Raw genomic sequence first — 909,961 nt, 5'->3', positions numbered from 1 at the left:
CAGCACGGCGACGAGGAACATGGCCGTACCGATCACGTTGATCTGGACGGGCGTTCCGCGCTGCGCCGACCCCCACACGAACATCGGGAAGGTGACGGTCGAACCGGCGTTGAAGTTGGTGATGATGAAATCGTCGAAGGAGAGCGCGAACGACAGCAGCGCGCCCGCGGCGATCCCGGGGGCCGCGATGGGCAGGGTGACCCGCAGGAAGGTCTGCACGGGCCCGGCGTACAGGTCCCGGGCGGCCTCCTCCAGACGCGGGTCCATCGACATCACGCGTGCCTTGACGGCGGTGACGACGAAGCTCAGACAGAACATGATGTGGGCGATCAGGATCGTCCAGAAGCCCAGCTGGGCGCCCATGTTGAGGAACAGGGTGAGCAGCGAGGCGGCCATGACGACCTCGGGCATCGCCATCGGCAGGAAGATCAGCGAGTTGACGGCGCCGCGCGCGCGGAAGCGGTAGCGGACCAGCGCGAAGGAGATCATCGTGCCGAGGATCGTGGCGCCGACCGTGGCCCATACGGCGATCTGGAGGCTGATGGACAGCGAACCGCACATGTCGGCGACGCCGCAGGGGTCCCTCCAGGCGTCCGTGGAGAACCGCTGCCATTCGTAGTTGAAGCGCCCCTTCGGCTGGTTGAAGGAGAACACCGTGACGATGACGTTCGGCAGCAGGAGATAAGCGAGCGTCAGCAGTCCGGCGATGACGACCAGACGGCGCTTGAGCCAGTTGACGAAGGGCATTTAGACCAGATCCTCCGTCCCGGACCGGCGGATGTAGAACGTGACCATGGCCAGGATCGCGGCCATGAGGATGAAGGACAGGGCCGCGGCCGTCGGATAGTCCAGAATCCGCAGGAACTGCGTCTGGATGACGTTGCCGATCATGCGGGTGTCGGTGGAGCCGAGGAGTTCGGCGTTGACGTAGTCACCGGCCGCCGGGATGAAGGTCAGCAGGGTCCCGGAGACCACGCCCGGCATGGACAGCGGGAAGGTGACCTTGCGGAAGGTGGTCCACGGTCTGGCGTACAGGTCGCCGGCCGCCTCGTGCAGCCGCCCGTCGATCCGCTCCAGCGAGGTGTACAGCGGCAGGATCATGAACGGAAGGAAGTTGTACGTCAGGCCGCACACCACCGCGAGCGGGGTGGCGAGGACGCGGTCGCCGGCGGTCCAGCCGAGCCAGCTGGTGAGGTCCAGGATGTGCAGCGAGTTCAGCGTGTGCACGACCACGCCGTTGTCGGCGAGGATCGTCTTCCAGGCCAGGGTGCGGATCAGGAAGCTGGTGAAGAACGGCGCGATCACCAGGACCATGATCAGGTTGCGCCAGCGGCCGGCCCGGAAGGCGATGAGGTAGGCCAGCGGGTAGCCGAGCAGCAGGCACAGCACGGTCGCGGCGGCGGCGTAGAACACGGACCGCAGGAACTGCGGCCAGTACGCGGACAGCGCGTCCCAGTAGGTCGCGAAGTGCCAGGTGACCTTGTAGCCCTGCTCCAGGGAGCCCTGCTGCACGGAGGTGGAGGCCTGGTAGATCATCGGCAGCGCGAAGAAGACGATCAGCCAGAGCATGCCGGGCAGCAGCAGCCAGTAGGGGGTGAACCGGCCACGCCTGCGCGGGGGCTTCTGCGCGGGTTCCGCGGGGGCGAGAGGCGGAGGCGCCTCGGAGAGCGTGGACATCAGGCGGCGACCTCTTCCTCGGTGCCCGCGTCGATGTCCTGGGTCGCGTCCAGGCCGAAGGTGTGGGCCGGGCTCCAGTGCAGGACGACCTCGGCGCCGGGGACGAGCCGGCCGTCCCGCTCGACGTTCTGGACGTACACCGCCAGCTCGTCACAGACCGGGCTGTCGATGACGTACTGAGTGGAGACGCCGATGAAGCTGGCGTCGGCGATCCTGCCGGTGAGGCGGTTGCGGCCCTCCGGGACGTCCCCCGCGTCGTCGGCGTGCGTGAGGGAGATCTTCTCCGGGCGGATGCCGACCAGCACCTTGCCGCCGGCCGTCGTCGCGGCGGAACATCGCGCCTGGGGCAGCACCAGCTTGCCGTCGCCCGCCCTGAGCACGATGTCGTCGCCGTTCTTCGTGTCGACCTCGGCCTCGATGAGGTTGGAGGTGCCGAGGAAGTTCGCGACGAAGGTACTCTGCGGGTTCTCGTACAGGTCGGCCGGCGAGCCGAGCTGCTCGACCCGGCCCGCGTTCATCACGGCGACCGTGTCGGCCATGGTCATGGCCTCCTCCTGGTCGTGCGTGACGTGCACGAAGGTGATGCCGACCTCGGTCTGGATGCGCTTGAGCTCCAGCTGCATCTGGCGGCGCAGCTTCAGGTCCAGGGCGCCGAGCGGCTCGTCCAGCAGGAGCACCTTCGGGTGGTTGATCAGGGCGCGGGCCACGGCGACGCGCTGCTGCTGGCCGCCGGAGAGCTGGTGCGGCTTCTTGCGCGCCTGCTCGCCCAGCTGGACCAGCTCCAGCATCTCCTCGACCTGCTTCTTCACGCTCTTGAGGCCGCGCCGGCGCAGGCCGAAGGCGACGTTCTCGAAGATGTCGAGGTGCGGGAAGAGGGCGTAGGACTGGAAGACCGTGTTGACCGGCCGCTTGTACGGCGGCAGGTGGGTGACGTCCTGGTCGCCGAGGCACACGGTCCCGGAGGAAGGTTCCTCCAGGCCGGCGATCATGCGCAGGGTGGTGGTCTTGCCGCAGCCGGAGGCGCCGAGCAGGGCGAAGAAGGAGCCCTGGGGCACGGTCAGGTCCAGCGGGTGTACGGCGGTGAAGGCGCCGTAGGTCTTGGAGATGCCGGCGAGGCGGACGTCGCCGCTGTTGTCCGGTGTCGTCTTCATCGTCGTCACGCCCCTGTGAGCTTCGCGAACTTCGCTTCGTAGGCCGTCTCTTCCTTCTGGCTCAGGGAGCGGAAGGCATGGGACTTCGCCTGCATGGCCTTGTCGGGGACGATCAGCGGGTTGTCCGCCGCGTCCTTGTCGATCTTCGCAAGGTAGGGCTTCACACCGTCGACCGGCGTCACGTAGTTGATGTACGCGGCGAGTGCGGCGGCCTGCTCGGGCTCGTAGTAGAAGTCCATGAGCCGCTCGGCGTTCGTCTTGTGCCGCGCCTTGTTGGGGACGCACATGTTGTCGGTCGACGTCATGTAGCCGCTGTCCGGGATGACGAAGTCGACGTCCGGGCTGTCCGCCTTGAGCTGGACCACGTCGCCCGCCCAGGCGACGCAGGCCGCGAAGTCGCCCTTGGTCAGGTCGGAGGTGTAGTCGTTGCCGGTGAAGCGGCGGATCTGGCCCTTGTCGACGGCCTTCTGGAGGCGGGCGATCGCCGCGTCGAAGTCGTCGTCGGTGAACTTCGCCGGGTCCTTGCCCATGTCGAGCAGGGTCATGCCGATGGAGTCCCGCATCTCCGACAGGAAGCCGACGCGCCCCTTGAGCCTGGGGTTGTCGAGAAGGTCGGAGACCGACCTCACCTCGATGCCGTCGAGCGCCTTCTTGTTGTAGGCGATGACGGTGGAGATGCCCTGCCAGGGGTACGAGTACGCCCGCCCGGGGTCCCAGTCGGGGTTGCGGAACTGGGCCGAGAGGTTGCTGTACGCGTGCGGGAGGTTCGACGGGTCGAGCTTCTGCACCCAGCCGAGGCGGATCAGCCGGGCGGCCAGCCAGTCGGTGAGGACGATGATGTCCCGGCCGGTGTCCTGGCCCGCGGCGAGCTGCGGCTTGATCTTGCCGAAGAACTCGTTGTTGTCGTTGATGTCCTCGGTGTAGTTGACCGTGATCCCGGTCCGCCGGCGGAAGGTGTCGAGCGTCGGGTGGTGCTTGCCGCTGTCGTCGACGTCGATGTACTCGGTCCAGTTGGAGAAGTTCACCCTCTTCTCCTGGGCCGAGTGGTCCTGGGCGGAGGTGCCGCCCTGGGTCCTGCCCGCCGCGGGGATGCCGCAGCCGCTCAGCGCGCCGAGGCCGCCGGCCGCGAGCGCGCCGCTCGCGGAGGCCCGCAGCAGCGACCGACGGGTCAGGGCGGCCCTGCCGTTCCGCAGGCTGCGCCGCATGGCGGCCACTTGCGGCGGGGTCAGGCGGTCGGGCTCGTAGTGCTCCATGCGCGTGGTGCCCTTTCGGGAGGGATCGGCCTGGTCGGTGGCCTGGTCGGTCTCTAGCGGTCCCCGAAGACGGTGCGGTGCCAGTCCTTCTCGGCCACCGCGGTGTTGTCGAACATTACGTGTTTGACCTGCGTGTACTCCTCGAAGGAGTAGGACGACATGTCCTTGCCGAAGCCCGAGGCCTTGTAGCCGCCGTGCGGCATCTCGCTGATGATCGGGATGTGGTCGTTGACCCAGACGCAGCCCGCCTTGATCTCGCGGGTGGCCCGGTTCGCGCGGTAGACGTTCGTGCTCCACGCGGAGGCGGCGAGGCCGTAGGGGGTGTCGTTGGCCAGCCGGATTCCCTCATCATCGCCGTCGAACGGCCGTACGACCAGTACGGGGCCGAAGATCTCCGACTGGACGATCTCGCTGTCCTGGGCCGCGTCGGCGATCAGTGTGGGCCGGTAGTAGGCGCCGTCCTTCAGGTCCCCCTGCGGGGCCTCGCCGCCGGTGACCACGCGCGCGTAGGCGCGCGCCCGGTCGACGAAGGCGGCGACCCTGTCGCGCTGGGCGTGCGAGATCAGCGGGCCGAGGTCGGTGCCGGGCGCGAACGGGTCGCCGAGCCGGACCGTCTCCATCAGGGCGGCCGTCCGCTCCACGAACGCCTCGTACAGCGGGCGCTGCACGTACGCGCGCGTGGCGGCCGTGCAGTCCTGCCCGGTGTTGATGAGCGCGCCCGCGACCGCCCCGTGCACGGCGGCCGTCAGATCGGCGTCGTCGAAGACGACGAAGGGCGCCTTGCCGCCCAGCTCCAGGTGCAGCCGCTTGACGGTGGCGGTGGCGATCTCGGCGACGCGCCTGCCGACGGCGGTGGACCCCGTGAAGGAGGTCATGGCGACGTCGGGGTGCCCGACGAGGTGTTCGCCGGCCTCCTTCCCGGCGCCGGTGACAATGTTGATCACCCCGTCCGGGATGCCCGCGTCCGTGGCGGCCTGCGCGAACAGCAGTGAGGTCAGCGGGGTCAGCTCGGCGGGCTTCAGCACGATGGTGTTGCCCGCGGCGACCGCCGGGAGGATCTTCCAGGCGGCCATCTGGAGGGGGTAGTTCCAGGGCGCGATGGAACCGACGACTCCGATGGGCTCGCGCCGGATGTACGACGTGTGGTCGCCCGAGTACTCACCGGCCGACTGCCCCTGCAGATGCCGGGCGGCGCCCGCGAAGAAGGCGGTGTTGTCGATGGTGCCCGGCACGTCGAACTCGCGGGTGAGCTTCAGCGGCTTGCCGCACTGGAGGGACTCCGCGCGGGCGAACTCCTCGGCGCGGTCGGCGAGCACGGCGGCGAACCGGTGCAGGGCGTCCGAGCGCTCGCCCGGGGTGGCGGCGGCCCAGTCCGGGAACGCGGTGCGCGCGGCGGCGACGGCCGCGTCGACGTCGTCGGTGCCGGCCAGCTCGTAGGTGTACACCTCCGCGCCGGTGGCGGGGTCGATCACGGCGTGACGGCGGCCCGAGGTGCCCTTGGCCGGCCGGCCGGCGATGAACTGCGCGCCGTCCGCGAAACGGTCCTGTGCGGGAAATCGTTCCGGGGTGGCGCTGCCCGGGTTGTGCATGTCGCTCTCCTCCGCCGTGCACCCCGTCCTGGGGGGCGGGTGGCGTAGCTCCAGCTCGATTTGAGTGCCGATCCTGACAGAGCCATAGGAGCCGAACAAGTGATTCCGTTGTTGCCTTTTGGTTACGCGACGGAATCTGTCGACCAGGTGTCGAGTCGGAATGGAAAAGGCCGGACGGAGTGTCAGTGGTGCGTGCCACACTCGCGTGCATGGGAAAGATCGACGGGGTGGCGGCTCTGATCAGGGAGGTCCGGGCGGGTTCCCGGATCAAATACCTCTACTTCTGGGGGCACCGGCCGCGGCCGGACGGCCGGGTGGGTCCGAGCTGCCTGAGCCAGTGGTGGCCCGCGCCGTTCGTGGTGGACGGGGTGGAGTACGCGACGGCCGAGCACTGGATGATGGCCGGCAAGGCCCGGCTCTTCGGGGACGCGGAGGCGGAGCGGAAGGTGCTGGCCGCGGGGCATCCCGCCGAGGCGAAGAAGGCGGGGCGGCTGGTCCGGGGCTTCGACGAGGAGACCTGGGAGCGGGAGCGGTTCCGGCTGGTGGTCGAGGGCAGCCTGCACAAGTTCGCCGCCCATGACGACCTCGGGCTGTTCCTGCTCGGCACCGGGAACCGGGTGCTGGTGGAGGCGAGCCCGGTGGACCGGATATGGGGCATCGGCCTCGCGGCGGACGACGAGGCGGCCACGGACCCGCAGCGCTGGCGGGGGCAGAACCTCCTTGGCTTCGCCCTGATGGAGGCCCGCGAGCGACTGGCGGGGTCCGGCGCGTAGCCCTGCGGGGCTGAGCGGGGAAGAGCACGGATCGACACCCGGCGGGGTTGAGGGCAGTCGGGGGCGGGGCGCTTGCCGGTGCCGGTTGGTGGGCTGGGATCGGCTACGGGCTACTGGGTTGCGGTGGCTGCCGACGGCGCGTGGGCCTGGGGGCCCGAGGCGAGCAAGAGCGCGGCTCGACCGGCGGGTGCGGGCGGTCGGGGGGCGGCGGGGCGCTTGCCGGTGCCAGTTGGTTGGCTGGCTGGCTGGGATCGGCTACGGGCTACTGGACTGCGGTGGCTGCCGACGGCGCGTAGGCCTGGGGGCCGAGGCGAGCAAGAGCCCGGTTCGACGCCGGCGGGTGCGGGCGGTCGGTGGGCGGCGGGGCGTTTACCGGTGCCGGTTGGTTGGCTGGGATCGGCTGCGGGCTACTGGGTTGCGGTGGCTGCCGACGGCGCGTGGGCCTGGGGGCCCGAGGCGAGCAAGAGCGCGGCTCGACCGGCAGGTGCGGGCGGTCGGGGGCGGCGGGGCGCTTGCCGGTGCCGGTTGGTGGGCTGGGGTCGGCTGCGGGCTACTGGGTTGCGGTGGCTGCCAGCGGCGCGTGGGCCTGGGGGCCCGAGGCGAGCAAGAGCGCGGCTCGACCGGCAGGTGCGGGCGGTCGGGGGGCGGCGGGGCGCTTGCCGGTGCCTGCTGGCGGGGTGGGCTGGGCTGGGCCACGGGCTGCTGGGCGCCGACTCCACTGTGCCGGCTGCTGGATGCCGGCTGTCGGCTGTCGGCTGTCGGCTGTCGGCTGGCGAGTGCCGGGGGTCGCTGTGCGCTCTCGGCAACCGGTGTCACCTGCTGTCGGCAGCCGGTGTCACTGTCTGCCGTCGGCAGCCGGTGTCGCTGTGGCTGGTCGTGCCCGCTCGGCGGTCGGCGCCGCTCACCCGCGGTCTCCGGGGGTGAGCGGCGCCGACCAGGCTCGAACGGGCCGACCCGGACCGGTCGGCCGCGGGGTCAGCCGTCTACCGCGATGAACAGGGCGAACAGACCGAGCACCAGGACGATCCCGGCGGCTCCGCAGATGATGCCGGCCAGGGCCACGCCCGGGTTCGTCGCCTCGCCGCGGCTGGCCTTGCCCCGGCCTATCCCGCCGAAGATCAGGGCCAGGATGCCCAGCACCAAGGCGAGCGGCCACAGGATGAAGCCGACCGCAGAGATGATGCCCAGCACCAGCGAGGCGGTCCCCATGCCGTTGCTCGGAGGCGCCTGCATGCCGGGCCAGGCGTAGCCGGTGCCGTTGGGGTAGGGGGCGTACGCGGCCTGCTGCGGGCCCGGGTAGCCGTACGCCGGCGTGGTGCCCGGGTAGCCGTACGGCACCTGGCCGGGACCGTCCGGTGCGATGGGCGGCGGAGGCACCGGCTCCGCCCCTCCGTGCGCGGCGAAGGGGTTCCCCTGGGGTGCGGGGGCCGGTGGCGCGAAGGGATTCGGCTGCTGCGCGGAGGCAGGGCGCGCGAAGGGATTCGGCTGCGGTGCGGTCGGACCGGGGGCCGAGGGTGCGAATCCGCCGGCCGGGTTGGCCCAGGCCGCACGACCGGCGTCGGCGGACCCGGCCGCCGGCAGGGAGGTCAGCGTCTGCTGGTCGTGGACGGAACCGGGAGCCGGAACGGCGTCGCGGACAGGCGCCGGGCCGTCGAAGGAGCCGGAGGCCGGAACGGTGTCGTAGCCGGCTGCCTGGCCCTGCCCGTGGCCGGAGCCGAAGCCCGGAACGGCGTCCTGGACAGACCCCTGCCCCGCCACCGTCGCCGACCGGCCCCCGAAAGTCGGCACCCGCCCCTCTGCCGGCGCCCCCTGGCCGGCCTCCGTCCGCGCACGGTCCGCCACCGGCACCGCCGGCCCGGGCTCGGCGCCTGCCGGATCCTCCATCGGCGCCTGCCGGCCCTCCGACGCCGGCCCCCGGCCCCCGGCCGCACGGTCCGTCGCCGGCCGGCCCCCGAACGTCGGTGTCCGGTTCGGCGCCGGCGGGTCTTCCTTGGCCAGGGACAGTCGTGGCGGCTGGTGCCCGGTCGGCTGTTGGTCGGGCATCGGCTGCCGCGCCTCGTCGGACATGCTGGAAGGACCCCCTCGCTGGACGTCCTGTCATGCTAGGGCAGGGGCGGGACGCGGCAGCCCGGGGCCTAGGATGATCCCGCGTCACCGATCAGCCGATCACCGCGCCCGCCCCACGGACGACGGGGCACCGTCTCCGCCGCGGGCGCCTGTCCCGGGGAGTTCCCCTTGACCGACAGCTCCGTACCCGCAACCGGCACCGCCGACCGCGATCTGCGCACCTTCATCGCCGGCCTGCCCAAGGCAGAACTGCACGTTCACCACGTCGGTTCCGCCTCCCCCCGCATCGTCTCGGAACTGGCCGCCCGCCACCCCGACTCCAAGGTCCCCACCGACCCCGAGGCCCTGGCCGACTACTTCACGTTCACCGACTTCGCGCACTTCGTCGAGGTGTACCTGTCGGTCGTGGACCTCATCCGCACCCCGGAGGACGTCCGGCTGCTCACCTACGAGGTGGCCCGCGACATGGCCCGGCAGCAGGTGCGGTACGCCGAGCTGACCATCACCCCCTTCTCCTCCACCCGGCGCGGGATAGACGAGCGGGCGTTCATGGACGCGATCGAGGACGCCCGCAAGGCGGCCGAGGCCGAGTTCGGCACCGTACTGCGCTGGTGCTTCGACATCCCCGGCGAAGCCGGTCTGGAGGCGGCCGAGGAGACCACGCGGCTGGCCACCGAGGACCGGGTCCGCCCGGAGGGCCTGGTCTCGTTCGGGCTCGGCGGGCCGGAGATCGGCGTCCCCCGGCCGCAGTTCAAGCCGTACTTCGACCGGGCGATCGCCGCCGGTCTGCGTTCCGTCCCGCACGCCGGTGAGACGACCGGCCCGCAGACGGTGTGGGACGCGCTGACCGACCTGCGCGCCGAGCGGATCGGGCACGGCACCAGCTCCGCCCGGGACCCCGAGCTGCTCGCCCACCTCGCCGAGCGCCGCATCCCGCTGGAGGTCTGCCCGACCTCCAACATCGCCACCCGCGCGGTCCGCGCCCTGGAGGAGCACCCGATCAAGGAGTTCGCCCGGGCCGGGGTGCTGGTGACGATCAACTCCGACGACCCGCCGATGTTCGGCACCGACCTGAACAACGAGTACGCGGTCGCCGCCCGGCTGCTGGACCTGGACGAGCGGGGCCTGGCGGACCTCGCCAGGAACGCCGTCGAGGCCTCCTTCCTCGACCCGGCGGGCAAGGCTCGGATCTCGGCGGAGATCGACACCTACACCACCGCCTGGCTGGCCTCCTGACACCCAGCACAATGGGGGCCATGCAGACCGTGACCGCCGTGGCCCACCGCGGCGACCCCTACCGTTTCCGCGAGAACACCGTCGACTCACTGCGGTCCGCGCTCGACCGGGGCGCGGACGCCGTCGAGGTCGACGTCCGGCTCACCCGTGACGGCGTGCCCGTGCTGCTGCACGACGACACGCTGCGCCGGCTGTGGGAGGTCGACCGGCCGCTGGGCGCGCTGTCCGCCGATGAGCTGCGCGGGCTCACGGCGGGCGGCGTGCCGACGCTGGCGGAGGCGCTGGCCGCGACCGGGGACAGCAGGGTGATGGTGGACCTGTGCGGGCCGGTCGGCCGTCGTACGGTCGAGCGGACCTTGGACGTGGTCCGGCAGAGCGGGGCCGGGGACCGCGTCTACTACTGCGCGCACGCCGAGGCGATGCTCGCCGTCCGCGCCGCCGACCCGGCCGCCGAGATCGCCCTGACCTGGACGACCCTGGCCCCGCCCCGGCCCGCGCTGCTGGCCGCCATCCGCCCGCGCTGGCTCAACTACCGCTTTCCCCTGGTGAGCCGGGAGCTGGCGGCCCGCGTCCACCACGACGGCCTGCTGCTGTCGGTGTGGACCCCGGACACCCGCCGCTCCATGAGCCGGCTGCTGGACCTGGGCGTCGACTCGGTCACGACGAACCGGGTCGACGTCCTGCACGCCCTGCGCACCGCGGACGGGAACCCCGCCTAGGGCCTGTCCGACAATTCGCGTCGTCGCCCGAAGGGCGGCAGACGGGAATTGTCAGACAGGCCCTGGACCCCGGAGTGTTCCAGCGGGGGTGCGATCGCCTGGGCGTCCGCGCCCTCGCCCACCCACAGGCGGATCAGCAGCGCGGCCGTCGCCTCCAGCAGCCCGGCCCGGTCCAGCCCGCCGGCGTGCAGCGGCACGCAGCCCAGGTCGCGGACGAGCCGTCGTACGACCGTCAGCGCCTCCTCGTCGTCCCCGCACAGCGGGACGGCGAGCGGGCGGCCGGCGAAGACGGGCGGGGTGAGCCGCCAGACGCTCTCGTGGCACAGGTTGAAAGCCTTGACCACGCGGGCGGTGGGCGCGGCGGCGGCGACGCGCTCGGCCGCCGCCGGGCCCCCGGCCGTGAGCAGGGCGAAGCCCGGGCCCACCGCGTTGGTGCAGTCGATCAGCACCCGGCCGCGCAGGGCGTCGCCCAGCCCGGTGACCAGGTCCACGGCCGCCGTGTGCGGCACGGCCAGCAGCACCGCGTCGCGGCCGTGCTCGGCCGCGGCGCGCACGTCGCCCCGCGTGCGGCTGCCGGCGAGCACCGTGTGCCCGGCCCGTTCCCACTGCTCGCCCAGCGCCCGCGCCATCGACCCGGTGCCGAGAATCCCTATGCGCACAACGTCTCCCCTCTGCGGGCTCGTCGGATACGGACACGACAGTAGGAAGCCGCTCGGGCACCATTCGGTGTGTGACCGACGACCACGCCTTCCTCGCCGACTGCCGGGCCCGGCTCGCCTTCGACCTGCTCGCCAACACCTGGAACTCGGTGGTGCTGTGGGCCCTCAGGGACGGCCCGCGGCGGCCGGGGGCGCTGCGGGAACGGATCGGCGGGATCAGCCAGAAGGTGCTGACCGAGACCCTGCGCCGGCTGGAGTTCAACGGCCTGGTGGAACGGCGGTCCTACGGCGGCTCGCCACCCCGCGTGGAGTACGGACTCACCCCGCTGGGCCGGACGTTGCTCGCGCCGATCGACGCCTTCGGTGCCTGGGCGTTCGAGCACGGCGACGAGGTGATGGCCGCGCAGGAGCACTACACCCGCGACCGCTGAACCGCGGTCACCCGTAGGGGCTGTCCCGGACAACTCCCCCAGATCGGCGCCCGGTTGGTCGGGGCTGCGCAAGGGTCGTACGCCCTCCTCGGTGAGGATCCGCATCGCGCCCCCGGCGCCTGAGGATGATCACGAAACCTCCTCCGGCACCGAACGTCTCAAGGAGCCCTGATGCGTCCCACCCGCCGTTCCGTCCTCCTGGCCACCGTCGTCGTGACCGCGCTGGCCGCCGGCCCGCTGGCCGCACCCGCGTTCGCCGCACCCGCTGCCCCGGCGTCCGTCCGGGCCACGGCGGGCCCGGACACCGAGGCCCTCGCCGCCGCGATCGCCGGGCTGCCCGACCACGACGCCACCGCGGCGCTGCTCCGCGTCGGCGGCGACGGGACCTGGCGCGGGACGGCCGGCGTGCGCGACGTCCGGACCGGGGCGCCGGCCCTGGAGAACGGGCGGTTCCGGGCCGGTTCGGTGACGAAGGTGGTGACCGCGTCGATCGTGCTGCAACTGGCCGCAGAGGGCCGGATCGACCTCGACGGCACCGTGCAGCAGTATCTGCCGGGCCTGCTCACCGAGGACTTCGAACCGATCACCGTACGGCAGTTGCTGAACTACACCAGCGGTCTGCGCTCGGGTCCGTCCCTCGGCGACACCGTGGAGGACGGCTATCCGCACCGCTTCGAGACGCTGACGCCCCGGCAGGTCGTGGCGGCCTCCGTGGCGGAGGGTCCGGCGTACGCGCCGGGCACGCGGCAGAGCTACGACAACATCCACTACACCGTGCTCGGCATGCTCGTCGAGAAGGTGACCGGCGACTCGTACGCGCACCAGGCCGCGGTGCGCGTCTTCCGGCCGCTCGGCATGCGCCACAGCTCCTTCCCGGCCGGCGCCGACCCCCGGATCCACGGGCCGCACAACCGGGGGTACGACTGGATCGACGGCAAGCTGGTCGACGTGACCGACTGGAACATGTCCGACCGCTGGGCGGCCGGTGACCTGATCTCGACCACCGCCGATCTGGAGCGGCTGCTGGTGGGGCTGTTCGGCGGCCGGGTGGTGCCCGAGCCGCAGCTGCAGGAGATGTTCACGCTGCCGGACGTGCCCGGGGCGCGGTACGGCGCGGCGCTGGAGCGGTTCGAGGTGAACGGCAAGGTGATCTGGGGCAAGACCGGTTCGCGGCCGGGGTACGCGACCGTGATCGCCGCGACCCGGGATCTGTCCCGCACCCTGGTCTACTCGGTCGACTCCACGGACGCGAAGGGCGACGGCCTCGCCATCGCCCAGCGCTTCGCGTACCCCGCGTTCAACCGCTGACGCACGGGGGTCCGTGCGCCGGGCCGTACGACCGGGTTCAGCCCGACACGGCGACGGCCGGGTGCGCGGACGCCGCACCGAGCGCCTCCAGCCGCTTGATCTTCCTCCGTACGACGTACAGCGGGACGACGCCGAAGACCCCGAACGACATGTCGATGACGCTCCACCAGAACGGGATCCCGCGGACGGGTCCGCAGACGAGGGCGAGCGGGATGATCCCCGCGCAGGCGATCATCCCGAACTCGACCACCCAGATGTTGCGGACGGGGTCGCGGTAGGGGCCGTAGAACGCGACCGCGATGACGAGGTGCGCGAAGGCCAGCCAGTCGGTGCCGTACAGGACGAAGGGGTACGCGGCGTCGACCGTGTCCAGGCCGTCCCGCACCCGGGAGATCCACGCCGTCAGTCCGGGCAGGTGGTCCGGGACGGACAGTGCCCGCAACGCCTCGTCCGTCCAGCGCAGTTCGTGGACCAGCGGGAAGGCGGTGGCCCCGCTCAGGACGAGGCACACGACGAAGAGGGCCAGCCAGACACGGATGCCCTTGAGCAGGGCGGCTCTGTCGCTCATGGCAGGAGCCTACGCCTGGAATTGAACATGTTCAAAACCGCCCTCTCGGGGGCGGGCTCCGAGTGACCGGCGGGCGCGGCCGACGCGGCCGCTCGCCCCGAAGGGCCCGTCATCATTGCGAAATTGCCGGACATGCCAGTAAATTCCCCCCACCGCTTCGAGAGGTCACCGGCAGACGGGGGCAGGGCATGGGCACGGACGGCCGCGTCGCGGTGACGCCCGGGATCGCACGGCTGCATGCGGCCCCCTCGCTCGCCGGCCCCGGCCGGCTCGGGCTGGTGACCAACCACACCGGCGTCCTGCCCGGCCTGCGCCGGGCCGCACCCGCGCTGCTGGAGGCCGGCGCGCGGCTGGTCGCCCTGTTCGGTCCCGAGCACGGGCTGCACGGCACCGGCCAGGCCGGCGAGAGCGAGGCCGCCCGGACCGACCCCGCCACCGGGCTGCCGGTCCACGACACCTACCGGTGCGACGGCGAGCGCCTCGACGAACTGCTGATCGACAGCGGCGTCGACGCCCTGGTGTACGACCTGCAGGCCATCGGGGCGAGGTTCTACACCTACGTGTGGACCATGTTCGACCTGATGGTCTCGGCGGCCCGGACGGGCGTACGGTTCGTGGTCGCCGACCGGCCCAACCCGCTGGGCGGACTCGCCAGCGAGGGCCCGCCGCTCGACCCGGCCTGGGCGAGCTTCGTCGGGCGGGCGCCGATCCCCGCCCGGCACGGCCTGACCTGCGGTGAACTCGCCCGGTGGCTCAACGCCCGGGCCGTGCCCCGATGCGCGGGCGGGGCCGCCGAACTGACGGTGATCGAGGCGGCCGGCTGGCGGCGCGCCATGACCGCGGAGGCCACCGGCCTGCCGTGGGTCGCACCCTCGCCGAACATGCCGACGCCCACCACGGCCGCCGTCTACCCCGGCACCTGTCTGTTCGAGGGCACGAACCTCTCCGAGGGCCGTGGCACCACGCAGCCCTTCGAGATCGTCGGGGCCCCCTACCTCGACGCCCGGTTCGCGCCCGCGCTCGCCGAACTGGCCCTGCCGGGAGTGCGCTTCCGTGAGCTGTCGTTCGTACCGGCCTTCCACCGGTACGCCGGACGGCCGCTGCGCGGGGTCCAGTTGCACCTGACCGACCGCGCGGCCTTCGCCCCCGTACGCACCGGCGTCGCGATGCTCGCCACGCTGCGCCGGCTGTACCCGGACGACTTCGCCTGGCAGCGGCCCGCGGAGAGCGGCGAGCGGCACTTCGTCGACCTGCTGTGGGGGTCCGACCGGCTGCGACGCGCGATCGACGCGGGCCAGGACCCGCTGCCGCTGTGCGATCCGCCGGCACCGCCGGGCCGGTGGGCCGGCGACGACGTGCTGCTCTACCCCTGAGACCGGGAAGGACGCCCCCGTCGATGACCGCTTGCACGACGACATCCCAGGCCGGGATCCGTGGCTTTCGCGTGGGCGACGGCCCGCGGCTGGTGGAGGCGTGGCGCCGCAGCGCGCCGGCCGACGCCGTCACCGCGGACCGCTTCCGCTCCCTGGTGCTGCTCGACGCCAACTTCGACCCGGAGGGGCTGCGGGTCGCCGTCGACGGGGACCGGGTCGTCGGTGCCGCCTACGCGGTGCGCCGGCTGACCCCGATGGCCGGCACCGACCTGGAGCCGGAGCAGGGCTGGATCCCGTTCTTCTTCGTGGACCCGGACACCCGCGGGCGCGGACTGGGCCGCCGGCTGCTGACCGAGGCCCTCGACTGGCTGCACGGCCACGGGCGCACCCGGGTGGACTTCTCCTCGTACACCCCGAACTACGTCCTGCCCGGCCTGGACGCGCAGGCGTACCCGGAAGCGGCCGGGCTCCTCGCGTCCCTGGGCTTCCGCACGCTGTACGAGGCGGCGGCGATGGACCGCTCCCTGGTCGGCTACCGCGTTCCCGACGGTGTGGCACGCCGCCTGGACGACCTGACGGCGCGGGGCCACCGGTTCGCCACCCCCTCCGACGACGACCTGGTGGACCTCGTGGCGCTCGCCGGCCGGCACTTCAACGCCGACTGGGCGCGGGCGATCCGGGAGTGTCTGGCCGCGGGCACGCCGCTCGACCGGATCGTGGTCGTACGGGACCCCTCGGGCCGGCTGGCCGGCTGGGCGATGCACGGCGCGTACGCGTCGGTGGACGAGCGGTTCGGCCCGTTCGGCGTGCTGGAGGAGATGCGCGGCACCGGGCTCGGCACGGTCCTGCTCCACCTGGTCCTGGAGCGGATGCGGGCGCGCGGCGCGCACTCGGCGTGGTTCCTGTGGACCGGCGAGCGCTCCCCCGCGGCCCACCTGTACCGCACGGCCGGTTTCCGCACGACCCGGGTGTTCCGCGTGCTGCGCCGGGAGGGCGCCCGATGAGACCGACCCACCGCGGCGGCCTGAGCCGCCGTCACTTCGCGCTGGCACTCCCCTCGGCGCTGCTCGCGTCCGGATGCGCCGGGCCGCACCGGGGCACGGGCCGGCCCGGGGATCCGATCGTCCTCACCCTGCTCTCCCACTACGCGAGCGGGGAGCTGAAGGAGGCGCTGCGGGGCCCGGTCGACGAGTGGAACGCCACGCACGACCGGGTCAGGGTGGAGACGACGGCCGTCGAGTTCTCGGACCTGCTGACCACCTTCATGGTCCGGCAGGCCGCCGGCCAGGGCGCCGACATCCTGCACCCGTACTGCCTGTGGAACGGCCAGCTGGTGCAGGCGGGCGTCCTGCGGCCCGCGCCGCCCGACCACGCCGAGGAGATCCGGCGCGGCTACGGCGAGGCGGCGGTCGGCGCCGCGTCGGTGGGCGGCACGGTCTACGGCTATCCGACCGAGGTGCAGACGTACGCCCTGTACTACAACAAGCGGCTGCTGCGCGCGGCCGGCGTCGAGGGGCCGCCGCGCACCTGGCGGGAGCTGGAGGACACGGCGTACCGCACCACCCGGCGGGACCGGTACGGCAACACACTGGTCCAGGGGTTCGGGCTGTCGACCTACGACGACTCCACCACCGTCGGCCAGACCCTGGCCCTGCTCAACGCGGCCGGCGGAACGTTCGTCTCCGAGGACGGCCGGAGCACCGCCATCGACTCGCCGGCCGGCCGGGCCGTGCTGGGTCTGGAGCACCGCCTCGTGGCCGAGGGGGCGAGCGATCCAGGCGTCAACGTCTACCAGGCGTTCGCGTCCGGGCGGGTCGCCATGGTGGTCAGCGCCGGCTGGTGGTCGGGCAGCCTGAGGACCCTGATGGGCCGCGACTACCGGGACGTCGGGGTCGCGCCCGTGCCCGTCCCCCGGGCCGGCGACCGGCGTGCCACGCTGTGCACCGGCTTCATGCTCGGGGTCAACACGGCCAGCCGGCACCCGCGCGAGGCCTGGGAGTTCCTGCGCTGGCTGAACACCGGCAAAGTGACCGTGAAGGGCGCGTCGGCGACCCGGATGAGCGCCCTGCAGGTGTCGGTCGGCTCGCTGACCGGACGCGCCGACGACATGCGCACGCTGCTGGGCGGGGGCGGCGCGGGCGGCACCGGCCGGGATCCGAACCTGCGCCCGTTCCTGGACGCGCTGGCGTACGCGGTGCCGGAGCCGAACGGGCCGGGCGCGCAGCAGGCCAAGTCCCTGCTGCGCAGGAACATCGAGGCGATGTGGACGGGGCAGCAGTCGGTCGACCAGGCCCTGCGCACCATCCGCCGCCAGGTCGACCAGGAGGTGTCGCGCTCGTGGTGAACACCCTGGCGCCGGAGCCGACCGGGCGGACGGAGCACGGCGCGCGGCCGGCGGTCCCCGGCACCGGCGGCCGTACCCGGCGCAGACGCCGCCAGAGCGTCGTCGCCTACCTGTTCCTGGCGCCGACGCTGCTGTTCTTCGCGGTCTTCCTGGTCCTGCCGCTGGGCTTCGCGCTGCTGCTGTCGATGTCCCGCTGGACCGGTTTCGACCTGGGCGGCATCGACCCGGTCGGCCCGGACAACTTCACGGCCCTGTTCGCGGCCGGCTCGACGTTCCTGACCCCGATCCTCACCAACACGCTGCTGTTCGCGCTCGGCACCGTGGCCCTCGCGCTCGCCGGCTCGCTGCTCGTCGCCACCTGCATCGAGCGGCTGCGCTTCCAGGGGCTGTGGCGCACGCTGTACTTCCTGCCGATCGTCACGACCGTCGTCGCCGTCGGCAACGTGTGGAAGTACATGTACGAGCCGGGCGGCCTGGTCAACGGCGTCCTCAACGGCCTCGGTGCCGGCTCGGTGGCGTTCCTCGCGGACCCCGGCACCGCGCTGCCCTCGGTCGTGGTCGTCCAGGCCTGGGCCTCGCTCGGCTCGGCGATCCTCGTCCTGACCGCCGGGCTGAAGGCCGTCCCCGAGTCGTACTACGAGGCCGCCGCGCTCGACGGTGCCGGCCCCGTCACCGTCTTCTTCCGGATCACACTGCCGCTGCTGCGGCCGTCCCTGCTGTTCGTGTGCATCACCCAGTTCCTGACGGGTCTGCAGTCGTTCGCGCTGATCATCGTGATGACCAAGGGCGGCCCGGGTGACGCGACCGACGTGGCCGCGCTGGAGATGTACCGTCAGGCCTTCTCCTACGGCGACTGGGGCACCGCGAGCGCCGCCGCCTTCGTGCTGTTCCTGGTGGTCCTCGCGGTCACCCTGACCCAGTTGTGGATCTTCCGGCGCAAGGGGGAGGACGTATGACCCGCCGCCGTTTCCCGTGGCTGCCGTACCTGGTGGTGGTCGCCGGCGCCGTGCTGACGGTGGTGCCGTTCCTCGACATGGTGATGACGTCCTTCAAGGGGCCCGGTGAGGCCGGGACGCTGCCGTACCGGTTCCTGCCGAAGGCGTTCGACCTGTCCAACTACCGGGCGGCGATCGACCAGTTGGACCTTCCGGTGCTCTTCCGCAACAGCGTGGTCGCCACCGCCGTGATCACCGGCTCGGTCCTGCTCACGTCGTCCCTGGCCGGGTACGCGCTCGCCAAACTCCGTTTCCCGGGCCGGGACTTCGTCTTCCGTCTCGTGCTCGCGACCATGATGTTCCCGCCGTTCCTCTTCTTCATCCCGCGCTTCCTGATCCTGGTGCACTGGCCGCTGGCGGGCGGCAACGACCTGCTCGGGCGCGGCGGCGCCGGCCTGACCGTCAGCATCGTGGCGCTCGCCGTGCCGTTCCTCGTCAACGGCTTCGGCATCTTCCTGATGCGCCAGTTCATGGTGGCGATCCCGGACGAGGTGCTGGAGGCCGCGCGCATCGACGGGGCCGGGGAGTTCGCCGTGTGGTGGCGGATCGTGGTCCCGCAGACCAAGCCGGTCGTGGTGACGCTCGGGCTGCTGACCTTCGTCGACGCCTGGAACGAGTACATCTGGGCACTGCTCGTCTCGACCGCGAACCCGGACGTGATGACGCTGCCGGTCGGCATCCAGCTCCTGCAGGACCACGTCGACCCGGCCCGCACCATGCCCGTCGTCATGGCCGGCCTCGTCCTGAGCGTCCTGCCGGTCCTGCTGCTCTTCCTGCTCCTGCAGAAGCACTACATCCGGGGTGTCATGCTCAGCGGCCTCAAGTGAGCGGCCTACAGTCCGACGATCCGGTTCCAGCGCTCGGCGAACTCGGCGCGTTCGGTGGCCCGGATGTCCCGGGCGACGGCGAGCCGCTCGCGCAGGGGGCCGTCGGGGAAGACCAGCGGGTTGTCGGCGAGGGCCGCGGTGTCCCTGTCCTTGGCGGCGGCCAGGACGTCGCGGGCCGCCGGCACCGGGCAGACGTAGGTGACCCAGGCGGCCAGCTCCGCGGCGACCTCGGGGTCGTAGTAGAAGTCGATCAGGCGCTCGGCGTTGGCCTTGTGGCGGGCCCGGTTCGGGATCATCAGGGAGTCCGACCACAGCTCGGCGCCCTCCTCGGGGACCACGAAGCGGATGTCGGGGTTGTCCGCCTGGAGCTGGATGACGTCGCCGGAGTACGCCTGGCAGGCGAGGACGTCCCCGCTGACCAGGTCCTTGGTGTAGTCGTTGCCGGTGAACCGGCGGATCTGGCCGCGGTGCACCTCGCGCTCCACCTGGTCGCAGACCCGGTGGAAGTCGTCCGCGGTCCAGCGGGTGACGTCCACGCCGTTGCCCTGCATGAGCAGCGCGAACGCCTCGTCCAGGCCGGACAGCAGGGTCACCCGGCCCTTGAGGTCCGGCGCCCACAGCTCGGCGACGGCGCGTAGCTCGCGGCCGAGCTTGCGGCGGTTGTAGGCGATGCCCGTGATGCCGGACTGCCAGGGCACGCTGAAGCGGCGGCCCTCGTCGAAGGCGGGCGAGCGGAGCAGCGGGTCGAGGTGCCGGGCCACGTGGGGCTGGCGGGCGCGGTCCATCTCCTGCACCCAGCCCAGCCGGACGTAGCGGGCGCACATCCAGTCGCTGATGACGATCAGGTCGCGGCCGGTGGACCGGCGGTTCATCAGCGAGGGGCTGATCTTGCCGAAGAACTCGTCGTTGTCGTTGATCTCCTCGACGTAGTCGACGGAGATCCCGGTGCGCTTCTCGAACCTCTCCAGCGTGGGCCGCCGGTGGGAGTCGTCGTCGGTGTCGATGTAGAGCGGCCAGTTCGCCCAGGTCAGCTTCTTGTCGCCCGCGGACTCGTCGCGGACGGCACGGTCGCCCGGCGCCACATAGGCGGCGGGCACCCCGCAGCCGGCCAGGGCACCGAGCGCGGCGGTGCCCCCGAGGGCGGCGAGGAGGGAACGGCGGGACGGCAGGGGCCTACGTGAGGAAGTCAGGGGCACCCCGGCAGGATGCCGCCCCGCCGGGCGACGGCACAATCGACGCTGCGTCGAGCAGGCGGCCGCCGATCCGGCACCTTGTCGATCAGCGGCCGCCTTGTCGATCAGCCGCCGAAGGGGCGCGGGGAACCGGCGACCGGTCCCCACGCGCCCGCAGCCGGAACAACGGCCGGACCCGGCGGGGACCGTCAGCCGTCCAGCGACGTCATCACGTGCTTGATCCGCGTGTAGTCCTCGAACCCGTACGCCGACAGGTCCTTGCCGTAACCGGACTTCTTGAAGCCGCCGTGCGGCATCTCCGCGACCAGCGGGATGTGGGTGTTGATCCACACGCAGCCGAAGTCGAGCTTCTTGGACATGCGCATCGCGCGGGCGTGGTCCTTGGTCCACACCGAGGACGCGAGGGCGTACTCGACGCCGTTGGCCCACTCGACGGCCTGGTCCTCGTCGGTGAAGGACTGGACGGTGATGACCGGGCCGAAGACCTCGTTCTGGACGATCTCGTCGTCCTGCTTCAGGCCGGAGACGACGGTCGGGGCGTAGAAGTAGCCCTTGTCGCCGACCTGCTGGCCGCCCGCCTCGACCTTGGCGTGGGCCGGCAGGCGGTCGATGAAGCCGGCGACCTGCTTGAGCTGGTTGGGGTTGTTCAGCGGGCCGAAGAGGACGTCCTCGTCGTCCGGCTGCCCGGTCCTGGTCTCGGACGCGGCCTTGGCGAGCGCGGCCACGAACTCGTCGTGGATGGACTCCTGGACGAGGACGCGGGTGGCGGCCGTACAGTCCTGGCCGGCGTTGAAGAAGCCCGCCACGGAGATGTCCTCGACGGCCTTGGCGATGTCGGTGTCCTCGAAGACGACGACCGGGGCCTTGCCGCCCAGCTCCAGGTGGACCCGCTTGAGGTCCTTGGAGGCGGACTCGGCGACGGACATGCCGGCGCGTACGGAGCCGGTGATGGAGGCCATCGCCGGGATCTCGTGCTCGACCATCATGCGGCCGGTGTCACGGTCGCCGCAGATGACGTTGAAGACGCCCTTGGGCAGGATCGAGCCGACGATGTCGGCGATCAGGACCGTGGAGGCCGGGGTGGTGTCCGACGGCTTCAGGACGACCGTGTTGCCCGCGGCGATGGCCGGGGCGAACTTCCACACGGCCATCATCATCGGGTAGTTCCACGGCGCGACCTGGGCGCAGACGCCGACCGGCTCGCGGCGGATGATCGAGGTCATCCCGTCCATGTACTCGCCGGCCGAGCGGCCCTCCAGCATCCGGGCCGCACCCGCGAAGAAGCGGATCTGGTCGACCATCGGCGGGATCTCCTCGGAGCGGGTGAGCCCGACCGGCTTGCCGGTGTTCTCCACCTCGGCCGCGATCAGCTCCTCGGCGCGCTCCTCGAAGGCGTCGGCGATCTTCAGGAGGGCCTTCTGCCGCTCGGCCGGCGTGGTGTCGCGCCAGCCCGGGAAGGCGCGGGCGGCGGCCTCCATGGCGGCGTCCACGTCCGCCTGCCCGGACAGCGGCGCGGTCGCGTACGCCTCGCCCGTCGCGGGGTTGACCACCTCGGTGGTCCGTCCGTCGGCGGCGTCCCGGAACTCACCGTCGATGTAGTTGCGCAGACGACGCAGCTCGGTGCTCACTGCCGGCCTCCTGATCTGGTTCAAACTGTCCGATCTCTGAGACACCCACCCTAGTCGGGGGACCGACGTTTTCAACACCCCCAACGCGACCACATCTGCGAAATCCGCAAGACGTGGTCTTGTAAACAACGAATTTCATCGATGAGGCCTTGCGAAACTATCGAGACGTCGTGCACAGTGAGCCCGTGGCCAGTCGAAGCGCAGACCAGAGGGACTCGTCCCGCGAGTCCAGGAACGGCGGCAGTCCCCAGCTGGACGCCGTCTCCCTCGCCATCATCCAGCAGCTCCAGGAGGACGGCCGCCGGCCGTACGCCGCGATCGGCAAGGCCGTCGGCCTGTCCGAGGCGGCCGTGCGCCAGCGCGTACAGAAGCTGCTGGACCAGGGCGTGATGCAGATCGTCGCCGTCACGGACCCGCTCACCGTGGGCTTCCGCCGGCAGGCGATGGTCGGGATCAACGCCGAGGGCGATGTCGAGAAGATCGCGGACGCGCTGACCGACATGTCGGAAGTCGAGTACGTGGTGATGACCGCGGGCTCGTTCGACATCCTCGCCGAGATCGTCTGCGAGGACGACGACCACCTGCTGGACGTCATCAACAAACGCATCCGGTCCCTGCCCGGAGTGCGCTCCACCGAGAGCTTCGTCTACCTGAAGCTCAAGAAGCAGACCTACATGTGGGGAACCCGATAACCGTGAGGACCCGATAACCGTGAGCAGCAAGGACCTCAGCCGCAGCGCGTACGACCACCTGTGGATGCACTTCACCCGCATGTCCTCGTACGAGAACTCCCCGGTTCCGACCATCGTCCGGGGTGAGGGCACCTACATCTACGACGACAAGGGCAAGCGCTACCTGGACGGTCTCGCGGGTCTGTTCGTGGTCCAGGCCGGTCACGGCCGCACGGAGCTCGCCGAGACCGCGTTCAAGCAGGCCCAGGAGCTGGCCTTCTTCCCCGTGTGGTCCTACGCCCACCCCAAGGCCGTCGAGCTGGCCGAGCGCCTCGCCGACCACGCCCCGGGCGACCTGAACAAGGTCTTCTTCACCACCGGCGGCGGCGAGGCCGTCGAGACCGCCTGGAAGCTCGCCAAGCAGTACTTCAAGCTGCAGGGCAAGCCGACCAAGTACAAGGTCATCTCCCGTGCGGTCGCCTACCACGGCACCCCGCAGGGCGCCCTGTCGATCACCGGCCTGCCGGCGCTGAAGGCCCCCTTCGAGCCGCTGGTGCCGGGCGCGCACAAGGTCCCGAACACCAACATCTACCGCGCCCCGATCCACGGTGACGATCCGGTGGCCTTCGGCCGCTGGGCCGCCGACCAGATCGAGCAGCAGATCCTGTTCGAGGGCCCGGAGACCGTCGCCGCGGTCTTCCTGGAGCCGGTGCAGAACGCCGGCGGCTGCTTCCCGCCGCCCCCCGGCTACTTCCAGCGCGTGCGCGAGATCTGCGACAAGTACGACGTCCTGCTCGTGTCGGACGAGGTCATCTGCGCCTTCGGCCGCCTCGGCACGATGTTCGCCTGCGACAAGTTCGGCTACGTCCCGGACATGATCACCTGCGCCAAGGGCATGACCTCGGGCTACTCCCCGATCGGCGCGTGCATCGTCTCCGACCGGATCGCCGAGCCGTTCTACAAGGGCGACAACACCTTCCTGCACGGCTACACCTTCGGCGGCCACCCCGTGTCGGCCGCGGTCGGCCTCGCCAACCTCGACCTGTTCGAGCGCGAGAACCTCACCCAGCACGTGCTGGACAACGAGGGCGCCTTCCTGTCGACCCTGCAGAAGCTGCACGACCTGCCGATCGTCGGCGACGTGCGCGGCAACGGCTTCTTCTACGGCATCGAGCTGGTGAAGGACAAGAACACCAAGGAGTCCTTCAACGACGAGGAGACCGAGCGCGTCCTGTACGGCTTCCTCTCCAAGGCGCTGTTCGACAACGGCCTGTACTGCCGCGCCGACGACCGCGGCGACCCGGTCGTCCAGCTCGCCCCGCCGCTGATCTCCAACCAGGAGACGTTCGACGAGATCGAGCAGATCCTGCGCGCCACCCTCACGGAGGCGTGGACGAAGCTCTGATCATCCGACGGGATGACCGACCCGGCCCCGGCGCCCTCCGTTCGAGTGAGAACGGCGGCCCGGGGCCGTGTGCTGTCCGGCCTCCCCGCACCGGCTGCCTAGCGTTCCTGTGACCGATCGGCCCAGCTCTCGTTCCCCCGGACGGGGGATCGGACAGCGGGAAAACGGATCAGAACCGAGGTGTACGCCCATGGAGGCCCCGCCGGACAACGACGTGCTCTGGGCACGCTCCCTGCACTTCAGCCACCGCGACGGCTCCCCCGGACTCACCGGGGTCTCGCTCGGCGTACGGGAGGGCGAGATCCTCGCCGTCAGCGGCCCGCGGGGCAGCGGCAAGACCACCCTGCTGCGCTGTCTGTCCGGCCTGGTGCCGGTGCACTCCGGCGAGGTCTGGTTCAACAGCTCCCCGGTGCACACGCTCGGCCCGATGGCCCGCGAGCGGCTGCGCCGGGACCGCTTCGGCTGGATCGACCCCGAGCCGGCCCTGATCCCCGAGCTGAACGTCTGGGAGAACGCCGCGCTCCCGCTGATGCTGCGCGGTGCCGGCCGCCGCCGGGCCAAACAGGCGGCGCTGGAGTGGCTGGAGCGCCTGGACGTCGGCGACAAGGCCCGCAGCCGCCCGCACGCGCTGCAGCACGCCGAACGCCAGCGGGTCGCCATCGCCCGCGCGCTCGCCGCCGGGCCCTCGGTCCTCTTCGCCGACGAACCCACCGCCCCGCTGCACCGCGCGGACCGCGCCCACGTCCTGCGCACGCTCACCGCGGCGGCCCGCTCGCACGGCATCACGGTCGTCCTCGCCACGCACGACCCCGACACCGCCGCCCTCGCCGACCGCACGGTGAACCTGCTGGACGGGCGGCGCGTGCACACCGTGCACCTGCCGGACAGCCCCGACACGGAAGGCCGGGCCGCGTGCTCGCTCTCCGTCTGACCCGCGCCTCCCGGCCCGCCGTCCAGCTCCGCCGCCTGCTGGTGGCCGCGGCCTCGGCGGGCACCGGCTTCCTCCTGCTGTCCTGCCTCGGCCACGCCCTGAACCACCCCGAGGCCGCGGACGCCGCCGCGCTGCGCCTGGCCTGGTGCGCGCTGCCGCTCGCCGCCACGGTGTACCTCGCGGTCGCCGTCGCCCGCACCGACCCCGGCACCCGGCCGCGCCCCGGCCTGTCCGCCGTGGGCCTGGGCCCGGCCCGCCTCATGGCCTACTCCGCCCTGACGACGGCCCTGTCCTGCACGCTGGGCTCGCTGTTCGCCCTGCTGGTCTTCCTGCACCTGCGCGGCGACCTCACGGGCCTGCCGTTCGACCGCGCGGCAGCCGGCTTCCTGGCGGCCGGCCACTCCCTCCCCGCCGCGGCCACCCTGACCCTCCTCTCCCTGCTCCCCGCCACGGCCACCACGACGGTCGCCCTCGCCCTCCGCCCCACGGACCCCCACCCCCCGAAGCGAACCGCCCTCCGCCTCGGCCGCTTCCGCGCGCACGGCGACCCGGCGAGCCGGGAGACGTTCGGGGCGTACGGACGATTCGGCACCCACTTCGGCCGTCGCCGGGCGGCCGGCGCACCGGCGCAGGGCACGGGGGGCGGGACGGCCGAGGCGGTTGGTGGCGGAGGGGGCGCGGGTGGGGGTGGAGCTGAGGGCGCGGGTGGCGGAGGAGCCGGCGGAGGGGCCGAGGCCGCCGGTCACAGACGGGCTGAGGGCGCGGGCGGCGTAGGGGCTGCGGGCGCCGGCGGCGGAGGGGCCGCGGGCGCAGGTGGCGTAGGGGCTGCGGGCGCCGGCGGCGGAAGGGCCGAAGCCGCGGGTCACAGACGGGCTGAGGGCGCGGGTGGCGGAGGGGCCGCCGGCGCGGGTGGCGGCGAAACGGCGCCGGGTGCCGAGGCCGACCCCGGGCCCACCGCCCCGGACGCCCAGGAGGCACCCCCCGCCGACGCCCCCGTCGGACTCCCCTGGGGCGTCGCCCTCGTCACCGCCGGGCTGGCCGTGCAGGCCTACGCCGGCCGTTCCACCCCCGCTCCCTCCCTCGCCGTACTCCTCGGCTGGCTGCTCACCGCCACCGGCATCGTTCTGGCCTCCCCCGGCCTGACCCACCTCTGCGGCCGGCTCCTGCAGTGCAGCCGCCCGGGTGTGCTGCGGCTGCTCGCCGGCCGGGGCCTGATGGCGGAGGCCGCCCGGATCGGCCGCCCCCTCGGCGTGGTCTGCACGGTGGCGTCCGCCGGCTACGCGATGACCGCCCTGTACGACGACCCGGCCCCCGTCTTCGGCCCGCTGTCCGCCCTCGGCGCACTCGTCGTCGCCGGCTCCACGGTCGCCACACTGCTCACCGCGGCCGTGGAGGCCCGCCAGTGCCGTGCCGACACCACCGCCGCGCTGCTCCGCCTCGGGGCCCCCGCGACCATGCTGCGCGCGGCCGCCGTGCTGCGCGCGGCCGCCCTGCTGGCCCTGTTCGGCCCGCTCGTCGTCGCGATCGCCACGCTGTCGGCCCTGCCCCTGAGCCGCTGAGCCGCTCACCGAAAAAAACCGAGCGATCGCCGATGAGTTCGGCGCGGGCCGCCCGTCTACCCAGCGAACGCGACGAACCACGCACGACCCGGACGGGAGAGGCCCCCATGTACCAGCAGATGATCTTCGTGAACCTGCCCGTGAACGACCTCGACGCCTCCAAGAAGTTCTTCACCGAGCTCGGCTACTCGATCGACCCCCGGTTCAGCAACGAGGACGCGGCTTCGGTGGTGATCAGCGACACCATCGTGGCGATGCTGCTGACCAAGGCGTTCTACGCGACCTTCACCGACAAGGAGATCGCCGACGCGACGACGACCAGCGAGGTACTCATCTGTCTGAGCGCGGAGAGCCGCGAGAAGGTGGACGAGCTGGTCGACCGGGCGATCGCGGCGGGCGGCACGGCGAGCGGCCGGACCCAGGACCACGGCTTCATGTACGGGCGGGCCTTCGACGACCTCGACGGGCACACCTGGGAGGTCGCGTGGCTGGACCCCGCCGCCGTGCAGGGCTGACGGGCAAGGCTGCCAAACGTCGGGGTGGTTAATAAGACGGCAAAGTCAACAGCTGTTGACGGCGGACGCGTTGACACTGCTTACGGGGCGCTTATAAACCTGTGAGCCTCCCGGGGATACTGGGGCGCCGACTCCATCGGTCGCCCGAAGTCCCTCGCCACCCCCCGCAATTGCTCTCTGTAAAGGACAAACGTTGTCCATGACTCGCCGTAGCGTACGCCGTTCCGTGCGCGTGCTGGGTGTCGCCTCAGGGTCGGCGGCGCTGGTGCTGGGCCTGTCCGGCTCCGCCCTCGCATCCAACATCAAGAACTTCGCCGCCGAAGCCAGGTGTGACGGCGGCAAGGGTCTCATCGTCGTCACCGACACCGACCCCTCCGCCGCCGAAGGCACGGTCAGCGTCTTCCTCCAGGGGGACGGCGGGGTCGAGACGAAGGTCGGCGAGCAGCCGGTCAAGGGCTCGAAGGAGGGCGTCGAGGTCTCCTTCCCCGAGGACTGGAAGCCGAGCGCCACCTACCGGGTCCACGTCAAGGCCGCCAACGTCGACCGGGACATCAAGCCCGACCTGGTGACCCCGTCCACCGCCTGCAAGACCGAGGAGAGCCGGAAGCCGAAGCCGACGGCCAGCGCGTCGCCGCCCCGGTCCTCCTCCCCCTCCCCGTCCAAGTCCGCCCCGGCGCAGCCCGCGACCCCGGTGCCGTCGGCCTCCGAGTCCAGCTCGGCCCCGGCGGGCACCGCCGAGAACGCGCCGTCCCCGGCGGTCGGTGACTCCAACCTCGCCGAGACCGGCGCCAACTCCAACACCGGTCTGATCGCAGGCATCGCGGCGGCCCTGGTCGCCGTCGGCGGTGGCGCGGTCTGGTTCGGCATGCGCCGGCGTGGCGCGAGCCGCAACGGCTGACCCGCACCGCCGTACCCGCGCACCGGCCCGTCCCGCTGTCCCCAGGGGGCGGGCCGGTGTGCGTCAGCCGAAGGTGGCCCGCTCCAGCCAGAACTCCAGCAACTCCCGCTCGCCGAGCACCTCCAGGCCGGGCGCGTCCAGCGGCAGCCGGCGGTAGAAGGCCAGCAGTACCGAGGTGAGCGGCCCGCGCAGGGCTACCGTGGCCTTCTCGTGCGCGCGCCGCCAGCTCACCCCGTCCGCGCCCAACTCGACCAGCCACTCGGCGTCCAGCTCCGGGCCGGCGTCGGTGGCGTGCAGATGGATGCTGGAGCCCGGCCGGCGCAGGTCCTTCGCCGGGTCCTGCGGCAGGTTCCGCTGCACCCACTCGACGATCTGGAGCCACTCGTCCAGCGCGTCGGCGGCGATGTCCGCCGCCACCTCGTAGGGCAGCCCGGCGGCGAGCGTGGCGTCGGCCCGGTGCACGGTGATCTCGTGGGCCATGCGACGGGCCCAGAAGCCGGAGTTCGGCGTCCCGGCCCACGCCCACACCCCGGCGTCGGGGCCGGCCTCGCGCAGCGCGCCGACGACCAGCTCGCCGCTCTCCGCGAGCCACTTGTCCAGGGCCGCCGCGTCACCGCGCTCCTGCGGCCCGCCGCCCAGCGGCACCTGCTCGCCCGGGATGTTCTCCCGCGCCCGGCTGCGCACCAGGGCGTCCACCCAGCGCAGGGCGCCCCCCATGTGCCGGACGAGGTCCTCCAGCGACCAGTCCGGGCAGGTCGGCACGGTCGCGGCCAGATCGGCGCCGGAGGTCACCACGACCCTCAACTGCTCTACCTGGTGGGCGATTTCGTCACAGTAGTGGTCATGGGTGAGCAAGGACATGGCCTCACCCTAAAGCCGCGATGATCAGTCGAGCACGACCGTTTCGGCCACGTCGAACTCCACACCGACCGAGGCGCCGGGCTCAGGCGCGTCCCGCAGCGGGCAGGCCGCCTCCAGCCGCGGGCCGTCCGCCGGCTGGAGGTGGACGGCCACATGGGTGCCCTTGAAGGTGTGCGCCGTCACCGTGCAGGGCAGGCCCTGGTCCGCCGGCACCAGCCGGACCCCGGCCGGCCGGACGAGGACCGTACGGCCGCCCTGCGCGGAGCCGTCCGGCACCGGCAGCTTGCCCCACGGGCTGTCGGCGGCCGTACCGGCGACGGTCGCCGGGACCACGTTCTCGAAGCCGAGGAAGCGGGCCACGAACGCGTCGGCGGGCCGCTGCCACACCTCCAGCGGTGTCCCCGTCTGCGCGATCCGCCCGTCCCGCATCACCACCACCCGGTCGGCCAGCGCGAACGCCTCCCCTTGGTCGTGGGTGACGGCGAGCACCGTGGTACCCAACCGGCCGAACAGCTCCCGCAGTTCGACCACCAGCCGTTCCCGCAGCGAGCGGTCGAGCTGGCCGAGCGGCTCGTCCAGCATGAGCAGCCGGGGCCGGGGCGCGAGCGCCCGGGCGAGGGCCACCCGCTGCTGCTCGCCACCGGACAGGGAGGCCACGGCCCGCCGGGCGGCCCCCGGCAGCCCGACCAGCTCCAGCAACCGACCGACCTCGGCCTCCCGTTCGCCCTTGGCGACGCCGTGCATGCGCAAGCCGAACGCCACGTTCGCGCCGACGTCCCGCTGCGGGAACAGCTGGTGGTCCTGGAACATCAGCCCCACCCCGCGCCGGTGCGCGGGCACCCCCGCCTGGTCCCGGCCGTCCAGCGACACGCGCCCGGAGTCCAGGGGTTGCAGCCCCGCCACCACCCGCAGCAGGGTCGACTTGCCGCTGCCGCTGGGCCCGAGGACGCACACCACCTCGTGTTCGGCGACCTCCAGGCCGACGGCGTCGAGCACCGCCCGCCCGCCGAAGCGCACGGTCGCGGCGTCCAGGCTCAGCAGCATCTAGAACTCCCCCGTCCGGTCGGTGCGCAGCCGCTCCAGGATCAGCAGCGCGGCGGCGCACACCACCATCAGAATCGTCGAAAGGGCCATGGCCTGGCCGTAGTTGAGGTCACCGGGGCGGCTCAGCAGGCGGGCCACGGCGACCGGCAGCGTCGGGTTGTCGGGCCGGGCGATGAACACGGTCGCCCCGAACTCACCCAGCGACACGGCGAACGCGAACCCGGCCGCCACCAGCAGCGCCCGCCGCACCAGCGGCAGGTCCACCTCCCGCCACACCCGCCAGGGCGGGGCCCCGAGCACGACCGCCGCCTCCCGGAGCCGGACGTCCACCGCGCGCAGCACGGGCAGCATGGTCCGTACGACGAAGGGGGCGCCGACCAGCGCCTGGGCGAGCGGCACCAGGATCCAGGACTGGCGCAGGTCCAGCGGCGGCCTGTCGAGGGCGATCAGGAAGCCGAAGCCGACGGTCACGGCGGACACGCCGAGCGGCAGCATCAGCAGCGCGTCGAAGCCCCGCACCAGCCGTCCGGCGTCCCGGCGGGCCAGCGCGGCGGCAGCGAGACCTCCGATCACCACGGCGATGGCGGTCGCGGCGAAGGCGTACTCCAGCGAGGTCCACACCGCGTGCAGGGGCGCCACCAGGAACGTACCGCCGTCGGTCTCGGTCAGCGCCCGGTAGTAGCCGAGGCCGGGCGCGTCGAGGGAGCGGCGGACGAGGACGGCGAGCGGCAGGACCAGCAGCAGGGCGATGGTGGCGAGGACGCCGGCGAGCAGCACCCACTGGCCCGCGCCGCGCGGGCGCCGGACGGTCGTGTCCGGGGCCACGAGCCTGAGGGCGGCCTCCCGGCGCCGTACCGTCCAGGCGTGCACGACGAGGATCGCGCCGACGGCCGCGAACTGGACGAGGGTGAGGACCGCGGCCGTGGACAGGTCGAAGACCTCGGAGGTCTGCCGGTAGATCTCCACTTCGACGGTGGAGAAGGTGGGGCCGCCGAGGATCTGCACCACGCCGAAGGAGGTGAAGGTGAACAGGAAGACCATCAGGGCGGCGGCGGCCACGGCGGGAGCGAGCGCAGGCAGGGTGACCTTCCGCCAGGCCGTCAGCGGGGAGGCGCCCAGCATCCGGGCGGCCTCCTCCTGCCGGGGGTCGAGCTGGGCCCACAGCCCGCCGACCGTGCGGACGACGACCGCGAAGTTGAAGAAGACGTGGGCCAGCAGGATCGCCCACACCGTGGTGTCCAGCCGTACCCCCCACAGCTGGTCGAGCAGCCCGTTCCGGCCCACCAGCGCGAGGAAGGCGCTGCCGGCGACGACGGTCGGCAGCACGAACGGGACTGTGACGACGGCCCGCAGCACCTGCCGGCCCGGGAAGTCCAGCCGGGCGAGGACATAGGCCGCGGGCAGCGCGAGCAGCAGGGTGAGCGCGGTGGAGGCGAGCGCCTGCCAGGTGGTGAACCACAGCACGTGCCGGATGTCCGGCTGGGCGACGACCTCCGCGATCCGCCCGAACCGCCAGGTGCCGTCCACCTTGAGGCCGCGCGCGACGATCGCGGCGACGGGCCAGGCGAAGAACAGGGCGAAGAACGCGGCGGGCAGGGCCATGAGGCCGAGCCGCGCCGCGTTTGCCCTGCGGCGCTTTCGGATCGCTACTTCAGTACGAGCGAGGTCCACGACTTGACCCACTGATCACGGTTGGCGGCGATCTTGCCGGGGGCCATGGTCTCGGGGTCCTTGGCGGCCGGCCCGTACTCGGTGAACTCGGCTGGGACCTCGGCGCCCTGCAGCACCGGGTAGACGAACATGTTCAGCGGCATGTCCTCCTGGAACTCCTTGGAGACCAGGAAGTCGATGAAGGCCTTGGCGCCCTTGGGGTTCTTCGCGTTGCTCAGCAGCCCGGCGAACTCGGTCTGCCGGAAGCAGGTGCCGGTCGCGACGCCGGTCGGGGCGGTGCTGGGCCGCTTCTTGGCGTAGATCACCTCGGCCGGCGGGGAGGAGGCGTACGACACGACGAGCGGCCGGTCGCCACCGGCCTTCTTCCCCTCCGACGATCCGGAGAACTCCTGGTAGTAGGCCTGGTCCCAGCCGTCGACGACCTTGACGCCGTTGGCCTTGAGCTTCTTCCAGTAGTCCTGCCAGCCGGTGTCCCCGAACTGCGCGGCGCTGCCGAGCAGGAAGCCGAGGCCGGGCGAGGAAGTGGAGGCGTTCTCCGTGACGAGCAGGTTCTTGTACTGCGGCTCGGCCAGGTCGGCGAAGGACTGCGGCGGGGTCAGCCTGTGCTCGCTGAAGTACGCCTTGTCGTAGTTGACGCAGATGTCGCCGTAGTCGATCGGCGTGACCCGGTGCTTGTCCTTGTCGAGCTGGTAGGCGGCGCCGACCTTGTCCAGGCCCTTGGCGGTGTACGGCTGGAAGAGGCCGTTGTCGAGGGCGCGGGAGAGCAGCGTGTTGTCGACGCCGAAGAAGACGTCGCCCTGCGGGTTGTCCTTGGTCAGGATCGCCTTGTTGACGGCCTGCCCGGCGTCGCCGTCCTCCAGGACCCTGACCTTGTACCCGGACTGCTTCTCGAAGTCCTTGAGGACCTTCTTGGAGACGGACCACGAGTTGTGGCTGACCAGGGTGACGGTCGTGGAGTCCGTGCCGCTCTTCGTGTCCGTCGAGCCGCACGCGGACAGTGTGATCAGGCCGAGCCCGACCGCGACGGCCACGAGGGTCTTGTTGTGCACTGGATGTCCTCCTGGGGTTGGCCAGGAAGAGACGCGGCCCTGCCCGGGCTCCGTGAGGGAGACCCGGGCAGGGCGCAACAGCTTGAGTGATGACCGAACTTCCTACCCAGAATGACCTGGGCGAGGTTCAGAGGGTCTGCGGCCCGGTTGCCGCACTCTCAGCGCTGTGGCGCTCCCCTGTCGGAATATGCAGATGTTGGCTGATATGAAGTTGTCCTGACCGGCTCAGATTACCGCTCGGTGGCCGCGAGCTGTCCGCAGGCCCCGTCGATCTCCTGGCCGCGGGTGTCCCGGATGGTCACGGGCACCCCGTGCGCGGCGATGGCCTCGACGAACGCCTTCTCGTCCTCGGGCCGGGACGCGGTCCACTTCGACCCCGGCGTCGGGTTCAGCGGGATGAGGTTGACGTGCACGGGCTTGCCCTTGAGCAGCCGCCCGAGCCGGTCACCCCGCCATGCCTGGTCGTTGATGTCGCGGATGAGCGCGTACTCGATGGACAGCCGGCGCCCGCTCTTCTCGACGTACTCGAACCCGGCGTCCAGCACCTCGCGCACCTTCCACCGCGTGTTCACGGGGACGAGGGTGTCGCGCAGCTCGTCGTCGGGGGCGTGCAGGGAGATCGCCAGCCGGCACTTGAAGCCCTCGTCGGCGAACCGGTGGATGGCCGGCACGAGCCCGACGGTGGACACGGTGATCCCGCGCTGCGACAGCCCCAGCCCGTCCGGGGCCGGATCGGTGAGCGCGCGGATCGCACCGACGACCCGGTTGTAGTTGGCGAGCGGCTCGCCCATGCCCATGAAGACGATGTTCGACAACCGCGCGGGGCCGCCGGGCACCTCCCCGTCCCGCAGCGCCCGCATCCCGTCGACGATCTGGTGGACGATCTCGGCCGTGGACAGGTTCCGGTCGAGACCCGCCTGTCCGGTCGCACAGAACGGACAGTTCATCCCGCAGCCCGCCTGCGAGCTGATGCACATGGTGACCCGGTCCGGGTACCGCATCAGCACGGACTCGACCAGCGTCCCGTCGAACAGCCGCCACAGCGTCTTGCGCGTGGCCCCCTCGTCGGTGGACAGATGCCGGACGACCGTCATCAGCTCCGGGAACAGCGCTTCCTGGAGCTTGGCACGCGAACCGGCGGGGATGTCGGTCCACTGCTCCGGGTCGTGCGCGTACCGCGCGAAGTAGTGCTGCGAGAGCTGCTTGGCACGGAACGGCTTCTCACCGATCCCGGCCACCGCCTCCTTGCGCTCGGCGGGTGTGAGGTCGGCGAGATGCCGCGGCGGCTTCTTGGCTCCGCGCGGCGCGACGAAAGTGAGTTCTCCGGGCTTGGGCATGGTGCATCCAGTGTCGCAGATCGACTTGGGTGACCTGCGGCTGTCACTGGGTACGACTGTCATCAGTAGTCGTCACCGGGCGCCACTGATCGGCTTCGGACGGCCCAGGGACGGCCCAGCCGATGGCCCGTGCGCCCAGGCCGAGTACCCGGCGAAGGAGAGCGTCGCCGAGCGCGAGGGACCTGCTCCGCATCGCGTCACCATCGTAGGAGGCATCTTCCAGGCTCGCCGCGAGCGGCCCATGACCAGGGAGATCGTCAAGCCCGGTGCTCAGCAACCGGGTGTGCAGGCAGGGGCGAGAGATCACAATGTCTTGACCTGGCCGCCGTCGATGGTGAACTCGGCTCCCGTGATGTTGCCGGCGAGCGGGGAGGCGAGGAAGAGAGCCAGATCGGCGACTTCGTGAGCTTCGGTGACTCGTCCTGTGGAGATGCCCATGCTCCGCGGCACGACTGCGTCGATGGCTTCCTGCGCGGTGGTGCCGGCCTGGGCTGCCGTGGCATCGGCGAAGCCGCCCGGCGCGGTCCAGAAGGGAGTGCGGACCGGCCCCGGGGCGATCGCGTTGACCCGGACGCCTCGCGGTGCGAACTCCTCGGACAGCGACTTGGTCAGGCTGCTCAGCCCGGCCTTGGCCGCGGAGTAGTCCACGACCATGGGGAAGGGTAGACGCGCGTTGATGGAGCTGATGTTGATGATGGAACCCCCGTCCACGACCAGCAGGTGAGGAAGCGCAGCGCGGCTGGCCCGGACCGCGCTGAACAGGGTCATGTCGAAGATCCGTTGCCACTCGGCATCGTCGATGTCCAGGAAGCTCGGACGGGGCGTCGCGGTACCCAGACTGTTGACCAGGACGTCGACCCTGCCGTACTCGTCCACCGCGTGTCGGACGAGTGCGCCCGGTCCGTCTGCGGTGGACAGGTCGACCGGGACTGCGGTGACGCCGTACTTCTCGTGGAGCCCTTTGAGCTCGGGAGTAATGCTCCGGCTGCCGACGGTGACGTGGGCGCTTTCACGGGCGAACGCATCGGCGATGGCGAGGCCGATGCCCTTGCTCGCTCCGGTGACGACGGCGACCCTGTCCTTGAGCTGGAGGTCCATGGCGGTCCTTTTCCGGGTTGGTCACCCCCTATATCGAGGGTAGGCAGAACCGGCGCCGCCGGCTCAGGCGGGCAGCTGGTCCCAGCCTCGTGTCCGGTCAGCGACACCGTGAGCGGGATCCCTCGGCGGTCGGTGATGATGTGGTGCTTGCGCCTGTTCAGCAGCTGGTGCAGCTGGTCCCGGACGCGGGCTTCGTTCCATGCGGCCAGGCGGCGCCAGCAGGTCATGCCCGAGCCGAAGCCGAGCTCCTGGGGAAGGTACTCCCACTGGATGCCGGTGGGCAGGACGAACAGGATGGCGCACAAGGCGTGACGGTCGGGCGCTCGCGGCCGCCCATCCACCAGCTTCGGCGGCGGCTCGGGCAGCAACGGCTCGATGAGCGAGCACAGTTCGTCCGACACAATTCACGGCCGCGACTGACGCTTCCCCATGCTCACACCAGCGAGCGATCAACACGACAGTCACATGATCAAACCGCTTTTGTTTCGGGTGACCTGCGCGTCCACCCGGACGGCTGCAGGGTGTCGGGGCGCTAGCGTCGCGCCCACTGTCGCAGCTTCCTGATGCCGCGATCCTTGTGCAGACGGGTTGCCGGGATTTCGCCTGGGCTCGTCATGAACGCCGTGAGGGGGGTCCATCGCTTACGTCCGTTGGGAGCCGTCCACCTCACTGCGGGGAAGTCGGTGATCTCCGTGATGCGCTGTCGGTCGATCACCCGCGTACGCAGGTAGCCACGGATCACCAACCGCGAGTGCTCACAACTCACTCCGAGTCGATATCCCCGCACCGCCAGGACGGCGAACCCGATCAGGGCCAGACCGCCCCCGAGCCGCGCAACAGCGGTGTCGGCTTGCACCGCGTACGCAATGCAGCCAACCGCCGGAACGGCTCCGAGGCCACTGTTGGCCAGACGGTTCAGCGTGCTTCGCGATTGCTCCATCCCCGGTGGTCCCTCTGAAAGTCTTGTCGCGCTCCTGCCCTGGCACGTGGCTGCCTGCCCAGGTTCGCACGGTCCGTGCAGACCGGCCCTGGGTTGACGCTGCGGGTCTACGCGCACGTGATGCCGTCGAGCCGGCAGCGTACGCGCGGAGCGATCGACCAAGTGTTCCATCACAGCGCCGCATCGTCCTCGGACCCGAAAGACTGACTCCATGCAGGACACCATCGCGGTCGCCTTGATCACGGCACTTTCCACCCTGTCGGCTGCCGGTCTGGCCGGATGGATCACTCTCCGGTTGCAGCGTCAACAAACTGCTGCTGAGCGAACCCGCGCGCGCGAGGAATCGCGACGCACCGCGTACGCCGACTTGCTCGCCGCTTCCACGGACGCGTGGCATGCGATCGACGCGATGTGGCGGCTCGTACCACCACGAGACACGAATGACACAGAGCGGCCGGAGATCCAGGCCGCCTTGTCGGCTCTGAAGCAACTGGACCATGCTCTCCACGTCGCCGGGCTGCACGGCCCGTCGTCCATCGACGATGCCGCAGCAGAGCTCTACTTCGACGCGTGGGCAGAGTTCGAAGCCATCATGCACGTGCTCAGGGACAACATCGGTGACAGCCGGATCGCGGCCCAGCTGCACGCCCCGGGTCAGGGCCCCGATCACGACACACGGTTGTTGAAGCGCGCCGCCTTCACGGGCAAAGCCCGGAAGGCAATCAAGAACGCAGACGACTGACGGCCCGGAGACGGCCCAGTGGCCGGCACCCGGCCCCCAATCAGTCGCCGTCGTCGGCGGTGTTCGAGGTTCGGCCTCGCTTCTTCCGGGTGCCGGCCAGGAGCTCGCCCGCCGTCCGGGTGACGAGTGCGACGGCGCGGACCCAGCGTGGGCCGCCCCGCTCCGCCCAGACCACGCTGACGCATCCACCGATGGCGAGGGCCAGGACACCGAGCAGCAGAAAGATCACGTTTCCCCCTTGGTTCCCGCGTACCTTGCCATGGACCGCCTCACCACGTCACGGGCAGGGTCCTCGGTCCGCGGATCAGGCCCCGGCGCTGGAACTCCACCTGCTCGGGGGGCACGGCCAGCCGGATGCCGGGGAAGCGGGTGAGCACGGAGCCGATCATGACCTCGGCCTCCATACGGGCCATGACGGCGGCCAGGCAGTGGTGCGGCCCGTGACCGAAGGCCACGTGGGCTGGGCTGTCGCGGTCGAAGTCCAGGGCGTCCGGGTCGGGGAACACCGCGGGGTCGCGGTTGGCGGCGACGTAGGCGTTGTAGACCACGTCACCGGCGCGGATCAGCCGGCCGCCGACCTCGACGTCCTCGGTGGCGATCCGCGGGATGCCGACGCCGTTGCGGTGCGGGACGTAGCGGAACAGCTCCTCCACGGCCCGGGGCAGCAGCTCCGGCTCCCGGCGCAGCCGGTCCAGCTGCTCGGGGTGGGTGAGCAGCGCGTACATCATCGAACCGCTGTTGCTGCGGACCGCGTGACCGCCGCTGACCTGCACGGCGATGGCGAGGGAGAGCGCCTCGTCATCGGTGATCTCGCCCGTCGCCGCGGCCTGCGCCAGCACGCCGGCCAGGTCGTCGCGGGGTTCCGTACGGCGGCGCCGGAGCAGCTCGGTGATCCGGGCGCGGGTGGCCCGGGCGGCCTCGCGGGCCCGTTCCTCGGCCTCGGCGCCCGCGGACAGCAGGGCCTCGCCCGTTTCGGCCCAGCGGTGCCAGTCCTTCTCCTCGACACCGAGGAAGTCGCGGAGCACGGCGAGCGGGAAGGGGCCGTGCAGGTGCTCCATGAGGTCGGCGGGCGGGCCGGCGCGCCGCATCCCGTCGAGCAGTTCGGCGGCCCGGCGCTCGGCTAGCGGGCGCATCCGCTGCATGCTCCTGCCGGTGAACGCGCGGGCGACGACCCGGCGCAGCCGCGTGTGCCGGGGCGGGTCGATGTACTGCAGGCCCGCCGTCTGGGAGGCCACCGGCACCGGGCGCATGGTGGTGACATCGCGGCCGACGACCCGTTCCCGGGAGAAGCGGGGGTCGGAGGTGACGAAGCGGACGTCCTCGTACCGGGTGACCAGCCAGGCGTGTCCTTCCCCGTACGGCAGTCTGATCCGGCTGACCGGCTCCTCGCGCAGCAGCTCGTCCAGGAGCGGGTCGGGGTCGAGCGCGGGCAGGTCCTCGACGGCCCAGAACCGCACCGGCGGGGCGGCGGCCGGGTCGAGCGGAGCGGGGACGGGGGCGGAGGCGGGATCGAGGGGCATGGGCGCACTCCCTGCTGCGTCGCCGGGCGGCGGAACCGCCGTCCTGTGAGGGAGTCTGCCGCGCGCGGGTGCCGGCCGCCGATTCGTGCTGCGGCAACCGGGTGCGGGTCCGTCCCGGATACGGGTCCCTACCGGGTGCCGGTGCGTCCCGAATACGAGCTCGTGCCCGATGCCGGTCCCTACCGGGTGCCGGTCCGTCCCGAATACGAGCCCGTCCCGGACGCCGGCCCGTCCCGGAACCGGTCGTCTCCGGTTAGGTGTCCGCGTACGACAACGGCCCCCGCCCCGCGTTCAGGACGGGGGCCTCCATGCCGTACCCCGTGGAGCCGTGCCGCTCACGCCGAGCCGACGAAGATCACCATGAGCAGCCACACCACCGGAGCCGTGGGCAGCAGCGAGTCGAGCCGGTCCATGATGCCGCCGTGGCCGGGGAGCAAGGTGCCCATGTCCTTGATGCCCAGGTCCCGCTTGATCATGGACTCGCCGAGGTCACCCAGCGTGGCGCTGGCCGCGACCGCGAGGCCCAGCAGCAGGCCTTGCCACCAGCGGCCGTCGTCGATGAGGAACTGCATGCACAGCGCGCCCGCGACCATCGCGAACAGCACCGCGCCCAGCAGGCCCTCGCGGGTCTTGCCGGGGCTGATGCGCGGGGCGAGCTTGTGCTTGCCGAAGCGCCAGCCGACCGCGTAGGCGCCGGTGTCGCTGACGACCGTCAGGAGCAGGAAGGTGAGGACCCGCCAGGAGCCGTCGTCGGCGGTGAGCATCAGCGCGACGAACGTGGCCAGGAAGGGCACGTAGAACGCCGCGAAGACGCCGGCCGTGACGTCCTTGAGATAGCCCTCCGGTGGTTCCGTCATGCGCCAGACCAGCACGGCCAGGGCCGTCAGCGCCATGGCGACCCACGCGCCCTCGGCGCCGCGCACATAGCCGGCGACGACCATCGCCGCACCGCCGAGCGCGAGCGGCACCAGCGGCGCCTTGATGCCCTTGCGCTCCTGGAGCCTGCTGGTCAGTTCCCACAGGCCGACGACGACGGCGACCGCGATCACGCCGACGAACACGGCCTTGACGATGAACAGGGACGCGACGATCACCACACCGAGCCCGACCCCGACGCCTATGGCCGCGCTCAGGTCACGGCCCGCGCTCTTCTTCTGCGGCGCTGGCGCCGGCTGCGGGGCGTCGGGCATGGGCTCCGGGTTCTGGTTCTCGGCCGGGAGTTCCCGGGCCTGCAACGTCTCGTCTCGGAACAGGGGGCCGCTCAGCCGAGCGGCCCCCCGGTCCTCGTCCTGGTCTCCGCCGTACGCGGGTACGTCGGGCACGATGGGCATGGGGCGAGTCTGCTGCGCCTCAGGCGCATCGTACGTGGGACCCGCCGGGACGGCCCCCGGGACAGGCTGGGCCGGGCCGCCCGCGGTGGGCCCCCAGTACCCGGCCTGGCCCGCCGCTGGCGGCGCTCCCCAGGAAGAGTCGCTCATCAGACTTCGAGCAGCTCCGCTTCCTTGTGCTTGAGAAGCTCGTCCACCTGGGCGACGTACTTCGCCGTGGTGTCGTCGAGCTCCTTCTCCGCACGGCGGCCCTCGTCCTCGCCGACCTCGCCGTCCTTGATCAGCTTGTCGATGGCGTCCTTGGCCTTGCGGCGCACCGAGCGGATCGAGACCTTGGCGTCCTCGCCCTTGCCCTTGGCGACCTTGATGTATTCGCGGCGGCGCTCCTCGGTCAGCTCGGGGAACACCACCCTGATGATGTTGCCGTCGTTGCTGGGGTTGACGCCCAGGTCGGAGTCGCGGATCGCCTGCTCGATGTTGCGCAGCGCGCTCTTGTCGAACGGGGTCACGACCGCCATGCGCGGCTCCGGCACGGAGAACGAGGCCAGCTGGTTGATCGGCGTCAGGGCACCGTAGTAGTCGGCCACGATCTTGTTGAACATCGCCGGGTGCGCACGCCCGGTGCGGATCGCGGCGAAGTCCTCCTTGGCGACCACGACGGCCTTCTCCATCTTCTCCTCGGCCTCGAGGAGGGTCTCTTCGATCACCACTTGCTCCTGCGTGTCTTGAGTAAGGCCCGGCTGCGGTTCCTTGAAGTCGGTCGGCGGCCGGCTGCGTCGCGTCTTCTTCCTGCACGGTTCCCGACCGGCAGGACATTGTCCATCCCCCGGCCGGGGTCCGGCCCCCTCACAGGGCCGCACGTGACCGGCCGGGTTGATCCCGGGTCAGTCCCGGCTGCCCTCGTCACCCACCAGGGTGCCGATCTTCTCACCCTTGACGGCACGGGCGATGTTGCCCTCCGCGAGAAGCTCGAACACCAGGATCGGGAGCTTGTTGTCGCGGCACAGCGTGATGGCGGTGGCGTCGGCGACCTTGAGGTCACGGGTGATGACCTCGCCGTAGCCGAGCGCGTCGAACTTGACGGCGTCGGGGTTGGTCTTGGGGTCGGAGTCGTAGACCCCGTCCACGCCGTTCTTCCCCATGAGCAGCGCCTCGGCGTCGATCTCCAGGGCGCGCTGGGCGGCGGTGGTGTCGGTCGAGAAGTAGGGCATGCCCATACCGGCGCCGAAGATGACCACGCGGCCCTTCTCCAGGTGGCGCACGGCGCGCAGCGGGATGTACGGCTCGGCGACCTGCCCCATGGTGATGGCGGTCTGCACGCGGGACTGGATGCCCTCCTTCTCCAGGAAGTCCTGGAGGGCGAGGCAGTTCATCACGGTGCCGAGCATGCCCATGTAGTCGGAGCGGGCGCGGTCCATGCCGCGCTGCTGGAGTTCGGCGCCGCGGAAGAAGTTGCCTCCGCCGATGACGACCGCGATCTGGGCGCCGTCGCGCACGACGGCCGCGATCTCTCGGGCGATCTTGTGCACCACGTCCGGGTCGACGCCCAGGCCCCCGCCACCGGAGAAGGCCTCTCCGGACAGCTTCAGCAGAAACCGGCCGCGCACTTTGCCGTCGTCGCTCTTCTGGGCCTTGGTGGTCATGGGGGATCCCGCCTCTTTCACGTGTTGCACATACGAAGAAGGCCATTGCCGGTGGGGTTGCTTTTCGCTCCCATGCGCGGCAATGGCCTCCTCGTCAGATCTGCTGCCGTCCGCCTCACGCCGGGGTGTGGCGGTGTGCCGGACGACTGCTCTCGACCCTATCGAGAAATCTCGCCGGGTCGCGGTCGATCGCGGTACGGACTCAGATGCCGACCTTGATGCGCGAGAAGCGCTTCAGGGTGACACCGGCCTCGTCCAGGACCTTCTGGACCGACTTCTTGTTGTCGAGGGCGTACGGCTGACCGAGCAGCGTGGCGTCCTTGAAGAAGCCGTTCAGACGACCCTCCACGATCTTGGCGATCGCGGCCTCGGGCTTGCCCTCGGCGCGGGTGGTCTCCTCGGCGATGCGACGCTCGGACTCGACGACCTCGGCCGGGATGTCCTCCTTGGAGAGGTACTTCGGCGCGAAGGCGGCGATGTGCTGGGCGACGCCCTTGGCGACCTCGGCGTTCGGCTTGTCGAGCTCGACCAGGACACCGATCTGCGGGGGCAGGTCGGGCATGGTGCGGTGCATGTAGGCGGTGACGTAGCCGTCGGCGAACTGCGCGAAGCGGTCCAGGACGATCTTCTCGCCGAGGTTGGCGTTGGCCTCGTCCACGAACGCCTGGACGGTCTTGCCGGGCTCGATCTCGGAGGCGAGCAGGGCCTGGAGGTCGGCCGGGTTCGTCTTGGCGACGTGCTCGGCGATGGCGTTGGCCACGGCCTGGAACTTCTCGCCCTTGGCGACGAAGTCCGTCTCGCACTTCAGCTCGACCAGGACACCGGAGGAGTTGTCGTCGGCGATGATGGAGACCACGGCGCCGTTCTCGGCGGAGCGGCCCTCGCGCTTGGCGACGCCCTTCTGGCCCTTGATGCGCAGCGCCTCGACGGCCTTCTCGACGTTGCCCTCGGCCTCGTCCAGCGCCTTCTTGCAGTCCATCATGCCGGCGCCGGTCAGCTCACGGAGCTTCTTGACGTCGGCGGCGGTGTAGTTCGCCATGAGTCTGTGAGTCTTTCTCGAAGTCTGGGAGATCTTCTGGATCCGCACGGTCCACGTTCCCCGTGGAGACGTGGAACGGGTACCTCGTGCCGACCTACGGGTGAACAGCGGGGGCGGACTTCACCGCGCCGGAGGGCGCTGGTGGAAGCCGTACCGCCCCCGCCGTCGATCGCTGACGGACCTGCGTCAGGCCTGCTCGCCCTCGGCGGCCTTCTCGGCCTCGGCCGGAGCAGCCTCGGCCGGAGCAGCCTCGGCGGCAGCGGCCTCGGCCGGCGCGGCCTCGGCGGCCGGAGCCTCGTCCTTCTTCTCACCCTCGAGCAGGTCGCGCTCCCACTCGGCGAGCGGCTCGCCCGCGGCCTTCTCGCCCTTGTCGCCGGTGGCGACGCCGGAGCGGGCGATGAGGCCCTCGGCGACGGCGTCGGCGATCACGCGGGTGAGCAGGGTGACGGAGCGGATCGCGTCGTCGTTGCCCGGGATCTTGTAGTCGACCTCGTCGGGGTCGCAGTTGGTGTCGAGGATCGCGACGACCGGAATGTTCAGCTTCCGGGCCTCACCAACGGCGATGTGCTCCTTCTTGGTGTCCACGATCCAGACGGCGCTGGGCACCTTCTGCATCTCGCGGATACCACCGAGGGTCTTCTCCAGCTTGGCCTTCTCGCGCGAGAGCACGAGAAGCTCCTTCTTGGTCAGACCGGACGCGGCGACGTCCTCGAAGTCGATCTGCTCGAGCTCCTTGAGGCGCTGCAGACGCTTGTAGACGGTCGAGAAGTTGGTGAGCATGCCGCCCAGCCAGCGCTGGTTGACGTAGGGCATGCCGACGCGGGTGGCCTGCTCGGCGATGGCCTCCTGCGCCTGCTTCTTCGTGCCGACGAACATGACCGTGCCGCCGTGGGCGACGGTCTCCTTGACGAACTCGTAGGCGCGGTCGATGTACGACAGCGACTGGAGCAGGTCGATGATGTAGATGCCGTTGCGCTCGGTGAAGATGAAGCGCTTCATCTTCGGGTTCCAGCGACGGGTCTGGTGACCGAAGTGGACGCCGCTCTCCAGCAGCTCCCGCATCGTGACGACGGCCATGGCCGTTTCTCCTTGTTGTTCTCGGTTGTGCCGCGTCCGCCGGACGGCGGCCGCGCCTGACGCCCGCGATGCGCCGTGCCACGAGGGACCGAGGGGCGCTTGGTACGAACCGTTGCCGGCCGCCGTACCGGGGCGTGCGAAGTCGACCCGGTGACCCGGATCGCCAGAAGAAGTGTACGGGACCGTCGAGGTGCCGGGTGACGCCACTGTCCACAACCTGCGAGTAGTCCACAGGCTCCGGCCGTGATCGGCGGGGATGCGGGACGGTGTGCGGCATGCGATACGTGCTGTTGAGAACGGCTCTGCCGCTGGCGTCGGCGGCTGCCCTGCTCACCCCTCCGGCCTGGGCGGATCCCCCGCCTCCCGCCCCAGGGCCGTTCGTGCAGGCCCCGGTCCCGGCCCTCGGCCGCTCCTGGCCGGTGGGCGTGCGCCCGCCGGTGCTGCGCGGCTGGGAGCCGCCGGCGACGGTGTACGGCCCCGGGCACCGGGGTGTCGACCTCGCCGCCCCGCCCGGGGCGCCGGTGCGGGCGGTCGCGGCCGGCCGGGTGCTGTTCGCGGGGCGGGTGGCCGGGCGGGGCGTGGTCTCGGTGGCACTGGCCGGAACAGAACTGCGCACCACGTACGAGCCGGTACGCCCGTCGGTGTCGAAGGGGGACGAGGTGGCCGCGGGCGAGGTGGTGGGGACGGTGGAGGCGCCGGGCTCCCACTGCGGGCCGGCGTCCTGCGTCCACTGGGGTCTGCTGCGCGGCGAGACCTACCTGAACCCCTTGTCCCTGCTCCCGCCGTGGCTGCTGGCGCGGGGGCCGTCGAGGCTGCTCCCGGTCACCCCTCGGGGGCGGGCCGCTCGGCTCCCGCGGCCCTAGGGAACGCTCGCGATCCCGGCGGGGCTCAGCCCTTCACACCGTGCAGCGCCATGGACACGGCCGCGTCCGTCACCGACTCGGGGTGCTCCGCGGCACCCAGTTCGATCCTGCGCACCGCCGCGTCCACCACCCCTTGCAGCAGCATCGCCGCCAGCCGGGGCTGCCCGTGGCCCAGCTCCTCCAGCGCCTCCACGATCATGGCGACCAGCCCACCGTGGGCCGCCCGGATCTTCTCCCTGGCCCCGGGGTCCAGCTCACTCGCCGAGATCGCCACGACCGCCCGGTGCCGCCGGTCCCCCACCAGTTCCAGCTGCTGCCGCACGTACGCCTCGACCTTGCCCTCGGCCGACTCGGCGCGCTCCATCGCCGCCGCGACCTCCGCCGCCCAGACGGGGAAGTCGACCTCGCACAGCTCCTCGACAACGGCGGCCCGGGAGCGGAAGTACTCGTACACGGACGACCGGGCCAGCCCGGTCCGCTCGGCCAGCGCGGGAAAGGTCAGCGCGTCCGTCCCGCCCTCGGACAGCAGGGACCGAGCCGCGTCCAGCAGGGCGGCTCGCTGCATCGACCGGTGTTCGGCCACGGAGGCCGCTCGAATCCTTGGCACGGCGACCACTTTACGGACGAGCCCCACCGGAAGGGAGGACTCAGCGCCCGAAGCTCGCCAGCTTGGCCCGCAGCTGCAGCACCGACTTGGTGTGGATCTGGCTGACCCGGCTCTCCGTGACGCCGAGCACGTTGCCGATCTCGGCGAGGGTCAGCCCCTCGTAGTAGTACAGGGTGACCACGGTCTTCTCCCGCTCGGGCAGTGTGTTGATCGCCCGCGCCAGGAACCGCCGCAGTTCCCGGTCCTCGGCCACCTCCACCGGGTTGTCGGCGGCGGTGTCCTCCAGCGTGTCCATCAGGCTGAGCCGGTCCCCGCCCTCGCCCCCGACGTGCAGCAGCTCCTCCAGCGCAACCACGTTGGCCAGCGACAACTGGCTGAACACGGCGTGCAGTTCGTCGACCTCCATGTCCAGCTCGGCGGCGACCTCCCCCTCGGTCGGCGTCCGCCGCAGCCGCGCCTCCAGGGTGGCGTAGGCCCGCTCGACGTTGCGCGCCTTCTGCCGGACCGAGCGGGGGATCCAGTCCAGCGCCCGCAGCTCGTCGATCATCGCGCCGCGGATCCGGGTGATCGCGTACGTCTCGAACTTGATCTCCCGGTCGATGTCGAACTTCTCGATCGCGTCGATCAGCCCGAACACTCCGGAGGAGACGAAGTCGGCCTGCTCCACGTTGGGCGGCAGCCCGACGCTCACCCGGCCCGCCACGTACTTGACCAGCGGCGAGTAGTGCAGGATCAGCTGCTCCCGCAGCCGGTCGTCCCCTGTCGCCTTGTACGACCGCCACAGCTCGTCGAGCGTCGAGGGTGCGGGCGGTCGCATGCTGCCACCGTCGCGGGCGGCTGGGGGGATCGCCGCCCGGTCGGACCCGGAGGTGTGCTGGGGCATTCGTCGCCTTGTGCCGTTCTGCCGTGAAGTGCCGTGAAGTGCTCTGGAGTGCTGTCGAGTGGGTGGGGTAGGGGCTCGTGCGGTGAAGTGGGCTGCCTGTGCGAGGTGACTGTCTGATACCGGGTTGGCGCAATCTGCGCCACCGCCTTTGTGAGCGTAGCGTGACTGAGGAGTCGCGGTGTGCGAACACTGCACCACCACCCGTGCGCGGGGCGCGCGCGTCGGCTGGGTGACCGCGCACCACGGTTCGCTCTCCGTGACCGGCTCGGGGCACCAACTCCGGGAAACGCCAAGGGCGTCGGGGGTTCCCCCGGACGGCCGAACACGGTGGGTCAGCATGACGACCGACCGGCCCGGACCGAGATCAGCGCTTGGCGTGTCAACTTCCAGCCATCGCCGTGTCGTTCCACGTAACCAAGTGCTCGGAGTTCGTACAGTCTCGCGATGGCCTCGTCGCGTGTGGTGCGGGCGCCGAGCGCGATCTCGCCGACGGGTGCGGCGCGGTTGCCGGGCAGGGCGGCGAGGACGCTTCGCGCGGCCGGCTCCAGCAGGTCACGCGGGAGGACGGGGCCCCGCCGGGGCGGCGCCAGGTCACCCATGTCGCCCACGAGCTCGATGACCTCGGTGGCGTCGGTGACCACGGTGGCCTCCCCGCGCAGCAGTTCGTGCACGCCGGCGGAGAGGGCGCTGGTGACCGGGCCGGGGACGCCCATGGTGAACCGGCCCAGGCGCTGGGCGGCCCGTGCGGTGGACAGCGAGCCGCTGCGGCAGGCCGCCTCCACGACGACGGTGCCTGTGGTCAGCGCGGCGATGACCCGGTTGCGGAGGATGAACCGGCTGGGGGTCGGGTGGTCGCCCGGCGGCAGCTCGCCCACCACGAGCCCCTGGTCGGCGATCCGGCCGATCAGGGCGGCGTGGCCGCGGGGGTAGGGCTGGTCGACGCCGCAGGCGAGGACGGCGACGGTGGCGCCGCGGGCGGCGAGGGCACCGCGGTGGGCGGCCCCGTCGATCCCGTACGCGCCGCCCGACACGACGACCCAGCCGCGTTCGGCGAGCCCTGAGGCGAGGGTGGCCGCGACGTGGGTGCCGTACTCGGTGCAGGCGCGGGCGCCCACGACGGCCACGGAGCGCAGCGCCCACATCCGCAGGTGCGGCCGGCCGCGCACCCACAGTCCGAGGGGCCGCCCGTCGCCCAGGTCGTCGAGCTGTCCGGGCCACTCTCCGTCGCCCGGGCACACGAACCGCGCCCCGGCGGCCCGGGCGATCTCCAGGTCCCGCTCCGGCTCGGCCCGCCGGGCCCGCGCGACGAGCCCCGCCCACCGGGTCTCGCTCACCCCCGGCAGCGCGTCCCCGCCGCCCCGCAGCCGCCGCACCACCTCCGCCACCCCGAACTCCCGCACCCACCGCCCCCCGACCTCGTCCCCGGGCTCCACCACCCGCCCGAGAAACACCCGCCCGAGCCGCTCGGCACCGGGATCCTCCTCACTCCTCACGTCAGGGCTCCGATGGCCATGGGCACCCCCCGGGGGACACCGGTGCGCAGTTGCAGCGCCAGGGCGACGTCGGTCGCGTCCGGGCGGTCGTGTCCGACGAGGTCGGCGACCGTCCAGGCGACGCGCAGGACACGATCGATCCCGCGGGCGGTGAGCACGCCCCGTTCCAGGTTGCGTTCGGCCTCGTCCATCGCCCCGGTGACGGCGTGGTACCGGCTGCGCAGTTCGCGGCCCGGTAGCTCGCTGTTGGTGCGCCACGGGGTGCCTGCGAGACGGGCCGCCGCCCGCTCGCGAGCCTGCCGTACCCGGTCGGCCACGGTCGCCGTGGACTCTCCGCGGGCTCCGGGCTCGGTGAGCTGGGCCCGGGTGACCGGGTCGACCTCGACGCGCAGGTCCACCCGGTCCAGCAGCGGCCCGGACAGCCGGGACTGGTACCGGCGGATCGCCGACGGCGGACACTCGCACAGGGAGTCGCGCAGGGAGAACCGTCCGCAGGGACACGGGTTGGCGGCCAGGACCATCAGGAACCGGGCCGGGAACCGGACCACGCCGGCGCTGCGTGCGATGACGACGTGCCCCGACTCCAATGGCTGCCGCAGCGCGTCCAGGGTCTGGCTGTGGAACTCGGGTGCCTCGTCCAGGAACAGCACACCGCGGTGGGCCAGGGACACAGCCCCGGGCCGGGCGATGCCCGGGCCTCCGCCGACGAGTGACTGCATCGTGGCCGAGTGGTGCGGGGCGCAGTACGGCGCGACGTCGATGAGCGGCTTGCCCGGGGGCAGCAGTCCCGCGACCGAGTGCACGGCCGTGACTTCCAGCGAGTCTTCCCGGGTGAGCCGGGGAAGGACGGCGGGCAGGCGTTCGGCGAGCATGGTCTTGCCCGCGCCGGGCGGTCCCTCCAGGAACAGGTGGTGTCCGCCGGCCGCGGCCACCTCCACGGCCGTACGGGCGGAGGTCTGCCCCACGACGTCCGCCAGGTCGTGATCGTGGTCGTGCTGTGCGGCACCGATGCTGTGCATGCCGGTGGCGGCGCCCGTGCCCGGTACCCGCAGCCCGGCCAGGAGGGGATCGGGCCGTCCCTGCTCGTCCGGTGCCTCGTCGGGGACGGGCTCCTCGGTCAGGACCGCGATGAGCTGCCGGAGACTGCGCACGCCGAGCACGGACACACCGGGGACCAGCGCGGCCTCGGCTGCGGCGCACTCGGGCACGACCACCTGCTCGTATCCCGCGTCGGCCGCCGCGAGGACGGCCGGCAGGATGCCCCGGACCGGGCGCACCCGGCCGTCCAGGCCCAGCTCTCCGATCATGACGATGTCGGCAAGGACCCGGGGATCGATCCGCTCGGCGGCACCGAGCACCGCGCAGGCGACGGCGAGGTCGAAGCCCGAGCCGGCCTTGGGGACCGAGGCCGGGCTGAGTCCGACGGTGAGCTTCTTCTGCGGCCACTCGCCGCCCGAGTTCACCACCGCCGCCCGCACCCGGTCCCGGCTCTCCGTCAGGCTCTTGTCCGGGAGGCCCACCAGGGTGAAGGCGGCGACGCCTGGTTCGAGGTCGGCCTGGACCTCGACGACCACGCCCTCGACGCCGACCAGGGCCACGGAGCACGTACGGGCGAACGCCATTCAGGCCACCCCCCGCGCGTGTTCGACGGTCGGGGCGCCGCGGCGGGGCAGGAGGACGCCGACGAGGTCGATGCGGACGCCGCCCGGTGGGGCCCCTCCATGGGCCTGGATCCAGTGCGCGGCCAGTTCGCGGAGCCGGGCCGCCTTCTCCGGGGTGACCGCGGCCATCGGGTGTTCGTAGTCCCCGCCGGTGCGGGTCTTCACCTCGCAGACGACCAGCGCGTCCCCGTCCCGCGCCACGATGTCGATCTCGCCGGAGCGTCCGCAGCGCCAGTTGCGCTCCAGGATCGTCATGCCGGCCTCGGCGAGCCGCCGGGCGGCCAGGTCCTCGCCGTACTTGCCGATTGCCTCTCGTGCGTTCATGTCGGCACCTCCTCAGGCGCCAACCGTCACGCATCCCGTCCCCGAATGTTGATCTTGGGGGACTACTCGGCGGTTGTGGAAAACTCCCTCACCCGGGTGGGGGACGTCATCCGCCCGGCAGCTCCAGGTCGCTCTTGTTCAGCTCCTCGATGTTCACGTCCTTGAACGTAAGCACCCGGACCTGCTTGACGAAGCGAGCCGGCCGGTACATGTCCCAGACCCAGGCATCGGCCATGGTGACCTCGAAGAACACCTCTCCCTGCACCGAGTGCACCTGCATCTCGTAGTCGTTGGTGAGGTAGAACCGCCGCTCGGTCTCGATCACGTATTTGAACAGACCGACGACATCTCGGTACTCCCGGTAGAGCTTCAGCTCCATCTCGGTCTCGTACTTCTCGAGGTCCTCGGCGCTCATGGCATGTTCCCCTTCAGCCGTGCGATCCCCCCATTGTGCGCCAGTCCCGGGGACCCTCAGACGATTTCCGTGTCGAGGGTCACGGGCGTGGCCGGGGGACCTTCGACGAGCAGCGTGCGCAGCAGCTCGGCGAGTCTGGTCGGATACACCGTCTCATGTGCCCGGGTCAGTTCCTGACACGTCCACCAGCGCGCTCCGGCGACGCTGCGCCGCTCCAGCTCCGTCAGCCCCGTCGCCGCGGTCGCCGTCTGGGTCGTACGGGCCAGGAAGTACCACTCGTCCTGGTCCCAGCGGCGGCCCGCGAACGGGAACGAGCACCGCCGCCGCCAGAGCACGGGACCCAGCACGACGTCGGTGATGCCGGTCTCCTCGGCGAGTTCCCGCAGCGCGGCCTCTTCGCGCGTCTCGGTGCCCTCCAGGCCGCCGCCGGGCGTGAACCACCAGTCGTCGGCCGGATCGCCCGGCTCGTGGCCGTGCAGGAGCAGGATGCGGTCCTCGGGGTCCAGCAGCACCACCCGGGCCACCCTGCGCGGGCCGGCCCCGCCCTCGGCGTCGTACGACTCCCCCGCCGGCCGCGTGGCGTCAGCGGGCACCGGCCGCCTCCGGCCGGGCGGTGCGGGCGCGGGAGCGGTTGACGCGGCCCGCGATCGGGCCGTAGGCGCCGCCGCCGAGGACCAGGACCGCGCCGGCCGCTACCAGCAGCTCGATCGTGCGCAGCGGGCCGGGCTCGGACACGGGGCCGAGCGTCTCGAAGCCGGTGGGGCTCTTGAGCACGCCCTTCCAGGGCCAGACCACGGCCTCCACGCGGGCGGACACGGCCTCACGGGAGACGGTGCCCTTGGCCGCGTCGGTGAGGTGGGCGGTGGAGTCCAGGGAACCCTGGCGTTCGTCGCCGAGGAGGAACAGCCGGCCCTCCGGGACGGTCACCGTGGCGAAGTTCTTGATCTCGGCGAGGCTGCCCTCGGGCAGGTACGGCTCGTCGATCTGCTTGCCGTTGACGGTCAGCTTGCCGTTCGTGCAGCAGGAGACGGTGTCCCCGCCGACCGCGACCACGCGCTTGACCACCTTGGCGTTGCTGACCCAGCTCTTGTCCTCGAAGACGACCACGTCACCGCGGCGCACCTCGTCGCCGTCGACGCGCTGGGCGAGCACCCGGTCACCGGCGTCGATGGTGGGGGTCATGGAACTGGTGGGCACCGTGTACGGCCGGTACACCAGCGCGGCCCAGGCGAAACCGCCGAGGAACAGCACCAGACCCAGTGCCACCGCCAGTCCCGACAACCGCTGTCCGAGCCGGCCGCCGGCCTGTGCCGTGCCGGTGCCGCCGCCCTGCGGGGCCGTACGCGTCATGCTCTCGCCACCCATGGACCCGCACCCTACCCGGCGGTACCGAACAGGGGCAGCCCCTCTTTCGCGGCCCGGGGGCTCTCAGCGCTTCACGGCCTCCGGCCGGTCCGTGCGCCGGCGCCGCCACAGCGCCACCGGGAGGACCGCCGCGACGGCGATGCCCTCGGGGGCCACCGTGAGGGACGCGGCGGAGGAGGACTGCTGGTCGAGTCCGGGCTGGTCGAAGGTGTCCGGGATCGGCAGGGTGCCCCAGCGGTTGATCGGCCAGGCCTTGACGATGGCGCGGCCGACGACCTCGTTGACGGGGACCATGCCGTGGTGCTTGTCGGACTGGTTGTACCGGGAGTCACGGGAGTTCTGGCGGTGGTCGCCCATCACCCAGATGTAGCCCTTGGGGACCTTCACCTTGAACTGGCCGCCCTGCTCGTCCACGCTGCACGGCGTGTTGCCCGGGTAGACGTACGGCTCGTTCAGCGCCTTGCCGTTGACCTTCAGCGGGCCGCTGCCCTTGCACTCGACCGTGTCGCCGCCGACTCCGACCACGCGCTTGATCAGGTCCTTCTCCTCCGCCGACGGCATCAGGCCGATCCAGCTGAGGACCTTCTGCACCGCGTTCGGGGTGGGCGCGGGCTCGCCCGCCAGCCAGTTGTCGGGGTCGTGGAAGACGACGACCTCGCCGCGCTCGGGCTTGGAGCCGAACCACGGGGTGAGCTTGTCGACCAGCACCCGGTCACCCTGCTGGAGGGTGTTCTGCATCGAGTCCGACGGAATCGAGAACGCCTGGACCAGGAACGTCTTGATCAGCAGCGCCAGGACCAGCGCGATGCCGATCAGGATCGGCAGCTCCTTCCAGAAGGAGCGCGGCTTCCTGGGCCGGCGTGCCGCCTCGCCCACGCCCGCCGCAGTGCCCGGCCGCGGCTCGTCGTCCGGTGCGCCGTCGTCGCCCGCGGACCGCTCATTCCCGGAGGTCATGGCGCTGTCCGGTACGGGAACGTCCGGTTCCACGGGGTGCCCGCGGTGCTCCTCGCCGTCGTGTCCCGACCGTGCGCCAACCGCCACATCCCCCACGCCAACTCCTCACTCTGTGCCGCCGCCTGCCCCGCACGCGGTGCAGGCCCACCACTCCCATAACGAGCGGGAGTTCCGCAGGGGTCGGGAGCTGGGTCAATCCGTTCGGATTCTCGGAGGCAACCCTATGCGACGCCTCGGGAGCAGCGGTCGTTCCCGGCAGCGAGTCGGTGACGCTTGCAAAGGTTTTAGGTTCTTCCAGGCGCGTCCAGTGCCCGAGGGGCCAGCCGATGACCATGGCCCGGCCCACCACCGAGTCCTCGGAGACCGTGCCGCCGTAGGGCGTGTTCTGGTGCGAGCGGGAGTCCGCCGAGTTGCCCCGGTGGTCACCCATCACCCACAGCCGGCCCTTGGGGACGGTGATGTCGAAGGACATGGTGGACGGCACGTCCCCCGGGTACAGGTAGTCGGCCTCCGTGAGCGGTACGCCGTTGACGGTGACGCGGCCCTGCGCGTCGCAGCACTTGACGTGGTCGCCGCCGACCCCGATAACCCGCTTGATCAGGTCTTTCTCGTTGTCGGAGGGCAGCAGGCCGATGAAGGTGAGGCCTTCTTTGAGCTGCTTGACGACGACGGGGTCCTTCTTCTTGGTGGTCTGCTCGTCCTGCAGCCAGCCGCCCGGGTCGTGGAAGACGACGACGTCCCCGCGCTGCGGCTTGGAGCCGAACCACGGGGTGAACTTGTCGACCAGCACCCGGTCGCCGATCCGGATCGTCTGTTCCATGGAACCGGACGGGATCACGAACGCCTGGACGAGGAACGTCTTCAGGACGAGCGCGATGAGGACGGCGACACCGACCAGCAGGGGGATCTCCCGGACGGCCGACCGTCTGCGCTTGCGTTTGACCTTGCGCTGCAGTTTCCGGCGCTCCGCGCGCGTGCGGCCACCGCCGGGCGCGGAGGTGCGGCGCGACCCGGTGGGCAGCAGGTTGTCGGCGGGCGTGCTGGGCACTCCGCGCGGTTTGCCGCGGTTACCCATGGGCGCCCCCCGCCGGGGCGGCGGGCACGCGCGCGTAGGCGGACGGCCGGGTCAGATGCGTCCAGTGGCGGTACGGCCACACGATCCAGTCGGCCCGGCCGATGACGTCACCGACGGGGACCATGCCGCCGCCGGGCGAGCCGAGATGGTCGCGGGAGTCGCTGGAGTCGCTGCGGTGGTCGCCGAGGACGAACAGGCGGCCCGAGGGCACGACGACGTCGAAGGGCACGCCGGAGGCGCCGTCCCCGGGATAGAGGAACGCCGTCTCGTCGACCGGCCGGCCGTTCACCTCGATCCTCCCGTTCCTGTCGCAGCACACCACATGGTCTCCCCCCACACCGACCACGCGCTTGATGTAGTCGGCGTCGCCGAAATACCCGGTGCCGTCGAACACAATCACGTCACCGCGACGTGGCTGGGCACCGAAACGGTACGCGACCTTGTTTACGAGAACCCGGTCCCCGATCCTCAAACCCCGCTCCATGGATCCGCTCGGAATCTCGAACGGCTGCACCACGAAGGCGTTGAGCAGGAGCAGGAACACCAGACCGGCGAAGACGCCGAGGGTGATCCGGCCGCCCGGGAGCCAGTCGGCCACCCGCGACGGCAACGCGAAACGCGACCGGCCCTCCGGTCCCGGAGTACCGGGGCGGGAGGAGCGGTCGCGTTCCGTCTGCTGTGCTTCGGTGTCCATCGGAGCCAGATGCTATCCGGCCCCGCTGTGACTCCGGGAAAGCGCTCAGCTCTCGCGCTTCTCCTTGATCTTCGCGGCCTTGCCGCGCAGGTCACGGAGGTAGTACAGCTTGGCGCGGCGCACGTCACCACGGGTGACCAGCTCGATCTTCTCGACGATCGGGGTGTGCACCGGGAAGGTGCGCTCGACGCCGACGGAGAACGAGACCTTGCGGACCGTGAAGGTCTCGCGGACACCGGAGCCCTGGCGGCGGATCACAACGCCCTTGAACTGCTGCACACGGGAGCGGTTGCCCTCGATGACGCGGACGTGGACGTTGACGGTGTCACCCGGGCGGAAGGCCGGGATGTCGCTGCGCAGCGACGCGGAGTCGACGGAGTCGAGCAGGTGAGACATTTCGTCTGCTTTCCTCGCTGATGCCACAGGTCATCAACGGAAACTAGGGGTTCCAAAGAGGTCTGCCGTGCGGGTCGGGGCGGGCGTCGTGTCCCCCTGTGGCAGGGGCGCACGCCGGACGGGCGCACAACAGCGGTCTATTCTTCCACGCCCTCGGCCCGGCGCCAAAATCGGCCGTACGGCTCCCCGTCCGGGTCCGGTTCCCAGCCCAGGACGGACAGCATCTCGCGGTCCTTCTTGTCGAACGCCTTGGGGTCGCAGCGCTCGATCAGGTCGGGGCGGTTGAGGGTCGTGCGCTTCAGGGCCTCGTCGCGGCGCCAGCGGGCGATCCTGCCGTGGTGGCCGCTCAGCAGCACCTCGGGGATGTCGCGGCCGCGCCAGAGGGGCGGCTTGGTGTAGACGGGGCCTTCGAGGAGGTTGGCCATGGCGCCGGGCGCGAAGGAGTCGTCGCGGTGGGACTCGGCGTTGCCGAGGACGCCGGGCAGCAGCCGGGCGACGGCCTCCGTGACGACGAGTACGGCCGCCTCGCCGCCGGCGAGGACGTAGTCGCCGATGGAGACCTCGTAGACCGGCATCCGGGTCGCGTACTCGTCCGTCACCCGCCGGTCGATGCCCTCGTAGCGGGCCGGCGTGAAGATCAGCCAGGGCCGCTCGGACAGCTCCACGGCCAGCTCCTGGGTGAAGGGCCGGCCGCTCGGCGTGGGGACGATGAGCGCGGGGCCCCGGGCGCCGGCTTCGTAGCCGTCGGCGAGGACCGTGTCCAGGGCGTCACCCCAGGGGTCGGTCTTCATCACCATGCCGGGTCCGCCGCCGTACGGCGTGTCGTCGACCGTGTTGTGCCGGTCGTACGTCCAGTCCCGCAGGTCGTGCACGTGGACGTTCAGCTGCCCGCGCGCGCGTGCCTTGCCGACGAGGGAGACGTTCAGGGGCTCCAGGTACTCGGGGAAGATCGTGACGACGTCGAGCCTCATGCGCTGTCGTCCCTCGACGAGGCGATCTCCGCGCGGTCGTCGATCAGGCCCGGCGGCGGGGCGATGACCGCCCTCTGCTCCTCCAGGTCGATCTCGGTGACGATCTCCTCCACGAAGGGGATCATCACCTCGCTGCCGTCCGGGCGCTCCACGATGAACAGGTCCTGCGTGGGCAGGTGCGAGATCTCGGTGATCCGGCCGACCTCCGTGCCGTCCTCGGTGACCACGTCGAGGTCGATCAGCTGGTGGTCGTAGTACTCGTCCTCGCCCTCGGGCAGTTCCTCCGGGTCCACCTCGGCGATCAGCAGGGTGTTGCGCAGCGCCTCGGCGGCGTTGCGGTCGGTGACGCCCTCGAAGCGCAGCAGGAGGCGACCGCTGTGGACGCGTCCCGTCTCGATGGTCAGCGGTCCCGCGGAGGCGGGGTCCGTGGCGAGTACGGCGCCGGGTGCGAGCCGGAGCTCCGGCTCGTCGGTGCGTACCTCGACGGTGACCTCGCCCTTGATGCCATGGGCACGGCCGATCCGTGCGACTACCAGCTGCACGTGTCCAATTCTCCTGTCATCTGCTGCTCGCGTCCTGCTCATACGACTGCGGGCCGGGGACGGCCAGTGGCCCTCCCCGGCCCGAGCCGGTTGCGATGAAGCGTCAGCGGACGTGGTCCACATCGACCAGGTCGACGCGGACACCGCGACCGCCGATGGCGCCCACGACGGTGCGCAGGGCGCGCGCGGTGCGGCCGTTGCGGCCGATCACCTTGCCGAGGTCGTCCGGGTGCACCCGGACCTCGAGCACGCGCCCGCGACGCAGGTTGCGCGAGGCGACCTGCACATCGTCAGGGTTGTCGACGATGCCCTTCACGAGGTGCTCAAGCGCCTCTTCGAGCATGCTGCTCAGGCCTCGGTCGACTGGGACTCGGCAGCCGCCTCGTCCTTCTTCTCAGCCTTCTTCTTCTGGGTGATGGCCTCACCCTTGCCCTCGTCCTCACCGGTGAAGGCCTCGAACGACGGACGGGCCGGCTTGGGCTCGGCGACGAGCAGCGGCGCGGGAGCCGGCTCGCCCTTGAACTTCTGCCAGTCGCCGGTCTTCTTCAGGATGGCGAGCACGGGCTCGGTCGGCTGGGCGCCGACACCGAGCCAGTACGCCACACGCTCGGCGTCCACCTCGATGACCGACGGGTTGTAGGTCGGGTGGTACTTGCCGATCTCCTCGATGGCCCGGCCGTCACGGCGGGTACGGGAGTCGGCGACGACGATGCGGTAGTGAGGCGAACGGATCTTGCCCAGACGCTTCAGCTTGATCTTGACTGCCACGGGAGTGGGTTCTCCTGGATTTGACGTGGTTGGGCACGGCGAGACGCCGCGTGGGGTTGCGGTACCCGAGTGCCCGATGGACGCGTCAGCCGGAGGAGAGAGGGGTCCTGTGCGGCTGTCGAGTACAGCCAGCCATTCTGCCACACCCGGCGGGCCGCTTCGGGCCGAGGGTGGGTGAGCCGTGCCCGGGCACGCCGGAGAGGCACCCGGCGTGGAGGTGAGTCACGTCGGGTGCGCCGTCCGGTGCGGGGCGGGGTGCCGGCCCGGCTACGGCTGCCACGAGCAGCCGTAGGCCTACGCCGCTCCCACGACCTCCGGGATGCGGAACGGCTTGCCGCAGCCGCCGCAGACGATCGGGGCCTGGGCCAGGACCGAGGGCACCACCCGGACGTTGCGCCCGCAGTCGCACACCGCCTTGACCCGGACGCCGCCGCCGGAGGAGCCGTGCCGGGCGGCCGGGCCGCGGAAGGTACGGGTGGTGTCGGCGGCGGTGGCCGCGGTGTGGGCCTTCAGCGCGCGCTGCAGCCGCTCCATGGTCGGGCGGTAGCGCCGCTTCGCCTCGGCGTTGAGCGTGACCAGCGAGAAACCGCTGCTCGGATGCGGCTCCTCGGGGTGGTCCAGGCCCAGCTCCTCGGCGATCGCGAGGAACCGGCGGTTGTGGTAGCGGCCCGCCCGGGAGGTGTCACGGATACCGCGGGCGGCGGCGATGCCGTGGACTGCCTCATGGAGCAGCCGCTCGAAGGAGAGTTCGTGACCGCACGCGGACGACGACTCCCCGATCAGGGACTCTGGCGCGGCAAGGTCCGGCAGCTCGGGGTGGTACCGCTGGATATCGGCCCACGCCTGCGCCAGCTCTGCGGCGAGAACAGGTGGTGTCTGTGTCGTGCTCACGTAATGACAACGAGCGGGGGTGCCGCTGTGTTCCTATTCCGGGGCATCCCAAATAATTTGCACGTACCCGTCAGTTGGCACTGATGCGTCCTGACGAGGGCGGGTGCGCTGATCTGCGGAGAAGCGTCACAGCTCATACCAAGCTGGTGCGTAGTCCGCGCTACGCACCGCCCGGGAGCCCTGGTGCGACGGTGGCCGGCCGCCGTGCAAGAGGTGTTTCGGTCGCTCTCGGCGCCGGCCCTCACCCCTGACAGCGTCCACGGCGCCCGTGACGTTACCCGGTGCCTTCACACCCCCCGGTCACCGGCCCGTTCCGGCCTCTGCCCGGTCTGTCCGGCGGGGCGGACACCGCGGGGCCGTCCAGGTTGCCGGGATGTGAAATCTCGCCACACCCGCGTCCTCACCCCAAGGAGCGCCCCGCTACCCCTGGACGGCACCGCGAGCCGGGAGTTACGTGGCATACGTGGGAAGGGCGCGCGCACGGCACGGGGGCCACGCAACCGGGCGCAGCGGCGAAGTCTCGGCGGATTGGGGCGCATACCTATGACACCTACGCTCGTGCGGCAGCACCTGTCTCACGCGGACTCCGCAGCCCGCGTGGACCTCGGCGCACGCGCGCGTGACTGGTCCGAGATCCAGGAGCGGATGCTCGTACCGCTCTACGAAGCCGTCTACGACCGGCTCGACGTGGGCCCCGCCACCCGGCTGCTGGGCCTGCGCTGCGGTTCCGGGCTCGCCCTGCTGATGGCAGCCTCCCGGGGCGCCGCCGTCACCGGTGTCGACTCGGCCTGCCCCGAACGGCTCGCCCTCGCACGCGAACGCCTGCTGCCGGACCCGCCGCCCGGCGGCGGCAACGGCACGCGCGCGCGTACGGCGGCGAAACTCGTCGGCGGCCCGCTCGCGGACGCGGCCGGCGCGGACCCGGCCGGGTACAGCCTGGTGACCGTCTTCGAGCCGGTCGGCAGCCTCGCGGGCGACTCCGAGGGGCTCGGCGACCTGCTCGCCGGCGCGCTGCCGCTGGCCGGCCGCGGGGCCGCCGTGGTGCTGGCCGGCTGGGGACCGCCGGAGCGCTGCGCCACCTCGTCGGTGTTACGCGTGGCCACCAAACTGGCCGATCCGGTGGGCGGCGCGCGCACCTGGCGGGCCGCCCGGCGCGACGACCTGGAGGAGGTCGCCGGGCGGGCCGGGCTGAAGCCGGACGGTTCGGGGCGGGTCGCCTGCCCGTTCGGGTACGCCGACCTCGACAGCGCGGTCCGCGGACTGCTGTCCACCGGGCTGTTCGACGCCGCGATCGCCGCGACCGACGCCAAGCAGGTCGACAAGGAGCTGGCGGAGGCCCTGCACCCGCACCGGTGCCCGGACGGCACGGTGTGGATGCCGAACGTCTTCCGCTACCTGATCGCCCGCGTGCCCTGACCTCGGGCCGAGCCCTCGGGCCGCAGAGGCGCGGTTCACTCCTCACCGTCCTTGGTGAGGCGCGCGATCCCCGCGATCCGGTACGCGTCGGCCTCCTCCAGCGTCTCCGTCTCCAGCAGCGCGTGCGCCAGCGCGTCCAGCCGGCCCCGGTTGTCGCGGAGCTTGCGGCACGCCTCCTCGTAGCAGTCGTCCACGATCCGCCGCATCTCGGAGTCGATGACGTCCAGGGTCTGCGGGGCGGCCGACAGCCCGTACGCCTGCTGGGCGTCGCTCGGCAGGGCGGAGAGCCGGCCGACGCGCTCGCTCATACCCCAGCGGCCCACCATCCCGCGCGCGATGTTGGTGACCTGTTCGAGGTCGTTCTCCGCGCCCGTCGTGACGACCCCGTAGACGACCTCCTCCGCCGCCATGCCGCCCAGGGCACCGATGATGCGCCCGCGCAGGTACTCCTCGGAGTGGGCGTAGCGCTCCACCTCGGGGGTGGACATGGTCACGCCGAGCGCCCGGCCGCGCGGCACGATGGTGATCTTGCGAACGGGGTCGGCGCCGGGCTGCAGCATGCCGAGCAGGGCATGGCCGCTCTCGTGGTACGCGGTGCGGCGGCGGTCGTCCTCCGGCATGATCAGGGTGCGTTCGGCGCCCAGCTGCACCTTCTCCAGCGCTTCGGACAGCTCGGCGCCGGTCACCTGCTCCTGCTTGCGTTTGACCGCGAGCAGAGCGGCCTCGTTGGCGAGGTTGGCCAGATCCGCGCCGGTCATGCCCGGGGTCACGCGGGCCACCTGGGTCAGGTCCACGTCGGGTGCGAGCGGGATCTGCCGGGTGTGGATCCGCAGGATCGCCTCGCGGCCACCGCGGTCCGGCGGGGACACGGTGACCACCCGGTCGAAGCGGCCGGGACGGGTCAGCGCCGGGTCCAGGATGTCCGCGCGGTTGGTCGCCGCGATGACGATCACGCCCTCGGAGCCGGAGAAGCCGTCCATCTCGGTGAGGATCTGGTTCAGCGTCTGCTCACGCTCGTCGTGACCGCTCATCGAGGAACTGCCGCCGCGCGCGCGTCCGATGGTGTCGATCTCGTCGATGAAGATGATCGACGGCGCCACCTTGCGGGCCTCGGCGAACAGCTCGCGGACGCGGGACGCGCCGACGCCCACGATCATCTCGATGAACTCGGACGCCGAGGCCGAGAAGAACGGCACGCCGGCCTCCCCGGCGACCGCCCGGGCGAGCAGGGTCTTGCCGGTGCCGGGCGGCCCGGACAGCAGCACCCCGCGGGGCAGCTTCGCACCCATCCTGCGGTAGACGTCCGGGTGCGCCAGGAAATCGACGACGTCGTCGAGTTCGCCCTTGACCTCGTCGATGCCGGCCACGTCGGCGAAGGTGGTGCGCTCCGTGCCCGGCCGGAGCCCGACCGGCTTGGGCGGCGCCCGGCGGCCGAACAGTCCGCCCGCGCCGGGCAGAGCCCCGCCGAGCCGCCGGGAGACGAGGACCCACACCACGACCAGGACCACGATCGGGATCAGGGAGATCAGCGCGTTGTCCACGAAGCTGCGTTCCTGCACCACCGGCCGCGCGGTCACCGTGACCCCGTGAGTGCTCAGGTTCTGCCACAGCCGGTCGGTGGCGAAGGCCGGCCGCTGCGTCTTGAACCGGGTGTAGTCGCCGCCGCCCTCGGGGTTGGCGTGGGGGCTCTTCAGCTCGCCCTGGATCGCGTCGCCCTTGGAGTAGATCTTGGCAACGTTGCCCGCGGCGACCTGCCTGCTGAACTCGGTGTACGAGATCGTGGGCTCGTTGCCCTGGCCGAGGTAGTGCAGCCCGAGGTAGGCCAGTACGAAGACGATCACCGCGGTGGCGAGCAGGCCCCACCATTTACCGCCCCGCAGCCGGCCGGGACGCCGAGGAGACTCATCCGGTGTGCCCTCGGCGCGCCACGGCTGATCAGGGTTCTTGCGGGGCGGCGCCGCATCGCTCATATCTGGACGTTACGACACCCGGCGGGCCTCGGCACGCGCAAGGGGCGCCCCCCGCGAAGGGGGCGCCCCTCAGGTCGTACGCGCGGGGACTCAGCCCATGAACTTCTTGAACTCGTCCGGCAGCTCGAAGTCCTGGCCGCCCTGCTGGCCCGGCAGGCCGAAGGCGTTGCCGCCCTGCGCGGCGGCCTCGCGGCGCTGCGCCGCCTCCAGCTCCTGCTGCCTGCGCTTCATCGGGTTGCCGGAGCGCTGCTTGCCCTTGGCCTTCTTCTGCTGCTTCTTCTGCCGGCCGGGGCCGCCGCCCATGCCCGGGATCCCCGGCATGCCCGGCATACCGCCCTGGGCCATGCGGGACATCATCTTGCGGGCCTCGAAGAACCGCTCGACCAGGTTCTTCACGGCGCTGACCTCGACACCGGAACCACGTGCGATCCGGGCGCGGCGGGAGCCGTTGATGATCGTCGGGTCCTGGCGCTCGGCCGGGGTCATCGACTTGATGATCGCGGCGGTGCGGTCGACGTCCCGCTCGTCCAGGTTGGCGATCTGGTCCTTGATCTGGCCCATGCCCGGGAGCATGCCGAGCAGCTTGCTGATGCTGCCCATCTTCCTGACCTGCTCCATCTGGGACAGGAAGTCGTCCAGGGTGAAGTCCTGGCCCTTCTTCGACGCCAGCTTCGAGGCCATCTTCTGGGCCTCTTCCTGGCTGAACGTCTTCTCCGCCTGCTCGATCAGGGTGAGCAGGTCACCCATGTCGAGGATGCGGGAGGCCATCCGGTCCGGGTGGAACGCGTCGAAGTCGTCCAGCTTCTCGCCGTTCGACGCGAACATGATCGGCTTGCCGGTGATCTGCCGGATGGACAGGGCCGCACCACCGCGGGCGTCACCGTCGAGCTTGGAGAGGACCACGCCGTCGAAGCCGACGCCGTCGCGGAAGGCCTCGGCGGTGTTGACGGCGTCCTGACCGATCATCGCGTCGACGACGAACAGGATCTCGTCCGGGGAGACGGCGTCGCGGATGTCCGCGGCCTGCTGCATCATCTCGGCGTCGATGCCGAGGCGGCCGGCGGTGTCCACGATCACGATGTCGTGGACCTTGGACCTCGCGAAGTCGATGGAGTCCTTGGCGACCTTCACCGGGTCGCCGACGCCGTTGCCCGGCTCCGGCGCGTAGACCGCGACGCCGGCGCGCTCGGCGACGACGCTCAGCTGGTTGACGGCGTTGGGGCGCTGGAGGTCGGCGGCGACCAGCAGCGGCGAGTGGCCCTGCTCCTTCAGCCACCGGCCGAGCTTGCCCGCGAGGGTGGTCTTACCGGCACCCTGGAGACCGGCCAGCATGATCACGGTGGGCGGCTGCTTGGCGAAGCGCAGACGCCGGGTCTCGCCGCCGAGGATGGTGATCAGTTCCTCGTTGACGATCTTGAGGACCTGCTGGGCGGGGTTCAGCGCCTTGGAGACCTCGGCACCGAGCGCGCGCTCCTTGACGTTCTTGATGAACGTACGCACGACGGGCAGCGCCACGTCGGCTTCGAGGAGTGCGATACGGATCTCGCGCGCCGTGGCGTCGATGTCCGCTTCGCTCAGCCGGCCCTTCCCGCGGAGGTTTTTGAAAGTCGCGCTGAGGCGGTCGGAGAGAGTATCGAACACGGCGGCTTCGGTCCTCGGAGTCGGGGGCGGTCTGAGCGTCTTCCAGGGTATCTGGCCCGGCAGGGTAACGACCCCCGCCCGCCTCGATCGGCGAGCGGGGCGTGCGCGGAGACCACGTCCTGGGCAACCGCGGCACCGGCGCGGAGGTCACGCCCGCAGCGTCTCCTCCAGCACCCCCGCCAGGGACGCCGCGTCCCCGGTCGGCAGCGGCGCGCCCGCCCCCGTCGTGACGTAGAACGCGTCCACGGCGTTCGCCCCCAGCGTCGACACGTGCATGCTCCGGACCCGTACGCCCGCCTTCTCCAGGGCCGTGCCGATGCGGTGGAGCAGGCCCGGGGCGTCCTGGGCGCGGACCTCGATGACCGTGGCGTGGTGGGAGGCGGCCGGGGCGACGGTGACGCGGGGCGGCGGGGCGGTCCAGCCGCGGCGGCGGGGGTAGGCCGCGTCGCGTTCGGCCAGGCGGCCGGCGATGTCGAGGCTGCCGTCCAGGGCGCGGACCAGATCGCTGCGGAGCCGGGCCGCCTGGGGCAGGGAGCCGTACTCGGCGGCGACCCGCCAGTTGAGCAGGAGGACCGCGCCCTCGTCGTCCACGTCGCCCGGCAGGCTGACGGCGCGCAGTTCCGCCGTGCGGACGGTGAGGCGGTGCACCGCGAGGACGCCGGCGACGGCGGGCAGGACGCCGGGCTGGTCGGGTACGGCGATGAGGAGTTCGACACCCAGGGGTTCCGGCTCGCCGGACGGCTCCTCGGTGACCGGTTCGGGCTGGGCACGCAGGGCGAGGACCGGGCCGCCGGTGCGGAAGGCCTCGATGGCGAGGCGTTCCTGCTCGGCGGTGGGCGCGGCCGGCTCGGGCTCGTCGGGGGCGTCTCCGGCGAGGACGGCGGAGACGCGTCGTACGAGGTCGGCGACGAGGGAACCGCGCCAGGAGGACCAGGCGGCCGGGCCGGTGGCGAGGGCGTCGGCCTCGGTGAGGGCGTGCAGCAGTTCCAGGGTGCTCTGGCTGCCGACCTCCTCGGCGACGAAGCGGACGGTGGCGGGGTCGTCCAGGTCACGGCGGGTGGCCGTCTCGATGAGCAGCAGGTGGTGGCGGACCAGCAGGGAGAGCACGGCCACGTCCGTCCGGTCGAAGCCGATGCGCGCGGCGACGTCCTTGGCGATGATCTCGCCGGCCACCGAGTGGTCGCCGGGCCAGCCCTTGCCGATGTCGTGCAGCAGCGCGGCGACCAGGAGCAGGTCGGGGCGGCTGACCCGGCGGGTGAGTTCGGAGGCGCGGACGGCGGTCTCGATGAGGTGCCGGTCGACCGTCCAGATGTGGACGGCGTTGCGCTGGGGGCGGCAGCGGACCCGTTCCCAGTCGGGGAGCAGGCGGGTGATCAGGCCCTCCGCCTCCAGGGCCTCCCAGACCTCGATCGTGGGGCGGCCGGAGCCGAGCAGGGTGACGAGCTGTTCGCGGGCCTCGGCGGGCCAGGGCGTGGGCAGGGGGCCCGCGGTGGCGGCCATGCGCCGTACGGCGTGCAGGGAGAGCGGGAGACCGGCCTGGGCGGCGGCGGCCGCGGCACGCAGCGGGAGCACGGGGTCGCGTTCGGGGCGTGCGGCGCGGGCGAGCACCACCTCGCCGTCCTGCTCGACCACGCCCTCGGCGAGCGGGGAACGCTCGGTGACCGGCTTGCCGCCGCCCAGCATGGCGCGCAGTCGTGGCCGGACGGCGCGCGAGCGCAGGACGCGCCCCACTTCGCGCCAGGTGACGTCACTGGCGTACGCGATCAGCCGCGCCGCCTCGTAGACCTGCCGGAGCAGGGTGTCGGCGTCGAGCAGGCCCAGCTCGGCCGCGACCTGGTCCTGTTCCTGCAGCGCGAGCCGGTCGGTGGCCCGGCCGGTGGCCAGGTGCAGGGCGTCCCGTACGTCGAGCAGCCGGCGGCGGGCGTCGGCCAGGCCCTCGCGCGGGGCGTCGGCGAGCCAGGAGGCGGCGACGGCGCGCAGGGCGGTGGCGTCGCGGAGGCCGCCGCGGGCCTCCTTGAGGTCGGGTTCCAGCAGGTACTGCAGCTCGCCCTGGCGCGCGGCGCGCTCGGCGCACAGTTCCTGGAGTTCGGGGAGGCGTTTGGGCGCCTGGTTGCGCCAGTCGGCGAGGGCGGCGGTGCGCAGGCCGGCGGTGAGCCCGGCGTCGCCGGCGAGGTGGCGGGCGTCCAGCAGGCCGAGGTGGACCTTGAGGTCCTCGCCGGCCGTCTTGCGGGCCTCGGCGGGAGTGCGGACGGAGTGGTCGAGGGCGAGGCCGAGGTCCCAGACCGGGTACCAGATCCGGTCGGCGAGGGCGGCGACGGCGGCGGGGTCGGAGCCGTCGTGCAGCAGGACGAGGTCGAGGTCGCTGCGCGGGGAGAGTTCCCCGCGGCCGTAGCCGCCGACGGCGACGAGCGAGACGCCGGGCAGGCCCCCGGCCGCCGCGCCGAACAGTCCGGCGAGCCAGTCGTCGGTCAGTTCGGACAGGGCGGTACGGCGCGGCGGCCCGGACCGCGCCCCCTCGGTGAGGAGGCGCAGCCGGGCCGCCGCGTAGCCGCCGGGTCCCGAGTCTTCCGTTTCTTTCCGCACATCCGTACCCGTCACCCGGCGACTCCTGTTCCGTTCCCCCCGGACTTTCCCCCGACTCGCATTCTGCTGCGTCAGAGCGCGTCCGGCCCCCGCTCGCCCGTGCGGACCCGTACGGCGGTCTCGACGGGCAGGGACCAGACCTTGCCGTCCCCGATCTTGCCGGTGCGGGCCGCCTTGACGATGACCTCGATCAGCTGGTCGGCGTCGTCGTCCTCGGCCAGCACCTCGATGCGGATCTTGGGGACGAGGTCGACGGTGTACTCGGCACCGCGGTAGACCTCGGTGTGGCCGCGCTGCCGGCCGTATCCGCTGGCCTCGGTGACCGTGAGGCCGTGGACGCCGAAGGCCTGGAGGGCTTCCTTGATCTCGTCGAGCCGGTGGGGCTTCACGACGGCGGTGATGAGCTTCATGCGTCCACCTTCTTGTTCTGCGCGGCGGCCAGGGCCGGGGCGGCCAGGGACCCGGTGACGCCGCCGCCGGCGCCGCTGAAGTCGTATGCGGTCTCGGCGTGCTCGGCCTGGTCGATGCCGGAGATCTCCTCGTCCTCGGTGACCCGCATGCCGAGGGTCTTGTCGAGGAGGAAGGCGAGGACGGCGGAGACGATCAGGGAGTAGGCGAGGACCGCGAAGACACCGGCGCACTGCTTCCACAGCTGGGTGAAGGTGTGGTCGCCGTAGAAGACGCCCGTGGCGGTGGACTGGCCCTTGCCGGTGGCGAAGAAGCCGATCAGCAGGGAGCCGATGATGCCGCCGACCATGTGGACGCCGACGACGTCGAGGGAGTCGTCGTAGCCGAACCTGAACTTCAGGCCGACGGCCGCGGCGCAGGCCACACCGGCGATGGCGCCGACGGCGATCGCGCCGAGCGGGGAGACCGCGCCGCCGGACGGGGTGATGGCGACCAGACCGGCGACCGCGCCGGAGGCGGCGCCGAGGGTGGTGAACGCGCCGTGCCGGATCTTCTCGTAGGCGAGCCAGGCCAGCATGGCGGCGGCGGTGGCGACCTGGGTGTTGACGAACATCAGCGCGCCGACGCCGTCGTCGTTGCCGAGCCAGGAACCGGCGTTGAAGCCGAACCAGCCGAACCAGAGCAGACCGGCGCCGAGCATGACCAGCGGGAGGCTGTGCGGGCGCATGGGGTCACGCTTGAAGCCGACGCGCTTGCCGATGACGAGGATGACACCGAGAGCCGCCGCACCGGCGTTGATGTGGACCGCCGTACCGCCCGCGAAGTCGATCACACCGAGCTTGTAGGCCCAGCCGTCGGCGCCCCAGACCCAGTGGGCGACCGGGACGTAGACGATCGTGACCCACAGGGCGATGAAGAGCGACCACGCGGAGAACTTGACGCGGTCCGCGAGGGCGCCGCTTATCAGGGCCGGCGTGATGATCGCGAACATCAGCTGGAAGACCATGAAGACGAAGACCGGGATGGAGTAGCCGTCCCAGAGCTCCGTCAGCCCGATGTTGCTGAGGCCGAACCAGTCGGAGTTCCAACCGATGAGGCTGTTGTGCGTGCCGAAGGCGAGGGAGAAGCCGTAGAGCACCCACAGGATGGTGACGATCCCGAGGCTGATGAAGCTCATCATCAGCATGTTCAGGGTGCTCTTGACGCGGACCATGCCTCCGTAGAAGAAGGCCAGTCCCGGGGTCATGAGCATCACCAGGGCGGAACAGATGAGCATGAAGCCTGTGTTGGCGGACGACAGCTTGGGTGCGTCCGCCGCAAGCATGATGGCTGGTGCCATCGGCGTCTCCTCGTCGGTTGTGCGGCCCCGTGCGGGCGGTGCCTGAGCGGTCCGGCGGTTGAGGGGCGGGCCGGTTATGCGCCACGAGATTGGCGCAGCGCGGTTTCGGTGGAAGCCCCTCGTTGTTTCGCCGGGGTGACAAGGGCGCCCTGCGTGTTACGCCTGGATGAAGCGCCGGATTCCGGGCTCGCCGATCGTTATCGTCACGCAACCATCACGAGCACGACCGCAACCATCACCTGAGGAACCACGACGGCGAGCACCACATCCGCGAGCGCGGCGCCGGTTCGGGCGCGGGAAAGAGACCGGCCGCGGCGGGCCTTCCGATGACCTGGCATGGGGGAGCCGAGTCGGGCAGTTCGGGAGGACCGGCCGCGGCCGGGGACCGGGGGTGGCGGTGTCAGACGGCTTCGGCGGTCTCCGGCAGGTCGACGGCGAGCTGCTCGGAGAGCTCGATGACGGCGGCGAGGTCGCCGTGGTCGCGTACGGCCGTGTCGACCGTCTTTCGGATACGAGTGTTCACACGCTCGGAGCGGACCTTCTTGGCGATCTCCATGGCCCGCGAGGCGTAGGCCGTGCTCTGCTCGGGCTCGCGCTGGAGCAGGTGCACGGTGGCCATGCCGATCAGGTTGAGCGCGTACGACCGCTGGTGCTCGGCGTCCTCGGCGAACTTCTCCACCGCCTTGCGCATCAGCGGCTCGGCCAGGGAGGCGTAGGTGGGACTGCGGCCGGCGACGTAGGCGAGGTCGCGGTAGGAGTGGGAGTTCTCGCCGTACAGCTCGGCCTCGGAGAAGAAGCGGATCCAGTCGGGGTCCGGCTCGTCCCACTCGTGGACATCGGCGAAGGTGTCCTCCGCCATGCGGACGGCGCGCTTGGTCTTGCCGGGCTGCCCCATGTTGGCGTAGGCGCGGGCCTCCATCGCATACAGCATGGCCTGGGTGCGCGGGCTCGCGCAGTCGCGGCTGCCGTACTGGGCGAGGTGGATCAGCTCCAGGGCGTCCTCGGGCCGGCCCAGGTGGATCATCTGGCGGCTCATGCTGGACAGGATGTAGGAGCCGAGCGGCTTGTCACCGGCTTCCTTGGCGGCGTGCAGGGCGAGCACGAAGTACTTCTGCGCGGTGGGCTGGAGGCCGACGTCGTAACTCATCCAGCCGGCCAGCTCGGCCAGCTCGGCGGCGACCTGGAACAGCTTGCGGGCGGTGGCCTCGGGCTGGGGTTCCTGGAGCAGGTCGGTGACCTCGTGCAGCTGGCCGACGACGGCCTTGCGGCGCAGGCCGCCGCCGCACTGGGCGTCCCACTGGCGGAACATGCGCGTGGTGGACTCCAGCAGGTCCAGCTCGGGCTTGGAGAGCCGGCCCGGCCGGCGGGAGTCGAGGGCGGGCTGGGGCTCGGGCGGGACCGGGGAGGACGGCGTGGGCACGAGCCAGCGCTGCATGGGCTCGATGAGGGAGGGGCCGGCGGACAGGGCGAGCGAGGTGCCGAGGAAGCCACGCCGGGCGAGCATCAGGTCGCTGCGCGAGAACTCGCCGAGCAGGGCGACCGTCTGCGGGGCCGTCCAGGGCAGGTCGACCCCGGAGGCGGCGGGCGACTGGCGGGCGGCGCGCAGGCCGAGGTCCTCGATGGAGACCACGCAGCCGAAGCGCTCGGAGAACAGCTCGGACAGGATGCGCGGGATCGGTTCGCGCGGGTTCTCCCCGTCCAGCCAGCGGCGCACCCGCGAGGTGTCGGTGGAGATGTGGTTGGCACCCAACTGACGGGCCCTGCGGTTGACTTGGCGGGCCAGCTCGCCCTTGGACCAGCCGCTGCGCACGAACCACGAGCCGAGCAGCTCGTTGGGGCCCTTGTCAGCGTTCGTCCCGCCACCGCCGTTGCCGCCCACTGGAACGCCCCCATCCCTGAGACCACTCGTCGCCTGGTGCGCCAAGCCCTATCAGAATGCCGGTAAATACGGCTCCCCGTCCGCGGGTTCTCACCCTTCGAACGAGTTGACGACTTGCCTCCGGCATACTCGCGGCGACATGTGCCCCCAGGGCTCGCACACTCACAGTAATCCTACGATCACCCGCCCAGCCACAGGGATCCCTGAAACGCCACCATTCGCCACCCCTTCGAATGAACTCACGGTTGCCTGGGCGCGATTCACTTGACATAGGACGGCCGGAAGCGGGCGGAGTGACGCACGCGGGGGCGCGCATCCCCCGCCGTGCCACCGGTTGCGCTTCCAGGCGCCGCCTTGTCCCGGCGTCACGGAGGGAAGGCGGAGCCGTAGCGTTACGTTCCGCTTCCGTCTCGTTCCGTGTCGTAACCACCGGCGCGCAGGACCCGTTGGAGGGGGCATGGGCTTCACGATCGGCGGCATCCGCGAGATCCGCTCCGGCACGCGTCGGCGCGGCCGTTCCGCGGACTGCACGGCCGTGGCCGAGTTCACCGGACTGTGGGGCTGGGACGTGCTGCCGGGGGCGCGGGCCGCCGGAGGCGTCTGCTCCTGCGGGCGGCCGGACTGCGTGGCGCCCGGCGCGCATCCGCTGGAGTTCGCGCCGCCCGTACCGGCCGGGGCCACGCTGGACGAGGTGACCAAGGCCTGGGCCGAGGTCCCGGGCGCCTCGGTGATGCTGCCGGTGGGGCAGTCCTTCGACGTCATCGAGGTCTCGGAGCCGGCCGGCCGCCGCGCCCTGGTCCGGCTGGAGCGCATGGGTCTTCCCCTCGGCCCGGTGACCGCCACCCCGGACGGCCGCGCCCACTTCTTCGTCGCGCCCGGCGCCGCCGCCGAGCTCCCCCGGCTGCTCTACCGCATGGGCTGGGACGACCCGGCCGCGCTGGACCTGCGCGGTCTCGGCCCCGGCGCGTACATCACCGCGCCGCCCTCCGACCGGGGCGGCCTGGGCCCGGTGCGCTGGCTGCGCCCGCCCGCGCTGGACTCGGCGACCCGCCCGCCGGCGGCACGGCTGCTGCTGGGCACGCTGGCGTACGTGGCGCACCGGTCGCGGGCGTAGCCCGGGCCGGACACGACGAAGCTCCCGTCCCCGACTGCACCTCGGGGGCGGGAGCCTTCCGCCGGCCAACCGGGAACGTCCCCGGGTGGTCAGTCACCGATCAGGGCGTCCACGAACGCCTCCGGCTCGAACGGCGCGAGGTCGTCCGCGCCCTCGCCGAGCCCGACGAGCTTGACCGGCACGCCCAGCTCGCGCTGGACCGCGACGACGATGCCGCCCTTGGCCGTACCGTCCAGCTTGGTCAGCACGATGCCGGTGATGTCCACGACCTCGGCGAACACCCGGGCCTGCACCAGGCCGTTCTGCCCGGTGGTCGCGTCGAGCACGAGCAGCACCTCGTCCAGCGGCGCGTGCTTCTCCACGACCCGCTTGACCTTGCCCAGCTCGTCCATGAGGCCGGTCTTGGTGTGCAGGCGCCCGGCGGTGTCGATGAGGACGACGTCGACCCCCATCTCCTTGCCTTCCTTGACCGCGTCGAAGGCGACGGAGGCGGGGTCGCCGGCCTCCGGTCCGCGCACGGTGTAGGCGCCGACGCGCTCGCCCCAGGTCTGGAGCTGGTCGGCGGCGGCGGCCCGGAAGGTGTCGGCGGCGCCGAGGACGACCGTACGGCCGTCGGCGACGAGCACGCGGGCGAGCTTGCCGGTGGTGGTGGTCTTGCCCGTGCCGTTGACGCCGACGACCATCACGATGCCGGGCTTGCGGTCCTCCGGCTCGGTCTTCACCGTGCGGTCGACGTCGGTGCCGACCAGCTTGAGCAGCTCCTCGCGCAGCAGGCCGCGCAGCTCCTCGGGGGTGCGGGTGCCGAGCACCCTGACGCGTTCGCGCAGGCGCTCGACCAGTTCCTGGGTGGGCTGCACGCCGACGTCGGCGGTGAGCAACGTGTCCTCGATCTCCTCCCAGGTGTCCTCGTCCAGGTGCTCGCGGGAGAGCAGCGTGAGCAGGCCCTTGCCGAGGGCGTTCTGCGAGCGGGACAGGCGGGTGCGCAGCCGGACGAGCCGGCCCGCGGTGGGTTCCGGGATCTCGAGCTCGGGAACCTCGACAACAGGAGGCTCCTCTACGACGACTGCGGGGCCGCCGGGAAGATCCACCTCCTCGATCGTCCGGCGCGGTTCGTCGCGCGGCGTCTCGGCCTCGTCGCCGACATGCGGCTCGGCCGGGGGCGCGGTGATGTCGGGCGTCCTGGGGGGCGGCGGGGGCAGCGGCTTCCGGCGCCGGCTGCCCACGACCAGCCCGCCGAGCGCGACGAGCACGACCACGGCGATGACTACAGCAAGGATGACGGTTTCCATAACCCGACCAGTATCGGCCATGGGGTTCGCGAGAGCCCCGTTTGTGCCTTCGTCCGAGAGACAAAGGCCACGTAATACGAGGACTCGGAGCAAAGTACGATGGTGGCGGCTCTGTCCACGCGCGTAGAGTCCCCACGTCCCCCTGTCCCCCCACGTCTGGCCCGTTTTTCATGAGCAAAACCGTCGAGACCGAAGGCGCTCTCGAGACCCGGGGTATCGAGCAGGTCCCCGACCACGAGCGCACCGCGAGGACCCGGGAGCTTTTCCCCACCTGGGTCGGCGCGAACATCAGCGTCCTGCTGCTGACGATGGGCGCGAGCCTGGTCGTGGCGTACCACCTGAACATCTGGCAGGCGCTGGTCGTCGCGGTGGCGGCGCCGATCGTGTCGTACGGCCTGGTCGGCCTGATCGGCATCGCGGGCAAGCGGGGCGGCGCGCCCGGCATGGCGCTGTCGCGGGCGGTCTTCGGGCAGCGCGGCAATCTGCTGCCCGGTTCGCTGATCTGGGTCGCGCGCTGGGGCTGGGAGACGATCAACGCGGTGACCGGCGCGTACGCGATGCTCACCATCCTGGACATCGTGTTCGGCCTGAAGGCGAACAGCGTGCTGGACATGGTGATGCTGCTGGTGTTCGTCGTCGCGACCTTCGCGATCTCCGGGCTCGGCATCAACGCCGTGCAGAGGTGCAACAAGTACGCGACCTACCTCTTCGGTGCCTTCTCCGTGCTGGTGCTGGGGTACCTGGTGGCGAACACCGACTGGTCGAAGGTGCTGGACCACGGCGCCGGCTCCACGGCCGCGGTGATCACCGGTATCGGCATGATCGCGGCGGGCGGCGTCAGCTGGATCCCGTCCGCCCCCGACTTCACCCGCTACCTGCCGCGCACGGCGTCGTCCAGGGCGATCGTGGGGACGGCGGTGGGCGGCGCCGGTGTCGTCGTGCTGCCCATGGTCCTGATGGGCGCGGTCATGGCCGTCTCCACGCCGGACCTGGCCTCGGCGAGCGACCCGGTGTCCTTCCTCGGCGAGATCCTGCCGACCTGGATCGCCGTGCCGTACCTGTTCATCGCACTGATCGGCATGCTGCTGATCAACTCGATGTCGATGTACTCGGCGGGCTTCACCGCGCAGACCCTGGGCTTCAAGGTGCCGCGGCACTGGGCGGTCTCGGTCAACGCCGTGATCTCGCTGGTCTTCGGCGGGGTGCTGATGCTGGTGGCGACGAGCTTCATGGGCTCGTTCATCGCCTTCCTGTCGCTGCTGGCGGTCGCGTTCTCCGCCTGGGTCGGCGTGTTCGGCGCGGACATGCTGCGGCGCACGGAGTACGACGGCCGGGCCATGGCCGACACCACCCGCACCAGTGCCTACTGGTACCGGGGCGGCTTCTCCCCCGCGGCCGTGGCCGCCTGGGCGGTGGGCCTGGTGTCGGGGCTGCTGTTCACCACGTCGGACTGGTTCACCGGGCCGCTGGCGACGAACAACGTGATCGGCGAGTACGGCCTCGGCTGGGTCGCGACCATCGTGGTCTCGGGCGTGCTCTACCTGGTCCTGCCGAAGCCGGCGGTGGCTCGCCCGGCCGGATCGGCCGAGCGGGACGCGCCGGCGGAGCCGGCCGGGGAGCGCGAGACCGCCGGCGTCTGAGGCGCCTCAGCCGGACGCGCCGCTCCCGCCGGAGCGCCCACCGCTCCCGCCGGAGGGCCTTGCGCTCTCCCTGGGCAGGCCGCTCTTGTGCAGGGCGGCGCTCGCCCGGAAGCGCAGCCGGCCGCACCGGTCCCGGGTCTCCTGGTCGGCGTCGTCCGGGCAGCAGCAGTGCCGGGCCAGCCACCGCAGGTCGTCCGGTTCGAGCCAGAGCGCGACCCGGCCGCGCTCGGCCTCGGCCCGCGGGTCCGTGGTCGGGCGTGCGGGTTCGGGTTCGGGTTCGGGTTCGGTCATCCCGCAAGCGTAAGCCTGGCGATCTGACGCACCGTCAACTATGGTCCCCCTCCACCGCAGCACCGGAGGGGGACCTTCCCATGCCCGTCACGGTCGTACGCTTCAACCTCGTCGCCCCCGGCGCCGCGCCCGCCGCCCTGTCCGCCCGCTACCGGGCCGCCCTGGAGATGGCCGCGTACGCCGACGAGCACGGCATCGCCACCGTGCAGACCGAGGAGCACCACGGCGCCGAGGACAACTGGCTGCCGTCGCCGTTCACCTTCGCGGGTGCGGTGTTCGGGGCGACCCGCCGGATCGCGGTGACGGTGTCGGCGGTGATCGGCCCGCTGCACGACCCGCTGCGGCTGGCCGAGGACATCGCCGTCCTGGACCTGCTGAGCGGCGGGCGGCTGGTGACCGTGGCGGGCATCGGTTACCGGCCCGAGGAGTACGGCCTGTTCGGCGTGGACTGGCAGCGCCGGGGCCGGCTCCAGGACGAGCTGCTGGAGACGCTGCTGACGGCCTGGACCGGCGAGGAGTTCGACCACCGGGGCCGCAGGGTACGGCTCACCCCGCGCCCGTACACCGATCCGCATCCGCTGCTGCTGGTCGGCGGCTCCTCCAGGGCCGCCGCCCGCCGGGCCGCCCGGCTGGGTCTGCCGTTCTTCCCGAGCGCGCACCTGCCGGAGCTGGAGGCGTACTACAAGGAGAAGCTCACCGAGTACGGCACCGAGGGCTGGACGATGATGCCGGCCGCCGAGACCCCGCTGCTCCACCTCGCCGAGGACCCGGACCGGGCGTGGGCCGAGTACGGCGGGCACTTCCTGCACGAGGCCCGCACCTACGCCTCCTGGCAGTCGGCCGGTATCCGCTCGGCGGTACGGTCCGGCGCCACGACCGTGGCGGAGCTGCGCGCCGAGGGCGTGTACCGGATCCTCACCCCGCAGCAGTGCGTGGCCCAGGGCCTGGACAGTCTGGTACTGCATCCGCTGGCGGGCGGGATGCCGGTGGAAGAGGGCTGGCGCAGCCTCAGGCTGTTCGCGGAGCAGGTCCTTCCGGCCCTCTCGAAGTGAGCCGCGCGCGCAGGGCACGCAGGCCGCAGGCGCCGGTGCCCGTCCCACCCGCCGCGGGCGCCGGGCCGTACGACACCGCCGCCCCCGGTCCGGGCAGTGGCCGGGCCGGGGGCGGCGGACGGTACGAGGAGAGGGGCAGCGGGGACTTGGCCCTTCTCCCCGAGCGCGGGGAGCCTCGGCGGGAGGCTCAGCCCATCTCCTCCAGGGACTTGCCCTTCGTCTCCTTGACGAACTTCAGGACGAACGGGACGGAGAGCGCGGCGAAGACGGTGTAGATCACGTAGGTGCCGGAGAGGTTCCAGTCGGCCAGCGACGGGAAGCTCGCGGTGATGGCCCAGTTGGCGATCCACTGCGCGGCGGCGGCCACACCCAGGGCGGCGGCACGGATCCGGTTCGGGAACATCTCGCCGAGCATGACCCAGACGACCACGCCCCAGGACAGGGCGAAGAAGAGGACGAACACGTGGGCGGCGATCAGGGCGGTCCAGCCCTGCGTGCTCGGCAGCTTGCCGCCGACCAGGTCGTGGCTGAACGCCCAGGCCTCCAGGGCGAGGCCGACGGCCATGCCGACCGAGCCGATGAGGGCGAGCGGCTTGCGGCCGACGCGGTCCACGAAGATCATCGCGATCACGGTGCCGACGATGTTGATGATCGACGTCGTGAAGGAGTAGAAGAACGAGTCCGTCGGGTCGACACCGACCGACTGCCACAGCGTCGAGGAGTAGTAGAACGCGACGTTGATGCCGACGAACTGCTGGAAGACCGACAGGCCGATACCGACCCAGACGATCGGCTTGAAGAAGAAGCCGCCGCCGAGCAGGTCACGGAAGCTCGACTTGTGCTCGCTCCTCATGGCGAGCTCGATCTCGCCGACGCGGGCGTCGAGGTCGATGTCGCCCTCGACCTCGGCGAGGATCTCGCGGGCACGGTCCCGCTTGCCGACGGAGATCAGGAAGCGCGGGGACTCGGGGATCGCGAAGGAGAGCAGGCCGTAGAGGACGGCCGGGACGACCATCACGCCGAGCATGACCTGCCAGGCCTCCAGGCCCATCAGCTTGCCGCGCTGGTCACCGCCGGCGGCGTTGAGCAGGCCCCAGTTGACCAGCTGGGAGATGGCGATGCCGACGACGATCGCGGCCTGCTGGAAGGAGCCGAGCCGGCCGCGGTAGGCGGGCGGGGCGACCTCGGCGATGTAGGCCGGGCCGATCACGGAGGCCATGCCGATGGCGAAGCCGCCGACGATGCGCCAGAAGGCGAGGTCCCACAGCGCGAAGGGCAGAGCGGAGCCGACGGCGCTGATCGTGAAGAGGACGGCGGCGATCTGCATGCACCGGATGCGGCCTATGCGGTCGGCGATGCGGCCCGCGGTGGCGGCGCCGATGGCACAGCCGATCAGGGCGATCGCGATGACCTGGGCCAGGGCGGCGGACCCGATGTCGTAACGGTCCCGGATGGCCTCGACGGCGCCGTTGATCACGGAGCTGTCGTAACCGAAAAGGAAACCGCCCATGGCGGCAGCCGCCGCGATGAAGATGACGTGCCCGAGATGTTCGGGGTGAGCCGTCCTGGCTCCTGACTGGGGTGCCTGCGCTGTGCTGGTCACGTGTTTCTCCTCGGGCCACGGCAACGCTGCCGTGTGGGGTGAGCCCTCTCAGGTGGTGACACCTGAAGGTAAAAGCAACGTTGCAGAGACTATGCCTTCAAGTTTCGAAGTCAATAGGTCGACCGCTGTGAGTTTTGAGATAGGCCCGAGGGGATTGTGTTCACTTCTTGAACAGATAGTTACCGCAGTCGCTGGGAGATGACCTTCGACACACCATCGCCCTGCATGGAGACGCCGTAGAGCGCGTCGGCGACCTCCATCGTGCGCTTCTGGTGCGTGATCACGATCAGCTGCGAGGCCTCCTGCAGCTCCTGCATGATCCGGATCAGCCGCTGCAGGTTGGTGTCGTCCAGCGCCGCCTCGACCTCGTCCATGACGTAGAAGGGACTCGGCCGGGCCTTGAAGATCGACACCAGCAGCGCGACGGCCGTCAGCGACCGCTCGCCGCCCGAGAGCAGCGACAGCCGCTTGACCTTCTTGCCCGGCGGCCGCGCCTCGACGTCCACACCCGTGGTGAGCATGTTGTCGGGGTCGGTCAGCACCAGGCGGCCCTCACCGCCCGGGAACAGCCGGCTGAAGACGCCCTCGAACTCGCGGGCGGTGTCCCGGTACGCCTCGGTGAACACCTGCTCGACGCGCTCGTCGACCTCCTTGACCACCTGGAGCAGGTCGGCGCGGGTCTTCTTCAGGTCCTCCAGCTGTTCGCTCAGGAACTTGTGCCGCTCCTCCAGCGCCGCGAACTCCTCCAGCGCCAGCGGGTTGACCTTGCCCAGCTGCTGGTACGCCCGCTCGGCCGCCTTGAGCCGTTTCTCCTGCTCGGCGCGGACGAAGGGGCGCGGCTGGTGCCGCGGGTGCTCGGGGTCCTCGGGCAGCTGCTCGCCGTCGGCGGGGGGCGAGGGAGGCACGAGCTGGTGCGGTCCGTACTCCGCCACCAGTCCCTCCGGTTCGACACCCAGTTCCTCCAGCGCCCTGGTCTCCAGCTGCTCGATGCGCAGCCGCTTCTCGGCGCCGAGTACCTCGCCCCGGTGAACCGAATCCGTCAACTTGTCGAGTTCGGCCTTCAGTTCGCGGCCCGCCGTGCGGGCGGCGGCCAGCTCCTGCTCGCCCCGGGCCTTGGCGGCCTCGGCCGCTGAACGCTCCTGCTCGGCCCGGGCCAGGGACACCTCGACGTGCGCGAGCAGCTGCCGGGCGCCGGAGGCGACGGCCTCCGCGACCGCCGCCTCGTGCCGCAGCCGGGCCCGCCGCTGCTCGGCACGCGCGCGTGCCTCGCGCTCCGCCCGGGCCGCCCGGTCCAGCGCGTCGGCGCGGCCGGCGAGCCCCTTGACCCGCTCCTCGTGCGTACGGACCTGGAGACGGGCCTCCATCTCGGTCTGCCGGGCGTTGGCCCCGTCGGCGGCGAGCCGGTCCCGCACCGAGGTGTCCGGCTCCTCCTCCACCGGCATCTCCTCGGCGACGGCCAGCCGCTCGGCCAGCTCCTCGGCCTCCTGTACGGCCTTCTCCAGCGCCTCCTGCGCGCGGGCCGCCGCCGCGGCCGACCGCTCGGCCTCCCCCGCGGCACCCCGGGCCTGTCCGGCCAGGCGGCCCAGCTGCTGGGCCACGGCCGACTTCTCCCGGTCGGCGGCCCGCCGGCGCTCCGCGAGGTCTTCCACGAGGGCCGCGGCCTGCTTGCGGTGCTCGGCCGCGGTCCGCTGCTCCTCGGCCAGCTCTCGGCAGCGCACCTCCAGCTCGGCAAGCTCGGCTGCGGCCTCGTCCACGGAGGCCTGCACCTCCAGCAGGCTGGGGGCGCCGGCGGAGCCGCCGTGCGCGAAGTGGGCGCCCAGGAGGTCGCCTTCGGCGGTTACGGCGGTCAGTTCCGGGCGGGCGTAGACCAGGGCCTCGGCGTCGTCCAGGGTGTCCACCACGACGGTGTCGCGCAGGAGCCGGCGTACGGCGGGCATGAGGTCGGCGGGGCCGCGGACGAGGTCGGCCGCGGGGAGGGGGGTGCCGGGTGGCCGGTCGTCCGCGTGGGAGGGGGTGGCGGGTGGCCGGTTGTCCGCGTGGGAGGGGGTGGCGGGTGGCCGGTTGTCCGCGTGGAGAGGAGTGCCGGGCGGTCGGTTGTCCGCGGGTCCGCTGTGGCTGGTCGCGCCGTTCCCCACGTCCCTGAGGGGCGCCCACCTGTCGCTGTCGGGTGCCTGTCCCGTGGGCCCGGGGGGCGTGTCCTCGTGCGTGCCCGACAGGAGGAGTGCCGCTCGGCCGCCGTCCTGCTTGCGCAGGAGTTTGATCGCCTCGGCCGCTGCTGCGGGGTTCGTCACGGCGATCGCGTCCGCTGCCGCGCCGAGGGCCGCGGCCAGGGGGACCTCGTAGCCGGGGGTGATGCTCAGCAGCTCCGCCGCCGGGCCCAGGACCCCGGTGAGCCGGTCACGGGCACCCAGCAGTATTCCGGTGCCGTCCTTGCGCCGGAGGCCCAGCGCCAGCGCCTCATGGCGGGCCTGGGTCGCGGCGCGCCGGCGTTCGGCCGCGGTGACCGCCTCGCGGGCCGCGCTCAGGGCGGCCTCGGCCTCGGCGAGCCGCCGTTTCGCGGCCTCGTGCTGCTCGGCCAGGTCGGCATCGCCGGCGTCGAGCCCGTCGACCTCGGCCTGGAGGGCCTCGTACTCCTCCTGGGCGCGGACCGCGCGTTCCTGGGCCTCGTCGCGGGCCGTGGCCAGCCGGTCGATCTCGGCCTGGGCGGAGGCGGCGCGCGAGCGGGCCGCGTTGACCTGCCCGGAGAGGCGGGCCAGCCCTTCGCGGCGGTCCGCGATGGCGCGGGCGACGTCCTTCAGCCGGCGTTCCTCGGCCGCCAGTTCCCGCTCCAGCTCGGCGCGGTGGGCGACGGTGTCGTCCAGCGCACGCTGGGCCGCCTCCAGGGCGGCCTCCAGCTCGGCCTCCTGCTCGCGGATGCGGGCGGCCTCGCGCTCCAGGTCCTCCGGGTCCCGGCCGCGCCGCTCCTCGGGCGGGGCGGAGGTGGCGCTCTTGACCCGGGCGTCGGCCAGCGAGACGGTGCCGCGCACCCGCTCGGCCAGCTGGGACAGCTCGTACCAGGTCTGCTGGGCGCGCTGGAGGCGGGGAGCGAGCCGGCGGACCTCCTCCTCCAGCAGGGCCTCGCGGTGCAGGGCCTTTTTCAGTTCCTGCTCGGCGGTCTCCTTGCGCTCCTTCAGGGCGGCTTCGTCGGCGATCTCGGCCTGGAGGGCTTCGCGCAGCCGGACGAGGTCGTCGGCGAGCAGCCGCAGGCGGGCGTCGCGCAGGTCGGCCTGGATGACGGCGGCCCGGCGGGCCACCGCCGCCTGGCGGCCCAGGGGCTTGAGCTGGCGCCGCAGCTCGTCGGTGAGGTCCTGCACGCGCGCGAGGTTGGCCTGCATCGCGTCCAGCTTCCGCAGCGCCTTCTCCTTGCGCTTGCGGTGCTTGAGGACGCCGGCCGCCTCCTCGATGAAGGCGCGGCGGCCCATGGGGTCGGCGTGCAGGACGGAGTCGAGCTGGCCCTGGCCGACGATGACGTGCATCTCGCGGCCGATGCCGGAGTCGGAGAGGAGTTCCTGGATGTCGAGCAGACGGCAGGTGTCGCCGTTGATCTGGTACTCGCTGCCGCCGTTGCGGAACATGATCCGCGTGATGGTGACCTCGGCGTACTCGATGGGCAGCGCCCCGTCGGAGTTGTCGATGGTCAGGGACACCTCGGCGCGGCCCAGCGGCGGACGGCCGGTGGTGCCGGCGAAGATGACGTCCTCCATCTTGCCGCCGCGCAGCGACTTGGCGCCCTGTTCGCCCATGACCCAGCTGAGCGCGTCCACGACGTTGGACTTGCCCGAACCGTTCGGTCCGACGACACACGTGATCCCGGGTTCGAAGCGGAGCGTGGTTGCCGAGGCGAACGACTTGAACCCGCGGAGGGTCAGGGCCTTGAGGTGCACGCCGCTGGACTCTACCCGGCGCCGCTATCTCACTCCATGAACCCTCGCAACCCCGCGGTTTCGTCACTGAACATGCAGGGCACACCAGACGTTGAAGAAGGTGAAAGGATGCGGGGGGAAAGAAAGCGGGGGCAAAGAAAGAAGGGACGCCGAAGCGTCCCTTGCAACTCTGACGACTGGGTCCCAGTCGTCCGATCAACTGAGCGGTTGATACGGGCAGCCCGATCGCTGTGACTGCTGTTGTGGAGCGTAGCAACGATCAGGTGAGCGCAGGCTCCGCCTGGTGTGCGTCGATGCTCTCCATGATCCTGTCCTGAGAGGCGGCAGCCGTCAGCGCTTCGTTCTCCGCCTGGATCCGTACGAGCTCGGACTCCAGGTCCTGGACGCGCTGCTGCAGCCGTCGCATCTCGGCGAGGAGTCGAGGGTCGGAGCCGCCGACGTAACCGAGAAGCGCCTTTGCCATGATGGATGGTCCTCCACACTGAGTGACCGACCGATGCGGTGTGGGTCGTGAGGGATTCGCACCCGCGGTGCTTGGCACATCCGGGTGTTGCTCTGCTGTTGTTCCATGCCAAACAGCTAAGGTGCGCGGGGCTTTCAGCGTCTCACCAAAAAGTTTGACGGTCAACACGATCACGCCCTGTATTGGCGGGCAAACCGGGGTGAGCGGCCGGAAAAACGGCGGCGCTGCGACTCCTCCGGGCCCTCAGGGCGTGGCGACCAGCAGTACCAGCGGAGCCTGCCATGCCCCGCCCCTGTTGGCAACCACCAGGGCGTTTCCGTATTCGCACATGCCCCCGGCAGCTTGCCGCGCGTCCGGACCCGGACCCGGACGGCCCCGGCTCACCGGATGGCGAAGCCGTCGTAACCGCCGCGGGGTGTGTCCCAGATCTCGGTGACGCCTTCCACGCGCCCGGGCGTGTCGCTGCCCTGGAGCCAGTCCAGCAGGCCCTCGCAGCCCTCCCGCGCACCCTCGGCGACCACCTGGACCCGGCCGTCGGCCAAATTGAGAGCAAAGCCACTCAGCCCGCCGATCTCCAGCGCCTTGGCACGCGTGAACCAGCGGAAACCCACGCCCTGCACGTGTCCACGGACCCAGGCGACCAGTCGTACTTCCTCGCTCATGGGTGCAACCTAACCGGCCGGTGTCACTTGGGACACATCGCCCAGCAGCGGCATGGGGTACCGTCCGGACCCAATGAATTGCACATGAAACTCACTCGATCGAGTGAGTCGGGTCGGCCAGAGGGAGTCACTCAGCAGCGAGTCGCTCGCCGTGCCGCACCGGGTCGACCGCGAGGACGAGGAAGAGGGCAAGGACATGGGACGCCACCGACGCTCCGCCGCCGGCCGCGCCGCCCCGGGCCGCGCCACGGGGGGCACCCACACGCAGGGCTCCGGCTCCGGGAGCGAGGACCCCTGGAACTCGTCCGCGGGGGGCCGGCAGATACCCATGGGCATCGCGCCCTACCTGAACCCCGAGGCCTACGCCGAGGCCACCACCAAGGCTCAGGCCTATCTGTTCGCGACGGACGACGACCCCGCGTCGGCCGCAACCGGGTCGGGTTCCGGCTCCGGTTCCGGTGGCTTCACGCCCGGCGGGCCGTCCCCCGACCGTCGCCGGCGCAGCAGGTCCGGCCGGCCGGTGCGCGCGGGCCTGCTCGGTGTGTCGGCGGCCGTGGCCTTCGGTACGGCCGCGGTGGCCGCAGGCGTGGTACCCGGCCTGGACCACTACCAGCTCGGCGGCGGTACGCAGACCACCGGCGGGGAGCGGGTGCAACCCGTGCACTCCCCCAGCAACACGGCCGGCGAGCAGGGCGGCACCTCTGGCATCGCCGAGGCCCCGGCCACCACGCCCGCCGGCGGCACCGCCGGGCACGGGAGGTCCCCGAGCCCGTCGGCCTCCGACTCGGCCTCGGCCTCCCCCTCCAGGTCGGCGTCGCCGTCGCCGTCGAAACCCGCGTCCCCCACGGCGACCCCGTCGAAGACGGCGGCCGGGAAGTCCGCACCCAGGACGACCCCGTCCGAGCGCGCCAGGCCGTCCGCACCCGCCAGGCCGTCCGCGCCCGCCAAGCCGAGCGGCGCCCCGTCCCGTACGGCCACCAAGGCGCCGGCGCCGTCCTCGACGCCGGTGACGGTGTCGCGGGAGGCCGCCGTCGAGGCCGAGGTGCTGAAGCTGGTCAACGAGGAGCGGGCGAAGGCCGGCTGCAGCCCGCTGGCGGCGAACTCCTCGCTGACGAAGCTGGCCGAGTCGTTCAGCGACGACATGGCCGCGCGGGACTTCTTCGACCACACCGACCCGGACGGCAGGACACCGTGGGACCGGGCCGCTGCGGCCGGCGTCACCGATCTCGGCGGGGAGAACATAGCCCGCGGCCAGGCCGACGCGGCGGCCGTGATGCAGGCCTGGATGAACAGCCCCGGCCACCGCGCCAACATACTGAACCCCGACTTCAAGACCCTCGGCGTCGGCGTCCACTTCGGCCCGGACGGGCCTTGGTGGACGCAGGACTTCGGCTATTGAGATAGCCGCAGGTCAGACGGCTAAGCACTCTCCTGGGCCGTGTCCGGGCCGTGGGTTCCCGTCTGCGAAGACGCGATCCACGGCGGCCCGGGTCCGGGTCCCGCTCGACGGCATCAGGTGCGTGTACGTCCGCAGCGTGAAGCCGGGGTCGTGGTGCCCCAGGTACTCACTCAGTACCTTGATGCTCTCCCCCGCGTCCAGCAGCACCGAGGCGCAGAAGTGCCGCAACGCGTGCATACCGTTGTCCCGGCCGGTCTCGACGCCCGCGGACTGAGGTCGAGGTCAATCGGATGCTCCTGGACACTGGCTCATACGTCCTTGAGTACCGCCTGAGCAGCTGAGCCCAGCGGCCCGTTACTGGTTTCTCCGCCTCATCAAGCACCCGTCGTCGCTCCGCTCCTCCGGGCGGGCACACAGTGCATGAGGTCAGAACACGTCGTGGCCGGGGCAAGCCGCACTCACTCACGTGGCTTGAGGCGAACTTGCACGCCCTCGATCGTTGCCCCCCATTCCTCACCCCGTGCCAGCGCCTTACGCCCCTCGTCGAGCATGCGCACCTTCATGCGGTCCACGGCGTCCCTCAGCGTCTTCCACTGAGAGTCGGCCTCGAAGACCCGTCGTGCGCGCTCAACGGAGATTTCAACGGCGCGGGCAGCTGCCATCACGTCTTCCACTTCCTCGCCAGCACTGCCGACCCCGTCAAGCGACCAATCGAGCCACAGACTCACCTTGCGACAATCTCACTGCACCCCCATGGTCACCACCTGCACCGGCTCAGACGGGGCCGTCTCCGGGCCGTCGAAGGGTCCTCAACGACGACCAACGCTGACAACCACCGACAGCTAAGTCGCAGGTCGCAGCGTTGATGTACTGAGGCCGCCCGGCGGGAGCGTTACGCGGCGGTGCGGCCGCGTGCGAAGACCTTGGCCGTCTCGGTCACCCGGCGGCCCAGGTGCTCGGCGGTGGCCACGTCGGCCTTGTGGACGCCCTCGGGGCCCTGGTCGTTGTTGCTCTGGGCGGCGGCGCCGGCGAAGAAGCCGAGGCGGTTGAGGTCGTTCTCGGAGGCGGTGCTGCTGTTCCAGCCGGGCAGCAGGCCGAGGTTGACCCAGTGCATGCCGTGCTGGGCGGCGAGCGTCTGGAAGAACTGCAGGGTGTGCAGCTTGTCGCCGCTCTTGGAGGCGGAGTTGGTGAAGCCGGCGGCCAGCTTGTCCTTCCAGTCCTGGCCGAACCACCGCTTGGAGCTGGCCTCGGCGAAGACGTGGAAGGCGCCGGAGGCGGTGCCCATGTAGGTGGGCGAGCCGAACACGATCGCGTCGGAGCGGTCCAGCGTCTCCCACTGCTCCTCGGTGATCTCGTCGACCTTGATCAGGTGCACCTCGGCACCCGCGTCGAGGGCCCCGGCGCGGACGGCTTCGGCGAGCACGGCGGTGTGTCCGTAGCCGGAGTGGTAGGCGATGGAGACGACGGGCGTGGTCATGCGGACTCCTCGAAAAGGCAACGGAAAGCGGCAGCTCGGAGAAGAGAGCAGCTCGCAAGCAGTAACCACAGGAAAGCACTAACCTCTAGTTAGTGCAACCTGGTGGTGAGCGCTGTGCGGACGTACCCTTGCTGCTATGAGCACCACCACCCAGGAGCAGGACGACCTCGCGTACAACGTCTTCGCCAAGGCCTGTCCGTCACGCGACACGCTGGAGCACGTCACGGGCCGCTGGGGCGGGCTGACGCTCGGCGCGCTGTACGAGGGCTCGCTGCGCTTCAACGAGCTGCGCCGGCGCGTGGACGGGGTGAGCGAGAAGATGCTGTCCCAGACGCTGCACGCGCTGGAGCGCGACGGCCTGGTGCACCGCGAGGCCCAGCCGACGAACCCGCCCCGCGTGGACTACGAGCTGACGCCCCTGGGCCGGCGGGTCGCCGAGCGGCTGCTGGCGCTCATCCACTGCGTGGAGGGCGCGATGGACGACGTGCTGGAGGCCCGCGCCCGTTACGACGAGACGCGCGGCGCCCTCTGACACCTCGGGCAGAAGTAGCTGGACCGGTTCATCCACGGGCGGCGCCGCATCGGGGTGCCGCAGCGCTTGCAGGGCAGGCCCTCACGGCCGTACGCGTCCAGGGAGCGGTCGAAGTAGCCGGACTCGCCGTTGACGTTGACGTACAGGCTGTCGAAGCTGGTGCCGCCGACGGCGAGGGCCGCGTTCATCACGTCCCGGACGTGCCCGAGCAGCTCCGCCGTGACCGGGCGGGTGAGGTTCGCCGTCGGGCGTTCGTAGTGGATGCGGGCCCGCCACAGGGCCTCGTCCGCGTAGATGTTGCCGACCCCGCTGATCAGCGACTGGTCCAGCAGGGCCCGTTTGATCGTGGTCCGCTTGCGGCGCAGCGCCTGGTGGAAGGCCTCGTCGTCGAAGAGCGGGTCGAGGGGGTCGCGGGCGATGTGCGCGATGACGTCGGGCAGGCCCTCGGGGGTGTTGTCGTGCAGCGACAGGCCGCCGAAGGTGCGCTGGTCGACGAAGCGGAGTTCGGTGCCGAGGGAGTCGGCGAACCGGACCCGGATGCGCAGGTGCCTCTCGTCCGGCGCGTCCTGCGGCTGCACCAGCAGCTGGCCGCTCATGCCGAGGTGGGCGAGGACGGACTGGTTCGTCTCCTCCAGCGGCAGCCACAGGTACTTGCCGCGCCGCCGGGGCGTGCCGATGTGGTGGCCCTTGAGCCGGTGCGCGAAGTCCTCGGCCCCCGCGACATGCCGACGCACGGCACGCGGGTGCAGCACCTCGGTCTCGGCGACGGTCCGGTGGGCGACCCAGCGCTCCAGGCCCCGCCGGACGACCTCCACCTCGGGCAACTCGGGCATCTCGACCCCTGTCAGAACCGTACGGACCGGTGGACGAACCGAGCGCCCGACCCGGCGTCGACGGCCGGGCGGGCGCTCGCTTCCTGCTTGCTCAGGCGGTGGCGGACGGCGAGTCGTCGCCCGCGAGGGCTTCGTCGGCCGAATCCTTCACGGGCTCCCTGGCCGGCTCCTTGACCGACTTGGCCCGCTCGTCCGCGGCGGCCCGGATGGATCGCCAGGCGGACTCGGCGGCCTGCTGCTCCGCCTCCTTCTTGCTGCGGCCGGTGCCGGTGCCGTACGAGACGCCTCCGACGCGGGCGGCAGCAGTGAAGGTCTTCTCGTGGTCGGGGCCGGTCTCCGTGACCAGGTACTCGGGCACGCCGAGCCCCTCGATCGCGGTCAGCTCCTGGAGGGACGTCTTCCAGTCCAGGCCGGCGCCCAGGTTGGAGGACTTCTCGATCAGCGGGTCGAACAGGCGGTGCACCAGTTCGGAGGCCGCGTCGAGGCCCTGGTCGAGATAGACCGCGCCGATCACCGCTTCCAGGGTGTCGGCGAGGATGGATGCCTTGTCCCGGCCGCCCGTGCCCTCTTCACCCCGGCCGAGCCGGATGAAGGCGCCCAGGTCGAGGCCGCGCCCCACTTCCGCCAGCGCACGCGAGTTGACCACCGCGGCCCGCAGTTTGGCCAGCTGGCCTTCCGGCAGGTCGGGGTGGGTGCGGTACAGCGTGTCCGTGACGACGAGGCCGAGCACGGAGTCCCCGAGGAACTCCAGCCGCTCGTTCGTCGGCAGACCGCCGTTCTCGTACGCGTAGGAACGGTGGGTCAGCGCTCGCACCAGAAGGGCGGACTCGACCTGATAGCCGAGCCGCCCTTCCAGAAGCGTGTGGGACGAGGCCTGGTTGTCCGCTGAGTTCTTCTTCGGCGTGGACACAGTGCCTCTCACCAGCCGCTCAGACCTCGAGGACCTGGCGCTTGTTGTAGGTGCCGCACGACGGGCACGCGATGTGCTGCTGCTTGGGCTCGTGGCAGCGCTCGCACGCAACCAGGGTGGGGACCGCAGCCTTCCACTGCGACCGGCGGTGGCGCGTGTTGCTGCGCGACATCTTCCGCTTCGGAACAGCCACGGCTACTTCTCCTGCTTCTCGTCGACGCCCGCTTCGGCGCCGCTCATCTCGTCCTTCTCGCCGTCCGTCATCGAACCGGCGAGTCCCTGCAAAGCCGCCCAACGGATGTCGACGGCGTCATGGTGGTGGTCCCGGTCGTCCGCGAGCCGCGCTCCGCACTCGGAGCACAGGCCCGGGCAGTCGTCCTGGCACACCGGCTGCATCGGCAGTGCGAGCACCACCGCATCGCGCAGCACGGGTTCGAGGTCGAACAGGCCGTCCTCGAGGAAGAACCTGTCCTCGTCGTCCTCGGCGTCGTCGCCCGGTTCCGCGATCACGCGGCCCCGGTCGTCGGCGTCAGGGTACGAGAACAGCTCCTGGAAGTCCGCTTCGAGCTCCAGCTCGACCGGCTCCAGACACCTTACGCACTCTCCCTCGGCCGTTGCACGGGCGGTGCCTGTGACAAGCACACCTTCCATGACCGATTCGAGGCGGAGTTCGAGTTCCACCGGGGTGCCTTCCGGCACTCCGATGACCCCCTGGATGCCGAGATCCCTGGGAGCGTCGATCTCGCGGGTCAGGCGCTGCAGCGCGCCAGGACGCCGGCCCAGCTCGTGCGTGTCGAACACGAGGGGGTTGCGGTGGTCGAGGCGGGCGTTGGAAGCCATTCCTGCTTTCGATCTGCGAACTCGGAGGGACGCCGCCCGCAGGTGTTCCGGGCAGCGGTGATCGCGGGCATACGCGCGACCGAAGAGCCAGGATACTGGACCTTTCGCTCAGCGCCCAATCCGGTGCGGGCTACAGCCCCCGGCCCTGCTCGTACGCCCTCAGCTGCTCCGCGCTGATCATGCTCGTGTCGAAGAGGCTGGTCTCGTCGAGGGCGTAGCCCTGCTGCTGCCCCTGCTGCTGGGGCTGCTGTGTCTGGTGGGCCTGCTGGGAGTCGTAAGCGGCCTGCTGGGGGTCGTAGCCCTGGTAGGCATAGGGGTCGGCCTGCTGGTAGCCGTACGGGTCCTGCTGCGGGGCGTACTCCGGCTGCTGCGGGAAGCCCGCGTACGGGTCCGGCTGCTGCTGGTAGCCGTAGGCGGGCTGCGGGTCGTACGACGGCTGGGCCGGCTCCGGCCGCTCCTGCTGCCGCTCCGCCGCGCGGTCGCTGTCCGCGAGGGCGGCGAGGTCGGCGAGGTAGTCGGCGTCGCTGGAGTGCTGGAAGGTCGTGGTGTCGTCGGCGAGGGCGCCGAGGTCGTCGGTGGCGATCCGGCCGTGCAGCTTCTGCCGGCCCCGGCCGACGGCCTCCAGGGTCTTGGCGAGGACCGCCTCGAAGGCGCCGAGCTTGGCGTCGACGTACTGGTCGGCGTTCTGGCGCAGGATCTGCGGGTCGTGGCTGCGCTCGGGGGCGTCCTCGTCCTCGTAACCGTTCTCGTCCAGGCCGGGGCCGGTGCCGAGGAGCTTCTCGCGGCCGCGGCCGACCGAGCCGAGGGTCTTGGTGAGGACGACCTCGAAGTTGGCGAGCTTGGAGTCGACGTAGTCGTCGGCCTCGGCGCGGATCTCCTCGGCCTCCTTGCGGGCCTCGGCGAGGATGCGGTCGGCCTCGGCCTGGGAGCGGCGGGCGATCTCGGTGTCGGAGATCAGCGAACCGCGCTCGGCGTGCGCGTTCTCGATGATCCGCTCGGCTTCGAGCCGGGCCTGCTCGACCATCTGCTCACGGTCGCCGATCAGCTCCTGCGCCTGGGCGAGGGAGCCGGGCAGCGCCTGGCGCAGCTCGTCGAGCATCGCGAGCAGCTCGGCGCGGTTGACCACGCACGACGCCGACATGGGCATGGACCGGGCGCCGGAGACCGTGGAGACGATCTCGTCGAGCTTCTTCTGCACGTCCACCTGTGCTCGCCACTCTCTACAGCCGGGTTGGAGACGGACGGGACGACTGTAGCCCCATCAGTCCTTGTGCAGGCGCTTGTTCAGGGCCTCCAGCACCGGGGCGGGCACCAGGTGGGAGACGTCGCCGCCCCAGGCCGCGACCTCCTTGACGAGGGAGGAGGAGAGGAAGCTGTACGTGGGGTTGGTGGGCACGAACAGCGTTTCGACGCCGGTGAGGCCGTTGTTCATCTGGGCCATCTGCAGCTCGTAGTCGAAGTCGCTGACGGCGCGCAGGCCCTTGACGATGGCGGGGATGTCGCGGTGCTTGCAGAAGTCGACGAGGAGGCCGTGGAAGGCCTCGACCCGGACGTTGGCGTACTCGGAGGTGACCTCGCGGATCAGCTCGATCCGCTCCTCGATCTCGAACAGGCCCTTCTTGGCCTTGTTGATCATCACCGCGACGTAGACCTCGTCGTAGAGACGGGAGGCTCGGGCGATGATGTCGAGGTGTCCGTTGGTGATCGGGTCGAACGACCCGGGACAGACGGCGCGGCGCACTTGTGATCCCTCGCTCTCCGGTCCGGTCATCGTGCGTCTTCGCACGTAGAGGCGGCGCGACCGTACCAAAACGTTCCCTCGCCGTAGCGACGGGACCGGATCGCCTCGAAGCCGTCCGGCCACTGGAATTCGCCACCTCTGGTGCTGCGCTCCACGGTGACGAGCGCTTGCTCAGCGAGCCAGCCTTCCGAGGCGAGTGTGAGGAGAATCTCCCGAAGATCGTCGTCCGTGACGGCGTACGGAGGGTCGAGAAAGACCAGGTCGTACGGCTCTTCCGGCGCCGGTTGCCGAATGACCTGTTCCGCTTTGCCCGCCCTGACCTCGGCGCCGGGAAGGCCCAGGTTCCTCACGTTCTCGCGGACGATCCGCGCGGCTCGGGCGTCCGCCTCCACCAGCAGGGTGTGGCTCGCGCCCCGGGACAGGGCCTCCAGGCCCACGGCGCCCGAGCCGGCGTAGAGGTCGAGGACCCGTTCGCCGTCCAGGGGGCCGCCGAGGAGGGACTGCCAGGTGGAGAAGAGGCCCTCGCGCGCGCGGTCGGAGGTGGGGCGGGTTCCGGTGCCGGGAGGTACCGAGAGGCGCCGTCCGCCGGCCCTGCCGGCGATCACGCGGGTCATGTGGGGTCCTTCGTGGTGGGCGGTTTGAGGTCCATTGTGGCTGGTCGTGCCCGCGCGGTGGTAGCCGCACACGGACGACGGCCCCGCGCCCCTTCCGGGCGCGCTGCAGCTCACCCCTTTTCCAGGTACTGCTCCCTCTCCTCGTCCAGCAACGCCTCCAGGGCCGTCCGCAGACCCGGCAGCCGCTCCAGCTCGGGATCGGCCGCCACGACCGCCGCCGCTTCCTCCCTCGCCTCCGCGATGACCTCCTCGTCCTCGATGACCGCCAGAACCCGGAGGCTGGAGCGGGCGCCGGACTGGGCCTGGCCGAGGACGTCGCCCTCGCGGCGCTGTTCGAGGTCGATGCGGGAGAGTTCGAAGCCGTCGAGGGTGGAGGCGACGGCGGCCAGGCGCTGGCGCGCGGCGCTGGCCTCGGGCATCTCGGTGACCAGGAGGCACAGGCCGGGGGCCGAGCCGCGGCCGACCCGGCCGCGCAGCTGGTGGAGCTGGGAGACGCCGAAGCGGTCGGCGTCCATGATGACCATGGCCGTGGCGTTGGGGACGTTGACGCCGACCTCGATGACCGTGGTGGCGACGAGCACGTCCGTCTCGCCGGCGGCGAAGCGGCGCATCACGGCGTCCTTGTCGTCCGGGTGCATACGGCCGTGCAGCACCTCGACCTTCAGGCCCTTCAGGGGGCCGCGGCCCAGCTCGGCGGCCACGTCGAGCACGGCCAGCGGGGGCCGCTTCTCCGCCTCGTCCTCGGGGGACTTCTTCTTGCCGGCCTTCTTCGGGTCGTCCTCCTCGTCACCGATGCGCGGACAGACCACGTACGCCTGGTGGCCGCTCGCGACCTCCTCGCGGACCCGTTCCCAGGCGCGGGCCAGGAAGTGGGGTTTGTCGGCGGCCGGGACGACGTGGGTGGCGATCGGGGAGCGGCCGGCCGGGAGCTGGTCGAGGACCGAGGTCTCCAGGTCGCCGAAGACCGTCATGGCGACCGTGCGCGGGATGGGGGTGGCCGTCATGACGAGGAGGTGCGGGGACCGCCGCTCCCCCTGGGAGTGCGCCTTGCCGCGCAGGGCGTCGCGCTGTTCCACGCCGAAGCGGTGCTGTTCGTCCACCACGACCAGGCCGAGGTCGTGGAACCGGACCTTGTCCTCGATCAGGGCGTGGGTGCCGATGACGATGCCCGCCTCGCCGGTGGCCAGGTCGAGCAGGGCCTGGCGGCGGGCCGCCGTGCCCATGGAGCCGGTGAGCAGGACGACCTTGGTGCCCTGCTCGGCGCCGCCCAGCATGCCGCCTTCGGCGAGTTCGCCCATCATCTCGGTGACCGAGCGGTGGTGCTGCTGGGCGAGGACCTCGGTGGGCGCGAGCATGGCCGCCTGGCCGCCGGCGTCGACCACGGCGAGCATGGCGCGCAGGGCGACCAGGGTCTTGCCCGAGCCGACCTCTCCTTGCAGCAGCCGGTGCATCGGGTGGGTGGCGGCCAGGTCGGCGAAGATCTCTTCGGAGACCTTCTGCTGGCCCTCGGTGAGGGTGAAGGGGAGGCGGTCGTCGAAGGCCGTGAGCAGGCCGTCCGCCTTGGGGACGCGGGCTACGGCGGGCAGCAGGGCGTCCGTGTGCCGGCGGCGGGCCAGGGCGACCTGGAGGACGAAGGCCTCGTCCCACTTCAGGCGGGCGCGGGCGTCGGCGATGTCGGCCTTGGTGTGCGGGCGGTGGATCTTGAGCAGGGCCTCGGGGAGCGACAGCAGGCCGCGGCCCGCGCGCAGGGTGTCGGGCAGGGGGTCCAGGGCCTCCTGGACGCTGGGCAGGACCGTCTGCACCGCCTTGCCGATCTTCCAGGACTCCAGTTTGGCGGTGGCGGGGTAGATGGGGATCAGCGCACCGGCCCAGGTCTCGATCGCCTCCTCGCCGTCGCCCCGCAGCAACTCGTAGGCGGGGTGGGCTAGTTGGAGGCGGCGGTTGAAGACGGAGACCTTGCCGGCGAACATCGCGCGGGTGCCCGGCAGCAGCTCCTTGTGGGGTTTGTGGACGCCGTTGCCGAAGAAGACCAGCTGGAGCCGGCCGCTGCCGTCGGTGATGGTGACCTCCAGGCGCTGGCCCTTGCCGCGGGGGGCCTTGGCCGAGGCGAAGGTGTGCAGGCGGGCGTCGGCGACCTGGGCGACCACCGTGACGTGCTCGTCCATGGGGAGGTCGGCGAGGTGGGTGAGCTGGCCGCGCTCCTCGTATCTGCGCGGGTAGTGGTGCAGGAGGTCGCCGACGGTGTGCAGGCCGAGGTGCTCGGCCATCACCTTCGCGGTGGCGGGGCCGAGCACCTTCTTGAGCGGTTCTTGCAGTGCGGGCACGAGATCCATTGCACACCACGGCACTGACAATGCCGTAGACGCTGCCCCGCGCATTCCGCCCGAGGCGCTGTAAACATCAGGGAAACTCCTGGTCAGGCGGGCTGTTCCGGCTTAGGATGACGCGCTCCGGCCATCCTTCGCGGTCACCGCCCCGACGGGACCGCCCGACCCCGCGCCGCCCCCGCTCCCCCTCCGGCGCAGTGACGATGGACTCCCAGACCTCTCAGGCATCCCAGGCATCCCAGTCACCCCACCCACCTCACAGCTTCCAGGTCGACCTGCGCGGTCTGGTGGACCTGCTCTCCCATCACCTCTACTCCAGCCCCAAGGTCTACCTGCGTGAGCTGCTGCAGAACGCCGTGGACGCCGTCACCGCCCGCCGGGCCGCCGAACCGGACGCCCCGGCGCGGATCCGGCTGTACGCGGCGGACGGCGGGCTGCGCGTGGAGGACACCGGTGTCGGGCTCACCGAGCCGGACGTGCACAGCCTGCTGGCGACCATCGGCCGCAGCTCCAAGCGGGCCGACGGCCTGCAGCAGGCCCGGGCGGACTTCCTCGGCCAGTTCGGCATCGGACTGCTGGCCTGCTTCGTGGTCGCCGAGCGGATCCGGGTGGTCAGCCGCAGCGCCCGGACGCCCGGGGCGCCGCCGGTGGAGTGGACGGCCCGCGACGACGGTTCGTACACCGTGCGCACGCTGCCCGACGCCGAGCGGCCCGAGCCGGGTACGACCGTGTACCTGACGGCGCGGGCCGGCGCGGCCGAGTGGCTGGCGCCCGAGCGGGTCCGCACCCTGGCCCGGGACTTCGGGGCGCTGCTCCCCTACGACGTCCGGGTCGGCGACGAGCCGGTCACCGATCTGCCCGCGCCCTGGGACCGTGCCTACCCGAGTCCCGCCGGCCGGCGGGTCGCGCTGGCCCGGCACTGCCACGAGCTGTTCGGCTTCACCCCGCTGGACTCGATCGACCTGGACGTGCCGCTGGCCGGGATCCGCGGGGTGGCGTACGTGCTGCCGGCGGCGGTCAGCCCGGCCCAGCGGGCCACTCACCGCGTGCACCTGAAGGGCATGCTGCTCACCGAGCGGGCCGAACAGCTGCTGCCGGACTGGGCGTTCTTCGTGCGCTGCGTCCTGGACACCGACAGCCTGCGGCCGACCGCCTCGCGCGAGTCGCTGTACGAGGACGAGACGCTCGCCGCCGTACGGGACGCCCTGGGCGCCCGGATCCGGTCCTGGCTGGCCGGGCTCGCCGCCGGTGACCCGGAGCGCCTCGCGGCCTTCCTCGCCGTGCACCACCTGGGCGTGAAGTCCCTCGCCCGGCACGACACCGACATGCTGCGCACGATGCTGCCGTGGCTGCCGTTCGAGGCGACGGACGGGCAGCTGTCCCTGGAGGAGTTCGCCCGGCGGCACCCGATGGTGCACTTCACACGGACCGTCGAGGAGTACCGGCAGGTCGCCCCGATCGCCGCGGCACAGGGCGTCGGCGTGGTCAACGGCGGCTACACCTACGACAGCGAGCTGGTCGAGGCGCTGCCGCGGGTGCGGCCCGGGACGGTGGTCGCCGAGCTGGACGCGGACACCGTGACCGCGCACCTGGACGCGGTCGACCCGGGCCAGGAGCTGGCGCTGACCGGGTTCCTGGCCGCCGCGCGCGCGAGACTCGATCCCCTGGGCTGTGACGTCGTGCTGCGGGCCTTCCACCCCCTCTCGGTGCCCGCGCTGCACCTGGACGACCGGGCCGCCCGGCACGAGCAGGCCCGCGCGGCGGCCGAGGAGCAGGCCGACGACCTGTGGGCGGGCATCCTGGGCTCGCTGCGCGGCAGCGCCCCGCGCGCGCGTCTGGTGCTCAACCACCTCAACCCGCTGGTCCGGCGAATCGGTTCGCTCGACGACCCGGAGCTGATCGGCACCGCGACCGAGTCGCTGTACGGGCAGGCCCTGCTGATGGCGCAGCGCCCGCTGCGGCCGGCCGACTCGGCGCTGCTGAACCGGGCGTTCATCGGGCTGCTCGAATGGGCGACCCACGGGGAGGGGGACGGACGATGAGCGGGATCACCGACTTCGACGCGCTGCGCCGGGCGCTGGCGGAGAACTCCGAGGAACCGGAGGGGCCGGCCCGCAACGCGCGCGCGGAGCAGCTGCTCGCCGAGGCCGAGAAGCTGAACGTTCCGCTCGCCGTGATCGAGGCGCTCGGACACCAGCTGAAGGTCTACAACTACAGCTCCGAGAAGGACAAGATGTTCGTCCCGTTCGCGCGGCTGCTGCGCCTGTGGGACGAACGGCCGGAGGACTTCGACGAGCACGAGGCACACTCGCTGCACTGGGTCTTCAAGTGGATGTCGGCGGGCATGCTGGACCAGCCGCACATCCCGCTCGCCTCGATCGAGAAGTGGCTCGGCGAGATGGAGCACCGCTACCGGCTCGCCGGGTACTCGGAACGGGCCGTGCGCAGCGCCGAGTTCAGCGTGGCCGCGCACATCGGGGACCTCCCGCGCGCGGAACGGGCGTACGCCGCGTGGCTGGCCGCCGACCGGGACGCGATGGCCGACTGCCACGCCTGCGAGCTGCACGGGCAGGGCAGCTGGCAGGTGCGGTGCGGCCGGGACGCCGAGGCGCTCGAACTGTGGCGGCCGGTGCTGGAGGGCGAGTTCGCCTGCGCGCACGAGCCGCACACGGTGCTCGCCTCCTCGCTGGCCCCGCTGCTGCGCCTCGGCCGCACGGAGGAGGCCCGGGCGCACCATCTGCGCGGTTTCCGGCTGGTGCGGCCCATGGAGAGCATGCGCGGCGCGTACGCCGACCACGTGGAGTTCTGCGCGCTGACCGGGAACGAGGCGCGTGGTCTGGAGCTGCTGGCCGAGCGGCCGGCGTACTTCACGGACACCGGGCATCCGCGCAGCCGGCTGGACTTCATGGCCGTGGTGACGCTGCTCATGGACCGGCTGACCGAGCTGGGTCTCGGCGGGCAGCGGGTGCCGGGGCCGGCCGGGCGGACCTGGACCGCGCGGGAACTCGCCGCGCACGCGCGCGTGGAGGCCACGGACCTCGCCGAGCGGTTCGACCGCCGCAACGGCACCCCCGCGGTCGGCGACCGGATCCGCGCGCGGATGTCCCAGCGCCCGCTGGCGGAACGGCTGCCCCTGGGGGTGCGTACGGTGCGCCCCGCGCCGGCACCGGTGGTCGCACCCCCGGCGCCGGACCTCCCCGGCGAGCCCGACGCGGCCGCCCTGCTCGCCGAGGCGCGGCGGCTGTCGGACACCCTGCAGCCGCACGCACTGGAGGCGTGGGCGGCGGTCGCGCGGGCCGCGCCGGACGGCACCGGCCTCGAACCGCGCGCCCGCGCGGAGATCGCCGACCACGAGGCGATGGCCCGCGGCCCCGAGGGACTCCCCCTGTTCGAGCGGGCGGCGCAGCTGTACGCGGAGGCGGGCGACCCCGGGGAGGCGCTGGCGGCACGCGCGCGTGCGGCGTACGTCCGCGCGCTGGCGGGAGAGGTGGACGCGGCCCTCGCCACGGTCACCGGCCTGTACGACGAGGTGCTCGCGCTGTACGCCGACGAGGGCACCGGGGTGCGGCAGACCGCGTCGGTGGTGATGAGCCGGGCGCGGATCCTGATGCGGCGGGTGCACGAGGCCGCCGCCCGGGGCGCCGGGCCGGAGGCCGGGCAGGCCGTCGGGGACGCCGAGGCGGCCGTGCGGGAGGTGCTGGCGCTCGTCGAGGGGTGCGGCGGGGACGATGTGCGGCCGGCGGCGCGGGCCGCCGAGGCGCGGGCGATGCTCGCCGAACTCGCCGGCCTCACCGGGGACGCGGAGCGGGCGGCGGAGTTGTTCCGGCGGGCCGCCGACGGGTACGTGACCGCCGGGCTGCCGTGGTTCGCGGTGGAGTACGAGGTGCAGGTCGCCGCCCTGGCCCACCAGGCCGGTGACCTGGCCGGGGCCGAGCGGGCGCTGCGGGCGGCCCTGGAGCACGGCGGGCCGTACGTGGAGCCGGTCGGGCGGGCCCAGCTGCACCTCCAGCTCGCCGAGGTGCTCGGTGTCCGGGACGCGCCCGCCGAGGCGGCCGAGCACGCGCTGGAGGCCGCGCACTGGGCGGACGAGGCCGGCGAGAGCGGCACCCTGGGCGCCTGGGCGCGGCAGCAGCTGGGCGGCTTCCTGCTGCGCCGGGGCCGGTACGCGGAGGCCGCCGAGGTGCTGGAGTCCGCGCTGGCCGACCTGAGCGCCGAGACACACGGCGACGGGCTGGTGGTGCAGGCGCGCTGGTGGCTCGGGGACTGCCTGGGCGAGCTGGGCGAGCACCGGGCCGCCGCCGAGCAGCGGCTGAAGGCGGCCGATCTGGCCCGGCACTGGCCCGAACAGCAGGACCACGCCACGCTCGCCCACCTCGCCGCCGAGTCGCTGGGCAACGCTGGGCTGGCCTCGGAGGCGGAGCAGGCCTACGCGCGCGCGGGCGACCTGTGGCGTGCGCTCGGCAACGTGCCGTTCCTGGTCCGCTCGCTGCGTGCGCGGGCCTGGCTGGCGCTGGGCGGGGAGCAGGGGGCGGGGCACGCCCGCGCGCTGATGGCGGAGGCGGTCCGGGAGTGCGAGGCTGCGCTGGCGGCGGACGGGGCGGACCGCGAGGAACTGGCCGTGGAACTCGGCACCACCCACCGACAGTTCGCGGAGCTGCTGACCCGCTCGGCGTTGGAGGAGGCGGAGAGCGCCGAGAAGGCCGAGGAACCCGAGAAGGCCGAAGGAGCTGAGGAGGCCGCAGGGATCGCAGGGGTCGAGAAGGCCGCAGAGGTCGAGAAGGCCGAAGGGATCGCAGGGGTCGAGGACCCCGCGATACGGGCCGCGTTCGAGGCTGCGCTGGAGCAGACGACCCTGGCCGTGGCGGTGTTCGCCGGGCTCGGTGCGGCGGGGCTGCACAGCCGTACCGGTGCCGAACTGGCCGCGGGCCGGCTGGAGGCGGACCTCGGCCGTCCGGCGCGGGCGTCGGCACGCGCGCGTGCGGTGCTCGCGGTCTACGAGGGCGCCGACGACGCCGACGAGACGGTCCGGGCCCGTCGGGAGGAGGCGGCCCGGATGCTCCAGGCGACGCGGGAGGTATCGGCGGCCGAGGCGACGGAACAGGGCTGACGCGGGGCCGGCGCACCAGCCGGCCCCGCCACGGAGCCGACCGGGCCGGGCCGCGGACCGAGCCCGACCGCGCCGGCGCACTTCACCCTGCCGAACCGCAGCATCCCCGGCCGCCCCCACCGCCGAGCCCACCGAGCCCGACCGCGGGCCGGGCCGGGCCCTGTCGGATCACTCCACGCCGATGAGCAGCAGCGCACCCTGTCGGCCGCCGCGGTACGCCACCGTGTCCACGGCCAGGTAGGCCTCGCGTACATGGGTCTCCAGGTGCGTGGCGACGCTCGGCGGTGCCTCGTCGCCGACGACGAGCGTGACCAGCTCGCCGCCGGCCTGGAGCATGCGGTCCAGGACGGTCCGGGCGGTGGCGGTGACGTCCGCGCCGATCACCGCCACATCGCCGTCGATCAGGCCGAGCACGTCCCCGGCCTGGCAGATGCCGGCCGTCGTCCAGGACTCGTGCTCGGCGACGACGACCTCGGCGTACCGGGTGGCGCCCGCCGCCGAGGTCATCTGGACGACGTCCTCGTCGAACCGGCGCTCCGGCTCGTGGACCGCGAGCGCGGCGATGCCCTGGACGGCCGAGCGGGTCGGGATCAGGGCGACCCGGATGCCCTCGGTGCGGGCCTGCTCGACCGCGGCGGCGGCCGTGTGGCGCAGCTCGGCGTCGTTGGGCAGCAGGACGACCTCGCGCGCGTGGGCACGCCGTACCGCCTGCACCAGCTCCCCGCTGGCGGGCGGCTCCCCGGGGCGCGCGAGGACGGTGGTCGCGCCGGCCTCGGTGTACAGCCCGGCCAGGCCCTCGCCCGGTACGACGGCGACGACCGCGCGCTGGACCCGCTCGCGCGGCGGACGCTCCCGGCCGGTGTGCACGTCGCCGAGCCCGAAGTGGGTGATGCGGATCCGGTACGGCCGCCCGGCCTCGACGCCGGCCTCGACGGCGGCGCCGGCGTCGTCGACGTGCACATGGACGTTCCACAGCCCGTCGCCGCCGACCACGACCAGGGAGTCCCCGAGGGCGTCGAGCCGCGCGCGCAGCCGGTCGACGGCCGCGTCGTCGGCCTCCAGCAGGTAGATCACCTCGAACGCGGGGCCGTCGGCGCCGGCCACCTCGGCGCACGGGCCGCCCTCGGGCCCGCACCCGGCGACCGCCTCCACGCGCGCGTGCGCGTCGGAAACGGCTCCGGAGGGCCGCGGGGTCTCGCGCACCGCCTCCCCCGTGAACGCCTCCACCAGCGCGCCCAGCACCGCCACCAGCCCGCGTCCGCCCGCGTCGACCACGCCGGCCCGCTCCAGCACGGCCAGCTGGCCCGGGGTCGCCGCCAGGGCCGCCCGCGCGCCCTCGTAGGCGGCCCGCGCGACCGTCCCGCAGTCGCCCTCGGCCGCCGCGGCGGCGTCGGCGGCGGCCGAGGCGACCGTCAGCACGGTGCCCTCGACGGGGTGGGCCACGGCCTGCCGGGCGGAGTCGGCGGCCCGGCGCAGGGCCAGCCGCAGTGCCGAGCCGTCGGTGTGAGCGGCGTCACCGGCGTCCGCGAGGACCTGCGCCATCCCGCGCAGCAGCTGCGCGAGGATCGTCCCGGAGTTGCCCCGGGCCCCGATGAGCGCCCCGTGGGCCATGGCCCGCACGGCGTCGGCCAGGGCGGGCTCGGCACAGCCGGTCTCGTACCCGGCGAACACCGCCTCCACGGCCGTCGCCGCCGACTCCACGGTCAGGTACAGGTTGGTCCCGGTGTCGCCGTCGGCCACCGGATAGACGTTGATGGCGTCGATCTCCTCACGGGCCCGTCCCAGTGCCCGGAGGGCCAGACCGCACCAGGTGCGCACCGCGAGAGCATCGAAGAATGTCTGCGGCACCTGCGCCACCTGCGCCTCCCTGAGCTGGCTGGACGTGGGACGCAGCGTAGACCCCGGACCGGTGGGTTCCGGAAGAGGGCCCGGAGCGGTGCCCTGAGCTGCCATGGTAGTTTCGCCGTACGGACGCGGTCGTTGTATGCTGCTCCGGTTGCCCGATCCTGATCGGGCCATTCCCCTGGCAACGCCAACCAGATCTCAGATCTTAGGATCGTGATCCCGGCATGCCGGGATCAACCGTAAGTGCATCTGAAGTCTTTGGAGTGACCCGTGGCTGCCAACTGCGACGTCTGCGGCAAGGGGCCGGGCTTCGGCAACAACATCTCGCACTCGCACCGCCGTACGTCCCGCCGCTGGAACCCGAACATCCAGCGTGTGCGTACCGTGGTCGGCGGGACGCCGAAGCGCGTGAACGCCTGCACCTCGTGCATCAAGGCCGGCAAGGTCTCGCGCTGACGCTCCCGCTGAGCGCGCGGCCACTGCCTGGTTCGCTGCACTGAGCCGGTCCACCTCAGGGTGGGCCGGCTTTTTGCCGTACCCCTGAACGGTTCGGGCTGCCAGAATCCACGGAATGCGCTTCGGCATCCTGGGCCCGACAGAGATCCACACCGACGACGGCACCCCCGTCGACCCCGGCGGCCCCCGGCCCCGCGCCCTGCTCACCCTGCTGCTGCTCGACGCCGGCCGCCCGGTCTCCGTGGAGCGCCTCCTGGACGGCCTGTACGGCGCCGAGCCGCCCGCCGGAGCCCTGGGCGCGCTCCAGTCGCAGATCTCCCGCCTGCGCCGACGGCTCGCCCCGCACACCCGCATCGACGCCGTCCCCGCCGGCTACGCCCTCGCCGTCGACCCGGACACCGTCGACGCCCACCGCTTCGCCCGGCTGGCCGCCGAGGGCCGGAGCGCGCTCACGGCCGGCGACCACCCGCGCGCGGTGGCCCTCCTGCGCGACGCCCTGGCCCTGTGGCGCGGTCCCGCGCTGCCCGACCTGCCGGACGCGCACGCCGACCGGGCCCGGCTGGACGAGCTGCGGCCGGCCGCCGTGCAGGACCGGATCGAGGCCGAGCTGGGCACCGGGGGCGGTCCGGAGCTGGTGCCCGAGCTGCGGGCGCTGCTCCGGGCGCGGCCGCTGGACGAGCGGCTGTACGGGCAGCTGATGCGGGCACTGCACGCGGCCGGGCGGCCCGCCGAGGCGCTGGCGGTGTTCGAGGAGGCCCGGCGCACGCTCGCCGGCGAGCTGGGCGCCGATCCGTCGCCCGAGCTGTCCGCGCTCCACCTCGGGCTGCTGCGGGACGGCTCCGGGGCACCGGCCCGGCCCCGGCTCCCGGCCCAGCTCACCCGGTTCGTGGGCCGCGAGGCGGAGCTGGCCCGGGTCGACCGCGCGCTGGCCGGGTCCCGGCTGGTGACGCTGACCGGTCCCGGCGGTGTCGGCAAGACCCGGCTCGCGCTGGAGGCCGCCCGTGCCCGTACCGGCGCCGACGTCTGTCTGGTCGAGCTGGCGCCGCTCGCCGACGGCGCCCGGATCCCGTTCGCGGTGCTGGCGGCGCTCGGCGTGCGGGACGGCTTCCGCAGCCCTGCCACGGACGCCCTGGAGCGGCTGCTGGCGGCGCTGGCGGACCGGGAGGTGCTGCTGGTGCTCGACAACTGCGAGCACCTGGTCGAGCCCGCCGCGCGGACGGCGGCGCTGCTCCTCGGTGCCTGCCCCGGGGTCCGGCTGCTGGTGACCAGCCGGGAGTCGCTGGGCGTCACCGGCGAGGTGCTGGTGCCGGTGCCGCCGCTGCCCGAGGAGCCGGCCGTACGGCTGCTGCTGGACCGGGCGCGTGCGGTACGGCCCGATTTCGACGGCCACGCGCGCGTACCGGAGATCTGCCGGGCGCTGGACGGGCTCCCGCTGGCGATCGAGCTGGCCGCGGCCCGGCTGCGCACGCTCTCCGTGGACGAGCTGGCGGACCGGCTGCACGACCGGTTCCGGGTGCTCGCGCGCGGGGACCGGGCCAAGGCGCCCCGGCACCGCACCCTGCGCGCGGTCGTCGAGTGGAGCTGGGAGCTGCTGGACGCCGGGGAACGGGACCTGGCGAGCAGGCTGACCGTCTTCGCGGGCGGCGCCACGCTCGACGCCGTCGCGGCCGTGTGCGGGGTGCCGTACCCGGAGGAGCCGCTGGCGTCCCTGGTGGAGAAGTCCTTCCTGGAGGTCTCCGACGGCCGCTACCGCATGCTGGAGACCATCCGCGCCTTCGCGGCGGAGTCACTCGCCGAGGGCCGGCGGCCGGGCACGGGGGGTCCGCAGCCGCCGATCGCCCCGCGGCAGCTGCACGCGGAGCCACTCACCGACAGCCCCCAGCCGACCACGGTGACTCCCAAACCGCCCACCACCCCCCGGCCGCCGCACGCGAAGCCACTCACCGACAGCCCCCAGCCGAGCACGCGGGACCCGAAGCCACCCACCGCCCTCAGGCCACTGCACGCGGCGCACGCCGCCTACTTCCTGCGGCTGGCCGAGGAGGCGGAGCCCTTGCTGCGGGGCGGGGACCAGGTGCGGTGGCTGCGGCGGCTGGCGGCCGAACAGGGGAACCTGGACGCGGCGCTGCGCTACCTGACGGAGACGGCGCCCAGGGACGCGCTGCGGCTGACGGCCGCGCTGACCTGGTTCCGGAGGCTGCGCGGACTGCACGGCGACCGCGTGCCGGGCGCCCGGGCGCTGCTGGCGGCGGTCGGCACCCAGCCGCCGCCCGGGCTGGCCGAGGAGTACGCGCTGTGTGTGATGAACGCGGTCTCCGGGCGCGGCGACGACCCGGAGGACCCCGGCCTGACAGCCCGCGCGGCCACCCTCATGGGCTGCCTGGACGGCCCGCTGCGGCTGCCGTTCACGGTGATCCTGTGGTCCCTCACCGGCGGCCCCCAGCTGAGCGTGGACGAGCGGGTGCGCGGGCAGCTGGGCCGGGAGCCCTGGGGCCTGGCCCTGCTGGACGTGGGTCTCGCCTACCAGGCGCTGTTCGCGGGGCGCGCCGTCGAGGCGGAGGCCGGCTTCACGCGCGCGTGGGAGGGCTTCCGGGGCACGGGCGACCGCTGGGGCATGGCCAACTGCCTGGATCCGCTGGGCGGGTTCGCGTACGGCCGGGGCGCGTACGCGCGGGCGCTGGCCCTGCTGGACGAGGGACTGGTCCACGTCCGGGAGCTGGACGCACCGGAGGAGACCGCCGACCTGCTGCGCACGCGGGCGGCGGTGCTGCTGGCCCAGGGGGCGTCGCAGGAGGCCGCCGCGCACTTCACGCGCTCCGCCGAGCTGGCCCGTACCGCCGGTGCGAGCGACAAGGTGGCCGGTGCGCTGCGCGGCCTCGGCGACACCGCCCGGCTGGCCGGGGACACGGCACGCGCACGCGTGCACTACGAGAACGCCCTGGAGGCCTGCGCGGCCACCTGGTTCAGCGTCGGAGAGACGGCACGGATCCTCGTCGGGCTGGGCCGTACGGCCGCCGCCGAGGGCGACCGGGACACCGCCCGGGACTGGCTCGCCCAGGCCCGCGCCCAGGCCCTGGAGTCGGGCGACGCGGTCCTGCTCGCCGATGTCGCCGACGCCCTCGCGGCCCTCGCCCCGCGCCCGGAGCGGGCGGCCGAACTCCTCGGCGCCGCCGCGGGCCTGCGCGGCGCACCACGGCCCGGGGACCCGGACGTCGCCCGGACGACGGAGCACACGCGCGCGTGCCTGTCGCCGGAGGCCTACGCCACGGCCCACGAACGGGGCCGCGGTCTGCGGTGGGCGGCGGTCAGCGAACGGTAGGCACGCGGTAAGCGGGGCCCGGAACAGTGGCCGGCATGACGAAGACACACCGCCTCGGCCACCTGTCCGTGCTGATCTCCGGCGCCAGCGTCGCCGGCCCCGCCCTCGCCCTGAACCTGGCCCGCCACGGCGCCCGGGTCACGGTCGTCGAGAAGGCGCCCGCCCTGCGCGCCGGCGGCTTCGCCGTCGACTTCCGCGGGCACGTGCACCGCGCGGTGCTCACCGCGATGGGCATCTGGGACGAGGTCCACGCCCACCAGACCCGCATGGGCCGGCAGAGCGTCGTCGCCGCCGACGGCACCCCGCGGGTGGACCTGCCCGCGGAGATGATGAGCGGCGACGTGGAGATCTTCCGCGGCGATCTGGCGCGGATCATGTACGAGCGCACGAAGGACGCGGTGGAGTACGTCTTCGGCGACTCCGTCACGGCGCTGACCGACACGGAGCGGGGCGTCGAGGTCGCGTTCGAGCGGGGCGCGCCCCGCTGCTTCGACCTGGTCGTCGGCGCCGACGGGCTGCACTCGAACACCCGCCGCCTGGTGTTCGGCGAGGAGTCCCGGTACCTGCGTTTCCTCGACCACTACGTGGCCGGCTTCACCCTCCCCAACCACCTGGGCCTGAACCGCACCGCCCGCCTCTACAGCGAGCCCGGCCGCTGTGTCGGCCTGAGCAACTACGACGGCGACCCGGAACGGGCCGGCGCGCTGCTGGTCTTCCGGTCCGAGCGGCTGGCGTACGACCGCCGGGACGTCGCGGCGCAGAAGCGGATCCTCACCGAACGGTTCGCCGGGGCGGGGTGGGAGACGCCGGCCGTGCTGAAGGGTCTCGCGGACGCGGACGAGCTGTACTTCGACGCCATCGCGCAGATCCACATCGACCGTCTCGTCAAGGGCCGGGTGGTGCTGCTCGGGGACGCCGGGTACGGGGCGACGATGGGCGGCATGGGGACGGGCGTGGCGATCGTCGGCGCCCATGTCCTCGCCGGTGAGCTGGCCCTGGCGGGCGGCGATCACCGGGTTGCGCTGGCCGCCTACGAGAGCCGGATCCGGGACTTCGCCAAGGGCTGCCAGAAGATCTCCGGGAACGCGGGGCCGTTCTTCGCCCCGGCCACCGAACGGCGCATCCGCACCCGGGACCGGATGTACCGGCTGCTCGCCTCCCGGCCGCTGGCCGGGTTCTTCAAGCGGCTGACGGAAAGGGCGGCGACCGCCATCGAGCTGCCGGAATATCCCGCCTGAGCCCTCAGCGGGTGTCCCGGCCGAGCGCCCACCCGTGGTCCACCGGCCCGATCCCGGCGCCGAGGGCGAACCCGGCGGCGATCGCCCCGGTGACGTACTCCTTGGCCGCGGCGACCGCCTCCGGCACGGTCCGCCCCCGCGCCAGGCCGCAGGCGACGGCGGAGGCGAGGGTGCAGCCGGTGCCGTGGGTGTGCCGGTTGTCGTGGCGGGGTGCCCGCAACAGGTGTTCCTCGGAGCCGTCGGTGAGCAGGTCCACGGCGTCGCCCGTCAGGTGCCCTCCCTTGATCAGCACCCACCGCGGCCCGAATTCCAGCACGGCCGCGGCGGCCCGGCGCAGGTCGTCCTCGGACCGGACGCGGACGCCGGTGAGTTGGGCGACCTCGTCGAGGTTCGGGGTCGCCACGGTCGCCACCGGCAGCAGCTTCGTCCGTACGGAGTCCAGGGCGGAGGCGGCCAGCAGCGGGTCGCCGTGCTTGGAGACGCCGACCGGGTCCACGACGGCCGGCGCGTCCGTGCCGGAGATCAACTCGGCGACCGCCTCGACCAGTTCGGCGGAGGCCAGCATGCCGGTCTTCACGGCCTGGACGCCGATGTCGTCCACGACGCTGCGGTACTGGGCCCGGACCGCCTCCACCGGCAGCTCCCAGGCACCCTGGACGCCCGTGGAGTTCTGCGCGGTCACCGCGGTGAGCACGCTCATGCCGTGCACGCCGAGCGCGAGCATGGTCTTCAGGTCGGCCTGGACACCGGCGCCGCCGCCGGAGTCCGAGCCGGCCACCGTGAGCACCCGGGGGATCACGACTCGATGTCCCCGAAGTGGTCCCAGCCGCCCTTGCTGGTCCAGGGCGCCCCGTCGACGGTCACCTGGGGCAGCGCGGAGGGGTTGAGGACCTCGCCGATCACCTTCCAGCGGGCCGGGAGCTTGGCGTCCGGCGGGAAGGTCGCCACGATCGCGTGGTCCTCTCCCCCGGTCAGCACCCACTGGAGCGGGTCCACGCCGACGGCCTGCCCGATGTCGTTCATCTGCGTCGGGATGTCGATGGCCCCGGACCGGATGTCGATGCGGACCTTGCTGGCCTCGGCGATGTGCCCGAGGTCGGCGATCAGGCCGTCGCTGACGTCGCACATCGCGGTGGCGCCGAGGGCGGCGGCGGCCGGGCCCGCGTGGTACGGCGGCTCGGGGCGCCGGTGGGCCTCCACGAAGGCGCGCGGCGAACGGAAACCGCGGGAGAGCACCGCGTACCCGGCCGCGGACCAGCCGAGCCAGCCGGTGACGGCCACGAGGTCGCCGGGCTGCGCGCCCGCGCGCGTGACGGGCTCCTGGTTGCGCAGATCGCCGAGCGCGGTGATCGACACCGTGATCGTGTCACCGCGTACGACGTCCCCGCCGACCACGGAGGCGCCCGCCACCTGGCACTCGTCGCGCAGGCCGTCCATCAGCTCGGTCGGCCAGGTGACCGGCAGTTCGGCCGGGACGACCAGGCCGAGCAGCAGGGCGGTCGGCACGGCACCCATGGCGGCGATGTCGGCGAGGTTCTGCGCGGCGGCCTTGCGGCCGACGTCGTAGGCCGTGGACCAGTCGCGGCGGAAGTGCCGGCCCTCCAGCAGGATGTCGGTGCTCGCCACCACCCGGCGGTCGGGGGCGGCGACCACCGCGGCGTCGTCGCCGGGGCCGACCCGGACCGCCGGGGTGGTGGTGAGACGGGAGGTCAGCTCCCTGATGAGCCCGAACTCACCTAGCTCACCCACTGTGCCCTTCATTGCCTCAAGCCCCTTCTGTGCCGTGCCCTGCCCGGTCGCGCGTCCTCAGTGTCCCCGATACGGTCGAGGTGACCGTCAACCCCTGTCGTGCCTGCACCCTGGCGCGCAAGCCCGGTTCCCGCAGGTCTCCCCGCGGGGAGCGGCGACGCGATACCGTGGCGTTCCTTTTCCCCACATGATCCTCGTGGCCGCCCTGGAGGTTCCGTGGTACAGGCGTACATCCTGATCCAGACGGAGGTCGGCAAGGCGTCGACCGTCGCCGAGACGATCGCCAAGATCCCTGGTGTGCTCCAGGCCGAGGACGTGACGGGTCCGTACGACGTCATCGTGCGGGCCCAGGCCGACACTGTCGACGAACTCGGTCGCATGGTGGTCGCCAGGGTCCAGCAGGTGGACGGCATCACGCGCACCCTGACCTGCCCGGTCGTGCATCTGTAGCCCCCGTCTACGCTTGGCCGGTGAACATCTTCCGTCACCGGCCTCTCGGCCTGCTCGTGCCGGCCCTGCTCGTCGTGGTCGCGGGCTGCTCCACGGCGGACGACAGCGCCACCGTGGCAGTTCCCACCCCCGACGTGAAGACCGCCCCGCTCTGCCGGGATCTGGACAAGGTGCTGCCACGGACGGTGGACGGCCGGAGCCGCCAGGACCCCGAGCCCCGGTCCGCCTACACGGCGGGCTGGGGAAGCCCGGCGATCATACTGCGCTGCGGCATCGTCCGGCCGCCGAAGATGGTCGACCCCAAGGTGGCTCTGGGCGACGACCCTGACGCGGTGGGCGGCGGTGTCAACGGGGTGGAGTGGCTGATGGAGAAGGAGGACGACGGGACGTGGCGGTTCACCACGTCCGGCCGTCGCGCGTATGTGCAGGTCACCCTGCCGAAGGAACTGTCCGGGCCGGACGACAGCGCGCAGGTGCTGATGGACCTGGCGGCGGCCGTCAAGAAGGCGAACCCCGAGGGGCTCGCCTCCATGCGGCACTGACCCGCCGCGGGGTCAGCGCAGTCCGGTCGAGCGGCGCAGCGCCGCCTGCACCAGGCGGTCGACCAGCTCGGGGTAGCTGATCCCGCTCGCCTGCCACATCTGCGGGTACATCGAGATCGGCGTGAAGCCGGGCATGGTGTTGATCTCGTTGATCACGAACTCGCCGTCCTCGGTGAGGAAGAAGTCCGCGCGGACCAGGCCCTCGCAGGAGGCCGCCTCGAACGCCTCGACCGCGAGCCCCTGCACCTCGGCGGTCTGCTCCGGGGTGAGCGGGGCCGGGACGATGCCGGGCGTGGAGTCGATGTACTTGGCCTCGAAGTCGTAGTAGGCGTGCGCGTCCGGCGGCGGGATCTCGGCCGGGACGGAGGCGCGCGGACCGTCCTCGAACTCCAGGACGCCGCACTCGATCTCCCGGCCGCGCAGGGCCGCCTCGATCAGGATCTTCGGGTCGTGGGACTGCGCCTCGGCGATCGCCTCGTCCAGGCCGGAGAGGTCGTCGACCTTGGTGATGCCGATGGAGGAACCCGCGCGCGCGGGCTTCACGAACAGCGGCCAGCCGTGCTCACCGGCGAAGTCGACGATCCGCTTGCGGGCGGCGGACTCGTCCTGCGCCCACTCCCGGGGCCGGATCACCAGGTACGGGCCCACCTTGAGCCCGAAGGAGGTGAACACCCGCTTCATGTACTCCTTGTCCTGGCCGACGGCCGAGGCGAGCACGCCGGAGCCGACGTACGGCACCCCGGACAGCTCCAGCAGGCCCTGCAGGGTGCCGTCCTCGCCGTACGGGCCGTGGAGCACCGGGAAGACCACGTCGACCTCGCCGAGCGCCTTGGGCACGGAGCCGGGCTCGCTGTAGACGACCTCGCGGTTCGCGGGGTCGACGGGGAGCACCACGCCGCCCTCGTGCGACTCCGCCAGCTCGGCCACGCTGGGGGTTCGGCGGTCGGTGATGGCCATCCGCTCCGGCTCGTCGGCCGTCAGCGCCCAGCGGCCGTCCGAGGTGATGCCGATCGGCAGGACGTCGTACTTCGTCCGGTCGATGGCCTTGAGGACGGCGCCGGCGGTGACCACGGAGATCCCGTGTTCGGAGCTGCGCCCGCCGAACACGACGGCCACGCGCGGCTTGCGCGACGGCTGCTCAGGGCTCTGGGGAAGGTTCTCGGTGCTCATATCGCGTTGAGAGTACCCGTAGGTAGCGGCCAAGTCAGCGCGCGCTCCCGGGCGGTCGCTCAGCGTCGCCAGGACGGTCGCACAGCGTCGCGCGCAAGACCCGGGCCGCTCTCAGCGGCGTTCGGGCTTGGCGCTGCGCGCCATCAGCTCCTTGAGCGCGGCGACCGGCGACTTGCCCTCGTGCACGATGCCGACGACCGTCTCGGTGATGGGCATGTCGACGCCGTGCCGGCGGGCCAGATCCAGCACGGACTCGCAGGACTTGACGCCCTCGGCGGTCTGCCGGGTGACCGCGATGGTCTCCTCCAGGGTCATGCCCTTGCCGAGGTTGGTGCCGAAGGTGTGGTTCCGGGACAGCGGCGAGGAGCAGGTGGCCACCAGGTCGCCCAGCCCCGCCAGTCCGGAGAAGGTCAGCGGGTCGGCGCCCATCGCGAGGCCGAGCCGGGTGGTCTCGGCGAGGCCGCGCGTGATGAGCGAGCCCTTGGCGTTGTCGCCGAGCCCCATGCCGTCGGCGATGCCGACCGCGAGCCCGATGACGTTCTTGACCGCGCCGGCGAGTTCGCAGCCGACCACGTCGGTGTTGGTGTACGGGCGGAAGTACGGCGTGTGGCAGGCGGCCTGGAGCCGCTGGGCGACCCGTTCGTCGGTGCAGGCCACGACGGCGAGGGCGGGCATGCGGGCGGCGATCTCACGGGCCAGGTTGGGCCCGGTGACGACCGCGATCCGGTCGGTGCCGACCTTGGCGACGTCCTCGATGACCTCGCTCATCCGCATGGTGGAGCCGAGTTCGACGCCCTTCATCAGGGAGACCAGGACCGTGTCCGGGGCGAGCAGCGGGGCCCACTCGGCCAGGTTGGCGCGCAGGGTCTGGGAGGGGATCGCGAGCACGGTGAAGTCCGCGTCCCGGAGGGCCTCGGCCGCGTCCGCGGTGGCGCGCAGGTTCTCCGGGAGTTCCACGCCGGGCAGGTAGTCGGGGTTGGTCCGGGTGGAGTTGACCGCCTCGGCCAGCTCCGCGCGGCGGGCCCACAGGGTCACGTCGCAGCCGGCGTCGGCGAGGACCATGCCGAAGGCGGTGCCCCACGAACCGGTGCCCATGACGGCCGCCCGCACAGGCTTGCTCACTTGCTCTGCCCTTCCGCTTGCCTGGCCCGCGTCTGCGCCTGGGTGCGGCGCCGCTGCTCGATCCGCTCACGGCGCGGGTCGTACGGCGTCTCGGGCGCCTTCTCGCCGCGGATCTGCTCCAGCTGGCGGGTGATGGCGGCCATGATGACCTCGGTGGCCTCCTTCAGCACCTCCGGGGTCATCTCCTTGTCGTAGAAGCGGGAGAGGTCCACCGGCGGGCCCGCCAGCACGTGGTGCGTCTTGCGCGGGAAGAGGCTGGGCTTCCTGGCGTACGGCGGCAGCAGTTCGTTGGCGCCCCACTGGGCGACCGGGATGACCGGGCACTTGGTCTGCAGGGCGACCCGGGCGGCGCCGGTCTTGCCGGTCATGGGCCAGCCGTCCGGGTCGCGGGTGAGGGTGCCCTCGGGGTAGAAGGCCACGCACTCGCCGCGCTCGACGGCGTCGATCGCGGCCCGGAAGGCGCTCAGGGCGTCCGTGGACTCGCGGTAGACGGGGATCTGCCCGGTGCCGCGCATGGCGGCGCCGACGAATCCCTTCTTGAAAAGCCCGCTCTTCGCCAGGAATCGCGGGACCCGTCCGGTGTTGTACTGATAGTGCGCGTACGCGAAGGGGTCCAGGTGGGAATTGTGGTTCACCGCGGTGATAAATCCGCCCTCGGCCGGAATGTGCTCCATTCCACGCCAGTCCCGCTTGATCAGAACCACCAGCGGCGGTTTGCAGATCACCGCGGCGAAGCGGTACCAGAAGCCGATTCTGCGGCGGGACACAAGGACACCTTCCTCTAGGACTGCCACCCCGGCGGGGGCCGCACAAGTCTGGCCCCGGGCCGCCGGTCTGTCGAGAACACCGTACGCCCCGCTCCCCGCCGCGCCAGATGGCCCGGGGACAATGTGCGGGACGAGAGAGGGACGGTACGCCGGTGCAGTGGACCTTGGTCATCCCCCTGAAGCCCCTGACGCGGGCCAAGAGCAGGCTCGCGGACACTGCCGGCGACGGGGTCCGCCCGGCGCTGGCGCTGGCGTTCGCGCAGGACACGGTGGCCGCGGCGGTGGCGTGCCCGGCGGTGTCGGATGTGGCGGTCGTCACGGACGACGAGCTGGCCGGCCGGGAGCTGGCCGCACTGGGCGCGCGGATCGTCCCGGACGCCCCCCGCAGCGGCCTGAACGCCGCCCTGGCACACGGCGCGGCCGTCGTACGGCACATCCGCCCCGGTACTCCCGTCGCGGCCCTGAACGCCGATCTGCCGGCCTTGCGCCCGGCGGAACTGTCCCGGGTGCTGACCGCCGCCGCGGAATTCCCCCGGGCTTTTCTGGCGGATGCGGCCGAGGCGGGCACGACTTTGCTGGCGGCGGCGGGCGATCACGCACTGCGTCCGGCGTTCGGCGTGGATTCCCGCATGCGGCACCGGGCGTCGGGTGCGGCGGAACTCGCGCTGGCGGGGGTCGATTCGGTACGGCAGGACGTGGACACCGGTCAGGACCTGCGCGCGGCGCTGGCCCTCGGGGTGGGTCCGTACACGGCGGCGGTTTCGGCGGCCCTGCCGGCGGGCGCCCGGCCGGCCGCGCCGGGCCCGCACTCGGCGGCGGCGAGCGGCCCCGGCGGCCGGCAGCCGAAGCCACTACGCTGACGGCCATGCAAGCCACCTCGTACACCTACGACCCGGAGACCCGCAGTGGACAGGTGCTCCTCGACGACGGCACCCCGGTGCCGTTCGACCGGGCCGCGTTCGACGCCGGGGACCTCCGGCTGCTGCGTCCCGGGCAGCGCGTGCGGATCGAGACGGAGGGCGAGGGCGACACCCTCCGGATCACCCTCGTAACCCTTCAAACCCTCTAACCGCCCTTACACACACCGCGGGCCGGGCTCCCCAGGGGAGTCCGGCCCGGCGCGTGAATGCCCTGGCGGTCCTACGACGTCGCCTTGCGGGCGGTGGTCTTCTTGGCGGTGGTCTTGCGGGCCGTCGACTTCTTCGCCGGGGCCTTCTTGGCGGTCACCTTCTTCGCCGGGGCCTTCTTCGCCGTCGTCTTCTTGGCGGCGGTCTTCGTCGCGGCGGTCTTGGCGGTCGCCGTGGTGGTCTTCTTGGCGGCGGGCGCCTTCTTCGCCGTGGTCTTCTTGGCGGTGGCCGTGGTCTTCTTCGCCGGCGCCGCCTTCTTCGCGGTGGTCTTCTTGGCCGCAGCGGCCGTCTTCTTCGCGGCGGCCTTCTTGCCGACGGCCTTGGCGATGGTGGGCGGCGCGCCGGACAGGCTGCCCTTGGGCGCCTTCTTGACGGCGACCTCGCCGCCGCGCGGCAGCTTCTTCGAGCCGCTCACCAGGTCCTTGAAGCCCTGACCGGCGCGGAATCGCGGCACGGAGGTCTTCTTGACCCGAACCCGCTCGCCCGTCTGAGGATTGCGGGCGTAGCGGGCGGGGCGGTCCACCTTCTCGAAGGACCCGAAGCCGGTGACCGAGACCCGCTCGCCCGCGACGACCGCGCGGACGATGGCGTCCAGGACATGATCGACAGCGTCGGCGGCCTGCTGGCGGCCACCCACCTTGTCGGCAATCGCTTCTACGAGCTGCGCCTTGTTCACGTCTTCCCCTTCGGAGACTTCGCCAGAACGAAAGTGTTCAAGCTTTTTCGCACGTTAGGCAGATATATACCGCAAATCAAACACGAAACGGGCTTATCACCCTTGTGCCGCAACGGACTCGGCCGTCCCGGACGGTTCAGCGGTCCTCTTCGGGGATCCGACCCGCGTCGAGGTCCGCCGTGAACCGATCGAGCCGCCTTGCCGCGTCGGCGAGATCGTGCTTGGCCGCGGCCGTAATGACCAGCAGCTTCCGGGTCAGCGCCATCCGTACGCCCTCCGGGACTTGCAGTGCGCGCACCCTTGCGTGCGCTTCCTTGAGCTGGTTCGCGACCGCCGTATAGAGCTGGAGTTGGCCGTCGTGTTCCATGCACAGATTGTGCCATCTGGGGCGAGTTGTCGCCTGCGCAGGGGGCAACTGCCGCCTCAAATGGCTTTCCAGGCACTTGCGAGGGACGCGAACACAGCACTCACATACCCGAACAACAGCCCTCCTAACGTGGGCAGTTGAGCTGAGCTGCGCGGAGCCGCAGGGCTGATCGGGTGCAGACATGGCTGTACCCCCAATCGTGGCGATCAGGGGTACAGAGGGGGTGTTGAGGTGGCCGAAATCCGACCTGGCCGGGGGATCCGGATCAGACCGGGAGCGTCCGCGGCTTGTAGGCGGGGCGCTTCGCCTCGTACGCGGCGATGTCGGCCTCGTTCTGGAGCGTGATGGAGATGTCGTCCAGGCCGTTCAGCAGCCGCCAGCGGGAGTTCTCGTCCAGCTCGAAGGAGGCGGTGATGCCCTCGGCGCGAACCTCACGCGCCTCAAGGTCCACAGTGACCTCAGCAGTGGGGTCCTGCTCGGTCAGCTCCCACAGCGCGTCCACGGTCTTCTGCTCCAGCACGACCGTGAGCAGGCCGTTCTTCAGCGAGTTGCCGCGGAAGATGTCGGCGAAGCGGGAGGAGATCACGGCCTTGAAGCCATAGTTCTGCAGCGCCCAGACGGCGTGCTCGCGGGAGGAGCCGGTGCCGAAGTCGGGGCCGGCGACCAGGACGGTGGCGCCCTGCCGCTCGGGACGGTTGAGGACGAACTCGGGGTCCTTGCGCCAGGCCTCGAACAGCCCGTCCTCGAAGCCGTCGCGGGTGACCTTCTTGAGCCAGTGAGCAGGGATGATCTGGTCGGTGTCGACGTTGCTGCGGCGCAGCGGGACGGCCCGGCCGGTGTGGGTGGTGAAGGCTTCCATGGTTCTCAGACTCCAGCGGGCGCGGGGACGTCGGTCAGGTCGGCCGGGGAGGCCAGGTGGCCCAGGACGGCGGTGGCAGCCGCGACCTGCGGCGACACCAGGTGGGTACGACCGCCCTTGCCCTGCCGGCCCTCGAAGTTGCGGTTGGAGGTGGAGGCGGAGCGCTCGCCCGGGGCCAGCTGGTCGGGGTTCATGCCGAGGCACATCGAGCAGCCCGCGTGCCGCCATTCGGCGCCGGCCTCCTTGAAGACCACGTCCAGGCCCTCGGAGACGGCCTGCAGGCCCACGCGCGCGGAGCCCGGGACGACCAGCATCCGTACGCCGTCGGCGACTTTGCGGCCCCGCAGCAGGTCCGCGGCGGCACGCAGGTCCTCGATGCGGCCGTTCGTGCAGGAGCCTACGAAGACGGTGTCCACCTTGATGGAGCGCAGCGGCTGTCCGGCCGCCAACCCCATGTACTCCAGTGCCTTTTCGGCGGCGAGCCGCTCCGAAGCGTCTTCGTACGAAGCCGGGTCGGGGACGTTCGCCGAAAGCGGCGCGCCCTGGCCGGGGTTGGTGCCCCAGGTGACGAACGGCGACAGCTCGGCGGCGTCGATGACGACCTCGGCGTCGAAGACGGCGTCCTCGTCGGTCTTCAGGGTCTTCCAGTACTCGACGGCGGCGTCCCAGTCGGCGCCCTCGGGGGCGTGCGGGCGGCCCTTGAGGTACGCGAAGGTGGTCTCGTCGGGGGCGATCATGCCCGCGCGGGCGCCGGCCTCGATCGACATGTTGCAGATGGTCATCCGGGCCTCCATCGAGAGCTTCTCGATGGCGGAACCGCGGTACTCCAGGATGTAGCCCTGGCCGCCGCCGGTGCCGATCCTTGCGATGATCGCCAGGATCAGGTCCTTGGCGGTGACGCCCTCGGGCAGCTCGCCGTCGACCGTGATCGCCATGGTCTTCGGGCGGGCCAGGGGCAGCGTCTGGGTGGCCAGCACGTGCTCGACCTGGGAGGTGCCGATACCGAACGCCAGCGCGCCGAAGGCGCCGTGCGTGGAGGTGTGCGAGTCGCCGCAGACGACGGTGGTGCCGGGCTGGGTCAGACCCAGCTGCGGGCCGACGACGTGCACGACGCCCTGCTCGACGTCGCCCAGCGGGTGCAGCCGCACGCCGAAGTCGGCGCAGTTCTTGCGCAGGGTCTCCAGCTGGGCCCGGGAGACCGGGTCGGCGATGGGCTTGTCGATGTCGAGGGTGGGGGTGTTGTGGTCCTCGGTGGCGATGGTGAGGTCGAGGCGACGCACCGGCCGGCCGCTCTTGCGCAGGCCGTCGAAGGCCTGGGGGCTGGTCACCTCGTGCAGCAGGTGCAGATCGATGTAGAGGAGGTCGGGCTCGCCCTCGGCGCGCCGGACGACGTGGTCGTCCCAGACCTTCTCCGCGAGTGTCCTACCCATCGCTTTCCCTCCGGCCGGCAAGCGTCCACCGACCCAACTAGAGATCTTGAGGAGCGGTGACTGCCCTTCTCGGGGCCCCTGAACGTCGTGATTCCGGGCGTCCACCGCCAGGCCCGTTGGTCTGCGGGCCGCTGTGTCATTCCAGGGTGGCGCGTTCCACGGAAAATTGAACTTGCGTTTCACAGAGTGAGACGTGAGTATCGTTGCATGGACAACAGTAGCGGCGTCGGCGTTCTGGACAAGGCGGCCCTCGTCCTGAGCGCTCTGGAGTCCGGTCCGGCCACCCTCGCGGGTCTGGTCGGCGCCACCGGACTGGCACGACCCACGGCTCACCGCCTGGCCGTGGCTTTGGAACACCACCGCATGGTGGCACGCGACATGCAGGGCCGTTTCATCCTCGGCCCGCGCCTCGCGGAACTCGCGGCGGCGGCGGGCGAGGACCGCCTGCTCGCGACGGCGGGCCCCGTGCTCACCCACCTCCGTGATGTCACCGGCGAGAGCGCCCAGCTCTACCGTCGCCAAGGTGACATGCGGATCTGTGTGGCCGCGGCGGAACGCCTGTCCGGCCTGCGGGACACCGTCCCGGTCGGCTCCACGCTCACGATGAAGGCGGGGTCCTCGGCGCAGATCCTGCTCGCCTGGGAGGAGCCCGAGCGCCTGCACCGGGGCCTGCAGGGCGCCCGCTTCACGGCGACGGCCCTGTCGGGCGTACGGCGGCGCGGCTGGGCCCAGTCCATCGGCGAGCGGGAGCCGGGCGTCGCGTCCGTCTCCGCGCCCGTGCGCGGCCCCTCCAACCGCGTGGTGGCCGCCGTGTCCGTCTCGGGCCCCATCGAGCGCCTGACCCGCCACCCGGGCCGTATGCACGCCCAGGCGGTCATCGACGCGGCAGCCCGCCTCTCGGAGGCCCTGCGCCGCTCGGGCTGAGAGCCCCCGGAGAACCCCGCCCGGGGAAGGACCCGCCCCAACGCCGCGGCAGGTCCTTCCCGGGGACGGAACAGCCGGCCTGAAGGGCGCGGGGCCGTTTGGCATGCGGGCTCGGCGCCGCGTGGGCGCGAGCACGCCCACGGAGCCGCACCCGGCCGACGCCCCACAGCGATCACGCGGCCGCATCGCCCCCCGACCGATGGGCGAACCGGTCCGCGGCATACCGCCCGCGCTTCTCCAACGGCACCTGCCCGTGCGCGGCGGCCAGCCCGAACGCCGGCATGTCGCCGTAGATCGCCTCGTAGGACCCTTCCGGCACGACATACGTCTCGTGCCAGATCCCGACCTGCCCGCGCAGCCTGCCCCCGCGCTCCTTGCGGTTGATCGCAGCCCACGCCTTGCGGTGGAACGCGTCCGGCGCGGTCGCGTAGGCGTAGAGCTTGTCCTTGGACTCCCAGTACTGCACGACGTAGTACGTGCGCGGCGACGCGGTCAGCAGCACCTTGGCGCGCAGCCCCCGCGCCGGGTCCTTCTCCAGCTCCCGCAGCATGCGCAGCATCGCGAGCATCACCGGCAGCCACAGACGGACGGCCCGGAAACGGTTGATGCGCATGCCGATCAGCAGGACGACGACCTCGCCCTTCGCGTCGGCGGTGGTACGGGACACCATGACTTCCCCCCTCGTCGGTGAGCGGCGCTATCCAATGACCGATGCTTGGATAGTGGCGTTATCCAAGGAGGAGCGCAAGACATGCGGCTTGCCGAGCTGAGCAGACGCAGCGGTGTGACCACCGCGACGATCAAGTACTACCTGCGCGAAGGCCTGTTGCCGCCGGGCCGCCAGATCAACACGACGACGGCGGAGTACGACGACGGGCACCTGCGCCGGCTGCGGCTGGTGCGGGCGATGGTCCAGGTCGGCGGACTGCCGGTGGCCACGGTCCGGGAGGTGCTGCGGAACGTCGACGACGACTCCCTGGGCCGCACCGTCCGGCTGGGCGCGGCCCTGTGGGCGCTGCCGCAGGTCCCGGAGCCGGACGAGGACGACGAGTGCGTCCGGGCCGCGCGCCGGGAGGCGGACGAGCTGCTGGACCGGGTGGGCTGGTCGAACGCGAAGCTGCTGACGACGATCTCCCCCGCGTACCGCTCCCTGGTGGTGGCGGTGGCCGCGTTCCGCCGGCTCGGCTACGAGTGGGGCGGCGAACTTCTCGCTTCCTATGCCGAGTTGATGCACGAGACGGCGAAGCTCGATCTCGACTTCGTGGAGACGCATCCGTCGGAGGCGGAGAAGGTGGAGACGGCCGTGCTCGGCGCGGTGCTGACCGAGCCGATCCTGCAGGCCCTGCGCCGGCTGGCCCAGGAGGAGGAGTCGGCCCGGCGGTACGGCTTCGAGTAGCACCCGGTACGGCGAAGGCCCCCCACCGAAGTGGGGGGCCTTCCCTGTACGTACCCCCGACCGGATTCGAACCGGCGCTACCGCCTTGAGAGGGCGGCGTGCTAGGCCGCTACACAACGGGGGCGTGGACTCTGCGTTTCCGCAGGTCCGAGCTGGTCTACCTGGACTCGAACCAAGACTAACTGAACCAGAATCAGTCGTGCTGCCAATTACACCATAGACCAATGATGGTTTAGACCAGTCAGTACCCCCGACCGGATTCGAACCGGCGCTACCGCCTTGAGAGGGCGGCGTGCTAGGCCGCTACACAACGGGGGCCCTAGCGATCCCGACGAGGTCGAGATCAGTACCCCCGACCGGATTCGAACCGGCGCTACTGCCTTGAGAGGGCAGCGTGCTAGGCCGCTACACAACGGGGGCTTTGCAGATAAGCTCTGCGAGCTGGCCTACCTGGACTCGAACCAAGACTAACTGAACCAGAATCAGTCGTGCTGCCAATTACACCATAGGCCACTGGAACTCAAGCCCCTGCGGGGTTCTCGTTCTAGTCTGCTCCTCGGGGCTCCGGCCTTCCGGCCCGCTCCCCTCGGCGCAGGAAGAACATTACCCGAAGGTGGACGGGGCTCCAAAACGGGTATCCGCACGGACGAGCGCCGGGAGTTCGGCGAGGGTCGAGATGCGGCGGCAGACGACCTCTCCGACGGCGTGCGCGGCGCCCGTCCCGCGATCGATCCACACGGACAGCAGCCCGGCCTCGGCTGCGCCCCGCCCGTCGATCTCGGGGTGGTCGCCGACGTACGCCACCTCGTGCGGCGGCAGCCCCAGTGCCTCGCACGCCGCGAGGAAGGCGCCCGGCTCCGGCTTGGAGACGCCCAGCTCGGCGGCGCACAGCACGGACTCGAAGCGGTCGAGCAGACCGAGGGTGCGCAGCTTGTGCTCCTGGACGGTGATGCTGGAGTTGGACAGCACCGCGTGCCGGTGGCTGACGGCCAGGGCCTCCAGGGCGGGCAGGACGTCCGGGAAGAGGCTCCAGGCGGCCTCGTAGTGCCCGACGTACCGCTGGAACCAGGCGTCGGCCTCCTCGTCGGTCAGCTCCGCCTCCAGGAACATCCGGACGCGGTCGCGCCGCTGGTCCTGGAAGGAGCACTCCCCGGTCGCGTACCGCGCCCACTGCCGTTCGGTGATCTCCCGCCACCGTACGAGGGCCTGCTCGGGGCTGTCGTACCCGACGAGCAGCCCCTCGGCCACCAGGTGCGCCCGCATGCCCTCACGGTCCGCGGTCGTGTAGTCGAAGAGGGTGTCGTCCACGTCCCAGACCACGGCTCTGATCGTCATGCCACCGACGGTACCGCCGGGGCGCCGGGGACGGGGACCGTGGCCCGCCGGACGCTCGCCGGCCGTTCGTCAGGCCGGCCCGGGGGCGGCCTCCGGAGGGGCCGGGGCCACGAAGAAGTCCGTCACGAAGCAGGTGATCCCCCCGGCGCCGAGCGGCCCCGTCCAGGTGAGATGGAAGCCGTCGCCCCGGCCCGGGGTGGACAGCCGGGTGCGGTCCCGTGGACTCACCGGCATGACGGCGCCCTTCTCGGTCTTGCTCGCCGTGTGCGCCGGAACACCGATGCGACCCCCTGCCGGACATGCCGGAGGGGCGGCAGCCGGTACGGCCACCGCCCCTCGGGACGCGCGCGCCTAGGCCGTCAGCCTGGCCAGCGCCGCGTCGACGCGGGCCAGCGTCTTCTCCTTGCCCAGGACCTCCAGGGACTCGAAGAGCGGCAGGCCGACCGTGCGGCCGGTGACGGCCACGCGGACCGGGGCCTGGGCCTTGCCGAGCTTGAGGCCGTGGGCCTCGCCTGCGGCCAGGACGGCCTCCTTGAGGGACTCGGGGGACGTCCAGTCGGCCGCCTCCAGCTTCTCGCGGGCCGTGCGCAGCAGGGCGTCGGAGCCCTCCTTCATCGCCTTGGTCCACGAGGCCTCGTCGAAGACCGGCTCCGGCAGGAAGAGGAAGTCGACGTTGTCGGTGATCTCCGACAGGACCTTCAGACGGGTCTGGGCGTGCGGGGCGATCGCCTGCCACCGGGACTCGTCGAAGTCCTCCGGCGCCCAGGGGGCGAACGGAGCCCTCAGCCAGGGGCGGCAGCGCTCGGTGAACTCCTTCACGTCCAGCATGCGGATGTGGTCGGCGTTGATCGCCTCGCACTTCTTCAGGTCGAAGCGCGCCGGGTTGGGGTTCACGTCGGAGATGTCGAAGGCCGCGACCATCTCCTCGATCCTGAAGATGTCCTTGTCCGCCGAGAGGGACCAGCCCAGCAGGGACAGGTAGTTGAGCAGGCCCTCGGGGAGGAAGCCCCGCTCCCGGTAGAGGTTGAGGGAGGACTGCGGGTCGCGCTTGGAGAGCTTCTTGTTGCCCTCGCCCATGACGTACGGCAGGTGGCCGAAGGCCGGGACCTGCTGGGCGATGCCCAGCTCGATCAGCGCCTTGTAGAGCGCGATCTGGCGCGGGGTGGAGGACAGCAGGTCCTCGCCGCGCAGCACGTGGGTGATCTCCATCAGCGCGTCGTCCACCGGGTTCACCAGCGTGTACAGCGGGGCGCCGTTCGCGCGGACGATGCCGTAGTCGGGCACGTTCTCCGGTGTGAAGGTCAGTTCGCCGCGGACCAGGTCGGTGAAGGTGATCGTCTCGTCCGGCATCCGGAAGCGGACGATCGGCGTGCGGCCCTGGGCCTGGTACTCCTCGACCTGCTCGGCGCTCAGGTCGCGGCAGTGGCCGTCGTAGCCGGACGGCTTGCCGGCGGCGCGGGCGGCCTCGCGGCGGGTGTCCAGCTCCTCCTGGGAGCAGTAGCAGTGGTAGGCGTGGCCGGCGTCCAGCAGCTTGCGGGCGACGTCGGCGTAGATGTCCATGCGCTGCGACTGGCGGTACGGCGCGTGCGGGCCGCCGACCTCGGGGCCCTCGTCCCAGTCGAAGCCGAGCCAGCGCATCGCGTCGAGCAGCTGGTTGTACGACTCCTCCGAGTCGCGGGCCGCGTCGGTGTCCTCGATGCGGAAGACCAGGGTGCCCTGGTGGTGCCGGGCGAACGCCCAGTTGAACAGGGCGGTGCGGACCAGGCCCACGTGGGGGTTACCGGTGGGCGAGGGGCAGAAACGGACGCGTACGGGGGAGCCGGGTGCGCTAGCCACGCTTGACAACCTTGTTGGTGAGAGTGCCGATGCCTTCGATGGTGACGGCGACCTCGTCGCCGACGTGCAGGGGGCCGACCCCCGCGGGGGTGCCGGTGAGGATGACGTCGCCGGGCAGCAGCGTCATGGCCTCGGAGATGTTGACGATCAGGTCCTCGATGGGGTGGATCATCTCGCTCGTGCGGCCCAGCTGGCGCTGTTCGCCGTTGACGGTGAGCTGGACGGTGAGGTCGCCCGCGCGGGCGAGGTCGATGTCCGTCTCCACCCAGGGGCCGAGCGGGCAGGAGCTGTCGAAGCCCTTGGCCCGGGCCCACTGCTTCTCGCGCTTCTGCACATCGCGGGCGGTGATGTCGTTGGCGCAGGTGTAGCCGAAGATCACGTCCTTGACGCGGTCGCGCGGGACCTCGCGGCACATGCGGCCGATGACGACGGCCAGCTCGGCCTCGTGGTGCAGGTCCTCGGTGAACGGCGGGTACTGGATGTCGTCGCCGGGGCCGATCACGGAGGTGGACGGCTTGAAGAAGGCGAAGGGGGCGTCCGGCACCTCGTTGCCCAGCTCGCGCGCGTGCTCGGCGTAGTTGCGGCCGAAGGCCACGACCTTGTTGGGGAGCACCGGCGGGAGCAGCCTGACCTTGCCGAGCGGCACCTTCGTACCGGACAGCTCGTAGTCCGCGAACGGGATGCCCTTGATGATGTCGAGGACGAGTTCGTCCTGCTTGTCGCCCTCGACCGCGCCGAAGGCTACGTTCCCGTCGATGGAGAACCTGGCGATGCGCACGGGATCCTGCGCCCCTCACTGAGAACCGGCGTACTGACGCCTCAGGTTAACGGAGCTATGCGAAGTTGTTCGCTTCTGGGGGCATCGGCGCAGGTCGGAGGCGGGTCACCCGGGATTGTGGCCGTCGTGCGAAAAGCGCCGGGGAAAAACACGAGCGCGGCCGCGGGGAGTCACACGATCCCTCGGCCGCGCCCGGCGGAGCCGTCGGTCTACTCGCCGGCCTGGGCACCCACGCCGGCCGGGACGTCCACGAGGACGGTGCGCCGGGGGTTGGCGGTCTGGGCGGGGAGGTCGACGGAGTGCTCCGGCAGCTCGGGCGTGTGCAGCTCGCCGGCGTCCGTGAGGTGCGCCAGGGTCGTGCGTCGCGGGTTGGCTATGTTGCGGAACATCATCGTCGTCTTCACCGTTGTCGTCCTGTGCCCTCTGGTCGAGTGGTTGGCAGAGTCGTCCCTCTTGTAAAGCGTCAGGCTAAACATCCAATTCCCCGACGAAGACGCCAACTCCCCCTGAAGTGTGTGTGAGTTTGCTCACGAACTCACGGGCAAATCGGTCAATTCCGGCTGACAACCCGCCCCAACGAAACGGACATTGACCCCCTGAAGCCACCATTCCGCTCCTGATCATGGCGACTGGGACACCGGGTACCGAGCAGCGCCTCACCGGGGTATGCCCGTTATGCCCCGGAAACGGTTCTACGGGCGGTAATCCAGCCCTCACAGCGGGTCACGGAGGTCACAGCTCGGTTCACTGCCCTTGTTGGAGATCCTGCACTGTGCTGGAATTCCACGGACCGCCGCGGGATCGAGCCGGCGCACAGGGGGCGCACACAGCGCCGAGTGGCGGCGAGACAGGGGGGAACCAGCGCCGGTCACTCAAGATCACCCGGGGGGCGTTTTCAGGGCGCTCTCCACAACGCCGACACCGTGTCCCTCCGTTCACGCGGAGGGGCGCCTGGTCCAGAGGTTGCGACGCTAGTGCAGGGACGTTTCAAGAGGGATGGCAGCGCTTCGGCGGAGCCGGAGCCGCACGGCGGGACTGGCCCCAAGGCCGTCAGCTCCTCGCCCCAGCACGCCCAGAACCCGGGCCAGGCCCAGGCCGGAGACGGCGGTGAGCGCGGGCGCCCGGGCGGGTCCGCCGCATCGGCCTCCACGACCGCGACGCCCGCGGGCAACGCCGCGCCGTCGGCGAAGCCCGCGCAGGTGCCGACCAGCACGGGTTCACGGCTGGCCCTGCGTAACTGGCGCATCTCCACCCGTCTGGTGTCGCTGCTCGCGCTGCCCGTGGTCGCGGCGACCTCGCTGGGCGCGCTGCGCATCAACGAGAACATGAACGACATCCAGCAGCTGGACAACATGAAGCTGCTGACGGAGATGACCAAGCAGGCCACCGAGCTGGCGATGGCGCTCCAGGAGGAGCGCGACCAGTCGGCCGGCCCGCTGGCCCACGGCGGTCTGAAGAAGACCGACTACCAGATCAAGGCCTACCAGCAGAAGACGGACCGGGCCCGCGAGAACTTCCTCGACTCCTCCGAGGAGATCGACGCCGCGAGCAAGGACGGCAACCTCCAGGGCGTGCGCGACGCGCTCGTCGGCCTCGCCAACCAGCTGGACGACCTCGCCAAGATCCGCCAGAAGGCCTACGGGTCCAAGGAGAACGCCTCCCAGACGGTCGAGTCCTACCACCGGCTCATCACCCAGCTGATCGGCCTCTCCCAGGACATGGCCGAGGCGTCCAGCAACCCGGAGATGATCTCCCGCACCCGCGCCCTGGCGGCCTTCTCCACCGCCAAGGAGTACGCGTCCGTGCAGCGCGCGATGATCGCCGCCGCACTGCCCGCGACCACCGACACCAAGGGCGACCTCTCCGAGAACGACCGCCTCTACGGCCAGTCGGCGTACGAGAGCGAGAACTCCGAGCTGGCGATCTTCCGGAAGATCTACGCGGACCAGAACGCCGAGGAACTGCTGAAGCCGATCGACGAGGGCAACCCGACGATCGAGTCCGCCGACACCTACGCCAAGCGCTCCTTCGAGTCCCCCGACGGCCTGCAGCAGCTGCCGGCGCGGTCCTACAAGGACTGGGTGGACGACAGCTCGACCAAGATCGAGCAGATGAAGAAGATCGAGCACACGCTGCTGGAGGAGATGGAGCAGAAGGCCCGCGAGCTGAAGAGCGCCACCCAGCGTGACGCGATCATCTCCGGTGCGCTGATCCTGATCGTCCTCGGCGTGTCGCTGGTCGGCGCGTTCGTCGTGGCCCGGTCCATGATCCGCTCGCTGCGCCGGCTCCAGGAGACCGCGACCAAGGTCGCCCAGGACCGCCTGCCCGAGCTGGTCAAGCAGCTCTCCGAGTCCGACCCGCAGGACGTCGACACCTCCGTGGAGTCGGTCGGTGTGCACTCCCGGGACGAGATCGGCCAGGTGGCCGCGGCCTTCGACGACGTGCACCGCGAGGCGGTCCGCCTCGCCGCCGAGCAGGCCCTGCTGCGGGGCAACGTCAACGCGATGTTCACCAACCTCTCGCGCCGCTCCCAGGGTCTGATCCAGCGCCAGCTGTCGCTGATCTCCGAGCTGGAGTCCCGCGAGGCCGACCCGGACCAGCTGTCCTCGCTGTTCAAGCTGGACCACCTCGCCACCCGTATGCGCCGTAACGGTGAGAACCTCCTCGTTCTCGCCGGTGAAGAGCCCGGCCGCCGCTGGACCCGTCCGGTCCCGCTGGTCGACGTGCTCCGCGCCGCCGCGTCCGAGGTGGAGCAGTACGAGCGCATCGAGCTGGCCGCCGTACCGACCACCGAGGTCGCCGGCCGGGTCGTCAACGACCTCGTGCACCTGCTCGCCGAGCTGCTGGAGAACGCGACCTCCTTCTCCTCGCCGCAGACCAAGGTCAAGGTCACCGGTCACGCGCTGCCCGACGGCCGTGTGCTGATCGAGATCCACGACACCGGTATCGGCCTCTCCCCCGAGGACCTCGCGGCGATCAACGAGCGGCTCGCCTCGCCGCCCACCGTGGACGTCTCCGTCTCCCGCCGCATGGGTCTGTTCGTGGTCGGCCGGCTGTCCCAGCGGCACGGCATCCGGATCCAGCTGCGCCCGTCCGACTCCGGTGGTACGACCGCGCTGGTCATGCTGCCCGTGGACGTCGCCCAGGGCGGCAAGAAGCCCGCTCCGGGCAAGCCCGGCGCGCCCTCCACCGGTGGCCCCGCCGCCGCGCAGGCCGCCGCCGGTGCGGCAGCGGCCCGGCGGCAGAACGGCAACCCCGGCGGCGCCCCGGCCGGCGGTGGTCTGCTCGGTTCCGGTCCCGGCCCGCGTGGCCAGGTCGGCTCCGCCCAGGGTCCCCGGGCCGCGCTGCCCGGCGCGGGCCAGGGCGGCCGTCCCGGTGCGCCGGGCGGAGCGCGCGGTCCGCAGGGCGGCCCCGGCGGTCCCCAGCAGAACCGTCCCGCGCCGGCCGGCTTCGGCGGTCAGGCGCCGGGCGCCCCGCAGGGCCTGCAGGCCTCCGGCCAGGGCGGGCCGCAGCAGGACGCCTTCGGCGGCCGCGGCCGCAAGCGGTCCGGCGGTCCCGCGGACCAGGGCCGCCAGCCCCAGCTGCCGCCGCGCGGCGGCCCGCGGGCCGAGCTGCCCGGCGGTGCCCCGCAGTCCCGCACCCCGGACTGGAGCGAGAACCCGCAGTCGCGCGCCGCGATGGACACCCCGCGCGGCCACGACGAGCAGGACCCGACGCAGACCGCGCGCATGCCGCGCGTCGATGACCGGCAGGGTCCGGGCTCGACCTCGGAGCTGCCCCGGATCGACGCCCATGGTCCGGCCGCGACGGGCCAGTTCCCGCGCGCCGAGCTGAACGGCGCGAGCGGCTCGCAGACCGGCCAGTTCGCCCGCCCGGACAACGCCCAGCAGACGGGCCAGTACGCGCGCCCCGACAACGCCCAGCAGACCGGGCAGTTCGCGGCTCCCGGGCAGGGCCGGCAGCCTGGTCCCTTCGACGGTCCCGGCGCCCAGCAGGGCACCGGCTCGTACGTCCGGTCCGACGTGTTCGGCACGCCGGCGCCGGGCCAGCCGGACAACAACCCGCAGAACACGGGCCAGTTCCCGGCCCCGCAGGCCCCGCAGTCGTACGCCGGCGGCTACGACGGCGGTTCCACCGGGCAGCACGCCCTGCCGGCCCGTCAGGACCCCGGCCACACCGGCCAGTTCGAGCGGCCGCAGCCGGCCGGCCGTACCGACTTCGGCGCCCCGCGCCCGTCCGCGCCGCAGCAGCGTCCGGTCCGCCAGGAGCCGGAGGCGCTGCCGCCGGCCAGCGGTCCCGGGGACGGCCGTACCCCGCTGTACGACACGCTGGAGACCAACTGGTTCCACGGCGGTCAGCAGCAGGAGAGCGCGCCCGCGCCGCGGCAGCCGCAGGCACCCGCGCCCGCGCCCGCGCCCGCTCCGCAGCGGTCCGCGTCGAACACCGGATCCTGGCGCACCTCGCCGAACGACGAACTCGTCCGGCAGGCCGAACGCGTCCGACAGCCCGCGGCCGGCGGGGTCACCACCTCCGGTCTGCCGCGTCGAGTGCCCCGGGCGAACCTCGTGCCGGGTACCGCTCAGCAGCAACAGCACCAAACCGGTCCGCAGGTCTCGCGTGCGCCTGACGACGTGCGCGGACGGCTGACCAATCTTCGTCGGGGCATCGCTCAGGGCCGTCAGGCCGGCAGCGGCCAGACCGGCAGCTTCCCGAGCCCCACTCACCAGCAGGAGCGTTAGTTGAGTCCGATGAGCCAGGCGGCACAGAACCTGAACTGGTTGATCACCAACTTCGTGGACAACACCCCCGGGGTGTCGCACACGGTGGTGGTCTCCGCCGACGGCCTTCTGCTGGCGATGTCCGAAGGTTTCCCGCGGGACCGCGCCGACCAGCTGGCGGCCGTCGCGTCCGGGCTGACCTCGTTGACGGCCGGGGCGTCCCGGATCTTCGAGGGCGGCACGGTGGCGCAGACGGTCGTCGAGATGGAGCGCGGGTTCCTCTTCCTGATGTCCATCTCGGACGGGTCGTCCCTCGCGGTGCTGGCCCATCCCGATGCGGACATCGGTCTCGTCGGCTACGAGATGGCACTGCTCGTCGACCGCGCGGGTGCGGTACTCACCCCGGACCTGCGCGCCGAACTCCAGGGCAGTCTGCTTCACTGACCGCCCCCGGCACCACCCACCTCACGAAAACACCGTCCGGCCGCCACAATCCCCCCACCGGCCCCGTCAGACGGCTTGACTGACCGACTTGCTGTCCCGCCCGGAGGATTCATGACCCCGCCCACCGCCCATCATGATCCGTACGCGGAGCCGTACGGGGACGAGGGCGACCAGCCGCTGGTGAGGCCCTACGCCATGACCGGCGGCCGGACCAGGCCCCGCTACCAGCTCGCCATCGAGGCGCTGATCAGCACCACGGCCGACCCGGCAGCGCTCATGGGGCTCCTTCCGGAGCACCAGCGCATCTGCCACCTGTGCCGCGAGGTCAAGTCGGTCGCGGAGGTCTCGGCGCTGCTGGCCATGCCGCTGGGTGTGGCCCGGATCCTGGTGGCCGACCTCGCCGAGGCCGGCCTGGTCGCCATCCACCAGCCGGGTGGCGACGAGAACAACGGCGGCGCTCCGGATGTGACGCTGCTCGAAAGGGTGCTCAGTGGACTTCGCAAGCTCTGACGCGGGCCGGGCCACCACCTCCGCGAAGATCGTGGTGGCGGGCGGCTTCGGCGTGGGCAAGACCACGTTCGTCGGCGCCGTCTCGGAGATCAACCCGCTGCGCACAGAGGCCGTCATGACGTCCGCTTCGGCCGGCATCGACGACCTCACCCACACCGGAGACAAGACGACCACGACGGTCGCCATGGACTTCGGCCGTATCACCCTGGACCAGGACCTGATCCTGTACCTGTTCGGTACGCCGGGCCAGGACCGCTTCTGGTTCATGTGGGACGACCTCGTCCGCGGTGCCATCGGCGCCGTCGTCCTGGTCGACACCCGCCGTCTCGCCGACTGCTTCCCCGCGGTCGACTACTTCGAGAACTCGGGCCTGCCCTTCGTCGTCGCCCTCAACGGCTTCGACGGCCAGCAGCCCTACGCCCCCGAGGAAGTGCGCGAGGCGCTGCAGATCGGGCCGGACACCCCGATCATCACGACGGACGCCCGACACCGTGCGGATGCAAAGAGTGCACTGATCACGCTGGTGGAGCATGCCCTGATGGCGCGGCTGAAGTAGCACTCAAGTACGACGGGTCGTACGGCAGTTGCTGTAAAGGGTTCGGAGCCGACTGTGGCCTTTGACACGGTCGGCTCCGGCGTTCATAACAGTTCGGCAGAGGAATCCCCGGGCATCACCACGCGACGCGGTCGCGTGGTGCCGCTGTGCGCACAAACGCCCCGCCTTTTGGCGGGGCTCGCTCTTTTTGACCGTTTTATCTAGCGTTTACAACGGCTTCATCACGGGGTTTCCGCTGTTTGGAAGTGCGCTGGTCCACGTGCTGGAATGCCTGAACTGCCCAATGGTCAAAGACGTACTGAGGACGTACCGAGTGCGTACTGGTGGTCGATGGCGAACCGGGCTCTGAGAGACTGCGGCACGACGTAGGTGCCGACCGCCGAGAGGTTGTTGGTCGAGTGAGGCGAAGCAAGAACGGTCCCGAGCCGTCGGCGCGGGGCAACTTCACCCCGCCGCCGCGCGCTGCGGCGCCCACCCCCGTTCCCGGAGCGGAACCGGCGGCCACTCCCGCGTCCAGCGGCGGCCGTCTCTCCCCGCGGAACTGGCGGGTGCCGACCCGGCTGAACGCGATTCTGCTCATACCCGTGGCGGTCGGCCTGGTCATGGGCGGCTTCCAGGTGAAGAGCTCGATCGACACCTGGCAGCAGGCACGCGACGCCGAGAACACCGCCCGTCTGGTCCGCGCCGCCCTGACCTACGCCGACGCGCTGGAGAGCGAGCGTGACGTCACCGCCGCTCCGCTGCTGCTGAACAAGAAGGACGCGGCCAGCAAGCAGACCGTCGAGGCCGCGCGCAAAGCCACCGACCAGGCCGCCGACGGCTTCGACGAGGCGACCAAGAGCATGCCGGACGAGGCCGGTCTGCAGCGCCGGCTGAAGCTGTTCCACGAGGTCGAGCCCAAGCTGGCCCAGCTGCGGCAGGCGGCGTACACCTCCAAGATGACCGGCGTGCAGACCGAAGAGGGCTACGTCCAGGTCAGCCACCCGCTGATGGAGTTCGCCAACGAGCTCGGTCTGGGCACCGGCAACATCACCTCCTACGGCCGTACCGTCTACGCCATCTCGCTGACCAAGGCGGCGCTGTCCCTGGAGCGGTCGATCGGCACGCACCTGCTGGTCAAGCCCGGGCCGGACGCCCCCAACCTGGCGACCCAGCGGGTCTCCCTGTCCTCGTACGCCTACCTGGAGCGCATCGCCCGGGAGGAGTACCTCGGCGGTGGCACCGAGGCCGACGCTCAGAAGCTGAGCGACCTCGAGGAAAAGGTCAAGTCGGACGCCGCGGCCATGGTCCAGAAGGCCAAGGGGAGCAACGCGAAGTACGTCGCCCCGCCGTCCGACCCGTCCAGGCTGGTGGGCGCGCTCGCCACCATGAAGGACACCAGCACCCTCACCCGTGACCAGCTGGCCGCCGGTGGCGTCACCGCGGAGAACTGGTGGGCGGTCAACACGCTGAAGTACAAGGCGTACCGCCAGATCGAGTCGGACATGGCCGACAAGGCGGTGACCGAGGCCTCGACCATCGCCGACGACGCCAAGACCTCGGCGTTCATCACCGGTGCCGTCGTCGTCATCGCCCTGCTGGCCGCGTTCATCCTGGCCGGCCTGGTGGCCCGCCAGATGAGCCGCTCGATGCGCCAGCTGCGCAACGCCGCCTTCGGCATCGCCGAGCAGCGGCTGCCGATGCTGGTCGACCAGCTCTCCCGCACCGACCCCGGCCGGGTCGACACCCGGGTGGCACCGATCCCGATCACCACCAAGGACGAGATCGGCGAGGTCGCCCGCGCCTTCGACCAGGTCCACCGCGAGGCGGTCCGGCTCGCCTCCGAGCAGGCCCTGCTGCGGGGCAACATCAACGCGATCTTCACCAACCTGTCGCGCCGCAACCAGTCGCTGATCGAGGGCCAGCTGACCCTGATCACCGACCTGGAGAACAACGAGGCCGACCCCGACCAGCTGGAGAACCTCTTCAAGCTGGACCACCTGGCCACCCGTATGCGCCGCAACGGCGAGAACCTGCTGGTCCTCGCCGGCGAGGAGCCCGGCCGCCGCTGGGACCAGCCGGTCCCGCTGGTCGACGTGCTGCGCGCCGCCTCCTCCGAGGTGGAGCAGTACGAGCGCATCGAGCTGTCCGGCGTCCCGGAGGCCGAGATCCACGGCCGCGCGGTCACCGACCTCGTGCACCTGCTGGCCGAGCTGCTGGAGAACGCCACCACGTTCTCCTCCCCGCAGACCAAGGTCCGCGTCACCGCGACCCGGCTGCCCGACGGCCGCATCATGATCGAGATCCACGACAAGGGCATCGGTCTGACGGCCGAGGACTTCGCGGACATCAACCACAAGCTGGCCAACCCGCCGACCGTGGACGCCGCGATCTCCCAGCGCATGGGCCTGTTCGTGGTCGGCCGGCTGTCCGACCGCCACGGCATCCGGGTCCAGCTGCGCCCCTCGGGCGAGCAGGCCGGTACCACCTCCCTGGTCATGCTGCCGGACGCGATCACGCACGGCGGTGGCGGCGAAGCCCCGCTGGACCGCGACGAGTTCACCGTCTCGCAGATCATCCCGGAGCAGCAGTTCCAGGGTGAGAGCTTCGGCCAGCAGCAGCCGATGCGCACGGCCGCCGAACTGGGCTTCGACGACAGCCGGTACACGGAGGTCCCCGACGACATCCGGGAACTGGACCCCGTCGGCCGCTCGCTGATGCGCGAGGAGCGCCGCGCGGCCCTGGAGGCCCAGAGCCACGGCCAGCAGCCCGGCGAGCAGCAGGCGTACGACGAGCAGCCCCAGCAGGGGTACGAGGCGTACCAGGAGCAGCAGCGGCAGACGTACGACGAGCAGCCCCGGCAGGCGTACGAGGCTCCGGCGTACGAGGAGCAGCAGCAGGCGTCGTACGAGCAGCAGTACGAGCAGTCGTACGACGAGCAGTACTACACGCCGAACGGCGAGCAGGCGCAGCACGACGGATACTCTCCGAACGGCGGCTACCCGGAGCCCTCGTCCTCGTATGCGGAGCCTGCCCAGGCACCGTCCTACCAGGACGACTGGCCCCAGCAGGACGGCTACCAGAACGGCTATCCGGCCCAGTACGCTCCGGAAACGGAATCCTCGCAGGCCGCTGACGCGAGTGAGCGGAACGGCGTAGGCTTCGACCGTCCGGGAACGGCCTCTCCCGCCGCACACGCGCTGACCGACGCCGGGCTGCCCCGCCGCGGGTCCACCGCGAGCGGCTCGCACGGCGCCGGCTCCGCGAACGGCACGGCGCGTGCGCAGCAGGAAGCGCCTGCTCCCGCACCGGGCAACGCGCCGGAGGCGAGCGGCGACAGCAGCTGGCGTTCGGCGAACGACGAGCGGTGGCAGCAGGCCGCGCAGCTCCGGAAGCCCAAGGCAGGCGGGGTCACCGCCTCCGGCCTGCCGCGGCGGGTGCCCAAGGCCAATCTGGTCGAGGGTTCCGCCGAAACCACCCCCCAGGGAGGCCCCCAGGTCTCCCGTGCCCCGGAGGACGTCCGGGGCAGGCTGAGCAACCTGCGCCGGGGCGTCCAGCGCGGACGCAGCGCAGGCAGTGAAACGAACGGCCAGGGCTTCGGTCCTGACAGCACCTACAACCAGGAGCGTTAGTGTGAGCCCGATGAGCCAGGCGGCACAGAACCTGAACTGGTTGATCACCAACTTCGTGGACAACACCCCGGGGGTGTCCCACACGGTGGTGGTCTCCGCCGACGGACTCCTTCTGGCGATGTCCGAAGGCTTTCCCCGCGACCGCGCCGACCAGCTCGCGGCCGTCGCCTCCGGTCTGACGTCTCTGACGGCAGGCGCCTCCCGGATCTTCGAGGGAGGCAGCGTGAATCAGACGGTTGTGGAGATGGAGCGGGGATTCCTCTTCATCATGTCCATCTCCGACGGTTCCTCGCTGGCGGTCCTGGCCCACCCCGAGGCGGACATCGGTCTCATCGGGTACGAGATGGCCCTTCTGGTGGACCGCGCGGGCACGGTCCTCACCCCGGATCTCCGCGCGGAGCTCCAGGGAAGCCTTCTCAACTAATTATCGGACGGTGCGTATTCGCGTCCCGGGGCCGTAAGGTTTCGGGACGCGGCTCCACACGGATGGGTGCCCGGCGCAGTCGGAGGAGGAGAAAGTGGCAACACCCCCAGGCGGTTCGTCTTCGGGCAACTGGTCGTACGGCCCTGCCCAGGGCCAGGGCCGGGGCGACGGTTCGGCGAACCCGTACAACTTCCCCTCCGCACCCAGCCACCGGCAGCCGTACGCCCCGCAGGGCCCCGGTCCGTCGCCGTACGACCAGCCCCCGGCCCCGCGGATCCAGCCGGTCCAGCCGCAGCGCCGCCCCGAGCCGGCCCCGGCCACGGCGGCCAACAACCCCTTGGTGCGGCCGTACGCCATGACCGGCGGCCGGACCCGCCCGCGCTACCAGCTCGCCATCGAGGCACTGGTGCACACCACCGCCGCTCCGCACCAGATGCAGGGCCAGCTGCCCGAGCATCAGCGGATCTGCAACCTGTGCCGGGAGATCAAGTCGGTGGCCGAGGTCTCGGCCCTGCTGACGATCCCCCTCGGCGTGGCCAGGATTCTCGTCGCCGACTTGGCGGAGGCGGGCCTGGTCGCCATCCATCAGCCCGGCGGCGACGAGAACGCCGGCGGCCAGCCAGACGTGACACTGCTCGAAAGGGTGCTCAGTGGACTTCGCAAGCTCTAGCGGCGGTCCTTCCCGCTCCACCACCTCCGCGAAGATCGTGGTGGCGGGCGGCTTCGGCGTGGGCAAGACCACGTTCGTCGGCGCCGTCTCGGAGATCAACCCGCTGCGCACAGAGGCCGTCATGACGTCCGCTTCGGCCGGCATCGACGACCTCACCCACACCGGAGACAAGACGACCACGACGGTCGCCATGGACTTCGGCCGTATCACCCTGGACCAGGACCTGATCCTGTACCTGTTCGGTACGCCGGGCCAGGACCGCTTCTGGTTCATGTGGGACGACCTCGTCCGCGGCGCGATCGGCGCGATCGTCCTGGTCGACACCCGCCGTCTCGCCGACTGCTTCCCCGCGGTCGACTACTTCGAGAACTCGGGCCTGCCCTTCGTCATCGCCCTCAACGGCTTCGACGGCCAGCAGCCCTACTCGCCCGACGAGGTCCGCGAGGCGCTGCAGATCGGGCCGGACACCCCGATCATCACGACGGACGCCCGCCACCGCGCGGACGCCAAGAGCGCACTGATCACGCTCGTGGAGCACGCCCTGATGGCGCGCCTGCGCTAGCCGGTCCCCGCGTTCCGAGGGGCCCTTTCCCGCGGAGAGGGCCCCTTTGTCGTACCCCGGTGCCACACTGGACGACGCACTGGAGGGGGTGGCGATGGTTGCCGAGGCGGCTGCGTTACGGCTGGGGACGACCGTGGCGAAGGCGGCGGCCCAGATGTGGCTCGGGGGCAGGCGGCGGGAGCAGGAGCGCCGCATGGACATGGCCGGGCTGATCCGGCTGCGGGTGTCGGGGCTCCGCTTCCAGCGGGGCGTGCAACGGCAGTTCGAGGAGATCGCGGACGCGGTGTACGACCGGCTGGCGCCGTTCCTGGAGCGGGAGTTCCCCGGCCTGGAGGAGAGCAGCCGGCAGGCCGTGATCGACGGGGTGTGCGACACGTTCGCGGCGGCGGACCTGTCGGACGGGGCGGTGCTGGCGGCGGACGTGAATCCGGCGGAGATCGTGCGCCGGGTGACGGGAGCGGTCGCGCTGCCCGCGGGGCTCGGCGAGGCGGAGACCCGGCTGTTCGAGGTGCTGTTCGCGGAGTGCGTCGAGTACTACGTGCGGATCGTGCAGGGGCTGCCGGTCTTCGAGGAACGCGCGCTGACCGAGCTGCTGGGCCGTACGACGTCCCTGGGCGCGGAGATCGCGCGGGTGCTGGAGCGGCTGCCCGACCGGTCCTTGTTCGCCCCCGAGGGGACGGACCGGGACGGCGACTTCCGGCGCCGCTACCTGGAACTCGTCAGCACGACCCTGGACGAGGTGGAGCTGTTCCGGCGCACGTCCGACCGGGCGGGGGCGCAGGTACGGCTGTCGGTGGCGTACGTCAGTCTGCGCGCGACGGGTGACGACGGGAGCCGGCGGCGGCCGGCCCGCTCCCTGCCGATGCTGCGGCCGGACATGAGCGACTGGGAGGAGCCCGGGAGCGAGAGCGCCGGGATGCGGGTGGAGGCGGCCCTGGGCGGAGCCACCCGGGTGCTGCTGCGCGGCGAGGCGGGCTCGGGCAAGACGACACTGCTGCGCTGGCTGGCGGTGACGGCGGCGCGCGGCGCGTTCACCGGGGAGCTGGCGGACTGGAACGGTCTGACTCCGGTGTTCGTGAAGCTGCGCGAGTACAGCGGCCGGGAGCTGCCGAGGCCGGAGGCGATGCTGGACTCGGTGGCCGGCCAGATCACCGGGGTCATGCCGAAGGCCTGGGTGGAACGCCAACTCACCGACGGCAGGGCCCTGCTGCTGATCGACGGCGTGGACGAGCTGCTGGACGGCGAGCGGCGGGGCGTACGGGAGTGGCTGCGCAGGCTGCTGGCCGCGTACGGCGAGGTCCGGGTGGTCGTCACCTCGCGTCCGGCCGCGGCGAGCGCGGACTGGCTGCGCCGCGAGGAGTTCACCGCGCTCCACCTGGACCGTATGGCCCCGCCCGACCTGGTGGCCTTCGTACGGCAGTGGCACCAGGCGGTACGGGAGCTGGACGACGACCTGCCGTGCACGGTGGAGGAACTCCCGCGCTACGAGCAGTCGTTGCTGACGAGCCTGAAGGACCGCCCGCACCTCCAGTCCCTCGCGGGTACGCCGTTGCTGGCGGCCATGCTGTGCGCGATGCACCTGAACCGGGGCAGCCGGCTCCCGCGGGACCGGATGGAGCTGTACCGCAACGCCCTGCACACGCTGGTCCACGAACGGGACGCGGACCGGAACGTGCCGAGCGCAATGGACGGCCGGCTGAGCCTCAACGACAAGCTGGTGCTGCTCCGGGATCTGGCGTGGCGGCTGTCCGACAACAACCGCAGCGAGATCGCACTGGAGCAGGCGGCCGTGCACGTCGGCAAGCGGCTCGCGGGCATGCGGCATCTGGACGAGCACGACGGCGGCAAGGTCCTGGAGCAGCTGCGGGACCGCTCGGGGATCCTCCGCTCCCCCGCCGAGGGCCGCCTGGACTTCGTCCACCGCACGTTCCAGGAGTACCTGGCCGCCGAGGAAGCGACGGAGGAGGACCGCATCGGCAACCTGGTCGAGCGGGCCCACCTGGACCTGTGGCGCGAGACCATCGTCATGGCAGCGGGCCACGCGAACCGGCCCCAGCGGGAGGAACTGCTGGGCGGCATCCTGGACCGGGCACGGCAGGAACCCCGGTACGGCAGGAAGCTGCGGCTGCTGGCGGCGGCCTGCCAGGAGACGGTGCCGGAGGTCTCCGACGGTCTCGCCGCACGGCTGGAGGAGGCGGTGGCTGCGCTGCTGCCGCCGCGGCGGGAGACGGACCCGCCGGCGCTGGCGGCGGTGGGTTCCAGCCTGCTTCGGAAACTGCCCGGGTCGCTGGACGAGCTGACGTCGAAGGCGGCGGTGCAGACGGTGCGGACCGTCGCCTTGATCGGCGGCGAGGAGGCGCTCGGGCTGCTGGAGGGGTACGCGGAAGACGGGCGCCGGGACGTGGTGGCCGCGCTCATCGACGCGTGGGGGTACTTCGACGCGGACCCTTACGCCGATCGGGTGATGGCCAGGCTTCCGTTGGGACAGCACTTGGTTGTCCTGACGCACTCGGCGCAGTTGCGGGCAGCGGTACGGCTGAGATCACTGACCGCGCTGAGGATCATGTTCGAACTCCCGGATCTGTCCGCTCTCACCGAACTCCCGCCGCTTCAGGAACTGGCGTGCAAGGTGCGGGGCACGGCAGACCTCTCCCTGCTGAAGGCCCATCCCCGGCTCGGGCACCTCCAGCTGCTCAGCGGTGTGTCACTTCGGAATCCGGAAGCCCTCGCAGAGCTGCCCGCACTGCGCGTCCTGCACTTGCCGCTCGCCGGTCCGTACGGCATCGAGGGCCTGCCGGGCCTGCCGGGCCTGAGCGCGCTGGCCTTGTCCGGCGTCACTGCAGGGACCAGGCTCGGCTTCCTGGCCCCCTTCGAGGGCGTCGAGCAGCTGCACCTCGTCGGTCGCAGCCGCTTGCCCGATCTCGCGCCCCTGTCCATGGTGAAACGTCTGCGCAGCCTGTCGCTCTACGACTTCGACGCCAGGGACCTGACCCGGCTCCTGGTATCAGGCTGCCCCCAGCTCACCAATCTCTGCCTGACCCGCTGTCTCCTGCCGGACGAACTCGACGGCCTGCGCGCGCTGACGCGACTGCGGAGGCTGGAGTTGGACAGCTGCAACACCACCGACGGCCCCGCCACCGCACCCGGCCTCCCCGGCGTCAAGGTCACCGTCCGCTGAACACACCGCGGCCCCGCCCTCCCGAACGGAGTGGCGGGGCCGCGGTCGAGCGCACGAACCTCAGTGCCAGCTGTGCGGTGCCCGGAAGCCGGGCTCGCGCTCCAGGCGGCGCCAGCCTGCCTTCGGGCGGACCCGGTGGGTCGCCGAAGGCTCGGGGCGGGCGGCGGCGCGGGCCATGAGGATGGCCGTGATGGCGGCGACCTCCTCGGGCTCGGCGTGGCCCTTCTCGACGCGGATGTCAGGAGTGCTCATGGGTGTCAGTCTCCGTGAGAGAGAGGTCCGCGGGGTTGCCGCGGCGGGTCCGCTGGGTTACTGCGGGGGGTTGCCGTGCTTGCGGGAAGGCAGGTCGGCGTGCTTGGTGTGCAGCATCGCCAGGGACTTCACGAGCACCTCGCGGGTCTCGGCGGGGTCGATGACGTCGTCGACCAGGCCCCGCTCGGCCGCGTAGTACGGGTGCATCAGCTCGGCCTTGTACTCCTTGACCATCTTCTGCCGCATGGCCTCGGGGTCCTCGGCGTCGGCGATCTGCCGGCGGAAGATGACGTTGGCCGCGCCCTCGGCGCCCATGACGGCGATCTCGTTCGTCGGCCAGGCGTAGGTGAGGTCGGCGCCGATCGACTGGGAGTCCATGACGATGTACGCACCTCCGTACGCCTTGCGCAGGATGAGCGAAATCCTCGGCACGGTCGCGTTGCAGTAGGCGTACAGCAGCTTCGCGCCGTGGCGGATGATTCCGCCGTGTTCCTGGTCGACACCGGGGAGGAACCCGGGGACGTCCAGGAAGGTGACGATCGGGATATTGAAAGCGTCACACATCTGGACAAAGCGCGCAGCTTTTTCCGAGGCTTCGATGTCCAGGACGCCCGCCAGCACCTGCGGCTGGTTGGCGATGATGCCGACGACCTGGCCGTCCAGCCGGGCCAGGGCGCAGATGATGTTGCGCGCCCAGCGCTCGTGGACCTCCAGGTACTCGCCGTCGTCGACGATCTCCTCGATGACCTTGGCCATGTCGTACGGCCGGTTGCCGTCGGCGGGGACCAGGTCCAGCAGCACGTCGCTGCGGCGGTCGACGGGGTCCGTGGACTCGGCCCGCGGGGGGTTCTCGCGGTTGTTCTGCGGGAGGAGCGAGAGGAGGTAGCGCACCTCGGCGATGCACGTCTCCTCGTCGTCGTACGCGAAGTGGCAGACGCCGGAGGTCTCCGCGTGGACGTCGGCGCCGCCCAGGCCGTTCTGGCTGATCTCCTCGCCCGTCACGGCCTTGACCACGTCGGGGCCGGTGATGAACATCTGGGAGGTCTCGCGGACCATGAAGACGAAGTCCGTGAGGGCGGGGCTGTAGGCCGCGCCGCCGGCGCACGGGCCGAGCATCACGGAGATCTGCGGGATGACACCCGACGCCTTGGTGTTGCGCTGGAAGATGCCGCCGTAGCCGGCGAGGGCCGAGACGCCCTCCTGGATACGGGCGCCCGCGCCGTCGTTCAGCGACACCAGCGGAGCCCCGGCCGCGATGGCCATGTCCATGATCTTGTGGATCTTGGTGGCGTGGGCCTCGCCCAGCGCGCCGCCGAAGATCCGGAAGTCGTGGGCGTAGACGAAGACCGTACGGCCCTCCACCGTGCCCCAGCCGGTGATGACACCGTCGGTGTACGGCTTCTTCGCCTCCAGCCCGAAGCCGGTCGCCCGGTGCCGGCGCAGCTGCTCGACCTCCTGGAAGGACCCCGGGTCGAGGAGCAGCTCGATCCGCTCCCGTGCCGTCAGCTTGCCCTTGGCGTGCTGCGCCTCGGTCGCCTTCTCGCTCGGGCCGGCGACGGCCTGGGCACGGATCTCGTGCAGTTCGGCGACCCGTCCGCGTGCGTCCGTCGGCTCACCGGTCGGCTCACCCGTCGTCTCTTCCAAAACGGTCATGTAGCGACCTTACGAAGGACACGAAGAAAAGCGAGCCGTCGACTCTGTACAGTCTCCGGCCCGTTTTCCTGGTACCAGTGAACAGAACCATGGCGACATGCAGCCGTTCCGACTGCTCAGGAGGCCGATGCGTTGTAGGGGGGTGACAAAGTCGTCAGCTGAGACCCACCTCACATTCATGGGTGGCACATGCCATCCCCGGAGTGACAAGGAGCCCCAGACGGCGGTCAGCCGACCGGACCCGGACGCTGTCGTCGGCCCGGATCACCGCGCGCACCGGACGGTTCCAGACCAGCTCCAGCGGGGCCCCGCCGCGGGGCGGCTCGCTGATGTGGAGGGTGGCCGTACGGCCCCGCCGGACGACGAGCACGCTCGCGCCGGCCGAGGCGGTCAGGTCCCCCACCGTACCGGCCCGCCAGAAGTTCCACGCGGTCAGGCCCAGCCGGGGCACGGCGACGGCCTGGGCGGTGGTGTCGTTGGCGAGGACGGACAGCCAGTGCCGGTCGGCGGCCCGGGCGGCGGTCCGCCCGCGGGAGGCGCCGGGCAGCAGGACGTAGACGTAGCCGGCGGCCGCCGGGTCGGTGCCGTGGTCGAGCCAGAGGGTCTGCCAGCGCCGGGTGCGCCGCTCGTCGGTGCCGGCGGTGTTGATGTCGGACCAGGCGCCGGTCCGGTCCTCGCGCAGGGTGTGCAGCTCGCCGCCGCACGGCAGGATCCAGCCGCCGTGCCCCTCCAGGTGGGCCCAGTGTGCGGCGCGCACGAAGGCCTCGGTGCCGTTCTCGCCCAGGTTGCGGTTGTCCACGACGGTCTCGACGGGCACGCCGTCGGTGCAGCCGATGCCGGCGCCGAGGCAGACCACGGCGTCGTCGAGGAAGAACCAGGACTTGTGGGCCCGGAGGGTCGAGCCGAGGCCCTTGAGGTGCTGGCCGACCGCCGCGTACGTGCCGTCGGTGGTCCCGCCGACCCAGCGCACGTCCGGCCTGGGGGCGCCCCACTCGCCGCCGGCCCGGTCGGGGAGCCGCCTGGTCGAGACGGTGGTGCCGGGCAGCCGGTACCAGTCGACGGTGGGCCAGTACCAGTCGGTGTACTGGTCGCCGCGGCCCCGCGGCCACCAGGAGAGCATGCCGGACCCGGTGTGCCAGCCGCGCGGGTTCTCGCCGTTGCCGCACTCGTAGTGGGCGATGCGGTCACTGGCCATGGCGAGGGCGGCGGTGAACCGGGGGGTGCGGTGGACGGCGCGGTCCATGGCCGGGAAGAGGCGGTGCCCGAGGGGTTCGGGGGCCGCGGGCCGGGGCGAGGCGGTGATGGCGTGCAGCCGCGCGAGATCGGCGATCCCGAACTGACGTGACGTCATGACCGGTACGACGGTGTCCCGTTCGAGCCAGCCTTTGACGCGGCCGTACCAGCGCTCGCGCTCGGCCTCGCCCGCGCCGGCGGCGACCAGGGCGATGGCGGCGATCAGGGCCTGCCCGTGGAAGTGGTCGCTGCGCAGCACGTGCAGGTCGTCGGAGCGCAGGTGACCCCGGCTGATGGCACGGCCGTTGACGCAGTCCATCACCAGCCCGTCGTGGATCAGCGGCGCGTAGGCGTGCTCGACGCTGTCCAGGACGTTCTGCCGGGCGGGGTCGGTGATCTCCCACGCCGACCCGGCGAGCAGCGCGAACAGCCGCCCGAGGCCGTCGAGCAGGACCTGGCCGTACGTGCCCGAGTAGGCGACCCAGGTGTGCTGGACGAAGGAGCCGTCGGCGTAGAGGCCGTCGCCCTTCGTGACGTACGGGAAGACGGGCGAGAGGGCGTCGCGGGCGAGGGAGATCTTCTCCGGGGCCCGGCCGAGGACGCCGCGCAGGGCGACCGAGCGGCACAGGTCGACGCGGTTGGCGCCGGTGGAGGTGCCGGAGTAGTCGGTGAGCACCGTGTCCGGGACGAAGTGGTCGACGGCCGCGCAGGCGGCGGCGATCCGGTCCGGGCCGAGCTGCTCGTACAGCGCGGCGGTGATGTCCGTCAGCAGCCGGGGGCTGCCGATCTGCCACTCCCACCAGTTGCCGTAGCGGGTGGTGGCGGGGTTGTAGACGGTGGCGGAGAGGTGGTCGAGCCCGCGCAGCACGTCGGCGAGGAGGCCGGGATCGCCGGTCGCACCGGTGCCGGGCTGGACGTACGCCTGGGCCATGGTCCACAGCCGGCCGTAGCTGAAGGTGATGCCGGAGGGCGGGTCGAAGGGGTGCCCCGGCCAGAGCGAGACGGGGCCGGGGGCCATGCCCTCCCGGTACTCCCCTGCCTGCTGCCCGAGTCGGGCGAGCCGGGAGGCGTAAGGCTCGGCGGCCGGGTCGTACCCCGTGCCCAGGGAGATGCCGAGCCAGCGGCGGCGCAGTGTGCCGTACGGGTCCTCGGCCGCCCGCGCCGCCGGCGCCGGGGCGGCGGCGAGGGCGGCGGCCAGCAGCAGTGCGCGCCGGGTCATCCACATGGGGCCGGTCACCGCCCTCTCTCCTCGGCTCCCGGCTCAGCAGCCGCCGCAGTTGTAGTAGAGGACGTCCCAGTGGCTGCCCTCGTCGGCGTAGATGTTGCCGGAGCCGGACCGGTACTGCGGGGCGCCGTCGCCGCGGAGGCCGATGTAGCCGAAGTTGTTCTTGATGTACGACGTCACGCACGTGTTCTTGCCGTAGTCGAGCTTGTAGCCGTTCCAGTGGGAGTAGGTGCCCGAGGCGTGTCCGGTCTCGGTGCCGCCGGTGATGTCGAGGGCGCAGCCGCTGGCCCGCTTGAGGGTCTGGGCGCCCTGGGCGGTGGCGAGGTTGAGCTGCTCGAAGGACGTGCAGGTGGGGTTGTTGCGGTCGGAGCAGTTGCCGGAGGACGACCAGGTGATGCCGACGTCGCGGAACATCTGGGTGGCCGTGGCGTGGCTGATCTTCGTGACGGCGAAGGCGTCCGTCGCGGTGCCGAGGACGGCGATGCCGGGGGCGAGGACGAGGGCGAGCGCGGTGAGGAGCGCGCGGAGCTTGAGCGGCTTCATGGGGACCTTCCTGCGGTGGGCCGTGCGTGCTGGGGGTCGGCTGTGCAGGTGGTGCAGGCGAGATGGTGCCCGAGCGCGGGGAGGTGCGCCAGGGGGCATGCGCGATGACCGTGGGTGAGGATGGAAACACGTTGCGCATGATGTTGAAAACTGAACTGAATGGGTCTACCTTCGGAGTCACAAGGTTCGTTTAACGTTCAACAAGCACTCACAGGAGCATCTCATGGGCATCTTCAGCCGTAAGGACACCACCCCCGCCCCCGTCGCGCAGGCCACGGCCGGCCCGGACCTGACCGCGCTGACCGGCGACTACACGATCGACCCGGCCCACAGCTCGATCGGTTTCGTCGCCCGGCACGCCATGGTCACCAACGTCAAGGGCAGCTTCCAGGACTTCACCGGCACGCTGCACCTGGACGGCGCCGATCCCACGAAGTCCACCGCCACGCTCGACGTGCGGATGGACAGCATCGAGACCGGCAACGCCGACCGCGACGGCCACCTGAAGTCCTCCGACTTCTTCAAGATCGACGAGTTCCCGACCATGACGTTCCGCTCCACCAAGGCGGAGGCCCTCGGCGGCGACGCGTACCGCATCACCGGCGACCTCTCCCTGCTCGGCGTCACCAAGCCGCTCACCATCGACCTGGAGTTCAACGGCTCCGCCCAGGACCCCTTCGGCAACGAGCGCGTCGGCTTCGAGGGCAAGGCCGAGATCCTGCGCTCCGAGTGGGGCCTGACCTGGAACGCGGCGCTGGAGACCGGCGGCGTCCTGGTCTCCGACAAGATCAAGCTGGTCTTCGACGTCTCGGCCATCAGGAACGCGTGAGGCGCGGGGAGCGGGGAGCGGTTCCCCAGCGCCGCCCGGGTGCCCAGGACGGGCGGAGAAAAGGATGCGACGCTGGAGTGAGGAGCCCGCGGGTGGAGGGCCGATAACGTGTCACCCGGTCCGGGGCCCTCTCCTTCGGCCTGGCGACGATGTCCCGGTGCGGCTCGACGGACGCGACGCAGAATCGCGCGGTCCGTCCGTGAGCCCGCCGGCCGGGGCACACCGAGCGTCGCCAGGCGGCCCTGTCGCGCCAACCTGGAAGGCAGGTGCCTCCCATGCGCACCTCGACGCGAATCGCCGGTGCCCTCACCGGTCTGACCCTCACCCTCGGCGGTGCGGTCCTCGCCGCTCCCGCGGTCCGGGCGGACATCCCCGCCTGCACACAGATGGCCCAACTGGCCGGTGCCACCGATTCCGACGCCGTCACAGCGGCCTGCAGGCGTGGCGTGGTCGGCGACCTGCAGGGTTGTGCGACCGGGCTGACCGGGGCCGGAGTGGCGGGCGGCGCCGCGACCGGTGCATGCCGAGCGGCGGCCCACGAACCGCGTTAGCGGTGCCCGGCCTCGTCTCGCAGGCCCCCTGCGGAGCGCCCATGCTGAGGAGGAGGGCGCCGTCGTCCTGAGACCTGTCCTTCCCGGAAGCCGAACGAAGGCGCCCGAGAGGAGGAAGTCATGCGCGTGCGAAGAATCCTGGGCCTCGCCCTGGCCGCGGCCACCCTTGCCGGCGTGAGCGCCGTCGGCGCTGTCAGCGCCGGGGCCGCCTCGTCACCGAACATCTCCAGAGACGACTGCACGGCCGCCGGCGGACAGATCGTTTCACGCCCCTACGCCGGCGAGGTCTGCGCGCTCCCCGACGGGACGACGCCGGCGATCACCTGACCGGTCGGCGCACGGCCGGGCAACGAATGGAACTCACACCACACGATCTTCCCCGGGTTCCGCTCCCCCACCCCCCACTTGTCCGCCAACGCCGCGACGAGCAGCAGGCCCCGGCCGTGCTCCGCGTCCGCGGACGCCTCCGGGGCGCGGACCTCGCCCGGGCCGCTGTCGTGCACCTCGACCCGCACGGCACCGTCGGTGTGCAGCGTCAGCCGGAGCAGAAAGCCACGGCCGGCGGGGACGCCGTGCAGAAGGGCGTTGGTCGCCAACTCGCTCACGCAGAGCAGCACGTCGTCGCCGCGCCCGGCCGTGGCCCAGTCGGTCAGCGTTTCGCGGGCGAACTCCCTTGCGAGCCGTACCGACCTGCGGTCCCGACGGTAGAGCGCCTGGCGTGTCCGGGGGTGCTGGGATTCCTCGTTCATGCCGCGAGTGTCACTGTGCGTCACTACGCTGGGTCAGTGAGTGAGGTCGTAGTTCTCATTGCTACGAGTCCACTACGAGAGCTTCAGGTGCGTACGGGGGAAAGGTACGGCCATGCACGTGGCGACGAGGCCCAAGAAGGTCGGTTCGTGGTACGCGGTCGGTGCGCTCGTGGCGCACTTCCGGAAGAAGGCGCGTCTCACCCAGGAACAGTTCGCGGAGATGGCGAACCTCGCCGTGGACACGGTGAGGTCGATCGAGCAGGGGAGGCTGGCTCTGCAGCCGGACCGAGCCGATCAGTTCGACGAACTGCTCGACACGGGCGGGGCGTTAGCGGTGGTGGTCGCCAAGCTGCCGGTACGGGATCGGATCGTGCAGTTCGCGCAGGGGCTGGTGGATCATGAGCAGGAGGCGGTGGGCATCCTGACGTACGAGACCCTGGTCGTTCCGGGACTCCTCCAGACACCGGACTACTGTCGGGCTGTATTCGACTACCGGTATCCGGCACTGGGCAGCGAGACGGCCGATCAGTGGGTCCAGGCCCGCATGGATCGGCAGTTGGTCTGGCAGCGGGAGCAACCCCCCGTGGGCCACTTCATCCTGGAGGAAAGCATCCTGCGGCGTCCGATGGGTGGTCCGGAAGTCCTGCGCGAGCAGATCCGGCAGATCCTGGAGCTCGTCCGACCGGTTCACATGAGTGTTCAGGTCATGCCCATGAACAAGACACCTCACGCAGCACTCGGCGGGCCCATGGTGCTGCTTGAGACTCCTGAGCACGAACGGCTGGTCTACCTGGAAGTGCAGCGCGCCAGTTTCCTCGTGGATGACCCGGAAGAGGTCAGTTACTACCACCACAAATATGCGATGCTGCGGTCTCAGGCGCTCTCCTGCGAAGAGAGCGAGTGCCTCCTGAAGGAACTGCTAGGAGAGTCATGAGCACCGCAGCACTGGCATGGTTCAAGTCCAGCTACAGCAGCAGTGAGGGCGGCAACTGCCTCGAACTCGCCTACACCTGGCGCAAGTCCAGCCACAGCGGCAGCGAAGGCGGCAACTGCCTTGAGGTGGCCGCCCACCCCTCCGTCATCCACATTCGCGACTCCAAGATCCCCGCCGGTCCCACCCTCACCCTCTCCCCCACCACCTGGAGCGAGTTCCTTGACGGCATCGCGCGCTGAAACGGAATGGGTCCCCCTCGCCTCGTACGAGAACGTGCCGGGGCGGCCGAACCCCATGCGGGAGCTGCTCGGTTGACTGCGTGAGCGCGGTATCGACTGGATGCCGTTCACGGAGACGGAGCTGCGGTTCGACCTGATGTGCCGCAGGGACGCGGACGGGCACTGGCACGGCACGATCGCGGTGAACGTCGACGCCGCCGCGCTGCGGCGGCTCGGGCTGCACCCCGGGCAGCCGGCCTCGGTCGTGACCGGGGTCTCGCCGCCCGCCTGGTGGCATGCCGCCGGGGAGCGCTACGCCGCCCGGCGGGAGAGCGTCAGGCGGCACGGGAAGTGACCGCTCAGAAGCCGCCGCCGAAGTCCCCGCCGCCGCCCCCGCCGTCGAAGCCTCCCCCGTCGCCGAAGCCGCCGCCGAAGTCCCCGGCGTCGAAGTCCGTGCCGGAGACGTCGCCGCCCTCGTAACCGCCGCCGCCGAAGTCGCCGTACCCGGTGCCGTAGTCGGCGGCGTACGTGGGCGTGGCCATCATGCTGCCGAGCAGGGTGCCGACGAGGAGGCCGGGGAGGAGGCCGCCGCCGAAGTAGCCGCCGGCCCAGGGGCCGTAGGCGGGGCCCGCGTCCCAGTAGGGGCGGCGGCCGTAGTCGGTGTCGACCTCGCGGATGACGGGGTCGCGGCCGTCGGCCAGGCGGGTGGCGTCGGCCGCGCAGACCGGGACCTCGCGCGGGGCGCCGCCGGGCGGGGTCCAGGTGGCGTCGGAGACCGACGGGCCGTGCCGGGGGTCGAAGAAGCACGGCGGGCGGCGTTCCGGCAGCGGGCGGCGTTCGCGGCGGGCGGCCAGCTGGGCGAGGGAGAAGCGGCCGTCCTCCAGCGCCTCGGTGACCGGCCGCACGTCCTCCGGTCTGTGGGCCGCGCCCATCCGCTGTTTGGCGGTCTCGTAGGCGTCCAGGGCACGCTCGTAGTCGGCGCGCATCGCGTCGTCGGCGCCGGGTTCCGAGGGGTGGAAGTCGAGGCGGTCGAGTTCCTCGCCGAACGCGGTGATGTCCTCGTCCACCACCACCCGCAGCCGCTCCAGGGCCGCCCGCTGCTCCTCCTCGCGGCGCCTGCGGGTGCGGCGGACCAGCGCGTACGCGCCCGCGCCGGCGGCCACCAGTACCGCGACCGTGGTGATCAGCCCGGTGGTGGACATGCCGTGACCGCCGCTCGCCGAGCCGCCCCAGCTGCGCGGGGCGTGGCCGCCCATGTTGGCCAGGGCGCGGTCGGTGAAGTCGGCCAGCTGGGACTTGGCGTCCTCGCCCCGGACGCTGCGGACCAGGTTCCGCCGGGCCGTGACGGACATGACGGAGGAGTCGGCGCGGGCGTCGAAGCGGTCGCCGAGTCGGATGCCGTACAGGCCGGTGACGCCGGTCGCGGAGCGCAGGTCGGCGAAGAGGTCTGTGGTGGGGTATCCGGCCGGGAGGACCGCGATGAACAGGGGTTTGTCCGCGTCCTTGATCCGGGCGGCGAGCGTGTCGGCGTCCGCGGCGGACAGCTGGTCCCGGGCCGCCGGGTCGACGTAGACCGGGCCCTGGCGCAGGGCCCGGGCGATCGCGGAGACGCTGGTGTCCGCGCTCGCCCCGGGCGCGTACAGGGTCGCCAGCACCAGGGCCAGGACGGCCAGGAGCAGGGCGGGGAGGCTTCGGGTCCGCCGTACGGCCTTCATACCTTGAAACTACCCGAAGCCTCACCAAACCGGTCATTCATCCGGGGTCGGGATCAGGCCGCCCGGTACGCCTGCGTCAGCTTGTCCACCGCCTTTCCGTACCGGCCGGTCAGCAGCAGGTGGTCGGCGTCGGCGAAGGGCGCCGCCACCGCCTGCGTGAGGTGGCCGCCCGCCTTCTGCTGGACGAGCAGCCGCGCCCGGGTCACCAGCGCGCGTCCGGTCCGGTGGTCGCCGCGCCGCTCGGCCGCCGCGGCCCGGGCGGCGAGGTCGCGCAGGGTGGCCGTACCGCCCTTCGGGACGGGGGTGAGGGTGGTCAGGCCCCAGCCGTAGGGGAACTGCGGGTCGTACGACGGGTCGCCCACGTTGATCGGCAGCTGGGCCTCCGACCGGGGCCAGGTGACCGGGAGCTGTCCGGTGAAGGGGCGCTTTCCGTAGAGGACGTCGGCGACGCCCTCGCCCTCGGTGCCGGGCAGCCAGGAGGCGACCAGTGCGTCGATCCGGTCCAGCCGGTCGCCGACGAGCTGCGGGCGACCGGAGACGATCAGCACCGCGCACTTCATGGCCGCGCAGACCTTGTCGACGGCGGCCCGGTCGGCGGCGGACAGCGTGAGGTCGTGGCCGTTGCCGACGTCGCCGACGCCCTCGGCGTACGGGGTCTCGCCGACCACGACCACGCCGACGTCGTAGCCGCCGGTGGGAGCGGAGGCGTCCTTCGAGTAGGTGACGTTCCCGCCCGCCCCGCGCAGGCCCTGGAGGATGGTCGTGCCGGGGACGGTGTTCCCGGAGGCGCCCTGCCAGGTGAGGGTCCAGCCGCCGGTCTGGTTGCCGATGTCGTCGGCGTCGGACCCGGCGACGTACACCTTCTCGGTCTTCTTCAGCGGCAGCAGGCCGCCCGCGTTCTTCAGCAGCACCTGCGACTCGGCGGCGGCCCGGCGGGCGACCTCCCGGTGGGCCCGGGAGCCGATGGCGGCGGCGCCGCTGGTGTCGGCGTACGGGTGCTCGAACAGGCCGAGCCGGAACTTCTCGGTGAGGATGCGGGAGACGGCGTCGTCGATCCGCTTCCGGCTGATCCGCCCGGCCTTCGCCTCGTCGGCGAGCGCGGTGCTGAACTCCTTGTAGGTGTAGGGCACCATCATCATGTCGACGCCCGCGTTCACCGAGGTGCGGACGTGGGACGCGTAGTCGCCGGGGAGCTGGTCGATGGCGTTCCAGTCGCTGATGACGAAGCCGTCGAAGCCCATGCGGCCCTTGAGCACGCCGTTGATCATGTCGCCGCGGGCGTGCATCTTCACCGCGCCCTTGCCGTCGCCGGCGATGTCGAGGGAGGAGTACGACGGCATGACCGTGCCGACGCCCCGGTCGACGGCCTCGCGGTACGGCGCCAGGTGGACGTCCTCCAGCTGCTCGCGGGTGACGGTGGTGACGCCCTGGTCGATGGTGTACGTCCCGGTGGTCGAGGAGCCGTACGCGGTGCCGCCGTCGGCCACGAAGTGCTTGGCCGTGGCGAGCACCTTGTCGTCGCGCGCGAGGTCCTTGCCGTTCGCGCGGCCCTGGAGGCCCTGGATCACGGTCTCCATGGACTCGACCAGGGCCGGGTCCTCGCCGAAGGACTCGTACGAGCGGCCCCAGCGTTCGTCGCGGCTCACGCACAGGCAGGGCGCGAAGTCCCAGGGGATGCCGGTCGCGCGGACCTCGGCGGCGGTCACCGCGCCCGTCCGGTGGGCCAGTCGGGGATCCCGGGTGGCGCCGATGCCGATGTTGTGCGGCATGACCGTGGCGCCGGAGAGGTTGTTGTGGCCGTGGACGGCGTCGACGCCGTAGATCAGCGGGATCTGCAGGCGTGTGGCCCGGGTGCGCAGCTGGAAGGCGTCGACCATCCTCGCCCAGGCCTCCGGGGTGTTCGGGGTGGGTGTCGAGCCGCCGCCGGAGAGCAGGGAGCCGAGTCCGTAGGCGGCGATGTCGGCTCCCTGGCCGACGGCGCCGCGCTCGGCCTGGGTCATCTGGCCGGCCTTCTCCGCCAGGGACATCCGGCTCAGCAGGTCCGCGACGCGCTTCTGCACCGGCAACTTCGCGTTCAGGTAGGGCAGTCCGTGCGCGTCGATCACGATCTGCGGGGTCTCGGCGGGGGACTTCGCCCCGGTGACCGTGAGCTTCAGGGGGATGGTCTCGGCGGGTTCGGCCGCCCGGTCCCGGCGGGTGGGCACCTCGACGGTCCGCGCGGTGCCGGAGGCGGTGCCGGCCGGGAAGGTGAGGGTGCCGGAGACGGGGGTGTAGTCCGTGCCGGGGGTCGCGGTGCCGTCCGCCGTGGCGTAGGTGACGGTGACCGGGTCGGTCAGGGGCGCCTCGCCGGTGGTGGCCACGGTGACCTTCACCCTCGCCGTCCCGCCCTCCTCTACCGGGTGCACGGGGGCGTCGGTGGTGACGGAGGCCCGCAGCGCCTGGTCGGCCCTGCCGTACAGCTCCACGTCGTCCATGGCGAAGTCGCCCTTGGTGCCGGGCGGGAGGGTGACGGCGTAGCCCCACATCTCCTTGAGGCCGAGGACGTGGTCGATGCCGCCGACCGGTTGGTGGTCGGTGCGGTAGGCGAAGTCGGTGAACGGGAGCTCGATCCGCTTCCAGCCGGTGAAGTCGTCGGTGAACGAGGTGGTCCAGAGTTCGGAGGCCTCCCCGTGCGCCCCGCCGTCCTTGATCTCGAAGGCGATCTTCCGGCCGTTGTTCCGGCCGTCCCACCAGAAGCGGATGCCCCGGCGGCCGGACCAGTCGTGGGCGGGCGCGGTGGCGGCGAAGTCGTGGGTGAAGCCGCCGTAGCCGCTGATGTCGTAGGTGCCGGCGAGGACTTTCCCGCCCTCGGGGGCGTCGGCGCGGTCGGCGAGGCGGAGCGTGGGCGGGTCGTCCGGGTCGCCGCCCCAGGTGAAGACGCCCTCGGCGGGCTGGGGGGCGAAGGGCACCTCGCCCTCGAAACGGTCGACGGGGGCGGGGGCGGGTTCGTCGGCGGCTCGCGCGGTCGCCGCCCAGGGCAGCAGACCGGCGAGGAGTGCGGCGGAGGCGAGCAGGGCGGTTCTTCGCATGGACCTTCCCTCGACTCTCGTGGTTCACTCAGGACTTAGCTCACGCCGTGAGTTAACTAGGGGCACACACCCCCGTCAAGACGCCCCGTCAGCTCTGCCGATCCGGGAAGGAAGGGCGACGCACCATGAGGAGAACCCCCCGCGCAGTCCGGCTGCTGCTCGCCGGACTGCTCTCCGCCGCCGGAGTCAGTGTGGCCGTACCCCCCGCGCACGCGGCCGGTGAGCAGGTCACCGCCTGGCTCACCACCACCGACGACTCCGCCGGCCGGCACGTCGTACGCGGCCTCCAGCCACAGGCGCCGTTCGCCTTCCAGTCCGGGACGGGCGGGAGCGGCGAGAACATCACCGTGGACGAGAACACCCGCTACCAGACCTTCACCGGCGGCGGCGCGTCCTTCACGGACACCGCCGCCTGGCTGATGAACAGCAGCGGGGCGCTGTCCCCGGCGACCCGGGACGCGACCCTGCGCAAGCTGTTCTCGCCCACGGACGGCATCGGCCTGTCCTTCCTGCGCAACCCGATGGGCGCCTCCGACCTCGCCCGCTACGGCTACACCTACGACGACGTGCCGGCCGGCCAGACCGACCCCTCTCTGGCGAAGTTCTCGATCGCGCACGACCTCGCCGACGTCGTCCCGCTGACCAGGCAGGCGCTCCGCCTGAACCCGGAGCTGACGGTGATGGCCTCGCCGTGGACGGCACCGGCCTGGATGAAGGACAGCGGCTCGCTCAACGGCGGCTGGCTGAAGGCCGAGGACTACGGGGCGTACGCCTCCTACTTCGTGAAGTACCTCCAGGCCTACAAGGACCAGGGGATCGACGTCCGTTACGTCACCGCGCAGAACGAGCCGACCTGCTGTTCCGGCTACCCGTCGATGAGCTGGAACGCGAGCGGTCTCGCGTACTTCACCAAAAGCGAGCTGCTGCCCAGGCTCCAGGCGGCCGGGCTGGGCACCAAGGTGCTGGCGCACGACTGGAACTGGGACGTCTACGACTCCTACGCCGCCCAGACCGTGGACGACCCGGCCGTGCGCAGCCACCCCAACTTCGGCGGCATCGCCTGGCACGGCTACGGCGGTGACATCGCCAAGCAGACGACCGTGCACAACCAGTACCCCGCGCTGGACGCCTTCGGCACCGAGCACTCCGGCGGCACCTGGATCGCCCACCAGCAGCGCGAGGACATGGGCGACATCATCAACTACACCCGCAACTGGGCGAAGTCGGTGACCAAGTGGTCGCTGGCCGTGGACCAGAACATGGGCCCGCACAACGGCGGCTGCGGCACCTGCACCGGTCTGATCACCGTGCACAACGGCGACGGCGCGAGCGGGACCGTCGACTACACCGTCGAGTACTACGACATGGGCCACCTGACCAAGTTCGTCCGCCCCGGCGCCCAGCGGATCGCCTCCACCGCCTCCACCGCGGTACCGAACGTGGCCTGGCGCAACCCGGACGGCGGCAAGGCGCTGATCGCCTACAACGACTCCTCGTCGGCCCGGACCGTCACCATCAACTGGGGCTCCCAGCACGCCACTTACTCCCTGCCGGGCAAGACCTCGGCCACCTTCACCTGGTCCGGCACCCAGTCCGGCGGTGGCGGCAGGACCGGTGCCCTCGTGGGCCTGGCCGGCAAGTGCCTGGACGTGGCGGGCGGTTCGAGCGCCAACGGTACGGCGGTGCAGCTCTACGACTGCAACGGCAGCACGGCCCAGCAGTGGACCGTCCAGGCCGACGGGTCCGTCCGGGCGCTCGGCAAGTGCCTGGACGTGACGTCCGGTTCGACGGCGGACGGGGCCAAGGTGCAGTTGTACGACTGCAACGGAACCGGTGCCCAACGGTGGTCGTACGACGCGGCCACGGGTGATGTGGTGAACACCGCGGCGGACAAGTGCCTCGACGTCACGGACAACTCGTCGGCGAACGGGGCCCGGGCCCAGATCTGGACGTGCACGGGGGCCGCCAACCAGAAGTGGTCACTGCGGTGAGGCGGTAGGGCGGGACATGCGACACACGGGGGCCGTGGCGGCGGGGATCGTCGGCGGGATGCTGCTGCTGAGTGGCTGCACCGCCGTCGACCTGCCGCTCGCGGGGGTGCGGTCCGGGGCGGACGGGGTGCCGTACGCGGTGTTCCGGCCGTGCGGTGACGACGGCTATCAGGGCCCGCACCTGGACGGGCGGGCCCGCGGCGGCGGGGAAGGACCCGTCACCACGGGGTGGGACACGAAGAAGGAGGGGCTGCACGGCGACGCCGAGTTCCCCCTGTTCGACCCGCCCGCTCACTGGCGGGCCCGGCACCGGGGGAAGCAGGAGCTGCTGCCCCGGCACCACTACGAACTCGGGTTCGGGCACTACGTCACCGGCGACTCCTACAACGCGGTCGTGGAGTTCACCGGCGAGCAGATCGGCCGGCTCGGACCCGGGCAGGTGTGGGCGGACGGCCGGGTGATGACCCTGCGCGCGTTCGAGAGGCTCGCCGCGGAGGCGTGCTGAGCGAGGGCGGTGTGGCGTGGTGCGGATCGGCCGCCGCCGGACCATGGTGGGGGTATGACCACACCGCAGGATCTGTTCCTCGTCAGTCTGGACGTGCCCGGTGAGCACCCCGTCGAGCAGGGCGACCTGGCCCTGGCGCTCGCCGGCGCCGAGCTGATCGACCTGCTCGGCGCCCGGGCGCTCACCCTGGACGGCGAGCGCATCGTGCCCGGGCCGGTGCTGACCACGGGTGACCGGATGCTGGACGAGGCAGGGGCGGCCCTCGTGCGGCAGGAGCCGTACGAGACGGTCGAGGACTGGCTGTGGCGGCGGGGTGAGGGGCTGGCCGTGGCCTACCGGGACACCCTGGAGGCCGACGGGCAGGTCACCGGCAGGCGCCGGCACTGGCTGCCGGGCCGCGGCCGGGACGACGTCCCGGCCGACACCGCCGCCCGGCGCCACGCGACCGACCGCTGGGAGTCCCGTGACCCCGTCCTCACCGGCCTCGCGGCCACCCTGGGCATCCAGGACGACCGCCCGGCCGGCCCGGAGCCCGAGGACGAGGCCGTCGTCACCGTCCTGGTCGCGGTCGGCGACGCGGTGACCGAACTGGAGGCCGTCCGCGAACGCCGCCGCATCGAGAACGTCGCCTTCGACAACATCTGGCGGGCGCCCTGAGCGCCTCGCGGGGCAACCGGCGGGCGCCCCGGCCGGACCGGCGGAGCTACTGAGCCGGTTCCACGCCCGCGCGGAGCAGGCCGTAGGTGTAGGCGTCCTCCAGGGCCTGCCAGGACGCGGCGATCACGTTCTCGGCGACGCCGACCGTGGACCACTCGCCGGAGCCGTCCGAGGTGGAGATCAGCACCCGGGTGGTGGAGGACGTGCCGTGCTTGCCCTCCAGGATGCGGACCTTGTAGTCGACCAGGTCCAGCTTGGCCAGCTGCGGGTAGATCTTCTCCAGCGCCACGCGCAGGGCGCGGTCCAGGGCGTTGACCGGGCCGTTGCCCTCGGCGGTGGCGACGATCCGCTCGCTCTTGGCCCACAGCTTCACCGTGGCCTCGTTGGCGTGGGTGCCGTCGGGGCGGTCCTCGACGATGGCCCGCCAGGACTCCACGTCGAAGTACTTCAGCGGGCGGCCCTCGACCTCGGCGCGCAGCAGCAGCTCGAAGGAGGCGTCGGCGGCCTCGTAGGTGTAGCCCTCGAGTTCGCGTTCCTTCACCCGCTCGACCACCCGGCCGACCAGCTCGCGGTCGCCGCCCAGGTCGATGCCGAGCTCCTTGCCCTTCAGCTCGATCGAGGCGCGGCCCGCCATGTCGGAGACCAGCATGCGCATGGTGTTGCCGACCAGCTCGGGGTCGATGTGCTGGTACAGGTCCGGGTCGACCTTGATGGCGGAGGCGTGCAGGCCGGCCTTGTGGGCGAAGGCCGAGACGCCGACGTACGGCTGGTGCGTCGACGGCGTCAGGTTGACGACCTCGGCGATGGCGTGGGAGATGCGGGTCGTCTCGCGGAGCTTGCCGTCGGGCAGCACCTTCTTGCCGTACTTCAGTTCCAGGGCCGCGACCACCGGGAACAGGTTGGCGTTGCCGACGCGCTCGCCGTAGCCGTTGGCCGTGCACTGCACGTGGGTGGCGCCCGCGTCGACGGCGGCGAGGGTGTTGGCGACCGCGCAGCCGGTGTCGTCCTGGGCGTGGATGCCGAGCCGGGCGCCGGTGTCGGCGAGGACGGTGGAGACCACCGCGTGCACCTGGGCGGGGAGCATGCCGCCGTTGGTGTCGCAGAGGATGACGACGTCGGCGCCGGCCTCCGCGGCCGTACGGACGACGGCCTTGGCGTACTCGGGGTTGGCGCGGTAGCCGTCGAAGAAGTGCTCGCAGTCCACGAAGACCCGGCGGCCCTGCTCCCGCAGGTACGAGACGGTGTCGCGGACCATCTCCAGGTTCTCGTCCAGGGTCGTGCGCAGCGCCAGCTCCACGTGCCGGTCGTGCGACTTGGCGACCAGCGTGATCACCGGGGCGCCGGACTCCAGCAGGGCGTTGACCTGCGGGTCCTCGGCGGCCTTCGCGCCGGCGCGGCGGGTGGCGCCGAAGGCGACCAGCTGGGCGTGCCGGAAGTCGATCTCCGCCTGCGCGCGGGCGAAGAACTCGGTGTCGCGGGGGTTCGCGCCGGGCCAGCCGCCCTCGATGAAGCCCACGCCGAAGTCGTCCAGGTGCCGGGCGATGGCGAGCTTGTCCGCGACGGTGAGGTTGATGCCCTCGCGCTGCGCGCCGTCGCGCAGCGTCGTGTCGAAGACGTGGAACGAGTCGTCGAGCTCGCTGGTTGCCGTCTCGGTCATGGTCTCAAGGCTCCTGTTGTGGATCTTCGGTCTTACCGGATTGACCGGCTCCACCGTTCCTCCATGCTCCCTCGCGCTCCGCCGCCGGCTGAAGGTGGGCCGGAAAACGAAAAAACCCCTCGCGGGTGCGAGAGGTCTGCGCGCGGGTCGAGGACGACGGTGGCCACCCGCACCTGGTCGTACGAGGTGGTCACTGCGGACCGGCGCGCCTGCTGCCCATAATCATGGCCAACGAGAGCACGGGGGCAGTCTGGCACAGCCCCGCCCCCGGCTCACCGCCCGTCTCAGGATGCGGTCGTCACGGTGGACTCCGTGGATCCGTCCCCGGCCCCTTCGGCGGCCTTCACCCGGGCCAGGTCCAGGTCCTTCGTCTCGCGCATGGTGACGTACACCACGAGCGACACGGCGGCACAGGCGGCCACGTACCAGTAGAAGCCGGACTCGATGCCGCCCTTCTTGAACCACAGGGCGACGTACTCGGCGGTGCCGCCGAAGAGGGCGTTGGCGACGGCGTACGGCAGGGCGACACCGAGCGCCCGGACGCCGGTCGGGAACAGCTCGGCCTTCACACAGGCGTTGATGGAGGTGTAGCCGGTGACCACGACCAGCGCGAGCAGGGCGAGGCCGAGGGCGGACCAGTAGCCGTCCGCGTGCTTGAGCAGCGTCATGATCGGAACCGTCAGGACGGTGGAGCCGACGGCGAAGGTGATCAGCAGCGGGCGGCGGCCGATGCGGTCGGACAGGGCGCCAGCGAGCGGCTGGAGGCAGGCGAAGACGATCAGCGCGGTGAAGGAGACCAGGGTCGCGGTCTCCTTGGACAGACCCGCCGAGTTGGACAGGTACTTGGTGAGGTAGGTGGTGTACGTGTAGTAGGCCACCGTGCCGCCCATGGTGAGGGCGACGACCAGGAACGCCTCCCGCCGGTGCCGCCACAGCGCGCGCAGGGTGCCGCGCTCCCCGGCGTGCGAGGCGTCCTCCTCGTACACCTCGGTCTCCAGCATGTTGCGGCGCAGGTAGAAGACGACGGCCGCGCCGAGCGCGCCGACGACGAACGGGATGCGCCAGCCGTAGCTGTGCAGGGCGTGGTCGGACAGGGTGCGCTGGAGGACGATCAGCAGGCCGAGACCGGCGATCTGGCCGGCGGTCATGGACACGTACTGGAAGCTGGAGGCGAAGCCGCGGCGCCTCGGGTCCGAGGCCTCGGTCAGATAGGTGGCGCTGGCCGCGTACTCGCCACCCACGGACAGGCCCTGGAGCAGACGGGCGACGAGCAGGACGAACGCGCCGCCGTAGCCCGCGACCCCGTAGGTGGGGGCGACGGCGATGAGGACCGCCGAGGCCGACATGAGCGTCACGGTCAGCGTCAGCGCCGCCTTGCGGCCCTTGCGGTCACCGACCCGGCCCAGCAGCCAGCCGCCGACGGGGCGCATGAAGAAACCGACGGCGAAGATGCCGGCGGTGTTCATCAGCTGGGCGGTGGGGTTGCCGCTCGGGAAGAAGGCGCCGGCGAAGTAGGTGGCGAAGCTCGCGTACACGAACCAGTCGAACCACTCGACCATGTTCCCCGCCGAGCCGACCCAGATCTTCTTCCAGTGTTGTCGTCCCATGGGCCGGTACATGCCCGCCCAGGCGGGAAACGATTCCGGCGGCGGAGCCGCCTGTCGGTACGGTCCCGCGCCCCCTAGGGGGCCGCCACGAGCCCCTCCTGGACGAACTCCCCGACATGCGCGAGGACTTGCTCCCGGCCGGTGCCGCGCAACCCGATGGCCACGTGGATGGAGAACCCGTCGAGCAGCGCACGCAGCCGCGCTGCGAAACGGTCCGCGTCCACCCCCCGGAACTCCCCCCGCGAGATCCCCTCGGCGATCAGCGCGACCAGGTCCCGGTGCCACGCGCCCTCGATCGCGGCCTGCCGGGCGCGCGCGTCCTCGTCCGCGGTCTGCGAGCGGTTCCAGACCTCCAGCCACAGCGTCCAGTGCGGATCGCGGTGCCCGTCGGGCACGTACAGGTCGACGTAGGCGGACAGACGTTCCCGCGCGGTCCCGGGACCGGCCAGCAGCCGCCCCCGTTCCGCGCCCAGCCGGCCCTCGCTCCACTCCAGGGTCTGGAGCAGCAGCTCGTCCTTGGAGCGGAAGTAGTACAGGAGATGGCCGCTGCTCATGCCGACCTCGCGGCCCAGCCCCGCCATGGTGAGCTTCTCCAGACCGCGCTCGGCGATCATGTCCATGGCGGCGGCGAGGACCTCCTCGCGCGGCGGCGCGTTCCTGCGCGCCCGGCCCGCACCGGCCATCTGCTGCTCCTGTACGTGTCAGACCTTCGGCTGCTGTTGCGTGATGCAGTGGATACCGCCTCCGCCCGCGAAGATCGTACGCGCGTCCACCAGCGTCACCGTCCGCTCCGGGAACAGGCGCCGGAAGATGCCGGCGGCGATCTCGTCGCGCGGGTCGTCGAAGCCGCACAGCACCAGGCCGCCGTTGCAGAGGTAGTGGTTGATGTAGGAGTAGTCGGCCCAGTGTCCGTCGGTCTCCAGGACGGTCGGCGCGGGCACCTCCACCACCTCCAGCCGGCGGCCCCGCGCGTCGGTCGCCGACTTCAGCAGGCCGATGACCTCCTTGGTGACCTCGTGGTCGGGGTGCGCCGGGTCCGGCTGGTGGTGGGCGACCACGACACCCGGCCGGGCGAAGGCGGCGACGATGTCGACATGGCCGAGGGTGCCGAAGCCGTGGGGAGGGTAGTCGCCGGTCAGGCCGCGCGGCAGCCATATCGCCTTGCGGGTGCCCAGGTGGGCGTGGATCTCCGCCTCGACCTCCTCCTTCGACCAGTGCGGATTGCGCTCGGGGCCGAGCTGCACGGTCTCGGTGAGCAGCACGGTGCCCTCGCCGTCGACGTGGATCGCTCCGCCCTCGTTGACCAGCTTCGAGGCGTACGTCCTGGCGCCCGCGAGGTCGGAGACGTACGCGCCGATCTTGGCGTCGTGCTCCCAGCGGGCCCAGTCCTGGGCGCCCCAGCCGTTGAAGGTCCAGTCGACGGCGGCCAGCCGGCCCTTGCCGTCGGTGAGGAAGGTGGGGCCGATGTCGCGCATCCAGGCGTCGTCCAGCTCCCGCTCGACGGTGTCGATGCCGGGGCCGAGCAGGGCCTGCGCCTCGACGGCCTGGCCGGGGCCGCACACCACCGTCACCGGTTCGAAGCGCAGGACGGCGCGGGCCACCGACGCCCAGGCCATCCGGGAGAGGCGGAGGTCGTCCGGGTCCTCGAAGGTGGGGTTGGGGCTGGGCCACGCCATCCAGGTGCGCTCGTGCGGGGTCCACTCGGCAGGCATGCGGAAGCCGTCGGCTGCGGGGGTGGTCATAGGAAATCCCTGGTGATTAGAGGAAGTAGAGGCGGTTGAGGGAGACGGAGTCGGCGGGCTCGGAGCGCAGCGGCTCGCCGTCGAGGGTGACCAGGCCGGTGCGCCGGTCGACGTCGACCGCCCCGATACGGGCGTTGAGCCGCAGGTCGGCGGGGCCGATGCCCCGGGTGCAGCGCACGGCGACCCTTCTCCTGCGGGTCGGCATGGTGTCGTTGCCCTGGTCGACGGCGGCCCGCGCGACGAACGCGACGGAGATGTCGGCGGCCGTGGCCCCGTACGCCCCGAACTGCGGCCCGAGTACGAGGGGTTCGCAGGTGTCGGTGGCCGCGTTGGGGTCGCCGACCACGCCGTACGCCGGGAAGCCGGACTTGAGGACGAGCTGCGGCTTGGCGCCGAAGTACTCGGGGCGCCACAGCACGATGTCGGCGAGCTTGCCGACCTCGATCGAGCCGACCTCGTGGGCGAGCCCGTGGGCGATGGCCGGGTTGATGGTCAGCTTGGCCATGTAGCGCAGCACGCGGGCGTTGTCGTCGCCCTCGCGGTCGCCGCCCTCCCCGTCATGGGGAAGCAGGGGCCCCAGCTCGGCCTTCATCTTGCCGGCCATCGCGAAGGTGCGGCGGACCGTCTCACCGGCGCGGCCCATGCCCTGCGCGTCGGAGGAGGTGATGCCGATCGCGCCCAGGTCGTGCAGCACGTCCTCGGCGCCCATGGTGCCGGCCCGGATCCGGTCGCGGGCCATGGCCGCGTCGCCGGGCAGGTCGGGCTTGAGGTCGTGGACGGAGACGATCATGCCGTAGTGCTCGGCGACCGCGTCCCGGCCGAAGGGCAGGGTGGGGTTGGTGGAGGAACCGATGACGTTCGGGACGCCGGCCATCTTCAGCACGTTGGGCACGTGTCCGCCGCCGCAGCCCTCGATGTGGAAGGCGTGGATCGTGCGGCCCTCCAGCACCCTGAGGGTGTCCTCGACCGACAGGCACTCGTTCAGGCCGTCGCTGTGCAGGGCCACCTGGACGTCGTGTTCCTCGGCGACCCGCAGCGCGGTGTCGAGGGCGCGGGTGTGGGCGCCCATGTCCTCGTGCACCTTGAAGCCGCTCGCCCCGCCCTCGGCCAGGGCCTCGATCAGCGGTGCGTCGTGGGAGGAGGAACCGCGGCCCAGGAAGCCGATGTTGACCGGCCAGGCGTCGAAGGCGTTGAAGGCGTGCCGCAGCGCCCAGGGCGAGTTGACGCCGACGCCCCACACCGGGCCGAACTCCTGGCCGATGACCGTGGTGACGCCGGAGGCGAGGGACGCCTCCATGATCCGCGGCGACAGCAGGTGGACGTGGGTGTCGACGGCCCCGGCGGTGGCGATCAGTCCCTCGCCGGACACGATCGACGTACCGGTGCCGACGACGACGTCGACGCCGTCGAGCGTGTCCGGGTTGCCGGCGCGGCCGATCGCGCAGATGCGGCCCTCGCGGATGCCGACGGAGACCTTCCTGATGCCCTGCACCGCGTCGATCACGACGACGTTGCTGATCACGACGTCGCAGGTCTCGCGGACGGCGGCGGCCTTCAGGTGCAGTCCGTCGCGGGCGGTCTTGCCGAAGCCGGCGAGGAACTCGTCGCCGTACTGCTGGGAGTCGGACTCGACGCGGACGGTGAGCCCGGAGTCGCCGAGGCGGACGCGGTCGCCGGCGCGGGGGCCGTGGGTGGCCGCGTAGGCGTGGGGATCGATGTGGACCGACTCGGTGACCTCGCGCCCCCTGGAGCGGCTCATCGTGCGCCTCCTTCCTGCGTGACTCCCAGATATCCGCAGGCTGCGGCCCTGCGGAGGGCTTCTTCCTTCGCGCCGGGCGCGTCCAGCGGCCCGTCGACCAGACCGGCGAAGCCGATCGCGATCCGGTGGCCGCCGATGGGGACCAGCCCGACCTCGGCGCTCTCCCCCGGTCCGAACCGCACCGAGGACCCGGCGGGCACGGCGAGGCGCATGCCGTAGGCCCGCTCCCGTGCGAAGTCCAGCCGCGGGTTGGCCTCGAAGAAGTGGAAGTGGGAGGTGACCGAGACCGGGACGGTCGCGGTGTTGGTGACCGTGAGGCGGAGCGCCGGCTCGGGCTCGGGGTGCTCGGGCCCCGGCAGCAGCGCGCCGGGGCCCTCCGCGCCCGAGCCGCCGCCGATCGGGTCGGAGACGACCGCCAGCCGGGAGCCGTCGTCGAAGACGGCCTCGACCATGACCTCGGTGACGACGTCGGCGACGCCCGGCAGGACGTCACCGGGGCCGAGCACCGAGCGGGCCGCCTCGACGGCCTCGGCGAGCCGCCTGCCGTCCCGGGCCGCCTCGCACACGGTGTCCGCGATCAGCGCGGTGGCCTCGGGCACGTTCAGCCGCAGACCGCGCGCCCGGCGGGCCCGGGCCAGCTCGGCGGCCCCGAAGAGCAGCAGCCGGTCACGTTCCGTGGGGGTCAGTCTCACGACCCGGTACCTCCTTGCCTTCCGCTGATTAGAGCACCACTCTAAACACAGATCTCGTGGCACGGAAGGATTGACCGGACGGCGGGCTTCACGTCACATTGAACGTCGCTCTAATCCAGTGAGGCGGCCGTCGAAGGAGACCAGCCATGCCCGTAGAACAGCGCGGTGTCGACACCATCCCGGACGCGGAACGCACCAGCGGGCCACGGGACCTCGTGTCGATCCTGCTCGGTTCCAACCTCTGCCTCGGAGTGATCATCTTCGGCTGGCTGCCGCCGTCCTTCGGGCTCGGCTGGTGGGCGTCGGTGACCGCGATCGTGGCGGGCACGGTGGCCGGCACCCTGTTCACGGCCCCGCTCGCGCTGGTCTCCCTGCGCACCGCGACCAACCTGTCCACCTCCTCAGGCGCCCAGTTCGGTGTGCGCGGCCGGCTCGTCGGCTCGGTGGTCGGGCTGCTGCTGGCGCTCGGCTACACCGCGCTGACGGTGTGGATCGGCGGGGACGTGATGCTGACGGTCCTCGGCCGGCTCTTCGGGGTGCCGGCGGACGGGGTGTCGTACGCCCTCGTCTACGCGGTGCTCGCCGCCGCGACCGTCGCCGGCGCGGTCTACGGCTACCGGGTGCTGCTCGCCATGTCCCGCGTCCTGGCGATCGGCATGACGGCGCTGCTGCTGCTCGGCGTCCTCGCCTACGCCCCGCACTTCACCACCGCCGCGCTGCCGGGCGCGGGCGGCTACCTGCTGGGCTCCTTCTGGCCGACCTGGTTCCTCGCGGCGGTGGCGGCGGGCCTGTCCGGCCCCATCGCCTTCATCACGCTGCTCGGCGACTACACCCGCTACATCTCCCCGGCCCGCCACACCTCGCGCCGCGTGCTGCACGCCACCTGGCTCGGGCTGGTCCTCGGCCTGCTGGTCCCCCAGCTCTTCGGCACCTTCACGGCGTACGCGGCCGGCGCGGCCACCGACTACGCGGGCCCGCTGGTCGCGGCCTCCCCCGGCTGGTACCTGGTGCCGCTGCTGCTGTCCGCCTCCGCGGGCTCGGTCGGCAACGCGGGGCTGATGCTGTACTCCATGGGCCTGGACCTGGACGCGATCCTGCCCCGCGCCTCCCGCGCACGCGCCACCCACACCGTGGCGATCGTGGCCACGGCCTGCGTGTTCGCCGGCCACTACCTGTGGGACGCGCAGTCGGCGATGACGTCCTTCGTGCTCCTGCTCACCGCCATCGGCACTCCCTGGGCGGTCATCACCCTCATCGGCTTCGTCCGCTGCCGCGGTGTGTACGACGCCGACGCCCTCCAGGTCTTCAACCGCCGCTCCCGGGGCGGGATCTACTGGTACCGGGCGGGCTGGAACGTCCGGGCGACCGTGTCCTGGGCGCTCGGCGCCGGCGTCGGCCTGCTGGCGGTGTCCCTGCCGTCGTACGAGGGCCCGCTGCTGTCCCTGACCGGCGGGGTGGACTGCAGCTTCCTGCTGTCCGGGCTGGTGGGCGCAGTGGCGTACCTGCTGCTGACACGCGGCGAGGAGCGCCCCGAAGGGGCGCGGGGAACTGCGCGACAAGCCACGACGGACCCGCAGACGATCGACGGCCTGTCCCGCAGTTCCCGCTGAGCCGTCAGCCGACGCGGTGCATCCAGCCGTGCTTGTCCTCGGCCGTCCCGCGCTGGAGGTCGAGCAGGGCCTCACGCAGCCGCAGGGTGACCTCGCCCGGCTGCCCACCGCTCTGCTGCCACTCCGCACCGGCCCGCTTGATGGTGCCGACCGGGGTGATCACGGCGGCGGTGCCGCACGCGAAGACCTCGGTGAGGGTGCCGTTCTCCGAGTCCCGCTGCCACTGGTCCACCGAGACGCGGCCCTCCTCGGACTCGAACCCGAGGTCACGGGCGACGGCCAGCAGGGAGTCACGGGTGACGCCCTCCAGGATGGAACCGGTCAGGGTGGGCGTGACGATCTTGTTGCCGTACACGAAGTACAGGTTCATCCCGCCCAGTTCCTCGACCCACTTGTGCTCGACCGCGTCGAGGTAGCAGACCTGGTCGCAGCCCTTGGCGGCGGCCTCGGCCTGGGCGAGCAGGGACGCGGCGTAGTTGCCGCCGGTCTTGGCGTCGCCCATGCCGCCGGGGACGGCACGGACGCGGTCCTCGGAGACCCAGATGGACACCGGCCTGACGCCGCCCGGGAAGTACGCGCCGGCCGGGGAGGCGATGACGAGGAAGAGGTACTCGTTGGCGGGCTTGACGCCCAGCCCGACCTCGGTGGCGATCATGAACGGACGCAGGTACAGCGACTCCTCGCCGCCGTGCGCGGGCACCCAGTCGATGTCCTGCCGGACCAGGGCGTCGCAGGCCTCGATGAACGTCTCGACCGGGAGTTCCGGCATGGCGAGGCGGCGGGCGGAGCGCTGGAAGCGCTTGGCGTTCTGGTCCGGCCGGAAGAGGGCGACCGAGCCGTCGGGCTGCCGGTACGCCTTCAGACCCTCGAAGATCTCCTGCGCGTAGTGCAGGACGTGGGTGGCCGGGTCGAGGGGGATCGGCGCGTACGGAACGAGCTGACCGTCGTGCCAGCCGCGGCCCTCGGTCCACTTGATCGTCACCATGTGGTCGGTGAAGTGGCGGCCGAACCCCGGATTGGCCAGGATCGCCTCGCGCTCTGCGGCGGCGAGCGGGCTGGCGGAGGGCTTGAGCTCGATCGTGGGCGTCGTCATGTGTTGTCCTTCACCGGTTGTAGTGACGGGCCGCGCTCACGCCTGTACTGCCGGTCGCCAGTGCTAGGACGTCCGAGCATTCCCTCATATCGCGGCTCCGCGTTCGATTATCGCGCGGGGGCGGTAGCGGACGGAATCGGGGTGAAGCGGTCCAGGGGTTGATGGTGGCACCCGGCGAGGCACAGGAAAAGCCGCCGGGTGCGGTTGCGACCCGGCGGCTCGGTGTAGCGCGGCGGGTCAGCCGGCTACGCGTACGGCGAGCGCGTCGCCGATCCCGGAGGTGCTCCGGGCGGGCTGCCCGGCGCGCTCGGTGAGGTCGGCGGCGACCGCCGCGTCGATGCGGTCGGCCTCGGCGTCGTAACCCAGGTGGCGCAGCAGCAGGGCGACGGACAGGACGGTGGCGGTGGGATCGGCCTTGCCCTGGCCGGCGATGTCCGGGGCCGAGCCGTGGACCGGCTCGAACATGGACGGGAACTCGCCGCTGGGGTTGATGTTCCCGGAGGCGGCCACGCCGATGCCGCCGGAGACGGCCGCGGCGAGGTCGGTGATGATGTCGCCGAAGAGGTTGTCGGTGACGATGACGTCGAAGCGGGCGGGGTCGGTGACGAGGTAGATCGTCGCCGCGTCGACGTGGATGTAGTCGGTGGTGACCTCGGGGTACTCCTGGGCCACCTGGTTGAAGATGTTCGTCCACAGGTGCCCGGCGAAGGTCAGCACGTTGTTCTTGTGGACCAGCGTGAGCTTCTTGCGCGGGCGGGCCTGGGCACGCTCGAAGGCGTCGCGGACCACGCGCTCGACACCGTAGGCGGTGTTCACCGAGACCTCGGTGGCGACCTCGTGCTCGGTGCCCTTGCGGATGGTGCCGCCGTTGCCGGTGTACGGGCCCTCGGTGCCCTCGCGGACGACGACGAAGTCGATCTCCGGCTGGCCGGCGAGCGGGGTGGCGACACCGGGGAGCAGCTTCGAGGGGCGCAGGTTGACGTGGTGGTCGAAGGCGAAGCGGAGCTTGAGCAGGAAGCCCCGCTCCAGGACGCCGGACGGGACGCTCGGGTCGCCGATGGCGCCGAGCAGGATCGCGTCGTGCTGCTTGAGGGAGTCGAGGTCGGCGTCGGTGAGGGTCTCACCGGTGGCGTGGTAGCGCTTGGCGCCGAAGTCGTACTCCTTGGTCTCCAGCTTCACATCCTGCGGCAGGACGGCGGAGAGGACCTTGAGACCCTCGGCCACGACCTCCTGGCCGATGCCGTCACCGGGGATCACTGCGAGATTGATGCTGCGAGACATGCGGGCACCCTACTCCTCGTCCCATGGGATGACACGCCCTGTCCGTCATGCGGACACCCGGGCGGGTGGCCGGCGTCCTCCCGTCGGCTGGGGTTCACCCCTGTGCGGCAAGGACGTTGAGCCGCGGTGGAACGTTTCCGTGCATGGACACCCCCGACGTCGGCATCCCCCGCGCGCTCGCCGGACGGCTGAGCATGGCCGAACAGTACGAGTACCTGCACACCCGGGTGCTCCCGCGCCGCACGCTGGTGACGGCGGGGGCGGTGGCGGGCGGTCTGCTGACCGGCTGCGCCGGCGCGTCCGGGGGCCGGCCGGGCCCGGCCGGCTCGCGGGCACCGGGCTGGGTGGTGCGCCCGTTCGGCCGCCATCTCGCCTTCGGCGCCGACCCCCGCACCCGGATGCGGATCTCCTGGCAGGTGCCGTTCGCGGTGCGGCGGCCGTACGTCCGCCTCGGGCTGCGCCCCGACGACCTCGGGCGCCGGATCGCGGCCGAGGTACGGCCGCTGCACACGCCCGGGGTGCCGGGGGTGCGGCCCGCCCTGGAGCAGTACTACGTGCACGCGGCCGTGGACGGTCTCGCGCCCGGGACGACGTACCACTACGGCGTCGGCCACGACGGCTGGGACCCGGCCGCCGCCGGTCACCGCGCGGCCATCGCCTCCTTCCGCACGGCGCCCGCCCGTCCGGAACGCTTCGTGTTCACGGCCTTCGGCGACCAGGGGGTGGGCCGGGCGGCGAGCGCCAACGACGGTCTGCTGCTGCGCCAGAAGCCCGCCTTCCATCTGCACGCCGGCGACATCTGCTACGCGGACGTCAACGGCACCGGGCAGCGCACGGACGGCTACGACCCCGCCTTCTGGGACCTGTTCCTCGAACAGAACGAGCCGGTCGCACGGTCCGTGCCGTGGATGGTGACGACCGGCAACCACGACATGGAGGCCTGGTACTCACCGGACGGCTACGGCGGCCAACTGGCCCGGTTCTCGCTGCCGGAGACCGGCTTCGACCCGCACGGCACCCCGGGCGCCTACGCCTTCGTGTACGGGAACGCCGGCTTCGTCGCGCTGGACGCCAACGACGTGTCGTACGAGATCCCCGCCAACCTCGGGCGCAGCGGCGGCCGGCAGACGGCCTGGCTGGACCGGACGCTGCGCCGGCTGCGCGCGACGGACGGCATCGACTTCGTGGTGGTCTTCTTCCACCACTGCGCCTACTCGACCTCCCGGCACGCCTCGGACGGGGGTGTCCGGCGCGAGTGGCTGCCGCTGTTCGCACGGCACCGGGTGGACCTGGTGATCAACGGGCACAACCACGTGTACGAGCGCACGGACGCGATCAGCGCCGGAGGGGTCGGCCGGGCGGTGCCGGTCGGCGGCTCCACCGATCCCGGCCGGGACGGCACCGTGTACGTCACGGCGGGCGGCGGCGGGCGTGACCTGTACGCCTTCCCCCCGGGCGTCGAGGACAGCCACGAGGGACACGTCACCCGGCACGAGGCCGTGCGGTCCTTCGTCTGGACGAAGGACAAGGACCGCCTCCCGGAGACGGCGGACTGGTCGCGGGTGCGTTACACCGGCTTCTCGCTGCTGGCGGTGGAGGTGCGGCCGGGCGCCTCACCGCGGCTCGTGGTGTCGGCGCTGGCGCAGGACGGGCGGCGGATCGACCACTTCGAGGTGCGGCGCGGCGGGTGAGGCCGCGCCGCACCCCTCGGGCTGCGGCTCCCGGCTGGTGGTGCGGCTCAGTGGCCGGTCGCGCCGCCGTTGTCCCGGCGGTCCAGGGCGCGCTGGAGGGCGGCGGCGGCGTTCTGGCGGTCGGACTCGCTCGTGCGGGACACGTGGCGGACTCGGCGGCGGACGGTCGTCTCGGCCATGGCGATCGACTCCTTCGGCATACGTGGAGCACGGCAGTGAGGGTTGCGAGTCGCCGGAAGGGGCGGGAGCGCCGGCCGCAGGGGTTGCCTGCACGGGGCCTGGCTCACGACCGCCATTCGCTGGGTCGAGCGAGACGTTCGGCTCCTTTCAAATTAAGGGAGCGGTCCGCGTCTGTCTGCCCAATTACTCGGACTTCCTACTATCTGAGACGGTGGACCGGGTCACACCTCTCTGAGCTGGGCTTTCGCGCGATTCAGCGATCCCCCGCAGGAGGGAAGGCAGGAGGCGTCAGGTCACGTCGCCGTCGCGCCAGTCGAAGACCAGCTCGCCGTCGGGGTCGAGCGGGCCGGCGAGCGCGGGCCGTACGTACACACCGCCTTCTTCCTCCGGCAGCCCTACGATCCCGTCCGGCGAGAGGGCGTGCACCCGGCCGGGCCACTGCTGCCAGCCGCGGGCGGTGTACAGCAGGGCGCCCTCGTCGCTCGCGGCGAGCGCGCCGAGGTCGTAGGCCCGGTCGACCACCCGCTCCAGCTCGGCCATCACCCGCCCGCCGAGCCCCGTCCGCCGTACGTCGGCCCGCACGGCGACGGCCTCCACGTACCCGGTCCGCAGCCAGCACCCCCCGTGCCGCACCCGGCGCATCACGAGCGACCCGTGAGCGGCGAGCCCGCCCCCGTCCCGGACCAGCACATGCATCCCGCCGAGCCCGTGGTCCCAGTCCGCGTCGGAGAAGTCCCCGTCGAACGCGTCGTCCAACAGGGCGCGTACGTCCCGGAGTTCGGACGGGTCGAGGTCGGCGGTGTGGGCGGTGCGCATGCGGATGACCACGGCGTCATTCTCCGCCCGCCCGGCCGTCCGCCGGAATACCGGCCAGCCGGCAGGGCCCGCGGTTGCAGTCCGGGTGGGCCTGTAGCACGGTGGTGAAACGGATGGGGCCGGTGGTGCTGCCGTGACGTGACCGGAGCCAGCCCCCGTGCTCGAGGCGCCCATGGGCCCCGTTGACCTCCCCACACTCCCCTGAGGCAGGTGGTGACATGCCTACCAACACTTCGAGCCGCGGGTACCGCACCCTGGCGGTCTGCGCCGTGGCCACTGCCGGCGGCCTGCTGTTCGCCGGTCCGGCGCGCTCCGCGGTGCCGGAGCACCCTGCGGGACTGGAGCCGGGAACGGTGACCTACTCCGGCTCCGTGAGCTGCGCGGGCAAGTTCCCGAACACCGTCCCCACGAGGGTCACCCTGCGGGCGCTGGGTTCGTCCGTCTCGGACGGGGTCGACAGCCAGAGCCAGCCGAACGCGCCCTACGGTCCCGTCGACCTCGTCGTGCCGGTGAACACGAACTTCAAGCTGGCCGTCACCGTGACCTGCACGATTCCGGGCGGCAGCAGCCACCAGTACCACCTGAAGATCAACCAGCACGATCTGAGCGACGACGACACCATCACGCTGAACCTCCCGTGAGGGCCTGACGGCCGCACGGGACGCCGCGTGACGGGAAGGGGCCGGCGGGCCCGCCCCGAAGGTCAGGTCCGCCGGCCCGTGTCCGGGGCGCCGGGGATCAGCCCATGTGCGGGTAGGTGTAGTCGGTCGGCGGGACCAGGGTCTCCTTGATGGCGCGGGTCAGGGTCCAGCGCTGGAGGTTCTGGGGGGCGCCGGCCTTGTCGTTGGTGCCGGAGGCGCGGCCGCCGCCGAAGGGCTGCTGGCCGACGACGGCGCCGGTCGACTTGTCGTTGATGTAGAAGTTGCCGGCCGCGTAGCGGAGCTTCTCCATCGTGTAGGCCGCGGCCGCACGGTCGTTGGCGATGACCGAGCCGGTGAGGGCGTAGTCCGAGACCGACTCCATCTGGGTCAGCATCTCGTCGTACTTGTCGTCCTCGTAGACGTGGACCGCGAGGATCGGACCGAAGTACTCGGTCGTGAAGACCTCGTTCTCCGGGTCGGTGCACTCGATGACGGTCGGGCGGACGAAGTAGCCGACCGAGTCGTCGTAGCTGCCGCCCGCGACGATCGTGCAGGCCGGGTCCGCCTTGGCGCGGTCGATCGCGGCCTTGTTCTTGGCGAAGGCGCGCTCGTCGATGACGGCGCCGAGGAAGTTCGACAGGTCGGTGACGTCACCCATGGTCAGGTAGTCGACCTCGGCCGCGAACTCCTCCTTGAAGCCGGAGTTCCAGATGGAGGCCGGGATGTACGCGCGCGAGGTGGCGCTGCACTTCTGGCCCTGGTACTCGAAGGCGCCCCGGGTGAGGGCGGTCTTCAGCACCGCGCGGTCGGCCGACGGGTGCGCGACGAGGAAGTCCTTGCCTCCGGTCTCGCCGACCAGGCGCGGGTAGGAGCGGTACTTCTCGATGTTGGTGCCGACCGTCTTCCACAGGTACTGGAAGGTCCTGGTCGAGCCGGTGAAGTGGATGCCGGCCAGGTCGCGGTGGTGCAGGGCGACCTTGGAGACCTCGATGCCGTCGCCGGTGACGAGGTTGATGACGCCCTTGGGCAGGCCCGCCTCCTCCAGCAGCTGCATGAGGAGGACGGCCGCGTGGGTCTGCGTCGGGGACGGCTTCCAGACCACCACGTTGCCCATCAGGGCGGGAGCGGTGGGCAGGTTGCCGGCGATCGCCGTGAAGTTGAACGGCGTGATCGCGTAGACGAAGCCCTCCAGCGGGCGGTGGTCCAGGCGGTTCCACACGCCCGGGGAGTTCGCCGGGGGCTGCTCGGCGAGGATCTGGCGGGCGTAGTGGACGTTGAAGCGCCAGAAGTCGACCAGTTCACAGGGGGTGTCGATCTCGGCCTGCTGCGCGGTCTTGGACTGGCCCAGCATGGTGGAGGCGGCGAGGGTCTCGCGCCAGGGGCCGGCCAGCAGCTCGGCGGCGCGCAGGATGATCGCGGCACGGTCGTCGAAGGACATCGCACGCCAGGCCGGCGCGGCGGCCAGGGCCGCGTCGATGGCGTCCCGCGCGTCCTGCTGGGTGGCGTTGCGCAGGGTGCCGATGACGGACTTGTGGTTGTGCGGCTGGACCACCTGGATGGTCTCGCCGCCGCCCATCCGCTTCTCCCCGCCGATGGTCATCGGCAGGTCGATCGGGTTCTCGGCCAGCTCCTTGAGCTTGACCTCCAGCCGGGCGCGCTCGGGCGAGCCGGGGGCGTAGCCGTGCACCGGCTCGTTGACGGGGGTGGGGACCTGGGTCACAGCGTCCATGAGATCCGTAACTCCTTGTACGTGAGCGGGTGTGCGGGCTCAGCCCTTGCTGACCATGGAACGGAGGAAGAAGCGCAGGTTCGCCGGCTTCTCCGCGAGACGGCGCATGAAGTAGCCGTACCAGTCGGTGCCGTAGGCGGTGTAGACGCGCATGCGGTGGCCCTCGGCGGCCAGCCGCAGGTGCTCGTCGCCGCGGATGCCGTAGAGCATCTGGAACTCGTACTCGTCGAGCTTACGGCCGGCCTTGTGGGCCAGCTCCTGGGCGATGGCGATCAGGCGCGGGTCGTGCGACCCGATCATCGGGTAGCCCTCGCCGTCCATGAGGATCTTCAGGATCCGCACGTACGCCTTGTCTATCTCGTGCTTCTGCTGGTAGGCGACCTCGGCGGGCTCCTTGTAGGCGCCCTTGACCAGGCGGACGCGGCTGCCGGCGGCGGCGAGGCGGCGGGCGTCGGCCTCGGTGCGGAAGAGGTAGGCCTGGATGACGCAGCCGGTCTGCGGGAAGTCCTTCCGCAGCTCCTCGTGGATGGCGAACATCGAGTCCAGGGTGGTGTGGTCCTCGGCGTCCAGCGTCACCGTCGTACCGATGGCGGCGGCCGCCTCGACCACCGGGCGGACGTTGGCGAGGGCCAGCTCGTGGCCGCCGTTGAATGTAGGGGCGGGCCCGGAGGGCCCGTCGAGCAGGGCGGTGGTGGGCGACGGGAGGGACTGCCCGAACATGGACAGCTTGACCGACATCTCGACCCGCTCGCCGAGCTCCAGCCCCTTGAGGTGGTCGATCAGCTCCAGGTAGGCGTCCCGGGCGTGGGCGGCCTGCTCGGGGGTGGTGATGTCCTCGCCGACGACATCCATCGTCAGCTCCAGGCCCTTGGCCGTCAGGTCCTCGACGATCGGGACGATGTCGGCCACGGTCTCGCCGGGGATGAAGCGGTCGACGACCTGCTTGGTCACCGGGGCCGCCGAGATCAGGCGTCGCATCCGGTCGCTGCGCGACGCGGCGAGAATCACGGGACCCAGCACGGGGCACCTCCACAGAGCACCAAATACGCCGTCACCCGACGATTCGGGTACGGCACGGAGAACCACCGTGAAACCTAAGGATCTCTCCGATCCTCGGCCATCGACAGCTGTCACGCATCCGTGCCCGAGATCTCAGACAGATGTATGAAGGCGGCCGGGGAATGAGGGAGAATGCCCGAGTGGCGGCGGATTTCAAGGCGTTCAAGGCGGACTACCAGGAGCTGGTGGACGAGATCTCGGAGCTGCTCGGGGTGCCCGCGACCCTGGAGAACCGCGACTTCGAGCTGATCGCCTTCGGCGCCTACGACAGCGATGACGAGCTGGATGCGTCCGCGCTGGACCCGGTGCGCACCCGCTCGATCCTGACCCGTCGCTCCACGGCCACGGTCCGGTCCTGGTTCGAGGGCTTCGGCATCACCCGCGCGACCGGACCGGTCCGCATCCCGCCGAGCCCCGAGGCCGGCGTCTACCGCGGCCGGATCTGCCTGCCCGTACGGCATCGCGGTGTCGTCCTCGGCTACGTCTGGCTGCTGGACGGCGACCCCGGGCCGACCGACGCCCAGCTGGCCGCCGCGATGGGGGTCGCGGGCCGGATCGGCGCGCTGCTCGCCGACGAGGCGGCGGCCGGGGCGGGGCTCGGCCGGGAGCTGCGGGCGGTGCTCACCGCGGAGGGCGGCTGGCAGCGGGACATGGCGGTGGCCGACCTGCGCACCGCCCTGGGGCCCCGCGCGGACGGCCCGCACACCCTGGTCTGTGTCGCGCCCTGGCCGTCGGCCGACCCGGACGACGCCCCGGCCGCCCGTACGATCCCGCACGCGACGGCGCTGTGCACGCTGCCGTGGGGGGCGTCCGGGCAGAGCCTGGCGCTGCTGGTGCGGCTGCGGACCACGGAGACGAGCGCACCCGCGCTGGCGGCGGCCACGCGGCTGCTGAAGGAGGCCGAGGGGGCGCGCGGGGCGGCGGGCGGCGCGGCGCGCGGGACCGGGGCCCGGGTGGCGGCGGCGGTGGCCGCGGGACTCGCCGCCGGGACCGGGGCCGCCGGCGGCGCCGCCCTCGCGGCCGGGGTCGGCGAGCCGCGCACCGGCCTCGCCGAGCTGGGCACGGTCTGGCAGGAGGCCGCGGCCGCGGCGCGTGCCGCGCTGGCCGAGCCGCGGTTCGGGCCGGTCGCGCAGTGGGCGCGGATCGGACCGTACCGGCTGTTGACCGCCCTGCCGCCGGGAGCCGCGCACGACCGCGTCGTCGGCCCGCTCCTCTCCCCCGCCCACCGGGAACTGGCCCGCACCGCCGAGGTGTTCCTCGACTGCGCGGGACAGGCCGGCCGCACGGCCTCCGAGCTGGGCATCCACCGGCAGACGCTCTACTACCGCCTGTCCCGCGTGGAACAGCTGACCGGCCTGGACCTGGACGACGGCGAGGACCGGCTGCTGCTGCACATGGCGTTGAAACGGGCCCGGCTGTAACAGGCCCGGGGGAACGGGATCACCGGCCGTCCGCCGAGCCCTCCAGCACCGCGCCCGCCGCCGCGATGCCCTCCGTGATGGCCCGTTCGGGCACGTCGCCGAAGCCGAGGACGAGCCGGGGCGGGTCGGCGGCCCGCGAGGTGCGGAAGGCACTCATGCCGTACAGGCCGACGCCGCGGGCGCGCGCCGCGGCGGTCACCGTCTGTTCGTCCGCGCCGGGCGGCAGGTGGGCCACGGCGTGGAAGCCCGCGGCCAGACCGGTCAGGCGCACCGCCGGGGCGTGCTCGGCGAGGGCGGCGCGCAGGGCCCTGCGGCGGGCCGCGTACAGGGTGCGCATGCGGCGCAGATGGCGGTCGTAGCGGCCGGACTCGATGAGCCGGGCGAGAGCCAGCTGGTCGAGGGTGGGCGTGCCGCGGTCCGCGATCCGCTTCAGCTCGGTGACCTCCGCGGTGAGCGCGGGCGGGCTCAGCAGCCAGCCGATGCGCAGGGCGGGGGCCAGGGACTTGCTGACCGTGCCGATCGAGGCGACACGGTCGGCCGCGAGGCCCTGGAGCGCACCGACCGGCTCCCTGTCGTAGCGGAACTCGGCGTCGTAGTCGTCCTCGATGACGTACGCGTCATGGCGCCGCGCCCAGCCGAGCAGCGCGTGCCGGCGTTCCGGGGCGAGGAGGACTCCGGTGGGCCACTGGTGGGCCGGGGTGACGATCACCGCGCGGGCGCGGGTCGCCTCCAGGGCGGTGACGTCGATGCCGTGCGCGTCGACCGGGACGGGGACCGGGGTGAGGCCCGCCGCGCGGATGGCCGCGGTCGCGCTGGTGGGGCTGCCCGGGTCCTCGTGGGCGACGGCCCGGACACCGGCGCGGGCCAGCGTCTGCAGGACGAGGGCGAGCCCCTGGGCGTAACCGGAGCAGACGAGGGTGTGGTCCGGGTCGGCGGCGGCCGCGCGGATCCGGCGCAGGTAGGCGGCGACGACCGTGCGCAGGTCGCGGCTGCCGCGCGGGTCGCCGTAGTCGAGAGCGGCGGTCGGCATCCGGCGGGCCGCCTCCCGGACCGCCCACAGCCAGTCGGCGCGCGGGAAGGAGGCGAGGTCGGGGACGCCGTGCCGGAAGTCGGCTATCAGCCGCGGCGGTTCGGGGCGCCGCTGCGCCGGCGGGGCGGGCGGGGCGACCGGGGCGCAGGCGGCCACGCGGGTGGCCGAGCCGACGCGGGCGACCAGGTAGCCCTCGGCCTGGAGCTGGGCGTAGCAGTCCTGGACCAGGCCGCGGGACAGGCCGAGCTGGCGGGCCAGTTCACGGGAGGACGGCAGGCGTTCGCCGGCGTGCAGCCGCCCGGTGCGGATCGCGTCCCGCAGCTGTCGTTCCAGCTGGACACGCAGTTGCTCACCGCTGCTCCGGTCGACGCTCAGCAGCAGCTCGGGGGAGAGACCGGCCCACTGGACAGGCATGGAATTGGAGCTTACCGGGGGTCCGGTCGCTGCCTAGCGTCGGCGCCATGAACCCGACAGCCGAACCCACCACACCCACGGCCACCCCGACCCCGCGACCTCCGCTGCTGAGCCGCGCCCTGCTGCTGCGGTTCGTCAGCGTGGTGGGGTCGACGGCGAGCTTCTTCCTGCTGCTGTCGGCGGTGCCCGCGCACGCCGGCCGGGGCGGGGCGGGCCTCGCGACCGGCTCGCTGATGCTGTCGACGGTGCTCGGCGAACTGGCCGGGCCCCGGATCCTCGGCCGCTACGGCCGCCGGGGCCCGCTGGCGGCCGGCCTCTTCCTGCTGGGCGCGCCCGCGCTCGTGCTGCCCCTGTCCGACGCCCCGGCCTGGACGGCGGCGGTGTGTCTGGTGCGCGGTCTGGGCTTCGGCCTCACGATGGTCGCCGGCGGGGCCCTGACGGCGGCACTGATCCCGGCCGGGCGCAGGGGCGAGGGGCTGGCCCTCGTCGGCGTCGTCGGAGGTGTGCCGGCGCTGCTGGCGCTGCCTCTGGGCATCTGGCTGGCCGGCCACCTCGGCTACGCCACGGTCACCACGGCAGCGGCCGTCGCCGCCCTCGCGGCGCTCCCGACGGTACCGGCACTCCGTGTGGACGGGGCGGCGGCCGGCGGCCGGGGCAGGGCGCGCGGGGGTGCCGCGGCCGGCAACCGGCGCACGGCGCGCTTGGGTGCGGCGGCCGGCGGCGGCCGGGAGGCGGACCTCGGGATGGTGGGGGCCGTGCGGGCCGGCGGGCTGCGGCGGCCCACCATGGTGTTCGCGGCCACCGCCGTCGCCGCAGGCATCCTCGTCACCTTCCTGCCGCTGGCGGTCCCGCCCGCGTCCGGCGTCGCGACGCCGGCCCTGCTGGTGCAGAGCACCGCGTCGACCGCGGCCCGCTGGGCGGCGGGGCGGTACGGCGACCGCCGGGGCTCCTGGCGGCTGGTCGTACCGGGACTGCTGGTGTCGGCCGCCGGGCTGTCGGCCCTCGCGGCGACCTCCAGCCCGGTCGCCGTACTGGTGGGCGCCGCGGTCTTCGGCACCGGCTTCGGCGTGACCCAGAACGCCACCCTCACCCTGATGTACAGCCGTGTCTCCGCCGGGTCGTACGGCACGGTCAGCGCCCTGTGGAACCTCGCCTACGACGGGGGCATGGGCGTGGGCGCCGCGGGCTTCGGGCTCCTCACGGCGCACACGGGCTATGTGTGGGGGTTCGCGCTGACCGGGATCCTGATGCTGGGTGCCCTGGGCCCCGCGGTACGCGACCGGCGAGCGGATGCCCGTCACCACCCGGCCCGCCCCTAGGGCCCGCCAGGGCAGGGCGCCGGCCCCCGGCCCCGCCGGTCAGCTCCCGTCCACGCCGGCGATCACCCGCCGCAGCCCCTCCGTGAGCTGGTCGGCGGTGGTCGCCGTGTCCGGGTCGAAGAGCCACTGGACCATGAGGCCGTTGAGGAGGGTCTGGTAGAGGCGCCCCTCGGCCTCGACCGTCTCCGGGTCGAGGTCCGCCTCCGGAATGCCGGTGAACATGGACGCGAGCCCCGCGCGGCCCTCCCGCTGCGCCTCGGCCAGGAGCTTGCGGACCTCCTCCAGCCGCTCGTCCTGGAACATCAGCTCGAAGCTGAGCAGCCAGATCGCCCGCGACCCGGGCACCGTGGCGATGATCCCGGCCATCACCTCCCGGAAGCGTTCCAGCGAGCCCGGGGGCTGGGTCGTCCGCACCCCGGCACCGGGGTCGAAACGCTCCCCCACGGCCTCGATCAGCGAGATGTACGCCTGCACCAGCAGCGCGTCCTTCGAGCCGTAGTGGTAGCCGATCGACGCCAGGTTGGTGCCCGACTCCCGGACGATGTCCCGCGCGGTCGTGCGCAGGAAGCCCTTCTCCAGCAGGCAGCGCTTGGCGCCCTCGAGCAGATCCTCACGGTGTCCCATGCGGCCAGCCTACCCGCGATCCATACAAGCGTCCTAGACGCGCGACTTATACAGACGACTTATACAGCCGTTCTAGACAAGCGTTTAAGACGCCCGTACAGTCTCCGGCATGACGATGAACGCGACGAGCACCACCGCCCCCGTCCGAGCCGGGCGCCGCGAGTGGACCGCGCTCGGTGTGCTGATGCTGCCGCTGCTGCTGGTCTCGATGGACGTCTCCGTCCTCTACTTCGCGACCCCCGCGATCAACGCCGACCTCCGGCCGAGCGGCACCCAGCAACTGTGGATCTTCGACATCTACGGCTTCGTCCTGGCCGGCCTGCTGATGACGATGGGCTCGCTCGGCGACCACATCGGCCGCCGCCGGCTCCTCCTGCTGGGAGCCGCGGCCTTCGGCGCCGCCTCGCTCCTCGCGGCGTACGCGAACAGCGCCGAGACCCTGATCGCGGCCCGTGCGGTCCTCGGCATCGGCGGCGCGACCCTGATGCCGTCCACGATGGCCCTGCTGCGCACGATGTTCACCGACCCGGCCCAGCGGGCGAAGGCGATCGGGCTGTGGTCCGGCGTGATGACCGGCGGCATCGCCCTCGGGTCGGTGATGAGCGGCATCCTGGTCGAGCACTTCTGGTGGGGCTCGGTCTTCCTGGTCAACCTGCCCGCGATGGCGCTGTTGCTCGTCCTCGGCCCGCTGCTGCTGCCCGAGTCGAGGCAGCCCGCGCCCGGCCGCTTCGACTGGCCGAGCGTCCCGCTGTCCATGGCCGCCGTGCTCCCCGTGATCTACGGCCTGAAGGAGATCCCCTCCGAGGGCTGGCATCCGCAGTACGTCGTCGCGATCACCGTCGGCCTGCTCTTCGCGGCCCTGTTCGTCCGGCGCCAGCGCACCGGCACCTCCCCGCTGATCCCGCCGGCCCTGCTGAGGGGCCGCGGCTTCACCCCGGCGCTGGTCCTGAACCTCGTCGCCAGCCTCGGCATGATGGGCTCGGCCATCTTCACCACGCAGTACCTCCAGTCCGTCCTCGGCAAGAGCCCGCTGGCGGCGGCCCTGTGGAGTCTGCTGCCCTCGGTGTTCATCGGGGTCGCCGGTCCGGTCACGGCAACGCTCGTCCAGCGGGGCGTCAACCGGGGGTACGTCGTCGCCGGCGGCTTCGCGGCCATGGCGGCCGGTTACCTGGTGTTCGTCCCCGTCGGCACCGACTCGCTGTGGCTGGTGCTCGTCGGGGGCGGCGTCCTCGCCTGCGGAATGATCGCGATCATGTCCCAGCTGACCGACCTCGCCATGACCGGCGCGGCGGTGGAGCGAGCGGGCACGGCCTCCTCCCTGCTGGAGACCAGCGCCGAGTTCGGCGGCGCGCTCGGCATGGCGGTCCTGGGCTCCATCGGTACGGCGCTCTACCGCCACGAGATGCCGGCCTCCGCGCCGGACCAGGCCCGCGAGACCCTGGGCGGCGCCCTCGCGACGGCCGCCCACCTGCCCGGCGGGGCCGGCGAAACCCTCCTCGCCGCGGCCCGGGAGGCGTTCATCCACGGCATGCGGGGTGCGGCGCTGGCCGGGGCGGTGATCCTGGTGCCGGCGGCGCTGGGGGCGGCGGTGACGCTGCGGAGGATCGAGGCCGCGCAGAAGTAAGGGACACAAGAAAGCGCCGGACGGGCTGACTGCTGTCAGCCCGTCCGGCGCTTGTGGACGAGGCCGCGAGGCCGAAGCGCGGGCCCGGGGGCGCCAGCCCCCGGACGGCGGCCTCAGACCAGGTTCACCGAGCGGGCGGAGGCCGCGCCGATCTCCGCGGCGACCTCGGCCAGGACGGCGGGGCCCACCGTGTCGTCGACGGTGAGAACGGCCAGCGCCTCACCGCCCACGGCCGCGCGAGCGACCTGCATGCCGGCGATGTTGAGGCCGGCCTCGCCGAGGATGCGGCCGACGGTGCCGACGACACCCGGACGGTCCTCGTAGCGCAGGACGACCATGTGCTCGGCGAGGGCGAGGTCGACGTCGTAGTCGCCGACCGCGACGATCTTCTGGACGTGCTTCGGGCCGGCCAGCGTGCCGGAGACCGACACCTCCTCGCCCGTGCCCAGCGTGCCGCGCACGGTCACCACGTTGCGGTGGTCGGCCGACTCGGAGCTGGTGGTCAGCCGCACCTCGACCCCACGCTCCTGCGCGAACAGCGGGGCGTTGACGTACGACACCGTCTCGTCGACGACGTCCTCGAAGACACCCTTGAGCGCGGACAGCTCCAGCACCTTCACGTCGTGCTGGGTGATCTCGCCGTAGACCTCGACGTCGAGGCGGACCGCGACCTCACCGGCGAGCGCGGTGAAGATGCGGCCGAGGCGCTCGGCGAGCGGCAGGCCCGGCTTGACGTCCTCGGCGATGACACCGCCCTGGACGTTCACCGCGTCCGGCACCAGCTCTCCGGCGAGGGCGAGGCGGACCGACTTGGCGACGGCGATACCGGCCTTCTCCTGCGCCTCGTCCGTCGACGCGCCCAGGTGCGGGGTGCAGACGACCTGGTCCAGTTCGAAGAGCGGGGAGTCGGTGCACGGCTCCTTGGCGTACACGTCGAGGCCGGCGCCGGCGACCCGGCCCTCCTTCAGCGCCGCGTACAGCGCCGCCTCGTCCACGATGCCGCCGCGGGCGGCGTTGACGATGCGCACGGTCGGCTTGACCTTGCGCAGCGCCTCGTCGCCGATCAGGCCGAGCGTCTCGGGGGTCTTGGGCAGGTGGACGGTGATGAAGTCGGAGACCTCCAGCAGCTCGTCCAGCGACAGCACCTTGACGCCCATCTGCGCGGCCCGCGCGGGCTGCACGTAGGGGTCGTAGGCGACGACCTTCATGCCGAAGGCGGACATGCGCTGCGCGACGAGGGCACCGATGCGGCCCAGGCCCACCACGCCCAGCGTCTTCTCGGCCAGCTCGACGCCGGTGTACTTGCTGCGCTTCCACTCGCCGTTCTTCAGCGCGGCGTTGGCCTGCGGGATGTTGCGGGCCGTGGAGAGGATGAGACCGCAGGCCAGCTCGGCGGCGGTCACGATGTTGGAGGTGGGGGCGTTGACGACCATCACGCCGGCCTTGGTGGCGGCGGAGACGTCGACGTTGTCCAGGCCGACACCGGCCCGGGCGACGACCTTGAGCTTCTTCGCGGCGGCGATGGCCTCGGCGTCGACCTTGGTGGCCGAGCGGATCAGGATCGCGTCCACGTCGGCGATGGCCGGCAGCAGTTCGGCGCGGTCCGCGCCGTTGCAGTGCCGGATCTCGAAGTCCGGACCGAGTGCGTCGACGGTGGCAGGCGACAGCTCTTCAGCGATGAGTACGACGGGTTTCGAGCTCACGTGAGTCCTCACATGTGCGATGCGGACGGCCGTCCCGACGGCCGCAGGCGGTGGAGGGGGGCTAGCCGCGGAAGACGCACGACGCTGTGGGCCTGACGCGTGTTGTGCAGCAGTGTAGTGGCGGGGCGGGCGTCGTATTGCGCCGCCGCGGAAGGATCACCCGACCGGGGCTGGACGGGGTGGACAACAAGGGCCGGAGCAGTCCGCCCCGGCCCCTGTCGGCAGGCTTACGCCTCCTCGTCCACCCACGACATCAGCTTGCGCAGCTGCTTGCCGGTGGTCTCCAGCAGGTGCTCGGAGTCCTGCCGCTTGTACTCGTTGTACTTCTTCAGACCGCCGTGGTACTCGTCCATCCAGGTCCGGGCGAAGGTGCCGTCCTGGATCTCGGCGAGGACCTTCTTCATCTCGGCCTTGGTGGCGTCCGTGATGATGCGCGGACCGGTGACGTAGTCGCCCCACTCGGCGGTCTCGGAGACCGACCAGCGCATCTTCTCCAGGCCGCCCTCGTACATGAGGTCCACGATCAGCTTCAGCTCGTGCAGGCACTCGAAGTAGGCGATCTCCGGCTGGTAGCCGGCCTCGGTCAGGGTCTCGAAGCCCGCCTTGACCAGGGCCGCGGTACCACCGCACAGCACGGCCTGCTCGCCGAAGAGGTCGGTCTCGGTCTCCTCGGTGAAGGTCGTCTTGATGACGCCGGCGCGGGTGCCGCCGATGCCCTTGGCGTACGACAGGGCCAGCGCGAAGGCGTTGCCGGAGGCGTCCTGCTCGACGGCGGCGATGCACGGAACGCCGCGGCCCTCCTCGTACTGGCGGCGGACCAGGTGGCCCGGGCCCTTCGGGGCGACCATGGCGACGTCGACGCCGGCCGGGGGCTTGATGAAGCCGAAGCGGATGTTGAAGCCGTGACCGAAGAACAGCGCGTCGCCGTCCTTCAGGTTCGGGGCGATGGACTCCTCGTAGACCTGGGCCTGGATCGGGTCCGGCACCAGGATCATGATGACGTCGGCCTCGGCGGCGGCCTCGGCCGGGGTCACCACGCGCAGGCCCTGCTCCTCGGCCTTCGCCTTGGACTTCGAGCCCTCGTGCAGACCGACACGGACGTCCACACCGGAGTCACGCAGCGACAGGGCGTGGGCGTGGCCCTGGCTGCCGTAGCCGATGACCGCGACCTTGCGGCCCTGGATGATGGACAGGTCGGCGTCGGCGTCGTAGAACAGCTCGGCCACTTTGGGTTCTCTCCTTGTGTGCAGGTGGTGCGTCCCACCGTATGACGGCGGGCGGGAAGGAAGTTCGGGGGTCTCGGCATACGGGCGGCCGTCGATCGCCGGCCGCCCGTTCTCAGTCTTACGCCGTCCGGTCGAGAGCGCGCAGCGAGCGGTCCGTGATCGAACGGGCACCACGGCCGATCGCGATCGTGCCGGACTGGACCAGCTCCTTGATGCCGTACGGCTCCAGCATCTTGAGCATGGCGGACAGCTTCTCGCTGGAACCGGTGGCCTCGATGGTCACGGCCTCCGGGGAGACGTCGACGGTCTTGGCGCGGAACAGCTGGACGATCTCCACGATCTGGGAGCGCGTCTCGTTGTCGGCGCGGACCTTCACCAGAACGAGTTCGCGCTGCACGGCCTGACCGGGCTCCAGCTCCACGATCTTCAGCACGTTGACGAGCTTGTTGAGCTGCTTGGTCACCTGCTCCAGCGGCAGGTCCTCGACGCCCACCACGATGGTGATGCGGGAGATGTCGGGGTGCTCGGTGACGCCGACCGCGAGCGAGTCGATGTTGAAGCCGCGCCGGGAGAACAGGGCGGCGATGCGGGCGAGGATGCCCGGCGTGTTCTCCACCAGGACGGAGAGCGTGTGCTTGGACATGGTCTTCTTGCTCTTCCTTGCCTGTCAGTCGTCTTCGTTGTCGCCGAAGTCGGGGCGGACGTCCCGGGCGGCCATGATCTCGTCGTTGGAGGTGCCGGCGGCGACCATCGGCCAGACCATCGCGTCCTCGTGGACGATGAAGTCGATGACGACCGGGCGGTCGTTGATGGAGTTGGCCTCCTGGATGACCTTGTCCAGGTCCTCCGGGCGCTCGCAGCGCAGGCCCACGCAGCCCATCGCCTCGGACAGCTTCACGAAGTCCGGCACGCGCGTGCCCTTGGCCTCCGGGTTGATGTCGTCCGGGCCGCTGTGCAGCACGGTGTTGGAGTAGCGCTGGTTGTAGAAGAGGGTCTGCCACTGGCGGACCATCCCGAGGGCGCCGTTGTTGATGATGGCGACCTTGATCGGGATGTTGTTCAGGGCGCAGGTGGTCAGTTCCTGATTGGTCATCTGGAAGCAGCCGTCGCCGTCGATCGCCCAGACCGTCCGCTCCGGCTGCCCGGCCTTGGCACCCATCGCGGCCGGGACCGCGTAGCCCATGGTTCCGGCACCGCCGGAGTTGAGCCAGGTGGCGGGGTTCTCGTACTGGATGAAGTGCGCGGCCCACATCTGGTGCTGGCCGACGCCCGCCGCGAAGATCGTGCCTTCGGGGGCGAGCTGTCCGATCCGCTCGATGACCTGCTGCGGGGAGAGGGAGCCGTCGTCCGGCAGGTCGTAGCCGAGCGGGTAGGTCTGGCGCCACCGGTTCAGGTCGCTCCACCAGGCGCTGTAGTCGCTCGCGTGGCCCTCGCTGTGCTCCTTCTGCACGGCCTGGACCAGGTCGGCGATGACCTCGCGGGCGTCGCCGACGATCGGCACGTCCGCGGCGCGGTTCTTGCCGATCTCCGCCGGGTCGATGTCCGCGTGGACGATCTTGGCGTAGGGGGCGAAGCTGTCCAGCTTGCCGGTGACCCGGTCGTCGAAGCGGGCGCCGAGGGCCACGATCAGGTCGGCCTTCTGCAGCGCGGTGACCGCGGCGACGCTGCCGTGCATGCCGGGCATGCCCAGGTGCTGCGGGTGGCTGTCCGGGAACGCGCCGAGCGCCATCAGCGTGGTGGTGACCGGCGCGCCGGTCAGCTCGGCGAGGACCTTCAGTTCGGCCGTTGCCCGGGCCTTGAGCACACCGCCGCCGACGTAGAGGACGGGCCGCCGGGCGGTGGTGATGAGCTTGGCGGCCTCGCGGATCTGCTTGGCGTGCGGCTTGGTCACCGGGCGGTAGCCGGGCAGGTCCATCACCGGCGGCCAGGAGAAGGTGGTCTTCGCCTGGAGCGCGTCCTTGGCGATGTCGACCAGGACCGGGCCGGGGCGGCCGGTGGAGGCGATGTGGAACGCCTGCGCGATGACCCGCGGGATGTCCTCGGCCTTGGTGACGAGGAAGTTGTGCTTGGTGATCGGCATGGTGATGCCGACGATGTCCGCCTCCTGGAAGGCGTCCGTGCCGATCGCCTTGGAGGCGACCTGGCCGGTGATCGCGACCAGGGGGACCGAGTCCATGTGCGCGTCGGCGATCGGCGTCACCAGGTTCGTCGCACCCGGGCCGCTCGTCGCCATGCAGACGCCGACCTTGCCGGTGGCCTGCGCGTAGCCGGTGGCCGCGTGGCCGGCGCCCTGCTCGTGCCGGACCAGGACGTGCCGCACCCGGGTGGAGTCCATCAGCGGGTCGTACGCCGGCAGGATCGCACCGCCCGGAATGCCGAATACCGTGTCCGCGCCGACCTCCTCGAGGGAGCGGATGAGGGACTGCGCACCCGTGACGTGCTCGACGGGGGCGGACTGCTGTCCTCCGGAACGGGGCCGCGGCTGCGGATGGTGGGCCCCGGTGGCCTGCTCGGTCATCGGCATTCTCTTCTCGATGCTGAGGGTTTTTGCGAGGTGCGGGCGGAGTTGGAGCGCTGCACGAAAGTCACACGTGCAACAAAAAACCCCTCGTGCCGCAAGGCAAGCGAGGGGAGCGCGCCGGTGAGGTCGCTGGGGATTCCGGATCGTCCTCCGGTGGGTCCCAGCTCAGCCGACGCGCTGTCCAAGTACGAGAATTCGGGTGCGCATGGAACTGACCCTCCCCCCGGCACGCACCACGTGTCAAGTGGGTGGGACGGGCGTCTCAGAATGTGAACGAAGGGCGCTGCCGCCTCCGAGGACGGCGGGAACACCCCCTGTGTACACCGCCGCCGCCTTCCCCGCGAACGCCGGTTCGGCCGGGGCGTGCGGCACTGGATAGTGGCCGGATCCGAGCGCCCGGCGCAGCCGGTACTCGTCCAGCGGACCGGCGAACGCCATGCCCTGTCCATGGGTGCAGCCCATCGCGCGCAGCGCCGCCACCTGCTCGGGCAGATCCACGCCCTCGGCGACCGACTGGAGCCCGAGATCGCCCGCGATCCGCAGCAGACCACTGGTGATCTTGTGCAGCCGCGCGGACTCGACCACGCCCTCGACCAGACTGCGGTCGAGCTTGAGGATGTCCACGGGCAGCCGCCTGAGCGCCGTGATGGCCGCGTAACCGCTGCCGAAGCCGTCCAGCGCGATCCGCACCCCGAGCCGGCTCAGCGCGGTCAGCCGCCGCTCCAGCTCGTCCAGCGAGACCCGCGGGTCGGTGTCGGACAACTCGACCACCAGCGCCCCCGGCGGCAGCCCGTGCCGGGTCAGCAGCGCCTCCACCGAGCCCAGCGGCGTCGAACGGTCCAGCAGCCGCCGGGCGCCCATCCGCACCGCCACCGGCACGGCGACCCCGGTCGCGGCCCGCTCGGCCGCCTGCGCCACGGCCTCCTCCAGGATCCAGCGGTCCAGCTCGGCGGTCTTGTCGCCGTCCTCGGCCACCCGCAGGAACTCGGCGGGCGTGAACAGCACCCCCTGCGAGGAGCGCCAGCGCGCCTGCGCGCAGACCGCCGTGATCCGGCCGTTCTCCAGGCACACCACGGGCTGGTGCAGCAGCGCGAACTCGCCGTCGTGCAGCGCGGCGCGCAGGCGCGTGGCCAGTTCGGCCTTGCGGACGACGTCCTGCTGCATCTGCGGCCTGTACAGCTCGACCCGGCCCTTTCCGGCCGACTTCGCGCGGTACATCGCCAGGTCGGCGTTGCGCAGCAGCTCGCCCGCGCCCAGGCCGGGTTCGGCGAAGGCGACGCCGATGGAGGCGTTGACCCGGACATCGTTGCCGTCGATGGCGTACGGCTGGGAGAGGGTCGCCCTGAGGCGGTCGGCGAGCTCCATGATGTTCCGCTCCCGGGCGGCACGGTCCCGGGTGCCGTCCCCGACGATCAGGGCCGCGAACTCGTCGCCGCCCAGCCGGGACGCGGTGTCGCCCTGCCGGACGGCGTCCTGGAGCCGACGGGCGGCCTGGATGAGCAGCTCGTCGCCTGCCTGGTGCCCGATCGTGTCGTTGACGGCCTTGAAGCCGTCCAGGTCGATGAAGAGCACCGCCGTACCGCGCAGGGCGGCGCCCCGGTCGGTGGCCCGGCGGCCGGACAGGGCCTGCTGCACGCGCTTGGTGAACAGCGCGCGGTTGGGCAGGTCCGTCAGCGGGTCGTGCTCGGCGTTGTGCTGCAACTGTGCCTGGAGGCGCACCCTCTCGGTCACGTCCCGGCTGTTGAAGATCAGACCGCCGTGGTGCCGGTTGACGGTCGACTCGACGTTGAGCCAGCCGCCGTCGCCGGAGCGGAAGCGGCACTCGATGCGCGTGGTGGGCTCCTCCAGCGGGCTGGCGGCGAGGAAGCGGCGCACCTCGTGCACCACGCAGCCCAGGTCCTCCGGATGGATGAGCGCGGCCAGCTCGGTGCCCACGAGTTCCTCGGCGGGCCGGCCGTAGACCCCGGCGGCGGCCGGGGAGACGTACCGGAGGATGCCGTTCGGCGCGGCGATCATGATGACGTCGCTGGAGCCCTGCACCAGGGAGCGGAAGTGGTTCTCCTTCTGGGCCAGTTCCTGGGTGAGGGTGATGTTGTCCAGCAGCATGATGCCCTGCCGCATGACGAGCGCCAGCACCACGGCGCCCGCGGTGATCAGCACCACGTGGTCGGGCCTGCGGCCGTTGAGGACGTTGTACAGGATGCCCAGGGTGCACACGGCCGCGGCGAGGTACGGCGTGAGGGCGGCGAGGGAGCCGGTGAGCGGGCGGCCGGCCGGGTACCGGCTGTGCTCGCCGCCGGGCGCGGGCGGGAGCGGCGGGTGGTGGCCCGCGCTCCGCTGGCCCGGCACGTGCTCGTGGACCACGCGCGTGTGGCCGTCCGCCGCGCGCGCCTCCTGGGCGCTGCCGCGCCGGGGGGCGGCCCAGGGGGCGTAGGCGAGCAGCAGCGAACCGGCGAACCAGCCCGCGTCCAGCAGCTGCCCGGAGTGGTAGCTGCTGTGCAGCAGTGGCGAGGTGAACAGGGCGTCGCACATCACGGTCAGCGCGAGCGCGCCGATCGCGGTGTTCACCGCCGTGCGGTTGCCGGGGGCACGGCGGAAGTGCAGCGCGAGGACCATGCTGACCAGCACGATGTCCAGCAGCGGGTACGCCAGGGACAGCGCGGCGTGCGCCACGCTGGAGCCGTCGATCCGGGCCGCCTGGGCGAGCGCGAGGCTCCACGACAGGGTGAGCAGCGAGCCGCCGATGAGCCAGGCGTCCAGGCCCAGGCAGATCCAGCCCGCCCGCGTCGCCGGCCGCTTGGCGAGCACCAGCAGGCCGACGATGGCGGGCGGCGCGAAGCACAGGAAGAACAGGTCGGCGTAGCTGGGGCTGGGCACGGGCCGGTCCAGCACCACCTCGTACCAGCCCCAGACCGCGTTGCCCAGCGCGGCCATGGTCGAGGAGAGGGCGAACAGCAGCCAGGCCGAGCGGAAGCGCACGCGCCGGTTGCGGGCGTACAGGAAGCAGGAGACGGCGGCGGCGCCGGCCGCGGCGCTCAGGCCGAAGTCGCCCATGACCAGCGCGACTTCGGTCGTGCCCCAGTCGAACGCGGCTCCGACGGCGTAGGCCGCGCAGACCAGGGCGAGGACGAGCTGCTCCCGCAGCCGGTTGCAGTCGGTGGCGGCCGCCCGGCGGGGCGGCGGCGCCTCGTGCGGGTGCGGTGCGCGCACCGCTCCGTCGAGGGTGGTCGTCACAGAGGGCGGGGCGCTCACCGGGGCCTCCCGGTCTGCGCCGCTCCCGGGTCCCGACGGTCCCGGTGCGCTGGGTGCGCATGCCTGCGACGGCCGCTGTGCCTGCGCTGGTGGTGGCTGTGGTGGCTGCTGTGGTGGCCGCGTCTGCGCGCGGCCGTGCGCCAGGGTCGCCGTCGGCGGCTCCGCCGCGTCGGATCGTTCGTCCATAGGCCGTGCATCGCCCGTCGCCCCCCTCACAAATCTGAAATGTCCATCCCCGGCGCCGAACGGTCAGCGGCGCAACCCCTGTCGGGACGATACACCAGGATCGTCACTCAGGGACATAGCTTCTCTACGCTCCGTGACGATCAACGGGGGTGCGGGTACGGGCCGCGTCCGAAAGATTGCGGAGGGTGCCGGAAGGGCCTCAGCGCCCGGTATCTCCCGCCGCTCCGGGTCCGGTGGTAAGGATCACGTTACGCAGCGGCTCCTGGTTCACGTACCGCGTCAGCTGGTCCACGAGCAACCGCTTGGCGCGGGGCAGGAAGGCCGACGACGGTCCGCCGACATGCGGGCTGATCAGCACTCCTGGCGCCTGCCACAGGGGGTGGCCGGGGGGCAGCGGCTCGGGATCCGTGACGTCCAGGGCGGCCGTGATCCGCCCCCGCTCCAGCTCGGCGAGGAGCGCATCGGTGTCCACGACGGCTCCGCGCGCGACGTTCACGAGCAGCGCGCCGTCCTTCATCCGGCCGAGGAAGTCGGCGTCGACGAGCCCCCTGGTGGTCTCCGTGAGCGGGGTGCAGAGGATCACGACATCCGCCTCGGGAAGCAGTGAGAGCACATCGGTGATCGGGTGCACAAGACCGCGCGCCGTGGTGCGCTGGGAGCGCGCGATGCGCGCCACCCGCGCTACCTCGAAGGGCGTAAGCCGGTCCTCGATGGCGGCACCGATGGGCCCGTAACCCACGATCAGCACGTTCTTGTCGGCGAGGGCCGGGTGGAAACCACCCACCCAGCGCTCCTCCTGCTGGGCGCGGACGAACTCGGGGATGCCGCGCAACGCGGCGAGGGTCAGCGTGAGCGCCAGCTCGGCCGTGCTCGTCTCGTGCACCCCGCGCGCGTTGCACAGCCGCACGCCCGGCGGGATCACCGACAGCCGTTCGGTGATGTCGTCGACGCCGGCGGTGAGCGTCTGGATGACCCGGACGTTCGTCAGGTGCTCCAGCGGTCCCACCCGCACCGACAGCCGCTTCATGTACGGCACGACGTACACGGCGCATTCCGCGGGGTCGCCGGGAAACGGCTGGTCACCGTCGTCTCCCCCGTCCCAGAACAGGTACCGGGGACCCGCGGGCAGCCCCTCGATCTCCTCGGGCGGAATGGGAAGCCACACCTGTGAAGTCATGCCAGGAGGCTATGTCAGGCACGCGCGCGTGCAGAGGTTAGGTTGGGGGCCGGGCAGAGGGAGGTTCACGAGCAGGTGGAGCGCAGGACGATCGGCGCGGGGGGACTCGCGGTGGGGGCCGTCGGACTCGGATGCATGCCGATGAGCTGGGCTTACAGCGGATCGCGGCAGCGGGGTGACGAGTCGCTCAGAACCGTGCACCGGGCGCTGGACCTGGGCTCCGACCTCCTGGACACCGCGGACATGTACGGCCCGTTCACCAACGAGCTGCTGCTGGGCCGGGTACTGAAGGAGCGGCGCCGGGAGGCCTTCGTGTCCACGAAGGTGGGGCTGCTGGTGGGCGAGCAGCACATCGTGGCCAACGGCCGCCCCGGCTATGTGCGGCGGGCCTGTGACGCCTCGCTGCGGCGGCTGCAGACGGACGTGATCGACCTGTACCAGTTGCACCGCGCGGACCCGGAGGTGCCCGTCGAGGAGACCTGGGGCGCGATGGCGGACCTGGTGCGGGCCGGGAAGGTGCGGGCGCTGGGCCTGTGCGCGGTGGGGGCGCGCGGCGGACGGCGCTCGGGAGCCGGGCTGTACGACGCGACGCTGCGCCAGTTGCAGCGGATCCAGCAGGTGTTCCCGGTGAGCGCGGTGCAGGCCGAGCTGTCGGTGTGGTCGCCGGAGGCGCTCCGGGCGCTGCTGCCGTGGTGCGAGGCGCGCGGGGTGGGCTTCCTGGCCGCGATGCCGCTGGGCAACGGTTTCCTCACCGGCACGCTGACGCCCGGCGAGGGCTTCGAACCGGACGACGTGCGCGCCCGGCATCCCCGGTTCACCGCGGAGATGATGGCGGCCAACCAGCCGATCGTCGCGGGCCTGCGGCGCATCGCCCGCCGGCACGGCGAGGACGTCACCCCGGCCCAGGTGGCGCTGGCCTGGGTGCTGGCGCAGGGCCGTCATGTGATCGCGCTGCCGGGCACCAAGCGGGAGGGCTGGGCGGCGGAGAACGCGGCGGCCGCCGGGCTGCGGCTGACCGCGGAGGACCTGGCGGAGGTGTCCCGGCTGCCGGCGGCCCAGGGGTCGTGGGACTGAGGTTCCCCCGGTCGGTTGCCGGGGACCGGGAACCCGGAGGGGTGCGGGCACTGTTGGACAAGGAGAGCGACCGGGAGAGCGTGCCGTCCGGAGCCGCGTCGAAGGGACCATGATCGTGCAACGTCGAGCTGTGACCGCCGTGTTGGCCGCCGCCCTGATGCTGGCGGCCGGCTGCTCCTCCGGCGGGCAGGGACGGCCGGAGTGGACCGGGCGGACTGCGGACGGGACGGCTCCGGGCACCTCCTCCCCGCGGGCCACCGGGTCCGTGCCGCCGGCCGAGGGCTCGGTGCGGGTGCTGCGCACGGTGGCCGAGGGCCTGAAGACGCCGTGGGGACTGGCTCCGCTGCCCGGCGGCGGGCTGCTGGTGTCGTCCCGGGACGAGGGCACGATCAGCCGGATCGACGAGAAGACGGGCCGGAAGACCGAGCTGGGCACGGTCTCCGGGGTCTCGCCGGCCGGCGAGGGCGGCCTGCTGGGCATCGCCCTCTCGCCCGACTACGCCTCGGACCACATGGTCTACGCCTACTTCACCTCGGCCTCGGACAACCGCATCGTGCGCATGCGCTACGACGAGCGCAAGCCGGCCGGTGAGCAACTGGGCGCGCCGGACACGGTGTTCAAGGGCATCCCGAAGGGCTTCATCCACAACGGCGGCCGGATCGCGTTCGGCCCGGACGGCATGCTGTACGCGGGCACCGGCGAGAGCGGGCGGAAGGGGCTGGCGCAGGACAGGAAGTCGCTGGGCGGCAAGATCCTGCGGCTGACGCCGGACGGCGAACCGGCGCCGGGCAACCCGTTCCCCGGCTCGCCGGTGTACTCGTACGGCCACCGCAACGTCCAGGGCCTGGCCTGGGACGGCCACCGGCGGCTGTTCGCCTCGGAGTTCGGCCAGGACACCTGGGACGAGCTGAACGCGATCAAGCCGGGCGGGAACTACGGGTGGCCGCGGGCCGAGGGCAGGTCCTCCGACCCCTCCTTCCAGAACCCGCTGGCCCAGTGGCGCACCGACGACGCCTCCCCCAGCGGCATCGCCTACGAGAACGGCGTGATCTGGATGGCGGGCCTGAAGGGCAAGCGGCTGTGGCGCATCCCGCTGGACGGCACGTCGGCCTCGGCCGCCCCGCAGGCCTTCCTGACATCCGGCTACGGCCGCCTGCGTACGGTCGTCCCGGCGGGCGGCGACAGGCTGTGGCTGGTGACGAGCAACACGGACGGCCGGGGCACACCCGGGAAGGGGGACGACCGGGTGCTGGAGCTGCGGGTGCGCTAGCCCCCGCCGCCCGGCTCACCCCGCTTCCGGCACGGCCGGTTATTCCTCCGGTTCGGTCCCCACGCGCTCCGTCCCGGCAGGTTCCGTCCCGGCGGGTTCCGTTCCGCGCGGTCCGGTCCCGGCAGGTTCCGTCCCCGCCGGGGCCGGTCCCGGCCGGCGTATCACCGCCTTGCCGGAGGCGAGGTCTATCGGGCCTCGGCCGGGGTCGTTGTCGCCGACGTCCTCGCGGGTCAGTTCCAGTCGTTTCTGCTCGTCCCGGGTGTGTTTGCGACCGGGTGCGAACAGTTCCTCGAACACGTTGAACACGGCTCCCCCTCACGGCCGGTTTTCTCCAGCGTAGGTCTCAGCCCGGCGTTTCGGCAGCGAGCGTCCCGGCCGTGAACAGTTCCAGCCGGTGGGCCACCGCCGCCGCCTCGCCCCGGCCCGAGACGCCGAGCTTGCTCAGGATGTTGGAGACGTGCACGCTCGCGGTCTTCGGGGAGATGAACAGCTCCTCGGCTATCTGACGGTTGGTGCGGCCGGCCGCGACCAGGCCGAGGACGTCCCGCTCCCGGCTGGTGAGGCCGAGCGCCGCGGCCGGGTCGGCGGGGGCCTGCCGGGAGGCACGGGTCAGGGTGAGGCGGGCGCGCTGGGCGAGCCGGGCGACGGCGTCGGCGAGGGGGCGGGCGCCCAGGTGGGCGGCGACCGCCGCGGCCAGCCGGAGCAGCTCCACCGCGCGGTCGCGCTCGTCGTCGCCGCCCTCGGCCAGCAGCGCCGCGGCGAGCCGGTGGCGGACCCGGGCGAGGTCGTAGGGCCGGTCCAGGCACTCGAAGGCGGTGACGACCGCGGACCAGGTGCCGGTGGTGTCCCGGCCCTGCGCGCGCAGCAGTTCGGCCCGGGTCCACTGGCCGTAGGCGTGCCAGAGCGGGACGCCGGTGGTGAGGGTCCGTACGGCGGCCGTCAGGCGGTCGAGGATCTCGGCACGGCCGGGCCGGGCGGCGGGCAGGGTGCGGGCGTCGGCCTCGGCGGTGGCGGCGGCCAGCAGCAGCGGCCAGCCATAGCGGTGGGTACCGGGCGGGAAACCGGCGTCCAGGGCCGGGATCAGTGTCGCGCGGACGTCGGCGATCCGGCCGTCGGCGGCGGCGATCCCGAGGGTGATGCGGGCCAGGGGCAGCAGCTGCTGGGGCATCGGGTCGTGTGTGCCGTACCAGGCGCGGGCGGCGGTGAGTTGCCGGCCGGCCTCGGCGAGGTCGCCGCGGGACAGCGCGAGGTGGGCCAGGCGCAGGGCGCCGGCGCCGCGGGGCTTGGTGCTGTGGCCGACCCGGGTGGCGTGCACGGCGGCCTCCGCGGCCTCCTCCCACCGGCCGAGCGAGTACAGCGCCTCGGACAGGTTGCCCCACACCCAGGCGCCGGAGTCCAGCAGCCCGTACCCGCGGCAGAACTCGATGCCCTCGCGCAGCAGCGGGACCGCCTCCCGGTCCCGGCCGACGCTCTGCAGCGCCGACGGCAGGTTCACATAGGCGCGGCCCGCGACATGGTGCATGCCCTCCGCGCGGGTCTCCCGCAGCACCTGGTGCATCTGCGCGAGACCGGCCTCCGGGTCGCCGGACTCCACGGTCAGTCCGCCCAGCGTGAGGCGGGCGTGGAGTTCGATCTCGCGGGCGTCCACCATCCGCGCGTACTCCACGGCCCGCTCGGCGGCGGCGAGGGCCTCGGGTCCCGGCCGGCGCTGCATGGACCAGTTGGCGGCGACCGCCAGCACCTCGGCGTGCACCTCGGACGGCGGCAGACCGCGCACCAGGTCCTGCGCGGTGCCCAGTTCCTGCCAGCCGTCACCGCGGGCCAGGGCCTGGACGAGCCGGGAGCGCTGCACCCAGAACCAGGCGGCGCGCAAGGGATCCGGTTCCTCCTCCAGGAGGCGCAGGGCGCGCTTGGTGATCTTCAGCGCGCGTTCGCGTTCGCCGCCGAAGCGGCCCGCGACGGCCGCCTCGGCCATCAGGTCGAGGTAGCGCAGCGGAGTGGTCTCCGGGTCGCAGCCGCACGGCGGGTACACCTCGGTGTAGTCGACCGGGCGCAGGGCCGAGCGCACCTCCTGCGGGGCGCTGTCCCACAGCTCCATCGCCCGTTCCAGCAGCCCGAGCTGCTCGCTGTAGGCGTGTCTGCGGCGGGCGACGACGGCGGCGGCCAGGACGGCGGGCAGGGCCTTCGCGGCGTCGCGGGCGTGGTACCAGTAGCTGGCCAGGCGCATCACGCGCGCGTCGGCGGGGACGAGGGCCGGGTCGGCTTCCAGGGCCTCGGCGTAGCGGCGGTTGAGCCGGGAGCGTTCGCCTGGCAGCAGGTCGTCGGCGACGGCCTCGCGGACCAGGGAGTGCCGGAAGCGGTAGCCGTCGCCGGCCCGGGTGACGGTGAGGAGGTTGGCGCCGACGGCGGCGCGCAGGGCCTCGATGAGGTCGTCCTCGGTGAGCCGGGCCACGGCGGCGATCAGCCGGTACTCCACGGTGGAGCCGCCCTCGGCGACGATCCGGGCGACCCGCTGGGCGCTCTCGGGCAGCGCCTCGACCCGGACCAGGAGCAGGTCGCGCAGGGAGTCGGTGAGGCCGGTGCGGTTGCCCTCGGCGGCGGCGACGGCGAGTTCCTCGATGAAGAAGGCATTGCCGTCGGAGCGTTCGTAGATCTCGTCCACCTGGGCGGGGTCGGGCTCGGCGGCGAGGATGCCCGCGATCTGGCGGCAGGCCTCCTCGCGGGTGAAGCGGGCGAGTTCGATGCGGCGGACGGTGCGCAGCCGGTCCATTTCGGCGAGCAGCGGGCGCAGCGGGTGGCGGCGGTGGATGTCGTCGGAGCGGTAGGTGGCCAGGACGAGGAGGCGGCCCGCGCGCAGGGTGCGGAAGAGGTAGGCCAGGAGGTGGCGGGTGGAGGCGTCGGCCCAGTGCAGGTCCTCCAGGACGAGCACGACGGTGTGTTCGGCGGCGACCCGCTCCAGCAGCCGGGCGGTGAGTTCGAACAGGCGGGCCATGCCCTGTTCGTCGTGGCGGCCGGCGCCCGCCTCGCCGAGGTCGGGCAGCAGCCGGGCCAGTTCCTCCTCCTGGCCGGCCGCGGCGGCGGCGAACTCCTCGGGCAGGGCGTCGCGCAGGGCGCGCAGCGCGGCGGAGAAGGGGGTGAACGGCAGCCCGTCGGCGCCGATCTCCACACAGCCGCCGACGGCGGCGACGGCGTCCTGCCGGCTCGCGGCCGCGGCGAACTCCTCCACGAGGCGGGTCTTGCCGACGCCTGCCTCGCCGCCGAGCAGCAGGGCCTGCGGCTCGGCCGCGGCGGCACGGGCGAGCGCGTCGTTCAGCGTGTCCAACTCGTCGGTGCGGCCGACGAACACGGGACTGACGGACCTGGTCTCCACGGGCCCGAGCATGGCACGGCGCCGGGACGGCCCGGCACCGGTTTTCCACAGCCCCTGTGTGATGGTCGTACCGGCAGCCGTTGGGGGCATCGTGCCCCCGGCCGAAAGGGCCGTACGGCTCCGCCGGGGAGCCGTACGACCCTGGGACCGTGAGCGGCCGACCCCCGTCCGGCCGCTCTGCGCCCCCGCCGTCACGCGCTGCGCAGGAGCCGGTGCCGGCGGAGCCGGCCGGTATGCGACTCGGCGACCGGGGCGCCGTGGCCGGCCGACTCCGCCCGGCGGGCGGCGCGGCGGAGGCGGACGGCCTCGCGGGCCAGGCGCTCCTGCCGGGCCGTGCGGCGCAGTTCGGCGGACCGGATCTGGTGGAGTTCCAACTGGTACATGGCGGATCCTTCGGGAGAGTCGGTGTGGTGCGTCGCTTTCCGCGATGCCTCCACCTTCGTCTCCCAGGGGGGTCCGCCACATCGGGAGAGTTCCGCATCTTCGTGCGGCCTCCGCGCCGCACGCGCGCGTAAGGGGCCTCAGAGCGTCCGTAAGGTGCACGCGGACTCCCTAAGGCCCCTGTTGACCTGCGGGTTATCAGCCGGCCGAGGGCAGGGCGAGCAAGGCGTCGGAGTACTTCAGGACGGCCAGGAGCAGTCCTAGGACACCGAGTGAGACACCCGCCCAGGCGACCGACCTGATCCATGGCGCCTGCGGACGGCCGGGTGCGCCGAACGCGGGCCGGACCAGCACGACCACGCCGGTGACCAGCGCGGCCAGCGCGAACAGGCCGGCCCACAGGGCGGTGGTGTGCCAGGCGTCGCCGTAGACCTCCTTGATCTGCCGGGCGACGCTCGCGGTGGAGGAGGTCTGGAGCTGGCCGACGAGCTGCTCGCGCGCGGAGGCCACGGTGCCGATCCAGCCGCCGCTGAGCGAGACCAGGCCCAGCGCTGCGGAGACGACGGCACCGGCGCCCTGGCCGACCGGGGAGGACGCCTTCCCTCCGGCGGCTTCCGTCGCATCGCGGTCCTCGCCGTGCTCGCCGCTCTCGCGGTGCTCGCCGCCCTCGCCGTGCTCGCCGCCCTCGGCTTGCGCGGAGGCCTCGTCGTGCGCCGGGCCCGGCACCTGCTCCTCTGCGGTCTCCTGCTCGGCACGGCCGTCCCGGGTGTCGACCGCCGCCGTCTTCTCGTCGTCCTTGTGCGCCTCGGTGCCGGCCCCGGTGCCGGTGCCGGCGTCTGCCGCTGTCTTCGTTGCCATGCCCGGCACCGTACGGACGCTCTCTGAGAGGTCTCTTAATGATCGCTGTGCGCGGTACGCGCGTGTGCCGCGCGCCACTCGGGCCGCAGCAGGGCCCAGATCTCGGTGCTGGCGCGCACCCCGCGGTGCGGGTGGTTCTCCCGGAGCACGCCCTCGCGGGTCATGCCGAGCCGCCTGGCCACGTTGATGCTCGGCTCGTTGGCCGAGGACGCGTACCACTCGACCCGGTGCATGCCGCGCTGCTCGAAGGCCCAGTCGAGCAGCACCCGCATCCCGCGCGTGACCAGTCCGCGTCCGGCCGCGTCCGGCTCCAGCCAGCAACCGGCCTCGCAGACCCCGCTCGGGGTGTCCCAGACGCGGAACAGCAGCCCGCCGACGAGCTTGCCGTCCAGCCAGATCCCGTGCACGCTGCCGGCGTCGGCGCCACGCTTGTCGGCGTACGACTTCAGCCAGCCGCGGGCGCCCTCCAGATCCGAGACGACGTCCGCCAGGCCGATGTGCCGGCCGATGAACTCCCGCCCCCTGTCGATGTTCGCCAGCAGCTCCGCCGCGTGCCAGACCTCCAGGGGCCGCAGTTCGGCGCCGTCACCGAGCGATATCGCGTACATGGTGCCGTTCTTCCTTCCGCAGTTCGTCCACCGGGACCCGGCCGAGCCTCTCATGCGCGGCCACGGGTCGGCGGCGTACAACCGCGCGGAACGCCTGCGGGACGTCAGTCGAACTGGTCTCCGAGCGCCATGACCATCACCCCGGCGATGAGCAGCCACAGGGCCCTGCGGGTACGGCCCCGGGAGCCGAGCACCGCCGCGAGGGCGCAGACGGCGGCGCCGAGGGCGTAGGCGGCGGGGACGCGGGCCGGCGCGGAACCGGTGAGCCGCAGCAGGGCGGCGGCGAGCCCCGCGAGGCAGAGGAGCGCTCCGGTGCCGGCGGCGACCCACCGGGCCTGCCGGGCGTCCCCGGCGTACTCCTCGGCAGCCTCGGCGTCTTCAGCGTCTTCGGTGGCTTCGGTTGCTTCAGCGCCTTCCGCGCCGTCGGTGTCGTGGCCGGCCTGGCTGTCCTCGGCTATCACGGGCTCGGTGTCGGAATTGGTGCGTCCACTCATGGCGGGCGAGCGTACCGCCTCGGGGTGGGAAAACCCGGTGCGGGGCGGTGTCTTCGGTGGCCGAGCAGGTCGTCCGTGACCGACCCCGCACGCGCTGTGGCTGCTGTGGTGGCACCGGAACCGGGCCCGTACGGGCGCCGTGACCGCCGAGGCCGCCGACTGGCTGCCGGACGGCTGCCGGGACCGGCTGCTGCGGAGCGAGGTGTGCGCCGAGGAGAGCCCGAACGAGTTCATGGCCGGGCCGGCCCGTGACTCGGTGGACCCGCTGAACGCCGACCGCGGGCGCCTGCTCGGGTTCACCCGGGCGATGGGCCGCCGCAGCCGGCGGTACGGCCCCGGAGGACATGCCTCCGGGGCCGTACGGCTGTGCTCGGGCTCAGCCCTCGACGACGCCCAGCTTCTCCAGGATCAGCTCCTTGACGCGGGCCGCGTCGGCCTGGCCGCGGGTGGCCTTCATGACCGCGCCGACCAGGGCGCCGGCCGCGGCCACCTTGCCGCCGCGGATCTTGTCCGCGATGGCCGGGTTTCCGGCGATGGCCTCCTCGACGGCGGCGGTCAGCGCGCCCTCGTCGGAGACGACCTTCAGGCCGCGCTTGTCGACGACCTCGTCCGGGGTGCCCTCGCCCGCGAGGACGCCCTCGATGACCTGACGGGCCAGCTTGTCGTTCAGGTCACCCTTCGCGACCAGCTCGGCGACCCGGGCCACCTGCTGCGGGGTGATCGCCAGCTCGTCCAGCGTCTTGCCGGACTCGTTGGCGCTGCGCGCCAGTTCGCCCATCCACCACTTGCGGGCGGAGGCCGCGTCGGCACCGGCGTCGATGGTGGCGACGATCGGGTCCAGTGCACCGGCGTTGAGGATCGCCTGCATGTCGGTGGCGGAGATGCCCCACTCGGCCAGCAGCCGGGTGCGGCGGGCCAGCGGCAGCTCGGGCAGGGCCGCGCGGATCTTCTCGACCCACTCGCGCGAGGGCGCGACCGGCACCAGGTCGGGCTCCGGGAAGTACCGGTAGTCCTCGGCCTCCTCCTTCACGCGGCCCGAGGTCGTGGACCCGGTGTCCTCGTGGAAGTGGCGGGTCTCCTGGACGATGGTGCCACCGGAGGACAGCACCGCCGCGTGCCGCTGGATCTCGAAACGCACCGCGCGCTCCACCGAGCGCAGGGAGTTGACGTTCTTCGTCTCCGAGCGCGTGCCGAACTTCTCGGCGCCCTTCGGCATCAGCGACAGGTTCACGTCGCAGCGCATCTGGCCCATCTCCATGCGGGCCTCGGACACATCGAGGGCACGGATCAGCTCGCGCAGCTCGCGGACGTACGCCTTCGCCACCTCGGGGGCGCGCTCGCCGGCGCCCTCGATCGGCTTGGTGACGATCTCGATCAGCGGGATGCCGGCGCGGTTGTAGTCCAGCAGGGAGTGGGACGCGCCGTGGATACGGCCGGTGGCGCCGCCGACGTGCGTCGACTTGCCGGTGTCCTCCTCCATGTGGGCGCGCTCGATCTCCACGCGGAAGACCTCGCCGTCCTCCAGCTGCACGTCGAGGTAGCCGTTGAAGGCGATCGGCTCGTCGTACTGGGAGGTCTGGAAGTTCTTCGGCATGTCCGGATAGAAGTAGTTCTTCCGGGCGAAGCGGCACCACTCGGCGATCTCGCAGTTCAGCGCGAGACCGATCTTGATCGCGGACTCGACGCCGGTCGCGTTGACGACCGGGAGCGCGCCGGGCAGGCCGAGGCAGACCGGGCAGGTCTGGCTGTTCGGGTCGGCACCGAGCGCCGTCGAGCAGCCGCAGAACATCTTCGTCTTGGTGCCGAGTTCGACATGGACCTCAAGGCCCATGACGGGGTCGTACGACGCCAGCGCGTCCTCGTACGACACCAGGTCGGTCGTGGTGGTCACGGTGAAACTTCCCTCTCAGCCCAGCAGGACGTCGTCGTCGCCCAGCCGCTTCAGCTCGCGGTAGAGGATGGCGAGGCCGGTGACGATGCCGGCCGCGGTGACGACGGCGTCGACGAGCCGCAGCGTGTCGTTCTCGGCGCGCGCCTTCTTGATCTGCTTCGCGGCGCCGACCGCACCGAACGCGGTGGCGGCCATGGACAGGTACGTACCGGACCTGGACTTCTTGAAGCCCTTGGCCTTGGTCAGTGCGCTCACAGCGACGGAGCCTCCTCCAGCAGCGGGTGACCCCACTTTTCCACGTAGGCGGCCTCGACGGCGGCGCCCACCTTGTACAGCCGGTCGTCCTTCATCACCGGGGCGATGATCTGCAGGCCGACCGGGAGGTTGTCCTCCGGGGCGAGGCCGCAGGGCAGGGACATGGCCGCGTTGCCCGCCAGGTTGGTCGGGATGGTGCACAGGTCCGCGAGGTACATCGCCATCGGGTCGTCGGCGCGCTCGCCGATCGCGAAGGCGGTGGTCGGGGTCGTCGGGGAGACGATCACGTCGACCTGCTCGAAGGCCTTGTCGAAGTCCTGCTTGATCAGCGTGCGGACCTTCTGGGCGCTGCCGTAGTACGCGTCGTAGTAACCGCTCGACAGGGCGTACGTGCCGAGCATGATGCGGCGCTTCACCTCGGGGCCGAAGCCGGCCTCGCGGGTGAGGGAGGTGACCTCCTCGGCGGAGTGCGTGCCGTCGTCACCGGTGCGCAGGCCGTAGCGCAGGCCGTCGAAGCGGGCGAGGTTGGAGGAGCACTCGGACGGGGCGATCAGGTAGTACGCCGACAGGGCGAGGTCGAAGGACGGGCAGTCCAGCTCGACGATCTCGGCGCCCAGCTCCTTCAGCAGCTCGACGGACTCGTCGAAGCGCTGGATGACGCCGGCCTGGTAGCCCTCGCCGCGGAACTGCCTGACCACGCCGACGCGCATGCCCTGGACGCTGCCGTTGCGGGCGGCCTCGACCACCGGCGGGACGGGGGCGTCGATGGAGGTGGAGTCGAGCGGGTCGTGCCCGGCGATCACCTCGTGCAGCAGGGCCGCGTCCAGGACCGTGCGGGCGCAGGGGCCGCCCTGGTCGAGGGAGGACGAGAAGGCGACCATGCCGTAGCGGGAGACGCCGCCGTACGTCGGCTTCACGCCGACCGTGCCGGTGACGGCGGCCGGCTGGCGGATGGAACCGCCGGTGTCGGTGCCGATGGCGAGCGGGGCCTCGTAGGCGGCGAGCGCGGCGGAGGAGCCGCCGCCGGAGCCGCCGGGGATCCGGGTGAGGTCCCAGGGGTTGCCGGTCGGGCCGTAGGCACTGTTCTCGGTGGAGGACCCCATGGCGAACTCGTCCATGTTGGTCTTGCCGAGGATGACGATGTCGGCGGCCTTCAGCCGCTTGGTGACCGTCGCGTCGTACGGCGGGATCCAGCCCTCCAGGATCTTCGAGCCGACGGTCGTGGGCACGCCCTCGGTGGTGAAGATGTCCTTGAGCGCGAGCGGGACGCCGGCCAGCGGGCCGAGCTTCTCGCCGCGCTCCCGCTTCTCGTCCACGGCACGGGCCTGGGCGAGGGCGCCCTCGCGGTCGACGTGGAGGAAGGCGTGCACCTTCTCGTCCACCGCCTCGATCCGCGCGAGGTGGGCCTCGGTGACCTGGACCGCCGTCAGTTCGCCTGAGGCGATCTTCGCGGCGGTCTCGGCCGCGGTGAGCTTGATGATGGCGTTGTCCGTCATGGCGGTCACTCCTCCCCCAGGATCTGCGGCACCTTGAAACGCTGCTGCTCCTGGGCCGGGGCGCAGGAGAGCGCCTGCTCGGGGGTGAGCGAGGGACGGATCTCGTCCGGCCGCATGACGTTCGTCAGCGGGAGCGGGTGCGAGGTCGGCGGTACGTCTTGGTCGGCGACCTCGCTGACGCGGGCCACCGCGCCGATGATGTCGTCCAGCTGGCCGGCGAAGTGTTCAAGCTCTTCGGGCTTCAGCTCCAGACGCGCCAGCCGGGCGAGGTGGGCGACCTCCTCGCGCGTGATGCCAGGCATGCAGCGATCCTCTGGGGTGAGTGTGTGTGGTTTGGCCCAATCCTATGGGGCGGTGGCCCGTGCCTGTTAAACGGTTTGCCGGCGGCCCGGCGCTCACCGGTGGCGGCCGTCCCAGGCGTCGCTCGCGAGGAAGTGGTTGTCGTACAGCTCCTGGACCTCCAGCAGGCTCTCCGGGGTGGCCTCGCCGAGGCGGATGCGCTGGAGGTGGCGGAAGTACTCGAAGCGCTCGACGCCCGGGGCGATGACGATGAGCAGGTCGGCGGTGCTGCCGGGGGCGGCGGCGAAGGCGTGGGGGCGGTCGGGCGGGACGATGATCAGGTCGCCGCGCCCGGCGGTCACGACGTCGTCGCCGGAGAGGACCTCGGCCTCACCGTCGAGCAGGTAGAACATCTCGGCCGAGTTGTGGTGCACATGCGGCCGGGCGCCGTCGGCGCCCTCGCCGAGCGTGACGCGCACGGTGGACAGCGCGCCGCCGGTGGCGCTGCTGTCGGCCAGCAGCCGCACGCCGACGGGGGCACCGCCGAGGACCTCGGCCTCGGCGTCCCGGACCAGCACGGTCTCGTCGAACCTGGGCACGAACAACGACATGGCACATCCCCCTCGTGTGGCGCCCGCTTCGGGCGGTCAGACCGCGAAGAGCAGTCCGGCACTGATCAGTACAACGATCGCGGTGGCGAAGTGGATCCCGAAAGCGACGGCTTTCGTGCCGCCGTTGCGCAGCACGATCACCGTGTCCGCGAACGGTACGAGAGCCACGCAGACCATGAACCAGGCCTCGGCGCGGGCTCCGGCGAAGGCGAGCAGGGCGAGGCCCACCAGTCCGAAGGCGCCGTCCCGGAGTCCCTTGACCGTCAGGTAGGCGCGGGCGTCGCCGCGCGGGTCGGCCGGGACGCCGTAGCCGGCCGCCGCCGGACCGGGCTGGAACCAGAACCGGTAGCCGAGGAACACGCAGAACAGGTCGAGCAGGACGGCCAGGGTGTACGCGGTCACGGTCATGTTTTTCTCCCCGTTTCTTTGGCTAGCAGCGCTAGATGTGTGAGCGACGCTAGCAGAGCGCCGACAGTTTGGCTAGCGCTGCTAGAATCCGAGGCATGTCGATCCAGACGCGCCGGGAGCGCGAACGAGCGGAACGCGAGCGGCTCATCGTCACGGCCGCGCGGGAGCTGGCGGAGGCCGAGGGCTGGGACGCGGTGACCACGCGCCGGCTGGCCGCGGAGATCGAGTACAGCCAGCCCGTCCTCTACAGCCACTTCAAGGGCAAGGACGCGATCATGGCGGCGGTCGCGGTGCAGGGGTGCGCCGATCTGGCGGCGGAACTACGGCAGGCCCGCACCGCGGCGCACGGCACCCGGGAGGCGCTGGCGGCGGTGGCCAGGACGTACACGTCCTTCGCCGAGCGCCGGCCCGCCCTCTACGACGTGATGTTCACCCACCTGGTGGACCTCCCGTTCGCCACCGAGGAGGCTCCGGCTCCGCTGCGGGAGGCCTTCGCCGAACTGCGCTTCGCGGTGGAGCCGATCGCGGCCGAGGGCGAGGACTGCGGGCTGCTGACGGAGACGTTCTGGGCGGGGCTGCACGGTCTGGTGACGCTGATGCGCAGCGGCAGACTGCCGGCACCCGCGCACGAGACGCGCCTGTCACTGCTGATCGGCCACTTCGCGGGGCGCTAGGCCGGCCGCGGCCTACTCGGCCGCGGGCAGTGCGGCGCGCGGCCGCTGCCACCCCCGGGAGCCCCGGGCCAGCAGCCACGCCGTGGTCTCCTCGGGCGGCATCGCGGCGGCGACCAGCCAGCCCTGCACCGCGTCGCACCCCAGGTCCCGCAGCCGCTCCCAGGTCTCGTCGTCCTCCACGCCCTCGGCGACGACCAGCAGCCCCAGCGAATGCGCGAGGTCCACCGTGCAGCGCACGATCTCCGCGTCCTGGGCGTCGACGGCCAGCCGGGCCACGAAGGAGCGGTCGATCTTCAGCTCGCTGACGGGGAGCCGCCGCAGGTGCACCAGCGACGAATACCCGGTGCCGAAGTCGTCGAGGGACATCTTCACGCCGTGGCCGGTGAGGCCGGCGAGGGTGTCGGCGGCCCGCTGCGGGTCCTCCAGCAGGACGTGTTCCGTGATCTCCAGCTGGAGCGCTCCGGCGGGGACCCCGTGCCGGGCGAGGCGCGCGGCGACCGATCCGGCGAATCCCGGGGTGTGGACGTCGCGCGGGGAGACGTTGACGGCGACGGGCACCCGCAGGCCCTGTGCGCGCCACCGGGCGACCTGGCCGAGCGCGGTCTCCAGCACGTACTCGGTGAGGTGGGGCATCAGCCCCGAGGACTCGGCTATCGCTATGAACTCGTCCGGCGGCACCTTGCCGCGCTCGGGGTGCACCCAGCGGACGAGGGCCTCCAGGCCGGCGACCTGTCCGTCGAAGCGGACCTTGGGCTGGTAGTGGAGCTGCACCTCGTGCGCGTCCAGCGCCCGGCGCAGGTCGCCCAGCAGGCCCAGGCGGTCCGGGGTGTTGGAGTCGCGCTTGGACTCGTAGACCTCGACGCCCGTGCGGTCCCGCTTCGCCTGGTACATCGCGACGTCGGCGCGGCGCAGCAGACCCTCGGCGTCGAGGGCGTGGTCGGGGAAGACGGCGACGCCCGCGCTGGCCTCCAGGACGAGGGTGAGGCCGTCCAGATCGAGCGGGGAGCTGAGGGCGGTGACCAGGCCGCGGGCGACCCGGGTGGCCGACGTCGTGGAGTCGGCGACGGGCAGTAAGACGGCGAACTCGTCGCCGCCGAGCCGGGCGGCCTCGGCGCCGCGCGGCAGGGCGAGCCGCAGCCGGTCGGCTATCTGGAGCAGCAGCCGGTCGCCGGCCAGATGACCGAGCGTGTCGTTCACCGAGCGGAAACGATCGAGGTCGATCAGCATGAGCGCGGCTCGGGCGCCGATACGCTCGGCGTCGTCCAGGGCCGTCCAGATCCGCTCCAGCAGCCACTGCCGGTTGGGCAGTCCGGTCAGCGGGTCGCGCAGCTGTTCCTCGGCGCGGGCGCGGGCCATCCACAGCGTGGAGTCCAGGGCGATGAGCGGGATGGCGAAGAGCGGGAGCAGGATCGGCTGGGCGTCGGCGACGACGCACAGCAGGGGCGCGATGCCGAGCAGTGCCACGGCGACCAGGCCCTGCCGGACCAGGGCGGTGCGGGCGACGGTGGGCACCCCGCCGCCGCGCGGGGAGTGCAGGTACCACAGCAGGCCGCGGCTGACGGCGAGGTAGGCGACGGCGACCAGGACGACCTGCGGGGCCGTGGCGATGCTCCAGGTGTCGGGCCGCCAGGGCGACTCGACGCTCGGGACCCGGCCGAACGCGCCCAGCAGCAGGGCGCCGGCGCCGATGCCGAGGACGTCGACCGCGCCGTGCAGCACACCCTGCCGCCAGCGGTGCCGGCGGGCGATGCCGACCAGCACGACGACGGTGAGGCTGACCAGGCCGGCCGGGACCCAGCCGTACAGCAGCAGGACGGCGAGGGTGAGGGCGGCCCCCGAGCCGGTGCCGCCCCACCAGCGGGCGCGGCCCAGCATGACGAGGTGGCCGACGATGACGCCGGTCAGCAGGGCCAGCGACCAGCCGACCGTGCCGCAGGGGAAGAGGGCGTGGTGGCCGATGTAGGCGCGGTAGAAGGCGGCGCCCAGGGCGAAGCCCGCGGCGGCCACGAGGGCCGCGGGCAGCGCCGGCCAGGACGGGTGCCGTTCGGCCTCGGCACCGGCCAGGCCCGGGGCGGACTCGACGGCCCGCAGGGGGGCGTGGGCTTCGGTGGCGGCGCCCGGTCCGGCCGGGCGCGGCCGACCGCCCGTACGCCCGTCGGCCCGGCCGGTCCACCGGTACCCCCGCCACGCGACCGCCCGGCGGCGCAGGCGCAGCCATGAGTCCGGGGCGGCGCTCTCGGTCGGTTCCATTCCCGTCCCTCTCACAGCCGGCGGTGCCCACGCCACGCGGCCCGATGCCCGACAACCATCAGCAGCTCCGCGCCGAAGAAACCTTCCCCGGGCCCCTGGAGGGCACGGAGGTGCCCCAGCCGCAGCTGGGCACGGCAGGCGCACACCTCAACAGTAGGCCGCGGAAGGCTTCCACGGGCAGCGGTCTCCGACGGTTGCCCGAATGCGCCCGGGCCACCCGTATGCATCTGATATGCGCCGATCGGGTGGCCTTCAACCGCTACTCCCCGGTCGGAAGCGCGACTTCGGCCGCCGCCTCGGGGCCCTGTTCCAACAGGACGTTGAAACCGTCCTCGTTCAGAACGGGAACCTTCAGCTGCATGGCCTTGTCGTACTTCGATCCAGGGTTGTCACCCACTACGACGAACGAGGTCTTCTTCGACACCGAACCGGTCACCTTCGCGCCCTGGCCCTGCAGCGCCTCCTTGGCGCCGTCCCGGGTGAAGTTCTCCAGCGTGCCGGTGACGACGACCGTGAGCCCCGCCAGCGGACGCGGCCCCTCCTCCTCGCCGGAGGACTGGTCCTCCAGCGGGACCCCGGCGGCCTTCCACTTGCGGACGATCTCGCGGTGCCAGTCCTCGGCGAACCACTCCTTGAGCGCGGCGGCGATGATCGGGCCGACGCCGTCGGTGGCCGCCAGCTCCGCCTCGGTCGCCTGTTCGATGCGGTCGATGGAGCGGAACTCGCGCGCGAGGGCCTGCGCGGCGACCGGGCCCACGTGCCGGATCGACAGCCCGTTCAGGAAGCGGGCGAGCGGACGGGACTTGGCCGCCTCGATGTTCGCCAGCAGCGCGAGGGTGTTCTTCTTCGGCTCGCCCTTCTGGTTGGCGAAGACCGTGACGACCTTCTCCTCGCCGGTCTTCGGGTCGCGCTTGGGCAGTCCGCTGTCCGGGTCGAGGACATAGGCCTTGATGGGCAGCAGCTTCTCCACCGTCAGGTCGAACAGGTCGCCCTCGTCCACGAGCGGCGGGTCGGCCGGCTCCAGCGGGCGGGTGAGCGCGGCGGCGGCCACCGCGCCGAAGTGCTCGATGTCCAGGCACTCCCGGCCCGCGAGGTAGGAGACCCGCTCCCGCAACTGGGCCGGGCACGCGCGGGCGTTGGGGCAACGCAGGTCGATGTCGCCCTCCTTCATGGGCCGCAGCGGTGTGCCGCACTCGGGGCACTCGCCCGGCATCACGAACTCCCGCTCGCTGCCGTCCCTGAGGTCGACCACCGGGCCGAGGATCTCCGGGATGACGTCACCGGCCTTGCGGAGCACGACCGTGTCGCCGATGAGGACGCCCTTGGCCTTGACGACCTCCTGGTTGTGCAGGGTGGCGAACTCGACCTCGCTGCCCGCGACCGTGACCGGCTGGACCTGGGCGTACGGCGTGACCCGGCCCGTGCGGCCGACGCCCACCTTGATGTCGATCAGCTTGGTGTTGACCTCTTCCGGCGCGTACTTGTAGGCGATCGCCCAGCGCGGCGCACGCGCGGTGGAGCCGAGCCGCCCCTGGAGGCGGATCTCGTCCAGCTTGACCACGACACCGTCGATCTCGTGCTCGACGGAGTGGCGGTTCTCGCCGTAGTGGGCGATGAACTGCCGCACGCCGTCGAGGTCGTCGACCACCCTGTTGTGCGGGGAGGTGGGCAGGCCCCAGCTCTTCAGCAGGTCGTAGGCCTGGGAGAGCCGGGTCATGCCCGTGTAGCCCTCCAGGGCGCCGATGCCGTGGACGACCATGTGCAACGGGCGGGTGGCGGTGACCCGCGGGTCCTTCTGGCGCAGCGAACCGGCGGCGGCGTTGCGGGGGTTGGCGAAGGGCTTGTCACCGGCCGCGACCAGGCGTTCGTTGAGTTCGAGGAACTTCTCCATCGGGAAGTAGACCTCGCCGCGGATCTCCACCAGGTCGGGCACCCTGTCGCCCGCCAGGCGGTCCGGGATCTCCGTGATCGTCCGGACGTTCGGCGTGATGTCCTCACCGGTGCGGCCGTCGCCGCGGGTGGCCGCGCGGGTGAGGCGGCCCTTCTCGTACGTGAGGTTGACGGCGAGACCGTCGACCTTCAGCTCGCACAGGAAGTGGTACGTCTGGTCGCCGAGTTCGCGCGCGATGCGCTCGGCCCATGCGGCCAGCTCATCGTCGTTGAACGTGTTGTCGAGGGAGAGCATCCGCTCGCGGTGCTCGACCGCGGTGAACTCCGTCGCGTACGACCCCGCGACCTTCTGGGTGGGCGAGTCCGGCGTGCGCAGTTCCGGATACTGCTCCTCCAGGGCCTCCAGGGACTTCAGGAGCGCGTCGAACTCCGCGTCGCTGATGACGGGAGCGTCCTTCACGTAGTACCGGAAGCGGTGCTCCTCGATCTGCTCAGCGAGCTGCGCATGCTTGTCACGTGCCTCGGCGGGCACTGCCGTCTCCGCCTGCTGCTTGTCGCCGGCCACCGTGTTGTCCTCCCGTTACTCTGGGTTGTCCGCGAGGGATCTCGCCGCCCGGACGCAGTGGGCGAGCGCCTGGCGCGCGTAGGCGGGTGAAGCGCCCGCGAGACCGCATGCCGGGGTCACCGTGACCGCCTCCGCGAGAAGCCCCGGATGCAGCCCCAGCCTGCGCCACAGCGTCCTGACACCCATGACGCTACCGGCAGGGTCTGACAACGGGCCGTCCGTGCCCGGCACGACACCGGCGAACAGGCGCGTGCCGCCCTCCACGGCCTCGCCGATCGCCTCGTCGTCACGCTCGGTGAGAAGCGCGAAGTCGAAGGAGACGGCCGCCGCACCGGCCCGCCGCAGCAGCGCGAACGGCACGTCCGGGGCGCACGAGTGCACCACCACCGGGCCGCCGGCGTGCGCGCCGACGACGTCCCGGAGCGTGGCCTCCACGAGCTGCCGGTCCACGGCACGGTGGGTGCGGTAGCCGCTCGCGGTACGGACCTGCCCGCGCAGGACGGCGGTGAGGGAGGGCTCGTCGAGCTGGAGGACGATCCGGGCGCCCGGGACGCGCCGCCGCACCTCGCCGAGGTGCAGCCGCAGCCCCTCGGCGAGCGAGGCGGCGAGGTCCCGGCAGGCGCCGGGGTCCGACAGGGCGGCCTCGCCGTTCTTCAGCTCCAGGGCCGCCGCCAGCGTCCACGGCCCGACCGCCTGCACCTTCAGGTCGCCCTCGTAGCCCTGGGTGAACTCCTCCAGGGCGTCCAGGTCCTCGCCCAGCCAGGACCGGGCCCGCCTGGTGTCCCGGCCCGGCCGGTCCCCGATCCGCCATCCGCTGGGCTCCACGCGCGCGTACAGCTCGACCAGCATCCCGGCGGTCCGGCCGATCATGTCGGCCCCGGGCCCGCGCGCGGGCAGCTCCGGAAGGAAGGGAAAGTCCTCGAAGCTGCCGGTGACCGTCTTGGCGGCTTCCCTGGTGTCCCCGCCGGGCAGGGAGCCGACGCCCGTGGCTCCCGGGAACCTGAACTGGCTGTTTTCGCTCACCCCGGCAGGGTACGTAACGCCGGCCGGAGGTCTCACAGCCAGTGGGCGCCGTACCGGCGCAGAAAGGCGCACAGCCCCTGCGGATCGGCGACCGCGAGGTTGTTGCGGAAGCGGCCCCGCTCCCAGGCGAGGTCGGTGCCGCCGTGCAGGCCGGCGGCACCGGCGACGGCGCCTCCCGCGTCGAGCAGGGCCACCGTCAGGCTGCCGGGACACCGGCAGATGTCGCCGGTGAACTCGCCCTCGGTCGCGAGACCGCGCAGCTCCGCGAGGCCGGCGTCGTCGAAGATCTCGCCGAGGACCGGCCCGTCGGCGCACGGGACGCCCACGTCACCGCCCGCGAGGACGAGAGCGGCCTCGGTCCGGGGCCAGACCTGGGCCAGCCACGCCCGGATCCCGGCGCCGCCGGACCCGGTCACCGCCCCGGCCGTACCGTCAGGTCGTTGACCTCCGCGTCCCGCGGCAGGTCCAGGGCCATCAGGATCGTCGTGGCGACCGACTCGGGGTCGATCCACCGGGAGGCGTCGTAGTCCTTGCCCTCCTGCTGGTGGACCTTGGCCTGCATGGGGCTCGCGGTGCGGCCGGGGTAGACGGAGGTGACGCGGACGCCGGCCGCGTGCTCCTCCTGGCGCAGGGCGTCGGCGAGGGCCTTCAGGCCGTGCTTGGAGGCGGCGTACGCGGACCAGCCGGCGTGGGCGTTCAGACCGGCGCCGGAGTTGACGAAGATCACGTGGCCGTGGGTCGCCCGCAGTTGCGGCAGGAAGTGCCGGGTCAGTTCGGCGGGCGCGACCAGGTTGACGTTGAGCTGGTGGCGCCAGGACTTCGGGGTCAGGTCGCCGACGTCGCCGAGGTCGACGACGCCGGCGATGTGCAGCAGGGAGTCCACCCGGTCCGGGAGCGTCTGGTGCGAAAAGGCCCAGGACAGCCTGTCCGGGTCCGCGAGGTCGCCGACCAGGGTGCGCGCGCCGGGGAACTCGGCCGCCAGCTGCTTCGCGCGGCCCGCGTCGCGCGCGTGCAGCACGAGTTCGTCCCCGCGCGCGTGCAGCCGGCGGGCGACGGCCGCGCCGATGCCGGAACCGGCCCCGGTGATCACATGAGTAGCCATGCCCGCCATGCTCGCATCAGTGGCGCCCGGCCTGCTCCTCCAGGTAGGCCAGTGCCCCGGCCGGCTCGTCGGCGAAGAAGACCAGCTCGGCCAGCGGGCGGGGCAGGAAGCCCTCGGCCTCCATGCGGCGGAACTGCTCGCGCAGGCCGTCGTAGAAGCCCGCGGTGTTCAGCAGCACGACCGGCTTCTCGGTGCGGCCGTGCTTCTTCAGCTCCAGGATCTCGGTGGCCTCGTCCAGCGTGCCGGTGCCGCCCACCATGATCACCACGGCGTCGGACTTCTTCAGCAGCAGCTTCTTGCGTTCGGCGAGGTCGGCCGCGATGACCATCTCGTCGGCGCCGGGGCGGGCCCTGTTCGCGAGGAACTCCACGGAGACGCCCAGCAGCCTGCCGCCGGCCTCCTGCACGCCGTCGGCGACCACCTTCATCAGACCGACGTCGGAGCCGCCCCAGACGAGGGTGTGGCCGGCCTTGCCGATCCGTTCCGCGAACTCACGCGCGGGACGCGTGTACCGCTCGTCGAGGTCGGCGGCGGACAGGAAGACACCGATGTTCATGCCACCTACCGTAAGGTGCCCGGCCCCGGCGGGAAGAATCACGGCCCCTCCGGGCGCTGCACCGGTATGAGCCGAGGACACACGATCACGATCCAGAAGAGCGACCGGCACGTGCGCGTGGTGCGCGGAGAGCAGGTGCTCGCCGAGTCCGACCGCACCCTGGAACTGCGCGAGACGGGCTGTCCGGTGCGCTACTACATCCCCGCCGAGGACGTACGCCTGGATCTGCTGACGCCCTCCGACACGCACACCGTCTGCCCCTTCAAGGGCACGGCGTCCTACTGGTCGCTGCCGGACGCGCCCGATCTCGTCTGGGCGTACCCGGACCCCGAACCGGGCGTGGCGGAGATCAAGGACCACTACTGCTTCTATGACACCGACGTGTCATGACCGGTGAGCCCGGTGTCGTACGGCAGTCTGCACGGGCATGGACAAGAAGACGACTTCGCGCGACGGGACCTCCCTCGCGTACCACGTGACCGGCCAGGGGCCCATGGTGATCCTGGTGAGCGGTGCGATGTCCACCGGCCGCACCGTGCTGCCCCTGGCGGAGCGCCTCGCGGAGCGCTGCACGGCCGTCGTCTACGACCGGCGGGGCCGCGGCGAGAGCGGCGACACCCCGCCGTACGCGGTCGACCGCGAGATCGAGGACCTGGCCGCGCTGCTCGACGCGGTGGGCGGCGACGCGGCACTGTTCGGGGTCTCCTCGGGCGGCGCGCTGGTCCTGCACGCGGCGGCGAGCGGGCTTCCGGTGCGCCGGGCGGCGGTGTACGAGGTGCCGTACGCCGACCACCTGGCGGGCGGGGCCACGCGGGAGGCCACCTACAAGGAGCAGCTGACCAAGGCGCTCGCCGAGGGCCGGCGCGGGGACGCGGTGGAGCTGTTCCTGCGCCTGACGGGCCTGGGCGAGGAGATGATCCAGCGCGCCCGCCAGTCCCCGATGTGGCCGGGCATGGAGGCCCTCGCCCCGAGCCTCGCCCACGACGACGCGGTCATGGGCGACGGCCTGCTCCCCCGGGACCGGCTGGCCGCGGTCTCCGTGCCCGTGCTCGCGGTCGCGGGCGGCGCGAGCCCGGAGTGGATGCACCGGGCGAGCCAGGCGGTCGCGGAGGCCGTGCCGCAGGGCACGTACCGGGTCCTGCCGGGTCAGACGCACGCGGTGGAGCCGGACGTGCTGGGCCCGGTGCTGGTGGAGTACTTCGCGGGGTAGGGGCGCCGGGCCGGCTCAGACCGCCGCCGCCGCGCGCGTGGTGGACGCGATCGTCGCCGAGCCCACCACGCGCGTGCCGTCGTACAGCACGATCGCCTGGCCGGGGGCGACCCCGCGGACCGGCTCGGTGAAGGTCACCTGCAGGGAGCCGTCCACCAGCTCGGCGGTCACCTCGGTCTCGCCGCCGTGGGCGCGCAGCTGGGCGGTGTAGGTGCCGGGGCCGGTGGGGGCGGCGCCGCACCAGCGGGGCTTGATCGCGGTGAGCGCGGTGACGTCGAGGGCGGCGGCCGGGCCGACGGTGACCGTGTTGGTGACCGGGGAGATGTCCAGGACGTAGCGCGGCTTGCCGTCCGGGGCCGGGGTGCCGATCCGCAGGCCCTTGCGCTGGCCGATGGTGAAGCCGTACGCGCCCTCGTGCGTGCCCAGCTTGGTGCCGGTCTCGTCCACGATGTCGCCCTCGGCCCTGCCGAGCCGCTTGGCCAGGAAGCCCTGGGTGTCGCCGTCGGCGATGAAGCAGATGTCGTGCGAGTCGGGCTTCTTGGCCACGGCCAGGCCCCGCCGCTCGGCCTCCGCGCGGATCTCCTCCTTGGTGGTGACCGTGTCGCCGAGCGGGAACATGGCGTGCGCGAGCTGCTTGTCGTCCAGCACGCCGAGGACGTACGACTGGTCCTTCGCCATGTCGGAGGCGCGGTGCAGCTCGCGGGAGCCGTCCTCGTTCACGATCACCTTGGCGTAGTGGCCGGTGCAGACGGCGTCGAAGCCGAGAGCCAGCGCCTTGTCCAGCAGCGCGGCGAACTTGATCTTCTCGTTGCAGCGCAGGCACGGGTTCGGGGTACGGCCGGCCTCGTACTCGGCGACGAAGTCCTCGACGACGTCCTCACGGAAGCGGTCGGCGAGGTCCCAGACGTAGAACGGGATGCCGATGACGTCGGCCGCGCGGCGCGCGTCGCGCGAGTCCTCGATGGTGCAACAGCCCCGCGCGCCGGTGCGGAAGGACTGCGGGTTCGCGGAGAGCGCCAGGTGGACGCCGGTGACGTCGTGGCCTGCTTCCGCGGCCCGCGCGGCGGCGACGGCGGAGTCCACACCGCCGGACATGGCGGCGAGGACGCGGAGGGGGCGGGTGCGCTGCGGGGTGTCAGTCATAACCCTTCCAGGGTACGGGGGCGCGGGAACCTGGTCCGCCGGATATGCGTTGACGATCACATGGGGGCGACGACTGGGACGACCACAGGGGCGACGGCCGGCGACGGGGACCGGCGGCCGGGCCGGCGGGCGCTGCTCGTCGGCGGGGCCGCGGCGGCCGTGGGCACGGCGGTGCTGGCCCGCGAGGAGCTGTCGCGGCTGTGGTGGCGGCTGCCCGGGGTGGACAAGCCGCGGGTGGCGGGCGCGGTGGACTTCCGGGGTGCGCGCTGGGTGGCGGCCTCGGCGGCGAACTACCGGCGGGCGGACCGGCCGGCCGACTACCGGGTGGACCGGGTGGTCGTCCATGTCACCCAGGGCGGCTACGCCTCGGCGGTGAAGGTGTTCCAGGACCCCGCGCACGGCGCCGCGGCGCACTACATCGTGCGCAAGGACGGACGGATCACCCAGCTGATCCGCGAGCTGGACGTCGCCTTCCACGCGGGCAACCGGTCGTACAACGAACGCAGTGTCGGCATCGAGCACGAGGGCTTCGTGGAGGATGCCGCGTCCTTCACGGACGCCATGTACGCGGCCTCGGCCCGGCTGACGGCGGCGATATGCGACCGGTACGGCATACCCGTGGACCGCGAGCACATCATCGGCCACGTGGAGGTGCCGGGCACGGACCACACGGACCCGGGGCGGTTCTGGGACTGGGAGCGGTACCTGCGCCTGGTGCGCGCCGAGCGCGCCAAGGGACCGCACGGCTAGGGCCGTTCGTGCGGACCAGGCCGGATCGGGGGCCGGGGTCCGCGCGCCCGGCATGATCCGGACGGAAGGCCCGAGGCGGAGACGAAAAGCCCCGGGGGGCGGCGGGACGCCCTAGGTGAGCCCGGCCGCCCGGGCGCGCTCCACCGCCGGGCCGATCGCCTTCGCGACGGCCTCGACGTCCGCCTCGGTGGAGGTGTGGCCGAGGGAGAAGCGCAGGGTGCCGCGGGCCAGGTCCGGGTCGCTGCCGGTGGCGAGGAGGACGTGGCTGGGCTGGGCGACGCCCGCGGTGCAGGCGGAGCCGGTGGAGCACTCGATGCCCTGGGCGTCCAGCAGGAGCAGCAGGGAGTCGCCCTCGCAGCCGGGGAAGGTGAAGTGCGCATTGGCCGGGAGCCGGCCCTCGGGCGCCGGGTCGCCGCCGAGGATCGCGTCCGGTACGGCGCTGCGCACGGCGTCGATCAGCTGGTCGCGCAGGGCGCCGATCTCCCGGGCGAACCACGCGCGCTGCTCGGCGGCGAGCCGGCCGGCGACGGCGAAGGAGGCGACGGCCGGGACGTCGAGCGTTCCGGAGCGGACGTGCCGCTCCTGACCGCCGCCGTGCAGGACGGGTACGGGGGTGTGCTCGCGGCCGAGGATCAGCGCGCCGATGCCGTACGGGCCGCCGATCTTGTGGCCGGACACGGTCATCGCGGCGAGGCCCGAGGACTCGAAGCCGACCGGGACCTGACCGAAGGCCTGGACCGCGTCGGCGTGCAGAGGGACGCCGAACTCACCTGCGACGTCGGCGAGTTCGCGGACCGGCATGACCGTGCCGATCTCGTTGTTGGCCCACATCACGGTGGCCAGGGCGACGTCGTCGGGGTTGCGGGCGATGGCCTCGCGCAGCGCCTCGGGGTGGACGCGGCCGTAGGAGTCGACGGGGAGGTACTCGACGGTGGCGCCCTCGTGCTCGCCGAGCCAGTGCACGGCGTCCAGGACGGCGTGGTGCTCGACGGGGCTGGCCAGGACGCGGGTGCGGGCCGGGTCGGCGGCGACGCGGGACCAGTACAGGCCCTTGACGGCCAGGTTGTCGGCCTCGGTGCCGCCCGAGGTGAAGACGACCTCGCTGGGGCGGGCGCCGAGCGCTTCGGCGAGGATCTCGCGCGATTCCTCGACCGTACGACGGGCCTGCCGGCCGGATGCGTGGAGGGAGGAGGCGTTGCCCGTGATGCTCAGCTGGGCGGTGAGCGCCTCTGCCGCCTCCGGGAGCATGGGGGTGGTCGCGGCGTGGTCGAGGTATGCCATGGTGAGGCCGATTCTACGGCTCCCGTGCAGTCGGCTTCAGCCGCCGGCGGGTGCCGTCGGGTCCGGGCGCGTCGCGTCGGCTGTGCCCGGCTCGGTGGCGGCGTACCGGCGTTGCCGGCCGTGCGCGTGCGGCGGCCGCCCCGTCGTCCTCGGGGCTCGGCCGCCGATCACAGGCTCCAGGACACCGTCCCGGAGATTTCCATCGTTGCCACCAGGACCGCCAGGTCGGCGAGGCCGAGGGCGAGGCCCAGGTAGGCACGGCCGCGGCGGGTGGTGCCGCGCCAGAGGGCGACCAGGGCCAGGACGATGGCGATCGGGCCGAGGAAGAGGTTGAGGACGAGCAGGCCGAGGAGGCCCAGGATGAAGGACGCGACGGCCATGCCGTCGGCGTCGCGGGTGCGCGGGCGGGTGTCGGTGCGGCCGGTGGCCGGTGCGGTGAGATGCATGGCGCTCAGCTCCGGGGGTCCTTTCCAGGGGTCAGTTGGCCGAGGTGTGGCGGCGGCGCCCGTGGCGCTCGCGGATCGCGAACACGCCGAGCCAGACGGCGATGAGGGCGGCCAGTGCGGCGGTGACGGTCAGCGGTGCGTGGGCGACGGTGCCCAGCACGACTCCGAGCAGCATGAGCGCGGCGACGAGGAACAGCATGGGATGGAATCCCCCCTCCGGTATGCCTCGTGTTGAGCCGGTGTGAAGCTTCGGTGAACAGTTGTAGTAACAGTTGTTCACTGACTTCGAGTCTAGCGCTCCTCCCGGCTTTTCAATTCCAGAGAACAGTTGTTAACTGGATGACATGAGTCACACCCTCGGCATCCGGCAGGCCCAGAAGCAGAAGACCCGGCAGGCGTTCCTCGACGCGGCGCTCGCCCTGCTGGAGGAGCAGAGCTTGAGCAGCCTGGGCCTGCGCGAGGTCACCCGGGCCGTCGGAGTCGCCCCGACCGCCTTCTACCGGCACTTCCGCTCGACCGCCGACCTCGGTGTGGCCCTGGTCGACGAGGCGCTGGGCAGCCTGCACCCGATGGTGCGGACGACGGTGTCCACCACGGGCGACAGCGAGGAGCGCATCACCCGCGCCGTCGAGCTGATCGCCCGTCACGTGGACGCGTACCCCGCGCACGTCCGTTTCATCGCCAGGGAGCGGCACGGCGGGGTGCAGCCGGTGCGCGAGGCCATCCGGGCCCAACTGGTCCGGTTCGCCGAGGAGGTGAAGGCCGAGCTGGCCAAGGACCCGGAGGCGGCGGGCTGGAGCGACGACGACCTGCTGATGCTCGCGCACCTCTACGTCGACCAGATGCTCATCACCGCCTCCCTGTTCCTGGAGGCGCTGGAGGCCCCGGCGGAGGAGCGGGAACGGGTGACGCAGCTCGCCACCCGCCAGCTGCGGCTCATCAGCATCGGCCGCAGCCACTGGCTGGACTGACGCCGGCCGGCCCTGCCGGGCCGCTGCCCCGTCCCCGCCCCGTCGACCGGCCAGAGCGCGCCCCGAGCCCCCGCCCGTCCCCGCCCGCGGCGCCGGCCGTCGGCCGGGTCCGCCCGCGGTCTCAGCCGGCGGCCGGGTCCGCGTCTCCGTTCCCGTACAGGGCCGCGACGGAGCGGGCCCCGGCGAGCAGTTCGGCGCGGGCCTCGGGCGGGTCCAGGACCTCCACCCGGTCGGAGAACGCGAGGAGTTGGCGTACGGCGCGCAGCGTCGGGTAGGCCAGTCGCGCGGTGACCCACGCGCTGTCGCCGCCGTCCTCGGGCGCAGCCGTCAGCTGCGCGGCGGCCATGCGCCGGAACATGTCGAGCAGTTCACGGCGTACCCGCACGGTGACCTCGACCTCCTTCTCCCGCTCCTCCACCTGCCGGCGCAACTTCTCCCAGACGTCCGCGAGTTCCACCCCGGGCCGGCGCCGTACGGGGTCGTCCAGCAGCCGGGCGGAGTGCACCCGGTCCGCGCGGAACAGCCGGGGCCGGCCACGCCGGTCGGCGACCAGGTACCAGACCCCGGCCTTGGCGACGAGGCCGTAGGGATCCACGGTGTACGTCCGCGGCTCGCGCTCGCCGCTGTGCCGGTAGCGCAGCCTCAGGCGGCGGTCGGAGAACACCGCGTCCTGGAGCACGTCCAGGTCGACGGACTGTCGCGGGCCGCTCATCCAGCGGGTGGCGTCGACGATGACCCGGCGGCTGGTCACCTCGGCGGCGGGCCGGTGCGGCGCCGGCAGCGCGGCCATCACCTTGCGCAGGGCCGAGCCGAGGGCCGCGTCGAGGCCGAGTGCGGCATGGGCGCCCTGCGCGGCCAGGACGAACAGGGCCCGGGACTCGTCGGCGGTCAGCCCCGTGACGTCGGTGCGGAAGCCGGGGAGGAGTTCGATGCCGCCGTGCCGGCCGCGCTCGGTGTACACCGGGACTCCGGCGGCGGACAGCGCCTCGACGTCCCGGTAGATGGTCCGGACCGACACCTCCAGCCGGTCGGCGAGTTCGGGCGCGGGGACGCGGCCCCGGGTCTGGAGGAGCAGCAGGATCGACAGCAGCCGGTCGGACTTCACCGTGCCAGGATCCCGCCCTTGCGCAGGGCGTTCCAAATCCTGACGCCGGTTGTCAGGTTATCCGGCCATCCTGGTCTCACCGACCAAGGGAGAGACACACCATGACCAGCACCGAGTTCATCGATCCGCGCCCCGTGTACGTCCGCGCCACCGAGCAGGCGGCCGCCCTGATCAAGACCGTGCGCCCCGAAGACCTGACCCGGCCGACACCCTGTTCCGAGTTCGACGTCCGGGGCCTGCTGAGCCACATCGTCGGCGGCACCCGGCGGATCGCGGTGGTGGGCGAGGGCGGTGACGGGCTCGCCGTGCACCCGTCCGCCGACGGCGTCGAGGACGACGGCTGGGCCGCGGCCTACGACGAGGTGCGGGTCCGGGTCCTGAAGGCCTGGGAGAGCGACGAGCGGATGGTGACCCCGGTGCGGGTGCCCTGGGGCGAGGTCCCCGGCCACGCGGCACTCTCCGGTTACGTCATGGAGATCGTCACGCACACCTGGGACCTGGCCGAGGCGATCGACGCCGGGCGCGAACTCGACCCGGAGCTGGCCGAGTTCGCGCTCGCCACGGCCCGCGCGGTGCTGCCGGACAGCCGCCCCCGCGACGCGGAGACGCCCTTCGACGCCCGCCGTGAGGCGCCGGAGGGAGCCGGTGCCTACGAGCGGCTGGCGGCCTGGCTGGGGCGCGAGCCGCTCAGCCGAGCCTGACCCGGGCGAGCTGGCGGGACTGGGCGACCAGGCGGTCCGCGCTGTCCCACACCTCGGCGTCCTCCTCCAGGAAGCCGCCGGCCAGGTTGCGGGTGGTGATCGACACCCGCAGCGGGCCGGGGGCCGGGCGGTGGCGGACGTGGACGGTGAGTTCCACGGTCGGCACCCAGCCCTTGAGGCCGAGTTCGAAGGCGGTGGGCGGGAGCGCGTCCACGGCGAGGAGCAGCGAGAGCGGGTCGGGGTCGCGGCCGTCGGCGAGCCCGAACCAGGCGCGCATCTCGCCCTTGCCGGAGGGCGCGCCGAGCGCCCAGCCGAGGGTGGCGGGGTCCAGCTTGAGCATCAGCCGGTCGGTGATGGCGGAGCTGCCCTCGACCGGGGCGGGCCCGTCCTCGGGGCCGAAGCACTCCTCCATCGGCGGGATCGCGGGCGGGACGGCCGTCGTACGGACGTCGTCGGGCAGGGTGCCGAGGTCGCCGTAGGAGGCGAGGACGCGGATGCGTTCGACCTCGTTGCCCTCGTCGTCGTACTGGAGGAGTGAGGCCTGCCCGGTGGAGAGGGTCCGGCCGGTGCGCACGGTCTCGGTGCGCACGACCGCGGGGCCCGGCTGGGAGGCGGTCAGGTAGTGCGCGGAGATGGTGAACGGGTCCGGGTGCGGGAGGGTGTCCGCGAGGGCCCGGCCGAGCACGGCCAGCAGGTAGCCGCCGTTGACGGCGCTGATGATGGTCCAGCCGGCCGAGAGGTCGATGTCGTAGACGCCGGGCTCGCGCCGGGTGACCGCGGTGTCGCGGTCGAACTCGCTGTCACCTGTCAGGGCCCGTACGGCGGGGACGGAAGCTGCTTCTGGCATGGATGAACCGTACAGCAGGAAACTACTAAGCGGTAGCTTTTTTGGCGTGACGCCCGGTGACGTGATCCAGCCCCAGGGTGAGGTTCCGGCAATTTCTCGGTAAGTGCCCAGACACGTCCACAACCCCGGGCCGCCGATCTCCCTCTATGAGGACATGAGCCTCACCGGGACCCCGTTCCTCTACCTGACCGTCGTGCTGTCCGTGGTCGCCCTGGTACTGCCGCTCGTCCTGTGGTCGCGGATGCGCGGACCCAGGCCGCTGCGCGCCGCGGCCCGGGTGCTGATGCTGCTCTTCGCCCAGGGCACGGCCGTCACGCTGGTCTTCGTGCTGGTCAACAACCAGAACAACCTGTACGACAACTGGGCCGACCTGCTCGGCACCGGTGACCACGTCCAGCAGGCCGCCGACCTCGGCCGGGACGGCACCGGCGGTATCTCGGTGAAGCGGTTGCCCAAGGTGAGACAAACCTTCACGGCCGCCCACGGGCCCGGCATGAACGCGGCCGGCGGGGTGCGGGTCACCCAGCTCAAGGGGCGGGTCTCCGGTGTGAACGCCGAGGTCTACGTCTGGCTGCCGCCGCAGTACGGCGAACCGGCCTACCGCCACACCAGGTTCCCGGTGGTGGAGCTGCTGCCGGGCTACCCCGGTTCCGCCAAGGCCTGGTTCGGCGCGATGAAGGCCCACGAGCAGCTGCTGCCGCTGATGCGCAGCGGTCAGGTGGCGCCGTTCATCCTGGTCGCCCCGCGCACCAACCTGCTGGCCGGCGTGGACACCGGCTGCGCCAACATCCCGGGCCAGGTCAACGCCGACACCTGGCTCAGCATCGACGTGCCGAAGATGGTCACGGACAACTTCCGGGCCCAGCCGGCGCCCCGGGGCTGGGCGGTGGCCGGGTACTCGGCGGGCGCGCACTGCGCGGTCAAGCTGGCCGTGGCCCACCCCGACCGGTACCGGGCCGCGGTGAGCATGTCCGGCTACAACGACCCCATCGGCGAACGCGACTCCCTCGCCGCCCAGTCCCCCGCGCTGCGCGCCGCGAACAACCCTTACCTGCTGCTGCGGAAGGCGGCCGTACCGCCCCGGGTCGCGCTGTACCTCTCCGGCCAGTCCGGCGACGGCTACCAGGCGGGCATGGCCCTGGAGTCCATCGCCAAGGCGCCGACCACCGTGCGGGTGGTGCTCCTGCCGCGCAGCGCGGGCGGGCACACCATGGCGCTGTGGCGCCCCCAGGTGGACACCGTCTTCCGCTGGCTGACCCTGCAGATGGGCCAGAGCCACGCCAAGGGGCGGGACGCGTCCGTCGCCGGGACCCCTACTCCTCCGTCACCGTCGACCGGCGGTTCCACGCGCGCGGCGCTCGCCAGTGGAACCGCATCGCGAGCAGGCGCAGCACGAAGGCCGTGACGGCCGCGAGCCCGCTGGTGAAGGGGTTGAGCGCGTCGTAGCGGACGCACAGCACGACCATCGTGGCGCCGACGATCGCGGGGACCGCGTACAGGTCACGGTCCCAGCGCAGCAGCGAGGGCACCTCGTTGGCCAGCACGTCCCGCAGCACGCCGCCGCCGACCGCGGTGGCCAGCCCCAGCGTCGCCGACGCGGTCAGGCCGAGGCCGTAGCTGTACGCCTTCGTCGTACCGCTGACGCAGAACAGGCCGAGGCCGGCCGCGTCGAAGACCAGCACCGCCGCCTGGATGCGCTCCACGTGCGGGTGCAGGAAGAACACGACGAGCGCGGCGAGCAGCGGGGTGACGAAGTACCCGAGGTCCGTGAAAGCGGCCGGGGGTACGGCACCGATCACCAGGTCGCGGAAGAGTCCCCCGCCGAGCGCGGTGACCTCGGCGAGCACGGCGATGCCGAAGATGTCGAAGTTCTTCCGTACGGCCAGCAGGGCGCCGGAGATCGCGAACACGAAGATGCCGATGACATCGAGCGTGTGCTGGACGGAGGGACTGAAGAGTTGCTGGAGCTGCACCCTGACATTCTTACCTGTCAGCGCGCCTGAACCTTACAAAGCCAGGATCATGGGCCGGGTTTCCCTGGCGGATATGCCGAACGGGAGAGTGCGGGGACCGCTCTCTCCCGTTCGTTCCCGGATGCTACTCGCCGGCCGGCTTCGCTGAGTCGGTCGAGGTCTTCGCGCCGGGGCCGGTCTTCTCGCCGGAGGACTCCACCGCTTCGGCGGCCTCCGCGGCTTCGGGAGCCGCAGTGGTGTCGGAAGCCTCGGCGGTGTCGGAAGCCTCCGGAGCCTCAGTGGACTCGTCGGCCTCCACAGCCTCGGTGGCCTCCGAGGCCTCGCTGGTCTCGGAAGGCTCAGGTGCCTCGGGGGTGTCGGACGCCGGTGCCTTCTCGGCAGCGGCTGTCTTCTCCGCGACGGCCGTCTCCTCGGCAGCGGTCGTCTCCTCGGCAGCCGGTGCCTTCTTCGGCTCGGCCGGGTCGTTGGAGAGGACCGCGTCCGGGACCAGTTCCGACGCCTTCTTGGCCGCCGACAGCAGGACCGTGTCCTGAGGGGCCTGGTCCTCGAAGTCCTCCGGGTGGTGGCAGGCGACCCGCTGACCGGGCCTCAGCTCGACGAGCTGCGGCTCGGTCGTCTTGCAGATCTGCGTCGCCTTCCAGCACCGGGTGTGGAAACGGCAGCCGGAGGGCGGGGCGATGGGCGAGGGCACGTCGCCGCGGAGCAGGATGCGCTCGCTCTTCTGGCCCCGGCGCTTGGGGTCCGGCACCGGCACCGCGGACATCAGCGCCTTGGTGTACGGGTGCATCGGCGACTCGTACAGCAAGGTGCGGTCGGCGAGTTCCACGATCTTGCCGAGGTACATCACCGCGATCCGGTCCGAGACGTGCCGGACGACCGAGAGGTCGTGCGCGATGATCACGTAGGTGAGGCCGAGTTCCTGCTGGAGGTCGTCCATGAGGTTCACGACCTGCGCCTGGATCGACACGTCGAGCGCCGAGACCGGCTCGTCGGCCACCACCAGCTTCGGCTTCAGGGCGAGCGCGCGGGCGATGCCGATGCGCTGGCGCTGACCGCCGGAGAACTCGTGCGGGTAGCGGTTGTAGTGCTCGGGGCTGAGGCCGACCAGTTCGAGGAGCCGCTGGACCTCCTTCTTCACCCCGCCCTCCGGCTGCACGCCCTGGAGCCGGAAGGGCGCCGAGACGATGGAGCCGATGGTGTGCCGGGGGTTCAGGGAGCCGTACGGGTCCTGGAAGATCATCTGGATGTCGCGGCGCAGCGGGCGCATCTGCCCGGTGCCCAGCCGCGTGATGTCCCGGCCCTCGAAGGTGATCTTCCCGCCGGTCGGGTCCTGGAGGCGGGTGATGACCCGGCCCATGGTCGACTTGCCGCAGCCCGACTCGCCGACCACGCCCAGGGTCTCGCCCTTGCGCACCTCGAAGTCGATGCCGTCGACGGCCTTCACGGCGCCGACCTGGCGCTGCAGGATGCCCTTCTTGATCGGGAAGTGCTTGGTCAGGCCCTCGACCTTGAGCAGCACCTCGCGCTCCGCCGGGGCGTCCTCGGGAGCCGACGCCTGCTTCGGGACCTGGGCCTGGGCGACGGTGTCCGTCTTCTTGGTCTCACTCACAGCTTCGGCGCAATCTCTTCGGTCCAGATCCGCTGGCGGTCCTCGGTCGAGAGGTGACAGGCGGACCAGTGCCCGGTGCTCACCTGCTCCAGCTCGGGGCGCACCGTGCGGGTGACGTTCCCCTTGGGGATGTCCGCGTACGGGCAGCGCGGGTGGAAGGCACAGCCCGAGGGGACGTTGATGAGGCTCGGCGGGGAGCCCTTGACCGGGATGAGCCGCTCGGAGGTCTCGCGGTCGATGCGGGGCATCGAGCCGAGCAGGCCCCAGGTGTAGGGGTGCTGCGGCTGTTCGAAGACCTCGCCGGCCGGACCGCGCTCCACGCACCGGCCGCCGTACATCACGAGGACGTCGTCGGCGATCTCGGCGACCACGCCCAGGTCGTGGGTGATCATGATGACCGCGGAGCCGAACTCCTTCTGCAGGTCCCTGATCAGGTCGAGGATCTGCGCCTGGACGGTCACGTCGAGGGCGGTGGTCGGCTCGTCCGCGATGAGCAGCTCGGGGTTGTTCACCAGCGCCATGGCGATCATGGCGCGCTGGCGCATACCGCCGGAGAACTCGTGCGGGTAGCCGTCGACGCGCTTGGCCGGCTCGGGGATGCCGACTCGGTCGAGCATCTCGATGGCCCGCGCGCGGGCGACCTTCTTGCTGACGTCGTGGTGCACCCGGTACGCCTCGACGATCTGGTCGCCGACCTTGTAGTACGGGTGCATCGCGGACAGCGGGTCCTGGAAGATCATCGCCATCTCGCGGCCGCGGAGCTTGCGCACCTCGTCCGGGGCGGCGCCGACCAGTTCCTTGCCGTCCAGCCAGATCTCGCCGGACATCCGCACGTTCTTGCCGCGGGTGCCGAGCCGGTGCAGGCCCATGATGGCCTGCGAGGTCACCGACTTGCCGGAGCCGGACTCGCCGACGATGGCGAGGGTCCTGCCCTTCTCCAGCGAGAAGCTGAGCCCGTCGACGGACTTGACCAGGCCGTCGTCGGTCGGGAAGTGCACCTTGAGGTCGCGGACCTCCAGGAAGGCCTCGGGCGCCTTGGCGGGCGTGGGCTCGCCCACGGCCGCGCCGGTCTTGGAGAGTTCGGTCACGAGAGCCTCACCCGCGGGTCGGCGGCGGCGTAGAGCACGTCCACCACAAGATTTGCGATCACGACGAAGAAGGCGGCGAGCAGGGTCACGCCGAGGATCTTGGGCAGGTCGTTGTCGGTGATGCCCTGCACCGCGTACTGGCCGATGCCCGGCAACGAGAACACGTACTCGGTGATCACGGCACCGCCGAGCAGCAGACCGAGGTCCATGCCGAACACCGTGATGATCGGAGTGAGGGCCGCGCGCAGACCGTGCCGGACCACGACCTTGCGCTCGCCGAGGCCCTTGGCGCGGGCCGTGCGGATGAAGTCCTCGCTCATCGTCTCCAGCATGCCCGAGCGGGTGAGCCGCGCGTAGATGGCGGAGTACAGCAGGGCGAGGGAACACCAGGCCGGGAAGAGGGTGTTGGCCCACTGCGAGGGGTTCTCGGTGAACGGGACGTAGTCACTGCCGAAGAGCGGCAACTGGAACCTGAAGAGCAGGATCGCCAGGTTCCCCGTGAAGAACATGGGCAGCGAGACGCCGGCGAGCGCGATGCCCATGAAAGCCCGGTCGTAGATCGACCGCGGCTTGAGCGCGGAAATGACACCGGCCACCACACCCGAGACCAGCCACAGCGCTGCGGCGCCCACGGCGAGCGAGAGCGTGATCGGGATACGGGAGGTGAGTTCCGGCCAGACCGCCTGGTGGTTCTTGAAGGAGTAGCCGAAGCAGGGTGCGTCGCAGTGCACCGTGGTGGGGCCGATGCTGTAGTCGGCGCCGGCCACGATCCCCTTGATGAAGTGCCAGTACTGGACGTAGACGGGCTGGTCCAGACCGAGGTTGTGCTTGACCGCGGCGATGTCCGCCTTCGACGGGCTCTTGCCGATGTACTGCTGCGCCAGCTGGTCCGCTGTCTGGCCGGCGAGCCGTGGCAGCAGGAAGAAGATGGCAAAGGTGACCGCGGAGACGACCAGCAGCAGGATCACTGCCGCGAACGTCCGGCGGAGGATGTACGAGATCACGGGGACCGGCGCTGGTGCCCGCGGGCCGCGAAGCCCGCGGGCACCAATGCCTTCACCTGCCTTCCGGGGCTGCTACTTCGACGCGACGCCGATGTTGAGGTAGTCGTACTGACCGCTGAAGGCCGCCGTGGAAACCAGGTTGGTGTAGTTCTGCGGGCGGGCGAGCAGGACCTTGAAGTAGGTCAGCGGGACGAGGACGGCGTCGTCCATGGTCTTCTTGTCGATCTGCGTGTAGAGGCTGTTGCGCTCGGCGTTGTCCTGGGTGCCGATCGCCTTGCTCAGCAGAGCGTTGACGTCCTTGCTGTCGTACTGCGACAGGTTGGTGTTGCCGGACTGGCTGATCGCCTTGCCGTTCAGGATCTGCTGCAGGAAGCCGTAGCCCGACGGCCAGTCGGCGCCCCACTGCATCATGATCAGACCGAGGTTCTGCTTCTCGGTGAACTTCGGCACACCCGCGTAGTCGGTGAAGTACTTGCCGGACGGGTACTGCTTCAGGCTGGCGTTGATGCCGACCTTCTTCAGCGAGTTGATGATCGCCGTGGCGGCGTCGACCTCCTGCGGACGGTCCGAGCGGGCCGAGATGTTGGTGGAGATGGACGACTTGCCGCAGGCCTTCAGCTGCTCCTTGGCCTTGGCGACGTCACCCTTGTTGCCGGAGGTGGCGTAGACGTCCGACTTGGCGTAGCCGGGGATGTCCGGCGGCAGCACGGTGGACGCGATCTCACCGCGGATCGGGCCGCCCTCGGCGGTCTGCACCGAGACCTTGTCGATGGCGTACTGGACGGCCTTGCGGCACTCGATCTTGTCGAACGGCGCGACCTTGGTGTTGATCGCCATGTAGACGAGACGGCCACCGAAGGTGTTGTCGGTGCCGGCCTTCTTGTCCGGGTCGGTGATGACGTCGGCCTGCGTCGAGGCCTGGACGCCGGTACCGGCCAGGTCGATCGCCTTGCCGGCGAGGACGTCCTGGTCGATCGTCTCCGGGTTGACCTTCAGCTTGACGACGATCTTGTCCGGCAGCTGCTTGCGCAGCGGGTCGGTCTTCGCGTCCCAGTTCTCGTTGCGCACCAGGACGGCCTGCTTGCCGTCCTCGTAGCTCTGGAACTTGTACGAGCCCGAGGAGACGATGCTCTTGACGTAGTCGACGCCCTTGTCCTTCGCCTTGGGCACCGGCGCCGTCTGCGGGGCGGCGACCAGGTAGTCGAACTCCTGGAAGGCCTGCTTCAGGTGGAAGACGATCGTGGTGTCGTCCGGCGTCTCGATGGAGGACAGACCCTTGTCGCTCTTGTCCTTGTACGGGCCCTTGTACTTGTCGCCGCCGGCCAGGAACTGCTGGAAGTAGTTCGGGCCGAGGGAGAGCACGTCACGCGCGAAGTTGGAGCGCTCGACGGCGTACTTGACGTCCTTCGAGGTGATCGGCGAACCGTCCTCGTACTTCAGGCCCGAACGCAGCTTGTACGTCCAGGTCTTGCCGCCCTCGCTCGGAACGCCCTTGCTCGCCGCGAGGTCCGGGACGAGGGCGTTGCCCTCCTCGCCGGGGCCGGGCTTGAAGGTCATCAGCGGGCGGGCCCACAGCCGGCTGAGGTTGTACATGTACGCGTAGTACGTGTTGCCCGGGTCGAACGAGTCCGGGACGTCGGACAGCTCGTAGGTGAGCGTGCCGCCCTTCTTGTCCGACGCGTTGACGACGCCCTTGGTCGCGGCGTTGGCCCCGGCCGACTTGGTGCCGTTCTCGTTCTTGTTGTCATCGGCCTTGCTGCAGCCGGCAATGAGCAGGCTGGCGGAGCCGATGGCCGCGATCGCGGCCAGCGCTGACCTTCGCATGATGGGCGCTTTCCCCTCCATTGTTGGAAACTTTTCGGGCTCTCTGTGGCAGGCGTCAGCGACTGCGCGGGTCGAGAGCATCGCGGAGACCGTCACCGAGCAGGTTGAAGGCGAGGACGGTCACGAAGATGGCGAGTCCAGGGACGATCATGAACTGGGGGTCGACCTTGTAGAAGTTGACCGCCTCGCGGAGCATGCCGCCCCAGGACGCCTGCGGGGGCTGGATGCCGACGCCGAGGAAGCTCAGGGACGCCTCGAAGAGGATGTTGGTCGGGATGAGCAGCGTCGAGTAGACGATGATCGGGCCGACCAGGTTGGGCATCAGCTCCCGGAACAGGATGTACGGAGCCTTGGCGCCCATGCCCCGGGAGGCGTCGACGAACTCGCGCTCGCGCAGGGCGAGGGTCTGGCCGCGCACGATCCGCCCCAGATAGGGCCAGTTGAAGAAGCCGATGACGAAGATCAGCACGCTCAGGTGCAGCGGCAGTCCGTTCAGGCCGAACGCGCCGCCCTGCAGCGTGGCGGAGATGGAGATGGCGAACAGCAGGAGGGGGAAGGCCAGGAACGTGTCCATCAGCCGGCTGATGATCGAGTCCACCCGTCCGCCGTAGTAGCCCGCGATCACGCCCATGACGGCGCCGATCACGTTGGACAGGATGGTGGCGCCGAAGGCGACCACCAGCGACACCCAGGAGCCCTCCAGGATGCGGGTGGCGATGTCCCGGCCGAACTTCGGGTCCACGCCGAGCGGGTGGTCCGCGCTCATGCCGCCCCAACTGCCCTTGGGAAGGGAGGTGTTGGGGTCGATCAGGTCCTGGTTGAAGGCGTTGGGGTCGAGCCCGAGCAGGGCCTGGATGGGCCGCGAGAGGACGGCGAGGAGGATCAGCAGGATCACGATGACGCCGCCCGCGACGGCCACCTTGTCCTTCTTGAACCGGGTCCAGGCGATCTGGCCCAGGGAACGACCCTCGATCTGCCCCTTACCGGCACCCTCCAGCACAGCCTCCGGCTGTGCCTCGGCTGCCGCCCCGGTGGTCTCGATCGGTGCGGTCACGGTGAGCGACCCCTCTCGCCGGTGGTGACCGGCCTGCGCCTGCCGCGGATTGCGGCTTTGTCGACTTGCCATCGAGCATGAGGTCTCGACCTCATGTCTGAGTCGGGAGTCTTCAGCGTCGCTGCGATCACCCGCCAGAGCTGGCGGCGAAAGTATGCGCAACCGTGATGCAGTCCAGGGGATTCCGTTATCCGAACAGCGGGTAGCGGCTCTCGGACGCGGGCCAGTTGGGACAGAACGGCGATTCTGCGCGGTTCAGGGCGATCGGGCGATGTCTACGCGCGAAGAAATGTGTCCGCCGCGTGAATTCTGCGATCCGGTCCCAGGAGGGTGCCCTCCGGCCCGGTCGACCCGTGCTGATCAGTAGCCGCCGTGCACCGGTGGGTAGCCGTACCCAGCGGCCGGGGCCTGCGGCGGGACCGGTGCCTGCAGCTGGGGCTGCGGCGCGGGCACGTGGGCCTCGCGGTCGTAGAAGGGACGCGCGTTGGCCCGCAACCACATCACCACCGGGTCGTGGTCGTCGCTCATCGCAACCGTCGACACGGGCAGCCCCTCCGGGACGGCGCCGATGGACTGCTGCATCATCGCGCGCACCGAGTCCACCGCGGCCGGCGAGGTGTCGTACACGTCCAGGCCGATGGCGAGGTACGGCGCCCCGAGCGCGGGCTGCACCCAGGCGCGGCGCAGCGAGCGGAGCGCGGGGGTGCGGTGCGCGTTCTGCGCCAGCAGGGCGTAGAACTGGGGGATCTCGATGCCGGGTTCGGACAGGCGCAGCGGCCCGGCGGGCTGGCGGTCCAGGCCGGTGGCGATGCGGCGCAGATCCAGCCAGGGGATGCCGACGCCGCCGCCCGGGGCGTGCGGGTTGAGCCAGAGGCCGTAGTGGTCGGGATAGAGGGTGCGGGCCACGTCCAGGCCGTCGACCACTTCGTAGGAGCGGTTCCAGCCGCTGGCCGACAGCTCCTGGGCGGAGGTGACGCAGGGGGCGTAGTGGAAGCCCTCGACCTCCATGTTCCCGTACTGCGCGTCCGGGGAGCCGGCCTGGCCGTGCCACAGCAGCATCCAGACCTGGCCGGAGGAGGGGGTGGCGAGGGCGCGGAGCAGGGCCTCGTAGGCGTCGTAGCGTCCGGGCGTGACCTGGCGCAGCATGTGCTCCACGCTGCCGCTGTGGCTCGCGCTCACCTGTTGTACCGGCCCTTCTTTTCAGTGCCCCGCGTTCGGAGACAGCTTAAGCGCCCGGCACCTCGGGGCCTTCTGCTCGTGCGCGGGTGCGGGTGCGTGGTGGGTTCTCGCGCCCCCGCGGCGGAGCCGCACATCGCATGCGGCCCGCGCCCCCCGGGTCCGCTGCCCCGGTACCGGGTTCCGGTCGCCGTCCTCCCGGAACATCTAGTAGCCGTGCTCGTAGAAGGGACGCACGTTCGTCTTCAGCCAGTCGGAGACCGGGTCGTCGGCGACGTCCATGAGGACCAGGTTGACCGGCCACGTGACCGGGACCTTGCCGAGGGCCCGGCCCAGGGCGTCCAGGGGCAGGGTCCGCAGGTCGCCCTCCCACTGGGAGAGTTCCACGCCGACGAACATCACCGGCTCGGCCGTCTCGATGGCGGCCAGGCAGCGGCGGGCGGTGAGCACCACGCCGGTGTCGGCGAACTCGGCGGAGGCGGCGGCGAGGAAGTCGACCGGGTCGTCCTGCCAGTCGGGCTCGAAGAGGCGGACCCGGCCGCCGGTGCTGGGGCCGTCCAGCGGGGTGCGGCCGGCCCGGCACAGTTCGGCCACGGCCTCGGGCGGCAGCGGGACGCCGACCACACCGCCCGGGTTCACCGCGATGCCCGCCTGCGGGGGCAGGCCCCGGGCGAACTCGACCGCGGGGGCGATGGTGTACGACATGTGGGCACCGGTCGCCTGGCGCAGCTGCTCCTCGGAGCTGAACACCGGGACGTACGTCTGGCCGTCGATGTCCATGGTCGGCAGGTCCAGCTGGCCGCTGTCCGGGCCACCGCCGTTGGGCAGCGGTATCCACAGGAAGCTCCGGCCGAGGACCTCGATGATCCGGCCGCCCGCCGAGGGGACGCCGAGGGAGGCCGACAGCACCTCCTCCAGCTCGTTGCCGGGCCACCCGCCGTGCGGGTGGGGGTGCGCCTGTGCCGGGAAGTCCGTGGGAAAGTCCGCCGGGAAGTCCATCTGCCTACCGCCTGCTGGGAACCACTGCTGTGAGCATGAAGGCTAGCGGGTGGCTGTGACAGTCCCTCACCGAGTGAAGCCGACGCGCCTGAGGACGTCCGCCGCGTCCCGGTCCAGCAGCACCGCCGCGCCGCAGCCGGCGGGCAGCTCGCCCTTCTCCACCGCGCGCAGCAGCCGGGCGGTGGTACGGCGGTGGCGGCGGAAGGCGTAGCGGGACACGCCCCGGCCGCGCTCGTGCTGGCCCTGCCGGGCCGCCGCGGGGCTGACGTCCAGCAGGATCAGGTGCAGGGTGCCGCCCCGGCGCCGGGCCTCGCGGGCCAGCCAGGCGCGCACCCAGGCCTGGGTGCCGCAGTCGTGCACGACGACTCCCTCGCCGGTGCGCAGGGCGCGGCGCAGGGCGGTGTAGTGGGCGAGGCGGACCAGGGGGCGGTACAGCGCGTAGGGCAGGCTGCGGGGCACGCGGGCCGCCCACCGGTCGCGGGCGTCCTGGGAGTCGATGCGGTGGCCGGTGACCGCGCGGTGCATCAGGGTGGACTTGCCGCTGCCGGGCAGTCCGGTGACCACCACCAGGTCGCGGGGGCCGAAGAGCAGGGCGTGCGGGCTGCGGCCCGCGCGGTCGCGCAGGTCGCGGACGACCGGGGCGGGCCGGTCCGCGCCGCGCTCGCGGGCCAGGGCGGAGGGCGGCTTCGGTACCGCGATGCCGGCGTCGGTGGCGTAGGCCGAGGTCCTGTTCACCGTGATCGTCCTCCCAGTGGGCTCGGTCGTCCCATCCCCGTTGTATGTAAAGAGAAGGTAATGGGCAACGGTCGGTGCTTCGTGTGCGTGGTGCCACAGGTCGGTCACAAGCAGCGTGCTCTGGCTGGCCGCGGTGCGGCGTGCAATGATGTGCGCGCCAACTGCATACCGGCCGTTTGAATCCGCGCGGGAGAGTTCCCAGCCGTACGTCTGTGCCGCTGGGGCGCCGAAGGAGCAAGTCCCTCCCTTGAATCTCTCAGGCACCGTTACCGCGTGGGCGAGGCACATCTGAAAAGCGGGCCGCTGCGACAGCGGCTCCACCCAAGGTGCAAGCCGTGATCGTCCCTGTGGCGGTCGTGGCGAACCTCTCAGGTTCCGATGACAGATGGGGAGGAACGTTCCTCGCCCCATCCCTGTTGCCCTGGGAGACGACCGACCGATGAGCAGTACCGAACCCACTGAGCTGCGCCACACCGCGCTCGATGCCGTGCATCGTTCGCTCGGTGCGACGATGACCGACTTCGCCGGCTGGGACATGCCCCTGCGCTACGGCTCCGAGCGCGACGAGCACCTCGCCGTGCGCACCCGGGCCGGACTGTTCGACCTCTCCCACATGGGTGAGATCACCGTCACCGGCACCGACGCCGCCGCCCTGCTGAACCACGCCCTGGTCGGCAACATCGCCTCCGTCGGCGTCGGCCGCGCCCGTTACACCATGATCTGCCAGGCCGACGGCGGCATCCTGGACGACCTGATCGTCTACCGCCTGGCCGAGACCGAGTACATGGTGGTGGCCAACGCCTCCAACGCCCAGGTGGTGCTGGACGCGCTCACCGAGCGGGCCGCCGGATTCGACGCCGAGGTCCGTGACGACCGGGACGCGTACGCGCTGATCGCCGTGCAGGGACCGGAGTCCCCCGGCATCCTGAAGTCGCTCACCGACGCCGACCTGGACGGCCTGAAGTACTACGCCGGCCTGCCCGGCACGGTCGCCGGCGTGCCGGCGCTGATCGCCCGCACCGGCTACACCGGCGAGGACGGCTTCGAGCTGTTCGTGCGGCCTGAGCACGCCGTCGAGCTGTGGCAGGCGCTCACCAAGGCCGGCGAGGGCGCCGGACTGGTCCCGTGCGGGCTGTCCTGCCGGGACACGCTGCGCCTGGAGGCGGGCATGCCGCTGTACGGGCACGAGCTGACCCGCGAGCTGACCCCGTTCGACGCCGGGCTCGGCCGGGTGGTGAAGTTCGAGAAGGAGGGCGACTTCGTGGGCCGCGAGGCGCTCGCCGAGGCCGCCGCCCGGGCCCAGGAGAACCCGCCGCGGGTGCTGGTCGGCCTGGTCGCCGAGGGCCGCCGGGTGCCGCGCGCCGGGTACGCCGTGGTCGCCGGCGGCGAGGTGATCGGCGAGGTCACCTCCGGTGCCCCCTCCCCCACCCTGGGCAGGCCGATCGCGATGGCCTACGTCGACGCGGCGCACGCGGCGCCGGGCACCGAGGGCGTCGGCGTGGACATCCGGGGCACCCACGAGCCGTACCAGGTCGTGGCGCTGCCGTTCTACAAGCGCCAGAAGTGACACCGTCGTAGCCCCGCGTCGTGCCGGAACGTGATGTCGGGCACATCAGCGCTGCTCACGCGCGTTCCTCAGCAGTCCCCCTTCATCAGCACTTCCCCGCGTACAGGAGAATTCAGGCCATGAGCAACCCCCAGCAGCTGCGCTACAGCAAGGAGCACGAGTGGCTGTCGACCGCCGAGGACGGCGTCGCGACGGTCGGCATCACGGAGCACGCGGCCAACGCGCTCGGTGACGTCGTCTTCGTCCAGCTCCCCGAGGCCGGCACCACCGTGTCCGCGGGCGAGACCTGCGGCGAGCTGGAGTCGACGAAGTCGGTCTCCGACCTGTACTCGCCGGTCACCGGTGAGGTCACCGAGGTCAACGAGGACGTCGTCAACGACCCGTCGCTGGTGAACTCCGCCCCCTTCGAGGGCGGCTGGCTGTTCAAGGTGCGCGTCGCGGAGGAGCCGGCCGACCTGCTCTCCGCCGACGAGTACACCGCCTTTTCCGCCGGCTGAGGAGTCGTAGCCCCATGACTGTTCTGAACACGCCCCTGCACGAGCTGGACCCGGAGATCGCCGCCGCGGTCGACGCCGAGCTGAACCGCCAGCAGTCGACCCTGGAGATGATCGCCTCCGAGAACTTCGCGCCGCTCGCGGTGATGGAGGCCCAGGGCTCGGTCCTGACCAACAAGTACGCCGAGGGCTACCCGGGCCGCCGCTACTACGGCGGCTGCGAGCACGTCGACGTCGCCGAGCAGATCGCGATCGACCGGGTCAAGGAGCTGTTCGGCGCCGAGTACGCCAACGTGCAGCCCCACTCCGGCGCCTCCGCGAACCAGGCGGCCCTGTTCGCGCTGGCCCAGCCCGGGGACACCATCCTCGGCCTGGACCTGGCGCACGGCGGCCACCTGACCCACGGGATGCGGCTGAACTTCTCCGGCAAGCAGTTCAACGTGGTCGCCTACCACGTGGACGCCGAGACCGGCCTGGTCGACATGGCCGAGGTGGAGCGGCTCGCCAAGGAGCACCGCCCGAAGGTGATCATCGCGGGCTGGTCGGCGTACCCGCGGCAGCTGGACTTCGCCGAGTTCCGCCGGATCGCCGACGAGGTCGAGGCCCACCTGTGGGTCGACATGGCGCACTTCGCGGGACTGGTCGCGGCGGGCCTGCACGAGAACCCGGTGCCGTACGCGGACGTGGTCACCTCGACCACCCACAAGACGCTGGGCGGTCCGCGCGGCGGCATCATCCTCGCGCGCGGCAAGGACTTCGCGAAGAAGCTGAACTCGGCCGTCTTCCCGGGCTTCCAGGGCGGTCCCCTGGAGCACGTGATCGCGGCGAAGGCGGTCTCCTTCAAGGTCGCCGCCTCGGAGGACTTCAAGGAGCGCCAGCGCCGTACGGTGGAGGGTGCCCGCATCCTCGCCGAGCGCCTGACGGCTCCCGACGCCCGTGCGGCCGGGGTGAACGTGCTGTCCGGCGGTACGGACGTGCACCTCATCCTGGTCGACCTGCGCGAGAGCGAGCTGGACGGCCAGCAGGCCGAGGACCGGCTCCACGAGGTCGGGATCACGGTCAACCGCAACGCGGTCCCGAACGACCCGCGCCCGCCGATGGTCACCTCGGGTCTGCGCATCGGTACGCCGGCCCTGGCCACCCGCGGCTTCACGGCCGAGGACTTCGCCGAGGTCGCGGACGTGATCGCCGAGGCGCTGAAGCCGTCCTACGACGCCGAGGCCCTCAAGGCGCGCGTGAAGGCGCTCGCCGACAAGCACCCGCTGTACGCGGGTCTGAACAAGTAAGTCACCTTTCGCGGGGCACCGCGCACACTGGAGGTACCGGCGTGCGCGGTGCCCGCGCCCCTGTACCACCTTTTGTGCACCACCCGTATTGAGGAGTCATCCGTGGCCATCTCGGTCTTCGACCTGTTCTCGATCGGCATCGGCCCGTCCAGCTCCCACACGGTCGGCCCGATGCGCGCCGCGCGCATGTTCGCCCGCCGGCTGCGCAACGAGGACCTGCTCGGCTCGGTCGCGTCCCTGCGCTGCGAGCTGTACGGCTCGCTCGGCGCGACCGGCCACGGCCACGGCACCCCGAAGGCGGTGCTGCTCGGCCTGGAGGGCGCCTCGCCGCGCACGGTCGACGTGGAGACCGCCGACGAGCGGGTGGAGAAGATCAAGTCGGCGGGCCGGCTGGAGCTGCTCGGCGAGCACGAGATCCCGTTCTCCTTCGACGACGACCTGGTCCTGCACCGCCGCAAGGCCCTGCCGTACCACGCCAACGGCATGACGGTGTGGGCGTACGACGCCGAGGGCGCCGAGCTGCTGTCGAAGACGTACTACTCGGTCGGCGGCGGCTTCGTCGTGGACGAGGACGCGGTGGGCGCGGACCGGATCGTGCTGGACGACACCGTCCTGAAGTACCCGTTCCGCACCGGCGACGAGCTGCTCCGTCTGACGAAGGAGACGGGCCTGTCGATCTCCTCGCTGATGCTGGAGAACGAGCGGGCCTGGCGCACCGAGGACGAGATCCGGGCCGGCCTGCTGGAGATCTGGCACGTGATGCGCGAGTGCGTGCAGCGGGGCATGTCCCGCGAGGGCATCCTGCCCGGCGGGCTGAAGGTCCGCCGCCGTGCCGCCGTCTCGGCCCGCCAGCTGCGCGCCGAGGGCGACCCGCTGGCGCACGCCATGGAGTGGATCACGCTCTACGCGATGGCGGTGAACGAGGAGAACGCGGCCGGCGGCCGGGTCGTCACCGCGCCGACCAACGGCGCGGCCGGCATCATCCCCGCGGTCCTGCACTACTACATCAACTTCGTCCCCGGCGCCGACGAGGACGGAGTCGTCCGCTTCCTGCTGGCCGCCGGCGCGATCGGCATGCTCTTCAAGGAGAACGCCTCCATCTCCGGCGCCGAGGTCGGCTGCCAGGGCGAGGTGGGCTCCGCCTGCTCCATGGCCGCGGGCGCCCTCGCCGAGGTGCTCGGCGGCTCCCCCGAGCAGGTGGAGAACGCGGCCGAGATCGGCATGGAGCACAACCTCGGCCTGACCTGCGACCCGGTCGGCGGCCTCGTCCAGATCCCGTGCATCGAGCGCAACGGCATGGCCGCGGTGAAGGCGGTCACGGCCGCGAAGATGGCGATGCGCGGCGACGGCTCGCACAAGGTGTCCCTGGACAAGGTCATCAAGACGATGAAGGACACCGGCGCCGACATGAGCGTGAAGTACAAGGAGACGGCGCGGGGCGGGCTCGCGGTCAACATCATCGAGTGCTGACGCACCGGGCGGCCCCCGGGCCGCCCGGCCTCACGTGGTGCTGAGCATGCCTTCGCGCAGGCGGGCCAGCAGCCGCGTGATCAGGCGGGAGACGTGCATCTGGGAGACGCCCAGGCGCTCGCCGATCTGGGCCTGGGTGAGTTCCTCCACGAACCGCCAGTGGATGATCTTCCGGTCGCGCTCGTCGAGTTCGGCGATCATCGGGGCGAGAGCGTGGAAGTCCTCCACCAGGCCCAGCGCCGCGTCCTCGTCGCCGATGAAGTCCGCCAGCGCCGCCTCGCCCTCCTCGCTGCCGCTGATCGCCGCGTCCAGGGAGGCCGACCTGTAGCCGTTGGAGGCCAGCTGGGCCTCGACGACCTCGTCCTCCGGAAGGCTCATCAGCTCGGACAGCTCCCGGGTCGTCGGCGTCCGGCCCAGACGGCTGCGCAGCTCCTCGTTGGCACGGGCCAGCTGGACCCGGGCCTCCTGCAGCCGCCGCGGCACGTGCACCGCCCAGGAGGTGTCCCGGAAGAACCGCTTGATCTCCCCGACGATGTAGGGGACCGCGAAGGAGGTGAACTCCACCTCGCGGGACAGCTCGAACCGGTCGATCGCCTTGATCAGCCCGATCATGCCGACCTGGACGATGTCCTCCATCTCCTCCGGCCCACGGCTGCGGAACCGGCCGGCCGCGTAGCGGACCAGCGACATGTTCATCTCGATCAGCGTGTTCCGCGCGCACTGGTACTCGGGCGTGCCCTCCTCCAGCACCGCCAGCCGGTCGAAGAACAGCCGCGACAGCTCCCGCGCGTCCTTCGGAGCGACCTGGGAAGGATCCGCGATCTCCGGCACGTCCACCATCTGCTCCGCAGTGTGCGCGGTCGTCGTCGGCATCACGCGTCCCTCCCAGTCGATCGGCTTCGTCTCGCCGGTCCATTGTCCGGCAAGCCGCGTCTACCCCGGTCACCGGCCGGCATTCCCGCGAATGCCGGCCGGTGTGCGGCTCAGCTCGTCGTCAGAGTGGCGTCGTCCACCACGAAGCTGGTCTGGAGGCTGGAGTCCTCGGTGGCGGTGAAGGTCAGCGTGAGCTGCCGGCCGAGGTACTGGCTCAGGTCCAGGGTGCGCTCGGTGTACCCCGAGGCCGCGTCGGCGTTGGAGTACGTCTGCTTCACGGTCCCGTCGACCTTGACCTGGAAGGTGTCGTACGCCGTCGTGCCCGACTCGGCGGTGTCGACGTGCAGCCAGTACCTCAGGGTCGCCCTGGTGCAGCCGGACGGGACGGTCACCGTCTGGGCGAGGGTGTCGGTGGCCGCGTAGCCGTAGCCCGCGAGCCAGGCGTACCGGGAGCCGGAGTGCGCGGACTGGCCGCTGAACGCCCCGATGGCACCGGTGTCACCCGTCCACGGTGACGTACCGCTCTCGAAGCCGCCGTTGGAGATCACCTGCGAGGCCGTGCAGCCGCCCGCGCCCGTGACGGTGAGCGTGTACGAGGCGGTGTGCGTGGTGGTGCCGGTGCCGGTGATGGTGAGCGGGTACGTGCCGGGCGGCACGGAGGAGCCGACGGAGACCGTCGCCGTGGACGAGGCGCCGGAGGTCACCGAGACCGGGCTGAAGGAGACGGTGACGCCCGACGGGGCGCCCGAGGCGGACAGGTTCACCGTCTGCGCCGAGCCGCTGGTGGTGGCCGTGGAGACGGTGGTGGTCAGCGAGGTGCCCGGGCCGGTGCTGCCGGTGGCCGGGCTCGCCGAGAGCGAGAAGTCGTTCGCCGGGGCGGTGTCCGCGACCGCCTGCTTCCACAGCGTGTAGGCGACGCCGTCGGCGCTGCGGTTCAGCCCGGTGGCGTTGATGTTCGCGGTGGTGTCGCAGGAGGAGTGGTAGCAGCCGTCGTACGCGGCGCCTGCCGTACCGCCCCACTTGGCCGCCTGCGCCGAGGTCTTGCGGGCGCTCGCGCCCATGGCGTAGCCGGAGGTCGGGACGCCGTGGTTCTCGAAGGAGTAGTCGTCGGAGCGGCCCGCGCCCTCGGTGTTCTCCTCGGGCTGGAGGTTCAGCGAGTCCCAGTACGCCTTCATGGGCGCGGCGGCGGTGGAGTTGATGTGGTTGATGAAGTAGCCGCCGTTGGGCGAGGCGACCATGTCGAAGTTGTAGTACGCCTTGATCGCGGAACGTTGGGCGGAGGTCAGCGAACGGACGTAGAAGTCCGAGCCGTTGAGGCCCTGCTCCTCGTCCGTCCACCAGCCGAAGCGGACGCGCGCGGCCATCGACGGCTTGGTCTCGGCGAGTTTCAGCGCGACCTCCAGGAGGGTCGCGCTGCCGGAGCCGTTGTCGTTGATGCCGGGTCCGGCGGAGACGCTGTCCAGGTGTGAGCCGAACATGTACACCTTCGACGCGTCGCCCTGGGGCCACTCGGCGATCAGGTTGGGTCCGGCGCCGCTGGTGCAACCGGAGGTGCAGGCCTGCTCGGTGACGGTGTAACCGGCCGCCTGGAGCTTGCCCTTCACGTAGGCGACCGAGTCGCGGTAGCCCTGGGTGGTGGATCTGCGGGTGCCGCCGTTGCGGCCGGCTATGGCGTTGAGCTCGGTGAGGTGCGCCTGCACGCGGGTGACGTCGATGTCGGGCGCGGTCGCGGCCAGGGCGGGGGCCGCGGTCGCCACCGCCGCGGTGTGGCCGCCGGGGGCCGCCTCGGCGCCCGCGGGGAGCATCGTGAGGCCCGCGGCGGCCGTGGCCAGCGCTAGGCCTGCCAGGGAGAGTCTTCGTGGTCGTAGCACCATGTCTCCTTGTGGGGTGGAGGAAACGGGAGGGGGGCGTCGGGCCTGGGTGGGCCGTACCGCTCCGCCCTGATGAGCATGCGCATGCCAACGGCGCTTCAACCTCAACCCACCAGACCGGCCGGATCGGAAGCATGCCGTCCGACGCGCCACATTCCTCCCGGGGCTACCGCACGGTAACCGCTCGGCCCTACGCTGCCGTCAACTCGGCGACAGCGAAGGGAAGTTCGGGGATGCGCGGATTGAGACGGCTGGCGGCGCTCGCAGGGGCCGCGGCTCTGCTTGCGGTGGCGCCGGGCAACGCACAGGCGGCGTCGCCGAAGTTCTCCGAGACGACGGCCATCGGCACGCACAACGCGTACGACAAGTCCAAGTACACGTACTTCGCGCAGGCCCTGGACTCCGGCGCCTCACTGCTGGAACTGGACGTCTACGCCGACACCCTCAGCCACCGCTGGCGGGTCAGCCACAGCAACCCGCTGGGCAACGACAACAACTGCGAGGCGGCGAAGACCCCCGGCGAGCTGTACGGCAAGAGCCGCAACCAGGACTTCGGCAGCTGCCTGGACAACATGGCCGCCTGGAACCAGCTCCACCCCGACCACCCGCCGATCCTCGTCAAGGTCGAGATGAAGGTCGGCTTCAACGACAGGGCGGGCCTCGGACCGGACGAGTTCGACACGCTGGTGGCGCAGAAGCTGGGCAGCAGTGTCTACAAGCCGGCCGACCTGCTCGGCGGGACGTACCCCACACTGGACGCGGCGGCGAAGGCCGACGCCTGGCCCGCCCGGGACTCCCTGCGGGGCAAGTTCGTCTTCGACCTGATCCCCGGCACGGTGGAGCAGTCCAACCCGTTCGACCACTACTGGACGGACGAGGAGTACGGCGACCACCTGCGCGACCTCTACGCCTCCGGGAACATCTCCTCGGCCCGCGCCTTCCCGGCCGTGCTCGGCGCGGCGAACGGCGATCCGCGCACCAGCCGCTACGACGCCTCGATCCGCCCCTGGTTCGTCTTCTTCGACGGTGACGCGGCCACGTACGTGAACAACGGCTACGACACCGCGTTCTACTCCGCGAACCACTACATCCTCATCGCCACGGGAGCGCACGGCGTGTCTCCGGCGATCTCCTCCACCAACCCGACGGACGCCGAAGTGGCGGCTCGGCTCGCTCTCCTGGCCGAGAACCACGCCAGTCTGATCACCTCGGACTGGTCGGCGAAGTCCGCGTCGGTGCTGAGTTCGGTGACCACCCGAAGCTGAGGTTCCGGACAGCGGCTCACGGGGGACAACCCTCACATGCTGCATGGCATCGACGTGAGCGCCTTCCAGTCCTCCTCCTACGAAACGGACGGCCTCTCCTTCGCGTTCGTCAAGGCGACGGAGGGCCGTTCGTACGTCAATCCCCGGCTGACCGCGCAGACGAAGACCGCGCGCGACGCCGGACTGGTCGTCGGTTTCTACCATTTCCTGTGGCCGGGCGACCTCACCGCCCAGGCCGAGTACTTCCTCCGCCACGCCCCGGACCGCACCGGCGACATCCTCGCGGTCGACTGGGAGACCACGGGTGACGGAACGCACGCGAGCAACGCGGAGAAGGACCGCTTCATCCGCAAACTGAAGGCGTTACGGCCGCACAACCGGGTCGTGCTCTACTGCAACCGGCACTTCTGGCTGAACCACGACACCACCTCCTACGCCGGGGACGGGCTGTGGATCGCGGACTACGTCGCCGCCGGCAAGCCCCGCATCAAGGCCAAGTGGCGGTTCCACCAGTACACCAGCGAACCCCACGACAAGGACGTGGCGAACTTCGCGAGCAAGGCGGCGCTGAAGGAGTGGGCCACCCCCTAGGGACCGGGCGGCGGGCTCAGCCCCGGAAGTCCACCGGGCGCTCCGGCGAGGCCTCCGCCAGGGCCTTCTCCACGGCGGCCCTGCCGGCCCGGAGGCCGTAGACCGGGGTGCCGGGCTGCTGACGCCAGGAGTCGGCGATGGTGCCGGCGTCGACCGTGTCGAAGCCCAGTTCGTCGATCAGGGCGCGGACGGTCCGCTTGGCGGCCTCGTCGTCGCCGGCGACCGGGAGGGCCAGGCGGTCGGGGGCGCCCGCGGGCCGGTGCCGGTCCAGGATGTCCTGGGCGTAGGTGCCGTTGAAGGCCTTGATCACCGGGTGGCCGAGGTGCTGCTCGGTCCAGCGGCTCTCGGTGAGGCCCTCGTCCTCGACGGCCGCGATCCGGCCGTCCCGCTGCGGGTAGTAGTTGCCGGTGTCGATCACCGCGACACCCTCGGCCGCGCCGTCCAGCAGACCTGCGGGCAGGGCCGGGACCGCCTTCAGCGGAACGGTGACGACCACGACCTCGGCCCCCTCGGCCGCGTCCTCGGCCCGGACGGCGGTGGCGCCGGTCTCCTCGGCCAGTTCCCGCAGTGTCTCGGGGCCGCGGGAGTTGGCGACGGAGACGTCATGGCCGAGGGCGGTGAGCCGCCGGGTGAGGTTGCCGCCGATGTTGCCGGCGCCGATGATGCCGATCTTCATGACTGACCCTCCGCAGATTTTATGCGCGTGCATGCTCCTGTCGTCCCGGTCAACCGCACCGGGGCGGAGGCTATTCCGCACCGCCGCCGGACGGCTGACCGGCGCGCTCGCATCCGTCACCGTCGTCCGCGCAGGCGTTCCAGCGTCTGCTCCAGTTCCGCCAGCAGGACGGCCGCCGCCCGGTCCGCGTCGCCCTCCGCGACGGCGTGGACCAGGGCGGCGTGGGTGTCGTCGCCGGTGTTCGCGTCCTCGTGCCGCAGCCGGGTGAGGTCCAGCAGGGTCACCAGGCCCTCGCGCAGGACGGGGACGAACTCGGCGAACAGGTCGCTGAGGACGGGGTTGTGGGCGGCGGCGACCACGGCCCCGTGCAGGGCGATGTCGGCCTCCACGAAGCCGGCGTCGTCCCCCGCGGCGGCCGTGCGGCGGCCCTCCAGCGCGGCCCGCAGCGCCGTGATGTCCTCGGGGGTACGACGCTGCGCGGCCAGTCTGGCCGCCTGCACCTCGACGCCCGTGCGAACCTCGTAGACGTCGGTGACCGCAGCCCGCCGCAGCCGGGTGGGCCAGTCCTCGACGGGCTCTGTGGCGATGACGAAGACGCCGGCACCGTGCCGGGGCCGGACCAGCCCGGCGCCGGCCAGCGCGCGGAGTGCCTCACGGACGGTGGAGCGGCCGACGCCGAGTTCCCTGGCGAGGGTGGTCTCGCCGGGCAGCGCCGTGCCCACGGGCCAGTGGCCGGCGGCGATCTGCTCCCGGAGGTGCTCCGCGGCCTGTTCGACCAGCGGGCTGGGGCGGAGGGCACCGAGCGGCATAGAGGTCACCAACTTGTCTGAGGAGTTCGTGTATTCCAGTTGTCTGAGGAGCTGAGCAGTGACTAGCGTATCCGGCATGACACTCCGCGGTCTGCTCCTCCTCGGCTGCCGCGACGGGGTTTGACACGACCGGCACCCCGCCGCGGGGCCCCGCGCTGCCGGTCGCCGTCCGACCGAGCCGAGAGGCAGCCGACGATGACCACCACCACTCCCGTCTGGAACCCGCAGCGGTCCAGCGGAATGCCGTACCACCGCTACCGCCCCTACCAGGACCGCGTGCACGTCCCCGCCGGCGACCGGCGCTGGCCCGACGCGCGCCTGGAACGCGCCCCCCTCTGGGTGCCGGTCGACCTGCGCGACGGCAACCAGGCGCTCGCCGAGCCGATGGACACCCCCCGCAAGCGCCGCTTCTTCGACCTGCTGACCGCGGTGGGCTTCAAGGAGATCGAGGTCGGCTACCCCTCCGCGAGCCGCGCGGACTTCGACTTCGTACGGCACCTCGCGCGCGGCGGGGCGGTACCGGACGACGTGACCCCCGTCGTCTTCACACCCGCCCGCGCCGACCTGATCGACCGGACCTTCGACGCGGTCCAGGGCCTGCCGCGGGTCGTGGTCCACCTGTACATCGCCACGTCGCAGGTGTGGCGGGAGGTGGTGCTCGGCCGCAGCCGGGCCGAGGTGTGGCGGACCGTGCGGCAGGCGGCGGAGCACATGGCCCGGCGGGCCGGTGACGCGCCCGGTGTCCGCTTCCAGTTCTCGCCGGAGACCTTCAACCTCACCGAGCCGGACTTCGTCCTCGAACTCTGCGACGGGCTGACCGGGTTGTGGGACGCGAGCCCGGACCGCCCGGTGACCCACAACCTCCCCGCGACCGTGGAGATCGCCACCCCGAACGTCTACGCCGACCAGATCGAGTACGTGCACCGGCACCTCGCCCGCCGGGACTCCGTGATCCTCTCGGTGCACCCGCACAACGACCGCGGCACCGGCGTCGCCTGCGCCGAACTCGCCGTGCTGGCCGGCGCCCAGCGGGTGGAGGGCTGCCTGTTCGGCAACGGGGAGCGCACCGGCAACGTCGACCTGGTGACCCTCGCCCTCAACCTGTACGCCCAGGGGGTGGACCCGATGGTGGACTTCGGGGACATCGACGCCGTACGGGAGACGGTGGAGCACTGCAACCGGCTGCCCGTCCACCCGCGGCATCCCTACGCGGGCGACCTGGTGTACACGGCGTTCTCCGGCACCCATCAGGACGCGATCGGCAAGGGGCTCGACCACCACGCCCGTCGCGCCCGGGAGTCGGGTGTGCCGGAGGCGGACGCGCCGTGGTCGGTGCCGTACCTGCCGATCGATCCGGCGGATGTCGGGCGGTCGTACGAGGCGGTGATCCGCGTCAACTCGCAGTCGGGCAAGGGCGGGGTGGCGTATCTGCTGCGCACGCACCACGGCATCGACCTGCCGCCGCGCATGCGGTCCGACTTCTCGCGGGTCGTACAGGCGGCGACGGACGACAGCGGGCGGGAGGCGACGCCGAAGGAGCTGTACGAGCTGTTCCGGGCGACCTATCTGACGGAAGGCTCGGTGCGGCTGCACGCCTGGTCCTCGTACGAGCAGGCACCCGGTGTGCACCGGTTCGTCTGCACGCTGGAGGCCGGGGGCCGTGTCGGCGACCACGAGGGCACGGGCGCCGGTGCACTGACCGCGTTCGTCGACGCACTGGCCGGCGTCGGCGTCGCGGCCGACGTGCTGGACTTCGCGGAGGACGGCACGACGGCCTTCGCCGAGTGCCGGGTCGGTGGCGTCACGGCCTGGGGAGCGGGCACGGGCCCCTCGGCCGCCGTGCACGCGGTGCTGTCCGCGGTGAACCGGGCGATGCGGTGACGCGGACGGCAGCCGAGGTGCTGCGCGCCGAGGACGTGCACGTCGTCCGGGACGGGCGGCCCCTCCTCCGGGACGTCTCGCTGACCGTCCGGGCCGGTGAGCACTGGGCGCTGCTCGGGACCAACGGCGCGGGCAAGTCCACGCTGCTCGGCCTGCTCGGCGCGGTGGTGCATCCGACGCGGGGCACGGTGGAGGTGCTCGGCCACCGGCTGGGCCGGGTGGACCTGCGCGAGCTGCGGGCGTTCGTCGGACACGTGAACCCGCGCCATCCGCTCACCTCGCCGCTGCGGGTGCGGGACGTGGTGCTCACCGGGCTGACGAACTCGGTCGAGCCACTCCCCCGGTGGCGGCCCACCCACGAGCAGGCGGAGCGGGCCGAGGCGCTGCTGGCCACGCTGGGGCTGGACGCGCTGCGGGACGCCCGGTGGCCGACGCTCTCGCAGGGGCAGCGCGGCCGGACGCTGATCGCCCGCGCGCTGATGCCCGAGCCTCGGCTGCTGCTCCTGGACGAACCGGCGACCGGACTCGACCTGCCCGGCCGGGAGCGGCTGCTCGCGGCCCTGGAGGAGCTGCGGACGGCGCATCCCGCGCTGGCGACGGTGCTGGTCACCCACCACCTGGAGGAGCTGGCGGCGGGCACCACGCACGCCGTGCTGCTGCGCGAGGGGCGGGTGCCGGCCTCCGGTCCGGTCGCGTCCGTGCTCACCGGTGACCAGGTCGGCCTGTGTTTCGATCTGCCGCTGGCGCTGGAGCGGCAGGAAGGCCGCTGGAGCGTGCGGATCCGGCGCACGCGGTGACGGTGTGACGAAGGGGGTGCCCGGGCCGTTCGGGCGGGCACCCCCTGTCGTCATCGGGTCACTTGTTCAGGTAGGCCCAGAACTCGTCGAACGACAGCACCTTGTCGCCGTTGAGGTCGCGGGACTTGATGATGGCCTCCGCGACCGTCTCGGTGACGTTCCAGTCACCTTCCTGCGCCAGGGCGGACTTGAACTCCGCTGCGGTGATGAATCCGTCACCGTCCGCGTCGATCCGCTGGAACTGCTTGCGTGCTTCCTCGATGTCCGCCACCGATCCGCCCCTTTTGTTCGTGTTTCTCATGCCGTGCTGGCGTACTGACGCTGGTCAGATTAACGGCCTGCACCAGCCCGGAGTGCGGCGACCACCCAGGCGACGTCCTCGCTCATGTCTGGGAGTCTGGGCCTTCAGTGGGTGGAGACTCAGGGAGCGGGCCTTGCAGACCCTGCGGGACATTCTCGACGCGGCGGCGGCCGGCGTCTTCCCGGCGGCGGACGGCGGTACGACGGTCGTACCGCAGCCCTCACCGCGGGACGCGGGAGTGATGTCGTTCACCGCGCACTCGGTGGTCTTCACCGACGAGGACCCGCAGTGGGTGCGCGAGACGCTGCGCGGCACGGACTGCGACGCGCTGGCGGCGACGATGAACCCGCGGTTCCTTACCGCCCTCATGGACCGGACCGGGCGCCGCACCGAGACGATAGACGCGGTCCTGGTGGCCGACCCGCTGCCGGGTGAGCCGCCGCTCGCGCTGCACGAGATCGCGGACCCCGGCCACCCCCGGATCGCCTATGCCCACGGGCGGCGCGACGGGGTGCGGGCCTGGACCGCCGAGGGCGGGGTGCTGGTGATGGGGCGCGGGGTCGCCGGGCGGCTGGAGGTGTCGGTCGAGGTGGACGAGAAGGTACGGCACCGGGGGCTCGGGCGGCTGCTGGTGACCGCGGCCCGGCAGCTCGCCGTGGAGCCGCTGTGGGCGCAGGTCGCCCCGGGGAACGCCCGCAGCGTACGGGCGTTCCAGGCGGCCGGTTACCGTCCGGTCGGCGCGGAGCTGCTGCTTCAGCGGAAGATGCCGGTGTGCCCCAGTGAGTAGCGGCCCGGCTGGGGGTAGACGGCGAGGCCGTGCGGGCCGCTGCCGACCTTGATGCGGGCCACCTCGGTGCCGGTGCGGGTGTCGATGGCGTACACCTCGGCGTCGTAGCGGCCGGAGAGCCACAGGATCCTGCCGTCGGCGGAGACTCCGCCCATGTCGGGGCTGCCGCCGCCGGGCAGGTGCCACTTCTTGCTGAGCCGGTCCTGGGTGAAGTCGAAGACGGAGATGGTGCCCTCGCCACGGTTGGAGACGTACATCTCGCGGGAGTCGCGGCTGACGTAGAGGCCGTGGGCGCCCTTGCCGGTGGCCAGGAACCGGGGCCGGGTGAAGCGGTCCCCGTCGAGGATCCACAGCCCGTTGGCCATCATGTCGGCGATGTAGAACAGCTTGCCGTCCGGGGAGATCTTGACGTCCTGCGGCATGGCGCCGCGGAACGGCAGCTTCTCCTGGGCGACGACCTTCATCCGCGCGGTGTCGACCTTGAGGAGCTCGCCGCTGAACTCGCAGGAGACGACGAAGTAGCGGCCGTCGATGGAGAAGTCGGCGTGGTTGACGCCGTAACAGGTGACCGGGACGGTCTTGACGACCTTCATGGTGTGCGCGTCCCGGAAGACCAGCTCGCGGTCCATGGAGGCCATGACGACGGCGTACTTGCCGTCGGGCGTGAAGTACAGGTTGTACGGGTCGTGCACGGCGACCGGCTTGCCTGCCCGGCCGGTCCGCGGGTCGATGGGGGTGAGGCTGTTGCCGAGGTCGTTGTTGACCCAGAGCGTCTTCAGGTCCCAGGACGGTACGACGTGCTGGGGCTGGCGGCCGACCGGGATGGTCTCGACGACCTTGTGGGTCGCCGGGTCGATCACGGTGACGGTGTCGGAGTTGGTGTTCGGCACGTACACCCGGGAGGGGAAGCCCCGGACCACGGGCGAGAGCCGGTTCGGCCGATCGGCGGAGTACAGGTCGGCCGGGTCCTCGACCGGGGGCATCCCGGGCAGCACGTTCACCCGCGGCTTCTGCACCCGCGGCTGGACCGGGGCCTTGCTCCCGAGGGCCTCGCTCTCGCGGTCCCCGTTGCCGCCGCACGCGGAGAGCAGCGTCAGGGCGGTGAGGGCGGCACCGGCGGCCAGCAGGCGGGCGGCTTTCGTGGTTCGCATCAGCTCAGCAGCTCCGTGGTGGTGACCGCGCGCAGTCCGCGGCGGCCGAGTTCGGTCAGGACGTCGGGGAGGGCGGCGACCGTGTCCGGGTAGCCGAAGTGCAGGCTCACCACCGATCCGTTGCGCACGCCGGCGAGGACCTCGCGGGTGACGGCGGCGGCGCCGGGGCGGGTGTAGTCGAGCGAGTCGACGTCGTACGACAGCACGTGCGGATAGCCGGCGGCGTGGGCCAGCCGGGCCACGAGCGGGGAGGCGGCCGGGGCGCGGGAGGGGCGGAACCAGGTGCCGACGGAGCCGGTGAGCCGCCTGAGCCGCTCGGCGCATTCGGTGATCTCCCGGCGGGCGTCCGCCTCGGCCAGGGTGTTGATGCCGATGTGCCGCTGGGTGTGGTTGCCGAGGTCGTGGCCGCCGTCGAGGACGCGGCGGGCCAGGTCCGGGTGTTCGTCCAGCCAGGTGCCGACGGCGAGCACGGTGAGCCGGGCGCCGTGCCGCTCGGCCGTGGTGAGCAGTGCGCGGGCCAGGGCGGGGTCGCCCTGACCGTGGAAGGTGAGGGCCACCTGGGGGCGGCTGCGCGGGCCGTGGGTGATCTGGGCGGGGTGGCCGGGATAGGCCCGCGGGGCCGGGGCCGTGGAGGGGCGGACGGAGGGAGGCGTGGGGGATGTGGGGGATGTGGGGGCCGGGGCGGGGGGCGGGGCGGCGGTCCGGCCGGTACCGCACCCGGCGGCGAGCGCACCGCCGGCAACGAGCCCGGTGCCGGCGCGCAGCACATCTCGGCGGAGGGTGGAGGTCACCCGCACCATTTAAGGATGGGTTGGCGAGAAAACGGGCGATTAGCCCGCTTGGGAGTGACTTCGGGTCGCCGTGCCGGGAATCCCGCTACCGGTCCGCGACCCGCATCTCGAACCAGGTCGTCTTGCCGCGCGGCAGCAGGTCGACGCCCCACCGGTCGGAGAGCTTGTCCACCAGGAACAGCCCGCGTCCGCTGACGTCGAGTTCCTGGACCGGCATCAGACAGGGCAGCCCGCGCGAGGGGTCGCGGACCTCCACCCGGATCCAGCCGGTGCGGCGGCGCATCCGCAGGCCGAAGACCCGGGCGCCGGTGTGCCGCACGGCGTTGCCGACGAGTTCCGACACGAGCAGGACCACGTCCTCGGCCAGCTTGGGGCTGAGCCGCCAGGTGCGCAGGACGACGACCTGGGCGAGCCGGCGGGCGGTGGCGGCGGATTCGGGGCGGGACGGCAGCGGCACCTCCGCCTCCGTCGGGTTGCCGAACAGTTCGATCGCCTTGAGCGCCTGTTCGTCCTCGACCGCGGGCGACCAGCGCGCCGCGGCTGCACGGCTGTGTCCCCGCGGCTGTTCGATGCCCTCCAGCCCCGCCATGCCCCCATGATGGCCGTCCGGAGCCTGCTTGGGGGCCGTTCCGGAGGAATACGCCCCCCTCACGCCCCCGTTCCGCTCCCGTCGCCCGGCATATGCCGTCGGCATGACAGTGTCCGGCGCGGCCTGGTTGACCTGCGGAGAAGGCTCGCTTCCCGGCAAGCGACGGGCTCCCTCGACAAAGCGGGCTTAAGGTTGCCTTAAGGCTCCCATAAACCGCCCCATCGAGGGACCCGAAGGGGACGACGCGTCAACTGCCCCTCACTCCAAGGGAGTCGGCGCGGGAGGCGCACGCCGTTGACGGTCAGACGAACTTGGCCTTGCCCGGCCCCTCCTCCACGAAGCTGCGCATGCCCCGCTCGCGGTCCTCGGTGGCGAACAGACCCGCGAACCAGTTCCGCTCGACGGCGAGCCCGGTGTCGATGTCGGCCTCCAGGCCGGTGTCGACCGACTCCTTGGCCGCGCGCAGCGCGATCGCCGGGCCCTGGGCGAGCTTGGCGGCCCAGGCGTGCGCCTGCTCGTACACCTCGGCGGCCGGGACGACCCGGTCCACCAGGCCGATGGCGAGGGCCTCGTCGGCCCTGACCTGACGGCCGGTGAAGATCAGGTCCTTGGCCTTGGAGGGCCCGATCAGCCGGGGCAGCCGCTGGGTGCCGCCGGCGCCCGGGATCAGCCCGAGCAGGATCTCGGGCTGGCCCAGCTTGGCGTTCTCGGCAGCGATGCGGTAGTCGGCGCACAGGGCCAGCTCGCAGCCGCCGCCGAGCGCGTAGCCGGTGATGGCGGCGACGACCGGCTTGGGGATGCGGGCCACGGCGGTGAAGGCCTCCTGCAGGGCGCGGGAGCGCCGGACCATCGCGGGATGGTCCATGTTCTGCATCTCCTTGATGTCCGCGCCCGCCGCGAACACCCGCTCGCCGCCGTAGATCACCACGGCGCGCACGTCGTCGCGGTCCGTGGCCTCCTCGGCGAGTTCCTTCAGCCGGTCCTGGGTGGCGATGTCCAGCGCGTTCATCGGCGGCCGGTCCAGACGCAGGGTGCCGACGCCTTCGGCGACTTCCAGAGTGACGGTCATGCAGGTCAGGTTAACGGCCACTAACGACAGGGGGCCCGGTGCCGTTCCTCACAGCACCGGGCCCTGGCGTCAGCCGGGGTTCACTTCGTCCACTCGGACCACGACATGTTCCAGCCGTTGAGGCCGTTGTCCGGGGCCACCGTGGCGTCGTGGGAGTTCTTGACGACCACCACGTCACCGATCATCGAGTGGTTGAAGAACCAGGCGGCCGGGACCGAGCCGTCGTAGCCGCCGCGGACGTCGCGCAGGCCCACGCAGCCGTGGCTGGCGTTGTAGTTGCCGAAGGCGTCGCCGCCCCAGTAGTTGCCGTGGATGAAGGTGCCGGAGTTGGTGAGGCGGATGGCGTGCGGGACGTCCTTGATGTCGTACTCGCCGCCGTAGCCGACCGTCTCGCCGTTCATGCGGGTGACGGCGAGCTTCTCGGTCATGACCATCTGGCCGTTCCAGGTGTCGTAGCCGGGCTTGCCGGTGGTGACCGGGAGGGTCTTGACGACCTTGCCGTCCTGGGTGACCTTCATCGTGTGCTTCTTGGCGTCCACGACGGAGACCTGGTTGCGGCCGATGGTGAACTTCAGGGTCTTGCGCTGCTTGCCGTAGACGCCGTCGCGGCCCTCGACGCCGTCCAGGTCGAGGTCGACGGTGACCTTGGTGCCTTCCTTCCAGTACTTCTCGGGGCGGAAGTCGAGGCGGTCGTTGCCGAACCAGTGGCCCTGGACGTCGACGGCCGGCTCGGTCTTGATCCGGACGGCCTTCTCGACCGCCTCGGGGCTGGTGATGCCCCGGGTGAAGCGTATGGAGAACGGCATGCCGACGCCGACCGTGGAGCCGTCCTCGGGGGTGAAGTAGCCGACGAAGGTGTTCTTCGGGGTGAGCGTGGTGAAGGTGGCGTCCTCGGCGGCCTCGCGGCCCTCGGCGTCCTTCGCCACCGCGTGCACGGTGTACTTGGTGGCCGCGGCCAGATGCGACGACGGCGTCCAGGCGGAGCCGCCCCCGGTGAGGGCGCCCTCGACCTTCGCGCCCTTCTCGTCCTTGACGGTGACCTCGGTCAGCTTGCCCTTGGCGACGCTGACCTTCAGCGCGCCGCTGGTGTCGACGCCGGTCGCACCCGACTTGGGCGCGATGCTGACCGCCGCCGCGGACTGCCCGCCCTTCCGGCCGTCGCCCTTGCCCTTGCCGTCCCCGGAACCGGACCCCGATCCGCCGCCTCCGCCGCACGCGGTGAGCGACAGCACCAGGGCGCCGGCTATGACTGCCAGTCCCCTACGGCCCCGCCGCCCCCGATCCGACGCCCCCGATACAGGCCGCATGTTCAAGTTGTTCTCCCCTCGCCGGGCCCCTGATCAGACCCGCTCCCCACCACGTTGTGCGCGCATATTAGCTGCCAGGTTTTGAGCAGGGTGTCAGGCGAATGTCACCATTCCGTCGCAACTTCCGCCCGGCACCCACACCAGCGCCCCCACCCCTCACCTGGTTACTTCTCCGCGCTGCCCGCTTTCCACTCCTTCCAGCCCATGTTCCATCCGCCGAGGCCGTTGTCGGGTGCGACTGTTTTGTCCTGGCTGTTCACGACTTCGACGACGTCCCCGACCCGGCTGCGGTCGAAGAACCAGCCGGCCGGGGTGTCCGAGCTGCCGCCCTTGACGTCCACGAGGCCCACGCAGCCGTGGCTGACGTTGACCCGGCCGGGGGCGTCCGTGGCCCAGTAGTTGCCGTGCAGGAAGGTGCCGGATTCGGTGAGCCGCATGGCGTGCGGGACGTCGGCGATGTCGTACTCGGCGCCCAGGCCGACCGTCTGGCTGTTCATGCGGGTGACCTCCAGCATGTCCATCACCACCATCTTCCCGTTGTAGGTCGGGTGCTTGGGGGCGCCCGCGGTGACGGGGACGGTGGCCAGGAGCTGTCCGTCTCGGCGTACCTCCATGGTGTGCTTGGCCGCGTCGACCAGGGAGACCTGGCTGCGGCCGACGGTGAAGGACAGGGTCTTGTCCTGCAGGCCGTAGAACCCACGGGCGCCCTCGACGTCCCGCAGGGCCAGGTCGACGGTGACCTCGGTGCCCGGTTTCCAGTAGTGCTCCGGGCGGAAGTCCAGGCGGCCCTTGCCGAACCAGTGCGGGCGGATCTCGACCGGGGGCCGTGCGCTGACCCGGACGGCGCGTTCGACGGCGGCTCGATCGGTGATCTCCTGGCTGAAGGAGAGCGAAACGATCATGCCGGTGCCGACGGTGGCGCGGTTCTCCGGGGTGACGTAGGCGATGAACCGCCGGTCGGGGACGTAGGTGGTGAAGGTGGTGTGCCGGGCCGCGCGGCGGCCCTGGGAGTCCAGCGCGACCACGTCGACGGTGTACTTGGCGGCCAGCGCCAGCCGGTCGTCGTCCGGCCGCCAGGTCAGCCCGTCCTCGCTGATGTGCCCCGGGACCGGCGCGTCCTGCGCGTCCTGCGACCTGACCACGGTGACCTTCTCCAGGCGCCCGCCGGGCACCCGTACCAGCAGCCGGTCGCCGGGGCGTACGGCCTTGCTGCCGTCCTCCGGGGTCACCCGGATGACGTCCTCGGGGGGCGGCGGTTCGCCCAGTGCCCCGCCCATGCCCAGCGGGCCCGGGCCGTCCGCGGAGCAGCCCGCGAGCAGCCCCGCCCATGTCAGTGCGGCGGCCAGCGCGGCCCCCGCGCGCCGTGCGCGTCCTGTTACGTGCCTCACGCGAGGCTCAACGACGGGGCACGCCCCGGGGAAACGTGAGTGCGACCCACGCGCTGGGCAGAACAGAGGGAAGGACGACACGTCGGGGAGCCGCCGCGCCCGCCTCGGAGCCGTCGGGGCGCAGTCGTACCGGGCGGCCGGGGGTGCAGGAACGCTCCCCCGGCCGCCCGGCACGGCCGGACGCGCCCTCGGGCGTGCCCACCGAGAAGAGGGGCCGACAGTGACGAGCGCAGCCGAGCAGCGGGCGCCGGCCGGGGAGCCGGCCGCCGGGAGCGGTCAACCGGCGGCGGTGAACGGCGCCCGGCGGGCCGTACCGCCCGTCCCGGCCGTGTGGCCGGGTGCGCCGACCCCGCTGGGCGCCCGGTTCCGGGTCGGCCCGGACGGGGTCGCCGGCACCAACTTCGCGCTGTGGGCGGCCGGCGCGGAGGCGGTCCGGGTCTGCCTGTTCGACGAACAGGGCCGGGAGACGCGGATTCCGCTGACCGAACTGACGCACGAGATCTGGCACGGCTTCGTCCCGGGTGTGCAGCCCGGGCAGCGCTACGGCTACCGGGTCGACGGCCGCTGGGACCCGTGGACCGGCGCCCGCTGGAACCCGGCGAAGCTGCTGCTCGACCCGTACGCCCGGGCCGTGGACGGCGAGTTCGGCCTGCCGCCGGAGGTGTACGGGCACGTCCGGGACTGGCCGGACCAGTCGGTCGCCGACACCGTGCGCGACGAACGGGACTCGGCGCCGTACGTCCCCAAGGGTGTCGTCGTGCACGATGACGACGACTGGTCCGACGACCGCCGCCCCAAGACGCCCTGGGCCGACTCGGTCATCTACGAGCTGCACGTCCGGGGTTTCACCAAGCTGCACCCCGGCATACCCGAGGAGCTGCGCGGCACCTACGCGGGCCTCGCGCACCCGGCCGCGGTCGAGCACCTGGTGCGGCTGGGCGTCACGGCCGTCGAACTGCTGCCCGTGCACCAGTTCGCGCACGAGGACCACCTGCTGCGCCGGGGCCTGAAGAACTACTGGGGCTACAACTCCATCGGCTACTTCGCCCCGCACGCGGCCTACGCGGCCTCCGGTACGACGGGACAGCAGGTCGGCGAGTTCAAGCGGATGGTGCGCGCGCTGCACGCGGCCGGTATCGAGGTCATCCTCGACGTGGTCTACAACCACACCGCGGAGGCGGGCGAGCTGGGGCCGACGCTGTCCCTGAAGGGCATCGACAACCGCGGCTACTACCGGCTCCAGGACGACGCCCGCCGGTACGCCGACTACACCGGCTGCGGCAACACCCTGCACGTCGTCCGCCCCCAGGTACTGCGCCTGATCACCGACTCGCTGCGCTACTGGGTGACCGAGATGGGCGTGGACGGCTTCCGCTTCGACCTCGCGGCGGCGCTGGCCCGCTCCATGCACGACGTCGACATGCTCTCCCCCTTCCTGGCGGTCATCGCCCAGGACCCGGTGCTGCGCCGGGTGAAGCTGATCGCCGAGCCGTGGGACATCGGCTCCGGCGGCTACCAGGTCGGCGCGTTCCCGCCCCTGTGGACCGAGTGGAACGACCGCTACCGCAACGCGGTCCGGGACTTCTGGCGGCACGCCCTGCCCGACGTGCGCGAGATGGGCTACCGCCTGTCCGGCTCCAGCGACCTGTACGCCTGGGGCGGCCGGCGCCCCTACGCCTCCGTCAACTTCGTCACCGCGCACGACGGTTTCACCCTGCGCGACCTGGTGTCGTACGGGACCAAGCACAACGAGGCCAACGGCGAGAACAACCGGGACGGCACCGACGACAACCGCTCCTGGAACTGCGGCGCCGAGGGCGAGAGCGACGACGAGCGGGTGCGCGCGCTGCGGCGCCGGCAGCTGCGCAACCTGCTGACGACCCTGCTGCTGTCCACCGGCGTGCCCATGCTGGTCGCGGGCGACGAACTCGGCCGTACCCAGCGCGGCAACAACAACGCCTACTGCCAGGACAACGAGATCGGCTGGGTGGACTGGTCGCTGCTCCAGGAGCCCGGCTGGCGGGCGCTGTTCGACCTGACCGCACGGCTGATCGCGCTGCGCCACCGGCATCCGGTGCTGCGCCGGCGGGCCTTCTTCTCCGGCCGCGCCCAGACCGCGGACGGGCTGCGGGACCTGGCCTGGTTCACCTCGCGGGGCGCGGAGATGACCGAGGGCGACTGGTACGCGCCCGCCGCCACGCTGGGGATGTACCTGTCCGGGCGCGACATCCCGGGCCGGGACGCGCGGGGCGCGCCGGTGGTGGACGACAGCTTCCTCGCGGTGCTGCACGCCGGCGACCGGCCGACCGGCTTCGTGCTGCCCGGGCCGCCGTGGGCGGAGCGGTACGAGGTGGTCGTGGACACCTCGGTGGAGGAGCAGGCGCAGCCGCCCGGTACGGTCCACCGGGCGGGCGCGGAGATCACGGTGCCGGCGCGGACGGTGCTGCTGCTGCGGGTCGCCTGAGTCTGTGTGGCACCTGTGCGTGACACGGATCACGCTTCGCGGGTGCAGCGTCGGCCGGGGTCCAGGGCCTTACCCCTGGTGAAGAGAAGCCGGCGAGAACGGGGACCGTGGGAATGGAGCAGACCAGGGCCGGTGAGTACGACGCGTTCGTGGCGGCCCGCTGGTCGGTGTTGTTCCATCTCGCCCGTCTGCTCACCGGAGGGGACCGGCACCGCGCCGAGGACCTGTTGCAGGAGTCCTTGGTCAAGCTGTGGTTCGTCTGGCCGAAGGTCGCCGACGAGGCGCCGGAGGCCTATGTGCGCAAGGTGCTGGCGCGGGCCGCGGCCCGCTCGGCACGGCGGCGCTGGTGGGGCGAGCGGCCCGTGGAGCAGCTGCCCGAGGTGGCGGCGGCCGATGACATGTCGGCGACCGTGGCCGAGCGCTCCCGGCTGGAGGCGGCGCTCGCGCAGCTGACGCCGCAGCAGCGGGCCGCCGTGGTCCTGCGCTACTACCAGGACCTGCCCGACCGGCAGGTCGCGGAGACCCTGGGCTGCCCGGTGGGCACGGCCCGGTCCCATGCCGCGCGCGGGGTGGCCCGGCTGCGCCGGCTCCTGGCCGACGTCATCGAGCCGGTGGGGTGAGGGAGGGCCCATGGACCGCAGGGATCGCAGGGATGACACGGATCGCACGGATCACGCAGACCGCACGGACCGAACCGACCAGACGGATCACATGATGGACCGCTTCGACCGGACGGGCCGCATGGATCGGACCGGCATGGAACAGACGCGCCGCATGGACGCGGCGGACCGGCCGGACGGGACAGGCCGGACGGGCGGCACCGACGGCGGGGGCCGGGCGGGTGGCTCGGACGGCGGGGGCCGGGCGGGTGGCTCGGACGCCTTCGAGCGGCAGTTGGCGCAGCTGATGCACCGGGCCCAGCAGCCCGCGCCCTTCGAGGCCCGGCACCGGGAGGCGCTGCGCGCCGGGGTGCGGGCCCGGCACCGGGTGCGCACGGCGCGCCGGGCGGCCGGCTCCCTGCTGGCGGCGGCCGGGATCGGTCTGGGCCTGTTCCTGTGGCCGCACGGGCACGTCGACGACCGGCCCACCGCACCGCACCCCCGGCCCGCGATCAGCCCGGCGCCCACGCCGAGCACCTCGCCGTCGCAGTCGCCCACCGAGTCGCCGAGCGCGCCGCCGTCCGTGACGTCCTCGGCGCCGCCGGACTCCCCGACGCCGACCCACTCCTGGTCGACCTCCGGCCCGCCGGCGACCACCGGAAGCACCATCGCCGCCACCGCCTCGTACCCGCCACCGTCGGCCACGGCCACCTCCCGGGGCGGCAGCACCACCGCGCCGGCCACGGTACCGGTGAGCGAACCCGCCGAGCCGTCGGGCGAGCCCTCGTCCACGGTCGACGCGACCGGCTAGCCCGCACTCCTCCACCCACTCCCGCGTGCCCTCGGCATGCCCGACACACCTGAACAAACGGGGATACACGTGACATTCATCCGATCGAACCGGCCGAGCCCTCCGCCGGCCGCGGCACCGGCACCCCGGCACACCCCGCTGCCGACGGGCCGCGAGGAGCCGGTCCTGGACGTGGCCGTACCGGTGTTCAACGAGGAGAAGGACCTGGAGCCCAACGTCCGGCGGCTGCACGCGCATCTGCGGGACACCTTCCCCTACCCGTTCCGGATCACCATCGCGGACAACGCGAGCACCGACCGCACCCCGGTCATCGCCGCCCGGCTGGCCGGCGAGTTCCCCGAGGTGACCTCGCTGCGGCTGCCCCGCAAGGGCCGCGGCCGGGCGCTGCGGGCCGCCTGGTCGGGCTCCCGGGCGCCCGTGCTGGCGTATCTCGACGTGGACCTGTCCACCGGGCTCGCCGCGCTGCTGCCGCTGGTCGCACCGCTCATCTCCGGCCACTCCGACCTGGCCATCGGCACCCGGCTGGCGCCGGGCGCGCGGGTGGTGCGCGGGACCAAGCGCGAGGTCATATCCCGGTGTTACAACGTCCTGCTGCGGTGCACGCTCGCCGTCGGCTTCTCCGACGCCCAGTGCGGTTTCAAGGCGGTCCGGCGGGAGGCCGCCGAGCGGCTGCTGCCGCTGGTGCGGGACGGGGAGTGGTTCTTCGACACCGAGCTGCTGGTGCTCGCCGAGCGGGCCGGGCTCAGGATCCACGAGGTGCCGGTGGACTGGGTCGACGACCCGGACAGCAGCGTCGACATCCTCGCCACCGCGCTGGCGGACCTGCGCGGGATCCTCCGGATGCGCCGCACCCTGGCCCGCCGCCGGCCGAAGCCGGTGGCCCGGTGACCGCGACCCTGCCCGACCTACGCGGCACGGCCCCCGACCCCACGCCCGGCTCCCGGTTCGGGGCCGCGGCCCGCCGGTACGGACCGGTCCTCGCCCTGTTCGGCGCGTTGAAGCTGGCCGGTTTCTGCTCCTTCATGTACCTGCTGTCCGCCGCCGGGGACTTCCGCGGCAAGCACCCCCGGTTCGGCGGCGGGGCGCACGCCTGGGACGTGCTGGCCACCTGGGACGGCTGGTGGTACCAGCAGATCGCGCTGCACGGCTACGACCCGAAGCTCGTTCCGGTGCCGGGCGCCACCGGCCTGATCACGCTGGAGGGCAACTCGGCGGCGTTCTTCCCGCTCTACCCGGCCCTGATGCGGCTGACCTCGGCGGTCACCGGGCTCGGCCCGTACGGCGCCGGCCTGCTGGTCTCGATCGTCGCCTCCTTCGCCGCCGCCCTCGGCGTCCATGCCGTCGCCGAGCGGTTCGGCGGCCGGCGGGCCGGGCTCGCGGCGGCCGGGCTGTGGGCGGTGTGGCCGGGCTCGGGCGTGGAGTGGGCGGTGTACTCCGACTCCCTGTACGTGGCCCTGGCCGTCTGGGCCTGCCACGCCGTCATGACCCGCCGCTGGCTCACCGCCGGCGTGCTCACCTTCGCGGCCGGCCTCAACCGGCCCACGGCCGCCGCGCTGATCGCCGCGCTCGGCGTGGCCGCGCTGCTCTCCCTGCGCCGCCGCGAGGAAGGCCCGCTGCGTCCGCTGCTCGCCATGGCCCTGGCCCCGCTGGGGCTGCTCGGCTATCTGCTGTGGGTCGGCAACCGCATGGGCGACCTGGGCGGCTACTTCGAGCTCCAGTCGGGCGCGTGGGCGCACAGTTTCGACTACGGCGAGCAGACCCTCGACGTGCTGACGTCCGTGCCGGTCGGCCACTTCACCTATCTGTTCGCCTACCCCTTCGCGGACGTCATCGGGGTCGGCGTGGTGCTGCTGGCCCTCGCGCTGCTGCCGCTGCTGCTGCGGCTGCGCCCGCCCGCCGTGCTGGTCGTGCACACCGTGCTGACGCTCGCCCTGGTCCTGGGCAGCCAGCAGATCTTCGCGAACGTCTCCCGCTACCTGCTGCCCTGCTTCCCGCTGTTCCTGCCGCTCGCGGTCGCCCTGCGCCGGCTGAGCCTGCCCGTGCTGTGCACGCTGCTGGGCATCGCGGCCCTGGCCTCCGGCTCGTACGCCGGGTACGTGCTGTTCGAGCTGGGGGTGCCGTGATCCGCCGTACCCGGGACGGCTAGGCCAGGCTGTCCCGCCACGCCCGGTGCAGGTCGGCGAACCGGCCGGTGCCCGAGATGAGTTCGTCCGGGCGGCCGTCCTCCACGATCCGGCCGTGCTCCATCACCAGCACCCGGTCCGCGATCTCCACCGTGGACAGCCGGTGCGCGATGACCACCGCGGTACGGCCGCGCAGCACCGTCGCCATCGCCCGCTGCACCGCCCGCTCCCCCGGCACGTCCAGTGAGCTGGTCGCCTCGTCCAGGATCAGCACCGCCGGGTCGGCGAGCAACGCCCGGGCGAAGGCGACCAGCTGGCGCTGCCCGGCGGAGATTCGGCCGCCGCGTTTGCGGACGTCGGTGTCGTAGCCGTCGGGCAGCGCGCTGATGAACTCGTGCGCGCCGATCGCCTTCGCGGCCTGCTCGATCTCCTCCCGGGTGGCCTCGGGGCGGCCGATCGCGATGTTGTCGGCGACCGTGCCGGAGAACAGGAACGCCTCCTGCGTCACCATGACCACCCCGCGCCGCAGCTCGGGCATCGGCAGTTCGCGCAGGTCCACGCCGTCCAGCAGCACGCGTCCGCCGGAGGGGTCGTAGAAACGGGCGAGCAGCTTGGCCAGGGTCGACTTGCCCGCGCCGGTGGAGCCGACGACGGCGACCGTCTGCCCGGCGGGAAGGGTCAGGTCGAACCGGGGCAGCACCTCGCCGCCGGTGCGGTAGCCGAACCGGACCCCGTCGAAGACGACCTCGCGTCCGGGGATCTCGCCCTTGAGCGGCGGGAGTTCGCCCGGCCGCTCCGGCTCGGGCACGGACGGCGTCTGCGCCAGCAGCCCGGCGATCTTCTCCAGGGATGCGGCCGCCGACTGGTAGGAGTTCAGGAACATGCCGAGCCGGTCGATCGGGTCGTACAGCCGGCGCAGATACAGCACCGCCGCCGCCAGCACGCCCAGCTCCAGCGAGCCGGACGCCACCCGGTGGGCGCCCCAGAGCACGATCGCCGCGACCGCCGTGTTGGCCACCAGCCGCGAGCCGACCACATAGCGGGCCATCTCCAGCAGTGCGTCCCCGTTGGTGCGTTCGTGCCGCTGGTTCAGCACCGCGAACTCGGCGTCGTTGGCGGCCTCCCGGCGGAAGGCGCGCACCGGGCGGATGCCGTTCATCGTCTCCACGAACTTCACGATGACCGCCGCGATCGCCGTGGACCGTGCCTGGAACACCCGCCCCGCGCGCCGCCGGTAGAGCCGGACCAGCAGATACAGCGGCCCGAAGGACGCCACCGCGACCGCGCCGAGGCCGAGGTCCAGCCAGAGCAGCATCGCCGAGATGTAGACGAAGGACAGGACGACGGTCACCAGCTCCTGGAGCCCCTCGTCGAGGAGTTCGCGCAGCGACTCGACGTCCGTGGTGGACCGGGAGATGAGCCGGCCGGAGGTGTACCGCTCGTGGAAGTCGACGCTGAGCGCCTGCGCGTGCCGGAAGATCCGCCCCCGCAGGTCCAGCAGTACGTCCTGGTTGACCCGCGCGGAGGTCTCGATGAACGCGAACTGCAGCCCGCCCGAGGCGAGGGCGCACAGCAGGTAGCCGGCGCCGACCGCGAGCAGCGGGCCGTGCCGGTCGTCCCGGAACGCCGGTACGGCGCTGTCGATGGCGTACGCCACCAGCAGCGGGCCGGTCTGCACCGCCGCCTGCTGGAGCAGCAGCAGGAGCGTGGTCAGGGCGACCCGGGCCTTCATGGGTGCGAGCAGCGAGCGCAGCAGGGCGCCGGTGGCGCCGGGCGGGGTGGGCAGGACGTCCCGGTCGAAGGGGTCGCCGTCGCCCGTCTCCCGGCGGCGGTCGGGGTCGTCGTCCGCGACGGCGGGGGCGGAGGCGGTCGTGCTGGTCAACGGGAGTCCTCCTGTTCCCCGGACATCAGGCGGGCGTACTCGGCGTTGTGGCGCAGCAGTTCCTGGTGGGTGCCGACGGCGGCGATCCGGCCGCCCGAGAGCAGGGCGACCCGGTCGGCGAGCAGCACCGTGGACGGGCGGTGGGCCACGATCAGGGCGGTGGTGTCGGCGAGGACCCGGCGCAGCGCGGCCTCCACGGCGGCCTCCGTGTGCACGTCGAGGGCGGACAGCGGGTCGTCCAGTACCAGGAACCGGGGCCGGCCGACGACCGCGCGGGCCAGCGCCAGGCGCTGGCGCTGGCCGCCGGAGAGGCTGAGGCCCTGCTCTCCGACGCGGGTGTCGGTGCCCTGCGGGAGGGCGTGCGCGAAGTCGGCCTGCGCGATGGCGAGGGCCCGGTCGAGGTCCTGCCGTCCGGCGCCGTCCGGGGCGCCCATGAGCACGTTCTCGCCGACGCTCGCCGAGAACAGGGTGGGTTCCTCGAAGGCGACGGCGACCTTCGTGCGCAGTTCCTCGCGGGACATCGCGGTGATGTCCACGCCGTCGAGGGTGATCCGGCCCGAGGTGACCTCGTGCAGCCGGGGGACGAGCGCGGTGAGGGTCGTCTTGCCGCTGCCGGTCGCCCCCACGAGGGCCATGGACTCGCCGGGGCGGATGTGGAGGTCGACGTGGGCGAGGAGGGGCGGGGAGCCGGGGGGCGCGTCGGGGTAGCGGAAGGAGACGTCCTCGAACCGGAGTCCCGGCACTCCCCCCGCGCGCGGGCGAGCGTGCCCGTCCCCGGCGGACTGCTCCTCCGGCACCTCGTCCCGCACCTCGAAGTACCGCTCGGTCGCGGTGGCCGCCTCCTGGCTCATCGCCAGCAGGAACCCGATCGAGTCGACCGGCCACCGCAGCGCGAGGGCCGTACTGAGGAAGGCGACCAGCGTGCCCGCGGACAGCTCCCCGTCGGCCACCCGCACCGCGCCCAGCACCAGCGCGGCCCCGACGGCCACCTCGGGCAGGGTCACGATGACGCCCCAGATGGTGGCCAGCAGCCGCGCCTTGCGCAGTTCCGTGCCGCGCAGCCGGCCCGACAGTTCGCGGAAGGCGCGGGCCTGGCTGCGGTGGCGGCCGAAGCCCTTGATGACGCGGATGCCGAGCACGCTCTCCTCGACCACCGTGGTCAGGTCGCCGACCTGGTCCTGGGCGCGGCGCGCCACCTGCGCGTACCGCCGTTCGAAGACCACGCAGGTCCACATCACGGGGACGGCGGGCCCGAGGACGACCAGCCCCAGCACCCAGTCCTGCAGCAGCATGATCACCACGCCGACGACGATGGTGACGCCGTTGACGAGCAGGAACGTCAGCGGGAAGGCGAGGAACATGCGCAGCAGCATCAGGTCGGTCGTGCCCCGGGAGAGCAGCTGGCCGGAGGACCAGCGGTCGTGGAAGGCGACCGGCAGCCGTTGCAGCCGCCGGTACAGATCCGCCCGCATCTCCGCCTCGACGTGCGACAGCGGCCGGGCCACGAGCCAGCGCCGTATGCCGAACAGGACCGCCTCGGCGAAACCGAGCAGGAGCAGGTACAGCGCGCCGAGCCACACTCCCGCCGGGTCGCGGTCGGCGACCGGCCCGTCCACCAGCCACTTCAGGACGAGCGGGATCACCAGACCCGTGCAGGAGGCGAGGACCGCGACGAACGCGGCGGTGAACAGCCTGGCGCGGACCGGGCGGACGTACGGCCACAGCCGGAGCAGGGGGCGCAGGGCGGAACGGTCGGTGGTTGCACGTGTCGAGGGCATCAACCGGGAGCGTACGGACCGCCACCGACATCGCCCACCGAGTTTCGGCCGGAGGGGCGAGGCGTCCGGTTCCGCCGGCACCCGTACGGCACCGGAGTCGCGACCGGACCCGGCCCGGCGGCACGTTCCGCCGGCATCGGTCCGGGACCGGTGCTCGCGCGTGCGGCCGGGATCAGTGATCAGTGATCAGTGATCAGTGATCAGTGATCAGTGATCAGTGACGGGAGGGTGCCGGGGACCGCTGCGGTCGCGGAGCCCTCAGCAGGGGGGTGACGACGTCCGCCAGTTCCGCCTCGGTCACCGCCCCCATGCGGGACGCGGCGATCCTCCCCCGCGGATCGACGACGACCGTGTAGGGCAGGGCCTGCGGGTTGACCAGGCCGTGCGGCAGCCGGAGGCCCAGCCGTCCCTGCGGATCGCGCAGGGACGGGAATCCGAGGCGGTGCTTCTTCTGGAAGGCCAGTCCCCGACCGCCGTCGGCGTCGTTGTCGAGACCGAGCACACGCACTCCGCGGTGGCGCCACTTCCGCTGGAACTCCTTCAGTTCGGGGGCCTCGGCGACGCACGGTCCGCACCAGGAACCCCACGCGCTGACGACGACGACGTCGCCCCGGTAGTCCGACAGGTGGACCGTCTCGCCGTCCAGCGTGGTCCCGTCCAGGTCGGGGGCGGCCGGGCGGTCCTGCTCGCTCAGCGTGCGGGTGAGCGAGGAGCCGCCGCCGCTGCCGCCGGTGTCGTCGGCGGGCGTGTAGCCGGTGCAGCCGGCGAGGAGGACGCCGGCCGCCAGCACCCCGGCCGCCGCCGTGTACGGCCGCGCGCCCGTCATCGCTCGGTCAGCCGGGCGGACGGGCTGCGGGCACCGGCCCGGGTGAGGACGGTCTCCAGGTGGCGGGCCCGCCAGGCACTCAGCAGCCATGCGGCGGGCAACTGGAGGGTGAACAGGGCGAGGATCGCCACCACGAAGGCCGAGTCGGCCGGTGCCTCGTCTCCGGCGGTCCAGGAGGACAGTCCGGCGCAGACCAGCAGTACGGCCAGGTAGGCGGAACCGTCGATCAGGGGGACGCGCCACATGGGCAGCGGATCCGTCAGCCGGCGCGTCATCGTCAGGGTGACCGCCGCGGCCACGAGGAAGACCGCGCTCCACGGGTCCCGCAGCCAGGTCGTCACCCATGTCCCGACGCTTCCGCCGACAGCCTGCCAGGCGAGGTCCACCACGGCTCCGGTCAGCCACGAAAGGACGGTGACGACGAGCGCGTAGGAGAGGGCGCCGCGCCATGTGACGGTCATGTCTTCCCCCTTTGACGGTGGGTCACCCGGTGGCGAACCACTTCGCGGTCATTGTCCTCCCGGCCCCGGAGGGCCGGGAGGGCGGGGGTCAGTAGCCGCCCGAGTTGCCGATGGTGCCCAGTTCGCAGGCGGGCTGGGACAGGCACAGCAGACTGCGCATCTTCGACTGGTGCACGGTCTTCGTCGAGTGCCGGTTGCCGCTGGTGTAGCCGTAGAGGTACATCTCGTGGTCGGGGGCCTGCCGGTACTTGCCCGAGACGTAGAAGTCACCGTTGCGGGCGAGGCGGGCGTCGTAGAACACGCCGATGCCGGCACGGCGGATGCCACCGGACGGGCAGAAGGGGTCGGTCGCCTCGATCTCGCCGTGCACGGCACGCGTCTTGCCGTCGAAGCGGGTCCGGGTGCGGAAGTCGATGCCCCTGGTGGACGCCTTGCGCCGGTCGACCTCCACGCCGTTGCGGTAGACCTTCGTCCAGCCGGTCTCCGGGAAGAGGTCGTACGGGGACTTGGTCCAGTAGACGACACCGCGCAGGCCGGCCCGGAAGGAGGGACCGGTGACCTTGCTGGAGAAGCCGCGGTTGTCACCCTTGTACTGATAGCCCCGGGTGTACTTGCAGCCGGAGATGCTGCCCAGCTCCTTGGGCACGCTGGCCCACTTCTGGCGGATGAACGACCGCCACACCACGGCGGTCTTGGTGTACCTGCGCGCCCGTTCCTCGACCCGCTGCGCCGTCTTGGTGAGCGTGGCGGTGTCGTCGGCCGTGGGTACGGTGGCGGTCAGGCCCCAGGTGTGCCCGAGCCCGCCGGCCTCGCCGGAGATCTGGTAGTTCACCTCGCTGCCGGCGCGCACACCGGTGTCGCGGAGACTGTGCCCGGTGGTGGCCGCGATCCGGACGCCGTCGCGGTACACCGTGTAGCGGCCCGCGCCCAGGTCGGGCCAGGACACGTCGACGAAGTGCGAGGAGGCCGCCCAGGCGGCGCGCTCGTTCTTCGCCGGGGAGGCGGCGAGGGTGACGTCGGCGATGACCTTCTGCCCGCCGGCGGTGAGCAGTTGGGTGTCGGTCGCCCTGCCGATGTAGGTGGCGACCGGCTTGACCCCGGCGGCATGGCCGGTGAGGCCCTGCTTGCCGGTGGTGAACGTGCCGTGTGCGGAGTCGAGAACGAACACGGCCTCGCCCGCGGACCGCGGGGTGGCTTCCCCGGCGGACGCGGGCGTCAGCGAGGAAGCCAGGAGGACGGCGGGAACAGCCGCTGCCGCGAGGGCGCGCGGCACTGATCGCTGCCACTGCATGTGAGGGTTTCTGCCTCTCTCCGGAGGTACTTGGGGCCGTCAGGGCGGCGGTGGCCGGCGGCGGTCACCTGCCGGGGGTCCGGGCGGTCCGGTTTCCGGGGTCCCGGCCGGGACCCCGGAAACCGGACCGCCGGGGTCAGGACAGGCCCCACTCCTGGCGGACGCGGCCCGGGCCGCCGTTCCAGTCGATCTTCTCCAGGTACGGCTTCGAGCCGGGACGGCTGGAGTTGGAGGCGAGCGCCTTGTTCTTCGCCACGTTGACGACGTGGGAGCTGGACAGCCACCACTGGTGGCTCTTGGACGACGGCTTGCAGGTGGCCTGGACGACGTGGGCGGCGGAGTCCAGGGCCAGGCACTTGCCCGACTTGTCGTTCTTGATGGTGAAGACGGAGCCTCCGTGGTTCAGCCGCTTCAGGGTCCATCGCTGCGTCTTGTCGGTCCTGGAGCACTTGCCGACGACGGCACGCGCGTTGTTCCTCGTGCTCCCGCCCATCGACAGGCACACGTTGGGGGCCCACACACGCTCCAGCCGGGTGTGGGCGTAGGGGTCCCGGGCCTGGGGCGCCGCCCCCGCAGGGGCCGCGACCGCGGCCATGGTTCCGGTGGTCACGGCGGCGAGCACGAACGAGGTGGCTGCCTTGCGCATCGCGTCTCCTTGGTCGGTCGTCTCGTACGGCGATCGAACCTAGGCACGAACCAGGGGCGCTACCAGGTCTGTTGGGGAGGTGTACCAAGGGGCATTGCCCGAAAGGGAGGTGTGGCGGGGCCGGTTCGGACCCGGGCTCCCAGGTGCTCTACCGTGCTGCAGGACCGCTTGCCCTCACCGGAAAGTCGAGCCCGCCAACGTGTTTTCCACTCGCCGGAACCGGATCGTGCTCGCCATCGGGGTGTGCGTCCTCGGCGCGATCGCCGCAGTCACCGGTCAGGTCCTCGCCCACCGCGATCCCGGTGTACCCGCCGCGAAGGACGCCGACGCGGCGCCGTGCCGGCGGATCACCTCTTCCGCCCCCGAATCCCTGGGGGGACTTTCCCGTTGGGACACCGATGCGCCGGGCGTGGCCGTGTGGGGTGACCGTCACATCGTCCTGCGGTGCGGCGTGACGCCTCCGGGGCCCACCGAGGACATGTGCGTCGCGGTCGACGGCGTCGACTGGGTGATCGACTCCCGGCAGACCACGGAGAGCCGCAAGGTCGTCGTCACCTATGGCCGGGTACCGGCCACGCAGGTGGTCTTCGAGGGCGGGGGCAAGACGGACGCTGCCCTGATCGACCTGTCCCGCCTCGTGGCCCCGGTCCGACAGCGCGCGCACTGCATCGACGCCCCCTGACCCCTTCCCCGCGGGCGCGCTTCACCGTTCGCAGAAGGGAAGTCGGGGCGTTACGCGTGTGCTGATGTCCGGCGCTCCGGGTAAGTTGGCGGTGGATCACGGCTGAACCCGGGCCACGGGGGTCTGCTGGGAAGGCCGGGGCCGGGAGGGACCAACATGACCACGCGGTCCGTTACGGTGAATGGGAACTGTTCGTACCGGCGCACCGGGCACGATCCCGAGTCCGCGGTGCTGAGGCTGGCGCGGCTGACCGGCCGGGAGCGAGAGGTGTTGCTTCTGCTCGGGACGGGCCTGGGCAACCGGGAACTCGCCCGCGAGCTCGGCATCGCGGAACGCACGGTGAAGGCGCACATCGCAAACATCGTCGAGAAGATCGGCCAGCGGACGCGGACGCAGGCCGCGATCGTCTCCGCTCTCGCCCACGACGCGCTCTGCGCGGACCGGGCGTGCACACGGCACCGGATGACCGAGCCGGCGCCGGAGCAGCGGATTCGAGCAGCATAGGGAGACGGGGGTGACGGTCCGGCCGCGGGCCGCACCCGGACCGATCCCCGATCGGTTCACCACGCGACACAAGGGCGGCGGTGCCTCGGACGGCACCGCCGCCCTCTTTCGCGTGCGGCCCCGTGGCCGGCGAGCGACCCGCTCGATCCGGCCGACACCCCGAACAGTCCGCATACCGAACATGAACTCCCGGTCAACGAACCATTTCCGGCCAAGTTTGTGACGCGGTCCTGACAGGTCGCGAGATCTCCTGCCACTCTTCCCTGGCCGACCCACAACAACCCCACAGCTTCTGCACATCGTGTGAGCCGGCTCCGCACCTGCACCTGCACCTGGTTCCGCGTAACGCCTGTTCTGCCCGGACGTCCCAACCCACCGTCCGGTCTCCCCTGGCCGCGCGACCCGCGGTCACGCAGAAGGAGTCAGTGTTGAGAAGCAATTCCTCTCGCGGACGCACCTCCCACACCTCGCACCGCAGAACCGCCACCGTCGCCCTCGCCGGCGTCGCCGCCCTGATCGCCGCCGCCGTCCAGTCCGGCGCGGCCAGCGCGGCACCGGCGAAGCCGCAGGCCGGCAAGGTCGACCGGGCCCACGCCGCCGTCAGGCTCACGCCCTCCCAGCGCGCCGAGCTGATCCGCCACGCCGACGCCGGCAAGGCCGCCGAGGCCCGCCGGCTCGGGCTGGGCGCCCAGGAGAAGCTGGTGGTCAAGGACGTCGTCAAGGACGGCGACGGCACGCTGCACACCCGGTACGAGCGGACGTACGGGGGCCTGCCGGTGCTCGGCGGCGACCTGGTCGTGACCACCGCGAAGTCCGGCAAGACGATGGACGTGGTCCGGGCCACCGACGCCACACTGAAGGTCGCCGGTCTCATCCCGGCCGTGTCGAAGGCCGAGGCGCAGAAGCAGGCCGTGCAGCGGGCGAAGGCGCTCGGCGCGACCAAGCCGGCCGCGGACAGTGTCCGCAAGGTGATCTGGGCGGCCACCGGCAAGCCCGTGCTGGCGTACGAGACGGTCGTCGGCGGGCTGCAGGACGACGGCACCCCGAACCAGTTGCACGTCATCACCGACGCCGCCACCGGCAAGAAGCTGTTCGAGTACCAGGGCGTCAAGACCGGCATCGGCAACACCCAGTACAGCGGGCAGGTCACGCTGACCACGACCCAGTCGGGCTCGACGTACACGCTCACCGACGGGGCGCGCGGCGGCCACAAGACGTACAACCTGAACCACGGCAGCTCCGGCACCGGCACCCTGTTCTCGCAGTCCTCCGACACCTGGGGCAACGGGTCCAGCTCCAACGCCGCCACCGCGGGCGCGGACGCCCACTACGGCGCCGCGCTCACCTGGGACTTCTACAAGAGCGTGTTCGGCCGCAGCGGCATCAAGAACAACGGCGTCGGCGCCTACTCCCGCGTGCACTACGGCAACTCGTACGTGAACGCGTTCTGGGACGACGGCTGCTTCTGCATGACCTACGGCGACGGCTCCGGCAACGCCAAGCCGCTGACCTCGATCGACGTCGCCGGCCACGAGATGAGCCACGGCGTCACCTCCGCCACCGCGAACCTCAACTACAGCGGTGAGTCCGGCGGCCTCAACGAGGCGACCAGCGACATCATGGCCGCCGGCGTGGAGTTCTACGCGAACAACTCCACGGACCCCGGCGACTACCTGGTCGGCGAGAAGATCGACATCAACGGCGACGGCACCCCGCTGCGCTACATGGACAAGCCCAGCAAGGACGGCGCTTCCAAGGACAACTGGTACTCGGGCATCGGCGGCGTCGACGTGCACTACTCGTCCGGCCCCGCGAACCACTTCTTCTACCTGCTGAGCGAGGGCAGCGGCGCCAAGGTCGTCAACGGCGTCAGCTACAACTCGCCGACAGCGGACGGCCTTCCGGTCACCGGCATCGGCCGGGACAAGGCGCTGCAGATCTGGTACCGGGCGCTGAGCACCAAGTGGACGTCCACCACCAACTACGCGGGCGCCCGCACCGGCAGCCTGGCGGCGGCCGGCGAGCTGTACGGCACCTCCAGCGCCGAGTACAAGGCGGTGCAGGACGCCTGGGCGGGCGTGGGGGTCGGTTCGCGCTCCGGCGGCGGCGGGGGCGGCGGCACGTCGTACGAGAACACCACACCGGTGTCCGTCCCGGACAACGGGCCGGCCGTCACCTCCAGCATCACCGTCTCCGGCCGGACCGGGAACGCGCCGAGCAACCTCCAGGTTGCCGTCGACATCACCCACACCTGGCGGGGTGACCTGGTGATCGACCTCGTCGGCCCCTCGGGCACCGCCTACCGGCTGAAGAACTTCAGCTCCTCCGACTCGGCGGACAACGTGAACGAGACCTACACGGTCAACGCCTCGGCGGAATCGGCCAACGGAACCTGGAAGTTGCGGGTACAGGATCAGGCCACCTACGACACCGGGACGATCAACAGCTGGAAGCTGACCTTCCCGTAAACCGCATGCCGCGGACCCGGAAACACGGCGCTGTCCGAGGGTTCCACCCCCTCGGACAGCGCCCGTTCACACGGTTGAAACGTTCACCAGACTGTCGAGTTTCAGCCAACATCACTTCAGGGTCCTGACATGTACGCGCCCCTGATGTCACTCTCTCTCCACCCGCCGCAGCAGCACAGCAACTTCACAACGCCACACACTCCGGCCAGTAACCCCACGCTGCCCGGACTCCCCCACGAGAAGGAGCTTCTGTGAGCCCCCTCTACGCGCGTCACAAGCGCACCACTCTGGCCATCGCCACCGCTGTCGCCGCCGGAGCCCTGCTCGCCACTGGTGTCACCACCAGCGCCACCGCCCAGCCGGCGGCCAAGCCCCTCGCGGCGGCCCCCACCCAGCTGTCCGCGGCGGCCCGCACCACCCTGATCCAGCAGGCCCAGGCCGGCGCGGCCGACACCGCGCACCGGATAGGCCTCGGTGCCAAGGAGAAGCTCGTCGTCAAGGACGTCGTCAAGGACGTCGACGGCACCCTCCACACCCGCTACGAGCGCACCTACGCGGGCCTGCCCGTGCTCGGCGGCGACCTGATCGTGCACACCGCCAAGTCGGGCGGGACCGAGGGCGTCACCAAGGCGGCCAAGTCGGCCATCAAGGTCTCCTCGCTCAAGCCGCAGATCACCGCCGCGAAGGCCGAGAAGCAGGCGGTGTCCGCCGCCAGGACCCTCGGCTCCGCCAAGACCGCCGCGGACGGCGCCCGCAAGGTGATCTGGGCCGGCTCCGGCAAGCCCGTCCTCGCCTACGAGACGGTCGTCGGCGGCTTCCAGGACGACGGCACCCCTAACCAGCTGCACGTCATCACCGACGCCGCCACCGGCAAGAAGCTCTACGAGTACCAGGGCATCGAGAACGCGACCGGCAAGACGCTGTACTCCGGCACGGTGACCCTCAACTCCGTGCAGTCGGGCTCGACGTACCAGCTCACCGACAGCGCGCGGGGCAACCACAAGACCTACAACCTGGCCCGCAAGACGTCCGGCACCGGCACCCTGGTGGCCAGCTCGACCAACGTCTTCGGCACCGGGACCGCCTCCACCTCCTCCTCGGACCAGACCGCGGCGGCCGACGCGGCCTACGGCGCGGCGGAGACCTGGGACTTCTACAAGAGCACCTTCGGCCGCAGTGGCATCAAGAACAACGGTGTCGGCGCCTACTCCCGCGTGCACTACGGCAACGCCTACGTGAACGCGTTCTGGGACGACAGCTGCTTCTGCATGACCTACGGTGACGGCTCCGGCAACGCCGACCCGCTGACCTCGCTGGACGTGGCCGGCCACGAGATGAGCCACGGCGTCACCTCGAACACCGCGGGCCTGAACTACTCCGGTGAGTCCGGCGGCCTGAACGAGGCCACCAGTGACATCTTCGGCACGGGTGTGGAGTTCTTCGCCAACAACGCGTCCGACCCCGGTGACTACCTCATCGGCGAGAAGATCGACATCAACGGCGACGGCACCCCGCTGCGCTACATGGACAAGCCCAGCAAGGACGGCGGCTCCGCCGACTACTGGTCCTCCTCCGTCGGCAACAAGGACGTCCACTACTCGTCCGGCGTCGCGAACCACTTCTTCTACCTCCTCTCGGAGGGCAGCGGTTCGAAGACGATCAACGGTGTGACCTACAACTCGCCGACCTACAACGGCTCCACGGTCACCGGCATCGGCCGCGCCAAGGCGCTGCAGATCTGGTACAAGGCGCTGACCACGTACATGACCTCGACGACCAACTACAAGGCCGCCCGCACGGCGACCCTGAACGCGGCGTCGGCGCTGTACGGCTCGACCAGCACCGAGTACAAGGCGGTCGCTGCCGCCTGGACCGCGGTCAACGTCAGCTAGTAGTCCTCCGGCCTGACACAGGGCGGCACCCGGGAGGAAGGCCTCCCGGGTGCCGCCCTACCCTTGTGACCCATGTCCTCGGCGCCCTTCACCTATGAGCCGGTCGGCGCGACCCGCGACGATCTGACGTCCTGCCCGCCCGGCTTCCGTCCGATGCTCGTCCGCACCCGTCTCGGCGAGGGCCACGAGGTCTTCCGGCGAGCCGCCGACGCGGTCCTGACCTGGGAGATGCACCGCGCGCTGGGCGTCGGCATCGACGCCACCGCCGACCGCGCGGCACCCGGCGTCGACGTCACCGTCACCCTGGCCGGCGTCATAAGGGCCCCCTGCCGCGTCATATGGACGACCGAGGAACCCCGCCGCGCCGGCTGGGCCTACGGCACCCTCCAGGGCCACCCCGAATGCGGCGAGGAGGCCTTCGTCGTCGACCGCACCGGCGACGGCACGGTCTGGCTCACCGTGGCGGCCTTCAGCAAGGGCGCCGCGTGGTACGCCCGCGCGGGCGGCCCGGCCACCCGCGGCCTGCAACACGCGTACGCCCGCAGGTGCGGGACGGTACTGAAGCGACTGTGCGCGGGCCTGTCCGAGTCATGACCGTACTCGGCGTTCAGGAATAACCGGCAAAAGCACTGATGTACACGATTGGGCAGGCGGAGCGGCTGGCGGCGGAGGCTCTGCGTCAGAAGTTCGGCGAGTGGAGCGACCAGGTCGCACTTTTCGGCAACGGCGAATTCGCAACGAAAAAGGGGGACTTTTTCCATTTCGGCTTCCAGTCCGTGAAGTATATCGAAACCCGGGACGAGAAGTACTTCAACTACGGGCCCAACTGCATTTCGGTGCACAGCGAGACCGGCGAGTGCCGATTCCTCGACATCCATGAGGTTCTGGCCTTGGAACCCTTCAAGACGGAATGATCCACGTCGACGAGGATTCACAGCGAGACCGGCGAATGCCGGCTGCTCAGCGTTCAGGAATCGTTTGCGATCGACCCCTTCAACGCGCGCTAGCCGGCACCGCCGGTCACGCTCACCGCAGCACCATGCCCGCTGCCTCCCCCACCTCCTCCGACGGCACGGCCAAAAGGCCGAGTTCGGCGGATGAGGCGAGGAGGGGGTGGGTGGGGAGGATGCGGACCGTGTAGCCGTAGGGGCCGGTGCGGTCCAGGGAGAGGGGGCCCTCGTAGAGGAGGCGGCCCTCCAGGTCGGGGGTGCCGGTCGGTTTGAGGGGGACCACCGTGGCGTCCGTGATGCGGTCCTCCGCGTCCACCCGGCCGGACACCGCCTGGACCTCCACGTCGTCCGGGGTCAGCGAGCCGAGGGCCACCCGCACGCGCAGGCCGACCGTCGTGCCCAGCTCCGCCGTGGCAGTCGTCGCCGTCGTCTCCACGTGGTCCACGCTCACCCCGGCCCAGGCCGCCCGCACCCGGTCCTTCCAGGCGGCCAGCTCGCTCGCCGTGTCCGGGGTCAGCGCGCGGTGCGCCCGCGCGGCGGGGGCGTAGAGCCGGTCGACGTACTCGCGGACCATGCGGCCGGCCAGCACCTTCGGGCCCAGCAGGGAGAGGGTCTGGCGGACCATCTCGATCCAGCGGTCGGGCAGGCCGGCGCGTCCGCGTTCGTAGAAGCGCGGTGCGACCCGCTGTTCGAGCAGGTCGTAGAGGGCCGCCGCCTCGATGTCGTCGCGGCGGTCGGGGTCCGTGCCCGCGCCGTCCGCCGTCGGGATGGCCCAGCCGAAGTCCGGCTGGAACCACTCGTCCCACCAGCCGTCCAGGACGGAGAGGTTCAGGCAGCCGTTGAGGGCCGCCTTCATGCCCGAGGTGCCACAGGCCTCCAGGGGCCGCAGGGGGTTGTTGAGCCAGACGTCGCAGCCGGGGTAGAGCTTCTGCGCCATCGCCATGCCGTAGTCGGGCAGGAAGACGATGCGGTGACGGACGCGCGGGTCGTCCGCGAAGCGGACCAGCTCCTGCACCAGGCGCTTGCCGCTGTCGTCCGCCGGGTGCGCCTTGCCCGCGACCACGAGCTGGACCGGGTGCTCGGGGTGCAGCAGCAACTCCATCAGGCGGTCCCGGTCGCGCAGCATCAGTGTCAGGCGTTTGTACGACGGCACCCGGCGCGCGAAGCCGATCGTCAGGACGTCCGGGTCCAGCACCCCGTCGATCCAGCCCAACTCCGCGTCACCGGCGCCGCGTTGGCGCCACGACACCCGCAGCCGGTCCCGCACCTCCAGCACCAGCTGTTCGCGCAGGGTCCGGCGCAGCTCCCAGACCTCCTGGTCCGGGATGTCGGCGACCGAGTCCCAGCGTTCGGAGCCGCCGACGCTCAGCGCGTCCTCGGTCCGCTGGGCGCCGACCTGCCGGGCCCCGAGCCGCAGCACCTCCGGCGCCACCCAGGTCGGCGCGTGCACCCCGTTGGTCACGGAGGTGATCGGCACCTCCTCGGGGTCGAATCCCGGCCACAGCCCCGCGAACATGCTCCGGCTGACCTGCCCGTGCAGCAGCGACACCCCGTTGGCCCGCTGGGCCAGCCGCAGCCCCATCACGGCCATGTTGAACAGGTTCGGCTCGCCGCCCGGGTAGGTCTCCATGCCCAGCGCCAGGATCCGCTGCACGTCGATGCCGGGGAGTTCGGCGTCCGGGCCGAAGTGCCGGCCGACCAGCTCCCGGTCGAAGCGGTCGATGCCGGCCGGCACGGGGGTGTGCGTGGTGAACACGGTGCCGCCCCGCACGGCCTCCAGCGCCGAGTCGAAGTCCAGCCCGTCCGCGCACAGTTCGGCGATCCGCTCCAGGCCGAGGAAGCCCGCGTGGCCCTCGTTGGTGTGGAACACCTCCGGCTGCGGGTGCCCGGTGAGCCGGCAGTACGTCCGTACGGCCCGCACACCTCCTATCCCGAGCAGCATCTCCTGCAGCAGCCGGTGCTCGCCGCCGCCGCCGTAGAGCCGGTCGGTCACCCCGCGTTCGCCGAGCTCGTTCTCCTCCACGTCCGAGTCGAGCAGCAGCAGCGGTACCCGGCCCACCTGTGCCAGCCAGATCCGGGCGCGCAGCGCCCTGCCGCCGGGCAGCGCGAGGGAGACGTGCGCCGGAGTGCCGTCGGCCTCCTTCAGCTGGGTGAGGGGCAGTTCGTTGGGGTCGAGCACCGGGTAGTGCTCCTGCTGCCAGCCGTCCCGGGAGAGGGTCTGCCGGAAGTACCCGTGCCGGTACAGCAGTCCGACCCCGATCAGCGGCACCCCGAGGTCGCTGGCCGCCTTCAGATGGTCGCCGGCGAGGATGCCGAGGCCGCCGGAGTACTGCGGGAGCGCGGCCGTGATGCCGAACTCGGGCGAGAAGTAGGCGATGGCGGCGGGCAGGCCGTCGGCCTGCTCCTGGTACCAGCGGTCGCCGGTCAGATAGTCGTCGAGGTCGTCGGCGACCGCGGTGAGCCGGCGCAGGAACCGCCGGTCCCCGGCCAGTTCGGCCAGCCGGGCCGGCCGCACACTCCCCAGCAGGCGGACCGGGTCACCACCGCTGCCGGCCCAGCCCTCTGGGCTGACGGACTGGAACAGATCGCGCGTTTCCGCATGCCAGGACCAGCGCAGATTGCGCGCCAGGTCGCTCAGCGGCCGGAGGGGTTCGGGGAGTACGGGACGGACGGTGAACCGACGGATCGCCTTCACATTCCACCTCGGGACGCGTCGCGGGGTGAGACGCACGGCGCTGTGCGTCTCGTCGTCTTCTTCGACGGTAGTGGTTACCGCGCGGTCGGTGGGGACGTACCGGCCGGGGTGTCGGGGCTGCCGGGGCGTCAAGGCCCGGTCAAGGGGCACTCGCAGGAAAGGGGCCGGTCTTGTGCGTAGACGTACGCGTGAGTAGTTAACAAAGTGCCGGATTGCCCACCCGAGCCGGGTGGGAAGGCTCCTCCGGTACACACCCCACAGGCACACCACAGCACTTCCGCAGGACCCACCTCCCCATGTCCATCCGCCCACACCCACGTCGAAGCGGACAGGAGCGGTCATGCCCGCGACGCAGCATTCGTCAGCACCCCCGACAGGCAGCAAGACCAAGGCAGCAGGAAAGAGGACGACGGGGAGGAAAGGCGTGGCGCCGGCCGGCGCCGCCGGCCCGTCCGCGGACGGGGAGCGGTCGTCCCCGGAGGCGGCCACCACCCTGGGCCGCATCCCCGTCCTGGACGTACGCCCCGTGGTCCAGCACGGACGCAGGCCCGCGAAGGCGGTGACCGGAGAGTCGTTCGAGGTGTCGGCCACCGTGTTCCGGGAGGGCCACGACGCCGTCGGCGCGAACGTGGTGCTGCGGGACCCGGCGGGCCGGGCCGGCCCCTGGACCCCGATGCGGGAACTGGCCCCCGGCACCGACCGCTGGGGCGCCACGGTCACCGCGGGCGAACCCGGCCGCTGGACCTACACGGTGGAGGCCTGGTCGGACCCGCTCGGCACCTGGCGGCAGCACGCCCGGATCAAGATCCCGGCCGGTATCGACACGGACCTGGTGCTGGCGGAGGGCGCCGAGTTGTACGAGCGGGCCGCCGCCGGAGTCCCGGAGGAGCACCGGGCGCCCGTCCTGGACGCGGTGGCGGCCCTGCGGGACGAGGGCCGCCCGGCCGCCTGGCGGCTCGCGACGGCCCTGTCACCTGAGGTGGAGGCGGTGCTGGCGCGTTGTCCGTTGCGGGAGCTGGTCACCGCGTCGGATCCGATGCCGCTGCTGGTGGAGCGTGAACGCGCCCTGTACGGCTCGTGGTACGAGTTCTTCCCGCGTTCGGAGGGCACCGCCGAGCAGCCGCACGGCACCTTCCGCACGGCCGCGCGCCGGCTGAAGCCGATCGCGGACATGGGCTTCGACGTGGTCTACCTGCCGCCGGTCCATCCCATCGGCACGACCTTCCGCAAGGGCCCCAACAACACCCTCACCGCCGGCCCGGACGACGTCGGCGTGCCCTGGGCGATCGGCTCCCCCGAGGGCGGCCACGACGCCGTCCACCCCGGCCTGGGCACCATCGAGGACTTCGACTTCTTCGTCGCCGAGGCGGACAGGCTGGGGCTGGAGATCGCGCTGGACTTCGCGTTGCAGTGCTCGCCGGACCATCCCTGGGTGCACAAGCACCCCGAGTGGTTCCGCCACCGCCCCGACGGCAGCATCGCGTACGCCGAGAACCCGCCGAAGAAGTACCAGGACATCTACCCCATCGCCTTCGACGCCGACATGGACGGACTGGTCGCGGAGACCGTGCGGATCCTGCGCCACTGGATGAGCCATGGCGTCCGCATCTTCCGGGTGGACAACCCGCACACCAAGCCGGTGGTGTTCTGGGAGCGGGTCATCGCGGAGGTCAACCGCAAGGACCCCGGCGTGATCTTCCTGGCGGAGGCGTTCACCCGGCCGGCGATGATGCACACGCTGGCGCAGATCGGTTTCCAGCAGTCGTACACGTACTTCACCTGGCGCAACAGCAAGCAGGAGCTGACCGAGTACCTGACGGAGCTGTCGGGTGAGGCGGCGGCCTACATGCGGCCGAACTTCTTCGCCAACACCCCCGACATCCTGCACGAATACCTCCAGCACGGCGGGCGGCCCGCGTTCGAGGTGCGGGCCGTGCTCGCCGCCACCCTCTCCCCCACGTGGGGCATCTACTCCGGTTACGAGCTGTGCGAGAACACCCCGCTGCGACAGGGCGGTGAGGAGTACCTGGACTCGGAGAAGTACCAGCTCAGGCCACGCGACTGGGCGGCCGCCGAGCGCGAGGGACGCACCATCGCACCGCTCATCACCCGGCTCAACACCATCCGACGGCAACACCCGGCGCTACAGCGCCTGCGGAACCTGCACTTCCATCACGCCGACAAGGATGCGGTGATCGTCTACAGCAAGAGCACGGGTTCGGACACGGTCGTGGTGGTCGTCAATCTCGACCCGCACCACACCCAGGAGGCAACGGTCTCGTTGGACATGCCGCAACTCGGCCTGGACTGGCACGAGTCCGTGCCGGTGCGCGACGAGCTCACCGGCGAGACCTACAACTGGGGCAGGGCCAACTATGTGCGCCTCGAACCGGGTCATAGGCCCGCGCATGTCTTCACCGTCCTGCGACCGTCCACCCCGAAGATCGGAGGGTCACCCACAATATGATCGTCAATGAGCCCGTTCCGGACACCTTCGAGGACACTCCCGCCAAGGACCGGGACCCGGATTGGTTCAAACGCGCGGTCTTCTACGAGGTCCTGGTCCGCTCCTTCCAGGACAGCAACGGCGACGGCGTCGGCGACCTGAAGGGCCTGACCGCCAAGCTCGACTATCTTCAGTGGCTCGGCGTGGACTGCCTGTGGCTGCCGCCGTTCTTCAAATCCCCGCTCAGGGACGGCGGTTACGACGTCTCCGACTACACCGCGGTGCTCCCGGAGTTCGGTGACCTCGCCGACTTCGTGGAGTTCGTGGACGCCGCCCACCAGCGCGGCATGCGGGTCATCATCGACTTCGTCATGAACCACACCAGCGACCAGCACCCGTGGTTCCAGGAGTCGAGGCGGGACCCGGACGGTCCGTACGGGGACTACTACGTCTGGGCCGACGACGACAAGCAGTATCCGGGCGCCCGCATCATCTTCGTCGACACCGAGGTCTCCAACTGGACGTACGACCCGGTACGCAAGCAGTACTACTGGCACCGCTTCTTCTCGCACCAGCCGGATCTGAACTACGAGAACCCGGCGGTGCAGGAGGAAATGATCTCCGCGCTGAAGTTCTGGCTGGATCTCGGCATCGACGGGTTCCGGCTGGACGCGGTGCCGTACCTGTACCAGCAGGAGGGCACCAACTGCGAGAACCTGCCGGCGACCCACGAGTTCCTGAAGCGGGTGCGCAAGGAGATCGACGCCCAGTACCCCGACAAGGTGCTCCTCGCCGAGGCGAACCAGTGGCCGGAGGACGTCGTCGACTACTTCGGCGACTTCCGGGCCGGCGGCGACGAGTGCCACATGGCGTTCCACTTCCCGGTCATGCCGCGCATCTTCATGGCCGTGCGGCGCGAATCGCGCTACCCGGTCTCCGAGATCCTCGCCAAGACCCCCGCGATCCCGTCCGGCTGCCAGTGGGGCATCTTCCTGCGCAACCACGACGAGCTGACCCTCGAAATGGTCACCGACGAGGAACGCGACTACATGTGGGCCGAGTACGCCAAGGACCCGCGGATGCGCGCCAACATCGGCATCCGGCGGCGGCTCGCCCCCCTGCTCGACAACGACCGCAACCAGATCGAGCTGTTCACCGCCCTGCTGCTGTCCCTGCCCGGCTCACCGATCCTGTACTACGGCGACGAGATCGGCATGGGCGACAACATCTGGCTCGGCGACCGCGACGCCGTGCGCACCCCCATGCAGTGGACCCCCGACCGCAACGCCGGCTTCTCGTCCTGCGACCCGGGACGCCTCTTCCTGCCCACGATCATGGACCCGGTCTACGGCTACCAGGTCACCAACGTCGAGGCGTCGATGTCGTCGCCCTCGTCGCTGCTGCACTGGACCCGCCGCATGATCGAGATCCGCAAGCAGAATCCTGCCTTCGGACTGGGGTCCTATACCGAGCTGCCGTCGTCGAACCCGGCGGTGCTCGCCTTCCTGCGCGAGTACGAGGACGACCTCGTGCTGTGCGTCCACAACTTCTCCCGCTTCGCGCAGCCCACGGAGCTGGACCTGAGCCGGTTCGGCGGGCGGCACCCCGTCGAGCTGTTCGGCGGGGTCCGGTTCCCGGCGGTCGGCGAGCTGCCGTACCTGCTCACCCTCGCGGGGCACGGCTTCTACTGGTTCCGGTTGCGCCGGGAAACCGTATAGCGCGAGCCGGTGGGGCGGTGCGGCGTTTTCACCGCCCCACCCGGGGCACGCATCAGTAACACCCCGACGACCCCCGGGGAAAGGACGTGACGCCCATGGCGGATACGGTCACCTCTTCCGGCACCACCCCTCTCCTCACCTCGCTCGACCCCTTGTTGCGCGCCTGGCTGCCCCGGCAGCGCTGGTTCGCGGGCAAGGGGCGTCCGGTCACCGGGTTCACGCCCGTCTCCGTGACCGAACTGCTGCCACCCGACGGCCGGCTGGGCCTGTACCACCTGCTGCTGCGCGTCCATCAGCCCGACGCGCCGGGCGCCCCGCCGCACCCCGGCGACTCCTACCAGCTCCTCATAGGCGTGCGCGAGGCGCTGCCGCCCCGGCTGGCGCCCGCGCTGATCGGCCATGTGACGCAGGGCCCGCTCGCCGGACGCACGGTGTACGAGGCCCTGTACGACCCCCGGCCCGCCGAGGTCCTGCTGGAGGCCCTGCGCACCCGGGCCCGCATCGGCGCGCTGCGCTTCGAGCGGGAGTCCGGGCAGGAGATCCGGGCCGGTCTGGTGGCCCGGCTGATGACCGCCGAGCAGTCCAACTCGTCGGTGGTCTACGGAGATACGTTCATTCTCAAGCTGTTGCGCCGGGTGGTGCCCGGCGTCAACCCCGACCTGGAGATACCGCTGGCCCTGGCCCGCGAGGGCTGCCCCCGGGTGCCCGCGCCGACGGCCTGGCTGCACGCCGACGTGGACGCGCAGTCGTACGTGCTGGCCGTGCTCCAGCCGTTCGTGAGCGGGGCCGCCGACGGCTGGGAGCTGGCGCTGCGCGAGCTGGCCAAGGGCGAGGACTTCGCCGCCGAGTCCCGCGCGCTGGGCCGGGCCACCGCCGAGGTGCACACCGCGCTCGCCCGCGCCCTGCCGACGGTCAGCCTCGGCCACGCACAACTGGAGCTGCTGGTCGGCGGCATGACCGAGCGGCTGGCGGCGGCCGCGCAGGCGGTGCCGGCACTGCGGCCGTACGAGGACGGGCTGCGCTCGGCCTACACGGCGCTGGCCGATCTGGCCGCCGAGGGCCAGACCTGGACCGCCCAGCGGGTCCACGGCGACCTGCACCTCGGGCAGTGCCTGCGCTCGCCGTCCGGGGACTGGTCGCTGATCGACTTCGAGGGCGAGCCGGCCCGTCCGCTGGCCGAGCGGCGCATGCCGCAGCCGCCGGTGCGGGACATCGCGGGGATGCTCCGCTCCTTCGACTACGCGGCCCACTCGGTGACCCCGCCCGCCCCGGACTGGGCGCACGCCTGCCGGGCCGCCTACTGCTCCGGGTACGCGGAGGTCGCCGGCCGCGATCCACGCACCGACCCGGTGCTGCTGCGGGCCTACGAGACCGACAAGGCGGTCTACGAGGTCGTCTACGAGGCCCGGCACCGCCCCGACTGGCTGCCCGTGCCGCTGAACGCGGTGCGCCGCCTCGCCCTGCCCGACCAGGAGGCTCGTCCGTGACCCCCAAGGCCAACAAGCCGTCCCCGGCCAAGAAGGAAACCGCGGCCAGGAAGAAGACCGCCGCCCGGAAGGCGCCGGCCCAGGAGGTACCCCCGCAGGCGCCGGCGCCCGCCGTGGACGTCCCGCCGCAGGCACCGGCGCCCGCCGCGGCGGTCCCCCCGCAGGCAGCGGCGCCTCCTGCCGAGGTCGCCGTGTCCCCGGCCGTCGACGCCGGTGACCGTGCGCGGCTGCTGGACGGCACCCACCACGATCCGCACTCCGTGCTGGGCGCGCACCCGGTGCCGGGCGGGGTCGCCTTCCGCGCGTTCCGCCCGTACGCCCAGGCGGTCACCGTGGTCGCGGACGGGCTGCGGGCCGAGCTGCACGACGACGGCGACGGCTTCTTCTCCGGCCTGCTCCCGCTCTCCGAGGTCCCCGTCCACCGGCTGCTGGTGACGTACGACGGCACGGTGCACGAGACGGAGGACGCCTACCGTTTCCTGCCGACCCTCGGCGAGCTGGACCTGCACCTGATCGGGGAGGGCCGGCACGAGCAGCTGTGGCAGGCGCTCGGCGCCCATGTCACCACCCACCAGGGCGTCACCGGGACCCGGTTCGCGGTGTGGGCGCCGAACGCGCGGGGTGTGCGGGTCACGGGCGGTTTCAACTTCTGGGACGGCACCGGTTTCCCGATGCGCTCGCTCGGCGGCACCGGGGTCTGGGAGCTGTTCGTGCCGGGGATCGGCGAGGGCGAGCTGTACAAGTTCGAGATCACCCGCCCGGACGGCTCGCGCACCCTGCGCGCCGACCCGCTGGCCCGCCGTACCGAGGTGCCGCCCGCCACCTCCTCGGTCGTGGACGCCTCGCACCACGAGTGGGGTGACGCGCAGTGGCTGGCGCGCCGGGCGGAGACCCCGGTCCACGAGGCCCCCTTCTCCGTCTACGAGGTCCACCTGCCGTCCTGGCGGCCGGGGCTGACGTACCGCCGGCTGGCCGAGGAGCTTCCCGCGTACGTGAGCGAGCTGGGCTTCACCCACGTGGAGCTGATGCCGGTCGCCGAGCACCCCTTCGGAGGTTCGTGGGGCTACCAGGTCACCGGTTTCTACGCGCCGACGGCCCGGCTCGGCACCCCGGACGACTTCAAGTACCTGCTGGACCGGCTGCACCAGGCCGGCATCGGGGTGCTGATGGACTGGGTGCCGGCGCACTTCCCGCGCGACGACTGGGCACTCGCCGAGTTCGACGGGCGTCCGCTGTACGAGCACCACGACCCCCGGCGCGCCGCCCATCCCGACTGGGGCACGCTGGAGTTCGACTTCGGACGGCGCGAGGTGCGCAACTTCCTGGTGGCGAACGCCGTGTACTGGTGCGAGGAGTTCCACATCGACGGGCTGCGCGTGGACGCCGTCGCCTCGATGCTCTACCTGGACTACTCGCGCGAGCCGGGCCAGTGGACGCCGAACGAGCACGGCGGCCGGGAGAACCTGGACGCGGTGGCCTTCCTGCAGGAGATGAACGCCACCGTCTACCGGCGCTGCCCCGGTGTGGTGACCGTCGCCGAGGAGTCCACGGCCTGGGACGGCGTCACCCGGCCCACCCACCACAAGGGTCCCAGCGGCTTCGGCGGGCTCGGTTTCGGCCTGAAGTGGAACATGGGCTGGATGCACGACTCGCTGGAGTACATGAGCCACGATCCGGTGCACCGCGCCTACCACCACCACGAGATGACGTTCTCGATGGTGTACGCCTACAGCGAGAACTACGTCCTGCCGATCTCCCACGACGAGGTGGTGCACGGCAAGCGGTCCCTGGTGTCGAAGATGCCGGGCGACTGGTGGCAGCAGCGCGCCAACCTCCGCGCCTACCTGGGCTTCATGTGGGCCCACCCCGGCAAGCAGCTGTTGTTCATGGGGCAGGAGTTCGCCCAGGGCGCCGAGTGGTCCGAGGCACGCGGACCCGACTGGTGGCTGCTCGACCCGGACTACGGCGCCGAGGCGGACCACCGGGGCGTGCGGGACCTCGTACGGGACCTGAACGCGGTGTACCGGGCGAGTCCGGCGCTGTGGCAGCGGGACACCGATCCGGCGGGCTTCGAGTGGATCACCGGGGACGCGGCGGACGACAACGTCTTCGCCTTCCTGCGCCGCGACGCCGAGGGCACCCCGCTGCTCGCGGTCTCCCACCTGGCCCCGGTGGTCCGCCACGACTACCGGCTCGGCGTGCCGGACGACGTGCCGGCCTGGGTGGAGGTCCTCAACACCGACGCGGCCCGCTACGGCGGCAGCGACGTCACCCACCCGGAAGTCGTCAAGCCGGAGGCCCAGCCCTGGCACGGCCGCCCGGCGAGCATCCGGCTGACCCTGCCCCCGCTGGCGACGGTCTGGCTGCGCCCGGCGTGACCCGCCCTTTGCCTCCGCCCCACCCTGCGCATACGCTCGGCGCCCGGTGGGGCGGAGGGGGAGGACATGCGGCGGACCGTCGTGGCACTGGGGACGGTGGCAGCGGCCCTGACGGGCTGTGCACCGGACGGGTTGTGCACCCAGATGGACATGGAGTCGGGTGTCGCCGTGCTGTGGCGGCCCGCCGACTTCGGCCGGCAGCGGGACGCGGTGACGGTACGGCTGTGCGTGGACGGCGACTGTGCCGAGGGGGCGTCCGGCGATCCGGGCGATCCTTTCCGGTCGCTGTCGGTACGGCTCCCGGACGACGTCGGCGCCGGCCCGGTGCCGGTGCGGCTCACGGTGACCTCCGGGGAGGACGGCCGGGTCGTCGTACGGGACAGCCGGCGGGCGCGGCTCGCCGAGGAGCACCCCAACGGCCGGTCCTGCCCGCCCACGGCCTGGACGGCGGCCTTCCGGGCGCATCCGGAGCAGGGGCTGACGTCGACGAAGGGCATGGACCTGCGGAAGACGCCCGGCACCGGACCGGAGCGGCACACCGGCGGCCCGTCCGGCGGGTGAGGCAGGCCGTCCAGGACCCCGGGGGCGGCAGCCCCGGCCGGCCCCGCAGGCCCGCCGTCGCCGCCGTCCCCGCTGTCACTCGCTGTCGGCCAGGCCCGGCGGCAGCTCCCCCGTGTGCAGCACGCCGAGCCGCTGGGTGGCCCGGGTGAGGGCCACGTACAGGTCGCTCGTGCCGTAGGCGCCCGGCTCGACCACCAGGACGGCGTCGAACTCCAGGCCCTTGGACTGGCGGGGGTCGAGCAGGACGACCGTCCGCGTCAGGTCGGGTTCGGCGCCGGCCGTGACGCCGTCCAGGCGGGCGGCCAGGGAGCGGTGCAGGGCGCGCGGGGCGATCACCGCCAGCCGGCCCTCCGCCGGGGTGAGCTCGGCGACCGCCTTGGCGACCGCGCCGGGCAGGTCGTCGGGGACGTGGCGCACCCAGGGGCGTTCGCCGGTGGAGCGGACCGAGCTCGGGGGTTCGAAGCCGGGGTGCTCGGCGCGGACCACGGCCGCCGCCAGGTCCATGATCTCCGCCGGGGTGCGGTAGTTGACGCCGAGGCGGGTGTGCTCCCAGCGGTCCTCGACATACGGGGCGAGGATGTCCGCCCAGGAGCCGACGCCGGCCGCCTCCGCCGTCTGGGCGGGGTCGCCGACCAGGGTCATCGAGCGGGTCGGGCTGCGCCGCATCAGCAGTCGCCAGGCCATCGGCGACAGTTCCTGCGCCTCGTCCACGATGATGTGCCCGAACGCCCAGGTGCGGTCGGCGGCGGCCCGCTCGGCGGCGCTGCGGTGGTCGGCCTCCTCCTGCCGCTCGGCGAACCGCTCGGCGTCGATGATGTCGTGCGCGGACAGCACCTCGGAGGCGTCCGGGTCGTCGGCCTCCTTGTCCTCGAACTCGTAGGTCCGGGAGGCGTAGGAGACGTCCAGCACGCCCTGCGCGTACGCCACCTGGGTCTCGCGCTCCCGTTCGGCGCGGGCCCTGGCCATCCGGTCGTCCTCGCCGAGGAGTTCGGCCGCCTCGTCCAGCAGGGGCACGTCGGCGACGGTCCAGGCGCGGGTGACCGGGCGGCGGATCGCGTCGGCGTCCTCCGGCGGCAGGTAGCCGTCGGGCTCGGCGAGGAGGTCGGCGACCAGCCGCTGCGGGGTGATCCGGGGCCACAGCTGGTCGACGGCGGCCCAGACCTCGGGGTTCTCGGCGAGTTCGTCGCGGATCTGGGTGATGTCGGAGGCGTCGAGCAGGCTGCTGCCGTCGTAGGGGTCCGTGCCGACGCGCTCGGCGTACAGCTCGGTGAGCGTGTTGAGGATGTGCCCCTCGAAGTGCTCGCGGGCCGCGTTGTGCGGCAGCTTGGCGGCGCGCGTGCGCTCGCGGGCGACGCTCACCAGGCCGTCGTCCAGCATGAGCACCTCGCGGTCGTGCTCGATCGCGATGACCGGGTCGGGCAGGGCCTGCCGGTCGCGTACGACGGCGGCGAGGACGTCGGCCATGCCGGCGCGGCCCTTGACGGCGGCGGCCTCGGGCGTGTCGGCGGCGGTGGCCTTCACGCCGGGGAACAGCTCGCCGACGGTGGCCAGCAGCACGCCGGTCTCGCCGAGGGAGGGCAGCACCTCGCCGATGTAGCCGAGGAAGGCCGGGTTCGGGCCGACGATGAGGACCGCCCGGCGGGCCAGCAGCTCCCGGTGCTCGTACAGCAGGTAGGCCGCGCGGTGCAGGGCGACCGCCGTCTTGCCGGTGCCGGGGCCGCCCTCGACGACCAGCACGCCCCGGTGCGGCGCCCGGATGATGCGGTCCTGGTCGGCCTGGATGGTCTGCACGATGTCGCTCATCCGGCCGGTGCGGGCCGAGTTCAGCGCGGCCAGCAGCACGGCGTCGCCGTTGTGGTCCTCGTGCCCGGTGCGGGTGGCGTCGCCGAGGTCGAGGATCTCGTCGTGCAGGGAGGTGACGGTCCGGCCCTCGGAGGCGATGTGCCGGCGCCGGCGCAGACCCATCGGGGTGTGGCCGGTGGCCAGGTAGAAGGGGCGGGCGACGTCGGCCCGCCAGTCGATGAGGACCGGCGTGCGCTCGGCGTCGTCCTCGCGCAGCCCGATCCGGCCGATGTGGTGCTCGGTGCCGTCGGCGAGGTCGATGCGTCCGAAGCAGAGCGAGCCGTCCACGGCGTTCAGCGCGGCGAGCAGCCCCGAGCGCTCGGCGACCAGGATGTCCCGCTCCAGCCGGGCCTGCATGGGCTTGTCGCCCTGGGCGAGCGCGTCCGCGACGGAGGTCTCCGTCTCGCCGCGCAGCACGTCCACGCGCGCGTACAGTCCGTCGACGAATTCCTGTTCGTGCCGGATTTCATCGTCTGGAAATTCGGTGTTTGACAATTCCGCTCCCGCCCGGATATACTGTGCCCAGTAAACGTCATTCGTGGGTTCATCGAAATGAAGTCACGAATCATTGAATATACGCACAGGAATCCCCCGAGCGCAATTGCTCGGGGGATTCTTTGCGGGCGGGGCCGCTTTACAGCACGTCGGCCAGCTCCTCCAGGAGGCGCCGCTTGGGCCGCGCCCCCACCATCGACTTCACGGGCTCACCGCCCTGGAACACCATGAACGTCGGCATCGACAGCACCTTGTACGCGTTCGTGGTCTCCGGGTTGTGGTCCACGTCCAGCTGGACGACCTTGAGCCGCTCGCCCTCCTCCGCGGCGAGGGCGCTCAGCACCGGCGCCATCTGCCGGCACGGCGGACACCAGTCCGCCGTGAACTCCACCAGCACCGGCAGTTCCGATGCCAGCACCTCCTTGTCGAAGTCCGCGTCCCCCACCTCGGGCACACCCGCTGCCTTCGTCACCGCTCCTGCCTTCCCCATTCGCACAGGGGCTCCGGACCTCCCGGAACCAGCGCCTCGACGGCCAGGTCGTCGCGTGCCCGTTCGGCCCGCGCCAGCTGTCCCGCGACCGTCTCCCGGACCGCCGTCAGCTGCCCGATGAGCGCGTCCAGCTCGGCCAGCTTGCGCCGGTAGACCACGAGCGAGGCCGGACAGGAGTCTCCCTCCGGGTGCCCGGCGCGCAGGCACTCCACGAACGGCCGCGTCTCTTCGAGGTCGAAGCCGAAGTCCTGCAGCGTGCGGATCTGCCGCAGCAGCCTGAGGTCGTTCTCGTCGTAGGTACGGTGTCCGTTGCCGTCACGCCGGGCCGGCAGCAGCCCCCGGGCCTCGTAGTACCGCAGGGTGCGTGTCGTGGTCCCGGCCCGTGCGGCCAGCTCGCCGATGCGCATGTCCATGACGGTAGGTGTTGACGTCGGCGTCAAGGCAAGACCGGCGCGGGACCGCGGCCAGGGATTGACCGGCCGACGACCGAAAACGATCGCCGGCGGGCCGGAAGCGGTGACGAAGGCCGGTGCTTCCGCCGGCGCCCCCCGAGGCCCGGCGTCCGTCGGGTTCACCGGCGATCCCGGCAAGGCGGCTCTCCCGGCCTCCGCGATCCGGGTCCGCGACCGGCACCGGCCCGGCTTCCGGCGCGCCGGCCTAGACGTGTGCCAGGCCCGCCGACTCCTCCACCTCCAGCAGAGAGGCGCTGTGCCGCTCCTCCTCGAACTTCCGGCGTCCGCCGCGCAGGCCGAACAGCCGCTTGGTCAGGGCGATGTAGAGGACGGCGATGATGTTGAGGACGAGGGTCGCGATCTTCAGCCAGCTGACGTGCTCGGTGAGTTCGTAGATCTCCAGTGGCAGGAAGGCGGCCGTCGCGACCACCGTCAGGTACTCCGCCCAGCGCTTGGCATACCACAGGCCGACCGCCTCGATCAGCTCGACCAGCGCGTAGGCCAGCAGCAGGGCGGCCACCAGCAGCAGCGTGGAGTGCCGGTAGCCGAACGCCTTCTGCACCGAGCCGACGACCGGCGAGTGGTCGAGGTCGTAGTGGAAGTGCCGGAAGACCGGGCGGAAGACGTCCAGGTACTCGTCGAACAGGCGGCGGACCGCGTCCTGGCTGTTGCTGAACTTCCACACCGCGGCCGCGACCAGGACGATGAACACCCCGCGCACGGCCCGCTCGACGGCGAGGAAGCGCAGGACGAACAGGTCCCGGAGCACCTTTCCGCGCGGCACCAGCGGCGCCTCGGCGGCCGGCCCCGAGCCGTGCGGCTCGCCGAGCACGAAGTCACCGCAGCGCAGGCACCGCCAGACCTCCCCGAGCGCGGTCTGGGCGTGCAGCCGGATCCGCAGCCGGGGGTCGTCGGGCGCGTAGGTCACATGGCCCTTGCGCGCGCAGGTCCGCCGGTCCCAGTCGATCGTCATCCCCCGTACCTCCACACCTTCACTCACTCATACGTCCTGACGCCCCAGGTCGGGCACCACATGTACCGGCGCCACATGTCCCTGCGCCACACATACTGACGCCGTATGCGAACGTGCCGTTCCGGTTGGTCCGGAGCGGCACGTCGACGGTCGGGGTCCGAGCTGGGGCCGGGGGTCCGAGCTGGGGTCGGAAGTGCGAGCCGGTCAGTCGGCCGCGCTGCCGACCAGTTCCTTCTCCGCGGCCTGCGGCTCCGGCGTCTCCGCCTCGCGGCGCGGCAGCAGGAAGGCCACCAGGACCGTGCCGACGCCGAGGATCACCGCGCCGACCAGGCTGGTGTGGGCGACCGCGTCGGAGAACGCGGAGCCCACCGCGTCGGCCATCTGCCGGGCGCCGGCGGCCAGCTCACCGGCCTGCTGCTTGAGCTGCGCGGCCTGCTGCGGGTCGCTTGCCTGCTGGGCCCGCGCGGCGGTCTGCTGCGCCTTCTCGCCGATGCCCTGGGCGACGGCGTACCCGGCGCCGACCGAGTCCTGCGCGGTGTCCAGGGCGCTCGCCGGGAGCTTGCTGCCGGCGGTGGCGTCGGAGAGGTGGTCGCCGTAGGAGGTGGCGAGCAACGAGCCGAGGAGGGCGATGCCGAGCGAGCCGCCCAGCTCCAGCGAGGTGTCGTTGACGGCGCCGCCGACGCCCAGCTCGGACTCCGGGAACGCGCCCATGATGGCGTCGGTGCAGGGCGAGAGGGCCAGGCCGATGGCGAGGCCCAGGATGATCAGGGGCGCCACGAAGTCGCCGTAGGCGGAGCCGGCGTCCACCCGGGTGAGCAGGGCGAGGGCGGTCGTACCGCCGACCATGCCCGCGCTGACGGTCCACTTCATGCCGACGCGCGGGGTGAGCCACCCGGTCAGGGCCGAGCCGACGAAGACGGCACCGGCGAGCGGCAGCATGCGCACACCGGTCTCCAGGGCGTCGTAGCCGAGGACGAACTGCAGGTGCTGGGTGAGGTAGTAGAACGCGCCGAAGACGGCGAGGAAGAACAGGGCGACGGCGAGGTTGGAGCCGGCGAACCGGCGGCCGGCGAAGCGGCGCACGTCCAGGATCGGGCGCGGGTTGCGCAGCTCCCACAGGACGAAGGCGACCAGGCCGACGCCGGCGACGACGGCCGCCCCGACGGCCTTGGCGCCCCAGCCGAAGTGCGGGCCCTGGATGATCATGTAGACGAGCGCACCGGTCCAGAGCACCGACAGCAGTCCGCCGACGTAGTCGATGCGGTCGTGGTGGCCGGCCTTGGACGGCGGTACGAGGACGAAGGCGCCGACGATCGCGACGGCGGCGATGGGCACGTTGATCAGGAAGGTGGAGGCCCAGCCGTGGTCGCGCAGCAGGGCGCCGGCGACCACCGGCCCGGCGGCGATGGCGAGCCCGGCGGTGGCGGTCCACAGCGTGATCGCCTTGGCCCGCTCGGCGCGCGGGAAGGTCGCGGCGAGCAGGGAGAGCGTGGCCGGCATGATCAGGGCCGCGCCGACGCCCATCACGGCCCGGGCCGCGATGACGGTCGCCGCGCTGTCGGCGAGGTAGCCGAAGACGGCCCCGCCGCCGAACACCACCAGGCCGAGGACGAGCGCCCCGCGCCGGCTGTACTTGTCGCCGATCGCGCCGAGCAGCAGCATCAGCGCCGCGTAGGGGACGGTGTAACCGTCGATCACCCACTGCAGGTCGGCGCTGGAGAGTCCGAGGTCCTGCGTCATGGCGGGCGCCGCGACCGTGAGGGCGGTGTTCGCCATCACGATGATCAGCAGGCTGAGACAGAGCACCAGGAGCGCCCACCAGCGCCTGGCGTAGGGGCGGTCCGTCCTGTCGACCGGTTCGGTCATGACGAGTCGCATGCGGGGGTCGCCTTCCTCGGGTACGCGACGGGGTTGCACAGCGGCGTGCATTTGCACAACGATGTGCAATGTACGTCGTTGCACATCACTGTGCAAGTCGGGCCGGGAAGGGTGCGGGAGGGCACAATGACCGCCATGACCACGGGTAGCACCAGCCGCGCCGACGCCAACCGGCGCCGCATCCTCGACGTCGCCCTCGCCGAACTGCTGCGCGATCCCGACGCCTCCATGGACCAGATCGCGCGCGCCGCGGGCGTCGTACGGCGGACGGTCTACGGCCACTTCCCCAGCCGGGAAGCGCTCATCAGCACCCTGGTGGACGGGGCCGTGGAGGCGCTGGCGGCCGCGGACGCGCAGGCCCGCGCCGGCGTCACCGACCCGGCGGAGGCGGTGGCCCGCACGGTGCTCGCCCTGTGGCCGGTCGCCGACCGCTACCGGCTGCTGATCGCCCTGGCCCAGCGCACGGTCACCGTGCAGGGCATCCGCGACCGCCTCGCGCCGCTGCGCGAGAACAAGGTGCGCCTCCTCCAGCGCGGCCTGGACGAGGGCGCCTTCGCCTCCCCGCTGCCCGCGCCGGCCCTCGCCTACGTGCACGAGCAGATGCTGTTCGCGGTGATGGAGGCGGTGAACGACGGCCTGCTGGCAGCGGAAGAGGCGGGCCGCTCGGCCACGGTCGCCGTGCTGACCGCGGCGGGCGTGCCCGCCTCACGGGCCACCGAGCTGGTGGCCGGGGTGTCGTAGCCCCCAGGGGAGAAGTGGAAACGCCGGAACCGCCCGGAGAAGGGCGGAAGCCGGGCGCTGGGGCACGGGGGGGGGGGAGCCTCGGCCGCCCGGCGGCGTGGGCCGGACGCCCGGCCCGGGTTCAGGCGGGGCCGGACGTCCGGAGCTCGGGTACCGGCTCAGGCCTTGGCGAGTTCCTTCTCGCCGTTCTCCCGGGCCTCGGGAACCTCGGCCACCGCGGGCCGGTCCTCGTCCAGCAGCGTGGTCTCGTCGAAGGGCAGCTCTCCGGCCAGCACCTGCCGCACCCGGACCTTGTCGATCTCCTTGGTCCACGTGCCCACGAGCACGGTCGCGACCGCGTTGCCCGCGAAGTTCGTCAGGGCCCGCGCCTCGCTCATGAACCGGTCGATGCCGACGATCAGCCCGACCCCGTCGACCAGGGCCGGCTTGTGCGACTGCAGACCGCCGGCCAGGGTGGCGAGCCCCGCGCCGCTGACGCCGGCCGCGCCCTTGGAGGCCAGCAGCAGGAACAGCAGCAGCGGGATCTGCTCGCCGATCGACATCGGCGTACCCAGCGCGTCCGCGATGTACAGCGACGCCATGGTCATGTAGATCATCGTGCCGTCGAGGTTGAAGGAGTACCCGGTCGGCACGGTGATGCCGACGACCGGCCGGCTGACGCCGAGGTGCTCCATCTTGGCGATCAGCCGCGGCAGCGCGGACTCCGACGAGGACGTCGACAGGATCAGCAGGAACTCACGGCCGAGGTACTTGAACAGGGAGAAGACGTTCAGGCCCGCGACGATCCGCAGCAGCGCGCCGAGCACCACGAAGACGAACAGGAAGCAGGTGACGTAGAAGCCGAGCATCAGCACCGCGAGGCTCTTGAGCGCGTCGATGCCCGCGGAGCCGACCACGGCCGCGATCGCGCCGAACGCACCGACGGGCGCGGCCCACATCACCATGGACAGGATGCGGAAGACCAGCCGCTGGATGTGCTCGATGCCGCGCAGCACCGGCTGCCCGGCCGAGCCCATGGCCTGCAGCGCGAACCCGGCGAGCAGGGCCACGAGCAGGGTCTGCAGGACCTGGCCCTCGGTGAAGGCGGACACGAACGTGGTCGGGATGATCGACAGGACGAAGTCCACCGGCGGCAGCGCGTCGGGCGAGACCTGGCTGTGCCCGGTCGCCTTGATCGCGTTGGTGATGTGCAGCCCGTCGCCGGGGTGCAGCACGTTGCCGACGACGAGTCCGATGGCGAGCGCGACGAGCGACATCACGAGGAAGTAGCCGAGGGCGATGCCGCCGACGGCGCCGACCTTGGCGGCCTTCCGCACGGATCCGATGCCGAGCACGATGGTGCAGAAGATGATCGGCGAGATCATCATCTTGATCAGGTTCACGAACCCGGTGCCCAGCGGCTTCAGCTCGACCGCGGCGTCGGGCCAGATCAGGCCCACGGCGATGCCGAGCGCGACCGCCACGATGACGGCGATGTACAGGTAATGGGTCCGGTCCCGCTTCACGCGGGCTGCGGCAGGTGCCGTATCGGGAGTGCTGGCGGTCACGACTGCCCTCCTTGACGTCTTCGTCGGCGTAACTACCGGCGTGCGGCTCACGTCCGGGCGTTATCGGGGAATGCCGTGACTATCTCCCGGCCTGTGAGGGCGGTCACCCTTCCGTTCATTTAGTTCACGCTTAACCGCAGAGGCACACTGCTGACATGCGTCTGCCCACCCTCCCCGGACCCCGCAGCCTGGCCGGCCAGCTGTTCGCCATGCAGGCCGTGCTGATCGCGGTGGTCGTGGCCGGGTACGCGCTGTTCACGTACGTCAACGACCAGCGGCAGGCCGAGGACGCCGCCGCCCGGCAGGCCACGGCGGTGGCCCGGTCCATCGCCGACTCCCCCTCGGTCCGCGTGGCGATCCGCACCGCCGACCCCACGGCCCGGCTGGAGCCGTACGCCCTCCAGGTCATGCGGGACGCGAACGTCGACTTCGTCACGATCATGAACCCGTCCGGCATCCGCTGGACCCACCCCGACCGCGACCAGATCGGCAAACGCTTCCTCGGCAACATCGGCCCCGCCCAGCACGGCCACAGCTTCACCGAGACCTACACCGGCACGCTCGGCCCGTCCGTCCGCGCGGTGACCCCCGTCACGGACAATGGCCGGATCGTCGGCCTGGTCAGCGCCGGCATCAAGGTGGAGACCATCAGCGCCCGGGTGCAGGACCAGGTCGCGGCCCTGCTGGGGGTGGCCGGCGGGGCGCTGCTGCTGGGCGCGGTCGGCACCTACGTGATCAACGCCAGGCTGCGCCGCCACACCCACGGCATGAACGCCACCGAGCTGAGCCGGATGCACGACTACCACCAGGCGGCGCTGCACGCCGTCCGGGAAGGGCTGCTGATGCTGGACGGCCAGTACCGGGTGGCACTGATCAACGACGGCGGCCGGGAACTGCTGGGGGTGGGCCCGGAGGAGGAGGCGATCGGCCGCTCGGTGGCCGGCCTGGGCCTGCCGGCCCCGCTGACCGGCGCCCTGCTGTCCTCCGAGCCCCGCGTGGACGAGGTGCACCTGACGGAGTCCCGGGTGCTGGTGGTGAACACCTCCCCGGTGTCGGGGGGCGAGCGGCGGGGCACGGTCGTGACGCTCCGCGACGTGACCGAACTCCAGTCCCTGATGGGCGAGCTGGACTCGGAGCGCGGCTTCACCCAGGCTCTGCGCTCCCAGGCGCACGAGGCGGCGAACCGGCTGCACACGGTCGTCTCCCTGATCGAGCTGGGCCGGGCCGAGGAGGCGGTGGAGTTCGCCACGGCCGAGCTGGAGCTGGCGCAGGCCCTGACCGACCAGGTGGTGGCCGCGGTGGGCGAGCCGGTCCTGGCCGCGCTGCTGCTGGGCAAGACCGCCCAGGCGAACGAGCGGGGCGTGGAGCTGGTGGTCTCGCCGGACAGCCGGCTGGACGACGGGCTGCTCCCCAAGAGCCTGTCCGCCCGCGACCTGGTGACGATCCTCGGCAACCTGATCGACAACGCGGTGGACGCGGCGCAGGGCAGCGCCCGGGCGCGGGTGACGGTGACGGCGTACGCTACGGCCGCCGAAGTGGTGCTCCGGGTGTCGGACACCGGCCCGGGGGTCGACCCGGACCATGGCGACCTGGTATTCCAGCGGGGGTTCTCCACCAAGCCGGCCGGGCCCGGCGGGCGGGGACTCGGGCTGGCCCTGGTCCGGCAGGCGGTGAACCGCCACGAGGGCACGCTGACGGTGACGGGGTCCGGCGAGGACGGCGAGGGCGGAGCGGTGTTCGAGGTGCGGTTGCCGTTGCGCACACCCCTGGGCGGCGGCAGATGACGAGCGAGCAGCAGCCCATCCGCGTCCTCGTCGTCGAGGACGATCCGGTGGCCGCCGACGCGCACGTGATGTACGTCGGCCGGGTGCCGGGGTTCGTCGCGGTCGGGAAGGCGCACACGGGGGCGGAGGCCCGGCGGATCCTGGACCGCACGGCGGTGGACCTGCTGCTGCTGGACCTGCACCTCCCGGACGTGCACGGCCTGCAACTGGCCCGGTCCCTGCGGGCCGCCGGCCACCACGCCGACGTGATAGCGGTGACCTCGGCGCGGGACCTGGCGGTGGTGCGGGAAGGGGTCTCCCTGGGCGTCGTCCAGTACGTCCTGAAACCGTTCACTTTCGCGACGTTGAGGGACCGGCTGGTGAGGTACGCCGAGTTCCGGGCGGCGGTGGGCGAGGCGAGCGGCCAGGACGAGGTGGACCGCGCCCTGGCGGCCCTGCGCGCGCCGTCGCCTGCGGCGCTGCCGAAGGGCCTGAGCGGGCCGACGCTGGAGCGGGTGACGTCCGCTCTGCGGCATGCGCCGGAGGGGCTCACCGCGGCCGGGGTGGCCGAGGCGGTGGGCATCTCGCGGATCACCGCCCGGCGGTACCTGGAGCATCTGGTGGAGGCGGGACGGGCGGGGCGGAGTCCGTTGTACGGGCAGGTGGGGCGGCCTGAGCTGGTTTACCGGTGGGTTCCTCAGGGGCGATGAGGCCGGCGGCCTGGACGCGGGCCCGGACGGCCTGCGCGGGGGCGTTGGCCCGGACGTAGGCCTCGGCGGCCTGGTGGTAGTGGGCGTATGCCTCCGCCGGGCGGCGGGTGTTCCGGTACACGAGTCCCAGGTTTTCGAGCGCCCGCCCGACTCCGTAATAGTCCTCGAACTCCGTCCAGATCGCCAGGGCCTTCGTGTACTCCTCGATCGCCCTGTCCGTCTGCTCCAGCTTCGCCAGGGCGTTGCCGCGGTTGTTCCACGCCGACGCCTCCCCGAGGCGGTCGCCCACGGCCTGGTAGACGCCGACCGAGCGGATGAAGACCTCCATGGCCTCTTCGGCCCGGCCCGCGTCCAGCAGGGCGCTGCCGAGGTTGTTCCACACCCTGGCCTCACCGAACCGGTCGCCGATGTCCTGATGCAGATCACGGGACCGCAGGTAGGCGTCGATGGCCTCCTCGACCCGGTCCGCCTCCACCAAGGCGTTGCCGAGGTTGCTCCACACCTGGGCCTCACTGACCCTGTCGCCGATGTCCCGATGCAGATCACGGGCACGGATATGGGCTTCGATGGCCGCTTCCGGGTCCCCGGCCTCCTCCAGGGCGTTGCCGAGATTGTTCCACGCCATGGCCTCACCCACGCGGTCACCGGCTCTCTGCGCAGCCTCCTGGGCGGACCGGTTGACCGCCACCAGGTCGTCCAGGTGTCGCCGCCATTCGAGATAGGTGTACAAGCACAGGGCCAGCCGCACAGCCGTGTCCGTGTGCCGCTCCTCCCGCCCCCACTGAGCCGCGGCCACCAGTCCCGCGCGCTCCCTGTCCAGCCAGGCCAGCGCCTCGGCCCGGGTGGCGAAGCGTGCCGGCTCCGGCTTCCCGGGCAGCCAGTGCAACCGGTCGTCCGCCGCGTCCGCCCACCGGTAGTAGTGCGCGAGCAACCGCTCCCGCGCCGCGTCCCGCGTCTCGGCGTCGCCTGCCAACAGGCCCGCTCCGAACGCGCGCACCAGGTCGTGCATCCGCCAGCACCCCCGGACGCTCCCCCGCTCCACCAGGTGCGCGCGGGCCAGGGCCTTCAGCCCGGCCGACGCAGGCACCTGCTCCCCGGCCAGCACGCCGGCCACCTCCTCGCTCACCTCCGGCCCCGGCGCGAGGGCGAGCAGGCTCAGCAGACGTGCCTGGTCGGCCGGAAGCCTGCGGTACGAGAGGTCGAACGCGGCGCGCACACTGCGGTCGCCGTCGTCGAGCGCGGCGAGGCGGTCGTACGACGTCGCCAGCTCGTCCGCGAATTCGGCGACGGACCGGCCCGGATCCTCGGCCAGCAGGGCAGCCGAGATCTGCAGGGCCAGCGGGAGGTGCCCGCACAGGTCCGCCAGCCGTGCCGCCGCCTCCGCCTCCTCCACGACCCGGTTGTCCTCCGGGTCGGCGATACGGAGCGCCCTGTCGAGAAGTTCGTACGCGGCCCCAGGCGTCAGCTGGTCCAACGACACCAGCCGCGCCCCCAGTTGCGCCAGCCGGTCCCGCGAAGTGACCAGCACCCGGTGCCGCACGCCCCCCGGCAGCAACGGCCTCACCTGCTCCGGCGACGACGCGTTGTCGGCGACGATCAGCACCGCCTCCCGCTCGGCCAGCACCGAACGGTACAGGCCCGCCCGTTCGTCCGCCGTGGCCGGGATGTGGTCGGGATCCACGCCCAGCGCCCGCAGCAGGGACTGCAGGGCCTGGTCCGCGGTGACCGGAACGTCGTCGTACCCGTGCAGGTCCACGAAGAGCACCCCGCCCGGGCACCACCCCGCCTCCCGCGCCGCGTACGCCGCCTGCACCGCCAGCGCCGTCTTGCCGATGCCGCCGAGCCCGGACACGGCCGTGACGAGGACGGCCTGCTCGGCGCCGGAGACGGAAGGGTCCAGCGCGGCCCGCACCCGCGCCAACTCCTCGTCCCGGCCGGTGAATCCGGCAGCCGGCGGTGGCAGCGCGTCCAGGGCCGTGGGCGCCGGCGCCTGCTGCCGGTACTCCGCCTTGCCGATGACGGGCCCGCGGAAGTCCCCGCCCCGGAAGTCGACGACATCGCTCACCCGGCCCCGCCCCCTGCCCGGAACGGCACGGCGTACTGCACCACGCACACCCCCAGCCCCACGACCGCGACCGCCTCCAGCACGGACACGACCACCAGCCCGGCCGAAACCTCGCCCCCCGCCCAGTACACGACGAGCGCGCTCAACGGCACGACGCAGAAGGCCAGCAGGTCGACCACGCACTGGACGACCTTCCGGGAGAACCGCCGGGCGTCCCCCCGGTGCGCGGCCTCCCAGCGGAAGACCTCAGCCCCCTCGGCCCGGGCCAGCGCGGCGAGCCGGGGCCCCAGCTCGCCCCGCACGTACGCCCCGATCGCGGAGATCTTCTGGTCGTTGACCAGGTACGTCCAGCCCAGCACGACACACACCGGCGGCAGCGCGAGCAGCATCGCCGGCTGCCTGGCCTGGGCCGCCGCGGCGATGACGGCGGCCACCACCGTGAGGGTGACGTAGAGCAGATTGTCCCGGAAGCCGATCCGGGTCTTCTGCTCGTCCTTCACGGTCTGGTACTCGGCGAGCAGCAACTGCCCCACGGTGACGTCTCGTTCCGGCACGCAAGCCCCTTCCCCCGGCAGTACCTTATGAGTGTGCCGGAGACTCAATCCACCGTTCTGGTCCTGACCGCACTGCCCCTGGAGTACGCCGCTGTCCGGGCGTACGTCCCGGAGCGCGAGGAACTCGTCCACCCCAAGGGGACCCGCGTCGAGAAGGGCCGGCTGCCGGACAGTGCCTGGCACCTGGCGATCGGCGAACTCGGAGTGGGGGCCGAGCGTGCCGCCGCGCTCACGGCCCAGCTCATCGACTGGCTGCACCCCGAGGCCGTCCTGTTCGTGGGGGTGGCGGGAAGCCTGAAGGACGACATCGGGATCGGCGATGTCGTGGTGGGCACCCAGGTCTACGAGATCCACGGCGGCAAGCAGGCCCACGACGGTTTCAAGGTCCGCCCGAAGGCCCTGCCCGGCTCGCACGCGCTGGAGCAGGCGGCGCGTTCCGTGGCCCGGGACCTGCCGGGGATACGGGTGCACTTCGCGCCGATCGCGACCGGCGACGTGGTGCTGGCCGACTCCAGGTCCGCCATCGCCCGGCACCTCGACGCCCACTACAACGACGCGGGCGCCATCGAGATGGAGGGCTCCGGAGCGGCCCTGGCGGCCCACCTGAGCGGACAGCTGGACGCGCTCGTCGTGCGGGGCGTCAGCGACCGCGCGGACCGCAACAAGCGGCGGGCCGACGCCGGCGGCTCGCAGCAGCGGGCGGCCGCGCACGCGGCGAACGTGGCGGTCGGGCTGCTGCGCAAGCACCAGCCCCGCGGCACCGGTCCCGGCGACTCCGAGGAGGGACCTCAAGCACGCTACGGGGGCGACCACATCGACTTCCGGGGCGGGACCTTCCACGGACCCGTCACCGGTAAGCAGGTCGGAGGCCGGTAAGGGCACGGCCCACGGCCCGGTCCCCCGCGCGACCGCCGCCCTGCCGGCCCGCCCCCTCGGCTTCACCGGCCGGTCGGCGGAGCTGGACCGCCTGCTCCCCCACCTCGCACCCGGCGAGGACGACACGACCGCACTGCCGCTGCTCATCTTCGCCGTCACCGGCATGGGCGGCATCGGCAAGACCGCGCTCGCCCTGGAGGCGGCGCACCGGGCGCGCGCGGAGGGCTGGTTCCCGGGCGGGACGCTCTTCGTGGACCTGCGTGGGTACGACGACGACCCGGTCACGGCCGATCAGGCGGTCCTGGCGCTGCTGGACGCGCTCGGCGTACGGGACCGGGACCTGCCGCCGACGACCGGGCGCCAGTACGACGCGTACCGCGCGCTCCTCGCCGAACGCCGGGACCGCATGCTGCTGATCCTGGACAACGCCTCGGACCCGACCCAGTACGTGCCGCTGCTGCCCGGCACGGACCGGCACCGGGTGCTCATCACCTCGCGGGACCGCCCCGACGCCCTTCCGGTACGCCTGATCGACCTGGAGACGCTCGACCCCGATGATTCGGTCGCCCTGGTGACCCGTGCCCTGCACGGCACCGACGAACGCGACGACCGTCCGGCACGCGAGCCTGACGCACTGCGCGAACTGGCCGACCTCTGCGGGCACTTGCCCCTGGCACTGCAGATCGCGGCGGGCATGCTGCGCCGGCGCCGCCACCGGGACATCGCGTCCGTGGTGGCCGAGATCCGGGACGCCGGGGATGCGACGGCCGTCCTCGACCACGCCAGTCCCGGAGCGGACCTGTACGGGCGCTCACTCGTTCTCCGCCCCGTACTGGAGACCTCCTACCGCCGGCTGCCGCCCGACCAGGCCCGCCTGCTGCGCCTGCTCTGTCTGGCTCCGGGCGCGGAGACCGGGACGGAGGCGGTCGCGGCCCTGGCGGACCTCGGCACGGAGTCCGTGCTGTCGCTGCTGGAGGACCTGGCCGCCACACACCTCGTCGCGCCGGTGCGGGGCGGCAACGGGACGGCTTCCGAGGTGCGGTGGCGGTTGCACGACCTGGTGCGAGGGTTCGGGGCCGGTGTCGTGGCGGAGGATGCGGGGTTGCGGGAGGAGGGGGAGGCGGCGCGGGAACGGGTGCTGGGGTACTACCAGCGGTGGGCGGAAGCGGCCGATGACCGGTTGCGGTGGTTGCCGGGAATGGAGGAGCCGGAGCGGTTCAGGGACCGGGGGCAGGCGCTGGCGTGGCTGGACGGGGAGCGCGCGGCTCTGGTGGCCGCTGTGGAGTGGGGACGGGAGGAGAGGTTCGCGGACGCGGCGGTGAGGCTGGCCCAGTATCTGGGGAAGTTCCTGGACTGGCGGCGGTATTTCGATGACTGGATCACTGTCGCGGAGGCGGCGCGGGAGGCCGCCCGCCTCGCCGGGGACAGGCTGGCCGAGGCCGTCTCATGGGACCATCTCGGCCTCGCCCTGCAGGAGGCGGGCAGGGTGGAAGAGGCGATCGACGCCCACCACAAAGCCCGCGACCTGTACCAGACCACCGGGGACCGACATCGGGAGGCCAGCGCCTGGAACAACCTCGGCCTCGCCCTGCAGGAGGCGGGCAGGCCGGAAGAGGCGATCGACGCCCACCACAGAGCCCGCGACCTGTACCAGACCACCGGGGACCGATACCGCGAGGCCAGCGCCTGGAACAACCTCGGCCTCGCCCTGCAGGAGGCGGGCAGGGTGGAAGAGGCGATCGACGCCCACCACAGAGCCCGTGACCTGTACCAGACCGCCGGGGACCGATACCGCGAGGCCAGCGCGTGGAACAACCTCGGCCTCGCCCTGCGGAAGGCTGGCCGGGTGGAAGAGGCGATCAAGGCTTACAGTACGTGCCTGGAGCTCTACCAGGAGTATGAGGACTGGTACGGGGACGGGCAGACCCTCCACAACTTGGCCCTCGCCCATCAGGCCGCCCACCGCCCCGCCGAAGCCCGCGCCGCCTACCTCCAGTCCGCCGACGCCTTCACCCGCGCCAACGCCCCCGACCGAGCCGCCCAAGCCCGCGCCCGAGCCGCCGAACTCCCGGACTGACGGCCCCACTTCACCGTCGTGGACTATCACCCGTCCCCTGGCCCGCCGAGGCGCAATCCCGCGCACACGCATTGACCTGACTAGACCACTCCTCTTACCTTCACACGGCAGCAATCTCCGCGCCACCCCCACGTGTGCTCAGGAGGTCATGCCCGTGCGCCCCACCGCCGCCCTCCCTCTCCTCCTCACCACCGCCCTCGCCGCCACCGCCCTCACCGCCTGTGGCAGCGGGTCCGGCAGCAGCCCGGACACGGTGAAGGTGTCGTACAAGCAGTCCACCGACAACTCGGTCAAGGTGATGGACACCTACCTCGCCGGGATCAAGAAGCAGTTCGAGCACGAACACCCCGGCAAGAAGGTCGAGTTCGTGCCGATCAAGGCGCCGGACGCCGAGTACTACACCAAGCTCCAGCAGATGCTGCGCTCGCCGCGGACCGCCCCGGACCTGGTCTACGAGGACACCTTCCTCATCAACTCCGACATCACCAGCGGGTACTTGAAGCCGCTCGACCCGTATCTCGCCAAGTGGCCGGACTGGGGGCAGTTCGTCGGCACGGCGAAGGCGGCGGCCAAGGGGCAGGACGGGAAGACGTACGGCGTTCCGGACGGGACCGACACCCGCGGGCTCTGGTTCGACAAGCGGGTGTTCCGGAAGGCCGGGTTACCCACCGACTGGCAGCCGAAGACGTGGGACGACATCCTCGCCGCCGCCCGGACCATCAAGCGGAAGGTCCCCGGGGTCGTCGCCCTCAACGTCTACACCGGCAAGCCGGCCGGTGAACGGGCCACGATGCAGGGCTTCGAGATGCTCCTGTACGGCACCGGCGACGGCACACGGGATCCGCTCTACGACAGCGGCAGCAAGAAGTGGATCACCGGGTCCCAGGGCTTCGAGGACTCGCTGAAGTTCGTGGAGACCGTCTACCGGGACAAGCTCGGCCCCGACGTCTCCGACGCCCTCGACCCGAACTTCAACACCACCGTCAACGGCGAACTGCTCCCCCAGGGAAAACTCGGCATCGCCCTCGACGGCTCCTGGCTGCCGCAGGCCTGGCTGCCGGGCAGCGGGCACGAGTGGCCCGACTGGTCGAAGCAGCTGGGGCTCGCCGCCATGCCGACGCAGAACGGGCAGGCGCCCGGCAAGGTGAGCATGTCCGGCGGCTGGACCTGGTCCATCCCGGCCAAGGCGGGCAACCCCGACCTCGCCTTCGAGTTCGTCCGGACGATGCAGACGAAGGACAACGCCCGGAAGTGGTACATCGCCAACTCCGGGATCGCCGTACGGAAGGACGTCGCCGCCGATCCGGCGTACGCCGGCGCCCAGCCCGGCATCAGGTTCTTCACCGACCTCGTCGCGAGTACGCACTACCGGCCCGCGTATCCGGCGTACCCGAAGGTGTCGACCGCCGTGCAGGAGGCCATGGAGGGGGTCACGACCGGTGACCTGTCCGTGGCGGAGGCGGCGAGCGGCTACGACGCCACGGTCGAGGACGTCACCGGCGGCCGAGTGGTCCGGAAGTGAGGCGCGGGAACCCGGCCGTCCGGGCCCTCCCCCTCGCCCCCGCCCTGGTCCTGCTGCTGCTCTTCCTCGCCGGGCCGATCGCCTACTGCGTCTGGATCGCCTTCACCGACCTCCAGCTGACCGGCCAGGCCCACTCCTCCTTCGTCGGCCTCGCCAACTTCCGCCGGGCGTTCCGGGACGACGCGTTCCTGCACGCGGTCCGGCTGACCCTGGTGTTCACGGTGCTGTCCTCGCTCATCGGGCAGAACACGCTGGGCCTCGCGCTGGCCGCGCTGATGAAGCGCGCCTCGAAGCCCGTGCGGACGCTGACCGGCGGGATCGTCGTCACCGCGTGGGTGCTGCCGGAGGTCGTCGCCGGGTTCCTGCTCTACGCGTTCTTCCGGCGCGAGGGCACCTTGAACGCCATCCTGGACTGGCTGCACCTGCCCCGGCAGAACTGGCTGTTCACGCTGCCCGTCCTCGCGGTGTCCTTCGCCAACGTCTGGCGCGGGACGGCGTTCTCGATGCTGGTGTACTCCGCCGCGCTGGACGAGATCCCCGCCGAGATCACGGAGGCCGCCGAGGTGGACGGGGCCGGCGGGTGGCGGCGGCTGTGGCACATCACCCTGCCGATGATCCGGCGCTCCATCGGCACCAACCTCATGCTCAACACCCTCCAGACGCTCTCCGTCTTCGGGCTGATCTGGGTGATGACCCGGGGCGGGCCCGGCAACCGGAGCCAGACCCTGCCGCTGTACATGTACGAGCAGGCCTTCCAGAACAGCATGATCGGGTACGGCACCGCGGTCGCCCTGCTCCTGCTGGTCGTCGGCTCCCTGTTCTCCGTCGTCTACCTGCGGCTGCTGCGGACGGAGGTCTGATGCCCCGCAAGCGTTCCTCCCGGCGGCTCGCCGCCGACGTCGCGCTGCTGGCCGTGGCCGCCGCCTTCGCGCTGCCCCTCGCCTGGGTGCTGCTGTCCGCGGTGGACCCGCACGCCGGCCTCCGGGTCCGGGTCCCGGGCGGGGTCACCCTGGACAACTTCCGGGCGGTCCTGACCCCGGACATCACCTACACCCCGCTGCTCAACAGCCTGGTCCTGTGCGGGGGCGCCACGGCGCTGACCGTCGGCTGCGCCGCCCTCGCCGCCTATCCGCTGTCCCGGTTCCGGTCCCGGCTGAACCGGCCGTTCCTGCTGACGGTCCTGTTCGCGACCAGCCTGCCCGTCACGGCGATCATGGTGCCGGTGTACGCCCTGTTCGTCCGGGTGAACCTCATCGACACCTTCCAGGGCACGATCTTCTTCTTCGCCGCCTCCCAGCTGCCGTTCGCGATCTGGCTGATGAAGAACTTCATGGACGGCGTGCCGCGGGAGCTGGAGGAGGCGGCCTGGACGGACGGCGCCTCGGCGGCGCAGTCCCTGCTGCGGATCGTGCTGCCGCTGATGGGGCCGGGGCTCGCCGTGGTGACCGTGTTCTCGTTCGTGATGATGTGGGGGAACTTCTTCGTCCCGTTCATGCTGCTGCTCACCCCGGACCGGATGCCGGCCTCGGTGAGCATCAACGACTTCTTCGGCAACCGGGGCATGGTGGCCTACGGCCAGCTCGCCGCGTTCTCCGTGCTCTACTCGACGCCGGTGCTCCTTCTGTACGTCCTGGTGGCACGGCGGCTGGGCGGCGGGTTCGCCCTGGGCGGCGCGGTCAAGGGGTGACCCGGGAGGGTGTTCCGTCCGTTGCATACCGAACGGCCGGAACTGTGGGTTCCGACAATCCGTGATCCTGGCTGAACGGACCGTAGCGATCCCTGTGCGGCGCCCCTAGCTTGTGCCGGGTGCGTGAACCCTCAGCTCCCCCCTTCAACGCTCCGGCCGCCCGCAGACTGCGCGCCGCGCTCGGCATGGGCCCCGAGCACGTCGCCCACGGCATGCGGGTCTCGTACGGACTGCCCTACGTCACACCCGACCTCGTGATCGCCTGGGAACGCGGCACCGCCGCCCCGAGCCACCCCGAACTCACCTCGCTGGCGGGCGTCTTGTGGTGTTCTCCGGGTGAGCTGTTCGGGCGGCCGCAGACCCTGCGCGAGCACCGCATCGCCCGGGCCGTCGCGCCGGAGGACGTGGCCCGTGCCGTCGGCGTGGACGTACGGTCGTATCTGCGCATGGAGGAGAGCGGGCAGTGGCGGGGCAACGAGCGGCAGTCGGCCGTGCTCGCCCAGGTCCTCGACCTCGCCCTGCCCGACTTCGTCGCCGTCACCGGCCGCGGGGCGAAGCTCGCCGATCTGCTGCGCAGCGCGGTGACCACGCGCTGGCAGGCCTACGTACGGCCGGTGCGCAAACTGGCGCCCCTGGACCCGGACGTCCTCGAAGGGGCGCTGCAGGAGCTGCACGAGGACTACCAGGGGCACATGGCCGCCACCCTCAGCTGGGGTGGCGGCAGCAGGAGCGCCAGCGAGTCCGGGCGGGAGTTCCTCGACCGGATCGTGGAGAACTTCTGGGCGGCGGTGGAGAAGCGGACCGCCTAGGGACCGGTACGACCGTTCTGGGACCGCTACGACCGCCTAGAAGACCGACTCGGCCTCGTCCATCCGGTCCTTGGGCACCGTCTTCAGCTCGGTGACCGCCTCCGCGAGCGGCACCATGACGATGTCGGTGCCGCGCAGCGCGGTCATCCGGCCGAACTCGCCGCGGTGCGCGGCCTCGACGGCGTGCCAGCCGAAGCGGGTGGCGAGGACGCGGTCGTACGCGGTCGGGACGCCGCCGCGCTGGACGTGGCCGAGGATGACCGGCTTGGCCTCCTTGCCGAGGCGCCGCTCCAGCTCGTAGGCGAGGGCGGTGCCGATGCCCTGGAAGCGCTCGTGGCCGTACTGGTCGATCTCGCCCTTGCCGTAGTCCATGCTGCCCTCGGCGGGGTGGGCGCCCTCGGCGACGCAGATGACGGCGAACTTCTTGCCGCGGGCGAACCGCTCCTCGACCATCTTGACCAGGTCGGCGGGGTCGAAGGGCCGCTCGGGCAGGCAGATGCCGTGGGCGCCGGCGGCCATGCCGGACTCCAGGGCGATCCAGCCGGCGTGCCGGCCCATGACCTCCACGACCATCACGCGCTGATGGGACTCGGCCGTGGTCTTCAGGCGGTCCATGGCCTCGGTGGCCACGCCGACGGCGGTGTCGAAGCCGAAGGTGCGGTCGGTGGAGGAGATGTCGTTGTCGATGGTCTTCGGGACGCCGACGACCGGGAGGCCGGCGTCGGAGAGCATCCGGGCCGCGGTCAGCGTGCCCTCGCCGCCGATCGGGATCAGCGCGTCGATGCCGAACTCCTCGACCATGTCGGCGGCGCCGTCGCAGGCCTCGCGCAGCCGGTCGCGCTCCAGCCGGGAGGAGCCGAGGATGGTGCCGCCGCGGGCCAGGATGCCGCTGACCGCGTCCAGGTCGAGGGTGCGGTAGTGGCGGTCCAGCAGACCGCGGTAACCGTCCTCGAAACCGATGACCTCGTCGCCGTACTGCGCCACCGCCCGGTGCACGACCGACCGGATCACGGCGTTCAGGCCGGGGCAGTCGCCGCCTGCGGTGAGAACTCCGATGCGCATCGTGCTGTGTCTCCTGCTCGCTGTCGGTGCCGGTGAGCCGTTGTCGATTCTTTCACGTCCGCCGGGCAGGTGAAATCTTGACGGGCGCCTTATCCGTCGGCAGGGGTATTGTCAAGAGGGTTCTGCTCACCTTGGTGAGCGATTTTTATGCCACATAGGCGACACAAGCGACGAGAGGAACGGAGTGGACACGTGACGCGCAGCGTGTACGTGACCGGGATCGACCGCGGTGACGGCCGCCAGGTCGTGGAGCTGGGAGTCATGGAACTCCTGACCCGGCAGGTCGACCGGGTGGGGGTCTTCCGTCCGCTCGTCCACGACGGCCCCGATCGGCTGTTCGAGTTGCTGCGGGCGCGCTACCGCCTCTCGCAGGACCCGGCGACCGTCTACGGCATGGACTACGACCGGGCCTCCGCACTCCAGGCCGAGCAGGGCACCGACGAGCTGGTCTCCGTCCTCGTCGACCGCTTCCACCTGGTGGCCCGGGACTACGACGTCGTCCTCGTCCTCGGCACCGACTACGCCGGCACCCAGCTGCCGGACGAGCTGTCCCTGAACGCCCGCCTCGCCAACGAGTTCGGCGCCTCCGTGATCCCGGTGGTGGGCGGCCGCAAGCAGTCCGCGGCGTCCGTGCTCGCCGAGACCCGCAACGCCTACCGGGCCTACGACGGCCTCGGCTGCGACGTACTGGCCATGGTCGCCAACCGGGTCGCCCGCGAGGACCGCGACGAGATCGCCGAGCGGCTGGCCAGCCGGCTGCCGGTGCCGACGTACGTGCTGCCCGACGAGCCCGCGCTGTCCGCGCCCACGGTCGCCCAGATCGCCCAGACCCTGGGCGCGAAGGTGCTGCTCGGCGACGACTCCGGCCTCGCCCGCGACGCGCTGGACTTCGTCTTCGGCGGCGCCATGCTGCCGAACTTCCTGGGCGCCCTGACCCCGGGCTGCCTGGTCGTCACCCCGGGCGACCGCGCCGACCTGGTCGTCGGCTCGCTCGCCGCGCACAGCGCCGGCACCCCGCCGATAGCCGGCATGCTGCTCACCCTGAACGAGGTGCCGAGCGAGGAGATCCTCACCCTCGCCGCCCGCCTCGCCCCGGGCACCCCGGTGCTCTCGGTGTCCGGCAACAGCTTCCCCACCGCCGAGCAGCTCTTCTCCATGGAGGGGAAGATGACGGCGGCCACCCCGCGCAAGGCGGAGACCGCGCTCGGCCTGTTCGAGCGGTACGCCGACACCGCCGGCCTGGCCCGCCGGGTCTCCGCGCCGAGCAGCGACCGGGTCACCCCGATGATGTTCGAGCACAAGCTCCTGGAGCAGGCCCGCTCCGACAAGCGCAGGGTCGTCCTGCCGGAGGGCACCGAGGAGCGGGTGCTGCAGGCGGCCGAGGTGCTGCTGCGCCGGGGCGTGTGCGACCTGAGCCTGCTCGGCCCGGTCGACCAGATCCGCAAGAAGGCCGCCGACCTCGGCATCGACCTCGGCGACAGCGAGCTGATCGACCCGGCCACCTCCGAGCTGCGCGACGCCTTCGCCGAGCAGTACGCCGCCCTGCGCGCCCACAAGGGCGTCACGGTCGAGCTGGCCTACGACGTCGTCTCGGACGTGAACTACTTCGGCACCCTGATGGTCCAGGAGGGCCTGGCCGACGGCATGGTGTCCGGCTCGGTGCACTCCACGGCGGCCACCATCCGCCCGGCCTTCGAGATCATCAAGACCCGGCCGGACTCCTCGATCGTCTCGTCGGTGTTCTTCATGTGCCTGGCCGACAAGGTGCTGGTATACGGCGACTGCGCGGTCAACCCGGACCCCAACGCCGAGCAGCTCGCGGACATCGCCATCCAGTCGGCGGGCACCGCCGCGCAGTTCGGCGTGGAGCCGCGGATCGCGATGCTGTCGTACTCCACCGGTACGTCCGGGTCGGGCGCCGACGTCGACAAGGTGCGCGAGGCCACCGAGCTGGCCCGCTCGCGCCGGCCGGACCTGAAGATCGAGGGGCCGATCCAGTACGACGCGGCCGTGGAGCCGTCCGTCGCGGCGACCAAGCTGCCCGGCTCGGAGGTCGCCGGCCAGGCCAGCGTGCTGATCTTCCCCGACCTGAACACCGGCAACAACACCTACAAGGCCGTGCAGCGCTCGGCCGGCGCGATCGCCGTCGGCCCGGTGCTCCAGGGCCTGCGCAAGCCGGTCAACGACCTGTCCCGGGGCGCCCTCGTCCAGGACATCGTCAACACCGTGGCCATCACGGCGGTCCAGGCCCAGAACTCCGCCCAGTCCCCGAACGAGAAGGCGTCCCAGCAGTGACCTCCCCCACCCGTGTCCTCGTCCTCAACTCCGGCTCCTCGTCGGTGAAGTACCAGCTGCTGGACATGCGGGACAGCAGCCGGCTCGCCATGGGCCTGGTCGAGCGCATCGGCGAGCAGACCTCCCGGATCGAGCACACCTGCCTCACCAGTGGCGACACCCGTGAGCACACCGGTCCGATCGCCGACCACGACGCCGCCCTCAAGGCGGTCGCCGAGGAGCTGGGCCGCGACGGCCTCGGCCTGGACTCCCCGGAACTGGCCGCGATCGGGCACCGGGTGGTGCACGGCGGGATGTTCTTCACCGAGCCCACCATCATCGACGACGAGGTGCTCACCGAGATCGAGCGGCTGATCCCGGTCGCCCCGCTGCACAACCCGGCCAACCTCACCGGCATCCGCACCGCGCAGGGGCTGCGCCCCGACCTGCCCCAGGTCGCCGTGTTCGACACCGCCTTCCACACGACGATGCCGGAGTCCGCGGCGCGCTACGCGATCGACCCGAAGATCGCCGACCGGTACCGGATCCGCCGCTACGGCTTCCACGGCACCTCCCACGCCTACGTCTCGCGGGAGACCGCGCGGCTGCTGGGCAAGGACCCGTCCGAGGTCAACGTGATCGTGCTGCACCTGGGCAACGGCGCCTCCGCGTCCGCGGTCGAGAAGGGCCGCTGCGTGGACACCTCGATGGGACTGACCCCCTTGGAGGGGCTCGTGATGGGTACGCGCTCCGGTGATCTGGATCCGGCCGTCATCTTCCATTTGGCACGTGTTGGGGATATGTCCATGGACGAGATCGACACTCTCCTCAACAAGAGGAGCGGGCTGTTCGGTCTGTGCGGGGACAACGACATGCGGGAGATCCGCCGCCGGATCGACGAGGGCGACGAAGAGGCCGCACTCGCCTTCGACATTTACATTCACCGGCTCAAGAAGTACATCGGCGCCTATTACGCGGTGCTCGGCACCGTGGACGCGGTGGCCTTCACCGCCGGGGTCGGCGAGAACGCGGCCCCGGTGCGGGAGGCGGCGATCGCGGGCCTGGAGGGCCTGGGTCTGGCGGTCGACCCGGAGCGGAACGCCGTACGCGGCGGCGGGCCGCGGCTGATTTCGCCGGACTCCGCGCGGGTGGCGGTCGCCGTGGTGCCGACCGACGAAGAACTGGAGATCGCGACGCAGACCTACGCACTGGTGGGAAAGAACAACTGAATAGCACCTGAGCGGTGTGCCACTCATTTGTATCTTCCGCCAGACGGAATATTCCGTAGCGAAACAAACCGATAGGATCGCCCCATGCGCCGTTCGAAAATCGTCTGTACTCTCGGCCCCGCGGTCGACTCCCACGAGATGCTCGTCGCCATGATCGAGGCGGGCATGAACGTGGCCCGGTTCAACTTCAGCCACGGCACCCACGCCGAGCACCAGGCGCGGTACGACCGCGTCCGGGCCGCCTCCAAGGAGACCGGCCGTCCCATCGGCGTCCTCGCCGACCTGCAGGGCCCGAAGATCCGCCTGGAGACCTTCGCCGAGGGTCCGGTCGAGCTGGAGCGCGGTGACGAGTTCGTCATCACGACCGAGGACGTGCCGGGTGACAAGCACATCTGCGGTACGACGTACAAGGGGCTGCCGGGTGACGTCTCGCGCGGCGACCAGGTCCTGATCAACGACGGCAACGTCGAGCTGAAGGTCCTGGACGTCGAGGGCGCGCGGGTCAAGACGATCGTCATCGAGGGCGGTGTCATCTCCGACCACAAGGGCATCAACCTGCCCGGCGCGGCCGTCAACGTGCCCGCGCTGAGCGAGAAGGACGTCGAGGACCTGCGCTTCGCCCTCCGCATGGGCTGCGACATGGTCGCGCTGTCCTTCGTCCGGGACGCCAAGGACATCCATGACGTGCACCGCGTCATGGACGAGGAGGGCCGGCGGGTCCCGGTCATCGCCAAGGTGGAGAAGCCGCAGGCGGTGGAGAACATGGAGGACGTCGTCGCGGCGTTCGACGCCGTGATGGTCGCCCGCGGTGACCTCGCCGTCGAGTACCCGCTCGAAAAGGTCCCCATGGTGCAGAAGCGCCTGATCGAGCTGTGCCGGCGCAACGCCAAGCCGGTGATCGTCGCGACCCAGATGATGGAGTCGATGATCACCAACTCCCGCCCGACCCGCGCCGAGGCCTCCGACGTCGCCAACGCGATCCTGGACGGCGCCGACGCGGTCATGCTGTCGGCCGAGTCCAGCGTGGGCGCCTACCCGGTCGAGACGGTCAAGACCATGTCGAAGATCGTCACCGCGGCCGAACAGGAGCTGATGTCCAAGGGCCTGCAGCCGCTCGTGCCGGGCAAGAAGCCGCGCACCCAGGGCGGTTCGGTGGCCCGCGCGGCCTGCGAGATCGCCGACTTCCTCGGCGGCCGCGGCCTGATCGCGTTCACCCAGTCCGGTGACACCGCCCGCCGCCTGTCCCGCTACCGCGCGACCCAGCCGATCATCGCCTTCACCACGGACGAGGGCACCCGCAACCAGCTGACCCTCAGCTGGGGCGTGGAGTCGCACATCGTGCCGTTCGTGAACACCACCGACGAGATGGTCGACCTGGTGGACCAGGAGATCGCCAAGCTGGGCCGCTTCGACGCGGGCGACACGGTCATCATCACCGCCGGCTCGCCCCCCGGGGTCCCCGGCACCACCAACATGCTGCGCGTCCACCACCTGGGCCAGAGCAGCTGACCCGTCCGGCACGGGCCTGGTACGGCACCGAGGGCGCCCCCTGGACAGGGGGCGCCCTCGGTGTTGTGCGGCTCCCGAACCGGCTTGTGCGACCGCTCAGTCGGTCGTGTACACGTGCATGCCGGGCACGTGCAGGTTGCCGCCGAACTGGGCCGCCTGCGTCACCTTGACGTCGGTGAAGTAGATCAGCGGGATGTTCAGCGGGGGCGGGCTGTCGGGGCTGAAGGTCACCGGTATCAGACCGAACAGTTTGCCCGAGATGCTCTCGGTGTACATCACCGTGTCGCCGCCGGTGATGGTGGACGTCGAGCCCTTGGCCGCCTGGACGTGGTACGTCTTGTTCGCCTGCTTGTCCTGCACCGTCTGGTGCAGGTCGCCGATGTCGGTGCCGCCGGAGATGACGTACTTCAGCACCTTCTTGGTGGTGCCGTTGGCCGTCTTCACCTTGACGATGCCCTGGTAGTCGGCGCCCTTGAGGAGCAGGGAGCTGGCGTTCAGGTACCAGGGGTCGTCCGCCACCGGCACCTTGTTGTCGACGCCGCCCTCGTCGTCCGTGGCCACCGGGCAGTCGTCGGCGGAGGCGGACTCGCTCGCGGACGGGCTCGGCGTGGCCGACGCGGTCGCGTCCCCGGCCGTCCTGGTGGCGTCCTCACCGGCCTTGGAGACGGTGCCGGTGGTGTCCTTCACCGTGTCCCCGACCGTGTCGGTGGCCTTCTTGGCCGTGTCCTTCACGGTGTCGGAGGCACCGGAGTCCTTGCCGCCGCCCGACGAGGTGTCCGCGGGCGAGGTGCCCGTGGACGCGGTGTCCGCGGCCGACGACTGGGATGCGGACGGCGTCGGGGCCGGGCTCTTCGACTCCGTGCCGGAGTCCTTGCCGCCGGTGAGGACGTCGCCGATCGTGTCGCCGATCGTGTCCAGCACGTTCCCGCCGCTGCCCCCGGTCGCCGTGGGCGCCGGCGTGTCCGTGTCACTGCCGGAGCCCGAACCCGAGCCGGACGAACCCGAACCCGAGCCGGACGAACCCGTGTCCGAACCGGACGAACCGGAGTCCGAGCCGCCGGAGCCGGAGCCGGACGTAGCGGTCGGCTCGGGCTTGGCCGTGTCACCGCCGGAACCCGACTCCGGTGCGGAGGTCTTGCCGGACTCCTGCGTGTTGCCGCTCTCGGCGGTCTTCGACGGCGACGGCGTGGCCGAAGTGCTCTCCGACGCGGACGGCGACGGCGAGGCCGAGGGGTTCTTGTCGCCCTCCAGCGCCTTGACGCAGTCCTTGTACTCGTCGGCCGTCAGGCTCTTCGCCGACGTCGACGGGGCCGGGCTGCCGTTGTTGTCGGCGAGGGCGAGCGTGGAGGTGAAGCCCATGCCCATGAGCACCGCCGTGGGCATCGCCACGGAGGCTATGGCCTTGCCGGCCGGCATGTGGAACCTGGTGAACAGGGGCTTCCTGGGGGCCGCGTGGCGGGGCCCGGTTCTCGCGCGGGACCCGTCCACGTCGGTCCCGCGGGTCACCTCGTCAGCCGGCACTGTGCCTCCCGTTCGCCCCGTTGGCCGGGTTGGTTCCTGACAGGTCGTTCGGCTTGTCCAGTCCGTACACGCGCTGCTCCGGCAGGGGCGCGGCGGCGGGCGAACCGTCCTGGTCCGGTCCGGCCGGCGGCTGCGGCTGCGCAGGCGCGCCCGGCGCCCAGGCCACGGCCATCGCCCCGCCGGTCAGCGAGCACAGGAAGCCGACGATGAAGCCGCCGATGTTGGACAGCGGAATCGACACCAGCGCCAGCAGGATCGCCGCGACGCCCCCGAAAACCCGGATGTGCTGCTGGAACCAGAGGATGATCCCGAGGACGAAGAGCAGTCCACCGATGATCAGGGAACTGGAGCCGCCGGGGGTCCCCATCGTCATCGTGAGATGGCCCAGCTGCAGGTGTGCGTACGGGAAGTACAGGATGAGAAAGCCGCCGAGCATGACGAACAGACCGGCCCAGAACGGACGCGCGCCCCGCCAGGCGCGGAACTGCAGCCTCCGGCGGGTGAACTGGCCGGGTGCGGCGGCAGGAGTCTCGGCGCTCATGGAAAACAGCTCCCTGGTGCGGCGTTGCTGTGGTGGTGATGTGTGCCGCGTGTGACAACGCGGCCGGAGAGTGGACGGGCGGGGGCGCCACCGGCTCCCCCGCCCGTCAGCGAGTGCTTAGTAGCACTCCTTGACACCCGTCGACAGCGACATCTTCAGGCCACTGAGCTTGAAGGTGCCGGCGGTGGTCGCCCACGCCGTCTGCTTCACGTTCTTCAGCGTGGCCTTGTCGGCCTGCTGCGCGAAGCCGAACGGGTTGGCCTGCTCGCCGCCGCCCTTCATGCCCGGACCCTTGGAGGCGTCCTTGGCGGCCACACCGATGTCGATGTTGTCGAACGTCGCGTCGGCGCTGAGGTCGGCAACGTCGATGTAGATGTTGTCGGCCTGGACCTTCTCGGCGCCCTCGCCACCGGCCCGCAGGATCAGGCTGACGTTACCGAAGATCGGCACGTCGGGCGTGACCACGGACTGGCACAGGTTGGTGATCTCCGCGTGCTTGAACGCCGAGACGGCCACCGGGTGCGCCGTCTTCTTGCCGTCCATGGTGTAGCCGCTGTCGATGGCGCCGTACTGCGAGAAGCCGGTGCCGACCAGCTGGTCCGCCGACACCTTGAACGACTGACCGGACACGCTGAACGACGCGGCCAGAGCGCCCTGCGCGAGGGCGACACCTATGCACGCCGTGGCGGCCACGCTGGGCACCATGACCACAGCGAACCGCTTCCATCTGGTCCCGCCACGCACCTGGGACTCCATATTTCCTCCTTCTCGGACGTACATCTCCTGGCCCGGGCTCGCCCCAGTCGGCGGCTCAGCCGGGCAGGGATGGGAGAAGTGCTACGTCCTCGGGAAGGAGAGCGCCTGCGGTCGGCGGCGCGAACCGCGCCCGAATCACCGGCGATCACCCCCGAGCGACAACCACTGGTCGCGCCTGACACGCATCACGCACAACCTTGCTGGACAGGCTTCACCGGCCGGCGAAGACCCCCCTGCCCTAGACCCGGCGCCACTGCCGCCGGCTCTGCTCGGTGGGGACCCAGAGTCTCCCGTGACCCGACCGGGTGCCGGGGTACGGGAATGGACCGAGCGTCGCCGATCGTGGTGCATTCTCGGCCCGGGCACAAGGGGGTTCGTTACTGGCTAGTAACGGCCGGATAACCGGAGTACGACCGGCCGGTCTCGGAATGCAACGCTCGGTGGCATCCAGGGGCAGAGCAAAGCCGTTGATCCCTGGACGAATCCAGACAGACCAACGGCCTCGATTTACTCGCAGTAACAGCGGCCGCGATTACCAAGATTTGGTAAAGCGCCGTCTGCGTGACTCCTCGTCGGCAAACCCTTCACCCCGGCACCACATGCCGGGGCGTTTAACGACTGGTCAGAACAGGGCGCGCGCGAGCGCACGACGGGCGCCGACCACGCGCGGGTCCTCCTGGCCCACGACCTCGAACAGCTCCAGCAGCCGGCGCCGTACCGCGTCCCGGTCGTCACCCACCGTGCGCTGCACCGTCTCGATCAGCCGCCCGAAGGCGTCCTCGACGTGACCACCCACCAGGTCAAGGTCGGCGGCGGCGATCTGCGCCTGGATGTCCTTCGGCTTCTCGGCGGCCTCCTGGCGCACCTTCTGCGGGTCCGTGCCCTGCACCCGCTGGAGCAACTCGGCCTGCGCCAGGCCCAGCTTGGCCTCCGGGTGGGCCGGGTCGTCGGCCAGCACGTTCTTGTACGCCTGGATCGCCCCGCCCAGGTCGCCCGCGTCCAGCGCCTGCGCGGCGGCGTTCAGGGCCGCTTCGTACGGCCCCTCGGGCGCCGCGGCCTCCGCGGCACCGCCCGGCTCGGCGTCCGGGTCGACGGTCAGGCCGGTCAGGCCGAAGCGCTGCTCGGCGACCTGCACCAGCTGGTCCAGGGTCTGCCGGATCTGCTGCTCGCCGGCCACCCCCTGGAAGAGCGGCAGCGCCTGTCCGGCCACGACGGCGAAGACGGCCGGGATGCCCTGGATCCCGAACTGCTGCATCAGCATCTGGTTGGCGTCGACGTCGATCCTGGCGAGGAGGAAGCGCCCGCTGTACTCGACGGCCAGCCGCTCCAGGACAGGGCTCAGCTGCTTGCAGGGCTCGCACCACTCGGCCCAGAAGTCGATGACGACCGGGACTTCGGCGGAGCGTTGCAGGACGTCCCGCTCGAACCCTGCCTCATCGACGTCGATCACGAGATCGGCCGGGGAGACGGCTCCCGTCCCGCCCTGCCGGGCGGCTTCGGCGCGTGCCTGCTCGGCCTTGGCCTTGGCCTCTTGGGCCGCCTTCACCGCGGCGAGGTCGACGACACCGCTCATGGACATGTTCCGTGGCTGCATGCGTCTATCCTCCCCCGATCTCACGCCTGAGTGAAAAGCGATGTGCGGCGCCGGGTCCCCACCCCACGCCTCGGTTGTCGCCCGTGTACGTCCCTCACGAGCTTTCGCTACGACCCGTAGCGTAATGCCATGAGGGCACCCCGCGACACCACGCGCCGGTGATCTCCCTCACGACCGCACAGATCCCGCCGGTTATGGTCGATGAATGCAGAGCCGCACCCCCGCCAGCCGAACCGGACGCCCGCGCAGCGCCGCCGCGGACGCCGCGATCCTGGCCGCGACCCGGGAGGCTCTGGTCGAACTGGGCTGGTCCAAGCTCACGCTGGGAGACGTCGCCACCCGGGCCGGGGTTGCGAAGACCACGCTCTACCGCCGCTGGGCCGGCAAGAACGAACTGGTCGTGGACGCCGTCGCGGAACTCTTCGACGAGCTGGAACTGCCCGACCGGGGCAGCCTGGCCGCGGACATCGAGGGCGTCGTGCTCCAGTTCGCGGCGATCCTGGCCCGGCCGGAGGCCAAGAGTGGCCTGATGGCGGTGGTAGCCGAGGCCACCCGCGACGAGGCCCTGCGCGAACGCATCCGCGCCTCCATCGTGGACCGCCAGCTGCGGCTGGTCCTGGAGGGCCGCGCCCGGGCCCAGCGGCGGGGCGAGCTCCCACCGGAACCGGATCCCGGCGAGTCCGCCCGTACGGTGGACCTCATCTTCGACGTGGTCGCGGGCGCGGTCGTCCACCGCACCCTGGTCAGCGGCAAACCGGCGGACGAGAACTGGGTCCACACCTTCACCCGCCTGCTCCTCCTGGGCCTCGTTTCCCAGCCGACGGAACAACCGACGACGGCCACCTACCGGCCGACGGAGAAAACGACGACAGCCGCTCCCCGGCCGACCGGGGAAACGCCGACAGCCACCCCCCAGCCGACCGAGTAGGCGACGACGGCCACCTACCGGCCGACCAAGCCGCACGGCGACAGCCACCCCCGGCCGACCAAGCAAACGGCAACGGCCACCTACCGGCCGACCGAGCCGGACGGCGACAGCCACCTCCCAGCCGATCGAGCTGCACGCGACGGTCACCTCCCGGCCGGCCGAGTCGGGTGGTGCACAGGCCGGGGGTCCAGGGGGCGGAGCCCCCTGGTGGGCCGGCAGCCGGCCGACGGTGCCTAGAAGCCGGGGGGCTCGGTGTACACGCCCCACTCGTCCCGCAGCACCCCGCAGATCTCCCCCAGCGTCGCCTCGGCCCGCACAGCCTCCAGCATCGGCTCGATCATGTTGGCCCCGGACCGCGCCGCGGCGAGCATCCCGTCCAGCGCCCCCCGCACCGCCGCCTCGTCGCGCCCCGCCTTCCGCTCGGCGAGCACCCGCACCTGCTCCCGCTCCACCTCGTGGCTGACCCGCAGGATCTCCAGGTCCCCGGTGACGGACCCGGTGTGGACGTTGACGCCGACGACCCTCTTGTCACCCTTCTCCAGCGCCTGCTGGTACCGGAACGCGGACTCCGCGATCTCCCCGGTGAACCACCCGTCCTCGATCCCCCGCAGGATCCCGGACGTGATGGGCCCGATCGGGTGTCGCCCGTCCGGGTGAGCCCGCAGCCCCCGCTCCTTGATCTGCTCGAAGATCTTCTCCGCGTCCGCCTCGATCCGGTCCGTCAGCTGCTCGACGTACCACGAACCACCCAGCGGATCGGCCACATTGGCGACCCCGGTCTCCTCCATCAGCACCTGCTGGGTCCGCAGCGCGATCTCCGCGGCCTGCTCGCTGGGCAGCGCGAGGGTCTCGTCCAGGGCGTTGGTGTGCAGCGAGTTGGTCCCGCCGAGCACGGCGGCCAGCGCCTCCACGGCCGTACGCACCACGTTGTTGTACGGCTGCTGCGCGGTCAGCGAGACACCCGCGGTCTGCGTGTGGAACCGCAGCCACTGCGCCTTGTCGGACGTCGCGCCGTACACGTCCCGCATCCACCGCGCCCAGATGCGCCGGGCCGCGCGGAACTTGGCGATCTCCTCGAAGAAGTCGACGTGCGCGTCGAAGAAGAAGGACAGCCCGGGCGCGAAGACGTCGACGTCGAGCCCGCGGCTGAGCCCCAGCTCGACGTACCCGAACCCGTCCGCCAGCGTGTAGGCCAGCTCCTGCGCGGCCGTCGCCCCCGCCTCCCGGATGTGGTACCCGGAGACGGACAGCGGCTTGTACGCGGGGATACCTGCCGCGCAGTACTCCATCAGGTCGCCGATCAGCCGCAGATGGGGCTCCGGCTGGAAGAGCCACTCCTTCTGGGCGATGTACTCCTTGAAGATGTCGGTCTGGAGGGTGCCGTTGAGCACCCCCGGGTCCACACCCTGCCGTTCGGCGGCGACCAGGTACATGCAGAAGACGGGCACCGCCGGCCCGCTGATGGTCATGGACGTCGTCACGTCCCCCAGCGGGATGTCCTTGAACAGCACCTCCATGTCGGCGGCCGAGTCGATGGCGACTCCGCAGTGCCCGACCTCGCCGAGCGAGCGCGGGTCGTCGGAGTCGCGGCCCATGAGCGTCGGCATGTCGAAGGCGACCGACAGACCACCGCCGCCGGCGGCGAGGATCATCTTGTACCGCTCGTTGGTCTGCTCGGCGTTGCCGAACCCGGCGAACTGCCGGATCGTCCAGGTACGTCCGCGGTAGCCGGTCGGATGGAGCCCGCGCGTGAAGGGGTACTCCCCGGGCCAGCCGATCCGCTCGAATCCCTCGTACGTGTCGCCCGGTCGGGGCCCGTACACCGGCTCCACGGGGTCGCCGGAGAGCGTGGTGAAGTCCGCGTCGCGCTTGCGCGCGGCGTCGTAGCGGGCCTGCCAGCGTCGGCGGCCCTCCTCGATGGCGTGAGCGTCCATACCCTCGAATTTACTAGGACGTCCTAGTAAATGTCGATGGCAGACCGCCGCACGGCGTCCGTACGGCGGTATCCGCTAGGCCTTGGCGACGGCCGGGGCCTCGTCGGCGACCCGGGTCTCCAGCTCGCGGCTGATCTTCCGCTCCACGAAGAAGGCGGCGGTGGGGATCGTGCCCGCGAGCAGCACCCAGAGCTGGCGCCCGACCGGCATCTTCGCCTTGGAGCCCAGGTCGAAGGCGAAGATCAGGTAGAGGACGTACAGCCAGCCGTGGGCGATGGCGACGACCCGGGTGAAGTCGGCGGCACCGTCGACGTCCAGCCCGTACTTCGCGATCATGCTCAGGCAGAGCAGCACCAGCAGCACACCGGTGGTGTAGGCCATGACGCGGTAGCGGGTCAGCACGCTTTTTTTCATGGAGCCGAGCGTAACCACCCGTTCCGGGAGATCTTGCCCCGGGTCACTCCTCGTCGAAGTCGTGTGCCGCGATCCGCAGCGGCCGGAGCATCGCGAAGATCTCCCGGCACTCCTCCGCGTCGTACACCCCGAGCCCGAAGTCCATGGCCATCAGGTCACGGGTGGCCGCGTCGACCACCTCGCGGCCCTTGTCGGTGATGACGGCGAGGGTGCCGCGGCCGTCGTTGGGGTTGGGCCGCTTGGCGACCAGCCCCGACTTCACCAGGCGGTCCACCGTGTTCGTCACGGACGTGGGATGCACCATCAGCCGCTCACCGATCTTGGACATCGGCAGCTCGCCGGCCTTGGAGAAGGTGAGCAGCACCAGCGCCTCGTAGCGGGCGAACGTCAGCCCGTACGGCTTGACCACCGCGTCGACCTCGGCGAGCAGGATCTGCTGGGCCCGCATGATCGAGGTGATCGCGGCCATGGACGGCACGTTTCCCCAGCGCTGCTTCCAGAGCTCGTCGGCGCGGGCGATGGGGTCGAACGGAAGGCTGAGAGGCTTCGGCACGTTTTCAGACCCTACCGGCCGGTCATATGCCGGTCAGCTCTGTCTCGGGTTTCGGTCGCCGGCCGTTCGCGTAGGACGGCCAGGGCGAGCCCGGCGCAGCACAGCGTGCCGAGCGCACCGGCGCCCGCCACGGCCGCCCGCACCCCCACCGCCTGCGCGGCCACGCCGGCCAGCGCCATGCCGACGCCCTGCACGGTCATCAGCCCGGCGCTCAGCACGGTCATGGCCCGCCCGCGCAGCTCCGCCGGCACGGCCCGCACGAACCACTGGTCCAGGCCCGGGGTGTACGCCGACGCGGCCCCGGACAGCAGCAGGAGCAGCAGGGACACGGCGAGCCCGGGCCGCAGGGCGTAGCCGAGGTACGGCAGCAGGGACAGACACAGGAGCGGGAGGGCGACGCGTTCGCGGGCCGTGGGCCGCAGCCGGGCGCCGGCGAACAGCTCGCCGGCCACCGTGCCGACGGGCAGGGCGCACATGAGCAGGCCCAGGCCGGCGGAACCGCTGCCCAGGGCGTCGGCGTACGGCGCGGCGAGGGCCTCGGGGACGACGGAGAACGCGGGCGGCACCCAGAAGAGAAGGAGGAGGAGCCGTACCCGCGGGCGGGCGAGGAGCGACCGGAGCCCGGGCGGGGGCTGGGTACGGTCCCGGGTGCGGGCCGGCCGGTGCCGGGTGCCGAGGCGGAGCAGGGCGGCCGAGGCGAGGAAGGTACCGACGGTGATCACGAGGGCGGGGCGGGGCGCGACGACGGTGAGCAGCAGCCCGCCGAGGCCGTAGCCGACGAGCAGGGCGCTCTGGGCGACGATCCGCAGCAGGGAGCGGCCGAGCACGAACAGCTCGCCGGCGCCGAGGACGTCGGCGAGGGTGGCCATGCGGGTGCCAGCGAACACCGGGGAGACTACGGCGAGGCAGCAGCGCAGGGCGAGCAGGGCGCCGATGCCGGTGCCGGGGGCCGCCATCACGGCCACGCAGCCCGCGCACACCAGGTCGCAGGTCACGAGCACCCGCCGGGCCGGGAAGCGGTCGGCGACCGGGGCGAGCAGGGTGCCGCCGACGGCGTACGGCAGGAAACCCACGGCGAAGGTGAGCGCGCTCAGCAGGGGTGAGCGGGTGCGGTCGTAGACGAGGACGGAGAGGGCGACCTCGCTGACGATCACGCCGAGCATGGACAGCACGTGCGCGGCGAAGACGGCCCGGAACTCGGGCACGGCGAGGACACGGCCGTATCCGGCGGGGCGCGCCGGGGCCGCCTGTGAGGGTGCGGACATGCCGGGCAGCGTGCCCGGTCGGCGGCGGACGGCCGTAGAGTTTCGGCTCGGTCCGAATGTTCCCGCAGGCCGTCCCGCCCAGGAGGTGTCCGTGCCCTCGTTCCTCCGGTTCGGCGAGGACGACCTCCTGCGCTGCCGGTTCGCGGTCTCACCGCTCTGGGAGACGCAGGAGGCCGTACGGACGCTGAAGCGGCCGGACCGGCTCGGCTACCACGCGCCGTGGCTGCGGCGGATCCGGGCGGCGGCGGCCGGGCTGGACCTCGCTCCGCTGTGGCTGCTGATGCCCCGGCGGGGGCACTCGCCGGACTGGCTCGGTCCGCCGCCGATCGGGCCGGCCGCCACCTTCGAGGAGGAGATCGCGGCCGTCCGGGCGTGCGACCCGCAGGCGGCCCGCGAGGACACCGCCCGCTCGCTGGCCTGCACTCCGGGCGCGCTGGAGTCCGCCCGCGGCCGGGCCTGGCTGGCGGACCCGGCGCGGATGGTGCAGGAACTGGCGGATCTCCTGGAGGAGGCCTGGCGGGTGCTGGTCGAGCCGGACTGGCTCCGGCTGCGCGCCCTGCTGGAGGCCGACGTGGCCTACCACTCGCGGCGGCTGGCCGAGGTGGGCCTCGGCAGACTGCTGCCGGAGCTGGACCCCCGGCTGTCCTGGAACGGCCGCACGCTGACCCTGGCGCTGCACACCGAGTACGCGCGCGACCTCGGCGGCCAGGGCCTGGTGCTGATGCCGAGCGCGTTCTCCTGGCCCGACGTGGTCACGGGCTTCGAGCCCCCGTGGCAGCCCGCCCTCGTCTACCCGGCCCGCGCCCTCGCCGGCCTGTGGACCGGCCCCGCGACCCGAACCCCCGAGACCCTGGTACGCCTCCTGGGCCGCAACCGCGCCACGGTCCTGACCGCCCTGACCGAACCGGCCACCACCAGCACCCTGGCGCACCGGCTGGGCCTGGCCCCGTCCTCGGTGTCGGCCCACCTGACGACCCTGCGCGACGCGGGTCTGCTGACCGCCCGCCGCTACGGCCACCAGGTGCTGTACGAGCGGACACCGCTGGGGATGGCGCTGGCGTCGGGTGGCTGACGGGTGCGGCTCGTGCCGCCGGCCCGGGAAACGGCGCCCCCAACGGACCCTTGGCGGCCCCTGAGCCCGGTCAGGCGGGCGAGGAGCCCCGCCCCCGCCGCCGCAGGTGATGCCGCACGGCCCGCTGGGCCACCGGCCCCAAGGACTCCACCGCGCTCACCAGCGCCCCCAGCTGCTCCAGCGCGTCCAGCGCCGCACCGGCCCCCGCCTCGTCCACCCCCTCGTACAACTCGATCCCCACGAACGCCACCGCCACGGCCCGCGCCAGCCCCACCGGATCGGCGAACTCCCCGAACGGCGTCGCCGCCAGCACCCGGCGCAGCACCTGCTCGACCTCGGTGATCCACAGCTGCAGACCGGCGGCCGTGGCCGGTCCGAGGGCCGGGTGGGCCGGTGCCCCGGCCAGCAGCTGCCCTAGCAGCGCCACATGCCCCCCGGCCCGCTCGCGCTCGTGGATCTCGCGCCCGACAGCGAGGAGTTCGGACAGCGAGCCCACCGCGGCGAGCCGCTCGCGGTACCGGCCCACCGCCTTCTCCGCGCCGTACCGGCAGGCCGCGGCGAGCAGTTCGTCCACGGATCCGAAGTGGTAGAAGACGAGCGCCTGGTTGACGCCGGCCGCCGCCGCCACCGTACGGGCCGAGGTCTTGGCGATGCCCTGCTCGGTGAGCGTCCGCAGGGCGCCCTCCAGCAGCTTGGCCTTGGTCTCCTGCGACTTCGCCGTCTCGGGGCTCATGCGCGCGCTTCCTCCCGCACCGGCCTCAGCCCGGGCCGCACGCCCCGCGCGCGGACGTCGGTGTACGACGCGGTGAAGGAGCCCTCGTAGCCGAAGAGCGGCCCGAACCAGCGGTTCACCACGCGCACGCGGATGCGGAAACGGCCGGCCGTGTCGTCGTACGACTCCCGCACCTCGGCCGTGGCGCCGATGAGCTCGGGCACCCGGACGTCCACCGGCCCTTCCCGGAACCGGTGTTCGCCGGAGCGGATCAGCAGGGAGCCGTCGGGCTCGGCGTGGAAGTGCAGTTCGCTGGCGAGGTGCTGGTGGGTGCCGAGGTAGTCGAGGATGCGGTCGCCCCGGGGGCCGAGCACCATCTGCGCGTCGAAGCGGCGGGCACGGCCGGGCAGGTCGAAGGTGCGCACGAAGCTCACCGTCTCACGGCCGAAGCCGTCGGCGTACGGCACGTTCTCGATCACGAAGGGAATGTTCCGGCCGGCCCGCGGGACCAGGATGTTCCGGGTGGCGCCGAGGGCGAGGAACGGCCTGACGAACGCCGGTCCGTGCCAGATCCGGTCCATCACACCCCGGCCGGTGCACGCCTCGCCACCGGCCAGACCCACCGAGAAGCGGCGCCGCAGGGCCGGGTGGAGGCGGTGGAAGTCCGGGCCCATCGCGGTCTGGAAGATCGACGTCATCCGTGCTCCTCCAGGGCCTTCAGCAGCCGGGGCGCGCGGGTACGGGTGGCGGGGGCGCGCAGGCAGCGGCGGGCCGCCGGGGTCGCGGCGAGCGGTCCCTTGAACAGGGCGAGGGAGATGCCGAGCACGAGCAGCAGCGGGCACAGGTAGGCCATCGAGTCCGCGAGGGGGGCCGGGCCGGGGAGCGAGCCCCGGCCGAGCGCGGTCAGGCACAGGGCGAGCAGGAGCGCGCGGGCGGTCAGCTCGGCCAGCCAGTTGGTCAGGGCCCGCTCGGGGGTGACGCCCCGCTCCAGCCAGAGCCGGAGCCGGTCGAAGGACCAGGCGGTCGCCCAGCCCATGAGCGGGCGGAACAGCAGGCGGTCGGCGAGGGCGCCGAAGGCTCCCCAGCGGGGGCGGTAGTCGTAGCCGGTGAGGAAGCGGACGCCGTGGGCGTCGGGGACGTAGCGCCAGTAGCCGCCGCCCTCCGCGATCAGGGAGAGCGGGTGCGGGGAGGCGAAGCGCAGGGCGGAGGTTCGGGTGCCGTCGGGGCGCTCCTTCTCGCCGGCGGCGACGCCGGTGCCGGAGACCGTGAGGAACGGCAGCACCCGGGTGGCGTAACGGAACCGCTGCGGTTCGCCCTCCGCGCGCGGGAGGTAGTGGATCTCGGTGAAGCGCAGGTCCCAGCGCTGGTGCCGGGCCGGGTCCTGGGTGCGGGCCCACAGTTCGTCGAGGTCGGCGCGGATGTGCGTCTCTATGTAGAGACCCATGTGTTCCCCCACGTGAGCGTGTTTGAGCGACTGCTCAAATCCTGGTCGCGCCCGAATCTACACCTGGTTTGAGCGATCGCTCAAACAGCGGGAGCGGGAAAACCCCGGCCCAGAGGACCGGGGTTCCGGCAAGCGAGGGGCGCGCCGGCTACTGCGCGAGGTGCCGTTCGACGGTCTCCACCTTGGAGGTGAGTCCGTCCGTCACCCCGGGCCGGACGTCCGCCTTGAGGACGAGCGACACGCGCGGTGCGCGCGCCTCCACGGCCGCGACCGCCCGCTTGACGACGTCCATGACCTCGTCCCACTCCCCCTCGATCGAGGTGAACATGGCGTCGGTGCGGTTCGGCAGGCCCGACTCGCGGACCACGCGCACGGCGTCGGCCACGTACTCCCCCACGTCCTCGCCGACGCCGAGAGGCGTCACGGAGAAGGCGACGATCATGCGTTCACGGCCCCTTCCTTGCGGGCCCGGGCGGCGATGACGGCGTCCTCGGCCTCGCGGCGCAACTTGCGCTCGGCGAAGAAACCGCCGGTGGGCAGCACCGAGAGGACGAAGTAGAGGGCCGCCGTCTTCAGCGGCCACTTGGCGCGGTTCCAGGCGTCCGCCCAGAAGATCACGTACAGCACGAACAGGACGCCGTGGATCGCGCCCATCACGGGGACCGCGTTGAAGTCCGTGGTCCGCTTCAGCACCGAGCAGAGGAGCAGGATCAGGAAGGACACGGCCTCCGGGGCCGAGACCAGGCGGAGACGGCGGAGGGAGGTGGCGGTCTTGATGTCCACGGGTCACCTTCGGTGGGAGTAATCGTTTGTGAACGCACGCACAAGCGTTCCCCCATTGTGGCAAACCGCGCCCCTAGGGGTCCGCTCAGGGTGGGTATCCACCCCCGGGCCCTGTTCCGTCCACCCGCCCGGCCGCTACTTTCGCAGCGTGGCGATGTTCCGACTCCAGGGCAGCAAGGTGCTCGCCGTCGACATGACCGGGGATGCCGTCAAGGCGAAGAACGGCTCGATGGTCGCGTACGACGGGCAGATGGCCTTCAAGAAGCTGAGCGGTGGCGGCGAGGGGCTGCGCGGGATGGTGACCCGGCGGCTCACCGGCGAGCAGATGACGGTGATGGAGGTGAGAGGGCAGGGCACCTGCTGGTTCGCGGACCGGGCGTCCGAGATCAACCTGGTGAGCCTCCAGGGCGACAAGCTCTACGTGGAGGCGGGCAACCTGCTGGCGACGGACGCGGGGCTGCGGACGGGCACGACCTTCACGGGGCTGCGCGGGGCCTCGCAGGGCAACGGCCTGTTCACGACGACCGTGGAGGGCCACGGCCAGGCGGCGATCGTCTCCGACGGGCCGGCGGTCGTCCTCCGGGTCAGCCCGCAGTACCCGCTGATCGTCGACCCCGGCGCCTACGTCGCCCACCAGGGCGATCTCCGGCAGTCCTTCCAGTCCGGTGTGACGTTCCGCACGCTCCTCGGGGAGGGCGGCGGCGAGGCGTTCCAGATCCGCTTCGAGGGCGACGGACTGGTGTACGTGCAGCCGAGCGAGCGGAACACGATCGCGGGGGACCTGTGACATGACCTTCCGAGAGATCAACTCCAAGATGGTCGAGGCGACCGTGGCGCCTGGGCAGCGGCTGTTCAGCCAGCGCGGGGCGATGCTCGCCTACCGGGGGGACGTGTCCTTCACGCCCAACGTCCAGGGCGGCCAGGGCGGGCTGATGTCCATGATCGGGCGGCGGGTGGCCGGCGAGGCCACCCCGCTGATGACCGTGGAGGGCAGCGGCACGGTCTTCTTCGGGCACGGCGGCCACCACGTCCATGTGATCACCCTCTCGGGCGACACGCTCCACGTCGAGGCGGACCGGCTGCTCGCCTTCGAGGGCACGCTGCGCCAGGGCACGATGTTCATGGGCTCCCAGGGCGGGGTCATGGGCATGGTCCGGGGCCAGGTCACCGGGCAGGGCCTGTTCACCACGACCCTCCAGGGCCACGGCTCGGTGGCCGTGATGGCGCACGGCGGCGTCTTCGAGATCCCGGTCACCCCGCAGCGCCCGGTCCACGTCGACCCCCAGGCCTACGTCGCCCACCACGGCGAGGTCCGCAACAAGCTGTCCACCGCCCTCGGCTGGCGCGACATGGTCGGCCGCGGCTCCGGCGAGGCCTTCCAGCTGGAGCTGAGCGGCAACGGCACGGTCTACGTCCAGGCGTCGGAGGAGAAGCTGTGAGCACGTACGGAGCCCCGGGCCCCGGACCGGTCGTGTACGACCCGGCGACCCTGCCCGCCGACGACAACGTGAACAAGTACACCTTCTGCGTCGAGCTCAGGAGCGGGCAGTGGTTCCTGCAGAAGGGGAAGATGATCGCCTACTACGGGGCGATCGAGTTCAACGGCATCGGCCACGGGCGACTCGACCGACTTGTCCGTACGGCGTTCCATTCGCCACTGCACGCAAGCGACTGGGTCGTGGCGGCGGGCTCCGGCAAGATGCTGCTGGCCGACCGGGCCTTCGACGTCAACTCCTACGACCTGGACGACGGGAACTTGACCATTCGCGCGGGCAACCTGCTCGCTTTTCAGCCAAGTCTCGCGCTCAAGCAATCGATCGTGCCGGGTTTTCTGACCCTTATCGGAACCGGGAAGTTTGTCGCGGCATCCAACGGGCCGGTGGTGTTCATGGAACCTCCGATCCGCGTCGACCCCCAGGCACTCGTCGGATGGGCCGACTGCCCGTCCCCGTGCCACCACTACGACCACGGCTACATGGCGGGTGTACTGGGCGGACTACGCTCGGTGACGGGCCTCGGCGGGGTCTCCGGCGAGGAGCACCAGTTCGAGTTCGTGGGCGCCGGGACGGTCCTGCTGCAGTCGACGGAGACCCTTGTGGCCGAGGCGGCGACGGGGGTGGTTCCTCCCGAACCGGGGGTCCCCGGAGGTGGCGGAACGGCACCGGACGGACACGGTCCGCAATCGTCGGGCGTACCGCGCCTTCCCGGACAGCTGGGGGACCTCCAGCGTCGCTTCGGGCTGTGAGCGGTAGTCTGCGGAGTGTGACGTCGAACGCGTGCGCACAGTCACACCACCCGAAGTAGTTCGCCATTCAACTTCTTAGGTAGACTTCATTCATGGAGACCGAGACGGCCACGCGCTGGCTGACCGATGCGGAGCAGTGCGCCTGGCGCACCCACCTGGAGGTCAACAGGCTGTTGACGTACCAGCTCGAGAAGGATCTGCAGCCGTTCGGCCTGACAATGAACGACTACGAGATCCTGGTGAACCTGTCCGAGTCGGACGACGTGCGGATGCGGATGAGCGACCTGGCCTCCGCGACCCTCCAGTCCAAGAGCCGGCTCTCGCACCAGATCACGCGTATGGAGAACGCGAACCTGGTGCGCCGTGAGAACTGCGAGTCGGACCGCCGGGGACTGTACGCCGTGCTCACCGAGCACGGCATGGAGACGATGAAGAAGGTCGCGCCGCACCATGTGGCATCGGTGCGGCGGCACTTCATCGACCTGTTGTCGCCGGACGCGCTGATGGAACTGGACAAGGCGCTCAAACCGATCGCCGAGCACCTGAGAGGGCAGCGCGGGCGCCCCTGAGCCTCGCGGAGAAGCCCGGCGGCGGCAGCCGGGCTTGGGTGGAGGCGCTCACCGGCGCCGGCAAGGCGCCGCCGCGCCACCCGTGCGGGCCGCTCCGGTTCCCCGGGAGCGCGGAGAACCGTGCGACCACCCACCCGCGTGCGGCCGCACGGCCGCCGCGGCGGCCGTGACCAGGGCCGCTCCGCCCGCCAGGGCGAAGCACAGCGACAACGGGACCCGGCCGATCAGCAGCCCCGCTGCCAGCGCTCCGGCCGAACTCCCGGCGTTCACCCCGGTGTTCACCCACGCCCCGGCCCGGGTCCGGGAACCCTCCGCCGCCGTCTCGTCGGCCAGCAGGTAGGCCGTCGTCAGGGCCGGGGCGGTGAACGCGCCGGCGAGGGCCGTCACGGCGGTGAGCGTCCACAGGTCGCGGGCCAGGCCCGCCAGGGCGAGGACCAGGCCGAGGGCCGCCGCGAACCGGCACAGCCGGGCCCGGGCGGTCGTACGCCACCGCACCGCCCCGTTGGCCAGACCGCCCAGGGCGCTGCCCGCCGAGAGCGCGCCCAGCACCCAGGGGACGAGGGCGGGGTCGTGGGAGCGTTCCGTGACGAAGGCCATGACCAGCAGTTCCACGGAGCTGAGGGCCAGTCCGACGCCCAGCGCGACCGCCACCGGGGGCAGCAGGCCCCGGACCGCGGCGGGCCGCGCCCGGCGGCGCGCCGGGCGCGGTCCGGGCAGCACCGGTGAACTGACGAAGACACAGGTGCCCGCCACGTTGAGGGCCGCGCTCAGCAGGATGCCGGCGGCCGGCGGGGCGATGCCCATGAGCGCGCCGACCAGTGCCGGACCGCAGACGTACAGCAGTTCCTCGGCGACGCCGTCGAGGCTGTAGGCGCGCCGCAACAGGCCCGGGTCCTCGACCAGTTCGGACCACAGGGCGCGCATGGTCGGACCGAGCGGCGGTGCGCAGGCCCCGGCCAGGGCGGCGGACACGGCGACGAGTGCTGCCGGGGCCCCAGGACGCCAGGTGAGGGCCGCCAGAACGCTCAGCAGGGCGCCGTACAGCGCCGACATGGGCAGCAGGGCCCGGCGCGGGCCGTGCCGGTCGATCAGCGAGGCCCGCAACGGCATCAGGAAGACCGTGGTGGCGCCGAACAGGGACAGCACGGTCCCGGACACCGCCCAGGACCCGGTGGCCCGAGAGACGGACAGCAGGACCGCGAGGGCGACCGTGCCGTAGGACAGGCGGGCCGTGAGGGCGGCGGTGAAGGCGTGGCGCGCATGCGGAACGCGCAGGACGGCGGCGTACGAGGGCCGCGAAGGGTGCGTGGACACGCGGAAGTTCCCCTGGCTGGAGCGGAAGAGGGACACCGAAGGGCGCGGTGGCCCTCGCTCGGGCCCCGCGATCCCGGGTGCGCTCTACGCCGAGAGGAGGAACATGCCCGTCACGCTAGCAGCGCGATCACCGGGTCGGCGACCCCTCAGCCCTGGGTCAGACCCGCGACCAGCTCGTCCGCCGCGCGGTAGGGGTCCAGTTCGCCGGCGACGATCCGCTCGGCGAGGGCGCTCAGGCGGCGGTCGCCGTGCAGGTCGCCGATGCGTTCGCGCAGCGCGGTGACGGCGATGGTCTCCACCTCGCGGGCCGCGCGGGCCTTGCGGCGCTCGGCGAGGACGCCCCGCTCCTCCATCCAGGCCCGGTGCTTCTCCAGGGCCTCCACGACCTCGTCGACGCCCTGCGCGCGGGCCGCGACCGTCTTGACGATCGGCGGGCGCCAGTCGCCCGGTCCCCGGCCCTCGCCCAGGCCCAGCATGTGGTTCAGTTCGCGGGCGGTGGCGTCGGCACCGTCCCGGTCGGCCTTGTTGACGACGTAGACGTCGCCGATCTCCAGGATCCCGGCCTTCGCCGCCTGGATGCCGTCGCCCATGCCGGGCGCCAGCAGCACCACGGAGGTGTCCGCCTGGGAGGCGATCTCGACCTCCGACTGGCCCACGCCGACCGTCTCGACCAGGATCACGTCGCAGCCGGCCGCGTCCAGCACGCGGATGGCCTGCGGGGCCGCCCAGGCGAGGCCGCCGAGGTGGCCGCGGGTCGCCATCGAGCGGATGTAGACGCCGGGGTCGGAGGCGTGCTCCGACATCCGGACCCGGTCGCCGAGCAGGGCGCCCCCGGAGAACGGGGACGAGGGGTCGACGGCCAGGACGCCGACCCGCCTGCCCTGCTTGCGGTACGCGGTGACGAGCGCGGAGGTGGAGGTGGACTTGCCGACGCCGGGTGAGCCGGTCAGGCCCACCACATAGGCGTTGCCGGTCAGCGGCGCGAGCGCCGCCATCACCTCCCTGAGCTGCGGGGACGCCCCCTCCACCAGCGAGATCAGCCGGGCCACGGCCCGCGGCCGGCCTTCCCTGGCCTGGGCCACCAGAGAGGAGACGTCCTGCATCACAGCTCCGTTCACTTCACCGACGTACCGCTGCATGTGACCTGCGCGACTCAGGCCTTCGGCACCCGCACGATCAGCGCGTCACCCTGGCCGCCGCCGCCGCACAGCGCCGCCGCGCCGACACCGCCGCCGCGGCGCTTCAGCTCCAGCGCCAAGTGGAGCACGAGCCGGGCGCCGGACATGCCGATCGGGTGCCCGAGCGCGATCGCGCCGCCGTTGACGTTCACCTTTTCCGTGGACACGCCGAGGTCCTTCATTGACTGCACGGCGACGGCGGCGAAGGCCTCGTTGATCTCGATCAGGTCCAGGTCGGAGACCTCCAGGCCCTCCTTCTTCAGGGCGTGCTGGATGGCGTTGGACGGCTGGGACTGCAGCGAGTTGTCCGGGCCGGCCACATTGCCGTGGGCGCCGATCTCCGCGAGCCACTCCAGGCCCAGCTCCTCGGCCTTGGCCTTGCTCATCACGACCACGGCCGCCGCACCGTCCGAGATCTGCGAGGAGGAGCCGGCCGTGATCGTGCCGTCCTTGGAGAAGGCCGGGCGCAGCTTGCCCAGGGACTCCGCGGTGGTGTCGCCGCGGATGCCCTCGTCCTTGCTGAACAGCACCGGGTCGCCCTTGCGCTGCGGGATCTCCACCGGGGTGATCTCGGCCTCGAACAGGCCGTTCTTCTGGGCAGCGGCGGCCCGCTGGTGGGACAGGGCGGCGATCTCGTCCTGCTCGGCGCGGCCGATGCCGAGGCGGGCGTTGTGCTTCTCGGTGGACTCGCCCATGGCGATGCCCTCGAAGGCGTCGGTCAGGCCGTCGTAGGCCATCGCGTCGAGCATCTGGACCGCGCCGTACTTGAAGCCGTCGCGGGACTTGGGCAGCAGGTGCGGTGCGTTGGTCATGGACTCCTGACCGCCCGCCACGACGATGTCGAATTCACCCGCACGGATCAGCTGGTCGGCGAGGGCGATCGCGTCGAGGCCGGACAGACACACCTTGTTGATGGTGAGCGCCGGGACGTTCATCGGGATGCCGGCCTTGACGGCGGCCTGGCGGGCCGGGATCTGGCCCGCGCCGGCCTGCAGCACCTGGCCCATGATGACGTACTGCACCTGGTCGCCGCCGATCCCCGCACGGTCGAGGGCGGCCTTGATCGCGAAGCCGCCCAGGTCGGCTCCGGAGAAGGACTTCAGCGAGCCCAGCAGCCGCCCCATGGGCGTCCGGGCGCCCGCGACGATCACCGAGCTGGTCGTTCCAGAAGACATGAGGTGCGATCCCCTTCCAGCTGCGCACAGCCGAGGAGTGAACGAGGGTTTACTTCGAATGTACTGAGCGGTTGGACACGGCGTCACCGGCCTGCCGGTGTGATCGCGCGCACGTTGCGTAACCACCCCCGGGGCGCTGCACTGAATCCATGCTGACGCGAATCGACCACATCGGGATCGCCTGCCACGACCTCGACGCCACCGTCGAGTTCTACCGGGCCACGTACGGCTTCGAGGTGTTCCACACCGAGGTCAACGAGGAGCAGGGCGTGCGCGAGGCCATGCTCAAGATCAACGAGACCTCGGACGGCGGCGCCTCCTACCTCCAGCTGCTGGAACCGACCCGCGAGGACTCGGCGGTCGGCAAGTGGCTGGCCAAGAACGGGGAGGGCGTCCACCACATCGCCTTCGGCACCGCGGACGTCGACACGGACTCCGAGGAGATCCGCGGCAAGGGCGTCCGGGTGCTCTACGAGGAGCCACGGCGCGGCTCCATGGGGTCGCGGATCACCTTCCTGCACCCCAAGGACTGCCACGGCGTTCTGACCGAACTGGTCACTTCGGCCCCTGTTGAGTCACCTGAGCACTGACCCCCGTACATAGGGGCCGGTAGGGTTGGGGGCGGTCGTCCCTTCCACCGGGACGGCCGCATGCCGGGGTCCGGGTTTCGGGGGACGAGCGTCGGGGCAGCAGCCCGTGCTCCGCCGTCTGTCTGACACCATTCCCCGGGGGCCCCGTTCGGCGGTTGGACGGAGCTCGTTGGAGAAGCTGACCAGGGGACGGATGGGACCGCGCAGTGCGGGGCTACGAGAGCCAGGAGCGAGAGCCGGCGGCTGACGTCGACCACCTCTCTCGGTTCGAGGCCGAGATGAAGCGGCTGAGGACCGAGCGGGAAAAGGCGATCCAGCACGCCGAGGACCTCGGCTACCAGGTCGAGGTGCTGCGCGCCAAGCTGCACGAGGCGCGGCGCACCCTCATGACCCGGCCCGCCTACGACGCGGGTGACATCGGCTACCAGGCCGAGCAGTTGCTCCGCAACGCCCAGATGCAGGCCGAGCAGCTGCGCCAGGACGCCGAGCGGGAGCTGAGCCAGGCCCGCGCGCAGACCCAGCGCATCCTGCAGGAGCACGCCGAGCAGGCCGCCCGGCTCCAGGCCGAGCTGCACCAGGAGGCGGTCACCCGGCGCCAGCAGCTGGACCAGGAGCTGGCCGAGCGCAGGGCCACCGTCGAGTCGCACGTCAACGAGAACGTGGCGTGGGCCGAGCAGCTGCGGGCCCGCACCGAGCAGCAGGCCCGCCGGCTGCTGGAGGAGTCCCGCGCGGAGGCCGAGCAGGCGATGGCCGCCGCCCGCGCGGAGGCCGAGCGGCTGACCCGGGAGGCCCGGGAGCGGCTGCAGAGCGAGGCCGAGGCGGCGCGCACCGAGGCGGAGCAGATCCTGCGCCGGGCCCGCACGGACGCCGAGCGGCTGCTGAACGCCGCCTCCACGCAGGCGCAGGAGGCCACCGAGCACGCCGAGCAGCTGCGTACGGCCACGGTCACCGAGTCGGACACGGCCCGCCGGCAGGCCGCCGAGCTCAGCCGGGCCGCCGAGGAGCGGATGGCGGCGGCCGAGGAGGCGCTGCGCAAGGCGCAGGCCGAGGCCGAGAAGGTGGTCACGGAGGCGAAGGAGGCCGCCGCCAAGGCCCTCGCGAGCGCCGAGGCCGCGAACGAGACGCGCACCCGGACGGCCAAGGAGCAGGTGGCCCGGCTGGTGGAGGAGGCCACCAAGGAGGCCGAGAACACCAAGTCGGAGGCCGAGCAGCTGGTCGCGGACGCCCGCGCCGAGGCCGAGAAGATCGTCGCCGAGGCCGCCGAGAAGGCCCGCTCGATCACCGCCGAGGAGACGGCCACCCAGCTGTCGAAGGCGGCGCGGACCGCCGAGGAGGTCCTGAACAAGGCGTCCGAGGACGCCCAGAGGACCACCAGGGCCGCCGCCGAGGAGGCCGAGCGGATCCGTTCGGAGGCCGAGACCGAGGCGGACCGGCTGCGCGCCGAGGCGCACGACATCGCCGAGCAGCTCAAGGGCGCGGCCAAGGACGACACCAAGGAGTACCGCGCCAAGACGGTCGAGCTGCAGGAGGAGGCCCGCCGGCTGCGCGGCGAGGCCGAGCAGCTGCGCGCCGACGCGGTCGCCGAGGGCGAGTCCATCCGCGCCGAGGCCCGCCGGGAGGCGGTGGCGCAGATCGAGGAGGCGGCCAAGTCCGCCGAGGAGCTGCTGGCCAAGGCCAAGGCGGACGCCGACGAGCTGCGGCGGACCGCGACCGCCGACAGCGAGAAGGTCCGCACCGAGGCCATCGAGCGCGCCACCGCGCTGCGCCGGCAGGCCGAGGAGACCCTGGAGCGCACCCGCAAGGAGGCCGAGCGGCTGCGCGCGGAGGCCGCCGAGCAGGCCGAGAAGGTCCAGGCGGACGCCGAGAAGGCCGCGCAGGAGCTGCGCGAGGAGACCGAGAGGGCCGTCGAGGCCCGCCGCGGCGAGGCCGCCGAGGAGCTGACCCGGCTCCAGACGGAGACGCAGGAGCGGCTGGCCTCGGCCGAGCAGGCGCTGACCGACGCCCGGGAGGAGGCGTCCCGGATCCGCCGGGAGGCCGCCGAGGAGAGCGAGCGGCTGCGCGCGGAGTCCGCCGAGCGGATCCGTACGCTCCAGCAGCAGGCCGAGGCCGAGGCCGAGCGGCTGCGCACCGAGGCGGCGTCCGACGCGTCCGCCTCCCGCGCCGAGGGCGAGGCCATCGCCGTACGGCTGCGGTCGGAGGCCGCCGCCGAGGCCGAGCGGCTGAAGGCGGAGGCACAGGACACCGCGGACCGGGTCCGCGCGGAGGCGCAGGCCGCCGCCGAGCGCCTCGGCACGGAGGCGTCCGAGACGCTGGCCGCCGCGCAGGAGGAGGCCGCCCGGCGCCGCCGCGAGGCCGAGGAACTCCTCGGTGCCGCCCGCGAGGAGGCCGACCAGGAACGCCAGCGGGCCCGCGAGCAGAGCGAGGAGCTGCTGGCCTCCGCCCGCAAGCGCGTGGAGGAGGCGCAGGCCGAGGCCACCCGGCTGGTGGAGGAGGCCGACCGGCGCGCCACGGAGATGGTGGCCGCCGCCGAGCAGCACGCGCAGCAGGTGCGGGACTCCGTCGCCGGGCTGCACGAGCAGGCGCAGGAGGAGATCGCCGGGCTGCGTTCGGCCGCCGAGCACGCGGCGGAGCGTACGAGGCGTGAGGCCGAGGAGGAGGCGGACCGGGTCCGCGCCGACGCCTACGCCGAGCGGGAGCGGGCGAGCGAGGACGCCTCCCGGATCCGGCGCGAGGTGAACGAGGAGTCGGAGGCGGCCAAGGCGCTGGCCGAGCGGACGATGGCGGAGGCCATCGCCGAGGCCGAGCGGCTGCGCGCGGACGCGGGCGAGTACGCCCAGCGGGTGCGCACCGAGGCGTCGGACGCGCTCGCCGAGGCCGACCAGGCGGCGGCCCGTACCCGGGCGGACGCCCGCGAGGACGCCAACCGCATCCGCTCCGACGCCGCGACCCAGGCCGACACCCTCATCACCGAGGCCCGCAACGAGGCCGAACGCCTCCAGAACGAGACCGTCGCCGAGGCCGACCGGATCCGGACGGAGGCGTCGGAGACGCTCACCGAGGCCAACGAGGCGGCGGCCCGTACCCGGGCGGACGCCCGCGAGGACGCCAACCGCATCCGCTCCGACGCCGCGACCCAGGCCGACACCCTCATCACCGAGGCCCGCAACGAGGCCGAACGCCTCCAGAACGAGACCGTCGCCGAGGCCGACCGGGTCCGTGCCGAGGCACTCGCCGAGGCCGAGCAGCTGCTCGGGGAGGCCACCGACGAGGCCGAGCGGCTGCGCGCCGAGGCCGCCGAGACGGTCGGTTCCGCGCAGGCGCACGCGGAGCGGCTGCGCGCCGAGGCCGAGCGGACGAAGGCGGACGCGGTGGCGGAGGCCGAACGGGTCGTCGGCTCCGCGCGCGAGGAGGCCGAGCGGACCCTGGACGAGGCCCGCAAGGACGCCAACAAGCGGCGCTCGGAGGCGGCCGAGCAGGTCGACAAGCTCATCACGGAGACCACGGCCGAGGCCGACAAGCTGCTCACGGAGGCGCAGCAGCAGGCGCTGAAGACCACCGCGGACGCCGAGTCGCAGGCCGACACGATGGTCGGCGCGGCCCGCAGCGAGGCCGACCGGATCGTCTCCGAGGCGACCATCGAGGGCAACTCGCTGGTGGAGAAGGCCCGCACGGACGCGGACGAGCTGCTGGTCGGCGCCCGCCGCGACGCCACCGCCATCCGGCAGCGGGCGGAGGAGCTGCGCGACCGCATCACCGGCGAGATCGAGGAGCTGCACGAGCGGGCCCGCCGCGAGGCCGCCGAGACGATGAAGTCCACCGGCGACCGGTGCGACGCGCTCATCAAGGCCGCCGAGGAGCAGCTGGCGAAGGCCGAGGCCAAGGCCAAGGAGCTGGTCTCGGAGGCCAACTCCGAGGCGGGCAAGGTGCGGATCGCCGCGGTGAAGAAGGCGGAGGGGCTGCTCAAGGAGGCCGAGCAGAAGAAGGCCCGCCTGGTGAAGGAGGCCGAGGAGCTGAAGGCGGAGGCCATCCGCGAGGCCCGGCGCACGGTCGAGGAGGGCAAGCGGGAGCTGGAGGTCCTGGTGCGCCGGCGCGAGGACATCAACGCCGAGATCTCGCGGGTCCAGGACGTCCTGGAGGCGTTGGAATCCTTCGAGGCGCCCACGTCCGGCAAGGACAACGGCGTCAAGGCGGGCGCCACGGTGGGTGCCCCCCGATCGGGTGGCAAGTCGTCGGAGAGCTAGCGCGGGAGGTGCGATCCGGTGTCTTCTGGGTGCTTTGTCCCCGCCGTTGGCAAGCCATGCGGCGGTCAGCCACTCAAAAGAGGTGCCATTCTCCAGATCAAAACCGTATCCGCTCGATGACACACCGCTTCGGCCCCTAGGATTCCCTCTATCACCTCACTCACCGGTCTCATTCGACAGGAACCCCATGAGCGACACTTCCCCCTACGGCTTCGAGCTTGTGCGGCGTGGGTACGACCGCGCTCAGGTGGACGAACGTATCTCCAAGCTCGTCTCCGACCGTGACAGCGCTCTCGCCCGCATCACCGCCCTGGAGAAGCGCATCGAGGAGCTGCACCTCGAAACGCAGAACGCCCAGGCCCAGATCACGGATGCCGAGCCGTCCTACGCGGGTCTCGGCGCGCGGGTCGAGAAGATCCTGCGCCTGGCCGAGGAAGAGGCAAAGGAGCTGCGTGAGGAGGCCCGGCGGGCGGCCGAGCAGCACCGCGACCTCGCCGAGTCGGCGGCCCAGCAGGTCCGCAACGACGCCGAGTCGTACGCGGCCGACCGCAAGGCCAAGGCCGAGGACGAGGGCGTCCGGATCGTCGAGAAGGCCAAGGCCGACGCGGCCCAGCTGCGCGCCGACGCCCAGAAGGACGCGCAGTCCAAGCGTGAGGAGGCGGACGCCCTCTTCGAGGAGACCCGCGCCAAGGCCGCGCAGGCCGCCGCCGACTTCGAGACCAACCTGGCCAAGCGCCGTGAGCAGTCCGAGCGCGACCTGGCCTCGCGTCAGCAGAAGGCGGAGAAGCGCCTCGCGGAGATCGAGCACCGCGCCGAGCAGCTGCGCCTGGAGGCGGAGAAGCTGCGCACCGACGCCGAGCGCCGGGCCCGCCAGACGGTGGAGACCGCCCAGCGCCAGGCCGAGGACATCGTGGCCGACGCCAACGCCAAGGCGGACCGCATCCGTTCGGAGTCCGAGCGGGAGCTGGCGGCGCTCACCAACCGCCGCGACAGCATCAACGCCCAGCTGACGAACGTCCGCGAGATGCTCGCCACGCTGACCGGTGCCGCGGTGGCCGCGGCCGGCACCTCCACCGACGAGGAGCCGATCTCCCGGGGTGTCCCGGCGCAGCAGTCCCGCTAGGTCCGGGCAGTCGTACGACGCTCCGAGGGGCGGTGGGCCGAGTCCCGCCGCCCCTTCGCCGTTGCTCAGCGCAGGCCGTACAGGGGCGGCTCCTTCGTGCCCTCGCCGTTGACGACGATCCAGGTGCCGTCCGCGCGCAGCAGCTGGGTGTGCCCGGCCAACCGGTTGGTGGTGACCATGACACCGTCGTCCTCGCCGATCCGGTCTCCGTCGGCGGTGTCGAGGGTCCACAGCCGGCCGTTCGGCCCGAGTACGTCGACCCGGTCGGGGCCCGTGGTCACCAGAGCGGCGGCCCCGTCCGCCCCGGCGCGTCACAACCGCCGCCCGTCGCCGAGGGAGTGGGCCGAGACGTGGTCGGCGTCGTAGCCGCCCGGCTTCTGGGTGGCGACGACGAGGGTGTTCCCGCTGACCGTCGCCGGCAGGGCGGGCCGTGCCGTGGACGTCCAGCCCAGCACGTGGAACTCCACCGCGAGCCCGGCCGCGGCCCCGGCGGCCGTCACCGCCGCCCCGGCCCGCCAACCGGCGCGCGGTCTGCCGTCCTCGGCCACCCTGTCCCCCACCCGTGCCCCGACCGCCGGCGCCCCCGCGCCGGTCAAGGAGGCTGGAGCATACCGCGACCGCTCGAGTGGCAGCCGCCCGGAGCCCGTCCTAGCGTGGCCGCATGATCGAGCTGGAGGGGCTGACCAAGCGGTACGGCGACAAGGTGGCGGTCGACCATCTCACCTTCACGGTGCGGCCGGGCGTCGTGACGGGGTTTCTGGGGCCCAACGGGGCCGGGAAGTCCACCACCATGCGGATGATCCTCGGGCTCGACCACCCCACGGCCGGGGACGTCCGCATCGACGGCACGCACTACGACCGGCTCAAGGACCCGCTGACGTACATCGGCGCCCTGCTGGACGCCAAGGCCGTGCACGGCGGCCGGAGCGCCTACAACCACCTGCTCTGCCTCGCGCAGAGCAACGGCATCCCGCGGAGCCGGGTGGCCGAGGTGCTGGAGACCGTGGGGCTCACCGCGGTGGCGCGGAAGAAGACCAAGGGGTTCTCGTACGGCATGGGGCAGCGGCTCGGGATCGCCGCCGCGCTGCTCGGGGACCCGCGGATCGTGATGTTCGACGAGCCGGTGAACGGGCTGGACCCGGAGGGCATCCACTGGATCCGGAACCTGATGAAGTCGCTGGCCGGGCAGGGCCGGACGGTGTTCGTGTCCAGCCACCTGATGAGCGAGATGGCCCTGACGGCCGATCACCTGGTGGTCATCGGGCAGGGCCGGCTGCTCGCGGACACCTCGATGGCCGACTTCATCCGGGCGAATTCACGGTCGTACGTGCGGATCCGCTCCCCGCAGCGCGAGCGGCTGCTCGACGTGCTGCACCAGGCGGGGATCACCGTCGTGGAGGCGGGCGGCGGGGCGCTGGAGGTGGCGGGCGGCAAGGCCGAGCAGATCGGTGAACTGGCCGCGCGCAACGGACTCGTGCTGCACGAGCTGAGTCCGCAGCAGGCCTCGTTGGAGGAGGCGTTCATGCAGCTGACGGCGGAAACCGTGGAGTACCACGCGCACGCCGGGCCGGTCGCGGTCCCGCAGGACTGGGGCGCCGGCTGGAAGGGGGCCTGAGCATGGCGGCCGTACAGGTCATCCGGTCCGAGTGGACCAAGATCCGGTCGGTGGCGTCCACGGTGTGGACGCTGTCGCTGGCCGGGGTGGTCACCGTAGCGCTCGGGATGCTGATCTCCGCGCTGTCGAACAGCCAGTACGAGAACATGCCCGTACGGCAGCGGCTCTCCTTCGACCCCACGGTGATCAGCTTCGCGGGCATGACGCTCGGCCAGCTCGCGATGATCGTGTTCGGGGTGCTGGTGGTATCCAACGAGTACAGCACCGGCATGATCCGGGTCTCCCTGGCCGCCGTACCGCAGCGCGGCACCTTCCTGTTCTGCAAGGTCGCGGTGGCCGCGGCGCTCGCGCTCGCCGTCGGCATGGTGACGAGCTTCGCCGCGTTCTTCCTCGGCCAGGCGATGCTCGGCTCCCACCGCGCCGCCATCGGCGACCCCGGGGTGCTGCGCGCGGTGTTCGGCGGCGGGCTCTACATGACCCTGATCGCGATGTTCTCCATGGGCGTCGCCGCGATGCTGCGCTCCCCGATGCTGTCCCTGGGCATCCTGATGCCGTTCTTCTTCCTGATCTCCAACATCCTCGGCAACGTCGACGCCACCAAGAAGATCGGCCGCTTCCTGCCCGACCAGGCCGGCAGCCGGATCATGCAGGTGGTCCCCCGGGTGGGCGACGACACCCCGTACGGGCCCTGGACCGGGCTCGGGATCATGGCCCTGTGGGTGCTCGCCGCGCTCGCGGGCGGCTACGTCCTCCTCAGGCGCCGGGACGCACAGTAGACCAGTCATCACGGCACGTAATGCTCTGGGCTTTACCCAGTCTTGGGCGGAACCGTCAGCGCCTCGATATCCTCCTAACCCTTACGGGGGCGTGTGCCCCGCTGTCCTGAACCTTTCGATGGGTGCGGAGCATGATCGAGGCTGTCGGCCTGACCAAGCGCTACGGCGACAAGACCGCCGTGTACAACCTTTCCTTCCAGGTGCGGCCAGGGGCCGTCACCGGCTTCCTCGGGCCGAACGGCTCGGGCAAGTCCACGACGATGCGGATGATCCTCGGGCTGGACAACCCCACGTCCGGGTCGGTCACCATCGGCGGCTACCCGTACCGCAAGCTGCCCAACGCCCCCCGGCAGGTCGGCGCGCTGCTCGACGCCAAGGCCGTGCACGGCGGCCGGACCGCCCGCAACCACCTGCTGAGCCTCGCCCAGATGTCGGGCATCCCGGCCCGCCGCGTGGACGAGGTGCTCGGTGTCGTCGGCCTCCAGGGCGTGGCCAGAAAGCGATCCAAGGGCTTCTCGCTCGGCATGGGCCAGCGCCTCGGCATCGCCGCCGCGCTGCTCGGCGACCCGCAGGTGCTGCTCTTCGACGAGCCGGTCAACGGCCTCGACCCCGAAGGCATCCTCTGGGTCCGCAACCTCATGAAGGCCCTCGCGGCCGAGGGCCGTACGGTCTTCGTCTCCTCCCATCTGATGAGCGAGATGGCGCTGACCGCCGACCACCTCATCGTGATCGGGCGCGGCCAGCTGCTCGCCGACATGAGCGTGAAGGACTTCATCTCGGCCAACTCCGCCGACTTCGCGCGCGTCCGCACCCCCGACACGGAGCCGCAGCTGCGCGAGAAGCTGACCTCCGCGCTCACCGAGGCGGGCGGGCACGTACTGCCCGAGCAGGACGGCGCGCTGCGGGTGACCGGGCTGCCGCTGCCCCGCATCAGCGACCTCGCCCACGAGGCGGACGTCCGGCTGTGGGAGCTCTCCCCGCACCAGGCCTCGCTGGAGGAGGCGTACATGCGGATGACGCAGGGCGCCGTGGACTACCGTTCCACCGTCGACCAGAAGGCGGGCCTCCAGCAGCCGCTGCCGCCCGGAGCCCAGCCGCCCATGCCGGTGCCCGGTCAGGGCCAGCCCGGCTGGTACGCCCCGCCGCCGCCCCAGCAGGCCGGCCTGCCGCCCGCTGCGGGGCTGTACGGCGGCGCTCCGGGCGCGGGTACGGCGCCGGGGGCGGCCAACCCGTACGCCCAGCCGGCCCCGCAGCCCGTGGCCCCGGCCGCGCAGGTCCCGCAGCCCGCGCAGGCCCCGTCCGCCGCTGACGCCCCGCAGGCCCCGTCGGCCGCCCCGGCGCCGCAGGCTCAGCCGGTCCTGACCAAGGATGCGCCGGCCGCCGGGCAGGCCCCCGCGGCCCCGGCCGTGCCCCCCGCCGCGCCCGCGGCTCCCGCGGCCGCCCCGGCGCCCGCCGCCCCCGCCCCCGCCGACCCGACCCAGCCCGAGGACGCCCGATGAGCACCCACCAGCCCCCGATGCCGCAGGCCCAGGCCGCCGCGCCGCACTGGCAGGCGGCGCCCGGCGGCCCGTACCCCGGCTACAACTCGCCCATCCCGGTGGTGCGCACCCACCTCGGGCACACGCTGGCCGCCGAGTGGACGAAGATCAAGTCGGTGCGCTCCACGATGTGGACGCTCGGCGTGTTCATCGTGCTCGTCGTCGGCATCGGCCTGCTGGCCGGCGCCCTGATCGAGGCCAACTCCGACTCCGACAGCCTGTCCGGCGAGAACCCGCTGTCGTTCGGGTTCTTCGGCCTGCTCGTCGGCAGCATCTGCATCATCACGCTCGGCGTGCTGACCACCGCTTCGGAGTACGGCACCGGCATGATCCGGACGACGATGACCGCGTGCCCCAGCCGGGCCCGGGTGCTCGCCGCCAAGTCGATCGTGTTCTTCGCCGTCGCCTTCGCCGTCACCCTGGTCACCTCCACCTTCGTGGCCATGGTCCAGGCGTCCATGCTGGAGGGCACCGGGGCGCGCACCCCGTCCGGCCAGGACTGGCTCAAGGCCACCGTCGGCGTCAGCCTCTACATGGCGCTGCTCGGCCTGCTCTCGCTGCTGATCGGCTCGGTGATCCGGCACTCCGCGGGCGCCATCACCATCATGATCGGCGTGGTCCTCGCCCCGCTGGTGCTCGCGATGTTCATGGTGACGGAGTCGCTCGACAAGCTGCGCGAGTGGCTGTTCGAGTACTCGATCCCGAACCAGCTGAGCGTCTTCTACGCCAACTCGCTGACCGAGTCGGGACCGTCCGGCTGGGACCCGCTGTGGATCATGCTCGTGCTGACGGCGGCGGTGTACGCGGGCGCGTACTCGCTGCTGCAGAGCCGGGACGTGTAGCCCGGCCCGGACTCAGAACCTCGGCGCGTTACGGGACCGCTGCACCCGCGTGGTGCGGCGGTCCTTCGCGTTCCAGCAGGCCTTGTGCCAGTGCCGGCGGTCGTCGACGCCCGCGTGCTCCGGCCAGGCCACCACGTGCGGGACGCCGGAGGGGATCAGCTGGTCGCAGCCGGGGCAGCGGTAGGTCTTGCCCTCCGCGCCGGCCCCGGCGACGTGCCGCACGCTCCAGTCCTCGCCCTGCCAGTTCTCGGTGGACTGCCAGCCGCCGTACCGGCCGGCGCGATCGTCCTCGGCGCTCCGGCCCGACGATCCGGCTGCCTTCGGTCGGTTACGGCGCGGGGACACGGAACACCTCTCGGGGCTATACAGGAAGCAGGGCTCCATCCAGCCTACGCGTCGCCGCGGAGGGGTACGTGTGGGTACGCGTAAGGAACCAACCCGCACAAGTCCCCCTCCAGCGCGAGCCATTCTGCAGACAATCCGCAAATCTTCCCGGCAGGCCGTGTCCTGGGCACGTGTCAGACGGTTATGCCGGGTGGGGGAGCTCCGGGTCGGAGGCGAGGAAGCAGGAAGAGCGATGCACGTAGGAAGTTTTGTGCTGGCGGCCCAGTTCCCGGGCCAGGGTCCGGGGGAGGCCCTGCACCGGGCGGTCCGCTCGGCGGAGGTCGCCGAGCAGTCCGGGCTGGACGCGGTGTGGCTCGCCGAGCACCACTTCGTGCCCTACGGCACATGCCCGTCCGCGGTGACGCTGGCCGCGCTGCTGCTCGGCCGCACCCACCGCATCCGGGTCGGCACGGCGGTCAGCGTACTGCCCACGGCCCACCCGGTCGCCCTGGGCGAGCAGGCCGCGCTGCTCCACCTCACCAGCGGCGGGCGGTTCTCGCTGGGCATCGGGCGCGGCGGCCCCTGGGTCGACCTGGAGGTGTTCGGTGCGGGCCTCCAGGCGTACGAACACGGGTTCCCGGAGTCCCTCGATCTGCTGCTGCGCTGGCTGAGCGAACCATCCGTGGCGGCGTCCGGTGAGCGGTTCTCCTTCCGCGAGGTGCCGGTCGTGCCCCGCCCGTGCGAGGCCCTGACGGAGACCCCCGGCCCGGAGGTCGTCCTCGCCTGCACCTCGCCGGGGAGCGTACGGCTGGCCGCCGAGCGCGGGCTGCCGATGCTGCTCGGCATGCACGTCGGGGACGAGGAGAAGGCCGAGATGGTCGCCCTGTGGCGGCGCTGCGCCCGCGCGGCGGGCCGGCCGGCCGAGGAGATCGCGGAGGCCGCCCACGTCTCGGCCGGGGTCTGCCAGCTCGCCGACCGGCGCACGGACGCCGTCGAGACGCTGACGAAGGCGATGCCCGGCTGGCTGAGGGAGGGGCTCGCGGCCCATGTGACGGTGGACGGACGGGCGCGCACGATGCGCGACCCGCACGCCTACACGGAACTGCTCTGCGGACTGCACCCGGTGGGCACCCCGCGGCTCGCAGCCGACCGGCTCGCGGCCACCTCGGAGCGCACCGGCATCTCGCGTTTCGCCCTCCTGGTGGAGGGCTCGGGCGATCTCGCGGCCACCGAGGAGAACCTACGGCGCCTGGGCGCCGAGGTGCTGCCCCAGCTGCGCTGACCTCCGACTCCCCTCGCGGGGGCCACGTGGGGGCTTGCCGCCCCGGTACTGCATGCACCTCCCACGGGTGGAGCGGCAAGCCGACGGCTCTCCGTCCCGGCCGTACCGAAACCGCGCGTCAGCAGTCCCGAAGCTCCGGCGACTGGTTCAGCAACTGGCTGCGCACCGAGGTGAAGCGGGCCAACGTCTCGTCCACCGAGGCGTCCGGCGGGAACACCGCCACGCGGTGGCAGTTCTGGAAGGCCAGCCGGACACCGAAGTGCCGCTGCAGGGCGCCGCGTATCGCGTCACTCGCGAGCGCACGCAGCAGCTGCCCGCGCGCCTGCTCGTCCGGCGGGGGCGTCTGGTTGTCGGCGAAGGGGCCGCCGTCCACCTTCAGCTGGGCCACCAGGGAGCTGATCATCTCCCATGCGTAGGGCAGGGAGGTCCGGACGCAGTCGACGAATGCTGCTTCGTCGACCTCGCCTCGCTCGGCCTGTTCGAGTAGGGCCGGTGAGACGTCGAGCGACATGGGTTCTCCTCTCGCACCCCCGAAAGCGCAGGGGTTGCCGGACAGATAAGGGAGTTCGCGATTTCGAACACGCTCGGTACATGAGCCGCAACCTCCCGTTCCTACGGTAGGCAACGGTAGGTGACCACACCAGCAGAATGCGTATATGGAGCGGTCCCGTTCCGCCCACAATCGGCCAGGGATGAACAAGAGTTTCCAGGGACATTTGGGGTGATCCACAGGGAGCGGGGCGGGCGGATCGCGAGCACCGGCGGGCGTCGAGTAGCGTTGCCGACCATGCGTCTCGTCATTGCCCGATGCTCGGTCGACTACGCCGGCCGGCTCACCGCCCACCTGCCCTCGGCGCCGCGCCTGATCCTGGTCAAGGCGGACGGCAGCGTCTCCATCCACGCCGACGACCGGGCCTACAAGCCGCTCAACTGGATGTCGCCGCCCTGCACGCTGAAGGAGGGCACGGGCGAGGACGAGGGCGTGTGGACGGTCGTCAACAAGGCGGGCGAGAAACTGATCATCACGATGGAGGAGATCCTCCACGACTCCTCGCACGAACTCGGGGTGGACCCGGGTCTGATCAAGGACGGCGTGGAAGCGCACCTCCAGGAACTCCTGGCCGACCGCATCGAGACGCTCGGCGAGGGCTACACCCTCATCCGACGCGAGTACATGACCGCGATCGGCCCCGTGGACATCCTCTGCCGGGACGCCGACGGCGGGACCGTCGCGGTCGAGATCAAGCGCCGGGGCGAGATCGACGGCGTCGAGCAGCTCACGCGCTACCTGGAGCTGCTCAACCGCGACCCGCACCTCGCGCCGGTCCGCGGCGTCTTCGCCGCCCAGGAGATCAAGCCCCAGGCCCGCGTCCTGGCCACCGACCGCGGCATCAACTGCCAGATCCTGGACTACGACGCCCTGCGCGGCATCGAGGACGACAAGCTCCGCCTGTTCTAGCGGGCGTCCGCCTTCCCCGTCGCGGCGGGAGCGACCCGGCACAACGGCGCCGGCCGGTCCGGCGTCACATCACCGTGCCGGTCGTCCCCGGGGCGCTCTGGGACGCGGACGCGCTGGTCGACGTACCCCCGGCGGAGCCGTCCGTGCCGCCGCCCGTCGTCGTGCTGCCGGTGTCGCCCCCCGTGGTGCCGTCGGTGGTGCCACCCGTGGTGCCGCCGGTGGTGGAGCCCGTCGTCCCGGTGGAGCCGCCGGTGTCCCCGCCGGTGGTCGAGCCGCCGGTGGTGGTGCCGCCGGTCGAGCCACCGGACGTCGTACCGCCACCGGACGTCGTACCGCCACCGGTGGTCGTACCGCCGCCGGTCGTCGAGCCGCCCGACGTGCTTCCGCCCGTGCTGCCGCCCGTGCCACCCGTCGAACTTCCGCCCGAAGAGCCCGTCGAACCGCCCGGCTTGGGCGACTTCGACGGGGAGCCGGAGGGCGACGTGCCGGAGTGGGACGGCTCGGCGCTCTGAGACGGGCCGGGCGTGCGGGCCGGCGGGGCGGGATCGTCGGCCGTGCCGTACGTGCCGTCGGGGCCCGGTGACGTGGGCCGGCTGCCGGCCGAGCCGGTGTCGGTCGGGTCCTCGGTCAGGCCGCCGTCGGTCAGGCCCTGGGTCGCGGAGGGGTTGGCGTCGACCTTGCCGGCCGGATTCCCCTCGGGGTGGTCGGGGGACGTCATGCCGAGCGCCACGACGGTGCCGAGCACGGCGGCGAGCAGCGCGCCGGAACCGGCCGCCACGACATTGCGCCGGGCCGGCCGCCGGAGGCCGCGTCCCTTCGCCGCCGGCTGCGGGAGCCGCTGGGTGACCAGGGTGTCACCCGCGGGCCCGTACGGCGGGGACGCCGGCTCCTCGGACCGCGGCTCCGGCTGCTCCTCCCCCGCCGGGAGCGCCGGCGGTCCGGGCACCTCGCCGGCTCGGTCGGCGAGCAGGGCCAGGGCGCGGCGGCCGGCGACCGTGCCCCGCTTGTCGGCGAGGGCGCCGCGCAGCCCGCCGGAGGCCTCCAGCTCGGCGCGGGCCCGGTCGAGTTGTCCGGTGCAGAGCGCGAGGATGCCCAACTCGTGGTGGAAATAGGCTTGTTCAGTGACCTCGCCGGCCAGCCGGGAGGCTTCCGCACCGGACCGCAGGGCCCGCTCCCAGGCGGTCCAGTGGAGCCCGGCCGCGAAGGCGGGTGCGGCCGTACGGGCCAGCCGCACCGCACCGCTGTCCTCGCCGTCGGCGGACGGGGACGCCGGCGGTACGACGGCGGCGAGCGCGGCCAGTACCGCGTCGGCCTCCGCACAGACCCGTTCCGGGGTGACCGAGGGATGGCCGGCCCACCAGGCGTAGTGCCGGGCGGCGGTGCGGGCGTGCTCGGCGGCGTCGTCGGCGTATCCGGCGGCCTCCAGCTGGGTCTGCACTCCGGCCGCGAGCCGGTACCGGGCGCCGACCGGCGAGACCAGCCCGCAGCTCGCCAACTCGCCGAGGGCGGCGTCCGCGTGGGTGTCGCCGACCAGCGCGGGCAGGTGCGCCTGGTGGGGTATCTCGCCCCCGAGGGCGACCGCGAAGCGGAGGGTGGCCCGGGCGGAGGCGCTGAGCCGGGAGGCGAGCAGCGGGGCGGGGGCCGCGGCCTCGCCGAGGGAGGGCAGCGGAACCTCGTCCTGCAGTTCCCCGGGCACGTCCGCCGGCGGGCGTACGTCCTCGAAGACGCCGTACTCGTCCACCGCACCGGTGCTGGCCCGCAGCTCGTCGCGCTGCCGGAGCAGGGCGCCGGCCTGGACGAACCGCAGGGGCAGCCCCTCGGACTCGAACCACAGGTCGCCGGCCCAGTTGGCCTCCTCCTCGGTGAGCACCCGGCCGACGGTCCGCTCCAGGATCTCCACGCCGGCGGCGCGGTCGAGGCCGGCGAGGAAGACCTCCTCCACGTCGGCCTCGGCGGAGGGTGCCGGCACGTCCGGGGTGGCGCCGAACAGGAACGCGCACTCGGGGGTGGCGTCGAGCAGCTCGTCCAGGGCGGCACCGCCGAACTCCAGGTCGTCCAGGACGACGACCGCGCCGATATCCCGGACGCAGTCGAGGAGTTGCTCCGGGTCGGGGCGGTGGCCGGATGCGTCGTGGACGGCGTGGAACAGGTCGTGCAGGAGCTCGCCGGCCGTGCGGCGGAAGCCGTTCAGGCGGACCACGCCGTCGGGGGCGAGGTCCAGGCAGTCCTCGGCGACCAGGTCGAGCAGGGCGGTGCGGCCGGAGCCGGCCGGGCCGGTGAGGCGGACGGAGCGGCCGCGGGCCAGGAGGCGGACCAGACGTTCGCGTTCGTCCTGGCGTTCCAGCAGGGAGAGCGCGGGCTGGGCGGGGCCGGGCGGTACGGGCGGCCGGGCGGCGCGTTCGGTCTCGGCGCGCTCGGCGGCGGTGCGCTTGCGGGGCCGGCCGGGGCGGCGGGCCGGCGGGCAGGGTTCGATCTCGCTGCCGTCGACCGGGTTGACGGTCAGCTGGAGGTCGCCGGCGACGAGCTGGGCCATGCGGGCGGGCGCGGCCGCGCCCGGGGCGAAGTCGGCGGTGAGGGAGTCCCGGGGCGGGCGGCGGCTGTGCGCCTGGCCGTGCTCCTCGGGTCCCGGGTTGATCGGGTCCATGGGTTCATGCCCCCCAAAAGCGTCGTCTGCCCGTGTTTTCGGCCCCTCCCGGCCTTGTCGCACACCGCGCTGTCGCTTCTGGTCCGGGCCCGCTCGGCCGAGGGTTGCGAGACGGCGGGCGACCGCACCCTAAACCTTGGCTCAGTATCCCCGACAGGGCGGGGTGCCGTGCGGTCCGAGACGTCACGGTCTTGTGAGGATTGCCCTCGACATGCGCTGACGTGCGCTCGGGCGGGTGCGCCCCGGTCTCCCCCGTCGCCCGGGTTCACCCCGTACGCGTCTCACCCCGGTACCCGCCTCACCGCCGTACGCACCCGGGCCCCGTGGGCACCGCACCGCCGCAGGCGTCCCGGCAAGAGGGTCCGCCTCACACCCGGGGCAGCGACTCCACCCCGATGCCGCCCTCGATGGCGAGGATGCGGTGCAGCCGGGTGGCGACCAGCAGGCGCTGCATCTGCGGCGGCACGCCCCGCAGCACCAGACGGCGCCCGCAGCGGCCGGCCCGCCGGTGGGCGCCCATGATCACCCCGAGTCCGGTGGCGTCCCAGGAGTCCAGTTCGGACAGGTCGAGCACCAGGTCGCCGACTCCGGTGTCGACGGCCGAGTGCAGGGCCGTACGGGCGTCCGCCGCGCTGCGCACGTCGAGGCGGCCGCCGACGACCAGCTCGGCGTGGTCGCCCCTGATGTGCATATGCGCTCCCCGTTGAATGCGGTTGGCGTACTCGGTGACGAATGCTGTGCAACGTCTGACTGTGCGGGTGGCGATACGGTTGCTGTTTGTAAGCGAACCGATACCGAATTCACCCGTGGGAGTGAACTCCCGGGGTGTTTGCGTCGGGTTGGGCGGCTTAGTACTTGTAGAAGCCCTGCCCGCTCTTGCGGCCGATGTCACCGGCGTCCACCATCCGGCGCATCAGCTCCGGCGGGGCGAACTTCTCGTCCTGGGACTCGGTGTAGATGTTGCTCGTGGCGTGCAGCAGGATGTCCACGCCGGTGAGGTCGGCGGTGGCGAGCGGGCCCATGGCGTGGCCGAAGCCGAGCTTGCAGGCGAGGTCGATGTCCTCGGCGGTCGCGACGCCGGACTCGTAGAGCTTGGTCGCCTCGACCACGAGGGCGGAGATCAGCCGGGTGGTGACGAAGCCGGCGACGTCCCGGTTGACGACGATGCAGGTCTTGCCGACGGACTCGGCGAACTCCCGGGCCGTGGCCAGGGTTTCGTCGCTGGTCTTGTAGCCGCGGACGAGTTCGACGAGCTGCATCATCGGCACCGGCGAGAAGAAGTGCACGCCGACGACCCGCTCGGGGTGCTCGGTGGCGGCCGCGATCTTGGTGATCGGGATGGCGGAGGTGTTGGAGGCGAGCACGGTGTCCTCGCGCACGATCTTGTCGAGCGTGCGGAAGATCTCGTGCTTGACCTCCAGCTTCTCGAAGACGGCCTCCACGACGACGTCGGCGTCGGCGGCGGCGTCCAGGTCGGTGGTCGGGGTGATGCGCGCCAGGGCGGCCTCGGCGTCCTCGGCCGCCAGCTTGCCCTTGCCGACGAACTTGTCGTAGGAGGCCTTGATGCCGTCGGTGCCGCGCTTCAGTGCCTCGTCGGTGACGTCCCGCAGGACGACCTCCCAGCCCGCCTGCGCAGCGACCTGAGCAATGCCGGATCCCATGAGACCGGCCCCGATGACGGCGAGCTTCCGTGCCACTCCGACTCCCTATGAACGCGGTGAAGGTCTGCCTCTCCGGCGGACCATAGCGCCCCGGCGCCGCTGTGTGACCGGTAAGTAACGCGCGTCACGGTCTCAGGGCGTGAGACAACCGTCACGTCTGTTTTGACGGACTTGGTGCCCCTCGCAGCGGGTGGTACGGCGGGATTCCGGCCGCTCGGGCCGAGCGCAACTGCTTGCGCATTCAGCCTGGTTGGCGCTTCGCGGACCGGTCGTCGCCGAGGTCGCCACGCCCTGGGGCGCACATGCCCGGGCCAACCTCTCCCGGTGGGACCGCCGCAAGGGCACCGGCCTCCGCCGAAACGGTCACGGCGCAACCCGAACGGCGTAGTTGAGCACCGCTTCGCTCAACAGATCCTCGATGTCGTCCAGGAGGACGAGTACGTCTCGTGACACTTCGGCCGGTTTGCGCCCGGCGAGCATCTCGCGGCCGATGGCGACGAAGACGGACTGGTGGATCCAGCAGATCTGACCGGCCATCAGGCCGGGCAGCGGGTCGCCGGCCGGGGCGCCGGTCTCCTCGCGCAGGGCCGCCTCCAGGGTGTCGTGGATCTCCTGCTGGAGGCTCCACAGGCGGGAGCGCAGCGGCGGGGCCTCGTGGATGACCCGCATGAAGCGGTCGTAGCCCTCCATCAGGCCGACCCGGGGCGAGACGGCCTCGACCTCCCCGCGCAGTTCGCGCAGGACGGCGCGCGCGGCGGACTCCCCGGCGTCCCGGCCGCGGACCCAGCGGGCGAGCCGGTCGACCATGCCGGCCGAGCGGTCGAGGAAGAGGTCCTCCTTGGCGGGGAAGTAGTTGTAGACGGTGTTGACGGAGACGTCGGCGGCCTCGGCGATCTCCGCGACGGTCACCGCCTCGAAGCCGCGCTCCAGGAACAGCCCCGTGGCGACATCCGAGATGTACTGCCGGGTCTGCCGCTTCTTCCGCTCCCTCAGCCCCTCTGCCATGCCCGCATCCTAACTTCGCGGGATGCACTGAAAACTTGGGGTCATTGCAAACTTTCAGCGATTCTGATTTTCTGGGGGCATGGCAGCAGTCATCAGCACGGCGGGCCTGGCCCGCACCTTCCAGACGAAAGCCGGCCCCGTCGATGCCGTCCGCGGCATCGACCTCACCGTTCGCGAGGGCGAGATCCTCGGCTTCCTCGGCCCCAACGGCGCGGGCAAGACGACCACCCTGCGGATGCTCACCACCCTGCTGAAGCCGACCGGCGGTGCGGCCACCGTCGCCGGCCACGACCTCGTGACCGATCCGGCCGGGGTGCGCCGCGCCAGCGGCTACGTCGCCCAGTCCGGCGGGGTCGATCCGCAGATCACCGTGCGGGAGGAACTGGTCACCCAGGCCCGGCTGTACCGCCTGCCGAAGGCGGACGCGGTCGTCCGCGCCGGTGAACTGGCCGCGGAACTCGACCTCACCGCTCTCCTCGACAGGAAGACCGGCGCGCTCTCCGGCGGCCAGCGGCGCCGCCTGGACATCGCGATGGCGCTCACGCACCGCCCGAAGGTGCTGTTCCTGGACGAACCGACGACCGGCCTGGACCCCGGCAGCCGCGCCGACCTGTGGGATCTGGTCCGCCGGCTGCGCGACGCGCACGGTACGACCGTCTTCCTGACCACCCACTACCTGGACGAGGCCGACGCCCTCGCCGACCGTCTGGTGATCGTCGACCGGGGCGCGGTCGCCGCCGAGGGCACCCCGAGCGCGCTCAGACTCCGCTACGGCGGCTCCCTCGACGCCACCCTCCAGGACACCTTCCTCGCCGTCACCGGCCGCGGTCCCTCCCCGGCCGACACCGCCCCCGCAGCCGTTTAGGACCGGAATGCTTCTCCACGACACGGCGCTCGTCTACGGCCGCTACCTCCGCCAGTCCCTGCGCTCCCGCTTCGCCCTGCTCTTCGGGGTGCTCACGCCCCTGCTCTATCTGCTCTTCTTCGGCCCGCTGCTCACGGGTCTGCCGCTGGGCGGACCGGGCAGCTCCTGGCAGGTGCTGGTCCCCGGCCTGCTGCTCCAGCTCGGCCTGTTCGGCGCCCTGTTCGCGGGGTTCACGGTCATCGTGGAGAAGGGGCAGGGGGTGGTGGAGCGGATGCGGGTGACCCCGGTCAGCCGGCTCGCCCTGCTGCTCGGCCGGGTGCTGCGGGACGCCACGGTGTTCGTCCTCCAGGCGGTGCTGCTGGTGCTGGCCGCGCTGGCCCTGGGCCTGCGCGCGCCGCTGGCCGGCATCCTGATCGGCTTCGCCTTCGTCGCCCTGCTCACGGTCTCGCTGGCCTCGGTGTCGTACGCGCTCGGCATGAAGGTGCGCACCCCGCAGGAGTTCGGCCCGCTGATCAACATGGTGTCGATGCCGTCGATGCTGCTGTCCGGCCTGATGCTGCCGATGACCCTGGCACCCGCCTGGCTGGACGTGCTGTCGCACTTCGTCCCGTTCCGCTACCTGGTGGACGCCGTCCGGGACGCGTACGTCGGCCGTTACACGAGCGCGCACATGCTCTACGGCGTCCTGGTCGCCGTCGGCTTCGCCGCGCTGTCCGTGACGGTGGGCACACGGGTGTTCCGGACGGCCGGCGCGTAACTAGGCTGGCCGTATGGTCAATCTGACGCGCATCTACACCAGGACCGGCGACCAGGGCACCACCAGTCTCGGCGACATGAGCCGGGTGCCCAAGACGGACCTCAGGATCTCCGCCTACGCGGACGCCAACGAGGCCAACGCGGTCATCGGCACCGCCATCGCGCTGGGCGGCCTGGACGAGGAGATCGTCACGGTCCTCACCCGCGTCCAGAACGACCTGTTCGACGTGGGTGCGGACCTGTCGACGCCGGTGGTGGAGAACCCGGAGTTCCCGCCGCTGAGGGTGGAGCAGTTCTACATCGACCGGCTGGAGGCGGACTGCGACCGCTTCAACGAGCGGCTGGAGAAGCTGCGCTCGTTCATCCTGCCGGGCGGCACCCCCGGCGCCGCCCTCCTGCACCAGGCGTGCACGGTCGTACGCCGGGCCGAGCGGTCCACCTGGGCGGCCCTGGAGGTGCACGGCGAGACGATGAACCCGCTCACCGCCACCTACCTCAACCGCCTGTCCGACCTGCTGTTCATCCTGGCCCGCAGCGCCAACCGGGAGGCCGGCGACGTGCTGTGGGTGCCGGGCGGGGAGCGCTAGCGGGCCCTTTCCCGGTCAGTCGCCGGTGCGGCCGTCGGTCAGCTCGCGCAGGATGTCGAGGTGGCCGTTGTGCCGGGCCGTCTCCTCGATGAGGTGGAGCAGGATCCAGCGCAGGTCGACCGCGCTGCCGTCCTGCCGCTGCTGCCGCGCCTTGGTGTCCAGGTCGTGCGCGGCGACCAGTTCGTCGTGGCGCGCGGCCTCCTCGGCGTACTCCGCGAGCAGCCGGGACAGCGGGATGTCCACGGCGATGCGCATCTCGCGGTCGGGGTCCTCGTCGGTCCAGGGGCCCTGGTCCTCCTCCCCCAGGAAGACCACCCGGAACCAGAAGTACTCGACCCAGCGCAGATGGTTGATCAGCCCGCCCAGGGTCATCAGCGGCGAGCCGGGCAGGTGCGCCTTGCGGGCGTCCTCGTCGGAGAGTCCCTCGCACTTGGCGCGCGCGGTGTCGCGGACGTAGGTGAGGAAGGTGGTCAGCTGGGTGCGCTCGTCCCAAGCGGGAGGCGTGTCCGTACGTGTCATCGCCGTGATGATGTCCCGGCGCCCGCCTCGGTGTCGACGGACTTTTCGGCAGGTCCCCCGGCGCCCGCGCCGCTCGGCTCCCGCTTCGGGAACAGCGTGTAGCTGACGGCGATGAGCACGTTGATGCCGATCACCCACAGCATGCGCTGCTGCCACGCCCGCAGCGAGCCGGTGTCCCCGGCGTCGCCGACGTACCAGACGGCGCCCTGGAGCAGGGCCAGGGCGACGGCCGAGGCCAGGATCCAGCGGCCCGCGACCTTCCACTCGTGCACGGCCCGGGCGGTGCCGTACCTCGGCGGCCGGGCCGGGGGCGGGCCGCCGGCGAAGCGGTGGGCCACCCGGGCGTCGGCCCAGGCGATGGTGGAGTGGCCGAGGCCGACCGTGAAGCCGATGTACACCGCGGCCAGACCGTGCCGCCAGTCCGGTTCGGCGCCGTTCCTCAGGTCGATCGCGGTGACGGCGAAGAGCACGACCTCCAGCACCGGTTCGCACAGCAGCAGGGCCAGGCCGGTGCGTGGCATCCGGAACGCGTACCGGAAGGCCAGTCCGGCGGCCAGCAGCACCCAGAACGCCACCTCGCAGGCGATGATCAGTCCGACGATCACGGTTCGCTCCCCTCGTTCACACTCCAGCCTCCCGGTCCGGTCCGCACGTGTCGTCGTCGGCGCAGAGGAAACCGGCGTAAGCGAAAGTCGCAGTACTGCACCCTTCCGCAGGTGCAGGAAAGGCGCGCCGGCGCCGTGTTGGATAGGGGCATGGCCAGCACGACAGGGGGCACGGCCCGCACGCTCCCCCGCCCGCACCGCGACGACTGGTACATCGCCGTGGGCGGACTGCTCGGCGGGGTGCTGCTGTGGCTGCCCGGCATCCATGCGCGGACGGCGGCGGACGACCTGGTGCTGTGGCACGCGTCCTGGGCCGCGCTGGTGCCTCTCGCGGTCATCGCGGCCTGTGAGCCGCTGCGCCGTGTCCGGCCCCGTCTCGGCCTGCTGATCGGCACCGCCGCGCTGACCCTGGACACGGTGACCGTCGGCAGCATCGCCACCGTCGTGCTGTACACCGACCTGGTGTACGCGGCGGTGCTGTACGGCACCCCCGCTTCGGCCCGCCGCATCCCCTGGATCGCCGGATTCCTGACCGTGCTCGGCGGGGTCGTGCCCGCGGCGCTGTGGCGGGATCCGCGCGGTCTGCTGATCGGGGTCGGGGTCGGTGTGGTGGTCCTGGCCCCCGCTGCGACGGGTGCGCTGGTGCGTGACCACCGTGACGCCGCCGAGGCCGCCCGGCTGCGTGCCGAACAGACCGCGCTGCTGGCGGAGATGGACCGGACCCAGGCGGTGACGGCCGAGAGGGCCCGGGTGGCGCGGGAGCTGCACGACATGGTCGCCAACCACCTGTCGGCGATCGCCATCCACTCCACGGCCGCGCTCTCCCTGGACGACCCGAGGACGTCCAGGGACGCGCTGGCCGTCATCCGGGAGAACAGCGTCGAGGGACTGGCCGAGATGCGCCGGCTGATCGGGATCCTGCGCAGCAGCGGCGGTGACCGGGAGCCCTCCGCCACGCCCACCCTGGGCGGGCTCACCGCCCTGGTCGAAGGCGCGCGCGTCAACGGTCTCGACGTCACCCTGGACGCCGACCACGGCCGCGTGCCCGCGCCGGTCGAGCTGGCCGCCTACAGGATCGTGCAGGAGTCGCTGACCAACGCGCTCAAACACGGGGCGGACGGGCCGGTCCGGGTCAGCCTGCGACAGACCGACGGCTCGCTGCGGGTGCGGGTGACCAGCCCGTACCGGCCCGGTGACCGGCCGCGCGTCCCGGGTTCGGGTGCCGGGCTCGCCGGGATGCGGGAGCGGTCCGCGCTGCTCGGCGGGCGGTTCGAGGCCGGCCCCGAGGCGGGCCTGTGGGCCGTACGTGCCGAACTTCCGCTCACCGAAGGAGACTGAGAGCATGATCCGGGTCCTGGTCGCCGAGGACCAGTCCGCCGTCCGCGCCGGTCTGGTGCTGATCCTGGGCAGCGCGCCCGACATCGAGGTGGCCGGGGAGGCGGCGGACGGGCGGCGGGCCGTCGAGCTGGCCCGGGAGCTGCGGCCCGACGTGGTGCTGATGGATGTGCAGATGCCGCTGCTGGACGGGGTGTCCGCGACCCGGCGGATCGTCGCCGAGCGGCTCGCCGACGTGCTCGTGCTGACCACCTTCGACCTCGACGAGTACGTGTTCGGGGCGCTGCGGGCGGGCGCGGCCGGGTTCCTGCTGAAGAACGCCGAGGCGCGGGACCTGCTGGAGGCGGTGCGGACGGTGGCGCGCGGGGAGGGCATCGTCGCGCCGGCCGTGACCCGGCGGTTGATCTCCGAGTTCGCCTCGGCCCCGGCGCGGGGCGCGCAACCGGATCCGGCCGTGCTGGAGGGACTGACCCGGCGGGAGCGGGAGGTGCTGGGCTGTATCGGCGAGGGGTTGTCGAACGCGCAGATCGGAGCCCGGCTGGACATGGCGGAGGGCACGGTGAAGACGCACGTCAGCCGGTTGCTGGCCAAGCTGGAGCTGCGCAGCCGGGTGCAAGCGGCCGTTCTGGCCCGGGAGTTGGGGCTGTAGTCCGGCTCACGTCCAAGTGGTCCAGACCTATTGACCTGTGGTCCAGACCTTTCTACCCTCGCAGCACCGTGGGCATGAAGGCTCAGTCATGCCCCTGACACCTCCGACGACGAGGGAGGCGCAGCATGCGCTTCAGACACAGAGCCGCGGCAGGGTTCGCGACCCTGTTGCTCCCCCTGGCCGGCCTGGTCGGTCTCGCGAGCCCCGCCCAGGCCGCGACCAACGCGACGGCGAGCTTCACCAAGACGAGCGACTGGGGCACCGGCTTCGGTGGCCAGTGGACCATCAAGAACACCGGCACCAGCGGCATCAGCTCCTGGACCGTCGAGTGGGACTTCCCCTCCGGCACCTCGGTCACCTCCGCGTGGGACGCGGACGTCACCGGCTCCGGCACCCACTGGACCGCGAAGAACAAGTCCTACAACGGCACCATCGCCCCCGGCGCCTCCGTCTCCTTCGGCTTCAACGGCGCGGGCCCCGGCTCCCCGTCCAACTGCAGGCTGAACGGCGACAGCTGCGACGGTACGACGGTCCCGGGCGACGCGGTCCCCTCCGCCCCCGGCACCCCGACCGCCTCCTCGGTCACCGACACCTCGGTGAAGCTCGCCTGGAGCGCGGCCACCGACGACAAGGGCGTCAAGAACTACGACGTGCTGCGCGACGGCACCAAGGTCGCCACGGTCACCACCACGTCGTACACCGACACCGGCCTGACCGCCGGCACCGACTACTCCTACACCGTGCGGGCCCGCGACACCGCCGACCAGACCGGCCCGGTCAGCGGTGCCGTCAAGGTCCACACCACCGGCGGCGGCACCACTCCCCCGCCCACCGGCGACAAGGTCAAGCTCGGCTACTTCACCGAGTGGGGCATCTACGGCCGCAACTACAACGTCAAGAACCTGGTGACGTCCGGCTCGGCGTCCAGGATCACGCACATCAACTACGCCTTCGGCAACGTCACCGGCGGCAGGTGCGCGATCGGCGACTCCTACGCCGACTACGACAAGGCCTTCACCGCCGACCAGTCGGTCAGCGGCGTCGCCGACACCTGGGACCAGCCGCTGCGCGGCAACTTCAACCAGCTGCGCCAGCTGAAGGCCAAGTACCCGAACATCAAGGTGCTGTGGTCGTTCGGCGGCTGGACCTGGTCCGGCGGCTTCGGCGAGGCCGCGAAGAACCCGGCCGCCTTCGCCCAGTCCTGCTACGACCTGGTCGAGGACCCGCGCTGGGGCGACGTCTTCGACGGCATCGACCTCGACTGGGAGTACCCGAACGCCTGCGGTCTGTCCTGTGACACCAGCGGGGCCGCGGCCTTCAAGAACCTGATGTCCGCGCTGCGCGCCAAGTTCGGCTCGAACAACCTGGTCACCGCGGCCACCACCGCCGACGGCTCCGCCGGCGGCAAGATCGAGGCCGCGGACTACGCCGGCGCCGCCCAGTACGTCGACTGGTACAACGTGATGACGTACGACTTCTTCGGCGCCTGGGACGCCAAGGGCCCGACCGCCCCGCACTCCCCGCTCACCTCGTACGACGGCATCCCGAAGGCGGGCTTCACCACCGCCGACGCGATGGCCAGGTTCAAGGCGATCGGCGTGCCGGCCAAGAAGCTGCTCATCGGCATCGGCTTCTACGGCCGCGGCTGGACCGGCGTCACCCAGGACGCCCCCGGCGGCACGGCCACCGGCCCGGCGGCCGGCACCTACGAGCAGGGCATCGAGGACTACAAGGTCCTGAAGTCGTCCTGCCCGGCCACCGGCACCGTCGCGGGCACCGCGTACGCGCGCTGCGGCAGCAACTGGTGGTCGTACGACACTCCCGCCACCATCAAGTCGAAGATGGCCTGGGCCAACGGTCAGGGCCTCGGCGGGGCGTTCTTCTGGGAGTTCAGCGGCGACACCGGCGACGGTGAGCTGGTGAACGCCATCAGCAGCGGACTGGGCTGACGCCCCCCGCCCACGGGCGGTGCACCGAAGACCGGAGAGGCAGGCCCCGTCCTGCCTCTCCGGCTCGTGCGGCCGTCGGTACCCGCAGGGGTGGTCACCGTGACGGCGAGTGCGGGTCCCAGGCAGGCGAACTCCTCCGCCCCAGCGCCTGACGGGAGTTCCGTTCCGTCACACGGCCGGGCGGGGGCGATGGGCCATTCGAGTGGCATATGCACAAAGGCCCCGCGGCTGCCGGGCGGTAAGTGGATTACTGGTATGGATCTAGCCGGTGGGCCGCCCATTCCCACCGGGGATGCGGAAGTCGGACCACCTGTGGCGTTTCTGCAGAGGCCCGGGTACCTGCGCCGACATGCCGCGATGGGCACCCCGGTGGTGAACTGGATCCCGATCAGCCGGTGCCGTTCGCGGCACCGGCTGATTCGGCAGTTCCTCCCGCACCGGTGCCCCCTCGCCGCACCGGATGCGGCTAGGCCACGTTCACTCGCTGACCGGGCGGGGCCGCCTCCAGCCACGCGAGGAATCCGGTCAGCGCGTCCTCGCTCATGGCCAGTTCGAGGCGCGTGCCGCGATGCGTGCAGGCCAGCACCACCGCGTCCGACAGCAGCGCCAGTTCCTCCTCGCCCTCGGGCAGCCGGCGGCCGGCCACCTCGATCTGCGCCCGCTCCAGGACGCGGCGGGGACGGAAGGCGTAGGAGAAGACCCGGTACCACTCGATGCGGTCGCCGTTGTAGCGGGCGACACCGTAGGACCAGCCCTTGCCGCCCGCGTCCGGTTTCTCGGGTACGTCCCAGCGCAGCGAGCAGTCGAAGGTGCCGCCGGAGCGTTGGATGAGCCTGCGGCGCAGCCCGAACAGGAACAGCCCCACCACCACGAGCGCGACCACGATCCCGCACACAGTCAGAGCGAGGACCATCGGCACCGACCTCCTCGTCTCCTAGGTAATGGAACGGAAAAAACACCCACATCTACTTCAGCCGCGACTGGGACCGGAAGGTCCCAGCCGCGGCTGAGTCACGTCAACGTACAGCGCGCGGTCAGCGCGCCGCCGCAGCACGCAGTCGGACGTCCGCGCGACGCTCGGCGGCGGCGTCGCCCTCCGCCTTCGCGCGCTCCAGCTCCCGCTCCGTGCGCTGGACGTCGATCTCGTCCGACAGCTCGGCGATCTCGGCCAGCAGCGAGAGCTTGTTGTCCGCGAACGAGATGAAACCGCCGTGCACCGCGGCGACGACCGTTCCACCATCACTCGTACGGATGGTCACCGGGCCCGACTCCAGCACACCGAGCAGCGGCTGGTGACCGGGCATGACGCCGATGTCGCCGGACGTGGTGCGCGCGACGACCAGGGTGGCCTCGCCGGACCAGACCTGGCGGTCGGCGGCGACCAGCTCGACGTGCAGCTCAGCAGCCAAGGGTGGCTCCTCGGGTCACCACCCGGCGTGGGTGCCGGGTGTTGGGGTCAATTCTAGTGGGCGTGGATGAGGGGGCGGGACGCACCCGCCCCCTCACACGAGCACGGGGCTCAGGAGACGCCCAGCTCCTTCGCGTTCTTCTTCAGGTCCTCGAGACCACCGCACATGAAGAACGCCTGCTCCGGGAAGTGGTCGTACTCGCCGTCGCAGATCGCGTTGAACGCGGCGATCGACTCGTCCAGGGGCACGTCCGAACCGTCCACGCCGGTGAACTGCTTGGCGACGTGGGTGTTCTGGGACAGGAAGCGCTCCACACGACGGGCCCGGTGGACGACGAGCTTGTCCTCCTCGCCCAGCTCGTCGATACCGAGGATCGCGATGATGTCCTGGAGGTCCTTGTACTTCTGCAGGATCGTCTTCACGCGCATGGCCGCGTTGTAGTGGTCCTGCGAGATGTAGCGCGGGTCCAGGATCCGGGACGTGGAGTCCAGCGGGTCCACGGCCGGGTAGATGCCCTTCTCGGAGATCGGACGGGACAGAACCGTCGTCGCGTCGAGGTGGGCGAAGGTGGTGGCCGGGGCCGGGTCGGTCAGGTCGTCCGCGGGGACGTAGATCGCCTGCATCGAGGTGATCGAGTGACCGCGGGTCGAGGTGATGCGCTCCTGGAGGAGACCCATCTCGTCGGCCAGGTTCGGCTGGTAACCCACCGCGGACGGCATACGGCCGAGCAGCGTGGAGACCTCGGAACCGGCCTGCGTGAAGCGGAAGATGTTGTCGATGAAGAACAGCACGTCCTGCTTCTGGACGTCACGGAAGTACTCGGCCATGGTCAGGCCGGCCAGCGCGACGCGCAGACGGGTGCCCGGGGGCTCGTCCATCTGACCGAAGACCAGCGCGGTCTTGTCGATGACGCCCGAGTCGGACATCTCCTCGATCAGGTCGTTGCCCTCACGGGTGCGCTCACCGACACCGGCGAACACGGAGACACCGTCGTGGTTGTTGGCGACGCGGTAGATCATCTCCTGGATGAGCACCGTCTTGCCGACGCCGGCACCGCCGAACAGACCGATCTTGCCGCCCTTGACGTACGGGGTCAGCAGGTCGATGACCTTGACGCCGGTCTCGAACATCTCGGTCTTCGACTCGAGCTCGTCGAAGTTCGGGGCCTTGCGGTGGATGGACCAGCGCTCGCCCTCGTACTGCTCGTCGACGTTCAGCACCTCACCGAGGGTGTTGAACACCTTGCCCTTGGTGAAGTCGCCGACCGGGACGGTGATGCCGTCGCCGGTGTCGACGACCGGGGCCTGGCGGACCAGACCGTCGGTCGGCTGCATGGAGATGGTGCGGACCAGGCCGTCACCCAGGTGCTGGGCGACCTCCAGGGTCAGCGTCTTCTTCTCGCCCGCGTTGGCCGGGTCGGCGACCTCGACGTGGAGGGCGTTGTAGATGTCCGGCATCGCGTCGACGGGGAACTCCACGTCGACGACCGGGCCGATGACCCGGGCGACGCGGCCCGTAGCCGTCGCGGTCTCAACAGTGGTGGTCATTTATCGGTCACTCCCCGCGGTCGCGTCGGCCAGGGCGCTCGCGCCACCGACGATCTCGCTGATTTCCTGGGTGATTTCGGCCTGGCGGGCCGCGTTGGCAAGACGGGAGAGCGTGTTGATCAGCTCGCCCGCGTTGTCGGTGGCCGACTTCATCGCGCGCCGCGTGGCAGCGTGCTTGGAAGCGGCCGACTGGAGCAGCGCGTTGTAGATACGGCTCTCCACGTAGCGCGGCAGCAGGGCGTCGAGGACGTCCTCCGCCGAGGGCTCGAAGTCGTACAGCGGGAGGATCTCGCCCTTGGGGTGAGCCTCCTCGGCGACCTCTTCGAGGCGCAGCGGCAGCAGCCGGGCGTCCAGCGCCGTCTGCGTCATCATCGAGACGAACTCGGTGAAGACGATGTGGAGTTCGTCCACACCACCTTCGGCCGTCTCCTTCTCGATGGCCTCGATCAGAGGCGCCGCCACCTTCTTGGCGTCCGCGTACGTCGGCTCGTCCGTGAAGCCCGTCCACGACTCCGCGACCTTGCGTTCACGGAAGTTGTAGTGGGCCACACCGCGCCGGCCGACGATGTACGTGTCGACCTGCTTGCCCTCGCGCTCCAGGCGCTCGGTCAGCTGCTCCGCCGCCTTGATGGCGTTGGAGTTGAAGGCGCCGGCCAGACCGCGGTCGCTCGTGAGGAGCAGGACCGCGGCACGGCTCGGGTTCTCCGCCTCCGTGGTGAGCGGGTGCTTGGTGTTCGACCCCGTACCGACCGCCGTGACCGCGCGCGTCAGCTCGGTCGCGTAGGGCGTGGAGGCCGCCACCTTGCGCTGCGCCTTGACGACGCGCGAGGCGGCGATCATCTCCATCGCCTTGGTGATCTTCTTGGTCGCGCTGACGGATCGGATGCGACGCTTGTAGACCCGGAGCTGGGCTCCCATGAGTCAGGTCCCTTCCTTACGTCACTTGGCGGCAGCGGCAGGAGTGTCCTCGCCGAGCAGCTTGCCGTCCGAGCTCTCGAACTGCTTCTTGAACTCGGCGATCGCGTCGGCAATGGCCGCCAGCGTGTCGTCGGACATCTTGCCGCCCTCGCGGATGGAGGTCATGAGGCCCTGCTCCTTGCGGTGCAGGTACTCCAGCAGCTCCTTCTCGAAGCGGCGGATGTCGGCGACCGGCACGTCGTCCATCTTGCCGGTGGTGCCGGCCCACACGGAGACGACCTGGTCCTCGGTGGACATCGGCTGGTACTGGTCCTGCTTCAGCAGCTCGACCATGCGCTGACCGCGCTCCAGCTGGGCCTTCGAGGCCGCGTCCAGGTCGGAACCGAAGGCGGCGAACGCCTCCAGCTCACGGAACTGGGCGAGGTCGACACGGAGGCGGCCGGAGACCTGCTTCATCGCCTTGTGCTGCGCGGAACCACCGACTCGGGAGACGGAGATACCGACGTTCAGCGCGGGACGCTGACCGGCGTTGAACAGGTCCGACTCCAGGAAGCACTGGCCGTCGGTGATGGAGATGACGTTGGTCGGGATGAACGCCGAGACGTCGTTGGCCTTGGTCTCGACGATCGGCAGACCGGTCATCGAACCGGCACCCATCTCGTCGGAGAGCTTGGCGCAGCGCTCCAGCAGCCGGGAGTGCAGGTAGAAGACGTCACCCGGGTAGGCCTCACGGCCCGGCGGGCGGCGCAGCAGCAGCGACACGGCGCGGTAGGCGTCGGCCTGCTTGGACAGGTCGTCGAAGATGATCAGGACGTGCTTGCCCTGGTACATCCAGTGCTGACCGATGGCCGAACCGGTGTACGGCGCCAGGTACTTGAAGCCGGCCGGGTCGGACGCCGGGGCGGCGACGATGGTCGTGTACTCCAGGGCGCCGTTCTCCTCCAGCGCGCGGCGCACGCCGGCGATGGTGGAGCCCTTCTGGCCGATGGCGACGTAGATGCAGCGGACCTGCTTCTTCGGGTCGCCCGAGCGCCAGTTGTCGCGCTGGTTGATGATCGTGTCGACGGCCAGGGCGGTCTTGCCGGTCTGGCGGTCACCGATGATCAGCTGACGCTGACCACGGCCGATCGGGGTCATCGCGTCGACGGCCTTGTAGCCGGTCTCCATCGGCTCGTGCACCGACTTGCGCTGCATGACCGTGGGGGCCTGCAGCTCCAGCGCACGGCGGCCGTCGGTCTCGATCTCGCCGAGGCCGTCGATCGGGTTGCCGAGCGGGTCGACGACACGGCCGAGGTAGCCCTCGCCCACCGCGACGGAGAGGACCTCACCGGTGCGCGTGACCGGCTGACCCTCCTCGATGCCGCTGAACTCACCGAGGACGATGGCACCGATCTCGCGCTCCTCGAGGTTGAGGGCGAGGCCGAGGGTGCCGTCCTCGAACTTCAGCAGTTCGTTGGCCATGGCCGAGGGCAGGCCCTCGACCTTCGCGATGCCGTCGCCGGCAAGGGTGACCGTACCGACCTCCTCGCGCGAGGCCGCGTCCGGCTTGTACGACTGGACGAAGTTCTCCAGCGCGTCCCGGATCTCCTCCGGCCGGATCGTGAGCTCCGCCATCTGGGTTCCCTGCTCTCCTTGTTGGGCCCGAAGTTTCACTTTGGGGGGATGGGGACTCCCCCCAACAGGAGGTGAATCCTCTGCACGGCCCAACCAGGGCCGTAAGTACGTACTGCTTTTCTCGAAATATCGAGTTGCTGTCGGCTAGCTCGCCATGCGGCGGGCGGCCTCGTCCAGCCGGTCCGCGAGGGAGCCGTTGATGACCTCGTCACCGACCTGCACCCGGATACCGCCGACGACCTCGGGGTCGACGTCGAGGTTCAGGTGCATCCGACGCCCGTAGAGCTTGGTCAGAGCGGCGCCGAGGCGCTGCTTCTGCCCGTCGCTCAGCGGTACCGCCGAGGTGACGACGGCGACCATGCGGTTCCGGCGATCGGCGGCGAGCTTGGACAGGGACTCCAGTCCCGCTTCCAGGCTACGTCCACGCGGTGCGGTGGCCAGACGCGTCACCAGACGCTCGGTGGCCGGCTTGGCCCGCCCGCCGAGGAGCCGGTGCAGCAGCTCGGTCTTGGCCGAGGTGCCGGCGGCACGATCGGTGAGCGCGGCGCGCAGCTCGGTGCTGGAGGAGACGATCCGGCCGAACCGGAACAGCTCGTCCTCGACGTCGTCGAGGGTGCCGGTCTTCTCCGCGGCCGTGAGGTCGGCGATGTCCGCCAGCTCCTCCAGCGCGTCCACCAGGTCGCGGGGCTGCGACCAGCGGGACCGGGCCAGCCCGGACACCAGGTCGGCGGTGGTGCCGCTGACCTGGCCGCCGATCAGGCGCTGGACCAGCTGTGCCTTCGCCTCCCCGGGCTGCGCCGGGTCGGTGAGGACCCGGCGCAGGCCGGCCTCGCGGTCGAGCAGCGCGGTGACGGCCGCCAGCTCGTCGGCGAGCTGCGCGGCATCCACGGACGTGGAGTCCGTCAGCGCGTCGAGACGCTCACGTGCGGCTGCCAGGGCCTCGCGGCTCGCTCCGCTCATCGCGTGGCCTCGGCCTTCTCCTCGAGCTCGTCGAGGAAGCGGTCGATCACACGGCTCTGCCGGGCGTGGTCCTCGAGGGACTCGCCGACGAGCTTGCCGGCCAGGTCGGTGGCGAGCTTGCCGACGTCCTGACGCAGCGCGGACGCGGCGGCCTTGCGGTCGGCCTCGATCTGGGCGTGACCGGCGGCGACGATCTCCTCGCGCTGCCGCTGGCCCTCGGCCCGCATCTCGGCGATGAGCGCGGCACCCTGCTCCTGCGCCTCCTGGCGCAGGCGCGCGGCCTCGTGCCGGGCCTCGGCGAGCTGGGCCTTGTACTGCTCAAGGACGCTACGGGCCTCGGTCTGCGCGGCCTCGGCCTTTTCGATACCGCCCTCGATGGCTTCGCGGCGCTCTTCCAGAACCTTGTTGATGGTCGGGAGGAGCTTCTTGGCGAGGAAGCCGAAGACGATGACAAAGGCGATCAGGCCGATGACGAGCTCTGGGATCGGCGGGATGAGGGGGTTCTCGGCCTCCTCAGCCGCCAGCTGAACCAGGGGGCTCATATCAGTGCCTTTCGTCTATTGGTGCGCGGCGGTCGGGTCAGGAGGCCGGGTAGACGAACGGCATGACCAGACCGATCAGGGCGAGCGCCTCACAGAAGGCGAAGCCGAGGATCTGGTTGGCGCGGATCAGACCGGCCGCCTCGGGCTGGCGGGCGAGAGCCTGCGTGCCGTTACCGAAGATGATGCCGACGCCGACGCCCGGGCCGATGGCGGCGAGACCGTAGCCGATGGAGCCGAGGTTGCCCTTGATCTGGACGCCGGCGGCAAGGGTTTCGAGAGCGGACATGCCGGTTCTTCCTTCTCTTTCAATGACCGGTGGGGGTTGGCCACCGGATGTCTGGGTGGGTGGTGGGGTGGCTCAGTGGTGCTCGGCGAGCGCGCCCTGGATGTAGCTGCAGGTCAGCAGTACGAAGACGTACGCCTGGACAGCTTGGATGAAGAGCTCGAAGGCGGTCATCACGATGACCATGACGAACGAGACACCGGAGTAGGCGATGCCGATGCCGTTCAGCATGTACCAGCTGGCGATCGTGAAGAGCAGCAGCAGCGTGTGACCGGCGAACATGTTCGCGAAGAGTCGCACGGCGTGGGTGAAGGGCCGCACGAGCAGGTTCGAGAAGAACTCGATCGTCATCGACAGCGGCAGCACCGGGCCGAGCGTCTTGTCGTAGCCGGTGAAGTTCTTGAAGGCGCCGACGAACCCGTGCCGCTTGAAGGTCAGCGAGACCCAGATGATGTAGACGATGCCGGCGAGCACGGCGGGGTACGAGATGATCGCCGTGACCGGGAACGCGGCGACCGGGATGATCGACCAGACGTTCATCATCCAGACGAAGAAGAAGAGCGAGACGACGAACGGGACGTACTTGTCGCCTTCCTTCTTGCCGATGGTCTCGTAGACGACGCCGCGGCGCACGAAGTCGTAACCGGCCTCGGCCACCAGCTGGAGCTTGCCCGGAACGACCTTCGGCTTGGCGAAGGCGGCCCAGAAGAAGCCCACGATGATGATGGAACCGAGCAGCGCCAGCAGCATCGTCTTGTTGAAGTACAAGTTGCTGTCCGCGTCGCCGAAGAGCGGCTTGAACAGGAACGAGTGCAGGCCCGGAGCCGGGAAGCCGCACCCGTCGAACAGGTGGCAGCTCGTGTCGAAAGCGAGCGTCTGCGTCGGGTCAGCACTCACCGCGGGCTCCTTCATCGTGGCGCATAGGTACGGCAACCTCGTTGTGTCGGCGCGGCGTACGGCCGCGGTTCGGCACGGGACTGGTGTTACGGATGTGGGGGCGGCTGTGGGGCATCTTGCCTCGCGATTGAGCAGGCGTCAGCTCAGATGCCCGCGCCCGCGATGCCGCAGTTGGCACCGGACGATAGCAGCATCTCTCGTGCGCCTTTATCCCGGCCCTACCTCTCACGACGAGCGCCCTGTCTTCTCGGGCTTGTCGCCCTTCGACGAGGCTTCGGGATCGACGTAGAGAATCTTGGCCTTCATGTGCGCACGCGCCTGCGCGGCGATCCACGTCACGGTGGCGACCACGAGCGCGATGGCGAAGGCACGCGGGTTGAACAGCGTCGTGTTCTTGAACAGGGCGACGAAGATGACCAGCAGCAACAGCTGGGCCGCGTAGAGCATCAGGCCCATCATCTGGAACAGCTGGGGAAAGGATTTGGCGGTGCGCTGGAGTACGTAGAGGCCGAGGCCCATGAACGCGATCACCACCAGCGTCCCGACGACGGCACCGATGGCTCCCTTGCCGCCGGCGACCACCCCGCCGACAACGGCGGCGATCACGCCGACGGCAGCCGTGGGCACGGCGGCCTGGGCCAGGATCCGGGCGTCATTGGACGGCATGGCGGCAACTCCGCTTTCACAAGGGGGCAGGGTGTCGTCATGGACGAGCGTAGTCCCGGGCTGAGTGGTCGAGACCTCACACCAATGGACCGTCGCACTCAGGTCCTTCGGTTCTATCCGGGGTTCTCGTGAACCGTATCACAAACTATTTGATGAGGTCTTTACCTGGTGGGTGTGCTTGCAGTCACACATGAGAGTGACAGTGCGCGCATGTGCAGAAACCAGGCCCACTTGTCTGGTATTGGGGGTCTTTGCTCCCCCACGAGTTGGCAATGCTCTAGTCAGATTCTTACCTTGGCCGTCAACCGCGATCGGGGAATCGTGACCTGGCGCCGATCGCCGTCGCCCCGTTGACGCCGGGGGCACCCGCCGTGACCGTAGCCCGCTGCTCGCCGCGCGGAGCCTCCGCTTCCGTCGTGGCGACGGCCCCTGCCACGGCGGCCTCCGGGTCCCGGCGCCGCCTGCGGTACCGCGGCGGCACGAACCGCTGGGCCCACACCGGCACCCGCGGCGTGAAGCGCGGGAGCAGCAGCAGGACCAGGCCGACCGCGCTCAGGAAGACCACGCCCAGCACGATCCACATGGACGCCGAGTTGACGGAGTACGCCAGCGCCCCGAAACCGATCAGCGCCGACCAGAAGTACATGATCAGCACGGCCCGGCTGTGCGAGTGGCCGATCTCCAGCAGGCGGTGGTGCAGGTGGCCGCGGTCGGCGGCGAACGGCGACTGGCCGCGCCAGGTGCGGCGCACGATCGCCAGGACCAGGTCGGCGGCCGGTACGGCGATGATCGTCAGCGGGAGCAGGAGCGGGATGTAGACGGGCACCGTCTGGTGGACCGCCGCCTTCTCCGAGCCGGTGAACAGGGCGAGGGCGTCCGGGTCCACCTGGCCGGTGATCGAGATCGCGCCGGCCGACAGCACCAGGCCGATCAGCATCGAGCCCGAGTCGCCCATGAAGATCCGCGCGGGGTGCATGTTGTGCGGCAGGAAGCCCAGGCACATGCCCATCAGGATCGCCGCGAACAGCGTGCCCGGGGCGGCGGCCTCGATGCCGTACGAGTACCAGATCCGGTAGGCGTACAGGAAGAACGCGCCCGCCGCGATGCACACCATGCCGGCCGCCAGACCGTCCAGGCCGTCCACGAAGTTCACCGCGTTGATCGTGATGACCACCAGCGCGACGGTCAGCAGCGTGCCCTGCCACTGGGTCAGGGCGACGTTGCCGACGCCCGGGATGGGCAGCCACAGGATCGTCAGACCCTGCATGACCATCACGCCCGCGGCGATCATCTGGCCGCCCAGCTTGATCAGCGCGTCGATCTCGAACTTGTCGTCCAGGACGCCGATCAGCCAGATCAGGGCGGCCCCGGAGAGCAGCGCCCGCGGCTCGTTCGACTTCGAGAAGACCTCGCTGAGGTTGGACAGGTGGTCCGCGACCAGCAGGCCCGCGCACAGTCCGAAGAACATGGCGATACCGCCGAGGCGCGGGGTCGGTTCCCGGTGCACGTCCCGGGCCCTGATCTCCGGCATCGCCCCGGCCACGATCGCGAACTTGCGTACCGGTCCGGTCAGCAGGTACGTCACCGCGGCCGTGATGCAGAGCGTCAGCAGGTATTCACGCACGGGCTTCCCCACAGGTCTCGCTGGCCATCACAGCCCCACACCCTAGCGACGGACGCATACCGATGAGGACTTCCGGGTAGCGACGATGGTTGCACGCCTGCCTGTGCACCCTGGTCGGCTACCCCGGCTCAGCCGGGATACGGCGGAAACTGGCCGGTGAGCGCGCGCACCTCCTCCCGGGCCGCGGCCGGCTCCGTCGCGCCCCGCAGCACGGCCGCCAGCAGCGCCGCGATCCGCACCATCTCCGGCTCGCCCATGCCCTGGGTGGTCACCGCCGCCGTCCCCAGGCGCAGGCCGCGGCCGTCGCCGTGCGGCAGCACGCAGCAGTCCAGCACCAGCCCGGCCGCGAGGAGCCGGCCGCGGGCGGTGCGGCCGTCCACGCCGAGCGGGGACGGGTCCGCGGTGATCAGGTGGGTGTCCGTGCCGCCGGTGGTCACCACCAGCCCCTCCGCGGCCAGGTGACCGGCGAGCACCCGGGCGTTGGCGACCACCTGATGGGCGTACGCGCTGAACGCCGGCGTCGCCGCCTCGCCGAACGCGACGGCCTTGGCGGCGATGGTGTGCATCTGGGCGCCGCCCTGGGTGAAGGGGAACACCGCCCGGTCGACCCGCTCGGCCAGCTCGGCCCCGCACAGGATCATCCCGCCGCGCGGGCCGCGCAGCACCTTGTGGGTGGTCGCGCACACGATGTCCGCGTACGGCACCGGACTGGGCGCGGCACCGCCGGCGACCAGCCCGATCGGATGCGCCGCGTCCGCGATCAGATAGGCCCCGACCTCGTCGGCGACCTCGCGGAAGAAGGCGTAGTCGATGTGGCGTGGGTAGGCGATGGAGCCGCACACGATCGCCTTGGGCCGGTGGTTGCGTGCCAGGTGGCGCACCTGGTCGTGGTCGATCAGCCCGCTCTCGGCGTCGACGCCGTAGCCGACGAAGTCGAACCAGCGGCCGGAGAAGTTCGCCGGCGATCCGTGCGTGAGATGGCCGCCGTGGGACAGGCCGAGGGCGAGGACGGTGTCGCCGGGGCGCAGCAGCGTCGCGTAGGCGGCCAGGACGGCCGAGGAACCGGAGTGGGCCTGCACGTTGGCGTGCTCGGCGCCGAACAGGGCCTTGGCCCGGTCGACGGCGGCGCGTTCGGCGACGTCGACGATCTCGCAGCCGCCGTGGTGGCGGGCGCCGGGGTAGCCCTCGGCGTACTTGTTGGCGAACGCCGAACCGAGGGCGGCGAGCACGGCCGGTGAGCAGAAGTTCTCGGCGGCGATCAGCTGCAGGGTGGCCGACTGCCTCTCCAGCTCGGCCAGGAGGAGCTCGGCCATCGCGGGGTCCTGATGCCGCAGGACGTCGGTCTCGAGGGTATGGGTGACCGACATGGCGGGCTCCCGGGCGGTCGACGGTGACGTATCCAATGTAGGCCCGGGGTACGGCGCACGCGCGGCCGTCGTGTCCGCCGGTGTCCGCTCGGGTGCGCGTCAGGCGCGCGCCGGGACGCCCGTCAGTGCCGTCACCACCGGATCCAGCGCGTCCCTTATCTCGTCGCCGATCGAGCGGAAGAAGGTCAGCGGGGCGCCGTAGGGGTCGTACACCTCGTCCGCCTCGGCGGTCGGGGCCAGCAGCCAGCCGCGCAGGGCCGCCGCCGCCCGCACCAGCGCCCGGGCGCGCATGACCACGCCGTCCTCCAGCGGCGGCAGGGTGGCCGGATCTATCGCCCGGACCAGCCGGGTGAACTCCTTCAGGGTGAAGGTGCGCAACCCCGCCGAATGGCCCATGGAGATGACCTGGGCACGGTGGTCGCGGGTGGCGGTCAGCACCAGGTCGGCCCTGATCACGTGCTCGTCCAGCAGCTCCCGGCCGACGAAGCCGGAGGCGTCCGCGCCGAACTCGGCCAGCACGGTCTCCGCGTGGGACTCCATGGGCGCGCCCTCGTGCCCCCAGGTGCCGGCGCTCTCCACGATCAGCCCGCCGCCGAGCACGCCGAGCCGCTCCGCGACGAAGTGGCGGGTCAGCCGCTCGGTGATGGGCGAGCGGCACACGTTGCCGGTGCTGACGTGGAGGATGCGGAAGGTGTCGCGGGGGAACCCGAACGTCGTCGTCTCCTCCGCGCCGTAATCCCCGCCGCCTATGCCACGCCCCGCTTCAGGGGCCGTCAATTCGCCACCTCAAGGTCGGGTACGACCTTGCGCAGCTCCTCCGCGGAGAGCGCGCCGGCGCGCAGCAGCACCGGCACCTGGCGCGAGACGTCCACGATGGACGACGGCACGTTGCCCGGGGTGGGGCCGCCGTCGAGGTAGACGGAGACGGAGTCGCCGAGCATCTCCTGGGCGGCGTCGCAGTTCTCCGGCGCGGGGTGGCCGGTGAGGTTCGCCGAGGAGACGGCCATCGGGCCGACCTCGGTGAGCAGCTCGATGGCGACCGGGTGCAGCGGCATGCGCACGGCGACCGTGCCCCGGGTGTCACCGAGGTCCCACTGGAGGGACGGCTGGTGCTTGGCGACGATCGTCAGGGCACCCGGCCAGAACGCGTCGACCAGCTCCCAGGCCAGCTCGGAGAAGTCCGTGACCAGGCCGTGCAGGGTGTTCGGGGAGCCGATGAGGACGGGGGTGGGCATGTTGCGGCCCCGGCCCTTGGCGGCCAGCAGGTCGGCGACGGCCTCGGAGGAGAACGCGTCGGCGCCGATGCCGTACACCGTGTCGGTCGGCAGCACCACCAGCTCGCCCCGGCGGACGGCGGACGCGGCCTCGCGCAGACCCGTCACGCGGTCGGTCGCGTCGTTGGTGTCGTATCGCCGTGCCATGTCTAGCTGGCCTCCTCGTACACGTACTGCGGGGTTGAGAACTGGGGGGTGCTCACGGCAGCGCCTTGCGGGCGGTGGCGAACCGCGGGCGGTTGTTGAGGTCGGGGTGATCGGCCGCGTCCGCCCAGCCCCGCTCCTCGGTGAAGATCCACGGCACCTGGCCGCCCTGGGTGTCGGCGTGCTCGATCACGACGACGCCGCCGGGACGCAGCAGCCGGTGCGCGGTGCGCTCGATGCCCCGGATCAGGTCGAGGCCGTCCTCGCCGGAGAAGAGCGCCAGCTCCGGGTCGTAGTCGCGGGCCTCGGGGGCGACGTACTCCCACTCGGTCAGCGGGATGTACGGCGGGTTGGAGATGACCAGGTCGACCTGGCCGTCCAGGTCGGGGAAGGCGGTCAGCGCGTCGCCCTGCCGCAGGTCGACACGGGAGCCGGCCACGTTCTTCCGGGTCCACACCAGGGCGTCCTCGGACAGCTCCACGGCGTGCACGCGCGAGCGCGGGACCTCCTGGGCGAGGGCGAGCGCGATGGCACCGGAGCCGGTGCACAGGTCGACGATGCACGGCTCGACCACGTCCATGGCGCGCACGGCGTCTATGGCCCAGCCGACCACCGACTCGGTCTCCGGCCGGGGCACGAACACCCCCGGACCGACCTGGAGTTCCAGGTACCGGAAGTAGGCGCGCCCGGTGATGTGCTGCAGCGGCTCGCGCTGCTCGCGCCGGGCGATGACCTCCCAGTAGCGGGCGTCGAAGTCGGCGTCCTTCACGGAGTGCAGTTCGCCGCGCTTCACACCGTGCACGAACGCGGCCAGCTCCTCCGCGTCGGTGCGCGGCGAGGGCACGCCGGCGTCGGCCAGCCGCTGGGTGGCCTGGGCCACCTCCGCGAGCAGCAGGTTCACGCGAGTCCTCCGTGTCGTACTCGTGCGTACGGGTGTTACGCGGCGGCGAGCTTCGCCGCCGAGTCGGCGTCGACGCAGGCCTGGATGACCGCGTCGAGGTCGCCGTCCAGGACCTGGTCCAGGTTGTACGCCTTGAAGCCGACGCGGTGGTCGGAGATGCGGTTCTCCGGGAAGTTGTAGGTGCGGATCTTCTCGGAGCGGTCCACGGTGCGGACCTGGCTGCGGCGGGCGTCCGCGGCCTCCCTCTCCGCCTCCTCCTGGGCCATGGCGAGCAGCCTGGAGCGCAGGATACGCAGCGCCTGCTCCTTGTTCTGCAGCTGGCTCTTCTCGTTCTGGCAGGAGGCGACGACTCCGGTCGGGATGTGCGTGATGCGCACGGCGGAGTCGGTGGTGTTGACGGACTGGCCGCCCGGGCCGGAGGACCGGTAGACGTCGATGCGCAGGTCGTTCGGGTTGATCTCGACGTCGACCTCCTCCGCCTCCGGGGTGACCAGCACACCGGCCGCGGAGGTGTGGATACGGCCCTGGGACTCGGTGGCCGGGACGCGCTGCACCCGGTGCACCCCGCCCTCGTACTTCAGCCGGGCCCACACACCCTGGCCGGGCTCGATCTGCCCGCGGGCCTTCACCGCGACCTGGACGTCCTTGTAGCCGCCCAGCTCGGACTCGGTGGAGTCGATGATCTCGGTCTTCCAGCCGACGCGCTCGGCGTAGCGCAGGTACATGCGCAGCAGGTCACCGGCGAACAGCGCCGACTCGTCGCCGCCCGCGCCCGCCTTGATCTCCAGGATGACGTCCTTGTCGTCACTCGGGTCGCGCGGGACGAGCAGCAGGCGCAGCTTCTCGGTCAGGCCCTCGCGCTGCTTCTCCAGGTCCTTGACCTCGGCGGCGAAGTCGGGGTCGTCGGCCGCGAACTCGCGCGCGGTCTCGATGTCGTCGCCGGTCTGCTTCCAGGAGCGGTACGTGGCGACGATCGGGGTCAGCTCGGCGTAGCGCTTGTTCAGCTTGCGCGCGTTCGCCTGGTCGGCGTGGACCGACGGGTCGGCGAGCTTCGTCTCCAGATCGGCGTGCTCGGCGACGAGTTCCTCGACGGCCTCGAACATCTTGGGCTCCTGTACTGCGGTGAGGGGAAGGGCGGGCGACCAAAAACGCCGGTCCCGGGCACACCCCCGCGAGGGCGTGACCGCGGACCGGCGGAATGGGGCTCGCTACTTCTTGGAGCCGGCGGCAGCCTTGCCGAAGCGGGCCTCGAAGCGGGCCACACGGCCACCGGTGTCGAGGATCTTCTGCTTGCCCGTGTAGAACGGGTGGCACTCGGAGCAGACCTCGGCCCGGATGGTGCCGGACTCGATGGTGCTACGGGTGGTGAACGACGCACCGCAGGTGCAGCTGACCTGCGTCTCGACGTACTCGGGGTGGATGTCGCGCTTCAAGGTGTCTCCTAGGTTTCGGGAGGGCGCCGGGTCGCCGCCGCGGGGTGCGGGAGCGTGAACCGGAGCCGACGTACCAGTCTGCCAGGACTGGTGCCATCCTCCCAAACCGGGGGTGCGGCTGTTCTATTCCGGCTCGGGGGTTCGCCGGCGGGGGTGCCGCTTGATCCCCGTCGGCGGGTGCGGGTGCGCCGTGGATTCCCGCGCCGTTCCCCGCGTCCCTCAGGGGGCGCTCACCACGCCCTTGGCCTCGCCGGTGGCCGTTCCCTTCGTGGCCGACGCCGGGATCGGCTTGTCGTTCTTCAGGGCGTTCCAGACCAGCTGCGCCTTGGTCTTGGCCAGCAGGACGCGGTTGGGGTTGGCCGGGTCGTACTGGACGGGCATCGTGACCATCTTCATGTGGGCCGAGCTGATGCCCTTGAGGCCGTCGGCGAAGTCGATCAGGGAGTTGACCGAGCCGAGGTCGGAGTCGGTGGTGACGGCCTTGGTGGCGGTGTCGGCGAGGTCGTACAGCTTCTTGGGGTTCGTGAAGACGCCGACGTGCTTGACCTGGTCGATCAGGGCCTTGATGAAGGCCTGCTGGAGCTGGATGCGGCCGAGGTCGGAGCCGTCGCCCACGCCGTGCCGGGTGCGGACCAGGCCCAGGGCCTGCTCGCCGTTCAGGGTGTGGGTGCCGGCCTTGAGGTCCAGGTGGCTCTGCGGGTCCCGGATGTTCCTGGTGGTGGTGACCTCGACCCCGCCGAGGTCGTCGATGAGCTTCTGGAAGCCCTCGAAGTCGACCTCCAGGTAGTGGTCCATGCGGATACCGGTGATGGACTCCACCGTCTTCACCGCGCAGGCCGCGCCACCGGTGGAGTACGCCTCGTTGAACATCACGCCGGACGCGGCGGGGTGGGAGGTGCCCTTGGTGTCGGTGCACCGGGGGCGGTCGACGAGGGTGTCCCGGGGGATGGAGACCACGCTGGCCTTCTTGTGGCCCTCGTAGACGTGGACGATCATCGCGGTGTCCGAGCGGGCGCTGCCGTCGTCCGTGCCGCCGCCGAGCTTCTTGTTCTTGCCGGAGCGGGTGTCCGAGCCGAGGACCAGGATGTTCTCCGAGCCGTTGTCGATCTTCGTGGGCCGGTCGCTGCCGAGCGCCTGGTTGATGTCGACGCTGTGCAGGTTGCCGTTGAGCTTGAAGTAGACGTACCCGGCGCCGGCGCCGCCCAGGAGGACCACGCCCGCGGCCGTCCAGACCGTGGCGCGCAGCGCCTTGCGACCGGTGCTGGGGGCCTTGCGGCGGCGCCCCCTGCCCCGGTGGCGCGGGGTCGCGCCCGGCTCGGTTATGGCGGGCTGAGTGCTCTCGGCGGCCACATCGCTCCTAGGTCTCGGCGGTCTGTTACCCCCTGCGGTCAGGGTCGGGCGCGGTCGTCACCGCTCCATCGTCGCTCCGCACGGTCAGACGGAGAAACTCGGAAAAGGGTTGCACAACGCACAGTGCCCCTCGTGTACGGCGATGGGCACTGTGCGTAGTCACTTGATCTGCCGGGACAGCGCTCACCTGCGGATTCGGCTCCCGGGCCGGTACGCCCGGGAGCCGGTGGCCACCGAGATCCCTGTGGCAAAGATCTCGGGTCCGCGGGTCCGCCGAGCCGTCGTTCAGCGGGCCGAACCGGAGTCCGGCGGCCGGGAGGCCACCCGTGCCCGGTGCGTAGGTGGTGACCGGCTGCACGGTGCCTCCGGTCACGTTCGCCCACGGCGTCGAGTACAGGGAGCCGTAGACGCCCGGTCCGTTGGGCATGCCGACGTAGAGGTCGTACTGCGTGCCGTACAGGCTGCTGCCCGCGCTCTGCCCGGCGGTCGGGGTGCCGGGCATGCCGGAGCCGTCGCCGGCCTCCACCCACCGGTCGGTGGCACCCGGGGTGGTGTCGAGCGTGAGGCCGGCGGCGAGGGCGGCCCCCATGCGGTCCCCGGATGCGGAGGCCGCGGCGAGGACGGCCTCCGTGCCCGTGCCCTGTTCGAGGTGGAGTGCCGCCTTGCCGGAACCGAGGACGCCGGAGGCTCCGTAGATCACGCCCACGGTGCCGGCGTCCTCGCGGGAGGTGCCGACGACCAGGTCGGTGCAGCCGTCCGCGTGGGCACCGTGGTGAGGTCCTGGTTCAGCTCGGCCGTGCCCTTGCCGCCGCCGTGGACGACGCGCACGAGGCCGGCCTTGGTGTCACCGCCGATGGTCGCCTCGGGGTCGGCGACGGCGGGGTCCTCTGATGGTCTTCCCGCTCTTCTTCAGCCGCGACTCCAGGTTCGCGAGGCTCTCGTTGGGGAAGGCCTGCCGCAGGATGGCGAGGGAGCCTGCCACGTGCGGTGCGGACATGGATGTACCGCTCTCGGAGGCGCAACCGCCGCCGGGCACCGAGGAGATGATGCTGGTGCCGGGGGCGAGGAGGTCCGGCAGCGGGCCGCGGTTGGTGAACGCGGACAGCTGGTCGTCGTCGGTGGTGGAGCCGACCGCGATCGCGGAGGGCACGCAGGCCGGAGCGCTCACCGCGTCGGTGTAACCGTTGTTGCCGGCGGCGAACAGGTTGTCGATGGCCGCCTTGCGCGGGTCGGTGTCGCAGACGGTGGCGTACCGGCCGGCGCCCGCGCAGAGTTGTCCGCACAGCGAAGAAGCCTGCCGACGGCTCGGTGACCGGCTCCGGTGCGGTCGTCACGGCGTTCGCGGCTCCGGCGACCGGCCGCTTCACCTACGCGAGTCCGCTCACCGGAGGCGGACAGCGCGAAGGGCCGCCCCCGGTGTGGGAGCGGCCCTTGCCTACGGCGTGCTGCCTACGGCGTGCGCGGGCAGGTCAGTCGTTGCCCGGCGTCGGCGTCGTCTTCTGGATCTGCATCAGGAACTCGACGTTCGACTTGGTCTGCTTCATCTTGTCGAGAAGCAGCTCGATCGCCTGCTGCTGGTCCAGCGCGTGCAGGACACGGCGGAGCTTCCAGACGATGCCCAGCTCCTCGGCACCGAGCAGGATCTCCTCCTTGCGGGTACCGGACGCGTCGACGTCCACCGCCGGGAAGATGCGCTTGTCGGCGAGCTTCCGGTCGAGCTTGAGCTCCATGTTGCCGGTGCCCTTGAACTCCTCGAAGATCACCTCGTCCATGCGGGACCCGGTGTCCACCAGGGCGGTGGCGAGGATGGTCAGCGAGCCGCCGTCCTCGATGTTGCGCGCCGCGCCGAAGAACCGCTTCGGCGGGTAGAGCGCGGTCGAGTCGACACCACCGGACAGGATGCGGCCGGAGGCGGGCGCCGCCAGGTTGTAGGCGCGGCCCAGACGCGTGATCGAGTCGAGCAGCACGACCACGTCGTGGCCCAGCTCCACCAGTCGCTTGGCCCGCTCGATGGCCAGCTCGGCGACGGTGGTGTGGTCCTCGGCCGGGCGGTCGAAGGTCGAGGAGATGACCTCGCCCTTGACCGACCGCTGCATGTCGGTGACCTCTTCCGGACGCTCGTCGACGAGGACGACCATCAGGTGGCACTCGGGGTTGTTGTGCGTGATCGCGTTGGCGATCGCCTGCATGATCATGGTCTTGCCGGTCTTCGGCGGGGCCACGATCAGACCGCGCTGGCCCTTGCCGATGGGCGAGACCAGGTCGATGATGCGGGTGGTCAGCACGCCCGGGTCGGTCTCCAGACGGAGCCGGTCCTGCGGGTAGAGCGGGGTCAGCTTGTTGAACTCCGGGCGGCCGCGGCCGTGTTCGGGCGCCATGCCGTTGACGGAGTCCAGGCGGACCAGCGCGTTGAACTTCTCGCGGCGCTCGCCCTCCTTCGGCTGCCGGACGGCACCGGTGACGTGGTCACCCTTGCGCAGGCCGTTCTTGCGGACCTGGGCGAGGGAGACGTACACGTCGTTCGGGCCGGGCAGGTAGCCGGAGGTCCGGATGAAGGCGTAGTTGTCGAGGATGTCCAGGATGCCCGCGACGGGGATCAGGACGTCGTCCTCGGCGAGCTGCGGCTCGGCGATGTCGTCACGGCCCCGGCGGCCCCGGCGGTCGCGGTAGCGGCCGCGGCGGCCACGGCGGCCGCCCTCGAAGTCGTCGTCGTCCTGGGGGCCGGTGTTGCGGTCCTGACGGCCGCCGCCCTGCTGCTGGCCCTGCTGCTGCCGGTCCTGGCGGCCGCCGCCCTGGCCCTGCTGGTCGTCGCCCTTGTTGCGGCGGTCACGGTCCCGGCCGCGCTCACGGCGGTCCCGGCGGCCACGGCCCTCGCCGTCACCGGCGTCGCCCCTGGCCTCGCCCTGCTGCTGCGCGGGCGCCTCGGCCTTGGGCTCGCTCTTGGCCTCGGTGGCGACGGTCTCGGCGCCGCCCTGGGCCGGGCTGCCCGCCTCCGCGGTGGCACGGCGGCGACGGCGCTCGCTCGGGGCGTCGTCGGAGGCCGGCTGGCCGGGGATCTCGATCTGCTGCTGGGCCACGGCCTTCTCGGCGGGCGCCTCGGTCTTGGCCTCCGCCTTCTTCGCCGTGCCCGCGCCGCTCTCGGCGGACTCGCCGGTGCGGGCCTTGGAGGTGGCCCGGCGCTTCGGCTTGGTCTCGGTGGCGGCGTCAGCCTTGGCGGCGGGGGCTCCCCCGGCGGCCTGCGCCTCCTTGATGACCTCGATCAGCTGGCTCTTGCGCATCCGCGCGGTGCCCCTGATCCCGAGGCCCGAGGCAACCTGCTGCAGCTCGGCCAGCACCATGCCCTCAAGGCCGGTACCGCGGCGCCGCCGGGAGCCGGCACCGGTGGCAGGCGCGGAGGCGTCCGTGGCGGGCGCGGCAGCGGTCTCCTCGACACGTGCGCCCATCAGATCGGTGGTGTCGCTCACGAAGGGTCCTTCCCTGGAGCGGACGTCGGCCTGTCTGGCTCGGCGACCGGTTGTGCTGTCCGGCTACGGTCCTGTCTTCTGTGAACCGTGCCGGGGCGGTGGTCCGCCAAAGCGGCGGAGGAAATGTGCGGTGATCGGTGCTTCCGCGAGCCGTGGCACCCAGTGTCACGTGGCGTGGTAGCACCGACTCCGAGGCGTGCCCGGCGGCCCGCTCAATGCCCGCATACGACGTACTGCCCAGGTACGGCGCAAGGAACACGGAGTGGCGCGGGAGGCTCCCGGAAGAATGTCTGTCCCGGACGGGGACACGAGGCACCTCGCCATGGTGGGGTCGGGTGCAGACTTGAGATTAACACTACCGGATCCAACAAACATTCCCCCTCTCCAAATCCGGCAACCGTGTGTCAGGTCGCAAGCGGCAGCACGCTCGCTCCCTGGACATCCAGGTCGAGCCGGTTGGCGGCCCAGCCCTCACCCGCGAGGTGGGACACCTTGTCGGCGCTGTCGGCGTCGGCGAGGGCCATGACGGTGGGCCCGGCGCCCGAGATCACGGCCGGGATGCCGTCGGCCCGCAGCCGTTCCACCAGCGCGGCGCTCTCCGGCATGGCCGGGGCGCGGTACTCCTGGTGGAGGCGGTCCTCGGTGGCGGGCAGCAGCAGCTCGGGGCGCCTGGTCAGGGCCTCGACGAGCAGGGCGGCGCGGCCCGCGTTGGCGGCGGCGTCGACGTGCGGCACGGTGCGCGGGAGCAGGCCGCGCGCGGTCTCGGTCAGGACCGGCTTTCCGGGCACGAAAACCACCGGAACGATGGAATCGTGCGGGTCCATCCTGATGGCCCGGGCGGTGCCGCCCTCCATCCAGGACAGGGTGAAGCCGCCGAGCAGACAGGCGGCCACGTTGTCCGGGTGGCCCTCGATCTCGGTGGCCAGCTCCAGCAGCGCGGCGTCGTCCAGACGGGCCTCGCCGCCTATCGTCACCGCGCGGGCGGCCACGATGCCGGCGCAGATGGCGGCTGAGGAGGAACCGAGGCCCCGGCCGTGCGGGATGCGGTTGGCGCACACGATCTCCAGGCCGCGGGGCTGTCCGCCCAGCAGATCGAAGGCGGTGCGCAGGGAACGGACGAGAAGGTGACTCTCGTCCCGCGGCAGGGTCTCGCTGCCCTCACCCGCGATGTCGATATGCAGCCCGGAGTCGGCCACCCGGACGACCACGTCGTCGTAGAGCCCCAGCCCGAGGCCCAGGGCGTCGAAGCCCGGACCGAGATTGGCGCTGGTGGCGGGGACGCGCACCCGGACGGCGGCGGCGCGGAACGCTGGACCGGCCATCGCTCGAAGACTCTCCTTGAGCTGCGTGGCGGTCGAATGGCCTCGAGGGACTCGGTGGACATTCGACCGATGTTCGGTGGATATCCGATGACGTACGACAGACCCGTCGGGCCGCGGAGACGGCGCGGCGCCGTGCCATGCGCGAGGGCATGGGCGAAGGCGGGTTCAGTACAGCCTATCGAAGGAAGGTTCTGTGGCGACATAGGGCGCACAGAAGGCGCACGATGCGTGTCGTAAGCCCTCTGTGCACCCTGTCAGGGATTCCCGGACCGGGGGCGCTCAGCCGAGGCCGAGGCGCTCGGCCGCGGTGGCCGCGTCGACCGGGACGGTGACCGGCTGCGGGGCGCCGGCGACGGCCCAGTCGGGGTCCTTCAGGCCGTTGCCGGTGACGGTGCACACGATGCGCTGGCCCGGGTCGACCTTGCCCTGCTCGGCCGCCTTGAGCAGACCGGCCACGGAGGCGGCGGAGGCGGGCTCCACGAAGACGCCCTCCTGCGCGGCCAACAGACGGTAGGCGCGCAGGATTTCACGGTCCGTCACCTCGTCGATGGCACCGCCCGACTCGTCGCGCGCGGCCAGCGCGTACTGCCAGGAGGCCGGGTTGCCGATGCGGATGGCGGTGGCGATGGTCGACGGGTCCTTGACGACCTCGCCGCGCACGATCGGGGCACTGCCGGACGCCTGGAAACCCCACATGCGAGGGGTCCTGGTGGAGATGCCGTCGGCGGCGTACTCCTTGTAGCCCTTCCAGTAGGCGGTGATGTTGCCCGCGTTGCCGACCGGGAGGACGTGGATGTCGGGCGCGTCGCCGAGCATGTCCACGATCTCGAAGGCCGCCGTCTTCTGGCCCTCGATACGCACCGGATTGACCGAATTCACCAGCGCGACGGGGTAGTTCTCGCTCAGCGCGCGCGCCAGGGTGAGGCAGTCGTCGAAGTTGCCGTCGACCTGGAGGATCTTCGCGCCGTGCACGAGCGCCTGGCCCATCTTGCCGAGGGCGATCTTGCCCTGCGGCACCAGGACGGCCGACACCATGCCCGCCCGCACCGCGTACGCGGCGGCGGAGGCGGAGGTGTTGCCGGTGGAGGCGCAGATGACGGCCTTCGCCCCCTCCTCCTTGGCCTTGCTGATGGCCATGGTCATGCCGCGGTCCTTGAAGGAGCCGGTGGGGTTGGCGCCCTCCACCTTGAGGTGGACCTCACAGCCCGTGCGCTCGGAGAGCACCTGCGCGGGCACGAGGGGCGTGCCGCCCTCGCGGAGCGTCACGACCGGCGTGGTGTCGGATACCGGCAGCCTGTCCCGGTACTCCTCGATGATTCCGCGCCACTGGTGGGTCATTGCTGGTTACTCTCCTTCAACCCGCATGATGCTGGCGACACCCCGCACGGTGTCGAGCTTGCGCAGTGCCTCGACGGTCCCGGACAGGGAGGCGTCGGAGGCCCGGTGGGTGACGACGACGAGGGAGGCCTCGCCGTCCTTGCCCTGCTGCCGAACGGTGTCGATCGACACGCCGTGTTCGGCGAAGACGGTGGCGACCTGGGCGAGCACACCCGGTTTGTCGGCCACGTCGAGGCTGATGTGGTACCGGGTGACGACCTGCCCCATCGGGGAGACGGTGAGGTCGGCGTAGGCCGACTCGCCCGGCCCGGTGGCCCCGCTCAGCCGGTTCCGGCAGACCGCGACCAGGTCGCCCAGCACGGCCGAGGCGGTGGGCGAACCGCCGGCGCCGGGCCCGTAGAACATCAGCTGCCCGGCCGCGTCGGACTCGACGAAGACGGCGTTGTACGCGCCGCGGACGGAGGCGAGCGGGTGGGTGAGCGGGATCATCGCGGGGTGCACGCGCGCGGTGACGGACGTACCGTCCGCGGAGCGCTCGCAGATGGCGAGCAGCTTGATGGTGCAGCCCATCTCCTTGGCGGAGCGGAAGTCGGCGGCGGTGACCTCGGTCATGCCCTCGCGGTAGACGTCGTCCAGGCGCACGCGCGTGTGGAAGGCGATGCCGGCGAGGATGGCGGCTTTGGCGGCGGCGTCGAAGCCCTCGACGTCGGCGGTCGGGTCGGCCTCGGCGTACCCCAGGGCGGTGGCCTCGTCGAGCGCCTCCTGGTACCCGGCGCCGGTCGAGTCCATCTTGTCGAGGATGAAGTTGGTGGTGCCGTTGACGATGCCGAGCACCCGGTTGACCTTGTCGCCGGCGAGCGACTCACGCAGCGGGCGGATCAGCGGGATGGCACCGGCGACGGCGGCCTCGTAGTAGAGGTCCCGGCCGTGCTCCCCGGCGGCGGCGTGCAGGGCGGCCCCGTCCTGGGCGAGCAGGGCCTTGTTGGCGGAGACGACGGAGGCACCGTGCTCGAAGGCGGTGGTGATGAGCGTCCGGGCCGGCTCGATCCCGCCGATGACCTCGACCACCACGTCGATGTCCCCGCGTTTGACGAGGGCGGTGGCGTCGGTGGTGACCAGGCTCGGGTCGATGCCCTCCCGGACCTTCGAGGGCCGGCGTACCGCGACACCCGCCAGCTCCACGGGCGCGCCGATCCTGGCGGCGAGGTCGTCGGCGTGCGTCGTCATGATGCGCGCCACCTCTGAGCCGACAACCCCACAGCCCAGCAGCGCCACCTTCAGCGGACGCGTACGCATCATCCGACCTCGTTTCCTCATACCGTCTACGGTTGGACCAGTCTCACTCACCGGACGGCAGTTTCTACCCTTCGTCCGGATCGTGAGACATCTATTTCATTTGTACGGGGGCGGAAGACCGTAGATCTTCCGCCACCGGGTTCTTGCGGTGTGCCGTCACCCGACGTCGAGACGCAGCAGGTCTTCTTCCGTCTCCCGCCGGACGATCACCCGGGCCGCGCCGTCCTGTACGGCGACCACGGGCGGCCGGAGCACGTGGTTGTAGTTGCTGGCCATGGACCGGCAGTACGCGCCGGTGGCCGGTACGGCGACGAGGTCACCGGGCGCCAGGTCGGCCGGCAGGAACGCGTCCTTGACCACGATGTCCCCGCTCTCGCAGTGCTTGCCCACGACCCGGGCGAGCATCGGCTCGGCGTCGGAGGCGCGGGAGACCAGCGCGACGCTGTACTCGGCGTCGTAGAGCGCGGTCCGGATGTTGTCCGACATGCCGCCGTCGACGGAGACGTACGTGCGCAGCCCGTCGAGCGGCTTGACCGTGCCGACCTCGTACAGGGTGAAGGCGGTGGGACCGACGATGGCGCGCCCCGGCTCGACGGAGATCCGCGGCGTCCGCAGCCGGGCGCCCTCGCACTCCCGGGTGACGATCTCGGTGAGCGCCTTGGCGATCTCGTGCGGCTCACGGGGATCGTCGCCGCTGGTGTAAGCGATGCCGAGGCCGCCGCCGAGGTCGATCTCGGGCAGCTCGACCCCGTGCTCGTCCCGGATGTCCTTCAGCAGTCCGACGACCCGGTGGGCGGCGACCTCGAACCCGGACATGTCGAAGATCTGCGACCCGATGTGCGAGTGGATCCCGATCAGCTCAAGACCGTCGAGCTGCAGGGCCCGCCGCACCGCCTCGGCGGCCTGCCCGCCGGCGAGCGGGATCCCGAACTTCTGGTCCTCGTGGGCGGTGGCGATGAACTCGTGGGTGTGCGCCTCCACCCCCACGGTGATCCGGATCTGGACCCTCTGCCGCTTCCCGAGCTCCTGGGCGGTGTGCGCGACCCGCACGATCTCCTGGAAGGAGTCGAGCACGATCCGCCCGACACCCGCCTCTATGGCACGGCGGATCTCCTCGACGGACTTGTTGTTGCCGTGGAAGGCGATGCGGTCGGCGGGCATGCCGGCGGAGAGCGCGGTGGCCAGCTCGCCGCCGGAGCAGACGTCCAGGTTGAGCCCCTCCTCGTTCAGCCACCGCACGACGGCCCGGGAGAGGAAGGCCTTCCCGGCGTAGAAGACGTCGGCGTCCGGACCGAAGGCGGTGCGCCAGGCACGCGCACGGGCCCGGAAGTCGGTCTCGTCGAGGACGTAGGCCGGGGTGCCGAACTCCTCGGCGAGCCGGGTGACGGGGACGCCGCCGACGCTGACCACACCGTCGTCGCCGCGCGTGACGGTCTGGGCCCACACCTTCTGGTCGAGGGCGTTGAGGTCGGCGGGCGGCGCGGAGTAGTGCCCCTCGGGCAGGACGTCGGCGTGGCGGGGCCCGGCGGGATGGGCGGAACGGCTCATGACGTGGCTCTCAGACTCTCTGTCTCTCCGGGGCTCATCGCTCGGGGCCCTCAGAGGTGTTCGGGTGCATCGATGCCGAGCAGGGACAGGCCACCGGCCAGCACCGTCCCGGCGGCTTCGGCGAGGGCCAGCCGGGCACGGTGGGCGGCCGAGGGTTTCTCCTCGCCGACAGGAAGCACGCAGGGCAGCAGGGGCAGCACGGCATCGGCGACGGTGACGAGATGCCGGGCGAGCCGGTCCGGGGCACGGTGGGTGGCGGCCGCGGAGAGGATGCGGGGGTGGTCGGCGAGGGGGGTGAGAAGGGCCCGGGCGTCGTCCACGGGGCCGGGTTCGGCGTCGAACCCCAGGCGGGCGGCGTTGCGTCCGAGGGCGCGGACCCGGGCGTGGGCGTACCGCACCCGGAACAGGGGATTGCCCTCCCGCTGGACCAGATGGTCGGCGGTGATCCGGGGCCGGTCGTGCGCGGCGGGGCGGAGCAGGGCCCAGCGGGCGGCGTCGGGTCCGAGCGGGGCGGGGTCCTCCGGGGCGGGCACGGGCCGCAGGTTGACGGGCTCGCCGTGCTCGACGGTGGCCCGCCCGCCCTGGGTCGCCACGAGCCGTACGACGGCGTCGGCGACGACCTCGGCCCGCACCTCGTACGGCACCCGCAGCGCGACGACCTGCCCCGCGAGGGCGTCGCCGTGCCCGTACCGGGCGCCCTTACGCCGGATCTCCCGCACCAGGCCGACAACGGGATCGACCTGCGCGTCTAGGCTGATGTTGAGGAACCCCGGCCCGGTGACGACGACGTCCCGGATCCCGTGGGCATCGGCGAGCCGGGCCCGCACGATCTCGGCCACCCGCCGCGCCGGCTGCCCGGCCGGCCGGGCGAGCTGCAACGCGATGGTGGTGGCGAAGTCCCCGCACCCCCCGGGCCCCGGCTCACTCACCACGACCCGCTCCGGCACGGTCACCTTCAGCTCCCCGTCATCGACAGCACGACGCACCGCGCGCAGCACGGTACGGGACAGCTCGACGGGGGTCACGGGACAAGGGTAGTGGGGGAGGGGGGTGGGGGTGCGAGGTGGTTGGGGCGGGGGTGGGGGGTGGGTGGGGACGGGGGGTGTGTTGGGGGGTGCTTTTGCCGTGTTGGGGGGCGGTCGCTTTTGCTGTGGGGGTGGGTGTCTGGGGGGTGGGGTGGGGGGGAGCCGGTCGTGGGGGTGAGCCGGTTGTGGGGGTGAGCCGGTCGTGGGGCGCGGGTCGGTGGGGTGGGGGCGGGTCGTTGGGGGTTGGCCGGGGCGGTCGGGTGGGGGTGCGGGCTGGATATGGCGGGGCAGGGGGTGGCGTGCGAGCCGGGGGTGTGGGAGCGGGTCGGCGAGCGTTGCCGGGAGGTGGCTGCGGGGCTGTGGTCGCGTGCCGGGCTGTATCCGTGTTTGCGCGGCGGGCGGTACCTGCTGGTTCGGCGGGCGGTACCTGTGTTCGCGCGGCGGGCTGCGTCTGAGGATCTGCGTCGGGCTCGCTGACCGGGCGGGACCCTGACTCCGCGCCTGGGCGGGACTCCGGCCCTCTGACTGGGCGAGACCCCGACTCCGTTGCCGGGCGGCGCGTACTGACCGGGCGAGACTCCACGGCCGGGCGAGATCCCGCCCCCGTCCCCTGGCGGCGTCTACTGACCGGGCGAGACTCCGTGACCGGGCGAGACCCCGACCCCGTGCCCTGGCGGCGTCTACTGACTGGGCGAGACTCCGTGACCGGGCGAGACCCCGACCCCGTGCCCGGGGGAGCCGCCGTCACCGTCGATCTCCCCGTCACCACCCCCACCGCCTTGACCTCCCCCACCCCGGCCTCCTCCGCCGGGATCTCCGTCGCCGTCTCCCCCGCGCGCCTCTCCCTCAGGCCCCTCATGCCCCCCACGCCTCTGACGCCCTTCATGCCCCTTCCCGGCGCGCCGCTCGATGAGGTCCTTCACGAGTTGGACCAGCTCGGCCGGTTCGAAGGGTTTGGCGAGAAAGGCGTCCACGCCGACATCGAGACCGGTCTCGACCTCGTACTGCGTACACGCGCTGATGATGGCGAGGGGCAGGTGGTGCGTACGGGGATCGGCCCGGAGCCGGGCGGCGGTGCGGAGCCCGTCCAGCCGGGGCATGACGACGTCGAGCGTCACGACATCGGGCTGCACCTGGTGCACGACGTCCAGGCACTCGGCACCATCGGCCGCGGTCACGACCTCCAGCCCTTCCAGCTCGAGGTTGACCCTGATCAGCTGCCGGATGACCTTGTTGTCGTCCACAACAAGCACCCGGCCCGGAGCGCCTGGCACAACTCGAGAGTAGGTCCGCGGCGGCCACCGCGTCCGGGTTTTCCCCACTTCCACCCCCTACAGGGCACCACCCGGGGAAACGGGTTCCTGATCACCCCGCCGGACCTGCTAGTGTTCTACCCGTCGCCGCGAGCGAGAGCTCAGCGCCCGACACGCCCCCGTAGCTCAGGGGATAGAGCAACGGCCTCCGGAGCCGTGTGCGCAGGTTCGAATCCTGCCGGGGGCACCCAGCATGAGGTGCCCAAAGACCCCGTCACCAGCGGAAACGCTGAGGCCGGGGTCTTCGCGTATGTGCAGGCGTATGCGGCCCGGAGCGGCCGTATGCCGGGGTCTGTGGACTATTCGTGGACAGGAACTGAGCATTTCTGCCCAGGTCACAGTGGCTATTTTGAAGCGGACGCAGGCCGGCGTGCCGGTCACGCTCCAGATCCGCGGCGCCGAATACGCTGCGCCTGACTGCCACACCGGGGCGACTCTTCACGTCGATCCGGAGGGCACAGCCGCCGCATGCACGAAGGGGTGTGGCATGAGGTCTCCAGGCGTACACCTGCGCGAGATCACCGACGACAACCGGGATGCCGTTCGTGCCCTCCGTGTCCGACGCGAACAGAAGCGGTTCGTCGCCTCCGTGTCCAAGTCGCTCAAGCAGGCAGCACAGCACCCGGAGGCCAACCCCTGGTACCGCGGGGTGTACATCGGCGACGAGCCAGTCGGCTTCGTGATGCTGTCGTGGAAGCCGCCGGCTGGTCCCTACAAAGGACGGCACTTCATCTGGCGCCTCCTCATCGACAAGCGGCACCAGAGGCGAGGGATCGGCCGAGAGACCCTCACGCAAATTGCCGCTCTCGTTCGCGCGGACGGCGCCACCGAGCTACTGACCAGCTACGATCCCGGCGACGGCGAACCGTGGCCCTTCTACCAGAAGTTCGGATTCGAGCCCACCGGTGATATCGACGACGGCGAGATCGTTCTGCGCCTCACCTTCCCCGTTCAGTAAGCTCACATGGGAAACCGAAGACAGTTCCCGGTAGTCACCTGACTAAGAATTTGCGGCCGACGCCCTTCGACCGGGAGGCGACGAAGCCCCTGGCCCACACTCGGACCAGGGGCTAATGGCTATGCGCCTCGTCACTCGTATTCGCGCAGCAACTCTTCGATCTTGCGGTTGGCGATTTCCTGCCGTCCATCAATGCACTTGGCGTAGCGGCTCAGCAGCACCTCAACACTGTTGCCCGCACGTTCAGCCACTTCGGTCGGGTCCACCCCGGAGTTGAGCCACGTCGACAGCGCCGAGTGTCGGAGGTCGTACGGCCGCGCAGCGAGCGGCGAGGCGACGGCAGCCGGCTGGAGCCCGAGCGCCCGAGCCTCCTGCCACACGCGGTAGTACGTGGACGAGCCGACCACTCCCCCGCGTTCGTTGGTGAACAGCCGCCCGTCCTCGGCAGTCCCGAACGTATCGATGTGCTGCCGGAGGGTAGAGACGAGCTGGGGCGGGATCGGTACGAGCCGGACCTCCTCCGCCGGCCGGTTCTTCAGGCCACGGTCATCGTGGGTCTCGCCGGAGTCGTTCCACTGCTTGCCGACACTGGGACGCGTCCGGTTCAGCAGTGCCGTCCCCCAGCCGGCCTCAGGCAGCTTCAGGTCCGCATTCGTAAGGCCGACGGCCTCAGCCGGACGCAGGGCGCCGTAGTACATGCAGGCGAACAGGCCAACGAGTCGACGGCCACGCGCCCGGCCATACCCACCGACGTACGAGACCGCAGTCAGCAGGGACCGAGCCTGCTCGGGATTGGCGACCACCCGAGGATCAACTTCCCCAGCAACCTTCGGCTTCTTCCATCGAATGCCCGTGATCGGGTTCTCTTTGAACTCCCCGAGGTCTACTGCATAGTGCAGCGCGTTGACGAGTGTTCGCCGCTTGCGCCGAACGGTCTCCGCGGCTGCCGCAGTCCCGTCGAGCTTCAGCTTGAGGGAGTCCAGGACTGCCCGGCCGATCGCAGCATCACCGAGGTCCGATAGCGGGCGCGAGGCCTTAGCCACCCAGTAGAGAGTGTTCGCGATCTCGCCGGGCAGTTCGCGATCGTTTGGGCCGGGGAGGACGAAGGCCCAGTTACGAAGCGCCTTCCTGATCAGTTCCTCCGGCGGCTGGCCCGGGCGATCATCGAGAAGAGCCATCGTCACTGCGGTCAGCGCCTCATTGATCCCGTTACGCGTGTTGGGAGCCGCATGCGGCCACTTCATAGCGAGATACTTCAGAGCAAAGGCATACCAGCTCAGGGAGGCTGCTTTTTCGACCATCGAGTCTGGCAGCCCTGTGGCCGTGTCGAACTCTTCGCCCCCATGAGCGGCACGGAGAAGCTTCGAACGGTAGTGGTCCGCGAGCCCCTTGGTACGGAACTGTTCGGAAAACACGCTTCCGGCCACAGTCCATCGAACATCGAAGGACGACTTCTTAGTGTTCCTCTTCCGAACGCCCCAGACCTTGACATCAAGAGACTTCACGCAGCCGCCTCCAATTCCCGAAGCCACGCGGTGAAGTCGCTGCGCCAGACCCGAAGCTCACCGTTGGGGAGCTTGAAAGCGGCTGGTCCCAACCCCAGCTCACGCCAGCGGTAGAACGTCCGGCGAGAAACGCCGCCCAGTTCGTCCAAGACTTGGCGAACGGTCATCAGCTCATCGCGGCGGGTGTCCATGTCGACTCTCCTTCCGTTCCAGGGGCGGGTTCGAGGGATGCGGTGAGCCAGGCTTCGGCGCGGGAGAGGCCGGTACCGGCGAAGACCCAGTGGGCGAGGACGAGCGTGGTTTCGCCGTCCTGCGGGACGGCCGGAGCCGTCTGGGCTCGGCGCCATTCGGCGCGGGCGTCGCGGAGGGCGCCGAGGGTGGTGGAGTAGCGGCGGGACTTGGTGGAGAAGTGGCCGCGGAAGCCGAGCATGTGCGCCCATGCACGGAGGCGGAGGTCTGCCAGCTCGGGGCGGGCGCCGAGGGTCCAGGCGGTGCGGATCAGGCGTCGGGCGTGGTCGGTGATCCGGGCTTGGGCCAGTTCGGCGAGGAACCGGATCGGCCGGTCGAGGGTGCCGGTCGCGGTTTCGGCTCCCTTGGTGGCGTACTTGGCGATGTATGCCGCGACGGCTCGCTCGGTCAGCTCCTGGCCGTCGTTGAAGTCGGCGGAGCGGATCGGGCGGACGTCGAGCTGGCGGCCGAAGACGAACGCGTGCGCCCGGCCGTCGATCTCCGGTCCGTCGACGCGTGCGGCAGCGGCAGCCGCGCGGATGGCGTCGGTCAGCAGCTCGGTGGTGGCCCAGGCCGGTGGAGGCGTGTCGCCGCCTTCCGGGCCGTCGAGGCGGATGACGGCGTGGAAGTGGACGGCGCCCCGCTTCTGGTACTCGGCGACCTTGGCGAACGAGATCCGGGCGTGCTCGCGGAAGTGGCGTTGGGTGAGGCCGGCGCGCTTGGCGACCTCGCGGCGGAGGTAGATCGAGAAGCGCCGCCAGAGGGCTCCGGCGTGCGCGTTCCAGAGCACGGCCGCTTCGTAGTCGTAGGTGTCCGGGTCGAGAGGCGAGCCCAGGGCGGGATCCGCTTCCTCGTGCCGGAGGCCGCAGCGGCAGTCCCGACCGCCGGAGGGGCGGTTGTGGACCGGTCCGAAGCCGGGGGCGGTGAAGGTGGCGAAGACACGGGGGTGTGTGCCGACCTGTTCCGGTGTGCCCTTGCCGCCCCGCAGACCGGCGGTGATCAGGTGGAAGGTGTCGCGGCGGTAGGTCTCCGCGCAGGCCGCACAACGGGTGGCGCGGCGGTTGTTGCAACGGACGAGGAGCTGACCGGCGGGCAGGGCGCTGGAATCGAGATGGTGCAGGAGGTTGCCGATCTCGCCGGTCGTGGTGTCGACCTGGTACTCGGAGCGGTGGCCGTCGAGGCGGACGGGGTTGGTGCAGCCACCCAGGCCGGAGAGTTGGCGTGCCAGCTCGGGCATGGTGCCGAGTGAGGCCAGCATGGAGAGTTCCGCCAGCGGCGGCGGAGTCTGCCGGGTGATGATGGGACTTCCTTTCGGCTGTTTCGGCGGTCGGGAGGGACGGCCCCGGGGCGACGGGATGCTTGGCGGCTTGTTGTCGCCCCGGTGGCCGGTCAGCGCTTGTGCGCGTTGCTGACGAGGGAGCGCAGGACCACGGCGGCGATGGCGACGGAGACGGCCGAGATGGCGACCGCGGCCAGGAGCGCGGTCAGCACGATGCCGACGACGACCACGGCGGCGACGGCTCCGGCGCCGATCCCCACGTACGGGGCGACCGGACGGCCGGCGGAGGGAGCCGGAGCCTGGATCTGCTGAGGCGTGGGGATCGTGGTCGGCAGGCTCGGGACGTCGGGGAGCTTGGGGCGGAGCATGGTGGACCTCCTTGTCACTTGTGGGTGCCGTTGACGACGTCGACTCCGGAGCGGGTACCGGACTCGATGGCGGGGGCGAGGAAGGTGTGGGAGAGCCAGAAGCCGAACAGGGCGATCACGACGGCGACCCAGAGGCGGACGCCGAGGAACTTGATCGCGGCCCAGGCGATGACGCCCAGGACGAAGACGAGCGGGAGCGAGACGGTCACAGGGGTCTCCTCAGCGGACGGCGCAGCGGTGGGTACGGGCGGCCAATTCGGCGGCGGCACGGCTGTCGTAGTCGGTCGAGAAGCCGCAGCGCGGGGCCGTACAGGCGGCGGTGTGCTTCTCGCGGCCCCGGCCGTCGTAGTACGTGCCGACCTGGACAGGGCCGATACGGATCACGTTGCGGAAGCGGCGGTTAGCGGCCATCAGCGGGCCTCCATGTCGGTGTCGCCGGTGAAGTCGGTGACGTGCTCGGCGAGCCAGCGCAAGATCTCGTCGCCCTCGTAGCTGTCGGCGGTGAGGATCACCGGTTCGGCGATCAGTACGGCTTCGGTTAGGCGGTTCTGGCGGGTCAGCTCGACGGCGCGTTTCAGCGCGCGGAGCGTGGACGGGCGCATGAGGGGTGGTTCCTCCGTGGTCAGGTGAGCTGTGCGGCGATGGCTTCAGCGAGTGGCAACGGGACGCCTAGCCGGGCGCGAAGGGTCGGGGTGTCGATGGCAGATCCGGTCCGCGTGCGGTGCTCGTCAGCGACCTTGCGAGCCAGGGCGACGAGGGCGGGCGGGACAGGGGCCGTCGAGGTCGGAGCCGGTTCGGTTTCCTTGGCGGGCAGTGCAGGGACTGAGGGGGCCGTATGGGGCGGGGTGGCTTCCTGAAGCGGCTCTTCGTCCGGCTTGTTGGAGCCGTGGACGAGCAGGGTTCCGCCGAGGAAGGCGACGGCCGGCCACCCGGCGACGAGGATGCGAAGCCAAGCCGGTACGTCGCCCAGGTCAAGGAGCCCGGCCGTGGCTACGTTGGCTCCGAGCGACGCGGTCAGTGCGACGACGAACCAGCACCAGGCCGCCGCTCTCGTTCCGCCGGAACGGAGCCGTCGCCAGGCAGCGACCAGGAGCAGGTCCACGCTGATCGGGTAGGCCCACGCCTTCCAACCGGCCTGTCCGGCAGCGGCAGCCAGGTCATGGAGGTGGGCGAAGGACAGGGCACCGGCGATGACTGCCTGGACCAAAACAGCGTCCACACGCACGGCGGGGCGGGCCATCTCTCTCCCTTCTTCGGGCATGGCGGGGGTAGGGACGTGGCGCGGGACGGCTGCGCCAGCCGTGAGATGGGTTCGGTTACTCGGTGACCGGCTTGGTGGTGGCGACTGGCCCCGAGAGCCCCGCGGGCGCAGGCGGGACGTACGGCCGGAAGGGCTTGAGCGCTGCTACGTCGGGGGCGATGTGCGCAGTTCGCCGACAAGCGGCCGCAGCGTCGGCGAGAGACAGATACGGAGTGCGAATGCGGGACCAGCCGCCGGAGGTGTCACCGGCCACGGCCAGGCCGGGGCTTTCTGCGGCGATGGCGCAGGCGGCGAGGGCTGCCTCAGGGGCGATGTCGCCCAGCGCCATCTTGGCGGACGCTTCGTCGTTGACTCGATGGCAGACGCGTCCGGTGAGCTGTGCGCGGAGCATGGTCGCGCCCTTGCCGAGTTCGGCGCCGAAGCGCTGTCCGCACACCTCCAGGTAGATCCCGGCAGCGCGGCCGAGCTGGGCGAGGCGGATGAGCTGGGTGACCATCTCGTCCCGCCGTTCCTCCTCCTTCCGCGTGGCGACGAGGAAGAGTTCGGCCACCTCGTCGATGAACAGGACGATGGGAGCGGGGCGCTCGCTCTCGGGCAGGCCCCAGACGTCCGAGGTGATCAGCTCATCCGGCGTGCCGGGCGTGATGCCCTGTCGGGTCTTGATCAGGTCATAGCGGTCCTCCATTTCCTTCACGAGCACGGGCAGCAGCTCGGCCGCCTGCTCCGGATCGGTTGCCAGGGCGGAAAGCCGGGCGGCGAACGGCGACAGCTCGACCCCGCGCTTGCAGTCGATGCCGACCAGGACCACGGGCTGAGCCGCCAGCTCGGTGAGCAGATTCCGCAGGTACATGGACTTGCCGGACAGCGTGGCGCCGAGGACGAGTTCGTGCGGTACGGCGCGGTAGTCGCGTAAGAAAGCGGTCGCGTCCTCTCGCAAAGCCACCGGCACTCGCAGCAGCCCGCCATCGACCCGACGGGGCATCCGGACCTTCCGCAGGACATCGAAACCGACGAGTCGCAGTTCGACGACACCGGGTTTGATGTCCCGGACGTACACGGCGTGCACGCCCCAGGCGTGCCGGAGCCGTTCAGCCGAAGCCGCCACATCCGCCGGCTCCTGCCCCGGTGCCAGCCGCAGCCGAACCCGCAGGCCCGTCGAGGTGGGCCGGATAAGACCCCGGCGGGGCGGCACGGGCCGGACCTCACGGCGAGTCGTCGCCTTGACGGCCAGCGCCCGCCATCGGGACGGTTCAACGGTCAGGCCGCAGGCGTCCATGGTCGAGGAGTACGAGGCCAGCAGCCGGGCCACCGAGACCGGAAGGCCGACTGTGGACCAGTACGCGGCCGGATGGGCGTGCCGGGCGTAGGCCGCGCCGCCAAACCCGCCTGAGCCATCGGGAAGGCGCCCGGCGTCACCGCGGTGGCCCGGTAGGCGATGCCGTGACGCTGCTGGCCGTTGAACACGCTTTCCCAGGGGGCGTCCTTGGCGATCTCACCGGTCTGTCGGTCGCGCACCTTGGGGGCCGGGGCTTCGGTCAGCAGGATCGTGGCGGCCGAAGCGTCAATGCGGATCACACGCACAGAAGATCTCTCCTTCGAAGTCAGTCAACCGTCACCTGACAAGTTGACTTAGCAAGTTCGAAGCTAGGGATGCCAAGTTGACTTGTCAAGTGGAAACGGGGGCGCGCAGCTCCGGGCCTGGGTCAGCTCAGGCGGTAGGTGTCTTCGAGTTCCTGCCGGTCGGCAGGCAGCAGCACGTCTGAGACCTGCAACGCCTGACCCGCGGCATCACACGCGACTACCAGGAGGCTGAGGACGGGCACGCCGTCGGGGATGCCGAGAAGGCCGGCTTCACCGGCTTCTGGCAGTCGGGCCGAGACCCGTTCCGTCACGTGGTCGAAGCGGACCTTCTTCCGCGACTCCAGATGATCGCGCAGGCTTCCGCCCAGGGCCTCACTGCTCGCCAGCTCCGTGCCGTCGACCAGGGCCGCGGGGAAGTAGGACGAGACCAGCTCGACAGCTTCGCCTTCCTCTTCGACGAGGAACCGGCGCATGAGTACCTTGGCACCCTTGGGCAGACCGAGTGCAGAGGCGACACGGGCGGGAACGGGCACTTCGCCGACCTCCACGAGACGACCGGGAGTCCGCGACTCGTCGCGCTCCAGCGCCTCACGGCCTCTGCGGTCCTTCTCCTCCGCGGCGGCCGGCCGCCCACGCACGATCGTGCCGAAGCCCTGCCGAGACTCCAGCCAGCCATCCCGCTTCAACAGCTCCAGCGCCCGCACGACGGTCGGGCGGGACATCCCGAAGGACTGCACCAGCTGATTTTCGCTGGGAACGCGGGTGCCGGGCGGATACGTACCGTCCTCGATGCGCCGCTGGATGGTCTGCGCGAGGCGTACGTACTTCGGTGCCTCCACCTCATACACCATGAACGCCGCCCATCGAGATTGGCCAAGTCAACTGGTCAACCAGACTAGCGCTGCATTGCAATGCAATGTAATAGGGGGTGCTCCGGTCAGAGCCAGGCATCGGCCATCACGAAGGACACGACCGTGCCGCCGAAGGCGCTGGGCCCTGAATGCCAGGAGTCGGCGATGGAATCGACCAGCAGCAGGCCGCGCCCGTGCGCTTCCTCGGCGTCCGGCCGGCGCAGCCGCACGTTCGCAGGAAAGCCGGGGTTGTGGACCTCCACCCGAAGCGAGGCCCCGTCACGGAACCACTCCACCCTGACGAGCCACGGCTCATCGGACCGGCCGTAGAGGATGGCGTTGGTCACCAATTCCGAGATCATCAGCACGCAGTCGTCGACCGAGCAGGCCGGGCTGTAGGGCGCGATGAACTTCTTGAACCAGCGCCGAGCCCGAGGCACCGATTCAGGGGTCGGGTGCAGAGTCATCGCCCCGAGCCGGGGCGACTCCGGGCATGGGTCACGGTCGAGCGTGTAGGCCATCCGTGCTCACTCCTTGCCGGTGCCGTCGCTGTCGAGGCACCGATGTGGCACGGGCACGGTCGTTGACGGTGGAGAGCGCCAGCGTGGTGCGCGAGCTGCCGCGCTTCCATCCGCGACCCCGGCAACCCCGGCAAACTAAGCGCGCGTCCTGTTGCGGCCGCTGACTCGTCACGCCCGTGCCCCCTTCCGTAAGTGGCCTTGGCCACTTACTGGATAGTGGCATTAGCCACTTGCGGCGTGCAAGCGGTTCGACGCAATCAGACGAACCATCAGGTGAGCGGGTAGCCCTGTTCGAACGCCCAACGGTGAGGCGGGTACGTCGCCTCGGCGAACTCCAGCGGTCGGTCCTGGAGGTCGAAGACCACGTGATGAACCACCAGCACGGCCGAACCGGCCTCCAGCTGGAGGTCCGCCGCCTCCTCGTCGGTCGCCGAGCGAGCGCACATGCGGTCTTCCGCGTAGCTTCCTTGACGCCCCGTCATGTTCTCCACATACATCAGGGTGCCTTCTTGAATCCGCTCCGGGTCCATGAGCTTGGGTGCCTTCTGACCGACGTCCGGCGCGAACCAGGAGGTGGACAGAGTGATGGGCCCGTCCTGGTTGTTGGTGACACGCCGCCGATGCACGGCCCGCCGGTCCTTCGTCAGCCCCAGCGCCTCGGCGACGTGGTCCGGCGCCTCCATCCAGCCGGCCGACGTGATGACCGCGTACTCACCAGGGGTGTAGATCTTCCCCGTCTGGCGAGCGCGCCCGTACAACTCCCGTGCACGGCGATTGACTTCCAGGCTCCGGACGTAGGTACCCGATCCCTGCCGCTTCTCGACCAGGCCCTGATGACTCAGCGCCTCCAACGAGCGGGCAGCCGTCGGCCTGGACACCTTCCAATCCGCCGCAAGTTGGCGTTCCGAGGGGACCTCCTCCCCCGGTCGCAAGTCTCCCCGAAGAATCTGATCACGGATGAAGTGCGCGATCTGGAGATACTTCGGCTGAGCCTCCTCGATCTGAGGCATGTGCCCTCCTCGCCCAAGTGGCTATGGCCTCTAGCCACTATAGGGTGAGTGGCCAGTATTCGAACCCGTACGCTGGGCAGCATGACGCGGTTGATCGTCGCAGCAGGAGGAGGGGGCGACGCAGTCGCCGCCGCAATGCTTCACGCCGCCCTGTACGGTGACGAGGACCAGGCGGTGATCCTCACGTACGCGTGGGACCGCCTGCTCATCGACCCGGTACCGGGCCCACGAGGGGCCGGCGACTTCACCGGCCTCCAGCAGATCACCCCCGCCGTCTCGGCAGTGCCGGCCGAGGCCCGTCCGATCGCACCAGCCGGTTCCACACTGCCTAGGCTCGCCGCGGAACTCCCGCATACCTTCGCACTGCTCGACCCATACCGAGGTGCCGAAGGCGTGACGCGCCAGCTGGAGGAACTGGTCAGTCACTTCGAGCCGGAGTCCATCGACCTCCTGGACGTGGGCGGTGACATCCTCGCCCGGGGCGACGAGCCGACGCTGAAGAGCCCTCTCGCCGATGCCCTCACCCTGGCCGCTGCCTGCCAGGTGAACGCGTCGGTCCGCTTCCTGGTCGCCGGCCCCGGCCTGGACGGCGAACTCTCCCCCGACGACCTACGTCCGATGCTCGGTTCTGTCGTTCACACCCTCACCGCGGACGACGTGCAGCGGATCAGCACAGTCCTGGAGTGGCACCCCTCGGAGGCAACCGCGATGCTCGCCGCAACGGCCCGAGGCGTCCGGGGCACCTGCGAGGTACGCGACGCCGGCCTCCCTGTGGCTCTCACCGACGAGGGCCCCCGAGTGCACGAGGTCGACCTGGACGAAGCGGTGAGCCGCAACAGTCTGGCCCGGGCCATCATGACGACCGCGGCCCTAGACGAGGTCGAGGCACATAGCCGCGAGATCTGCGGCTTCTCCGAGATCGACTACGAGCGCAACAAGGCCGCGTGGCTGAAGGAGCAGTCACCGGTGGAGCTGGACGCCGAGGCCGTGTTGCCGCAGCTGGACCAGTTCGAGGCGGACGCCGGCAGCCGCGGAGTCACCCACACGACGTTCCGCCGCATCACCGAGGCTCTGAATCTCAACGGCTCGCAGCGCAGCACCCTGCGCCAGCTGCTCATCGACAGCCGCCCGGAGCAGTACGACGCGCCCCTATGGCGCATCACTAGGACTGCCTGAGTAACAACTTTCTCTACGGGTTCAAGGCCCGCGCACGGCGCGGGCGCGCGCCGCCTCTGCGGCGCGGCCTGCCTCCTGTCTTCGCCCCGGCTGGCCGCGCCCGGCGGCGCGCTGGGCGGCTGCGGGCACGTCGTGGGGAGAAACCCTCTGTGGCTGGGGCGGTCGGCTCCACGGCTTTAGGCAGCCAATTTGGCGCGAGCCTCGAAGATCATGGCCCAAAATCGGGCACTAACGGGCAGGCTCACAAACCTGCCCGATCCGCTGGCTAGCGTAATGGGCCATGATCACTCGCGCCAAATCAGCTCCAGCCCAAAGCCGCTCCACCGACCTAGGATGCCACTTTAGGCGGCAAATTGGACACGTTTTGGTGCGCGAACCACAAACGCTTAAGGCTCATAAGCAGTGACAAGATCAAATGAGAAAACGTAGTCACCAAGATTCCCGTCCAGGCTACTCCGATGGATTTTTTTGGATCATGTGTGGCGGTGACAATGACAAGGAGAACAACAAGCAGTAGGCCAACCAATACAGCCCAACTCAAATTTGCAAAGAGCTCACGGACATTACGGATGACGACATGATCAGGGTCTAGCCCTTCATCTCGCCGAACACGCAAGCTAAGGGTGAAGACGTTCGTCAAAAGCCCGAACAAGAGGCCGGTGAAGACCCCTACTCCGCCGATGAGCTTGGAGACGTCAAGAATGTGAAGGTGGCCGAAATGCCGAAGTAGCCCACATGTAACGCCCAGCACCAGAGGAAGGCCGATGAAGACAACAACGTCGCCCGCTCGCCTCTTACCATCGGCATCTACATAGGTGCGGAAGTTAGCCGCCGCGATATCTCGTACATCCCACTTACCACTCACGGCGGCCCCCTCATGCGACGTCAGCTAGATCATCCAGGCACCTCGGTCCGCACCCAGGTAGTCCAGTGAAGCACCTACCTCTGACAACACCTCGCGCCGGAACACCTCGTCCCCAGGAGGACCGTTGCGAGGCCCCTCAAGTGCATAGTTGAAGCGCGGCCAGTCCCGGTCGACGACGATGGTACGGGACCTACCGCCCCGTTCGATCTGAAGACGCACCTCGTCCGCTTCCGGCAGTCCGCTCACGGAGAAGACGGAGTCGGGCGGCAGCCGCTTCTCGATCGCGCGCGTGATCCACTCGCGAGGCAGCCGGAGACGCCGAGCGGCTTTGATGCGATGCTCTTGAACCCGCGTACCCACGCTTCGATCTTCACCGTCACGTTCGCGCGTGATGTAAGTGATCTCCTGAAGGCTGGATTCCTCGATAAACTTCGTCCAGGCGTTTGTGTCCTGGAAGTAGTTGATGTCGACCGAAAGCCTCTCGGAGTCGTAACGCTCCTTGAACCAATCACGGAACATGGGAGTGAGTGAGCCGATGGCGCTCGTGTGGCCGATAACTTCAGTTGCCCACAGGGCGAAGTCGCCAACCGTCGGTACGAACAAAGCTTGCCTTAGCGGGTAGGCCGCCGCATCATCATCTTGTATCTCGTAGGCATCGTCGCCAGTTTCGGTGTCGACAACCTTGCCCCGGGTTCCATATCTGCCGGACTCGACAGTGAACCAGAGCGTGCGTCGGTCTTCCTCCATCGAGTGCAGCCGCGCATAGCGCTCAGACCTCTCGACGGTCGCCCCCTTGGTGCCGATACCATCCACCAGGAACTTCGTATATATCTCAAAGAGATCATCTTTTCGCGGATTGAAGCAATACACCTGGCGATACGACTTCGGTTCCTGGATCTTACGTACCCGAATTTCGTACAGCGCGAACTGATGCCTCGGCATATGCCACCTCCGTGTGATGTGCAGATGATAGACCCAGTAGACGACGGTGCGTGACCCTTCAACCGAACTCTGTAGTCGCCATCTGGCCTCCAACGCAGTGACCACCATCGGGAGCTCACGCACGAGCGCCCTCCCGGGCCGTCCTCGGGCCGTGGAAGGGCGCTCAATGGTGACCAACGTCGACAGGTGCCGACAGCTCGGCGGCAGGTCAGGGCGTTGATCGGTTCGGCGGCCGCAGGTCACGGCCGCCGGTGATCAGTTGTGGCTGTACAGAGCGCTGTGCGTCCGGGCCAGACAGAGCGAGAGGAGGGCCGGCGTCGCTTCCTCTGCCGGCAGACTACTTCTCGGAAGGGGTCCTTCCCGACAAGGGCTAGGAGCAGCTAGTAGTACTCCCGGATGTATCCCAGTGCTTTCCCGAAGACATCCTGGTCGCGGATCTTGAACTTGATGTAGAGCGCCTTGCGGAGCGCCTGCTGGACGAGGCGATCGCCTTCGTTGGTGCCCTGCCAGCCGTCAAAGCGGACGGTACGGACGACGGAGTCGACCTCGTCGACGACCTTTTCGGCGATGATCGGGGTCTCCTCGCTCTTGAGTGACTCGAAGAGGTCGGTCAAGGCGGCCTTGCCGTGCTCCTCACGGGGCACCTCGGCGGCGGCTTTCTCTGCTGCGACTGTGTCTCGCGCCAGGGCGAAGAGTTCCTTGAGGAACTCCAGCGATGCCTGCTGGGAGTGGGCGTACTTCTCCCGCAGAGCATTCAACCGCTGGCCGAGCTCGATGAAGGCCGGGTTGCCGACGTGCTTGGCGATGCGGGCGGTGATCCACTTCTCGACTTCGACGGGGTCGATGTCTTTGCGCTTGCCGGTCATCAGGTCCTCGATGACCTGCGCGTCGAGGACGATGGTCTCCAGGTCGGTGCGGGGGACCTCGACGGTGACGTGCTCGTTTATGAGCTCGAGGGTCTTGGCGCCCAGTGTGTGCCAGACCAGTCGGCCGGTGACGTCGGTGGGCTGCACGGACTGGTAGACGTCGGTCAGCCAGCGGTAGTCCGACTCGTACTCGGACAGGATCGGGTCCGGGGAGAGGGTCTCCCACAGCTGGGCGACGACGCTGTACGCAGCACCGAAGGCATCGCGGGACTCGTCGGAGTCGATCGCGGTCTGTGCCTGGATCAGCCCCTCGTAACCGCCGACGGTACGGTCCACGCCAGGGAAGAACGCCAGAGCAGCTTCGATCGCGGGGCCGAGCTGCTCGCGCAGGACCGCGATGTTGGAGATGGCCTGCTGGACGGACTTGTCGTCAAACTCGAAGGCCTTGGCGACGTCGTCGAAGATGCCGAGGTAGTCCACTATCAGGCCGTGGGTCTTCGCGGGCGGGTAGACCCGGTTGGTGCGGCAGATCGCCTGGAGCAGGGTGTGCTCGCGCAGGGGCTTGTCGATGTACTGGGCATAGAGGATCGGGGCGTCGAAGCCGGTGAGCAGCTTCGCGGTCACAATGATGATCTTCAACGGGTCCGCCGGGTCGTTGAAGCGAGCGGTGATCCGCTCCAGCTCCACTCGACCGGGCGTCCACTGCTTCCACGCCGGCTTGTCACCGCGGCTGGCGGACATCACGATCGTGGACACGTCCGGGCCGAGCAGGCGGTCAAGCTCTTTCTTGTACGCCACGCAGGTGGCCTTGTCGTAGACCACGACCTGTGCCTTGAAGCCCTGCGGCTCGACCTTGGTGGTGAAGTGCTCAGCGATGTCGGCGGCGATCTTGCGGACCCGGGCGGGCGCCTTGATCAGCGCCTCCAGGGAGGCGGCGTTCTTCGACAGGGTGGTGCGCTCCTCCTCGGTGAGCCCGTGACGGTCGGCGAGCTCGTCGAAGGCCGTGGTGATCGCCTCCTCGTCCAGGTGGATCTCCGAGAGGCGTGGCTCGAAGTGCAGCGGCAGGGTGGCGCCGTCGCGGATGGAGTCGGAGAAGGAGTAGCGGGAGAGATACCCCTGCTCGTCGGCCTCGGAGCCGAACCACATGAACGTGTTGCGGTCGCGCTTGTTGATCGGCGTCCCGGTCAGCCCGAACAGGAACGCGTTGGGCAGCGCCTCGCGCATCTTGCGGCCATAGTCGCCCTCCTGGGAGCGGTGGGCCTCGTCGACCATCACGATGACGTTGTCGCGCGCGTCCAGCACACCGGGTGCTTCGCCGAACTTGTGGATCGTGGTGATGATGATCTTCCGCGCCCCCGCAGTCAGGAGCTCCTGCAGCTCCCTGCGGGACTCGGTGGAGACCAGGTTCGGTACGTCGGAGGCGTTGAACGTCGCGGTGATCTGGGTGTCCAGGTCGATCCGGTCGACCACGATGATGACCGTCGGCGAGGTCAGCCCCGCCATCGCGCGCAGCTTCTGCGCGGTGAACACCATCAGCAGCGACTTCCCCGACCCCTGGAAGTGCCAGATCAGCCCCTGCTTGATCCGCCCGTGCAGCACCCGCTCCACGATCAGGTTGGTCGCCTGGAACTGCTGGAACCGCGCGATCACCTTGATCTTGCGGTGCTTCTTGTCGGTCGCGAACAGCGTGAAGAACCGCAGGAAGTCCAAGATCGCATCCGGATCAAGAACGCCCTCGACCGCCTCCTTGACCGCCGCGAGGCCCACCTTCGCCAGGGTGTGGTCGTCACCGGACTCGTCCGCCCGCCACGGTCCCCACAGCTCCACCGGCATCCCGACCGACCCGTAGCGGAAGTCCTTGCCCTCGGTGGCGAAGTTGAGCACGTTCGGCACGAAGAACGCCGGCACGTTGACCTCGTAGTCCTCCTTGACCTGCGCGGCCGCGTCGATCCAGGAGTACGCCAGCCGCACCGGCGACTTCGCCTCCCCCACGACCAACGGGAAGCCGTTGCACCAGATCACCAGGTCGAAGCGCCGCTCCAGCCGCCCGACCCCGTAGGTCACCTCGGTGGAGACGATCCAGTTGTTCGCACTGTGCTCGCCGGGGTGGTCGAAGTCGATCAGTCTGACGGTCACATGCTCGCCATCGGGCCCGAACGGCATCGACTTCTGCCCTGTGAGCCATGCCGCGAACTGCTCGTTCGCCACCACCGGATTCGGCGTGTTGCGCGCGGAGATCAGGATCGCCCGCAGCTGGTAGATCACCTCATCGGCCAGACGCGGATCCGCCTCGATGGTCGGGTTGAGGCTGATTAACGCCTCCCGCACCTGCTGCTCCAGCAACACCTCATCGGTGCGCCGTGGCAGATGACTCCCCGGCACGAACCGCACATCGACCGACTCCACCAGATCCCGGACGAAGTCGCGCACCGTGTTTGCCTCGTTGAAGGTCACTCGGCACCCCCGAAGATCTCGTCGTGAAGGCTTCTACGGAACACGTCGAGTTCTGAGCGTTCCCCTGCCACGCTCGTAAGTGCGTCTTCGAACGAGGTCACACGACCGAGCAAGTGGGTCTGATCTGCAATGGAAGGCACCGCAATGCTGCGCGCGATGTAGTCCTTGACTGACAGGTTCGTGATGTTGGTCGTCTTCTTTGCGTAACTCCGAGTCACACCAGCCACCCAGTCATGTCGAAGACGCCAGAACAGGAAACGTGGCTCCACAACTTCCCGGTTCGGCCGAAGCAGCCGCTGAAAGTCGGTGGGTATGCAGGGAGCCAGCTCTCCGTGAGCGATCACGACGCGCCCGACTGGTTGCGAGGGCGAGCCTCCAGATCGCTCAAGGATGATGTCCCCGTCACGAACAAGGCGCACCTCGGCCTGCCGCCTGCTCACCGAACGAACAGGCGACCCATCAGTTAGCAGTTGAGTCGCGCCATCCGCATACACGCGTGGCCCGAGCGCCAGTACGTCAACCTCGGCCTCACCCTCTGGTGAGCCCCAGATTCCACCAATGACATCAGTACAGAGGTCAACGATCTTTACCTGCGGGCCAGGGGCCGCCCGGAACGAGTCAGCAAGGAAACGCTGAAGCACGGCCTCGATTGCCGAGACCTGGCCATCCAATTCGGCTCTGTGGCGTTCCAGCGCCCAGAGGAGGTCGGCGAGGCGCTGCTGTTCATCGAGCGGGGGAAGGTCAAACTCGTACGCGGCCAGCTCGCCCCAGTTCAGGTAAGGGTTGACCGAGCCACGTGAGTGGGCGATCGCGTACGAGTGGAACCTCTCGGCCGAGAGAAGGAACGGAAGGAACTCCTGCAGGAGCAGGTTCTCGTCGAGGGTCTCCAGTACGAAGGTCTTCTCGCCTGTGATCCCCTCGAATTCCGGGACGGCGACCTTGCGAAGGTACGTTCGCCTGGAGACGTAGAGGACGTGGCCGGGCTTGAACCGCTTGTAGAACATCGGCCCTATCGGGTCGCGCCCGATGACGCCCCAGTCGGTGATCGAGAGGCTGCCACTGGGGATGTGCTCGCCAGCGAGGAACCGCTCTAGGTCAGAGGTCTCGGCGTCGACTCGGTCGGTGACGTGCCGGACCACCTCTTTAAGGGTGACGCGCTTCCAGGTGGTCTTGTCGAGGCTCAGGCTCATGCCGAGGCCTCCGTTCGCATCAGGGACAGGACATCGGCGACGGCCGCGTCAGAGCTCTGCGCGGCAGTACGCCAGGCAGCGAGGGCCTCGGCGAGGTCGATCTGTTCTTCCTCGCCGCTGTCCATGGCACCCTCGACGTACGTCGGGATGGCCAGGCTGAAGCCCTTAGCAGCAATCTCATCGAGAGTGGCGACCGTCGCGAACTGCTTAAGATCCGCGAAGCCGCGGTATGCATCGAGAATCTTCTGCTGGTGAGTCTCGCGCAGGAAAGTCTGTCCCTGTTCGCGGGAGACCTCATTGAGGGCGTTGATGAAGAGAACCTTGCCCTGACGCTCGGCGGGCTTGCACGTCCGCAGGATGATGACGACGGCCGGCATCGGAGAGTTGTAGAACAGGCCCTCGCCGAGGCCGAGCACACACTCGACTAGGTCAGACTTGACCAGCCGCTCGCGCATAGTGGCCTCGTCACGGCGGAACAGGACCCCGTGGGGGAGCAGGATCGCGGAACGTCCAGTGGTGGGATTCAGACTCTTGGCGATGTGCTGGAAGAAGGCGTAGTCGGCGCGCCCCTGGGGCGGTAGGCCCCACATGTTGCGCCCGTAGGGGTCCTTGGCAAACGCGTCGCGGTTCCATGCCTTGATGGAGTAGGGCGGGTTGGCCAGGACGACGTCGAAGGTCTGCAGGCCGCCCTGGGCGTTGAGGAAGGCAGGCTTGGTGAGGGTGTCGCCATGGGCGATGTGACTGTCGGTGACGCCATGCAGGAACAGGTTCATGCGGGCGATGGCAGAGGTTCCGTAGTTGAGCTCTTGGCCATACAGGCGCAGGTTTCGCCACTCCTTGCCCTGGCGCTTGACCTCGGCTGCGGTGGAGATGAGCATGCCGCCGGTGCCGCAGGTCGGGTCGTAAACGGACTCGCCGGGCTGGGGCTCGAGCATGAGCGTCATCAGGTGCACCAGGGTGCGGTTGGTGTAGAACTCCTGGGCGGTGTGGCCGGAGTCGTCGGCGAACTTCTTGATCAGGTACTCATAACCCTGCCCGAGCTCATCCTCGGGCAGGTTCGCCACCGACAGCGTCTTGGTCGAGAAGTGCTCGATCAGGTCCGAGAGGGTCGAGTCGGGTAGCAGGTCCTTGTTGGTCCACTCGCCGTCGCCGAAGACGCCGGTGAGGGTGTCGGGATTGGCAGACTCGATGGCCCGCATCGTGGCCTTGAGTGCGGTGCCGACGTTGCTGGTGACCTTGCGCAGGTCGGCCCAGTGGGCGCCGTCGGGGATGGCGAAGCGGTGGTTCTCCGGAAGGTCGGCGAGCTCCTCGTCGCCGTACACCTTCAGGGCGGCGGCGTGCTCCTCGTCGTAGACGTCGGAGAGGCGCTTGAGGAAGACCAGCGGGAAGATGTACTGCTTGTAGTCGCCGGCGTCGATCAGCCCCCTCAGCAGGACTGCGGCACCCCACAGGTAGGACTCCAGTTCCCGCTGGGTGATCCGCTTCGGGCTCGTCGTGGTCATGCGCCCAGCCCCCACTTCGCCAGCTCGGCCTCCAACGCTGTGCGGGTCTCGCGGGTCTTCGCGTGCGCGGTCTCCAGGTCGGCCACGGCCTGCTTCAGGGTGGTCTGCTCGCCGACCTCGGCTGGCTCGACGTACAGCGGGATATTCAGGTTCCAGCCGTTGGCCTTGATGTCGTCCAGGGTTGCGACCGCGGCCAGGCCGGGCTGGTCGGCGTACTCCTGATATGCCTTCAGGAGGGTCTCAGCGTGGTCGGGTTCGAGGCTGTTCTGGTTGCGGCCGCGCTTGAAGAGCAACTCTCCGTTGACGAAGAGCACCTTGTCCTGCTGCTCGGCGGAGCGCTGACGGCGCAGGATCAGCACGCAGGCGGCCAGGCCGGCGCCGTAGAACAGGTTGGGCGCCAGGCCGATGACGGCCTCCACGAAACCGGCTTTGAGGACGTGCTCGCGGACGCGGCCCTCGGCGCCCTGACGGAACAGGGCGCCCTGCGGGAGGACGACCGCGACCCTTCCCCCGGTGGGTGCAGCGGAGGTGAGCATGTGCTGGACCCAGGCCCAGTCGGCGTACCCCTTCGGCGGCACCCCGCCCAACTCATTACGACCCCACGGATCGGAGGCCCACTGCTCGTGGCCCCAGTTCTTCAACGAGAACGGCGGGTTGGCGATCACGCAGTCGAACCTGGCCAGCCGACCGTGGTCGAAGTAGGCCGGGTCGCGCAGTGTGTCGCCGCGCTCGATGTGGAAGTCCTCCATGCCGTGCAGCAGCAGGTTCATCCGGGCGATCGCGGAGGTGGTGAGCACCTTCTCCTGGCCGTACAGCTTGCCGAGCACGCTCTTCGGGTCACCGCCGCGGGCCTTGATGTGCTGGATGACCTCGATCAGCATGCCGCCGGTGCCACAGGCCGGATCGTAGACCGTCTCGCCCTCCTGGGGGTCGAGGATGTTGACCAGCAGCGCGACCACCTCGCGCGGGGTGTAGTACTCGCCGGCCTTCTTGTTGGACTGGTCGGCGAACCGCTTGATCAAGTACTCGTACGCCTGCCCCAGCACGTCGGGGGCGGCCTGGGAGATCGAAAGGGTCTTGGTCGAGAAGTGCTCGATCAGATCGATCAGCTTGCGGTCTGGGAGCTTGTCCTTGTTGGTCCAGGTCGCGCCGCCGAAGATGCCGTACAGCGTGCCCTGGTTGGCTTGCTCGATCCCGCGGAAGGCGGTCTTGAGCGCCTCACCGACGTTCTCGGTGCGTTCGCGCACGTCTGCCCAGTGGCATCCCTCGGGGATGGTGAACCGGTGGTTCTCCTCGAACGCCGCATACGTGTGGTCGCCACCGGACTCGTCCAGCGCGCGGTCGTACTCCTCGTCGTACACATCGCTGATCCGCTTGAAGAACATCAACGGGAAGATGTACGCCTTGAAGTCCGCCTGATCGATGCTGCCCCGCAGCAGATCAGCCGCCTTCGCCAGATACGACTCCAACTCCCCCAACGTCAACGGCATCGGAAGCTCCTGCTCCCCAACACCGACCGCACTCGACCCCACTCGATCACTGCCCGTTTCCATACTTGGCCTGCTCGGCTCGCCGTCCCGGCGCACGTGTCGGAGCCTAACGGGATCCGCCAGGGCTGTACCAAATACATGTCGAAATTTCGACCTCCCAGTCCAGGCCACGGCATGGGTCGACTGATGCACGCCGGGGACGAAAGCGCATAAAATTGCGCAAGCCGCCACAAGAGCGACTGGCCCCGCCGGTTTCCGTTCCCCGAGCCGGATACTGACCGGGCGCAGTGGGAGGCTCGGCAATCCCGCCGCGTGGAACTGGACGCGATCCGTATCAGCTCCTTGTTGAGTGAGGAGGGCAGGCCGACGATGAGGTCGCCAACCACAACGGCTTTACCACTTCGGAACGACGCGAGCGGGAGCAGAGGAGCTCGTTCAGCGGGTCCGCGACGAGAAATCCATGAAGTATGCCGAGGGCGTCGGTGAGTGGAGGGAATCGCCCGCGCCGATGGGCGCTGAGTAGCCGTGGACCATCCGTGGACGCAGCCAAGCCTTCCAACATGACATAGGCCCTTGACCAGCAACGTTGTCGGAGTCCGAAGGGGCCTCCGGAGCCGTATGCGCAGGTTCGAATCCTGCCGGGGGCACTCAGCAGTCAGCCAGCAAGAATCAGGCTCTGACCAGCGCGAATGCCGACATGGGAGAGCGGGAGTCAGTCTCACTGACTCCCGCTCTTTCTCGTTGTCTCTCACTGAGCGTTTTCAGCGTTGCCTCTCCAGGGTGAGGACAGCCTTGGTGATGACGAACATGCGGTTGGGGCTGATGCGTGATCTGCGGAAGATCTGCCAGGACTTCAGCCTTGCCATGCCGCGTTCGACCGGTGCCCTCGCCACAGCCAGGGCTCGGTTGACGGTGCGCTGGGTGAGGGTGAGTTCACCGCCTGGTGGCCGTTTGAGTCCGGTGGTGACCCAGCTACCGGCACCCTGGTAGGCGCGGTCGGCGAGGATCGGGACGCCCTGACGCTCGCAGATCCGAATGATGCGGTGGTTGCGGGCTGCGGTCAGGTCATGGATGCGTCCCGGCAGCGCGGGCGAGATCCACAGCACCTCACCGGTGGGGTCGGTGACGACCTGGACGTTCACTCCGTGCCGGCAGTGCTTGGCCGAGTAGTCGGCTCGGCTGTCGCCGACGCGGGCGCACTCGGCCAGGGTCCCGTCCAGCAGGACGAACTCCGGATCGTGCTGGCGCAGAGTCTTGAGCAGGCCGGGGGCTCGTTCGGCCAGCAGGTCGGTCACGGCGGTGACATACGCGTGGGCGGTGCCGACGGATATCCCGAAGCCGGATGCGATCCGGGTGAGGGCGTCGTGGCGGCGTAGGTACACCAGAGCGACGAGCACCCGCTGGTGCGGCGGGAGTTTGCACCGTCGGTCACCCTCACGAGTGACGATGAGCATCGTGACCCACTCGACGAGGGCGTGCGGAAGGTCGAGTGCGGCAGGATAGGGAACCAACGAGGCTCCTGTGCCGATGGGTTGAGACTTCGAACACCTCCCTCAACGGCACGGGGGCTTCGTACGTTGCGGCCCTCACCTCGACCTGACGGGCGTCACCCGATCAGTGGCCACGCTGAAAACGCTCACTGTCCGCGCACCATCTGCGATACACGCGACACACGTCCGACACACTCACGGGCTCCTCACGCTTGGGGCATCCCCTGACGACGTCGGGGGTTGTGCGGAAGGATGTGGACATGCCCAAACCGAGGAGCTTCACAGCATGGTTGAAGACCCAAGCCGGCCGTGACCCCAGCCTGTGTGAGGTGACATCCACGGCTGACATCAACGACAGCGGACAGCAGTGGCGCGGTGCGGTCTGACACGGCCACGGCCGCCCCGCGCAGCACGGGGGGACAGGCGGTCAGACCTAACTCCTGGAGCGGGTCTGGTCCTCGGCCTCTAATGCGTCGGGCTTGGGCTGGGCGGTGCGCTGGTGGCGGTGCCGCCCTTCGAAGGGCTTGGTGATGGGGGCGTCGTGCCAGCGGTTGGCGCCGTCGCGGGTGTCGTCCGGCTCGGGCCGGCGGCCCCGTCTGCGGTCGGCGCGGGTCGTGGCGGCGGTGACGCCGATCCGGGCGGCCGCGAGCTCGCGAGCGGTGCAGAGGCGCTGCGGCTCGAGCTCGGGGCAGCCGCCGGATAAGAAGCGCCGAGTGTCCTGGAGACGGGCTGGGCATGAGATCCGGTTGCCGCAGCCGCAGGGTGGGACGCACCGAATGCCCTGGAGGGTGGCTGAGCGCCGTGAGATCGGGTGGGTGGGAGGGCACCGGGCCGGCTCTTGTCAGTCGCCGTACCGGAGTGCGGGTGCGAGGGGGTTTCGGCGGGCGTCGCTGCTGCCCGGTCGTCGCTTCCGCTGGTGCTCGATGTGACGGCAAGAGTCGCGCCCAGGGCCACGGAGAGGGCCAGGGCCGTCCCCGCTGCCAGGCGACGGCTGTGGCGAGTGCCGCCGGGGAGGTTGCGTCGGGTGACTGCCGCCTCCTGAGAGCGTATGTGCTCTTCCGTTCCGGGGTGAGCGGCCAGCGGCGTCGGAAGGCGCGCCTCGGAGGGCGCCGAGAGCGGCAGGGGGTATGGATCAGGTTCGGCGTTCCGGGAGGTGAGGGCTTGCGCGCACTGCTCGGCGTCCGGACGGGCCTCGGGGTCCTGGGCGGTCATGGCCCGCAGCAGGGCCGCGAGGTCCGAGGGGAGCCAGGTGGGGACTTCGGGTGGGCGGTGTAGGCGGGCGACTGTCGCTTCCAACGGCGTGCCCGGGTACTCCAGTTCGCCTTTCAAGCACTCCAGCAGGACCAGGCCGAGCGCGTAGACGTCGGCGGCCGGCCCGATCCGCCTGCCCTCCACCTGCTCCGGTGCCAGATAGGCGGCGGTGCCTATCAGCACGTCCGGTGCTGTATGGCGGGTGGCGTCGGCCAGGCGCGCGATGCCGAAATCAGCCAGGTGAGGAGCGCCGGCCGCGTCGAGGAGGATGTTCGACGGTTTGATGTCTCGGTGCACGACGCCGGCGCGGTGGACGTAGGCCAGCACCCGCGCGAGGGCGGCGCCCACATCTACCACACGCCGCTCTGACAGCGCTCCACACGCCAGAAGGCTGCGCAGCGTGGTGCCCTTGATCAGTTGCATGACCAGGTAGGTGCGGTCGTCGTGGCGGCCGGCGTCGTAGACGGTGACCAGTCCCGGGTGCTGCAGGCGGGCCAGAAGGACGGCCTCCGCGGTGAGACGGTCCTCCGTCTGCGGGTCTGGGCCGGGCCGGAACAGCTTGACGGCCACGGGCCTGCGAAGGCGCGTGTCAACGCCCTCGTACACGTCGGCCATGCCTCCCGCTCCGATTCTCGCGCCCAACCGGTAGCGGCCGGAGAGGACTTCAGCGGGCTGCTCGTACGCTGGAACCGGCGCTGGCGTCGGCGGGGCTGCTGATTGGCGGGCCTTCATCTGGTTCTCCGTTGCTGTCACCGCGTACCGGACTCGGCCATGGGCCATGCTGAGAGGCGGGTACCCCCAGCCTGTGCCAGATATCCGGACCAAGTCGGCGCAGCGACGAAAACGGCCCCACTTCCCCGTGGTTGGCGTGTCGCGGCAGGTCAGGCAAGCTGCCAGCCGGACAACTGCCGTCGTCGCCAACCTCCGCCGTCAGCGCCAGCCTCCGCCGTCAGCCGCTTCCCCGGCAGGTCACTGACCGGTAGCCGGCAGCCGTGGTCGCAGGTCAGCAGGCGACCGGGGCCACGAGACACGAGCTTCCCAAGTGGTGGGTCTCGATTCCGTCGTCGCGGGCCGGCCGTCGGAGGGGCGGATTGATCATTACTGGCCAGCCGACTGACCAGCCCAGTGGACCTCAATGGCCTCTCGGCCGAGTTCGGGACGAAGAGGGCGTGCCATACGCGTGCCAGATCCTGCAGGGAACCACGGGGTACCGCGGGCAACCATGAAATTGGCCCGCGAGACACCGATAACCTTCCGCCGCAGGTCATTACCACAGCGAGCCCTGAATCACCTCTGCTTCCCAAGCTGATGTGGCGAGGTGGGAGATGCCGAAGGGCCCGGCGGTGTGGACGTCGCCCGACCTGGGGGTCGCGGAACGGGTCTTCTAAGCGCCTGACCGCAGGCCGAAACCTGGGCCGTGCGGTGGCTCTCCGGCGCTCCTGCAAGCGAGTCGTTCCAAGCGGACGGATGAGCGGCTCGCGGGTCAGCCGGTAAACCCGTTCCAGGCACTGGCGCTGAAGCCCCAACGACACTGGTGAAACCGGCGGTTCTGCGGTCGGCGTACCCTGACCGCCTCGTCACGGCCTTCCGGATGAGGGAAAATCGCCATGTAGGTTGAAGGAGGGTCGCATATCGGATCATCCTTGGCGTCATGAGTCTCGTCTCTCCCTTCTTGGACGTTTCCGCCATGGGCGATTACGCCTACGATTGGGCCTTGGTCGACGTGGAGACCTCGGGACTCATAGCCCGGCGGGACCGGGTGCTGTCCGTTGCGGTGATCACGGTCGGTCCGGACGGTGAGCAGACCGGGGAGTTCTCGACGCTGCTCAATCCGGGGTGTGATCCGGGGCCGGTGGAGGTGCATGGGCTCACCGTCGAGCGGCTGCAGGGTGCACCCACCTTCGACCAAGTGGCCGGGCGGATCGGGGCGATGCTCCAGGACCGAGTCCTAGTGGCCCACAATGCCCAATTCGACTACGACTTCCTGGCCTACGAGTTCGCTCGTGCGCGAATGTGGCTGCCGGTGTCGCAACGGCTGTGCACCCTGGCTTTGAATCGCCAGGTGGATCCGCCCACGGACGACATGAAGCTCGGCACCCTCGCCGCCCACTACAACGTCCCCCAACAGCGCGCTCACGATGCGCTGGACGACACCCGGGTACTTGCCGGGGTCCTGCGTGCGTCGCTGCGTGAGGCAGCTCGGCTCGATCTGCCCTTGCCGCTGGTGACCTGCCCACCGCGGGCAGAATCCCAATTCACGCCGAAGCCGCCGAAGACCCCCTGCGCCTACCGCAATCCCGGACGTCTGACTCCCGGCGGCCCGCTCCAGCAAGGGATGAAGGTCGCGATCACCGGTGAGACCGCCTACGCCCGGGCCGAGCTGGTCGGGCGGGCGGTTGCCGCCGGGCTGAACATGATGACTTCCGTCAGCCGGCACACCAGCGCGCTGGTCACCAACGAACCGGCGGCCGACTCGACAAAGGCCCGACGCGCACTCGCTGAAGGCGTACCGGTCGTCGACGAGCAGACCTTCCTGCGGCTGCTGGCCGACGTACGGCCGGGGACAGCGCATGAGGCGACGGCCGTCAGGGGCGCCCCGGTGACTGAGTCAGAAGCAGAACAGGTCGGGCCCGTGGAGCCGGTGTCCACCACGACTTCTGCCGTACCCGCCCCGGAAGCATCTGCCCTCCCCACGGCCTCCCCCTGCGTGCCAGTCCCCTCTCCGCGCCCATCGCAGCTCTTGGCCGACACCTTGGACAAGCCCCTGGCGGGACGTCGGGTACTGGTGCTCGGTGGCGTCCATGCCGATGCCGCGGCAGCTCGTATCCGCGTCGTCCAGCTGGGCGGGTCCGCGGCGATCAACCTGTCCGCCAGCGTCACTGACGTCGTGCTCCTGCCAGGCGGAGAGGGCGACCGGCGCATGAGGCGCATCACCGCCCTTGAACTCCCTGTGCACGACCTGCACTGGCTCGCCTCTCCAACCGCAATGGACCATAATGCGGTGGTTCTCCGGCCTCAGGAGCCGCACGTGATGCCGAGGGGCGGCGTCATCGACCTACCCATGCCGAACGGTGGACCCGCGCCGGAGTGGTATGTCACCGCTGGCTGGGCCCCGCAGTCCGACTGCGAGATCGACGTGGTCGCCTTCCTCCTCGATGAGGACGAACAGGTCACGTTCGACGAGGACTTCATCTTCTACGGAGCCCCGGAGAGCCCCGCCGGAACGGCGCGTCTGTTGACCGGTGGCCCTGCCGAACAGACCATCGCCCTCGACCTGGCGTCCCTGCCGCCCGCGACGCGGAAGATCGTCGTCGCTGCGGCCATCGACGGCGCCGCCACCTTCGGGACTGTCGGCGCGATCCAGATCTGTGCGGCCGCCGGCAGCAGCGGGGCACCTCTCGCCCGGGCCACCCTGGACGCCGCCACCACCGAACGCACGATGCTGCTCGTGGAGATCTATCGCAGGGGTCCGCTCTGGCGTCTACGTGCCGTCGGCCAGGGCTACGACCACGGCCTCGACGCCCTCGCACGCGGATATGGGGTCGATATCGCCGACTGAACGACGGCGCCGAATGCGGAGGTCTTCCGCCTCTGGATCAGACGCGGCGGCACCGTGCGGGTGAGGAATCAGGCGCAGGAGCCAGCAGGCAGGAAGAGGAGGCCGCCGGGCTGGAAGATGTGCACAGGTCCCGCAAGGAAGACCGGCGCCTCGCTGAGACGCACCGGTTCAGGCCCGGCTCCAAGCCTGGCGATGACGAGCGACGCCGTACACCTGCTCCACCTGGTCGGCCGTGAGAACGCCTGAGAGCGGTGCGAGTGCCGATACCTGGCGCTCCTGGTACACCCGGACATCGAGTTGCGTGGCGGCGACCTTGAGTTCGGTGACACCGACGAAGACGAGCACCGGCTCCACCGGTACCGGGAAGTCGCAGTAGCGCTCAAGCACTCGGGCGACCCGCTTGGCCTCCGCCCGGCTCTTGCGTGCGTAGGGCGCCGGTTTCCCGTGATCGACTTTCACGGAATCGTCCCCGACCCATACGGCCCGCTTGTGGTGGTGCTTCGTATTGATGCTGAACACCCCGCCAGGCCCGATCAGTAAGTGATCGATATCCACCTTGTTGGCCAAGGGAACGGAGTGCAGGACCCGCCAGCCGTGGCGCCCCAGGCGGTTCAGCTCGGCTCCCACTCGCCGCTCCCCCGCCAACCCCTTTCGCCAGGAGTCCCATTCCGAGGACCGCCGCAGAAGCCGTGAGACGACTCGCTCCATCAGTCCCGGGCCGGATTCGTCGAGCAGATCACGTATGGACTTCCCGGGAGGGTTGACGGCCAGGTCGTCGGCCGGCGTCAGCGGCGGCAGCACCGGACGCGCCTGAACCTCCGGCGCCCTGTCTGGCGGGACAGGCCCGGTGAGGTTCTGTAAGTGCTTCGTGAGTACGGCGATCACGTCGTCGCGACACTCGGCCCGCAAAACCGTGATGCCCCCCGTCGTGACCTCCGCCCAACCGACCGCGGTGCCATCAGGCAGGTTGGCGTACAGACGATCATGCCCGTACCGCTTCCAGCGCGTGACGTGCAGCTCCACAAGGCCCCCCTCTGCGCCCGCATTGGCTTTGTCGACATGCCAGCAGCAAGCGCGACGTGACCACAAGACCGCAGGGCAAGCGGCGCGGCTCGGCTCGCTCTGTCCGGGTGAAGCATCGCCGCAGGTGGAGCGGTAGCGGCTGACCGGCGGGGCCTGCGGGACGGTTCGGCCGGGCGCACGGTCGAGAGGGGCGGGGCCATCATCGTCTTGGCTCGCTGCCGGACCGCTCCGCGCGGAGCATGGAGAAGATCACCTGGTCGTGCCACCGGCCGCCGCGCCACTGTGCGGAGCGCAGCACGCCCTCCCTGACGAAGCCCGCCTTCTCCAACGCACGCTGCTCAGCAAGGTTGGCGCAATCCGTCCAGGCTTGAAGCCGCTCGGCCCTGGTGTGATCGAAGAGGTACTCGGCCAGCAGTCGTTGGGCCTGGGTGCCTATGCCGCGGCCGTGCGCGGCGGGCACCAGGCCGATCGCCAGGCTCCAGCAGGTGGAGGTGGCGGGCCGTCCCCAGGTGCTGGCGAACCACTCGACCCGGCCCACCGTCCGGCCCGCCTCCGCGACGGAGAGCACGCCGCCGTCGGGGCCGAGCAGACCGGTCTCCGCGAATTGCCTGCGCAGGCCGGCCGGTGATCCGAAGCCGAACCACTGGTACGGGCCGGTCCCCTCCGGACCGCTGAACTCGCGCTCGAACAGGTCGAGATCGTCGGCGGTTACCGGGCGCAGGGTGATCTCATCGGACATGGAGCGGCTCCTGATCCTCTCGACCACACGGTTCCCCTCGTGTGGCCGGCGTGGGCAACGGCGTCTGACCCTTCCATACGTCAAGCCGGGCCCGGCAGGCCGCACGGCGGTGCACGCCCGGGAAGGCCGACGGGACAGGCCCTCAAGGCGGAGGCCCCAGGCGGCATGTCCGGGGCCTCGGCGTGGGTGCAGGTTGTCCGCTGTTGCTCGCTCGGCAACTTTGGTGGATCGGCTCCGCGCGACTCGAACCATGAGGCCGTTCCATCGCCGGCCGCGGCTGCCGCCGGCGCCCGGAGTGAGATAGCCCGAAGACCCCGTCGCCGGCGGAAGCGCCGAGGCGGGGTCTTCGCGTCTGTGCAGAGGTGGTGAGGTGAGGCCTGGGCCTCCCCCGCGTTCGGTCAGGTCCGGCCTCCCCCATAGGGTGCGGACATGCGGCCGGTGGTTGTCTGGTCCCGGCGCTCCTGGCCGATCGCGGCGGCCGTCAGGGCCAGCAGCAGGCCTATGACGCCGACGATGACGTTGTTCACGATGGTCTTCGGCGTGGAGACGTCACCGGCCACGACCCACGGCGCAATGATCGTCCACAGGCTCAGCGCGCAGGCGGCCCACGCCATGCTGTGCACACGGTCGTAGGCCCGGCCGAAGCCGCCGCTCATGAGGAGTGCGTAGGCGATGCCGGTGATCAGGTTGTTGACCGCCAGGGTCGAGAAGCCGTTGAAGCCCGTGATCCAGGGCGAGGCCGCGAGGTAGAGCCCGGTGAGGAGGGCCATGCTCTCGATGGCTTGCGCCCTCGGAGTGCTCGTGGTGCGCTCGGCCATCTCGTGGCGTTCGCGCATGGCGATGATGTCGGGATGAGTTGCCATGTCGGACTGGGGAGAGGTCGCCATGTCACTTACCTCCGAAGTATGGCTTTCGTACCAGTTCGCCGGGCGGGTACCCAGAAAGCATGCGGTAACCGCTGCGATGTGAAGTGACGGCGATACGGCGGTCGGCAACTCACGGTCGTCCACCCCCGCACGCTCTGCATCAGACCCGTGCCACCGACATCGACGCCGCTGACGCCATGCTCAGCCACCCCCGCGCCGAAGACGAGCACCGGATCCACGCCACCCGGCGCTCCCGCACCCCGGCGAGGGTCACGCCGAGCGCTTGCGGGACGTGGTCTTCTTGGGTGAGGTCTTCTTCGTCGTCGTGCTCTTCGCCGCGGCCCCCGTCTTCTTCGCGGCCTCCCCCGCCTTGGACGTCGACTTGCGTGCGGGTGCGGCCTTCTTCGCGGTGGCCGTCTTCTTCGTGGTCGTGGACGTCGACTTCTTGCCGGCCGGTTCCTTGGGTGCGGCCCGGTCCTGCCGCAGGGATCTGACCTCGGCCTCGGAGCCGGCGGCCGCGCGGGACTCCCGGGCCGCGCGCACGCTGTTCTCCAGGGCGGCCATCAGGTCGAGCACCTTGCCGCCGGCGGCGGGCGCCGGGGCCTCGGGCGGGGCCTCGCCGGAGGCCTTCGCGGCGATGACCTCCTCCAGCGCCTCCCGGTACTCGTCGTGCAGGTCGTCCATGTCGACCTCGCCGAGCGTGTCCATCAGGGCGTCCGCGAGGTCGAGTTCCTTGTCCCGGATGGTGACGTCCACGTCGGGGGCGACGCCCTCCGGGGCCCGGACCTCGTCCGGCCAGAGCAGCCCGTGCATGGCGATGGCGTCGCCGACGACCCGCAGCATGCCGAGGCGTTCCCGGCCGCGCAGTGCGTACTTGGCGATGGCGACCTTGTTGCTGCGCTTGAGGGCCTCGCGCAGCAGGGTGTACGGCTTGGCGGCGGGGGCTCCACTGGCCGCGAGGTAGTAGGCCGCGTCCATCTGGAGGGGGTCGATGCGGTCGGCCGGGACGAAGGCCACGATCTCGATGGTGCGGGCCGTGGGGATGGGCAGGTGGGAGAGGTCCTCGTCGGTGATCGGGATGATCGTGCCGTCGGCGTCCTCGTACCCCTTGCCGATCTCCCCCTGCGTGACCTCGCGCTCCTCCAGTTCGCACACCTTGCGGTAGCGGATGCGGCCGTTGTCCTCGGTGTGGATCTGCCGGAAGGAGATGGCGTGGCTCTCGGTGGCGTTCACCAGCTTGATCGGGATGCTGACGAGGCCGAAGGAGATGGCGCCGTTCCATATCGATCGCACGTGCCGCACCCTTCCTTTGCCGATTTATCCGGTTCGTCTGGGATTGTCATCTTATGACGCCTATCACAGAGGTGGAGGGGCGCCGGGTCGCGCTCAGCAACCTGGAGAAGGTGCTGTATCCGGAGACCGGCTTCACCAAAGGGGAGCTGCTGCACTACTACGCGACCACCGCCGCGGCCCTGCTGCCGCACCTGCGGGACCGGGCGGTGTCCTTCCTGCGCTATCCGGACGGCCCGGACGGACAGCTGTTCTTCACCAAGAACGTGCCGCCGGGTACGCCCGACTGGGTCACCACCGCCGAGGTGCCGCGGTCGTCGGCGGACAGCCCGGCCCGGATGGTGGTGGTGCAGGACCTGCCCAGCCTGGTCTGGGCGGCGAACCTGGTCACCGAGTTCCACACGCACCAGTGGCTGGTGCAGTCCCCGCAGGAGGCGGACCGGCTGGTGTTCGACCTGGATCCGGGCGCGCCCGCGACGATCGTGCACTGCTGCGAGGTCGCCCTGTGGCTGCGCGAGCGGCTCGCGGCGGACGGGATCGAGGCGTACCCGAAGACGGCCGGCTCGAAGGGGCTGCATCTACTGGCGGCGGTGCGGGGCAGCTCTTCCGAACGGACGTCCGAGTACGCGAAGGCGCTGGCGGTGGAGGCCGAGCGGGCGATGCCCCGGCTGGTGGTGCACCGGATGACCAAGAGCCTCCGGCCGGGGAAGGTGTTCGTGGACTGGAGCCAGAACGCGGCCCGGAAGACCACGGCCACCCCGTACACCGTGCGCGCCCGCCGGGCCCCGCTGGTGTCGGCGCCGGTGACCTGGGAGGAGGTCGCCGACTGCCGCAGCGCCGCGCAGCTGGAGTTCCGGGCGGAGGACATCGCCCCACGGCTCCAGGACCTCGGCGACCTGATGGCGGTGCTGACGGCCCCGGAGCGGGCCGTACCCCTGCCCTGAGCGCCCCGGGCGCCCTGGGCTACAGCCTGCCCCAGGTCTTCCGGTCCCGGGCCATCCCGTGCAGTGCCTCCACGTCGGCCGGCTTGAGCACCGCGCCCAGCCGGGCCAGGCCCGCCAGCTCGGCGTCCGTCAGGATCCGCACCCCGCGCGGCTGTGCCGTCACGGTCACCTCGGCCGGGCCGACCAGGGCCAGCAGCGGGCGGACCTCGGCGGTCAGGGCGTAGGTGGCGCGGTCGGCGTCGGCGCGCAGCCGGCGCAGCAGCGGCTCGGCCTCGCGGCGGCCCAGGGTGACCATCGGGTCGGCGACCAGGACCCGGCTCTTGCGGGCGTACAGGGCGTGGACGGTGAACAGGCCGCCGGGGCCGATCACCAGGTGGTGGATGCGGTCGCCGCCGGGCAGCGGGACGGAGTGCACGGTGTGCCAGCCGGCGCCCTCCAGCTCGTCCAGGGCGCCGCCGACGGTCTGCTCGGCGGCCAGGGCGCGCCGGCGCGGGTCGGGGCGCAGCCGGTGGGCGGGGCCGGGGTCGCGGTCGAGGGCGACGAGCAGGGCCTCGCCGGGGCGGTTGGGGGCGAGGTCGTCGTCCGGGTGCAGGGTGAGCCGGGCGAGTTCCGCGGGGGTGGGCACCGGGGGCGGGCCCACGGTGACCGGGCCGGTCAGGAAGGGTTGCAGGGCGTGCAGCACGTCGTCCCTGCTGTCCTCGCCGAGCAGGTTGACCCGGCCGGTCTCGCGGTCGTACCAGGCGACGTTGGATCCGTCCTCGCGGCAGACGTACAGCCGCTCCCGGCCGTGCCGGAAGGCCGGCACCACGCGCAGTCCGCTCATGCGCCATCACCCCTCGACCATGGGAACAGGCGGGGTGCTCCCGGGGCAAGACCGGTTACCGTGGAGGACGGCCCTGCGAGGGGGAGTTGGGGAGGCGCCGTTGCGTATCCGCGGAAAGCAGCCCGACGTACCGGCTCCGGACAGCCCGTGGAGCGAGGTCGTGCCCGGCCTGTGGATGGGCGGGCACCAGTTCCGGGGCCGTTCCGGCCGGCTGGAGCTCGCCGTCGTACGAGACGAGTTCGATCTGGTGCAGTCCCTGCTGCGGCTGCCGGGGTACGGGCCCGATGCGGGCGTGGAGCACCATGTGTGGCCGATTCCGGACGGGCCGCTGGACGGGACGCAGCTCGCCGGGGTGATCCGGCTGGCGCGGGCGGTGAACGAGGCGCTGGATGCGGGCCGCCGGGTGCTCGTGCGCTGTTACCACGGGTACAACCGCTCGGGGCTGGTCGTCGGGCACGCCCTGGTCCAGCGGGGTGACTCGGCCGACCAGGCGATCCAGCTGATCCGGGCCCGGCGCTCGGCGTGGGCGCTGCACAACGAGCTGTTCGTGGAGTACCTGCGGGCGGGCCTGGCGACCGTGCGGCTGCTGGAGGAGCTGACCGAGTAGCCGCGGTGCCCTTCGCGGGGCTGGGCCCGCGGCGCGCCCCGCGTCCGAGGCAGTACGACCCGCAGCGCGCCCAGGCCCGAAGCGGTACGGCCCGCAGCGCGCCCAGGCCCGAAGCGGTACGACCCGCAGCGCGCCCAGGCCCGAAGCGGTACGGCCTGGGGCACGCCCCGCGTCCGAAGCAGTACGGCCCGCAGCGCCCCCCGCGTCCGAAGCGGTACGACCCGCGGCACACCCCGCCCCGGCGCCGTACGACCTGCGGCACGCCCCGCGTCCGAGGCGGTACAAAGCACGCTTCCGTCAGAATGTAGGGATGCCAGCCCGTCGTCCCGTACGCACCGCCCTCGCCGCAGCCGCCGTCGCCCTGCTGTCGGTGACGGCGGCGGGCTGCGGGGACACCGGTGGGCTGCGCGGCGCCGGGGCGACCCCGACCGCCGCCAGTCCCGCCAAGCTCTGGCCCGATCTGCGGCCGGCGTCCAGCCCGGCGTACCCCTACGACGTGTCGACCCGGGAGATCGTCAAGGGCGTCGCGGTCCCCGGCGACGACATCCGCAAGGTCGATCCGGTGGACGTCGTCGAGGCGGAGCTGAGGGCGCACCCGGCCGACTACGGGTCGAAGGGGGCGTACCACGCGACCGTGGACCGGATGCAGGAGTGCCGGCCGGGCGGGGACCGGGCCCGGTGCCCGCTGCTGAAGCCGTACTACCGGGACCTCACCGGGGACGGCCGGGCGGATCTGACGCTCGGCTTCCGGCTGTACCCGACCAACCAGACGGCGGTGCGGGTGTACACCGTCGAGCGGCACAGGCTGGTGCAGGTGCTGGCCGACAACGACGCGATCATCGGGGTGGAGCTGGCCGGCCGGTCGCTGATCGAACGCTCGCCGGCCGACACCTCCGGCTACGAGTACCGCACCACCTGGGAGTGGGACCCGGGCCAGCGCGCGATGGTGTTCTCCCGCGACGAGTACCTGCACGTCGGCGACGGCCGGACCGGCAGGACCCCGTCCCCGTCGGCCTCGCCCGCACCGAGCACGGGGACCACGCGGACCGCGGAGCCGGCAGCGACCGCGGCGAGCCCGCGGTGAGGCTCACGCTGCCCCACTGGGCCGGGGCCCTCGCCGTCAAGGCCGCCGCGTTCATCATCGTGATGTGCTGCGCGCTGGCCGCGCTGCTCGGCGTGCTGGTCCATGTCTCGGTGACCAACCAGACCGTCGGCCAGGCCCGCGACCTGGCGCTGTCCCGGCTCGCCGACGCCACGCAGGCGTACGAGGCCGGGGACACGCTGCTGCCGGGAGCCGGGGTGGACCCGGAGGGGCTGCCGACGCCGCTGCGGACCCTGGCGGCGGCCGGGGAGCGCGGCACAATGGTCGCCACCCACCGGGGGCGGCCGATGATGTGGGCGGCGGGGCCGGTGGCCGGGCACCGGGCGCTGGCCGTGGAGGTCGACTACTCGCAGCCGTCCCGCACCATCGCCGGACTCGACCAGTCGATCCTGTGGTCGTCGGGGCTGGCGATCGGCGCGACCGTGCTGGTCGGCGTGTTCGCGGTGACCCGGGTGACCCGGCGGCTGCACGGCACCGCGCGGGTGGCCCGGCGGATCAGCGCCGGCGACCTGGACGCCCGGGTGAACGACCCCCGGACGCAGGATCCGACCCGCCCGCAGGACGAGGTCGCCGCGGTGGCCGCGGCCCTGGACACGATGGCGTCGAGCCTGCAGAGCAAGCTGCTGAGCGAGCAGCGGTTCACCGCTGACGTCGCGCACGAGCTGCGCACTCCGCTGACCGGGCTGCACGCGGCGGCCGAGCTGCTGCCTCCCGGGCGGCCGACGGAGCTGGTGCAGGACCGGGTGGCCGCGCTGCGCACGCTCACCGAGGACCTGCTGGAGATCTCCCGGCTGGACACCGGCCGGGAGCGGCTGGAGGTCGGCACGGAACAGCTGGGGGCGCTGGCCGCGCGGGTGGTGCGGGCCTCGGGCACCGACACCGAGGTGCGGATCCTGCGGGACGTCCGGGTGGAGACCGACCGGCGGCGGCTGGAGCGGGTGCTCGGGAACCTGGTGGCCAACGCGCACAAGCACGGGGCACCACCGGTGGTGCTGACGGTGGACGGGCCGGTGGTGACCGTGCGGGACCACGGGGGCGGGTATCCGGGGTACCTGGTGGCCCATGGGCCGCAGCGGTTCCGTACCGAGGGCGGGGCCAAGGGGCACGGGCTCGGGCTGACCATCGCGGTGGGCCAGGCGGAGGTGCTGGGCGCCGCGCTGACCTTCACCAACGCGGTGGACGGGGGCGCGGTCGCCACTCTGAGGCTGCCCGGGGGCGAGTAGCGCCCAAGCCCGCGGGCGGATTCCGGGCTCACCGCCCTGCCCGGCCCAGCCGCACAGGACACAACCGGGCTCACCGTCATACCCGTCCGAGCCCGCCCGGACGGCGGAGCCGCACAGCGACACAGCCCCGCGGTCGCCACCTTGAGGCCGCCCGGGCCGAGTAGAACCCGGCGCCCCAGGCGGATTCCGGGCTCACCGCCCTGCCCGGCCGAGCCGCACAGGACACAACCGGGCTCACCGCCATACGCGCCCGAGCCCGCCCGGGCGGCGGAGCCGGACAGCCGCACACCCCCGTGCCCGAGGCGGAGCCGCCAGGTGACGCAGTCCGCGCCCCTTCGAGGGTGCGGCCACGCCCTGCGTACGCAAGCGGCCCCGCCCTCCGTACACAAGGGGGCCTATTTCGGTAGGTTCCGGGCATGACGAACGCCGGAACCACCACGGCGGCGGTCCCCGCTCCCGCGCGCGCCGCACGCCTCCCCCGGCGCCGGGGCGTCGAACTCTCCCTGCTCGTGCTGGCCGTCCTGCTGTCCGTGTACGGCTACTGCGCGGTGGGGCTGGCCCGGACCGGCACCGTCCCGCCGGGCGCCGCCGGCTACGGGGCCGGCCTCGGCGTGCTCGCCCTGTGCGCGCACATCGCGGTCCGCATCCGGGCGCCGTACGCCGATCCCCTCCCGCTGCCCATCGGCGTGCTGCTCAACGGGCTCGGGCTGGTGCTGATCTACCGGCTGGACCTGGAGACACCGGGTGACCAGGCGGCCCCCGCCCAACTGGTGTGGTCCACGCTCGGGGTGGGCCTGTTCATCGCCGTCGTCCTGGTGCTGCGCGACCACCGGGTGCTCCAGCGGTACTCGTACGTCTGCGTGGTGGCCGCCCTCGCCCTGCTGGCGCTGCCGATCCTGTTCCCGGCGGTCAACGGCGCCCGGATCTGGATCCGGATCGCCGGGTTCTCCATCCAGCCGGGCGAGTTCGCGAAGGTGCTGCTCGCGGTGTTCTTCGCCGCCTATCTGGCCGCCAACCGCAGCGCGCTCGCGTACACCGGCCGGCGGCTGTGGCGGCTGCAGTTCCCGACCGGGCGGGTGCTCGGGCCGATCCTGACGATCTGGCTGGTGAGCGTGGGGGTGCTGGTGCTGGAGCGGGACCTCGGGACCTCGCTGCTGTTCTTCGGGCTGTTCGTGGTGCTGCTGTACGTCGCCACCGGGCGCACCGGCTGGATCGCGGTCGGGCTGCTGCTGGCCGTGCTCGGCGCCTTCGCCGTGGGGCGGCTGGAGCCGCACGTGGGCGGCCGGATCGAGGACTGGCTGCACCCGTTCGCCACCATCGAGGCCGGGCAGGGCCCCAACCAGCTCTCCCAGTCGCTGTTCGCCTTCGCCGCCGGCGGGGTCCTCGGCACCGGCCTGGGGCTCGGCCACTCCATCCTGATCGGCTTCGCCGCCAAGTCGGACTTCATCCTGGCGACCGCCGGGGAGGAACTGGGCCTCGCCGGCCTCGCGGCGATCGTGCTGCTGTACGCGCTGCTGGTGGAGCGCGGCTACCGGGCGGGCCTCGCGCTGCGCGAGCCGTTCGGCCGGCTCCTCGCGGTCGGGCTGGCCTCGATCGTGGCGCTGCAGGTTTTCGTGATCGCGGGCGGAGTCACCGGGCTGATCCCGCTGACCGGCATGGCGATGCCGTTCCTCGCCCAGGGCGGCTCCTCGGTGGTCACCAACTGGGCGATCGTGGCGCTGCTGGTCCGGGTGAGCGACTCGGCGCGCAGCCAGTACGACGGCCGGGAGGCGCCGTGAGCGACTACGGCCGGATTCCCGAGGGCGGGCGGCCGATGGCGAAGTACATCCGGCACGCCTGCGGTTTCTGCGCCCTGCTGCTGGCGGCCCTGCTGGCCAACGCGGCCCGCGTGCAGGTCGTGCAGTCCCGTGAGTACGACGACAACCCGGCCAACCGCCGGGCCACCATCGCCCGCTACCAGCAGCCCCGCGGGAACATCCTGGTGGGCGGCGAGCCGGTCACCGGGTCGGTGGACACCGGCGAGCAGCTGCGCTACGAACGCGCCTACGAGGACGGCCCGTTGTACGCGCCGGTCACCGGGTTCTCCTCGCAGAAGTACGGCACCACGTTCCTGGAGCACACCGAGGACGGGGTGCTCTCCGGCACCGATCCGATGCTCGCCCCGCTGCCGTTGTGGACCGACGCGACGCGGGCACGGAACCGGGGCGGGGACGTCGTGACGACCCTCAGCCGGCGGGCGCAGGAGGCCGCGTACCTGGGTCTCGCGGGCCGCAAGGGCGCGGTGGCCGCGGTCGAGCCGGCCACGGGCCGCGTCCTGGCGCTGGTGACCAGCCCGTCGTACGACCCGTCGGAGCTGTCGGGCAACAACGAGGCGGTGTCGGCGGCGTGGGCCCGGCTCAACCACGACCCGGAGAAGCCGATGCTCAACCGGGCGGTACGGCAGTCCTATCCGCCGGGGTCGACGTTCAAGGTGGTCACCGCGGCGGCGGCACTGGACGCGGGCGTGGTCACGGACCTCGACGCGCCCACCGACTCCCCCGACCCCTACCGGCTGCCCGGCACCACCACCCGGCTGACCAACGAGGGCGACGGCTGCCGGAACGCCTCGGTGCGCTACGCCTTCGAGTGGTCCTGCAACACGGTCTTCGCCAAGCTGGGCGTCGACGTGGGGGTGCGGAACATGGCGGCGACGGCCCAGGCGTTCGGGTTCAACGACACCGGCCTGGGCATCCCCTTCGCCGTGTCGCCCAGCACCTTCGACACGAAGGTGGACCGGGCGCAGCTGGCGCTGTCCTCGATCGGGCAGTACAACACGCGGGCCACCCCGCTGCAGATGGCGATGGTCGCGGCGGCGGTCGCGGACGGGGGCCGGCTGCGTCCGCCGTACCTGGTGGAGCGGACCACCCGGCACGGCGGCGAGACGGTCACCGGCAGCGGGGCCGGGCCGGGGCGGCAGGTGATGCGGCCGGCCACCGCGGCCCGGCTGAAGGAGCTGATGGCCGGTGTGGTCGAGGAGGGCACCGGCACCAACGCGGCGATCCCCGGCGCGCTGGTCGGCGGCAAGACCGGCACCGCCCAGCACGGGGTCGGCAATGCCGGGGTGCCGTACGCCTGGTTCGTCTCCTGGGCGCAGGCCCGGAACGCGCCGGAGCCGCAGGTGGCGGTCGCGGTGGTGGTGGAGGACGCCTCGGCGGACCGGGGTGAGATCAGCGGCGGCGGGGACGCGGCGCCGATCGCGCGCGAGGTGATGCGGGCGGTGCTCGGCAGGTGAGAACGGGCCCCCGGGGGGCGGCCGGCCGGCTGGACCATCACCGCCAGCGGGAACGGGCCCACGGTGGCGGTCGATCGGCCGGCTCCACCGCCTCCGCGGGTGAGAACGGGCCGGCGGGGTCAGGAGATCGGCTTGACCGTTTCCGAGCGGATCTGGCGGGTGAGCTTCGCGTAGAAGCGGAGATCCACCTCGGACGGGTCCTGCTTGGCCGTCTCGGACGTCATCGACGCGATCGCGGCGCCCGTGTTGCCGTCGGTCCAGGCACACACGGGGTAGGTCATCGTGGCGCCCGCACTCTTCTGGGTGAGCACCTCGCAGCTGACCGTCGGCTCGCCGTCCTCGGGGAAGTCCTTCCGCGCGACGGCGACCGTGACGCCGTCCGCCTCGGCGGCACCCTTGAGCATGTTGCGCCGGGCCTCGTCGGTGTTCTTGAACCGGCCGTACATGCCCGAGAGCACCAGCAGGCCCTTGGTGTTGTCACCCCCGAGGGCGTACTGCCCGACGACACCCTCGACGTCCTTGGCGTCCCAGGCGCCCTCGGCCTCGTCCTGGATCTTCCGGCCCTGGGCCGAGGACAGGTCCTGGGCGAGTTCGAAGCGGCCGTCGACGAGCTTCTGCGGAAGGGTGAGCTTGTTCTCGGCCTCGGGGAAGCCGCTCTCCGCCACCAGCCCGAGGACGATGAGCAGCACGACGACGGCCGTGACGACACCGCCCACGATGCCGAGGACCAGACCGACCCGCCGCTTCTTCGGCGGCGGGACCACGGGCGGCATGCCGCCCCAGCCCGGGTACGGCTGCTGGGGCGGGTAGGGAGCCTGCGGAGGGTACGGCTGCGCGGGGTACGGCTGCTGGGGATACGGGGAGCCGTACGGCCCCGGGGTCTGCGGGGGCTGCTGGCCGTAGGGGCCCGGATTCTGCGGCGATGGAGGCATGGACACGCCAGCACGCTACTGCACCCGGGTGACAGGACCGGCACCGCGCCCGCGTCCGGTCAGTCCTCCGCCGCCCCCGCCTCGATCGCCGCCTCCACCTCGGCCACCCGTGCCTGCTCCTCGGCGGCGAAGCGCTCGGCGTCCAGCCGCTCCGCCAGCTCCTCGTCCTGCGTCATCAGCAGGTCCAGGTCGGAGTCGCCCAGCTCCAGGACGCCCATGTCCACATAGGCCTGCTGGAGCCGCTTGCCCCACAGGCCGATGTCCTTGACGCACGGGACGATGCGGCTGAACAGCAGCTTCCGGAAGACCCGGAGGAACTCGGACCGCTCGCTCAGCGCCTCCGCCTCGGCCTTCGGGATGCCGAAGTTCTCCAGCACCTCCACCCCGCGCAGCCGGTCGCGCATCAGGTAGCAGCCCTCGATCACGAACTCCTCGCGCTCGCGCAGTTCGGCGTCGGTGAGCTGCCTGTAGTAGTCGCGCAGCGCCATCCGGCCGAAGGCGACGTGCCGGGCCTCGTCCTGCATGACGTAGGTCAGGATCTGCTTGGGCAGGGGCTTGTCCGTGGTGTCCCGGATCATGCCGAAGGCGGCCAGCGCCAGGCCCTCGATCAGTACCTGCATGCCGAGGTAGGGCATGTCCCAGCGGCTGTCGCGCAGGGTGTCGCCGAGCAGCGACTGGAGGTTGTCGTTGATCGGGTAGACGAGGCCCACCTTCTCGTGCAGGAACCGGCCGTATATCTCGGCGTGCCGGGCCTCGTCCATGGTCTGGGTCGCGGAGAAGAACTTGGCGTCGAGGTCGGGCACCGACTCCACGATCCGCGCGGCGCAGATCATCGCGCCCTGCTCGCCGTGCAGGAACTGGCTGAACTGCCAGGAGGCGTAGTGCCGGCGCAGCTCGCCCTTGTCCTTCTCCGACAGCTTGGCCCAGTACGGGGTGCCGTACAGGGACATGGCCTCCTCGGGCGTGCCGAGGGCGTCGTACGGGTCGACCTCCAGGTCCCAGTCGATGCGCGTCCGCCCGTCCCACTGCTTGTCCTTGCCCTTCTGGTACAGGGCGAGCATGCGGTCGCGTCCGTCGTCGTACTCCCAGCTGAACCGGGCCGCGCCGGCGGCGGGCACCTGCCAGGGGGAGTCTCCCGGGTGGTCGGCGTAGAGGTCGTGGGTCGGCATACCCGGCAGGCTCACACGTGGACGCTCCGTCAACAAGTTGCGCGCGAGGGATTGACGGCCTTGCTGACAAGCAGTCTCATAAGAGCCGGACGACTACCCCCGGGTAACGAGGTGAGGGAGCCATGACGACCCTGACGGAAGCGGACGCGCTGGACGGGCTGCGCGACGCGCTCGGCCTGCTCAAGGACCGGGAACAGGTGGCCGAACGGCTGCTCGCCTCTTCCGCCAAGCACTCCTTCGACCCGGACGAGGAGCTGGACTGGGAGGCGCCCTTCGAGGAGGGCAAGTGGTTCTGGCCGCCGGAGCTGGTCTCGCTGTACGACACCCCGATGTGGAAGCGGATGAGCGAGGAGCAGCGCATCCTGCTGTCCCGGCACGAGGCCGCCGCGCTGGCCTCGCTCGGCATCTGGTTCGAGATCATCCTGATGCAGCTGCTGGTCCGGCACATCTACGACAAGGCGGCGACGAGCGCCCACGTGCGGTACGCGCTCACCGAGATCGAGGACGAGTGCCGGCACTCGAAGATGTTCGCGCGGCTGATCACGCACGGCGGCACGCCCTGGTACCCGGTGAGCCGCGCCCACCGGAACCTCGGCCGCCTGTTCAAGACGATCTCCACCACCCCCGGTTCCTTCACCGCCACGCTGCTGGGCGAGGAGGTCCTGGACTGGATGCAGCGGCTGACGTTCCCGGACGAGCGGGTCCAGCCTCTGATACGGGGCGTCACCCGCATCCACGTGGTCGAGGAGGCCCGGCACGTCCGGTACGCCCGTGAGGAACTGAGGCGCCAGATGGTGACCGCGCCGAAGTGGTCCCAGGAGTTCACCCGGGTCACCTCCGGGGAGTTCGCCCGCGTCTTCTCGGTCGCCTTCGTCAACCCGGAGGTCTACACCAACGTCGGCCTGGACAAGCGGGAGGCGATGGCGCAGGTGAAGGCCAGTGCGCACCGGCGCGAGGTCATGCAGACGGGCGCGAAGCGGTTGACGGACTTCCTGGACGACATCGGGGTGCTGCGGGGCGTCGGCCGGCGGCTGTGGAGGTCGTCGGGCCTGCTGGCGTAGGCCGGGAGGCAAGCGCCCCCGAGGGAGGCGTCGCAGGTCCCCGGCACGCCTGGCCGAGGAACGGCGCGAGCCACCGCCACCGGCCACGGCCGCCGATCCCCCGGCACCCGCACGGCGATTAGGCTGCTGGCCATGACCCCGTCGGCAACCCCCGCATACCGTCGGCTCAGCGTCGAGGAGCGGCGCAGCCAGCTCCTCGACGCCGCCCTGGGCCTCTTCGCGCACCGCGCCCCCGAGGACGTCTCCCTGGACGACGTGGCGGAGGCGGCCGGGGTCTCGCGTCCGCTGGTGTACCGGTACTTCCCCGGCGGCAAGCAGCAGCTGTACGAGGCCGCGCTGCGCTCGGCCGCCGAGGAGCTCCGGCAGTGCTTCGACGAGGCCCGCGAAGGCCCGCTGCTGCCCCGCCTGGCCCGCGCCCTGGACCGCTACCTGGCCTTCGTTGACGAGCACGACACCGGTTTCGGCGCGCTGCTCCAGGGCGGCAGCGTGGTGGAGACCTCCCGCACCAGCGCCATCGTGGACGGGGTGCGCCGGTCCGCCGCCGAGCACATCTACCAGCACCTGGGCATCACCGCTCCCGGCCCCCGGCTGCGCATGACGGTCCGGATGTGGATCACGGCCGTGGAGGCGGCCTCCCTGATCTGGCTGGACGAGGGCAAGCAGCCCCCGGCCGCGGAACTGCGGGACTGGCTGGTGGAGCAGTTCGTGGCCGTCCTCACGGTCACCGCGGGCCGGGACCCGCAGACCGCCGAGCTCGTCGGCACGCTCGCCGGGGATGACCGAGACTGACCTTGTGAAGAGTCAGGACACCCCTTTCGAGGGCGGCCCCATGGACGGGCGCGTGCTGCCCGTCCTGCTCGGCCCGACCGGGCACCCCCCGAAGACGTACCGCATCCCCGTCCCGGACCCGGCGGGCGGCCCGCCCACGGTGCTGGTCTACCGCCGGGTGCCGCGCGGGCACAGCCGGCGGCTCGGGCTGATCCAGGGGTGGAAGTACCAGTACGACCCGGATGACACGTCCGGGGGGAAACCCAGGTGGCCCTGGTCCAAGACCTCCGGCCCGCCGCGCGGCGAACCGGACGACACCCACGGGTGACAGGATTGCGCCGAATCGCGCAGCCCGGCGTGCGTCACATACGCATCATCTGATTATCGCGGTGCGATGGGGAGCGGAAAGCCCGCCCTTCCCGCAACGGAGATGATGACGTGTCAGGTACGTTCCTGCGCCTGGCCTGTACGGCCGCGGTGGCGGCCCAGGCCGTCCTCGCCCCCGTCCCCGCCGCGGCCGAACCGGAACCGCAGCGGTCCGTGGCCGAGCTGCTGACGGACCTTCAGCAGCTGTACCGGCAGACGGAGCAGGCCACCGAGACGTACAACGCCACCACCGAGCAGCTGGAGCGGCAGCGCGCCGAGGTCGCGCGGCTCGACGGTGAACTGGCCCGGGCGCGGCTGGCGTTGCAGGGCAGCCGGACGGACGCCGGGCGCCTGGCCCGGCAGCAGTACCAGAACAGCGGCGGCCTCGGCCCGTACGTCCGGCTGCTCCTCGCGCCCGACCCGCAGCACGCGCTGGACGAGGGCCATGTCATCGGCGAGCTGGCCCGCGAACGGGCCCGTACGGTGGGACGGCTGGCCGCGGCCGAGAAACGCAAGGACGCGCTGGCCCGAGCGGCCCGCAAGGCCCTGGACACCCAGCTGAGCCTGGCCGGCCGGCAGCAGAGGCAGCGCGACGACGTCCGGTCCCGGCTCGCCGGCGTGGAGCGCCTGCTGGCCGCCCTCACCCCGGAGCAGCTCGCCGCGATCGCCCGCCTCGAACAGCGGGGGGTCGCCGAGGCCCAGCGCACCCTCACCACCGCGGGCGCCCTCCCCGCCGACCGCGCCGCCTCACCGGCGGGCGGCCGCGCGGTCCGGTACGCCCTGGACCAGGTCGGCAAGCCGTACGCCTGGGGGGCGCAGGGCCCGGACGCGTACGACTGCTCGGGCCTCACCTCCGAGGCGTGGTCCCACGCGGGGACCCCGATCCCGCGCACCAGCCAGGAGCAGTGGGAGCAGCTCCGACGCGTGCCGTTGAAGGAGCTCCGGCCAGGCGACCTGGTCCTCTACTTCCCCGAGGCGACGCACGTGGCGATGTACGTGGGCGCGGGGAAGGTCGTCCAGGCGCCGAGGCCGGGCGGGAAGGTCACGGTCTCCCCGATCGCCGGCTACCCGATCCTCGGCGCGGTACGTCCCGATTCGGCAGGGCGGGGCTAGCGGGGCCGGCACCGCCACGCGTACGCCGACCGTCCGTGGGACCTCCTGCGTGGCTCGTCCCCCTCCGGCACCTGCCCTCCGGCGTCTCTCCGCCGGTGGGGGGTGCCAGGAGGGGGACGGTCCCGTCAGGCGCCGGTGACCGAGGCCAGATATGCCGCCGTCTTGTCGGGCTCGTAGAAGAAGTCCTCGAAGTCGGACGGGTCGTTGAACGCGTTGGCGAATCGATCCGCCACCGGCTGCAGCTGGCCCGCCGCGCCGATGAGGTTCAGCACGTGCTCCGGCGGCGGCGCCAGCATGGCGTTGGTCCACTTGGTGACGTGCTGCGCGGTGGCCCAGTAGCGGTCGAAGGTCTGCCGCATCCACTCCTCGTCGAACGGCTGGTCCCCGCGCTCCAGGATCGACGCGAGGTACGCGGCCGCGCACTTGGCCGCCGAGTTGGAGCCCTGCCCGGTGATCGGGTCGTTGGCGACGACCACGTCGGCCACGCCGAGGACCAGTCCGCCGCCGGGCAGCCGGCCGACGGGGTTGCGCACGGTCGGGGCGTACCGGCCGGCCAGCGTGCCGCCGGCGTCGGTCAGTTCGACCTTCGTGGCCCGCGCGTACTCCCAGGGCGTGAACTTCTCCATGAGTTCCAGGGTCAGGGAGAGGTGCTCCGCCGGGTCCTTGACGCCGTTGAAGACGTCGAGCGGGCCGCCGGGTATGCCCTCCCAGAACAGGATGTCGGCGCGGCCGGACGTGGTCAGGGTCGGCATCACGAACAGCTCGCCGACGCCGGGGACCAGGTTGCAGCGGACGGCCTCGAACTCCGGGTGCTCCGGGCGCGGGCCGAGCCCGTGGACGTACGCCACCGCCAGCGCCCGCTGCGGCTCGCTGTACGGGGAGCGCTCCGGGTCGCGGGCGAACATCGACACCAGCTCGCCCTTGCCGGCCGCGACCAGGACGAGGTCGTAGGCGCGCGAGAAGTAGTCCAGGTCGCCGACCGCCGCGCCGTGGATGACCAGCTGGCCGCCGCGCTGCGCGAAGGTCTCCATCCAGCCGGCCATCTTCACCCGCTGGTCCACCGACTGGGCGTACCCGTCGAGCCTGCCGACCCAGTCGATCGCCCGCTGGGTGGGGCCCGGGTCGTGCGAGCCGGGCGCGGCGACCGAGACGCCGAGCCCCTCGATCTTCGGGGCCTGGGACTCCCAGAAGTTCAGCTGGAGGTCGCGCTCGTGCTGGAGTGCCGTGTCGAACATGCACTGCGTGGACATGACCCGGCCCGCGCGGATCTCGTCCGCGGTCCGGTTCGACATCAAGGTGACCTCGTAGCCGTGCGACTGCAGGCCGAGGGCGAGCTGGAGGCCGGACTGGCCGGCTCCGACGACGAGTATCTTCCGCATGCGGGTGGTGTCTCCTACGGGGACTGGGGACGGTTCCTGGACTACTCGGGGGTTTCGTCCAGCGCGTGGGCCACCAGGGCCAGGAGGGTCTCGATCACCGAGATCCGCCGTCGCGCGTCCATGATCATGACAGGGACGTGCGCGGGGATCGTCAGCGCTTCCCGGACGTCCTCCGGCTCGAACCGCTCGCTGCCGTCGAAGTGGTTGACCGCGACGACGTACGGCAGGCCACAGCTCTCGAAGTAGTCCAGCGCGGGGAAGCAGTCCTTCAGACGGCGGGTGTCGGCCATGACGACGGCGCCTATCGCGCCGCGCACCAGGTCGTCCCACATGAACCAGAACCGCTGCTGGCCCGGCGTGCCGAACAGGTAGAGCACCAGGTCGTCGTCGAGCGTGATGCGGCCGAAGTCCATGGCCACGGTGGTGGTGAGTTTGCCCGGCGTGGCCGACAGGTCGTCGGTGTCCTCGCTGGCCTCGGTCATCAGCGCCTCGGTCTGCAGGGGCGTGATCTCCGAGACGGAGGTGACCAGGGTGGTCTTGCCGACGCCGAAGCCGCCCGCCACCACGATCTTCGTGGCGATCGGGGCGCGTGTCCGGTCGGTCTGCCAGGACTTCAGGTTCTCGTCCGGCTCGGTGGAGGCGGCGAGGGGAGTGCCCCCGAAGGAGGCGGTGGCGTCAGAGACGGCGGAGTCCACTCAGCACCCTTTCCAGCAGAGCGCGGTCCGGGCGGCCGGTGCCGTGACCGGTTCCGGTGCCGTACACACGGATCTTTCCCTGGTCCGCGAGGTCGCTCAGGAGCACGCGGACCACGCCGAGCGGCATCTTCAGCAGCGCGGCGATCTCGGCCACCGTGCGCATACGGCGGCACAGCTCGACGATGGCCCGCATCTCCGGCATGACCCGGGTGGTGAGCGAGCTGTTCGTCAGTTCCTTGCGCTCCTCGGGTGCGTCCAGCGCCGCCACGAACGTCTCCACGAGGAGGACGTGGCCGAAGCGGGTACGGCCGCCGGTGAGCGAGTAGGGGCGGACGCGGGCGGGTTTGCGTCCGCCGCCGCGGACGGGCAGGTTCGGTGTGCCGCTCATCGGGTGCTCCCCGTCGACTCGGCCTCCAGGGATTTGCGCAGCTCGCTGCGGAGTTCGGGCGTCAGCACGTGGCCGGCGCGGCCGACGAAGAGCGCCATGTGGTACGCCACGACGCTCATGTCGCACTCGGCGGAACCGTGGACGCCGAGCAGCGAGCCGTCACTGATCGACATCACGAACAGGCTGCCCTCCTCCATCGCGACCATCGTGTGCCGGACCGCGCCGAAGTCCATCAGCTTGGCGGCGCCGACGGTGAGGCTGCCGATGCCGGAGACGATGGTGGCGAGGTCGGCGGAGGAGCCCCGGGGGCCCTTCGCCGGGCGGGCCGTGCGGGACTGCTCGGTGTGGCCCGGGTCGGACGAGAGCAGCAGCAGCCCGTCGGACGAGACCACGGCGACGGACTGGATGCCGGGTACTTCCTCGACCAGGTTGGTCAGCAGCCAGTGCAGGTTGCGGGCTTCACTGCTCAGTCCGTAGGTACTGGGCGCGGTCAACTGCTTGCCTCCTCGGCTGTGCCCCCCGTGGCTTCTTCGGCGTGTGCGTGGCTGGTCGGCCGCTTGGTACCGGCCGTCTGTTCGGTGATCTCCGCCGCTACGTCGCGGTAGCCGGCCTCGGCACCGCGGCGGAAGCCGCCGAGCCTGCGGCGCAGGGCTTCCGCGTCCACGGACGCGCTGCGCTGGCGGGGCGGGGCGGTGGGTGCGGTGATCCTGGGTGTGCGCTTGGGGAGGCCCTTGCTGGTGAGCTGCTCCTCCGCGTCGGCCTGCGGCGCCTCGGCGGGCGCGTCCGCCTCGGCTTCGGCTGCGGCCTCCGGGTGCCCCCCGGCACCGTTCGTGCGGCCTTCGTCGTCGGGTGCGGACGGTCCCTGCGGGGTGTCCTCGCGGTCGGCCGCCGGGCCGTGCGCACGGTCCGTCCCCGCGGGCGCCGGTTCCGCCGACGCGTCCGGGAGGAGCAGTTCCATCGTCGTCTCGGCGTAGGTCTCCGCCGGGGCCTTCGGGCGGGTCTCCGTGTCCTGGGTGGGCTGGGCGGCCTGCTCGTGGGCCTCCTCCGGGGACGGCTCCGGCGCCTGGACCGGTGCCTGCTCCGACGCCACCTCCGGCGCCTGGTCCGGTGCGTCCTCCGGTGCCTGTTCCGCTGCCTGCTCCGGGGACTCCTCGGCGGCCTCCCGCACCACCGGCTCCGGGGACTCCTCGGCGGCCTCCCGTACCGCCTGCTCCGCCAGGGTGACCAGGGGGTCCTGGTGCTTGCGGGCGGGCAGGACGTTGGAGTTGGCCTCCGCGTCGGCGCCGGGGAGGGTGAAGGCGCCGGTGGCGCCGGGGGCGGTCTGCGGCGGGAGGGCGGCGGGCGGGGCCTCGACGAGGAGGCCGGCCGGGAGCACCACCACGGCCGCGATACCGCCCTGCTTCTGCTCGCGCAGCTGGACGCGGACGCCGTGCCGGTGGGCGAGGCGCGCGACGACGTACAGGCCGAGGCCGAGGCCGTCGTCCCCCTCCTGGTCGTAGAGGGCCTCGGGGTCGAAGTCGGCGAGGCGGGCGTTGAGGCGGGCCAGGCGGTCCTCCGTCACGCCGATGCCCTCGTCCTGGACGGAGAGCATGACCTCACCCGACTCCAGCAGCCAGCCGGAGACCTCGACCGGCAGGTCCGGCGGGGAGAACGCGGTGGCGTTCTCCATGAGTTCGGCCAGCAGGTGGGAGAGGTCGTCGGCGGCGAAGCCGGCCACGTGCGCGTGCGGCGGCAGCGCGGCGATGCGGACGCGCTCGTACCGTTCGATCTCGCTGACCGCCGCCCGGACCACGTCGACCAGCGGCACCGGGCCGGGGTGCTGCTGGACGTGCTCGGTGCCGGCGAGGACCAGGAGGTTCTCGCTGTGCCGGCGCATGACCGTGGCGAAGTGGTCCAGCTTGAACAGGGTGGAGAGGCGGTCGGGGTCCTGCTCCCGCTCCTCCAGGCCCTCGATGACCGCCAGCTGGCGCTCGACCAGGCCCAGGGTGCGCAGGGCCAGGTTGACGAAGGTGGTGCCGATGCTGGTGCGCAGCCGCTCCAGCTGGGCGGCGGACTCGGCGAGTTCGGCGCGCAGCTCCTCGCGGGCGTCGGCCATCTTCTGGCGCTGGCCGACCAGGTGCTTGCGGTCGGTCTCCAGGGTGGCCACGCGCTCGTGCAGCGCGACGGCGTGGGCGTGGAGGGCGTTGACCGAGCGGACCACCTGGGCGAACTCGTCGTTGCGGCCCGTGAAGGCGATCGGCTCCTGGCCGGCCGGGTCCTCGGCCTGGGCGAGGCGGGCCGAGCCGCGGCGCAGCACCGACAGGGGGCGGGTCAGGCTGCGGGCCATGGCGGTGGCGACACCCACCGCGACCAGCATCAGCACGCCGAGGACGGCGATCCGGATCTCCAGGGCGGTGACGTCGTCGTCCCGGAGCCGGGCGAGGTCCTTGGTGCGGTGGTCGTAGAGCGCGGACTCGGCGCCGCGCATCAGGTCGACGCGGGCGGACAGGGCGGCGTCCAGCTTCTTGGTGCTGGTGGTCAGCTCGCTGTCGGCCAGGGTGGGCTGGTCGGTGAGCGCGGACAGGTACTTGTCCGCCGAGTTGACCTCGGGGCCGGTGACCGTGGAGTCGTAGGAGTCGACGGCGGCCTTGGGCGCGGTCTCGCGGAAGCCGGCGAGGGCCGCGTCGGCGCGCAGCCGGGCCTGCTGGGCGGCGGCGGTGAGCGCGTCGCGCTGTTTGCGGTCCGCGCCGGTGCCCGTGGTGGACGTGGTGGGCAGGCCGGTGGTGGGGTCGATCACCGTCTGCGTGCGGGAGGGGACGTTCAGCGCGGCCAGCAGCAGGCCGCGGGCGGCGGCGGACTGCTGGACGGCGGAGTCCAGCTCGGCCAGCGCGTGCCCGCCGGAGCCGGCCCGCGGGGGCAGCTGCTCGGCCAGCTGCCCGGCGAGCCGGTGCAGTTCGGTGATCGTCGCCGAGTACGCCTGGTGGGTCTGCAGGGCGTCGGTCTTGCCGGTGAGGGCGGCCCGGCGCAGCGTGTCGATGCCGTCGAGGGCGGTGCGCAGGCGCGCCGGGGTGTCGGTGTCGGCGCGCAGCTCCTCCACCTGCCGGTCCACGCGGGCGCTGCGGTCCTCGGAGGGCGCCTTGGACTTGGGGCGGCCGGCGGCGACGTAGGAGGTGACCTCGTCGCGTTCGTCGGCGAGGGAGTGGGCGAGGGTGAGCGCGTCCTGGGTGCGCGCGGCGAGCGTCACCAGGTCCTGTGAGTCGCCGACGTCCTGGGAGGCGCTCAACAGCGCGGGCGCGCCGGCCCCTGCGACGGCCGCCGCCACCACGGCGACGGCGACGATCAGCCGGGTGCGCACATGGGTGGGGCGGCCGGAGCCCACGGGGGTCTGGGGAACGGTCCCCTCGGGGGCCGTCTGCCTGCCTGTGCGCCGAGGCCGCTTCTTCTGCACCGGTGCTCGCAATCCTGAACTCGTCTACCCAGGGGCCCGGGTGGCGCCCCGTCAGCTCGGTGCCAAGTGGTGCGCACACCCGGTTCGTACGGTTCCCGACCCTCCCAGCGCCGGTGGGCAGTGGTCGCGCATCACCTGACCCGCCACCCGAAGGAGTGAACATCGGAGGGGAGTTGGCGGGCAAGTTCCTCTGGCGCGTGCGGGGCTCTTGCGCGGTGGGCCGGTTGGACGCGCGCGGCAGGCTTTGGCAGTATTCGCCACCACGCCTTCCCGGAGTGGATCATTCCTGCCCAAACCAGGCGCCTGACCTGCGGGGCCGTGATATTTCGCCGGTCCTTGCCAGCCTTTGGCGCATGGTGTGAAGGCCTCGTGCAGACTGGCCGGATGCGCACTGATCTCGTTTCGGACCCCGGCGACACGACCCGCCCCAACGAGGACTTCGCCGGTGTCGGACTACCCGCCTCCGGACAGGGAGGTTGCGTCATCGTCCTGGACGGAGTCACTCCGCCCGGCGGCGGGACGGGCTGTCTGCATTCCGTTCCCTGGTTCACCGCGCGACTGGGCGGTGCGCTGACCGAACTGACCCTTTCCGACCGAGATCTGACGCTCCCGGAGGTTCTCGCGCGGGCGATCCGGCGCACCGCCGAGACCCACGCGGACACCTGTGACCTTTCTCACCCGCGAACGCCTCAGGCAACCGTCGTCGTGGCCCGCTGGTCCGCCGCCGAGGTCGAGTACCTGGTGCTGTCCGACTCGGCGCTGCTGGTGCGGGGGCCCGGCGGCACGGTCACCCCGGTGCTGGACGACCGGCTGGCCCGGCTGCCCCGCGCCGCGCTCGCCACCGACGCCCTGGTCGACGCGCACCTGCGCAACAAGGAGGGCGGCTTCTTCACGGCCGCCGCCGACCCGGCCGTGGCTGCCCGGGCCGTCACCGGCGTCCTGCCCCGGCACGAGGTCCGGGCGCTGGCCGCGCTGACGGACGGCGCGACCCGCTGGACGGAGAAGTTCCGGGAAGGCGACTGGACGGCGCTGTTCGACGTGGTGGCGAAGGAGGGCGCCCGGTCGCTGGTGGAGCGGGTGCGGGAGCTGGAGGCGGCTGACCGCGAGGAGCGGGCGTTCCTGGGCCGGAGCAAGACGCACGACGATGCGACGGTGGTGTACGTGGAGCTGTGACCGCCGGGCCGCCGTGACGGCGCTCACTTGGCCATGACGCCGTTCAGCTCGTGGAGCAGCCGGGCCAGCTCGGCGACCTCGCGGCGGTCCCAGTGGGCGAGCTGGCGGACGTAGCGGGCGCGGCGGGCCTCGCGGACCGTGCCGACGCGGCGGCGGCCCTCGTCGGTGAGGGTGACGAGCCAGGCGCGGCCGTCGGCGGGGTCGGGTTCGCGGGCGATCAGACCCAGGTCCTCCAGGGCCCGCAGCTGCCGGGACATGGTGGCCTTGCCGACGCCGATGTAGGCGGCGAGCGCCGTGGCCCGCTGGCCGCCCAGTTCGTCCAGCCGGATGAGCAGGCCGTAGGCGGAGGACTCCAGGTCGGGGTGGACCTCGCGTGCCATCTCGCCCTGGTTGGCGCGGGCGCGCCTGAGCAGCACGGTCAACTCGCGCTCCAGCGCCAGGAACTCCTGGTCCGCGCCACTGGGCGTCACCTGGCCGGCGACGCCGTGGGCGCCGCCGTTTCCGTCCTCGTGCACGTCAGCACCCCTGCTCGGTTTCGTGGTGGTGAAAGTTTCTGCCAAAAGTCGTCATTGCCGCAGCTCCGTAAGTATTTCGCAGGCGTAGACCAACGGCGTCCTCCGGATCCCCTTCCCACGCCTTATCTACGTGCGTAGCTTCTTTACCACGTCGTTAATGGCATGCCCACGCCAGTGGACGGCGTTCGGCGAGCCCCCCACACAGCTCTCTCCCCCACTTCACTCCCCCGGAGGCACGTCATGCCCGTGCTCAGACCCGGTCCCTTCCGCCCGCGCCCCCTCTCCGTCCTGCTCACGGCTCTGCTCGCGGCGCTCTCCCTCGCCCTCCCGCTCACCTCCGCCCGGGCCGTGAGCACGCCCGGCCGCGGTTCCGCCCACATGGGCATGGGCGTCCTCGCCCACGACGGCCGGGACGGCACGCCCAGCACCGGAGACGCCACCCGGACCGAGGGCGTCGACGTCTCCGCGTACCAGGGCAACGTCGCCTGGTCGACCCTGTGGAGCAGCGGGGTGCGCTGGGCGTACACGAAGGCCACGGAAGGCACGTACTACACGAACCCGTACTTCGCCCAGCAGTACAACGGCTCCTACAACGTCGGCATGATCCGCGGGTCCTACCACTTCGCCACCCCGGACACCACCAGCGGCGCCACACAGGCCAACTACTTCGTGGACCACGGCGGCGGCTGGTCGCGGGACGGCAAAACCCTGCCCGGCGCCCTCGACATCGAGTGGAACCCGTACGGCGCCGCCTGCTACGGCAAGACCGCCGGCCAGATGGTCGGCTGGATCGCCGACTTCATCAGCACCTACAAGGCGCGCACCAGCCGGTACCCGGTGATCTACACGGCCACCAGCTGGTGGACCCAGTGCACCGGCGACTACGGCGGCTTCGCGGCGAACAACCCGCTGTGGATCGCCCGCTACGCCTCCGACCCGGGGACGCTGCCGGCCGGGTGGCCGTACTACACGATGTGGCAGTACACCTCGTCCGGCCCGACCGTCGGCGACCACGACAAGTTCAACGGCGCGCTCGACCGGGTGCAGGCACTGGCCCTCGGCTGAGGCGCCCCCGGTGGCCCGGCCGGGGCCACCGGGTCCGCCGTGCTGCGTTGGTGCTCCGCGCCGCCCGGGATCATGCTGGTCAGGAGAGCCTGCCGAGCAAGGGCGAGATGAGCGGCGATGGAGCGACAGTCGACGTACACGGCCACGGCCACCATCGATGAGCAGGGCATCCTGACCGGCTGGAGCGAGGGCGCGCGGCGGCTGCTCGGCTACGACTCCCCGGCGGTGGTCGGCCGGCCCGCCACCGCGCTGCTCGCCGCCGACCACACCGTGGTCCGGCGGGCGCTGGCCGGGCGCACCCGCTGGAACGGCACCGTCCCGCTGCGCCACCGGGACGGCCGGCTCGTGGAACTGGGCGTGCTCGCCCACCGCCGGACCTCCCGGACCGGGACCGCCGACTGGCTCGTGGTGAGCGCCGTGACGGCCCGCGTCCAGCCGCCCCGCGGCGAACCGCTGGAGGAGTGGACGTTCCTCCAGTCCCCCTTCCCCCTGGCGATCTTCGACGCGGACCTGCGCCTGGTGCGCGCCAACCGCCGGCTGGAGCACGCCCTCGCCCTGCCCGAGGCGGCGATGCGCGGGCTGGCCCTCGCCCACATCGTGCCGGGGGACGCGAGCGAGGAGGCCGACCGGGCGATGCGGGTGGCGCTGGAGTCGGGCCGGCCGCAGGAGGCGCCGATCCGCCTCGGTGCGGATCTCGGCCCGACCACCGTCCTCACCCCGCTGAAGGACGCCGACGGCCGGGTCCGGGCCGTCTGCCTGTCCGTGCAGGAACCGTCCCAGGAGACCACCGCCCGGCCGCGGCCCCCCGACGCCGCCGGCGTGCCCGCCGGGACACTGGCGGAACAGGCCCGCGCCGCCCAGGAACTCGGCGAGGTCACGGTCCCCCGGCTGGCCGACGTCATGGCGGTCGACCTGCTCGACTCCCCGCGGAGCAGCGCCGCATCCGCCGCCCCGGAGCAGGTCGTGCTGCGCCGGGCCGCCCTGCGCCCGGTCCCGGACGGCGACCGGCCGGGGCACGGCGCCGGTGTCGGCCAGACCGTCGTCTGCCCGGCCGGCTCACCGCCCGCCCGCTGCCTTGCGACGGCCCGCCCGCAGCTGTACGACACGGCGGACCCGGACATCGCCGAGTGGGCGGCGCTGGACCCGGGCGCGGCGTGGCTGCGCACGTCCGGCGCGCACTCCCTGCTGGCGGTGCCGCTGCTGGTGCCGGGCGGCACGCTCGGCGTGGCCCTGTTCGGCCGGCACCCGGAGCGGGGGCCGTTCGGCCCGGAGGAGCTGCGGCTCGCCGAGGAGTTCACCGCGAAGGCGGCCACCGGCATGGAGCAGGCCCACGGCTACGCCCGGTCCCGCACCACCACCATGGCCCTGCAGCGCAGCCTGCTGCCGCACACGCTGCCCGAGCAGGAGGCGCTGGAGATCGCCACCCGCTATCTGCCGGCCGCGACCCGGGCCGGCGTGGGCGGTGACTGGTTCGACGTGATCCCGCTGTCCGGGGCGCGGGTCGCGCTCGTGGTGGGCGATGTGGTGGGCCACGGCATCCGGGCCTCCGCCACCATGGGCCGGCTGCGCACGGCGGTGCGCACCCTGGCCGACGTCGACCTGCCGGCCGACGAGCTGCTCACCCACCTGGACGACCTGGTGCTGCGGCTGGCCGCCGACGAGGGCAGCGCCGACCCGGGCGCCGACACCGCCGGCGGCATCGGGACCACCTGCCTGTACGCCGTCTACGACCCGGTCTCGCGCCGGTGCTCCGCGGCCCGGGCCGGGCATCCGCCGCCCGCCGTGGTGAGCCCGGACGGCACCGTCCGCTTCCTCGACGTGCCCGCTGGGCCGCCGCTCGGGCTCGGCGGGCTGCCCTTCGAGGCGATCGAGGCGGAACTGCCCGAGGGCAGCCTGCTGGCGCTGTACACCGACGGGCTGCTGGAGGCCCGCGACCACGACATCGACGAGGCGCTGGACAAGATGTTCGCCGCGCTCGGCCGTCCCGCGAAGTCCCTGGAAGCGGTGTGCGACCGGGTCCTCGCCGACCTGCTCAGCCACCGCCCCGACGACGACATCGCCCTGCTGGTGGCCCGTACCCGGGCGCTGCACGAGGACCTGGTCGCCTCCTGGCAGCTGGACGACCGGCCCAGCGTGGTCGCGCTGGCCCGCCGGTACGCCACCGAGCAGCTGTCCGCCTGGGGCCTGGACGAGGCCGCGTTCACCACCGAGCTGATGGTCAGCGAGCTGGTCACCAACGCCATCCGCTACGGCCGCCCGCCCATCCGGCTCCGGCTGATCCACCAGGGCACCAAGCTGATCAGCGAGGTGTACGACTCCAGCGGCACCACCCCGCACATGCGCCGGGCCCGGATCTTCGACGAGGGCGGCCGGGGCCTGCTGCTGGTCGCCCAGCTCGCCCAGCGCTGGGGCACCCGGCACGACCGGGTCGGCAAGACGGTGTGGGCGGAGCAGTCGCTGACCGCGCTGTGACCCCGGACGCGGACACGCCCCCGCCCCGCCGTGGGCAGCGGCGGGGCGGGGTGGGTGTGAACGGGGCCGGACCGCCTAGTCGTCCCAGTCGACCCACTTGCAGACGTACTCGTGGTACTGGTGATGCCACCAGCAGTAGTAGTGCTTGTGGTGATGGTTGTGGTGGTGGTCGTGGTGATGGTCGTGCGCCGGGGCCTGGGCGACCGTCGGCGTCTGCTGCAGCGGGGCCGCGCTCGCGGTGACGGCCGGCAGCATCACACCGGCGGCGATCGCACCGGCCGAGACGGCGAGCGCGGCCAGTCGCACGCCCCGCTTCGAGCGGCGTTCCCCAAGGTTCTCGTTCGTGCGCTTCACGGCTTGTCTCCTCCTGGTGTCGCGGGCCTGTCGGTGTCCGGTGGTTCCGGTGCGGCCCGTGCTTCCAGTAGGCCGGAGCGGCACGGAGGGGTCATGTTCCGAGGACTCGGGACTTGACGGAGGAGGGCGGCCGGGGAAAATGCCGCCCGCTAGCGGGGCGCCCGGAGCACGGGACCGGCCCAGCCGGGCGGCTCGGGCGGCGGTTCGTGCGGCGGCTCGGGCTCCTCGGCCCGGTCCAGGCCCGGGTCCGCGCAGGGCCCGGCGGCCGGCCGCAGGTCCGCGAGCGCCGGCGCGGGGCCGCGCAGGCCGGCCCCGCCGACGGCGCCGCGCAGGGCCATCACGAACTCCAGGCAGCTGCCGTAGCGGTCGTCGGGAATCTTCGCCAGGGCCCGGTGCAGCACCTCGTCCGCGTCGGCCGGGATGTCCGGCCGCTCCCCGCTCACCGCGGGCGGCGGGTCGTACTGGTGGGCCCAGAGCAGCTCCAGCTGGTCCGCCCGGCGGAAGGGCGGGGCGCCCACCAGGGTCTCGTGGACCACACAGGCGAGGCTGTACTGGTCGGACCGGCCGTCCACCGGGCGCCCGGCGATCCGCTCGGGCGCCACGTAGTCCAGCGTGCCGACGAACTCGCCCGCCGTGGTGAACCCGGTGAGCGACAGCGACTTCTTCGCCAGGCCGAAGTCGGTGAGGTAGACGTGCTCGGGGTGGTCGCTGTCGATGCCCTTGGCGACCAGCACGTTGCCCGGTTTGACGTCCCGGTGCACCAGGTCGCGGGCGTGGGCCGCGTCGAGCGCCGAGGCGAGCTGGACGGCGATGCGCAGCGCGGCCGGCACCGGGAGCGGGCCCTCGCGGTCGAGCAGGGCGCGCAGGTCGAGGCCGGAGACGAAGCACATGGCGATGTACAGGACCCCGTCGGCCTCGCCGGCCTCGAAGACGGGCACGATGTTGGGGTGGTCGATGGCGGCGGCCACCCGGGACTCCTGCGCGAAGCGGCTGCGGAAGGCCTCGTTGCGGGTGTACTCGGGGGCGAGCAGCTTCAGGGCGACCGTGCGGCCCAGGCGCAGGTCCTTGGCGCAGTAGACGACGGCCATGCCGCCACGGCCGAGTTCGCGCTCCACCCGGTAGCCCGCGATCTCGGCCCCGATCAGGCCCGAGGCGCCCTCGGAAGGCCGACTCACGCCTGAATTCTACCGAGTGATCCCGTTCCGGGCGTACGACGCAGGCCCGGGAGAGCCCGGCCGGGCAGGACCGAGACCCGGGATCCGGGCCGGGCACGGCGGACACCGGGGACGGGCCGACCGGGGCAGGGCGGAGCCCCGGATCCCAGCCGGGCAGGGCGGACGCCCGGAGAGGCCGGGTGCGTGCGGCGGACGCCCGGGAGAGACCAGGCGCGGTCGGCCGACGCCCGGGAGAGCCCAGGCGCAGTCGGCCGAGACCCGGAGAGACCAAGCGCAGTCGGCGGACGACCGGAGAGCCCAGGCGCAGTCGGCCGAGGCCCGGAGAGCCCAGGCTCGGTCAGCCGAGCCCCGGAGAGGCCAGGCGCAGTCGGCGGACGACCGGAGAAGCCAGCACAGTCGGCCAAGGCCCGGGAGAGACCAAGCGCAGTCAGCCAAGGCCCCGGAGAGACCAAGCGCAGTCGGCGGACGACCGGAGAGACCAAGCGCAGCCGGCCAAGGCCCGGGAGAGACCAAGCGCAGTCAGCCGAGACCCGGATAGACCAGGCGCAGTCGGCGGACGACCGGAGAAGCCAGGCACAGTCGGCCAAGGCCCGGGAGAGACCAAGCGCAGTCAGCCGAGACCCGGATAGACCAGGCGCAGTCGGCGGACGACCGGAGAGACCAAGCGCAGCCGGCCAAGGCCCGGGAGAGACCAGGCGCGGTCAGCCGAGACCCGGAGAGGTCAGGCGCAGTCGGCCGAGACCCGGGAGAGCGCGGGTGCGTGCGGCCGAGGCCCGGGTCCGCTGTGCGGAGCCCGGGCCTCGCCTTTGTCGTCCCCGCGGGCGCGGCCCGCCGCCGGGGCACCGTCGTCACGCCGCGACCGGAACCTCCGGCGCCGCGTCGCTCGTGGCGGGCGCGAGCGCCAGTTCCAGGACCTGACGGACGTCGGTCACGGCGTGCACGTCGAGCTTGTCCAGCACCTCGGCCGGGACGTCGTCCAGGTCGGGCTCGTTGCGCTTGGGGATGATCACGGTGGTCACCCCGGCGCGGTGGGCGGCGAGCAGCTTCTGCTTCACCCCGCCGATCGGCAGCACCCGGCCGGTCAGCGAGACCTCGCCGGTCATGGCGACGTCCGTGCGGACCAGACGGCCGGAGAGCAGCGAGGCGAGCGCCGTGGTCATCGTGATGCCCGCGCTCGGGCCGTCCTTCGGCACCGCGCCCGCCGGGAAGTGGATGTGCACGCCCCGGTCCTTCAGGTCGGCCACCGGCAGCTCCAGTTCGGCGCCGTGGCTGCGCAGGAAGCTCAGCGCGATCTGTGCCGACTCCTTCATCACGTCACCCAGCTGCCCGGTGAGGGTCAGCCCCGCCGCGCCCGTCTCCGGGTCGGCCAGGGACGCCTCCACGAAGAGCACGTCACCGCCGGCACCGGTGACCGCGAGGCCGGTCGCCACACCGGGGACGGCCGTACGCCGCTCGGCCGGGTCCTGGGCGGACTCGGGCACGTGGTGCGGCCGGCCGATCAGCCCGCGCAGATCGCCGTCGGTGACGGTGAACGGCAGCTCCCGCTCACCCAGTTCGTGCTGGGCGGCGATCTTCCGCAGCAGCCGTGCGATGGACCGCTCCAGGGTCCGCACGCCCGCCTCGCGGGTGTACTCGCCGGCGAGCTTGCGCAGGGCGCTCTCCTCCAGCGTGACCTCGTCCTTGTCCAGGCCGGCCCGCTCCAGCTGGCGCGGGAGCAGGTGGTCGCGGGCGATGACGACCTTCTCGTCCTCGGTGTAGCCGTCCAGGCGGACGATCTCCATACGGTCGGCGAGCGCCTCCGGGATCGCCTCCAGGACGTTGGCGGTGGCGAGGAAGACCACGTCGGACAGGTCCAGCTCGACTTCCAGGTAGTGGTCCCGGAAGGTGTGGTTCTGCGCCGGGTCCAGCACCTCCAGGAGGGCGGCGGCCGGGTCGCCCCGGAAGTCCGAGCCCACCTTGTCGATCTCGTCCAGCAGGACCACCGGGTTCATCGACCCGGCCTCCTTGACGGCGCGCACGATCCGGCCGGGCAGCGCACCGACGTACGTACGGCGGTGGCCGCGGATCTCGGCCTCGTCCCGGACGCCGCCGAGGGCGACGCGCACGAACTTGCGGCCCATGGCGTGGGCGACGCTCTCCCCCAGGCTGGTCTTTCCGACACCGGGCGGGCCGACCAGGGCGAGCACGGCACCGCCGCGCCGCCCGCCGATGACGCCCAGGCCCCGGTCGCTGCGCCGCTTGCGCACGGCCAGGTACTCGGTGATGCGCTCCTTCACGTCCTCCAGGCCGGCGTGCTCGGCGTCGAGCACGGCCTTGGCGCCCTGGATGTCGTAGGCGTCCTCGGTCCGCTCGTTCCACGGCATCTCCAGGACCGTGTCCAGCCAGGTGCGGATCCAGGAGCCCTCGGGCGACTGGTCGGAGGCGCGCTCCAGCTTGTCGACCTCCTTGAGCGCGGCCTCGCGGACCTTCTCCGGCAGGTCGGCGGCCTCGACGCGGGCGCGGTAGTCGTCGGACTCCTCGGCCGAATCCTTGGAGTTCTCGCCGTTCAGCTCGCGCAACTCCTTGCGGACGGCCTCCAGCTGACGGCGCAGCAGGAACTCGCGCTGCTGCTTGTCGACGCCCTCCTGGACGTCCTTGGCGATGGTCTCGGCCACCTCCTGCTCCGCGAGGTGGTCGCGCAGCTGCTGCGTGGCGAGCCTGAGACGGGCCACCGGGTCGGCCGTCTCCAGCAGTTCGACCTTCTGCTCGGTGGTCAGGAACGGCGAGTAGCCGGAGTTGTCGGCCAGCGCCGACACGTCGTCGATGGCCTGGACACGGTCCACGACCTGCCAGGCGCCGCGCTTCTTCAGCCAGGTGGTGGCGAGCGCCTTGTACTCCTTGACCAGCTCGGCGACCTGGCCCGGCAGCGGGTCGGGAACGTTCTCCTCGACGCGGGCGCCCTCGACCCAGAGCGCGGCGCCCGGGCCGGTGGTGCCGGCGCCGATGCGCACCCGGCTCCGGCCGCGGATCAGGGCCCCCGGGTCACCGTCGGCCAGCCGGCCGACCTGCTCCACCGTGCCGAGGACGCCGGTCTTGGCGTACGTGCCGTCGACGCGTGGCACCAGCAGCACCTTGGGCTTTCCGGGTTCCGAGCGGGCGGCGGCCTGCGCGGCCTCCACCGCGGCCCGCACCTCGGCGTCGCTCAGGTCCAGCGGAACCACCATCCCGGGCAGCACGACCTCGTCGTCGAGCGGCAGCACGGGCAGGGTCAGCGTGAACGCCGGTGACTCAGCAGCCATGATCTCCCCTTAGGCAGTCAACTTGAGCTATGCCGACTCAATGTTCTGGCGCGACCGAATGTTCCCAAGGGGGTGTTCGCTGTGAGCGATCAAGCGTGCCGGCGTCGGACCAACGGCCACGCCGACACGCCTGTCGCCAGGGCGATCACATGGCCCCAGTCGGCCACGGGGTCCGCGCCGGCCCGCAGGCCGGCCAGCAGGACGCCGGCCGTCAGGGTCAGGGCGGGCCAGCGGAGCCAGGGGCGGAGCAGGCCTGCCAGGGCGCCGATACTGGCGGCCACGCCGAAGCTGATGCCGTAGTCGAGGCGGTGCAGCGAACTGCCGGGCAGGCGGCCGGCGAGGACGGCGAGGCCCACCGGGACCTCGGTGGCGAGGGTGGCCAGGACGTGGCCGGCCAGGAAGACGCAGGCGGCCCGCACCCCGCCCGCCCGCCGCTCCAGCGCGGTGAGCACCAGCACGAACAGGGCCGCGTACGGCGAGACGATCCCGCCCGCGACCCACAGCGCGCTCGCCGGGAGCACCAGCAGCGGCGTGCGCAGCAGGTGGGCCACGTCCGTGCTGGAGGCCTGGTGGAGGGCGTGCACCAGAGCGGGGTCGGCCAGGGCCGCGACCAGGGAGGTGACGGCCAGGACGGCTGTGTAGACGAAGGTGAACGGGGTGCCGGCCGGGGTGGGCAGCAGGCTCCACAGGCTCGGCATGCGCGCCGGTCGGGGCAGGCACGACGGGGACGGCAGACGGGGCAGCGGCAGGGACGGCGGCGCGGGAACGCGGACGGGGGCCGCGGCGGCCGGGACCGGAGTGCCGGTGCGCTGGCGGGGCACACCGTCCAGCAGGCCGGCCGGCACCAGGGGCGGGACGGCGGCCGCACCGTCCGGGACGGAGGCGTCCGGCGCAGGACCCGTCGTGCTGCGTTCCACGCTGAGGCGCTCCTTCCGTCACCCCCACCCTTCGTCCTCGGCGTACCGCTGTCTATGACCGGCGCCACGCGGGAGCGGATCCACGGCAACCTCTCACCCCCCGGCCGCGTCCGGGCCCGGCCCGCACCACCCGTCCGTGGGCCTCATCCGCAATTCCCGTGAACGTCACGCCCCGTTCGAGCAGGATGGGCTCATGACTGCCGTGTACGACACTCCCGTGGTCCTGGACCGGCGCGACGGCCCGTACGGCGAGGTGGTGCTGCGCAGACACGGTGCGCTGCTGCAGATCATCGCCAACGGCTGTTTCCTGATGGACACCTCCGACGGCCGCTCGGAGCGGCTGCTGGTCGACGCGGCCCGCACCGCGCTGGACGGCCGGCCGGAGCCGAAGCTGCTGCTCGGCGGCCTGGGCGTGGGGTTCTCGCTCGCACACGCGGCCGCCGACCCCCGCTGGGGACGGATCACCGTGGTGGAGCGGGAACCCGCCGTCATCGGCTGGCACCGGGACGGGCCGCTGGCCGAGGTGTCGGCGGGCGCGCTCGCCGACCCGCGGACCTCGATCGTGGAAGCGGATCTCGTGACGTACGTCAATGAGACATCGGACACGTTCGACGCGCTGTGTCTCGACATCGACAACGGACCCGGCTGGACCGTCACCGAGGACAACGACAGCCTCTACGCACCGGCCGGACTGGCCGCGTGCGCAAGGGTGTTGAGGCCCGGCGGAGTGCTCGCGGTGTGGTCGGCCGAGCCCTCTCCGGAATTTGAAGGAAGTTTGCGGAATGCCGGGTTCCAGCAGGTGCGTACCGAAGAGGTGCCCGTTGCCCGGGGCGTTCCGGACGCCGTCCATCTCGGCGTCCGACCTGGATAGCGACAGCCCGGGGAGTCCCCGTAATGTGCTGCCCTGACGCGGATCATTCAAGCGTCAAACGCAGACATGGGATCACCCCACTGATTCCGGAAAGCAACAACAGGGGCGGGCGATGGAGCAGACACACACCTCCCAGAGCGGCGCGGCGACGACCACCCCGGGCGCACAGCGCCGGGTACTGGTCGTCGAGGACGACCCCACGATCGTCGACGCCATCGCGGCCCGGCTTCGCGCCGAGGGATTTCTGGTGCAAACGGCGGCCGACGGTCCGGCCGCGGTCGACACGGCGGAGGCCTGGCAACCGGACCTGCTGATCCTCGACATCATGCTGCCCGGCTTCGACGGGCTGGAGGTGTGCCGGCGGGTGCAGGCGCAGCGGCCGGTGCCGGTGCTGATGCTCACCGCGCGGGACGACGAGACGGACATGCTGGTCGGGCTGGGTGTCGGTGCCGACGACTACATGACCAAGCCGTTCTCGATGCGGGAGCTGGCGGCACGCGTGCACGTGCTGCTGCGCCGGGTGGAGCGGGCCGCGCTGGCCGCCTCCACCCCCCGCTCCGGCATCCTGCGCCTCGGCGAGCTGGAGATCGACCACGCCCAGCGCAGGGTGCGGGTGAAGTCCGAGGACGTCCACCTCACGCCCACCGAGTTCGACCTGCTGGTGTGCCTGGCGAACACCCCCCGCGCGGTGCTCTCCCGGGAGCAGTTGCTGGCCGAGGTCTGGGACTGGGCGGACGCCTCCGGCACCCGCACGGTCGACAGCCACATCAAGGCGCTGCGGCGGAAGATCGGCGCCGAGCGGATCCGCACCGTGCACGGGGTGGGTTACGCGCTGGAGACACCGAACCCGTGAGCGTCGACGGGCGCCAGGCCGCACGGAGGAGCCCCGGGAACCTCGCCGAGGAACCCTGGGGCGGCGTACGCCCGTTCTCGATCAAGACCAAGCTGGGCGCGCTGGTCGTCATCGCCGTGCTGATCACCACCGGTCTGTCGATCGTCGCGGTGCACACCAAGACCGAGCTGCGCTTCATCACGGTCTTCTCGATGATCGCCACACTGCTCATCACGCAGTTCGTGGCCCATTCGCTCACCATGCCGCTGGACGAGATGAACGCGGTGGCCCGCTCCATCTCCCAGGGCGACTACACCCGCCGGGTGCGCGAGAACCGCCGGGACGAACTCGGCGACCTGGCCCAGACGATCAACGTCATGGCCGACGAGCTGGAGGCCCAGGACAGCCAGCGCAAGGAGCTGGTCGCGAACGTCTCGCACGAGCTGCGCACCCCGATCGCCGGGCTGCGCGCGGTGCTGGAGAACATCGTCGACGGGGTCACCGAGGCCGACCCGGAGACCATGCGGACCGCCCTGAAGCAGACCGAGCGGCTCGGCCGCCTGGTGGAGACCCTGCTGGACCTGTCCCGGCTCGACAACGGCGTCGTCCCGCTGAAGCTGCGCCGGTTCGAGGTGTGGCCGTACCTGTCGGGCGTGCTGAAGGAGGCCAACATGGTCGCCTCCGCGCGCGCGGGCATGGCCACCGGCTCCGGCAGCCACACGCGTACGGACGTCCATCTGCACCTCGACGTCTCCCCGCCGGAGCTGACCGCGCACGCGGACCCCGAGCGCATCCACCAGGTCGTCGCGAACCTGATCGACAACGCGGTCAAGCACAGCCCGCCGCACGGCCGGGTGACCGTGCGGGCGCGGCGCGGGCCGCAGCCGGAGTCGCTGGAGCTGGAGGTCCTGGACGAGGGCCCCGGCATCCCCCGGTCCGAGTGGCACCGGGTGTTCGAGCGGTTCAACCGGGGTGCCGTCACCCGGCCGCACGGCCCGGGCAGCGACGGCGGTACGGGCCTGGGACTGGCGATCGCCCGGTGGGCGGTGGATCTGCACGGCGGCCGGATCGGTGTGGCCGAATCCGAGCGGGGCTGCCGGATCATCGTCACTCTTCCGGGACTGACTTCCGTGCCAAGTTGACGTAAAGTCCGAACCGGAAGCACAAGATCCACGACGGTCGCTGCCGCTCCGTGCAGCTGGACACGTGTGATCGGGGCAGGCCCGCGCCACCCGTTGAACGAAGACGCGCCGGGCCCGGGCCCGCGCACCCTCTCACATGCGGAACCACGCTTGTTTCCCGCCATTTCAAGCCCTGAAACAAGATTCTTGATGTGACTTACGCGACGATGACCATGCCCGACCTGACCTTCCCGGCCGGGGAGGCGTAGCCTTTATTCCCGCTGTCCATCACCTTGTGAAGCGGAAGAGGGCGGTTGCCGCCGTGTCGCCACAGTCCCCCAGTAACTCGAGCATCTCCACCGACGACCAAGCCGGGAAGAACCCCGCTGCCGCGTTCGGTCCGAACGAGTGGCTCGTCGACGAGATCTATCAGCAGTACCTCCAGGACCCGAATTCGGTAGACCGCGCCTGGTGGGACTTCTTCGCCGATTACAAGCCGGGTGCTCCTGCCACCCCGGCGCCGGCGGGTACTGCGGCCACGGGGGCCGCAGAGACCACCACGGCCCCGAAGCCCCAGCCCGCAGCCCCGGCCCCGGCCCCCCAGGCCGCCGCCCCGGCCGCCCCGGCCCCCGCGGCGAAGGCCCCCGCCCCGGCCAAGCCGGCGACGCCCGCACAGGCGCCCGCTCAGCCGAAGGCAAAGGCCGCTCCCGCGAAGGAAGCCCCCGAGGGCCCGGAGCAGATCACGCTGCGCGGCCCGGCCGCCGCGGTCGCCAAGAACATGGACGCCTCGCTGGAGGTGCCGACCGCCACCTCGGTCCGCGCCGTCCCGGTGAAGCTGCTGTTCGACAACCGGATCGTCATCAACAACCACCTCAAGCGCGCCCGCGGCGGGAAGATCTCCTTCACGCACATCATCGGGTACGCGATGGTGCAGGCCATCAAGGCCATGCCGTCGATGAACTGGTCGTACGGCGTCAAGGACGGCAAGCCGACCCTGATCAAGCCGCCGCACGTCAACCTCGGTCTGGCCATCGACCTGGTCAAGCCGAACGGCGACCGCCAGCTCGTCGTGGCCGCCATCAAGAAGGCCGAGACGCTGAACTTCTTCGAGTTCTGGCAGGCCTACGAGGACATCGTCCGCCGCGCCCGTGACGGCAAGCTGACGATGGACGACTTCACCGGCGTCACGGTCTCCCTGACCAACCCCGGCGGCCTCGGCACCGTCCACTCCGTGCCGCGTCTGATGCCCGGCCAGTCCGTGATCATGGGCGTCGGCTCCATGGACTACCCGGCGGAGTTCCAGGGCACCAGCCAGGACACCCTGAACAAGCTCGGCGTCTCCAAGGTCATGACGCTCACGTCGACCTACGACCACCGGGTCATCCAGGGCGCCGCCTCCGGCGAGTTCCTGCGCACCGTCGCGAACCTGCTGCTGGGCGAGAACGGCTTCTACGACGACATTTTCGAGGCGCTGCGCATCCCCTACGAGCCGGTCCGCTGGCTCAAGGACATCGACGCCAGCCACGACGACGACGTCACCAAGGCCGCCCGTGTCTTCGAGCTGATCCACTCCTACCGGGTCCGCGGCCACGTCATGGCCGACACCGACCCGCTGGAGTACAAGCAGCGCAAGCATCCCGACCTGGACATCGTCGAGCACGGCCTCACCCTGTGGGACCTGGAGCGCGAGTTCGCCGTCGGCGGCTTCGCCGGCAAGTCGATGATGAAGCTGCGCGACATCCTCGGCGTGCTGCGCGACTCGTACTGCCGCACCACCGGCATCGAGTTCATGCACATCCAGGACCCCAAGCAGCGCAAGTGGATCCAGGACCGCGTGGAGCGCCCGCACTCCAAGATGGAGCGCGAGGAGCAGCTGCGCATCCTGCGCCGGCTGAACGCGGCGGAGGCCTTCGAGACGTTCCTGCAGACGAAGTACGTCGGCCAGAAGCGCTTCTCGCTGGAGGGCGGCGAGTCCGTCATCCCGCTGCTCGACGCGGTCATCGACTCCGCGGCCGAGTCGCGGCTCGACGAGGTCGTCATCGGCATGGCCCACCGCGGCCGCCTGAACGTGCTCGCGAACATCGTGGGCAAGTCGTACGCGCAGATCTTCCGCGAGTTCGAGGGCAACCTCGACCCGAAGTCGATGCACGGCTCCGGCGACGTGAAGTACCACCTGGGCGCCGAGGGCACCTTCACCGGCCTGGACGGCGAGCAGATCAAGGTCTCGCTGGTCGCCAACCCCTCCCACCTGGAGGCCGTCGACCCGGTCCTGGAGGGTGTGTCCCGCGCCAAGCAGGACATCATCAACAAGGGCGGCACGGACTTCACCGTCCTGCCGGTGGCGATCCACGGCGACGCGGCCTTCGCGGGCCAGGGCGTGGTGGCCGAGACCCTGAACATGTCGCAGCTGCGCGGCTACCGCACCGGCGGCACGGTCCACATCGTCATCAACAACCAGGTCGGCTTCACCGCGGCCCCCGAGTCCTCCCGCTCGTCGATGTACGCGACGGACGTGGCGAGGATGATCGAGGCCCCGATCTTCCACGTGAACGGCGACGACCCCGAGGCCGTGGTCCGCGTCGCGCGTCTGGCCTTCGAGTTCCGCCAGGCGTTCAACAAGGACGTGGTGATCGACCTCATCTGCTACCGCCGCCGCGGTCACAACGAGTCGGACAACCCGGCCTTCACCCAGCCGCTGATGTACGACCTGATCGACAAGAAGCGCTCGGTGCGCAAGCTGTACACCGAGTCCCTCATCGGTCGCGGCGACATCACCCTGGAGGAGGCCGAGCAGGCCCTGCAGGACTACCAGGGCCAGCTGGAGAAGGTCTTCACGGAGGTCCGCGAGGCCACCTCCCAGCCGGCCGCCGTCGACGCCCAGGCGCCTCAGGACGGCTTCCCGGTCGCGGTCCCGACCGCGGTCTCCGCCGAGGTCGTCAAGCGGATCGCCGAGTCCCAGGTCAACATCCCGGAGAACATCACCGTCCACCCGCGTCTGCTGCCGCAGCTGCAGCGCCGTGCGGCGATGGTGGAGGACGGCACGATCGACTGGGGCATGGGCGAGACCCTCGCCATCGGCTCCCTGCTGCTGGAGGGCACCCCGGTCCGGCTCGCGGGCCAGGACTCCCAGCGCGGCACCTTCGGCCAGCGCCACGCGGTGCTGATCGACCGGGAGACCGGCGAGGAGTACACCCCGCTGCAGTACCTCTCCGAGGACCAGGCCCGCCTGAACGTCTACAACTCGCTGCTCTCCGAGTACGCGGCGATGGGCTTCGAGTACGGCTACTCGCTGGCCCGCCCCGAGGCGCTCGTGATGTGGGAGGCGCAGTTCGGCGACTTCGTCAACGGCGCCCAGACGGTCGTGGACGAGTTCATCTCCTCGGCCGAGCAGAAGTGGGCCCAGACGTCCGGCGTCGTCCTGCTCCTGCCGCACGGCTACGAGGGCCAGGGCCCGGACCACTCCTCGGCCCGCCCTGAGCGCTTCCTCCAGATGTGCGCGCAGAACAACATGACGGTCGCCATGCCGACCCTGCCGTCGAACTACTTCCACCTCCTGCGGTGGCAGGTGCACAACCCGCACCACAAGCCGCTGGTCGTCTTCACCCCGAAGTCGATGCTGCGTCTGAAGGCCGCGGCCTCGAAGGCGGAGGAGTTCACGAACGGGCAGTTCCGCCCGGTCATCGGCGACAGCACGGTCGACCCGGCCGCGGTCCGCAAGGTCGTCTTCTGCGCCGGCAAGGTCTACTACGACCTGGAGGCCGAGCGGCAGAAGCGGGGCGTGACGGACACGGCGATCATCCGCATCGAGCGCCTGTACCCGCTGCCGGGTGCCGAGCTCCAGGCGGAGGTCAACAAGTACCCGAACGCCGAGAAGTACCTGTGGGCGCAGGAGGAGCCGGCGAACCAGGGTGCCTGGCCGTTCATCGCGCTCAACCTGATCGACCACCTGGACCTGGCGGTCGGCGCGGACATCCCGGCCGGCGAGCGACTGCGGCGCATCTCGCGTCCGCACTCCTCCTCGCCGGCGGTGGGCTCCGCGAAGCGCCACCAGGCGGAGCAGGAGCAGCTGGTGCGAGAGGTCTTCGAGGCGTAAGCCTCTCGGGAGGGCCCGGTGTCGAGTTCCCGCTCGGTACCGGGCCCTTCGCCTGTTCGGGGGTGCGTGAGAGCCGCATGTCGACGCGGCCCGGCGCCCCTTACGGGGCGCTTCAGCCCAGGTAGGCCTCGAAGTCCCAGTACGGCCGCACCCGAGGGCGTTGCGGACCGCGCGGATGCGTTCGCCGGGCTCGCTGCCGATGCGCAGGCCGAGTTCGACGGCGAGTTCGCCGAGCCGGTCGCACCCACCACACGAGCCCGCCGCCCGGCGCCCCGGGATCCGCGCCGCCCGCCGCCGTGGCGGGTTCGGTCCAGGTCAGGGAGACGGTGAGGGAGGACGTGCCGCCGCCCTCGGCGATCGCGCTCACGATCTTGCCGGACTGCGCCGTCAGTTCGATTCCGAAGCCGACCGAGACCTCGACGGGGGCCGGTGTGTCCAGTCCGCGCGCAGGGAGCGCACGACGCCCCCGACCGTGCCGGCCAGTCCTCCCGCCATGTCGATGACCCGGTCGCCGAGTCCGGTGTCGCGGTAGCCGTCCTCGTCCAGCGCCTCCTCGTCGGCGGCAGCGATCCGTGCCCAGACGACGGTTCCGTCGTCCAGTCGTACGCGTGCGACTCCTCCAGCCATGACGCCCCCGTTCGCCGATGGGAGGAGAAGGCTAACCCCCGGGAGGGGACAGAGGGAGGGCAAGAGGAGATCAGGCGGAAGATACGGCCGACGATCGCCCCCGCGCCCGGCCCGCGGTCACTCGTCGTCCTCGTCGTCGAGCCGCGCGAGCCAGGTGGCCAGCCGTTCCACGGGCACCTCGAAGTCCGGGTTCAGGTCCACGAACGTCCGCAGCTGCTCCGCGAGCCACTCGAAGGTGACCTCTTCCTCGCCACGCCGCTTCTCCAACTCCTCGATACCGCGGTCGGTGAAGTACATAGGGTCACGTCTCCTGAGCAAACATCCAGCAACCGACAACAACCCCCAGCCTAAGCGCCTCGCGGCACAGCGAGGGGAGCGGCCAGGACGCCGACCGTCCGGCGCCGGCGAAGGCCCCCGCGGCGCGCACGGTTCGGGCCACGGCCCCCGCGCACACCCCCACCCGCGCCGGCGCGCCCACGAGCAGCGCCCGCGCACGGCCACCCCACGCGAAAGAGGTGCTTGACTTCCGGGAACCGCGATATATCGTGTTCCCAGAAGGACGCGATATGGCGCGTCGCGACCGTGACCGGCCGAGGAGGCCCCATGTCGGAGTGGTCCGTCACCGAACCCCGGAAGCTGACCTTCGACACCCCCGTACGCGACCTCCAGGTCCGCCTCGTGAACGGCACGGTGAACGTGGTGGGCACGGACGACCCCACCCCCCGCCTGGAGGTCTCGGAACTCGAAGGCCCGCCCCTGGTGATCACCCACACCGGCACCACCCTCACCGTGGCCTACGACGACCTGCCCTGGAAGGGCTTCCTCAAGTGGCTGGACCGCAAGGGCTGGCGCCGCAGCGCCGTCGTCTCCCTCGCCGTCCCCACCGACACCCGCGTGGAGGTCGGCGTGGTCGGCGCCGCAGCGGTCGTCTCCGGCATTCGCGGCCCCGCCGTGATCAAGGGCGTCACCGGCGACACCACGCTGGTCGGCGTCTCCGGCCCGGTCCGCGCGGACACCGTCTCGGGAAACCTGGAGGCCCAGGCGGTCACCGGCGACCTCCGCTTCCACTCGGTCTCGGGCGACCTGACCGTGGTCGAGGGCTCCGGCACCTCCGTGCGCGCCGACTCCGTCAGCGGCTCCATGATCGTCGACCTGGACCCGGACGGCCCCACGGACATCGGCCTGACCAGCGTCTCGGGCGAGATCGCCGTCCGGCTGCCGCACCCGGCGGACGCCGAGGTGGAGGCGAACACCGCGAGCGGCACTATCTCCAACGCCTTCGACGGACTGCGGGTGCACGGCCAGTGGGGCGCCCACAAGATCACCGGCCGCCTCGGCGCGGGCACCGGGAGGCTGCGCGCCACCACGGTCTCCGGCTCGATCGCCCTGCTGCGCCGCCCGCCCCGGGACGACGAGGAGAGCACCCCCTGGGAGGCCGGGCCCCCGCGGACCCCCGCGCCCGGCGCACCCCGCCCGGCGGACCGCTCCCCGGCCGCTTCGGGAGACAATTCCGTCTCCGGCCAGGACGCCACCGCCACCGAAGCCCCCGGTACCACCGGCACCCCGGCCGACGGAACGACCGACAAGAAGGTGCTCTGACATGCCTCCCGTCTTCGCCCACGGCCGCCTCCGCCTGTACCTGCTGAAGCTGCTCGACGAGGCCCCGCGCCACGGCTACGAGGTGATCAGGCTCCTGGAGGAGCGCTTCCAGGGTCTCTACGCCCCCTCCGCGGGCACGGTCTACCCCCGCCTGGCCAAGCTGGAGGCGGAGGGCCTGGTCCGGCACACCACCGAGGGCGGCCGCAAGGTGTACGCGATCACGGACGCCGGCCGCGCCGAACTCGCCGACCGCAGCGGTGAGCTGGCCGACCTGGAGCTGGAGATCCGCGAGTCGGTCGCGGAACTGGCCGCCGAGATGAGGGCCGATGTGCGCGGCGCGGCCGGCGACCTGCGCCGCGAGATGCGCGCCGCCGCCTCCGAGGCCCGCCGGGGTGCGAAGACGTCCGGGGCCGAGCACTTCTACGGGGAGTACGGCGAGCCGAGCGACAAGGATGCCTGGAAGGCCGCCAAGGAGGAGATGCGCCGGGCCAGGCAGGAGTGGAAGGAGCAGGCGCGGCGCGCCAAGGACGAGAGCCGCAGGGCCCGCGAGGAGGCCGAGCGGGCCCGCCGCCAGGCCCAGGAGGCGCAGGCGCGGGCGCGGGCCCAGGCACAGGAGGAGATCCAGCGTATCGCGCGCCGCGTCCAGGACCGTGTCCAGGACCACTTCGGCCGCGGCGACTGGCCGACGGGCGTCCGCGAGGGCCTGTCGGAACTGGCCAGGGAGTTCGGGGACCTCGGCAGGGACGTCGGCGGGGACCGGGGCTCCTCCCGCACCACCGGATCCGCCGGATCCGCCCCCGCCTCGGAACCGCACTGCACCACCGCGCCGGAGGACTTCCCCGCCGAGTACGAACCGTCCTGGGCCCACGAGGACTTCACCGGCGACCCGGCCCGCGACCTGGACCGCCTCCTGGACCGCTTCCGCGACGGCATCCGCGACGCGGCCCGCGACCACGGAGTCACCTCCGCCCAGGTCCACGAGGCCCGCCGCCACCTCACCACGGCGGCGGCCCGCATCACAGCGGTCCTCCGCACACGCTGACCCCCCCGCCGGCCGAGGAGCCGTCGAGCCGGGCCGGCAAGCCGGGCCGCGCACAAGGCGGACCCGGCGCCCGGCCCCGCCTCTCGGCCCGGCCCTCGGCGCGGCTCAGGAGCTGGTCAGCACGATCTTGCCGAACTGCTCCCCGGACGCGAGCCGCTCGAAGCCCTCGCGGGCCCGGTCCAGCGGCAGCTCCTCGTCGATGACGGGCCGTACCCCCGTCGCGGCGCAGAAGGCGAGCAGGTCCTCCAGCTCGTCCTTGGTGCCCATGGTGGAGCCGACCACCTTCAGCTCCAGGAAGAAGATCCGGGTCAGTTCGGCGTGCGAGGGCCGGTCCCCGCTGGTGGCGCCGGAGATGACGAGCGTGCCGCCCGGCCGCAGGGACTTCACCGAGTGGGACCAGGTGGCGGCGCCCACGGTCTCGATGACGGCGTCGACCCGCTGCGGCAGCCGCGCCCCGGGCTCCACGGCCTCCACCGCACCGAGCTCCAGGGCCCGCTTGCGCCTGGCCTCGTCGCGGCTGGTGGCGAAGACCCGCAGCCCGGCCGCCTTGCCGAGGACGATCGCGGCCGTGGCGACACCCCCGCCCGCGCCCTGCACGAGGACCGAGTCGCCGGGTCGTACCCCGGCGTTGGTGAACAGCATCCGGTACGCCGTCAGCCAGGCGGTCGGCAGACAGGCGGCCTCGGCGAAGGACAGCTCCTTGGGCTTGGGCAGGACGTTCCAGGTCGGCACGGCGACCTGTTCGGCGAAGGTGCCCTGGTAGCGCTCGGTGAGGATGGACCGCGGCTCGTCGGGGCCGACGCCGTGGCCGGTCTGGCCGATGACGGAGTGCAGGACGACCTCGTTGCCGTCCGCGTCGACACCGGCGGCGTCGCAGCCGAGGATCATCGGCAGCCGGTCCTCCGGGAGGCCGACGCCCCGCAGGGACCAGAGGTCGTGGTGGTTGAGGGAAGCGGCCCGCACAGTGATGGTGCTCCAGCCGGGACGGGCCTCGGGAGCCGGACGCTCCCCCAACTCGAGGCCGCTGAGCGGCTGGTCGCGGTCGATTCGGGCGGCGTAGACAGCGAACATGCTGCCGACGATAGGTGCGCGGTGCAGCCGGCGGAACCAGGGCCCCCTGTGACACATGCCCTCTTGCGCAACGGCACCCTTGCGGCGCAGCGGTACGCCGGCGCCCTCGGCACGACCCGGACGGGCGGACGGAAAGGCAAAAAGAAATGGCCCCGCCCGAAGGGACGGGGCCATCCGGCGCAACGTCAGCGACGAGCGACGCCCTCTGCCCGAGCCGCGGCGGCGACCGCGGCGGTGACCGCGGGAGCAACCCGCTCGTCGAACGGCGAGGGGATCACGTAGTCGGCGGCGAGGTCGTCACCGACCACCGCGGCCAGTGCCTCGGCCGCGGCGATCTTCATTCCCTCGGTGATCCGCGTGGCCCGCACCTGGAGCGCGCCCGCGAAGATCCCGGGGAAGGCCAGCACGTTGTTGATCTGGTTCGGGAAGTCCGAGCGCCCGGTGGCGACGACCGCCGCGTACTTGTGCGCGACGTCCGGGTGCACCTCGGGGTTCGGGTTGGCCATCGCGAACACGAAGGCGCCCTCGGCCATGGAGGCCACGGCCTCCTCGGGGACCGTACCGCCGGAGACGCCGATGAAGACGTCCGCGCCCGCGAGGGCGGTCTCCAGCGAGCCGCTGAGGCCGGCCTTGTTCGTGAAGCCGGCCAGCTCGCGCTTGACCGGCGTCAGGTCGTCCCGGTCGGCCGACACGACGCCCTTGCGGTCCGCCACGGCCACGTCCCCGATGCCGGCCTCGACCAGCATCTTGGCGATGGCGACACCGGCCGCGCCGGCGCCCGAGATGACGGCCCGCAGCTGCCCGATCTCGCGCCCGCTCAGCCGCGCCGCGTTCCTGAGCGCCGCGAGCGTCACGACGGCCGTACCGTGCTGGTCGTCGTGGAAGATCGGGATGTCCAGGCGCTCCTGGAGCCGGCGCTCGATCTCGAAGCACCGGGGCGCCGAGATGTCCTCGAGGTTCACTCCGCCGAAGGAGGGAGCGAGCCGGACGACGGTCTCGATGATGTCGTCCACGTCGGTGCAGTCGAGCGCGATCGGCACCGCGTCGACGCCGCCGAACTGCTTGAACAGGATGGCCTTGCCCTCCATCACGGGGAGGGAGGCCTCGGGACCGATGTCCCCGAGTCCGAGCACGGCCGTACCGTCGGTGACGACGGCGACCACGTTGGACTTCCATGTGTAGTCGTTGACCAGCTCCGGCTGGTCGGCGATCGCGGTGCACACGCGAGCGACGCCGGGCGTGTACGCGAGGGAAAGGTCGTCCTTGTCACGGACCGGCACGGTGGCCTGCACGGCCATCTTGCCGCCGCGGTGCAGCGCGAACGCCGGATCGAAGGAATCGAGGGGCTCGGCCCCGCCGTCCTGGTCCGTACTGCTGTCGCTGCGAGGATTGACGATCTCCGCTGCCACTTTGTTTTACCCCTTAGGTATGCATGGTTTGAGGGTCGACCACTCCTGGTGAGGGGTGGGCGGGCACCGCGTACGGCTCGATTGCGGATACGTACGAGCTCCTACGCGACGGGCGCGCCGCACACGCGCCCTGAGCCCCGGATGAGGGGTGTAAAGAACCTTCTTACCGGACGGACGGTACCCGCGACGAGTCCATTAGGTGCAAGGTCACATTCGGCGACGGGCAGGCGACCCCCGGATGACGCGCGGCCGACGGGCCGGAAGGGCGCGAATGCTCCCAAGGACGGCGGCTGGGCCCGGTGCAGGGGCGACCACATCCTGAGACGTGCCGAAGATTTTCCGGCGGGGGTGCTGGATTCCTGCAGATGTTCGGCGTGGCGCACCAGGGATGTACCGACCTGATGCGGTTCGGGGGGTCACCCGTTATCCGATTTTGACATATTGACGCCCCTGAATGGCGTAGTCCGAATGGCAAGATGCCGTAAACCCACGAGGTCGCGACACCCGAAGGTGTGTGTTTCCGTCGACCCATCGGCAACTCTTCCCATCCGCCGGAGGAACCACGATGACCGCAAGCTCCACCCGTCGTACAACCGCAGCGCGCTCCCGTCTGGCTGCGGCCGGTGCGATCGCGGTCGCAGGGGCCCTGCTGATCACCGGCTGCGGTGACCAGACGAAGGACAAGAACCAGAACTCCGGCAGCGCGTCCACCAACAGCGCACCGCTCGCCGACAAGCTCCCGCAGGAGATCCGCAGCAAGGGCAAGATCAGGGTCGGCTCGGACATCGCGTACGCCCCGGTCGAGTACAAGGACTCCACCGGCCAGATCGTCGGTCTCGACCCCGACCTGGCGGCGGCCCTGGGCAAGCAGCTCGGTGTGACCTTCGACTTCCAGAACGGCACCTTCGACGCGCTGCTCACCGGTCTGCGCTCGGACCGCTACGACATCGCGATGTCGGCGATGACGGACAACAAGAACCGTCAGGAGGGCGTCGACCCCGACACCGGCAAGAAGGTCGGCGAGGGCGTCGACTTCGTCGACTACCTGACCGCCGGTGTGTCGATCTACACCCGCAAGGGCGACACCAAGGGGATCACCACCTGGGATGACCTCTGCGGCAAGAAGCTCGCCGTCCAGCGCGGCACCACCTCGGAGGACCTGGCCAAGCAGCAGGCCAAGAAGTGTCCGTCCGGCAAGAAGCTCGCCATCGAGGCCTTCGACGACAACCAGCAGGCCCAGACCCGGCTGCGCTCGGGCGGCGCGGACGCCGTGTCCGCCGACTTCCCGGTCGCCGCGTACGCGGTGAAGACCTCCGGCGGCGGCAAGGACTTCGAGGTCGTCGGCGACCAGGTCGAGGCGGCCCCGTACGGCATCGCGGTCTCCAAGAAGGAGACGCAGCTGCGCGACGCCCTCCAGGCCGCGATGAACGCGATCATCAAGAACGGCGAATACCAGAAGATCCTCGAGAAGTGGGGCGCCCAGGACGGCGCCGTCAAGGAGTCCGTGATCAACGGCGGCAAGTGACCCGCGGCACCAAGCGGCCACTGAGAGGCAATACCCGTGACTGACATCCAGAAGACGGCCGGGGAGCAGGGCACTCCCCCGGCCGGACCGGAGGCGATCAAGGCCATCCCGGTCCGGCACTACGGACGATACGTTTCCGCCGTCATCGCCCTCGCGCTCCTCGCCGCGATCGTCTACGCCTTCTCCCAGGGCGCGATCAACTGGGGGGCGATCCCCGACTACTTCTTCGACGACCGCGTCGTGGAGGGCATGAGCAAGACGCTCCTGCTGACGATCCTGTCCATGGCGATCGGCATCGTCGGGGGCATCGTCCTGGCGGTGATGCGCCTGTCGAAGAACCCGGTGACGTCCTCCATCTCCTGGTTCTACATCTGGTTCTTCCGGGGCACACCGGTCCTGGTGCAGCTCGTCGTCTGGTTCAACCTGGGCCTGGTCTTCGAGTACATCAACCTGGGGCCGCTCTACAAGGACGAGTGGTCGGACTTCATGACCCCGTTCCTGACCGCCCTGCTGGGCCTCGGCCTCAACGAGGCCGCATACATGGCGGAGATCTGTCGTGCCGGCCTGCTCGCCGTGGACGAGGGCCAGACGGAGGCCGCCCACGCGCTGGGCATGAGCCACGGCAAGACGCTGTTCCGGATCGTGATCCCGCAAGCCATGCGGGTGATCGTGCCGCCGACCGGCAACGAGGTCATCAACATGCTGAAGACAACCTCGCTGGTGTCGGTCGTCCAGTACTCCGAGCTGTTCCGCGTGGCCCAGGACATCGGCCAGACCTCCGGCGCCCCGGTGGAGATGTACTTCCTCGCCGCCACCTGGTACTTGATCCTCACCTCGGTGCTGAGCGTCGGCCAGTACTACATCGAGCGGTACTACGCCCGCGGTTCCAGCCGCAGCCTCCCGCCGACCCCGTGGCAGAAGATCAGGGCCCACCTGACGACCCTGTCGAGCAGGAAGGTCACGGCATGACCGACAAGCTGAGCAAGACGCAGGACACCCCGTCGAAGGGCACCGTCCCGATGGTCAAGGCGGAGGGCGTCCACAAGTCCTTCGGCCACGTCGAGGTGCTCAAGGGCATCGACCTGGAGGTGAAGCCGGGCGAGGTGTTCTGCCTCATCGGCCCCTCCGGCTCCGGCAAGTCGACCTTCCTGCGGTGCATCAACCACCTGGAGAAGATCAACGCCGGGCGGCTGTACGTCGACGGCGAGCTGGTCGGCTACCGCCAGCAGGGCGAGAAGCTGTACGAGCTGCGCGACCGCGAGGTCGCCGTGAAGCGCCGGGACATCGGCATGGTCTTCCAGCGCTTCAACCTGTTCCCGCACATGACGGCCGTGGAGAACGTCATGGAGGCGCCGGTGCAGGTCAAGGGCGTGAGCCGGGCGCAGGCCCGGGAGCGGGCCATGCAGCTGCTGGAGCGCGTGGGCCTGGCCGACCGGGCCGGGCACTACCCCTCCCAGCTGTCCGGCGGCCAGCAGCAGCGCGTGGCGATCGCCCGGGCCCTGGCGATGGAGCCGAAGCTGATGCTGTTCGACGAGCCGACCTCGGCCCTGGACCCGGAGCTGGTCGGTGACGTCCTGGACGTCATGCGAGACCTCGCCGAGTCCGGTATGACCATGGTCGTCGTCACCCACGAGATGGGCTTCGCCCGCGAGGTGGGCGACAGCCTGGTGTTCATGGACGGCGGTGTGGTGGTGGAATCCGGCCACCCGCGGGACGTCCTGACGAACCCGCAGCACGAACGGACGCAGTCGTTCCTGTCCAAGGTGCTGTGAACCCGAGCGGGGCCTGCGCTCCATTCCCCAGACGCAGGCCCCCGACGGTGTCCCGATGCAGCGAAGGGCTACCTCGGCGTGATGTATCCGTTGTACACCCAGGACTCATTGTGCTTGGGCCCGCTCGCCCCGTCACGAGTGAAGCCCATGAAGGACACGTAGTTGTTGACGCCCTCCTTGAAGTCGTAGTCGCAGACCACGGGCCCGTTGAGCGAACCGTTGGCGTCCGAGCACTCACCTTCGCGGCCTGAACCGTCGTAGGCGTACCACTTGACGACCGCGCGCTCCCCGTCCGGCCTCAGGTCGTCGACGATGAAGCTGTCGTTGCTGCCGTCGAAGCAGATGCTGTAGTACGCCGTCTGATCGGCGTTGCAGGTCTTGCTATAGGCCTCAGCAGGAGACGTCGCCAGAGCGCTTCCCGCCACAACCAGCCCCAGCACCCCTGCCGAATGCGCAAGCTTCCGTATGGCTGTCACTTCAACCCTCTCTCCTCGCGCCCGTCGGACAACCGTTCGATTGACAGAAGTGCGCTCGCGGATGGCGATTGATCGCCAACATAAGTGATCAACCGAGCGAATTTGCGCGCCGATGATCACGCAGGTAAGACATTGACAGCGATCTCAGAGCAACCCACGCGACTTGAGGAACTTCTGAGGTGCCCGAGGACGGGGCGGGGCCTCGTACCGCCTCTTTTGGGGACGACTTGCAGCGAGCCCTGCGAGTCCTTGCTCGGGAAGCCTGTGAAGTGGCCTGATTCGGCGGCAGCAGCAAGTTGCCCGGACCTTGCTCATGCACGGCGGGAGCAGCTTGACGAATCCGGCCGCACCGCCGCCGAAACATCCCGCGGTCGGTACCGCGGCCGTGAGCCCCGCAGGGCGGCACGCCGGCCCCCCAGGCGACCACCGCCGCCACTGCACCCGCACCCCTACTTGAGGGCGAGCAGCAGCGTGTCGGAGGGTGAGCACCACACCGGCCTGGCCTCGGCGAACCCCTTCTCGCGCAGTACGCGCGCGTGCCAGGCGGGCGGCGGCGTGTCCCCGTCCGCGTGTTCGCCGTAGATCTCGAAGCGGCGGGCGGTCGGCTCGGCGAGGACCGGGTCCCCGGCCGCCAGCTGCCACCACTCGGTCCAGTCCAGGGCGCCGTCCCGCTTGGCCTGATCCATGCGGGCATGGCGCTGGGCGCGCTCGGCCGCGTTGATCCGGGGCGTGGTGTCGTCGATCATGTGGTCCGCGTTCATGAAGACACCGCCGTCGCGGACCAGCCCCGCGACCTGACCGTAGAGGGTCGCGAGGGGTTCGCTGTGCAGCCAGTGGAGGGCCGTGGCGGTCAGGACGGCGTCGTAGGAGTCGTACGGCAGCTTCGCCGGCCAGCCGGGGTCCGTGAGGTCGGCGGTGACGAGGGTGACGCGGTCGTCGCCCGCGAAGGTGCCGTCCGCGATGGCGAGCAGTGCCGGGTCGAGGTCGACGCCGGTGCTGGTGGCCCCGGGGAACCGGCGCAGCAGCCGGGCGGTGATGCTGCCGGTGCCGCAGGCGAGGTCGAGCACGCGCGGGGCGGTGCCGACGAGCGCCTCGACCATGTCGAGCATGATCCGGAAGCGTTCCTCGCGGTCCGGCATGTACCACTCCTGCTGCCGGTCCCAGCTCTCCTGCCAGGCCGCCCAGTCGGTTCCGGCGGTTGTGGTCATCGAGCACCGACTCCCCTCGGTTCGCGTAATACCCTGGAAGCACGACCGGCTGTTACCCGACCGCAGACACGACGATAATGCGCCTCCGTAAGGACTACAAGTGGAACTGGCCTATTACTCGGATTACGCCGTCCGCCTCGTCAACAGCGAGGAACCGGGCCGGGGCAGGGACACCCTGGTCACGGTCGAGGCCGTCCGCGACCTGTTCGGCGAGAACGCGTCGGCGGCCCGCCGCGCCACCGACGCCGACGTCACGCGGTTCCGCTCGGTCCGGGCCCGGCTGCGCGGGGTGTTCGAGGCCGCCGACAAGGGCGACGAGACCCTCGCCGTGGACCTGCTGAACTCGCTCCTGCTGGAGTTCCCGGTCAGCCCGCAGATCTCCGGGCACGACCACCGCGACGAGGACGGCCGCCCCCTGTGGCACATGCACCTGGCCGACCACCCGTCCAACGCCACCGCCGGCTACGCGGCGATCGCGGCGATGGGCCTGGCCTTCCACCTCACCGAGTACGGCGTGGACCGCCTCGGCCTGTGCCAGGCGCCGCCGTGCCGCAACGCCTACCTGGACACCTCCACCAACCGCTCCCGGCGCTACTGTTCGGACCGCTGCGCGACCCGCGCCAACGTGGCCGCCTACCGGGCCCGCAAGCGCCTGGAGGCCGACCGGTCGGGCAGCAGCGGCCTCGCGGCCGAGAGCGCCCAGCGCAGCAGCGCGAGCGGCGAACGCTGACCGGCCTTGACCGGCCGGTACCGGAACCAGGCCGTGCCGAGGATCAGTTCCTCGGGCACGACCCCGTAGTCCGTGCTGTCCCCGCCGGCGTACGGGTTGTCCCCGAGCACCCACCAGCCGCCCTCGCGCCGCTGCACGGCCCGCTTGACCACCAGCAGGTCCTGCTGGAACGGATGACGCAGGACCACGACGTCCCCGGGCCGGACCACACCCCCGTACCGCACCAGCAGCCGATCCCCGTGGTGCAGCGTGGGCACCATCGACGGGCCGGTCACCTCGGCCAGCCCGAAGAGCGCCACGGCCCTCCCCCGCTCGGTCTCCTGCGACAGCTCCGGCATCCCCGGCACCTCCCCGGTCCGTTCCTCCGCCAGTCTCAGTCTCACCCTGGACTTTTGTCCTAAGCCCTAGGGGGCACCCGAGAAATCGCCTTCCCCAGGGAGTAATGTCGCACCTGAGAAGACGATCACGAGGAAGGAATGCTCCATGCTTTCCCGCCTGTTTGCCCCCAAGGTCAAGGTCAGCGCCCACTGCGACCTGCCCTGCGGCGTGTACGACCCGGCCCAGGCCCGCATCGAGGCGGAGTCGGTGAAGGCCGTCCAGGAGAAGATGGCCGCCAACGACGACCCCCACTTCCAGGCGCGCGCCACCGTCATCAAGGAGCAGCGCGCGGAGCTGGCCAAGCACCACGTCTCCGTGCTCTGGAGCGACTACTTCAAGGCCCCGCACTTCGAGAAGTACCCGGAGCTGCACCAGCTGGTCAACGACACCCTGAAGGCCCTCTCGGCCGCCAAGGCGTCCACCGACCCGGCGACGGGCCAGAAGGCGCTGGACTACATCGCCCAGATCGACAAGATCTTCTGGGAGACCAAGAAGGCCTGATTTTCCTACGCCTTCTGACCTGCGGTTTCTCCGATTGCAGCGTCTCCTTGTCCGCACCCGGTCCGCAGTCCGCCGAGCACGGCGTCCATGACGGGCCGGGTGCGGTCGTCTTCGCCCGGTACGAGGCCTTGTGCGCGAAGCGCCTGCTCCGGCGAGAAGCGGGCGCCGAACGCGTTGAACCGCGCGCCAGGGAGCCGCGTACCAGTGGCTGCGGGCGGCGTCGTGCTGCCCGGTCTGCCGTCGGGGGTAACGGGCCGGCGGCATGCGCGGGGGAACGCGGCGCCCGGAGAAGGGGACGATTTCGGTGGCTTTGACCCGGACGGTCGGCAGCGCACCGGGCTCGGCCGCCCCCGGCGGCGAGGGCGGAGCGCACGACCGTCCGCACGTGCAGGGGCTGGACGGTCTGCGCGGCCTGGCGGCGCTGTACGTCGTCCTGTTCCACTGCTGGCTGTACACCTTCCCCGGATACCCGGACAGTGCGGCACCAGGATGGCTGGACGTGCTGATGTTCGGGCGGCTCGCCGTCGTCTTCTTCCTGGTGCTGTCCGGCTTCTCCCTGGCGATCTCACCGGCGCGTCACGGCTGGCGCACGGACGGGGTCGTCCGGTTCCTGCGCCGGCGCGCCTGGCGCATCCTGCCTCCGTACTGGGCCGCGCTGGCCATGAGCCTGGTCATCTCCTCGTTCGTGGTGCCGGCCTCCCACTTCGGACCACCCACCGGCGCGTCCCTGCTCGTGTACGGCCTCGTCGCCCAGGACATGGTCACCGCCCCGACACCGAACGGCGCGTTCTGGTCGATCGGGGTGGAGGCCGAGCTGTATCTCCTCTTCCCCCTTCTCCTGCTGATCCGGCGGAAGTCGAACGCGGCGGTCATGGTCGCCTGCGTGGCCCTTCCGGTGATCGTCGGGGGCCTGACGGCCACCGGCGCCAACCCGGTGGAGGGTGACAACTGGCTCGCTCCACACCTCGCTCCGGTATTCGCCGCGGGGCTGGCGGGCGCGGGAGTCGTCGTGGCGTCCGACAGGGTTCGGCGCCTGCCCTGGCCATGGTTCGCCGTCCTGGCCGCCGTACCCGTGCTGGCGCTGGGCGCCGTCCAGGGCTCGGTCTGGACGGTGAACCACTACTTCTGGGTGGATCTGGCCATCGCTCCCGCCATGGCGATGCTGCTCGCCGCGGTCGCCACCGGCAGACCCGCCGTCCTCGTACGGCTCCTGACCACGCGGCCGCTGCGGAGTCTCGGCGGCTTCTCCTACAGCCTCTACCTGATCCACCTGCCGGTCGTCATGGCCGTCATCCGCCGCGTGGCCCCGCACTTCGTCTCCCCCGGCCTGCCCACCTTCTGGTTCACGCTCGTCGTGGCCCTTCCGGCTTCGGTGCTCGGCGCCTGGCTGTTCTCCCGGATCTTCGAGCTGCCCTTCCAGCGGAACAGGTCCTGGAAATCCATGATCGCGCTGTGGCGCTCCCGCTGAACCGCCACCATCCCCCGGTGGCAGCAGGCACCGGAGTCGGGGCACGCGCTCGTCGGCCGGGGCGGCCGCGGTGATCCGGAGGCGCGCTGACGCCACGAACGCCTGCGTCTGCCGAGGCGTCAGGCCGGGGCGGCCGAGCGTGGCCGGCAGGACGCCTCCGGCGTTGCGGTGCCTGGGGTGGGTGCCGAGCCAGTCGAGTGCCAGGTCGGCCGTCGCCGGGCCGGGGCGGCCGTCGTTCGGGTCGGCTTCGGGGCGTGCGAGCAGCAGTTCCAGGATCCGGCCGGCGGAGCCCGCGTCGGCCCGGTCCGCCGGTCAGGCCCACGTCCGGGCACAGCCTGTTCGGCCCGGCCGGGATCGAGGTGGGGGCGCCTTCGCCCCCACGCCCCGTCGAGGCCACCGCCCGCGTGATGCGGAGGGAAGCGCTCCGCCGAACCCGGAGGTGCCGGCGTGTGCCGCTGTGCGAAGCTGAGCGGGTGACCGCCCTGGAGGATCTGAGACGGCTGCGGCGGGTGCGCGACCGCATGGACCGCGAGTACGCCGAGCCGCTCGACATGACCGAGCTGGCCCGTGACGCCCTGATGTCCCCGGGCCACTTCCAGCGCAGCTTCCGCAAGGCGTTCGGGGAGACGCCGTACGGCTACCTGATGACCCGGCGCATCGAGCGGGCCAAGGTGCTGCTGCGCCGGGGCGATCTGAGCGTGACCGAGGTGTGCCTCGCCGTCGGCTGCACCTCCCTCGGCTCCTTCAGCTCCCGCTTCACCGAGCTGGTCGGCGAGACGCCGAGCGCCTACCGTGCCCGCGACCACGAGGAGAGCGCGGTGATCCCGCCCTGTGTGGCCCGCCGGCTGACCCGGCCGCGCCGCCGCCCGTACTGAGGCGCGACGCGCCCGCCGGCCCTAGGGTGAGTCCATGGACGTGAAACTCGCGCAGTGCTTCCTCGCGGTGGACGACCACGACAAGGCCATCGCCTTCTACCGCGATGTGCTCGGCCTGGAGATCCGCAACGACGTCGGCTTCGAGGGAATGCGCTGGGTGACCCTGGGCTCCCCGCTCCAGCCGGACGTCGAGATCGTCCTGGAGCCGCCGGACGCGAGCCCGGACGCCTCCCCCACGGACAAGCAGGCACTCAACGAACTCCTCGCCAAGGGCCTGCTGCGCGGGGTCATCTTCACCACGCCCGACTGCGACGCGCTGTACGAGCGGGTGCGGGAGTCCGGCGCCGACGTCCTCCAGGAGCCGATGGACCAGCCGTACGGGGTCCGCGACTGCGCCTTCCGGGACCCCGCGGGCAACCAGCTCCGCTTCATCGAACGCCCCGCCGGCTGAACTCCCGTTCGCACGGCCCGCCTACACTCCCCGGATGACGATCCGCTGGACCCACGCCTTCGCCGACCGCCCCGCCGCGCGCCTCGGCGAGGCCTGCGCCTTCTGGACGGCCGTCACCGGTACCCGGCTGTCCGCGTTCCGGGGCGACGACGGCGAGTTCGTGACGCTGCTGCCCGAGGGGACGGACCCGAGCGTGAAGCTCCAGGGGGTCACCGGGGGCGACGGCGGCGCCCATCTCGACCTGTGCGCCGAGGACGTACGGGAGGTGGTCGCGCTCGCCCGGCGACTCGGCGCCGGCCTCGTGGCGGACCACGGCGACTGGGCCGTACTGTGCTCTCCCGCCGGGCAGTTGTTCTGCGCCGTGCCCTGGCAGGGGGAGGCGGTACGGCCGCCGGTGGTGTCCGGCAGCCGCCTGGACCAGGTGTGCCTCGACATCCCGCCGTCCCGGTACGACGCCGAGTCCGCGTTCTGGGCCGGGCTGACCGGGTGGGAGCAAGTGGCGGGGTCGCGGCCGGAGTTCACGGTGCTGCGACCGCCGACGGGCTTCCCGGTGCGGCTGCTGCTCCAGCGGCTGGACGAGGAGCGCCCGGCCTCCGCCCACCTGGACCTGGCCTGTGCGGACATCGCGGCCGTCCGCGTACGGCACGAGGAGCTGGGCGCCGTGGCCGTGCGTGAGGGCGCCCACTGGACGGTGATGCGCGACCCGGCCGGCGGCACGTACTGCCTGACCGGCCGCGACCCGGAGACGGGCGGGCTGCCGGCCGGCGCCCGCGTCGGGTAGCCCCGCGGAGCCGTCGGGGGACCCGCGTCCGCGTCAGCCCCAGGTCTCCACGTCCACCACTGCCTCGACGGGTACGGGTCCGTACACGTGCGGGAACTCCTCCCCGCCCGGCTCGACGGACTCGTACTTCACCGGCGCCCCGACCCGGGCCGGATCCACCACGAGGACGACCAGCTCGTCGGGGCCGTCGTAGCCGCCGTAGAGAAAGCCGGCGACGCGCGGGAGCTGGTCACGGGTGGAGAAGTGGATGAAGCCCTCCTCCTGGAGGGTGCGGCCCCGGGTGGAGAGCTCATAGGCACCGCGTTCGCGCGCCGCCTCCCACAGGGAGCGCTCGGTGATGTGGAGGATGTACGGAAGTTTCGGCATGCGCCCACGCTACGGCGTCCCCCCGGCCGCCTCCGTGACGGGCGGCCCGGCTCAGACGGCGCTGTTCCCGGCGCCCGCCGCCGACGGGTCCTCCGGGCCGCTCCCGCCCGGCCCGGCCGGCGCACCGGCGGACCGGTCGTCGTGGGCGGGCCTGCCCGGCTCGGCGGGCTGGTCGGTCGCGTCGTACCTCGCGCAGTCCGGGTTGCGGCACGGGCCGGGGCCCCAGACCGGCACCCAGGCGCCCAGGGTCTTGTGCCGCTTGACGACCGTCTCGACGGCCTGTCCGCAGGCGGGACAGACGCGTGCGTCGCTGTCCATGCCCTCAGGGTAGGCCGGCGGCGGTCTCGGCGCTTTCCCGCCGTACGTCCGCACCGGTGCGCCGTTGCCGACGGTGCGCGGCTTCCCCGGTCTGTCCGGGACAGGGCGGGGCCCCGCACACTGTGGGGATGTGCGGGGCGCCGCCGGGCCGGAGCCCCCGGGGTCCGTGCGGGGTCAGGAGCCGCACGGGCCGGGGACTCCGGGTTCTTCTCGGCCGCCGGGACGGGCGGCCTCAGCTGGTGCGCCGGGTGACGAACTCGGCCAGGGCGAGCAGCCCGCCCGCCGCCTCGGGATCGGGGACCGCGCGGGCCAGCTCCTGCATGGCCCGGGCCATCCGGTCGGCCGCCTCGGCCTGCGCCCAGTCCCGGCCGCCGGCCCGCTCCACCGCCAGTGCCGTGCGCGCGATCTCCCCGGCCGCCGCCTCCTGCCCCGGGTACGGCTTCCCGTACAGCGCGGCGAGTTCGGCCGCCGCCGGGGTGCCGGAGGTCAGCGCCGCCACCACCGGCAGGGACTTCTTGCGGGCGGCGAGATCCGCGCCGGCCGGCTTGCCGGTGTGCCGCGGGTCCCCCCATATGCCGATGACGTCGTCGATCAGCTGGAAGGCGAGCCCGGCCTGGCGGCCGAAGCCGTCCAGCGCCGCCACCTCCTCCTCGCCCGCGCCCGCGTACAGCGCGCCGAGGGCGCATGCGCAGCCCAGCAGGGCACCGGTCTTCGCCTCGGCCATGGCGAGCACCTCCTCCAGGGTGACCGCCTCCGGTGCGCGCTGCTCCAGCCGCGTGTCGGCGTGCTGGCCCTCGCACAGCTCCACGACACAGGCCGCGAGCCGGGCCGCGGCCGGGGCGGAGGCCGGGTGCGGATCCTCGGCGAGCAGCCGCAGGGCCAGCGCCTGGAGGGCGTTGCCGGCGAGGATCGCGTCGGTGTCGCCGAACACGGTCCAGACCGTCGGCCGGTGCCGGCGGGTGCTGTCCCGGTCCATCACATCGTCGTGCACCAGGGTGAAGTTGTGGACCAGTTCGACCGCCGCTGCCGCCCGCACGGCCGCCGTCCGGGCCGCCGGCCCGCCGAGCGCGGCGGCGGCCGCCAGCACCAGCGCCGGCCTGATCGCCTTGCCCGCGTTGCCCTCCGCCGGGCTGCCGTCGGCGTGCTGCCAGCCGAAGTGGTACAGCCCGATCCGGCGCATGGCAGCGGGCAGCGACTCCACGGCCGCGCGCAGCTCCGGGTCGACCAGCGCCCGGGTGCGCTCCAGCTGTACCGCCGCCTCCTGCGCGTCGAGCGGGCCGCCGGTGTCCCCGGTCTGCTCCCGCGGCTCCTCCGCCGTGCCGGGACGCAGCACACCGGAGGAACGCTCCTCGGTCTCGGTCATGAACTCGGCCATGCCTCCCCCTCGCCAGGCCCACGGAGGCCGGCGCCACCGGCCCCGCCGGACGCGTACCCCGAGGGCCTACCCGCGCCGGCGGCCGGGGACACGGCCACCACGTGCGCAGACGTCACCTCCACCGGCCGATCTCGACGTTCTCCAGCACGCCGAGCGCATCGGGCACCAGGACGGCGGCCGAGTAGTACGCCGTCACCAGGTACTTGATGACGGCCTGTTCGTTGATCCCCATGAACCGGACCGACAGGCTCGGCTCGATCTCGTCCGGGATGCCGGACTGCCTGAGGCCGACGACACCCTGGTCGGCCTCGCCGGTGCGCATCGCGATGATGGAGGTCGTACGGGCCTCGCTGATCGGGATCTTGTTGCACGGGTAGATCGGGACCCCGCGCCAGGTGGGGATGCGGTTGCCGGCGATGTCGATGGTCTCCGGGACCAGCCCGCGCTTGTTCAGCTCCCGGCCGATCGCGGCGATCGCGCGCGGGTGGGCCAGGAGCAGCTTGGTGCCCCGGCGGCGGCTGAGCAGCTCGTCCAGGTCGTCCGGGCCGGGTACGCCGTCGTGCGGCTGGATCCGCTGGTCGTACTCGCAGTTGCTGAGCAGGCCGAACTCCGGATTGTTGACCAGCTCGTGCTCCTGGCGCTCCTTCAGCGCCTCGACCGTGAGCCGCAGCTGCTGCTCCGTCTGGTTCATCGGCTGGTTGTACAGGTCGGCCACGCGCGTGTGGATGCGCAACACGGTCTGGGCGATGCTGAGTTCGTACTCGCGGGGCCGCGGCTCGTAGTCCACGAAGGTGTGCGGGATGTCGGGCTCGCCGGAGTGGCCGGCCGCCAGCGCGACCTCCTTCTCCCCGTACCTGTTGGTCCGCTGCTCGGGGATCGAGCGCAGCCGTTCCAGGTGAGCGCGCAGCGAGTCGGAGCGCTCGGCGACCTGCTGGAAGTCCTGGCGGCTGAGGATCAGCACCGTGGTCGAGGTGTCCGCGCGGACGGTGTACTCCCAGATCGCCTCCGGGTCGAGCAGCGCCTGGTCGCCGAAGTAGGCGCCGTCGGCGAGGACCCCGAGGACGGCGTCGTCGCCGTAGGGACCCGTGCCGACCTTCTCCACCCGGCCGTGGGCGAGCAGGTAGACCTCGTCCGCCTGGTTGCCGAAGTCGGCGATCACCTCACCGGCCGCGAAGTCGCGCTGCCGGCAGCGCCGGGCCAGCTCCGTCAGCACCTCCTCGTCCTCGTAGGACCGCAGGGCCGGCAGCTCGCCCAGTTCGTTCGGGACGACCTCCACCTGGTTGCCGGTCTTCACGAAGGTGATCCGGCCGTCGCCGACGGCGTACGTGAGGCGCCGGTTCACCCGGTACGTGCCGCCCTGGAGGTCCACCCAGGGAAGCGTGCGCAGCAGCCAGCGGGAGCTGATCTCCTGCATCTGCGGAACGGACTTGGTGGTGGTGGCCAGGTTCCGCGCGGCCGCCGTCCCGAGGGACTGCTGCGGCTTGCCCTGATCCGTGCGGACCTCTTCGCCTACCGACATAAAGAAATGCCTCCCCATGTATGCCCGGTGCCCGAGCGCACGGGCACCGGTCTCGCATTCGAGCGTTCCAGCACGCAGCGTGGGCGCGCCATTACCCGAAAGAGCGGGAATGGATCATCGGATCACCGGGCACAAAGAGGGATCCCGTCCGCCCGCGCGGCGCCCGCGGGCTGTCCGGATCGGCTCGCACACCGTCCGAACGATGTGTCCGGGAGGTCCGGTTTCGGTAGAACCAGGCCGGACATCCGGCCGCGACCGGCGGCCGGACGCACGGCACGAAGGAGTCGGACATGGCCCCACCCATGTCGGCGAACGGATTCCTGGACGCGCTCAGGGCGGAGGGCGTCACGGTCGTCGAGGTCGGCGACTGGCAGCACCACAACCGCAATCACAAGGGGCCCTGGGGGCCGGTGCACGGTGTGGTGATCCACCACACGGTGACCCGGGGCAGCGCCCGGACGGTGGAGCTGTGCCGCGACGGCACCGCGGACCTGCCGGGGCCGCTGTGCCACGGTGTGATCACCAAGGACGGCAGGGTCCACCTCGTCGGCTACGGCCGCGCCAACCACGCCGGGCTCGGGGACGACGACGTGCTGCGCGCGGTGATCGCCGAGAAGCGGCTGCCGCCGGACAACGAGGCGAACACCGACGGCAACCGGCACTTCTACGGCTTCGAGTGCGAGAACCTCGGCGACGGGGAGGACCCGTGGCCACCGGAACAGCTGGAGGCGGTCGAACGGGTCGCCGCGGCAGTGTGCCGGCACCACGGCTGGACGGAGCGGTCGGTCATCGGCCACCTGGAGTGGCAGCCGGGGAAGGTGGATCCGCGCGGCTTCTCGATGGCGTGGCTGCGGGAGCGGGTGAGGGAGCGGCTGAAGGATTAGCGCCGTGGGGCGGGCCCCGTACGTCCGTCCGCTGCCGGGGCGGGCGGGCGGCCCCGTCCCCGCCCGCCCCCGCACCGGGCGACAATGAAGCGGTGACCAGCCCGGACCTGCTCGACCCCCGCCTGCCCTCCCCCCTGCACGACATACGTGACGACCGGTTCGAACGCCGAGGGCTCCGGCTGCTGCTCAAGCGCGACGACCTCGTCCACCCCCACCTCGTCGGCAACAAGTGGCGCAAGCTCGTGCCGAACCTCGCGGCGGCGTCCGGCCGTCCGCTGGTCACCTTCGGCGGGGCCTACTCCAACCACCTGCGGGCCACCGCCGCCGCGGGCCGTCTGCTGGGCCTGCCGACCACGGGCGTGGTCCGCGGCCAGGAGCTGGCCGGCCGCCCGCTCAACCCGTCCCTGGCCCGGTGCGCGGCCGACGGCATGCGGCTGCACTTCGTCGACAGATCGACATACCGCGGCAAGACCGAGCCGGAGACCCTGGCCCGGATCCTGCGCGCGGCCGGAGCCGAGGACGCGTACGTCGTACCCGAGGGCGGCAGCAACGCCGAAGCGGTCCGCGGCTGTCTCGCCCTCGGCGCGGAACTGCGCGGCCACGCCGACGTCGTCGCGGTCGCCTGCGGCACCGGCGGCACCCTCGCGGGCCTCGCCGCCGGGCTGGCGGCCGGGCAGCGCGCGCTCGGTATACCGGTGCTGAAGGGCGGCTTCCTGGAAGCCGACGTACGGGCCCTGCAGGAACGTGCCTTCGGCGCCCGCAGCGGCACCTGGTCCCTGGACGACCGCTTCCACTGCGGGGGGTACGCGCGTACGACCCCGGACCTGGAGGCGTTCGCACAGGACTTCGAGCAGCGCCACGGGCTGCCCGTGGAACGTCTCTATGTCGCCAAGTTGCTGTACGGGCTCGCCGCTCTGGCGCAGGAGGGCGCCTTCGCGCGCGGGACGACGATCGCCGCCGTCGTCACGGGACGGCCGTTCCCGGAGCCCGGGACGGCGGCCCCGGAACGCTAACCGGCCTCCCGGTAGGCCGCCGCTTCCTCCAGGTCCAGGCGTCGCAGCAGCGCACGCAGCATCTCGTCGTCGATGTAGCGCAGGTCGCGCAGCCTGACGAAGACCTCGCGCTCGGCGCCGATCATCTCGCGGGACAGCCGGCGGTAGGTGTCGTCCACGGACTCGCCGGTGACCGGGTTGACCTGGCCGAGCCGTTCCCAGACGGCGTTGCGGCGGCGCTCCAGGACCGTGCGCAGCCGGTCGGCGAGCGGCGGCGGCAGGGCGTTGCGTTCGTCGGACAGCAGTTCGTCGAGCCGGGCCTCGGCGGCCCGCGAGGCCTGTGCCTGGGCGTTGGCCTCGGCGAGCGTCTCGGCCTGCCGGTCGCGGCCGGGGAACCTCAGCAGCCGGATCAGCGGCGGCAGCGTCACGCCCTGGACGACGAGGGTGCCGATGACGGTGGTGAAGGTCAGGAAGAGGATCAGGTTGCGGGGGCCGTCGGCCATGGTCGACGGGATGGCGAAGGCGATGGCCAGCGAGACGACACCGCGCATCCCGGCCCAGGAGGTGACCATCGCGCCCCGCCAGGTGGGGTTCTCCTCGCGCTCCCTGATGCGCGCGGACAGCAGTCTGGGCAGGAAGGTGGCCGGGTAGACCCAGACGAACCGGGCCACCACCACGACCACGAAGACGGCGACCGCGTACCAGACGGCGGAGCTGCCCTCGTACTCGCCGAGCCGCTTGAGCACGATCGGCAGCTGGAGGCCGATCAGGGCGAACACCGCGGACTCCAGGACGAAGGCGACCATCTTCCACACCGCCTCCTCCTGGAGCCGGGTGGCGAAGTCGACCTCCCACGCGCGGTGACCGAGATAGAGGGCGACGACCACGACCGCGAGCACCCCGGAGGCGTGCGCCTGCTCGGCGACTCCGTAGGCGACGAACGGGATCAGCAGCGACAGCGTGTTCTGCAGCAGGGGCTCGGTCAGGTGGGTGCGCAGCCAGTGCAGGGGCGCCATGAGGACGAGCCCGATGCCGACACCGCCGACCGCGGCGAGCGCGAACTCGCCGATGCCGCCGGCCCAGGTGGCCCCCTCGCCGACGGCGGCGCCGAGGGCCACCTTGTAGGCGGTGATCGCCGTGGCGTCGTTCAGCAGGGACTCGCCCTGGAGGATGGTGGTGATCCGGGAGGGCAGGCCGACCCGGCGCGCGACCGCCGTGGCGGCCACCGCGTCCGGCGGCGCCACCACCGCGCCCAGCACCAGCGCGGCGGGCAGCGACAGCCCGGGGACCAGCAGATACGCGGCCCAGCCGACGACGACGGTCGCGAACAGCACGTAGCCGACCGAGAGCAGCGCCACCGGCCGCAGCTGGGCCCGCAGGTCGAGGTAGGAGCTGTCGCTCGCGGACGTGTACAGCAGCGGGGGCAGCAGCAGCGGCAGGACGACGTGCGGATCGAGGGTGTAGGACGGCACTCCGGGGATGTACGAGACCGCCAGTCCGACCGCGACCAGCAGCAGCGGCGCCGGCGCGGGGGTGCGCCGGGCCGCGGCGGCCACCGCGGCGCTGCCCGCCACCAGCAACAGCAGGGGCATCACGTCCATGGTCCTCGCCCACCCTCGTGTTCCGCGCGGCCACCCGCACACCCGTCGTAATCTGGCAATCATGAAACAGTGCACGCACGCCGACGCGCTGCCGCACCCGGAACCGGAGCCCCTCGACAAGACCTGTCCCGAGTGCCTGCGCGACGGCACGCACCCGGTACAGCTGCGGCTGTGCCTGACCTGTGGCCACGTCGGCTGCTGCGACTCCTCGCCGGGGCGGCACGCGACGGAGCACCACGCGAACTCCGGTCACCCGGTGATGCGGACCTTCGAGCCCGGCGAGGACTGGCGGTGGTGCTTCGTCGACCACGTGCTCGTCTGAGCGTTCCCGTCCGACCGCGTTCTCGTGTGACACTGCATGCGGCGGCTGCCGCACGACGGTTCGAGCGTCTGACGTCTGGGTACGTCAACCCGGCGCGCGCTCTTCCCTTTTGGGCCCGCAAACCCTCTAGACACGGAGCGTATCCACAGCTTTACTGTGAGTGACGCCAGGGGGTTGGGGTCCCGGGACAGAAACGTTCGGAGCGCGATAGCGTCACCGCTTGAACCACGTACGCGTTACCCCGGGGGGCGAACCTTCGGCCCCGTAAAGCTTGTACCACCATGGAGGTGAGGGTGTCCCAGATCGCAGGCGAACCCGCGGCGAACCAGGACTTCGTGGAAGTCCGGCTGCCGGCTGCGGGTGCCTACCTGTCGGTGCTGCGGACGGCCACGGCCGGTCTGGCGGCCCGCTTGGACTTCACCCTGGACGAGATCGAGGACCTGCGCATCGCCGTGGACGAGGCCTGCGCGATCCTGCTCCAGCAGGCCGTGCCCGGCTCGGTGCTCAGCTGTGTCTTCCGGCTCGTCGACGACTCGCTGGAGGTCACCGTGTCGGCGCCGACCACGGACGGCCACGCCCCCTCGCGGGACACTTTCGCCTGGACCGTGCTGTCGGCCCTCGCGGGCAAGGTCTCGTCCGCCGTGGACGAGGACAAGACGGTGTCGATCAGCCTCTACAAACAGCGCGGCGCCGGCCCCGGGCCGGCGTGAGGAACGGGGACGGGCCGGTGCGGGACGAAGAGCGCGGCACGCGTGAGCTGCCGACCGGGGACGGGGGTGCCTCCTGGTCGAGCAGCGCCGAGACCTCCGGGGCGGGCCCCCGGGACGGTTCCCGGCGCATGGCGGACGGCATCGACGGCATCCCCGAGCAGGCCAGGCCGCACCCGGAGGACGACTCCGCGCGGGTCGACGGTGACGGTGCCGGACAGGGCACGCCACCGGAGGCACGCGACGGCGCCGATCCCGGCCGAGCGGGGGCCACGGCTCGGGGAAGGGCTACGGGCGGGACGATGAGCGAGCATGAGCGAGACGCCGAGCAGGAGGCGCTGGGTGCGGAGGCCGTGCGGGCCGTACAGCACGGCCCCCAGGACCGCAGCGGGGCGCGGGCGATGTTCGTGGAACTGCGCAAGCTGAACGCGGGCAGCGCGGAGTACGCGGAGCTGCGTAACCAGCTGGTCCGTATGCACCTGCCGCTCGTGGAGCACCTGGCGCGCCGGTTCCGCAACCGCGGCGAACCGCTGGACGACCTCACCCAGGTCGCCACGATCGGTCTGATCAAGTCCGTCGACCGGTTCGACCCCGAGCGCGGCGTGGAGTTCTCCACGTACGCCACTCCGACCGTGGTCGGCGAGATCAAGCGCCACTTCCGCGACAAGGGCTGGGCGGTCCGGGTGCCGCGCCGGCTGCAGGAGCTGCGGCTGTCGCTGACCACCGCCACGGCCGAGCTGTCCCAGCTGCACGGCCGCTCCCCCACGGTCCACGAGCTGGCCGAGAAGCTCGCCATCTCGGAGGAGGAGGTCCTGGAGGGCCTGGAGTCCGCGAACGCGTACTCCACGCTGTCCCTGGACGTCCCCGACACGGACGACGAGTCGCCGGCGGTCGCCGACACCCTGGGCGCCGAGGACGAGGCGCTGGAGGGCGTGGAGTACCGCGAGTCCCTCAAGCCGCTGCTGGAGGACCTGCCGCCGCGCGAGAAGCGGATCCTGCTGCTGCGTTTCTTCGGGAACATGACCCAGTCGCAGATCGCGCAGGAGGTCGGCATCTCGCAGATGCACGTCTCCCGGCTGCTGGCCCGCACACTGGCCCAGCTGCGGGAGAAGCTCCTCGTCGAGGAGTGAGCGCCGCGCCGGCGGGCCCCGCTCGGGGAAGCCCGCTCGGTGACGGCCCTCCCCGCGGGCGCTACTCGGCCCGGCCCGGTCCCTTGATCCCGAGGGCCCGGGTCGTCTCGCCGTTGACGAGGAGCACCAGCGCCGCCACGGCGACCACCGCGAGGGCGATGCCCGCCGGGATGGCCATGCTGTCGGCCCGGAGCAGGTTGTAGGCCACCGGAAGGGCCATGACCTGGGTGATCACCGCGGGGCCCCGGCTCCAGCCGCGCCGCAGCAGCAGACCGCGCGCGGCGAGCAGCGGCAGCAGCGCGAGCACGGCCAGGGTGATCCCGAGGGTGACGGCCTGCTGCCGGTCGTCCGGGGCGCCGGTCAGTCCGAGGACGAGCACCCACAGGCCGCCGGCCAGCAGGGCGGTGCCCTCCAGCGCGGCCAGCGCCGCCGCGTACGTCAGCCGGCGCGGGCGCGGCTCCGCGGCCGCGGCGGCTTCGGCGGTGTCCGGGGCGGGGTTCTGCTGACTGCTCACCCCAGCAGGGTAGCCCTCCTGCGCGGGCGCACCGCGGCGCCCCGCGCCCCCGAGTGTGCAGGCTCACGCCCGGTCTCTTACCGGATCCCTACCTCGGGCTGGGCCCTGTACCCCCCAGTAGGTACGCTGCCATGCATGCGTGCACTCCTCGTGGTCAATCCGGCGGCAACCACCACAAGCGCACGCAGGCGTGATGTGCTGATCCACGCGCTGGCGAGCGAGATGAAGCTGGAGGCGGTCACCACCGAGTACCGCGGCCACGCCCGCGATCTTGGCCGACAGGCGGCGGAGAGCGACGACATCGACCTGGTGGTGGCCCTCGGCGGCGACGGCACGGTCAACGAGGTCGTCAACGGCCTCCTGCACGCCGGTCCCGACCCCGACCGCCTCCCCGGTCTCGCCGTCGTCCCCGGCGGTTCCACGAACGTCTTCGCCCGCGCCCTGGGCCTGCCCAACGACCCCGTCGAGGCCACCGGCGCCCTGCTGGACGCGCTCCGGGAGGGCAGCGAGCGGGTCGTCGGCCTCGGGCTGACCTCGGGCACGCCGGGCACCGAGGACGAGGCGGTGCCGGCCCGCTGGTTCACGTTCAACGCCGGGCTCGGCTTCGACGCGGGCGTGGTGGGCCGGGTCGAGCAGCAGCGCGAGCGCGGGAAGAAGTCGACGCACGCGCTGTACGTCCGGCAGGTGATCCGGCAGTTCCTCGGCGAGCCGAACCGCCGGCACGGCACGATCACGCTCGAACGGCCCGGCGCGGACCCCGTCGGGGATCTCGTCGTCGCCATAGTCTCGAACACGTCCCCGTGGACGTATCTCGGTAATCGCCCGATGTATACGTCACCTAAGGCCTCGTTCGACACCGGCATCGACGTACTCGGTCTCAGCCGCCTGTCGACCGCCGCTGTTGCCCGGTATGGCACCCAGTTGCTCACTTCGTCCCCCGAGCGGGGCCCACACGGGAAGCACGCCCTGTCCCTGCACGATCTGGACCAGTTCACCTTGCATTCGAAGGCGCCTCTGCCTCTGCAGATGGACGGTGACCACCTGGGGCTGCGTACGAGCGTGACGTTCACAGGCGTACGCCGTGCACTGCGTGTGATTGTGTGAGCGGAACGGCCGAAAGTCCTTTCACTCGAACGTTTAGGCCAGGATCCACCCCATGGAAGTACGGCTGTGACCTAGTCGACACCGAGGAATCAAAAAAAACTTTCCGGAAGGGGTTGTATCCGCCGCTGAGGTTTGCGAGTCTCTACGTGGCGATCGGGACGGCCCGCAACACCGGCCTCCACTGATCACCGGAACCCCTCTACAAACACAGGACCACGCCGGGTGAAGACTCGGCGGTCGGCCCTTCACTTGTTGAGGGATTCGTGAAAGCGTTCACATTCACAAGCAACTTGCACGTAATACCAAGGAGAGGTAGCAGCCATGGACTGGCGTCACAACGCCGTTTGCCGCGAGGAAGACCCCGAGCTCTTCTTCCCCATCGGCAACACCGGTCCTGCGCTGCTGCAGATCGAGGAAGCCAAGGCCGTCTGCCGTCGCTGCCCGGTGATCGAGCAGTGTCTGCAGTGGGCGCTCGAGTCCGGCCAGGACTCCGGCGTCTGGGGTGGTCTCAGCGAGGACGAGCGCCGCGCCATGAAGCGCCGCGCCGCTCGCAACCGGGCTCGTCAGGCCTCCGCCTGACACACCCACCCCTGCTGACAGCCTGAGCTTGGCGGCGCGCACAGCACGTACGCATCTCCCGCCCCCGAGCCGCAGCGCGCAGTTCATCAACGAGCATCAGCCTCGGACCAACGGTGGTCCGGGGCTTTTTGCTGTGCCCGCTCTCCGGTGAGCCCGTCGGCTCACTTCTGTGCGCGCACCGGGATGTCGAGGATCACCCGGGTCCCCCGCTCCGGCGCCGGCACCATGTCGAACGTGCCGCCCAACTCGCCCTCCACCAGCGTCCGTACGATCTGCAGGCCGAGGTTGCCCGAGCGGTGCGGGTCGAAGCCCTCGGGCAGGCCGACGCCGTCGTCCTGGACGGTGACCAGCAGCCGGGCCTCCTTGGTGGTGCCGCCCCGGACCGCCGAGACCTCGACCGTGCCGGTGTCGCCCTCGCGGAAGCCGTGCTCCAGGGCGTTCTGCAGGATCTCGGTGAGGACCATGGACAGCGGGGTGGCGACCTCAGCGTCGAGTATGCCGAACCGTCCGCTGCGCCGGCCGGTCACCTTGCCCGGCGAGATCTCGGCGACCATGGCGAGCACCCGGTCGGCGATGTCGTCGAACTCCACCCGCTCGTCCAGGTTCTGAGACAGCGTCTCATGCACGATGGCGATGGAGCCGACCCGGCGGACCGCCTCCTCCAGCGCCTCCCGGCCGCGCTCGGAGTCGATGCGCCGGGCCTGGAGCCGGAGCAGCGCGGCGACCGTCTGGAGGTTGTTCTTCACCCGGTGGTGGATCTCCCGGATGGTGGCGTCCTTGGTGATCAGCTCGCGTTCGCGGCGGCGCAGCTCGGTGACGTCCCGGAGCAGCACCAGCGAACCGATGCGCGTCCCCTTGGGCTTGAGCGGGATGGCCCGGAACTGGATGACGCCGTCGTGGGCCTCGATCTCGAACTCGCGCGGCGCCCAGCCGCTGGCCACCTTGGCGAGCGCCTCGTCCACCGGCCCCCTGGTCGGGGCGAGTTCGGCGGTGGTCTGCCCGAGGTGGTGGCCGACCAGGTCGGCGGCGAGGCCGAGACGGTGGTAGGCGGACAGGGCGTTCGGGGAGGCGTACTGGACGATGCCGTCCGCGTCCAGCCGGATCAGGCCGTCGCCGACGCGCGGGGAGGCGTCCATGTCGACCTGCTGGTCGGGGAACGGGAAGGAGCCGGCCGCGATCATCTGCGCCAGGTCGGAGGCGCTCTGGAGGTAGGTCAGCTCCAGGCGGCTCGGGGTGCGCACGGTGAGCAGGTTGGTGTTCCGGGCGATCACGCCGAGGACGCGGCCCTCACGCCGTACGGGGATGGACTCGACCCGTACGGGGACCTCCTCGCGCCACTCCGGGTCGCCCTCGCGCACGATCCGGCCCTCGTCCAGGGCCGCGTCCAGCATGGGCCGCCGGCCGCGCGGGACGAGGTGGCCGACCATGTCGTCCTGGTAGGAGGTCGGGCCGGTGTTGGGCCGCATCTGGGCGACCGAGACGTACCGGGTGCCGTCCCGGGTGGGGACCCACAGCACCAGGTCGGCGAAGGAGAGGTCGGAGAGCAGCTGCCACTCCGAGACCAGCAGGTGGAGCCACTCGAGGTCGGAGTCGTCGAGGGCGGTGTGCTGGCGTACGAGTTCGTTCATGGAGGGCACGTCTGCGAGCGTACCCGGGGCCTCGCGGGTGGCCGAAAAACACCCGCGGGCCGCGGCGCCTGGAAGGGACCCTCAACCCTCCCGGCACCGCAGCCCGGAGCATCATCGGCCGTGGGGTGTGCGGTCCCGGTCGGCCGAAGGCCGAGGAGCCGGGGCAGTCAGGGCAGAGAGCTCCGGTTCCTCGATCCGCCTTCCTGTGCGGGGAAGACGGAGGCTTGTCGTACTCGATTGTGGACTAGACCACGATGGCGTGTCCATGGTGTGGAGGCGCCCCGCACGGTGGGAGCAACGGCACGCGATGCCACGCAGCCTAGCCCGCCCGGGTCAATCATGGGGCCAGATGGCCATGGCAATTTCCGCGAGCGCTTCCGGTTCCTCCCGTCGCGCGCCGTCGCGGACCACCGGGCCGGGCCCCGGGCGCGAGCGGCGCGGCTCCCCACCTGAGAGTTTCCCGGGGCTTCCCCTCCTCTTCCCACGCCCGCGGACGCCCGATTCTGTTAGATTGGTCTAAACCACCTAGACGCACAGAGCCCTCTCCAGAACGGCAGGCCCAGCGTGGAAGTTGTCATCGTTCCGGACGCCGCGGCGGGCGGCGAGCTGATCGCCGAGGCCATGGCCCAGCTGCTGCGACGCAAGCCCGACGCCCTGCTCGGCGTGGCCACCGGCTCCACCCCGCTGCCCGTCTACCAGGCACTCACCGCCAAGGTGCGCTCCGGCGCCGTGGACGCCTCGCGGGCGCGGATCGCGCAGCTCGACGAGTACGTGGGGCTGCCCGCGGACCACCCCGAGTCCTACCGCTCGGTGCTGCGCCGGGAGGTGCTGGAGCCGCTCGGGATAGGCATGGACGCCTTCATGGGCCCGGACGGCACGGCCGAGGACGTCCAGGCGGCGTGCGAGGCGTACGACCGGGCGCTCGCCGAGGCCGGCGGGGTGGACCTCCAGCTGCTCGGCATCGGGACCGACGGGCACATCGGGTTCAACGAGCCGTGCTCCTCCCTCGCCTCGCGCACCCGGATCAAGACGCTGACCGAGCAGACCCGGATCGACAACGCCCGCTTCTTCGACGGCGACATCGAGCAGGTCCCGCACCACGTCATCACCCAGGGCATCGGGACGATCCTGGAGGCACGGCACCTGGTGCTGCTGGCGACCGGCGAGGGCAAGGCGGACGCCGTCGCCGCGACCGTCGAGGGGCCGGTGGCCGCCGTGTGCCCCGCCTCGGCGCTCCAGCTGCATCCGCACGCCACGGTGGTCGTCGACGAGGCCGCCGCGGCCAAGCTGAAGCTGGCCGACTACTTCCGCCACACCTACGCCAACAAGCCGGAGTGGCAGGGGATCTAGGCCCGGCGTGCGCCGCCGCCGAGGAGTGCGGGGATCGTTCACCCGCTCGATGGACTAGACCAACAACGGGTGCGACGGTATATAGAGGAGATCACGGAGCGTGCGGGGTGGAGTGCTGACACGACAACCCATGCCACGATGTGAGCCGTGGCCGACGGGGATGTCGGTCGCTTTCGGCATCCGGAGCCGGGAAGGCAGAGCATGAGCACCGACGTCAGCAGTGCGGAGAACGAGGTCGGCACCACCCGTACCGCGCGCGTGCCCAAGTACTACCGCTTGAAGAAGCACCTGCTCGACATGACGGAGACCCAGGCGCCGGGCACGCCGGTCCCGCCGGAGCGCACGCTGGCCGCCGAGTTCGACACCTCCCGCACCACGGTGCGCCAGGCCCTGCAGGAGCTGGTGGTGGAGGGCCGGCTGGAACGCATCCAGGGCAAGGGCACCTTCGTGGCCAAGCCCAAGGTCTCCCAGGCCCTCCAGCTCACCTCCTACACCGAGGACATGCGCGCCCAGGGCCTGGAGCCGACCTCGCAGCTGCTGGACATCGGGTACATCACCGCCGACGACCGGCTCGCCGAGCTGCTCGACATCGCCCCCGGCGGGCGCGTGCTGCGCATCGAGCGGCTGCGCATGGCCAACGGCGAGCCGATGGCGATCGAGACCACCCACCTGTCCGCCAAGCGCTTCCCGGCGCTCAGACGCTCGCTGGCGAAGTACACCTCGCTGTACACCGCGCTCGCCGAGGTCTACGACGTCCACCTCGCCGAGGCCGAGGAGACCATCGAGACCTCCCTGGCCACCCCGCGCGAGGCGGGTCTGCTCGGCACCGACGTGGGCCTGCCGATGCTGATGCTCTCCCGGCACTCGCTGGACCGCGAGGGCCAGCCGGTGGAGTGGGTGCGCTCGGTGTACCGCGGGGACCGGTACAAGTTCGTGGCCCGGCTGAAGCGGCCCGCGGAGTAACCGCCAGGCACGTTCGCTGAATCGATATACCGAGATGCGGACGAGGTCTTCCACTGCCACGACGGCGTCACCTAGATTGCCTGCGCATTACCCAGGTGATCAGCGAGGGGACGGAGCCGTGGCATGTCCGAAACGCCTGAAGTGAGACCACCGGTGGTGACGCCGGGCCGGGTGATCATCGCACTGTGTCTCGTCGCGCCCTTCGTGGCGATGCTCTGGGTCGGCTCGTACGCCAAGACCGACCCCGCGTTCATCGGGATCCCGTTCTTCTACTGGTACCAGATGCTCTGGGTGCTGATCTCCACCGCGCTCACCATGCTGGCGTACAAGCTCTGGCAGCGTGACCAGCGCGCCCGCAAGGGTGCGAACGGGGGTGCGGCGAAGTGAAGGACGGCGTCAACGGCGTCGCGCTCGGCGTCTTCATCTTCTTCTTCCTGGCCGTCACGGTCATGGGCTTCCTGGCCGCGCGCTGGCGCAGGGCCGAGAACGAGCACTCCCTGGACGAGTGGGGTCTGGGCGGCCGGTCCTTCGGCACCTGGATCACCTGGTTCCTGCTCGGCGGCGACCTGTACACGGCGTACACCTTCGTCGCCGTACCGGCGGCGATCTACGCGGCGGGCGCGTCCGGCTTCTTCGCGGTGCCGTACACGATCCTGGTGTACCCGCTGATCTTCACCTTCCTGCCGCGCCTGTGGTCGGTCTCGCACCGGCACGGGTACGTCACCACCTCCGACTTCGTGCGCGGCCGGTTCGGTTCGAAGGGCCTGTCGCTGGCGGTGGCGGTGACCGGCATCCTGGCGACCATGCCGTACATCGCGCTCCAACTGGTCGGCATCCAGGCCGTGCTGGACGTGATGGGCGTCGGCGGCGGCGAGAACACCAACTGGTTCGTGAAGGACCTGCCGTTGCTGATCGCCTTCGGCGTGCTGGCCGCGTACACGTACTCCTCGGGCCTGCGCGCCCCCGCGCTGATCGCGTTCGTCAAGGACACGCTGATCTACATCGTCATCGCGGTGGCGATCATCTACATCCCGATCAAGCTGGGCGGGTTCGACGACGTCTTCGCCAAGGCGGGCCACGCGCTCGGCCAGGTGAACCCGGACACCGGGAAGCCGCGCGGCGCGCTGGCCCCGGGGGAGGCGAACCAGTGGACGTACGCCACGCTGGCCCTCGGCTCCGCGCTCGCGCTGTTCATGTACCCGCACTCGATCACCGCGACCCTGTCGTCCAGGAGCCGTGAGGTGATCCGCCGCAACACCACGATCCTGCCGCTGTACTCCCTGATGCTGGGTCTGCTGGCGCTGCTGGGCTTCATGGCGATCGCGGCCGGGGTGAAGGTCGGCAACGGCCAGCTGGCCATCCCGCAGCTGTTCGAGGACATGTTCCCGGACTGGTTCGCCGGGGTGGCCTTCGCGGCGATCGGCATCGGCGCCCTGGTCCCGGCGGCGATCATGTCCATCGCGGCGGCCAACCTCTTCACCCGCAACATCTACAAGGACTTCATCAAGCCCGACGCGACGGCCCAGCAGGAGACCAAGGTCTCCAAGCTGGTGTCGCTGCTGGTGAAGGTCGGCGCGCTGGTCTTCGTCCTCACCATGGACAAGACCGTCGCCATCAACTTCCAGCTGCTGGGCGGCATCTGGATCCTGCAGACCTTCCCGGCCCTGGTCGGCGGCCTGTTCACCCGCTGGTTCCACCGCTGGGCGCTGCTCGCCGGCTGGGCGGCCGGCATGATCTACGGCACGGCCGCCGCGTACGGCATCGCCTCGCCGACCCAGAAGCACTTCGGCGGCAACGCCAAGGAGATCCCGGGCATCGGCGAGATCGGCTACATCGGCCTGACGGCGTTCGTCCTGAACGTTCTGGTGACCGTGGTCCTGACCGTCGTCCTGAGGGCCGTGAAGGCCCCCGACGGCGTCGACGAGACCAGGCCGCAGGACTACACGGCCGACGCGGGCGACCCCGGGGTGCAGGTGGAGCTGCCGCCGGCCACCGCGGGCAGCGCGCACTAGCCCACGCCTCGATCGGGGCCCCGAGCCCTGTCGTTCGGATCAGCCGGCCGCCCCGCGCCGCCGGGATGAACCGAACGGCAGGGCTTCGTCGCGGGTACGCCCGGGCATCGCCGAGACGGCCGCACGAGGTGGTGCCGCCCGGCCCGGTGGTACGCGAGACCAGGGTGTACCCGCCCTGCGCCCCCAGGCGAACGCGGCGAGCACGGCAACGGTCCGCACGACCCGGTCGGCGTTGGTGCACGAGGCCCGTCTTCCCGGCACCCGGGACCCCGCGGGCAACTGCTTCCCAGGAAGCACGCACCGTCCGCGCCGCCGCCCGGCAAGTGGCCCCCGACACCGGACCGGCACAACATCTGGGGGTGACATGAGAACCCGGCACTAGATGTATGCTCGTGATCGCTGTCGCCGCAGGGGAATCCGGTGCGAGTCCGGAACTGTCCCGCAACGGTGTACCTGCGTGCATCCGCGCGCCTGTTGAGTCCGACGACCTGCCGGCAGCACACCCGGACGTCCGGTCCGGGTGGGTTCCGAACGTCCGGGCCTCGTGGAGTGGGCCGGTGGACGCGACGCCGTGCGCGCTCGTGGCTGCCTCCTGCCCTCCGCCGGGCCCCCGTGCCGAGCTGAGGGAGAGCCCCACGTGACCATCGCGCCAGCCGACCCGGCTTCAGTCAGCGAACTGGAGACCGACGGTCCCGGGACCGCACTGCTGCGGACCCTGACCGAGCTGACCGCCGACCTGCCCGACGCCGACCCGGGCCGGATCGCCGCCGCCGCGCTGCGCGGCCGGTCCGCGCGGGCCGACGAGGCGGAGCTGCGTGAGCTGGCCACGGAGGCGGCCGCCGGCCTGATCTCCGAGGACCCCGCCTACTCGAAGCTGGCCGCCCGGCTGCTGACCCTCACCATCCGGGACGAGGCCGCCTCGCAGGGCGTGACGTCCTTCACCGAGTCCGTCGCGGTCGGGCACCGCGAGGGCCTCATCGCCGACCGCACCGCCGAGTTCGCGCGCCTGCACGCCGAGCGGCTCGACGCACTGGTCGACGCCTCGGCCGACGACCGCTTCGGCTACTTCGGCCTGCGCACCCTCTACAGCCGTTACCTGCTGCGCCACCCGATCACCCGCAAGGTCGTCGAGACGCCCCAGCACTTCATGCTCCGCGTGGCCAGCGGCCTCGCCGAGGACGACACGCCCCGCTCGGTGGACGAGGTCGCGGCCCTGTACGGCCTGATGAGCCGCCTGGACTACCTGCCGTCCTCCCCCACCCTGTTCAACTCCGGCACGCGGCACCCCCAGATGTCGTCCTGCTACCTGCTGGACTCGCCGCTGGACGAACTGGACTCCATCTACGACCGCTACCACCAGGTGGCCCGCCTGTCGAAGCACGCCGGCGGCATCGGGCTGTCGTACTCCCGTATCCGCTCGCGGGGTTCGCTGATCCGGGGGACGAACGGGCACTCCAACGGCATCGTGCCGTTCCTGAAGACCCTGGACGCGTCCGTGGCCGCGGTGAACCAGGGCGGCCGGCGCAAGGGCGCCGCCGCGGTCTACCTGGAGACCTGGCACTCCGACATCGAGGAGTTCCTGGAACTGCGGGACAACACCGGCGAGGACGCCCGCCGCACCCACAACCTCAACCTCGCCCACTGGGTCCCGGACGAGTTCATGCGCCGGGTCAACGCCGACGCGCAGTGGTCGCTGTTCTCCCCCGCCGACGTCCCCGAGCTGGTCGACCTGTGGGGCGAGGAGTTCGACGCCGCCTACCGCAAGGCCGAGGCCGCCGGCCTGGCCAGGAAGACCCTTCCCGCACGGGAGCTGTACGGCCGGATGATGCGCACCCTCGCGCAGACCGGCAACGGCTGGATGACCTTCAAGGACGCCGCCAACCGCACCGCCAACCAGACCGCCGAGCCCGGCAACGTCATCCACTCCTCCAACCTCTGCACCGAGATCCTGGAGGTCACCGACGACGGCGAGACCGCCGTCTGCAACCTCGGCTCGATCAACCTCGGCGCCTTCGTGCGGGACGCCGACATCGACTGGGAGCGCCTGGACCGGACGGTCCGCACCGCCGTCACCTTCCTCGACCGGGTCGTGGACATCAACTTCTACCCGACCGAGCAGGCGGGCCGCTCCAACGCCAAGTGGCGCCCCGTGGGCCTCGGCGCGATGGGCCTCCAGGACGTCTTCTTCAAGCTGCGCCTGCCCTTCGACTCCGCCGAGGCCAAGGCCCTGTCCACCCGGATCGCCGAGCGGATCATGCTCGCCGCCTACGAGGCCTCCGCCGACCTCGCCGAGCGCAACGGCCCGCTGCCCGCCTGGGAGCAGACCCGCGCCGCCCGCGGCGTCCTCCACCCCGACCACTACGAGGTCGACCTGACCTGGCCGGAGCGCTGGGACGCCCTCCGCAGGCGCATCGCGGAGACCGGCATGCGCAACTCGCTGCTCCTCGCGATCGCGCCGACGGCCACCATCGCGTCCATCGCGGGTGTGTACGAGTGCATCGAGCCGCAGGTCTCCAACCTGTTCAAGCGCGAGACGCTCTCCGGCGAGTTCCTCCAGGTCAACTCCTACCTGGTGCAGGACCTGAAGGACCTCGGCGTCTGGGACGCCCGCACCCGCGAGGCCCTGCGCGAGGCCAACGGCTCGGTGCAGGACTTCCTCTGGATCCCTCAGGACGTGCGTGAGCTGTACCGCACGGCCTGGGAGATCCCCCAGCGCGGCCTCATCGACATGGCCGCCGCCCGCACCCCCTTCCTCGACCAGGCCCAGTCGCTCAACCTGTTCCTGGAGACGCCGACCATCGGCAAGCTCTCCTCGATGTACGCCTACGCCTGGAAGTCGGGCCTGAAGACCACGTACTACCTGCGCTCGCGTCCCGCGACGCGCATCGCCCGCGCCGCCCAGGGCCAGGCGCAGGCCGCCAAGCCCGTCCCCGTGCAGCAGATCGCCGAGCCCGACGCGGTCGCCTGCTCCCTGGAAAACCCCGAGTCCTGCGAGGCCTGCCAGTAATGACCAGCCGAAACACCAACCTGCTCGACCCCGGCTTCGAGTTGACTCTCCGCCCCATGCGCTACCCCGACTTCTACGAGCGCTACCGGGACGCCATCAAGAACACCTGGACCGTCGAGGAGGTCGACCTCCACTCCGACGTCGCCGACCTGGCCAGGCTCACCCCCGAGGAGCAGCACCTCATCGGCCGCCTCGTCGCGTTCTTCGCGACCGGCGACTCGATCGTCGCGAACAACCTGGTGCTCACCCTCTACAAGCACATCAACTCCCCCGAAGCGCGCCTCTATCTGAGCCGGCAGCTGTTCGAGGAAGCCGTCCACGTCCAGTTCTACCTGACCCTGCTGGACACCTACCTGCCCGACCCGGACGACCGCGCCGCCGCCTTCGCCGCCGTGGAGAACATCCCCTCCATCCGCGAGAAGGCGGAGTTCTGCTTCAAGTGGATCAACGAGGTCGAGAAGATCGACCGCCTGGAGACCAAGGCCGACCGCCGCCGTTTCCTGCTCAACCTCATCTGCTTCGCGGCCTGCATCGAAGGACTCTTCTTCTACGGCGCCTTCGCCTACGTCTACTGGTTCCGCAGCCGTGGCCTCCTGCACGGCCTCGCCACCGGCACCAACTGGGTCTTCCGCGACGAGACCATGCACATGAGCTTCGCCTTCGACGTCGTCGACACCGTCCGCAAGGAAGAACCCGAGCTCTTCGACGACCAGCTTGGGCAGGAGGTCACCGACATGCTGAAGGAGGCCGTCGAAGCCGAGCTGCAGTTCGCCCGCGACCTGTGCGGCGACGGCCTGCCCGGCATGAACACCGACTCCATGCGGCAGTACCTCGAATGCGTCGCCGACCAGCGTCTCACCCGCCTCGGCTTCGCCCCGGTGTACGGCTCGGAGAACCCGTTCTCCTTCATGGAACTCCAGGGCGTCCAGGAGCTGACGAACTTCTTCGAGCGCCGCCCGTCGGCGTACCAGGTCGCCGTGGAAGGCACGGTCGACCTGGACGAGGACTTCTGAGCGGCCGTTACTTCAGCTTCACCGCGTCCCCGGCCGACACGATCCGCGCGGTCGTCGTCGTGCCGGGGAAGCACCAGCGCCGGCTGCCCGCCGAGATGACGGTGACCTTGGTGCCGAGCCTTCCGGCGTCGCCCGTGCGCACGGTCCTCTGGTACTTCAGGTCCTCCCAGTTCGCCCGGGACAGCTTGCCGGTGACGGTCGGCCCGGCACCCTGGGCCACGGTCGGAGATCCCGTAGTCGCCGTCGTTCGCCTTGACGGTGGCGTTGACCTGCCAGACACCGGCCAGCCTGTTGCTGTCGGCGTCGTCGCTGTGGGGGAACGTCACCTTCTTCGACGTCCCGACGATCACGTTCCCGCCCTTGTTGACGACGGTCTTCACCACGCGGATGTCTCCCCTGCCCTCCGCGTGGGCGCCCGTCGCGGTCAGCAGCGTCAGGGCGCTTTGTGTCAGGCGGGACGGGCCGCGCCGTGGCGCCTGCCGTGGCGCCGGGGCTCCTGCGCCGGCCGGTTGGGTGCCCCCGGCTGCCGGGCCTGCCTGATCTGCCGGTCGATGCGCCGGTCGCGCAGGACACCGAGCGCGGAGGGCAGGACCAGCAGGACCAGGATCCCGAGGGTGGCGAGCATTCCGATGAGGCCTTCGATCTGGTTTCCGTTCATGGACACCACTGTCGCGCCGGATACTCCTTACCGGCAGTGGCAGGACTGCCGTAGACCCTCGAATTACTGCCACTGGCGAGGCACACTGGCAGCATGCTGAAGAACGTGGCCGCCGTGCTGCTGAACGGGGTGCATCCCTTCGAGCTGGGTGTCGTGTGCGAGGTGTTCGGCATCGACCGCAGCGACGAGGGGCTGCCCGTGTACGACTTCGCCGTGGTGTCGGCGGAGGGGCCCGAGCTGGGCACGCACTGCGGGTTCACCGTGTCCACGCCGTACGGCCTGGAGCGGCTGGAGGAGGCCGATCTGATCGCCGTACCGGCCGGTGAGGCGTATGCGGAGCGCGAGTATCCGCCGGAGCTGCTGGCGGCGCTGCGGCGGGCCGTGGACCGCGGCACGCGGGTGCTGAGCGTCTGCTCCGGGGTGTTCCTGCTGGCCGCGGCCGGGCTGCTGGACGGGCGGCGGTGCGCGGTGCACTGGCACCACGCCGAACAGCTCTCCCGGCGCTACCCCCGGCTCACCGTCGAGCCGGACGTGCTGTACGTCGACGAGGACCCTGTGATCACCTCGGCCGGCACCGCCGCCGGGATCGACGCCTGTCTGCACCTCGTGCGCAAGGAGCAGGGCCCGGAGGTGGCCAACAAGATCGCCCGCCGCATGGTGGTGCCGCCGCACCGGGACGGCGGACAGGCGCAGTTCATCGAACGGCCGCTGCCGAAGACGCCCTGCGACACGGTCGGGGAGGTGCTGGCCTGGATGGAGGCCCATCTCGACCAGGAGGTCACGGTCGAGCAGCTCGCCGCCCGCGCCCACATGGCGCCGCGCACCTTCGCGCGGCGCTTCCAGCAGGAGACCGGGACCACCCCCTACCGCTGGATCCTGCGCCAACGGGTGCTGCTGGCACAGGAGTTGCTGGAGGGTACGGACGAGACGATGGACACCATCGCCTGGCGCACCGGGTTCGGTACGGCCGCGGCGCTGCGCCACCAGTTCCTCCGGGCGCTGGGCACGACCCCGAACGCCTACCGGCGCGCGTTCAGGGGCCCGCGGGCCGCCTGAGCGCGCGCCGGTGCCGGGCCTACCAGGGGATCGCCCGCAGGAGCAGGTCGTGCGGGCGGAGGGTGATGCCGACGCGGGTGGTGTCGTCGGACCCGCCGGCCTGCTCGAAGCGGTACTTCGCCGAGACCGCCGCGGTGATCAGGCTGAGCTGGGTCATGGAGAAGTGGTCGCTGGGGCACTTGCGGTTGCCCACGCTGAACGGGCTCATGGCGTACTTCGGTACGTCCCTGGCCCGCTCGGGCAGCCAGCGGTCGGGGTCGAAGTCAAGAGGGCGGGCGTAGGAGCGGCCGTCGCGCTGGATGGCGTACGGGCTGTAGACGATGTCCGCCCCGGCCGGGATGCGATAGCCGCCGAGTACGGTGTCGGTCACCGCGCGCCGGGTCAATATCCATACGGCGGGCCTGAGCCGCATGGCCTCGACGACGACATTGTTGGTGTGCGTGAGTGAGCGGACGTGCTCGAATCCGACGGGTCGGCCACCGGTCACGGATTCGACCTCGGTCCGTACCTTCTCGGCGTGTTCCGGGTGTTCGGCGAGGACCTGCAGCAGCCACATGATCGTGGACGCCACTGTTTCGCTGCCGGGGGTGAGTATCGCGACGACCTGGTCGTGGATCTCCTGTTCCCCGATGGGATCGCCATTGTCGTCCTTCGCCTCCAGCAATGCCGTCAGCAAATCGTCCGGCTTTTGACCAGATGCCCTCCGCTCGGCGACGATCTCGTCCACCAGCAGATGCAAATCGGCCAGCGCCCGGTTGAATTCGCGGTTGGCCGGGAACGGCAGCCGGTAGAGCGGGCCGAGCGGGATCACCATCCTGCGGTACATACCGCGGAAGACGGTGGCGAGGTCGGTGCTGAGCCGTTCCGCGCGCTCGTCCATGTACTCGCCGCGCAGCAGGCAGCGGGCGGCGATGCGGACGGCGACCCGGAAGGACTCGGAGGTGCAGTCGACGGTCGAGCCGGGCTGCCAGCGCTCGGTCAGCGCGTGTGCCTCCTCCTCCATCACCGGGCCGTAGCCGGGTAAGGCGTCGAGCCGGAAGGCGGGCTGGATGGTGCGCCGCTGCCGGCGGTGCCGGGGGCCGTTGGCGGTGGCCACGCCCTCCTTGCCGAGCAGACCCTCCAGGGACTCCCACAGCGGACCGTCGATCTTGAAGTCGGGGCTGAGGGCCAGGGCTCCGGTGAGGGCCGGTGTGGTGACGGCGTACACCGTCTTGGGGCCGAGCTTCAGGCGTACCACGTCTCCGTGCTCGCGCAGCCCGGACATGAAGGCGAGCGGGTCGCGGGCCAGCCTCAGGCCGTGGCCGAGGACCGGTACGGCACCTCCGGCCAGCGGCGGTTCGCGCAGTTCGGGCGATGGTGCGGCGGGGGTCGCGGGGCTCTGGGGACTCTGGGGGCTCACCGACTCGACGGTCATTTCTCACCTGCCGTTTCGTTCGTGACGTACGGGGGCGTGGACCGGTCTTCCCAGCTGTCGACCCGGTACCGGCCGGACTCGTGGTGGAACCAGTAGACGGAGCCGAACCAGTTGCGCATGGCGCCGACGCAGGACCGGACGGCGGCGCTCAGTTCCTTGCCGCGGACCGTTCCGTCGTCGAGGTCGCGGGCGAATTGCAGGACTTTCCGTTCGGCTTCGAGGAACTCACTGATGCATTCCTCGACGCGCCGCCTGACTTCGTCCACCGCTTCTTCGAGGGTCAGCCCCGCATGGGTGATGAGGCTGATCCCGAGATTGTGCACCTCGTCGCCCGCTATTTCCTTCGGCAGCGAGCAGAGATCGTTGTACCAGGCGGCGAATTCCTGACTGAGCAATGCCGCCCGACGGTACGCCGGATTGTTCCTCACCGCTTCCGGCAGTTCACATCCGGCGCTGGGTTCGAGGAGGTCCGTCCATATCCAGTGCGCGAAGGTGAGACGGCGCAGGGCGAGATACTCCTCGACGCCGGGTATGTGTCCCCGGGTGCGGTTGCGGAATTCCCGGTCGTACGCCTCGATCACCGCGTGGAAGTGCCGGGCGAACCGCTGGTTCCAGGTGCGCGACAGGAAGCCGTAGAGCCGCAGCACGCTGTCCGCGAAGCCCGCCACCAGCGGGTCGGGGTGGTGCAGATGGTGCCTGGGTGCGTCGAGAGCCGCGTGCAGCCGGTACCGCAGCCGCCGCCAGTCGCCCGCCCGGCCGTGCACGATGTCGCGGTCGTGGCGGTCGTCCCAGACGAAGAACCAGGCACTGTAGTCGGCTATGGCCTGCAGGACGTCGTCGGAGGCGTCGGTGTAGTACCCCGCCATGAGATCGGTGTAGCACAGTCCATCGGCATATTCCTGCACCTTGGCCGGCGGCATGAGCCGTTTTTCCAGGAGCCAGCGGCGTGTCTTCTCCTGGAGTCGTGGCCAATACGGATGCAGTTGCCGGGGAAAGGCCGACTCGATCACCGGGAGTGCCAGTGCGGGTGGGACTACGACCGCCGTCGCCGTCGCTGTGGTGCTGTGTGGGAAAGCATGCACAGAACAAACCCCTCTCAGCCGCCAGGAAGCGCACACCCCTCCCGTTGTGCCGGGGCGTGCGCCGGTGCGTATCCCCCACGTCCATTCAGCACCACAACTGACCGCCGTGGGAACGGATTTGCTTCACTCACTACCCCACGGTGCCGAGAATCCCCCCTTGCGTGACTGATAAAGGATCAGTAGCACCAGTGGAAGGGATCGGTTGTACGACGCACTCCCGAACGAACCGGGCAACACGAAGGCGCCCGGCCAGGGAGGATCCGGCCGGGCGCCCCAAGTGCGCTGCGCTGGTCAGTCGTTGGCGACGACGGGGTAGCGTGGCTCGTTCTCGGCCATCTGCCGCAGCGCGTCCTTGCGGTCCCGCTTCGACAGCCGGTCGATGTACAGGTAGCCGTAGAGGTGGTCGGTCTCGTGCTGCAAACAGCGCGCGAAGTATCCGGTGCCGCGGACCCTGATCGGGTTGCCCTGCTCGTCCTGGCCGGTCACCTCGGCGTAGTCGGGACGCGGGAGCGACGCGTAGGCCGTGGGGACGGACAGGCAGCCCTCGTTGCTGTCGTCCAGCCGGCGCCGCTCGGCGGGCAGGTCGACCAGCTTCGGGTTGCACACCACGCCGACGTGCCGGACGCCCTCGTCGTCCTGGCAGTCGTAGACGAAGACCTTCAGGTCGACACCGATCTGGTTGGCGGCCAGGCCCACGCCCTCGGCGGTGCGCTGGCTGGCGAACATGTCGGCGACCAGCTGCTGCAGCTCCTCGCCGAACTCGGTGACGTCCCTGCACTCCTTGTGCAGCACCGGGTTGCCGACGACCGTGATCGGCCGCGAGGTGCCGCGCTCGCGCCAGGCCCTCTCGCGCTCCTCGCAGTCCTCCGTGTCGACGACGTAGCCCTCGTCGTCGACGGGGAGCACGCCCGCGTGCTGCTGATCGGTGTCCTGCTGCGCCATGACCGACGTACGCCTTCCTCAAAGAACCGGGGAGATGTTGCTGGTACAGGTTACGTGCAGGCGCCCCGGAGCGGCGCGGGACGCCGTCCGACATGCGGCTCCGCCGCGTGGGCGCACGCAGTCCTCAGCACACCTCTTCGAGGTCCCGCCAGTCACGCGAATCCGGACTGTCGGCGACCCACCCGTCGAGCAGACCCCGGACCAGCGAGGCCGGCGCGGCCACCCCGCACTCCCGCTCGGGCACCCACAGCTGCCCGTCCGTGCGGTGTCCCAGCGGCCCGGGGTGCCCGGGCTCGCTGTGGTCGTGCGGGTCGAGGTGGACGCCCTCGCCCTCGTCCGACGGCATCCGGGACTCGCTGCACATCCGGCACAGCAGCCGCACCGAGGAGGACCAGTCCTCCGCGGCGAACCCGGCGTCGGCGGCCAGCTGCTCCAGCGCGTCCCGGTCGGCCTCGGTGGCCGCCTCCAGAAGGACCACCCAGGTGGGCACGGGCGACGGCGCCCACAGCTCGATCTCGTCGAAGACCGGGTAGGAGTGCCCGGTGGAGGTGGTGCGCTCGCCGTGCGGGACGCCGTCGTGCAGGACGACCTCGCCCCAGCGCCGCCCGGACGAGGGCAGCGGGATGGAGAGCACCTCCAGCCGGGCCGGGTCCAGCCGGCGGCCCCAGACCACCTCGGCCTCGCCCTCCGGGGAGAGCCGTACGGCCGCGCTGCCCAGCTCCATGCCGACGGGTTCCGCGGCGGCCGCGGAGGCCCCGGGCACCTTCAGCCCGTACGCCTGCCAGGCGCGGCGGGCCAGCGGCCAGTCCTGCAGGGCGGTCGCGGCGATGCCGACGTTCCACCAGTCGGGCGCCCCGGTCTCGCGGTCGAGCAGGGCGACCGCGCGCAGTCCGGCCGCGCGGGCCTGCTCCCAGTCGTGCCGGAACTTGTGCAGCAGGGCGAGGTTGAACCAGGACTCCGACATCCAGGGTTCCAGATCGGCGGCGCGTGTCAGCAGCTCGCCCGCGTCCTCGTACCGGCCGTCCCCGATGAGTGTGAACGCCCGGTCGGTGGCCTGCCGCCAGGAGGCGGAGGGCCGGTGCCGTCCCTTGCCGAAGATCCTCACGATTCCCGCCTGCCAGTTCCATTTCCCGCTGTGGGCTGGCTTGTGCCCCCGGACACCCTCTCCCTCGCATCCAACCACGTGCGGCGGGAAAGGCGCTCATTACCCATGGGTTACCCAGCCGGGCACGGGGTCAGACAGTCCCGTTCTCCGCACGGACACCCGCTCACGGCCGCCCGGCGGCCGGGCCAGCACCCGGGCGAGCGACTCCACGACCTCGGGAGCGTAGTCCCCGGCGGTGCCCAGACGCAGCTCCTCCAGCGCACGCAGGGGACCGTCGGGGCCGGCGTCCCGGGTCATCTCGTCGTAGGCGTTGACGGCCCGCACGATCCGGGCGGCGAGCGGCTGCTCCGGGTAGGGATCGGCCTGCCGCTCAACGACGACCGCGACGGCCGCGTCGACGCCGGTCTGCCGGACGACGGCCCCGCCGAGCAGCGCGATGCGCCGCTGCTCCGCGGCGGGCAGCGCCGCGGTGGCGCCGCCCGGGACCGGGTCGACCAGGCTGAGCTGGCCGATGTCGTGCATCAGGGCCGCGTACTCCAGGACGGTCAGTTCGCGGCCGGTCAGGCCGAGGTCGCGGCCGACGGCCTGGCTGAGCGCGGCGACGCGGTGGGCGTGCCCGGCGGGGGTGCAGCCGGCGATCTCGGTGGCGCGGGCCAGGGAGGCGATGGTCTGCCGGTAGGTGGCGCGGACGGCCGTGTACCGGCGCAGGGACAGCTGGACGAGCAGCATGGGCAGGCAGAACACGGGCAGCGCCCACAGGCCGACGACGGCGACCGCGAGCGCCATCACCGCGCCGGTCGCGCAGACGGTGGAGCCGATGCCGAGCAGGCCGCGCAGTTCCTCGCGCAGCAGCGGGCCGAACGGCCAGCGGGTGCGGCTGTGGGCGAGCGCGGCGGCCAGGACGGCGCCGCACAGGGAGGTGAGGGCGAGCAGGGTGAGCAGCAGCAGGGCGTAGGCGGGGCCGCCCCAGGAGACGAAGACGCCCTGGCTGTAGAGGGGTTGGAAGCAGACGGCGGCGAAGCCGACGGTGAGCAGGCGGCGGGCCAGGTGATCGACGGTGGGGCTGCCGCCGGACCAGATGTGCGGGACGGCGCCGAGCAGGGTGGCGACGAGGACGACGGTGATGACCTGGGCGGCGTCGTGGTGACCGGGCCGCCCGGCGTCGGCGCCCAGCAGGGCGTACGCCATGGAGCCGGCGGCGCCGAGGGGCGCGGCCTGCCGCCGTGCCTGGGCGTCGCTCCACCGGGTCAGCTCGCCGACGGTTATGAGCATCCCGAAGGCGAGCGCGACGCCGCGGTCCTCCAGGCCGGTCCACAGGGTGACGGCGAGGGAGCCGGCCGCCACGAGGGCGGCGGCGCCGTGGATGAGCCGCAGCGCGGTCATCGGGGCGCCCCGCTGTCGGCGGCCCGCCCGGCGGTCGGGGTGTCCTGCGCCGGTTCGTCGGCGGTGACCGCCGGGTGCCAGCCGGAGCGGGCCAGGGCGCGGACGAGCGCGCCGACCATGCGGGGGTCGAAGTGCTTCCCGGCGCAGCGCTCCAGTTCGGCCACGGCGGCCTCGACCGGGCGGGCCCGGCTGTAGCAGCGGGTGGAGGTCATGGCGTCGAAGGCGTCCGCGACGGCGACGATCCGGGCGCACTCGGGGATCCGGTCGCCGGCCAGGCCGTACGGGTAGCCGCTGCCGTCGAGCCGTTCGTGGTGGTGGAGGATGGCCGCGCGGGCCTCGCCGAGGAAGGAGATGCCGCGGACCATCTCGTGGCCGTACTCGGGGTGCAGCTCGATGATCCGTCGTTCCTCCGGGGTGAGCGGGCCGTTCTTGCGCAGCAGCCGGGTGGGCACGCCCAGCTTGCCGACGTCGTGCAGGATGCCGGCGAAGCGCAGCACCTCGACGCGTTCGTCGTCCATGCCGAGTTCACGGGCGATCAGGACGGAGGCGTGTCCGACGCGTTCACTGTGGCCGCGGGTGTAGCCGTCCTTGATGTCGACGGCCTGGACGAGGGCGCGGATGGTGGCCTGGTGGGCCGCGCGTTCGCGGTGGTACTGGGCGAACACCCACCAGGAGACGCACATCGGCAGCAGCACGAGCAGCGCGGCGACCGGGCCGTAGGGGCTGCGCCACAGCACGGCCATCATCAGGCCGGCGAGTCCGTGCACCGCGACGGGCGCGAGGGAGCGGGCCAGCAGTCCGCGCCAGGCCCGGCGCGGCGGCACCAGGCCGACCGCAGCGCGCAGCCCGCCGTCGAGCACGGTGAGCACCAGGCAGAAGGCGAGCACGGCCGCGCCGGCGGGCAGCAGGGCGTGCGGGAAGTCGGAGCCGGCGACGGCGTCCCGGCCGCCGAGCGTGCCGTGCACCCGGGAGGCGGCCCACACGGCGAGCGCGGGCTGCGCGGCCCGCCACACCCGCCGGGGCAGGGCGGGCCGGTGGGCGACCGGGGAGAGCAGCCCGGCGGGCACCGGGACGAGCGCGGCGGCGGCCGGGGGCAGCAGGAACGCGCCGGCGAGCAGGACCGGGTAGAAGGTGCCGCCGAAGCGGCGGCGTACGGCGTGCTCGCAGACCGCGCAGAGCGCGGCGAGTAGGCCGAGCGCCCCCCAGGGGGTGTGCCCGGCGGGCAGGGGCAGCAGGCAGAGGACGGTCAGGAGGGCGACGGCGGCCACATAGCCGCGTGCCCTCGCCGGTACCGCGTCCATCACGCCCCTCCCCGATCCCCCGACCGTGCCTGTCCAGGCTCGGAGCGTAGGGCGGGATCGGGGGGTTCGGGGCTTATGACCTGAGGATTAGCACGTTCGGGTGATACGCCCCGTGCGTGATCCCTTGCGTGATCTTTCCGGTGGCCCCTGGGGGTCAGGACTCCTGCGGTGCCGCGGGGGCCTTGGTCACGTCGCGTTCCGACACGGTCTGCCCGGAGCGGATCAGCTCGATCCGGCCCATGACCTTGGCCCGCAGGTCGGCGGGCACGTCGTCATGCCCGCAGCACCGCTTCACCAGCTTCTTCACGGCCTGCTCCAGGCCGTACTTCTCCAGGCACGGCGAGCATTCCTCGAAGTGGTGCTGGAACTTGTCGCGATCGACGTCCGGCATCTCGCTGTCGAGGAACTCGTACAGGTGGTCGAGGACCTCACTGCAGTCCGTCTCGTGCGGCTCTCCGCAGCTCATGAGCCCGAGCCTTTCGCTTCGTTCGACTCTCCGGCGCCCGCCGGGACCAGACCACGCTCGCGGGCGTAGTCCTCCAGCATGCCGCGCAGTTGACGACGGCCCCGGTGCAGCCGGGACATCACCGTACCGATGGGTGTCCCCATGATGTCCGCGATCTCCTTGTACGCAAAGCCCTCGACATCCGCGAGGTAGACGGCGATGCGGAACTCCTCGGGGATCGCCTGCAGCGCTTCCTTCACGTCCGAGTCGGGCAGGTGGTCGAGCGCCTGCGACTCGGCGGAGCGCAGACCGGTCGACATGTGCGACTCGGCGCGGGCGAGCTGCCAGTCCTCGATCTCCTCCGCGGCGGAGCGCTGGGGCTCGCGCTGCTTCTTGCGGTAGGAGTTGATGAAGGTGTTGGTGAGGATCCGGTACAGCCAAGCCTTGAGGTTGGTGCCCTCGCGGAACTGGTGGAAGGACGCGTACGCCTTGGCGTACGTCTCCTGCACCAGGTCCTCGGCGTCGGCCGGGTTGCGCGTCATGCGCAGGGCGGCCGAGTACATCTGGTCGAGGAATTCGAGCGCGTCCCGCTCGAAGCGCGCGCTGCGCTCCACGGTCGTCTCATCGGACGCGTCCGTGCTGGCGCCCTGGCCCTCGGGCAGCTCCGCCTGGCCGTTGTCGGTCCCTGCGTCGGTCCCAGTGACCGGACCCACCTCCTCAAGATCCCGGGCGGGACCGAAACCGGTCCCACTCGATTCGGAGGATAGAACACGACCCGTGCCTGCCGCCCCTCGAATAGGCGCGGTCTTCGCCGCGTGCAGCACCGTCCAGTCCAGGTCAGCGCTACGCGTATGGCTCGGGCAGATGGTCGAACCCATGCGGCGGACTTCCTCTCCTACGACGTCGGTGCCGAGGCCTCCAGCACTTCTGTCGGGGTCAACAGCGCGCCGGAGCCCGGCATTCCCGGGTCACCCGAGTGACGCGATCCACTCCCGAACCCCGCCGGTGATGATCTCCAGCGCCCGTTCCTGGGTGAGCTCGGCGCGCTTGGGCACGGCGAAGCCGTGATCGCCGTACGGCACCTCGACCAGTGCGAAACCACCCTCCGGGAACTCCGCCGGCTTCCCGAAGGGGTCGTTCCCGCCCTGCACGACCAGCGTGGGCACCCCGGCGCCCAGCAGCTCCGCGGCCCGCGACTTCTCCGGCCTGCCCGGCGGGTGCAGCGGGAAGCTCAGGGCGAGCACGGCGTGCGCGCCCAGCTCGGCCGCCGTGCGGCAGGCGACCCGGGCGCCCGCGCTGCGGCCGCCGGAGATCACCGGCAGCTCCATCCCGGACAGCGCGGGCCACACGCCCCGCCACCCGGTGTCCAGGGTCCTCGGCGCGGGGGCCACCTTCTTCCCGGCGACGCGCCAGGGCTGTTCCACGAGGGCCACGGTCACACCGTGCTCCGGGAGCACCCGGGCGAGCGCCTGGAGGTCCCGTGCCTCGATGCCACCGCCCGCACCGTGGCTCACGGCCAGCACCAGCCGCGCCTGCTTCGCCTTGTGCCACGTGATGCGGGCGGTCCCGGCGTCGGTCTCGACAATCTCGATCACGCTAGAAGAGTGTGCCCTCTTCCGGCGCTTCGAGCTCCTTCAGCAGCTCCGGGCCGTTGTTGCGGACGTTGCTGACGGCGGTGGGGACCGGGTAGGCGCGCATCAGGCCGGCGGGCGGCGGGGCGAGCAGTCCGCGCAGGTCGTCGGGGTCGGTGCGGGCGGGGTCGAGCCAGGCGTCCCAGCGGTCCGGGGTGAGCATGAGCGGCATCCGGGGGTGGATGTCGGCGAGGGAGCGCGGGCCCTCGGCGGGGGCGACGGCCAGCGGGGTCTCCTCCGCCTCGGTGGTGATCACCGAGCAGGTGACCCACCAGGCCTGCGGGTGGTCGTCGGGCAGGGTGCGGTCGCGCCAGAACTCGTACAGGCCGGCCATCGCGAACACCGAGCCGTCGGCGGGCAGCACGAAGTACGGCTGCTTGCGGGGCCGCTTCTTCCTGCCCTCCACCTCCAGCTCGCGCTCCTGCGAGCCGGTGACCCACTCGTAGTAGCCGTCGGCCGGCAGGATGCAGCGGCGGGCGGCGAAGGCGCGCCGGTAGGCGGGCTTCTCGTGCACTGTCTCCGCGCGGGCGTTGATCATCCGGGCGCCGCCCTCGGGGGTCTTGGCCCAGGACGGCACCAGCCCCCACTTCAGCCTGCGCAGCTGCCGGACCGGACGCGAGGAGTCCGCGTCTTTCAGGGGGCGGTCCAGGACGGCGTAGACCTCCTTGGTCGGCGCCACGTTGTAGTCGGGCTCCAGGCTCTCCTCGGGCTCCCACTTCTCGACCTCGAAGATTCCGGCGAGATCCTCGGGCCTACGACTCGATGCATACCGTCCGCACATCTGTGATCACCCCTCCGACCTGCGGAAACGCTGGAGCACCAGCCAGCGGGCGAAGTGCCCGTACGGGTCCGCCGTCTCCTTGAAGCTCTTGTGTCGCAGCCACCGGGACGCGTCCAAGAGTGGCAGACCGTGCCGAGCACGGTCGAAGCGACCCCTTGTCACAGGCCGTATGGCGACCAGCCGTAACGGATCACGTACACGATGGCGGGGTCACTGCGTGGGGGCGGACGGCCGCTCCAGACGCACCGTCCGGGGCGCCGGCACGCGGTCCGGATCGGTGCGGTACGGAATCAGGCCGCAGCGCTTGAGCTTGAGTGTCGCGCCAACCGACACCTCGGCCTCCCCCACGGCGGTCGCGGGCAGTTCGACGACCGTGCGCAGCCGGTGCACGCCGTCGATCTCCCGCACCGGGGTCCGGGTGAAGAACCAGGAGGGCTGGGCGCTGCCCTCGGCATGGGCCTGGACATAGGTCTCCGACCGCTCGTAGCTGCGCGTCCACTCGCGGCCCGCCGAGGGACCGACCTCGATCGGGACCAGCACGGAGGTCAATTTCAGTTCGGCGTCCAGGCTGACGGTCTTGCTCACCTCCACCGCATCGGCCAGAGCCAGCGGTTCCATCGACCACGCCGTCGGTGGTTCCGCTCCGGCGGGCCGCACGGTGCGGAGCCGGACATTCAGCCAGGCCGACTCCATCGGCTCGTCCTCGACGGCCCGGAAGCTGCAGACGAGGGCCAGCAGCCAGAACGCGGAGTCCGGTCTGCCCGAGAGGAAGATCCGGGCCTCTTCGTCCACCGTGGCCAGGTCGAGGGGCAGGCAGACGGGCCTGCCCAGTGCGATGCGTCCGGGCTGCTCGTCGGGCGGCTGCCGCCGCGATCCGAGCGTCACCCGCTGCGCGAGGTCGAGGGTGACCGGCTCCAGCACGGGATCGGTGATGTCCAGGCTCGTCATGCCGTTGACTCCCTCGTCAGTCCGCCGACCAGATAGAAGGCTCCCCAGTCCCGGTATGCGGGGAACCGGGTGCGCGTCGCGCGCTGCGCCGCCCTGAACGCCGTCGGCACATCGAGGTCGTCGTGCAGGAGACCTCGGTACAGCTCGGCGAAGAAGTAGGTGCTCGCCGAAGCGAGGACGGGCCACAGCGTCCCGACGACTGCGCGCGCGCCGGCCAGCAGCAGGGCCGCGGGCAGGCCTCGCGGGTTGTCGTACTGGTCCACCCGGCCCAGCGCCGTCTCGCATGCTCCCAGCGTGACCAGCTCCAGGCCGGTCACGTCGAGGGGAAGGATCTCGTAGGCCCGCAACCGTCCGTCGTGCCCCTCGGGCCCTCGCGCCGGATGCAGGAACACGGTGTGGAAGCTCGGCGCGTCGACGTACAGCCGGCCGTGTGCCCGCAGGTGGACGTACCTGCGTGTCTCCAGGGCACGGGTGAAGGCGGCCTCGGTGGCCGCCGCGTCCACCAGGGCCGTCGTACCGCAGACGTCAGCGATGGTGCGGGCCTCGTCCACGGAGTCGTCGAGCCGGGGCAGTTCGGGCTGGTCGGTGTAGGACAGCGCGAACACGCCGACGCCGTCCCGTGGCGGTGCGGGCCGGGGATCGGCGAAGAGTTGGGCGAGGTTGGACAGATAGGTGACGGTCCAGTCGTCGGCGAGCGGATGTCCCGGAGGGCCGACGAGGTGGACGGGGACATAGCGGCCGGCGCCGTGCGGGACGACGACCAGGTGGTCCACTCCGGCGGCCGTCAGACGGTCCCGGCAGTTGTTCACCGCGCGTGCGTAGCGGTCGGCCGCGCCCGCGAGATCCTGTGCGGCCTGCGGTGTCACATCGAAGGGACCCGGATCGGACATGTGGATGGCCCGGCGCAGCGCGCCCACGTAGACCCCGCTCGCGGGCACCGTCACGGTCCGGCCCCGGTCGGACATGCGGATGGTGCCCGCGGGCATCTGCTCCGTGCCGATGGCGGCGTACTCGAAATCCCTGGTGATCAGCAACTGGCCCATGGTGACGTTGCCGTCGACCCCGGCTCCCTCGAACAGCAGCAGGAGGGCTGTCCGGGAGTCGAGGCGCCGCTGGATCTCCGCCAGCGGCACCAGGTGCGGCGCCGATGTCGGCAGCAGAGCGGCCGACAGCCGCCGTTCGACCGCGCGCTGCAGTCCGGCCAGCCGGTCCTCGGGGGTCTGTGAAGGTCCCTTCTCGTACTCGTCCACCCAGGCCGTCAGCAGGTCGTCGTCCCCCAATGCCGCGTCGAACGGCTCCGGCCGCAGGATGTCCGAGTCCTCGGACAGCGCCGCCTCGGCCTCGGCCGCCAGGCCTAGCAGCGAGCGGGTGCGCTCGTCCAGGCGGAAGTCGCGGGTTCCCTCCGCCAGCATCGCAGCGAACCGGCGCCCCTTGATGACCTGGAGCAGCAGCTGAACGACCTCGGCCGAGGTCCCCGCGGACACCTGGCCGGCCAGCAGATGGGTGGCCAGCCTGTGCACCGCGGCAGGGGCCGATCCAGGGGCCGCCAGCTCGACGGTGAGGGAGTGTGCGGCCAGCCAGGCGGTGAGTTCGTCGAGTGTGGTGGTGCCCGCTCTGACCACGTCGTCGAGGTACTCCAGGCACTGCACCATCGGCACCGGCATGGCCAGTTCGCGGAAACCGTCGGCCGCCGCGCGGTAGTAGCGGCCGGCATCGTCCACGTCCCCGGCATGCATCCGGTTGACGCCCGCGCCCCGGAGCAGACCCGCCACCAGGAAGTGGACCGCCTCCTCGTGCTCCGCCCAGAGGGCGGCGTCGAGCCCGAACAGCGTGTCCACCAGTTCCAGCCCCTCCTCCTCCCGGTCGACACCCGGGCGGGTGGTGGCGAGCATCACGGTGAGCAGGGCGGCCGCGGCCTCCCGGGCATCCTCGGGTGAAGCGGCCTCGGCGGCCGCCGCGATCGCTCGTCCGGCCGTGCCCTCGATGTCGCCGTCCCACGCGGCCTGAGCCCAGTCCGGGCGGTGGGCCTCGGCGAACAGGCTGAGCACGGCGTGGAAGTGCCGGCTGCGGCGCAGGTCGTCCGCCCACAGCTCCGGCAGTTCGCGCTGCCGGGCGAGCAGTCGCAGCGCACGTTCCGGATCGGTCTCCTGCAGGTAGGAGGCCCCTTGGGCAAGGATGTCCCAGGCCGTGGCCGGTTCGGTGCGCGCCCTGAAGCTCGCCCAGTCCTGCTCCGCGTCCCGCAGGTCATGGTCCAGGGCGTCGCCATGGCCAGAGTGCCCGAGCCGTTGCAGCATGGCGGCCAGGGCGAGACGCGGTTGGGTGTCGTCGGGGTCCAGCTCCCGCAACGCCTGCTCGGCGACCGACCTGAGCTCGTCGTCGTTCCGCTCCCCGCCGAGCCACCCCCGCCACTCGATCGCCTGTGCCAGAGCCTTGAGCGCGCGACCGCGTCGCTCCGGAATGATCAGGGGCAGAGCTTCACGCAAGTGCGTCTCGGCCCGGTCGAGCGCTTCCAGGGGTGGCGGCCAGGACGCTGGGGCGGGAGACTGGTCCGCTTCACCGTCCGGAGTGATCGGACGGGACACCAGGAACTGCAGATCCGGGTCGTTGGCCTGCAGTGCCTTGTCCATCCATGCGACGAACTGACTGTCGTACCCGACCGGCGAACGTCCCGCGGTGTAGGCGTCCAGCAACAGCAGCCCCAGGCGCAGAGACACGAGGCCCTGCAGTCGCGGGAGCCCGAGGTCCCCTGCCGCGCGGACGGTGTCGTCCGCGACGCCGGTCGCTCGCAGATACAGCCGCAGGTCACCGTGCTCGATCAGGCCGCGGTGCAGGACCTCCACCAGATCGGCGCCGGTCGCCACCCACGCCTCGGCCATGGCGGGGTCGTCCGGGCGGGCCCGGTGCCCCGCGCGCATCGCCTCGTAGGCCAGCTCCGCGCCGGGCAGCGCACCCCGCCAGGTCTCGTCACTGGCCCGCACCGCGGCCTGGCTCAGGGCGATGGCCAGTTGGGCCGTCACTTCCCCGCGCGCGCCGTGTTCCGCGGCGCGCTGCTTGGCGGCGTCCAGATCCAAGCTGCCGCTGTGCACATCACGGTGAAGGGCCATCAGCGGGCCGAGATCGGGTTCGTCCCCGGTGTCCGCTCCTGCGGAGCGCATCCGGCGTAAGCGGTCCCACAACCCCATGCTTCGGCCTCCGCGAGGACATCTCCGTCAGCCGGGCGGGCCAGGCTCCGGGAATCGATGCCTGGAAGTGTCCTCTGCCCATTATCGCGCGGCAAGCGCTCCACGGCACTCGGTGCTCGAGTGACGCGGGGTCGTCCCCGAGGCCCGTGAGGCGGCCGGCACCTCGCAGGCCCGCCGAGTCGGGAGCGGTGCGTCCGAGTCCAGAGGGTGCACAACTGCGAGCACCTCCGGCAGCGGGACCGTGGGCGTCAGAACGCACCGAGAGCACGCGGTCGCGCCAACGCTGCGGTGAGCATCCGACCTGCACGTTTGCCGCCAGGAACGATCGCTGTCGCGTCGGCGTCTCAGATACCGTCCGCACGTACGTGCCACACTGCCAGACTCCGCACCAGGAGAGGGAGCCACTCGGACACATGGACAGCCTCGCCGCCCTCGCGCTGCCCGACCTCTGGGACCGGCTCACCGGGACCCAGCCCGATCCCGACCTGTGGGTGGTGCTGGCCACCCTGGGGGCGGCGCTCGCCGTGGTCCTCCCGCACCCGGTGTGGCGGATATCCCGCAACGCGGTCACCATCGCGCACGAGGGCGGCCATGGTCTGATCGCCCTGCTCACCGGCCGGCAGCTCACCGGTATCCGGCTGCACTCCGACACCAGCGGGCTCACCGTGAGCCGGGGCAAGCCGTACGGGGTGGGCATGATCCTGACGGCCGCCGCGGGCTACACCGCCCCCTCGCTGCTGGGTCTCGGCGGGGCCGCGCTGCTGGCCACCGGGCGCATCACCCTGCTGCTGTGGGCGGCCACCGCCCTGCTGGTGGCGATGCTGGTGATGATCCGCAACGCGTACGGCGTGCTGACCGTGGTCCTCGCGGGCGGGGCGTTCCTGCTGGTGTCCTGGCTGGCGGGGCCGCAGGTGCAGGCGGCGTTCGCGTACGCGGTGGTGTGGTTCCTGCTGTTCGGCGGGGTACGGCCGCCGTTCGAGCTGCAGGCCAAGCGGTCCCGGGGCGGGGCCGGGGACTCGGACGCGGACCAGCTGTCCCGGCTGACGCACGTACCGGCGGGCCTGTGGCTGTTCCTGTTCCACGCGGTGTCCCTGTGCTCGCTGATCGGCGGCGGGCGCTGGCTGCTGGAAGGTTGAGACCGGGCCCTCCTTATAAAGTGGCCCCATGGCCCCGAACACCTCCTCCACCGCCCTCTGGCCCGCCCCGCACGCGAGCGGAGCCGTCGACGCGACGGTCCACGTGCCGGGGTCCAAGTCGGTCACCAACCGTGCCCTGGTCCTGGCCGCCCTGGCCTCCGAGCCGGGCTGGCTGCGCCGCCCCCTGCGGTCCCGGGACACCCTGCTGATGGCCGGGGCCCTCAGGGCCATGGGCATCGAGATCGAGGAGGGGGTGGGCCCGGACGGCACCGGCGAGGCCTGGCGGGTGCTGCCCACCGGCCTGCGCGGCCCGGCCACGGTCGACGTCGGCAACGCGGGCACCGTCATGCGGTTCCTGCCGCCGGTGGCCGCGCTGGCCGACGGTCCCATCCGGTTCGACGGGGACCCGCGGTCGTACGAGCGGCCGCTCGACGGGGTGATCGACGCGCTGCGGCTGCTCGGCGCGCGGATCGACGACGACGGCCGGGGCGCGCTGCCGCTGACCGTGCACGGCGGCGGGGCCCTGGACGGCGGCCCGGTGTCGGTCGACGCCTCCTCCTCGTCCCAGTTCGTCTCCGCGCTGCTGCTGTCCGGCCCGCGCTTCAACCAGGGGGTGGAGGTCCGGCACACCGGGGCGACGCTGCCCTCGATGCCGCACATCCGGATGACGGTGGACATGCTGCGCGCGGTCGGCGCCCAGGTGGACACCCCGGAGTCGGGCGGCGAGCCGAACGTGTGGCGGGTGACGCCGGGCGCGCTGCTCGGCCGGGACCTGACGATCGAGCCGGACCTGTCCAACGCGCAGCCGTTCCTGGCGGCGGCCCTGGTCACCGGCGGCAGGGTGCTGATCCCGGACTGGCCGGCCCGCACCACCCAGCCGGGTGACCGGCTGCGGGAGATCTTCACCGAGATGGGCGGTTCCTGCGAACTCACCGAGTACGGGCTGGAGTTCAGCGGTTCCGGGGCGATCCACGGCATCGACGTCGACCTGGGCGACGTGGGCGAGCTGACCCCGGGCATCGCGGCGGTGGCCGCGCTCGCCGACTCGCCGTCGACCCTGCGGGGCGTGGCCCACCTGCGGCTGCACGAGACGGACCGGCTGGCCGCGCTCACCAAGGAGATCAACGAGCTGGGCGGTGACGTCACGGAGACGGCCGACGGCCTGCACATCCGCCCGCGCCCGCTGCACGGCGGGGTCTTCCACACCTACGAGGACCACCGCATGGCGACCGCCGGCGCGGTCATCGGCCTGGCGGTCGAGGGCGTGCGGATCGAGAACGTGGCGACGACGGCGAAGACCCTGCCGGACTTCCCCGAGCTGTGGACCGGGATGCTCGGACAGTAGGGACACGTCATGCGCCGCTACGGCAAGCACACCGACGAGGACGACATCCGCAGCCGTCCCAACCGCAAGGGCAACCGGCCCCGGACGAACATCCGGCCCAAGCACGAGGACGCGGCCTGGGGCATGGTCCTCACCGTCGACCGGGGGCGGCTGACCTGCCTCGTGGAGGACCGGGCCGTCATGGCGATGAAGGCCCGCGAGCTGGGCCGCAAGGCGGCCGTGGTGGGCGACCGGGTGGCCCTGGTCGGTGACCTGTCCGGCAGGAAGGACACCCTCGCGCGGATCGTCCGCATCGAGGAGCGGTCGTCGGTGCTGCGCCGTACCGCCGACGACGACGATCCGTACGAGCGGGTGGTCGTCGCCAACGCCGACCAGCTGGCGATCGTGACGGCCCTGGCCGATCCGGAGCCGCGGCCCCGGCTGATCGACCGCTGTCTGGTCGCGGCCTACGACGGCGGTCTGGAGCCGCTGCTGGTGATGACCAAGTCGGACCTGGCCCCGCCGGACAAGCTGCTGGAGCTGTACGGCGACCTGGACATCCCCTACGTCGTCACCAGCCGGGAGGAACTGGACAGCGGCGGCGCGGCGGACCGGGTGCGCGAGCACCTGGCCGGCCGGGTCACCGCGTTCGTGGGGCACTCGGGCGTCGGCAAGACGACGCTGGTCAACGCGCTGGTGCCGCAGGAGCGCCGACGTCTGACGGGTCATGTGAACGCGGTGACGGGCCGCGGCCGGCACACCACCACCTCCGCCCTGGCGCTGCCGCTGGCCGGTGCGGACGGCTGGGTCGTCGACACCCCGGGCGTCCGTTCCTTCGGGCTCGCGCACATCGATCCGTCGCGGGTGATCCACGCCTTCCCGGACCTCGAACCCGGCACCGAGGGCTGCCCGCGCGCGTGCAGCCACGACGAGCCGGACTGCGCGCTGGACGCGTGGGTCGAGCAGGGGCACGCGGACCCGGCGCGGCTGTACTCGCTGCGCCGGCTGCTGGCCACCCGGGAGCGCACGGAAGGCGACTGAGCCTGGCGTTGTTTGGTGTGGTGCGAGTCCGGTAAGTGCATAATCGCACCGAGCCGGAGATCCGGACCCAACGGGAGGACCACACATGGCGTGGCTGCTGGTCATAGTGGCCGGACTTCTGGAGACCGGCTTCGCCGTGTGCCTGAAGCTCTCGCACGGGTTCACGCGCCTGTGGCCGACGATCGCCTTCGCGTCGTTCGCCCTCGGCAGCTTCGGTCTGCTCACCCTGTCCCTGAAGAAACTGGACGTCGGCCCCGCCTACGCCGTGTGGACCGGCATCGGCGCGGCGGGCACCGCGATCTACGGCATGGTCTTCCTCGGCGACCTGGTCTCCACCCTGAAGATCGTCTCCATCAGCCTGGTCATCGTCGGGGTCATCGGGCTGCAGCTGTCGGGCTCCGCCCACTGAGCGGCGCCGCCGGCCCGTCCCTCCCTTACGGCAGGCACCACCCACACCCGCGCGATGCGACGGGCCGCGCCGTCCCCCTCGTACCGACGAGGCCTGCGGCCGATCCGGCGGCCGTCACACCAGGTGCCGCGGGAGCACCGCCCGCACCAGCTGCTCCATCCCGCCCTCCCCCGGCGGCGCCGCCACGCAGGACAGGGCGAGGCGGACGACCAGCTCGCAGGAGCGCAGCAGCTCCGCGGTGTCGGCCGGGGCGGCGCCGGGGCCGGCCAGCGCGGTCGCGGCGCGGTCCCGGACGATCCGCACGAAGTCGCGGGGCGCTGGCAGCGGCCCGTCCGCCCGGCGCTGCGCCGGTACCGGCGAGGTGGAGGGTACGGCGGTGAGCGGCGGGCTCGGCAGCCGCTCGGTCCAGCAGCCGGTGAGCATGGCCCGGACCAGCGCGTTGTCCCGGGCGGCGGCGGCCGTCCACTCGGCGGTGGCGATCAGCCGGGCGGGTGCCCCGGCGGAGCCGGCGAGGGCCCGCTCGACACCGGCGAGGTATCCGTCGGCCTCCCGCCGCACCAGCGCCCGGGCCAGGCCGTCCTTGCTGCCGAACTCGTTGTAGAGGGTCTGCCGGGACACGCCCGCCGAGGCCGCCACGTCCACCATCCGCACCGCCGACCACGGCCGGCGCGCCAGCGCCGTGTACGCGGCCTCCAACAGCGATTCCCGGGCAGCAGGCATGCGCGCCTCCCTGGACCACAGCGACATTGTGCCCAGATTTGACGCCCTTGTATGCACTGTCAAGGGTTCACGGGGAAGTACGGGGGTGTGTTCGTCCGCCCCCCCGCGTGCGGGCACGGGGACGCTCCGCTCGCGCTTCCCGCGCCCCGGCGGAGCCGCGGTACCGCGCAGCCGTGTCACCCGGACCCCTGTAGCCCCGCACCGACCACGGCGGATACCGTTCGTTGCATGCCCGACTACCTGGACGACCTCCGCCTCGCCCACGTCCTCGCGGACGCGGCCGACGCCGCCACCACGGCCCGCTTCAAGGCCCTCGACCTGAAGGTGGAGACGAAGCCGGACATGACTCCGGTGAGCGAAGCGGACAAGGCGGCGGAAGAACTGATCCGCGGCCAGCTCCAGCGCGCCCGCCCCCGGGACGCCGTCCTCGGCGAGGAGTACGGTATCGAGGGCACCGGCCCCCGCCGCTGGGTGATCGACCCGATCGACGGCACCAAGAACTACGTCCGCGGCGTCCCCGTGTGGGCGACGCTGATCTCCCTGATGGAGGCCGGCGAGGGCGGCTACCAGCCCGTCGTCGGCGTCGTCTCCGCCCCCGCCCTCGGCCGACGCTGGTGGGCCGCGAAGGGCCACGGCGCCTTCACCGGCCGCAACCTGACCTCCGCGACCCGCATCCACGCCTCCCGCGTCGGCAAGCTCGCGGACGCCTCCTTCGCGTACTCCTCGCTGTCCGGCTGGGAGGAGCAGGGCCGCCTGGACGGCTTCCTGGACCTCACCCGCCAGGTGTGGCGCACGCGCGCGTACGGCGACTTCTGGCCGTACATGATGGTCGCCGAGGGGTCCGTGGACATCTGCGCCGAGCCCGAGTTGTCCCTGTGGGACATGGCCGCGAACGCGATCATCGTGACGGAGGCGGGTGGCACCTTCACCGGCCTCGACGGCCGCCCGGGCCCGCACAGCGGCAACGCGGCGGCGTCCAACGGCCTGCTCCACGACGAGTTGCTGGGGTATCTCAACCAGCGCCGCTGAGGCAGGGAGAAGCCCGCACACGCCCTCAACTCGCGTCGCACTCCCTCTTGTTGACCCTCCCTTTACCTGGCACTCTGGGCCCACCCCCACTTGTGAATTTGTGAATCCGTGAACCAGTCACGGGTTCCTAGGAGGTGGCCCATCCATGCTCGTCCGTGACGCCATGAGCTCGGTGATCCTCACCCTCGGCCCCACCCACACCCTCCGTCAGGCAGCAGCCCTGATGTCCGCCCGGCGCGTCGGCGCGGCCGTGGTCCTCGACCCGGAGGCCGGCGGCATCGGCATCCTCACCGAACGCGACATCCTCAACTCCGTCGGCCTCGGCCAGAATCCGGACTCGGAACGCACCCACGCCCACACCACCACCGACGTCGTCTTCGCCGCCCCGACCTGGACCCTGGAGGAGGCGGCCCGCGCCATGGCGCACGGCGGCTTCCGCCACCTGGTCGTCCTGGACCGCGGCGACGTGGCCGGGATCGTATCGGTCCGCGACATCATCCGCAGCTGGGTCCCGGCCCGCGAACCCGCGCCCGTGCCCTGAACGCACGAAGCGGGCCGGACCCCAGAGCACCGTGGGGTCCGGCCCGCCCGGCCGCGAAGGCGGCCGGCTCAGCCGCGCAGCGCCTGCACCGCCGCCTCCAGCCGCTTGCCGAAGTCGGCGTCGGCGTTGCGGAAGTTGCCGACCGCGCGCTCGACGATGTCCTCGCGGGAGACCTGGGAGAGGGCCCCCGCCAGGTTGGCGACGAGCCGCTCCTTCTCCTCCTCCGACATCAGCCGGTAGAGGTTGCCCGCCTGCACGAAGTCGTCGTCCTCGGCGTGCACGGGCGTCGGGTGGTCGCCGGTGCCGCCGGTGAAGCCGTCGAACGGCTGCCACAGCGGGCGGCCGGTCTGCTGCGGCCCGCCGAAGCTGTTCGGCTCGTAGTTCCTGGCACCGCCGTGCCGGCCGTCGTAGAGGAAGCCGTCCCGGGAGTTGGTGCGCGCCTCGGTGGCGTGCGGGCGGTTCACCGGCAGGTGGTCGGCGTTGATGCCGACGCGGTAGCGGTGCGCGTCGCCGTAGGCGAAGAGCCGCCCCTGGAGCATCTTGTCCGGGGACGGGCCGATGCCGGGCACGAAGTGCGCCGGGGAGAAGATCGACTGCTCGACCTCGGCGAAGACGTTCTGCGGGTTGCGGTTCAGCTCCAGCTTGCCGATCTCGGTGACCGGGTAGTCCGCGTGCGGCCACACCTTGGTCAGGTCGAACGGGTTGAAGCGGTACGTCGCCGCGTCCGCCGCCGGCATGATCTGCACGCCCACGGTCCAGCTCGGGAACTCGCCGCGCTCGATCGCCTCGCGCAGGTCGCGCTGGTGGGAGTCGGGGTCCTTGCCCGCGAGGGCCTCGGCCTCCTCGGCGGTGAGGTTCTTGATCCCCTGGTCGGTCTTGAAGTGGTACTTGACCCAGAAGACCTCGCCGGCGGCGTTGTTCCACTGGAAGGTGTGCGAGCCGAAGCCGTCCATGTGCCGGTACGACGCCGGGATGCCGCGGTCGCCGAACAGCCAGGTCACCTGGTGGGTCGACTCGGGCGACAGCGACCAGAAGTCCCACACGTTGTCGGCTTCCGTGGAGCCGGTGTACGGGTCGCGCTTCTGGGTGTGGATGAAGTCCGGGAACTTGATCGCGTCCCGGATGAAGAAGACCGGGGTGTTGTTGCCGACGAGGTCGTAGTTGCCCTCCTCCGTGTAGAACTTCAGCGCGAAGCCGCGCGGGTCCCGGACGGCGTCGGCAGCGCCGAGGTTGCCGGCCACGGTCGAGAAGCGCAGGAAGACCTCGGTCTGCTTGCCGACCTCGGAGAGGAAGGCCGCGCGCGTGTACGGGGTGACGTCGGCGGTCACGGTGAAGGTGCCGTACGCGCCGGCGCCGCGGGCGTGCACCACGCGCTCCGGGATGCGCTCACGGTTGAAGTGGGCCAGCTTCTCCAGCAGCAGCTGGTCCTGGACCAGGACCGGCCCGCCGACGCCCGCCGTCTCGCTGTTCTGGTTGTCGGCGACCGGAGCCCCGGCCTCCGTGGTGAGCGGTCCCTGCGTCACGTGCGCCTCCTGCATCAACACTGCCTAGTCCTGTCCTGTGGCCAAAGCCGGTCTCGATCCTACAATGGACTTTGTCTAAGTCAAACAGCGATCCAAAGTCACACCCATTCCCGATCTGGTGACCCTTCCTGTTAGGCTGGTGGCCATGAGCGACCTTCTGGAACGGCTGCGTGGACGCGGATGGCGGATGACCGCGCAGCGACGCGTGGTGGCCGAGGTCCTGAACGGCGAGCACGTCCACCTGACGGCGGACGAGGTCCATGCGCGGGCCGTCGCGAAGCTGCCCGAGATCTCCCGGGCGACCGTCTACAACACCCTGGGCGAGCTGGTCTCGCTCGGCGAGGTGCTGGAAGTCACGACGGACAAGCGCGCCAAGCGGTACGACCCGAACGCGCACCGCCCGCACCACCACCTGGTGTGTGCCCGGTGCGGCGCGATCCGCGACGTCCACCCCACCGGCAACCCCCTCGCCGACCTCCCCGACACCGAGCGCTTCGGCTTCACGGTCTCGGACGTCGAGGTGACGTACCGGGGGCTGTGCCCGAACTGCGCGGGCGCGTAGCACCCTCGCCTCCCCGGAGCCCCGGCAACCGCCGGGGCTCTTCTCGTGCGCGCACGAAGACGGCCAGGCTCTCCTCGTGAGACCGCCGGGCTGTCGGTGAACGCACAAAAAGCGAGGGCCGGAACCCATTTCTGGATTCCGGCCCTCGGCCTTCAGTAGCGGGGACAGGATTTGAACCTGCGACCTCTGGGTTATGAGCCCAGCGAGCTACCGAGCTGCTCCACCCCGCGTCGGTGAACACGACACTACGTGACTCCGGCGCCGGGATGCAAATCGCTTTCCCGGCCGCTCAGGCCGTGAGCTCCTCACGCAGCGCGTCCCGCAGCCGTCCCGCCCGCTCGGCCACCTCCGGCGGCCCCAGCGCCACGGCTCGGTCGGCCCACCGCTGCCCCTCGGCCAGCTCGCCGCGACGCGCGTAGACCAGGGCCAGCCGCAGCGCCGCCCGACCGTGCCCGGCGTCCGCGGCCCGGGCCCACCACACCGCCGCCTCCGGCTCGCTGCCCTCGCGGGCGAGCAGCAGCCCCAGGTTGAAGGCGCCGTTGCGGGAGCCCGCCTCGGCCGCCGCCCGGTACCACCGCGCCGCCTCCACCACGTCACCCCGTGCCGCCGCGAGCATGCCGACCCGGACCTGCGCCCGCCGGTGCCCCTGCGAGGCGGCACGCTCGTACCACTCCTCGCACTCGGTCTTCTCCTGCACGGTCTCGCCCAGCTCGTGCGCGGGCTCCGGCGGACGGCGCGCGTCGAGCAGGGCGGCCAGCCGGTATGCGCCCTCCGCGCTGCCGCCGCCCGCCGCACAGCGCAGATGCCGTTCGGCCTCCTGCTCGTCGCCCTCGATCAGCCGGGCGATCCCGACCTGGAGCGCCGCCTCGGCGTGCCCGGCGGCGGCCGCCTGCTCGTACCAGCGCAGCGCCGTCTCGTCCTCGCCGCGCCCGGCGTAGAGGATGCCGAGGTTGAACGCGGCGTCCACGCTGCCGGCCTCGGCGGCCTTGGAGAACCACGGCTCGGCCCCGGTGGTGTCGCCGCCCTGCAGCAGCAGGATGGCCAGCGCGTTCGCCGCCTCCCGGTGCCCGGCGTAGGCGGCCCGCCGGTACCACTGCTCGGCCTGGGCGGTCCGCCCCTGCTCGGCGCAGAGCAGCCCGAGGTTGTAGGCGCCGTTGTCGTCGCCGGCGTCCAGCGCGGCCCGGTACCAGCGTTCGGCGGTCTGGGTCTCGCCGCGCTCGGCGTGCAGCGCGCCCAGCGCGTTGGCCGCGTTGCCGTCGCCCTCCTGGGCGGCGCGCAGCCACCACACGGCCGCGCTCTCGGTGTCACCGGCGTCGCGGAGCAGGAAACCGAGCGCGCAGGCGGCCCGCGGCTCGCCGTCCTTGGCGGAGGTCAGGTACCAGCGCCCGGCCTCCTTCAGCTCGCCGCGCTTCTCCAGGATGGCCCCGAGGTGCAGCGCGGCCCGCCGGTGACCGCGCGCGGCGGCCTGCCGGTACCACTGCTCGGCCTCGGCGACAGCGTTGTCGGCGGCGGTCTCGTCCCCCGGTCCGGCCGTGCGGTCCAGGGCGCGTGCCAGCCGGTAGGCGGCCTCCCGGTGCCCGCGTTCGGCGGCGGCCCGCATCCAGTGCTCGGCGTCGGCGTCCCCGCGGTGCTCCAGCAGGTCGGCGAGCGCGTAGGCGCCGAGGACGTGGCCCTGCTCGGCGGACTGGCGCAGCCAGTACTCGGCGGCCGGCTCGTCCCCGCGCTCGCGGTGGTGACGGCCGAGCGCGTGCGCGGCGGCGGCGGAGCCGGCCACGGCGGCGATCCGCCACCAGCCGGCCGCCTCCTCGGCGTAACCGCGCTGGTGCAACAGGACGCCCAGGTTGTTGGCGGCGGCCCGGTCACCGGCCGCGGTGGCCGCGCGCAGATGGGGTTCGGCTCCGTCGAGGTCACCGCGGCGCAGCAGCATGGCCCCCAGCACACTCGCCGCCTCGGCGTCGCCGCTCTGCGCGGCGAGCGCGAGGCGCGTCTCCTCCCCGGCCTCCCCCATGTCCGCCATCTCGTCGCGGGCCGGCTCGATACCGGAAGGCTGCACAAATCGCCCTGTCTCGAACAGAGTTCCCTTGTCCCCCATAACGTCCATCGTCGCACCACCTGCAACCTGGGTACACCCGGTATACCGCAGCCCGTGAGGTCACTTCAGCGTTTTGTCGACATGCCCACAGGGAGACAAGTCAAACACATACCGCCCAACTCCCCACGGCGGCGCGGCCGTCACTCCCCCCTGTACATGAGTTCGCACACCACGAAGGCCCGGATCCTTGTTGGATCCGGGCCTTCGACTTCAGTAGCGGGGACAGGATTTGAACCTGCGACCTCTGGGTTATGAGCCCAGCGAGCTACCGAGCTGCTCCACCCCGCGCCGTTGCTGGTCAACCGTACCACGGCGCGGCGGCGGCTTGATCAGCTCTTGCCCGCTTCGCCCTTCTCCTCCGTCTTCCCGCTGTTCGCGCCGCTGGTCCGGCCGGCCTTGGACTGTGCGTCCTCGGCCCGCTTGAGCGCGTCCTGGAGATCCTTCTGTGCCTTGGCGTACGCGTCCCAGTCGGGCCCGTCCTTCAGCGCCTGCTGCCCGGCGTCGAAGGCCTTCTGGGCATCCTCCAGCGCCTGTTCGACCGTGGGGTTGCCGGTGCCCGGCGGGTTGGTGGTGCCGGTCTCCGGCGGTCTGGTCGAACTCTTCACCCCGAAGACCTCGTCGAGGGCCTCGTCCAGGGTGTTCTTGAAGGCGGTCTTGCCCTCGTAGGTGACCAGAACCTTCCTCAGCAACGGGTACTTGAGCGAACCACCGCGGACGTAGACGGGCTCCGCGTACAGCAGGCCCCCGTCCAGCGGCACGGTCAGCAGATTGCCGTACTCGACCTTCGAGTGGCCGCGGCTGAGGAGGCTGATGGTCTCGGCGATGGCCGATTCGGAGTTGAACTGGCTCTGGACCTGTTTGGGGCCGTCGACGGTCGTGTTCGTCGGCAGCTTCAGGACTCTGATCCTGCCGTAGTCGTCGGTGCGCGGATCGGAGTCCACGGCCATGAAGGCGCTGAGGTTGTCACGCTTGTTGGGGGTGAACGTCGTGGTCAGCGAGAACGCCTGGTCGTTCTGGCCCGGCATCTTCATGCTCAGGTAGTACGGCGGCACCGCGCTGCCCGAGTTGTTCGTCGGGTCGTCCGGGACCTGCCACACCTCGCTGCCGGTCAGGAAGGTCTGCGCGTCCGTCACGTGGTAGCGGGTGAGCAGCTCGCGCTGGACCTTGAACAGGTCCTGCGGATAGCGCAGATGGTCCATCAGCTCGGCGGAGATCGCGGTGCGCGGCTGCACCGTGTCGGGGAAGGCCTTCATCCAGGTCTTCAGCACCGGGTCCTGGGTGTCCCACTGGTACAGCTTGACCTCGCCGGTGTACGCGTCGACCGTCGCCTTCACCGAGTTGCGGATGTAGTTGACCTGGTTCTGCTGGGCCACCACCGCGCGCGAGTCGTTAGTGGCGGTCAGCGAGTCGGCCGTCGTGTCGCCGAGGGTCGTACGGGAGGAGTACGGGTAGCCGTTCGACGTCGTGTACGCGTCGACGATCCACTGGATGCGGTGGTCCACGACCGCCGGGTAGGCGTCGCCGTCGATGGTCAGCCAGGGGGCGACCGCCTCCACGCGCTCCTTGGGCGTGCGGTTGTACAGGATCCGCGAGCCCTTGCCGATCGCGCCCGAGTAGAGGATCTGCGGCTCGTTGAACGCCACCGCGTACGCGGCCCGGTTGACCGGGTTGTCGAGGTTGACCCCGCTCTTGCCCTGGTAGCTGGTGGTCATCTCGCGCTCGTTGTCGGAGTAGTCGACCTCCTTCTGGGGGCCTCCGACGATCGAGTACGCGGTGGTCTTCTCGCCGTAGTAGATCCGCTGCTCGTAGCTCCCGAGGTCGCCCTGGGAGGGCAGGTTCTTCTCGGTGAAGACCGGCCGGCCCTCGGGGTCGGCCTCGGTGCCCTTGGCGGCCACCACGCCGAAGCCGTGGGTGTAACGGAAGTGGTCGTTGATCCAGTTGTTCTTCGGGATGCCGTCCAGGTTGAGTTCCCGCAGACCGATGACGGTGTCCTGCTCCTTGCCGTCCTTGGGGTACCGGTCGACGTCGAGGTTGGTCGGGAACCCGTAGTAGGCCTTGATCTGCTGGAGCTGCTGGAACGTCGGCGAGACGACGTTGGGGTCCATGATGCGGATGCTGGCCGTGGCGTCGACCTGGTCGCGCAGCCTGGTCTTGTCCGTGGTCGTGGACTTGCCCGGGTACTCGGTGACCTGGGTGTCGTCGATGCCGTACGCCTGGCGGGTCGCCTTCAGGTTCTTCTGGACGTACGGCGCCTCCTTCGCCTGCTCGTTCGGCTGGACCTGGAACTTCTGCACGATGGCCGGGTACAGGCCGCCGATCAGGATCGCCGACAGGACCATCAGGCCGAAGCCGATGACGGGCAGCTGCCAGGTGCGCCGCCACAGGGTGGCGAAGAACAGCAGGGCGCAGATGACGGCGATGCAGAACAGGATCGTCTTGGCCGGCAGATAGGCGTTGGCGTCGACGTAGCGCAGGCCGGTCCAGTTGTCGGTCGCCTTGAAGTCGCTGGACTTGACCGCGAGGCCGTACCGGTCGAGCCAGTAGGCGACCGCCTTGAGGGCGACGAAGATGCCGAGCAGCACCGAGAGGTGTCCGGTCGCGGCGGCGGTGGCGCGCGCGCCCGGGCTGGTGATGCGCAGCCCGCCGTACAGGTAGTGGGTGAGCGCGGCGGCGATCAGGCACAGGATGGCGGCGGCGAAGCCGAAGCCCAGCAGGAAGCGGTACCAGGGCAGGTCGAAGGCGTAGAAGGAGACGTCCAGGTGGAACTGGGGGTCCTTCTCGTGGAAGGACACGCCGTTCACCCACATCAGCCAGGTCCGCCACTGGCTCGACGCGGAGGCGCCCGCGATCAGCCCGACCAGCGCGGTGACGGCGAGCAGCAGCCACGTCTTGTACGGCGCGATGGCCATGCGGTAGCGGTCGAGGCTCTGCTGTTCCATGGACATGGCGCTGAGCGGGGGCCGCAGCCGGTGCGCGAGCCAGATGTTGAGGCCGACCGCAGCCGCCATCAGCAGGCCGAAGACGAAGAACAGCCCGATCTTGGTCGACAGGGTGGTGGTGAACACGGACGAGTAGTGCACCGACCGGTACCACAGCCAGTCCGTCCAGAAGCCCGCGAACATGGTGAACGCCATGCCGAGGACGGCGAGGACGCCCAGTGTCACGAGCAGGGTCCTCACCCTCCGGGACGGGCGGCCCGCTCTGATCCGTGGCCCCGTCGGGCCTCCGCCGCGGTCCGGCATCTGGAAAGCCAAGGTGCGCACCTCGAAGTTCGCTGTCGATCCGTCAGACCCTCGGGTTCGCGGGCCCGCCGTGGCCCCCCGTGATCGCGGGCCCACACCCTATGCAACTTACTCACGGTTTACTCGGTTCCCGATTCCGGCCCTGAACGAGGCAGGATTGTGACCATGTCCAACACTCCCATGGCAGCGAGCCCGCTCACCCGGGCCGTACTCGAGATCGACGAGTACGTCTCCGGCCTCGGCTGGGACCGGCCCGCTCGCCTTTTCGCCCTCGTAGACACCGCACGGCTGCGGGCTCAGGAACCGTCGCTCGCGGCCCAGCTGGGCCTGGAGGACGAGTCCGAGACCGTCGGTCTCACCCCGATCGAGCAGGACGAGATCCCGTCCGGCAAGCCGCTCGACGAGTTCCTCGGCACCATCGCCTGGCCGGACGCGGTGGCCGGCTGCGCGCTCACCGTGGAGCGCCTGATGCTGCCGCCGTCCGCGGAGGCCCAGGTCCCCTCCGGTCTGGACGAGGCCGGGCTGGCGACGTGGGTGGCCGAGCACCCCGAGCGCCAGGAGGTCCGGATGACGGTGGCCGTGCTGCGCGACGGCAGCCGCGAGTCGGCGCTGCGGCTGCGCGAGAAGGACTCCCCGACGGAGGTCCTGACCGGCCCCGACCTGGTGCCGGGCCTGGCGGAGGCCCTGGCGGCGACCTTCGCCGACTGATCCCGTCCCATGCCACGACGACGGGGGCGCCCCTGGTGATCGGGGAGCGCCCCCCGCCGTGTCAGGGCCCGCTCAGCCCTTGGTGGTGCACTTGGGCAGGGCGGCGGTGTCGCCGCTGCGGATGTCCTTCAGCGCGCCGAGCGCGTCACCGATGGTCTTGACCTTGACCAGGGTGAGTCCGCTCGGGGTGTCCTTGGCGGCCGCGGCGCAGTTGTCGGCGGGGGTCAGGAAGTACCGGGCGCCCTTGTCGCGCGCGCCGACGGTCTTCATCTCGACGCCGCCGATGGGGCCGACCGTGCCGTTGTCGTCGATGGTGCCGGTGCCGGCGACGAAGGTGCCGCCGGTGAGGTCGCCCGGGGTGAGCTTGTCGTAGATCCCGAGGGCGAACATCAGGCCGGCGCTGGGCCCGCCGACATCGGCGAGCTTGATGTCGATGGAGAACGGGAAGGTGTGGTCGGTCCCGGCGGAGATGCCGACGATGGCCCGCTTGGCGCCGCTGTCGTCGGAGGTCGCGGTGGTGATGGTGACGTCCTGTGTCCGGCTCGCCGTCCTGTGGGCCTTCTCGGCGGCGGCCTGCTCCTTGGCGGGGACGACGGTGAAGACGACCTTCTGTCCGGGCTTGTGCTTGGTCACCAGCTTGGCGACGTCGGCCGGCTGCTTGACGGCCGCGCCGTCGACGGCCTTGATCACGTCACCGGCGTGCAGCCTGCCCTCGGCCGGGGAGCCCTTGACGACCGTGGAGACGATCACCCAGGACCGCACCGGGATGCCCAGCTCCTTCAGCGCGGCGACCTTGGCGCTCTCCTGGGACTGGCTGAACTCCTCGGCGTTCTCCTGGGTGGACTGCTCCTCCGTCTTGCCGTCCGGGTAGAGCGTGTCGTGCGGGACGATCCTGCTGTCGTGCGCGAGCCAGCCGTAGACGGCCTCGACGAGGTTCATCCGGTAGCCGGCGCTGGTGACCCGGACGGTGGTCATGTTGAGGTGGCCGTCCGCCGGATAGGTCTTGTGCCCGGAGATCTGCAGCACCGGCTCTCCGTCGTGCTCCCCGAGCGTGTTCACGGTGGGGCCGGGAGACATCTCCGCGTACGGCACGGGGATGAGCACTCCCGCGCACAGGAGCGCGATCAGCATCAGGGTCGAGGCGAGCATCGTCGCGGTGCGGCGTGGCATGCCACGACAGTACGGGACGCCTCTGTCAGCGCACCGTCAGGGCACCCCCGTCACGCGCCGCGCGCACCCGTGCGGGACTTCTCCATGGCTTCCCGGAACCGGGCGTATCCGTCCAGCTCAGGGCCGTCGCTGCGGGCCTTCCGGGTCCGGTTCGCCCAACTGCCCCACAGTCCACCGCCGATCGCAGCCACAAGCGGAATCAGCAGCCAGACAAGCACCCCCATGCCGACCTCCATACGCCATGAGCGTCCGCAACTGACTGATCAGCAGATTAACCATCCGTACGGACAACGCTCACGCGAGGGTGCCGGTTACGCAACCGGAGGGATTGTGTGCCCGGTGTGACACGTTCGGAGCAGCCTCAGCAGGCGCCGACCCACTCCTCGGTGCCGTCGGAGAACTTCTGGTGCTTCCAGATGGGCACCTCGTGCTTGAGGTCGTCGATCAGCTTGCGGCAGGCGTCGAAGGCCTCCGCGCGGTGCGGGCAGGCCACGGCGACGACGACGGCGAGGTCACCCACCCGGAGGTCGCCCACCCGGTGGACGGCGGCCAGCGCCCGCACGGGGTGGTCCGCGACGACCTTCTCGGCGATCCGGCGCATCTCGGCCTCGGCGCTGGGGTGGCACGAGTAGCCGAGCGCGTCCACGTCGGCGCCCCCGTCGTGGTTGCGCACGGTGCCCACGAACAGCGCGATGCCCCCGGCGGCGGCGTCCCCGACGGCACGGAACACCTCGTCGACGGAGAGCGGCGTCTCGCGGACGGCGATCAGCTTGATGGGATCCTGGGCCGCCCGCTCACCGGGGTGGTCGTTCGTGTGTGCCATGCGTCCATCGTGCCGTACGCCTCGGACATCGGGAATGCGAGATTCACCAGGTACGCGCGCGGGGCGTTTTGGAGCGTCCTACGACGTGACCGCGAGCCGCCCGCGGCGGTGCCGGACGCCTGGGGCGCGCCGCCGGGCCTTGCGGGCCGCCGTACGACCCGGTGCCGGACCTCTCCGACGCGCCCCCAGGCCTTGCGACGTCCGCCGTACGACCCCGGGGCCCCAGGTCTTGTGACGTCCGCCGTACGACCCCGGGGCCGGGCCTCTCCGACGCACCCCCAGGCCTTGCAGGCCCCCACCGTACGACCCCGGTGCCGGGCCTGTCAGACGCGCCGCCGGGCCTTGCGGGCCCGTCGTACGACGGCCGCCGCGCCCAGCAGGGCGACGGTCGCGCCGGCCGCGCCGGCCGCCGTGGCGTCCTTGCGTCCCAGCCGCCGGCCGGCCACGGTGTGCCGCCCGGACACCTCCTCCAGCAGTTCGGCGAGGACCTCCTCGTTGGTCCACTGCGGCCGCCATCCGGCGTCGTGCAGCCGGCTGCCGCTGACCACCCAGGGGTACATCGTGTAGGCGAGGTCGCCCGCCGGGGAGGGGGTGAGGCCGATCCGGTGCAGCCGGGCCGCCGCGCCGAGCGCGACCGCCGAGGGCAGCTCCATCCGCCGGATGCCGCTCAGCTCCTCGACCTCCTCCTGTTCCAGCCACCCGTCGCAGCCGACGGCCAGCTCACCCTCGACCTTCTCCAGGACGGCGTACTCCAGGGCGCTGCACAGGTCCTCGACGTGGCAGAACTGCCACGCGGGCCGCGACCCGGCCACGACCAGCAGCCGCGGTGACTCGAAGTACCTGGTCAGCGCGGTGTCGGTGCCGCCGACGAGGACGGCCGGCCGGACCACGGTGACGTTGAGCCCCGGATGCGCGCGCGGCGCCCGGCGCGCCAGCCGCTCGATCTCCAGCAGGTCGCCGACCCCGGTCGCCTCGGCGGTGGCGCGCAGCTCGGCGTCCTCCGACAGGGGCAGCTCGTTGTCCGGGAGCGCGCCGTAGACCATCGACGAGGTGCACAGCACCACGCGGTGCACCCCGGCCGCCGCCGCCGCGGTCAGGACGGTCTGGGTCCCCCGGACGTTGTAAGCCGTGCGTGCCGCCGGATCGGTCTCCAGATTGAGGTCGAGCGCGAGGTGGACGACGACGTCGGCGCCGCGCAGTTTGTCCGCGATGGCGGGGTCGCGCACGTCGAGGATGTGCCACTGGGCGTCGGCGCACTCGCCGCGCCGCTCGTCGATGGCGAGGACCTGTTTGATCTCCTCGGAGGCGGCGAGCCGCTCGGTGAGCAGGGCGCCGACCCCGGTGGCGGCGCCGGTCACCGCGACGACGGGCCCGCGCACGGCAGGAGGGGTTGAGGGGTTTCGCGCTGCGCGAACCTGCGGATCTGGGGAACTCACCGGGCGTCTCCAGCGGTTGTCTTCAGTACGGGCGCGAGTGACGCGTACGTACCAGGTGCATCCATCCTGCCGCAGGCCTTCCGCAGGCGAAGCACCGAGGCCCGATCGGGTTCAGGTGTCTACGCTGGGTGGTGTTGTCGGGCAGCCGCGCCGCCGGATCGCAACCGGTGGCCTTACCAGCCGAGGAATCCCGTGAGTGACACCCCATTCGGTTTCGGCCTTCCGCCGGAGGAGCCGGAGGACGGCGACGAGGGCAAGAAGAAGGACCAGCAGAGCGGTGGTGGGCAGGGACCGGCCAATCCGTTCGGTTTCGGCGGCCTGCCCGGAGCCGGCGGCTTTGGCGGCCCCGGCGCCGACAACCCGCTCGCAGCCATGTTCGGTTCCCTGAACCCCACCGACCTGGGCGCCGCGTTCCAGCAGCTCGGCCAGATGCTCTCGTACGAGGGCGGGCCGGTGAACTGGGACATGGCCAAGCAGATCGCCCGCCAGACGGTCGCGCAGGGCGCGCAGGACGGCTCGAAGGACGCCAGCGTCGGCCCGGCCGAGCGCAAGGCGGTCGAGGAGGCCGTCCGGCTGGCCGACCTGTGGCTGGACGACGCGACGTCCCTGCCGTCGGGTTCCGGCTCGGCGGTGGCCTGGTCGCGCGCGGAGTGGGTGGAGGCGACCCTGCCCGCCTGGCAGGAGCTGGTCGACCCGGTCGCCGAGCGGGTCGGCGCGGCCATGGGCGATGTTCTGCCGGAGGAGATGCAGGCCATGGCGGGCCCGCTGATCGGCATGATGCGCTCGATGGGCGGTGCCATGTTCGGCACGCAGATCGGGCAGGCCGTGGGCGTGCTCGCGGGCGAGGTCGTCGGCTCGACCGACATCGGTCTGCCGCTGGGCCCGGCCGGCCGGGCGGCGCTGCTGCCGGCGAACGTGGAGGCGTTCGGCCGGGACCTGGGCGTGCCGCAGGAGGAGGTGCGGCTCTACCTGGCCCTGCGCGAGGCCGCCCACCAGCGTCTGTTCGCGCACGTGCCGTGGCTGCGCTCGCACCTGTTCGGCGCGGTCGACGGCTACGCGCGCGGGATCAAGGTCGACACGGCCAAGCTGGAGGACGTGGTCGGCCAGTTCGACCCGCAGAACCCCGAGCAGCTGCAGGACGCGCTCCAGCAGGGCATGTTCCAGCCGGAGGACACGCCCGAGCAGAAGGCCGCCCTGGCCCGTCTGGAGACCGCTCTGGCGCTCGTGGAGGGCTGGGTGGACGCGGTGGTCCACGCCGCCGCGAAGCCGCGCCTGGGGTCCGCCGACGCCCTGCGCGAGACGCTGCGGCGCCGCCGGGCCACCGGTGGCCCGGCGGAGCAGACGTTCGCCACGCTGATCGGTCTGGAACTGCGCCCGCGCCGGCTGCGGGACGCCTCCCGCCTGTGGGCGTCGCTGACGGACGCGCGCGGGGTGGACGGCCGGGACGGCCTGTGGGCCCACCCGGACATGCTGCCGACCGCGACCGACCTCGACGACCCGGACGGTTTCGTCCACCGCGAGCAGCTGGACTTCTCCGAGCTGGACAAGATGCTCGGCGAGGCGGCGAGCGGCTCGCACGGCAAGCCGGACCTGCGCAAGAAGGACGACGGCGAGACCGAGGGCGACGACGCCGAGTGAGCCTGTACGACGACGCGGTCCTCGTCCTGAAGGGGTACGAGGGCCAGGAAGAGCTGCGCCAGGCCTACCTGGACCACCTGTCCGCCCACCCGGACGGCATGTGGAAGGCCTGCCACGCGGGTCATGTCACGGCCAGTGCCCTGGTGATCGACCCGGAGCGCGGCCGGGTGCTGCTCACGCTGCACCGGAAGCTGCGGATGTGGCTGCAGATGGGCGGCCACTGCGAGCCGGGCGACCCGACGCTGGCGGCGGCGGCCCTGCGCGAGGCGACGGAGGAGTCCGGCATCTCCGGGCTGACGCTGCTGCCCGGCGGCCCGGTGCGGCTGGACCGGCATCCGATCCCGGCGCCGTGCCACTGGCACTTCGACGTCCAGTACGCGGTCCTCGCCCCGCCCGGCGCGGTGCAGGAGATCAGCGACGAGTCCCTGGACCTGCGCTGGTACGCCTACGACGAGGTGGCGGGCGTAGCCGACGAGTCCGTCGTACGCCTGCTGGAGGCGACGCGCGCCAGGCTCTGACGGTGTAAGGGGTGGCCGCCCTGGGCGGCCACCCCTTACACGTCCTGGGTCCGCGGTGTGGCTCAGCTCCAGACGTTGCCCTGGTTCTGGCCGCGCGCCCCCTGCTGGCCCATGCCGAACTGGGCGGCGAGGCCCTGCCCGATCACAGCGTTCTGCGGCGGCAGCAGTTCGCTGGGCTGCACGAGCGCGAACCCGGAGCCCATGAAGCTCAGCTCCCAGCCCTCACCGGTGTTCCCGCGCCGCCGCCACACCCCGGAGGAGTGCGTCTGCGCCTGCATCTGCACGCGCAGCCCGGTGGACCAGGCGACGATCGCGTCGGCGTCGCAGTTGACGTACCGGTCGGGCGTGACCTGCATCAGCAGCGGCGCCCCGGAGGTCATCAGGGCGACCTTGCCGCGCCCGGTGATGTTCAGCTGGTACTTCCCGGAGCCGGAGATGCCGTAGAGGCTGTCGACGGCGATGACCTCGTGGTGCAGCGAGGAGTCCATGGCGAGGACGTAGGAGCTGTCGACGGTCAGCCCGTCCTGCTCGACGTCCATGATGTGCACGCGCTGGGCGAGGTTGGCGAGGTAGACGGTGCCCTGGCCGTGACAGCGCATCAGGTCCAGGCCCTCGCCGGTGCGTGCACGCGCGCGTGCCTGGTTGTTGCTGCGGTACTCGGCGTCGAACTCGACGAGGCCCTGGTAGGCGACCATGGTGCCCTTGCGGGCGAGGAGGTCGTCGTGGCCCTCCAGGGTGATCCGGAGCATCTGCGCGTTCTGCAGGCTCCAGCGTTCCTGGGACTGGAGGTCGTTGTGCGCGAAAAGCGGGCTCTGCATGGTGTTCTGGCTCCCCCTCAGCCCCGGAACCGGAGGCGGTCGGTGCTGTCCTCGCTGGGCTGGACGACGACGATGCCCTGGCCGGAGAAGGCCATCTGGTAGGCCTCGCCGCTGCCCCGGCCGATCAGCGACTGGGCCTTGAAGCTGCGCTTGCCCTTCACCTTCAGGTTCGGCGACCAGGCGACGAGCGCGTCGGGGTCGACGTACGTCTCGTCCTCGCCGCCGCCGCAGTCCACGACGATCGGCTTGCCCCGGGAGGTCAGCGCGACCCAGCCCTGCCCGGAGATCCTCGTGTTCCACAGGCCCTGCCCGGCGAACTTCGCGAGCCCCTTGACCCGCTCCACGCCCCAGGTCAGGTGCGCGTCGAAGGCGAGCAGGTTGGTGGCGTTGACGGAGATGCCGTCGCCGTTGAGGTTGATCACGACGACGTCGGCGCCGTAGTCGGCGAGGTAGAGCAGGCCGTCCCCTGTGCACTTCATCAGCGGAGCGCCCTCGCCGGTGATCCAGTCACGGGCGATCTGGCGGACGGCCGGCGGGTTGGGCTCGTACTGGATGAAGCCTTCGTAGGCGACCATCGACCCCACGCGCGCGAGGAGGTCGTTTCCGGTCTGCATGGCCACCTTCAGCATGTGGCTGCCGTGGTTCTCCATGCGGGCGGTGACGGGTGCGGGGGCGAAGCCCGCGAGCGGCTGGTTCATGACGGGCTCCCTCAGACCTCGTAGGGCTGGACGACGATGAAGTTGCCGGGGGCGCCCCGGAACTGGAGATTGACGCTTTCGCCGGTGTCCCCGGGGTAGGCGTTGCGGCGCATCCGGACCTGGCTGGAGACGATCACCTGGGAGGCTGCCGACCAGGCGACGACGGCGTTGCAGTCGGCGAAGGTGGTCGGCGTGACCGGCAGCACCACGGGCGTGCCGTGCGTCTTGACGACGATCGTGCCGGTGCCCTGGAACTGCATGGTGAACAGCGCGCCGCCCGGGATCCCGTGCCCCTCGATCCGGCGCACCTCGTACTGGAGGCTCTCGTCGAAGGCGAGGACGTTCTCGGCGGACACGCAGAGGGCGTCGCCCTGCAGCTCGACCGGGTGCAGGTGGGTGGAGTTCTCCGCGAGGAACACCTGGCCCTGGCCGGTGCAGCGCATCAGCTGCATCTCCTGGCCGGTGGCGTTGCCGACGATGCGCCCGGCGAACCCGGCGCCCTTGTAGCTGAAGTCGACCTTGCCCTGGTAGAGCACCATGCTGCCCTGCCGGGCCAGCACCGGCTGGCCGCCGATGCCGAGGTCGACGCGGATCAGCTTCTTGTTCTGCTGCGTCCAGCGCTGCCCGGTCGGCGTCTCCTTGAACGCCTGCAGCGCGGCCGTCACACCGGCACCGCCCTGGGGCGCGCCCTGCGGCACTCCGTAGGGGGCGGTCTGCTGGCCGGGGACCTGCCCGTAGCCCGGGGGCATGGGCGGGGTCGGCTGACCGCCGTGGGGGGCGGGCTGCTGGCCGTAGCCCGGGGGCAGCGGCGCGCCGGGCTGGCCGCCGTACGAGGGCTGCTGGGGCGGCTGGCCGTAGGGCGCGGGGGCCGGGGCGGCCGGCGGCGGGACGGTGCCGCCGCCGGGCGGGGTCAGGGGGGCCACGACCGTCGGGGCGCCGTGCACGTTCGGCGCGGGTGCCGGGGGCGGGGGCGGGGTGTGCCCGGGCGGCGGGGCGAAGCCCTGCGGGGCGGGCTGCGGGGCAGGGGCCGGCTGCGGTGCGGGGGCCGGGGCAGGGGCGGCCGGGACGCCGAACGCGGGCGCGGGTGTGGTCTGGGCGGGCGGCGCGAAGCCGGGGGCCCCGCCGGGCTGCGGCTGCGGCTGCGCTTGCTGCGGGGCGGCGGGCGCCTCCTCCTCCAGCACCTCGCCGCCGAAGTTCTTCAGCAGCGCCTCCAGACCGCCGTCGAAGCCCTGTCCGACGGCGGCGAACCGCCACCCGTCCTTGAAGTAGAAGTCACCGAGCATCACGGCCCGCTCGGTGGAGAACTCCGCGCCGCTGAAGGAGTACCGCGCGACCTCCTCGCCGCCCGCCACGATGCGCAGGTATCCGGGAGCGATCTGCGACATCTGCCCGGCGCCGTCGAGGGTCGCCGTGAAGGACAGTTTGCGGATGTGCGAGGGGATCCGGTCGAGCGTGACCCGGAACGACTCCGTGTCACCCGCCTGGGCGCCCAGCAGCTGGATGGACTCCTCCGGGGACTTCGGCTGGTTGAAGAAGACGAAGTACCGGTCGTCCGAGAGACGCTCGTCGGCGTCCAGACCGAAGCAGCTGATGTCGAAGGTCAGTCCGGGGGCGGAGATCTGCACGCCTACGTACAGATCCGTGCCCGCCGTGAGGTCACTGATCCTGGCCTTGTGGCCGCGTTGGAATTCCCTGGCCATGCGTTACGACCGTCCCCCATCCCGAATGTGAGTGCGTCGCGCCAGGCTAACGGCAAAGACCGACAGCGGCCCCGAAGGGTCGTCGTCGGTACAGACCCGGTACACAACCGCACCCGGCCGCTCACATCGGACGCGACCACTCGGACGGTCGGCCGCTCGGGTCGGACGGGGCCCGATCACGTCGGACGCGACCGCCGCTCGCACAGGACGCGGCCACGCGCACAGGACGCGGCCACGCGCGCGGGACGCGGCCCGCTCGCCCGGGACCCGGCTGCCCGCATGGGACCGGCTGCCCGCCCGGGATCCTCAGGAGTCCCGCCCGTCCCCCTCGTCCCGCTGGTCCTCCTGGTCCCGCCGGTCCCGCTCCTCCCGCGCGACCGGTACGTGCGGCAGCCGCGCGGCGGCGACCACCCCTTCGAGGTAGCCGCGGGCCCGCTCGGTGCGCGGATAGGCCTCCAGCAGCCGCCAGAAGTCGGGGCCGTGACCGGGCACCAGCAGATGCGCCAGCTCGTGGCAGAGCACGTAGTCGACGACGTACTCCGGCATCCCCTGCAGCCGGTGCGAGAGCCGGATGCTGGCCTCGGCCGGCGTGCACGAACCCCAGCGGGTGTTCTGGTTGGTGACCCAGCGCACGGAGGCGGGCCGCGCCCGGCCGTCGAAGTACTGGGCGGACAGCCGCTCGGCACGCTCGGCCAGCGCGGCATCGCCCAGCACCCGCCGGCTCTCCTGGGCGGCGAGTTTGTCGAGCATGACGGTCACCCAGCGCTGCTCCTCCGCCTTCGACATCCGGGCGGGGATCAGTACGACGGTGCGATCGCCCTCGCGGTACGCGGAGACCGTCCGGCGGCGCCGGGCGCTCCTGCGGACCTCGATCGCGCTCGCCCCCGAGCCGCCGGGCGGCTGGCTCGTCGTGCTGCGCTGTGGTTTACCGGCGCTGTGCAGTGGGTCGGCGGGCACGCCCCGACGTTACCCGGTGGGCGCGGGCAAAGTCCCGGCTCCGGGGCGGGTGGCTGCCGATCCCCCACCATGTGTTTGATTCGTACGACCGATCCGTACATCCGGTTTGCACCACTTCACCCCGGCTGATCGGTATGACGAACATCCCCCGCCTGTGGATAACTCCCGACACCCGACGCCCGGGCCGGGCATGCTGGCAGGCGCCGGCGGATCACGCCCGATTCCGCCTACGGAATGTCTCCACCTTTCCGGATATTCCAGGCATTGAGTGCATTGCGACTGAGTCCGCGGATATACGGATGAACAAGACGACACGCCGGCACAAGCGAATACGACGGCACGAACGAACACGACGGACACAGGGATACGGGGGACAGTCATGCATCCGGTGGTGAAGCCCGCACTACGGCGCGGCTGGCGCGATCTCAACACCGTGCAGTTCGGGATGACCCCGGCCCACGCCGTCACACTGGGCCCGATGGACACGGCGACCGGCAGCTTCCTGGACCTGCTCGACGGCACCCGCGGACTTCCGCTGCTGCGCGAGGAGGGCCGCAGCGCGGACGTACCGCCCCACCAGGTCGACGCCCTGGTCGAACGGCTGGCCCGGGCGGGCCTCGTCGACGACGCACGCGGCGGCGGACCGGCCGCGGACGCCCTGCGCGCCAAGACCGACGTACTGGAGCGGCTGCGCCCCGACCTCGCCTCGCTGTCCCTCCTCACCTCCGAGCCGGGCGGCGCACCGGCCCGGCTCGCGGCCCGGCGCGCCCTGCGGGTGCGGGTGCGCGGCGCGGGCCGGGTCGGCGCCCTGCTCGCATCGGTCCTGTCCGGCGCCGGCGTCGGCGAGGTCGACGTACGCGACGTGGGCCGCGTCGAGCCGTGGGACGTGGCACCGGGCGGACTGCCCGCCGAGTCGCTCGGCGACCGCCGGGACGCGGCGGCGCGGGCCGCAGTCCGCCGCGCGGCACCCGACCGCCCGCCCCGTCACGCCCACTCCCCCGGAACCGGCGCCGAGGACCCCGGCCTCTCCCTGGTGATCTTCGCGCCGCGGGACGACGTCGCCGTGCACGCCCCGGACCCGTTCACCGCCGAACCGCTCATGGCCGCCGGCACACCCCACCTGTATGCCGGGGTCGTGGAGGGCACGGGCGTCGTCGGCCCGCTCGTGCTGCCCGGCGAGTCGGCCTGCGCCGGCTGTCTGCACCGGGACCGCACGGACCGCGACCCGGCCTGGCCCCGGCTGGTCACCCAGTGGCGGTCCGGCAGGGCCCGCCGGGTCGGGGCCTGCGATCTGACCCTGGCCACGGCGGTGGCCGGACTCGCGGCGGCCCATGCGCTGGCCTTCCTCGACGGAGAATCACCGTCCGGCGCGGGCACCCGCTGGGAGGTGTCCCTGCCCGGTCTGAACTGGCGCGCCCGGCCGGTCCGGCCGCATCCCGAGTGCGACTGCGGGGCAGCTCAGCGCGGTAATCGGGAGCACTCCTCAACCAACGGGCGGCCGCGCGCGACAATGGCGGTGCAACGGCCGTCGACGGAGCGGCGACGCGAAGCGGGCGCGGCACGGCCGACTGGGACCTGGAGGGCGCATGTCTGATCTTCCCCGGAAGGCGGTCACCCGTACCGCCAAGCTCGCCGCGCTCCCGCTCGGCTTCGCCGGCCGGGCCACCTGGGGGCTGGGCAAGCGGATCGTGGGCGAGTCCGCGGAGATCGTCGGCCGCGAGCTGCAACAGCGCACGGCGGAGCAACTGTTCAAGGTGCTCGGCGAGCTGAAGGGCGGCGCGATGAAGTTCGGGCAGGCACTGTCCGTCTTCGAGTCGGCGCTGCCCGAGGAGATCGCCGGCCCCTACCGCGCGGCCCTGACCAAGCTGCAGGACGCGGCCCCGCCGATGCCGACCCGCACGGTGCACGCCGTGCTGGAGGAACGGCTCGGGCCGGACTGGCGCGACCTGTTCGAGGAGTTCGAGGACAAGCCGGCCGCCGCGGCCTCGATCGGCCAGGTGCACCGGGCGGTGTGGCACGACGGCCGCGAGGTGGCGGTCAAGGTGCAGTACCCGGGAGCCGGCGAGGCACTCCTGTCCGACCTCGGCCAACTGAGCCGCTTCGCCCGGCTGTTGGGCCCCCTGATCCCCGGCATGGACATCAAGCCGCTGATCGCCGAACTGAGGGACCGCGTCTCGGAGGAACTGGACTACGGACTTGAGGCCCAGGCGCAGGCCGCGCACGCCGAGGAGTTCGCCGACGACCCGGACGTGGTCGTCCCGGCCGTGGTGCACCAGTGCGAGCAGGTCCTGGTGACCGAGTGGATCGACGGCATCCCGCTGTCCGAGATCATCGCGGACGGCACCCCGGAGCAGCGCGACCGGGCCGGCCAGCTGCTGGCCCGCTTCCTCTTCTCTGGTCCGGCCCGCACCGGCCTGCTGCACGCGGATCCGCACCCGGGCAACTTCCGTCTGCTGCCCGGCGGCCCGGCCGGCGCGGACGACTGGCGCCTCGGCGTCCTGGACTTCGGCACGGTCGACCGGCTCGCCGGCGGCCTGCCGGACCCGATCGGCGTCTCCCTGCGGATGACACTGGACGGCGACGCCGAGACGGTCTACGAGCTGCTCCGCACCGAGGGATTCGTCAAGGAGACCATCGCCCTGGATCCCGACGCGGTCCTGGACTACCTGCTGCCGATCATCGAACCGGCCCGCGTGGAGGCGTTCACCTTCTCCCGCTCCTGGATGCGCAGCCAGGCCGCCCGCATCGCCGACCCCCGCTCCCCCGCCTACCAGCTCGGCAAGCAGCTCAACCTGCCGCCGGCCTACCTGCTGATACACCGGGTGACCCTCAGCACCATCGGGGTCCTGTGCCAACTGAACGCCACGGTGCGGCTGCGCGATGAGCTGGAGGAGTGGCTGCCGGGCTTCGTGACCGAGGTGACCGGGGACGACGCGGGCGAGGACGACGTGGTCGAAGAGGCCTGATCGGGTACGACGAGGCCGAGTACGACGAGGCCGGGGTCGACGCGGGCGCGGAGGAGCCGGCGGCGGGGGCCTGGTCCGGGGTGCCCGGACGCTTGCGAGGGGGCGGGGTGGGGGTGGGGCGGGGGGGGGAGGGGCCCCCGGAGGAGCGTTTCTACCACCAGGCCGAGTCCAGCCGCCCCTCGATAGCCCGGAGGTTCTCCCGCGAGCACGTGTCGCAGAAGTAGTGCCGGACGCCGTTCTCCACGGAGCAGGTCCAGGTGGCCGGTGGGGGGCCGTCGGCGGGAGTGCCGCAGCGGGCACACACGAGGCGGCGGCGCTCCGCGGTGGAGCCGCCCTGATCACTTCCGCCGGGAGGACTCGTCACCGGGTGACGATAACTCCGGGGCCGGCCGATCGCCTGCGCAACGCACCGCGGGGGCCGGTCCGTTAGGCCGGACCGGCCCCCGCGGGGGGGCTTCGCCTCCCTGATCCGGGAGGCCACCGCTGCTCAGGTGTGTTCTCTACTGCATGACGGCCATGGCGAGCGCGCGGCGGGCACGCAGCGAGGCGCGCTCGGCCCGGCGCTGCATCCGCCGGGCGGCGGCCAGGCGCACGGCCCGGCGCTCGCGTGCGGCGTCATGGAGTCGGTCGTGCATATGCGCACGGGCCAGGGCTTCTTGCATGAGTTGCATCTCGTGGTTCCTGTTCTGGCGCGCTTCGGTCGCACCGGTGGTGGTGAAGTCTGGGGTCGCGGAGCCGGCGGGCTCGCTGGTGGACGGCTTCATCGGGGCCTGCTTCTTGGGGTCGTGCGTGAGGGGGCGATCGATCGTTCCTGCGGTGTTCATGCCGTGACCGGGTTCTTGCGCGGGCGGCCACGCGGCCGCTTCCGGGCGACGACGACACCCTGGACGAAGAGCTCGCCACCCCAGACGCCCCAGGGCTCGCGCCGCTCCTTGGCGCCGGCGAGGCAGGCCTCGATCAGCGGGCAGGTGCGGCAGAGGGACTTGGCGTACTCCACGTCCGCCGGCGACTCGGCGAAGAAGACCTCCGGGTCGTAGGAGCGGCAGGGGACGGGTACGCCGAGGTTCTCGATGGCGTCGTCGAGCGCCGTGAGCGCGGTGAGGGGGGTCAAGGTGGAGTCCTCCGTGAGGCCGGGCGGGGGGATCGTTTGCGAAGGCGGTACGGACGGGGCGTGCGCTTCGAGTTGCACGATTGGTCTTCCTCGTCTGGTCGGTCCGGCCGGTTGACCGGGTGTCGGCGTGGTACCGGGTTCTTTTCCTGTCCCGAGGCCCCTTCGCTCCGTTGTCCCCGTTCGGGGAAAACAGAAGGGCCGCGGATCCCGGATGGGGTTCCGCGGCCCTGAAGGCGCCGGCCTGATCGGCGATCAGGCTGGATCACTCCAGGGTTCTGGCCCACGGAAGGCCCACATCAGGTGGTGCTGCGTCGTCTGCTTCCGGAATCCGGCACCGGCCGCCGCGAAGGCATAGGCGTGTGCCTGTGCCGCTACCGCTTCCAGTGCCTTGGTCGGTCGCTCATTGCGCTCACGGATGGGAAGACCCGCGAGGGCAACAGAGGACGCCGGACGCACGGCACGGATGCCGGACAGACCGGTGCCCTGGTTCGAGGCGCCGAGCATGCACGTGGAGACGGTCGAGCGATCGGTCAGTTTGGCCGTGCTGACGGTGGTGCTGATGTTGATGCTGATCACTGGACTCGCCTCCTCTCGGCGTCTCTGGGACTGGGGTGAGCCAGTCCGTTCGGATATGCAAGTACAACACGGAACCGGGCCTTCGAGAAGGCCGCTGTTTCCGTGCCTAGAACCTATGGGGATTGCCGGGGCATGCGCAAACTATTTTTTCGACGAGTTGGCATCAGTCGCTCCCGTCGTCTTGGCCGGGCTCCTGGCCTGCGCAGATGGCCAGAACGTCGGCTCCGTAGCTGCGCAGCTTGCGGCTGAGGACGCCGGGGATGCGGGCCAACTCGGCGGAACTGTCCGGGCATGCCTCGGCGATGGCCATCAGCGTCCGGTCGGTGAAGACGCAGAAGTCCGGCTGGCCGCTGCGCTCGGCCTGCACGGCGCGCCACTCCCGGAGTCGTTCGTAGAGTCCTTCGTCCATGTCCGAGGGGCAGTCGGCGCAGCGCATCAGCTTCATCTCGCCCGCGTCGGTGAGCGTGCGGCCGCAGACCCGGCAGCGGGCCGGGGTGCGCTGGATCCGCCGGGGGGTGGTGGCGGCGCTTGCGGTGATGCCGCGTTCGACGCCTCCGCTCGCGCCTGCGCCGGTGCGGCCGACGGTGGGGGTGGTGCCGGGGCGCAGTCCGTCGAGGAAACGGCTGGGCCGGCGGTTGGGGCGTCCGCCGGGTGAGCGGGACAGGGCCCAGGAGAGGTGGAGGCGTTCCCGCGCGCGGGTGACGCCGACGTAGAGCAGGCGGCGTTCTTCCTCGATCTGCTCGTCGGTCCGGGCGTAGGTGATGGGCAGCATGCCCTCGGCGATGCCGACGAGGAAGACGACGTCCCATTCCAGGCCCTTGGCGGCGTGCAGGGAGGCGAGGGTGACGCCCTGGACGGTCGGGGCGTGCTGGGCGTTGGCCCGTTCCTCCAGTTCCGTCACGAAGTCGGCGAGGGTGGCTCGGGGCCGGGCGGCGGCGAGGTCGTGGGCGAGGTTGACGAGGGCGGCCAGGGATTCCCAGCGTTCTCTGACGGCGCCGGAGCCGGCCGGGGGTTCGCTGGTCCAGCCTTCGCCGGAGAGGACGGCGCGCACCTGGGAGGGCAGGTCGACGGCGTCGTCGAGGAGGGAGTCGTTGCCGCCGAAGCGGGCCGCGCCGCGCAGGGCGATGCGGGCCTTGCGGATCTCGGGCCGGTCGAAGAAGCGTTCGGCGCCGCGCAGCTGGTAGGGGACGCCGGCGTCGGCGAGTGCCTGCTCGTAGGTCTCGGACTGGGAGTTGGTGCGGAACAGGACGGCGATCTCGGCGGCGGGGACGCCGGCGTCGATCAGTTCGCGGATGCGGCGGGCGGCGCCTTCCGCCTCGGCGGGTTCGTCGGTGTACTCGGTGTAGGCGGGTTCGGGGCCGGGGGGGCGCTGGGAGACGAGTTCCAGCCGGTGGTCGGCGGCGCGGCCGCGGGCCTGGCTGAGCAGGGCGTTGGCGAGGTGGACGACCTGGGGGGTGGAGCGGTAGTCGCGGACCAGTTTGACGACGGTGGCTGCGGGGTGGCGGACACGGAAGTCGAGGAGGTGGTCGGGTGTTGCTCCCGTGAACGAGTAGATGGTCTGGCTGGCGTCGCCGACGACGCACAGGTTGTCACGGTCGCCGAGCCACAGGTCCAGCAGTCGCTGCTGCAGCGGGCTGACGTCCTGGTACTCGTCCACGACGAAGTGCTGGTACTGGGCGCGGACCTGTTCGGCGATGTCGTGCCGGTCTTGGAGGATGGCGACGGTGAGCAGCAGGACGTCTTCGAAGTCGATGACAGCGCGGTCGCGCTTGAGGTCTTCGTAGGCGGCGTAGAGGTGGGCGATCTCGGCCGGGTCGCGGGGGGTCTCGCGGCCGGCCTTCGCAGCCGCGTACGGGTAGTCGGCGGGGACGGTCTGGGTGACCTTGGACCATTCGATCTCGGCGGTCACGTCGCGCAGCTCGTTGCGGTCGAGTCGGGTGCCCAGGGCGGCGGCCGCGTCGGCGACGAGTTGGATCTTGCGGTCGATGATGCGGGGCAGGGAGCCGCCGATCGCTTTCGGCCAGAAGTACTGGAGCTGGCGGAGGGCGGCGGAGTGGAAGGTGCGGGCCTGGACTCCCTGGGCGCCGAGCTGGCGCAGCCGGCCGCGCATCTCTCCGGCGGCGCGGTTGGTGAAGGTGACGGCGAGCACGCTGGAGGGCTGGAGGATGCCTGCGCGCACTCCGTAGGCGATGCGGTGGGTGATGGCCCGGGTCTTGCCCGTGCCGGCTCCGGCCAGGACGCACACCGGGCCGTGCAGGGCGGTGGCCACCTCGCGCTGCTCGGGGTCGAGCCCTTCGAGCACCGCGTCGGCGTCACTCGGCGGGCCCGAGTGCGGAGAGCCACCGGTGCCCTGTGGGAAGAGGGTGGAGTGCGTTGCTGCTGTCACACAGCCATGCTGCCAGGTCGTCCGGGACGACTGCGCCGGTTGTCCACAGGCAGGGCCTCGCAGTCGTATTAATCATGGCCTCACGCGCACGGCCTCACGTAATCATGGCCTCACGCCCACGGCCTCACGCACAGGGCGTCCCGCTCACGGCCTCACGCACGGGACGTCCCGCTCACGGCCTCCTGCTCGGGGCGCCGGGCTCACGGCCTCGTGGTCAGGGACTCGCCGAGGGCGTATCCCGGTCGGGAATGGCGGGCCGGTCGCTTACGTTCTCTCCCTGGACGGACATTTCCGAGCTGGCTGAGGAGAGCGAGACAGATGCAGGGCACTGTGACGATGTACAGCACGACTTGGTGCGGTTACTGCCGGCGGCTGAAGAGCCAGCTGGACCGGGAGGGCATCGCCTACACCGAGATCAACATCGAGCAGGACCCGGAGTCCGCCGCTTTCGTGGAGAAGGCGAACGGCGGAAACCAGACCGTCCCGACCGTGCTCTTCGCGGACGGCTCCACGCTGACGAACCCGTCGCTGGCCCAGGTCAAGCAGAAGCTCGCCGCGTAAGCCCGAGCTGCGCCGAACGGCGGTTCCCGAGTCCCCACCGGGTTCGGGAGCCGCCGTTCGCCGTGTCAGACGAAGCTGCGGGTGGGCAGGGGCTTGCCGTACCACATCTCGATCAGGCGGGCCGCGATGGAGATGCCGTACGGCGGCAGCACCTCGCCGGACTCGAAGGCCGCGTGCAGCTCCTCGCGGGAGAACCAGCGGGCCTCGTGGATCTCGTCGCCGTCGACGTCGATCTCGGTGGTGGTGGCGCGGGCCATGAAGCCGAGCATGAGGCTGGACGGGAAGGGCCAGGGCTGGCTGGCGACGTACTCGACCTGGCCGATGCCGACGCCGACCTCCTCGGAGACCTCGCGGCGCACCGCCTGCTCGATGGACTCGCCGGGCTCGACGAATCCGGCGAGCGTGGAGAAGCGGCCCTCGGGCCAGTGGACCTGGCGGCCGAGCAGGATGCGGTCGTCCTCGTCGGTGACCGCCATGATCACGGCCGGGTCGGTGCGCGGGTAGTGCTCGGCGCCGCAGGCCGGGCACCGGCGGATGTGGCCGGCCGCCGCGATGACCGTGCGCTCGCCGCAGCGGGAGCAGAAGCGGTGGGTGCGCTGCCAGTTCTCCAGCCCGACCGCGTGGACCATGAGTCCGGTGTCGCGCGGCGACAGCAGCAGGCCGGCCTCGCGCAGCCCCGCCGGGCGGGCGGACTGGTCGATACGGCCGGGCAGCGAGTCCTTCTGGAGCGCGAAGTAGCTGACGCCGTCCTCGTCGATGCCGAGGAAGTAGCGGTGCGCCTCGGTGAGCGGGGCTTCGAAGGACGGCGTCATGACGAGTTCCGTCCGGCCGTCCGGGGTCTCGTCGATGAGCACCTGGCCGCCGGAGACCACGAAACAGCGGGTCGTGGGGTGGCTCCACGCCGCCGCGAGCCAGGCCTCGTCCAGCCGGTGGTGGGCGGCGCGGTCGATGCCGCTCGGGGCGGTCAGCGAGATGGGTCGGTCGGCTGTGTGGTCGGTCCAGGTGGTCACGGGTGCTTCCAACTCCCCCAGTGCAGCGGATCTTTCGGCGGGCGGTTCGGCGGGACGTAGGGCGGGAGGGCACCGGGCCGGGCGTGGCCGGGGCGGACGGGCGGTCCTTCCAGTGTGCCCCGCGCGCGCGGCCCTTCCGTACGGCGCCGGCCGGTCAGGGTGCGGTACGCCAGTTCCGGGCCAGGTCATCCCACAGGTAGGCGCTGGTCTCGACGCCCTTGAGGAGGAGGGCCAGCTCGACCTTCTCGTTGGGTGCGTGCCAGCCGTCGGACGGGACGGAGATGCCCAGGAAGAGGACGGGGGCGCCGAGGACTTCCTGGAGGTCGGCGGCGGGTCCGGAGCCGCCCTCCCGGGTGAAGCGGACCGGTCCCTGGAATGCGCGGCCCATGGCGCGGGCCACGGACTGCAGCGCGGGGTGGTCGAGCGGGGTCAGGCACGGGCGCGTGGCCGAGCCGAAGTCGATCTCGCAGCGGATACCGGCGGGCACCTGGTCGGCGGCCCAGGCGCGGACGGCCCGCTCGATGTGGTCGGGGTCCTGGCCGGCGACCAGCCGGAAGGACAGCTTCACCATGGCCGTGGCAGGGATGATCGTCTTGTTGCCGGGGCCCTGGTAGCCGCCGCCGATGCCGTTGACCTCGGCGGTCGGGCGGGCCCAGATGCGCTCCAGCGTGGTGTGCCCGGCCTCGCCGTGGGCGGCGTGGGACTTGGCGGTGCGCAGCCAGCGCTGCTCGTCGAACGGCAGCTCGGCGAACAGCTCGCGCTCGCGGCCGGTCAGTTCGACGATGCCGTCGTAGAAGCCGGGGATCGCCACGCGCGCGTGGTCGTCGTGGAGGGCGGCGACCAGGCGGGCGGCGGCGGTGGCCGGGTTGGGTACGGCGCCGCCGAAGGAGCCGGAGTGGATGTCCTGGTCGGGGCCGTACAGCCGGATCTCGCACTCGGCGAGGCCGCGCATGCCGGTGCACACGGTGGGGGTGTCCTCGGACCACATGCCGGTGTCGGAGACGATCACGGCGTCGGCGGTGAGCCGCCCCGCCTGCTCCTCGACCAGGGCGCGGAAGTGCGCGGAGCCGGATTCCTCCTCGCCCTCGATCAGCAGTTTCAGGTGGACGGCCGGCGTGGTGCGGCCGGTTGCGGCGAGGTGGGCGCGGACGCCGAGCGTGTGGAAGAACACCTGGCCCTTGTCGTCGGCCGCCCCGCGCGCGTAGAGGCGGTTGTCGCGGACGACCGGTTCGAAGGGGTCGCTGTCCCAGCCGTCCTCGCGGGCGGCGGGCTGCACGTCGTGGTGGCCGTAGACCAGGACCGTGGGTGCGTCCGGGTCCTCCGAGGGCCATTCGGCGAAGACTGCGGGGGCGCCGGGGGTCTGCCAGACCTCGGCGGTCGGGAAGCCGGTCTCCTTGAGCTTGGCGGCGAGCCAGTCGGCGCTGTGCCGTACGTCGGGCGCGTGGTCGGGCTGGGCCGACACGGAGGGGATGCGCAGCCATGCGGTGAGGTCGTCGAGGAAGGCGGCGCGGTGGTGCTCGATGTACGTGCGGACGGCGCTGTCCGGGGTCTGGCTCATGCTGCCGAGCCTATCGGCCTGCACCGACATCCTCGGCGGGGGTTCGTCACACTCAGGTCGCCTGTTGTGTGCTCTCCGTCTCACCGGTGAGGAGTCGTTCCAGTGCGGCCCGGTCCGGCAGGCCCTCGGGGCGTACGACCTCGCCGGTGCGTACGTACAGGAAGGCGGCCGTGACCGACTCGGGCGGTATGCCCTGCTGCTCGGCCCAGGCGAGCCGGTACACGGCGAGCTGGAGCGGGTCAGCGGTGCGGGTGCGGCCGGTCTTCCAGTCGATGATCTCGTACGTCGTCCCGTCGCCGTCGCCGTGTCTGTAGACGGCGTCGATGCGGCCCCGGACGACTCGGCCGGCGAGGGTGAGCTGGAAGGGGGCCTCGACCCGGTACGGGGTGCGCCGGGCGTACTCGGTGCGTTCGAAGGCTTCTTTCAGGGTTTCCAGGTCGCGTTCGTCGGCGATCTCGGCGTCTCGGCCGGGCAGCTCGTCCGGTTCCAGCAGGGGCAGCGTCAGCTCCTCGAAGCGGGCTTCCACCCACGCGTGGAACCGGGTGCCCCGGCGTGCGGCCGGTTGCGGGGGGCGCGGCATGGGGCGCGCGAGTTCCTGTGCGAGCCCATCGGGGTCCTCGGCGAGCCGTAGCAGCTGGGACGCGGTGAGGGTGGCCGGCAGGGGGACGTCGGTGACGGTGCGCCGGGCGCGCAGCAGCTCTCCGGTGAGCGCGTCCAGGTCGCGGTCCCAGGAGGCGACGGTGCGCACCTCCTCGGGGGTGAGCGCGGCGGGGGCGGGGTGCGGCTCGGGGCGGTGTCGCGGGGCGGGCGCCTGGTGCGGGACCAGGGGCCGCCCGGCGTTCCAGGAGTCCCGGTCGGCGGGGGCGTACGGGGCGGTGCCGGGTGCGTCGGCCGGGGGCACCTCTCCGGGTGCGTCCTCGTCGTGGGGGGAGGCGTCGTAGGGATGGTCCTCGTAGGGGATGTCCTCGTGCGGCTCCTCGTCGTACGGGTCGGGGTACGGCTCCTCGTACGGGTCGTCGTCCGGTGGCGCGGGCCAGTCCGGGTGCTCGTCGCCGGCGGGGTCGTGCAGGGCCGGGCGGTGGCCGGCGGGCCGGGCGGCGAGGGAGTCCAGGTGGGCGAGGACGGTCTCGGCGGCGGCACGGCGGCGGGCCAGGGCGGCGGCGTCCAGCGGGAGCGGCCACACCTGCTCGGCGCCGGCCGTGTGCAGGGCCGGGTTCTCCTCGTCCTCGGCGGGCTCGTCCGCCCATGCCTCGATCTCCCCGTGCCCGGCGGCGCAGTGGTCGTGGAGGGCCTGGAGGAAGTCGGAGGGGCCGCGCGGCTTCTTCTGGCTGGGTCCCCACCAGTGGCCGGAGCCGAGCAGGAGCGAGCGGGGGCGGGTGAAGGTGACGTAGCCGAGGCGGAGCTCCTCGGTGTGCTGGTGGTCCTTCATGGCCTCGTGGAAGGCCTTCATGCCGCGCGCGTCCCAGCTGTCGACGTCGGGCAGGGTGTCGGTGTCGCCGCGCAGGGCGTGCGGCAGCACCTTGGCCTGGGCGGTCCACTTCTCGCGGCCCTGGGCGCTGGGGAAGGTGCCGGTGACCAGTCCGGGGACGGCCACGACGTCCCATTCCAGGCCCTTGGACTTGTGGGCGGTGAGCACCTTGACGGTGTTCTCGCCGCCGGGCAGGGCGTTGTCGAGGCCCTTCTCGTACTGGGCGGCGGTGCGCAGGAAGCCGAGGAAGGCGAGCAGGGTGGCCTCGCCGTCGCTCGCGGCGAAGGAGGCGGCGATGTCCAGGAAGTTGGACAGCGTCTCGCGGCGGCGGGCGGCGAGCGCGTGCGGGGACGCCGACAGCTCCACCTCGAGGCCGGTGACGGCGAGGACGCGGTGCAGGACGTCCATCAGCGGGTCGGACAGCGAGCGGCGCAGGTCGCGCAGTTCGGCGGCGAGCCGGGCGAAGCGCACGCGGGCGTCCGGCGAGAACGGCAGCCCGTCGTCGTCACCGTCCTCCAGGGGTGTTTCGAGGAAGGTGTCCAGGGCGTCCGCGAGGGAGATCACCTCGGAGGGGTCGACGCCCTCGACCGCTTCGGCGAGCCGGCGGTCCGGGTCGTCGCCGTCGTCCACGCGCGCGTGGGCGACGAGCAGGCGGGCCCGGCGGCCGAGCAGGGCGAGGTCGCGGGGGCCGATGCGCCAGCGCGGTCCGGTCAGCAGGCGCACCAGGGAGGCGTTGGCGCCGGGGTCCTGCAGGACCTCGCAGACGGCGACGAGGTCGGCGATCTCGGGCAGGTGCAGCAGCCCGGAGAGGCCGACCACCTCGACGGGGATGTCGCGGGCGACGAGTGCGCCCTGGATCTCGGCGAAGTCGGTGGCGGTGCGGCACAGGACGGCGATCTCGCCGGGTGGTGTGCCGGTGCGCACGAGGTGGGCGAGGGAGTCGGCGATCCAGTCGATCTCCTCGGCGTGGGTGGGCAGCAGCGCGCAGCGGACCGTGCCGTCGTACTCGGCGCCGGGGGCCGGGCGGAGGGCCTCCACGCCCGCGTGCATGGCGCGCAGCGGCGCGGCGAGGCCGTTGGCGAGGTCGAGCAGGCGTCCGCCGCTGCGCCGGTTCTCGCTCAGTGCCTGCCGGGTGGCGGGCCGGCCGTCGGCGTGGGCGAAGTGGTCGGGGAAGTCGTCCAGGTTGGCGACGGAGGCGCCGCGCCAGCCGTAGATGGCCTGGCAGGGATCGCCGACGGCGGTCACCGGATGGCCGGTGCCGCCGCCGAATAGGCCCGCGAGCAGGACGCGCTGGGCCACGGACGTGTCCTGGTACTCGTCCAGGAGGACCACGCGGAACTCCTCGCGCAGCAGGCGGCCCACTTCGGGGATGCGGGCGAGGCGGGCGGACAGGGCGATCTGGTCGCCGAAGTCCAGCAGGTCGCGCTGGCGCTTGGCGGCCCGGTAGCGCTGGACGAGGTCGGCGAGTTCCCGGCGGGCCGCGGCCGTCTCGGGGACCTTGCGCAGGTCGGCGTTGGTCAGCTTGGTGTCTTCGAGGGTGTGCTGCAGGCCGGCGTCCCAGGCGCGCAGTTCCTCGGGGTCGACGAGGTGCTCGGCGAGTTCGGAGTCGAGGGTGAGCAGGTCGCTGACCAGGTCGGCGAAGGAGCGGGTCAGTGCCGGATACGGGCCGGGGGCCTCGCGCAGCACGCGCGCGGCGAGCTGGTAGCGGGTGGCGTCGGCCAGCAGTCGCGAGCTGGGTTCCAGGCCGATGCGCAGGCCGTGGTCGGTGAGCAGGCGGCCGGCGAAGGCGTGGTACGTCGAGATGACGGGCTCGCCCGGCGGGTTGTCGGGGTCGATGACGTCGGGGTCGGTGACGCCGGCCTTGATCAGTGCCTTGCGGACGCGTTCGGCCAGCTCGCCGGCGGCCTTGTTGGTGAAGGTCAGGCCGAGGATCTGTTCGGGGGCGACCTGGCCGGTGCCGACCAGCCAGACCACGCGGGCCGCCATGACGGTGGTCTTGCCCGACCCGGCGCCGGCCACGATCACCTGCGGGGCGGGCGGCGCGGTGATGCAGGCCGTCTGCTCCGGGGTGAACGGGATGCCGAGGAGCTCCTTGAGCTGCTCGGGGTCGGTGATACGGGCGGACATGTCGAAAGAGGCTAGCGGCGGGCACTGACAGTCGAGGACGAATCGGCTGCCCGGGACGGAAGAAGCGCAGGTCAGCGCAGGTGGTGCCGTACATCACGCCGGCCACGGGTGGTTACTCCACCACGTGCCGTCCCTCCGGCCGTGCGCTGCACGAGGCGCGGAACGCGCAGTGCGTGCAGTGCTGGCCGGTGCTCGGTGTGAACCGCTCGTCGAGGACTTTCCCGGCGGCGGTGGCCAGCAGCTCGCCGACCCACTCCCCCGCCGGCGGCCCCTGGGTCTGCACCTTGGGCAGGCCCTCGCCGCCGTCGCGCTTGGGGGCACCCTGTCTGAGGTGGACGAGTTCGGCGCCGCCGGGTTCGGGGCGTGCGCCGTCGAAGGCGGTGTCGACGGCTCCTTCGCGGACGGCGAGCTGGTAGACGGCGAGCTGGGGGTGCCGCTCCACCTCGCGCGCGGTGGGCGCCTGTTTGCCGGTCTTGAAGTCGACCACGTAGGCCCGGCCCTCGGCGTCCGTCTCCACGCGGTCCATCTGGCCGCGGATGCGGACCTGGTAGCCGCCCGCTTCGAGGGTGACGTCGAAGTCCTGCTCGCTCGCCACCGGGGTGCGGCCGGCCCGGTCCAGCACATGCCAGTTCAGGAAGCGTTCGAGCGCCACGCGCGCGTTGTCCTTCTCCTGCTGCGACTTCCAGGGCGCGTCGAAGGCGAGCGCATTCCACACGGAGTCCAGGCGTTCCATGAGGACGTCGAGGTCGGCGGGGGTGCGGCCGGAGGCGACCTCGTCGGCGAGGACGTGGACGACGTTGCCGAAGCCCTGCGCGGCGGTGGCCGGGGCGTCGGCCTTCACCTCGCGGCCCAGGAACCACTGCAAGGCGCACGTGTTGGCGAGCTGGTCGAGGGCGCTGCCGGAGAGCACCACGGGCTGGTCGTGGTGGCGCAGCGGCACCTTGCTCTCGGTCGGCTCGAACATGCCCCACCAGCGGTAGGGGTGTGCGGACGGCACAAGCGGTCGGCCGTCCTCGTCGGCGAGCGCGGCGAGCCGCGCGAGTCGGCGGGCGGCGGCCTCCCGCAGCGCTGCGGACGCGCGCGGGTCGACCGTGGTGGCGCGCAGTTCGGCGACGAGCGCGGCGACGGACAGCGGGCGGCGGGGGCGCCCGGTGACGTCCCTGGGCTCGACTCCCAGCTCGGTCAGGAACCGGGACGGCTGGTCGCCGTCGTCGGCCGGTGCCTTCACGGCGGTGACGACGAGCCGGTCACGCGCGCGTGTGGCGGCGACGTAGAACAGGCGGCGCTCCTCGGCGAGCAGCGCGCCGGGGGTCAGCGGCTCGGCGAGTCCGTCGCGGCCGATGCGGTCGGCCTCCAGCAGCGAGCCGCGGCGCCGCAGGTCGGGCCACAGGCCCTCCTGGACGCCGGCGACGACGACCAGCCGCCACTCCAGGCCCTTGGCGCGGTGCGCGGTCATGACGCGGACGGCGTCGGGCCGTACCGCGCGGCGGGTGAGCGTGTCGGCGGCTATGTCCTCGGCCTCGATCTCCGCCAGGAAGTTCAGGGCGCCGCGGCCTCCGGTGCGCTCCTCCGCGCGCGCGGCGGTGGCGAACAGCGCGCAGACGGCGTCCAGGTCCCGGTCGGCGTTGCGGCCGGCCGCGCCGCCGCGCCGGGCGGCCCGTTCCAGGCGCGCGGGCCACGGTGTGCCCTCCCACAGGTCCCACAGGGCCTCCTCGGCCGTACCGCCGCCCGCGAGCCGCTCACGGGCCTTGCGGAGCAGCGTGCCGAGACGCTGTGCCCCGCGCGCGTACACCGGGTCGTGCACGGCCAGGCGCTCGGGTTCGGCGAGCGCCCGGGCGAGCAGTTCGTCGGACGGGGGCGGCAGCGGGTTCCCGGCGGCCCGCTCCTCCTCGCGCAGGGCTCGGCCGAGGCGGCGCAGGTCGGCTGCGTCCATGCCGGCGAGCGGGGAGGTGAGCAGGGTGAGGGCGGTCTCGGTGTCCAGCCAGCAGGTGCCGGGAGCCTGCGGTGCGGTGTCGGCGGCGGCCTCCTCCGGGGAGGCGCCGGCGGCCGGCAGCGCCGCAGGCCGGCCCTGCGTCGCGGGTTCCGCGCGGTGGGGAGCTTCCGCCGTGGCCACCGCGCGGAGGGCTGTGAGCAGCGGCGCCACCGCGGGCTCGTGCCGCAGGGGGAGGTCGTCGCCGTCGATGTCGAGGGGGACGCCGGCGGCGGTGAGGGCGCGGCGGAGGGTCGGCAGGCGGGAGCCGGCGCGTACCAGGACGGCCATGTCGCTCCAGGGGACGCCGTCCTCCAGGTGCGCGCGGCGCAGCAGGTCCGCGATGTTGTCCAGTTCCGCGCCGGGCGTCGGGTAGGTGTGGACCTCGACCCGGCCGCCGTCGCGTGCGGCGGCCGGTTCCCGGTGGGCGCGGACCTTGTCGGCGGGCAGCCGGGGCAGCGGCATGCGCTGGGTGATCAGGCGGGTCGCGGCCAGCAGGGCGGCGCCGGAGCGGCGGGAGGTGCGCAGCACCTCGACGGGGGCGGGGCGGCCGTCCGCGCGCGGGAAGGCGGCCGGGAAGCCGAGGATGCCGTTCACGTCGGCGCCCCGGAAGGCGTAGATCGACTGGTCGGGGTCGCCGAAGGCGACGAGGGTGCGGCCCCCTCCGGCCAGGGCGTGCAGGAGCCGGACCTGGGCGGGGTCGGTGTCCTGGTACTCGTCGACGTACACGGCGTCGTACCGGGCCGCGAGCCGTGCGGCGGCCTCCGGGCGGCGGGCGAGGAGGACCGCGCGGTGGACCAGTTCCGCGTAGTCGATCACGCCCTGGAGGTCGAGGGTGTCCAGGTACTCGGCGAGGAAGGCCGCTGCCGCCCGCCAGTCGGGGCGGCCGATGCGGCGCGCGAAGGCGTCCAGGGCGTCCGGGCCGAGGCCCAGTTCGCGGCTGCGGGCGAGGACGGCGCGGACCTCGTCGGCGAACCCGCGCGTGGTCAGGCAGGCGCGCAGTTCGTCGGGCCAGCGCACGTGGGTCAGGCCGAGCCGCTCCAGCTCGGGCTGGCCGGCGAGCAGCTCGCGGACGGCGACGTCCTGCTCGGGGCCGGAGAGCAGGCGCAGCGGCTGGGTGAACCGGTCGCTGTCCTGGTGGGCGCGGACGAGCGCGTAGCAGTACGAGTGGAACGTGGTCGCCCTGGGTGCGCGGGCGGCGCCCATGCGCAGGGCCATGCGGTCGCGCAGGTCGACGGCGGCCTTGCGGCTGAACGTCAGCACGAGGATCCGCTCGGGGTCGCCGCCCCGGGCGATCCGCGCGGCCACGGACTCGACCAGGGTGGTGGTCTTGCCGGTGCCGGGGCCGGCGAGGACGAGCAGCGGTCCGCTCCGGTGGTCAACCACGGCGCGCTGTGCCGCGTCCAGAGGAGGGGGGTCCACGACGGCCGGCGGGGTACGGACCAGTCGGTAAGCGCCACGGCTCCCCTGCCGCACCGTGGGGTGCGGCAGGTGCCGGGTGGAGGAAGAGGAGCTCACGTGGTTGGCCGGTCCTGGTGGGTGTGCTGGCGGGTGTGCGGTCACGCGCGCGAGGCGGTGACCGCGGGGTGAGAGGGGCACGCGCCGCCGACGCTACGCCGCCGCTCCGGTCGGAAGCAGGGCTTCCGGTTGTTCCCTCGGGGCGCTCGGACCACGCGTGTCCCCCACCCCTCGAACGTACGGCATGCCACGGACGTCCCCCCTGTCCCCCGAACGGGCCATGGGTCTGCCCCGGCGGCTTCCGATGGCGGAAGCTGTCAGGTGTGACCCTCCGCGTCCGCGTCACCGTCCCACCGGGCCCGGCGCATGTCGAGCCGCGGCAGATGCCCCTCGGTACTCCTGCCGGCCTGCCTCAGCGGCGTGCCCTCCGCGCGGTAGTGGGCGAGCGCGCGCAGTTCGTGGCCGGGCAGCAGCACACCGTCGGCGCGCACCACACGCCACCACGGGACGGCACCGCCGTAGAGGGCCATCACCCGCCCCACCTGACGGGGGCCTCCCTCCGCGAGCCACTCGGCGACATCGCCGTACGTCATGACCCGGCCCGGCGGAATCCGCTCGGCGACGTCGAGGACCCGCTCGGCGTACTCCGGCAGCGCGTCCACGTGTCCCGCGCGGGCGTCTTCGGGAGGGCTCTGCTCGCTCATTCCCCCCATCCTGCCGCACCCCGCGGGCGTCCCGGCGGGGCCCGCGTGGGACGGTCCTCTCGCCCCCGGACGCTCCTTCGGGCAGACTGTGCGCCCGCGCATCCGGACCCTGATGCCCGTGTGTGTCGGTGGGGCATGCCACCATCGTGCGGGCGGTGACTGGTGATACGAGACCGAGAAGAGACCACGAAGGAGCAGGGCGTGCACCCCGAAGGAGCGGCGGGCACCCCTGACGCCTCCGCGCGCCCCGGCCCCGCCCGTGCGGACGAGGGCGGCACCGGCGCGCACCACGAAGACACCGGCCCGCGCCAGCCCGACGGCGCACGCGCGCGCGAAGGCGGCCCCGAGCCGCATGGCACACGCGCGCATGGCGACGCCACCGAGCCACACGAGAACGACGACCCTCACGCGCGTGAAGGCGCCTCCGCACCGCACGAGCACGACGGCACGCGCGCGCGGGGCGGCGTCACCGAGGCCGCCGAAGGGACGCCCGGCTCCGGGAACGCGCCCCCGGAGAGCCTTGCCTGCGCGGACGACGACCCCCACGCCGAGCGGGTGGAGGGCGACGAACCGCTGCTCCCCGCGCGCGTGCACCGGCCCTCGGACCTCATGCGGCTCCTGGTGGGCGTACTCGCCATCGCGGTGCTGCTGGGGATCGCCGCGTTCGCGCACGGCACCACCTCGGGCCTCGAACAGGACATCAACAAGGGCACCGGGCAGGCCCCGGACCTGCTGATCAAGATCGCGGGACTGGCGTCCAGCATCGCGATCCTGCTGGTGCCGGTCGCCTTCGCGATCGAACGGCTGATCAAGCGGGACGGCCTGCGCATCGCCGACGGCGTCCTCGCGGCCGTCCTGGCCCACGGAGTGACGCTCGCCACCGACCTGTGGGTCGCCCGCGCCGCCCCGGACTCCATCCAGGAGGCGCTCACCCAGCCCTCGCCGGGCGACATCCACGCCCTGACCGACCCGGTGCACGGCTATCTGGCGCCCGTGATCGCCTATATGACGGCCGTCGGCATGTCCCGCAGGCCCAGATGGCGCGCGGTGCTGTGGATCGTGCTGCTCCTCGACGCGTTCTCGATGCTGGTCACCGGCTACACCACCCCCTTCTCGATCATCCTGACGGTCCTGATCGGCTGGACCATCGCCTACGGCACCCTGTACGCGGTCGGCTCGCCCAACGTGCGCCCCACCGGCCAGACCCTGATGGCGGGCCTGCGGCACGTCGGCTTCCACCCCGTCTCCACAGCCCGCGAGGAGGCGGCGGAGACGGAGAACGGCGACCGGGGCCGGCGCTACTTCGTCACCCTGGAGGACGGCCCGCCGCTGGACGTCACGGTCGTCGACCGGGAACAGCAGGCGCAGGGCTTCTTCTACCGGGCATGGCGCAATCTGACCCTGCGCGGCTTCGCCACCCGCTCCAGCCTCCAGTCGCTGCGCCAGGCCCTGGAGCAGGAGGCGCTGCTGGCGTACGCGGCGATCGCGGCCGGCGCCAACGCGCCCAAGCTGATCGCCACCTCCGAGCTCGGCCCCGACGCGGTCATGCTCGTCTACGAGCACACCGGCGGGCGCACGCTGGACTCGCTGGCCGACGAGGAGATCACCGACGAACTGCTGCGCAACACCTGGCACCAGGTACGCGCGCTGCAGTCACGGCGCATCGCGCACCGCAGACTGGCCGGAGACGCCATCCTGGTGGATCGTTCCGGCAGGGTGATCCTCACCGAGCTGCGCGGCGGCGAGATCGCGGCCGGCGAGCTGCTGCTGCGCATGGACGTCGCCCAACTGGTCACCACGCTCGGCCTGCGGGTCGGCGCCGAGCGGGCGGTGGCCTCGGCGGTCGGCGTGCTCGGCCCGGACGCGGTCGCCGACTGCCTGCCGATGCTCCAGCCGATCGCGCTGACGCGCTCCACGCGCGCGACGCTGCGCCGACTGGCCCGGGAGCGGGCCCAGCGCGAACGCGAGGCGGTCCTGGAGGCCTCCCGACAGGCCAAGCCGGCCCGCGCGGAGGAGGGGTCCGAAACGGCCCAGCCCGCCTTGGAGAAGCCCGACAAGAAGACGGTCCGCGCCGAGCAGCGCGCGGAGAAGCGGGCCATCGACGAAGCCCTCGAAGAGGCCCGCGAGGAGGATCTGCTCACCCAGATCCGGCACGAGGTGCTGCGGATCAGACCGCAGGCACCCGTGGAACCGGCCCGGCTGGAACGCGTCCGGCCACGCACGCTGATCAGCTTCATCGCCGGTGCGATCGGCGCGTACTACCTGCTGACCCAGCTCACCCACATCGAGTTCGGCACGCTGTTCGCACAGGCCCAGTGGGGCTGGGTGATCGCCGCGGTGCTGTTCTCCGCGCTCAGTTACGTCGCCGCGGCGATGGCCCTGCTGGGCTTCGTGCCGGAGCGGGTGCCGTTCCTGCGGACCGTGGCGGCGCAGGTCGCCGGCTCGTTCGTGAAGATCGTGGCACCGGCCGCGGTCGGCGGTGTGGCCCTGAACACGCGTTTCCTGCAGCGCGCCGGGGTCCGTCCGGGGCTCGCGGTGGCGAGTGTCGGGGCCTCGCAGTTGTTCGGGCTCGGCTGCCACATCCTGATGCTGCTGTCGTTCGGCTATCTGACCGGCACCGAGAAGACCCCGTCGCTGTCGCCGTCCCGCACGGTCATCGCCGGCCTGCTGACCGTGGCCGTGCTGGTCCTGGTGGTCACCTCCGTGCCGTTCCTGCGGAAATTCGTCGTCACGCGCGTGAGGTCGCTGTTCGCCGGTGTCGTACCGCGCATGCTCGACGTGCTGCAGCGGCCCCAGAAGCTCGTCACCGGCATCGGCGGCATGCTGCTGCTGACCGCCTGCTTCGTGATGTGCCTGGACGCCTCCATCCGGGCGTTCGGCGACGGATCGGTGTCGCTCAGCATCGCCAGCGTCGCCGTCGTCTTCCTCGCCGGCAACGCACTCGGCTCCGCGGCGCCCACCCCCGGCGGCGTGGGCGCGGTCGAGGCGACCCTCACCGTCGGTCTGATCGCGGTGGGCCTGCCCAAGGAGGTCGCCGCCCCGGCCGTGCTGCTGTTCCGGCTGCTGACCCTGTGGCTGCCGGTCCTGCCGGGCTGGCTGGCCTTCAACCACCTCAGCCGCAAGGGAGCCCTGTAGGCACTCCCGCCCCTGCAGGAACGCCCCGCCGGGCGCTGTAGCTCATACGGACCGCGCCCGGCGCGCGCCCCGGCATGCACGCCCCCACGATGGGGGTATGGCGAACCCCTCCCGGCTGCGCGCCGCCGCGCTGGCCACCACCGCTGTGCTGCTCTCCGCTGTGCTGGCCGGTTGCGGCGGCAGCCTGAAGGACGGGGATCTCACGATGCAGAAGCTGGACTGGAAGGACTGCCCGGCCCCCTCGGAGGCGGAGGGCGGCGGCAGCGCCCCGTCCCCGCTGCCCAACGGCACCAAGTGGCAGTGCGCGACCATGAAGGCACCCCTGGACTGGAGCCGGCCGAAGGGCGACACGATCGGCATCGCCCTGATCCGCGCGCAGGCCAGCGGCCCCGCGGACAGACGGATCGGCTCGCTCGTGTTCAACTTCGGCGGCCCGGGCGGCAGCGGCGTCACCACCCTGCCCGCGTTCGGCTCGGACTACGCCGCCCTGGGCACCCGCTACGACCTGGTCAGCTTCGATCCGCGCGGGGTCGGGCGCAGCGCCCCCGTGGAGTGCGAGAGCGACGCCCAGCTCGACGACTACTTCCAGCAGGACGCTACTCCGGACGACAGCGCCGAACGTGCCCAGTTCCTCACACGCACCAAGCAGTTCAACGCGGCCTGCGAGAAGAACTCCAAGAAGATCCTGCCGCATGTGCGCACCACGGACGTGGCCCGCGACATGGACCTGATGCGCCAGGTCCTCGGCGACGACAAGCTGTACTACTTCGGCATCTCCTACGGCACCGAACTCGGCGGGGTCTACGCCCACCTCTTCCCCCGGCACGTCGGCCGTGCCGTCCTCGACGCCGTCGTGGACCCCACCCAGACCCCGGAGCAGGGCGCCCTCGGCCAGGCCGAGGGTTTCCAGCTCGCACTCGACAACTTCGCGAAGGACTGCACCTCGAAGACCACGGAATGCCCGATCGGCAGCACCGAGCAGGAGGTCAAGGACCGCATCGCGAAACTCCTCACCGACCTGGAGAAGAAGCCGATCCCGGGCGTCTTCCCGCGCCAGCTGACGCAGACCGCCGCCACCAACGGCATCGCGCAGGCCCTGTACTCGAAGGACTTCTGGGAGTACCTCACCGAGGGACTGGAGCAGGCCTACGACGGCGACGGCCAGATCCTCATGCTGCTGTCGGACTCCATGAACGGCCGCAGCGAGAACGGCGAGTACAGCAACCTGACCGCGGCCAACATCGCCATCAACTGCTCCGACGAGAAGCAGCGCTACACCGCGGACTACGTCCAGCAGAAGCAGCCCGAGTTCCGCGCCGCCTCCCCGCTGTTCGGCGACTACCTGGCTTGGGGCATGGTGAGCTGCACCGACTGGGCGGTGCCCGGCGCCGCCGACCATCCCGACGTCAGCGCACCGGGGTCGGCGCCCCTCCTCGTCATCGGCAACACAGGCGACCCGGCCACGCCGTACCAGGGCGCGAAGAAGATGGTGGAGGCACTCGGCGAGGGCGTCGGCGTCGAGCTGACGTACAAGGGCCAGGGGCACGGCGCGTACGACAGCAAGAACAAGTGCGTGCAGGGCACGGTGAACGCCTACCTGCTGGACGGGAAGGTGCCGAAAGCGGGCACGGTCTGCTCGTGACGGATCCCCGAGAGCCACCGACAAGACCCGACGATCAGGAGAAATACCAGGTCAGAGGGTTATCCACAGGCTGTCTCGGCCCGTGCCCGGTGCGCCTACCATGGCCTGAACACCCGGCGCGGCACGACGCGCCGGGCCTGTCAGGGGGGTGCGCATGATGCGATTCCTGCGGTGGACGGCCGCGGTGGCGGCAGGGCTGCTGCTGACCGGCTGCGGCGGCTCGTCCGGCGGGGGCGGCGACAGGGACGAGGGCAAGGGGACCGGCCCGGCTTCCCCGCCGGCGTCGCGTTCCCCGGCCGTACCGTCCTCGACGGCTCTTCCGTCCTCCCTCACCTCTCAGCACCTCGACTGGCGGCGCTGTCAGGCCACCGGGAAATCCTCCGCCCCGAGCGACGCCTGGCGGTGCGCGACCCTCAAGGTGCCGCTGGACTGGTCGAAGCCGGACGGCAGGACGATCGGTCTCGCCCTCATCCGCGCACGGGCCACCGGTGGCGACCGCATCGGCTCGCTGCTGTTCAACTTCGGCGGCCCCGGCGGCTCGGGCCTGTCGACGATGCCGTACTTCGCGGACTCCGTCTCCGCACTCCACGAGCGCTACGACCTGGTGAGCTGGGACCCACGCGGGGTCGGTGCGAGCCAGGGCGTCCGCTGCCGCGGCGACCGGGAGATCGAAGCCGCCGAGTCCGTGGACGCCACACCGGACACCCCGGCCGAGGAACAGGCCTACTTCCGGGACGCCACCGACTTCGGCAAGGGCTGCCAGAAGGCCGCCGGCCCGCTGCTGGCCCATGTGTCCACCACCGACACCGCACGCGACATGGACCTGATGCGCCAGGTCCTGGGCGACGACCAACTGCACTACTTCGGCATCTCCTACGGCACCGAACTCGGCGGGGTCTACGCCCACTTGTTCCCGCGGCGGGTGGGCCGGCTGGTCCTCGACGCGGTGGTCGACCCCACCGCGGACACGGTGGGCCACGCCCAGAACCAGGCCCGCGGCTTCCAGCGGGCCCTGGACGACTACCTGAAGTCCACCGGCCAGGACCCCGAGCGGGGCTCACGGCAGATAGCGGGCCTGCTGACACGGCTCGACACCAAGCCCCTGCCGACGTCGTCCGGACGGAAGCTGACCCAGACGCTCGCGGTCACCGGGATCTTCCTGCCGCTGTACAGCGAGTCGACGTGGCCCAGGCTGACCGACGCCCTCAAGTCGGCGCAGAAGGGCGACGGTTCGGGGCTGCTGGCGCTCGCCGACCAGTACAACGACCGGGACGCCTCGGGTCGTTACGGCACGACGTCCCACTCCCAGCGGGCCATATCGTGCCTGGACGAGAAGCAGCGGCCGACCCTCACCGAGACGCGGCGGCGGCTGGCGGAGTTCGAACGCATATCGCCGGTGTTCGGGGACTACCTGGGCTGGGACACCGCCGGCTGGTGCCACGACTGGCCGGTGCCGGGGCAGTACGACACCCCGGAGGTCAGCGCGCCGGGCGCGGCACCGATCCTGCTGGTCGGCACCACCGGCGACCCGGCCACCCCCTACGAGGGCACCCGTAGAATGGCCGACGAACTGGGCCGGGGCGTGGGTGTCGAACTCACCTGGACGGGCGAGGGACATGGCGCGTACGGCAACGGCAGCGACTGCGTCGACTCGACGGTGGACGCCTACCTGCTGAAGGGAACGGTCCCGAAGGACGGCAAAACCTGCTCATGACGCGAACGGGGACTCCGGACACCACAGACACCCGAAGCCCCACCGCACGGACCGGGGAACCGGCTCATCCCTTTCGTCGGTGAGCTGGTCGCCCAGGGCTTCGCGGGCGGTATACGGGGTGGCCTGGACGCCGGGCTCCGCGTTCCGGTCCCGGCGCAGGGCTTGATCGCGTCCTGGGCGAGCCGCCGGCGTACGGTGGAAGCGGATGCCAGGGCCGGAAATGCAGCGCGCGGTGAGTTTCGGCGGGTGTCCGGTCCGTCTGGGCGGATGGCGGCGTGGAAGTGAACGGCGTCGCTTTCTGGAACTCAGCCACCTTGCCCTGCGACAGTGGCGCGCACTCCGCCAGCTGCCCTGTAATGATCTCCTGTGGCCGAATACACGATCAGCACCGCCAGTGGTGACGACTGGCCTGTCTTGCCCCGGGATGACTTTCCAGCCGTCCTTCAGCCCCGATCGTTAGCGTGTCACGCCATCGAGGGCGATGGCGATCACTCCTTCCGGACGGGCAACACCACGGTGTCGGCATCATGGGAGCTTGCGGGCACCTGGTACGTGTACGTCGACGGCGCACCAGCGCTTGACGCGGCGGATGCGATCGTCGCGGAGATGGCTCAGCAACTCGGCGAAGCGACCGACAAGGCGGCGACTTACTATCGGATCACCGACTAGGCCGGGGCTTCTCTCTGACCGATCCTCTGGCTCCCGATGGCCGCATCACCGGCCGCGAAACACAGAAGCCCACGGCTCCGACCAGGTCGGAGCCGTGGGCTTCGTCAGTCCCGCTGGCCAGCAGGACCGGTGATCAGTAGACCGGCTTGTGCGGTTCGATCTGGTTGACCCAGCCGATGACGCCGCCGCCGACGTGGACCGCGTCGGAGAAGCCCGCGGACTTCAGGACCGCGAGGACTTCCGCACTGCGGACACCCGTCTTGCAGTGCAGGACGATCTTCTTGTCCTGCGGCAGACCCTCGAGGGCGGTGCCCATGAGGAACTCGTTCTTCGGGATCAGCCTGGCGCCCGGGATGGAGACGATCTCGTACTCGTTCGGCTCGCGGACGTCGATGATCTCGATGTTCTCGCCGTCGTCGATCCACTCCTTGAGCTGCTTGGGAGTGATCGTGGAGTCGACGGCCGCCGCCTGGGCCTCCTCGGAGACGACGCCGCAGAAGGCCTCGTAGTCGATGAGCTCGGTGACGGTCGGGTTCTCGCCGCAGACCGCGCAGTTGGGGTCCTTGCGGACCTTGACCTGGCGGTACTGCATCTCCAGGGCGTCGTAGATCATCAGGCGGCCGACCAGCGGCTCGCCGATGCCCGCGAGGAGCTTGATGGCCTCGTTGACCTGGATGGAGCCGATGGACGCGCACAGCACGCCCAGGACGCCGCCCTCGGCGCAGGAGGGAACCATGCCGGGGGGCGGGGGCTCCGGGTAGAGGCAGCGGTAGCAGGGACCGTGCTCGGACCAGAAGACCGAGGCCTGACCGTCGAAGCGGTAGATCGAACCCCACACGTACGGCTTGTTCAGCAGCACGCACGCGTCGTTGACCAGGTAGCGGGTCGCGAAGTTGTCGGTGCCGTCGACGATCAGGTCGTACTGGCTGAAGATCTCCATCACGTTGTCGGCTTCCAGCCGCTCCTCGTGAAGGATCACGTTCACGTACGGGTTGATGCCCTTGACGCTGTCGCGGGCGGACTCGGCCTTGGAGCGGCCGATGTCGGCCTGGCTGTGGATGATCTGGCGCTGCAGGTTCGACTCGTCGACCTCGTCGAACTCCACGATGCCGAGGGTGCCCACGCCCGCGGCGGCCAGGTACATCAGCGCCGGCGAGCCCAGGCCGCCGGCGCCCACACAGAGCACCTTGGCGTTCTTCAGCCGCTTCTGCCCGTCCATGCCCACGTCGGGGATGATCAGGTGGCGGGAGTACCTGCGGACCTCGTCTACGGTGAGCTCAGGAGCTGGCTCGACCAGGGGTGGCAGCGACACGGGGACTCCGTTGGTCGGTCAATCACTACAGTTGTTCTCCCTGTAACACTGCCACGGCCTTCTTCATTCCGAGACACCCGTTCCGACCCGCGAGACGATGTCGTCCCAGTAGCCGGGCATGGTCTCCCAGGGGTCCGCCCGGCCGCCCCGGTCCGTGCGGTCCGTGAAGTAGATCGTGGCCGCGCCCTGCCAGCGAGCGATCCGCAGCGCCTCGTCCAGGTGGCCGCGGGGGGCGCTGTGCACGAAGTGGCAGAAGCGGTCGGGCGGATAGTCGGCGGTCCACTCGGCCACCTGCGACCAGCGGTAGTCGGACCAGGAGCCGGAGAAGGTCACCAGCTGGTCGGCGGTCTCAGCGTACCCGGGGTGCGGATGGCGGCCGTGGCCGAGGACGATGTGGGCGGTGTCACTCAGCGCCCGGAGCGTGGTGACGGCACGGCGGACCTCGGGCAGTGCGGCACGCTCGACGGGACAGCGGTCCAGCAGGAAGCCGTCGACCCGGTACCAGTCGAGATGGCGGTGGGCGTCGGAGAGCAGATCGCCGAAGACCCGGGTGCCGTGGGTGAGGTCGAGGTGGCCGAGGATGCGGACACCCGCGGCCCGCAGCCGGGCCACGGCCTCCAGACAGTGCGGGTCGGGGCGGCTGCCGGGGCCGGCGGCGACGTCGAGGACGACCCAGTGCACCGGTGTGCCGGGGCGGGCGAGTTCCGCCCACTGGGCGGGGGCGACGAGCGGGTGGGCGTAGCCGGGGATGCCGAGGGCGGTGCGGACCCCGGTGCCGGTGCCGGTGGCGCCCGCGGTGGTGCTGGTCAGATGCGGCATGCCGCCTCCATCCAGATGTCGGCCAGGGATTCTTCGAGGTTGATCCGGGGTCGCCAGCCGAGCCGGTCGCGCGCGGTGCGCACATCGGCCTGCTGCCAGCTGCCGCAGCCGTCCGGGTACGGGTACGCCACCGGGGCCGGGTGCTCCGAGTCGGTGCGGGGGTGGCCGATGGCGCTGCGCAGCGGACCGGGCGGGGCGTCGAGTTCGTGGAGGGCACCGCCGTATCCGGCCACCCTCGCGAGGACGGCGGCGGCGTCTCTGAGGCGGACGGCACGGCCGGAGCCGATGTTGATCACGCCCTGCGCGGCGGAGAGCGAGGCGGCGTGCACGGCCCGGGCGACATCGCGTACGTCCACGAAGTCGCGCTGGGCACCGAGGCCGCCGAGCTTGAGTTCGCCGTCGCCGGACTGCATCGCGCGCCGCATGGCCTCCGCCAGGCGGCCCAGCGGGGAGCCGGCCGGGGTGCCGGGGCCGACCGGCGAGAAGACGCGCAGTACGACGGCGTCCAGACCGGAGCCGAGGACCAGTTCGGTCGCTGCGAGCTTGCTGACGCCGTAGGGGCCGCCGGGGCGCGGTACGGCGTCCTCGGCCGTGGAGGACCCGGGCTGGCTGGGACCGTACTCGGAGCCGCACCCGATCTGCACCAGGCGGGCACCGCACCCGCTGCGGCGCAGGGCCTCGCAGACGGTGGCCACGGCGACGGTGTTGTGGCGGGTGAGTTCGCGGGCGCCGCCGCGGGTGGCACCGGCGCAGTTGACGACGACTCCGGGGTGGACCGCGTCGAGGAAGCGGGTGAGTGCTCCCGGGCTGCCGGTGGCGAGGTCGAAGCGGACGTCGGCGTCGTCACCGCGGCCGAGCGCGGTGAGCTGGACGGCCGGGTCGGCGAGCAGACGGTCGGCGACGAAGCGGCCGATGAATCCGTTGGCTCCGATCAGCAGGACCCTCATCGGTCGGCTCCCGGGGTGTGCGCACCGGTGGTACAGGCCGTTTCGACGGCTCGTGCGGCTGCTCCGGAGACTCCGGCGCTCGCGGGGACTCCGGCGCTCGCAAAGGCTCCGGACGCTCCGGACGCTCCGGCTCGGGAGGTGGTCATCTGGTCTTCTCCTTCAAAGGGGTGGTGCGGGTGCCGCCGGCGGTGGGCCGGGCCGGTGGCGGAGAGTTCACTCGGGTGCTCCGGTGGGCGCGTGGGCCGAGGCCCGGGTGAGGGTGCGGCCGGCGTGCCACAGCAGGGCCAGGGCCGCGGTGCCGCAGGCGAGGGACGGTACGGCTGCCTCGCCCCAGGCACCGACGAGGGTCTCGACGGGGGCCGCCAGGAAGGCGCAGCCGGGCACCCGGCCGGCCGCCGGCAGCGCGAGGGCCGCCGCTTCCGTGGCCGCGGCGGCGCCCAGCGCGAGGGCGGGGGCGTGCCGGTGGCGGTGCACGGTGAGCAGGCGGGCGAGCAGGAGCAGGACGCCCAGGGCGAGGCCCTGCGGAAGGGCCGCGGGCTCGTGCAGGAGGGTGCCGCACAGTACGAGCAGTGCGGCGAGAGCGGCCACGAAAAGGGCGAACGCGCCGGCCAGCAGTGGTTTCGCGGCGACCGTGAACTCCTCCAGGCCGCGGCTGCGGGCGAGCCTGCGGCGGGCACCGGCGGCGAGCAGGTGGGCGGACCAGGCCGCCGGTGCGCAGGCGAGCAGGAGGGCCGGCACGGGTGCGGTGGCCCTGGGCCAGCGGCTGTCCGGCGTCCCGGTGGGCAGGGCGTCGAGGCCGCCCGTCAGGAGGGTGTGGAGGAGGCCGTCGCCGGCGAGGGCGTACCCCAGCAGCCAGAGCGTGCACGCGCGCGTGGCGGCCGCGGTGCGCCACGCGCGCGGGCCGGGCGGGCCGGCGAGCGGGCCGTGGCGCAGTGCCGCCCGCATGGCGAGGGCCACGGCGAGGAGGCCGCCGAGTGCCACGAGCAGGCGGGGGTGTCCGTGGGTGAGCCGCAGCCCGGTCACCGTGGCGGCGCCGAGCGCTCCGGGCAGGAGGGTGAGCAGCGCCCAGCCGGCACGGATCCGGGGCACCGGCAGGGGTTCCGGCTCCGGGCGCGGCTCGGCGGTGCGCGGCACGCGCGCGTACAGCTCCTCGGCGAGCGAGAACACGTCACGGTGGCGGAAGCGGGCGGCGGTGCGGTCGGTGACGCCGTGCGCCTCCAGCCCCGCCGCGATCTCCAGCGGGTCCACGGCCCGCTCGCACAGCTCACGGTGGCGGTGCAGCAGGGCCTTCACCGGGTCACCGGCGCCCCGGCGCGGGCCGGTGGCACGCTTCGGCTCGGACCTGGCCTCCGCTGCGGCGCGAGGGCCGGGCGGAGCGGGAACGGCCGGCGGTCCGGGGTCGTGCCCGGTTCTCTGCTGTACGGGGTCGCCCGCCGGCCACTCCCCCGACCGCGTGTCCCAGGGGCCGCCACCGCTGGGCGTACCGGCGCGGCCGGCTCCAGCCGGCTCGCGGAGGCTCAGGCTGCCGTCCGGAGCGAACCCGGGCCCGGGCCCGGCGAACTCCTCCGGGACCCCGGGGACGACCGGCGCACCCGAGCCACCCGGCACACCACCCCCGACACCGCCCCCACCTGAGCCCACGCCCGAGCCCCCGGGGACCGGCACACCCCCCTGACCCGAGCGACCGGTACCTGACGCATCGCCCGCGCCAGAGCCCAGGCCGCCCCACTCGTCCGCCGCTTCCGCCACGGGTTCCTCCGTGAAGGCCCGACCAGTGCCCCTGCCGGTGGTCCGGCTGTCCAGGTCGCTCATCGGACCCCCTCCGTGGTCGGCAGGGTCGCGCGGGCCGGGGTGTCGGTGGCCCAGGCGGGGGCGCTGCGGGGCAGGACGCGGGCCGTGGGGCCGGTCCAGCGTCCGGGCACGTGGGACTCGGCCGGGGTGGCGAACGGCAGGGGTTCGCCTGACTCGTCCAGGACGACCCGGCGGACCGGGCAGTGCGAGACGATCTCCAGGTAGATTCCGTGGTAGGCCGCGATGTTCTGCTCGACGGTGAACAGTTCGAGCGCCCGGGCGCGCGCGGCCGCACCGAGGCGCTCACGGCGCTCGGGGTCGCGCAGCAGCGCCACGCACGCCTCGGCGAGCGCCCTGGGGTTGCGCGGCGGCACGACCAGTCCCGTGCCCCCGATGACCTCGACGACCGCGCCCACGTCCGTGGAGACGGTGGCCCGGCCGCAGAGCATGGCCTCGACGAGACTGATCGGGAAGCCCTCCACGACGCTGGAGAGGACGACGACCGCTCCGGCGGCGTACGCGTCGGGCAGCGTCGGGGCCTCCGGGGCACCGATCTCCTCGAAGGAGACGGGGTTGTCGCCGACGGCGTGCGCGCCCTCCGCCTCGTCCGGGAAGAGCTGCGCGGCGAGCGTCCGGCAGTGGCCGAGATAGGCCGCGTCCTCGGCGTCGGAGGGTGGCGCGCCGATGATCCTCAGGCGGGCCCCGGGATGCTGCCTGCGGACCTCGGCGAAGGCGTGCAGCAGGGAGAAGAGGTCCTTGGCGGGTTCCGCGCGGCCGACCCAGACCAGGGTGTCCGGGTCGGCCCGGTCCGGGGCCTCGCCGACCTCGGTGAAGCGGTCGGCCGCCATGCCGGGGTACACCGTGCGGATCCGGTCGCGGTCGGCGCCGCACCGTTCCTGCCAGCGGCGGGCGTGCGCGTTGCCCGGGGTGAGGATCGCGGCCGCGCGGTAGACCTCGGCGGCGAGCCGGCCGTGGAAGGCGCCGAGCAGGGCGCGGACGACGGGGGCGGCGGTGTCGGGGCCGAGGGTCAGGTAGTGCGAGCGCAGGTGGACGCCGTACTCGGTGACGAGCAGCGGGACGTCGCAGAAGTGCCGGGCGAGCAGGCCGGCGAGGGCGGCGGGGCCGCCGGCGGTGGCGTGGCAGAGGTCGTCCGCGCCGAGGCCGTCGTCGCCGTACCAGTCCAGGGAGAGGGGGCGCAGGGCGCGTTCGAGGTGTGCGGCGACGGCGAGCAGGTCGGGTACCCGGACCTCGCGCGCCGTGCGCAGCGCGTGCGGGGCGCGGCAGGCGCGTTCCAGGGCGCGGAGGGCGGTTTCGGAGCGCAGGGCGCCGACGAGTCCGCCGGTCTCGCGGGCGAGTTCGGCGAGCCCGTACAGCGCGCTGCCGAAACGGTCCGCCAGATCGTCGGAAGCGTCCCGGGACCCGGCGTCCGAGGCACCCTCGGCCCCGGCGGTCACGGTCCCGGCGGTCCCCACGGTGCCGGCGCCCGCGGTGGAGATCGCCGCGACCAGTTCGCCGTAGCACTCGGCGAAGCGCCGGCGCGCACGCCGTCCGTGGGCGACCCCTTCGTCCCCGGCCGTCCACAGCGGCGCCGTACGCACCCGCCTTACCTGGGGCGGGAGCGGGACGAAACCCTCGTCCTGCTGGCGCCGGCTGCGGCTGAGCGCGTAGACGTCGAACTCGTGCCGCTCGAGTCCGCGCACGAGCCGGTCGCACCAGAGCATGGCGTCACCGTTCACATACGGATAGCCACCATCGGTGAGCAGTCCTATGCGCACGTGTGCACCCCCGATCTCCCGTCTGGGGAGCCGCCGGTGGCCCGGCGGCTCGCAGCGGGACGAACGTAGAGGCACAGGGCGGTGGTGCGACGGACGGTTGTCCGTCGCACCACCAAAAGGGGTGAACGGCCGTAACTTTCGCGTGCGGCTCGCGTTCCGTCACGCTAAGGGACCAGACAGTGATCACCCGAGCGCGAAACGTTACGCCAGGCGGGCGCGGCCGCCGGGCGCTACGCCGCTGCCGGTGTGCGCCGGGCGGCGCGGCGCCGGGCCGCCAGCTCCGGGTCGAGCGCGGGTACGGCGGCCAGGAGCTGCCGGGTGTACGGCTCGCGCGGGCTGTCGTACACCTCGTCGGCGGGCCCGTACTCGACGAGCCGGCCCCGCCGCATCACCGCGACCCGGTCGCTGACCTGGCGGACGACGGCGAGGTCGTGCGCGATGAAGACCAGCGCGAGGCCGAGTTCCCGCTGGAGTTCGCCGAGCAGGGCGACCACCTGGGCCTGGGTGGTGACGTCGAGCGCGGAGACGGGCTCGTCGCAGACGATGGCGCGCGGTTCGGCGGCGAGCGCCCGCGCGATGCCGATGCGCTGGCGCTGTCCGCCGCTGAACTCGTGCGGATAGCGGTCGTGGTGCGCCCCGTCCAGGCCCACGCGCTCCAGCAGTTCCCGTACCCGCGCCCGGATGCGCTGCTCGTCCCGCTCTCCGCGCGCGCGGAGCGGGTCGGCGATGGACTCGCCCACGCTGCGGCGCGGGTTGAGGGAGGAGACGGGATCCTGGAAGACCATCTGGACGGCCGGGTTCACCCCGGTGTGCGGGCTTCCTTCGTACCGGATCCCGCCGGCGGTGGGTTCCAGCAGCCCGACGAGCATGCGGCCGAGCGTCGTCTTGCCGCTGCCGCTCTCGCCGACCACACCGAGGGTCTCCCCGCGCCGGACGGTCACCGAGACGTCGTCCACGGCCGCGAACGCCCGCTTGCCGCGCCCGAACTCGCGCCGCACGCCGACGGCCTCCAGCACCACCTCGCCGGTGACCGGGAAGCCGGTCCGGCGGGCGTCCACGCGCGGGACGGCGTCGAGCAGCTCGCGGGTGTACGGCTCGGCGGGCGCCGCCAGGACCGCGCCGACCGGGCCGCGCTCGACGGCCCTGCCGTGCCGCATGACGAGGACGTCGTCCACGCTCTCGGCGGCCACGCCCACGTCGTGGGTGACGAGCAGCAGCCCCATGCCGGTCTCCTCGCGCAGCCCGTGCAGCAGATCGAGGATCTGCGCCTGGACGGTGACGTCGAGCGCGGTGGTCGGCTCGTCGGCGATCAGCAGGTCCGGCTCGCAGGCGAGGGCCATGGCGATCAGCGCGCGCTGGCGCATGCCGCCGCTGAACTCGTGCGGGCGGGACCGGGCCCGCCGCGCCGCGTCCGGGATCCCGACCCGCTCCAGCACCTCCACGGCACGCGCGCGTGCGGCGCGCCGCGACACGCGCGCGTGGACGCGATGGACCTCGGCGATCTGGTCGCCGATCGCGTAGTACGGGTCGAGCGAGGACAGCGGGTCCTGGAAGACCATGGCGGCCTTGGCGCCGCGCAGCCGGCGCAGCTCCTCGTCGGAGGCCGCCTGTACGTCGGTGCCGGCCACCCGCACCGAGCCGCCGACCCGGGCCCCGGTGCCCCGGTGCAGGCCCAGCAGGGCGCCCGCGACCGTGGACTTGCCGGAGCCGGACTCTCCGACCAGCGCCAGGGCGGCGCCCTTCGCCAGACTGAAGGAGAGCCCGTCGACGGCGCGCAGGGCGCCGAACTCGACGGTCAGGTCCGTCACGTCCACGAGGCTCGTGCCGGCCGCTTCCACCGGGCTCATGCGAGCACCACCCGTCGGTCGGCCACCGCGTACAGGACGTCCGCGAGGGCGTTGGCGAGGACCACGAAGAAGCCGGTCACCAGGACCATGCCGACGACCACCGGAAGGTCGACGACCTTCACCGCGTGCACCAGCTCCTGGCCGATGCCGGGCAGGCCGAACAGGGTCTCGGTGAGGACGGCGCCGCCGACGGCGGAGCCGAAGGTGACCGCGTTGAGGGCGATGACGGAGGCCGTCGCGCCGCGCAGCGCGTGCCGGGCGATCACCGCACGCTCGCTGACGCCGTAGGCGCGGAAGGTGCGGATGTGGTCCTCGGCCAGTGTCTCCAGCATCGACGCCCGGGTCAGCCGGGCGAAGTTGGCCGCCTCGATGAGGGCGAGGGAGAGCCAGGGCAGCAGCAGGTTCCACGCCCACTGCTCGGGGTCGTCGGTGAGGTTCACATACTGCGGGAAGGGCAGCAGCTGGAGTTCGCCGCAGACGACGATCATCAGGACCAGGCCGATGACGAAGACGGGCGTGGCGACGCCCGCGAGGGTGATGGCGGTCAGGAGGCGCTCGGAGAGCCGGCCGCGCCGCCAGGCGGAGAGCACGCCGGTGCCGATGCCGAGCAGCAGCCAGATCACCATCGCGCCGAGCACCAGCGAGAAGCTCACCGGCAGCTTGGTCAGGATGATGTCCGTGACCTGCTGGTCGGTCCGGTACGACTGGCCGAGGCAGGGCGCCGCGCAGTGCTCCACGGAGGTGCCCGTGGAGAAGTCCTGGCCCACGAAGATGCCCTGCAGGAAGTGCCAGTAGCGCACGTACAGCGGGTCGTCGAGGTGGAGTTGCTGGGCGACCTGGTGGACCTGGGCCGGGGAGCAGCGCGGGCCGCAGGTGATCTGGGCGACGTTGCCGGGGGTGACGTAGAAGACGACGTAGATGATCACCGAGAGCACGAACAGGGTGATCACGGCGCCGACGACCCGGCGCAGGACGAAGCCGGTGAAGCCGCTCACGGCCGCGCCTCCTTCCTCGGTGCGCCGCCGGGTACGGCCGCCCGGGCGCGGGCCTCCCGCTTGCGGCCGGTGCCGATGCGCAGGCGGGAGGCTGCGCGCGGGTCGAGGGCGACGCGGACGCCGTCGCCGAGGACGGTCATCGCGAACACGGTGACGAACAGGGCGAGCGCGGGCAGCAGCAGGTACTGCGGGGCCGCTTGGTACCAGACGTCGGCGGAGGTCAGCATCTGGCCCCACGAGGGGGTGGGCGGCTTCACGCCGACGCCGAGGAAGGACAGGGCCGCCTCGGCGCTGATGTTCTGCGGGATCAGCAGCGCGGCGTACGTGATGACCGGGGCGGCGAGGCCCGGGAGCAGTTCGCGTACGGCGGTCCGCCAGGTGCTCCAGCCGCTCAGCCGGGAGGCCGCGACGTAGTCGAGGTTCTTCAGGGCGAGGGTCTGGGCGCGCACCATCTTGGCCGTGGTGCTCCACCCGGAGACCAGGGAGATGATCAGCGCGACGAGGACGGGCCGCGGGAAGCTGCCCGGCACGACGGCCAGCAGCGCGAGCGCCATGATCATCAGGGGCATCGAGACGAAGATGTCGGTGACGCGGCTGAGGACCAGGTCGACCCAGCGGTTGCCCAGGCCCGCGGCCACGCCCATGGCGACGCCGAGCAGGACCTGGACGAGGGCGGCACCCAGCGAGACGCCCAGCGAGACCCGCGCGCCGTAGACCAGCCGGGCGAACATGTCGCGTCCGGTCTGCGGTTCGACGCCCAGCCAGTGGTCGGCGCTCGCGCCGCCGAGGGAGCCGATGGGCACGCCTCCGCGCGCGGAGTCGATCAGGGTGGGGTGGTAGGTGGTGGGGTCCTGGCCCTCCAGGGCGGTGAGCAGCGGCGCGGCGAGCGCGACCAGGACGAGCAGCGCGACGACGGCCGCGGCGACCAGGGCGGCGCGCTGCGCCCGCAGCCGCCGCCAGAACTGACGTGCCCCCGAGACCGCCGGGACGGAGGTGTCCGTCCCGGCGGTCTCGACGACGGCGAGTGCCTCGCTCACGGCGCTACTTCACCGCGACCTGGGAGATGTCCAGCACGCCGGTCCAGTCGCTGATGACGACGTTCTTGACGTCCTTGCCGTACAGGCGCTTGTAGACCGGGTGGAACAGCGGCACGACGAGGGCCTTCTCGCCGATCTTCTTGTCCAGTGCACCCCATCGCCGGGCGGCGGCGTCAAGGTCGGTCAACTTGTTGATCGCGTCAATCTCTTCATTGACCGACTTGTCGTTGAGCTGGCCCGTGTTGAAGTTCGCTCCATCCTTGACGATCTGCCGGCCGTCGAAGATGGGGGCGAGGAAGGGGCCGCCGGAGGGCCAGTCGGCACCCCAGTGGGCGAGGAAGAGGCCCGGCTCGCTCTTCACGCTGTGGATCTTGTCCCGGTAGTCGTTGTCCTCCAGGCCCTGCAGTTCGACCGTGATGCCGGCCTTCTTGAGCGCGTCCTGGACGGCGGTGGCGACCTCCGGGCCGGTCTCGAAGTTCTTGTCGTTGGAATGGGTCAGCGTGATGGTGAGACCGTTCTTGTAACCGGCCCGCGCCAGCAGTTCCCCGGCCTTGGCCGGGTTGCCGGACGCGCCCGCCGGGAACGGGTCGTACGGCGTGTACCCGAAGGACTTCTGGTCCGGCAGGAAGGTGGTGGCGGGCTCGGCGAGGGCGCTGCCGCCGGCCGCGTTGACCACGGAGGACCGGTCGAGGGCGTAGGAGATCGCCTGGCGCACCTCGGGCTTGTCGAACGGCTTCACCCTCGGGTTGAAGGCGAGGTAGTTCGTGTAGCCGAAGTGGCCGGTGCCCACGCGCGCGGCCAGTTCCCTGTCGCCGGTCACCTTGGCGAGTTCGGCCGGGCCGAGGTTGGTGTCCGTGGTGACGGCGGCGGCGTCCGCGCCCTGGGAGGCGGACAGCCGCTGGTTGATCACCGAGGAGTCGAGGCCGGAGCGCACGTCGATGGTGTCCGGGTACGCCTTGCGCTCCTCGTCGGTCGCCGCCGACCAGTGCGGGTTGCGCTCCAGGAGGAGGTGCTCGCCGTCGTTCTCGTTCCTGACGACCCTGTACGGGCCGGAGGAGACCGGGTGCGACTCGTACTTGGTGCCCGTGTCCCTGCTCTTGGGCACCGGGGCGAACTGTGTCTGCGTGGCGAGGTAGGGGAACTCGCCCTCGGGCTTGTTCAGGTGGAAGACGATGGTCCGGGCGTCCGGCGTCTCGATCGCGGACAGGCCCTTCTTGTCCTTGTACGGCCCCTGGTAGCCGGCGGCGCCGGCCAGCCAGTCCCGCAAGTAGGGTGCGCCTCCGGAGAGTTCGGGTGCGAAGGAGCGCTCGATGCCGTACTTGACGTCGGCCGAGGTGATCGGGGTGCCGTCCTCGTACTTCAGGCCCTTCTTCAGGGTGTACGTCCACACGGTCGCGTCCTTGTTGGGGCGTCCGGTGTCGGTGGCGAGGTCCGGGACGACCTTGGCGCCGGCCGCGCCGTTCTCGCGGTTGCGCGTGGTGAGGGTGCGGAAGACCAGCGAGGGCACGTTTCCGCCGCCGGAGGTGTACAGGCGCGCGGGGTCGAAGTCGGTCTGCGGCTCGGAGTTCAGCACCGTGAGCGTGCCGCCCTTGTGGGGCGTGGAGTCGCCACCGGAACCCTTGGCATCGCTGTCCTCCGGGCCGCAGGCGGCGGCGCCCGCTGCCACGACCAGGCTGACGGATGCCGCTGCCACGCGGCGCGCTATGACGGACGGTTGACGCATCGGAATGACGACCTCTCGGATGACGTGACGGGGTTGATCGAGGGTTTCTCGATCAGTGAGACATGTGGACGAGGAGTGAGACGGCTGCGGGCAGACGTCGGCCCCGGCGTCGGGTCGTCGAAAAGTCCGTGACGAGGTCACGGACGGAAAGAGGGGAGAAGAGTCGCGACGCGAGCGCCGGAGAGGCGGGTGTCAGCGACAGTCGATGTCGGCCACGCAGAGTGCGGTCACGCCGATGAGCGCCAGCTCGATGGCGGCGCTGCTGCAGACGGCATGACTAGACCACATGCGCAGAAATATGAACGACCGTACGGCGCGATGTCAATGCGACCCAGGTGGCGCCTGTCAACTGCTGGGGTACGGCCAAGGGTTGGGGCGGCAGTGGATTCCGTCGTGGTCCAGGAACTTGGTCTGCTGCTGCATGACCGGTGCCAGCTCGCCGTCCTTCTGACAGCTGACGTGGCCGTGGCCGAGCCGGTGGCCGACCTCATGGTTGATCAACATTTGCCGGTACGCATGGATCCGGTCACCGTATGTCTTGCTTCCTTGAGCCCACCGGTACGCATTGATCATCACGCGTTCGGTCGCGGCCGAGTCGCAGGAGACGTTGTCCTCCGTGGTGTCCAGGCCCGATTTGGCGCACCACTTCGCGGTGGTGCCGGGGCTGGCCAGCGTGATCACGAAGTCGGGCTTGCCGGAGGAGATCCGCTCGAAGGCGAGGGCGCCGCCGTGTGCCCAGCTGCGCTTGTCGTTCAGGGTGCGCTGCACGGCCTCGGCGAACAGCGCGCCGTCCAGCCCCAGGCCCTGTTCGACGTCGACGCGGTAACGATACTTCTGCCCGGTACCGGGCGCCTTGTCGAAACCGGGCACCGCGTCGAACTTCCCGGATCCGGTCAGCTTGGCACCGAGGGGGTACTTCTCGGCCATCTTCTGGTCGTACGACAGCGTCACCGGGCTCGGCGCGTCGGCGGGTGTCGGCGCGCCGGAGGTGTCGCCGGGGGAACCCGTGTCGGGGGCCTGACCGGTGACGGACCGCGACTGCACGCCGTCGTCGTCCTGCGCCTTGGTCACCTGCCCGGCGACGACCACCGCGAGCACGGTGGTGACGGCGGCCGCCGCGATGCCGGTGAAGGCCCACCCCTTGGTCCCGCCGCGCTGCGCGGGCACGCCGGCGCCGGAAGCGGAAGCGGAGGCCGCGCCGGCCCCGGTGTCCTCACGGGTCCCGCTGTCCTCGCCGGTCCGCTCGCGCTCGCCGGCGCCTTCGAAGGCCTCGAGGTACTCCTGCCGGGGACCGGGGCGGCGCCGTGACCCACCCGGACGCGGGGCAGCCGGGCCCGGGGTTCCCGGCTCCGCCTGCCGCTGCCGCGGCAGCACGACACCGGAACCGCCACCACCGGCAGCCCGTCCGCCGGACTCCCCCCAGCCGCCCCCGGCTTCCCGCTGCTCGGGATGCCCACCACGCGCCCCCGGAGCCGACACGGCACCGCCGGGCCGCGGTACACCGCGCGCCGGAGTGCCGTCGGGGAGCCGCGCAACACCGCGCGCCGGAGTGCCGTCGGGAAGCCGCGGCACGCCCCGCGCCGGAGTACCGTCCGCGAACCGCGGCACGCCCCGCGCGAGGGCGCCGTCGGCGGGTCCCGGAACACCGCCCGCGGCGGCGCCGCCGGAGGACCCCGGCGCACCGGCGGCGAACCCTGCGCCTCGCTGCCCGGCAGGCCCGTCCGGCAGCCGGGGCGTGCGGCCCGTGTCGTCACCGGAGCGTGCCCCCCGTCGCTCCCCCCGCTTGGCGGCTATGTCCGCGGAGTCGCCCTTCGGGGCCGGTCCGCGGCGGCTGTGACGTCCCACCCCGGCCCTCAGCCCCTCGCGCCCGCGGCGCCGGCGGCGCCGGCGGCCCCGCCGGAGCCGTTCGCCTGTGCCAGGAGTTCCCGGAACGCACCGGCCACCAGGTCCGGGTACTCCATCATCGCGACATGCCCGGCGTCCGGCAGGGACAGCAGCCGGGAGTCGCGGTAGGCGCGGGCGGCCTTGTGGGCCATGCGGAAGCCGACGAGCTGGTCCCGGCCGCCGTAGACCAGCAGCGTGGGGGCCAGCACCCGCTCGGCCTGGCGCCACAGCCCGTGCTGTCCGCCGAGCGTGTAGGCGTTGAGGATCCCGCGCGCGGAGCGGGCCATCGCATCCCAGAAGTAGGGCAGCTGCTGCCGCCGCTCCAACTCCTCCACGGCGTGCTGGAAGGCCTCCGGCGAGACCCGCCCGGGGTCGCCGTAGCAGAGCGCCATGACCCCGCGCACCCGCTGCTCGGCCGTCCACTCCCGGGTGAGCCGGGTGAAGAGAGCGGCGATGCCGGGGACGCCGAGCAGCCCCGTCGGCACGGCGGTGCGCTGCACCCGCAGCTCGGGCAGGGCGGGCGAGACGAGCGTGAGCGTGCGCACCAGGTCGGGGCGTACGGCGGCCACGCGCGTGGCGACGGCGCCGCCGAGCGAGTTGCCGAAGAGGTGGACCGGGCCGCGGCCCGCCGTGTCGAGATAGCGGATCACCGCACGCGCGTGCCCGGTGACGGAGTAGTCACCGTCGTCCGGCGGCGGCGAGTCACCGAAGCCCGGCAGGTCGACCGCCTCGCTGTCGACGACGCCGTCCAGCTCGGCCATGAGGGACGACCAGTTCTGCGAGGAGCCGCCGAGCCCGTGGACGTACAGCGCGGGCGGCAGGCCCGCGCGCGCGGAGGGCCGGGAACGGACCGACAGGGTGACTCCGGGCAGGCCGACGGACCGCAGCCGCTCGCCCTCGCCGACCCGGACGGGTGCCACCCGGGGAAGCACACTGGCGGCCGGAAGGGACGGCGACTCGGTCGAAGACATGCGGCAATGTTACGAGGTGATCACGTAGGGGTTCATGTGTTCGCCGTCACAGCATGAACCCGTGCGGAGCGGGAGACCCGGTGCGGCGAACGGGCCTGACGGCATGGCGTCCGGATCAGCTGTCTCCTAGGCTCGTACAGAGGGCACCCGCGTGTGGCCCCTGCTCTATCCAGGGACGTTCATAGGAAGGGAGCCCACCATGGCCTATGACCCCACCGAGCCCGACGCGATCGAGGACATCGACGACCTGGACGCGGAGGCGGCGCAGGAGCGCGACGTCGAGGCGCCGGAGGTGGACGCGGCCGAGCAGCACACGGACATCGCGCCGGACCGCGACGACCCGCTGACCGGAATGGACCCGGACAGCGGGAACGTGGCCGATCTGGTCGAACAGGCGCGCGTGGTCTCGCTCGACGAGGACGACTACCGCTGACGTCGCAGGTCCGCACGGGGCCCGTCCGGCCGCACCGGACGGGCCGCACGGCTTTCGCCGTCGTCCGGTACGTGAAATTCTGCGCTCGCACCGCGCACACCACGGTTACCGAAAAGTACGATGGCCGCGCGGCCGACACCGCATGTGGACGACTTTGGGAGGCGGCGTGACAGCCATCGAGCAAACTGAGGCGGCACGCCCACGAGGCACCCGTCTGCCGCGCCGAGCCCGGCGGAACCAGTTGCTGGGCGCCGCTCAGGAGGTTTTCGTCGCGCAGGGCTACCACGCGGCGGCGATGGACGACATCGCCGAGCGGGCCGGGGTGAGCAAGCCGGTGCTCTACCAGCACTTCCCGGGCAAGCTCGACCTCTACCTCGCCCTGCTGGACCAGCACTGCGAGTCGCTGATCCAGGCGGTGCGCAGCGCGCTGGCGTCGACGACCGACAACAAGCAGCGCGTCCGGGCGACCATGGACGCCTACTTCGCCTACGTGGAGGACGACGGCGGCGCCTTCCGGCTGGTCTTCGAGTCGGACCTGACGAACGAGCCCGCGGTGCGCGAGCGCGTCGACAAGGTCACCAACGAGTGCGCCGAGGCGATCTGCGACGTCATCGCCGAGGACACGGGCCTCTCGCGCGCGGAGTCGATGCTGCTGGCCTCCGGTCTGGGCGGCCTGGCCCAGGTAGTCGCCCGCTCCTGGCTGCACAGCGACCGCACCGTCCCGCGCGATCAGGCGGTGCAGCTGCTGACCTCGCTGGCCTGGCGGGGCATCGCCGGTTTCCCGCTGCACGGCACCGAGCACCACTGACGGCCGTTTGTTCCCGCGCGCTGTTCGCTCCTGGCGTTCCCGCCCGCGCCGTGTACGTCCCCTCACCGGGCTAATGTGTGCTGGGTACGGCGCGGTTGATCGCGCACATCACTGACCGTCGGAGGGACATAGCCGTGGAGGTCAAGATCGGCGTGCAGCACGCGCCCCGCGAGATCGTTCTGGAGAGCGGTCAGAGCGTCGAGGAGGTCGAGAGCATCGTGGCCGAGGCGCTGGCCGGGAAGACCGGGCTGCTCAGCCTCCAGGACGAGAAGGGCCGCAAGGTCCTGGTGCCGACGGACCGTCTCGCGTACGTGGAGATCGGCGAGCCGACCGTGCGCAAGGTCGGTTTCGGCGCGCTGTAGGCGACAGTTGTGCGAAGGGCCCGGCGGCCGTGTGCCGCCGGGCCCTTCCGCGTGCCGCGTGCACCCCGACGGAGCACAGGTTCTTCACAGCGCAGGATTGCAATCCGCAGGTCACGGGTATGACGGGCTACGACCGTCGAGCAGGACCGGCCGTGGGAGGGACCCCGACATGATCCTCGAAGCACTCGGCTCAGCAGTGCTCGGTCTGTTCCTCGCGTGGGCGGCGACGCACCGGCTCGCCCATCGGCTCCCGGCCCGCCCGCTGGTGTACTCCACGGGGGTCGCCGGGGCCCTCTTCGGCGACTTCGTCACCCGCACCGCGCTGGGCCCCGGCACCGTCCTGCTCAGCCTCCTGGGCGCCGCGGTCATCTCGGTGGCGTCGCTGTCCCTGCTCCTCCGCCCGACGGGCCGCCTGCGCCGCCGATCAGCCACGGCGTGAGGGAGCCTTTCCGGCGAGCAGGGGCCGCAGCGCCCGAAAGGGACACGGGGAACTGTGCGAGCAACCCCCACGCACCCGCGGCCGCGAGACGCCAGGCCCCCGCCCCCACGGAGCGCTACGCCGCCAGGCCCAGCGCGGCCATCCGCTTGGTGTGCGCCTCCGTGATCCGCGAGAACATCTTTCCGACCTCCGCGAGATCGAACCCGTCGGCCACCCCGCCCACGAGCATCGTGGACAGCGCGTCCCGGTCGGCGACCACCCGCTGGGACTGCGACAGTGCCTCCCCCATCAGCCGCCGCGCCCACAGCGCCAGCCGGCCGCCCACGCGCGGATCGGCGTCGATGGCGGCCCGCACCTTCTCCACCGCGAACTCGGCGTGCCCGGTGTCGTCGAGCACGGCCAGCACCAGCTCGCGGGTGTCGGCGTCGAGCCGGGCCGCGACCTCCCGGTAGAAGTCGCTCGCGATCGAGTCGCCGACGTACGCCTTGACCAGGCCCTCCAGCCAGTCCGACGGCGCGGTCTGCTTGTGGAAGCCGTCGAGCGCGGCCACGAACGGGTCCATCGCGGCCGTCGGCTCCTCACCGATCTCGGTCAGCCGGTCCCGCAGCCGCTCGAAGTGGTGGAACTCGGCCGAGGCCATCTTCGCCAGCTCCGCCTTGTCCGCGAGGGTCGGCGCCAGCTTGGCGTCCTCCGCGAGCCGCTCGAACGCCGCCAGCTCTCCGTACGCGAGCGCGCCGAGCAGGTCCACGACGGCGGCGCGGTACTGCGGGTCGCTGGAGGCCTGCGCCCAGTCCTTGGCGGCGACACCCGTGGGTTCGGCGGACGCGTTCTCAGGCTTGTCAGAGCTAGTCATGAGGCGCACAATAGTCCGCTCGACGCTGCGCTCAAGCCCTGGTCAACCAGTGTGACCACGACTACGTGACCAAATCGGCCATCGCATGTGCGCGAATCCGGGGTATGGTGGTAATGCGCCTGCCAGAGTGCGTCGACGATGCTCGACGTGTCCCGACAGGCCGCACGCATGAGGATGCCCGGTCGGTGGCCCGATCGGCTCCGACCCGACAGCCCTCCAAGGCCGTACGGCAGTGATCGTACGACGGCAGGAGGGACCCCTCAGCGGTACGAGCGCTAGAGCGTCGGCAGAGGTCCCGTGTCATACGGCTTGCCCGAGTGGTTCGTCCGTACGGCAGCCGACGTCCCCGGCACGGTCAGACATGACCCCCGCGCTCGCCTCGCACCGCGCACACAGAAGAGGCAGCACCCTGACTACGACGTTTCGAGAACTCGGAATCCTTCCCGAGACCGCCGAGGCCCTGGAAGCCGTCGGCATCATCACCCCCTTCCCCATCCAGGAGATGACACTCCCCGTCGCCCTCTCCGGCACGGACGTCATCGGCCAGGCCAAGACCGGCACCGGCAAGACGCTCGGCTTCGGCCTCCCGCTCCTGGAGCGCGTCACCGTCCCCGCCGACGTCGAGGCCGGACGCGCCGCCCCCGAGGCCCTCACCGACGCCCCGCAGGCGCTCGTCGTCGTCCCCACGCGCGAGCTGTGCACCCAGGTCACCAACGACCTGCTGACGGCCGGCAAGGTCCGTAACGTGCGCGTGGTCGCGATCTACGGCGGCCGGGCCTACGAGCCGCAGGTGGAGGCCCTGAAGAAGGGCGTCGACGTGGTCGTCGGCACCCCGGGCCGGCTCCTCGACCTCGCGGGCCAGAAGAAGCTGAACCTGAAGCACGTCAAGTGCCTGGTGCTCGACGAGGCCGACGAGATGCTCGACCTGGGCTTCCTGCCCGACGTCGAGAAGATCATCGACATGCTGCCGGCCAAGCGCCAGACCATGCTGTTCTCGGCCACCATGCCGGGTGCGGTCATCGGCCTCGCCCGCCGCTACATGTCCCGGCCCACGCACATCCGCGCCACCGCGCCGGACGACGAGGGTGCGACGGTCGCGAACATCAAGCAGTTCGTCTACCGCGCGCACAACATGGACAAGCCGGAGATGGTCGCCCGCATCCTGCAGGCCGAGGGCCGCGGGCTGGCGATGATCTTCTGCCGCACCAAGCGCACGGCCGCCGACATCGCCGAGCAGCTCCAGCGCCGCGGGTTCGCCTCCGGCGCGGTCCACGGCGACCTCGGCCAGGGCGCCCGCGAGCAGGCCCTGCGGGCCTTCCGCAACGGCAAGGTGGACGTCCTCGTCTGCACCGACGTCGCCGCGCGCGGCATCGACGTCGAGGGCGTCACCCACGTCATCAACTACCAGTCGCCCGAGGACGAGAAGACGTACCTGCACCGCGTCGGCCGCACCGGCCGCGCGGGCGCCAAGGGTACGGCGATCACGTTCGTCGACTGGGACGACATCCCGCGCTGGCAGCTGATCAACAAGGCGCTGGAGCTGGACTTCAACGACCCGGTGGAGACGTACTCCAGCTCCCCGCACCTGTTCTCCGACCTCGGTATCCCCGAGGGCACCAAGGGCACCCTGCCGCGCTCGCAGCGGACCCGTGCCGGGCTGGAGGCGGAGGAGCTGGAGGACCTGGGCGAGACCGGTGGGCGGGGTGCCCGTGGCCGTGGTGGCCGCGGTGGCCACGCCGAGTCGGCCCCGGCCGAGCGGGAGCGTACGGCCCGTACGCCGCGCCGGCGCCGCCGTACCCGCGGTGGCGCCCCGCTGGACGCCTCCCCCGCCGCGCCGGTCGCCGAGACCGCCGGCACGGAGGAGGCTCCGGCCGCGACCCGTACGCCGCGCCGCCGTCGCCGTACCCGCGGTGGAGCGCCGGCGGAGCCGGTGACGGCCGCCGCGGCGTCGACGGCGGCCGACGAGGCCGCCGTCGAGACGGTGACCACGGCGGAGGGCCCCGCCGCCCTGGAGACCCCGGAGAAGCCGCGCCGGCGCCGCACCCGGAAGCCGGCCGCGACGGAGGCACCGGCGACCGAGCCCGTGACCGAGCCGACCGCGCAGGTTATCCCGGCGGCCGAGCCCGTGGCCGAGCCCGTGATCGCGGACAGCCCGGTGGCGGAGCCCGAGGCCGCTCCGGTCGCGGAGACCAAGCCGCGCCGCCGCACCCGCAAGACGGCCGAGCCGGCCCCCGAGGCCGAGGCGACGCCGGACGCGGCGGAGGCCACCGAGGCAAAGCCGCGCCGCACCCGCAAGACCGCGGCCGCCGCCGAGGCCGCCGTGGACACCGCCGAGGCCACCGAGGCCAAGCCGCGCCGCCGCACCCGCAAGGCAGCGGAGCCGGCCACGCCCGACGCCCCTGAGGCCGAGGCCGAGGCCAAGCCCCGACGCACCCGCAAGACGGCAACGGCCGCCGTGGACACCGCCGAAGGCACCGAGGCAAAGCCGCGCCGGACCCGCAAGACCGCCGCAGCCGCACCGGAGGCGACCGAAGCGGACACCGAGGCAAAGCCGCGCCGCACGCGCAAGACCGCGGCCGCCGCCGAGGCCGCCGTGGACACCGCCGAAGGCACCGAGGCCAAGCCCCGCCGGACCCGCAAGACCGCCGCAGCCGCAGCCGCAACGGAGGCGACCGAAGCGGACGCCGAGGCCAAGCCGCGCCGGACCCGCAAGACCGCCGCTGCCGCGCCGGAGGCCCCCGAGGCCGAGGCCAAGCCGCGTCGTACGCGGAAGGCGGCAACCGCCGCCCTGGACGCGGTCGACGGGGAAGCGGTCGCCGCACCGAAGGCGCGGCGGACCCGCAAGGCCGTTGCCGAGGCGGCTGCTCCGGAGATTCCGGCGCAGGCCACCGAGGAGCCGGCGGTCAAGCCGCGCCGGACGCGCAAGACCGCCGCGACGGCACCGGAGACCGCCGGGGCCGAGGCGGCGCCCAAGGCGCGCCGCACCCGCAAGGCCACGGCCGCGGCCGTGGAGGCCCCCGAGGCCTGACCCGGAGCCGCCCGTACGGCGGTGACGACGACCGGTCCGATGGCCGGGTTCACACAGGTGGACCCGGCCATCGGCCTTCCACCGCCCACCCGTACCGCCGGCACGCACGCCGCCCCCTCAAAAGCGCAGCTCAACCCGGGCCGATAGCCTCTCCCCATGAGCAGGCCCGCCACCTTCGTTCCGCCTCCCGGTGCGCGCGCGTACGCGCTTCGTACGGCTCGTGGGGAGTTCGCCGTGGTCGACGCCCCCGTGGCCGCCGGGGTGGAGCCCAGGGGCGTCGTCCTGCTGCTGCCGGGGTTCACCGGCAGCAAGGAGGACTTCAACCCGCTGCACGTGCCGCTGGCCGAGCGCGGGTACCGGACCGTCGCCGTGGACGGGCGGGGCCAGTTCGAGTCGGACGGCCCCGCGACGGACGAGTCGGCCTACGCGCAGGAGGAGTTGGCGCGGGACGTACTCGCGCAGGCGGCGGCGATCGGTGGCCCGGTGCATCTGCTGGGGCACTCCCTCGGCGGGCAGATCGCGCGCGCGGCCGTACTGCTGGACCACACGCCGTTCCTGTCGTTCACCCTGATGGCCTCCGGCCCGGCTCAGATCTCGACGCCGCAGCAGGAGCGCGTGAAGCTGCTCCGGGACGCGCTCGCGGTGCTGAGCATGGCGGAGGTGTGGGAGGCGATCCAGGCGATGGAGCCGCCGGAGGAGACGGACACTCCCGCGCTCGACGCCGGGCTGGACGACCGCAACGACCTGCGGCGCCGCTGGCTGGGCACCAAGCCCGCCCAGCTCCTCGCCACCGGACGCCAGTTGTGCACGGAACCGGACCGGGTCGCCGAACTGGCGGCCGTACCGCTGCCGTTCCACGTGCTGTCGGGTGCCCGGGACGACACGTGGCCGCTGCCGCTGCTCGACGACATGGCGGTACGGCTGAAGGCGCGCCGGACGGTCGTCGCGGGCGCCGAGCACTCCCCCAACACCGACCGCCCCCTGGAGACGGCCCGCGCGCTCGCCGACTTCTGGGACGTCACCGCGGCCGGGTCATAGCGCGCGAAACGGGCTAGTACTGCGCCCGCAGATGCTCCCAGAACCCGTCACGGAGCGCCCGCCTCAGGTCCGCCTGGCCGCGCAGGGAGTACTGGAGCAGTTCCTCGGCCTCGACCAGCAGGTCCTGGTCGACCGAGCCGGGCAGATAGGGATGGCCGGCGAACAGCTCGACCAGCGCGTCGCGGCCCCGGGAGACCAGCCACCGGGCTGCGATCTGGGCGCCGACGAAGCGGACGTCCTCGCGGGTGGGGCGGCCACCGCCGGCGGCCTCGTACGCGGCGGCGGTGCGCCGGGAGACGTACGGCTTGAAGAACTCCAGGTCGAAGGTGCGCTGGCTGTCGACCTCCCAGAGCAGCGGCTCGGCCTGGTTGCGGCCCTCGGGCGCCTCGATGCCCCAGAGGTGGACGCGGGCGCCGTAGCCCTGGGCCGCCTCGACCGCCGAGACCAGGTCCTCGTCGCCGCCGAGGAGCGCGGCGTCGCTGATGGCGCGGTGCCGGGCCAGTGACTCCAGGTCGGTCCGGATCAGCGAGTCGACGCCCTTCTGCTGGTTGTTGGCGTTGAGGTTGCCGAGGCGGACCTTGACGTCGGGCAGTTCGGCGATGGACTGCTGCTCGGCGGTGTGGATGCGGCGGCGGGCGCCGTCGTACCAGTACACGCGCAGCAGCCGGCTGTCCGCGAAGATCTGACGCGCCTTGTCGATCAGGGCGTCGATCAGACCCTCGGCGTCGATGTCGAAGGCGCGGCGGTCCTCGGTTCCGGCGACCAGCCGGCCGGCGGCTGCATACAGATAGCCCGCGTCGACGAAGATCGCGTGGGTCGAGGGCGTCTTCGCCACCTCGGCGAGCATGCGTTCCAGCAGCTCGTTCGTGCGCTCGATGCGGGCGCCCAAGGCGGCCAGGTCGTCGTTCATCACCCTCATTGTCCCGGTGGTCACAGTGCGAACACAACCGGTCCCGGTCGGCTGCTCGACTGCGGCTTACCGGTCAGTAATTAGTCGTTCGAAAAATTTCTTTAGCGTAGGGAATGTTTGTAACAAGCATCGCGTTGACTACGTACGACGCTGGATACACCAGACGTCACACCAAGTAGTTCTCCGCAGGAGGATGACCAGACGAAGGGAGAAGCCCATGCGCTTCGAAATCATGCGACTCGACGAGGTCGACGGCACCGCCGTGGACAGCACCGTCGTGGACGCCGCCTCCGTCAACCGGATCGTGCAGCAGGCCGCCGCCATCGGACAGCGCCTGTGGATCCGCCCGGCCGAGACCGCGGCCTCGTAACCCGCACGGGCTTCCAGCCACTCAAGCTTTCCGGGGGAGCCGAGCCGACGACGGCTCAGCTCCCCCGGATCACCTGAGTGACCCCGTTGATGATCTGCTGCACGGCGATCGCGGAGAGCATCATGCCCGCGAGCCGCGTCACCAGGACGACACCGCCGTCCTTGATGACCCGGATGATCAGCAGCGAGTAACGCATCACCAGCCACAGCACCACGTGGATCGCGAAGATCGCGGACCACACCGAGAGCTGCGTGGACACACTGTCGGCCTTCTGTACGGCCAGGATGACGGACACGATCGCACCGGGCCCCGCGAGCAGCGGCATGCCCAGCGGTACGAGCGCCACGTTGACGTCCTTGGTCTGCTTCGGCTCGTCGGTCTTGCCGGTGAGCAGGTCGAGCGCGATCAACAGCAGCAGCAGGCCGCCCGCGATCATCAGCGCGGGCACCGACACGTGCAGGTAGTTCAGGATCTGGTGGCCCAGGACGCCGAAGACGGCGATGACCCCGCCCGCCACGCAGACGGCCTGGAAGGCCATCCGCTTCTGCACCTTGGCCGGCCGTCCGGCGGTCAGGGCGAGGAAGATCGGGGTGATCCCAGGGGGATCCATGATGACAAAAAGGGTCAGGAACAGGGAGCCGAAGACGGCGACGTCGAACATGGGGAAGTACAGGCCTTGCGGGAAGAGGAGGGTACGGGCGTGAAGTGGTGCGGTGGTCCGGCCGCTGGGGGCCTCAGGCTCCGCCGGTGCCCGGCACCGGGAACGCGCCCGTCGCCCGCCGGGTGATCTCCCCGTACACCTCGGGGTCGGTCGTGTACGCGCCCAGCGTCACGGTCTTGCGGCTGCCGTGGTAGTCCGAGGAGCCCGTGACCAGCAGACCCAGCTCCTTCGCCAGGCCCCGCAGCCGGTCCCGGGTGTCGGCGTCGTGGTCCATGTGGTCGACCTCGATGCCGTCCAGACCGGCCTCGGCCAGCTCGGCGATCCGGGACTCCGGCACGGTACGGCCCCGCTTGGCGGCGGCCGGGTGCGCGAACACGCAGACCCCGCCCGCGGCCTTGACCAGCCGGAGCGCCTCGAACGGGTCGGTCTCGTGCTTCTCCACGAAGGCCCGCCCGCCGTCGGCCAGCCATTCCTCGGTGAACGCGTCGCTCACCGTCGGTACGACACCCAGCTCGACCAGCGCCGAGGCCACGTGCGGGCGCCCCACCGAGCCGCCGGCGGCGATCCGCTCGACCTGTTCCCAGGTGACCGGCACGCCCAGTGCGTTCAGCTTGGCGACCATGCCCTTGGCCCGCGGCACCCGGTCGTCGCGGACCAGCTCGCGCTCGGCCAGCAGGGCCGGCTCCTCGGGGTCGAAGAGGTAGCCCAGCATGTGCATCGAGACGCCGTCGATCCGGCAGGACAGCTCGGCACCGGTGACCAGCGTCAGTCCCTCGGGCAACGCGGCGACCGCCTCGCCGTACCCCCGGGTGGTGTCGTGATCGGTCAGCGCGACGACGTCCAGCCCCGCGGCGGAGGCCTTCCGCACCAGCTCGGCAGGGGTGTCCGTACCGTCGGACGCCGTGGAGTGACAGTGCAGATCGATACGCACGACAACTCCAAGGCGCTGACAGAAGGAAGGGGACACCTAAGGATAGCGGTGTTTTCCAGCCCGACTGTCACACCCGCAACCGGTCGGCACCCTTTACTTCGGCGTCCCGAAGGGGGCGCGGGAACTGCGCGGGCAACCACCCACGACCCGCGCCCGCCCTCGAACGGCACACCCCACCCCCGTGGGCGCTACGGCCGGAGCAAGCGCGGCGACAACGCCCCGCAGGGCACCAGGTCTATCTCCGCCCCCGCGTCCCGCAGGTCGGTCAGCACCAGCTCGTCGTACATGAGCAGACCGGACTGCTCGGGCCACATCACCGCCCACAGCCACATCCCGAGCGCCTCACCGGCGAAGACCGCCCGGTCGTCGGGGGCGCGGTAGACGTGCCAGAGGGGGGTCGGGCGGCCCGCGGCCAGCACCTTGGCCTGCGGGGGCTTCTCGACGTTCATGTACGACCCCGGGTCCGGGCCGTCGATGCCGGCGTAGTGCGCGCCGAGCCCCACGCCCAGTTCCTCGGCGATCAGGATCATCTCGCCCGGACCGCCGAGCGGGCCGGGGCCCGAGCAGGCGACCGCGGTCGCCCGGCCGCCGCTGCGGTCGTCGCCGGCGTAGGCCACACCGGTGAACAGCCAGCCGACCGGCAGCGGCCACGGCATCCACACCGGCACCTGGGTGCGGTGCACCACGACGTTGAGCGCCTCGACGCTGGGCGGTATCACGGGCTGCAGCGGATACACCGGGCCGTGCACATCGCACTGCCACGCATCGGCGAAGAGTCCGGGAGCCCTGACGCGGCCACCGCACCTCGGGCAACTGGGTTCGCCCCTCATAGGGCCCCACGGTCCTACCCCGGCCCGCCCACGTCAAGGACGATCACCCGTCCGGACGGAAGAGCCGACCATATGCCCGACCGGCCGAGATAGATGTGCATTGCATTAATTAGATGCCCTAATCTACTGTGTGCATACCCCAACCATCTGTCTGTGAACGGGAGAGGCACATGGACCCCTTCGACGCCGGAGCGGGCGGCATCCTGCGGCAGCCAAAGGCGGTCTGGGCCACGGCCGGCGCCTCCGTCGTCGCCTTCATGGGCATCGGCCTCGTCGACCCGATCCTGCCGTCGATCGCCCGGGGACTGGACGCCACCGCCGGCCAGGTGTCCCTGCTCTTCACCTCGTACTTCCTGATCACCGCCGTCGCCATGCTGCTGACCGGCTTCGTCTCCAGCCGCATCGGCGGCCGCAGGACGCTGCTGCTCGGTCTGGCCTTGGTGGTCGTCTTCGCGGGCCTGGCCGGGACCTCGGACACCGTCGGCCAACTCGTCGGGTTCCGGGCCGGCTGGGGCCTGGGCAACGCGCTGTTCGTGTCCACCGCCCTCGCGGTCATCGTGGGCGCGGCGGCCGGCGGCAGCGCGGCGGCGATCCTGCTGTACGAGTCCGCGCTCGGCCTCGGCATGGCCTGCGGCCCGCTGCTCGGCGCGGTCCTCGGCAACGTCAGCTGGCGCTACCCCTTCTTCGGCACGGCCACGCTGATGGCGATCGGCTTCCTGTGCATCGCGGCGTTCCTGAAGGGGCAGCCGCAGCCCGCCCGCAGGACCTCGGTCCTCGACCCGCTCAAGGCACTCGGCCACGGCGGCCTAGCCTCGGTGGCGGTCTCGGCGTTCTTCTACAACTACACGTTCTTCACCGTGCTGGCCTTCACCCCGTTCGTGCTGGACATGACGCCGTACCGCTCGGGCGCGGTCTTCTTCGGCTGGGGTGTGCTGCTCGCCGTCTTCTCGGTGATCGTGGCCCCGCGCATGCAGGCACGGTTCGGCTCGCTGAAGGTGCTCGGCGGCTCCCTGGCGCCGCTCGCCGCGGACGTGCTCGTACTCGGCTACGGCAACCACACCGCGGCCGTCGTCTGCACGATCCTGTCCGGTGCCTTCATCGGCGTGAACAACACCGTGTACACCGAGCTGGCCCTCGGCGTGTCGGACGCCCCGCGCCCGGTGGCGAGCGCGGGCTACAACTTCGTCCGCTGGTTCGCCGCCGCCGCGGCGCCCTACTTCGCGCCCAGGATCGAGGAGTGGACCGACATCCACGTCCCCTTCGTGGTCGCGGCCGTCACGGCGGTGCTGGGCGCGCTGGTGGTCGTCGTACGGCGCAGGGCCCTCACGGACGAGGCCGAGGAACCGGAGCCGGCGCACGTCACCGAGGACGGGGTCGACGTCTACGCCAACTGACCGGATCCGGCCTTGTGTTGGTGAGTTCGGTCACCCCGTCCGGGTGACGCGTCAGTCCAGCGGGACGGACGTGCGGGCGGGGTCCCTCAGGTCCGTCCCGTTCGCGAGCCAGCGCTCCTGCAGGGCCTGGGCGCCGTGCACCCGCTTCCAGGCGGCCTCGTTCGGGGTCATCGGCAGCAGCGGCAGGAACCGTACGGGGTCCATCGGGGCGTCCAGCTCCAGATCCTCCACCAGCCCGCCGGGCTCACCCACCAGCACGGAGGTGAAGGGGGCGCCGGGCCACAGCGGCTCGCCCACGTCGAGCGAGGCGCCCGGGGTCACCACCAGGCCCTCCACCTGCGGAGTCGCGGCCAGTACGGCGAGCGGGCGGAGCACCTTGTCGGTGTCGGCGAGGCCCGCGCGGACGGACAGGACCAGTTCGGCGCGGGGGCCCTTGACCGGGTCGGCGAGCAGCGCCGCGGGATCCGTCATGGGGTGCTGCGACATGCCGAGGGTGGCGTACCGGACGACGTCCCCCTCCTGGAAGCGGAGCACCTCGATACGGTCCGTGCCGAGGAAGGTGACCGCGGCCCGGGCGTCCGGTTCGCCCAGCGCCGTGGTCAACCGGGCCTCGACCAGAGGAAGAACATCAACCATGCGCCGAGCATAGAACTCGCCAGTAGCAGGCAAAGCGGCGCCTTGACAGTACGGGCGGCTGGTACTCTGAGCCGGTGGTTCGGGACAGCACGCCAAGCGTGGCTATCGGGTCCCGACGCCGACGAGACTCCCTTACGAGGGACCGGCCGGAGGAGGTGGGGCTGTCATGGATCGAAGTCGACCGTGCAGTACCACTCGCTCTTCCGGCTGCTGATGTAGTTACCGGCTGGCCGCCGCCTTCCTTTGCGCTTCGTCGTTCGGAAGAGCACTTCGTCTCGCTTTGCCTGATCTGTCTGATCTGAATCAGTTCTGCATCAGCAGCGAACTCGCCACCGCGACGGTGCGGTGCTCCCCGCTTTGTGGACGTGCCAAACATGCACAGCCAGGACGTCCCCATTCCGGGTAGTTCCACCCGTCGCCGCGCGCCCTCGCTGCCCGCCTGCGAAGGAGCCTGCCCATGTCGATGATCCGCGACCTGCGCGCCGTGGTCCGCCCGTCGTCCCGCGTCTCGCTGCGCAAGGACACGAGCCCCTCGTACGACACCACGCGCGCCCCCGGCTCGTCCTCGGCCGTCGTCGACTGCGCCGTCTACCGCGACGGGGCCCGGGTGCACAGCGCGGGGCCGCTCACCCCGCAGGAGGCGATGCGGCTGGTGCGCCGCGACGGCGGCTTCGTCTGGATCGGGCTGCACGAGCCCACCGAGGCCGAGTTCGCCGGTATCGCCAGCGAGTTCGGGCTGCACCCGCTGGCCGTCGAGGACGCGGTGCAGGCGCACCAGCGGCCCAAGCTGGAGCGGTACGACGACTCGCTGTTCACCGTCTTCAAGACCATCCACTACGTCGAGCACGACCGGCTCACCGCCAACAGCGAGGTCGTGGAGACCGGCGAGGTCATGTGCTTCACCGGCCGGGACTTCTTCATCACCGTCCGGCACGGCGGCCAGGGCTCGCTGCGCGCCCTGCGGCACCGCCTCCAGGACGACCCGGAGCTGCTCGCCAAGGGCCCCTCGGCCGTGCTGCACACCATCGCCGACCACGTCGTGGACGGCTACATCGCGGTCGCCGACGCGGTGCAGGACGACATCGACGAGGTGGAGACCGAGGTCTTTTCGCCCGGCCGCAAGGGCGGGGTCTCGCGCGGTGTGGACTCGGCGCGGATCTACCAACTCAAGCGCGAGGTGCTGGAGTTCAAGCGGGCCGTGGCGCCGCTGCTGCGGCCCATGCAGCTGCTGAGCGAGCGGCCGATGCGGCTGATCGACCCCGACATCCAGAAGTACTTCCGGGACGTCGCCGACCACCTCGCCCGGGTCCAGGAGCAGGTGCTGGGCTTCGACGAACTGCTCAACTCCATCCTCCAGGCCAACCTCGCCCAGGCGTCCGTCGCGCAGAACGAGGACATGCGCAAGATCACCGCATGGGCCGCGATCATCGCCGTGCCGACGATGGTGTGCGGGGTGTACGGGATGAACTTCAAGTACATGCCCGAGCTGCACTGGAAGTACGGCTACCCGGTGATCATGGGCGTCACGGTCGCCCTGTGTCTGGGCATCCACCGCACGCTCAAGCGCAACGGCTGGCTGTGAGCGGGCCGGTACGGCCTGGTTAGGCTGGGGCGCATGACAAGCGAGCTGCTCGACCGGGCCCTCATCGAGGAGGCCTCGAAGAAGTCCGGCCTGATCTGGGTCAGGGGCGCCGGAGCCCCGGCCGCGCGTGCGCTGTGGCACGTGTGGCACGAGGGCGCTGTGTGCGTGGTCGGCGGCGGTCCCGGCGAGCAGCCGCTGGAGGGGCTGGCCGACGGCGGCTCCGCCGAGGTGAGCGTGCGCAGCAAGGACAAGGGCGGCCGGCTGGTGACGTTCCCGGTGACCGTGTCCGAGCTGGCGTCCGGCTCCGCGGAGTGGGAGGCGGCCGTCGCCGAACTGAAGGGCAAGCGGCTGAACGCCCCCGACGGCGAGGAGATGCCGGCGCGCTGGGCCCGCGAGTGCCGGGTGCTCCGCCTGGTGCCGGCGGGGCCGGTGGCACCGCTGCCGGACGGCAACCTGGCGGAGCGCCCCGTCACGACCGCGGCGACCACGCGCAGACCGGTGCCGGCCGGCCTGCCGAAGCTCCTGATGAAGCGCGGGAAGAAGAAAAGGAAGGGCTGAGCGGGGCTCGGCACCGCCGGTTGCCGCCGGGGGCCCGAGCACCGTCGCGGGAGGAAGGGCCGAGCGGGACTCGGCACCCCGGGCCGCGCCGCGGGGCCGAGCACCGTCGCGGCGGGACAGCCCCGGCGGCGGCTCCCGCTTCCGGTCCGCTGTTCCCTCCCCGCCGGGATGGCGGCCGACCGGGACGGCGAAACGGACGGGAGGGCGACCGAACGGGACGGCGGCCGGCTGGGACGGCGGCCAGTCGGCAAACGTGGACGTGGAGAACCGGGTGATGGTCCACCGCGACACGCCCACGGGACGGCAACCGGACGGAACGGCGGCCAACCGGGGCGGCGGTCGGTCAGGACGGAGGTCAGGCGGGGCGGCGGTCAGTCGGGGCGGCGCTGGCCGGGGTGCAGGGCCGGTGCCGGGCCGGGCGGCTGTTCAGGACGTCGGCAGCTGCCTGCCGTAGTCCACGGTCTCCGACCTGGCCGGTTTCTCGACGGTGAAGTTCCTGCCCCAGTCGGAGAAGCGGAGCGTCCCCGCGTCGCCGGCGCGGACCAGGCGGAGCGGATAGGGCGTGCCCTGGAGGGACACGTCCAGCGTGCCGCCGGAGCCCTCGTCGCCGGTGATGCGGATCGTGCGGGTACCCGACTGATCGGAGTGGTGGCCGTCCGTCGCCAGCGCGCCGTGCAGTGTCAGCAGACCGTCGAGGAGGACGTCCTTGTCCGTGAAGCCGCTGAACTTCTTGTACGCGGGATCGCGCTGCGGGACCTTCACGTACTTGCCGTCCAGCTTGCCCGTCGCGCCGTCGCTGCCGTCGGCGTGGCTCCAGAAGTCCGCGTCCGCCTTGAGGTACAGCTCTTGCCCGACCCGCAGCAGCTTGAAGGTCGCCCCCTGCGCGGTCACCGACCCGGTGCCGCCGTCCGCCTTGAGCCGCATGTCGAGGCGGTACGTACGGCCACTGGTGACCACGGTCCCGGACAGCCGCACCGCGGAGGCCGCGTCCGCCGCGGCCCGCGTCTTCGCCTGGATCTTCGCCGGGGGCAGCTTGCCCACCCCGTTGGTCCCCGCGTCCGGATCGTCGCCGCCGCACCCCGACAGCACGATCGCTCCCGTCAGGGCCAGTGCGCAGCTCGCGGTCACCAGCACGGACCGGCGGGTACGGCCCTGGGGAATCGCAGTCACGGGTGGGGTCGCCTTTCTGACGGTTCCTGAGCGGCGTACCGCAGCGTACCGGTGCCCCGCCCACCCGGCGGAGCCAGTCCGTCCGGACCCCCCACCAGGGCGTATCCGACCGGTACGGGCTAGCCTGAAGCGCACCCGAGCGGGCAAACCGAGCAAATTCCACACACCGCAGTTCCCAGCGTCTCCCAGGCAAAGGAAGCAGAGCCATGGCAGCCGGCGCCCCCCGGATCTTCGTCTCGCACCTCGCCGGGGTCCCCGTCTTCGATCCGACCGGCGACCAGGTGGGCCGCGTACGCGACATGGTCGTCATGCTGCGCGTCAGGCGACGGCCTCCGCGCGTTCTCGGGCTGGTGGTCGAACTGTCCACCAGGCGCCGTATCTTCCTGCCCATGACCCGGGTCACGGGCATCGAATCCGGCCAGGTCATCACCACCGGCGTGGTCAACGTCCGCCGCTTCGAGCAGCGGCCCACCGAGCGGCTGGTCTTCGGTGAGCTGCTGGACCGGCGGGTGACCCTGGTGGAGACCGGCGAGGAGGTCACCGTCCTGGACGTGTCCGTGCAGCAGCTGCCCGCCCGCCGCGACTGGGAGGTGGACCGGGTCTTCCTGCGCAAGGGGAGGAAGGGCGGCGCCTTCCGGCGGGCGAAGGGCGAGACGCTGACCGCCGAGTGGTCGGCCGTCACCGGCTTCTCCCTGGAGGAGCACGGGCAGGGCGCCGAGAGCCTGCTCGCCACCTTCGAGCAGCTGCGCCCCGCCGACCTCGCCAACGTGCTGCACCACCTGTCCCCGAAACGGCGGGCCGAGGTCGCCGCCGCCCTGGACGACGACCGGCTCGCCGACGTCCTGGAGGAGCTGCCGGAGGACGACCAGATCGAGATCCTCGGCAAGCTGAAGGAGGAGCGCGCGGCGGACGTGCTGGAGGCGATGGACCCGGACGACGCCGCCGACCTGCTCTCCGAACTCCCCGAGGAGGACAAGGAACGGCTGCTGAGCCTGATGCAGCCCGCCGACGCGGCCGACATGCGCCGCCTGATGTCGTACGAGGAGCACACGGCCGGCGGTCTGATGACGACGGAGCCGATCGTGCTGCGGCCGGACGCCACCGTCGCCGACGCGCTCGCCCGGGTCCGCAACCCGGACCTGTCCCCCGCCCTCGCCGCCCAGGTCTACGTCTGCCGCCCGCCCGACGAGACCCCGACCGGCAAGTACCTGGGCACCGTGCACTTCCAGCGGCTGCTGCGGGACCCGCCGTACACCCTGGTCAGCTCGCTCGTGGACGACGATCTGCAGGCGCTGGACCCGGACGCCGCGCTGCCGGTCGTCGCCGGGTTCTTCGCCACGTACGACATGGTGGCGGCGCCCGTCGTGGACGAGTCCGGGTCGCTGCTCGGCGCGGTGACCGTGGACGACGTACTGGACCACATGCTGCCCGACGACTGGCGGGAGACGGAGTTCCACCTGGACGAAGGAGAGGAGGCGCCCGCACATGGCTCCTGAGCGCGACACCGCGACCCGCGAGCGCCATCCGGTGGGCGCCACGGCCGCCGGGCGGCCCCGGGTGACCAGGCTGGACCAGCCGCGCCCGCCGCGCCGCCGGATCCTGCCCGAGTGGGACCCGGAGGCCTTCGGCCGGCTGTCGGAGAAGATCGCCCGGTTCCTGGGGACCGGACGCTTCATCGTGTGGATGACGGTCGTCATCATCATGTGGGTGGTGTGGAACGTCGCCGCGCCCCGCCATCTGCGCTTCGACGAATACCCGTTCATCTTCCTCACCCTGATGCTGTCCCTGCAGGCGTCCTACGCGGCCCCGCTGATCCTGCTCGCGCAGAACCGGCAGGACGACCGCGACCGGGTCAACCTGGAACAGGACCGCAAGCAGAACGAGCGGTCCATCGCGGACACCGAGTACCTGACGCGGGAGGTGGCCGCGCTGCGCACGGGTCTGGGCGAGGTCGCCACCCGGGACTGGATCCGCTCGGAACTCCAGGACCTGATGAAGGAACTGGAGGAACGCCGCCGGCACGACGGGCACCCCGGTCATGTCGCATTCCCGGCGGAACGGGCAGAACGCCCGCCCGGACGTGACACAGACGACCGCTGAGGGGCATCCCTCCGGCCCCTCGGCGCGCCGTACCATCGTCCTTATGGCTACGGAAGACGCGGTGCGCGAAGCACTGGCGACGGTGAACGACCCCGAGATCAACCGCCCGATCACCGAACTCGGGATGGTCAAATCGGTGGAGATCGGCGCGGACGGAGCGGTCGCGGTCACCGTGTACCTGACGGTGTCCGGCTGCCCGATGCGCGACACCATCACGCAGCGCGTCACCGAGGCGGTCTCCCGGGTCGAGGGCGTCACCCGGGTCGACGTCACCCTGGACGTGATGAGCGACGAGCAGCGCAAGGAGCTGGCCGCGGCCCTGCGCGGCGGCCAGGCCGAGCGCGAGGTCCCCTTCGCCAAGCCGGGCAACCTCACCCGGGTCTACGCGGTCGCGTCCGGCAAGGGCGGCGTCGGCAAGTCCTCGGTGACGGTGAACCTGGCGGCGGCGATGGCCGCCGACGGCCTGAAGGTCGGTGTCGTGGACGCCGACATCTACGGCCACAGTGTGCCGCGCATGCTCGGCGCCGACGGCCGGCCCACCCAGGTCGAGAACATGATCATGCCGCCGTCCGCGAACGGCGTGAAGGTCATCTCCATCGGCATGTTCACCCCGGGCAACGCGCCGGTCGTGTGGCGCGGCCCGATGCTGCACCGCGCGCTCCAGCAGTTCCTCGCGGACGTCTACTGGGGCGACCTGGACGTCCTGCTCCTGGACCTCCCGCCCGGCACCGGTGACATCGCGATCTCCGTGGCCCAGCTGATCCCGAACGCCGAGATCCTGGTCGTGACGACCCCGCAGCAGGCGGCGGCCGAGGTGGCCGAGCGCGCGGGCTCCATCGCCGTGCAGACCCACCAGAAGATCGTCGGCGTGGTCGAGAACATGTCCGGCCTGCCCTGCCCGCACTGCGGCGAGATGGTCGACGTCTTCGGCACGGGCGGCGGCCAGCTGGTCGCCGACGGCCTGACCCGCACGACGGGTACGACGGTCCCGGTCCTCGGCAACATCCCGATCGACGTCCGCCTCCGCGAGGGCGGCGACGAGGGCAAGCCGGTGGTCCTGACCGACCCGGACTCCCCGGCGGGCTCGGCCCTGCGCGCGATCGCCGGAAAGCTGGGCGGCCGCCAGCGGGGTCTGTCCGGCCTGTCGCTGGGGATCACCCCTAAGAACAAGTTCTGACATCGCACGCCTGCGATCTGCGGCTCCGTCCTCGGTCAACCTTCTGACCAGCGGCGGAGCCGTTGACGTTTGTCAGCGTCGGTTGTCGCTGAGCACCCCCGCACGGCCCAGAGACGGCCCAAGCGGGGGTGTCGTGGCGTGCCCCCTCGATGCGAACTACGGGCGTGGCGACCGTTGAGGACGTCTGCTCACCGCGCGCTGCGTTCCCGCTGACCTGGGCATAACCGCTTTGCGGCCTGAGGGCCCCAGAAGGGTGGTTTCCGCGCGGCGCAAGCCATGATCTGCCGATGTGTGACCTGGATCACCGTCCTGGATGTGCTCTTGCGGTGATTCCTGCGCAACGGGCATCATCATCGCAGGTCAGGCTCTGTGAAGCCGACGAAGCGTTTCCGACCAACGCCCGCCCGAAGGGCATAGAAACGTACACCATGGTGACCTCGCACTCGTGGAGCTGCGGGTTTCCGAGCAACGCCCGCCCGAAGGGCATAGAAACCCCCGGTACGGGCCCGGTACGAACGGCTTCTTCTCGTTTACGAGCAACGCCCTCCCGAATGACACGGTTTGGTGGCGGCGTGAGGTCGGTGGAACTGCGCTTGGGCGTGCCCGTTAGTGCCCGATGTGGGGCCATGATCTGCGAGGCTCGCGCCAAAGTGGCTGCCTGAAAGTCGTGGAGCCGACCGCCCCAGCCACGACGTGTTCTGACGTACACGCACCCCATGCCCAGCAGTGACAGCCGGACCCGGTCCGCTGTGGATGCCCTCTTCGCGGAGCCTTCCCGCCCTGACGGCCCATAGGCGGCCCGGGGAGCCCGGCAACGCCAGTGACCTGCCGGCTTACCCGAAGAACAAGTTCTGAACCGACCTGTCCCAGGCGCTAACGGCACAGGGGCGCGCGTCTCCGCGTCGGCGCCCCTTTGTCACACTCACACCCCCGTGACGCTCAGCCGTCCTCGCGATCGTCCGCGCGCCCCGGGCAGAGGTCGAGCGGGGTGCACAGCAGGATCTCCTGGTACAGACCTCCCCCGGGCCCGGCGCCCGACTCGCGCTCGGCATGTGGCACGAACCGCCACTGCGACGCCCTGGCGTGCCGGGTCCTGTCCGCCTTCTCCACGTGGACGTTGAGCGTGCGGGCCTCTGGGTCGTTCGCCTCCACCAGCACCTCGTCCGCGGCGAGCGGGAAGTGGTCGTGCAGCAGGCACAGGCCGAAGCGGTAGGAAGACGAGGCAATTATCGAGGTGTCCTTCCGCAGGCAGCGGCCGATGGGGTGGCCGGGTGCCCGGCGAAGCCCTGGAGCCGGTCTGGCTTCTCGCCCAGATCGGCGCGGCCACAGCGCTCTGGAAACACCTGATCGGTTAGCAGGCCTGCTTGGACCGCCGCGTGGCCGCGGCGGTCCCCCGGAAGCCCGACAGTTCTACGCGTACGCGGCGATGTCCTTGATCGCGGCGAAGCCGAGTCCGTACGCGCTCATTCCCCGGCCGTACGCGCCCAGGTGCACCCCCGCCTCCGTGGTGCCGGCCAGGACCCAGCCGAACTCTGATTCCCGGTAGTGGAAGGAGGCCGCCACTCCGTCCACCGGGAGGGGCAGCTTGGACCACTCCGGTCCGTCGAGGTCGTCGGCCAGTGCCCATGCCGTCTCGGTCTGCTGCTCCAGCCAGTCGTCGCGCAGGCTGTGGTCCATCTGGCCGGGCCAGGTGAACGAGAGCAGTCCGACGCCGGCCAGCCATGCCGCCGAGGACACCGAGGTCGCCTCCAGCAGGCCCGTGCCGTCGGCGGTGCGCCGGGACGGCTGCGCGGCGACGGTCACCACCACCGCGAACTTCTCCCGCGGCTCGCCGGCCGAGGCGGTCTCACCGCGCACCGAGGGCTCGTCACCGTGTCCGATCGAACCGTGTTCGACGGCGCCGTCGGCCGTGGTGCCGACCTGCATCAGCCAGCGCGGCCCCGTGAACGCCTCGTCGAGGCCGTACCACGGGAAGGGCGCCCGCAGGTAACCGTCGACCGTACGCCGGGCGGAGGGGAGTTGCTGTCCGCCCTCCGCGGCCGGCGCCTGCGCGCCCACCCGACTCGTCGTCTCCATCTGCCCGGACGCCTCCTCGCTCTCGTCGGACCGGGGTGGCCCGCCCCCCTTCGGGCGTACGCGGCCGGTCCGCACAACAACTCGGCAGCATATCCACACTGCTGAGAGCGGCAGGGCAGGCGCTGGATGCGTGGGTCGCGCACATGGCCTGTTCAGCCGTGTGCGACGGGCGCGTGTTATGAAACGCGTCACGTGCGCGGCGTACGCCCGCGTGCGCGTGTCGGCGGGGCGGGAGCGCTCCCGGAACGGCTCAGGTGGCGTCCGCGTCGAAGGGCGGGCGGTCGTCGTCGCCCGGGGTCTCGGGCTTCTTGGTCATGTCGACGCGCCCGCCGGAGGAACCCGAGGACGCGGAGGTTCCGGTGTCGCGACTGTGGACGGCGTCCGTGACCTCGGCCATCTCCTTCTTCAGGTCGAAGCCGTTGCGGATCTCCTTCAGCCCCAGCTCGTCGTTGTCCAGCTGCTTGCGGATGAACGTCTTGGGGTTGAGGTCCTCGAACTCGAAGTCCTTGAACTCGGGACCCAGTTCGCTACGAATATCCTGCTTCGCACTCTCCGAGAACTCGCGGATCTTCCGGATCGTGCGCATCACGTCCTGGATGACCTTCGGGAGCTTGTCCGGACCGAAGACGAGCACGGCGAGCACGATGATGGTCACCAGCTCCAGTGGTCCTATGTCATTGAACACCTGACGCTCCTTGCGATGTCCTCGGTCGCTCAACGGTACCCGGCGTTCCCGTCCGACCGGTACCGTCCCCAGGTGAGACTTGTGTCAGTTCTGCTCCGACGCGCCCAGTACGAGTGACACCTCCCGCTCGGTGCCGCCGCGTTCCACCGTGAGCCGCAGCCGGTCGCCGGGCCGGTGGGCGCGGATCTTGACGATCAGCTCCTCGCCGGTGTGCACGCGCTCCCCGCCGACCTCGGTGATGACGTCGCCCGCCCGCAGGCCGGCCCGCTCGCCGGGGCCGCCCCTGAGGACGGCGGGGCCGTCGCCCGCGCTCTTGTCGTCGATACGGGCGCCGTCGCCGCTGTAGCCCATGTCCAGGGTGACGCCGATCACCGGGTGGGAGGCACGGCCGTCGTTGATGAGTTCCTCGGCGACCCGCTTGGCCTGGTTGACGGGTATGGCGAAGCCGAGGCCGATGGAGCCGGCCTGGCCGCCGTCGGAGTCGGTGCCGCTGCCGGCCGAGCGGATGGCGGAGTTGATGCCGATCACCTGGGCCCGGGAGTCGAGCAGCGGACCGCCGGAGTTGCCCGGGTTGATCGGGGCGTCGGTCTGGAGGGCGTCGACGTACGACACGTCGCTGCCGTCGCTCTTCTCCCCGCCGGCCGTGATGGGCCGCTCCTTGGCGCTGATGATGCCGGAGGTGACCGTGTTGGCGAGGTCGAAGGGGGCGCCGATGGCGACGACGGGGTCGCCGACCTTGACGTCGTCGGAGTTGCCGAGAGGCAGCGGGGTCAGGCCGCGGACGCCGTGCACCTGGACGACGGCCAGGTCGTAGCCGCTGTCCCGGCCGACGACCTTGGCCTTGACGGTGTCGCCGCTGCTGAACGTCACGGATATCTCGCCGCCCGACCCGGCGGGCTCGACCACGTGGTTGTTGGTGAGGATGTGCCCTTCGGCGTCGAGTACGAAGCCGGTACCGGTGCCGGCCTCGTCGGCCCCTCTGACGTGCAGCGTCACCACGCTGGGCAGGGCCCGGGCGGCGATCCCGGCCACGCTGTCCGGCGCCCGGCCGGCCGGCACGCTCCCGGCCTGCGGCAGCCGTACGTCGCCGCCGAGGCCGTCACGCTCGACGTAGGCGCCGACGGCTCCGCCGACACCCGCGGCGACGAGGGCGACGACCACGGTCCACACGAACAGGATCCGCCTCGCGCGCCGGGTGCTCTGTCGCTCCGTGAGCACACCGGCGCCGGTCTGCTGCAACGGCCCCCGGGCGAGCGCCTGCTCCTTCGCGGAGCCGGCGGCCCAGGGGTCGTAGTGGGCCCAGGGGCCGGGGCTCTGCGGGACGGAGTCGGCGGGCGGGACTCCCGGCGCGGGCACCGGCGCCCGGGGCGCCGTTGCGTCGGCGGCGGGATCCGCTCCGGGAGGTACGGGCGCGGCGGGCCCCGGTGCGCCCGGCAGGTGCGGCGAGGGGGCCGGTACGTGGGCGGCGGGCGGGGGCGTCGGCGGGCCCGCGGGCGCGGGTACGGCCGTGCCGTGGGCCGGGGTGGCCGCGGGGTGCTGGACCGGCGGCGCCGGGGCCCAGGGGCCGGGTTCGCCGTACGGCGGGGTGCCGTAGGGGTCGGGGTCGTGCAGCGGCTTGGGCCGCTCGGCGGGGGCCGCCCAGGAGGTTCCCCCGGCCGCTCCGACACCGGCCGCCGCAACCGCTCCGGCATCGACCGCTCCGGCCTCACCGGCTTCACCGACATCGGCCGCTACAGCCGCTACAGCACCGACCGCCGCAACCGCGCCAGCACCAGCGGCCCCGGCCGCCCCCGCATCCGCAGCTACAGCCACTCCAGCACCGGCAGCCACAACAGCTCCGGCACCGACCGCTACGGCCTTACCGGCCTCACCGACACCGACCGCTCCGGACTCACCGGCATCGGCCGCTACAGCCGCTCCAGCACCGGCCACAACAGCTCCGGCACCGACCGCTCCAGCCACCCCCGCGTCGCCCCCTACGGCGTCACCCTCGTCGGCCGCTGCGGCGTCGCGCTGCTCCGTGCCGGCCGGCGGGACCGGTGCCGGCTTGGCCAGCTCGAAGTCGCCGTCGGCTCCGGTGTTCTCCGGTACGGCGCCCTGGGTGGCCGCGGGCCGGCCGGCCGGTGTCGCCCCCGCCGGTCCCTCCGGTCCGTCCACCGGCGGGACACGGTTCCCCTCGTTCATGCTCTCCCCACGGCTGGGCCGTGACCGCGCGCTGCCGCGGCCATGGAACATCGACTGCCGCTCCCGGGGCGTCGCCGCGGGCACGGCCTCCCAGGGATTCAACCAGGTTCGCCGGCCGGGGCGCAGTGGCCGGTCAGGGCGACTGGCGGGGTGTGGCCGGAGAGGCCGGTGAGGCGGAGGGGGCGGGATCGGCGGGGGAAGCGGAGTCGGAGTCGGGGACGGGGGTGGACAGCAGGCCGGAGCCGGTGGCTCCGACGGTGGTGGGCCAGTCGGCGAGCGGCAGGGCCACCGTGTCGTCGAGCGGACGTATCAGCGGGGAGACGGCGGCTGCACCGGCCAGCACCGGAGCTGTCAGGCCGCGCACCCCCTTGGGGCGGGTCTGCTCGGCGGTGGGGTCCGGCAGCCCGGGCAGCAGCGGCGCGGAGAGGGTCGTAGGCGCCACTGGCGCCGGTCCGGTCAGCGAGCCGCCCTGCGCGAGCAGCGGCCCGACCGGGCGGCGGCGCTGGCTGTCCGGCGTGGCCGCGCCGCCCACCGAGCCGGTGCCCGCCGAACGGGCCGGAGTGACATTGCTGCCGGTGCCGGGGCCGCCCCGGGTGTCCGTGGCCGGATCGCCGGGGATGGCGGTGGTGACGCCGCCGAGGGCGATCGCGGCCAGCGACACCGCACCGGCGGCGGCGAACGCGAACCGCAGTCCGCGCGAGGCGGAGCGGCCGTCGTCCGGGCGGCCGACGGGGTGGATGCGGAAGCCGCGGTCCTCGGGGGCGGGGACGCCGGCCGGGAGGTAGCCGTGCGCGCGGGCGGGGACGTACCCGAACGGGAGGCGCTCGCCGCGCCTCACACCGAAGGCCCCGGAGGTGCGGGCCGCTCCGGTGGGACCGCCGAGGAGTCCGCCCCCGGGAGACGGCGTGCCGCCGCCGTCCGGGTCACCTCCCCCGGGGAGCCCCTGGAGGCGGGCCAGGAAGCTCGCCGACGGCGGGGGCGGGGCCGCCTCCGCGAAGACGTTCTTCAGCGCGCGCTGCGCGTCCGCCTCCGCCTTGCACCGGGCACAGGTGGCCAGGTGCGCGAGGACGCGCTCACGCGTCTCATGACCGAGCTCTCCGTCCACCAGGGCGGAGAGCCGGTCTCCCAGGTGCTGCTCTGCGAGATGCACCTTCTCGACAGGTTTCGGCCGTGATCCACTCACGCGGTCGCGCCCCCTCCCCCCAGAGCGGGGACCCGGGCCAGGAAGGAGCGCCGCTCGGCCGCACGGGCCTCCGGGGAGCGGTGCGCGAGGGCCTTCCGGAGCTGGGACCGGCCGCGGTGGATACGGGAGCGGACGGTGCCGAGCTTCACGCCGAGGGTCGCGGCGATCTCCTCGTACGACAGTCCCTCGATGTCGCACAGGACGACGGCGGCGCGGAACTCGGGCGCGAGGGTGTCGAGGGCCTGCTGGACGTCGGCGTCGAAGTGGGCGTCGTTGAACAGCTGTTGCGGGGTGGGCTCGCGGCTGGGCAGGCGCTCGGCCGCGTCCTCGCCGAGGGCGTCGAAGCGGATGCGCTGCTTGCGCCGGACCATGTCCAGGAAGAGGTTCGTGGTGATGCGGTGCAGCCAGCCCTCGAAGGTGCCCGGCGAGTACGTCGACAGGGAGCGGAAGACGCGGACGAAGACCTCCTGGGTGAGGTCCTCGGCGTCGTGCTGGTTGCCCGTCAGGCGGTAGGCGAGACGGTAGACCCGGCCGCTGTGCGTGCTGACGATCTCGTCCCACGTGGGCGGAGTCCACGCCTGCCCGTCCGCGTCGGTGGCGAAGGTCGCGGTCTGGGTCTCGCCGGCGGCGAGACCGGTGGCGTGGCTGTCAGCGGTGTCGGTCACGGATTTCGGCCTGCCCGCCGACCCGAGGAAGCGCCGCAGCACTCCGCCCCGATCCCCGGGCGCAGCCGCACCTCCCCTGTCGGCTCTGGTGGTGTCCAGTGGAGCCCCTACCATAGCCACCTCGCCCGTTAGCTCCGGATAAGCGGTTTTACGAGAATTTGATACACGCTGATACGGCTCATCCGGCTGCGTCAGCAGTTGCTCGGCGTCCTGATCCACCTCTCGCCCCCCGTCGCGTCCCCGACCACCGGCTCATCCCTATAAACGCCCGGTCCCATCTGCGGGTTCCCGACGCCAACGGATACAGTCACGCCCAGGCAACCACGGGGACAGGAGAGGGTCATTACCGGCAACCGGCAGACGAGCTGGGCGTTCGCCGACGCCTTTGTCGCCGAGGACGAAGCGCTGCGCTGGGCCCGCGACCGGGCCCGCGAGGCAGGGCTGCGCTCGGTGTCGCCCAGCACGGGCGCCGCGCTGCGACTGCTCGCCGCCTCCGTGGACGCGAAGGCGGTCGCGGAGATCGGCACGGGCTGCGGAGTGTCCGGGATCCATCTGCTGCACGGGATGCGGCCGGACGGGGTGCTCACCACGGTGGACCCGGAGCCGGACCACCAGCAGTTCGCCCGGCAGGCCTTCCGCGTCTGCGGCTTCGCCAGCAACCGGGCCCGCTTCATCCCCGGCCGCGCGCTGGACGTGCTCCCGCGCCTGGCCGACGCCGGCTACGACCTGGTCTTCTGCGACGGCGACCGGCTGGAGTACCCGGACTACCTCGCCGAATCGTTGCGTCTGCTGCGGCCGGGCGGCCTGGTGGTCTTCGAGGGCGTCTTCGCCAACGGCCGTACGGTCGACTCGGGGCCGCAGCCGACCGAGGTGCTGCGGCTGCGCGAGCTGCTGCGCACCGTACGGGAGAGCCAGGAACTGGTCTCCTCGCTGCTCCCGGTGGGCGACGGCCTGCTGTGCGCCGTCAAGCGCTGAACCCGCAGGTGAGGGGCCCGAACGCGGCTGCCCCGACACCGCGTACGATGCCGGGGCAGCCGGTAGGACAGGATGACTGGGACGTCAGACGACGACCTTCTTGAGGGCGTCGCCGAGCGCCTCGGCCTCGTCAGGGGTCAGCTCGACGACGAGTCGACCGCCGCCTTCGAGCGGAACGCGCATGACGATGCCCCGCCCCTCCTTGGTCACCTCGAGCGGGCCATCGCCCGTCCGCGGCTTCATGGCCGCCATGCTCGTTCCCCTTCCTGAAACCAGCTCATCGTCTGCCGACCGCCCCGCAAGGGCATCCGCCATCCGTAACGGACACGCGACACCGGCATCGAACACATTGCTTCCCAGCCATTATCCCGCATCGCAGGACCCGATGACCAACATCGGTCGGCATCGCTTGGGCAACGCGCGCGAGCAAAACCACCCAATTCGGCGATGTGGCTGCGATACTTCGCCATCCCACGAAGATCGGCCGGGTGGATCCGCTCCCGTTTTCTTTGACGCAGGTCACACGTCCGGTCCGGCTCTCGGGCGGTGATCTCCGCCATGCTGTCCTCAGACAGGGACGTACTGAGCGGTACGTCACCAGCCGCGACACCGGAGGGGATGCGCCATGGCCGACACCGTGCTCTACGAGGTGAGCGACGGACTCGCGACGATCACGCTGAACCGCCCCGAGGCGATGAACGCGCTGAACATCGCGACCAAGGTCGCTCTCCGGGAGGCGGCGGAATCCGCGGCCGGGGACACGGCCGTACGGGCAATTCTGCTGACCGCGGCCGGGGACCGGGCGTTCTGCGTGGGCCAGGACCTCAAGGAGCACATCGGGCTGCTGGCCAGTGACCGGGAGACCGGGGCCGGGCAGACGATGAACACGGTCAAGGAGCACTACAACCCCATCGCGCGGGCGCTCGCCGGGGCACCGAAGCCGGTGGTCGCCGCGGTGAACGGCGTCGCGGCCGGGGCCGGGTTCGGTTTCGCGCTCACCGCGGACTACCGCATCGTGGCCGACACCGCCTCCTTCAACACGTCGTTCGCGGGCGTCGCCCTCACCGCCGACTCCGGCATCTCCTGGACGCTGCCCCGGGTGATCGGCCCGAGCCGCGCCGCCGACCTGCTGCTGTTCCCGCGCAGCATCGGCGCACAGGACGCGCTGGAGCTGGGCATCGCCAACCGGGTCGTACCGGCGGCCGAGCTGCGCGCCGAGGCCGGGAAGGTGGCGCGGGCGCTGGCCGAGGGGCCGACGGTGGCGTACGCGGCGATCAAGGAGGCGGTGGCCTACGGGCTGACGCACTCGCTGGAGGAGACGCTGGAGAAGGAGGACGAGCTCCAGGCGCGGGCGGGGCAGTCCGAGGACCACGCGATCGCCGTGCAGGCGTTCGTCAACAAGGAGAAGCCCAAGTACCTGGGCCGCTGAGTCCGGGCGCGGGGCCGGCACGGCCCCGCGCCCCTCACGGGGCGCTGCGGGCCACGCAGGCTTCCAGGTGGTCGTCGACCAGGCCGCACGCCTGCATCAGCGCGTACGCCGTCGTCGGGCCGACGAATCTCAGGCCCCGTTTCTTCAGGGCCTTGGAGAGGGCCGTCGACTCCGGGGTCACCGCCGGGACGTCCGCGAGGGTCCGTGGGACCGGGCGGGCGGCCCGGTCGGGGGCGTGGGACCAGATCAGCTCGTCCAGGTCGCCCTCGGCCCAGTCGGCGAGCACGCGCGCGTTGGCGAGGGTCGCGTCGATCTTGGCCCGGTTGCGGATGATGCCCGGGTCGGCCAGCAGGCGCTCGCGGTCGGTGTCGGTGAAGGCGGCGACCTTCTCGATGCGGAAGCCGGCGAAGGCCGCGCGGAATCCGGGGCGGCGGCGCAGGATCGTGATCCAGGACAGGCCCGACTGGAAGGCCTCCAGGCTGAGCCGCTCGAAGAGCGCGTCGTCGCCGTGGACGGGGCGGCCCCACTCCTCGTCGTGGTACGACACGTAGTCGTCGGTGGACAGGGCCCAGGGGCAGCGCAGGGCGCCGTCCGGCCCCGCCACGGCCGCTCCGGTGCTCATCGCTGCCCCTCCGTGCCCTCGCCCGTGTCCGGGTGGACGTGGTGGACGTGCGCGGCGGCGGCTCTGGCGCCGGCCAGCGCGGACTCCAGGTCGGCGATCCGGGCGTCCCGCTCGGCCAGTTCGGCGGCGAGCCGGCCGAGGGCGTCGTCGACGTCGGCCATGCGGTAGCCGCGCGGGGCGAGCGGGAAGCGCAGGCTCTCCACGTCCGCGCCGCTCACCGGGCGGTCCGCGGGCAGCGGGTCCTGGAGCCGCTCCGGCGCCACCTCGGGCAGCGGGGCGCTCTCGCCACCGCCCACCACGGCCAGGGTCACCGCGGCGACCACGACGGCCAGCGCGACGACCAGGAACAAGAACATCACCATCGCCTTAGGGTCCCCACGCTCGTTACCGGCCGCTGTGCCGGAAGCCGAATCTGTCAGGCTCCGATCGTGCCATGCGAGTCTGACAGTTAGGGTCGCAGGCGGCCGTACTGCGGAACGTACTAGGAGAGGTCACAGCGGATGCTCAGGCTGGGCAGGCGGGAATTCGGGCCGCACGAGCCGGTGATCATGGCGATCGTGAACCGGACGCCGGATTCCTTCTACGACCGAGGAGCCACCTTCCGCGACGAGCCGGCCCTGGCACGGGTGGAGCAGGCGGTGGCCGAGGGCGCCGCGATCATCGACATCGGCGGGGTCAAGGCCGGGCCCGGCGAAGAGGTCACGGCGGCGGAGGAGGCCCGCCGGACGGTCGGGTTCGTCGCGGAGGTGCGGCGCCGGTTCCCCGATGTGGTCATCAGCGTGGACACCTGGCGGGCCGAGGTCGGCGAGGCCGTGTGCGAGGCGGGCGCGGACCTGCTGAACGACGCGTGGGGCGGGGTCGACCCGGGGCTCGCCGAGGTCGCGGCGCGGTACGGGGTGGGGCTGGTCTGCACCCACGCGGGCGGTGTGGAGCCGCGGACGCGTCCGCACCGGGTGACGTACGACGACGTCATGAGCGACATCCTGGAGGTGACCCTGGGGCTGGCCGAGCGGGCGGTGGCGCTCGGGGTGCCGCGGGAGTCCGTGCTGATCGACCCCGGGCACGACTTCGGGAAGAACACGCGGCACAGCCTGGAGGCGACGCGGCGGCTGGACGAGATGGTGGCCACGGGTTGGCCGGTGCTGGTGTCGCTGTCCAACAAGGACTTCGTGGGCGAGACGCTGGACCGGCCGGTGAAGGAACGGCTGATCGGTACGTTGGCGACGACCGCGGTCTCCGCGTGGCTCGGAGCGCAGGTGTACCGGGTGCACGAGGTGGCCGAGACCCGTCAGGTGCTGGAGATGGTCGCGTCCATCGCCGGCCACCGGGCCCCCGCCGTGGCCCGCCGGGGTCTGGCCTAGGTACCAGGAGGCTCCGCTCCCCGGCCGCCCCCTTCGGACCCGCCACGCCCGCACCCGCCGGGCTGGAAAGCGCGGACAGGCGGAGCCTCTCGCCGCGCTTTCCAGCCGACCGGGACGGCCGGCAGGGAAACGGCCGGCCCTAGCGGGCCGCCTCCTTGGAGACCAGGGCGACCGCCTCCTCCACGTCGTCGGTGACGTGGAACAGGAGGAGGTCCTTCTCCGCCGCCTTGCCCTGGGCCACCAGCGTGTTCCTCAGCCAGTCCACCAGGCCCCCCCAGTACTCGGTGCCGAAGAGGACGATCGGGAAGCGGGTGACCTTCTGGGTCTGGACCAGGGTGAGGGCCTCGAAGAGTTCGTCGAGCGTGCCGAGCCCGCCGGGGAGGACCACGAAGCCCTGCGCGTACTTCACGAACATCATCTTGCGGACGAAGAAGTACCGGAAGTTCAGCCCGATGTCGACGTAGGGGTTCAGCCCCTGCTCGAAGGGCAGCTCGATGCCGAGGCCGACCGAGGTGCCGCCCGCCTCGCACGCCCCCTTGTTGGCCGCCTCCATCGCTCCCGGGCCGCCGCCCGTGATGACCGCCCAGCCGGCCTCCACCAGCCCGCGGCCGAGCCGCACCCCGGCGTCGTACTCCGGTGAGTCCACCGGCGTCCGTGCCGAGCCGAACACGCTGATGGCCGGCGGGAGTTCGGCCAGGGTGCCGAAGCCCTCGATGAACTCCGACTGGATGCGCAGGACCCGCCAGGGGTCGGTGTGCACCCAGTCCGTGGGCGCGCGCTCGTCCAGCAGCCGCTGGTCGGTCGTGCTGGACGTCACCTGGGCCCGCCGTCGGAGGACCGGTCCGAGCCGCTGCTCGTCCGGCGGCTGCTTCTTCCCCTCGGGGTTGCCGGTAGCCATGTGCGCTCCCTCCGCTTGCCGGTAGTTCGATCTCAGACTAGATCCACGCGGGTTACGGCGGGGGGACCCGCGCATGTCCGGCGTGCACCGGCGGCCGCCGGAGGTCTAGGCGGTGAGCCAGTTCCGCAGCCGCTCCTCGCCCGCGAGGATCTTCGCCGTCTCCACCCGCTCGTCGCGCTTGTGCGCCAAGTGCGGGTTGCCGGGGCCGTAGTTGACCGCGGGAACGCCCAGCGCGGAGAAGCGGGAGACGTCTGTCCAGCCGTACTTGGGCTTCGGCGTGCCGCCGACCGCCTCGATGAAGGCCGCGGCGGCCGGGTGGGAGAGGCCGGGCAGCGCGCCGGGGCTGTGGTCGTCGACCGTGAACTCCGCCACGCCGCAGTCCGCGAACACCTCGCGGACGTGCGCGATCGCCTCCTCCTCGGTGCGGTCGGGGGCGTACCGGAAGTTGACCGTCACCACGCACTCGTCCGGGATGACGTTGCCGGCCACTCCCCCGCTGATGCCCACGGCGTTCAGGCCCTCGCGGTACTCCAGGCCGTCGATGACCGGCCGGCGCGCCTCGTAGGAGGCCAGGCGGGCCAGGATCGGGGCCGCCGCATGGACGGCGTTGGAGCCCATCCAGCCGCGCGCCGAGTGGGCCCGCTCGCCCTTGGTCCTCAGCAGGACCCGCAGCGTGCCCTGGCAGCCGCCCTCCACCTCGCCGTCGGAGGGCTCCAGCAGGACCGCGAAGTCACCGGCCAGCCAGTCCGGGTGGGCCTCGGCGACGTGCCGGAGGCCGTTGAGGTGGGCGGCGACCTCCTCGTTGTCGTAGAAGACGAAGGTCAGGTCGCGGTTGGGGGCGGGGACCGTGGCCGCGATGCGCAGCTGCACCGCCACGCCCGACTTCATGTCGCAGGTGCCGCACCCCCACAGCACGCCGTCCGCGTCGAGCCGGGAGGGCACGTTGTCCGCGATCGGCACGGTGTCGATGTGACCGGCCAGGATCACGCGCTCGGCGCGGCCCAGGTTCGTACGGGCGATCACGTTGTTGCCGTGGCGGTCGACCGTCAGGTGCGGCAGGGCCCGCAGGGCGGTCTCGATGGCGTCCGCGAGGGGCTTCTCGGTGCCGCTCTCGGACGGGAAGTCCACGAGCTGCGCGGTGAGCGCGGCGGCGTCCAGCGTGAGATCAAGCGAGGTGTCGGCCATGGTCACGACCCTAGCGCGCCGGCCCGGCGGGGCCGGAGGGGTCGTGCGGCCGGCCTTGTGCGGACCCGCGGCGAGGGGCCGACGGGGCTCCAGTACCTTGTACGCGTGTCAGAGCCGTCCCCCACCCGTCCCAAGCGCCGCGGTCGTCTCCTGCGTTTCACCGCGGCCCTGTTGGTCCTGTGCGGCGTCATCGCGTACCTCGTGGTGCAGTACGTCACCGGAGGCGGCGGGGCGCGCGGCTGCAAGGTGGTCTCGGCCTCCGGCGACGGGGCGTCGTACGAGTTCACGCCGGAGCAGGCGGTGAACGCGGCGACCATCGCCGCTGTGGGCAGCGGGCGCGGGATGCCCGAGCGGGCCGTGACGATCGCGCTGGCGACCGCGCTGCAGGAGTCGGGGCTGCGCAACATCGGGCACGGCGACCGGGACTCGCTGGGCCTGTTCCAGCAGCGGCCCTCGCAGGGCTGGGGCACCGAGCGGCAGATCATGGACCCGGCGTACGCGGCGGGCATCTTCTACGCGCATCTGGCGAAGGTGCCGGACTACACGGACCTGCCGCTGACGGTGGCCGCGCAGCGGGTGCAGCGCAGCGGCTACCCGGAGGCGTACGCCAAGCACGAGCCGGACGCCGCGCTGCTCGCCGCGGCCCTGACCGGGCGGGCCGAGGCCACCCTGACCTGCGACGGGCGCCCGCAGCGCACGGCCTCGGCGACCGGTCCGGAGGCGGTGCGGCAGGCGCTGGTACGGGACTTCGGGCGGGACGCGCTCCAGGAGACCGGCGCCGTGGTGGGCGGGACGCCCGTGCCGTCGCCGTCCCCGTCGCCGAGCGTGACCGCGACCGCGCACGGGCGGACGGTGACGGTTCCGGTGCCGGAGGGCACGCGGCGGGACGCGACCGGACGAGGCGAGCGGGAGCGCGGCTGGCAGCTCGCGCAGTGGGCGGTCGCCAACTCCTCGGCGCTGCACATCGAGCGGGTGTCGTACGCGGGGCGGGAGTGGACCGCGGGACGCGACAGCGACGCGTGGCGGACGGCCGGTCCGCAGGGGGCCGGCGGGGCGGAGAAGTCCGTGGGCACGGTCCGGATCGTCGCCGGACAGTAGTACGGGCGATCACTCCGGCGGGTTGTGCGGCGCGGAGCCGTCCAGCGGTGGAGCAGGCTGCGTACCGGGTGAACATCTCCTTGGAAATCAAGGGATGGAAGGATTCTGCAAACCTGCGGGCGCACGCCCTTTGCCCGCTTTTATCCACACCCGATAATGCGATGCGTTATCCATTCTTTACCCGGAGCGTCCGCAACCTTCGCGGGCTTCGAGCGGTAGTCACGGCGTCCGAGCCGGACACGGACTCGGACACACACTGTTTTCTCCCGTCGAATGGAGCATCATGACCCTCCCTCTGACCCGTCGGATCGCCCGTGCCGCGCTGCTCGTCGCAGCGGGAGCGGCTGCCGGGGTCGGTGCGGCCGGCTCCGCCGGAGCGGCCACGAACCTGCCGGCGGCCACCCCGAACCTGAGCGGTCTGACCGCGCTGGACGGCGCACAGGTCGGCAACACCGTCGACGGTGCCGCGAGCAGCGTCACCTCGACCGCGGGTGACACGGGCGGCAAGGCGGTCAAGCAGGCGGTGCCGGCCGCGGGCAAGACCGGCGGCGGTGCCGTGAAGAAGGCGGCGCCCGTGGCGCAGAAGGCCGCGGGGGACGTGGCCGGGACCGCGGGGGGTGTCCTGGGGGACGCCGCCTCCGGTGCGACGAAGGGCGGGCTGCCGACCTCGTCCCTGCCGACGTCCTCGCTGCCGGCCAAGGGCCTGCCGCTGGGTGGCTGAGCCCCGCTGTGGCCGCCGACGGGGTCCGGGATCACCTCCCGGGCCCCGTCGGCCTTTGTGCGTCCGCGCCGGTCCTGCCCGCGGCGGGACCGGCCACCGTGGTGGTTACAGGCGGGAGACCGCTGCTCGGACTCGCTCGTCCGTTGCGGTGAAGGCCACCCGGATGTGGTTCTTGCCCGCCTCGCCGTAGAACTCGCCCGGGGCCACCAGGATGCCGCGGGCGGCGAGGTCGGCGACCGTGGTCCAGCACGACTCGTCCCGGGTGGCCCAGAGGTAGAGGCTGGCCTCGCTGTGCTCGATGCGGAAGCCGCCCGCGAGGAGGGCCGTGCGGAGGGCCTCGCGGCGGGCCGCGTAGCGCTCGCGCTGCTCGTGCACGTGGGCGTCGTCGCCGAGCGCGGCCACGACCGCGGCCTGGGTCGGCGCGGAGGTCATCATGCCGCCGTGCCTGCGGATCTCCAGCAGCGGGCCCAGGACGGCCGGGTCACCGGCGACGAAGGCCGCGCGGTAGCCCGCCAGGTTGGAGCGCTTGGAGAGGGAGTGGACGGCGACGATGCCGTCGTACGAGCCGCCGTTGACGTCCGGGTGCAGGACCGAGACCGGATCGGCCTCCCAGCCCAGCTCCAGGTAGCACTCGTCGGAGACGACGAGCACGTCGTGGGCGCGGGCCCAGGCGATGACGTCCGTCAGCTCCTGCTTGCCGAGGACCCTGCCCGTCGGGTTGGACGGGGAGTTCAGCCAGAGCAGCCTCAGACCGGCGGGGTCCAGCTCGCGCGGGTCGTCGTAGACCTCGTGGTCCGCGCGGGCCAGGCGGGCGCCGACCTCGTAGGTGGGGTAGGCCAGGCGCGGGTAGGCGACCTTGTCGCCGGGGCCGAGGCCGAGCTGGGTCGGCAGCCAGGCCACCAGTTCCTTGGAGCCGACGACCGGCAGCACGTGGCGGTGGGTGACCCCGCGGGCGCCCAGGCGGCGCTCCAGCCAGCCGGTGATCGCGTCGCGCAGGGCGGGGGTGCCCCAGACGGTCGGGTAGCCCGGGGAGTCGGCCGCGTCGATCAGGGCCTTCTGGACCAGCTCGGGGACCGGGTCGACCGGGGTGCCGACGGAGAGGTCGACGATGCCGTCCGGGTGGGCCTCGGCCGTCTTCTTGTACGGGGCCAGCTTGTCCCACGGGAAGGCGGGCAGGCGGTCGGAGACTGCGGACACGGGAATCAGGCTCACTTTCGTACGGTGCGGCAAACGCCTCGGTCCCGTACGGCGGTGATCGGGACGATCGGGCCGTACGGGACCGAGGCGGCGCGGTTTGGCGGCCGCTTGGCGCTCAGACGGTCACTCGCCCTGCGGCGGCAGCGCGGCGACGAAGGGGTGGTCGCGCTCGATCAGCCCCAGCTTGCTGGCACCGCCGGGCGAACCCAGCTCGTCGAAGAACTCGACGTTCGCCTTGTAGTAGTCCTTCCACTCCTCCGGGACGTCGTCCTCGTAGAAGATCGCCTCGACCGGGCAGACCGGCTCACAGGCACCACAGTCGACGCATTCGTCCGGGTGGATGTACAAGGACCGCTGGCCCTCGTAGATGCAGTCGACCGGGCACTCCTCGATGCACGCCTTGTCCTTGACGTCGACACAAGGCTGCGCGATGACGTAGGTCACGCTGTCGTTCCTCCTCGATAGGGCGCTGGCGGGCCTCCTCAGGCTCCGCCGCCTGGCGCGCGGGAGCGCGGCGTCGTCGATGCCCGCCCCTAGTATCTCCGTTCCGGGGCATGATCCGAACAGGAGGGGTGAACTGACCAGTGGAAATCTCGGCGAAAGGACGCCTGGAGGTCCGAATCACCCCTGCTGACGTGGGCAAACGGGTTTCTGTACGGCGCTTGGGCGAACCCGGTTCCGGTTCGGAGAAGTTCACTGACACGGTGGGTGTTCTCACATCATGGGACGGCGGCGTGCTCATGATCACACGCCGGGACGGCGAAGCGGTCCGAATCCCTGAGAACACGCTGGTGGCGGGCAAGGTGGTGCCCTCCGCACCGGCGCGGCGGAGGGGGCCCGCCGCCACGTACCCGGAGCTCGCGCGCGTCGCCGCGCGCGCGTGGCGGCCGGTGGAGAGCGAGCGGCTGGGCGAGTGGGAGCTGCGGGCCGCCGGCGGGTTCACGCGCCGGGCCAACAGTGTGCTGCCGCTCGGTGATCCCGGTCTGCCGCTCGGCGCGGCGCTGGCGGCCGTGCGCCGCTGGTACGGCGAGCGGGGCCTGCCCGCGTACGTGCAGACCGCGACCGGCGGCGAGGGCACGCAGGAGCTGCTGTGCGCGGAGCTGGAGCGGCGCGGCTGGGTGCGGGAGGTGACCGCCGAGCTGTGGACCGGGGCGCTGGCGCCGGTCGCGGACCGGGCCGAGGGCGCGGGGGTGGTGCTGTCCCGGACGGCGGACGAGGCGTGGCTCGCGCGGTACCGGCGCAAGGGGGTGAGCGAGGTGGCCCTGCGGGTGCTCGGCGGGGGGCCTTCGGTGTGGTTCGCGTCCGTGCCCGGTGCCGGGGAGGGCGAGCCGCCGGCGGCGATCGGCCGGTGTGTCGTGGACGGGCGGTGGGCCGGGTTCGCCGCGGTCGAGGTGGACCCCGGCCGGCGGCGGCAGGGGCTGGCCACCGAGGTGATGGCCGCGCTGGCCCGGCGCGCGCTGGACGAGGGCGCATCTGCGGCCTGGCTCCAGGTGGAGACGGACAACGAGAGCGGCCGGGCCCTGTACCGCGCCCTCGGCTTCCTGCCGCACCACGCCTACCACCACTACCGGGCCCCCGAGGGAACCGACGACCGGGAGGCGGACGCCGGGACGGGCGACCGTTCCGCGCACGACGAGCCGGACACCGACACCGGCGCCCCGCCTCGCCGGAACACAGACGCCCACGCCGACGCCCCACCCGCACGCCAGAAGACAGACGCCGACACCGGCGCCCCGCCTCGCCCGAAGACAGACGCCGACGCAGGTGTCCCGCCCGCGCGCCGGCAGGCAGACGCCCGTTCCCGATCCGGTCCGGACGCCGGTGCGGCCGGTGCGTCGCATCGCGTGCCCGAGGGGCCGCAGGCGTCCGTCCGCTCCGGGTGTCCGTAGAACGCGCCGTGGAAGGGCATGAGCCTGGCATGAGTCACCCGTATCTGCCGCCCCCGTACCCGCCCCCGCCGGAGCGCTCCGCCGAGCTGCGGCGGCGCTTCGCCGAGGAGGCCCGGGCCGAGCGGCCGGACGTGTCGGCGCTGTGCCTGCTGATCGGCGCGGAGATGGACGGCGAGCTGGACGAGACCGGCATCGACGCCGCGCAGGCGGAGCTGGACCGGCTGGCGGGCGAGCTGCCGTTCCGGCCGGGCGGGCCGCGCGCGTGGGCGGAGGCCGTCCACCGGCTGCTCGGCGCCCGCTACGAGTTCCACGGGACGCCGGGCGACTACCAGCGGCTGGAGTCCTCCCTGCTGCACGAGGTGCTGCGGCGGCGGCGCGGGCTGCCGATCCTGCTGTCGGTGGTGTGGCTGGAGGTCGCGCGCCGGGCGGGCGCCCCGGTGTACGGCGTCGCGCTGCCGGGGCACTTCGTGGTCGGGTTCGGCGCGGCGGCGGAGCAGGTGCTGGCCGATCCGTTCGAGGGGGGCCGGGTGCTGACCGGGCCGGACGCCGAGTTGCTGGTGGCGGGTGCGACGGGGGCGCCGCTGCACCCCTCGATGCTGGAGCCGGCGCCGCCGCTGGACGTCGTACAGCGCATCCTGAACAACATCCGGGCGTGGGCGGCGGCACGGCCGGAGCGGTCCGATGTCGCGCTGCGGTCCGTGGAGTTGGCGCTGCTCATCCCCTCGCATCCGGCACGGCTGCGCTACGAACGGGGGCAACTGCTGGTGCAGCGCGGGCAGTTCGTCGCCGGCGCCGAGGAGCTGGAGCACTACGCCGACCTGATCGAGGTGGTGGACGAGTCGGTCGCGCGCAAGGTGCGCCAGGAGGCCGGCACGGCGCGGGCCAAGCTCAACTGAAGGCCGCCGCTCAGAGCCATCCCTTGTCGCGGGCGATCCGGACCGCCTCCGCCCGGTTGCGTGCCGCCAGTTTCTGGATGGCGGTGGAGAGGTAGTTGCGGACCGTGCCCTGGGAGAGGTGGAGGGCCTGGGCCAGTTCGGCGTTGGTGGAGCCGTCGGCCGCCGCGCGGAGCACCTCGCGTTCGCGCTCGGTGAGCGGGTTCGCGCCCTCGGCGAGCGCGGCGGCGGCCAGCGTGGGGTCGATGACCCGCTCACCGGCCAGCACCTTGCGGATCGCCTCGGCGAGCTGGGCGGCCGGGGCGTCCTTGACGAGGAAGGCGTCGGCGCCCGCCTCCATGGCGCTGCGCAGATAGCCGGGCCGCCCGAAGGTGGTGAGGACGACCAGCTTGACCCGCGGGAACTCGCGGTGCACCCGGGCCGCGGCCTCGATGCCGGTGCAGCCGGGCATCTCGATGTCGAGCAGCGCGACGTCCACGCCGTGCGCGCCGACGGCCGCGAGCACCTCGTCGCCGCGCGCGACCTGGGCGACGACCTCGATGTCGTCCTCCAGCCCGAGCAGCGCGGCCAGCGCCTCGCGGACCATCGACTGGTCCTCGGCGAGGAGGACCTTGATCGTGCTCGTCATGCCCCGGATCCTACGTGGGCCGCGGGGGCCGTGGGGACGCGGGCGACCAGCCGGAACCCGTGCCTGGCGCGGCCCGCCTCCAGGGTGCCGCCGGCCTTCTCCAGCCGCTCGGTCAGCCCGGTCAGACCGTTGCCGGGGCCCGTCCCGGAGCCGCCGGATCCGTCGTCCTCGACGCAGAGTTCGAGCACCGGCCCGTCCAGGGTCTGCCGGCGCAGCAGCCGGACGGCGCAGCGCTCGGCGCCGCTGTGCCGGACCACGTTGGTGACCGCCTCGCGCAGTGCCCAGGCGAGCGCGGACTCGGCCTCCTCGGGGACGTCGGCGAGGTCGGGTTCGGCCGGCACCTCGGCGACGACCCCGGCGGCGGTCAGGGCGACCTGCACGCCGGCGAGTTCGGCGGCGAGCCGCGGCCGCCGGTAGCCGGTGACGGCCTCCCGGACGTCCACCAGGGCCTGCCGGCTGACCTGTTCGATGTCGGCGACCTGCTGGGCCGCCTTGTCGGGGTGGTCGGGCAGCATCCGGCCGGCCAGCTCGCTCTTCAGCGTGATCAGCGACAGCGAGTGGCCGAGCAGGTCGTGCAGGTCGCGGGCGAGGCGCAGGCGCTCCTCGTTGGCGGCGAGCTGGGCCACGGTGGCCCGTGCCTTGCGCAACTCGATCGTGGTGCGGACGAGTTGGCCGACCCCGGTCATCGCGAACCCGATCAGCGCCACCAGGAACAGCAGGCCGCGGGCCTCCTTCTCGCCCGAGTGCAGGCCGACGAGGTACATCACCAGGGCGGAGGCCGGGATGGCCCAGTAGGCCGCCCGCAGCGGCAGGGTGGCTCCCCAGGCGACCGACAGGTAGACGAACAGGCCCAGCCAGGCGCTGCCGAGCGTGTAGGCGAGTACGGGGGCGAGGACGCCGAGGATCCCGCCGAGCGTGAACACGACGCGCGGGGAGAACGGCCGGCCCATGTTGCGGAAGACCAGCGTCAGGTAGGCCCCGACGAAGACGGCGAGGCCGAGCGAACCGGCCACGGTCGCGCCGGTGCCGTGTCCGCCGTTGACCAGGTCCTCGACCGGCGAGCTGAGGAAGATCAGCCAGATCCCGATCCACAACGTCTTGACCAGCAGTTCGCGCCGGGTGCGGGGTGGCCAGCCCAGGGGGGTCTGCTTCGGCATTCCGGCCCGGTCCTCCGTCATGGTGCTCACGCCTTCAGCGTGTCCTTCCGGTACAGCCAGGCCGCACCGCCCGAGAAGAGGACGAAGTAGACGGCGAGGACGGCGATGTCCGCAGCGTGCGGGGCCTGGCTCTGCTCGACAGCCCGTCCCAGGGCAGCGTACGCGTGCGTGGGCAGCCACTCGGCGATGTCCTGCAGGAACTGCGGGAACGTGGTGGACGGCATCCACAGGCCGCCGAGGATCGACAGACCGAAGTAGACGATCATCGTGATCGGGCGGACCGCGTCGCCGGAGGCGAGGTAGCCGAGGGCGACGCCGAGCGCGGCGAAGACGAGGCTGCCGGCCCAGATGACCCCGGTGAGCGCGAGCCACTGCCAGGCGTCCAGGCGTACGTGTTTGACCCCGGCGGCGACGGCGAAGACGACGACGATGGCCGGCAGGCTCACCACCGCGGCGCTCGCGGTCTTGGCGAGGACGTAGCCGCGTCCGGGCAGCGGGGTCAGCCGCAGCTGCCGCACCCAGCCGCTCTCGCGTTCCTTGGCGATGCGCTCGCTGTTGCCCATCAGGACGGCGGTCAGGGCGCCGAAGGAGGCCATGGAGACCATCAGGTAGGTGGCGACGGTGAGATCGCTGCCGTCGACCTTCCCGGCCGAGCCGGCGCTGCTGGAGAAGATCAGGTAGATGATCGAGGGATAGAGGACCGAGAAGAACAGGAATTTCCGGTTCCGAAGGGCGCGGGCCAGTTCGAGCTTGATCAGGGCGTTCACGACTGCCTGGCCTCCTCGGCCTCCGTGATGGCGACGAAGGCCTGCTCCAGACCGAGCCCGGCGACTTCGAGATTGCGGGGGTAGACGCCGAGGCCGTACAGGGCGTGCACGGTCGCGTCGGCGTCGGACGACTGGATGCGGACCGTCTGGCCCGACACGTCGAGGGATGTGAGGAAGGGCAGGCCCCGCAGGGCGCTGTCGTCGATCCCGCCCTCCAGGTCGAAGGAGATCCGCCGCGCGCCCGCCCTGGCCTTGATCTCGGCCGCGGTGCCGTCGGCGAGCAGCCGCCCCCGGTGCAGCACGAGCACCCGGTCGGCGATGGCGTCGGCCTCTTCCAGGTAGTGGGTGGCGAAGAGGACCGTACGGCCCTGGTCGGCCTGTTCCCGCATGGTGGCCCAGAAGGCCTGGCGGGCGGAGACGTCCATGCCGGTGGTCGGCTCGTCGAGGATGATCAGGTCGCTGTCGCCGGCGGTGGCGAGGGCGAACCGGACCCGCTGGGCCTGGCCGCCGGAGAGCTTGTCGACCTTGCGGTCGGCGATCTGGGTGACGCCCGCGCGGGCCAGCACCTCGGACACCGGGTACGGCCGCGGGTGCAGCGAGCAGGCCAGCCTGACGAGTTCGGTGACGGTGACCCCGTCCATCAGGCCGCCGCTCTGCAGCATGGCGCCGACCCGGCCGGCGACGATCGCCTCGCGCGGGCCGGTGCCGAACAGGCTCACCGTGCCGCTGTCGGCGTGCTTGAGCCCGAGGAGCAGGTCCAGGGTGGTGGACTTGCCGGCCCCGTTCGGGCCGAGGAGGGCGACGGTCTCGCCCGGGTACAGCCGGAGCGAGAGGCCGTCGACGGCCCGCACGCTCCCGTACGTCTTGGTCACCTGGTCGAACCCGACCACCGGGGTGGTGGTGGGCGCCACTGTCGTCGTCATGCGTCCATGGTGGCCGGGAGGGCGCCGGCCCCGGCAGTGTCGCCGGTCCCGAGTGCCGGATGACAGATGTCATGCGGGACGGATGACAAGCGCCCGACGGGGCGCGGGGAACCGCGTGACCGGCCGTGACGGACCCGTGGACGGCCACGGGCCCGTCACGGCATCTCCTGCGGAGTGACTAGCTGGGGTTGGTGTCGATGACCCCGACCCGCTCCGCGGCCGTCCTGCCGCGCAGCGCCGTTCGCAGAGCGGCGACGACGTCCTGCGGCAGGACGCCCCGCTTCCCGGTCGCGGTCTGGATCTGCACCCCGTCGAAGGTGCTGCCGTACGCCTCCTTGAGCGCCTTGAGGTCGTACGTGTCCACGAGCTTGCCGTCGACGGCCTTGAAACCGAGGATCTTCGGCAGCGACACCGGGCCGAACCGGATGCTGTGCGCCGCGTCGGTCTGCACCCGGACCAGGCCGGACATCGCGGGCTGCGCGAAGTCCTTCATCATCCGGTCGACCTCGGAGTTCGGCACCGTCGGCTGCTTGGTGGTGGTCGGCACGGCGACCGGGGGCACGGCGCCCTTCTCCACCAGCGTGCGGTAGGCCTTTTCGACGGCGTCGGCCGAGCGGCCGGCGTCGATGGCCTTGCCCGCCTTGCCGTAGACGGCCACGGCCTTGCCGGACTCGATTTTGATGGTGCCGTCGGTGACCGAGCCGGAGCCGCCGCCGGCCTGCTGGAGGGCGGCCTGCAGCTTCTCCTCGTCCACCGGCATGACCGGCTCGACCACACGCTTCTGCCCGAAGAGGGAGCCGACGACGTGCATCGGGTTGTAGTCGCTCTTCGCGGCCTCGCTCACGGTGGCCTGGTAGTCGAACTGCAGCCCCGCGTTCTCCGGCGTCAGGGTGACCGTGTTGCCGCCCACGGACAGCTTCAGCGGCTTGTCCACCCGGCTGCCGAAGGCGTCGTCCAGCTTCTTGACGGCGTCGTCGCGGGTGCCGCCGCCGATGTCGACACCGAGCACGGTGGTGCCCTTGGGCACGTCGGTGTGGTTCATCAGCAGGCCGGCGCCGTAGGCGCCGCCGGCGACGACGAACACGCCGACGCCGAGCAGCATCAGCTTGCTGCGGCCCTTCTTCTTCGGCTTGCCCGCCGCCTTGGGCGCGGCCGGCTGCTGGGGCTTGGGCGCCGCGGCCGCCGCCGGGACGTCGGAGTGGGGGCCGAACGGGGCGTTCCCCGCGTGCGGGACGACCGGGATGCCGCTGGTGACCGTGTGTCCGGAGACGTTGTCGGCGGCCGGGGAGCGGTAGCCGGGCGTGCCCGGCTCCGGGGCCGGCTTCTGCGGCGTGAGGATCGCGGTGTCGTCGCCGAACCCGCCACCGGGGCCCCGGCCCGCGGGACCGGCCGCCGGACCGCCGGGGCCGTCGAGGTCGGCGATGTCGGCGAGGGCGCTGCGGCCGGGCGGGGTGCCCTGGCCGTAACCGGTGCCGGAGGGACCGTCGAAGGGCTCGCCCGGCCCCACGCCGAGGCCGCCCGCGGCCGGCGGGACGAGGGTGCCGTCGCCGGTGACCGGGCCGCCCGTGGGACCGGCCGGGCCCTGCGGGCCGCCGGGACCCCCGGAACCGCCGGGTCCGTTGAAGCCGCTGGCGCCGCCGTGCCCGTGGGCACCGCCCGCCGCACCGCCGTAGCCGTCCTGCCCGCGGGCGCCGGCCGCACCGCCGCCGAAGCCCTGGGCACCGGGGCCCGCCGTACCGGCCCCGTAGCCGTCCTGGCCGGCCGCTCCGGCGCCGAGGCCGTCCTGGCCGGCGTCGTCCCGGTCCGAGAAGTACGGCAGGTCGTCCCGGCGGGACTCGCCGGAGCCTGCGGAGCCGGGGCGGGAGCCGCCGCCCAGCGGGCCCGCGGTCAGCGCCTCGGTCACGTCGAAGGAGCCGGTGCCGCCGCCGTGGCCCGGGGCGACGGGGCCGCCGGTGGCGCCGGGCAGGCCCTTGCCGTTCGTACCGCCGGAGCGGGAGCCGCCCGGCACGCTCATGGAGCCGACCACACCGCCGGGACGGCCGCCGCTGGGGCGTGCGCCGGTGGTACCGGCCGGGCCGGACGCCGCCGGGCCACCCGTACGGCCGCCCGACGGGCCGGCGGGGGCGGCGGAACCGCCGGGGATCCCGGCGCCGTTCGTGCCACCGCCGCCCGGACCGGCCTTGGGGGCCGAGGACTTGCGGGGCGCGAACCAGTCGCTGGCCTTCTCCTCCGCCTGGGCCGCGGGCTCGGCCGGGGCGTCGGCGGCGGCACCGGCGGGCGTCCGGTCGGCCGCGGGCCGCGGCTCGGCGGCGGGCGCGTCCTCCCCGGAACCCCCGCCGTCCCCGACGGGCGTGCGCACGACGACCGGCGGGATGGGCCGGGAGCCGGGGATGTTGATCCGGATCCGGGTCGTCAGCGTGGTCTCGGTCTTCTTCTCCTCCGGCCGCGTGCCCGAACGGCCCGCGTCCGTACCGTCGTCGGAAACCATGGGGGTCCCGTACGGCGGCGTGCCGGAGGGGTATGCGGCTCCGCCGCGCCCGTTGGGCCCGGAGGACGGAGTGTCAGTTTCACGACTCAAGGCAGGTTCTCCCAGTTGGCTCCACCGCCCGTGACGACCTCACTGCGGGCGGCTCGGCGGCGCGCACCACCATACTGGCCACTTCTGGCGGTTATCCCGCGACCGCCGAGGAAACCCACACCGGACGCGCACGCGCGCCGGACGGCGAAGTGGGACGTCACTTCCCAAGTCGGGCGGAGCCGCCACGAGGTTGCCGCCCGGTGCCGACGGTGGCGCAGATCACAGCGAGGGCCATGCCGCCGAGCAGGAAGAGGTAGGAACCGCCGCCCGCGCCGAACAGGAAGTCGCCCTCGGGCCGCGCGGTCGTGAGCAGGACGACGGCGACGATCCAGCCCGCCGCCGGCGCGACCGCCCCACCCCGGCTCGCCGTGGCGCGGGCGCCGCCGAGGAAGAGCCCGGCGGCGCCGGCGAGGGCGAGCAGCAGCCCGCCGGGGAACCAGCCGGCCTGCACCAGGGCACCGGCGATGCCGACGAGCGCGCCGAGCAGGAACAGACCGACGAGGGCGGCGGCCCGGCCGGCGGAGGGCGGGCGCAGCGGCTGGGTGAGCAGGGAGCCGTTTCCGCCGTCGCTCACGACGCCTCCCCGAGGTCGAGGCCGGCGAACAGGTCGGTCTCGCCGGGCTGTCCGGCCCCGCGCACCAACTCGTAGTACTCGGTGGTGAACAGCGGCTGGGCGAGTGCGTTGGAGAGCGCGAAGCAGGGCTCGGCGACCTCGATCTGCGTGGCGTGGGCGCGCATCGCGGCGGCCTTGGCGGCGGCGTACGCGGTGCCGTCGACCGTGGTGGTGATCCGCTCGTCGTCCACCACGCCGGGTACGTCGTCCACGGTCGCGCTCTTGTCGAACGGCAGTGCGGACAGCTCGTCCTGGAGGCGGGCGAAGGCGGCGTCGGCGACGGAGCGCGGGACGCGGTTCCAGTACACCTTGGCGACACGGTGGCCGCGTTCGGCCGCGAGGTCGACCGCGCGCATGGCGACGCGGTGGGCCTGGATGTGGTCCGGGTGCCCGTAGCCGCCGTGGTCGTCGTACGTCACGAGGACCTGCGGGCGGACCTCCAGGATCACCTCGGCCAGCCGGCCGGCGGCCTCGTCGACGTCGGCCTGCCAGAAGCAGCCGGGGTCGGCGTTCTCGGCCAGGCCCATCATCCCGGAGTCGCCGTACCGCCCGGCGCCGCCGAGCAGCCGGACGTCCCGGACGCCGAGCGCGGCCGTGGCCGCGGCCAGCTCGCCGCGCCGGTGCGCACCCAGCGCCGGGCCCGTCAGATGCCGCAGCTCCGGCGGGATGACCTCGCCCCGCTCCCCCAGGGTGCAGGTGACCAGGGTCACGTGGGCACCCTCGGCCGCGTACCTGGCCATGGTCGCGCCGTTGTTGATCGACTCGTCGTCCGGGTGCGCGTGCACCAGGAGAAGACGCCGGGAGGGCAGTTCCGTCATGGGAACCACCCTACGAGGTCCCCACGCCGGCCCCCGGGACGGCGGCCGTCAGAACTTGATGCTGCCGATCATGCTGGCGACGTTCGTCGTCAGCTCGCTGATCGTGGGAGCGACGGTCGAGGAGGCGAGGTAGAAGCCGAGCAGGATGCAGACGACGGCGTGGCCGCCCTTCAGCCCTGACTTCTTGATCAGCAGGAAGACGATGATCGCCAGCAGCACCACCGCCGAAATCGAGAGTGCCACGGCGGCTCACCTCCAAAGATCCCAGGGACGCGGGTTCGGATCAGTTGAGCAAGTCCATGCAGACGCCAGCAGGTTCATACCCACTCTGCGGTAGTGATCATAACTATCCGTACTCGCGCATCCGTCGGCGCACGGCCGCACAAGGGGGCGCATGGCCAATATGGTCGGGGTATGACGACCGAGGCTGACTCCTTCCCCCGTCGGCACGCCCGGACCCAGCGGTTCACGCTCGGCGCGCCGCGTGCGTTCACCGTGGCGCCCGACGGTTCGCGTGTCGCGTTCCTGCGTTCCGGCTCCGGCACCGACCGGGCCAACTCCCTGTGGGTACTGGACCTTCCGGAGGGCACCGAGCGCCTGGCGGCCGACCCGCGCGTGCTCCTCCAGGGCGCCTCCGAGGAACTGTCCGCCGAGGAGCGGGCGCGCCGGGAGCGCAGCCGCGAGGGCGGCGCCGGCATCGTCGGCTACGCCACCGACAGCGCCCTGGAGTTGGCGTCTTTCGCCTTGTCAGGGCGGCTTTTCACGGCGGAGCTGCGGGCCGGTACGGCACGCGAACTCCCGGTCCCGGGGCCGGTGATCGACCCGCGTCCCTCCCCCGACGGACGGTACGTCGCGTACGTCGCGCAGGGCGCGCTGCGGGTGGTGGGCGCCGAGGGGGAGGGCGACCGGGCGCTGGCCGAGCCGGAGTCGGCGGACGTCTCCTACGGCCTCGCGGAGTTCGTCGCGGCCGAGGAGATGGCACGCTCGCGGGGGTTCTGGTGGGCACCGCGGTCGGACCGGCTGCTCGTGGCGCGCGCGGACGACACGCCGGTACGGCGGTGGTGGATCGCGGATCCGGCCCGTCCGGAGCGTGACCCACTCAACATCCGGTACCCGGCAGCGGGCACCCCGAACGCGGACGTACGGCTGTTCGTGTACGGGCTGGACGGGACGCGCACGGAGGTGGCCTGGGACCGCTCGCGTTATCCGTATCTGGCGCGTGTGCACTGGTCAGAGGCGGGTGCGCCGCTGTTGCTGGTGCAGGCGCGGGACCAGCGCAGCCAGCTGTTCCTGGCCGTGGACCCGGATTCCGGGGCCACCCGGATGGTGCACGCCGACGAAGATCCGATTTGGCTGGAACTTTTCGCCGGCGTGCCCTGCTGGAGCCCTTCCGGGCAGCTTGTCCGGATCGCGGACGAGGGCGGCGCACGGGTACTGACGGTCGGCGAACGGCCCTTGACCAGCGGTCAGTTGCACATCCGGGCGGTCCTGGACGTAGGTGCGGACGACGTACTGGTTTCCGCCTCTTCCGGTCCGGAGGCCGAGACACCGGAAATTGGCGAAGTCCATGTGTACCGGGTGAACGAGCTGGGCGTGGAACGCCTGTCGCAGGAGCCGGGCGTGCACTCGGCGGTGCGTTCCGGGGGCGTGACCGTCCTGGTGTCCGCCGCGCTGGACCGGCCGGGCACCCGGGCCCGCGTGCTGTGTGACGGAAAACCGACGGCGACTGTCCGGTCGTACGCCGAAGATCCCGGTTTGTCCCCACGGGTGACCCTCACCGAGGGGGGCGCACGCCGAATTCCGTGCGCCGTGCTTATGCCACGGGACTACCACGGTGACACTCCCCTGCCGGTCCTCATGGACCCCTACGGCGGTCCGCACGGCCAGCGGGTGGTCGCCGCGCACAACGCCCACCTCACCTCGCAGTGGTTCGCCGACCAGGGCTTCGCGGTGATCGTCGCCGACGGCCGGGGCACCCCGGGCCGCTCGCCGGCCTGGGAGAAGGCCATCCGGGACGACGTGGCGGCCGTCGTCCTCCAGGACCAGGTCGACGCACTGCACGCGCTCGCCGAGCGGTACCCCCTGGACCTGGCCCGGGTGGCGGTCCGCGGCTGGTCCTTCGGCGGCTACCTGGCGGCGCTGGCGGTGCTGCGCCGCCCGGACGTCTTCCACGCGGCGGTGGTCGGCGCGCCGGTCACCGACCTGCGGCTGTACGACACCCACTACGAGGAGCGCTACCTCGGCGACCCGAACGAGCAGCCGGAGGTCTACCGGCGCAACTCGGTGATCGACGACGCGGGCCTGGTCGACCCGGCCGAGCCGCACCGCCCGATGATGGTCGTCCACGGACTGGCGGACGACAACGTGGTCGTCGCCCACTCCCTGCGCCTCTCCTCCGCACTGCTGGCCGCCGGCCGCCCGCACGAGGTGCTGCCGCTGTCCGGGGTGACCCACATGACCCCGCAGGAGACGGTCGCCGAGAACCTGCTGCTCCTGCAGCTGGACTTCCTCCGGCGCTCTCTCCCCCGGCCGGCCGGGCAGGGGTGAACTGCGTTAACACGCAGGCAACTTCGCCGAAGCGGCACCGATATACGGACACGGGAGGCTGATCAGCGTACGGCCGTGCGGGTGCCGTGAACGGGCCGGGATGCGCCATGTCATCCCGGCCCGTTGCCGTTGAGCTGCGGTTCCTCCGGTGGTACGACCTGCCTGTCCTCCGCGAAGTGGCACGCCGAGGCATGGGCCGCCGGGCCGGACTCGGCACGGAAGGCGGCCGGGACGGCGAGCGCCGGGACCTCCCGGGCGCAGCGTTCCTGCGCCTTCCAGCAGCGGGTGCGGAAGCGGCAGCCGGAGGGGATGGCCGTCGGCGAGGGCACGTCGCCGCTCAGGATGATCCGCTCACGGTGCTCGCGGGCCTCGGGGTCGGGTACGGGGACGGCGGAGAGCAGGGCCTGGGTGTAGGGGTGGGTCGGGTGGTCGTAGATCTCGCTGTCACGGCCGGTCTCCACGATCCGGCCCAGGTACATCACCGCGACGCGGTCCGAGATGTGCCGGACGATGGACAGGTCGTGCGCGATGAAGACGTACGACAGGTCGAACTCCGCCTGGAGCCGGTCCAGCAGGTTGATCACCTGGGCCTGGACCGAGACGTCCAGCGCGGACACCGGTTCGTCGGCGACGATGATCTCGGGCCGCAGGGCCAGTCCCCGCGCGATGCCGATGCGCTGGCGCTGGCCGCCGGAGAACTGGTGCGGATAGCGGTTGATGTACTCCGGGTCGAGGCCCACCACGTCCAGCAGCTCCTGCACCCGGCGGCGGCGGTCGCCCCTGGGGGCCACCTCGGGGTGGATGTCATAGGGCTCCCCGATGATGTCGCCCACCGTCATCCGGGGGTTGAGCGAGGTGTAGGGGTCCTGGAACACCATCTGGATGTTCCGGCGTACGGCCTTGAGGGCCTTGCCGGAGAGCCGGGTGATGTCCTCGCCCTTGAACCTGATGGTGCCGGCGGTCGGGCGCTCCAGACTGCACAGCAGCTTCGCGACCGTCGACTTGCCGCAGCCCGACTCGCCGACGATGCCGAGGGTTTCGCCCTTCCCGAGGGTGAAGTCGACGCCGTCGACGGCCTTCACCGCGCCGATCTGCTTCCTGAAGAGGATGCCCCGGGTCAGGGGGTAGTGCTTGACGAGGCCGCTCGCTTCGAGGATCGGCTCAGCCATCCAGGCACTCCCTCCAGAAGTGGCAGGCGCTGCCCCGGCCGCCGGGCACCGGGTGGAGCGGCGGCTCGTCGGTGCGGCACACGTCCCGGGCCATCGGGCAGCGCGGGTGGAAGGCGCAGCCGGGCGGGATGTGCGTGAGGTTCGGTGGCAGGCCCTTGATGGCGTACAGCTGCTGCCCCTTCTGGTCCAGGCGCGGGATGGAGTCGAGCAGGCCCCGGGTGTAGGGGTGGGCGGGCGCCTTGTAGATGTCGTGGACGGGCGCGGACTCGACGATCCTCCCGGCGTACATCACGGCAATCCGGTCGGCGACGTCCGCGACCACACCGAGGTCGTGGGTGATGAGGACGAGCCCCATGCGGTACTCGCGCCGCAGCTCCGCGAGGAGGTCCATCACCTGGGCCTGGACCGTGACGTCGAGGGCGGTGGTGGGCTCGTCGGCGATGATCAGCGCCGGCTCCAGGGCCAGCGCCATGGCGATCATGATGCGCTGGCGCATCCCGCCGGAGAACTGGTGGGGATAGTCCCGCACCCGCTGCGCGGCGCCCGGGATCCGCACCCGCTCCATCAGCTCCACGGCCCTGGCCCGCGCGTCCTTCCTCGACATCCCCCGGTGGACGACGAACATCTCCCCCAGCTGGTCGCCCACGGTCATGACGGGGTTGAGGGCGGACAGCGCGTCCTGGAAGATCATCGCCATGCCGGCGCCCCGGATCCTGCGCCGCTCCTCCTCCTTGAGCGTCAGCAGGTCCCGGCCGTCGAAGAGGATCTCACCGCGGGTGATCCCGGCCGGGGGCGTGTCGAGGATGCCCATGACCGCCTGCGCGGTGACGGACTTCCCGGAGCCGGACTCCCCGAGCACGGCGAGGGTCTCCCCCGCGTCCACCTCGTAGCTCACCCCGTTGACGGCATGCGCCACCCCGTCCCGGGTCCGGAACTCCACCCAGAGGTCCCGCACTTCGAGCAACATGCCACCCTCACCTCAGCTTCGGATCGAGGGCGTCGCGGACCGCGTCGCCGAGCATGATGAACGCCAGGACCGTGACCGCGAGGGCGCCCGAGGGCCAGAGCAGGGCGTGCGGGGCGTTGCGGATGTAGGGGGAGGCGGCGGAGATGTCGATGCCCCAGGAGACGCTGGGCGGTTTGAGCCCGACACCGAGGTAGGACAGGGTCGCCTCCAGGGCGATGTAGGTGCCGAGCGCGATGGTCGCGACGACGATCACGGGCGCCACGGCGTTGGGGGCGATGTGCCGCAGCAGGATGCGGGTGTCGGAGGCGCCGAGGGCGCGGGCGGCCTGGACGTAGTCGTGCTGCTTGGCGGTGATCACCGCACCGCGCGCGATCCGGGAGATCTGCGGCCAGCCGAGCAGCACCATGAACCCGATGACCGGCCAGACCGTATTGGAGGTCACCACGGAGAGGAGGACGAGACCGCCGAGGAGGACCGGGATGGCGAAGAAGATGTCCGTGAGCCGGGACAGGACCGAGTCCCCCAGCCCGCCGAAGTAGCCCGCGAGACCGCCCAGCACCGAGCCGAGCACCGCCACCCCGAGGGTCGCCAGCACCCCGACCGTGACGGACGCCCGGGCGCCGTAGACGGTCCGCGTGTAGACGTCGCAGCCCTGTCCGTCGTAGCCGAAGGGGTGCCCCGGCTGAGCCCCCTCCCTGGCCTTGGCCAGGTCGCAGGTCAGGGGGCTGCCGGAGGCGATCGCCGAGGGCCACAGGGAGATGACGATCAGGAAGAGGATGACCAGCGCGGAGACCAGGAAGACGGGATTGCGGCGCAGGTCGCGCCAGGCGTCGGACCACAGCGAGCGCGGTCTGCCCACGGGCCCGGTGCCGCCCGCTCCCGGCGGCGCCGGCTCCAGCGTGACCGCCTCGCTCGCGCCGAGGTCCATCGCGCCGCCCATGCCGGTGCCGGCGATCGCGCGCTCGGGCTCGTACGGCTGTTCAGGCATAGCGGATCCTCGGGTCGAGTACGGCGTACAGGAGGTCGACGACGAGGTTGGCGACCAGGAAGACCAGGACGAGGACGGTCACGAAGCCGACGACGGTCTGGGTGTTCTGGCGCAGGATGCCCTGGTAGAGCTGGTAGCCGACGCCGTGGATGTTGAAGATCCGCTCGGTGACGATCGCCCCGCCCATCAGCGCGCCGATGTCGGTCCCGATGAAGGTGACCACCGGGATGAGGGAGTTGCGCAGCAGGTGCCGGGTGACGACCCGGCGCCGGGGCAGGCCCTTGGCGACGGCCGTGCGGACGTAGTCGGACCGCTTGTTCTCGGCGAGGGAGGTGCGGGTGAGCCGGGTGACGTAGGCGAGGGAGACGGAGGCCAGGACCAGGCCCGGCACGATCAGCTCGCCGAACCCGGCGTCCGGGGGGACGGACGGCCGGACCCAGCCCCATTTCACCCCGAGCAGCAGCTGGAGCAGCAGGCCGGTGACGAAGGTGGGCACGGAGATCACCACCAGGGTCAGCAGCAGCACGGTGGTGTCGACGGGCCGCCCGCGCCTGAGGCCGGTCAGCACGCCGAGCGTGATGCCGACGACGACCTCGAACAGGACGGCCACGGCCGTGAGCCGGATGGTGACGGGGAACGCCGTGGCCATCAGCTCGGTGACCTGCTGGCCGTTGAACGCCGTACCGAAGTCGCCGGTGAAGACGTTCCCCATGTAGGTGGCGTACTGCTGCCAGAGCGGCTTGTCCAAGCCGAACTCCCGCCTCAGCTGGTCGGCGGTCGCCGGGTCGCACTGCCGCTCGCCGCACAGGCCCGCGACGGGGTCGCCCATCACGTTCACCATGAGGAAGATCAGCAGGGTGGACCCGAAGAACACCGGGACCATCTGCAGCAGTCGCCGGACGACATAGCGTCCCATGGCGGCTCAGCTGACCTTGATCTCGTTGTAGACGGGGACGCTGAAGGGACTGAGCGCCACGTCGGACAGCCGCTCGGAGTAGCCGGCGCTGCCGTTCTGGTACCACAGCGGGATGGCGGCCATGTGGTCCCGGACGACCTCCTCCGCCTGCTGGAACAGCCGGACGGACCTGGCCTGGTCGGTCTCGGCGTTGGCCTGGTCGACGAGCCGGTCGAAGTCCTTGTTCGACCACTTGCCGTCGTTGGAGGAGGCGTCGGTGTAGTAGAGCGGCTGCAGGAAGTTCTGGATGAGCGGGTAGTCCATCTGCCAGCCCGCCCGGAAGGGGCCGGGCATCCTGTGCCGGCCGATGCGGTTGCGGAAGTCGGCGAAGGTGCCGACGGGGTTGCCCACGCAGGCCTTGCTGTCGCCGAGGGCGTTGTTGATGGAGTTGCACACGGCGTCCACCCACTCCTTGTGCGAGCCCGTGTCCGCGTTGTAGGTGATCCGGACCTGGCCGCCGGGGATCCCGCCGCCCTCCTTGATCAGCTTCTTCGCCCGGGCCGGGTCGTAGTCGCAGGCCCCGCCGCACAGGCCGGGCTTGTAGCCGCCGTCCGCACCGAGGACGGGCGAGGTCCAGTCGGTGGCGGGGGTACGGGTCCTGTCGAAGATCGTCTCGGTGATCTGCTTCCGGTTGATCGCCATGGACAGGCCGGTGCGGACCTTCTCCGCGCCCGGCTTGTTCCAGGCCTTGTCGTAGTAGGGGAAGGCGAAGGTCTGGATGATGCCGGCCGGGGTGTTGATGTAGCGGTCGCCCAGGTCGCTCCTGACGTTCTTCAGCTGGGCGGCGGGCACGTCGTCGACGAGGTCGAGGTTGCCGGCCAGCAGGTCGGTGTAGGCGGTGTTGCTGTCCGTGTACACCTTCAGGTCCACGCCGCCGTTGCGGGCCTTGTCGGGACCGGGGTAGCCGTCCCACTTCCTGAGGGACATCTGCGAGCCCCTCATATAGGACTCGACGGTGTAGGGGCCGTTGCCGACCGGCTTCCTCAGCCAGGCCGCGTGGTCGGTGAAGAAGGCGCGGGGCAGCGGGGCGAAGGCCGCGTAGCCGAGGGTGTCGGGGAAGCCGGAGAACGTCTGGCGCAGCCTGACGGTGAAGGTGTGGTCGTCCACCACCTTCAGCCCGGACAGGGTGTCGGCGGTCTGCGTGCCGCTGCTGGGGTGGACCTTGTCGTATCCGTCGACGTAACCGAAGAAGTAGGCGTTCTTCTGGTTGTGCTTCAGGCTCGCCCCGTAGTTCCAGGCGTCGACGAAGGAACGGGCGGTGACCTTCTCGCCGTCGGAGAAGGTCCAGCCGCGCTTCACCCGGATCGTGAAGTTCCGCGAGTCCTTTGTGTCGATGGACTCGGCGAGCATGTCGGTGGCTTTGCCGGTCCTCGGGTCGTACTTCTTCAGGCCCCGGAAGATCATGTCGAGGACCTTGCCGCCCTGCACCTCGTTGGTGTTGGCCGGCTCCAGCGGGTTCTGCGGGTCGCCCCAGGAGGAACTGAGCACCGCGCCGCCGGCGGCGCCGCTGCCGGAGCCGCCGCCCCCGCAGCCGGCCGCGGCGAGTGCCGCCGCCACCGCGCATGCGGCCCCTCGGGCGCGCGTGACTGCCCGCATGCCGTGCCTCCTCCGTACACACCGATCCGATACCGGTCAAAACCAGCACATAAGGCATGTATCGCATGTCTGCTGCCCGATTGAACGACCTTTAGGGGGACACGTCATCCGAATGCAGGCACCGCACGTCCGCCGCCCTGACGATCTTGGGCATCGTGCGCAACAGATCTTCATGTAACGATGCCGAAACGTTGGATTGGGGCGGGGAGATGTACGCATTTCGACACTCCACCGTCCGCATATCGAACCCCTTGCCCGAATTGCCCAGTTGGTCCGATGTGAAGCACGGATTGATTACAGCGCGCTACCCGCGTAGCTACGGAACGATCATGAACGAGTAAAGAAGGTAAAGAGACAACCAAGGCGGCCGAGAATTTATTGACCTTGAATGAATTGCGTTGAAAAAGTCCGGCGTAGCCCGTAGGGGAGCGCCCTGCGGAGCCTTGACCCACAAGGCACGGAGCATCATGACCCCCGCAACCCCTTCCCCGGCCGCCCCACTTGAGGTGACCGACGAAGACAACGCCGCACCGGCGAAGACCGGCACCCCCAAGGGCAGCGAGAGCCGCTCTCCGGGACGGCTGGCCTGGACCCGTTTCAAGCGGGACCGGACGGGCGTCATATCCGCCTTCGTGGTGATCTTCTTCTTCGTCGTCGGCATCCTCGCGCCGCTCATAGCCAAGCTGTACGGCAAGGACCCGTACACGACCTACGGCATGAACATCCCGGGCCTGCTGAACGAGTTCAACTTCCCGATCAAGCCCAACGGCGGCATCAGCTCCGACTTCTGGTTCGGCATCGAGCCGCAGCTCGGGCGGGACGTCTTCACCTTCCTGCTCTACGGCATCCGCAACTCGCTGCTGATCGCGACGGCCGCGGCCCTGCTGACCACCCTGCTCGGAGTCGTGATCGGCATCACCGCGGGCTACCTGGGCGGCAAGACCGACTACCTCGTCGGCCGCTTGATCGACATCCTGCTGGCGTTCCCGCAGACGCTGTTCTACATCGCCTTCTGGCCGGTGGCTCTGGCGATCTTCGTCTCGCCGGAGGAGAACACCCCGGTCTGGCTGATCGTCACCAGCCTCATCCTCGTGATGACAGCCTTCGGCTGGGCCTCCATCGCCCGTCTGCTGCGCGGCGAGGTGCTCGCCCTGCGCGAGCGGGAGTTCGTCGAGGCGGCCAAGGTGACCGGTGCCTCCCCGGCCCGCATCATCTTCAAGGAACTGCTGCCCAACCTGTGGACGCCGATCCTGATCCAGTCCACCCTCCTGCTCCCCACCTACGTCACGGCGGAAGCGGGTCTCGCCTTCCTCGGCGTCGGCCTCCAGGACCCCACGCCAGACTGGGGCGTGATGATCCAGAACGGTGCCAAGTTCTATCAGGACGACATCACCTTCATGCTCTTCCCGGGCCTGACGATGGTGATCTTCGTCGTCGCCTTCAACCTCCTCGGCGACTCGGTCCGCGACGCCCTGGACCCCAAGACCAAGCGCTGACGCGTCATCCCCGGCCACGGCGACGGGGCCCGGCCGGGGTCCAGCACCACTTCGTTCCTCCAGCAGAACAGGCCAGCCATGTCCTTTTCCCGCAGAAACTTCCTGATCGCCACCTCTGTCGCGGCCGCGGGCTCGACGCTGCTGTCCGCGTGCAGCAGCGGTGACGCGGGCGGCAGCGGCGGCACCCCGAGTGCCGGCGCCACGGAGTACACCGGTGCCAAGGTCACCGTCGGCACCGCGGCCGACTCCACCGGCCCGGCCCCGGAGATCACCGGCGCGAAGACGGGCGGGACGATCCGCGGCCTGGCCCCGGACGACTTCTCCCACCTGGACCCGCAGCGCATCTACTTCGCGTACAACTCCACCGTCGCGCTGCTGCTGCACCGCTGCCTGACCGGTTACAAGATCGACGCGTCCGGCAAGCAGAAGCTGGTCGGCGACCTGGCCACCGACGCCGGCAAGGCCTCCGACGACAACAAGACCTGGACCTTCACGCTGAAGGAGGGTCTGAAGTGGGAGGACGGCAGCGAGCTGACCGTCGAGGACGTCCGCCACGGCTTCGAGCGCGCCTGGGCGCCGTTCGTCACCGAGGGCGCCGACTACGCCCAGCGCGCGCTGACCGGCAAGGGCGGCAAGTGGCGTGACGCGTACGAGGGCCCGTACAAGGGCAAGCACCTCGACGCGATCGTCACCGACAAGGCCAAGCGGACGATCACCTTCAAGCTGGCCGAGTCGAAGCCGGACTTCAACTTCACCCTGGCCATGCACTCCTACGCCGCGGTGCCGGTGAAGCTGGACACCAAGGAGAAGTACGACAAGAAGCCGGTCGCCTGCGGCCCGTACAAGATCAAGGCCCACACCACCGACAAGTCGATGGTGCTGATCCGCAACAAGCACTGGGACCCGAAGACCGACTCGATCCGCAACGCCTACCCGGACGGCTTCGAGTTCACCTTCGGTGTCGAGACCCTCGACTCGGTCGACCGCCTCATCGCCTCCCAGGGCGACGACGCCTACGGCGTCTCGATCTACAAGGGCGTGCCCGCCGAGCGCATCCAGAAGGTGCTCACCGACCCGGACCTGAAGAAGCGCAGCTTCAACGGCCTGCTGACCGGCACCTACTTCTACTGGATCAACACCAAGCGCGTCACGGACCTCAAGGTCCGCCAGGCGCTCATCCACGCCTGGCCGCTGCAGCAGATCCGGCAGATCTACGGCGGCCCGTCCGCCGGTGACTTCGCGACCTCGATCCTCAGCCCCGACATCATCGGTTACGAGAAGACCGATGTGTACAACAAGCTGAAGAAGCCGCAGGGCGACCCTGAGGCCGCGAAGAAGCTGCTGAAGGAGGCTGGCAAGGAGGGGCAGAAGATCGTCTACGCCTTCCCGCAGGACCCGACCTACAACAAGACGAAGGTCGTCATCGAGAACGCCCTGAAGGCGGCGGGCTTCACCCCGGTCATCAAGCCGGTCGACTCGACGTCGTACTACGACCAGGTCCAGCAGGTCGACAACAGCTACGACGTGATGTGGGGTGGCTGGTCCCCGGACTGGCCGACCGCCTACACGATGATCCAGCCGCTGCTGGACGGCGACGCCATCGGTAACGGCAAGAACAACGTGTCGCAGGCCGACGTCGACTGGATCAACGAGGGCATCAAGAAGAACGCGGTCATCCCGGACCAGCAGAAGGCCGGCAAGGAGTGGGCCGCGCTCGACAAGCGGATCATGGAGGAGGTCGCCCCGATGATCCCCGAGACGTACCAGCGTCGCTTCTACGTCTTCGGTAACAAGGTCGGCGGCGCCCAGTTCGACCCGAACTTCTCCGCGACCCTGCTGTACAAGACCTTCGTCAAGGCCTGACGTACGGCCCCCTAGGCGGGGCGGCCCAGGTGCCGCCCCGCCGTCTCACCCCCCTACGGCATCCGTCAGGAAATCCCAACTGCCATGTTCCGCTTCCTCGTCCGCCGGATCCTCGGCGCCGCGGTGATCCTGCTGATCATCAGTGCCCTGGTGTTCGTCCTGTTCTACGCCGCTCCGCGCGACCCCGCCCGCATCGCGTGCGGCAAGGTCTGCACCCCAGAGACGCTGGCCCTGGTGCGGAAGAACCTGGCGATCTCCGACCCGCTCCCCGTGCAGTACTGGGAATGGCTCAAGGGCCTGTTCGTGGGGCGGGACTACAGCTCGTTCGGGCACTGCGACGCGCCGTGCCTGGGCTTCTCCTTCCAGAGCCGCGAGCCGGTCCTGGACACCATCCTGGACCGCTTCCCCACCACGGTCTCCCTGTCCCTGGGTGCCGCTGTGGTCTTCCTGTTCTTCGGCGTCGGCACCGGCATGCTCGCCGCCGTCAAGCAGGGCAAGGCCCTGGACAAGATCGCCAGCTCCGCCTCGCTGGTCGCGTCCTCGATGCAGATCTACGTCGTCGGTGTCTTCGCCACCTACCTCCTGGTCGACCAGATGCACCTGCTGGACCGGGCCAGCTACACCCCCTTCACGGACAACCCAGGCAAGTGGTTCTCGGGCCTGCTGGTGCCGTGGCTGGTGCTGTCGCTGATCTTCACCGCGAACTACACCCGTATGACGCGCTCGCAGATGGTCGAGTCGCTCACCCAGGACTACGTCCGCACCGCCCGTGCCAAGGGCCTGTCCCGCCGCACGGTGTTCTTCCGGTTCGCCTGGCGCGGCGCCATGGGCCCGATCATCACCATCTTCGGCCTCGACCTCGGTGTGCTGCTCGGCGGCGCGATCATCACCGAGTCGACCTTCAGCCTCCAAGGCCTAGGCATGCTGTCGGTGAAGGCGGTCGGCACCAACGACCTGCCGATGCTGCTCGGCGTCGTCCTGTTCGCCGCCGGCGCGATCGTCGTCTTCAACATCATCGTGGACGCCGTCTACGCCCTGATCGACCCGCGCGTGCGCCTCGCTTAAGGAGAGAGACCCATGAGCACCCCCTTCCTCTCCGTCCGCGACCTCAAGGTGCACTTCTCCACCGAGGACGGCATCGTCAAGGCCGTCGACGGGCTCTCCTTCGACCTGGAGAAGGGCAAGACCCTCGGCATCGTCGGCGAGTCCGGCTCCGGCAAGTCCGTCACCAACATGGCGATCCTGGGCCTGCACGACCCGCGCAACACCGCCCTCGACGGCGAGATCCTGCTCGACGACAAGGAGCTGATCACCGCCTCCGAGAAGGAGCTGGAACGGCTCCGCGGCAACAAGATGTCGATGATCTTCCAGGACGCGCTGGCCTCGCTGTCGCCGTACCACACCATCGGTGCGCAGATCGGCGAGACGTACCGGAAGCACACCGGCTGCACCAAGCGGGAGGCCCGGGTCCGCGCGATCGAGATGCTGCGCCGGGTCGGCATCCCGCAGCCGGACGTGCGGGTGGACGACTACCCGCACCAGTTCTCCGGCGGTATGCGCCAGCGCGCGATGATCGCCATGGCCCTGGTCTGCGACCCCGAGCTGCTGATCGCCGACGAGCCGACCACGGCCCTCGACGTGACGGTCCAGGCGCAGATCATGGACCTGCTGAAGGACCTCCAGCAGGAGTTCGGCACCGCGATCATCTTCATCACGCACGACCTCGGTGTCATCGCGGACATCGCGGACGACGTGTTGGTGATGTACGGCGGCCGGTGCGTGGAGCGCGGGACGAAGAAGGAAGTGCTGCGGGACCCGAAGCACCCGTACACGCTGGGGCTGCTCGGTTCGATGCCGGCGCTGGACGGGCCGGTCGACGTCCCCCTGTCGCCGATCCCCGGCTCGCCGCCCTCCCTGCTCAACCCGCCGTCCGGCTGCCGTTTCCACCCGCGGTGCACGTTCGCCGACAAGGTGGCCGGCGGACGCTGTTCCAGCGAGCGGCCCGCGCTGGAGGTCGTGGATGGCCGGGGTGCGGCCTGCCACCTGACGCCGGAGCAGAAGCGCGAGTTGTTCCCCGACTACGCCGCCGCCCGCACCCACTGACGGATTTCAGACGGGACTTCACCACCATGAGCAGCACCACCCCCCTCCTGGACGTCTCCGGGCTCACCAAGCACTTCCCGATCAAGGGCGGCTTCCCCATCAAGCGGACGGTCGGCGCCGTGCAGGCCGTCGACGGCCTGGACTTCCAGGTGGCCGAGGGCGAGAGCCTGGGCCTGGTCGGCGAGTCGGGCTGTGGCAAGTCGACCACCGGCCGGCTGATCACCCGCCTGATGGAACCGACCGGCGGCAAGATCACCTACCGCGGGCAGGACATCACGCACGCCGGCCGCAAGCAGCTGGCGCCGATCCGCTCCGAGATCCAGATGATCTTCCAGGACCCGTACGCCTCGCTGAACCCGCGGCAGACGGTCGGCAAGATCATCTCCGGCCCGATGGAGATCAACGGCATCAACCCGCCCGGCGGCCACGAGAAGCGCGTCCGCGAACTCCTCGAGACCGTAGGCCTGAACCCGGAGCACTACAACCGCTTCCCGCACGAGTTCTCCGGCGGCCAGCGCCAGCGCATCGGCGTGGCCCGCGCCCTGGCGCTCGAGCCGAAGCTGATCGTGGCGGACGAGCCGGTCTCGGCGCTGGACGTCTCGATCCAGGCGCAGGTGGTCAACCTGCTCCAGAAGGTCCAGAAGGACCTCGGCATCGCGTTCGTGTTCATCGCCCACGACCTGGCGATCGTGCGGCACTTCTCCCAGCGCGTCGCGGTCATGTACCTGGGTAAGATCGTCGAGATCGCCGACCGCGACGACCTGTACAACAACCCGCGGCACCCGTACACGCGGGCCCTGCTGTCCGCCGTGCCCGAGGCCACGGTGGACGAGGAACCGCGCGAGCGCATCCGCCTGACCGGCGACGTGCCGTCGCCGATCAACCCGCCGTCCGGCTGCCGCTTCCGCACCCGGTGCTGGAAGGCGACCGAGAAGTGCGCGACGGAGGCCCCGCCGCTGGTGGAGGCGGCGGGCAACAAGCCCGGTCACCTGACGGCGTGCCACTACCCGGAGACGGCGGACACCGTGCCCGCCCCGCGCCTGACCAAGGACCCCGAGGCGGCGGCCTGACACACCCCTTTCCGTCAGCCGCCCCCTTGTGGAGCGGACTTTCACCGGCCCATTGACCCGAGCCCATGAACGTCCGGTCCAGGGGAAAAGGCCCGCCCGGCAAGCTTTCACGCCGGGTGGGCCTTTCGTTTTGCTTTGAACTTGATTGCCGCACGCGGCGATTACGAAAGCTCAGCAGAAGCTCAAATTGAATGCACATGCCAACCCTCTCTGCGATGATGCTGGAGGGGGAAGTTAAAACTTCCCCCTCGACCGAATCAAACGAGGGGGGCAAATGAAAATTTCTTGGAAATCCGCAATGCTCGCCAGTGTTCTGGCGCTCAGCACCACCGTGGGCGTCGCCGACACATCGGCCGATGCGGCAGTCCTGTCCTTCCGCATCAAGAACGTGAAGACGGGAAAGTGCCTGCAGTGGAACGGCTCCAACAAGGCGATCACGCAGGTGAAGTGCAGCAATTCAACCATGAAGCAGCAGTGGGCACTCGGAGGCACGACACTCGTCACGCTGTCCGTTCCGCTTCCGGGGCAAGATTGCGTTGCCGCTCCTGCTAAGCACGAGAAGAAGGTGACGGGGGGAAACTGCACCCTGGACGACCCTCGCCGGATGACGTGGCGCATTGCGTCCCACGACCGCCACGCCAAGACTCCGTTCGTGAACCCGGTCTGTGGGTTGCTCAAGACCACTTCTTCCGCTTCCGGTGCGGTGATATGCGGCAAGAAGGTCCCCGGAACCTGGGACGAATGGATCATTGACTGAGCCGCCTCTTCATCACTGATCGGGCGCTCATTCTTGAGGCAGATCACTCTCATAGAAGGACCCGCGTTCCCCGAGCGCGGGCCTTCGTCATTTTGCCGGAAGGCGACCGAGAAGTGCGCGACGGAGGTACCGCCGCTGGCGGAGGAGGCAGGCGACAAGTCGGGTCACCTCACGGTGTCTCACTACCCTGAGACGACGGCCACCGTTCCGGCGCCGCGTCGTCAGCCGCTTCCTCGCGGAGCGGACTCTCACCGGCCCATTGACCCGAGTATCAGCATTTCGCTGAGGCGGCTCAAGCGCCACGCGATGGTGGTGAAGGGCGTCGGCCAGGGATACGGGTAGGAGGCGGCGCCGCGTCCCCACTCGCCGGTGCAGGCGAGAAGAGTCGCGCGCGGCCCTGGCCCCTCGGACGTGCCGCCGAACCGACCAAGCAGTCAGGCGGCTCCCAGAGGTATTCCGCGTCGGCCAGGGGGCCCACACCCTGGCACCCGCCCCGTCGCCGCTGTTCACGACCGGCCCTGTCATTCGTTCGGCGAGGCGTTTGTGGGCGAAGTCGGGCGAAGGCGTGCTCGACGCGCGCCCGAACTCGCTTGCGGGAGCGGTTGTGTTCCTCCTTCCAAGCTGGAAGTTCCTTGCCCTTGGTGCGGCTGTGCGGGATGACGAGCCCCGTGCCCTGGTAGCCGCCGTCGGCGATGGTCATGGTGTGGCCGACGGCGTCTTTGGCGCCGGATTCCTCCCAACCACGGGAGTCATGACGGTTGCCGGGCATGGGCTGGCCGACTACCACGCCCACTCGGGTGTCGGCGTCGATGACGACCTGGTGGGCGGTGGAGTACCTGTTCTTGGACTGCTCATCGATGCTGCGCTCACGGGTGGGCACCAGGGGACCGTCCACGATCAGCACTGTGCCCTTCGGGAACCGCTTGCGCGGCTTGAGCGCGAGCCTCGGGCATCATTTCAGTCGCCGACACCCTTCCCCACGACGATCCTGGGCTACGAGCAAGCAAGGGGGACAAGGTGGGACTGATGCTCTTCCCAGGCGACGACGACGTGGCGAGCCCGGACATCTCCTGGTCCTGCCCGGTTCCTGACACACCGTTCAGCAACCTGTGGCAGACTGCCGCGGTGGTGGATCACGTCTATGCCGATCTCTCGCTGGCCGCGCTGTACGACAGCCTCAACCCCTGGGGACCGGGTGACGACTTCTACCTCGAACTGCTGCGGCAGGCCGGGTCCGTGTTGGACATCGGGTGCGGCACCGGGCAGCTGCTGCGGCGGGCCCGGGCCGAGGGGCACCGGGGCCGGCTGACCGGCCTCGACCCGGCCGCCGCCATGCTCGTCCAGGCGCGGCGGGCCCGGCCGGACGTCGAGTGGATCCTCGGCGATGTGCGGGTGCGCTGCTGGCGGCCGGAGTTCGACCTGGTCGTCATGACCGGGCACGCCTTCCAGGAACTGGTGACGGACGAGGAGATCCGGGTCTGCCTGCGCGCCGCCCGCGCGGCCCTGTCCGACGGGGGACGCCTCGTCTTCGAGACCCGCAATCCCGCCGCCCGCGCCTGGGAGCACTGGACCCCGGACCGGGTGTACGAGGCCACCGCCGCCGACGGCACCCCGGTGAAGGTGTGGCACGAGGTCAGGACCGTCGCCCCGGACCTGGCCCGGGTGCACTTCACGGAGTCCTACACCGCCCCCCACTGGCCGGCCCCCCGGGTCGTCCGCAGCGTCCTCCGCTTCCTGGACGCCGACACCCTGAACACCTTCCTGACGGAGGCGGGCCTGACCGTCGTCGAACAGTACGGCGACTGGGACGGGTCCCCGCTGACCCCCACCTCCCCGGAGATCATCACGGTGGCCCGCCGGGCTCGGCACTGACACCTCGGGCGCCGGTCCCGGATCACTACGCGGCGGCTTTCTGCCGGGCGATCTCTCGGGCACGTTCGCCGAGTTGCCGCACGCTCCGGGTCCTCCGGGTGGCGACGTGCTTCTTCAAGGTGTCGAAATGCTCGTCGCCGCGCGAGGTCGACAGGGCCGTGTAGTCGTCCAGGAACCGATCCCACGTAGCGCACGCCGCGTCGACATGACCGAGCTCCCACTGCCTGGAGGCGAGAAGGCCGTTGGAATGGAGGCGGCCCTGACGCTCGTGTGCGGGCCGGACCCGGTTGGACTGCTGCATCGCCTTGATGGAGCCGGACAGGTCACCCAGGGCATACAGGACACTGCTGACGTGAAACTGATAGGCGGCCTGGTCGTATCCGCCTACGGCATCGTTACGGCCGTCGGCTTTCGACAAGGCCTCCTCGGTCTCCCGTAGCCTGTCGAACGCCCGGTGCCGGTCACCTACCAGAGCGGCGCCGTGCGCCTGCTGTCCGCGCAGGAACGCGACCAGGCGCGGGCCGGCCGCCGGTGCCGCTTCGGCAGCGGAGTCCGCCAGGTCCAAGGCCTTCGACGCGTGTTTGAGGCTGGCTGCCTGCAAAGCCATGCCCCGGAGGGTGCGGCAGTAGGTGATCTGATCGCCGCCTTCCTTGGCCAGGTCGAGGGCCTGTACGAAGTAGCGCTGTCCGAGACCGTGTGCCCGCTCGTACATGGCCATCCAGCCGGTCAGGTAGACGAAGTCACTGGCGGCAGCGAGCAGATCGCTCTTCACCCTGCCCTTGGCGTCGGCGTCGAGCCACGGCAGGACGGTGTTCGCGAGAAACGCCGCAGCCATGGGACGAGCGTGACCGCCGCCGAGGTCGTCCAGAATCGTTGCGATGTGGTCCGTCATCCGCTGGACCGTGACGACTTCGCCCGCCCCGACGCGCACCGTACGCCCGGCCTTCACGTCGTCGTCGGTACGGTCGAGCCGGTCGCCCAGGTCGGAGAAGCTCGGGACCATCAGGGCCGCCGAATAGAGCCCCGTAGCAAGTACTCCACGTCGCGACGGATCCATGTCTCTCCTCACAAGGTCCACCAGGGTGGCAGACGTGCGCGCGTCCTCCCCGGGGAACCCGGCCTCCGCGAAGGTCACGACGCGACCGACCCTCCGCGAGAGTCTTCGAGAACAGCCGCCCGTGCTTCCTCCTTCGGGACGCTTCCCTTGAGCCAGTGCGTGACCGTGCTGGCGTCGTAGTGCAGGTCAACCCCGGCCTCGGCCGCCGTGCGGTTCACCGCTCGCGCCAGCTGTCCGTTTCCCCATTCGGCCTCACGCATCAGCGCGGCGAGGGCCGTGTTCGGTGTGCGTCCCATGTCCAGCTCCCCTGGCGTTCAACGCATTCAACGGCCGTACCAGCATGGACCGTTCTCACTGCGGGCGTACCCCCGTTGGATGGATATCAGCCGCCGACGACACGGCTGCGCGACACGGCGGCAGCCCGACGGGGCAAGTTGCCCCACTCCAAGGAGACGACTACGTGACCACGACCGCCACGAGACCGATGTCAAAGGGCGATCCCGGCTATACCGAGACGATGCCCTGTGAACCGCAGTCCGCAAAGCGAGCCCGGACCCTTGTGGCCACCGCGCTGAGAACCTGGGGGATAGGGGACCTGCTGGACGCCGGAATGCTGATCGTGGACGAGCTGGTGACGAACGCCATCGACCACACCCGCTGTCGCACGGTCCGGGTTGTGATCCGGCGCGTGTCCCGAGACCGGGTACGGATCGGCGTCGCCGACAGCTCCCGCGAGGTCCCCGGCGTCGGAATGCCGGACAAAGATTCCGAGGGCGGCCGTGGCCTGGTCCTGGTCGACGTGCTGAGTGACCGCTGGGGGTACGACCTGCATCCCACGTGGAAGCTCGTCTGGGCCGAACTCACCCGTCCTCGAACAACACTCACCCCATCGACAGGAGCACCAGCATGAGCACCACTCTGAGCCCCGAGCGGATCGAACTCGGACGCTTCTTCGCTGTCGCTGCCGAGCGGTTGGCCGCCGGGCACGCGGTCGTGGAGATGTTCTCCGGCGCCATCGACGCCGAATGGCACCGCTTCCTGGACGACCCGGCATACGCCACGTTCTGCGCCGACCACGCCGGAGGTGTCCTCGGCCACGCCGCCGCGGCCGGCGCGGGTGAGATCTCGTGGGTCGCCGCCTACGAGGAGATGTTCGGCATGCTGCCGGAGTGCTGGTTCACCGACGCGGACGGCAAGGTCGACACCGACGCCCTGACCCGTTATCGGCAGACGGGCATCGTGGTGGCGGAGTGGGACTGCTCCCCCACCAGCGGAGACGGCGACGATGTCGTACCGCCAGAGCCGGAGAAGGCCGCGACGCGGTGACCAGCATGCACGCCGACGGAGCGCTCCGGCCAGCTCACTAACCCTGCTCCTCCTCCAACGCCGCCAACGCCGGGTCCAGCACGATGTCCTCCTCGCGGGCCTCGGTCGTCGGGTCCTCCGGGAAGTGGCAGGCCGTCAGGTGGCCTTCGCGGTTGCCGGAGAGCCGGAGCAGTGGGGGTTCCTCGGCCGCGCACTTGTCCTGTGCCTTCCAGCAGCGGGTGCGGAAGCGGCAGCCGGAGGGCGGGGAGATGGGGGACGGCACGTCGCCGGCGAGGCGGATGCGCTCGCGCGGGGGCGCCTCCCCCTCCGTCAGGGCCACCTCGGGAACGGCAGACAGCAGGGCGTGGGTGTAGGGGTGGCGCGGGCGGGTGTAGATGGAGTCGCGGTCGCCCACCTCGATGATCTTGCCGAGGTACATGACGGCGACGCGCTGGGAGAAGTGCCGTACGACGGCGAGGTCGTGGGCGATGAAGAGGAACGCGATGCCCAGTTCCCGCTGCACCTGCTGGAGCAGGTTGACGACCTGGGCCTGGATGGAGACGTCCAGGGCGGAGACCGGCTCGTCGGCGACGATCAGCTTCGGTTCCAGGGCGAGGGCCCGGGCCACGCCGATGCGCTGGCGCTGGCCGCCGGAGAACTCGTGCGGGAAGCGGTTGTAGTGCTCCGGGTTCAGGCCCACGATCTCCAGGAGTTCGCGGACCCGTTTCTCCCGGCCGCCCTCCGGGCTGATGCCGTTGATCTCCATCGGACCGGAGATGATCTTGCCGACCGTCTGCCGCGGGTTCAGCGACGAGTACGGGTCCTGGAAGATCATCTGGATCTCGGAGCGGATCGGCGCGAGCTGCTTGCGGGTGGCGTGGCTGATGTCCCGGCCGCGGTAGGTGATCGTGCCCCTGGTCGGTTCCATCAGGCGGGTGATCAGCCTGCCGGTGGTCGACTTGCCGCAGCCCGACTCGCCGACCAGGCCGAAGCTCTCCCCCGCGTGCACGGTCAGGTCGAGACCGTCGACGGCCTGGACGTGGCCGACCGTGCGCCGGATGGGGAAGCCGCCCTTGACCGGGAAGTGCTTGACCAGCCCCGAGACCGTGAGCAGCGGCTCGGCGGCCGCGTCGTCGCCGGCCTCGCGGGTGGCGGGGAGGACGAGGTCCTCTTTCATGACGGTTGTCCTCCTAGCCCAGTCGGGGCCTGATCTCTTCGACGAAGATGGTGCGTTTCTGTTCCTCGCCGAGATGGCACGCCGAGGAGCGGTCCGGCGCCAGCAGGGGGCGCTCGGTGGTGCAGCGGTTGCCGCCGACCCGGTCCCGGAAGGTGCACCGGGGATGGAAACGGCAGCCGGACGGTGGCGTGAGCAGGCTCGGCGGGGTGCCGGGGATGGGCGAGAGCGGGGTGCCGAGGTCGGAGTCCAGCCGGGGCATGGAGTTCAGCAGGCCCCAGGTGTAGGGGTGCTGCGGGGAGCGGAGGACCTCGTCCACCGTGCCGCGTTCCACCGCCCGGCCCGCGTACATGACCATGATGTCGTCGGCCATGTCGGCGATGACCCCGAGGTCGTGGGTGATGAAGACGATCGCCGTGCCGAACTCCCGCTGGAGGTCCTTGAGCAGGTCCAGGATCTGGGCCTGCACGGTCACGTCCAGGGCCGTGGTCGGCTCGTCGGCGATCAGCAGGTCCGGGTCGCAGACCAGTGCCATGGCGATCATCGCGCGCTGGCGCATCCCGCCGGAGAACTGGTGCGGGTAGTCCCGGGCCCGCTCCCCGGGGTTGGGGATGCCGACCTTGGCGAGCATCTCCACTGCCCGCTCCCAGGCGGCCTTCTTCGAGGCGCCGCTGTGCTTCATGTACGGCTCGGCGATCTGCCGGCCGATGGTGTAGAAGGGCGACAGCGCGGTGAGCGGATCCTGGAAGATCATCGCCACCCGGTTGCCGCGGAGTCTCTCCATCTCCTTCTCGGTGGCGGTGATGAGTTCCTTGCCGTCGAGGACGATCTCCCCGTCGATGGTCGTGAACAGCGGGTCGTGCAGCCCGAGGATCGTCAGGTTGGTGACCGACTTGCCCGAGCCCGACTCGCCCACGATGCCGAGCGTCCGCCCGCGGTGCAGGTCGAAGGAGAGGCCGTCGACGGCCTTGACCGGGCCGTCCTCGGTGGAGAACGTCACCTGGAGATCGCGCACCGAGAGGAATCCGTCCGGCCCGGTCGGGGCCGGTGCGCCCTCGGCCTTGGTCACTGTGGTCACGATGGCTGGTTCTTCCTAGGAGAGCCGGATGCGGGGGTCGATCCACGCGTAGGTGATGTCGGTCAGGATGTTGATGAGGAGGATGAAGAAGGCGCCGAACAGCATGACCCCCATCGTCAGCGGCAGGTCCTTGTTGACCGCGCCGTCCACGGCGAGCCGGCCGATCCCCTGGAGGGAGAAGGTCAGTTCGGTCACGACGGCACCGCCCAGCATGGAGCTGACGTCGATGCCGAGCACGGTGACGATCGGGATGAGCGAGCCGCGCCAGGCGTAGCGCAGGAACACGTACCTGCGTGACATGCCCTTGGCCCGGGCGGTGCGCACGTGGTCCTCGGCGAGCTGCTCGATCATCGACGAGCGCGCCATACGGGTGTACTGCGCGGTGAAGATCGTGGCCATCACGCACACCGGGATCGACATGCCGACGAACCAGCCGACCGGGTCCTGGGTGAAGGGCACGTACTTCGGGTCCTCCATCCAGCCGGTGCTGTAGACGAGGATCGTCAGCACGACCGGGCCGAGGAAGTAGATCTGGAAGGAGCTGAGCACCATGGACGCGCCGGTGGCGACCTTGTCGACCATCGTGCCGCGCCGGTACGCGGCGATCATGCCGGCGCCGACGCCGACGAGGAGGAAGACGATCGCGCCGCCGGCGGTCAGGGTCAGGGTCAGCGGGAACCGGTCCATGATGGTGCTCCAGACCATGTCCCCCGAGTAGAACGACACGCCCAGGCAGGGGGCCGAGCAGTGCCCGGTCGGGAAGTCACGGCCCGTCACGATGCCGGTCATGAAGTGCCAGAACTGCTGGGCGAGGGGCAGGTTGAGCCCCAGGGCCTCCCGGATGTCCGCCAGCCGCTGGGGCGAGCAGTCCTTGCCGCAGGCCAGGGAGGCGTAGTCGGAGGGTGCGGCCACGAAGAGGAAGAAGGTCGCCGCCCCGATGAGGAAGAGCGTGACGAAGGCGCCGACCGTGCGCCGGATGATGAACTGAAGCATGGCGGGCTGGCTGCTCTCTGCGGAGACGGTGGGTGGGTGCGCCGGGAGCGGGGGTGCGCCCGCGGTCCTGGCGCACCCCCGTCGTCAGCCGCGGGTCACGACTTCAGGTACAGCCGGGTGATGTCGATGAGGCTGGACACCGAGCCGTAGCGGGCACCGCCCACGTTGGAGCCGGAGATCTGGAACTGCTTCGTGTACCACAGCGGAGCCGCCGGGATGACGTTCTCCAGCAGGTAGTGGTGCGCTTCCCGCCAGGTCTTCGCGGCCTCGGCCGGCGGCTGCGTCAGCGCCTTCTTGATGAGGGCGTCGACCTTCGGGTCCTTGACGTGCGAGTAGTTCGCGGAGCCGTCGGAGACCTGAGTGCCGTCGTAGATCGGCGTCACGACCGTGCCCGGGGACGGCCAGTCCTGGCCCCACCCGGTGATGTAGATGTCGTACGGGTTCTTCAGCTTGCCGATCTGCTCGTAGTAGCTCGCCGCGTCGACCTCCTTGGCGACGACGTCGAAGCCGACCTTGGTGAGCGCGTCCTCGACGGCGACCTTGCGCCGCTGGCCCTGCTCGCTGTTGGCGTAGGCGAAGACGAGCTTCTTCTCGGCGGCCGGGACGCTCTTGAGGATCTCCTGGGCCTTGGCGATGTTGCCCTGCGGGGTCTTCAGACGGCCGTAGGGGTCGTAGCCCGGCTCGTAGCCGGGCAGCGTCGGCGCGAAGTAGTTCGGCGCGACGTCACCGCCGTAGGCGCCGCCCTCGCCGGCGATGAGGGACTTGGAGTTGACCGCGTAGGTGACGGCCTCGCGGACCTTCTTGTCCTTGACCCGGTCGAGGTTGAAGGTCAGCGTCATGACGTAGGGCTGGTAGCCCTTGACCGTGCGCTTGCTGGCCTCCGGGTTGCTGATGACGTCCTGGATCTGGGTGGCGTCGACGCCGCCGGTGAGCTGGATGGCGTTCTTGTTGTCGCCCTCGTCCGCGATCAGGCGCTTGGTCTGGGTGGACTCGGTGACGCCGAACTGGAAGGTGAAGCCGTCGGCGTACTGGTGGCGCACGGAGTCGGTCTTCGGGTCCCAGTTGGCGTTCTTCACCAGCTTCAGGGTCTTGCCGACCTTGTTCTCGACGATCTTGTACGGTCCGGTGGCGACCGGCTTCTTCTCGTACCGCTCCTTGGTGTCGCCCTTCTCGGGGACGACGGCGTACCCGGCCATGGCGAGCGTCTGCGGCAGGTCCGGGCGCGGCTGGTCGAAGTGGAAGACCACGGTCTTGTCGTCCGGGGTGTCCAGGACGGAGGCCGGCAGGTGCTTGCCGTCGAAGCCGCCGCCGGGCAGGGCCTTGCGGTAGTCGGCGCCGCTCAGCCAGGTCTGCAGATAGGTCGGGCCGTCGAAGACGAACTTGGCGTACTGGCGCTCGACGGTGTGCCGGACGTCGGCCGAGGTGATGGGGTTGCCGTTCTCGTCCTTGATGCCGTCCTTCAGCGTGAAGGTCCAGGTCCTGCCGCCGTCGGTGGACTTCCCGGAGTCGGTGGCGAGGTCGCCGACGACCGAGACGTCGCCCTTGTCGTCCTCCTGGAACTGGGTCAGCCGGCGGAAGAGCAGGTTGGCGACCTGGCCGGCGTCGGAGACGTAGATCTGGGCGGGGTCCAGGTGGGTGAGGCCCGGTTCCTGGTACACCGTGATCGTGCCGCCGGGTTTGGCACCGGGCACGTCCTTGGCGGGGCCGGTCGATCCCGCGGCGCCGACATAGGTGACCGGCTTCGACTGGACCGCCGCCTGCTTCTGGTCCTTCTCGGTGTCCTTGCCGGATTTGCCGCCCTCGTTCTTGGAGCAGGCCGTGAGAGCCAGGGAGCCGGCCGCGATGGCGATCACGACGGCGCGCGCTCCGCGGGCGCGATGAGACATCATGTGGCGAATCCACCTACCTGTCGGTTGTTATCCGTGAGATCTGCCGGGCGCCGGCCGCGCGGGCCGGCGGGGGCGGCAGCCACCCCCACCCAACGGACGTCCTATCGCCCGGACTTGGGGTCGAACGCGTCCCGTACGGAGTCCCCGAGGAGGTTGAAGCACAGGACGAAGATCACCAGCGCCACCCCGGGGAAGAACATGAACGCCGGGTCCTGCTCGGCGTACCGGGCGCCGGCGGCGAAGAGGCGTCCCCAGTCGGGCGTGGGCTCGACGAACCCGACGCCCGCGAAGGACAGGAAGGCGATGCTGAGGATGGTGCTGGGTAGTTGGTACGTGAACTGCACCAGGATCGGGGTGACGACGTTGGGCAGGATCTCCTTGCGTACGATCCGCCACGGTGAAGCGCCCGAGACCTTGGCCGCCTCCACGAACTCCCGTTCGCGCAGGGACAGTACGGTCGACCGCACCAGCCGGGCCATGCCCATCCAGCCCAGCAGCCACAGCACGATGAGCATGGCCAGGGCGCGGAAGTAGGTCGGCGTCTCCTCGCGGGGATCCACGAAGAACGACGTCACGACGGGCATGAAGGCGATGAAGAACAGCTGTTGCGGGAAGGAGAGGAAGAAGTCGGTGCCCCGGCCGATCCAGTAGTCCGTACGACCGCCGAAGTAGCCCCCGACCAGGCCGATCACGACACCGGTGACCATGATGAGGACGGTGATGCCGAGCGCCATGTACAGCGAGGTCCGCATGCCGTAGAGCAGCATGGCGTAGAGGTCGCGGCCGTACTGCGGTTCGACGCCGAACCAGTGGTCGCCCGAGACGCCTCCCAAGTAGCCCAGCGGAAGCCCGAATTCGTCGAGGACGGGCTTGTCGGCATAGGTGGGGTCCTGGCCGTACAGGGTGTACGGATCGGTGCCCGGCAGCTTCGCGAGCAGCGGTGCGAGCAGGGCGACGACGAAGTAGCCGATCACCACCACGGCGCAGATGACGCCCGTGCGGTCGCGCTTGAAGCGCAGCCACATGAGCTGGCCGGGGGACCGGCCCGTGAGCGTGACGGCCTCGGTCTTCGTCTCCGGCCCTGGTGCGCCGTCGACGACGGCCGAAGCCCCGCCGCCCTCAATGTCGATAGGACTTGTCACGGTTCGTCCGTTTCACAGGTATGAGTGTGAGAGGTGCCCGCGTACTCCGAGGACGCGCGTGACCGCAGTCGGACGCGCGTAGTTACTGGGGTTCCCTCCTCATGACTCCACGTGTTCACCAACAGGAGGGGGTTTCCGTCTACCCTCCGACACCCCTGACGGAGGGTCAGACACCCCCTGGTGCTCGTGAGTCGGCGCTGTCCCCACAGCGCGAGACCCATTGACCCGAGCGCTACGCGGCTAACTATCTGCCATGGGTCGACTACCGACCACCGCCCGTAGATCTCAATTCAGTCACAGCTCACCGCTATGACTTCCAAAATCTGGACAAACTGTTCGTCAGAAGAGGGCGCGAAACGGACTTGTTACATGGCTATCGGGCAGCGATCTCCGCATGTCGGACATGGCGCTTCCGAAAACGGGTTGCAAAAAGCCCGGGCGCCCCCATGGTGGGGGCGCCCGGGCTCAAGTGCCGGTAGATCAGCCGTGCTTGGCGCGGCTCGCAGAGCGGGCCCGCTCACGCTGGTCGAGCACGACCTTGCGGATGCGAACGGCCTCCGGGGTCACCTCGACGCACTCGTCGTCGCGGCAGAACTCCAGGGACTGCTCCAGCGACAGCTTGCGCGGCGGCACGATCGCCTCGAACGAGTCGGCCGACGACGACCGCATGTTCGTGAGCTTCTTCTCCTTGGTGATGTTGACGTCCATGTCGTCGGAACGGGAGTTCTCGCCGACGATCATGCCCTCGTACACCTCGGTGCCCGGCTCCACGAAGAGCACGCCGCGCTCCTGGAGGTTCGTCATCGCGAACGCGGTGACGACGCCAGAGCGGTCGGCGACGAGGGAGCCGTTGTTCCGGGTCGTCAGGTTGCCGAACCAGGGCTCGAAGCCCTCGTGAATGGAGTGACCGATGCCCGTGCCCCGGGTCTGGGTCAGGAACTCGGTACGGAAGCCGATGAGACCGCGCGAGGGCACGACGAACTCCATGCGGACCCAGCCGGAGCCGTGGTTCGACATGTTGTCCATGCGGCCCTTGCGGACGCCCATGAGCTGCGTGACGGCGCCCATGTGCTCCTCGGGCACGTCGATCGTCATGCGCTCGACCGGCTCGTAGACCTTGCCGTCGACCTCCTTGGTGACCACCTGCGGCTTGCCGACGGTCAGCTCGTAGCCCTCGCGGCGCATCTGCTCGACCAGGATGGCCAGCGCCAGCTCACCACGGCCCTGCACCTCCCAGGCGTCCGGGCGCTCGGTGTCGAGGACCCGCAGCGAGACGTTGCCGATCAGCTCGCGGTCCAGGCGGTCCTTGACCTGGCGGGCGGTGACCTTGCGGTCCTTCACGGCCGCCTTCGCGTCCGCGCCCTTGCCGGTGCCGCCCCGGCCGACCAGCGGCGAGGTGTTCGTACCGATCACCATGGAGATCGCCGGCTCGTCCACCGTGATCAGCGGCAGCGGGATCGGGTTCTCGGTGTCGGCCAGGGTCTCACCGATCATGATGTCCGGGATACCGGCGACCGCGCAGATGTCACCCGGGCCCGCCTTCTCGGCCGGCTTGCGGGTGAGCGCCTCGGTCATCATCAGCTCGGAGATGCGGACGTTCTGCACGGAGCCGTCGCGCTTGATCCAGGCCACCGTCTGGCCCTTGCGCAGTTCGCCCTGCTCCACGCGCAGCAGCGCGATACGGCCGAGGAAGTTGTCGGCGTCCAGGTTGGTGACGTGGGCCTGGAGCGGCGCTTCCTCGTCGTAGGTCGGGGCCGGGATGTGCTCCAGGATCGTGGAGAAGAACGGCTCCAGGCTGTCGCTGTCGGCCGGGACCGTGCCGTTGTCCGGCTTGGTCAGCGAGGCGATGCCGTCACGGCCGCAGGCGTAGACGATCGGGAACTCGATCTGCTCCTCGTCCGCGTCCAGGTCGAGGAAGAGGTCGTAGGTCTCGTTGACGACCTCGTCGATGCGGGCGTCGGGGCGGTCCGTCTTGTTGATGCACAGGATGACGGGCAGCCGGGCCTGGAGCGCCTTGCGCAGCACGAAGCGGGTCTGCGGCAGCGGACCCTCGGAGGCGTCGACGAGCAGCACGACACCGTCGACCATCGACAGACCGCGCTCGACCTCGCCGCCGAAGTCGGCGTGGCCGGGGGTGTCGATGATGTTGATGGTGATCGGGTCCCCGCCGTCCTTGGGGTGGTACTTCACCGCCGTGTTCTTGGCGAGGATCGTGATGCCCTTCTCACGCTCCAGGTCGTTCGAGTCCATCATGCGGTCGTCGACGGAGTCGAGCTGGTGGGCGGCGAACGCGCCGGCCTGCTTGAGCATGCCGTCGACGATGGTGGTCTTGCCGTGGTCGACGTGAGCGACGATGGCGACGTTGCGGATGTCGTGGCGCGTGGCCATAAGCTGCCGTACTCCCGGAGTGGTGAGGATCGCCCTGCGCGTACGTCCGTGTCGCGCGGGCCCTGCCGGGCTGGACACGCCACGGCCTCACCCCATGGTACTTGGCCTTTTCAGCCGGGGCTCGCCGGGCCGCCTAGCCCTTGTGGGGACTGGGCGACACCTTTGCTCCCTTCTTCAGGAATCCCATGTCCTCGTACACCGGTGTCTGGAACCCGAACGCACCCGCGTTGACCAGGTTCTTCCGCGCTCCCACCAGCTGGGGCCGCTGGTACAGCGGGATGGAGCCCGCCGCCGCCCAGATACGGGAATCGGCCTTCCGGATCAGGTCCCGTGCCTCGTCCTCGTCCAGCGTGGTCGCGGCCTGGTCGAAGAGCTGGTCGACCTGGTCGGTGCCGACCCGTGTGAAGTTCTGCTCGACGTTCACGGAGCCGTCCGCCGCGGGGACCGGCTTGGCGTAGATCGGCCGGGCGTCGGTCGCCGGGAAGGCGGAGGACGGCCAGGAGTACAGGGCGAGGTCGTAGTCGCCGGCGGCGATGTGGTCCTTGAAGTAGCTCTCGTCCGAGACCTTGGTGATCGTGGTCCGGATGCCGACCTGCTCCAGCATCGCCGAGATCCGCTCGGCCACCGAGTTCAGGGTCTCCGAGCCGGGCCCGGAGGGCAGGACGAAGCGCAGCGCGAGCGGCTTGCCGTCCTTGGCGAGGGGTCCGGCCGGCGCGGCGGCCGGGGCGGCCGTGCCCTGCGGGGCGTACGCGCCCGGGGCGCCGCCGTGCTTGCCCTCCTGCGCGAGGTGCTGGTCGCCGTGCTCTCGCTGGTCGCCGGCCGGCTCGTGCCGCCTGCCCTTGCCGTCGCCGTCCGTGCCGCCGCCCTCGGCACCGCCGTCGCCCGGCCCGTCCCGGCCCTTGTCGTCCTCCCCGACGATGTACTCGCCGTCCTTGCCGCCGTTCGACACGTCCTCGCCGTCGTGCCCGGTGCCGTGCTCGGGTCCGGCCGCCTTCTCGCCCTTCTTCCGCTCCTTGAGCGGGCCGCCGCGCACCCAGCCGGCGTCGGCGAGCAGCGCCTGCGCCTCCTTGGCGTCCTGGCCGCCGATCGCGCCGCTGTTGTCGGCGTAGGCGACCTGTCCGGACAGGGCGAGGTGGCTGCCGACCGGGACGGCGGGCAGCCCCAGCGGGGTGAGCACCAGCCGGGCCAGCTCCACGCGGTCCAGGGCGCGGGCGACGGCCCGGCGGACCCGTTCGTCGGCGAGCGGACCGGTGGAGCCGTTGAGGGCGAGCTGGGTGTAGGCGGGCTCCAGGGACTTGCGGACCTCGACGTTCCGCAGCGCCTGCTGCTGCTCCAGGTAGTGGGTGATCGCCTTGCGGAGCTTCTTCTTGCCGGCGTGCACCTGGTCGGAGTCGAAGCCGTGTGCGAGCGCCCAGGCGCGCAGCTTCTTCACGGAGGTCTTGCCCCCGGCGCCCTGGAGCGGGGTCCCGGTGCCCTTCTCCCGGTTCGCCAGGCCGATCCGCTGGGCGTCGGCGGAGTCGATGTCGGCGAGGTCCACGCTGCCGTCGGCGAGCGCGGTGGCCCGCTTGTCGCGGGAGACGGCGTGCAGCACGATCTCGTTCAGCTTGGCGGGCCTGCCCCACCAGCGCGGGTTGCGGGTGAGGACGACGTCCTTCCGGGCGGTGTCGACCTTCTCGACCTTGAAGGGCCCGGCGGTGACCTTCAGCTTGCGGCGGGCGCCGTCGTTGAAGGCGTCCGGGGTGCCCGTGACGTCCTTCGGGTACAGCGGGGAGAACAGCGACCGCCAGTCGGCGTAGGGACGGGCGAAGGTGACCCGGACCTGGAGGTCGTTGGCTCCGCGCTCGATCTTGGCGATCCGGTCGTAGCCGGCGTTGCGGGCCGTCCAGTAGGCGCTGTTCCTGCCGGACAGGGCGCGCCACTGGGCGACGAAGTCGGCGGCGCCGATCTCCCGGCCGTCGCTCCAGACGGCCTGCTGGTTCAGCTTGTACAGCACCACCTGGCGCGGCTCGGTCTCGATGACCTTGGCCGATTCCAGGTAGGCCGGGTTGGGCACCGGCCGGCCGGCCGCGTCCAGCCGGAACATGGACGGCAGCACGGCCTGGGCGATCCGGCTGGTGCCGGCGTCGGCGTCGGCCTGGAAGGTGTTCAGGGTCTCCGGTACGGCGTCCAGGGCCCACTTCAGGGTGCCGCCGTCGGCGACCAGGTCGCGGGCGACCGGGGCGATGTCCTGCGGAGCGAGCGGGGCGCTGGTCTCCTCCTCGTCGGCGCAGCCGGCGAGCAGCGGGACGGCCAGCGCGCCGGCGCCCAGGAAGGCGAGGGCGCGCCGCAGGTGCCGCCGGCCGGGGCGCCGCGCCGTGCCGTCGTGCGGGTGCGGGTGCGTCGTGGCTCGTCGCGCAGTTCCTCGCGCCCCTTCGGGGCGCTGCCCGACACCGTCGTAGGACATCTCTGCTACCTCCGGGAAGCCACGGGCCTTATGCTCACATTTGTCGGTATATGGAGCTGATCACGTTCGGCGGTATATGGAGCTGATCAGATCTATGCGGCCACTGAAGAGGAAAGGATCCGGCAACAGCGGGCGACACGGCGACGACGGCCGGTAAGCCCACCCGTGCGGCGCAACACACCGGACGATGCACCCGTACGCCCCGGCCAATCGCTGCACATCCCTTCACACCGGCAGGCGTGAGGCGCAACACTCCAAGGCGCATGAACGTTGCCGCCCATGACCCGCCAGACCCGCGGAAGCGAGGGCAAGTCATGTCCGTGCACGACGACATCAACGCCGTACAGCGCTGTCTCGACGATCTCCACCGGTCGCTGGGCCGCCTGGAACACCAGCTCGGCAGCTCAAGCCTGGAGATACGGCGGGCCCGGCTGGACGCCGACCATCTGCGCGAGAGCGTGGCACTGCTCCGGGAGGCCGCCGCCGCCCCGGCCGCGCCGCGCCGGCCCGACCTCGTCACCATCTCCGACGCGCCCTACGACATCAGCCTGTGGACGGACACGGACGACGAGGGACTGGGCGCCCGCGACCGCCGCGCCCCCTGACCCACCCCTACCGACCGGAGTCCTGACTTGGCCACTGGTACGGAACCCCAACAGAACAGCGGTGGCGTACACACCCGTACGCGTGCCGCGATCGCCGCCCCGCACCTGCGGACCGACCGCTGGTGGCTGGCGCCCGCCGTCACCGCGGCCGGTCTGTTCGCGTTCGTCGTCTACTCCACCTGGCGGGCCTTCGCCAACGCCCACTACTACGCGGCGCCGTACGTCTCGCCGTTCTACTCGCCGTGCCTGGCGGAGAACTGCCGGACCATGCGCGCCGGGCCGAACGCCGACCTCTTCGGAGGCTGGTGGGGCATCTCCCCCGCGATCATCATCCTGATCTTCCCGCTCGGCTTCCGGCTGACCTGCTACTACTACCGCAAGGCGTACTACCGCGCCTTCTGGGCCTCACCGCCCGCCTGCGCGGTGGCCGAGCCGCACCGCACCTACAGCGGCGAGACCCGCTTCCCGCTGATCCTGCAGAACGTCCACCGGTACTTCTTCTACGCCGCCCTGCTGGTGGCCGGCGTGCTGACCTACGACACCGTGCTGGCCTTCCGGGATCCGCACTACCGCTGGGGCCACATGGGCCTGGGCACCCTGGTCTTCCTGGCCAACATCGTGCTGATCTGGGCGTACACCCTCTCCTGCCACTCCTGCCGGCACATCGTCGGCGGCAAGCTCAAGCACTTCTCGAAACACCCGGTGCGCTACAAGGCCTGGCAGTTCGTGGGGCGGCTCAACGCCCGCCACATGCAGCTGGCCTGGGCGTCGCTGCTGAGCGTGGCGCTCGCCGACTTCTACGTCTACCTCGTCGCGTCCGGGGTCTTCGACGATCCGAGGTTCTTCTGATGAGTGAGGCCTTCTGATGTCCGTGGTCGACCGGCAGGAGTGGGACGTCGTCGTGGTCGGTGCCGGCGGCGCCGGGCTGCGGGCCGCGATCGAGGCGCGCGAGCGGGGCGCCCGTACGGCGGTGATCTGCAAGTCGCTGTTCGGCAAGGCGCACACCGTGATGGCCGAGGGCGGCATCGCGGCGGCGATGGCCAACGCCAACGAGCACGACAACTGGCAGGTCCACTTCCGCGACACCATGCGCGGCGGCAAGTTCCTCAACCAGTGGCGGATGGCCGAGCTGCACGCGCAGGAGGCCCCCGACCGGGTGTGGGAGCTGGAGACCTGGGGCGCGCTGTTCGACCGTACGAAGGACGGCCGGATCTCACAGCGCAACTTCGGCGGCCACGAGTACCCGCGGCTGGCCCATGTGGGCGACCGCACCGGTCTGGAGCTGATCCGCACGCTCCAGCAGAAGATCGTCGCGCTCCAGCAGGAGGACTTCAAGGAGACCGGGGACTACGAGTCCCGGCTGAAGGTCTTCCAGGAGTGCACGGTCACCAGGGTCCTCAAGGACGGCGAGCGGGTGAGTGGTGTCTTCGCCTACGACCGCGAGACCGGCCGCTTCTTCGTCCTCGAAGCCCCCGCCGTGGTCGTCGCCACCGGTGGCATCGGCAAGTCGTTCAAGGTCACGTCGAACTCGTGGGAGTACACGGGCGACGGCCACGCGCTGGCGCTCCTGGCCGGCGCGCCGCTGCTGAACATGGAGTTCGTGCAGTTCCACCCGACCGGCATGGTCTGGCCGCCGTCGGTCAAGGGCATCCTCGTCACCGAGTCGGTGCGCGGGGACGGCGGGGTGCTGCGGAACTCCGAGGGCAAGCGGTTCATGTTCGACTACGTCCCGGACGTCTTCAAGGACAAGTACGCCGAGTCGGAGCAGGAGGCCGACCGGTGGTACGAGGACCCCGACAACAACCGGCGCCCGCCGGAGCTGCTCCCCCGCGACGAGGTGGCCCGCGCGATCAACGCCGAGGTCAAGGCGGGCCGGGGCTCGCCGCACGGCGGGGTCTTCCTGGACGTGTCGACCCGGATGCCCGCCGAGGTGATCCGGCGCCGGCTGCCGTCCATGTACCACCAGTTCAAGGAGCTGGCGGACGTCGACATCACGGCCGAGGCGATGGAGGTCGGGCCGACCTGCCACTACGTCATGGGCGGCATCGCGGTCGACTCCGACACGGCGGCGGCCCGCGGGGTGCCCGGGCTGTACGCGGCCGGTGAGGTGGCCGGCGGCATGCACGGCTCCAACCGGCTCGGCGGCAACTCCCTGTCCGACCTGCTGGTCTTCGGCCGCCGCGCCGGCTGGCACGCGGCCGAGTACGCGCAGGGGCTGGCGGGCCGGCGGCCCCCGGTGGACGACGCCCAGGTCGACACGGCCGCGGCGGAGGCCCTGCGGCCCTTCTCCGCACAGGCGCAGGACGACGGCGCGGCGGGCCCCCCGGAGAACCCGTACACCCTGCACCAGGAACTCCAGCAGGCCATGAACGACCTGGTCGGCATCATCCGCCGCGAGAGCGAGATGGAGCAGGCCCTGCACAAGCTGGCCGAGCTGCGGGCCCGGGCCCGGCGGGCCGGTGTCGAGGGCCACCGCCAGTTCAACCCGGGCTGGCACCTCGCCCTCGACCTCAGGAACATGCTGCTGGTCAGCGAGTGCGTGGCCCGGGCCGCGCTGGAGCGCACCGAGTCGCGCGGCGGGCACACCCGCGAGGACCATCCGACGATGGACCGGGCCTGGCGCAACGTGAACCTGCTGTGCACCCTCGCCGACCCCACCGGCGGCCTCGCCGCGACCGACCCGGCCCGGGGCCAGATCCGCCTCGCCCGCGAGACCACCGACCCCATCCGCCCGGACCTGCTCGCCCTCTTCGAGAAGGAGGAGCTGGTCAAGTACCTCGCCGAAGAGGAGCTGTACGAGTGAGCAGCTACGAAGCCCGCTTCAAGGTGTGGCGGGGCGACGAACAGGGCGGCGGCCTGGAGGACTTCACGGTCGAGGTGAACGACGGTGAGGTGGTCCTGGACATCGTCCACCGCCTCCAGGCCACCCAGGCGCCCGACCTGGCCGTGCGCTGGAACTGCAAGGCGGGCAAATGCGGTTCGTGCTCGGCGGAGATCAACGGCCGCCCGCGGCTGATGTGCATGACCCGTATGTCGGTCTTCGACCGGGCGGAGACGATCACGATCACCCCGCTGCGCGCCTTCCCGGTCATCCGGGACCTGGTGACGGACGTCGGTTTCAACTACCAGAAGGCACGGGAGGTCCCGGCGTTCGTGCCGCCCGCCGGTCTGGGTCCGGGCGAGTACCGCATGTTCCAGGAGGACGTGGACCGTCCGCAGGAGTTCCGCAAGTGCATCGAGTGCTTCCTGTGCCAGAACACCTGCCACGTGGTGCGCGACCACGAGGAGAACAAGCGGGCGTTCGCCGGCCCGCGGTACCTGATGCGGGTCGCCGAACTCGACATGCACCCGCTGGACGCGGCGGCCGAGACCGGCCTGGACCGCGGGCGCACCGCCCAGGACGACCACGGCCTCGGCTACTGCAACATCACCAAGTGCTGCACGGAGGTCTGTCCCGAGGGCATCAGGATCACCGACAACGCCCTGATCCCGCTGAAGGAACGCGCGGTCGACCGCAAGTACGACCCGCTGGTGTGGCTGGGCTCGAAGATCAGGAGGCGGTCCGCAGCAGATCGAGCGCCCGCCGAAGATTGAACTCCGCGATGTCCAGCATGACCTGCCGCTCCGGGAAGTCGCCGTCGAGCAGCCGCAGCGGCCCGGCGACCAGACCGAGGTGCATCGCGAGCCGGTACAGCGCCATCCGGTCCTGGTCGAGGCCGGCGGTGCGCAGCACGTCGTAGGCGGGCCCGAAGCGGAGTTCGAGGAAGGCGTGCTCCCACTCGGCGTCGAAGTACATCAGCCCTTCGATGTCGATGAGCGCCGGATCACCGTCGTGGGTCACCAGAACATGGTCCGGACCGAGTTCGCCGTGCACGAGGGAGGTGCGGGCGCGCGGCGCGACGGCGGCCCGCAGCTCCCGGACCCGCTCCGTCAGCGCCCGGCGCGCCGCGCGCACCCGGGGGTCCCGCTCGGCGGCGGCCGCGACGTCCCGGACCGCCCGGTCGGCGACGGCCTGCTCGCAGGATCCGCCGTAGGCCGTCCCGCCCCGCTCCACCAGGGCGGCCTTGCCGTGCCCGGCGGACGTGCACTCCCGCAGCGCGCCGAGCATCCCGGCCAGCCGCGCCAGCGGCACCCGGGCCGCGGCCGGGTCGTCGCGCAGCAGCCGCTCCAGGCTGCCGCCCCGGACGTCCTCGACGACCGCCGTGGCCGCGGGCAGGTGGACGGCGTCCTCGTCGGCGAACAGCAGCCGCGGGACGCGGACGCCGAGTCCGGTGAGGCGTTGGTGGGCCGCCAGGAACAGGTCGATGCCGGAGGCGTGCGCGAAGGTGTCGCGGAGGTCGGGCTCGGGCCCGCCCCAGTAGTCCTCCTCGGGGGACCAGACGTACGCGATCGCGGTCGTGTCGTCGTCGAGGGCGAGCCGGTAGACGCCCTTCCTGGAGCCGCCGCGCAGCCGGGTGACAGCGGTGGGCCTGCGGCCGAGGGCGGCGCGGGCGAGCGGGGTGAGGTCGTCGCGGGTGAGGTGGGCGCGGGCAGGCGTCATGGCGTACGGACCCAGTCCTTCCGATAGGCGGTCCAGTCGTCCTCGGTGGCGGCGAAGTCGACGTACAGGGCGACGCCGAACCGACGCCGGTCCGCGTCCGTGCGGGACAGGCCCAGCCGTACGCCCCGCACGGCCGCCGGGACGGTCTCGGCGTGCGCCCAGTGGCCGAACCGGTTCTCGTGGTGGAAGGGCAGGCCCATCAGGAGGTCGGTGCCGTCCGGGGTGACCTCCAGGGCGAGGCTGGTCTGCTGCGCCACATAGCCGCCGTACAGGCTCTGCAGCGGCTGCATGGTGTCGTACGACATGACGGCGATCTGGTCCACGCGGCGGGCCACCTGCCCGAAGTAGGCCTGCGACCACCACTTGGGGTGGCCGGTGGTGGCACCCCAGAAGGAGTGGAACGCGGGCAGCGGGTCGATCTGGTGGGCGGCGACGGAGAGGACGGCGCCCCGGGCGTGGGTGAGCGCGCGCAGATCGTCGAGGAGGCCCAGGTAGTCGCGGTCGCCGGAGTGCAGCGGCTCCAGGTCGAAGTGGGCGCCCTGGAAGCCGGCGGCGAGGACGGCGCGGGTGGAGGCGAGGACCGCCGCGCGGGTGGCCGGGCGGTCCAGGCGCAGGCCCTCGGGCCCCTCGCCGGCCAGCTTGTCACCGAGCCAGGCCTGGACACGGACGCCGGGCAGCTCCCGGTGCACGGCCGCCGTCAGCCAACGGGCTTTCGGGTACGCCGACTCGGGCAGCGTGCCGTCGTGTTCCAGGGGGCCGGAGTGGACATACAGGTCACGGATGCCGGTGCCGCGCAGCCGGTCGGCGAGGGCCTTGACGTCCCGGTCGCCCTTGCGCCCGTCCACCCAGGCGTGCCCCAGCCAGAGGGCGTCCTGGTGCCGGGTACGGGTGCCGGGGGCCGGATCGCCGGTGTAGTTCAGCCGCAGGGCCGTCTCGGCGGTGAGGAGCGGGAGCAGGAGGAGGCCGAGAAGGAACGCCGCGAGCCGGAGGACACGGCGCTTGCGGGAGGACTTGCGGGAGGGCTCGGGGGTTGTGGATTCCGGGGTTGTGGATTCGGGGGAAGCGGGCTTGCAGGAGGTGGGCTCGGCCGAGGGCGGCTCCGGCTCTGTGACCGTCCGCTCGGCCGTCGGCTCGCGGTCGGCCGTCGGCTGGCCCGTCGGGTCCCGGTCAGCCGTCCGCTCGCCCGTCGACTTCCGGTCAGCCGTCCGCTCGGCCGTCGGCTCCCGGTCAGGCTGCTCGCCCGTCGGGTTCTCGTCCATCCCGCCCCCCTGTCCGCCTGGTCCCCCACCCGTATCCGTCCCGCTCGCGGAGCCGCCTACCTGCCCATACGCTCCGAAATGTGACGTCCTCCCTGAGCCGGGGCCGGCCCCGGCGTGCCACCGCGCACATACGGGTGCGGGTGACGCATGCCGTGCTGGGTGCCCTGACGGGAACCGGGTGGCTGGTGTTGCCGATGATGACGGCCGAGGTCCATGATCCGGTTCCCGTGGCCTCGGCCGGCGCCGTGGCCGCCGCGGCCGCCCCGCAGCAGGACGGGACGTCGGTCGCGGACCTGGCGCTGCCGCTCGTCGCCGGGGCGACGGCCGTGGCCCTGGCCGGATACGGCTACCTGCGGCGCACCCGCCGGGCCCGGACCCGGACGACTCCGGGAACCGTCCCGGCGCGGCCGCCCACGCCCACCCCGGCCGAGTCCGAGCGCCAGGCGCGGGCGGCACTGCGGCTGGCCGATGACTGCGTACGGGCCAGCAGGGAGGAACTGTCCCTGGTGCGGGAGCTGTTCGGGGACAAGCAGACCGAGCCGTTCACGCACGCGCTGCGGGCCGCGGAGACCGAGCTGGCGGCGGCGTTCGCGATCTGGCGGCGGTACGAGGAGGGCGTCCCGGAGGAGCCGAGCGCCCGGCACCAGGCGCTGGTCGGGGTGCTGGGCCGCTGCGCGGAGGCCGGGCGCCGGCTGGACGCGGAGGCGGCGGCGCTGGACCGGTTGCGCGGGCTGGACGAGGACGGTGGTGACCGGGGGGTGGGGGCGGCGCTGGTGGCGGCCGAGGAGCGGTTCCGGGAGCTGGCGGCACGGGCGGTGACCGCCCAGGAGTTGCTGGCGACGGTCCGGAAGCGGTACGCGCCCTCGGCCGGCGAACCCGTCAGCGGGTACGTCGAACAGGCCAAGGACCGGCTGCTGTTCGCCACCGCGCGGCTCAACGAGGCTCGGCAGGCCGCCGACGCGGGCGACCGGCCGCGCGCCGTCCGGCAGTTGCGGGCCGGTGAGGGGGCGGTGGTCCAGGCGGCGGTCCTGGTGGACGGGGTGGAGCGGCTCGTGTCACGGCTGGGGGAGGCGGCCGCACTGGTGCCGGCGGCGCTCACCGGCGCGGAGGCCGAGCTGGCGGCGGTGCGGAGCGGTACGGGGCGGACCTCGCCGACCACGACCGAGCTGCACGCGCGGCTGGCGCACGCCGACCTGGTGCTGGCCGCGGTCCGCGAGGAGCTGACGGGCGGCCCGTACGATCCGCTGGACGCGCTGCGCCGGATCACCCGCGCCGCCGGGCGGCTGGACGGGGCGCGCTCGGGGGTGCTGGACGCCGCGGCACTGCTGGTGGCGCGGAACTCCGTCGCCGGGGCGGAGGAGTTCGTCGCCGTGCACCGGGGGGCCGTGGGAACGCAGGCCCGGGCCCGGCTGGCGGAGGCGGTACGGGAGCTGGGCGCCGGGAACGCCGCACGGGCCGACGCGGTGGCCGGGGAGGCACGGGAGCTGGCCGAGCGGGACGTTCGGGAGTACGGCATCCCGCACCTCGACGCCGAGGGGAGCACGGCCGGCGTGGCCGGCGCCGTCCTCGGCGGCATCCTCCTCGCCGAAACCCCGGACGCCGGCCCTCCGGCGGCCTACGGCGGCCCGCGGACCCGCTCCCGCCACCACGCGTAGGCCTCGCGGCGGGAGCCGGGCAGGCCGCGGCCCGGCTCAGAACAGGCTCAGCAGGGCTTCCGCCGGATCGGTCAGGGCGCCCTCTCCGCCCGGCAGGGGCAGTTCGAACCACACCGTCTTGCCGCGGGGGGTGCGCCGGGAGCCCCAGGCCGCGCTGAGGAGGCCGACCAGTTGCAGGCCCCGGCCGCCCTCGTCGGTGTCCCGGGCCCGTCGGCGCCGGGGCTGGACGAGGCCGGCGTCCCACACCTCGCAGACCAGGGTGCGGTCCAGCAGCAGCCGTAGCCGGATGTCTCCCTCGCCGTACCGCAGGGCGTTCGTCACCAGCTCGCTGACCAGCAGTTCGGTGGTGTCGACCAGCGGTTCCAGGTCCCAGGAGAGCAGCTGGCCGCGGGCGTACTCACGGGCCCGCCCGACACTGCGCGGCTCGCGCGGCAGCGTCCAGTCGCCGACCGACTCGGCGGGCAGCCCCTGCACCCGGGCCATGAGGAGGGCGATGTCGTCCTCCCCGTGATGGGTGTCGAGGGTGTTGAGGACGTGGTCGCAGACGTCCTCCAGGGGCCGGCTGGGATCGGTGAGCGCTCCCACGAAGGCCTGCAGACCCTCGTCCAGCGGGTGGTCGCGGGACTCGACCAGGCCGTCGGTGTAGAGCGCGAGCAGCGCACCCTCCGGGAGTTCGACCTCCACCTCCTCGAACGGCTCGCCCCCCACGCCGAGCGGCATGCCGGGCGGCACGTCGAGCATCAGCGCCGCCTCGCCGGGCTCCACCAGGACCGGTGGCAGATGGCCGGCGTTGGCGAACGTGCAGCGCCTGGTGACGGAGTCGTACACGGCGTACACGCAGGTCGCCAGGTACACCTCGGAGAGGTCGGCGTCCTGGGGCTGGCGGGCCGTACGGGTGGCCTGCTGCACCCCGCCCGGCGTGCCGAGGCCGCGTGCGATCTCGTCCAACGCCGAGAGGACCTCGGCCGGTTCCAGGTCCAGCAGGGCCAGTGTGCGTACGGCGGTGCGCAGTTCGCCCATCGCGACCGCCGCCCGCAGGCCCCGGCCCATGACGTCCCCGACCACCAGCGCCGTGCGGTGACCGGGGAGTTCGATGACGTCGAACCAGTCGCCGCCCACCTCCGTCGCCGCGTTGCCCGGCAGATAGCGGCAGGCGATGTCCAGGCCGGACGCCTCGGGGTCGCCGGGTGGGAGCAGGGAGCGTTGCAGTATCAACGCCCTTTCGTGTTCCCGGCGGTACAGGCGCGCGTTGTCGATACAGACGGCGGCCCGCGCGGCCAGCTCCACCGCGAGGTCCCGGTCGCGCTCCCCGAACGGCTCGCTGCCCTTCGTGCGGGCGAACTGCGCGAGACCCACCACCGTGTCGTGGGCGACCATCGGCACGGCCAGCGTGGACTGCACGAGCCCGCCGTCCTCGGCCGGCACGTGCTGCGGCCGGGCGGTGCGCAGGGCGTCCGCGCAGGGCGAGTTGAACGGGAAGTGGTGGACCGCGCCGACCTCGACAGGCTTGCCGGAGCTGCTGAAAGGGGCGCCGGAGACGGCGCTGGCGAACGCGACGCGGCGCAGTTCGGCGCTGCCGTCGGCGAGGCCGGGCGGGGTCTCGTCACCGGCCAGCAGGCCCTGGTAGAGGTCGACGGTGGCGAGGTCGCAGAAGCCGGGGACGACCACGTCGAGGAGTTCGCGAGCCGTGGTCTCCAGGTCCAGGGAGTTCCCTATGCGGGCGCCGGCCTCGTTGAGCAGCGCGAGGTTGCGCCGGGCGGCGGCGGCCTCGCGGGCGGCGGCCCGGCGGGCGGTGATGTCGGTGCCGAGCCAGGCGATGCCGATGGGCCGGCCGCTGCCGCTCTGCACGCGGTAGAGGTTGACGGACCAGTGCCGGCGTTCCTCCGAGCCGGGGACGAAGCCGGTGACGTGCATGTCGGTGATGGACTCGCCGGACTCCAGCACCCGGCGCAGCGTGGCCGAGACCCGCTCGGCCTCGCCGCGCGGCAGGTAGTCGTGAACTCCCTTGCCCCGGTGGTCGTCCGGGGTTCCGCCGAAGATGGAGGCGAACCGCATGTTCGCCCGGCGGATCCGCAGGTCGACGTCGATCAGCAGGAATCCGAAGGGGGACTGTCCGAAAATGGCCTGCGAGGCGGCGAGGTCGGTCTCGATGCTGCGCAGCGTGCGGACGTCGACGACGATGCAGACGGCGGCCTTCTCGCCCTCGGCGGTGCGCGTCGGCATGACGTAGACCTCGGCCAGGCCCTCCTCGCCGCGGCTGCCGTCCGGCTCGTCGGGCATCCGGAACGGCACTACTCCGGTCCACTCGCGCCCGTCGAGGATTTCGGCCATCTTCCGCTGGCCGCGGTCGCGCAGGTCGGGGTCGATGAAAGCCTCTATCGGGTCCATGCCGACGGCGTGTTCGGCGCGGATGCCGAAGAGCTGCTCGGCGCGCAGGCTCCACTGCTCGACCAGACCGCCGGGACCGATGGAGAAGGACGCGACCTTGATGTAGTCGTAGATCGAACCGGGCGGACTGCTCTGCCACATGGCGTCACCGGGCGCCGCGGCAGCCTCCGCGGCCTGACTCCTCGCGCCGTCCGACGGGTCCTCGGACTCCGTGGCCTTCGCTGGTATCTCGCTCACGCGAACCGTCCCCTCCAGCTCACCGCGTCCGGCACCGGTCACCGGCGGCGGCTGCCCGCAGTATCCAGCACTACGGCGCCGCACGACACGGTGTTCACGATCACAGCTCGGTCCAGGTGGTTTTCGGACCGGTCCGTGAGAACACTTCCACTCTTCTAACCAGGGAACACACCGCCGAACCACCCGGCTGCGGACCACGTGCGCCCCCGGCGCGCACGGCGGACGGCACGCCGACTCCTGTACACCCCCGTGCCCCTGCGGCTGCTGCGGTGTCACCCGGGTACCGCGAGTTCGAACCAGACGGTCTTCCCGCCGGCGCCGGGCCGGGTGCCCCAGCGCCGCGAGGAGCCCGCGACCAGCTGGAGGCCGCGTCCGCTCTCGTCCTCGGGCTGCGCGATCCGCTCCCGCGGCGGGTCGGGGAGCGGGTCGGAGACCTCCACACGCAGGGTGCCTGCGGGTTCGGCGGGGCGGACCAGCCGTACCCCGATGGGGCCGGTGGCATGCCGCAGGGAGTTGGTGACCAGCTCGCTCACCAGCAGTGCGGCGAGGTCGGCGAGGCAGTCCAGGCCCCAGCCGTGCAACTGGCCCCGGACCGCCGCGCGGGCGCTGCGCACGGCGCCCGGTTCCGCGGAAAAGGTCCACTCGGCGCAGTCGCCATCGGTGTCGATCACGCCGATCACTTCCCAGGCCAGCCCGCCCACCCATGTCCGGTTTCATGGGGTTAATGGGCACATACCCGATATACGGGTGGCAGTACCGCACGAGAGGGCGCACTGCGGCACGAGCGGGCGCGCTCCGCTGGGGGACCGTGCATCCAGGAGCCCGGACGGTGGGCACGTCCGCGGCCGCGGGTCCGCCACGGCCGGTCGCACCCGCGCGGCGGTAGCCGCACGTTCAGGACAGCCCCGCGCCCCATCGGGCAGAGACCTCCCGCACCGCCGGCACGTCCTGGTCCAGCCACGGTACGTCCCAGAGCTCGGCCGGGGTCAGCCAGCGCAGCTCGTCATGGTCCTGGAGGGGGCTGGGCGCGGGCGAGCCCGGGCGCAGGCGGGCGGTCCACACCTGGAGGACGTACGGCGTCCGCAGCGGCCACTGCCCCGGCACCCGCCCGACCGGCTCGGCGTCGACGCCCAGCTCCTCGCGGAGTTCGCGCACCAGGGCGTCCTCGGGCCGCTCCCCGGCCTCGACCTTGCCGCCGGGAAGTTCCCAGCGCCCGGCCAGGTCGGCGGGGGCACTGCGGCGTGCGGCGAGCAGCCGGCCGTCGTCGAGGAGGGCGGCTCCCACCACCACGATCCGTTCCGCTTCGGGAGTCGTGCGCGTCATGGAGCGGAGCCTACGGGAGGCCGCGACCGGTCAGTTGCGCGTGCTGTCCCCGTTCTGGCCGATGCGCTCGACCCAGTAGAGCTGCTTGTGCCCCCGGTCGTCGAGGCTGTCGGCGATCTTCTGCGCCTCCGCGCGGGTCGCGTAGCGGCCGACGCGGTAGCGATTGCCGTTGTCGTCCTGCCGTATCACGATCCAGGGGAGGGAGACCGTGCCCTCACTCATGGCCCCCACCGCCCGTGTTCCTTCTCGCACCGCCCCGCCCTCCCCCACTCCGGGGCCCCCGCCGCGCCCCGCCTAAGGAAACCGCAATCCGCATATGCCCGAGCGTACGCCCAACCTTCACGCTGCGAATACGACTTTTCACAAAGAGGTACGCAACCAGCCAGAACGCCGGGGGCGCACGGGGTCGAATGCGCCGTCGTGAACTCCGTGGCCTGGGGTCGGGGGCATACCGAGGGCACCCGGGGTCACCTGGGAGAACGGCCGGATTGCGGCGGCTGGAAAGGGGCCGGGCAGGGCCGGGCGGCGGCGGCCGGCGCGTTGGGTGTGCGCTACCTCACGCGCGCGTGAGGCACCTGCCGTCCGTGCGGGGGCGGTTACTTCACGGGCAGGTGGTAGGCGACCCGGTAGCGGTCGGCCGGGATGACCACGTCGGCGGTCTCCACCGGGCGGCCCGAGGCGAAGTAGGTGCGCTGGACGACCAGGACCACATGTCCGGGGACGCCGCCGAGCAGGTGCAGTTCCTCGGCGAGGCCGGGGCGGGCGCCGACCTCCTCGGTGACGTTGTCCACGATGACGTCGATGGCCCGCATGCGCTCGACCACGCCCATCCCGCCGAGCGGCCCCTCCTCGGGCAGCATCACCGGGGTGCGGCCGGTGACGGCGAGGGGCTCCCAGGAGGTGGAGAGCATCATCGGCTCGCCGGCCTCCCGGAACAGGTACTTGGTGCGCATGACCCGGTCGCCGGTCCGGATCGCGAGCCGCTCGGCGATGGCCGCCCCGGCCTCGGCCTGCTCGCTGCTGGACTCCCAGGTGCCGCGCACCGAGGCGTCGGCCTGCTCCTGCCGGAACGGGGTGGCGCCGCTCGTCGGCCGGTATCCGGAACGGGCGATCCGGCGGGGCACGGGCCGCTCGCGCACGTAGGTCCCCGAGCCGGAGCGGCCCTCCACCAGCCCCTCGGCCATCAGCACCTTGCGGGCCTCCAGGGCGACCGTGTCCGAGACGCCGTACTCCTCGCGGATGCGCGCCTGGGAGGGGAGGCGGGTATGGGGCGGGAGTGAACCGTCGACGATCTTCTTGCGGAGATCACCCGCGACACGCAGGTACGCCGGCTGCTCACCGAAAGTCACTGGCCGCTCCCATCAGGTTGTACAGACAGCAACAGCCTGGCAACCCTGGGTTGTGCCGTGCAAGCAAAGGCCAGAGAATCACTCGATGTGATGACAAAGGGCCGGGGAGGGCTTTACCCAGGCACTTTCTCCCCCGTATAGGCGTCCTCACACCTGGGCGCCCCCGGCCGTGACCGGTGCCGGCCGGCCGGTACAGGAAGTGGACCTGCGCCCACGGCTGACACCCCCGGGAACTCCTGGGTGCCGCCCGGCCGTTGGGAGGGGTACGGAGGGGCGTACGGCCCCTGCCGGCCCGACGGGGCGCCGGGAGCGGCCCTTCCGGCCGGTGGGGCCGGGAGGCGGGGGTGCGGACGCGGGTACCGTGCTCCTGGGCCGGGCGGCGGCACGGAGTCGCGGCCGGTCCGCGACTGGACGGACGTACGAACGGCCGCACGGCAAGCGGCACATGAGCGGGGGGCGGAATGCGGGTGGCGACCGGGCCGGACGGCCGGCTGGGCGATACGGCCGTCCGCGCGGTGAACGGACTCACCGCGCGGTGGGCGCACGCGGTGCACGAGGGCACGGTGTTCTCGGCGCCGGGCGTCTGGCCCCTGCTGGCCTTCCTGGCCGACGGTGCGGCCGGCCCGGCGCGTGCGGAACTGGCCGGCGCCCTGGGCGTGCCGGCCGAACAGGCGGCCGGTGCCGCGCGGGAGCTGCTGGCGGGGCTGGCGTCGGTGTCCGGCCTGGACGCGGCGCTCGGCCTGTGGACGTACCACGGACTGCCGCTGCGCGAGGAGTGGCGGGCCGGGCTGCCCGCCGGCACCCACGGAGTCTTCGGGGACGACCTCGTCACCGCCCAGGAGCGGCTGGACGCCTGGGCGGCCGAGCGGACCGGCGGGCTGGTCGAGCGCATGCCCGTGACGCTGACCCGGGACGCGCGGATGGTGCTGGCCACCGCCTTCGCGCTGCGCACGGAGTGGCGGCAGCCCTTCACCGAGCGGCCGCTGCGGCCCGGCACCGGCCCCTGGCAGGGCCGCACCCTGCGCGGCCTGCACCGGCGCAGCGTGCGGCCGGACCGGGTGGGGGTGACGGGCACCCCGGACGGCTTCGTCACCGCGCTGACGGTGCCGGGGGACAACGGCGTCGACGTCCACCTGGTCCTCGGCGAGGAGCGCATGACGCCGGGTCAGGTGCTGGCGGCCGGTGTGGGGATCGTGGAGCGCGGCCTGCCGCTGACCGGGGGCGGCGCGCTGCCGCACGGGCACGTGGGCCCCGGTCTGCACGTGGAGCAGCAGCCGGCCACCACGCCGGAGCCGAGAACGCTGGACGTGACGACGGTGGCGTACGAGGTGCGGGCCGACCACGACCTGCTGGCGCCGGCGGCCCTCTTCGGCCTCGCGACGGCGACGGACACCGAGGCGGGCCATTTCCCGGGGATCAGCCCCTCTCCGCTGGCCGTCGGGGAGGCCCGCCAGTCGGCCGTGGCCCAGTTCGGCGCGCTCGGCTTCCGCGCGGCGGCGGTGACGGCGGCCATGCCGGTGGCGGCCGGCGCCGTCCCGCAGTACCGCTACGAGACGACGGTCGTCCGGGCCGCCTTCGACCGCCCCTTCGCCTTCCTCGCCGCCGACCGCGAGTCCCGCCTGGTACTGGCGGCGGGCTGGGTGACGGAACCGGCGCCGTACCCGGTCACGGGCTTTGCGGCCACCGTGCCGCCGGCACCCTGACGGGGCACCGACGCAGGGCGGCCGAGGGTGTCAGCCTCCCAGCGCCGCTCCCCGGGGCACGTGGAACGGGACGGTGTGCCAGGGGCTGTCCGGGTGGGTGGCCAGGGTCCGGTGGGCGGCGAGCATCTCCTGGTACCAGCCGCCGAACTCCTCGTCGTCGAAGTGCAGGCAGCGGCCCAGCGCGTAACCGGCGGAGAAGTCCTGCCACGAGGTGTGGGCGCTCTGCGCGGCCTCGCTCGCCTCGACGACCGCCTCCCGCATCTCGGCGCGGGTGGCGAACCGTGAGCCGTAGCCCCATCGGGCCATCATCGAGGCGCGGCCGAGGTCCCAGGCTGCGACCGAGCGCACCGCGGCGTCCGCCGCGAGCAGGCCGTCGGCGCGGAACCTGCCCTCGTAGCGGAGCACCTTGCCGACCAGGCCGACGACATGCCCGACGAACTCCTCCCAGTCCGGGCCGATCTCGTCCGGCTGCTGCGCGGCACGCTCCCGCAGCGTGCTCTCCACGCACTCGCGCCACGCGGTGGCGTCGACGGCCTGCAGCCGGCCGTCCGTGTACCGGTGGGCGAGGGCGGTGCGCGTGTCGAGGACGTACTCCCAGTACCAGGGGGTGACCTCGCGGGCGAGGAGCCGCCGCTGCGTCTCCTGCCATCCGGCCCGGTCGGTGACGCCCCACCACTTGGCGAGCCGCTCGTGCTCGATGGACAGGCCCAGCCCGTGGTAGTGCGGGTTGTTCCAGGCCTCGCCGTTGACGAAGCACATGTGGGCACCGAGGGCCAGGCCGTGCAGCAGCGGGCCGAGGGGCGGTGCGCCGGCGCGCAGGGCGACGAGCCGTTCGGCGCGGCCGTCCTCGTCCCAGTGCTCGTTGTGCAGCGCCCGCCACACCTGACGCTCCTCCGCGTCGGCCGACATGAGCATCGGGCACGGGGTCTGGCTGTTCACCGCAATGCCGTCGACGTCACGGGGCAGGTCGTCGGCCAGGTCGCGCAGGGTGTACGCCTCGAAGACGAAGTGCGGGTGCGGGCGCGGGAGCACGCCCCGGGTGTAGACGGCGACGAGGCGCCCGACGGGGGTGTCGTGGACGTGGAAGGTGCGCCGGCCGGGATCGGGCGAGGTGTCCTCGCGGCGGAACGGCACGTACACGAGGTCGCCGGCGAGCGCCTCCAGGTAGGCGAGGGTCATGTCGCCCCGGGCCTCTTCCGCGGCCTCCTCGTCCTCCCACTCGGTCGCGGCATGGCGGGTCAGCAGCTCGTACAGGTGCTGTTCGAGCGCGTCCGGCGCCTGCCAGGTGCCGGGCTGCGCGGGCGTGGGGATGCGCGGCAGCGCCTCGTCGTGATCGTCCAGTTCACCGACGACGTACCGCTCCTCCGCCGGCCCCTCCCCCGCGTACCGCTCACCCCGAGCCGCCCGCTTCCGGCCTCCGAACACCCCGACGTCCCCCGTTTCCGCTTCCGCGATCATGGACTACGGCCACTCTAACTGCCGTGGAAACCGCCCTGTTGACGGCTCGGGGGTGGTTCGAGGCCGGTGAGCGGGGCGGGCCTTCCCGGATCGAGGTCTGGCTGGGCGATGTGGTTCCGTACGGGCATGACAGAACGCTTCTCCCCCGGACAGGTCGTCGTCCGCCGCGAGTTGCTCGACAACCGGCCGTGGATCACCTATCCGGTGCGCGTGGTGGAGGACGGCGAGGACCTGTTGGCGCTATACCTGGCGCAGGGCACGCCCATGACCTTCGGCTCGGGCCCGTTCTCCTGGGGGCCCCACCCCTGGCAGGCCGTCGCGGACACCTGGCAGTCGCCCGGGGTGCTGCAGTTGCAGCGGCCCGGCGACCTGTACGCGGTCTGGGTCTTCTGGAACGACGACCGCTCCCGTCATGACTGGTACGTCAACTTCCAGCGGCCGTTCCGCAGGACGACGCTCGGGATCGACACCCTCGACCTGGAACTCGACATCCGGGTGCCCGGCGACGGCGGCGCCTACCGCTGGAAGGACGTCGACCACTTCGAGAGCCGGGCGGCGGCGGGCGGCTTCGCCGAGGGTGAGGCCGACCGGGTCCGCGAGGCGGCACGCGAGCTGACGCTCGCCCTCGACCGAGGCGAGGCCTGGTGGGACCCGGCCTGGTCCCGGTGGCACCCGGACACGGCCTGGACGGTTCCGGAACGCGTACCGGAGGCTCTGACCGAGTCGGCGCGCCCCGTCGAGGCCGGTCGGAGCTGACAGCAGGGCGCGAGTACCGGACGGGGTCCGGCATGTCATCCCGTACCGACCTGTACCCGCAGAGGTGACCGATGCCGTTCCAGCACCCCGAGGAGACCGGCCACGGCTACGTGATCGAGCGCTGTGTGACGAGGAAAGGACTCGGGCCACCCGCGCCACCTCGGACTGGAGTTGCCGGGGTCAGGCGCGAAGCTGTCAGTGGCGGCTGGGATGCTGCGCAGCGGCGAGCGCGGCTCCTGGAACAGCTCGCTGTCTGACGTGAGAGGTACCGGAAGTGACGGCAACCAACCCGTGTGTGGTGGATTCGACGTGGGTCCTCACCGGTGACGGCGCGCGCCGGGTGAAGGACCTTGTCGGTATCCCCTTCACCGCCGTTCTGGACGGCAAGCCTTACGGGACTCTGTCGAACGGGTTCGTCAGGACCGGTACCGAGGACGTGGTGAAGTTGCGGACCTCCGAGGGCCATGAGGTCCGGCTGACCGCCGGACACAAGGTTCTGACGTACATCCCGAAGACGAGCCGCTATGCGAAGGACGCCCGCGAAGAGTGGGTCGCGGCCGGCGACCTCGGGCCCGGCACCCTCGTCCGCCTGAGCGACAACCTCGGCGCGAGCTGGGCCGGCCGTGGCACCGAGGGGCAGGGCTACGTGCTCGGCAACCTCGTCGGTGACGGGACCTTCCACACCTACGGGGGCTACGGGGCCGTCGCCTTCTGGGACACGGACCCCGGCTTCGAGTCGGTTCGTGACTACCTCTACGAGCAGGTGGTGAAGCTGGGCGCACGCTCCGACTTCAAAGGCTGGCACCGAGTCAGCCAGAGCGACCAGTACCGCCTGAAGACAACCGGCATCCGTGACCTCGCCGCCACCTTCGGCATCGCCCAAGGGCGCAAGACGGTCACGCCCGAAGTCGAGCGAGCTTCGTCCGGCTTCTACCGGGGCTTCCTGCGCGGGCTGTTCGATGCGGACGGGCACATCGAGGGTGCCTCCACCGCCGGTGGCGTGAGCATCCGCCTCACGTCCATCGACCTCCCCGCCCTCCAGGCGGTGCAGCGGATGCTCGCCCGCCTCGGTGTCCGTTCCGCCATCCGGAACCTCAAGGACGAGCAGGTGCACGACTGGGGCGAGCGCGGTGGCGAGTACCTCTCGCAGCGCAGCTACCGACTGATCATCGCGGGCGCGAACGCATCCCGCCACATGCAGGTGGTCGGCTTCCTCAACTCGGCCAAGACCCGGAAGTGGGAAGCCCTCACAAGCCACATGCGGCGTGGCTTCTACAAGAAGCCGTACACGGCGTCCGTGGAATGCGTCGAACCGGACGGACGCGAAGACGTCTACGACGTGACCGTGGCCGACGTCCACGCCTTCGACGGCAACGGCATCGTGTTGCACACCTGCTAGGCGCGGATCATCCGAAGAGGGGCCCACCCCCGAGGGAATGGGCCCCACCACCCGTCAGACGTTGAACCTGAACTCCACCACGTCGCCGTCCTGCATGACGTAGTCCTTGCCCTCCATGCGGGCCTTGCCCTTGGCGCGGGCCTCGGCGACCGAGCCGGTCTCGACCAGGTCGGCGAAGGAGATGACCTCGGCCTTGATGAAGCCCTTCTGGAAGTCGGTGTGGATGACACCGGCCGCCTCGGGGGCCGTGGCGCCCTTCTTGATCGTCCAGGCGCGGGACTCCTTGGGGCCGGCCGTCAGGTAGGTCTGCAGGCCGAGGGTGTCGAAGCCGACGCGGGCGAGGGTGGCGAGGCCGGGCTCGTCCTGGCCGACGGACTGGAGCAGCTCCAGGGCCTCCTCCTCGTCCAGCTCGGCGAGGTCGGCCTCCAGCTTGGCGTTGAGGAAGATGGCCTCGGCCGGGGCGACCAGGGCACGCTGCTCGTTCTTGAAGTCCTCGTCGGTCAGCTCGTCCTCGTCGACGTTGAAGACGTAGAGGAAGGGCTTGGTGGTGAGCAGGTGCAGATCGTGGAGGAGCTCCGCGCGCTCGCTGCCCTGGACGATGCCGTGCGTGAAGAGCGTGTCGCCCTTCTCCAGGATCTCCTTGGCCTCCTCGACGGCCTTGACCTTGGGCGCGACGTCCTTCTTGATCCGCGACTCCTTCTGGAGCCGGGGCAGGACCTTCTCGATGGTCTGGAGGTCGGCGAGGATCAGCTCGGTGTTGATCGTCTCGATGTCGTCCTTCGGCGAGACCTTGCCGTCGACGTGGACGACGTTCTCGTCCTTGAAGGCGCGGATGACCTGGCAGATCGCGTCGGACTCGCGGATGTTCGCGAGGAACTTGTTGCCCAGGCCCTCGCCCTCGGAGGCGCCGCGCACGATGCCGGCGATGTCGACGAAGTCGACCGTGGCCGGGAGGATGCGCTCCGACTTGAAGATCGAGGCCAGCTGGGCGAGGCGGGCGTCGGGCACGCCGACCACGCCGACGTTGGGCTCGATCGTGGCGAACGGGTAGTTGGCCGCCAGCACGTCGTTCTTGGTCAGGGCGTTGAACAGGGTCGACTTGCCGACATTGGGCAGGCCGACGATTCCGATCGTGAGCGACACGTTGCGACTTCCCGTAGTGAGTGGGCCAGGGGCTGCCAGGGGCCAGAGACCGACACTGGCCGATCCACCAGTTTACGGCGTCCCGGGCGCCCGCCTCGCGGGAGCGTCGAACGCCCGGCCAAGCTCCCTCCACCGGCGTGTCTGGGGCCCGATTCAGCACATAAACAGACCTAGGTTGGTCTCTGTGGAGCAACACAGAACGCGACCCCCGAACAACGGACCGCGACGCGGCACGCCCTCCTCGCCCCCGCTGCCGCCGCAGGAACGGCGCCGGCCGGGCGGCGAGCGACGGCCCGCCCGGCCGGTGGGCGAGGTGCGGCCCGGCCCGCCGGGCCCGCGGCTGCCGAACCCCCGGCTGACCGGGCTCGGCAGCGGGCTGTTCTGCGCGGCGGCGATGTTCCTGCTCGGCTTCCTGGACCAGCTGCTGTTCGGCGCGTCCCTCACGGTCTACGGCGTGCTGTTCCTGCCGGTGTGCGTGCTGACGGCGCTGTGGGTGCGCGGCGGGGACGTGCTGACCGCGCCCGTCGTCGCGCCGATCGCGTTCGCCGCGGGCCTGCTGCCGGTCGCCGAGGGCGGCGGGGGGCTGCTCGGACGCATGATGGGACTGGTCACCGGCCTCGCCACCCAGGCGGGCTGGCTCTACGGAGGAACGCTCACCGCCGGGCTGATCGCACTCGTCCGCCGGGTGCGCTGGGTACGACGCCGCCGCCGACGGAGCTGACCGCGCCCGTCGTCGCGCCGATCGCGTTCGCCGCGGGCCTGCTGCCGGTCGCCGAGACCGGCGGGGGGCTGCTCGGACGCATGATGGGACTGGTCACCGGCCTCGCCACCCAGGCGGGCTGGCTCTACGGAGGAACGCTCACCGCCGGGCTGATCGCACTCGTCCGCCGGGTGCGCTGGGTACGGCGCCGCCGCCGACGGAGCTGACCGCGCCCGGGGGACTTCCGCGGGTCAGGCCGTCCGGCCGGCTCCGGCGGCCGCGCCTCCTGGCCGGCCCGGGCCCGGAACGGCGCGGGGCAGCCGCTCGGCACGCGGGAGGGCCGTCCCGCGCGGGCGCCGGCCGGCCACACCCCCGGTGTCCTCCGGGCCCGGCCCGCGGCCCGGCGGGACCCGGGCGGAGGCCGGCCTAGGCGTGCTGGGCCGCTCTCATCGCCGCTCCCACGATCCCCGCGTTGTTCTGCAGCTGCGCCGGGACGATCTCGGCCTTGATGCCCTCGATGAGGTGCAGGAACTTGTGAGCCTTGCGGCTGACGCCGCCGCCGATGATGAACAGCTCGGGGGAGAACAGCATCTCCACGTGGGCCAGGTACTTCTGGACGCGGTGGGCCCACTGCTCCCAGCTGAGGCCGTGGTCCTCCTTGGCCTTGCTGGAGGCGTGCTTCTCCGCGTCGTGGCCGTTCAGCTCCAGGTGGCCCAGCTCGGTGTTCGGGAGCAGGGTGCCGTCCACGAAGACGGCGCTGCCGATGCCCGTGCCGAAGGTGAGCAGGATCACCGGGCCCCGGCGGTCCCGCCCGGCGCCGAACTCCATCTCGGCGACGCCCGCCGCGTCCGCGTCGTTGACCACGGTCACCGGGAGGCCGCCGAGTCTGCCGCTGAACAACGCGCGCGCGTCCGTGTCGATCCAGCTCTTGTCCACGTTCGCCGCCGTACGGACCGTGGCGCCGCCGGTGACCACTCCGGGGAAGGTCAGCCCGACCGGGCCGGTCCAGCCGAAGTGGTCCACCACCTGTTTGACCCCGTCGGCCACGCCGTCGGGCGTCGCCGGGTGCGGGGTGAGCACCTTGCAGCGCTCGTGGGCCAGGTCGCCCCGGTCCAGATCCACTGGGGCGCCCTTGATCCCGGATCCGCCGATGTCCACGCCGAAGATCTGCATGGCTCCACGTTACGACGGGCCACCGACAGTCACGCCTCGGGCGTACCGCTTCCGCCGCGCTCGGCGACCAGGGCCGCCGCCTCCTCGCGCAGGTCACGGCGGAGTTCCTTGGGCAGCGAGAAGGTGATCGACTCCTCGGCGGCCTTGACCAGCTCCACGTCCACGTAACCGCGCTCGGCGAGCCACTCCAGCACCTGCTCGACCAGCACGTCCGGCACGGAGGCCCCGGAGGTGACGCCGACCGTGGACACGCCCTCCAGCCAGGCCTCGTCGATCTCGTCGGCGAAGTCCACCAGGTAGGCCTCGCGGGCGCCGGCGAGCTTGGCGACCTCGACCAGCCGCTTGGAGTTGGAGGAGTTGCGCGAGCCGACGACGATGACCAGCTCGGCCTCGGCGCCCATCTGCTTCACGGCCAGCTGACGGTTCTGCGTCGCGTAGCAGATGTCGTCGCTGGGCGGGGAGACCAGCCCGGGGAACTTGGTCTTCAGGGCGTCGACGGTCTCCATGGTCTCGTCCACGGAGAGGGTGGTCTGGGAGAGCCAGACGACCTTCGACGGGTCGCGGACCTCCACCTTCTCGACGTCCGCGGGGCCGTCGACCAGCTGGATGTGGTCGGGGGCCTCGCCGGAGGTGCCGATGACCTCCTCGTGGCCCTCGTGGCCGATCAGGAGGATGTCGTAGTCCTCGCCCGCGTACCGGACGGCTTCCTTGTGGACCTTGGTGACCAGGGGGCAGGTGGCGTCGATCGTGGCGAGCCGGCCCTGCCGGGCCTCCTCGTGCACCACGGGGGCGACGCCGTGCGCCGAGAACATGACGATGTTGCCGGGCGGCACCTCCTCCGTCCGCTCGACGAAGACGGCGCCCTTCTTCTCCAGGGTCTGCACGACGTACTTGTTGTGGACGATCTCGTGCCGGACGTAGATCGGGGCCCCGTACTGCTCCAGGGCCTTCTCGACGGCGATCACGGCGCGGTCCACGCCGGCGCAGTAGCCCCGGGGGGCGGCGAGCAGGACACGGCGGCCAGAGGAAGCGGTCATGCGTCCCATCGTAAGGCCGCGTTCCGGGGCGCAGAGATCGCGTCCCCGCGCACCCGCGGTGAGGATTCGCGCGTATGCCCGACACCGGAACGACGGCTTCCACCACCGCCGCGCGCCACCGGTCGCGGCGTGGCCTCGGCTTCCGGGTCCTCGTGGTCCACGGGCCCCTCGGAGTGGCTGCGCGGGGACCCGCAGCCGGACACGGCCGGCGCCCCACGGCGCGCAGCCGGACTGTCGGTACCGGCCGTTAGGCTCGCCGCATGGCTGTGAACACGTCTCCCGAAGCCCCGCTCCCCGTAGGCGAGGTCTCCCGTCTGATCGGGGGATGGATCGACCGGCTCGGCGCGGTGTGGGTCGAGGGACAGATCACGCAGCTGTCGCGCCGGCCCGGCGCCGGCGTCGTGTTCCTCACGCTCCGCGACCCCTCGTACGACGTCTCGGTCAGCGTGACCTGCTACCGCCAGGTCTTCGAAGCGGTCGCGGACGTCGTCGGCGAGGGCGCCCGCGTCGTCGTACTGGCGAAGCCGGAGTGGTACGCCCCGCGGGGCCAGCTCTCCCTGCGGGCCGCCGAGATAAGGCCGGTCGGCGTCGGCGAGCTGCTGGCCCGGCTGGAGCAGCTGAAGAAGGCGCTCGCGGCCGAGGGCCTGTTCGCGCCGGAGCGGAAGAAGCCGCTGCCGTTCCTGCCGCAGCTGATCGGGCTGGTGTGCGGCCGGGCCTCCGCCGCGGAGCGGGACGTGCTGGAGAACGCCCGGCACCGCTGGCCCGCCGTCCGCTTCGAGGTGCGCAACGTCCCCGTGCAGGGTGTGCACGCCGTGCCCCAGGTCGTGCAGGCCGTCAAGGAACTCGACGCGATCGACGAGGTGGACGTGATCATCGTCGCGCGCGGCGGCGGCAGCGTCGAGGACCTGCTGCCGTTCTCCGACGAGCAGCTGGTGCGGGCCGTGGCCGAGTGCCGCACGCCCGTGGTGTCCGCGATCGGGCACGAGCCGGACAATCCGCTGCTGGACCACGTCGCCGACCTGCGCGCGTCCACGCCGACGGACGCGGCCAAGAAGGTCGTACCCGATGTCGGCGAGGAACTGGAGCGGGTGCGGATGCTGCGCGACCGGGCGCGGCGCTGCATGGCGGCGTTCGTGGAGCGGGAGCAGCGCGGGCTGGCGCATGCGCTGGCCCGGCCCTCGATAGAGGATCCCCACCGGATGCTCGACGAGCGCGCCGACCAAGTGGCCTCGCTGCTGGAGCGCGGCCGGCGGACCCTGGGACATCTGCTGGACCGGGCGGACTCGGAGCTGACGCACACGCACGCGCGGGTGGTGGCCCTCTCCCCCGCCGCGACGCTCCAGCGCGGTTACGCGGTGCTCCAGCGGGCGGACGGGCACGTGGTGCGCGGTCCGGCGGAGGTGACGGCGGGCGAGGCGCTGCGGGCCCGGGTCGCCGACGGTGAATTCACAGTGAAGGTGAGCGAATGACGAGCAAGGTGGACGAGGCGCTCTCGTACGAGCAGGCGCGGGACGAGCTGATCGAGGTCGTACGGCGGCTGGAGGCGGGCGGTACCACGCTGGAGGAGTCCCTGGCGCTGTGGGAGCGCGGCGAGGAGCTGGCCAGGGTGTGCCGGCGCTGGCTGGAGGGCGCCCGGGCCCGGCTGGACGCGGCGCTGGCCGAGGAGGAGGCGGAAGAGGAGGAGAGCGCCGGGTAGGCGCGCGGCCACCGTGGGCTGTGAGGCGGGTCACCGCGGCCAGGCTTTTGTTGAAGGTTGAACTTCACTGGCGTAGTGTCGTCCCGTCAGCCGATCCGGACCGCGGTCCGGTACGTCGGATCAAGACGTCTACCAGGAAGTACACGCATGTCTCTCGTTCTTGACCCCGCCGCCCAGGACCTGCTGTTCCGCGAGGCCCGCACCGCGAACACCTTCACCGACGAGCCGGTGACCGACGAGCAGGTGCAGGCGATCTACGACCTGGTCAAGTACGGCCCGACCGCCTTCAACCAGAGCCCGCTGCGCATCACCCTGGTCCGCTCCCCCGAGGCCCGTGAGCGCCTGGTGCAGCACATGGCCGAGGGCAACCGGCCCAAGACGGCCACCGCCCCGCTGGTCGCGATCCTCTCCGCGGACAACGAGTTCCACGAGGAGCTGCCGACCCTCTTCCCGCACTTCCCGCAGGCCAAGGACCTCTTCTTCAGCGAGCGTCCGGCCCGTGAGGGCGCCGCCGGGCTGAACGCCGCCCTGCAGGCCGCCTACTTCATCATCGGCGTCCGCGCCGCGGGCCTCGCCGCCGGCCCGATGACCGGCCTCGACTTCGAGGGCGTCCGCAAGGAGTTCCTGGACGACGACCACACCCCGCTGATGGTCGTCAACATCGGCAAGCCGGGCCCGGACGCCTGGTTCCCGCGCTCGCCGCGCCTGGCGTACGAGGACGTCGTCACGACCGTCTGAGCGGGATCCGTACGGCGATCGTCACGACGATCCGTACAGGGATCCGTACGGCGATCCCCACGGCCATCCGTACGGCGATCCCCACGGCAAGAGGCCCCCGGCATCACCGGGGGCCTCTTCGCGTGCGCGGAGACGGTGCGGGTCACTCCATCTTCAGCGCGGCCGCCATCGTCGTCAGCTCCGCGAAGGAGCCGGTGCCGGCCACCACCGTGGTGGAGCCGGGCGTGTCCTGCAGGACCAGGGCGTCGTACCGGCCGCCGGTGTAGCGGGTCCAGGTGCGGCCGTCGATCGTCTCGGTCCGCTTCGTCGCCGAGCCGCCCTGGCTGGCCTGGTCGATGAAGTCGGTGCGCTTCTGCGTGGACTGCTCGACCTGCACGTACTGGCCGTCCGGGGTCCGGAAGCCGAGGTGCCAGCGGTCGGAGTTCGCGCCCTGGAAGCGTACGGAGGTCGCCTTCCAGGTACTCGGCAGGCCCTCGGGTGCGGCCACCGGATAACTCGCCGCCCGGCGGGCCGTGAGCAGCTCGACCCGGTAGTCGACCCGCTTGAGGTCGGGAGCGTGATCGTCGTGCGGGATGGTGAGGAAGTAGACGACCGCCGCCGCGATGCCGATCAGGGCCAGGGAGAGAACCATGTCCCGGGCCGTCTTCTGCTTGCCGTTCGAACCTGCCACGCCCTCTATCGTCGCAGGTGTCCCTTGCGCTCATCCGTGGGGTCCCCTGCTCATTTTGTCTGTCCGGCGATAGAGTCAGGGTCCAATACCCTCATCCGGCCGTCGTCGTATCAGAAAGGTGCGCTCCGATGACCGAAAATCATCACCTGCCGTCCGAGCTCGATGTTCCCTCCGAGGCTCCCGACCGCAACCTCGCCCTGGAACTCGTCCGGGTGACCGAAGCCGCCGCGATGGCCGCGGGCCGCTGGGTGGGGCGCGGTGACAAGAACGGCGCCGACGGCGCCGCGGTGCGCGCCATGCGGACCCTCGTCTCCACCGTCTCGATGAACGGCGTGGTCGTCATCGGCGAGGGCGAGAAGGACGAGGCCCCGATGCTCTTCAACGGGGAGCACGTGGGTGACGGCACCGGCCCCGAGGTCGACATCGCCGTCGACCCGATCGACGGCACCACGCTCACGGCCAAGGGCATGCCGAACGCGATCGCCGTGCTGGCCGCCGCCGAGCGGGGCGCCATGTTCGACCCGTCCGCCGTGTTCTACATGGACAAGCTGGTCACCGGTCCCGAGGCGGCCGACTTCGTCGACATCAACGCGCCCGTCGAGGTGAACATCCGGCGGATCGCGAAGGCCAAGCGGTCCGCGCCGGAGGACGTGACCGTCGTCATCCTGGACCGGCCGCGGCACGAGAGCCTGATCCGGGAGGTCCGGGAGGCCGGCGCCCGCATCAAGCTGATCTCCGACGGCGATGTCGCCGGCTCGGTGTACGCACTGCGCGAGGGCACCGGCGTCGACCTGCTGCTCGGCATCGGCGGCACGCCGGAGGGCATCATCTCGGCCTGCGCCGTGAAGTGCCTGGGCGGCACCATCCAGGGCAAGCTGTGGCCCAAGGACGACGAGGAGCGGCAGCGGGCCATCGACGCGGGGCACGACCTGGACCGCGTGCTCACCACCGACGACCTGGTGTCCGGCGAGAACGTGTTCTTCGTCGCGACCGGCATCACCGACGGTGAGCTGCTGCGGGGCGTGCAGTACCGGTCGGAGACCGCGCTCACCGAGTCGATCGTGATGCGGTCGAAGTCGGGGACCGTGCGGAGGATCTACTCCGAGCACCGGCTGAGCAAGCTGCGGGCCTACAGCGCGATCGACTTCGACCGGGCCAAGTAGCCGCTGCCGGGGGTCGGCGCCCCCGCGTACCCGAGGAGCGCCCTCTGTGCGGAGAGGGCGCTCCTTGTCCGGGCTTTCCAGCCCGCCATGCGGTTCGCGTCCGGGCTTTCAGCCCGCTATGCGGTTCGCCGCCGTCGCGCGCGCCGCCTTCTTCAACTCCATCTCGCGCCTGCGGCGCCGCGCCAGCACCACCCGGCGTTCGGCTGCCGTGAGGCCGCCCCAGACTCCGTAGGGCTCGGGCTGCAGCAGGGCGTGTTCGCGGCACTCGACCATGACCGGGCAGCGGGAGCACACCCGCTTGGCCGCCTCCTCGCGGGACAGCCGGGCCGCGGTCGGCTCCTTCGACGGGGCGAAGAACAGACCGGCCTCGTCGCGCCGGCACACCGCCTCGGTGTGCCAGGGTGCGTCTTGATCCCTGTCTCGCGCTGGCACCCGCTGGGCCGGAACGGCAGCGACCTGCAGGGACGAATGCGGCGGTTGCAGCACGGTCTACTCCTGACGACGGCTTCGCGAGCGAGAGACGATGCAGCAAGGCCTACCCGCTGTGCGCGCGCCTATGCACAGCGTTCCCATCCGCAGGCGCGCGGCGAAATCTTCACGCCCCCGACCGGGCGGCACCGCCACGGCGGACGGGCCACCGGCCCGGGTTCGCGACCGTCAGTGCCCCAGGTGCTTGCGCAGCTTGCGGTCGACCTTGTCCTGGACGCGCTCCAGGATGTCCGCCACGAGCTTGCCCCGCTTGGGCCGCGCCTCGACGTTGCCGAGGACGGCCCAGCCGTCGACGTGGACCACCGGCGCCTCGGGGTCGGCCGAGTCCAGCGGGCTGACCTCGAAGTTGCCGAGCACACCGCCCCCGGTGCCGCGCAGCGAGACGTTCTCCGGGACGCGGATCTGGACGTCGCCGAAGACGGAGACCGCCTTGATCACCACCTGCTGGTACTCGAAGATCGCCTCGCTCAGGTCGATCTCGACGCTGCCGAAGACGGCGTACGCGTGCAGCCGGCGTCCGGCCCGCCAGCGGCCCCGGCGCATGGCGCTGCTGAACACCGCCACCACGTTGGCGTCCGCCTCCGCCGGAATCGCCTCGGGGCTGACGCGCGGCGGCGCCGGCATGGAGGCGGGCCCGGCGGGACGCCGGTGGCCGGCCGGCAGGTCCCGGATGAAGACCTCCAGCTCACCCACCGTCTTGGCGTGCAGCACCCCCTCCACGCGCTCGGCGTGCTCGTCGGCGGTCAGCCGGCCCTCGGCGAGGGCCTCCCGGAGGATGTCGGCGACCCGGTCACGGTCGGCGTCGGAGGCGCGCAACTCGGCCGCGGGTGTGGGTGCGTTCTGCTTCTGAAGGTCCACGGCAGCAGCGTACCGAAACACGATAGATCGCGACACCCCGAACTGAGCCTTACCTCACAGGTTCGCCGTCGGCGGCAGGTTCTACGCTGGACGGGCCCGCCAGCGTCGGCGGGCCGCCGTCCGTCAGAGTGAGGAATGGGCTGAGATGCCTGAGTTCGCGTACACCGATCTGCTCCCCCAGGGCGAGGACACCACCCCGTACCGGCTGGTGACCTCCGAGGGCGTGTCCACCGTCGAGGGACCGGACGGGCGGACGTTCCTCAAGGTGGAGCCGGAGGCGCTGCGCAAGCTGGCCGAGGAGGCCATCCACGACATCCAGCACTACCTGCGCCCGGCCCACCTCGCCCAGCTGCGCCGGATCATCGACGACCCGGAGGCGTCGGCGAACGACAAGTTCGTCGCGCTGGACCTGCTGAAGAACGCCAACATCGCGGCGGCCGGCGTGCTGCCCATGTGCCAGGACACCGGCACGGCGATCGTGATGGGCAAGCGCGGCCAGAACGTGCTGACGGCGGGCCGCGACGAGGAGGCCCTCAGCCGCGGCATCTACGACGCCTACACCAGGCTGAACCTGCGCTACTCGCAGATGGCTCCGCTCACCATGTGGGAGGAGAAGAACACCGGCTCCAACCTGCCGGCCCAGATCGAGCTGTACGCCACCGACGGCGGCGCCTACAAGTTCCTGTTCATGGCCAAGGGCGGCGGCTCCGCGAACAAGTCCTTCCTGTACCAGGAGACGAAGGCCGTCCTGAACGAGGCCTCCATGATGAAGTTCCTGGAGGAGAAGATCCGTTCGCTCGGTACGGCCGCCTGCCCGCCGTACCACCTGGCGATCGTCGTCGGCGGCACGAGCGCCGAGTACGCCCTGAAGACCGCGAAGTACGCCTCCGCCCACTACCTGGACGAGATCCCCGCCGAGGGCTCGGAGCTGGGCCACGGCTTCCGGGACAAGGAGCTGGAGCAGAAGGTCTTCGAGCTGACGCAGAAGATCGGCATCGGCGCGCAGTTCGGCGGCAAGTACTTCTGCCACGACGTGCGCGTGGTCCGGCTGCCGCGGCACGGCGCCTCCTGCCCGGTCGCGATCGCCGTCTCCTGCTCGGCCGACCGCCAGGCCGTCGCGAAGATCACCGCCGAGGGCGTCTTCCTGGAGCAGCTGGAGACCGACCCGGCGCGCTTCCTGCCGGACACCACGGACGAGCACCTCGAATCCGACGGTGACGTGGTGAAGATCGACCTCAACCAGCCGATGGACACGATCCTCGCCGAACTGACCAAGTACCCGGTGAAGACCCGCCTGTCGCTGACCGGCCCGCTGGTCGTGGCCCGTGACATCGCCCACGCCAAGATCAAGGAGCGGCTGGACGCGGGCGAGGAGATGCCGCAGTACCTGAAGGACCACCCGGTGTACTACGCGGGTCCGGCGAAGACCCCCGAGGGCTATGCCTCCGGCTCCTTCGGCCCGACCACGGCCGGCCGCATGGACTCCTACGTGGAGCAGTTCCAGGCCGCGGGCGGCTCCAAGGTGATGCTCGCCAAGGGCAACCGCAGCAAGCAGGTCACCGACGCGTGTGCCGCGCACGGCGGCTTCTACCTCGGCTCCATCGGCGGCCCGGCCGCCCGCCTCGCCCAGGACTGCATCAAGAAGGTGGAGGTCCTGGAGTACGAGGAGCTGGGCATGGAGGCGGTCTGGAAGATCGAGGTCGAGGACTTCCCGGCGTTCATCGTGGTGGACGACAAGGGCAACGACTTCTTCCAGGACCCGGCCCCGCAGCCGACGTTCACGTCGATCCCGGTGCGGGGGCCCGGCCTGGCCTGACCCGGCGCCGGACGCCCGCCCCTGACGAGCGCGGGGGCGGGCGTCGGCCGTCGCGGGCAAGGGCCGGCAGGAGGGGCCGGTTGCCGGCACGCCCCCCGGGTGGGTCAACGCCCGGAACATCGCCGGGCTCCCGATCGCTATACGGGTATGAGCGAATACCGGATCGAGCACGACTCCATGGGTGAGGTACGCGTCCCCGCCGAGGCCAAGTGGCGGGCCCAGACGCAGCGTGCCGTGGAGAACTTCCCCATCTCCGGGCAGCGCATCGAGCGGGCCCACATCGAGGCGCTGGCCCGCATCAAGGCGGCGGCGGCGAAGGTCAACGCCGAGCTGGGCGTGCTGGACAAGGACGTGGCGGAGGCGATCCAGGAGGCGGCCGGTGAGGTCGCCGCGGGCGACTGGGACGAGCACTTCCCGGTGGACGTGTTCCAGACGGGCTCCGGCACCTCGTCCAACATGAACACCAACGAGGTCATCGCCACGCTCGCGACCGAGCGGCTCGGCCGGGACGTGCATCCCAACGACCACGTCAACGCCTCGCAGTCGTCGAACGACGTCTTCCCGTCCTCGATCCACATCGCGGCCACCGCCGCCGTCACCCACGACCTGATCCCGGCCCTGGAGCACCTGGCCGCGTCCCTGGAGCGCAAGTCCGAGGAGTTCGCCGACGTGGTGAAGTCGGGACGGACGCATCTGATGGACGCCACCCCGGTGACGCTCGGCCAGGAGTTCGGCGGATACGCGGCCCAGGTGCGGTACGGCGTCGAGCGCCTCAGGGCCTCCCTGCCGCGCCTGGCCGAGCTGCCGCTGGGCGGCACGGCGGTGGGCACCGGCATCAACACCCCGCCCGGGTTCTCCGCCGCCGTCATCGAGGAGGTCGCCCGGGTCACCGGGCTGCCGCTCACCGAGGCCCGCGACCACTTCGAGGCGCAGGGCGCCCGGGACGGCATCGTGGAGGCCAGCGGACAGCTGCGGACCATCGCGGTCGGCCTGACGAAGATCGCCAACGATCTGCGCTGGATGTCCTCCGGGCCGCGCACCGGCCTCGCCGAGATCCGGCTGCCCGACCTCCAGCCCGGCTCCTCGATCATGCCGGGCAAGGTCAACCCGGTCGTCCCGGAGGCCGTGCTGATGGTCGCCGCCCAGGTCGTCGGCAACGACGCCACCATCACCACCGCGGGCGCCGCCGGCAACTTCGAACTGAACGTGATGCTCCCGGTCATCGCGAAGAACGTGCTGGAGTCGGTCCGGCTGCTCGCCAACGTCTCGCGGCTGCTGGCCGACCGCACGATCGACGGCATCACGGCCGACCGCGAACGGGCCCGCGAGTACGCCGAGTCGTCGCCGTCCGTGGTGACCCCGCTGAACAAGTACATCGGCTACGAGGAGGCCGCGAAGGTCGCCAAGAAGTCCCTCGCGGAGCGCAAGACGATCCGCCAAGTCGTCCTGGAGAGCGGGTACGTGGAGCGTGGCGACCTGACCCTGGAACAGCTCGACGCGGCGCTGGACGTCCTGCGGATGACGCGCCCGTGACCGTGAGCGAACCTTTCCGGCCAGCCGCGCACCAGGTGACGCGCGCCGCAGCGTCGTATGCCGGTGGCACCTAATATCTGTCCATGACGGACGACGGAACGGTGACACGAGCGACGGCGGGACCTGGGACGTACTGGGCCCCGGGGACGCACATCCTGTGGCGTTACCGGGAGAACGGCGGCGAGCACTTCCACATCGCCCGGCCCGTCACCGTCGTACGGGACGACGCGGACCTGCTGGCGGTGTGGCTCGCCCCCGGTACCGAGTGTGTGAAGCCGGTCCTGGCCGACGGCACGCCCGTGCACCTGGAGCCGCTGGAGTCCCGTTACACCAAGCCGCGCGCCGTCCAGCGGGACCGCTGGTTCGGCACGGGCGTGCTGAAGGTGGCCCAGCCCGGCCGGCCCTGGTCGGTGTGGCTGTTCTGGGAGCCTGGCTGGCGGTTCAAGAACTGGTACGTCAACCTGGAGCAGCCGCTGGCCCGTTGGGCGGGCGGGGTGGACTCCGAGGACCATTTCCTGGACATCTCGGTGCACCCGGACCGGACCTGGCACTGGCGGGACGAGGACGAGTTCGCGCAGGCCCAGCGGGACGGGCTGATGGACACGGAGACCGCCGAGCGGGTGCGGGCGGCCGGACGGGAGGCGGTGGAGGTGATCCGCGCGTGGGAGACGCCGTTCGCGGACGGCTGGCAGCACTGGCGCCCGGACCCGTCCTGGGCGGTACCTTCTCTCCCCGAGGACTGGCACCGTACTCCGGCGCATGTGTCCTCATGAGACCCTTGATGCGCCCCCGGGCAAGAACCGTAGGATCGTCCTCCGCAAGGGCGCTTAACTCCCGGAGCATGCGCCGGGCTTGACCGATCGTCACCGAGGGGCGGCAGGACGTGAGCGAGGGGTACCAGGGCACCACCAAGGCCGGCCCCGCGGGAAATCCGTTCCCGGGGCACGTATTGCGGGTATCGGCATTTCGGCGGGACCGACTGTGCGCCCGGCGCTCCCGGCGCACAGCCCCGGACGGATGGATGCGACACGCGTGACGGAGCAGCCCACCTCCTTCGAACGCCCCCAGCCGGGCGTCGACCCCGCGGAGGCCCGCGGGGCTCTTCTGCGTGCCCAGGAGCAGCCCGTGCAGCAGCTCGGCAACCCGGCCTTACCCGCGCAGGCCCGGGCCGAGGGTCCGCCCTCCGGCCCGGGCACGGCCACGCCCTGCGACCAGGGAACGGACGGCCAGGGGAAGGAGCTCCCAGTCAACGGCCCCGAGCACTCCCAGCCCGCCACCACCGAACCCGATGCCCATCGCCCGCGCCCCGCGCCGGAGGCCATCCCGGTCCAGCCCGGCGCCGGGCAGGAGCGGGCGCCGGGCGGTGAGGAGCGCCGTACCGGGCGCGCACTGCCGCCGGGGCGGCCGATGCCCATGCGGCGGGACGGGGACCGGCTCAGGTTCGTGGGCGCGGCCACCCGGCGGATCGCCCGCGGGCTCGACCTGGACGAGATCGTGATGGGGCTGTGCCGGGCCACCGTGCCGACGTTCTCCGACGCGATCCTGGTCTATCTGCGCGAACCGCTGCCGGTCGGCGACGAGCGGCCCAGCGGTCCGGTGGTGCTGCGGCTGCGCCGTACCGACCGGATACCTCAGGAGCGGGACACCGACGGGGTGCTGCTGCCGCCGGCGTTCGACCCGGAGCCGGAGCCGTCCGTGCTGGCGGATCTGTCGTCGCTGACCACCGAGCTGTGCGAGGTGCGGCCGGGCGGCGCGCTGAACGAGGTGCTGCGCGGGGTGCGGCCGGTGTTCGCCGACGCGCCCGCCGCCCGGGCCGCGCTGCCCGAGCTGCTCGGCGAGGGCGGCGAGACGGTCGTACCGGGCGGGCAGCACGCGATTCTCGCGCCGCTGCGCGGCCGGCGCCGGGTGATCGGCGCAGCCCTGTTCCTGCGCCGCCCGGACCGGCTCGCCTTCGAGGCGGACGACCTGCTGGTGGCCGCCCAGCTGGCCACGCACAGCGCGCTCGGCATCGACAAGGCGGTGCTGTACGGCCGGGAGGCGTACATCGCCGACGAGTTGCAGCGCACCATGCTGCCCGAGACGCTGCCCCGCCCGACCGGTGTCCGGCTGGCGTCCCGCTATCTGCCGGCGGCCGAGACCGCGCGGGTCGGCGGCGACTGGTACGACGCGATCCCGCTGCCCGGCAGCCGGGTGGCGCTGGTCGTCGGCGACGTGATGGGCCACTCGATGACCTCTGCGGCCATCATGGGCCAGCTGCGCACGACGGCGCAGACGCTGGCGGGGCTCGACCTGCCGCCGCAGGAGGTGCTGCACCACCTGGACGAGCAGGCGCAGCGTCTGGGCACCGACCGCATGGCGACCTGCCTGTACGCCGTCTACGACCCGGTGACGCACCGCATCACGATCGCCAACGCGGGCCATCCGCCGCCCGTCCTGCTGCACCTGGGCGGCCGGGCCGAGGTGCTGCGGGTGCCGCCGGGCGCGCCGATCGGCGTCGGCGGGGTCGACTTCGAGGCGGTCGAGCTGGACGCGCCCGCCGGCGGCACGCTGCTGCTGTACACCGACGGTCTGGTGGAGTCCCGGCTGCGGGACGTGTGGACGGGCATAGAGCAGCTGCGGGAGAAGCTGGCCGCGACCGCGCAGCTGACCGGCCCGGACCATCCGCCGCCGCTGGAAGCGCTGTGCGACGAGGTGCTGGACATGCTCGGCCCGGGCGACCGGGACGACGACATCGCGCTGCTCGCGGCCCGGTTCGACGGGATCGCGCCGAGCGATGTCGCCTACTGGACGCTGGAGCCGGAGGACTCCGCCCCGGGACAGGCCCGTCGGCTGGCCCGGCGGGCACTCGCCCGCTGGGACCTGGAGGAGCTGACGGACTCGGTGGAGCTGCTGGTCAGCGAGGTCGTGACGAACGCCGTGCGGTACGCGTCGCGGCCGGTGACGCTGCGGCTGCTGCGCACGGACGTGCTGCGCTGCGAGGTCGGCGACGACGTGCCGCAGCTGCCGCGGCTCAGGCAGGCCCGGGCCACGGACGAGGGCGGACGCGGCCTGTACCTGGTCAACAGGCTGGCCCGGCGCTGGGGCGCGACCCGGCTGAGCACCGGCAAGGTGGTGTGGTTCGAACTGAACCGGGGCTGACGCCTCCCTGGTCATGAGCGAAGGGCGCCCGGAGCACTGGCTCCGGGCGCCCTTCGCCGTCCGCGTCTACGGGGTGAGGTCACCGTCGGGGTCGAGCGGGTCCTCGGTGGTGGGCTCCGTCGGCGGTGCGGTGGTCGGGCTCTGCGTCGGTGTCCTGGTGGGCGTCTGGGACGGCGTCCGGGACGGGGTCTGCGACGGCGTCTCGGTCGGCGACTGGGACGTGGGCGGCGCGCTGCTCGGGGTCTGCGACGGCGTCTGGGTCGGGGTGTGCGTGAACGTCGGCGTCTCGGTCGGCTCGACCGCGGCGCCCTGCGTGGTGTTCAGCTCGAACTTCGCGTTGCCCGTGACGCCGAAGGTGTACGCGGCCCAGATCTTCGCCGGGTAGCCGCCGCCGTTGACCCGGCCGGGCGGCGGGAGCAGGCCGGTCGCGCCCTTCATGGACACGTGGGCCTTGGTCTTCGGGTCCTCGCCGAACAGGCCGACGGAGGTGACCAGGGTCGGCGTGTAGCCGGTGAACCAGGCCGACTTGTTCTCGTCGGAGGTTCCGGTCTTGCCCGCGACCTGCTGGCCGTCGCGCAGCGGGTTGCCCGCCACCGACTCCTGGGCCGTACCGTCGTCGACCACGCCGGTGAGCACCGAGGTGACCGTGTCGGCGGCGGTGCGGCTGATCACGGAGCCGCCGACCGGGTTCGGCATCTCCACCGAGCGGCCCTTGTTCTCCGCCGACTTGATGATCGTCGGGGTCACCTTGTAGCCGTGGTTGGCGAAGGTGGCGTAGATCCCGGCCATCTCCAGGGGGCTGGCGCCCATCGAGCCGAGGGTCTGGGCGGGCACCGCCTGCATGCCCTTGGTGTCCATGCCGAGCTTGTTCGCCGTGCCCATCACCTCGTGCATGCCCACGTCGACGCCCATCTGCGCGAAGACGGAGTTGACGGACTTGTTCATGGCTTCCTGGACGGTGATGTCGTCGTAGCTGACGTTGTCCTCGTTCGGCGGGGCGAAGCCGACCGGGGAGCCGTGGTCCACGACCGGACGGCGGCTGGTGCCGTCGTAGAGGGTGCTCGCCGTGATGGGCTTGCCGTCCTGGGTGGTGGCGTTCTCCTCCAGGGCGGCGGCGAGGATCACCGGCTTGAACGTCGAGGCGGGCTGGTAGTCCCGGCGGGTGGCGTTGTCGAAGTAGTGCTTGTAGTAGTCCTGACCGCCGTAGAGCGCGACGACCTTGCCCGTCTTGGGGTCGACGGAGACGGCGCCGGCCTGGATGTCGCCGTCGACCTTGCGCTTCTTCGGGTCAAGCTTGCCGGTCAGCTGGGCCTTGACGGCCCGCTCCAGCGCGGACTGCTTCTTCCGGTCGATGTTGAGGGTGATGGTCCACCCCTTGTCGATGACCGCGTTCTCCGCCTGGGACTGGGTCAGGCCCTCCTGCGCCATGAGCTGCTGTTCCAGCTGCTGGTTGGCGAGTTCGACCAGGTAGCCCTTCTGCCCTCCGAGACCGGGGGCGCCCTTGGGCTCCTTGGGGTAGGGGAAGTGCAGCTCGTTCCGCTTGGCCTTGGGGAGCCAGCCCTCCTCGACCATGTTGTCCAGTACGTAGTTCCAGCGCTGCTGGACCAGCCGCTTGCCGGTCTTGGTGGCGACGGCCCAGTCGTACTGGCTGGGGGCCTGGAGCAGGGCGGCGAGGTAGGCGCCCTGTGCGACGCTGAGATCCTCGGCGTCGACGTGGTAGTAGGCCTGGGCGGCGGCCTGGATGCCGTAGGCGTTGCGGCCGTAGTAGCTGGTGTTGATGTAGCCGGCGAGGATGTCGTCCTTGGACTTCTCGCGGTCCACCTTGAGCGAGATGACCAGCTCCTTCAGCTTGCGCGTGACGGTCTGGTCCTGGTTCAGGTAGTAGTTCTTGACGTACTGCTGGGTGATCGTGGAGCCGCCCTGCTTGCCCTTGCCGGACAGCGTGTTGACCAGGCCGCGGGCGGTGCCGCGGAAGTCGACGCCGGAGTCGTGGTAGAAGCTCTTGTTCTCCGCGGCGACGAAGGTCAGCTGGACCTTCCGGGGCACCTTGGACAGGTCGACGATCTCGCGGTTGACCTCGCCCTTGCGGGCCAGAATCGTTCCGTCACTGAACTTGTAGACGTTGCTCTGCTGACGGGCGGCGGCGTTGCCCTCGGGGATGTCCACGTACAGGTACAGGCCGATGAAGCCCAGGATGCCCAGCAGGCACACCCCGAAGAAGGTGCCGAGGATCTTCTTCCAGCCGAAGATCCGGCGTATGAGGCTCTTGGCCGGCTTTCCGGCCGCGGCGGGCTTTCCGGCCGTGGCGGAGCTTCCCGCCGCGGTGGATGTGGGGCGGCGGCGCCCGGACGCCGCGCGGCGGCTACCGCGCTGTCGCGCTCGTCTCTCTTCCGCTCGTCCCATGGGTCCCTACGCTCGCTTCCGTCTCGGGGTCAGCTTGGAAAGCTAACACCCCTCTATATGACAAAGGGCGTCCGATCCGTTCTTTTACGGACGTGACAATCAGCACCCGCCCCATCGGAACCGACGGCAATCACTGGCCCAGGGTTGCTCGGCGCGTTAAAGTGATATCACTTAGCTAGAACCAAGCTAGGCGCTACGAGAACGGGGGAACACCCATGTCCGACATACCCGAGATGCCCACTCCACGGGTGCGCGAGTTCACCGCCCACAGCATCGGCGGCGGGCTCGCCCTGCTGCTCGGCATCATCGGGCTCGGCGCCTCGATCGCGCTGTTCGCGGCCTCCGGCGCGGCACCCTCCTCCGCCGCCGAGGGCGGGCTCATCCTCGCGGGCGTGGTGGTGCTGCTCGCGTCCGTCATCGGGATGCGCGGCCTGAACACGGTCGCGCCGGGCGAGGCCCGGGTCGTCCAGCTCTTCGGGCGCTACCGGGGCACGATCCGGCAGGACGGCCTGCGCTGGGTGAACCCCTTCACCTCGCGGACCCGGATCTCCACCCGGGTGCGCAACCACGAGACGGCCGTACTGAAGGTCAACGACGCCTACGGCAACCCCATCGAGCTGGCGGCGGTCGTGGTGTGGAAGGTCCAGGACACCGCGCAGGCCACCTTCGAGGTGGACGACTTCGCCGAGTTCGTCGCCACGCAGACCGAGACGGCCGTGCGGCACATCGCGATCGAGTACCCGTACGACGCCCACGACGAGGACGGCCTGTCGCTGCGCGGCAACGCCGAGGAGATCACCGAGAAGCTGGCCGTCGAGCTCCAGGCGCGGGTGGAGGCGGCCGGGGTGCGGATCATCGAGTCGCGCTTCACGCATCTCGCGTACGCTCCCGAGATCGCCTCGGCGATGCTCCAGCGGCAGCAGGCGGGCGCGGTCGTCGCGGCCCGGCGGCAGATCGTGGACGGCGCCGTGGGGATGGTCGAGGCGGCGCTGGCCCGGATCGCGGAGGCGGACATCGTGGACCTGGACGACGAGCGGAAGGCGGCGATGGTGTCGAACCTGATGGTGGTGCTGTGCGGGGACCGGGCTCCGCAGCCGGTCCTCAACACCGGGACCCTCTACCAGTGACGGACCCCGCCAACAGCCCGGGGCGCCGGCCGCAGCAGCGCAAGCAGGTGCTGCTGCGGCTGGACCCGTCGGTGTACGAGGCGCTGGCGCGGTGGGCGGGGGACGAGCTGCGGTCGGCGAACGCCCAGATCGAGTTCCTGCTGCGCAAGGCGCTGGCGGAGGCGGGGCGGCTGCCGAAGGACACCGGTCCGCTGCCGCGGCGGGGTCGCCCGCCTGTATCGGAACCGTGACAATCGGGCCCCACCTGCGGGGCCCCACCGCCTGCCACGACTCCGGCACGGCGTGTATACATCCCGCGTATACACCGTGTGTAGAGTGCTGCCATGTCCATCGGTCACACCCTTCTGGGGCTCCTGGAGTCCGGCCCGCGCCACGGCTACGACCTCAAGCGGGCCTTCGACGAGAAGTTCGGTCACGACCGGCCGCTGCACTACGGCCAGGTCTATTCCACGATGTCCAGGCTGCTCAAGCACGGCCTCGTGGAGGTCGACGGGATCGAGGCCGGCGGCGGCCCCGAGCGCAAGCGGTACGCCATCACCGACGCCGGCATCACCGACGTCGAACGCTGGCTCGCCACCCCGGAGAAGCCGGAGGAGTACCTCCAGTCGACCCTCTACACGAAGGTCGTCCTCGCCCTCCTCACCCACCGCGACGCCGCCGACATCCTCGACGTCCAGCGGGCCGAGCACCTGCGCAGCATGCGCATCCTCACCGACCGCAAGCGCAAGGGCGACCTCGCGGACCAGCTGATCTGCGACCACGCCCTGTTCCACCTGGAGGCGGACCTGCGCTGGCTGGAACTGACGGCCGCCCGCCTCGACAAGCTCCGTGCGGAGGTGACCCGATGACCATTCCGCCCGGCTCCCTGCTCGCCGCCGAGGACCTGCACAAGTCCTACGGCCCCACGGTCGCCCTCGACGGCGCCGGGTTCTCCATCCACCCCGGCGAGGTCGTCGCCGTGATGGGACCCTCCGGCTCCGGCAAGTCGACGCTGCTGCACTGCCTCGCCGGCATCGTGCCGCCCGACTCCGGTTCCATCCTCTACAACGGCCGGGAACTGGCCGGCATGAGCGACACCGAGCGCAGCGCGCTGCGCCGCAGCGAGTTCGGCTTCGTCTTCCAGTTCGGCCAGCTGGTCCCGGAGCTGACCTGCGTGGAGAACGTGGCGCTGCCGCTCCGGCTGAACGGCCGCCCCCGCAAGGAGGCCGAGCGGGCCGCGCTCGCCTGGATGGAGCGGCTGGAGGTGGACGACCTCGGCAGCAAGCGGCCCGGCGAGGTCTCCGGCGGCCAGGGCCAGCGCGTCGCGGTGGCACGGGCCCTGGTCACCGAGCCCCGGGTGATCTTCGCCGACGAGCCGACCGGCGCGCTCGACTCCCTCAACGGCGAGCGCGTGATGGAGCTGCTGACCGACGCGGCCCGTTCCACCAACGCGGCCGTCGTGCTGGTCACGCACGAGGCCCGGGTGGCCGCCTACTCCGACCGGGAGATCGTCGTACGCGACGGCAGGTCCCGGGACATGGAGCGGGCCATATGAACGTGCGGCAGTGGAGCAGGGACCTGGGCCTGGGCGTCCGGTTCGCCTTCACCGGCGGACGCGAGGGCTGGGTCCGGATGGTGCTGACGGCGGTCGGCGTCGGCCTGGGCGTGGCGCTGCTGCTGCTGACGACGGCGCTGCCGAACATCCTGACCGCCCGGGACCGGGTGGAGGACGCCCGCCAGGACTTCTCGGCCGACTACACCGTCGCCAAGGCGGACGACACCGTGCTGCTCGCGGTCACCGACACCTCGTGGCACGGCAAGGACATCCGCGGCCGGCTGCTGGAGCCGGAGGGCGCCAAGTCACCGCTGCCGCCCGGCATCGGCCACTTCCCGGCGAAGGGCGAGATGGTGGTCTCGCCCGCGTTGAAGCGGCTGCTGGAATCGGACGGGGCGAAGCTGCTGCGCGAGCGGATCCCGTACCGGATCACCGGCAACATCGACGACAGCGGGCTGATCGGCTCGCACGAACTCGTCTACTACGCGGGCGCCGAGGGCCTCTCGCCGCACTCGGGCGGCACGCGGGTCGAACGGCTGAAGGCGTTCGGCAATCCCAACCCGACGCCGGAGAAGACCGACCCGGTGCTCATCATGATGACGCTGGTCGTGTTCGTGGTGCTGCTGATGCCGGTCGCCGTGTTCATCGCCGCGGCCGTGCGGTTCGGCGGGGAGCGGCGCGACCGCCGGCTGGCCGCGCTGCGGCTGGTGGGCTCCGACAGCAGGATGACCCGGCGGATCGCGGCCGGCGAGGCGCTGGCCGGGGCGCTGCTCGGACTGGTCGTCGGTACGGTGTTCTTCCTGATCGGACGCCAGGTGGCGGGCTCCGCCGAGGTCATGGGCGAGAGCTTCTTCCCGAGCTACCTGGACCCCTCCCCGACGCTGGCCGCGCTGGTCGCGGTGGCGGTTCCGGCGGCCGCCGTGCTGGTGACGTTGCTCGCCATGCGCGGGGTGGTGGTCGAGCCGCTCGGTGTGGTGCGCACGGCCAAGCCGTCCCGGCGGCGCCTGTGGTGGCGCCTGCTGCTGCCGTTGGCCGGCCTGGCGATGCTGTACCCGATGGTGGGCCACGGCCGTGACAACGGCGCCTTCAACGAGTACCTGGTCGTGGGCGGTGTGCTGCTGCTGCTCGTCGGCGTGACCGCACTGCTGCCCTGGCTCGTGGAAGCGGTCGTCGGCCGGCTCGGCGGCGGCTCGGTCTCCTGGCAACTGGCCGTACGCCGGTTGCAGTTGAGCAGTGGCACGGCCGCCCGCATGGTCAACGGCATCGCGGTGGCGGTGGCCGGTGCGATCGCGCTGCAGATGCTGTTCGCGGGCGTGGAGAGCCAGTACACCAAGGAGACCGGGAAGGACCCCGGCCGGGCCCAGATGCAGGTCAGCCTGTCCGGCAGCGGCCTGCCGGCCGCCGCCGCCCGCACGCGGTTCGCCCGCACCGAGGGGGTACGGACGTCGGTGACGCTGTCCACCGGCCAGGCCGGCGGTGAGCGCCGGGACCCCGAGCGCAGCGTCGGCTTCACCGTCGGCGACTGTGCCGCGCTCCGGGAGGTCGCCCGCCTGCCCTCCTGCCACGACGGCGACGTGTTCGCCCTGGACACCCCCGGCTACGACGCCGAATACATGGCCCAGATCCGGCCCCTCATGCGGCCGGGCACGCGGGTGTGGATCGACCCGACCGAGGGCGAGGTGCGCGGCCGGGAGATCCACTGGACGCTGCCGGCCACGGTCCGCACGGCCCCCGCGCGCAAGGACTCGCTGCAGAGCGACCCGACCGGCCTGCTGGTCACCCCCTCCGCCCTGCCCGCGAAGGCCGCCTCCGTGCTGCACGACCAGGTCTTCCTGCGCCTGGACGACTCGGTACCGGACGCCGAGGAGTACGTGCGCACCACCGCCGCCCGCGTCGACGCCCTGTCCTACCCCTGGACCTGGTCGGCCACCGAGCAGTCCAACCGGTACACCTCGCTGCGCACCGGCCTGTTCATCGGCGCGGTCTGCGTGCTGGCGCTGATCGGGGCGAGCCTGCTGGTCTCCCAGCTGGAGCAGTTGCGCGAGCGGCGCAAGCTGCTGTCGTCCCTGCTCGCCTTCGGCACCCGGCGCCGCACGCTGGGCCTGTCGGTGCTGTGGCAGACGGCGGTACCGATCGCGCTGGGTCTGTTGCTGGCCTCGGTGGTGGGCCTGGCCCTCGGGGCGCTCCTGCTGAAGATGGCGGACACCGCGGTGAGCATCGACTGGGCGAGCGTGCTGTCGATGGCCGGCGCCGGCGCGGCGGTGGTCCTCGCGGTCACCCTGCTGAGCATGCCGCCGCTGATCCGGCTGATGCGTCCGGAGGGACTGCGCACGGAGTAGGCGGGGCAGCCAAGCCGTCGGGGGCGGGGGGTGTGGCCGGAGACCGGGGCACCCCCCTTCCCGGTGCGCTAGTCGGCCTCTTCCAGGACCCGCACCGGCAGGGCGCGCAGCGCCTCGCGCAGGGCCTCCGCCAGTTCCTCGTACTCGGCGGCCCGGGCCGCGCCCGCGCGCATGGCGAAGGCGACCCGGCGGGTCGGGGCGGGCTCGGCGAAGTAGCCGGTCAGCAGCCGGCTGCTGCGGGCGGTCTCCAGTTCCAGCGCGGTCCGCGGCAGCAGCGTGCAGCCGAGGCCGCCCGCCACCAGCTGGACCAGCGTGGACAGTCCGGCGGCCGTGGTGGTGACCGGCGCGTCCTCGCGGCCGGCCTCCCGGCAGATGTCCAGGGCCTGGTCGCGCAGGCAGTGGCCCTCGTCCAGGAGCAGCAGGTTCAGCTCCTTCAGCGCCTCGCGCGGGATCCCCTCCCGGCCGCCGAGCCAGTGGTCGGGCGGGGTGACGAGCACGAAGTCCTCGTCGAACAGGGGGAGTTCCACCACCCCGGGCACGCCGAGCGGCACGGCCAGCAACAGCAGGTCGAGCCGGCCGGAGTTCAGGCCGTCGAGCAGGCTGGCGGTCTGCTCCTCGTGCACCTGGAGGTCGAGGTGCGGGTAGCGCTCGTGGACCAGCCGCAGCACGGCCGGCAGCAGGTACGGCGCCACCGTCGGGATCACCCCGAGGCGCAGGACGCCCGTGAACGGCGCCCGGACCGCCTCCGCCTCCTCCAGCAGCGCGCCTACCGCCTCCAGCACCGCCCTGGCGCGCACGGCGAGGCGCTCCCCCGCGGGCGAGAGCAGTACCTTGCGGGTCGTACGCTCAAGGAGGGTCACGCCGAGGGTCTCCTCCAGCGCCGAGACGGCGCCGGACAGGGCGGGCTGGCTCATCCCGATGGCCGCGGCCGCGTCCCGGAAGTGCAGATGCTCCGCCACGGCGGCGAACGCCCGCAGCTGCGCCAGGCTCGGCTGCCTCCGCTTGCCGTTACTCATGGTCACTGATAGCCGCCTCCGATCAACACAACCGAGTGTAGCTATTTCCCTAATCAATGACCCCTGTGCCAACATCGACAACGTCCAACCCATGGGAAACACCCCAAAAGGGAAGTTTCCTCGCTGCAAGGAGAGCGTGTGCTCACTGTCGGTGACAAGTTCCCCGAGTTCGAACTGACCGCCTGCGTCTCGCTGGAGAAGGGCAAGGAGTTCGAGCAGATCCACCACAAGTCCTACGAGGGCAAGTGGCTCGTGGTCTTCGCCTGGCCCAAGGACTTCACGTTCGTGTGCCCGACCGAGATCGCCGCGTTCGGGAAGCTGAACGACGAGTTCGCCGACCGCGACGCCCAGATCCTCGGCTTCTCCGGCGACTCCGAGTTCGTCCACCACGCCTGGCGCAAGGACCACCCGGACCTGACCGACCTGCCGTTCCCGATGATGGCGGACTCCAAGCACGAGCTGATGCGCGACCTCGGCATCGAGGGCGAGGACGGCTTCGCGCAGCGCGCCGTCTTCATCGTCGACCCGAACCACGAGATCCAGTTCACGATGGTCACCGCCGGTTCCGTGGGCCGCAACCCCAAGGAGGTCCTGCGGGTCCTGGACGCCCTGCAGACCGACGAGCTGTGCCCCTGCAACTGGACCAAGGGCGAGCAGACCCTCGACCCGGTCGCGCTGCTGGCTGGTGAGTGACCCGTGTCGCTCGACTCCCTCAAGTCCCGTATACCGGACTACGCCAAGGACCTGAAGCTCAACCTGGGCTCGGTCATCGGCAACTCGGAGCTGCCGGCGCAGCAGCTATGGGGCACGGTGCTGGCGACCGCCATCGCCTCCCGTTCCCCGATCGTGCTGCGTGAGCTGGAGCCGGAGGCGAAGGCGAACCTCTCGCCGGAGGCGTACCAGGCCGCCAAGTCGGCCGCCGCCATCATGGCGATGAACAACGTCTTCTACCGCACCCGGCACCTGCTGTCCGACCACGAGTACGGCACCCTGCGCGCGGGTCTGCGGATGAACGTCATCGGCAACCCGGGCGTGGAGAAGGTCGACTTCGAGCTGTGGTCGTTCGCGGTCTCCGCGATCAACGGCTGTGGCATGTGCCTGGACTCGCACGAGCAGGTGCTGCGCAAGGCCGGCGTGGAGCGCGAGACCGTCCAGGAGGCGTTCAAGATCGCTTCCGTGGTGCAGGCGGTCGGTGTCACGCTGGACGCCGAGGCGGTCCTGGCCGAGTAGGCGAGCCGCTGCCCAGGACCCCGCTCACCCTTGGTGGGCGGGGTCTTCCACGTTCTCGTCCACCGCCTCGGCAGCGCCGTCCCGCTGGACCTCCAGCGAGTACTGCCGCAGGTACCCGACCACCGTGTTCGTCACCGCCACCAGAGGTACGGCCACCACCGCGCCGCCGATGCCGGCCACCATGCCGCCGGCGGCCACGGTCAGCACGACCGCCAGCGGGTGGACGCGGACCGCGCGGCCGAGGATGAACGGCTGCAGGACGTGCCCCTCGATCTGCTGGACCGCGAGGACGACGGCGAGGGTCATGACAGCGGTGAAGACACCCTGGGTGACCAGGGCCACGATCACCGCCAGCGCGCCGGAGGCGACCGCGCCGACCAGCGGGATGAACGAGAACAGGAAGATGAAGACGGCCAGCGGTACGGCCATCGGCACGTCCAGGAAGTAGATGCCGATGCCGATGAAGATGGCGTCGATGAGGGCGACCAGGACCGTGCCGCGGACGTAGGCGGTCAGGGTGCGCCAGGCGCGCGGGCCGGCGCCGGCCACGCCCGGGCGGGCGGCCGCGGGCACCAGCCTCAGGAACCACTCCCAGATTCGCCTGCCGTCGTAGAGCAGGAAGAGGGTGGAGAAGAACACCAGCAGGATGCCGGTGAGCGCCTCGATGATGACCTGAACGCCCTCCAGGCCCGCGGAGGTGATCTGGTCGGTGTTGGCGCCGATCGCCTCGCGGAGGTTCTTGGCGATCTGGTTGATCTGCTTGTCGGTGACGTGGAAGGGGCTCTTCAGCAGCCAGTCGCGCAGGTCGTCGATGCCGGACTGGATCTGGTTGGAGAGCGTGTCGATGTTCTCCATGACCTGCCAGGTCACGAACCAGCCCATCAGCCCGATGACGACGAAGCCGGAGATGGCGGTGAGCGCGGTGGCCGGGCCGCGCGGCACCCCGCGCCGGGTGAGCCGGGCGACCGTCGGCTGGAGCAGCGCGGTCACCAGCAGAGCGATGACGAAGGCGAACACCACCAGCTGCACGGCGCTGATGACCCGCATCAGCACCCAGACGGTGCCGGCCAGCACCAGCAGCCGCCAGCCGGCCTCGGCGGCGACCCGGACACCCCAGGGCACGGCCTCGGCCGGGTCGGGGCGGCGGCCTGAGGGCGGCGCGGGCCGGCGGACGGGCGGGGCCGCGCCACCGGGTTCGGCCGATCCGGCGCCCTCGGTGAGGCCGGGGTCGTCGGTGTCCTTCTCCACCTCGGCGCGGCGCTCGTCCAGACGCTCGCTCATCTCGGTGAGACCGGCTCCGAGCCGGCCGAGCCAGCCTGGCACTCGCGACATGATCCGTCCTCTTCCCCCGCGTCCCCGGGTGCTCGCCACCACTCCCCCCGGGAGCCGTTCGGATACGACCGTACAGGGCGAAAGCCCCTCCCCTGAGGACGGGGAGGGGCTGCGCAAGGTTGAGAAGGGCCGACCGGATCCGGCGGGGCTCCTAGTACCAGTGGTTGGCCTGCCAGAACGACCAGGCCTGGCACGGGCTGCCGTAGCGGCTGTTCATGTAGTTGAGGCCCCACTTGATCTGCGTGGCCGGGTTGGTCTGCCAGTCGGCGCCGGCAGAGGCCATCTTGGAGCCGGGCAGGGCCTGGAAGAGACCGTAGGCACCGGAGGAGGCGTTCACCGCGCGGTAGTTCCAGCTGGACTCGTGGTCCACGATGTTGCTGAAGCACTGGTACTGGCCGCCGGCCACCATCTGGCGCGCCATCGCCTGGATCTGCGCCACGGTGTAGCTGCTCTGGGTCGGGAAGCTGGAGGAGTCGCGGACGTCGGTGCCACGGCTGGCCGCGGCCTTCGCCTCGGCGCGCTCCTTGGCCTCCTTGGCGGCCTCCTTCTCGGCGGCCTCCTTCTTCGCGATCGCGGTCTCGGCGGCTGCCTTGCGGGCGGCTTCCTCGGCGTCCTTCTTGGCGCTCACGTCCGCGGCGATGGCCTGGGCGTCGGCCTGCTGCGTCAGGGAGGCGGCCTGCACCTGCGCCTGCTGACCCGCGGGAATGTCCGCGAGGAGCGTGGTGTCGGCTGCCGTCGCCTCGGCGTCGTTGGTCTGCGCGGTGCTGCCCGAGGCAACGCCGACGACGCTTCCGACAGCGGTGACCGCGGTGGCCGAGGCCACTGCGAATCCCCGGACCGAAATCCGGCTCACACGGTTTCCTTCCAGCATCGCCCGCTTCGGTGACCCTGGCGGACGCAATCGTGCCCCTGACACTGGCCTCCCAACTGCGGGGTCACGGGAGGCGCGGGCCCGGTGGGCAACTCCCCCGAAGGGAGCGCCGCGTGGTGCTCGGGCGGCATACGACGAACTCTATGGAGTTGGTGGTACTCAGGTGGCGCCGTACCGCTGGGGGTACAGCTGTGTCGTATGCGGGGCCTGACAGGAACGAGACTCTGCCGTAACCGGACGCCGCGTGGCAATTCTGTGTTGCGTGTGAAAGCTCACATCCCGTTTGCTCCCACGGATTTCAGGAAAGCCCCACGCACGAAGGCGCCGCCCGGCTAGGCTCGTGGCCTTTGCCGGACGGCGCCAACCGTCGTCACTTTCCTGTCAGATGTGGCCGTCCTCCAGCATTTCGGTCACAAGGGCGGCAATCTGGGACCTCTCGGACCGCGTCAGCGTGACGTGCGCGAAGAGGGGGTGCCCCTTCAGCTTCTCCACGACGGCGACCACTCCGTCGTAGCGGCCTACGCGCAGATTGTCCCGCTGTGCCACGTCATGGGTCAGAACGACCCGCGAGTTGGCGCCGATCCGGGACAGCACGGTCAGCAGCACGTTCTTCTCGAGGGACTGCGCCTCGTCCACGATCACGAACGCGTCGTGCAGCGAGCGTCCGCGGATGTGGGTGAGCGGGAGCACCTCCAGCATCCCGCGCGCGGTGACCTCCTCGATGACCTCGCGGCTGGTGACCGCCGAGAGGGTGTCGAAGACGGCCTGCGCCCACGGGCTCATCTTCTCCGCCTCGGTGCCCGGCAGATAGCCCAGCTCCTGCCCGCCGACGGCGTACAGCGGCCGGAAGACCATCACCTTCTGGTGCTGGCGGCGCTCCAGGACCGCCTCCAGGCCCGCGCACAGCGCCAGCGCCGACTTGCCGGTGCCGGCCCGGCCGCCCATCGAGACGATGCCGACGTCCGGGTCGAGCAGCAGGTCGAGCGCGATGCGCTGCTCGGCGCTGCGGCCCTTGATGCCGAACGCCTCCCGGTCGCCGCGCACCAGCTTGACGTTGCCCTCGGCGGTGACCCGGCCGAGCGCCTTGCCGCGCTCGGACTGGAGGGTCAGCCCGGTGTGCACGGGGAGGTCGGCCGCCTCCGGGACGTACACGTGTCCTTCCTCGAAGAGGATGTCCACCTGCTCACCCGGAAGGGTGAGTTCGGTCATCCCGGTCCAGCCGGAGTTCTCCGTGATGGCGAGCTCGGCCCGGTACTCCTCGGCGAGGAGGCCGACCGAGGACGCCTTGATCCTGAGCGGCAGGTCCTTCGACACGACGGTGACGTCGAACCCCTCGGCCTGCAGGTTGCGGGCCACCGCGAGGATGCGGGAGTCGTTGTCCCCCAGGCGGTAGCCGGTGGGCAGCACGCTGGGGTCCGAGTGGTTGAGCTCGACACGGATCGTGCCGCCGAGGTCCCCGATCGGGATGGGGGCGTCGAGACGGCCGTACCGGACCCGGTAGTCGTCGAGCAGGCGCAGGGCCTGCCGGGCGAAGTAGCCGAGTTCGGGATGGTGCCGCTTGGCCTCCAGTTCCGTGACCACCACGATGGGGAGCACGACCTCGTGCTCGTCGAAGCGGGTCAGGGCGTTCGGGTCGGCCAGCAGGACGCTGGTGTCGAGAACATACGTGCGCCGGTCTGGCAGATGGCGCTTTGTGCTGGTCACCACGGAAGGACGTACCCCCTCGGATGAGGTCGGGGAGCGACGAAGTGATCCTGGACCGGTGTCTGGCCCCCGCGCACGACGGGCCATGGACCGGCCCCTCGCGGCTGCTTCCGTGCTGTGACCGCACAGTCGGGCTGGTGCAAAGGGCCTCCCGGGCGGACGGCCCCGTGCCGCCCGCTGAGATCCGACGCCCGTGGTTCGGGTGTCGACCTGCTTGGCTTATGCCCTCGAACATGCGCCGCCATGCAAATGCGGCCAACAGCGCGCCGGTGAACTCCTCGTTACATCTCCGCCGAGCGGGGTATACGACAACGCCCCGTCACCGGGCGGCGACGGGGCAGGGCCGGGGGTTCAGCCGCCGTAGCGGCGGTGACGTGCGGCGTAGTCGCGCAGCGCACGCAGGAAGTCCACCTTCCGGAACGCCGGCCAGAAGACCTCGCAGAAGTAGTACTCCGAGTGAGCGGTCTGCCAGAGCATGAATCCGGACAACCGCTGTTCGCCGCTGGTGCGGATCACCAGGTCCGGATCGGGCTGGGCCCCGGTGTAGAGGTGACGCCCGATCATGTCGATGTCGACCGACTCGGCGAGTTCCTCCATCGGCACGCCCTTGTCGTGCGCGTCGAGCAGCATGGAGCGCACGGCGTCGGCGATCTCCTGCCGGCCGCCGTAGCCGATGGCCACGTTGACGGTTATCCCGTCGATGTGGGCGGTGGCCTCCTGGGCCTCCTTCAACGCCGTCTGCATCTGCGCGGGCAGCAGGTCGAGCGTGCCGACGTGGTGCACCCGCCAGCGGCCGTCGGCGGCGAGGGTGCGTACGACGTCCTCGATGATGCCGAGCAGGGGGACGAGTTCCTCCTGCGGCCGGTCGAAGTTGTCGGTGGACAGCAGCCACAGGGTGACGACCTCGACGTCGGTCTCGCTGCACCAGCCGAGGAACTCCTCGATCTTCTCGGCACCGGCCCGGTGCCCGTGGACGGTGCTGGAGCCGGACGCCTTCGCCCAGCGGCGGTTGCCGTCCATGATGACGCCGATGTGCTTGGGCACCTGAGCGTGGTCCAGGTGACCTTCCACCCGGCGTGCGTAGAGCCTGACGAGCAGGCCGCGCAGCTTGTCGCGCAGGTTCACGTGACCCTCCGGGGGTTGGGCGCGGGGTAGGGGTGCCGGAGCCGTTGAGCCTACCGCTGTTCGGGACTTGGTTCCGGCACGGGGCTTTCACGGGGCGGGGCGGAACCCGGCTCGCGGCGGGCCGGGCGGGGCCGTACGGGCCGGTCCGGGCCGGTGCCGGCCGATTGCGGAACGGTTCCGGGCCGCTTCCGGCGGGTGCCTCCCGGCCTCGCCCACACGGCCGAGCGTCAGGCCGGACGCGGACCACCCCCCTTCCCTGGGGACGCCCATCGGCGGCGCGGGGTTCCCGGCCGCCACCGCAAAAAAACGGGCCGGTCCGTGGGGGGGAGACGGACCGGCCCGAGGGGGGGTTTCCACCATAACCCTTCGTAAGGGATGGTGGGTGCATCGGCGTGCCACAACTACTCTCCGGAATCATCCGGCAACGCCACGGTGGCCATGGAACCTGGGATTCAGGGGCGTCCGCTGGGCGATTCACAGCGGAATCACAGGAAAAACCGCTCGGATAGCTATGGATTCACAAGGATTAGGCCATCTTGTGGGGGCATCGGCGAGTTGCCCCGTATCCCTCCGACGGGCGACGCCGTCAGCGAACGGTGGACTTGACGGTTCCGCTATGCCGCCAGCGGAAGATCATCCGGTTTCACGGCACCGCGCAGCCCCCTCCACTGCGCGGTGCCGCCCGCGCAGCTTTGCTCACGCGAATTACCTTGGTCTGAACTTACGTGACCGGTGGGGCTCATGTGAAACCACGGTCGATAACAATGTGGAAACCGTGGATGAACTCCCGGCAGATTCTCGCCGAACTCGGCTCGCCCGCCCCGCTCACGGCCAGGTCAGCCGCCGTGCCAGCCGCCCGGTCGGCCTTCCGGCTCGCGTTCCGGCTTGCGTACGTCGAAGAGGTGCCGGGCGCTGTGCGCGACGAACGGCCCCTCCTTCTCGATCCGCTCGTGCAGCGACCGCAGCTGCGGCTCGTACGCCTCGACGGTGAAGCCCGGGACCATCCAGACCACCTTGCGCAGGAAGTGGACAACGGCGGCGATGTCGTGGAACTCCATCCGCAGCCGCTCCGCCCGCAGCCCGGCCACCTCCAGGCCCGCCGCCTCGGCGTCGGCCCGCTCCCGCTCCGGATCGCGGGCGCCGCGCACCTCCTGCGGCTGCGGCCCGAGGAAGTACTCGACCAGCTCGAAGACGCTTGCGGGCCCCACGTGCTGGGCGAAGTAGCTGCTGCCGGGCCGCAGCACCCGGGCGATCTCGTCCCAGTGCGGGCGCACCGGATGCCGGCTGAGCACCAGGTCGAACGCCTCGTCCGCGAACGGCAGCGGCGCGTCGCCCGGGGCGGCGACCACCACGACGCCGCGGGGGCGCAGCAGCGCCGTGGCCTTCGCCACGTTCGGCGGCCATCCCTCGGTCGCCGCCACCAGCACCGGCCGGGCCGGTTCCGCCCAGCCCAGCGCGAAGTCCAGCGCCTCCCCGCCACCGGTCTGGATGTCGAGCACGGCCCCGGCACGGGCCAGCCGCCCCGCCGCGGACCGGGCGTACCCCCACGACGGGCGCGCCTCGGTGGCCCGCCCCTCGAACCACGAGAAGTCCCACCCCTCGGTCGGCACGGCAACGCCCTCGGCCACGAGGTCCTCGAAGGTGCGGTGCGCAGTCATACGGCCATGCTCGCAGGGGTGCCGCGGAGGCTGCCGCCGTTTTCCCGCGGGGCGCGACCGCCGTGGCTCGCGGGCCCCGGCGGTCGGGGCTCGCCGGCCGGGCCCCGGCGGTCGGGGCGGTCGGCCGCGGCTGCCGGCCAGGGGACGTGAACCGGGGTGGTCGCCCGGGCGGTCGGCCGGTCGAGGAGACCGGCGCCCAGGCGACGCCGCGCCTGCCGGCCGGCGGGCGGAGACCGTCCGGGCGCTCGGGCCGTCGAGGAAGCCACGCCCAACCGGCACCACCTCTCCCGGCCGACGGGCGTAGGCCGTCCGGGCGGTCGGAGCCACCCAGGAGACCGGCGCCCAGGCGACGCCGCGCCTGCCGACCTGCGGGAGACGGCCGTCCGGGCGCCCGGGCCATCGAGGAAGCCACACCCAACCGACGCCACCTCTCCCGGCCGGCGGGCGGAGACCATCCGGGCGCTTGGGCCGGACGAGGAGGCCGGCGCCCAGACGGCGCCGCGTCTGTCGGCGGCGGGGCCGTGGCCGGCGCTCCGCTCAGGGCACCAAGGGCCGGACCTCCTGCGCGGCGAAGCGCACGAAGCCCTCCGGATCGGGCTCGTCCGCCGTCGGCTGCAGGACGACGGTGTCCGCGCCGGCCTCGGCCAGCCGCCGCACCGCCCCGGCCACCGCGCCCGCGTCCCCGGCCACCCCGACGTCCGCCGACGCCAGCCCCTCGGCGGCGAGTTCCGTGCGCAGCCGGGTCTCGGCGCCGGCCCCCGTGGCGGCCAGGAGATACACGACGACCCGGTGCGATCCGCCGCGACCGGCCGACCGGCGCCCCTCCTCCACGAGCTTGCGGGCCCGCCGTACGCCGTCCACCGAGGTGGCGGCGGTGAGGAGGGTGCCGTCGGCCTTCTCGCCGGAGAGCCGGAGCGTACGGGGTCCGGTGCCGCCCGCGAGGATGTCGACCGGGTGCTGCGGGGGCCAGTCGAGGGCCACGTCGTCCAACTGGACGTACCGCCCGCGGACGGTGAGGCGCTCCCCGCGCAGCAGGGCGCGCATGGCGTCGAGGTGTTCGCCGAGGAGGCCGAGCGGGGAGGCGGCCCGGGCGCCGACCTGCCCCATCCAGTCCTGCACCCCGTGGCCCAGGGTCAGCATGGGCCGGCCGGGGAACATGCGCTCCAGCGAGGCGGCCTCCATGGCGGTGACGGCGACGTTCCTGAGCGGCACGGGCAGCAGCCCGATGCCGACGCGCACCCGCTCGGTCCAGGCGAGCGCGGCGGCGGCCGTGGACACCCCGCCCTCCAGGAAGCAGTCCTCCCACAGCCACAGTTCTTCGAGTCCCGCGGCGTCCGCTTCCCGAGCGACGGCCCGCAGCCGCTCGGGAGGAAGCTGGGGACGGAATACGACACCGAGTCCTGTCATGGCGCCCTTCCTAGTGGGGAGGACGGCAAAGGACAACGCAATTACCGATTCGGCGAGTTGACGGCCACGGACACGGAAGCGGAGGGCAGGGCATGGGGCGCTGGCGGGACGGACGGGGGCGGCTGCTCGTGCGTACGGACTCCGGGGCGGAGCTCGGTGCCCCGGTCCCCCTGGAGATCTCGGCCTCCTACCGGGCCCGCACCAAGGGCCTGCTCGGCCGGGACTCGATCGACGGGGCGATGCTGCTGTCGCCGGCGAGCGGGGTGCACACGTTCGGCATGCGGATCCCGATCGACGTCGCGTACCTCGACCACCGCCTCACCGTCATCGCCGTCCGCACGATGAGGCCGGGCCGACTCGGCCTGCCTCGACTGCGGGCACGGCACGTGCTGGAGGCGGAGGCGGGGGCGATGGCGGGGTGGGGGCTGGGTGTGGGCGCTCAGGTCGCCGTCGAGGTCGACGGGGGGTGACCTGTGCGCATGACACCGACCCTCAGCTGAAACTCTTACCGCTTTTGCAGGTGTCCGTACTTTCGACGGCCTTCGTGAAGGCGGTGATCAGTCGCCGCATAGCGTCGGCATCCTGGTGGCTGGAGGACTCCATTTGGACTGCAGTGAAAATGTGGCTCCCTGGTAGCTTTTTGTGCGTGCACCGACGTGTCCTCCCGAACGCCTCCCAGCCTGAGTAGAGGAACCTCCCGCCCTCGGCTTCGTGATCGAGCCGGGAGTCTGCCTGCCCACCCACAAAATAAGCCGTGCTGCTGCTGGTCAACCACATCTGCCTGAAACCCACTGCCCGATGGGAGTCGACGCGGACCTGGCAGACCCACGACAAAGAGTCCGGCATACGTTTGTCAATGACCAATTTCCTGCCAGAGGGCATGAAAGGCGCCAGCTCGTCACGATCGACCGGAATCCCGCAAAAGGAGCCCGGGACCGCGTACTCACGCTTTTCCTTGTGGCCACCACAGCCGGAAAGGGAAACCAGCGCCGCAGTCACCGCAGCGACAGGAGCGAGTACTTTCGATCGAAAAAGGGGGGTGTTCAATGACTCTCCTTCGTTCACCCCGGAATGTCCGCGGTGCTGCCCGGTGTCTGGCCGTGAACAACAGCCCACGCATTCTGGTAGCCCTGGTGTGCCGAATTTCCCGCGTACGTCACCAGGTCCGGGCTCAGGTGATAGCGCTTCACTGCCTGCTCTGCCGCACGCTGCGCGTATGCGGCGTTGCGATGCAGGCCGTGGTCCCAGACCTTCCCTTCGTCCTCCTGGGCGTCATCCGCCGCCGAACCCTCGACATCCTGGAACAGCCACTGCAGGGCCGCGCCTGTCGCGGTGCCTGCTGCTCCGCCGACGACTGCGCCGGCCGCGGGAGAGCCGATGAATGACGTGCCTACGCCGACGACCGTACCGATACCGCCGGAGGCCAGGTTCTGGTACTGGGCGACAGCGTGGTCGAAGGAATCGTCCTTCCCCTTGGCCACGCTTCCGATGGCCTCCATGCGGGCTTGGCTGAGGACCCCGGAGACCTCGCCGCTCCTCTCCGCGACGGTCTGGACGAGAAGCTTCTGATCGCTGGTGAAGCGGTGGTCGGCGGACAGGTCGGGGTCCAAGTGGTACTGCAACAGGTTCGACAGGTAGGCCTTTTGGCCCACTTCGACGGCAGCGTATCCCTGCGGATTCTGACCCACGGCGAACAGGAACTTGTTCACGTCACGGCCATCGAGATGGGCCGCGGAGCCATCGATGGGGTAGAGCAGGTCCTTGTGCGGCAAGTCGCTGTTGGCCCGGTTGATGTCCGGCAGATATTCGGAGGCGATCTGGCCCATGCTGTCCGACATGTAGCCGCGGTCGGTGAGGAGTTCCTGTTTGTCCGCCGTGGCGGCGACGATCTCCTCGAACAGCTTGGTCTGGGCGCTGGTGTGTGCCGGGGTGTCGGTCGTGGGCATCTCACCCGCCGGGTGGCCCGTGGTTGCCGCCTCCAGGGCCTGGGCCAGGTAGTTCTGGCCGGCGATGCTCTGGACATCGTTGGTGTCATGGATGTCCATCGGCCAGTTCCGCTGCTTGAAGAGATAGTCGAAGTTGGAGACGGCCTTCTTGTGGTCGCCGTCCTTCGGGATGAAGTCGTCGCTGAAGAAGTCCGTCGCGGCCGTGGGGTTGTTCGCCAGGCCCTTCAGGTATCCGTTGAGAGGGTCCCAGCCGCCGTCGCTGCCCTCGTAGTTGAGCCGGGGGCAGATGTTCGCCTGCCAGGCCACGTTCTCGCCGTCGTGCGTATAGAACCGCTCGGTTTTCATCAGCGCGCGGCCGTAATCGGTCATGAACCGGTCGTCGAAGTCGCCGTTTCGCATCAGGTTGCTCATCACCTGGAAGCCCAGCACGTCGCCGTGGGTACCGACGGGCTTGTTGCCCGAGCTGATGACCTGCTGTTTCCACGCCTCCATGCCCGCACTGTCCGACTGGCTCGCGGTGGCCAGGGTCAGGCTCAGGTTCTTCTGCAGCTCGGCGTACTTGTATCCGCGGTCGTAGGCCATGTGCGCGCCCTCGCGGTCGTCGTTGAGACCGAGCCAGAACCTTTCCGTCCCCTGGGCACCCAGCCGCTCGGCGAACTCCTCGGCGAACAGCGGGTCGTCGTGGTACTGCTTCAGGCCGGCGTCGATCTCGTCGAAGTCCTTGGCAGTCAGCTTCCGCGGATCCTTCCGCGCCAGCTTCGCCAGCCTGTCGGCCTCCTCTACGGCCTTCACCGCCTGGTCACGGTCCTCGTAGACGGCGCCGGAGAAGCCGTACCTGCTTTCGTCGACGAGTGCCATGAGGACGTCGGTCGCGGTGCCGTCGCTCTTCGCGGCGTTGTCGAGGATCTTCTGCACCTCGTCGCGCAGGTGTTCCTCGTCCGTGACGCTGTGATCGGAGATCTCGGTGCCGTGTCCGGCGCGGTCGGGATGGACGGCCATGGTGACGATGAAGCCGCCGTCGCCGGACGGCATCACGGTCAGGTTCTTCTTGCGGCCGTTCTCGACGGCTTGGTGCAGTTGCTCCTTGTAGTGCTTCAGCTCGTTCCGGGTGTCCTGGAGGATCTTGTGGATGGAGGACGCCTCCTTGGTGGCGTCCTCGAACTCGCCGGCGGTCTTGCCGATGAACTCCTTGGAGACGGCTGCGTTGACGCCGTGCCAGTCGGCCTTGACCGCCTTGTCGTGCAGCCCGTCCTTCGCCTGCTTCTGCAGCTCCGTCAGGTTGCGGACGAGCAGGCCCCAGTCGTCGACTGCGTCGTCGAGCTGCTTGAAGTTGGCTTGGTAGAGGTCTTCGAACTTCACTCGGCGGCCTCGCTCAGTCCTTCTTCTTGGGGTAGTAGACCGGGTTCTTCCTGCCCGGCTCTCCCGCGCGGTCGTCGAACCCGGCGTCCAAGGTGTCGATGCTGCTCATCTGTCGACCGATGTAGCCGTCGTCACCGGAGTGGATCTTCTTGGTCACGTGCATGTGGTTGGAGATCTGGGCGCACGCGTCCAGCAACGACTTCAGCTGGTCGTCCCAGCGTTGCGCGACGTGCTTCAGTCCCTTGCCCAGGGTGAAGCCCTGTTTCGTCAGGTCACCGGCGGCGGACTCGCTCGTCGACTGTGCCACCCGGGCCTTGTTCCACAGCTGGTCGTAGAGCGAGTGAGCCTCTTTGCCGATCGCCGCCAGGTCGCTGTTGCTGACCTTGAGGTCACCGTAGGTGCTCTGGCCGCCTCCACCGACCGGGTCGGCCAGGTGGTTGAGCTGCATGCGTGTGGCTCCGTCCGACTTCGCGTCGGCTTTGAGCTGTTCCCACTCGTCCCACGCCATGTCAGGGCGTCCCCCCGTTGTTCCTGCCTTCGTGCGGCCGACTCCCGTGGCCGGCACCTGTGGCACAGCCACCTACCGGCCGGCGGGCACTGCCGTACCGGCAGCCATCGCGCTGTCGAGCACGGCAATTTTACGCAGCAGCACCATAGTTGCCGCCTTGGGGGTTCACGGCACCGCCCACGCCGTGGCGTCGCGCAGCTGACCGGAAAACGCCCCTGACGCCCTTCCCATACGGGATCCGGCGGGCCAGGGTGCGACAGTGCTCCGCGCCGAAGCGGTGCGGTCACTGCCGGGTGCGCGGGAACGTCACCTCCACACGGCGGTTCTTTCGCCGGCCCTCCTCGGTGGAGTTGTCGGCGATCGGGTACTGCTCGCCGTAGCCGCGGACGTCGAAGGTGACGGAGGGGCTGTTCAGGTCCTGGTCGAGTACGGCCTGTACGGCGTTGGCGCGCTCCTTGGAGAGGGTGTCGCCGTGGGCGGAGGAACCGAGGTTGTCGGTGAAGCCGAAGACGCGGACCCGGGTCGCGTGCTGCTTCCTGATCTCCTCGGCGATGGTGGCGATGCGGGACTTGGCCTCCGCGCTGATCCTGGCGCTGTCCTTGCCGAACAGCACCTCGGCCTGGAGGGCGAAGGTCACGTCGGCGTTGGTGTCCTCACGGCGCTCGTCCCCGCTCTGGTCCTCCACGACCGACTTGATGTCCAGCACCTTGGCCGCGGCCAGCGTGGCCCCCTCCGGAAGCTTCAGATCCGGATCCGTGGGGTCGACTGTCACCGGGGCGGTGGCGGAGGGTTCGGTACCGGGGGGTTCACTGGGCCCGCCACCGTCGGCCACGGCGGTCGCCGCGGGCAGTTGCACGGCGATCAGCAGGGCGGCACAGGTGAGGACGAGCCGGGGTGTGGTGGTCACTTGGGCCTCACCCGGAGATCTTGATGGGGGCGCTGGCGAAGGTGGGCAACTGGAAGCTGACTTCCGTCGTGCCGGCCGGTGGTGCGGGGAACTGCATGAAAACGGGAACCGTGTCCCCCGCTCTGACGGACTGGACGCCGATCGTGGTCAAAGGACGCCCGTCGGTGTCCCGCAGCACGTAGTAACGCTTCTTCGCCTTCGAATCCACAAGTGTGGCTCCACCGAAGGACTGCCCGTTCTTCATGATCTCTGTCTCGTTGCCGGTCAGCTGCGACGACAGAACGGCGTCCTTGCTGCCGTCATTCTTGAGCTGCGCGTTGATCGTGACGAACCCGCCCGGATCGCGCTGGGCAGACGTGATCTGCAGCATCAGCCCGTCAGGCCCGCGCAGTTCAGCCAGCGGTTGCGCGGACTGCCCCTCTTGGGGGCTCTCTTGAGAACCGCCGCTCTTCGAGGAGGATGAAGAAGCGTTCGGCTTCTTGTCATCGGTGTCTCCACCGCCACAACCGGCCACACCGACGGCCAAGCCGACAGCAACGGCCAGGGCGACCATTCCCCTGCGAGCCTTCGCAGTGAACCGCATGCTCATCGCACTGCTTCCCTTTTCCATCGTCGTCCGCTTGTCAGCCGGCGGCCAGGTGAACATCGAAGAGGTCCTCGGGCGCGGGGAGAGTCGCTTCGTCATCCGGGTCCAGCTTCCACGGCTTGCCGCCACAGGTGAGTTCGGGCAATTCATCGTCCCCACCGGGCTCGTCAGGGAACGAGCAGCGCGGTTCGATCACGGCCGTGGCGGAAGCCGTCGAGTGGACGTCCTCCGTCCCCGGGACTACGGAATCCCCTACCGGCTTGTTCGTCTTGATCTCGACCGTGTACCGGAGAAGCTGCCAATTGCAGCCATTCAGCGTGGCGTCGTTCTGCGTCGCGAGTTGCTCCGCACGCGCGCACGGGTTGTCGACAGGCACGTTGCCCTCGAAGATGTCCCGCCACTTGGCCGGTTCGAGCAGAGCGGCGGCCCATGCGTCCGCAAGCTGCTTGCGCCCGTTCTGAGCCGCGGCCAGCACCGCTGCGTCGGCAGCCGTCTGCGCACCGCCCCGGTTCACTGCGGCCTGACCTACCGCAAGGTAGGCGAACGCAAGAAAGAGCAGGCCCGCCACCACCGTGATGTAGATGGGGAAGGCCTGCCCGGAGTCGCCGTTTGCGCGGCGGCGGATCAGGTGATCTCCGTGATCTTTGACTTGATCTTGTCGAGGATCGTCTTGCCGATGTCCGTACCCGTGATCGCCAGAACGATCGCAACCACCACCGCGATAATGCCCAGGTACTCCACCGCAGTCTGCCCACGGTCGCCACCACGACGCCGCATCGCCTCGGCCGTCGTGTTCCTCCACCCGTTCAGGCGAACCTTGGTCGCCACAGCTGTCTTCAGCAAAAGATCGCTCACGGTGCTCCCCTCCGGGACTGCTTTCGACCGACGAACCGTAGAGCGCTCCCACGGACAGGGTAGAGGGCCCAAGGACCCAACCCCAGGCCCATTTGCCCGGCGTGCTGCTCCCCCGGCCGTGCATATCAGGCCACCCCCAGCCACTTGGCCGTCGCCTGGGACCTCGTCGTGGTGTGGAGCTTGGCGAAGATGCGGTTGATGTGGTTCTTGACCGTCTTCTCGCTGATGAAGCAGGCGGCGGCGATCTGCTGGTTGGTCATGCCGGACGCGATGAGGTCCATGATCTCCGCCTCCCTCGTACTCAGCCGGAACCGTGACCGGAACGAATGTCCCATAGATGGTTGCACATGCGAAAGTGGGGGAGGGGTGGAATCCGCCGAAAAGACGGGGGGTTGGACAGGGGTGTGTGCAGGTGCACTGCTGCGTAAGTCGTGCAGCAACGCCCTCGCCGCCCCGGGGGTCACATGCGGCCGCCCCTCCCGGACATCCCGCACCGCCCGCACCAACTGCTCCGTCGTGAACTCGCCGTGCACCAGATATCCCCCCGCTCCCAGCCGCAGCGCCTCCCGCACGGTCTCCGTCTCGTGGCTGTAGGTGAGCATCATGACGGGGGCCAGCCCCACCAGGTGGGGCAACGCGGAGATTCCGTCGACCCCGGGCATGCGGACGTCGAGGAGGATGACATCGGGCCGGTGCCGGACCGCCGCCTCGTACGCCTCGCGGCCGTCCCGCGCCTCCGCCACGACCGTGGTGTCCGCACGGCCCGACAGCAGGGCGGTCAGACCGGCGCGGACCACGGGGTTGTCGTCGGCGACCAGCAGCCGCAACGGCGGGGGCGCGGGCGCCGGCGGCGGGAACTCGGGTCGGGGGGCGGCACCGTGTGACGCTCCTGGTGGATCCGGTGCATGGGGTGGCATTGCCGGGCGCATGGTCCTCCTCTCGGGTTTCAGTGGTCAGGGACCGGCAGCGGGATGTCCAGGCGTACCTCCGTGCCCCGTTCGTGTCCGCCCTTCCCGATGCGGATACGGGCGCCGGCCTGCGCGGCCCGTTCCACCATGCCGAGCAGGCCGAAGTGACCGCGGTCGCGGAGTTTTTCGAGGCTCGTGCCGGGTGGGAGGCCGGTGCCGTCGTCGTGGATCGTCAGGCGCAGCAGGTGGCCGTCGACGGCCGCCCGTACGTCCACACGGGTGGCGGAGGCGTGCCGGTGGGCGTTCTCCAGCGCCTCGGTGGCGATGGCGAGGACGTGGCGGGCCGAGGCGGGCGGCAGCGGCGGGAGGGAGGATACGGGGACGTCCGTGTTCACCCGCAGGCCCGTGCGCCTCGTGAAGTCCGCCGCGCGGCAGGACAGTTCCTGCCAGAACGGGGGCTGTTCCGGCGCGTCCGGCTGGTCCCGTCGTAGGTCGGTCAGCAGTTCCCGGGACTCCGCCGCCGCCCTGCGCGCCGAGCGGGAGACCAGTTCGGCCTGTTCCCTGATGCGGGCCGGGTCGGGGGCAGTGGCCGAGGCCGTGGTGGCCAGGCCGTCCGCCGCCAGGGCCACGCCGTACAGGGTCTTGGCCACGGAGTCGTGCATCTCGCGGGCCAGCCGGGCACGTTCCGCGCTCACCGCCTCCGCCGCCGCGAGGCGGGCCTGGACCGTCGTCAGGGCCTGGGTCGCGGCGCCGAAGCGGAGCATCAGGTTGCGCAGGGTCGAGCCCATGGCGCCGGCGATGACGCACAGGCCCGGCAGGAGCAGGGACTCGGCCACCGGCGCGTGCTGGTCGGCCTTCAGCGTGGCGTGGACCAGGAGGAGGATCAGGGACTGGAGGGAGGCGAAGCAGGCGGCGCCGCGCCAGCTGTAGACCAGGCCGGCCAGGAGCGGGGTGCACACGCTGACGTAGGCCAGGGTGGTGTCCGGGCCCGCCGAGATCAGCAGGAAGGAGCCGAAGAGGGTGTCGGCGGCCAGCAGGCTGGGGTGGCGCAGGAGGAGGGGTCCGAAGCGTTCCCAGTCGCGGAAGAGGACGTAGGACACCATGAAGGTGACGACCACGGCCGCGCCGACCAGGCGGGCGCCCAGGCCGGGGGCCGCGTTGAGCAGGGCCGCGGGGGCCGACAGGACGATCATCGCCAGACGGAAGCCGAAGACCTGCCGGCACATCGCCTGCAGGGCCCGGATCTGGAGCTTCTCGGAGGGCTCGGCCAACGGGGCGGTCACGTCCGGGACGTCCGGCGGGCTCTCCGTCCCGGCACGGCCCGCCTCACCACCGGCCCTTCCGCCTCCGGCCCCGTCCCTCCTTTCCCTCCGCTCCGTCTCTTCCCTCTGCACTCCGTCTCTTCGTCCCGCCGCCCGCAGCCACCCCCCGAGACGCACGCGGGCTCCCCTCCGTCCCCCCTTTCCCGTCAGCGCCGTCACCGTCACCGTCACCGCCCGTCCTCACTCCCCCGTCAGCGAGCCGAAGTCCACCCCGGAGCCCAGCAGCAGGCCCGCGCCCAGCAGGAGCATCGTCGCCGGGACCATGAAGGTGGTGATCAGCAGCGTGGCCTTCGGCACCGCGCGCGCGGCCTTGCGGCGGGCGTTCTGGGCGTCGGTGCGGCGCATGTCCCTGGCCAGGGAGACCAGGGTGTCCACGATCGGCGCGCCCAGTTCCTCGCCCTGCTGGAGGGCCGTCACGAACATCGCCACCTGTTCCGAGTCGTTCCTCCTCCTCAGCTCCGCGAAGGCCTGGCGGCGGCTCATGCCGAGGTCCATCTGGCGCAGGGTGATGCGCAGTTCGTCGGCCCACGGGCCCTCGTAGCGGGAGGCCACCCGGTCCAGGGCCTGGCGGAAGCCGAGGCCCGCGCTGACCACCACGGCCAGTACGTCGAGGAAGTCCGGCAGGGTGCGTTCGATGACGTCCTTGCGGACCCGGATCGCCGCCCAGATGCCCACCTCCGTCCAGAACGCGCCGAACAGGAGCAGCAGCAGGGCCACGAACCACTGGCCGCGGAGCAGGAACACCAGGAAGCCGACGGCGCCCAGGGCGCCGTAGACCGCGCGGCGGGCCGCGTAACGGTCGATGGTCAGGCCGCCGGGGTTGCCCGCCAGGTCGATCCGGCGGCGGTAGCTGGCCACCAGGCGCGGGCCCATCAGACGCAGGACGGCCGGTGCGTAGCGCATGCCGATGCGGTCGATGACGGAGCCGACCGCGCCGGTGCGGGTGGCGCCGACCTCCAGGGCGACGGCGAGGTCGCCGGGGAGCCGGGCGTCGGCGCGGTACATGCGGATGCCGTGGAAGGCGCCCCAGACGCCGAGGCCCATCAGCAGGGCGAGCAGGAATGCCATCGGGTCACCTCCCTCACACGTCGATCCGGCTCATGCGGCGGATGAGGACGAAGCCGACGGTGTACATGGCGAACGCGACGATCACGCAGGCCTGGCCGACCGGTGAGCCCGTCATGCGGTCCAGCGCGCCGTCCTTGACGCCGTTCATCAGGAACAACGCGCCGATGCCGAGGACGGGCACGGCGTACGAGGTCATGGTCACCTGGGAGAGCTGGGTGCGGATCTCGCGCCGGGTCTCCTTGCGTTCCTCCAGGGTCTCGGTCAGATTGCGCAGCGCCGAGACCACCTGGCCGCCCGCGCGGTTGGACAGCACCAAGGTCGTGACGAGGACGACGAGTTCGCGGGAGGGGAGGCGGTCGGCGAGTTCGCCGAGTGCGTCGTCGAGGGAGTGGCCGACGGCCAGCTGGTCGGCGACCTTGGCGAGTTCCTCACCGGCCGGGGCCTCCAGTTCCTCCGCCGCCATGCCGATCGCCGTGCGCAGGGCGAGGCCGGCCTGGGTGGCGTTGGCCAGGATGCGGGCCAGTTCCGGGAGCTGGTTGATGAAGCGTTCGATGCGCTTCTGGCGCTGCCAGTTGAGGAACTGCACCGCCGCCCCGATGCCGAGGAGTCCGGCGAGCGGGCCGAAGAAGGGGGCCAGGGTGGCCTGGCCGGCCAGCCAGAGCGCGGCGACCGTGGCGAGCATGGCGGCGAAGAACTCCCCCGGCGTGACGTCCAGGCCGGTCGCCGCGAGGCGCCGTTCCAGCCGGCGGCCGATGCGGGTGCGGCGCAGTCGCCGGTCCAGGTCGCGGAAGCGGCGCCGGCGGCCGGTCGCGGGCGGCGGGCCGGTGTGCGCGAGCCGGTCCACGAGGGCGGCGCGCCGGGCCCGCCCGGAGGCGTAGGCGTGCACGCCGGCCACCGCCAGGACGCAGGTCAGCAGCGTCACTCCGGTGGTGAGCTGGACGAGGGTGTGCAGTTCCATGGTCCGGGGTCCTACCTGGCTTCTCGGGTGGCTAGCTGGTCGGCGGAGCGGGCGACGCCGAAGGCCTGCGGGACGGGCTGGCCCGCCATGTAGAGGCGGTCGGCGGTGCGGCGGGGCAGCGGGAAGTGGCGGAAGGTGCCGTACACGCGGCCGTCGGGGGTCATGGGCTGCGCCTCGAACCGGGCGGCGGTCGCCAGCCGGTACGGCTCCCCGCCGTGGCTGTCGAGCAGGGCGATCTCGGTGATGCGGCGGGCGCCGTCGGCGAACCGGGTGAGCTGGACGATGACGTCGACGGCGCTGTTGATCTGGTCGTGCAGGGCGACGAAGGGGACCTCGACGTCGGACATGGAGGCGAGGGTCTGCAACCTCGTCAGCGCGTCCTCGGCGCTGTTCGCGTGCACGGTCGCCAGGGAGCCGTCGTGACCGGTGGACATCGCCTGGAGCATGTCGAGGGACTCGCCGCCGCGGACCTCGCCGACCACGATCCGGTCGGGCCGCATGCGCAGGGAGTTGCGCACCAGGTCGCGGATGGTGACCTGGCCCTTGCCCTCCACGTTCGGCGGGCGGGACTCCAGGCGGACCACGTGGGTCTGCTGGAGCTGGAGTTCGGCGGAGTCCTCGATGGTGATGATGCGCTCGTGGGAGGGGATCAGCCCGGAGAGTGCGTTGAGCAGGGTCGTCTTCCCGGTGCCGGTCGCGCCGGAGACGATGATGTTGAACTTGGCCTGCACCAGGCCGGCCAGCAGGTACACCATGTGCTCGTCCAGCGAGCCGAAGCCGATCAGTTCCTGGAGGGTGAAGGAGCGCGGGAAGCGGCGGATGGTGAGGATCGGACCGGTCAGGGACAGCGGCGGGATGATGACGTTGACGCGTTCCCCGGAGGGCAGGCGGGCGTCCACCATGGGGTTCGACTCGTCCACGCGGCGGTTGACCGTCGACACGATCCGTTCGATGGTCTGCATCAGCTGGTCGGCGGAGACGAACCGGAGCGGGAGTTGCTCGACCCGGCCGCCGCGTTCGACGAAGATCGCGTCGGGCCCGTTGACCATGATCTCGGTGATGGACGCGTCCTCCAGCAGCGGCTCCAGGATGCCGAGGCCCAGCGCCTCGTCCACGACCCGGCGGATCAGCTGGGACCGCTCGACCGTCGACAGCACCGGGCCCTCGCGGCTGATGATGTGCCCGAGCACCCGTTCCAGCCGGGCCCGGCGCTCGGCGGCGGCCAGCGCGCTCATCTCCGCGAGGTCGATCTCCTCCAGCAGTTTCGCCCGGTAGGAGGCGACCAGGTGCCCGTCCTCGCCCCGGCTGCCGTGTTCCTCCGGAGTGCTGATGCGTGCCCGCAGGCTCATGGTCGGCGACTCCTCGGTCAGTGGTCGAGCGGCATGGTGGCGGACTTGGTGGCGGTGCCGAGGTCCCAGACGATGGCGGGGATGCGGACGGTCGCGGTGACGGTCACCGACGCGCCGTCCTCCGCGGCGGACGAGCAGGACACGCTCAGTCCGCCGCTCACCGCGTCGGCGCAGGCCTGGGCGTACGACTGCTTCAGGGAGGCGGCCCGCGCCCCCGCCCGGGCGGCCGTACCGGCCTGCTCGGCGGCGTAGGCGACGGCCCCGAGCTGGATGCCGGCCAGGCCGACGATCAGCAGGACGGGGATGAACCCGAGGTACTCGACGGCCACTTGGCCCCGGTCGCGTCGGCGGCGGTTCGGCATCTCAGCGCTTCGCCTCCTCGACGGCGCCGGCGTGGCCGTGCACGGTGACGGGAAAGTCGATGAAGCCGGGGAAGAGGACGGGGACCTTCACGGCCACGTCGGCCGTCACATAACCGGTCCCGCCGCACTGTTCCACGCTGGCACCCCCTCGCCACGCCCCCGACAGATGCTTCAGCGCCGCCTGCTCGCACGCCCCGAACCGCTCCCCCGGCGGTGCCGCCGTGCCGGCCCGCACGCCCTCGTCGGCAGCATTCCCCGCGAGCGTGAAGGCGTACCCCGTGAGTACGGCCTGCCACATCAGCACCAGTGTCAGAACGATCAGCGGCGTCATGCCGAGCAACTCGACGCTGACCTGTCCCCGGTCCCCATCCGGCCTTCTCATCGCAAGGCTCACTCCTTCCGCCGCCGGAAGCCCACGGGCCCCCGGCCGCCGCCCCGGTGGGAGGCTCCCTCGTCCGGCGCCCGCACCAGCCCCAGCTCCCCGGCGAGGGCCCACAGCGCCTGCTTCACCGTGCTCCTGGCGTCGAGTTCGTGCAGCCGCCCGGCGTCCACGACACCCTGCAGCTCCTTGAAGTTGGCGGGTACGGCCGTACGCGCCAGCGCGGTGCCGGTGATGCGCTGCACCAGCGCGGGCTGGATCTCCGTACCGCGCGAGTGCCGGTTGACGACCACCGTGGTCTCCTCGGCCTTGCGGATCTGCAGCCGGTCCCACATCCGTACGGTCCGTTTGGCGCCGCGTACGGCGATGACGTCCGGGGTGGTGACCAGCAGCGCGGTGTCGGCCATCTCCACGACGGCGGCACCCGCACCGCTCAGCTGGGCCCCGCAGTCCACCACGACCACCTCGTAGCGGGAGCGCAGCGCGCTGACGATCTGGCGGGCGGCGCGGTCGCTTACCTCCTCGCCGCGTTCGCCCTCGCCCGGCGCGAGCAGCAGGGCGAGCCCGGTGTCGTGGCGGAACACGGCGTCGGCGAGGACGCGGGGCGAGACGTCGGTGATGGCGGCCAGGTCGGCCACCGACCGGCGGAACTGGATGTCCAGGTAGGAGGCGATGTCACCGGTCTGGAGGTCCAGGTCGACCAGGGCGGTGGCGCGGCCGGAGGCCTGGGCGGCGAGGGCCAGCTGGATCGCGGTCAGGGTCGCGCCCACGCCTCCCTTGGCGCCGCTGACCGTGACCACGGTGCCGCCGGCCCCGGCGAGCACCTCGGCACCGTGCCCGAGGTGCCGTCGTACCCCCGTCGACCACTGGGCGACGGCCTGCACGCGGCTGGCGAGTTCCTCGTACGACAGCGGGAGCGCGACCAGGCCGCGGGCGCCGGAGTCCATGGCGGCGGCGAACAGGCCGGGGCCGGCGTCGGTGGTAACGAGGATGACGCCGACGGCCGGGAAGCGGAGGGCGACCTCGCGGATCAGCTCCAGGGCCGGGACCGGGCCGATGCGTTCGTGGACGACGACGACTTCGGGCAGTTCCTCGACCGACTCGGCGGCGAGCCGGGCGAGGGTGTCGACCAGCTGGGTGGAGTCGGTGACCGGGGGCTGCGGTTCGGCGTCGGGGAGCTGGCTGAGCAGGGTGGTGAGGGAGCGGACGGCGTCCGGGTCCGCGCCGGCCGGGAGGATCCTGGTGGGCATGGCCGCCTCTCACTTGTCCGTCGCGAGTTCGTAGGTGCGGTCCTTGTCGGGGACGCTGGTCTCGCTGCCGGGGGCCACGAGCGCGAGCCGGACGCGCTGGGCGAAGGACTCGGCGTAGGTGATGCGCTGGGCGTCGAGGGTGGACAGCGCGAAGGTGATGGGGACGGCCTCGGTGGCCTGCTGGTTCTTGTCGCGGTCGGGCTCCAGGGCGGTGATCCGGCCGACGTCGAGGACCCGGGCGTTGGTCACGATGATCTTCGACTGGTCGGGATCGCCCTGCTTCTTCCCCTCGAAGGTGGCATAGACGTTGACCCGCGAACCCGGGGTGATCTTCCCGGCCACGCCGGTCGCCGCGTCGATCATGATGGCGACCTCCTGCTGGCCGGGCTGGAGGGCGGGCCGGTCCACGATCATGTCGGTCTGCAGCAGCGCGCCGGGGTGCAGGGTGGTCACGGCGATCTTGCCGCGGATCTGCCGGAGGTCGGTGACGGCGTTGCCGGACAGCCACCGCTCGGGCATCGAGACCTTCTCGAACTGGTCCGCGGTCAGCGCGGTGTACGGCTTCACCTCGGACCTGACCCGGTAGGCGGCGACCTCGGGCCCGATCTTGGAGTTCACGTCGTGGATGACGGAGAGCACGCCGGCGAACGCGCCCAGCGCGCACAGGACCGACAGGATCAGCAGTATCACGCCGCGGCGCTGACGGGAGTTCATGAACCGTGCAACCTCATTGGGGGAATCGGTCGAGCGGGACGGGTCAGGTTCGCGCAGGTCAGGCGGGCGTTCCCGGCTCCAGGGCGCGGGGTGGCCCGGATGCGGGAGGGCTGGCGGAGCAGAAGACGCAGCGGTCGCCGATGACGTCGATGCCGCACCAGTGACAGCTGGTCTGCCGTACGGAGGTGACCAGTTGGTAGAGGACGGACAGGTCGGCGAGGTAGCCGCAGAACTCGATCAGGCGGCCGGTCCCCCACCACGCCGGGGACTCGGCGGGCAGCGGGGTCTCGCGCAGCCCGTGCACGCCCCACCGGGTGCCGAGCCCGGTGGCCCAGTCGCTCTGCAGCTGCCCCTTGGCGACCAGCATCCAGGTGCCGAACTCGGGCCCCTTCAGCGTGACGTCGGGGGCCACCTTCACCAGCTGGGGCTCGGGGTGTGCGAGGACGGCGAACTGGCTGCCGGGCATCCAGGACCTGGCGTGCGCCTTGAGCCCGACCGGCACCCGGTCCAGCTTGGCGACGGAGCCGAGGACGGCGCCGGCGTGGATGTAGTGGGTGAGCAGCCGTCCGGCGGAGGCGAGCACGCCCGGGCCCAGGTCGCAGGAGGCGAGCTGGCGCAGCTGCCGGGCCAGGACGGCGATGCCGAGCGGCGGCAGTGCGGGCCGGAACAGGGCGATGCGGTCGCTCTCCAGCAGGGAGCGCAGGGTGTACAGCCGCCGTACGACCGGCTCCGGGGCGGCCTCGGAACAGACGACGACCACATGGCCGTACTGCTCGGTGAGGGTGTGGAGTTCGGTGAGGGCCTGGTCCAGCGGCTTGCGGTCGAGGCCGGTCAGCACGACGGCGGGCATGGTCCGCTCGTCCTGCGCCGGCAGTGCCATGTCGGCACTGGTCACGGCAATGGCAGTTGGCACGCGCAGCTCCCCGCTCTTCACACCCGCCGGCCCACCGGTGTAACTCCGGCGCGCCGGACGACTTCATTGCGTGACTACGTGAGCACTGTATCCACGGCCGTATGGCCGGAGAACAGCGTTTGTGAAGCCGGTGGGGAACTCTCCCGGCGCAAGTCGCGCCAAACCAGGACAGGTTGAGCGGCCGACCGGAGACGGTTTTGGTCTGGACCTCTTGACACCCGGATTGGTCTGGACCAACTTTAGGGCACCGGTGGTGGCCACCGCCCCTGTCCGCCCTTCCCCGCCAACTCCCCACGGAGGCTCCAGTGGACCGCGCACCAGGCATACCCAGACCCCGCGGACGGCGGCTCGCGGCATGGTCCGCCGCCACCGCCCTGGCCCTCTCGGTCGCGGGCCTCGCCACGGCCGGCCCCGCGTCCGCCGCGGACGTCAACAACGTGAAGAACGCGGGCTTCGAGTCGGGCCTGGCCAACTGGACGTGTACGGCAGGCAGCGGCACGACGGTCACCTCCCCGGTACACGGGGGCACCGCGGCCCTGAAGGCGACCCCGTCGGGCCAGGACAACGCCCGGTGCACCCAGTCGGTGGCGGTCAAGCCCAACTCGACGTACACGCTGAGCGCCTGGGTCGAGGGCGGCTACTCCTACCTGGGCGTGACCGGCACCGGCACGACGGACGTCTCGACGTGGACCCCCGACTCGTCGTCCTGGAAGCAGCTGTCGACGACCTTCACGACCGGCGCCTCGACGACCTCGGTCACGGTCTACACCCACGGCTGGTACGGCCAGGCGGCCTACTACGCCGACGACGTCTCGGTCTACGGCCCCGACGGCGGCGGAGGCGGCGACCCGGCCCCGACGGTCCCGGCGGCCCCGTCCGGCCTCTCCGTGACCGGTACGACCTCCTCCTCGGTCTCCCTGTCCTGGTCGGCGGTGTCGGGTGCGACGGGCTACAACGTCTACCGGAACGGCACCAAGGTCACGGCCGTGACGGGCACCTCGGCGACGATCACCGGCCTGGCCGCCGCCACGTCGTACTCCTTCCAGGTCACGGCGACCAACGCGGCGGGCGAGTCGGCGAAGTCCGCGACGGTGACCGGGACGACGACCTCCGGCACGGGCGGCGGAGGCGGGACACTCCCCAAGCACGCGGTGACCGGCTACTGGCAGAACTTCAACAACGGCGCCACGGTCCAGAAACTCTCGGACGTCCCGTCGTCCTACGACATCATCGCGGTGGCCTTCGCCGACGCGGCGTCGACCCCGGGAGCCGTCTCCTTCACCCTGGACTCCGCCGGTCTGGGCGGCTACACCGTCGACCAGTTCAAGGCGGACATCAAGGCCAAGCAGGCGGCCGGCAGGAAGGTCATCGTCTCGGTCGGCGGTGAGAAGGGCTCGGTGTCGGTCAACGACGCCGCATCGGCCGCGAACTTCGCCGACTCGGTCTACTCGCTGATGCAGACGTACGGCTTCGACGGCGTCGACATCGACCTGGAGAACGGCCTCAACGCGACCTACATGACCCAGGCCCTGCGCGCCCTGTCGACGAAGGCGGGCTCGTCCCTGATCATCACCATGGCCCCGCAGACGATCGACATGCAGTCGACGTCGAACTCCTACTTCCAGACGGCCCTGAACGTCAAGGACATCCTCACGGTCGTCAACATGCAGTACTACAACAGCGGTTCCATGCTGGGCTGCGACGGCAAGGTGTACAGCCAGGGCACGGTCGACTTCCTGACCGCCCTCGCCTGCATCCAGCTGGAGGGCGGCCTCTCCCCGTCCCAGGTCGGCCTGGGCCTGCCGGCCTCCACCCGCGCGGCGGGCAGCGGCTACGTCTCCCCCACCGTGGTCGACAACGCCCTGGACTGCCTGACGGCCGGCACGAACTGCGGCGCCTTCAAGCCGTCCAAGACCTACCCCGCCCTGCGCGGCGCGATGACCTGGTCCACGAACTGGGACGCGACGTCGGGCAACGCCTGGTCGAACCCGGTGGGAGCACACGTACACGCCCTGCCGTGACGTGAGCCTCTGCATACTCCGAGCGCCCGGGCCTTTCGGTCCGGGCGCTGTCGTGTGCGCGGACGACGGCCGAACTCGATCGGTCACGCCGGCATCCCTTTTGCCCTCGCCGCCAGCCCGGTGTGATGATCCCGGACATGGCTGAACACGGGGGACACACAGCCTCGACGGGGCATGCGCGCAGGTCACGCCTGTATGACTACGGGGACCTGACCGAGGCCGCCTCACAGGAGGCATCCGACGGAACCGACCACCGGCGGCGCGAGTTCGCCGTGTTGCTGGGTGAGTTCCGTCGTACGGCGGTGCTGGTGCCGGTGGACGGGGACGACGCGCCTTTGACGGGCGATTTCGGTGGTGTCCGCTGGATCTACGCGTTCTCGAACGAGTCGGCTCTGGCGCGTTTCGCGCTGGCGCGGGGCGAGGGCGGCCGGGAGTGGGCGTATCAGCGGTGGCTGGGTGCGCGTCTGCTGGATGCGGTGGTGCCGGCTGCCGGGGTGCCGTGCGGGGTGGCGTTGGACTGTGCGGACGGTGAGGACGGGATGGTCTTTCCGCCGGTGCGGGGGATCGTGCCGGATGCGGTGGCGGTGGACGTGGAGAGCGGGACGGGGGAGGCGCGGTGACCGGGGGCGGCAAGGATCTGGCGACGCAGGGGCTCGCTCTGATCGCCAAGGGGCTGACCGATGCGCTGGGTGAGTTGAAGGAGCTGGGCGGGTTCGGTACGTCCGGTGCCGGGCGGGGTTTCGGTGAGATCGCGTTGTCGGGCCTGGAGTTGGGGCACGAGGGGCTGACGGGAGAGTTCACGTCGTTCTGCGAGCGCTGGGAGTGGGGCGTGCGGTCGCTGATCCACGAGGGCAACAGCTTCGCGGTCAGTACGGGTCTGGCGGCGGGCACGTACTACCAGACGGACCAGTACGTCGAGGGCACGCTGAAGGTGGCCGAGAACGCTGCCGTCGGTAATCCGTACGCCTCGGAGGAGGACGTGCAGAAGATGGGCTACGGCGAGATCGCCGCCTCGGGCAGGACGGTGGACTACAGCCAGGAGTCCTTCGAGGAGGCGTGGGCCAACAGCAAGCAGGGCTGGAAGGACGCCACGCGGGATGTGATGACCTCGCACACGGTCGGTCTGCCGGGGTTGAACCCGGCGGATGTGCATGGCCTGGTCGGGCTCTCGGACGAGCAGTACGACCAGGTGCTGGACGACGGGCTCGGTCCGTCCCCCGAGGCCCGTGCCCGGGCTGCGGCCGAGCAGCAGGCCGCCGGGCAGCAGGGTGGTGAGCGCTGATGGGCATGGGGGATGTGACCAACGCGTTCCTGGGCGGCGCGGAGAACCTCTACGACAAGGGCAAGAAGAAGCTCGGCGAGGGCGTCGACTGGGCCACGGACAAGGTCGGCGAGGGCCTGGACAAGGTCGGGGCGCACAAGTGGGCCGACGTGGTGGAGGACTGGGGCGACGGGGTCGCCTCCGACCTCGGCGCGACGCCGGGCGAGCAGCAGCTGGGCCAGACCGAGCAGGCGAACGAACTCGTCCACGGCGACCCGGCGAAGATCCGTGAGGCCGCGGGGCACCTGCGCGACTTCCACGGCGCGTTCGACAAGGTCAGCGCGGGGCTGAAGAAGGTCGACTCCTCAGGCTGGAAGGGCGAGGGCGGGGACGCCTTCCGTGAGAAGTTCGGCGTCCACCCCGCCAAGTGGGCGCAGGCGGCCGAGGCGTGCAAGAGCGCGGCGGAGGCGCTGGAGTCGTACGCCGACACGGTGACGTGGGCGCAGGGCCAGGCGCGGGAGGCCGTGGAGCTCTACAAGAAGGGCGAGAAGGCGTCCAAGACCGCGTTCGAGACGTACCAGAAGGACGTCGAGACGTACAACGCCAAGGTGGACGCGGGCGAGGACCCCGGCCCGGATCCGGGGAAGTTCCAGGATCCGGGCAAGGCCGATGTCCAGGCCGCCCGGCACAAGCTCGCCGAGGCCCGCAAACAGCGCAACACCTCCGCCACGGAGGCGCAGGGCAAGGTGAAGGCGGCACTCGCCCACGCCCCCGCCGAGCCCCCGCCCCTGGACCGTCTCAAGGGCGACCTGAAGGACGGCGCGCTCTCCACCGGCATCGAACTCACCCACTTCGCCGGAGGCGTCGTCAAGGGCACCGCCGGCCTGCTCACCTTCGTCCGCGGCCTGAACCCGGTGGACCCCTACAACCTCACCCACCCGGCCGCGTACATGCAGAACGTCAGCATGACGCTCTCCGGCCTGGTCTCCACCGTCGCCCACCCCGAACGCACCGCGAAGACCATGTGGGACGAGTTCCGCAAGGACCCGTCCGAGTTCGGCGGACGCATGGCTCCCCAGTTCTTCCTCGGCGACGGTGCCGGACTGGAAGCGGGGCTGGCCCGGGATGCGGCGAAGGCGGGTCTGACCCGTCAGGCAGCGGAAGCGGCGGCACGGAAAGAGGCACGGGCGGGGGCTGAAGGCGCGGCCGGGAAGACGGCCCGGGACCGGGTGGACGAGGACCCACAGCAGCCCTCCCGTACCGGCGACGCGGTGGAAAGCAAGGGCACCGACCCCGTCGACCTCGCCACCGGCAAGATGTACCTGCCGCAGACGGACGTGACCCTCCCCGGCGCGCTGCCCTTGGTCCTGACCCGACGGGTGGAATCCGGCTACCACCTGGGCCGCTGGTTCGGTCCGTCCTGGTCCTCCACCCTGGACCAGCGCCTGGAGATCGACGCGGAAGGAGTCGTCCACGTCACGGAGGACGGCCTCCTCCTGTCCTACCCCCACCCCGCCCCCGGCCTGCCCACCCTCCCCAGCCACGGCCCCCGCCTCCCCCTGGACCGGGTCGACGGCGGCTACACCATCACCGACCCCCGCACCCACCGCACCTGGCACTTCACCGACCGAGGCCCCGACCTCGCGGTCCTGGAACAGATCGACGACCGCAACGGCAACTGGATCACCTTCGAGTACGACGCCGAAGGCACTCCCGTGGGCGTGTACAACAGCGCCGGCCAAGGCGTCCGCATCACGACGGAATCGGGCCGCATCACGGCGTACCACCTGACCGCGACCGGCGAGGAACTGAGACGCTTCGGCTACACGGACGGCAACCTCACGGAGGTCGTCAACTCCTCGGGCCTGCCGCTCCGCTTCACGTACGACGAGCGGGGACGCGTCACCTCCTGGACGGACACGAACGACCGCAGCTACACGTACGAGTACGACGACCAGGACCGCTGCATCGCGGAGGGCGGCTCGGCGGGTCACATGGCGCTGCGCCTGACGTACGGCGCCCCGGACCCGACGACGGGCCTGCGCACGACGACGGCAAGGACGGCCGAGGGACACGAGCGCCGCTACCTGGTGAATGACGCCTGGCAGGTGGTGGCGGAGACCGACCCGTTGGGCGCGACGACGCGGCACGTCCGCGACCGTTACAACCGCCTGCTGTCCACGACAGACCCCCTCGGCCACACGACCACCTTCGAGTACGACGGGTCGGGCAACCTCACGCGGGTGGTCCGCCCGGACGGCCGCGAGGCGCGGGCGGAGTACAACGACCTGGGCCTGCCGGTGAAGGTGGTGAACCCGGACGGCACGGTGATCCGCCAGACGTACGACGACCGGGGCAACCGCACCTCGGTCACGGACCCGGCGGGCGGGACGACCCGCTTCACGTACACGGAAGCCGGCCACCTCACGTCGGTGACCGACCAGCTGGGCGCGACCACGACGGTCGTCTGCGACCGAGCGGGCCTCCCGACGGAGGTGACGGACCCGCTGGGCGCGACCACACGCTACGAGCGCAACGCACTGGGCCTCCCGACCACCATCACGGACCCCACGGGCGCCACGACCCACCTGGAATGGTCACTCGAAGGCCGGCTGACCCGCCGCACGGCCCCCGACGGCACCACTGAGACGTGGACGTACGACGGGGAGGGCAACTGCACGAGCCACACGGACCCTCTCGGCGGGGTCAGCCGCTTCGAGTACACCCATTTCGACCTGCTGACGGCACGCACGACCCCGGACGGCGTCCGCTACGAATTCGCCCACGACACGGAACTACGTCTGACGACCGTCACGAACCCACAGGGCCTGACGTGGGAGTACGAGTACGACGCGGCCGGCCGCCTGGTGCGGGAGACGGACTTCGACGACCGCGCCCTGGAGTACGCGTACGACGCGGCGGGCCGCCTGGCCTCACGGCGCAACGCGCTCGGCGAGGTGACGTCCTTCGAGCGCAACGAACTCGGCCAGGTCCTCCGCAAGAAAACCAACGGCCGGCACACGACCTATGCCTACGACCTGACCGACCAACTGGCACACGCTGTGGGCCCCGACGGCACGACCCTGACGCTGCTGCGGGACCGCCACGGCCGCCTGCACTCGGAAACGGTCGACGGTCGCACGGTGACGTACACCTACGACACCCTGGGACGCCGCACGGGCCGCACCACACCGAGCGGGGCCTCGACGACATGGTCGTACGACGCGGCGGGCCGCCGCACAGGCATGGTCGCCTCCGGCCGGACCATCGACTTCACCTACGACGAGGCAGGCCGTGAACTGACCCGCCACATCGCCGGAACGGTCAGACTGGACCACACCTTCGACGTGTCGGGCCGCCTGACGGCCCAGTCCGTGACCGGCGCGCAAGGCCACCGGCTCCAGCACCGGACGTACACCTACCGCCCCGACGGCAACCTGATCGGCATCGACGACCACCTGTCCGGCACCCGCCGCTTCGACCTCGACGCAGCCGGCCGAGTCACAGCGGTCCACGCGGCAGGCTGGACGGAGCGGTACGCCTACGACGAGGCAGGCAACCAGACCGAGGCATCCTGGCCCTCGGACCACCCGGGCGCAGAGTCAAGGGGCCCGCGCGCGTACACGGGCACCCGCATCACCCGGGCAGGCAACGTCCGCTACGAACACGACGCCCTGGGCCGCATCACCCTCCGCCAGAAAACCCGCCTGTCCCGCAAACCGGACACCTGGCGCTACGAATGGGACGCCGAGGACCGCCTGACCTCAGTGGTGACCCCCGACGGCACCCGCTGGCGCTACACCTACGACCCGCTGGGCCGCCGCACGGCAAAACTCCGTCTCGCAGACGACGGCGAGACGGTCGTGGAGCGGGTGGACTTCACCTGGGACGGCACGACGCTCTGCGAACAGACGACAACGTCCGCCGATCTCCCCCACCCGGTCACCCTCACCTGGGACCACCAAGGCCTGCGCCCCTTGGCCCAGACGGAACGCATCACCCCGGCCGACGCCCCCCAGCACGAAATCGACTCCCGCTTCTTCGCGATCGTCACCGACCTCATCGGCACCCCGAACGAACTGGTCGACGAACAGGGCGCCATCGCCTGGCACACCCGCAGCACCCTGTGGGGAACAACAGCGTGGTCGACCAACAGCACCACCTACACACCCCTACGCTTCCCGGGCCAGTACTACGACCCGGAAACCGGCCTCCACTACAACTACTTCCGCCACTACGACCCCGAAACCGCCCGCTACCTGACCCCGGACCCACTCGGACTGGCACCCGCCCCCAATCCATCTACTTATATCGATAACCCGCACACCTGGAGCGACCCTCTCGGACTTGCACCGAAGGAAGGATGCTCCGAAAACCTTTCACACAAGCGCTCAAGCAGTCGCAATGCGGCCTTCAGGGATGCGAAGCGTGACTTGGATATCCCTATGTCTCAGCAACCAGACGAGATTCGCAGGGTACCCATGACAGACCGCACGGGACAGCAGGTCATGGATGCTTCACACAATCCGGTAATGACGCGAGAGTATGTCTATACACGAAGCGACGGGAGTAAGGTGATCATCCAAGATCACGGGTACGGGCACTACTACGGTGAAGGCGGCGTAGGCGATCAGGGGCCACACTTCAACGTCCGCCCGTGGGAAAACCCTAGGACTGGTAAGGTCCCGGGAACTGCACAGCACTATGAGTACTGAACCGCCGAATCACGAGGCCGAATCCATATGTCATGGACATCGTTTTTGCAATCTTCACAAGGAATCGACGCCGTTTACCAGGGGAGTGCCCCGGAACTGACCGGGGTACATGTGCGCGAGGTGGTCCTAAACGAGGATGGGCCGACACTGAAGCTGCGCCTTGACCTCCCCCGCTATCCTGATCAACCTCCGAAAAAATGGAAGGCGCAGGGATTCAATACCGTGCAAATCGAGGTTTCATTCAGCGGGCTCCGATCGCTCACTCTGGAAGGCTTCGGAACTGATGTAAACGCAGACATGTCCCTGCACAGAGAGGACGGCATCATCCTCAATGTGTCGTCGTCCACGATGCAGCTCAGCGCCACCGCTGAAGTCGCCTTCATCTCGAAACTCACAGCGTACGCCAACGAAGTATGAGTCGACGGCACCTGCGACTGGGGCCCCCATCCCCGGTCAGCGCCGAAGCCTAGCTCGTCCGCCACCCCCCACCGCGTCTTCACGCCCTTCCTCTAAACACTGAAGGCCACCCGTCCTGGGGTGGCCCGTGCCTCCATCCGAATCTGGCACCGGGAGTCTAGACGTGACGGGATTAACCATCGATGTCATCGCTGGGGCTTTCCGCGTTCCGGGCGGACCGTCCGCAATCCCTGATGGTGAGTTCGTGTGGCTCGAGGATCTGGCGTCACATATCGAGCGTTACCTCTCACCACGAGGGATCTACGCAGGCTAATCACCCAGGATGTCAGCCTTCGTTGGTCTCTTACCGTCGCGTTAGACTTCCTGCGGGAAACAGCGCCGCAGGAAGTTGCCGCCGACGGAGCACTGAAGGCCGAGAAATTTCACGAGTCCGCTGAGATCGGTCTGAGGGAAGTGCCCGTGGGATCGATCGTTGATGTGGCTAGCCAGCCAGAGTTCTCAGCTTCTTCGATCAGCCCTGAAGAGTTCGAGCGAACGTGGCGAACCGCCTCGTGGTCGACGAAAAACGTTCCGGGCCGGCAGTGATTGGCGGATCTGGGCCACGCAGTGAGGTCTCCGGACGACCCCAGCCTTCACCTCTCCCTACACCTCCCGGAACAAATCCGCCAATCACCCCCACCACCACCGGCCGTTGGCCGCCAAGCCGGCCCGGGGTGCCGGCGAGGTGCTGGGGCGCCCCCGCTCACCGGGCCGGAAGCCGCTTGGCTCACCCGGCGCGCTGGCGAGGCGCGACCGCGCACCCCCTCCCACGGTGCTGCTCGGCATGCCCAAGGGCCCGGTGCCGGGCTGGGCCACCGTTGTTTCGGGCTGCTCGCTCGCTTCTTGACCAGGCTGGAGCGGGCCGGGTCAAGGGTGGGCCGGAGGGCCATCGCCGAAGGCGACACGTAGCGCCCTTGACGCGGACCGTGGAAGCCCGACACTGGCCGGGAAGCGAGCAGCCCGACGGTCACGTGCTCACTCCTCGGTGAACAACTCCGTCGCCTCGGCCGCGTGGACGGCGCGCTGGGCCCAGACCTCCAGTTGGCCGAGGTCCGCGCAGGCCAGCACCCGCTTCCGGACGGCGTCGGACACCGGGATGCCGCGCCATTCCAGGATGCGGAGGGTCATTTCCTGGCGGTCCTGGACGCGGCCCTGCTCCAGGCCCTGCTCCAAGCCCTGCTCCCGTCCCTCTTCCCGTACCTGCTCGGCCAGCGGGTGTCGCCAGAAGTACTGGATCGCCGTCATCAATTCCCTCCACATCTGCTTCGCCTGGGGGTCGGCCAGGCACGAGTCGACGAACTGCACGAAGACCGCGGCACTGTCGGGGTCGATGGTCCGCAGGGCGGATGCCAGGGATTCCAGTATGGCCGGAGCCTGCGGACCACGCCCGTGTGTCATCGCCGACAGCACCGCAAGAGGGACGTCCCGCTCGGCCTGCCGCTCATCCGCGATCACCGGCACGTTGTCCGGCCCCAGCACCAGCGGACGCACCGTCAGCGAGTCCCACCCCGGGAAACCGAGCCGGATCGGACGCGAGGCCCACCTCGCCGTAGCACTGCTCTGCGTGATGACGATGAGCACCGGCTCGCACCGGTACTTCTCGTACAGGTACGACAGGTAGTACGGCCAACTGCCCCGCTTCCGGTCGTCCACCTTCCCCTGCGACTCGACCACGAGCAGGTAGGTGCCCTCGTCCGTCTCCGCCCGCAGCAACGTGTCCACACGGCGCTCGACCGGTTCGATCTCGGTGAGATCCACGTTCAGCGCGGCGATCTCCCTGGGCTCGGGGAACGGAACGTGCAGCACCTTCTGTAACGCCTTCGTCAGCAGCGTCGGATCCTTCTGGAAGATCCGGTGCAGCGCCTCATGCGACGAGCCGACCATCAGCTCTCCTTTCCATCCAGGTGATCAACGAGCTACGCCGCCGCAAGTTCGCAGTCACCAGCCCCAGCCCCCTCCCCTCCTTCGACTCCAGCACCCGCCCCAATGGCACCGGCGGCTCCGGTGGCGCGGGGTCCGTGTCCCACGCCCCGATCCACACCACGCCCTCCGGGGAGCGCCGCACCCGCAACGCCGCCGGCCCCTTGGTGTGCCGCACGGCGTTCGACACCAGCTCGGTCGCGAGGAGTTCCGCCGTCTCCACCAGTCCCGCCAGCCCGTGCATCGTCAGGATCGCGCGCAGGGTGCGGCGGCAGACGGTCACGGCTCTCGGGTCGTTGGGGATGTAGAGGGTGTAGTCCCCGGGTTCGCTTTCGGGCATGGCTCGGCAGCTCCAGTCGGTGAGTGAGGTTTCCGCGCGCGGTGGCATTGCCGCAGCCGTCATGGCGGGACGACGCAGCGCGCTTCCGCTACGTGTGCGAGACGTCACTGACGGTAGGACATAAATTTCATTCGCAGCAAGCCGGTCGCGTAACCTTGCCCTCGAACGAGTCGCCTCGCCACGGTCGTTGAGGAGAGAGGTCGCCGTGCCAGCACGACGGAACCCCACAGCACGCCAGGTTCGACTGGGCGCGGAACTGCGGAGACTTCGCGAAGCCGCGGGGCTGAAGGCAACGGAGGCAGCGGCCCTGCTCGGGACGAACTCCGTTCAGATGAGTCAGATCGAGTCCGGCATCGCCGGGGTGAGCGAGGAGCGAGTACGTCGGCTCGCCGCCAACTACGCCTGTACCGACCAGGCCTTGATCGACGCGCTGGTGGCCATGACGACGGACCGGACCCGCGGCTGGTGGGAGGAGTACCGGGGTACCCTCCCCGCCGCCTACCAGGACCTGGCCGAGCTGGACCATCACGCGCGGTTCCGCAAGGACGTGGCGGTCATCCACGTGCCAGGGCTCCTCCAGACGGAGGACTACGCCCAGGCTCTCTTCGCCTACATGAACCCGGAGTTCCCCGAGAGCGAGGTGGCCCTTCGGGTGGAGCACCGGATGAAGCGGAGGGTCGTCATCGACGGGCCCGACCCCATCCCGTACGAGACGGTGATCCACGAGGCCGCACTCCGCATCCGGGTGGCCGGGCGCGCCGCTTCCCGGGCTCAGCTCAGTCGCATCCTGGAGGTGTCGGAGGCGGACCACGTCACCGTGCGGGTCATCCCCTTCGCGCTGGACGACTTCGCGGGCGCCGGAAGCACCATGGTGCACCTGGGTGGACCGGTTCCCAGGCTGGACACCGTCGTGCGCGACGCCCCGCACGGCACGGCGTTCATCGACTCGGAAGCACAGCTGGAGCACTTCCGCAGGCTGTTCCGTAAGGTGAGGGGGCAGGCGCTGTCCCCTGAGCGGTCGCGCGACCTCATCCACCAGTTGGCGAAGGAGCTGTGAGGACCGGTGACCACCCACACCTCGTGGAAGAAGTCGTCCTTCTCCGGTGGAGGTGAGGGCAACGACTGCGTCGAAGTCGCCGACATGGACACCCACATATCCATCCGCGACTCCAAAGCCCCCACCCGAGCCACCCTCACCTTCCCGGCCCGTGCCTTCACCCCCTTCATCGAAGCCCTGAAGGCGCGGCACTCCGCCGACTGAGGGACCCGTCGGCCCGTCGCGCCGTTTCCGGTCGTTCCCGGCGTCCAGGGTTGACCCGGCCACGTCAAGCGCTCACCATGAGCGCCAACCCGCACAGCGGTTCCGCAGGAAGCCCCACCCAAGGCCCCCGTGGGAGCGCACTCGTACGTCGCACGCGAACACCCCACCTCCACCCCACAAGGAGAGTTCATGCGACTTCGCATCCGCGGCTCCGGCGCGCGCGGCGGCAGACGTACCGCCGCTCTCGGCGCGCTGCTGGCCCTCGCCCTCGCCGCCCCCGTCTCGGCCACCGCAGGCCAGTCCGCCAGTGCCGACGGCGTCCGGAAGGTCGTACCCGGCGATGACGACATCCGGCAGTACGAGATCCAGCAGAGCACGACCCGCGTGACGCGTACGGCCATTCAGGCGGCCGGCGTCACCGTCGACGAGGCCGACGAGGAGAGTGTCGTCGTCTCCGGGCGGGCCGAGCAGATCAGCAGGCTGCGCCGGATGGGGTACGACGTACAGCCGTTGGGGGACGTGCCGCAGCGAGGCGGAGCGCGGCTCTACGACTTCCCCAGCGCCGACTCGAAGTACCACAACTACGCCGAGACGAACGCCGAGATCGACCAGCGGCTCGCCGCCTACCCGGGCATCATGAGCAAGCGGGTGATCGGTAAGTCGTACCAGGGCCGGGACATCGTCGCGATCAAGGTCAGTGACAACGTCGGGACGGACGAGAACGAGCCCGAGGTGCTGTTCACCGCCCACCAGCACGCGCGGGAGCACCTGACCGTGGAGATGGCGCTGTATCTGCTGCGCGAACTCGGCGCGGGATACGGGTCCGACTCGCGGATCACCAACCTCGTCAACAGCCGCGAGATCTGGATCGTGCCCGATCTGAACCCGGACGGCGGGGAGTACGACATCGCCAGCGGTTCGTACCGGTCCTGGCGGAAGAACCGGCAGCCCAACTCCGGCTCTTCGTACGTCGGTACGGATCTCAACCGGAACTGGAACTACAAGTGGGGCTGCTGCGGCGGGTCGTCGGGGTCGACGTCCTCCGAGACCTACCGTGGGTCCGCCGCCGAGTCCGCGCCCGAGGTGAAGGTCGTCTCCGACTTCGTGCGCAGCCGGGTCGTCGGAGGCAAGCAGCAGATCAAGGCCGGGATCGACTTCCACACCTACAGCGAGCTGGTGCTGTGGCCGTTCGGGTACACCTACTCCGACACCGCCACCGGGATGACCGCGGACGACGCCGCCGCCTTCAAGGCCGTGGGCCAGAAGATGGCCGCCAGCAACGGGTACACGGCGGAGCAGGCCAGCGACCTGTACATCACCGACGGGTCCATCGACGACTATCTCTGGGGCGTACACAAGATCTTCGACTACACCTTCGAGATGTACCCGACGTCCAGTTGGGACGGTGGGTTCTACCCGCCCGACGAAGTCATCGAGCGGGAGACCTCCCGTAACAAGGACGCTGTGTTGCAGCTGCTGGAGAACGCCGACTGCATGTACCGGTCGATCGGCAAGGCCGCCCAGTACTGCAGTTAGCGGCTAGGCCTCCTCGAAGTAGGCGTCGAGCACCGCGTCGAGCTGCTCGTCCCACTCCTTGAAGCGCGCCCTGGCCGCCGCCTCGATCTCGATCGGGTACCAGCGGCGGTCAGGGGTGTGCACGGTGATCGTGTAGCGCTTGCCGAAGCGGGGCGACTCCGTCTCCACCGCGGCGATCTCGTCCCAGCGGAACTCGCAGGCCTCCTCGTCCAGGCTGAGGCGGACGCCCTTGCGGTCGGCCACTATCCTCGCCCGGCGGTCGGACGCCTCGAAGACCGGGCCGTCGGCCCTGTCCTCGCCGTCCGCCTCATCGGCGTCCACCGGTTCAGGGGACGCCGACCCGGAGGTCACCGACTCGGAGGCCACCGGTTCGGAGGCCACCGGTTCGGGTGACACCGGTTCGGAGGACGCCCGTTGGGGAGACGGCTCCTCCGGACCCTTCGGCTCCGGCGACTTCGTCACCTTGTCCGTCGGCGCCGGACCCGTGATCCCCGGGACGAAGGCCGGGTCGAAACCGGCGCCCATCACAGGCTCGGCCTTCAACGGCCCGGCCTTCGACGGCCCGGCCTTCGACGGCTCCGCGGCCTCGGTCGGCTTGCTGCTCGATCCTATGCGCTGCTCCACGGCGGCAGTATGGACGACTTCCCTGTGCCGGAACCAGTCAGCTCACGAACACGCTGACCACCGCCGCCACCGCGAACCCCGCCAGTGACAGCACCGATTCCAGGACCGTCCAGGTCCGCAGCGTGTCCCGCTCGCTGATGCCGAAGTACTTGGCCACCATCCAGAACCCGCCGTCGTTGACGTGCGAGGCGAAGATGGAGCCGGCGGAGACGGCCATGATGACGAGGGCGACGAAGGCCTGGGAATGGTGGCCCTCGGACAGCAGCGGCGCCACGATGCCCGCCGTCGTGACGATCGCGACCGTCGCCGAGCCCTGGGCGACCCGCAGGACGAGCGCGATCAGGTACGACAGGACGATCACCGGCAGGCCCACGTCGTGGAAGGTGTCCGACAGCGCCTGGGCGACCCCGCTGGCCTTGAGCACCGCGCCGAAGACGCCGCCCGCGCCGACGACCAGCAGGATGTTGCCGATCGGCTTCAGGGAGGCCGTCGACACCGTCTCCAGGGACGTGCGGGACCAGCCGCGGCGGATGCCGAGCAGGTAGTACGCGAGGAAGAGGGCGATCGTCAGGGCGACGAAGGGGTGGCCGAAGAACTCGACGACCGAGCGGCCGGTGGACGGGTCGAGGGCGATCGAGGAGAAGGTGGCGGCGAGGATCAGGATCAGCGGCGTACCGATGATGGCGAGGACCGTGCCCAGCGGCACCGGCTCCTCGCTCGGCTCGGCACCCGAGGCGCGCTGTTCCCGGAGGACGGCCTGCCTGGCCTCCGCCGCCGCCTCCACCATGTCCTGCGGCACGGCGACGAAGATGCGGCGGCCGATCCACGCGGAGAACACCCAGGCGGCCAGCACGGCGGGGATGCCGCACACGACACCCATGAGGATGACCCAGCCGAGGTCGACGTGGAGCAGTCCGGCGGCGGCCACCGGGCCCGGGTGCGGGGGCAGGAAGGCGTGGGTCATGGACAGGCCGGCCAGCAGGGGCAGGCAGTACAGGAGGATCGACCTGCTGGTGCGCGTGCCCCCGGGACGGGGCTCGTCGGAGTCCTCGGGGAGTCTGGCGGCGGCGTAGACGATCGGCGCCAGGACGAAGATGCCGACGTCGAAGAAGACCGGGATGCCGAAGATCAGGCCGGTCAGACCCATCGCGAGGGGGGCTCGGCGCTCGCCGAACAGGGCCAGCAGACGCGTGGCCAGCACCTCCGCGCCTCCGCTGACCTGCAGGACGGCGCCGAGCATGGTGCCGAGGCCGATGATGATCGCGACGTGGCCGAGGATGCCGCCCATGCCGGACTCGATGGTGGACACCGCGTCCGAGCGCTGGACCGTGCCGAAGAGTTCGGTGACCGACAGGCCGGCCAGCAGGCCGACGGCTATGGAGACGCCGAGCAGGGCGACGAACGGCTGGAGCCTGACCTTGATGATCAGGAAGAGGAGCAGCGCGATGCCCACGGCGGCGACCGTGAGCAGTCCGGCCGTGCCGTCGACGAGAGTGAGCAGGCCTCCGGTGTGGGGTGGTGCGGCGGGAGCGGGGGCGGCGAGCGGATAGGACATAAGGGGGTCCTCTACGTAAATGCATGCTGCTTTCGGGCAGGGGGGAGTGCGGCACGGCGCCACGGAGGGTGCCGCGCCGGGCAGGGCGTACGGGGGGGTGCGGGGGGGTGCGGGTGGTGAGGGGACGTCAGCTCAGTACGGCGAGCGCGTCGATCTCGATGAGGAGGCCGGCCGGCAGACCGACGTAGACCGTCGTGCGGGCGGCGGGCGGCTGGGTGAGGCCCTGCTCCTCGAAGTAGGCGTTGTAGATCTCGTTCATCTCGGCGAAGTGGTCCACGTCGGTGAGGTAGACGCGGATCATCATCACGTCGTCCCAGCTCGCGCCGCCCTCTTCGAGGATCGCCTTGACGTTGGCCAAGGTCTGGAGGGTCTGTTCGCGCAGGGTGGGGCCGACGGGCGTGGGGGGCCTGCCCTCCTCGGCGGGCAGGAAGCCGACCTGGCCGGCGACCTGGAGGATGTTGCCCTTCTTCACGCCGTGGGAGAACTTCGCGGGCGGGGTGGTGTGGGTCTTCGGGGTGAGGGCGATCTTGTCGGTCATACGGTGGGGTCCTTCACTGGGGTTCTTCCGGAGTACTCGCCGCTGATCGCGTCCGCCGTGCGGCGTACCAGCGGGAGCAGGGTGAGGAGTTCCTCGGCGGTGACGACCACGTTCGGCGCGGACACCGACATGGCGGCGACCACGCGGCCGTCGGCGCCGCGGATGGGGGCGGCGACGCAGTTGATGGACTCCTCGTGGCCGCCGAGGTCGGTGGCCCAGCCCTGTTCGCGCACCGTGCCCAGTTCCTTCAGGAAGGCGTCGGCGTTCGGGGTGGAACGGGGCGTGTAGAGGGGGTAGTCGAGCCGCTCGGCCACGGCGCGGCGCTCGGGTTCCGGCAGGTCGGCGAGGAGCAGTTTGGCCACGGCGGCGACGGTGATCGCCACGGGCTTGCCGATCCGGGAGTACATGCGGACCGGGTACCGGCTGTCGACCTTGTCGATGTAGAGGACCTCGTTCTCCTCGTACACGGCGAGGTGGACGGTGTGTCCGCACTGCTCGTTGAGCCGTACGAGATGGGGGTGGGCGATCTCGCGGATGTCCAGGTTCTCCATCGCCTCCTGGGCGAGGGCGAAGAGGCGGGCGCCCAGGCGGTAGCGCTGGTCGGACTGGCGGTAGACCAGGCCGTGTTCGTTCAGGGTGCGCAGGAGCCGCAGGGCCGTGGATTTGTGCACGCCGAGGCGGTCGGCGACCTGGCCGAGGTCGGCGGGGCCCTCCGCGAGCAGCGGCAGGATGCTCAGGGCGCGGTCGACGGTCTGACTCATGGGGTGTTCGCCTCCTCGTGGGCCTGCTCGGCCTGCGTCCAGCCGGGGCCGAGTCGAAGTCTCCCCCATGCGTCGTCGTCGAGGGCGGCGAGGCGGTCGGCGTGGTCGCGGGCGGGGGGCGGGGCGAGGTCTCCCGGGGTGGTGAGGGCGGCGGCGGCGAAGAGGTGGCCGTGGCGGAGCCGGTCCCTGACGGGGAGCCCGCGCAGGGTCGCCGACAGGAAGCCCGCGGCGAAGGCGTCTCCGGCGCCGGTGGTCGCCACGACGGCCGCGTCCAGCGCCGGTTCGAAGACGGACGGGGCTGTGGCGGCCCGGGGTCCGGCCACCCGGCCCGCCTCGGCCGTCACCGTCCGTCGCACGAACGCCGTCGCCCCCTTTGCCCCCTGCTTCACCACCAGCACGTCCGGTTCCGGCAGCAGTTCGCGGATCGCCGACGGGCCGCCCGTGGCGCCCCATGCCTGTTCCGCCTCGTCGGCGCCGACGAACACGATGTCGGCGCGCCGCGCCAGATCCAGCAGGAGCCGGGCCGCCTCGTCGTCCGGCCACAGTCCCGGCCGGTGGTTGACGTCGAAGGAGACCGGCGGGCGTCCCGGGGCGGGGGCCGTCAGGGTGTGCAGCAGGTCCCGGCACTCGTCCGACAGGGCGGCCGTGATGCCGGTCAGGTGGAGGACGCGTGCCGCGCGTACCGCCGTGAGGTCCACGTCGGTCACGGACATCGCCGACGCCGCCGAGCCCGCCCGGTAGTACGCCACCTCGTGCGCGCCCGTCCCCCGGTCCCCGGCGGTGCGGAAGTACACGCCGGTGGGCCGGGCGGGGTCCCGGCGTACGGCGGTGACGTCGACGCCGTACCCGGCGATCCGCTCCACCAGGTGGTCGCCGAAGCCGTCCGCGCCGACCCGGCTGATCCAGCGGGCCGTGTGTCCGAAGGCGGCCAGTGCGCAGGCCACGTTGGACTCGGCGCCGCCGATGGCCCGGTGGAAGGAGGGGACGTCGGCGAGGCGGCCGGGTCCGCCGGGAAGGAAGGTGACCATGGACTCGCCGAGCGTCACCACGTCCACGACGTCCCACGGGTGCGCAACGGCCGAGGCGTAAGCAGCGTCGTTGATGATGGCTCCTGTCGGTACCCGGGCGCACTCTTCGTTGACCCGGTGTTCGGCGAGATGCTAGACACCAGTTGGCAACACACGCAATGACCGTTGCAGATGCTGCAACAGCCGAGAGAGGGGCTCCATGAGCACCGAACCGCTCGCCCGCCCGGCCGCGGAACGCCTCGCCCGCCTTGCCGCGGAACGCGTCGACCACCGCTTCAAGGGCCTCCCGCCGGACGCCGACGGCCTCACCGTCGCCGAGCTGACCGCCCAGCGGCGCAACCTCTTCCGGGACGGCGACGGCTTCACCACCCCCGTCCTCGCGCTGTCCGCCGAGCGCCTGGAGCACAACCTCGCGCTGATGGAGACGTACACCTCCCGGCACGGGCTGGCCTTCGCCCCGCACGGCAAGACCTCCATGGCCCCGCAGCTCTTCCACCGCCAGCTGGAGCACGGCGCCTGGGGGATCACGCTGGCGCTGCCCCACCAGGTGCGGGTCGCCCGGGCGTTCGGCGTCCGGCGGGTGTTCCTCGCCAACGAGCTGGTGGACGCCTCCGCCCTGCGCTGGATCGCCGGTGAACTGGCCGCCGACCCGGAGTTCCGGTTCGTCTGCTACGTCGACTCCGTCCGCGGGGTGGAGCTGATGGACGCGGCACTCGCGGGCACCGCCCGCCCGGTGGACGTCGTGGTCGAGCTGGGCGCGGGCGAGGGCGCCCGGACCGGGGTGCGGACGGAGACGGAGGCGCTGGCCGTCGCCGACGCGGTGGCCGCCGCCGGGGCGCTGCGGCTGGTCGGGGTGGCGGGGTACGAGGCGCAGGTGCCGGAGGCCTCCCCGGAGCGGGTGCGGGAGTGGCTGGAGCGGCTGGTGGCGCTCGCCGTGGAGTTCGACCGGGCGGGGCGCTTCGCGGGGGCGGGCGAGATCGTGGTGAGCGCCGGCGGCAGCGAGTGGTTCGACGCCGTCGCCGACGTCTTCGCCGGGCTGCCCGAACTCTCCCTGCCGGTCCTGAAGCTGCTGCGCTCGGGTGCCTACGTCTCGCACGACGACGTGCACTACCGCAGGCTGACCCCGTTCAACCGGGTGCCCGAGGAGGGCGCGCTGGAGCCCGCGTTCCGGCTGTGGGCGCAGGTGGTGTCCCGGCCGTCCCCGGCGGAGGCGTTCGTCAACGCGGGCAAGCGGGACGCCGCCTACGACCTCGACCGTCCGGTGGCGCAGGTGGTACGCCGGGACGGCGGCGAACGTCCGGCGACCGGGATCGAGGTGACCGCCCTGTCCGACCAGCACCTGTGGCTGCGCACCGAACCGGGCGCGGACGTCGAGGTCGGCGACTGGATCGGCTTCGGCCTCTCCCACCCGTGCACGTCCTTCGACAAGTGGCAGCTGATCCCGGTGGCCGAGGCGGACGGCACGGTCGTCGACTACATCCGTACGTTCTTCTAGGAGGCTCCGCGTGGAGGACCTGGTCATCCGGGACGCCGACGTCGTCGACGGCAGCGGCGAACCCTCGTACCGCGCCGATGTGGTGATCGACGGCGGGCGGATCGTCTCCATCGTCAAGGAGGCCGCCGCGGCGGGCTGCCAACGGCCGCGTGCGGTACGGGAGCTCGATGCCGAGGGCCTGGTCCTCTCGCCCGGTTTCATCGACATGCACGCCCACTCCGACCTGGCCCTGCTGCGCGACCCCGACCACAGCGCGAAGGCGGCGCAGGGGGTCACGCTGGAGGTCCTGGGGCAGGACGGGCTGTCGTACGCCCCGGTGGACGACCGCACGCTGGAGGAGGTGCGCCGGGCGATCACCGGCTGGAACGGGTACGGCGACGACATCGACTTCGACTGGCGGAGCGTCGGCGAGTACCTCGACCGGCTCGACCGCGGGATCGCGGTGAACGCGGCCTACCTGATCCCGCAGGGCACGGTCCGGGCGCTCGTCGTCGGCTGGGAGGACCGCGAGGCGACTCCCGAAGAGCTGGCCCGGATGCGGCAGTTGGTGGCCGAGGGACTGGAACAGGGCGCGGTCGGGCTGTCGTCCGGGCTGACGTACACGCCCGGCATGTACGCCGGGGACGCCGAACTGACCGAACTGTGCCGGGTGGTGGCCTCCTACGGCGGCTACTACTGCCCGCACCACCGCTCCTACGGCGCCGGCGCCCTGGAGGCCTACGCCGAGATGGTCGCCCTGACCCGGGAGGCGGGCTGTGCGCTGCACCTGGCGCACGCCACGATGAACTTCGGCGTGAACGAGGGCCGCGCACCGGAGCTGCTCGCCCTGCTCGACCGGGCCCTGGACGCGGGCGCGGACATCACGCTGGACACCTATCCCTACACCCCCGGCTGCACCACCCTCGCCGCACTGCTGCCGAGCTGGGCGAGCGAGGGCGGCCCGGAGAGGGTCCTGGCCCGGCTCGCCGACCCGGCGACGGCCGAGCGCATCCGGCACGACCTGGAGGTGACCGGCTCGGACGGCTGCCACGGTGTGCCGGTGGAGTGGGAGACGATCGAGATCTCCGGGGTGACCGATCCGGGCCTGGCCGACGTCGTGGGCCGTACGGTCCGGGAGGCGGCACGGCTGCGCGGCGAGACCCCCTGGGCCACGGCCCGCCGGCTGCTGCTCGCGGACCGGCTGGGGACGACCGTCCTCCAGCACGTCGGCCACGAGGAGAACGTCCGAGCGATCATGCGGCACCGCGCGCACACCGGCGGCTCCGACGGCATCCTCCAGGGCAGCAAGCCGCACCCGCGGGCGTACGGCACCTTCCCGCGCTATCTCGGCCACTACGTACGGGAGTCGGGGGTGCTGACGCTGGAGGAGTGCGTCGCCCACCTCACCTCGCGGCCCGCGGCGCGGCTGCGGCTGCCGGACCGCGGGCTGGTGCGCGAGGGCTACCGGGCCGACCTGGTCCTGTTCGACCCGCGGACGGTCGCGCCCGGCGCCGGCTTCGCCGAGCCCCGCAGACTGCCGACCGGCATCCCGTACGTGCTGGTCGACGGCCGGTTCGTCATCGAGGACGGCCGGCGGACGGACGCCCTCGCGGGCCGGTCCGTCCGCCGTACCCCGCTGTGAACCGCGTTACGGCTTGGGCAGGGTGCAGCCGGCGGCGCTCAGGTTGAGCTTGTTGCCGGTGGTGAAGCAGGCCGGGATGTTGTAGATCTCCTGGGCGTAGTTGATGCCCTGGCGGACGGTCACGTTGCCGTTCGCGTCGACCTCGCACGGGTTGTTCACCGTGCACCGCTCGCCGTCCTCGTTGCCGGTGTTGTTCACGGCGACGACCTTGCCCGTGGCGGTGTCGACGACCGGGGAGCCGGAGGTGCCGCCGATGGTGTTGCAGGCGGAGGTGTAGCGGACCGAGTCCTTGAAGGTCCAGTCGCCCTCCTTCAGCCGGTACACGAAGCCGTCGATGTTGCAGCTGTAGATGCGCTTCCAGTAGCCGGAGACCACCTTGATGGCGGTGCCGGCGACCGGGTGCGTGTCCTGCACGGTGAGCGGGCTTATGCCGTACGAGTTCTTGATCGCCGCGTACGTGGTGGTGGTGCGGTAGATCGTGACGTCCGTGTCCGTCATGGTCGAGTAGACGACCTGGTTGGCGCGCAGGGTGCCGATCCTGCTGCCGGCGGAGTTCAGCAGACCGAAGCCACGGCTGGAGGACTGGCCGGTGATGACCTCGCCGGGGCCCGGCATGCCGGTCTCCAGGCAGTGGCCGTTGGTGAGCACGAGCGCCGGGTCGGTGGCGGCCGAGTTGGGGAAGCGGATGACGGAGCCGGAGCAGTTGCTGAGCGAGACGGTGCCGGCGAAGTCGACGGTCGCCTTGACCGCCTTGGCGGCCGTGTGCGGGGTGGCGGCGGCCGGGTGCTGTGCGGTGGCCTGGGCGGCCGGGTGCGGTGCGGCGATCGCCGGGGTCGCGCCGAGCCCGGCCAAGGCCAGGGCGGAGAGCGCGGCAAGGAGAGGCTTGTTCACGTGGGGGTCCCCTCTTACGACTGGGGCGACCGGAATGCTTCCGGCCGCCCACTCGGTTGTCATGCGCATTGTCGGTGGCGCAGAGGGGTGGGGACAAGGAGCAGCGTCAGGTCGTAGGGGTTTCCCTCGGCCGTACGGCGGTGATCCAAGTCCCTATTGGCTCGCTTCAGTTGGCCTTTCGCTTGGTGACGACGGCACCGAACAGGGCGAGACCCTTCACGACGACGCGCGGCGCACCCGGCCGCCCCGTCCGGTGTGCCCCGCGCCTGCCGAACACGCCGAACAGGCCGAACCCCCTGACCTCGACGTCGATGTCGTCCGGGACGACGATCCCGGTGCCGCCCCACAGCGCCACGGCCCGGATCACCGTCTCCTGGGCGGCGAAGCGGGCCTCGGTCAGGTCGAGCCGGCCGCCGCCCCACATCGACCAAGCGGTGAACCTGGGCGGGACCACCCACGCGCCGTCCCGCCGGAACCCGCCGAACAGACCCAGTGCGAAACGGGAGGTGGGCGTGCGGTCCACCACCAGCCGGTCCTTGGGCCCGAGTTCGGGCAGACCGTGTGCGGCGGACCGCAACTCGCCCAGCGTCCGGGCCTCGTAGACCCGGGTGAGCCGGCCGTCCAGCTCGTCCAGCGGCAGGCGGCCGTCCGCCACGGCGACCCGCACCCGCTCGACGACCCGCTCCCGGTCGTCCTCGCAGGCGAGCACGTCCTGGCCGGGGACGGCGGCAGGGGTCGCCGGCTCGCCGGGGCGAGGGGGCCGGGTCTGTTCGGTCATGGCGGCAACTCTCGCACGCCGGGCCTGCCCACCACAGGGGAACACGCGGCGGCCGGCCGGGCCCGTCCGGTCAGGGCGGCCCCTTCGTCGCACCGTGGCCGCGCCCCCGGCCGCGCGGGCCGCCGGACTCGGTCGGCTCGGCCGGCGGCGCCGTGGGCGTGGGCGAGGTCGTGGGCCCGGCGGGGGCCGAGGTCGTGGCCGCCTGGCTGGCGCTCGGCTCCCGCGGTGCGGCGCCGGTGGTCGTACCGCCGCCGGACGGCACGGCGGCCGGGCGGGACGGCGACGCCGCGGCGGAACGGACGGCGGCGGTGGCCGAGGCCGGAGCGGCCGGGCTCGCGGCACCGGTCTCCGGCGTGCCGCTGCCGCTGCTGGGACCACCGGCGACCCGGCCGCCGTCCGCCGGGCGGGACCCGTCCGGGGAGCCCGAGCCGGCCAGGGCGGCGATCACCGCGACGGCCCCGGCCACACCGAGGACGCCGGCGACGGCCGCCACCCGGCGCCGGCCGCCCGAGCGCCGCGCGGCACGCCGGCGATCGGCCCGCCCTTCGCCGGGCTCGCGCGGCGCGGGGCCGGCGGGCACCGCGGTCAGCTCACGCGTGGCGTCATAGGCGTTCTGCCAGCCGTGCGCGGCGGCGGGGTCGGCGTACTCGTCGTACGCAGGGGCCGGAGCCGCCTGCGGGTGGTACACGTTCGGCCGCGCCCCGGGCGCAGCGCCCGCTTCGGACATGCCGTACGCCCCCGCCTCGTACTCCCGTTCCGTGGACATGCCAGCGGATTGTAGGGACGCAAGATACCTCTGAGACAGTCGGCGGCGATAACCGGGCAAATCTCCGTGTCTCACGTGGCGGAAAACACGACCCATGACCCATTACCGGGCCGTAAGCTCACGGACATGCAGGTGATCCAGTCGACCAAGCTCGCCAACGTCTGTTACGAGATCCGGGGCCCGGTTCTCGAGGAGGCCATGCGGCTGGAGGCGGCGGGACACCGCATCCTCAAGCTGAACACCGGCAACCCTGCCGCCTTCGGCTTCGAGTGCCCCCCGGAGATCCTGGAGGACATCCTCCGCAACGTCTCGACGGCGCACGGCTACGGCGACGCCAAGGGCCTGCTGGCCGCCCGCCGCGCGGTCGTGATGCACAACCAGACCATCGGCATCGAGACGGACGTCGAACACGTCTTCATCGGCAACGGCGTCTCCGAGCTGATCGTGATGGCGATGCAGGGCCTGCTGGACGACGGCGACGAGGTCCTCGTACCGGCCCCGGACTACCCGCTGTGGACGGCTGCCGTCTCCCTCTCCGGCGGCACGGCGGTGCACTACCGCTGCGACGAGCAGTCCGACTGGATGCCCGACCTCGCCGACATCGAGCGCAAGGTGACCGACCGCACCAAGGCGATCGTCATCATCAACCCGAACAACCCCACGGGCGCGGTCTACGACGAGGCGATGCTGAAGGGGCTGACCGACATCGCCCGCCGGCACAACCTGCTGGTCTGCTCGGACGAGATCTACGACAAGATCCTCTACGACGGCGCCACGCACACCCCGACGGCCGCGATCGCCCCGGACCTGCTGACGCTGACCTTCAACGGCATGTCGAAGGCCTACCGGGTGGCCGGCTACCGCGTCGGCTGGATGTCGATCTCCGGCCCGCGCGCGCACGCCGACTCCTACATCGAGGGCCTGACGATCCTGGCGAACATGCGGCTGTGCGCCAACATGCCGGGGCAGCACGGGGTGGTCGCCGCACTCGGCGGACGCCAGACCATCAACGACCTGGTGCTGCCGGGCGGGCGGCTGAAGGAGCAGCTGGACACGGCGTACGAGCTGCTGACGCAGATCCCCGGGGTGAGCTGCGTACGGCCGAAGGGCGCGCTGTACCTGTTCCCGCGGCTGGATCCCGAGGTCTTCAAGATCAAGGACGACCGGCAGCTGGTCCTGGACCTGCTGCGGCAGGAGAAGATCATGGTCGTCCAGGGCACGGGCTTCAACTGGCCGGAGCCGGATCACTTCCGGGTGGTGACGCTGCCGACGGTCGGGGACCTGCGGGACGCGGTGACGCGCATCGGGAACTTCCTGGACGGATACAGCCAGCGGTAGTCGACGGATCCCATTCCGTGACCCGACTCAACTTTAGACGAAATCCAAGCTAGGATGGTTTCCTGTCAGCGCACAGGAGGCCATCACCCATGTACGAACCGATCCGCACCAAGTCGGTCCACAGCACGATGGCCGGCACCTCCTCCGACTTCCCGCACCGCTCGCGCGAGGAGGAGCTGGACATCCAGCTCGCCGGGCACCTCGCCGCCCTGCTCGCGGTCACCGACGAGCTGCGCGCCCTGACCCCGTCCGCCGACCTGGACGCGGCGGCGGAGCGCCTCGCGGCGCAGGTGGCCCGGTTGCGGGGCGGACGGACGCCGCTGCGCGCGGCACCGGCCGCGGCCGGCGACCCCGCCGCCCTGCACCGTCGTGCGCACGCCCTCGCCGGCCGCGCGCTCGTGGTCGCCGCCTCGCGCGCCGACACCTCCGCGGCCATCCTCGCGGCCGAACGCATGGACGCCCACACCAGCGCCCTCAAGCCCCTCACCGCCACCCACTGACCCCTCCGGGGTCCCCCCGATCGGCCCCGGTCCGCGCGCACCCGCAGCGACGCGCGGACCGGGCGCCACACACCGCACCGACCTCGGCGCCGCCCACCGCGGACGCCGCGGATCCGCCCGTTCCCGGCTCCTCAGGCGCGCGCGAAGGGCCCCGCACACCGTTGTGCGGGGCCCTTCGGGGTTGTTCCACGGCCGGTCGTGACGATCGCTGGTCAGGGCACATCCCGGCCGGCCGTGGGCTCTTCGGCGGGGCCGGTCAGCCCAGGCGCTCCACCAGCGCCCGGTACTGGTCCCACAGCTCCTTCGGGGTGTGGTCACCGAAGGTGTCGAGGTGCTCGGGGATGAGCGCGGCCTCCTCGCGCCACACCTCCTTGTCGACCGTGAGCAGGAACTCCAGGTCGGACTCCGACAGTTCGAGACCCTTGGTGTCGAGGGCGTCCTTGGCCGGCAGGATGCCGATCGGCGTCTCGACGCCCTCGGCCTTGCCCTCCAGCCGCTCCACGATCCACTTCAGGACGCGGGAGTTCTCGCCGAAGCCCGGCCAGACGAACTTGCCCTCGTCGTTCTTGCGGAACCAGTTGACGTAGTAGATCTTCGGCAGCTTGGACTGGTCCTTGTCCTTGGCGACGTCGACCCAGTGGGCCATGTAGTCGCCCATGTTGTAGCCGCAGAAGGGCAGCATCGCGAACGGGTCGCGGCGCAGCTCGCCGACCTTGCCCTCGGCCGCCGCGGTCTTCTCGGAGGCGACGTTGGCGCCCAGGAAGACACCGTGGTTCCAGTCGAAGGACTCGGTCACCAGCGGCACCGCAGTGGCGCGCCGGCCGCCGAAGAGGATCGCCGAGATCGGCACGCCCTTCGGGTCCTCCCACTCGGGCGCGATGATCGGGCACTGCGAGGCCGGCACGGTGAAGCGGGCGTTGGGGTGGGCGGCCGGGGTCTCGGACGCGGGCGTCCAGTCGTTGCCCTTCCAGTCCGTCAGGTGGGCCGGGGGCTCCTGGGTCATGCCCTCCCACCACACGTCGCCGTCGTCGGTGAGGGCGACGTTGGTGAAGACCGCGTTGCCCCACAGGGTCTTCATCGCGTTGGCGTTGGTGTGCTCACCGGTGCCGGGCGCGACGCCGAAGAAGCCGGCCTCGGGGTTGATCGCGTAGAGGCGGCCGTCCTCGCCGAAGCGCATCCAGGCGATGTCGTCGCCGATGGTCTCCACGGTCCAGCCGGAGATCGTGGGCTCCAGCATGGCGAGGTTGGTCTTGCCGCAGGCGCTCGGGAAGGCGGCGGCGACGTACTTGGACTCGCCCTGCGGCGGGGTGAGCTTGAGGATCAGCATGTGCTCGGCCAGCCAGCCCTCGTCACGGGCCATGACCGAGGCGATGCGCAGGGCGTAGCACTTCTTGCCGAGCAGGGCGTTGCCGCCGTAGCCGGAGCCGTAGGACCAGATCTCGCGGTCCTCGGGGAAGTGCGAGATGTACTTGGTGGAGTTGCACGGCCACGGCACGTCCTCCTGGCCCGGCTCCAGCGGGGCGCCGAGGGTGTGGACGGCCTTGACGAAGAAGCCCTCGTCGCCCAGCTCGTCCAGGACGGCCTGGCCCATGCGCGTCATCGTGCGCATCGAGACGGCGACGTACGCGGAGTCCGTGATCTCCACGCCAAGCGCGGACAGCGGGGAGCCGAGCGGGCCCATGCAGAACGGGACGACGTACATCGTCCGCCCCCGCATGGAGCCGCGGAACAGGCCCTTGTCGCCGGTGAAGATCTCCCGCATCTCGGCGGGGGCCTTCCAGTGGTTGGTCGGGCCCGCGTCCTCCTCCTTCTCGGAGCAGATGAAGGTCCGGTCCTCGACGCGCGCGACGTCGGTCGGGTCGGAGGCGGCGTAGTAGGAGTGCGGGCGCTTGACCGGGTCGAGTTTCCTGAACGTTCCCTTGGCGACCAGTTCCTCACACAGTCGCTCGTACTCGGCCTCGGAGCCGTCACACCAGACCACGCTGTCCGGCTGCGTCAGTTCGGCGATCTCGTTGACCCACGAGATCAGTTCCTGATGGTTGGTGGGGACGACGGTGGGAGCCGCGATGTCGCGCGCCACGATTGCTCCTAAGTGAGGGATTTTGTGTTTGTCCGCCCCGTGGGGGCCGCGACCCGGATGCTTCGTAGCCCGCTCATCCGGTGCCGACCGCACTCATTTGATCATCCGAGTCTAGTGCGCATCTGTCCAGAGGGCATCACAGGTGAGCAGCGTGAGGAATCCCACGATTTCCTCGACTCTTTGCGTCCACGTTGGGTTCGACTGAAGGACTTTTTGCCGGACGACCCGGAAAAGCGTGGATCACCGCGCGCTGACGAGCGGTTTACGACGGCCTCGGTACCATGCCCCGCATGACTGCCTCCGCCCCCGACGCGCCCACGGACACGCCGGCCGCCGGCCGCGGTCCCGTCGCGCTCTCCCTGCCGCACCCGGTCAAGCCGCGCCTGCGCGGCTGGCTGCACCTCGGCATGTTTCCGGCCGTACTCGTCGCGGGCCTCCTGCTCACCGCCCTCGCCGACTCGACCAGAGGCCGGATCGGCTGCAGCATCTACGCCCTGACGGCCTGTCTCCTGTTCGGCGTGAGCGCGCTCTACCACCGCGGCAACTGGAGCCCGCGGATGGACGGCGTGCTGCGCCGCCTCGACCACGCCAACATCTTCCTGATCATCGCGGGCACCTACACCCCGCTGACGATGCTGCTCCTGCCCGGCGCCAAGGGGCAGTGGCTGCTGTGGGGCATCTGGGCCGCCGCGGCCGCGGGCATCGTCTTCCGCGTCTTCTGGGTCGGTGCCCCGCGCTGGCTGTACACGCCCTGCTACATCGCGATGGGCTGGGCGGCCGTCTTCTTCCTGCCCGACTTCCTGCGCACCGGCGGCATCGCCGTCCTGGTCCTGGTGGTCGTCGGCGGGCTGCTCTACAGCGCCGGCGGCGTGATCTACGGCATCAAGCGCCCGAACCCCTCCCCGCGCTGGTTCGGCTTCCACGAGGTCTTCCACTCCCTCACGCTCGCCGCGTTCGTCGTCCACTACGTCGGCATCTCGCTGGTGGCGTACCAGCACGCGTAACCCCGCTCGACCCGCCCCTCGCGGCCACGGCTCATCCGAGCCGTGGCCGTTTTTCATTCCCGGAAGTCACCCCACTTTGACAGTCCCACTGTTTTGACAGTTGCTTTCGCACTGCTGCTGCCGAACGCGCCGGCCGTCCGGCGCACCGCCCGGGAGGAGGGCTCGGCCGTGGCCGCCGCCACGGCGGATGCCGGACAATGACCGCCATGACGCCCGCACGTTCCTCCCTCTCCCCCGCCGACCGCCCCCAGCTGAGCCTGCGGGAACGCAAGAAGATCAAGACCCGTGAGGCGATCCGCGCCGCGACGTACGCGCTGATCAAGGAGCAGGGCTACGACGCCACGACGATCGAGCAGATCGCCGACCGGGCCGAGGTGTCGCCGTCGACCGTCTTCCGCTACTTCCCGACCAAGGAGGACATCGTCCTCACGGACGAGTACGACCCGCTGGTGCTGGAGGAGTTGCGCGCCCGGCCCGCCGGCGAGTCGTGGATGGACTCGGTGCGGTACGTGATGCACAAGGCCATCGACGCGATGATGGCGGACGACCCCGAGGTGGTCCGGGTGCGGGCGCGCCTCGCGGTCCAGGTCCCCGCCGTGCGTTCCCGGATGGCCGAGAGCATGTCGGAGACCGGGCGGCTGCTGCGCGCGGCCCTCGCCGAGCGCTCCGGCCTGGCCCCGGACAGCCTCGACGTGCGCGTCTACGCGATGGCCCTCGTCGGCGGCCTGATGGAGGTCAACATGTCGTGGGCGGAGAACGGTTTCAAGGACGACCTCCGCGACATGGTGGACCGGGCCCTGGAGGTCCTGGAGCACGGTCTGCCCGCCGGAAAACCCTGAGGCCGCGGCCCGCTCCCATGGCATCCTGACCGGGTGAACGGTCCCGAGATCCACGTCGAGTTCGCGCCCGAGCTCGCCCTGTTCGTCCCGCGTGCGCCGCACCGGACGCTCGTCACCGACGGCGTCTCGTCCCTCGGCCACGTCGTCGAGTCCCTCGGGGTTCCGCTCACCGAGGTCGGCGCGCTGGTCGTGGACGGGCGCACGGTCCCGCCCTCGCACGTCCCGGAGGCGGCCGAGCGGGTCGTCGTCCGGCCGGTGGAGCGGCCCCAGCGGGTGCCCGGCGCGCCCCTCCGCTTCCTCCTCGACGTCCACCTCGGCACGCTGGCCCGCCGGCTGCGGCTGCTCGGCGTGGACACGGCGTACGAGTCCACGGACATCGGCGACCCGGCGCTCGCCGCGCGCTCGGCGGCCGAGAAGCGGGTCATGCTCAGCCGGGACCGGGGCCTGCTGCGCCGCCGGGAACTGTGGGCCGGAGCGTTCGTCTACAGCACCCGCCCCGACGACCAGCTCCACGACGTCCTCGACCGCTTCGCCCCCGAACTGCACCCCTGGACCCGCTGCACCGCCTGCAACGGCCTGCTGAAGGAGGCCACCAAGGAAGAGGTCGCCGACCAGCTCAAGGGCGGCACCCAGCGGTCGTACGACGTCTTCGCCCAGTGCACGACCTGCGGCCGGGCGTACTGGAAGGGCGCGCACCACGATCAGCTGGAAGCGGTCGTGGAGCGGGCGCTGAGCCTGCGTACCCAGGGCGGTTGAGCACACCGGCCGATCCGCGGTGCCCGGTGGCTGCTGTACGGCAGTTTCTGGGCCTCGCTCCTGACCGGCGGGGTCGTGCTGGTGCGGCCCCGAGCCCGGTGACGGGCGCCAGGAGCGGGGCCGTGCTGGTCCAGTGGGGCGCCCAGCTGCTGCCGGCCGCACTGATCCTCAGCTTCGCCTGACGTCCCCCTTCCCGCAGGCGATGCCGTCCTTGTTCAGGTCCAGGTGGTGTCGGTCGCGGCCGTGTACCCGGAGGCGGCCGTAGCCCCGGGAGAGGAGCCAGGTGCACCGGTCGGCCTGGGACAGCTTCGGGAACGTCCACGGCACGCACTGGTTGATTCGGCCGTAGGTGTGGTCGCAGCCGTCGAAGCCCTGGGCCATCCTCACGCCGTGGTGCCGGTGCCCCGGTCGCGGTGCGGAGGTGCCCGTGGCCGGCTCGCTCGCCTTCAGCTCGTCGGCGAAGGACTGCACGCGGGCCGCGGCGACCTGGCCCTCGGAGCCGATGCGGACCCACTTCGACACGGACGGCACTCCGTTCGCGTCGACCACCGACAGCATGTACCAGCCGGGCGGTGCCAGGTTGGGGTTGCTGGTCAGGCTGAGGTCGACGGTGTTGCCGTCGACGGTCATCGGCAGGTCGAGGTAGCGCTGGTTGGGGTCGGAGGAGTGGGTGACGGCGGCCGGGCGGATCAGGGAGGCCTTCACCACCGGCTTGTCGACGGTGATGCGCTGTGAGGTGCCGTACGTCCAGCGGGTGCTCGCGAGCGAGGTGATCTGCGGCCGGTCGCCCTTGAACAGGTACGGCGGCTGGTAGATCGACACGCGCTGGTCGAAGGAGCCGTCACCGGGGTTGTTGCCGATGCTGAGCACCCGGCCGTCCGGCAGCAGCGTGGACGAGGAGTGGTACGTCCGCGGGACCGGGTCGGTGGCCAGGCCCGACTGGAAGGTGTTGGTCGACGGGTCGTACAGGGAGGCCTCGAAGACGGGGTCCTCGCGGTACGTGTGCAGCGCGCCGCCGGTCTCCAGGACCTTGCCGTCGGGCAGGATCACCGCGGAGACGTACACCTTGCCCTGGGCGCCGGTCTGCGGGCTGCCGTCGGCGTAATGGCCCTGCGGCAGGTCGGGTCCGGGCACGTACTGCGGTGCGGCGGCCTTCATGTCGATCAGGTCGGTCAGCCGGAGGGCGTCCGGGGCGACGGTGTGGTTGCCGCCGCCCATGGTGAGGACCTTCTGGTCCTGGGCGGGGGGCAGCAGCACCGACATGGACTCGTCGCGCTCGTCCTTCCTGCGCAGTCCGGGCACCTCGGCGATGGTCCCGGCGCCGTAGTCGTAGACGGAGGCGCCGGTGCCGGGCAGGCCGGGGCCGAAGACATGGCTGCCGGTGTAGAAGAGGCGGCCGTCCTGGAGCAGGATCATCGACGGGTACAGCCCCCAGAAGGACCAGGCCTGCCTGGCCTCGCCCATCGGCAGCCACTTGTTCTGGGCGTAGGAGAAGTGCTCGTTCACGACGGTGCCGGCGGAGTCCTCGCCGAGACCGCCGAGTGCGAGGACGTCACCGTTGCCCATCTCGGTCGCCGACGGGTACCAGTGCCCGGCCAGCATGTCGTTGACCTTGATGTACTTGTTCTGGGCCGGGTCGAAGACGTAGCTGGTCCGCAGGCCCCGGTAGCCGACGCTGCCGTCCGGGGAGGCGTAGTCCTTGTTGCCGCCGACCACCAGCACCCGGCCGTCGGGGAGCTGGACGTGCCCGGCGCAGAAGAAGTCCGTCGGGGTCGGGATGTCGGTGTAGCCGCCGGTCGCCGGGTCGAACAGGGTGGTCTTGAAGGTGCCGGCGGCGAACGCGGCCCGGTCGTTGCCGGAGCCGGCGATCAGCAGCACCTTGCCCGTGTGCAGCAGCACCGAGTGGACGGCGCGCACCGGGGAGTCGACGGGCTGCACGGTCCACCTGCCCCGGCACTCGGGCCCGGTGCCGCCCGTCGTACAGGGGTCCGGGTCGGCGGGGACGGTCGCGTCGGTCATCGCGTAGTCGTCGGTGGTCAGGGTGCCCACCCCGTACAGGGCGCCGCCCCAGGTGATCTGGTCGGTGTGCGGCGGGATGACCGGGGTGCGCACCTCGGTGCGGGTCCAGCCGGCGGACGGCGGCAGGGTCTTGAGGTCGGTCCAGTAGACCCAGCCCTGGGTGGTGTCGTGCCGGAACAGGGTGAACGCCACGTCCGGCGTGCTGGACTTGTACCAGAACGACAGGTCGTACTGGTGGTCCGGAGTGACCTGCGGGGCGCAGGAGTTCTCCAGCATCATCGTCTTGCGGTCGCCGTCGGCGCGCCGGGTCAGCTGGATGCGGACGGCGCGGCTGCCGCTGTGGGCGTCGTCGGTGACGGCGAAGGAGAAGTCGTTGTCCCCCCAGCCCGACTTCTCGAAGCACTGCGGGAACCGGGACGGTCCGTCGAGGACCTCGAGGCCCGGGTTCTGCACCAGGTTGCTCGCGGCGGTGGCGCGCTGGGCGCCGAGCGGGCCGAGGCCGACCGCCGCGGTGAACAGCAGCAGGGCGGTGAGCAGCAGGCGGGTGCGGGCCGGCCGGGCTCCGGCCGGCCCGGGCGGCCGGTAGGGCGTGCGCGGGCGGTACGGCATGACGGTGTACGGCAAAGAGGTCCCCCCTCTGTCGGTGGCGGGTCCTCCCGATCAGCCGGAGCGGCCGATGCGGAGGATGTCGATCCGACCGCCGCCCTCCCCGAAGGTGGCGACCGGGGTGCCGTGCGCGAACAGGGCGCGGAGCGTGGGCAGATGGTCGCGCTCGCCGCGCAGGGCCGGCGTGGACACGACGTAGTCGATGTCCTTCCAGCCGTGCGGCAGCGTCCTGGTGACGGCCGGGTCCTGGTCCAGCTTGTAGTGCCAGATCACACCGGTGCCGGGCCGGTATCCGGCGTCCACCGCGTCCAGCCAGAGCACGCCGTCGGTGACCAGGCGGACCTTGTCGCGGTCGCCGGTGTCCGTCTCGCGCAGCCAGCGGGCGGCCTCCCGGTAGACGCGGTTGTCGTCGGCGGTGGTGGCCAGCCGGTCCTGGTGGTACCAGGCGGGTCCGGCGGCCGCCACGGCGGCGAGGACCGCGGCGAGGGCGGCGGCGGAGCGCAGCCGGGGCCGGCCGGGCAGCCGCTCGATCAGGACCTGGACGAGTCCGGCGAGGGACAGCGCGAGGAAGGGCAGCACCTGCACGACGTACATCTGGGGCAGGTATCCACCGGGCCGGAGCGCGACCAGCGCGAGCACCACGACGCCGAGGGCGGCGGGCCGCAGCCGGCGTACCGGCAGCGCGCACAGCGCGGCGACGCCGCCGCCGGTCAGCAGGTACGGGTCACGGGTGAGCCAGTCCGCGAACAGCTGGTGGGCGTCGGTGCCGGCCTGGAAGGCGGAGCCGCTGCCCTCGCGCCCGCCGAGCTGGAACGTGAGCGTGCCCAGCAGCGAGACATGGCCGGCACCGGGCAGCAGCTCCCCCTTGAGCAGGGCGTACAGCGGATAGAACAGGCCGGTCAGCACGAAGCCGGAGAAGAAGCCGGCGAGGGAGAACTTGCGGGTGCTGGAGTGGCTGCCCTGCCACATCGCCACCAGCAGCACCGGCAGCAGCACGCCGATGGTCTCCTTGGACAGCACCGCGAGCGCGAAGGAGATGCCGGCCGCGACGTGGTGCCACAGGTGGCGGCGCGGCGAGAGGGCGAAGGCGAACGCGGCCAGCGCCCACAGGACGGCGAAGTTGTCCAGGTAGATCTGCCGGTCCAGGACGACCGCGAGCGGCGACAGCGCGTAGAGCAGGGCGGCGCCCGCCGCGGTGGGCCGGGCGAGGCCCAGCCGGCGGCCGACGGCGTGGACCAGGACACAGGTCACGGCGGCCACCGGGAGCATGGCCGTCCGGCCCTGGACGAACGCGGGCAGGTCGGGCAGGAGCAGGTGGGGCACCCACGAGACGCCGGAGAGTTGTATCCAGCCGAGCGGCGGGTGGTCGTACCAGTAGGTGTAGTGCGCGAGTTCGCCGTGCCGGACGGCCCAGGCCTGAGCGAGATAGGTGCCCTCGTCGTCGTTGGGAAACGGGTAATTCCCGATACCTCGCGCACGCACCAAGAGCGCGAGGATGATTACCGGAGCAACCCAGAAATAATCCACCCGAAACAATGTGCGGCGCGCTGTGGGCCGGTCCTCTTGTGAATTCTGTGTCGCCGGCCGGAGAACAACGGCAGTCCCCATGCGGAATCCCCCACCCCCACTTGTGACCCGATACGCCCCAAGGACCTCCCCCTTGAACCCCTTGGAAATCGGGCAGGCCGGAGCATCATGGCACAGGCCGACCGCCCGGTTGTGCGGAACATAAGGCTCCGGTCGTGCACGGAGGCCGCATTGCAGGAGAAATGCCGAACCTGCTAGCTTCGCTGGAAAGCTCGCCGCGACCGTTGTCCGGCCATGCGGGAAAACACCCCTGTCACGTCGGGGGAATTACTGTTCGAAGGGCCCGGGGCACCGGGGGGTGAGAGGGGCCCGAACGATCGCGTTCCGCTACGCGAGCACGAGGAAGACCAGGGAACCGAGGGGGGAATTCGTGGTCTCCGCTGTCCTGTTCATCGATTCCGTCGTCCTGATGGTGGCCGCCGGTGTCACGCTGTGGTGGATGCTCCATGCCTGGCGCACCCCGGAGACACTCGAGTCCACGGCGTTCGCCGAGCCCGACGGCAAGCCCGGCCTGTCCTTCTCGCTGCTGGTCCCGGCCCGGCACGAGGAGGCCGTCCTGCGGCACACCGTCGAGCAGATGCTCCGCATCGACCACCCGGCCTACGAGATCCTGGTGATCGTCGGCCACGACGACCCGGGCACCGCCGCCATAGCCGAGCAACTCGCCGAGGAACACCCGGAGAAGGTCCGCACGGTCGTCGACACCCACGAGGTGAAGAACAAGCCGCGTGCCCTGAACACCGCCCTGCCGCACGCCCGCGGCCAGGTCGTCGGGGTCTTCGACGCCGAGGACGTCGTCCATCCCGAGCTGCTCGGACACGTCGACTTCGCCTTCCGGCACGGACACGCCGACGTCGTCCAGGGCGGCGTCCAACTGATCAACTACCAGAGCAGCTGGTACAGCCTGCGCAACTGCCTGGAGTACTTCTTCTGGTTCCGCAGCCGGCTGCACCTGCACGCCCGCAAGGGCTTCATCCCGCTCGGCGGCAACACCGTCTTCGTCCGCTCCGAGCTGCTGCGGGCCACCGGCGGCTGGGACGGCAACTGCCTCGCCGAGGACTGCGACCTGGGCGTACGGCTGTCCAGCGGCGGCGCCAAGGTGGTCGTCGCCTACCACTCCGCGCTCGTCACCCGCGAGGAGACACCCGACTCCCTCAAGGGCCTCTACAAGCAGCGCACCCGCTGGAACCAGGGCTTCCTCCAGGTGATGCGCAAGGGAGAGTGGCGCCGGCTGCCCGGTGCCGGCCAGCGGATGCTCGCCCGGTACACCCTGAGCACGCCGTTCGTGCAGGCCGCGACCGGTGTGATGATCCCGCTCGGGCTCCTGGCCGCGCTGATCGGCGGCGTACCGCTGCCGTTCTCCCTGTTCGCCTGGCTGCCCATGATCCCGATGGCCGCGATGGTGGTCTTCGAAGCCGTCGCCCTGCACGACTTCGGCAAGGAGTACGGCTTCCGCATCGGCGTCCGGCACTACGTCAAGCTCATCGCCGGCGGTCCCGTGTACGCGGCCGTCCTGGCCGCCGCCGCGCTGCGCGCCGTGTGGCGCGAGTACACCGGGCGGCACGACTGGGAGCTGACCTCGCACGTCGGTGCCCATCTGCCCGCACCGTCCCCGGAGCCGCAGAAGGTCCGGTGACGGCACTGCCCGCCCACGTCCCGATCGTCGGCGGCGGCGGCCAGGACGGCCGCCGTGCGGGCTCACCGACCTGATGAGCGGCTTCTTCGCCATCCCGCGCGTACGGCGGTGGACCGGGCCGCCGCCGAGGACGAGGCGCTGCAGCCGCTCGGCCACCGGATCCTGCCGGAACCGGCCGTACGGTGCCGCCCGCGCGGGATCGCCGAGGTGCCGTACGCCTCCGGGGAGCGGCACGCGGGCGCGTCCGGGTCCACGGCGAAGGAGGGCATGCGCTTCCTGCGCCGCGTGCGGCGGGCGGACGCCCCGTCCGGTTCCGTCGGCAGGGCGTACCGCCTGCTCAGGAAACCGTCAGCTTCTCTCGCAGGGCCGACGGGTCCGTCACCGGCAGGTCGCAGACGAAGCCGCGGCAGACGTACGCGGTCGGTGCGCCGTCGACGAGGTCGCGGCCGGCGAGCAGCGGGAACTCGTCGCTGCCGGGCGTGCCGCAGGCGACGACGGCACCCGGGGCGGCACCCAGCAGCGCCGTACGGTGCAGGGCGGCCGTCCGCTCGTCGTTCGGGTCCGGTCCGACGACCGCCACCTCGCGCGGCCCGTCGAGCAGCGCCTCGGCGACCGCCAGCCCCCATCCGATGAACCGGGGCACCCGCGGCCCGAGCGTCTTCACGATGCCCAGCGCCCGCTCGGCCGCGGTCCGGTGGGACTCGGAGCCGGTGTGGGCGGCGTAGCTCAGCAGGGCGCCGGCCGCGGCGGTCCAGCCGGAGGGCGCGGCGTTGTCCGTGGGGTCCTGGGGCCGGCGGATGAGCTGCTCGGCGTCGGAGGCGGTGTCGTACAGGGCGCCGCTCTCCCGGTCGGCGAAGCGGGCCAGGACATGGTCGAGGAGCAGTCCGGCGAAGTCGAGCCAGACGCCCTCGCCGGTCACGGAGGCGAGCGCGAGGAACCCCTCGGCGACGTCGGCGTAGTCCTCCAGCACGCCGGCGTTGGGGCCGACCCGGCCGTCCTTGCTGGTGCGGGCGAGCCGGGCGTGTTCGTCCAGGTGGACGCGGACGAGCAGGTCGGCGGCGCCGACGGCGGCCTCGGTCAGGTCGGGCCGGTCGAAGTAGGCGCCGGTCTCGGCGAGCGCGGCGACGGCGAGCCCGTTCCAGGCGGCGACGACCTTGTCGTCCCGGCCGGGCGCGGCCCGCCGCGCGCGAGCGTCGAGCAGCCGGCGCCTGACGGACTCGACCTTCTCGGCGTCGAACACGCCTTCCGTCTGCGGGAGTTGGAGGACGGACTGCCCGTGCTCGAAGGTGCCCTCATCGGTCACGCCGAAGTACTGCGCGGCGAGTTCGGCATCCTCGCCGAGGACCTCGCGAAGCTGTCCGGGCGTCCACACGTAGTACGCCCCTTCCACGTGCCGCCCGGTGCCGTCGTCGCTGTCGGCGTCGAGGGCGGAGGCGAACCCGCCCTCCTCCGTGCGCAGTTCGCGGACGAGGAAGTCGGCGGTCTCCAGCGCGACCCGCCGGGCGAGATCCGATCCGGTGGCCCGCCACAGATGCGCGTACACCCGGCACAGCAGGGCGTTGTCGTACAGCATCTTCTCGAAGTGCGGCACGGTCCAGTCACGGTCGACGGAGTACCGGGCGAACCCGCCGCCGAGCTGGTCGTAGATGCCGCCACGGGCCATCCGCTCACACGTGTCCTGCGCCATCTGCAGCGCGCCCTCGGCGCCGGTCCGGGCGTGATGCCGCAGCAGGAACTCCAGCACCATGGACGGCGGGAACTTGGGCGCGCCGCCGAATCCGCCGCGCTGCGGGTCGTACTCGCGGGTGAGCCCGAGGAGGGCCTGGGCGAGTTCCTGCTCGCCGGGCGCGTCGGCGGCATGCCGGACGATCTCCCGCTGGGCGAGGTCGCGGACGATCTTCCCGGCGACCTCGCTGACCTCGTCGTGCCGGGTGGTCCAGGCCTGCTGGACGCCCTCCAGCACCTGCCGGAAGGACGGCATGCCGTGCCGCGGGGCGGGCGGGAAGTAGGTGCCGAAGTAGAAGGGTTCGGCGTCGGGCGTGAGGAACACGGTCATGGGCCACCCGCCCTGCCCGGTGGCGGCCTGGACGGCCTCCATGTAGACGGCGTCCACGTCCGGCCGCTCCTCGCGGTCGACCTTGACGCTGACGAAGTGCTCGTTGAGGTAGTCGGCGGTGGTCCGGTCCTCGAAGGACTCGTGCGCCATGACGTGGCACCAGTGACAGCTCGAGTACCCGACGCTCAGCAGCACGGGTTTGCCGGTCCTGCGGGCCTCGTCGAAGGCCTCGACGGACCACGGCCACCAGTCGACGGGATTGTCGGCGTGCTGGAGCAGGTACGGGGACGTCTCATGGGCCAGTCGATTCGGCATACCCCCATCCTGCCGCAGCACGCGGCAACCGGGACGTCAGGCCCGGACGGCGACCTCGCGTTTCGCCGCACCGGCGGCGTCGGCGAGAACCTCGGGCGGCCGGCACCGGATCCGGCCGGGGCCAGCCCGCCGTCCCGCCGCTGCGCTCCTCCATCCGCTCCGTTGCGGGGCCGGGGGCGGGGCCGGCCCACCGTCCAGCCTGGCCGTTCCGCCGCTGCGCCCCCTCGCCCCGTCCTCGGCGGGGCCGGGGTCAGCCCACCGTCCAGCCTGGCCGTTCCGCCGCTGCGCTCCCTCGCCCGCTCCTCCACAGCGCCGGGAATCAGCCCGCCGTTCCGCCGCTGTGCTCCTCCGCCCGCTCGTCCGCGGTCTCCGGTACGGCGTAGAACCGCATCAGCACCGGGCGCGCCCCGTCCGGCGCCTCCTCGCGCGAGTGGCTGTACCGGTCCAGCAGGGCGTGGTACTCCCGCAGGAAGGCGAGCAGTTCCTCCCTGGTCATCCAGCCGCCGTGGCGCTGGACCTGGGCCCAGCCCTCCGGTCCGCGGTACTCCTCGTGCGCGCGGCGGTACAGGGCGGTGTCGAACTCGATCTTCAGGTGGGCCAGCTCGACGGCTGCCGCGTACTCCTCGGGGGCCATGGTGCCCGGGTCGGGCGTGGTGTGCCGGAAGGGCAGCGCCCGCCACCAGCGTTCACGTCCGCCGGACTTCTCCGGGATCTCCTCGATGAGCCGCTGCTCGGCGAGTTTGCGCAGGTGGTAGCTGGTCGTCCCGGAACTCTCGCCGAGTTCGCGGGCGAGCACGGTGGAGTTCGCCTCGCCGTGCCGGCCGAGGTAGTCGAGGATCCGGCGGCGCAACGGGTTGCCGAGGGACTTGTAGAGGGCGGTGCGCTCCAGGCTGGTCATGCCGGTCAGGCCGTCGGTCATGGGCACACGGTAACCGTGAGAGACCCTGACACGCCCCTGATGTCTGCCGAGATTTCTTTGCAGACTTTTCTCTGCGGTCTACGGTGGAGGCAGTGGCTCGGTACGAGGAGACGGGGGTTCGGAATGAGGAAGTGGGCGCTGACCCTGCTGGCGGTGGCGGCGGCCGTGCTGGTGCCGTGGATGGGGGTTCTGGCAGTGACCCTGCCCGGCAGCACACAGGTCCGCCACTGGCCGCTGGCCTGGATCGGCCTGGACGTCCTGCTGGCGGCGGGCTGTGCCGCCACAGCCCTCCTGGGCCTGCGCGGTGACCCCCGCTCCCGCCTCACCGCCTCGGCGACGGCCGGCGTGGCGGTCGTGGACGCCTGGTTCGACATAACCACTTCCCACACCGCCTCCGCCCTCCTCCAGGCCCTCGCCTGCGCGGTGGCGGAGGGCGCGGTGGCGGGGGTCTGCGTGGCGCTGGCACTGTCGAAGGGCCGGTGGTCGGTGGAGAACCATGGCGAAAAGGGGACGGGACGCCGTTGTGACTCGGCACATACCGGGGGCGGGGTGCACTAGCCTTGGGCGTGCGCAGCCGGGCTGGTCGCAGGGGCAACTGTGGCCTGACGCAAGCCCATTTAGGGGGTTGCGTCGTGCGTCAGCACGGTGCAGGAGACCGAGTAAGACCACTGAGACGTGGAAGGCGCGGCCATCCTCTTCGTTCTCGCCCTCGCCGGCGTTGCGTCGATCTTGCTGTTCGCCCTGAAGGGCCTGCTGGATCAGCTGCCGGACGTGATCGACTCGGCCAGGAACGTGCGCGACGCCTGGCACCGCTTCAGGAACAGGGGCGAGGAGCCGTCCCGCGCCGGTGAGCAGCCACCCGGTCCGAACGACGAGGAATCCTCTGCCGCCGCATAGCCGCACGGCGGTCCACACCGAACCCTCACCACCCCCACTGATCGTGCCCCCCTCGCCATCCCGCCTCCCCCGAAGGACACTCGTAGGCAAAGGAGTTGCCGCCGGAGGGGGACGGGACATGCGGGACGGTCATCGGGCGGAAGCCGAGCGGTTGCTGGTGCGGGCCGTGGAGGAGGAGGTACGGCGGTCGGGCGGACGGGTCGACGGCCAGGTGCTGCTGACACGGGCGCGCGGCGCGCTGGACGCGATGGCGGGGGCGGCCGCCGAGGAGTACGAGGCCTACACGCGCGCACTGGAGGAGTCGGAGGCCGGACAGCTGACCTTCGGGCAGCGGTACGCGCGCGCCGGCGCCGGAACGGCCTTGCTGGTGGCGGCGGTTGCCGCCGTCGCCGCCGCCGTGGCCGACCTGTCCCTCGGCACGGGCACCGGCACGGCCCTCGGCGCGGGTGCCACCGCCGCCGTGGTGGGCGCCGCGGCCACGGTGGTGAAGGTGGCCGGCGCGCACCTGCCGGCCGCCCACCACCGTGCGGGTGCGGCCGGCCAGCCCGGCGGTCCGGAGCAGCTGCGCCTGCAGTGGCTGACCGCGCTGGAGGTGCGGGGCATCCGCCCGTTCCTCGACCAGCAGCGGGTGCTGAGCTCCTCCACGGGCACGAAGAAGACCGGCGGTGGCCCGGCGTTGCGCGGCACGGACAAGAGCGCGGCGGCCCGCAGGCGTTCGGTGCTTGAGCAGTCGTTCGGGCACCTACCCGAAGCCGACGGCACGTTCGCGGGGCGCCGGGCGGAGCTGGGGCGGATCAGGCAGTGGGCGCAGGCGGCCCGCGCGGCCACCGAGACCCGGCCGACCGTCGTCGTCCTGCACGGCGAGCCCGGCTCCGGCCGGACCACGCTCGCGGTGCGCGCGGCGCACGAGTTGCGGGACCACTTCCGGGGCGCGGTGGTGGTGGACCTGCGCGGCGGCAGCCGGGAGGAGGCGCCGCTGTCCACCCGGGACGCGCTGTTGCACCTGCTCAACCGGCTGGGCGCACCCCGTGAGCAACTGCTGTTCCGGGAGCGGTCCTCCCCCGACCAGCAGGTCAAGCGGCTCGGCGAGCTGTATCACCGGCATCTGACCGGGCTGCCGGTGACGATCGTGCTGGACGACGCCTCGGATCCGGAGCAGGTGCGCGCCCTGGTGCCGGAGCGCTCCGACAGTCTGGTCCTGGTCACCGCCCGCACCCCCCTCGACCTGCCCGCCGACCTGCCGGCCTGGGTGCACGAGCTGCCGGTCCCGGCGCTGGACGCGGCGGGTGCCGAGGAGCTGCTGAGCGCGTCGGCGGAGGACGTTCCGGGGCCGTACGACGCCGACTCGGCCGACCGGATCCGCGAACTGTGCGGGGGGCTGCCGCTGGCGCTGCGGGTCGCGGGCTCCGCGCTGGGCCCGCGCTCGCCCCGGCAGCTGGCCGCGGACCTGGGCGCGTACGGCCCGGTGGAGCCGGTGGAGCGGGCACTGTGGCTGCGCTACACCGACCAGCCGGAGCCCGCCCGCCGGTTGCTGAGGAGGCTGGCGCTGGCGGGCCGGGCCTCGCTGGGCGGGGCGGCGGCAGCCTCCCTGCTCGCCACCGACGAGGCCGGGGCCACCCGGTACCTGGTGGAGCTCGCCCGGGCCGGCCTCATCGACCATGTGCGCGGCAGCCGCTACCGGCTGCACGATCTGGTGCGGGCCTTCGCGCACGCCCGTCTGCTGGACGAGGAGGATCCGGCCGAGCGGGCGGCGGCCCAGGAGCGGCTGATCGTGAACTACGCGGAGCTGGCCGACGCGGTGCTGCGCCTGGTCGACGGGAACATGTCGACGCGGTCGAACCAGTTCGGCTCGCACGGCTTCCCCTCCCTGGACGAGGCGCTGCGCTGGCTGGACGACGAGTCCAGCTTCATCACGGCGGCCCTGCGGCACGCGGAGGGCGTGGACCAGGCGGCCGTGCTCAACCTGCTCGGCGCGCTGTGCGACTACTGCCTGCTGCGCGGTGACCTCTACCGGCTCGGGGAGATCAGCGAGCTGGCGCAGTCGGTGGACCAGGGCCTGCTGGTGCGCTCGGTGCAGTGGCGCACCGGTATCGCGGCCCGGCAGCTGGGCGAGCTGGACAAGGCGCGCACCACGCTGGCCTCGGTGGTCGACCTGTACCGGGAGGCCCACCACGACGCGGGGGCGGCCCGCGCCCTGACCTCCCTCGGGATCACGCTGCACCACCAGGGCAACCTCACCGAGGCCGCCGCCAAGCTCCAGGAGGCCCTGGAGCTGCAGGCCGCGCCGGAGCTGGCGACGGACCGGGCCTGGACGATGCACGCGCTGGCGGCCGTCCAGCGGGACCGGGCCCGGCTGGCGGAGGCGCTGGACCTGCTCACCCGCTCCCTGGTCCTGCACCGCGAGGGCGGCTCGGTGCACGGCGAGGCCTGGGCGCACTTCCAGCTGGGCCAGCTGGCGCTGCGGCTGGGCGACGTACCGCGCGCGGAGACGGAACTGCGGGCGGCCCTGGAGCGGTACGGCAGGACGCAGGACGCCCGCGGCGAGGCCTGGGCGCTGACCCAGCTGGCCCGGGCCCGGCTGGTGGACGGCGACGCCTCCGCCGCAGTGGAGAGCCTGCGCCGGGCGGTGACCCGGCACCGGGACAACGAGGACGCGCGCGGCGAGGCGTGGACGCTGTACTACCTGGGGCAGGCCCTGGAGGAGACCGGCGAGCTGGACCGGGCGGTGCGCGACCTGGAGCGGTCCCGGACGATGTTCTCCCGGATTCGGGACGTCTACGGCCTGGCCTGCGCCCGGCACCACTCGGCGCGGGCGACCCGGGACCAGCGGGCCGCGCAGACCGGCTCGCTGCGCAATTCCGGTTTCGCCCGTCAGCTGCTGGTGGACGCGCGCGCCGACTTCCAGCGGATCGGCGTGGCCCACGGCGAGGCCTGGACGTGCCTGGAGCTGGCGGTGGTGGACGCGGGCAACGCCCGCACGCAGCAGGCGCTGGCGCTGTGCGACGAGGCGCTCACCCTGTTCTCGTCGTACGGCGACCGGCGCGGCGAGGACTGGGCCCGCTTCCTGCGCTGCACCCTGCTGCCGTACGCGGCGCCGGGCGGGGTGGAGGTGGGCACGGCGGTCGCCCAGGAGGAGCTGGCCCGGCTGGCCCGCGCCACGCATCCGCTGCGGGACGAGAAGCTGGACGACTACGTCCCGGCGTACGCCCTGCTGCTGGAGCGGGGCGTACAGCTGGAGGCCGGCTGGCAGGCCTGGCGGCTGCGCATGACTCCGGACCGCCACGCCCGGGAGGTGATGGGGGTGGCGGTACCGGCGGGGCGCTGACCTGTGCGGTCAGCCCTGCTGGGCCGAGTCGGCCTTCTGCCGGGACTGCTCGGCGTCGGCGTCCGGGGACTCCTTGAAGTCGACCTTCTGCATGTGCTTGCTCATCGACTTCATCAGGCCCCACACGGCCAGGGCCATCACCGCGAAGACGATGAAGCCGAGGACGCCGGGGGTGACCTTGTTCTCGTCCACCTCCTTGGCGAGGGGAACGAGATGCGTCACTGCCAGGCTCACGCTTGCGCTCATGTCAGGCATTGTCCCGGATGCCCGCGAAGAGGTCGTCCTCGGGGATGGAGGTGTCGACGAGGGACTTCGCCAGCTCGTACTCCTCCGTGGGCCAGACCTCCTTCTGGAGCTCCAGCGGCACCTTGAACCAGCCGCCGTCGGGATCGATCTGCGTGGCGTGGGCGATCAGCGCCTTGTCGCGGATCTCGAAGAAGTCCGCGCACGGGATGTGGGTGGTCAGGGTGCGCTCGGTGCGCTCCATCTCGCTCCACCGCTTGAGCCACTCGCCGTACGGCGAGTCCAGGCCGCGGTCGAGCATGGCCTGGTGGAGCGCCTCGGTGCGCGGGCGGTTGAAGCCCTGGTTGTAGTAGAGCTTCAGCGGCTGGTAGGCGGGCCCGAACTCGGCCTCGGGGTACTTCTCGGTGTCCGCCGCGCCCTCGAACGCCACCATGGAGATCTTGTGGGTCATGATGTGGTCGGGGTGCGGGTAGCCGCCGTTCTCGTCGTAGGTGGTGATCACCTGCGGGCGGAAGGAGCGGATCTGCTTCACCAGCTCGCCGGCCGCCTTGTCGACGTCCTCCAGGGCGAAGCAGCCCTCGGGCAGCGGCGGCAGCGGGTCGCCCTCCGGCAGCCCGGAGTCGACGAAGCCGAGCCATTCCTGCTTGACGCCGAGGATCTCCCGGGCCTCGTCCATCTCCTTGCGGCGCACCTCGTGGATGTGCTCCTCGATGTAGGTGTCGCCCTGCAGCTTGGGATTGAGGATGGACCCACGCTCTCCGCCGGTGCAGGTCACCACCAGCACGTCCACCCCCTCGGACACGTACTTCGCCATGGTGGCCGCGCCCTTGCTCGACTCGTCGTCGGGGTGCGCGTGAACGGCCATCAGTCGCAGCTGGTCAGTCAAGACTCAATCCTTGGTCAGTCGGCGCCCCGGGTCGTGGGGTGCAGTCAAACAGGTGCCGCCCCGAAGGGACGTCCCCGAGGGGCGGTGGTCGGGCGGCGGGCGAGCGGCTTCTATAGTGACCGAATCGGGGGGCGAATAATTCCGCGGAGAGGACGATCATGAGTACCGCGAGCACGCGGCTGCCCGAGGGCCGCTACGGCCGTTCCTCGGATCAGCGCGCCGACCGCAAGCTCAGGATCGCAGGCTCGGTGCTGGGCGCGGTCCTGCTCGCACTGATCGGCTATTTCGCCTACCACTACGTCGCCCAGAACGAGATCAGCGCCGAGGTCATCACCTTCAAGGCCTCCGACGACGCGGTCAGGGTGCATCTGGAGGTCCGCAAGGACGCCGGTGCCTCCGGCTACTGCACCCTGCGCTCCCAGTCGGCCGACGGCGCCGAGGTGGGGCGGGCCGACTTCCGCTTCTCCGGGCCGGCCACCCGGATCGACAAGGTCGTCACGCTGCGTACGACCGCGCAGGGGACGACGGCCGAGCTGCTGGGCTGTCACGCCGGCTGAGGGCCCGGGACACCTCCCGGGTTCACCCGGAATGCGTAGGCTCTGAACTGGGCCGATGTGATTCTCATGGCTTATGTCCTCCCCCTTCCGCCATTGAATTGTTAGGCTCGTGGTTTCGCCCATCCGAGAGGGAACATGCTTCTGGGTAGGGCGATGCTTTGTATTCCCAGTACCGACGAGGAGCACCCTGTGACCCAGACCAGCGAGAACGTCACCTGGCTGACCCAGGAGGCGTACAACAAGCTCAAGGACGAGCTTGAGTACCTTACTGGTCCTGCGCGCACGGAGATCGCCGCCAAGATCGCGGCCGCGCGCGAGGAGGGCGACCTGCGCGAGAACGGCGGGTACCACGCGGCCAAGGAGGAGCAGGGCAAGCAGGAGCTGCGTGTGCGCCAGCTGACCCAGCTCCTCGAGAACGCCAAGGTCGGCGAGCCGCCGGCCGCGAACGGTGCCGTCGCGCCGGGCATGGTCGTCACGATCGCCTTCGACGGTGACGAGGACGACACGCTGACGTTCCTGCTCGCCTCGCGCGAGTACGCGAGCGCCGACATCGAGACGTACTCCCCGCAGTCCCCGCTCGGCTCGGGCGTCATCGGCCACAAGGTCGGCGAGGACGCGGAGTACGAGCTGCCGAACGGCAAGAAGGCCTCGGTGCGGATCCTGAAGGCCGAGCCGTACACGGGCTGACCGGAGCCCCTGGTCGCTTCCGGCCCCCGGCGCCCTCTGGGCCGCCGGGGGCTTTGTCATGAGCTGGGCCGTGTCGCGGTCCGGTGCCGGCCGGCGTCAGGCGGTCGCGGAGCGGTACTTGCGCACCGCGAGGGTGCGGAAGACCACGATGATCAGGACCGACCAGATCAGCGAGGCCCACACCGGGTGCTCCATCGGCCAGGCACCCGAGGCGGACTGCCCGGGGTTGGCGAACAGCACGCGGGTCGCCTGCACGGTGGCGCTGAACGGGTTCCACTCCGCGATGTGCCGCAGCCACGGCGTCATGTTGCCGGTGTCCACGAAGGCCTTGGATATGAAGGTCACCGGGAACAGCCAGATCAGCCCGCCGGAGGTGGCCGCCTCCGGGGTGCGGACGGTGAGACCGATCAGCGCGCCGATCCAGGTGAACGCGTAGCCGAGCAGGAGCAGCAGGGCGAAGGCGGCGAGGACCTTGCCGGCGTTGGTGTGGCCGTCGGAGCCGGCCCGCCAGCCGACGAGCAGCGCGACCACGGCGAGGACCAGCAGGGTGAGCGCCGTCTGCACCAGGTCGGCGAGGGTGCGTCCGGTCAGCACCGCACCGCGTGCCATGGGCAGGGAGCGGAAGCGGTCGATGAGGCCCTTGTGCATGTCGTCGGCGATGCCGGCGCCGGAGCTGGCGGTGGCGAAGGTGACGGTCTGCGCGAAGATGCCGGCCATCAGGAAGTTCTTGTAGTCGAGCGCGCTGGTGCTGGTACCGATCTTCATGGAGCCGCCGAACACGTAGGTGAACAGCACCACGAACATGATGGGCTGGATCAGTCCGAAGATCAGCATTTCGGGGATGCGGGACATCCGGATCAGATTGCGTTTGGCAACGATCAGCGAGTCGCGGACGGACCGGCCGAAGGGGTTGCCGGGCGCCGTGGCGGGCACGGCCTCGGTGACGGTGCTCATTTCACGGCCTCCTTGCCGTTCTGCTTGCCGGACTGCTCGTCCTTGGCGGTGGTCTCGGCCGCGTGTCCGGTCAGGGAGAGGAAGACGTCGTCGAGGGTGGGGCGGCGCAGGCCGATGTCGTCCATCTCGATCCCCCGCGCGTCCAGCTCACGGATGACCTCGGCGAGCAGCTTGGCGCCGCCGGTGACGGGCACCGTGAGCCTGCGGGTGTGCTCCTCGACCGTGGTCTCGCCCTTGCCGAAGCCGCGCAGCACCTCCACGGCGGTCGCCATGTGCTCCCGTTCGTGCACCACGACCTCGACGCGCTCGCCGCCGGTGCGGGCCTTGAGCTGGTCGGAGGTGCCCTGGGCGATGACCCGGCCGTGGTCGACGACCGCGATGTCGTGGGCCAGGTGGTCGGCCTCCTCCAGGTACTGCGTGGTCAGCAGCAGCGTCGTACCGCCGGAGACGAGCTGTTTGATGACCTCCCACAGCTGCTGGCGGTTGCGCGGGTCGAGGCCCGTCGTGGGTTCGTCCATGAACATCACCGGCGGGGAGACCACGAGGGCGGCGGCGAGGTCCAGCCGGCGGCGCATGCCTCCGGAGTAGGTCTTGGCGGGGCGGTCCGCGGCGTCGGCGAGGTTGAACTGGTCCAGCAGTTCCGCCGCGCGGGCCCGGGCGGCCTTCGCCTTCATCTGGTAGAGCTGTCCGACCATCTGCAGGTTCTCCCGGCCGGTCAGGTACTCGTCGACCGCCGCGAACTGGCCGGACAGGTCTATGGAGCGGCGCACCGTGTCGGGGTGCCGCAGCACGTCGACGCCCGCGACGACCGCCTTGCCGCTGTCGGGGCGCAGCAGGGTCGTCAGGCAGCGGACGGTCGTCGTCTTGCCGGCGCCGTTCGGCCCGAGCAGGCCGAGGACCGTGCCCTCGGGCACATCGAGGTCGACGCCGTCCAGTGCCCTTACGTCGCCGAAGGTCTTCACCAAGCCCTCGGCATAGATGGCGCCTGGCATGTCTGTCTCCACGTCGTCGGGGATTCGGGGGGGCGGATTATCCGCAAAGGCTAGGTATGTTCGCTCGGCCGCGCCCGCCTTTTTCCACAGGTGCGGGCGCCCCTTGCAGGGGTGTGGACAGGCGGGTCGGCGACCACACGACACACCATAACGCGATGTATCGCGTCTCTCAACACACTTCACCCGACCGGGTGGTGGATCGTCGTGGCCCCGCGCCCGGCTCGGCTCCCGGGTCAGCCGATGACCGTGTAACCGGCGTCGCGCAGGGACTGGCCGACCTCGGTGCAGTGCGCCGGGCCCTTCGTCTCCAGGTGCAGCTCCACCTCGGCCTCGGTGAGCCCGAGCCGGGGGTCGGTACGGACGTGGCTCACGTCGAGGACGTTCGCGTCGACCGCCGACAGCACCCCGAGGAGGGTGGCGAGCGCGCCCGGCCGGTCCGTCAGCCGCAGCCGTACGGCCAGGTAGCGACCCTGCGCGGCCATGCCGTGCCGCAGCACCCGCTGCATCAGCACCGGGTCGACGTTGCCGCCGGAGAGCACCGCGACCACCGGGCCCTCGAAGGCGTCCGGCGCGGCCAGCAGCGCGGCGACCGGGCTGGCCCCGGCCGGTTCCACGACCAGCTTGGCCCGCTCCAGGCAGAGCAGCAGCGCCGCCGACAGCTGGTCCTCGCTGACCGTGCGCACCTCGTCGACCAGCTCGCCGACGATCCCGAACGGCACCAGGCCCGGCCGCCCCACCTTGATGCCGTCGGCCATCGTCGCCGGGTTCTCCAGCGACACCGGGCGGCCGGCGGCCAGCGACGGCGGATAGCAGGCGGCCCCCTCCGCCTGCACGCCGACGATCCGGACGTCCGGCCGCAGTGCCTTCACCGCCACCGCGATACCGGCCGCGAGTCCGCCGCCGCCCATGCCGACGACGATCGTCCGCACCTCCGGGCACTGCTCCAGGATCTCCAGGCCGACCGTGCCCTGACCGGCGATGACGTCGGGATGGTCGAAGGGGTGGATGAACACCGCGCCCGTCTCGGCGGCGTACTCCTGGGCGGCGTGCAGCGTCTCGTCGACCACCTGGCCGTGCAGGCGCACCTCGGCACCGTAGTCCCGGGTCGCGCTGATCTTCGGCAGCGGTGCGCCCTTCGGCATGAACACCGTGGAGTGCACGCCCAGCAGCGAGGAGGCCAGCGCCACGCCCTGCGCGTGGTTGCCGGCGCTCGCGGCCACCACGCCGGCCGCCCGCTCCTCCGGCAGCAGCCCGGCGATCCGCACATAGGCGCCGCGCAGTTTGAAGGAGCCGGTCCGCTGCAGGTTCTCGCACTTGAGGTGCACCGGCGCCCCCACCAGCTGGGACAGGTGCCGGCTGCCTTCCATCGCGGTCACGCGCGCGATGCCCGAGAGCATCTTCTGGGCGCCCCGCACGTCGTCGAGGGTCACGGAGCGCAAGGAGTCGGCCGTGCGGTAGCTCATGACTCCAGCATCGCAGTTCACGTTTGCGCACGACGGGTGTGACCAAGCTGCGAGACCGGTTTGCGCAGCGCCGGTACGGCTTGGCGCCGGGCCGCGTACCCTGTCCCCCAACCCAGCAGCCCTTCATGAAGCGAGCCTCCGGCCATGCCCACAACACCTGAAATGTCGATGGACATGACGACCGTCGGTGACACCGGTCTCCTCGACACCCTCCAGCACGAGGTGGCGGTGTTCGCCCGCCGTGCCGAACAGACCCGGCTCGGCGGCGTCGGCCAGGTGCGCAACTCCATGGACCGCGCCGCGTACCTGCTGCTCAACCGCCTCGACAAGGAAGGCCCGATGGGCGTCAAGGCCCTCGCGGCGAGCATGGGCATCGACTCCTCGACGGTGACCCGGCAGGTGGCGCCCCTGGTCGACACCGGGCTCGTCAAGCGCACGTCGCACCCGGAGGACGGGCGTGCGGTGGTGCTCCAGCTGTCGCCGCGCGGTGCCGCCCGGCTGGAGGAGGTGCGCTCGTCCCGGCGTCAGCTCATGGCCGAGCTGACACACGACTGGGCGCCGGAGGAGCGCGAGCAGTTCTGCACGCTCCTCACCCGCTTCAATGTCGCGCTGTCCGCGCGGATGTCGGTACAGGGCGTGCCGGTGGCGGAGCAGCCGCCGGCCTCCTGAGCCGCGCGCACCGCACGGCAGGGTCCGCGCCTCTTGACCCCGGGGCCGCCGCGGGCCTCATATGAGACCGGGTCCGCACAGGGCCCCGTCAGGGGGAGGCGTGGTGCGTGATCGGCAAGCGGCCCGCGATGCCCGCCGGGCCAGGGAGTTCGAGGCGTTCGCCGCGGGCGCGTCCGGGCGCCTGCTGCACGCCGCCACGCTGCTCACCGCGGAGGCGCCGGACGCCAACCCGCGCGCGCGGCGCCTGCTGACGCTGGCGCTCGCCCACACCTACGCCCGCTGGGACCGGCTGCGCGGCGAGGACCCGTACGACTGCGCCCGCCAGTACCTCGCCACGCGCTTCGCGCGCACGACCTGGCACCGGTACGGCGCCCTCGGCCGCGCCCGGCCGGATCCGCGCAGTCCGCTCGCCGCGCTCACGCCGCGGGAACGACTGGTCCTCGTCCTGCGGCTCTACGAGGGTGTGGCCGAGGAACAGACGGCGGCCCTGCTCGGCCTGCCCGTGGAACGCGTCCACACCATCTGCGACCGCGCCACGGCCACCGTGCTCCACCCGGCCCGCCCCGCGGCCCGCCCGGCGAACCCGAAGACGGCACTGTCATGAGCCGCGGCGAGGACTCCGCCCTGCCGAACGGCCGCTCCGCGCGCGGGGGGCGTACGGCCGGTGCGGTCGGCGGGCCCGTCGCGTACGGCGGGCGGGACTGCCGGTGCGGTGGGGGGAGGCCGGGATGAACCGGGGGCAGCGGGAGGCCGCCGTGCGGCGGATCATGGAGCAGGGTCTCGCGCCGGTGCCGCCGGATCTGCGCCTCGACGCGGTGCGCCGCGGGGACCGTCTGCTGCGGCGGCGGCAGCTGGTCCGTCGGGTGCTGTGGCTGCTGGCGTGCGCCGCGGCCGTCGCGTTCGCGGTGTGGGCGGCCGACGCCCAGCCGTGGGCGGAGCCGCCCTCGCAGACGACTCCACCGCTCGGCGGCTGGTGACCCCGGCGGTCAGCCGAGGGCCTGCTGGAGGTCCTCCAGCAGGTCGTCGACGTTCTCGATGCCGACGGACAGGCGGACCAGGTCGGCCGGGACCTCCAGCGCGGAGCCGGCCGCGGAGGCGTGCGTCATCCGGCCGGGGTGCTCGATGAGGGACTCGACGCCGCCGAGGGACTCGCCCAGGGTGAACACCTTGGCGCGGTTGCACACGTCGATCGCGGCCTGCTCGCCGCCCTCGACCCGGAACGACACCATGCCGCCGAACGCCTTCATCTGCTTGACGGCGACGTCGTGGCCGGGGTGCTCGGGCAGCCCCGGGTAGCACACGCCGCTCACCCGCGGGTGCCGGGTCAGCATGTCGGCGATCTTCGCGGCGTTCTCGCTGTGCCGGTCCATGCGCACCGCGAGGGTCTTGGTGCCGCGCAGCACCAGCCAGGAGTCGAAGGGGCCGGCGACGGCGCCCATCGCGTTCTGGTGGTAGGCCAGCTCCTCGCCGAGGCCCGGGTCGGAGACGATCAGCGCACCGCCGACCACGTCCGAGTGGCCGCCCATGTACTTGGTCAGGGAGTGCACGACCACGTCGGCGCCGAGCGAGAGCGGCTGCTGGAGGTAGGGGGTGGCGAAGGTGTTGTCGACGACCAGCTTGGCGCCCGCGTCGTGGGCGACCTGAGCGACCGCGGCGATGTCGGTGATGCCGAGCAGCGGGTTGGAGGGGGTCTCCACCCAGACCGCCTTGGTCTTCGGGGTGATCGCGGCGCGGACGGCGGCGGGGTCGCTGGTGTCGGCGACCGACCACTCCACGCCCCAGCGGGTGGCGACCTTGGCGAAGAGCCGGAAGGTGCCGCCGTAGGCGTCGTTGGGGATCACCACGTGGTCGCCGGGGGTGAGCAGCGTACGCAGCAGGGTGTCCTCGGCCGCCAGGCCGGACGCGAAGGCGAGGCCGCGGCGGCCGCCCTCCAGCGCGGCGAGGTTCTCCTCCAGGGCGGTGCGGGTCGGATTGGCGCTGCGGCTGTACTCGTAGCCGCCGCGCAGCCCGCCGACGCCGTCCTGCTTGTAGGTCGAAACCTGGTAGATCGGCGGGACGACCGCGCCGGTGAGGGGATCCGCGGTGTTGCCCGCGTGGATCGCGAGGGTCTCGAAGTGCTGACTGATGTGCCTGTCACTCATGTGTACCGAGCGTAGTGCGCCCGGACCGTTCCCGATGCCCGCCGAGAGGGATTCGCTCTGTCCTGCAATGCTGCCGTCATGCTCCGGGCGGCCCCGCCCCGGCAGCCCCGGCGCACCCGCTGTCATGCCCTGGTCGGGAGTTTTCCACAGGCGGGCGGTGGGGGTTCGCCAATCCCCGGGGGCGTCTGGAACGCTTGAGGCATGTCGATTCTCTGGCTGCTGATGGCGCTGCTCATGCTGAGCTTCGTGCTGCTCCCGCTCATGCGGCGCAGGCGCGGGGTGATCGAGCAGGTTCACCCGGGACACCCGGACGCCGCCGACCCGGCGGACTACGGCTTCGTGCGCCAGGAGGAGCTGGACGTGCGCCTGCCCGGCCCCGACCAGGACCTGCTGGCGGTCCTGGAGCTGGTGCAGCGCACCGGGGACTACCGGGCCGCGGCCCAGCTGCTGGCCGGCACCGAGTCCGAGGGCGAGCTGCGCTGGCAGCGGGTGCAGGCCTTCGCGGGCGCCGCCGCGCTGGAGCTCCAGCAGCGGCCCGGCGGAGTGCACGAGACGCCGGGCGGCCAGTGGCTGCGGGTGTGGCGGGCCGAGCAGCCCAAGGACGCGGGCGGTGCGGCCGTCCACGCGGAGTTCCTGGTGCAGCAGGCCTGGCGGACGGCGACGCCGGGCACGGACGAGTTCCGGATCATCATGGAGGAGGCGCGTAACGCCTGTGCGCAGGCGGCCCTGCTGTCCCCCGGCGACCCGGTGCCGTACGTCATAGAGCTGTCCATCGCGCGTGGACTGGCCTATGAGCCGGCCGAGTTCGACCAGCTGTGGCTGAAGATCGTCGACCGCGCCCCGCACCACATGGGCGCGCACCTGGCCGCGCTGCACTACTGGTGCGAGAAGTGGCACGGCTCGCGCGAGCAGGCGTACTCCTTCGCGGAGGCCGCGGCGGCCCGCGCCCCCGAAGGCTCGTTGCTCGCCGCGCTGCCGCTGTTCGCGGTGTTCGAGCACCTCCCGGAGGTGAACCTGGTCGCGAGCTTCTACCAGAGCGAGGTCGTCGCCAAGGCGATCCACGGCGCGCTGCACGCGGTCCACGCCGCCCTCCCCGACGACCCGACGCTCCCGCACGTCCGGCATCTGCTGCTGTTCTTCCTGGTCCGCGCCGAACGCTGGGCGGAGGCCATGCAGCAGCTGATACACATCGACGGTCATGTCGGGGCGCTGCCGTGGACGCTGACCGACGACCCGGCCGCCGCGTTCGCCCTGCACCGCGCGCTGGCGGTGGCCGGTTACGAGGCCAACGGCGGCAGCCCTGCGAGCCTGCCCGGCTGACCTGACTGACCTGGCCGCCGCAGGGCACGCGCGCGACTGCCCGGCCGGCCGGGTCATCGCAGGGCGCGCGGGCCTCTCCGGCTGACCGGGCCACCGCAAGGCCGCGCTGGCCACCCCACCCGCACCCTCCGCATTGCCTTGCTGACCTGCGGTAGGGCTATACTCCGCTTCCCCCCACAGGCACCATGAGCACCACTCGCACCACCAGCACCACCTCGCACCACCGCATCGCACCACCCGCACCCGACCGGCCCCGCCGGTCCGGCGCTCTGTCATGTTCCTTTTCTGAGGTCCTGTGGGGGGATCTGCCCGATGGGCGCAACTCTGCGCGCGCTGCGCGCCCTCGTCCTGCTGCTCGGCTTCTACCTGCTGAGCCTCGTCCTGCTCGCCGCGCTGATCGGCGTCGACGTCCTCGTGTTCAGCTGGGGACACGGCCCGCTCATCGCGAAGGTCGGCTTCGTCACGGTGCTGCTGGCCATCCCCGTCGTCCGCGGCATGCTCATGCTGCGCACGCCCAAGGGCGAGGACGGCCCCGGCATCCCGGTCACCGAGGCCGACGAGCCCCGGCTGTGGGCGCTGGTCCGGGAGCTGGCCGCGGCGGCCGGCACCCGTGGCCCCGACCGGATCCTGCTCACCGGCGAGGTCAACGCGGCCGTCAGCGAGGATCCGCGGCTGCTCGGCCTGTTCGCCGGCCCGCGCCGCCTCTACCTCGGCGTCCCGCTGCTGACGGGTCTGACCGAGGCCCAGCTGAGGTCCGTACTCGCCCACGAGTTCGGGCACTTCACCGGTGGGGACACCCGGCTGTCCGCGCTCGTCGTGCGCGGGCGGGTGCAGATCGGCCGGGTCATCGGCCAGTTCCACGCCAAGGCGGACGACAAGGTGGCCGCCGACCGGGCCCGGCAGGAGAGGGCGTCCGCCAAGCGGGTCGCCAAGGGCAAGAAGGCCAAGCAGGTCGACACGACCGGCGTCGGGGCGACGTACCGGACGATGGCGAAGATCTACACCGCGTACGGCAAGTTCTACCTGCGCGCCTCGCTGTCCACCGCGCGCGGCCAGGAGTTCGCCGCCGACCTGACCGCCGCCCGGATCGCCGGACGTGACGCGACCGCGTCGGCGCTGCGCGAGATCCCGGTGCTGTCCGCCTCCCACGACTTCTACCTGGAGTCCTACGCCACCCTGGGCCTGCAGGCCCGGCTGCTGCCCCCGCGCGGCGAGTTCTTCGGCGGCTTCGGCCGGCTGCTGACGGCCCGTGAGCTGGAGCTGGTGAACCTCCGCACGGAGCTGCCGGAGGAGCCGGCGGGGCCGTACGACTCCCACCCGCCGATCGCCGAGCGGGTACGCCGGATCGAGGCGCTGCCCGCCGACGGCCGCGCCGACGAGGCCAAGGGAGCGGCGCTGGCCCTGCTGACCGACCCGGCGCGCACGCTGGCCGCCCTGGAGGACGCGGTCCTGGCCGACGAGCTGCTCCGCTACCCGCGCGCGGCCGGCTGGGAGGAACTGCTGGACGCCTCGATGGCGGCCGGCCTGTCGACGGCGCAGACCCCGCTGCACCGGGCGCTGGCCGGCTACACCGGGCAGCCGGCGACGCTGTCGGCGCTGCTGGAGGTCATCGACGACGGCCGGTTGTGGCGGGTGGCGGAACAGCTGCCGCTGTCGGAGGAGGCGGCGGCCGCGAAGGGGCGGGCGTTCCGCGAGTTCGTACGGCCCGTGCTGCGCCGCTCGCTGCGCACCATGGTGCTGGCCGAGTTCAGCTCCCGTTCGCTGCTGCACTGGGAGTTCTCCTGGACGCACCCGGCGTCGGTGCGGCTGCCCGGCTGGGGCTCGGAGACGGAGGACGACGGTCCCGAGGCGGCGCTGGAGGAGGCCGTGGAGGCGGCGCTCGCCGACCACCCCGACACGACGCGGCTGCGGGCGCTGCTGCCGCCGGCGACCCAGCACGCCTGACCGGCCCCGCCCCGCACACCGGGGAGCGCCACCTGCTCCCCACACCTCACCGTCCCCGCCCCCACTGCCCCCTTCGCCGTCCCCCGACAAGGAAACGAACCCACCCCGATGACCGTCCTGTTCTGGATCCTGGGCGTCCTGGCCGTCCCCACGCTGCTCTTCGTGCTGTGGCTGGCCTGGGTGTTCCTGAAGGAGCTCTTCCACCCGACCCCCGACGACGACGCGGAGGCGGCGGAGGCCGCCGAGGCCGCGCAGGCCGCCGAGAAGCTCGGCCTGCTGCCCGCCGAGCGCCAGAACACCGACCTCGCCGCGCCCCTGCCGGCGGAGTGGACCACCGTCCTCGCGGCGGTGCGCGGCGGCGACTGGAAGCCGGCCGCCGACCTGCTCGCGGCGGTCGGCCGGGACTGGGAGCGCCGGTCGGCGCTCGCCTACCTGCTGGCCGAGTGCGCGGCCGAGGAGGACGCCTGGCTGCTGGCGTGGGAGGCCGTACGGCCGGACGACCCGGACGCGGCCGTGGTCCGGGCGCGCAGCACGGTGATCCTGGCCTGGAAGCTGCGGGGCGGCAAGAAGTCCCAGTACACGACCAGGGAGCAGTTCGACGCCTTCCACCGCACGCTGGCCGGTGCCCGTGCGGAGATCGCCCGGGCGGCGGCACTGAACCCGGACGACCCGACGCCGTACATCGCGGAGATCTGGGTGGCACTGGGCCTCGGCTATCCGAACGCCCAGATGGACAAGCTCTGGGCGGAGATCACCGCCCGTGCCCCTCACCACTACGAGGCCCACTTCTCGGCGTTGCAGTACTGGTGCGCGAAGTGGCGCGGCTCGGAGCGGCTGGCCGCCGAGTTCGCCGAGCGGGCGGCGGCCGACGCGCCGCTGGGCAGCCTGCTGACGGCGCTGCCGCTCATCGCGCACTTCGAGCACGACGAGTCGGAGGACACCGAGGCCGACAACACCCCGCAGATGCTGGCCCGGGTCGACGCGGCCCTCGCGGACGCGGCGGCGGCCGACCCGTCCCACCCGCGGCTGCCGGAACTGCGTCACCTGCTGGCGTTCTACCTGCACCTGCAGGACCGCGACGAGGCGGCGCTGGAGCAGTTCAAGCTGGTCGACGGGCATGTGAACGCGCTGCCGTGGCGCTACCGGGGCGACATGGCCGGGTACTACTGCCAGGTCCGCGACACCGTGGTGCGGACGGTGGCACAGACCGCACCGGCGGACGCCTGACCGGAACCGAGGGGCCTCCCGGACGTTCCCCGGGCACCGACCCCCGAGCCGACGGACACCCGCCCCCGACCGACAGGGAGGTGGTGGTTTCCGTCGGCGGGGCGGGGTCCGTCCCGGTGTCCGTCGTAGCCGGCAGCAGCGTGATCAGGCGGGCCGGCAGGCCCGCGGTGAGGAGGCCGAGCCCGTAAATCGGGCGACGTCGCCGGCGTCCGCCCCGTAGATTCGCCCTTTCGGCCAGAGGCGGAAGGTGAAGGGGAGGCATGGGGAGTCCGGTGTTTCTGATCGGTGGCGGCTGGGACCGCGCCGAGGTGTACGAACCGTTCCTGCGGGAGGTGCGCGGGCGGCGGGTCGGGTGCCTGATCCTCGACGAGGGGGACGGGACGGCGCAGTTCGAGCGGTACGCGGCGGCGCTGCGCACGGCGGATCCCGGGTGTGTGCCGGTGCCGTTGCTGGTGCCGCTCGGCGCCCGGTTCGAGCCGGAGGCCGTGCTGGACGGGGTCGACGGGCTGCTGGTGTGCGGTGGGCTCACGCCCGCGTACCAGGACGCGCTCGCGGAATGCCTGGACCGGCTGCCGGGGCTGCTGGCGGCGCGCGGTGTGCCGTACGCCGGTTTCTCCGCCGGTGCGGCGGTGGCCGCGCGGCGGGCCGTGGTCGGCGGGTGGCTGGTGGACGGGGTGCAGGTGTGCCCGGAGGAGACCGGCGAGGACCTGGCGGAGGTCGAGGTACGGGCGGGGCTCGGGCTGGTGCCGTTCGCGGTCGACGTGCACGCGGCCCAGTGGGGCACGCTGCCGCGGCTGGTGGCGGCGGTCGCGCGGGGCGAGGCGCCGTACGGGGTCGCCGTGGACGAGAACACGCTGCTCGCGGTCGGGGGCGACGGGGCCCGGGTGTCCGGGGCGGGGCGGGTGCATCTGGTGCGGCCCGCGCCGGACGGGGACGGCGTGGTGGTGCGGGCGTACGGCGCCGGGGAGGGCTTCGCCCTGTAGAAGCGCGTCCCGAAGGGGCGCGGGGAACGGCGCGAACGACCACGACGGCCCGCACCCGCCAGACGCCCCACAACAGGCAGACGCCCCGCAGCAGCCAGACGATGCACCGCACGCAGACAGATCCACCGCAGGCCGTAGACCAACTGGACGATGGCCCAGCAGGACTACGGCCTGGCAGGACTACGGCCCGACAGGACTACGGCTCAGCAGGACCGCAGGTCAGATCGTGGCCGTGTCGATGACGAAGCGGTAGCGGACGTCGCTCGCCAGCACCCGCTCGTACGCCTCGTTGACCTCGGCCGCGCTGATCAGCTCGATCTCTGCGCCGATGCCGTGCTCGGCGCAGAAGTCCAGCATCTCCTGGGTCTCGCGGATACCGCCGATCATGGAGCCGGCGAGCGTCTTGCGGCCGCCGATCACCGAGAACAGGTTGAGCGCGATGGGCTCCTCGGGCGCGCCCACGTTCACCAGGGCGCCGTCGACCTTGAGCAGCGACAGCAGCGCGCCGAAGTCCATCGGCGCCGACACGGTCGAGACGATCAGGTCGAAGGTGCCGGCCAGCTCCTCGAAGGTCTTCGGGTCGCTGGTGGCGTGGTAGTGGTCCGCGCCCAGCTTCAGGCCGTCGTCCTTCTTGCGCAGGGACTGGGAGAGGACCGTCACCTCGGCGCCCATGGCGTGCGCGATCTTGACGGCCATGTGGCCGAGGCCGCCCAGGCCGACGACGGCGACCTTCTTGCCGGGGCCCGCGTTCCAGCGGTGCAGCGGGGAGTAGGTGGTGATGCCCGCGCACAGCAGCGGCGCGGCCACGTCCAGGGAGAGGCCGTCGGGGATGCGGACGACGTAGTTCTCGTCGACGACGATCTTCTCGGAGTAGCCGCCGTAGGTGGGCTCGCCGTCCCTGCCGACGGCGTTGTAGGTGCCGACCATGCCCTTGAGGCAGTACTGCTCCTCGCCTCGCAGGCAGTTCTCGCACTCGCGGCAGGAGTCGACCATGCAGCCGACACCCACCCGGTCGCCCACCTGGAACCTCGTCACGCCGGAGCCGACCTCGGAGACGATGCCCGCGATCTCGTGGCCGGGGACCATCGGGAAGATCGCCTCGCCCCAGCCCTCGCGGACCTGGTGGATGTCGGAGTGACAGATACCGGCGAACTTGATGTCGATCAGGACGTCGTACTCGCCGACCGCGCGTCGCTCGATGGTCGTCCGCTCCAGCGGGGCCTTGGCGGCGGGCGCGGCGTACGCAGCAACAGTGGTCATGCCGGGGAATCTCCTAGCGGGGGGTATCGCGCCCGGCTGCCTTTCCGCCGGGCACGGCATCCAGCCTGCGCCGCGAAGGGCCGCTCACCCAGACCACGCCTTTTCGTACGACTGCCGTGCCTACCACTGGCGGGGTCAGGCTCGCCTGCATACGACCAGGAATACTGGACGTATGAACAGCAGGGACGAGCAGCCGGACGCAACCGTGGCAGCCGGCCGGCCCCTGGACCGGCGGGCGGAGCTGAGCGAGTTCCTGCGCAGCCGGCGGGCCCGGCTGAAGCCCGAGGACGTGGGTCTGGCCCCCTTCGGGCGGCACCGCCGGGTGCCGGGGCTGCGCCGGGAGGAGCTGGCGCAGCTGGCCGGTGTGTCGGTGGCGTACTACACGCGGCTGGAGCAGGGCAACGGCCGGAACGTGTCGGCGGAGGTGCTGGACTCGATCGCCCGGGCGCTGCGGCTGACGGACGCCGAGCACGCGCACCTCACCCACCTGGCGAAGCCGAAGGCGCACAAGAAGAAGCCGGCGGCGCGGCAGCAGCAGGTGCGGGCGGCGCTGCGGCAGCTGCTGGACTCGATGGACTCCGTCCCGGCGTACGTCGTGGGCCGGCGCACGGAGGTCCTCGCCTGGAACCGGATGGCGGCGGCCGTCTTCGGCGACTGGGCCGAGCTGCCGCCGGCCGAGCGCAACTGGGCCCGGCTGGTGTTCCTGCGGCCCGACTACCGGGACCTGTTCGTCGACTGGGAGCAGAAGGCGATCGACATCGTCTGCACCCTGCGCATGGACGCGGGCTGCCATCCGGACGATCCGCGGCTGTCGGCGCTGGTGGGCGAGCTGTCGGTGAAGAGCGAGGAGTTCCGCCGGCTGTGGGCCACGCACGACGTCAAGGAGAAGAGCCACGGCGTCAAGGAACTGCACCATCCCCTGGTGGGCGACCTGGCCCTGCAGTTCGAGAGCTTCCGCCTGACGGACGGCTCGGACCAGTCCCTGGTCACCTACCACGCCGAACCGGGCTCCCCCTCCGCGGACTCCCTGCGCCTGCTGGCCAGCTGGGGCACGGACGCGAACCGCGCTGCCATGCGATGAGGGGCACACCGGAGGCTGTCCTCCGGTGCACCCCCCGTCGGTGAGTGCTACGGCTTACTTGCCGAAGTACGCGTTGTGGATCGTGATCTCCGACGTGTTGCCCTTCTTGTCGGTGATCTTGGCGTGGAACGAGATCGCCTTGTTCTTCGCCGGGTTCTTCACGGTGATCTTGCCGTTCCTGACGGTGACCTTCTTGAAGTTCTTGCCGTCGTAGGAGACGTAGACGGCGAGGGACTTCAGGTTGCCGCCGGCGGCGGAGCCCTCGACGGTGACCGGGAAGGTGACCGTCTTACCGGCCGCGACCCGGCTGTCCAGGCCGGTGGTGGCACCGAAGTGCAGGGACGAGGCGGGCAGCTGGACGAGGTCCGCGGACTTCTTGGAGCGGAAGGTCCAGGCCGCGTCGATGCGCGTCGAGGCCTCCGCCACCTTCGCGGACCGCTTGACCGAGGTGGTCAGCTTGTAGGCCGCGTCACCGGCCGGCACCTTGAAGGGCTTGTCGCCGAACAGCGGGTCGGTGCTGGAGCCGACCTTGGTGCCGTTGCGGTACAGCGTGGTGTTCGCCGAGGTGAACTGCGAGTACCCGCTGTGGCCGGCGGAGTCGGCGACCAGCGGCAGCGCACCGAAGATCTCGTTGCCGTTGCGGAAGACGCCGAGGCCCTTGGCGACGTGCGGGCCGAAGACCGCGGTGTTGACCGTCTTGGTGTAGGTCCGGCCGGCCTGGAAAGCGAACTGGCCGAGGGCGTAGCCGGCCTCGTAGACCGGGAAGCCGTCCTCGTCGACCCCGCCGTTCTGCTGGAACTGCAGCTGCCACTGCACGCCGCCGGTGGCGGACAGGTGCAGGGTGCGGGTGCCGGGCAGGTTCTGCGGGATGCTGATGGAGGAGGCGCCGGAGCTGCCGGGCAGCCAGCCCACCGCGTCGACCGCGCCCTTCTTGCCGCTCGCCGCCGCGCCCATCCGGACCTTCACCGTCGCCAGGTCGCTCGCCTTGTAGTGCTTGGTGTAGCCGGTGGCGAGCTGCTTGACCGGGCCGCCGGAGGTGACGTCGTACTCCTCGGTCGCGCCCTTGCTCCAGTGGCCGTCCCACTGCTGGCGCAGCGAACCGGCCGGCAGCTGCGGGCCCATGTGGGCGGTGCGGAAGTTCTTGTACGTGTCCAGGAACCAGCCGTAGCCGTACTGGCCGTCGCCGATCGTGACGTCGTACTCCGGCGAGGCGAACTGCGATTTCGCGCCGGAGGCCGGGATGGTGACGTCCACCGGCTTGGCCTTGCGCGCGTCGATGGTGATCGTCTGCTTCTTGCCGACGGTCAGCTTCGGCTGCGCGATCCAGTCGATGCCCTTGGTGGCGTCCTGCGGGTCGCCGTAGACCGAGGTGTTCAGGATGTACGTGCCCTTGGGCGCGCGCACCTTCACCGTGCCGGACTTGTCGTACGGGCTCAGCCAGATGCCGTTGGCCAGGCCCGCGACGCCGCTCAGGTCGGCGCCGTAGTTCGGGGTCGGCTTGCCGTCACGGCCGATGAACTTCAGGGTGAGGTCGTAGGATTCCACCTCGCGCTGCACCGCGGCGGCCGTGCGGACCGTCTGGCCGCCGCCGGTCGCCGTCACGTACGCGGAGTAGGCGCCGTCGAGGGTGCCGCCCAGCCTGGTGTTGACGGTGAGGTCGGCCGAGGCCTTGCCGTGCGCCGGCACGGTCACCGTCGTCGTGCCGAGCTTGAAGAAGCCCGCCGGGGCCGCCGCGCCCTTGGGACCGGTGGCGGTGCTCGTCAGGGTGAGCGTGACGTCCTTGTCACCCAGGTTGCGGTACGTCACCTTCTTGGTGACCGGCTTGTCGTCGGTGTGCGGCCACTGCTGCACGCCGAAGCCGACCGAGACCGGGTCGGCGACGATCGACTGCCTGATCGCCTTGTCGACCTGGATCCGGCCCGAACCCTGCTGGAACGGGGTGTACTTGCCGCCCTTGGTGGAGCCGGTCAGGGCCCCCTTCAGCTCGGCGTAGCCCCAGTCGGGGTGCTCCTGCTTCAGAATGGCGGCGGCGCCCGCGACGTGCGGGGTGGCCATCGAGGTGCCGGAGATGGTCAGGTAGCCCTCGGGCTTCTCGCCGACCTCCTGGTCGATGACGCTGCCCTTGGCCGCGGCGGCGGTGATGTCGACGCCGGGCGCGGTGACGTCCGGCTTGATGGCGCCGTCGCCGGCACGCGGGCCGGTGGAGGAGAAGTCGGCGAGCTTGTCCTGCTTGTCGACGGCACCGACGGTGAGCGCGGCGTCCGCGCTGCCCGGCGATCCGATCGACTGGGGGCCCGAGTTGCCCGCGGCGATCGCGAACAGGACGCCCTTCTCCGCGGAGAGCTTGTTGACCTCGGCCTCCAGCGGGTCGATCTCCGGGGTGTCGTAGCCGCCGAGGCTCAGGTTGATGACGGAGGCGCCCTGGGAGGCCGCCCACTCCATGCCGGCGAGGATGCCGGAGTCGTCACCGGAGCCGGTGTCGTCCAGCACCTTGCCGTTGAGGAGCTTGGCGTCCGGGGCCACACCCTTGTACTTGCCGCCCGACTTGGCGCCGGTGCCCGCCACGATGGAGGCGACGTGCGTGCCGTGCCCGAAGTGGTCGGTGGCGTCGGCGGCGGAGGTGAAGTTCTTGGACTCGACCACCTGGTCCTTCAGGTCCGGGTGGGTGGTGTCCACGCCGGTGTCCAGGACGGCGACCTTGACGCCCTTGCCGGTGTAGCCGGCCTTCCACGCGGTGGGCGCGCCGATCTGCGGCACGGACTTGTCGAGCGAGGCCTTGCGGACCCCGTCGAGCCAGACGTGCGCGATCCCGGAGGCGGTCGTGTCGCCGTTGGTGACGGCGTCCCACAGCTCGGCGGTGGCCTCGACCGGGGTCTGCACGGCGTCCGCGTTGAGCGCCTTCAGGCTGCGGCGCAGGGTGCCCGCGTCCCGGACGTCGGCCTTGGCGGCGGTGGCGGTGCCGCGATAGCCGACGATGACCTTGAGGCCGTGCTTCTGGGCCTTGCGGGTGGCGGCCTTGTTCAGCTCGGTGACGTCGAACAGGCGCTGGTCCAGCGTGCCGGAGGCGACCAGGCGGGCCGCGTCGGCCGGGACGACCAGCGTGTGGCCGGCGGCCTTGCGGACCTGGAAGGGTATGTGCTCGCGTCCCTTGGCCCGCTGCAGGCCGACGACACGGCCCTTGGCGTCGAGGGCGACACGGTCACCGGTGATGAGCGTGACGTGGTGCTTGGCGGTGGCCGTGGAGGCGGCGGTGGCAGCCGTCGAGGGGCGTGCGGTCTTCGCCGACGCGGGGCTGGTCATACCCGCTGCGAGGGCGACCGCTGCGGCCGTTGCCACGGTGGCCGCAGCTGCTCTTTTCACTTGTCTGCGCAAGTTCTCCCCCTGGAGACGAGGTACCGGGCGAATTCCCCATTCACCCGGTCGGGGGCGGACTCGCACGCATGCACGCCAACCCCCCGGGTCACGAAGTATGCCGGGGGGTGATCAGAGGGCTCAATAGAGGAGAGGAGGGTGAGAAAGCGCATCCCGGAACTGTTACGAGGCGGCCGGGACACCGTTACAGAACCGCGAAGTCCCGTGCGTACTCGGGGGCGTTGTGCGCCGTCAGGCAACGGCGTTCTCCTTCACCGTGATCTTCCCCGCCCGGCAGGCCACGGGAAGCCCCCGCAAGACCCCGGAAACACCGGTGCCGCCCCTGGGGGCGGCACCGGAAGAGAGCTGTGAGGGGGCTGTCAGACGGCCGAACCGGCCTTCCACTGCGCCCAGTCCATGTTCCAGCCGTTGAGGCCGTTGTCCGGCGAGACGGTCTTGTCGCCGGTCTTCTGGACGACCACGACGTCACCGATCAGCGAGTTGTTGAAGAACCAGGCCGCCGGCGTGCTCGGGTCGTCGGCGCCCTTCTTGTCCTGGAGACCCACGCAGCCGTGGCTGGTGTTCACGCTGCCGAACACCGAGGGCGCGCCCCAGTAGTTGCCGTGGATGAAGGTGCCGGAGGTGGTCAGGCGCATGGCGTGCGGCACGTCCTTGATGTCGTACTCGCCCTTGCCGTCGGAGTCCTTGAAGCCGACCGTGGCGCCGTTCATGCGGGTCTGCTTGAACTTCTCCGAGATGACCATCTGGCCCTCGTACGTCTTGTTGTCCGGGGCGCCGGCGGAGATCGGTATGGTCTTGACGACCTTCCCGTCCCGCGTGATCTTCATCTGGTGGGTCTGCGCGTCGACGTACGAGACCTGGTTGCGGCCGATGTGGAAGGTGACCGTCTTCTGCTGGACGCCGTGGATGCCCGACGCGCCCTCGACGCCGTCGAGGGCCAGCTTCAGCGTGACGGTGGAACCCTCCTTCCAGTACTCCTCCGGACGGCAGTCCATGCGGTTGGCGTTGAACCAGTGGCAGGCGACCTCCTGGCCGCTGCTGGAGCTGACCGTGATGCCCTTCTGCACGGCCGCCTTGTTGGTGATCGCCTTGTCGAAGTTGATCGACACCGGCATGCCGACGCCGACCGTCGAGCCGTTGTCCGGGGTGAAGCTGCCGATGAAGCTGTTGGCCGGGGAGACCGTGGTGAAGGAGGCGTTCTCGTGGGCTATGCGGCCCTCGGAGTCCTTGGCCTCGGCGGCGAGCTTGTAGGTGGTGGAGCGCTCCAGCTGGACGCTGGGCTTCCAGCTCTTCTTGTCGGCGGACAGCTGGCCGGCGACGGCCTTGCCGTCCTGGGTGGTCATCGTGACACCCGTGAGCGTGCCCTTGGTCACCGTGACGGTGGCGGAGTTGTTGATCGAGGCGTTGTCCGAGCCGTCCTTCGGCGTGATCGTGATCTGCGCCTCCGACGACTTCTTGGCCGCGGCCTCGTCGACCTTGGCCTGCGAGGTGTCGCCGTTGCCGGAGGCGCCGGCGTCGTCGCCGCCGGAACACGCCGTCAGTACCAGCACACCGCCGAGCAGAGCGGACGCGGCCGTCAGGCTCCGGCGCCGCTTACTGTTCGTCATCACAAGCTTCTCCATCGTTGCCGAGTCGCGATAACCCCGAGAGTCCCCGTCGATAACCCCGAGAGTCCCCGTCAAGAACCTTCAACGCTACGGCCGGGTCGTCCCGTTCCACAGTCCGCGGATCTGTGGGGCATCCCACGTCCGCGGAAACGCGGTCGCGGGTGGTGCGGGTTCCGGTCCGTACGCCCCCCTGGGACGACGAAACCCCGGACGGCGGTTGCCGTCCGGGGTCCTGGGTGCCCCGGGACGCTCAGCCGATGCCGTCCTCTTCCTCGTCGTCGTCCCCATCATCCTCGTCCAGGTCCCAGTCGGGCGAATCGGGGTCGTAGTCGATCCGCTCACTGGACCAGGACGCCTGCTGGAGCTCCACCCCGGGCACCTTGCCGACCAGGTCGAAGGGATCCACGAGATAGGCGAGGGCCTCCGCGGTGTCGTCCGTCACAGCGCCCTCGGCCTGGGTCCGCTCCCCCTCGGGCAGCTCCGGGTCCTCGGCGATCCGGCGCAGCGCGGCCTTGGCCACCGCGTCGTCGTCGTGCACCTCCAGCACCAGCTCCACGCGAAGCCGTACAAACCGTGATGTCTCTTCTGTACTCATGGCGGGAGCGTACGACTGAAACCTCCCGTGACTTTCCTGTGACCCGCGCCTTTCACTAACATCGCCCCACACGGCCAATTCGCCAGCGTCACAAGGGGATCGATATTCCGTGTCATTCGCTCGCCGTCCGCTGCTGACCGCCACCGCCGCGGGCACCCTGCTGTGCGCGCTGTGGTTCGTCCCGTCCGCGAACGCCTCGCAGGACGCCCCGACGAGAGGGACGGCAGCCACCTCCGCCTCGTCGCAGGCCGAACAGGTCACGCAGGCCAGAGCGGTGACGGCGGCGTCCGCCGAGTCCGCGGACAACGCGGCGGAGACCGAACTGGCCGACACGGGAAGCTTCGACACCACCCCGTACGTCATCGGCGGCAGTCTCTTCCTCGGCGTGGGCGCCGGATTCGTCGTGTATTCGGTGCGTCGGGAACGTCTGGGCTTTTAATTTTCCTTGACGAGTCTTTGACGGCGACCACATAGTTCGCTCATGAAGAGATCATCGGGCGTGCGGCTGTGCGCCACCGCAGCTGTGAGCGCGCTGTCGCTCGCCCTCGTCACGGGTTGTGGCGACGAAGGTTCGAAGGGCTCCGCGAACGGCTCGGACAAGGACGCGGCGAAGGCGCTGAGCGCCGCCCAGTTGGGGAAGCTGATCATCGCCCAGGGTGACGTGCCCGGGCACAAGGTCGGTGCCGTCGAGGGCGGTGTCCCCGACAAGAGCAAGGTCACGTCCGACGACGCCAAGTGCGAGCCGGTGCTCCGGGCCTTCACCGGCATCGCGCCCGGCGACCCGGCGGCGCACACCAGCAAGATGGCCACCGAGAACAAGAAGACCCCCACGGCCGCCCCGTCGCCGGGCGACGGCAAGTTCGAGGACGCGATCAGCGAGTCCATGAACCTGGACGTCACCGTGGTCACGCTGGCCTCGTACGACGGGGACGGCGCCGAGCAGGGCCTGAAGGCGGTCTCCGACGCGGTCAAGGCCTGCGCGGGCGGCTTCTCCGGCGCGCAGGACGGCGAGAAGGGCAAGTTCACCAAGGTCGCCGAGGAGAAGTCCTCGGGCACGGGTGACGCGTCGGTGGCCTTCACCGCGACCAACGACGCGGGCAAGGACGGCGCCCTGCCGCTGCACGCCGAGGTCGTGCGGCACGGGAACAACCTCGCCGTGTACACCACGATCAACATCGGGGCGATGATGACCAAGAAGGCCTACACGGTCTCCGCTCCGGTCGTGAAGGCGCAGGCCGCCAAGCTGAAGTGACGTTCCCTCCGTAGCGTCGAGGGGCCCCGGCCGGTGCCGGGGCCCCTTCGCGTTCACCGGAGCGGGCCGGTGACCTTCTCCACGGCCGCCACGAGATCGCCGGTGCGCACGAACGCGTCGGCGGCGGCGAGGTCGGGCGCCAGGAAGCGGTCCGGACCCGGGCCCTGCACGCCCGCGGCCCGTACGGCCTCGATGACGGCCCGGGTGGCGGGCGCCGGGGTGAGACCCTCGCGCAGCTCGACAGCACGGGTGGCCGCGTACAGCTCGATGGCGATGACCCGGGTGAGGTTGTCCACGGCGGTGCGCAGCTTGCGCGCGGCCGACCAGCCCATGGAGACGTGGTCCTCCTGCATGGCGGAGGACGGGATGGAGTCCGCGGAGGCCGGTACGGCCAGCCGCTTCAGCTCGCTGACCAGCGCGGCCTGCGTGTACTGGGCGATCATCAGGCCGGAGTCCACGCCGGCGTCGTCCGCGAGGAAGGGCGGAAGCCCGTGGCTGCGGTTCTTGTCCAGCAGCCGGTCGGTGCGGCGCTCGGCGATGGAGCCGAGGTCGGCGGCGGCGATGGCGAGGAAGTCCAGGACGTAGGCCACGGGCGCGCCGTGGAAGTTGCCGTTGGACTCCACCCTGCCGTCGGGCAGCACGACGGGGTTGTCGACGGCGGAGGCCAGCTCCCGCTCGGCGACCAGGCGGGCGTGCGCGAGGGTGTCGCGTCCGGCACCGGCGACCTGCGGGGCGCAGCGCACGGAGTAGGCGTCCTGGACGCGGGGCGCGTCGTCCTGGTGGTGTCCGGTGAGGCCCGAACCCTTCAGTACGGCCAGCATGTTGGCGGCGGAGGCGCCCTGGCCCGGGTGCGGGCGGATGGCGTGCAGCTCCGGCGCGAGCACCTTGTCCGTGCCGAGCAGCGCCTCCAGGCTGAGGGCGGCGGTGACGTCGGCGGACTTGTAGAGGGTGTCGAGGTCGGCGAGGGCCATGATCAGCATGCCGAGCATGCCGTCGGTGCCGTTGAGGAGGGCGAGACCCTCCTTCTCGCGCAGTTCGACGGGCTGGATGCCGTGTTCGGCGAGCAGCTCACCGGCGGGCCGCACGACGCCGTCGGGGCCCTCGGCCTCCCCCTCGCCCATGAGCGCGAGGGCGCAGTGGGACAGCGGCGCCAGGTCGCCGGAGCAGCCGAGGGAGCCGTACTCGTGCACGACCGGGGTGATGCCGGCGTTCAGGACGTCGGCCATGGTCTGCGCGACCTCGGGCCGCACACCGGTGTGCCCGGAGCAGACGGTCTTGAGCCGGAGGAACATCAGGGCACGTACGACTTCCCGCTCGACCCTCGGCCCCATGCCGGCGGCGTGCGAGCGGACGATGTTGCGCTGCAGCTGGGCGCGCAGTTCCTGGCTGATGTGCCGGGTCGCCAGGGCACCGAAGCCGGTGGAGACGCCGTAGACCGGGTCCGGCTTGGCCGCCAGCGCGTCCACGATCTCCCGGGCCGCCGCGAGGGCCGCCACGGCTTCGGCCGACAGCTCGATGCGGGCACCGCCGCGCGCCACGGCGAGAACGTCGGACGCCGTGACACCGGACGTCCCCACCACCACAGTGTGCATATCCATATTCAGGAGCGTACGCATTGAATGCGGTGATGTCACTAGTGGGTACCAGGGGTGACCCTTACCGCGAGGTGTGGGCTTCGCCTCACGGCCGGCGCCCGCGGAACCGGCGCCGCTCACCCCGCGAGGGCGGCGGTTCGTCGGCCAGCCGTACGACCGGATCCTCCGGCCCCTCCCGGCCGGCCACCACCGGCCGGTCCAGGCGCATGGCCTTGGCCCGGTACTGGGCGGCGTCCGCGAGCCGGAACAGCCGGCGGGCGTCCCGCACCTCCCCGATCGGCTCCTCGGTCGAGGCGACCCCGCAGGCGACCCCCTCCCCCGGCTCCAACTCCCCGGCCCGGCGGCACAGTTCGTCGGCGGCCTTCACCACGTCATCGGCGGGCGGCCCGACCGCGAGCAGACAGAACTCGTCCCCGCCGAGCCGTGCGACCAGCGCGCCCGGCACCATCGCGCCGCACAGCGACAGCACCGAGCCGAAACGTTCGAGCAGGCGGTCGCCGACGGCGTGCCCGAGGGTGTCGTTGACCCGCTTGAGCCCGTTGAGGTCGCAGACCACGAGACTGACGGCCACGCCCTCCGCGCGATGCCGCTCGACGGCCTCCTCCAGGCGTACGTCCACGGCCCGGCGGTTGGCCAGACCGGTCAGGGCGTCGGTGTACGCGAGCCGGCGGGCCTCCTCCAGCCGCTCGGTCTGCGCGATGCCGGCGGCGACCACGGCGGCGAGCACGGTGGCGAAGTCGGCGTCGGCCCGCCCGAAGAGGGGTTCGCCGGCCGCGCGCGCCACATACAGCTCGCCCCAGGCCCGGCCGTGCAGGATGACGGGGGCGACGACACAGCAGCCGCGGCCCCGGCGGCGCAGGGCGGCGACGCGCTGGTGGAAGTAACCGGGGTCGCCGGCGGCCGTTCCCTCGGCCGTCTCCACCCAGGCGTTCGGGCCGCCGCCACCGGCCCAGCGCTCGTGCAGGAACTCGGTGATCTCCGGGAACTGGTGCACCGGGTAGGTCTCGGCCTCCGGGAAGTCCTCCTCGTCGGGGGCACGGTCCCCCACGTTCACGAGGACCCGGAGGCGGCCGAGTTCCCGTTCCCACACCGACAGCGCGGCGAAACTGCCGTCCAGCGCGTGGCAGGCGCCGAGGGCGGCGGCCTGCCAGCACTCCCGCGGGGTGTGGGCCGCCGCCATGCCCTGCGCCAGCGCCACGACTGCGGCCAGCCGCTTGTCCTCACCCATTACTCCAGATTAGGGAGGATTGGCGGGGTTCGGGACATTGGTGAGGCGATCAGGTGGAATGCGCGCCTACCGGGTGGGGGCTGCCGAGCGTTGCCCGGTGCGGGTCCGTCCTGGCCGGTCGCGCAGTTCCCCGCGCCCCTTCAGGGCGCGTCGCGGCCGCGGACAGCCGTGGCAGGGTGCCTCACTCTCCCGGCCACCGCGGCGTGCGCTTCTCGTTGAAGGCCGCCACGCCCTCCGCCCGGTCGCCGGAGAAGGCCACCGAGCGCCACGCCGCGTCCTCGACCTCCAGGCCGGCCCGCAGGTCCAGCCCGTGCCCCAGCCGCAGCGCACGCTTCGCCGCCCGCAGGCCCACCGGCGAGTTCCCGGCGATGCGCTCCCCGAGCGCGAGCGCCTCCTCGCGGTCCCGGCCGGCCTCCACCAGCCGGTCCACCAGCCCCAGCTCGGCCGCCTCCGCCGCCTCCACGCGCCGCGCCGAGAAGATCAGCTCGGCCGCGCGCGCCGCACCGACCCGCCGGGGCAGCAGCTGCGTGCCGCCGCCGCCCGGGATCACGCCCACGGACACCTCCGGCAGCCCCACCACCGCCGTGGCGTCGGCCACGATCAGGTCGCAGGACAGCGCCAGCTCGAACCCGCCGCCCAGCGCGAAACCGTGCACCGCCGCGACGGTCGGCATCGGCAGTTCCAGCACCCCGGTGTACGCGGCCCGCGCCACCGGCCGCTGCCGAACCAGGTCGGCGTCGGTGAAGGAGTTCCGCTCCTTCAGGTCCGCGCCCACGCAGAAGGCCCGTTCGTGCGACGAGGTCAGGACGACCACCCGGGCGTCGCGGTCGGCGGCGAGCGCGGCGCACGCGTCCGCGAGGGACCGGGCCATCCCGGTGGAGACGGCGTTCATCGCCTTGGGCCGGTCCAGCACCAGCTCCGCGACATGCCCGTGCCGCCGCACCAGCACGAACTCCCCGAACCGCTCCTCGCTCATGACACCCCTCCGGTTAACGCGGGTTAACTGTCCGTCGGCCCGATCATCGCAGCCACGCCCTCTCCCGGGAAGCCCGGGGCACCCCGCCCGTTCGCCCGTTCGAGTGACATCCCGGCCGTCTGCGCGCACTTCGCCCATGGGAGCGCATAGCGTGCGCCACGGCGCGCCCCGGGCGCGCGACGGGGAGGGAACCCATGACACCGATACCTGGACGGTCTGCCGCGGCACAGGACAGCGCGCCGGCGAGTACGCCGGGCGCACGCCGCGGGCGGCACCGCAAGCCCCATCCGCGCAAGGTGCTGCTGGCCGTCGTCGGTCTCCTCCTGGCCGCGGGGGCGCTCAGCCTGGTCCGGGTGGCTCCGGAGTCCGGGGTCGGCGCGTCCGGTACGGCGGAGGCGGAGCCCCGGCGCGACCCGGGCGGCCGGACCCCGGACGGCCCCGCGAACACCTCGGCCACCATCGCCGCCCCCACCGCGCTGCCCTCGGCGACCTCCGCCATGGGCGGCCGGAGCCTCGCACCGGCGCCCGCCGGGTCCCCGGTCCCGACCGCACCGGGCACGGCACCGGGTACGGCCACGGCAGCGCCCGGCCCCACCGCCGTACCGACCGCCGAAGCGACCCGGACCCCGGGCCCGCCCGGCGGCCCGACGGGCCCCGCGCCGACGGCGTCCGCCCCGCGTCCGGCCCCGGCGACTCCCACGCCGTCCCCGACCCCCACTCCCGGCCACGGCCCGGCGGAACCCGATCCGGGCGGGGTGTGCGTGCCGGTGATCGCCCTGTGCGTGGACGTGCTCGGCGACGACGGCGGTCGGCGAGCTGCTACGGCCGGCCGTCGCGGCGCATGAGCAGCCACGGCTCGACCACGCCGAGCCCGCGCACCGGGCGCTGCCACATCGGCTGGAGCGCGAAGCGGTACACCGGCGGCTCCTCGCCCTCCTTCTCGGCGGCCGCCGCGGCCTCCGCCGCCTCCGCCTCCGAGGCGGGCGCCTCGCCGGTGCGGATCAGCTCCTCGGCGAAGGCGCTGTCCACCAGGACGGCGTCGCGCGGGGCTATCGAGGTCAACCGGGAGGCCAGGTTCACCGTCGTGCCGAACACATCACCCATACGGGTGGTCACCGTGCCGAACGCCATGCCGACCCGCAGCTCGGGCATCGTCTCGTCGTTCGACAGCGTCTCCACCAGCCGCAGCGCGATGTCCGCGGCCGTACCCGCGTCGTCCGCCGCGTACAGCACCTCGTCGCCGAGGGTCTTGATGAGCCGGCCGCCGCGCGCGGCCACCAGGTCGGCGGCGGTCGTCTCGAACGCCTCGACCAGCTCGCCCAGCTCCTCCTCCTCCATACGGCGGGTGAGGCGGGTGAAGCCGACCAGGTCGGCGAAGCCGACGGCCAGGCGCCGGTCGACCATCTCCTCGTCGTCACCGGTCTGCACGACACGGCCGGCGGAGGCGGCGAGCTGGCGGCGCCACACGTAGACGAGGAACTCCTCCAGCTCGGGCAGGAGCAGCTCGACGATCGGGTACGTCACCTCGGTGCGGGTCATCCCGGGCTCCGGGGGCTCGGTCAGGCCCTCCAGGAACGAGTCGATCTGCCACTCGGCCAACCGGGCGGTGGTCTGCCCCGTGGACCGGGCCACCTGCACCGCCATCGCCTCGCTCAGCAGGCCCGCCTCCACCAGGCCGGCGAGCCGGCGCAGGGCCAGGACGTCGGCCTCGGTGAGGGCCTTGGCCTGGCCGATGTCCGCGAAGCCCATCGCCCGCCAGAAGCGGGACGCCAACTCCATGGAGACGCCGGCGCTGCGGGCCGCCTGAAACGGGGTGTAGCGGCGCTCGGCGCCCAGGATGAGCTGTTCGAGCCGCAGGGCCAGCGGGTCCTCGCCGGTGTCGGCGGCGTGGGGGTCCCCGCCAGCGCCGGAGCCCGTGTCGTCGACGGTCACGCCTGCTGCCCTTCCGATCTGCCGCGGTCACGTATCGACCGGCCTCAACTCTACGGCAGGTGTGCGCCAGCTCACTCCGTCGGGTTCGGCCGGGGGGGCTCGCCGGGTACCGGGTTCGTGGACCGGCGTTGCTGCCGCGCACCGGGGGGCCGCGCCCCCGGGCCCCGCATCGGCCGAGGCCCGGGGACCCACCCGCCGGCGCCGACCGCGGGTACGCCGTGGCCGCTCGCGCAGTTCCCCGCGCCCCCGGGGGAGCTGCAGCGAGCCGCACCACGCAGCACCGGCAGCCCGTAGGGCTACGCGGGCCGCAGGTGCACGATGTCCCCCGCTCCCACCGGCTCCTGCATCCCCTGATCCGTGGCGATGATCAGGCGCCCGTCGCCGTCCAGTGCCACGGCCTCCCCCACCACCGCCCGCTCCCCCGGCAACTCGGCGCGCACCACGCGGCCGAGCGTGGCGCACCCTGCCGTGTACGTCTCCTGGAGGCCGCTCGCCGAGGGGTCGCCGCCCGCGGCCCGCCACCGCCCGTACCAGTCCTCCAGCGACCGCAGCACCGCCCGCAGCAACGGATCCCGGTCCGTGCCCACCGCCCCGGCCAGCGCGAGGGAGCCCGCCTGCGGGACGGGAAGCTCGTCGGCCCGCAGGGTGACGTTGATGCCCACACCGACGACGACACCGTCCGCGCCGGCCCGCTCGGCGAGGATCCCGCCGGCCTTGCGCTCCTCGCCGCCGACGGTGACCAGCAGGTCGTTCGGCCACTTGAGTGCCGTGTCGACGCCCGCGGCCCGGGACAGCCCGGTCGCCACCGCCACGCCCGTCAGCAGCGGCAGCCACCCCCAGCGGGCCACCGGCACCTCGGTGGGCTTCAGCAGTACGGAGAAGAACAGACCCGAGCGCGGCGGAGCGGTCCAGCGGCGGTCCAGCCGGCCCCGGCCGGCCGTCTGCTCCTCCGCCACCAGCACCGCCCCCTCGTCGGCCTTCCCCGCCTCGGCCCGCGCGGCGAGGTCGGAGTTGGTGGAGCCGGTCTGCTGCACCACCTCGATCTCGCGGTACAGGCCCCCCTCCCGGACCAGCCCGCGCCGCAGTGCCACGGCGTTCAGGGGCGGACGGTCCAGGTCGGACCAGCGGCTGTCGTCTGATGGATTCTGCGGCGTCATGCAAGCCACCCTAGGTGTGGTAAACGACGCACTGCTGATCCGTAGGCCCGCCACTACTCTACGGATGAGTAACCGTCCCCCCTTTTGAGCAGGCAGGGAGCCGCATCCCGATGTCCGAGCCGGAAGAGATCGACATTCACACCACCGCTGGCAAGCTGGCGGATCTCCAGCGCCGCATCCACGAGGCGACGCACGCCGGCTCGGAACGCGCCGTCGAGAAGCAGCACGCCAAGGGCAAGCTGACGGCCCGTGAGCGGATCGAACTGCTGCTCGACGAAGACTCGTTCGTCGAGCTGGACGAGTTCGCCCGGCACCGCTCCACCAACTTCGGGCTGGAGAAGAACCGGCCGTACGGGGACGGGGTCGTCACCGGGTACGGAACCGTCGACGGCCGCCCGGTCGCCGTGTTCTCCCAGGACTTCACCGTCTTCGGCGGGGCACTGGGCGAGGTCTACGGCCAGAAGATCGTCAAGGTCATGGACTTCGCGCTGAAGACCGGCTGCCCGGTCATCGGCATCAACGACTCCGGCGGCGCCCGCATCCAGGAGGGGGTCGCCTCCCTCGGCGCGTACGGCGAGATCTTCCGCCGCAACACCCACGCCTCCGGCGTGATCCCGCAGATCAGCCTGATCGTCGGCCCGTGCGCGGGCGGCGCGGTCTACTCCCCGGCCATCACCGACTTCACGGTCATGGTCGACCAGACCTCGCACATGTTCATCACCGGCCCGGACGTCATCAAGACCGTCACCGGCGAGGACGTCGGCTTCGAGGAGCTGGGCGGCGCCCGCACCCACAACGCCACCTCCGGCGTGGCCCACCACATGGCCGGGGACGAGAAGGACGCCATCGAGTACGTCAAGCAGCTGCTGTCGTACCTGCCGTCCAACAACCTCTCCGAGCCCCCGGTCTTCCCGGAGGAGGCGGACCTCACCGTCAGCGACGAGGACCGCGAGCTGGACACGCTCGTCCCGGACAGCGCGAACCAGCCGTACGACATCCGCACGGTGATCGAACACGTTCTGGACGACGCCGAGTTCTTCGAGACGCAGGCGCTGTTCGCGCCGAACATCGTCACCGGCTTCGGCCGGGTCGAGGGCCACCCGGTCGGTGTCGTCGCCAACCAGCCGATGCAGTTCGCCGGCTGCCTCGACATCACGGCGAGCGAGAAGGCCGCCCGCTTCGTGCGGACCTGCGACGCCTTCAACATCCCGGTGCTGACCTTCGTGGACGTGCCGGGCTTCCTGCCCGGCGTCGACCAGGAGCACGACGGCATCATCCGGCGCGGTGCCAAGCTCATCTACGCCTACGCCGAGGCCACCGTCCCGCTCATCACCGTCATCACCCGCAAGGCCTTCGGCGGCGCCTACGACGTCATGGGCTCCAAGCACCTGGGCGCCGACCTCAACCTGGCCTGGCCGACCGCCCAGATCGCGGTCATGGGCGCCCAGGGCGCGGTCAACATCCTGCACCGCCGCACCATCGCCGAGGCGGAGGCGAACGGTGAGGACGTCGAGGCGGTCCGGGCGCGGCTGATCCAGGAGTACGAGGACACCCTCCTCAACCCCTACGTCGCGGCCGAGCGCGGCTACATCGACGCCGTGATCATGCCGTCCGACACCCGCGCCCACGTCGTGCGCGGCCTGCGTCAGCTGCGTACCAAGCGGGAATCCCTGCCTCCGAAGAAGCACGGCAACATCCCCCTCTAGGTCCCCCGCCAAGCCCTGCTGCCCCTGGGAGCGGTCATGAACATCAAGGTCGTACGAGGCAATCCGACCCCGGAGGAGCTGGCCGCCGCCCTGGCGGTGGTCCGCGCCCGCGCCGCGGCGGCAGCGGCGGTGCCGTCCGGCGTGGAGGGCCCGAGGGACGCGTGGTCCGACCCGTCGCGGATCGCTGCGGCCCGGGTGCACCGGCCGGGCCCGGCGTCCTGGACCCGCACCTACTGGCCCAGCTGAGGAATTTGTCCGCACCGGGCGCCAACTTGAGTAGCCGTACTCAGGCGCCCGGCCCCGGACCAGCCGCACGCTGGACGAGTGCTGTGGTCAGACCCGGAAGACGAACCGCCGAAAGAACTGCGCGACATGCAGAACATGCTTCGGCGGCTCGGCTTCCTCATGGCGCTGGCCATGGTCCTGATCATGATCGTCATCGGGCTGAGGTGAGCCGGGCGGCCCCGCCTGACTAACCTGACCGCATGACTGCCACACGCCGCAGGCGACTCGTGCTCGCCTCCCAGTCCCCCGCCCGGCTGGCCCTGCTCCGGCAGGCCGGCCTCGCCCCCGAGGTGATCGTCAGCGGTGTCGACGAGGACGCCGTCACCGCGCCCACCCCGGCGGAGCTGGCGCTCGCCCTGGCCGAGGCGAAGGCTTCGGTCGTGGCGGCGAAGCCGGAGGTACAGGGTGCCCTGGTGATCGGCTGCGACTCGGTGCTGGAGCTGGACGGGCAGGCGCTCGGCAAGCCGGCGGACGCCGAGGAGGCCACCGCCCGCTGGAAGTCCATGCGCGGACGGGCCGGAGTGCTCCAGACGGGCCATTGCGTCTGGGACACGGAGGCCAAGCGGTACGTGTCGGCGACCGCCTCCACCGTCGTCCGGTTCGGCGATCCCAGCGACGAGGAGATCGCCGCCTACGTGGCCTCCGGGGAGCCGCTGCACGTCGCCGGCGCGTTCACCCTGGACGGCCGTTCGGCGCCGTTCATCGAGGGCATCGACGGCGACCACGGCAACGTGATCGGCATCAGCCTGCCCCTGGTCCGCAGGCTCCTCGCCGAACTGGGTGTGGGCATCACGGAGTTGTGGTCGCCGGAACGGTGATCTGGGCGGGGACGGAGTCCTGGGGCTCCTCGTCCCCGTCCTGCGGTTCGTCCGTACGGCTCACCGGCGCGCCCGCGCCGGCGGGGGCCGCACCCGGCTCCGCCCGCGCGTCCGGTTCCCCGCCCTGCCCCGGCACGCCGTCCGCGGCCGCCGGGCTCTGAGGGCCACCCGTACGGTCGTACGTCATCAGGAGCAGCACGATCAGCCCGAGTACGGTCACCATGAACAGGAACGCCGTCCAGCCGACCAGGCCCCAGGCGAACGCGCCGAGCAGGCCGTGCACCACGGCCGCGCTGATCAGCAGGACGCGGCCGAGACCGGCCGGGGCGCGGTCGCGTACCCCGACGAGCACGGCCACCAGGGCGCACAGGGCGAAGTAGAGGCCGAAGACCACCCCGCCGACCTTCGAGGACGTCGCCATGACGTCGGGGTCGAGGCCGGCCAGGGACATGTCCTGCCGGTCGACGACCACGCCGAGGAACCAGTTCAGCGCGGCGATGAAGACGGCCTCCGCCAGGAGGACGACCGCCACGACCCCTGCCACCGGTCTGCGCACCACCGGGCCCACCCACTCTCACACCGACAGCCTGTTACCTCGGGTTCGTTCCGGACAGCGCGAACGCTACTAACGGGTAAACCGGGGGACAAGGGTTCGGGCGGCAGCAAAGAATCATTGGGCCATTCGTAGGGACTCGACAAAGAAACAGAGTGGGCCGCAGCACGCTCTCACAGAGACCTTGGCCACATGGCAAGGCTAGGGTTTTCCGAAGGAGTCCTGCGTACCGTGGTGCGACAAGGGCTTTCGCGGGTCGAGCGAGCCTCGTATCACGCTCCGTGTGGGCAAGCTCACCACTGGGGACGGGTCGAAGTGCCGTGTCGGCAGTCCCTAAACTCGGCTTGTTTCAAGGAGGGAGCCTCAATCGTGCGCAAGGTGCTCATCGCCAACCGTGGCGAAATCGCTGTCCGCGTGGCCCGGGCCTGCCGGGACGCCGGGATCGCGAGCGTGGCCGTCTACGCCGACCCGGACCGGGACGCTCTGCATGTCCGCGCCGCGGATGAGGCGTTCGCCCTGGGCGGTGACACTCCGGCCACCAGTTACCTGGTCATCGACAAGATCCTGAACGCGGCGCGGGAGTCCGGGGCCGACGCCGTCCATCCGGGGTACGGCTTCCTCTCGGAGAACGCCGACTTCGCGCAGGCGGTCCTGGACGCGGGCCTGATCTGGATCGGCCCGCCGCCGCAGGCCATCCGCGACCTGGGCGACAAGGTCGCCGCCCGGCACATCGCCCAGCGCGCCGGCGCGCCGCTGGTCGCCGGTACGCCCGATCCGGTGAGCGGTGCCGAGGAGGTCGTGGCCTTCGCCCGGGAGCACGGCCTGCCGATCGCCATCAAGGCCGCCTTCGGTGGCGGTGGCCGCGGCCTGAAGGTCGCCCGGACCCTGGAAGAGGTCCCGGAGCTGTACGAGTCGGCGGTGCGCGAGGCGGTGGCCGCCTTCGGCCGCGGCGAGTGCTTCGTCGAGCGCTACCTGGACCGTCCGCGGCACGTGGAGACCCAGTGCCTGGCGGACAAGCACGGCAACGTGGTCGTCGTCTCCACCCGTGACTGCTCCCTCCAGCGCCGGCACCAGAAGCTGGTGGAGGAGGCCCCGGCGCCGTTCCTGTCCGAGGAGCAGGTCGCCGAGCTGTACCGCGCGTCGAAGGCCATCCTGAAGGAGGCCCGCTACGAGGGCGCGGGTACCTGTGAGTTCCTGGTCGGCCAGGACGGCACGATCTCCTTCCTGGAGGTCAACACCCGTCTCCAGGTCGAGCACCCGGTGACCGAGGAGGTCGCCGGCATCGACCTGGTCCGCGAGATGTTCCGCATCGCCGACGGCGAGGAGCTGGGTTACGGCGACCCGGTGCTGCGCGGACACTCGTTCGAGTTCCGGATCAACGGCGAGGACCCGGGCCGCAACTTCCTCCCGGCCCCCGGTACGGTCACCCGGTTCGACCCGCCGTCCGGTCCCGGCGTCCGCCTGGACGCGGGCGTGGAGTCCGGCTCGGTCATCGGCCCGGCGTGGGACTCCCTGCTGGCCAAGCTGATCGTGACGGGCCGTACCCGCAAGGAGGCCCTGGAGCGGGCCGCCCGCGCGCTGGACGAGTTCCAGGTCGAGGGCATGGCGACGGCGATCCCCTTCCACCGCGTGGTGGTCCGGGACCCGGCGTTCGCTCCGGAGCTGACCGGCTCCGCCGACCCCTTCACGGTCCACACCCGCTGGATCGAGACGGAGTTCGTCAACGAGATCAAGCCGTTCGCCGCTCCGGCCGAGGCCGAGGCGGAGGAGGAGCTGGGCCGCGAGACGGTCGTCGTGGAGGTCGGCGGCAAGCGCCTGGAGGTCTCCCTGCCGGCCTCGCTCGGCATGTCCCTGGCCCGTACGGGCCTGGCGGCCGGCGCCAAGCCGAAGCGCCGCGCGGCCAAGAAGTCCGGTCCGGTCGCCTCCGGCGACACCCTCGCCTCGCCCATGCAGGGCACGATCGTCAAGATCGCCGTCGAGGAGGGCCAGGAGGTCCAGGAGGGCGACCTGGTCGTGGTCCTGGAGGCCATGAAGATGGAGCAGCCCCTCAACGCGCACAAGGCGGGCACCATCAAGGGCCTGACCGCCGAGGTCGGCGCCTCCATCACCTCGGGCGCCGCGATCTGCGAGATCAAGGACTGACCCGCTCCACCATCTCCCCCACGCCCGGCGGCCACCCTCACGGCCCGCCGGGCGTGGCGTTTTCCGGGCTCGTACGGGGTTGGGCCGACCGGCGGAACGATTCACCGTCAGGTGGGCGATGTGGCCGAACGGTTCGGGAGAGCCACGGGGGGTGCTTCGCCCTCCCGGAGCACTCCCCTGCTGCCAGGGCCGCCGGCCGGGCGGACACCCGTGCGGCCCCGACGGTCGCCCTCGTGTCGTACCGCCTGCCGTGGCGCACCGGCGAACCGGTGGTGCCGGCGACCCGCGGGGCAGCGCCTCATCCGCCCCGCGCCCGTGCCGCCGTCATCGGCGGCGCAGGTCGGCGACGCGGCCGCGGTCGGGGGAGGCCGGGTCGCCCAGGCCCGTGGTGGAACGCAGCGGGGAGGAGCCGGGTACGTGGCCTCGTCGTGGTCCCGGCAGGGGGGCGCGGCGGCCCGCCGGGACCTGGTCACCCCCCGGGCTCCCGCTCGCCCCGGCGACGGCGATCTGCACCCCCTGGTCGGCGAGCGCCTGCAACTCCGTGGCGGCCCGGTCGTCGTGGGCGGGGGGCTCGTCGGTGACGAGCCGGGTGATGAGGTCCGTCGGCACGGTCTGGAACATGGTGTCCGTGCCGAGCTTGGTGTGGTCGGCGAGGACCACCACCTCCGCGGCGGCCTGGACGAGGGCCCGGTCGACGGATGCCGAGAGCATGTTGGAGGTGGACAGCCCGCGTTCGGCCGTCAGGCCGCTTCCGGAGAGGAAGGCCTTCGACACGCGCAGGCCCTGGAGGGACTGCTCCGCGCCGGAGCCGACGAGGGCGTAGTTGGAGCCGCGCAGGGTGCCCCCGGTCATCACGACCTCCACCCGGTTGGCGTGGGCCAGCGCCTGGGCCACCAGGAGGGAGTTGGTGACGACCGTCAGGCCCGGCACGCGCGCGAGGCGGCGGGCCAGCTCCTGCGTGGTCGTACCGGCCCCGACCACGATCGCCTCGCCTTCTTCGACGAGGCCCGCCGCGAGGTCGGCGATGGCCGTCTTCTCGGCGGTCGCGAGATGCGATTTCTGCGGGAAGCCGGACTCACGCGTGAAACCGCCCGGCAGTACCGCACCGCCGTGCCGGCGGTCGAGGAGTCCTTCTGCCTCCAGTGCGCGCACGTCCCGCCGTACGGTCACTTCGGAGGTCTGGACGACGCGGGCGAGCTCACGGAGCGACACGGCACCGTTCGCTCGCACCATTTCGAGGATCAGTTGGCGACGTTCAGCAGCGAACACGAAACTGACAGTAACCCCAGCGACCGTCTGCTTTCAGCAGTTTGCGCCGAATAACAGAAGTTGTTCGCATGGCAGGGCGGGAAGTGATATAAGACCCACCCGCCCCGACTATGCCAGCCGCACACCCGGCAACTCCCGGTGACCAGCGGGAAGTCGGACGGCCCCGTCAGCCTTCCGCGCTCGCCTTGCGGGTGTGCAGCTGCCGGGCGACCTCGGCGATCGACCCCGAAAGGGAGGGGTACACCGTGAACGCGTTCGCGATCTGTTCGACCGTCAGATTGTTGTCGACGGCGATCGAGATGGGGTGGATCAGTTCCGAGGCGCGGGGGGCCACGACGACACCGCCGACGACGATCCCGGTGCCGGGCCGGCAGAAGATCTTCACGAAGCCGTCCCGGATGCCCTGCATCTTGGCGCGGGGGTTGCGCAGCAGGGGCAGCTTGACCACCCTCGCGTCGATCTTGCCCGCGTCCACGTCCGCCTGCGTGTAGCCGACCGTGGCGATCTCCGGGTCGGTGAAGACGTTGGAGGAGACGGTCTTCAGGTTCAGCGGGGCCACCGCGTCGCCCAGGAAGTGGTACATGGCGATACGTCCCTGCATGGCGGCGACCGAGGCCAGGGCGAACACGCCGGTCACGTCACCGGCCGCGTACACGCCGGGCGCGGTCGTCCGCGAGACCTTGTCGGTCCAGATGTGCCCGGACTCGCGCAGCTTGACCCCGGCCTCCTCCAGACCCAGTCCCGCGCTGTTCGGGATGGCGCCGACGGCCATCAGGCAGTGCGAGCCGCTGATGACCCGGCCGTCGGCCAGCGTCACCTCGACCCGGTCGCCGACGCGCTTGGCGGACTGCGCGCGGGAGCGGGCCATGACGTTCATGCCGCGGCGGCGGAAGACGTCCTCCAGGACGGCGGCGGCGTCAGGGTCCTCGCCGGGCAGCACGCGGTCGCGGGAGGAGACGAGCGTGACCTTGGACCCGAGGGCCTGGTAGGCGCCGGCGAACTCGGCACCGGTGACGCCCGAGCCGACCACGATCAGCTCTTCCGGCAGCTCGGTGAGGTCGTAGACCTGGGTCCAGTTGAGGATGCGCTCCCCGTCGGGCTGGGCGTCGGGCAGCTCGCGCGGGTGACCGCCGGTGGCGATGAGGACGGCGTCGGCGGTGAGGGTCTCCTCGGTGCCGTCGGCGGCGGTGACGACGACCTTGCGGGACCCGTCCAGGGCCTGCATGCCGTCCAGCCGGCCGCGGCCGCGCATGACCCGGGCACCGGCGCGGGTGACGGAGGCGGTGATGTCGTGCGACTGGGCGAGCGCGAGCCGCTTCACCCGGCGGTTGACCTTGCCGAGGTCCACGCCGACCACCCGGGCCGCCTGCTCCAGCGGCGGGGTGTCGTCCGCGACGATGATGCCGAGCTCTTCGTACGACGAGTCGAAGGTCGTCATGACCTCGGCCGTAGCGATAAGGGTCTTCGACGGCACGCAGTCGGTCAGCACCGACGCTCCGCCCAGACCGTCGCAGTCGACGACGGTCACCTCCGCGCCGAGCTGAGCGGCCACCAGCGCCGCTTCGTATCCGCCGGGTCCGCCACCGATGATCACGATCCGAGTCACGTACTCCATTGTCCCGCACGCCTCAAGGTGTTACTGCCCCGGGGCGCCACCGGGTCGCTCCCGGGGCGGCAGGGGCGTGTGGTGCGCCTGCCGTACCCTCTGTGCATGTCGCTCTATGCCGCGTACGCCGGCAACCTCGACGCGCGCCTGATGTCCCGCCGCGCCCCGCACTCCCCGCTGCGCGCCACGGGGTGGCTGAACGGCTGGCGGCTGACCTTCGGCGGCGAGCAGCTCGGCTGGGAGGGCGCGCTGGCGACGATCGTCGAGGACCCGCTGGCGCAGGTCTTCGTCGGCCTGTACGACATCGCCCCCATGGACGAGGAGTCGCTCGACCGCTGGGAAGGCGTGGGGCTGCAGATCTACCGCCGGGTACGCGTGCGCGTGCACACGCTGGACGGCGAGGAGCCGGCCTGGGCGTACGTCCTCAACGCCTACGAGGGCGGGCTGCCGTCGGCGCGCTACCTGGGCGAGATCGCCGACGCGGCGGAGTCGGCGGGCGCGCCGCACGACTATGTGATGGAACTCCGCAAGCGCCCCTGCTGAGCCGGCACCGCCGCCGCCACCTCTCCTGCCTGCCCGTTCGCGCCTCGTTTGTGGAAACCGACAAGACAACGAACCCAAACCCGTGGGCTCCGTCATCTACGCGCGTAGGCGAAGACCGGTTACCCTCGTCGGCGTGAACGCATCTCTTCTTCCGGACGACATCCAGGGCGACCCCTACGCCGCCGCCGACGCCGCCGCCGCGCGCCTGCGCGAACTCACCGGCGCCGAGACCCACGACGTCGCCCTCGTGATGGGCTCCGGCTGGGCTCCGGCCGTCGACGCCCTGGGCGCGCCCGACGCCGAGTTCCAGGTCACCGAGCTGCCCGGCTTCCCGCCGCCGGCCGTCGAGGGCCACGGCGGAAAGATCCGCTCGTACTCCTTCGGTGACAAGCGGGCCCTGGTCTTCCTGGGCCGCACCCACTACTACGAGGGCCGTGGCGTCGCCGCCGTCGCCCACGGTGTGCGCACCGCCGTGGCGGCCGGCTGCAAGACCATCGTGCTGACCAACGGCTGCGGCGGTCTGCGCGAGGGCATGCGCCCCGGCCAGCCGGTCCTGATCAGCGACCACGTCAACCTCACGGCGACCTCCCCGATCGTCGGCGCCAACTTCGTCGACCTGACGGACCTGTACTCGCCGCGCCTGCGCGCCCTGTGCAAGGAGATCGACCCGACGCTGGAGGAGGGCGTCTACGCCCAGTTCCCCGGCCCGCACTACGAGACCCCGGCCGAGATCCGCATGGCCCGCGTCATCGGCGCGGACCTGGTCGGCATGTCCACGGTCCTGGAGGCGATCGCCGCCCGCGAGGCCGGCGCCGAGGTCCTCGGCATCTCCCTGGTCACCAACCTGGCCGCGGGCATGACCGGCGAACCCCTCAACCACGAGGAGGTCCTCCAGGCGGGCCGCGACTCGGCCGCCCGCATGGGCGAACTGCTGGCCCAGGTGCTGGGCCGCATCTGAGCAAAGGCCGGCAGAGGCCGAGCCGGGGCCGCCGGCCGAGCGGGGCGCGGTGCGGCGGTACGGCCGAGCACCGGGCACGATGCGGTACGACGGGGTGCCGGGCGGGCGTGGTGCCGGTGACGGTGGTGTGCCCGCTCGTCGGCCCTCCGGCCGGAGGAGTCGGTGGGTGGGCACACGGCGGTCTGGGGGCGGGGCCCCCAGGCGGATCAGGCAGACACAGGAGAGGTTGATCCCAAGGTGCACGACGATCTCATCGCCCGGGCCGAGGCCTGGCTCGCCGAGGATCCCGACCAGGAGACTCGCGACGAACTGGCCAAGCTGATCGAGGCCGGTGACACGACGGAGCTGGCGGCCCGCTTCGGCGGCACGCTCCAGTTCGGCACCGCCGGCCTGCGCGGCGAACTCGGTGCCGGCCCGATGCGCATGAACCGCAGCGTCGTCATCCGCGCCGCCGCGGGCCTCGCCGCGTACCTGAAGAAGCAGGGCCACACCGACGGACTCGTCGTCATCGGCTACGACGCCCGCCACAAGTCGGCCGACTTCGCCCGCGACACCGCCGCCGTGATGACCGGCGCCGGTCTGCGCGCCGCCGTCCTCCCCCGCCCGCTGCCCACCCCCGTTCTGGCCTTCGCGATCAGGCACCTCGGGGCGGTCGCGGGCGTGGAGGTCACCGCCAGCCACAACCCGCCGCGGGACAACGGCTACAAGGTCTACCTCGGCGACGGCTCGCAGATCGTCCCGCCCGCCGACGCGGAGATCGCCGCCGAGATCGACGCGATCGCCTCCCTGCACGACGTACCCCGCCCGGACGCCGGCTGGGAGACCCTGGACGACGCGGTCCTGGACGCCTACCTGGCCCGTACGGACGCCGTCCTGGCCGCCGGCTCCCCCCGCACCGCCCGCACCGTCTACACGGCCATGCACGGCGTCGGCAGGGACGTCCTGCTGGCCGCCTTCGCCCGCGCCGGCTTCCCCGAGCCGGTGCTGGTCGCCGAGCAGGCCGACCCGGACCCGGACTTCCCGACGGTCGCCTTCCCGAACCCGGAGGAGCCGGGCGCGATGGACCTGGCGTTCGCGCAGGCCCGCACCACCGACCCGGACCTCGTCATCGCCAACGACCCGGACGCCGACCGCTGCGCCGTGGCCGTCAAGGACGGCGGCGACTGGCGGATGCTGCGCGGCGACGAGGTCGGCGCACTGATCGCCGCCCACCTGGTCCGCCGCGGCGCCCGGGGCACCTTCGCCGAGTCGATCGTCTCCTCCTCCCTGCTCGGCCGGATCGCCGAGAAGGCGGGGCTGCCGTACGAGGAGACGCTGACCGGCTTCAAGTGGATCGCCCGCGTCGACGGCCTGCGCTACGGCTACGAGGAGGCCCTCGGCTACTGCGTGGACCCGGAGGGCGTGCGCGACAAGGACGGCATCACCGCCGCGCTGCTGATCACGGAGCTGGCGTCCGTGCTGAAGGAGGAGGGCCGTACCCTCCTCGACCTGCTGGACGACCTCGCCGTGGAGCACGGCCTGCACGCCACCGACCAGCTGTCGGTCCGGGTCCAGGACCTCTCGCTGATCGCCGACGCGATGCGCCGGCTGCGCGAGCAGCCGCCGACCGAGCTGGCCGGCCTGCCCGTCGTCCGGGCCGAGGACCTCACCCGGGGCACCGAGAAGCTGCCGCCCACGGACGGCCTGCGCTACACCCTGGACGGCGCCCGGGTCATCGTCCGCCCCAGCGGCACCGAGCCCAAGCTGAAGTGCTACCTGGAGGTCGTCGTACCGGTGTCCGCGCACGCCGGACTGCCGGCCGCCCGCACCCGCGCGACGGAGCTGCTGACGGCCGTCAAGCGCGATCTGTCGGCCGCCGCCGGCATCTGAGGTCCCGACGCCGTCGGGGTGCCCCCGGGGACACCCCGACGGCGCAGCCTCAGGGCAGCAGCACCAGCGCCGCCGCCCAGGCGAGCTCCAGCGCCAGCGCGAGCGGCCACAGCGGCCGGCCGCGCTGCCCGGGGTCGGCGGACACGGACGGGCGCAGCGACGGGGTGCGCCACAGGGCGGTGATCTCGCCGCCGACCCGCTCGTGCGGATGCACGAGCCGGAAGCGGCGCTCCAGCCAGGGCCAGCGCGGCGCGTGCACGGACCAGGCGGTGAACGAGGCCCGCCGGCTGTCCACCGTCAGCTCGGTGCCCTTGCACTCGACGGTCCTGATCTCGCCCCAGGGGACGTGCCGGGGCCCGCGCAGCCCGTTGAACCACAGCCCCTCACGGTCCGCCGTGACCCGCCAGGCGAGCCAGTGCGGCAGCCGCAGCGCGCCGACGACACCGGCGACGGCACCGAGCGCGTAACGCCACCCGCCGGTCTCGGACCACAGGAGCATCCCGGCCCAGGCCACCAGCAGCAGCGCGCAGAGCCGGTCCAGCAGACCCGCCCGCCACTGCCGTACGCCCGCCGGGGCCGTGCCGGCCGCCTCCGCGCTCCGGACGACGCTCTCTCCGGCCGACCGGCGCAGCTCCGCGTACGCCGCCCGGCGCTTCTCCCGGGCCAGTGCGCGCCGTACGGACGCCTCGGACAGGGGCCGCACGGGTCCCGACGACCGTTCCGGCACCGGCGGCCGCTCCGCCTCCTCGGCGGCCGCGACCAGCAGGATCTCCGCGCCGTCGCAGGGCACGCCGTACAGCACGGCCTCCCGCAGCGGCCCCGGTCCCTCCCGGTCGATCCGGGCCCGCAACTCCTGCTCCCGCTCCTCGTCGTCCGTCTCCTCGGCACCGTCGCGGACCTCCGTGACGGCGACCCGGAAGAGGGGGCGCAGCCCGGCCGTGTCGTCGGCGGCGCACACCTCGGTGTCGCCGTCGGCGCCCTCGCGGACCAGCACCCGGAGCACGGGCGCCGGCGCCGCGCGCAGGGCGGCGGCCCGGCGGCGGCCCAGCAGCCCGGAGGCCAGCGCGGTCAGGCCCTGGCCCGCCACCAGCCAGGCGAGCACCGGCACCGCAGGCGCCGCCTCGGCCGGGGTGACCGCGACCGCGCCGGTCCCGAGGGCGAGCAGGACGGCCCCGGCCACGATCAGGAACCGGCCGCGGGGCAGGGGCCGGTCCGCGTCCGGCAGCGGCGCGGTGACCCCGCCGGCCGCCTCCCGGGCCCGCTCCCGCTGCCGGCGCCGTGCCACCAGCCGCAGCACCGCCACGCCCCAGACCACGGCGAGAACGGCCGCGGCGGCCGCCGTCCCGGGCCGGCCGGCCCCCGGCCGCAGGACCGCCAGCGACACCGCGAGCACCGGCGCCGACACCGGCACGATCTCCGGGCGCACGCACAGCCACAGCACGTGCAGCGCGAGCAGCGCGGCGGCCCACGGCTCCCATCCGGCGGGCAGCGCGAACAGCTCCGCGACCGTCACGGCGGCGCACAGCGCGGTCAGCAGGTGCCCGTTACCGGAGGGCAGGGGCACCCAGCGCGGCGGCAGCGCGCCGAGCCAGCGGCGGGCGTGGTCACCGCTCCAGGCAGGGCCGCCGTCGGGTACCGGTGCGGTGGCGGACAGGGCGGCGGGCAGGGCCGAAGCGGGCAACGGCAGCGGCAGCGGCCGTCCGTGGGTCGTACTCATCGCTTTCCAGACACTAGGCAGGGGCGAACGGCTCGATCACCCCCGGCTGCCGCACGCTACGGCAGCGGAACCCCGGCGGAAAGGCCCCGGCCGGCAAGGGCTCCGGGGGAAGTACGCGCGACGTGCAGGAGCCCCCGGGGAGAAGGACGCGCGACGGGGAAGGGGCCAGGAGGGAAGGACGCGCCACGCGAGAGGCCCCGGAGGAGGGCGCGACCGGAAGGGCCCTGGGCAGCACGACCGGAAGGGCCGCGGGGGCAGGACGCGCGACCGGAAGAGCCCCGGAGAGCAGGACGCGCGGCCGGAAGGGCCCCGGAGGGAAGCTACGCGCGACGGGAAGGGCCCCGGCCGGGGACCAGGGTCACGGCCTTCGCCCGGCGACGGCCCCGGGAACGCCCCTCGGCCACACCCACCCGGAAGGCCCCCACCCCGCAGGAAACGCCCCGCCCCTCAGCCCACAGCCAGCAGGATCCCCAGCAGCACCGCGCCGGCGACCGCGGGGGCCGCCACCTCGTAGGCCCAGCGCACGGTGACCTCGCCCTGTGCCGGCTCGGCCTCCCCGTGGCGCTCCAGCAGTTCCCGCAGGTCGTCCATGACCTGGTCGGTCTCCGCGCGGGTCGGCCCGGTGTCCGGTCCGCGCAGGCTGAACCCGCCGAGGCCGAGGCCGCCGGGGACGAGCGCGCTGCCCCGGCTGCCCGGTGTCACACCGCGGGCCGCGTCGGCCTCCGCCCGCTGCTGCCGGCGGGCCGCCTTCTTGCGGGCGCGCAGCGAGACGGGGACGGCCCACAGCTGGTACTTGGTGCCGGACTTGGCGACGACCTCGTTGGAGTAGCCGGAACGCAGGGCGGCGACCTCGCCCCAGGGCAGGGTGACGACCCGGAGCGGGTTGCGGACGCGCAGCCGGTCCTCGTTCGCGAAGACCGCGGGGCGGAGCGTGAAGGCGATGACCAACGGCACGATGAGGATCATCCCGGCCAGCGCCAGCCAGGGGGTCCGGCCGTGGCCCTTGACCAGGGCGTCGAAGCCCAGCCAGAGGACGACCAGGAGCAGCAGCGCGCCGCCCGCAAGCCCCAAGGGCGAGCGGTAGATCCGGTCCTTGGCGGCGGACGCCGGAGGCGGTGACGCGGGTGACGGGTGGTCCGGGGTGGTCATGGCCCGATTCTGCACGACACCGCCGGCGGTGCGGCCACGCGCCCGGGAACCGGCGCTCATCCGTGATCTCGGCACCCAGGACGAGCAGCGGGGGTGTACAGCCGCTACGCGCGTAGATATGCTCGTCTGGTGACCATGCCCACTACCGCACCCACAGCTCACGCTCTCTCGGACGTCACCGCGTCCGACAGCACGCTGCGCCGTTTCCTCCACGGGCTGCCCGGCGTCGACGCGGTCGGCCTGGAGGCGCGCGCCGCGTCTCTCGGCACCCGTTCCATCAAGACCACCGCGAAGGCGTACGCCATCGACCTCGCCATCTCGATGGTCGACCTGACGACGCTGGAAGGCGCGGACACCCCGGGCAAGGTCCGGGCGCTCGGCGCCAAGGCGGTCCACCCCGACCCCACGGACCGCACGACCCCGACCACGGCCGCGGTCTGCGTCTATCCCGACATGGTGGCCGTCGCCAAGGAGGCCGTCGCCGGTTCCGGCGTCAAGGTCGCCTCGGTCGCCACCGCCTTCCCGGCCGGCCGTGCCGCGCTCGACGTGAAGCTCGCCGACGTGCGGGACGCCGTCGCCGCCGGCGCCGACGAGATCGACATGGTCATCGACCGGGGCGCGTTCCTCGCCGGCAGGTACCTCAAGGTGTACGACGAGATCGTCGCCGTGAAGGAGGCCTGCGGGGACAGCGCCCGGCTGAAGGTCATCTTCGAGACCGGCGAGCTGTCGACGTACGACAACATCCGCCGCGCCTCCTGGCTCGGCATGCTGGCCGGCGCCGACTTCATCAAGACCTCCACCGGCAAGGTCGCGGTCAACGCGACCCCGGCGAACACCCTGCTGATGCTGGAGGCGGTCCGCGACTTCCGGGCCCAGACCGGCGTCCAGGTCGGTGTGAAGCCGGCCGGCGGCATCCGCACCAGCAAGGACGCGATCAAGTTCCTGGTGCTGGTCAACGAGACCGCGGGCGAGGACTGGCTTGACAACCACTGGTTCCGCTTCGGCGCCTCCTCGCTCCTCAACGACCTGCTGATGCAGCGCCAGAAGCTGGCCACCGGCCGCTACTCCGGTCCCGACTACGTGACGGTGGACTGATCCCCCATGGCTTTCGAGTACGCACCCGCCCCCGAGTCCCGCGCGATCGTCGACATCGCGCCCTCCTACGGCCTGTTCATCGACGGCGAGTTCGCCGAGGCCGCCGACGGCAAGGTCTTCAAGACCGTCTCGCCGTCCACGGAGGAGGTCCTCTCCGAGGTCGCCCAGGCCGGCGCCGAGGACGTCGACCGTGCGGTGAAGGCGGCCCGCAGGGCGTTCGAGAAGTGGTCGGCGCTGCCCGGCTCCGAGCGCGCCAAGTACCTGTTCCGCATCGCCCGCATCATCCAGGAGCGCAGCCGTGAGCTGGCCGTCCTGGAGACGCTGGACAACGGCAAGCCGATCAGGGAGACCCGCGACGCGGACCTCCCGCTGGTCGCCGCGCACTTCTTCTACTACGCGGGCTGGGCCGACAAGCTCGACCACGCCGGCTTCGGCGCGGACCCGCGGCCGCTCGGCGTCGCGGGCCAGGTCATCCCCTGGAACTTCCCGCTGCTGATGCTGGCGTGGAAGATCGCCCCGGCCCTCGCGACCGGCAACACGGTCGTGCTGAAGCCGGCGGAGACCACCCCGCTGTCCGCCCTGTTCTTCGCGGACATCTGCCGCCAGGCCGGTCTGCCCAAGGGTGTCGTCAACATCCTTCCGGGCTACGGCGACGCGGGTGCCGCGCTGGTGGCGCACCCGGACGTGAACAAGGTGGCCTTCACCGGCTCCACGGCGGTCGGCAAGGAGATCGCCCGCACGGTCGCCGGCACGCGCAAGAAGCTCACGCTCGAACTGGGCGGCAAGGGCGCCAACATCGTCTTCGACGACGCCCCGATCGACCAGGCCGTCGAGGGCATCGTGAACGGCATCTTCTTCAACCAGGGCCAGGTCTGCTGCGCGGGCTCCCGGCTCCTGGTCCAGGAGTCGATCCAGGACGAGCTGCTGGACTCCCTCAAGCGCCGCCTGTCCACGCTGCGCCTCGGCGACCCGCTGGACAAGAACACCGACATCGGCGCGATCAACTCCGCGGAGCAGCTGGCCCGGATCACCGCGCTGGCCGAGCAGGGCGAGGCGGAGGGCGCCGAGCGCTGGTCGCCGGCCTGCGCCCTCCCCGAGAGCGGCTACTGGTTCGCCCCGACGCTGTTCACGAACGTCACCCAGGCCCACACCATCGCCCGCGACGAGATCTTCGGCCCGGTGCTGTCGGTCCTCACCTTCCGCACCCCGGACGAGGCGGTCGCCAAGGCGAACAACACCCAGTACGGCCTCTCGGCCGGCATCTGGACCGAGAAGGGCTCGCGCATCCTGGCCGTCGCGAACAAGCTGCGCGCCGGTGTCGTCTGGTCCAACACGTTCAACAAGTTCGACCCGACCTCGCCCTTCGGTGGCTACAAGGAGTCGGGCTTCGGCCGCGAGGGCGGCCGCCACGGCCTGGAGGCGTACCTCGATGTCTGACCGTCTGCGTGTCTTCAAGACCTACAAGCTGTACGTCGGCGGGAAGTTCCCGCGTTCGGAGAGCGGCCGGGTGTACGAGGTGACCGACTCCAAGGGCAACTGGCTGGCCAACGCACCCCAGTCCTCGCGCAAGGACGCCCGGGACGCGGTGGTCGCCGCGCGCAAGGCGTTCGGCGGTTGGTCCGGCGCGACGGCGTACAACCGCGGCCAGGTCCTCTACCGCGTCGCGGAGATGCTGGAGGGCCGCAAGGAGCAGTTCGTCCGGGAGGTCGCGGACGCGGAGGGCCTGTCGAAGTCGAAGGCGGCCGCGGTCGTGGACGCCACGATCGACCGCTGGGTCTGGTACGCCGGCTGGACCGACAAGATCGCCCAGGTGATCGGCGGCGCCAACCCGGTCGCGGGCCCGTACTTCAACCTCTCCTCCCCGGAGCCGACCGGCGTGGTCGCCGTCCTGGCCCCGCAGGAGTCGTCCTTCCTCGGCCTGGTGTCGGTCGTGGCCCCGGTGATCGCCACCGGCAACACGGCGGTCGTGATCGCCTCCGAGAAGGCCCCGCTGCCGGCCCTGTCCCTGGGCGAGGTGCTGGCCACCTCCGACGTCCCGGGCGGTGTCGTCAACGTCCTGTCCGGCCGTACGGCGGAGATCGCGGCGCCGCTCGCCGCGCACCAGGACGTCAACGCGATCGACCTGGCGGGCGCGGACGAGGAACTGGCGAAGGAGCTGGAGATCGCGGCGGCCGACAACCTGAAGCGGGTGCTCCGTCCACAGGCTGTGGACTACGTCGAGACGCCGGGGATCGAGCGGATGACGGCGTTCCTGGAGACGAAGACGGTGTGGCATCCCACGGGGTCGCTGGGCGCGTCGGGGTCTTCTTACTGACAGGGTGCGGGTGGGGAACTGCTGCGGTTCGTCGGCTGGGGGTTCGCCGTGGCCGGTCGCGCGGTTCCCCGCGCCCCTTCGGGGCGCCCCGGTTGCCGGTGCGCAGGGCGACAGGGGCGGCGGGGGCGGCACACAGGGTCGTTGAGGTGAGACTCACGCTCGAAAGCCGACCCGCGGGGTCGGCAGGGCGCCCCCGATACGTCAAACTGGTGTTCCGTGAGCATTCATCCTCCGGTCCCCGCCCGTGTCGTGCTGCTGTGCGGCCCCTCGGGTTCGGGCAAGTCACTCGTCGCCGCCCGCTCCGGGCTTCCCGTGCTGCGTCTGGACGACTTCTACAAGGAGGGTGACGACCCGACTCTGCCCCTGGTGCAGGGGAGCGCGGACATCGACTGGGACCACCCGGAGTCGTGGGACGCGGACGTCGCGGTCGAGGCCATCACCCGGCTGTGCGCGACGGGTTCGACCCAGGTGCCGGTCTACGACCTCGGGCTGAGCGCCCGCACCGGCGAGGAGACGCTGCACATCGGCCGTACCCCGCTGTTCATCGCGGAGGGCATCTTCGCCGCGGAGATCGTCGAGCGCTGCCGGGAGCTGGGCGTGCTGGCGGACGCGCTCTGCCTGACCCGCGGCCCGGTCACCACCTTCCGGCGGCGCTTCCTGCGCGATCTGAAGGAGGGCCGCAAGTCGGTGCCGTTCCTGCTGCGCCGCGGGTGGCGGCTGATGCGGGCGGAGCGGACGATCGTCGCCCGCCAGGTGTCCCTCGGCGCGCATCCGTGCGACCGGGACGAGGCGCTGGGCCGGCTGGCGGCCGCGGCGGCGGGCCGGCAGGTACGGCAGGAGACGGCGGCGTAGCGGCCGTAGGCACGACAACGGGACTGGCAAGGCCTCCTGGCCTGCCAGTCCCGTTCCCGTTGCTCCCCCGTTCCCCCGTTCCCCCGTTCCCCCGAAGGCCCACCCCCCAGTGGTCCCCCGTGTTTCCCCCGTTTCCCCCGTTGTTCCCCCGTTTCCCCCGTCCTCAGGCGACGAGCTCGCCGAAGGCGTCCTCCTGGTCACGGCCGAAGCTGAGGATCTCGTCCTCGCGCAGCCGGCGCAGCGACCGCCAGATGCTCGACTTCACCGTGCCGACACTGATGCCGAGGATCTCCGCGATCTCCGGGTCCGTCCGGCCCTCGTAGTAACGCAGGACCAGCATGGTGCGCTGGAGTTCGGGCAGCCGGGCCAGCGCCTGCCAGAGGACCGCGCGCAGCTCGGTGCCGCGCATCGCGTCCGTCTCGCCGGGCGTCTCCGGCAGTTCCTCGGTCGGGTACTCGTTGAGCTTGCGGCGCCGCCAGGCGCTGATGTGCAGGTTGGTCATGGTGCGGCGGAGGTACCCGCCGACCGCCGCCTTGTCGCTGATCCGGTCCCAGGCCTTGTACGTCGAGAACAGCGCGCTCTGCAGCAGGTCCTCGGCCTCGTAGCGGTCACCGGTCAGGTGGTAGGCGGTGGCGTACAGGGAGGCGCGGCGCTCCTGGACGTAGGCGGTGAACTCCGCCTCGGTCAGCGAACGACGCTCCCCCGAGTCCTCCCCGTACGCGGCTCCCCCGTGAGCTTCCCCCCGTGCGTCCACCACCGTTATGTAGGCGGTGTGCTGACGCCCGGTGCCGCGAGCGCACCCCCGCCCGCTCACAACACCAGACTTCTCGGAACCCCGGTGCACGTCGTGCAGACGCGTGACCACTGCGCTGGTGCTGATGCTCTGCAGCGTGTTCATCTCGCGCTCCCCGTCGTGGACTTCCGGTGATTCGATCTCGCCGGCCGGTTTCCAGCTCCCCGTCCGGCCCGTGCCCAAAAGACTGCCGGGATGACTTCATCGCCGTGTCTGCCGACTGTCACAGACCTGTCACAGGGGTCCGGCCCAGGGTCGTCACAGACGGTGCACAGGTGATGGCGCCAGGGACGGCCTGCTGCCGGCAGGTCGTACGGGGGCCCCTCCATGGGCCAGAATGAGCCCGTGCCTTCCCTGTTGCTGATCGAGGACGACGACGCCATCCGTACGGCCCTGGAGCTCTCCCTGACGCGCCAGGGACACCGGGTGGCCACCGCTGCCAGCGGCGAGGACGGTCTGAAGCTGCTGCGTGAACAGCGGCCGGACCTGATCGTGCTGGACGTGATGCTGCCCGGCATCGACGGGTTCGAGGTGTGCCGGCGCATCCGGCGCACGGACCAGCTGCCGATCATCCTGCTGACCGCGCGCAGCGACGACATCGACGTCGTGGTCGGGCTGGAGTCGGGCGCCGACGACTATGTCGTCAAGCCGGTGCAGGGACGGGTGCTCGACGCCCGGATCCGGGCCGTGCTGCGGCGCGGCGAGCGCGAGTCCAGCGACTCGGCGACCTTCGGCAACCTCGTCATCGACCGGTCGGCGATGACCGTCACCAAGAACGGCGAGGACCTCCAGCTGACCCCGACCGAGCTGCGGCTGCTGCTGGAGCTGAGCCGACGGCCCGGTCAGGCGCTGTCCCGGCAGCAGCTGCTGCGGCTGGTGTGGGAGCACGACTATCTCGGTGACTCGCGCCTGGTCGACGCGTGTGTGCAGCGGCTGCGCGCGAAGATCGAGGACGTGCCGTCGTCCCCGACGCTGATCCGTACCGTCCGTGGTGTCGGCTACCGCCTGGACGCGCCTCAGTGACCGATACGCAAGGGGGACTGCGCGGCTGGGCCGCGGGGCGCAAGGGAAGTGTGTCGCGGCTGAGGTTCACCAGCCTCCGGCTGCGCCTGGTGGTGGTCTTCGCGCTGGTCGCGCTGACCGCCGCGGTGTCGGCGTCGGGCATCGCCTACTGGCTCAACCGGGAGGCGGTGCTCACCCGCGCCCAGGACGCGGTGCTGCGCGACTTCCGGCAGGAGATGCAGAACCGCGCGGGCGCGCTGCCGGAGCATCCGACCCAGGACCAGTTGCAGCGTGCCGCGGGCCAGATGGCCGCCAGCAGCCAGCGTTTCAGCGTGCTGCTGGTCGCCGAGGACGCCGACGGCAAGACGGTGTACGGCAACTCGGGCGGCATCAACGGCTTCGCCCTGGAGGACGTGCCCGAGTCGCTGCGCGCCGCCGTGGCCAAGCGGCAGAAGGTGACCGACACCAACAAGGAGCCGTACCACCTGTACTGGCAGCGGGTCGTGGACCACGGCACGCCCTATCTGGTGGCCGGTACCCGCGTGATCGGCGGCGGCCCCACGGGCTACATGGCGAAGTCCCTGGAGCCGGAGGCCAAGGACCTCAACTCGCTGGCCTGGTCGCTGGGCATCGCCACCGGGCTCGCGCTGATCGGGGCCGCGCTGCTCGCGCAGGCCGCCGCCACGACCGTGCTGAAGCCGGTGCACCGGCTCGGGGTGGCCGCTCGGCGCCTGGGCGAGGGCAGGCTGGACACCCGGCTGCGGGTCTCGGGCACCGACGAACTCGCCGACCTGTCCCGGACCTTCAACAACGCGGCCGAGGCGCTGGAGCAGCGGGTCGCGGAGATGGCCGCGCGGGACGAGGCGTCCCGCCGGTTCGTCGCCGACATGTCGCACGAGCTGCGCACCCCGCTCACCGCCATCACCGCCGTCACGGAGGTGCTGGAGGAGGAGCTGGAGGCGGAGACCGGGAGCATGGACCCGATGATCGAACCGGCCGTCCGGCTGGTGGTCAGCGAGACCCGGCGGCTGAACGACCTGGTCGAGAACCTGATGGAGGTCACCCGCTTCGACGCGGGCACCGCCCGGCTGGTCCTGGACGACGTCGACCTCGTCGACCAGATCACCGCGTGCATCGACGCGCGTGCCTGGCTGGACGCGGTCGAGCTGGACGCCGAGCGCGGCCTCCACGCCCGTCTCGACCCGCGCCGCCTGGACGTCATCCTCGCCAACCTGATCGGCAACGCGCTCAAGCACGGCGGGTCGCCGGTGCGGGTGTCGGTCCGGGAGGCGGACGACTCGATCGAGATCCAGGTCCGCGACCACGGCCCCGGCATCCCGGAGGACGTCCTCCCGCACGTCTTCGACCGCTTCTACAAGGCGAGCGCCTCCCGGCCGCGCTCCGAGGGCAGCGGGCTCGGCCTGTCCATCGCCCTGGAGAACGCCCACATCCACGGCGGTGAGATCATCGCGGCCAACTCCCCGGAGGGCGGAGCGGTGTTCACGCTCCGGCTGCCACGGGACGCCGCACGGCTCACCGAGGAGGGCGGCGGGGACGCCGAGGACCGCAGGACCGGCACGGAAAGCACAGGAGAGGAGGGGTCATGACCGTACGACGGCTGCTGGCGCTGCCCCTCCTGGGCGTGCTGCTCACCGGCTGCGGCATCCGGGCCACGGAGGTGCCGACCGACTTCGGGGCGGCGCCGTCCCGGGTGCCGTGCTCGCTGGCCGGGCCCGAGGAGTCCGCGCAGTCCGCGCACGGGGTGCCGGTGCAGGTCTTCCTGCTGTGCGGAGCGTCCCTGGTGGCCGTCGACCGGACCGTGCGGGTGCCGGAGGGCACCGCGGACGCCCGGCGCCGGGTGATCGTGGCGCAGGGGCTGCTGGACCAGCTCGCCAAACAGCCGTCGCCCGCGGAGCGCTCCGCGGGCTACACGACGTACGTACCGGGCGGCCTCGGTGTGACCGGTCCCCGCCCGAAGGACCCCGAGGACACCCTGCGCCTGAGTACGGCGCCCTCGCGGCTCACCTCCTACGCCCTGGCCCAGCTGGTGTGCACGCTGTCCGACTCGGCGGCGACCGAGGACGACGGCTCGGTCATCCTGGGCGGCCCGGCCCCGGACCCCCTGCGCCGCTACGAGTGCACGGACGACCTCCGCGACCACCCGGGCAGCACCCAGCCACCGTCCAGCGAGGTCACCGGCGCCTAGGCCCTGTCGCCGCGCCACCGGCCGCCGCCGTGGCCGCTCGCACGGTTCCCCCGCCTCCCCGGGCCGGCGCCGCGAGGGGTGTCCGGGCACGGAAAGCTTCCGTGGTGGAACCAATCGTGTACGGCACTGCGTCTACGGGGTCGTGCAGCGTCAAGGCTCCATCGGCGGCAGCGCCGCGATCCGCGTCCGTGTGACAGGGGGTGTCCTCCTCGTCGCACACCTCGCCCTCGTCGCCTGGCTGATGCTGCGTCCCCTGGACGTCCCCTGGGTCACGCCCCCGAACCTGCGCCCGCTGGCCGGCATCCGCGCCGACCTGGCGCTGGGCTGGCCGCACGCGGTCAGACCCCTCGGCGAGGGGCTCGCGCTGCTCGCGCCGCTGGGCGTGCTGCTGCCGATGGCGCACGGCAGGCTCGCCGTCTCCCGGCTCGCGTCCCTGCTGCGTACGGCCGCGGCCGGCGCCCTGATCTCGCTCGGGATCGCCCTGCTCCAGACCGGTGTACCGGGCCGCGTCGTGGACGTCGACTCGCTGCTGCTGAACACGGCGGGCGTCGTCCTGGCCCACCTGGCCGTCGTACCGGCGGGCCGGGCCTGGCTGCGGCGGCGCGAGGCGCGGGAACCCGGGGCGGCCGGGGCCGTGGTCACCCTCCAGGAAGAGCTGTCTCAGGGCCGGACCCCGACGATTCCCAGGGTCGGGATCGCCCCGTAGAGGGATGCTTCGTCCACTTCGTCTCCGTACCGTGGAAGACAGTTGAAGGGTCCCACCGGGGGCCCCGCCACCGGCTCGGAAGCGAGCCGACGACCACGGAGGAGCCGACATGACCGCCCTCACCCGCCCCACCCACGGCCGCATGATCGGCGGAGTCTGCGCCGGACTGGCCCGGCGCTTCGGCACCTCGGCCACCACGATGCGGGTGATCTTCCTGGTGTCCTGCCTGCTGCCGGGCCCGCAGTTCCTGCTCTACATAGCGCTGTGGCTGCTGATGCCGTCCGAGGACAAGGCCCGTACGGCCTGGTGAACCCGGGCGCGGACCCGCCACGGGGGCGCATCCGGACGTGCCGGAGCGCCCCGCACGGTACGGAAAGCCGGGGTCAGCCGACCGAGAGCCCGTCGACCGGCCCGCCGTCGGCGGGCACGCCGCCGGAACCGCCCTCCGGCCCGGGTAAGACGGGGCGGCTACGCCTCCGAACTGCGAGAGCCGCTGATGGACGCGGTCTGCCGGAACAGCCATTCGGATTTCAGCTCGGCGTATCCGGGCTTGATGACGTCATTGATCATCGCGAGTCGTTCATCGAAAGGAATGAACGCTGATTTCATCGCATTGACGGAGAACCACTGGAGATCGTCGAGCGTGTAACCGAACGCCTCGACGAGGTGCTCGAATTCCCGGCTCATGGTGGTGTGCGACATCAGCCGGTTGTCGGTGTTCACGGTGGCCCGGAAGTGCAGCCGGCGCAGCAGCCCGATGGGGTGCTCGGCATAGGAGGGCGCGGCCCCGGTCTGGAGGTTGGAGCTGGGGCACAGCTCCAGCGGGATCCGCTTGTCCCGCACGTAGGAGGCGAGCCGGCCGAGCTTGACCGAGCCGTCCTCGCGGACCTCGATGTCGTCGATGATCCGCACCCCGTGGCCGAGCCGGTCGGCGCCGCACCACTGCAGCGCCTGCCAGATGGACGGCAGTCCGAAGGCCTCGCCGGCGTGGATGGTGAAGTGGTTGTTCTCGCGCTTGAGGTACTCGAAGGCGTCCAGGTGCCGGGTGGGCGGGTAGCCGGCCTCGGCGCCCGCGATGTCGAAGCCGGCCACGCCCGAGTCCCGGTAGCGGTTGGCGAGTTCGGCGATCTCCAGGGAGCGGGCCGCGTGCCGCATGGCGGTCAGCAGGGCACCGACCCGGATCCGCCGGCCGTTCTCCCGGGCCAGCCGCTCCCCCTGCCGGAACCCCTCGTTGACGGCCTCGACCACCTCTTCCAGGGTCAGGCCCCCGTCGAGGTGCTGCTCGGGGGCGTACCGCACCTCGGCGTAGACGACGCCGTCCTCGGCGAGGTCCTCGGCGCACTCCCGGGCGACCCGGATGAGGGCCTGGCGGGTCTGCATGACGCCGACGGTGTGCCGGAAGGTCTCCAGATACCGCTCCAGCGAGCCGGAGTCGGCGGCCTCCCGGAACCAGATCCCCAGCTTGTCCGGATCGGTCTCGGGAAGCTCGGCGTAGCCGCCCTCTCGGGCGAGATCGACGACGGTGCCCGGGCGGAGTCCGCCGTCGAGGTGATCGTGCAGCAGTACCTTGGGCGCCCGGCGGATCTGGTCCGCCGTGGGGGCGTTCCCGGTGGGTGCGGTCTGGCTCGTCATTTCGGCACTCTAACGCCTACGCGCGTAGAGGGACCGGTGTGCGCGGCAGCTGTTTCCCGGCACTTTTCCGTCGATACGCAACGGTGACCCCCCGGACGGGTTTCGTACACCGCCCCTTCTGAGACTGTTCTGTCATGGGACAGCAAGCGACGCCGGTGCGAACGGCCAGGCTGGGGAAGGCAGTCGGCCCGGAGCCGACGTCGGTGAGCGGAGCGGTGCTGCTGCTCCCCGGCGGGGAGGAGGTCTCCGCCCGCCGGCCGTCCCCCGTCCGGGCGATGAGCCTCCTGCGCTCCCTGGGCCGCGCCCTCGCCCGCTCGGGCCGGTCCGAAGGGCTGGCCGTGCATCCGGTCCACTACCGCTACCGCGGCTGGAACGGCAGCGAGGCCCATCTCGCGGTGGACGCCGAGTGGGCCGCCGACGAGGTCGTACGACGGTACGGGGACGTTCCCGTCTGCCTGGCCGGCGTCGGCATGGGCGGCCGCGCGGCGCTCCGGGCCGGCGGCCACGAGGCCGTCAACTCCGTCGTGGCCCTGGCCCCCTGGCTGCCGGAGGAGGACGTCGCCGCGCCCGCCGAGCCCGTGAAGCAGCTCGTGGGCCGCCGCGTGCTGATCGCCCACGGCACGAACGACGACCGGACCGATCCCGAGCTGTCCTTCCGCTTCGCCGCGCGGGCGAAGAAGGTGAACCGGGAGGTGTGCCGGTTCGAAGTGCACTCCGACGGACACGCGTTGCACGGATACCGGGACGAAGTGGTCTGCCTTGCGGTGGACTTCGCCATGGGCGCGCTGTTCGGGCACTCCGTGTCCCGACCCGTGGAGGACGCGCTGGCCGCGCCGCCGCCGATCGGGCTCCGGATGCCCTTGGCCGCGGGGTTCGGCCGGTCGCTGAAGCGGTAGGGCTCGGAGGATTCCGTTCCGTGCCCGGGGTGCGGGCCGCCCGTGGTGGGCCGCACGGTTCCCCACGCTTCTAGGTGAGCAGACTCCCCCTCCTCGACAGCAGGAACTTCTTGAAAGCGGCCACCGGGGGTGTGTCCGGGCGGTCGGCCAGCCAGGCCACGCCGATCTCGCGGGCCGCCCTCGGGGCCGTGACCGTCAGCTCCGCAACGCCCGGGCGGGGGACGGTGGGGGGCGGCAGGAGGGCGACGCCCAGGCCCGCCGCCACCAGGCCGCGCAGGGTCTCCGCCTCCTCGCCCTCGAAGGCGATGCGGGGTTTGAAGCCGGCCTCGCGGCACAGGTCGTCGGTGATGCGCCGCAGGCCGTAGCCGGGTTCGAGGGTGACGAAGGTTTCCTCGGCCGCCTCGGCCAGGCGGATGCGGCGGCGGGCGGCCAGGCGGTGGTCGGCGGGGACGACCAGGCGGAGTTTCTGCTCGTCGAGGCGGCGGGCGACCAGGTCCGGGGCGTCGGGGACGGGCGAGGTGAGGCAGAGGTCCAGCTCGCCTGCGCGCAGCCGCTCCAGCATCGCCTCGCCGTAGTTCTGGACCAGGCTGAAGCGGACGCGCGGGTGGTCGGCGCGGAAGGCGTGCAGCAGGCCGGGCACGGTCTCGGCGCCCATGGTGTGCAGGAAGCCGAACGCGACCTTGCCGGTGGCCGGGTCGGCGTCCGCGCGCACCTCCTCGGCGGCCCGCTCGATCTCGCCGAGGGCCCGCTCGACGGAGGCGAGGAAGGTACGGCCGGCGGTGGTCAGGGAGACCGTGCGGCCGTGCCGGGCGAACAGGTCGACGCCCAGGTCCCGCTCCAGGCGGGCCATCGCGCGCGACAGCGTGGACTGGGGGACGTTCAGCTCCTGCGCGGCCCGGGTGACGTGCTCCGTGCGGGCCACGCCGGCGAAGTACGCGAGCCGGGGCGCGAGCAGCAGCGCCATGTCTTCTGTGTCACCGGACGGTGACAGCCGAGCCTGTGAGCTTTGCTGATGCGCCATGGGAACGATTATCGCCGTTCCATGCATTGGACGCATGAAAGCGGTCGTACGTACGGTCGAGGCATGTCTCCCGCCAGTACCGGGGCGCCCACGCGTGTGGGCGCCGTCCCGTCCGTCCCTGCTCCCGACACCGACTCCCGGCTGACCCCGGGCGGCCCCGGCTACCGCCGGATGAGCCTCGCCCTCTTCCTCGCCGGAGTCGCGACCTTCGCCCTGCTCTACTCCACCCAGGCCCTGCTGCCGCTGATCTCCGGCGAGTTCGGGGTCGCGGCGAGCGAGGCGAGCTGGACCGTGGCCGCCGCGACCGGTGGGCTGGCGCTGTTCGTCCTGCCGATGAGCGCGCTGTCGGAGCGGTTCGGCCGCCGTACGGTGATGACCGCCTCGCTGGCCGTCGCCGTCACCGTCGGCATGCTGGTGCCCTTCGCGCCGTCCCTCGGCGCGCTGGTGGGGCTGCGGGCGGTGCAGGGCGCCGCGCTGGCCGGGGTGCCGGCCTCGGCGCAGGCCTACCTGGCCGAGGAGGTACGGCCGAAGGCGCTGGTCACCGCGATCGGGCTGTTCGTGGCCGGCAACAGCGTCGGCGGCATGAGCGGTCGGGTGATCACCGGCTGGGTCGCCCAGGAGTGGGGCTGGCGGATCTCGGTCGGGGTGATCGGCGCGCTCGCGGTCGCGTGGGCGGTGGCGTTCCGGCTGCTGCTGCCGGCGCCCAGGCACTTCACGGCCGGTTCGCTGCGCCCGCGGGTGTTGCTCGGCACCGTCCGCGCTCACCTCGCCGATCCGCTGCTGCGGCGCCTGTACGCGATCGGCGCGCTGTTCATGACGGTGTTCGGCGGTGTCTACACGGTGATCGGCTACCGGCTGACCTCGGCGCCGTTCGGGTTGCCGCAGGGCATCGTGGGCTCGATCTTCCTGGTCTATCTGGTGGGCACGGTCTCCGCGTCCACCGCGGGCCGGCTGGTGGGCCGGTTCGGCCGCCGGGGCGCGCTGTACCTGGCGGGCGGCACGACGGCGGCGGGGCTGCTGCTGTCCCTGACGGCCTCGCTGCCACTGGTCCTGCTGGGCCTGGTGCTGATCACGGCGGGCTTCTTCGCCGGGCACGCGGTGGCGTCCTCCGCGGTCAGCAGGACGGCCACGCACGGCCGCGCCCAGGCGTCGGCGCTGTACCAGTCCGCGTACTACGTCGGCTCCAGCGTCGGCAGCACGGTCGGCGCGCTGGCCTTCCACGCGGACGGCTGGTCCGGCACGGTCGGCGTCGGCCTCCTCGCGATCCTGGGTGTCGTCACGATCACCGTGCTCGGTTCCCGGGCGGCCCGGGCGGCGGCCAGGCGGGAGCCGGTGGCCGCGCACTGACCCGGCGCGTCCCGCTCCGTGCCGCAACACGCCCTGAGCTGGGCTTCTTCCGACTCCAGGGGCCGTTGTCAGTGGGCTGCGGTAGCTTCCGAGGTGCTGGGGCGCGAAGGCGCGCCGCAGGAACGGCCACAGGGGTGGGTGGACGATGGGCGACAGCACGGCGACGGCGGACCTCGACGTCGCACTGGAGAAGCACCGGACCGAGCTGACCGGGTACTGCTACCGGATGCTCGGCTCCTCCTTCGAGGCCGAGGACGCGGTGCAGGACACCCTGGTGCGGGCCTGGCGGAACCACGACAAGTTCGAGGGCCGATCCAGCCTGCGCTCGTGGCTGTACCGGATCGCGACGAACGTGTGCCTGGACATGCTGACGGCGGGCAACAAGCGGGCGCGGCCCATGGACCTGACGGACTCCACCCCGCTCGCCCGGGCGGCGCTCTCCCCGCGCCCGGACAACACCTGGCTGGAGCCGGTGCCGGACGCGCGCGTGCTGCCGGCCGTGCAGGACCCGGCGGAGGCCGCGGTCGCCAAGGAGTCGATCCGGCTCGCCTTCATGGCGGCGCTCCAGCAGTTGCCGCCCAGGCAGCGGGCGGTGCTGATCCTGCGCGAGGTGCTCGCGTGGAAGGCGAGCGAGGTGGCCGAGCTGCTGGACACCACGGTCGCGTCGGTGAACAGCGCCCTGCAGCGGGCCCGGGCCACGCTCGCGGAGCGCGGGGACACGGGCGCCGAGGGGGCGGTGTCCGACCCGCTGGACGAGGAGCAGCAGAAGCTGCTGGAGCGGTACGTCAAGGCCTTCGAGGAGTACGACATGGCGGCGCTGACGGCGCTGCTGCACGAGGACGCCGTCATGACGATGCCGCCGTTCGACCTGTGGCTGCGCGGCACCGCCGACATCACCGGCTTCATGACCACCCTCGGCGCCTCCTGCGCCGGCTCCCGGCTGCTGCCGGTCCGGGCCAACGGCCTGCCGGGCTTCGCGCACTACAAGCCCGACCCGGAGAACGGCGGGTTCACGCCGTGGGCGGTGCAGGTGCTGGAGATCTCAGACGGCCGGATCACCGGTTTCCACTGCTTCCTCGACACCCGGCGGTGGTTCCCGCTGTTCGGCCTGCCCCTCCACCTGGAAGCGGAGCCCGACGAGGCCGAGCAGAGCCTGTAGCGCGGGGTCGGCGTCCCGCAGCCGGATCCGTCCGCCGGCCCGTCGGGCGGTCAGCTCCAGCCGGGCCAGCAGGTCGACGGCCGCCAGCCCCGGCGGCCCGATCCCGCCCACGTCACAGACGACCACCCCGCCTCCGCCGCTCTCCAGCAAGGCCCGCACCCGGGCACAGAGCCCGGGCACCTCGTCCCGGCGAACGGGCCCGGGCAGCACCAGCACGGCGGGGGTCTCGGCATCCACGTGCGGTAGACCGGCGAAGCGGGCGGAACTCATCGCGGGCGCGGGGTCACCCTGCGTCCCGGCCGCCGCAGATCACATTGACCCGTCCCCCTCCTTCCTCGCAGGGTTGGCCCTGTGGCGGGGGTGCTGAGCGGGTTCGCGGTGATCGCGGTCGTCATCGGGGTGGGTTACGTGCTCGGGCGGCGCGGGACGCTCGGTGCGCAGGGCGGGGAGGTGCTGACACGGCTGGCCTTCACGCTGGCCGGACCCGCGCTGCTGTTCACCACACTCGCGCGGGCCGACCTGTCGCTGCTCTTCTCCAGCCGGCTGCTGGTGACGGCGCTGAGCACGGCGGCGGTGTGCGCGGTGTTCGTCGCGGTCGGCGCGGCGCGGCGCTGGGGGGTGGGCCGTACGACGATCGGCGCGCTGTGCTCGGGATACGTCAACTCGGGCAACCTCGGCATCCCGATCGCCGCGTACGTCCTGGGTGACGCGTCCCTGGTGGCGCCGGTGCTGCTCTTCCAGGTCGTCCTGGTCACCCCGGTCGCGCTCACCGTGCTGGACCTGTCCGGCGAGGGCGAGAAGGGCACGGTGTGGCGGCGTCTGCTGACCCCGCTGCGCAATCCGATCGCGGTGGGCTCGCTGTCGGGGGTGCTGGTGTCGGCGGCGGGCTGGCGGCTGCCCGGTCCGCTCCTGAACCCGCTGACCGCGGTCGCCGGCATGTCCGTCCCGGCGGCCCTGCTGGCCTTCGGCATGTCCCTGCACGGCAACCCGGCTCCCGGGCGGGGGCGGGACAGCCATCTGGTCCTGCTGGCCGTCGCACTGAAGTCACTGGGCCAGCCGCTGGTGGCGTGGGTGCTGGCGGGCGCCGTCTTCGGCCTGCGCGGCGCTCCCCTGCTGGACGTGGTGGTGACCGCGGCCCTCCCCGGTGCCCAGAACCTCTTCACCTACGCCAGCCGCTACCGGGTGGCCGAGTCCCTGGCCCGCGAGTCGGTACTGCTGTCGACGGTGGTGTCGGTACCGGTGCTGGTGGGGGTGGCGGCGGTGTTGGGGTGACGCCGGGTCAGTCGACCGGGAACTCCCCCGTGTCGATGGTGAGGCCGAACGGTTCCGGCAGCTGGACGGGGTCGCCGAACTTGACCGCCCTGAGGACCCGGTAGACATCGCCCTTCGGTTCCCCGTAGAGGGTCGCGGTGGGGCCACCGGGAGCCCAGCGGTCGACCAGGAGGTAGAGCGGGATACCCGCGGTGGCGTAGGCCGCGGGCTTGCTGACGCGGTCGTGACCGGCGTTGGACCTGGAGGTGACCTCGACGACGAGTTCGGCGAGGGCGGCGCGGATGTGGGAGCCGGCCTCGGCGCATTCCCGCACGGGTGCCACCAGTAGATCCGGGATGAGCATGCCCGGACGCGACGGCACGGCGATGGCCAGTGTCTGGAAGATCCCCCAGTCTTCGGGGATCACGGAGTAGAGGCGACGCTGGATGCGGGCCGCGATCACGTTGTGGCGAAACGCGGGAACAGGTGACACGGTGATGACGCCCTCGATGATCTCCACCTTGCTGCCCTCGGGCCATTCCATCTCCTCCCAGTACCGGACGAGGTCGTCCCAGTTCTGGTCGGAGTCCTGGCTGACGGTGAGTGCGCTCATGGCGGTCTCCTATCGGTGCGTCACCGATCCCAGCATGCCGAACGGGACCGGCGGCGATCCACCGGTCCCGTTCACCCGAGAGGGGCGTGACATCAACGGCCTACGGCCGCGGGCGCAGCTCAGGCGATGCGTTCCAGCACCACCGGCGACGCCGTGAAGTCCGTGCCGGGGGCCGCGATGTCGTAGGAGCCCGCCACCGCCTGGAGCGCGTAGTCGAAGCGCTCGGGGGTGTCGGTGTGCAGGGTCAGCAGGGGCTGGCCCTCGGTCACCGTGTCGCCCGGCTTGGCGTGCAGTTCGATGCCCGCGCCCGCCTGCACCGGGTCCTCCTTGCGGGCCCGGCCGGCGCCGAGACGCCAGGCGCCGACCCCGATGCCGTACGCGTCGAGGCGGGTCAGGACGCCGGAGGAGGGGGCCTTGACGACGTGCTGCTCCTTCGCGGTGGGCAGCGGCGCGTCCGGGTCGCCGCCCTGCGCCGCGATCATCCGGCGCCAGACGTCCATCGCCGAGCCGTCGGCGAGGGCCTTCGCGGGGTCGGCGTCCTTGACGCCCGCAGCGTCGAGCATCTCGCGGGCCAGCGCGATGGTCAGTTCCACGACGTCCGAGGGGCCGCCGCCGGCCAGGACCTCGACCGACTCGCGGACCTCCAGGGCGTTGCCCGCGGTGAGGCCGAGCGGGGTGGACATGTCCGTCAGCAGCGCGACCGTCCGCACGCCGTGGTCGGTGCCGAGGCCCACCATCGTGGAGGCCAGCTCCCGGGCGTCCTCGATGGTCTTCATGAAGGCGCCCGTGCCCACCTTCACGTCCAGGACCAGGGAGCCGGTGCCCTCGGCGATCTTCTTCGACATGATCGAGGAGGCGATCAGCGGGATCGCCTCGACCGTGCCGGTGACGTCCCGCAGGGCGTACAGCTTCTTGTCCGCGGGGGCCAGGCCGTCACCCGCGGCGCAGATCACCGCGCCGGTGGTGTCCAGGACGTGCAGCATCTCCTCGTTGGAGAGCAGGGCGCGCCAGCCGGGGATCGACTCCAGCTTGTCCAGGGTGCCGCCGGTGTGGCCGAGGCCCCGGCCGGAGAGCTGGGGGACGGCCGCGCCGCAGGCCGCGACGAGCGGGGCCAGGGGCAGCGTGATCTTGTCGCCGACGCCGCCCGTGGAGTGCTTGTCGGCCGTCGGGCGGGACAGCGAGGAGAAGTCCATGCGCTCGCCGGAGGCGATCATGGCCGCGGTCCAGCGGGCGATCTCGCGGCGGTTCATGCCGTTCAGCAGGATCGCCATGGCGAGCGCGGACATCTGCTCGTCGGCGACCTCGCCGCGGGTGTACGCGTCGATGACCCAGTCGATCTGCTCGTCGGTCAGCTCGCCGCGGTCCCGCTTGGTGCGGATGACGGAGATGGCGTCCATGGCCATGGCTGAGGGCTTCCTTCCGGGAGGTGCGAAGTCTGCGGCCCCCCTGCGAGCGGGGCAGGGGGGCCGTACGGCGTTACTTGTTGAGATGGTCCGGGCCGAAGGCCTGGGGCAGCATCTCGGAGAGCGGGAGGACGCCCGCGGGGGTGTCCAGGAGCAGGTCCGGGCCGCCGAACTCGTAGAGCAGCTGGCGGCACCGGCCGCACGGGACCAGCAGGGCGCCGTTGCCGTCGACGCAGGTGAAGTGCGTCAGCCGGCCGCCGCCCGTGCGCTGCAGCTGGGAGACCAGCCCGCACTCGGCGCACAGGCCGAGGCCGTACGAGGCGTTCTCGACGTTGCAGCCGGTGACGGTGCGGCCGTCGTCGACCAGGGCGGCCACGCCGACCGGGTAGCCCGAGTAGGGGGCGTAGGCGTGGGACATGGCCTCCCGTGCCTCGGCGCGCAGCGCCTCCCAGTCGAACCCGGCGTCCGGCGTCACTTGCCCTGGCCCTTCCGGTACCGCATGCCGTCAGCCTTCGGCATCCGCAGGCGCTGCGCGGACAGCGACAGCACCAGCAGGGTGACGACGTACGGGGTGGCGCCCACGAAGTCGCTCGGGACCTCGTCGGTGAACAGGTACCACACGAGGACGAGCGCGGCCACCATGAGGCTGATCCCGCCCTGCCAGTGGGCCTTCTTGTAAAGCTTCCAGCCGGCCAGCAGCGCGAGCAGCACGACCAGCACCAGGAGCAGCGCGTGGACGGTGACACCGCCGTTGCGCAGCTGCAGCGCGTCGGAGTAGCCGAACAGGCCCGCGCCCATCGCGAGGCCGCCGGGGCGCCAGTTGCCGAAGATCATGGCCGCGAGACCGATGTAGCCGCGGCCTCCGGTCTGGCCCTCCAGGTAGGTGTGCGAGGTGACCAGCGCGAGGAAGGCGCCGCCGAGACCGGCGAGGCCGCCGGAGACGGCCACGGCCACGTACTTGTACCGGTAGACGTTGACGCCCAGCGACTCGGCGGCGATCGGGTTCTCACCGCAGGAACGCAGCCGGAGGCCGAACGGGGTGCGCCACAGCACCCACCAGCTGCCGACGAACAGCAGCACGGCCAGGACCGTGATCACGGACAGGTTGGTGATCAGACCGCCGAGGATGCCGGCGAGGTCGGAGAGCACGAACCAGTGGTGCTTCTCGATCGACGTGAGGGCGTCCGAGAGGCCGGGGACGGTGACGTGGGGCAGCGAGTCCGCGGGCGGGGACTGCTTGGGGTTGCCGCCCGCCTCCGCGGCCTTGCCGCCGGCGAAGAACAGCTTGGCCAGGTACTGGGTGGCGCCGAGCGCGAGCAGGTTGACGGCGACACCGGAGACGATGTGGTCGACGCCGAAGGTGACGGTGGCGACGGCGTGCACCAGGCCGCCGAGGACGCCGAAGCCGATACCGCAGATCAGGCCCAGCCAGGGGCTGGACTGCCAGCCGATCCAGCCGGCGCCGAAGGTGCCGAGGATCATCATGCCTTCGAGGCCGATGTTGACCACGCCGGCCCGCTCCGACCACAGGCCGGCGAGACCGGCGAGGCCGATCGGCACGGCGAGGCCGAGCGCGGCGGAGACCTGTCCGGCCGAGTCGAGCTGGTTGGCGCCGGTGATCACGCGGACGGCGGCCAGGAGCAGCAGCGCACCCGCGACGATCATGAGGATCAGGCCGAAGGAACGGCCGGAGCGCTGGGGCGCGCCCGCCGCCTTCGGGGCCGCGGGCGGCGGCGTGTCGGTCATCGTGGCAGTCATCACGCCACCTCCTGCTTCTTCGTCGGGGCGGCGGCCTGGGCGGCGAGTTCGGCGCCGACGCGCTGCTGCTGGCGCTTCATGCCGTAGCGGCGTACGACCTCGTAGGCGATGACGACGCACAGCACGATGACGCCCTGGATGACGCCGAGGATTTCCTTGTCGTAGCCCTGGAACTCCAGGTGGTTGGTGGTGCGCTCCAGGAAGCCCCACAGCAGGGCGCCGAGCGCTATGCCGATCGGGTTGTTCCGGCCGAGGAGCGCGATGGCGATGCCGGTGAAGCCGATGCCGGCCGGGAAGTCGTTGCTGAACTGGTGGCTGTCGTTGAGCAGGGTCGGCATGCCGATCAGGCCGGCCACCGCACCAGAGATGATCATGCTGGTGGCGACCATCTTCTTCACCGACACACCGCTCGCGCCGGCCGCGCTCTCGGACTGGCCGACGGTGCGCAGGTCGAAGCCGAACCGGGTGCGGCCGAGGACGAACCAGTACGCGACGCCGACGAGCACGGCGATGACGATGAAGCCCCAGAGCACACCGGCGGGGCCGGTGTCGAAGCTGAAGAAGTACGAGGAGGACGGCAGCGGCTTGGTGGAGACCAGGGTGCCGGCCTGGTCGAGCTGGCCGAGCTTCCCGGGCTGCAGCAGGTAGGCGATGATCGCGGTGGCGATCGAGTTCAGCATGATGGTCGAGATGACCTCGCTGACCCCTCGGGTCACCTTGAGGATGCCGGCGATGGACGCCCACAGGGCACCGGTCGCCATGGCGCAGACGATGATCAGCGGGATGGCGATCCAGCCGGGCACGGTGAGTGCCCCGCCGAGGACGGCGGCGATGAACGCGGCGAGCCGGTACTGGCCGTCGACACCGATGTTGAACAGGTTCATGCGGAAGCCGATGGCCACCGCGACACCCGCGAGGTAGTACGTCGTCGCCTTGTTCAGGATGTAGACCTGGCTGTCGCTGGCGAAGCCGTAGGTCACCATGTCGCTGAAGGCGGCGCCGGGGTTCTTGCCGGTCGCGAGGATCACCAGGGTGGTGACGACGAGCGCGGCGACGATCGCCAGCAGGGGCGCGGCGATGCCGAGGAACAGCCGCTCCTTGTCGATCCGTGAGGTCAGCTTGTTCATCGCGCGTCGTCCTCTGTGTGCTCCAGGTGGCCGGTGGCCGCACCCGTCATGGCGGAGCCCAGCTCTTCGGGGGTGATGGTGGCGGGGTCGGCGTCGGCGACCAGACGGCCGCGGTACATCACCCGCAGGGTGTCGGAGAGGCCGATCAGCTCGTCCAGGTCGGCGGAGATCAGCAGCACGGCCAGGCCCTCACGGCGGGCCTCGCGGATGTAGTCCCAGATGGCTGCCTGGGCGCCGACGTCGACACCGCGGGTGGGGTGGGCGGCGATCAGCAGCTTGGGGTTGTGGCTCATCTCGCGGCCGACGATCAGCTTCTGCTGGTTGCCGCCGGACAGCGAGGCGGCGGTGACGTCGATACCGGGGGTGCGGACGTCGTACGCCTCGACGATGCGCTGGGTGTCGGCGCGGGCGGCCTTGATGTCCAGCAGTCCGCCGCGGGAGTTGGGCCGCTCGGTGACATGGCCGAGGATGCGGTTCTCCCACAGCGGTGCTTCCAGCAGCAGGCCGTGGCGGTGGCGGTCCTCGGGGATGTAGCCGATGCCGGCCTCGCGGCGGTCGCGGGTGGCGGCCTGGGAGATGTCGGTGCCGTCGAGCGTGATGACACCGGCGTCGGGATGACGCATGCCCATGATCGCCTCGACCAGCTCGGACTGGCCGTTGCCCTCCACACCGGCGATGCCGAGGACCTCGCCCTTGTGGATGGTGAAGGAGACCTCGTCCAGGATGATCCGCTCGATGCCGTCGAGGTCGGTCTGCGACAGGTGCACGCCGTCCAGCCTGAGCATCGGGACGTCCGTGACGGTGGACTCCTGGGTCTCCGGGGTGGGCAGCTCGCTGCCGACCATCAGCTCGGCGAGCTGCTTGGGAGTGGTGCCGCGCGGGTCGACGGTGCCGACGGTGGTGCCGCGCCGGATCACGGTGATCTCGTCGGCGACGGAGAGCACCTCGCCCAGCTTGTGGGAGATGAAGATGACGGTGAGGCCCTCGGCCTTCAGCTCGCGCAGGTTGTCGAAGAGCGCGTCGACCTCCTGCGGCACGAGCACGGCGGTCGGCTCGTCGAGGATGAGGGTCTTGGCGCCGCGGTAGAGAACCTTGAGGATCTCCACGCGCTGGCGGTCGGCGACGCCGAGCTCCTCCACGAGGACGTCGGGACGGACGTTCAGGCTGTACGCGTCCGAGATCTCCTTGATCTTGGCGCGTGCCTTGCCCCCGATGCCGTACAGCTTCTCCGCGCCCAGGACGACGTTCTCCAGGACGGTGAGGTTGTCGGCGAGCATGAAGTGCTGGTGCACCATGCCGATGCCGCGGGCGATGGCGTCGCCGGGGTTGTGGAAGACGACCTGTTCGCCGCCGACGGTGATGGTGCCCTCGTCCGGCTGCTGCATGCCGTAGAGGATCTTCATCAGGGTGGACTTGCCGGCGCCGTTCTCACCGCACAGGGCGTGGACGGTGCCCGTGCGGACCGTGATGTCGATGTCGCGGTTGGCGACGACGCCGGGGAAACGCTTGGTGATGCCGCGCAGTTCGACGGCAGCGGGAGGGCTGGACGCGTTGATGGCGCACTCTCCTCGGGGAAAGGGGCTGCGGGGAGGGGGCGAGCGTCGGCGACGCTAGCGCGGCAACTCCGCGCTACACGCGTAGAGTTGACACATTGTTATGGCTCGGCGGGGGGCTCCGGGAGGTGCCCCCGCGCCGAGCCTGGGTCCGACGGGACCCGTCAGGTCACGGGGTGGTCTTGACCTTGATCGAGCCGTCGACGATCTTCTTCTTCGCGGCGTCCAGCTTGGCCTGGATGTCGTCGATGAAGCCGCCGCTCTTGGACAGCGAGACACCGTCCTTGGCGAGCGAGTAGCTGTTGGTGCCGGTCAGCGGCTTGCCGTCGTGGACCGACTTGACGAAGTCGTAGACACCGACGTCGACGTTCTTGACCATCGAGGTCAGGATCGAGTTCTTGTACTTGCTCAGACCCGGGATGTTGTACTGGTCCGAGTCCACGCCGATCGCCCAGGCGCCCTTCTTGCCCGCGACGGCCTCGATCGCGCCGTTGCCGGAGGAGCCGGCCGCCGTGTAGACGACGTCCGCGCCGTTGTCGAGCATGCCCTGCGCGGCCTCCTTGCCCTTGTCGGGGCTGGCGAAGCCGGAGGTGTCCGAGCCGTGGGACAGGTACTGCGTGTCGACCTTGATCTTCGGGTTGGTGTCCTTGACGCCCTGGACGTAACCCGCCTCGAACTTCTTGATCAGCGGGACGTCGACACCGCCGATGAAGCCGACGTGCTTCGACTTGGTCTTCAGGGCGGCGGCGACACCGGCCAGGTAGGAGCCCTGCTCCTCGGTGAAGGTGATGCTGTCGACGTTCTTGCCGTTCACCACCGAGTCGACGATGCCGAAGCTGGTCTTCGGGTACTTCGCGGCGACCTTGGTCATGGAGGCGGCGTAGGCGTAGCCGACACCGATGACCGGGTTGTAGCCCGCCTCGGCCAGGTCGGACAGGCGCTGCTCGCGGTCGGCCTCGGTGTCCGAGGTCTTCGCGGTCAGCTCCTTGATCTCGCCGCCGAACTCCTTCTTGGCCTGGTCGGCACCGCGCGCGGCGGAGTCGTTGAACGAACGGTCACCACGGCCGCCGACGTCGAAGGCGAGACCGACCTTGACGCCCTTGCCGCCACCGGACGGGGACGAGCCCGTCTCGTTGTCGGAGGAGGTGCTGCCACAGGCAGTGGCAGTCATTGCGAGAGCTGCGGAGGCGATACACGCAGCGGAAAGCTTGGCTACCCGGCGCACGGGAAGGCTCCTTCACCTGACCTGAGCGCCTTGGCGGCGCTTGATGTGAGCACCATGGCAGTGCTCCGGCCGAGACGCCCCTTCGGCGTCGGCTTCGCGGCATCGTAACGCGCGTAGATGTCGCAAAAAACCCTCTCGCGAAGCCGTTATCGATTCGAGGCAAACAGTGCCTGAACTCGGGCTCTCCGCCCTCTCACACCGCTGTTGCGGACAGTGCACGAATGGCTTGCATCCGTGTTGCGCCGGGCAGGGGAACGGCCCCCGAGGGGGCCGCCGGCTCAGCCGCGGGCCCCGTTGGCGTCCAGGAAGGCCGCCGCGGTGAACATCTCCACACCGACGGTGATCGCGTACTCGTCGGCATCGAAGTCGCCCTGGTGGAGATCGCGTACGGTGCGCTCGCCGGGCCTGCGCACCCCGAGGCGGGCCATCGCGCCGGGCACGTGCTCCAGGTACCAGGAGAAGTCCTCGCCGCCGAGGCTCTGCTCGGTGCTCTCCACGGACTTCATTCCGCGCCGGGCGACCATGGCCCGGCGCAGCAGATCGGCGGACTCCCGGTCGTTGACGACCGGCGGCACCCCGCGCACGTAGGTGATCTCGGACTTGGCCCGGTGCAGGGTGGCGACCTCGTCGATGGCCGCGTGCACGATGTCGGGGGCCTGCCGCCAGGCATCCAGGTCCAGGCAGCGCACGGTCCCGGACAGCTCGGCGTGCTGCGGGATCACGTTCGGGGCGTGACCCGTCTCGATCCGGCCCCAGGTGAGGGCGAGACCGGCGCGGGTGTCGACCCGGCGGGCGATCAGCGCGGGGACGTCCACGGCGACCCGGGCGGCGGCGGTGACCAGGTCGGTGGTCAGGTGGGGGCGGGCGGTGTGCCCGCCGGGACCGTCGAGCGCGATCTCCAGGCGGTCGCAGGCGCTGGTGATCGGCCCGTGCCGCAGCCCGATCTTCCCGGCCTCCACCTTGGGGTCGCAGTGCACGGCGAGGATCCGGCCGACGCCGGTGAGCGCGCCGTCCTCGATGGCGCCCAGGGCGCCGCCGGGCAGCACCTCCTCGGCGGGCTGGAAGAGCAGCCGCACCGGGCGGGGCAGCAGGCCCTTGGCGTGCAGGTCGGCGAGGACCAGCCCGGTGCCGAGGACGACGGTGGTGTGCACGTCGTGACCGCAGGCGTGGGCCCGGTCCGGCACGGTCGAGCGGTACGGGCAGTCGGCCTTGGTGTCCGGGATGGGCAGGGCGTCGATGTCGGCGCGCAGCGCGAGCAGCGGTACCGCCGAGCGCTCACCCTCCGCGAGGCCGATGTCACAGACGAGTCCCGTTCCGGTACTCAGGACGCGGGGCTTGAGCCCGGCCTGCTCCAGCCGCTCCTTGATCGCGGCGGTCGTACGGAACTCCTGGTTGCCCAGCTCGGGATGCATGTGCAAGTCGCGACGGAAGGCGACGAGTTCGGCGTGCAGGGACTCGCTCAGCACGCCGGGGAGCACATCCCCCGGGAGGCCGGCCTCGGACTCTAGGGACATCAATTGCTTCACCCTCTGAAGGGTAGGACGCGCGGCCGGTCAACTACCCCTCGATCAACAAAACTTCAGCCCGTTAGGGGAAGAAAATCTCACCGGCGGACGCATGGCTGCGGACTCTGGTGGGTAAAACCCATGTTTCCTCTTCCACGCATACCACGGTTCGGCCGGGTCACGCGCGCGATGTCCACGAACCGGACCCCGGCTGCGGGCCACGAGGCGTACCCGCTGTGGGCCGACCGGGGGTCCGGCCGGCCCGTGAGCGTCGTCAGCCCGTCGTGCCGCCGGTCGCGCTGCGGAAGCAGTCGGACACCACCGTGACCTCGATCATGGACGAGCGCTGACTGCCGGCGGGCTCCCGCCACAGGCGCAGGTCGGCGGACAGGTGGCCGTCGGACGAGTTGGCCACGATCTGCGGAAGCTTCGCCCGGCTCTTGTCGGGACCGTCCTTGACGATCTTCCAGCCCTTGGCCGGCAACTGGGTGCGCAGGCGGTCCATGGCCTTTTCGAGATCGTCGCCCGGCACGCCGTAGACGCTCCACGGGTGCCGCATGCGGTGCACCTCGCTCTCCTCCGGGTACGACGAGCACGGCGCGGCCACGGCACCCGACTGGGTCACCTTGCCCTTCACCGCCAGGATGTCGAGGATCTCGCTGGACGCCCGTTCGACGCTCTGCTTGACGGCTCGCTCGTCGCGGACGTCGGCCTTCTTCTCGTCCTTCTCGTCGCTCACCTGAGAGCAGCCTCCCAAGAGGATGGCGGTCAGAGCCGCGCTGACAGCGGTCGCGTATGTCTTATTCAAGGGTCACCTTGTCGTACTGGCCTGCCATCACGAGGGCCTGGTTGCGCAGGCTCGTCGAGTCCTTGTCCCAGAAGGCACCATGGTCCTCGGCGTCCGACTCCATGGCGTTGGCGCCGAACTCCGGGTCGGTCGGGATCGTCCAGTCGTCACCGAGGCCGGCCAGGTACTTCCCGCCGACACGCACCGCCTCGTCGTTGCCGCCGCCCTGCTCCGCCCACATGTGCCCCTGGGGGATGCCGAGGTCCGCGGCGTGCTTCGCCTGCATGCCGGGGCTGCCCACCGCGATGACGTCGTCCACCGGCAGCCCCCCTTCGAGCATGCCCCGCGACTTCGCCGCGTCGCCGATGAGCGTGGTGCCGTAGCTGTGGCCCATCAGGGTGGTGTGCCCCGGGTTGGCGTTGCCGGACGCCATTCGGTGCGCTTCGAGGTTGCCGTCGAGGAAGTGCGACAGCCCCGGCCCGCCCTTCGCCGCCCATTCGTCCGACATCGCCTCCGGGAACAGGCCACCGCCCTTCTCGAACGGCTTCGCCTGCAGGGGCGCGTCGTAGTCGAACCAGGTGATGGTGGAGACCTTCTGCCCCTGTGCGTAGCGGTTGGTCTCGTGCCACAGGATCTCACCGCGGCCCATGTCCTTGTCGATGTCCTGCAGAAGGGTGCCGGTGCCGGGGACGTAGATACCGGTGTGGTCGGCGGTGTCCGGGTTCCCGTTGGCGATGATGACCTTGCCGTCATGGCCCTTGCCCTCGGGGTCGAAGCCGAGCAGGTAGGCCTCGGGCAGGTGGTCGGTCCCGGTTCTGTCGAAGCGCGACTGGATGGCGTCCATGCCCCGGATACGGCCCTCCAGCTCCTGCTTCTTCTTGTTCCACTCCTTCCATTCCTCGGTCTCGATCTGAGCACCCTTCACCTCACGGCCGGTGACCGGGCTGATGTAGGGGGCGTAGCGATCGGGCTCCTTCTTCATCCAGGCGTCCAGCTTGTCCTGGTAGCCGGCCCGGCTCTCGGCCAGCACGAGCCGGTTGGCCTCGTCCCGCACGGTGGCGGGCAGGCCGTCCATGGCGCCGATGGAGTCGGGGTGCATGGAGACGTAGGCCGCCTTCTGCTCGTCCGTCAGGTCCGCCCACCAGTGGGCGACCAGCTCCGGATCACCGTCCTTGGGCGGCTTCGGAAGGGAACGGGCGTAGGCCTCGGCGCCCTTCACGACGCCGTCGGTGTCGCTCTTGACGTCGGTCCAGTCCTTGCCGGAGACCTTCAGGTCGTCGTCGGCCTTCAGCGCGCGCAGCTTGGGCGCCCACTTGGCGTCCGCGTCCGTCGCTTCCCGCAGCGCGTCCCCGATGCGGTTCGCGAACTCCACGGCCTTGCCGAAGTTCGGGTTCGGGTGCATGTTGACGGCCTGCCGCTCGATCGCGTTCGCCGTCGGATCGGTCGAGCTGGTCGAGGGGGACACGGTGCCGCCCTCGGGCACCTTGCCGTCGGTCTCCTTGCCACCGGCGGGGAAGGTGACCGAACCGTCCGCGCCGACCGTGCAGCCGGCCGCCTCGGCGTCCTCCAGGGCCGCCTCCAGCTTCCGCTTGGCCGCCGCCATGTCGTACGCGAAGGCGTTCAGCGCGGTACTGGCCAGCGCGCACTCGGTCTGGACGTAGTGGAAGTTCTTGCCCAGCTCCTTCAGCTCCCGCAGCGCGGCATCCGCGGTCTCGCCCTTGAGCCCGCCACGGATGCCGGCGGAGATCTGGCTCTCGATCGTGTCCTTGGCGGTGCTCGCCATGTCGCTCGTGGCCCGGTAGCCGTCGGCCGCCTCCTCGAACTCGGCGGGCTTGAGGGCCTTCAGCGTCGCGATGTCCACGGCCGCCGTCACCGGCCCTTCGCCTGGCCACCGACGGCCGCGGTGTCCTGGTACTTCGACTGGATCTTGTCCAGCTCCGCCTTCACCTCGGCGTCGGACATCGTCAGGTCGCGCCCGGAGCGCTCCATCAGCCCGCCCAGCTCACCGCAGCGGCCCTTGACGTCCTCGACGTACTTCTTCCAGGACGCGTACAGCTCCTTCTGCGCCGCGGCGGACTGCACGCCGGACAGCTCACCCAGCCCCGACTGACCGTCACCCAGCTTGCCCAGGGCCTTGTCGACGTCGTCCTGGAGCCCCTTGGTGTCCTCGCCGGCCTTCGTCCAGACCTTCTTGTCCGACTTCAGGTCACCGGTCCCGCTGCCGCCCGGATCCATCGGCACGTGGTTCAACTGCATCCGCGCGGACCCTCGGGCCGCGGCGTCCGCCTTCAACTGCTCCCACTCGTCCCAGGACATGGATGTGGTCCTCCCCGTTTCCCCGTTGCCGGCAACCCCCGCCGGCTGAGCCATGCTCACCACGGCTCAGGCCATAAATCAAATCAAAGTCCCAAGCGATTCGGGGTGCGCAACGACCGGTCCCCCACAGCTCCCCGCCCGATCCATACCATTGGGGAGGCGGCGGGACACTTGCCCCTAATTTACTTTTGGTCCAGTCTTCGAGTGACGGCTCACCAGGAATCGCGCACGTTCAATCGCGCACCCCGATATGGATAGCCCGAGGGCCCACCCGCACGTCACAGAAGAAGAAAAGATGCGGAATAGAGTCGTCCGGATGACCGGCGCCCGCGCCTCCCTCCGCACCGCGGGGCCCATTTTCGTACGACCGCACCAGTGCCGAATGCGGCAGCCCTCCGACGGCGGGAAATCCCGGCCGTCCGCTCCGAGGGCCGCCGACGGGAGAGGAGCAGCCCCTACGCTTTGCGGAAACGTTTTTCTCCGACCCTCGCGCCCGCACGCGCCACCGACTTCTCCATTTCTCATACAGGATGGACATAGGGCCGAACGACACCTGGAAAAGGTGTTTGTCCGGCTACTTTCTTCACTCGTTTGCCGCACACCCATCGCCGCATGGTGCCGTTAGTTGCAGCATGACGAAGGCTCTGAGGGGTCAGGTACTCGATTCTGTTGCGGAGCGGTCCCGTTCGACCGCCAGGCGTCCCGTGCGGCTGGGTTCCTACACCTACCTGCCGGCAGCCGCCCGAACGCACAGCGCAAAAGGAGTTCTGATGAGGGGTGGCCTCTCTGTCACACTGGAGGCGACCGAAGAGATCCTCCGGGAATTCATGGACAGAATGAACTCGCTGGAGACCGATATCTCCCAACGCTGGGTGGGCACGGACACCTGGTTCCGTCTTTCGCCGGCGGAATGACATCACACATGCAGCACGAGAAAATGGGCTCGCACCCCGATCTTCCCGCGGACTACGCGGACGGCTATCACCACGGCAGGGGGCGGCACCGATCGCCCACCGAGGACTTCTCGTATCCTCTGGTCCCTCCGGACTCGGGCTGGGACCCCGCGGAAGAGCTCGCCTACATGCTGCGGGACTCCATCGAGCAGCAGGCGAGGATCCCGGGTGCGCGCTACGAGGACCATCCCACGGCTCCGGAGCCGACGACGCCCCACGAAGCCCTGGTAGAACTCACGGCGGAGCTGCCCCCGGTGAAGGCGGCTTCGCGGGGCCACCGCAAGGACCGCAGGAGGCAGCGCCCCGGCAGGCTCCGGATCGTCAGCTACCTCATCGCCGCCGCCGCGACCGTCATCGCGTCCGCCGTGAGCATCTTCGGCGGCCTGATCGCGTACGACCCGCTGCGCTTCGTGGCGGCGGCCCGGACACAGAGCGACGTGGTGTCCTGGTGGCCCGTCCTGGTGTTCGGCCCCTGGCTGGTGGCGTCCCTGTGCATCCTCCGGGCGGCGCTGCACCAGCGCCGGGCCTTCCACTCCTGGTCCGTGCTGCTGGTGTTCTCGGCCATCGCCATGGCGCTGTGTGTGGCGCAGGCACCGAAGAACATCGTGGACACCGTGGCCGCCGCCCTGCCGACTCTCGCCTCTCTGGCCTGCTTCCAGCAGGTGGTGCGCCAGGTCACCCTGACCAGGCCGCCCCGGCGGACCTTCCCACGGCACCGGTCCCAGCCTCCCGAGAAGGCGGCCGGTGAGGAAGCGGCGGCGCCCCAGGAGGGCACGCCGCGCACGAGCGGCAAACCGCCACGGGAGGACTTCGCAGGACCCGCGGGGAGGGCGGGTGCCGGCGGTCCGGCGGCCCATGACCGGTTCGCCGACCATCCGCGTCGCTTCGGGTGGCCCGGTGACCGTCCCTGACCGTTCACGGCGGCGCCACTCGGCCGGGGCCCGGTTCCGCCTGGCAAGCTGGAGGTTCCCCATCGATGAGCAGTTTCAGTACGCCGGTTCAGGCAGTCACCGGCCCGCGCGCCCGGGGCCGGACGGTCGGAGGCGACGCGTGAACACCCTGGTCACGACGCCCCCGCTGCTGCCCGATGTCGCCCGGCTCCGGCCCCGCCAGCAGATGGGCATCGACTGTGCCGTCTGCGGCCACCCGCTGGGACCGAGCGGCCGGGTGCTGGGTGAGGTGCGCTACCGCGGACTGCCGTTCCGGCTCTGGGTCTGCACGGCCGGCTGCGAGCCCCCGTCCGCCTCCGGCGCCTAGCCGACGCGTCCGTCACACGCGGCTGCCCCCGGCGTCCGGCCGGGGAAGTCCGTCACACGCGGGTGCCCCTGGTGTCCGGCCGGGGGCGTCCGTCATGCCGGGGCGATCGCCGTCAGCCGGTGGACGTCGCGGGCGGTGCCGGTCACTCCGGACAGGAAGCCCTGGGCGCGGGGGGAGGCGGTCTGCGTGAGCCAGGTCGGGTCGATGTCGCAGACCGCGACGCGGACACCCGTGCCGGCCAGGGCCAGCGGGAGGGTGTGGACGACCGTGGAGGGGAAGCTGAGGATCGTACGGCCGATGGGGCCCCGCCGGGCGATCAGCTCCAGGGGCAGGTCCGGGCGGACTATCTCCAGGCGGGTCTCGCCCGCCAGGCGGTGCAGCTTCTCGGTGCTCTCGCGGCGGTGGGCGAAGTAGCGGGTGACGCCGTGGGCCTTGGCCAGGCTGCGGACGGCCTCCAGGTAGTGGTCGCCGTCCACCACCCCCGTCTCCACCAGCGAGGTGCCGACCATGTCCGCGCCGTCGGTGATCCGCGGCGGCCCGAAGCGGCCCCGGGTCCAGGCGAAGTCGTTCGCGGTGACCGTGACGCCCTCCGGGGTCTCCGTCACCGGCATGGAGGAGAACACCTCGACCCGCCGGTGCGCGCTGGGCGTCAGCCGGCGGCGGGCGGAGGAGGACACCGGCGCGAAGAACAGGTCGCGGGCGCCGGGCCGGCCGCCTTTGCGGTGCCAGCGGACCAGACGTTCGCCGCGGGCGAGCTGGGCGACGAACTCCATCGTCGCCGTGCCGTCGTCCACGACCACCAGGTCGCGGGCGCGGGTCACGGTCAGCAGGAGCTGTACGTAGCGGGAGAACGGGTCGCCCATGACGACCCGGTCGGCCCGGCGCAGCGAGCCGGCCAGACCGCCGATGGTGTGGAAGGGCGCGGTCGCACCGCCCCGCGCCTCCTCCCAGCGCACCCGGTACCCCTCGTCCCGGGCCAGGTCGGCCATGCGCCGCAGCTGGCCCCGGGTCATGGGGTCGGTCGGGGCCAGCACGACGACGGTGAGCTCCGCACCGGCCGCCGCCCCGCCCGGCAGCCGCCGGACCTGCGCGGGCACGGCGGGCCCGGGTCCGGCCGGTGCGGGCCGGGACTGCGCGGGCAGGGCCGGCGGGGGCGCGGAGGCCGTGACCGACGGCGCGGCCGGGTGAGCCGGTGCCGCGTCGGGCAGGCCGTGCAGGTGTGCCCACTCCAGTACGTTCAGCAGCTGTACCGGGCTCTCCACGAAGGCGAGCGTGCGGGCAGGGTGGCCGGCCTGGCCGGCGCGGGGGCTCATCGGCGTACGACCGTCCCGTCGTCAGTGACCTGGATTCACACCGCGACCGGCTCGCCCGCCGCCGCGGCGATCTCCGCCTCGGCGACGACGCCGGCGACGCGGCGCAGCTTCTTCATCGGGCCGAGCTCGGAGTCGTAGACCTTCTTGACGCCGTCGCCGAGGGAGGCCTCGATGGTGCGGATGTCGCGGACCAGGCGGGTGAGGCCCTGCGGCTCCACCGACGCGGCCTGGTCGGAGCCCCACATGGCGCGGTCGAGCGTGATGTGGCGCTCGACGAACGTGGCGCCCAGCGCGACCGCGGCCAGCGTGGTCTGCAGGCCCGTCTCGTGGCCGGAGTAGCCGATCGGGACGTTCGGGTACTCCTTCTCCAGCGTGTTGATCACGCGGAGGTTCAGCTCCTCGGCCTTCGCGGGGTACGTCGAGGTCGCGTGGCACATCAGGATGTTGTCGCTGCCCAGGACCTCGACCGCGTGGCGGATCTGCCGCGGGGTGGACATGCCGGTGGACAGGATGACCGTACGGCCCGTGGCGCGCAGGGCGCGCAGCAGTTCGTCGTCGGTCAGGGAGGCGCTCGCCACCTTGTGGGCGGGGACGTCGAACTTCTCCAGGAAGGCGACGGCCTCGGTGTCCCACGGGGAGGCGAACCAGGCGATCCCCTTCTCCTTGCAGTAGGCGTCGATCTGGCGGTACTCGTCCTCGCCGAACTCCACCCGGTGGCGGTAGTCGATGTACGTCATCCGGCCCCAGGGGGTGTCGCGCTCGATGTCCCACTGGTCGCGGGGGGTGCAGATCTCGGGGGTGCGCTTCTGGAACTTGACGGCGTCGCAGCCGGCCTCGGCGGCCACGTCGATCAGCTTGAAGGCGTTCTCCAGCTCACCGTTGTGGTTGATGCCGATCTCGCCGCAGATGTAGACCGGGCGGCCGGGGCCGACCTCGCGCGAACCGAAACTGCGCAGACGGGAGTTGGTGCTCATCGGGGGTGTCCTTACTTGGGGAGGGAATCGAGAGAGGGGCCGAGGATCCAGCTGGCGATCTCTCGGATCGCGCCGTCACCGCCGGGGACGGTGGTGACCGCGCGTGCGGCGCCGCGTACGACGTCGTGAGCGCTCGCGACCGCCACGGGCCAGCCGACGAGGGCGAAGCACGGCAGGTCGTTGACGTCGTTGCCGACGTAGAGCACGCGCTCCGGCGCGATGCCCTGCTCCTCGCACCACTGCTTCAGCGCGAGGTCTTTCCGGTCGATGCCGTGCAGCACGGGGATCTGCAGCTTCCGTGCGCGGGCGGCGACGACCGGGTTCTGTTCCGTGGACAGGATCAGCAGCTTCAGGCCGCTCCTGCGGAGGGCCGCGACGCCGAGGCCGTCGCCGCGGTGCACGGCGACGAACTCCCGTCCGTCGGAGTCGATCAGCACCCGGTCGTCGGTCTGGGTGCCGTCGAAGTCCAGTACGACCGCGTCCACGTCGTCGGCGGTCGGCAGCGAACCGGGGCGGTCCGCGTCGAAGAGGGGCGCGAGGGCCCGGGCCCGCGCGAGGTCGTGCGGGTCGTCGATCTCCAGCACCCGGGCCGGGTCGGTGCGGACCAGCTCGGTGTGGCCGAAGAAGCGGTGGCGGTGTTCGCGGAAGCCGGCCGCGTCCATGGCGTAGGCGGCGCCGGTCTCCAGGAAGTCCTGGGGGCGGTCCTGGCGGCGCGGGCGGTAGGACTTGTCGTGGTTGACGCCGTAGCCTCCGGCGGTCGGCGCGGGAACGGCGTGGCTGCCGCCCGCCGCCGCGGCCACCGAGGCCGTTCCGGGCCCGGCTGCCGGGCGCGCCGGACCCGTGGGTCCCTCCGCTGCCGGCCGAGCCTCGGGCACCAGGCCCGGGGCTGACGGCTCGCCGTGCGCGGCGAGTTCGTCGGCCGCTTCCCGCCAGACGAAGCCGTGGAAGGGCGCGACCGTCAGCGCGGTGTCCGCACCGTCTTCGATCACCGCCGACGCGACACCGTCGATGTCCTCGCGGACGAGGAACGGGCTGGTGCACTGCACGAGCAGCACCACGTCGACGGTGGAGCCGTGCAGCGTCTCGTGGGTGTCCATGGCGTGCAGGACCGCGGCCTCGGAGGTGGCGGTGTCCCCGGCGATGGCGGCGGGCCGCAGCACGACCTCGGCGCCGGCTTGCCGGGCGGCGGCGGCGATGGCCTGGTCGTCGGTGGAGACGACGACGTCGGTCACCAGCCGGGTCGCCCGGCACTCGCGCACCGCGCGGGTCACCAGCGGGACACCCCCGACGGGGGCGAGGTTCTTCGCGGGCACGCCCTTGGAGCCGCCGCGCGCGGGGATCACCGCGAGCACCCGGCGGACCGAGACGCCCGGGCCCGCTTGCGAGTGGGACATGGTGTGTGCTCCTTGGAGTGAGGTCACAGCTCGCCCATCCGCCGGATCACGGGGGCGACCCGCTGGACGCCGTGCCGGTAGGCGCCGCGCGCGGCCCGGCGGACGATCTGCCGGACGGGGCCGGGCGCCTTGTCGGCGGCGGGCGCGCCGGGCAGCGGGACGCCGTCGGGGCCGAGATGGTGGCGGGCGAGGATGCCGGGCAGGTATCCGGGCGCGGTCTCGGGGGTGTAGTAGGGGTTCAGGGGCGGCAGGCCGCCCGGCCGGTCGAGGAGCTTGGCGATGCGCTCGCGGGCGGCGTCGAAGGCCGCGTCGTACGACCCTCCCCCAGAGGGGGTGCCCCCAGCCGCGACGCCCTGCCGGGCCAGCCACTCCTCGTCCGGCACCGGCCGGTGCCCGGCGTCGAGCTGGTCCCAGGAGGCGAGGCAGCCGGAGCCGGTGAAGTGGTGGTTGCCGAGCACCTCGCGCACCCCGAGGTCGGTGAGGACCGCGGTGGGGACACGGCGGTGCAGGGCCTCCAGGGCGGCCGTGGAGCTGACCGTGACCAGCAGGTCGGTGCGGTCCAGCACCTCGCCCATGTGCCCGTAGACCAGGCGGAAGTTGGCCGGCGGGTCCTGGCCCTGGACCAGTTTCTGGTAGGGCAGTTCCTCGATGTGGGTGGTGTGCTCGCCGGGCTTGGAGCGCAGCTTGAGCAGCACTTCGCGCTCGGGGTGCCTGCGGGCGTGCTCGATGAGCCGGCCCAGCAGGTAGATGCGGTCCCGGCGGTTGTCCGGCACGGACGGCTGGGCCGCGAACACCACGGTGAAAGGGTCGTGTTCGCCGGTGTAGGGGGCGCCGCCGAGGAAGGGCAGCGCGACCTCGGTGACCGCGGAGGCGTCGGTGCCGACCCCCTCGTACACGGCCCGGAAGCGGTCCGCGTCGTGGCGGGAGTTGGCGAGGACGAGGTCCGCGCCGTGCCGCAGCAGCAGTCCGTCGACGAGCTTCTCGTAGACCACTCCGACGTAGCCGGTGACGACCACGGGACGCGGCCCGGAGCCCCAGGCGGCGCGCAGCCCGTGCAGCATCGCCTGGACGCCGCCGCCGACCAGGGCGAGGACGAGGACGTCGTACGACTCCTCGGTCATCGCGCGCAGGAACTCGGCTCCGGTGACCTCGCGCAGGAAGTCCGCCCGGACGCCGACCTCGCGCAGCTGGCGGGCGGTGGGGGTGGCTCGTCCCCGCAGGAGGTAGCCGTCGAGCCGGAACCCGGCGGCCGCGGGGGTGAGGCGCTGCGCGGTGAGCGCGCCCCACTTCCACCGGGTGTCCGAGTCGGCGAGTACGGCGACTCGCAGGGAATTCGTTGCACTTGCTGGCACGCCACAGACGCTAGGAAGCGATTCCGAGGTTCCGCCCAACCCGAATGCAACAAACGGTTAACAGCACATCGCCGAATGGCGAATCGGGCCGCAATCGCCCTGTGAAACAGCCTGGTTCACAGCTTCGCCATGTGTCGTTCACCCGGTATCAAGCAGGTCGTCAAGACGAATGGCGGGCCACGCCCTACCGTCCTTCACGTGGTCAAGCTCTCCGTCATCGTGCCGTTCTACAACGTGCAGCAATACGCGCCCGACACACTCAGGAGTCTGAAGTCGAACGCGCGTGAGGACTTCGAATTCATTCTCGTCGACGACTGTTCCCGCGACGGGACACCAGAGATTCTCGCGCGCGCGGAGCGCGAGCTGCCGGGTGCGGTCCTGGTCCGGCACGAGCAGAACGGAGGACTGGCGACCGCGCGCAACACCGGTATCGACCGGGCGCGCGGCACGTACCTGACCTTCCTGGACGGCGACGACTGGCTCGCCCCCGGCTATCTCCCGAAGCTGCTCGCCTCGATCGAGGAGCTGGGCTGCGACTTCCTGCGCACCGACCATGTGCAGTGCACCGCCCGGTCGCGCAGCGTGCACCGGGTGCCGGTGGGCCGGCGGAACACCGTGCTGAACCCGCGGGAGGCGATCCTGCCCGCGGACCGGTCCACCTCGGTGGACTACGCGTACGCGTGGGCCGGCGTCTACCACCGGCGGCTGGTGGACCGGGGGGTGCTGCACTTCACCGACGGGCTGCGCACGGCCGAGGACCGGCCGTGGATCTGGAAGCTGCACCGGGAGGCGGAGTCCTTCGCCGCGGTGAGCCTGCTCGGGGTGTTCTACCGGCGCGGGGTCGCCTCGTCCCTCACCCAGATCGGCGATGTGCGGCAGCTGGACTTCATCCGGGCGTTCGACCAGGTCATCGCGGAGACCGCGGCGGACCGGGAGGCCGGTGTCCTGCTGCCGAAGGCCGTCCGCACCTACTGCGCGATCATCTCCCATCACCTGGGATCCATCGAGAGGTTCGAGCCGGCGGTGGCGAAGAAACTGAAATCCCTGAGCGCGGCAGCCCTGCGGCGCATGCCGCAGGACGTGCTGGACGAGGCGCTGGACTCCATGGACGTCCAGCGCGCGACCCGGCTGCGCCGGCTGCGCCGCCGTCCCGCCGCCGCGGGGGTCGCCGCGTGACCACCCAGATCTTCCAGGCGTCGACGCTGTACGGCACGGCCACGCTCGCCGCCGCCCTGGACTCCGGCTGCTTCCGCCCCGCCGACCGGCGGATCCTGCTGGTCTGCAACAACGCGGCCACGCCCGAGACCTCGCCGGCACTGGACGGGATGCCGGGCTTCGAGCGGCTGCGGGACCGGTTCGACGACGTGGTGTCGTACAACGAGGCGATCTTCCCGTTCCACCCGGGCGGCTGGGCGCCCCGCGGGGACGACCTGCCCTTGTGGGAACGGTACCTGCGCCACGAGTGGCAGCTCGGCACCGATGACGTCGAGCTGGCCGTCGAGTCGATCCAGGTGAACCCGTCGCTGGCGCTCGCGCAGATCTTCACCGGCGCGCCGGTCACCGTCTACGCCGACGGCCTGATGAGCTACGGCCCCACCCGCAACAAGATCGACCCGCTGGTCGGCACCCGTGTGGACCGGGTCCTGCACCTGGACCTGGTGCCGGGTCTGACGCCGCTGCTGCTCACCGAGTTCGGGGTGCCCGGCGAGCTGGTGCCGACGCCCGCCTTCACCAAGGTCCTCGCCGAACTCGCGCCGGTCGGCGATGACTTGCCGGCGGTCGAGGAGCCGGCGCTGCTGCTCGGCCAGTACCTGTCCGCGCTGGACATCCTCACCGCCGAGCAGGAGGAGGACCTGCACGTGCGGATGCTGAGGGGCGCGGCCGCCCTCGGTCACACCACGGTGGTGTTCAAGCCGCACCCGTCCGCCCCGGCCCGCTTCACCCGCTCCCTGGAGCAGGAGGCGGAGCGGCTGGCGGTCGAGCTGACCGTGCTGGACACCCCGGTGCTCGCGGAGGTGCTGTACCAGCGGATGCGTCCCGCGCTGGTCGTCGGCTGCTTCTCCACGGCCCTGCTCACCGCCTCCGCCCTGTACGGCCTCCCGGTCGCCCGGGTGGGCACCGCGCTGCTGCTGGAGCGGCTGACGCCGTACGAGAACAGCAACCGGATCCCGGTGACGATCGTGGACGCGCTGCTGCCCGAGCTGACCGACCGGCGGGCCGTCGCCGAGCAGCGGCGGGGCATGGACGTGGAGGCGCTGGGCGCGCTGATCCGCGCGGTCGGCTTCGCGATGCAGCCGAAGATCCTGCCTGGCTTGCGGCCGGAGGCGGAGGGCTGGCTGGCCCGGCACCTGACCGAGCACACCCTGCGCTACTTCAAGCGACGGCGGCTGACCTCGCTGGCGCTGCCCGGCGGGGTGCCCGCCCAGCTGGCGTTCATCCCGCGCAACGCGACGGTCCGCCGGGTGGCGCGCAAGGCGCGCAGCCTGCGCAGGGGCGCACGCGGTTGACCACCGACCAGGAAGGAAACCGCACATGACCGCTTCCCCCTCCGGCGTCGTGCCGGCGCCGGACCCCCTCATACGCCGGGCGGCCGGGATCCCGGCCGCCCGGGCCCCGCGCCGGGGCCGCCTGCTCGCCCTGGACGGTCTGCGGCTCGTCGCCGCGCTGATGGTCTGCGTCTACCACTACACCGGTCGCGGCGGCGTGGTCTCCGCGTCCTGGCACGCAAGCCCGGACCACCTGTTCCCGTCCCTGTCCCGGGCGGCCGTGTACGGCAACCTCGGCGTGCAGTTCTTCTTCGTCATCAGCGGTTTCGTGATCTGCATGAGCAGTTGGGGCCGTACCCTCGGCGACTTCTTCCGCTCCCGGGTCGCCCGCCTGTATCCCGCGTACTGGGTCGCGCTGGTCCTGATCACGGCGGCGTCCCTCGTGCTCCCGGTCGTCGTCCGCCCGGTCCGCCTGGACGAGTTCCTGGTGAACCTCACCATGCTGCAGCAGCCGATGGGCGCCACGCGGGTCCTCGGGGTGTGCTGGACGCTCTGGGTGGAGGTGCGGTTCTACGTCCTGTTCGCTCTGTTCGTCGTGGTGCGCGGGGTCACCTACCGCCGGGTCGTGCTGTTCGCCTGCGTGTGGACGCCGGCGGCCGTCCTGTGCCACTCGTCCGGCAACGAGCTGCTGCGCCAGGTGGTCATGCCCGAGTACGCCCCCTTCTTCGTCGGCGGTCTGGCGCTGTACCTGATCCACCGCTTCGGCAGCGACCTGCTCGCATGGGGCATCGTCGTGATGTCCTGGCTGCTCGCCCAGAGCGAGGCCACCCGCGGACTGTGGGGCCCGCACCCGCACCGCGACCCGTACGTCGTCATCCTGGTCGTCACCGCCGCCTACGCGGCCGTCGCCGCCGTGGCGCTGGGCTGGACCCGGTGGGCCTCCTGGCCCTGGCTGGTCACGGCCGGCGCGCTGACGTACCCGTTCTACCTGGTCCACGAGCACCTGGGGTGGTTCGTCATCCGGCTGCTGCACCGGGGGCTCGGCCTGCCCCCCTGGCCGACGCTCGCCGTGACCGTACTGGGCATGCTGGCGCTGGCCTGGCTGATCCACCGGTTCGTGGAGAAACCGTTCGGCCCCCGGCTGAAGAGGGCGCTGAAGAAGGCCCGTACGCCGGGGGCGGCCGCCCTCAGCTGATGCCGTACCGCGCCCCGATGCCGGCGACGACCAGCGCGAGCCCCTCCTCGAACTGCCGGTCGTAGTCGTCGAAGAGCAGCTTCCCGGCCTCGGCGGCGAGCGGGAAGTCGGCCATGCGGCGGGCGCGTTCCTCGACGTCGTACCCCTCCCGGCGCTCCCCCGGGAGGGGCCGTACGCCCTGCTCCTCGGTGACGAAGCCGAGGGTGTACGCGTGCGCGGTGCGCCCCGCGTCGACGGCCTGCGCGAGGCTGAGGCCGGCGCCGGTGAGCACCCGCAGGTTCGCCTCCATCTCCCGGGCGTGGTCGATGCCGGTGAAGCGTGAGCCGCTGAAGACCTTGGCGCCGTCGCGGTAGCCGAGCAGCGCGGCCCGCAGCCCGCGCTGGGTCTTCAGCAGCCGCTCCCGCCAGGTGTCGGCGGGGTCGAGCGTGGTGCCGGCGACCATCCGCCGGTACATCTCCGTCGCCATCTCGTCGAGCAGCGCCTGCTTGTCCTTGAAGTGCCAGTACAGGGCGGGTGCCTTGACGTCCAGCTCGCGCGCGATGGCGCGCAGGGTCAGCCCGTCCAGACCGACCTCGTTCAGCAGCCGCAGCGCGGTGCCGGCGACTCGTGCGCGGTCCAGGGGCGCGCGCTTCTCGGTACTCACACTTGACAGCTTAACAGCGTTAAGGGCACTCTCGTCGGCGACGGGACTTAACAACGTTAAGGAGATCTGCGATGGATGTCGTGATCGTGGGTGCGGGTCCGACGGGCCTGACGCTGGCCATCGACCTCGCCCGGCGCGGGGTGGAGGCGCTCGTGGTGGAGCGGGCGGAGGCGCTGTTCCCCGGCTCGCGCGGCAAGGGGATCCAGCCCCGCACCCAGGAGGTCTTCGCCGACCTCGGCGTCCTGGACGCGATCCGGGCGGCCGGCGGCCCCTACCCGCCCCGGCTGCTGTGGAGGAACGGCGAACGACTCGGCACCCAGCCGATGTTCGAGCGGATCCCGGCGGACGAGGGCACGCCGTACACCGAGCCGCTGATGGTCGCGCAGTGGCGGACCCAGGAGGTGCTGTACGCGCGGCTGACCGAACTGGGAGGCCGGGTCGCCTTCGGCCGCGAGGTGACGGGCCTGGCACAGGACGCGGACGGCGTACGGGTGGACTTCGCGGACGGTACGGCCCTGCGCGCGGCGTACGCGGTCGCGGCCGACGGCGGACGCTCGGCGGTCCGGCGCGCCCTGGGCGTCGGCATGACCGGCGAGACGGTCGACCCGGCGCCGTTCCTGGTGGCGGACGTACGGCTGAGGGGCCTGGACCGGGACCACTGGCACACGTTCCCGGGGCCCGACGGCACCGGCCTCGCCCTGTGCCCGCTCGCCGGCACGGACGACTTCCAGCTGCAGGCGCGGCTGCCGGGGACCGCCCGGGCCGACCTGTCCCTGGACGGCGTCCGCACCCTGGTCGCCGCCGGCACGCACCTCGGCGCCCCGGACGTGACGGAGCTGCGCTGGGCCTCCGACTTCCGCCCGCGCGCCGCCCTGGCGGACCGGTTCCGGGCGGGCCGGGTCTTCCTCGCCGGGGACGCGGCCCACGTCCACTCCCCGGCGGGCGGCCAGGGCCTGAACACCAGCGTGCAGGACGCCTACAACCTGGGCTGGAAGCTGGGCGCGGTACTCCGGGACGGGGCGCCGGAAGCGCTGCTGGACACGTACGAGGAGGAGCGCCGCGCGAACGCCGCGGCCATGCTGGAGTTGACGACGGGGGTGCACCGGGGAGAGGTCCGGCGGGGCCGAGCGACGGTCCAGCTCGGCCTGGGCTACCGGGAGTCGTCCCTCAGCGTGGACACGCGGGAACGGACCGAGGGCATAGGCGCAGGCGACCGCGCCCCGGACGGCACGGTGTCGGGCGTCCGCCTCTTCGACGCCTTCCGCGGCCCCCACTGGACCCTCCTGGGAGCGACGGTGCCGGGGCTGCGCTCGCTCCCCACGGCACCGAAGTCCTACGGCCGGGGCATCTTCCTGATCCGTCCGGACGGGTACGTGGGCTGGGCGGGAAGCACGACGGAGGGCCTGCGGGCCTATGCGGAACAAGCGGGAGTGTTCGTGACTCCGTAGGGCGCAACCGCCTCAGGGGACGAAGCCGGCGAAGCGCTCACGCGCCGGCGAGCGACAGCTTCACCGCGAACCCCAGGAACAGCGCCCCCGCCGCCGACGTGGCGGTGGCGGACAGCCGCTTGCGCCGGCGGAACGCCGCAGCGAGCCGCGTGCCGCCGAATATCAGGGCGCTGAGGTAGAGCCCGCTGGCCAGCTGGGCGAACGCGCCGAGGACGACGAAGGAGAGGGCCGGGTAGGCGTAGCCGGGGTCCACGAACTGCACGAAGAAGGCTACGAAGAAGAGGATCGCCTTGGGATTGAAGAGGCTGACGACGAGCGCACGGCGGAAGGGCCGCTCGTCGGCGCCCGGGACGGGCGCGGCCGCCTCGACGGCCGGCTCCCGCCGGATCCGCCACATCCGCCGGGCGGCCCGCAGCATGCCGATCGCCAGCCAGCTCAGGTATCCGGCCCCGGCGTACTTCACGATCCCGAACAGCAGTGCGTTCCCCTGCAGCAGCGAGGCGACTCCGGCGGCCGACAGCGTCATCAGCACGGTGTCCCCGCACCAGACCCCGGCGGCGGCGGTGTACCCGGCCCGCACGCCACGGCGGGCGGCCACGGAAAGGACGTAGAGGGAGTTGGGACCGGGCAGCAGGACGATCAGGACCAGGCCTGCTAGGTAGGTGGGGAGATCGATGACGCCGAACATGCCATGGAGTGTCGCACGGGGGTACGACAGCCGGTCCGCCCCGTCCGGGAGGACCGCCCCGCTCAGAACGCGTCCGCCGGCACATGGCTCCCCCAGACCCCGCGGAGCGCCCCGCACACCTCCCCCACCGTCGCCCGCGCCCGCAGCGCCTCCTTCATCGGGTACAGGACGTTGTCGTCCCCCTCCGCCGCCTTGCGCAGCGCGTCCAGCGCCGCGGTCACCGCGCCCTGGTCGCGCTCGGCCCGCAGCCGGGCGAGGCGCTCGGCCTGCCGGGCCTCGATCGCCGGGTCCACGCGGAGCGGCTCGTACGGCTCCTCCTCGTCCAGCCGGAAGCGGTTGACCCCGACGACCACCCGCTCCCCGGAGTCCGTCTCCTGCGCGATGCGGTACGCGTTCCGCTCGATCTCGGCCTTCTGGAAGCCCTGTTCGATCGCCGCGACCGCCCCGCCCAGGTCCTCCACCCGCCGCATCAGGTCGACGGCGGCCTCCTCCACCTCGTCCGTCATCCGCTCGACCGCGTAGGAACCGGCGAAGGGGTCCACCGTGGCCGTCACGTCCGTCTCGTGCGCCAGCACCTGCTGCGTCCGCAGCGCCAGCCGCGCGCTCCTGTCCGTGGGCAGCGCGATCGCCTCGTCGAAGGAGTTGGTGTGCAGGGACTGCGTGCCGCCGAACACCGCGGCCAGGGCCTGCACGGCGACCCGGACCAGGTTCACCTCCGGCTGCTGCGCCGTGAGCTGCACCCCGGCCGTCTGGGTGTGGAAGCGCAGCATCAGCGACCTGGGGTTCCGCGCGCCGAACTCCTCCCGCATCACCCGCGCCCAGATCCGGCGCGCCGCGCGGAACTTGGCGACCTCCTCCAGCAGTGTCGTACGGGCCACGAAGAAGAAGGACAGGCGCGGGGCGAAGTCGTCGACGTCCATGCCGGCCGCGATCGCCGTACGGACGTACTCGATGCCGTCGGCGAGGGTGAAGGCGATCTCCTGCACGGGGGAGGCGCCCGCCTCGGCCATGTGGTAGCCGGAGATCGAGATCGTGTTCCACTTCGGGATCTCGGCGGTGCAGTACCGGAAGATGTCCGCGGTCAGCCGCAGGGAGGGCTTGGGCGGGAAGATGTACGTGCCGCGGGCGATGTACTCCTTCAGCACGTCGTTCTGGATCGTGCCCGTCAGCCGGTGGGCGGCCACCCCCTGCTCCTCCGCCACCAGCTGGTAGAGCAGCAGGAGCAGGGCGGCGGGCGCGTTGATCGTCATCGACGTCGACACCTGGTCCAGCGGGATGCCGTCGAACAGCAGCCGCATGTCCTCGATCGAGTCGATGGCGACGCCCACCTTGCCGACCTCGCCGTGCGCGAGGGGCGCGTCTGAGTCGTGGCCCATCTGGGTGGGCAGGTCGAAGGCGACGGACAGCCCGGTGGTGCCGTGGGCGATCAGCTGCCGGTAGCGGGCGTTGGACTCCGCCGCCGTGCCGAAGCCGGCGTACTGGCGCATGGTCCAGGGGCGGCCGGTGTACATGGTCGGGTACACCCCGCGGGTGAACGGGTACGCGCCCGGTTCGCCCAGCTTCCGGTCGGGGTCCCAGCCGGCCAGGTCGGCTGGACCGTACACCGGTTCGATCGGCAGGCCCGACTCCGACCGACGTGCCGACTCCTGTGCCATGGCTGCCTCCGCGGTACGACCGGTACTCCGTAGGTACTCCTCACCATGCCCCGTAGTTCGGCGCGGGTCACGCGGGGAAACATCCCGGACATGAGGATCCCGGGGAGACCTGCCGTCCTGCTCGCCTCGGCCGCCGTGCTGGCCGCGCTCTGCGGGTGCACCGTGCAGCCGACGGGCGCCGACGGCAAACGCGGCCTGCCGGTGCAGGTCCAGGTGCCGGGCGGCCGCGGCCACGCGCCCGCCCGGCCGGCACCGGCCACCACGCCGACGCGGCCGGCCGCCCCCGCGCCGCGGGTGCTGTGGTCGCGCGGGGACAGCGGGACCGGCGTGCGGGAACTCCAGGCGCGGCTGCGCCAGGTGGGCTGGCTGGCCGTCGGGCCGACGGGGTCCTACGGGGTGCTCACCGAGCGGGCGGTCAGGGGCTTCCAGGGCAGGCGCGGGCTGCCGCGGACCGGCGCGACGGACGCCGTGACCTGGCAGCGGCTGGTGGCGATGACGCGTCCGCCCGCCAAGTGGGAGTTGTACCTGATGGGCGGTCAGCCGGCCGGCGGGCCGGACCCGCGCTGTCTGACCGGACGGGTGCTGTGCATCGACAAGACCAGCCGGACGCTGCGCTGGATGGTGGACGGGCGGACCCTCTCCACGATGGCGGTGCGCTTCGGCGCGCAGTACACCCCGACCCGCGAGGGTGTGTTCCGCGTCTACTGGAAGTCACGGCACCACGTGTCGACCCTCTACAACGCGCCGATGCCGTACGCGATGTTCTTCAGCGGCGGCCAGGCGGTGCACTACTCGTACGACTTCGCGGCGCGCGGATACGCGGGCGGCTCGCACGGATGCGTCAACGTACGGGACGAGACGGCGATCGCCCGGCTGTTCGCTCAGGTGCGGGTGGGCGACAAGGTCGTCGTCTCCCGGTGAGATGCGGGGCGCGGGCGGGACCGGGGGAACGTGCCCCGCCCGCGCCAGGTGCACGAGCCGTGGGTACGGGGGGAACCCCGGCTCAGTGCGACGGCCGATGACCAGTCGGCTCACTCAGTACTGCGCCGTGGGCTCCAGAAACGTCACACCTCGCGCCGAAAAATTTTCGGCGACCTTGAAACTGCAGGTCACAGGGGTGCGGCCGGTCAGAGCGCGGTGTACGTCGGGGACGGCGACGGGGATACCGGGGCGTGTCCCGGTGCGCCGGGGTGCGCCGGGGCGAAGGCGGAGGGTGCGGGGACGGCGCCACGGTGCCGGCCGCCGCCCTTGCCGCCGCCCGGGCCGTGGTCGCCCTTGCCCCCGTCCCCGTCGCCCTCTCCGTCCTTGCCCTTGCCCTTGTCCTGGTCGTCGCCCTTGCCCTGGCCCGAGTCCTTGCCCTGCCCGTTGCCGGTGGTGCCGCCGGCGGTGTCGCCGGTCGTGCCGCCGTTCAGGGTGCCGGAGGCGGAGTCGCCGGCGGCCAGCAGGACCCTGCAGTACTTGGTGACGCGGGCGGGGCCGCCCGCCAGGTGCTCCAGCGTGCGCTTGCGGCCGGTGTCCAGCTCCTTGCCGTCGCGCAGGGCACGGCAGACCGAGGCGGCGCCGGGCCACCCGGTGCCGTACGTGGGGGCCCCGGAGCCGGGGGCGGTGGTGGCGCCGGTGCCCTCGTCCGCCCCGGCGGCCTCGTCACCGGTACCGCCCGGCCGCCCGTCCGGAGTGCCCTCCGGCGTGCCCGGGACGAGGCCCGGGGTGGCCGGCCCGGTACCGGAGGCGGGCGGCTGCCCGGCCGTCGTGCCGGCGGAGACGGAGGCGGAGGGGCGGGGGTGGTCGTTGTCGAACGGCGTGGGCAGCACCCCGCTGCCGGCGGCCACGGCGACCCCGCCGAGCGTGCCCACGGCCGCGGCCGCGGCGAGCGCCAGGCGCGCCGGGCGGGCCCAGCGGGGGCGCCGGATGCGGATTCCGGTACCGGCCGGGGCACCGATGCGGACCAGTCCGGCGTCGGTTCCGGGTGCCGGGGTGCGCGGGGCGGCGGGGGCGTGGGCGGCGGCGGTGCGCTCCGCCTCGGCGGCCTCGCGGGCCTTGCGGAACGCGGCCAGGGCGGCCTGCTCGCCAGGGAGTTCACCGGCCGCGGGGGCCGCCTCCGCGGACAGCGCGCCGAGCGCCTGGGACAGGCGTTCGGCCTGGTCACGAGCGGAGGGGTCGACGGCTTCCAGTGACTCACCGCGCAGCAGGCGTTCCGCCGTCTCCCGGTCCAGCCACTTGTACTGCTCGTCGGCCATCACATGTCCTTCTGCGTCCGCGTACGCGTATGCGTCACAGTTGCGGACGTCACCGCGCGGTGGCGCGGTTCTCGCTGCGGCGGGAGTGCGTCGAGTCCGCCCGCCGATTCCGGATCGGCGCCGATCAGCTCCGCGAGCCGCTTCAGACCGCGGTGCGCTGCGGTGCGGACGGCGCCCGCGCGTTTGCCGAGGGTCTCGGCGGCGGTCTTGGCGTCCAGGCCGACGACCACGCGCAGGACGACCGCCTCGGCCTGGTCCTGCGGGAGCCGGGCGATCAGGGAGAGGGCGCTGTCGGTGGCCAGGGCCTCGATGGCCTCGCCGGCCGTGTCGGACTCGGCGGCCCGCCCGGTCAGCTCCGTCTCGTCGCCGCCTATGGCGGGGCGGCGGCCGCGCATGCGTATGTGGTCCAGGGCGCGGTTGCGGGCGATCCTGGCGGCCCAGCCGCGGAACCGGTCGGCGTCGCCGCTGAACCGGTCCAGGTCGCGGGCGATCTGCAACCAGGCCTCGGACGCGACGTCCTCGGCGTCCGGATCGCCGACCAGTGTGCGGACGTATCCGAGCAGGCGGGGATGGACCGCGCGGTACACCGTACGGAACGCGGTCTCGTCTCCGTTCTGTGCCGCACACACCGCGGCGGTCAGCTCCGCGTCGTCCCCCAGCACCGTACTCCCTTTACGCCTGTCTTCGGTCGGCGCGAAAGGCACGTTACGGCGTGAAACCACTGCGCGTCCACGTCCGTAGAAGATGCAACTAACTCGTGACCGGGTTCGGGTGTGCGCAGGGTGAGATTCGGAGGTGGCGGGGTGTGACAGAAACGGCACGCGCGGCGCTGAGAAAGGTACGGGCCGTGCGCGGCCCGTCCGCGCGACGGCCGGGGCCTCTCCTGTGGGGGGTGGCGGCCCCGGCCGTTGCCTCGGCCTACCTCTCTGGCCTGTGGTGAGGCCTGGAACAGGCTGCCACTGCGACTAACGCGTGACCAACCGGTCAGGCGCACCCATGCGATGTTGCGGGACAACGCGCTGAGCCGTCCCTGCCACCGGCTTGCGAGCCCCTTCTCCGCGCTCACCGCACTGAGCCATCGTGTGTCCGGTGAGGAGTGCCTCACATTCGCGTAGACCTCTACGGGGCTCCCCCTCCCGGCACCCGGCCCGGACTCGGCGTGAGCGAGAGCCGGCCCCGGAGATCCCTCTTCGTTGCCCTCGGCCCGACCACCTGAAGACGGAAGAAGGCCCCACCCTGGCGGAAACGGCTCGGGCGGGGCCTTCTGTCGGCCACTTCTACTTCACGCTGATCTCGACAGCCTCGAAAATGTCGGAGTCCGTCTCTTGCTGCCAGTCCGGCAGGTCCGGCCAGTCAGCCACGTATCCGGGCTTCGGGTCCTCGAAGTGCTTGTACATCTGCGCTGTCCAGCACGTTGCGACAAAGCGGCCCTTCTGCTCGCGCGACAGCCGGGTCGCGTGCCCACCGCTCAGTTCGAGGAACTGGCGCACCTGCTCGTACACGGCGCCGGCGGCCTCGCGTTCCCACTCGGGCGTCTCCTCCCATGGGGTCACGTAGCTCGGCTTGGGCTCGCCGGGAAAGTGCTTCCGCACTCCAGCGATCCACGCCTCACGGAAGACCCGCGCGCCCTCGTTGGTCATGCCATCCCCTCTCGTCATGCCGGCAGGGTGCCGATCTCGGCCGTCAACTCGGCAATGCGCCGGTCGCGTCCGAAAGTGCCCAGCTCGGCAGTCAGGGTTTGGAGTCTACGGGCGACGTATCCGGACCCGGACTCGCGCGCCAGGCGGAGGGCTTCGAGCCCGTACTGCACGACCTGATCCGAATCCTTCCTCTTGGCCCCGATGGCGGCCAGGTCGACGAGCACAGCGCCACGGCGGCGGAAGGATTGGCCGGAGGCGAGGGGCTTGAGCCGAAGCGCGTCCTTGAGAGCGGCCTCGGCGAGGACGAGCCGGTTGAGCTGCAAGTACCGGGCGCCGCGCTCCTCGGCCAGGCGGGAGCCGTCGAAGCGCAGCCATCCACCGTTGGAGACCTCACCGCTGAGGTTGGACACCTTCTCCGCTTCGTCGAGCGCCTCCTCACAGGCGTCGAAGTCACCCATCCACGCGTACGCCTCGGCCTGAACCGCTGCCGCCCAATGCCGCGTCGAGAGGCTGCTGTCCCCGTGAAGGGCGACTCGACGTGCCGCGCCGAGTGTTTCCGCGGCTCGCCGGTAGCGCTCCTCGGAAAGATCCACGTACGCACTACGAATGAGCGCACAGGCCCATAGATCGTAGTTGCCTGCCTCCTTGCTGGCGCTGGCGGCCAACGAGTACGAGGCCGTCGCGTCACCGTAGCGGTTGGCGTCGAAGGCCAGCTCTCCCGCAAGCTGGAACAGGTCACCGGCGGCGAGGCAGAACACGTTCGCTCGATCACCACCGCCCCGAAGGGCGTCGTTCAGGGCTCCGAGCTGAGACTGAACGATGGAACGCACCGAGTGCTTGGCACGGGCAAGTTGGTAAACCTGCCAGAGGTGGCCGTTCATGCGCTCGAAGTCGTCGGCGCCGCCTCGTAGCGCGCCTTCCGTCAAGGCGTCCGCGCCCTCCATCGGCACGGCGGCGAGCGCGCCGGAGACCGCCATGAGGCGCAGAAACTCGCGTCGGATCATCTCTTCCGTGTCCCCCGAGCCGCGGTGGGCTTTCGATACCACCCCCTGCGGCTCCGGCAGAGCTTCGGCCGGGCCCAACAGGGCGTCGAGTTCATCGAGGTCGATCTGTAGCACCTCGGCGACCTTCGGCCGCTGGTAAGGCCGGGGCTTCGATCGGCCTCTCTCCCAACGGCCCACGGTGCGCCGATCGACGCCGACCGCGAAGGCGAACCCCTCTTGGGTTAAGCCCCGGGCTTTACGCCTCTCGGCAAGGCTCATGTAGGCCCCCTTCCCCGGCTCCTGCTGCTCTCAATCATGGCGCGTGTCCCATGTCCCCGAGATGTCCCACCACTGACTCATGGATGCCGTGGCCCGCACGTCTTACGCGCGGAACGCTGGACTCCCATCCGATGAAACCGCCGTCAGTCAGCGAAGGAAACGCCGTGAGGACCGTGATGAGCAGAGATGTCTCCTACGCTGGCGGGAGCGTGGCTGAGGTGTTCCGTCCCCGAGCCGAATCGGTCGGGGCCGCACGTGAGTTCACACGACGGGTCCTTGCCGGCGTCGGCTTGGATGTCGACGACATCGTGCTGTGCGTATCCGAGTTGGTCGCGAACGCAGTGCAGCACGGTTCCGCTCCGGGCCGCCGATTCAGGCTCAACATCGAGATCGACGACCACAGGGTCCGGGTCGAGTGCCAAGACACCGTACGGAGGCGAGCCCGGCTCCGGACGCCCTCGATCGAGGACGCGGGAGGGCGGGGACTGCTGCTCGTTCAGGCGTTGACGAGCCGCTGGGGCGTAGACCCGCGTCCCCCCGGCAAGGTCGTCTGGTTCGAGATCGACCGTTCACCAGACGAAGAGACCGAGCGAGACCGGGCTGAAGGAAAGCGTCAGTCCCCACCACGTCGCCAGGGAACTCCCCCGCTGCATGCGTGAGCACCTTGGCGAACAGATGGCGCTCGTGCCGCTATACGACCTGTGTTTCTCGACTACATCCACGTGCGGATTGTCGGCATGCGGACGGTCCGTGGCAGCGGGAAGGTGCTCATCTTCCGCAAGCGGGAGACGTTCCTGATCAAGGGGGGCAAGGACCACCTCCCGCCCGCTCGGACTCTGACATCCCCACCAAGACAAGGAGTGCAGCGATGGGCCATCTTGAGCCCGAGGAAGCCGAGGACGCCACCAGGCGCGAAGCAGCTCTCATGGAAAGGTCGGCGCCTCAACCCCGTCTCATCGCCAGCCCGTTCCTCGACGGCCACCTCGTCGTTCGACCGGGCAGCACGTCGGCGCTACGCATCCCCGCCGGCCACTTCACCGAACTGGCCGCGGCCTCGGAGTCCCAGCAGCCGGCGCCACCCTGGCTGCGCGCGGCCGTTCTGCAGCGCTGGGGCCTCGAAATGCCCGGCGGGCCGCTCGCCGACTCCGTACTCGTGCGCAAACCGTCCCCCTACGACTTCGGTCGCGCGAGCTGGGAAATCAACCTGGGCTGCAACCTGGAGTGCCCACACTGCTATCTCGGCGTGAAGGAATTCTCCGGACTGACCTGGCAGCAGAAGGTCCGGCTACTGGACATCATGCAAGACGCGGGCGTGCTCTGGCTTCAGATCACCGGAGGCGAACCCACCATTGACCGCGACTTCCCCGGCGCCTACCGCTACGCCTTCAACCTGGGGATGATGCTCACCGTCTCCACCAACGCCACTCGGCTGTGGAATCGGGACATCCTGCGTCTCTTCCGGGACTCCCCTCCGTACCGGATCGTCGTCAGCATGTACGGCGCCACAGAGGAGACGTTCGACCAATTCACCCGGCGCCGGGGGGCATGGAAGGCGTTCAAGCGCGGTATCGACGCCGGCCGAGCTGCTGGCCTGCCGTTACGCCTGAACTTGATCGTCACCAACGAGACAGCGCACGAGGCCGATCGGATGGCCGCGCTCTCCGATGAGTGGGGCATCCCTCACCACGCTTACACGAACATGACGCCGACCATCTACGGCGGCCCGGAAAGCCTCATCGCCCAGTCCACTGAGCACCTGCGCGAGCGCAAGCCGTTCACCGGCTGCAACGCGGGGGTGACGTTCTTCCATGCCGACCCATACGGGATGGTCAGCATGTGCAAGGTCGGTCGGGACGATCAGATCGACCTCCTGTCCGAGGGCATCGAGGGACTGCGCCGGCTGCCTGGCATCTCGGACCAGCTCATGCTTCGCACCGGGGGCTGCGAGGGGTGCGCGCTATCCGGCTCCTGCCGCGTGTGCCGCCCGCTCGCCAAGCAGTTCCAGGAGGCGAAGGCACCACTGATCAATTACTGCCAGCACGGTCTATCGAAGGAGAAGCTGAGCCTATGAGCGCCGTACCCGTGACCATCGGCCGCAAGCCCCCGGTCATCCGGCCGGAGCTTCCGGTCGCGATGGTCGCAACCCCGGCCATCGCCCCGGTCGACGACCTCGACGACCTACTCGAAGGGGTCGCCTGCTCGTGCAGCGGGAGTGACGACAACCCCCACTGACCTGCAATGATCAGTTCCGGTCAGGCCCTGGCGTACTTCGCGCCAGGGCCTGTTCCGTGTGTGCGTGGCGAGTAGGGTGCGGTCATGCGATTCCGCTGGGACTGGCTGCGTCCAGTGGTGACGGTGCCCTTCGTACCGACCATCGGCCCCGTGCATCCCTCGGTGCTCACCGAAGATCTGTTCACCGACACGTTGACTGCGGCCTCGACCGATCAATGGTTCCTGCGGTACGACAAGGACATCCGCTGGTCAGAGAGCAAAGACGAGAGCGTTCTCGCCGAGGACATCGTGCATCGGCCCCACGAGACGCTGATCCCCAGCCTGTCCCGTCGAGGCTCCGGGACGATCAAGGTCCACGTCTACGGCATGGAGGCCGAAAGCCTTCTGACAGCCTCCGAGTTGGCCCGGAAGCTCTCCGCCGTCCACGGCGCTGCGAAAGCCCACGTCGTCCGCTTCCTCGGTCCGGAGGTGCCCACCAGACAAGGCACCCGTATTCAGCTCATGGACTTCAAGGCAGCACTGTGCCCGGCGCCTGTCGGGCCCGTGCGTCCCTTCGACGAGTGGCCACAGGGGGCGAGGGAATCCTTCGCCGACTTCGCCCGTCAGATGGCCCCCGACGGCTTCGCCTTCCTCCACGACCAGATGCAGGCCGGACAGGTCGGCCCGGTCCTCACGGCGGTAGTCGCCGGCAAGGTGGTGGGCGCCATCGGACCCATGGAGATCCGCCCCGACGCCATCGGGACGTCGCAACTCATGCCGCAATACTTCGGCGTTCTGCCGAAGCATCGCGGCTCGGGTCTGGGTCGCTTGCTGTGGCGAGCTGCGATGCACTGGGGGCAGACCAGCGGAGCTGCCTATCAGCTACTCCAGACGGAGGTAGGCGGGCCCTCCGACCGCTTGTGTCGATCCGAGGGCCTCGCGTCACTCGGCTTCAGCTACTCGCAGGCTGCCTGACTCCTGAAATACCAACAGGGCGGTAAGCGAAACCTCTGCTGGACAACGTGACGCCTGTTCAGGCGCCCTACGGCACCTAGCGCTTGCCGCCGGTCGGCTTCCCGCGGTCGGCGCCCCTGCCCTCGCCCTTGCCGGTGCCGGGGTCGCCCGAATCGACGGAGGTGCCGGAGGCGCCCCGGTCACCGGATTCGCCGGGATCGGCCGTCCTGCCGGTGCTCCGGTCCTGCGTCCGGGCCTCCTGGGCGGCGCAGTAGGCCGCGACCTTCTCCCGGCCTCCCGCCGCCGCGACCAGCCGCTGCCAGGCCGTCGCCTTCAGGGCACCGCCCCGCTGCCCCGCCTGCGCGTAGGCACGGCAGTGGGCCAGGGTGTCCGCGGCGGTCGTCGGACGCGCGGCCTCCCCGGAGGGCGCGGGGGAGCCGGTGTCCCCCGGCCCGGCCGCCGTGCCGTCGGCCGTGGCGTCCGCCGCCGGGGCGGTGGGGGCGCTCGCCGACGGGTGCGTGGAGCGCGGGGCGGGCCGGCCGTCGTCGTCCGGCCCGGACCGTGCCGAGCCGATCGCCGCGACGGCGACTCCGCCCAGCGTGAGACTCGCCAGCGCCAGCGAGAGGGTGGTCCGCAGGGCGCGGCGGGGGCGGCCGGGCCGCCAGTCGTCCCGGGCGCGGGTCCTGGCGTCGTGCGCGCCCGCCTCGCGCGCGGCCCGGAACGCGGCCACGGCGCCGCGCTCGGCCTCGGGGTCCAAGTCCCCGGCGCGCAGCGCGGCACCGATCCGCGTCTCCAGGTCCGGCAGGCCCGCGGGGGTGCCGGCCGGCCCGGGCGCGGCGACGGTGCCGTCAGGGTGCGCGCGCCGACGACCGGACGGCCCGTCACCGCTGTGCCGTTCGCCCATGCCCGTTCCCGTCCTCATCCGGTCCGCGCTTCTGCATACGCGTCCCGCGCCCGGTGTCGTTCATCTCGGCTCACCCCGGCGTCGGCGGATCGGCGTCCGTCGCACCGTCGGTGCCGAGTTGGCGGGCCAGGCGGCGCAGTCCCCGGTACGCGGCGGTGCGGACGGCGCCGGGGCGTTTGCCGAGGACGCGGGCGGCGGCCGGCCCGTCGAGGCCGACGACCACCCGGAGCAGCACCGCCTCGGCCTGGTCCCGGGGCAGCCCGCGCACCAGGTCCAGCGCGCGTTCCGTGGAGAGCGACTCCAGGGCCTGGTCGTGGGTGCTGAGGCGGCCGGGCAGCTCCAGGGCGTCCTGTTCGAGCTGCGCCGCCCGGGGCCGTACCCGCTGCCGGCGCAGATGGTCCAGCGCGCGGTGCCGGGCGATGGTCGCGGTCCAGCCGCGGAAGCCGGCACCGTCGCCCCGGAACCGGCCGAGGTCGCGGGCGATCTCCAGCCAGGCGTCGGAGGCGACGTCCTCCGCGTCGTCGCCGACCAGGCCCCGCAGATAGCCCAGCAGGCCGGGCTGCACGATCCGGTAGGCCACCGCGAAGGCGGTCTCGTCACCGTCCTGGGCCCGCGCGACGGCCGCGCCCAGCTCCCCGTCCCGCGGCTGCGGGCGGCGGGGTTCCCCTCCCTGGCCCAAGACCGTCCTCGTTCGTGCCGAGTTCCTGGCCACTGCGTGGCGCTTCCGTCACGGTGCGACACGCTCCGGCCGTGTCCGCCGCCCTCCACGATCATCAGCGTCGGCCCCGACGGAAGTGTCACAGGCAGTCAGCCGGAGGCGGCCGCGGTCGCGTCCCGGCACAGCAGCCGGAGCGAGCCGTGGCCGGCGTAGCAGCGGCGGGCCTCGTCGATGGGGTCCCACATCCGGCCGTCGGGGGTGCGCAGCCAGTGCTCGCCGCCGGTCGCCCACCACTCGGCGCCGGTCTGCCGGACAATCACCTCGCCGGCGTAGGCGCCGAAGCCGCGCAGCACGTTCTCGACGGCCGCGTACGGCGGCCCCTCGCGGCTTATCTCCTCGATCATCCGGTCCACCCGCCACAGGCTCTGCGCCGAGTAGTCGAGCCGGACCCGCGCGCCCTCACGCATGGTCGCCACCGCGTCCGCCGCCCACCGCACGGGCTTCGCCGCGGCGTGCGGCCTGGTCTCCTGCTGTGCTGTCCCGTATCGGGCCGTCACATGAGCTGTCGCATCGGCTGTCACATAGGGAAGAGCGAGCCGAGGCGAGGTTCCGTCACCGGGCTCCGAGGCGTTTGTCCGAACGTTCGGCCAACCGTCGCAGGACCACCCCAGGTCCGCCGCACGAAGGTCACAGGCCCTCGTCAGGCCCCCGGTTCCACGGCGCTGCGCGCCCGGCGGGAGACCACCGCGCGCAGCACCCGGCGGCCCTCCACCGACACCTCCAGCGCCCCCCGCAGGCCCTGCGCGCCGTGCCCGGCGAGGAGTTCCAGCACCGTCGCCTGGCGGCGCAGCTCGGCGGCGACGAGCGGCGGCAGGCCGGCCGTGTCGCCCGCGCGCCCGGCGTCGAGGCCGTCCGGGGCCGGGCCGTCGTCCGTGGCGGGGTCGAGCAGCCGGTGGATGCGCAGCGAGGCGACCGAGCAGGCGTCGGCCCAGGGCCGTAGCGCGTCGGCGGTGCGCTCGGCCGGTGCCGACCGGAGCATCCGGCCGGCGAGCCGCGCGGCCTCGTCGGCGGGCTCCTCGGCGCCGAGCGCCTCGCGGGCCCGGGTCAGCTCCACGGTCCAGTCGGAGCCGTCGGCGAGGCGTGCCCACAGCGGGCGCAGCAGCTCGTCGTCGCCGCCGAGCAGCGGCAGACACCGATCCAAACAAGCCAATCCGCTGGCGGACAGCCCGCGCTCGTCGGCCTGTGCGATCAGGTCCACCAGGCTCATGAATGCCTCCCTCGCCAGGGCGCCGACCGGTACGGAGCCCGCACTTCCCCTTACTGCGTGCGACGGAGCGGGAGTGTCACAGTCATGGGTTTTCAGCCAACCGCGGGAACCGGGAGCTCGCCGGAGAGGACCTTGCGCTCCTGCATCCGGGTCAGCCGGACGACCACCACGACGGCGAGGACCGCGGCCACGATGTCGAGGGCGTCGGAGAACAGCATCGTGCCGGCGGCCTCGTGCAGTTCGTCCGCCGTCTCGGCGTGCCGGGAGCTGCTGAAGGCGAACCGGCCCACGAAGAGGCTGACGAGCCACAGCGTCCACCAGGCGTTGACCGGCGTGTGCCCGGACCGCGAGCCCCAGGGCGCGCTGGCGTCCCAGCTGTCCGCGACGATCCGGCGCGGGAACCACAGGTTCACGACCGGGCAGAACCAGGCGCCGATGGTCCAGCCGCGCTTCATGGTGTGCCGGGAGGCGTCGAACACCTCGGCGTTCACCCGGATCCGCCACAGCCAGCACAGGTAGACGACGGCCGTGGCCACCAGCGCCACGCCCTGCGAGATGCCGGAGACGCCGTAGAGGGCGTCCGCCCGGTCCGCCCGGTCCAGCACGTCGGCGCCGGTGACGCCGTCGGCGAGGTCGCCGGTGACGTTCATTTCCAGCAGGTCCGCGAAGCAGGCGAACAGGTCGGTGGCGATGACGAGGCCGAGCAGCAGGGCGGTGGCCCGGCCGAGCGCGGCCGGTGAACGCAGCCAGGCGCCGGGCGGGGCGGGGTACGGCGGCGCGGGCATGGGCGTGGTCATGAAGAAGTCCCCCCGAGAAGACGAGATCCGAGACGGCGCGCGGCTCTCCCCGAACCGGCGCGCGAGCACTGGTGCCGGCGCGTGTGCCACGCGCGCGGACACCGGAACATACGGTCGGACGCCGTCGTACGTCCACTCGGTTCTCAGCCCAGCCGGTCCGCCAGCCTTCTGAACTCTGCCCAGGTAAGCGCCGGTTCGCCCGGGTCCCACAGCTTCTGTGCGGTGGCCCGCAGCGGCATCCGGACGCCCGCGGCGACCTGACCCTCCGTCTGCGCGTTCGGGCGGTCGGACCAGACCGCGAACGATCCGCCGAGGATCTGCCCGTCGTAGCGCGCCGGGACGGCGGTCGTGCCGCGCAGCACCCGCGGGTTCCACTGCTCGTATATGCGCTGTCCGGTCGGGTAGACGAAGGTCTGCGGCTGGCCGAGCACGTAGTAGAGGTACTCGTCGTTGTAGTTGAGCACCTTGCGGCCGGCGCTCAGGTACTCCGCGGGCGGCCGGGCGCCGATCTCCTTGCCGGTCCAGTAGGCGACCCGCAGATCGCGTGCGGGCTGCACGGAGGTGCCGCGGAAGAAGCCGTCGTTCCAGGCGCGCAGGGTCCGGTGGTGGGCGCGGACGGTGGCGGCGCGGTCGTTGAGCCAGCCGGTGGCCAGGTCGGCGACGGTCCCGCCGGCGCCGTACTTCTGCCGGGCGGCGGCCGCCAGCTGCGGGTAGGAGGCCTGCGGGTCGCGCACGGTGAGGGCCTGGTACTCGTCGCCGCCCAGGTGCCACCGGTCGCCGGTGAAGAGCCCGGCGTACTCGTTCAGCAGGTCGTCGACGATCCGTGCGGAGGCGTCCTTGGAGATGTCGATCGCGCCCCGGGTCGGCACCCCGTTCACGTTGCGCAGCTGCAGGTCGGGGTGGGCGGCGAGGACGGCCCCCAGGTGCCCCGGCGAGTCGATCTCGGGCACGACGGTGATGTGCCGGCTGTCCGCCAGCGCCACGATCCGCTTGACCTGCGCCTTGGTCAGATGGTCCCGGGAGACGATCTCCGGGTGGCTGCTGGACTCGATCCGGAAGGCCTGGTCGTCGGAGAAGTGCAGCCCCAGCTCGTTGTACTTCAGGTCCCCCAGCTCGCGTATCCGGTCCTCGATCCAGGCCTCGGAGTACGGCTTGCGCGCGATGTCCAGCATGAACCCGCGCACCGGCTTGGCCGGCTGGTCGCGTATGACGCCCTCGGGGGCCGTACCACCGCCGTGGACCTCCTGCTTCAGGGTGCGGGTGCCGTAGAAGACGCCCGCCTCGCCGGGCCCGCTGATGTCGACCCGCCCGTCCCGGACGGTCATCGTGTACGACTCCTGGTTCCCGCTCCCGCCGCCGAGGGCGAGCCGCACGTCACCCGGCCGGACGTCGCTCTTCTGCCCGGCGTACACCAGCCCCAGCTCCCCGGCCGTCAGCCGCCCCTCGTCGGCCAGCCGGGGGTCGCTCACCACCACCCGCCCGCCGTGCCGCGGTTTCCAGCCGGGACCGCGCGCGGGGGTGTGGGAGCGGACCGCGGGTATCGTGCGCGGCGCCTGCGAGAGCGGGTACGACCGGCTGGGACTGGGGCTGGCCGACGCGGTCGCCGGCCGGCCCGGGGCGGCCCCGGAGCCGGCCGCGCCGCCGCCTCCGTCCGCCCAGGCCCACACGCCGACGCCCGTGCCGAGCGCGACCGTCCCGACGACCGCGGCGGCCGTCACCGCACGCTTGCGTATCACCTGTCGCGCCACGCCCCGGCGCCTGTGCCTGTCCTGGGTCACCCTGCCAACGTACGACCGATCCCCGGCTCAGCCGTCACCCAGGCGGTCTCAAACTCTTCCGTTCGGGTGAAATTCAGGTATCCCTCGGACACAGCGTGACCACTCTCGATAACCTGACGACACACCTTTCACAGCATCCCCCTGCCACGCCACATGTGACGCGAGGACCCACGCTGCCCGCCCACCGCCTGCCGTATCTCCCCACGCCCCTCGACGCCTTCAACACGGCCCACGCCGACGAGGCCCGCAGCCTTCTCCTGCACTGTCTGCACAGCGTGCGCTGGTCCGACCGGCTCGCCGCCCACCGCCCGTACCCCGACCTGGGCGCCCTGCTGGCCGCGGCGGACGAGGCGGCGTACGACCTCTCCCCGGCCGACCTGGCCGAGGCCCTGGCCGGCGAGGCCCTCCCGGAGCTCCCCGAGGACACGTACTCGGCGGCCCACATGGCCCTGGGCGCCGCGCACGCCGCCTACGAGGCCCGATTCGGCCACGCGTTCATCATCTATCTGGGCGACGTTCCCCCGGACGAGGTCATCGACCACATCCTCGAAGCGATCCGGTCACGATTGGCAAACGATCCGGAGGAGGAGCGGGTGACGGCGGCGGAGGAGCTGCGGCGACTCGCCCGGGGACGGCTGCGGGCCCTGCTCGGAGGCGCCGGGCTCTGTTCGATTTGTGGCTACCGCCATGTGGGCGCGACCAGCCCAAACGCACCCGCACCCGGCAAATAACCGTGGAATCCGCCCCGGCGCCCGCACTCGCTAGCCCAACCGCGTGCCACTTTGATCACACCGGTAGGCCCCCCGTAAGCACCACGGCGGCACGTGGATACCATGCAGAGGGCCGGTGGACCGTACCCGGCCGGGCCCGACCGACAGTGAAGCCGGCGCGGCCCTAGTCCCCGCTCCCGGAGGGTTCTTCCGTGCCGGCTGGAACGCTGTACCGCGGCCGGGAAGGAATGTGGTCCTGGGTGGCTCACCGAGTCACCGGCGTCCTCATTTTCTTCTTCCTGTTCGTTCACGTGCTGGACACCGCTCTCGTGCGTGTCTCCCCCGAGGACTACGACAAGGTCGTAGCCACGTACAAGACGCCCGTCGTCGCGCTGCTGGAGTACGGCCTCGTCGCCGCCATCCTCTTCCACGCGCTCAACGGCCTGCGCGTCATCGCCGTCGACTTCTGGTCGAAGGGCCCGCGCTACCAGAAGCAGATGTTCTGGACCGTGATGGGTGTCTGGATCGTGCTCATGCTCGGGGCGATCTACCCGGTCCTCGGCCACGCCTACCGTGTCCTGTTTGGGAGCTGACGCCGATGTCCACGACTGAAACCGCGGCCTCCGGAGTCGGCCCCGTCGAGGGGGCCCCCGTCTACACCGTCGACAACCCGGCCCCGCTGATCGAGGCGCCCCGCAAGCGCACCAAGAAGTCCCCCAAGTCGACCCGGGGCAACTTCGAGCTGGCGGCCTGGCTGTTCATGCGCCTGTCCGGCATCGTGCTGGTCGTCCTCGTCCTCGGCCACCTGCTGATCCAGCTGGTGCTGGACGGCGGTGTCTCCAAGATCGGCTTCGCCTTCGTGGCGGGCCGCTGGGCGTCCCCGTTCTGGCAGGTCTGGGACCTGCTGATGCTGTGGCTGGCGATGCTGCACGGCGCCAACGGCCTGCGCACGGTCATCAACGACTACGCCGAGCGGCCGAACACCCGGCTGTGGCTCAAGGGCCTGCTCTACACCGCCACGGTGTTCACCATCCTGCTGGGCACGCTGGTGATCTTCACCTTCGACCCGAACATCCGCTAGGCACGGGGCTGCGAGAATCATGAAGATCCACAAGTACGACACCGTCATCGTCGGCGCCGGCGGCGCGGGCATGCGCGCCGCCATCGAGGCGACGAAGCGCAGCCGCACCGCGGTCCTGACCAAGCTCTACCCCACCCGCTCCCACACGGGCGCCGCGCAGGGCGGTATGGCCGCCGCGCTCGCCAACGTGGAGGAGGACAACTGGGAGTGGCACACCTTCGACACGGTTAAGGGCGGTGACTACCTGGTCGACCAGGACGCCGCCGAGATCCTGGCGAAGGAGGCCATCGACGCCGTCCTCGACCTGGAGAAGATGGGCCTGCCGTTCAACCGGACGCCCAACGGGACGATCGACCAGCGCCGCTTCGGCGGTCACTCCCGCAACCACGGCGAGGCCCCGGTCCGCCGGTCCTGCTACGCCGCGGACCGCACCGGCCACATGATCCTCCAGACGCTGTACCAGAACTGCGTCAAGGAGGGCGTGGAGTTCTTCAACGAGTTCTACGTCCTGGACCAGCTGATCACCGAGGTCGACGGCGTCAAGAAGTCGGCCGGTGTCGTGGCGTACGAGCTGGCCACCGGTGAGATCCACGTCTTCCAGGCGAAGGCCGTGATCTACGCCTCCGGCGGCTGCGGCAAGTTCTTCAAGGTGACCTCCAACGCGCACACCCTCACCGGTGACGGCCAGGCCGCCGTCTACCGCCGGGGCCTGCCGCTGGAGGACATGGAGTTCTTCCAGTTCCACCCGACCGGCATCTGGCGCATGGGCATCCTGCTGACGGAGGGCGCCCGTGGTGAGGGCGGCATCCTCCGCAACAAGGACGGCGAGCGCTTCATGGAGAAGTACGCGCCGGTCATGAAGGACCTGGCGTCCCGTGACGTCGTGTCCCGCTCCATCTACACGGAGATCCGCGAGGGCCGCGGCTGCGGTCCCGAGGGCGACCACGTGTACCTGGACCTGACCCACCTGCCGCCGGAGCAGCTGGACGCCAAGCTCCCGGACATCACCGAGTTCGCGCGCACTTACCTCGGCATCGAGCCGTACACGGACCCGATCCCGATCCAGCCGACCGCGCACTACGCGATGGGCGGCATCCCGACCAACGTCGAGGGTGAGGTCCTGGCGGACAACACCACCGTCGTGCCGGGCCTGTACGCGGCCGGCGAGGTCGCCTGCGTGTCGGTCCACGGCGCCAACCGCCTCGGCACCAACTCGCTGCTGGACATCAACGTCTTCGGCCGCCGCGCGGGCATCGCCGCCGCCGAGTACTCGGCGAAGGCCGACTACGTGGAGCTGCCGGAGGCCCCGGCGTCCTTCGTCGTCGAGCAGATCGAGCGGCTGCGCACCTCCACCGGCAACGAGCGGGTGGCGACCCTGCGCCGCGAGCTGCAGGAGACCATGGACGCCAACGTCATGGTGTTCCGCACCGAGCAGACGATCAAGACGGCGGTCGAGAAGATCGCCGAGCTCAAGGAGCGCTACAAGAACGTGGCGATCCAGGACAAGGGCAAGCGGTTCAACACGGACCTGCTGGAGGCCATCGAGCTGGGCAACCTGCTGGACCTGGCCGAGGTCATGGCCGTCTCGGCGCTGGCCCGCAAGGAGTCCCGCGGCGGTCACTACCGCGAGGACTACCCGAACCGCGACGACGTCAACTTCATGCGCCACACGATGGCGTACCGCGAGGTCGGCGCCGACGGCTCGGAAACCGTCCGTCTCGACTACAAGCCGGTCGTCCAGACCCGCTACCAGCCGATGGAGCGTAAGTACTGATGGCTACCCCTGTTCTGGACAAGGCGGACGCGGCCGGCCAGCCCGAGCCCGGCTTCGCCGACTCCCCCTACATCACGGTCACCTTCCGCATCCGCCGGTTCAACCCGGAGGTCGCGGCGGAGGCCGTCTGGGAAGACTTCCACCTGGAGATCGACCCGAAGGAGCGCGTCCTCGACGGTCTCCACAAGATCAAGTGGGACATCGACGGCACGCTCACCTTCCGCCGCTCGTGCGCCCACGGCATCTGCGGCTCGGACGCGATGCGGATCAACGGCAAGAACCGCCTCGCCTGCAAGACGCTGATCAAGGACATCAACCCCGAGAAGCCGATCACGATCGAGCCCATCAAGGGCCTGACGGTCCTGAAGGACCTGGTCGTGGACATGGAGCCGTTCTTCCAGGCGTACCGGGACGTCATGCCGTTCCTGATCACCAAGGACACGAACGAGCCGACCCGTGAGCGCCTCCAGTCCGCCGAGGACCGCGAGCGCTTCGACGACACGACGAAGTGCATCCTCTGCGCGGCGTGCACGTCCTCCTGCCCGGTGTTCTGGAACGACGGCCAGTACTTCGGCCCGGCCGCGATCGTGAACGCCCACCGCTTCATCTTCGACTCGCGCGACGAGGCCGGGGAGCAGCGCCTGGAGATCCTCAACGACCGCGACGGCGTGTGGCGTTGCCGCACGACCTTCAACTGCACGGACGCCTGCCCGCGCGGCATCGAGGTCACGAAGGCGATCCAGGAAGTGAAGCGCGCCCTGATCACGCGCCGCTACTGATCCGCGGTACGCCGCGAGTACTCGGGCCCCGTCTTCCGGAGCGATGTTCCGGCAGGCGGGGCCCTTGTCGTACAACTTCTCCGCCTCCTCGTGGGTCTCCCGCAACGCTGCCGGGTCCGTCGAGGAGCCCCACCGTCGGTCCGCTCCGGTGGGGCTCCTCGCTTCCGCGGGACAGGACTCCTAATGTGACGACATGTCAGACGAAGAGTCGTACGAACTGCTCGGTTTCGACAACGTGCTGCTCCCCGTCGGCGACCTCAACGAGGCGGTCGCCTTCTACGAGCGGGCCGGGTTCGCCGTGGGATTCCGGCTGGACGAGGCCGGGATCGCGCTGCTGAAGGTCGGCGCGGAGACGCCGGGCATCCTGCTGCGCGTCGAGGAGGGTCTGCGGTGCCGGCCGCCGCACTGGCCGTCACCGCGGATCTGGCTGGAGGTGCCGGACGCGCGGGCGGCGGCACGGCGGCTGGCGGCCGTGGGCATCGCACCCCTGGACGAGGTGCTCCAGGGCGCCACCGGCTGGACCGTGGAGCTGGCCGATCCGTGGGGCAACCTCCTCGGCCTGACCGACTACACCAAGCGCCCGGCACTGGCCCGCAGAATCTGACCCCCTCCGGTTGAACGTGTTCAAAAACAGGTCTACAGTCATCCCTGTCAGCGTTTTGAACGCGTTCAAGAAGGGGTGGGGCATGGACCGCACCGTCATCGCCTACGTCATCTACCTGGCCGTCAGCATCACGCTGACCGTCTGGGTGGCCCGCACGCTCAGCCGCAACGGCCGGATCTTCCTGGCCGACGTCCTGCGCGGCAACGAGAAGCTCGCGGACGCCGTCAACCACCTCCTGGTGGTGGGCTTCTACCTGGTCAACCTCGGCTTCGTGGCGCTGTACCTGGGGGACGACGGGACCATCGAGGACACCCGCGGCATCTTCGAGGCCCTGTCGACCAAGCTCGGCGTGGTGCTGCTGGTGCTCGGCGTGATGCACCTGGCCAACGTGTACGTCCTCAACCGGATCCGCCGGCGCGGGGTCATGGAGCGGGAGCAGCGGCCCCCGGTCGGCCCGCAGGAGTGGATCGCCCCGACGGCCGGGGCGTGACCGGCATGACCGCCGTGACCACCACGGACGGCCGGGGCGCCGCGGACGCCCCGGTCCGCTCCCTGACCGTCCTGTACGACGCCGAGTGCGCCCTGTGCACCCACCTGCGCGGCTGGCTGGCCCGGCAGCCGCAGCTGGTGCCGCTGGAGCTGCTGCCGGCCGGCTCGGCCGCGGCCCGCGCCCGCTTCCCCGGGCTGGACCACTCGGCGAGCCTGGAGGAGGTCACCGTCGTCGGTGACTCCGGGCAGGTCTACCGGGGCTCGCGCGCCTGGATCGTCGTGCTGTGGGCGCTGCGCGAGCACCGCCCGCTCGCGCACAGGCTCGCCACCCCGGCGGGCGCCGGGCTGGCCCGGGGGGCCGTGCTCGCCGCGGCGAAGTGGCGGGACGTGTGGGGGCCGGGCCGGTCGCGGGACGGGCAGTGGGGCGGGCAGGCGTACCGGCGGGCGGACGGCTGGTCGTACCACCCCCGTACGGGCTGGAGCTACTCCCCGCCGTCCTGCGCCGGGACCGCTCCCGTCACTCGTTAGGCTCTTCTACCGTGCCCGCGAAGAACGACGGCCCCGACGCGGCCGGCCCCCAGAGCAGCAAGTCCGAGCAGACCCGTGCGCTGATCCTGGAGACCGCGATGCGGTTGTTCCAGGAGCGCGGGTACGACAAGACGACGATGCGGGCCATCGCCAAGGAGGCGGGGGTCTCCGTCGGCAACGCCTACTACTACTTCGAGGGCAAGGAACACCTGATCCAGGGCTTCTACGACCGGATCGCCGCCGAGCACCGGGCGGCGGTCCGGGAGGTGCTGGACCAGGAGACCGACCTGGAGGCACGGCTCGCGGGCGTGCTGACCGCGTGGCTGGACATCGCCCGGCCGTACCACGAGTTCGCGGTCCAGTTCTTCAAGAACGCCGCCGACCCCGACAGCCCGCTCAGCCCCTTCTCGCCGGAGAGCGAGAACGCCCGCGAGCAGGCCATCAGCGTGCACCGGGAGGTGCTGGCCGGCTCCAAATCCAAGGTGGCACCCGAACTGCGGGACGTCCTTCCCGAGCTGATGTGGCTCTCCCAGATGGGCCTGGTCCTGTACTGGATCTTCGACCGCACGGAGGGGCGGGAGCGCAGCTACCGGCTCGCCCGTCGGGGGGCCCGGCTGACCGCCCGGGGTGTCTCCCTGGCCCGGTTCCGGGTCCTGCGGCCCCTGGTCCTGGAGGTGCACGAGCTGTTCACGGACTTCCTGCCGGGCATGACGAAGGTCCTGCCGGACCCGGGGCGGGGGCGGGGGCAGGGCGAGTGATCACTTTCGGGTGAAGGTGCGGGAACGGGACACCTGGGGTTCCGGCTGCCTACGATGATGCTCTCGACACCAGCCCACAGGAGGCACGTGATGTCCTCAGCATCCGTCGAGCGGCCCCATGAGTACCGACCGCTGATCGCGGAAGCCAATCGACTCATGGAGCGCAATCCGGGCAACCGCGTCGAGGTTATCGGAGGCCAGATCGTCGTGTCCCCGCCACCGGACGGCCCCCACGGGGAGGCCCTGATGGATCTGACCATCCCCTTCATCGAAGCAGGCTTGCACGGCACGGAATCCAAGGTCATCCCGGGCATCGGCCTCTGGCTGCCGACCGGCGCCGAGGACTACGCGATCCCCGATCTGTCACTGGTCGACGCCGACTACCGCGATCACCTTGCCGAGAACAACTGCTACGACCCCGTCTGCTTCCGTCTCGTGCTGGAGGTCACCTCCAGCAACTGGAAGACCGACCTGCGCGACAAGGTCAAGGTATACGCCAGTGCGAAGATTCCGGTCTACGTGATCGTCGACCGCAAGCACCAGCGCCTCCACGTCCTGACCGGTCCCGCGGGGGACGCGTACGACAGCCACCGCACCTGCTCGCCCGGCGAAACCGTGACCCTGCCCGCGGTCATCGGAGCCGAGGTCGCCCTCGACGTCACCCGGATCCTCAAAGCCGGTCAGCCGGACGCCGACTGATCAGATCCAGGTCAGGCGCCACAGCCGGAACACCCCGGTACCGTCCGTCAGGTACTGGCCGCCGCCCACGTCCTCGGTGCTGACCACGTACTCCTTGCGCTGCCAGAGCGGGATCAGCGGGACGTCCCGGGCCACGTCCGCCTGGATGTCCTTGAAGTCCTTCGCGGCCCGGCTGCGGTCGGCGAACTGCCGGCTGTCCACGACGAGATGGTCGACCAGCTTGTTGCTGTACCCGGTGCTCATGGTGGACCCCGTGCCGACGAGCGCGGCGCCGAAGGTGTCCGGGTCGGGGTAGTCGGCCACCCAGCCGACCGCCCAGGCGTCCATCTTCCCGGCGGCCCAGCGCTTCTGGAAGTCGGTCCACTCGTAGCCCTTGACGTCCACCCTGAACAGGCCGCTCGCCTCCAGCTGCCTCTTCAGCTCGGCGGCCTCCTCCGCGCCGGCGCCCCGGCCGGTGCCGTAGCCCAGGGTGAAACGCACCGGCAGGCTCGCTCCGGCCTCGGTGAGCAGCTCGCGGGCCTTGCGGGTGCTCCGGGACGGGTAGTTGTCGAAGAACGAGGTGGTGTGGCCGGTGAAGCCGGTCGGGAGCAGCGAGTACAGCGGGTCGACCGTGCCCTGGTACACCGTCGCGGCCAGCTGCTCGCGGTCGACCAGCCAGGCCATCGCCCGGCGCACCCGCGGGTCGTGCAGCGGGGAGCCGGGCCGGGTGTTCAGGTACAGGTTGCGGGTCTCGGCGCTGTCGGACTCGGTGACCCGCTGATCGGGGTCGCTCGGGTTCAGCTCGGAGAGCACCCGCGGCGGCAGGGTCCGGGTGGCGACGTCGATCCGCCGCTCCTTCCAGGCCCGGTCGAGCTTGGCCGAGTCGGCGTAGTAGCGCAGCTCGACCGGGCGGCCGGTGCCGCTCAGGTACCCCTCGTAGTGCTCGTTCGGCGCGAGGACGGCCTTCTCGTTACTGGTGTAGGCCGTGAGGGTGTACGGCCCGGTGCCGTCGACGGCGGCGTCCGTGCGCAGGGCGTTCGCCGGGTACTTCTCCCGGTCCACGATCGAACCGGCGCCGGTGGCGGCCTTCAGCGGGAAGGTGGCGTCGGCGGACGCGAGGTGGAAGGTGACGGTGTGCGCGTCGTCGGCGGTCACCGAGGCGAGCGTGGCGAACAGGGACGCCGGCCCGACATCGGAGTTGATCTTCTTGACCCGGTCGAAGGAGTACTTGACGTCCTCGGCGGTCATGGCGCGCCCGCTCGGGAAGGTGATCCCGGAGCGCAGGGTGCACCGGTACGTCTTCAGGCCGCTGCCCTCGAACGCGCAGCTCTTCGCCGCGTCCGGGACCGGCTCGACACCGCCCGGCTCGAAGGTCAGCAGCGACTGGAACACATTGCTGAACAGCGCCCAGGATCCGGCGTCGTAGGCGCCGGCCGGGTCGAGTGCGGTGACCGCGTCCGTCGTGCCGACAGTGATGGTCCGGTTCCTGTCGTCCTGCGACGCGAGCAGCTGCCGGCCGCCGATCCCCACGACGGCGAGCACGAGCAGCGTCACGAGAATCCGCATGCGAACAGATCGCATGGTGGTGCCCTCCCCCAGGGCCGTCAAGGCCCCTACCCCTGGCCCAGCGCGAATCCGCCACTTCCCCATCAGTGACGCGGCTCACCTAACCACACGCGTTTCACCGCGCGGAAGGGCTTTCTGTCCAGTTGGGGAAGAACTGTGGATGCCATTACGGTCACGCGCGGGTGACGGCCAGTTCGATCACCGTGACGTCCGACGGCGCCCCCACGCGCGTGGGCGGGCCCCAGGCTCCCGCGCCCCGGCTGACGTACAGCTGGGTGTCGCCGTAGCGGTCGAGTCCGGCGACGGTCGGGTTGGCCGCGGCGGCGAGCAGGCTGCCGGGCCAGAGCTGGCCGCCGTGGGTGTGGCCGGAGAGCTGGAGGTCCACGCCGTACCGGACGGCCTCGTGGATCTGCACCGGCTGGTGGGCGAGCAGCACGCACGCGCGTGCCCGGTCCCGGTCGCCGAGCGCCTTGCCGAAGTCCGGTCCCTGCCCCTCGCTCTCGCCCTGTACGTCGTTCACCCCGGCGAGGTCGAAGAACGGCAGCTCGGTACGGGCGTTCTGCAGCGGGTGCAGACCGAGGTGGCGGACCTCCTCGACCCACTGCTCGGCGCCGGAGAAGTACTCGTGGTTGCCCGTGACGAAGTAGGCGCCGTGCCGGGCCTGAAGCCGGGCGAGGGGGGCCGCGGCGGGGCCGAGGTCCTTGACGCTGCCGTCGACGAGGTCACCGACGACCGCGATCAGGTCCGGCCGGGTGGCGTTGACGGTGTCGACGACGCGCTGCGCGAAGTCGCGGCCGAGGACGGGGCCGAGGTGGATGTCGCTGACGACGGCGATGCGGAAGCCGTGGGCCGCGCGGGGGAGTTTGGCCAGGGGGACGGTGACGCGTTTCACGCGGGGGCCGCGGAGGACTTCGTAGGTGCCCTGGCCGACGGTTGCCGCGGCTGCGGTGACGGCTGCGGCGGCCACTGCGCGGGAGACGAAGAGGCGGCGGGTGGGGTCGGTCGGTGCGGGTGCCTGTGCCGGCAGCGGTTCCGGTGCCGCGGTGGCCGTACCAGGGGGCTCCGCCCCCTGGACCCCCGTTCCTCGCCCACCCACCACCCGACTCGGCCGGCCGGAAGGTGCACCCACCGTGCCGGGGCTCGGTTCGTCGGAAGGTGCGGCCGCCACGCTTGGGCTCGGTGCGGCGGGAAGTGAAACCGGGGGGTCGGTGTTCGGGTCGGTTCGGCGGTTGAGCGCTCGTCGTAGCAGGGGGCGGATCGCCTCTCCGGCCACCACCCCGAGCAGCAGGTACAGCGCCAGCGCCATCCACAGGAAGCCCGGCCAGGCCACGGCGCGCTGGAGCCGGAAGGGGGCGCCCGTGCGTTCCGACACCAGGGCCGCGATCATCAGGAGCGGGCCGGTGACGAAGAGTGCCGTGCCGGCGCGGCGGGCCGGGCCGGGGCCGCGGGTGGTGTCGCGGACCAGGCGCCGCCACACGTACCAGTGCAGGCCCGCCACGGCGGCCAGGACGGCCAGGGCGACGAGCGCGAAGACGATGACCACCCCGGCCGGTCCCCCGCTATGAGTTCCGGCGCAGTGCGCGCAGCCCGCGCAACCCGATGACCCCGATGACCGTCCCCAATACGAAGGAAACGACCGCCAGCAGCAGATGCACCCAGAAGTACGCGGTCGGGTGGCCGTCGTCGAAGGCGAGCCCGCTGCTGTCCTTGATCAGGTTCTTGACGAAAGTGACCCAGATGACCCAGGACCACACTCCGAACGCGAGCAGGAACCAGGACACCGGGCGGCTGAGCTTCATGAGTCCAGTATCGCCGTCCGGGGTCCGGCTCCGTGCCGGGGGTGGGGCGGGCGGCGGGACTTCGCGGTCCCGTGCGGGTACGTTCTCGACCGTGCCCGCACCGAAGACGACCGGCCGGCGCTCCCTGCTGGTCACCTCCGCCACCCTGCTGTCGTTGTCCGTCACCGCACCCGCAGCGCTCGCCGCGCCGGCCCCCTCCCCGAGCCCGACGGCCACTCCCCCGGCCCGCATGTCCACCCTGGGCGGTGCCCGGCTCGGGCAGCCGGGCACCCAGGTCAACCTCGCACCCGGCGTCCCCGTGCTGCCCAAGGACCTCACCGCCCGGTCGTGGATCGTGTCCGACGCCGAGTCGGGCCAGGTCCTCGCCGCGCACAACGCGCACTGGCGGCTGCCCCCGGCGAGCACGCTGAAGATGCTGTTCGCGGACACCGTGCTGCCCCGCTTCCCCAAGGGCACCCGGCACAAGGTGGTGCCGTCGGACCTGAAGGACGTGGGCGTCGGCTCCAGCGTGGTCGGGATAAAGGAGGGCGGCACCTACTCGGTGCACGACCTGTGGCTCGGCGTGTTCCTGCGCTCGGGCAACGACGCCGTGCACGTGCTGGCCGCGATGAACGGCGGTGTCGAGCAGACCGTCAGGGACATGCAGGACCACGCCGAGGAACTCCAGGCCCTGGACACCCAGGTGGTCTCGCCCGACGGCTACGACGCGCCGGAGCAGGTGTCGTCGGCGTACGACCTGACGCTGTTCGCCCGCTCCGGGCTGCAGAAGAAGGACTTCCGCGACTACTGCTCGACGGTGAGCGCGAAGTTCGGCTCCCGCGAGATCCGGAACACCAACCGGCTGCTGAGCGGCGACAGCGACGTACCCGTCTACCAGGGCATCGCGGGCGTGAAGAACGGCAACACCACGCACGCGGGGGCCACGTTCACCGGGGTCGCCGAACGGGGCGGCAAGGTGCTGCTGGTCACGGTGATGAACCCGGAGAAGCACGAGCACAACGAGGTCTACAAGGAGACCGCGAAGCTGTTCGACTGGGGTTTCCAGGCGGTCGGCAAGGTGGAGCCGGTGGGCGAGCTGGTGCCGCCGAAGAGCGCCGCCACCGGGCAGCCCGACCCGGGCGTGTCCGCCGGGCAGGACGCGGGGCAGGCGGCGGGGCAGGCTTCCGGGAGCGGCGGGTCCGGCGCGAAGCCCGCGGCGAGCGGCACCGCGGCGTCCGGCTCCGGCGGGGCCGGGATCGCGCTGGCCGTCGCGGGCGGGCTGCTGGTGCTGCTCGGGGGCGCGGCCTTCCTGGTCAACCGCCGGTGGCCGCTGCCGGACCTGATGCGCCGTCGGACGCGTCCGTGAGCTCGTCCTCCTTGCTGCGGGTCGCCGTCCAGGAGGCGCAGAACAGGACGATTTTCGCGGTGAAGTTGATCCACAGCAGCAGCGCCACGGGCACCCCGAACGCGCCGTACATGCTCTTCGCGGCGACGCCCTGGATGTAGCCGCTCAGCAGCAGCTTCAGCAGTTCGAAGCCGATCGCGCCGAGCAGCGCGGCGACCAGCAGGCGGCGGCGCGGCGGCTCGACCCCGGGCAGCAGGGTCAGCACGTAGAGCAGGACGAGGAAGTCGGCGAGCACGGCGACGGTGAACGCGGCTGTCTGCAGCAGCACACTGCTCCAGCCGTGCTCGTCCAGGCCGAACTGCCGGGTCAGCCAGCCGACGGCGGCCGAGGCCACGGTGGACGTGGCGAGGGTGACCAGCAGGGCGCCGCCGAAGCCGAACAGGATGCCGGCGTCCTTGGCCTTGGTGACGACCGGGTTCTCCTCGCGGTCCGGCAGCTCCCACACCGCGCGCAGGCAGTCCCGCACCTGGCCGACCCAGCCGATGCCCGTGAACAGCAGGACCGCACCCGCGATGACGCCGACCGTGCCGGCGTTCTGCACCAGGGAGGTGAGGTCCAACTGCTCGGAGAGGCCCGGGAACTGGTCGGCGATGCGGTGTTCCACGGTCTTCTGGCGGGCCGGGCTGAGGGTGGCGGCGGTGATCGCGGCGGCCACGGTCAGCAGCGGGAACAGCGCCACGAAGCTGACGAACGTCATGGCGGCGGCCAGCCGGGTCCACTTCACCCGGTCCAGCCGCTCGTAGGACCGCCACGCGTGCGTGGTGGTCAGCCGGGTGACGATCGGCCCTATGCCGGGCAGCTTCTTCAGCCAGTCCATGATCCGACTGTGCCCGGTCCGCGGGAGCGTCAACACCGCGTTTCTTCGCCCGAACGGTCATATGGGGGCGATACGGTCAACTGTCATGAAGGATGCCACCGAACTGCCCCGGTCCCTGCTCGTCCTCGGCGGCACGTCCGAGATCGCGCTGGCCACCGCGCGCCGGCTGATCGCCCGCCGCACCCGCACGGTATGGCTCGCCGGCCGCCCCTCCCTCGCGCTGGAGAACGCCGCCGGGAGCCTGCGGGCGCTCGGCGCGGACGTGCACACCGTCGCCTTCGACGCGCTCGATCCCGAGTCCCACGAGTCCGTCCTCGGCAAGGTGTTCGCCGAGGGGCCCGTCGACCTGGTGCTGCTCGCGTTCGGCATCCTCGGCGACCAGGCGCACGACGAACGCGACCCGGCCCGCGCCGTGCAGGTCGCCCGGACCAACTACACCGGGGCCGTCTCGGCGGGTCTGGTCACCGGCGGCGCCCTCCAGGCCCAGGGCCACGGCTGTCTCGTCGTGCTGTCCGCCGCCGCGGCCGAACGCGCCCGCCGCGCCGACTTCATCTACGGCTCCAGCAAGGCCGGCCTCGACGCCTTCGCCCAGGGGCTGGGCGACGCCCTGCACGGCACCGGCGCGCGCGTCATGGTGGTACGTCCCGGCTTCGTGCGGACGCGGCGGACGGCCGGACGGCCGCGGACCCCGTTCGCCACCACTCCGGAGGCGGTCGCCACGGCCATCGAACTCGGCCTGCGCCGCGGCTCGGAGACGGTGTGGGTGCCCGGCGCGCTCCGGTTGCTGATGTCGGCGCTGCGCCACACCCCCCGGTCACTGTTCCGGAGGCTGGGGCTCTAGAGCCCCGGAAGGCGCCTCACTGGGCGACCCGCGGAGCGCGCACGTCCGCGTGGCCCGCCTGGGGCGGTACGACGGATCCGCCGAAGGTGTACTCGCGCAGCTTGCGCCAGACGCCGTCAGGACCCTGCTCGTACAGTGCGAAGCCGGTGCACGGCCATTCGGCCTCGAAGTCCGCCAGTTCCTCGAAGGCGCGGTCCATCGCCGCGTCGTCGATGCCGTGCGCGACGGTGACGTGCGGGTGGTACGGGAACTGCAGCTCGCGCGCCACCGGTCCGGAGGCGTCCCGGACCCGCTGCTGGAGCCAGGTGCAGTCCTCGGCGCCCTGGACGACCCGGACGTAGACCACCGGGGACAGGGGCCGGAAGGTGCCGGTGCCGGACAGCCGCATCGGGAACGGCCGGCCGTCCGTGGCGACCCGGGTGAGGTGCGCGTCGACCGCCGGCAGGTCGGCCTGGTCGACCTCGGTCGGCGGCAACAGCGTGACGTGGGTGGGGATGCCGTGAGCCGCGGCGTCGCCGAAGCCCGCGCGCCGCTCCTGGAGCAGGCTGCCGTGAGGCTCCGGGACCGCGATCGAGACGCCGATCGTTACGGTCCCCACGTCGTCTCCTGTCGTCGTGTCTGTTTTCTGCTCTGCCGTCGGCTATGACTGTACGGCCATGAGTGTCCTGTGGGCAGGCGCGGCGGAAGTGATGTGCAGCGCTCCGTCCGCGCGGGGCCGTGCGGTCGTACGCCTCAGTGCTTGGCCGGGAGGAAGCCCACGCGGTCGTACGCCTGCGCGAGGGTCTCGGCGGCGACGGCGCGCGCCTTCTCGGCGCCCTTGGCGAGGATCGAGTCGAGCGTCTCGGCGTCGTCCAGGTACTGCTGGGTGCGCTCGCGGAACGGCGTCACGAACTCGACCATGACCTCGGCGAGGTCGGTCTTGAGCGCGCCGTACATCTTGCCCTCGTAGTCCTGCTCCAGCTCGGCGATCGACCTGCCGGTGAGCGTGGAGTAGATGGTGAGGAGGTTGGAGACACCCGGCTTGTTCTCCGCGTCGTAGCGGATCACCGTGTCCGTGTCGGTGACCGCGCTCCTGACCTTCTTGGCCGTGGCCTTCGGCTCGTCGAGCAGGTTGATGAGGCCCTTCGGCGTGGACGCCGACTTGCTCATCTTGACCGTCGGGTCCTGGAGGTCGTAGATCTTCGCCGTCTCCTTGAGGATGTACGGCTTCGGGATCGTGAAGGTCTCGCCGAAGCGGCCGTTGAAGCGCTCGGCGAGGTCGCGGGTCAGCTCGATGTGCTGGCGCTGGTCCTCGCCGACCGGCACCTCGTTGGCCTGGTAGAGCAGGATGTCGGCGACCTGGAGGACCGGGTACGTGAACAGGCCGACGGAGGCCCGGTCGGCGCCCTGCTTGGCGGACTTGTCCTTGAACTGGGTCATGCGGCTGGCCTCGCCGAAGCCGGTGAGGCAGTTCATGATCCAGGCGAGCTGGGCATGCTCGGGGACGTGGCTCTGCACGAAGAGGGTGCAGCGGTCCGGGTCCAGGCCGGCGGCCAGCAGCTGCGCGGCGGCGAGCCGGGTGTTGGCCCGCAGTTCCTTCGGGTCCTGCGGGACCGTGATCGCGTGCAGGTCGACGACCATGTAGAAGGCGTCGTGGGACTCCTGCAGGGCCACCCACTGGCGGACGGCGCCGAGGTAGTTGCCGAGGTGGAACGAACCGGCGGTGGGCTGGATGCCGGAGAGCACGCGAGGTCGGTCAGCGGAAGCCATGTGGCCCATTCTCTCATCGGCTGGGGGTGTCGTTGGCCCGAGAGGAGGGGGGCGGTCGCGGGGCGGGGGTCTGCGGACCGTGGTGGGTCGCTCGCGCAGTCCCCGCGCCCCTGACGGGCACCTCAGCCCAGGTCGACCTCCGGGTAGAGGGGGAAGCCCGCCACCAGGTCCGTGGCCCGCTGGGAGATCTCCTCGGCGACCTTCCCGTCCAGGACGTGGGCCGCCTTGGACGGGGCGCCGGACTTGGTGGTGCCGGGCTTGGTGGTGGTGAGGACGCGGTCGATCAGGGCGGCCACCTCGTCCATCTCCGCCGTGCCGAGGCCGCGGGTGGTGAGCGCGGGGGTGCCGACGCGGATGCCGGAGGTGTACCAGGCGCCGTTCGGGTCGGCCGGGATGGCGTTGCGGTTGGTGACGATGCCCGAGTCGAGCAGGGCCGCCTCGGCCTGGCGGCCGGTGAGGCCGTAGGAGGCGGCGACGTCGATCAGGTTGAGGTGGTTGTCCGTGCCGCCGGTGACCAGGGTGGCGCCACGGCGCATCAGACCCTCGGCGAGGGCCCGGGAGTTGTCGACGATGCGCTGGGCGTAGTCCTGGAAGGAGGGCTGCCGGGCCTCGGCGAGGGCGACGGCCTTGGCGGCCATGACGTGCGGGAGCGGGCCGCCGAGGACCATCGGGCAGCCGCGGTCGACCTGGTCCTTGAGGGAGTCGTCGCACAGGACCATGCCGCCGCGCGGGCCGCGCAGGGACTTGTGGGTGGTCGTGGTGACGATCTGGGCGTGCGGGACCGGGTCGAAGTCGCCGGTGAGGACCTTGCCCGCGACCAGGCCGGCGAAGTGGGCCATGTCGACCATGAGGGTGGCGCCGACCTCGTCGGCGATCTCGCGCATGATCCGGAAGTTCACCAGCCGGGGGTACGCGGAGTAGCCGGCGACGATGATCAGCGGCTTGAACTCGCGGGCCTGGGCGCGCAGGGCCTCGTAGTCGATCAGGCCGGTGGCCGGGTCGGTGCCGTAGGAGCGCTGGTCGAACATCTTGCCGGAGATGTTCGGGCGGAAGCCGTGGGTGAGGTGGCCGCCGGCGTCCAGGGACATGCCGAGCATGCGCTGGTTGCCGAAGGCATGGCGCAGCTCGGCCCAGTCGGCCTCGGTCAGGTCGTTGACCTGGCGGGCGCCGGCCTTCTCCAGGAAGGGGACCTCGACGCGGTCGGCGAGGACGGCCCAGAAGGCGACGAGGTTGGCGTCGATGCCGGAGTGCGGCTGGACGTAGGCGTGGCGGGCGCCGAAGAGTTCGCGGGCGTGCTCGGCGGCGAGGGACTCGACGGTGTCGACGTTGCGGCAGCCGGCGTAGAAGCGGCGGCCGATGGTCCCTTCGGCGTACTTGTCGCTGAACCAGTTGCCCATCGCGAGCAGGGTCGCCGGGGAGGCGTAGTTCTCGGAAGCGATCAGCTTCAGCATCCCGCGCTGGTCGGCGACCTCCTGGCCGATGGCGTCGGCGACGCGCGGCTCGACGGCGCGGATGACGTCGAGGGCGGCGCGGAAGGCCGTGGTCTCGGTGGAGTGGGAGGCGGAATTCTCGGGCATCGGGGACCTCCGGACGGTGTGCGTGCAGCGTTCACGTTCGGCCCAGGCGCACGGCACTCTTCCCGCTCGGGCCGCTCCCTGATGGTCCGTCCCATCCCAGCGCGCCAGTCACGGCCCGTTCGTCAGACTACCGGGCGCGCCGTGCGGCGCAGGTCCCGCGTCCACCATGCGAGCGAGGATATGAAGGGGTTCACCGTCGTTTCCGGTCCCACTCGGGAGAGGCCGTGACCGCTGCAGAAGACCTGATCGCCGCCACCGAGGCGCACTGCGCGCCCACCTACCGCCCGCTGCCCGTGGTGATCGCCACCGGTGAGGGGGCCTGGCTGACGGATGTGGCGGGGCGGCGGTACCTGGATCTGCTGGCCGGCTACTCGGCCATGAACTTCGGGCACGGCAACCGGCGGCTCACCGAGGCGGCCCGGCGGCAGCTGGACCGGGTGACGCTGACCTCCCGCGCCTTCCACCACGACCGGTTCGCCGCGTTCTGCACCGAGCTGGCGCGGCTGTGCGGGATGGAGATGGTGCTGCCCATGAACACGGGCACGGAGGCGGTGGAGAGCGCGATCAAGACCGCCCGGAAGTGGGGGTACCGGGTGAAGGGGGTGCCCGCGGAGATGGCGAAGATCGTCGTGGCGGGCGGCAACTTCCACGGCCGTACGACGACGGTGATCAGCTTCTCGACGGATCCGGAGGCGCGGGCGGACTACGGGCCGTACACACCGGGGTTCGAGATCGTGCCGTACGGGGATCTGACCGCGATGCGGGCCGCGCTCACCGAGAACACCGTGGCCGTGCTGCTGGAGCCGATCCAGGGCGAGTCCGGGGTGATCGTGCCGCCGGCCGGCTACCTGGCCGGGGTGCGGGAGCTGACGCGCGAGCGGAACGTGCTGTTCGTCGCCGACGAGATCCAGTCGGGCCTGGGCCGGACCGGGCGGACCTTCGCGTGCGAGCACGAGGGGGTCGTGCCGGACGTGTACGTGCTGGGCAAGGCGCTGGGCGGCGGGATCGTGCCGGTGTCGGCGGTGGTGTCGAGCGCGGCGGTGCTCGGGGTGTTCCGGCCGGGTGAGCACGGGTCGACGTTCGGCGGGAATCCGCTGGCCTGCGCGGTGGCGCTGGAGGTGATCGCGATGCTGCGGACCGGGGAGTACCAGGAGCGGGCGGCCCGGCTGGGCGAGCGGCTGCACCGGCTGCTGGGCGAGCTGCCGGGCACGGGCCGGGTGACGGCGGTGCGCGGGCGGGGGCTGTGGGCCGGGGTGGACGTCGCGCGGGCGGTGGGCACCGGGCGGGAGGTCTCGGAGCGGCTGCTGGCCCGTGGGGTCCTGGTGAAGGACACCCACGGGTCGACCGTCCGGATCGCGCCGCCGCTGGTGATCGGCGAGGAGGACCTGGACTGGGGGCTGGAGCAGCTGCGGGAGGTGCTGGGGGGCTAGGGCCTGCCGTCACCACACGGGGATGTCGACCCCGTGCTGGTCGGCGGGCCGGGCGCCGAGGATGCGCCGGTCGGCCTCGTCGATGGCGACGTCGTCGATGCTCGCCTCCCGGCGGCGCATCAGGCCGCGCTCGTCGAACTCCCACAGTTCGTTGCCGTAGGAGCGCCACCACTGGCCGTCGGCGTCCCGGCACTCGTACTGGAAGCGGACGGCGATGCGGTCGCCGTGGAAGCTCCACAGGCTCTTGCGCAGGGCGTAGTCCCGTTCGCGCTGCCACTTCGCGGTCAGGAAGGCGACGATCTCGTCCCGGCCGGTGAGGAAGCGGTCGCGGTTCCGCCAGACGGAGTCCGCGGTGTAGGCGAGGGCGACCCGGTGGGGGTCGCGGGTGTTCCAGGCGTCCTCGGCGGCCTGCACCTTCCGGCGGGCGGTCTCCAGGGTGAAGGGCGGGTACGGCGGGCGGTCTTCGGGCACGGCGGCCTCCTCGAGTCGAGAACGAGCGTTCTCCAACGATGGGCCTAAAGTAGAGAACGGCCGTTCTCGACGTCAAGGAGCCCCGGATGCCCGCCCCGATCACCGAGGAACAGACCCGCCTGGACCGCGAGGCACTCCTGGACGCGGCGGAGGCGCTCTTCTACGCGCACGGCATCCAGGCGGTCGGGATGGACCGGGTCCGCGAGGCGTCCGGCCTGCCGCTGAAGCGGATCTACCGGCTCTTCGCGACCAAGGAGGACCTCGTGGTCGCCATGCTCCGGCGCCGCGACCGGCGGTGGCGCGCGAGCCTGTCCGCCCACGTGGAGAGCGTCCCGGACCCCCGCGCCCGGGTGCTCGCGGTCTTCGACTGGCTCGCCGGCTGGTTCGCCGAACCCGGCTTCCGCGGCTGCGCCTGGATCAACGCCCACGGCGAACTCGGCTCCTCCTCCGAGCCGGTCCTGGCCGAGGTCCGCGCCCACAAGCAGGCCTTCCACGACCAGCTCGCCACCTGGGTGCGCGCCACCGGCACACCGGTGGCCGAACCGGTCTTCCTGCTCGCCGAGGGAGCCATCGTCACCGCGGGCATCACCGGCGACCCGGCCCCGGCGGGGCAGGCCCGGGCGGCGGTGGAGCGGCTGCTCGGGGGCGGAGGTGCCTGCTGAGCCCCCTCGTCGGGACAGCCGGCGTCGCCCACCGCGGTAGCCCTAGAGGATCACATGGGGCAGGAAGCGGGCGTACTCGTCGGTGATCAGGCCGCTGGACTCGCGGATGCCGAGGCCCGCCGGTTCGTCCCGGACCACCCAGGCGCCGAGGACCACGTGGTTGCCGTCGAAGGCGGGGAGGGGGGCCAACTGCTGGTAGCAGCACGGCTCGTCACGCAGGACGGCCGGTGTGCCCGGGGGGTGGACGGTGACGCCCTCGCCCTCGCGGCCGAGGAGGGGCTTGGCGACGTACCCGGTGGTGCCGGGCAGGTCGCGGGGGCCGTCCAGGTAGGCCGGGAGGAGGTTCGGGTGGCCGGGGTACAGCTCCCAGAGGACCGGCAGCAGGGCCTTGTTGCTCAGGAGCATCTTCCAGGCCGGTTCGATCCACAGGGTGCTGCCGGTGCCGCCGCCGTTGTCCAGGGTGTCCAGGACGTGTCCGCCGAAGGCGTCGGTGGTGAGCCACTCCCACGGGTAGAGCTTGAAGATGCCGCGGATGAAACGGAGCCGGTTGTCGACGAAGCGGCCGGAGAGGCTGTCCCAGCCGATCTCCTCCATGGCGAGCCAGTCGGTGGTGAGGCCGGCCTGCTCGGCGGTCTCCTTGAGGTAGGCGACCGTCATCAGGTCCTCGCCGAGCTCGTCGGCCGAGGAGTGCGCGAAGTGCAGGGGGCTGCCGGGGGGCAGCAGGGCCGCCTGGGCGCGCCAGGCCTCCACCAGGCGTTCGTGCAGGGAGTTCCACTGATCGGCGCCGGGGAAACGGTCCTCCATCCAGAACCACTGCGGGGAGGCCGCCTCGACCAGGGAGGTCGGGGTGTCCGCGTTGTACTCCAGCAGCTTCGCCGGTCCCGTGCCGTCGTAGCGGAGGTCGAAACGGCCGTAGACGGACGGGAGTTCGGCCCGCCGGTGCCAGGCCTCGGTGACCACGGCGGCCACCCGCGGGTCGGTGATGCCGAGGTCGGCGAGGCGGTCCTCGGCCACGATGTGTCCGGCCGCCGCGAGGCACATGCGGTGGAGTTCCTCGACGGTCTCCTCCAGCGCCTCGATCTCCGCGAGGGAGAAGACGTAGCAGGCGCTCTCGTCCCAGTAGGGGCGCAGCGAGCCGTCGGGGTGGCGGGTGAGCGGGTAGACCAGGCCCTGCGCCTCGACGGTCTGCTGCCAGCCGGGGCGGGGGGTGAGAGTACGACGTTCCATGCGCGTGTTCCGGTCAGCCGCCGGAGCTGCCCTTGCCGCCGCCGAAGCCCCCGCGGTGGACTCCGCCGCCCCCGCTGTGGTGGTCGTCGTCATCGTCGTCGTACGAGCCGCCGCTGCCCGAGCCCCCGCCGGGCTTGGTGAAGGAACCGCCGTCGACCCAGCCGTTCTTCTGCTCGCCCTCGTAGTACCAGGCGGCGTCGACCTGCTTCTTGAGCTTCTTCGTGCCGGTCTTGACCGTCGTCTTCCCTGGCGTGCCCGTCTTGCAGTTCTTGTCGGCGACGACCTTGTAGCCCTTGACCAGGTCGTAGCTGTCGCGGTCGACGCAGCGCTTGTCCGGTTCGGACGAGCAGGCGGTGAGCGCGGCGGCCAGCAGGCCGACGCTGCCCAGGACGACCGTGCCGGACCGAAGTGGCCCTCGTGTGCGCTCCATGGTGGTGTCTCCCCCGTCGGATGTCGTGTTCGGCGGCCAGCCTAGAGATCGGTGTGAGTGCCCGTGCGAGGGGGTCCGTGATCTCCCGTTCGCCTAGAGTCGCTTCGTGCTGTTCGGAATGGTGTGCGCCCTGGGCGCGGCGGTCTGCTTCGGAACCGCGACGGTGTTGCAGGCGGTGGCCGCGCGGGCGGCGGGCGCCGAGGAGGGCGGCGGCGGGGACGCGGCGCTGCTGCTGCGGGCGCTGCGGCAGTGGCGGTACCTCGCCGGGCTCGCGCTCGACGGGCTGGGCTTCCTGCTGCAGATCGCGGCCCTGCGGTCGGTGCCGATCTACGCGGTGGGCGCGGCCCTGGCGGCGAGCCTCGCGGTGACCGCGGTGGTCGCGGCGCGGCTGCTGGGGGTCCGGCTGAGCGGCCTGGAGTGGGGCGCCGTCGGAGTGGTGTCTGCCGGGCTCGCCCTGCTGGGGCTGGCCTCGGGCACCGAGGGCGACCGGAGCGGCCCGGAGTGGCTGCGGTACGCGTTGGTGGCCGCGGCGGTGGGCGTGCTGGTGCTCGGCGGGATCGGCGGGCGCCTGTCCGGCCGGACCCGGGCGCTGCTGCTGGGGCTCGGCGCCGGGTGCGGGTTCGGGGTGGTGGAGGTGGCGGTACGGCTCATCGACTCGCTGCGGCCGGCGGACCTGCTGGCCGACCCGGCGGCGTACGCGCTGCTGCTCGGTGGCGGCGCCGCGTTCCTGCTGCTCACCTCGGCCCTTCAGCGGGGCTCGGTGACGACCGCCACGGCGGGCCTGGTGATCGGGGAGACGATCGGCCCGGCCGCGGTGGGGGTGGTCTGGCTCGGTGACCGGACGCGGGAGGGGATGACCGCGGTGGCCGCGCTGGGGTTCGCGGTGGCGGTGGCGGGGGCGTTGCTGCTGGCGCGGTTCGGGGAGGCGCCGGCGGAGGAGCCGGCGGCCGGGGGTGCCTGAGCGATCCGTCCGGAGCACCGGCCGTCCGGTGTGTGCGGCCGGGCCGGACTGACCAGCGCACGCGAAAGGTGAGTTCGGACATGCCTGCGGAGACGTTCGGTTCTTGTGGGCACCACCGCCCTGCGGTTGGTTCGGGCGGACTCCCGTGAACCCGGCCGGCACACGGCCGCGTCTCAGGCCCACACCGCCCTGACCACGGCGTGGCCCGCCGTAGCCGCCCGCTCGTAGAACCCCTGGAGGCACCTGTGATGGCCGAGGAACCTCTGTCCGGCCTGCGCCTCGTCCCAGCCGGACCGAACGAGCTTGGCGCCGGCGGCGTTCCACAGCTCGTCGAAGGAGACACTGGTGAGGAAGTCGGCGGCCTGTGACACGCCGGGCGGCTCCAGAATCCCCAGGGGCGGATCGGAGGGGTCGGCATCGGCGCCGTGTGCCACGGGACGCCCGCCGTAGATCGGCAACGTCCAGAACTCGCCGGCATCCGCATCGAGGACACCGGCCGCGGCGTAGAGGTCGTTGACGGCGTGCCAGACCTTGTCGATCGAGACGGCGATGCCCGCCGCGTACTCGGCGGGGTGGTTCTCCCAGGCCTCCCACATGAACGCCGCAAGCCAGGTGTGGTCGTCCCGGATCCCGGATTCCGCGACGGCGCGAAGGTGCATGTGGATGCTCACAGCGACGAGTCCTGAAGTTCGGTGGCCCGTCTGTCGGGCCGAGCGGACAGAACTTACTCGACGGCACTGACGGCAAGATCCCCGCCTCCCGGCGCCGGGACGCCCCCTAGGGCAGCACCCGGCACAGCGCCTCCAGCGCCCCGGACCACGCGCTGTCCGGAGGCGTTCCGTAGCCGACGACCAGGGCGTCCAACGGCTCGGTGACGGCCTGCGGGTGGCGGTGGAAGGAGAGGCCGTGCAGGGCAAGGCCCTGCCAGGCCGCGGCCTGGACCACCGATTCCTCGGTGCCCGGCGGGAGGCGCAGGACCGCGTGGAGGCCGGCGGCGATGCCGGTGACCCGCACCTCGGGGGCCCGGGCGGTCACGGCCTCGGTGAGGGCGTCGCGGCGGCGGCGGTAGCGCAGGCGGGAGGAGCGCACGTGGCGGTCGTACGCGCCGGAGGTGAGGAACTCCGCGAGGGTGAGCTGTTCCAGCGCGCCGACGGTGTCCGAGCTGCCCTTGGCGGACGCCGTCTCCCCGGCCAGGGCCGGCGGCAGCACCATCCAGCCCAGCCGCAGTCCGGGCGCGAGCGACTTGCTGGCCGTGCCGAGGTAGACGACCCGGTCGGGGGCGAGGCCCTGCAGGGCGCCGACGGACTGGCGGTCGTAGCGGAACTCGCCGTCGTAGTCGTCCTCCAGGATCAGCCCGCCGGTGCGGCGCGCCCAGGCGACGACGGCGGCCCGCCGGTCGGGGTGCAGGGGCATGCCCATCGGGAACTGGTGGGCGGGGGTCAGCAGGACCGCGCCGGCCTCGCCCGGCTCGCCGGGGTCCGTGCCGAGCTCGTCGTAGGGCAGCGGGGGCGTGGCGAGGCCCGCGTTGCGCAGCAGCGCCCAGTGGACGTCGAGGCCGTAGGACTCCACGGCCACCGTGCGCACCCCGCGGGCCCGCAGGACCTTGCCGAGGAGGGTCAGGGCGTGCGAGAAGCCGGCGGTGACCACGATGGTGTCGGGGTCGGTGCGCACGCCGCGGGCGCGGGCGAGGTAGCCGGCGAGGGCGGTGCGCAGTTCGGGGCGTCCGCGCGGGTCTCCGTAGCCGAAGGCGTGGAAGGGGGCCGTGGCCAGGGCCCGGCGGGTGGCCTTGAGCCACTCGGTGCGCGGGAAGGCGGCCAGGTCGGGGCTGCCGGGGACGAGGTCGTGGCGCGGGAGGGCGGGGGCGCGCCGGGGTGGCGCGGGGGCGGAGGGTGCCGTGGGGCCGTGGGGGACGCCGGCCGCCACCCGGGTGCCGGAGCCCTGCCGGGCGGTGAGCCAGCCCTCCGCGACCAGGTCGGCGTAGGCCTCGGCGACGGTGTTGCGGGCGATGCCGAGGTCGGCGGCGAGGGAGCGGGAGGACGGCAGCCGGGTGCCGGGGGCGAGCCGGCCGGAGCGGACCGCGTCCCGCAGGGCGTCGGTCAGGCCCCGGCGCACACCGCCCGTCCCGCTCGGTTCGAGGTGCAGGTCGACGCCCAAAGTGGCCCAGGAACTCGCCATGGGAATGGACCATACCCCTGGGCTGCCTGGTTCCTAGTGTCGACGGCATGAGCACTGCACAGGAAACCGTCGCATACGCCGCCGAAGAGGCCCCGCGCATGAGCTGGGCCGAGCACGCCCCGGACGTCTACAAGGCGATGATCCGCCTGGACAGCGTCGCCAGGCGGGGCCTTGACCCCAAGCTCTACGAGCTGGTGAAGATCCGCGCCTCGCAGCTCAACCACTGCGCGTTCTGCCTCGACATGCACACCAAGGACGCCCTCGCGGCCGGCGAGAGCGTCGAGCGGGTCGTCCAGCTGAGCGCGTGGCAGGAGTCGCGGCACTTCTACACCGAGAAGGAGCTGGCGGCGATCGAGCTGACCGAGGCGGTCACCGTGCTGACCGAGGGGTTCGTGCCGGACGAGGTCTACGCCAGGGCGGCCGAGCACTTCGAGGAGGCCGAACTGGCCCAGCTGGTCGCCGCGATCACGGTGATCAACGCCTGGAACCGGTTCGGTGTGACCTTCCGGATGACCCCGGGGCACTACCGGCCCGGGCAGCACAGGTGAGCCGTATTCCGGCGCGGGACAAGGTGGAGACGTTCCGCGCCCTGCACCGAGGACGCGTCCCGGGTGATCCGCTGGTCCTGCCCGGGCCGTGGGACGCGGCGAGCGCGCGGGTGTTCGCGGCCGCCGGGTTCCCGGCGCTGGCCACGCCGAGCGCGGGCGTGGCCGCCGCTCTCGGCTACGAGGACGGGGCCACCCCCGCCGACGAGATGTTCGCGGCGGTCGCCCGGATCACCCGGGCGGTGGACGTGCCGGTGTCGGCGGACGTCGAGGGCGGGTACGGGCTCGACCCGAAGGAACTGGTCGAGCGGCTGCTGGAGGCGGGCGCCGTCGGCTGCAACCTGGAGGACTCGGCGGGAGGTGTCCTCAAGGACCGGCACGAGCACGCCGAGTTCCTCGCCGGGGTGCGGGCCGCCGCCGCCGACCGGCTGTTCGTCAACGCCCGCGTGGACGTCTTCCTGCACGGTGACGGCGACCCCGAACGGGCCATCGAGCGGGCCGCTTCGTACGTCGCGGCGGGCGCGGACTGCGTGTATCCGATCCTCGCCCCCGCGGCGGTACTGCCGCTGCTGCGGGCCGGGATCCAGGGTCCGCTGAACGCCCTGGCCCTGCTGGACGGGGACGGCCCCTCACCCGCCGCGCTGGGCGGGCTCGGGGCCACCCGGGTCACCTTCGGGCCGGGCCTGCAGCGGCGGGCCGCGGCCGCGCTGCGGGAGATCGCCGAGGGGCTGACACGGTAGGCGGGTTCAGGACAGCCACTTCTTCCACACGGCGGGGTGGCTGTCCACCCACTTCTTCGCCGCCTCCTGCGGGTCCAGCTTCTGCTCGGCGATCATCAGGGAGACCTCGTTCTGGTCCTCCGTCGTCCACCGGAACTTCTTCAGGAAGGCCGCCGCCCTGCCGCCGGTCCGCGCGAAGTCCGCGTTCAGGTATTTCTGCAGCGGGGTGTGCGGGTAGGCGCAGGCGACCTTCGCCGGGTCCGCGTCGCAGCCCTCCTTGTACGCCGGCAGCTTCACCTCCGTCATGGGCACCTTCCTGAACAGCCACTGGGGCGAGTACCAGTACGTCAGGAAGGGCTTCTTCTCCTTGGCGAACTGCTTCATCTGGGTGATCTGCGCCGCCTCGGAACCGGCGAAGACGACCTGGTAGTCCAGCTTCAGGTTCTTCACCAGGGCCTTGTCGTTGGTGACGTACGACGGGGAGCCGTCCATCAGCTGGCCCTTGCCGCCGCTCTCCGCGGTGCGGAAGAGCGAGGCGTACTTGTTCAGGTTCCGCCAGTCGGTGATGTCCGGGTGCTGCTTGGCCAGGTACGTCGGCACGAACCAGCCGATGTGCCCGGTCACCCCGAGGTCACCGCCCCGGCTGATCGTCTTCTTGTCGGTGACGTACCGCTTCTCCTGGTCCGGGTGGCCCCAGTCCTCCAGGAGGGCGTCGACGCGGCCCTGGCTGAGCGCGTCCCAGGCGGGCACCTCGTCGACCTGGACGGTGTCGACGCGGTAGCCGAGCTCGTGCTCCAGGAGGTACTGGGCGACGGCCACGTTGGACTGCGCGCCCACCCAGGACTGCACGGACAGGGTGACCGACTTCGCGCCGCCGGCGTTCGCGAAGGGCGAGGCCTGCTTGGTCATGTCGGCGGCGCCGCAGCCGGTCGCGGTCAGCAGCACCAGCGAGCCCACCAGGGCGGTCGTACGACGTCGCATGTCAGGCTCCCTTCTTCGCGCGTCGGTCCGTCGGCTGGGTCACCCGGTCGAGCATCAGGCCCAGGCAGACGATGGCGGCACCGGCGACCAGGCCGGTCGCCAGGTCGCCCTGGGCGAGGCCGAACGCGACGTCGTAGCCGAGGGCGCCGCCGCCGACCAGGCCGCCGATGATGACCACGGCCAGCACCAGGACCACGCCCTGGTTGACGGCGAGCAGCAGGGACCGCCGGGCCAGCGGGAGCTGCACCTGCCACAGCTGCTGGCGGCCGGTGGCGCCGAGCGAGCGCGCCGACTCCAGCGCGGCCTGGTCGACCTGGCGCAGGCCCTGCGCGGTGATCCGGACGACGGCCGGGAGGGCGTAGACGACGGCCGCGGCGACGGCGGGGGCGCGGCCGACGCCGAACAGGGCGACGACCGGGATCAGGTACACGAACTGCGGCATGGTCTGGAAGACGTCCAGGACGGGGCGCAGCGCACGCTCGACCCGGTCGCTGCGGGCCGCGGCGATGCCGGTCGCGAAGCCGAGGACGAGGGTGACGGCGACGGCGGCCAGCACCTGGGAGAGGGTGTCGAGCGAGGGCTCCCACACGCCGAGCACACCGATCGCGGCCATGGCGAGGACGGCGGTCAGCGCGGTGCGCCAGGTGCCGATCAGCCAGGCCAGGGCGGCGACGAGCAGCAGCACCGACCACCAGGGCAGCCACTGCAGGCCGTCCCGGACGGGGTCCAGGACCCAGGTGGTGAAGTGGCCAGCCCAGTCCGCGGTGCCGCCGATCACGGGGACGCCGGAGTAGAGGTGGGCGGTCATCCAGTCGACGGCGCGGTTGACCGGTTCGGCGAGGTCCAGGGACCAGCCGGCGGGCCAGTCGAGGGCGCCGAGCAGGCGGGTGGCGAGGGCGACGGCCACGGTGACGGCGAGGGCGTACGGCCAGCCGATGGTCCGGGTGCGCGTCACCCCGTCCCCGGCGGCCGCGGTCACGCGGTCCAGGACCACCGCGAGCAGCACGATCGGGATGCCGGCCGCGAGGGCCGCGCCGACGTCGACCGAGGCGAGCGCCTGGTAGACGCGGTCGCCGAGGCCGCCGGCGCCGATGACGGCGGCGATCACGGCCATGGACAGCGCCATCATGATCGTCTGGTTGAGGCCGAGGAGGAGTTCCTTCCGGGCCAGCGGGATACGCGCGGTCAGCAGCCGCTGGCGGCGGGTGGCGCCGAGGGACTCCACGGCCTCCAGGACTTCGGGGTCGGCACCGCGCAGGCCGAGCGCGGTGAGGCGGGCCATCGGCGGGGCGGCGTACACGACGGTGGCGAGGACGGCGGCGGGGACGCCGATGCCGAAGACCAGGACGACGGGGAGGAGGTAGGCGAAGGCCGGGAGCACCTGCATGGTGTCCAGGACCGGGCGCAGGGCGCGGTCGAGGCGGTCGGAGAGGCCGGCGGCGAGACCGAGGAGCGCGCCTACGAGGACGGAGGCGAGGACCGCTACGACCATGAGCGCGAGGGTCTGCATGGTCGGGACCCACATGCCGAGCACGCCGCAGGCCAGGAACGCGGCCGCGGTGCCTGCGGCCAGGCGGACGCCGCCGAGGCGCCAGGCGGTGAGCGCGCTCAGGGCCGTCACGCCGGCCCAGCCCGCGGCGAGGAGGGTGAGGTACACCCCGCGGACGGCCAGGATGACGGCGTTGCTGATGTAGCCGAAGAAGTACAGGAACAGAGGGTGGCTGTCCCGGTTGTCGATGACCCAGTCGCTGGCGGTGGCGAGGGGCTTGTCCAGGTGGACCGTCAGCTGGTGCGGCCAGGTGGCGCCGGGCCAGTGGGCGGCGGCCCAGGGGGCCAGGACCGCGGCGGCGAGGGCGAGCAGCAGGAGCTTGCCCGCGGCTCGGCTCCTGAGGACGCGGGGTGTGCCGGTGCGCAGGGCCGGGATGCTGAGCGTTGCCATCAGACGGCCTCCGGACTGGTCCGGGGGCCGGGCGGGCCGGCTTGCCCGCGTCGGCGGGGTGCCGCCTCTTCCGGGACGGGTGCCGCCCCGGCGGCGGGACCGCTGGCGGCCACGGCGGCAGCGTCGTCCGTCGCCGCGGTGGCAGCGGCGTCCGCCGGCGCCGTTCCCGCGACCACGCCCAGGAGGGCATCCGAGTCCACCACGCCCAGGCAGCGGCCCTTGTCCATGACGCGGGCCGGGGTGCCCGCGCGGGCCACCGCCTCGATGGCCTCGGCCACCGTGGCCTCGGGCCGTACCGCGGGGCCGCCGGCCGTTTCGGCGGCGGAGGCCGGGCGCATGGCCGTACCCACCGTCATCACCTGCTCGCGCGGAACGTCCCGGACGAACTCGCGGACGTAGTCGTCGGCCGGGGAGCCGACGATCTCCTCGGGGGTGCCGAGCTGGACGACGCGGCCGTCGCGCATGAGGGCGATGCGGTCGCCGAGCTTGAGGGCCTCGCTCAGGTCGTGCGTGATGAAGACCATCGTGCGGCCCTCCTCGCTGTGCAGGCGGGCCACCTCTTCCTGCATGTCGCGCCGGATGAGGGGGTCCAACGCGCTGAACGGCTCGTCGAAGAGCAGCACCTCGGGGTCCACGGCCAGCGCACGGGCCAGGCCGACGCGCTGGCGCTGGCCGCCGGAGAGCTGGGCGGGGCGCCGCTTCTCCATGCCTTCCAGGCCGACCTTGGCGACGAACTCGGCGGCCCGCTCGCGGCGTTCGGACCTGCCGACGCCCTGGATCTCCAGGCCGTAGGCGACGTTGTCGAGGACCGTGCGGTGCGGGAGCAGGCCGAAGTGCTGGAAGACCATCGCGGCCCGGTGCCGGCGCAGTTCGCGCAGCCGGGTCCGGTCCATCGCGCGGACGTCCTCGCCGTCGATGGAGATCGTGCCCGCGGTCGGCTCGATCAGGCGGGTCAGACAGCGGACGAGGGTGGACTTGCCGGAACCGGACAGGCCCATGACGACGAAGACCTCACCCTTGCGGACGTCGAAGGAGACGTCCCGGACGGCGGCCGTGCACCCGGTGCGGGCGCGCAGTTCGGCGGGGTCGAGCGCCGCGAGCCCGGGGTCGGCGGGAATCCGCTCCGGCTTGGGTCCGAAGACCTTCCACAGGCCGGACACCGAGAAGACGGGTTCGGTCGTGGTGGGCGGCTTGCGTGTGGGGACGGTGAGAGTCATCGGGGGTCACCTCCGATCAGGTCGACGGCCTTCTCCCCGACCATGAGCACCCCGATCATCGGGTTGACGGCGGTCATGGTCGGGAAGACGGACGCGTCGGCGATGCGAATGCCGTCGAGACCGCGGATCCTCAGTTCCGGGTCGACCACGGCGAGTTCGTCGTCGGCGGCGCCCATCCTGCAGGTGCCGGCCGGGTGGTAGACGGTGTGCGCGACCTTGCGTGCGTACTCGCTCAGCTCGGCGTCGCCGAGGATCTCCGGGCCGGGGCACACCTCGCGCTTGAGCCAGCCGGCCAGCGGCTCGGTCTTGGCGATCTCGCGGGCGATGCGGATGCCGTCGACCAGGGTCCGGGCGTCGTAGTCGTCCTCGTCGGTGAAGTACCGGAAGTCCAGCGCGGGCTTCACGGACGGGTCGGCGCTGGTCAGGTAGAGACGGCCGCGGCTTTTGGGCTTGGGGATGTTCGGGGTCATGGAGACGCCGAACTCCGGTCGCTCGTAGCCCAGCCGCTCCGGGTTGTCGGTGAACGGGATCTGGTAGAAGTGGAACATCAGGTCCGGGCCCGCGTGGTCGGGGTCGCGGCGGACGAACAGGCCCGCGTCGGAGTCCATCGCGGAGTTCTCCGGGATCGGCCCGTGGGTCTCCCAGACGATGACCGACTCGGGGTGGTCGAGCAGGTTCTCGCCGACGCCCGGCAGGTCGTGGACGACGGGGATGCCGAGCGCCCGGAGGTCCTGCGCGGGGCCGATGCCCGAGTGCAGCAGCAGCCGCGGGGAGTCGACGGCGCCCGCGCACAGCACGACCTCGTTCCGGGCGCGGATCAGCAGTTCCTCGCCGTCCTTGGTGCGCACGTGCACGCCCTCGGCGCGGGTGCCGTCCAGCTCCAGCCGGTACGCCCAGGTCTCCAGCAGGAGCGTCAGGTTGGGCCGCTCGTCCATCACCGGGTGCAGGTACGCCACCGACGCCGAGGACCGCTTGTTGTTCTCCGGGTGGTAGGCGAGGTCGAAGAAACCGACGCCCTCGGTGAACGGCTTGCGGTTGAAGCCCTCGACCCGGGGTACCCCGAGTGCCGACCGGGCGGCGTCGACGAAGTCGCGGGCGATGGCGTTCCGGTCCTTCTCGTCGACGGAGACGATGTTGTTCTTCAGGCGGGCGAAGTAGGCCTCCATGGGGACGGCGCCCCAGCCCTTGGCGCCGGCGGCCTCCCACTCGTCCCAGTCGGAGGGCAGGGGCTTGAAGGAGATGAGGGTGTTGTGCGAGGAGCAGCCGCCGAGGACGCGGGCGCGGCTGTGCCGGATGTGGGAGTTGCCGCGGGGCTGCTCCACCGTCGGGTAGTCGTAGTCGAGTTCGCCGCCGAGCAGGCCCATCCAGCGGCGCAGGGTGAGGACGTCGTCGCGGCCGACGTCGCTCGGGCCGCCCTCGATGACGGCGACGGTGACGTCCGGGTTCTCGGTGAGGCGGGAGGCGATGACGGATCCCGCGGTACCGCCGCCGATGACGACGTAGTCGTAGACAGGGGGGGTGTGGGACATGGGGGTACTACTCCGGGGGTGGTCCAGGACGGTGGGGGTCGGGGGTCAGCCGGCGAACCAGCGGACGGGCTTCGGGGCGAGGTTCTGGTAGACGTGCTTGGTCTCGCGGTACTCGGCGAGTCCGGCCGGGCCCAGCTCGCGGCCGGTGCCGCTCCTGCCGAAGCCGCCCCACTCCGCCTGCGGCAGATAGGGGTGGAAGTCGTTGATCCAGACGGTGCCGTGGCGCAGCCGGCCGGCGACGCGGCGGGCCTTGCCGGGGTCGCTGGTCCAGACGCCGCCGGCGAGGCCGTACTCGGTGTCGTTGGCGAGGAACACCGCCTCTTCCTCGGTGGTGAAGGTCTCGACGGTGAGGACCGGGCCGAAGACCTCCTCGCGGACGACCTTCATCTCGCGGTGGCAGGCGTCGAGGACGGTCGGCTCGTAGAAGTAACCGGCCCCGGGCCGCTGCGGCGACGGTTCGGGCCGCTTGCCGCCGCAGCGCAGTACGGCGCCTTCGGCCAGCGCGGAGGCCACGTACGCCTCGACCCTGGCGCGCTGCTGCTCGGAGACGAGCGGGCCGCACTCGACGCCCTCCTCCGTGCCACGGCCGAGGCGGATCTTCGTGGCGCGGCGGGCGAGTTCGGTGACGAAGCGCTCGCGGACCGACTCCTCGACGATGAGGCGGGCGCCGGCCGAGCAGACCTGGCCGCTGTGGATGAAGGCCGCGTTCAGGGCCTGGTCGACGGCGGTGTCGAAGCCCTCCTCGGTGGCGCAGGCGTCGGCGAAGACGACGTTGGGGTTCTTGCCGCCGAGTTCGAGGGCGACCTTCTTGACGGTGGGCGCGGCGGCCTGGGCGACCTTGGTGCCGCTGACCAGGCCGCCGGTGAAGGAGACCAGGTCGACGTCGGGGTGCTCGGCGAGGCGGGCGCCGACGGTGTGGCCGGGGCCGGTGACGAGGTTGGCCACGCCGGCGGGGAGACCGGCCTCGGCCAGCAGCTCGATCAGGGCGATCGTCGTCATCGGGGTGATCTCGCTGGGCTTGATCACGAAGGTGTTGCCGGCGGCGAGCGCCGGGGCGATCTTCCAGCTGGCCTGGAGGAGGGGGTAGTTCCAGGGGGTGATCAGCGCGCAGACGCCGACGGGTTCGTGGACGACCACGCTGTGGATCTCCGGGGAGCCCGCGTCGACCACCCGGCCCGGGGCCTCGGCGGCGACCAGGTCGGCGAAGTAGCGGAAGGCGTCGGCGACGCAGTCGATGTCGACGCGGCCCTCCTCGACGGTCTTGCCCGCGTCCCGGCTCTCCAGCAGGCCGAGTTCCTCGCGGTCGCGCACCAGGAGGCCGGCGACGCGGCGCAGCAGGGCGGCGCGCTCGGCGGCCGGGGTGTGCGGCCAGGGGCCCTGGTCGAAGGCCTGCCGGGCGGCGGCGACCGCACGCTCCGCGTCCTTCTCGTCACCCTCGGCGACCACGGCGAAGGGCCGGGCGTCCGCGGGGTCGAGGATCTCCCGGGTCGCGCCGGACACCGCCTCCAGCCACTCGCCGCCCGCGTGAATGGTCGCCTGGTCCTGTCGTTCCGTTCTGTCGGCCATGATCGGTGTCGCCTTCCGTTCCTGTTCGGTGCCCCTGCGTCACACGGGTGTCTCGCGTGGGGACCGTCGCCGCCTGCCCCGACGCCTGCGTTGCATGCGCAATCGGTGGCCGAAAGTGCGCCGCGTCACTGAAAATGCGGTCGAAAACGGACAAAACTACGCTGTAGAGGGGAGCTTGAGGCCGATCACGGAGGTGCGCGATGGCCGGTGGATCCCTGATCCGCGCGGGGGTGAGCGCGCTGCTGGTCCTCTCCCCGGCCCTCGGCACGACGGCCACGGCCGACGACGGCGGTGACGGGAACGCCGGGGCGCTCGTCCGGGAGGCCCAGCGGAACGTGCTCGACGCCACCTCGCTCCGCCTGACCCTGACGGACCGGGCCGCGGCCGGGAAGAGCGCGGAGGTCGCCTCGATGGACCTCACCCTGGACCGCGACGGCAACTGCGTCGGCTCCTTCCGGATGGGCCGGGGCGGCGGCAGCTTCGACGTCGTCAAGCGGGGCGACGAGGTGTGGATGAAGGCCGACCGGGCCTACTGGCGGAGTCAGCTCCACGATCAGGGGAACAAGGCGGCCGACGTCGTCCGGGACCGCTACGTCCACGGCACCACGAACGAGGGCACCTTCAAGGACTTCGCCCACGCCTGCGACTTGAAGGCGCTGCAGAAGGAGCTCTCGCTGAACACGTCCTCCGACGACTCGATGCGGACGGACGGGCGGACGAAGATCCACGGCGTGGACGTGATCAGGCTGCGGGGCACGGAGGACGGCGTTCCGACCACCCTCTACATCACGACGGACAGCCCGCACCGGCTGGTCGAAGCCGTCCAGAAGGGCGACGGAACCGACGACACGGCGGGAGTCTCGGACTACGGCAAGCCGGTGCCGTCCCGCACGCCGGCCCCGGGCGACTCGGTGGACCTCTCGGACCTGGAGAAGGAATCAGGGCGGACCGGCTGACCCGTCGGTCATCAGCTCCCGTACGCAGCCGCGCAGCCAGGCATGGGCCGGGTCGGCGTCGTGGCGGGGATGCCAGGCGAGGCCCAGCCGCACCGTGGGCAGCCGGAGCGGGATCTCGAAGGCGACCAGGCCGAGGGTGTCGGCGAGCGGCCGGCCCCACTGGCTGACCAGCCCGATCAGGTCGGTCTCGCGCAGCACGAACAGCGAGGCCGGATAGGTGCCGACGCTCCCCACCACCCGGCGCTCCAGGCCGAGTTCGGCGAGGGCGTCATCGATCGGACCGTGCTGCCTGCCGCGCCGGGACACGATGAGGTGCCCCGCCGCCCCGGCGAACCGTTCGGGCGTCAACTCGCCGTCCAGGAGCGGGTGTCCGGGCCGTACGACGCCCAGCATGCGGTCCTCGTAGACCGTTTCCACCCGCACCTCGGGCGCGACCGAGTCGATCACCCCGACCTCCAGGTCGGCGGTGCCCTGACGCAGGAACGGGGCGTCCACGTGACTCTCGCTCAGGAAGCGCAGACGGATGCCGGGGGCCTCGCGGGCGGCGCGGGCGAACAGGGCGGCGCCGTGGGTGGCGGCGATCGCGTCGTGGCCGATGATCGTGAAGGTGCGGTTCACCGTGCGCAGGTCGGTGTCCCGGTTCGGCGCGAACAGGGCACGGGCCCGCTCCACCACCGCGCCGACCTCGGCGCGCACCGCGAGCGCGTGCGGGGTCGGCACCATCCGGCGGCCGGCGCGGACCAGCACCGGGTCACCGAGCGCCTTGCGGATCCGGCCCAGGGTACGGCTCATCGCCGGCTCGGACAGATGCAGCCGGCGGGCGGCGCCCTGCACGCTCTCCTCCTCCAGCAACACGTCCAGCGCGACGAGCAGATTCAGGTCCAGGCCGGTGGATTGCGTCATGTGCAGGTATTCCTTGCAAAGGTTGCACTGGAAGGCAGGTCGATGACGAGCCTACGGTGAGAGCGCATCCCACACCACCAGCTCCCGGGAGGAGCCGTGCCCACGCACGCCCTGAAACGCCCGACCCTGCTGACCCTGTGCGCCTGCGTGCTGGTCGCGCAGAGCATGGTCGCCGCCATCAACCTGCTGATCCCCCAACTGGGTTCGTCCGCCCTGCACCCCTCGCACACCGAGATCCTGTGGACGGTCGACGCCTACGTCATCGTCTTCGCGGGTCTGCTGATCCCGGCCGGCGCGCTCGGCGACCGCCACGGCCGCAAGGGCGCTCTGCTCACCGGCCTGGCCCTGTTCGCCGCGGGCGCCGCGACCAGCGCGCTCGCGACCGAGCCCGCGTTGCTGATCGCCGGCCGGGGCCTGTCCGGAGCCGGGGCCGCGCTGATCACTCCGGCGACGATGTCGATCCTGGTGCAGCTGGCCGGGCCCGAGCGCCGGGCCCAGGCGATGGCGTCCTGGACGCTGGCCATCGGGCTGGGCGGCATGGCGGGCAACCTGGGCGGCGGTCTGGTCGGCCAGTACCTGTCCTGGCGGGCGCTGTTCGCCGCGATGGTGCCGCTGGCGGCCGTCCTCGCCGCCGCCGTGGCGGTGACCACCCCGCGCACCGCCCGCTCCGCGCACGGCAGTCCGGACCCGGTCGGCACCCTGCTGCTCACCGCGGGCCTGGTCGCCGTGCTGTTCGGCATCATCGAGGGCCCCGACCACGGCTGGACGTCGGCGCGCATCCTGACCGTGTTCGGTCTCGGTGCCCTGCTGGTGGCGGCGTTCACCGTCCACGCCCTGCGGTCCCGCGCCCCGCTGTTCGACCCGCGCGTCTTCCGCTCCGGCGGGCTGCGCGCGACGACGCTGGGCCTGGCGACCGGCTTCTTCGGGCTGTTCGCGCTGTTCTTCGTCAACTCGCAGTACCTGCAGGAGGTCAAGGGGTTCGAGCCCGCGGTCACGGGTGTCGCGATCGTGCCGCTGATCGTCGGCATGGCCCTGGTCCCGAGGTTCGCGGCCCGCTGGTCGGCGCGCCCGCGCCCGGTCGTCGGCACCGGCCTCGCGCTGATCGGCCTGGGCCTGCTGGCCGCGTCCACGGCGGACGCGCACACGCCGTACGCGCTGTACGCGTGCTGGCTGCTGGTCATCTCGGCGGGCACCGGCCTCGCCATGCCGGCCCTCACCCTGGGCGTGGTGGTGTCCCTCCCGCCGCACCAGGCGGGCCTCGGCTCCGGACTCGGCACCTCGGCCCGGGAGGCCGGCGCGGCCCTCGGTGTCGCGGTCGCCGGCACGGCTCTGGCGGGCCAGCCCGACTTCGCGAGCGGGATGGGTCCGGCGCTGCGCATCGTCGGCACGGTGGTCCTGCTGGCGACGCTGCTGGTCGTGACGGGCCTCCGCCCCGCCGGCCGCCCGTCCCGCACGGCACCGGGCACACCTGTGGCCAAGGAGCCGGTGGCCTGAACGCGTCGGTGGGGCCGGGTCCGAGGCGGAGAATCCATGGCGTCGATCAAGTCGCCCACCGAGAGGTCCCGCCGTGCGCCGCATCCCGGCCTGTGTACTGACCGACGCCGGGCCGCCGCGGGTGACCGGCGGCCACGCGGTGGACCGGTACGTCCAGATCGGGTCCCTCACGAAGGCGCTGACCGGCACGCTGCTCTCCCGGATGGCGGAGGCGGGCGTGCTCGGCCTCGACGACCCCGTCGAACGGTGGCTCCCGGCGCCGCCCGGCACGGGCATCACCCTGCTCGGTCTGGCCCGGCACACCTCGGGACTCCCCCGGCTGCCGCCGCACCTCGGACGCCGCGATCCGTACCTGCCCTTCGACCGGGCGGAGTTGCTGCGGCTGGTGCGCGCCCTGGACACCGCCGTCGTACGCCCGCCGGGCGAGGAGGAGTACTCCAACCTCGGGTACGCCGTCCTCGGCGCCGCCCTGGCCGCGGCGGGCGGGGCCGCCTACGAGGAACTGCTGGACGCCCACGTGCTACGGCCGTCGGGCCTCACCGAGGTGACCGCCCGCCCGGCTCCCGGGCAGCGGCTGGCCGCGCCGGGACTGCTGCCGGGTACCCGGCGCAGGCCGTGGACGATGGACGGCGCGATCCTCCCGGCGGGCGGCCTGTGGGCGACCCCGCGCGCCGTCGCCGATCTGGTCGTACGGCTGCTGGTGGAACGGCGGTTGGGCGAGCCGGCCGTCGGCTGGCAGACGGCGGGGCCGCTGTGCTGGCACAACGGCGCCACCGGGGACGCGTCCGTGTTCGCCGGGGCGATGGCGGACGGGCGCTGGGTCGTGGTCCACCGGCTGAACGGGCGGGCCGAGGACACCGACCGGGCGGGGATCGAGCTGCTCCGGGGCGCGTAGGGCCGGATACGACGAGGTCCCCTTCCGCCGTTGCGGAAGGGGACCTCGTCCGTGGAGCGCCGGGCAGGCCTTGCACCTGCATCTCCCCGCAGGAAGCGGGGCGTCTTTCCTTGGACCACCAACGCATCACCTGGTGCCGGTTTCCCGGCGGCCGGTGCGTGATCAACTATAGCGCACCGGCGCCGGGGTCACACCACGTCAGGTCAGATGAGGCCGAGGCCGCGGACCGCCTCGCGCTCCTCCGCCAGCTCCTGGACGGAGGCGTCGATGCGGGCGCGGGAGAACTCGTTGATGTCCAGGCCCTGGACGATCTCGTACTTACCGTCCTTGCAGGTGACCGGGAAGGAGGAGATCAGGCCCTCCGGGACGCCGTAGGAGCCGTCCGACGGGATGCCCATGGAGGTCCAGTCGCCCTCGGCGGTGCCGTTGACCCAGGTGTGCACGTGGTCGATGGCGGCGTTCGCGGCGGAGGCGGCGGAGGACGCGCCACGGGCCTCGATGATCGCGGCACCGCGCTTGGCGACGGTCGGGATGAAGTCCTCGGCCAGCCACTTCTCGTCGTTCACGACCTCGGCGGCGTTCTTGCCGGCGACGGTGGCGTGGAAGATGTCCGGGTACTGGGTCGCGGAGTGGTTGCCCCAGATCGTCAGGCGCTTGATGTCGGCGACCGAGGTGCCCGTCTTCTTCGCGAGCTGGGTCAGCGCGCGGTTGTGGTCCAGGCGGGTCATCGCGGTGAAGCGCTCGGCCGGGACGTCCGGCGCGGCGGCCTGCGCGATGAGCGCGTTGGTGTTGGCCGGGTTGCCGACGACGAGGACCTTGATGTCGTCCGCGGCGTGGTCGTTGATGGCCTTGCCCTGCGGCTTGAAGATGCCGCCGTTGGCCTCCAGCAGGTCACCGCGCTCCATGCCCTTGGTGCGCGGGCGGGCGCCGACCAGGAGGGCTACGTTGGCGCCGTCGAAGGCGACGTTCGGGTCGTCGGTGATCTCGATGCCCTGGAGCAGCGGGAAGGCGCAGTCGTCCAGCTCCATGGCCGTGCCCTCGGCGGCCTTCAGGGCCGGGGTGATCTCCAGCAGGCGCAGCTTGACCGGCACGTCCGCGCCGAGCAGCTGGCCGGAGGCGATGCGGAAGAGCAGGGCGTAACCGATCTGGCCGGCCGCGCCGGTGACGGTGACGTTCACGGGAGTGCGGGTCATGGCGTTCTCCGTATGACAGCTGGCGGTGGGGCGTCACTGCCCCGGGCGGATGATCGATCTCTTGGCATCAAGAGAGATCCAGCGGTCAGGCTATCGCGCATCCGGTAGGTGAGACGTCCGGGGCCCTGTGGCTCACCCCACAAGGGGATCAGCGGGGACGTATCGCCGTGCCGGCCGCGCCACGGGCGGGTATGAGGAGGCGGCCGCCCGTCCGGGAGAGGAGGGACGGAGGCGGCCGCCGGTGGGGGGTACCGGCGTACCGGACTCCCGTGGGGGTACGGTTCGCGTGCCCAGGCCGCGGCCCGCTATGCCGCCCCGGCGGAATTTCCCCGTCCCTCTTCCTCCCTCAGGCTTTCTCCCTCAGGCCGCGCCGCCCGTCATTCCGTGCAGCCCGTCTGTCCCGCGGCGAGCGTGGCACAGGCCCTGGCCTGCGCCGGGTTCCGTACGGCGATCATCGGGGTGTACCCGATGGTGTCCCCGGCGGCCGTGATGTCCCCCGTCTGCCGGTCCTTGCCCACGGAGACCCGCACCGTGTCCCCGGGCGCGCCGCTGGTGATCCGGCCCCAGGCCGTACCGCACGCCTTGCTGTAGCGGACCTCCACGGTGGTCGTCCCGACGGTGGCGGTCTTGGCGGTCGTCACCAGCTCGCCACTGCACCCCATGGCCTCCGCGTCCTTGCCGGTGCAGGCGGCTCCGGCGCACTTCACACCGGGGGGCGGGCTCGTCCGTGCCGACGCCGACGGGGAGGGCGACGCGCCGCCCGCGCTCTTGCGCCCGCCGCCGTCCCCGTGGGTGAAGAAGAAGACCCCGGCGATGAGCGCACCGGCACCGACCAGCCCCGCGAAGAACATCACGACCTGCTGCCGCCGGGCGGACCAGCGCGCGACGGGGGATGCCGGCCGTGCCTGGGGGGTGCGGGTGCCGGGGGTGCCGGGGGTGCTCGGGGTACGGGCGGGCGTGTCCGGGCTCGCGGTGGGCGCGGACACGTCCTGGCCAGGGGTGCGCGCGGGCGTGCCCGGGCTCGGGATGGAGGAAGCCGGGGTCCGGGCGGTGCCGGCGGGAGCGCCCGCGGGGGTGCCGGCGGGGTCGGCCGGGCCGGCCGGGGGCCGGGTCCCGGGGCGGGCGGTCGCCTTCGACGGACCCCGGTAACCGGCCAGCCCCCAGGAGTTCTTGGGGGGCGCGTCGGCGACGTCGGAACCGGCACGGGAGCCGCTGCCGGGCCGCGCACCGAAACCGCCGCCGGACGCCGCGGCCGAACCCGCAGTCGTACCCGCGGTCTTACTCCCGGCCGAACCCGGGGCCGTACCAACGGCCTTCCCCCCGGCCGAACCCGCCGCCGTACCCACGGCCTTGCCCTCGGCCGAACCCGCGGTCTTAACCCCAGCCGAACCCGCCGCCGTACCCACGGCCTTACCCCCGGTCGAACCCACCGCCGTACCCACGGCCTTACCCCTGGCCGAACCCGGGGCCGTACCAACGGCCTTACCCTCGGCCGAACCCACGGTCTCACCCCCGGCCGAACCCGCGGTCTTAACCCCAGCCGAACCCACCGCCGTACCCACGGCCTTACCCCCGGCCGAACCCGGGGCCGTACCCACGGCCTTACCCCCGGCCGAACCCGCGGTCTTGCCCACGGCCGGTTCCCCGGCCGGTTCCGGTTTCGTCCCCAGGTCCCCCAGTGCCGCGCGGGCGTCCGTGATGTCGAGTGCGGTCAGTGTGTGGTCGTGGCGCAGCTTCGCCCGGGTCCAGGCGCGTTCGGCCTGTTCCCACAGCGTGGCCAGGGGACCGGGGTCGGTGCCGGTGGCCTCGGCGAGGGCGATGACCGCGCCCTTGGGCGCGAGGAGCCGGCCGCCCAGATACCGTTCCCAGGACGTCTTGCCGTAGCCCGTGCGGTCGGCCAGTGCCGCGATGCTCAGGCCGCTGTCGTCCACCAACCGCCGCAACCGGCCGGTGAATTCCCTGATCTGCGGTTCCAGATCCTCCGGCAGGGCTTTCCAGCGAGGCATCGCCTACTCCCTCTTCCCCTCTTCCCCCGTGTTCCTTGCCGCGCGTTCCGCGCTGACCAAGGATCCCAGGTCCGGAAGGGGGCGACGCACGGGAGCGGACGGTCAGCCGCCCGGGGTCACCAGTCCCGTCTCGTACGCCAGCACCACCGCCTGCGCCCGGCTGCCCAGGTCGAGCTTGCTCATGGTGCGGTTGAGGTGGGTCTTGACGGTGGCCTCGCTGATGTAGAGGCGGTCGGCGATCTCCAGGTTGGACAGACCGCGCGCGGTGAGCTTGAGGACCTCCACCTCGCGGGAGGTGAGCACGCCGAGGTCGGGCGGCGGCACGGTGTCGGCGGGCTCCTGCTGCCGGGCGAAGGCCTCCACCAGGCGCCGGGTGACGCTGGGCGCGAACAGCGCGTCACCGCCGTCGACCGCGGTGACCGCCGCGAGCAGCCGCTCGGGCCCGGAGTCCTTCAGCAGGAACCCGGAGGCGCCGGCGCGCAGCGCCCCGTACACGTACTCGTCCAGGTCGAACGTGGTCAGCACGAGGATCCGGGGCGGGCGGTCGGCGGCCTGGGCGAGGATCCGTTCGGTGGCCTCGATGCCGTTGACGCCGGGCATCCGGATGTCCATGAGGATGACGTCGGGGCGGGTCTCGGCGGCGAGCCGTACGGCCTCCTCGCCGTCCCCCGCCTCGCCCACCACCTCGAAGCCGGGCGCGGCGTCCAGCAGGCCGACGAGTCCGGCGCGGATGAGGAACTGGTCGTCCACGACGAGCACTCTGATCATCCCGTACGGTCGTCCCCCCGCCGTGCGCTGCCTTACCGCTCCGCCTCCGGCGTGCCCCCGCGGCCGCGTTCGGCGGCCGACGTCGGCAGGGTCAGCAGGACCTCGTAGCCGCCCTCGGAGCGTGGGCCGACTGTGATCGTCCCCCCGTAGAGCTTGGCCCGCTCCCGCATGCCAATCAAGCCGTGGCCGGTGCCCACCGGCACTCTGGCCGGATCCGTCCCCTCGCCGTCGTCGGTGACGCGGACGGTCAGCTCGTGCGGGCCGTAGCGGAGTTCCACGCGCGCGCGTGCGGGCCCGGCGTGTTTGAGGGCGTTGGTGAGGCCCTCCTGGACGACGCGGTAGGCGCACAGTTCGACGCCGGGCGGCAGCGGACGGGTGGTGCCCTCGACGGCGAGGTCCACGGGCAGGCCGCCGGCCCGGACCCGGTCCACGAGTTCGCCGAGCCGGGCCAGGGTGGGCATGGGCGCCCGCTCGGGCGCCTCGGGGTCCTCCTCGCGCAGCACCTGCAGTATGCGCCGCAGCTCCTCCAGGGCCTCGCCGCTGGTGTCCGCTATGGTGCCGAGCGCTCCGCGCGCCTTCGCGGGGTCGGAGTCGAAGACGAACCGGGCGAGTCCCGCCTGCACGGAGATGACCGACATGTGGTGGGCGACGACGTCGTGCAGCTCGCGGGCGATCCGGCCGCGTTCCTCGGCGACCGCGCGCCGGGCCCGCTCGGCCTGTTCGGCCCGCAGCCGCCGGGTGAGTTCGGCGGTGCGGCGGGCCAGGTGCCCGAACCAGACGAGCACCGAGCAGTACAGCAGGGCCTGGCCGAGCACGGAGGCCATGGAGGGGCTGTGGCTGACCACACCGGCGTACACCCAGACCGCGGCCATGCAGCCGGCGCAGGCCAGGGCGGTGCGCACGGGGCGGACGGAGGCCACGGTGTACAGGGCGAGCATGGCGCCGAAGGTGCACACCACCGGCCAGTAGCCGAGGGTGACGAAGCCGACCGCGGCGGCCTCGACGACGGCGAAGACGACGAGGGGGCGGCGGCTGCGCAGGGCGACCGGGAGATGGGCGAGGGCGACGAGGACGTAGGCGCGGGCGTCGAGTTCCGGCCATCCCTGCGATCGGGACTCCTGCCCGAGCAGGACGGCCACCACGGTCATGGCCACCGCGATCAGTGTGTCCACGACCAGCGGGCGGGGGGTCCTCAGTCGCATCGCCGCAGGGTAACGCGCACGGCCGTACCCCGGAGTCAACCGGGCGCGGTACCGCGTAGGTTGCAGCGCCCGGACCGGGTGCGCCCAGCGGCGGTACGGCGGTTCAACCCGAGGACGGAGGCGTTGCGCGGCGGGCGGCCGTAGCGTCGGGGAAGGGGGAAGCGACGGTGGCCCGCGTCCCCGGGGGAGGCGCGGGCCACCGGCCGTACGCGGGCCGCTACTTGGTGACCGTGAAGTGCAGGATGTCCTTCAGGAACGGCATCTTCAGCAGCGGGTCGGGCTGGATCATCAGCGCCAGCAGGGAGATGACCAGGCCCAGGACGCCGTAGGTGACGATGTCGGTGAAGCGGGAGCGGACGGCGAGCATGCCGACGCTCGGCAGTGCCCAGCGCATCACCGCGCCCGCCAGCAGGGCGGCGCCGATCAGCAGGGTGCCGAAGCGGAGCACGTCGAGCGCCGTCAGCAGCAGGCCGAGGGCGACCGCCGACAGCACCACGAGCATGGGCCACTGACGGGCGGGCGCCGGGGCGTCACCGGCGGCGGCCCGGCCGCCGCCCTCGGGGCGTGCGGTGTCCTTGGTGAACAGCGGGAAGCGGCGGGTGACGCGGCGCGGGCGCCCTTCGGCGTCGGGGGCGCTGATCGCGTCGCGCACGGTCGGTTCCGCGGACCCGCGGGCGTCCTCAGCCGGCACTGCGCTCCGCCGCCTCGACCACGTTGACCAGCAGCTGCGCCCGGGTCATCGGGCCGACGCCGCCGGGGTTCGGGGAGATCCAGCCGGCCACCTCGGTCACGTCCGGGTGGACGTCGCCGACGATCTTGCCCTCGGCGTTGCGGGAGACACCGACGTCGAGGACGGCCGCGCCCGGCTTGACGTCCTCGGCGCGGATCAGGTGCGGGAAGCCGGCCGCGGCGACGATGATGTCGGCCCGCTTCAGGTGGGCGGAGAGGTCGCGGGTGCCGGTGTGGCACTGCGTGACGGTGGCGTTCTCGCTGCGCCGGGTGAGCAGCAGCGGCATCGGGCGGCCGATGGTGACACCGCGGCCGACGACCACGACCTCGGCGCCCTTGATCTCCACGCCGTGGGCCCGCAGCAGGCTGATGATGCCGTTGGGGGTGCAGGGCAGCGGGGCCGGCTCGTTCAGCACCAGGCGGCCCAGGTTCATCGGGTGCAGGCCGTCGGCGTCCTTGGCCGGGTCCATGAGTTCCAGGATGCGGTTCTCGTCGATGCCCTTGGGCAGCGGCAGCTGGACGATGTACCCGGTGCAGGCGGGGTCCTCGTTCAGCTCGCGGACGACCGCCTCGATCTCCTCCTGGGTGGCGGTGGCCGGCAGCTCGCGCTGGATGGAGGCGATGCCCACCTGGGCGCAGTCGCGGTGCTTGCCGGCGACGTACTTCTGGCTGCCGGGGTCGTCCCCGACCAGGATCGTGCCGAGGCCGGGCGTGACGCCCCTCTCCTTCAGCGCCGCCACGCGGGCGGTCAGATCGGACTTGATCGCGGCTGCGGTGGCCTTGCCATCGAGAATCTGGGCGGTCATGGTCCCATCCTCGCGGATGACCCGGTCCCGGTTCCAATCCGGGTGTCACGGCATGATCAGCGATGTTGCACTTGCACAACACCTGAGGTTTCCGGCTGGACAAGTAAGAGCCCGCTCAAGAACGATGAGCACACAGTGCCGCGGGCAGTGCCGGGGGGACGGACCGCATCTGTAGAACTCTCCTCCGAACCGTGCCGCGCGTCGTCCCCTGCACGTGAGCAACGGAGGAAGACCGCCATGAGCTTTGGCGACCCCAACAACCCCTACGGGCCCCCGCAGGGCCAGCAGCCCGGCTACGGCTACCCCGCCGCCCCGCAGGGCCAGCCCGGTTACGGCTACCCCGCCGCCCCCGCGGTCCAGCAGCCCGGCTTCGGCTACCCGGCCGGACCCGCGGTGATGCCGGGCGGCGTGAAGGCCGCGCGCGTGTTCCTGTTCATCCTGGGCGGCTTCCAGGCGCTCGCCGGTCTGGTGATGATCGTGGCCAGCTCCTGGGTCTCCGACCGGATCAGCGACGCCATGTCCTCGGACAGCGGGGTCTCCTCGGAGGACGCCGACCGGGCCGCCAGCATGGGCGCGGGCGTGATGATCGTCCTCGGTGTCATCGCCCTGGCCTTCGCCTTCTGGGCCGTCTTCACCGGCCTGAAGTTCGCCAGCGGCCGCGGCGGCGCACGTGTCTCGGCGATCATCTACGCCTCGGTCGTCACGCTGGTCAGCGTGATCAACCTGCTCGGCGCGAACGTCTTCGCTCTGATCAGCCTGGTGCTCGGCATCCTGATCATCGTGTTCTGCGCCAACAAGGGCGGCAGCTCCTGGTTCAACCGCCCGCAGTACTGAGCCACCCGGTACTTCACCATCAGGGCCGCGTCCCGTCCGCCCGGACGAGGTGCGGCCCCGGGTGTTTTCCGGACCGGCCGGCCGGAGTTCACCGAAGGGCCCGCGGAGTCGGCGGGGAAAACTCCCCCCTCGGGCGGGGCGGCGGTGAACCGCCGTGCACAAAGGCGTGGTCCCGCCCGTCGGCCGACGGGCGGGACCACGCGCATGCGTCGCGGGCGCGCTGCGCGATCAGTGGAAGAAGTGGCGCGTGCCCGTGAAGTACATGGTCACGCCTGCCTTCTTGGCGGCCTCCACGACCTGCTCGTCGCGGATCGAGCCGCCCGGCTGGACGATCGCCCGGACGCCGGCACCGATGAGGATCTCCGGTCCGTCGGGGAAGGGGAAGAAGGCGTCGGAGGCCGCGTAGGAGCCGCGGGCCCGCTCCTCGCCCGCCCGCTCGACGGCCAGCTTGCAGGAGTCCACGCGGTTGACCTGGCCCATGCCGACGCCGACCGAGGCGCCGTCCTTGGCGAGCAGGATCGCGTTCGACTTCACCGCACGGCACGCCTTCCAGGCGAAGGCCAGTTCCTTCAGCTCCTCGGCGGAGAGCGCTTCGCCGCTGGCGAGCGTCCAGTTGGCCGGGTCGTCGCCGTCGGCCTGGAGCCGGTCGGCGACCTGGAGCAGCGCGCCGCCGTCGATCGGCTTGACCTCGACCGGGTGGGCCGGGCCGTCGGGACAGCGCAGCACGCGGATGTTCTTCTTCTTGGTGAGGGCCTCCAGCGCGCCCTCCTCGTAGTCCGGGGCCACGATGACCTCGGTGAAGATCTCGGCGACCTGCTCGGCCATCTCCTTGCTGACCGGCCGGTTCACGGCGATCACACCGCCGTACGCGGAGACCGGGTCGCAGGCGTGCGCCTTGCGGTGCGCCTCGGCGACGTCAGCGCCGATCGCGATGCCGCAGGGGTTGGCGTGCTTGATGATCGCGACGCAGGGCTCGGCGTGGTCGTACGCGGCACGGCGGGCGGCGTCCGTGTCCGTGTAGTTGTTGTACGACATCTCCTTGCCGTGCAGCTGCTCGGCCGCCGCGAGCCCGCCCTCGCCGGAGGTGTAGAGGGCGGCGGGCTGGTGCGGGTTCTCTCCGTAGCGCAGGGTGTGCGCGCGCTCCAGGGAGGCGGCGAGGAAGTCCGGGAACTGCGAGTCGTCGGCCGGGGCGTAGGAGGAGGCGAACCAGGAGGAGACCGCGATGTCGTACTCCGCCGTGTGCCGGAAGGCCTCCGCGGCCAGGCGCTTGCGGGCGGCGAGGTCGAAGCCGCCGTCCTTCACCGCGGCGAGGACGTCGGCGTACCGCTCCGGGCTGGTGACCACGGCGACGGACGGGTGGTTCTTGGCGGCGGCACGGACCATCGAGGGGCCGCCGATGTCGATCTGCTCCACGCACTCGTCGGGCGAGGCACCGGAGGCGACCGTCTCCCGGAACGGGTACAGGTTGACGACGACCAGGTCGAACGGCTCCACGCCCAGCTCGGCGAGCTGCTCGCGGTGGCTGTCCAGGCGCAGGTCCGCGAGGATGCCCGCGTGCACCCTCGGGTGCAGGGTCTTGACCCGGCCGTCCAGGCACTCGGGGAAGCCGGTCAGCTCCTCGACCTTGGTGACCGGGACACCGGCGGCGGCGATCCGGCCGGCCGTGGACCCGGTGGAGACCAGCTCCACACCGGCCTCGTGCAGCCCGCGGGCCAGCTCCTCAAGGCCGGTCTTGTCGTAGACGCTGACGAGCGCGCGACGGATGGCCCGCTTGTTGCTCTCGGCGGTCACTGGATAACTACCTTTCGTCCCTCAATGCGATAGCCGTTGCGGGCGAGCCGCCCCACGACCTCGACGAGCAGCCTTCGCTCGACTTCCTTGATGCGCTCGTGCAGCGCGCTCTCGTCGTCCTCGTCCCGGACCTCGACCACGCCCTGGGCGATGATCGGGCCGGTGTCGACGCCGTCGTCGACGAAGTGGACGGTGCAGCCGGTGACCTTGGCGCCGTACGCGAGCGCGTCACGGACCCCGTGGGCCCCCGGAAAACTGGGCAGCAGGGCGGGATGTGTGTTGACGAACCGTCCGCCGAAACGGGCCAGGAACTCCTTGCCGACGATCTTCATGAAGCCGGCGGATACGACGAGGTCGGGCTCGTACGCGGCGACGGCCCCGGCGAGCGCCGCGTCCCACTCCTCGCGGGAGCCGTGGTCCTTGACCTTGCACACGAAGGTGGGGATCCCGGCCCGCTCGGCACGGGCCAGCCCCTCGATGCCGGCGCGGTCGGCCCCGACGGCGACGATCCGTGCGCCGTACGACTCGGCTCCGGTGCGCTCGATCTCGTCCAGGAGCGCCTGCAGGTTGGTGCCGGATCCGGAGACCAGCACGACGAGGCGCTTGACCGCTGGGCCAGGGGTGGTGGCGGCCACGGTGGGGCCCTTTCTCGGGAAACGATGTGTCCGGCCGTCGACCGGCCGGGCGGTTTGTAGAGTCGTACGAATGCTTCGCGCCCCGGTATACGGGGAAGTCTACGAAGCGGCCGACCGTCAGCAACGATACCGGCACTCGGGAAGGGGCCCCGGGGACGGGTGGCCGGCCGGACGGTAGCGTTCGCAAGGAGTCACGAAGGAGCAGCCTCGGGAACGCGGTCGTCGTGCGGTGCGTTCACGGGGTGGAAGCTCATGACGGACTGCCGTAGTCACCTAGGGGAAGACGCTCTTTTGATGCCCGATCGCAGCCTGCGACTCCTCACGTTCCCGCCGCGCCCGGCCCAGGGGGGCGAGCGGGGCGCCGCGCTGCTGCGGGAGCGCCCGACCTCACCCCCGACCCGGACGCCGGGGGGCGACCCCGACGGCTCCGGTCAGGGTGGTTCCGGCCAGGGCGCGGGGCAGGGCGGATCGGGGCAGAGTGGCTCCGGGCACGGCGGAGCGGGGCAGGGCGGCTCCGGGCGCCGTGGCGGGAGACAGGACGACAATCCGTTCGCGCCGCCGCCGGAGGGGGCTCCGGACCGGCCGTGGCAGCCGCGTCATCCTGGTGCGTCCGGCGCCGGGCAGGGTCATGGCCAGGGTTCGGGGCCGGGGTACGGGCCTGCTCCGGGACAGGGTCCGGGGTACGGGCCTGGTACGGGGCACGGTCACGGTCCGGAGGGCGGTCACGGTCCGGATGGCGGTCACGGTCCCGGCGGCGGTGGTCAGGGGCCGGGCGGTGGCTCTCCCTGGGGCAGTCAGTGGAGTGACCGGCAGCCCGGCCGTTCCCCCGGCGGCTTCGGTGAGCGGCCGGGTGGTGGCCCGCAGGAGCCCGGCGGACCGGCCGGCCCCGGCATGCGCTGGGACCCGACGGACCCGGCCCAGCGCCGCGCGCGGTACGCCCTGCTCTCCGGCATGTGGGCGGTCTTCTTCGCCCTGTTCAGCTGGCCCTACGTGGCCCTGCTGCTGGGCGCGCTGGCCCTGTACTGGGGCAGCAGCGCGCTGCGCGCCAAGCCGCGCCGCCCGGCCCCGGACGCCCCGGTGACTCCGACGGCTCCGACGGCTCCGACGGACCGGACCGGCCGGCCCCAGACGACGGCGGCCGTCAGCGGCCTGGTCACGGCGTCCCTGGCCCTGGTCCTGGTGGCGTCCACGTTCACCGTGCAGCTCGTCTACCGCGACTACTACACCTGCGTGAACGACGCCCTCACCCACGAGGCCAAGCAGTCCTGCGACACCCTGCTGCCCCGGGAACTGCGCGGCATCCTGGGCGTCGACAACAGCTGACGCCTCTCACTCGGCAACAGCCGACACCCCTCACCCGGCGGCATCCGGCCGGCGGTCGGGACGGGGACCGGCGCCGGGCTCCGGCTCGGGCCCGGACTCCGGCCGCGTGACGGTGCCGACGCCGTCCTCGGGAGCACCCGCAGCCTCCCTCAAGGCCGCCCAGCGTGAGGCCCGGGTGAGGTCGTCGTGCCGGCCCCCGGGGGACGGTTCGGTGAACGAGGCCGGGAAAGGACTCGGGTACGTGGTCGGGAACGGGTCGGCGGCGGGAAGCACCTCGTACGGCTCTTCCTCGTCCGCTCCCGTCGCACCGGCCGTCTGAGCGGACGTACCCCCCTCGGCAGCGCCCCGGCCCGGGCCCCGGCGCCTGAAACGACCCGCGCCCGCCCCGGTTCCGGCCCCGGCGTCGGGGGTGGCCGCGGCCCCGCCCGGGGCGTCACCGCCGGCGGCCGTGGCCGGTACTTCGTCGGCCTTGCCCGCGTCCTGGGCCGTAGCAGCCACCACTCCGGCCTCCTCCGGCTCCCCGGCCTCGGGGGTCTCCCTGGTCGCGCTCGCTGCCGCTGCCGTCGCCGCCGCCGTCGGCTGGGCAGCGCCTCCTTTCGCACCCGTCCGGGCCCCCGTCTCCGTACCCTGCGCCGGAATGCCGCCGGAATGCCGACGGCGGCGCAGCCGCCAGGCCCGGGTGGTCAGCGCCACCGGCAGGGCGAACACCAGTGTCCAGGCCCCGGCCGCGCCCCCGGTCTGCCACCACAGCGGGCCGAGACGGGCCAGTGCGGCCACGCCCATGGGGCCGCCCGCCAGCTCGGCGAGCAGGGCGAGGGCCGCCGCGCAGACCAGGGCCGTCAGCAGGACCACCCCGGCGGTCCGGCCGGCCGACCAGCGGGCCCGCGCCGGTTCACCGGACGCCTGCCGTACGGCCGCCCGTGCCACGAACCACCCCGCCGTCATCCCGGCCATCGCCGGCACCACGCACACCGCCCAGTTCTGCGGCGTACCGGCGCCCGGCTCGGGCACCGCGGCCAGCAGCGGGAACGGCGGCAGCAGCGGGGCCGGGTGGGAGGCGAGCGGGTCGACCAGGTGTCCGGTGCCGAGGAGGAAACCGGGCCCGAGCGCATAGGACGCGGCCCACACCGCCGCGTTGGGGACCAGGGCGACGCCGAGCAGCAGCACCGCGAACCGGCCCGTCCAGCCCTCCGTCAGCTGCAGGAAGGAGGCCCGCGCCGGCTCGCCGTGCCACACCAGCGACACCCCGACCAGCAGTGCGCCGCCCCCGACGAGCACGGCCGTCGCGGCACCGGCGGCGCGTACGGCGGCGCCCAGCCGGGCCCGCGCGTCCGTCCCGGACACCAGACGCCGCAGCGGGCCCGGCAGCACCGCCGGCACGCTCGGCACGGGCCCGGACGGACGGCCGTACGCCGTCCACACCCCGGCGCCGGCCGCGCTCGCCGCGACCAGGGGCAGACAGACCGTCACCCATGCCCACTGGGGGCGCAGTTCGCCGCCGGAGCAGTACAGCGTCGCGGCGGCACCGACACCCAGATAGCCGAGGACCACCCCCGTCCATGCGGTGCGCGCCCCCACCGGCGGCGGGCCGTCCGGCTCGGCGGAGGCGTCGATGGCGTCCCGAGCCGCCCGGTAGACCAGCCACAGCGGCACGGCGAGCAGCAGCAACGGGGTGAGGCCGACGGGCATGGGCGCGCCGGAGAGCGTGTCGGTGCGGATCAGTTCGACACCGTGCGCGAGCAGCCACAGGGCGGCGGCGGTGTGCAGTGCGCCGCCCGGTCCGCTGTCCGGGTACGGCGAACTCACCCAGAACATCATGACGAGCACGGCGAACGAACCGAGGCCCAGTCCGGCCGCGACGGCACCGCCCAGCAGGCTCGCGGCGAAGCCGGGCGAGCGGTCGCGCATGCGGGAGATCAGGAGCGCCGACGGCGAACGGCGAGCGGTCGTCTGGATCACGCACGCCATGCTCCCAACGACACGCGCTTTCCCGTCGTAACAGGCGAACCTCGGAAGTGTCGCTCAATATACGTTTATGTTCTTTTTCGTACGGAAGGGTGCATGGTGAAGACACAGAGCCCCGAGCCGACGGCCCCTCAGGAACGCTCGCAGCAGGGTGGTCTGACGGCCAGAAAGTCGACCCCGCTGACGCCTGCTCAGGCCTTCGACGCGCTGTACGCCTTCTGCGCACCCGCCCTCGTACGCCAGACCTATCTGCTCACCGGGCGCCGGGAGCTGGCCCGCGAGTCCGTGGAGCGGGCCTTCCAGCTGGCGTGGCAGCGCTGGCCGGAGGTGGCCCGGGACCGGGATCCGGCCGGCTGGGTGCGAGCGGTGGCGTACGACTGCGCGCTCTCCCCCTGGCACCGCTTCCGCCCCCGCTACCGGTCCCCGGAACCCCCGCCCGCCGACCCGGCCGACCGGGAGCTGCTGCACACACTGCTCGAACTGCCGGCGGCGTACCGGCGCACGCTCGTCCTGTACGACGGTGTGGGCCTCGACCTGCCGGAGACGGCGGCCGAGACCGAGTCGAGCACCCCGGCCGCCGCCAACCGGCTGACCCACGCGCGGGAGGCGGTCGCCGCGCGGCTGCCGGAGCTGGCCGACCCCGCCGAGCTGCACCGCCGGCTGCTCGAACTGGCCTCGACGGAGCACCTGCGGGCGGCCCGGCCGACGGTGGTGCGTACCGGGTGCGAACGCCGGAACGTCTTCTGGACCCGGGCGGCCATCGCCTTCACGGTCACGATCATCGGCGCGACGACGCTCACGCTGCGGACGGCACCGACCCGCTACGAGGCCCCGGTCGCTCCGGCCCAGGCGGTGCAGGGGGTCCCGCCCCCGGCCGCCGCGGGCCCGCTCTCACGAAAGGAGCAGGCCCTGAAGACCAAGCTGCGCCGGGAGACGACCGGCCCGCAGCGGGTGTTCCCGGAACCGCGGTGAGAAGGGGGAGTCCCGAGCCACAGGACCGACGGCCGCGTGCCGGGTGAGGCGCACGGGAGCGCCCGGTGGGGTGGGCCGGAGTGCGGGGTGCCCGGGGTTCCAGGTGCGGGAGTCCCCGCCGTAACGCTGTCGGCCGGGTGCCGGATGCCCGGGGTGCCGGGTACGGGAGGCCCCGCCGTAGCGCTGTCGGCCGGGTGCCGGGGGCCCGGGGTGCCGGGCGCGGGAGCCCTCGGCGTAGCGTTGTCGGCCGGGTGCCGGATGCCCGGGGTGCCGGGCGCTGGAGTCCCCGCGGTGGCGTTGTCGGCCGGGTGCCGGATGCCCGGAGTTCCAGGTGCGGGAATCCCCGCCGTAACGCTGCCGGCCGGGTGCCGGATGCCCGGGGGTGCCGGGTACGGGAGGCCCCGCCGTAGCGATGCCGGGGGCGCGGGCGGGGCGGGTGCCGGAACGGCGGTAGGCCCGCCCCCGCAGGGGAACGGGCCTACCGACCGGAGAGGAGAAGCTCAGGCGCTCAGGATCTCGCGGGCGAGCTTGGCCGTCTCGGTCGGGGTCTTGCCGACCTTGACGCCCGCGGCCTCGAGGGCCTCCTTCTTGGCCTGGGCAGTGCCGGAGGAACCGGAGACGATGGCGCCGGCGTGGCCCATGGTCTTGCCCTCGGGCGCGGTGAAGCCCGCGACGTAGCCGACGACCGGCTTGGTCACGTTCTCCTTGATGAACGCGGCCGCACGCTCCTCGGCGTCACCGCCGATCTCACCGATCATCACGATCAGGTCGGTGTCGGGGTCGTCCTGGAACGCGGCCAGGGCGTCGATGTGCGTGGTGCCGATGATCGGGTCGCCACCGATGCCGACGGCGGTGGAGAAGCCGATGTCCCGCAGCTCGTACATCATCTGGTACGTCAGCGTGCCGGACTTCGACACCAGGCCGATGCGGCCCGGCTTGGTGATGTCGCCCGGGATGATGCCGACGTTCGACTGGCCCGGGGTGATGATGCCGGGGCAGTTCGGGCCGATGATCCGGGTCTTGTTGCCCTTCTTGCCGGCGTACGACCAGAAGGACGCCGTGTCGTGCACCGCGATGCCCTCGGTGATCACGACGGCCAGCGGGATCTCGGCGTCGATGGCCTCGACGACCGCGTCCTTGGTGAACTTCTCCGGCACGAAGATGACGGAGACGTTGGCGCCGGTCTTCTCGATGGCCTCCTTGACGGTGCCGAAGACGGGTACCTCGGTGCCGTCGAAGTCCACGGTCTGACCCGCCTTGCGCGGGTTCACGCCGCCCACGACGTTGGTGCCGTCACCCAGCATGAGCTTGGTGTGCTTCATGCCGGTGGCGCCGGTCATGCCCTGGACGATGACCTTGCTGTCCTTGTTGAGCCAGATAGCCATGGTGGTTTGAGTCCTCGTCCTCGTGCTTACTTGGCGGCGGCCAGCTCGGCGGCCTTGTCGGCCGCGCCGTCCATGGTGTCGACGCGCTGCACCAGCGGGTGGTTGGCGTCCGTGAGGATCTGCCGGCCCAGCTCGGCGTTGTTGCCGTCGAGGCGGACGACGAGCGGCTTGGTGACCTCCTCGCCGCGGTCCTCCAGCAGCTTCAGGGCCTGGACGATGCCGTTGGCGACCTCGTCGCAGGCGGTGATGCCACCGAAGACGTTGACGAACACGGACTTGACGTCCGGGTCGCCGAGGATGATCTCCAGACCGTTGGCCATGACCTGGGCGGAGGCGCCACCGCCGATGTCCAGGAAGTTGGCCGGCTTGACGCCACCGTGCTTCTCACCGGCGTACGCGACGACGTCCAGGGTGCTCATGACGAGACCCGCGCCGTTGCCGATGATGCCGACCTCGCCGTCGAGCTTGACGTAGTTGAGGTTCTTCTCCTTGGCGGCGGCCTCGAGCGGGTTGGCCGCGGCCTTGTCGTGGAGCTCCTCGTACTCGGGGTGACGGAACTCGGCGTTGTCGTCGAGCGACACCTTGCCGTCCAGGGCGATGACCTCGCCGGAGGCGACCTTCGCGAGCGGGTTGACCTCGACCAGGAGGGCGTCCGACTTGATGAAGGTGTCCCACAGCTTGACCAGGACGTTGACGACCTTGTCCGCGACCTCGGCCGGGAACTTGGCGGCCTCGACGATCTCGCGGGCCTTGGCCTCGTCCACACCGTCGATCGGGTCGATCGCGGTCTTGGCGACGGCCTCCGGACGGGTGGCCGCCACCTCCTCGATCTCCATACCGCCCTCGACGGAGGCGATGGAGAGGAAGGTGCGGTTGGCACGGTCGAGGAGGAAGGAGACGTAGTACTCCTCGAGGATCTCCGGAGCGGTCTCGGCGATCATGACCTTGTGGACCGTGTGGCCCTTGATGTCCATGCCGAGGATGTCCGTCGCGCGGGCGACGGCCTCGTCCGCGGAGGCGGCCAGCTTGACGCCGCCGGCCTTGCCACGACCACCGACCTTCACCTGCGCCTTGACGACGGACTTGCCGCCCAGACGCTCGGTGATCTCGCGCGCCGCCTCAGGCGTGTCGATGACTTCACCGGCCAGCACCGGTACATCGTGCTTGGCGAAGAGGTCCCTCGCCTGGTACTCGAACAGGTCCACGCGCTTCCGTCCCTATCAGTGATCTCGCGGTTCGTTGGATGCGTGGGCGTGCCGCGAAGGGCAACGTGACGTCCGCTGTCACTAGGGAAGCGCACACGGTGTCCGAGCGCGCGGCATGTCCGTCTCGCAGGTTATCGCTGCTTGCGGGGGCCCTCTAAATCGCGGGTCACACCTGAGCGGTGATACCTGTCACATGATGCCGGGTTCCCTGGCACGGGGTGCCGCCACATCGGTGGGTACGGGCGATGTGCGAGGCCTCACCGGGCTGGGGTTGACCCGGTGAGACCCCCCTGGCGGCCCCGGGCGACCGGGGCCGGGGCGCTTGATCCCCACCCCAATGGGGACCACCCGCCCCGTCCACGAGGCACCGCCCGGACGAGCCGACGGCTTTCGACCACCCGGGCCGGCCACCCCACGGAGCTGCTCCGGACACTCGGCCCGGCTGCACACCGGGTGCCCGCGCACGGCCCGTTCCACTCACGCCGCGTCCGGTATGGGCAGGGGCCGCTTCTCCAGGGCGGCGGCCATCACCTCGGGGAACAGGTCCGGGGTGCAGGCGAAGGCCGGTGCGCCGAGCGCGGCGAGCGCCGCGGCATGGTCGCGGTCGTACGCGGGCGCCCCCTCGTCCGACAGCGCGAGCAGCGCCACGAACTGCACCCCGGACGCCTTCATGGCCGCGACCCGCTTGAGCATCTCGTTGCGGATACCGCCCTCGTACAGGTCGCTGATCAGCACCACGACGGTCTCGGCCGGCCGGGTGATCTGCGCCTGGCAGTAGGCGAGCGCCCGGTTGATGTCCGTACCGCCGCCGAGCTGGGTGCCGAAGAGCACGTCGACGGGGTCGTCCAGCTGGTCGGTGAGGTCGACGACCGCCGTGTCGAAGACGACCAGCCGGGTGCTGATCGACCGCATCGAGGCGAGGACCGCGCCGAACACGGACGCGTACACCACCGACGACGCCATCGACCCGGACTGGTCGATGCAGAGCACGACGTCCTTCTTCACCGACCGCGCGGCCCGTCCGTAGCCGATGAGCCGTTCCGGTACGACCGTGCGGTACTCCGGCAGGTAGTGCTTGAGGTTGGCCGCGATGGTGCGGTTCCAGTCGATGTCGTGGTGGCGCGGACGGCTGACGCGCGCGCTGCGGTCCAGGGCGCCGGTGAGGGTGGCCCGGGTGCGGGTGGCGAGCCGCTTCTCCAGGTCCTCGACCACCTTGCGCACGACCGCGCGGGCCGTCTCCCGGGTCGTCTCCGGCATCGCCTTGTGGAGCGAGAGCAGCGTGCCCACCAGGTGCACGTCGGCCTCCACCGCCTCCAGCATCTCCGGCTCCAGCAGCAGGGAGGCGAGGCCCAGCCGGTCGATGGCGTCGCGCTGCATGACCTGGACGACGGAGGACGGGAAGTAGCTGCGGATGTCCCCGAGCCAGCGCGCCACGGACGGCGCGGAAGCACCGAGCCCCGCGGACCGGTCCCGGCCCGGCTGTGGTTTGTCGCTCCTGCCGTAGAGCGCGGCCAGCGTGCCGTCCATCGCCGCGTCCCGGCCGGACAGCGCGCACCCGGTGCCGTCGGCCTGGCCCCCGCCCAGGACCAGCCGCCAGCGCCGCAACCGCTCCCGCGCGGCGCCCACCGCCGCCTCGTCCGCCGTCACCGTGCCAACCGTCCTGTCCGTCGCGGCCGTCCTTTCCGTCGTCACCGTCTCGGCCGTCCTGCCCGTCTCGTCCCTCGTCACCCTCGCGGTCGTCCTGTCCGTCGTGTCCGACGCGGCCGTCGCATCCGACGTGTCCGACGTGTGTGTCATGTGCCCACCCCCGTGAGGCAGTCGTCGTGCGCGGCATCGGATGCCGTGGCGTGTGTCGCTTCGCGCGTGACGTGATGTGTCGGGGTGGGCGGGGCGCTGTGCCGCGGGGTGTGGTGCACGGCGGCGGTCGCCGTGCTGTCTGCCCCGGCGCACGCCGTACCGTGGCGCGCGCCGGACGACGGGATGCGTACTGCACCGGGCTCCGCAGCGTGCGCCGCGCTCGCGCCGGAGGGCGGGTTGTGCGTCGCGCCGTGCGTTGTGCCGTGGTCGCTGTCGAGGCCGAGCAGCAGCCGCAGTACCGGGAGCACGGCGTCGGCGCGGCCGGTGTCCGGTTCGGCGGCGAAACCGGGCACGGCGGGTCCCCGGACGGCGGCTCCGCCCGGCCGGTCCCCGGGGCCGCGCCGGACCAGTTCGCCGAGGGTTCTGCGCACGCCCGGCTCGTACGCCGAGAAAGTGCGCCGCAGCAGGGGCAGTACGTCCGTGAAGGCCTCCGTCGGCACCCCGGTCAGCCAGCTGTCGAGCAGGCCGAGCAGCCGCTCGTCGTGCACCAGCAGCAGCCCGCCCCCACCGCCGGCGAAGCCCTCGATCCAGGCGGCGGCAGCGGGGGGCGGGGTGCCCGGCGACAGGGCGAGCCCCATCAGCCGGGCCGCCTCCTCGGCCGACAGCGCCCCGTCGTCCAGCAACAGCCGCACGGCCCGCCCCCGGATGACACCGGGCGCGTTCTCCCGCAGCGCCAGCACCCGCAACACGGCC

Annotated in this window: 822 protein-coding genes, 8 tRNA genes, 12 pseudogenes and 4 riboswitches (2 of these 846 running past the window's edge); of the genes and pseudogenes, 335 read left to right on the top strand and 507 right to left on the bottom strand. The window is 71.6% G+C overall.

The features are described 5' to 3' along the window. The 5 genes in view from S1361_RS28175 to S1361_RS28155 are tightly spaced (at most 53 nt apart) and all read right to left on the bottom strand, a layout consistent with a single transcriptional unit that may run on beyond the window. A protein-coding gene (locus S1361_RS28175) for an ABC transporter permease (RefSeq protein WP_208034707.1) crosses the window boundary here: on the bottom strand, positions 1-747 show its 5' portion. Its footprint begins 54 nt before the window's first position; only the first 747 of its 801 coding nucleotides appear in the window; its start codon is at positions 745-747; its stop codon lies off the left edge, out of view. Then, complete coding sequence (locus S1361_RS28170; RefSeq protein ID WP_208034706.1) at positions 748-1,677, bottom strand: ABC transporter permease; 930 nt, start codon at positions 1,675-1,677, stop codon at positions 748-750. Further along, on the bottom strand, positions 1,677-2,837 hold the full coding sequence (locus S1361_RS28165) for an ABC transporter ATP-binding protein (RefSeq protein ID WP_208034705.1): 1,161 nt from the start codon (positions 2,835-2,837) through the stop codon (positions 1,677-1,679). The genes S1361_RS28170 and S1361_RS28165 overlap by 1 nt, the downstream gene beginning before the upstream one ends. Further along, positions 2,834-4,081 (bottom strand): polyamine ABC transporter substrate-binding protein, encoded by a 1,248-nt coding sequence (locus S1361_RS28160; RefSeq protein ID WP_208034704.1) that lies wholly within the window; start codon positions 4,079-4,081, stop codon positions 2,834-2,836. Before S1361_RS28160 ends, S1361_RS28165 begins: the two co-directional genes overlap by 4 nt. Before the next feature lie 53 nt (positions 4,082-4,134). Continuing rightward, a complete protein-coding gene (locus S1361_RS28155; protein WP_208034703.1) occupies positions 4,135-5,670 on the bottom strand; it encodes a gamma-aminobutyraldehyde dehydrogenase in 1,536 nt (511 codons plus the stop codon). Positions 5,671-5,879: 209 nt separating this feature from the next. Between S1361_RS28155 and S1361_RS28150 the strand changes: the two genes are divergently transcribed. Beyond that, positions 5,880-6,443, top strand: a complete 564-nt coding sequence (locus tag S1361_RS28150; protein ID WP_208034702.1) for an NADAR family protein — start codon at positions 5,880-5,882, stop codon at positions 6,441-6,443. Positions 6,444-7,418: 975 nt separating this feature from the next. On the opposite strand, the gene S1361_RS39400 is transcribed toward S1361_RS28150, so the two are convergent. After that, the gene (locus tag S1361_RS39400) at positions 7,419-8,510 is read right to left on the bottom strand and encodes a DUF4190 domain-containing protein (protein WP_243769326.1); all 1,092 of its coding nucleotides are present in this window, start codon (positions 8,508-8,510) and stop codon (positions 7,419-7,421) included. 90 nt (positions 8,511-8,600) lie between these two features. On the opposite strand from S1361_RS39400, the gene S1361_RS28140 reads away from it, so the two are divergent. Continuing rightward, positions 8,601-9,746 (top strand): adenosine deaminase, encoded by a 1,146-nt coding sequence (locus S1361_RS28140; protein WP_341829371.1) that lies wholly within the window; start codon positions 8,601-8,603, stop codon positions 9,744-9,746. Positions 9,747-9,766: 20 nt separating this feature from the next. Next, a complete protein-coding gene (locus tag S1361_RS28135) occupies positions 9,767-10,465 on the top strand; it encodes a glycerophosphodiester phosphodiesterase (protein WP_208034700.1) in 699 nt (232 codons plus the stop codon). Here the strand turns inward: S1361_RS28135 and S1361_RS28130 are convergent. After that, the gene (locus S1361_RS28130; RefSeq protein WP_208034699.1) at positions 10,462-11,124 is read right to left on the bottom strand and encodes an NADPH-dependent F420 reductase; all 663 of its coding nucleotides are present in this window, start codon (positions 11,122-11,124) and stop codon (positions 10,462-10,464) included. The two genes, S1361_RS28135 and S1361_RS28130, sit on opposite strands and share 4 nt — an antisense overlap. A gap of 71 nt (positions 11,125-11,195) precedes the next feature. Here S1361_RS28130 and S1361_RS28125 point away from each other — a divergent pair, with 71 nt between their 5' ends. Continuing rightward, positions 11,196-11,555, top strand: coding sequence for a winged helix-turn-helix transcriptional regulator (locus S1361_RS28125; protein WP_208034698.1), 360 nt, complete (start codon positions 11,196-11,198; stop codon positions 11,553-11,555). 171 nt (positions 11,556-11,726) lie between these two features. After that, a complete protein-coding gene (locus S1361_RS28120; protein WP_208034697.1) occupies positions 11,727-12,863 on the top strand; it encodes a serine hydrolase domain-containing protein in 1,137 nt (378 codons plus the stop codon). A gap of 37 nt (positions 12,864-12,900) precedes the next feature. Here the strand turns inward: S1361_RS28120 and S1361_RS28115 are convergent, their stop codons facing one another. Next, positions 12,901-13,431 (bottom strand): hypothetical protein, encoded by a 531-nt coding sequence (locus S1361_RS28115; protein WP_208034696.1) that lies wholly within the window; start codon positions 13,429-13,431, stop codon positions 12,901-12,903. A 188-nt stretch (positions 13,432-13,619) separates the two neighbouring features. Here S1361_RS28115 and S1361_RS28110 point away from each other — a divergent pair, with 188 nt between their 5' ends. The 5 genes from S1361_RS28110 to S1361_RS28090 are packed head-to-tail and all read left to right on the top strand — an operon-like array spanning position 13,620 to position 18,970. Beyond that, the gene (locus S1361_RS28110) at positions 13,620-14,804 is read left to right on the top strand and encodes an exo-beta-N-acetylmuramidase NamZ family protein (protein ID WP_208034695.1); all 1,185 of its coding nucleotides are present in this window, start codon (positions 13,620-13,622) and stop codon (positions 14,802-14,804) included. A gap of 23 nt (positions 14,805-14,827) precedes the next feature. Beyond that, positions 14,828-15,808: a GNAT family N-acetyltransferase gene (locus S1361_RS28105; protein ID WP_243769325.1), complete on the top strand. Its 981-nt coding sequence runs from the start codon at positions 14,828-14,830 to the stop codon at positions 15,806-15,808. After that, positions 15,805-17,148, top strand: coding sequence for an ABC transporter substrate-binding protein (locus S1361_RS28100; protein ID WP_208034694.1), 1,344 nt, complete (start codon positions 15,805-15,807; stop codon positions 17,146-17,148). The genes S1361_RS28105 and S1361_RS28100 overlap by 4 nt, the downstream gene beginning before the upstream one ends. Beyond that, the gene (locus tag S1361_RS28095) at positions 17,142-18,104 is read left to right on the top strand and encodes a carbohydrate ABC transporter permease (RefSeq protein WP_243769324.1); all 963 of its coding nucleotides are present in this window, start codon (positions 17,142-17,144) and stop codon (positions 18,102-18,104) included. The genes S1361_RS28100 and S1361_RS28095 overlap by 7 nt, the downstream gene beginning before the upstream one ends. After that, a complete protein-coding gene (locus tag S1361_RS28090; RefSeq protein ID WP_208034693.1) occupies positions 18,101-18,970 on the top strand; it encodes a carbohydrate ABC transporter permease in 870 nt (289 codons plus the stop codon). Before S1361_RS28095 ends, S1361_RS28090 begins: the two co-directional genes overlap by 4 nt. A gap of 5 nt (positions 18,971-18,975) precedes the next feature. Here the strand turns inward: S1361_RS28090 and S1361_RS28085 are convergent, their stop codons facing one another. Both S1361_RS28085 and S1361_RS28080 read right to left on the bottom strand, forming a co-directional pair. After that, positions 18,976-20,166 carry an ABC transporter substrate-binding protein gene (locus S1361_RS28085; protein WP_208034692.1) on the bottom strand — a complete coding sequence of 397 codons (1,191 nt, stop codon included), beginning with the start codon at positions 20,164-20,166 and terminating at the stop codon, positions 18,976-18,978. Between the two features lie 185 nt (positions 20,167-20,351). Next, complete coding sequence (locus tag S1361_RS28080) at positions 20,352-21,791, bottom strand: gamma-aminobutyraldehyde dehydrogenase (RefSeq protein ID WP_208034691.1); 1,440 nt, start codon at positions 21,789-21,791, stop codon at positions 20,352-20,354. Between the two features lie 170 nt (positions 21,792-21,961). On the opposite strand from S1361_RS28080, the gene S1361_RS28075 reads away from it, so the two are divergent. The 6 genes from S1361_RS28075 to S1361_RS28050 all read left to right on the top strand — a co-directional run bounded on the left by S1361_RS28075 (position 21,962) and on the right by S1361_RS28050 (position 27,770). Continuing rightward, entirely contained in the window at positions 21,962-22,483 is a 522-nt protein-coding gene (locus tag S1361_RS28075; RefSeq protein ID WP_030648963.1) for an Lrp/AsnC family transcriptional regulator, read from the top strand. 19 nt (positions 22,484-22,502) lie between these two features. Then, entirely contained in the window at positions 22,503-23,867 is a 1,365-nt protein-coding gene (locus S1361_RS28070) for an aspartate aminotransferase family protein (protein WP_208034690.1), read from the top strand. Positions 23,868-24,057: 190 nt separating this feature from the next. After that, complete coding sequence (locus S1361_RS28065) at positions 24,058-24,798, top strand: ABC transporter ATP-binding protein (RefSeq protein WP_208034689.1); 741 nt, start codon at positions 24,058-24,060, stop codon at positions 24,796-24,798. Beyond that, a complete protein-coding gene (locus tag S1361_RS28060; protein WP_208034688.1) occupies positions 24,780-26,357 on the top strand; it encodes a hypothetical protein in 1,578 nt (525 codons plus the stop codon). Before S1361_RS28065 ends, S1361_RS28060 begins: the two co-directional genes overlap by 19 nt. 107 nt (positions 26,358-26,464) lie before the next feature. Continuing rightward, complete coding sequence (locus S1361_RS28055; RefSeq protein WP_208034687.1) at positions 26,465-26,872, top strand: VOC family protein; 408 nt, start codon at positions 26,465-26,467, stop codon at positions 26,870-26,872. 199 nt (positions 26,873-27,071) lie between these two features. After that, positions 27,072-27,770: an LAETG motif-containing sortase-dependent surface protein gene (locus tag S1361_RS28050; protein ID WP_208034686.1), complete on the top strand. Its 699-nt coding sequence runs from the start codon at positions 27,072-27,074 to the stop codon at positions 27,768-27,770. Between the two features lie 63 nt (positions 27,771-27,833). Here S1361_RS28050 and S1361_RS28045 read toward each other — a convergent pair whose 3' ends face one another. From S1361_RS28045 to S1361_RS40505, 7 genes and pseudogenes are all read right to left on the bottom strand, one after another. Continuing rightward, the gene (locus S1361_RS28045) at positions 27,834-28,631 is read right to left on the bottom strand and encodes a maleylpyruvate isomerase N-terminal domain-containing protein (RefSeq protein ID WP_208034685.1); all 798 of its coding nucleotides are present in this window, start codon (positions 28,629-28,631) and stop codon (positions 27,834-27,836) included. 24 nt (positions 28,632-28,655) lie between these two features. Further along, positions 28,656-29,675 carry an ABC transporter ATP-binding protein gene (locus S1361_RS28040; RefSeq protein ID WP_208034684.1) on the bottom strand — a complete coding sequence of 340 codons (1,020 nt, stop codon included), beginning with the start codon at positions 29,673-29,675 and terminating at the stop codon, positions 28,656-28,658. Next, on the bottom strand, positions 29,676-31,277 hold the full coding sequence (locus tag S1361_RS28035) for an ABC transporter permease (protein ID WP_208034683.1): 1,602 nt from the start codon (positions 31,275-31,277) through the stop codon (positions 29,676-29,678). Between the two features lie 44 nt (positions 31,278-31,321). Then, complete coding sequence (locus S1361_RS28030; protein ID WP_208034682.1) at positions 31,322-32,395, bottom strand: thiamine ABC transporter substrate-binding protein; 1,074 nt, start codon at positions 32,393-32,395, stop codon at positions 31,322-31,324. 230 nt (positions 32,396-32,625) lie between these two features. Further along, positions 32,626-33,732: a dual-specificity RNA methyltransferase RlmN gene (gene rlmN, locus S1361_RS28025; protein WP_208034681.1), complete on the bottom strand. Its 1,107-nt coding sequence runs from the start codon at positions 33,730-33,732 to the stop codon at positions 32,626-32,628. A gap of 303 nt (positions 33,733-34,035) precedes the next feature. Then, positions 34,036-34,830 carry an SDR family NAD(P)-dependent oxidoreductase gene (locus tag S1361_RS28020; protein ID WP_208034680.1) on the bottom strand — a complete coding sequence of 265 codons (795 nt, stop codon included), beginning with the start codon at positions 34,828-34,830 and terminating at the stop codon, positions 34,036-34,038. Positions 34,831-34,922: 92 nt separating this feature from the next. Next, positions 34,923-35,234: pseudogene (locus S1361_RS40505) on the bottom strand (transposase); the annotation flags it as partial. Between the two features lie 747 nt (positions 35,235-35,981). On the opposite strand from S1361_RS40505, the gene S1361_RS28015 reads away from it, so the two are divergent. Next, positions 35,982-36,512 (top strand): hypothetical protein, encoded by a 531-nt coding sequence (locus tag S1361_RS28015; RefSeq protein ID WP_208034679.1) that lies wholly within the window; start codon positions 35,982-35,984, stop codon positions 36,510-36,512. A gap of 40 nt (positions 36,513-36,552) precedes the next feature. Here S1361_RS28015 and S1361_RS28010 read toward each other — a convergent pair whose 3' ends face one another. The 7 genes from S1361_RS28010 to rpsB all read right to left on the bottom strand — a co-directional run bounded on the left by S1361_RS28010 (position 36,553) and on the right by rpsB (position 43,119). Next, on the bottom strand, positions 36,553-36,741 hold the full coding sequence (locus S1361_RS28010) for a hypothetical protein (RefSeq protein ID WP_208034678.1): 189 nt from the start codon (positions 36,739-36,741) through the stop codon (positions 36,553-36,555). A gap of 40 nt (positions 36,742-36,781) precedes the next feature. Further along, entirely contained in the window at positions 36,782-38,032 is a 1,251-nt protein-coding gene (locus S1361_RS28005; RefSeq protein WP_208034677.1) for a cytochrome P450, read from the bottom strand. A gap of 335 nt (positions 38,033-38,367) precedes the next feature. Next, positions 38,368-39,510, bottom strand: coding sequence for a phosphatidate cytidylyltransferase (locus S1361_RS28000; protein ID WP_208034676.1), 1,143 nt, complete (start codon positions 39,508-39,510; stop codon positions 38,368-38,370). Continuing rightward, positions 39,510-40,067: a ribosome recycling factor gene (frr, locus tag S1361_RS27995; protein ID WP_189981158.1), complete on the bottom strand. Its 558-nt coding sequence runs from the start codon at positions 40,065-40,067 to the stop codon at positions 39,510-39,512. Before frr ends, S1361_RS28000 begins: the two co-directional genes overlap by 1 nt. Before the next feature lie 177 nt (positions 40,068-40,244). After that, complete coding sequence (gene pyrH, locus S1361_RS27990) at positions 40,245-41,003, bottom strand: UMP kinase (protein WP_059252851.1); 759 nt, start codon at positions 41,001-41,003, stop codon at positions 40,245-40,247. 202 nt (positions 41,004-41,205) lie between these two features. Then, positions 41,206-42,042, bottom strand: a complete 837-nt coding sequence (gene tsf / locus S1361_RS27985; protein ID WP_208034675.1) for a translation elongation factor Ts — start codon at positions 42,040-42,042, stop codon at positions 41,206-41,208. A 186-nt stretch (positions 42,043-42,228) separates the two neighbouring features. Continuing rightward, positions 42,229-43,119 (bottom strand): 30S ribosomal protein S2, encoded by an 891-nt coding sequence (gene rpsB, locus S1361_RS27980; RefSeq protein ID WP_208034674.1) that lies wholly within the window; start codon positions 43,117-43,119, stop codon positions 42,229-42,231. Between the two features lie 275 nt (positions 43,120-43,394). On the opposite strand from rpsB, the gene S1361_RS27975 reads away from it, so the two are divergent. Continuing rightward, the gene (locus tag S1361_RS27975; protein ID WP_208034673.1) at positions 43,395-43,982 is read left to right on the top strand and encodes a murein hydrolase activator EnvC family protein; all 588 of its coding nucleotides are present in this window, start codon (positions 43,395-43,397) and stop codon (positions 43,980-43,982) included. A gap of 25 nt (positions 43,983-44,007) precedes the next feature. On the opposite strand, the gene S1361_RS27970 is transcribed toward S1361_RS27975, so the two are convergent. The 17 genes from S1361_RS27970 to S1361_RS27890 all read right to left on the bottom strand — a co-directional run bounded on the left by S1361_RS27970 (position 44,008) and on the right by S1361_RS27890 (position 57,021). Continuing rightward, positions 44,008-44,565 (bottom strand): TetR/AcrR family transcriptional regulator, encoded by a 558-nt coding sequence (locus S1361_RS27970; RefSeq protein WP_208036798.1) that lies wholly within the window; start codon positions 44,563-44,565, stop codon positions 44,008-44,010. A 64-nt stretch (positions 44,566-44,629) separates the two neighbouring features. Then, positions 44,630-45,472, bottom strand: a complete 843-nt coding sequence (gene whiG / locus S1361_RS27965; protein WP_208034672.1) for an RNA polymerase sigma factor WhiG — start codon at positions 45,470-45,472, stop codon at positions 44,630-44,632. 332 nt (positions 45,473-45,804) lie between these two features. Further along, positions 45,805-46,965, bottom strand: coding sequence for a DNA-processing protein DprA (dprA, locus tag S1361_RS27960; protein WP_208034671.1), 1,161 nt, complete (start codon positions 46,963-46,965; stop codon positions 45,805-45,807). Further along, positions 46,962-48,587, bottom strand: coding sequence for a YifB family Mg chelatase-like AAA ATPase (locus S1361_RS27955; RefSeq protein ID WP_208034670.1), 1,626 nt, complete (start codon positions 48,585-48,587; stop codon positions 46,962-46,964). The genes dprA and S1361_RS27955 overlap by 4 nt, the downstream gene beginning before the upstream one ends. Further along, entirely contained in the window at positions 48,588-48,950 is a 363-nt protein-coding gene (locus S1361_RS27950; protein ID WP_208034669.1) for a YraN family protein, read from the bottom strand. Positions 48,951-49,056: 106 nt separating this feature from the next. Next, positions 49,057-49,365 carry a DUF2469 domain-containing protein gene (locus S1361_RS27945; RefSeq protein ID WP_014675276.1) on the bottom strand — a complete coding sequence of 103 codons (309 nt, stop codon included), beginning with the start codon at positions 49,363-49,365 and terminating at the stop codon, positions 49,057-49,059. A 56-nt stretch (positions 49,366-49,421) separates the two neighbouring features. Beyond that, on the bottom strand, positions 49,422-49,958 hold the full coding sequence (locus S1361_RS27940) for an NUDIX hydrolase (RefSeq protein WP_208034668.1): 537 nt from the start codon (positions 49,956-49,958) through the stop codon (positions 49,422-49,424). After that, positions 49,948-50,730, bottom strand: a complete 783-nt coding sequence (gene lepB / locus S1361_RS27935; protein ID WP_208034667.1) for a signal peptidase I — start codon at positions 50,728-50,730, stop codon at positions 49,948-49,950. The genes S1361_RS27940 and lepB (S1361_RS27935) overlap by 11 nt, the downstream gene beginning before the upstream one ends. Before the next feature lie 63 nt (positions 50,731-50,793). Continuing rightward, positions 50,794-51,780 (bottom strand): signal peptidase I, encoded by a 987-nt coding sequence (lepB, locus tag S1361_RS27930; RefSeq protein WP_208034666.1) that lies wholly within the window; start codon positions 51,778-51,780, stop codon positions 50,794-50,796. After that, entirely contained in the window at positions 51,668-52,759 is a 1,092-nt protein-coding gene (gene lepB, locus S1361_RS27925; RefSeq protein ID WP_208034665.1) for a signal peptidase I, read from the bottom strand. Before lepB (S1361_RS27925) ends, lepB (S1361_RS27930) begins: the two co-directional genes overlap by 113 nt. Then, entirely contained in the window at positions 52,752-53,453 is a 702-nt protein-coding gene (gene lepB, locus S1361_RS27920) for a signal peptidase I (protein ID WP_208034664.1), read from the bottom strand. The genes lepB (S1361_RS27925) and lepB (S1361_RS27920) overlap by 8 nt, the downstream gene beginning before the upstream one ends. Positions 53,454-53,498: 45 nt before the next feature. Beyond that, complete coding sequence (rplS, locus tag S1361_RS27915) at positions 53,499-53,849, bottom strand: 50S ribosomal protein L19 (RefSeq protein ID WP_069778487.1); 351 nt, start codon at positions 53,847-53,849, stop codon at positions 53,499-53,501. A 137-nt stretch (positions 53,850-53,986) separates the two neighbouring features. Beyond that, complete coding sequence (gene trmD / locus S1361_RS27910) at positions 53,987-54,820, bottom strand: tRNA (guanosine(37)-N1)-methyltransferase TrmD (RefSeq protein ID WP_208034663.1); 834 nt, start codon at positions 54,818-54,820, stop codon at positions 53,987-53,989. Next, positions 54,817-55,362, bottom strand: a complete 546-nt coding sequence (gene rimM / locus S1361_RS27905) for a ribosome maturation factor RimM (RefSeq protein ID WP_208034662.1) — start codon at positions 55,360-55,362, stop codon at positions 54,817-54,819. The genes trmD and rimM overlap by 4 nt, the downstream gene beginning before the upstream one ends. Before the next feature lie 103 nt (positions 55,363-55,465). Beyond that, positions 55,466-55,705 carry an RNA-binding protein gene (locus tag S1361_RS27900; protein ID WP_003973401.1) on the bottom strand — a complete coding sequence of 80 codons (240 nt, stop codon included), beginning with the start codon at positions 55,703-55,705 and terminating at the stop codon, positions 55,466-55,468. 5 nt (positions 55,706-55,710) lie between these two features. Then, the gene (gene rpsP, locus S1361_RS27895; RefSeq protein WP_189304261.1) at positions 55,711-56,130 is read right to left on the bottom strand and encodes a 30S ribosomal protein S16; all 420 of its coding nucleotides are present in this window, start codon (positions 56,128-56,130) and stop codon (positions 55,711-55,713) included. A 294-nt stretch (positions 56,131-56,424) separates the two neighbouring features. Further along, positions 56,425-57,021 carry a hypothetical protein gene (locus S1361_RS27890; RefSeq protein ID WP_208034661.1) on the bottom strand — a complete coding sequence of 199 codons (597 nt, stop codon included), beginning with the start codon at positions 57,019-57,021 and terminating at the stop codon, positions 56,425-56,427. Positions 57,022-57,564: 543 nt separating this feature from the next. Here S1361_RS27890 and S1361_RS27885 point away from each other — a divergent pair. Continuing rightward, positions 57,565-58,437 (top strand): class I SAM-dependent methyltransferase, encoded by an 873-nt coding sequence (locus S1361_RS27885; protein ID WP_208034660.1) that lies wholly within the window; start codon positions 57,565-57,567, stop codon positions 58,435-58,437. 35 nt (positions 58,438-58,472) lie between these two features. Here the strand turns inward: S1361_RS27885 and ftsH are convergent, their stop codons facing one another. From ftsH to nsdA, 6 genes are all read right to left on the bottom strand, one after another. Next, positions 58,473-60,407 carry an ATP-dependent zinc metalloprotease FtsH gene (gene ftsH, locus S1361_RS27880; protein ID WP_208034659.1) on the bottom strand — a complete coding sequence of 645 codons (1,935 nt, stop codon included), beginning with the start codon at positions 60,405-60,407 and terminating at the stop codon, positions 58,473-58,475. Between the two features lie 90 nt (positions 60,408-60,497). Continuing rightward, on the bottom strand, positions 60,498-62,048 hold the full coding sequence (gene ffh / locus S1361_RS27875; protein ID WP_208034658.1) for a signal recognition particle protein: 1,551 nt from the start codon (positions 62,046-62,048) through the stop codon (positions 60,498-60,500). Between the two features lie 147 nt (positions 62,049-62,195). Next, complete coding sequence (locus S1361_RS27870) at positions 62,196-64,646, bottom strand: [protein-PII] uridylyltransferase (RefSeq protein WP_208034657.1); 2,451 nt, start codon at positions 64,644-64,646, stop codon at positions 62,196-62,198. A 56-nt stretch (positions 64,647-64,702) separates the two neighbouring features. Then, a complete protein-coding gene (locus S1361_RS27865; protein WP_208034656.1) occupies positions 64,703-65,041 on the bottom strand; it encodes a P-II family nitrogen regulator in 339 nt (112 codons plus the stop codon). Beyond that, positions 65,038-66,378 (bottom strand): ammonium transporter, encoded by a 1,341-nt coding sequence (locus S1361_RS27860; RefSeq protein WP_208034655.1) that lies wholly within the window; start codon positions 66,376-66,378, stop codon positions 65,038-65,040. Before S1361_RS27860 ends, S1361_RS27865 begins: the two co-directional genes overlap by 4 nt. A gap of 400 nt (positions 66,379-66,778) precedes the next feature. Further along, positions 66,779-68,257, bottom strand: a complete 1,479-nt coding sequence (nsdA, locus tag S1361_RS27855; protein ID WP_208034654.1) for a transcriptional repressor NsdA — start codon at positions 68,255-68,257, stop codon at positions 66,779-66,781. A gap of 457 nt (positions 68,258-68,714) precedes the next feature. Here nsdA and S1361_RS27850 point away from each other — a divergent pair, with 457 nt between their 5' ends. Beyond that, entirely contained in the window at positions 68,715-69,371 is a 657-nt protein-coding gene (locus tag S1361_RS27850; protein ID WP_208034653.1) for a bifunctional DNA primase/polymerase, read from the top strand. Positions 69,372-69,460: 89 nt separating this feature from the next. Here S1361_RS27850 and ftsY read toward each other — a convergent pair whose 3' ends face one another. After that, complete coding sequence (gene ftsY, locus S1361_RS27845) at positions 69,461-70,660, bottom strand: signal recognition particle-docking protein FtsY (protein ID WP_208034652.1); 1,200 nt, start codon at positions 70,658-70,660, stop codon at positions 69,461-69,463. Between the two features lie 170 nt (positions 70,661-70,830). On the opposite strand from ftsY, the gene S1361_RS27840 reads away from it, so the two are divergent. Beyond that, positions 70,831-72,300: a cytosine permease gene (locus tag S1361_RS27840; RefSeq protein WP_208034651.1), complete on the top strand. Its 1,470-nt coding sequence runs from the start codon at positions 70,831-70,833 to the stop codon at positions 72,298-72,300. Positions 72,301-72,306: 6 nt separating this feature from the next. On the opposite strand, the gene S1361_RS27835 is transcribed toward S1361_RS27840, so the two are convergent. Then, positions 72,307-72,591: a hypothetical protein gene (locus S1361_RS27835; protein ID WP_208034650.1), complete on the bottom strand. Its 285-nt coding sequence runs from the start codon at positions 72,589-72,591 to the stop codon at positions 72,307-72,309. Between the two features lie 80 nt (positions 72,592-72,671). On the opposite strand from S1361_RS27835, the gene S1361_RS27830 reads away from it, so the two are divergent. After that, positions 72,672-73,643: an LLM class flavin-dependent oxidoreductase gene (locus S1361_RS27830; protein ID WP_208034649.1), complete on the top strand. Its 972-nt coding sequence runs from the start codon at positions 72,672-72,674 to the stop codon at positions 73,641-73,643. Positions 73,644-73,830: 187 nt separating this feature from the next. Here S1361_RS27830 and S1361_RS27825 read toward each other — a convergent pair whose 3' ends face one another. The 4 genes from S1361_RS27825 to S1361_RS27810 all read right to left on the bottom strand — a co-directional run bounded on the left by S1361_RS27825 (position 73,831) and on the right by S1361_RS27810 (position 80,294). Further along, complete coding sequence (locus tag S1361_RS27825) at positions 73,831-75,246, bottom strand: sugar porter family MFS transporter (protein WP_208034648.1); 1,416 nt, start codon at positions 75,244-75,246, stop codon at positions 73,831-73,833. Between the two features lie 179 nt (positions 75,247-75,425). After that, on the bottom strand, positions 75,426-79,169 hold the full coding sequence (locus tag S1361_RS27820; protein ID WP_208034647.1) for an AAA family ATPase: 3,744 nt from the start codon (positions 79,167-79,169) through the stop codon (positions 75,426-75,428). A 259-nt stretch (positions 79,170-79,428) separates the two neighbouring features. After that, entirely contained in the window at positions 79,429-79,632 is a 204-nt protein-coding gene (locus S1361_RS27815) for a hypothetical protein (RefSeq protein ID WP_014675251.1), read from the bottom strand. Between the two features lie 380 nt (positions 79,633-80,012). Then, positions 80,013-80,294 carry an acylphosphatase gene (locus S1361_RS27810; RefSeq protein ID WP_208034646.1) on the bottom strand — a complete coding sequence of 94 codons (282 nt, stop codon included), beginning with the start codon at positions 80,292-80,294 and terminating at the stop codon, positions 80,013-80,015. A 196-nt stretch (positions 80,295-80,490) separates the two neighbouring features. On the opposite strand from S1361_RS27810, the gene S1361_RS27805 reads away from it, so the two are divergent. Continuing rightward, positions 80,491-81,693 (top strand): CAP domain-containing protein, encoded by a 1,203-nt coding sequence (locus tag S1361_RS27805; protein WP_208036797.1) that lies wholly within the window; start codon positions 80,491-80,493, stop codon positions 81,691-81,693. A gap of 12 nt (positions 81,694-81,705) precedes the next feature. Here the strand turns inward: S1361_RS27805 and S1361_RS27800 are convergent. The 3 genes and pseudogenes from S1361_RS27800 to S1361_RS27790 form a co-directional block, all read right to left on the bottom strand. Next, positions 81,706-81,975, bottom strand: a pseudogene (locus S1361_RS27800) (tyrosine-type recombinase/integrase); the annotation flags it as partial. 176 nt (positions 81,976-82,151) lie between these two features. Then, complete coding sequence (locus tag S1361_RS27795; RefSeq protein WP_208034644.1) at positions 82,152-82,421, bottom strand: hypothetical protein; 270 nt, start codon at positions 82,419-82,421, stop codon at positions 82,152-82,154. Between the two features lie 164 nt (positions 82,422-82,585). Continuing rightward, positions 82,586-83,170 carry a flavodoxin family protein gene (locus S1361_RS27790; RefSeq protein WP_208034643.1) on the bottom strand — a complete coding sequence of 195 codons (585 nt, stop codon included), beginning with the start codon at positions 83,168-83,170 and terminating at the stop codon, positions 82,586-82,588. Positions 83,171-83,306: 136 nt separating this feature from the next. On the opposite strand from S1361_RS27790, the gene S1361_RS27785 reads away from it, so the two are divergent. Further along, a complete protein-coding gene (locus S1361_RS27785; RefSeq protein WP_208034642.1) occupies positions 83,307-83,702 on the top strand; it encodes a winged helix-turn-helix transcriptional regulator in 396 nt (131 codons plus the stop codon). On the opposite strand, the gene mutM is transcribed toward S1361_RS27785, so the two are convergent. The 8 genes from mutM to recG all read right to left on the bottom strand — a co-directional run bounded on the left by mutM (position 83,675) and on the right by recG (position 90,973). Beyond that, positions 83,675-84,535 carry a bifunctional DNA-formamidopyrimidine glycosylase/DNA-(apurinic or apyrimidinic site) lyase gene (mutM, locus tag S1361_RS27780; protein WP_208034641.1) on the bottom strand — a complete coding sequence of 287 codons (861 nt, stop codon included), beginning with the start codon at positions 84,533-84,535 and terminating at the stop codon, positions 83,675-83,677. The two genes, S1361_RS27785 and mutM, sit on opposite strands and share 28 nt — an antisense overlap. Positions 84,536-84,626: 91 nt before the next feature. After that, positions 84,627-85,457, bottom strand: coding sequence for a ribonuclease III (rnc, locus tag S1361_RS27775; protein WP_425087403.1), 831 nt, complete (start codon positions 85,455-85,457; stop codon positions 84,627-84,629). A 7-nt stretch (positions 85,458-85,464) separates the two neighbouring features. Next, complete coding sequence (gene rpmF, locus S1361_RS27770) at positions 85,465-85,638, bottom strand: 50S ribosomal protein L32 (RefSeq protein ID WP_003951102.1); 174 nt, start codon at positions 85,636-85,638, stop codon at positions 85,465-85,467. Positions 85,639-85,640: 2 nt separating this feature from the next. Continuing rightward, positions 85,641-86,285, bottom strand: coding sequence for a YceD family protein (locus S1361_RS27765; RefSeq protein WP_208034640.1), 645 nt, complete (start codon positions 86,283-86,285; stop codon positions 85,641-85,643). A 130-nt stretch (positions 86,286-86,415) separates the two neighbouring features. After that, positions 86,416-87,489 carry an ATP synthase F0 subunit B gene (locus S1361_RS27760; protein WP_208034639.1) on the bottom strand — a complete coding sequence of 358 codons (1,074 nt, stop codon included), beginning with the start codon at positions 87,487-87,489 and terminating at the stop codon, positions 86,416-86,418. 57 nt (positions 87,490-87,546) lie between these two features. Continuing rightward, on the bottom strand, positions 87,547-88,026 hold the full coding sequence (coaD, locus tag S1361_RS27755; RefSeq protein WP_208036795.1) for a pantetheine-phosphate adenylyltransferase: 480 nt from the start codon (positions 88,024-88,026) through the stop codon (positions 87,547-87,549). Between the two features lie 26 nt (positions 88,027-88,052). After that, on the bottom strand, positions 88,053-88,712 hold the full coding sequence (gene rsmD, locus S1361_RS27750) for a 16S rRNA (guanine(966)-N(2))-methyltransferase RsmD (RefSeq protein ID WP_279577628.1): 660 nt from the start codon (positions 88,710-88,712) through the stop codon (positions 88,053-88,055). A gap of 38 nt (positions 88,713-88,750) precedes the next feature. Beyond that, complete coding sequence (gene recG, locus S1361_RS27745; protein ID WP_208034637.1) at positions 88,751-90,973, bottom strand: ATP-dependent DNA helicase RecG; 2,223 nt, start codon at positions 90,971-90,973, stop codon at positions 88,751-88,753. A gap of 197 nt (positions 90,974-91,170) precedes the next feature. On the opposite strand from recG, the gene S1361_RS27740 reads away from it, so the two are divergent. Continuing rightward, a complete protein-coding gene (locus S1361_RS27740; RefSeq protein WP_208034636.1) occupies positions 91,171-93,009 on the top strand; it encodes an HSP90 family protein in 1,839 nt (612 codons plus the stop codon). Continuing rightward, a complete protein-coding gene (locus S1361_RS27735) occupies positions 93,006-96,074 on the top strand; it encodes a tetratricopeptide repeat protein (RefSeq protein ID WP_208034635.1) in 3,069 nt (1,022 codons plus the stop codon). Before S1361_RS27740 ends, S1361_RS27735 begins: the two co-directional genes overlap by 4 nt. Before the next feature lie 168 nt (positions 96,075-96,242). Here S1361_RS27735 and S1361_RS27730 read toward each other — a convergent pair whose 3' ends face one another. Then, positions 96,243-97,931, bottom strand: coding sequence for a DAK2 domain-containing protein (locus S1361_RS27730; protein ID WP_208034634.1), 1,689 nt, complete (start codon positions 97,929-97,931; stop codon positions 96,243-96,245). A gap of 258 nt (positions 97,932-98,189) precedes the next feature. Here S1361_RS27730 and rpmB point away from each other — a divergent pair, with 258 nt between their 5' ends. The 3 genes from rpmB to S1361_RS27715 all read left to right on the top strand — a co-directional run bounded on the left by rpmB (position 98,190) and on the right by S1361_RS27715 (position 102,932). Further along, positions 98,190-98,375, top strand: coding sequence for a 50S ribosomal protein L28 (gene rpmB, locus S1361_RS27725; RefSeq protein WP_003993230.1), 186 nt, complete (start codon positions 98,190-98,192; stop codon positions 98,373-98,375). A gap of 115 nt (positions 98,376-98,490) precedes the next feature. Continuing rightward, positions 98,491-101,694 carry an AfsR/SARP family transcriptional regulator gene (locus S1361_RS27720; RefSeq protein WP_208034633.1) on the top strand — a complete coding sequence of 1,068 codons (3,204 nt, stop codon included), beginning with the start codon at positions 98,491-98,493 and terminating at the stop codon, positions 101,692-101,694. 35 nt (positions 101,695-101,729) lie between these two features. Beyond that, complete coding sequence (locus S1361_RS27715; protein WP_208034632.1) at positions 101,730-102,932, top strand: FAD-dependent monooxygenase; 1,203 nt, start codon at positions 101,730-101,732, stop codon at positions 102,930-102,932. A gap of 4 nt (positions 102,933-102,936) precedes the next feature. Here S1361_RS27715 and thiD read toward each other — a convergent pair whose 3' ends face one another. Then, complete coding sequence (thiD, locus tag S1361_RS27710; RefSeq protein ID WP_208034631.1) at positions 102,937-103,731, bottom strand: bifunctional hydroxymethylpyrimidine kinase/phosphomethylpyrimidine kinase; 795 nt, start codon at positions 103,729-103,731, stop codon at positions 102,937-102,939. Beyond that, entirely contained in the window at positions 103,728-104,693 is a 966-nt protein-coding gene (locus S1361_RS27705; protein ID WP_208034630.1) for a thiamine-phosphate kinase, read from the bottom strand. The genes thiD and S1361_RS27705 overlap by 4 nt, the downstream gene beginning before the upstream one ends. Positions 104,694-104,897: 204 nt before the next feature. Here S1361_RS27705 and S1361_RS27700 point away from each other — a divergent pair, with 204 nt between their 5' ends. Beyond that, positions 104,898-105,131: an Lrp/AsnC family transcriptional regulator gene (locus S1361_RS27700; RefSeq protein ID WP_208034629.1), complete on the top strand. Its 234-nt coding sequence runs from the start codon at positions 104,898-104,900 to the stop codon at positions 105,129-105,131. 20 nt (positions 105,132-105,151) lie between these two features. Further along, the gene (locus S1361_RS27695; RefSeq protein ID WP_208034628.1) at positions 105,152-105,673 is read left to right on the top strand and encodes a DUF3515 domain-containing protein; all 522 of its coding nucleotides are present in this window, start codon (positions 105,152-105,154) and stop codon (positions 105,671-105,673) included. Positions 105,674-105,685: 12 nt separating this feature from the next. Here S1361_RS27695 and S1361_RS27690 read toward each other — a convergent pair whose 3' ends face one another. The 3 genes from S1361_RS27690 to S1361_RS27680 form a co-directional block, all read right to left on the bottom strand. Then, positions 105,686-106,843, bottom strand: a complete 1,158-nt coding sequence (locus S1361_RS27690; RefSeq protein ID WP_208034627.1) for a D-alanine--D-alanine ligase family protein — start codon at positions 106,841-106,843, stop codon at positions 105,686-105,688. Between the two features lie 111 nt (positions 106,844-106,954). After that, the gene (locus S1361_RS27685) at positions 106,955-107,965 is read right to left on the bottom strand and encodes an NAD(P)H-dependent glycerol-3-phosphate dehydrogenase (RefSeq protein WP_208034626.1); all 1,011 of its coding nucleotides are present in this window, start codon (positions 107,963-107,965) and stop codon (positions 106,955-106,957) included. After that, entirely contained in the window at positions 107,962-108,732 is a 771-nt protein-coding gene (locus S1361_RS27680; RefSeq protein WP_208034625.1) for a lysophospholipid acyltransferase family protein, read from the bottom strand. The genes S1361_RS27685 and S1361_RS27680 overlap by 4 nt, the downstream gene beginning before the upstream one ends. A gap of 152 nt (positions 108,733-108,884) precedes the next feature. Here S1361_RS27680 and cofC point away from each other — a divergent pair, with 152 nt between their 5' ends. Together cofC and S1361_RS39390 are read left to right on the top strand one after the other, a co-directional pair. Next, positions 108,885-109,592, top strand: coding sequence for a 2-phospho-L-lactate guanylyltransferase (gene cofC, locus S1361_RS27675; RefSeq protein WP_243769323.1), 708 nt, complete (start codon positions 108,885-108,887; stop codon positions 109,590-109,592). 5 nt (positions 109,593-109,597) lie between these two features. Further along, positions 109,598-109,801, top strand: a complete 204-nt coding sequence (locus tag S1361_RS39390; protein ID WP_243769322.1) for a hypothetical protein — start codon at positions 109,598-109,600, stop codon at positions 109,799-109,801. Positions 109,802-109,872: 71 nt separating this feature from the next. Here S1361_RS39390 and S1361_RS27670 read toward each other — a convergent pair whose 3' ends face one another. From S1361_RS27670 to leuC, 4 genes are all read right to left on the bottom strand, one after another. Then, positions 109,873-110,535 (bottom strand): HU family DNA-binding protein, encoded by a 663-nt coding sequence (locus S1361_RS27670; protein ID WP_208034624.1) that lies wholly within the window; start codon positions 110,533-110,535, stop codon positions 109,873-109,875. 136 nt (positions 110,536-110,671) lie between these two features. Beyond that, positions 110,672-110,902 (bottom strand): SCO5555 family protein, encoded by a 231-nt coding sequence (locus tag S1361_RS27665; protein ID WP_030649187.1) that lies wholly within the window; start codon positions 110,900-110,902, stop codon positions 110,672-110,674. A 265-nt stretch (positions 110,903-111,167) separates the two neighbouring features. After that, entirely contained in the window at positions 111,168-111,761 is a 594-nt protein-coding gene (gene leuD / locus S1361_RS27660; protein WP_208034623.1) for a 3-isopropylmalate dehydratase small subunit, read from the bottom strand. A gap of 5 nt (positions 111,762-111,766) precedes the next feature. After that, positions 111,767-113,191, bottom strand: coding sequence for a 3-isopropylmalate dehydratase large subunit (gene leuC / locus S1361_RS27655; protein ID WP_208034622.1), 1,425 nt, complete (start codon positions 113,189-113,191; stop codon positions 111,767-111,769). 207 nt (positions 113,192-113,398) lie between these two features. Here leuC and ndgR point away from each other — a divergent pair, with 207 nt between their 5' ends. Continuing rightward, entirely contained in the window at positions 113,399-114,115 is a 717-nt protein-coding gene (gene ndgR / locus S1361_RS27650; protein ID WP_023546516.1) for an IclR family transcriptional regulator NdgR, read from the top strand. 172 nt (positions 114,116-114,287) lie between these two features. Here the strand turns inward: ndgR and S1361_RS27645 are convergent, their stop codons facing one another. Further along, positions 114,288-114,785, bottom strand: a complete 498-nt coding sequence (locus S1361_RS27645) for a DUF4188 domain-containing protein (protein ID WP_208034621.1) — start codon at positions 114,783-114,785, stop codon at positions 114,288-114,290. Positions 114,786-114,866: 81 nt separating this feature from the next. On the opposite strand from S1361_RS27645, the gene S1361_RS27640 reads away from it, so the two are divergent. Beyond that, positions 114,867-115,511: a MerR family transcriptional regulator gene (locus S1361_RS27640; protein WP_208034620.1), complete on the top strand. Its 645-nt coding sequence runs from the start codon at positions 114,867-114,869 to the stop codon at positions 115,509-115,511. Between the two features lie 51 nt (positions 115,512-115,562). On the opposite strand, the gene S1361_RS27635 is transcribed toward S1361_RS27640, so the two are convergent. The 10 genes from S1361_RS27635 to S1361_RS27590 all read right to left on the bottom strand — a co-directional run bounded on the left by S1361_RS27635 (position 115,563) and on the right by S1361_RS27590 (position 119,864). Further along, a tRNA-Glu gene (locus tag S1361_RS27635) sits at positions 115,563-115,635 on the bottom strand. Between the two features lie 28 nt (positions 115,636-115,663). After that, positions 115,664-115,735 (bottom strand) — tRNA-Gln (locus S1361_RS27630). Positions 115,736-115,756: 21 nt separating this feature from the next. Further along, positions 115,757-115,829: transfer RNA gene (locus tag S1361_RS27625), tRNA-Glu, on the bottom strand. Between the two features lie 29 nt (positions 115,830-115,858). Continuing rightward, a tRNA-Glu gene (locus S1361_RS27620) sits at positions 115,859-115,931 on the bottom strand. Positions 115,932-115,952: 21 nt separating this feature from the next. Further along, positions 115,953-116,024, bottom strand: a tRNA-Gln gene (locus S1361_RS27615). A gap of 90 nt (positions 116,025-116,114) precedes the next feature. Continuing rightward, positions 116,115-116,846, bottom strand: a complete 732-nt coding sequence (locus S1361_RS27610) for an HAD family hydrolase (RefSeq protein ID WP_208034619.1) — start codon at positions 116,844-116,846, stop codon at positions 116,115-116,117. A gap of 69 nt (positions 116,847-116,915) precedes the next feature. After that, entirely contained in the window at positions 116,916-117,080 is a 165-nt protein-coding gene (locus tag S1361_RS27605) for a hypothetical protein (RefSeq protein ID WP_208034618.1), read from the bottom strand. Between the two features lie 117 nt (positions 117,081-117,197). Continuing rightward, entirely contained in the window at positions 117,198-118,682 is a 1,485-nt protein-coding gene (gene gltX, locus S1361_RS27600) for a glutamate--tRNA ligase (RefSeq protein ID WP_208034617.1), read from the bottom strand. Continuing rightward, on the bottom strand, positions 118,675-119,460 hold the full coding sequence (locus S1361_RS27595; RefSeq protein WP_208034616.1) for a fumarylacetoacetate hydrolase family protein: 786 nt from the start codon (positions 119,458-119,460) through the stop codon (positions 118,675-118,677). Before S1361_RS27595 ends, gltX begins: the two co-directional genes overlap by 8 nt. Positions 119,461-119,669: 209 nt before the next feature. Next, complete coding sequence (locus S1361_RS27590) at positions 119,670-119,864, bottom strand: hypothetical protein (RefSeq protein WP_208034615.1); 195 nt, start codon at positions 119,862-119,864, stop codon at positions 119,670-119,672. 570 nt (positions 119,865-120,434) lie between these two features. Between S1361_RS27590 and S1361_RS27585 the strand changes: the two genes are divergently transcribed. From S1361_RS27585 to S1361_RS27545, 9 genes are all read left to right on the top strand, one after another. Beyond that, complete coding sequence (locus tag S1361_RS27585) at positions 120,435-124,199, top strand: sensor histidine kinase (RefSeq protein ID WP_208034614.1); 3,765 nt, start codon at positions 120,435-120,437, stop codon at positions 124,197-124,199. A 9-nt stretch (positions 124,200-124,208) separates the two neighbouring features. Further along, positions 124,209-124,622 (top strand): roadblock/LC7 domain-containing protein, encoded by a 414-nt coding sequence (locus tag S1361_RS27580; protein ID WP_030346561.1) that lies wholly within the window; start codon positions 124,209-124,211, stop codon positions 124,620-124,622. A gap of 111 nt (positions 124,623-124,733) precedes the next feature. After that, complete coding sequence (locus S1361_RS27575; protein ID WP_009190816.1) at positions 124,734-125,132, top strand: DUF742 domain-containing protein; 399 nt, start codon at positions 124,734-124,736, stop codon at positions 125,130-125,132. Then, entirely contained in the window at positions 125,113-125,688 is a 576-nt protein-coding gene (locus tag S1361_RS27570; RefSeq protein ID WP_184970470.1) for a GTP-binding protein, read from the top strand. The genes S1361_RS27575 and S1361_RS27570 overlap by 20 nt, the downstream gene beginning before the upstream one ends. A 398-nt stretch (positions 125,689-126,086) precedes the next feature. Beyond that, positions 126,087-129,299 carry a sensor histidine kinase gene (locus tag S1361_RS27565; protein ID WP_208034613.1) on the top strand — a complete coding sequence of 1,071 codons (3,213 nt, stop codon included), beginning with the start codon at positions 126,087-126,089 and terminating at the stop codon, positions 129,297-129,299. Positions 129,300-129,309: 10 nt separating this feature from the next. Further along, complete coding sequence (locus S1361_RS27560; RefSeq protein ID WP_004983065.1) at positions 129,310-129,723, top strand: roadblock/LC7 domain-containing protein; 414 nt, start codon at positions 129,310-129,312, stop codon at positions 129,721-129,723. Positions 129,724-129,817: 94 nt separating this feature from the next. After that, positions 129,818-130,393: a DUF742 domain-containing protein gene (locus S1361_RS27555; protein WP_208034612.1), complete on the top strand. Its 576-nt coding sequence runs from the start codon at positions 129,818-129,820 to the stop codon at positions 130,391-130,393. Further along, on the top strand, positions 130,374-130,955 hold the full coding sequence (locus S1361_RS27550) for a GTP-binding protein (protein WP_093769009.1): 582 nt from the start codon (positions 130,374-130,376) through the stop codon (positions 130,953-130,955). The genes S1361_RS27555 and S1361_RS27550 overlap by 20 nt, the downstream gene beginning before the upstream one ends. A 46-nt stretch (positions 130,956-131,001) precedes the next feature. Next, complete coding sequence (locus tag S1361_RS27545; RefSeq protein WP_341829348.1) at positions 131,002-134,133, top strand: NACHT domain-containing protein; 3,132 nt, start codon at positions 131,002-131,004, stop codon at positions 134,131-134,133. A gap of 60 nt (positions 134,134-134,193) precedes the next feature. On the opposite strand, the gene S1361_RS27540 is transcribed toward S1361_RS27545, so the two are convergent. From S1361_RS27540 to S1361_RS27525, 4 genes are all read right to left on the bottom strand, one after another. Then, positions 134,194-134,385 carry an acyl-CoA carboxylase subunit epsilon gene (locus S1361_RS27540; protein ID WP_208034611.1) on the bottom strand — a complete coding sequence of 64 codons (192 nt, stop codon included), beginning with the start codon at positions 134,383-134,385 and terminating at the stop codon, positions 134,194-134,196. A gap of 57 nt (positions 134,386-134,442) precedes the next feature. Continuing rightward, on the bottom strand, positions 134,443-136,038 hold the full coding sequence (locus tag S1361_RS27535; RefSeq protein WP_208034610.1) for an acyl-CoA carboxylase subunit beta: 1,596 nt from the start codon (positions 136,036-136,038) through the stop codon (positions 134,443-134,445). Positions 136,039-136,192: 154 nt separating this feature from the next. Then, on the bottom strand, positions 136,193-138,496 hold the full coding sequence (locus tag S1361_RS27530; RefSeq protein WP_208036793.1) for a polysaccharide lyase 8 family protein: 2,304 nt from the start codon (positions 138,494-138,496) through the stop codon (positions 136,193-136,195). Positions 138,497-138,532: 36 nt separating this feature from the next. Further along, the gene (locus tag S1361_RS27525; RefSeq protein ID WP_208034609.1) at positions 138,533-139,039 is read right to left on the bottom strand and encodes a hypothetical protein; all 507 of its coding nucleotides are present in this window, start codon (positions 139,037-139,039) and stop codon (positions 138,533-138,535) included. Positions 139,040-139,262: 223 nt separating this feature from the next. Between S1361_RS27525 and S1361_RS27520 the strand changes: the two genes are divergently transcribed. From S1361_RS27520 to S1361_RS27510, 3 genes are all read left to right on the top strand, one after another. Continuing rightward, entirely contained in the window at positions 139,263-139,868 is a 606-nt protein-coding gene (locus tag S1361_RS27520; protein WP_208034608.1) for a YceI family protein, read from the top strand. 275 nt (positions 139,869-140,143) lie between these two features. Further along, positions 140,144-140,419 carry a hypothetical protein gene (locus tag S1361_RS27515; RefSeq protein WP_208034607.1) on the top strand — a complete coding sequence of 92 codons (276 nt, stop codon included), beginning with the start codon at positions 140,144-140,146 and terminating at the stop codon, positions 140,417-140,419. A gap of 120 nt (positions 140,420-140,539) precedes the next feature. Further along, complete coding sequence (locus S1361_RS27510; RefSeq protein WP_208034606.1) at positions 140,540-140,746, top strand: hypothetical protein; 207 nt, start codon at positions 140,540-140,542, stop codon at positions 140,744-140,746. On the opposite strand, the gene S1361_RS27505 is transcribed toward S1361_RS27510, so the two are convergent. Further along, positions 140,692-141,168, bottom strand: a complete 477-nt coding sequence (locus tag S1361_RS27505) for an ATP-binding protein (RefSeq protein ID WP_208034605.1) — start codon at positions 141,166-141,168, stop codon at positions 140,692-140,694. The genes S1361_RS27510 and S1361_RS27505 overlap by 55 nt on opposite strands. 112 nt (positions 141,169-141,280) lie before the next feature. Between S1361_RS27505 and S1361_RS27500 the strand changes: the two genes are divergently transcribed. From S1361_RS27500 to S1361_RS27490, 3 genes are all read left to right on the top strand, one after another. Beyond that, positions 141,281-142,102 carry a helix-turn-helix domain-containing protein gene (locus S1361_RS27500; protein WP_208034604.1) on the top strand — a complete coding sequence of 274 codons (822 nt, stop codon included), beginning with the start codon at positions 141,281-141,283 and terminating at the stop codon, positions 142,100-142,102. Beyond that, complete coding sequence (locus S1361_RS27495; RefSeq protein ID WP_208034603.1) at positions 142,099-142,341, top strand: DUF397 domain-containing protein; 243 nt, start codon at positions 142,099-142,101, stop codon at positions 142,339-142,341. Before S1361_RS27500 ends, S1361_RS27495 begins: the two co-directional genes overlap by 4 nt. Before the next feature lie 100 nt (positions 142,342-142,441). Continuing rightward, complete coding sequence (locus S1361_RS27490) at positions 142,442-142,675, top strand: hypothetical protein (RefSeq protein WP_208034602.1); 234 nt, start codon at positions 142,442-142,444, stop codon at positions 142,673-142,675. A 4-nt stretch (positions 142,676-142,679) separates the two neighbouring features. Here the strand turns inward: S1361_RS27490 and S1361_RS27485 are convergent, their stop codons facing one another. Together S1361_RS27485 and S1361_RS27480 are read right to left on the bottom strand one after the other, a co-directional pair. Continuing rightward, positions 142,680-144,035: a hypothetical protein gene (locus tag S1361_RS27485; protein ID WP_208034601.1), complete on the bottom strand. Its 1,356-nt coding sequence runs from the start codon at positions 144,033-144,035 to the stop codon at positions 142,680-142,682. A gap of 53 nt (positions 144,036-144,088) precedes the next feature. Next, complete coding sequence (locus S1361_RS27480; RefSeq protein ID WP_208034600.1) at positions 144,089-147,103, bottom strand: glycoside hydrolase family 3 protein; 3,015 nt, start codon at positions 147,101-147,103, stop codon at positions 144,089-144,091. Positions 147,104-147,228: 125 nt separating this feature from the next. Between S1361_RS27480 and S1361_RS27475 the strand changes: the two genes are divergently transcribed. Genes S1361_RS27475 through S1361_RS27465 form a run of 3 tightly spaced genes read left to right on the top strand, consistent with a single transcriptional unit; the run spans position 147,229 to position 150,256 of the window. Next, positions 147,229-149,094 (top strand): ricin-type beta-trefoil lectin domain protein, encoded by a 1,866-nt coding sequence (locus S1361_RS27475; RefSeq protein ID WP_208034599.1) that lies wholly within the window; start codon positions 147,229-147,231, stop codon positions 149,092-149,094. Between the two features lie 16 nt (positions 149,095-149,110). Further along, positions 149,111-149,599 carry a hypothetical protein gene (locus S1361_RS27470; RefSeq protein WP_243769321.1) on the top strand — a complete coding sequence of 163 codons (489 nt, stop codon included), beginning with the start codon at positions 149,111-149,113 and terminating at the stop codon, positions 149,597-149,599. Between the two features lie 54 nt (positions 149,600-149,653). Beyond that, positions 149,654-150,256, top strand: coding sequence for a GPP34 family phosphoprotein (locus tag S1361_RS27465; RefSeq protein ID WP_208034598.1), 603 nt, complete (start codon positions 149,654-149,656; stop codon positions 150,254-150,256). Positions 150,257-150,302: 46 nt separating this feature from the next. Here the strand turns inward: S1361_RS27465 and cimA are convergent, their stop codons facing one another. From cimA to ureA, 6 genes are all read right to left on the bottom strand, one after another. Beyond that, complete coding sequence (gene cimA / locus S1361_RS27460) at positions 150,303-151,913, bottom strand: citramalate synthase (RefSeq protein WP_208034597.1); 1,611 nt, start codon at positions 151,911-151,913, stop codon at positions 150,303-150,305. 284 nt (positions 151,914-152,197) lie between these two features. Continuing rightward, positions 152,198-153,520: an MFS transporter gene (locus S1361_RS27455; RefSeq protein WP_208034596.1), complete on the bottom strand. Its 1,323-nt coding sequence runs from the start codon at positions 153,518-153,520 to the stop codon at positions 152,198-152,200. 74 nt (positions 153,521-153,594) lie between these two features. Continuing rightward, a complete protein-coding gene (locus S1361_RS27450) occupies positions 153,595-154,203 on the bottom strand; it encodes a TetR/AcrR family transcriptional regulator (RefSeq protein WP_208034595.1) in 609 nt (202 codons plus the stop codon). An 18-nt stretch (positions 154,204-154,221) separates the two neighbouring features. Further along, a complete protein-coding gene (locus S1361_RS27445) occupies positions 154,222-155,262 on the bottom strand; it encodes an agmatine deiminase family protein (protein ID WP_208034594.1) in 1,041 nt (346 codons plus the stop codon). A gap of 16 nt (positions 155,263-155,278) precedes the next feature. Further along, positions 155,279-157,021 carry an urease subunit alpha gene (locus S1361_RS27440; protein WP_208034593.1) on the bottom strand — a complete coding sequence of 581 codons (1,743 nt, stop codon included), beginning with the start codon at positions 157,019-157,021 and terminating at the stop codon, positions 155,279-155,281. Then, positions 157,018-157,713: an urease subunit gamma gene (gene ureA, locus S1361_RS27435; RefSeq protein WP_208034592.1), complete on the bottom strand. Its 696-nt coding sequence runs from the start codon at positions 157,711-157,713 to the stop codon at positions 157,018-157,020. Before ureA ends, S1361_RS27440 begins: the two co-directional genes overlap by 4 nt. Positions 157,714-157,859: 146 nt before the next feature. On the opposite strand from ureA, the gene S1361_RS27430 reads away from it, so the two are divergent. Further along, a complete protein-coding gene (locus S1361_RS27430) occupies positions 157,860-159,323 on the top strand; it encodes a cytosine permease (protein ID WP_208034591.1) in 1,464 nt (487 codons plus the stop codon). A 4-nt stretch (positions 159,324-159,327) separates the two neighbouring features. Here the strand turns inward: S1361_RS27430 and S1361_RS27425 are convergent, their stop codons facing one another. After that, positions 159,328-160,416: a branched-chain amino acid aminotransferase gene (locus tag S1361_RS27425; protein WP_208034590.1), complete on the bottom strand. Its 1,089-nt coding sequence runs from the start codon at positions 160,414-160,416 to the stop codon at positions 159,328-159,330. Between the two features lie 237 nt (positions 160,417-160,653). After that, a complete protein-coding gene (locus tag S1361_RS27420; protein ID WP_208034589.1) occupies positions 160,654-161,697 on the bottom strand; it encodes a 3-isopropylmalate dehydrogenase in 1,044 nt (347 codons plus the stop codon). 143 nt (positions 161,698-161,840) lie between these two features. Here S1361_RS27420 and S1361_RS27415 point away from each other — a divergent pair, with 143 nt between their 5' ends. Next, positions 161,841-163,388, top strand: a complete 1,548-nt coding sequence (locus S1361_RS27415; protein ID WP_208034588.1) for a purple acid phosphatase family protein — start codon at positions 161,841-161,843, stop codon at positions 163,386-163,388. Positions 163,389-163,435: 47 nt separating this feature from the next. Here the strand turns inward: S1361_RS27415 and S1361_RS39920 are convergent, their stop codons facing one another. Both S1361_RS39920 and S1361_RS27410 read right to left on the bottom strand, forming a co-directional pair. Next, the gene (locus S1361_RS39920; protein ID WP_279577627.1) at positions 163,436-163,567 is read right to left on the bottom strand and encodes a hypothetical protein; all 132 of its coding nucleotides are present in this window, start codon (positions 163,565-163,567) and stop codon (positions 163,436-163,438) included. 289 nt (positions 163,568-163,856) lie between these two features. After that, positions 163,857-164,384, bottom strand: a complete 528-nt coding sequence (locus S1361_RS27410) for a GNAT family N-acetyltransferase (RefSeq protein WP_425088071.1) — start codon at positions 164,382-164,384, stop codon at positions 163,857-163,859. 218 nt (positions 164,385-164,602) lie between these two features. Between S1361_RS27410 and S1361_RS27405 the strand changes: the two genes are divergently transcribed. Continuing rightward, positions 164,603-165,025: a hypothetical protein gene (locus S1361_RS27405; RefSeq protein WP_208034586.1), complete on the top strand. Its 423-nt coding sequence runs from the start codon at positions 164,603-164,605 to the stop codon at positions 165,023-165,025. Positions 165,026-165,122: 97 nt separating this feature from the next. Here the strand turns inward: S1361_RS27405 and pruA are convergent, their stop codons facing one another. Both pruA and S1361_RS27395 read right to left on the bottom strand, forming a co-directional pair. Further along, positions 165,123-166,754 carry an L-glutamate gamma-semialdehyde dehydrogenase gene (gene pruA, locus S1361_RS27400; RefSeq protein WP_208034585.1) on the bottom strand — a complete coding sequence of 544 codons (1,632 nt, stop codon included), beginning with the start codon at positions 166,752-166,754 and terminating at the stop codon, positions 165,123-165,125. A 39-nt stretch (positions 166,755-166,793) separates the two neighbouring features. Further along, positions 166,794-167,774, bottom strand: a complete 981-nt coding sequence (locus S1361_RS27395) for a proline dehydrogenase family protein (protein ID WP_208034584.1) — start codon at positions 167,772-167,774, stop codon at positions 166,794-166,796. Between the two features lie 161 nt (positions 167,775-167,935). Between S1361_RS27395 and S1361_RS27390 the strand changes: the two genes are divergently transcribed. After that, entirely contained in the window at positions 167,936-169,234 is a 1,299-nt protein-coding gene (locus tag S1361_RS27390; RefSeq protein ID WP_208034583.1) for a PucR family transcriptional regulator, read from the top strand. A gap of 19 nt (positions 169,235-169,253) precedes the next feature. Here S1361_RS27390 and pdxR (S1361_RS27385) read toward each other — a convergent pair whose 3' ends face one another. After that, positions 169,254-170,678, bottom strand: a complete 1,425-nt coding sequence (gene pdxR, locus S1361_RS27385; RefSeq protein WP_208034582.1) for a MocR-like pyridoxine biosynthesis transcription factor PdxR — start codon at positions 170,676-170,678, stop codon at positions 169,254-169,256. A 47-nt stretch (positions 170,679-170,725) separates the two neighbouring features. On the opposite strand from pdxR (S1361_RS27385), the gene S1361_RS27380 reads away from it, so the two are divergent. Then, positions 170,726-171,997, top strand: a complete 1,272-nt coding sequence (locus S1361_RS27380; protein ID WP_208034581.1) for an MFS transporter — start codon at positions 170,726-170,728, stop codon at positions 171,995-171,997. 39 nt (positions 171,998-172,036) lie between these two features. Here the strand turns inward: S1361_RS27380 and S1361_RS27375 are convergent, their stop codons facing one another. Further along, positions 172,037-172,621 (bottom strand): TetR/AcrR family transcriptional regulator, encoded by a 585-nt coding sequence (locus tag S1361_RS27375; protein ID WP_208034580.1) that lies wholly within the window; start codon positions 172,619-172,621, stop codon positions 172,037-172,039. A gap of 109 nt (positions 172,622-172,730) precedes the next feature. On the opposite strand from S1361_RS27375, the gene S1361_RS27370 reads away from it, so the two are divergent. After that, a complete protein-coding gene (locus S1361_RS27370) occupies positions 172,731-174,245 on the top strand; it encodes an MFS transporter (RefSeq protein ID WP_208034579.1) in 1,515 nt (504 codons plus the stop codon). Positions 174,246-174,358: 113 nt separating this feature from the next. Here the strand turns inward: S1361_RS27370 and serA are convergent, their stop codons facing one another. From serA to S1361_RS27340, 6 genes are all read right to left on the bottom strand, one after another. Further along, on the bottom strand, positions 174,359-175,948 hold the full coding sequence (gene serA / locus S1361_RS27365) for a phosphoglycerate dehydrogenase (protein WP_208034578.1): 1,590 nt from the start codon (positions 175,946-175,948) through the stop codon (positions 174,359-174,361). A 227-nt stretch (positions 175,949-176,175) separates the two neighbouring features. Beyond that, the gene (ilvC, locus tag S1361_RS27360; RefSeq protein ID WP_208034577.1) at positions 176,176-177,174 is read right to left on the bottom strand and encodes a ketol-acid reductoisomerase; all 999 of its coding nucleotides are present in this window, start codon (positions 177,172-177,174) and stop codon (positions 176,176-176,178) included. Positions 177,175-177,292: 118 nt separating this feature from the next. Continuing rightward, positions 177,293-177,817 carry an acetolactate synthase small subunit gene (gene ilvN, locus S1361_RS27355; protein WP_030654216.1) on the bottom strand — a complete coding sequence of 175 codons (525 nt, stop codon included), beginning with the start codon at positions 177,815-177,817 and terminating at the stop codon, positions 177,293-177,295. 24 nt (positions 177,818-177,841) lie between these two features. Further along, on the bottom strand, positions 177,842-179,692 hold the full coding sequence (locus S1361_RS27350; RefSeq protein ID WP_208034576.1) for an acetolactate synthase large subunit: 1,851 nt from the start codon (positions 179,690-179,692) through the stop codon (positions 177,842-177,844). 243 nt (positions 179,693-179,935) lie between these two features. Then, on the bottom strand, positions 179,936-183,133 hold the full coding sequence (locus S1361_RS27345; RefSeq protein ID WP_425087367.1) for a putative bifunctional diguanylate cyclase/phosphodiesterase: 3,198 nt from the start codon (positions 183,131-183,133) through the stop codon (positions 179,936-179,938). 199 nt (positions 183,134-183,332) lie between these two features. Continuing rightward, positions 183,333-184,310: a 2-hydroxyacid dehydrogenase gene (locus S1361_RS27340; RefSeq protein ID WP_243769320.1), complete on the bottom strand. Its 978-nt coding sequence runs from the start codon at positions 184,308-184,310 to the stop codon at positions 183,333-183,335. A 75-nt stretch (positions 184,311-184,385) separates the two neighbouring features. Between S1361_RS27340 and S1361_RS27335 the strand changes: the two genes are divergently transcribed. Further along, entirely contained in the window at positions 184,386-185,384 is a 999-nt protein-coding gene (locus S1361_RS27335) for an aldo/keto reductase (RefSeq protein ID WP_208034574.1), read from the top strand. A 109-nt stretch (positions 185,385-185,493) separates the two neighbouring features. Further along, positions 185,494-186,654: a PQQ-dependent sugar dehydrogenase gene (locus S1361_RS27330; RefSeq protein ID WP_208034573.1), complete on the top strand. Its 1,161-nt coding sequence runs from the start codon at positions 185,494-185,496 to the stop codon at positions 186,652-186,654. Positions 186,655-186,693: 39 nt separating this feature from the next. Here S1361_RS27330 and S1361_RS39385 read toward each other — a convergent pair whose 3' ends face one another. The 12 genes from S1361_RS39385 to S1361_RS27275 all read right to left on the bottom strand — a co-directional run bounded on the left by S1361_RS39385 (position 186,694) and on the right by S1361_RS27275 (position 197,305). Next, positions 186,694-186,960, bottom strand: coding sequence for a DUF6191 domain-containing protein (locus tag S1361_RS39385; RefSeq protein WP_243769319.1), 267 nt, complete (start codon positions 186,958-186,960; stop codon positions 186,694-186,696). A gap of 37 nt (positions 186,961-186,997) precedes the next feature. After that, on the bottom strand, positions 186,998-190,036 hold the full coding sequence (locus tag S1361_RS27325) for a helix-turn-helix transcriptional regulator (RefSeq protein WP_208036790.1): 3,039 nt from the start codon (positions 190,034-190,036) through the stop codon (positions 186,998-187,000). A 179-nt stretch (positions 190,037-190,215) separates the two neighbouring features. Continuing rightward, positions 190,216-190,407, bottom strand: a complete 192-nt coding sequence (locus tag S1361_RS27320) for a hypothetical protein (RefSeq protein ID WP_208034572.1) — start codon at positions 190,405-190,407, stop codon at positions 190,216-190,218. Positions 190,408-190,603: 196 nt separating this feature from the next. Continuing rightward, positions 190,604-191,263, bottom strand: a complete 660-nt coding sequence (locus S1361_RS27315) for a hypothetical protein (RefSeq protein ID WP_208034571.1) — start codon at positions 191,261-191,263, stop codon at positions 190,604-190,606. 35 nt (positions 191,264-191,298) lie between these two features. After that, complete coding sequence (locus tag S1361_RS27310) at positions 191,299-191,871, bottom strand: GNAT family N-acetyltransferase (RefSeq protein WP_208034570.1); 573 nt, start codon at positions 191,869-191,871, stop codon at positions 191,299-191,301. A 104-nt stretch (positions 191,872-191,975) separates the two neighbouring features. After that, a complete protein-coding gene (locus tag S1361_RS27305; protein ID WP_208034569.1) occupies positions 191,976-192,365 on the bottom strand; it encodes a hypothetical protein in 390 nt (129 codons plus the stop codon). Positions 192,366-192,741: 376 nt separating this feature from the next. After that, positions 192,742-194,256: an Asp-tRNA(Asn)/Glu-tRNA(Gln) amidotransferase subunit GatB gene (gatB, locus tag S1361_RS27300; protein ID WP_208034568.1), complete on the bottom strand. Its 1,515-nt coding sequence runs from the start codon at positions 194,254-194,256 to the stop codon at positions 192,742-192,744. Positions 194,257-194,271: 15 nt separating this feature from the next. After that, on the bottom strand, positions 194,272-194,511 hold the full coding sequence (locus tag S1361_RS27295; RefSeq protein WP_030346630.1) for a hypothetical protein: 240 nt from the start codon (positions 194,509-194,511) through the stop codon (positions 194,272-194,274). Further along, entirely contained in the window at positions 194,508-196,007 is a 1,500-nt protein-coding gene (gene gatA / locus S1361_RS27290) for an Asp-tRNA(Asn)/Glu-tRNA(Gln) amidotransferase subunit GatA (RefSeq protein WP_208034567.1), read from the bottom strand. Before gatA ends, S1361_RS27295 begins: the two co-directional genes overlap by 4 nt. 5 nt (positions 196,008-196,012) lie before the next feature. Then, entirely contained in the window at positions 196,013-196,309 is a 297-nt protein-coding gene (gene gatC / locus S1361_RS27285) for an Asp-tRNA(Asn)/Glu-tRNA(Gln) amidotransferase subunit GatC (RefSeq protein ID WP_208034566.1), read from the bottom strand. Between the two features lie 93 nt (positions 196,310-196,402). Next, complete coding sequence (locus S1361_RS27280) at positions 196,403-196,897, bottom strand: cupin domain-containing protein (protein WP_208034565.1); 495 nt, start codon at positions 196,895-196,897, stop codon at positions 196,403-196,405. Between the two features lie 36 nt (positions 196,898-196,933). Further along, complete coding sequence (locus S1361_RS27275) at positions 196,934-197,305, bottom strand: DUF4267 domain-containing protein (protein WP_208034564.1); 372 nt, start codon at positions 197,303-197,305, stop codon at positions 196,934-196,936. Between the two features lie 95 nt (positions 197,306-197,400). On the opposite strand from S1361_RS27275, the gene S1361_RS27270 reads away from it, so the two are divergent. Next, positions 197,401-197,979, top strand: coding sequence for a TetR/AcrR family transcriptional regulator (locus S1361_RS27270; RefSeq protein WP_208034563.1), 579 nt, complete (start codon positions 197,401-197,403; stop codon positions 197,977-197,979). Positions 197,980-197,991: 12 nt separating this feature from the next. Here S1361_RS27270 and S1361_RS27265 read toward each other — a convergent pair whose 3' ends face one another. From S1361_RS27265 to S1361_RS27240, 6 genes are all read right to left on the bottom strand, one after another. Beyond that, a complete protein-coding gene (locus tag S1361_RS27265) occupies positions 197,992-200,229 on the bottom strand; it encodes a putative bifunctional diguanylate cyclase/phosphodiesterase (protein WP_208034562.1) in 2,238 nt (745 codons plus the stop codon). A gap of 259 nt (positions 200,230-200,488) precedes the next feature. Continuing rightward, positions 200,489-202,684, bottom strand: coding sequence for an NAD-dependent DNA ligase LigA (gene ligA / locus S1361_RS27260; protein ID WP_208034561.1), 2,196 nt, complete (start codon positions 202,682-202,684; stop codon positions 200,489-200,491). A gap of 15 nt (positions 202,685-202,699) precedes the next feature. After that, positions 202,700-203,707 carry a methionine synthase gene (locus S1361_RS27255; protein WP_208034560.1) on the bottom strand — a complete coding sequence of 336 codons (1,008 nt, stop codon included), beginning with the start codon at positions 203,705-203,707 and terminating at the stop codon, positions 202,700-202,702. 32 nt (positions 203,708-203,739) lie between these two features. Beyond that, a complete protein-coding gene (locus S1361_RS27250; RefSeq protein WP_208034559.1) occupies positions 203,740-204,123 on the bottom strand; it encodes a hypothetical protein in 384 nt (127 codons plus the stop codon). After that, positions 204,120-204,818 carry an SDR family oxidoreductase gene (locus tag S1361_RS27245; RefSeq protein WP_208034558.1) on the bottom strand — a complete coding sequence of 233 codons (699 nt, stop codon included), beginning with the start codon at positions 204,816-204,818 and terminating at the stop codon, positions 204,120-204,122. The genes S1361_RS27250 and S1361_RS27245 overlap by 4 nt, the downstream gene beginning before the upstream one ends. 7 nt (positions 204,819-204,825) lie before the next feature. Beyond that, the gene (locus tag S1361_RS27240) at positions 204,826-205,365 is read right to left on the bottom strand and encodes an LOG family protein (RefSeq protein WP_208034557.1); all 540 of its coding nucleotides are present in this window, start codon (positions 205,363-205,365) and stop codon (positions 204,826-204,828) included. A 66-nt stretch (positions 205,366-205,431) separates the two neighbouring features. Between S1361_RS27240 and S1361_RS27235 the strand changes: the two genes are divergently transcribed. Then, positions 205,432-205,755, top strand: a complete 324-nt coding sequence (locus tag S1361_RS27235) for a DUF427 domain-containing protein (protein WP_208034556.1) — start codon at positions 205,432-205,434, stop codon at positions 205,753-205,755. Between the two features lie 37 nt (positions 205,756-205,792). Next, positions 205,793-206,575: an alpha/beta fold hydrolase gene (locus S1361_RS27230; RefSeq protein WP_208034555.1), complete on the top strand. Its 783-nt coding sequence runs from the start codon at positions 205,793-205,795 to the stop codon at positions 206,573-206,575. Between the two features lie 15 nt (positions 206,576-206,590). Here S1361_RS27230 and mnmA read toward each other — a convergent pair whose 3' ends face one another. Then, a complete protein-coding gene (gene mnmA / locus S1361_RS27225) occupies positions 206,591-207,718 on the bottom strand; it encodes a tRNA 2-thiouridine(34) synthase MnmA (protein WP_208034554.1) in 1,128 nt (375 codons plus the stop codon). Between the two features lie 60 nt (positions 207,719-207,778). On the opposite strand from mnmA, the gene S1361_RS27220 reads away from it, so the two are divergent. Further along, on the top strand, positions 207,779-208,468 hold the full coding sequence (locus tag S1361_RS27220) for an N-acetylmuramoyl-L-alanine amidase (RefSeq protein ID WP_208034553.1): 690 nt from the start codon (positions 207,779-207,781) through the stop codon (positions 208,466-208,468). A gap of 111 nt (positions 208,469-208,579) precedes the next feature. Here S1361_RS27220 and S1361_RS27215 read toward each other — a convergent pair whose 3' ends face one another. From S1361_RS27215 to S1361_RS27205, 3 genes are all read right to left on the bottom strand, one after another. Then, positions 208,580-209,749 carry a cysteine desulfurase family protein gene (locus tag S1361_RS27215; RefSeq protein ID WP_208034552.1) on the bottom strand — a complete coding sequence of 390 codons (1,170 nt, stop codon included), beginning with the start codon at positions 209,747-209,749 and terminating at the stop codon, positions 208,580-208,582. Positions 209,750-209,916: 167 nt separating this feature from the next. Then, on the bottom strand, positions 209,917-210,195 hold the full coding sequence (locus tag S1361_RS27210; protein WP_208034551.1) for a DUF4190 domain-containing protein: 279 nt from the start codon (positions 210,193-210,195) through the stop codon (positions 209,917-209,919). A gap of 31 nt (positions 210,196-210,226) precedes the next feature. Next, on the bottom strand, positions 210,227-210,394 hold the full coding sequence (locus S1361_RS27205; RefSeq protein ID WP_208034550.1) for a hypothetical protein: 168 nt from the start codon (positions 210,392-210,394) through the stop codon (positions 210,227-210,229). A gap of 145 nt (positions 210,395-210,539) precedes the next feature. Here S1361_RS27205 and S1361_RS27200 point away from each other — a divergent pair, with 145 nt between their 5' ends. Further along, the gene (locus S1361_RS27200) at positions 210,540-211,166 is read left to right on the top strand and encodes a TetR family transcriptional regulator (RefSeq protein ID WP_208034549.1); all 627 of its coding nucleotides are present in this window, start codon (positions 210,540-210,542) and stop codon (positions 211,164-211,166) included. A 121-nt stretch (positions 211,167-211,287) separates the two neighbouring features. Here S1361_RS27200 and S1361_RS27195 read toward each other — a convergent pair whose 3' ends face one another. Then, complete coding sequence (locus tag S1361_RS27195; RefSeq protein WP_208034548.1) at positions 211,288-212,271, bottom strand: helix-turn-helix transcriptional regulator; 984 nt, start codon at positions 212,269-212,271, stop codon at positions 211,288-211,290. 101 nt (positions 212,272-212,372) lie between these two features. Here S1361_RS27195 and S1361_RS27190 point away from each other — a divergent pair, with 101 nt between their 5' ends. Then, the gene (locus S1361_RS27190; RefSeq protein WP_208034547.1) at positions 212,373-212,972 is read left to right on the top strand and encodes a TIGR03086 family metal-binding protein; all 600 of its coding nucleotides are present in this window, start codon (positions 212,373-212,375) and stop codon (positions 212,970-212,972) included. On the opposite strand, the gene S1361_RS27185 is transcribed toward S1361_RS27190, so the two are convergent. Next, complete coding sequence (locus S1361_RS27185) at positions 212,959-213,819, bottom strand: thioesterase family protein (protein ID WP_208034546.1); 861 nt, start codon at positions 213,817-213,819, stop codon at positions 212,959-212,961. The two genes, S1361_RS27190 and S1361_RS27185, sit on opposite strands and share 14 nt — an antisense overlap. A 154-nt stretch (positions 213,820-213,973) precedes the next feature. On the opposite strand from S1361_RS27185, the gene S1361_RS27180 reads away from it, so the two are divergent. Then, positions 213,974-215,224 carry an alpha/beta hydrolase gene (locus S1361_RS27180; RefSeq protein WP_208034545.1) on the top strand — a complete coding sequence of 417 codons (1,251 nt, stop codon included), beginning with the start codon at positions 213,974-213,976 and terminating at the stop codon, positions 215,222-215,224. On the opposite strand, the gene S1361_RS27175 is transcribed toward S1361_RS27180, so the two are convergent. From S1361_RS27175 to S1361_RS27135, 9 genes are all read right to left on the bottom strand, one after another. After that, positions 215,133-215,792: a trimeric intracellular cation channel family protein gene (locus S1361_RS27175; protein WP_208034544.1), complete on the bottom strand. Its 660-nt coding sequence runs from the start codon at positions 215,790-215,792 to the stop codon at positions 215,133-215,135. The genes S1361_RS27180 and S1361_RS27175 overlap by 92 nt on opposite strands. 124 nt (positions 215,793-215,916) lie before the next feature. Then, positions 215,917-217,401: an ABC transporter ATP-binding protein gene (locus S1361_RS27170; protein ID WP_208034543.1), complete on the bottom strand. Its 1,485-nt coding sequence runs from the start codon at positions 217,399-217,401 to the stop codon at positions 215,917-215,919. After that, positions 217,398-218,489 (bottom strand): ABC transporter ATP-binding protein, encoded by a 1,092-nt coding sequence (locus S1361_RS27165; protein WP_208034542.1) that lies wholly within the window; start codon positions 218,487-218,489, stop codon positions 217,398-217,400. The genes S1361_RS27170 and S1361_RS27165 overlap by 4 nt, the downstream gene beginning before the upstream one ends. Beyond that, positions 218,486-219,493, bottom strand: a complete 1,008-nt coding sequence (locus S1361_RS27160; protein ID WP_208034541.1) for an ABC transporter permease — start codon at positions 219,491-219,493, stop codon at positions 218,486-218,488. Before S1361_RS27160 ends, S1361_RS27165 begins: the two co-directional genes overlap by 4 nt. A 72-nt stretch (positions 219,494-219,565) precedes the next feature. Further along, positions 219,566-221,317 (bottom strand): ABC transporter substrate-binding protein, encoded by a 1,752-nt coding sequence (locus S1361_RS27155; protein ID WP_481906721.1) that lies wholly within the window; start codon positions 221,315-221,317, stop codon positions 219,566-219,568. Between the two features lie 55 nt (positions 221,318-221,372). Next, positions 221,373-222,371, bottom strand: a complete 999-nt coding sequence (locus tag S1361_RS27150) for an ABC transporter permease (protein ID WP_208034539.1) — start codon at positions 222,369-222,371, stop codon at positions 221,373-221,375. A gap of 360 nt (positions 222,372-222,731) precedes the next feature. Beyond that, entirely contained in the window at positions 222,732-223,517 is a 786-nt protein-coding gene (locus S1361_RS27145; RefSeq protein WP_208036789.1) for an enhanced serine sensitivity protein SseB C-terminal domain-containing protein, read from the bottom strand. 237 nt (positions 223,518-223,754) lie between these two features. Beyond that, positions 223,755-224,546, bottom strand: coding sequence for an enhanced serine sensitivity protein SseB (locus S1361_RS27140; RefSeq protein WP_208034538.1), 792 nt, complete (start codon positions 224,544-224,546; stop codon positions 223,755-223,757). A 66-nt stretch (positions 224,547-224,612) separates the two neighbouring features. Further along, a complete protein-coding gene (locus S1361_RS27135) occupies positions 224,613-225,281 on the bottom strand; it encodes an AAA family ATPase (RefSeq protein ID WP_208034537.1) in 669 nt (222 codons plus the stop codon). A gap of 177 nt (positions 225,282-225,458) precedes the next feature. Next, a riboswitch (glycine riboswitch) is annotated at positions 225,459-225,563 on the top strand. After that, positions 225,564-225,676, top strand: a riboswitch (glycine riboswitch). Between the two features lie 44 nt (positions 225,677-225,720). Here S1361_RS27135 and gcvT point away from each other — a divergent pair. The 4 genes from gcvT (at position 225,721) to S1361_RS27115 (ending at position 230,098) form a co-directional block, all read left to right on the top strand. Then, positions 225,721-226,848, top strand: coding sequence for a glycine cleavage system aminomethyltransferase GcvT (gene gcvT / locus S1361_RS27130; RefSeq protein ID WP_208034536.1), 1,128 nt, complete (start codon positions 225,721-225,723; stop codon positions 226,846-226,848). 119 nt (positions 226,849-226,967) lie between these two features. Then, entirely contained in the window at positions 226,968-227,345 is a 378-nt protein-coding gene (gcvH, locus tag S1361_RS27125) for a glycine cleavage system protein GcvH (RefSeq protein WP_208034535.1), read from the top strand. A gap of 14 nt (positions 227,346-227,359) precedes the next feature. Then, positions 227,360-228,628 carry a serine hydroxymethyltransferase gene (glyA, locus tag S1361_RS27120; RefSeq protein WP_208034534.1) on the top strand — a complete coding sequence of 423 codons (1,269 nt, stop codon included), beginning with the start codon at positions 227,360-227,362 and terminating at the stop codon, positions 228,626-228,628. Positions 228,629-228,730: 102 nt separating this feature from the next. Beyond that, positions 228,731-230,098, top strand: a complete 1,368-nt coding sequence (locus S1361_RS27115; RefSeq protein WP_208034533.1) for an L-serine ammonia-lyase — start codon at positions 228,731-228,733, stop codon at positions 230,096-230,098. A 30-nt stretch (positions 230,099-230,128) separates the two neighbouring features. Here S1361_RS27115 and S1361_RS27110 read toward each other — a convergent pair whose 3' ends face one another. After that, positions 230,129-230,971: an RNA polymerase sigma factor SigF gene (locus S1361_RS27110; protein ID WP_208034532.1), complete on the bottom strand. Its 843-nt coding sequence runs from the start codon at positions 230,969-230,971 to the stop codon at positions 230,129-230,131. 110 nt (positions 230,972-231,081) lie between these two features. Then, positions 231,082-232,842, bottom strand: coding sequence for a M28 family peptidase (locus tag S1361_RS27105; protein ID WP_425088069.1), 1,761 nt, complete (start codon positions 232,840-232,842; stop codon positions 231,082-231,084). A gap of 233 nt (positions 232,843-233,075) precedes the next feature. Here S1361_RS27105 and S1361_RS27100 point away from each other — a divergent pair, with 233 nt between their 5' ends. Together S1361_RS27100 and S1361_RS27095 are read left to right on the top strand one after the other, a co-directional pair. Beyond that, positions 233,076-234,107, top strand: coding sequence for a phosphatidylinositol-specific phospholipase C domain-containing protein (locus S1361_RS27100; protein WP_208034530.1), 1,032 nt, complete (start codon positions 233,076-233,078; stop codon positions 234,105-234,107). Between the two features lie 36 nt (positions 234,108-234,143). Beyond that, positions 234,144-234,698, top strand: coding sequence for a glycoside hydrolase family 25 protein (locus S1361_RS27095; protein WP_208034529.1), 555 nt, complete (start codon positions 234,144-234,146; stop codon positions 234,696-234,698). Positions 234,699-234,714: 16 nt separating this feature from the next. Here the strand turns inward: S1361_RS27095 and S1361_RS27090 are convergent, their stop codons facing one another. Both S1361_RS27090 and S1361_RS27085 read right to left on the bottom strand, forming a co-directional pair. Next, positions 234,715-235,374 carry an NADPH-dependent F420 reductase gene (locus tag S1361_RS27090; protein ID WP_208034528.1) on the bottom strand — a complete coding sequence of 220 codons (660 nt, stop codon included), beginning with the start codon at positions 235,372-235,374 and terminating at the stop codon, positions 234,715-234,717. 116 nt (positions 235,375-235,490) lie between these two features. Further along, on the bottom strand, positions 235,491-236,183 hold the full coding sequence (locus S1361_RS27085; protein WP_208034527.1) for a FadR/GntR family transcriptional regulator: 693 nt from the start codon (positions 236,181-236,183) through the stop codon (positions 235,491-235,493). A gap of 195 nt (positions 236,184-236,378) precedes the next feature. Here S1361_RS27085 and S1361_RS27080 point away from each other — a divergent pair, with 195 nt between their 5' ends. Next, complete coding sequence (locus S1361_RS27080; RefSeq protein ID WP_208034526.1) at positions 236,379-238,064, top strand: 2-isopropylmalate synthase; 1,686 nt, start codon at positions 236,379-236,381, stop codon at positions 238,062-238,064. Next, positions 238,061-238,861, top strand: a complete 801-nt coding sequence (locus S1361_RS27075; protein WP_208034525.1) for an ABC transporter ATP-binding protein — start codon at positions 238,061-238,063, stop codon at positions 238,859-238,861. The genes S1361_RS27080 and S1361_RS27075 overlap by 4 nt, the downstream gene beginning before the upstream one ends. Positions 238,862-238,919: 58 nt before the next feature. Here S1361_RS27075 and S1361_RS27070 read toward each other — a convergent pair whose 3' ends face one another. Further along, positions 238,920-239,132, bottom strand: a complete 213-nt coding sequence (locus tag S1361_RS27070; protein ID WP_208036788.1) for an EF-hand domain-containing protein — start codon at positions 239,130-239,132, stop codon at positions 238,920-238,922. Between the two features lie 163 nt (positions 239,133-239,295). On the opposite strand from S1361_RS27070, the gene S1361_RS27065 reads away from it, so the two are divergent. Beyond that, positions 239,296-239,949, top strand: a complete 654-nt coding sequence (locus S1361_RS27065; protein WP_208034524.1) for a GNAT family N-acetyltransferase — start codon at positions 239,296-239,298, stop codon at positions 239,947-239,949. Here S1361_RS27065 and S1361_RS27060 read toward each other — a convergent pair. The 6 genes from S1361_RS27060 to S1361_RS27035 all read right to left on the bottom strand — a co-directional run bounded on the left by S1361_RS27060 (position 239,916) and on the right by S1361_RS27035 (position 246,244). Continuing rightward, positions 239,916-241,100 (bottom strand): YncE family protein, encoded by a 1,185-nt coding sequence (locus S1361_RS27060; protein ID WP_208034523.1) that lies wholly within the window; start codon positions 241,098-241,100, stop codon positions 239,916-239,918. The genes S1361_RS27065 and S1361_RS27060 overlap by 34 nt on opposite strands. Further along, the gene (locus S1361_RS27055; RefSeq protein ID WP_208034522.1) at positions 241,100-241,900 is read right to left on the bottom strand and encodes a polysaccharide deacetylase family protein; all 801 of its coding nucleotides are present in this window, start codon (positions 241,898-241,900) and stop codon (positions 241,100-241,102) included. The genes S1361_RS27060 and S1361_RS27055 overlap by 1 nt, the downstream gene beginning before the upstream one ends. Before the next feature lie 76 nt (positions 241,901-241,976). Next, complete coding sequence (locus S1361_RS27050) at positions 241,977-242,585, bottom strand: ATP-binding protein (protein ID WP_208034521.1); 609 nt, start codon at positions 242,583-242,585, stop codon at positions 241,977-241,979. Positions 242,586-242,781: 196 nt separating this feature from the next. Continuing rightward, complete coding sequence (locus S1361_RS27045) at positions 242,782-243,549, bottom strand: enoyl-CoA hydratase/isomerase family protein (RefSeq protein WP_208034520.1); 768 nt, start codon at positions 243,547-243,549, stop codon at positions 242,782-242,784. Between the two features lie 80 nt (positions 243,550-243,629). Then, a complete protein-coding gene (locus S1361_RS27040; RefSeq protein WP_208034519.1) occupies positions 243,630-244,856 on the bottom strand; it encodes a L,D-transpeptidase in 1,227 nt (408 codons plus the stop codon). 164 nt (positions 244,857-245,020) lie between these two features. Further along, complete coding sequence (locus tag S1361_RS27035; protein WP_208034518.1) at positions 245,021-246,244, bottom strand: L,D-transpeptidase; 1,224 nt, start codon at positions 246,242-246,244, stop codon at positions 245,021-245,023. Between the two features lie 220 nt (positions 246,245-246,464). Between S1361_RS27035 and glgX the strand changes: the two genes are divergently transcribed. The 5 genes and pseudogenes from glgX (at position 246,465) to S1361_RS27010 (ending at position 252,241) form a co-directional block, all read left to right on the top strand. Next, positions 246,465-248,708, top strand: a complete 2,244-nt coding sequence (glgX, locus tag S1361_RS27030; protein ID WP_208034517.1) for a glycogen debranching protein GlgX — start codon at positions 246,465-246,467, stop codon at positions 248,706-248,708. Positions 248,709-248,821: 113 nt separating this feature from the next. Further along, on the top strand, positions 248,822-249,328 hold the full coding sequence (locus S1361_RS27025; protein WP_208034516.1) for a SigE family RNA polymerase sigma factor: 507 nt from the start codon (positions 248,822-248,824) through the stop codon (positions 249,326-249,328). A gap of 136 nt (positions 249,329-249,464) precedes the next feature. Beyond that, positions 249,465-250,118: a hypothetical protein gene (locus S1361_RS27020; protein WP_208034515.1), complete on the top strand. Its 654-nt coding sequence runs from the start codon at positions 249,465-249,467 to the stop codon at positions 250,116-250,118. 36 nt (positions 250,119-250,154) lie between these two features. Beyond that, positions 250,155-250,979 (top strand): annotated as a pseudogene (locus tag S1361_RS27015) (dolichyl-phosphate beta-glucosyltransferase); the annotation flags it as partial. A gap of 23 nt (positions 250,980-251,002) precedes the next feature. Continuing rightward, complete coding sequence (locus S1361_RS27010; protein ID WP_208034514.1) at positions 251,003-252,241, top strand: glycosyltransferase family 39 protein; 1,239 nt, start codon at positions 251,003-251,005, stop codon at positions 252,239-252,241. Between the two features lie 19 nt (positions 252,242-252,260). Here S1361_RS27010 and S1361_RS27005 read toward each other — a convergent pair whose 3' ends face one another. From S1361_RS27005 to S1361_RS26980, 6 genes are all read right to left on the bottom strand, one after another. Then, on the bottom strand, positions 252,261-254,123 hold the full coding sequence (locus S1361_RS27005; RefSeq protein WP_208034513.1) for an ABC transporter ATP-binding protein: 1,863 nt from the start codon (positions 254,121-254,123) through the stop codon (positions 252,261-252,263). Then, a complete protein-coding gene (locus S1361_RS27000; protein ID WP_208034512.1) occupies positions 254,120-255,901 on the bottom strand; it encodes an ABC transporter ATP-binding protein in 1,782 nt (593 codons plus the stop codon). Before S1361_RS27000 ends, S1361_RS27005 begins: the two co-directional genes overlap by 4 nt. A 214-nt stretch (positions 255,902-256,115) precedes the next feature. Then, positions 256,116-256,727, bottom strand: a complete 612-nt coding sequence (locus tag S1361_RS26995) for a TlpA family protein disulfide reductase (protein WP_208034511.1) — start codon at positions 256,725-256,727, stop codon at positions 256,116-256,118. Next, a complete protein-coding gene (locus tag S1361_RS26990; protein ID WP_208034510.1) occupies positions 256,724-257,188 on the bottom strand; it encodes a hypothetical protein in 465 nt (154 codons plus the stop codon). The genes S1361_RS26995 and S1361_RS26990 overlap by 4 nt, the downstream gene beginning before the upstream one ends. 88 nt (positions 257,189-257,276) lie before the next feature. Continuing rightward, positions 257,277-258,479: a hypothetical protein gene (locus S1361_RS26985; RefSeq protein ID WP_243769316.1), complete on the bottom strand. Its 1,203-nt coding sequence runs from the start codon at positions 258,477-258,479 to the stop codon at positions 257,277-257,279. A gap of 136 nt (positions 258,480-258,615) precedes the next feature. Continuing rightward, positions 258,616-259,125, bottom strand: a complete 510-nt coding sequence (locus tag S1361_RS26980) for an RICIN domain-containing protein (protein WP_208034509.1) — start codon at positions 259,123-259,125, stop codon at positions 258,616-258,618. A 199-nt stretch (positions 259,126-259,324) separates the two neighbouring features. On the opposite strand from S1361_RS26980, the gene S1361_RS26975 reads away from it, so the two are divergent. The 6 genes from S1361_RS26975 (at position 259,325) to S1361_RS26950 (ending at position 265,585) form a co-directional block, all read left to right on the top strand. Beyond that, complete coding sequence (locus tag S1361_RS26975; RefSeq protein WP_208034508.1) at positions 259,325-259,807, top strand: DUF3515 family protein; 483 nt, start codon at positions 259,325-259,327, stop codon at positions 259,805-259,807. 156 nt (positions 259,808-259,963) lie between these two features. Next, positions 259,964-260,311, top strand: coding sequence for a helix-turn-helix domain-containing protein (locus tag S1361_RS26970; protein WP_208034507.1), 348 nt, complete (start codon positions 259,964-259,966; stop codon positions 260,309-260,311). Positions 260,312-260,739: 428 nt separating this feature from the next. Beyond that, a complete protein-coding gene (locus S1361_RS26965; RefSeq protein WP_208034506.1) occupies positions 260,740-262,779 on the top strand; it encodes a M4 family metallopeptidase in 2,040 nt (679 codons plus the stop codon). Positions 262,780-263,030: 251 nt separating this feature from the next. Further along, positions 263,031-264,671 (top strand): M4 family metallopeptidase, encoded by a 1,641-nt coding sequence (locus S1361_RS26960; RefSeq protein WP_208034505.1) that lies wholly within the window; start codon positions 263,031-263,033, stop codon positions 264,669-264,671. Positions 264,672-264,743: 72 nt separating this feature from the next. Continuing rightward, positions 264,744-265,265, top strand: coding sequence for a DUF1990 domain-containing protein (locus tag S1361_RS26955; protein WP_208034504.1), 522 nt, complete (start codon positions 264,744-264,746; stop codon positions 265,263-265,265). A gap of 38 nt (positions 265,266-265,303) precedes the next feature. Further along, positions 265,304-265,585 (top strand): hypothetical protein, encoded by a 282-nt coding sequence (locus tag S1361_RS26950; protein ID WP_208034503.1) that lies wholly within the window; start codon positions 265,304-265,306, stop codon positions 265,583-265,585. A gap of 112 nt (positions 265,586-265,697) precedes the next feature. Here S1361_RS26950 and S1361_RS26945 read toward each other — a convergent pair whose 3' ends face one another. Further along, positions 265,698-268,316 (bottom strand): glycosyltransferase family 1 protein, encoded by a 2,619-nt coding sequence (locus S1361_RS26945; RefSeq protein ID WP_208034502.1) that lies wholly within the window; start codon positions 268,314-268,316, stop codon positions 265,698-265,700. Positions 268,317-268,656: 340 nt separating this feature from the next. Between S1361_RS26945 and S1361_RS26940 the strand changes: the two genes are divergently transcribed. From S1361_RS26940 to S1361_RS26920, 5 genes are all read left to right on the top strand, one after another. Then, positions 268,657-270,783 carry an alpha-1,4-glucan--maltose-1-phosphate maltosyltransferase gene (locus S1361_RS26940; RefSeq protein ID WP_208034501.1) on the top strand — a complete coding sequence of 709 codons (2,127 nt, stop codon included), beginning with the start codon at positions 268,657-268,659 and terminating at the stop codon, positions 270,781-270,783. Beyond that, positions 270,780-272,480 (top strand): maltose alpha-D-glucosyltransferase, encoded by a 1,701-nt coding sequence (gene treS, locus S1361_RS26935; RefSeq protein ID WP_208034500.1) that lies wholly within the window; start codon positions 270,780-270,782, stop codon positions 272,478-272,480. The genes S1361_RS26940 and treS overlap by 4 nt, the downstream gene beginning before the upstream one ends. A 95-nt stretch (positions 272,481-272,575) precedes the next feature. Further along, complete coding sequence (locus tag S1361_RS26930) at positions 272,576-273,967, top strand: maltokinase N-terminal cap-like domain-containing protein (RefSeq protein WP_208034499.1); 1,392 nt, start codon at positions 272,576-272,578, stop codon at positions 273,965-273,967. Beyond that, a complete protein-coding gene (glgB, locus tag S1361_RS26925) occupies positions 273,964-276,345 on the top strand; it encodes a 1,4-alpha-glucan branching enzyme (protein WP_208034498.1) in 2,382 nt (793 codons plus the stop codon). The genes S1361_RS26930 and glgB overlap by 4 nt, the downstream gene beginning before the upstream one ends. Before the next feature lie 66 nt (positions 276,346-276,411). Next, complete coding sequence (locus S1361_RS26920) at positions 276,412-276,906, top strand: hypothetical protein (protein WP_208034497.1); 495 nt, start codon at positions 276,412-276,414, stop codon at positions 276,904-276,906. A gap of 75 nt (positions 276,907-276,981) precedes the next feature. On the opposite strand, the gene S1361_RS26915 is transcribed toward S1361_RS26920, so the two are convergent. The 5 genes from S1361_RS26915 to S1361_RS26895 form a co-directional block, all read right to left on the bottom strand. Continuing rightward, entirely contained in the window at positions 276,982-279,243 is a 2,262-nt protein-coding gene (locus S1361_RS26915) for a HelD family protein (protein WP_425087346.1), read from the bottom strand. A 139-nt stretch (positions 279,244-279,382) separates the two neighbouring features. Continuing rightward, positions 279,383-279,697, bottom strand: a complete 315-nt coding sequence (gene trxA, locus S1361_RS26910) for a thioredoxin (RefSeq protein WP_208036784.1) — start codon at positions 279,695-279,697, stop codon at positions 279,383-279,385. A gap of 14 nt (positions 279,698-279,711) precedes the next feature. Then, positions 279,712-280,140 carry a MerR family transcriptional regulator gene (locus tag S1361_RS26905; protein WP_208034496.1) on the bottom strand — a complete coding sequence of 143 codons (429 nt, stop codon included), beginning with the start codon at positions 280,138-280,140 and terminating at the stop codon, positions 279,712-279,714. 250 nt (positions 280,141-280,390) lie between these two features. Further along, positions 280,391-281,158, bottom strand: a complete 768-nt coding sequence (locus tag S1361_RS26900) for a DUF2127 domain-containing protein (protein ID WP_208034495.1) — start codon at positions 281,156-281,158, stop codon at positions 280,391-280,393. Between the two features lie 204 nt (positions 281,159-281,362). Beyond that, complete coding sequence (locus S1361_RS26895) at positions 281,363-283,036, bottom strand: MFS transporter (protein ID WP_208034494.1); 1,674 nt, start codon at positions 283,034-283,036, stop codon at positions 281,363-281,365. Positions 283,037-283,162: 126 nt separating this feature from the next. Between S1361_RS26895 and S1361_RS26890 the strand changes: the two genes are divergently transcribed. Continuing rightward, positions 283,163-283,777 (top strand): TetR/AcrR family transcriptional regulator, encoded by a 615-nt coding sequence (locus tag S1361_RS26890; protein ID WP_208034493.1) that lies wholly within the window; start codon positions 283,163-283,165, stop codon positions 283,775-283,777. 158 nt (positions 283,778-283,935) lie between these two features. Here S1361_RS26890 and S1361_RS26885 read toward each other — a convergent pair whose 3' ends face one another. After that, on the bottom strand, positions 283,936-285,324 hold the full coding sequence (locus tag S1361_RS26885; RefSeq protein WP_279577626.1) for a cation:dicarboxylate symporter family transporter: 1,389 nt from the start codon (positions 285,322-285,324) through the stop codon (positions 283,936-283,938). A gap of 155 nt (positions 285,325-285,479) precedes the next feature. Here S1361_RS26885 and S1361_RS26880 point away from each other — a divergent pair, with 155 nt between their 5' ends. Together S1361_RS26880 and S1361_RS26875 are read left to right on the top strand one after the other, a co-directional pair. Then, the gene (locus S1361_RS26880) at positions 285,480-287,108 is read left to right on the top strand and encodes a sensor histidine kinase (RefSeq protein WP_208034492.1); all 1,629 of its coding nucleotides are present in this window, start codon (positions 285,480-285,482) and stop codon (positions 287,106-287,108) included. Next, positions 287,105-287,797: a response regulator gene (locus S1361_RS26875; protein ID WP_208034491.1), complete on the top strand. Its 693-nt coding sequence runs from the start codon at positions 287,105-287,107 to the stop codon at positions 287,795-287,797. Before S1361_RS26880 ends, S1361_RS26875 begins: the two co-directional genes overlap by 4 nt. On the opposite strand, the gene S1361_RS26870 is transcribed toward S1361_RS26875, so the two are convergent. Together S1361_RS26870 and S1361_RS26865 are read right to left on the bottom strand one after the other, a co-directional pair. Beyond that, positions 287,679-289,862: a tetratricopeptide repeat protein gene (locus S1361_RS26870; RefSeq protein ID WP_243769315.1), complete on the bottom strand. Its 2,184-nt coding sequence runs from the start codon at positions 289,860-289,862 to the stop codon at positions 287,679-287,681. The two genes, S1361_RS26875 and S1361_RS26870, sit on opposite strands and share 119 nt — an antisense overlap. Then, a complete protein-coding gene (locus tag S1361_RS26865) occupies positions 289,859-290,416 on the bottom strand; it encodes a hypothetical protein (RefSeq protein ID WP_243769314.1) in 558 nt (185 codons plus the stop codon). The genes S1361_RS26870 and S1361_RS26865 overlap by 4 nt, the downstream gene beginning before the upstream one ends. A 27-nt stretch (positions 290,417-290,443) precedes the next feature. Here S1361_RS26865 and S1361_RS26860 point away from each other — a divergent pair, with 27 nt between their 5' ends. The 6 genes from S1361_RS26860 (at position 290,444) to S1361_RS26835 (ending at position 297,387) form a co-directional block, all read left to right on the top strand. Beyond that, positions 290,444-291,292 carry a 5'-methylthioadenosine/S-adenosylhomocysteine nucleosidase family protein gene (locus S1361_RS26860; protein WP_208034490.1) on the top strand — a complete coding sequence of 283 codons (849 nt, stop codon included), beginning with the start codon at positions 290,444-290,446 and terminating at the stop codon, positions 291,290-291,292. Between the two features lie 139 nt (positions 291,293-291,431). Then, on the top strand, positions 291,432-293,369 hold the full coding sequence (locus tag S1361_RS26855; RefSeq protein WP_341829370.1) for a tetratricopeptide repeat protein: 1,938 nt from the start codon (positions 291,432-291,434) through the stop codon (positions 293,367-293,369). Positions 293,370-293,517: 148 nt separating this feature from the next. After that, on the top strand, positions 293,518-294,891 hold the full coding sequence (locus tag S1361_RS26850; RefSeq protein WP_208034488.1) for an extracellular solute-binding protein: 1,374 nt from the start codon (positions 293,518-293,520) through the stop codon (positions 294,889-294,891). Continuing rightward, complete coding sequence (locus S1361_RS26845) at positions 294,888-295,751, top strand: carbohydrate ABC transporter permease (protein ID WP_208034487.1); 864 nt, start codon at positions 294,888-294,890, stop codon at positions 295,749-295,751. The genes S1361_RS26850 and S1361_RS26845 overlap by 4 nt, the downstream gene beginning before the upstream one ends. Then, positions 295,751-296,578, top strand: a complete 828-nt coding sequence (locus tag S1361_RS26840; protein ID WP_208034486.1) for a carbohydrate ABC transporter permease — start codon at positions 295,751-295,753, stop codon at positions 296,576-296,578. Before S1361_RS26845 ends, S1361_RS26840 begins: the two co-directional genes overlap by 1 nt. A 119-nt stretch (positions 296,579-296,697) precedes the next feature. Next, positions 296,698-297,387, top strand: coding sequence for a helix-turn-helix domain-containing protein (locus S1361_RS26835; RefSeq protein ID WP_243769313.1), 690 nt, complete (start codon positions 296,698-296,700; stop codon positions 297,385-297,387). Positions 297,388-297,423: 36 nt separating this feature from the next. Here S1361_RS26835 and S1361_RS26830 read toward each other — a convergent pair whose 3' ends face one another. Continuing rightward, positions 297,424-298,449 (bottom strand): ATP-dependent 6-phosphofructokinase, encoded by a 1,026-nt coding sequence (locus S1361_RS26830; protein WP_208034484.1) that lies wholly within the window; start codon positions 298,447-298,449, stop codon positions 297,424-297,426. Between the two features lie 192 nt (positions 298,450-298,641). Here S1361_RS26830 and pta point away from each other — a divergent pair, with 192 nt between their 5' ends. The 3 genes from pta (at position 298,642) to pyk (ending at position 303,461) form a co-directional block, all read left to right on the top strand. Next, positions 298,642-300,744 carry a phosphate acetyltransferase gene (gene pta, locus S1361_RS26825; RefSeq protein ID WP_208034483.1) on the top strand — a complete coding sequence of 701 codons (2,103 nt, stop codon included), beginning with the start codon at positions 298,642-298,644 and terminating at the stop codon, positions 300,742-300,744. Then, positions 300,741-301,952, top strand: coding sequence for an acetate kinase (locus S1361_RS26820; RefSeq protein WP_208034482.1), 1,212 nt, complete (start codon positions 300,741-300,743; stop codon positions 301,950-301,952). The genes pta and S1361_RS26820 overlap by 4 nt, the downstream gene beginning before the upstream one ends. An 84-nt stretch (positions 301,953-302,036) precedes the next feature. Beyond that, positions 302,037-303,461, top strand: coding sequence for a pyruvate kinase (pyk, locus tag S1361_RS26815; RefSeq protein WP_208034481.1), 1,425 nt, complete (start codon positions 302,037-302,039; stop codon positions 303,459-303,461). A gap of 96 nt (positions 303,462-303,557) precedes the next feature. On the opposite strand, the gene S1361_RS26810 is transcribed toward pyk, so the two are convergent. The 4 genes from S1361_RS26810 to S1361_RS26795 all read right to left on the bottom strand — a co-directional run bounded on the left by S1361_RS26810 (position 303,558) and on the right by S1361_RS26795 (position 307,873). Further along, positions 303,558-304,982: a hypothetical protein gene (locus S1361_RS26810; RefSeq protein ID WP_208034480.1), complete on the bottom strand. Its 1,425-nt coding sequence runs from the start codon at positions 304,980-304,982 to the stop codon at positions 303,558-303,560. Then, positions 304,972-305,523, bottom strand: a complete 552-nt coding sequence (locus S1361_RS26805; protein WP_208034479.1) for a DUF6114 domain-containing protein — start codon at positions 305,521-305,523, stop codon at positions 304,972-304,974. The genes S1361_RS26810 and S1361_RS26805 overlap by 11 nt, the downstream gene beginning before the upstream one ends. 117 nt (positions 305,524-305,640) lie before the next feature. After that, entirely contained in the window at positions 305,641-306,279 is a 639-nt protein-coding gene (locus S1361_RS26800) for a DUF6230 family protein (RefSeq protein ID WP_208034478.1), read from the bottom strand. 622 nt (positions 306,280-306,901) lie between these two features. After that, a complete protein-coding gene (locus S1361_RS26795) occupies positions 306,902-307,873 on the bottom strand; it encodes a tetratricopeptide repeat protein (RefSeq protein ID WP_208034477.1) in 972 nt (323 codons plus the stop codon). 205 nt (positions 307,874-308,078) lie between these two features. Between S1361_RS26795 and S1361_RS26790 the strand changes: the two genes are divergently transcribed. Further along, on the top strand, positions 308,079-308,801 hold the full coding sequence (locus tag S1361_RS26790) for a TetR/AcrR family transcriptional regulator (RefSeq protein WP_243769312.1): 723 nt from the start codon (positions 308,079-308,081) through the stop codon (positions 308,799-308,801). Between the two features lie 233 nt (positions 308,802-309,034). Here the strand turns inward: S1361_RS26790 and icmA are convergent, their stop codons facing one another. From icmA to S1361_RS26770, 4 genes are all read right to left on the bottom strand, one after another. Further along, positions 309,035-310,735, bottom strand: coding sequence for a coenzyme B12-dependent isobutyryl-CoA mutase large subunit (icmA, locus tag S1361_RS26785; RefSeq protein WP_208034476.1), 1,701 nt, complete (start codon positions 310,733-310,735; stop codon positions 309,035-309,037). A gap of 75 nt (positions 310,736-310,810) precedes the next feature. Then, complete coding sequence (locus tag S1361_RS26780; protein ID WP_208034475.1) at positions 310,811-311,149, bottom strand: DUF3817 domain-containing protein; 339 nt, start codon at positions 311,147-311,149, stop codon at positions 310,811-310,813. 43 nt (positions 311,150-311,192) lie between these two features. Next, complete coding sequence (locus S1361_RS26775; RefSeq protein WP_208034474.1) at positions 311,193-311,702, bottom strand: MarR family winged helix-turn-helix transcriptional regulator; 510 nt, start codon at positions 311,700-311,702, stop codon at positions 311,193-311,195. Positions 311,703-311,713: 11 nt separating this feature from the next. Beyond that, positions 311,714-312,967 (bottom strand): MFS transporter, encoded by a 1,254-nt coding sequence (locus S1361_RS26770; RefSeq protein WP_208034473.1) that lies wholly within the window; start codon positions 312,965-312,967, stop codon positions 311,714-311,716. Between the two features lie 91 nt (positions 312,968-313,058). On the opposite strand from S1361_RS26770, the gene S1361_RS26765 reads away from it, so the two are divergent. Next, entirely contained in the window at positions 313,059-314,039 is a 981-nt protein-coding gene (locus S1361_RS26765) for an ArsR/SmtB family transcription factor (protein WP_208034472.1), read from the top strand. Positions 314,040-314,109: 70 nt separating this feature from the next. Here the strand turns inward: S1361_RS26765 and S1361_RS26760 are convergent, their stop codons facing one another. The 5 genes from S1361_RS26760 to S1361_RS26740 form a co-directional block, all read right to left on the bottom strand. Then, positions 314,110-314,772 carry a TetR/AcrR family transcriptional regulator gene (locus tag S1361_RS26760; RefSeq protein WP_208034471.1) on the bottom strand — a complete coding sequence of 221 codons (663 nt, stop codon included), beginning with the start codon at positions 314,770-314,772 and terminating at the stop codon, positions 314,110-314,112. Beyond that, the gene (locus S1361_RS26755) at positions 314,769-315,449 is read right to left on the bottom strand and encodes a DUF4166 domain-containing protein (RefSeq protein ID WP_208034470.1); all 681 of its coding nucleotides are present in this window, start codon (positions 315,447-315,449) and stop codon (positions 314,769-314,771) included. The genes S1361_RS26760 and S1361_RS26755 overlap by 4 nt, the downstream gene beginning before the upstream one ends. After that, positions 315,446-316,195 (bottom strand): hypothetical protein, encoded by a 750-nt coding sequence (locus S1361_RS26750; RefSeq protein WP_208034469.1) that lies wholly within the window; start codon positions 316,193-316,195, stop codon positions 315,446-315,448. Before S1361_RS26750 ends, S1361_RS26755 begins: the two co-directional genes overlap by 4 nt. 148 nt (positions 316,196-316,343) lie before the next feature. Further along, the gene (locus S1361_RS26745; protein ID WP_208034468.1) at positions 316,344-316,637 is read right to left on the bottom strand and encodes an MTH1187 family thiamine-binding protein; all 294 of its coding nucleotides are present in this window, start codon (positions 316,635-316,637) and stop codon (positions 316,344-316,346) included. After that, complete coding sequence (locus S1361_RS26740; RefSeq protein ID WP_208034467.1) at positions 316,634-316,978, bottom strand: DUF3817 domain-containing protein; 345 nt, start codon at positions 316,976-316,978, stop codon at positions 316,634-316,636. Before S1361_RS26740 ends, S1361_RS26745 begins: the two co-directional genes overlap by 4 nt. 154 nt (positions 316,979-317,132) lie before the next feature. On the opposite strand from S1361_RS26740, the gene S1361_RS26735 reads away from it, so the two are divergent. The 4 genes from S1361_RS26735 to S1361_RS26720 all read left to right on the top strand — a co-directional run bounded on the left by S1361_RS26735 (position 317,133) and on the right by S1361_RS26720 (position 319,792). Then, on the top strand, positions 317,133-317,765 hold the full coding sequence (locus S1361_RS26735) for an AIM24 family protein (protein WP_208036781.1): 633 nt from the start codon (positions 317,133-317,135) through the stop codon (positions 317,763-317,765). A 1-nt stretch (position 317,766) separates the two neighbouring features. Next, positions 317,767-318,417, top strand: coding sequence for an AIM24 family protein (locus S1361_RS26730; RefSeq protein ID WP_208034466.1), 651 nt, complete (start codon positions 317,767-317,769; stop codon positions 318,415-318,417). Next, positions 318,414-319,223, top strand: coding sequence for an AIM24 family protein (locus S1361_RS26725; protein WP_208034465.1), 810 nt, complete (start codon positions 318,414-318,416; stop codon positions 319,221-319,223). The genes S1361_RS26730 and S1361_RS26725 overlap by 4 nt, the downstream gene beginning before the upstream one ends. A 92-nt stretch (positions 319,224-319,315) precedes the next feature. Beyond that, positions 319,316-319,792 (top strand): MarR family winged helix-turn-helix transcriptional regulator, encoded by a 477-nt coding sequence (locus S1361_RS26720; protein WP_030339333.1) that lies wholly within the window; start codon positions 319,316-319,318, stop codon positions 319,790-319,792. A 48-nt stretch (positions 319,793-319,840) separates the two neighbouring features. Here S1361_RS26720 and S1361_RS26715 read toward each other — a convergent pair whose 3' ends face one another. The 3 genes from S1361_RS26715 to S1361_RS26705 all read right to left on the bottom strand — a co-directional run bounded on the left by S1361_RS26715 (position 319,841) and on the right by S1361_RS26705 (position 323,459). Further along, entirely contained in the window at positions 319,841-321,106 is a 1,266-nt protein-coding gene (locus tag S1361_RS26715) for an MFS transporter (RefSeq protein WP_208034464.1), read from the bottom strand. A gap of 146 nt (positions 321,107-321,252) precedes the next feature. Continuing rightward, on the bottom strand, positions 321,253-322,209 hold the full coding sequence (meaB, locus tag S1361_RS26710) for a methylmalonyl Co-A mutase-associated GTPase MeaB (RefSeq protein ID WP_208034463.1): 957 nt from the start codon (positions 322,207-322,209) through the stop codon (positions 321,253-321,255). A 50-nt stretch (positions 322,210-322,259) separates the two neighbouring features. Continuing rightward, the gene (locus S1361_RS26705) at positions 322,260-323,459 is read right to left on the bottom strand and encodes an acetyl-CoA C-acetyltransferase (protein ID WP_208034462.1); all 1,200 of its coding nucleotides are present in this window, start codon (positions 323,457-323,459) and stop codon (positions 322,260-322,262) included. A gap of 149 nt (positions 323,460-323,608) precedes the next feature. Between S1361_RS26705 and mce the strand changes: the two genes are divergently transcribed. The 3 genes from mce to S1361_RS26685 all read left to right on the top strand — a co-directional run bounded on the left by mce (position 323,609) and on the right by S1361_RS26685 (position 329,413). Then, positions 323,609-324,049: a methylmalonyl-CoA epimerase gene (gene mce / locus S1361_RS26700; RefSeq protein WP_208034461.1), complete on the top strand. Its 441-nt coding sequence runs from the start codon at positions 323,609-323,611 to the stop codon at positions 324,047-324,049. A gap of 206 nt (positions 324,050-324,255) precedes the next feature. Next, positions 324,256-328,290: a polarized growth protein Scy gene (scy, locus tag S1361_RS26690; RefSeq protein ID WP_243769311.1), complete on the top strand. Its 4,035-nt coding sequence runs from the start codon at positions 324,256-324,258 to the stop codon at positions 328,288-328,290. Positions 328,291-328,477: 187 nt separating this feature from the next. Then, positions 328,478-329,413 (top strand): coiled-coil domain-containing protein, encoded by a 936-nt coding sequence (locus S1361_RS26685; RefSeq protein ID WP_208034460.1) that lies wholly within the window; start codon positions 328,478-328,480, stop codon positions 329,411-329,413. A 65-nt stretch (positions 329,414-329,478) separates the two neighbouring features. On the opposite strand, the gene S1361_RS39380 is transcribed toward S1361_RS26685, so the two are convergent. Then, positions 329,479-329,694 (bottom strand): hypothetical protein, encoded by a 216-nt coding sequence (locus S1361_RS39380; protein WP_243769310.1) that lies wholly within the window; start codon positions 329,692-329,694, stop codon positions 329,479-329,481. Between the two features lie 30 nt (positions 329,695-329,724). Next, positions 329,725-329,973: a hypothetical protein gene (locus S1361_RS39375; RefSeq protein ID WP_243769309.1), complete on the bottom strand. Its 249-nt coding sequence runs from the start codon at positions 329,971-329,973 to the stop codon at positions 329,725-329,727. Between the two features lie 101 nt (positions 329,974-330,074). Here S1361_RS39375 and S1361_RS26675 point away from each other — a divergent pair, with 101 nt between their 5' ends. From S1361_RS26675 to S1361_RS26660, 4 genes are all read left to right on the top strand, one after another. Then, a complete protein-coding gene (locus S1361_RS26675; protein WP_208034459.1) occupies positions 330,075-331,028 on the top strand; it encodes an ATP-binding cassette domain-containing protein in 954 nt (317 codons plus the stop codon). 2 nt (positions 331,029-331,030) lie between these two features. Continuing rightward, positions 331,031-331,804: an ABC transporter permease gene (locus tag S1361_RS26670; RefSeq protein WP_208034458.1), complete on the top strand. Its 774-nt coding sequence runs from the start codon at positions 331,031-331,033 to the stop codon at positions 331,802-331,804. A gap of 131 nt (positions 331,805-331,935) precedes the next feature. Beyond that, complete coding sequence (locus S1361_RS26665; RefSeq protein WP_208034457.1) at positions 331,936-333,303, top strand: ABC transporter ATP-binding protein; 1,368 nt, start codon at positions 331,936-331,938, stop codon at positions 333,301-333,303. Next, entirely contained in the window at positions 333,300-334,184 is an 885-nt protein-coding gene (locus S1361_RS26660) for an ABC transporter permease (protein ID WP_208034456.1), read from the top strand. Before S1361_RS26665 ends, S1361_RS26660 begins: the two co-directional genes overlap by 4 nt. A 12-nt stretch (positions 334,185-334,196) precedes the next feature. Here S1361_RS26660 and S1361_RS26655 read toward each other — a convergent pair whose 3' ends face one another. Then, positions 334,197-334,529 (bottom strand): ATP/GTP-binding protein, encoded by a 333-nt coding sequence (locus S1361_RS26655; protein ID WP_208034455.1) that lies wholly within the window; start codon positions 334,527-334,529, stop codon positions 334,197-334,199. Positions 334,530-334,761: 232 nt separating this feature from the next. On the opposite strand from S1361_RS26655, the gene S1361_RS26650 reads away from it, so the two are divergent. Further along, on the top strand, positions 334,762-335,790 hold the full coding sequence (locus S1361_RS26650; RefSeq protein WP_208034454.1) for an LLM class flavin-dependent oxidoreductase: 1,029 nt from the start codon (positions 334,762-334,764) through the stop codon (positions 335,788-335,790). 118 nt (positions 335,791-335,908) lie between these two features. Here the strand turns inward: S1361_RS26650 and S1361_RS26645 are convergent, their stop codons facing one another. After that, the gene (locus S1361_RS26645) at positions 335,909-336,301 is read right to left on the bottom strand and encodes an SCO5389 family protein (protein WP_030339308.1); all 393 of its coding nucleotides are present in this window, start codon (positions 336,299-336,301) and stop codon (positions 335,909-335,911) included. A gap of 276 nt (positions 336,302-336,577) precedes the next feature. Between S1361_RS26645 and nucS the strand changes: the two genes are divergently transcribed. Then, a complete protein-coding gene (gene nucS, locus S1361_RS26640; protein ID WP_208034453.1) occupies positions 336,578-337,249 on the top strand; it encodes an endonuclease NucS in 672 nt (223 codons plus the stop codon). A gap of 64 nt (positions 337,250-337,313) precedes the next feature. Here nucS and S1361_RS26635 read toward each other — a convergent pair whose 3' ends face one another. From S1361_RS26635 to S1361_RS26620, 4 genes are all read right to left on the bottom strand, one after another. Then, positions 337,314-339,893 carry an ATP-binding protein gene (locus S1361_RS26635; protein ID WP_208034452.1) on the bottom strand — a complete coding sequence of 860 codons (2,580 nt, stop codon included), beginning with the start codon at positions 339,891-339,893 and terminating at the stop codon, positions 337,314-337,316. 367 nt (positions 339,894-340,260) lie between these two features. Then, a complete protein-coding gene (locus S1361_RS26630) occupies positions 340,261-340,584 on the bottom strand; it encodes an STAS domain-containing protein (RefSeq protein WP_014675024.1) in 324 nt (107 codons plus the stop codon). 157 nt (positions 340,585-340,741) lie between these two features. Next, positions 340,742-341,590: a 3-hydroxyacyl-CoA dehydrogenase family protein gene (locus S1361_RS26625; RefSeq protein ID WP_208034451.1), complete on the bottom strand. Its 849-nt coding sequence runs from the start codon at positions 341,588-341,590 to the stop codon at positions 340,742-340,744. A gap of 327 nt (positions 341,591-341,917) precedes the next feature. Beyond that, the gene (locus tag S1361_RS26620; RefSeq protein WP_208034450.1) at positions 341,918-342,559 is read right to left on the bottom strand and encodes a TetR/AcrR family transcriptional regulator; all 642 of its coding nucleotides are present in this window, start codon (positions 342,557-342,559) and stop codon (positions 341,918-341,920) included. Between the two features lie 79 nt (positions 342,560-342,638). Here S1361_RS26620 and S1361_RS26615 point away from each other — a divergent pair, with 79 nt between their 5' ends. The 3 genes from S1361_RS26615 to S1361_RS26605 are packed head-to-tail and all read left to right on the top strand — an operon-like array spanning position 342,639 to position 344,767. Next, positions 342,639-343,424, top strand: coding sequence for an ABC transporter ATP-binding protein (locus tag S1361_RS26615; protein WP_208034449.1), 786 nt, complete (start codon positions 342,639-342,641; stop codon positions 343,422-343,424). Positions 343,425-343,431: 7 nt separating this feature from the next. Beyond that, the gene (locus S1361_RS26610; protein WP_208034448.1) at positions 343,432-344,181 is read left to right on the top strand and encodes an ABC transporter permease; all 750 of its coding nucleotides are present in this window, start codon (positions 343,432-343,434) and stop codon (positions 344,179-344,181) included. Between the two features lie 13 nt (positions 344,182-344,194). Beyond that, positions 344,195-344,767 carry a cob(I)yrinic acid a,c-diamide adenosyltransferase gene (locus S1361_RS26605; RefSeq protein ID WP_208034447.1) on the top strand — a complete coding sequence of 191 codons (573 nt, stop codon included), beginning with the start codon at positions 344,195-344,197 and terminating at the stop codon, positions 344,765-344,767. A gap of 15 nt (positions 344,768-344,782) precedes the next feature. Here S1361_RS26605 and S1361_RS26600 read toward each other — a convergent pair whose 3' ends face one another. Next, positions 344,783-345,286, bottom strand: coding sequence for a DinB family protein (locus S1361_RS26600; protein ID WP_208034446.1), 504 nt, complete (start codon positions 345,284-345,286; stop codon positions 344,783-344,785). Continuing rightward, a complete protein-coding gene (locus tag S1361_RS26595; protein ID WP_208034445.1) occupies positions 345,283-345,891 on the bottom strand; it encodes a hypothetical protein in 609 nt (202 codons plus the stop codon). Before S1361_RS26595 ends, S1361_RS26600 begins: the two co-directional genes overlap by 4 nt. A 150-nt stretch (positions 345,892-346,041) precedes the next feature. On the opposite strand from S1361_RS26595, the gene S1361_RS26590 reads away from it, so the two are divergent. The 3 genes from S1361_RS26590 to S1361_RS26580 all read left to right on the top strand — a co-directional run bounded on the left by S1361_RS26590 (position 346,042) and on the right by S1361_RS26580 (position 349,824). Beyond that, entirely contained in the window at positions 346,042-347,229 is a 1,188-nt protein-coding gene (locus S1361_RS26590; protein ID WP_208034444.1) for a sensor histidine kinase, read from the top strand. 4 nt (positions 347,230-347,233) lie between these two features. Beyond that, positions 347,234-347,875: a response regulator gene (locus S1361_RS26585; protein ID WP_208034443.1), complete on the top strand. Its 642-nt coding sequence runs from the start codon at positions 347,234-347,236 to the stop codon at positions 347,873-347,875. 125 nt (positions 347,876-348,000) lie between these two features. After that, positions 348,001-349,824, top strand: coding sequence for a glycoside hydrolase family 18 chitinase (locus tag S1361_RS26580; protein WP_208034442.1), 1,824 nt, complete (start codon positions 348,001-348,003; stop codon positions 349,822-349,824). Positions 349,825-350,290: 466 nt separating this feature from the next. Here the strand turns inward: S1361_RS26580 and S1361_RS26575 are convergent, their stop codons facing one another. The 27 genes from S1361_RS26575 to S1361_RS26445 form a co-directional block, all read right to left on the bottom strand. After that, the gene (locus S1361_RS26575; protein ID WP_208034441.1) at positions 350,291-350,737 is read right to left on the bottom strand and encodes a DUF2550 domain-containing protein; all 447 of its coding nucleotides are present in this window, start codon (positions 350,735-350,737) and stop codon (positions 350,291-350,293) included. A gap of 121 nt (positions 350,738-350,858) precedes the next feature. Further along, positions 350,859-351,233, bottom strand: a complete 375-nt coding sequence (locus tag S1361_RS26570) for a F0F1 ATP synthase subunit epsilon (RefSeq protein ID WP_031171909.1) — start codon at positions 351,231-351,233, stop codon at positions 350,859-350,861. A gap of 110 nt (positions 351,234-351,343) precedes the next feature. Further along, the gene (gene atpD, locus S1361_RS26565) at positions 351,344-352,780 is read right to left on the bottom strand and encodes a F0F1 ATP synthase subunit beta (protein ID WP_014675014.1); all 1,437 of its coding nucleotides are present in this window, start codon (positions 352,778-352,780) and stop codon (positions 351,344-351,346) included. Beyond that, the gene (locus tag S1361_RS26560) at positions 352,781-353,698 is read right to left on the bottom strand and encodes a F0F1 ATP synthase subunit gamma (RefSeq protein ID WP_208034440.1); all 918 of its coding nucleotides are present in this window, start codon (positions 353,696-353,698) and stop codon (positions 352,781-352,783) included. It lies immediately after the preceding gene. A 21-nt stretch (positions 353,699-353,719) separates the two neighbouring features. Further along, entirely contained in the window at positions 353,720-355,312 is a 1,593-nt protein-coding gene (gene atpA, locus S1361_RS26555) for a F0F1 ATP synthase subunit alpha (RefSeq protein WP_208034439.1), read from the bottom strand. A 144-nt stretch (positions 355,313-355,456) separates the two neighbouring features. Beyond that, a complete protein-coding gene (locus S1361_RS26550) occupies positions 355,457-356,272 on the bottom strand; it encodes a F0F1 ATP synthase subunit delta (RefSeq protein WP_208034438.1) in 816 nt (271 codons plus the stop codon). Continuing rightward, a complete protein-coding gene (locus tag S1361_RS26545) occupies positions 356,269-356,814 on the bottom strand; it encodes a F0F1 ATP synthase subunit B (protein ID WP_208034437.1) in 546 nt (181 codons plus the stop codon). The genes S1361_RS26550 and S1361_RS26545 overlap by 4 nt, the downstream gene beginning before the upstream one ends. 37 nt (positions 356,815-356,851) lie before the next feature. Further along, positions 356,852-357,100 carry an ATP synthase subunit c family protein gene (locus S1361_RS26540; protein WP_018544514.1) on the bottom strand — a complete coding sequence of 83 codons (249 nt, stop codon included), beginning with the start codon at positions 357,098-357,100 and terminating at the stop codon, positions 356,852-356,854. Between the two features lie 72 nt (positions 357,101-357,172). Next, entirely contained in the window at positions 357,173-358,009 is an 837-nt protein-coding gene (gene atpB, locus S1361_RS26535) for a F0F1 ATP synthase subunit A (protein ID WP_208034436.1), read from the bottom strand. Positions 358,010-358,219: 210 nt separating this feature from the next. Beyond that, entirely contained in the window at positions 358,220-358,660 is a 441-nt protein-coding gene (locus tag S1361_RS26530; RefSeq protein WP_208034435.1) for a Cg1360 family ATP-synthase-associated protein, read from the bottom strand. Positions 358,661-358,961: 301 nt separating this feature from the next. Further along, positions 358,962-360,284, bottom strand: a complete 1,323-nt coding sequence (locus S1361_RS26525) for an MraY family glycosyltransferase (protein WP_208034434.1) — start codon at positions 360,282-360,284, stop codon at positions 358,962-358,964. Positions 360,285-360,412: 128 nt separating this feature from the next. Continuing rightward, complete coding sequence (locus S1361_RS26520; protein WP_208034433.1) at positions 360,413-361,651, bottom strand: serine hydroxymethyltransferase; 1,239 nt, start codon at positions 361,649-361,651, stop codon at positions 360,413-360,415. 99 nt (positions 361,652-361,750) lie between these two features. Continuing rightward, positions 361,751-362,428, bottom strand: coding sequence for an arsenate reductase/protein-tyrosine-phosphatase family protein (locus S1361_RS26515; protein WP_208034432.1), 678 nt, complete (start codon positions 362,426-362,428; stop codon positions 361,751-361,753). Beyond that, entirely contained in the window at positions 362,425-363,072 is a 648-nt protein-coding gene (locus tag S1361_RS26510; RefSeq protein ID WP_208034431.1) for an L-threonylcarbamoyladenylate synthase, read from the bottom strand. The genes S1361_RS26515 and S1361_RS26510 overlap by 4 nt, the downstream gene beginning before the upstream one ends. A 52-nt stretch (positions 363,073-363,124) precedes the next feature. Next, complete coding sequence (prmC, locus tag S1361_RS26505) at positions 363,125-363,970, bottom strand: peptide chain release factor N(5)-glutamine methyltransferase (protein WP_031171939.1); 846 nt, start codon at positions 363,968-363,970, stop codon at positions 363,125-363,127. A 35-nt stretch (positions 363,971-364,005) separates the two neighbouring features. Then, positions 364,006-365,073 carry a peptide chain release factor 1 gene (gene prfA / locus S1361_RS26500; RefSeq protein WP_208034430.1) on the bottom strand — a complete coding sequence of 356 codons (1,068 nt, stop codon included), beginning with the start codon at positions 365,071-365,073 and terminating at the stop codon, positions 364,006-364,008. A gap of 105 nt (positions 365,074-365,178) precedes the next feature. Then, positions 365,179-365,403, bottom strand: coding sequence for a 50S ribosomal protein L31 (gene rpmE, locus S1361_RS26495; protein ID WP_019326867.1), 225 nt, complete (start codon positions 365,401-365,403; stop codon positions 365,179-365,181). A 219-nt stretch (positions 365,404-365,622) separates the two neighbouring features. Continuing rightward, on the bottom strand, positions 365,623-366,753 hold the full coding sequence (locus S1361_RS26490; RefSeq protein ID WP_208034429.1) for an LCP family protein: 1,131 nt from the start codon (positions 366,751-366,753) through the stop codon (positions 365,623-365,625). Positions 366,754-366,778: 25 nt separating this feature from the next. After that, positions 366,779-367,459, bottom strand: coding sequence for a hypothetical protein (locus S1361_RS26485; RefSeq protein WP_208034427.1), 681 nt, complete (start codon positions 367,457-367,459; stop codon positions 366,779-366,781). A gap of 138 nt (positions 367,460-367,597) precedes the next feature. After that, positions 367,598-367,957: a S8 family peptidase gene (locus tag S1361_RS26480; protein WP_279577658.1), complete on the bottom strand. Its 360-nt coding sequence runs from the start codon at positions 367,955-367,957 to the stop codon at positions 367,598-367,600. A 265-nt stretch (positions 367,958-368,222) separates the two neighbouring features. Then, complete coding sequence (gene rho, locus S1361_RS26475; RefSeq protein WP_208034425.1) at positions 368,223-370,217, bottom strand: transcription termination factor Rho; 1,995 nt, start codon at positions 370,215-370,217, stop codon at positions 368,223-368,225. 404 nt (positions 370,218-370,621) lie between these two features. Then, the gene (thrB, locus tag S1361_RS26470) at positions 370,622-371,539 is read right to left on the bottom strand and encodes a homoserine kinase (protein WP_208034423.1); all 918 of its coding nucleotides are present in this window, start codon (positions 371,537-371,539) and stop codon (positions 370,622-370,624) included. Positions 371,540-371,818: 279 nt separating this feature from the next. Then, a complete protein-coding gene (gene thrC, locus S1361_RS26465) occupies positions 371,819-372,877 on the bottom strand; it encodes a threonine synthase (protein WP_208034421.1) in 1,059 nt (352 codons plus the stop codon). Positions 372,878-372,883: 6 nt separating this feature from the next. Further along, positions 372,884-374,173, bottom strand: a complete 1,290-nt coding sequence (locus S1361_RS26460; protein ID WP_208036778.1) for a homoserine dehydrogenase — start codon at positions 374,171-374,173, stop codon at positions 372,884-372,886. A 156-nt stretch (positions 374,174-374,329) separates the two neighbouring features. Further along, positions 374,330-375,721 carry a diaminopimelate decarboxylase gene (gene lysA / locus S1361_RS26455; RefSeq protein ID WP_208034418.1) on the bottom strand — a complete coding sequence of 464 codons (1,392 nt, stop codon included), beginning with the start codon at positions 375,719-375,721 and terminating at the stop codon, positions 374,330-374,332. 50 nt (positions 375,722-375,771) lie between these two features. After that, complete coding sequence (nrtL, locus tag S1361_RS26450) at positions 375,772-376,746, bottom strand: ArgS-related anticodon-binding protein NrtL (RefSeq protein WP_208034416.1); 975 nt, start codon at positions 376,744-376,746, stop codon at positions 375,772-375,774. 680 nt (positions 376,747-377,426) lie between these two features. After that, on the bottom strand, positions 377,427-378,020 hold the full coding sequence (locus S1361_RS26445) for a response regulator (protein WP_243769307.1): 594 nt from the start codon (positions 378,018-378,020) through the stop codon (positions 377,427-377,429). Positions 378,021-378,174: 154 nt separating this feature from the next. On the opposite strand from S1361_RS26445, the gene S1361_RS26440 reads away from it, so the two are divergent. Then, positions 378,175-378,246 (top strand) — tRNA-Arg (locus tag S1361_RS26440). A 162-nt stretch (positions 378,247-378,408) separates the two neighbouring features. After that, complete coding sequence (locus S1361_RS26435; RefSeq protein ID WP_208034412.1) at positions 378,409-379,017, top strand: GNAT family N-acetyltransferase; 609 nt, start codon at positions 378,409-378,411, stop codon at positions 379,015-379,017. A 131-nt stretch (positions 379,018-379,148) separates the two neighbouring features. Here the strand turns inward: S1361_RS26435 and S1361_RS26430 are convergent, their stop codons facing one another. From S1361_RS26430 to S1361_RS26370, 13 genes and pseudogenes are all read right to left on the bottom strand, one after another. Further along, positions 379,149-380,522: a tyrosine-type recombinase/integrase gene (locus S1361_RS26430; RefSeq protein WP_208034410.1), complete on the bottom strand. Its 1,374-nt coding sequence runs from the start codon at positions 380,520-380,522 to the stop codon at positions 379,149-379,151. Further along, positions 380,519-380,713, bottom strand: a complete 195-nt coding sequence (locus S1361_RS26425) for a helix-turn-helix transcriptional regulator (RefSeq protein WP_208034401.1) — start codon at positions 380,711-380,713, stop codon at positions 380,519-380,521. Before S1361_RS26425 ends, S1361_RS26430 begins: the two co-directional genes overlap by 4 nt. Next, positions 380,689-382,008 (bottom strand): replication initiator, encoded by a 1,320-nt coding sequence (locus S1361_RS26420; RefSeq protein ID WP_208034399.1) that lies wholly within the window; start codon positions 382,006-382,008, stop codon positions 380,689-380,691. Before S1361_RS26420 ends, S1361_RS26425 begins: the two co-directional genes overlap by 25 nt. A gap of 131 nt (positions 382,009-382,139) precedes the next feature. After that, positions 382,140-382,397, bottom strand: coding sequence for a SpdD protein (locus tag S1361_RS26415; RefSeq protein WP_208034398.1), 258 nt, complete (start codon positions 382,395-382,397; stop codon positions 382,140-382,142). Between the two features lie 14 nt (positions 382,398-382,411). Next, positions 382,412-382,606, bottom strand: a complete 195-nt coding sequence (locus tag S1361_RS26410) for a hypothetical protein (protein WP_053708303.1) — start codon at positions 382,604-382,606, stop codon at positions 382,412-382,414. A 10-nt stretch (positions 382,607-382,616) separates the two neighbouring features. After that, positions 382,617-382,808 (bottom strand): mobile element transfer protein, encoded by a 192-nt coding sequence (locus S1361_RS26405; RefSeq protein WP_208034397.1) that lies wholly within the window; start codon positions 382,806-382,808, stop codon positions 382,617-382,619. Beyond that, positions 382,808-382,999 carry an RING finger protein gene (locus S1361_RS26400; protein ID WP_208034392.1) on the bottom strand — a complete coding sequence of 64 codons (192 nt, stop codon included), beginning with the start codon at positions 382,997-382,999 and terminating at the stop codon, positions 382,808-382,810. Before S1361_RS26400 ends, S1361_RS26405 begins: the two co-directional genes overlap by 1 nt. Before the next feature lie 20 nt (positions 383,000-383,019). Continuing rightward, the gene (locus S1361_RS26395) at positions 383,020-383,637 is read right to left on the bottom strand and encodes a DUF2637 domain-containing protein (RefSeq protein WP_208034390.1); all 618 of its coding nucleotides are present in this window, start codon (positions 383,635-383,637) and stop codon (positions 383,020-383,022) included. A gap of 76 nt (positions 383,638-383,713) precedes the next feature. Continuing rightward, positions 383,714-385,036, bottom strand: a pseudogene (locus S1361_RS26390) (FtsK/SpoIIIE domain-containing protein); the annotation flags it as partial. Next, positions 385,033-385,239: pseudogene (locus S1361_RS26385) on the bottom strand (SCO3933 family regulatory protein); the annotation flags it as partial. The pseudogenes S1361_RS26390 and S1361_RS26385, both read right to left, overlap by 4 nt. Before the next feature lie 122 nt (positions 385,240-385,361). Beyond that, positions 385,362-386,090 (bottom strand): GntR family transcriptional regulator, encoded by a 729-nt coding sequence (locus S1361_RS26380; RefSeq protein WP_208034388.1) that lies wholly within the window; start codon positions 386,088-386,090, stop codon positions 385,362-385,364. 86 nt (positions 386,091-386,176) lie between these two features. Next, the gene (locus tag S1361_RS26375) at positions 386,177-386,611 is read right to left on the bottom strand and encodes an ATP-binding protein (protein ID WP_208034386.1); all 435 of its coding nucleotides are present in this window, start codon (positions 386,609-386,611) and stop codon (positions 386,177-386,179) included. A gap of 269 nt (positions 386,612-386,880) precedes the next feature. Continuing rightward, positions 386,881-387,621: a GntR family transcriptional regulator gene (locus S1361_RS26370; protein ID WP_208034384.1), complete on the bottom strand. Its 741-nt coding sequence runs from the start codon at positions 387,619-387,621 to the stop codon at positions 386,881-386,883. 135 nt (positions 387,622-387,756) lie between these two features. On the opposite strand from S1361_RS26370, the gene S1361_RS26365 reads away from it, so the two are divergent. Continuing rightward, the gene (locus tag S1361_RS26365; protein WP_243769557.1) at positions 387,757-388,797 is read left to right on the top strand and encodes a DUF1152 domain-containing protein; all 1,041 of its coding nucleotides are present in this window, start codon (positions 387,757-387,759) and stop codon (positions 388,795-388,797) included. A 328-nt stretch (positions 388,798-389,125) separates the two neighbouring features. Here the strand turns inward: S1361_RS26365 and S1361_RS26360 are convergent, their stop codons facing one another. The 8 genes from S1361_RS26360 to S1361_RS26325 form a co-directional block, all read right to left on the bottom strand. Beyond that, on the bottom strand, positions 389,126-389,662 hold the full coding sequence (locus S1361_RS26360) for a hypothetical protein (RefSeq protein WP_208034380.1): 537 nt from the start codon (positions 389,660-389,662) through the stop codon (positions 389,126-389,128). A gap of 24 nt (positions 389,663-389,686) precedes the next feature. Continuing rightward, positions 389,687-390,604: a hypothetical protein gene (locus S1361_RS26355; RefSeq protein ID WP_208034378.1), complete on the bottom strand. Its 918-nt coding sequence runs from the start codon at positions 390,602-390,604 to the stop codon at positions 389,687-389,689. A 380-nt stretch (positions 390,605-390,984) separates the two neighbouring features. After that, positions 390,985-393,924, bottom strand: a complete 2,940-nt coding sequence (locus S1361_RS26350) for a type I restriction endonuclease subunit R (protein ID WP_208034370.1) — start codon at positions 393,922-393,924, stop codon at positions 390,985-390,987. Beyond that, entirely contained in the window at positions 393,921-395,114 is a 1,194-nt protein-coding gene (locus tag S1361_RS26345) for a restriction endonuclease subunit S (protein WP_208034368.1), read from the bottom strand. The genes S1361_RS26350 and S1361_RS26345 overlap by 4 nt, the downstream gene beginning before the upstream one ends. Then, on the bottom strand, positions 395,111-396,616 hold the full coding sequence (locus S1361_RS26340; protein WP_208034366.1) for a type I restriction-modification system subunit M: 1,506 nt from the start codon (positions 396,614-396,616) through the stop codon (positions 395,111-395,113). The genes S1361_RS26345 and S1361_RS26340 overlap by 4 nt, the downstream gene beginning before the upstream one ends. Further along, positions 396,613-398,106, bottom strand: a complete 1,494-nt coding sequence (locus tag S1361_RS26335; RefSeq protein ID WP_208034364.1) for a type I restriction-modification system subunit M — start codon at positions 398,104-398,106, stop codon at positions 396,613-396,615. The genes S1361_RS26340 and S1361_RS26335 overlap by 4 nt, the downstream gene beginning before the upstream one ends. Before the next feature lie 761 nt (positions 398,107-398,867). Continuing rightward, complete coding sequence (locus S1361_RS26330) at positions 398,868-399,617, bottom strand: transposase family protein (protein ID WP_208034362.1); 750 nt, start codon at positions 399,615-399,617, stop codon at positions 398,868-398,870. A gap of 444 nt (positions 399,618-400,061) precedes the next feature. Beyond that, on the bottom strand, positions 400,062-401,462 hold the full coding sequence (locus S1361_RS26325) for a serine/threonine-protein kinase (RefSeq protein ID WP_243769306.1): 1,401 nt from the start codon (positions 401,460-401,462) through the stop codon (positions 400,062-400,064). 1,036 nt (positions 401,463-402,498) lie between these two features. Here S1361_RS26325 and S1361_RS26320 point away from each other — a divergent pair. After that, a complete protein-coding gene (locus S1361_RS26320; RefSeq protein ID WP_208034352.1) occupies positions 402,499-404,406 on the top strand; it encodes a TerD family protein in 1,908 nt (635 codons plus the stop codon). Between the two features lie 168 nt (positions 404,407-404,574). Here S1361_RS26320 and S1361_RS26315 read toward each other — a convergent pair whose 3' ends face one another. From S1361_RS26315 to ku, 4 genes are all read right to left on the bottom strand, one after another. Then, positions 404,575-405,429 carry a nuclease-related domain-containing protein gene (locus S1361_RS26315; protein WP_208034343.1) on the bottom strand — a complete coding sequence of 285 codons (855 nt, stop codon included), beginning with the start codon at positions 405,427-405,429 and terminating at the stop codon, positions 404,575-404,577. Between the two features lie 199 nt (positions 405,430-405,628). Next, positions 405,629-406,168 (bottom strand): GNAT family N-acetyltransferase, encoded by a 540-nt coding sequence (locus S1361_RS26310; RefSeq protein WP_243769305.1) that lies wholly within the window; start codon positions 406,166-406,168, stop codon positions 405,629-405,631. Between the two features lie 398 nt (positions 406,169-406,566). Continuing rightward, entirely contained in the window at positions 406,567-407,055 is a 489-nt protein-coding gene (locus tag S1361_RS26305) for an SPW repeat protein (RefSeq protein ID WP_243769304.1), read from the bottom strand. 249 nt (positions 407,056-407,304) lie between these two features. Beyond that, the gene (ku, locus tag S1361_RS26300; protein WP_208034340.1) at positions 407,305-408,327 is read right to left on the bottom strand and encodes a non-homologous end joining protein Ku; all 1,023 of its coding nucleotides are present in this window, start codon (positions 408,325-408,327) and stop codon (positions 407,305-407,307) included. 53 nt (positions 408,328-408,380) lie between these two features. On the opposite strand from ku, the gene ligD reads away from it, so the two are divergent. Continuing rightward, positions 408,381-409,268 carry a non-homologous end-joining DNA ligase gene (gene ligD, locus S1361_RS26295; RefSeq protein WP_208034332.1) on the top strand — a complete coding sequence of 296 codons (888 nt, stop codon included), beginning with the start codon at positions 408,381-408,383 and terminating at the stop codon, positions 409,266-409,268. A gap of 19 nt (positions 409,269-409,287) precedes the next feature. Here the strand turns inward: ligD and S1361_RS26290 are convergent, their stop codons facing one another. Next, positions 409,288-410,091 (bottom strand): nuclease-related domain-containing protein, encoded by an 804-nt coding sequence (locus tag S1361_RS26290; protein ID WP_208034330.1) that lies wholly within the window; start codon positions 410,089-410,091, stop codon positions 409,288-409,290. 100 nt (positions 410,092-410,191) lie between these two features. Between S1361_RS26290 and S1361_RS26285 the strand changes: the two genes are divergently transcribed. The 5 genes from S1361_RS26285 (at position 410,192) to S1361_RS26265 (ending at position 416,294) form a co-directional block, all read left to right on the top strand. Further along, on the top strand, positions 410,192-410,698 hold the full coding sequence (locus S1361_RS26285) for a protein-tyrosine phosphatase family protein (RefSeq protein WP_208034328.1): 507 nt from the start codon (positions 410,192-410,194) through the stop codon (positions 410,696-410,698). 310 nt (positions 410,699-411,008) lie between these two features. Then, positions 411,009-411,782: a hypothetical protein gene (locus S1361_RS26280; RefSeq protein WP_208034319.1), complete on the top strand. Its 774-nt coding sequence runs from the start codon at positions 411,009-411,011 to the stop codon at positions 411,780-411,782. Then, the gene (locus S1361_RS26275) at positions 411,779-413,023 is read left to right on the top strand and encodes a sensor histidine kinase (protein WP_208034311.1); all 1,245 of its coding nucleotides are present in this window, start codon (positions 411,779-411,781) and stop codon (positions 413,021-413,023) included. Before S1361_RS26280 ends, S1361_RS26275 begins: the two co-directional genes overlap by 4 nt. Before the next feature lie 416 nt (positions 413,024-413,439). Further along, positions 413,440-414,801: an FtsW/RodA/SpoVE family cell cycle protein gene (locus S1361_RS26270; RefSeq protein ID WP_208034309.1), complete on the top strand. Its 1,362-nt coding sequence runs from the start codon at positions 413,440-413,442 to the stop codon at positions 414,799-414,801. Between the two features lie 35 nt (positions 414,802-414,836). Next, on the top strand, positions 414,837-416,294 hold the full coding sequence (locus S1361_RS26265; protein WP_208036776.1) for a penicillin-binding transpeptidase domain-containing protein: 1,458 nt from the start codon (positions 414,837-414,839) through the stop codon (positions 416,292-416,294). Positions 416,295-416,413: 119 nt separating this feature from the next. Here S1361_RS26265 and S1361_RS26260 read toward each other — a convergent pair whose 3' ends face one another. Both S1361_RS26260 and S1361_RS26255 read right to left on the bottom strand, forming a co-directional pair. Beyond that, positions 416,414-417,226 carry a hypothetical protein gene (locus tag S1361_RS26260; protein WP_243769556.1) on the bottom strand — a complete coding sequence of 271 codons (813 nt, stop codon included), beginning with the start codon at positions 417,224-417,226 and terminating at the stop codon, positions 416,414-416,416. Positions 417,227-417,285: 59 nt separating this feature from the next. Further along, positions 417,286-418,395, bottom strand: a complete 1,110-nt coding sequence (locus S1361_RS26255; protein ID WP_208034305.1) for a ferritin-like domain-containing protein — start codon at positions 418,393-418,395, stop codon at positions 417,286-417,288. A 122-nt stretch (positions 418,396-418,517) separates the two neighbouring features. Here S1361_RS26255 and S1361_RS26250 point away from each other — a divergent pair, with 122 nt between their 5' ends. From S1361_RS26250 to S1361_RS26235, 4 genes are all read left to right on the top strand, one after another. Continuing rightward, positions 418,518-419,456, top strand: a complete 939-nt coding sequence (locus S1361_RS26250; protein WP_208034304.1) for an AurF N-oxygenase family protein — start codon at positions 418,518-418,520, stop codon at positions 419,454-419,456. Between the two features lie 132 nt (positions 419,457-419,588). Continuing rightward, entirely contained in the window at positions 419,589-420,245 is a 657-nt protein-coding gene (locus tag S1361_RS26245) for a TetR/AcrR family transcriptional regulator (RefSeq protein ID WP_208034302.1), read from the top strand. 4 nt (positions 420,246-420,249) lie between these two features. Further along, positions 420,250-420,552, top strand: a complete 303-nt coding sequence (locus S1361_RS26240) for a hypothetical protein (RefSeq protein ID WP_208034300.1) — start codon at positions 420,250-420,252, stop codon at positions 420,550-420,552. 110 nt (positions 420,553-420,662) lie between these two features. After that, a complete protein-coding gene (locus tag S1361_RS26235) occupies positions 420,663-421,703 on the top strand; it encodes a C40 family peptidase (protein WP_208034298.1) in 1,041 nt (346 codons plus the stop codon). Between the two features lie 125 nt (positions 421,704-421,828). Here S1361_RS26235 and S1361_RS26230 read toward each other — a convergent pair whose 3' ends face one another. Genes S1361_RS26230 through S1361_RS26210 form a run of 5 tightly spaced genes read right to left on the bottom strand, consistent with a single transcriptional unit; the run spans position 421,829 to position 427,592 of the window. After that, complete coding sequence (locus S1361_RS26230; protein WP_208034296.1) at positions 421,829-423,082, bottom strand: styrene monooxygenase/indole monooxygenase family protein; 1,254 nt, start codon at positions 423,080-423,082, stop codon at positions 421,829-421,831. Positions 423,083-423,123: 41 nt separating this feature from the next. Next, on the bottom strand, positions 423,124-423,777 hold the full coding sequence (locus tag S1361_RS26225) for a GTP-binding protein (RefSeq protein ID WP_208034294.1): 654 nt from the start codon (positions 423,775-423,777) through the stop codon (positions 423,124-423,126). Beyond that, positions 423,758-424,165: a DUF742 domain-containing protein gene (locus S1361_RS26220; RefSeq protein WP_208034293.1), complete on the bottom strand. Its 408-nt coding sequence runs from the start codon at positions 424,163-424,165 to the stop codon at positions 423,758-423,760. Before S1361_RS26220 ends, S1361_RS26225 begins: the two co-directional genes overlap by 20 nt. Further along, on the bottom strand, positions 424,162-424,659 hold the full coding sequence (locus S1361_RS26215; RefSeq protein WP_208034291.1) for a roadblock/LC7 domain-containing protein: 498 nt from the start codon (positions 424,657-424,659) through the stop codon (positions 424,162-424,164). The genes S1361_RS26220 and S1361_RS26215 overlap by 4 nt, the downstream gene beginning before the upstream one ends. Beyond that, on the bottom strand, positions 424,656-427,592 hold the full coding sequence (locus S1361_RS26210; RefSeq protein ID WP_208034282.1) for a sensor histidine kinase: 2,937 nt from the start codon (positions 427,590-427,592) through the stop codon (positions 424,656-424,658). The genes S1361_RS26215 and S1361_RS26210 overlap by 4 nt, the downstream gene beginning before the upstream one ends. A 384-nt stretch (positions 427,593-427,976) precedes the next feature. Here S1361_RS26210 and S1361_RS26205 point away from each other — a divergent pair, with 384 nt between their 5' ends. Beyond that, positions 427,977-428,765: a protein phosphatase 2C domain-containing protein gene (locus tag S1361_RS26205; RefSeq protein ID WP_208034281.1), complete on the top strand. Its 789-nt coding sequence runs from the start codon at positions 427,977-427,979 to the stop codon at positions 428,763-428,765. A 23-nt stretch (positions 428,766-428,788) separates the two neighbouring features. Here S1361_RS26205 and S1361_RS26200 read toward each other — a convergent pair whose 3' ends face one another. Next, positions 428,789-429,280, bottom strand: coding sequence for a MarR family winged helix-turn-helix transcriptional regulator (locus S1361_RS26200; RefSeq protein ID WP_208034279.1), 492 nt, complete (start codon positions 429,278-429,280; stop codon positions 428,789-428,791). A gap of 240 nt (positions 429,281-429,520) precedes the next feature. Here S1361_RS26200 and S1361_RS26195 point away from each other — a divergent pair, with 240 nt between their 5' ends. Together S1361_RS26195 and S1361_RS26190 are read left to right on the top strand one after the other, a co-directional pair. Continuing rightward, complete coding sequence (locus S1361_RS26195; RefSeq protein WP_208034271.1) at positions 429,521-430,345, top strand: lysozyme; 825 nt, start codon at positions 429,521-429,523, stop codon at positions 430,343-430,345. A gap of 117 nt (positions 430,346-430,462) precedes the next feature. Continuing rightward, on the top strand, positions 430,463-432,817 hold the full coding sequence (locus S1361_RS26190) for a SpoIIE family protein phosphatase (protein ID WP_208034269.1): 2,355 nt from the start codon (positions 430,463-430,465) through the stop codon (positions 432,815-432,817). Between the two features lie 75 nt (positions 432,818-432,892). Here S1361_RS26190 and S1361_RS26185 read toward each other — a convergent pair whose 3' ends face one another. The 4 genes from S1361_RS26185 to S1361_RS26170 form a co-directional block, all read right to left on the bottom strand. Beyond that, positions 432,893-433,171 (bottom strand): hypothetical protein, encoded by a 279-nt coding sequence (locus S1361_RS26185; RefSeq protein WP_208034262.1) that lies wholly within the window; start codon positions 433,169-433,171, stop codon positions 432,893-432,895. 149 nt (positions 433,172-433,320) lie between these two features. Continuing rightward, positions 433,321-434,346 (bottom strand): serine/threonine-protein kinase, encoded by a 1,026-nt coding sequence (locus S1361_RS26180; RefSeq protein WP_243769303.1) that lies wholly within the window; start codon positions 434,344-434,346, stop codon positions 433,321-433,323. An 848-nt stretch (positions 434,347-435,194) separates the two neighbouring features. Then, a complete protein-coding gene (gene lon / locus S1361_RS26175; protein WP_208034260.1) occupies positions 435,195-437,624 on the bottom strand; it encodes an endopeptidase La in 2,430 nt (809 codons plus the stop codon). A gap of 89 nt (positions 437,625-437,713) precedes the next feature. Further along, entirely contained in the window at positions 437,714-438,541 is an 828-nt protein-coding gene (locus S1361_RS26170) for a rhomboid-like protein (RefSeq protein WP_208034258.1), read from the bottom strand. Positions 438,542-438,734: 193 nt separating this feature from the next. Between S1361_RS26170 and S1361_RS26165 the strand changes: the two genes are divergently transcribed. The 4 genes from S1361_RS26165 to S1361_RS26150 all read left to right on the top strand — a co-directional run bounded on the left by S1361_RS26165 (position 438,735) and on the right by S1361_RS26150 (position 445,458). Further along, positions 438,735-439,412 carry a spermidine synthase family protein gene (locus S1361_RS26165; protein ID WP_208034257.1) on the top strand — a complete coding sequence of 226 codons (678 nt, stop codon included), beginning with the start codon at positions 438,735-438,737 and terminating at the stop codon, positions 439,410-439,412. Between the two features lie 112 nt (positions 439,413-439,524). After that, the gene (locus S1361_RS26160; RefSeq protein ID WP_208034255.1) at positions 439,525-440,265 is read left to right on the top strand and encodes a response regulator transcription factor; all 741 of its coding nucleotides are present in this window, start codon (positions 439,525-439,527) and stop codon (positions 440,263-440,265) included. Continuing rightward, on the top strand, positions 440,262-441,386 hold the full coding sequence (locus S1361_RS26155; protein WP_208034253.1) for a HAMP domain-containing sensor histidine kinase: 1,125 nt from the start codon (positions 440,262-440,264) through the stop codon (positions 441,384-441,386). The genes S1361_RS26160 and S1361_RS26155 overlap by 4 nt, the downstream gene beginning before the upstream one ends. 301 nt (positions 441,387-441,687) lie before the next feature. Continuing rightward, a complete protein-coding gene (locus S1361_RS26150) occupies positions 441,688-445,458 on the top strand; it encodes a multifunctional oxoglutarate decarboxylase/oxoglutarate dehydrogenase thiamine pyrophosphate-binding subunit/dihydrolipoyllysine-residue succinyltransferase subunit (protein ID WP_208034245.1) in 3,771 nt (1,256 codons plus the stop codon). Positions 445,459-445,570: 112 nt separating this feature from the next. Here S1361_RS26150 and S1361_RS39370 read toward each other — a convergent pair whose 3' ends face one another. The 3 genes from S1361_RS39370 to S1361_RS26140 all read right to left on the bottom strand — a co-directional run bounded on the left by S1361_RS39370 (position 445,571) and on the right by S1361_RS26140 (position 446,382). Then, on the bottom strand, positions 445,571-445,849 hold the full coding sequence (locus tag S1361_RS39370) for a hypothetical protein (RefSeq protein WP_243769555.1): 279 nt from the start codon (positions 445,847-445,849) through the stop codon (positions 445,571-445,573). After that, a complete protein-coding gene (locus S1361_RS26145; RefSeq protein ID WP_243769302.1) occupies positions 445,846-446,085 on the bottom strand; it encodes a hypothetical protein in 240 nt (79 codons plus the stop codon). The genes S1361_RS39370 and S1361_RS26145 overlap by 4 nt, the downstream gene beginning before the upstream one ends. A gap of 117 nt (positions 446,086-446,202) precedes the next feature. Next, a complete protein-coding gene (locus S1361_RS26140) occupies positions 446,203-446,382 on the bottom strand; it encodes a DUF6104 family protein (RefSeq protein ID WP_003992906.1) in 180 nt (59 codons plus the stop codon). A gap of 306 nt (positions 446,383-446,688) precedes the next feature. Here S1361_RS26140 and S1361_RS26135 point away from each other — a divergent pair, with 306 nt between their 5' ends. Beyond that, positions 446,689-447,684, top strand: coding sequence for a DUF4097 family beta strand repeat-containing protein (locus S1361_RS26135; RefSeq protein WP_208034239.1), 996 nt, complete (start codon positions 446,689-446,691; stop codon positions 447,682-447,684). Between the two features lies 1 nt (position 447,685). Further along, positions 447,686-448,726, top strand: coding sequence for a PadR family transcriptional regulator (locus S1361_RS26130; protein ID WP_208034232.1), 1,041 nt, complete (start codon positions 447,686-447,688; stop codon positions 448,724-448,726). Positions 448,727-448,831: 105 nt separating this feature from the next. Here S1361_RS26130 and S1361_RS26125 read toward each other — a convergent pair whose 3' ends face one another. Beyond that, positions 448,832-449,797, bottom strand: coding sequence for a zinc-binding dehydrogenase (locus S1361_RS26125; protein WP_208034227.1), 966 nt, complete (start codon positions 449,795-449,797; stop codon positions 448,832-448,834). 185 nt (positions 449,798-449,982) lie between these two features. Continuing rightward, positions 449,983-451,206: an NAD(P)-dependent malic enzyme gene (locus S1361_RS26120; protein ID WP_208034226.1), complete on the bottom strand. Its 1,224-nt coding sequence runs from the start codon at positions 451,204-451,206 to the stop codon at positions 449,983-449,985. Between the two features lie 565 nt (positions 451,207-451,771). Between S1361_RS26120 and S1361_RS26115 the strand changes: the two genes are divergently transcribed. The 3 genes from S1361_RS26115 to S1361_RS26105 are packed head-to-tail and all read left to right on the top strand — an operon-like array spanning position 451,772 to position 454,503. Further along, on the top strand, positions 451,772-452,731 hold the full coding sequence (locus tag S1361_RS26115; protein ID WP_208034225.1) for an ABC transporter substrate-binding protein: 960 nt from the start codon (positions 451,772-451,774) through the stop codon (positions 452,729-452,731). A 36-nt stretch (positions 452,732-452,767) separates the two neighbouring features. Further along, complete coding sequence (locus S1361_RS26110; protein ID WP_208034224.1) at positions 452,768-453,700, top strand: amino acid ABC transporter permease; 933 nt, start codon at positions 452,768-452,770, stop codon at positions 453,698-453,700. Between the two features lie 50 nt (positions 453,701-453,750). Then, positions 453,751-454,503 (top strand): amino acid ABC transporter ATP-binding protein, encoded by a 753-nt coding sequence (locus S1361_RS26105; protein ID WP_208036774.1) that lies wholly within the window; start codon positions 453,751-453,753, stop codon positions 454,501-454,503. A 68-nt stretch (positions 454,504-454,571) separates the two neighbouring features. Here S1361_RS26105 and S1361_RS26100 read toward each other — a convergent pair whose 3' ends face one another. Together S1361_RS26100 and S1361_RS26095 are read right to left on the bottom strand one after the other, a co-directional pair. Beyond that, positions 454,572-454,928 carry a hypothetical protein gene (locus tag S1361_RS26100; protein WP_243769301.1) on the bottom strand — a complete coding sequence of 119 codons (357 nt, stop codon included), beginning with the start codon at positions 454,926-454,928 and terminating at the stop codon, positions 454,572-454,574. A gap of 500 nt (positions 454,929-455,428) precedes the next feature. After that, on the bottom strand, positions 455,429-456,187 hold the full coding sequence (locus tag S1361_RS26095) for a class I SAM-dependent methyltransferase (protein ID WP_208034223.1): 759 nt from the start codon (positions 456,185-456,187) through the stop codon (positions 455,429-455,431). Between the two features lie 100 nt (positions 456,188-456,287). On the opposite strand from S1361_RS26095, the gene S1361_RS26090 reads away from it, so the two are divergent. Then, on the top strand, positions 456,288-456,917 hold the full coding sequence (locus S1361_RS26090) for a CGNR zinc finger domain-containing protein (protein WP_208034221.1): 630 nt from the start codon (positions 456,288-456,290) through the stop codon (positions 456,915-456,917). Here S1361_RS26090 and sodX read toward each other — a convergent pair. Further along, positions 456,821-457,255, bottom strand: a complete 435-nt coding sequence (gene sodX, locus S1361_RS26085; protein WP_208034220.1) for a nickel-type superoxide dismutase maturation protease — start codon at positions 457,253-457,255, stop codon at positions 456,821-456,823. The genes S1361_RS26090 and sodX overlap by 97 nt on opposite strands. A gap of 145 nt (positions 457,256-457,400) precedes the next feature. Between sodX and sodN the strand changes: the two genes are divergently transcribed. Next, positions 457,401-457,796: a superoxide dismutase, Ni gene (gene sodN / locus S1361_RS26080; RefSeq protein WP_100828187.1), complete on the top strand. Its 396-nt coding sequence runs from the start codon at positions 457,401-457,403 to the stop codon at positions 457,794-457,796. A gap of 5 nt (positions 457,797-457,801) precedes the next feature. Here the strand turns inward: sodN and S1361_RS40075 are convergent. Beyond that, positions 457,802-457,921: pseudogene (locus tag S1361_RS40075) on the bottom strand (tyrosine-type recombinase/integrase); the annotation flags it as partial. A gap of 179 nt (positions 457,922-458,100) precedes the next feature. On the opposite strand from S1361_RS40075, the gene S1361_RS26075 reads away from it, so the two are divergent. From S1361_RS26075 to S1361_RS26060, 4 genes are all read left to right on the top strand, one after another. Continuing rightward, positions 458,101-459,264: an acyltransferase family protein gene (locus S1361_RS26075; RefSeq protein ID WP_243769300.1), complete on the top strand. Its 1,164-nt coding sequence runs from the start codon at positions 458,101-458,103 to the stop codon at positions 459,262-459,264. Positions 459,265-459,737: 473 nt separating this feature from the next. Continuing rightward, positions 459,738-460,139, top strand: coding sequence for a helix-turn-helix transcriptional regulator (locus S1361_RS26070; RefSeq protein ID WP_243769299.1), 402 nt, complete (start codon positions 459,738-459,740; stop codon positions 460,137-460,139). A 34-nt stretch (positions 460,140-460,173) separates the two neighbouring features. Further along, on the top strand, positions 460,174-460,590 hold the full coding sequence (locus tag S1361_RS26065) for a VOC family protein (protein WP_208034217.1): 417 nt from the start codon (positions 460,174-460,176) through the stop codon (positions 460,588-460,590). Between the two features lie 34 nt (positions 460,591-460,624). Then, positions 460,625-461,371 (top strand): VOC family protein, encoded by a 747-nt coding sequence (locus S1361_RS26060; protein ID WP_208034215.1) that lies wholly within the window; start codon positions 460,625-460,627, stop codon positions 461,369-461,371. Between the two features lie 33 nt (positions 461,372-461,404). Here the strand turns inward: S1361_RS26060 and S1361_RS26055 are convergent, their stop codons facing one another. The 4 genes from S1361_RS26055 to S1361_RS26040 form a co-directional block, all read right to left on the bottom strand. Next, the gene (locus tag S1361_RS26055) at positions 461,405-461,737 is read right to left on the bottom strand and encodes a DUF952 domain-containing protein (RefSeq protein ID WP_208034213.1); all 333 of its coding nucleotides are present in this window, start codon (positions 461,735-461,737) and stop codon (positions 461,405-461,407) included. Positions 461,738-461,788: 51 nt separating this feature from the next. Further along, entirely contained in the window at positions 461,789-462,055 is a 267-nt protein-coding gene (locus S1361_RS26050) for an LITAF-like zinc ribbon domain-containing protein (protein WP_208034211.1), read from the bottom strand. A 232-nt stretch (positions 462,056-462,287) separates the two neighbouring features. Then, positions 462,288-463,430 carry a family 2 encapsulin nanocompartment cargo protein polyprenyl transferase gene (locus S1361_RS26045; protein ID WP_208034208.1) on the bottom strand — a complete coding sequence of 381 codons (1,143 nt, stop codon included), beginning with the start codon at positions 463,428-463,430 and terminating at the stop codon, positions 462,288-462,290. 112 nt (positions 463,431-463,542) lie between these two features. After that, a complete protein-coding gene (locus tag S1361_RS26040; protein WP_208034206.1) occupies positions 463,543-464,949 on the bottom strand; it encodes a family 2B encapsulin nanocompartment shell protein in 1,407 nt (468 codons plus the stop codon). 290 nt (positions 464,950-465,239) lie between these two features. Here S1361_RS26040 and S1361_RS26035 point away from each other — a divergent pair, with 290 nt between their 5' ends. After that, positions 465,240-465,833 (top strand): N-acetylmuramoyl-L-alanine amidase, encoded by a 594-nt coding sequence (locus S1361_RS26035; protein ID WP_208034204.1) that lies wholly within the window; start codon positions 465,240-465,242, stop codon positions 465,831-465,833. A gap of 92 nt (positions 465,834-465,925) precedes the next feature. Then, complete coding sequence (locus tag S1361_RS26030) at positions 465,926-466,846, top strand: 1-aminocyclopropane-1-carboxylate deaminase/D-cysteine desulfhydrase (protein ID WP_208034202.1); 921 nt, start codon at positions 465,926-465,928, stop codon at positions 466,844-466,846. Here the strand turns inward: S1361_RS26030 and S1361_RS26025 are convergent. Continuing rightward, positions 466,843-468,426 carry a Na+/H+ antiporter gene (locus tag S1361_RS26025; protein WP_208034200.1) on the bottom strand — a complete coding sequence of 528 codons (1,584 nt, stop codon included), beginning with the start codon at positions 468,424-468,426 and terminating at the stop codon, positions 466,843-466,845. The genes S1361_RS26030 and S1361_RS26025 overlap by 4 nt on opposite strands. 61 nt (positions 468,427-468,487) lie before the next feature. Between S1361_RS26025 and S1361_RS26020 the strand changes: the two genes are divergently transcribed. The 3 genes from S1361_RS26020 to S1361_RS26010 all read left to right on the top strand — a co-directional run bounded on the left by S1361_RS26020 (position 468,488) and on the right by S1361_RS26010 (position 470,585). After that, positions 468,488-468,748: a UBP-type zinc finger domain-containing protein gene (locus S1361_RS26020; protein ID WP_208034198.1), complete on the top strand. Its 261-nt coding sequence runs from the start codon at positions 468,488-468,490 to the stop codon at positions 468,746-468,748. Between the two features lie 293 nt (positions 468,749-469,041). Next, complete coding sequence (locus S1361_RS26015; protein WP_009190566.1) at positions 469,042-469,458, top strand: ATP-binding protein; 417 nt, start codon at positions 469,042-469,044, stop codon at positions 469,456-469,458. Positions 469,459-469,475: 17 nt separating this feature from the next. Continuing rightward, complete coding sequence (locus S1361_RS26010; protein WP_425087302.1) at positions 469,476-470,585, top strand: RNA polymerase sigma factor SigF; 1,110 nt, start codon at positions 469,476-469,478, stop codon at positions 470,583-470,585. Between the two features lie 61 nt (positions 470,586-470,646). On the opposite strand, the gene S1361_RS26005 is transcribed toward S1361_RS26010, so the two are convergent. Further along, on the bottom strand, positions 470,647-471,099 hold the full coding sequence (locus tag S1361_RS26005) for a hypothetical protein (protein WP_208034194.1): 453 nt from the start codon (positions 471,097-471,099) through the stop codon (positions 470,647-470,649). Between the two features lie 135 nt (positions 471,100-471,234). On the opposite strand from S1361_RS26005, the gene S1361_RS26000 reads away from it, so the two are divergent. Together S1361_RS26000 and S1361_RS25995 are read left to right on the top strand one after the other, a co-directional pair. After that, on the top strand, positions 471,235-472,203 hold the full coding sequence (locus tag S1361_RS26000; protein ID WP_208034186.1) for a diacylglycerol/lipid kinase family protein: 969 nt from the start codon (positions 471,235-471,237) through the stop codon (positions 472,201-472,203). Positions 472,204-472,524: 321 nt separating this feature from the next. Continuing rightward, on the top strand, positions 472,525-472,782 hold the full coding sequence (locus S1361_RS25995; RefSeq protein ID WP_003992873.1) for a WhiB family transcriptional regulator: 258 nt from the start codon (positions 472,525-472,527) through the stop codon (positions 472,780-472,782). A gap of 161 nt (positions 472,783-472,943) precedes the next feature. Here the strand turns inward: S1361_RS25995 and S1361_RS25990 are convergent, their stop codons facing one another. Beyond that, positions 472,944-474,419 carry a sensor histidine kinase gene (locus S1361_RS25990; protein ID WP_208034184.1) on the bottom strand — a complete coding sequence of 492 codons (1,476 nt, stop codon included), beginning with the start codon at positions 474,417-474,419 and terminating at the stop codon, positions 472,944-472,946. Between the two features lie 555 nt (positions 474,420-474,974). On the opposite strand from S1361_RS25990, the gene nagB reads away from it, so the two are divergent. From nagB to S1361_RS25960, 6 genes are all read left to right on the top strand, one after another. Next, positions 474,975-475,760: a glucosamine-6-phosphate deaminase gene (nagB, locus tag S1361_RS25985; RefSeq protein WP_208034182.1), complete on the top strand. Its 786-nt coding sequence runs from the start codon at positions 474,975-474,977 to the stop codon at positions 475,758-475,760. A 201-nt stretch (positions 475,761-475,961) separates the two neighbouring features. Next, entirely contained in the window at positions 475,962-476,723 is a 762-nt protein-coding gene (locus S1361_RS25980) for a GntR family transcriptional regulator (protein WP_208034180.1), read from the top strand. A gap of 123 nt (positions 476,724-476,846) precedes the next feature. Beyond that, the gene (locus S1361_RS25975) at positions 476,847-477,110 is read left to right on the top strand and encodes a DUF3311 domain-containing protein (protein WP_208034178.1); all 264 of its coding nucleotides are present in this window, start codon (positions 476,847-476,849) and stop codon (positions 477,108-477,110) included. Then, the gene (gene mctP, locus S1361_RS25970) at positions 477,107-478,735 is read left to right on the top strand and encodes a monocarboxylate uptake permease MctP (protein WP_208034172.1); all 1,629 of its coding nucleotides are present in this window, start codon (positions 477,107-477,109) and stop codon (positions 478,733-478,735) included. Before S1361_RS25975 ends, mctP begins: the two co-directional genes overlap by 4 nt. A 376-nt stretch (positions 478,736-479,111) precedes the next feature. Continuing rightward, positions 479,112-479,245, top strand: a riboswitch (cobalamin riboswitch). Between the two features lie 127 nt (positions 479,246-479,372). Beyond that, the gene (locus S1361_RS25965) at positions 479,373-481,742 is read left to right on the top strand and encodes a ribonucleoside-diphosphate reductase subunit alpha (protein ID WP_208034171.1); all 2,370 of its coding nucleotides are present in this window, start codon (positions 479,373-479,375) and stop codon (positions 481,740-481,742) included. Further along, on the top strand, positions 481,742-482,755 hold the full coding sequence (locus S1361_RS25960; RefSeq protein WP_208034170.1) for a ribonucleotide-diphosphate reductase subunit beta: 1,014 nt from the start codon (positions 481,742-481,744) through the stop codon (positions 482,753-482,755). The genes S1361_RS25965 and S1361_RS25960 overlap by 1 nt, the downstream gene beginning before the upstream one ends. 7 nt (positions 482,756-482,762) lie before the next feature. Here the strand turns inward: S1361_RS25960 and S1361_RS25955 are convergent. Together S1361_RS25955 and S1361_RS25950 are read right to left on the bottom strand one after the other, a co-directional pair. Further along, positions 482,763-483,207: pseudogene (locus tag S1361_RS25955) on the bottom strand (hypothetical protein). Next, a complete protein-coding gene (locus S1361_RS25950; RefSeq protein ID WP_243769298.1) occupies positions 483,204-483,413 on the bottom strand; it encodes a hypothetical protein in 210 nt (69 codons plus the stop codon). The pseudogene S1361_RS25955 and the gene S1361_RS25950 overlap by 4 nt, the downstream one beginning before the upstream one ends. Before the next feature lie 93 nt (positions 483,414-483,506). On the opposite strand from S1361_RS25950, the gene S1361_RS25945 reads away from it, so the two are divergent. Beyond that, positions 483,507-484,469 carry a GlxA family transcriptional regulator gene (locus S1361_RS25945; protein ID WP_208034168.1) on the top strand — a complete coding sequence of 321 codons (963 nt, stop codon included), beginning with the start codon at positions 483,507-483,509 and terminating at the stop codon, positions 484,467-484,469. A gap of 19 nt (positions 484,470-484,488) precedes the next feature. Here the strand turns inward: S1361_RS25945 and S1361_RS25940 are convergent, their stop codons facing one another. From S1361_RS25940 to S1361_RS25885, 12 genes are all read right to left on the bottom strand, one after another. After that, the gene (locus tag S1361_RS25940; protein WP_208034167.1) at positions 484,489-485,883 is read right to left on the bottom strand and encodes a bifunctional albaflavenone monooxygenase/terpene synthase; all 1,395 of its coding nucleotides are present in this window, start codon (positions 485,881-485,883) and stop codon (positions 484,489-484,491) included. Further along, on the bottom strand, positions 485,880-486,965 hold the full coding sequence (gene cyc1 / locus S1361_RS25935) for an epi-isozizaene synthase (protein WP_208036771.1): 1,086 nt from the start codon (positions 486,963-486,965) through the stop codon (positions 485,880-485,882). The genes S1361_RS25940 and cyc1 overlap by 4 nt, the downstream gene beginning before the upstream one ends. 291 nt (positions 486,966-487,256) lie before the next feature. Next, entirely contained in the window at positions 487,257-487,907 is a 651-nt protein-coding gene (gene def, locus S1361_RS25930; RefSeq protein WP_208034166.1) for a peptide deformylase, read from the bottom strand. A gap of 124 nt (positions 487,908-488,031) precedes the next feature. Beyond that, entirely contained in the window at positions 488,032-489,012 is a 981-nt protein-coding gene (locus S1361_RS25925; protein ID WP_208034165.1) for a hypothetical protein, read from the bottom strand. A 99-nt stretch (positions 489,013-489,111) separates the two neighbouring features. Beyond that, complete coding sequence (locus S1361_RS25920; protein WP_208034164.1) at positions 489,112-490,395, bottom strand: HD-GYP domain-containing protein; 1,284 nt, start codon at positions 490,393-490,395, stop codon at positions 489,112-489,114. Beyond that, positions 490,392-491,696 (bottom strand): HD-GYP domain-containing protein, encoded by a 1,305-nt coding sequence (locus tag S1361_RS25915; RefSeq protein WP_208034163.1) that lies wholly within the window; start codon positions 491,694-491,696, stop codon positions 490,392-490,394. Before S1361_RS25915 ends, S1361_RS25920 begins: the two co-directional genes overlap by 4 nt. Before the next feature lie 154 nt (positions 491,697-491,850). Next, positions 491,851-492,162 (bottom strand): mycothiol system anti-sigma-R factor, encoded by a 312-nt coding sequence (gene rsrA, locus S1361_RS25910; RefSeq protein WP_208034162.1) that lies wholly within the window; start codon positions 492,160-492,162, stop codon positions 491,851-491,853. Continuing rightward, positions 492,159-492,854 carry a sigma-70 family RNA polymerase sigma factor gene (locus S1361_RS25905; RefSeq protein ID WP_208034161.1) on the bottom strand — a complete coding sequence of 232 codons (696 nt, stop codon included), beginning with the start codon at positions 492,852-492,854 and terminating at the stop codon, positions 492,159-492,161. The genes rsrA and S1361_RS25905 overlap by 4 nt, the downstream gene beginning before the upstream one ends. Positions 492,855-493,109: 255 nt before the next feature. Further along, entirely contained in the window at positions 493,110-493,736 is a 627-nt protein-coding gene (locus S1361_RS25900) for an alpha/beta hydrolase family protein (RefSeq protein ID WP_208034160.1), read from the bottom strand. Position 493,737: 1 nt separating this feature from the next. Next, on the bottom strand, positions 493,738-494,553 hold the full coding sequence (locus S1361_RS25895; RefSeq protein ID WP_208034159.1) for an SOS response-associated peptidase: 816 nt from the start codon (positions 494,551-494,553) through the stop codon (positions 493,738-493,740). Between the two features lie 210 nt (positions 494,554-494,763). After that, entirely contained in the window at positions 494,764-495,501 is a 738-nt protein-coding gene (locus tag S1361_RS25890; protein WP_208034158.1) for a hypothetical protein, read from the bottom strand. Further along, on the bottom strand, positions 495,498-498,656 hold the full coding sequence (locus tag S1361_RS25885; protein WP_208034157.1) for a CHAT domain-containing protein: 3,159 nt from the start codon (positions 498,654-498,656) through the stop codon (positions 495,498-495,500). The genes S1361_RS25890 and S1361_RS25885 overlap by 4 nt, the downstream gene beginning before the upstream one ends. Positions 498,657-499,096: 440 nt before the next feature. On the opposite strand from S1361_RS25885, the gene S1361_RS25880 reads away from it, so the two are divergent. From S1361_RS25880 to S1361_RS25865, 4 genes are all read left to right on the top strand, one after another. Further along, the gene (locus tag S1361_RS25880) at positions 499,097-499,819 is read left to right on the top strand and encodes a M50 family metallopeptidase (protein WP_208034156.1); all 723 of its coding nucleotides are present in this window, start codon (positions 499,097-499,099) and stop codon (positions 499,817-499,819) included. A gap of 28 nt (positions 499,820-499,847) precedes the next feature. Continuing rightward, a complete protein-coding gene (gene aroA / locus S1361_RS25875; RefSeq protein ID WP_208034155.1) occupies positions 499,848-501,164 on the top strand; it encodes a 3-phosphoshikimate 1-carboxyvinyltransferase in 1,317 nt (438 codons plus the stop codon). Positions 501,165-501,173: 9 nt separating this feature from the next. Further along, positions 501,174-502,184 (top strand): ribosome small subunit-dependent GTPase A, encoded by a 1,011-nt coding sequence (rsgA, locus tag S1361_RS25870; protein WP_208034154.1) that lies wholly within the window; start codon positions 501,174-501,176, stop codon positions 502,182-502,184. Between the two features lie 85 nt (positions 502,185-502,269). Next, a complete protein-coding gene (locus S1361_RS25865) occupies positions 502,270-502,593 on the top strand; it encodes a DMT family transporter (protein ID WP_208034153.1) in 324 nt (107 codons plus the stop codon). Positions 502,594-502,707: 114 nt separating this feature from the next. Here the strand turns inward: S1361_RS25865 and S1361_RS25860 are convergent, their stop codons facing one another. Beyond that, the gene (locus S1361_RS25860; protein ID WP_208034152.1) at positions 502,708-503,313 is read right to left on the bottom strand and encodes a TetR/AcrR family transcriptional regulator; all 606 of its coding nucleotides are present in this window, start codon (positions 503,311-503,313) and stop codon (positions 502,708-502,710) included. 228 nt (positions 503,314-503,541) lie between these two features. Here S1361_RS25860 and hisN point away from each other — a divergent pair, with 228 nt between their 5' ends. Beyond that, entirely contained in the window at positions 503,542-504,342 is an 801-nt protein-coding gene (gene hisN / locus S1361_RS25855) for a histidinol-phosphatase (RefSeq protein ID WP_208034151.1), read from the top strand. Between the two features lie 145 nt (positions 504,343-504,487). Continuing rightward, positions 504,488-504,883, top strand: a complete 396-nt coding sequence (locus S1361_RS25850; protein WP_208034150.1) for a CBS domain-containing protein — start codon at positions 504,488-504,490, stop codon at positions 504,881-504,883. 68 nt (positions 504,884-504,951) lie between these two features. On the opposite strand, the gene S1361_RS25845 is transcribed toward S1361_RS25850, so the two are convergent. After that, positions 504,952-506,406, bottom strand: coding sequence for a catalase (locus S1361_RS25845; RefSeq protein ID WP_208034149.1), 1,455 nt, complete (start codon positions 506,404-506,406; stop codon positions 504,952-504,954). 145 nt (positions 506,407-506,551) lie between these two features. Here S1361_RS25845 and S1361_RS25840 point away from each other — a divergent pair, with 145 nt between their 5' ends. Then, entirely contained in the window at positions 506,552-506,968 is a 417-nt protein-coding gene (locus tag S1361_RS25840) for a Fur family transcriptional regulator (RefSeq protein ID WP_171152985.1), read from the top strand. A gap of 156 nt (positions 506,969-507,124) precedes the next feature. Here S1361_RS25840 and S1361_RS25835 read toward each other — a convergent pair. From S1361_RS25835 to S1361_RS25820, 4 genes are all read right to left on the bottom strand, one after another. After that, positions 507,125-507,198 (bottom strand) — tRNA-Met (locus tag S1361_RS25835). 59 nt (positions 507,199-507,257) lie between these two features. Next, a complete protein-coding gene (locus S1361_RS25830) occupies positions 507,258-509,069 on the bottom strand; it encodes a tetratricopeptide repeat protein (protein WP_208034148.1) in 1,812 nt (603 codons plus the stop codon). Positions 509,070-509,274: 205 nt separating this feature from the next. Next, positions 509,275-509,348 (bottom strand) — tRNA-Met (locus S1361_RS25825). A gap of 41 nt (positions 509,349-509,389) precedes the next feature. Then, positions 509,390-512,302, bottom strand: a complete 2,913-nt coding sequence (locus S1361_RS25820) for a UPF0182 family membrane protein (RefSeq protein ID WP_243769554.1) — start codon at positions 512,300-512,302, stop codon at positions 509,390-509,392. Positions 512,303-512,467: 165 nt separating this feature from the next. Between S1361_RS25820 and S1361_RS25815 the strand changes: the two genes are divergently transcribed. Next, the gene (locus tag S1361_RS25815) at positions 512,468-513,010 is read left to right on the top strand and encodes a PPA1309 family protein (protein WP_208034146.1); all 543 of its coding nucleotides are present in this window, start codon (positions 512,468-512,470) and stop codon (positions 513,008-513,010) included. 72 nt (positions 513,011-513,082) lie between these two features. Here the strand turns inward: S1361_RS25815 and S1361_RS25810 are convergent, their stop codons facing one another. From S1361_RS25810 to S1361_RS25795, 4 genes are all read right to left on the bottom strand, one after another. Beyond that, on the bottom strand, positions 513,083-514,180 hold the full coding sequence (locus S1361_RS25810; protein ID WP_208034145.1) for a YlbL family protein: 1,098 nt from the start codon (positions 514,178-514,180) through the stop codon (positions 513,083-513,085). Between the two features lie 50 nt (positions 514,181-514,230). Continuing rightward, positions 514,231-514,404: a hypothetical protein gene (locus tag S1361_RS25805; RefSeq protein ID WP_208034144.1), complete on the bottom strand. Its 174-nt coding sequence runs from the start codon at positions 514,402-514,404 to the stop codon at positions 514,231-514,233. Positions 514,405-514,541: 137 nt separating this feature from the next. Further along, a complete protein-coding gene (locus S1361_RS25800) occupies positions 514,542-515,003 on the bottom strand; it encodes a molybdenum cofactor biosynthesis protein MoaE (protein WP_208034143.1) in 462 nt (153 codons plus the stop codon). A 323-nt stretch (positions 515,004-515,326) separates the two neighbouring features. After that, complete coding sequence (locus S1361_RS25795; RefSeq protein ID WP_208034142.1) at positions 515,327-516,439, bottom strand: SDR family oxidoreductase; 1,113 nt, start codon at positions 516,437-516,439, stop codon at positions 515,327-515,329. 192 nt (positions 516,440-516,631) lie between these two features. Between S1361_RS25795 and S1361_RS25790 the strand changes: the two genes are divergently transcribed. Beyond that, the gene (locus S1361_RS25790; protein ID WP_208034141.1) at positions 516,632-518,077 is read left to right on the top strand and encodes a zinc-dependent metalloprotease; all 1,446 of its coding nucleotides are present in this window, start codon (positions 516,632-516,634) and stop codon (positions 518,075-518,077) included. After that, positions 518,074-518,595 carry an NUDIX hydrolase gene (locus tag S1361_RS25785; protein ID WP_208034140.1) on the top strand — a complete coding sequence of 174 codons (522 nt, stop codon included), beginning with the start codon at positions 518,074-518,076 and terminating at the stop codon, positions 518,593-518,595. Before S1361_RS25790 ends, S1361_RS25785 begins: the two co-directional genes overlap by 4 nt. 62 nt (positions 518,596-518,657) lie before the next feature. Here the strand turns inward: S1361_RS25785 and S1361_RS25780 are convergent, their stop codons facing one another. The 4 genes from S1361_RS25780 to S1361_RS25765 all read right to left on the bottom strand — a co-directional run bounded on the left by S1361_RS25780 (position 518,658) and on the right by S1361_RS25765 (position 522,768). Next, positions 518,658-519,413, bottom strand: coding sequence for an AIM24 family protein (locus S1361_RS25780; protein WP_208034139.1), 756 nt, complete (start codon positions 519,411-519,413; stop codon positions 518,658-518,660). A 17-nt stretch (positions 519,414-519,430) separates the two neighbouring features. Beyond that, entirely contained in the window at positions 519,431-520,111 is a 681-nt protein-coding gene (locus tag S1361_RS25775) for an AIM24 family protein (RefSeq protein WP_208034138.1), read from the bottom strand. An 11-nt stretch (positions 520,112-520,122) separates the two neighbouring features. Then, a complete protein-coding gene (locus S1361_RS25770; RefSeq protein WP_208034137.1) occupies positions 520,123-521,811 on the bottom strand; it encodes a TerD family protein in 1,689 nt (562 codons plus the stop codon). 306 nt (positions 521,812-522,117) lie between these two features. After that, entirely contained in the window at positions 522,118-522,768 is a 651-nt protein-coding gene (locus S1361_RS25765; RefSeq protein WP_208034136.1) for a M48 metallopeptidase family protein, read from the bottom strand. 379 nt (positions 522,769-523,147) lie between these two features. Between S1361_RS25765 and S1361_RS25760 the strand changes: the two genes are divergently transcribed. Together S1361_RS25760 and S1361_RS25755 are read left to right on the top strand one after the other, a co-directional pair. Then, positions 523,148-524,362: a TOMM precursor leader peptide-binding protein gene (locus S1361_RS25760; RefSeq protein ID WP_208034135.1), complete on the top strand. Its 1,215-nt coding sequence runs from the start codon at positions 523,148-523,150 to the stop codon at positions 524,360-524,362. Further along, positions 524,355-525,734 (top strand): ABC1 kinase family protein, encoded by a 1,380-nt coding sequence (locus S1361_RS25755; protein ID WP_208034134.1) that lies wholly within the window; start codon positions 524,355-524,357, stop codon positions 525,732-525,734. Before S1361_RS25760 ends, S1361_RS25755 begins: the two co-directional genes overlap by 8 nt. 151 nt (positions 525,735-525,885) lie before the next feature. On the opposite strand, the gene S1361_RS25750 is transcribed toward S1361_RS25755, so the two are convergent. The 5 genes from S1361_RS25750 to S1361_RS25730 all read right to left on the bottom strand — a co-directional run bounded on the left by S1361_RS25750 (position 525,886) and on the right by S1361_RS25730 (position 529,807). Continuing rightward, positions 525,886-526,098 carry a hypothetical protein gene (locus S1361_RS25750; protein WP_208034133.1) on the bottom strand — a complete coding sequence of 71 codons (213 nt, stop codon included), beginning with the start codon at positions 526,096-526,098 and terminating at the stop codon, positions 525,886-525,888. A 136-nt stretch (positions 526,099-526,234) separates the two neighbouring features. Then, a complete protein-coding gene (locus S1361_RS25745; protein ID WP_208034132.1) occupies positions 526,235-526,558 on the bottom strand; it encodes a hypothetical protein in 324 nt (107 codons plus the stop codon). Then, the gene (locus S1361_RS25740) at positions 526,555-526,923 is read right to left on the bottom strand and encodes a WhiB family transcriptional regulator (protein ID WP_023546912.1); all 369 of its coding nucleotides are present in this window, start codon (positions 526,921-526,923) and stop codon (positions 526,555-526,557) included. The genes S1361_RS25745 and S1361_RS25740 overlap by 4 nt, the downstream gene beginning before the upstream one ends. 174 nt (positions 526,924-527,097) lie before the next feature. Further along, positions 527,098-527,421, bottom strand: coding sequence for a hypothetical protein (locus S1361_RS25735; protein WP_208034131.1), 324 nt, complete (start codon positions 527,419-527,421; stop codon positions 527,098-527,100). Between the two features lie 163 nt (positions 527,422-527,584). Continuing rightward, positions 527,585-529,807 carry an ATP-dependent DNA helicase UvrD2 gene (locus S1361_RS25730; RefSeq protein WP_425087283.1) on the bottom strand — a complete coding sequence of 741 codons (2,223 nt, stop codon included), beginning with the start codon at positions 529,805-529,807 and terminating at the stop codon, positions 527,585-527,587. A 318-nt stretch (positions 529,808-530,125) separates the two neighbouring features. Here S1361_RS25730 and S1361_RS25725 point away from each other — a divergent pair, with 318 nt between their 5' ends. Beyond that, positions 530,126-530,368 carry a mycoredoxin gene (locus S1361_RS25725; protein ID WP_030649619.1) on the top strand — a complete coding sequence of 81 codons (243 nt, stop codon included), beginning with the start codon at positions 530,126-530,128 and terminating at the stop codon, positions 530,366-530,368. Positions 530,369-530,433: 65 nt separating this feature from the next. Here S1361_RS25725 and nudC read toward each other — a convergent pair whose 3' ends face one another. The 5 genes from nudC to S1361_RS25700 form a co-directional block, all read right to left on the bottom strand. Continuing rightward, positions 530,434-531,378 carry an NAD(+) diphosphatase gene (gene nudC / locus S1361_RS25720; RefSeq protein WP_208034130.1) on the bottom strand — a complete coding sequence of 315 codons (945 nt, stop codon included), beginning with the start codon at positions 531,376-531,378 and terminating at the stop codon, positions 530,434-530,436. Positions 531,379-531,532: 154 nt separating this feature from the next. Next, positions 531,533-532,936, bottom strand: coding sequence for a dipeptidase (locus S1361_RS25715; RefSeq protein ID WP_208034129.1), 1,404 nt, complete (start codon positions 532,934-532,936; stop codon positions 531,533-531,535). 52 nt (positions 532,937-532,988) lie between these two features. Continuing rightward, the gene (locus tag S1361_RS25710; RefSeq protein WP_208034128.1) at positions 532,989-536,531 is read right to left on the bottom strand and encodes a UvrD-helicase domain-containing protein; all 3,543 of its coding nucleotides are present in this window, start codon (positions 536,529-536,531) and stop codon (positions 532,989-532,991) included. Positions 536,532-536,643: 112 nt separating this feature from the next. Then, positions 536,644-540,018: an ATP-dependent helicase gene (locus S1361_RS25705; protein WP_208034127.1), complete on the bottom strand. Its 3,375-nt coding sequence runs from the start codon at positions 540,016-540,018 to the stop codon at positions 536,644-536,646. Between the two features lie 257 nt (positions 540,019-540,275). After that, entirely contained in the window at positions 540,276-540,662 is a 387-nt protein-coding gene (locus tag S1361_RS25700) for an MGMT family protein (RefSeq protein WP_208034126.1), read from the bottom strand. 201 nt (positions 540,663-540,863) lie between these two features. On the opposite strand from S1361_RS25700, the gene S1361_RS25695 reads away from it, so the two are divergent. From S1361_RS25695 to S1361_RS25680, 4 genes are all read left to right on the top strand, one after another. After that, complete coding sequence (locus S1361_RS25695) at positions 540,864-543,797, top strand: lysylphosphatidylglycerol synthase domain-containing protein (RefSeq protein WP_243769297.1); 2,934 nt, start codon at positions 540,864-540,866, stop codon at positions 543,795-543,797. 97 nt (positions 543,798-543,894) lie between these two features. Continuing rightward, on the top strand, positions 543,895-545,439 hold the full coding sequence (locus S1361_RS25690) for an alpha/beta hydrolase (RefSeq protein WP_208034125.1): 1,545 nt from the start codon (positions 543,895-543,897) through the stop codon (positions 545,437-545,439). A 154-nt stretch (positions 545,440-545,593) separates the two neighbouring features. After that, positions 545,594-547,153, top strand: coding sequence for an alpha/beta hydrolase (locus S1361_RS25685; RefSeq protein WP_208034124.1), 1,560 nt, complete (start codon positions 545,594-545,596; stop codon positions 547,151-547,153). A 366-nt stretch (positions 547,154-547,519) separates the two neighbouring features. Continuing rightward, positions 547,520-547,822 carry a hypothetical protein gene (locus tag S1361_RS25680; protein ID WP_208034123.1) on the top strand — a complete coding sequence of 101 codons (303 nt, stop codon included), beginning with the start codon at positions 547,520-547,522 and terminating at the stop codon, positions 547,820-547,822. A gap of 133 nt (positions 547,823-547,955) precedes the next feature. On the opposite strand, the gene moeZ is transcribed toward S1361_RS25680, so the two are convergent. The 12 genes from moeZ to S1361_RS25625 form a co-directional block, all read right to left on the bottom strand. Further along, entirely contained in the window at positions 547,956-549,134 is a 1,179-nt protein-coding gene (moeZ, locus tag S1361_RS25675; RefSeq protein WP_208034122.1) for an adenylyltransferase/sulfurtransferase MoeZ, read from the bottom strand. A gap of 63 nt (positions 549,135-549,197) precedes the next feature. Further along, positions 549,198-549,953, bottom strand: coding sequence for a spherulation-specific family 4 protein (locus S1361_RS25670; RefSeq protein WP_208034121.1), 756 nt, complete (start codon positions 549,951-549,953; stop codon positions 549,198-549,200). Then, entirely contained in the window at positions 549,941-550,900 is a 960-nt protein-coding gene (locus S1361_RS25665; protein ID WP_208034120.1) for an NAD-dependent epimerase/dehydratase family protein, read from the bottom strand. Before S1361_RS25665 ends, S1361_RS25670 begins: the two co-directional genes overlap by 13 nt. A gap of 213 nt (positions 550,901-551,113) precedes the next feature. Then, the gene (locus S1361_RS25660; RefSeq protein WP_208034119.1) at positions 551,114-552,193 is read right to left on the bottom strand and encodes a hypothetical protein; all 1,080 of its coding nucleotides are present in this window, start codon (positions 552,191-552,193) and stop codon (positions 551,114-551,116) included. Positions 552,194-552,708: 515 nt separating this feature from the next. Continuing rightward, positions 552,709-554,466: a DUF3492 domain-containing protein gene (locus S1361_RS25655; RefSeq protein ID WP_208034118.1), complete on the bottom strand. Its 1,758-nt coding sequence runs from the start codon at positions 554,464-554,466 to the stop codon at positions 552,709-552,711. Positions 554,467-554,696: 230 nt separating this feature from the next. Continuing rightward, on the bottom strand, positions 554,697-556,313 hold the full coding sequence (locus S1361_RS25650; RefSeq protein WP_208034117.1) for a dipeptide ABC transporter ATP-binding protein: 1,617 nt from the start codon (positions 556,311-556,313) through the stop codon (positions 554,697-554,699). Beyond that, a complete protein-coding gene (locus S1361_RS25645) occupies positions 556,310-557,308 on the bottom strand; it encodes an ABC transporter permease (RefSeq protein WP_208034116.1) in 999 nt (332 codons plus the stop codon). The genes S1361_RS25650 and S1361_RS25645 overlap by 4 nt, the downstream gene beginning before the upstream one ends. Continuing rightward, entirely contained in the window at positions 557,305-558,345 is a 1,041-nt protein-coding gene (locus S1361_RS25640; RefSeq protein WP_208034115.1) for an ABC transporter permease, read from the bottom strand. Before S1361_RS25640 ends, S1361_RS25645 begins: the two co-directional genes overlap by 4 nt. 4 nt (positions 558,346-558,349) lie before the next feature. Further along, positions 558,350-560,068 carry an ABC transporter substrate-binding protein gene (locus tag S1361_RS25635; protein WP_208034114.1) on the bottom strand — a complete coding sequence of 573 codons (1,719 nt, stop codon included), beginning with the start codon at positions 560,066-560,068 and terminating at the stop codon, positions 558,350-558,352. A gap of 192 nt (positions 560,069-560,260) precedes the next feature. Further along, positions 560,261-560,356, bottom strand: a complete 96-nt coding sequence (locus S1361_RS40070; protein ID WP_341829347.1) for an Ms4533A family Cys-rich leader peptide — start codon at positions 560,354-560,356, stop codon at positions 560,261-560,263. A gap of 57 nt (positions 560,357-560,413) precedes the next feature. Then, on the bottom strand, positions 560,414-561,913 hold the full coding sequence (locus tag S1361_RS25630) for a DUF3152 domain-containing protein (RefSeq protein ID WP_208034113.1): 1,500 nt from the start codon (positions 561,911-561,913) through the stop codon (positions 560,414-560,416). Between the two features lie 8 nt (positions 561,914-561,921). Then, positions 561,922-562,923: an alpha/beta fold hydrolase gene (locus tag S1361_RS25625; RefSeq protein ID WP_208034112.1), complete on the bottom strand. Its 1,002-nt coding sequence runs from the start codon at positions 562,921-562,923 to the stop codon at positions 561,922-561,924. 199 nt (positions 562,924-563,122) lie between these two features. Here S1361_RS25625 and S1361_RS25620 point away from each other — a divergent pair, with 199 nt between their 5' ends. The 4 genes from S1361_RS25620 (at position 563,123) to S1361_RS25605 (ending at position 564,965) form a co-directional block, all read left to right on the top strand. Next, positions 563,123-563,356 carry a hypothetical protein gene (locus S1361_RS25620; protein WP_208034111.1) on the top strand — a complete coding sequence of 78 codons (234 nt, stop codon included), beginning with the start codon at positions 563,123-563,125 and terminating at the stop codon, positions 563,354-563,356. Positions 563,357-563,522: 166 nt separating this feature from the next. Further along, positions 563,523-564,164: a TetR/AcrR family transcriptional regulator gene (locus S1361_RS25615; protein WP_208034110.1), complete on the top strand. Its 642-nt coding sequence runs from the start codon at positions 563,523-563,525 to the stop codon at positions 564,162-564,164. Positions 564,165-564,298: 134 nt separating this feature from the next. Then, positions 564,299-564,526 carry a DUF3107 domain-containing protein gene (locus S1361_RS25610; protein WP_030346231.1) on the top strand — a complete coding sequence of 76 codons (228 nt, stop codon included), beginning with the start codon at positions 564,299-564,301 and terminating at the stop codon, positions 564,524-564,526. Between the two features lie 169 nt (positions 564,527-564,695). Beyond that, positions 564,696-564,965 carry a hypothetical protein gene (locus S1361_RS25605; protein WP_208034109.1) on the top strand — a complete coding sequence of 90 codons (270 nt, stop codon included), beginning with the start codon at positions 564,696-564,698 and terminating at the stop codon, positions 564,963-564,965. A 115-nt stretch (positions 564,966-565,080) separates the two neighbouring features. Here the strand turns inward: S1361_RS25605 and S1361_RS25600 are convergent, their stop codons facing one another. Next, the gene (locus tag S1361_RS25600) at positions 565,081-565,818 is read right to left on the bottom strand and encodes a ferritin-like fold-containing protein (RefSeq protein WP_208034108.1); all 738 of its coding nucleotides are present in this window, start codon (positions 565,816-565,818) and stop codon (positions 565,081-565,083) included. A gap of 502 nt (positions 565,819-566,320) precedes the next feature. Here S1361_RS25600 and S1361_RS25595 point away from each other — a divergent pair. Further along, positions 566,321-568,846 carry a DEAD/DEAH box helicase gene (locus S1361_RS25595; RefSeq protein ID WP_425088064.1) on the top strand — a complete coding sequence of 842 codons (2,526 nt, stop codon included), beginning with the start codon at positions 566,321-566,323 and terminating at the stop codon, positions 568,844-568,846. 156 nt (positions 568,847-569,002) lie between these two features. Continuing rightward, positions 569,003-569,884 (top strand): alpha/beta fold hydrolase, encoded by an 882-nt coding sequence (locus S1361_RS25590; protein ID WP_208034106.1) that lies wholly within the window; start codon positions 569,003-569,005, stop codon positions 569,882-569,884. 13 nt (positions 569,885-569,897) lie between these two features. Here S1361_RS25590 and S1361_RS25585 read toward each other — a convergent pair whose 3' ends face one another. Continuing rightward, on the bottom strand, positions 569,898-570,803 hold the full coding sequence (locus tag S1361_RS25585; protein ID WP_208034105.1) for an NYN domain-containing protein: 906 nt from the start codon (positions 570,801-570,803) through the stop codon (positions 569,898-569,900). Between the two features lie 208 nt (positions 570,804-571,011). Here S1361_RS25585 and S1361_RS25580 point away from each other — a divergent pair, with 208 nt between their 5' ends. Further along, a complete protein-coding gene (locus tag S1361_RS25580; RefSeq protein ID WP_208034104.1) occupies positions 571,012-571,164 on the top strand; it encodes a hypothetical protein in 153 nt (50 codons plus the stop codon). 55 nt (positions 571,165-571,219) lie between these two features. Here the strand turns inward: S1361_RS25580 and S1361_RS25575 are convergent, their stop codons facing one another. The 3 genes from S1361_RS25575 to S1361_RS25565 all read right to left on the bottom strand — a co-directional run bounded on the left by S1361_RS25575 (position 571,220) and on the right by S1361_RS25565 (position 573,586). Then, positions 571,220-571,825 (bottom strand): MarC family protein, encoded by a 606-nt coding sequence (locus tag S1361_RS25575; protein ID WP_208034103.1) that lies wholly within the window; start codon positions 571,823-571,825, stop codon positions 571,220-571,222. 73 nt (positions 571,826-571,898) lie between these two features. Continuing rightward, a complete protein-coding gene (locus S1361_RS25570) occupies positions 571,899-572,756 on the bottom strand; it encodes a PHP domain-containing protein (protein WP_208034102.1) in 858 nt (285 codons plus the stop codon). A gap of 188 nt (positions 572,757-572,944) precedes the next feature. After that, on the bottom strand, positions 572,945-573,586 hold the full coding sequence (locus S1361_RS25565) for a DUF6758 family protein (protein ID WP_208034101.1): 642 nt from the start codon (positions 573,584-573,586) through the stop codon (positions 572,945-572,947). Positions 573,587-573,756: 170 nt separating this feature from the next. Between S1361_RS25565 and S1361_RS25560 the strand changes: the two genes are divergently transcribed. Further along, positions 573,757-574,980 (top strand): MFS transporter, encoded by a 1,224-nt coding sequence (locus S1361_RS25560; protein WP_208034100.1) that lies wholly within the window; start codon positions 573,757-573,759, stop codon positions 574,978-574,980. Between the two features lie 51 nt (positions 574,981-575,031). Here S1361_RS25560 and S1361_RS25555 read toward each other — a convergent pair whose 3' ends face one another. Next, complete coding sequence (locus S1361_RS25555; RefSeq protein WP_208034099.1) at positions 575,032-575,616, bottom strand: suppressor of fused domain protein; 585 nt, start codon at positions 575,614-575,616, stop codon at positions 575,032-575,034. 457 nt (positions 575,617-576,073) lie between these two features. Between S1361_RS25555 and S1361_RS25550 the strand changes: the two genes are divergently transcribed. After that, positions 576,074-577,198: a magnesium and cobalt transport protein CorA gene (locus S1361_RS25550; protein WP_208034098.1), complete on the top strand. Its 1,125-nt coding sequence runs from the start codon at positions 576,074-576,076 to the stop codon at positions 577,196-577,198. Between the two features lie 33 nt (positions 577,199-577,231). After that, the gene (locus S1361_RS25545; RefSeq protein ID WP_208034097.1) at positions 577,232-577,756 is read left to right on the top strand and encodes a hypothetical protein; all 525 of its coding nucleotides are present in this window, start codon (positions 577,232-577,234) and stop codon (positions 577,754-577,756) included. 426 nt (positions 577,757-578,182) lie between these two features. On the opposite strand, the gene S1361_RS25540 is transcribed toward S1361_RS25545, so the two are convergent. After that, on the bottom strand, positions 578,183-578,926 hold the full coding sequence (locus tag S1361_RS25540; RefSeq protein WP_208034096.1) for a hypothetical protein: 744 nt from the start codon (positions 578,924-578,926) through the stop codon (positions 578,183-578,185). 206 nt (positions 578,927-579,132) lie between these two features. Here S1361_RS25540 and S1361_RS25535 point away from each other — a divergent pair, with 206 nt between their 5' ends. From S1361_RS25535 to S1361_RS25525, 3 genes are read left to right on the top strand one after another with little or no spacing between them, the layout of a single operon-like run. Next, a complete protein-coding gene (locus S1361_RS25535) occupies positions 579,133-580,422 on the top strand; it encodes a magnesium transporter MgtE N-terminal domain-containing protein (protein WP_208034095.1) in 1,290 nt (429 codons plus the stop codon). Beyond that, complete coding sequence (locus tag S1361_RS25530) at positions 580,412-581,026, top strand: DUF1003 domain-containing protein (protein WP_208034094.1); 615 nt, start codon at positions 580,412-580,414, stop codon at positions 581,024-581,026. The genes S1361_RS25535 and S1361_RS25530 overlap by 11 nt, the downstream gene beginning before the upstream one ends. A 43-nt stretch (positions 581,027-581,069) precedes the next feature. Beyond that, complete coding sequence (locus S1361_RS25525) at positions 581,070-582,203, top strand: Mrp/NBP35 family ATP-binding protein (protein WP_059252450.1); 1,134 nt, start codon at positions 581,070-581,072, stop codon at positions 582,201-582,203. A 939-nt stretch (positions 582,204-583,142) separates the two neighbouring features. On the opposite strand, the gene S1361_RS25520 is transcribed toward S1361_RS25525, so the two are convergent. From S1361_RS25520 to sigE, 6 genes are all read right to left on the bottom strand, one after another. After that, the gene (locus S1361_RS25520) at positions 583,143-583,355 is read right to left on the bottom strand and encodes a hypothetical protein (protein WP_243769296.1); all 213 of its coding nucleotides are present in this window, start codon (positions 583,353-583,355) and stop codon (positions 583,143-583,145) included. Between the two features lie 258 nt (positions 583,356-583,613). Continuing rightward, positions 583,614-584,279, bottom strand: a complete 666-nt coding sequence (locus S1361_RS25515; protein WP_208034093.1) for a hypothetical protein — start codon at positions 584,277-584,279, stop codon at positions 583,614-583,616. A gap of 250 nt (positions 584,280-584,529) precedes the next feature. Beyond that, positions 584,530-584,964, bottom strand: coding sequence for a sec-independent translocase (locus S1361_RS25510; protein ID WP_208034092.1), 435 nt, complete (start codon positions 584,962-584,964; stop codon positions 584,530-584,532). An 84-nt stretch (positions 584,965-585,048) separates the two neighbouring features. Continuing rightward, on the bottom strand, positions 585,049-586,794 hold the full coding sequence (locus S1361_RS25505; protein WP_425088062.1) for a S1C family serine protease: 1,746 nt from the start codon (positions 586,792-586,794) through the stop codon (positions 585,049-585,051). Positions 586,795-587,281: 487 nt separating this feature from the next. After that, the gene (locus S1361_RS25500) at positions 587,282-588,331 is read right to left on the bottom strand and encodes a zf-HC2 domain-containing protein (protein WP_208034091.1); all 1,050 of its coding nucleotides are present in this window, start codon (positions 588,329-588,331) and stop codon (positions 587,282-587,284) included. Continuing rightward, positions 588,328-589,038, bottom strand: coding sequence for an RNA polymerase sigma factor SigE (sigE, locus tag S1361_RS25495; protein ID WP_208034090.1), 711 nt, complete (start codon positions 589,036-589,038; stop codon positions 588,328-588,330). The genes S1361_RS25500 and sigE overlap by 4 nt, the downstream gene beginning before the upstream one ends. Positions 589,039-589,272: 234 nt before the next feature. On the opposite strand from sigE, the gene S1361_RS25490 reads away from it, so the two are divergent. Next, positions 589,273-589,971, top strand: coding sequence for an O-methyltransferase (locus S1361_RS25490; protein WP_279577657.1), 699 nt, complete (start codon positions 589,273-589,275; stop codon positions 589,969-589,971). Positions 589,972-590,055: 84 nt separating this feature from the next. Here S1361_RS25490 and S1361_RS25485 read toward each other — a convergent pair whose 3' ends face one another. Then, positions 590,056-590,223: a DUF3117 domain-containing protein gene (locus S1361_RS25485; protein WP_018544333.1), complete on the bottom strand. Its 168-nt coding sequence runs from the start codon at positions 590,221-590,223 to the stop codon at positions 590,056-590,058. Between the two features lie 373 nt (positions 590,224-590,596). Here S1361_RS25485 and chcB point away from each other — a divergent pair, with 373 nt between their 5' ends. Beyond that, the gene (chcB, locus tag S1361_RS25480; RefSeq protein ID WP_208034089.1) at positions 590,597-591,400 is read left to right on the top strand and encodes a 2-cyclohexenylcarbonyl CoA isomerase; all 804 of its coding nucleotides are present in this window, start codon (positions 590,597-590,599) and stop codon (positions 591,398-591,400) included. A 34-nt stretch (positions 591,401-591,434) separates the two neighbouring features. Here chcB and S1361_RS25475 read toward each other — a convergent pair whose 3' ends face one another. Together S1361_RS25475 and S1361_RS25470 are read right to left on the bottom strand one after the other, a co-directional pair. Continuing rightward, entirely contained in the window at positions 591,435-592,022 is a 588-nt protein-coding gene (locus S1361_RS25475; RefSeq protein ID WP_208034088.1) for a DNA-3-methyladenine glycosylase I, read from the bottom strand. Continuing rightward, positions 592,019-592,384, bottom strand: coding sequence for a DivIVA domain-containing protein (locus tag S1361_RS25470; RefSeq protein ID WP_208034087.1), 366 nt, complete (start codon positions 592,382-592,384; stop codon positions 592,019-592,021). The genes S1361_RS25475 and S1361_RS25470 overlap by 4 nt, the downstream gene beginning before the upstream one ends. Positions 592,385-592,522: 138 nt before the next feature. On the opposite strand from S1361_RS25470, the gene folP reads away from it, so the two are divergent. Continuing rightward, positions 592,523-593,383 (top strand): dihydropteroate synthase, encoded by an 861-nt coding sequence (gene folP, locus S1361_RS25465; RefSeq protein WP_208034086.1) that lies wholly within the window; start codon positions 592,523-592,525, stop codon positions 593,381-593,383. A 139-nt stretch (positions 593,384-593,522) separates the two neighbouring features. Here the strand turns inward: folP and S1361_RS25460 are convergent, their stop codons facing one another. Next, the gene (locus tag S1361_RS25460; RefSeq protein WP_208034085.1) at positions 593,523-594,281 is read right to left on the bottom strand and encodes an LOG family protein; all 759 of its coding nucleotides are present in this window, start codon (positions 594,279-594,281) and stop codon (positions 593,523-593,525) included. 105 nt (positions 594,282-594,386) lie between these two features. Then, positions 594,387-595,466, bottom strand: coding sequence for a succinyl-diaminopimelate desuccinylase (gene dapE / locus S1361_RS25455; protein ID WP_208034084.1), 1,080 nt, complete (start codon positions 595,464-595,466; stop codon positions 594,387-594,389). 105 nt (positions 595,467-595,571) lie between these two features. Between dapE and S1361_RS25450 the strand changes: the two genes are divergently transcribed. Together S1361_RS25450 and S1361_RS25445 are read left to right on the top strand one after the other, a co-directional pair. Continuing rightward, complete coding sequence (locus S1361_RS25450) at positions 595,572-596,564, top strand: VldE C-terminal domain-containing protein (RefSeq protein ID WP_208034083.1); 993 nt, start codon at positions 595,572-595,574, stop codon at positions 596,562-596,564. Positions 596,565-596,847: 283 nt separating this feature from the next. Next, positions 596,848-597,285: an ATP-binding protein gene (locus tag S1361_RS25445; protein ID WP_208034082.1), complete on the top strand. Its 438-nt coding sequence runs from the start codon at positions 596,848-596,850 to the stop codon at positions 597,283-597,285. A gap of 105 nt (positions 597,286-597,390) precedes the next feature. On the opposite strand, the gene S1361_RS25440 is transcribed toward S1361_RS25445, so the two are convergent. Continuing rightward, positions 597,391-598,482 (bottom strand): bifunctional succinyldiaminopimelate transaminase/glutamate-prephenate aminotransferase, encoded by a 1,092-nt coding sequence (locus S1361_RS25440; RefSeq protein ID WP_208034081.1) that lies wholly within the window; start codon positions 598,480-598,482, stop codon positions 597,391-597,393. Positions 598,483-598,605: 123 nt separating this feature from the next. Continuing rightward, complete coding sequence (fdxA, locus tag S1361_RS25435; RefSeq protein ID WP_014674796.1) at positions 598,606-598,926, bottom strand: ferredoxin; 321 nt, start codon at positions 598,924-598,926, stop codon at positions 598,606-598,608. A 140-nt stretch (positions 598,927-599,066) separates the two neighbouring features. On the opposite strand from fdxA, the pseudogene S1361_RS25430 reads away from it, so the two are divergent. Together S1361_RS25430 and S1361_RS25425 are read left to right on the top strand one after the other, a co-directional pair. Then, a pseudogene (locus S1361_RS25430) lies at positions 599,067-600,062 on the top strand (GNAT family N-acetyltransferase); the annotation flags it as partial. 338 nt (positions 600,063-600,400) lie between these two features. Next, positions 600,401-601,267 carry a transglutaminase family protein gene (locus S1361_RS25425; protein ID WP_208034080.1) on the top strand — a complete coding sequence of 289 codons (867 nt, stop codon included), beginning with the start codon at positions 600,401-600,403 and terminating at the stop codon, positions 601,265-601,267. 10 nt (positions 601,268-601,277) lie between these two features. Here the strand turns inward: S1361_RS25425 and S1361_RS25420 are convergent, their stop codons facing one another. From S1361_RS25420 to S1361_RS25385, 8 genes are all read right to left on the bottom strand, one after another. Further along, on the bottom strand, positions 601,278-601,892 hold the full coding sequence (locus S1361_RS25420) for a response regulator transcription factor (protein ID WP_208034079.1): 615 nt from the start codon (positions 601,890-601,892) through the stop codon (positions 601,278-601,280). Next, positions 601,889-603,070 (bottom strand): sensor histidine kinase, encoded by a 1,182-nt coding sequence (locus S1361_RS25415; protein WP_208036766.1) that lies wholly within the window; start codon positions 603,068-603,070, stop codon positions 601,889-601,891. The genes S1361_RS25420 and S1361_RS25415 overlap by 4 nt, the downstream gene beginning before the upstream one ends. A 5-nt stretch (positions 603,071-603,075) precedes the next feature. After that, positions 603,076-603,816: an ABC transporter permease gene (locus tag S1361_RS25410; RefSeq protein ID WP_208034078.1), complete on the bottom strand. Its 741-nt coding sequence runs from the start codon at positions 603,814-603,816 to the stop codon at positions 603,076-603,078. Further along, positions 603,813-604,739: an ABC transporter ATP-binding protein gene (locus S1361_RS25405; protein ID WP_208034077.1), complete on the bottom strand. Its 927-nt coding sequence runs from the start codon at positions 604,737-604,739 to the stop codon at positions 603,813-603,815. The genes S1361_RS25410 and S1361_RS25405 overlap by 4 nt, the downstream gene beginning before the upstream one ends. 178 nt (positions 604,740-604,917) lie before the next feature. Then, positions 604,918-607,317: a hypothetical protein gene (locus S1361_RS25400; RefSeq protein WP_208034076.1), complete on the bottom strand. Its 2,400-nt coding sequence runs from the start codon at positions 607,315-607,317 to the stop codon at positions 604,918-604,920. 157 nt (positions 607,318-607,474) lie between these two features. Beyond that, on the bottom strand, positions 607,475-607,891 hold the full coding sequence (locus S1361_RS25395) for a DUF6113 family protein (RefSeq protein ID WP_208034075.1): 417 nt from the start codon (positions 607,889-607,891) through the stop codon (positions 607,475-607,477). Continuing rightward, entirely contained in the window at positions 607,888-608,748 is an 861-nt protein-coding gene (gene mshB, locus S1361_RS25390) for an N-acetyl-1-D-myo-inositol-2-amino-2-deoxy-alpha-D-glucopyranoside deacetylase (RefSeq protein ID WP_208034074.1), read from the bottom strand. Before mshB ends, S1361_RS25395 begins: the two co-directional genes overlap by 4 nt. Before the next feature lie 48 nt (positions 608,749-608,796). Continuing rightward, the gene (locus tag S1361_RS25385) at positions 608,797-608,991 is read right to left on the bottom strand and encodes a hypothetical protein (protein ID WP_030649813.1); all 195 of its coding nucleotides are present in this window, start codon (positions 608,989-608,991) and stop codon (positions 608,797-608,799) included. Positions 608,992-609,162: 171 nt separating this feature from the next. Between S1361_RS25385 and S1361_RS25380 the strand changes: the two genes are divergently transcribed. Next, positions 609,163-611,295, top strand: coding sequence for a S9 family peptidase (locus S1361_RS25380; RefSeq protein WP_208034073.1), 2,133 nt, complete (start codon positions 609,163-609,165; stop codon positions 611,293-611,295). Between the two features lie 110 nt (positions 611,296-611,405). On the opposite strand, the gene S1361_RS25375 is transcribed toward S1361_RS25380, so the two are convergent. From S1361_RS25375 to S1361_RS25355, 5 genes are read right to left on the bottom strand one after another with little or no spacing between them, the layout of a single operon-like run. Then, complete coding sequence (locus S1361_RS25375) at positions 611,406-612,464, bottom strand: ABC transporter ATP-binding protein (protein ID WP_208034072.1); 1,059 nt, start codon at positions 612,462-612,464, stop codon at positions 611,406-611,408. Next, positions 612,457-613,431: an ABC transporter ATP-binding protein gene (locus S1361_RS25370; RefSeq protein WP_208034071.1), complete on the bottom strand. Its 975-nt coding sequence runs from the start codon at positions 613,429-613,431 to the stop codon at positions 612,457-612,459. The genes S1361_RS25375 and S1361_RS25370 overlap by 8 nt, the downstream gene beginning before the upstream one ends. Positions 613,432-613,438: 7 nt before the next feature. Next, positions 613,439-614,419, bottom strand: a complete 981-nt coding sequence (locus S1361_RS25365; RefSeq protein ID WP_208034070.1) for an ABC transporter permease — start codon at positions 614,417-614,419, stop codon at positions 613,439-613,441. Then, positions 614,412-615,335 (bottom strand): ABC transporter permease, encoded by a 924-nt coding sequence (locus S1361_RS25360; RefSeq protein ID WP_208034069.1) that lies wholly within the window; start codon positions 615,333-615,335, stop codon positions 614,412-614,414. The genes S1361_RS25365 and S1361_RS25360 overlap by 8 nt, the downstream gene beginning before the upstream one ends. 6 nt (positions 615,336-615,341) lie before the next feature. Beyond that, a complete protein-coding gene (locus tag S1361_RS25355) occupies positions 615,342-616,970 on the bottom strand; it encodes a peptide ABC transporter substrate-binding protein (RefSeq protein WP_208034068.1) in 1,629 nt (542 codons plus the stop codon). 467 nt (positions 616,971-617,437) lie between these two features. Between S1361_RS25355 and S1361_RS25350 the strand changes: the two genes are divergently transcribed. The 6 genes from S1361_RS25350 to S1361_RS25325 all read left to right on the top strand — a co-directional run bounded on the left by S1361_RS25350 (position 617,438) and on the right by S1361_RS25325 (position 624,259). Beyond that, on the top strand, positions 617,438-618,466 hold the full coding sequence (locus S1361_RS25350) for an ABC transporter permease (protein WP_208034067.1): 1,029 nt from the start codon (positions 617,438-617,440) through the stop codon (positions 618,464-618,466). A gap of 78 nt (positions 618,467-618,544) precedes the next feature. Beyond that, positions 618,545-620,329: an ABC transporter substrate-binding protein gene (locus S1361_RS25345; protein ID WP_208034066.1), complete on the top strand. Its 1,785-nt coding sequence runs from the start codon at positions 618,545-618,547 to the stop codon at positions 620,327-620,329. A gap of 84 nt (positions 620,330-620,413) precedes the next feature. Next, positions 620,414-621,394 carry an ABC transporter permease gene (locus S1361_RS25340; RefSeq protein ID WP_208034065.1) on the top strand — a complete coding sequence of 327 codons (981 nt, stop codon included), beginning with the start codon at positions 620,414-620,416 and terminating at the stop codon, positions 621,392-621,394. A gap of 12 nt (positions 621,395-621,406) precedes the next feature. Continuing rightward, a complete protein-coding gene (locus S1361_RS25335; protein WP_208034064.1) occupies positions 621,407-622,432 on the top strand; it encodes an ABC transporter ATP-binding protein in 1,026 nt (341 codons plus the stop codon). 26 nt (positions 622,433-622,458) lie between these two features. Continuing rightward, on the top strand, positions 622,459-623,502 hold the full coding sequence (locus S1361_RS25330; RefSeq protein ID WP_208034063.1) for an ABC transporter ATP-binding protein: 1,044 nt from the start codon (positions 622,459-622,461) through the stop codon (positions 623,500-623,502). 274 nt (positions 623,503-623,776) lie between these two features. Then, on the top strand, positions 623,777-624,259 hold the full coding sequence (locus S1361_RS25325) for a ricin-type beta-trefoil lectin domain protein (protein WP_208034062.1): 483 nt from the start codon (positions 623,777-623,779) through the stop codon (positions 624,257-624,259). Between the two features lie 547 nt (positions 624,260-624,806). On the opposite strand, the pseudogene S1361_RS25320 reads toward S1361_RS25325, so the two are convergent. Then, positions 624,807-625,208 (bottom strand): annotated as a pseudogene (locus S1361_RS25320) (transposase); the annotation flags it as partial. A gap of 176 nt (positions 625,209-625,384) precedes the next feature. Here S1361_RS25320 and S1361_RS25315 point away from each other — a divergent pair. Further along, positions 625,385-626,131: a class I SAM-dependent methyltransferase gene (locus S1361_RS25315; RefSeq protein ID WP_208036765.1), complete on the top strand. Its 747-nt coding sequence runs from the start codon at positions 625,385-625,387 to the stop codon at positions 626,129-626,131. A gap of 25 nt (positions 626,132-626,156) precedes the next feature. Here the strand turns inward: S1361_RS25315 and S1361_RS25310 are convergent. Further along, positions 626,157-627,484, bottom strand: a pseudogene (locus S1361_RS25310) (NsdA family TPR-like regulatory protein). A 164-nt stretch (positions 627,485-627,648) separates the two neighbouring features. On the opposite strand from S1361_RS25310, the gene S1361_RS25305 reads away from it, so the two are divergent. Then, the gene (locus S1361_RS25305) at positions 627,649-628,098 is read left to right on the top strand and encodes an ATP-binding protein (RefSeq protein WP_243769295.1); all 450 of its coding nucleotides are present in this window, start codon (positions 627,649-627,651) and stop codon (positions 628,096-628,098) included. Next, positions 628,095-628,514: a hypothetical protein gene (locus tag S1361_RS25300; protein ID WP_243769294.1), complete on the top strand. Its 420-nt coding sequence runs from the start codon at positions 628,095-628,097 to the stop codon at positions 628,512-628,514. Before S1361_RS25305 ends, S1361_RS25300 begins: the two co-directional genes overlap by 4 nt. A 37-nt stretch (positions 628,515-628,551) precedes the next feature. Here the strand turns inward: S1361_RS25300 and S1361_RS25295 are convergent, their stop codons facing one another. From S1361_RS25295 to S1361_RS25265, 7 genes are all read right to left on the bottom strand, one after another. Next, entirely contained in the window at positions 628,552-629,670 is a 1,119-nt protein-coding gene (locus S1361_RS25295) for an ABC transporter ATP-binding protein (RefSeq protein ID WP_208034061.1), read from the bottom strand. 13 nt (positions 629,671-629,683) lie between these two features. Beyond that, positions 629,684-630,745, bottom strand: a complete 1,062-nt coding sequence (locus S1361_RS25290) for an ABC transporter ATP-binding protein (protein ID WP_208034060.1) — start codon at positions 630,743-630,745, stop codon at positions 629,684-629,686. Between the two features lie 15 nt (positions 630,746-630,760). After that, positions 630,761-631,738 (bottom strand): ABC transporter permease, encoded by a 978-nt coding sequence (locus S1361_RS25285; protein ID WP_208034059.1) that lies wholly within the window; start codon positions 631,736-631,738, stop codon positions 630,761-630,763. Positions 631,739-631,833: 95 nt separating this feature from the next. After that, positions 631,834-633,627, bottom strand: coding sequence for an ABC transporter substrate-binding protein (locus tag S1361_RS25280; protein WP_208034058.1), 1,794 nt, complete (start codon positions 633,625-633,627; stop codon positions 631,834-631,836). 101 nt (positions 633,628-633,728) lie between these two features. Then, the gene (locus S1361_RS25275; RefSeq protein WP_208034057.1) at positions 633,729-634,769 is read right to left on the bottom strand and encodes an ABC transporter permease; all 1,041 of its coding nucleotides are present in this window, start codon (positions 634,767-634,769) and stop codon (positions 633,729-633,731) included. Between the two features lie 480 nt (positions 634,770-635,249). Beyond that, positions 635,250-637,157 (bottom strand): translational GTPase TypA, encoded by a 1,908-nt coding sequence (gene typA / locus S1361_RS25270; RefSeq protein WP_208034056.1) that lies wholly within the window; start codon positions 637,155-637,157, stop codon positions 635,250-635,252. 133 nt (positions 637,158-637,290) lie between these two features. After that, entirely contained in the window at positions 637,291-639,600 is a 2,310-nt protein-coding gene (locus S1361_RS25265; RefSeq protein ID WP_208034055.1) for an ABC transporter family substrate-binding protein, read from the bottom strand. A 314-nt stretch (positions 639,601-639,914) separates the two neighbouring features. Here S1361_RS25265 and S1361_RS25260 point away from each other — a divergent pair, with 314 nt between their 5' ends. Genes S1361_RS25260 through S1361_RS25245 form a run of 4 tightly spaced genes read left to right on the top strand, consistent with a single transcriptional unit; the run spans position 639,915 to position 643,799 of the window. Continuing rightward, on the top strand, positions 639,915-640,205 hold the full coding sequence (locus S1361_RS25260; RefSeq protein WP_208034054.1) for a hypothetical protein: 291 nt from the start codon (positions 639,915-639,917) through the stop codon (positions 640,203-640,205). A gap of 27 nt (positions 640,206-640,232) precedes the next feature. Then, positions 640,233-641,054 (top strand): hypothetical protein, encoded by an 822-nt coding sequence (locus S1361_RS25255; RefSeq protein WP_208034053.1) that lies wholly within the window; start codon positions 640,233-640,235, stop codon positions 641,052-641,054. A gap of 16 nt (positions 641,055-641,070) precedes the next feature. Next, positions 641,071-643,008, top strand: coding sequence for a fumarate reductase/succinate dehydrogenase flavoprotein subunit (locus S1361_RS25250; RefSeq protein ID WP_208034052.1), 1,938 nt, complete (start codon positions 641,071-641,073; stop codon positions 643,006-643,008). After that, positions 643,005-643,799: a succinate dehydrogenase/fumarate reductase iron-sulfur subunit gene (locus S1361_RS25245; RefSeq protein ID WP_208034051.1), complete on the top strand. Its 795-nt coding sequence runs from the start codon at positions 643,005-643,007 to the stop codon at positions 643,797-643,799. The genes S1361_RS25250 and S1361_RS25245 overlap by 4 nt, the downstream gene beginning before the upstream one ends. Here the strand turns inward: S1361_RS25245 and S1361_RS25240 are convergent. Together S1361_RS25240 and S1361_RS25235 are read right to left on the bottom strand one after the other, a co-directional pair. After that, on the bottom strand, positions 643,756-644,745 hold the full coding sequence (locus S1361_RS25240; RefSeq protein ID WP_208034050.1) for a phosphotransferase family protein: 990 nt from the start codon (positions 644,743-644,745) through the stop codon (positions 643,756-643,758). The genes S1361_RS25245 and S1361_RS25240 overlap by 44 nt on opposite strands. Continuing rightward, entirely contained in the window at positions 644,742-646,004 is a 1,263-nt protein-coding gene (locus S1361_RS25235) for a glycoside hydrolase family 18 protein (RefSeq protein ID WP_243769293.1), read from the bottom strand. Before S1361_RS25235 ends, S1361_RS25240 begins: the two co-directional genes overlap by 4 nt. An 80-nt stretch (positions 646,005-646,084) precedes the next feature. Between S1361_RS25235 and S1361_RS25230 the strand changes: the two genes are divergently transcribed. Further along, positions 646,085-647,659 carry a hypothetical protein gene (locus S1361_RS25230; RefSeq protein WP_208034049.1) on the top strand — a complete coding sequence of 525 codons (1,575 nt, stop codon included), beginning with the start codon at positions 646,085-646,087 and terminating at the stop codon, positions 647,657-647,659. A 36-nt stretch (positions 647,660-647,695) separates the two neighbouring features. Here the strand turns inward: S1361_RS25230 and S1361_RS25225 are convergent, their stop codons facing one another. The 5 genes from S1361_RS25225 to S1361_RS25205 all read right to left on the bottom strand — a co-directional run bounded on the left by S1361_RS25225 (position 647,696) and on the right by S1361_RS25205 (position 652,956). Next, the gene (locus S1361_RS25225) at positions 647,696-650,284 is read right to left on the bottom strand and encodes a SpoIIE family protein phosphatase (RefSeq protein ID WP_208034048.1); all 2,589 of its coding nucleotides are present in this window, start codon (positions 650,282-650,284) and stop codon (positions 647,696-647,698) included. Between the two features lie 272 nt (positions 650,285-650,556). Beyond that, positions 650,557-650,985, bottom strand: coding sequence for an ATP-binding protein (locus S1361_RS25220; RefSeq protein ID WP_208034047.1), 429 nt, complete (start codon positions 650,983-650,985; stop codon positions 650,557-650,559). A gap of 193 nt (positions 650,986-651,178) precedes the next feature. Next, positions 651,179-651,607, bottom strand: coding sequence for a (deoxy)nucleoside triphosphate pyrophosphohydrolase (locus tag S1361_RS25215; protein ID WP_208034046.1), 429 nt, complete (start codon positions 651,605-651,607; stop codon positions 651,179-651,181). Between the two features lie 30 nt (positions 651,608-651,637). Further along, complete coding sequence (locus S1361_RS25210) at positions 651,638-651,829, bottom strand: SPOR domain-containing protein (protein ID WP_208034045.1); 192 nt, start codon at positions 651,827-651,829, stop codon at positions 651,638-651,640. Positions 651,830-652,203: 374 nt separating this feature from the next. Then, the gene (locus S1361_RS25205) at positions 652,204-652,956 is read right to left on the bottom strand and encodes a GntR family transcriptional regulator (RefSeq protein WP_208034044.1); all 753 of its coding nucleotides are present in this window, start codon (positions 652,954-652,956) and stop codon (positions 652,204-652,206) included. Between the two features lie 461 nt (positions 652,957-653,417). Here S1361_RS25205 and S1361_RS25200 point away from each other — a divergent pair, with 461 nt between their 5' ends. Beyond that, complete coding sequence (locus S1361_RS25200) at positions 653,418-654,659, top strand: serpin family protein (RefSeq protein WP_208034043.1); 1,242 nt, start codon at positions 653,418-653,420, stop codon at positions 654,657-654,659. Between the two features lie 30 nt (positions 654,660-654,689). Here the strand turns inward: S1361_RS25200 and S1361_RS25195 are convergent, their stop codons facing one another. After that, positions 654,690-656,117 (bottom strand): DUF1266 domain-containing protein, encoded by a 1,428-nt coding sequence (locus S1361_RS25195; protein WP_208034042.1) that lies wholly within the window; start codon positions 656,115-656,117, stop codon positions 654,690-654,692. A gap of 126 nt (positions 656,118-656,243) precedes the next feature. On the opposite strand from S1361_RS25195, the gene S1361_RS25190 reads away from it, so the two are divergent. Then, entirely contained in the window at positions 656,244-656,873 is a 630-nt protein-coding gene (locus S1361_RS25190; protein ID WP_208034041.1) for a ribonuclease FAU-1 family protein, read from the top strand. Positions 656,874-657,168: 295 nt separating this feature from the next. After that, on the top strand, positions 657,169-658,272 hold the full coding sequence (locus tag S1361_RS25185) for an LAGLIDADG family homing endonuclease (RefSeq protein ID WP_208034040.1): 1,104 nt from the start codon (positions 657,169-657,171) through the stop codon (positions 658,270-658,272). Positions 658,273-658,326: 54 nt separating this feature from the next. Here S1361_RS25185 and ychF read toward each other — a convergent pair whose 3' ends face one another. Further along, positions 658,327-659,415, bottom strand: coding sequence for a redox-regulated ATPase YchF (gene ychF / locus S1361_RS25180; protein ID WP_208034039.1), 1,089 nt, complete (start codon positions 659,413-659,415; stop codon positions 658,327-658,329). Between the two features lie 184 nt (positions 659,416-659,599). Here ychF and S1361_RS25175 point away from each other — a divergent pair, with 184 nt between their 5' ends. Beyond that, positions 659,600-660,136, top strand: a complete 537-nt coding sequence (locus S1361_RS25175; RefSeq protein ID WP_208034038.1) for a DUF6542 domain-containing protein — start codon at positions 659,600-659,602, stop codon at positions 660,134-660,136. After that, positions 660,133-660,342 (top strand): annotated as a pseudogene (locus tag S1361_RS40065) (DUF6542 domain-containing protein); the annotation flags it as partial. The gene S1361_RS25175 and the pseudogene S1361_RS40065, both read left to right, overlap by 4 nt. Positions 660,343-660,541: 199 nt before the next feature. Here the strand turns inward: S1361_RS40065 and ppgK are convergent. Both ppgK and S1361_RS25165 read right to left on the bottom strand, forming a co-directional pair. Then, positions 660,542-661,288, bottom strand: coding sequence for a polyphosphate--glucose phosphotransferase (ppgK, locus tag S1361_RS25170; RefSeq protein ID WP_208034037.1), 747 nt, complete (start codon positions 661,286-661,288; stop codon positions 660,542-660,544). A gap of 29 nt (positions 661,289-661,317) precedes the next feature. Then, entirely contained in the window at positions 661,318-662,334 is a 1,017-nt protein-coding gene (locus S1361_RS25165; RefSeq protein WP_208034036.1) for a 4-hydroxy-3-methylbut-2-enyl diphosphate reductase, read from the bottom strand. A gap of 251 nt (positions 662,335-662,585) precedes the next feature. Between S1361_RS25165 and xseA the strand changes: the two genes are divergently transcribed. The 3 genes from xseA to S1361_RS25150 all read left to right on the top strand — a co-directional run bounded on the left by xseA (position 662,586) and on the right by S1361_RS25150 (position 664,759). Beyond that, entirely contained in the window at positions 662,586-663,794 is a 1,209-nt protein-coding gene (xseA, locus tag S1361_RS25160) for an exodeoxyribonuclease VII large subunit (RefSeq protein WP_208034035.1), read from the top strand. Then, entirely contained in the window at positions 663,791-664,021 is a 231-nt protein-coding gene (locus S1361_RS25155) for an exodeoxyribonuclease VII small subunit (protein WP_208034034.1), read from the top strand. The genes xseA and S1361_RS25155 overlap by 4 nt, the downstream gene beginning before the upstream one ends. Before the next feature lie 147 nt (positions 664,022-664,168). Beyond that, the gene (locus tag S1361_RS25150; protein ID WP_208034033.1) at positions 664,169-664,759 is read left to right on the top strand and encodes a malonic semialdehyde reductase; all 591 of its coding nucleotides are present in this window, start codon (positions 664,169-664,171) and stop codon (positions 664,757-664,759) included. Positions 664,760-664,901: 142 nt separating this feature from the next. Here the strand turns inward: S1361_RS25150 and S1361_RS25145 are convergent, their stop codons facing one another. Next, positions 664,902-665,429, bottom strand: a complete 528-nt coding sequence (locus S1361_RS25145; protein ID WP_208034032.1) for a DUF4245 domain-containing protein — start codon at positions 665,427-665,429, stop codon at positions 664,902-664,904. Positions 665,430-665,557: 128 nt separating this feature from the next. Here S1361_RS25145 and glpX point away from each other — a divergent pair, with 128 nt between their 5' ends. Next, positions 665,558-666,592 (top strand): class II fructose-bisphosphatase, encoded by a 1,035-nt coding sequence (gene glpX / locus S1361_RS25140; RefSeq protein WP_208034031.1) that lies wholly within the window; start codon positions 665,558-665,560, stop codon positions 666,590-666,592. A gap of 108 nt (positions 666,593-666,700) precedes the next feature. Here glpX and S1361_RS25135 read toward each other — a convergent pair whose 3' ends face one another. Together S1361_RS25135 and S1361_RS25130 are read right to left on the bottom strand one after the other, a co-directional pair. Further along, positions 666,701-667,078, bottom strand: a complete 378-nt coding sequence (locus S1361_RS25135) for a WhiB family transcriptional regulator (protein WP_208034030.1) — start codon at positions 667,076-667,078, stop codon at positions 666,701-666,703. A 171-nt stretch (positions 667,079-667,249) separates the two neighbouring features. Further along, positions 667,250-667,939 carry a DUF1707 SHOCT-like domain-containing protein gene (locus S1361_RS25130; protein WP_208034029.1) on the bottom strand — a complete coding sequence of 230 codons (690 nt, stop codon included), beginning with the start codon at positions 667,937-667,939 and terminating at the stop codon, positions 667,250-667,252. A 145-nt stretch (positions 667,940-668,084) separates the two neighbouring features. Between S1361_RS25130 and S1361_RS25125 the strand changes: the two genes are divergently transcribed. From S1361_RS25125 to S1361_RS25110, 4 genes are all read left to right on the top strand, one after another. Next, a complete protein-coding gene (locus S1361_RS25125) occupies positions 668,085-669,755 on the top strand; it encodes a fumarate hydratase (protein WP_208034028.1) in 1,671 nt (556 codons plus the stop codon). A gap of 147 nt (positions 669,756-669,902) precedes the next feature. Beyond that, positions 669,903-671,288 carry a class II fumarate hydratase gene (locus S1361_RS25120; protein WP_208034027.1) on the top strand — a complete coding sequence of 462 codons (1,386 nt, stop codon included), beginning with the start codon at positions 669,903-669,905 and terminating at the stop codon, positions 671,286-671,288. 83 nt (positions 671,289-671,371) lie between these two features. Continuing rightward, positions 671,372-672,061: a cytidylyl-2-hydroxypropylphosphonate hydrolase gene (fomD, locus tag S1361_RS25115; RefSeq protein WP_208034026.1), complete on the top strand. Its 690-nt coding sequence runs from the start codon at positions 671,372-671,374 to the stop codon at positions 672,059-672,061. Positions 672,062-672,305: 244 nt separating this feature from the next. Further along, positions 672,306-674,426 (top strand): SpoIIE family protein phosphatase, encoded by a 2,121-nt coding sequence (locus S1361_RS25110; RefSeq protein ID WP_425087249.1) that lies wholly within the window; start codon positions 672,306-672,308, stop codon positions 674,424-674,426. Between the two features lie 66 nt (positions 674,427-674,492). On the opposite strand, the gene S1361_RS25105 is transcribed toward S1361_RS25110, so the two are convergent. Then, positions 674,493-676,829, bottom strand: a complete 2,337-nt coding sequence (locus S1361_RS25105) for a transglycosylase domain-containing protein (RefSeq protein ID WP_208034024.1) — start codon at positions 676,827-676,829, stop codon at positions 674,493-674,495. Between the two features lie 215 nt (positions 676,830-677,044). Here S1361_RS25105 and S1361_RS25100 point away from each other — a divergent pair, with 215 nt between their 5' ends. The 5 genes from S1361_RS25100 to S1361_RS25080 all read left to right on the top strand — a co-directional run bounded on the left by S1361_RS25100 (position 677,045) and on the right by S1361_RS25080 (position 681,829). Beyond that, the gene (locus tag S1361_RS25100) at positions 677,045-677,956 is read left to right on the top strand and encodes an SPFH domain-containing protein (protein ID WP_208034023.1); all 912 of its coding nucleotides are present in this window, start codon (positions 677,045-677,047) and stop codon (positions 677,954-677,956) included. Further along, complete coding sequence (locus S1361_RS25095) at positions 677,953-678,186, top strand: type II toxin-antitoxin system antitoxin (protein ID WP_243769291.1); 234 nt, start codon at positions 677,953-677,955, stop codon at positions 678,184-678,186. Before S1361_RS25100 ends, S1361_RS25095 begins: the two co-directional genes overlap by 4 nt. Before the next feature lie 93 nt (positions 678,187-678,279). Next, the gene (locus tag S1361_RS25090) at positions 678,280-678,804 is read left to right on the top strand and encodes a PadR family transcriptional regulator (protein ID WP_208034021.1); all 525 of its coding nucleotides are present in this window, start codon (positions 678,280-678,282) and stop codon (positions 678,802-678,804) included. Further along, the gene (locus S1361_RS25085) at positions 678,801-679,490 is read left to right on the top strand and encodes an ABC transporter ATP-binding protein (protein WP_208034020.1); all 690 of its coding nucleotides are present in this window, start codon (positions 678,801-678,803) and stop codon (positions 679,488-679,490) included. The genes S1361_RS25090 and S1361_RS25085 overlap by 4 nt, the downstream gene beginning before the upstream one ends. Next, entirely contained in the window at positions 679,487-681,829 is a 2,343-nt protein-coding gene (locus S1361_RS25080; RefSeq protein WP_208034019.1) for an ABC transporter permease, read from the top strand. The genes S1361_RS25085 and S1361_RS25080 overlap by 4 nt, the downstream gene beginning before the upstream one ends. Positions 681,830-681,897: 68 nt before the next feature. On the opposite strand, the gene S1361_RS25075 is transcribed toward S1361_RS25080, so the two are convergent. Then, positions 681,898-682,845 carry a LysR substrate-binding domain-containing protein gene (locus tag S1361_RS25075; RefSeq protein ID WP_208034018.1) on the bottom strand — a complete coding sequence of 316 codons (948 nt, stop codon included), beginning with the start codon at positions 682,843-682,845 and terminating at the stop codon, positions 681,898-681,900. A gap of 138 nt (positions 682,846-682,983) precedes the next feature. Between S1361_RS25075 and S1361_RS25070 the strand changes: the two genes are divergently transcribed. Together S1361_RS25070 and S1361_RS25065 are read left to right on the top strand one after the other, a co-directional pair. After that, entirely contained in the window at positions 682,984-683,538 is a 555-nt protein-coding gene (locus S1361_RS25070; RefSeq protein ID WP_014674690.1) for a peroxiredoxin, read from the top strand. 3 nt (positions 683,539-683,541) lie between these two features. Beyond that, a complete protein-coding gene (locus S1361_RS25065) occupies positions 683,542-684,075 on the top strand; it encodes an alkyl hydroperoxide reductase (protein ID WP_014674689.1) in 534 nt (177 codons plus the stop codon). A gap of 24 nt (positions 684,076-684,099) precedes the next feature. Here S1361_RS25065 and S1361_RS25060 read toward each other — a convergent pair whose 3' ends face one another. The 6 genes from S1361_RS25060 to S1361_RS25035 form a co-directional block, all read right to left on the bottom strand. Then, positions 684,100-685,407 carry an AI-2E family transporter gene (locus S1361_RS25060; RefSeq protein WP_208034017.1) on the bottom strand — a complete coding sequence of 436 codons (1,308 nt, stop codon included), beginning with the start codon at positions 685,405-685,407 and terminating at the stop codon, positions 684,100-684,102. Positions 685,408-685,558: 151 nt separating this feature from the next. Beyond that, positions 685,559-686,260 carry a lysozyme family protein gene (locus S1361_RS25055; protein ID WP_481906720.1) on the bottom strand — a complete coding sequence of 234 codons (702 nt, stop codon included), beginning with the start codon at positions 686,258-686,260 and terminating at the stop codon, positions 685,559-685,561. A gap of 399 nt (positions 686,261-686,659) precedes the next feature. After that, a complete protein-coding gene (locus tag S1361_RS25050; RefSeq protein WP_208034015.1) occupies positions 686,660-687,985 on the bottom strand; it encodes an RNA 5'-3' helicase PhoH2 in 1,326 nt (441 codons plus the stop codon). Between the two features lie 348 nt (positions 687,986-688,333). Then, complete coding sequence (locus S1361_RS25045; protein WP_208034014.1) at positions 688,334-689,107, bottom strand: isoprenyl transferase; 774 nt, start codon at positions 689,105-689,107, stop codon at positions 688,334-688,336. 836 nt (positions 689,108-689,943) lie between these two features. Beyond that, entirely contained in the window at positions 689,944-690,765 is an 822-nt protein-coding gene (locus tag S1361_RS25040; protein WP_208034013.1) for a methyltransferase domain-containing protein, read from the bottom strand. A 537-nt stretch (positions 690,766-691,302) separates the two neighbouring features. Next, positions 691,303-692,172 carry an LLM class flavin-dependent oxidoreductase gene (locus S1361_RS25035; RefSeq protein ID WP_208034012.1) on the bottom strand — a complete coding sequence of 290 codons (870 nt, stop codon included), beginning with the start codon at positions 692,170-692,172 and terminating at the stop codon, positions 691,303-691,305. 92 nt (positions 692,173-692,264) lie between these two features. Here S1361_RS25035 and S1361_RS25030 point away from each other — a divergent pair, with 92 nt between their 5' ends. Then, on the top strand, positions 692,265-692,642 hold the full coding sequence (locus S1361_RS25030) for a DUF192 domain-containing protein (protein ID WP_208034011.1): 378 nt from the start codon (positions 692,265-692,267) through the stop codon (positions 692,640-692,642). A 591-nt stretch (positions 692,643-693,233) separates the two neighbouring features. Here the strand turns inward: S1361_RS25030 and S1361_RS25025 are convergent. From S1361_RS25025 to S1361_RS24950, 16 genes are all read right to left on the bottom strand, one after another. Further along, on the bottom strand, positions 693,234-695,477 hold the full coding sequence (locus S1361_RS25025; protein ID WP_208034010.1) for a hypothetical protein: 2,244 nt from the start codon (positions 695,475-695,477) through the stop codon (positions 693,234-693,236). A gap of 13 nt (positions 695,478-695,490) precedes the next feature. Further along, on the bottom strand, positions 695,491-695,985 hold the full coding sequence (locus tag S1361_RS25020) for a hypothetical protein (protein ID WP_208034009.1): 495 nt from the start codon (positions 695,983-695,985) through the stop codon (positions 695,491-695,493). Positions 695,986-696,268: 283 nt separating this feature from the next. Then, complete coding sequence (locus tag S1361_RS25015) at positions 696,269-696,892, bottom strand: OmpA family protein (RefSeq protein WP_208034008.1); 624 nt, start codon at positions 696,890-696,892, stop codon at positions 696,269-696,271. 7 nt (positions 696,893-696,899) lie between these two features. Then, positions 696,900-697,481: a hypothetical protein gene (locus S1361_RS25010; protein WP_208036761.1), complete on the bottom strand. Its 582-nt coding sequence runs from the start codon at positions 697,479-697,481 to the stop codon at positions 696,900-696,902. Positions 697,482-697,515: 34 nt separating this feature from the next. Further along, a complete protein-coding gene (locus S1361_RS25005) occupies positions 697,516-698,103 on the bottom strand; it encodes a pilus assembly protein TadG-related protein (protein WP_208036760.1) in 588 nt (195 codons plus the stop codon). Beyond that, positions 698,103-698,333, bottom strand: a complete 231-nt coding sequence (locus S1361_RS25000; protein ID WP_208034007.1) for a hypothetical protein — start codon at positions 698,331-698,333, stop codon at positions 698,103-698,105. The genes S1361_RS25005 and S1361_RS25000 overlap by 1 nt, the downstream gene beginning before the upstream one ends. Before the next feature lie 125 nt (positions 698,334-698,458). After that, complete coding sequence (locus S1361_RS24995) at positions 698,459-699,262, bottom strand: response regulator (RefSeq protein ID WP_425087243.1); 804 nt, start codon at positions 699,260-699,262, stop codon at positions 698,459-698,461. Between the two features lie 17 nt (positions 699,263-699,279). Then, positions 699,280-700,728: a sensor histidine kinase gene (locus S1361_RS24990; RefSeq protein WP_425088058.1), complete on the bottom strand. Its 1,449-nt coding sequence runs from the start codon at positions 700,726-700,728 to the stop codon at positions 699,280-699,282. Positions 700,729-700,743: 15 nt separating this feature from the next. After that, positions 700,744-701,631 carry a DUF5936 domain-containing protein gene (locus tag S1361_RS24985; RefSeq protein ID WP_208034005.1) on the bottom strand — a complete coding sequence of 296 codons (888 nt, stop codon included), beginning with the start codon at positions 701,629-701,631 and terminating at the stop codon, positions 700,744-700,746. Positions 701,632-701,644: 13 nt separating this feature from the next. Next, on the bottom strand, positions 701,645-702,589 hold the full coding sequence (locus tag S1361_RS24980) for a type II secretion system F family protein (RefSeq protein ID WP_208034004.1): 945 nt from the start codon (positions 702,587-702,589) through the stop codon (positions 701,645-701,647). 11 nt (positions 702,590-702,600) lie between these two features. Continuing rightward, the gene (locus S1361_RS24975; RefSeq protein ID WP_208034003.1) at positions 702,601-703,938 is read right to left on the bottom strand and encodes a TadA family conjugal transfer-associated ATPase; all 1,338 of its coding nucleotides are present in this window, start codon (positions 703,936-703,938) and stop codon (positions 702,601-702,603) included. Positions 703,939-703,955: 17 nt separating this feature from the next. Continuing rightward, a complete protein-coding gene (locus tag S1361_RS24970; protein ID WP_208034002.1) occupies positions 703,956-704,300 on the bottom strand; it encodes a TadE/TadG family type IV pilus assembly protein in 345 nt (114 codons plus the stop codon). Position 704,301: 1 nt separating this feature from the next. Next, complete coding sequence (locus S1361_RS24965) at positions 704,302-704,682, bottom strand: pilus assembly protein (protein WP_208034001.1); 381 nt, start codon at positions 704,680-704,682, stop codon at positions 704,302-704,304. Between the two features lie 8 nt (positions 704,683-704,690). Then, positions 704,691-705,929, bottom strand: coding sequence for a CpaE/TadZ family protein (locus S1361_RS24960; protein ID WP_208034000.1), 1,239 nt, complete (start codon positions 705,927-705,929; stop codon positions 704,691-704,693). Between the two features lie 9 nt (positions 705,930-705,938). Beyond that, positions 705,939-706,643: a Flp pilus assembly protein CpaB gene (gene cpaB, locus S1361_RS24955; protein WP_208033999.1), complete on the bottom strand. Its 705-nt coding sequence runs from the start codon at positions 706,641-706,643 to the stop codon at positions 705,939-705,941. Between the two features lie 58 nt (positions 706,644-706,701). Next, on the bottom strand, positions 706,702-707,538 hold the full coding sequence (locus S1361_RS24950; RefSeq protein WP_208036758.1) for a hypothetical protein: 837 nt from the start codon (positions 707,536-707,538) through the stop codon (positions 706,702-706,704). A 323-nt stretch (positions 707,539-707,861) separates the two neighbouring features. On the opposite strand from S1361_RS24950, the gene S1361_RS24945 reads away from it, so the two are divergent. The 6 genes from S1361_RS24945 to S1361_RS40370 all read left to right on the top strand — a co-directional run bounded on the left by S1361_RS24945 (position 707,862) and on the right by S1361_RS40370 (position 716,555). Further along, entirely contained in the window at positions 707,862-709,577 is a 1,716-nt protein-coding gene (locus S1361_RS24945) for a chitinase (protein ID WP_208033998.1), read from the top strand. 125 nt (positions 709,578-709,702) lie between these two features. Then, complete coding sequence (locus tag S1361_RS24940) at positions 709,703-710,197, top strand: hypothetical protein (protein WP_208033997.1); 495 nt, start codon at positions 709,703-709,705, stop codon at positions 710,195-710,197. Beyond that, positions 710,194-710,859 (top strand): hypothetical protein, encoded by a 666-nt coding sequence (locus S1361_RS24935; protein WP_208033996.1) that lies wholly within the window; start codon positions 710,194-710,196, stop codon positions 710,857-710,859. Before S1361_RS24940 ends, S1361_RS24935 begins: the two co-directional genes overlap by 4 nt. Beyond that, entirely contained in the window at positions 710,859-715,553 is a 4,695-nt protein-coding gene (locus S1361_RS24930) for a putative T7SS-secreted protein (RefSeq protein WP_208033995.1), read from the top strand. The genes S1361_RS24935 and S1361_RS24930 overlap by 1 nt, the downstream gene beginning before the upstream one ends. A gap of 45 nt (positions 715,554-715,598) precedes the next feature. Further along, the gene (locus tag S1361_RS24925; protein WP_208033994.1) at positions 715,599-715,970 is read left to right on the top strand and encodes an Imm50 family immunity protein; all 372 of its coding nucleotides are present in this window, start codon (positions 715,599-715,601) and stop codon (positions 715,968-715,970) included. 246 nt (positions 715,971-716,216) lie between these two features. After that, entirely contained in the window at positions 716,217-716,555 is a 339-nt protein-coding gene (locus tag S1361_RS40370; protein ID WP_425087238.1) for a DUF6881 domain-containing protein, read from the top strand. 429 nt (positions 716,556-716,984) lie between these two features. Here S1361_RS40370 and S1361_RS24920 read toward each other — a convergent pair whose 3' ends face one another. Beyond that, on the bottom strand, positions 716,985-717,893 hold the full coding sequence (locus S1361_RS24920) for a hypothetical protein (protein WP_208033993.1): 909 nt from the start codon (positions 717,891-717,893) through the stop codon (positions 716,985-716,987). Then, on the bottom strand, positions 717,874-718,269 hold the full coding sequence (locus S1361_RS24915) for an ATP-binding protein (protein ID WP_243769290.1): 396 nt from the start codon (positions 718,267-718,269) through the stop codon (positions 717,874-717,876). The genes S1361_RS24920 and S1361_RS24915 overlap by 20 nt, the downstream gene beginning before the upstream one ends. A gap of 205 nt (positions 718,270-718,474) precedes the next feature. On the opposite strand from S1361_RS24915, the gene S1361_RS24910 reads away from it, so the two are divergent. The 3 genes from S1361_RS24910 to S1361_RS24900 all read left to right on the top strand — a co-directional run bounded on the left by S1361_RS24910 (position 718,475) and on the right by S1361_RS24900 (position 721,066). Beyond that, a complete protein-coding gene (locus tag S1361_RS24910) occupies positions 718,475-719,326 on the top strand; it encodes a helix-turn-helix domain-containing protein (RefSeq protein ID WP_208033992.1) in 852 nt (283 codons plus the stop codon). 6 nt (positions 719,327-719,332) lie between these two features. Next, on the top strand, positions 719,333-719,530 hold the full coding sequence (locus S1361_RS24905; RefSeq protein WP_208033991.1) for a DUF397 domain-containing protein: 198 nt from the start codon (positions 719,333-719,335) through the stop codon (positions 719,528-719,530). A 189-nt stretch (positions 719,531-719,719) separates the two neighbouring features. Beyond that, positions 719,720-721,066: a M14 family metallopeptidase gene (locus S1361_RS24900; protein WP_208033990.1), complete on the top strand. Its 1,347-nt coding sequence runs from the start codon at positions 719,720-719,722 to the stop codon at positions 721,064-721,066. Positions 721,067-721,069: 3 nt separating this feature from the next. Here the strand turns inward: S1361_RS24900 and S1361_RS24895 are convergent, their stop codons facing one another. From S1361_RS24895 to S1361_RS24875, 5 genes are all read right to left on the bottom strand, one after another. Next, positions 721,070-721,690: a hypothetical protein gene (locus S1361_RS24895; protein ID WP_425087235.1), complete on the bottom strand. Its 621-nt coding sequence runs from the start codon at positions 721,688-721,690 to the stop codon at positions 721,070-721,072. A gap of 37 nt (positions 721,691-721,727) precedes the next feature. Continuing rightward, positions 721,728-723,245: a GntP family permease gene (locus S1361_RS24890; protein WP_208033989.1), complete on the bottom strand. Its 1,518-nt coding sequence runs from the start codon at positions 723,243-723,245 to the stop codon at positions 721,728-721,730. 127 nt (positions 723,246-723,372) lie between these two features. Further along, positions 723,373-723,783: a RidA family protein gene (locus S1361_RS24885; RefSeq protein WP_208033988.1), complete on the bottom strand. Its 411-nt coding sequence runs from the start codon at positions 723,781-723,783 to the stop codon at positions 723,373-723,375. Then, positions 723,780-724,544, bottom strand: coding sequence for an IclR family transcriptional regulator (locus tag S1361_RS24880; protein WP_208033987.1), 765 nt, complete (start codon positions 724,542-724,544; stop codon positions 723,780-723,782). The genes S1361_RS24885 and S1361_RS24880 overlap by 4 nt, the downstream gene beginning before the upstream one ends. After that, positions 724,541-725,572 carry a sugar kinase gene (locus S1361_RS24875; protein WP_243769550.1) on the bottom strand — a complete coding sequence of 344 codons (1,032 nt, stop codon included), beginning with the start codon at positions 725,570-725,572 and terminating at the stop codon, positions 724,541-724,543. Before S1361_RS24875 ends, S1361_RS24880 begins: the two co-directional genes overlap by 4 nt. A gap of 199 nt (positions 725,573-725,771) precedes the next feature. Between S1361_RS24875 and S1361_RS24870 the strand changes: the two genes are divergently transcribed. Then, entirely contained in the window at positions 725,772-727,067 is a 1,296-nt protein-coding gene (locus S1361_RS24870) for an amino acid deaminase (RefSeq protein WP_208033985.1), read from the top strand. A 10-nt stretch (positions 727,068-727,077) separates the two neighbouring features. Beyond that, positions 727,078-728,688 carry an N-acyl-D-amino-acid deacylase family protein gene (locus S1361_RS24865; RefSeq protein ID WP_208033984.1) on the top strand — a complete coding sequence of 537 codons (1,611 nt, stop codon included), beginning with the start codon at positions 727,078-727,080 and terminating at the stop codon, positions 728,686-728,688. A 6-nt stretch (positions 728,689-728,694) separates the two neighbouring features. On the opposite strand, the gene S1361_RS24860 is transcribed toward S1361_RS24865, so the two are convergent. From S1361_RS24860 to S1361_RS24850, 3 genes are all read right to left on the bottom strand, one after another. Further along, positions 728,695-729,579 carry a S1 family peptidase gene (locus S1361_RS24860; RefSeq protein ID WP_208033983.1) on the bottom strand — a complete coding sequence of 295 codons (885 nt, stop codon included), beginning with the start codon at positions 729,577-729,579 and terminating at the stop codon, positions 728,695-728,697. Positions 729,580-729,745: 166 nt separating this feature from the next. Further along, the gene (locus S1361_RS24855) at positions 729,746-730,357 is read right to left on the bottom strand and encodes a DUF1707 SHOCT-like domain-containing protein (RefSeq protein ID WP_208033982.1); all 612 of its coding nucleotides are present in this window, start codon (positions 730,355-730,357) and stop codon (positions 729,746-729,748) included. A gap of 70 nt (positions 730,358-730,427) precedes the next feature. Further along, complete coding sequence (locus tag S1361_RS24850) at positions 730,428-731,123, bottom strand: hypothetical protein (RefSeq protein ID WP_243769289.1); 696 nt, start codon at positions 731,121-731,123, stop codon at positions 730,428-730,430. A gap of 126 nt (positions 731,124-731,249) precedes the next feature. On the opposite strand from S1361_RS24850, the gene S1361_RS24845 reads away from it, so the two are divergent. Next, a complete protein-coding gene (locus S1361_RS24845; protein ID WP_208033981.1) occupies positions 731,250-732,461 on the top strand; it encodes a pyridoxal phosphate-dependent aminotransferase in 1,212 nt (403 codons plus the stop codon). Positions 732,462-732,550: 89 nt separating this feature from the next. Then, positions 732,551-732,961, top strand: coding sequence for an SCO4983 family protein (locus S1361_RS24840; protein WP_208033980.1), 411 nt, complete (start codon positions 732,551-732,553; stop codon positions 732,959-732,961). A 256-nt stretch (positions 732,962-733,217) separates the two neighbouring features. Here the strand turns inward: S1361_RS24840 and S1361_RS24835 are convergent, their stop codons facing one another. Then, the gene (locus S1361_RS24835; RefSeq protein ID WP_208033979.1) at positions 733,218-735,041 is read right to left on the bottom strand and encodes a phosphoenolpyruvate carboxykinase (GTP); all 1,824 of its coding nucleotides are present in this window, start codon (positions 735,039-735,041) and stop codon (positions 733,218-733,220) included. Positions 735,042-735,331: 290 nt separating this feature from the next. Here S1361_RS24835 and trhA point away from each other — a divergent pair, with 290 nt between their 5' ends. The 3 genes from trhA (at position 735,332) to S1361_RS24820 (ending at position 737,640) form a co-directional block, all read left to right on the top strand. Further along, positions 735,332-736,045, top strand: a complete 714-nt coding sequence (gene trhA, locus S1361_RS24830; protein ID WP_208033978.1) for a PAQR family membrane homeostasis protein TrhA — start codon at positions 735,332-735,334, stop codon at positions 736,043-736,045. Between the two features lie 206 nt (positions 736,046-736,251). Continuing rightward, complete coding sequence (locus tag S1361_RS24825) at positions 736,252-736,884, top strand: TetR/AcrR family transcriptional regulator (protein ID WP_208033977.1); 633 nt, start codon at positions 736,252-736,254, stop codon at positions 736,882-736,884. A gap of 33 nt (positions 736,885-736,917) precedes the next feature. Further along, entirely contained in the window at positions 736,918-737,640 is a 723-nt protein-coding gene (locus tag S1361_RS24820) for a Mut7-C ubiquitin/RNAse domain-containing protein (protein ID WP_208033976.1), read from the top strand. A gap of 168 nt (positions 737,641-737,808) precedes the next feature. On the opposite strand, the gene S1361_RS24815 is transcribed toward S1361_RS24820, so the two are convergent. Together S1361_RS24815 and S1361_RS24810 are read right to left on the bottom strand one after the other, a co-directional pair. Further along, on the bottom strand, positions 737,809-740,268 hold the full coding sequence (locus S1361_RS24815; RefSeq protein ID WP_208036755.1) for a galactose oxidase early set domain-containing protein: 2,460 nt from the start codon (positions 740,266-740,268) through the stop codon (positions 737,809-737,811). Between the two features lie 51 nt (positions 740,269-740,319). Next, positions 740,320-741,747, bottom strand: a complete 1,428-nt coding sequence (locus tag S1361_RS24810) for a glycosyltransferase family 39 protein (RefSeq protein ID WP_243769549.1) — start codon at positions 741,745-741,747, stop codon at positions 740,320-740,322. 514 nt (positions 741,748-742,261) lie between these two features. Between S1361_RS24810 and S1361_RS24805 the strand changes: the two genes are divergently transcribed. Then, positions 742,262-743,488 (top strand): glycosyltransferase family 2 protein, encoded by a 1,227-nt coding sequence (locus S1361_RS24805; RefSeq protein WP_208036754.1) that lies wholly within the window; start codon positions 742,262-742,264, stop codon positions 743,486-743,488. 337 nt (positions 743,489-743,825) lie between these two features. Here the strand turns inward: S1361_RS24805 and S1361_RS24800 are convergent, their stop codons facing one another. Further along, positions 743,826-745,859, bottom strand: coding sequence for a thioredoxin domain-containing protein (locus S1361_RS24800; protein WP_208033974.1), 2,034 nt, complete (start codon positions 745,857-745,859; stop codon positions 743,826-743,828). A gap of 319 nt (positions 745,860-746,178) precedes the next feature. After that, positions 746,179-746,778 (bottom strand): winged helix-turn-helix domain-containing protein, encoded by a 600-nt coding sequence (locus tag S1361_RS24795; protein WP_208033973.1) that lies wholly within the window; start codon positions 746,776-746,778, stop codon positions 746,179-746,181. A 123-nt stretch (positions 746,779-746,901) separates the two neighbouring features. Here S1361_RS24795 and S1361_RS24790 point away from each other — a divergent pair, with 123 nt between their 5' ends. The 3 genes from S1361_RS24790 to S1361_RS24780 all read left to right on the top strand — a co-directional run bounded on the left by S1361_RS24790 (position 746,902) and on the right by S1361_RS24780 (position 751,000). Continuing rightward, positions 746,902-747,336 carry a hypothetical protein gene (locus tag S1361_RS24790; protein ID WP_208033972.1) on the top strand — a complete coding sequence of 145 codons (435 nt, stop codon included), beginning with the start codon at positions 746,902-746,904 and terminating at the stop codon, positions 747,334-747,336. 117 nt (positions 747,337-747,453) lie between these two features. Beyond that, positions 747,454-747,675 carry a hypothetical protein gene (locus S1361_RS24785; RefSeq protein WP_208036980.1) on the top strand — a complete coding sequence of 74 codons (222 nt, stop codon included), beginning with the start codon at positions 747,454-747,456 and terminating at the stop codon, positions 747,673-747,675. A gap of 118 nt (positions 747,676-747,793) precedes the next feature. Beyond that, positions 747,794-751,000 (top strand): tetratricopeptide repeat protein, encoded by a 3,207-nt coding sequence (locus S1361_RS24780; RefSeq protein WP_208033971.1) that lies wholly within the window; start codon positions 747,794-747,796, stop codon positions 750,998-751,000. Between the two features lie 9 nt (positions 751,001-751,009). Here the strand turns inward: S1361_RS24780 and S1361_RS24775 are convergent, their stop codons facing one another. Further along, positions 751,010-751,255 carry a hypothetical protein gene (locus tag S1361_RS24775; protein ID WP_208033970.1) on the bottom strand — a complete coding sequence of 82 codons (246 nt, stop codon included), beginning with the start codon at positions 751,253-751,255 and terminating at the stop codon, positions 751,010-751,012. Further along, complete coding sequence (mca, locus tag S1361_RS24770; RefSeq protein WP_208033969.1) at positions 751,248-752,129, bottom strand: mycothiol conjugate amidase Mca; 882 nt, start codon at positions 752,127-752,129, stop codon at positions 751,248-751,250. Before mca ends, S1361_RS24775 begins: the two co-directional genes overlap by 8 nt. 158 nt (positions 752,130-752,287) lie before the next feature. On the opposite strand from mca, the gene S1361_RS24765 reads away from it, so the two are divergent. Both S1361_RS24765 and greA read left to right on the top strand, forming a co-directional pair. Further along, entirely contained in the window at positions 752,288-752,686 is a 399-nt protein-coding gene (locus tag S1361_RS24765; RefSeq protein ID WP_208033968.1) for a DUF4307 domain-containing protein, read from the top strand. A 189-nt stretch (positions 752,687-752,875) separates the two neighbouring features. Next, complete coding sequence (gene greA, locus S1361_RS24760) at positions 752,876-753,373, top strand: transcription elongation factor GreA (protein WP_208033967.1); 498 nt, start codon at positions 752,876-752,878, stop codon at positions 753,371-753,373. Positions 753,374-753,469: 96 nt separating this feature from the next. Here the strand turns inward: greA and S1361_RS24755 are convergent, their stop codons facing one another. From S1361_RS24755 to ilvA, 3 genes are all read right to left on the bottom strand, one after another. After that, positions 753,470-754,327 carry an ABC transporter permease gene (locus S1361_RS24755; RefSeq protein WP_208033966.1) on the bottom strand — a complete coding sequence of 286 codons (858 nt, stop codon included), beginning with the start codon at positions 754,325-754,327 and terminating at the stop codon, positions 753,470-753,472. Further along, positions 754,324-755,319 carry an ATP-binding cassette domain-containing protein gene (locus tag S1361_RS24750; protein ID WP_208033965.1) on the bottom strand — a complete coding sequence of 332 codons (996 nt, stop codon included), beginning with the start codon at positions 755,317-755,319 and terminating at the stop codon, positions 754,324-754,326. Before S1361_RS24750 ends, S1361_RS24755 begins: the two co-directional genes overlap by 4 nt. 233 nt (positions 755,320-755,552) lie before the next feature. Further along, a complete protein-coding gene (gene ilvA / locus S1361_RS24745; protein WP_208033964.1) occupies positions 755,553-756,782 on the bottom strand; it encodes a threonine ammonia-lyase in 1,230 nt (409 codons plus the stop codon). A 162-nt stretch (positions 756,783-756,944) separates the two neighbouring features. On the opposite strand from ilvA, the gene S1361_RS24740 reads away from it, so the two are divergent. The 3 genes from S1361_RS24740 to S1361_RS24730 all read left to right on the top strand — a co-directional run bounded on the left by S1361_RS24740 (position 756,945) and on the right by S1361_RS24730 (position 758,428). Next, positions 756,945-757,451 (top strand): MarR family winged helix-turn-helix transcriptional regulator, encoded by a 507-nt coding sequence (locus tag S1361_RS24740; RefSeq protein WP_208036753.1) that lies wholly within the window; start codon positions 756,945-756,947, stop codon positions 757,449-757,451. 103 nt (positions 757,452-757,554) lie between these two features. Beyond that, positions 757,555-758,055 carry a sigma factor-like helix-turn-helix DNA-binding protein gene (locus S1361_RS24735; RefSeq protein WP_208033963.1) on the top strand — a complete coding sequence of 167 codons (501 nt, stop codon included), beginning with the start codon at positions 757,555-757,557 and terminating at the stop codon, positions 758,053-758,055. A 124-nt stretch (positions 758,056-758,179) separates the two neighbouring features. Continuing rightward, on the top strand, positions 758,180-758,428 hold the full coding sequence (locus S1361_RS24730; protein WP_208033962.1) for a hypothetical protein: 249 nt from the start codon (positions 758,180-758,182) through the stop codon (positions 758,426-758,428). A 9-nt stretch (positions 758,429-758,437) separates the two neighbouring features. On the opposite strand, the gene S1361_RS24725 is transcribed toward S1361_RS24730, so the two are convergent. Next, positions 758,438-759,592 carry a cystathionine gamma-synthase gene (locus S1361_RS24725; RefSeq protein ID WP_208033961.1) on the bottom strand — a complete coding sequence of 385 codons (1,155 nt, stop codon included), beginning with the start codon at positions 759,590-759,592 and terminating at the stop codon, positions 758,438-758,440. A 201-nt stretch (positions 759,593-759,793) separates the two neighbouring features. Here S1361_RS24725 and S1361_RS24720 point away from each other — a divergent pair, with 201 nt between their 5' ends. From S1361_RS24720 to S1361_RS24705, 4 genes are all read left to right on the top strand, one after another. Then, entirely contained in the window at positions 759,794-760,912 is a 1,119-nt protein-coding gene (locus tag S1361_RS24720) for a hypothetical protein (RefSeq protein ID WP_208033960.1), read from the top strand. A gap of 312 nt (positions 760,913-761,224) precedes the next feature. Then, complete coding sequence (locus S1361_RS24715; protein ID WP_208033959.1) at positions 761,225-762,856, top strand: M48 family metalloprotease; 1,632 nt, start codon at positions 761,225-761,227, stop codon at positions 762,854-762,856. 108 nt (positions 762,857-762,964) lie between these two features. Continuing rightward, positions 762,965-764,083: a hypothetical protein gene (locus S1361_RS24710; RefSeq protein WP_208033958.1), complete on the top strand. Its 1,119-nt coding sequence runs from the start codon at positions 762,965-762,967 to the stop codon at positions 764,081-764,083. Positions 764,084-764,343: 260 nt separating this feature from the next. Continuing rightward, a complete protein-coding gene (locus S1361_RS24705) occupies positions 764,344-765,066 on the top strand; it encodes a Type 1 glutamine amidotransferase-like domain-containing protein (RefSeq protein WP_208033957.1) in 723 nt (240 codons plus the stop codon). A 219-nt stretch (positions 765,067-765,285) separates the two neighbouring features. On the opposite strand, the gene S1361_RS24700 is transcribed toward S1361_RS24705, so the two are convergent. Continuing rightward, positions 765,286-766,326, bottom strand: a complete 1,041-nt coding sequence (locus S1361_RS24700) for an NAD(P)-dependent alcohol dehydrogenase (RefSeq protein WP_208033956.1) — start codon at positions 766,324-766,326, stop codon at positions 765,286-765,288. Positions 766,327-766,498: 172 nt separating this feature from the next. On the opposite strand from S1361_RS24700, the gene S1361_RS24695 reads away from it, so the two are divergent. After that, on the top strand, positions 766,499-767,407 hold the full coding sequence (locus S1361_RS24695) for a helix-turn-helix domain-containing protein (protein ID WP_208033955.1): 909 nt from the start codon (positions 766,499-766,501) through the stop codon (positions 767,405-767,407). 54 nt (positions 767,408-767,461) lie between these two features. On the opposite strand, the gene S1361_RS24690 is transcribed toward S1361_RS24695, so the two are convergent. The 3 genes from S1361_RS24690 to S1361_RS24680 form a co-directional block, all read right to left on the bottom strand. Further along, on the bottom strand, positions 767,462-770,707 hold the full coding sequence (locus S1361_RS24690) for a S8 family peptidase (protein WP_243769288.1): 3,246 nt from the start codon (positions 770,705-770,707) through the stop codon (positions 767,462-767,464). A 431-nt stretch (positions 770,708-771,138) separates the two neighbouring features. Further along, a complete protein-coding gene (locus S1361_RS24685; RefSeq protein WP_208033953.1) occupies positions 771,139-772,386 on the bottom strand; it encodes a L,D-transpeptidase in 1,248 nt (415 codons plus the stop codon). Positions 772,387-772,636: 250 nt separating this feature from the next. After that, positions 772,637-772,981, bottom strand: a complete 345-nt coding sequence (locus tag S1361_RS24680) for a hypothetical protein (RefSeq protein ID WP_208033952.1) — start codon at positions 772,979-772,981, stop codon at positions 772,637-772,639. Positions 772,982-773,090: 109 nt separating this feature from the next. Here S1361_RS24680 and S1361_RS24675 point away from each other — a divergent pair, with 109 nt between their 5' ends. Both S1361_RS24675 and S1361_RS24670 read left to right on the top strand, forming a co-directional pair. Further along, positions 773,091-773,420, top strand: a complete 330-nt coding sequence (locus S1361_RS24675) for a hypothetical protein (RefSeq protein WP_208033951.1) — start codon at positions 773,091-773,093, stop codon at positions 773,418-773,420. Between the two features lie 42 nt (positions 773,421-773,462). Further along, positions 773,463-774,233, top strand: coding sequence for a hypothetical protein (locus S1361_RS24670; protein WP_243769287.1), 771 nt, complete (start codon positions 773,463-773,465; stop codon positions 774,231-774,233). 53 nt (positions 774,234-774,286) lie between these two features. Here the strand turns inward: S1361_RS24670 and hutH are convergent, their stop codons facing one another. From hutH to S1361_RS24655, 3 genes are all read right to left on the bottom strand, one after another. Beyond that, positions 774,287-775,825, bottom strand: coding sequence for a histidine ammonia-lyase (hutH, locus tag S1361_RS24665; RefSeq protein ID WP_208036751.1), 1,539 nt, complete (start codon positions 775,823-775,825; stop codon positions 774,287-774,289). 88 nt (positions 775,826-775,913) lie between these two features. Beyond that, on the bottom strand, positions 775,914-777,056 hold the full coding sequence (locus S1361_RS24660; protein WP_208033950.1) for a GGDEF domain-containing protein: 1,143 nt from the start codon (positions 777,054-777,056) through the stop codon (positions 775,914-775,916). A 181-nt stretch (positions 777,057-777,237) separates the two neighbouring features. After that, positions 777,238-778,032, bottom strand: coding sequence for an enoyl-CoA hydratase/isomerase family protein (locus tag S1361_RS24655; RefSeq protein ID WP_208033949.1), 795 nt, complete (start codon positions 778,030-778,032; stop codon positions 777,238-777,240). Positions 778,033-778,226: 194 nt separating this feature from the next. Between S1361_RS24655 and S1361_RS24650 the strand changes: the two genes are divergently transcribed. Next, a complete protein-coding gene (locus tag S1361_RS24650; RefSeq protein ID WP_243769286.1) occupies positions 778,227-778,877 on the top strand; it encodes a hypothetical protein in 651 nt (216 codons plus the stop codon). Here S1361_RS24650 and S1361_RS24645 read toward each other — a convergent pair. Together S1361_RS24645 and S1361_RS24640 are read right to left on the bottom strand one after the other, a co-directional pair. After that, on the bottom strand, positions 778,852-779,964 hold the full coding sequence (locus S1361_RS24645; RefSeq protein WP_208033948.1) for an adenylate/guanylate cyclase domain-containing protein: 1,113 nt from the start codon (positions 779,962-779,964) through the stop codon (positions 778,852-778,854). The genes S1361_RS24650 and S1361_RS24645 overlap by 26 nt on opposite strands. 296 nt (positions 779,965-780,260) lie before the next feature. Next, the gene (locus tag S1361_RS24640) at positions 780,261-781,121 is read right to left on the bottom strand and encodes a biotin--[acetyl-CoA-carboxylase] ligase (RefSeq protein ID WP_208033947.1); all 861 of its coding nucleotides are present in this window, start codon (positions 781,119-781,121) and stop codon (positions 780,261-780,263) included. A gap of 110 nt (positions 781,122-781,231) precedes the next feature. On the opposite strand from S1361_RS24640, the gene S1361_RS24635 reads away from it, so the two are divergent. The 4 genes from S1361_RS24635 to S1361_RS24625 all read left to right on the top strand — a co-directional run bounded on the left by S1361_RS24635 (position 781,232) and on the right by S1361_RS24625 (position 783,930). Further along, the gene (locus S1361_RS24635) at positions 781,232-782,827 is read left to right on the top strand and encodes an acyl-CoA carboxylase subunit beta (RefSeq protein WP_208033946.1); all 1,596 of its coding nucleotides are present in this window, start codon (positions 781,232-781,234) and stop codon (positions 782,825-782,827) included. 36 nt (positions 782,828-782,863) lie between these two features. Next, positions 782,864-783,073 carry an acyl-CoA carboxylase epsilon subunit gene (locus S1361_RS24630; RefSeq protein WP_208033945.1) on the top strand — a complete coding sequence of 70 codons (210 nt, stop codon included), beginning with the start codon at positions 782,864-782,866 and terminating at the stop codon, positions 783,071-783,073. Positions 783,074-783,151: 78 nt separating this feature from the next. Next, on the top strand, positions 783,152-783,280 hold the full coding sequence (gene mmpB / locus S1361_RS39910) for a morphogenic membrane protein MmpB (protein WP_279577623.1): 129 nt from the start codon (positions 783,152-783,154) through the stop codon (positions 783,278-783,280). 32 nt (positions 783,281-783,312) lie between these two features. Continuing rightward, positions 783,313-783,930 (top strand): Maf family protein, encoded by a 618-nt coding sequence (locus tag S1361_RS24625; RefSeq protein ID WP_208033944.1) that lies wholly within the window; start codon positions 783,313-783,315, stop codon positions 783,928-783,930. Here the strand turns inward: S1361_RS24625 and S1361_RS24620 are convergent. Then, positions 783,902-784,489 carry a hypothetical protein gene (locus S1361_RS24620; protein WP_243769285.1) on the bottom strand — a complete coding sequence of 196 codons (588 nt, stop codon included), beginning with the start codon at positions 784,487-784,489 and terminating at the stop codon, positions 783,902-783,904. The genes S1361_RS24625 and S1361_RS24620 overlap by 29 nt on opposite strands. 363 nt (positions 784,490-784,852) lie before the next feature. On the opposite strand from S1361_RS24620, the gene S1361_RS24615 reads away from it, so the two are divergent. Beyond that, a complete protein-coding gene (locus S1361_RS24615; protein ID WP_208033943.1) occupies positions 784,853-786,625 on the top strand; it encodes an acetyl/propionyl/methylcrotonyl-CoA carboxylase subunit alpha in 1,773 nt (590 codons plus the stop codon). 324 nt (positions 786,626-786,949) lie between these two features. On the opposite strand, the gene S1361_RS24610 is transcribed toward S1361_RS24615, so the two are convergent. Beyond that, positions 786,950-787,894 (bottom strand): DeoR/GlpR family DNA-binding transcription regulator, encoded by a 945-nt coding sequence (locus S1361_RS24610; protein ID WP_208033942.1) that lies wholly within the window; start codon positions 787,892-787,894, stop codon positions 786,950-786,952. Positions 787,895-788,060: 166 nt separating this feature from the next. Next, the gene (locus tag S1361_RS24605; RefSeq protein WP_208033941.1) at positions 788,061-789,509 is read right to left on the bottom strand and encodes an NAD(P)H-quinone dehydrogenase; all 1,449 of its coding nucleotides are present in this window, start codon (positions 789,507-789,509) and stop codon (positions 788,061-788,063) included. A gap of 96 nt (positions 789,510-789,605) precedes the next feature. Here S1361_RS24605 and S1361_RS24600 point away from each other — a divergent pair, with 96 nt between their 5' ends. From S1361_RS24600 to S1361_RS24590, 3 genes are all read left to right on the top strand, one after another. After that, positions 789,606-790,043 (top strand): gamma-glutamylcyclotransferase family protein, encoded by a 438-nt coding sequence (locus S1361_RS24600; protein ID WP_208033940.1) that lies wholly within the window; start codon positions 789,606-789,608, stop codon positions 790,041-790,043. A 133-nt stretch (positions 790,044-790,176) separates the two neighbouring features. Next, complete coding sequence (locus S1361_RS24595; protein ID WP_208033939.1) at positions 790,177-791,001, top strand: purine-nucleoside phosphorylase; 825 nt, start codon at positions 790,177-790,179, stop codon at positions 790,999-791,001. Between the two features lie 237 nt (positions 791,002-791,238). After that, positions 791,239-792,870, top strand: a complete 1,632-nt coding sequence (locus tag S1361_RS24590; protein WP_208033938.1) for a phospho-sugar mutase — start codon at positions 791,239-791,241, stop codon at positions 792,868-792,870. 49 nt (positions 792,871-792,919) lie between these two features. Here the strand turns inward: S1361_RS24590 and S1361_RS24585 are convergent, their stop codons facing one another. Beyond that, complete coding sequence (locus S1361_RS24585; RefSeq protein ID WP_208033937.1) at positions 792,920-794,587, bottom strand: hypothetical protein; 1,668 nt, start codon at positions 794,585-794,587, stop codon at positions 792,920-792,922. 447 nt (positions 794,588-795,034) lie between these two features. After that, complete coding sequence (locus S1361_RS24580) at positions 795,035-795,736, bottom strand: PH domain-containing protein (RefSeq protein WP_208033936.1); 702 nt, start codon at positions 795,734-795,736, stop codon at positions 795,035-795,037. 135 nt (positions 795,737-795,871) lie between these two features. Between S1361_RS24580 and deoC the strand changes: the two genes are divergently transcribed. The 4 genes from deoC to S1361_RS24560 all read left to right on the top strand — a co-directional run bounded on the left by deoC (position 795,872) and on the right by S1361_RS24560 (position 799,997). After that, the gene (gene deoC, locus S1361_RS24575; protein WP_208036748.1) at positions 795,872-796,831 is read left to right on the top strand and encodes a deoxyribose-phosphate aldolase; all 960 of its coding nucleotides are present in this window, start codon (positions 795,872-795,874) and stop codon (positions 796,829-796,831) included. 6 nt (positions 796,832-796,837) lie between these two features. Continuing rightward, the gene (locus tag S1361_RS24570; RefSeq protein ID WP_208033935.1) at positions 796,838-798,268 is read left to right on the top strand and encodes an aldehyde dehydrogenase family protein; all 1,431 of its coding nucleotides are present in this window, start codon (positions 796,838-796,840) and stop codon (positions 798,266-798,268) included. Beyond that, a complete protein-coding gene (locus tag S1361_RS24565; protein ID WP_208033934.1) occupies positions 798,261-799,145 on the top strand; it encodes an aldehyde dehydrogenase family protein in 885 nt (294 codons plus the stop codon). Before S1361_RS24570 ends, S1361_RS24565 begins: the two co-directional genes overlap by 8 nt. A 216-nt stretch (positions 799,146-799,361) precedes the next feature. After that, a complete protein-coding gene (locus S1361_RS24560; RefSeq protein WP_243769284.1) occupies positions 799,362-799,997 on the top strand; it encodes a uridine kinase family protein in 636 nt (211 codons plus the stop codon). Between the two features lie 163 nt (positions 799,998-800,160). On the opposite strand, the gene S1361_RS24555 is transcribed toward S1361_RS24560, so the two are convergent. Beyond that, a complete protein-coding gene (locus S1361_RS24555; RefSeq protein ID WP_208033933.1) occupies positions 800,161-800,895 on the bottom strand; it encodes a SigE family RNA polymerase sigma factor in 735 nt (244 codons plus the stop codon). Positions 800,896-801,135: 240 nt separating this feature from the next. On the opposite strand from S1361_RS24555, the gene afsQ1 reads away from it, so the two are divergent. The 5 genes from afsQ1 to S1361_RS24530 all read left to right on the top strand — a co-directional run bounded on the left by afsQ1 (position 801,136) and on the right by S1361_RS24530 (position 805,014). Continuing rightward, on the top strand, positions 801,136-801,813 hold the full coding sequence (gene afsQ1 / locus S1361_RS24550; RefSeq protein WP_208033932.1) for a two-component system response regulator AfsQ1: 678 nt from the start codon (positions 801,136-801,138) through the stop codon (positions 801,811-801,813). Beyond that, positions 801,810-803,399 (top strand): sensor histidine kinase, encoded by a 1,590-nt coding sequence (locus tag S1361_RS24545; protein WP_208033931.1) that lies wholly within the window; start codon positions 801,810-801,812, stop codon positions 803,397-803,399. Before afsQ1 ends, S1361_RS24545 begins: the two co-directional genes overlap by 4 nt. Then, positions 803,396-803,998, top strand: a complete 603-nt coding sequence (locus tag S1361_RS24540; protein WP_208033930.1) for a hypothetical protein — start codon at positions 803,396-803,398, stop codon at positions 803,996-803,998. Before S1361_RS24545 ends, S1361_RS24540 begins: the two co-directional genes overlap by 4 nt. Before the next feature lie 142 nt (positions 803,999-804,140). Further along, positions 804,141-804,704 carry a VanZ family protein gene (locus tag S1361_RS24535; RefSeq protein ID WP_208033929.1) on the top strand — a complete coding sequence of 188 codons (564 nt, stop codon included), beginning with the start codon at positions 804,141-804,143 and terminating at the stop codon, positions 804,702-804,704. A gap of 109 nt (positions 804,705-804,813) precedes the next feature. Then, a complete protein-coding gene (locus S1361_RS24530; RefSeq protein ID WP_208033928.1) occupies positions 804,814-805,014 on the top strand; it encodes a PspC domain-containing protein in 201 nt (66 codons plus the stop codon). A gap of 158 nt (positions 805,015-805,172) precedes the next feature. Here S1361_RS24530 and S1361_RS24525 read toward each other — a convergent pair whose 3' ends face one another. Then, on the bottom strand, positions 805,173-806,336 hold the full coding sequence (locus S1361_RS24525; protein WP_208033927.1) for an adenosine deaminase: 1,164 nt from the start codon (positions 806,334-806,336) through the stop codon (positions 805,173-805,175). Between the two features lie 134 nt (positions 806,337-806,470). Here S1361_RS24525 and S1361_RS24520 point away from each other — a divergent pair, with 134 nt between their 5' ends. Then, a complete protein-coding gene (locus tag S1361_RS24520; RefSeq protein ID WP_208033926.1) occupies positions 806,471-807,232 on the top strand; it encodes an alpha/beta hydrolase family protein in 762 nt (253 codons plus the stop codon). Positions 807,233-807,302: 70 nt separating this feature from the next. Here S1361_RS24520 and S1361_RS24515 read toward each other — a convergent pair whose 3' ends face one another. Continuing rightward, a complete protein-coding gene (locus S1361_RS24515; protein WP_208033925.1) occupies positions 807,303-808,253 on the bottom strand; it encodes a LysR family transcriptional regulator in 951 nt (316 codons plus the stop codon). Between the two features lie 63 nt (positions 808,254-808,316). Here S1361_RS24515 and S1361_RS24510 point away from each other — a divergent pair, with 63 nt between their 5' ends. Both S1361_RS24510 and S1361_RS24505 read left to right on the top strand, forming a co-directional pair. Continuing rightward, positions 808,317-809,600: an MFS transporter gene (locus tag S1361_RS24510; RefSeq protein ID WP_208033924.1), complete on the top strand. Its 1,284-nt coding sequence runs from the start codon at positions 808,317-808,319 to the stop codon at positions 809,598-809,600. A gap of 145 nt (positions 809,601-809,745) precedes the next feature. Continuing rightward, positions 809,746-810,759 carry a sigma-70 family RNA polymerase sigma factor gene (locus S1361_RS24505; RefSeq protein ID WP_208033923.1) on the top strand — a complete coding sequence of 338 codons (1,014 nt, stop codon included), beginning with the start codon at positions 809,746-809,748 and terminating at the stop codon, positions 810,757-810,759. Here S1361_RS24505 and S1361_RS24500 read toward each other — a convergent pair. Next, the gene (locus S1361_RS24500) at positions 810,643-811,029 is read right to left on the bottom strand and encodes an STAS domain-containing protein (RefSeq protein WP_208033922.1); all 387 of its coding nucleotides are present in this window, start codon (positions 811,027-811,029) and stop codon (positions 810,643-810,645) included. The two genes, S1361_RS24505 and S1361_RS24500, sit on opposite strands and share 117 nt — an antisense overlap. A gap of 81 nt (positions 811,030-811,110) precedes the next feature. On the opposite strand from S1361_RS24500, the gene S1361_RS24495 reads away from it, so the two are divergent. Further along, a complete protein-coding gene (locus S1361_RS24495) occupies positions 811,111-812,031 on the top strand; it encodes an AEC family transporter (RefSeq protein WP_208033921.1) in 921 nt (306 codons plus the stop codon). Positions 812,032-812,038: 7 nt separating this feature from the next. On the opposite strand, the gene S1361_RS24490 is transcribed toward S1361_RS24495, so the two are convergent. The 11 genes from S1361_RS24490 to S1361_RS24440 all read right to left on the bottom strand — a co-directional run bounded on the left by S1361_RS24490 (position 812,039) and on the right by S1361_RS24440 (position 824,297). After that, positions 812,039-812,623 (bottom strand): Uma2 family endonuclease, encoded by a 585-nt coding sequence (locus S1361_RS24490; RefSeq protein WP_208033920.1) that lies wholly within the window; start codon positions 812,621-812,623, stop codon positions 812,039-812,041. Between the two features lie 119 nt (positions 812,624-812,742). After that, positions 812,743-814,020 (bottom strand): thymidine phosphorylase, encoded by a 1,278-nt coding sequence (locus S1361_RS24485; protein ID WP_208036746.1) that lies wholly within the window; start codon positions 814,018-814,020, stop codon positions 812,743-812,745. A 79-nt stretch (positions 814,021-814,099) separates the two neighbouring features. Then, positions 814,100-814,501, bottom strand: a complete 402-nt coding sequence (locus S1361_RS24480; RefSeq protein ID WP_208033919.1) for a cytidine deaminase — start codon at positions 814,499-814,501, stop codon at positions 814,100-814,102. Next, complete coding sequence (locus tag S1361_RS24475; RefSeq protein WP_208033918.1) at positions 814,498-815,784, bottom strand: ABC transporter permease; 1,287 nt, start codon at positions 815,782-815,784, stop codon at positions 814,498-814,500. Before S1361_RS24475 ends, S1361_RS24480 begins: the two co-directional genes overlap by 4 nt. Then, positions 815,784-816,911, bottom strand: coding sequence for an ABC transporter permease (locus S1361_RS24470; protein ID WP_208033917.1), 1,128 nt, complete (start codon positions 816,909-816,911; stop codon positions 815,784-815,786). Before S1361_RS24470 ends, S1361_RS24475 begins: the two co-directional genes overlap by 1 nt. After that, positions 816,908-818,434 (bottom strand): ABC transporter ATP-binding protein, encoded by a 1,527-nt coding sequence (locus tag S1361_RS24465; protein ID WP_208036745.1) that lies wholly within the window; start codon positions 818,432-818,434, stop codon positions 816,908-816,910. Before S1361_RS24465 ends, S1361_RS24470 begins: the two co-directional genes overlap by 4 nt. Positions 818,435-818,633: 199 nt before the next feature. After that, positions 818,634-819,689, bottom strand: coding sequence for a BMP family lipoprotein (locus tag S1361_RS24460; protein ID WP_208033916.1), 1,056 nt, complete (start codon positions 819,687-819,689; stop codon positions 818,634-818,636). A 278-nt stretch (positions 819,690-819,967) separates the two neighbouring features. Beyond that, positions 819,968-821,203, bottom strand: a complete 1,236-nt coding sequence (locus tag S1361_RS24455) for an amidohydrolase (protein ID WP_208033915.1) — start codon at positions 821,201-821,203, stop codon at positions 819,968-819,970. Between the two features lie 265 nt (positions 821,204-821,468). Next, the gene (locus S1361_RS24450; RefSeq protein WP_243769283.1) at positions 821,469-821,933 is read right to left on the bottom strand and encodes a hypothetical protein; all 465 of its coding nucleotides are present in this window, start codon (positions 821,931-821,933) and stop codon (positions 821,469-821,471) included. A gap of 61 nt (positions 821,934-821,994) precedes the next feature. Beyond that, positions 821,995-823,842 (bottom strand): alpha/beta hydrolase, encoded by a 1,848-nt coding sequence (locus S1361_RS24445; RefSeq protein WP_208033914.1) that lies wholly within the window; start codon positions 823,840-823,842, stop codon positions 821,995-821,997. Positions 823,843-823,850: 8 nt separating this feature from the next. Beyond that, positions 823,851-824,297, bottom strand: a complete 447-nt coding sequence (locus S1361_RS24440) for a hypothetical protein (RefSeq protein ID WP_208033913.1) — start codon at positions 824,295-824,297, stop codon at positions 823,851-823,853. 632 nt (positions 824,298-824,929) lie between these two features. On the opposite strand from S1361_RS24440, the gene S1361_RS24435 reads away from it, so the two are divergent. From S1361_RS24435 to S1361_RS24425, 3 genes are all read left to right on the top strand, one after another. Beyond that, positions 824,930-825,211 (top strand): hypothetical protein, encoded by a 282-nt coding sequence (locus S1361_RS24435; RefSeq protein ID WP_208033912.1) that lies wholly within the window; start codon positions 824,930-824,932, stop codon positions 825,209-825,211. A gap of 8 nt (positions 825,212-825,219) precedes the next feature. Continuing rightward, a complete protein-coding gene (locus S1361_RS24430; RefSeq protein WP_208033911.1) occupies positions 825,220-826,161 on the top strand; it encodes a DUF2637 domain-containing protein in 942 nt (313 codons plus the stop codon). A 139-nt stretch (positions 826,162-826,300) separates the two neighbouring features. Then, on the top strand, positions 826,301-826,507 hold the full coding sequence (locus S1361_RS24425; RefSeq protein WP_208033910.1) for a hypothetical protein: 207 nt from the start codon (positions 826,301-826,303) through the stop codon (positions 826,505-826,507). A 92-nt stretch (positions 826,508-826,599) separates the two neighbouring features. On the opposite strand, the gene S1361_RS24420 is transcribed toward S1361_RS24425, so the two are convergent. From S1361_RS24420 to S1361_RS24405, 4 genes are read right to left on the bottom strand one after another with little or no spacing between them, the layout of a single operon-like run. Next, positions 826,600-827,820: a hypothetical protein gene (locus S1361_RS24420; RefSeq protein ID WP_208033909.1), complete on the bottom strand. Its 1,221-nt coding sequence runs from the start codon at positions 827,818-827,820 to the stop codon at positions 826,600-826,602. 35 nt (positions 827,821-827,855) lie between these two features. Beyond that, on the bottom strand, positions 827,856-828,794 hold the full coding sequence (locus S1361_RS24415) for an N-acetylneuraminate synthase family protein (RefSeq protein ID WP_208033908.1): 939 nt from the start codon (positions 828,792-828,794) through the stop codon (positions 827,856-827,858). Positions 828,795-828,805: 11 nt separating this feature from the next. Then, positions 828,806-830,188 (bottom strand): N-acylneuraminate cytidylyltransferase, encoded by a 1,383-nt coding sequence (locus tag S1361_RS24410; protein WP_208033907.1) that lies wholly within the window; start codon positions 830,186-830,188, stop codon positions 828,806-828,808. 23 nt (positions 830,189-830,211) lie between these two features. Next, positions 830,212-831,540 (bottom strand): DUF6716 putative glycosyltransferase, encoded by a 1,329-nt coding sequence (locus S1361_RS24405; RefSeq protein WP_208033906.1) that lies wholly within the window; start codon positions 831,538-831,540, stop codon positions 830,212-830,214. A 198-nt stretch (positions 831,541-831,738) separates the two neighbouring features. Here S1361_RS24405 and S1361_RS24400 point away from each other — a divergent pair, with 198 nt between their 5' ends. The 3 genes from S1361_RS24400 to S1361_RS24390 are packed head-to-tail and all read left to right on the top strand — an operon-like array spanning position 831,739 to position 835,221. Then, the gene (locus S1361_RS24400; protein ID WP_208033905.1) at positions 831,739-832,716 is read left to right on the top strand and encodes a glycosyltransferase family 2 protein; all 978 of its coding nucleotides are present in this window, start codon (positions 831,739-831,741) and stop codon (positions 832,714-832,716) included. Continuing rightward, positions 832,713-834,047 (top strand): alpha-2,8-polysialyltransferase family protein, encoded by a 1,335-nt coding sequence (locus S1361_RS24395; RefSeq protein WP_208033904.1) that lies wholly within the window; start codon positions 832,713-832,715, stop codon positions 834,045-834,047. The genes S1361_RS24400 and S1361_RS24395 overlap by 4 nt, the downstream gene beginning before the upstream one ends. 25 nt (positions 834,048-834,072) lie before the next feature. Next, entirely contained in the window at positions 834,073-835,221 is a 1,149-nt protein-coding gene (locus tag S1361_RS24390; protein ID WP_208033903.1) for an acyltransferase family protein, read from the top strand. Here the strand turns inward: S1361_RS24390 and S1361_RS24385 are convergent. Beyond that, positions 835,214-835,864, bottom strand: coding sequence for a TetR/AcrR family transcriptional regulator C-terminal domain-containing protein (locus tag S1361_RS24385; RefSeq protein ID WP_208033902.1), 651 nt, complete (start codon positions 835,862-835,864; stop codon positions 835,214-835,216). The genes S1361_RS24390 and S1361_RS24385 overlap by 8 nt on opposite strands. A gap of 65 nt (positions 835,865-835,929) precedes the next feature. On the opposite strand from S1361_RS24385, the pseudogene S1361_RS24380 reads away from it, so the two are divergent. Beyond that, positions 835,930-837,312: pseudogene (locus tag S1361_RS24380) on the top strand (FAD-dependent oxidoreductase); the annotation flags it as partial. 37 nt (positions 837,313-837,349) lie between these two features. Here S1361_RS24380 and leuE read toward each other — a convergent pair. Together leuE and S1361_RS24370 are read right to left on the bottom strand one after the other, a co-directional pair. Next, the gene (gene leuE, locus S1361_RS24375; RefSeq protein ID WP_208033900.1) at positions 837,350-838,000 is read right to left on the bottom strand and encodes a leucine efflux protein LeuE; all 651 of its coding nucleotides are present in this window, start codon (positions 837,998-838,000) and stop codon (positions 837,350-837,352) included. A gap of 62 nt (positions 838,001-838,062) precedes the next feature. Then, positions 838,063-839,655 (bottom strand): acyl-CoA mutase large subunit family protein, encoded by a 1,593-nt coding sequence (locus S1361_RS24370; RefSeq protein WP_208033899.1) that lies wholly within the window; start codon positions 839,653-839,655, stop codon positions 838,063-838,065. Positions 839,656-839,745: 90 nt separating this feature from the next. On the opposite strand from S1361_RS24370, the gene S1361_RS24365 reads away from it, so the two are divergent. Next, a complete protein-coding gene (locus S1361_RS24365) occupies positions 839,746-840,576 on the top strand; it encodes a L,D-transpeptidase family protein (RefSeq protein ID WP_208033898.1) in 831 nt (276 codons plus the stop codon). A 206-nt stretch (positions 840,577-840,782) separates the two neighbouring features. On the opposite strand, the gene S1361_RS24360 is transcribed toward S1361_RS24365, so the two are convergent. From S1361_RS24360 to S1361_RS24345, 4 genes are all read right to left on the bottom strand, one after another. Further along, a complete protein-coding gene (locus S1361_RS24360) occupies positions 840,783-841,892 on the bottom strand; it encodes a hypothetical protein (protein WP_208033897.1) in 1,110 nt (369 codons plus the stop codon). Continuing rightward, positions 841,892-842,554: an RNA polymerase sigma factor gene (locus tag S1361_RS24355; RefSeq protein WP_208033896.1), complete on the bottom strand. Its 663-nt coding sequence runs from the start codon at positions 842,552-842,554 to the stop codon at positions 841,892-841,894. Before S1361_RS24355 ends, S1361_RS24360 begins: the two co-directional genes overlap by 1 nt. 615 nt (positions 842,555-843,169) lie before the next feature. Further along, entirely contained in the window at positions 843,170-843,532 is a 363-nt protein-coding gene (locus S1361_RS24350; protein ID WP_208033895.1) for a hypothetical protein, read from the bottom strand. Positions 843,533-843,546: 14 nt separating this feature from the next. After that, the gene (locus tag S1361_RS24345) at positions 843,547-844,794 is read right to left on the bottom strand and encodes a helix-turn-helix transcriptional regulator (RefSeq protein ID WP_208033894.1); all 1,248 of its coding nucleotides are present in this window, start codon (positions 844,792-844,794) and stop codon (positions 843,547-843,549) included. A 209-nt stretch (positions 844,795-845,003) separates the two neighbouring features. On the opposite strand from S1361_RS24345, the gene S1361_RS24340 reads away from it, so the two are divergent. The 4 genes from S1361_RS24340 to S1361_RS24325 all read left to right on the top strand — a co-directional run bounded on the left by S1361_RS24340 (position 845,004) and on the right by S1361_RS24325 (position 847,980). Next, on the top strand, positions 845,004-845,453 hold the full coding sequence (locus S1361_RS24340; protein ID WP_208033893.1) for an ATP-binding protein: 450 nt from the start codon (positions 845,004-845,006) through the stop codon (positions 845,451-845,453). Between the two features lie 266 nt (positions 845,454-845,719). Further along, positions 845,720-846,865, top strand: coding sequence for a radical SAM protein (locus tag S1361_RS24335; RefSeq protein WP_208036743.1), 1,146 nt, complete (start codon positions 845,720-845,722; stop codon positions 846,863-846,865). Next, positions 846,862-847,026, top strand: coding sequence for a hypothetical protein (locus tag S1361_RS24330; RefSeq protein ID WP_208033892.1), 165 nt, complete (start codon positions 846,862-846,864; stop codon positions 847,024-847,026). Before S1361_RS24335 ends, S1361_RS24330 begins: the two co-directional genes overlap by 4 nt. An 84-nt stretch (positions 847,027-847,110) precedes the next feature. After that, positions 847,111-847,980 (top strand): GNAT family N-acetyltransferase, encoded by an 870-nt coding sequence (locus S1361_RS24325; RefSeq protein WP_208033891.1) that lies wholly within the window; start codon positions 847,111-847,113, stop codon positions 847,978-847,980. 76 nt (positions 847,981-848,056) lie between these two features. Here S1361_RS24325 and S1361_RS24320 read toward each other — a convergent pair whose 3' ends face one another. From S1361_RS24320 to S1361_RS24295, 6 genes are all read right to left on the bottom strand, one after another. Further along, the gene (locus S1361_RS24320; protein WP_208033890.1) at positions 848,057-848,881 is read right to left on the bottom strand and encodes a hypothetical protein; all 825 of its coding nucleotides are present in this window, start codon (positions 848,879-848,881) and stop codon (positions 848,057-848,059) included. A gap of 52 nt (positions 848,882-848,933) precedes the next feature. Beyond that, positions 848,934-849,542 (bottom strand): RNA polymerase sigma factor, encoded by a 609-nt coding sequence (locus tag S1361_RS24315; protein WP_208033889.1) that lies wholly within the window; start codon positions 849,540-849,542, stop codon positions 848,934-848,936. Between the two features lie 128 nt (positions 849,543-849,670). Beyond that, positions 849,671-850,018, bottom strand: coding sequence for a hypothetical protein (locus S1361_RS24310; protein WP_208036742.1), 348 nt, complete (start codon positions 850,016-850,018; stop codon positions 849,671-849,673). 203 nt (positions 850,019-850,221) lie between these two features. Next, positions 850,222-850,788, bottom strand: a complete 567-nt coding sequence (locus S1361_RS24305) for a hypothetical protein (RefSeq protein WP_208033888.1) — start codon at positions 850,786-850,788, stop codon at positions 850,222-850,224. A 92-nt stretch (positions 850,789-850,880) separates the two neighbouring features. Further along, positions 850,881-851,585 carry a DUF4328 domain-containing protein gene (locus S1361_RS24300; RefSeq protein ID WP_208033887.1) on the bottom strand — a complete coding sequence of 235 codons (705 nt, stop codon included), beginning with the start codon at positions 851,583-851,585 and terminating at the stop codon, positions 850,881-850,883. A gap of 143 nt (positions 851,586-851,728) precedes the next feature. Then, positions 851,729-853,321, bottom strand: coding sequence for a beta-N-acetylhexosaminidase (locus S1361_RS24295; RefSeq protein WP_208033886.1), 1,593 nt, complete (start codon positions 853,319-853,321; stop codon positions 851,729-851,731). A gap of 197 nt (positions 853,322-853,518) precedes the next feature. Here S1361_RS24295 and S1361_RS24290 point away from each other — a divergent pair, with 197 nt between their 5' ends. From S1361_RS24290 to S1361_RS24245, 10 genes are all read left to right on the top strand, one after another. Next, entirely contained in the window at positions 853,519-854,094 is a 576-nt protein-coding gene (locus S1361_RS24290) for a 2-oxo-4-hydroxy-4-carboxy-5-ureidoimidazoline decarboxylase (protein WP_208033885.1), read from the top strand. Positions 854,095-854,285: 191 nt separating this feature from the next. After that, complete coding sequence (gene sdhC, locus S1361_RS24285; RefSeq protein WP_208033884.1) at positions 854,286-854,666, top strand: succinate dehydrogenase, cytochrome b556 subunit; 381 nt, start codon at positions 854,286-854,288, stop codon at positions 854,664-854,666. Positions 854,667-854,671: 5 nt separating this feature from the next. Then, a complete protein-coding gene (locus S1361_RS24280) occupies positions 854,672-855,154 on the top strand; it encodes a succinate dehydrogenase hydrophobic membrane anchor subunit (protein WP_208033883.1) in 483 nt (160 codons plus the stop codon). A gap of 19 nt (positions 855,155-855,173) precedes the next feature. Then, the gene (gene sdhA, locus S1361_RS24275) at positions 855,174-856,928 is read left to right on the top strand and encodes a succinate dehydrogenase flavoprotein subunit (protein ID WP_208033882.1); all 1,755 of its coding nucleotides are present in this window, start codon (positions 855,174-855,176) and stop codon (positions 856,926-856,928) included. Continuing rightward, on the top strand, positions 856,928-857,707 hold the full coding sequence (locus S1361_RS24270; RefSeq protein ID WP_208033881.1) for a succinate dehydrogenase iron-sulfur subunit: 780 nt from the start codon (positions 856,928-856,930) through the stop codon (positions 857,705-857,707). The genes sdhA and S1361_RS24270 overlap by 1 nt, the downstream gene beginning before the upstream one ends. Positions 857,708-857,900: 193 nt before the next feature. Next, positions 857,901-858,311, top strand: coding sequence for a VOC family protein (locus S1361_RS24265; RefSeq protein ID WP_208033880.1), 411 nt, complete (start codon positions 857,901-857,903; stop codon positions 858,309-858,311). Positions 858,312-858,393: 82 nt separating this feature from the next. Beyond that, positions 858,394-858,801 (top strand): hypothetical protein, encoded by a 408-nt coding sequence (locus S1361_RS24260; protein ID WP_208033879.1) that lies wholly within the window; start codon positions 858,394-858,396, stop codon positions 858,799-858,801. 5 nt (positions 858,802-858,806) lie between these two features. After that, the gene (locus S1361_RS24255) at positions 858,807-859,328 is read left to right on the top strand and encodes a thiol-disulfide oxidoreductase DCC family protein (RefSeq protein ID WP_208033878.1); all 522 of its coding nucleotides are present in this window, start codon (positions 858,807-858,809) and stop codon (positions 859,326-859,328) included. 11 nt (positions 859,329-859,339) lie between these two features. Further along, a complete protein-coding gene (locus S1361_RS24250; RefSeq protein ID WP_208033877.1) occupies positions 859,340-860,086 on the top strand; it encodes a TetR/AcrR family transcriptional regulator in 747 nt (248 codons plus the stop codon). Positions 860,087-860,176: 90 nt separating this feature from the next. Next, entirely contained in the window at positions 860,177-860,785 is a 609-nt protein-coding gene (locus S1361_RS24245) for a Uma2 family endonuclease (protein WP_208033876.1), read from the top strand. Here the strand turns inward: S1361_RS24245 and S1361_RS24240 are convergent, their stop codons facing one another. The 3 genes from S1361_RS24240 to S1361_RS24230 form a co-directional block, all read right to left on the bottom strand. Next, positions 860,786-862,330, bottom strand: coding sequence for an ABC transporter substrate-binding protein (locus tag S1361_RS24240; RefSeq protein WP_243769281.1), 1,545 nt, complete (start codon positions 862,328-862,330; stop codon positions 860,786-860,788). Positions 862,331-862,502: 172 nt separating this feature from the next. After that, positions 862,503-863,873, bottom strand: a complete 1,371-nt coding sequence (locus S1361_RS24235; protein WP_208033874.1) for a metallophosphoesterase — start codon at positions 863,871-863,873, stop codon at positions 862,503-862,505. Positions 863,874-863,889: 16 nt separating this feature from the next. Then, a complete protein-coding gene (locus tag S1361_RS24230; RefSeq protein ID WP_100827849.1) occupies positions 863,890-864,129 on the bottom strand; it encodes an SCO4848 family membrane protein in 240 nt (79 codons plus the stop codon). Between the two features lie 91 nt (positions 864,130-864,220). Here S1361_RS24230 and S1361_RS24225 point away from each other — a divergent pair, with 91 nt between their 5' ends. Then, on the top strand, positions 864,221-865,474 hold the full coding sequence (locus tag S1361_RS24225) for a D-alanyl-D-alanine carboxypeptidase family protein (RefSeq protein WP_243769280.1): 1,254 nt from the start codon (positions 864,221-864,223) through the stop codon (positions 865,472-865,474). Here S1361_RS24225 and S1361_RS24220 read toward each other — a convergent pair. Then, entirely contained in the window at positions 865,422-866,330 is a 909-nt protein-coding gene (locus S1361_RS24220) for a YihY/virulence factor BrkB family protein (RefSeq protein WP_208033872.1), read from the bottom strand. The genes S1361_RS24225 and S1361_RS24220 overlap by 53 nt on opposite strands. A gap of 85 nt (positions 866,331-866,415) precedes the next feature. Between S1361_RS24220 and dprE2 the strand changes: the two genes are divergently transcribed. Continuing rightward, the gene (gene dprE2, locus S1361_RS24215; RefSeq protein WP_208033871.1) at positions 866,416-867,171 is read left to right on the top strand and encodes a decaprenylphospho-beta-D-erythro-pentofuranosid-2-ulose 2-reductase; all 756 of its coding nucleotides are present in this window, start codon (positions 866,416-866,418) and stop codon (positions 867,169-867,171) included. 16 nt (positions 867,172-867,187) lie between these two features. Here the strand turns inward: dprE2 and S1361_RS24210 are convergent, their stop codons facing one another. The 3 genes from S1361_RS24210 to S1361_RS24200 all read right to left on the bottom strand — a co-directional run bounded on the left by S1361_RS24210 (position 867,188) and on the right by S1361_RS24200 (position 870,497). Beyond that, positions 867,188-867,769, bottom strand: coding sequence for a 2'-5' RNA ligase family protein (locus tag S1361_RS24210; RefSeq protein WP_208033870.1), 582 nt, complete (start codon positions 867,767-867,769; stop codon positions 867,188-867,190). Positions 867,770-867,903: 134 nt separating this feature from the next. Next, positions 867,904-868,929 (bottom strand): tryptophan--tRNA ligase, encoded by a 1,026-nt coding sequence (gene trpS / locus S1361_RS24205; protein ID WP_425087200.1) that lies wholly within the window; start codon positions 868,927-868,929, stop codon positions 867,904-867,906. A gap of 113 nt (positions 868,930-869,042) precedes the next feature. Continuing rightward, entirely contained in the window at positions 869,043-870,497 is a 1,455-nt protein-coding gene (locus S1361_RS24200) for a glycine hydroxymethyltransferase (RefSeq protein WP_208033868.1), read from the bottom strand. Between the two features lie 33 nt (positions 870,498-870,530). Next, positions 870,531-870,619: riboswitch (ZMP/ZTP riboswitch) on the bottom strand. A gap of 102 nt (positions 870,620-870,721) precedes the next feature. Here S1361_RS24200 and rocD point away from each other — a divergent pair. Then, positions 870,722-871,927: an ornithine--oxo-acid transaminase gene (rocD, locus tag S1361_RS24195; protein WP_208033867.1), complete on the top strand. Its 1,206-nt coding sequence runs from the start codon at positions 870,722-870,724 to the stop codon at positions 871,925-871,927. Between the two features lie 9 nt (positions 871,928-871,936). Here rocD and S1361_RS24190 read toward each other — a convergent pair whose 3' ends face one another. Then, positions 871,937-872,398: a nuclear transport factor 2 family protein gene (locus tag S1361_RS24190; protein ID WP_208033866.1), complete on the bottom strand. Its 462-nt coding sequence runs from the start codon at positions 872,396-872,398 to the stop codon at positions 871,937-871,939. Positions 872,399-872,484: 86 nt separating this feature from the next. Between S1361_RS24190 and S1361_RS24185 the strand changes: the two genes are divergently transcribed. Then, positions 872,485-873,060 (top strand): TetR/AcrR family transcriptional regulator, encoded by a 576-nt coding sequence (locus tag S1361_RS24185; protein WP_208033865.1) that lies wholly within the window; start codon positions 872,485-872,487, stop codon positions 873,058-873,060. 42 nt (positions 873,061-873,102) lie between these two features. Here S1361_RS24185 and S1361_RS24180 read toward each other — a convergent pair whose 3' ends face one another. Together S1361_RS24180 and S1361_RS24175 are read right to left on the bottom strand one after the other, a co-directional pair. Continuing rightward, the gene (locus S1361_RS24180; RefSeq protein ID WP_208033864.1) at positions 873,103-874,287 is read right to left on the bottom strand and encodes a glutathionylspermidine synthase family protein; all 1,185 of its coding nucleotides are present in this window, start codon (positions 874,285-874,287) and stop codon (positions 873,103-873,105) included. A gap of 13 nt (positions 874,288-874,300) precedes the next feature. Continuing rightward, a complete protein-coding gene (locus tag S1361_RS24175) occupies positions 874,301-874,717 on the bottom strand; it encodes a hypothetical protein (protein ID WP_208033863.1) in 417 nt (138 codons plus the stop codon). A 118-nt stretch (positions 874,718-874,835) separates the two neighbouring features. On the opposite strand from S1361_RS24175, the gene S1361_RS24170 reads away from it, so the two are divergent. Continuing rightward, positions 874,836-875,678, top strand: coding sequence for a hypothetical protein (locus tag S1361_RS24170; RefSeq protein ID WP_208036741.1), 843 nt, complete (start codon positions 874,836-874,838; stop codon positions 875,676-875,678). 173 nt (positions 875,679-875,851) lie between these two features. Here the strand turns inward: S1361_RS24170 and S1361_RS24165 are convergent, their stop codons facing one another. Beyond that, positions 875,852-876,349 (bottom strand): DUF1877 family protein, encoded by a 498-nt coding sequence (locus tag S1361_RS24165; protein WP_208033862.1) that lies wholly within the window; start codon positions 876,347-876,349, stop codon positions 875,852-875,854. A gap of 106 nt (positions 876,350-876,455) precedes the next feature. After that, entirely contained in the window at positions 876,456-877,853 is a 1,398-nt protein-coding gene (gene pdxR / locus S1361_RS24160; protein WP_208033861.1) for a MocR-like pyridoxine biosynthesis transcription factor PdxR, read from the bottom strand. 47 nt (positions 877,854-877,900) lie between these two features. Between pdxR (S1361_RS24160) and S1361_RS24155 the strand changes: the two genes are divergently transcribed. Together S1361_RS24155 and S1361_RS24150 are read left to right on the top strand one after the other, a co-directional pair. Further along, the gene (locus S1361_RS24155; RefSeq protein WP_208033860.1) at positions 877,901-878,401 is read left to right on the top strand and encodes a carboxymuconolactone decarboxylase family protein; all 501 of its coding nucleotides are present in this window, start codon (positions 877,901-877,903) and stop codon (positions 878,399-878,401) included. Next, positions 878,398-879,138 (top strand): isocitrate lyase/PEP mutase family protein, encoded by a 741-nt coding sequence (locus S1361_RS24150; RefSeq protein WP_243769279.1) that lies wholly within the window; start codon positions 878,398-878,400, stop codon positions 879,136-879,138. The genes S1361_RS24155 and S1361_RS24150 overlap by 4 nt, the downstream gene beginning before the upstream one ends. Positions 879,139-879,144: 6 nt before the next feature. Here S1361_RS24150 and S1361_RS24145 read toward each other — a convergent pair whose 3' ends face one another. From S1361_RS24145 to S1361_RS24125, 5 genes are read right to left on the bottom strand one after another with little or no spacing between them, the layout of a single operon-like run. Then, positions 879,145-880,098 carry an ABC transporter substrate-binding protein gene (locus S1361_RS24145; protein WP_208033859.1) on the bottom strand — a complete coding sequence of 318 codons (954 nt, stop codon included), beginning with the start codon at positions 880,096-880,098 and terminating at the stop codon, positions 879,145-879,147. 1 nt (position 880,099) lies between these two features. After that, positions 880,100-882,037, bottom strand: coding sequence for an ABC transporter permease (locus S1361_RS24140; RefSeq protein WP_208033858.1), 1,938 nt, complete (start codon positions 882,035-882,037; stop codon positions 880,100-880,102). Further along, positions 882,037-883,254, bottom strand: coding sequence for a quaternary amine ABC transporter ATP-binding protein (locus tag S1361_RS24135; RefSeq protein WP_208033857.1), 1,218 nt, complete (start codon positions 883,252-883,254; stop codon positions 882,037-882,039). Before S1361_RS24135 ends, S1361_RS24140 begins: the two co-directional genes overlap by 1 nt. Next, on the bottom strand, positions 883,251-884,783 hold the full coding sequence (locus S1361_RS24130; protein WP_208033856.1) for a GMC family oxidoreductase: 1,533 nt from the start codon (positions 884,781-884,783) through the stop codon (positions 883,251-883,253). Before S1361_RS24130 ends, S1361_RS24135 begins: the two co-directional genes overlap by 4 nt. Positions 884,784-884,828: 45 nt before the next feature. Then, complete coding sequence (locus tag S1361_RS24125; protein WP_208033855.1) at positions 884,829-886,349, bottom strand: aldehyde dehydrogenase family protein; 1,521 nt, start codon at positions 886,347-886,349, stop codon at positions 884,829-884,831. 200 nt (positions 886,350-886,549) lie between these two features. Here S1361_RS24125 and S1361_RS24120 point away from each other — a divergent pair, with 200 nt between their 5' ends. After that, positions 886,550-887,305 (top strand): hypothetical protein, encoded by a 756-nt coding sequence (locus S1361_RS24120; RefSeq protein WP_208033854.1) that lies wholly within the window; start codon positions 886,550-886,552, stop codon positions 887,303-887,305. Here the strand turns inward: S1361_RS24120 and S1361_RS24115 are convergent. Beyond that, positions 887,288-888,208 (bottom strand): LysR family transcriptional regulator, encoded by a 921-nt coding sequence (locus S1361_RS24115; protein ID WP_208033853.1) that lies wholly within the window; start codon positions 888,206-888,208, stop codon positions 887,288-887,290. The two genes, S1361_RS24120 and S1361_RS24115, sit on opposite strands and share 18 nt — an antisense overlap. A 96-nt stretch (positions 888,209-888,304) precedes the next feature. Between S1361_RS24115 and S1361_RS24110 the strand changes: the two genes are divergently transcribed. After that, positions 888,305-889,702 carry an MFS transporter gene (locus tag S1361_RS24110; protein WP_208033852.1) on the top strand — a complete coding sequence of 466 codons (1,398 nt, stop codon included), beginning with the start codon at positions 888,305-888,307 and terminating at the stop codon, positions 889,700-889,702. A 73-nt stretch (positions 889,703-889,775) separates the two neighbouring features. Continuing rightward, a complete protein-coding gene (locus S1361_RS24105) occupies positions 889,776-890,597 on the top strand; it encodes a serine hydrolase domain-containing protein (protein WP_208033851.1) in 822 nt (273 codons plus the stop codon). Positions 890,598-890,800: 203 nt separating this feature from the next. Here the strand turns inward: S1361_RS24105 and S1361_RS24100 are convergent, their stop codons facing one another. The 6 genes from S1361_RS24100 to S1361_RS24075 all read right to left on the bottom strand — a co-directional run bounded on the left by S1361_RS24100 (position 890,801) and on the right by S1361_RS24075 (position 897,301). Beyond that, a complete protein-coding gene (locus S1361_RS24100; protein WP_208033850.1) occupies positions 890,801-891,790 on the bottom strand; it encodes a malate dehydrogenase in 990 nt (329 codons plus the stop codon). Between the two features lie 377 nt (positions 891,791-892,167). Continuing rightward, a complete protein-coding gene (locus tag S1361_RS24095; protein WP_208033849.1) occupies positions 892,168-893,796 on the bottom strand; it encodes a DUF2690 domain-containing protein in 1,629 nt (542 codons plus the stop codon). Positions 893,797-893,898: 102 nt separating this feature from the next. Then, positions 893,899-894,564 (bottom strand): response regulator, encoded by a 666-nt coding sequence (locus tag S1361_RS24090; RefSeq protein ID WP_208033848.1) that lies wholly within the window; start codon positions 894,562-894,564, stop codon positions 893,899-893,901. Positions 894,565-894,596: 32 nt separating this feature from the next. Beyond that, positions 894,597-895,766 carry a sensor histidine kinase gene (locus tag S1361_RS24085; protein WP_208033847.1) on the bottom strand — a complete coding sequence of 390 codons (1,170 nt, stop codon included), beginning with the start codon at positions 895,764-895,766 and terminating at the stop codon, positions 894,597-894,599. Positions 895,767-895,983: 217 nt separating this feature from the next. Further along, complete coding sequence (locus tag S1361_RS24080; protein ID WP_208033846.1) at positions 895,984-896,457, bottom strand: DUF3017 domain-containing protein; 474 nt, start codon at positions 896,455-896,457, stop codon at positions 895,984-895,986. Beyond that, a complete protein-coding gene (locus S1361_RS24075; RefSeq protein ID WP_208033845.1) occupies positions 896,447-897,301 on the bottom strand; it encodes a bifunctional methylenetetrahydrofolate dehydrogenase/methenyltetrahydrofolate cyclohydrolase in 855 nt (284 codons plus the stop codon). The genes S1361_RS24080 and S1361_RS24075 overlap by 11 nt, the downstream gene beginning before the upstream one ends. 237 nt (positions 897,302-897,538) lie before the next feature. Between S1361_RS24075 and S1361_RS24070 the strand changes: the two genes are divergently transcribed. After that, entirely contained in the window at positions 897,539-898,135 is a 597-nt protein-coding gene (locus tag S1361_RS24070; RefSeq protein WP_208033844.1) for a hypothetical protein, read from the top strand. Between the two features lie 228 nt (positions 898,136-898,363). Here the strand turns inward: S1361_RS24070 and purH are convergent, their stop codons facing one another. Beyond that, the gene (purH, locus tag S1361_RS24065; RefSeq protein ID WP_208033843.1) at positions 898,364-899,926 is read right to left on the bottom strand and encodes a bifunctional phosphoribosylaminoimidazolecarboxamide formyltransferase/IMP cyclohydrolase; all 1,563 of its coding nucleotides are present in this window, start codon (positions 899,924-899,926) and stop codon (positions 898,364-898,366) included. Beyond that, positions 899,923-900,561: a phosphoribosylglycinamide formyltransferase gene (purN, locus tag S1361_RS24060; RefSeq protein WP_208033842.1), complete on the bottom strand. Its 639-nt coding sequence runs from the start codon at positions 900,559-900,561 to the stop codon at positions 899,923-899,925. The genes purH and purN overlap by 4 nt, the downstream gene beginning before the upstream one ends. A 294-nt stretch (positions 900,562-900,855) precedes the next feature. Between purN and S1361_RS39355 the strand changes: the two genes are divergently transcribed. Then, positions 900,856-901,884, top strand: coding sequence for a hypothetical protein (locus S1361_RS39355; protein WP_243769278.1), 1,029 nt, complete (start codon positions 900,856-900,858; stop codon positions 901,882-901,884). Between the two features lie 30 nt (positions 901,885-901,914). Here S1361_RS39355 and S1361_RS24050 read toward each other — a convergent pair whose 3' ends face one another. Next, on the bottom strand, positions 901,915-903,852 hold the full coding sequence (locus S1361_RS24050) for a cell division protein PerM (protein ID WP_208033841.1): 1,938 nt from the start codon (positions 903,850-903,852) through the stop codon (positions 901,915-901,917). Between the two features lie 93 nt (positions 903,853-903,945). Between S1361_RS24050 and S1361_RS24045 the strand changes: the two genes are divergently transcribed. After that, entirely contained in the window at positions 903,946-904,821 is an 876-nt protein-coding gene (locus S1361_RS24045; protein ID WP_425087190.1) for an RNA polymerase sigma factor, read from the top strand. A 500-nt stretch (positions 904,822-905,321) separates the two neighbouring features. Here the strand turns inward: S1361_RS24045 and sucD are convergent, their stop codons facing one another. The 3 genes from sucD to S1361_RS24030 all read right to left on the bottom strand — a co-directional run bounded on the left by sucD (position 905,322) and on the right by S1361_RS24030 (position 909,058). After that, positions 905,322-906,206, bottom strand: coding sequence for a succinate--CoA ligase subunit alpha (sucD, locus tag S1361_RS24040; protein ID WP_030641362.1), 885 nt, complete (start codon positions 906,204-906,206; stop codon positions 905,322-905,324). 26 nt (positions 906,207-906,232) lie between these two features. Further along, entirely contained in the window at positions 906,233-907,411 is a 1,179-nt protein-coding gene (gene sucC, locus S1361_RS24035) for an ADP-forming succinate--CoA ligase subunit beta (protein ID WP_208033840.1), read from the bottom strand. Positions 907,412-907,888: 477 nt separating this feature from the next. Next, entirely contained in the window at positions 907,889-909,058 is a 1,170-nt protein-coding gene (locus S1361_RS24030; RefSeq protein ID WP_208033839.1) for a VWA domain-containing protein, read from the bottom strand. Position 909,059: 1 nt separating this feature from the next. Here S1361_RS24030 and S1361_RS24025 point away from each other — a divergent pair, with 1 nt between their 5' ends. Beyond that, complete coding sequence (locus S1361_RS24025) at positions 909,060-909,224, top strand: hypothetical protein (protein ID WP_208033838.1); 165 nt, start codon at positions 909,060-909,062, stop codon at positions 909,222-909,224. On the opposite strand, the gene S1361_RS24020 is transcribed toward S1361_RS24025, so the two are convergent. Further along, a protein-coding gene (locus tag S1361_RS24020; protein ID WP_243769277.1) for a DUF5682 family protein crosses the window boundary here: on the bottom strand, positions 909,205-909,961 show its 3' end. 2,072 nt of this gene lie beyond the right edge of the window; only the last 757 of its 2,829 coding nucleotides appear in the window; the start codon falls outside the window, past its right edge; the stop codon is at positions 909,205-909,207. The two genes, S1361_RS24025 and S1361_RS24020, sit on opposite strands and share 20 nt — an antisense overlap.

Source organism: Streptomyces cyanogenus, from assembly GCF_017526105.1.
Taxonomy (GTDB): domain Bacteria; phylum Actinomycetota; class Actinomycetes; order Streptomycetales; family Streptomycetaceae; genus Streptomyces; species Streptomyces cyanogenus.
The sequence above is the reverse complement of the archived record's forward strand: the minus strand, read 5'-3'. Positions and strand labels throughout refer to the sequence as shown.

Excerpts from the sequence above, each read along its gene's own strand:
- S1361_RS28170 (WP_208034706.1), bottom strand. The coding sequence starts at position 1,677 with ATGTCCACGCTCTCCGAGGCGCCTCCGCCTCTCGCCCCCGCGGAACCC.
- S1361_RS28160 (WP_208034704.1), bottom strand. The coding sequence starts at position 4,081 with ATGGAGCACTACGAGCCCGACCGCCTGACCCCGCCGCAAGTGGCCGCC.
- S1361_RS28155 (WP_208034703.1), bottom strand. The coding sequence starts at position 5,670 with ATGCACAACCCGGGCAGCGCCACCCCGGAACGATTTCCCGCACAGGAC.
- S1361_RS28150 (WP_208034702.1), top strand. The coding sequence starts at position 5,880 with ATGGGAAAGATCGACGGGGTGGCGGCTCTGATCAGGGAGGTCCGGGCG.
- S1361_RS39400 (WP_243769326.1), bottom strand. The coding sequence starts at position 8,510 with ATGTCCGACGAGGCGCGGCAGCCGATGCCCGACCAACAGCCGACCGGG.
- S1361_RS28135 (WP_208034700.1), top strand. The coding sequence starts at position 9,767 with ATGCAGACCGTGACCGCCGTGGCCCACCGCGGCGACCCCTACCGTTTC.
- S1361_RS28120 (WP_208034697.1), top strand. The coding sequence starts at position 11,727 with ATGCGTCCCACCCGCCGTTCCGTCCTCCTGGCCACCGTCGTCGTGACC.
- S1361_RS28115 (WP_208034696.1), bottom strand. The coding sequence starts at position 13,431 with ATGAGCGACAGAGCCGCCCTGCTCAAGGGCATCCGTGTCTGGCTGGCC.
- S1361_RS28110 (WP_208034695.1), top strand. The coding sequence starts at position 13,620 with ATGGGCACGGACGGCCGCGTCGCGGTGACGCCCGGGATCGCACGGCTG.
- S1361_RS28105 (WP_243769325.1), top strand. The coding sequence starts at position 14,828 with ATGACCGCTTGCACGACGACATCCCAGGCCGGGATCCGTGGCTTTCGC.
- S1361_RS28100 (WP_208034694.1), top strand. The coding sequence starts at position 15,805 with ATGAGACCGACCCACCGCGGCGGCCTGAGCCGCCGTCACTTCGCGCTG.
- S1361_RS28090 (WP_208034693.1), top strand. The coding sequence starts at position 18,101 with ATGACCCGCCGCCGTTTCCCGTGGCTGCCGTACCTGGTGGTGGTCGCC.
- S1361_RS28065 (WP_208034689.1), top strand. The coding sequence starts at position 24,058 with ATGGAGGCCCCGCCGGACAACGACGTGCTCTGGGCACGCTCCCTGCAC.
- S1361_RS28055 (WP_208034687.1), top strand. The coding sequence starts at position 26,465 with ATGTACCAGCAGATGATCTTCGTGAACCTGCCCGTGAACGACCTCGAC.
- S1361_RS28050 (WP_208034686.1), top strand. The coding sequence starts at position 27,072 with ATGACTCGCCGTAGCGTACGCCGTTCCGTGCGCGTGCTGGGTGTCGCC.
- S1361_RS28045 (WP_208034685.1), bottom strand. The coding sequence starts at position 28,631 with ATGTCCTTGCTCACCCATGACCACTACTGTGACGAAATCGCCCACCAG.
- S1361_RS28040 (WP_208034684.1), bottom strand. The coding sequence starts at position 29,675 with ATGCTGCTGAGCCTGGACGCCGCGACCGTGCGCTTCGGCGGGCGGGCG.
- S1361_RS28035 (WP_208034683.1), bottom strand. The coding sequence starts at position 31,277 with ATGGCCCTGCCCGCCGCGTTCTTCGCCCTGTTCTTCGCCTGGCCCGTC.
- rlmN (WP_208034681.1), bottom strand. The coding sequence starts at position 33,732 with ATGCCCAAGCCCGGAGAACTCACTTTCGTCGCGCCGCGCGGAGCCAAG.
- S1361_RS28020 (WP_208034680.1), bottom strand. The coding sequence starts at position 34,830 with ATGGACCTCCAGCTCAAGGACAGGGTCGCCGTCGTCACCGGAGCGAGC.
- S1361_RS28015 (WP_208034679.1), top strand. The coding sequence starts at position 35,982 with ATGCAGGACACCATCGCGGTCGCCTTGATCACGGCACTTTCCACCCTG.
- S1361_RS28005 (WP_208034677.1), bottom strand. The coding sequence starts at position 38,032 with ATGCCCCTCGATCCCGCCTCCGCCCCCGTCCCCGCTCCGCTCGACCCG.
- S1361_RS28000 (WP_208034676.1), bottom strand. The coding sequence starts at position 39,510 with ATGAGCGACTCTTCCTGGGGAGCGCCGCCAGCGGCGGGCCAGGCCGGG.
- pyrH (WP_059252851.1), bottom strand. The coding sequence starts at position 41,003 with ATGACCACCAAGGCCCAGAAGAGCGACGACGGCAAAGTGCGCGGCCGG.
- tsf (WP_208034675.1), bottom strand. The coding sequence starts at position 42,042 with ATGGCGAACTACACCGCCGCCGACGTCAAGAAGCTCCGTGAGCTGACC.
- rpsB (WP_208034674.1), bottom strand. The coding sequence starts at position 43,119 with ATGGCCGTCGTCACGATGCGGGAGCTGCTGGAGAGCGGCGTCCACTTC.
- S1361_RS27975 (WP_208034673.1), top strand. The coding sequence starts at position 43,395 with ATGCGATACGTGCTGTTGAGAACGGCTCTGCCGCTGGCGTCGGCGGCT.
- whiG (WP_208034672.1), bottom strand. The coding sequence starts at position 45,472 with ATGCCCCAGCACACCTCCGGGTCCGACCGGGCGGCGATCCCCCCAGCC.
- S1361_RS27955 (WP_208034670.1), bottom strand. The coding sequence starts at position 48,587 with ATGGCGTTCGCCCGTACGTGCTCCGTGGCCCTGGTCGGCGTCGAGGGC.
- S1361_RS27950 (WP_208034669.1), bottom strand. The coding sequence starts at position 48,950 with ATGAACGCACGAGAGGCAATCGGCAAGTACGGCGAGGACCTGGCCGCC.
- S1361_RS27945 (WP_014675276.1), bottom strand. The coding sequence starts at position 49,365 with ATGAGCGCCGAGGACCTCGAGAAGTACGAGACCGAGATGGAGCTGAAG.
- lepB (WP_208034667.1), bottom strand. The coding sequence starts at position 50,730 with ATGGGTGGCGAGAGCATGACGCGTACGGCCCCGCAGGGCGGCGGCACC.
- lepB (WP_208034665.1), bottom strand. The coding sequence starts at position 52,759 with ATGGGTAACCGCGGCAAACCGCGCGGAGTGCCCAGCACGCCCGCCGAC.
- lepB (WP_208034664.1), bottom strand. The coding sequence starts at position 53,453 with ATGGACACCGAAGCACAGCAGACGGAACGCGACCGCTCCTCCCGCCCC.
- rplS (WP_069778487.1), bottom strand. The coding sequence starts at position 53,849 with ATGTCTCACCTGCTCGACTCCGTCGACTCCGCGTCGCTGCGCAGCGAC.
- trmD (WP_208034663.1), bottom strand. The coding sequence starts at position 54,820 with ATGAGGCTCGACGTCGTCACGATCTTCCCCGAGTACCTGGAGCCCCTG.
- S1361_RS27900 (WP_003973401.1), bottom strand. The coding sequence starts at position 55,705 with ATGCTCGAAGAGGCGCTTGAGCACCTCGTGAAGGGCATCGTCGACAAC.
- S1361_RS27885 (WP_208034660.1), top strand. The coding sequence starts at position 57,565 with ATGACACCTACGCTCGTGCGGCAGCACCTGTCTCACGCGGACTCCGCA.
- ftsH (WP_208034659.1), bottom strand. The coding sequence starts at position 60,407 with ATGAGCGATGCGGCGCCGCCCCGCAAGAACCCTGATCAGCCGTGGCGC.
- S1361_RS27865 (WP_208034656.1), bottom strand. The coding sequence starts at position 65,041 with ATGAAGCTCATCACCGCCGTCGTGAAGCCCCACCGGCTCGACGAGATC.
- S1361_RS27860 (WP_208034655.1), bottom strand. The coding sequence starts at position 66,378 with ATGGCACCAGCCATCATGCTTGCGGCGGACGCACCCAAGCTGTCGTCC.
- S1361_RS27850 (WP_208034653.1), top strand. The coding sequence starts at position 68,715 with ATGGGCTTCACGATCGGCGGCATCCGCGAGATCCGCTCCGGCACGCGT.
- ftsY (WP_208034652.1), bottom strand. The coding sequence starts at position 70,660 with ATGGAAACCGTCATCCTTGCTGTAGTCATCGCCGTGGTCGTGCTCGTC.
- S1361_RS27840 (WP_208034651.1), top strand. The coding sequence starts at position 70,831 with ATGAGCAAAACCGTCGAGACCGAAGGCGCTCTCGAGACCCGGGGTATC.
- S1361_RS27835 (WP_208034650.1), bottom strand. The coding sequence starts at position 72,591 with ATGACCGAACCCGAACCCGAACCCGAACCCGCACGCCCGACCACGGAC.
- S1361_RS27830 (WP_208034649.1), top strand. The coding sequence starts at position 72,672 with ATGCCCGTCACGGTCGTACGCTTCAACCTCGTCGCCCCCGGCGCCGCG.
- S1361_RS27815 (WP_014675251.1), bottom strand. The coding sequence starts at position 79,632 with ATGGCAAAGGCGCTTCTCGGTTACGTCGGCGGCTCCGACCCTCGACTC.
- S1361_RS27810 (WP_208034646.1), bottom strand. The coding sequence starts at position 80,294 with ATGAGCGAGGAAGTACGACTGGTCGCCTGGGTCCGTGGACACGTGCAG.
- S1361_RS27805 (WP_208036797.1), top strand. The coding sequence starts at position 80,491 with ATGGGACGCCACCGACGCTCCGCCGCCGGCCGCGCCGCCCCGGGCCGC.
- S1361_RS27790 (WP_208034643.1), bottom strand. The coding sequence starts at position 83,170 with ATGACCACGCCCGTCGTCTCCATCGCCTACCACTCCGGCTACGGACAC.
- S1361_RS27785 (WP_208034642.1), top strand. The coding sequence starts at position 83,307 with ATGAGCACCACCACCCAGGAGCAGGACGACCTCGCGTACAACGTCTTC.
- mutM (WP_208034641.1), bottom strand. The coding sequence starts at position 84,535 with ATGCCCGAGTTGCCCGAGGTGGAGGTCGTCCGGCGGGGCCTGGAGCGC.
- S1361_RS27765 (WP_208034640.1), bottom strand. The coding sequence starts at position 86,285 with ATGGCTTCCAACGCCCGCCTCGACCACCGCAACCCCCTCGTGTTCGAC.
- recG (WP_208034637.1), bottom strand. The coding sequence starts at position 90,973 with ATGGATCTCGTGCCCGCACTGCAAGAACCGCTCAAGAAGGTGCTCGGC.
- S1361_RS27740 (WP_208034636.1), top strand. The coding sequence starts at position 91,171 with ATGGACTCCCAGACCTCTCAGGCATCCCAGGCATCCCAGTCACCCCAC.
- S1361_RS27735 (WP_208034635.1), top strand. The coding sequence starts at position 93,006 with ATGAGCGGGATCACCGACTTCGACGCGCTGCGCCGGGCGCTGGCGGAG.
- S1361_RS27720 (WP_208034633.1), top strand. The coding sequence starts at position 98,491 with ATGCGCTTCGGCATCCTGGGCCCGACAGAGATCCACACCGACGACGGC.
- S1361_RS27715 (WP_208034632.1), top strand. The coding sequence starts at position 101,730 with ATGACGAAGACACACCGCCTCGGCCACCTGTCCGTGCTGATCTCCGGC.
- S1361_RS27705 (WP_208034630.1), bottom strand. The coding sequence starts at position 104,693 with ATGAAGGGCACAGTGGGTGAGCTAGGTGAGTTCGGGCTCATCAGGGAG.
- S1361_RS27690 (WP_208034627.1), bottom strand. The coding sequence starts at position 106,843 with ATGAGCACCGAGAACCTTCCCCAGAGCCCTGAGCAGCCGTCGCGCAAG.
- S1361_RS39390 (WP_243769322.1), top strand. The coding sequence starts at position 109,598 with ATGCAAGCCACCTCGTACACCTACGACCCGGAGACCCGCAGTGGACAG.
- S1361_RS27665 (WP_030649187.1), bottom strand. The coding sequence starts at position 110,902 with ATGGAACACGACGGCCAACTCCAGCTCTATACGGCGGTCGCGAACCAG.
- leuD (WP_208034623.1), bottom strand. The coding sequence starts at position 111,761 with ATGGAAGCCTTCACCACCCACACCGGCCGGGCCGTCCCGCTGCGCCGC.
- leuC (WP_208034622.1), bottom strand. The coding sequence starts at position 113,191 with ATGGGTAGGACACTCGCGGAGAAGGTCTGGGACGACCACGTCGTCCGG.
- ndgR (WP_023546516.1), top strand. The coding sequence starts at position 113,399 with ATGGACAACAGTAGCGGCGTCGGCGTTCTGGACAAGGCGGCCCTCGTC.
- S1361_RS27645 (WP_208034621.1), bottom strand. The coding sequence starts at position 114,785 with ATGGTGTCCCGTACCACCGCCGACGCGAAGGGCGAGGTCGTCGTCCTG.
- S1361_RS27640 (WP_208034620.1), top strand. The coding sequence starts at position 114,867 with ATGCGGCTTGCCGAGCTGAGCAGACGCAGCGGTGTGACCACCGCGACG.
- S1361_RS27610 (WP_208034619.1), bottom strand. The coding sequence starts at position 116,846 with ATGACGATCAGAGCCGTGGTCTGGGACGTGGACGACACCCTCTTCGAC.
- S1361_RS27605 (WP_208034618.1), bottom strand. The coding sequence starts at position 117,080 with ATGCCGGTGAGTCCACGGGACCGCACCCGGCTGTCCACCCCGGGCCGG.
- S1361_RS27580 (WP_030346561.1), top strand. The coding sequence starts at position 124,209 with ATGAGCCAGGCGGCACAGAACCTGAACTGGTTGATCACCAACTTCGTG.
- S1361_RS27575 (WP_009190816.1), top strand. The coding sequence starts at position 124,734 with ATGACCCCGCCCACCGCCCATCATGATCCGTACGCGGAGCCGTACGGG.
- S1361_RS27560 (WP_004983065.1), top strand. The coding sequence starts at position 129,310 with ATGAGCCAGGCGGCACAGAACCTGAACTGGTTGATCACCAACTTCGTG.
- S1361_RS27540 (WP_208034611.1), bottom strand. The coding sequence starts at position 134,385 with ATGAGCACTCCTGACATCCGCGTCGAGAAGGGCCACGCCGAGCCCGAG.
- S1361_RS27535 (WP_208034610.1), bottom strand. The coding sequence starts at position 136,038 with ATGACCGTTTTGGAAGAGACGACGGGTGAGCCGACCGGTGAGCCGACG.
- S1361_RS27530 (WP_208036793.1), bottom strand. The coding sequence starts at position 138,496 with ATGTGGATGACCCGGCGCGCACTGCTGCTGGCCGCCGCCCTCGCCGCC.
- S1361_RS27525 (WP_208034609.1), bottom strand. The coding sequence starts at position 139,039 with ATGAAGCCGCTCAAGCTCCGCGCGCTCCTCACCGCGCTCGCCCTCGTC.
- S1361_RS27520 (WP_208034608.1), top strand. The coding sequence starts at position 139,263 with ATGGGCATCTTCAGCCGTAAGGACACCACCCCCGCCCCCGTCGCGCAG.
- S1361_RS27515 (WP_208034607.1), top strand. The coding sequence starts at position 140,144 with ATGCGCACCTCGACGCGAATCGCCGGTGCCCTCACCGGTCTGACCCTC.
- S1361_RS27510 (WP_208034606.1), top strand. The coding sequence starts at position 140,540 with ATGCGCGTGCGAAGAATCCTGGGCCTCGCCCTGGCCGCGGCCACCCTT.
- S1361_RS27505 (WP_208034605.1), bottom strand. The coding sequence starts at position 141,168 with ATGAACGAGGAATCCCAGCACCCCCGGACACGCCAGGCGCTCTACCGT.
- S1361_RS27500 (WP_208034604.1), top strand. The coding sequence starts at position 141,281 with ATGCACGTGGCGACGAGGCCCAAGAAGGTCGGTTCGTGGTACGCGGTC.
- S1361_RS27495 (WP_208034603.1), top strand. The coding sequence starts at position 142,099 with ATGAGCACCGCAGCACTGGCATGGTTCAAGTCCAGCTACAGCAGCAGT.
- S1361_RS27490 (WP_208034602.1), top strand. The coding sequence starts at position 142,442 with ATGCCGTTCACGGAGACGGAGCTGCGGTTCGACCTGATGTGCCGCAGG.
- S1361_RS27485 (WP_208034601.1), bottom strand. The coding sequence starts at position 144,035 with ATGAAGGCCGTACGGCGGACCCGAAGCCTCCCCGCCCTGCTCCTGGCC.
- S1361_RS27480 (WP_208034600.1), bottom strand. The coding sequence starts at position 147,103 with ATGCGAAGAACCGCCCTGCTCGCCTCCGCCGCACTCCTCGCCGGTCTG.
- S1361_RS27475 (WP_208034599.1), top strand. The coding sequence starts at position 147,229 with ATGAGGAGAACCCCCCGCGCAGTCCGGCTGCTGCTCGCCGGACTGCTC.
- S1361_RS27470 (WP_243769321.1), top strand. The coding sequence starts at position 149,111 with ATGCGACACACGGGGGCCGTGGCGGCGGGGATCGTCGGCGGGATGCTG.
- S1361_RS27465 (WP_208034598.1), top strand. The coding sequence starts at position 149,654 with ATGACCACACCGCAGGATCTGTTCCTCGTCAGTCTGGACGTGCCCGGT.
- cimA (WP_208034597.1), bottom strand. The coding sequence starts at position 151,913 with ATGACCGAGACGGCAACCAGCGAGCTCGACGACTCGTTCCACGTCTTC.
- S1361_RS27455 (WP_208034596.1), bottom strand. The coding sequence starts at position 153,520 with ATGGGACGACAACACTGGAAGAAGATCTGGGTCGGCTCGGCGGGGAAC.
- S1361_RS27450 (WP_208034595.1), bottom strand. The coding sequence starts at position 154,203 with ATGGCCGGTGCGGGCCGGGCGCGCAGGAACGCGCCGCCGCGCGAGGAG.
- S1361_RS27445 (WP_208034594.1), bottom strand. The coding sequence starts at position 155,262 with ATGACCACCCCCGCAGCCGACGGCTTCCGCATGCCTGCCGAGTGGACC.
- S1361_RS27440 (WP_208034593.1), bottom strand. The coding sequence starts at position 157,021 with ATGAGCCGCTCCAGGGGGCGCGAGGTCACCGAGTCGGTCCACATCGAT.
- S1361_RS27430 (WP_208034591.1), top strand. The coding sequence starts at position 157,860 with ATGCCCGTAGAACAGCGCGGTGTCGACACCATCCCGGACGCGGAACGC.
- S1361_RS27425 (WP_208034590.1), bottom strand. The coding sequence starts at position 160,416 with ATGACGACGCCCACGATCGAGCTCAAGCCCTCCGCCAGCCCGCTCGCC.
- S1361_RS27420 (WP_208034589.1), bottom strand. The coding sequence starts at position 161,697 with ATGTCTCGCAGCATCAATCTCGCAGTGATCCCCGGTGACGGCATCGGC.
- S1361_RS27415 (WP_208034588.1), top strand. The coding sequence starts at position 161,841 with ATGGACACCCCCGACGTCGGCATCCCCCGCGCGCTCGCCGGACGGCTG.
- S1361_RS39920 (WP_279577627.1), bottom strand. The coding sequence starts at position 163,567 with ATGGCCGAGACGACCGTCCGCCGCCGAGTCCGCCACGTGTCCCGCACG.
- S1361_RS27410 (WP_425088071.1), bottom strand. The coding sequence starts at position 164,384 with ATGCGCACCGCCCACACCGCCGACCTCGACCCGTCCGAACTCCGGGAC.
- S1361_RS27405 (WP_208034586.1), top strand. The coding sequence starts at position 164,603 with ATGCCTACCAACACTTCGAGCCGCGGGTACCGCACCCTGGCGGTCTGC.
- pruA (WP_208034585.1), bottom strand. The coding sequence starts at position 166,754 with ATGGACGCTGTGACCCAGGTCCCCACCCCCGTCAACGAGCCGGTGCAC.
- S1361_RS27390 (WP_208034583.1), top strand. The coding sequence starts at position 167,936 with ATGAGGGAGAATGCCCGAGTGGCGGCGGATTTCAAGGCGTTCAAGGCG.
- pdxR (WP_208034582.1), bottom strand. The coding sequence starts at position 170,678 with ATGCCTGTCCAGTGGGCCGGTCTCTCCCCCGAGCTGCTGCTGAGCGTC.
- S1361_RS27380 (WP_208034581.1), top strand. The coding sequence starts at position 170,726 with ATGAACCCGACAGCCGAACCCACCACACCCACGGCCACCCCGACCCCG.
- S1361_RS27375 (WP_208034580.1), bottom strand. The coding sequence starts at position 172,621 with ATGGGACACCGTGAGGATCTGCTCGAGGGCGCCAAGCGCTGCCTGCTG.
- S1361_RS27370 (WP_208034579.1), top strand. The coding sequence starts at position 172,731 with ATGACGATGAACGCGACGAGCACCACCGCCCCCGTCCGAGCCGGGCGC.
- ilvN (WP_030654216.1), bottom strand. The coding sequence starts at position 177,817 with ATGTCCAAGCACACGCTCTCCGTCCTGGTGGAGAACACGCCGGGCATC.
- S1361_RS27350 (WP_208034576.1), bottom strand. The coding sequence starts at position 179,692 with ATGACCGAGCAGGCCACCGGGGCCCACCATCCGCAGCCGCGGCCCCGT.
- S1361_RS27345 (WP_425087367.1), bottom strand. The coding sequence starts at position 183,133 with ATGGACGAACGATCCGACGCGGCGGAGCCGCCGACGGCGACCCTGGCG.
- S1361_RS27340 (WP_243769320.1), bottom strand. The coding sequence starts at position 184,310 with ATGACTTCACAGGTGTGGCTTCCCATTCCGCCCGAGGAGATCGAGGGG.
- S1361_RS27330 (WP_208034573.1), top strand. The coding sequence starts at position 185,494 with ATGATCGTGCAACGTCGAGCTGTGACCGCCGTGTTGGCCGCCGCCCTG.
- S1361_RS27325 (WP_208036790.1), bottom strand. The coding sequence starts at position 190,036 with ATGCTCGGGCCCGTGGAGACCAGGTCCGTCAGTCCCGTGTTCGTCGGC.
- S1361_RS27320 (WP_208034572.1), bottom strand. The coding sequence starts at position 190,407 with ATGTACCAGTTGGAACTCCACCAGATCCGGTCCGCCGAACTGCGCCGC.
- S1361_RS27315 (WP_208034571.1), bottom strand. The coding sequence starts at position 191,263 with ATGGCAACGAAGACAGCGGCAGACGCCGGCACCGGCACCGGGGCCGGC.
- S1361_RS27310 (WP_208034570.1), bottom strand. The coding sequence starts at position 191,871 with ATGTACGCGATATCGCTCGGTGACGGCGCCGAACTGCGGCCCCTGGAG.
- S1361_RS27305 (WP_208034569.1), bottom strand. The coding sequence starts at position 192,365 with ATGAGTGGACGCACCAATTCCGACACCGAGCCCGTGATAGCCGAGGAC.
- gatA (WP_208034567.1), bottom strand. The coding sequence starts at position 196,007 with ATGACGGACAACGCCATCATCAAGCTCACCGCGGCCGAGACCGCCGCG.
- gatC (WP_208034566.1), bottom strand. The coding sequence starts at position 196,309 with ATGCCTGGCATCACGCGCGAGGAGGTCGCCCACCTCGCCCGGCTGGCG.
- S1361_RS27280 (WP_208034565.1), bottom strand. The coding sequence starts at position 196,897 with ATGTCGTTGTTCGTGCCCAGGTTCGACGAGACCGTGCTGGTCCGGGAC.
- S1361_RS27275 (WP_208034564.1), bottom strand. The coding sequence starts at position 197,305 with ATGACCGTGACCGCGTACACCCTGGCCGTCCTGCTCGACCTGTTCTGC.
- S1361_RS27270 (WP_208034563.1), top strand. The coding sequence starts at position 197,401 with ATGTCGATCCAGACGCGCCGGGAGCGCGAACGAGCGGAACGCGAGCGG.
- S1361_RS27265 (WP_208034562.1), bottom strand. The coding sequence starts at position 200,229 with ATGGAACCGACCGAGAGCGCCGCCCCGGACTCATGGCTGCGCCTGCGC.
- S1361_RS27245 (WP_208034558.1), bottom strand. The coding sequence starts at position 204,818 with ATGGCGGGCATGGCTACTCATGTGATCACCGGGGCCGGTTCCGGCATC.
- S1361_RS27240 (WP_208034557.1), bottom strand. The coding sequence starts at position 205,365 with ATGAACATCGGTGTCTTCCTGTCCGCCGCCGACCTCGACGAGCGGTAC.
- S1361_RS27235 (WP_208034556.1), top strand. The coding sequence starts at position 205,432 with ATGAGCCGAGGACACACGATCACGATCCAGAAGAGCGACCGGCACGTG.
- S1361_RS27230 (WP_208034555.1), top strand. The coding sequence starts at position 205,793 with ATGGACAAGAAGACGACTTCGCGCGACGGGACCTCCCTCGCGTACCAC.
- mnmA (WP_208034554.1), bottom strand. The coding sequence starts at position 207,718 with ATGACTGACACCCCGCAGCGCACCCGCCCCCTCCGCGTCCTCGCCGCC.
- S1361_RS27220 (WP_208034553.1), top strand. The coding sequence starts at position 207,779 with ATGGGGGCGACGACTGGGACGACCACAGGGGCGACGGCCGGCGACGGG.
- S1361_RS27215 (WP_208034552.1), bottom strand. The coding sequence starts at position 209,749 with ATGGCATACCTCGACCACGCCGCGACCACCCCCATGCTCCCGGAGGCG.
- S1361_RS27210 (WP_208034551.1), bottom strand. The coding sequence starts at position 210,195 with ATGCATCTCACCGCACCGGCCACCGGCCGCACCGACACCCGCCCGCGC.
- S1361_RS27205 (WP_208034550.1), bottom strand. The coding sequence starts at position 210,394 with ATGCTGTTCCTCGTCGCCGCGCTCATGCTGCTCGGAGTCGTGCTGGGC.
- S1361_RS27200 (WP_208034549.1), top strand. The coding sequence starts at position 210,540 with ATGAGTCACACCCTCGGCATCCGGCAGGCCCAGAAGCAGAAGACCCGG.
- S1361_RS27190 (WP_208034547.1), top strand. The coding sequence starts at position 212,373 with ATGACCAGCACCGAGTTCATCGATCCGCGCCCCGTGTACGTCCGCGCC.
- S1361_RS27185 (WP_208034546.1), bottom strand. The coding sequence starts at position 213,819 with ATGCCAGAAGCAGCTTCCGTCCCCGCCGTACGGGCCCTGACAGGTGAC.
- S1361_RS27180 (WP_208034545.1), top strand. The coding sequence starts at position 213,974 with ATGAGCCTCACCGGGACCCCGTTCCTCTACCTGACCGTCGTGCTGTCC.
- S1361_RS27155 (WP_481906721.1), bottom strand. The coding sequence starts at position 221,317 with ATGCGAAGGTCAGCGCTGGCCGCGATCGCGGCCATCGGCTCCGCCAGC.
- S1361_RS27145 (WP_208036789.1), bottom strand. The coding sequence starts at position 223,517 with ATGCTGCGCCAGGTCACGCCCGGACGCTACGACGCCTACGAGGCCCTG.
- S1361_RS27140 (WP_208034538.1), bottom strand. The coding sequence starts at position 224,546 with ATGGACTTCCCGGCGGACTTTCCCACGGACTTCCCGGCACAGGCGCAC.
- gcvT (WP_208034536.1), top strand. The coding sequence starts at position 225,721 with ATGAGCAGTACCGAACCCACTGAGCTGCGCCACACCGCGCTCGATGCC.
- gcvH (WP_208034535.1), top strand. The coding sequence starts at position 226,968 with ATGAGCAACCCCCAGCAGCTGCGCTACAGCAAGGAGCACGAGTGGCTG.
- glyA (WP_208034534.1), top strand. The coding sequence starts at position 227,360 with ATGACTGTTCTGAACACGCCCCTGCACGAGCTGGACCCGGAGATCGCC.
- S1361_RS27110 (WP_208034532.1), bottom strand. The coding sequence starts at position 230,971 with ATGCCGACGACGACCGCGCACACTGCGGAGCAGATGGTGGACGTGCCG.
- S1361_RS27100 (WP_208034530.1), top strand. The coding sequence starts at position 233,076 with ATGCGCGGATTGAGACGGCTGGCGGCGCTCGCAGGGGCCGCGGCTCTG.
- S1361_RS27095 (WP_208034529.1), top strand. The coding sequence starts at position 234,144 with ATGCTGCATGGCATCGACGTGAGCGCCTTCCAGTCCTCCTCCTACGAA.
- S1361_RS27090 (WP_208034528.1), bottom strand. The coding sequence starts at position 235,374 with ATGAAGATCGGCATCATCGGCGCCGGCAACATCGGCGGCAACCTCACC.
- S1361_RS27085 (WP_208034527.1), bottom strand. The coding sequence starts at position 236,183 with ATGCCGCTCGGTGCCCTCCGCCCCAGCCCGCTGGTCGAACAGGCCGCG.
- S1361_RS27080 (WP_208034526.1), top strand. The coding sequence starts at position 236,379 with ATGACCACCACCACTCCCGTCTGGAACCCGCAGCGGTCCAGCGGAATG.
- S1361_RS27060 (WP_208034523.1), bottom strand. The coding sequence starts at position 241,100 with ATGCGAACCACGAAAGCCGCCCGCCTGCTGGCCGCCGGTGCCGCCCTC.
- S1361_RS27055 (WP_208034522.1), bottom strand. The coding sequence starts at position 241,900 with ATGGTGCGGGTGACCTCCACCCTCCGCCGAGATGTGCTGCGCGCCGGC.
- S1361_RS27050 (WP_208034521.1), bottom strand. The coding sequence starts at position 242,585 with ATGCCGACGGCATATGCCGGGCGACGGGAGCGGAACGGGGGCGTGAGG.
- S1361_RS27045 (WP_208034520.1), bottom strand. The coding sequence starts at position 243,549 with ATGACCGTCACTCTGGAAGTCGCCGAAGGCGTCGGCACCCTGCGTCTG.
- S1361_RS27040 (WP_208034519.1), bottom strand. The coding sequence starts at position 244,856 with ATGCGGCCTGTATCGGGGGCGTCGGATCGGGGGCGGCGGGGCCGTAGG.
- S1361_RS27025 (WP_208034516.1), top strand. The coding sequence starts at position 248,822 with ATGGAGCAGACCAGGGCCGGTGAGTACGACGCGTTCGTGGCGGCCCGC.
- S1361_RS27020 (WP_208034515.1), top strand. The coding sequence starts at position 249,465 with ATGGAACAGACGCGCCGCATGGACGCGGCGGACCGGCCGGACGGGACA.
- S1361_RS27000 (WP_208034512.1), bottom strand. The coding sequence starts at position 255,901 with ATGCCCTCGACACGTGCAACCACCGACCGTTCCGCCCTGCGCCCCCTG.
- S1361_RS26995 (WP_208034511.1), bottom strand. The coding sequence starts at position 256,727 with ATGACGGGCGCGCGGCCGTACACGGCGGCGGCCGGGGTGCTGGCGGCC.
- S1361_RS26990 (WP_208034510.1), bottom strand. The coding sequence starts at position 257,188 with ATGACCGTCACATGGCGCGGCGCCCTCTCCTACGCGCTCGTCGTCACC.
- S1361_RS26985 (WP_243769316.1), bottom strand. The coding sequence starts at position 258,479 with ATGCAGTGGCAGCGATCAGTGCCGCGCGCCCTCGCGGCAGCGGCTGTT.
- S1361_RS26980 (WP_208034509.1), bottom strand. The coding sequence starts at position 259,125 with ATGCGCAAGGCAGCCACCTCGTTCGTGCTCGCCGCCGTGACCACCGGA.
- S1361_RS26970 (WP_208034507.1), top strand. The coding sequence starts at position 259,964 with ATGACCACGCGGTCCGTTACGGTGAATGGGAACTGTTCGTACCGGCGC.
- S1361_RS26955 (WP_208034504.1), top strand. The coding sequence starts at position 264,744 with ATGTCCTCGGCGCCCTTCACCTATGAGCCGGTCGGCGCGACCCGCGAC.
- S1361_RS26950 (WP_208034503.1), top strand. The coding sequence starts at position 265,304 with ATGTACACGATTGGGCAGGCGGAGCGGCTGGCGGCGGAGGCTCTGCGT.
- S1361_RS26940 (WP_208034501.1), top strand. The coding sequence starts at position 268,657 with ATGCCCGCGACGCAGCATTCGTCAGCACCCCCGACAGGCAGCAAGACC.
- treS (WP_208034500.1), top strand. The coding sequence starts at position 270,780 with ATGATCGTCAATGAGCCCGTTCCGGACACCTTCGAGGACACTCCCGCC.
- S1361_RS26930 (WP_208034499.1), top strand. The coding sequence starts at position 272,576 with ATGGCGGATACGGTCACCTCTTCCGGCACCACCCCTCTCCTCACCTCG.
- S1361_RS26920 (WP_208034497.1), top strand. The coding sequence starts at position 276,412 with ATGCGGCGGACCGTCGTGGCACTGGGGACGGTGGCAGCGGCCCTGACG.
- S1361_RS26905 (WP_208034496.1), bottom strand. The coding sequence starts at position 280,140 with ATGCGCATCGGCGAGCTGGCCGCACGGGCCGGGACCACGACACGCACC.
- S1361_RS26900 (WP_208034495.1), bottom strand. The coding sequence starts at position 281,158 with ATGACGATCGACTGGGACCGGCGGACCTGCGCGCGCAAGGGCCATGTG.
- S1361_RS26895 (WP_208034494.1), bottom strand. The coding sequence starts at position 283,036 with ATGCGACTCGTCATGACCGAACCGGTCGACAGGACGGACCGCCCCTAC.
- S1361_RS26890 (WP_208034493.1), top strand. The coding sequence starts at position 283,163 with ATGACCGCCATGACCACGGGTAGCACCAGCCGCGCCGACGCCAACCGG.
- S1361_RS26880 (WP_208034492.1), top strand. The coding sequence starts at position 285,480 with ATGCGTCTGCCCACCCTCCCCGGACCCCGCAGCCTGGCCGGCCAGCTG.
- S1361_RS26875 (WP_208034491.1), top strand. The coding sequence starts at position 287,105 with ATGACGAGCGAGCAGCAGCCCATCCGCGTCCTCGTCGTCGAGGACGAT.
- S1361_RS26860 (WP_208034490.1), top strand. The coding sequence starts at position 290,444 with ATGAGTGTGCCGGAGACTCAATCCACCGTTCTGGTCCTGACCGCACTG.
- S1361_RS26850 (WP_208034488.1), top strand. The coding sequence starts at position 293,518 with ATGCCCGTGCGCCCCACCGCCGCCCTCCCTCTCCTCCTCACCACCGCC.
- S1361_RS26840 (WP_208034486.1), top strand. The coding sequence starts at position 295,751 with ATGCCCCGCAAGCGTTCCTCCCGGCGGCTCGCCGCCGACGTCGCGCTG.
- S1361_RS26830 (WP_208034484.1), bottom strand. The coding sequence starts at position 298,449 with ATGCGCATCGGAGTTCTCACCGCAGGCGGCGACTGCCCCGGCCTGAAC.
- pyk (WP_208034481.1), top strand. The coding sequence starts at position 302,037 with ATGCGCCGTTCGAAAATCGTCTGTACTCTCGGCCCCGCGGTCGACTCC.
- S1361_RS26805 (WP_208034479.1), bottom strand. The coding sequence starts at position 305,523 with ATGAGCGCCGAGACTCCTGCCGCCGCACCCGGCCAGTTCACCCGCCGG.
- S1361_RS26800 (WP_208034478.1), bottom strand. The coding sequence starts at position 306,279 with ATGGAGTCCCAGGTGCGTGGCGGGACCAGATGGAAGCGGTTCGCTGTG.
- S1361_RS26795 (WP_208034477.1), bottom strand. The coding sequence starts at position 307,873 with ATGCAGCCACGGAACATGTCCATGAGCGGTGTCGTCGACCTCGCCGCG.
- S1361_RS26790 (WP_243769312.1), top strand. The coding sequence starts at position 308,079 with ATGCAGAGCCGCACCCCCGCCAGCCGAACCGGACGCCCGCGCAGCGCC.
- icmA (WP_208034476.1), bottom strand. The coding sequence starts at position 310,735 with ATGGACGCTCACGCCATCGAGGAGGGCCGCCGACGCTGGCAGGCCCGC.
- S1361_RS26780 (WP_208034475.1), bottom strand. The coding sequence starts at position 311,149 with ATGAAAAAAAGCGTGCTGACCCGCTACCGCGTCATGGCCTACACCACC.
- S1361_RS26770 (WP_208034473.1), bottom strand. The coding sequence starts at position 312,967 with ATGTCCGCACCCTCACAGGCGGCCCCGGCGCGCCCCGCCGGATACGGC.
- S1361_RS26760 (WP_208034471.1), bottom strand. The coding sequence starts at position 314,772 with ATGAGCCCCGAGACGGCGAAGTCGCAGGAGACCAAGGCCAAGCTGCTG.
- S1361_RS26755 (WP_208034470.1), bottom strand. The coding sequence starts at position 315,449 with ATGACGTCGATCTTCCAGACCGCGATGGGCCCGGACTTCCACCGCCTC.
- S1361_RS26750 (WP_208034469.1), bottom strand. The coding sequence starts at position 316,195 with ATGGGTCTCTACATAGAGACGCACATCCGCGCCGACCTCGACGAACTG.
- S1361_RS26745 (WP_208034468.1), bottom strand. The coding sequence starts at position 316,637 with ATGATCGTCGCCTTCTCCGTGACGCCTCTCGGCGTCGGCGAGGACGTG.
- S1361_RS26735 (WP_208036781.1), top strand. The coding sequence starts at position 317,133 with ATGTTCCGACTCCAGGGCAGCAAGGTGCTCGCCGTCGACATGACCGGG.
- S1361_RS26730 (WP_208034466.1), top strand. The coding sequence starts at position 317,767 with ATGACCTTCCGAGAGATCAACTCCAAGATGGTCGAGGCGACCGTGGCG.
- S1361_RS26720 (WP_030339333.1), top strand. The coding sequence starts at position 319,316 with ATGGAGACCGAGACGGCCACGCGCTGGCTGACCGATGCGGAGCAGTGC.
- meaB (WP_208034463.1), bottom strand. The coding sequence starts at position 322,209 with ATGCAGGACGTCTCCTCTCTGGTGGCCCAGGCCAGGGAAGGCCGGCCG.
- S1361_RS26705 (WP_208034462.1), bottom strand. The coding sequence starts at position 323,459 with ATGTCTTCTGGAACGACCAGCTCGGTGATCGTCGCGGGCGCCCGGACG.
- mce (WP_208034461.1), top strand. The coding sequence starts at position 323,609 with ATGCTGACGCGAATCGACCACATCGGGATCGCCTGCCACGACCTCGAC.
- S1361_RS26685 (WP_208034460.1), top strand. The coding sequence starts at position 328,478 with ATGAGCGACACTTCCCCCTACGGCTTCGAGCTTGTGCGGCGTGGGTAC.
- S1361_RS26675 (WP_208034459.1), top strand. The coding sequence starts at position 330,075 with ATGATCGAGCTGGAGGGGCTGACCAAGCGGTACGGCGACAAGGTGGCG.
- S1361_RS26670 (WP_208034458.1), top strand. The coding sequence starts at position 331,031 with ATGGCGGCCGTACAGGTCATCCGGTCCGAGTGGACCAAGATCCGGTCG.
- S1361_RS26665 (WP_208034457.1), top strand. The coding sequence starts at position 331,936 with ATGATCGAGGCTGTCGGCCTGACCAAGCGCTACGGCGACAAGACCGCC.
- S1361_RS26660 (WP_208034456.1), top strand. The coding sequence starts at position 333,300 with ATGAGCACCCACCAGCCCCCGATGCCGCAGGCCCAGGCCGCCGCGCCG.
- S1361_RS26650 (WP_208034454.1), top strand. The coding sequence starts at position 334,762 with ATGCACGTAGGAAGTTTTGTGCTGGCGGCCCAGTTCCCGGGCCAGGGT.
- S1361_RS26645 (WP_030339308.1), bottom strand. The coding sequence starts at position 336,301 with ATGTCGCTCGACGTCTCACCGGCCCTACTCGAACAGGCCGAGCGAGGC.
- nucS (WP_208034453.1), top strand. The coding sequence starts at position 336,578 with ATGCGTCTCGTCATTGCCCGATGCTCGGTCGACTACGCCGGCCGGCTC.
- S1361_RS26635 (WP_208034452.1), bottom strand. The coding sequence starts at position 339,893 with ATGGACCCGATCAACCCGGGACCCGAGGAGCACGGCCAGGCGCACAGC.
- S1361_RS26630 (WP_014675024.1), bottom strand. The coding sequence starts at position 340,584 with ATGCACATCAGGGGCGACCACGCCGAGCTGGTCGTCGGCGGCCGCCTC.
- S1361_RS26620 (WP_208034450.1), bottom strand. The coding sequence starts at position 342,559 with ATGGCAGAGGGGCTGAGGGAGCGGAAGAAGCGGCAGACCCGGCAGTAC.
- S1361_RS26615 (WP_208034449.1), top strand. The coding sequence starts at position 342,639 with ATGGCAGCAGTCATCAGCACGGCGGGCCTGGCCCGCACCTTCCAGACG.
- S1361_RS26610 (WP_208034448.1), top strand. The coding sequence starts at position 343,432 with ATGCTTCTCCACGACACGGCGCTCGTCTACGGCCGCTACCTCCGCCAG.
- S1361_RS26605 (WP_208034447.1), top strand. The coding sequence starts at position 344,195 with ATGGTCAATCTGACGCGCATCTACACCAGGACCGGCGACCAGGGCACC.
- S1361_RS26600 (WP_208034446.1), bottom strand. The coding sequence starts at position 345,286 with ATGACACGTACGGACACGCCTCCCGCTTGGGACGAGCGCACCCAGCTG.
- S1361_RS26590 (WP_208034444.1), top strand. The coding sequence starts at position 346,042 with ATGGCCAGCACGACAGGGGGCACGGCCCGCACGCTCCCCCGCCCGCAC.
- S1361_RS26585 (WP_208034443.1), top strand. The coding sequence starts at position 347,234 with ATGATCCGGGTCCTGGTCGCCGAGGACCAGTCCGCCGTCCGCGCCGGT.
- S1361_RS26580 (WP_208034442.1), top strand. The coding sequence starts at position 348,001 with ATGCGCTTCAGACACAGAGCCGCGGCAGGGTTCGCGACCCTGTTGCTC.
- S1361_RS26575 (WP_208034441.1), bottom strand. The coding sequence starts at position 350,737 with ATGGTCCTCGCTCTGACTGTGTGCGGGATCGTGGTCGCGCTCGTGGTG.
- atpD (WP_014675014.1), bottom strand. The coding sequence starts at position 352,780 with ATGACCACCACTGTTGAGACCGCGACGGCTACGGGCCGCGTCGCCCGG.
- S1361_RS26560 (WP_208034440.1), bottom strand. The coding sequence starts at position 353,698 with ATGGGAGCCCAGCTCCGGGTCTACAAGCGTCGCATCCGATCCGTCAGC.
- atpA (WP_208034439.1), bottom strand. The coding sequence starts at position 355,312 with ATGGCGGAGCTCACGATCCGGCCGGAGGAGATCCGGGACGCGCTGGAG.
- S1361_RS26550 (WP_208034438.1), bottom strand. The coding sequence starts at position 356,272 with ATGAGCGGAGCGAGCCGCGAGGCCCTGGCAGCCGCACGTGAGCGTCTC.
- S1361_RS26545 (WP_208034437.1), bottom strand. The coding sequence starts at position 356,814 with ATGAGCCCCCTGGTTCAGCTGGCGGCTGAGGAGGCCGAGAACCCCCTC.
- S1361_RS26540 (WP_018544514.1), bottom strand. The coding sequence starts at position 357,100 with ATGTCCGCTCTCGAAACCCTTGCCGCCGGCGTCCAGATCAAGGGCAAC.
- atpB (WP_208034436.1), bottom strand. The coding sequence starts at position 358,009 with ATGAAGGAGCCCGCGGTGAGTGCTGACCCGACGCAGACGCTCGCTTTC.
- S1361_RS26530 (WP_208034435.1), bottom strand. The coding sequence starts at position 358,660 with ATGCCGTCCAATGACGCCCGGATCCTGGCCCAGGCCGCCGTGCCCACG.
- S1361_RS26520 (WP_208034433.1), bottom strand. The coding sequence starts at position 361,651 with ATGTCGGTCACCCATACCCTCGAGACCGACGTCCTGCGGCATCAGGAC.
- S1361_RS26510 (WP_208034431.1), bottom strand. The coding sequence starts at position 363,072 with ATGGCACGGCGATACGACACCAACGACGCGACCGACCGCGTGACGGGT.
- prfA (WP_208034430.1), bottom strand. The coding sequence starts at position 365,073 with ATGTTCGAGGCCGTCGAGGAACTCGTCGCCGAGCACGCCGATCTGGAG.
- thrB (WP_208034423.1), bottom strand. The coding sequence starts at position 371,539 with ATGGCCGGTCCAGCGTTCCGCGCCGCCGCCGTCCGGGTGCGCGTCCCC.
- thrC (WP_208034421.1), bottom strand. The coding sequence starts at position 372,877 with ATGACCCACCAGTGGCGCGGAATCATCGAGGAGTACCGGGACAGGCTG.
- S1361_RS26460 (WP_208036778.1), bottom strand. The coding sequence starts at position 374,173 with ATGCGTACGCGTCCGCTGAAGGTGGCGCTGCTGGGCTGTGGGGTTGTC.
- lysA (WP_208034418.1), bottom strand. The coding sequence starts at position 375,721 with ATGAGCCGTTCCGCCCATCCCGCCGGGCCCCGCCACGCCGACGTCCTG.
- S1361_RS26425 (WP_208034401.1), bottom strand. The coding sequence starts at position 380,713 with ATGGACACCCGCCGCGATGAGCTGATGACCGTTCGCCAAGTCTTGGAC.
- S1361_RS26420 (WP_208034399.1), bottom strand. The coding sequence starts at position 382,008 with ATGCTGGCCTCACTCGGCACCATGCCCGAGCTGGCACGCCAACTCTCC.
- S1361_RS26415 (WP_208034398.1), bottom strand. The coding sequence starts at position 382,397 with ATGCTCCGCCCCAAGCTCCCCGACGTCCCGAGCCTGCCGACCACGATC.
- S1361_RS26405 (WP_208034397.1), bottom strand. The coding sequence starts at position 382,808 with ATGGCCGCTAACCGCCGCTTCCGCAACGTGATCCGTATCGGCCCTGTC.
- S1361_RS26400 (WP_208034392.1), bottom strand. The coding sequence starts at position 382,999 with ATGCGCCCGTCCACGCTCCGCGCGCTGAAACGCGCCGTCGAGCTGACC.
- S1361_RS26395 (WP_208034390.1), bottom strand. The coding sequence starts at position 383,637 with ATGGCCCGCCCCGCCGTGCGTGTGGACGCTGTTTTGGTCCAGGCAGTC.
- S1361_RS26380 (WP_208034388.1), bottom strand. The coding sequence starts at position 386,090 with ATGGTGTATGAGGTGGAGGCACCGAAGTACGTACGCCTCGCGCAGACC.
- S1361_RS26375 (WP_208034386.1), bottom strand. The coding sequence starts at position 386,611 with ATGGCCTACACGCTCGACCGTGACCCATGCCCGGAGTCGCCCCGGCTC.
- S1361_RS26370 (WP_208034384.1), bottom strand. The coding sequence starts at position 387,621 with ATGCCTCAGATCGAGGAGGCTCAGCCGAAGTATCTCCAGATCGCGCAC.
- S1361_RS26365 (WP_243769557.1), top strand. The coding sequence starts at position 387,757 with ATGCTTCACGCCGCCCTGTACGGTGACGAGGACCAGGCGGTGATCCTC.
- S1361_RS26355 (WP_208034378.1), bottom strand. The coding sequence starts at position 390,604 with ATGCCGAGGCATCAGTTCGCGCTGTACGAAATTCGGGTACGTAAGATC.
- S1361_RS26345 (WP_208034368.1), bottom strand. The coding sequence starts at position 395,114 with ATGAGCCTGAGCCTCGACAAGACCACCTGGAAGCGCGTCACCCTTAAA.
- S1361_RS26340 (WP_208034366.1), bottom strand. The coding sequence starts at position 396,616 with ATGACCACGACGAGCCCGAAGCGGATCACCCAGCGGGAACTGGAGTCC.
- S1361_RS26335 (WP_208034364.1), bottom strand. The coding sequence starts at position 398,106 with ATGCCGTTGACGTTGGGGGAGTTGGAGTCGTATCTGGCGAAGGCGGCT.
- S1361_RS26325 (WP_243769306.1), bottom strand. The coding sequence starts at position 401,462 with ATGGCCGACGTGTACGAGGGCGTTGACACGCGCCTTCGCAGGCCCGTG.
- S1361_RS26320 (WP_208034352.1), top strand. The coding sequence starts at position 402,499 with ATGAGTCTCGTCTCTCCCTTCTTGGACGTTTCCGCCATGGGCGATTAC.
- S1361_RS26310 (WP_243769305.1), bottom strand. The coding sequence starts at position 406,168 with ATGTCCGATGAGATCACCCTGCGCCCGGTAACCGCCGACGATCTCGAC.
- S1361_RS26305 (WP_243769304.1), bottom strand. The coding sequence starts at position 407,055 with ATGGCGACCTCTCCCCAGTCCGACATGGCAACTCATCCCGACATCATC.
- ligD (WP_208034332.1), top strand. The coding sequence starts at position 408,381 with ATGACGCCTATCACAGAGGTGGAGGGGCGCCGGGTCGCGCTCAGCAAC.
- S1361_RS26290 (WP_208034330.1), bottom strand. The coding sequence starts at position 410,091 with ATGAGCGGACTGCGCGTGGTGCCGGCCTTCCGGCACGGCCGGGAGCGG.
- S1361_RS26280 (WP_208034319.1), top strand. The coding sequence starts at position 411,009 with ATGCCAGCCCGTCGTCCCGTACGCACCGCCCTCGCCGCAGCCGCCGTC.
- S1361_RS26270 (WP_208034309.1), top strand. The coding sequence starts at position 413,440 with ATGACGAACGCCGGAACCACCACGGCGGCGGTCCCCGCTCCCGCGCGC.
- S1361_RS26265 (WP_208036776.1), top strand. The coding sequence starts at position 414,837 with ATGGCGAAGTACATCCGGCACGCCTGCGGTTTCTGCGCCCTGCTGCTG.
- S1361_RS26260 (WP_243769556.1), bottom strand. The coding sequence starts at position 417,226 with ATGCCTCCATCGCCGCAGAATCCGGGCCCCTACGGCCAGCAGCCCCCG.
- S1361_RS26255 (WP_208034305.1), bottom strand. The coding sequence starts at position 418,395 with ATGCCGACCCACGACCTCTACGCCGACCACCCGGGAGACTCCCCCTGG.
- S1361_RS26250 (WP_208034304.1), top strand. The coding sequence starts at position 418,518 with ATGACGACCCTGACGGAAGCGGACGCGCTGGACGGGCTGCGCGACGCG.
- S1361_RS26245 (WP_208034302.1), top strand. The coding sequence starts at position 419,589 with ATGACCCCGTCGGCAACCCCCGCATACCGTCGGCTCAGCGTCGAGGAG.
- S1361_RS26230 (WP_208034296.1), bottom strand. The coding sequence starts at position 423,082 with ATGCGGAAGATACTCGTCGTCGGAGCCGGCCAGTCCGGCCTCCAGCTC.
- S1361_RS26220 (WP_208034293.1), bottom strand. The coding sequence starts at position 424,165 with ATGAGCGGCACACCGAACCTGCCCGTCCGCGGCGGCGGACGCAAACCC.
- S1361_RS26205 (WP_208034281.1), top strand. The coding sequence starts at position 427,977 with ATGCGCACTGATCTCGTTTCGGACCCCGGCGACACGACCCGCCCCAAC.
- S1361_RS26195 (WP_208034271.1), top strand. The coding sequence starts at position 429,521 with ATGCCCGTGCTCAGACCCGGTCCCTTCCGCCCGCGCCCCCTCTCCGTC.
- S1361_RS26190 (WP_208034269.1), top strand. The coding sequence starts at position 430,463 with ATGGAGCGACAGTCGACGTACACGGCCACGGCCACCATCGATGAGCAG.
- lon (WP_208034260.1), bottom strand. The coding sequence starts at position 437,624 with ATGGCTGCTGAGTCACCGGCGTTCACGCTGACCCTGCCCGTGCTGCCG.
- S1361_RS26165 (WP_208034257.1), top strand. The coding sequence starts at position 438,735 with ATGACTGCCGTGTACGACACTCCCGTGGTCCTGGACCGGCGCGACGGC.
- S1361_RS26160 (WP_208034255.1), top strand. The coding sequence starts at position 439,525 with ATGGAGCAGACACACACCTCCCAGAGCGGCGCGGCGACGACCACCCCG.
- S1361_RS26145 (WP_243769302.1), bottom strand. The coding sequence starts at position 446,085 with ATGGCTGGAGGAGTCGCACGCGTACGACTGGACGACGGAACCGTCGTC.
- S1361_RS26140 (WP_003992906.1), bottom strand. The coding sequence starts at position 446,382 with ATGTACTTCACCGACCGCGGTATCGAGGAGTTGGAGAAGCGGCGTGGC.
- S1361_RS26135 (WP_208034239.1), top strand. The coding sequence starts at position 446,689 with ATGTCGGAGTGGTCCGTCACCGAACCCCGGAAGCTGACCTTCGACACC.
- S1361_RS26130 (WP_208034232.1), top strand. The coding sequence starts at position 447,686 with ATGCCTCCCGTCTTCGCCCACGGCCGCCTCCGCCTGTACCTGCTGAAG.
- S1361_RS26125 (WP_208034227.1), bottom strand. The coding sequence starts at position 449,797 with ATGTTCGCTGTCTACGCCGCCCGAATCGACCGCGACCAGCCGCTCAGC.
- S1361_RS26115 (WP_208034225.1), top strand. The coding sequence starts at position 451,772 with ATGACCGCAAGCTCCACCCGTCGTACAACCGCAGCGCGCTCCCGTCTG.
- S1361_RS26105 (WP_208036774.1), top strand. The coding sequence starts at position 453,751 with ATGGTCAAGGCGGAGGGCGTCCACAAGTCCTTCGGCCACGTCGAGGTG.
- S1361_RS26095 (WP_208034223.1), bottom strand. The coding sequence starts at position 456,187 with ATGACCACAACCGCCGGAACCGACTGGGCGGCCTGGCAGGAGAGCTGG.
- sodX (WP_208034220.1), bottom strand. The coding sequence starts at position 457,255 with ATGCCGGAGCTGTCGCAGGAGACCGAGCGGGGGAGGGCCGTGGCGCTC.
- sodN (WP_100828187.1), top strand. The coding sequence starts at position 457,401 with ATGCTTTCCCGCCTGTTTGCCCCCAAGGTCAAGGTCAGCGCCCACTGC.
- S1361_RS26065 (WP_208034217.1), top strand. The coding sequence starts at position 460,174 with ATGGACGTGAAACTCGCGCAGTGCTTCCTCGCGGTGGACGACCACGAC.
- S1361_RS26060 (WP_208034215.1), top strand. The coding sequence starts at position 460,625 with ATGACGATCCGCTGGACCCACGCCTTCGCCGACCGCCCCGCCGCGCGC.
- S1361_RS26055 (WP_208034213.1), bottom strand. The coding sequence starts at position 461,737 with ATGCCGAAACTTCCGTACATCCTCCACATCACCGAGCGCTCCCTGTGG.
- S1361_RS26050 (WP_208034211.1), bottom strand. The coding sequence starts at position 462,055 with ATGGACAGCGACGCACGCGTCTGTCCCGCCTGCGGACAGGCCGTCGAG.
- S1361_RS26045 (WP_208034208.1), bottom strand. The coding sequence starts at position 463,430 with ATGGCCGAGTTCATGACCGAGACCGAGGAGCGTTCCTCCGGTGTGCTG.
- S1361_RS26040 (WP_208034206.1), bottom strand. The coding sequence starts at position 464,949 with ATGTCGGTAGGCGAAGAGGTCCGCACGGATCAGGGCAAGCCGCAGCAG.
- S1361_RS26035 (WP_208034204.1), top strand. The coding sequence starts at position 465,240 with ATGGCCCCACCCATGTCGGCGAACGGATTCCTGGACGCGCTCAGGGCG.
- S1361_RS26025 (WP_208034200.1), bottom strand. The coding sequence starts at position 468,426 with ATGGACGTGATGCCCCTGCTGTTGCTGGTGGCGGGCAGCGCCGCGGTG.
- S1361_RS26020 (WP_208034198.1), top strand. The coding sequence starts at position 468,488 with ATGAAACAGTGCACGCACGCCGACGCGCTGCCGCACCCGGAACCGGAG.
- S1361_RS26000 (WP_208034186.1), top strand. The coding sequence starts at position 471,235 with ATGCGTGCACTCCTCGTGGTCAATCCGGCGGCAACCACCACAAGCGCA.
- S1361_RS25995 (WP_003992873.1), top strand. The coding sequence starts at position 472,525 with ATGGACTGGCGTCACAACGCCGTTTGCCGCGAGGAAGACCCCGAGCTC.
- S1361_RS25980 (WP_208034180.1), top strand. The coding sequence starts at position 475,962 with ATGAGCACCGACGTCAGCAGTGCGGAGAACGAGGTCGGCACCACCCGT.
- S1361_RS25975 (WP_208034178.1), top strand. The coding sequence starts at position 476,847 with ATGTCCGAAACGCCTGAAGTGAGACCACCGGTGGTGACGCCGGGCCGG.
- S1361_RS25960 (WP_208034170.1), top strand. The coding sequence starts at position 481,742 with ATGACCAGCCGAAACACCAACCTGCTCGACCCCGGCTTCGAGTTGACT.
- S1361_RS25950 (WP_243769298.1), bottom strand. The coding sequence starts at position 483,413 with ATGAACGGAAACCAGATCGAAGGCCTCATCGGAATGCTCGCCACCCTC.
- S1361_RS25945 (WP_208034168.1), top strand. The coding sequence starts at position 483,507 with ATGCTGAAGAACGTGGCCGCCGTGCTGCTGAACGGGGTGCATCCCTTC.
- S1361_RS25940 (WP_208034167.1), bottom strand. The coding sequence starts at position 485,883 with ATGACCGTCGAGTCGGTGAGCCCCCAGAGTCCCCAGAGCCCCGCGACC.
- def (WP_208034166.1), bottom strand. The coding sequence starts at position 487,907 with ATGGCGCAGCAGGACACCGATCAGCAGCACGCGGGCGTGCTCCCCGTC.
- S1361_RS25920 (WP_208034164.1), bottom strand. The coding sequence starts at position 490,395 with ATGACCGCGCTGCGGCTCATCCACGGCGCCGCCGCCCTCGTGGCGGCC.
- S1361_RS25915 (WP_208034163.1), bottom strand. The coding sequence starts at position 491,696 with ATGGACGCGGTACCGGCGAGGGCACGCGGCTATGTGGCCGCCGTCGCC.
- rsrA (WP_208034162.1), bottom strand. The coding sequence starts at position 492,162 with ATGAGCTGCGGAGAGCCGCACGAGACGGACTGCAGTGAGGTCCTCGAC.
- S1361_RS25895 (WP_208034159.1), bottom strand. The coding sequence starts at position 494,553 with ATGTGCGGACGGTATGCATCGAGTCGTAGGCCCGAGGATCTCGCCGGA.
- S1361_RS25890 (WP_208034158.1), bottom strand. The coding sequence starts at position 495,501 with ATGACGAGCCTGGACATCACCGATCCCGTGCTGGAGCCGGTCACCCTC.
- S1361_RS25885 (WP_208034157.1), bottom strand. The coding sequence starts at position 498,656 with ATGCGCTCCGCAGGAGCGGACACCGGGGACGAACCCGATCTCGGCCCG.
- S1361_RS25880 (WP_208034156.1), top strand. The coding sequence starts at position 499,097 with ATGGACAGCCTCGCCGCCCTCGCGCTGCCCGACCTCTGGGACCGGCTC.
- aroA (WP_208034155.1), top strand. The coding sequence starts at position 499,848 with ATGGCCCCGAACACCTCCTCCACCGCCCTCTGGCCCGCCCCGCACGCG.
- rsgA (WP_208034154.1), top strand. The coding sequence starts at position 501,174 with ATGCGCCGCTACGGCAAGCACACCGACGAGGACGACATCCGCAGCCGT.
- S1361_RS25865 (WP_208034153.1), top strand. The coding sequence starts at position 502,270 with ATGGCGTGGCTGCTGGTCATAGTGGCCGGACTTCTGGAGACCGGCTTC.
- S1361_RS25860 (WP_208034152.1), bottom strand. The coding sequence starts at position 503,313 with ATGCCTGCTGCCCGGGAATCGCTGTTGGAGGCCGCGTACACGGCGCTG.
- hisN (WP_208034151.1), top strand. The coding sequence starts at position 503,542 with ATGCCCGACTACCTGGACGACCTCCGCCTCGCCCACGTCCTCGCGGAC.
- S1361_RS25850 (WP_208034150.1), top strand. The coding sequence starts at position 504,488 with ATGCTCGTCCGTGACGCCATGAGCTCGGTGATCCTCACCCTCGGCCCC.
- S1361_RS25840 (WP_171152985.1), top strand. The coding sequence starts at position 506,552 with ATGAGCGACCTTCTGGAACGGCTGCGTGGACGCGGATGGCGGATGACC.
- S1361_RS25830 (WP_208034148.1), bottom strand. The coding sequence starts at position 509,069 with ATGGACGTTATGGGGGACAAGGGAACTCTGTTCGAGACAGGGCGATTT.
- S1361_RS25820 (WP_243769554.1), bottom strand. The coding sequence starts at position 512,302 with ATGCCGGACCGCGGCGGAGGCCCGACGGGGCCACGGATCAGAGCGGGC.
- S1361_RS25815 (WP_208034146.1), top strand. The coding sequence starts at position 512,468 with ATGTCCAACACTCCCATGGCAGCGAGCCCGCTCACCCGGGCCGTACTC.
- S1361_RS25810 (WP_208034145.1), bottom strand. The coding sequence starts at position 514,180 with ATGCCACGCCGCACCGCGACGATGCTCGCCTCGACCCTGATGCTGATC.
- S1361_RS25805 (WP_208034144.1), bottom strand. The coding sequence starts at position 514,404 with ATGGGGGTGCTTGTCTGGCTGCTGATTCCGCTTGTGGCTGCGATCGGC.
- S1361_RS25800 (WP_208034143.1), bottom strand. The coding sequence starts at position 515,003 with ATGGCACACACGAACGACCACCCCGGTGAGCGGGCGGCCCAGGATCCC.
- S1361_RS25780 (WP_208034139.1), bottom strand. The coding sequence starts at position 519,413 with ATGCAGAGCCCGCTTTTCGCGCACAACGACCTCCAGTCCCAGGAACGC.
- S1361_RS25775 (WP_208034138.1), bottom strand. The coding sequence starts at position 520,111 with ATGAACCAGCCGCTCGCGGGCTTCGCCCCCGCACCCGTCACCGCCCGC.
- S1361_RS25770 (WP_208034137.1), bottom strand. The coding sequence starts at position 521,811 with ATGGCCAGGGAATTCCAACGCGGCCACAAGGCCAGGATCAGTGACCTC.
- S1361_RS25760 (WP_208034135.1), top strand. The coding sequence starts at position 523,148 with ATGCATCCGGTGGTGAAGCCCGCACTACGGCGCGGCTGGCGCGATCTC.
- S1361_RS25755 (WP_208034134.1), top strand. The coding sequence starts at position 524,355 with ATGTCTGATCTTCCCCGGAAGGCGGTCACCCGTACCGCCAAGCTCGCC.
- S1361_RS25745 (WP_208034132.1), bottom strand. The coding sequence starts at position 526,558 with ATGAACACCGCAGGAACGATCGATCGCCCCCTCACGCACGACCCCAAG.
- S1361_RS25725 (WP_030649619.1), top strand. The coding sequence starts at position 530,126 with ATGCAGGGCACTGTGACGATGTACAGCACGACTTGGTGCGGTTACTGC.
- S1361_RS25715 (WP_208034129.1), bottom strand. The coding sequence starts at position 532,936 with ATGAGCCAGACCCCGGACAGCGCCGTCCGCACGTACATCGAGCACCAC.
- S1361_RS25710 (WP_208034128.1), bottom strand. The coding sequence starts at position 536,531 with ATGTCCGCCCGTATCACCGACCCCGAGCAGCTCAAGGAGCTCCTCGGC.
- S1361_RS25700 (WP_208034126.1), bottom strand. The coding sequence starts at position 540,662 with ATGAGCGAGCAGAGCCCTCCCGAAGACGCCCGCGCGGGACACGTGGAC.
- S1361_RS25690 (WP_208034125.1), top strand. The coding sequence starts at position 543,895 with ATGGCGAACCCCTCCCGGCTGCGCGCCGCCGCGCTGGCCACCACCGCT.
- S1361_RS25685 (WP_208034124.1), top strand. The coding sequence starts at position 545,594 with ATGATGCGATTCCTGCGGTGGACGGCCGCGGTGGCGGCAGGGCTGCTG.
- S1361_RS25670 (WP_208034121.1), bottom strand. The coding sequence starts at position 549,953 with ATGCCGCATCTGACCAGCACCACCGCGGGCGCCACCGGCACCGGCACC.
- S1361_RS25665 (WP_208034120.1), bottom strand. The coding sequence starts at position 550,900 with ATGAGGGTCCTGCTGATCGGAGCCAACGGATTCATCGGCCGCTTCGTC.
- S1361_RS25650 (WP_208034117.1), bottom strand. The coding sequence starts at position 556,313 with ATGAGCCCGGTGGAAGCGGCCGGCACGAGCCTCGTGGACGTGACGGAC.
- S1361_RS25635 (WP_208034114.1), bottom strand. The coding sequence starts at position 560,068 with ATGCGTCAACCGTCCGTCATAGCGCGCCGCGTGGCAGCGGCATCCGTC.
- S1361_RS40070 (WP_341829347.1), bottom strand. The coding sequence starts at position 560,356 with ATGTGGTCTAGTCATGCCGTCTGCAGCAGCGCCGCCATCGAGCTGGCG.
- S1361_RS25625 (WP_208034112.1), bottom strand. The coding sequence starts at position 562,923 with ATGTCTTCGACCGAGTCGCCGTCCCTTCCGGCCGCCAGTGTGCTTCCC.
- S1361_RS25620 (WP_208034111.1), top strand. The coding sequence starts at position 563,123 with ATGGCCTATGACCCCACCGAGCCCGACGCGATCGAGGACATCGACGAC.
- S1361_RS25605 (WP_208034109.1), top strand. The coding sequence starts at position 564,696 with ATGATCCTCGAAGCACTCGGCTCAGCAGTGCTCGGTCTGTTCCTCGCG.
- S1361_RS25600 (WP_208034108.1), bottom strand. The coding sequence starts at position 565,818 with ATGACTAGCTCTGACAAGCCTGAGAACGCGTCCGCCGAACCCACGGGT.
- S1361_RS25595 (WP_425088064.1), top strand. The coding sequence starts at position 566,321 with ATGACACTCCCCGTCGCCCTCTCCGGCACGGACGTCATCGGCCAGGCC.
- S1361_RS25590 (WP_208034106.1), top strand. The coding sequence starts at position 569,003 with ATGAGCAGGCCCGCCACCTTCGTTCCGCCTCCCGGTGCGCGCGCGTAC.
- S1361_RS25585 (WP_208034105.1), bottom strand. The coding sequence starts at position 570,803 with ATGAGGGTGATGAACGACGACCTGGCCGCCTTGGGCGCCCGCATCGAG.
- S1361_RS25580 (WP_208034104.1), top strand. The coding sequence starts at position 571,012 with ATGCGCTTCGAAATCATGCGACTCGACGAGGTCGACGGCACCGCCGTG.
- S1361_RS25575 (WP_208034103.1), bottom strand. The coding sequence starts at position 571,825 with ATGTTCGACGTCGCCGTCTTCGGCTCCCTGTTCCTGACCCTTTTTGTC.
- S1361_RS25565 (WP_208034101.1), bottom strand. The coding sequence starts at position 573,586 with ATGAGGGGCGAACCCAGTTGCCCGAGGTGCGGTGGCCGCGTCAGGGCT.
- S1361_RS25560 (WP_208034100.1), top strand. The coding sequence starts at position 573,757 with ATGGACCCCTTCGACGCCGGAGCGGGCGGCATCCTGCGGCAGCCAAAG.
- S1361_RS25555 (WP_208034099.1), bottom strand. The coding sequence starts at position 575,616 with ATGGTTGATGTTCTTCCTCTGGTCGAGGCCCGGTTGACCACGGCGCTG.
- S1361_RS25550 (WP_208034098.1), top strand. The coding sequence starts at position 576,074 with ATGTCGATGATCCGCGACCTGCGCGCCGTGGTCCGCCCGTCGTCCCGC.
- S1361_RS25545 (WP_208034097.1), top strand. The coding sequence starts at position 577,232 with ATGACAAGCGAGCTGCTCGACCGGGCCCTCATCGAGGAGGCCTCGAAG.
- S1361_RS25535 (WP_208034095.1), top strand. The coding sequence starts at position 579,133 with ATGGCAGCCGGCGCCCCCCGGATCTTCGTCTCGCACCTCGCCGGGGTC.
- S1361_RS25530 (WP_208034094.1), top strand. The coding sequence starts at position 580,412 with ATGGCTCCTGAGCGCGACACCGCGACCCGCGAGCGCCATCCGGTGGGC.
- S1361_RS25525 (WP_059252450.1), top strand. The coding sequence starts at position 581,070 with ATGGCTACGGAAGACGCGGTGCGCGAAGCACTGGCGACGGTGAACGAC.
- S1361_RS25515 (WP_208034093.1), bottom strand. The coding sequence starts at position 584,279 with ATGGAGACGACGAGTCGGGTGGGCGCGCAGGCGCCGGCCGCGGAGGGC.
- S1361_RS25485 (WP_018544333.1), bottom strand. The coding sequence starts at position 590,223 with ATGGCGGCCATGAAGCCGCGGACGGGCGATGGCCCGCTCGAGGTGACC.
- chcB (WP_208034089.1), top strand. The coding sequence starts at position 590,597 with ATGGCCGACACCGTGCTCTACGAGGTGAGCGACGGACTCGCGACGATC.
- S1361_RS25475 (WP_208034088.1), bottom strand. The coding sequence starts at position 592,022 with ATGAGCACCGGAGCGGCCGTGGCGGGGCCGGACGGCGCCCTGCGCTGC.
- S1361_RS25470 (WP_208034087.1), bottom strand. The coding sequence starts at position 592,384 with ATGGTGATGTTCTTGTTCCTGGTCGTCGCGCTGGCCGTCGTGGTCGCC.
- folP (WP_208034086.1), top strand. The coding sequence starts at position 592,523 with ATGCTCAGGCTGGGCAGGCGGGAATTCGGGCCGCACGAGCCGGTGATC.
- S1361_RS25460 (WP_208034085.1), bottom strand. The coding sequence starts at position 594,281 with ATGGCTACCGGCAACCCCGAGGGGAAGAAGCAGCCGCCGGACGAGCAG.
- dapE (WP_208034084.1), bottom strand. The coding sequence starts at position 595,466 with ATGGCCGACACCTCGCTTGATCTCACGCTGGACGCCGCCGCGCTCACC.
- S1361_RS25445 (WP_208034082.1), top strand. The coding sequence starts at position 596,848 with ATGACCCTCCCTCTGACCCGTCGGATCGCCCGTGCCGCGCTGCTCGTC.
- S1361_RS25425 (WP_208034080.1), top strand. The coding sequence starts at position 600,401 with ATGAGTCACCCGTATCTGCCGCCCCCGTACCCGCCCCCGCCGGAGCGC.
- S1361_RS25420 (WP_208034079.1), bottom strand. The coding sequence starts at position 601,892 with ATGACGAGCACGATCAAGGTCCTCCTCGCCGAGGACCAGTCGATGGTC.
- S1361_RS25415 (WP_208036766.1), bottom strand. The coding sequence starts at position 603,070 with ATGACGGAGGACCGGGCCGGAATGCCGAAGCAGACCCCCCTGGGCTGG.
- S1361_RS25405 (WP_208034077.1), bottom strand. The coding sequence starts at position 604,739 with ATGACGACGACAGTGGCGCCCACCACCACCCCGGTGGTCGGGTTCGAC.
- mshB (WP_208034074.1), bottom strand. The coding sequence starts at position 608,748 with ATGACGGAACTGCCCTCCCGGCGTCTTCTCCTGGTGCACGCGCACCCG.
- S1361_RS25380 (WP_208034073.1), top strand. The coding sequence starts at position 609,163 with ATGACGACCGAGGCTGACTCCTTCCCCCGTCGGCACGCCCGGACCCAG.
- S1361_RS25375 (WP_208034072.1), bottom strand. The coding sequence starts at position 612,464 with ATGGCTGAGCCGATCCTCGAAGCGAGCGGCCTCGTCAAGCACTACCCC.
- S1361_RS25370 (WP_208034071.1), bottom strand. The coding sequence starts at position 613,431 with ATGTTGCTCGAAGTGCGGGACCTCTGGGTGGAGTTCCGGACCCGGGAC.
- S1361_RS25365 (WP_208034070.1), bottom strand. The coding sequence starts at position 614,419 with ATGCCTGAACAGCCGTACGAGCCCGAGCGCGCGATCGCCGGCACCGGC.
- S1361_RS25360 (WP_208034069.1), bottom strand. The coding sequence starts at position 615,335 with ATGGGACGCTATGTCGTCCGGCGACTGCTGCAGATGGTCCCGGTGTTC.
- S1361_RS25355 (WP_208034068.1), bottom strand. The coding sequence starts at position 616,970 with ATGCGGGCAGTCACGCGCGCCCGAGGGGCCGCATGCGCGGTGGCGGCG.
- S1361_RS25350 (WP_208034067.1), top strand. The coding sequence starts at position 617,438 with ATGACCCCCGCAACCCCTTCCCCGGCCGCCCCACTTGAGGTGACCGAC.
- S1361_RS25345 (WP_208034066.1), top strand. The coding sequence starts at position 618,545 with ATGTCCTTTTCCCGCAGAAACTTCCTGATCGCCACCTCTGTCGCGGCC.
- S1361_RS25340 (WP_208034065.1), top strand. The coding sequence starts at position 620,414 with ATGTTCCGCTTCCTCGTCCGCCGGATCCTCGGCGCCGCGGTGATCCTG.
- S1361_RS25335 (WP_208034064.1), top strand. The coding sequence starts at position 621,407 with ATGAGCACCCCCTTCCTCTCCGTCCGCGACCTCAAGGTGCACTTCTCC.
- S1361_RS25330 (WP_208034063.1), top strand. The coding sequence starts at position 622,459 with ATGAGCAGCACCACCCCCCTCCTGGACGTCTCCGGGCTCACCAAGCAC.
- S1361_RS25325 (WP_208034062.1), top strand. The coding sequence starts at position 623,777 with ATGAAAATTTCTTGGAAATCCGCAATGCTCGCCAGTGTTCTGGCGCTC.
- S1361_RS25300 (WP_243769294.1), top strand. The coding sequence starts at position 628,095 with ATGAGCACCACTCTGAGCCCCGAGCGGATCGAACTCGGACGCTTCTTC.
- S1361_RS25295 (WP_208034061.1), bottom strand. The coding sequence starts at position 629,670 with ATGAAAGAGGACCTCGTCCTCCCCGCCACCCGCGAGGCCGGCGACGAC.
- S1361_RS25285 (WP_208034059.1), bottom strand. The coding sequence starts at position 631,738 with ATGCTTCAGTTCATCATCCGGCGCACGGTCGGCGCCTTCGTCACGCTC.
- S1361_RS25280 (WP_208034058.1), bottom strand. The coding sequence starts at position 633,627 with ATGATGTCTCATCGCGCCCGCGGAGCGCGCGCCGTCGTGATCGCCATC.
- typA (WP_208034056.1), bottom strand. The coding sequence starts at position 637,157 with ATGGCCACGCGCCACGACATCCGCAACGTCGCCATCGTCGCTCACGTC.
- S1361_RS25265 (WP_208034055.1), bottom strand. The coding sequence starts at position 639,600 with ATGTCCTACGACGGTGTCGGGCAGCGCCCCGAAGGGGCGCGAGGAACT.
- S1361_RS25260 (WP_208034054.1), top strand. The coding sequence starts at position 639,915 with ATGTCCGTGCACGACGACATCAACGCCGTACAGCGCTGTCTCGACGAT.
- S1361_RS25250 (WP_208034052.1), top strand. The coding sequence starts at position 641,071 with ATGTCCGTGGTCGACCGGCAGGAGTGGGACGTCGTCGTGGTCGGTGCC.
- S1361_RS25240 (WP_208034050.1), bottom strand. The coding sequence starts at position 644,745 with ATGACGCCTGCCCGCGCCCACCTCACCCGCGACGACCTCACCCCGCTC.
- S1361_RS25235 (WP_243769293.1), bottom strand. The coding sequence starts at position 646,004 with ATGGACGAGAACCCGACGGGCGAGCAGCCTGACCGGGAGCCGACGGCC.
- S1361_RS25215 (WP_208034046.1), bottom strand. The coding sequence starts at position 651,607 with ATGACGCGCACGACTCCCGAAGCGGAACGGATCGTGGTGGTGGGAGCC.
- S1361_RS25210 (WP_208034045.1), bottom strand. The coding sequence starts at position 651,829 with ATGAGTGAGGGCACGGTCTCCCTCCCCTGGATCGTGATACGGCAGGAC.
- S1361_RS25200 (WP_208034043.1), top strand. The coding sequence starts at position 653,418 with ATGCGGGTGGCGACCGGGCCGGACGGCCGGCTGGGCGATACGGCCGTC.
- S1361_RS25195 (WP_208034042.1), bottom strand. The coding sequence starts at position 656,117 with ATGATCGCGGAAGCGGAAACGGGGGACGTCGGGGTGTTCGGAGGCCGG.
- S1361_RS25190 (WP_208034041.1), top strand. The coding sequence starts at position 656,244 with ATGACAGAACGCTTCTCCCCCGGACAGGTCGTCGTCCGCCGCGAGTTG.
- ppgK (WP_208034037.1), bottom strand. The coding sequence starts at position 661,288 with ATGCAGATCTTCGGCGTGGACATCGGCGGATCCGGGATCAAGGGCGCC.
- S1361_RS25165 (WP_208034036.1), bottom strand. The coding sequence starts at position 662,334 with ATGGGACGCATGACCGCTTCCTCTGGCCGCCGTGTCCTGCTCGCCGCC.
- xseA (WP_208034035.1), top strand. The coding sequence starts at position 662,586 with ATGGCTGTGAACACGTCTCCCGAAGCCCCGCTCCCCGTAGGCGAGGTC.
- S1361_RS25155 (WP_208034034.1), top strand. The coding sequence starts at position 663,791 with ATGACGAGCAAGGTGGACGAGGCGCTCTCGTACGAGCAGGCGCGGGAC.
- S1361_RS25150 (WP_208034033.1), top strand. The coding sequence starts at position 664,169 with ATGTCTCTCGTTCTTGACCCCGCCGCCCAGGACCTGCTGTTCCGCGAG.
- glpX (WP_208034031.1), top strand. The coding sequence starts at position 665,558 with ATGACCGAAAATCATCACCTGCCGTCCGAGCTCGATGTTCCCTCCGAG.
- S1361_RS25125 (WP_208034028.1), top strand. The coding sequence starts at position 668,085 with ATGCCTGAGTTCGCGTACACCGATCTGCTCCCCCAGGGCGAGGACACC.
- S1361_RS25120 (WP_208034027.1), top strand. The coding sequence starts at position 669,903 with ATGAGCGAATACCGGATCGAGCACGACTCCATGGGTGAGGTACGCGTC.
- fomD (WP_208034026.1), top strand. The coding sequence starts at position 671,372 with ATGACGGACGACGGAACGGTGACACGAGCGACGGCGGGACCTGGGACG.
- S1361_RS25110 (WP_425087249.1), top strand. The coding sequence starts at position 672,306 with ATGGATGCGACACGCGTGACGGAGCAGCCCACCTCCTTCGAACGCCCC.
- S1361_RS25105 (WP_208034024.1), bottom strand. The coding sequence starts at position 676,829 with ATGGGACGAGCGGAAGAGAGACGAGCGCGACAGCGCGGTAGCCGCCGC.
- S1361_RS25100 (WP_208034023.1), top strand. The coding sequence starts at position 677,045 with ATGTCCGACATACCCGAGATGCCCACTCCACGGGTGCGCGAGTTCACC.
- S1361_RS25090 (WP_208034021.1), top strand. The coding sequence starts at position 678,280 with ATGTCCATCGGTCACACCCTTCTGGGGCTCCTGGAGTCCGGCCCGCGC.
- S1361_RS25085 (WP_208034020.1), top strand. The coding sequence starts at position 678,801 with ATGACCATTCCGCCCGGCTCCCTGCTCGCCGCCGAGGACCTGCACAAG.
- S1361_RS25080 (WP_208034019.1), top strand. The coding sequence starts at position 679,487 with ATGAACGTGCGGCAGTGGAGCAGGGACCTGGGCCTGGGCGTCCGGTTC.
- S1361_RS25075 (WP_208034018.1), bottom strand. The coding sequence starts at position 682,845 with ATGAGTAACGGCAAGCGGAGGCAGCCGAGCCTGGCGCAGCTGCGGGCG.
- S1361_RS25060 (WP_208034017.1), bottom strand. The coding sequence starts at position 685,407 with ATGTCGCGAGTGCCAGGCTGGCTCGGCCGGCTCGGAGCCGGTCTCACC.
- S1361_RS25040 (WP_208034013.1), bottom strand. The coding sequence starts at position 690,765 with ATGACTGCGCACCGCACCTTCGAGGACCTCGTGGCCGAGGGCGTTGCC.
- S1361_RS25035 (WP_208034012.1), bottom strand. The coding sequence starts at position 692,172 with ATGACAGGACTCGGTGTCGTATTCCGTCCCCAGCTTCCTCCCGAGCGG.
- S1361_RS25030 (WP_208034011.1), top strand. The coding sequence starts at position 692,265 with ATGGGGCGCTGGCGGGACGGACGGGGGCGGCTGCTCGTGCGTACGGAC.
- S1361_RS25020 (WP_208034009.1), bottom strand. The coding sequence starts at position 695,985 with ATGGCGTGGGACGAGTGGGAACAGCTCAAAGCCGACGCGAAGTCGGAC.
- S1361_RS25010 (WP_208036761.1), bottom strand. The coding sequence starts at position 697,481 with ATGAGCATGCGGTTCACTGCGAAGGCTCGCAGGGGAATGGTCGCCCTG.
- S1361_RS24995 (WP_425087243.1), bottom strand. The coding sequence starts at position 699,262 with ATGCGCCCGGCAATGCCACCCCATGCACCGGATCCACCAGGAGCGTCA.
- S1361_RS24985 (WP_208034005.1), bottom strand. The coding sequence starts at position 701,631 with ATGGCATTCCTGCTCGCCCTGCTGATGGGCCTCGGCGTCTGGGGCGCC.
- S1361_RS24980 (WP_208034004.1), bottom strand. The coding sequence starts at position 702,589 with ATGGAACTGCACACCCTCGTCCAGCTCACCACCGGAGTGACGCTGCTG.
- S1361_RS24975 (WP_208034003.1), bottom strand. The coding sequence starts at position 703,938 with ATGAGCCTGCGGGCACGCATCAGCACTCCGGAGGAACACGGCAGCCGG.
- S1361_RS24970 (WP_208034002.1), bottom strand. The coding sequence starts at position 704,300 with ATGCCGAACCGCCGCCGACGCGACCGGGGCCAAGTGGCCGTCGAGTAC.
- S1361_RS24965 (WP_208034001.1), bottom strand. The coding sequence starts at position 704,682 with ATGAGAAGGCCGGATGGGGACCGGGGACAGGTCAGCGTCGAGTTGCTC.
- S1361_RS24960 (WP_208034000.1), bottom strand. The coding sequence starts at position 705,929 with ATGCCCACCAGGATCCTCCCGGCCGGCGCGGACCCGGACGCCGTCCGC.
- cpaB (WP_208033999.1), bottom strand. The coding sequence starts at position 706,643 with ATGAACTCCCGTCAGCGCCGCGGCGTGATACTGCTGATCCTGTCGGTC.
- S1361_RS24940 (WP_208033997.1), top strand. The coding sequence starts at position 709,703 with ATGATCCCGGACATGGCTGAACACGGGGGACACACAGCCTCGACGGGG.
- S1361_RS24930 (WP_208033995.1), top strand. The coding sequence starts at position 710,859 with ATGGGCATGGGGGATGTGACCAACGCGTTCCTGGGCGGCGCGGAGAAC.
- S1361_RS24920 (WP_208033993.1), bottom strand. The coding sequence starts at position 717,893 with ATGGTCGGCTCGTCGCATGAGGCGCTGCACCGGATCTTCCAGAAGGAT.
- S1361_RS24915 (WP_243769290.1), bottom strand. The coding sequence starts at position 718,269 with ATGCCCGAAAGCGAACCCGGGGACTACACCCTCTACATCCCCAACGAC.
- S1361_RS24900 (WP_208033990.1), top strand. The coding sequence starts at position 719,720 with ATGCGACTTCGCATCCGCGGCTCCGGCGCGCGCGGCGGCAGACGTACC.
- S1361_RS24890 (WP_208033989.1), bottom strand. The coding sequence starts at position 723,245 with ATGTCCTATCCGCTCGCCGCCCCCGCTCCCGCCGCACCACCCCACACC.
- S1361_RS24885 (WP_208033988.1), bottom strand. The coding sequence starts at position 723,783 with ATGACCGACAAGATCGCCCTCACCCCGAAGACCCACACCACCCCGCCC.
- S1361_RS24880 (WP_208033987.1), bottom strand. The coding sequence starts at position 724,544 with ATGAGTCAGACCGTCGACCGCGCCCTGAGCATCCTGCCGCTGCTCGCG.
- S1361_RS24875 (WP_243769550.1), bottom strand. The coding sequence starts at position 725,572 with ATGGTCACCTTCCTTCCCGGCGGACCCGGCCGCCTCGCCGACGTCCCC.
- S1361_RS24870 (WP_208033985.1), top strand. The coding sequence starts at position 725,772 with ATGAGCACCGAACCGCTCGCCCGCCCGGCCGCGGAACGCCTCGCCCGC.
- S1361_RS24855 (WP_208033982.1), bottom strand. The coding sequence starts at position 730,357 with ATGACCGAACAGACCCGGCCCCCTCGCCCCGGCGAGCCGGCGACCCCT.
- S1361_RS24850 (WP_243769289.1), bottom strand. The coding sequence starts at position 731,123 with ATGTCCACGGAACGGGAGTACGAGGCGGGGGCGTACGGCATGTCCGAA.
- S1361_RS24845 (WP_208033981.1), top strand. The coding sequence starts at position 731,250 with ATGCAGGTGATCCAGTCGACCAAGCTCGCCAACGTCTGTTACGAGATC.
- S1361_RS24840 (WP_208033980.1), top strand. The coding sequence starts at position 732,551 with ATGTACGAACCGATCCGCACCAAGTCGGTCCACAGCACGATGGCCGGC.
- trhA (WP_208033978.1), top strand. The coding sequence starts at position 735,332 with ATGACTGCCTCCGCCCCCGACGCGCCCACGGACACGCCGGCCGCCGGC.
- S1361_RS24825 (WP_208033977.1), top strand. The coding sequence starts at position 736,252 with ATGACGCCCGCACGTTCCTCCCTCTCCCCCGCCGACCGCCCCCAGCTG.
- S1361_RS24815 (WP_208036755.1), bottom strand. The coding sequence starts at position 740,268 with ATGCCGTACCGCCCGCGCACGCCCTACCGGCCGCCCGGGCCGGCCGGA.
- S1361_RS24805 (WP_208036754.1), top strand. The coding sequence starts at position 742,262 with ATGGTGGCCGCCGGTGTCACGCTGTGGTGGATGCTCCATGCCTGGCGC.
- S1361_RS24800 (WP_208033974.1), bottom strand. The coding sequence starts at position 745,859 with ATGCCGAATCGACTGGCCCATGAGACGTCCCCGTACCTGCTCCAGCAC.
- S1361_RS24795 (WP_208033973.1), bottom strand. The coding sequence starts at position 746,778 with ATGACCGACGGCCTGACCGGCATGACCAGCCTGGAGCGCACCGCCCTC.
- S1361_RS24790 (WP_208033972.1), top strand. The coding sequence starts at position 746,902 with ATGAGGAAGTGGGCGCTGACCCTGCTGGCGGTGGCGGCGGCCGTGCTG.
- S1361_RS24780 (WP_208033971.1), top strand. The coding sequence starts at position 747,794 with ATGCGGGACGGTCATCGGGCGGAAGCCGAGCGGTTGCTGGTGCGGGCC.
- S1361_RS24775 (WP_208033970.1), bottom strand. The coding sequence starts at position 751,255 with ATGCCTGACATGAGCGCAAGCGTGAGCCTGGCAGTGACGCATCTCGTT.
- S1361_RS24765 (WP_208033968.1), top strand. The coding sequence starts at position 752,288 with ATGAGTACCGCGAGCACGCGGCTGCCCGAGGGCCGCTACGGCCGTTCC.
- S1361_RS24755 (WP_208033966.1), bottom strand. The coding sequence starts at position 754,327 with ATGAGCACCGTCACCGAGGCCGTGCCCGCCACGGCGCCCGGCAACCCC.
- S1361_RS24750 (WP_208033965.1), bottom strand. The coding sequence starts at position 755,319 with ATGCCAGGCGCCATCTATGCCGAGGGCTTGGTGAAGACCTTCGGCGAC.
- ilvA (WP_208033964.1), bottom strand. The coding sequence starts at position 756,782 with ATGAGCTACCGCACGGCCGACTCCTTGCGCTCCGTGACCCTCGACGAC.
- S1361_RS24740 (WP_208036753.1), top strand. The coding sequence starts at position 756,945 with ATGTCGATGGACATGACGACCGTCGGTGACACCGGTCTCCTCGACACC.
- S1361_RS24730 (WP_208033962.1), top strand. The coding sequence starts at position 758,180 with ATGAACCGGGGGCAGCGGGAGGCCGCCGTGCGGCGGATCATGGAGCAG.
- S1361_RS24725 (WP_208033961.1), bottom strand. The coding sequence starts at position 759,592 with ATGAGTGACAGGCACATCAGTCAGCACTTCGAGACCCTCGCGATCCAC.
- S1361_RS24720 (WP_208033960.1), top strand. The coding sequence starts at position 759,794 with ATGTCGATTCTCTGGCTGCTGATGGCGCTGCTCATGCTGAGCTTCGTG.
- S1361_RS24715 (WP_208033959.1), top strand. The coding sequence starts at position 761,225 with ATGGGCGCAACTCTGCGCGCGCTGCGCGCCCTCGTCCTGCTGCTCGGC.
- S1361_RS24710 (WP_208033958.1), top strand. The coding sequence starts at position 762,965 with ATGACCGTCCTGTTCTGGATCCTGGGCGTCCTGGCCGTCCCCACGCTG.
- S1361_RS24705 (WP_208033957.1), top strand. The coding sequence starts at position 764,344 with ATGGGGAGTCCGGTGTTTCTGATCGGTGGCGGCTGGGACCGCGCCGAG.
- S1361_RS24700 (WP_208033956.1), bottom strand. The coding sequence starts at position 766,326 with ATGACCACTGTTGCTGCGTACGCCGCGCCCGCCGCCAAGGCCCCGCTG.
- S1361_RS24695 (WP_208033955.1), top strand. The coding sequence starts at position 766,499 with ATGAACAGCAGGGACGAGCAGCCGGACGCAACCGTGGCAGCCGGCCGG.
- S1361_RS24690 (WP_243769288.1), bottom strand. The coding sequence starts at position 770,707 with ATGACCAGCCCCGCGTCGGCGAAGACCGCACGCCCCTCGACGGCTGCC.
- S1361_RS24685 (WP_208033953.1), bottom strand. The coding sequence starts at position 772,386 with ATGACGAACAGTAAGCGGCGCCGGAGCCTGACGGCCGCGTCCGCTCTG.
- S1361_RS24680 (WP_208033952.1), bottom strand. The coding sequence starts at position 772,981 with ATGAGTACAGAAGAGACATCACGGTTTGTACGGCTTCGCGTGGAGCTG.
- S1361_RS24670 (WP_243769287.1), top strand. The coding sequence starts at position 773,463 with ATGAAGAGATCATCGGGCGTGCGGCTGTGCGCCACCGCAGCTGTGAGC.
- hutH (WP_208036751.1), bottom strand. The coding sequence starts at position 775,825 with ATGCACACTGTGGTGGTGGGGACGTCCGGTGTCACGGCGTCCGACGTT.
- S1361_RS24660 (WP_208033950.1), bottom strand. The coding sequence starts at position 777,056 with ATGGGTGAGGACAAGCGGCTGGCCGCAGTCGTGGCGCTGGCGCAGGGC.
- S1361_RS24655 (WP_208033949.1), bottom strand. The coding sequence starts at position 778,032 with ATGAGCGAGGAGCGGTTCGGGGAGTTCGTGCTGGTGCGGCGGCACGGG.
- S1361_RS24650 (WP_243769286.1), top strand. The coding sequence starts at position 778,227 with ATGACACCGATACCTGGACGGTCTGCCGCGGCACAGGACAGCGCGCCG.
- S1361_RS24640 (WP_208033947.1), bottom strand. The coding sequence starts at position 781,121 with ATGACGCCGCAGAATCCATCAGACGACAGCCGCTGGTCCGACCTGGAC.
- S1361_RS24635 (WP_208033946.1), top strand. The coding sequence starts at position 781,232 with ATGTCCGAGCCGGAAGAGATCGACATTCACACCACCGCTGGCAAGCTG.
- S1361_RS24630 (WP_208033945.1), top strand. The coding sequence starts at position 782,864 with ATGAACATCAAGGTCGTACGAGGCAATCCGACCCCGGAGGAGCTGGCC.
- S1361_RS24625 (WP_208033944.1), top strand. The coding sequence starts at position 783,313 with ATGACTGCCACACGCCGCAGGCGACTCGTGCTCGCCTCCCAGTCCCCC.
- S1361_RS24605 (WP_208033941.1), bottom strand. The coding sequence starts at position 789,509 with ATGGAGTACGTGACTCGGATCGTGATCATCGGTGGCGGACCCGGCGGA.
- S1361_RS24600 (WP_208033940.1), top strand. The coding sequence starts at position 789,606 with ATGTCGCTCTATGCCGCGTACGCCGGCAACCTCGACGCGCGCCTGATG.
- S1361_RS24585 (WP_208033937.1), bottom strand. The coding sequence starts at position 794,587 with ATGAGTACGACCCACGGACGGCCGCTGCCGCTGCCGTTGCCCGCTTCG.
- S1361_RS24580 (WP_208033936.1), bottom strand. The coding sequence starts at position 795,736 with ATGACCACCCCGGACCACCCGTCACCCGCGTCACCGCCTCCGGCGTCC.
- deoC (WP_208036748.1), top strand. The coding sequence starts at position 795,872 with ATGCCCACTACCGCACCCACAGCTCACGCTCTCTCGGACGTCACCGCG.
- S1361_RS24570 (WP_208033935.1), top strand. The coding sequence starts at position 796,838 with ATGGCTTTCGAGTACGCACCCGCCCCCGAGTCCCGCGCGATCGTCGAC.
- S1361_RS24565 (WP_208033934.1), top strand. The coding sequence starts at position 798,261 with ATGTCTGACCGTCTGCGTGTCTTCAAGACCTACAAGCTGTACGTCGGC.
- S1361_RS24555 (WP_208033933.1), bottom strand. The coding sequence starts at position 800,895 with ATGAACACGCTGCAGAGCATCAGCACCAGCGCAGTGGTCACGCGTCTG.
- S1361_RS24540 (WP_208033930.1), top strand. The coding sequence starts at position 803,396 with ATGACCGTACGACGGCTGCTGGCGCTGCCCCTCCTGGGCGTGCTGCTC.
- S1361_RS24530 (WP_208033928.1), top strand. The coding sequence starts at position 804,814 with ATGACCGCCCTCACCCGCCCCACCCACGGCCGCATGATCGGCGGAGTC.
- S1361_RS24525 (WP_208033927.1), bottom strand. The coding sequence starts at position 806,336 with ATGACGAGCCAGACCGCACCCACCGGGAACGCCCCCACGGCGGACCAG.
- S1361_RS24520 (WP_208033926.1), top strand. The coding sequence starts at position 806,471 with ATGGGACAGCAAGCGACGCCGGTGCGAACGGCCAGGCTGGGGAAGGCA.
- S1361_RS24515 (WP_208033925.1), bottom strand. The coding sequence starts at position 808,253 with ATGGCGCATCAGCAAAGCTCACAGGCTCGGCTGTCACCGTCCGGTGAC.
- S1361_RS24510 (WP_208033924.1), top strand. The coding sequence starts at position 808,317 with ATGTCTCCCGCCAGTACCGGGGCGCCCACGCGTGTGGGCGCCGTCCCG.
- S1361_RS24505 (WP_208033923.1), top strand. The coding sequence starts at position 809,746 with ATGGGCGACAGCACGGCGACGGCGGACCTCGACGTCGCACTGGAGAAG.
- S1361_RS24500 (WP_208033922.1), bottom strand. The coding sequence starts at position 811,029 with ATGAGTTCCGCCCGCTTCGCCGGTCTACCGCACGTGGATGCCGAGACC.
- S1361_RS24490 (WP_208033920.1), bottom strand. The coding sequence starts at position 812,623 with ATGAGCGCACTCACCGTCAGCCAGGACTCCGACCAGAACTGGGACGAC.
- S1361_RS24485 (WP_208036746.1), bottom strand. The coding sequence starts at position 814,020 with ATGGACGCCATCTCCGTCATCCGCACCAAGCGGGACCGCGGCGAGCTG.
- S1361_RS24475 (WP_208033918.1), bottom strand. The coding sequence starts at position 815,784 with ATGACTGCCACGATGACCGACACGCCGCCGCCCGCGGCCCCGAAGGCG.
- S1361_RS24470 (WP_208033917.1), bottom strand. The coding sequence starts at position 816,911 with ATGAACAAGCTGACCTCACGGATCGACAAGGAGCGGCTGTTCCTCGGC.
- S1361_RS24455 (WP_208033915.1), bottom strand. The coding sequence starts at position 821,203 with ATGTCCCTAGAGTCCGAGGCCGGCCTCCCGGGGGATGTGCTCCCCGGC.
- S1361_RS24440 (WP_208033913.1), bottom strand. The coding sequence starts at position 824,297 with ATGTCCTGGGACGAGTGGGAGCAGTTGAAGGCGGACGCCGCGGCCCGA.
- S1361_RS24435 (WP_208033912.1), top strand. The coding sequence starts at position 824,930 with ATGACGAAGGCTCTGAGGGGTCAGGTACTCGATTCTGTTGCGGAGCGG.
- S1361_RS24430 (WP_208033911.1), top strand. The coding sequence starts at position 825,220 with ATGCAGCACGAGAAAATGGGCTCGCACCCCGATCTTCCCGCGGACTAC.
- S1361_RS24420 (WP_208033909.1), bottom strand. The coding sequence starts at position 827,820 with ATGAGCCCCCGCGCCGGCCAGGCCGGCCACCCTGCCCGCACGCTCGCC.
- S1361_RS24415 (WP_208033908.1), bottom strand. The coding sequence starts at position 828,794 with ATGAGCACCAACTCCCGTCTGCGCAGTTTCGGTTCGCGCGAGGTCGGC.
- S1361_RS24410 (WP_208033907.1), bottom strand. The coding sequence starts at position 830,188 with ATGTCCCACTCGCAAGCGGGCCCGGGCGTCTCGGTCCGCCGGGTGCTC.
- S1361_RS24390 (WP_208033903.1), top strand. The coding sequence starts at position 834,073 with ATGACCGCTTCCCCCTCCGGCGTCGTGCCGGCGCCGGACCCCCTCATA.
- leuE (WP_208033900.1), bottom strand. The coding sequence starts at position 838,000 with ATGTTCGGCGTCATCGATCTCCCCACCTACCTAGCAGGCCTGGTCCTG.
- S1361_RS24370 (WP_208033899.1), bottom strand. The coding sequence starts at position 839,655 with ATGGCACAGGAGTCGGCACGTCGGTCGGAGTCGGGCCTGCCGATCGAA.
- S1361_RS24365 (WP_208033898.1), top strand. The coding sequence starts at position 839,746 with ATGAGGATCCCGGGGAGACCTGCCGTCCTGCTCGCCTCGGCCGCCGTG.
- S1361_RS24360 (WP_208033897.1), bottom strand. The coding sequence starts at position 841,892 with ATGGCCGACGAGCAGTACAAGTGGCTGGACCGGGAGACGGCGGAACGC.
- S1361_RS24350 (WP_208033895.1), bottom strand. The coding sequence starts at position 843,532 with ATGACCAACGAGGGCGCGCGGGTCTTCCGTGAGGCGTGGATCGCTGGA.
- S1361_RS24345 (WP_208033894.1), bottom strand. The coding sequence starts at position 844,794 with ATGAGCCTTGCCGAGAGGCGTAAAGCCCGGGGCTTAACCCAAGAGGGG.
- S1361_RS24335 (WP_208036743.1), top strand. The coding sequence starts at position 845,720 with ATGGAAAGGTCGGCGCCTCAACCCCGTCTCATCGCCAGCCCGTTCCTC.
- S1361_RS24330 (WP_208033892.1), top strand. The coding sequence starts at position 846,862 with ATGAGCGCCGTACCCGTGACCATCGGCCGCAAGCCCCCGGTCATCCGG.
- S1361_RS24325 (WP_208033891.1), top strand. The coding sequence starts at position 847,111 with ATGCGATTCCGCTGGGACTGGCTGCGTCCAGTGGTGACGGTGCCCTTC.
- S1361_RS24320 (WP_208033890.1), bottom strand. The coding sequence starts at position 848,881 with ATGAGGACGGGAACGGGCATGGGCGAACGGCACAGCGGTGACGGGCCG.
- S1361_RS24305 (WP_208033888.1), bottom strand. The coding sequence starts at position 850,788 with ATGAGCCTGGTGGACCTGATCGCACAGGCCGACGAGCGCGGGCTGTCC.
- S1361_RS24300 (WP_208033887.1), bottom strand. The coding sequence starts at position 851,585 with ATGACCACGCCCATGCCCGCGCCGCCGTACCCCGCCCCGCCCGGCGCC.
- S1361_RS24280 (WP_208033883.1), top strand. The coding sequence starts at position 854,672 with ATGTCCACGACTGAAACCGCGGCCTCCGGAGTCGGCCCCGTCGAGGGG.
- sdhA (WP_208033882.1), top strand. The coding sequence starts at position 855,174 with ATGAAGATCCACAAGTACGACACCGTCATCGTCGGCGCCGGCGGCGCG.
- S1361_RS24270 (WP_208033881.1), top strand. The coding sequence starts at position 856,928 with ATGGCTACCCCTGTTCTGGACAAGGCGGACGCGGCCGGCCAGCCCGAG.
- S1361_RS24265 (WP_208033880.1), top strand. The coding sequence starts at position 857,901 with ATGTCAGACGAAGAGTCGTACGAACTGCTCGGTTTCGACAACGTGCTG.
- S1361_RS24260 (WP_208033879.1), top strand. The coding sequence starts at position 858,394 with ATGGACCGCACCGTCATCGCCTACGTCATCTACCTGGCCGTCAGCATC.
- S1361_RS24255 (WP_208033878.1), top strand. The coding sequence starts at position 858,807 with ATGACCGCCGTGACCACCACGGACGGCCGGGGCGCCGCGGACGCCCCG.
- S1361_RS24245 (WP_208033876.1), top strand. The coding sequence starts at position 860,177 with ATGTCCTCAGCATCCGTCGAGCGGCCCCATGAGTACCGACCGCTGATC.
- S1361_RS24240 (WP_243769281.1), bottom strand. The coding sequence starts at position 862,330 with ATGCGGATTCTCGTGACGCTGCTCGTGCTCGCCGTCGTGGGGATCGGC.
- S1361_RS24230 (WP_100827849.1), bottom strand. The coding sequence starts at position 864,129 with ATGAAGCTCAGCCGCCCGGTGTCCTGGTTCCTGCTCGCGTTCGGAGTG.
- S1361_RS24220 (WP_208033872.1), bottom strand. The coding sequence starts at position 866,330 with ATGGACTGGCTGAAGAAGCTGCCCGGCATAGGGCCGATCGTCACCCGG.
- dprE2 (WP_208033871.1), top strand. The coding sequence starts at position 866,416 with ATGAAGGATGCCACCGAACTGCCCCGGTCCCTGCTCGTCCTCGGCGGC.
- trpS (WP_425087200.1), bottom strand. The coding sequence starts at position 868,929 with ATGGGCCACATGGCTTCCGCTGACCGACCTCGCGTGCTCTCCGGCATC.
- S1361_RS24200 (WP_208033868.1), bottom strand. The coding sequence starts at position 870,497 with ATGCCCGAGAATTCCGCCTCCCACTCCACCGAGACCACGGCCTTCCGC.
- S1361_RS24185 (WP_208033865.1), top strand. The coding sequence starts at position 872,485 with ATGCCCGCCCCGATCACCGAGGAACAGACCCGCCTGGACCGCGAGGCA.
- S1361_RS24180 (WP_208033864.1), bottom strand. The coding sequence starts at position 874,287 with ATGGAACGTCGTACTCTCACCCCCCGCCCCGGCTGGCAGCAGACCGTC.
- S1361_RS24175 (WP_208033863.1), bottom strand. The coding sequence starts at position 874,717 with ATGGAGCGCACACGAGGGCCACTTCGGTCCGGCACGGTCGTCCTGGGC.
- S1361_RS24170 (WP_208036741.1), top strand. The coding sequence starts at position 874,836 with ATGGTGTGCGCCCTGGGCGCGGCGGTCTGCTTCGGAACCGCGACGGTG.
- pdxR (WP_208033861.1), bottom strand. The coding sequence starts at position 877,853 with ATGGCGAGTTCCTGGGCCACTTTGGGCGTCGACCTGCACCTCGAACCG.
- S1361_RS24155 (WP_208033860.1), top strand. The coding sequence starts at position 877,901 with ATGAGCACTGCACAGGAAACCGTCGCATACGCCGCCGAAGAGGCCCCG.
- S1361_RS24145 (WP_208033859.1), bottom strand. The coding sequence starts at position 880,098 with ATGCGACGTCGTACGACCGCCCTGGTGGGCTCGCTGGTGCTGCTGACC.
- S1361_RS24140 (WP_208033858.1), bottom strand. The coding sequence starts at position 882,037 with ATGGCAACGCTCAGCATCCCGGCCCTGCGCACCGGCACACCCCGCGTC.
- S1361_RS24135 (WP_208033857.1), bottom strand. The coding sequence starts at position 883,254 with ATGACTCTCACCGTCCCCACACGCAAGCCGCCCACCACGACCGAACCC.
- S1361_RS24130 (WP_208033856.1), bottom strand. The coding sequence starts at position 884,783 with ATGTCCCACACCCCCCCTGTCTACGACTACGTCGTCATCGGCGGCGGT.
- S1361_RS24125 (WP_208033855.1), bottom strand. The coding sequence starts at position 886,349 with ATGGCCGACAGAACGGAACGACAGGACCAGGCGACCATTCACGCGGGC.
- S1361_RS24120 (WP_208033854.1), top strand. The coding sequence starts at position 886,550 with ATGGCCGGTGGATCCCTGATCCGCGCGGGGGTGAGCGCGCTGCTGGTC.
- S1361_RS24115 (WP_208033853.1), bottom strand. The coding sequence starts at position 888,208 with ATGACGCAATCCACCGGCCTGGACCTGAATCTGCTCGTCGCGCTGGAC.
- S1361_RS24100 (WP_208033850.1), bottom strand. The coding sequence starts at position 891,790 with ATGACCCGCACTCCCGTGAACGTCACCGTCACCGGCGCGGCCGGCCAG.
- S1361_RS24095 (WP_208033849.1), bottom strand. The coding sequence starts at position 893,796 with ATGCCTCGCTGGAAAGCCCTGCCGGAGGATCTGGAACCGCAGATCAGG.
- S1361_RS24090 (WP_208033848.1), bottom strand. The coding sequence starts at position 894,564 with ATGATCAGAGTGCTCGTCGTGGACGACCAGTTCCTCATCCGCGCCGGA.
- S1361_RS24085 (WP_208033847.1), bottom strand. The coding sequence starts at position 895,766 with ATGCGACTGAGGACCCCCCGCCCGCTGGTCGTGGACACACTGATCGCG.
- S1361_RS24075 (WP_208033845.1), bottom strand. The coding sequence starts at position 897,301 with ATGACCGCCCAGATTCTCGATGGCAAGGCCACCGCAGCCGCGATCAAG.
- S1361_RS24070 (WP_208033844.1), top strand. The coding sequence starts at position 897,539 with ATGAGCTTTGGCGACCCCAACAACCCCTACGGGCCCCCGCAGGGCCAG.
- S1361_RS39355 (WP_243769278.1), top strand. The coding sequence starts at position 900,856 with ATGCCCGATCGCAGCCTGCGACTCCTCACGTTCCCGCCGCGCCCGGCC.
- S1361_RS24050 (WP_208033841.1), bottom strand. The coding sequence starts at position 903,852 with ATGGCGTGCGTGATCCAGACGACCGCTCGCCGTTCGCCGTCGGCGCTC.
- S1361_RS24045 (WP_425087190.1), top strand. The coding sequence starts at position 903,946 with ATGGTGAAGACACAGAGCCCCGAGCCGACGGCCCCTCAGGAACGCTCG.
- sucD (WP_030641362.1), bottom strand. The coding sequence starts at position 906,206 with ATGGCTATCTGGCTCAACAAGGACAGCAAGGTCATCGTCCAGGGCATG.